Origin of the sequence: Microbacterium sp. PAMC22086 (assembly GCF_019443525.1) — a bacterium.
GTDB classification, from domain to species: domain Bacteria; phylum Actinomycetota; class Actinomycetes; order Actinomycetales; family Microbacteriaceae; genus Microbacterium; species Microbacterium maritypicum.
In genome coordinates, this window is record NZ_CP080380.1 from 851712 (window position 1) to 1754754 (window position 903043).

912 protein-coding genes, 12 tRNA genes, 1 other RNA gene, 16 pseudogenes and 1 riboswitch (2 of these 942 only partly in view) are annotated in these 903043 nt (G+C 68.7%); of the genes and pseudogenes, 570 read left to right on the forward strand and 371 right to left on the reverse strand.

Going from position 1 to position 903043, the window contains the following annotated elements:
* The 3 genes in view from KY497_RS04175 to KY497_RS04185 are tightly spaced (at most 28 nt apart) and all read left to right on the forward strand, a layout consistent with a single transcriptional unit that may run on beyond the window.
* Nucleotides 1-476, forward strand: the 3' portion of a protein-coding gene (locus KY497_RS04175) for a thiamine pyrophosphate-dependent dehydrogenase E1 component subunit alpha (protein WP_258185878.1). The gene continues 652 nt to the left of window position 1, outside the view; 476 of the gene's 1128 nt are visible here — the last part of the coding sequence; the start codon falls outside the window, past its left edge; its stop codon occupies nt 474-476.
* An 11-nt stretch (nt 477-487) separates the two neighbouring features.
* Nucleotides 488-1453, forward strand: a complete 966-nt coding sequence (locus KY497_RS04180) for an alpha-ketoacid dehydrogenase subunit beta (protein ID WP_218682908.1) — start codon at nt 488-490, stop codon at nt 1451-1453.
* 28 nt (nt 1454-1481) lie between these two features.
* On the forward strand, nt 1482-2828 hold the full coding sequence (locus tag KY497_RS04185; protein WP_055866616.1) for a dihydrolipoamide acetyltransferase family protein: 1347 nt from the start codon (nt 1482-1484) through the stop codon (nt 2826-2828).
* Between the two features lie 7 nt (nt 2829-2835).
* On the opposite strand, the gene KY497_RS04190 is transcribed toward KY497_RS04185, so the two are convergent.
* Complete coding sequence (locus KY497_RS04190) at nt 2836-4056, reverse strand: ROK family protein (protein WP_055866613.1); 1221 nt, start codon at nt 4054-4056, stop codon at nt 2836-2838.
* 100 nt (nt 4057-4156) lie between these two features.
* Between KY497_RS04190 and KY497_RS04195 the strand changes: the two genes are divergently transcribed.
* From KY497_RS04195 to KY497_RS04250, 12 genes are all read left to right on the forward strand, one after another.
* Complete coding sequence (locus tag KY497_RS04195) at nt 4157-5506, forward strand: ABC transporter substrate-binding protein (RefSeq protein WP_258185879.1); 1350 nt, start codon at nt 4157-4159, stop codon at nt 5504-5506.
* Nucleotides 5503-6441, forward strand: coding sequence for a carbohydrate ABC transporter permease (locus tag KY497_RS04200; protein ID WP_055866606.1), 939 nt, complete (start codon nt 5503-5505; stop codon nt 6439-6441). The genes KY497_RS04195 and KY497_RS04200 overlap by 4 nt, the downstream gene beginning before the upstream one ends.
* Nucleotides 6441-7319: a carbohydrate ABC transporter permease gene (locus tag KY497_RS04205; protein ID WP_055866603.1), complete on the forward strand. Its 879-nt coding sequence runs from the start codon at nt 6441-6443 to the stop codon at nt 7317-7319. The genes KY497_RS04200 and KY497_RS04205 overlap by 1 nt, the downstream gene beginning before the upstream one ends.
* Nucleotides 7320-7370: 51 nt before the next feature.
* Entirely contained in the window at nt 7371-9059 is a 1689-nt protein-coding gene (locus tag KY497_RS04210) for a glycoside hydrolase family 13 protein (protein ID WP_219869893.1), read from the forward strand.
* A 163-nt stretch (nt 9060-9222) separates the two neighbouring features.
* The gene (locus KY497_RS04215; protein ID WP_219869894.1) at nt 9223-10236 is read left to right on the forward strand and encodes a metal ABC transporter solute-binding protein, Zn/Mn family; all 1014 of its coding nucleotides are present in this window, start codon (nt 9223-9225) and stop codon (nt 10234-10236) included.
* Nucleotides 10233-11066, forward strand: a complete 834-nt coding sequence (locus KY497_RS04220; protein WP_219869895.1) for a metal ABC transporter ATP-binding protein — start codon at nt 10233-10235, stop codon at nt 11064-11066. The genes KY497_RS04215 and KY497_RS04220 overlap by 4 nt, the downstream gene beginning before the upstream one ends.
* Nucleotides 11063-11941: a metal ABC transporter permease gene (locus tag KY497_RS04225; protein WP_375140924.1), complete on the forward strand. Its 879-nt coding sequence runs from the start codon at nt 11063-11065 to the stop codon at nt 11939-11941. The genes KY497_RS04220 and KY497_RS04225 overlap by 4 nt, the downstream gene beginning before the upstream one ends.
* Before the next feature lie 46 nt (nt 11942-11987).
* On the forward strand, nt 11988-12404 hold the full coding sequence (locus tag KY497_RS04230) for a Fur family transcriptional regulator (RefSeq protein WP_017829745.1): 417 nt from the start codon (nt 11988-11990) through the stop codon (nt 12402-12404).
* Nucleotides 12401-13441, forward strand: a complete 1041-nt coding sequence (locus tag KY497_RS04235; protein WP_082524298.1) for a permease — start codon at nt 12401-12403, stop codon at nt 13439-13441. The genes KY497_RS04230 and KY497_RS04235 overlap by 4 nt, the downstream gene beginning before the upstream one ends.
* Nucleotides 13434-14234, forward strand: coding sequence for a TIGR03943 family putative permease subunit (locus KY497_RS04240; protein WP_219869896.1), 801 nt, complete (start codon nt 13434-13436; stop codon nt 14232-14234). Before KY497_RS04235 ends, KY497_RS04240 begins: the two co-directional genes overlap by 8 nt.
* Nucleotides 14224-16140, forward strand: coding sequence for a hypothetical protein (locus KY497_RS04245; RefSeq protein ID WP_258185881.1), 1917 nt, complete (start codon nt 14224-14226; stop codon nt 16138-16140). Before KY497_RS04240 ends, KY497_RS04245 begins: the two co-directional genes overlap by 11 nt.
* A gap of 1 nt (nt 16141) precedes the next feature.
* Complete coding sequence (locus KY497_RS04250) at nt 16142-16921, forward strand: DNA-3-methyladenine glycosylase (protein ID WP_141386920.1); 780 nt, start codon at nt 16142-16144, stop codon at nt 16919-16921.
* Here KY497_RS04250 and KY497_RS04255 read toward each other — a convergent pair.
* Nucleotides 16861-17607, reverse strand: coding sequence for a substrate-binding domain-containing protein (locus tag KY497_RS04255; RefSeq protein ID WP_308813129.1), 747 nt, complete (start codon nt 17605-17607; stop codon nt 16861-16863). The genes KY497_RS04250 and KY497_RS04255 overlap by 61 nt on opposite strands.
* A 141-nt stretch (nt 17608-17748) precedes the next feature.
* Between KY497_RS04255 and KY497_RS04260 the strand changes: the two genes are divergently transcribed.
* The 8 genes from KY497_RS04260 (at nt 17749) to KY497_RS04295 (ending at nt 24530) form a co-directional block, all read left to right on the forward strand.
* Nucleotides 17749-17889 (forward strand): hypothetical protein, encoded by a 141-nt coding sequence (locus tag KY497_RS04260; protein WP_373695270.1) that lies wholly within the window; start codon nt 17749-17751, stop codon nt 17887-17889.
* Between the two features lie 61 nt (nt 17890-17950).
* A complete protein-coding gene (locus tag KY497_RS04265) occupies nt 17951-20074 on the forward strand; it encodes an alpha-galactosidase (protein ID WP_219869897.1) in 2124 nt (707 codons plus the stop codon).
* Nucleotides 20075-20235: 161 nt separating this feature from the next.
* Nucleotides 20236-20472, forward strand: coding sequence for a 50S ribosomal protein L28 (gene rpmB, locus KY497_RS04270; protein ID WP_017203559.1), 237 nt, complete (start codon nt 20236-20238; stop codon nt 20470-20472).
* The gene (rpmG, locus tag KY497_RS04275) at nt 20472-20642 is read left to right on the forward strand and encodes a 50S ribosomal protein L33 (RefSeq protein WP_017203558.1); all 171 of its coding nucleotides are present in this window, start codon (nt 20472-20474) and stop codon (nt 20640-20642) included. The genes rpmB and rpmG overlap by 1 nt, the downstream gene beginning before the upstream one ends.
* Nucleotides 20643-20645: 3 nt before the next feature.
* Entirely contained in the window at nt 20646-20951 is a 306-nt protein-coding gene (gene rpsN / locus KY497_RS04280; RefSeq protein WP_017829734.1) for a 30S ribosomal protein S14, read from the forward strand.
* Nucleotides 20952-21075: 124 nt separating this feature from the next.
* Entirely contained in the window at nt 21076-21912 is an 837-nt protein-coding gene (locus KY497_RS04285) for a hypothetical protein (RefSeq protein WP_219869898.1), read from the forward strand.
* Nucleotides 21913-22153: 241 nt separating this feature from the next.
* Nucleotides 22154-22441 carry an HU family DNA-binding protein gene (locus tag KY497_RS04290; RefSeq protein ID WP_017203554.1) on the forward strand — a complete coding sequence of 96 codons (288 nt, stop codon included), beginning with the start codon at nt 22154-22156 and terminating at the stop codon, nt 22439-22441.
* A gap of 88 nt (nt 22442-22529) precedes the next feature.
* Complete coding sequence (locus KY497_RS04295) at nt 22530-24530, forward strand: cytochrome c oxidase assembly protein (RefSeq protein ID WP_200942452.1); 2001 nt, start codon at nt 22530-22532, stop codon at nt 24528-24530.
* Nucleotides 24531-24548: 18 nt separating this feature from the next.
* Here the strand turns inward: KY497_RS04295 and KY497_RS04300 are convergent, their stop codons facing one another.
* Nucleotides 24549-25619 carry a hypothetical protein gene (locus KY497_RS04300; protein WP_219869899.1) on the reverse strand — a complete coding sequence of 357 codons (1071 nt, stop codon included), beginning with the start codon at nt 25617-25619 and terminating at the stop codon, nt 24549-24551.
* A gap of 113 nt (nt 25620-25732) precedes the next feature.
* Here KY497_RS04300 and KY497_RS04305 point away from each other — a divergent pair, with 113 nt between their 5' ends.
* Nucleotides 25733-27127 carry an ATP-dependent RecD-like DNA helicase gene (locus KY497_RS04305; RefSeq protein ID WP_055866505.1) on the forward strand — a complete coding sequence of 465 codons (1395 nt, stop codon included), beginning with the start codon at nt 25733-25735 and terminating at the stop codon, nt 27125-27127.
* A 21-nt stretch (nt 27128-27148) separates the two neighbouring features.
* On the opposite strand, the gene KY497_RS04310 is transcribed toward KY497_RS04305, so the two are convergent.
* Entirely contained in the window at nt 27149-27796 is a 648-nt protein-coding gene (locus KY497_RS04310) for a heme oxygenase (biliverdin-producing) (protein WP_219869900.1), read from the reverse strand.
* Nucleotides 27797-27842: 46 nt separating this feature from the next.
* Nucleotides 27843-28157: a DUF2470 domain-containing protein gene (locus KY497_RS04315; RefSeq protein WP_055866941.1), complete on the reverse strand. Its 315-nt coding sequence runs from the start codon at nt 28155-28157 to the stop codon at nt 27843-27845.
* Nucleotides 28158-28252: 95 nt separating this feature from the next.
* On the opposite strand from KY497_RS04315, the gene KY497_RS04320 reads away from it, so the two are divergent.
* From KY497_RS04320 to KY497_RS04335, 4 genes are all read left to right on the forward strand, one after another.
* Nucleotides 28253-29545 (forward strand): serine hydrolase, encoded by a 1293-nt coding sequence (locus KY497_RS04320; protein ID WP_219869901.1) that lies wholly within the window; start codon nt 28253-28255, stop codon nt 29543-29545.
* 36 nt (nt 29546-29581) lie between these two features.
* The gene (corA, locus tag KY497_RS04325) at nt 29582-30598 is read left to right on the forward strand and encodes a magnesium/cobalt transporter CorA (RefSeq protein ID WP_219869902.1); all 1017 of its coding nucleotides are present in this window, start codon (nt 29582-29584) and stop codon (nt 30596-30598) included.
* Nucleotides 30599-30645: 47 nt separating this feature from the next.
* A complete protein-coding gene (locus KY497_RS04330; protein ID WP_219869903.1) occupies nt 30646-31944 on the forward strand; it encodes an FGGY family carbohydrate kinase in 1299 nt (432 codons plus the stop codon).
* Between the two features lie 117 nt (nt 31945-32061).
* Nucleotides 32062-33060 carry an IS481 family transposase gene (locus tag KY497_RS04335; RefSeq protein ID WP_179516460.1) on the forward strand — a complete coding sequence of 333 codons (999 nt, stop codon included), beginning with the start codon at nt 32062-32064 and terminating at the stop codon, nt 33058-33060.
* Nucleotides 33061-33088: 28 nt separating this feature from the next.
* On the opposite strand, the gene KY497_RS04340 is transcribed toward KY497_RS04335, so the two are convergent.
* Both KY497_RS04340 and KY497_RS04345 read right to left on the reverse strand, forming a co-directional pair.
* The gene (locus KY497_RS04340; RefSeq protein WP_055875000.1) at nt 33089-33715 is read right to left on the reverse strand and encodes a hypothetical protein; all 627 of its coding nucleotides are present in this window, start codon (nt 33713-33715) and stop codon (nt 33089-33091) included.
* Complete coding sequence (locus tag KY497_RS04345) at nt 33715-34665, reverse strand: sugar-binding transcriptional regulator (RefSeq protein WP_219869904.1); 951 nt, start codon at nt 34663-34665, stop codon at nt 33715-33717. The genes KY497_RS04340 and KY497_RS04345 overlap by 1 nt, the downstream gene beginning before the upstream one ends.
* 97 nt (nt 34666-34762) lie before the next feature.
* On the opposite strand from KY497_RS04345, the gene KY497_RS04350 reads away from it, so the two are divergent.
* Genes KY497_RS04350 through KY497_RS04360 form a run of 3 tightly spaced genes read left to right on the forward strand, consistent with a single transcriptional unit; the run spans nt 34763 to nt 37574 of the window.
* The gene (locus tag KY497_RS04350) at nt 34763-35455 is read left to right on the forward strand and encodes an SIS domain-containing protein (protein WP_219869905.1); all 693 of its coding nucleotides are present in this window, start codon (nt 34763-34765) and stop codon (nt 35453-35455) included.
* On the forward strand, nt 35452-36909 hold the full coding sequence (gene xylB, locus KY497_RS04355; protein WP_219869906.1) for a xylulokinase: 1458 nt from the start codon (nt 35452-35454) through the stop codon (nt 36907-36909). Before KY497_RS04350 ends, xylB (KY497_RS04355) begins: the two co-directional genes overlap by 4 nt.
* A gap of 8 nt (nt 36910-36917) precedes the next feature.
* A complete protein-coding gene (locus KY497_RS04360; RefSeq protein WP_219869907.1) occupies nt 36918-37574 on the forward strand; it encodes a transaldolase family protein in 657 nt (218 codons plus the stop codon).
* Nucleotides 37575-37600: 26 nt separating this feature from the next.
* On the opposite strand, the gene KY497_RS04365 is transcribed toward KY497_RS04360, so the two are convergent.
* Nucleotides 37601-38668, reverse strand: a complete 1068-nt coding sequence (locus KY497_RS04365; RefSeq protein WP_219869908.1) for a LacI family DNA-binding transcriptional regulator — start codon at nt 38666-38668, stop codon at nt 37601-37603.
* Nucleotides 38669-38921: 253 nt separating this feature from the next.
* Between KY497_RS04365 and KY497_RS04370 the strand changes: the two genes are divergently transcribed.
* The 8 genes from KY497_RS04370 (at nt 38922) to KY497_RS04405 (ending at nt 46344) form a co-directional block, all read left to right on the forward strand.
* Nucleotides 38922-39977, forward strand: coding sequence for an NAD(P)-dependent alcohol dehydrogenase (locus KY497_RS04370; protein WP_219869909.1), 1056 nt, complete (start codon nt 38922-38924; stop codon nt 39975-39977).
* Nucleotides 39974-41473, forward strand: coding sequence for a sugar ABC transporter ATP-binding protein (locus tag KY497_RS04375; RefSeq protein ID WP_219869910.1), 1500 nt, complete (start codon nt 39974-39976; stop codon nt 41471-41473). Before KY497_RS04370 ends, KY497_RS04375 begins: the two co-directional genes overlap by 4 nt.
* Before the next feature lie 29 nt (nt 41474-41502).
* The gene (locus tag KY497_RS04380) at nt 41503-42507 is read left to right on the forward strand and encodes an ABC transporter permease (protein WP_258185882.1); all 1005 of its coding nucleotides are present in this window, start codon (nt 41503-41505) and stop codon (nt 42505-42507) included.
* Nucleotides 42508-42558: 51 nt separating this feature from the next.
* On the forward strand, nt 42559-43566 hold the full coding sequence (locus tag KY497_RS04385; protein WP_127483200.1) for a sugar ABC transporter substrate-binding protein: 1008 nt from the start codon (nt 42559-42561) through the stop codon (nt 43564-43566).
* A 94-nt stretch (nt 43567-43660) separates the two neighbouring features.
* On the forward strand, nt 43661-44275 hold the full coding sequence (locus KY497_RS04390) for a nucleoside/nucleotide kinase family protein (protein ID WP_219869912.1): 615 nt from the start codon (nt 43661-43663) through the stop codon (nt 44273-44275).
* The gene (locus KY497_RS04395) at nt 44272-45039 is read left to right on the forward strand and encodes an SDR family NAD(P)-dependent oxidoreductase (protein WP_055874971.1); all 768 of its coding nucleotides are present in this window, start codon (nt 44272-44274) and stop codon (nt 45037-45039) included. The genes KY497_RS04390 and KY497_RS04395 overlap by 4 nt, the downstream gene beginning before the upstream one ends.
* A gap of 136 nt (nt 45040-45175) precedes the next feature.
* Nucleotides 45176-45763 (forward strand): cysteine hydrolase family protein, encoded by a 588-nt coding sequence (locus tag KY497_RS04400; protein WP_219869913.1) that lies wholly within the window; start codon nt 45176-45178, stop codon nt 45761-45763.
* 155 nt (nt 45764-45918) lie between these two features.
* A complete protein-coding gene (locus tag KY497_RS04405) occupies nt 45919-46344 on the forward strand; it encodes an RNA polymerase sigma factor (protein ID WP_219869914.1) in 426 nt (141 codons plus the stop codon).
* Here KY497_RS04405 and KY497_RS04410 read toward each other — a convergent pair.
* On the reverse strand, nt 46341-47411 hold the full coding sequence (locus tag KY497_RS04410) for an MFS transporter (RefSeq protein WP_258185885.1): 1071 nt from the start codon (nt 47409-47411) through the stop codon (nt 46341-46343). The genes KY497_RS04405 and KY497_RS04410 overlap by 4 nt on opposite strands.
* A 114-nt stretch (nt 47412-47525) precedes the next feature.
* Here KY497_RS04410 and KY497_RS04415 point away from each other — a divergent pair, with 114 nt between their 5' ends.
* The 9 genes from KY497_RS04415 to KY497_RS04455 all read left to right on the forward strand — a co-directional run bounded on the left by KY497_RS04415 (nt 47526) and on the right by KY497_RS04455 (nt 52175).
* Nucleotides 47526-47987, forward strand: coding sequence for a MarR family winged helix-turn-helix transcriptional regulator (locus KY497_RS04415; protein ID WP_055866426.1), 462 nt, complete (start codon nt 47526-47528; stop codon nt 47985-47987).
* A 24-nt stretch (nt 47988-48011) separates the two neighbouring features.
* On the forward strand, nt 48012-48821 hold the full coding sequence (locus KY497_RS04420) for a sugar nucleotide-binding protein (protein WP_219869915.1): 810 nt from the start codon (nt 48012-48014) through the stop codon (nt 48819-48821).
* Between the two features lie 36 nt (nt 48822-48857).
* The gene (locus KY497_RS04425) at nt 48858-49493 is read left to right on the forward strand and encodes a DUF1684 domain-containing protein (protein ID WP_141386930.1); all 636 of its coding nucleotides are present in this window, start codon (nt 48858-48860) and stop codon (nt 49491-49493) included.
* Between the two features lie 152 nt (nt 49494-49645).
* Nucleotides 49646-50161, forward strand: coding sequence for an Asp23/Gls24 family envelope stress response protein (locus tag KY497_RS04430; RefSeq protein WP_219869916.1), 516 nt, complete (start codon nt 49646-49648; stop codon nt 50159-50161).
* Entirely contained in the window at nt 50158-50346 is a 189-nt protein-coding gene (locus tag KY497_RS04435; protein ID WP_017829702.1) for a DUF2273 domain-containing protein, read from the forward strand. Before KY497_RS04430 ends, KY497_RS04435 begins: the two co-directional genes overlap by 4 nt.
* Entirely contained in the window at nt 50346-50741 is a 396-nt protein-coding gene (locus tag KY497_RS04440) for a hypothetical protein (protein ID WP_017829701.1), read from the forward strand. The genes KY497_RS04435 and KY497_RS04440 overlap by 1 nt, the downstream gene beginning before the upstream one ends.
* Nucleotides 50738-51322 (forward strand): DUF6286 domain-containing protein, encoded by a 585-nt coding sequence (locus tag KY497_RS04445; RefSeq protein ID WP_055866414.1) that lies wholly within the window; start codon nt 50738-50740, stop codon nt 51320-51322. The genes KY497_RS04440 and KY497_RS04445 overlap by 4 nt, the downstream gene beginning before the upstream one ends.
* Nucleotides 51319-51933, forward strand: coding sequence for a hypothetical protein (locus tag KY497_RS04450; RefSeq protein ID WP_219869917.1), 615 nt, complete (start codon nt 51319-51321; stop codon nt 51931-51933). Before KY497_RS04445 ends, KY497_RS04450 begins: the two co-directional genes overlap by 4 nt.
* A 38-nt stretch (nt 51934-51971) precedes the next feature.
* Nucleotides 51972-52175, forward strand: a complete 204-nt coding sequence (locus tag KY497_RS04455) for a hypothetical protein (protein WP_017829698.1) — start codon at nt 51972-51974, stop codon at nt 52173-52175.
* Between the two features lie 16 nt (nt 52176-52191).
* Here KY497_RS04455 and KY497_RS04460 read toward each other — a convergent pair whose 3' ends face one another.
* From KY497_RS04460 to KY497_RS04500, 9 genes and pseudogenes are all read right to left on the reverse strand, one after another.
* On the reverse strand, nt 52192-52590 hold the full coding sequence (locus KY497_RS04460) for a hypothetical protein (RefSeq protein WP_219869918.1): 399 nt from the start codon (nt 52588-52590) through the stop codon (nt 52192-52194).
* Complete coding sequence (locus KY497_RS04465; RefSeq protein WP_219869919.1) at nt 52553-53617, reverse strand: serine hydrolase; 1065 nt, start codon at nt 53615-53617, stop codon at nt 52553-52555. The genes KY497_RS04460 and KY497_RS04465 overlap by 38 nt, the downstream gene beginning before the upstream one ends.
* A gap of 222 nt (nt 53618-53839) precedes the next feature.
* Complete coding sequence (locus KY497_RS04470) at nt 53840-54115, reverse strand: YHS domain-containing protein (protein ID WP_219869920.1); 276 nt, start codon at nt 54113-54115, stop codon at nt 53840-53842.
* 53 nt (nt 54116-54168) lie between these two features.
* Nucleotides 54169-56436 carry a cation-translocating P-type ATPase gene (locus tag KY497_RS04475; RefSeq protein WP_127483183.1) on the reverse strand — a complete coding sequence of 756 codons (2268 nt, stop codon included), beginning with the start codon at nt 56434-56436 and terminating at the stop codon, nt 54169-54171.
* A 69-nt stretch (nt 56437-56505) separates the two neighbouring features.
* Complete coding sequence (locus KY497_RS04480; protein ID WP_219869921.1) at nt 56506-57471, reverse strand: DUF748 domain-containing protein; 966 nt, start codon at nt 57469-57471, stop codon at nt 56506-56508.
* Nucleotides 57468-57680, reverse strand: a complete 213-nt coding sequence (locus tag KY497_RS04485) for a heavy-metal-associated domain-containing protein (protein ID WP_055866402.1) — start codon at nt 57678-57680, stop codon at nt 57468-57470. The genes KY497_RS04480 and KY497_RS04485 overlap by 4 nt, the downstream gene beginning before the upstream one ends.
* A 39-nt stretch (nt 57681-57719) precedes the next feature.
* Complete coding sequence (locus tag KY497_RS16945) at nt 57720-57965, reverse strand: hypothetical protein (protein ID WP_375140925.1); 246 nt, start codon at nt 57963-57965, stop codon at nt 57720-57722.
* Nucleotides 57966-58022: 57 nt separating this feature from the next.
* Entirely contained in the window at nt 58023-58940 is a 918-nt protein-coding gene (locus KY497_RS04495; protein ID WP_219869922.1) for a DUF1295 domain-containing protein, read from the reverse strand.
* Nucleotides 58941-58957: 17 nt separating this feature from the next.
* Nucleotides 58958-60829 (reverse strand): annotated as a pseudogene (locus KY497_RS04500) (AMP-dependent synthetase/ligase).
* Between the two features lie 272 nt (nt 60830-61101).
* Here KY497_RS04500 and KY497_RS04505 point away from each other — a divergent pair.
* Nucleotides 61102-62100 (forward strand): IS481 family transposase, encoded by a 999-nt coding sequence (locus tag KY497_RS04505; RefSeq protein WP_219869070.1) that lies wholly within the window; start codon nt 61102-61104, stop codon nt 62098-62100.
* Nucleotides 62101-62298: 198 nt separating this feature from the next.
* Here KY497_RS04505 and KY497_RS04510 read toward each other — a convergent pair whose 3' ends face one another.
* The 6 genes from KY497_RS04510 to KY497_RS04535 form a co-directional block, all read right to left on the reverse strand.
* Nucleotides 62299-63261, reverse strand: coding sequence for a hypothetical protein (locus tag KY497_RS04510; protein ID WP_219869923.1), 963 nt, complete (start codon nt 63259-63261; stop codon nt 62299-62301).
* A gap of 3 nt (nt 63262-63264) precedes the next feature.
* Nucleotides 63265-64350: a DUF262 domain-containing protein gene (locus KY497_RS04515; RefSeq protein ID WP_219869924.1), complete on the reverse strand. Its 1086-nt coding sequence runs from the start codon at nt 64348-64350 to the stop codon at nt 63265-63267.
* 12 nt (nt 64351-64362) lie between these two features.
* Nucleotides 64363-65673 (reverse strand): Eco57I restriction-modification methylase domain-containing protein, encoded by a 1311-nt coding sequence (locus KY497_RS04520; RefSeq protein ID WP_219869925.1) that lies wholly within the window; start codon nt 65671-65673, stop codon nt 64363-64365.
* Nucleotides 65674-66067: 394 nt separating this feature from the next.
* A tRNA-Gly gene (locus KY497_RS04525) sits at nt 66068-66141 on the reverse strand.
* 132 nt (nt 66142-66273) lie between these two features.
* Nucleotides 66274-67638 carry a hypothetical protein gene (locus KY497_RS04530; protein WP_219869926.1) on the reverse strand — a complete coding sequence of 455 codons (1365 nt, stop codon included), beginning with the start codon at nt 67636-67638 and terminating at the stop codon, nt 66274-66276.
* Between the two features lie 233 nt (nt 67639-67871).
* The gene (locus KY497_RS04535) at nt 67872-68102 is read right to left on the reverse strand and encodes a hypothetical protein (protein WP_219869927.1); all 231 of its coding nucleotides are present in this window, start codon (nt 68100-68102) and stop codon (nt 67872-67874) included.
* Nucleotides 68103-68208: 106 nt separating this feature from the next.
* On the opposite strand from KY497_RS04535, the gene dcd reads away from it, so the two are divergent.
* Complete coding sequence (dcd, locus tag KY497_RS04540; protein WP_219869928.1) at nt 68209-68814, forward strand: dCTP deaminase; 606 nt, start codon at nt 68209-68211, stop codon at nt 68812-68814.
* 1 nt (nt 68815) lies between these two features.
* On the forward strand, nt 68816-69340 hold the full coding sequence (locus tag KY497_RS04545) for a hypothetical protein (protein WP_219869929.1): 525 nt from the start codon (nt 68816-68818) through the stop codon (nt 69338-69340).
* A gap of 20 nt (nt 69341-69360) precedes the next feature.
* Here the strand turns inward: KY497_RS04545 and KY497_RS04550 are convergent, their stop codons facing one another.
* From KY497_RS04550 to KY497_RS04580, 7 genes are all read right to left on the reverse strand, one after another.
* The gene (locus tag KY497_RS04550; RefSeq protein ID WP_219869930.1) at nt 69361-70392 is read right to left on the reverse strand and encodes an FUSC family protein; all 1032 of its coding nucleotides are present in this window, start codon (nt 70390-70392) and stop codon (nt 69361-69363) included.
* A gap of 44 nt (nt 70393-70436) precedes the next feature.
* Nucleotides 70437-71069, reverse strand: a complete 633-nt coding sequence (locus KY497_RS04555) for a hypothetical protein (RefSeq protein ID WP_219869931.1) — start codon at nt 71067-71069, stop codon at nt 70437-70439.
* Between the two features lie 56 nt (nt 71070-71125).
* On the reverse strand, nt 71126-72043 hold the full coding sequence (locus tag KY497_RS04560) for a cation diffusion facilitator family transporter (protein WP_141386947.1): 918 nt from the start codon (nt 72041-72043) through the stop codon (nt 71126-71128).
* A gap of 47 nt (nt 72044-72090) precedes the next feature.
* Nucleotides 72091-73497, reverse strand: coding sequence for an MFS transporter (locus tag KY497_RS04565; protein WP_141386948.1), 1407 nt, complete (start codon nt 73495-73497; stop codon nt 72091-72093).
* 85 nt (nt 73498-73582) lie between these two features.
* Entirely contained in the window at nt 73583-74092 is a 510-nt protein-coding gene (locus tag KY497_RS04570; protein ID WP_219869932.1) for a DUF3253 domain-containing protein, read from the reverse strand.
* Nucleotides 74093-74188: 96 nt separating this feature from the next.
* The gene (locus KY497_RS04575; RefSeq protein WP_141386950.1) at nt 74189-75364 is read right to left on the reverse strand and encodes an exo-beta-N-acetylmuramidase NamZ domain-containing protein; all 1176 of its coding nucleotides are present in this window, start codon (nt 75362-75364) and stop codon (nt 74189-74191) included.
* A 2-nt stretch (nt 75365-75366) separates the two neighbouring features.
* The gene (locus KY497_RS04580) at nt 75367-76233 is read right to left on the reverse strand and encodes a MurR/RpiR family transcriptional regulator (RefSeq protein ID WP_219869933.1); all 867 of its coding nucleotides are present in this window, start codon (nt 76231-76233) and stop codon (nt 75367-75369) included.
* A 236-nt stretch (nt 76234-76469) separates the two neighbouring features.
* Here KY497_RS04580 and KY497_RS04585 point away from each other — a divergent pair, with 236 nt between their 5' ends.
* From KY497_RS04585 to KY497_RS04600, 4 genes are read left to right on the forward strand one after another with little or no spacing between them, the layout of a single operon-like run.
* Nucleotides 76470-77753 (forward strand): ABC transporter substrate-binding protein, encoded by a 1284-nt coding sequence (locus KY497_RS04585; RefSeq protein WP_055866357.1) that lies wholly within the window; start codon nt 76470-76472, stop codon nt 77751-77753.
* Nucleotides 77754-77808: 55 nt separating this feature from the next.
* Complete coding sequence (locus KY497_RS04590) at nt 77809-78783, forward strand: carbohydrate ABC transporter permease (protein WP_055866355.1); 975 nt, start codon at nt 77809-77811, stop codon at nt 78781-78783.
* Entirely contained in the window at nt 78783-79700 is a 918-nt protein-coding gene (locus KY497_RS04595) for a carbohydrate ABC transporter permease (RefSeq protein ID WP_017829671.1), read from the forward strand. Before KY497_RS04590 ends, KY497_RS04595 begins: the two co-directional genes overlap by 1 nt.
* Nucleotides 79701-79713: 13 nt before the next feature.
* Nucleotides 79714-80697, forward strand: coding sequence for a serine hydrolase (locus tag KY497_RS04600; RefSeq protein ID WP_219869934.1), 984 nt, complete (start codon nt 79714-79716; stop codon nt 80695-80697).
* 3 nt (nt 80698-80700) lie between these two features.
* Here the strand turns inward: KY497_RS04600 and KY497_RS04605 are convergent, their stop codons facing one another.
* Entirely contained in the window at nt 80701-81606 is a 906-nt protein-coding gene (locus KY497_RS04605) for an Lrp/AsnC family transcriptional regulator (protein WP_219869935.1), read from the reverse strand.
* Here KY497_RS04605 and KY497_RS04610 point away from each other — a divergent pair.
* Nucleotides 81566-82243, forward strand: a complete 678-nt coding sequence (locus tag KY497_RS04610) for an MFS transporter (protein ID WP_258185891.1) — start codon at nt 81566-81568, stop codon at nt 82241-82243. The two genes, KY497_RS04605 and KY497_RS04610, sit on opposite strands and share 41 nt — an antisense overlap.
* Before the next feature lie 27 nt (nt 82244-82270).
* On the opposite strand, the gene KY497_RS16600 is transcribed toward KY497_RS04610, so the two are convergent.
* Nucleotides 82271-82513: a helix-turn-helix domain-containing protein gene (locus KY497_RS16600; protein WP_258185892.1), complete on the reverse strand. Its 243-nt coding sequence runs from the start codon at nt 82511-82513 to the stop codon at nt 82271-82273.
* A gap of 323 nt (nt 82514-82836) precedes the next feature.
* Here KY497_RS16600 and KY497_RS16605 point away from each other — a divergent pair, with 323 nt between their 5' ends.
* On the forward strand, nt 82837-83190 hold the full coding sequence (locus KY497_RS16605; RefSeq protein WP_258185893.1) for a hypothetical protein: 354 nt from the start codon (nt 82837-82839) through the stop codon (nt 83188-83190).
* Nucleotides 83191-83229: 39 nt separating this feature from the next.
* Entirely contained in the window at nt 83230-83691 is a 462-nt protein-coding gene (locus tag KY497_RS04620) for a DUF3817 domain-containing protein (RefSeq protein WP_017829660.1), read from the forward strand.
* Nucleotides 83692-83722: 31 nt separating this feature from the next.
* On the opposite strand, the gene KY497_RS04625 is transcribed toward KY497_RS04620, so the two are convergent.
* Both KY497_RS04625 and KY497_RS04630 read right to left on the reverse strand, forming a co-directional pair.
* Entirely contained in the window at nt 83723-84412 is a 690-nt protein-coding gene (locus tag KY497_RS04625; RefSeq protein WP_219869936.1) for a hypothetical protein, read from the reverse strand.
* Nucleotides 84413-84475: 63 nt separating this feature from the next.
* Nucleotides 84476-85456 carry an NAD(P)/FAD-dependent oxidoreductase gene (locus tag KY497_RS04630; protein WP_258185895.1) on the reverse strand — a complete coding sequence of 327 codons (981 nt, stop codon included), beginning with the start codon at nt 85454-85456 and terminating at the stop codon, nt 84476-84478.
* Nucleotides 85457-85637: 181 nt separating this feature from the next.
* Here KY497_RS04630 and KY497_RS04635 point away from each other — a divergent pair, with 181 nt between their 5' ends.
* Nucleotides 85638-85787, forward strand: a complete 150-nt coding sequence (locus tag KY497_RS04635; protein ID WP_167497429.1) for a hypothetical protein — start codon at nt 85638-85640, stop codon at nt 85785-85787.
* A gap of 20 nt (nt 85788-85807) precedes the next feature.
* Here the strand turns inward: KY497_RS04635 and KY497_RS04640 are convergent, their stop codons facing one another.
* Complete coding sequence (locus tag KY497_RS04640; RefSeq protein WP_219869937.1) at nt 85808-86608, reverse strand: MerR family transcriptional regulator; 801 nt, start codon at nt 86606-86608, stop codon at nt 85808-85810.
* Between the two features lie 82 nt (nt 86609-86690).
* On the opposite strand from KY497_RS04640, the gene KY497_RS04645 reads away from it, so the two are divergent.
* The 13 genes from KY497_RS04645 (at nt 86691) to KY497_RS04705 (ending at nt 99645) form a co-directional block, all read left to right on the forward strand.
* Nucleotides 86691-87440, forward strand: coding sequence for a phosphotransferase (locus tag KY497_RS04645; RefSeq protein WP_219869938.1), 750 nt, complete (start codon nt 86691-86693; stop codon nt 87438-87440).
* A gap of 111 nt (nt 87441-87551) precedes the next feature.
* Complete coding sequence (locus tag KY497_RS04650; RefSeq protein ID WP_219869939.1) at nt 87552-88850, forward strand: HNH endonuclease signature motif containing protein; 1299 nt, start codon at nt 87552-87554, stop codon at nt 88848-88850.
* 174 nt (nt 88851-89024) lie between these two features.
* Nucleotides 89025-90890: a molecular chaperone DnaK gene (dnaK, locus tag KY497_RS04655; protein WP_141386960.1), complete on the forward strand. Its 1866-nt coding sequence runs from the start codon at nt 89025-89027 to the stop codon at nt 90888-90890.
* A gap of 2 nt (nt 90891-90892) precedes the next feature.
* On the forward strand, nt 90893-91546 hold the full coding sequence (locus tag KY497_RS04660; protein WP_055866319.1) for a nucleotide exchange factor GrpE: 654 nt from the start codon (nt 90893-90895) through the stop codon (nt 91544-91546).
* A gap of 7 nt (nt 91547-91553) precedes the next feature.
* A complete protein-coding gene (locus KY497_RS04665; protein WP_017829652.1) occupies nt 91554-92537 on the forward strand; it encodes a DnaJ C-terminal domain-containing protein in 984 nt (327 codons plus the stop codon).
* Nucleotides 92538-92577: 40 nt separating this feature from the next.
* Nucleotides 92578-92991, forward strand: a complete 414-nt coding sequence (locus KY497_RS04670; RefSeq protein WP_218682031.1) for a heat shock protein transcriptional repressor HspR — start codon at nt 92578-92580, stop codon at nt 92989-92991.
* Nucleotides 92992-93043: 52 nt separating this feature from the next.
* Nucleotides 93044-93706, forward strand: coding sequence for a GntR family transcriptional regulator (locus KY497_RS04675; protein WP_055866313.1), 663 nt, complete (start codon nt 93044-93046; stop codon nt 93704-93706).
* 119 nt (nt 93707-93825) lie between these two features.
* Nucleotides 93826-94794 carry a tripartite tricarboxylate transporter substrate binding protein gene (locus KY497_RS04680; protein ID WP_055866310.1) on the forward strand — a complete coding sequence of 323 codons (969 nt, stop codon included), beginning with the start codon at nt 93826-93828 and terminating at the stop codon, nt 94792-94794.
* A 64-nt stretch (nt 94795-94858) separates the two neighbouring features.
* Nucleotides 94859-95416, forward strand: coding sequence for a tripartite tricarboxylate transporter TctB family protein (locus KY497_RS04685; protein ID WP_017829648.1), 558 nt, complete (start codon nt 94859-94861; stop codon nt 95414-95416).
* Nucleotides 95413-97068 (forward strand): tripartite tricarboxylate transporter permease, encoded by a 1656-nt coding sequence (locus KY497_RS04690; RefSeq protein ID WP_219869940.1) that lies wholly within the window; start codon nt 95413-95415, stop codon nt 97066-97068. The genes KY497_RS04685 and KY497_RS04690 overlap by 4 nt, the downstream gene beginning before the upstream one ends.
* Nucleotides 97065-97934 carry a dihydrodipicolinate synthase family protein gene (locus tag KY497_RS04695; RefSeq protein ID WP_055866305.1) on the forward strand — a complete coding sequence of 290 codons (870 nt, stop codon included), beginning with the start codon at nt 97065-97067 and terminating at the stop codon, nt 97932-97934. The genes KY497_RS04690 and KY497_RS04695 overlap by 4 nt, the downstream gene beginning before the upstream one ends.
* Nucleotides 97935-98039: 105 nt before the next feature.
* Complete coding sequence (locus KY497_RS04700; RefSeq protein ID WP_055866303.1) at nt 98040-98480, forward strand: DoxX family protein; 441 nt, start codon at nt 98040-98042, stop codon at nt 98478-98480.
* Between the two features lie 178 nt (nt 98481-98658).
* Complete coding sequence (locus KY497_RS04705) at nt 98659-99645, forward strand: LacI family DNA-binding transcriptional regulator (RefSeq protein ID WP_219869941.1); 987 nt, start codon at nt 98659-98661, stop codon at nt 99643-99645.
* Between the two features lie 17 nt (nt 99646-99662).
* On the opposite strand, the gene KY497_RS04710 is transcribed toward KY497_RS04705, so the two are convergent.
* Nucleotides 99663-99953 (reverse strand): hypothetical protein, encoded by a 291-nt coding sequence (locus KY497_RS04710; protein WP_017829636.1) that lies wholly within the window; start codon nt 99951-99953, stop codon nt 99663-99665.
* Nucleotides 99954-100148: 195 nt separating this feature from the next.
* On the opposite strand from KY497_RS04710, the gene KY497_RS04715 reads away from it, so the two are divergent.
* Both KY497_RS04715 and KY497_RS04720 read left to right on the forward strand, forming a co-directional pair.
* Nucleotides 100149-101681, forward strand: coding sequence for an FGGY-family carbohydrate kinase (locus KY497_RS04715; RefSeq protein ID WP_219869942.1), 1533 nt, complete (start codon nt 100149-100151; stop codon nt 101679-101681).
* Nucleotides 101678-103312 carry a fucose isomerase gene (locus KY497_RS04720; RefSeq protein WP_219869943.1) on the forward strand — a complete coding sequence of 545 codons (1635 nt, stop codon included), beginning with the start codon at nt 101678-101680 and terminating at the stop codon, nt 103310-103312. Before KY497_RS04715 ends, KY497_RS04720 begins: the two co-directional genes overlap by 4 nt.
* Nucleotides 103313-103343: 31 nt before the next feature.
* Here the strand turns inward: KY497_RS04720 and KY497_RS04725 are convergent, their stop codons facing one another.
* On the reverse strand, nt 103344-103955 hold the full coding sequence (locus KY497_RS04725; RefSeq protein WP_219869944.1) for a hypothetical protein: 612 nt from the start codon (nt 103953-103955) through the stop codon (nt 103344-103346).
* A gap of 4 nt (nt 103956-103959) precedes the next feature.
* On the opposite strand from KY497_RS04725, the gene KY497_RS04730 reads away from it, so the two are divergent.
* Both KY497_RS04730 and KY497_RS04735 read left to right on the forward strand, forming a co-directional pair.
* Nucleotides 103960-105288, forward strand: coding sequence for a family 20 glycosylhydrolase (locus KY497_RS04730; RefSeq protein ID WP_219869945.1), 1329 nt, complete (start codon nt 103960-103962; stop codon nt 105286-105288).
* Nucleotides 105281-108289, forward strand: a complete 3009-nt coding sequence (locus KY497_RS04735) for a glycoside hydrolase family 38 C-terminal domain-containing protein (protein WP_219869946.1) — start codon at nt 105281-105283, stop codon at nt 108287-108289. The genes KY497_RS04730 and KY497_RS04735 overlap by 8 nt, the downstream gene beginning before the upstream one ends.
* 24 nt (nt 108290-108313) lie before the next feature.
* Here KY497_RS04735 and KY497_RS16610 read toward each other — a convergent pair whose 3' ends face one another.
* The 3 genes from KY497_RS16610 to KY497_RS04745 are packed head-to-tail and all read right to left on the reverse strand — an operon-like array spanning nt 108314 to nt 110030.
* A complete protein-coding gene (locus KY497_RS16610; protein WP_258185902.1) occupies nt 108314-108802 on the reverse strand; it encodes a DUF2252 domain-containing protein in 489 nt (162 codons plus the stop codon).
* Complete coding sequence (locus tag KY497_RS16615; protein ID WP_258185904.1) at nt 108745-109395, reverse strand: DUF2252 domain-containing protein; 651 nt, start codon at nt 109393-109395, stop codon at nt 108745-108747. The genes KY497_RS16610 and KY497_RS16615 overlap by 58 nt, the downstream gene beginning before the upstream one ends.
* 47 nt (nt 109396-109442) lie before the next feature.
* A complete protein-coding gene (locus KY497_RS04745) occupies nt 109443-110030 on the reverse strand; it encodes a hypothetical protein (protein ID WP_055866278.1) in 588 nt (195 codons plus the stop codon).
* Nucleotides 110031-110155: 125 nt separating this feature from the next.
* On the opposite strand from KY497_RS04745, the gene KY497_RS04750 reads away from it, so the two are divergent.
* Together KY497_RS04750 and KY497_RS04755 are read left to right on the forward strand one after the other, a co-directional pair.
* On the forward strand, nt 110156-111388 hold the full coding sequence (locus tag KY497_RS04750) for a glycosyltransferase (protein WP_219869947.1): 1233 nt from the start codon (nt 110156-110158) through the stop codon (nt 111386-111388).
* Nucleotides 111389-111394: 6 nt separating this feature from the next.
* A complete protein-coding gene (locus KY497_RS04755) occupies nt 111395-112618 on the forward strand; it encodes a glycosyltransferase (RefSeq protein ID WP_219869948.1) in 1224 nt (407 codons plus the stop codon).
* 29 nt (nt 112619-112647) lie between these two features.
* Here the strand turns inward: KY497_RS04755 and KY497_RS04760 are convergent, their stop codons facing one another.
* Nucleotides 112648-113208, reverse strand: coding sequence for a hypothetical protein (locus tag KY497_RS04760; protein ID WP_219869949.1), 561 nt, complete (start codon nt 113206-113208; stop codon nt 112648-112650).
* A 167-nt stretch (nt 113209-113375) separates the two neighbouring features.
* Between KY497_RS04760 and KY497_RS04765 the strand changes: the two genes are divergently transcribed.
* Nucleotides 113376-114350 carry a GlxA family transcriptional regulator gene (locus tag KY497_RS04765; RefSeq protein ID WP_141386977.1) on the forward strand — a complete coding sequence of 325 codons (975 nt, stop codon included), beginning with the start codon at nt 113376-113378 and terminating at the stop codon, nt 114348-114350.
* 37 nt (nt 114351-114387) lie between these two features.
* Here KY497_RS04765 and KY497_RS04770 read toward each other — a convergent pair whose 3' ends face one another.
* Nucleotides 114388-115089 carry an NRDE family protein gene (locus KY497_RS04770; protein ID WP_219869950.1) on the reverse strand — a complete coding sequence of 234 codons (702 nt, stop codon included), beginning with the start codon at nt 115087-115089 and terminating at the stop codon, nt 114388-114390.
* Between the two features lie 68 nt (nt 115090-115157).
* Between KY497_RS04770 and coaBC the strand changes: the two genes are divergently transcribed.
* Both coaBC and KY497_RS04780 read left to right on the forward strand, forming a co-directional pair.
* Entirely contained in the window at nt 115158-116471 is a 1314-nt protein-coding gene (gene coaBC / locus KY497_RS04775) for a bifunctional phosphopantothenoylcysteine decarboxylase/phosphopantothenate--cysteine ligase CoaBC (protein WP_258185905.1), read from the forward strand.
* Complete coding sequence (locus KY497_RS04780; RefSeq protein WP_219869952.1) at nt 116449-118656, forward strand: ATP-dependent Clp protease ATP-binding subunit; 2208 nt, start codon at nt 116449-116451, stop codon at nt 118654-118656. The genes coaBC and KY497_RS04780 overlap by 23 nt, the downstream gene beginning before the upstream one ends.
* 104 nt (nt 118657-118760) lie before the next feature.
* On the opposite strand, the gene KY497_RS04785 is transcribed toward KY497_RS04780, so the two are convergent.
* Both KY497_RS04785 and KY497_RS04790 read right to left on the reverse strand, forming a co-directional pair.
* A complete protein-coding gene (locus tag KY497_RS04785) occupies nt 118761-119348 on the reverse strand; it encodes a nitroreductase family protein (protein WP_055866266.1) in 588 nt (195 codons plus the stop codon).
* Nucleotides 119349-119468: 120 nt separating this feature from the next.
* Nucleotides 119469-120377: a LysR substrate-binding domain-containing protein gene (locus KY497_RS04790; RefSeq protein ID WP_055866264.1), complete on the reverse strand. Its 909-nt coding sequence runs from the start codon at nt 120375-120377 to the stop codon at nt 119469-119471.
* 135 nt (nt 120378-120512) lie between these two features.
* Here KY497_RS04790 and KY497_RS04795 point away from each other — a divergent pair, with 135 nt between their 5' ends.
* Entirely contained in the window at nt 120513-123983 is a 3471-nt protein-coding gene (locus tag KY497_RS04795; RefSeq protein ID WP_219869953.1) for a bifunctional proline dehydrogenase/L-glutamate gamma-semialdehyde dehydrogenase, read from the forward strand.
* 103 nt (nt 123984-124086) lie between these two features.
* Here the strand turns inward: KY497_RS04795 and KY497_RS04800 are convergent, their stop codons facing one another.
* The 5 genes from KY497_RS04800 to KY497_RS04820 form a co-directional block, all read right to left on the reverse strand.
* On the reverse strand, nt 124087-125175 hold the full coding sequence (locus tag KY497_RS04800; protein ID WP_219869954.1) for an ABC transporter permease: 1089 nt from the start codon (nt 125173-125175) through the stop codon (nt 124087-124089).
* Nucleotides 125172-126056 carry an ABC transporter ATP-binding protein gene (locus KY497_RS04805; RefSeq protein ID WP_219870301.1) on the reverse strand — a complete coding sequence of 295 codons (885 nt, stop codon included), beginning with the start codon at nt 126054-126056 and terminating at the stop codon, nt 125172-125174. Before KY497_RS04805 ends, KY497_RS04800 begins: the two co-directional genes overlap by 4 nt.
* A gap of 97 nt (nt 126057-126153) precedes the next feature.
* Nucleotides 126154-127326, reverse strand: a complete 1173-nt coding sequence (locus KY497_RS04810; RefSeq protein ID WP_219869955.1) for a benzoate/H(+) symporter BenE family transporter — start codon at nt 127324-127326, stop codon at nt 126154-126156.
* A gap of 54 nt (nt 127327-127380) precedes the next feature.
* Complete coding sequence (locus KY497_RS04815) at nt 127381-128061, reverse strand: response regulator transcription factor (protein ID WP_055866254.1); 681 nt, start codon at nt 128059-128061, stop codon at nt 127381-127383.
* Nucleotides 128058-129323 carry a sensor histidine kinase gene (locus tag KY497_RS04820; protein WP_219869956.1) on the reverse strand — a complete coding sequence of 422 codons (1266 nt, stop codon included), beginning with the start codon at nt 129321-129323 and terminating at the stop codon, nt 128058-128060. Before KY497_RS04820 ends, KY497_RS04815 begins: the two co-directional genes overlap by 4 nt.
* 245 nt (nt 129324-129568) lie before the next feature.
* Here KY497_RS04820 and KY497_RS04825 point away from each other — a divergent pair, with 245 nt between their 5' ends.
* Nucleotides 129569-130015, forward strand: coding sequence for a carboxypeptidase-like regulatory domain-containing protein (locus tag KY497_RS04825; protein WP_219869957.1), 447 nt, complete (start codon nt 129569-129571; stop codon nt 130013-130015).
* 25 nt (nt 130016-130040) lie between these two features.
* Nucleotides 130041-131609: a collagen binding domain-containing protein gene (locus tag KY497_RS04830; protein ID WP_219869958.1), complete on the forward strand. Its 1569-nt coding sequence runs from the start codon at nt 130041-130043 to the stop codon at nt 131607-131609.
* Between the two features lie 3 nt (nt 131610-131612).
* Here the strand turns inward: KY497_RS04830 and KY497_RS04835 are convergent, their stop codons facing one another.
* The gene (locus tag KY497_RS04835) at nt 131613-132422 is read right to left on the reverse strand and encodes a Cof-type HAD-IIB family hydrolase (protein ID WP_055866249.1); all 810 of its coding nucleotides are present in this window, start codon (nt 132420-132422) and stop codon (nt 131613-131615) included.
* 11 nt (nt 132423-132433) lie between these two features.
* Complete coding sequence (locus KY497_RS04840; protein ID WP_219869959.1) at nt 132434-133279, reverse strand: exodeoxyribonuclease III; 846 nt, start codon at nt 133277-133279, stop codon at nt 132434-132436.
* A 185-nt stretch (nt 133280-133464) separates the two neighbouring features.
* Here KY497_RS04840 and pyrE point away from each other — a divergent pair, with 185 nt between their 5' ends.
* Both pyrE and KY497_RS04850 read left to right on the forward strand, forming a co-directional pair.
* Nucleotides 133465-134025 (forward strand): orotate phosphoribosyltransferase, encoded by a 561-nt coding sequence (gene pyrE / locus KY497_RS04845; RefSeq protein WP_219869960.1) that lies wholly within the window; start codon nt 133465-133467, stop codon nt 134023-134025.
* A complete protein-coding gene (locus KY497_RS04850; protein ID WP_055874767.1) occupies nt 134022-134924 on the forward strand; it encodes an ROK family protein in 903 nt (300 codons plus the stop codon). Before pyrE ends, KY497_RS04850 begins: the two co-directional genes overlap by 4 nt.
* Nucleotides 134925-134943: 19 nt before the next feature.
* Here KY497_RS04850 and KY497_RS04855 read toward each other — a convergent pair whose 3' ends face one another.
* From KY497_RS04855 to KY497_RS04870, 4 genes are all read right to left on the reverse strand, one after another.
* Complete coding sequence (locus tag KY497_RS04855) at nt 134944-135246, reverse strand: hypothetical protein (RefSeq protein ID WP_219869961.1); 303 nt, start codon at nt 135244-135246, stop codon at nt 134944-134946.
* Nucleotides 135247-135250: 4 nt separating this feature from the next.
* Complete coding sequence (locus tag KY497_RS04860) at nt 135251-135490, reverse strand: hypothetical protein (RefSeq protein ID WP_219869962.1); 240 nt, start codon at nt 135488-135490, stop codon at nt 135251-135253.
* A 119-nt stretch (nt 135491-135609) separates the two neighbouring features.
* On the reverse strand, nt 135610-136758 hold the full coding sequence (locus KY497_RS04865) for a sugar MFS transporter (RefSeq protein WP_219869963.1): 1149 nt from the start codon (nt 136756-136758) through the stop codon (nt 135610-135612).
* Complete coding sequence (locus tag KY497_RS04870; RefSeq protein ID WP_017829590.1) at nt 136755-137657, reverse strand: MurR/RpiR family transcriptional regulator; 903 nt, start codon at nt 137655-137657, stop codon at nt 136755-136757. Before KY497_RS04870 ends, KY497_RS04865 begins: the two co-directional genes overlap by 4 nt.
* 165 nt (nt 137658-137822) lie before the next feature.
* Between KY497_RS04870 and KY497_RS04875 the strand changes: the two genes are divergently transcribed.
* The 9 genes from KY497_RS04875 (at nt 137823) to KY497_RS04915 (ending at nt 147819) form a co-directional block, all read left to right on the forward strand.
* Nucleotides 137823-139370, forward strand: coding sequence for an ABC transporter substrate-binding protein (locus tag KY497_RS04875; RefSeq protein WP_141388052.1), 1548 nt, complete (start codon nt 137823-137825; stop codon nt 139368-139370).
* Nucleotides 139371-139436: 66 nt separating this feature from the next.
* Nucleotides 139437-140408 carry an ABC transporter permease gene (locus KY497_RS04880; protein WP_017829588.1) on the forward strand — a complete coding sequence of 324 codons (972 nt, stop codon included), beginning with the start codon at nt 139437-139439 and terminating at the stop codon, nt 140406-140408.
* Nucleotides 140405-141292, forward strand: coding sequence for an ABC transporter permease (locus KY497_RS04885; protein ID WP_218682131.1), 888 nt, complete (start codon nt 140405-140407; stop codon nt 141290-141292). The genes KY497_RS04880 and KY497_RS04885 overlap by 4 nt, the downstream gene beginning before the upstream one ends.
* A complete protein-coding gene (gene murQ, locus KY497_RS04890) occupies nt 141289-142194 on the forward strand; it encodes an N-acetylmuramic acid 6-phosphate etherase (protein ID WP_017829586.1) in 906 nt (301 codons plus the stop codon). Before KY497_RS04885 ends, murQ (KY497_RS04890) begins: the two co-directional genes overlap by 4 nt.
* On the forward strand, nt 142194-143384 hold the full coding sequence (locus tag KY497_RS04895; protein WP_219869964.1) for an anhydro-N-acetylmuramic acid kinase: 1191 nt from the start codon (nt 142194-142196) through the stop codon (nt 143382-143384). Before murQ (KY497_RS04890) ends, KY497_RS04895 begins: the two co-directional genes overlap by 1 nt.
* The gene (locus tag KY497_RS04900) at nt 143381-143884 is read left to right on the forward strand and encodes a GNAT family N-acetyltransferase (RefSeq protein ID WP_017829584.1); all 504 of its coding nucleotides are present in this window, start codon (nt 143381-143383) and stop codon (nt 143882-143884) included. The genes KY497_RS04895 and KY497_RS04900 overlap by 4 nt, the downstream gene beginning before the upstream one ends.
* 13 nt (nt 143885-143897) lie before the next feature.
* Nucleotides 143898-145049 carry an enolase C-terminal domain-like protein gene (locus KY497_RS04905; RefSeq protein ID WP_219869965.1) on the forward strand — a complete coding sequence of 384 codons (1152 nt, stop codon included), beginning with the start codon at nt 143898-143900 and terminating at the stop codon, nt 145047-145049.
* A complete protein-coding gene (locus tag KY497_RS04910) occupies nt 145046-146194 on the forward strand; it encodes a serine hydrolase (protein WP_219869966.1) in 1149 nt (382 codons plus the stop codon). The genes KY497_RS04905 and KY497_RS04910 overlap by 4 nt, the downstream gene beginning before the upstream one ends.
* Nucleotides 146191-147819 carry an ABC transporter ATP-binding protein gene (locus KY497_RS04915; protein WP_219869967.1) on the forward strand — a complete coding sequence of 543 codons (1629 nt, stop codon included), beginning with the start codon at nt 146191-146193 and terminating at the stop codon, nt 147817-147819. Before KY497_RS04910 ends, KY497_RS04915 begins: the two co-directional genes overlap by 4 nt.
* 25 nt (nt 147820-147844) lie before the next feature.
* Here the strand turns inward: KY497_RS04915 and KY497_RS04920 are convergent, their stop codons facing one another.
* The 4 genes from KY497_RS04920 to KY497_RS04935 are packed head-to-tail and all read right to left on the reverse strand — an operon-like array spanning nt 147845 to nt 150006.
* Complete coding sequence (locus KY497_RS04920; RefSeq protein ID WP_167497469.1) at nt 147845-148012, reverse strand: hypothetical protein; 168 nt, start codon at nt 148010-148012, stop codon at nt 147845-147847.
* Entirely contained in the window at nt 148009-148503 is a 495-nt protein-coding gene (locus KY497_RS04925) for a YdeI family protein (protein ID WP_219869968.1), read from the reverse strand. The genes KY497_RS04920 and KY497_RS04925 overlap by 4 nt, the downstream gene beginning before the upstream one ends.
* A gap of 3 nt (nt 148504-148506) precedes the next feature.
* Nucleotides 148507-149319: an HAD-IIA family hydrolase gene (locus tag KY497_RS04930; RefSeq protein ID WP_021198233.1), complete on the reverse strand. Its 813-nt coding sequence runs from the start codon at nt 149317-149319 to the stop codon at nt 148507-148509.
* A 54-nt stretch (nt 149320-149373) separates the two neighbouring features.
* The gene (locus KY497_RS04935) at nt 149374-150006 is read right to left on the reverse strand and encodes a metal-dependent transcriptional regulator (protein WP_141388066.1); all 633 of its coding nucleotides are present in this window, start codon (nt 150004-150006) and stop codon (nt 149374-149376) included.
* Nucleotides 150007-150051: 45 nt separating this feature from the next.
* On the opposite strand from KY497_RS04935, the gene KY497_RS04940 reads away from it, so the two are divergent.
* Nucleotides 150052-150873 (forward strand): Na+/H+ antiporter NhaC family protein, encoded by an 822-nt coding sequence (locus KY497_RS04940; protein WP_258185908.1) that lies wholly within the window; start codon nt 150052-150054, stop codon nt 150871-150873.
* Here KY497_RS04940 and KY497_RS04945 read toward each other — a convergent pair.
* A complete protein-coding gene (locus KY497_RS04945; protein ID WP_219869969.1) occupies nt 150851-151147 on the reverse strand; it encodes a hypothetical protein in 297 nt (98 codons plus the stop codon). The genes KY497_RS04940 and KY497_RS04945 overlap by 23 nt on opposite strands.
* 19 nt (nt 151148-151166) lie before the next feature.
* Nucleotides 151167-152435, reverse strand: coding sequence for an Nramp family divalent metal transporter (locus KY497_RS04950; protein WP_127483116.1), 1269 nt, complete (start codon nt 152433-152435; stop codon nt 151167-151169).
* A 139-nt stretch (nt 152436-152574) separates the two neighbouring features.
* Here KY497_RS04950 and KY497_RS04955 point away from each other — a divergent pair, with 139 nt between their 5' ends.
* On the forward strand, nt 152575-153255 hold the full coding sequence (locus tag KY497_RS04955; RefSeq protein ID WP_229779049.1) for a TrmH family RNA methyltransferase: 681 nt from the start codon (nt 152575-152577) through the stop codon (nt 153253-153255).
* A 70-nt stretch (nt 153256-153325) separates the two neighbouring features.
* A complete protein-coding gene (locus KY497_RS04960) occupies nt 153326-153793 on the forward strand; it encodes a VOC family protein (protein ID WP_218682696.1) in 468 nt (155 codons plus the stop codon).
* Nucleotides 153794-153826: 33 nt separating this feature from the next.
* On the opposite strand, the gene KY497_RS04965 is transcribed toward KY497_RS04960, so the two are convergent.
* Nucleotides 153827-154057, reverse strand: a complete 231-nt coding sequence (locus KY497_RS04965) for a hypothetical protein (RefSeq protein ID WP_218682697.1) — start codon at nt 154055-154057, stop codon at nt 153827-153829.
* Between the two features lie 61 nt (nt 154058-154118).
* Complete coding sequence (locus KY497_RS04970) at nt 154119-155441, reverse strand: MATE family efflux transporter (protein ID WP_219869970.1); 1323 nt, start codon at nt 155439-155441, stop codon at nt 154119-154121.
* A gap of 89 nt (nt 155442-155530) precedes the next feature.
* Between KY497_RS04970 and KY497_RS04975 the strand changes: the two genes are divergently transcribed.
* The 5 genes from KY497_RS04975 to KY497_RS04995 all read left to right on the forward strand — a co-directional run bounded on the left by KY497_RS04975 (nt 155531) and on the right by KY497_RS04995 (nt 160150).
* Nucleotides 155531-156082: a DUF1992 domain-containing protein gene (locus tag KY497_RS04975; RefSeq protein ID WP_055874714.1), complete on the forward strand. Its 552-nt coding sequence runs from the start codon at nt 155531-155533 to the stop codon at nt 156080-156082.
* A 90-nt stretch (nt 156083-156172) separates the two neighbouring features.
* Nucleotides 156173-156685 carry a sensor histidine kinase KdpD gene (locus KY497_RS04980; protein ID WP_258185910.1) on the forward strand — a complete coding sequence of 171 codons (513 nt, stop codon included), beginning with the start codon at nt 156173-156175 and terminating at the stop codon, nt 156683-156685.
* 10 nt (nt 156686-156695) lie between these two features.
* A complete protein-coding gene (locus KY497_RS04985) occupies nt 156696-158660 on the forward strand; it encodes a M13 family metallopeptidase (protein WP_219869971.1) in 1965 nt (654 codons plus the stop codon).
* A 110-nt stretch (nt 158661-158770) separates the two neighbouring features.
* On the forward strand, nt 158771-159739 hold the full coding sequence (locus KY497_RS04990) for a serine hydrolase (RefSeq protein ID WP_219869972.1): 969 nt from the start codon (nt 158771-158773) through the stop codon (nt 159737-159739).
* Between the two features lie 9 nt (nt 159740-159748).
* On the forward strand, nt 159749-160150 hold the full coding sequence (locus tag KY497_RS04995) for a hypothetical protein (protein WP_141388082.1): 402 nt from the start codon (nt 159749-159751) through the stop codon (nt 160148-160150).
* Between the two features lie 15 nt (nt 160151-160165).
* Here KY497_RS04995 and KY497_RS05000 read toward each other — a convergent pair.
* Nucleotides 160166-161151 (reverse strand): annotated as a pseudogene (locus KY497_RS05000) (MFS transporter).
* 90 nt (nt 161152-161241) lie between these two features.
* Here KY497_RS05000 and KY497_RS05005 point away from each other — a divergent pair.
* Both KY497_RS05005 and KY497_RS05010 read left to right on the forward strand, forming a co-directional pair.
* A complete protein-coding gene (locus KY497_RS05005) occupies nt 161242-161862 on the forward strand; it encodes a hypothetical protein (RefSeq protein WP_219869973.1) in 621 nt (206 codons plus the stop codon).
* A 50-nt stretch (nt 161863-161912) separates the two neighbouring features.
* The gene (locus tag KY497_RS05010) at nt 161913-162602 is read left to right on the forward strand and encodes a GNAT family N-acetyltransferase (protein ID WP_055866209.1); all 690 of its coding nucleotides are present in this window, start codon (nt 161913-161915) and stop codon (nt 162600-162602) included.
* Between the two features lie 38 nt (nt 162603-162640).
* Here KY497_RS05010 and KY497_RS05015 read toward each other — a convergent pair whose 3' ends face one another.
* Entirely contained in the window at nt 162641-164110 is a 1470-nt protein-coding gene (locus KY497_RS05015; protein ID WP_219869974.1) for a peptide MFS transporter, read from the reverse strand.
* A gap of 117 nt (nt 164111-164227) precedes the next feature.
* Here KY497_RS05015 and KY497_RS05020 point away from each other — a divergent pair, with 117 nt between their 5' ends.
* A complete protein-coding gene (locus KY497_RS05020) occupies nt 164228-165613 on the forward strand; it encodes a glycine--tRNA ligase (RefSeq protein WP_017829557.1) in 1386 nt (461 codons plus the stop codon).
* 102 nt (nt 165614-165715) lie between these two features.
* Here KY497_RS05020 and KY497_RS16620 read toward each other — a convergent pair whose 3' ends face one another.
* Together KY497_RS16620 and KY497_RS16875 are read right to left on the reverse strand one after the other, a co-directional pair.
* Entirely contained in the window at nt 165716-165994 is a 279-nt protein-coding gene (locus KY497_RS16620) for a WYL domain-containing protein (RefSeq protein WP_258185912.1), read from the reverse strand.
* A 16-nt stretch (nt 165995-166010) separates the two neighbouring features.
* Nucleotides 166011-166604 carry a helix-turn-helix transcriptional regulator gene (locus KY497_RS16875; protein WP_373695253.1) on the reverse strand — a complete coding sequence of 198 codons (594 nt, stop codon included), beginning with the start codon at nt 166602-166604 and terminating at the stop codon, nt 166011-166013.
* Between KY497_RS16875 and KY497_RS05030 the strand changes: the two genes are divergently transcribed.
* Nucleotides 166590-167498: an alpha/beta fold hydrolase gene (locus tag KY497_RS05030; RefSeq protein WP_375140928.1), complete on the forward strand. Its 909-nt coding sequence runs from the start codon at nt 166590-166592 to the stop codon at nt 167496-167498. The genes KY497_RS16875 and KY497_RS05030 overlap by 15 nt on opposite strands.
* Nucleotides 167499-167560: 62 nt before the next feature.
* A complete protein-coding gene (locus KY497_RS05035; protein WP_258185913.1) occupies nt 167561-168052 on the forward strand; it encodes a hypothetical protein in 492 nt (163 codons plus the stop codon).
* Between the two features lie 28 nt (nt 168053-168080).
* Here KY497_RS05035 and KY497_RS05040 read toward each other — a convergent pair whose 3' ends face one another.
* Genes KY497_RS05040 through KY497_RS05050 form a run of 3 tightly spaced genes read right to left on the reverse strand, consistent with a single transcriptional unit; the run spans nt 168081 to nt 170403 of the window.
* Entirely contained in the window at nt 168081-168506 is a 426-nt protein-coding gene (locus KY497_RS05040; protein WP_219869975.1) for a DUF1801 domain-containing protein, read from the reverse strand.
* Entirely contained in the window at nt 168503-169075 is a 573-nt protein-coding gene (locus KY497_RS05045; protein WP_218683034.1) for an HhH-GPD-type base excision DNA repair protein, read from the reverse strand. The genes KY497_RS05040 and KY497_RS05045 overlap by 4 nt, the downstream gene beginning before the upstream one ends.
* Before the next feature lie 32 nt (nt 169076-169107).
* Entirely contained in the window at nt 169108-170403 is a 1296-nt protein-coding gene (locus tag KY497_RS05050; RefSeq protein WP_219869976.1) for a glutamyl-tRNA reductase, read from the reverse strand.
* Nucleotides 170404-170489: 86 nt separating this feature from the next.
* On the opposite strand from KY497_RS05050, the gene hemE reads away from it, so the two are divergent.
* The 12 genes from hemE (at nt 170490) to KY497_RS05110 (ending at nt 180260) form a co-directional block, all read left to right on the forward strand.
* Nucleotides 170490-171512 carry a uroporphyrinogen decarboxylase gene (hemE, locus tag KY497_RS05055; RefSeq protein ID WP_141387130.1) on the forward strand — a complete coding sequence of 341 codons (1023 nt, stop codon included), beginning with the start codon at nt 170490-170492 and terminating at the stop codon, nt 171510-171512.
* A gap of 51 nt (nt 171513-171563) precedes the next feature.
* Nucleotides 171564-171896 (forward strand): metalloregulator ArsR/SmtB family transcription factor, encoded by a 333-nt coding sequence (locus tag KY497_RS05060; protein WP_017829549.1) that lies wholly within the window; start codon nt 171564-171566, stop codon nt 171894-171896.
* A gap of 26 nt (nt 171897-171922) precedes the next feature.
* On the forward strand, nt 171923-173488 hold the full coding sequence (locus KY497_RS05065; RefSeq protein ID WP_219869977.1) for an NAD(P)/FAD-dependent oxidoreductase: 1566 nt from the start codon (nt 171923-171925) through the stop codon (nt 173486-173488).
* A gap of 155 nt (nt 173489-173643) precedes the next feature.
* A complete protein-coding gene (locus tag KY497_RS05070) occupies nt 173644-174066 on the forward strand; it encodes a hypothetical protein (RefSeq protein WP_055866191.1) in 423 nt (140 codons plus the stop codon).
* A 1-nt stretch (nt 174067) separates the two neighbouring features.
* Nucleotides 174068-174475: a phage holin family protein gene (locus KY497_RS05075; RefSeq protein WP_141387124.1), complete on the forward strand. Its 408-nt coding sequence runs from the start codon at nt 174068-174070 to the stop codon at nt 174473-174475.
* Nucleotides 174462-174734 carry a hypothetical protein gene (locus tag KY497_RS05080; protein WP_017829545.1) on the forward strand — a complete coding sequence of 91 codons (273 nt, stop codon included), beginning with the start codon at nt 174462-174464 and terminating at the stop codon, nt 174732-174734. The genes KY497_RS05075 and KY497_RS05080 overlap by 14 nt, the downstream gene beginning before the upstream one ends.
* Before the next feature lie 79 nt (nt 174735-174813).
* Nucleotides 174814-175494, forward strand: coding sequence for a hydrogen peroxide-dependent heme synthase (gene hemQ, locus KY497_RS05085; protein ID WP_017829544.1), 681 nt, complete (start codon nt 174814-174816; stop codon nt 175492-175494).
* Nucleotides 175495-175498: 4 nt separating this feature from the next.
* Complete coding sequence (gene hemC / locus KY497_RS05090) at nt 175499-176494, forward strand: hydroxymethylbilane synthase (RefSeq protein WP_055866189.1); 996 nt, start codon at nt 175499-175501, stop codon at nt 176492-176494.
* Nucleotides 176491-177288 (forward strand): uroporphyrinogen-III synthase, encoded by a 798-nt coding sequence (locus KY497_RS05095; protein ID WP_017829542.1) that lies wholly within the window; start codon nt 176491-176493, stop codon nt 177286-177288. The genes hemC and KY497_RS05095 overlap by 4 nt, the downstream gene beginning before the upstream one ends.
* Nucleotides 177285-178262: a porphobilinogen synthase gene (hemB, locus tag KY497_RS05100; protein WP_219869978.1), complete on the forward strand. Its 978-nt coding sequence runs from the start codon at nt 177285-177287 to the stop codon at nt 178260-178262. The genes KY497_RS05095 and hemB overlap by 4 nt, the downstream gene beginning before the upstream one ends.
* Before the next feature lie 22 nt (nt 178263-178284).
* On the forward strand, nt 178285-179607 hold the full coding sequence (locus KY497_RS05105; protein WP_219869979.1) for a glutamate-1-semialdehyde 2,1-aminomutase: 1323 nt from the start codon (nt 178285-178287) through the stop codon (nt 179605-179607).
* A 203-nt stretch (nt 179608-179810) separates the two neighbouring features.
* Nucleotides 179811-180260, forward strand: coding sequence for a hypothetical protein (locus tag KY497_RS05110; protein WP_219869980.1), 450 nt, complete (start codon nt 179811-179813; stop codon nt 180258-180260).
* Nucleotides 180261-180360: 100 nt separating this feature from the next.
* On the opposite strand, the gene KY497_RS05115 is transcribed toward KY497_RS05110, so the two are convergent.
* The gene (locus tag KY497_RS05115; RefSeq protein ID WP_219869981.1) at nt 180361-182349 is read right to left on the reverse strand and encodes an ATP-binding cassette domain-containing protein; all 1989 of its coding nucleotides are present in this window, start codon (nt 182347-182349) and stop codon (nt 180361-180363) included.
* A 115-nt stretch (nt 182350-182464) separates the two neighbouring features.
* Here KY497_RS05115 and KY497_RS05120 point away from each other — a divergent pair, with 115 nt between their 5' ends.
* From KY497_RS05120 to KY497_RS05130, 3 genes are all read left to right on the forward strand, one after another.
* Nucleotides 182465-183526, forward strand: a complete 1062-nt coding sequence (locus KY497_RS05120) for an enoyl-CoA hydratase/isomerase family protein (RefSeq protein WP_219869982.1) — start codon at nt 182465-182467, stop codon at nt 183524-183526.
* Between the two features lie 340 nt (nt 183527-183866).
* A complete protein-coding gene (locus KY497_RS05125; protein ID WP_055866173.1) occupies nt 183867-185594 on the forward strand; it encodes an ABC transporter ATP-binding protein in 1728 nt (575 codons plus the stop codon).
* Complete coding sequence (locus tag KY497_RS05130; RefSeq protein WP_219869983.1) at nt 185591-187852, forward strand: ABC transporter ATP-binding protein; 2262 nt, start codon at nt 185591-185593, stop codon at nt 187850-187852. Before KY497_RS05125 ends, KY497_RS05130 begins: the two co-directional genes overlap by 4 nt.
* A 143-nt stretch (nt 187853-187995) precedes the next feature.
* Here the strand turns inward: KY497_RS05130 and KY497_RS05135 are convergent, their stop codons facing one another.
* Nucleotides 187996-189699: a D-alanyl-D-alanine carboxypeptidase family protein gene (locus KY497_RS05135; RefSeq protein WP_219869984.1), complete on the reverse strand. Its 1704-nt coding sequence runs from the start codon at nt 189697-189699 to the stop codon at nt 187996-187998.
* Between the two features lie 81 nt (nt 189700-189780).
* A riboswitch (TPP riboswitch) is annotated at nt 189781-189892 on the forward strand.
* On the opposite strand from KY497_RS05135, the gene KY497_RS05140 reads away from it, so the two are divergent.
* The 3 genes from KY497_RS05140 to KY497_RS05150 all read left to right on the forward strand — a co-directional run bounded on the left by KY497_RS05140 (nt 189883) and on the right by KY497_RS05150 (nt 192766).
* Nucleotides 189883-190521, forward strand: a complete 639-nt coding sequence (locus KY497_RS05140) for an ECF transporter S component (protein WP_141387111.1) — start codon at nt 189883-189885, stop codon at nt 190519-190521. Its footprint overlaps the riboswitch before it by 10 nt.
* On the forward strand, nt 190521-191978 hold the full coding sequence (locus tag KY497_RS05145) for an ABC transporter ATP-binding protein (RefSeq protein ID WP_219869985.1): 1458 nt from the start codon (nt 190521-190523) through the stop codon (nt 191976-191978). Before KY497_RS05140 ends, KY497_RS05145 begins: the two co-directional genes overlap by 1 nt.
* On the forward strand, nt 191975-192766 hold the full coding sequence (locus tag KY497_RS05150) for an energy-coupling factor transporter transmembrane protein EcfT (RefSeq protein WP_219869986.1): 792 nt from the start codon (nt 191975-191977) through the stop codon (nt 192764-192766). Before KY497_RS05145 ends, KY497_RS05150 begins: the two co-directional genes overlap by 4 nt.
* Nucleotide 192767: 1 nt before the next feature.
* On the opposite strand, the gene KY497_RS05155 is transcribed toward KY497_RS05150, so the two are convergent.
* From KY497_RS05155 to KY497_RS05165, 3 genes are all read right to left on the reverse strand, one after another.
* On the reverse strand, nt 192768-193463 hold the full coding sequence (locus KY497_RS05155) for a TrkA family potassium uptake protein (RefSeq protein ID WP_219869987.1): 696 nt from the start codon (nt 193461-193463) through the stop codon (nt 192768-192770).
* Nucleotides 193464-193503: 40 nt separating this feature from the next.
* Entirely contained in the window at nt 193504-194868 is a 1365-nt protein-coding gene (locus KY497_RS05160; RefSeq protein WP_219869988.1) for a TrkH family potassium uptake protein, read from the reverse strand.
* Nucleotides 194869-194966: 98 nt separating this feature from the next.
* On the reverse strand, nt 194967-195590 hold the full coding sequence (locus tag KY497_RS05165; RefSeq protein ID WP_219869989.1) for an aminoglycoside 3'-phosphotransferase: 624 nt from the start codon (nt 195588-195590) through the stop codon (nt 194967-194969).
* A 171-nt stretch (nt 195591-195761) separates the two neighbouring features.
* Here KY497_RS05165 and KY497_RS05170 point away from each other — a divergent pair, with 171 nt between their 5' ends.
* A complete protein-coding gene (locus KY497_RS05170) occupies nt 195762-196520 on the forward strand; it encodes an SDR family NAD(P)-dependent oxidoreductase (RefSeq protein ID WP_055874651.1) in 759 nt (252 codons plus the stop codon).
* 46 nt (nt 196521-196566) lie between these two features.
* Entirely contained in the window at nt 196567-197397 is an 831-nt protein-coding gene (locus KY497_RS05175) for an NAD(P)-dependent oxidoreductase (RefSeq protein ID WP_017829524.1), read from the forward strand.
* A gap of 16 nt (nt 197398-197413) precedes the next feature.
* Here KY497_RS05175 and KY497_RS05180 read toward each other — a convergent pair.
* The 3 genes and pseudogenes from KY497_RS05180 to KY497_RS05190 form a co-directional block, all read right to left on the reverse strand.
* Nucleotides 197414-198085, reverse strand: a pseudogene (locus KY497_RS05180) (sulfite exporter TauE/SafE family protein); the annotation flags it as partial.
* Between the two features lie 27 nt (nt 198086-198112).
* Nucleotides 198113-198751: a bifunctional 4-hydroxy-2-oxoglutarate aldolase/2-dehydro-3-deoxy-phosphogluconate aldolase gene (locus KY497_RS05185; RefSeq protein ID WP_219869990.1), complete on the reverse strand. Its 639-nt coding sequence runs from the start codon at nt 198749-198751 to the stop codon at nt 198113-198115.
* A 62-nt stretch (nt 198752-198813) separates the two neighbouring features.
* The gene (locus KY497_RS05190) at nt 198814-199374 is read right to left on the reverse strand and encodes a ribosomal protein L7/L12 (RefSeq protein ID WP_219869991.1); all 561 of its coding nucleotides are present in this window, start codon (nt 199372-199374) and stop codon (nt 198814-198816) included.
* Nucleotides 199375-199445: 71 nt separating this feature from the next.
* Here KY497_RS05190 and rlmN point away from each other — a divergent pair, with 71 nt between their 5' ends.
* A complete protein-coding gene (gene rlmN, locus KY497_RS05195; RefSeq protein ID WP_174799585.1) occupies nt 199446-200747 on the forward strand; it encodes a 23S rRNA (adenine(2503)-C(2))-methyltransferase RlmN in 1302 nt (433 codons plus the stop codon).
* Here the strand turns inward: rlmN and KY497_RS05200 are convergent.
* The gene (locus KY497_RS05200; RefSeq protein ID WP_219869992.1) at nt 200696-201319 is read right to left on the reverse strand and encodes an NAD(P)H-dependent oxidoreductase; all 624 of its coding nucleotides are present in this window, start codon (nt 201317-201319) and stop codon (nt 200696-200698) included. The genes rlmN and KY497_RS05200 overlap by 52 nt on opposite strands.
* 65 nt (nt 201320-201384) lie before the next feature.
* On the opposite strand from KY497_RS05200, the gene KY497_RS05205 reads away from it, so the two are divergent.
* Both KY497_RS05205 and KY497_RS05210 read left to right on the forward strand, forming a co-directional pair.
* The gene (locus tag KY497_RS05205; RefSeq protein ID WP_055876064.1) at nt 201385-201957 is read left to right on the forward strand and encodes a TetR/AcrR family transcriptional regulator; all 573 of its coding nucleotides are present in this window, start codon (nt 201385-201387) and stop codon (nt 201955-201957) included.
* 85 nt (nt 201958-202042) lie between these two features.
* Entirely contained in the window at nt 202043-203659 is a 1617-nt protein-coding gene (locus tag KY497_RS05210) for a DUF4407 domain-containing protein (RefSeq protein ID WP_219869993.1), read from the forward strand.
* Between the two features lie 40 nt (nt 203660-203699).
* Here KY497_RS05210 and KY497_RS05215 read toward each other — a convergent pair whose 3' ends face one another.
* A complete protein-coding gene (locus tag KY497_RS05215; protein WP_141387095.1) occupies nt 203700-204008 on the reverse strand; it encodes a hypothetical protein in 309 nt (102 codons plus the stop codon).
* A 52-nt stretch (nt 204009-204060) separates the two neighbouring features.
* Between KY497_RS05215 and KY497_RS05220 the strand changes: the two genes are divergently transcribed.
* The 3 genes from KY497_RS05220 to KY497_RS05230 are packed head-to-tail and all read left to right on the forward strand — an operon-like array spanning nt 204061 to nt 207120.
* Nucleotides 204061-205533, forward strand: coding sequence for a PLP-dependent aminotransferase family protein (locus KY497_RS05220; RefSeq protein WP_258185918.1), 1473 nt, complete (start codon nt 204061-204063; stop codon nt 205531-205533).
* A gap of 10 nt (nt 205534-205543) precedes the next feature.
* A complete protein-coding gene (locus tag KY497_RS05225) occupies nt 205544-206053 on the forward strand; it encodes a hypothetical protein (RefSeq protein WP_219869994.1) in 510 nt (169 codons plus the stop codon).
* A gap of 53 nt (nt 206054-206106) precedes the next feature.
* Nucleotides 206107-207120 (forward strand): aldo/keto reductase family protein, encoded by a 1014-nt coding sequence (locus KY497_RS05230; protein WP_017829513.1) that lies wholly within the window; start codon nt 206107-206109, stop codon nt 207118-207120.
* Nucleotides 207121-207238: 118 nt separating this feature from the next.
* Here the strand turns inward: KY497_RS05230 and KY497_RS05235 are convergent, their stop codons facing one another.
* Genes KY497_RS05235 through KY497_RS05250 form a run of 4 tightly spaced genes read right to left on the reverse strand, consistent with a single transcriptional unit; the run spans nt 207239 to nt 211726 of the window.
* Complete coding sequence (locus tag KY497_RS05235) at nt 207239-208159, reverse strand: carbohydrate ABC transporter permease (protein WP_017829512.1); 921 nt, start codon at nt 208157-208159, stop codon at nt 207239-207241.
* Nucleotides 208156-209118 (reverse strand): carbohydrate ABC transporter permease, encoded by a 963-nt coding sequence (locus KY497_RS05240; RefSeq protein ID WP_219869995.1) that lies wholly within the window; start codon nt 209116-209118, stop codon nt 208156-208158. The genes KY497_RS05235 and KY497_RS05240 overlap by 4 nt, the downstream gene beginning before the upstream one ends.
* 3 nt (nt 209119-209121) lie before the next feature.
* Entirely contained in the window at nt 209122-210432 is a 1311-nt protein-coding gene (locus KY497_RS05245; protein ID WP_218682517.1) for a sugar ABC transporter substrate-binding protein, read from the reverse strand.
* 58 nt (nt 210433-210490) lie between these two features.
* Entirely contained in the window at nt 210491-211726 is a 1236-nt protein-coding gene (locus KY497_RS05250; protein ID WP_219869996.1) for an aminotransferase class V-fold PLP-dependent enzyme, read from the reverse strand.
* Between the two features lie 165 nt (nt 211727-211891).
* Between KY497_RS05250 and KY497_RS05255 the strand changes: the two genes are divergently transcribed.
* A complete protein-coding gene (locus tag KY497_RS05255) occupies nt 211892-212575 on the forward strand; it encodes a FadR/GntR family transcriptional regulator (RefSeq protein WP_219869997.1) in 684 nt (227 codons plus the stop codon).
* 20 nt (nt 212576-212595) lie between these two features.
* Here KY497_RS05255 and KY497_RS05260 read toward each other — a convergent pair whose 3' ends face one another.
* The 5 genes from KY497_RS05260 to KY497_RS05280 form a co-directional block, all read right to left on the reverse strand.
* Nucleotides 212596-213111, reverse strand: coding sequence for a glycine cleavage system protein R (locus KY497_RS05260; protein ID WP_219869998.1), 516 nt, complete (start codon nt 213109-213111; stop codon nt 212596-212598).
* A 23-nt stretch (nt 213112-213134) separates the two neighbouring features.
* Entirely contained in the window at nt 213135-214193 is a 1059-nt protein-coding gene (locus KY497_RS05265; protein ID WP_055866126.1) for a PLP-dependent cysteine synthase family protein, read from the reverse strand.
* Nucleotides 214194-214214: 21 nt separating this feature from the next.
* Nucleotides 214215-215027 carry a GntR family transcriptional regulator gene (locus KY497_RS05270; RefSeq protein ID WP_127483085.1) on the reverse strand — a complete coding sequence of 271 codons (813 nt, stop codon included), beginning with the start codon at nt 215025-215027 and terminating at the stop codon, nt 214215-214217.
* Nucleotides 215027-215431 (reverse strand): D-ribose pyranase, encoded by a 405-nt coding sequence (gene rbsD / locus KY497_RS05275; protein WP_219869999.1) that lies wholly within the window; start codon nt 215429-215431, stop codon nt 215027-215029. Before rbsD ends, KY497_RS05270 begins: the two co-directional genes overlap by 1 nt.
* A 63-nt stretch (nt 215432-215494) precedes the next feature.
* Nucleotides 215495-216457: a ribokinase gene (locus KY497_RS05280; protein WP_055866120.1), complete on the reverse strand. Its 963-nt coding sequence runs from the start codon at nt 216455-216457 to the stop codon at nt 215495-215497.
* A 118-nt stretch (nt 216458-216575) separates the two neighbouring features.
* On the opposite strand from KY497_RS05280, the gene KY497_RS05285 reads away from it, so the two are divergent.
* Nucleotides 216576-217238, forward strand: coding sequence for a transaldolase family protein (locus tag KY497_RS05285; RefSeq protein ID WP_219870000.1), 663 nt, complete (start codon nt 216576-216578; stop codon nt 217236-217238).
* A gap of 19 nt (nt 217239-217257) precedes the next feature.
* On the opposite strand, the gene KY497_RS05290 is transcribed toward KY497_RS05285, so the two are convergent.
* Entirely contained in the window at nt 217258-217935 is a 678-nt protein-coding gene (locus KY497_RS05290) for a FadR/GntR family transcriptional regulator (protein ID WP_017829501.1), read from the reverse strand.
* Between the two features lie 46 nt (nt 217936-217981).
* Here KY497_RS05290 and KY497_RS05295 point away from each other — a divergent pair, with 46 nt between their 5' ends.
* On the forward strand, nt 217982-218956 hold the full coding sequence (locus KY497_RS05295; RefSeq protein WP_219870001.1) for an amidohydrolase: 975 nt from the start codon (nt 217982-217984) through the stop codon (nt 218954-218956).
* Between the two features lie 90 nt (nt 218957-219046).
* On the opposite strand, the gene KY497_RS05300 is transcribed toward KY497_RS05295, so the two are convergent.
* Both KY497_RS05300 and KY497_RS05305 read right to left on the reverse strand, forming a co-directional pair.
* The gene (locus KY497_RS05300) at nt 219047-219811 is read right to left on the reverse strand and encodes an SDR family NAD(P)-dependent oxidoreductase (RefSeq protein WP_219870002.1); all 765 of its coding nucleotides are present in this window, start codon (nt 219809-219811) and stop codon (nt 219047-219049) included.
* Complete coding sequence (locus tag KY497_RS05305; RefSeq protein WP_219870003.1) at nt 219793-220653, reverse strand: fumarylacetoacetate hydrolase family protein; 861 nt, start codon at nt 220651-220653, stop codon at nt 219793-219795. Before KY497_RS05305 ends, KY497_RS05300 begins: the two co-directional genes overlap by 19 nt.
* Before the next feature lie 124 nt (nt 220654-220777).
* Between KY497_RS05305 and KY497_RS05310 the strand changes: the two genes are divergently transcribed.
* Together KY497_RS05310 and KY497_RS05315 are read left to right on the forward strand one after the other, a co-directional pair.
* Nucleotides 220778-222073 (forward strand): L-fuconate dehydratase, encoded by a 1296-nt coding sequence (locus tag KY497_RS05310; RefSeq protein WP_017829497.1) that lies wholly within the window; start codon nt 220778-220780, stop codon nt 222071-222073.
* A complete protein-coding gene (locus KY497_RS05315; protein WP_219870004.1) occupies nt 222060-223046 on the forward strand; it encodes an aldo/keto reductase in 987 nt (328 codons plus the stop codon). The genes KY497_RS05310 and KY497_RS05315 overlap by 14 nt, the downstream gene beginning before the upstream one ends.
* A 60-nt stretch (nt 223047-223106) precedes the next feature.
* On the opposite strand, the gene KY497_RS05320 is transcribed toward KY497_RS05315, so the two are convergent.
* Nucleotides 223107-224108 carry a LacI family DNA-binding transcriptional regulator gene (locus KY497_RS05320; protein ID WP_219870005.1) on the reverse strand — a complete coding sequence of 334 codons (1002 nt, stop codon included), beginning with the start codon at nt 224106-224108 and terminating at the stop codon, nt 223107-223109.
* Nucleotides 224109-224304: 196 nt separating this feature from the next.
* Between KY497_RS05320 and KY497_RS05325 the strand changes: the two genes are divergently transcribed.
* From KY497_RS05325 to KY497_RS05340, 4 genes are all read left to right on the forward strand, one after another.
* On the forward strand, nt 224305-225174 hold the full coding sequence (locus KY497_RS05325; RefSeq protein ID WP_219870006.1) for a sugar phosphate isomerase/epimerase: 870 nt from the start codon (nt 224305-224307) through the stop codon (nt 225172-225174).
* Between the two features lie 188 nt (nt 225175-225362).
* The gene (locus KY497_RS05330; RefSeq protein WP_017829493.1) at nt 225363-226865 is read left to right on the forward strand and encodes a sugar ABC transporter ATP-binding protein; all 1503 of its coding nucleotides are present in this window, start codon (nt 225363-225365) and stop codon (nt 226863-226865) included.
* The gene (locus tag KY497_RS05335; RefSeq protein WP_017829492.1) at nt 226865-227899 is read left to right on the forward strand and encodes an ABC transporter permease; all 1035 of its coding nucleotides are present in this window, start codon (nt 226865-226867) and stop codon (nt 227897-227899) included. The genes KY497_RS05330 and KY497_RS05335 overlap by 1 nt, the downstream gene beginning before the upstream one ends.
* A 156-nt stretch (nt 227900-228055) precedes the next feature.
* Nucleotides 228056-229054: an ABC transporter substrate-binding protein gene (locus KY497_RS05340; protein WP_055866105.1), complete on the forward strand. Its 999-nt coding sequence runs from the start codon at nt 228056-228058 to the stop codon at nt 229052-229054.
* A gap of 268 nt (nt 229055-229322) precedes the next feature.
* Here the strand turns inward: KY497_RS05340 and KY497_RS05345 are convergent, their stop codons facing one another.
* The 7 genes from KY497_RS05345 to KY497_RS05375 all read right to left on the reverse strand — a co-directional run bounded on the left by KY497_RS05345 (nt 229323) and on the right by KY497_RS05375 (nt 235428).
* Nucleotides 229323-229619 (reverse strand): putative quinol monooxygenase, encoded by a 297-nt coding sequence (locus tag KY497_RS05345; RefSeq protein WP_235562463.1) that lies wholly within the window; start codon nt 229617-229619, stop codon nt 229323-229325.
* Between the two features lie 70 nt (nt 229620-229689).
* Nucleotides 229690-230661 carry a phosphotriesterase gene (locus tag KY497_RS05350; protein ID WP_219870007.1) on the reverse strand — a complete coding sequence of 324 codons (972 nt, stop codon included), beginning with the start codon at nt 230659-230661 and terminating at the stop codon, nt 229690-229692.
* A complete protein-coding gene (locus KY497_RS05355; RefSeq protein ID WP_219870008.1) occupies nt 230661-231623 on the reverse strand; it encodes a shikimate dehydrogenase in 963 nt (320 codons plus the stop codon). The genes KY497_RS05350 and KY497_RS05355 overlap by 1 nt, the downstream gene beginning before the upstream one ends.
* Nucleotides 231620-232648 carry a phosphoglycerate dehydrogenase gene (locus KY497_RS05360; RefSeq protein WP_219870009.1) on the reverse strand — a complete coding sequence of 343 codons (1029 nt, stop codon included), beginning with the start codon at nt 232646-232648 and terminating at the stop codon, nt 231620-231622. Before KY497_RS05360 ends, KY497_RS05355 begins: the two co-directional genes overlap by 4 nt.
* Entirely contained in the window at nt 232624-234114 is a 1491-nt protein-coding gene (xylB, locus tag KY497_RS05365) for a xylulokinase (protein WP_219870010.1), read from the reverse strand. Before xylB (KY497_RS05365) ends, KY497_RS05360 begins: the two co-directional genes overlap by 25 nt.
* Before the next feature lie 9 nt (nt 234115-234123).
* The gene (locus KY497_RS05370) at nt 234124-234699 is read right to left on the reverse strand and encodes a glucose-6-phosphate isomerase family protein (RefSeq protein ID WP_017829485.1); all 576 of its coding nucleotides are present in this window, start codon (nt 234697-234699) and stop codon (nt 234124-234126) included.
* Nucleotides 234700-234891: 192 nt separating this feature from the next.
* Nucleotides 234892-235428 carry a CGNR zinc finger domain-containing protein gene (locus tag KY497_RS05375; RefSeq protein ID WP_210698228.1) on the reverse strand — a complete coding sequence of 179 codons (537 nt, stop codon included), beginning with the start codon at nt 235426-235428 and terminating at the stop codon, nt 234892-234894.
* 39 nt (nt 235429-235467) lie between these two features.
* Here KY497_RS05375 and KY497_RS05380 point away from each other — a divergent pair, with 39 nt between their 5' ends.
* Genes KY497_RS05380 through KY497_RS05400 form a run of 5 tightly spaced genes read left to right on the forward strand, consistent with a single transcriptional unit; the run spans nt 235468 to nt 240761 of the window.
* Nucleotides 235468-236493: a DMT family transporter gene (locus KY497_RS05380; RefSeq protein WP_219870011.1), complete on the forward strand. Its 1026-nt coding sequence runs from the start codon at nt 235468-235470 to the stop codon at nt 236491-236493.
* A 34-nt stretch (nt 236494-236527) separates the two neighbouring features.
* Nucleotides 236528-237193 (forward strand): GntR family transcriptional regulator, encoded by a 666-nt coding sequence (locus KY497_RS05385; RefSeq protein WP_151485750.1) that lies wholly within the window; start codon nt 236528-236530, stop codon nt 237191-237193.
* 3 nt (nt 237194-237196) lie between these two features.
* Entirely contained in the window at nt 237197-238723 is a 1527-nt protein-coding gene (locus KY497_RS05390; protein WP_219870012.1) for an MmgE/PrpD family protein, read from the forward strand.
* Complete coding sequence (gene prpB / locus KY497_RS05395) at nt 238723-239625, forward strand: methylisocitrate lyase (protein ID WP_219870013.1); 903 nt, start codon at nt 238723-238725, stop codon at nt 239623-239625. Before KY497_RS05390 ends, prpB begins: the two co-directional genes overlap by 1 nt.
* Nucleotides 239626-239627: 2 nt before the next feature.
* Nucleotides 239628-240761: a bifunctional 2-methylcitrate synthase/citrate synthase gene (locus KY497_RS05400; RefSeq protein ID WP_219870014.1), complete on the forward strand. Its 1134-nt coding sequence runs from the start codon at nt 239628-239630 to the stop codon at nt 240759-240761.
* 9 nt (nt 240762-240770) lie between these two features.
* On the opposite strand, the gene KY497_RS05405 is transcribed toward KY497_RS05400, so the two are convergent.
* Nucleotides 240771-241355 carry an antibiotic biosynthesis monooxygenase gene (locus KY497_RS05405; RefSeq protein WP_055866086.1) on the reverse strand — a complete coding sequence of 195 codons (585 nt, stop codon included), beginning with the start codon at nt 241353-241355 and terminating at the stop codon, nt 240771-240773.
* A gap of 415 nt (nt 241356-241770) precedes the next feature.
* On the opposite strand from KY497_RS05405, the gene KY497_RS05410 reads away from it, so the two are divergent.
* The 4 genes from KY497_RS05410 to KY497_RS05425 are packed head-to-tail and all read left to right on the forward strand — an operon-like array spanning nt 241771 to nt 246215.
* Nucleotides 241771-243273 carry a CoA-acylating methylmalonate-semialdehyde dehydrogenase gene (locus tag KY497_RS05410; RefSeq protein ID WP_219870015.1) on the forward strand — a complete coding sequence of 501 codons (1503 nt, stop codon included), beginning with the start codon at nt 241771-241773 and terminating at the stop codon, nt 243271-243273.
* 29 nt (nt 243274-243302) lie between these two features.
* A complete protein-coding gene (locus tag KY497_RS05415; RefSeq protein WP_218683101.1) occupies nt 243303-244508 on the forward strand; it encodes an acyl-CoA dehydrogenase family protein in 1206 nt (401 codons plus the stop codon).
* On the forward strand, nt 244505-245410 hold the full coding sequence (mmsB, locus tag KY497_RS05420) for a 3-hydroxyisobutyrate dehydrogenase (protein WP_055866079.1): 906 nt from the start codon (nt 244505-244507) through the stop codon (nt 245408-245410). The genes KY497_RS05415 and mmsB (KY497_RS05420) overlap by 4 nt, the downstream gene beginning before the upstream one ends.
* Before the next feature lie 28 nt (nt 245411-245438).
* Nucleotides 245439-246215 carry an enoyl-CoA hydratase-related protein gene (locus KY497_RS05425; protein ID WP_219870016.1) on the forward strand — a complete coding sequence of 259 codons (777 nt, stop codon included), beginning with the start codon at nt 245439-245441 and terminating at the stop codon, nt 246213-246215.
* Between the two features lie 96 nt (nt 246216-246311).
* Here the strand turns inward: KY497_RS05425 and KY497_RS05430 are convergent, their stop codons facing one another.
* Genes KY497_RS05430 through KY497_RS05440 form a run of 3 tightly spaced genes read right to left on the reverse strand, consistent with a single transcriptional unit; the run spans nt 246312 to nt 247760 of the window.
* Nucleotides 246312-246755 carry a YdeI/OmpD-associated family protein gene (locus tag KY497_RS05430; protein ID WP_219870017.1) on the reverse strand — a complete coding sequence of 148 codons (444 nt, stop codon included), beginning with the start codon at nt 246753-246755 and terminating at the stop codon, nt 246312-246314.
* Nucleotides 246752-247222 carry an SRPBCC family protein gene (locus KY497_RS05435; protein WP_218683426.1) on the reverse strand — a complete coding sequence of 157 codons (471 nt, stop codon included), beginning with the start codon at nt 247220-247222 and terminating at the stop codon, nt 246752-246754. The genes KY497_RS05430 and KY497_RS05435 overlap by 4 nt, the downstream gene beginning before the upstream one ends.
* A gap of 1 nt (nt 247223) precedes the next feature.
* On the reverse strand, nt 247224-247760 hold the full coding sequence (locus KY497_RS05440; RefSeq protein WP_219870018.1) for a MarR family winged helix-turn-helix transcriptional regulator: 537 nt from the start codon (nt 247758-247760) through the stop codon (nt 247224-247226).
* A gap of 140 nt (nt 247761-247900) precedes the next feature.
* Between KY497_RS05440 and KY497_RS05445 the strand changes: the two genes are divergently transcribed.
* The 5 genes from KY497_RS05445 to KY497_RS05465 are packed head-to-tail and all read left to right on the forward strand — an operon-like array spanning nt 247901 to nt 253029.
* Nucleotides 247901-248677, forward strand: a complete 777-nt coding sequence (locus tag KY497_RS05445; protein ID WP_017829470.1) for an electron transfer flavoprotein subunit beta/FixA family protein — start codon at nt 247901-247903, stop codon at nt 248675-248677.
* A 1-nt stretch (nt 248678) separates the two neighbouring features.
* The gene (locus KY497_RS05450) at nt 248679-249650 is read left to right on the forward strand and encodes an electron transfer flavoprotein subunit alpha/FixB family protein (RefSeq protein ID WP_055866071.1); all 972 of its coding nucleotides are present in this window, start codon (nt 248679-248681) and stop codon (nt 249648-249650) included.
* A 2-nt stretch (nt 249651-249652) separates the two neighbouring features.
* A complete protein-coding gene (locus KY497_RS05455; RefSeq protein WP_219870019.1) occupies nt 249653-251341 on the forward strand; it encodes a cytochrome b/b6 domain-containing protein in 1689 nt (562 codons plus the stop codon).
* A 20-nt stretch (nt 251342-251361) separates the two neighbouring features.
* Nucleotides 251362-251847 carry an ASCH domain-containing protein gene (locus tag KY497_RS05460; protein WP_219870020.1) on the forward strand — a complete coding sequence of 162 codons (486 nt, stop codon included), beginning with the start codon at nt 251362-251364 and terminating at the stop codon, nt 251845-251847.
* A 30-nt stretch (nt 251848-251877) separates the two neighbouring features.
* On the forward strand, nt 251878-253029 hold the full coding sequence (locus KY497_RS05465; protein WP_141387057.1) for an acetyl-CoA C-acetyltransferase: 1152 nt from the start codon (nt 251878-251880) through the stop codon (nt 253027-253029).
* 84 nt (nt 253030-253113) lie between these two features.
* Here the strand turns inward: KY497_RS05465 and KY497_RS05470 are convergent, their stop codons facing one another.
* On the reverse strand, nt 253114-253623 hold the full coding sequence (locus KY497_RS05470; RefSeq protein WP_174799584.1) for a GNAT family N-acetyltransferase: 510 nt from the start codon (nt 253621-253623) through the stop codon (nt 253114-253116).
* 131 nt (nt 253624-253754) lie between these two features.
* On the opposite strand from KY497_RS05470, the gene KY497_RS05475 reads away from it, so the two are divergent.
* Both KY497_RS05475 and KY497_RS05480 read left to right on the forward strand, forming a co-directional pair.
* Nucleotides 253755-254315, forward strand: coding sequence for an acyl-CoA thioesterase (locus tag KY497_RS05475; protein WP_031205706.1), 561 nt, complete (start codon nt 253755-253757; stop codon nt 254313-254315).
* A 42-nt stretch (nt 254316-254357) separates the two neighbouring features.
* On the forward strand, nt 254358-255758 hold the full coding sequence (locus tag KY497_RS05480; RefSeq protein WP_127483059.1) for a hypothetical protein: 1401 nt from the start codon (nt 254358-254360) through the stop codon (nt 255756-255758).
* Here the strand turns inward: KY497_RS05480 and KY497_RS05485 are convergent.
* From KY497_RS05485 to KY497_RS05495, 3 genes are read right to left on the reverse strand one after another with little or no spacing between them, the layout of a single operon-like run.
* Nucleotides 255713-256312 carry a hypothetical protein gene (locus tag KY497_RS05485; protein ID WP_219870021.1) on the reverse strand — a complete coding sequence of 200 codons (600 nt, stop codon included), beginning with the start codon at nt 256310-256312 and terminating at the stop codon, nt 255713-255715. The two genes, KY497_RS05480 and KY497_RS05485, sit on opposite strands and share 46 nt — an antisense overlap.
* Nucleotides 256309-256869 carry a hypothetical protein gene (locus KY497_RS05490; RefSeq protein WP_219870022.1) on the reverse strand — a complete coding sequence of 187 codons (561 nt, stop codon included), beginning with the start codon at nt 256867-256869 and terminating at the stop codon, nt 256309-256311. Before KY497_RS05490 ends, KY497_RS05485 begins: the two co-directional genes overlap by 4 nt.
* Nucleotides 256866-257558, reverse strand: a complete 693-nt coding sequence (locus KY497_RS05495; protein ID WP_219870023.1) for a DUF4352 domain-containing protein — start codon at nt 257556-257558, stop codon at nt 256866-256868. The genes KY497_RS05490 and KY497_RS05495 overlap by 4 nt, the downstream gene beginning before the upstream one ends.
* A 168-nt stretch (nt 257559-257726) precedes the next feature.
* Between KY497_RS05495 and KY497_RS05500 the strand changes: the two genes are divergently transcribed.
* From KY497_RS05500 to rocD, 7 genes are all read left to right on the forward strand, one after another.
* On the forward strand, nt 257727-258170 hold the full coding sequence (locus KY497_RS05500; protein WP_219870024.1) for a hypothetical protein: 444 nt from the start codon (nt 257727-257729) through the stop codon (nt 258168-258170).
* Between the two features lie 115 nt (nt 258171-258285).
* On the forward strand, nt 258286-261936 hold the full coding sequence (locus KY497_RS05505) for a proline dehydrogenase family protein (RefSeq protein ID WP_219870025.1): 3651 nt from the start codon (nt 258286-258288) through the stop codon (nt 261934-261936).
* An 81-nt stretch (nt 261937-262017) separates the two neighbouring features.
* Entirely contained in the window at nt 262018-262452 is a 435-nt protein-coding gene (locus KY497_RS05510; protein WP_055866060.1) for a hypothetical protein, read from the forward strand.
* Nucleotides 262452-262682 carry a helix-turn-helix transcriptional regulator gene (locus tag KY497_RS05515; protein ID WP_141387043.1) on the forward strand — a complete coding sequence of 77 codons (231 nt, stop codon included), beginning with the start codon at nt 262452-262454 and terminating at the stop codon, nt 262680-262682. Before KY497_RS05510 ends, KY497_RS05515 begins: the two co-directional genes overlap by 1 nt.
* Nucleotides 262679-263689 (forward strand): NAD(P)-dependent alcohol dehydrogenase, encoded by a 1011-nt coding sequence (locus tag KY497_RS05520; protein WP_219870026.1) that lies wholly within the window; start codon nt 262679-262681, stop codon nt 263687-263689. Before KY497_RS05515 ends, KY497_RS05520 begins: the two co-directional genes overlap by 4 nt.
* A 184-nt stretch (nt 263690-263873) precedes the next feature.
* Nucleotides 263874-264752 (forward strand): dimethylargininase, encoded by an 879-nt coding sequence (gene ddaH, locus KY497_RS05525; protein WP_219870027.1) that lies wholly within the window; start codon nt 263874-263876, stop codon nt 264750-264752.
* Nucleotides 264749-265954 carry an ornithine--oxo-acid transaminase gene (gene rocD / locus KY497_RS05530; RefSeq protein WP_127483050.1) on the forward strand — a complete coding sequence of 402 codons (1206 nt, stop codon included), beginning with the start codon at nt 264749-264751 and terminating at the stop codon, nt 265952-265954. Before ddaH ends, rocD begins: the two co-directional genes overlap by 4 nt.
* Before the next feature lie 108 nt (nt 265955-266062).
* On the opposite strand, the gene KY497_RS05535 is transcribed toward rocD, so the two are convergent.
* The 3 genes from KY497_RS05535 to KY497_RS05545 form a co-directional block, all read right to left on the reverse strand.
* On the reverse strand, nt 266063-266350 hold the full coding sequence (locus tag KY497_RS05535) for a hypothetical protein (protein WP_055866047.1): 288 nt from the start codon (nt 266348-266350) through the stop codon (nt 266063-266065).
* A 62-nt stretch (nt 266351-266412) separates the two neighbouring features.
* Nucleotides 266413-267747 (reverse strand): MFS transporter, encoded by a 1335-nt coding sequence (locus KY497_RS05540; RefSeq protein ID WP_082524278.1) that lies wholly within the window; start codon nt 267745-267747, stop codon nt 266413-266415.
* Nucleotides 267748-267752: 5 nt separating this feature from the next.
* Nucleotides 267753-268193 (reverse strand): MarR family winged helix-turn-helix transcriptional regulator, encoded by a 441-nt coding sequence (locus KY497_RS05545; RefSeq protein WP_055866042.1) that lies wholly within the window; start codon nt 268191-268193, stop codon nt 267753-267755.
* Between the two features lie 59 nt (nt 268194-268252).
* On the opposite strand from KY497_RS05545, the gene KY497_RS05550 reads away from it, so the two are divergent.
* The 5 genes from KY497_RS05550 to KY497_RS05570 all read left to right on the forward strand — a co-directional run bounded on the left by KY497_RS05550 (nt 268253) and on the right by KY497_RS05570 (nt 273013).
* Entirely contained in the window at nt 268253-268990 is a 738-nt protein-coding gene (locus KY497_RS05550) for a copper homeostasis protein CutC (protein ID WP_055866040.1), read from the forward strand.
* A gap of 35 nt (nt 268991-269025) precedes the next feature.
* Complete coding sequence (locus KY497_RS05555; RefSeq protein WP_219870303.1) at nt 269026-269877, forward strand: alpha/beta fold hydrolase; 852 nt, start codon at nt 269026-269028, stop codon at nt 269875-269877.
* A 267-nt stretch (nt 269878-270144) separates the two neighbouring features.
* Nucleotides 270145-270882: a DUF1684 domain-containing protein gene (locus KY497_RS05560; protein WP_141387035.1), complete on the forward strand. Its 738-nt coding sequence runs from the start codon at nt 270145-270147 to the stop codon at nt 270880-270882.
* Between the two features lie 38 nt (nt 270883-270920).
* Complete coding sequence (locus tag KY497_RS05565; protein WP_219870028.1) at nt 270921-271970, forward strand: biotin/lipoate A/B protein ligase family protein; 1050 nt, start codon at nt 270921-270923, stop codon at nt 271968-271970.
* 56 nt (nt 271971-272026) lie between these two features.
* On the forward strand, nt 272027-273013 hold the full coding sequence (locus KY497_RS05570) for a site-specific DNA-methyltransferase (RefSeq protein WP_371861302.1): 987 nt from the start codon (nt 272027-272029) through the stop codon (nt 273011-273013).
* On the opposite strand, the gene KY497_RS16630 is transcribed toward KY497_RS05570, so the two are convergent.
* The 3 genes from KY497_RS16630 to KY497_RS05585 are packed head-to-tail and all read right to left on the reverse strand — an operon-like array spanning nt 272967 to nt 275292.
* Nucleotides 272967-273395: a hypothetical protein gene (locus tag KY497_RS16630; protein ID WP_229778975.1), complete on the reverse strand. Its 429-nt coding sequence runs from the start codon at nt 273393-273395 to the stop codon at nt 272967-272969. The genes KY497_RS05570 and KY497_RS16630 overlap by 47 nt on opposite strands.
* The gene (locus KY497_RS05580) at nt 273392-274795 is read right to left on the reverse strand and encodes an FAD-binding oxidoreductase (RefSeq protein WP_141387031.1); all 1404 of its coding nucleotides are present in this window, start codon (nt 274793-274795) and stop codon (nt 273392-273394) included. The genes KY497_RS16630 and KY497_RS05580 overlap by 4 nt, the downstream gene beginning before the upstream one ends.
* A 29-nt stretch (nt 274796-274824) precedes the next feature.
* The gene (locus KY497_RS05585) at nt 274825-275292 is read right to left on the reverse strand and encodes an Lrp/AsnC family transcriptional regulator (protein ID WP_017829446.1); all 468 of its coding nucleotides are present in this window, start codon (nt 275290-275292) and stop codon (nt 274825-274827) included.
* Nucleotides 275293-275391: 99 nt separating this feature from the next.
* Here KY497_RS05585 and KY497_RS05590 point away from each other — a divergent pair, with 99 nt between their 5' ends.
* Nucleotides 275392-276843, forward strand: coding sequence for a gamma-aminobutyraldehyde dehydrogenase (locus KY497_RS05590; protein ID WP_141387029.1), 1452 nt, complete (start codon nt 275392-275394; stop codon nt 276841-276843).
* Between the two features lie 56 nt (nt 276844-276899).
* Here the strand turns inward: KY497_RS05590 and KY497_RS05595 are convergent, their stop codons facing one another.
* Entirely contained in the window at nt 276900-277424 is a 525-nt protein-coding gene (locus tag KY497_RS05595; protein WP_219870029.1) for a GNAT family N-acetyltransferase, read from the reverse strand.
* 51 nt (nt 277425-277475) lie between these two features.
* Nucleotides 277476-278162 (reverse strand): M23 family metallopeptidase, encoded by a 687-nt coding sequence (locus KY497_RS05600; protein ID WP_258185925.1) that lies wholly within the window; start codon nt 278160-278162, stop codon nt 277476-277478.
* A 995-nt stretch (nt 278163-279157) separates the two neighbouring features.
* Between KY497_RS05600 and KY497_RS05605 the strand changes: the two genes are divergently transcribed.
* The 4 genes from KY497_RS05605 to KY497_RS05620 all read left to right on the forward strand — a co-directional run bounded on the left by KY497_RS05605 (nt 279158) and on the right by KY497_RS05620 (nt 284315).
* Nucleotides 279158-280702: an HNH endonuclease signature motif containing protein gene (locus KY497_RS05605; RefSeq protein WP_219870031.1), complete on the forward strand. Its 1545-nt coding sequence runs from the start codon at nt 279158-279160 to the stop codon at nt 280700-280702.
* A gap of 149 nt (nt 280703-280851) precedes the next feature.
* Complete coding sequence (locus KY497_RS05610; protein WP_219870032.1) at nt 280852-282000, forward strand: ROK family transcriptional regulator; 1149 nt, start codon at nt 280852-280854, stop codon at nt 281998-282000.
* Between the two features lie 63 nt (nt 282001-282063).
* A complete protein-coding gene (locus tag KY497_RS05615) occupies nt 282064-282993 on the forward strand; it encodes a polysaccharide deacetylase family protein (RefSeq protein ID WP_219870033.1) in 930 nt (309 codons plus the stop codon).
* On the forward strand, nt 282990-284315 hold the full coding sequence (locus KY497_RS05620) for an MFS transporter (protein ID WP_219870034.1): 1326 nt from the start codon (nt 282990-282992) through the stop codon (nt 284313-284315). Before KY497_RS05615 ends, KY497_RS05620 begins: the two co-directional genes overlap by 4 nt.
* Nucleotides 284316-284318: 3 nt before the next feature.
* On the opposite strand, the gene galE is transcribed toward KY497_RS05620, so the two are convergent.
* Genes galE through galT form a run of 3 tightly spaced genes read right to left on the reverse strand, consistent with a single transcriptional unit; the run spans nt 284319 to nt 287739 of the window.
* Nucleotides 284319-285299 carry a UDP-glucose 4-epimerase GalE gene (gene galE, locus KY497_RS05625; RefSeq protein WP_127483039.1) on the reverse strand — a complete coding sequence of 327 codons (981 nt, stop codon included), beginning with the start codon at nt 285297-285299 and terminating at the stop codon, nt 284319-284321.
* Between the two features lie 50 nt (nt 285300-285349).
* The gene (gene galK / locus KY497_RS05630; protein WP_219870035.1) at nt 285350-286540 is read right to left on the reverse strand and encodes a galactokinase; all 1191 of its coding nucleotides are present in this window, start codon (nt 286538-286540) and stop codon (nt 285350-285352) included.
* Nucleotides 286537-287739, reverse strand: coding sequence for a galactose-1-phosphate uridylyltransferase (galT, locus tag KY497_RS05635; RefSeq protein WP_141387918.1), 1203 nt, complete (start codon nt 287737-287739; stop codon nt 286537-286539). The genes galK and galT overlap by 4 nt, the downstream gene beginning before the upstream one ends.
* 165 nt (nt 287740-287904) lie before the next feature.
* On the opposite strand from galT, the gene KY497_RS05640 reads away from it, so the two are divergent.
* Both KY497_RS05640 and KY497_RS05645 read left to right on the forward strand, forming a co-directional pair.
* Nucleotides 287905-288867, forward strand: a complete 963-nt coding sequence (locus KY497_RS05640) for a LacI family DNA-binding transcriptional regulator (RefSeq protein WP_219870304.1) — start codon at nt 287905-287907, stop codon at nt 288865-288867.
* Complete coding sequence (locus KY497_RS05645) at nt 288864-289970, forward strand: glycerate kinase (RefSeq protein ID WP_219870036.1); 1107 nt, start codon at nt 288864-288866, stop codon at nt 289968-289970. The genes KY497_RS05640 and KY497_RS05645 overlap by 4 nt, the downstream gene beginning before the upstream one ends.
* A 64-nt stretch (nt 289971-290034) precedes the next feature.
* Here the strand turns inward: KY497_RS05645 and pgm are convergent, their stop codons facing one another.
* Nucleotides 290035-291678 carry a phosphoglucomutase (alpha-D-glucose-1,6-bisphosphate-dependent) gene (gene pgm / locus KY497_RS05650; RefSeq protein WP_141387924.1) on the reverse strand — a complete coding sequence of 548 codons (1644 nt, stop codon included), beginning with the start codon at nt 291676-291678 and terminating at the stop codon, nt 290035-290037.
* Nucleotides 291679-291757: 79 nt separating this feature from the next.
* Between pgm and pheA the strand changes: the two genes are divergently transcribed.
* Nucleotides 291758-292708, forward strand: coding sequence for a prephenate dehydratase (gene pheA / locus KY497_RS05655; RefSeq protein ID WP_017829431.1), 951 nt, complete (start codon nt 291758-291760; stop codon nt 292706-292708).
* Nucleotides 292709-292753: 45 nt separating this feature from the next.
* Here the strand turns inward: pheA and KY497_RS05660 are convergent, their stop codons facing one another.
* Together KY497_RS05660 and KY497_RS05665 are read right to left on the reverse strand one after the other, a co-directional pair.
* On the reverse strand, nt 292754-292963 hold the full coding sequence (locus KY497_RS05660) for a hypothetical protein (RefSeq protein WP_017829430.1): 210 nt from the start codon (nt 292961-292963) through the stop codon (nt 292754-292756).
* A gap of 125 nt (nt 292964-293088) precedes the next feature.
* Complete coding sequence (locus KY497_RS05665) at nt 293089-294135, reverse strand: LLM class flavin-dependent oxidoreductase (protein ID WP_174799602.1); 1047 nt, start codon at nt 294133-294135, stop codon at nt 293089-293091.
* A 53-nt stretch (nt 294136-294188) separates the two neighbouring features.
* Here KY497_RS05665 and KY497_RS05670 point away from each other — a divergent pair, with 53 nt between their 5' ends.
* Complete coding sequence (locus KY497_RS05670; RefSeq protein ID WP_219870037.1) at nt 294189-295919, forward strand: sodium:proton antiporter; 1731 nt, start codon at nt 294189-294191, stop codon at nt 295917-295919.
* A gap of 96 nt (nt 295920-296015) precedes the next feature.
* Here KY497_RS05670 and KY497_RS05675 read toward each other — a convergent pair whose 3' ends face one another.
* The 4 genes from KY497_RS05675 to KY497_RS05690 all read right to left on the reverse strand — a co-directional run bounded on the left by KY497_RS05675 (nt 296016) and on the right by KY497_RS05690 (nt 299085).
* Nucleotides 296016-297440 carry a dicarboxylate/amino acid:cation symporter gene (locus KY497_RS05675; protein WP_219870038.1) on the reverse strand — a complete coding sequence of 475 codons (1425 nt, stop codon included), beginning with the start codon at nt 297438-297440 and terminating at the stop codon, nt 296016-296018.
* Between the two features lie 144 nt (nt 297441-297584).
* The gene (locus KY497_RS05680) at nt 297585-297821 is read right to left on the reverse strand and encodes a helix-turn-helix transcriptional regulator (RefSeq protein WP_127483033.1); all 237 of its coding nucleotides are present in this window, start codon (nt 297819-297821) and stop codon (nt 297585-297587) included.
* Nucleotides 297818-298459: a hypothetical protein gene (locus KY497_RS05685; protein WP_219870039.1), complete on the reverse strand. Its 642-nt coding sequence runs from the start codon at nt 298457-298459 to the stop codon at nt 297818-297820. Before KY497_RS05685 ends, KY497_RS05680 begins: the two co-directional genes overlap by 4 nt.
* On the reverse strand, nt 298459-299085 hold the full coding sequence (locus tag KY497_RS05690; protein ID WP_219870040.1) for a hypothetical protein: 627 nt from the start codon (nt 299083-299085) through the stop codon (nt 298459-298461). Before KY497_RS05690 ends, KY497_RS05685 begins: the two co-directional genes overlap by 1 nt.
* A 190-nt stretch (nt 299086-299275) precedes the next feature.
* Between KY497_RS05690 and KY497_RS05695 the strand changes: the two genes are divergently transcribed.
* The 4 genes from KY497_RS05695 to KY497_RS05710 all read left to right on the forward strand — a co-directional run bounded on the left by KY497_RS05695 (nt 299276) and on the right by KY497_RS05710 (nt 303873).
* On the forward strand, nt 299276-301810 hold the full coding sequence (locus KY497_RS05695) for an ATP-dependent Clp protease ATP-binding subunit (protein ID WP_055865971.1): 2535 nt from the start codon (nt 299276-299278) through the stop codon (nt 301808-301810).
* A gap of 98 nt (nt 301811-301908) precedes the next feature.
* The gene (locus tag KY497_RS05700) at nt 301909-302409 is read left to right on the forward strand and encodes an amino-acid N-acetyltransferase (protein ID WP_017829419.1); all 501 of its coding nucleotides are present in this window, start codon (nt 301909-301911) and stop codon (nt 302407-302409) included.
* Between the two features lie 63 nt (nt 302410-302472).
* On the forward strand, nt 302473-303123 hold the full coding sequence (locus KY497_RS05705; protein ID WP_219870041.1) for a hypothetical protein: 651 nt from the start codon (nt 302473-302475) through the stop codon (nt 303121-303123).
* Nucleotides 303124-303462: 339 nt separating this feature from the next.
* A complete protein-coding gene (locus tag KY497_RS05710) occupies nt 303463-303873 on the forward strand; it encodes a dehydrogenase (protein ID WP_219870042.1) in 411 nt (136 codons plus the stop codon).
* Nucleotides 303874-303891: 18 nt separating this feature from the next.
* Here the strand turns inward: KY497_RS05710 and radA are convergent, their stop codons facing one another.
* Nucleotides 303892-305259, reverse strand: coding sequence for a DNA repair protein RadA (radA, locus tag KY497_RS05715; RefSeq protein ID WP_017829416.1), 1368 nt, complete (start codon nt 305257-305259; stop codon nt 303892-303894).
* 100 nt (nt 305260-305359) lie between these two features.
* Between radA and KY497_RS05720 the strand changes: the two genes are divergently transcribed.
* Genes KY497_RS05720 through cydC form a run of 5 tightly spaced genes read left to right on the forward strand, consistent with a single transcriptional unit; the run spans nt 305360 to nt 311876 of the window.
* Nucleotides 305360-306076 (forward strand): metalloregulator ArsR/SmtB family transcription factor, encoded by a 717-nt coding sequence (locus tag KY497_RS05720; RefSeq protein ID WP_141387932.1) that lies wholly within the window; start codon nt 305360-305362, stop codon nt 306074-306076.
* Complete coding sequence (locus KY497_RS05725; protein WP_055865967.1) at nt 306063-307478, forward strand: cytochrome ubiquinol oxidase subunit I; 1416 nt, start codon at nt 306063-306065, stop codon at nt 307476-307478. The genes KY497_RS05720 and KY497_RS05725 overlap by 14 nt, the downstream gene beginning before the upstream one ends.
* A 14-nt stretch (nt 307479-307492) precedes the next feature.
* Complete coding sequence (gene cydB / locus KY497_RS05730; protein WP_219870043.1) at nt 307493-308521, forward strand: cytochrome d ubiquinol oxidase subunit II; 1029 nt, start codon at nt 307493-307495, stop codon at nt 308519-308521.
* Nucleotides 308518-310188: a thiol reductant ABC exporter subunit CydD gene (cydD, locus tag KY497_RS05735; RefSeq protein ID WP_219870044.1), complete on the forward strand. Its 1671-nt coding sequence runs from the start codon at nt 308518-308520 to the stop codon at nt 310186-310188. The genes cydB and cydD overlap by 4 nt, the downstream gene beginning before the upstream one ends.
* A complete protein-coding gene (cydC, locus tag KY497_RS05740) occupies nt 310185-311876 on the forward strand; it encodes a thiol reductant ABC exporter subunit CydC (RefSeq protein ID WP_141387938.1) in 1692 nt (563 codons plus the stop codon). Before cydD ends, cydC begins: the two co-directional genes overlap by 4 nt.
* Nucleotides 311877-311898: 22 nt before the next feature.
* Here cydC and KY497_RS05745 read toward each other — a convergent pair whose 3' ends face one another.
* On the reverse strand, nt 311899-312675 hold the full coding sequence (locus tag KY497_RS05745; RefSeq protein ID WP_308813132.1) for a hypothetical protein: 777 nt from the start codon (nt 312673-312675) through the stop codon (nt 311899-311901).
* 133 nt (nt 312676-312808) lie between these two features.
* On the opposite strand from KY497_RS05745, the gene KY497_RS05750 reads away from it, so the two are divergent.
* The 6 genes from KY497_RS05750 (at nt 312809) to KY497_RS05775 (ending at nt 318282) form a co-directional block, all read left to right on the forward strand.
* Nucleotides 312809-313855, forward strand: coding sequence for a hypothetical protein (locus tag KY497_RS05750; RefSeq protein WP_219870046.1), 1047 nt, complete (start codon nt 312809-312811; stop codon nt 313853-313855).
* 51 nt (nt 313856-313906) lie between these two features.
* A tRNA-Ser gene (locus KY497_RS05755) sits at nt 313907-313997 on the forward strand.
* A 585-nt stretch (nt 313998-314582) separates the two neighbouring features.
* The gene (locus tag KY497_RS05760; protein ID WP_219870047.1) at nt 314583-315326 is read left to right on the forward strand and encodes a hypothetical protein; all 744 of its coding nucleotides are present in this window, start codon (nt 314583-314585) and stop codon (nt 315324-315326) included.
* 146 nt (nt 315327-315472) lie between these two features.
* The gene (locus KY497_RS05765; RefSeq protein WP_258185926.1) at nt 315473-316519 is read left to right on the forward strand and encodes a peptidoglycan-binding domain-containing protein; all 1047 of its coding nucleotides are present in this window, start codon (nt 315473-315475) and stop codon (nt 316517-316519) included.
* A gap of 21 nt (nt 316520-316540) precedes the next feature.
* Complete coding sequence (locus tag KY497_RS05770) at nt 316541-317191, forward strand: ABC transporter ATP-binding protein (protein ID WP_141387741.1); 651 nt, start codon at nt 316541-316543, stop codon at nt 317189-317191.
* Nucleotides 317188-318282: an ABC transporter permease gene (locus KY497_RS05775; RefSeq protein ID WP_141387739.1), complete on the forward strand. Its 1095-nt coding sequence runs from the start codon at nt 317188-317190 to the stop codon at nt 318280-318282. The genes KY497_RS05770 and KY497_RS05775 overlap by 4 nt, the downstream gene beginning before the upstream one ends.
* Nucleotides 318283-318321: 39 nt before the next feature.
* Here the strand turns inward: KY497_RS05775 and KY497_RS05780 are convergent, their stop codons facing one another.
* A complete protein-coding gene (locus KY497_RS05780) occupies nt 318322-319263 on the reverse strand; it encodes a LysR family transcriptional regulator (protein WP_219870049.1) in 942 nt (313 codons plus the stop codon).
* Nucleotides 319264-319388: 125 nt separating this feature from the next.
* On the opposite strand from KY497_RS05780, the gene KY497_RS05785 reads away from it, so the two are divergent.
* The 5 genes from KY497_RS05785 (at nt 319389) to KY497_RS05805 (ending at nt 324139) form a co-directional block, all read left to right on the forward strand.
* A complete protein-coding gene (locus KY497_RS05785) occupies nt 319389-320393 on the forward strand; it encodes a DUF1852 domain-containing protein (protein WP_141387735.1) in 1005 nt (334 codons plus the stop codon).
* 20 nt (nt 320394-320413) lie between these two features.
* A complete protein-coding gene (locus tag KY497_RS05790; RefSeq protein ID WP_219870050.1) occupies nt 320414-321451 on the forward strand; it encodes a methionine synthase in 1038 nt (345 codons plus the stop codon).
* A 96-nt stretch (nt 321452-321547) separates the two neighbouring features.
* A complete protein-coding gene (locus KY497_RS05795; RefSeq protein ID WP_218681916.1) occupies nt 321548-321844 on the forward strand; it encodes a hypothetical protein in 297 nt (98 codons plus the stop codon).
* 14 nt (nt 321845-321858) lie between these two features.
* A complete protein-coding gene (locus KY497_RS05800) occupies nt 321859-323532 on the forward strand; it encodes a hypothetical protein (RefSeq protein WP_219870051.1) in 1674 nt (557 codons plus the stop codon).
* A 34-nt stretch (nt 323533-323566) separates the two neighbouring features.
* Complete coding sequence (locus tag KY497_RS05805; protein WP_219870052.1) at nt 323567-324139, forward strand: hypothetical protein; 573 nt, start codon at nt 323567-323569, stop codon at nt 324137-324139.
* 31 nt (nt 324140-324170) lie between these two features.
* Here KY497_RS05805 and KY497_RS05810 read toward each other — a convergent pair whose 3' ends face one another.
* The 8 genes from KY497_RS05810 to KY497_RS05845 form a co-directional block, all read right to left on the reverse strand.
* The gene (locus tag KY497_RS05810; protein ID WP_164743714.1) at nt 324171-324311 is read right to left on the reverse strand and encodes a hypothetical protein; all 141 of its coding nucleotides are present in this window, start codon (nt 324309-324311) and stop codon (nt 324171-324173) included.
* A 120-nt stretch (nt 324312-324431) separates the two neighbouring features.
* A complete protein-coding gene (locus tag KY497_RS05815) occupies nt 324432-324707 on the reverse strand; it encodes a hypothetical protein (RefSeq protein ID WP_307723093.1) in 276 nt (91 codons plus the stop codon).
* Nucleotides 324708-324897: 190 nt separating this feature from the next.
* Nucleotides 324898-325968: a hypothetical protein gene (locus KY497_RS05820; RefSeq protein WP_141387724.1), complete on the reverse strand. Its 1071-nt coding sequence runs from the start codon at nt 325966-325968 to the stop codon at nt 324898-324900.
* Nucleotides 325969-326071: 103 nt separating this feature from the next.
* On the reverse strand, nt 326072-327475 hold the full coding sequence (locus KY497_RS05825; protein ID WP_219870053.1) for a threonine/serine exporter ThrE family protein: 1404 nt from the start codon (nt 327473-327475) through the stop codon (nt 326072-326074).
* A gap of 376 nt (nt 327476-327851) precedes the next feature.
* The gene (locus KY497_RS05830) at nt 327852-328469 is read right to left on the reverse strand and encodes a TetR/AcrR family transcriptional regulator (RefSeq protein ID WP_141387719.1); all 618 of its coding nucleotides are present in this window, start codon (nt 328467-328469) and stop codon (nt 327852-327854) included.
* A gap of 28 nt (nt 328470-328497) precedes the next feature.
* Nucleotides 328498-330678 carry a YhgE/Pip domain-containing protein gene (locus KY497_RS05835; RefSeq protein WP_219870054.1) on the reverse strand — a complete coding sequence of 727 codons (2181 nt, stop codon included), beginning with the start codon at nt 330676-330678 and terminating at the stop codon, nt 328498-328500.
* Entirely contained in the window at nt 330675-333560 is a 2886-nt protein-coding gene (locus KY497_RS05840) for a YhgE/Pip domain-containing protein (protein WP_219870055.1), read from the reverse strand. The genes KY497_RS05835 and KY497_RS05840 overlap by 4 nt, the downstream gene beginning before the upstream one ends.
* A gap of 68 nt (nt 333561-333628) precedes the next feature.
* A complete protein-coding gene (locus tag KY497_RS05845; protein WP_219870056.1) occupies nt 333629-334210 on the reverse strand; it encodes a hypothetical protein in 582 nt (193 codons plus the stop codon).
* A 76-nt stretch (nt 334211-334286) separates the two neighbouring features.
* Here KY497_RS05845 and KY497_RS05850 point away from each other — a divergent pair, with 76 nt between their 5' ends.
* From KY497_RS05850 to trpS, 5 genes are all read left to right on the forward strand, one after another.
* The gene (locus KY497_RS05850) at nt 334287-335129 is read left to right on the forward strand and encodes a sulfatase-like hydrolase/transferase (protein ID WP_258185929.1); all 843 of its coding nucleotides are present in this window, start codon (nt 334287-334289) and stop codon (nt 335127-335129) included.
* Between the two features lie 117 nt (nt 335130-335246).
* Complete coding sequence (locus tag KY497_RS05855) at nt 335247-335615, forward strand: hypothetical protein (RefSeq protein WP_219870057.1); 369 nt, start codon at nt 335247-335249, stop codon at nt 335613-335615.
* 297 nt (nt 335616-335912) lie between these two features.
* On the forward strand, nt 335913-336500 hold the full coding sequence (locus KY497_RS05860; RefSeq protein WP_219870058.1) for a hypothetical protein: 588 nt from the start codon (nt 335913-335915) through the stop codon (nt 336498-336500).
* A gap of 214 nt (nt 336501-336714) precedes the next feature.
* Nucleotides 336715-338016, forward strand: coding sequence for an aspartate--tRNA(Asn) ligase (gene aspS / locus KY497_RS05865; RefSeq protein ID WP_219870059.1), 1302 nt, complete (start codon nt 336715-336717; stop codon nt 338014-338016).
* Between the two features lie 161 nt (nt 338017-338177).
* Nucleotides 338178-339218 (forward strand): tryptophan--tRNA ligase, encoded by a 1041-nt coding sequence (trpS, locus tag KY497_RS05870; protein WP_219870060.1) that lies wholly within the window; start codon nt 338178-338180, stop codon nt 339216-339218.
* Here the strand turns inward: trpS and KY497_RS05875 are convergent.
* Nucleotides 339215-339509 (reverse strand): annotated as a pseudogene (locus KY497_RS05875) (integrase core domain-containing protein); the annotation flags it as partial. The gene trpS and the pseudogene KY497_RS05875 sit on opposite strands and share 4 nt — an antisense overlap.
* A gap of 154 nt (nt 339510-339663) precedes the next feature.
* Between KY497_RS05875 and KY497_RS05880 the strand changes: the two are divergent.
* Complete coding sequence (locus KY497_RS05880; RefSeq protein WP_218682407.1) at nt 339664-340425, forward strand: glycosyltransferase family 2 protein; 762 nt, start codon at nt 339664-339666, stop codon at nt 340423-340425.
* A 13-nt stretch (nt 340426-340438) separates the two neighbouring features.
* Here KY497_RS05880 and KY497_RS05885 read toward each other — a convergent pair whose 3' ends face one another.
* Nucleotides 340439-341335, reverse strand: coding sequence for an alpha/beta fold hydrolase (locus tag KY497_RS05885; protein WP_141387705.1), 897 nt, complete (start codon nt 341333-341335; stop codon nt 340439-340441).
* Between the two features lie 121 nt (nt 341336-341456).
* Between KY497_RS05885 and KY497_RS05890 the strand changes: the two genes are divergently transcribed.
* From KY497_RS05890 to KY497_RS05910, 5 genes are all read left to right on the forward strand, one after another.
* Entirely contained in the window at nt 341457-343184 is a 1728-nt protein-coding gene (locus KY497_RS05890) for a DHA2 family efflux MFS transporter permease subunit (RefSeq protein WP_219870061.1), read from the forward strand.
* A complete protein-coding gene (locus KY497_RS05895; protein ID WP_219870062.1) occupies nt 343153-343641 on the forward strand; it encodes a MarR family winged helix-turn-helix transcriptional regulator in 489 nt (162 codons plus the stop codon). The genes KY497_RS05890 and KY497_RS05895 overlap by 32 nt, the downstream gene beginning before the upstream one ends.
* A 54-nt stretch (nt 343642-343695) precedes the next feature.
* Complete coding sequence (locus tag KY497_RS05900; protein WP_017829344.1) at nt 343696-344190, forward strand: MarR family winged helix-turn-helix transcriptional regulator; 495 nt, start codon at nt 343696-343698, stop codon at nt 344188-344190.
* Between the two features lie 65 nt (nt 344191-344255).
* Nucleotides 344256-345344 (forward strand): alkene reductase, encoded by a 1089-nt coding sequence (locus KY497_RS05905; RefSeq protein WP_219870063.1) that lies wholly within the window; start codon nt 344256-344258, stop codon nt 345342-345344.
* Between the two features lie 67 nt (nt 345345-345411).
* Nucleotides 345412-345810 (forward strand): VOC family protein, encoded by a 399-nt coding sequence (locus KY497_RS05910; protein ID WP_055874366.1) that lies wholly within the window; start codon nt 345412-345414, stop codon nt 345808-345810.
* Here KY497_RS05910 and KY497_RS05915 read toward each other — a convergent pair.
* Genes KY497_RS05915 through KY497_RS05930 form a run of 4 tightly spaced genes read right to left on the reverse strand, consistent with a single transcriptional unit; the run spans nt 345786 to nt 348886 of the window.
* Nucleotides 345786-346469, reverse strand: a complete 684-nt coding sequence (locus tag KY497_RS05915; protein ID WP_127482999.1) for a helix-turn-helix domain-containing protein — start codon at nt 346467-346469, stop codon at nt 345786-345788. The genes KY497_RS05910 and KY497_RS05915 overlap by 25 nt on opposite strands.
* 44 nt (nt 346470-346513) lie before the next feature.
* Nucleotides 346514-347299: a DNA/RNA non-specific endonuclease gene (locus KY497_RS05920; RefSeq protein ID WP_219870064.1), complete on the reverse strand. Its 786-nt coding sequence runs from the start codon at nt 347297-347299 to the stop codon at nt 346514-346516.
* Nucleotides 347300-347337: 38 nt separating this feature from the next.
* On the reverse strand, nt 347338-348045 hold the full coding sequence (locus KY497_RS05925) for a cache domain-containing protein (RefSeq protein WP_055874356.1): 708 nt from the start codon (nt 348043-348045) through the stop codon (nt 347338-347340).
* Nucleotides 348046-348082: 37 nt separating this feature from the next.
* The gene (locus tag KY497_RS05930) at nt 348083-348886 is read right to left on the reverse strand and encodes a FadR/GntR family transcriptional regulator (RefSeq protein ID WP_055874353.1); all 804 of its coding nucleotides are present in this window, start codon (nt 348884-348886) and stop codon (nt 348083-348085) included.
* Nucleotides 348887-349003: 117 nt separating this feature from the next.
* Here KY497_RS05930 and KY497_RS05935 point away from each other — a divergent pair, with 117 nt between their 5' ends.
* The 4 genes from KY497_RS05935 to KY497_RS05950 all read left to right on the forward strand — a co-directional run bounded on the left by KY497_RS05935 (nt 349004) and on the right by KY497_RS05950 (nt 353029).
* Nucleotides 349004-350071, forward strand: a complete 1068-nt coding sequence (locus KY497_RS05935; RefSeq protein ID WP_218682095.1) for an ABC transporter ATP-binding protein — start codon at nt 349004-349006, stop codon at nt 350069-350071.
* Between the two features lie 48 nt (nt 350072-350119).
* Nucleotides 350120-351304, forward strand: a complete 1185-nt coding sequence (locus KY497_RS05940; protein ID WP_219870065.1) for an extracellular solute-binding protein — start codon at nt 350120-350122, stop codon at nt 351302-351304.
* Nucleotides 351305-351381: 77 nt separating this feature from the next.
* Complete coding sequence (locus KY497_RS05945; protein WP_219870066.1) at nt 351382-352209, forward strand: ABC transporter permease; 828 nt, start codon at nt 351382-351384, stop codon at nt 352207-352209.
* 7 nt (nt 352210-352216) lie between these two features.
* Nucleotides 352217-353029, forward strand: coding sequence for an ABC transporter permease (locus KY497_RS05950; RefSeq protein WP_219870067.1), 813 nt, complete (start codon nt 352217-352219; stop codon nt 353027-353029).
* A 14-nt stretch (nt 353030-353043) separates the two neighbouring features.
* Here the strand turns inward: KY497_RS05950 and KY497_RS05955 are convergent, their stop codons facing one another.
* Both KY497_RS05955 and KY497_RS05960 read right to left on the reverse strand, forming a co-directional pair.
* Complete coding sequence (locus KY497_RS05955) at nt 353044-353250, reverse strand: CDGSH iron-sulfur domain-containing protein (RefSeq protein WP_055865842.1); 207 nt, start codon at nt 353248-353250, stop codon at nt 353044-353046.
* Nucleotides 353247-354290, reverse strand: coding sequence for an iron-containing redox enzyme family protein (locus KY497_RS05960; protein ID WP_219870068.1), 1044 nt, complete (start codon nt 354288-354290; stop codon nt 353247-353249). Before KY497_RS05960 ends, KY497_RS05955 begins: the two co-directional genes overlap by 4 nt.
* Nucleotides 354291-354508: 218 nt before the next feature.
* Here KY497_RS05960 and KY497_RS05965 point away from each other — a divergent pair, with 218 nt between their 5' ends.
* Complete coding sequence (locus KY497_RS05965) at nt 354509-354910, forward strand: phytanoyl-CoA dioxygenase family protein (RefSeq protein WP_258185930.1); 402 nt, start codon at nt 354509-354511, stop codon at nt 354908-354910.
* 13 nt (nt 354911-354923) lie between these two features.
* Here the strand turns inward: KY497_RS05965 and KY497_RS05970 are convergent, their stop codons facing one another.
* The 4 genes from KY497_RS05970 to KY497_RS05985 all read right to left on the reverse strand — a co-directional run bounded on the left by KY497_RS05970 (nt 354924) and on the right by KY497_RS05985 (nt 358599).
* Nucleotides 354924-355622, reverse strand: a complete 699-nt coding sequence (locus KY497_RS05970; RefSeq protein ID WP_308813130.1) for an endo alpha-1,4 polygalactosaminidase — start codon at nt 355620-355622, stop codon at nt 354924-354926.
* Nucleotides 355623-355756: 134 nt separating this feature from the next.
* The gene (locus KY497_RS05975; protein ID WP_055874340.1) at nt 355757-357154 is read right to left on the reverse strand and encodes an MFS transporter; all 1398 of its coding nucleotides are present in this window, start codon (nt 357152-357154) and stop codon (nt 355757-355759) included.
* Between the two features lie 51 nt (nt 357155-357205).
* Nucleotides 357206-358324, reverse strand: a complete 1119-nt coding sequence (locus KY497_RS05980; protein ID WP_219870069.1) for a YbdK family carboxylate-amine ligase — start codon at nt 358322-358324, stop codon at nt 357206-357208.
* 8 nt (nt 358325-358332) lie between these two features.
* Nucleotides 358333-358599 carry a Rho termination factor N-terminal domain-containing protein gene (locus tag KY497_RS05985; protein ID WP_017829326.1) on the reverse strand — a complete coding sequence of 89 codons (267 nt, stop codon included), beginning with the start codon at nt 358597-358599 and terminating at the stop codon, nt 358333-358335.
* 123 nt (nt 358600-358722) lie between these two features.
* Here KY497_RS05985 and KY497_RS05990 point away from each other — a divergent pair, with 123 nt between their 5' ends.
* The gene (locus KY497_RS05990) at nt 358723-358887 is read left to right on the forward strand and encodes a hypothetical protein (RefSeq protein ID WP_017829325.1); all 165 of its coding nucleotides are present in this window, start codon (nt 358723-358725) and stop codon (nt 358885-358887) included.
* Nucleotides 358888-358962: 75 nt separating this feature from the next.
* Here the strand turns inward: KY497_RS05990 and KY497_RS05995 are convergent, their stop codons facing one another.
* Complete coding sequence (locus KY497_RS05995; RefSeq protein WP_017829324.1) at nt 358963-359169, reverse strand: CsbD family protein; 207 nt, start codon at nt 359167-359169, stop codon at nt 358963-358965.
* Nucleotides 359170-359405: 236 nt separating this feature from the next.
* Here KY497_RS05995 and KY497_RS06000 point away from each other — a divergent pair, with 236 nt between their 5' ends.
* The 4 genes and pseudogenes from KY497_RS06000 to KY497_RS06010 all read left to right on the forward strand — a co-directional run bounded on the left by KY497_RS06000 (nt 359406) and on the right by KY497_RS06010 (nt 362168).
* Nucleotides 359406-359762 (forward strand): hypothetical protein, encoded by a 357-nt coding sequence (locus KY497_RS06000; protein WP_167497454.1) that lies wholly within the window; start codon nt 359406-359408, stop codon nt 359760-359762.
* 53 nt (nt 359763-359815) lie between these two features.
* Nucleotides 359816-360031 (forward strand): annotated as a pseudogene (locus KY497_RS16950) (AAA family ATPase); the annotation flags it as partial.
* A 457-nt stretch (nt 360032-360488) separates the two neighbouring features.
* Nucleotides 360489-361397 carry a hypothetical protein gene (locus KY497_RS16640; protein ID WP_258185932.1) on the forward strand — a complete coding sequence of 303 codons (909 nt, stop codon included), beginning with the start codon at nt 360489-360491 and terminating at the stop codon, nt 361395-361397.
* A gap of 150 nt (nt 361398-361547) precedes the next feature.
* Nucleotides 361548-362168, forward strand: coding sequence for a hypothetical protein (locus KY497_RS06010; protein WP_141387689.1), 621 nt, complete (start codon nt 361548-361550; stop codon nt 362166-362168).
* Between the two features lie 726 nt (nt 362169-362894).
* On the opposite strand, the pseudogene KY497_RS06015 reads toward KY497_RS06010, so the two are convergent.
* Nucleotides 362895-364072 (reverse strand): annotated as a pseudogene (locus tag KY497_RS06015) (IS3 family transposase).
* Between the two features lie 171 nt (nt 364073-364243).
* Here KY497_RS06015 and KY497_RS06020 point away from each other — a divergent pair.
* Both KY497_RS06020 and KY497_RS06025 read left to right on the forward strand, forming a co-directional pair.
* Nucleotides 364244-365008, forward strand: a complete 765-nt coding sequence (locus KY497_RS06020) for a cutinase family protein (protein ID WP_219870071.1) — start codon at nt 364244-364246, stop codon at nt 365006-365008.
* 11 nt (nt 365009-365019) lie between these two features.
* Nucleotides 365020-365355, forward strand: coding sequence for a hypothetical protein (locus KY497_RS06025; protein ID WP_167497471.1), 336 nt, complete (start codon nt 365020-365022; stop codon nt 365353-365355).
* A 159-nt stretch (nt 365356-365514) separates the two neighbouring features.
* Here KY497_RS06025 and KY497_RS16955 read toward each other — a convergent pair whose 3' ends face one another.
* The 5 genes from KY497_RS16955 to KY497_RS06050 form a co-directional block, all read right to left on the reverse strand.
* Nucleotides 365515-366360: a DUF5677 domain-containing protein gene (locus tag KY497_RS16955; protein ID WP_219870072.1), complete on the reverse strand. Its 846-nt coding sequence runs from the start codon at nt 366358-366360 to the stop codon at nt 365515-365517.
* A 67-nt stretch (nt 366361-366427) separates the two neighbouring features.
* Nucleotides 366428-367180: an Abi family protein gene (locus KY497_RS06035; RefSeq protein ID WP_167497472.1), complete on the reverse strand. Its 753-nt coding sequence runs from the start codon at nt 367178-367180 to the stop codon at nt 366428-366430.
* A gap of 238 nt (nt 367181-367418) precedes the next feature.
* A complete protein-coding gene (locus tag KY497_RS06040; RefSeq protein ID WP_258185934.1) occupies nt 367419-367661 on the reverse strand; it encodes a DUF4913 domain-containing protein in 243 nt (80 codons plus the stop codon).
* A complete protein-coding gene (locus KY497_RS06045) occupies nt 367658-368557 on the reverse strand; it encodes a TraG/TraD/VirD4 family protein (protein WP_258185935.1) in 900 nt (299 codons plus the stop codon). The genes KY497_RS06040 and KY497_RS06045 overlap by 4 nt, the downstream gene beginning before the upstream one ends.
* Nucleotides 368558-368623: 66 nt before the next feature.
* Nucleotides 368624-368971, reverse strand: a complete 348-nt coding sequence (locus tag KY497_RS06050) for a hypothetical protein (protein WP_055865820.1) — start codon at nt 368969-368971, stop codon at nt 368624-368626.
* Nucleotides 368972-369268: 297 nt separating this feature from the next.
* Here KY497_RS06050 and KY497_RS06055 point away from each other — a divergent pair, with 297 nt between their 5' ends.
* Nucleotides 369269-369763: an FBP domain-containing protein gene (locus KY497_RS06055; RefSeq protein ID WP_055865818.1), complete on the forward strand. Its 495-nt coding sequence runs from the start codon at nt 369269-369271 to the stop codon at nt 369761-369763.
* Here KY497_RS06055 and KY497_RS06060 read toward each other — a convergent pair.
* The 6 genes from KY497_RS06060 to KY497_RS06085 form a co-directional block, all read right to left on the reverse strand.
* On the reverse strand, nt 369760-370581 hold the full coding sequence (locus tag KY497_RS06060) for a PaaX family transcriptional regulator C-terminal domain-containing protein (protein ID WP_055874334.1): 822 nt from the start codon (nt 370579-370581) through the stop codon (nt 369760-369762). The genes KY497_RS06055 and KY497_RS06060 overlap by 4 nt on opposite strands.
* Nucleotides 370571-371809, reverse strand: coding sequence for a kynureninase (locus KY497_RS06065; protein ID WP_219870073.1), 1239 nt, complete (start codon nt 371807-371809; stop codon nt 370571-370573). The genes KY497_RS06060 and KY497_RS06065 overlap by 11 nt, the downstream gene beginning before the upstream one ends.
* A gap of 1 nt (nt 371810) precedes the next feature.
* Nucleotides 371811-372767, reverse strand: a complete 957-nt coding sequence (locus KY497_RS06070; RefSeq protein ID WP_219870074.1) for a hydrolase — start codon at nt 372765-372767, stop codon at nt 371811-371813.
* Nucleotides 372767-373618 carry a tryptophan 2,3-dioxygenase gene (locus tag KY497_RS06075; protein WP_219870075.1) on the reverse strand — a complete coding sequence of 284 codons (852 nt, stop codon included), beginning with the start codon at nt 373616-373618 and terminating at the stop codon, nt 372767-372769. Before KY497_RS06075 ends, KY497_RS06070 begins: the two co-directional genes overlap by 1 nt.
* Nucleotides 373619-373681: 63 nt before the next feature.
* Nucleotides 373682-375397 carry an amidase gene (locus KY497_RS06080; protein ID WP_219870076.1) on the reverse strand — a complete coding sequence of 572 codons (1716 nt, stop codon included), beginning with the start codon at nt 375395-375397 and terminating at the stop codon, nt 373682-373684.
* Nucleotides 375397-376437 (reverse strand): agmatine/peptidylarginine deiminase, encoded by a 1041-nt coding sequence (locus KY497_RS06085; RefSeq protein WP_055874323.1) that lies wholly within the window; start codon nt 376435-376437, stop codon nt 375397-375399. Before KY497_RS06085 ends, KY497_RS06080 begins: the two co-directional genes overlap by 1 nt.
* A 104-nt stretch (nt 376438-376541) precedes the next feature.
* Here KY497_RS06085 and KY497_RS06090 point away from each other — a divergent pair, with 104 nt between their 5' ends.
* On the forward strand, nt 376542-377198 hold the full coding sequence (locus tag KY497_RS06090; protein WP_219870077.1) for a TetR/AcrR family transcriptional regulator: 657 nt from the start codon (nt 376542-376544) through the stop codon (nt 377196-377198).
* A gap of 10 nt (nt 377199-377208) precedes the next feature.
* Entirely contained in the window at nt 377209-378582 is a 1374-nt protein-coding gene (locus KY497_RS06095) for a pyridoxal-dependent decarboxylase (protein WP_219870078.1), read from the forward strand.
* A gap of 54 nt (nt 378583-378636) precedes the next feature.
* Here the strand turns inward: KY497_RS06095 and KY497_RS06100 are convergent, their stop codons facing one another.
* Entirely contained in the window at nt 378637-379161 is a 525-nt protein-coding gene (locus KY497_RS06100) for a TetR/AcrR family transcriptional regulator (RefSeq protein WP_141388182.1), read from the reverse strand.
* An 81-nt stretch (nt 379162-379242) separates the two neighbouring features.
* Here KY497_RS06100 and KY497_RS06105 point away from each other — a divergent pair, with 81 nt between their 5' ends.
* Nucleotides 379243-379953: an MBL fold metallo-hydrolase gene (locus tag KY497_RS06105; RefSeq protein WP_219870079.1), complete on the forward strand. Its 711-nt coding sequence runs from the start codon at nt 379243-379245 to the stop codon at nt 379951-379953.
* 9 nt (nt 379954-379962) lie between these two features.
* Here the strand turns inward: KY497_RS06105 and KY497_RS06110 are convergent, their stop codons facing one another.
* From KY497_RS06110 to KY497_RS06120, 3 genes are all read right to left on the reverse strand, one after another.
* Nucleotides 379963-380526, reverse strand: coding sequence for a cysteine hydrolase family protein (locus tag KY497_RS06110; RefSeq protein WP_219870080.1), 564 nt, complete (start codon nt 380524-380526; stop codon nt 379963-379965).
* Nucleotides 380523-381965, reverse strand: a complete 1443-nt coding sequence (locus KY497_RS06115; RefSeq protein WP_055865793.1) for a cytosine permease — start codon at nt 381963-381965, stop codon at nt 380523-380525. The genes KY497_RS06110 and KY497_RS06115 overlap by 4 nt, the downstream gene beginning before the upstream one ends.
* A gap of 68 nt (nt 381966-382033) precedes the next feature.
* Nucleotides 382034-383317, reverse strand: coding sequence for a M18 family aminopeptidase (locus KY497_RS06120; protein WP_219870081.1), 1284 nt, complete (start codon nt 383315-383317; stop codon nt 382034-382036).
* A gap of 150 nt (nt 383318-383467) precedes the next feature.
* Here KY497_RS06120 and KY497_RS06125 point away from each other — a divergent pair, with 150 nt between their 5' ends.
* Nucleotides 383468-384094, forward strand: a complete 627-nt coding sequence (locus tag KY497_RS06125; protein ID WP_219870082.1) for a hypothetical protein — start codon at nt 383468-383470, stop codon at nt 384092-384094.
* A 19-nt stretch (nt 384095-384113) separates the two neighbouring features.
* Complete coding sequence (locus KY497_RS06130; protein WP_258185936.1) at nt 384114-384425, forward strand: EamA family transporter; 312 nt, start codon at nt 384114-384116, stop codon at nt 384423-384425.
* On the opposite strand, the gene KY497_RS06135 is transcribed toward KY497_RS06130, so the two are convergent.
* Nucleotides 384426-385082 (reverse strand): response regulator transcription factor, encoded by a 657-nt coding sequence (locus KY497_RS06135; RefSeq protein WP_256934635.1) that lies wholly within the window; start codon nt 385080-385082, stop codon nt 384426-384428.
* Nucleotides 385083-385354: 272 nt separating this feature from the next.
* On the opposite strand from KY497_RS06135, the gene KY497_RS06140 reads away from it, so the two are divergent.
* On the forward strand, nt 385355-386452 hold the full coding sequence (locus KY497_RS06140; RefSeq protein ID WP_256934636.1) for a sensor histidine kinase: 1098 nt from the start codon (nt 385355-385357) through the stop codon (nt 386450-386452).
* Between the two features lie 254 nt (nt 386453-386706).
* On the opposite strand, the gene KY497_RS06145 is transcribed toward KY497_RS06140, so the two are convergent.
* The gene (locus tag KY497_RS06145) at nt 386707-387450 is read right to left on the reverse strand and encodes a GntR family transcriptional regulator (RefSeq protein ID WP_258185937.1); all 744 of its coding nucleotides are present in this window, start codon (nt 387448-387450) and stop codon (nt 386707-386709) included.
* Between the two features lie 168 nt (nt 387451-387618).
* Here KY497_RS06145 and KY497_RS06150 point away from each other — a divergent pair, with 168 nt between their 5' ends.
* From KY497_RS06150 to KY497_RS06170, 4 genes are all read left to right on the forward strand, one after another.
* Entirely contained in the window at nt 387619-388548 is a 930-nt protein-coding gene (locus KY497_RS06150) for a phosphate/phosphite/phosphonate ABC transporter substrate-binding protein (protein ID WP_219870083.1), read from the forward strand.
* 110 nt (nt 388549-388658) lie between these two features.
* Nucleotides 388659-389570: an FAD-dependent oxidoreductase gene (locus tag KY497_RS06160; RefSeq protein ID WP_258185938.1), complete on the forward strand. Its 912-nt coding sequence runs from the start codon at nt 388659-388661 to the stop codon at nt 389568-389570.
* On the forward strand, nt 389567-390133 hold the full coding sequence (locus KY497_RS06165; protein ID WP_219870084.1) for an HAD hydrolase-like protein: 567 nt from the start codon (nt 389567-389569) through the stop codon (nt 390131-390133). The genes KY497_RS06160 and KY497_RS06165 overlap by 4 nt, the downstream gene beginning before the upstream one ends.
* 11 nt (nt 390134-390144) lie before the next feature.
* The gene (locus KY497_RS06170; protein ID WP_219870085.1) at nt 390145-391233 is read left to right on the forward strand and encodes an alcohol dehydrogenase catalytic domain-containing protein; all 1089 of its coding nucleotides are present in this window, start codon (nt 390145-390147) and stop codon (nt 391231-391233) included.
* A 19-nt stretch (nt 391234-391252) separates the two neighbouring features.
* Here KY497_RS06170 and KY497_RS06175 read toward each other — a convergent pair whose 3' ends face one another.
* From KY497_RS06175 to KY497_RS06185, 3 genes are read right to left on the reverse strand one after another with little or no spacing between them, the layout of a single operon-like run.
* Nucleotides 391253-391822, reverse strand: a complete 570-nt coding sequence (locus KY497_RS06175) for a CinA family protein (RefSeq protein ID WP_219870086.1) — start codon at nt 391820-391822, stop codon at nt 391253-391255.
* On the reverse strand, nt 391819-392232 hold the full coding sequence (locus KY497_RS06180; RefSeq protein ID WP_055865765.1) for a CBS domain-containing protein: 414 nt from the start codon (nt 392230-392232) through the stop codon (nt 391819-391821). The genes KY497_RS06175 and KY497_RS06180 overlap by 4 nt, the downstream gene beginning before the upstream one ends.
* Entirely contained in the window at nt 392229-392708 is a 480-nt protein-coding gene (locus tag KY497_RS06185) for an FHA domain-containing protein (RefSeq protein WP_219870087.1), read from the reverse strand. The genes KY497_RS06180 and KY497_RS06185 overlap by 4 nt, the downstream gene beginning before the upstream one ends.
* Nucleotides 392709-392895: 187 nt before the next feature.
* On the opposite strand from KY497_RS06185, the gene KY497_RS06190 reads away from it, so the two are divergent.
* The 3 genes from KY497_RS06190 to KY497_RS06200 all read left to right on the forward strand — a co-directional run bounded on the left by KY497_RS06190 (nt 392896) and on the right by KY497_RS06200 (nt 395262).
* Nucleotides 392896-393243: a hypothetical protein gene (locus KY497_RS06190; protein WP_017829293.1), complete on the forward strand. Its 348-nt coding sequence runs from the start codon at nt 392896-392898 to the stop codon at nt 393241-393243.
* A 166-nt stretch (nt 393244-393409) separates the two neighbouring features.
* Complete coding sequence (locus KY497_RS06195) at nt 393410-394294, forward strand: SDR family oxidoreductase (RefSeq protein WP_055865759.1); 885 nt, start codon at nt 393410-393412, stop codon at nt 394292-394294.
* 50 nt (nt 394295-394344) lie between these two features.
* Complete coding sequence (locus KY497_RS06200) at nt 394345-395262, forward strand: DMT family transporter (protein WP_141387519.1); 918 nt, start codon at nt 394345-394347, stop codon at nt 395260-395262.
* On the opposite strand, the gene KY497_RS06205 is transcribed toward KY497_RS06200, so the two are convergent.
* Together KY497_RS06205 and KY497_RS06210 are read right to left on the reverse strand one after the other, a co-directional pair.
* Nucleotides 395234-396013, reverse strand: coding sequence for a YidC/Oxa1 family membrane protein insertase (locus KY497_RS06205; protein WP_141387517.1), 780 nt, complete (start codon nt 396011-396013; stop codon nt 395234-395236). The two genes, KY497_RS06200 and KY497_RS06205, sit on opposite strands and share 29 nt — an antisense overlap.
* A 66-nt stretch (nt 396014-396079) precedes the next feature.
* A complete protein-coding gene (locus KY497_RS06210) occupies nt 396080-396352 on the reverse strand; it encodes a DUF6412 domain-containing protein (RefSeq protein WP_055874279.1) in 273 nt (90 codons plus the stop codon).
* Nucleotides 396353-396450: 98 nt separating this feature from the next.
* Between KY497_RS06210 and KY497_RS06215 the strand changes: the two genes are divergently transcribed.
* From KY497_RS06215 to KY497_RS06225, 3 genes are all read left to right on the forward strand, one after another.
* The gene (locus tag KY497_RS06215) at nt 396451-397497 is read left to right on the forward strand and encodes a nitronate monooxygenase family protein (protein ID WP_219870088.1); all 1047 of its coding nucleotides are present in this window, start codon (nt 396451-396453) and stop codon (nt 397495-397497) included.
* A 92-nt stretch (nt 397498-397589) separates the two neighbouring features.
* Nucleotides 397590-397847, forward strand: coding sequence for a type II toxin-antitoxin system Phd/YefM family antitoxin (locus KY497_RS06220; RefSeq protein WP_055874273.1), 258 nt, complete (start codon nt 397590-397592; stop codon nt 397845-397847).
* Entirely contained in the window at nt 397844-398239 is a 396-nt protein-coding gene (locus KY497_RS06225; RefSeq protein WP_141387512.1) for a type II toxin-antitoxin system VapC family toxin, read from the forward strand. The genes KY497_RS06220 and KY497_RS06225 overlap by 4 nt, the downstream gene beginning before the upstream one ends.
* A gap of 51 nt (nt 398240-398290) precedes the next feature.
* On the opposite strand, the gene purU is transcribed toward KY497_RS06225, so the two are convergent.
* On the reverse strand, nt 398291-399142 hold the full coding sequence (purU, locus tag KY497_RS06230) for a formyltetrahydrofolate deformylase (RefSeq protein WP_017829285.1): 852 nt from the start codon (nt 399140-399142) through the stop codon (nt 398291-398293).
* Between the two features lie 117 nt (nt 399143-399259).
* Here purU and KY497_RS06235 point away from each other — a divergent pair, with 117 nt between their 5' ends.
* On the forward strand, nt 399260-400474 hold the full coding sequence (locus KY497_RS06235; protein WP_219870089.1) for a cation:proton antiporter: 1215 nt from the start codon (nt 399260-399262) through the stop codon (nt 400472-400474).
* The gene (locus KY497_RS06240) at nt 400471-400941 is read left to right on the forward strand and encodes a glutaminase (protein ID WP_219870090.1); all 471 of its coding nucleotides are present in this window, start codon (nt 400471-400473) and stop codon (nt 400939-400941) included. The genes KY497_RS06235 and KY497_RS06240 overlap by 4 nt, the downstream gene beginning before the upstream one ends.
* A gap of 15 nt (nt 400942-400956) precedes the next feature.
* Here KY497_RS06240 and KY497_RS06245 read toward each other — a convergent pair whose 3' ends face one another.
* The 4 genes from KY497_RS06245 to KY497_RS06260 all read right to left on the reverse strand — a co-directional run bounded on the left by KY497_RS06245 (nt 400957) and on the right by KY497_RS06260 (nt 404125).
* Nucleotides 400957-401673: a GMP synthase gene (locus KY497_RS06245; RefSeq protein ID WP_055865736.1), complete on the reverse strand. Its 717-nt coding sequence runs from the start codon at nt 401671-401673 to the stop codon at nt 400957-400959.
* 40 nt (nt 401674-401713) lie between these two features.
* Complete coding sequence (locus tag KY497_RS06250; RefSeq protein WP_219870091.1) at nt 401714-402403, reverse strand: substrate-binding domain-containing protein; 690 nt, start codon at nt 402401-402403, stop codon at nt 401714-401716.
* 61 nt (nt 402404-402464) lie between these two features.
* Nucleotides 402465-402776: a hypothetical protein gene (locus KY497_RS06255; protein ID WP_219870092.1), complete on the reverse strand. Its 312-nt coding sequence runs from the start codon at nt 402774-402776 to the stop codon at nt 402465-402467.
* On the reverse strand, nt 402776-404125 hold the full coding sequence (locus KY497_RS06260; RefSeq protein ID WP_219870307.1) for a PspC domain-containing protein: 1350 nt from the start codon (nt 404123-404125) through the stop codon (nt 402776-402778). The genes KY497_RS06255 and KY497_RS06260 overlap by 1 nt, the downstream gene beginning before the upstream one ends.
* Between KY497_RS06260 and KY497_RS06265 the strand changes: the two genes are divergently transcribed.
* Together KY497_RS06265 and KY497_RS06270 are read left to right on the forward strand one after the other, a co-directional pair.
* The gene (locus KY497_RS06265) at nt 404058-405209 is read left to right on the forward strand and encodes a sensor histidine kinase (RefSeq protein WP_258185939.1); all 1152 of its coding nucleotides are present in this window, start codon (nt 404058-404060) and stop codon (nt 405207-405209) included. The genes KY497_RS06260 and KY497_RS06265 overlap by 68 nt on opposite strands.
* The gene (locus tag KY497_RS06270) at nt 405202-405861 is read left to right on the forward strand and encodes a response regulator transcription factor (RefSeq protein WP_055865721.1); all 660 of its coding nucleotides are present in this window, start codon (nt 405202-405204) and stop codon (nt 405859-405861) included. Before KY497_RS06265 ends, KY497_RS06270 begins: the two co-directional genes overlap by 8 nt.
* A gap of 22 nt (nt 405862-405883) precedes the next feature.
* Here KY497_RS06270 and KY497_RS06275 read toward each other — a convergent pair whose 3' ends face one another.
* The 6 genes from KY497_RS06275 to KY497_RS06300 all read right to left on the reverse strand — a co-directional run bounded on the left by KY497_RS06275 (nt 405884) and on the right by KY497_RS06300 (nt 415289).
* Nucleotides 405884-406291 carry a DapH/DapD/GlmU-related protein gene (locus tag KY497_RS06275; RefSeq protein ID WP_017829277.1) on the reverse strand — a complete coding sequence of 136 codons (408 nt, stop codon included), beginning with the start codon at nt 406289-406291 and terminating at the stop codon, nt 405884-405886.
* A gap of 80 nt (nt 406292-406371) precedes the next feature.
* Nucleotides 406372-407145 (reverse strand): DNA-formamidopyrimidine glycosylase family protein, encoded by a 774-nt coding sequence (locus KY497_RS06280; RefSeq protein ID WP_219870093.1) that lies wholly within the window; start codon nt 407143-407145, stop codon nt 406372-406374.
* A complete protein-coding gene (locus KY497_RS06285) occupies nt 407145-407966 on the reverse strand; it encodes an EI24 domain-containing protein (RefSeq protein ID WP_219870094.1) in 822 nt (273 codons plus the stop codon). Before KY497_RS06285 ends, KY497_RS06280 begins: the two co-directional genes overlap by 1 nt.
* Before the next feature lie 23 nt (nt 407967-407989).
* Nucleotides 407990-412570, reverse strand: coding sequence for an ATP-dependent helicase (locus KY497_RS06290; protein WP_219870095.1), 4581 nt, complete (start codon nt 412568-412570; stop codon nt 407990-407992).
* A gap of 104 nt (nt 412571-412674) precedes the next feature.
* Entirely contained in the window at nt 412675-414366 is a 1692-nt protein-coding gene (locus tag KY497_RS06295; RefSeq protein ID WP_219870096.1) for an ABC-F family ATP-binding cassette domain-containing protein, read from the reverse strand.
* A gap of 266 nt (nt 414367-414632) precedes the next feature.
* Nucleotides 414633-415289, reverse strand: a complete 657-nt coding sequence (locus tag KY497_RS06300) for an alpha/beta hydrolase (protein ID WP_174799593.1) — start codon at nt 415287-415289, stop codon at nt 414633-414635.
* Nucleotides 415290-415361: 72 nt separating this feature from the next.
* Here KY497_RS06300 and KY497_RS06305 point away from each other — a divergent pair, with 72 nt between their 5' ends.
* Entirely contained in the window at nt 415362-415967 is a 606-nt protein-coding gene (locus KY497_RS06305) for an NUDIX hydrolase family protein (protein WP_017829271.1), read from the forward strand.
* A gap of 13 nt (nt 415968-415980) precedes the next feature.
* On the opposite strand, the gene KY497_RS06310 is transcribed toward KY497_RS06305, so the two are convergent.
* Nucleotides 415981-417048, reverse strand: a complete 1068-nt coding sequence (locus KY497_RS06310; protein WP_219870097.1) for a low specificity L-threonine aldolase — start codon at nt 417046-417048, stop codon at nt 415981-415983.
* A gap of 102 nt (nt 417049-417150) precedes the next feature.
* Here KY497_RS06310 and KY497_RS06315 point away from each other — a divergent pair, with 102 nt between their 5' ends.
* Nucleotides 417151-418599, forward strand: a complete 1449-nt coding sequence (locus tag KY497_RS06315; RefSeq protein ID WP_219870098.1) for an MFS transporter — start codon at nt 417151-417153, stop codon at nt 418597-418599.
* A 37-nt stretch (nt 418600-418636) separates the two neighbouring features.
* Here the strand turns inward: KY497_RS06315 and KY497_RS06320 are convergent, their stop codons facing one another.
* Both KY497_RS06320 and KY497_RS06325 read right to left on the reverse strand, forming a co-directional pair.
* Nucleotides 418637-419296, reverse strand: coding sequence for an SDR family oxidoreductase (locus KY497_RS06320; protein ID WP_219870099.1), 660 nt, complete (start codon nt 419294-419296; stop codon nt 418637-418639).
* A gap of 131 nt (nt 419297-419427) precedes the next feature.
* Complete coding sequence (locus KY497_RS06325; protein WP_055865696.1) at nt 419428-420867, reverse strand: DUF6421 family protein; 1440 nt, start codon at nt 420865-420867, stop codon at nt 419428-419430.
* A gap of 72 nt (nt 420868-420939) precedes the next feature.
* On the opposite strand from KY497_RS06325, the gene KY497_RS06330 reads away from it, so the two are divergent.
* The 3 genes from KY497_RS06330 (at nt 420940) to KY497_RS06340 (ending at nt 422839) form a co-directional block, all read left to right on the forward strand.
* On the forward strand, nt 420940-421398 hold the full coding sequence (locus tag KY497_RS06330; protein ID WP_017829260.1) for an Lrp/AsnC family transcriptional regulator: 459 nt from the start codon (nt 420940-420942) through the stop codon (nt 421396-421398).
* Between the two features lie 124 nt (nt 421399-421522).
* Complete coding sequence (locus KY497_RS06335) at nt 421523-421813, forward strand: DUF4287 domain-containing protein (RefSeq protein ID WP_219870100.1); 291 nt, start codon at nt 421523-421525, stop codon at nt 421811-421813.
* Between the two features lie 51 nt (nt 421814-421864).
* On the forward strand, nt 421865-422839 hold the full coding sequence (locus tag KY497_RS06340) for a 1,4-dihydroxy-2-naphthoate polyprenyltransferase (RefSeq protein WP_200942440.1): 975 nt from the start codon (nt 421865-421867) through the stop codon (nt 422837-422839).
* A gap of 7 nt (nt 422840-422846) precedes the next feature.
* Here the strand turns inward: KY497_RS06340 and KY497_RS06345 are convergent, their stop codons facing one another.
* Entirely contained in the window at nt 422847-423149 is a 303-nt protein-coding gene (locus KY497_RS06345) for a DUF4229 domain-containing protein (protein ID WP_141387473.1), read from the reverse strand.
* A gap of 9 nt (nt 423150-423158) precedes the next feature.
* Nucleotides 423159-424088, reverse strand: a complete 930-nt coding sequence (locus KY497_RS06350) for a hypothetical protein (protein ID WP_219870101.1) — start codon at nt 424086-424088, stop codon at nt 423159-423161.
* 374 nt (nt 424089-424462) lie between these two features.
* On the opposite strand from KY497_RS06350, the gene KY497_RS06355 reads away from it, so the two are divergent.
* From KY497_RS06355 to KY497_RS06375, 5 genes are all read left to right on the forward strand, one after another.
* The gene (locus KY497_RS06355) at nt 424463-425443 is read left to right on the forward strand and encodes a glycosyltransferase family 2 protein (RefSeq protein WP_219870102.1); all 981 of its coding nucleotides are present in this window, start codon (nt 424463-424465) and stop codon (nt 425441-425443) included.
* Nucleotides 425440-426786 (forward strand): alpha-2,8-polysialyltransferase family protein, encoded by a 1347-nt coding sequence (locus KY497_RS06360; RefSeq protein WP_219870103.1) that lies wholly within the window; start codon nt 425440-425442, stop codon nt 426784-426786. The genes KY497_RS06355 and KY497_RS06360 overlap by 4 nt, the downstream gene beginning before the upstream one ends.
* A gap of 26 nt (nt 426787-426812) precedes the next feature.
* Nucleotides 426813-427973, forward strand: a complete 1161-nt coding sequence (locus KY497_RS06365; protein ID WP_258185940.1) for an acylneuraminate cytidylyltransferase — start codon at nt 426813-426815, stop codon at nt 427971-427973.
* A 93-nt stretch (nt 427974-428066) separates the two neighbouring features.
* Nucleotides 428067-428939 carry an N-acetylneuraminate synthase family protein gene (locus KY497_RS06370; protein WP_029260018.1) on the forward strand — a complete coding sequence of 291 codons (873 nt, stop codon included), beginning with the start codon at nt 428067-428069 and terminating at the stop codon, nt 428937-428939.
* Entirely contained in the window at nt 428936-430345 is a 1410-nt protein-coding gene (locus tag KY497_RS06375) for a DUF6716 putative glycosyltransferase (protein WP_136024433.1), read from the forward strand. The genes KY497_RS06370 and KY497_RS06375 overlap by 4 nt, the downstream gene beginning before the upstream one ends.
* A gap of 134 nt (nt 430346-430479) precedes the next feature.
* Here the strand turns inward: KY497_RS06375 and KY497_RS06380 are convergent, their stop codons facing one another.
* Both KY497_RS06380 and KY497_RS06385 read right to left on the reverse strand, forming a co-directional pair.
* Entirely contained in the window at nt 430480-431259 is a 780-nt protein-coding gene (locus KY497_RS06380) for an ABC transporter permease (protein WP_029260020.1), read from the reverse strand.
* Nucleotides 431256-432308 carry an ABC transporter ATP-binding protein gene (locus KY497_RS06385; RefSeq protein WP_219870105.1) on the reverse strand — a complete coding sequence of 351 codons (1053 nt, stop codon included), beginning with the start codon at nt 432306-432308 and terminating at the stop codon, nt 431256-431258. Before KY497_RS06385 ends, KY497_RS06380 begins: the two co-directional genes overlap by 4 nt.
* 63 nt (nt 432309-432371) lie before the next feature.
* Here KY497_RS06385 and KY497_RS06390 point away from each other — a divergent pair, with 63 nt between their 5' ends.
* Entirely contained in the window at nt 432372-433358 is a 987-nt protein-coding gene (locus tag KY497_RS06390; RefSeq protein ID WP_219870106.1) for a YafY family protein, read from the forward strand.
* Nucleotides 433359-433445: 87 nt separating this feature from the next.
* Nucleotides 433446-433521: transfer RNA gene (locus KY497_RS06395), tRNA-Met, on the forward strand.
* Here KY497_RS06395 and KY497_RS06400 read toward each other — a convergent pair.
* Entirely contained in the window at nt 433477-433923 is a 447-nt protein-coding gene (locus KY497_RS06400) for a tyrosine-type recombinase/integrase (RefSeq protein ID WP_308813133.1), read from the reverse strand. The two genes, KY497_RS06395 and KY497_RS06400, sit on opposite strands and share 45 nt — an antisense overlap.
* A 517-nt stretch (nt 433924-434440) precedes the next feature.
* On the opposite strand from KY497_RS06400, the gene KY497_RS06405 reads away from it, so the two are divergent.
* From KY497_RS06405 to KY497_RS06425, 5 genes and pseudogenes are all read left to right on the forward strand, one after another.
* Nucleotides 434441-435049 (forward strand): DUF433 domain-containing protein, encoded by a 609-nt coding sequence (locus KY497_RS06405; protein ID WP_219870107.1) that lies wholly within the window; start codon nt 434441-434443, stop codon nt 435047-435049.
* A complete protein-coding gene (locus KY497_RS06410; RefSeq protein ID WP_219870108.1) occupies nt 435046-435471 on the forward strand; it encodes a hypothetical protein in 426 nt (141 codons plus the stop codon). The genes KY497_RS06405 and KY497_RS06410 overlap by 4 nt, the downstream gene beginning before the upstream one ends.
* Before the next feature lie 30 nt (nt 435472-435501).
* The gene (locus KY497_RS06415; RefSeq protein ID WP_219870109.1) at nt 435502-435981 is read left to right on the forward strand and encodes a hypothetical protein; all 480 of its coding nucleotides are present in this window, start codon (nt 435502-435504) and stop codon (nt 435979-435981) included.
* Between the two features lie 137 nt (nt 435982-436118).
* On the forward strand, nt 436119-436274 hold the full coding sequence (locus KY497_RS06420) for a hypothetical protein (protein WP_219870110.1): 156 nt from the start codon (nt 436119-436121) through the stop codon (nt 436272-436274).
* A gap of 177 nt (nt 436275-436451) precedes the next feature.
* A pseudogene (locus KY497_RS06425) lies at nt 436452-437631 on the forward strand (IS30 family transposase).
* Here KY497_RS06425 and KY497_RS06430 read toward each other — a convergent pair.
* The 3 genes from KY497_RS06430 to KY497_RS06440 all read right to left on the reverse strand — a co-directional run bounded on the left by KY497_RS06430 (nt 437628) and on the right by KY497_RS06440 (nt 438973).
* Nucleotides 437628-437852 carry a hypothetical protein gene (locus KY497_RS06430; protein WP_219870111.1) on the reverse strand — a complete coding sequence of 75 codons (225 nt, stop codon included), beginning with the start codon at nt 437850-437852 and terminating at the stop codon, nt 437628-437630. The pseudogene KY497_RS06425 and the gene KY497_RS06430 sit on opposite strands and share 4 nt — an antisense overlap.
* 12 nt (nt 437853-437864) lie before the next feature.
* The gene (locus KY497_RS06435) at nt 437865-438290 is read right to left on the reverse strand and encodes a hypothetical protein (protein WP_219870112.1); all 426 of its coding nucleotides are present in this window, start codon (nt 438288-438290) and stop codon (nt 437865-437867) included.
* 236 nt (nt 438291-438526) lie between these two features.
* Nucleotides 438527-438973, reverse strand: a complete 447-nt coding sequence (locus KY497_RS06440) for a hypothetical protein (RefSeq protein ID WP_219870113.1) — start codon at nt 438971-438973, stop codon at nt 438527-438529.
* A gap of 49 nt (nt 438974-439022) precedes the next feature.
* Here KY497_RS06440 and KY497_RS06445 point away from each other — a divergent pair, with 49 nt between their 5' ends.
* On the forward strand, nt 439023-439274 hold the full coding sequence (locus KY497_RS06445; RefSeq protein ID WP_219870114.1) for a hypothetical protein: 252 nt from the start codon (nt 439023-439025) through the stop codon (nt 439272-439274).
* A gap of 232 nt (nt 439275-439506) precedes the next feature.
* Here the strand turns inward: KY497_RS06445 and KY497_RS06450 are convergent, their stop codons facing one another.
* Nucleotides 439507-440097 (reverse strand): TetR/AcrR family transcriptional regulator, encoded by a 591-nt coding sequence (locus KY497_RS06450; protein WP_219870115.1) that lies wholly within the window; start codon nt 440095-440097, stop codon nt 439507-439509.
* A 77-nt stretch (nt 440098-440174) separates the two neighbouring features.
* Between KY497_RS06450 and KY497_RS06455 the strand changes: the two genes are divergently transcribed.
* Both KY497_RS06455 and KY497_RS06460 read left to right on the forward strand, forming a co-directional pair.
* Nucleotides 440175-441338 carry a hypothetical protein gene (locus KY497_RS06455; RefSeq protein WP_219870116.1) on the forward strand — a complete coding sequence of 388 codons (1164 nt, stop codon included), beginning with the start codon at nt 440175-440177 and terminating at the stop codon, nt 441336-441338.
* 95 nt (nt 441339-441433) lie between these two features.
* On the forward strand, nt 441434-442435 hold the full coding sequence (locus tag KY497_RS06460; RefSeq protein WP_219870117.1) for a TIGR00341 family protein: 1002 nt from the start codon (nt 441434-441436) through the stop codon (nt 442433-442435).
* Between the two features lie 89 nt (nt 442436-442524).
* On the opposite strand, the gene KY497_RS06465 is transcribed toward KY497_RS06460, so the two are convergent.
* The 8 genes from KY497_RS06465 to KY497_RS06500 form a co-directional block, all read right to left on the reverse strand.
* Nucleotides 442525-443415, reverse strand: a complete 891-nt coding sequence (locus KY497_RS06465; RefSeq protein ID WP_219870118.1) for a siderophore-interacting protein — start codon at nt 443413-443415, stop codon at nt 442525-442527.
* The gene (locus KY497_RS06470; protein ID WP_219870119.1) at nt 443412-445244 is read right to left on the reverse strand and encodes an ABC transporter ATP-binding protein; all 1833 of its coding nucleotides are present in this window, start codon (nt 445242-445244) and stop codon (nt 443412-443414) included. The genes KY497_RS06465 and KY497_RS06470 overlap by 4 nt, the downstream gene beginning before the upstream one ends.
* Nucleotides 445237-446874 (reverse strand): ABC transporter ATP-binding protein, encoded by a 1638-nt coding sequence (locus KY497_RS06475; RefSeq protein ID WP_219870120.1) that lies wholly within the window; start codon nt 446872-446874, stop codon nt 445237-445239. The genes KY497_RS06470 and KY497_RS06475 overlap by 8 nt, the downstream gene beginning before the upstream one ends.
* The gene (locus KY497_RS06480) at nt 446871-447659 is read right to left on the reverse strand and encodes an ABC transporter ATP-binding protein (RefSeq protein ID WP_219870121.1); all 789 of its coding nucleotides are present in this window, start codon (nt 447657-447659) and stop codon (nt 446871-446873) included. The genes KY497_RS06475 and KY497_RS06480 overlap by 4 nt, the downstream gene beginning before the upstream one ends.
* Before the next feature lie 11 nt (nt 447660-447670).
* On the reverse strand, nt 447671-448774 hold the full coding sequence (locus tag KY497_RS06485) for an iron chelate uptake ABC transporter family permease subunit (RefSeq protein ID WP_219870122.1): 1104 nt from the start codon (nt 448772-448774) through the stop codon (nt 447671-447673).
* Nucleotides 448771-449853, reverse strand: a complete 1083-nt coding sequence (locus KY497_RS06490; protein ID WP_219870123.1) for an iron ABC transporter permease — start codon at nt 449851-449853, stop codon at nt 448771-448773. Before KY497_RS06490 ends, KY497_RS06485 begins: the two co-directional genes overlap by 4 nt.
* Complete coding sequence (locus tag KY497_RS06495; protein WP_258185941.1) at nt 449850-450248, reverse strand: hypothetical protein; 399 nt, start codon at nt 450246-450248, stop codon at nt 449850-449852. The genes KY497_RS06490 and KY497_RS06495 overlap by 4 nt, the downstream gene beginning before the upstream one ends.
* A gap of 131 nt (nt 450249-450379) precedes the next feature.
* Complete coding sequence (locus KY497_RS06500) at nt 450380-451222, reverse strand: AraC family transcriptional regulator (protein ID WP_219870124.1); 843 nt, start codon at nt 451220-451222, stop codon at nt 450380-450382.
* Nucleotides 451223-451332: 110 nt separating this feature from the next.
* Between KY497_RS06500 and arfB the strand changes: the two genes are divergently transcribed.
* Nucleotides 451333-451773, forward strand: coding sequence for an alternative ribosome rescue aminoacyl-tRNA hydrolase ArfB (arfB, locus tag KY497_RS06505; protein ID WP_219870125.1), 441 nt, complete (start codon nt 451333-451335; stop codon nt 451771-451773).
* Nucleotides 451774-451839: 66 nt separating this feature from the next.
* On the opposite strand, the gene KY497_RS06510 is transcribed toward arfB, so the two are convergent.
* The 6 genes from KY497_RS06510 to KY497_RS06535 form a co-directional block, all read right to left on the reverse strand.
* A complete protein-coding gene (locus KY497_RS06510) occupies nt 451840-452385 on the reverse strand; it encodes a hypothetical protein (RefSeq protein WP_218682603.1) in 546 nt (181 codons plus the stop codon).
* The gene (locus tag KY497_RS06515; protein ID WP_141387457.1) at nt 452382-452633 is read right to left on the reverse strand and encodes a hypothetical protein; all 252 of its coding nucleotides are present in this window, start codon (nt 452631-452633) and stop codon (nt 452382-452384) included. Before KY497_RS06515 ends, KY497_RS06510 begins: the two co-directional genes overlap by 4 nt.
* Nucleotides 452634-452692: 59 nt before the next feature.
* On the reverse strand, nt 452693-454771 hold the full coding sequence (locus tag KY497_RS06520; protein ID WP_219870126.1) for a bifunctional lysylphosphatidylglycerol flippase/synthetase MprF: 2079 nt from the start codon (nt 454769-454771) through the stop codon (nt 452693-452695).
* A 45-nt stretch (nt 454772-454816) separates the two neighbouring features.
* The gene (locus tag KY497_RS06525) at nt 454817-455629 is read right to left on the reverse strand and encodes a tyrosine-protein phosphatase (RefSeq protein WP_219870127.1); all 813 of its coding nucleotides are present in this window, start codon (nt 455627-455629) and stop codon (nt 454817-454819) included.
* Between the two features lie 90 nt (nt 455630-455719).
* Complete coding sequence (locus KY497_RS06530; protein ID WP_219870128.1) at nt 455720-456373, reverse strand: thioredoxin domain-containing protein; 654 nt, start codon at nt 456371-456373, stop codon at nt 455720-455722.
* Between the two features lie 70 nt (nt 456374-456443).
* Nucleotides 456444-456872 (reverse strand): hypothetical protein, encoded by a 429-nt coding sequence (locus KY497_RS06535; protein WP_229779002.1) that lies wholly within the window; start codon nt 456870-456872, stop codon nt 456444-456446.
* 75 nt (nt 456873-456947) lie between these two features.
* Between KY497_RS06535 and KY497_RS06540 the strand changes: the two genes are divergently transcribed.
* The 3 genes from KY497_RS06540 to KY497_RS06550 are packed head-to-tail and all read left to right on the forward strand — an operon-like array spanning nt 456948 to nt 459821.
* Nucleotides 456948-457298, forward strand: coding sequence for a PLD nuclease N-terminal domain-containing protein (locus tag KY497_RS06540; protein WP_017829232.1), 351 nt, complete (start codon nt 456948-456950; stop codon nt 457296-457298).
* A 14-nt stretch (nt 457299-457312) separates the two neighbouring features.
* Nucleotides 457313-458962, forward strand: coding sequence for a 2-succinyl-5-enolpyruvyl-6-hydroxy-3-cyclohexene-1-carboxylic-acid synthase (gene menD, locus KY497_RS06545; RefSeq protein WP_258185962.1), 1650 nt, complete (start codon nt 457313-457315; stop codon nt 458960-458962).
* A 16-nt stretch (nt 458963-458978) separates the two neighbouring features.
* Entirely contained in the window at nt 458979-459821 is an 843-nt protein-coding gene (locus tag KY497_RS06550) for a PPK2 family polyphosphate kinase (protein ID WP_055865630.1), read from the forward strand.
* Nucleotides 459822-459837: 16 nt separating this feature from the next.
* Here KY497_RS06550 and KY497_RS06555 read toward each other — a convergent pair whose 3' ends face one another.
* Entirely contained in the window at nt 459838-461091 is a 1254-nt protein-coding gene (locus tag KY497_RS06555; protein WP_219870130.1) for an isochorismate synthase MenF, read from the reverse strand.
* Between the two features lie 56 nt (nt 461092-461147).
* Between KY497_RS06555 and KY497_RS06560 the strand changes: the two genes are divergently transcribed.
* The 5 genes from KY497_RS06560 to KY497_RS06580 all read left to right on the forward strand — a co-directional run bounded on the left by KY497_RS06560 (nt 461148) and on the right by KY497_RS06580 (nt 466052).
* Complete coding sequence (locus KY497_RS06560; protein ID WP_219870131.1) at nt 461148-461711, forward strand: hypothetical protein; 564 nt, start codon at nt 461148-461150, stop codon at nt 461709-461711.
* Nucleotides 461712-461767: 56 nt separating this feature from the next.
* Nucleotides 461768-462427, forward strand: a complete 660-nt coding sequence (locus KY497_RS06565; protein WP_229779004.1) for a ubiquinone/menaquinone biosynthesis methyltransferase — start codon at nt 461768-461770, stop codon at nt 462425-462427.
* Between the two features lie 46 nt (nt 462428-462473).
* Nucleotides 462474-463535, forward strand: coding sequence for a polyprenyl synthetase family protein (locus KY497_RS06570; protein ID WP_017829226.1), 1062 nt, complete (start codon nt 462474-462476; stop codon nt 463533-463535).
* 64 nt (nt 463536-463599) lie between these two features.
* On the forward strand, nt 463600-464973 hold the full coding sequence (locus KY497_RS06575) for an FAD-dependent oxidoreductase (RefSeq protein ID WP_055865615.1): 1374 nt from the start codon (nt 463600-463602) through the stop codon (nt 464971-464973).
* Nucleotides 464974-465044: 71 nt separating this feature from the next.
* Entirely contained in the window at nt 465045-466052 is a 1008-nt protein-coding gene (locus KY497_RS06580; RefSeq protein WP_141387441.1) for an alpha/beta hydrolase, read from the forward strand.
* Between the two features lie 4 nt (nt 466053-466056).
* Here the strand turns inward: KY497_RS06580 and KY497_RS06585 are convergent, their stop codons facing one another.
* The 3 genes from KY497_RS06585 to KY497_RS06595 all read right to left on the reverse strand — a co-directional run bounded on the left by KY497_RS06585 (nt 466057) and on the right by KY497_RS06595 (nt 468079).
* Entirely contained in the window at nt 466057-466689 is a 633-nt protein-coding gene (locus KY497_RS06585) for a GntR family transcriptional regulator (RefSeq protein ID WP_055865609.1), read from the reverse strand.
* 456 nt (nt 466690-467145) lie between these two features.
* The gene (locus tag KY497_RS06590; RefSeq protein ID WP_017829222.1) at nt 467146-467634 is read right to left on the reverse strand and encodes a YajQ family cyclic di-GMP-binding protein; all 489 of its coding nucleotides are present in this window, start codon (nt 467632-467634) and stop codon (nt 467146-467148) included.
* 13 nt (nt 467635-467647) lie between these two features.
* The gene (locus tag KY497_RS06595; protein WP_219870133.1) at nt 467648-468079 is read right to left on the reverse strand and encodes a hypothetical protein; all 432 of its coding nucleotides are present in this window, start codon (nt 468077-468079) and stop codon (nt 467648-467650) included.
* Between the two features lie 184 nt (nt 468080-468263).
* Here KY497_RS06595 and KY497_RS06600 point away from each other — a divergent pair, with 184 nt between their 5' ends.
* From KY497_RS06600 to rplQ, 45 genes are all read left to right on the forward strand, one after another.
* A complete protein-coding gene (locus KY497_RS06600) occupies nt 468264-469472 on the forward strand; it encodes an extracellular solute-binding protein (RefSeq protein ID WP_141385760.1) in 1209 nt (402 codons plus the stop codon).
* Between the two features lie 67 nt (nt 469473-469539).
* Entirely contained in the window at nt 469540-471144 is a 1605-nt protein-coding gene (locus tag KY497_RS06605; RefSeq protein WP_055865601.1) for an ABC transporter permease subunit, read from the forward strand.
* Between the two features lies 1 nt (nt 471145).
* Nucleotides 471146-472084, forward strand: a complete 939-nt coding sequence (locus KY497_RS06610) for a sugar ABC transporter permease (RefSeq protein WP_017829218.1) — start codon at nt 471146-471148, stop codon at nt 472082-472084.
* Nucleotides 472085-472172: 88 nt separating this feature from the next.
* Nucleotides 472173-472505, forward strand: coding sequence for a PadR family transcriptional regulator (locus KY497_RS06615; RefSeq protein WP_055865598.1), 333 nt, complete (start codon nt 472173-472175; stop codon nt 472503-472505).
* Nucleotides 472502-473158: a hypothetical protein gene (locus tag KY497_RS06620; protein WP_219870134.1), complete on the forward strand. Its 657-nt coding sequence runs from the start codon at nt 472502-472504 to the stop codon at nt 473156-473158. Before KY497_RS06615 ends, KY497_RS06620 begins: the two co-directional genes overlap by 4 nt.
* Before the next feature lie 71 nt (nt 473159-473229).
* On the forward strand, nt 473230-473382 hold the full coding sequence (locus KY497_RS06625; RefSeq protein ID WP_164743708.1) for a hypothetical protein: 153 nt from the start codon (nt 473230-473232) through the stop codon (nt 473380-473382).
* Between the two features lie 116 nt (nt 473383-473498).
* Nucleotides 473499-474530, forward strand: a complete 1032-nt coding sequence (locus KY497_RS06630) for an ABC transporter (RefSeq protein ID WP_219870135.1) — start codon at nt 473499-473501, stop codon at nt 474528-474530.
* A gap of 68 nt (nt 474531-474598) precedes the next feature.
* Nucleotides 474599-475030, forward strand: coding sequence for a hypothetical protein (locus KY497_RS06635; RefSeq protein ID WP_219870136.1), 432 nt, complete (start codon nt 474599-474601; stop codon nt 475028-475030).
* An 81-nt stretch (nt 475031-475111) separates the two neighbouring features.
* Nucleotides 475112-475759, forward strand: coding sequence for a hypothetical protein (locus tag KY497_RS06640; RefSeq protein WP_029258210.1), 648 nt, complete (start codon nt 475112-475114; stop codon nt 475757-475759).
* A gap of 232 nt (nt 475760-475991) precedes the next feature.
* Entirely contained in the window at nt 475992-476360 is a 369-nt protein-coding gene (gene rpsL / locus KY497_RS06645; RefSeq protein ID WP_017201609.1) for a 30S ribosomal protein S12, read from the forward strand.
* 5 nt (nt 476361-476365) lie between these two features.
* On the forward strand, nt 476366-476836 hold the full coding sequence (gene rpsG, locus KY497_RS06650; RefSeq protein WP_017201608.1) for a 30S ribosomal protein S7: 471 nt from the start codon (nt 476366-476368) through the stop codon (nt 476834-476836).
* A gap of 87 nt (nt 476837-476923) precedes the next feature.
* A complete protein-coding gene (gene fusA / locus KY497_RS06655) occupies nt 476924-479038 on the forward strand; it encodes an elongation factor G (protein WP_021201125.1) in 2115 nt (704 codons plus the stop codon).
* A 150-nt stretch (nt 479039-479188) separates the two neighbouring features.
* A complete protein-coding gene (gene tuf, locus KY497_RS06660; RefSeq protein WP_017829210.1) occupies nt 479189-480379 on the forward strand; it encodes an elongation factor Tu in 1191 nt (396 codons plus the stop codon).
* A 183-nt stretch (nt 480380-480562) separates the two neighbouring features.
* Nucleotides 480563-480775, forward strand: coding sequence for a hypothetical protein (locus tag KY497_RS06665; protein ID WP_021201124.1), 213 nt, complete (start codon nt 480563-480565; stop codon nt 480773-480775).
* Nucleotides 480776-481620: 845 nt separating this feature from the next.
* Nucleotides 481621-481929, forward strand: a complete 309-nt coding sequence (rpsJ, locus tag KY497_RS06670; protein WP_017201594.1) for a 30S ribosomal protein S10 — start codon at nt 481621-481623, stop codon at nt 481927-481929.
* An 8-nt stretch (nt 481930-481937) separates the two neighbouring features.
* Nucleotides 481938-482597, forward strand: coding sequence for a 50S ribosomal protein L3 (gene rplC, locus KY497_RS06675; RefSeq protein ID WP_219870137.1), 660 nt, complete (start codon nt 481938-481940; stop codon nt 482595-482597).
* Nucleotides 482598-482599: 2 nt separating this feature from the next.
* Entirely contained in the window at nt 482600-483262 is a 663-nt protein-coding gene (rplD, locus tag KY497_RS06680) for a 50S ribosomal protein L4 (protein ID WP_021201122.1), read from the forward strand.
* The gene (rplW, locus tag KY497_RS06685; RefSeq protein ID WP_017829206.1) at nt 483259-483582 is read left to right on the forward strand and encodes a 50S ribosomal protein L23; all 324 of its coding nucleotides are present in this window, start codon (nt 483259-483261) and stop codon (nt 483580-483582) included. Before rplD ends, rplW begins: the two co-directional genes overlap by 4 nt.
* A 21-nt stretch (nt 483583-483603) precedes the next feature.
* Nucleotides 483604-484443, forward strand: coding sequence for a 50S ribosomal protein L2 (rplB, locus tag KY497_RS06690; protein WP_017201590.1), 840 nt, complete (start codon nt 483604-483606; stop codon nt 484441-484443).
* A gap of 12 nt (nt 484444-484455) precedes the next feature.
* Complete coding sequence (gene rpsS, locus KY497_RS06695; RefSeq protein ID WP_017829205.1) at nt 484456-484737, forward strand: 30S ribosomal protein S19; 282 nt, start codon at nt 484456-484458, stop codon at nt 484735-484737.
* A complete protein-coding gene (gene rplV / locus KY497_RS06700; RefSeq protein WP_021201121.1) occupies nt 484737-485135 on the forward strand; it encodes a 50S ribosomal protein L22 in 399 nt (132 codons plus the stop codon). Before rpsS ends, rplV begins: the two co-directional genes overlap by 1 nt.
* Nucleotides 485135-485890 (forward strand): 30S ribosomal protein S3, encoded by a 756-nt coding sequence (gene rpsC, locus KY497_RS06705; RefSeq protein ID WP_017201587.1) that lies wholly within the window; start codon nt 485135-485137, stop codon nt 485888-485890. The genes rplV and rpsC overlap by 1 nt, the downstream gene beginning before the upstream one ends.
* Nucleotides 485890-486309 (forward strand): 50S ribosomal protein L16, encoded by a 420-nt coding sequence (rplP, locus tag KY497_RS06710; protein ID WP_017829203.1) that lies wholly within the window; start codon nt 485890-485892, stop codon nt 486307-486309. Before rpsC ends, rplP begins: the two co-directional genes overlap by 1 nt.
* A complete protein-coding gene (gene rpmC, locus KY497_RS16880; RefSeq protein WP_017829202.1) occupies nt 486309-486626 on the forward strand; it encodes a 50S ribosomal protein L29 in 318 nt (105 codons plus the stop codon). The genes rplP and rpmC overlap by 1 nt, the downstream gene beginning before the upstream one ends.
* Nucleotides 486626-486958: a 30S ribosomal protein S17 gene (gene rpsQ, locus KY497_RS16885; RefSeq protein ID WP_021201120.1), complete on the forward strand. Its 333-nt coding sequence runs from the start codon at nt 486626-486628 to the stop codon at nt 486956-486958. Before rpmC ends, rpsQ begins: the two co-directional genes overlap by 1 nt.
* Nucleotides 486955-487323, forward strand: a complete 369-nt coding sequence (gene rplN, locus KY497_RS06725; protein ID WP_017201583.1) for a 50S ribosomal protein L14 — start codon at nt 486955-486957, stop codon at nt 487321-487323. Before rpsQ ends, rplN begins: the two co-directional genes overlap by 4 nt.
* Nucleotides 487324-487325: 2 nt before the next feature.
* The gene (gene rplX, locus KY497_RS06730; protein ID WP_021201119.1) at nt 487326-487685 is read left to right on the forward strand and encodes a 50S ribosomal protein L24; all 360 of its coding nucleotides are present in this window, start codon (nt 487326-487328) and stop codon (nt 487683-487685) included.
* Nucleotides 487685-488275: a 50S ribosomal protein L5 gene (gene rplE / locus KY497_RS06735; RefSeq protein ID WP_021201118.1), complete on the forward strand. Its 591-nt coding sequence runs from the start codon at nt 487685-487687 to the stop codon at nt 488273-488275. The genes rplX and rplE overlap by 1 nt, the downstream gene beginning before the upstream one ends.
* A 132-nt stretch (nt 488276-488407) precedes the next feature.
* On the forward strand, nt 488408-488806 hold the full coding sequence (gene rpsH / locus KY497_RS06740) for a 30S ribosomal protein S8 (RefSeq protein ID WP_021201117.1): 399 nt from the start codon (nt 488408-488410) through the stop codon (nt 488804-488806).
* A 6-nt stretch (nt 488807-488812) separates the two neighbouring features.
* Nucleotides 488813-489349: a 50S ribosomal protein L6 gene (gene rplF / locus KY497_RS06745; RefSeq protein ID WP_017829197.1), complete on the forward strand. Its 537-nt coding sequence runs from the start codon at nt 488813-488815 to the stop codon at nt 489347-489349.
* A 2-nt stretch (nt 489350-489351) separates the two neighbouring features.
* Nucleotides 489352-489711, forward strand: a complete 360-nt coding sequence (rplR, locus tag KY497_RS06750; RefSeq protein ID WP_017201578.1) for a 50S ribosomal protein L18 — start codon at nt 489352-489354, stop codon at nt 489709-489711.
* A gap of 20 nt (nt 489712-489731) precedes the next feature.
* Nucleotides 489732-490409 carry a 30S ribosomal protein S5 gene (gene rpsE / locus KY497_RS06755; protein ID WP_017829196.1) on the forward strand — a complete coding sequence of 226 codons (678 nt, stop codon included), beginning with the start codon at nt 489732-489734 and terminating at the stop codon, nt 490407-490409.
* On the forward strand, nt 490409-490594 hold the full coding sequence (gene rpmD, locus KY497_RS06760; protein WP_017201575.1) for a 50S ribosomal protein L30: 186 nt from the start codon (nt 490409-490411) through the stop codon (nt 490592-490594). The genes rpsE and rpmD overlap by 1 nt, the downstream gene beginning before the upstream one ends.
* Nucleotides 490594-491229, forward strand: coding sequence for a 50S ribosomal protein L15 (gene rplO, locus KY497_RS06765; RefSeq protein ID WP_219870138.1), 636 nt, complete (start codon nt 490594-490596; stop codon nt 491227-491229). Before rpmD ends, rplO begins: the two co-directional genes overlap by 1 nt.
* 183 nt (nt 491230-491412) lie before the next feature.
* A complete protein-coding gene (gene secY / locus KY497_RS06770) occupies nt 491413-492735 on the forward strand; it encodes a preprotein translocase subunit SecY (RefSeq protein WP_021201115.1) in 1323 nt (440 codons plus the stop codon).
* Nucleotides 492732-493337, forward strand: coding sequence for an adenylate kinase (locus KY497_RS06775; protein ID WP_021201114.1), 606 nt, complete (start codon nt 492732-492734; stop codon nt 493335-493337). Before secY ends, KY497_RS06775 begins: the two co-directional genes overlap by 4 nt.
* Before the next feature lies 1 nt (nt 493338).
* Entirely contained in the window at nt 493339-494190 is an 852-nt protein-coding gene (gene map / locus KY497_RS06780) for a type I methionyl aminopeptidase (protein ID WP_219870139.1), read from the forward strand.
* A 53-nt stretch (nt 494191-494243) separates the two neighbouring features.
* A complete protein-coding gene (locus tag KY497_RS06785) occupies nt 494244-494867 on the forward strand; it encodes a DsbA family protein (RefSeq protein ID WP_258185942.1) in 624 nt (207 codons plus the stop codon).
* 221 nt (nt 494868-495088) lie between these two features.
* Nucleotides 495089-495442 carry a hypothetical protein gene (locus tag KY497_RS06790; protein ID WP_218682041.1) on the forward strand — a complete coding sequence of 118 codons (354 nt, stop codon included), beginning with the start codon at nt 495089-495091 and terminating at the stop codon, nt 495440-495442.
* A gap of 183 nt (nt 495443-495625) precedes the next feature.
* Nucleotides 495626-495847, forward strand: a complete 222-nt coding sequence (gene infA / locus KY497_RS06795) for a translation initiation factor IF-1 (RefSeq protein ID WP_017201569.1) — start codon at nt 495626-495628, stop codon at nt 495845-495847.
* A gap of 64 nt (nt 495848-495911) precedes the next feature.
* Nucleotides 495912-496028 (forward strand): 50S ribosomal protein L36, encoded by a 117-nt coding sequence (rpmJ, locus tag KY497_RS06800; protein ID WP_005050492.1) that lies wholly within the window; start codon nt 495912-495914, stop codon nt 496026-496028.
* A 178-nt stretch (nt 496029-496206) separates the two neighbouring features.
* Nucleotides 496207-496581 carry a 30S ribosomal protein S13 gene (rpsM, locus tag KY497_RS06805; RefSeq protein ID WP_017201568.1) on the forward strand — a complete coding sequence of 125 codons (375 nt, stop codon included), beginning with the start codon at nt 496207-496209 and terminating at the stop codon, nt 496579-496581.
* 31 nt (nt 496582-496612) lie between these two features.
* Nucleotides 496613-497011: a 30S ribosomal protein S11 gene (gene rpsK, locus KY497_RS06810; protein ID WP_017829189.1), complete on the forward strand. Its 399-nt coding sequence runs from the start codon at nt 496613-496615 to the stop codon at nt 497009-497011.
* Nucleotides 497012-497145: 134 nt separating this feature from the next.
* Nucleotides 497146-498135: a DNA-directed RNA polymerase subunit alpha gene (locus KY497_RS06815; protein ID WP_021201111.1), complete on the forward strand. Its 990-nt coding sequence runs from the start codon at nt 497146-497148 to the stop codon at nt 498133-498135.
* Nucleotides 498136-498168: 33 nt separating this feature from the next.
* Nucleotides 498169-498726 carry a 50S ribosomal protein L17 gene (rplQ, locus tag KY497_RS06820; protein WP_031207971.1) on the forward strand — a complete coding sequence of 186 codons (558 nt, stop codon included), beginning with the start codon at nt 498169-498171 and terminating at the stop codon, nt 498724-498726.
* Between the two features lie 71 nt (nt 498727-498797).
* Here the strand turns inward: rplQ and KY497_RS06825 are convergent, their stop codons facing one another.
* Nucleotides 498798-500372 carry an AMP-binding protein gene (locus KY497_RS06825; protein WP_219870140.1) on the reverse strand — a complete coding sequence of 525 codons (1575 nt, stop codon included), beginning with the start codon at nt 500370-500372 and terminating at the stop codon, nt 498798-498800.
* Between the two features lie 92 nt (nt 500373-500464).
* Nucleotides 500465-501685, reverse strand: a complete 1221-nt coding sequence (locus KY497_RS06830) for a PAS domain-containing protein (RefSeq protein WP_219870141.1) — start codon at nt 501683-501685, stop codon at nt 500465-500467.
* A gap of 162 nt (nt 501686-501847) precedes the next feature.
* Here KY497_RS06830 and KY497_RS06835 point away from each other — a divergent pair, with 162 nt between their 5' ends.
* From KY497_RS06835 to KY497_RS06895, 13 genes are all read left to right on the forward strand, one after another.
* Nucleotides 501848-502885 carry a tripartite tricarboxylate transporter substrate binding protein gene (locus KY497_RS06835; RefSeq protein ID WP_219870142.1) on the forward strand — a complete coding sequence of 346 codons (1038 nt, stop codon included), beginning with the start codon at nt 501848-501850 and terminating at the stop codon, nt 502883-502885.
* Between the two features lies 1 nt (nt 502886).
* Entirely contained in the window at nt 502887-503456 is a 570-nt protein-coding gene (locus KY497_RS06840) for a tripartite tricarboxylate transporter TctB family protein (protein ID WP_258185943.1), read from the forward strand.
* On the forward strand, nt 503456-505003 hold the full coding sequence (locus tag KY497_RS06845; protein ID WP_141385769.1) for a tripartite tricarboxylate transporter permease: 1548 nt from the start codon (nt 503456-503458) through the stop codon (nt 505001-505003). The genes KY497_RS06840 and KY497_RS06845 overlap by 1 nt, the downstream gene beginning before the upstream one ends.
* Nucleotides 505004-505054: 51 nt before the next feature.
* Nucleotides 505055-505852 carry a sulfite exporter TauE/SafE family protein gene (locus KY497_RS06850; RefSeq protein WP_055865556.1) on the forward strand — a complete coding sequence of 266 codons (798 nt, stop codon included), beginning with the start codon at nt 505055-505057 and terminating at the stop codon, nt 505850-505852.
* A 70-nt stretch (nt 505853-505922) separates the two neighbouring features.
* Complete coding sequence (locus KY497_RS06855) at nt 505923-506210, forward strand: hypothetical protein (RefSeq protein ID WP_219870143.1); 288 nt, start codon at nt 505923-505925, stop codon at nt 506208-506210.
* Nucleotides 506203-507765 carry a cell wall metabolism sensor histidine kinase WalK gene (locus tag KY497_RS06860; protein WP_218026593.1) on the forward strand — a complete coding sequence of 521 codons (1563 nt, stop codon included), beginning with the start codon at nt 506203-506205 and terminating at the stop codon, nt 507763-507765. Before KY497_RS06855 ends, KY497_RS06860 begins: the two co-directional genes overlap by 8 nt.
* Before the next feature lies 1 nt (nt 507766).
* The gene (locus tag KY497_RS06865; RefSeq protein ID WP_219870144.1) at nt 507767-508426 is read left to right on the forward strand and encodes a response regulator transcription factor; all 660 of its coding nucleotides are present in this window, start codon (nt 507767-507769) and stop codon (nt 508424-508426) included.
* Complete coding sequence (locus KY497_RS06870) at nt 508423-510003, forward strand: SLC13 family permease (protein ID WP_219870145.1); 1581 nt, start codon at nt 508423-508425, stop codon at nt 510001-510003. Before KY497_RS06865 ends, KY497_RS06870 begins: the two co-directional genes overlap by 4 nt.
* 120 nt (nt 510004-510123) lie before the next feature.
* On the forward strand, nt 510124-511326 hold the full coding sequence (locus KY497_RS06875) for a glycerate kinase (protein WP_219870146.1): 1203 nt from the start codon (nt 510124-510126) through the stop codon (nt 511324-511326).
* Between the two features lie 57 nt (nt 511327-511383).
* Nucleotides 511384-511854: a MaoC family dehydratase N-terminal domain-containing protein gene (locus tag KY497_RS06880; protein WP_141385774.1), complete on the forward strand. Its 471-nt coding sequence runs from the start codon at nt 511384-511386 to the stop codon at nt 511852-511854.
* Nucleotides 511854-512252: a MaoC/PaaZ C-terminal domain-containing protein gene (locus KY497_RS06885; protein WP_218683280.1), complete on the forward strand. Its 399-nt coding sequence runs from the start codon at nt 511854-511856 to the stop codon at nt 512250-512252. The genes KY497_RS06880 and KY497_RS06885 overlap by 1 nt, the downstream gene beginning before the upstream one ends.
* Nucleotides 512253-512265: 13 nt before the next feature.
* Nucleotides 512266-513399 carry a UDP-N-acetylmuramate dehydrogenase gene (locus KY497_RS06890; RefSeq protein WP_219870147.1) on the forward strand — a complete coding sequence of 378 codons (1134 nt, stop codon included), beginning with the start codon at nt 512266-512268 and terminating at the stop codon, nt 513397-513399.
* Between the two features lie 46 nt (nt 513400-513445).
* Nucleotides 513446-513847 carry a VOC family protein gene (locus tag KY497_RS06895; RefSeq protein WP_141385776.1) on the forward strand — a complete coding sequence of 134 codons (402 nt, stop codon included), beginning with the start codon at nt 513446-513448 and terminating at the stop codon, nt 513845-513847.
* Here KY497_RS06895 and KY497_RS06900 read toward each other — a convergent pair.
* From KY497_RS06900 to ald, 3 genes are all read right to left on the reverse strand, one after another.
* Nucleotides 513805-514203, reverse strand: a complete 399-nt coding sequence (locus KY497_RS06900) for a hypothetical protein (RefSeq protein WP_141385777.1) — start codon at nt 514201-514203, stop codon at nt 513805-513807. The two genes, KY497_RS06895 and KY497_RS06900, sit on opposite strands and share 43 nt — an antisense overlap.
* 125 nt (nt 514204-514328) lie before the next feature.
* Complete coding sequence (locus KY497_RS06905; RefSeq protein ID WP_127482915.1) at nt 514329-515528, reverse strand: pyridoxal phosphate-dependent aminotransferase; 1200 nt, start codon at nt 515526-515528, stop codon at nt 514329-514331.
* Nucleotides 515529-515609: 81 nt separating this feature from the next.
* On the reverse strand, nt 515610-516704 hold the full coding sequence (ald, locus tag KY497_RS06910; protein WP_127482914.1) for an alanine dehydrogenase: 1095 nt from the start codon (nt 516702-516704) through the stop codon (nt 515610-515612).
* A gap of 103 nt (nt 516705-516807) precedes the next feature.
* On the opposite strand from ald, the gene KY497_RS06915 reads away from it, so the two are divergent.
* On the forward strand, nt 516808-517326 hold the full coding sequence (locus tag KY497_RS06915) for an Lrp/AsnC family transcriptional regulator (RefSeq protein ID WP_017829172.1): 519 nt from the start codon (nt 516808-516810) through the stop codon (nt 517324-517326).
* A 19-nt stretch (nt 517327-517345) separates the two neighbouring features.
* On the opposite strand, the gene KY497_RS06920 is transcribed toward KY497_RS06915, so the two are convergent.
* The 3 genes from KY497_RS06920 to aceA all read right to left on the reverse strand — a co-directional run bounded on the left by KY497_RS06920 (nt 517346) and on the right by aceA (nt 520989).
* Nucleotides 517346-517777, reverse strand: coding sequence for a hypothetical protein (locus tag KY497_RS06920; RefSeq protein WP_219870148.1), 432 nt, complete (start codon nt 517775-517777; stop codon nt 517346-517348).
* Between the two features lie 95 nt (nt 517778-517872).
* Nucleotides 517873-519519 carry a malate synthase A gene (gene aceB, locus KY497_RS06925; protein ID WP_219870149.1) on the reverse strand — a complete coding sequence of 549 codons (1647 nt, stop codon included), beginning with the start codon at nt 519517-519519 and terminating at the stop codon, nt 517873-517875.
* A 144-nt stretch (nt 519520-519663) separates the two neighbouring features.
* Nucleotides 519664-520989, reverse strand: coding sequence for an isocitrate lyase (gene aceA, locus KY497_RS06930; RefSeq protein WP_141385782.1), 1326 nt, complete (start codon nt 520987-520989; stop codon nt 519664-519666).
* Nucleotides 520990-521122: 133 nt separating this feature from the next.
* On the opposite strand from aceA, the gene KY497_RS06935 reads away from it, so the two are divergent.
* The 6 genes from KY497_RS06935 (at nt 521123) to KY497_RS06960 (ending at nt 527797) form a co-directional block, all read left to right on the forward strand.
* Nucleotides 521123-522574, forward strand: coding sequence for a helix-turn-helix domain-containing protein (locus KY497_RS06935; RefSeq protein ID WP_219870150.1), 1452 nt, complete (start codon nt 521123-521125; stop codon nt 522572-522574).
* Between the two features lie 114 nt (nt 522575-522688).
* Complete coding sequence (locus tag KY497_RS06940; protein ID WP_235562452.1) at nt 522689-523792, forward strand: ABC transporter substrate-binding protein; 1104 nt, start codon at nt 522689-522691, stop codon at nt 523790-523792.
* Complete coding sequence (locus KY497_RS06945) at nt 523777-524589, forward strand: ABC transporter ATP-binding protein (RefSeq protein WP_258185944.1); 813 nt, start codon at nt 523777-523779, stop codon at nt 524587-524589. Before KY497_RS06940 ends, KY497_RS06945 begins: the two co-directional genes overlap by 16 nt.
* Complete coding sequence (locus tag KY497_RS06950) at nt 524582-525430, forward strand: ABC transporter permease (RefSeq protein ID WP_055865526.1); 849 nt, start codon at nt 524582-524584, stop codon at nt 525428-525430. Before KY497_RS06945 ends, KY497_RS06950 begins: the two co-directional genes overlap by 8 nt.
* 110 nt (nt 525431-525540) lie before the next feature.
* Nucleotides 525541-526920, forward strand: a complete 1380-nt coding sequence (locus KY497_RS06955) for an NtaA/DmoA family FMN-dependent monooxygenase (RefSeq protein WP_017829163.1) — start codon at nt 525541-525543, stop codon at nt 526918-526920.
* Nucleotides 526913-527797 (forward strand): ribokinase, encoded by an 885-nt coding sequence (locus KY497_RS06960; RefSeq protein WP_219870151.1) that lies wholly within the window; start codon nt 526913-526915, stop codon nt 527795-527797. Before KY497_RS06955 ends, KY497_RS06960 begins: the two co-directional genes overlap by 8 nt.
* A gap of 2 nt (nt 527798-527799) precedes the next feature.
* Here the strand turns inward: KY497_RS06960 and KY497_RS06965 are convergent, their stop codons facing one another.
* A complete protein-coding gene (locus KY497_RS06965; protein WP_141385788.1) occupies nt 527800-528405 on the reverse strand; it encodes a PadR family transcriptional regulator in 606 nt (201 codons plus the stop codon).
* Nucleotides 528406-528508: 103 nt separating this feature from the next.
* Here KY497_RS06965 and KY497_RS06970 point away from each other — a divergent pair, with 103 nt between their 5' ends.
* Together KY497_RS06970 and KY497_RS06975 are read left to right on the forward strand one after the other, a co-directional pair.
* Nucleotides 528509-529018: a flavin reductase family protein gene (locus KY497_RS06970; protein WP_218683219.1), complete on the forward strand. Its 510-nt coding sequence runs from the start codon at nt 528509-528511 to the stop codon at nt 529016-529018.
* On the forward strand, nt 529015-529419 hold the full coding sequence (locus KY497_RS06975; RefSeq protein WP_219870152.1) for a riboflavin kinase: 405 nt from the start codon (nt 529015-529017) through the stop codon (nt 529417-529419). The genes KY497_RS06970 and KY497_RS06975 overlap by 4 nt, the downstream gene beginning before the upstream one ends.
* 58 nt (nt 529420-529477) lie before the next feature.
* On the opposite strand, the gene KY497_RS06980 is transcribed toward KY497_RS06975, so the two are convergent.
* Nucleotides 529478-530986: a PucR family transcriptional regulator gene (locus KY497_RS06980; RefSeq protein ID WP_055874094.1), complete on the reverse strand. Its 1509-nt coding sequence runs from the start codon at nt 530984-530986 to the stop codon at nt 529478-529480.
* Between the two features lie 97 nt (nt 530987-531083).
* Here KY497_RS06980 and gabT point away from each other — a divergent pair, with 97 nt between their 5' ends.
* The 8 genes from gabT (at nt 531084) to poxB (ending at nt 541614) form a co-directional block, all read left to right on the forward strand.
* Nucleotides 531084-532448, forward strand: a complete 1365-nt coding sequence (gene gabT / locus KY497_RS06985; protein WP_219870153.1) for a 4-aminobutyrate--2-oxoglutarate transaminase — start codon at nt 531084-531086, stop codon at nt 532446-532448.
* 107 nt (nt 532449-532555) lie between these two features.
* Nucleotides 532556-533938, forward strand: coding sequence for an NAD(P)/FAD-dependent oxidoreductase (locus KY497_RS06990; RefSeq protein WP_219870154.1), 1383 nt, complete (start codon nt 532556-532558; stop codon nt 533936-533938).
* On the forward strand, nt 533938-534822 hold the full coding sequence (locus tag KY497_RS06995; protein ID WP_017829155.1) for a universal stress protein: 885 nt from the start codon (nt 533938-533940) through the stop codon (nt 534820-534822). The genes KY497_RS06990 and KY497_RS06995 overlap by 1 nt, the downstream gene beginning before the upstream one ends.
* Entirely contained in the window at nt 534822-536369 is a 1548-nt protein-coding gene (locus KY497_RS07000) for an APC family permease (protein ID WP_219870155.1), read from the forward strand. Before KY497_RS06995 ends, KY497_RS07000 begins: the two co-directional genes overlap by 1 nt.
* A gap of 22 nt (nt 536370-536391) precedes the next feature.
* Nucleotides 536392-537858, forward strand: coding sequence for an NAD-dependent succinate-semialdehyde dehydrogenase (locus tag KY497_RS07005; protein WP_219870156.1), 1467 nt, complete (start codon nt 536392-536394; stop codon nt 537856-537858).
* Nucleotides 537859-537914: 56 nt separating this feature from the next.
* A complete protein-coding gene (locus KY497_RS07010) occupies nt 537915-539279 on the forward strand; it encodes an NAD-dependent succinate-semialdehyde dehydrogenase (RefSeq protein ID WP_141385792.1) in 1365 nt (454 codons plus the stop codon).
* A gap of 111 nt (nt 539280-539390) precedes the next feature.
* Nucleotides 539391-539828, forward strand: a complete 438-nt coding sequence (locus KY497_RS07015; RefSeq protein WP_055866816.1) for a pyridoxamine 5'-phosphate oxidase family protein — start codon at nt 539391-539393, stop codon at nt 539826-539828.
* A 61-nt stretch (nt 539829-539889) separates the two neighbouring features.
* Complete coding sequence (poxB, locus tag KY497_RS07020) at nt 539890-541614, forward strand: ubiquinone-dependent pyruvate dehydrogenase (protein ID WP_017829150.1); 1725 nt, start codon at nt 539890-539892, stop codon at nt 541612-541614.
* 6 nt (nt 541615-541620) lie between these two features.
* On the opposite strand, the gene KY497_RS07025 is transcribed toward poxB, so the two are convergent.
* Both KY497_RS07025 and KY497_RS07030 read right to left on the reverse strand, forming a co-directional pair.
* Entirely contained in the window at nt 541621-544419 is a 2799-nt protein-coding gene (locus tag KY497_RS07025) for a hypothetical protein (RefSeq protein ID WP_219870157.1), read from the reverse strand.
* 23 nt (nt 544420-544442) lie between these two features.
* A complete protein-coding gene (locus KY497_RS07030; protein WP_167497371.1) occupies nt 544443-546266 on the reverse strand; it encodes an HSP90 family protein in 1824 nt (607 codons plus the stop codon).
* Nucleotides 546267-546461: 195 nt separating this feature from the next.
* On the opposite strand from KY497_RS07030, the gene KY497_RS07035 reads away from it, so the two are divergent.
* The 9 genes from KY497_RS07035 to KY497_RS07075 all read left to right on the forward strand — a co-directional run bounded on the left by KY497_RS07035 (nt 546462) and on the right by KY497_RS07075 (nt 552153).
* Nucleotides 546462-546534, forward strand: a tRNA-Trp gene (locus tag KY497_RS07035).
* A 40-nt stretch (nt 546535-546574) separates the two neighbouring features.
* The gene (secE, locus tag KY497_RS07040) at nt 546575-546847 is read left to right on the forward strand and encodes a preprotein translocase subunit SecE (protein ID WP_017829147.1); all 273 of its coding nucleotides are present in this window, start codon (nt 546575-546577) and stop codon (nt 546845-546847) included.
* Nucleotides 546848-546889: 42 nt separating this feature from the next.
* Nucleotides 546890-547933, forward strand: coding sequence for a transcription termination/antitermination protein NusG (gene nusG / locus KY497_RS07045; protein WP_055865485.1), 1044 nt, complete (start codon nt 546890-546892; stop codon nt 547931-547933).
* Nucleotides 547934-548161: 228 nt separating this feature from the next.
* Nucleotides 548162-548593, forward strand: a complete 432-nt coding sequence (rplK, locus tag KY497_RS07050) for a 50S ribosomal protein L11 (protein WP_017829145.1) — start codon at nt 548162-548164, stop codon at nt 548591-548593.
* Nucleotides 548594-548604: 11 nt separating this feature from the next.
* Nucleotides 548605-549294, forward strand: a complete 690-nt coding sequence (gene rplA, locus KY497_RS07055) for a 50S ribosomal protein L1 (RefSeq protein ID WP_017829144.1) — start codon at nt 548605-548607, stop codon at nt 549292-549294.
* A gap of 173 nt (nt 549295-549467) precedes the next feature.
* Nucleotides 549468-550289 (forward strand): amino acid ABC transporter substrate-binding protein, encoded by an 822-nt coding sequence (locus KY497_RS07060; RefSeq protein ID WP_218682329.1) that lies wholly within the window; start codon nt 549468-549470, stop codon nt 550287-550289.
* 3 nt (nt 550290-550292) lie between these two features.
* Nucleotides 550293-550958: an amino acid ABC transporter permease gene (locus tag KY497_RS07065; RefSeq protein WP_219870158.1), complete on the forward strand. Its 666-nt coding sequence runs from the start codon at nt 550293-550295 to the stop codon at nt 550956-550958.
* Nucleotides 550945-551748: an amino acid ABC transporter ATP-binding protein gene (locus KY497_RS07070; RefSeq protein ID WP_141385796.1), complete on the forward strand. Its 804-nt coding sequence runs from the start codon at nt 550945-550947 to the stop codon at nt 551746-551748. The genes KY497_RS07065 and KY497_RS07070 overlap by 14 nt, the downstream gene beginning before the upstream one ends.
* A 48-nt stretch (nt 551749-551796) precedes the next feature.
* Nucleotides 551797-552153, forward strand: coding sequence for an iron chaperone (locus KY497_RS07075; RefSeq protein WP_055874074.1), 357 nt, complete (start codon nt 551797-551799; stop codon nt 552151-552153).
* 6 nt (nt 552154-552159) lie between these two features.
* Here KY497_RS07075 and lysE read toward each other — a convergent pair whose 3' ends face one another.
* Nucleotides 552160-552822 (reverse strand): L-lysine exporter, encoded by a 663-nt coding sequence (gene lysE / locus KY497_RS07080; protein ID WP_055865469.1) that lies wholly within the window; start codon nt 552820-552822, stop codon nt 552160-552162.
* Nucleotides 552823-552892: 70 nt separating this feature from the next.
* Here lysE and KY497_RS07085 point away from each other — a divergent pair, with 70 nt between their 5' ends.
* The 6 genes from KY497_RS07085 to KY497_RS07110 all read left to right on the forward strand — a co-directional run bounded on the left by KY497_RS07085 (nt 552893) and on the right by KY497_RS07110 (nt 557007).
* The gene (locus KY497_RS07085) at nt 552893-553792 is read left to right on the forward strand and encodes a LysR family transcriptional regulator ArgP (protein WP_055865468.1); all 900 of its coding nucleotides are present in this window, start codon (nt 552893-552895) and stop codon (nt 553790-553792) included.
* 177 nt (nt 553793-553969) lie between these two features.
* Nucleotides 553970-554590, forward strand: a complete 621-nt coding sequence (locus KY497_RS07090; RefSeq protein ID WP_055865465.1) for a SipW-dependent-type signal peptide-containing protein — start codon at nt 553970-553972, stop codon at nt 554588-554590.
* A 7-nt stretch (nt 554591-554597) separates the two neighbouring features.
* Complete coding sequence (locus KY497_RS07095) at nt 554598-555215, forward strand: SipW-dependent-type signal peptide-containing protein (RefSeq protein WP_219870159.1); 618 nt, start codon at nt 554598-554600, stop codon at nt 555213-555215.
* A gap of 42 nt (nt 555216-555257) precedes the next feature.
* Nucleotides 555258-555875, forward strand: a complete 618-nt coding sequence (locus KY497_RS07100; RefSeq protein ID WP_219870160.1) for a signal peptidase I — start codon at nt 555258-555260, stop codon at nt 555873-555875.
* Entirely contained in the window at nt 555872-556510 is a 639-nt protein-coding gene (locus KY497_RS07105) for a hypothetical protein (protein ID WP_219870161.1), read from the forward strand. The genes KY497_RS07100 and KY497_RS07105 overlap by 4 nt, the downstream gene beginning before the upstream one ends.
* Nucleotides 556507-557007, forward strand: coding sequence for a hypothetical protein (locus KY497_RS07110; RefSeq protein ID WP_055865452.1), 501 nt, complete (start codon nt 556507-556509; stop codon nt 557005-557007). Before KY497_RS07105 ends, KY497_RS07110 begins: the two co-directional genes overlap by 4 nt.
* Nucleotides 557008-557036: 29 nt before the next feature.
* Here KY497_RS07110 and KY497_RS07115 read toward each other — a convergent pair whose 3' ends face one another.
* Nucleotides 557037-557717, reverse strand: a complete 681-nt coding sequence (locus KY497_RS07115; protein WP_219870162.1) for a YqaJ viral recombinase family protein — start codon at nt 557715-557717, stop codon at nt 557037-557039.
* A gap of 318 nt (nt 557718-558035) precedes the next feature.
* On the opposite strand from KY497_RS07115, the gene KY497_RS07120 reads away from it, so the two are divergent.
* The 3 genes from KY497_RS07120 to rplL all read left to right on the forward strand — a co-directional run bounded on the left by KY497_RS07120 (nt 558036) and on the right by rplL (nt 560358).
* Nucleotides 558036-559013, forward strand: coding sequence for a hypothetical protein (locus KY497_RS07120; RefSeq protein WP_219870163.1), 978 nt, complete (start codon nt 558036-558038; stop codon nt 559011-559013).
* 424 nt (nt 559014-559437) lie between these two features.
* Complete coding sequence (gene rplJ / locus KY497_RS07125; RefSeq protein WP_017829129.1) at nt 559438-559926, forward strand: 50S ribosomal protein L10; 489 nt, start codon at nt 559438-559440, stop codon at nt 559924-559926.
* A 48-nt stretch (nt 559927-559974) separates the two neighbouring features.
* On the forward strand, nt 559975-560358 hold the full coding sequence (rplL, locus tag KY497_RS07130) for a 50S ribosomal protein L7/L12 (RefSeq protein WP_017829128.1): 384 nt from the start codon (nt 559975-559977) through the stop codon (nt 560356-560358).
* Nucleotides 560359-560464: 106 nt separating this feature from the next.
* Here the strand turns inward: rplL and KY497_RS07135 are convergent, their stop codons facing one another.
* Complete coding sequence (locus KY497_RS07135; protein ID WP_219870164.1) at nt 560465-561469, reverse strand: LacI family DNA-binding transcriptional regulator; 1005 nt, start codon at nt 561467-561469, stop codon at nt 560465-560467.
* Between the two features lie 287 nt (nt 561470-561756).
* Between KY497_RS07135 and KY497_RS07140 the strand changes: the two genes are divergently transcribed.
* The 8 genes from KY497_RS07140 (at nt 561757) to KY497_RS07175 (ending at nt 570821) form a co-directional block, all read left to right on the forward strand.
* A complete protein-coding gene (locus tag KY497_RS07140) occupies nt 561757-563073 on the forward strand; it encodes an ABC transporter substrate-binding protein (RefSeq protein ID WP_219870165.1) in 1317 nt (438 codons plus the stop codon).
* A gap of 102 nt (nt 563074-563175) precedes the next feature.
* Nucleotides 563176-564315: a carbohydrate ABC transporter permease gene (locus KY497_RS07145; protein WP_200942436.1), complete on the forward strand. Its 1140-nt coding sequence runs from the start codon at nt 563176-563178 to the stop codon at nt 564313-564315.
* Entirely contained in the window at nt 564312-565274 is a 963-nt protein-coding gene (locus tag KY497_RS07150) for a carbohydrate ABC transporter permease (protein ID WP_141385804.1), read from the forward strand. Before KY497_RS07145 ends, KY497_RS07150 begins: the two co-directional genes overlap by 4 nt.
* 96 nt (nt 565275-565370) lie before the next feature.
* Nucleotides 565371-566747 carry a cystathionine beta-synthase gene (locus tag KY497_RS07155; protein ID WP_219870166.1) on the forward strand — a complete coding sequence of 459 codons (1377 nt, stop codon included), beginning with the start codon at nt 565371-565373 and terminating at the stop codon, nt 566745-566747.
* Nucleotides 566748-566814: 67 nt separating this feature from the next.
* Entirely contained in the window at nt 566815-567969 is a 1155-nt protein-coding gene (locus KY497_RS07160; RefSeq protein WP_219870167.1) for a cystathionine gamma-synthase, read from the forward strand.
* A 158-nt stretch (nt 567970-568127) separates the two neighbouring features.
* Nucleotides 568128-569528 carry a multidrug effflux MFS transporter gene (locus tag KY497_RS07165; RefSeq protein ID WP_219870168.1) on the forward strand — a complete coding sequence of 467 codons (1401 nt, stop codon included), beginning with the start codon at nt 568128-568130 and terminating at the stop codon, nt 569526-569528.
* A 31-nt stretch (nt 569529-569559) separates the two neighbouring features.
* Nucleotides 569560-570189 (forward strand): phosphatase PAP2 family protein, encoded by a 630-nt coding sequence (locus tag KY497_RS07170; protein ID WP_258185945.1) that lies wholly within the window; start codon nt 569560-569562, stop codon nt 570187-570189.
* A gap of 29 nt (nt 570190-570218) precedes the next feature.
* Entirely contained in the window at nt 570219-570821 is a 603-nt protein-coding gene (locus KY497_RS07175; protein ID WP_141385806.1) for a GNAT family N-acetyltransferase, read from the forward strand.
* A 112-nt stretch (nt 570822-570933) separates the two neighbouring features.
* On the opposite strand, the gene KY497_RS07180 is transcribed toward KY497_RS07175, so the two are convergent.
* A tRNA-Ser gene (locus KY497_RS07180) sits at nt 570934-571021 on the reverse strand.
* A gap of 173 nt (nt 571022-571194) precedes the next feature.
* Here KY497_RS07180 and mpaB (KY497_RS07185) point away from each other — a divergent pair.
* From mpaB (KY497_RS07185) to KY497_RS07230, 13 genes are all read left to right on the forward strand, one after another.
* A complete protein-coding gene (gene mpaB / locus KY497_RS07185; RefSeq protein ID WP_219870169.1) occupies nt 571195-572265 on the forward strand; it encodes a daptide biosynthesis RiPP recognition protein in 1071 nt (356 codons plus the stop codon).
* The gene (mpaB, locus tag KY497_RS07190) at nt 572265-573314 is read left to right on the forward strand and encodes a daptide biosynthesis RiPP recognition protein (RefSeq protein WP_219870170.1); all 1050 of its coding nucleotides are present in this window, start codon (nt 572265-572267) and stop codon (nt 573312-573314) included. The genes mpaB (KY497_RS07185) and mpaB (KY497_RS07190) overlap by 1 nt, the downstream gene beginning before the upstream one ends.
* Nucleotides 573311-574570, forward strand: coding sequence for a daptide-type RiPP biosynthesis aminotransferase (gene mpaD / locus KY497_RS07195; RefSeq protein ID WP_219870171.1), 1260 nt, complete (start codon nt 573311-573313; stop codon nt 574568-574570). The genes mpaB (KY497_RS07190) and mpaD overlap by 4 nt, the downstream gene beginning before the upstream one ends.
* Nucleotides 574567-575757 carry a daptide-type RiPP biosynthesis dehydogenase gene (gene mpaC, locus KY497_RS07200; RefSeq protein ID WP_219870172.1) on the forward strand — a complete coding sequence of 397 codons (1191 nt, stop codon included), beginning with the start codon at nt 574567-574569 and terminating at the stop codon, nt 575755-575757. The genes mpaD and mpaC overlap by 4 nt, the downstream gene beginning before the upstream one ends.
* Nucleotides 575758-575892 (forward strand): MpaA1 family daptide-type RiPP, encoded by a 135-nt coding sequence (gene mpaA1 / locus KY497_RS16660; protein WP_017829103.1) that lies wholly within the window; start codon nt 575758-575760, stop codon nt 575890-575892.
* A gap of 40 nt (nt 575893-575932) precedes the next feature.
* Nucleotides 575933-576058: an MpaA2 family daptide-type RiPP gene (gene mpaA2 / locus KY497_RS16665; RefSeq protein ID WP_255162400.1), complete on the forward strand. Its 126-nt coding sequence runs from the start codon at nt 575933-575935 to the stop codon at nt 576056-576058.
* A gap of 36 nt (nt 576059-576094) precedes the next feature.
* The gene (gene mpaA3, locus KY497_RS16890; protein WP_017829101.1) at nt 576095-576214 is read left to right on the forward strand and encodes an MpaA3 family daptide-type RiPP; all 120 of its coding nucleotides are present in this window, start codon (nt 576095-576097) and stop codon (nt 576212-576214) included.
* Between the two features lie 63 nt (nt 576215-576277).
* Complete coding sequence (mpaM, locus tag KY497_RS07205) at nt 576278-577105, forward strand: daptide-type RiPP biosynthesis methyltransferase (RefSeq protein ID WP_218682704.1); 828 nt, start codon at nt 576278-576280, stop codon at nt 577103-577105.
* A complete protein-coding gene (gene mpaP / locus KY497_RS07210; RefSeq protein ID WP_219870173.1) occupies nt 577092-578798 on the forward strand; it encodes a daptide biosynthesis intramembrane metalloprotease in 1707 nt (568 codons plus the stop codon). Before mpaM ends, mpaP begins: the two co-directional genes overlap by 14 nt.
* A complete protein-coding gene (locus KY497_RS07215) occupies nt 578779-579495 on the forward strand; it encodes an ATP-binding cassette domain-containing protein (protein WP_055874017.1) in 717 nt (238 codons plus the stop codon). Before mpaP ends, KY497_RS07215 begins: the two co-directional genes overlap by 20 nt.
* A complete protein-coding gene (locus KY497_RS07220; RefSeq protein WP_219870174.1) occupies nt 579492-580220 on the forward strand; it encodes an ABC transporter permease in 729 nt (242 codons plus the stop codon). The genes KY497_RS07215 and KY497_RS07220 overlap by 4 nt, the downstream gene beginning before the upstream one ends.
* Nucleotides 580217-580951, forward strand: a complete 735-nt coding sequence (locus KY497_RS07225) for a hypothetical protein (RefSeq protein WP_219870175.1) — start codon at nt 580217-580219, stop codon at nt 580949-580951. Before KY497_RS07220 ends, KY497_RS07225 begins: the two co-directional genes overlap by 4 nt.
* A gap of 63 nt (nt 580952-581014) precedes the next feature.
* Nucleotides 581015-581905 (forward strand): rhodanese-related sulfurtransferase, encoded by an 891-nt coding sequence (locus tag KY497_RS07230; protein ID WP_219870176.1) that lies wholly within the window; start codon nt 581015-581017, stop codon nt 581903-581905.
* A 42-nt stretch (nt 581906-581947) separates the two neighbouring features.
* On the opposite strand, the gene KY497_RS07235 is transcribed toward KY497_RS07230, so the two are convergent.
* Genes KY497_RS07235 through KY497_RS07245 form a run of 3 tightly spaced genes read right to left on the reverse strand, consistent with a single transcriptional unit; the run spans nt 581948 to nt 586393 of the window.
* On the reverse strand, nt 581948-584215 hold the full coding sequence (locus KY497_RS07235) for a DUF3488 and transglutaminase-like domain-containing protein (RefSeq protein ID WP_219870177.1): 2268 nt from the start codon (nt 584213-584215) through the stop codon (nt 581948-581950).
* The gene (locus KY497_RS07240) at nt 584202-585392 is read right to left on the reverse strand and encodes a DUF58 domain-containing protein (RefSeq protein ID WP_141385816.1); all 1191 of its coding nucleotides are present in this window, start codon (nt 585390-585392) and stop codon (nt 584202-584204) included. Before KY497_RS07240 ends, KY497_RS07235 begins: the two co-directional genes overlap by 14 nt.
* Nucleotides 585393-585403: 11 nt before the next feature.
* Nucleotides 585404-586393, reverse strand: a complete 990-nt coding sequence (locus KY497_RS07245; RefSeq protein ID WP_219870178.1) for a MoxR family ATPase — start codon at nt 586391-586393, stop codon at nt 585404-585406.
* A gap of 144 nt (nt 586394-586537) precedes the next feature.
* Between KY497_RS07245 and ffs the strand changes: the two genes are divergently transcribed.
* An RNA gene (ffs, locus tag KY497_RS07250) (signal recognition particle sRNA small type) lies at nt 586538-586634 on the forward strand.
* A gap of 66 nt (nt 586635-586700) precedes the next feature.
* Nucleotides 586701-587312 carry a rhomboid family intramembrane serine protease gene (locus tag KY497_RS07255; protein ID WP_219870179.1) on the forward strand — a complete coding sequence of 204 codons (612 nt, stop codon included), beginning with the start codon at nt 586701-586703 and terminating at the stop codon, nt 587310-587312.
* On the opposite strand, the gene KY497_RS16670 is transcribed toward KY497_RS07255, so the two are convergent.
* Nucleotides 587302-587508 (reverse strand): hypothetical protein, encoded by a 207-nt coding sequence (locus KY497_RS16670; RefSeq protein ID WP_229778808.1) that lies wholly within the window; start codon nt 587506-587508, stop codon nt 587302-587304. The two genes, KY497_RS07255 and KY497_RS16670, sit on opposite strands and share 11 nt — an antisense overlap.
* Here KY497_RS16670 and KY497_RS07260 point away from each other — a divergent pair.
* The 14 genes from KY497_RS07260 to KY497_RS07325 all read left to right on the forward strand — a co-directional run bounded on the left by KY497_RS07260 (nt 587501) and on the right by KY497_RS07325 (nt 605666).
* On the forward strand, nt 587501-588004 hold the full coding sequence (locus KY497_RS07260) for a hypothetical protein (RefSeq protein WP_258185946.1): 504 nt from the start codon (nt 587501-587503) through the stop codon (nt 588002-588004). The two genes, KY497_RS16670 and KY497_RS07260, sit on opposite strands and share 8 nt — an antisense overlap.
* A 65-nt stretch (nt 588005-588069) precedes the next feature.
* Nucleotides 588070-590202, forward strand: coding sequence for a phosphate acetyltransferase (gene pta / locus KY497_RS07265; protein WP_141385820.1), 2133 nt, complete (start codon nt 588070-588072; stop codon nt 590200-590202).
* Nucleotides 590199-591419: an acetate/propionate family kinase gene (locus tag KY497_RS07270; protein WP_141385821.1), complete on the forward strand. Its 1221-nt coding sequence runs from the start codon at nt 590199-590201 to the stop codon at nt 591417-591419. Before pta ends, KY497_RS07270 begins: the two co-directional genes overlap by 4 nt.
* Before the next feature lie 100 nt (nt 591420-591519).
* Nucleotides 591520-592278 (forward strand): HAD-IA family hydrolase, encoded by a 759-nt coding sequence (locus KY497_RS07275; protein WP_219870181.1) that lies wholly within the window; start codon nt 591520-591522, stop codon nt 592276-592278.
* On the forward strand, nt 592275-594779 hold the full coding sequence (locus KY497_RS07280; protein WP_055865336.1) for a glycoside hydrolase family 65 protein: 2505 nt from the start codon (nt 592275-592277) through the stop codon (nt 594777-594779). The genes KY497_RS07275 and KY497_RS07280 overlap by 4 nt, the downstream gene beginning before the upstream one ends.
* A gap of 45 nt (nt 594780-594824) precedes the next feature.
* Nucleotides 594825-597125, forward strand: a complete 2301-nt coding sequence (locus tag KY497_RS07285) for a DNA polymerase III subunit gamma and tau (protein ID WP_219870182.1) — start codon at nt 594825-594827, stop codon at nt 597123-597125.
* Nucleotides 597125-597718 carry a recombination mediator RecR gene (gene recR / locus KY497_RS07290; protein WP_017829084.1) on the forward strand — a complete coding sequence of 198 codons (594 nt, stop codon included), beginning with the start codon at nt 597125-597127 and terminating at the stop codon, nt 597716-597718. The genes KY497_RS07285 and recR overlap by 1 nt, the downstream gene beginning before the upstream one ends.
* Entirely contained in the window at nt 597715-598632 is a 918-nt protein-coding gene (locus KY497_RS07295; RefSeq protein ID WP_219870183.1) for a DMT family transporter, read from the forward strand. Before recR ends, KY497_RS07295 begins: the two co-directional genes overlap by 4 nt.
* Before the next feature lie 128 nt (nt 598633-598760).
* Nucleotides 598761-600041, forward strand: a complete 1281-nt coding sequence (locus KY497_RS07300) for an aspartate kinase (RefSeq protein ID WP_031205603.1) — start codon at nt 598761-598763, stop codon at nt 600039-600041.
* Between the two features lie 181 nt (nt 600042-600222).
* On the forward strand, nt 600223-601293 hold the full coding sequence (locus KY497_RS07305; protein WP_055865326.1) for an aspartate-semialdehyde dehydrogenase: 1071 nt from the start codon (nt 600223-600225) through the stop codon (nt 601291-601293).
* Nucleotides 601294-601376: 83 nt separating this feature from the next.
* A complete protein-coding gene (locus KY497_RS07310) occupies nt 601377-602849 on the forward strand; it encodes a malate:quinone oxidoreductase (protein WP_219870184.1) in 1473 nt (490 codons plus the stop codon).
* Nucleotides 602850-602858: 9 nt separating this feature from the next.
* Complete coding sequence (locus KY497_RS07315; RefSeq protein WP_219870185.1) at nt 602859-603512, forward strand: thymidine kinase; 654 nt, start codon at nt 602859-602861, stop codon at nt 603510-603512.
* A 161-nt stretch (nt 603513-603673) separates the two neighbouring features.
* Nucleotides 603674-604396, forward strand: coding sequence for a FadR/GntR family transcriptional regulator (locus KY497_RS07320; protein WP_219870186.1), 723 nt, complete (start codon nt 603674-603676; stop codon nt 604394-604396).
* 10 nt (nt 604397-604406) lie between these two features.
* A complete protein-coding gene (locus tag KY497_RS07325; protein ID WP_141385828.1) occupies nt 604407-605666 on the forward strand; it encodes an alpha-hydroxy acid oxidase in 1260 nt (419 codons plus the stop codon).
* A 43-nt stretch (nt 605667-605709) separates the two neighbouring features.
* On the opposite strand, the gene KY497_RS07330 is transcribed toward KY497_RS07325, so the two are convergent.
* The 6 genes from KY497_RS07330 to KY497_RS07355 form a co-directional block, all read right to left on the reverse strand.
* Nucleotides 605710-606552, reverse strand: a complete 843-nt coding sequence (locus tag KY497_RS07330; protein ID WP_055865309.1) for a DUF1295 domain-containing protein — start codon at nt 606550-606552, stop codon at nt 605710-605712.
* A gap of 52 nt (nt 606553-606604) precedes the next feature.
* The gene (locus KY497_RS07335; RefSeq protein WP_017829074.1) at nt 606605-607360 is read right to left on the reverse strand and encodes an HAD-IIB family hydrolase; all 756 of its coding nucleotides are present in this window, start codon (nt 607358-607360) and stop codon (nt 606605-606607) included.
* Nucleotides 607357-607833, reverse strand: coding sequence for a VanZ family protein (locus KY497_RS07340; RefSeq protein WP_219870187.1), 477 nt, complete (start codon nt 607831-607833; stop codon nt 607357-607359). The genes KY497_RS07335 and KY497_RS07340 overlap by 4 nt, the downstream gene beginning before the upstream one ends.
* A 66-nt stretch (nt 607834-607899) precedes the next feature.
* Nucleotides 607900-607976: transfer RNA gene (locus KY497_RS07345), tRNA-Pro, on the reverse strand.
* A 55-nt stretch (nt 607977-608031) separates the two neighbouring features.
* Nucleotides 608032-608973, reverse strand: coding sequence for a metallophosphoesterase (locus KY497_RS07350; protein WP_258185947.1), 942 nt, complete (start codon nt 608971-608973; stop codon nt 608032-608034).
* Nucleotides 608964-611528: a transglycosylase domain-containing protein gene (locus KY497_RS07355; protein WP_258185948.1), complete on the reverse strand. Its 2565-nt coding sequence runs from the start codon at nt 611526-611528 to the stop codon at nt 608964-608966. The genes KY497_RS07350 and KY497_RS07355 overlap by 10 nt, the downstream gene beginning before the upstream one ends.
* Before the next feature lie 89 nt (nt 611529-611617).
* Here KY497_RS07355 and KY497_RS07360 point away from each other — a divergent pair, with 89 nt between their 5' ends.
* Both KY497_RS07360 and KY497_RS07365 read left to right on the forward strand, forming a co-directional pair.
* Nucleotides 611618-611842 carry a hypothetical protein gene (locus KY497_RS07360; protein ID WP_017829070.1) on the forward strand — a complete coding sequence of 75 codons (225 nt, stop codon included), beginning with the start codon at nt 611618-611620 and terminating at the stop codon, nt 611840-611842.
* On the forward strand, nt 611839-612297 hold the full coding sequence (locus KY497_RS07365; RefSeq protein ID WP_219870188.1) for a RidA family protein: 459 nt from the start codon (nt 611839-611841) through the stop codon (nt 612295-612297). Before KY497_RS07360 ends, KY497_RS07365 begins: the two co-directional genes overlap by 4 nt.
* A gap of 106 nt (nt 612298-612403) precedes the next feature.
* Here the strand turns inward: KY497_RS07365 and acs are convergent, their stop codons facing one another.
* Nucleotides 612404-614371, reverse strand: a complete 1968-nt coding sequence (gene acs, locus KY497_RS07370) for an acetate--CoA ligase (protein ID WP_219870189.1) — start codon at nt 614369-614371, stop codon at nt 612404-612406.
* A 402-nt stretch (nt 614372-614773) separates the two neighbouring features.
* Between acs and KY497_RS07375 the strand changes: the two genes are divergently transcribed.
* The 14 genes from KY497_RS07375 to KY497_RS07440 all read left to right on the forward strand — a co-directional run bounded on the left by KY497_RS07375 (nt 614774) and on the right by KY497_RS07440 (nt 627094).
* On the forward strand, nt 614774-615781 hold the full coding sequence (locus KY497_RS07375; protein WP_229778813.1) for a TadA family conjugal transfer-associated ATPase: 1008 nt from the start codon (nt 614774-614776) through the stop codon (nt 615779-615781).
* On the forward strand, nt 615781-616677 hold the full coding sequence (locus tag KY497_RS07380) for a type II secretion system F family protein (RefSeq protein ID WP_219870314.1): 897 nt from the start codon (nt 615781-615783) through the stop codon (nt 616675-616677). Before KY497_RS07375 ends, KY497_RS07380 begins: the two co-directional genes overlap by 1 nt.
* Nucleotides 616678-616736: 59 nt before the next feature.
* Nucleotides 616737-616934 (forward strand): DUF4244 domain-containing protein, encoded by a 198-nt coding sequence (locus tag KY497_RS07385; protein WP_017829065.1) that lies wholly within the window; start codon nt 616737-616739, stop codon nt 616932-616934.
* Nucleotides 616935-616951: 17 nt separating this feature from the next.
* Nucleotides 616952-617329 carry a TadE family type IV pilus minor pilin gene (locus KY497_RS07390; protein ID WP_055865293.1) on the forward strand — a complete coding sequence of 126 codons (378 nt, stop codon included), beginning with the start codon at nt 616952-616954 and terminating at the stop codon, nt 617327-617329.
* A complete protein-coding gene (locus KY497_RS07395) occupies nt 617329-617655 on the forward strand; it encodes a hypothetical protein (protein ID WP_017829063.1) in 327 nt (108 codons plus the stop codon). Before KY497_RS07390 ends, KY497_RS07395 begins: the two co-directional genes overlap by 1 nt.
* Before the next feature lie 80 nt (nt 617656-617735).
* Entirely contained in the window at nt 617736-620597 is a 2862-nt protein-coding gene (topA, locus tag KY497_RS07400; RefSeq protein ID WP_219870190.1) for a type I DNA topoisomerase, read from the forward strand.
* Nucleotides 620594-621223, forward strand: coding sequence for a dTMP kinase (tmk, locus tag KY497_RS07405; RefSeq protein WP_141385834.1), 630 nt, complete (start codon nt 620594-620596; stop codon nt 621221-621223). The genes topA and tmk overlap by 4 nt, the downstream gene beginning before the upstream one ends.
* A gap of 70 nt (nt 621224-621293) precedes the next feature.
* Complete coding sequence (locus KY497_RS07410) at nt 621294-622451, forward strand: DNA polymerase III subunit delta' (protein ID WP_055873937.1); 1158 nt, start codon at nt 621294-621296, stop codon at nt 622449-622451.
* Nucleotides 622448-624001, forward strand: coding sequence for an alpha/beta hydrolase (locus KY497_RS07415; protein WP_219870191.1), 1554 nt, complete (start codon nt 622448-622450; stop codon nt 623999-624001). Before KY497_RS07410 ends, KY497_RS07415 begins: the two co-directional genes overlap by 4 nt.
* A 69-nt stretch (nt 624002-624070) precedes the next feature.
* A tRNA-Thr gene (locus KY497_RS07420) sits at nt 624071-624143 on the forward strand.
* 67 nt (nt 624144-624210) lie between these two features.
* Nucleotides 624211-624792: an isochorismatase family protein gene (locus KY497_RS07425; protein ID WP_219870192.1), complete on the forward strand. Its 582-nt coding sequence runs from the start codon at nt 624211-624213 to the stop codon at nt 624790-624792.
* On the forward strand, nt 624789-625322 hold the full coding sequence (locus KY497_RS07430; protein WP_141385837.1) for a DUF1697 domain-containing protein: 534 nt from the start codon (nt 624789-624791) through the stop codon (nt 625320-625322). Before KY497_RS07425 ends, KY497_RS07430 begins: the two co-directional genes overlap by 4 nt.
* A 230-nt stretch (nt 625323-625552) precedes the next feature.
* Nucleotides 625553-626068 carry a CGNR zinc finger domain-containing protein gene (locus KY497_RS07435; RefSeq protein ID WP_218682178.1) on the forward strand — a complete coding sequence of 172 codons (516 nt, stop codon included), beginning with the start codon at nt 625553-625555 and terminating at the stop codon, nt 626066-626068.
* 81 nt (nt 626069-626149) lie between these two features.
* Nucleotides 626150-627094 carry a DUF1254 domain-containing protein gene (locus tag KY497_RS07440; protein WP_219870193.1) on the forward strand — a complete coding sequence of 315 codons (945 nt, stop codon included), beginning with the start codon at nt 626150-626152 and terminating at the stop codon, nt 627092-627094.
* Nucleotides 627095-627101: 7 nt separating this feature from the next.
* Here KY497_RS07440 and KY497_RS07445 read toward each other — a convergent pair whose 3' ends face one another.
* Nucleotides 627102-627647, reverse strand: coding sequence for a type 1 glutamine amidotransferase domain-containing protein (locus KY497_RS07445; protein WP_141385840.1), 546 nt, complete (start codon nt 627645-627647; stop codon nt 627102-627104).
* A 180-nt stretch (nt 627648-627827) separates the two neighbouring features.
* Here KY497_RS07445 and KY497_RS07450 point away from each other — a divergent pair, with 180 nt between their 5' ends.
* Complete coding sequence (locus KY497_RS07450; protein WP_055865271.1) at nt 627828-628283, forward strand: hypothetical protein; 456 nt, start codon at nt 627828-627830, stop codon at nt 628281-628283.
* Nucleotides 628284-628347: 64 nt separating this feature from the next.
* The gene (locus tag KY497_RS07455; protein WP_229778815.1) at nt 628348-628782 is read left to right on the forward strand and encodes a DUF1622 domain-containing protein; all 435 of its coding nucleotides are present in this window, start codon (nt 628348-628350) and stop codon (nt 628780-628782) included.
* A 108-nt stretch (nt 628783-628890) separates the two neighbouring features.
* On the opposite strand, the gene KY497_RS07460 is transcribed toward KY497_RS07455, so the two are convergent.
* Together KY497_RS07460 and KY497_RS07465 are read right to left on the reverse strand one after the other, a co-directional pair.
* A tRNA-Lys gene (locus KY497_RS07460) sits at nt 628891-628963 on the reverse strand.
* A 137-nt stretch (nt 628964-629100) separates the two neighbouring features.
* Entirely contained in the window at nt 629101-629757 is a 657-nt protein-coding gene (locus KY497_RS07465; RefSeq protein ID WP_219870194.1) for a fasciclin domain-containing protein, read from the reverse strand.
* 206 nt (nt 629758-629963) lie between these two features.
* Here KY497_RS07465 and sigK point away from each other — a divergent pair, with 206 nt between their 5' ends.
* The 4 genes from sigK (at nt 629964) to KY497_RS07485 (ending at nt 633056) form a co-directional block, all read left to right on the forward strand.
* Nucleotides 629964-630551 (forward strand): ECF RNA polymerase sigma factor SigK, encoded by a 588-nt coding sequence (sigK, locus tag KY497_RS07470; RefSeq protein WP_036323041.1) that lies wholly within the window; start codon nt 629964-629966, stop codon nt 630549-630551.
* Nucleotides 630548-631348 (forward strand): anti-sigma factor domain-containing protein, encoded by an 801-nt coding sequence (locus KY497_RS07475; RefSeq protein ID WP_127482828.1) that lies wholly within the window; start codon nt 630548-630550, stop codon nt 631346-631348. Before sigK ends, KY497_RS07475 begins: the two co-directional genes overlap by 4 nt.
* A gap of 29 nt (nt 631349-631377) precedes the next feature.
* Nucleotides 631378-632007, forward strand: coding sequence for a hypothetical protein (locus KY497_RS07480; RefSeq protein WP_055873927.1), 630 nt, complete (start codon nt 631378-631380; stop codon nt 632005-632007).
* A gap of 164 nt (nt 632008-632171) precedes the next feature.
* Nucleotides 632172-633056: an aminodeoxychorismate lyase gene (locus KY497_RS07485; RefSeq protein WP_141385843.1), complete on the forward strand. Its 885-nt coding sequence runs from the start codon at nt 632172-632174 to the stop codon at nt 633054-633056.
* Nucleotides 633057-633148: 92 nt separating this feature from the next.
* Here KY497_RS07485 and pstB read toward each other — a convergent pair whose 3' ends face one another.
* The 7 genes from pstB to KY497_RS07520 form a co-directional block, all read right to left on the reverse strand.
* On the reverse strand, nt 633149-633928 hold the full coding sequence (pstB, locus tag KY497_RS07490) for a phosphate ABC transporter ATP-binding protein PstB (RefSeq protein WP_017828973.1): 780 nt from the start codon (nt 633926-633928) through the stop codon (nt 633149-633151).
* Between the two features lie 28 nt (nt 633929-633956).
* On the reverse strand, nt 633957-635060 hold the full coding sequence (pstA, locus tag KY497_RS07495; RefSeq protein ID WP_017828972.1) for a phosphate ABC transporter permease PstA: 1104 nt from the start codon (nt 635058-635060) through the stop codon (nt 633957-633959).
* Between the two features lies 1 nt (nt 635061).
* Nucleotides 635062-636012 (reverse strand): phosphate ABC transporter permease subunit PstC, encoded by a 951-nt coding sequence (pstC, locus tag KY497_RS07500; protein WP_219870195.1) that lies wholly within the window; start codon nt 636010-636012, stop codon nt 635062-635064.
* 92 nt (nt 636013-636104) lie between these two features.
* Nucleotides 636105-637211, reverse strand: a complete 1107-nt coding sequence (gene pstS, locus KY497_RS07505) for a phosphate ABC transporter substrate-binding protein PstS (RefSeq protein WP_219870196.1) — start codon at nt 637209-637211, stop codon at nt 636105-636107.
* Between the two features lie 150 nt (nt 637212-637361).
* Nucleotides 637362-638351, reverse strand: a complete 990-nt coding sequence (locus tag KY497_RS07510; RefSeq protein WP_219870197.1) for an NUDIX hydrolase — start codon at nt 638349-638351, stop codon at nt 637362-637364.
* Nucleotides 638348-640513 carry an RNA degradosome polyphosphate kinase gene (locus KY497_RS07515; protein ID WP_055873914.1) on the reverse strand — a complete coding sequence of 722 codons (2166 nt, stop codon included), beginning with the start codon at nt 640511-640513 and terminating at the stop codon, nt 638348-638350. Before KY497_RS07515 ends, KY497_RS07510 begins: the two co-directional genes overlap by 4 nt.
* 51 nt (nt 640514-640564) lie before the next feature.
* Nucleotides 640565-641248: a response regulator transcription factor gene (locus KY497_RS07520; protein ID WP_055865247.1), complete on the reverse strand. Its 684-nt coding sequence runs from the start codon at nt 641246-641248 to the stop codon at nt 640565-640567.
* Between the two features lie 71 nt (nt 641249-641319).
* Between KY497_RS07520 and KY497_RS07525 the strand changes: the two genes are divergently transcribed.
* The 3 genes from KY497_RS07525 to KY497_RS07535 all read left to right on the forward strand — a co-directional run bounded on the left by KY497_RS07525 (nt 641320) and on the right by KY497_RS07535 (nt 643495).
* Nucleotides 641320-641610: a hypothetical protein gene (locus KY497_RS07525; protein ID WP_219870198.1), complete on the forward strand. Its 291-nt coding sequence runs from the start codon at nt 641320-641322 to the stop codon at nt 641608-641610.
* Nucleotides 641611-641760: 150 nt separating this feature from the next.
* Nucleotides 641761-642363: an FABP family protein gene (locus KY497_RS07530; RefSeq protein ID WP_055873911.1), complete on the forward strand. Its 603-nt coding sequence runs from the start codon at nt 641761-641763 to the stop codon at nt 642361-642363.
* A 1-nt stretch (nt 642364) separates the two neighbouring features.
* On the forward strand, nt 642365-643495 hold the full coding sequence (locus tag KY497_RS07535; RefSeq protein ID WP_127482824.1) for a folate-binding protein YgfZ: 1131 nt from the start codon (nt 642365-642367) through the stop codon (nt 643493-643495).
* A gap of 23 nt (nt 643496-643518) precedes the next feature.
* Here the strand turns inward: KY497_RS07535 and KY497_RS07540 are convergent, their stop codons facing one another.
* Entirely contained in the window at nt 643519-644346 is an 828-nt protein-coding gene (locus tag KY497_RS07540) for a class I SAM-dependent methyltransferase (RefSeq protein ID WP_141385848.1), read from the reverse strand.
* 58 nt (nt 644347-644404) lie between these two features.
* Here KY497_RS07540 and KY497_RS07545 point away from each other — a divergent pair, with 58 nt between their 5' ends.
* Nucleotides 644405-645154 (forward strand): phosphoglyceromutase, encoded by a 750-nt coding sequence (locus KY497_RS07545; RefSeq protein ID WP_218682052.1) that lies wholly within the window; start codon nt 644405-644407, stop codon nt 645152-645154.
* 71 nt (nt 645155-645225) lie between these two features.
* Here KY497_RS07545 and phoU read toward each other — a convergent pair whose 3' ends face one another.
* The gene (phoU, locus tag KY497_RS07550; RefSeq protein ID WP_017828961.1) at nt 645226-645936 is read right to left on the reverse strand and encodes a phosphate signaling complex protein PhoU; all 711 of its coding nucleotides are present in this window, start codon (nt 645934-645936) and stop codon (nt 645226-645228) included.
* A gap of 216 nt (nt 645937-646152) precedes the next feature.
* Between phoU and KY497_RS07555 the strand changes: the two genes are divergently transcribed.
* Together KY497_RS07555 and KY497_RS07560 are read left to right on the forward strand one after the other, a co-directional pair.
* On the forward strand, nt 646153-647376 hold the full coding sequence (locus tag KY497_RS07555; RefSeq protein ID WP_219870199.1) for a cell wall metabolism sensor histidine kinase WalK: 1224 nt from the start codon (nt 646153-646155) through the stop codon (nt 647374-647376).
* Nucleotides 647373-648056: a response regulator transcription factor gene (locus KY497_RS07560; protein ID WP_017828959.1), complete on the forward strand. Its 684-nt coding sequence runs from the start codon at nt 647373-647375 to the stop codon at nt 648054-648056. Before KY497_RS07555 ends, KY497_RS07560 begins: the two co-directional genes overlap by 4 nt.
* Nucleotides 648057-648143: 87 nt before the next feature.
* Here the strand turns inward: KY497_RS07560 and KY497_RS07565 are convergent, their stop codons facing one another.
* Nucleotides 648144-648677 (reverse strand): hypothetical protein, encoded by a 534-nt coding sequence (locus KY497_RS07565; RefSeq protein WP_055865231.1) that lies wholly within the window; start codon nt 648675-648677, stop codon nt 648144-648146.
* 138 nt (nt 648678-648815) lie between these two features.
* Between KY497_RS07565 and KY497_RS07570 the strand changes: the two genes are divergently transcribed.
* The 5 genes from KY497_RS07570 to KY497_RS07590 all read left to right on the forward strand — a co-directional run bounded on the left by KY497_RS07570 (nt 648816) and on the right by KY497_RS07590 (nt 653671).
* Nucleotides 648816-649298, forward strand: coding sequence for a CarD family transcriptional regulator (locus KY497_RS07570; RefSeq protein ID WP_017201416.1), 483 nt, complete (start codon nt 648816-648818; stop codon nt 649296-649298).
* Between the two features lie 70 nt (nt 649299-649368).
* Nucleotides 649369-650604 carry a 2-C-methyl-D-erythritol 4-phosphate cytidylyltransferase gene (gene ispD / locus KY497_RS07575; protein ID WP_219870200.1) on the forward strand — a complete coding sequence of 412 codons (1236 nt, stop codon included), beginning with the start codon at nt 649369-649371 and terminating at the stop codon, nt 650602-650604.
* Nucleotides 650601-652001, forward strand: a complete 1401-nt coding sequence (gene cysS / locus KY497_RS07580) for a cysteine--tRNA ligase (RefSeq protein ID WP_219870201.1) — start codon at nt 650601-650603, stop codon at nt 651999-652001. The genes ispD and cysS overlap by 4 nt, the downstream gene beginning before the upstream one ends.
* On the forward strand, nt 651994-653007 hold the full coding sequence (gene rlmB, locus KY497_RS07585; protein ID WP_017828955.1) for a 23S rRNA (guanosine(2251)-2'-O)-methyltransferase RlmB: 1014 nt from the start codon (nt 651994-651996) through the stop codon (nt 653005-653007). Before cysS ends, rlmB begins: the two co-directional genes overlap by 8 nt.
* Nucleotides 653008-653029: 22 nt before the next feature.
* Entirely contained in the window at nt 653030-653671 is a 642-nt protein-coding gene (locus tag KY497_RS07590; protein WP_141385854.1) for an NAD(P)-dependent oxidoreductase, read from the forward strand.
* Nucleotides 653672-653683: 12 nt separating this feature from the next.
* Here the strand turns inward: KY497_RS07590 and KY497_RS07595 are convergent, their stop codons facing one another.
* Nucleotides 653684-654988, reverse strand: coding sequence for a DUF4032 domain-containing protein (locus KY497_RS07595; RefSeq protein ID WP_055865219.1), 1305 nt, complete (start codon nt 654986-654988; stop codon nt 653684-653686).
* Between the two features lie 84 nt (nt 654989-655072).
* Nucleotides 655073-656176: an ABC transporter ATP-binding protein gene (locus tag KY497_RS07600; protein WP_218682299.1), complete on the reverse strand. Its 1104-nt coding sequence runs from the start codon at nt 656174-656176 to the stop codon at nt 655073-655075.
* A 230-nt stretch (nt 656177-656406) separates the two neighbouring features.
* Between KY497_RS07600 and KY497_RS07605 the strand changes: the two genes are divergently transcribed.
* Together KY497_RS07605 and KY497_RS07610 are read left to right on the forward strand one after the other, a co-directional pair.
* Entirely contained in the window at nt 656407-657351 is a 945-nt protein-coding gene (locus KY497_RS07605) for a thioredoxin domain-containing protein (RefSeq protein WP_017828951.1), read from the forward strand.
* 45 nt (nt 657352-657396) lie between these two features.
* Nucleotides 657397-657472: transfer RNA gene (locus KY497_RS07610), tRNA-Thr, on the forward strand.
* A gap of 55 nt (nt 657473-657527) precedes the next feature.
* Here KY497_RS07610 and KY497_RS07615 read toward each other — a convergent pair.
* Entirely contained in the window at nt 657528-657671 is a 144-nt protein-coding gene (locus KY497_RS07615) for a hypothetical protein (protein ID WP_174799522.1), read from the reverse strand.
* A 290-nt stretch (nt 657672-657961) separates the two neighbouring features.
* Here KY497_RS07615 and KY497_RS07620 point away from each other — a divergent pair, with 290 nt between their 5' ends.
* On the forward strand, nt 657962-658594 hold the full coding sequence (locus KY497_RS07620; RefSeq protein WP_219870202.1) for a hypothetical protein: 633 nt from the start codon (nt 657962-657964) through the stop codon (nt 658592-658594).
* A gap of 69 nt (nt 658595-658663) precedes the next feature.
* Here KY497_RS07620 and KY497_RS07625 read toward each other — a convergent pair whose 3' ends face one another.
* The 3 genes from KY497_RS07625 to KY497_RS07635 form a co-directional block, all read right to left on the reverse strand.
* Complete coding sequence (locus KY497_RS07625; protein ID WP_127482810.1) at nt 658664-659662, reverse strand: cation transporter; 999 nt, start codon at nt 659660-659662, stop codon at nt 658664-658666.
* Entirely contained in the window at nt 659659-660114 is a 456-nt protein-coding gene (locus KY497_RS07630; RefSeq protein ID WP_218682296.1) for a hypothetical protein, read from the reverse strand. The genes KY497_RS07625 and KY497_RS07630 overlap by 4 nt, the downstream gene beginning before the upstream one ends.
* Nucleotides 660115-660412: 298 nt before the next feature.
* Nucleotides 660413-661717, reverse strand: coding sequence for an IS256 family transposase (locus KY497_RS07635; protein ID WP_219870203.1), 1305 nt, complete (start codon nt 661715-661717; stop codon nt 660413-660415).
* A gap of 985 nt (nt 661718-662702) precedes the next feature.
* Here KY497_RS07635 and KY497_RS07640 point away from each other — a divergent pair.
* Nucleotides 662703-662981 carry a hypothetical protein gene (locus KY497_RS07640; RefSeq protein WP_017828944.1) on the forward strand — a complete coding sequence of 93 codons (279 nt, stop codon included), beginning with the start codon at nt 662703-662705 and terminating at the stop codon, nt 662979-662981.
* Between the two features lie 35 nt (nt 662982-663016).
* Here the strand turns inward: KY497_RS07640 and KY497_RS07645 are convergent, their stop codons facing one another.
* Nucleotides 663017-663340, reverse strand: coding sequence for a hypothetical protein (locus KY497_RS07645; protein WP_219870204.1), 324 nt, complete (start codon nt 663338-663340; stop codon nt 663017-663019).
* 232 nt (nt 663341-663572) lie between these two features.
* Here KY497_RS07645 and ppk2 point away from each other — a divergent pair, with 232 nt between their 5' ends.
* Together ppk2 and KY497_RS07655 are read left to right on the forward strand one after the other, a co-directional pair.
* Nucleotides 663573-664403: a polyphosphate kinase 2 gene (gene ppk2 / locus KY497_RS07650; protein WP_219870205.1), complete on the forward strand. Its 831-nt coding sequence runs from the start codon at nt 663573-663575 to the stop codon at nt 664401-664403.
* A gap of 66 nt (nt 664404-664469) precedes the next feature.
* A complete protein-coding gene (locus KY497_RS07655; protein WP_219870206.1) occupies nt 664470-665423 on the forward strand; it encodes an aldo/keto reductase in 954 nt (317 codons plus the stop codon).
* A gap of 1 nt (nt 665424) precedes the next feature.
* Here the strand turns inward: KY497_RS07655 and KY497_RS07660 are convergent, their stop codons facing one another.
* From KY497_RS07660 to KY497_RS07680, 5 genes are all read right to left on the reverse strand, one after another.
* Nucleotides 665425-666111 carry a response regulator transcription factor gene (locus KY497_RS07660; RefSeq protein ID WP_219870207.1) on the reverse strand — a complete coding sequence of 229 codons (687 nt, stop codon included), beginning with the start codon at nt 666109-666111 and terminating at the stop codon, nt 665425-665427.
* Nucleotides 666108-667382 carry a sensor histidine kinase gene (locus KY497_RS07665; RefSeq protein WP_219870208.1) on the reverse strand — a complete coding sequence of 425 codons (1275 nt, stop codon included), beginning with the start codon at nt 667380-667382 and terminating at the stop codon, nt 666108-666110. Before KY497_RS07665 ends, KY497_RS07660 begins: the two co-directional genes overlap by 4 nt.
* A gap of 9 nt (nt 667383-667391) precedes the next feature.
* On the reverse strand, nt 667392-668207 hold the full coding sequence (locus KY497_RS07670; protein WP_055873869.1) for an integral membrane transport protein: 816 nt from the start codon (nt 668205-668207) through the stop codon (nt 667392-667394).
* Nucleotides 668204-669115 (reverse strand): ABC transporter ATP-binding protein, encoded by a 912-nt coding sequence (locus KY497_RS07675; RefSeq protein ID WP_055865189.1) that lies wholly within the window; start codon nt 669113-669115, stop codon nt 668204-668206. Before KY497_RS07675 ends, KY497_RS07670 begins: the two co-directional genes overlap by 4 nt.
* A gap of 95 nt (nt 669116-669210) precedes the next feature.
* Nucleotides 669211-669837, reverse strand: a complete 627-nt coding sequence (locus KY497_RS07680; RefSeq protein ID WP_141385862.1) for an SOS response-associated peptidase family protein — start codon at nt 669835-669837, stop codon at nt 669211-669213.
* A 102-nt stretch (nt 669838-669939) separates the two neighbouring features.
* Between KY497_RS07680 and KY497_RS07685 the strand changes: the two genes are divergently transcribed.
* On the forward strand, nt 669940-670851 hold the full coding sequence (locus KY497_RS07685) for a DMT family transporter (protein WP_141385926.1): 912 nt from the start codon (nt 669940-669942) through the stop codon (nt 670849-670851).
* Nucleotides 670852-670855: 4 nt separating this feature from the next.
* Here the strand turns inward: KY497_RS07685 and KY497_RS07690 are convergent, their stop codons facing one another.
* Nucleotides 670856-671434, reverse strand: coding sequence for a nitroreductase family protein (locus tag KY497_RS07690; RefSeq protein WP_219870209.1), 579 nt, complete (start codon nt 671432-671434; stop codon nt 670856-670858).
* Nucleotides 671431-671835 (reverse strand): peptide-methionine (R)-S-oxide reductase MsrB, encoded by a 405-nt coding sequence (gene msrB / locus KY497_RS07695; protein ID WP_017828933.1) that lies wholly within the window; start codon nt 671833-671835, stop codon nt 671431-671433. Before msrB ends, KY497_RS07690 begins: the two co-directional genes overlap by 4 nt.
* Nucleotides 671836-671906: 71 nt before the next feature.
* Here msrB and KY497_RS07700 point away from each other — a divergent pair, with 71 nt between their 5' ends.
* The 4 genes from KY497_RS07700 (at nt 671907) to groL (ending at nt 675570) form a co-directional block, all read left to right on the forward strand.
* Nucleotides 671907-672899: a DUF2332 domain-containing protein gene (locus KY497_RS07700; protein WP_219870210.1), complete on the forward strand. Its 993-nt coding sequence runs from the start codon at nt 671907-671909 to the stop codon at nt 672897-672899.
* A 9-nt stretch (nt 672900-672908) separates the two neighbouring features.
* Nucleotides 672909-673166: a DUF3263 domain-containing protein gene (locus tag KY497_RS07705; RefSeq protein WP_017828931.1), complete on the forward strand. Its 258-nt coding sequence runs from the start codon at nt 672909-672911 to the stop codon at nt 673164-673166.
* Nucleotides 673167-673247: 81 nt separating this feature from the next.
* Nucleotides 673248-673826 carry a LytR C-terminal domain-containing protein gene (locus KY497_RS07710; RefSeq protein ID WP_229778816.1) on the forward strand — a complete coding sequence of 193 codons (579 nt, stop codon included), beginning with the start codon at nt 673248-673250 and terminating at the stop codon, nt 673824-673826.
* A gap of 124 nt (nt 673827-673950) precedes the next feature.
* Nucleotides 673951-675570 (forward strand): chaperonin GroEL, encoded by a 1620-nt coding sequence (gene groL / locus KY497_RS07715; RefSeq protein WP_141385865.1) that lies wholly within the window; start codon nt 673951-673953, stop codon nt 675568-675570.
* A gap of 67 nt (nt 675571-675637) precedes the next feature.
* On the opposite strand, the gene KY497_RS07720 is transcribed toward groL, so the two are convergent.
* From KY497_RS07720 to KY497_RS07730, 3 genes are all read right to left on the reverse strand, one after another.
* Entirely contained in the window at nt 675638-675925 is a 288-nt protein-coding gene (locus KY497_RS07720) for a WXG100 family type VII secretion target (RefSeq protein ID WP_055865175.1), read from the reverse strand.
* A gap of 141 nt (nt 675926-676066) precedes the next feature.
* Nucleotides 676067-677761, reverse strand: coding sequence for a cell wall metabolism sensor histidine kinase WalK (locus KY497_RS07725; protein WP_219870211.1), 1695 nt, complete (start codon nt 677759-677761; stop codon nt 676067-676069).
* 61 nt (nt 677762-677822) lie between these two features.
* On the reverse strand, nt 677823-678515 hold the full coding sequence (locus tag KY497_RS07730; RefSeq protein ID WP_017828926.1) for a response regulator transcription factor: 693 nt from the start codon (nt 678513-678515) through the stop codon (nt 677823-677825).
* A 163-nt stretch (nt 678516-678678) separates the two neighbouring features.
* Between KY497_RS07730 and KY497_RS07735 the strand changes: the two genes are divergently transcribed.
* Nucleotides 678679-679710, forward strand: a complete 1032-nt coding sequence (locus KY497_RS07735) for a CPBP family intramembrane glutamic endopeptidase (RefSeq protein ID WP_219870212.1) — start codon at nt 678679-678681, stop codon at nt 679708-679710.
* 10 nt (nt 679711-679720) lie between these two features.
* On the opposite strand, the gene KY497_RS07740 is transcribed toward KY497_RS07735, so the two are convergent.
* From KY497_RS07740 to KY497_RS07750, 3 genes are read right to left on the reverse strand one after another with little or no spacing between them, the layout of a single operon-like run.
* Nucleotides 679721-681361 (reverse strand): DNA repair helicase XPB, encoded by a 1641-nt coding sequence (locus KY497_RS07740; RefSeq protein WP_017828924.1) that lies wholly within the window; start codon nt 681359-681361, stop codon nt 679721-679723.
* Between the two features lie 37 nt (nt 681362-681398).
* A complete protein-coding gene (locus tag KY497_RS07745; protein ID WP_219870213.1) occupies nt 681399-683108 on the reverse strand; it encodes a helicase-associated domain-containing protein in 1710 nt (569 codons plus the stop codon).
* A 10-nt stretch (nt 683109-683118) separates the two neighbouring features.
* The gene (locus KY497_RS07750; RefSeq protein ID WP_017828922.1) at nt 683119-683394 is read right to left on the reverse strand and encodes a hypothetical protein; all 276 of its coding nucleotides are present in this window, start codon (nt 683392-683394) and stop codon (nt 683119-683121) included.
* A 118-nt stretch (nt 683395-683512) separates the two neighbouring features.
* On the opposite strand from KY497_RS07750, the gene KY497_RS07755 reads away from it, so the two are divergent.
* Together KY497_RS07755 and KY497_RS07760 are read left to right on the forward strand one after the other, a co-directional pair.
* On the forward strand, nt 683513-683893 hold the full coding sequence (locus KY497_RS07755; RefSeq protein WP_017828921.1) for a cold-shock protein: 381 nt from the start codon (nt 683513-683515) through the stop codon (nt 683891-683893).
* A complete protein-coding gene (locus KY497_RS07760; RefSeq protein ID WP_219870214.1) occupies nt 683877-684455 on the forward strand; it encodes a DUF3027 domain-containing protein in 579 nt (192 codons plus the stop codon). The genes KY497_RS07755 and KY497_RS07760 overlap by 17 nt, the downstream gene beginning before the upstream one ends.
* Nucleotides 684456-684465: 10 nt before the next feature.
* Here the strand turns inward: KY497_RS07760 and serC are convergent, their stop codons facing one another.
* Entirely contained in the window at nt 684466-685578 is a 1113-nt protein-coding gene (gene serC / locus KY497_RS07765; protein ID WP_219870215.1) for a phosphoserine transaminase, read from the reverse strand.
* Between the two features lie 101 nt (nt 685579-685679).
* Here serC and KY497_RS07770 point away from each other — a divergent pair, with 101 nt between their 5' ends.
* The 3 genes from KY497_RS07770 (at nt 685680) to KY497_RS07780 (ending at nt 688305) form a co-directional block, all read left to right on the forward strand.
* Complete coding sequence (locus KY497_RS07770) at nt 685680-686381, forward strand: metal-dependent transcriptional regulator (protein ID WP_055865154.1); 702 nt, start codon at nt 685680-685682, stop codon at nt 686379-686381.
* Between the two features lie 361 nt (nt 686382-686742).
* Entirely contained in the window at nt 686743-687498 is a 756-nt protein-coding gene (locus tag KY497_RS07775; RefSeq protein ID WP_141385870.1) for a M23 family metallopeptidase, read from the forward strand.
* Between the two features lie 309 nt (nt 687499-687807).
* Complete coding sequence (locus KY497_RS07780) at nt 687808-688305, forward strand: HNH endonuclease (RefSeq protein WP_017828915.1); 498 nt, start codon at nt 687808-687810, stop codon at nt 688303-688305.
* An 80-nt stretch (nt 688306-688385) separates the two neighbouring features.
* Here the strand turns inward: KY497_RS07780 and KY497_RS07785 are convergent.
* The 9 genes from KY497_RS07785 to idi form a co-directional block, all read right to left on the reverse strand.
* A tRNA-Arg gene (locus tag KY497_RS07785) sits at nt 688386-688458 on the reverse strand.
* 40 nt (nt 688459-688498) lie between these two features.
* A complete protein-coding gene (locus KY497_RS07790) occupies nt 688499-690685 on the reverse strand; it encodes an MMPL family transporter (protein ID WP_141385871.1) in 2187 nt (728 codons plus the stop codon).
* A gap of 26 nt (nt 690686-690711) precedes the next feature.
* Nucleotides 690712-691605: a prenyltransferase gene (locus KY497_RS07795; protein ID WP_218682191.1), complete on the reverse strand. Its 894-nt coding sequence runs from the start codon at nt 691603-691605 to the stop codon at nt 690712-690714.
* Nucleotides 691602-691946 (reverse strand): lycopene cyclase domain-containing protein, encoded by a 345-nt coding sequence (locus KY497_RS07800; RefSeq protein WP_055873840.1) that lies wholly within the window; start codon nt 691944-691946, stop codon nt 691602-691604. Before KY497_RS07800 ends, KY497_RS07795 begins: the two co-directional genes overlap by 4 nt.
* A complete protein-coding gene (locus KY497_RS07805) occupies nt 691943-692284 on the reverse strand; it encodes a lycopene cyclase domain-containing protein (protein WP_055873837.1) in 342 nt (113 codons plus the stop codon). Before KY497_RS07805 ends, KY497_RS07800 begins: the two co-directional genes overlap by 4 nt.
* Nucleotides 692284-693885 carry a phytoene desaturase family protein gene (crtI, locus tag KY497_RS07810; protein ID WP_219870216.1) on the reverse strand — a complete coding sequence of 534 codons (1602 nt, stop codon included), beginning with the start codon at nt 693883-693885 and terminating at the stop codon, nt 692284-692286. The genes KY497_RS07805 and crtI overlap by 1 nt, the downstream gene beginning before the upstream one ends.
* Complete coding sequence (locus KY497_RS07815) at nt 693882-694790, reverse strand: squalene/phytoene synthase family protein (RefSeq protein ID WP_219870217.1); 909 nt, start codon at nt 694788-694790, stop codon at nt 693882-693884. Before KY497_RS07815 ends, crtI begins: the two co-directional genes overlap by 4 nt.
* Nucleotides 694787-695869 carry a polyprenyl synthetase family protein gene (locus KY497_RS07820; RefSeq protein WP_219870218.1) on the reverse strand — a complete coding sequence of 361 codons (1083 nt, stop codon included), beginning with the start codon at nt 695867-695869 and terminating at the stop codon, nt 694787-694789. Before KY497_RS07820 ends, KY497_RS07815 begins: the two co-directional genes overlap by 4 nt.
* Nucleotides 695870-695872: 3 nt before the next feature.
* Nucleotides 695873-696394 carry an isopentenyl-diphosphate Delta-isomerase gene (gene idi / locus KY497_RS07825; RefSeq protein ID WP_055865130.1) on the reverse strand — a complete coding sequence of 174 codons (522 nt, stop codon included), beginning with the start codon at nt 696392-696394 and terminating at the stop codon, nt 695873-695875.
* 88 nt (nt 696395-696482) lie between these two features.
* On the opposite strand from idi, the gene KY497_RS07830 reads away from it, so the two are divergent.
* Nucleotides 696483-697130, forward strand: a complete 648-nt coding sequence (locus KY497_RS07830) for a MarR family winged helix-turn-helix transcriptional regulator (protein ID WP_081603847.1) — start codon at nt 696483-696485, stop codon at nt 697128-697130.
* Nucleotides 697131-697178: 48 nt separating this feature from the next.
* Here the strand turns inward: KY497_RS07830 and KY497_RS07835 are convergent, their stop codons facing one another.
* The 3 genes from KY497_RS07835 to KY497_RS07845 form a co-directional block, all read right to left on the reverse strand.
* Nucleotides 697179-697523 (reverse strand): Lsr2 family protein, encoded by a 345-nt coding sequence (locus tag KY497_RS07835; protein ID WP_219870219.1) that lies wholly within the window; start codon nt 697521-697523, stop codon nt 697179-697181.
* Nucleotides 697524-697617: 94 nt separating this feature from the next.
* The gene (locus KY497_RS07840) at nt 697618-698475 is read right to left on the reverse strand and encodes a LuxR C-terminal-related transcriptional regulator (protein ID WP_218682195.1); all 858 of its coding nucleotides are present in this window, start codon (nt 698473-698475) and stop codon (nt 697618-697620) included.
* A gap of 110 nt (nt 698476-698585) precedes the next feature.
* Nucleotides 698586-699113 (reverse strand): methylated-DNA--[protein]-cysteine S-methyltransferase, encoded by a 528-nt coding sequence (locus tag KY497_RS07845; protein WP_055873828.1) that lies wholly within the window; start codon nt 699111-699113, stop codon nt 698586-698588.
* 178 nt (nt 699114-699291) lie between these two features.
* Here KY497_RS07845 and KY497_RS07850 point away from each other — a divergent pair, with 178 nt between their 5' ends.
* Both KY497_RS07850 and KY497_RS07855 read left to right on the forward strand, forming a co-directional pair.
* Nucleotides 699292-703011 carry an AAA family ATPase gene (locus KY497_RS07850; protein WP_375140926.1) on the forward strand — a complete coding sequence of 1240 codons (3720 nt, stop codon included), beginning with the start codon at nt 699292-699294 and terminating at the stop codon, nt 703009-703011.
* Complete coding sequence (locus tag KY497_RS07855) at nt 703004-703210, forward strand: hypothetical protein (RefSeq protein ID WP_017828903.1); 207 nt, start codon at nt 703004-703006, stop codon at nt 703208-703210. Before KY497_RS07850 ends, KY497_RS07855 begins: the two co-directional genes overlap by 8 nt.
* 87 nt (nt 703211-703297) lie before the next feature.
* Here the strand turns inward: KY497_RS07855 and mscL are convergent, their stop codons facing one another.
* The 3 genes from mscL to KY497_RS07870 are packed head-to-tail and all read right to left on the reverse strand — an operon-like array spanning nt 703298 to nt 704628.
* Nucleotides 703298-703720, reverse strand: a complete 423-nt coding sequence (gene mscL / locus KY497_RS07860) for a large conductance mechanosensitive channel protein MscL (RefSeq protein WP_141385877.1) — start codon at nt 703718-703720, stop codon at nt 703298-703300.
* Between the two features lie 24 nt (nt 703721-703744).
* A complete protein-coding gene (locus tag KY497_RS07865; protein ID WP_017828901.1) occupies nt 703745-704017 on the reverse strand; it encodes an FmdB family zinc ribbon protein in 273 nt (90 codons plus the stop codon).
* 14 nt (nt 704018-704031) lie between these two features.
* The gene (locus KY497_RS07870; RefSeq protein WP_017828900.1) at nt 704032-704628 is read right to left on the reverse strand and encodes a 5-formyltetrahydrofolate cyclo-ligase; all 597 of its coding nucleotides are present in this window, start codon (nt 704626-704628) and stop codon (nt 704032-704034) included.
* Nucleotides 704629-704669: 41 nt separating this feature from the next.
* Here KY497_RS07870 and galU point away from each other — a divergent pair, with 41 nt between their 5' ends.
* From galU to KY497_RS07900, 6 genes are all read left to right on the forward strand, one after another.
* Nucleotides 704670-705557 carry a UTP--glucose-1-phosphate uridylyltransferase GalU gene (galU, locus tag KY497_RS07875; protein ID WP_031205546.1) on the forward strand — a complete coding sequence of 296 codons (888 nt, stop codon included), beginning with the start codon at nt 704670-704672 and terminating at the stop codon, nt 705555-705557.
* A gap of 43 nt (nt 705558-705600) precedes the next feature.
* The gene (locus KY497_RS07880; RefSeq protein ID WP_055865109.1) at nt 705601-706212 is read left to right on the forward strand and encodes a GNAT family N-acetyltransferase; all 612 of its coding nucleotides are present in this window, start codon (nt 705601-705603) and stop codon (nt 706210-706212) included.
* A gap of 93 nt (nt 706213-706305) precedes the next feature.
* Nucleotides 706306-707151: a hypothetical protein gene (locus tag KY497_RS07885; protein ID WP_219870220.1), complete on the forward strand. Its 846-nt coding sequence runs from the start codon at nt 706306-706308 to the stop codon at nt 707149-707151.
* A gap of 52 nt (nt 707152-707203) precedes the next feature.
* A tRNA-Ala gene (locus KY497_RS07890) sits at nt 707204-707276 on the forward strand.
* 97 nt (nt 707277-707373) lie between these two features.
* Nucleotides 707374-707646 (forward strand): hypothetical protein, encoded by a 273-nt coding sequence (locus KY497_RS07895; protein ID WP_209280954.1) that lies wholly within the window; start codon nt 707374-707376, stop codon nt 707644-707646.
* A 21-nt stretch (nt 707647-707667) separates the two neighbouring features.
* Nucleotides 707668-707853, forward strand: coding sequence for a hypothetical protein (locus KY497_RS07900; protein ID WP_219870221.1), 186 nt, complete (start codon nt 707668-707670; stop codon nt 707851-707853).
* Here the strand turns inward: KY497_RS07900 and KY497_RS07905 are convergent.
* The 7 genes from KY497_RS07905 to KY497_RS07935 all read right to left on the reverse strand — a co-directional run bounded on the left by KY497_RS07905 (nt 707839) and on the right by KY497_RS07935 (nt 715540).
* On the reverse strand, nt 707839-709143 hold the full coding sequence (locus KY497_RS07905; RefSeq protein ID WP_219869856.1) for an IS256 family transposase: 1305 nt from the start codon (nt 709141-709143) through the stop codon (nt 707839-707841). The genes KY497_RS07900 and KY497_RS07905 overlap by 15 nt on opposite strands.
* Before the next feature lie 220 nt (nt 709144-709363).
* The gene (locus KY497_RS07910; RefSeq protein ID WP_219870222.1) at nt 709364-710221 is read right to left on the reverse strand and encodes a carbohydrate kinase family protein; all 858 of its coding nucleotides are present in this window, start codon (nt 710219-710221) and stop codon (nt 709364-709366) included.
* 2 nt (nt 710222-710223) lie between these two features.
* Nucleotides 710224-711153, reverse strand: a complete 930-nt coding sequence (locus tag KY497_RS07915; RefSeq protein WP_219870223.1) for an agmatinase family protein — start codon at nt 711151-711153, stop codon at nt 710224-710226.
* Nucleotides 711154-711173: 20 nt separating this feature from the next.
* Nucleotides 711174-711920 carry a carbohydrate ABC transporter permease gene (locus KY497_RS07920; RefSeq protein WP_219870224.1) on the reverse strand — a complete coding sequence of 249 codons (747 nt, stop codon included), beginning with the start codon at nt 711918-711920 and terminating at the stop codon, nt 711174-711176.
* A 92-nt stretch (nt 711921-712012) separates the two neighbouring features.
* Nucleotides 712013-712927 (reverse strand): carbohydrate ABC transporter permease, encoded by a 915-nt coding sequence (locus KY497_RS07925; protein ID WP_219870225.1) that lies wholly within the window; start codon nt 712925-712927, stop codon nt 712013-712015.
* An 80-nt stretch (nt 712928-713007) separates the two neighbouring features.
* Nucleotides 713008-714402, reverse strand: a complete 1395-nt coding sequence (locus KY497_RS07930) for an ABC transporter substrate-binding protein (protein WP_219870226.1) — start codon at nt 714400-714402, stop codon at nt 713008-713010.
* Between the two features lie 49 nt (nt 714403-714451).
* Nucleotides 714452-715540 (reverse strand): ADP-ribosylglycohydrolase family protein, encoded by a 1089-nt coding sequence (locus KY497_RS07935; RefSeq protein WP_219870227.1) that lies wholly within the window; start codon nt 715538-715540, stop codon nt 714452-714454.
* A 116-nt stretch (nt 715541-715656) separates the two neighbouring features.
* Here KY497_RS07935 and KY497_RS07940 point away from each other — a divergent pair, with 116 nt between their 5' ends.
* From KY497_RS07940 to KY497_RS07950, 3 genes are all read left to right on the forward strand, one after another.
* The gene (locus KY497_RS07940; RefSeq protein WP_219870228.1) at nt 715657-716361 is read left to right on the forward strand and encodes a GntR family transcriptional regulator; all 705 of its coding nucleotides are present in this window, start codon (nt 715657-715659) and stop codon (nt 716359-716361) included.
* A 251-nt stretch (nt 716362-716612) separates the two neighbouring features.
* Nucleotides 716613-716924: a transposase gene (locus KY497_RS07945; protein ID WP_219870229.1), complete on the forward strand. Its 312-nt coding sequence runs from the start codon at nt 716613-716615 to the stop codon at nt 716922-716924.
* The gene (locus KY497_RS07950) at nt 716924-717355 is read left to right on the forward strand and encodes an IS3 family transposase (RefSeq protein WP_219870230.1); all 432 of its coding nucleotides are present in this window, start codon (nt 716924-716926) and stop codon (nt 717353-717355) included. The genes KY497_RS07945 and KY497_RS07950 overlap by 1 nt, the downstream gene beginning before the upstream one ends.
* 31 nt (nt 717356-717386) lie before the next feature.
* Here KY497_RS07950 and KY497_RS16675 read toward each other — a convergent pair whose 3' ends face one another.
* The 3 genes from KY497_RS16675 to KY497_RS16685 all read right to left on the reverse strand — a co-directional run bounded on the left by KY497_RS16675 (nt 717387) and on the right by KY497_RS16685 (nt 718083).
* A complete protein-coding gene (locus KY497_RS16675) occupies nt 717387-717665 on the reverse strand; it encodes a hypothetical protein (protein WP_258185949.1) in 279 nt (92 codons plus the stop codon).
* 61 nt (nt 717666-717726) lie between these two features.
* Complete coding sequence (locus tag KY497_RS16680) at nt 717727-717864, reverse strand: DNA cytosine methyltransferase (protein WP_242497679.1); 138 nt, start codon at nt 717862-717864, stop codon at nt 717727-717729.
* 57 nt (nt 717865-717921) lie between these two features.
* Complete coding sequence (locus KY497_RS16685) at nt 717922-718083, reverse strand: hypothetical protein (RefSeq protein ID WP_227007193.1); 162 nt, start codon at nt 718081-718083, stop codon at nt 717922-717924.
* A gap of 246 nt (nt 718084-718329) precedes the next feature.
* Between KY497_RS16685 and mobF the strand changes: the two genes are divergently transcribed.
* Both mobF and KY497_RS07965 read left to right on the forward strand, forming a co-directional pair.
* A complete protein-coding gene (gene mobF, locus KY497_RS07960; RefSeq protein WP_219870231.1) occupies nt 718330-721941 on the forward strand; it encodes a MobF family relaxase in 3612 nt (1203 codons plus the stop codon).
* Between the two features lie 145 nt (nt 721942-722086).
* On the forward strand, nt 722087-724675 hold the full coding sequence (locus KY497_RS07965; protein WP_219870232.1) for an AAA family ATPase: 2589 nt from the start codon (nt 722087-722089) through the stop codon (nt 724673-724675).
* A 31-nt stretch (nt 724676-724706) separates the two neighbouring features.
* Here the strand turns inward: KY497_RS07965 and dprA are convergent, their stop codons facing one another.
* Nucleotides 724707-725567, reverse strand: coding sequence for a DNA-processing protein DprA (dprA, locus tag KY497_RS07970; RefSeq protein ID WP_258185950.1), 861 nt, complete (start codon nt 725565-725567; stop codon nt 724707-724709).
* Here dprA and KY497_RS07975 point away from each other — a divergent pair.
* Nucleotides 725559-726557, forward strand: a complete 999-nt coding sequence (locus KY497_RS07975) for an IS481 family transposase (RefSeq protein WP_219869070.1) — start codon at nt 725559-725561, stop codon at nt 726555-726557. The two genes, dprA and KY497_RS07975, sit on opposite strands and share 9 nt — an antisense overlap.
* On the opposite strand, the pseudogene KY497_RS07980 reads toward KY497_RS07975, so the two are convergent.
* Together KY497_RS07980 and KY497_RS07985 are read right to left on the reverse strand one after the other, a co-directional pair.
* Nucleotides 726554-727448 (reverse strand): annotated as a pseudogene (locus KY497_RS07980) (IS5 family transposase). The gene KY497_RS07975 and the pseudogene KY497_RS07980 sit on opposite strands and share 4 nt — an antisense overlap.
* 141 nt (nt 727449-727589) lie before the next feature.
* Nucleotides 727590-728711 carry a LacI family DNA-binding transcriptional regulator gene (locus tag KY497_RS07985; protein ID WP_219870233.1) on the reverse strand — a complete coding sequence of 374 codons (1122 nt, stop codon included), beginning with the start codon at nt 728709-728711 and terminating at the stop codon, nt 727590-727592.
* 163 nt (nt 728712-728874) lie between these two features.
* On the opposite strand from KY497_RS07985, the gene KY497_RS07990 reads away from it, so the two are divergent.
* The 5 genes from KY497_RS07990 to KY497_RS08010 are packed head-to-tail and all read left to right on the forward strand — an operon-like array spanning nt 728875 to nt 733585.
* On the forward strand, nt 728875-729738 hold the full coding sequence (locus KY497_RS07990; protein ID WP_219870234.1) for an ABC transporter substrate-binding protein: 864 nt from the start codon (nt 728875-728877) through the stop codon (nt 729736-729738).
* A gap of 53 nt (nt 729739-729791) precedes the next feature.
* On the forward strand, nt 729792-730586 hold the full coding sequence (locus KY497_RS07995) for an amino acid ABC transporter permease (protein WP_219870235.1): 795 nt from the start codon (nt 729792-729794) through the stop codon (nt 730584-730586).
* On the forward strand, nt 730583-731353 hold the full coding sequence (locus tag KY497_RS08000) for an amino acid ABC transporter ATP-binding protein (protein WP_137772156.1): 771 nt from the start codon (nt 730583-730585) through the stop codon (nt 731351-731353). Before KY497_RS07995 ends, KY497_RS08000 begins: the two co-directional genes overlap by 4 nt.
* Complete coding sequence (locus tag KY497_RS08005; RefSeq protein WP_137772157.1) at nt 731353-732384, forward strand: Gfo/Idh/MocA family oxidoreductase; 1032 nt, start codon at nt 731353-731355, stop codon at nt 732382-732384. Before KY497_RS08000 ends, KY497_RS08005 begins: the two co-directional genes overlap by 1 nt.
* A gap of 25 nt (nt 732385-732409) precedes the next feature.
* A complete protein-coding gene (locus KY497_RS08010) occupies nt 732410-733585 on the forward strand; it encodes an FAD-binding oxidoreductase (RefSeq protein WP_137772158.1) in 1176 nt (391 codons plus the stop codon).
* Here KY497_RS08010 and KY497_RS08015 read toward each other — a convergent pair.
* From KY497_RS08015 to KY497_RS08035, 5 genes and pseudogenes are all read right to left on the reverse strand, one after another.
* Nucleotides 733582-734580, reverse strand: coding sequence for an IS481 family transposase (locus KY497_RS08015; RefSeq protein WP_179516460.1), 999 nt, complete (start codon nt 734578-734580; stop codon nt 733582-733584). The genes KY497_RS08010 and KY497_RS08015 overlap by 4 nt on opposite strands.
* Before the next feature lie 117 nt (nt 734581-734697).
* A pseudogene (locus KY497_RS08020) lies at nt 734698-735592 on the reverse strand (IS5 family transposase).
* 73 nt (nt 735593-735665) lie between these two features.
* Nucleotides 735666-736970, reverse strand: coding sequence for an IS256 family transposase (locus KY497_RS08025; RefSeq protein WP_219869856.1), 1305 nt, complete (start codon nt 736968-736970; stop codon nt 735666-735668).
* A 94-nt stretch (nt 736971-737064) separates the two neighbouring features.
* A complete protein-coding gene (locus KY497_RS08030; protein WP_219870236.1) occupies nt 737065-738063 on the reverse strand; it encodes an IS481 family transposase in 999 nt (332 codons plus the stop codon).
* A 76-nt stretch (nt 738064-738139) separates the two neighbouring features.
* Nucleotides 738140-738448: a hypothetical protein gene (locus tag KY497_RS08035; protein ID WP_258185951.1), complete on the reverse strand. Its 309-nt coding sequence runs from the start codon at nt 738446-738448 to the stop codon at nt 738140-738142.
* A 195-nt stretch (nt 738449-738643) separates the two neighbouring features.
* Between KY497_RS08035 and KY497_RS08040 the strand changes: the two genes are divergently transcribed.
* The gene (locus tag KY497_RS08040) at nt 738644-739015 is read left to right on the forward strand and encodes a sulfate permease (protein ID WP_219870237.1); all 372 of its coding nucleotides are present in this window, start codon (nt 738644-738646) and stop codon (nt 739013-739015) included.
* A gap of 139 nt (nt 739016-739154) precedes the next feature.
* Here KY497_RS08040 and KY497_RS16690 read toward each other — a convergent pair whose 3' ends face one another.
* On the reverse strand, nt 739155-739364 hold the full coding sequence (locus KY497_RS16690; RefSeq protein ID WP_258185952.1) for a hypothetical protein: 210 nt from the start codon (nt 739362-739364) through the stop codon (nt 739155-739157).
* A gap of 289 nt (nt 739365-739653) precedes the next feature.
* Here KY497_RS16690 and KY497_RS08050 point away from each other — a divergent pair, with 289 nt between their 5' ends.
* The 3 genes from KY497_RS08050 to KY497_RS08060 all read left to right on the forward strand — a co-directional run bounded on the left by KY497_RS08050 (nt 739654) and on the right by KY497_RS08060 (nt 745085).
* Nucleotides 739654-740367: a GntR family transcriptional regulator gene (locus KY497_RS08050; protein ID WP_031205543.1), complete on the forward strand. Its 714-nt coding sequence runs from the start codon at nt 739654-739656 to the stop codon at nt 740365-740367.
* A 162-nt stretch (nt 740368-740529) separates the two neighbouring features.
* A complete protein-coding gene (locus KY497_RS08055; RefSeq protein WP_219870238.1) occupies nt 740530-743691 on the forward strand; it encodes a LamG-like jellyroll fold domain-containing protein in 3162 nt (1053 codons plus the stop codon).
* A complete protein-coding gene (locus tag KY497_RS08060) occupies nt 743688-745085 on the forward strand; it encodes a HupE/UreJ family protein (RefSeq protein WP_258185953.1) in 1398 nt (465 codons plus the stop codon). The genes KY497_RS08055 and KY497_RS08060 overlap by 4 nt, the downstream gene beginning before the upstream one ends.
* Nucleotides 745086-745129: 44 nt before the next feature.
* Here the strand turns inward: KY497_RS08060 and KY497_RS08065 are convergent, their stop codons facing one another.
* Complete coding sequence (locus KY497_RS08065; RefSeq protein ID WP_219870239.1) at nt 745130-746062, reverse strand: agmatinase family protein; 933 nt, start codon at nt 746060-746062, stop codon at nt 745130-745132.
* Nucleotides 746063-746064: 2 nt separating this feature from the next.
* Nucleotides 746065-747342, reverse strand: a complete 1278-nt coding sequence (locus tag KY497_RS08070) for a DUF445 domain-containing protein (RefSeq protein ID WP_219870240.1) — start codon at nt 747340-747342, stop codon at nt 746065-746067.
* Nucleotides 747343-747446: 104 nt separating this feature from the next.
* Here KY497_RS08070 and KY497_RS08075 point away from each other — a divergent pair, with 104 nt between their 5' ends.
* A complete protein-coding gene (locus KY497_RS08075) occupies nt 747447-747719 on the forward strand; it encodes a metal-sensitive transcriptional regulator (protein WP_017828890.1) in 273 nt (90 codons plus the stop codon).
* 62 nt (nt 747720-747781) lie between these two features.
* Here KY497_RS08075 and KY497_RS08080 read toward each other — a convergent pair whose 3' ends face one another.
* On the reverse strand, nt 747782-749332 hold the full coding sequence (locus tag KY497_RS08080; RefSeq protein ID WP_219870241.1) for an amino acid permease: 1551 nt from the start codon (nt 749330-749332) through the stop codon (nt 747782-747784).
* Nucleotides 749333-749437: 105 nt separating this feature from the next.
* On the opposite strand from KY497_RS08080, the gene KY497_RS08085 reads away from it, so the two are divergent.
* From KY497_RS08085 to KY497_RS08130, 10 genes are all read left to right on the forward strand, one after another.
* Nucleotides 749438-750844 (forward strand): glutamine synthetase family protein, encoded by a 1407-nt coding sequence (locus KY497_RS08085; protein WP_055865078.1) that lies wholly within the window; start codon nt 749438-749440, stop codon nt 750842-750844.
* On the forward strand, nt 750825-751577 hold the full coding sequence (locus KY497_RS08090) for a gamma-glutamyl-gamma-aminobutyrate hydrolase family protein (protein WP_167497374.1): 753 nt from the start codon (nt 750825-750827) through the stop codon (nt 751575-751577). Before KY497_RS08085 ends, KY497_RS08090 begins: the two co-directional genes overlap by 20 nt.
* Nucleotides 751574-752935 (forward strand): aldehyde dehydrogenase, encoded by a 1362-nt coding sequence (locus KY497_RS08095; RefSeq protein WP_055865072.1) that lies wholly within the window; start codon nt 751574-751576, stop codon nt 752933-752935. Before KY497_RS08090 ends, KY497_RS08095 begins: the two co-directional genes overlap by 4 nt.
* Nucleotides 752936-752974: 39 nt before the next feature.
* The gene (locus KY497_RS08100) at nt 752975-753754 is read left to right on the forward strand and encodes a 3-oxoacyl-ACP reductase (protein WP_055865069.1); all 780 of its coding nucleotides are present in this window, start codon (nt 752975-752977) and stop codon (nt 753752-753754) included.
* 33 nt (nt 753755-753787) lie between these two features.
* The gene (locus KY497_RS08105) at nt 753788-754516 is read left to right on the forward strand and encodes a FadR/GntR family transcriptional regulator (protein ID WP_055865065.1); all 729 of its coding nucleotides are present in this window, start codon (nt 753788-753790) and stop codon (nt 754514-754516) included.
* Between the two features lie 137 nt (nt 754517-754653).
* Nucleotides 754654-755814 (forward strand): ABC transporter ATP-binding protein, encoded by a 1161-nt coding sequence (locus tag KY497_RS08110; protein ID WP_219870242.1) that lies wholly within the window; start codon nt 754654-754656, stop codon nt 755812-755814.
* Nucleotides 755811-756989, forward strand: a complete 1179-nt coding sequence (locus tag KY497_RS08115) for a spermidine/putrescine ABC transporter substrate-binding protein (RefSeq protein WP_219870243.1) — start codon at nt 755811-755813, stop codon at nt 756987-756989. Before KY497_RS08110 ends, KY497_RS08115 begins: the two co-directional genes overlap by 4 nt.
* Nucleotides 756982-757866, forward strand: coding sequence for an ABC transporter permease (locus tag KY497_RS08120; protein WP_055865053.1), 885 nt, complete (start codon nt 756982-756984; stop codon nt 757864-757866). Before KY497_RS08115 ends, KY497_RS08120 begins: the two co-directional genes overlap by 8 nt.
* A complete protein-coding gene (locus KY497_RS08125) occupies nt 757863-758738 on the forward strand; it encodes an ABC transporter permease (RefSeq protein ID WP_219870244.1) in 876 nt (291 codons plus the stop codon). Before KY497_RS08120 ends, KY497_RS08125 begins: the two co-directional genes overlap by 4 nt.
* A 2-nt stretch (nt 758739-758740) precedes the next feature.
* On the forward strand, nt 758741-760402 hold the full coding sequence (locus KY497_RS08130) for an amidohydrolase (RefSeq protein ID WP_258185954.1): 1662 nt from the start codon (nt 758741-758743) through the stop codon (nt 760400-760402).
* A gap of 78 nt (nt 760403-760480) precedes the next feature.
* Here KY497_RS08130 and KY497_RS08135 read toward each other — a convergent pair whose 3' ends face one another.
* Together KY497_RS08135 and KY497_RS08140 are read right to left on the reverse strand one after the other, a co-directional pair.
* The gene (locus KY497_RS08135) at nt 760481-761869 is read right to left on the reverse strand and encodes an aspartate aminotransferase family protein (protein WP_151485996.1); all 1389 of its coding nucleotides are present in this window, start codon (nt 761867-761869) and stop codon (nt 760481-760483) included.
* A gap of 14 nt (nt 761870-761883) precedes the next feature.
* Complete coding sequence (locus tag KY497_RS08140; protein WP_219870245.1) at nt 761884-763368, reverse strand: CoA-acylating methylmalonate-semialdehyde dehydrogenase; 1485 nt, start codon at nt 763366-763368, stop codon at nt 761884-761886.
* Nucleotides 763369-763470: 102 nt separating this feature from the next.
* On the opposite strand from KY497_RS08140, the gene KY497_RS08145 reads away from it, so the two are divergent.
* A complete protein-coding gene (locus KY497_RS08145) occupies nt 763471-765012 on the forward strand; it encodes a PucR family transcriptional regulator (protein ID WP_141385932.1) in 1542 nt (513 codons plus the stop codon).
* Between the two features lie 28 nt (nt 765013-765040).
* Here the strand turns inward: KY497_RS08145 and KY497_RS08150 are convergent, their stop codons facing one another.
* The 6 genes from KY497_RS08150 to KY497_RS08175 form a co-directional block, all read right to left on the reverse strand.
* Nucleotides 765041-766435, reverse strand: coding sequence for an aspartate aminotransferase family protein (locus KY497_RS08150; RefSeq protein ID WP_055873797.1), 1395 nt, complete (start codon nt 766433-766435; stop codon nt 765041-765043).
* Entirely contained in the window at nt 766432-766899 is a 468-nt protein-coding gene (locus KY497_RS08155) for an Lrp/AsnC family transcriptional regulator (RefSeq protein WP_017828874.1), read from the reverse strand. The genes KY497_RS08150 and KY497_RS08155 overlap by 4 nt, the downstream gene beginning before the upstream one ends.
* 84 nt (nt 766900-766983) lie before the next feature.
* Nucleotides 766984-768144: an acyl-CoA dehydrogenase family protein gene (locus tag KY497_RS08160; RefSeq protein WP_218682512.1), complete on the reverse strand. Its 1161-nt coding sequence runs from the start codon at nt 768142-768144 to the stop codon at nt 766984-766986.
* Entirely contained in the window at nt 768141-768899 is a 759-nt protein-coding gene (locus KY497_RS08165; RefSeq protein ID WP_219870246.1) for an alpha/beta fold hydrolase, read from the reverse strand. Before KY497_RS08165 ends, KY497_RS08160 begins: the two co-directional genes overlap by 4 nt.
* 55 nt (nt 768900-768954) lie before the next feature.
* Nucleotides 768955-769872 carry a sugar kinase gene (locus KY497_RS08170; RefSeq protein WP_219870247.1) on the reverse strand — a complete coding sequence of 306 codons (918 nt, stop codon included), beginning with the start codon at nt 769870-769872 and terminating at the stop codon, nt 768955-768957.
* On the reverse strand, nt 769869-771032 hold the full coding sequence (locus KY497_RS08175; RefSeq protein WP_055865028.1) for an MFS transporter: 1164 nt from the start codon (nt 771030-771032) through the stop codon (nt 769869-769871). The genes KY497_RS08170 and KY497_RS08175 overlap by 4 nt, the downstream gene beginning before the upstream one ends.
* A 436-nt stretch (nt 771033-771468) precedes the next feature.
* Here KY497_RS08175 and nrdH point away from each other — a divergent pair, with 436 nt between their 5' ends.
* The 5 genes from nrdH (at nt 771469) to KY497_RS08200 (ending at nt 776040) form a co-directional block, all read left to right on the forward strand.
* Nucleotides 771469-771702, forward strand: a complete 234-nt coding sequence (gene nrdH, locus KY497_RS08180; protein WP_017828869.1) for a glutaredoxin-like protein NrdH — start codon at nt 771469-771471, stop codon at nt 771700-771702.
* A gap of 6 nt (nt 771703-771708) precedes the next feature.
* Nucleotides 771709-772143 (forward strand): class Ib ribonucleoside-diphosphate reductase assembly flavoprotein NrdI, encoded by a 435-nt coding sequence (gene nrdI, locus KY497_RS08185; protein WP_219870248.1) that lies wholly within the window; start codon nt 771709-771711, stop codon nt 772141-772143.
* A gap of 65 nt (nt 772144-772208) precedes the next feature.
* Nucleotides 772209-774284, forward strand: a complete 2076-nt coding sequence (gene nrdE, locus KY497_RS08190; RefSeq protein WP_258185964.1) for a class 1b ribonucleoside-diphosphate reductase subunit alpha — start codon at nt 772209-772211, stop codon at nt 774282-774284.
* Nucleotides 774285-774336: 52 nt separating this feature from the next.
* Complete coding sequence (gene nrdF, locus KY497_RS08195) at nt 774337-775314, forward strand: class 1b ribonucleoside-diphosphate reductase subunit beta (RefSeq protein WP_017828866.1); 978 nt, start codon at nt 774337-774339, stop codon at nt 775312-775314.
* A gap of 363 nt (nt 775315-775677) precedes the next feature.
* Entirely contained in the window at nt 775678-776040 is a 363-nt protein-coding gene (locus tag KY497_RS08200; protein ID WP_219870250.1) for a hypothetical protein, read from the forward strand.
* Here KY497_RS08200 and KY497_RS08205 read toward each other — a convergent pair.
* Nucleotides 776041-776502 (reverse strand): annotated as a pseudogene (locus KY497_RS08205) (transposase); the annotation flags it as partial.
* A gap of 548 nt (nt 776503-777050) precedes the next feature.
* Here KY497_RS08205 and KY497_RS08210 point away from each other — a divergent pair.
* Nucleotides 777051-778109 (forward strand): IS30 family transposase, encoded by a 1059-nt coding sequence (locus tag KY497_RS08210; RefSeq protein WP_218026634.1) that lies wholly within the window; start codon nt 777051-777053, stop codon nt 778107-778109.
* Between the two features lies 1 nt (nt 778110).
* Here KY497_RS08210 and KY497_RS08215 read toward each other — a convergent pair whose 3' ends face one another.
* The 3 genes and pseudogenes from KY497_RS08215 to KY497_RS08225 all read right to left on the reverse strand — a co-directional run.
* Nucleotides 778111-778566, reverse strand: a complete 456-nt coding sequence (locus KY497_RS08215) for a hypothetical protein (protein WP_219870251.1) — start codon at nt 778564-778566, stop codon at nt 778111-778113.
* Entirely contained in the window at nt 778563-778871 is a 309-nt protein-coding gene (locus KY497_RS08220) for an IS3 family transposase (protein WP_036301631.1), read from the reverse strand. Before KY497_RS08220 ends, KY497_RS08215 begins: the two co-directional genes overlap by 4 nt.
* A gap of 549 nt (nt 778872-779420) precedes the next feature.
* A pseudogene (locus KY497_RS08225) lies at nt 779421-779996 on the reverse strand (HAD-IC family P-type ATPase); the annotation flags it as partial.
* 371 nt (nt 779997-780367) lie between these two features.
* Between KY497_RS08225 and KY497_RS08230 the strand changes: the two are divergent.
* The gene (locus KY497_RS08230) at nt 780368-781825 is read left to right on the forward strand and encodes a multicopper oxidase family protein (RefSeq protein WP_219870252.1); all 1458 of its coding nucleotides are present in this window, start codon (nt 780368-780370) and stop codon (nt 781823-781825) included.
* Between the two features lie 674 nt (nt 781826-782499).
* On the forward strand, nt 782500-783540 hold the full coding sequence (locus tag KY497_RS08235; RefSeq protein ID WP_219870253.1) for a hypothetical protein: 1041 nt from the start codon (nt 782500-782502) through the stop codon (nt 783538-783540).
* Between the two features lie 45 nt (nt 783541-783585).
* Here KY497_RS08235 and KY497_RS08240 read toward each other — a convergent pair whose 3' ends face one another.
* Entirely contained in the window at nt 783586-784197 is a 612-nt protein-coding gene (locus KY497_RS08240) for a flavodoxin family protein (protein WP_219870254.1), read from the reverse strand.
* Between the two features lie 66 nt (nt 784198-784263).
* Here KY497_RS08240 and KY497_RS08245 point away from each other — a divergent pair, with 66 nt between their 5' ends.
* Complete coding sequence (locus tag KY497_RS08245) at nt 784264-784491, forward strand: hypothetical protein (protein WP_229778819.1); 228 nt, start codon at nt 784264-784266, stop codon at nt 784489-784491.
* Between the two features lie 42 nt (nt 784492-784533).
* Here KY497_RS08245 and KY497_RS08250 read toward each other — a convergent pair whose 3' ends face one another.
* Genes KY497_RS08250 through KY497_RS08260 form a run of 3 tightly spaced genes read right to left on the reverse strand, consistent with a single transcriptional unit; the run spans nt 784534 to nt 785956 of the window.
* Nucleotides 784534-785136, reverse strand: a complete 603-nt coding sequence (locus tag KY497_RS08250; protein WP_141385895.1) for a GNAT family N-acetyltransferase — start codon at nt 785134-785136, stop codon at nt 784534-784536.
* An 8-nt stretch (nt 785137-785144) separates the two neighbouring features.
* The gene (locus KY497_RS08255; protein ID WP_055864974.1) at nt 785145-785534 is read right to left on the reverse strand and encodes an ImmA/IrrE family metallo-endopeptidase; all 390 of its coding nucleotides are present in this window, start codon (nt 785532-785534) and stop codon (nt 785145-785147) included.
* A gap of 47 nt (nt 785535-785581) precedes the next feature.
* The gene (locus KY497_RS08260) at nt 785582-785956 is read right to left on the reverse strand and encodes a helix-turn-helix domain-containing protein (RefSeq protein WP_229778820.1); all 375 of its coding nucleotides are present in this window, start codon (nt 785954-785956) and stop codon (nt 785582-785584) included.
* 115 nt (nt 785957-786071) lie between these two features.
* Here KY497_RS08260 and KY497_RS08265 point away from each other — a divergent pair, with 115 nt between their 5' ends.
* The 3 genes from KY497_RS08265 to KY497_RS08275 are packed head-to-tail and all read left to right on the forward strand — an operon-like array spanning nt 786072 to nt 787671.
* A complete protein-coding gene (locus tag KY497_RS08265) occupies nt 786072-786281 on the forward strand; it encodes a helix-turn-helix domain-containing protein (protein WP_017828859.1) in 210 nt (69 codons plus the stop codon).
* A 32-nt stretch (nt 786282-786313) separates the two neighbouring features.
* Nucleotides 786314-787243, forward strand: coding sequence for an aldo/keto reductase family oxidoreductase (locus KY497_RS08270; protein WP_055873745.1), 930 nt, complete (start codon nt 786314-786316; stop codon nt 787241-787243).
* A 38-nt stretch (nt 787244-787281) separates the two neighbouring features.
* The gene (locus KY497_RS08275) at nt 787282-787671 is read left to right on the forward strand and encodes a PLDc N-terminal domain-containing protein (protein ID WP_017828857.1); all 390 of its coding nucleotides are present in this window, start codon (nt 787282-787284) and stop codon (nt 787669-787671) included.
* On the opposite strand, the gene KY497_RS08280 is transcribed toward KY497_RS08275, so the two are convergent.
* The 3 genes from KY497_RS08280 to KY497_RS08290 are packed head-to-tail and all read right to left on the reverse strand — an operon-like array spanning nt 787668 to nt 789953.
* Nucleotides 787668-788654 (reverse strand): epimerase, encoded by a 987-nt coding sequence (locus tag KY497_RS08280; RefSeq protein ID WP_055864962.1) that lies wholly within the window; start codon nt 788652-788654, stop codon nt 787668-787670. The two genes, KY497_RS08275 and KY497_RS08280, sit on opposite strands and share 4 nt — an antisense overlap.
* Nucleotides 788651-789283, reverse strand: coding sequence for a DUF4166 domain-containing protein (locus KY497_RS08285; protein WP_141385898.1), 633 nt, complete (start codon nt 789281-789283; stop codon nt 788651-788653). Before KY497_RS08285 ends, KY497_RS08280 begins: the two co-directional genes overlap by 4 nt.
* A gap of 52 nt (nt 789284-789335) precedes the next feature.
* Entirely contained in the window at nt 789336-789953 is a 618-nt protein-coding gene (locus KY497_RS08290) for a TetR/AcrR family transcriptional regulator (protein WP_219870256.1), read from the reverse strand.
* A gap of 109 nt (nt 789954-790062) precedes the next feature.
* On the opposite strand from KY497_RS08290, the gene KY497_RS08295 reads away from it, so the two are divergent.
* Nucleotides 790063-790869 carry a sugar phosphate isomerase/epimerase gene (locus KY497_RS08295; protein ID WP_055873734.1) on the forward strand — a complete coding sequence of 269 codons (807 nt, stop codon included), beginning with the start codon at nt 790063-790065 and terminating at the stop codon, nt 790867-790869.
* Nucleotides 790869-792008, forward strand: a complete 1140-nt coding sequence (locus tag KY497_RS08300; protein ID WP_219870257.1) for a Gfo/Idh/MocA family protein — start codon at nt 790869-790871, stop codon at nt 792006-792008. The genes KY497_RS08295 and KY497_RS08300 overlap by 1 nt, the downstream gene beginning before the upstream one ends.
* A gap of 57 nt (nt 792009-792065) precedes the next feature.
* Here the strand turns inward: KY497_RS08300 and KY497_RS08305 are convergent, their stop codons facing one another.
* Entirely contained in the window at nt 792066-793064 is a 999-nt protein-coding gene (locus KY497_RS08305) for an NYN domain-containing protein (RefSeq protein WP_219870258.1), read from the reverse strand.
* Between the two features lie 2 nt (nt 793065-793066).
* Entirely contained in the window at nt 793067-794053 is a 987-nt protein-coding gene (locus KY497_RS08310) for a Gfo/Idh/MocA family protein (protein ID WP_219870259.1), read from the reverse strand.
* 104 nt (nt 794054-794157) lie between these two features.
* Between KY497_RS08310 and KY497_RS08315 the strand changes: the two genes are divergently transcribed.
* The 8 genes from KY497_RS08315 (at nt 794158) to KY497_RS08350 (ending at nt 803128) form a co-directional block, all read left to right on the forward strand.
* Complete coding sequence (locus tag KY497_RS08315) at nt 794158-795570, forward strand: NtaA/DmoA family FMN-dependent monooxygenase (RefSeq protein ID WP_219870260.1); 1413 nt, start codon at nt 794158-794160, stop codon at nt 795568-795570.
* A gap of 161 nt (nt 795571-795731) precedes the next feature.
* Nucleotides 795732-797366: a TIGR04028 family ABC transporter substrate-binding protein gene (locus KY497_RS08320; protein ID WP_219870261.1), complete on the forward strand. Its 1635-nt coding sequence runs from the start codon at nt 795732-795734 to the stop codon at nt 797364-797366.
* A gap of 16 nt (nt 797367-797382) precedes the next feature.
* Complete coding sequence (locus KY497_RS08325; protein WP_219870262.1) at nt 797383-798363, forward strand: ABC transporter permease; 981 nt, start codon at nt 797383-797385, stop codon at nt 798361-798363.
* Nucleotides 798360-799256: an ABC transporter permease gene (locus tag KY497_RS08330; protein ID WP_219870263.1), complete on the forward strand. Its 897-nt coding sequence runs from the start codon at nt 798360-798362 to the stop codon at nt 799254-799256. The genes KY497_RS08325 and KY497_RS08330 overlap by 4 nt, the downstream gene beginning before the upstream one ends.
* A complete protein-coding gene (locus KY497_RS08335) occupies nt 799253-800869 on the forward strand; it encodes an ABC transporter ATP-binding protein (protein ID WP_219870264.1) in 1617 nt (538 codons plus the stop codon). The genes KY497_RS08330 and KY497_RS08335 overlap by 4 nt, the downstream gene beginning before the upstream one ends.
* Complete coding sequence (locus tag KY497_RS08340; protein ID WP_219870265.1) at nt 800866-801906, forward strand: putative FMN-dependent luciferase-like monooxygenase; 1041 nt, start codon at nt 800866-800868, stop codon at nt 801904-801906. The genes KY497_RS08335 and KY497_RS08340 overlap by 4 nt, the downstream gene beginning before the upstream one ends.
* Nucleotides 801903-802523, forward strand: coding sequence for a CMD domain protein (locus KY497_RS08345; RefSeq protein WP_219870266.1), 621 nt, complete (start codon nt 801903-801905; stop codon nt 802521-802523). The genes KY497_RS08340 and KY497_RS08345 overlap by 4 nt, the downstream gene beginning before the upstream one ends.
* On the forward strand, nt 802520-803128 hold the full coding sequence (locus KY497_RS08350; RefSeq protein WP_219870267.1) for an alkylhydroperoxidase domain protein: 609 nt from the start codon (nt 802520-802522) through the stop codon (nt 803126-803128). The genes KY497_RS08345 and KY497_RS08350 overlap by 4 nt, the downstream gene beginning before the upstream one ends.
* Before the next feature lie 16 nt (nt 803129-803144).
* Here KY497_RS08350 and KY497_RS08355 read toward each other — a convergent pair whose 3' ends face one another.
* Both KY497_RS08355 and hrpA read right to left on the reverse strand, forming a co-directional pair.
* Complete coding sequence (locus tag KY497_RS08355) at nt 803145-804089, reverse strand: NADP-dependent oxidoreductase (RefSeq protein ID WP_219870268.1); 945 nt, start codon at nt 804087-804089, stop codon at nt 803145-803147.
* A 39-nt stretch (nt 804090-804128) separates the two neighbouring features.
* Nucleotides 804129-808079 carry an ATP-dependent RNA helicase HrpA gene (hrpA, locus tag KY497_RS08360; RefSeq protein WP_219868844.1) on the reverse strand — a complete coding sequence of 1317 codons (3951 nt, stop codon included), beginning with the start codon at nt 808077-808079 and terminating at the stop codon, nt 804129-804131.
* A 63-nt stretch (nt 808080-808142) separates the two neighbouring features.
* On the opposite strand from hrpA, the gene KY497_RS08365 reads away from it, so the two are divergent.
* Complete coding sequence (locus tag KY497_RS08365) at nt 808143-809345, forward strand: heparan-alpha-glucosaminide N-acetyltransferase domain-containing protein (protein ID WP_229778821.1); 1203 nt, start codon at nt 808143-808145, stop codon at nt 809343-809345.
* Between the two features lie 157 nt (nt 809346-809502).
* On the opposite strand, the gene KY497_RS08370 is transcribed toward KY497_RS08365, so the two are convergent.
* Nucleotides 809503-809898: a hypothetical protein gene (locus tag KY497_RS08370; protein WP_219868845.1), complete on the reverse strand. Its 396-nt coding sequence runs from the start codon at nt 809896-809898 to the stop codon at nt 809503-809505.
* A 104-nt stretch (nt 809899-810002) separates the two neighbouring features.
* Between KY497_RS08370 and KY497_RS08375 the strand changes: the two genes are divergently transcribed.
* From KY497_RS08375 to KY497_RS08395, 6 genes and pseudogenes are all read left to right on the forward strand, one after another.
* A complete protein-coding gene (locus tag KY497_RS08375; RefSeq protein ID WP_219868846.1) occupies nt 810003-810839 on the forward strand; it encodes an aldo/keto reductase in 837 nt (278 codons plus the stop codon).
* Nucleotides 810840-810929: 90 nt separating this feature from the next.
* Nucleotides 810930-811499 carry an FMN reductase gene (msuE, locus tag KY497_RS08380; RefSeq protein ID WP_219868847.1) on the forward strand — a complete coding sequence of 190 codons (570 nt, stop codon included), beginning with the start codon at nt 810930-810932 and terminating at the stop codon, nt 811497-811499.
* Between the two features lie 33 nt (nt 811500-811532).
* Nucleotides 811533-812807, forward strand: a complete 1275-nt coding sequence (locus KY497_RS08385; RefSeq protein WP_308813112.1) for a DUF255 domain-containing protein — start codon at nt 811533-811535, stop codon at nt 812805-812807.
* On the forward strand, nt 812804-813337 hold the full coding sequence (locus KY497_RS16895) for a hypothetical protein (protein ID WP_308813113.1): 534 nt from the start codon (nt 812804-812806) through the stop codon (nt 813335-813337). Before KY497_RS08385 ends, KY497_RS16895 begins: the two co-directional genes overlap by 4 nt.
* A gap of 66 nt (nt 813338-813403) precedes the next feature.
* Nucleotides 813404-814122 (forward strand): annotated as a pseudogene (locus KY497_RS08390) (formylglycine-generating enzyme family protein).
* Between the two features lie 74 nt (nt 814123-814196).
* A pseudogene (locus tag KY497_RS08395) lies at nt 814197-814553 on the forward strand (histidinol-phosphate transaminase); the annotation flags it as partial.
* Between the two features lie 95 nt (nt 814554-814648).
* Here the strand turns inward: KY497_RS08395 and KY497_RS08400 are convergent.
* The gene (locus KY497_RS08400) at nt 814649-816202 is read right to left on the reverse strand and encodes a dolichyl-phosphate-mannose--protein mannosyltransferase (RefSeq protein ID WP_219868848.1); all 1554 of its coding nucleotides are present in this window, start codon (nt 816200-816202) and stop codon (nt 814649-814651) included.
* 62 nt (nt 816203-816264) lie between these two features.
* On the opposite strand from KY497_RS08400, the gene rsmI reads away from it, so the two are divergent.
* The 5 genes and pseudogenes from rsmI (at nt 816265) to KY497_RS08425 (ending at nt 821604) form a co-directional block, all read left to right on the forward strand.
* Nucleotides 816265-817098, forward strand: a complete 834-nt coding sequence (gene rsmI, locus KY497_RS08405; RefSeq protein ID WP_055864887.1) for a 16S rRNA (cytidine(1402)-2'-O)-methyltransferase — start codon at nt 816265-816267, stop codon at nt 817096-817098.
* 65 nt (nt 817099-817163) lie between these two features.
* A pseudogene (locus KY497_RS08410) lies at nt 817164-817952 on the forward strand (LacI family DNA-binding transcriptional regulator); the annotation flags it as partial.
* Nucleotides 817953-818013: 61 nt separating this feature from the next.
* Nucleotides 818014-819042, forward strand: a pseudogene (locus tag KY497_RS08415) (molybdopterin-dependent oxidoreductase); the annotation flags it as partial.
* A 61-nt stretch (nt 819043-819103) separates the two neighbouring features.
* On the forward strand, nt 819104-820696 hold the full coding sequence (gene metG, locus KY497_RS08420; protein ID WP_141387343.1) for a methionine--tRNA ligase: 1593 nt from the start codon (nt 819104-819106) through the stop codon (nt 820694-820696).
* 29 nt (nt 820697-820725) lie between these two features.
* Nucleotides 820726-821604 carry a TatD family hydrolase gene (locus KY497_RS08425; protein WP_141387345.1) on the forward strand — a complete coding sequence of 293 codons (879 nt, stop codon included), beginning with the start codon at nt 820726-820728 and terminating at the stop codon, nt 821602-821604.
* Here KY497_RS08425 and KY497_RS08430 read toward each other — a convergent pair.
* Entirely contained in the window at nt 821583-822833 is a 1251-nt protein-coding gene (locus tag KY497_RS08430; protein WP_219870318.1) for an MFS transporter, read from the reverse strand. The genes KY497_RS08425 and KY497_RS08430 overlap by 22 nt on opposite strands.
* 90 nt (nt 822834-822923) lie before the next feature.
* Here KY497_RS08430 and rsmA point away from each other — a divergent pair, with 90 nt between their 5' ends.
* From rsmA to KY497_RS08445, 3 genes are read left to right on the forward strand one after another with little or no spacing between them, the layout of a single operon-like run.
* Nucleotides 822924-823805, forward strand: coding sequence for a 16S rRNA (adenine(1518)-N(6)/adenine(1519)-N(6))-dimethyltransferase RsmA (gene rsmA / locus KY497_RS08435; protein WP_141387347.1), 882 nt, complete (start codon nt 822924-822926; stop codon nt 823803-823805).
* Between the two features lie 9 nt (nt 823806-823814).
* Nucleotides 823815-824882, forward strand: a complete 1068-nt coding sequence (gene mgrA / locus KY497_RS08440; RefSeq protein WP_127482696.1) for an L-glyceraldehyde 3-phosphate reductase — start codon at nt 823815-823817, stop codon at nt 824880-824882.
* A gap of 7 nt (nt 824883-824889) precedes the next feature.
* Complete coding sequence (locus tag KY497_RS08445; RefSeq protein WP_219868849.1) at nt 824890-825822, forward strand: 4-(cytidine 5'-diphospho)-2-C-methyl-D-erythritol kinase; 933 nt, start codon at nt 824890-824892, stop codon at nt 825820-825822.
* A gap of 28 nt (nt 825823-825850) precedes the next feature.
* Here KY497_RS08445 and KY497_RS08450 read toward each other — a convergent pair whose 3' ends face one another.
* The 5 genes from KY497_RS08450 to KY497_RS08470 form a co-directional block, all read right to left on the reverse strand.
* Nucleotides 825851-826312 carry an Lrp/AsnC family transcriptional regulator gene (locus tag KY497_RS08450; RefSeq protein WP_055866768.1) on the reverse strand — a complete coding sequence of 154 codons (462 nt, stop codon included), beginning with the start codon at nt 826310-826312 and terminating at the stop codon, nt 825851-825853.
* 63 nt (nt 826313-826375) lie between these two features.
* A complete protein-coding gene (locus KY497_RS08455) occupies nt 826376-826765 on the reverse strand; it encodes an ATP-binding cassette domain-containing protein (protein ID WP_219868850.1) in 390 nt (129 codons plus the stop codon).
* The gene (locus tag KY497_RS08460) at nt 826762-827022 is read right to left on the reverse strand and encodes an oligopeptide/dipeptide ABC transporter ATP-binding protein (RefSeq protein WP_219868851.1); all 261 of its coding nucleotides are present in this window, start codon (nt 827020-827022) and stop codon (nt 826762-826764) included. Before KY497_RS08460 ends, KY497_RS08455 begins: the two co-directional genes overlap by 4 nt.
* Nucleotides 826980-827285 (reverse strand): serine hydrolase domain-containing protein, encoded by a 306-nt coding sequence (locus KY497_RS08465; protein ID WP_219868852.1) that lies wholly within the window; start codon nt 827283-827285, stop codon nt 826980-826982. Before KY497_RS08465 ends, KY497_RS08460 begins: the two co-directional genes overlap by 43 nt.
* Nucleotides 827282-828394 (reverse strand): amidohydrolase family protein, encoded by a 1113-nt coding sequence (locus KY497_RS08470; protein WP_219868853.1) that lies wholly within the window; start codon nt 828392-828394, stop codon nt 827282-827284. Before KY497_RS08470 ends, KY497_RS08465 begins: the two co-directional genes overlap by 4 nt.
* 386 nt (nt 828395-828780) lie before the next feature.
* Between KY497_RS08470 and KY497_RS08475 the strand changes: the two genes are divergently transcribed.
* From KY497_RS08475 to KY497_RS08490, 4 genes are all read left to right on the forward strand, one after another.
* Nucleotides 828781-829794, forward strand: coding sequence for a LacI family DNA-binding transcriptional regulator (locus KY497_RS08475; protein ID WP_218682144.1), 1014 nt, complete (start codon nt 828781-828783; stop codon nt 829792-829794).
* A gap of 205 nt (nt 829795-829999) precedes the next feature.
* The gene (gene mmsA / locus KY497_RS08480; protein WP_308813134.1) at nt 830000-831520 is read left to right on the forward strand and encodes a multiple monosaccharide ABC transporter ATP-binding protein; all 1521 of its coding nucleotides are present in this window, start codon (nt 830000-830002) and stop codon (nt 831518-831520) included.
* Nucleotides 831517-832887, forward strand: coding sequence for a multiple monosaccharide ABC transporter permease (gene mmsB, locus KY497_RS08485; protein WP_141387355.1), 1371 nt, complete (start codon nt 831517-831519; stop codon nt 832885-832887). Before mmsA ends, mmsB (KY497_RS08485) begins: the two co-directional genes overlap by 4 nt.
* Before the next feature lie 59 nt (nt 832888-832946).
* Nucleotides 832947-834062: a sugar-binding protein gene (locus KY497_RS08490; RefSeq protein WP_219868854.1), complete on the forward strand. Its 1116-nt coding sequence runs from the start codon at nt 832947-832949 to the stop codon at nt 834060-834062.
* 114 nt (nt 834063-834176) lie between these two features.
* Here KY497_RS08490 and KY497_RS08495 read toward each other — a convergent pair whose 3' ends face one another.
* Nucleotides 834177-835034 carry a MurR/RpiR family transcriptional regulator gene (locus KY497_RS08495; protein WP_055873608.1) on the reverse strand — a complete coding sequence of 286 codons (858 nt, stop codon included), beginning with the start codon at nt 835032-835034 and terminating at the stop codon, nt 834177-834179.
* Between the two features lie 97 nt (nt 835035-835131).
* Between KY497_RS08495 and KY497_RS08500 the strand changes: the two genes are divergently transcribed.
* From KY497_RS08500 to KY497_RS08510, 3 genes are read left to right on the forward strand one after another with little or no spacing between them, the layout of a single operon-like run.
* Entirely contained in the window at nt 835132-836025 is an 894-nt protein-coding gene (locus KY497_RS08500) for a BadF/BadG/BcrA/BcrD ATPase family protein (protein ID WP_219868855.1), read from the forward strand.
* Nucleotides 836015-836950 (forward strand): N-acetylmuramic acid 6-phosphate etherase, encoded by a 936-nt coding sequence (gene murQ / locus KY497_RS08505; RefSeq protein ID WP_055873602.1) that lies wholly within the window; start codon nt 836015-836017, stop codon nt 836948-836950. The genes KY497_RS08500 and murQ (KY497_RS08505) overlap by 11 nt, the downstream gene beginning before the upstream one ends.
* Nucleotides 836951-836990: 40 nt before the next feature.
* Nucleotides 836991-837656, forward strand: coding sequence for an SDR family oxidoreductase (locus KY497_RS08510; protein ID WP_219868856.1), 666 nt, complete (start codon nt 836991-836993; stop codon nt 837654-837656).
* A gap of 80 nt (nt 837657-837736) precedes the next feature.
* Here KY497_RS08510 and KY497_RS16960 read toward each other — a convergent pair whose 3' ends face one another.
* The 3 genes from KY497_RS16960 to KY497_RS08525 form a co-directional block, all read right to left on the reverse strand.
* Entirely contained in the window at nt 837737-838099 is a 363-nt protein-coding gene (locus KY497_RS16960; RefSeq protein WP_371861304.1) for a hypothetical protein, read from the reverse strand.
* A gap of 72 nt (nt 838100-838171) precedes the next feature.
* A complete protein-coding gene (locus KY497_RS08520) occupies nt 838172-838495 on the reverse strand; it encodes a multidrug efflux SMR transporter (RefSeq protein ID WP_127482672.1) in 324 nt (107 codons plus the stop codon).
* Entirely contained in the window at nt 838492-838860 is a 369-nt protein-coding gene (locus tag KY497_RS08525) for a multidrug efflux SMR transporter (protein ID WP_055864747.1), read from the reverse strand. The genes KY497_RS08520 and KY497_RS08525 overlap by 4 nt, the downstream gene beginning before the upstream one ends.
* A gap of 194 nt (nt 838861-839054) precedes the next feature.
* On the opposite strand from KY497_RS08525, the gene KY497_RS08530 reads away from it, so the two are divergent.
* Nucleotides 839055-840503 (forward strand): glyceraldehyde-3-phosphate dehydrogenase, encoded by a 1449-nt coding sequence (locus KY497_RS08530; RefSeq protein ID WP_219868857.1) that lies wholly within the window; start codon nt 839055-839057, stop codon nt 840501-840503.
* A 44-nt stretch (nt 840504-840547) separates the two neighbouring features.
* The gene (locus KY497_RS08535) at nt 840548-841594 is read left to right on the forward strand and encodes a winged helix DNA-binding domain-containing protein (RefSeq protein ID WP_219868858.1); all 1047 of its coding nucleotides are present in this window, start codon (nt 840548-840550) and stop codon (nt 841592-841594) included.
* Between the two features lie 97 nt (nt 841595-841691).
* Here KY497_RS08535 and KY497_RS08540 read toward each other — a convergent pair whose 3' ends face one another.
* On the reverse strand, nt 841692-843134 hold the full coding sequence (locus KY497_RS08540; protein WP_017828778.1) for a helix-turn-helix transcriptional regulator: 1443 nt from the start codon (nt 843132-843134) through the stop codon (nt 841692-841694).
* Nucleotides 843135-843246: 112 nt separating this feature from the next.
* Here KY497_RS08540 and KY497_RS08545 point away from each other — a divergent pair, with 112 nt between their 5' ends.
* Entirely contained in the window at nt 843247-845109 is a 1863-nt protein-coding gene (locus KY497_RS08545) for a phosphoenolpyruvate carboxykinase (GTP) (protein ID WP_218682049.1), read from the forward strand.
* Nucleotides 845110-845252: 143 nt separating this feature from the next.
* Here the strand turns inward: KY497_RS08545 and KY497_RS08550 are convergent, their stop codons facing one another.
* Nucleotides 845253-847139 carry an ABC transporter ATP-binding protein gene (locus KY497_RS08550; protein ID WP_219868859.1) on the reverse strand — a complete coding sequence of 629 codons (1887 nt, stop codon included), beginning with the start codon at nt 847137-847139 and terminating at the stop codon, nt 845253-845255.
* A gap of 98 nt (nt 847140-847237) precedes the next feature.
* Here KY497_RS08550 and KY497_RS16700 point away from each other — a divergent pair, with 98 nt between their 5' ends.
* On the forward strand, nt 847238-847363 hold the full coding sequence (locus KY497_RS16700) for a hypothetical protein (protein ID WP_258185618.1): 126 nt from the start codon (nt 847238-847240) through the stop codon (nt 847361-847363).
* A 23-nt stretch (nt 847364-847386) separates the two neighbouring features.
* Here KY497_RS16700 and KY497_RS08555 read toward each other — a convergent pair whose 3' ends face one another.
* From KY497_RS08555 to KY497_RS08565, 4 genes and pseudogenes are all read right to left on the reverse strand, one after another.
* Nucleotides 847387-848847, reverse strand: a complete 1461-nt coding sequence (locus KY497_RS08555) for an MFS transporter (protein ID WP_219868860.1) — start codon at nt 848845-848847, stop codon at nt 847387-847389.
* Between the two features lie 115 nt (nt 848848-848962).
* Entirely contained in the window at nt 848963-850195 is a 1233-nt protein-coding gene (locus KY497_RS08560; RefSeq protein WP_308813114.1) for a beta-galactosidase, read from the reverse strand.
* A pseudogene (locus KY497_RS16705) lies at nt 850116-850508 on the reverse strand (carbohydrate ABC transporter permease); the annotation flags it as partial. The pseudogene KY497_RS16705 and the gene KY497_RS08560, both read right to left, overlap by 80 nt.
* A 46-nt stretch (nt 850509-850554) precedes the next feature.
* Entirely contained in the window at nt 850555-851379 is an 825-nt protein-coding gene (locus tag KY497_RS08565; protein WP_258185619.1) for a carbohydrate ABC transporter permease, read from the reverse strand.
* 251 nt (nt 851380-851630) lie between these two features.
* On the opposite strand from KY497_RS08565, the gene KY497_RS08570 reads away from it, so the two are divergent.
* Entirely contained in the window at nt 851631-852617 is a 987-nt protein-coding gene (locus tag KY497_RS08570) for a LacI family DNA-binding transcriptional regulator (RefSeq protein WP_141387414.1), read from the forward strand.
* Nucleotides 852618-852671: 54 nt separating this feature from the next.
* Here KY497_RS08570 and KY497_RS08575 read toward each other — a convergent pair whose 3' ends face one another.
* From KY497_RS08575 to KY497_RS08605, 7 genes are all read right to left on the reverse strand, one after another.
* The gene (locus KY497_RS08575) at nt 852672-853025 is read right to left on the reverse strand and encodes a hypothetical protein (protein ID WP_017828757.1); all 354 of its coding nucleotides are present in this window, start codon (nt 853023-853025) and stop codon (nt 852672-852674) included.
* Between the two features lie 53 nt (nt 853026-853078).
* A complete protein-coding gene (gene ribH / locus KY497_RS08580; RefSeq protein ID WP_055864713.1) occupies nt 853079-853552 on the reverse strand; it encodes a 6,7-dimethyl-8-ribityllumazine synthase in 474 nt (157 codons plus the stop codon).
* A complete protein-coding gene (locus tag KY497_RS08585) occupies nt 853549-854817 on the reverse strand; it encodes a bifunctional 3,4-dihydroxy-2-butanone-4-phosphate synthase/GTP cyclohydrolase II (RefSeq protein WP_055864707.1) in 1269 nt (422 codons plus the stop codon). The genes ribH and KY497_RS08585 overlap by 4 nt, the downstream gene beginning before the upstream one ends.
* A complete protein-coding gene (locus KY497_RS08590) occupies nt 854814-855443 on the reverse strand; it encodes a riboflavin synthase (RefSeq protein ID WP_055864704.1) in 630 nt (209 codons plus the stop codon). The genes KY497_RS08585 and KY497_RS08590 overlap by 4 nt, the downstream gene beginning before the upstream one ends.
* A complete protein-coding gene (ribD, locus tag KY497_RS08595) occupies nt 855443-856486 on the reverse strand; it encodes a bifunctional diaminohydroxyphosphoribosylaminopyrimidine deaminase/5-amino-6-(5-phosphoribosylamino)uracil reductase RibD (protein WP_219868861.1) in 1044 nt (347 codons plus the stop codon). Before ribD ends, KY497_RS08590 begins: the two co-directional genes overlap by 1 nt.
* 285 nt (nt 856487-856771) lie before the next feature.
* Nucleotides 856772-857635 carry an Fpg/Nei family DNA glycosylase gene (locus tag KY497_RS08600; protein ID WP_219868862.1) on the reverse strand — a complete coding sequence of 288 codons (864 nt, stop codon included), beginning with the start codon at nt 857633-857635 and terminating at the stop codon, nt 856772-856774.
* Nucleotides 857636-857716: 81 nt separating this feature from the next.
* A complete protein-coding gene (locus KY497_RS08605; protein ID WP_219868863.1) occupies nt 857717-858280 on the reverse strand; it encodes a GNAT family N-acetyltransferase in 564 nt (187 codons plus the stop codon).
* A 77-nt stretch (nt 858281-858357) separates the two neighbouring features.
* Between KY497_RS08605 and mfd the strand changes: the two genes are divergently transcribed.
* The 4 genes from mfd to KY497_RS08625 all read left to right on the forward strand — a co-directional run bounded on the left by mfd (nt 858358) and on the right by KY497_RS08625 (nt 867147).
* A complete protein-coding gene (gene mfd / locus KY497_RS08610; RefSeq protein ID WP_219868864.1) occupies nt 858358-861933 on the forward strand; it encodes a transcription-repair coupling factor in 3576 nt (1191 codons plus the stop codon).
* A gap of 34 nt (nt 861934-861967) precedes the next feature.
* The gene (locus KY497_RS08615; protein ID WP_219868865.1) at nt 861968-862594 is read left to right on the forward strand and encodes a gamma carbonic anhydrase family protein; all 627 of its coding nucleotides are present in this window, start codon (nt 861968-861970) and stop codon (nt 862592-862594) included.
* Nucleotides 862591-865560: an aminotransferase gene (locus tag KY497_RS08620; RefSeq protein WP_258185620.1), complete on the forward strand. Its 2970-nt coding sequence runs from the start codon at nt 862591-862593 to the stop codon at nt 865558-865560. Before KY497_RS08615 ends, KY497_RS08620 begins: the two co-directional genes overlap by 4 nt.
* A gap of 159 nt (nt 865561-865719) precedes the next feature.
* Entirely contained in the window at nt 865720-867147 is a 1428-nt protein-coding gene (locus KY497_RS08625; RefSeq protein WP_256934454.1) for an APC family permease, read from the forward strand.
* A gap of 84 nt (nt 867148-867231) precedes the next feature.
* Here the strand turns inward: KY497_RS08625 and gdhA are convergent, their stop codons facing one another.
* Together gdhA and KY497_RS08635 are read right to left on the reverse strand one after the other, a co-directional pair.
* Nucleotides 867232-868602, reverse strand: a complete 1371-nt coding sequence (gdhA, locus tag KY497_RS08630) for an NADP-specific glutamate dehydrogenase (protein WP_017828746.1) — start codon at nt 868600-868602, stop codon at nt 867232-867234.
* 132 nt (nt 868603-868734) lie between these two features.
* Nucleotides 868735-871428, reverse strand: a complete 2694-nt coding sequence (locus KY497_RS08635; protein ID WP_141387382.1) for a phosphoenolpyruvate carboxylase — start codon at nt 871426-871428, stop codon at nt 868735-868737.
* Between the two features lie 111 nt (nt 871429-871539).
* Here KY497_RS08635 and nhaA point away from each other — a divergent pair, with 111 nt between their 5' ends.
* From nhaA to KY497_RS08670, 7 genes are all read left to right on the forward strand, one after another.
* Nucleotides 871540-872709, forward strand: a complete 1170-nt coding sequence (nhaA, locus tag KY497_RS08640) for a Na+/H+ antiporter NhaA (protein WP_219868866.1) — start codon at nt 871540-871542, stop codon at nt 872707-872709.
* 36 nt (nt 872710-872745) lie between these two features.
* Nucleotides 872746-873420, forward strand: a complete 675-nt coding sequence (locus KY497_RS08645; RefSeq protein ID WP_371861306.1) for a MazG family protein — start codon at nt 872746-872748, stop codon at nt 873418-873420.
* Between the two features lie 68 nt (nt 873421-873488).
* A complete protein-coding gene (gene hisS / locus KY497_RS08650; RefSeq protein WP_219870322.1) occupies nt 873489-874739 on the forward strand; it encodes a histidine--tRNA ligase in 1251 nt (416 codons plus the stop codon).
* Between the two features lie 176 nt (nt 874740-874915).
* The gene (locus KY497_RS08655; RefSeq protein WP_258185621.1) at nt 874916-875599 is read left to right on the forward strand and encodes an SGNH/GDSL hydrolase family protein; all 684 of its coding nucleotides are present in this window, start codon (nt 874916-874918) and stop codon (nt 875597-875599) included.
* Nucleotides 875596-875850 carry a hypothetical protein gene (locus KY497_RS08660; protein ID WP_219868867.1) on the forward strand — a complete coding sequence of 85 codons (255 nt, stop codon included), beginning with the start codon at nt 875596-875598 and terminating at the stop codon, nt 875848-875850. Before KY497_RS08655 ends, KY497_RS08660 begins: the two co-directional genes overlap by 4 nt.
* A gap of 83 nt (nt 875851-875933) precedes the next feature.
* Nucleotides 875934-876353 carry a hypothetical protein gene (locus tag KY497_RS08665; protein ID WP_055864640.1) on the forward strand — a complete coding sequence of 140 codons (420 nt, stop codon included), beginning with the start codon at nt 875934-875936 and terminating at the stop codon, nt 876351-876353.
* Between the two features lie 122 nt (nt 876354-876475).
* Nucleotides 876476-876871 carry a hypothetical protein gene (locus KY497_RS08670; RefSeq protein WP_141386715.1) on the forward strand — a complete coding sequence of 132 codons (396 nt, stop codon included), beginning with the start codon at nt 876476-876478 and terminating at the stop codon, nt 876869-876871.
* Here KY497_RS08670 and KY497_RS08675 read toward each other — a convergent pair.
* The gene (locus tag KY497_RS08675; protein ID WP_219868868.1) at nt 876852-877322 is read right to left on the reverse strand and encodes a PaaI family thioesterase; all 471 of its coding nucleotides are present in this window, start codon (nt 877320-877322) and stop codon (nt 876852-876854) included. The genes KY497_RS08670 and KY497_RS08675 overlap by 20 nt on opposite strands.
* Nucleotides 877323-877430: 108 nt before the next feature.
* On the opposite strand from KY497_RS08675, the gene KY497_RS08680 reads away from it, so the two are divergent.
* The 11 genes from KY497_RS08680 to KY497_RS08730 all read left to right on the forward strand — a co-directional run bounded on the left by KY497_RS08680 (nt 877431) and on the right by KY497_RS08730 (nt 887902).
* Nucleotides 877431-877829 (forward strand): GntR family transcriptional regulator, encoded by a 399-nt coding sequence (locus KY497_RS08680; protein WP_055864631.1) that lies wholly within the window; start codon nt 877431-877433, stop codon nt 877827-877829.
* A complete protein-coding gene (locus tag KY497_RS08685; protein WP_219868869.1) occupies nt 877826-878896 on the forward strand; it encodes a DUF1648 domain-containing protein in 1071 nt (356 codons plus the stop codon). Before KY497_RS08680 ends, KY497_RS08685 begins: the two co-directional genes overlap by 4 nt.
* The gene (locus tag KY497_RS08690) at nt 878893-879843 is read left to right on the forward strand and encodes a CPBP family intramembrane glutamic endopeptidase (protein ID WP_219868870.1); all 951 of its coding nucleotides are present in this window, start codon (nt 878893-878895) and stop codon (nt 879841-879843) included. Before KY497_RS08685 ends, KY497_RS08690 begins: the two co-directional genes overlap by 4 nt.
* A gap of 32 nt (nt 879844-879875) precedes the next feature.
* Nucleotides 879876-880535 carry an O-methyltransferase gene (locus KY497_RS08695; protein WP_141386712.1) on the forward strand — a complete coding sequence of 220 codons (660 nt, stop codon included), beginning with the start codon at nt 879876-879878 and terminating at the stop codon, nt 880533-880535.
* A 132-nt stretch (nt 880536-880667) separates the two neighbouring features.
* Complete coding sequence (eno, locus tag KY497_RS08700) at nt 880668-881948, forward strand: phosphopyruvate hydratase (RefSeq protein WP_055864618.1); 1281 nt, start codon at nt 880668-880670, stop codon at nt 881946-881948.
* A 76-nt stretch (nt 881949-882024) separates the two neighbouring features.
* On the forward strand, nt 882025-882603 hold the full coding sequence (locus tag KY497_RS08705) for a septum formation initiator family protein (RefSeq protein WP_174799565.1): 579 nt from the start codon (nt 882025-882027) through the stop codon (nt 882601-882603).
* Between the two features lie 46 nt (nt 882604-882649).
* Nucleotides 882650-883192: a DUF501 domain-containing protein gene (locus KY497_RS08710; RefSeq protein ID WP_055864616.1), complete on the forward strand. Its 543-nt coding sequence runs from the start codon at nt 882650-882652 to the stop codon at nt 883190-883192.
* Nucleotides 883189-884496: a S8 family serine peptidase gene (locus KY497_RS08715; protein ID WP_055873442.1), complete on the forward strand. Its 1308-nt coding sequence runs from the start codon at nt 883189-883191 to the stop codon at nt 884494-884496. Before KY497_RS08710 ends, KY497_RS08715 begins: the two co-directional genes overlap by 4 nt.
* Nucleotides 884497-884521: 25 nt before the next feature.
* Entirely contained in the window at nt 884522-886012 is a 1491-nt protein-coding gene (locus KY497_RS08720) for an NAD(P)/FAD-dependent oxidoreductase (protein WP_219870323.1), read from the forward strand.
* Between the two features lie 291 nt (nt 886013-886303).
* Nucleotides 886304-887230, forward strand: coding sequence for a cation-transporting ATPase (locus KY497_RS08725; protein WP_219868871.1), 927 nt, complete (start codon nt 886304-886306; stop codon nt 887228-887230).
* A gap of 6 nt (nt 887231-887236) precedes the next feature.
* Nucleotides 887237-887902: a DedA family protein gene (locus KY497_RS08730; protein WP_219868872.1), complete on the forward strand. Its 666-nt coding sequence runs from the start codon at nt 887237-887239 to the stop codon at nt 887900-887902.
* Nucleotides 887903-887911: 9 nt separating this feature from the next.
* Here the strand turns inward: KY497_RS08730 and KY497_RS08735 are convergent.
* A tRNA-Leu gene (locus tag KY497_RS08735) sits at nt 887912-887984 on the reverse strand.
* A gap of 86 nt (nt 887985-888070) precedes the next feature.
* On the opposite strand from KY497_RS08735, the gene KY497_RS08740 reads away from it, so the two are divergent.
* The 3 genes from KY497_RS08740 (at nt 888071) to KY497_RS08750 (ending at nt 891283) form a co-directional block, all read left to right on the forward strand.
* On the forward strand, nt 888071-889318 hold the full coding sequence (locus KY497_RS08740) for an alanine racemase (RefSeq protein WP_141386708.1): 1248 nt from the start codon (nt 888071-888073) through the stop codon (nt 889316-889318).
* Nucleotides 889315-890628, forward strand: a complete 1314-nt coding sequence (locus KY497_RS08745) for a D-arabinono-1,4-lactone oxidase (RefSeq protein WP_141386707.1) — start codon at nt 889315-889317, stop codon at nt 890626-890628. The genes KY497_RS08740 and KY497_RS08745 overlap by 4 nt, the downstream gene beginning before the upstream one ends.
* Before the next feature lie 88 nt (nt 890629-890716).
* Nucleotides 890717-891283 carry a LemA family protein gene (locus tag KY497_RS08750; RefSeq protein ID WP_017828718.1) on the forward strand — a complete coding sequence of 189 codons (567 nt, stop codon included), beginning with the start codon at nt 890717-890719 and terminating at the stop codon, nt 891281-891283.
* Between the two features lie 10 nt (nt 891284-891293).
* Here KY497_RS08750 and KY497_RS08755 read toward each other — a convergent pair whose 3' ends face one another.
* A complete protein-coding gene (locus KY497_RS08755) occupies nt 891294-892199 on the reverse strand; it encodes a hypothetical protein (protein ID WP_219868873.1) in 906 nt (301 codons plus the stop codon).
* Nucleotides 892196-893461, reverse strand: a complete 1266-nt coding sequence (locus KY497_RS08760) for a winged helix-turn-helix domain-containing protein (RefSeq protein WP_141386705.1) — start codon at nt 893459-893461, stop codon at nt 892196-892198. The genes KY497_RS08755 and KY497_RS08760 overlap by 4 nt, the downstream gene beginning before the upstream one ends.
* Before the next feature lie 86 nt (nt 893462-893547).
* Between KY497_RS08760 and KY497_RS08765 the strand changes: the two genes are divergently transcribed.
* A complete protein-coding gene (locus KY497_RS08765) occupies nt 893548-894744 on the forward strand; it encodes an AI-2E family transporter (RefSeq protein ID WP_219868874.1) in 1197 nt (398 codons plus the stop codon).
* Nucleotides 894741-895970 carry a threonine ammonia-lyase gene (gene ilvA, locus KY497_RS08770; protein WP_017828714.1) on the forward strand — a complete coding sequence of 410 codons (1230 nt, stop codon included), beginning with the start codon at nt 894741-894743 and terminating at the stop codon, nt 895968-895970. Before KY497_RS08765 ends, ilvA begins: the two co-directional genes overlap by 4 nt.
* Before the next feature lie 69 nt (nt 895971-896039).
* Here the strand turns inward: ilvA and greA are convergent, their stop codons facing one another.
* Both greA and KY497_RS08780 read right to left on the reverse strand, forming a co-directional pair.
* Nucleotides 896040-896528, reverse strand: coding sequence for a transcription elongation factor GreA (greA, locus tag KY497_RS08775; protein ID WP_017828713.1), 489 nt, complete (start codon nt 896526-896528; stop codon nt 896040-896042).
* 98 nt (nt 896529-896626) lie between these two features.
* On the reverse strand, nt 896627-897013 hold the full coding sequence (locus tag KY497_RS08780) for a DUF4307 domain-containing protein (protein WP_055864591.1): 387 nt from the start codon (nt 897011-897013) through the stop codon (nt 896627-896629).
* A 67-nt stretch (nt 897014-897080) separates the two neighbouring features.
* Between KY497_RS08780 and KY497_RS08785 the strand changes: the two genes are divergently transcribed.
* Nucleotides 897081-897383, forward strand: coding sequence for a hypothetical protein (locus KY497_RS08785; RefSeq protein ID WP_017828711.1), 303 nt, complete (start codon nt 897081-897083; stop codon nt 897381-897383).
* Between the two features lie 7 nt (nt 897384-897390).
* On the opposite strand, the gene KY497_RS08790 is transcribed toward KY497_RS08785, so the two are convergent.
* Complete coding sequence (locus KY497_RS08790; RefSeq protein ID WP_055864588.1) at nt 897391-898122, reverse strand: hemolysin III family protein; 732 nt, start codon at nt 898120-898122, stop codon at nt 897391-897393.
* Nucleotides 898123-898220: 98 nt separating this feature from the next.
* Between KY497_RS08790 and KY497_RS08795 the strand changes: the two genes are divergently transcribed.
* The 4 genes from KY497_RS08795 to KY497_RS16710 all read left to right on the forward strand — a co-directional run bounded on the left by KY497_RS08795 (nt 898221) and on the right by KY497_RS16710 (nt 902837).
* Nucleotides 898221-899000 carry an isoprenyl transferase gene (locus KY497_RS08795; RefSeq protein ID WP_017828709.1) on the forward strand — a complete coding sequence of 260 codons (780 nt, stop codon included), beginning with the start codon at nt 898221-898223 and terminating at the stop codon, nt 898998-899000.
* 41 nt (nt 899001-899041) lie between these two features.
* Nucleotides 899042-900172, forward strand: coding sequence for an aminotransferase class V-fold PLP-dependent enzyme (locus KY497_RS08800; RefSeq protein ID WP_055864585.1), 1131 nt, complete (start codon nt 899042-899044; stop codon nt 900170-900172).
* Between the two features lie 158 nt (nt 900173-900330).
* Nucleotides 900331-901713: a PhoH family protein gene (locus tag KY497_RS08805; RefSeq protein WP_219868875.1), complete on the forward strand. Its 1383-nt coding sequence runs from the start codon at nt 900331-900333 to the stop codon at nt 901711-901713.
* Between the two features lie 629 nt (nt 901714-902342).
* Nucleotides 902343-902837, forward strand: coding sequence for an endonuclease domain-containing protein (locus KY497_RS16710; RefSeq protein ID WP_055864575.1), 495 nt, complete (start codon nt 902343-902345; stop codon nt 902835-902837).
* 154 nt (nt 902838-902991) lie between these two features.
* On the opposite strand, the gene KY497_RS08815 is transcribed toward KY497_RS16710, so the two are convergent.
* Nucleotides 902992-903043, reverse strand: the final stretch of a protein-coding gene (locus tag KY497_RS08815) for an aspartate ammonia-lyase (protein ID WP_055864571.1). It continues 1343 nt past the right edge of the window; only the last 52 of its 1395 coding nucleotides appear in the window; its start codon lies off the right edge, out of view; it ends in the stop codon at nt 902992-902994.

The window sequence follows — 903043 nt, forward strand, 5'->3', positions numbered from 1 at the left end:
CGCGCGTGCCGCTCGTGCAGCGCAGCGCCGGCTACGGCATCCCGAGCGTCCGTGTCGACGGCAACGACGTGCTCGCCAGCTACGCCGTCTCCCGTGCCGCGCTCGACGAGGCCCGCGCAGGCAAGGGCCCGCAGGCGATCGAGGCCGTCACCTACCGACTCGGCGCCCACACCACGAGCGACGACCCGACGAAGTACCGCGGCAGCGACGAGGAGCAGTACTGGGCCGGTCGCGATCCGATCGTCCGGATGCGCGCGTTCCTCGAAGGGCGGGGAGCGTCAGCGCAGCTGTTCGCCGACGTGGAGGCGGAGGCGGCGGATGCCGCGGAGGATCTGCGCGCCCGCACCGTGGAGCTCGGGCCGCCCGGCGCCGACAAGATCTTCGACCATGTGTACAGCGAGCCGCATCCGCTGATCGACCAGCAGAAGGCCTGGCGCGCGCAGTACGAAGCGTCGTTCGAAGGAGGAGCCCAGTGACTCTGGAGACGATGCCGCTCAGCAAGGCGCTGAACGCGGGTATGCGCAAGGCCATGGAGAACGACCCGAAGGTTCTGCTCATGGGCGAGGACATCGGCAAGCTCGGCGGCGTCTTCCGCGTGACGGAGCATCTGCAGCGCGACTTCGGAGACCGTCGGGTGCTCGACACCCCTCTGGCCGAGTCGGGGATCGTCGGCACCGCGATCGGCATGGCGATGGTCGGGTACCGTCCCGTCATCGAGATCCAGTTCGACGGTTTCGTGTTCCCCGCGTTCGACCAGATCACCACGCAGCTCGCGAAGCTCACCAACCGGCACGAGGGCGCGATCAGCATGCCCATCGTGGTCCGCATCCCCTACGGCGGGCACATCGGCGCGGTCGAGCACCACCAGGAGAGCCCGGAGGCGTACTTCGCGCACACCCCCGGCCTGCGTGTGGTCTCGCCGTCGACGCCCAACGACGCGTACTGGATGATCCAGGAGGCGATCGCCTCGAACGACCCGGTGATCTTCATGGAGCCGAAGAGCCGCTACTGGCAGAAGGGCGAGGTCGAGCTCGATGCCTCCGCCGTGCCGCTGCACTCCTCGCGGGTCGTCCGCACGGGCAGCGACGTGACGCTCGTCGGGCACGGTGCGATGGTCACCACGCTCCTGCAGGCCGCGGCGCTCGCCGAGGCCGAGGGCACGAGCTGCGAGGTCGTCGACGTGCGCTCGCTGTCGCCGGTCGACTACGAGCCCATCCTCGATTCGGTGCGCAAGACCGGACGCATGGTCTACGCGCAGGAGGCCCAGGGCTTCGGCAGCATCGGTGGCGAGATCGCGGCGACCGTGATGGAGCGCGCGTTCTATGCGCTCGAGGCGCCGGTGCTGCGCGTCTCGGGCTACGACACCCCGTTCCCGCCGGCGAAGCTCGAAGGCGCATACCTCCCTGATGCCGACCGCATCCTCGAGGCCGTCGATCGCTCCCTGGCATACTGACATCCCCGCTCGGCCGAAAGGACTCGTCATGAGCACGCAGAACTTCACCCTCCCCGATGTCGGGGAAGGGCTCACCGAGGCCGAGATCGTGGCCTGGAAGGTCGCCCCCGGCGACACGGTCGCGATCAACGACGTGGTCTGCGAGATCGAGACGGCCAAGTCTCTCGTCGAGCTGCCGTCGCCGCACGCGGGTGTGGTGGGCGAGCTGCTCGTCGCGGAGGGCACGACGGTCGAGGTCGGAACGCCCATCATCACGTTCGTCACGGAACCCGCCGCCGGTGCTCCGGTCGCTGCTGCTCCCGCCGCCCCGGCCGCGGAAGAGGGCGGCGGCTCCGTGCTGGTCGGCTACGGCACGGGAGGCGGGGCCACCTCGCGTCGCAAGCGCCCGGCCGAGCGTCCGGTGCGCTCCTCCGTCGGCGTGATCGCGAAGCCCCCGATCCGCAAGCTCGCCCGCGACCTCGGCGTCGACCTCACCGCGGTCGCCGCGACCGGCGCCGACGGCGAGGTCACAAGAGACGACGTCATGAAGCACGCCTCGCAGGCCAGTGTCTTCCGCAACATCGAGACTCCCGAGTGGGGAACCGTGCGCGAGGAGACCGTGCCCGCACCCCAGCCTGCTCCGGCTGGGCTCGCGCGAGGGCTCACTCCGACCCAGCCTTCGGCTGCCGGCGACGACCGCACCGAGTCGATCCCGGTCAAGGGTGTGCGCAAGGCCACGTCTTCGGCGATGGTGCAGAGCGCGTACTCGGCCCCGCACGTGACCGTGTGGAAGGAGATCGATGCCAGCCGCACGATGGAGCTCGTCAAGCGCCTCAAGGCTTCGCCCGACTACGCCGACATCCGCGTCTCGCCGCTGCTGATCATGGCCCGCGCCGTGATCTGGGCCGCACGCCGCACGCCGATGGTGAACGCGGCCTGGATCGAGACCGAAGCCGGCGCCGAGATCGCCGTGCGCCACTACGTGAACCTCGGCATCGCCGCCGCGACCCCGCGCGGCCTGCTCGTGCCGAACATCAAGGACGCGCAGGACCTCGGCATGAAGGACCTGGCGCGGGCGCTGAACCGTCTGACGCTCACGGCGCGCGAGGGCAAGACCCCGCCGGCCGATCAGCAGGGCGGCACGATCACCATCACGAACATCGGTGTGTTCGGGATGGATGCCGGAACCCCGATCATCAACCCCGGCGAGGCCGGCATCGTGGCGATGGGCACCATCAGTCAGAAGCCGTGGGTCGTAGACGGCGAGGTGCGTCCTCGTTGGGTGACGACGGTCGCAGGGTCCTTCGACCACCGCGTGATCGACGGCGACGGCATGAGCCGCTTCATCGCCGACGTGGCATCGGTGCTCGAGGAGCCCGCGCTGCTGGTGGACTGACCCCGCGTCAGGCGCTCTGGCGCAGCCGCTCCTCGGCCAACAGCGGCACGGCATGCTCCCTCGCCGCACGTCGCGCCGTCGCCACGGCTCCGCGTGACACGACCTCGGCCCCGAGCGTCGAGGCCAGGATCTCGGGCGCCGGCAGGTGCAGCTCTTCGGGCAGGATGCGTCGGGCCGCGGTCAGCACGGGCTCGATGCTCTCGGCGACCGCTCCGCACACGATGACCCGCGCTGGGTCGTACATGCTGCCGAGCACACCGACGATGCGGGCGACGGTGGCCCCGACGCGGGAGGTGACCAGCGCGGCATCCGCGTCTCCTGACGCGGCGAGGGTCAGCACGAGCCGGGGGTCGATGCGATCGGCCTCGACGAGCCGGCCGACCGCGCTGTCTGCGGCGATCTCGCCCTCATCCACCGCCGCGCGCACCTGATCCTGCACCGCGTAGCGGAGGCCGAACGCCGACCCCACACCGACGATGTGGTCGAACACGACGCCCTCGCCGACGCCGCCGTGCGCACCGTGCAGCACGTGGCCGTCGACGACCACCCCGCCGCCGAACCGCTCGCTCGCGAGCAGGGCGACATAGTCGCGGCACCCGATAGCTGCGCCCTCAGCGCCCTCGGCGATGGCGGCGAGCTGTGCGTCGTTCTTGATCTGGACGACCGGAGCCCAGTCGCGCAGGGCCTCGGCGAGGCCCGGGTTGGTGCGCTCCCAGAAGCCGTCGGGGTGGGGAGGGGAGATGCCGTCGCGGTTCACGGGGGCGGCGACGCCGACGCACACTGCGAGCACCTGGTCGCGCGTCACCTCGGCCTCGGCGAGCGCATCGCCCAGGCGCTCGAGGATCGTCGCGCGCCTCTCGGCGGCCGCCTGCGACGGCTCGAACTCGACGCGATGATGCACGAGGGTCCGGTCGAGGGGATCGGCGACGGTGACGGCGAGGTGGGTGTCTCCCGCGTCCACCCCGATCACGACGCCGAGGTCGGGGGCCAGCACGAAGCGGCGCGAGGGGCGCCCTGCGCGGTAGGTGCCGGCCGCGCGGGCGTTCGGGAGCTCGCGCAGCACGTCGGCGCCGACGAGGGTGTCGATCGCATCGATCGCGGTCGAGCGGGTGAGGGAGGTGCCAGCCATCGCCTCGGTCGCGGTGAACTCACCGGCCGTCCAGGCGAAGTCGAGGATGGCGCCGACGCTCGCGCGCCCTGTTCCCAGGTCTGCGGAGACTTCTGTCATGGCACTTGACCTCCCTGTCTTCCAATGAGAGAGTACCCTTCGGCAGAGTAAATTCGCTCACTAGATTTAGTACGCGGATCTACACGACGGAAGGACGACGGTGTCTGAGAGACGAACACACGCGGTGCGAGCGGTGGCCGCGGCCCTGGGGGTCACCCTGGTCGGCACGGCGCTGGCAGGCTGTGCCGCCGGCACGGGAGCGGAGACCATCCGCTTCACGTTCAGCAAGCGCGAGGCGATCGAGTTCATGACCGCCCTCGTCGCCGAGTACAACTCCTCGCAGAGCGATGTGAAGGTCGAGATCGACACCTCGGGCGTCGATGTCGTCTCGGCGAGCTTCGTGCGGGGCAATCCGCCCGACATCATGCTCGCCAACTACAACTACGAGATCGCCCGCTTCGTGCAGCGCTGCGCGCTCACCGACCTCTCCGAGACGGACGCCGCCGCCGGCATCCGCGACGACCTGCAGCCGCTCATGGACCAGTACGGATCCTGCGAGGGTCGCACGAGCGCGCTGCCGTACTCGGTGATGGCCGCATCCGTCATCTACAACAAGGAGATCTTCCAGGCGCAGGGCCTCGAGGTTCCGCAGACCTGGGACGAGCTGCTCGCCGTGTGCGACCAGCTGAAGGCCGCCGGCATCGATCCGTTCTACGGCACGTTCAAGGACGACTGGACCGTGGGGCAGGGGTGGTACGACTACTCCGCCGGCGGCTCGGTCGACGTGGTCGACTTCTTCGACGCGCTCGCCGCCGAGGGAGCGGATGTGGGACCCGACTCCGACGTCTCGTTCTCGAAGGACTTCACCGAGCCGATGGACAGGATGCTGCAGCTCGCGAACGACTACACGAACGCGGATGCCCCGAGTCGCGGCTACGGCGACGGCAACCTCGCCTTCGGCAAGGGCGAGGCGGCGATGTACCTGCAGGGCCCGTGGGCCTTCAGCGAGATCGCGAAGACCGCGCCCGACCTGCAGCTGGGCACCTTCCCGCTGCCCATGACGAACGACCCCGCCGACCTCGGCGTGCGCGTCAATATGGACCTCGCCGCGATGATCCCGGAAGGCTCGCACCACAAGGAAGCCGCCCGCGACTTCCTCGAGTTCCTCTACGAGCCGCAGAACATCGAGGAGTACAACGCCTCGCAGCTCGGCTTCACCCCGACGAAGGGCGCTTCCGCCCCCGACGACCCCCGGGTCGAGGGCATGGTCGAGTACTACGACAACGGGCAGATCTATCAGGGCCCCTCGGTGCTCGTGCCCAAGACGCTTCCGATGATGAACTACGCGCAGGCGATGGTGCTCGGCGCCTCTCCGAACTCCATCCTGCGCACGATGGACGCGGACTGGGCCCGCATCGCCTTCCGCGCGCCGATCCCCTCGACGAAGGACACCGCGTCCGCGTCGGGCGACCCATCCGCTTCCGGCGAGACAGAGGAGTCCGCGCCATGAGCACCACCACCCCCACCGCACCCGCCGACAGCACGACACTCATCGTCACCGGCGGCGACCGAAAGCTCCGCCGGCACACGCGTCGCGTCGAGCCGATCTATTACCTGTTCCTGCTGCCGACGCTCGCGCTCTTCACGCTCGCGATCACGGTGCCGGGTGTCATCGGCATCTTCTTCAGCTTCACCGACTCCATCGGCATCGGCGAGTGGAGCTTCAACGGGCTGACGAACTACATCGCGCTGTTCAGCGATCCGTCGATCCTGCAGAGCTACCTGTTCACCTTCGGGTTCTCCATCGCCACGGTCATCGTCGTGAACGTGGTCGCGTTCCTGCTGGCGGTCGGGCTCACCTCGCGCATCCGGTTCAAGACGGGCCTGCGCACGATCTTCGTGATCCCGATGGTGATCTCGGGCATCATCATCGCCTACGTCTTCAACTTCCTGTTCTCCAACTCGATCCCGGCGGCGGGCGCGGCAGCCGGCATCCCGTGGCTCGAGACGAGCCTGCTCGCCAACCCCGACCTCGCCTGGATCGCGATCGTCGTCGTCACCGCCTGGCAGGCCGTGCCCGGCACGCTGCTGATCTACATCGCCGGCCTCCTGTCGGTACCCGGCGAGGTCTACGAGGCGGCCAGCATCGACGGTGCCAGCAAGACGCAGCAGCTCACCCGCATCACGCTTCCGCTGGTGGCGGGGTACGTGGTGATCAACGTGATCCTCGGATTCAAGGGCTTCCTGAACGCCTACGACATCATCGTCGGCCTCACGAACGGCGGCCCCGGCACCTCGACCCGCAGCGTCGCCATGACGATCATCGCGGGCTTCAACGGCGGCGACTACGCCTACCAGATGGCCAACGCGACCATCTTCTTCATCGTCGCCGTGCTCATCTCCCTCCTCCAGCTGTCGCTGACGCGCGGAAGGAACGCACTCTGATGTCGACGCAGACACTCACCACCATCCCCACCTCGGGCAAGAAGCGCCGCGTGCGCATGGAGCGGGTGAACTGGTCGGGCACGATCATCCTGATCCTGTGCGCCGTCACCGTCCTCCTGCCGCTGTACGTGACCATCTCGATGGCCCTCAAGACCACGGGCCAGGCGGTCGACGGCAACGCCTTCTCGCTCCCGGCCCCGTTCAGCTTCGACGGCTTCGTCGAGGCATGGACCCTGACGAAGTTCCCCGTCGGCGCTGGTATCTCGCTGCTGGTCACCGCCGGCACCGTGATCGCGACGATCGTGCTGGCGGCCTTCGCCTCGTACGCGATCGTGCGCAACTGGGACCGCCGGCTGTTCCGCTACTCGTTCTTCTACCTGCTCGCGGCGATGTTCATCCCGTTCCCCGTCGTGGCGCTGCCGCAGATCCAGCTCACCGGACGCGTCGGGCTCGACAACCCGTTCGGGGTGATCATCCTCGCGACCATGTTCCAGCTGAGCTTCAGCGTGCTGCTGTTCACCGCGTTCCTGAGGTCGATCCCGATCGAGCTGGAGGAGAGCGCCCGTATCGACGGCGCGACGACGTGGCAGACCTTCTGGAAGCTGATCTTCCCCCTGCTCGCCCCCATGAGCGCCACCGTCGGCATCTTCGCGTTCCTGTACGCCTGGAACGACTTCATGATGCCGTCGCTCATCATCGCCGACCCGGCGCTGCAGACGCTGCCCGTGCGGCAGAACCTGTTCCAGACCCAGTTCAGCAACAACTACAACGTCGCGTTCGCCTCGTACCTGATGGCGATGGCGCCCGCGATCGTGGCCTACCTGTTCACCCAGAGATGGGTCATGGAAGGCGTCACGCAGGGCGCCGTCAAGGGCTGACGCTCACCGAAGCCCCCGACCCCCGGAAAGAAAGAAGGAGTTCCCCCCCTCATGACCGACGCGCTTCTCGTCGAGACCCGCACCGCCCCAGACGCCGCCTGGTGGCGTCAGGCGGCCGTCTACCAGATCTACCCGCGCAGCTTCGCTGACGCGAACGGCGATGGGATCGGCGACATCCCGGGCATCGTCTCGCGGGCCGATTACCTCCGCGACCTCGGCATCGATGCGGTCTGGCTGAGCCCGTTCTATCCGTCTGCGCTCGCCGACGGCGGATACGACGTCGCCGATTACCGCGACGTCGACCCGCGGTTGGGCACCCTCGCCGACTTCGACGACATGGTCGAGGCGCTGCACTCCCGCGGCATCCGGGTGATCGTCGACATCGTCCCGAACCACTCCTCCGACCAGCACGAATGGTTCCAGGAGGCGCTCGCCGCCGGTCGCGGCTCGGCCGCGCGCGATCGCTACATCTTCCGTGAGGGCACCGGCCCCGACGGCTCCGAGCCGCCGACCGACTGGGACTCGGTGTTCGGCGGCAGCGCGTGGGAGCGGGTCGAAGACGGGCAGTGGTACCTGCACAACTTCGCCGTGGAGCAGCCCGACCTCAACTGGGATCACCCCGAGGTGCGCGCCGACTTCCTGAAGACCCTGCGCTTCTGGTCGGACCGGGGGGTGGACGGATTCCGCATCGATGTCGCCCACATGCTCACGAAGGACCTCAGCGAGCCGCTGCCCTCGCGCGCCGAGCTCGACGCGATGGACCGCACCTCGGGCACGCATCCGATGATCGACCGCGACGACGTGCACGAGATCTACGCCGAGTGGCGTGCGGTGTTCGACGAGTACGACCCTCCGCGCACGGCCGTCGCCGAGGCCTGGGTGGAGACACCGGAGCGCCGCGCGAAGTACGCCTCGGCGGAGGGTCTCGGACAGGCGTTCAACTTCGACCTGCTGGTGGCCGACTACGACGCGGCGCAGTTCCGGAGCATCATCGCCGACAATCTGCAGCAGGCGCAGGCGACCGGATCGTCGACCACCTGGGTGCTGTCGAACCACGACGTCACCCGGCACGCCACCCGCTACGGACTCCCGGCGCTGAACGGCCGCCCGGTCAAGCAGGGCACCGAGTGGGTCAAGACCGGTGGTCCGGCAGAGGGCCTCGATCGTGACGGCGGGCTCCGCAGGGCGCACGCGGCGACCCTGCTGCTGCTCGGTCTTCCCGGCAGCACCTACCTCTACCAGGGGGAGGAGCTCGGGCTGCACGAGGTGGCGCAGATCACCCCGGAGCAGCGTCAGGACCCCGGCTTCTTCCGCGGTGCCGAGTTCGACGGTCTGGGCCGCGACGGATGCCGCGTACCGCTGCCGTGGACCGCGGAGGGCTCGTCCCTGGGCTTCGGCGCGGGCGGTGCGCACCTCCCGCAGCCGGCATGGTTCGCGCAGTACGCGGTCGACGTCGAGGCGGCCGACCCGTCGTCGACGCTGTCGCTGTACCGGGAGGCTCTGCGCCTGCGACACCTGCTGCAGACAGACGAGACGCTGGAGTGGATCGACACCGGACGCGCCGACGTGCTGCGCCTCGCCCGGCCGAACGGGTGGCAGGTGGTGTCGAACTTCGGTGCCGAGCCATTCGACCTGGGTGCGGCCGCCGCTGACGCGGTGCTCGTGAGCCTTCCGCTCGAGGGTTCCGCGCTTCCCGGTGAGTCCACTGCCTGGATCGCACCAGCCGCCCTGCGCGCCTGAGTTCCGCCCACATCTGCGCCGAGACCCATCGCGCTCGCCGAGACCCATCGCCCCGGTCGTCTGCGGCGATGGGTTTCGGCGCGTGGAGTGGGTCTCGGTGAGATGGCGAGGGAGAAACGGCGAGGATTTGATAATGGTTCTCATTAGCGTTTAGAGTGAGGGCATGAAGAAGCCCGTCGTCGCCCTCGCCCTCGCATCCGTCGCCGCTCTCACACTGGCCGGATGCTCCACCCCGGCTACGGGCGAGGGCGACGACGGCACCATCACGGTGGTCGCGAGCACCAACGTCTACGGCGACATCGCCGCGACGATCGGCGGCGACCGCGTCGACGTGCAGTCGATCATCACGTCCGCCTCGCAGGATCCGCACTCCTACGAGGCGAGCGCCCGCGACCGGCTGACCGTGCAGAAGGCCGACCTCGTGATCGAGAACGGCGGCGGCTACGACGCCTTCATCGACACGCTGCTGCAGGATGCGAAGGACCCGCACGTCGTCACGGCCGTCGAGTACTCGCACGACTTCCCCGGCGACGAGGGCCACGACGACGAGGCGCACGCCGACGAAGCGCACAGCGACGAAGCGCACGCCGACGAGGCCGAGCACGACCACGCCGAAGACGAGGCGGGGCACGAGGGCCACGACCACATCGAGGGCTTCAACGAGCACGTCTGGTTCGATCCGCACACCATGATCCACGTCGTCGAGGCCATCGCCGACGAGCTGACCGCGCTCGACCCCGACGGCGCGAAGGAGTTCGCCGCCAACGCGGCCGACCTCACCGCCGACCTCGAGGGCTTCGAGACGGAGCTTGCGACCCTCAAGACGGATGCGCCGGACGTCAGCGTCTTCATCACCGAGCCGCTGCCCGGTTACCTCGCCGCGGCCGCCGGATTCACCGACATCACGCCCGAGGGGTTCGCCGAGTCAGTCGAGGAGGGCACCGATGTGGCCCCGGCCGTACTGCTCCAGGCGCTCGACGTGATCGGCAGCGGTCAGGTCACCGCGCTGCTGACCAACGCCCAGACCGGCGGGTCCGAGACCCAGCGCGTCGAGACCGCCGCGAAGGACGCCGGCATCCCCGTCGTCGCCTTCACGGAGCTGCTCGAGGACGGATCGTCGTACTCTGAGTGGATGAGTGACGCGATCCAGAGCCTCGCCGCCGCCGTCACCTCGTGAGCGGCGCCGCACAGCGCGAGAAACCGGTCCTCGCGATCTCCGATGCGTCCCTGCACCGCGGAGATCGCGAACTCTGGTCGGGCCTGGACCTCACGGTCGAGCCGGGCGAGTTCATCGCGGTGCTCGGCCCGTCGGGGTCGGGCAAGACCACGCTGCTTCGCAGCATCCTCGGGCTGCAGCCGCTGTCGTCGGGGACGATCCGCGTCGCGGGGGAACCCGTGCACCGCGGAAACTCCCGCATCGGGTACATCCCACAGCAGCGCTCGCTCGCTCCCGACACCAGCATGCGCGCGCGCGACCTGGTCGCCCTCGGCGTGCAGGGCAGCCGCTTCGGCCTCCCGATCCCGCACCGCGGCGACCGGGCCAAGGTGGACCGTCTGCTCGAAGCGGTCGGAGCCTCGCACTTCGCCGACCGCAGGGTAGGACTCCTCTCGGGAGGAGAGCAGCAGCGCCTCCGGGTCGGACAGGCCCTCGCCGACGAACCCGCCCTGCTGCTGTGCGACGAGCCGCTGTCGAACCTCGACCTCGCGAACCAGGTCGCCGTGACCGACATCATCGACCGCCAGCGCCGCGAGCGCGAGGCGGCGGTGCTGTTCGTCACCCACGACATCAATCCGATCCCCGGGCGGGTCGACCGCATCCTGTACATCGCCGGGGGGCGGTTCCTGCTCGGAACCCCCGACGAGGTGCTGCAGACCCGCGTGCTCACCGACCTCTACGGCACCCCGGTGTTCGTGCTGCGCGCGGGGGACCGGCTGGTCGTCGTCGGGGTTCCCGACGCCGAGCCCCACCACGACCACGGCGACCACGAGCACGGAGGAGCGGCATGAGCGTCGCGCTGCGCATGATGCCTCTGGTGGACTGGAGCGACGTCTTCTCCTTCCAGGACTACGGCGAGCTCGTCGCCCTGCTCGCGAACTCGATCATCGCGGGCGCGGTGCTGGGCATCGTCGGCGGACTCATCGGCGTCTTCGTGATGCAGCGCGATCTCGCGTTCGCGGTGCACGGAGTGAGCGAGCTGTCCTTCGCCGGAGCCGCGGCAGCCCTCCTCTTCGGCGGCAGCGTCGTTGCCGGATCCCTCGGCGGAGCCCTCGTCGCCGCCATCCTGATCGGCGTCCTCGGAGCCAAGGCCAGGGATCGCAACTCGATCGTCGGCGTGCTCATGCCGTTCGGCCTCGGCCTCGGCATCCTGTTCCTCTCGCTCTACGACGGCCGCAGCGCCAACCGCTTCAGCCTGCTCACCGGCCAGATCGTCTCGGTCTCCAGTCCCGACCTGGGCTGGCTGATCGGCATCAGCATGGTCGTTCTGATCGGGCTGCTGGTGATGTGGAACCCGCTGCGATTCGATTCGCTCGACCCGGAATCGGCCGCCGCCCGCGGGGTGCCGACCCGTGCCGTCAGCCTGCTGTTCATGGTGCTGCTCGGCCTGATCGTCGCCGTCAGCGTGCACATCATCGGGGCGCTCCTGGTGATGGCGCTGCTGGTCACCCCCGCGGCCGCAGCGATGCGCGTCACCGCCGGTCCCATCGCTGTGCCGCTGCTGGCCGCGCTGTTCGGGTTCGTCTCGGCGGTCGGCGGGATCCTGCTCGCCCTCGCCGGAACACTGCCGGTGAGCCCCTACATCACCACGCTGTCGTTCACGATCTACGTCGTCTGCTGGATCGTGCAGCGCTCGCGTGCCCGAGTTCGCCGTGTGCGGGTCTGAGATCCGCTCCCAGCCCTCCCCAACCCCCGCGGCCTAGACTCTTCCTATGGCTCAGCGGAACACCTGGCAGCGCGAACGCGTGCGCGAAGCACTCGCCGACGCCCGCGGATTCGTGAGCGCGCAGGGCCTGCACGCCTCGCTGCGCGAAGACAACACCGGCATCGGTCTGGCCACCGTGTACCGTGCGCTGGCGGGGCTCGCCGCCTCTGGCGATGCCGACTCGCTGCAGAGCCCCGAGGGCGAGGCGCTGTACCGCGCCTGCACCACGCAGGGCCACCACCATCACCTCATCTGCCGATCCTGCGGTCTGACCGTCGAGATCGAGGCGAAGGATGTCGAGCAGTGGGCGCACCGCACGGCGGCGCTGCACGGCTTCACCGAGGCCGCCCACGTGGTCGACATCTTCGGTCTGTGCACTCCCTGCGCGAACAAGCGCGACGCCGAGAGGGCCGCGTCCGCGTGAGCTCCTCGGCAGCAACGGCGACCCGTCACGGCCACTCCCATCGCCCGGCACCCTCGCCGCGGTCGGCCTGGATCGGCGTCGGCCTCGGCGCCGCGATCATCGCTGCCCTGTTCCTGATCGACGCCTTCCTGCCGACGCTGTTCCCCGCCTCGCTGCCCACCCGGGCGCAGGACGGGCTCACCCTCGCGCTAAGCGTGCTCATCGAGGCCCTGCCGTTCGTGGTCCTCGGCGTGCTGCTGTCGATCGTGGTGCAGGTGTGGCTTCCGGCCGATGTGATCCACCGGTGGCTCCCGAAGCGCGCCTGGGCCCGTCGCGCCGTGCTGTCGCTGCTGGGCATGCTGATCCCGGTGTGCGAGTGCGGCAACGTGCCCTTCGCCCGCGGGCTCATGATGCGAGGGCTCGCCCCGGCCGAAGCGATGACGTTCCTCATCGCGGCGCCGATCGTGAACCCGATCGTGATCCTCACCACGCACGCGGCCTTCGGCTGGGACGGCGGCATCCTCGTCGCCCGCCTCGTCGGCGGCTACCTCATCGCCAACCTGATCGGGTGGATCTACAGCCGGCACCCCGATCCCGACGGCATGCTCACGCAGCGCTTCGTCGACACCTGCGATCGCGTCACCCACGAACCGGGAACGCCCGTTCGCCGCAGCCTCACGCAGTTCCTCGTCGAGCTGCGTGCCGTGATGCCCGCCCTCGTGATCGGCTCCGCGCTCGCCGGAGCCGTGCAGGTGCTGATCCCGCGGGAGTGGCTGCTGGCGATCGGATCGAACCCGGTGCTGTCGATCGTCGCGATGATGGCACTCGCGATGACCGTGGCCATCTGCTCGAACGTCGATGCGTTCTTCGCGCTGTCGTTCGCCTCCACGTTCTCCTCCGGCGCCATCGTCGCCTTCCTGCTGGTCGGTCCGCTCGTCGACATCAAGATGCTCGCGCTCATGCGCACGACGTTCACCGCTCGCACGCTGGTCGGCATCGTCGGTATCGTCCTGGCTGCGGCCTTCGCGATCGGGATCGGGGTGAACGTCCTTGTCTGAGCAGACGGCAACGCGCGCACGCGCACTCGGCACCCGCTGGCTGGGGGTGGGACTCGCCGCCGTGATCTCGGTGGTCACGCTCGGCCTCGGTCTCACCGGACGCCTCAATCTCTACATCAGCCCCGAGTCGGTGTGGTTCGCCTGCGCCGCCGCCGTCGTCACCCTTGCCGGAGCGATATGGTCGTGCACTCTGCCGCTCGGCGAGGAGGGCGACCACGGCCACGACCACGGGCCTGCCGCCGCTGTTGTGGACGACACGGAGGGGCGCGAGGTCCCGGCTTCCTCCCGCCGCACGCTCGGTGCCGTCGCGGCCGTCACCGGTGGCGTCATCGCCTCGGGCGTCGTCGTCGCCGGTCTCATCCTGCCGCCGGCCTCGCTGTCGGTCGAGCTCGCCATGTCGCGCGCGGGGGAGCAGAGCGCGTTGTTCGTCGGCGCTGACACGGTAGCGCTCGGCGTGGCCGACACCTCGACCTTCGGCGTCGGCGACTGGGCCAGCATCTTCTCGGCGGCGACCAACACGGCCGCCTACGACGGTGCAGCGGTCACGCTCAGAGGTTTCGTGACGCCCGGCGAATCGGGTGACGGTGTGAATCTGACTCGTCTGGTCATCACCCACTGCGTCATCGACGCCCAGACCGCCGTCCTGCCGGTGGATGTGAAGGCCGACGAGTACGCGACCGGCCAATGGGTCGAGATCACCGGAACCGTGCGAGCGGATGCCGACGGCAAGCTGCGCATAGAACCGACCGATGTCGTCGCGATCGACGAGCCGGGAGACCCGTATGAGTACTGACGACGAGCGTCCAGAGGTGCCCGCCGTCCCGCGCACCCGTGCGGAGATGCGTGCAGCGCGAGAAGCCGCCGAGGCGGCGGAGGCCGAGCGGATCGACCGCGCGGTCGCATTCGCCGACCACGTCGCCCCTCCCGTCGACCAGGGCACACAGCCCGCCGCGCAGCCCGCTGCACAGCCCGCCGCCGGTGCAGAGGATGCTGCTGTTCGTGAGGCCGCCGCTCGCGAGGCCGCAGCTCGTGAGGCCGCAGCTCGTGAGGCCGCCGTGCGTGAGGCGGGTGACCGCGAGGTCGCCGAGCAGGAGGCCGCCGCCCGCAAGATGGCCGCCTTCGAGGCCGCGGCGCGCGAGGATGCCGAGGCGACCGCGCTTCCGCCCGTCCCGCTCGCGACGGAGCCGGTGTTCGTCGGTGCCGACCCGATCTCTGCCGACCCGATCTCTGCCGACCCGATCTCTGCCGCTGAGGCCGAGGCCGCCGAGGAATTCCCTGCGCCGCCGGCGCCTCGCGCCCCTTTGGGCCGGGAGGCCCCGCACACGCCCGTGAGTCGTCGCCGGTTCGCGCTCACGCTCGTCGCGGTTCTCGGTGTGCTCGTCGTCGTCGGAACCGGCTTGGGCATAGCCAGTCTTCTGCAGGGTCCGCGCATCAGCGACGTGCAGGTGAACGCCGCGCAGGCGATCGAGTCGTCCGGAAGCCGTGTCATCCTGACCGCCAACCAAGCCCTCGCCGACATCGACCCCGCGCAGGTGACGGTCGAACCGGCCGTGCCGTTCACGGTCGACGCCTCCGGTCGCGGCGTCGGCGTGCGATTCACCGTCCCGCTCGACGACTCGACCGAGTACACGATCCGTGTGGCCGATGCCGTGGGCGCCGGCGGCGGGCCGAAGACGACGCTGACCACGAGCTTCACGACTCCGCCTTCGAACATCTTCCTGCTACGCCGCGACGTCGAGGGCAAGGACAAGATCTTCCTCACCGACCTCAGCGGCGAGAAGGCCGTCCCGGTCTTCGAGCACGACAAGATCAACGACTTCCGCGCGACCTCCACGAAGCTCGTCGTGGCGGTGGAGGAGGACGAGGGGTCCCGGCTGCTCGTGATGGACCGCGACGGCAAGAACCCGCGCGAGCTGAAGCTCCCCGGCGACGGCTATGTGGGTGCGATCCAGGTCTCCGAGCGAGGCGGCCTCGTCGGCTACAGCTACTCCGACAAAGAGCTCAGCGACACCGAAGGCCGTGCGAGCGTGCTCGTGACCCAGTCGCTGACCGGCGACGGCGACCCGCAGATCATCGAGGTCGCCGGAGCCGAGGCGAGCGTGTTCGTCTGGCAGTTCGTGCCCGACAGCGCGGCGGTGCTGTTCATCGACTTCGACGGTGCGCTCTCGCTCGTCGACCGTTCGACCGATACCGGCGTGCAGGCGCTCGGCCTCGCTGCCACCATCCAGGGGATCTCCCGCGGTACCTACACCGCGATCGTCGAGAGGCTCGACGGTGCGGTGGTCGAGCTCAACCTGGCGGATGGCTCTGAGCAGCCGCTCGCGGCATCCGATCCCGACTACGGGATCGCGAGCTCGATCACGCCGTTCCCCGGGGGCACGCTGCGCCACGTCGTCGCCCGCGACGACGAGGGACTCCCGATCGGACAGGTGGTCGTGCGTGTCGACGACGACGGGGCGGCGACCCCGCTGGTGGAGGTCGGTTCGACCGACTCGATCCTGCAGGCGTGCGCATCGCCGAGCGGCCAGTACGCCGCCGTGGTGGTCGCACCCGACCTGGCGAACAACGCCTACGACGGGATGCTGCTGCCGCTGCCGGAGAACGTCGAGACGCACCTGATCGACATGGCCTCCGGCAAGGAGATCGTCGCCCTCACCGGCTTCGACGCCTCGTGGTGCCAGACGGCCCCGCGATTCTGAGATGCCCGGCGATCCCGATGTCCCCCGCGGCACCGACCGGCCGCACGAGGCGCTACGCCGTGCCGTCCGCGCCGACCTGAGCGACTCCGCGGTCGACGTCGCGCCGCGCCTGCTGGGGGGAGAGCTGCGCACGTTCGTCGCGCCCTCGGCCGATGCCGTCGCGCTCGAGGTGCGGCTGCGCATCACCGAGGTCGAGGCCTATCACGGGCAGGGCACGGGCGGGATCCCCGACCCTGGCTCCCACGCCCGCATGGGCCGCACGGCGCGCAACTCCACCATGTGGGGCGAGCCGGGGCATCTGTACGTGTACCTCAGCCACGGCATCCACTCGTGCGTGAACGTCGTGTGCGGGCCCGAGGGGCAGGGCGACGGCGTGCTGCTCCGGGCCGGCGAGGTCGTGGCGGGTGCTGAGGCCGCGGCCACCCGTCGCGGTGCCGCTCTTCCGCTTCGACGCACGACGTCGCGCGACCTCGCGCGGGGGCCGGGTCGCCTCGGGCAGGCCGTGGGGCTGCGTCATCCGCTGCACGACGGGATCGATGCCATCACGGGCGAGGAGCAGCATGGAATGCGAGCCGAGCTGTGGCTGGGCCCGCAGCGGGACGACGTGGTGAGCGGCCCGCGCGTCGGCGTCGCCGGCGTGGCCGGAACCGCGGCCTTCCCCTGGCGCTTCTGGATCGATGAGGACCCGACCGTGTCTCCGTTCCGGTGGGGGAGAGGTGCTCAGGCGGAGTCGCTCCACACGACCGGGGTGGGCAGGATGATGCCGGCGCGCGGGCGCTGATCGTCGCGCAGCTGCGCGAGCACGGCGGCCGCTGCGGCTGCACCGAGTCCTTCCGCCGGCTGGTCGACGGTCGACAGCGGCGGGGTGGTCCTGGTCGCCCAGGAGCTGTTGTCGAATCCCACGACGCCCACGTCCTCGGGAACGCGGCGGCCGGCTTGGCGCAGTGCCAGCATCGCTCCGGCGGCGACCGCGTCGGAGGCGCCGAACACCCCGTCGATGTCGGGGGCACGCGCGAGCAGCCGCGTCATCGCCGCAGCTCCCTCGGCGTACGAGTACAGCGGCGCCTCCTCGACCAGGTCCGGGTCGAAGTCGGGGCCCAGTGCGTCGGTGAACCCCGCGAGGCGATCGGTGCCCGAGTCGCGGTCGAGCGCCGCGGCGATCATGCCGACGCGCCTACGTCCTGTCGCCATCAGGCGTGAGGTCACGGCGTTCGCGGCCCCGCGGTTGTCGACGCCGACCCAGGCCGCATCCACATCAGGGGGATGGCCCACGTAGGCGACGGGAAGGTCGAGTCGCATGACCGCGTTCGTGATCGGATCCTGCGCGCGAGCCGAGACGATCACTGCACCGTCCACGAAGCCGCCGTTGAGGTAGCGGGCGACGCGTTCCGTGTCGCGCACCGAGTCCACCACGAGGCACACCATCTGGTAGTCCGCCTCGGACAGCGTCTCGTTGGTACCGAGCATGATGGCGCCGATGCCAGCCGAAGATGTTGATCGCGACGAGGCCGACACCCGCCTGCTTCATGAGGCGCACATCCTAGAAGATCTACGACGTCTTCGCCGACCGCCACCCAGGTCTCTCCCGACTTCGCGTGGGGTCCGACCATGACCCAGACCTACGCCGACGTCTCGGACGGCTTCAAGGCCGCGGTCTCGGGCAGCGGAACCCTGCTCGACGCGATCGAGAAGGGCCAGACGGCGACCGTCGACGCGCTCAAGGCGGCGTCGATCCCCGTCACGGAGTAACGCCTTTCGGAGGCCCGCCCGTATGCTCATGGGCGGGCCTCCCTTTTCGTCTGGAGCGGCAATGAGCGAACTCGTCCATCTGACCTCCGGCGGCGTCAGCGTCGTCATCGACACGACCGGAGCGCGGCTGCTGCACTGGGGTGCGGCGCTCGACCCCGTCGACCTCGAGGCGCTCGCCGCGTCGTCGACCGGCGCCGTGACCTTCAGCTCGTTCGACGCTCCTCGGGCCTTCCCCCTGCTCGCCGTCGAGGCGGACGGCTGGTCGGGCGCACCGGCACTCGCCTGGCACCGGGCGGGGCTGCACAGCGCCCCACTGCTGCGACCGACCGGGTGGGAGGCCTCGGCGACATCGCTGCGGGCGGAGTTCGCAGATGCCGAGGCCGAGGCCACCGTCATGCTCGACCTCGCGCTGGACGTCGATGGCGTGCTCACCGCGCAGCTGTCGGTCACGAGCACAGCCGCCGATGACGCCCAGCCGCTGGACCTGCTGGCCACGCGCATCCTGCTGCCGATCCCCGCCCACGCGACGGAGGTGCTCGACCACACCGGGCGTTGGACGGGCGAGCGGCACCCGCAGCGCGGCGCCCTGCGTCACGGTGCGCATCTGCGTCAGGTGCGCCGCGGTCGCGGTGGCCACGACGCCCCCTATCTGACCGCGGTCGGCACCGACGGATTCGGCTTCCGCCGTGGCGAGCTGTGGACGGCGCACGTCGCGTGGAGCGGCGACGTCGAGGTCGGCGTCGAGCGGCTGCCCGAGGGTGCCGGAGTGCACGGTGCGGTGCTCGGCGGGGGAGAGCTGCTGCTGCCGGGCGAGATCCGACTGGGGGCGGGGGAGACCTACGTCTCGCCGCGGGTGCACCTCGCCTACGGGGAGAGCGGTCTGGATTCCGTCGCCGCACGGCTTCACCGGATGGTGCGCTCGTTCTCCGCGCACCCCACGACGCCGCGGCCACTGGTGCTCAACACGTGGGAGGCGGTCTACTTCGACCACGACCCGACGCGTCTTCTCACGCTCGCCGAAGCCGCGGCTTCGGTCGGTGTCGAGCGCTTCGTCCTGGACGACGGCTGGTTCCGCGGACGCCCCGACGACAGGTCGGGGCTCGGGGACTGGTACATCGACGACGCCAAGTGGCCCGACGGCCTCCGACCTCTCGCCGATCACGTGCACGGCCTCGGGATGCAGTTCGGCCTGTGGTTCGAGCCCGAGATGGTGAACCCGGTGTCCGACCTCGCCACGCAGCATCCGGAGTGGGTGCTCGAGGCATCGCCCGATTCGCCCACCTGGCGGCACCAGAAGGTGCTCGACCTCGCCAACCCCGCCGCCGCCGCTCACCTGCTCGATCGCATCGACGGATTGGTCTCGGAGATCGGGGTCGACTTCATCAAGTGGGACCACAACCGCGACCTGCACGCCGCCGTCTCCTCGCACACCGGGCGCGCGTCCGTGCACGCCCAGACCGCCGCGTTCTACGCCCTGCTCGATGCGCTGCGTGAGAGGCATCCCTCCCTGGAGATCGAGTCCTGCGCGAGCGGCGGCGCCCGTGTCGACCTCGAGGTCCTGCGGCGCACCCAGCGCGTGTGGGCCTCGGATTCGAACGACCCTGTGGAGCGTCAGCGCATCCAGCGGTGGACCGGCACCCTCATCCCTCCCGAACTCGTGGGCTCGCACGTCGGGCCGCCGATCGCCGAGACGACCCATCGGGCGGCGTCGCTGCCCTTCCGCATGACGACGGCGCTGTTCGGTCACGCCGGCATCGAGTGGGACATCACCCGCGCCGACGAGGGCGAGCGCGAGGCGCTGAGGCGCTGGGCGGCGCTCTACCGCGAGCTGCGCCCGCTGCTGCACTCGGGCGTCACTGTGCGCAGTGATGAGGTCGATGACCAGACGCTGCTGCACGGCGTGGTTGCCGCCGACGGCTCGCGCGCCGTCTACGCCTGGGTGCGCCTGGGCACATCCGTCGACGGCTTCACCCCGCGCACGCGGATCCCCGGTCTGCCGGCGGCGCAGCGCTATCGCCTGCGGATGCGGGAGGACCTCGGGAGGGTCGCGCGGCATCAGGTCGCCGACCCCGCGTGGACCGACGCCGGGGTGGAGGCATCCGGTGCCTTCTTCGAGACCGTCGGCGTGCCGCTGCCGCTGCTGGCTCCGGGGGCGGCTCTGCTGATCGAGGCCGTTCGAGTCTGAATCGCCGCCGTGCTAAGCTGACTCTTTGTCTGCGCACACTCCTGTGCGCAGTTCGCGTGCTTCCCCTTCTGCGGCCGAGAGATCGGCGAGGCGGGGTCGCGTGCAGACAAGGGATCTTGGGTGAGGCCGTCCGGCCTCACGGTATAGAAGGAGTCACCATCATGGCAGCAGTGTGCCAGGTGACCGGAGCTGTTCCCGGCTTCGGTCACAACGTCTCGCACTCGCACCGCCGGACGAAGCGCCGCTTCGACCCGAACGTGCAGAAGAAGACTTATTTCGTTCCGTCGCTCGGTCGTAAGATCACGCTCAACGTGTCCGCCAAGGGCATCAAGGTGATCGACGTCCGTGGCATCGAGAACGTCGTCAAGGACCTCCAGGCGAAGGGTGTGAAGCTCTAATGGCCAAGAAGGCTCAGGACGTACGTCCGATCATCAAGCTGCGTTCGACGGCAGGTACGGGTTACACGTACGTGACGAAGAAGAACCGCCGCAACACCCCCGACCGCCTCGTGCTCAAGAAGTACGACCCGGTCATCCGTCAGCACGTCGAATTCCGAGAGGAGCGTTGATCAATGGCTAAGAAGAGCAAGATCGCTCGCAACGAGCAGCGCAAGGTCATCGTCGAGCGTTACGCCGAGCGTCGCGCCGAGCTGAAGAAGACCCTGGTCGACCCGAACGCCACCGACGAGGCCCGCGAGGCCGCACGCGTCGGCCTGCAGAAGCTGCCGCGCAACGCGTCGCCGGCTCGCGTGCGTTCGCGCGACGTCATCGACGGCCGCCCCCGCGGTGTCCTCACGAAGTTCGGCATCTCGCGTGTCCGCTTCCGTGACATGGCACACCGTGGCGAGCTGCCCGGCGTGACCAAGTCGAGCTGGTAAGTCTCAGCAGACAGTCGAAAGGGGCGAGGATCTTCGGATCCTCGCCCCTTTCGCGTATCCGGGGGATGCGCAGCGCGCCGCGATACCGATATCCTCTCTGTGAACCGGGGGGTGGAGAGGACTCATGAACGACTGCATCCCCGCCTCCGGCCTTCTCGCCGAGTCCGGCGCCGACCCGCTGACGCTCGCTGGTCTTCTCGTCCTGGCCGGGCTGCTCATCGCCGGCGGCCTCGTGCTGACGCTCCGCGTCGGTGGGCGCGGGCGCCGCGGCCGTCTCGCCGGAGGAGCGCTACTGCTCGCCCTCGCGGTGGCCGGCGGGGGCCTGATCGCCGCGCCCTCTTCGGCGACCGCGGCCGAGTCGTGCCCCGCGGTCCAGCCGCAGCCGCAGCCGCAGCCGGACCCCCAGCCCCAGTCGGGCGTCGATACGCGTCTCGACGTGTTCGGTGCGAGCGCTCAGGAGTGGGCGGGAACGCACGACCGTGTTCCGGAGACGGTGGCCCTGTACAACCCCGAGCAGGAGCGCGGCACCGACACGATCCCGCTCGAGACGGCTCTCGCGCAGTGCGACACCGACTACGTGCCTGGTCCTGTGCCGATGTGGCTGATCCTCGTCGACGCCGAGACCCGCGCCATCGCGTGGCGCACTCCGATCCGCAGCGCCGAGGCCGAGCCGCAGCAGTTCGTCGGCATCCCTCTCGGGACGTTCGACGTGTACCTGATCCCGGATGACCGCGCGGTCGGCGAGGTGCTGCCCGAGGATGCGAACATCGGTGTGAACTCGGCCCGCAGCTGGCTGCTGACGAACTGCGACGTCGAGTGGGAGGACACGATCCTCACGGAGGGGGCGTTCACCACGGGCATCATCGGCTGGGTCTCGGCGTCGGTCGGCGAAGGCATCAGGGCGGAGGTCACCGCCGCGAATCCGGTGCTCGAGGTGCGTCTGCTCAGCAACCTGCCCTGACCTCCGGCACCGCCGCGGGCATCCGCGACCGCGCCGATCCGGCTTCCGGGGCGCGGATCCGCCCCTCGAATCTGTGACTGGAGTGACAAAAGTGACGCGACACGCCCAGTAATTGCCCAAAACCCGCGAAATGACGCGGAAATGAGGGTGGTGGTTGGTACATTCAAGGCGGTCGCTAGACCAGGAGCATCCGCTCCGACACCCACAACGATGCGACGGGAACTCGTCGCTGGAGGATGACATGGCTGACAAGTCCATCACCAAGACCGAGCTCGTCGCGAGCATCGCAAGCGCCACGGGCCAGAGCCAGGCCACCGTCTCCGGTGTCCTCGACTCGCTGTTCGCCACGGTCTCCGACGCCGTTGCCAAGGGCAGCAAGGTCTCCATCCCGGGCTGGATCTCCTTCGAGCAGGTCGACACCGCTGCTCGCACGGGCCGCAACCCGCAGACCGGCGCCGAGATCAAGATCCCGGCCGGCAAGCGCGTCAAGGTGACCGCTGGCTCCAAGCTCAAGGCTGCCGTCAAGTAATTCGACCGCACCTCTTCGCAGGCCGCTCCCGTTCCGACGGGGGCGGCCTGCGTGCTTTCTCACCGTCGGGCGCGCCTAGGCTGGAGGGGTGAGTTCCCGCAGCGAGTCGACGAGTCGGATTTCGGCGTATCGAGTCGCCGGCGTCATCATCCTCCTCATCGCCGCCCTGGTGGCGCTGGTGCTGGCGCTCCTCGTCGGCGGAGGCGCCAAGCCGCCGCTGCTGCAGGACCCCGGTCCCTTCGTGCTCTGGGGTACGCCGATCGCGAAGCTCGTCATGAACGTCTCGGGCGCGGTCATGCTCGGCGCGCTCGTGCTCGCGCTGTTCGGCCTGCGCGCGGGGGAGCGATCGTTCGACGCCGCTCTGAACATCGCCTCGGTCGGTGCGGCCGTGTTCACGGTCTCGGCCGGCCTCGCGGGGTTCCTCGCCTTCATGGCCGCGTTCAACCCCAAGCTCAGCATCGAGCGCGAGTTCGGCACGCAGCTCGGGCGCTTCCTGCTGGAGCTGCCGCTGGGGCAGTCCTGGCTCATCACCACCATCTTCGGCGCGATCATCACGGTGCTCGCGTTCGCGTGGCGTTCGTGGACGCCCACCCTCATCACGGCGCTGCTCGCCGCGGTCTCCTTCCTCCCGCTCGCGACGCAGGGGCATGCCGGCGACCTCGCCGGGCACAACATGGCGGTCAACTCGATCCTGCTGCACACCATCGGCGCCGCCGTCTGGCTCGGTGGGCTCCTGCTGCTGGTGCTGCTGCGCGGGCGCGCCGACATCGACACCCCGCGGCTCGTCGCACGCTACTCGTCCCTCGCGATCGCTGCCTTCGCCGTGGTCGCGTTCTCCGGGGTCACCCGGTCGATCGTGGCCGTCGGAGGCTGGGACGCGCTGTGGGCGACGCCCTACGGCTGGATCGTGCTCGCCAAGGTCGTGCTGCTGGGAGGCATGGGACTGCTGGGCGCCTGGTATCGCGCACGTCTGATCCCCCGGCTCGCAGGTCAGCGGGCGGCCGGCTGGTTCTGGCTCCTCGTGCTGTGCGAGGTCGCGCTGATGGGCCTCGCCTCCGGAGCGGCCGCCGCGCTCGCGCGCACACCTCCGCCCACCGGCGAGGTCGCCGCCTTCGCCCAGACGCCCGCGCAGATCCTCACCGGCGCGACGCTGCCTCCGGAGCTGACGCTCGAGCGCTGGTTCACGGCCTGGGACTTTGACGTGCTCTGGCTCGTCGCCGCAGGCTTCGGCCTCTTCCTGTACCTCGCCGGCGTGCGGCGCCTGCGCCTGCGCGGCGACCGCTGGCCGATCCACCGCACCGTGTTCTGGGTGCTCGGCATGCTGATGCTCGTCTGGGTGACGAGCGGCCCGCTCAACGCGTACCAGGAGTACCTGTTCAGCATCCACATGATGGGCCACATGATGCTGTCGATGGCCATCCCGCTGCTGCTGGTCTCCGGCGCCCCCATCACGCTCGCTCTGCGCGCGATCCACAAGCGCGACGACGGCACCCGCGGTGGTCGCGAGTGGATCATGTGGGCCGTGCACTCGCCGTTCTCCCGCGTGGTGACCCATCCGTTCGTCGCAGCGGCGATCTTCATCCTGTCGCTGTGGGCCTTCTACTTCACCGACCTGGTGCGCTGGTCGATGTACGAGCACCTCGGTCACGAGTGGATGGTCATCCACTTCCTGATCTCGGGCTACCTGTTCGTGATGAGCCTGATCGGCGCCGACCCTGTGCCGTACCGTCTGCCCTACCCCGGTCGCCTGATCACCCTGATCGCCGTCATGGCGATGCACGCCTTCTTCGGCATCGCGATCATGATGCAGGAAGGGCTGATGGTCGCCGACTGGTTCGGGTCGATGGGCCGCGACTGGGGTGTGGATCCGCTGCAGGACCAGTACGTCGGTGGCGGCATCGCCTGGTCGATCGGCGAGATCCCGACGCTGATCCTCGCGATCACGGTCGCGATCCAGTGGAGCCGCAGCGACACCAAGCTGCAGCGCCGCGCAGACCGGCATGCCGACCGCACGGGAGACGCCGAGCTCGAGGAGTACAACGCCAAGCTCGCCGCCCTCGCGGAGCGCGACCAGCGCGGAAGCCGCTGAGGCCGACGCCCGACCCGGTCAGTCGACGGCGGGGTCGCCGGGGGAGCCGATCCTGATCGACGCGGATCCGTCGGGCAGGATCGCGATCGTCCCGGTGAGTTGGAAGGGCACGTCCTCCGCCAACGGCTGGGTCTTGCCGTCGAACAGCGAGCGGATGTCGACCTCGACGTGGGCGACCGCGTCCGTCGTCGGGATCTGCCACTGCCCGCCGTCGGGGGTGACCGTGACCTGGGGCTGCGTCGCGATCGACCACTTCGGCGCGGAGGCGAGTCGGTTCGTGACGCGCAGGCCGAACGGGCAGGCCGTCGGCTGGAGCACCTCCTGCGTCGTGCACTCCGTGAGGAAGGCCTCGACCCTTTCCTGAACCACGTCGACGAACTCATCGGTCGGCTCGGTCTGCACATCGAGCGGTGTGACGGCCAGGGGAGTGTCGGCGAGGACCCCGTGGCCCGAGGCGGTCGAGATCGCGGTGTCCACCGTCACCGCGTACAGGCCCGGCGTGAACACGAGCAGCGGCAGCGGGTCGAGCGCGACCGCATCGACGCCGTCGATCGACACCTGGCGCCGGTCGACCTCGAACCCGTTCACCGCGAACTGGTCGGCGCCGCGCACCGTCAGATCCACGACGGCCAGGGGACTGGTGGTGAAGCGCCAGTTGGGGGTGACGCCCGCCCAACCGTCCTGCTCGACCAGGAAGGTGCTGGTGCCGGCGTGTCCGCTCGCCTGGTAGCTGACGGTGACGGCCGTGCCGCCCTCTGCCGGCTTCTCCGAGGTGATCGTCACGTCGGTCAGCGGGGCGAGTGCGGCGCGGCGGAGCATCGCCTCGGACGCTCCGGGATCGATCCCGGCGGCGTCGAGGGTCTCGCGGTCGATCGCGACGCCCGGTACGCGCAGCGCATCGGCGGCGCGACCGGAGGAGAGCAGGTCGAGGTAGCGGACGACGAACGCGGACGGGCCGTAGAACTGCTGGTACAGCGTGACGCCGCCCGCTCCCAGAGCCGCGATGAGCAGCAGGCCGACGACGGCGAGCATCGCCAGATCGACCCCCAGGCGCGCACGCCGGGGCGCGCTCGCACGTGCCCGGTCCATGGCGTCAGTCTAGGAGGGCGTCCTGGGGGGACGCCGAGCGTCGGCGGCCGTGTGCGGATACCGGGACGTAGCATGGACGAGCGCCCTGTCCGTCCGCTGCCCCTGTGAGAACCGTGTCCCTTCCCGCCCTGTCCGAGGAGCAGCAAGAGCTGTTCCGACTCATCGAGGACACGGGCGAGCACGTCTTCATCACCGGGCGAGCCGGGACCGGGAAGTCGACGCTCCTGCAGCACTTCGCATGGAATACGAAGAAGCAGATCGCGATCTGCGCGCCCACGGGCGTCGCGGCGCTCAACGTCGAGGGGCAGACGATCCACTCGCTGTTCCGCCTGCCGATCGGTCTGATCGGGGATGCCGACATCGATCAGAACGACGCGACCCGTCGCATCCTGAACGCCATCGAGACGCTCGTGATCGATGAGATCTCGATGGTCAACGCGGATCTGATGGATGCGATCGATCGTTCTCTCCGCCAGGCGCGGGGACGCAGGGGCGAGCCGTTCGGCGGGGTGCAGGTCGTCATGTTCGGCGACCCGTATCAGCTGGCGCCCGTGCCGCCCCGCGGCGACGAGGCCCGATACGTGCAGGACCACTACCGCTCGTTCTGGTTCTTCGACGCGAAGGTGTGGGCGGGGACCGGCGGCGGCACCGGCGAGTCGGACCAGGAGGGGCTGTTCGCCGTCGACACGCGCGCCGAGCTGCACGTGCGCGAGCTCGTGCAGATCCACCGGCAGTCCGACGACGGGTTCAAGGCCATGCTGAACGCCGTGCGCTACGGGCGGGTGACCGCCGAGATCGCGGGCGTGCTGAACACCCAGGGGGCGCGGACACCACCGGATCCGGAGCCCGGCGAGGTCCCGATGATCACGCTCGCAACCCGCAACGACATCGTGAACAGCATCAACAGCCGACACCTGGCCGCTCTGCCGGGCAAGGAGCAGACCGCGCGCGCCGAGGTGAGCGGAGATTTCGGCAGGGGCGAGGCCGCGCTCCCGGCCGAGTCGGAGCTGAAGCTCAAGGTGGGGGCGCAGGTCATGTTCCTGCGCAACGACACCGCGATGTCCGGTGAGCCGCCGCGCTGGGTCAACGGCACGATCGGAACGGTGGTGCGCATCCTCGGTAGTGCCGTGCGCGTCGACATCGACGGTGAAGAGGTCGATGTCGAGCCCGCCGTGTGGGAACGTTTCCGCTACGCGTACGACCAGAACACGAAGAAGCTCTCCCGTGACGTCGTCGCCGAATTCACGCAGTTCCCGCTGCGTCTGGCCTGGGCTGTCACGATCCACAAGTCGCAGGGCAAGACCTACGAGCGGGCCATCATCGACCTCGGCTCCGGGGCGTTCGCGCCGGGGCAGACCTATGTCGCCCTCAGTCGGCTGACCTCGCTCGAGGGGCTGTATCTGTCGCGTGCGCTGCGACCCCGCGACATCCGGGTGGACGAAGACGTGCGTCGGTTCATGCGCGATGCCTGGCTCGCGGCATCCGCCCCCGAGCTGCCGAAGAGCTGAGCTCCCGGGCGCGGGATCCGCTCAGGCGGCGGCGCGAGCGCGGTCGAGGTCTTCGAACAGCTCGGTGTTGAAGCGGTAGGCGAGGAGCACCTCGTCGATCACGCGCTCGCGCTCGGCCTCATCCCACGGGGCGGCATCGAGCTGCTCGCGGTACACGTCCTTGAAAGCGGACGGGTCGGCGATGTCGTCGAACAGGTAGAAGCCGATGCCGTTGGTCTCGAAGCCGAAGCGACGGGCCATCACGCGACCGATGAAGATGCCGCCGGACAGATCGCCGAGGTAGCGGGTGTAGAGGTGCGCGACGAAGCCGCCGGCCCAGGTGGCGCCCACCTGGCGGATGCGGTCGACGTAGCGCTGAGTGGTGGGCAGGGCGACGATCTGCTCGCGCCAGTCGGCCCCGAGCAGGAACTCAAGGTCGGCCTCCAGCGCGGGGAGTCGGGTGAGCTTGTCGGTGATGAAGACCGAGGCCACCGGATCCTGACGCATGCGCTCGCCCGCGCCCTCGAGCGCCTCGTAGATGAAGTAGTGCTGCGCGACGAGGGAGATGTAGTCCTCGCGCGACCCCTCGCCCTTCAGGAGGTCGGACATGAAGCCGGCGGTCTCGCTGCGGGAGTGCGATCCGGACGAACGCTCGCGCAGGGCGGCGGAGAAGGAGAGGATCTCGGGCATGAGGCCAGTGTAAGGGTTGCCTAACCCCGGAGGGAAGTCGCAGTGTTCAGGCGTGCGGCCGTGGCTCGACGCCGAGGCGGGCGCAGGCGGCGTCGTAGAGAGCCACGACCTCGCGGCGCACGGCGGGGCGGTCGGCGATCGGGCCGCCGGGCCAGGGCACGCGCAGCTCGGCGACCTCACCGTCGCGGGTGATCTCCCACACGCCGGCGTCTCCGTCGAACCCGGTCATCACCGAACCGGTCACCTCGACATCCGACGGCTCCGCGAAGGCGCGGGCGATGAGGATGTTGTCATCGGTGTGGTCGCCGTTCATGTGGCGGAGAACGGCGGTGATCACGTCGGCGTCGAAGATATGGGGCACGGTGACCACCTTACGGCGGCTCCGAGATCGCTCCGGGGCCGACTTTCAGCCTCGGCGCTCTAGACTCGGGAGACACGTCCTCGGGGGTCCCTTTCATGCAGCTTCTCTCGTCGCGCCGGTGGCGCGCCGCAACGGCGACGGCAGCCGTGCTCGCTCTCGCTCTCACCGGATGCTCGTCCGAGGAGTCCTTCTCCTACACGCCGCCCGCACAGGTCGACGGTCCGCTCCCGGACGACACGGTCGCCGCGATGCAGGCCGCGGTCGACAACGCGCTCGTCTCCTCCGGTGCGACCGGTGCGATCGTCGGCGTATGGGCGCCCTGGAGCGGGAGCTGGGTGGCGGGCATCGGCACGCAGGATCGCGAAGGCGGTGCGGAGCTGTCGACCGACATGTCCTTCCGCATCGCGGACGTCACCCGTCTGATGACCTGCGACGTGCTCTATGCCCTCGCCGACCGGGACGTGGTGGAGCTCGACGCCAACGTCGCCGACTACGTCTCGGGCGTCGCCGACATGCGCGACGACGGCATCACCCTCCTCGATCTGTGCAACGGCACCAGTGGCGCGGGATCCTCCGAGGGAACCGTGAAGTCGGCCTGGCTGAACACCCCTGAGCGGGTGTGGTCGCCGCTGGAGCTCGCGGGCTTCGGGCTGGCGCGCGAGCGCGTCGCGCCCCACACGACCTTCCGCGACTCGGACGCCGGCTACCTGTTGCTCGGCCTCGCCCTCGAGCGCGCGTCGGGCATGACGGCCTCCGAGCTGATCGCCGAGTACGTCACCGAACCTCTCGCGCTGCCCGACACCTCGCTTCCCGGGCCGACCCCGGCAGCGCCGGGAACCGGCGCGGTGCTCGACGGTCACTACCTCAATGCCGTCGAGGGCGGATACGACTGCGCGGCCCCCGTCGACATCACGAAGCTGTCGTCCAGCTCGGGGTTCACCGACTCCGGTGTCGTCTCCACTATCACCGACCTCGGTCGCTACGCCCAGGCGGAGGCGAAGCAGGTCCTGCGCACGAAGGAGAAGCCGGAGCGCTTCGCCGATCCGCTCTCGGCGGCAGACGGCGCCGCATCCTGGTTCCAGGCCGCCGGCGGTGGCTACCTGGTGGGATCGATGATCGGCCAGCACGGCTGGACTCCGGGATACGCCACCGCGGCGTACTCCGACCCGGCGACCGGATTCACGGTGGCGGTTGTGCTCAACGACTCCACGGCCGGCGCCCAGTTCGCCCAGCACCTCTCGTGGGAGCTCGCAGCCATCGCCTCGAAGGCGCCGGCCGCCGACGGCCAGACGGCTCCCGAGTTCGGTCTTCCGTTCACCGCCGAGCAGTACCACCAGGCGATCACCGACGCGGCGATCGCCTGCGTCGCTCCTCCCGCCGCGGAGTGAACCCGGGCTGACCCACAGGTACTCGAAGGGGCGACGATGGCGATCATCGACAATGCGATCTACGTGGATGGCGTCCGCACCGAGAACCCGGTGACCCTGAGCGAGACGTTCGAGCGCATGCGCGAACGCGACGGCATGGGGTGGATCGGCCTCTATCGACCGAGCGAGGAGGAGATCCGCGAGGTCGCCGAGGAGTTCGGGATCCACGCGCTCGTCGTGGAGGACGCCCTCTCCGGGCACCAGCGCGCGAAGCTCGAGCGCTACGGAGACGTGCTGTTCATGGTGCTGCGACCGGCCCGCTATCTCGACGACCTCGAAGAGGTCGAGTTCGGCGAGGTGCATGTGCTGGTCGGTCCCGACTTCGTGGTGACGATCCGGCACGCGGAGTCCCCCGACCTCGGCCGCGTCCGGCGTCGCCTCGAAGCCGACCCCGCGCTCCTCGCCCACGGCCCCGAAGCCGTGCTGTACGCCATCCTCGACGAGGTCGTCGACGAGTACACGCCCGTCCTCGCGGGGCTCGAGAACGACATCGACGAGATCGAGAGCCAGCTGTTCGAGGAGAACACCGACGCCACGCAGCGCATCTACGATCTGAGCCGGGAGGTCATCGACTTCCAGCGGGCCACGCAGCCGCTGTCGGGGATGCTGGAGGCACTGCTTCAAGGGTCGGACAAGTACCAGGTGACCGAAGAGCTGCAGCGGTATCTGCGCGACGTGCTGGATCACACCCTGCGCGTGAGCGACCGCGCGACGACGTTCCGCACCGTGCTCGACAACGCGCTCACCGTCGAATCGACCATCGTCGCACGCCGCCAGAACGAGGAGATGCGGCGGATGACGGAACTCAGCATCCGTCAGAACGACGAGGTCAAGAAGATCTCGGGATGGGCGGCGATCCTGTTCGCGCCCACGCTCGTCGGCACCATCTACGGCATGAACTTCGACCACATGCCGGAGCTGCACTGGCTGCTCGGCTACCCCATGGCGGTCGGCATGATGATCGCGCTGGGCTTCGGCCTGTACGCGGCGTTCAAACGCAAGGGCTGGCTCTGACACCGAGCCGGATGAGTGCCCGTCGCCCCGCATGGGATGATCGCAGCATGGAACTCGTGGCGGGAATCGACTCCTCGACCCAGTCCTGCAAGGTCGTCATCGCAGACGCGGTCTCCGGCACGGTCGTCCGCGAAGGGCGGGCGGCTCACCCGCCGGGAACCGAGGTCGACCCGGAGGCCTGGTGGCAGGCGATCGCCGCGGCGGGCGGACTCGGCGACGTGCGCGCGTGGGCGATCAGCGGGCAGCAGCACGGGATGGTGGCGCTGGACAGCAGGGGACGCGTCGTGCGGCCCGCCCTGCTGTGGAACGACCTGCGCTCGTCGGATGCGGCAACGGCACTGATCGCCCGGTACGGCGCGACGGCCCTCGCGGAGCGCACCGGCCTCGTGCCCGTGCCCTCGTTCACCCTCACCAAGGTGCACTGGCTGCGCGAACACGAGCCCGAGCGCGCCCGTGCGGTCGGTGCCGTCGCGCTCCCGCATGACTGGCTCACCTGGCGTCTGCGGGGTTTCGGCCCCGACTCCCGTCTCGGCGCCGACTTGGATGAGCTCGTGACCGACCGTTCCGAGGCCTCGGGAACCGGGTACTGGACGGATGCCGGCTATGACCGGGAGCTCTTCGCCGAGGCGCTGGGGCACGACGCGGTGCTGCCGCGGGTCCTCGCCCACGACGCAGCGGTCCGCGATGCCGACGGCCGTTCGGTCGGACCGGGATCCGGGGACAACGCCGGCGCCGCGCTGGGTCTGGGAGCTCGTGTCGGAGACGTGGTGGTGTCGATCGGCACGAGCGGGACGGTCTTCGCGACGAGCGCTCATCGCACGATCGACCCCTCGGGAACGGTCGCCGGATTCGCCGACGCAGCCGACGGCCATCTGCCGCTCGTCGCGACCCTCAGCGCCGCGCGGGTGCTCGACACGCTCGCCGCCCTCCTCGGAGTGGATCACGAAGAACTCAGCCGACTCGCCCTTGCTGCGTCTCCCGGTGCCGGCGGTCTGGTGCTCGAGCCGTACCTGGAGGGCGAGCGCACCCCGAACCTCCCGGATGCGACCGGAACCCTATTCGGCATGACGCTCGCCTCGACCACGAGAGAGAACGTCGCTCGCTCGGCCTATGAGGGCGTGCTCGGCGGTCTGCTGTTCGGCCTGAACGCGATCCGCGACCTCGGCGTGCCCACGGAGCGGGGCATCCTCATCGGCGGTGGCGCCCGGTCCGCGGCCGTGCGCGCGATGGCTCCCGAGATCCTCGGCATCCCGATGACCGCGCCGCCCGCCGGCGAATTCGTCGCCTGGGGCATGGCCCGCCAGGCGGCGCGCACGCTCGGACTCGAGCTGCCTCCGGCCGCCTAGGTGTGATGTCCAGGGACGTTGTTTCGGCGACACGGCCGTGAAGAGCTGAGAGGTGAGGGCCTCCGGTTGTGAAGTGGAGCTGTTGAGTTCAACCGCTTCAGGAACCAGGAGGCCCTCGTGTCCCACGCTAACGCTGCCCTGACCCCACGCGCCCGGCTTCGACTGGCGCGCCTGATCGTCGAGGATCACTGGCCGCCGCAGGTCGCGGCGAAGATGTTCATGGTCTCGCCCGTGACCGCCCGGAAGTGGGCGGCCAGGCTGCGCCTGGAGGGACCTGCTGGGATGGCTGATCGTTCGAGTCGCCCGCGATCGATGCCGACGAAGACCCCGCTGCCGCAGGTCAAGAAAATCGTGAAAGCGAGGTGGCGGCGGCGTCTCGGCGCGGTTCAGATCGCTGGCGAACTCGGTCTGCCCGCCTCGACCGTCCACGCGGTCCTGGTGCGCTGCCGCATCAACCGGCTCAGCCATATCGACAGGGTCAATGGGGAGCAAATCCGCCGCTACGAGCACGATCATCCCGGATCGCTGATCCACGTCGACGTCACGAAGTTCGGCAACATCCCCGACGGCGGCGGCTGGCGCTTCGTCGGCCGCGTCCAAGGCGAACGCAACCGAGAGGCCACCGCCACCCGCACCAAGAGCAGGAACCATCGTTACGAGCCGAGGCTCGGCACTGCGTTCGTGCACACCGTCATCGACGACCACTCCCGCGTCGCTTACGCCGAGATCTGCTCCGACGAGAAAGCGGACACCGCGATCGGTGTTCTCCGCCGAGCGGTGTCCTGGTTTGCCGACCGCGGTGTCACTGTCGAGCGCGTCCTCTCGGACAACGGCTCGGCCTACAAGTCTCACGCCTGGCGCGATGCCTGCATCGATCTTGGGATCACGGCGAAGAAGACCCGGCCTTACCGTCCACAAACGAATGGGAAGATCGAGCGCTTCCACCGCACCCTCGCCGACGGCTGGGCATACGCGAAGCTCTATCCCTCAGAGACTGAGCGCCGCAAAGCACTCCCGGGCTGGCTGCACTTCTACAATCATCACAGGCACCACTCCGCGATCGGAGCCCCGCCCATCAGCAGAATCGAAAACAACCTGCCTGGACATCACACCTAGGGCGCCTGCAGGTCGGGAAGTCGGGAGGTCAGGCCGAGGCGTCGGCCCCGGCGGCGAGGACCTCGGCCCAGGCGTCCTCCTGGTCGAACACCAGGTCGGTGCCGACGACGGCCCAGTCGGCGCCGGCGGAGGCGAGGGCGTCGTGGTGCAGGCGGCGCACGCCGCCGTCGACGGCGAGCCGACGGTCGGGCGAGGCTCTGCGCAGGGCGGTGAGCTTGTGCAGGACAGCGGTGTCGAACGCGCTTCCGGCCTGACCGGGGACGATCGACATGCACAGCACCGCGACATCGGCTGGCACGTCGGCGGCGCGGGTCTGCGGTGAGACTGCGAGGCCGGGGGTGGCGCCGCGCCGCTCGATGCGCACGAGTGCCTCCTGCCAGTCGTCGCTCTCGATGTGCACGAAGACGAGGTCGCAGAACGTGGTCCAGGCGTCCACGTCCCGCCCAGCCCGATGAGCCATCACGTGGGCTTCGGCAGAGAGCCCGGTCGCGGAGGCCAGCTCGGCGGCGGAGTCCGGGGGGAACCCTCCCGCCGCGGCGAAGCTGCCGTCGGTCGTGTCCCAGTGCAGCCGACGCAGACCGGCGTCCCGCAGCCGCAGCGCGGTGGTCAGGCGATCCTCGGCGGGAACGGACCACAGCGAGCCGGCGATCCGCATCAGCGATCCTCCGCGAGCACGGCCTCGGCGAGAGTGTGGTCGGTGAACAGCTCGGTGATGAGCCCCACACGGGACACCGTCCGGATCGCATCGGCCTTCGCGGCTCCACCGGCGACGGCGACCACACGCGGCACCTTCTGCAGCTGCTCGTACGAGATGTTGACGCAGCGGTCCTGGAAATCGGGGTCGACCGGGGTGCCGTCGCTCTGGATGAGGATGCCCGCGATGTCGGCGACGCATCCCTTGCTGAGAGCGTTGGCGAGGTCGTCGATGGGCAGCACGTCCCGCACCTGCGACACCGGCGGGTTCCAGGCGCCGACCGAGAGCAGGGCGGTGGTGACCGCGGGGAACAGGTCCATGGCCGAGCGGATGTCGGGATGGCGGCGCAGGCTCTTCGCGGTCTCGAGGTCGTCGACGATCAGCGGGGAGAAGATCGGGTAGACATCCCCGCCGGAACGGCGCGACGTCTGGCGCACGACCTCGATGGGTGACGATGCCAGGTCGCCGGCCACGACGCCGGTGAGCTGCACGATCGACAGCCGGGGGAGGTGGTCGAACTGACTCACGGTCGCGGTCAGGGTGCGGCCCCAGGTGACGCCGAGCACCTCGTCCTCGCGCAGGCTCTCGCCGAGCGCCCGCGCCGCCGCCCCGCCGATCTGTCGACGCACGGTGTCGTCGTCGCCGTGAGAGCGCACGACGAGGCATCGCTCGAGGCCGAGCTTCTCCTGCAGCCGCTGGCTCAGCTCGACGTCGGGCAGACCCCAGTCGTGGATCTCGATCGTGACGACGCCCTCTTCGCGGGCGCGGGTGAGCAGCCGGGCCACCTTGAAACGTGAGATCCCCAGGGCGTCGGAGATGTCGACGCGGGACCGGTCTTCGAGGTAGTGGGCGCGGGCGACGGCTGCCATGAGGGCGCGATCGTGGTCCATGCCCGTCGATACCTCGCTCATTTGAGCGTCGAAATCACGAAACTGTGACATATGTGACGGCTGCCTTTCTTCGGCACGAGGAGCTTCCTATGCTCAAACGTACATCCAAGCATCACAGATGAGCGCGACTGATTCCATCGTGCGATTGAAGGAGCAAGAGTTGACGGTCAATGACGACATCCTCGCGGTAGCGCGCGGACGCCTGCGTGCAGAGGCCGATGCCGTGGCAGCGCTGATCGACACGGTCGACGACTCGCTCGTCACCGCGGCGTCGCTGATCCTCTCCGGCACGGGCAAGCTCTTCATCGGCGGCTCCGGCACATCCGGCACCGTCGCGCGGCGGATGGCGCACATCCTCTCAGTGACCGGCACCCCGTCGCTGCCCTTCTCGCCCATGGACGGCCTGCACGGAGCCTCCGGTGCGATCACGGCTGCCGACATCGTGCTGCTCATCTCGAACGGCGGAGCCTCCGGCGAGGTCGTGCAGCTCGCCCGCATCGCCCGCGGTCGTGGGGCGCGGGTGATCTCCCTCTCGCGCAGCCACTCGACGCCGCTCGCGTTCCTGGCCGACCACAGCGTCGCCGTCGCCGTGCAGCCTGCGGCCGACATCGGCGGCATCGTCGCGACCGGCATCACGATCGCGCAGTCGGCGTGGGGCGACGCGCTCGCCGAGGTGCTCATGCGCGGGCGGGGGTACACCTGGGCCGAGTTCATGACCACGCATCCCGCCGGCGCTGTCGGTCGCCTCGAGGACCTTCCGGCAGACGCCGACCGGATCGTCATCCCCGCGTACCGGGAGGTCGCGTCATGATCGATGTGGTCGCCGGAGTCGACAGCTCCACCCAGTCGTGCACCGTGGAGCTCCGCGACGCCGTATCCGGAGCGCTCGTCTCGACCGGCCGCGCCCCGCATCCGGTCACCCACCCGCCGATCAGCGAGCAGGACCCCGAGTCCTGGTGGCAGGCGCTGGTCGCGGCGATGGGAGACGCGCGCCGCGACGTCGAGGTGCGCATCATCGGCGTGAGCGTCGGCGCGCAGTGTCACGGTCTGGTGGTCTCCGATGAGGCCGGTCGCCTGCTGCGCCCCGCGCGCCTCTGGAACGACACCACCTCGGGGTCGCAGGCTGCCGCGCTGCTCGACAGGCATCCCGCCTCCTGGTGGGCCCAGCAGATCGGGATCGTCCCCTCGGCCGCCATCACCATCTCGAAGCTCGCGCTCCTGGCAGAGACCGACGCGGATGCGTTCGCGCGCGTCCGCCACATCTCGGTGCCGCACGACTGGCTCACGTACCGGTTGACCGGACGCCGTGTCACGGATCGCTCGGACGCCTCGGGAACCGGGTACTACTCCGCCGACACCGGGCGTTGGCGCACCGACATCCTCGACGAGGTCGTGGGGGAGCGCGACTGGGCCCCGCTGCTTCCCGAGGTGCTCGCACCCGATGAGGCGGCCGGACGGATCGCACCCGCCGCGGCCGCAGAGCTCGGCATCGACCCCGGCGCACTGGTCGGCGCGGGCGGTGGCGACCAGCATCTCGCCGCGCAGGGCATCGGGCTCGGCGAAGGCGACATGGCGTACAGCCTCGGCACCTCCGGCGTCGTGTTCGCGACCACCCCCGACCCCGTCGTCGACGTCACGGGTTCGGTCGACGGCGTCGCGAACGTCACAGGCGGCTATCTTCCGCTCGTCTGCACGCTCAACGCCACCAAGGTCACCGACACCATCGCGCGGCTGCTCGCGGTCGATCACGCCGCGCTCGCCGCCCTCGCCCTCGCCGCGCCGCTGGACCCGGAACGCCCCCTGCTCGCGGCCTACCTCGACGGTGAGCGCTCGCCGCGACTGCCCTCGGCGCGCGGCATGCTGGCGGGTCTGAGCACCGCGACCAGCCGCGAGCAGCTCGCATTGGCCGCGTTCGAGGGGGTCGCCCTCGGCCTCGTGCGAGGAGAGCGTGGGATGGCGTCTCTCGGCATCCCCGTGACGGGACGCACTATCGCCATCGGCGGGGGAGCGCGGTCGCACGCCTACCGGCAGATCATCGCCGACCTGACAGGTCGCGCCGTGCACACCGTCGATGCGCCGGAAGGCACGGCGCGCGGCGCTGCGATCCAGGCCGCAGCGGTGGTGCGCGGCGAGACCGTCGCCGCCGTCACGGCCGCCTGGCGCCCCGAGGCCACCTCGGTCACCGAGCCGGTCGCCGATCGCGGTGACATCTGGGACCGCTACATCCGCCTGGCCGACCTGCAGTCCGACGGCGAACGCTTCTAGGAGGACCCGTGCTCTACATCGACAGCGCCGACCGTGACCTGCTCGCGCCGCTTCTGGCGACCGGGTTGTTCGCCGGTGTCACCACCAACCCCGCGATCCTCGATCGCGCCGGACTGACCGCCGACGACCTGCCCGCTCTCGCCACCTGGCTGCGGGATCGTGGCGTGACCCGCTTCTACGCACAGGCGACCGGGACGACGATCGAAGAGCTGCGCGACACCGCCCGGCGGATCGCGGATCTCGGCGGCGACGTGGTGATCAAGCTCGTGGCGTCAGCCCCGGCGCTCACCGTCGCGCGCGAGCTGACGGACGCCGGACGCGAGGTGCTGATCACGGCGGTGTACCACCCGTCCCAGGCCCTCCTCGCCGCCGCTGCCGGAGCGCAGGAGGTCGCACCCTACGTGGGCAGGGCGAGCGAGAACGGTCGCGAAGGCGTTGCGCTCGTCGCGGCGATCGCCCGAAGCGTGCCGAGCATGCGCATCCTGGCCGCGAGCCTGCGCTCCGCCGACCAGGTCGCGGCCGTCGCCGGGGCCGGCGCGCACGATCTCACGCTCGCTCCGGCGATCGCCGGCGCCCTCTTCGAGGACGAGCTTACGCTCGCCGCGACCGCGGAGTTCGAGGAGCTCGTGGCAGCGGCGGCGCGTGCAGCGGCGGTGCCGTCATGACCCCGCCGGACTCCTGCCGCGCGCTCTCAGGGACGCGGAGGACCGCTCGTCGCCCTCACCTCGAGCGAGGTCGGCAGGAAGCGTCGCCGCGGGGTCTCGGCCAGTGCATGGCTCAGCAGCATCTCGCCGGCGATGCGGCCCTTCTCGACGAGTGGCTGGCTCACCGTGGTGAGGCCGACGCGTCCCGCTTCGGGGATGTCGTCGAAGCCGGTGATCGTGAGGTCGCCCGGCACGCTCAGACCCTGACGGCGTGCGGCGTCGAGTGCGCCGATCGCGAGGACGTCTCCGAAGCAGCAGATCGCCGTGAGGTCGGGGTGGCGCTGGAGCAGGGCCTGGAGGGCGGCGGCGCCGGACTCGACCGCGTTCTCGAAGCGCTCCTCGACGACCAGCGGAACGCCGCCCAGGCCGTCGCGGAGACCGGCGATCCGGTTGCGCTGCACCGAGTAGACGGCCTGCGTCCAGCGGTCCTCGTCGGCGGGGCCGTTGTAGCGCGCGCGCCCGAGGCGCGAGGTGATGACGCCCACCTTCCGGTGGCCGAGATGGGCCAGATGCTGCCCGAGCTCGGCGGCGGCGGCACGATCGTCCAGCCCGACCCAGTCGGCGGTGAGGGCGTCGCGCGGCTCGTCCACCACCACGGTGGGCAGGCGGCGCCGCAGCGCGGCGTCGAGGTGCGGATCGCCCTCCGGGACCGAGTAGAAGACGAAGCCGTCGACGACGGCCCCCATGACGTTCGACACCCGCGACGCCCCGACGGGCGGGCCGGTGGGCAGCAGCAGCAGGTTGAGCCGCGCCTCCTGGAGCGTGGTCGAGAGCCCCGCCAGCAGGGCCACGGAGGCGGGGTCGGCCAGGGCGAAGGGCATCTCGTCGGTGAAGACCACGCCAATCGTCTCGGACTTCCCGCGGCGGAAGCGGCGGGCCGCGGCATCCGGTCCCGCATAGCCGACGGCTTCGGCGGTTGCGAGCACACGTTCTCTGACGTCGTCACTGACCCGCTCCGGGTGGTTGTAGACGTTCGAGATCGTGGCCGGCGACAGGCCGAGCGACCGGGCGATGCTCGTGAGCGTCGGCGGCGGCGCTCCGGGCGTCTTGGTCATCTCTTCAGCCTAGCGGATTTGACGTTTCAAGAGCGAGTGGACCACTTCTCTCTGCACTGTTTCATTGATAAATCAGGGATGGATGAGGAATTGTTGACGTCTATAGATTTACGTTCTAATATTCAAGCGATCGCAAGCCCCCGGATCGACACGCGTCGCCCGGGCAGGCTCGTCGCCGGATACCCGAACCGCTCCGGGCGCAGAAGCCCGAAGCCCCGCACCACCCCGTTCTCACAGGAGAGAGAGGTTTCTCATGACTGAGATCCCGTCGACGATGACCGCCAGCGTGCTGCGAGGGGTGAAGGACCTGGTGCTGGAAGAGCGCCCCGTCCCGGTGCCCGCCGCTGACGAGGTGCTGGTGGAGGTCGCGAGCGTCGGCGTCTGCGGCTCCGATGTGCACTACTACGAGCACGGCCGCATCGGTCCGTACGTGGTCGACACCCCGCTGATCCTCGGTCACGAGGTGAGCGGTCGCATCGTCGCCGTCGGTGCTGACGTCGACCCGGAGCGCATCGGACGACGTGTGGCCATCGAGCCCCAGCGGCCCTGCCGTCGCTGCGACTTCTGCCGAGCCGGCGACTACAACCTGTGCCCGCAGATGGAGTTCTACGCGACGCCGCCGATCGACGGCGCGTTCTGCGACTACGTCATCATCCAGGACGACTTCGCGTATGACGTGCCCGACTCGATCAGCGATCACGCGGCAGCGCTCATGGAGCCGCTATCCGTCGGCATCGCAGCCGCGCAGAAGGGCGGCATCAAGGTGGGTGACACCGTGCTGATCGCCGGCGGCGGACCGATCGGCATCATCGCCGCTCAGGTGGCCAAGGCGTTCGGCGCCGTCGACGTGGTGGTCGCCGACATCAGCCCGGCCCGCCGGGAGCTCGCCGCATCGTACGGTGCCCGCGTCGTCGACCCGGCGGCACAGTCGACCGTCGACCTCGCCGCGAACGTCTTCATCGATGCCTCCGGTGCCACACCCGCGATCGTCAACGGCATCCGCTCCACCCGTGCAGGCGGCACCGTGGTCCTGGTCGGCAGTGCCGACGAGTTCCCGCTCTCGGTGCCCGACGTGGCGATGCGCGAGCTGAACGTCACCGGCATCTTCCGCTACACCGGCACCTGGCCGATCGCCCGGGCCCTGCTGGAATCCGGCCAGGTCGTGCTCGACTCGCTCGTCACGCACGTGTACGGCATCGAGCAGGTCGAGGAGGCGCTGTCCGGCGAAGGATCGGTCGACTCTCTCAAGCGGATCGTCCTGCCGCGCGTGCGTCGTGTCGACGAGCCAGAGGTCAGGGCGGCGTCATGACCGACGCGCTGCTGTCCGTCGAGGGGATCTCGAAGTCGTTCCCCGGTGTGAAGGCCCTCGACGACGTGTCGTTCGATGTGCGCCCCGGCACCGTGCACGCTCTCTGCGGCGAGAACGGCGCCGGCAAGTCGACCCTGATGAAGATCATCAACGGGATCTACCAGCCCGACACCGGCACCATCCGGGTGCGCGGCGAGGAGGTGCGGATCAAGAACCCGATCGACGCCCGCGCCCGCGGCATCGCGATGATCTCGCAGGAGCTCAACTACGTGCCGGGCATGACCATCGCGGAGAGCTTCTTCCTCGGTCGCCTGCCCATGAAGCTCGGCAAGATCGACTGGAAGTTCATCCGCAGCGAGGCGCGTCGCATCCTCGCAGCGGAAGGGCTGGACTTCTCGATCAACCGCCGACTCGGCACGCTCACCGTCTCGGAGATCCAGACCCTCGAGATCCTCCGTGCGGTCTACCACAGCGCTGACGTGCTGATCATGGACGAGCCCACCTCGGCGATCGCCCACAAGGAGGTCGAGTCGTTGTTCGCGAAGATCCGCGATCTGCGCGCACAGGGCAAGTCGATCATCTACATCTCGCACAAGATGGACGAGGTGTTCGAGCTCGCGGACGACGTCAGCGTGCTCCGCGACGGCACCGTCGTGAGCTCGCAGCCCACCGCCGAGATCAGCTCCAGCCAGATCATCGCGCAGATGGTCGGTCGTGACCTCGACCACCAGGCGTACCCCAAGGAGCAGGTCGAGATCGGTGACACGGTCTTCCGTGCCACCGGGCTGTCGTCCGCGCACATGTTCGAGGACATCGACCTGAACATCCGCGCGGGCGAGATCGTCGGGCTCGCCGGACTCATCGGCGCGGGTCGCAGCGAGGTCATCCGCGCGGTGTTCGGACTCGACAAGCTCGATGCGGGCGAGATCGAGATCGACACGGCCACCGTGAAGATCAAGAACCCGACGCAGGCGATCAAAGCCGGTGTCGCGATGCTCTCCGAGGACCGGCGTCTGGTCGGCATCGTGCCGCAGCTCAGCATCATGAAGAACGCCACGCTGGCGAGCATGCGCAAGGTGATCCACGGCGGCTTCGCCCGGCGCCGGGAGGAGGAGAAGCTCGTCACCGAGTACTTCGACAAGATGAACGTCAAGGCGCCCAGCCTGCAGACGCGCATCGCGAACCTCAGCGGTGGCAACCAGCAGAAGGTCCTCCTCGCCCGCTGGCTGATCTCCGACCCGAAGATCCTCCTCCTCGACGAGCCCACCCGCGGCATCGACGTCGGAGCGAAGTTCGAGATCTACAAGATCATGACCGAGCTGGCCAAGCAGGGCCGCGGCATCCTCATGATCTCGTCCGAGCTGCCCGAGCTCATCGGGATGTGCGACCGCATCTACGTGATGTCGGCCGGACGCCTCACCGCGGAGCTGACACCCGATCAGTTCTCGCAGGAAACCATCCTCACGTACGCCATGAATGAAATCGAGGTGGCATGAAAATGCTCTCCAACCTGAAGAGACTCGAGGTGAGCCGCTTCTCGATCTACATCATCCTGTTGATCGTCATCGTCGCGGCGAGCCTGCTGAGCCCGAACTTCCTGAGCTCGGACAACCTGTTCAACGTGCTTCGGCAGGTGTCGGTCATCACCATCCTCGCGTTCGGCGCGATGACGCTCATCATCGGCGGGATGATCGACCTCTCCGCCGGCGCCGTGATGGCGTTCGCGGGTGTGGTGTCGGTCATGGTCTACAAGTCGAGCGGCAACCTGCTGCTCGCGATCCTCGCCGGCATCGCGATCGGCATGATCTGCAACCTCGTCAACGCCTTCCTCGTCGCGACGCTGAAGACCCCGGCGTTCATCGTCACCCTCGGCATGATGCTCATGGCCCGCGGCGCGGTGCTCGAGCTCACGCAGGGTCAGAACGTGCTCCAGCTCGGTGACTTCGTCCTGATCGGACAGGGCAACCTCGGCTGGCTGCCGATCCCGGTGCTGGTGCTCATCGGCGTGACGATCGTGATCTGGTACCTGATGAACCAGACCAGGTACGGCCGCTCGGTGTACGCGGTCGGCGGCAACGAGGAGGCGGCGCGGGCCGCCGGGATCTCGGTCGCGCGTGTGAAATACCAGGCGTTCCTCGTCAACGGCGCCCTGGTCGGCATCGCCGGCGTGATCTTCATGTCGCGCGTCAACGCCGGTCTGCCCAACGCCGGCGTCGGCTACGAGCTGCAGGCGATCACCGCGCCGATCATCGGTGGCACGAGCTTCTCCGGAGGCGTCGGCACCGTGATGGGAACACTCGCGGGTGCGCTCATCGTCGGCATCCTCGGCAACATTATGAACCTCATCGGCATCGGCTCGTACATCCAGCAGATCGTGATGGGCGCGATCATCGTGATCGCCGTCGCCTACGACGTCTTCAGCAAGCGCGGCAAGGCGAAGACCACGATCCTCAAGTCCGACGCGAAGGGCGATCCCTTCCCCGCCCGGGCCTCCTCGACCGATCCGGGAGGCGGTCGGGTGAAAGCCTGACCCTCCCCTTTCCGCAACGCTTCACCCACCCAACGAAAACAGGAGAAGACAATGAAGAGTCTTACCCGCAGGATCATCGCCCTCGGCGCCGCAGCCGCTGCGGCGATCAGCCTCGCAGGCTGCGCCGTCACCACCGGAAACCCGACCGGAGGCGGCGGTGGTGCCACCGAGGACAAGGACGAGTACCGCGTCGCGTACATCGCCCGAGCCCAGGCCGACTCGTTCGCCGCCTGGCTCGCCAACGAGATGAAGGCGGAGGCCGGCAACTACGACGACATCACCCTCGAGGTGTTCGACGGCCAGGCCGACGACGAGATCGAGAACAAGATGATCGAGAACGCGATCGCCAACAAGTTTGACGCGGTCATCATCCAGGCGAACAACGCCGACGCCCAGCTGCCCTACATCCAGCAGGCAATCGACGCGGGCATCGTGACCATCACCACCAACCCGCGCGTGGAGGGACTCACCGGCGGCAACTCGGTCGACGCCGACCCGTACAAGCAGGGCGCCGTCGTCGCGCAGCTCGCGCTGGAGGAGATCCCGGAGAACGCGAACGTCGTCGTGCTCAACGGCCCCGCCGGCAACTTCCACAGCACCGCACGCCGCGAAGCGTGGGAGGCCGAGTTCTTCGAGAAGCGCCCCGACGTGAAGATCGTCGCGGAGGACATCGCGAACTGGAACAAGGATGAGGCCATGACCCTCATGGAGGACTGGTCGCTGGCCAACCCCGACGTCGACGCGATCATCTCGATGAACGACAACATGGCGTCGGGTGCGCTCGAGGCTGTGAAGGGCAAGGGCGGCTTCGACGGCATCCTCGCCTACGGCGTCGACGGCACCCCCGAGGCCGTGCTCCTGATCGAGGCCGGCACGATGACCGCGACCTCGCTCCAGAACGCCCGCGAACTGGCACAGCTCAACCTGAAGGCCGTGCACGACCTGCTCACGGGCGCGGAGGACGAGGTGAACGTCGACATCGGCAACCCGTTGATCACGAAGGACAACGTCCAGGAGTACATCGACCTGTACAAGGAGGCCGGACTCCTCGACAAGTGACGTCGCCCGACCGGTGACACCGACGTCGGGGGAGCGGGCGCCTGCCCGTTCCCCCGACGTCTGCCCGCACACCTCCTGGAAGGCAGATCCCGCGATGCTCGCTCTTGCTCTCGCCGACGCCCGTGACCGCGCGCGGCGGCTCGCCCAGGATGGGCGTCCTTTCCTGCTGGGGATCGTCGGTCCGCCCGGCGCCGGCAAGTCCACCCTCGCCGAGGCACTCGGCGAACCCGCGTTCCCCATGGACGGGTTCCACTACGCCAACGAGCACCTGGATCGGCTCGGCCTGCGCGGCCGGAAGGGGGCGCCGGCGACGTTCGACGTCGACGGCTTCGCCGCCCAGCTCGGTCGCCTGCGGGCGGGGCGCGACGTGGTGGCGCCTCGCTTCGACCGCGAGATCGATGCCGCCGTCGCGGGTGCCCTGTCCCTCTCCGCCGCCGACCGCCTGATCGTCGTCGAGGGCAATTACCTGCTCCACGACGCCGATGGGTGGGAGCGGATCCGCCCACTGCTCGACGAGGTCTGGTACATCGACGTGCCGGAGGATCTCCGGCTGCGCCGGCTCGTCGCCCGCCACGAGTCGTTCGGCCGCACGCACGACGACGCCGTGCGGTGGGCCTCCGACGTCGACGGCCCCAACGCCGTCCTCATCCGCGCCACCCGCCACCGGGCCGACGCCATCATCACCCTGACCGAAGGAGAAGACGCATGAGCGTCATGGAAGCATTCGCCCTCACCGACCGCACGGCACTCGTGACCGGTGCCACCCGAGGGCTGGGTCGCGAGTTCGCGCGGGCCCTCGCCGAAGCCGGAGCCGACATCGTCGTGCACGGCCGTGACGAGGAGGCGGCCAAGGAGGTCGCCGCCGAGATCGAGGCGCGCGGACGCCGCGCGTGGATCGTGCTCGGGGACCTCACCGATCGCGCCTCGGTCGACCGCATCGCCGCCGAGGCCATCGGTGCGGCCGGGCACCTCGACATCCTCATCAACAACGCCGGCGCGTGCATCCACCGTCCCGCGCTCGAGGTGACGGACGACGAGTGGTCGCACGTCATCGACACCAACCTCACGGCGCTGTGGCGTATGTCGCAGGCAGTCGGCGGACACATGGTCGCACGTGGCTCGGGCTCGATCGTCAACGTCGGCTCCATCTCGGCGCAGATCGTCAACCGGCCGCAGTTCCAGCCGGCGTACAACGCGTCCAAGGCCGCCGTGCACCACCTCACCAAGTCGCTCGCGGCAGAGTGGGCGCCGTCCGGCGTCCGCGTGAACGCCGTGGCCCCCGGGTACATCAAGACCGACATGTCGCCGGTCGACGAGCCCAAGTACCGTCGCTTCTGGATCGAGGACTCCGCGCAGCAGCGTTATGCGACGCCGGACGAGGTGAGCCCCTCGATCGTGTTCCTCGCCTCGGACGCCGCGAGCTTCATGTCGGGCACCGTGCTGGTCGTCGACGGCGGCTACACGCTGTTCTGAGCGGCACGGCGGACGCCGCCGGGGATGAATCCTCGGTGGTGTCCGCTCCTCCCGTCCGGCCCGTCTGTCCGGATCCCTGCGGTCGTCGGCAGTGTGCGGTCTTGTCCGCGTCCGCGAGGGCGGGCACGATGAGCGCATGACGTCTTCTTCCGACACCGCCCTGCTCGTCATCGATGCGCAGGAGTCCTTCCGCCGGCGTGCCGACGACTGGGCGGCCACGGCGAATCCTGCTGTGATCGACAACATCGCGCTCCTCGTCGCCCACGCGCGAGAGGTCGGCGACCCGGTCGTGTGGATCACGCACTCCGAGCCGGGGAGCGGGGGTGTGTTCGACCCCGCATCGGGCTTCGTGCGTGTGATCGAGGACCTCGATCCGCGCGAATCCGAAGCAGCCCTCACCAAGACGACGGTCAACTCGTTCGGCTCGACGGACCTCCATGACAGGTTGCAGGGGGCGGGGGTGCGTCGCGTCGTGATCTGCGGCATCCGCACCGAGCAGTGCTGCGAGACGACGGCCCGCGTCGCCGCCGACCTCGGCTACGAGGTGGAGTTCGTCACCGATGCGACCACGACCTCGGCGATCCCGGCGCACGGCGGGCTGGCCGCCGTATCGGGGGAGGACATCATGCGCCGTACGGAGAGCATCCTGGCGGCCCGGGGATTCGCGACCATCGCGAGCACGAGCGAACGGATCGGAGCGGTCCGGGCGCCCGGTCTCCCCTAGAAGCGCCGCCCGGATTCCCCACGACGTCGTCGCCCACCGACAGATTCCGTCGCGATGCTCGTTGTCCGGAAGGGGCGTTCCCGCGGGGAGATGCGCGGCGTGCCATCGCGTAATCTCATCAGTAGCGGAGGGGGGCGCACTCAGGGGAGTGGGCAATGGGCGAAGCAACGGACCAGGTCGATCGGCGTGTCGTCGATGATCGACGGGCCCGAGAGGCGAACGCGGGGGACCGTGGTGCGGCCGGGGAGTACCTCGCCGAGAATCTCCCGTACCTGTTGTCGATAGCGCGACGGATCTCCAACGGCGTGCTCGATCCCGACGACCTCGCCGCGGACGCCATCGCCGCCCTCCTCGCGCTGTGGGCCGAGGGCAGGGGACCGACCTCGAACCCCAACGCCTATCTCTCGCGAGCGATGAGGAACCGTCTGATCGACGAGTACCGTTCACCGCGCTCCCGCGTCGGTGGCATCCTCGATGCCGATGAGGAGCTCCAGCCGCACTTCGACTCGACCAGGCGCACCGATCTTCACCGCGAGGACGCGTATGTCGCCGCCGCTCTGCAGTCCCTCCCGCCGGATTAGCAGCTGGTGCTGAAAGCCGTCGTCGTCGATGGGCGCAAGCCGGGAGACCTCGAGGGAGAACTGGCGCGGCGGGCGCCGGCGATCTCGTCCCTGCTGCGGCGCGCCAAGCTCAGCCTGCGCCGGGCGACGCTGCGGGTGGTCCTCGAAGAAGACGCGCCAGCGGACTGCCGTCGCGCCGCCGGCGACCTCCCGGAGTCGGTCGCGGTGCAGATGGAGGATGTCTCTCGATCGCGCGGTATGGCGCACATCCGCACGTGCGATCGGTGCAGGGCCGCCTGGGGCCGGTTCGCGCGATCGGCGAGGCGTCCGCCCAGCCAGTTGCCGAGCACGAGGCCGGCGCCGAGCAGCCACGGCACGGCGGAGGTGGCGAAGCCGCTCACCTCGGTGAGCGTGTAGGCGATGTAGGTGAAGGCGCCGAACATCCCGCCGAACGCGAGGATCGTGACGACGAGCGAGAACCACACCTGTCCGGAGCGGAAGGCGGCGAGCTCACTGCGGAGGCTCACCTGGGCGGTGGGGCGGGGAAGGCGCGGGACGAGGAGGGCGATGCCGAGGAAGGCCAGCACGCCGATGCCGGAGATCGCCCAGAAGGTCGAGCGCCAGCCCAGCTCCTGACCGAGGACGGTGTCGAACGGCACACCGAAGACGTTCGCGGCGGTGAGGCCGGTGAACATGATCGCGATCGCGCCGGCCTTCTTCTCGGGGGCGACGAGGCCGGCGGCGACGACCGATCCGATGCCGAAGAATGCACCGTGGCAGAGGGCGGCGATGATGCGTCCGAGTATCGCGACGCTGTAGTCGTCGGCGAGAGCGGTAAGGGCGTTGCCGATGATGAACATCACGATGAGCCCGAGCAGCACGGGCTTCTTGGTCAGCCGGGTGGCCGCGGCGGTGAGCACGAGTGCGCCGACCACCACAGCCAGCGCGTAGCCGGAGATGAGCCAGCCGGCTGCCGACTCGGTGACGCCGAAGTCGTGGGCGACTTCGGGCAGCAGGCCCATGATGACGAACTCGGTGAGTCCGATGCCGAACGCCCCGATGGCGAGGGCGATCAGTCCTGGAGGCATGACGACTCTCCTGATAGATTGGTGGGGATACTTGCAGACGCCGCATATTGCACATCGAACGTAATGATTGCACACGCAAGTATATGGCGCAAGCAACTAACTCGGAGGATGGCCATGGGTATCGGTGACGACGCGGTCGAGGTGCGTGCGCAGGGCTGGCGGACGCTCGCCGCCCTGCATGGCCTGATCGAGACCGCGCTCGAGCGCAGCCTGGGAGAGGCGGCATCGCTCTCGGTCGTCGAGTACACCGTGCTCGACGCGCTCGACAGGCAGGACGGATGGCACATGCGCATGCAGCAGCTCGCGCGTGCGGCGGCCCTGAGCCCCAGCGCCACGACCCGCCTGGTCAACCGCCTCGAGGACCGCGGTCTCCTCACACGCATCCTGTGTGCCGATGACCGTCGCGGCATCTACACCGAGCTCACTCCCGCAGGTCGCGAGCTCTACGAACAAGCGCGACCGATCCATGACGCCGCCCTCGAGCGGGTGCTCGAAGACGCGGCGGCGCAGCCGGAACTAGCCCCCGTCGTCGAGGCACTGCACGGTGTCGCTCTGCCCGCGCTCGCCGCAGGCTGATCCCGACAGATCGACGGCTCCGCGATGACCACCCCCTCCCGCACGCTCCTCGTCGGCTCCGGCAAGATCGCCGCACGCCTCGCACCGCTGATCCTCGAGCACGGCGAGGTGTTCGCGCTGCGCAGGAGCGACGCCGAGCCGCCGGCCGGCGTGACCGGGATCCGCGCCGACCTTGCGGCGCCGCTCGCCTCGCGACTTCCCACGGTCGACGCGATGGTCGTCACGCTTCCGCCCGGCGAGGGCGTGTCGGCCTACCGCACGGCGTTGACGCATCTCGTCGAGGCCCTGCCCGCGATCCCGGCCCGCACCGTGTTCGTGTCGTCGACCGGAGTGTTCGACGGTCCAGGGGCCGCGCGGCCGATCACCGAGCAGGACGATCCGGAACCGACGAGCGCGCGCTCGCGAGGACTGCGCGACGGCGAGCGGGCGGCCGTCGAGATCTTCGATGCGGTCGTCGTGAGGCCGGCCGGCATCTACGGACCCGGCCGCGAATTCCTGCTGCGGAAGGTGCGCGAAGGCGCGGCGGTCGAACACGCGCGGCGCACGAACCGCATCCACGAGACCGACCTGGTGCGCACCCTCGACCTGCTGCTGCGGACGCCCGCCCCTCCACGGCTCGTGCACGTCGTCGACGAGAGCCCGGCACCGCTGGGAGAGGTCGTCGGTTTCATCGCGCGCGAGCTCGGTGTCGATGTGCCCCCCGACATCGGCTCTGCGGACCCGGGCGGCTTCGTGTACGACGGGTCGTTGCTGCGGTCGCTGCTCGGCACCCTCGAGTATCCGACCTATCGCGAGGGATACGCCGAGATGATCGCGGGCCCCACCGCGAGCTGAGGCGCCGTCGTCGGCAGCGCCGCGTAGCCTGGGGCCATGACGAGCACAGCTGCGCGCACCGCCATCGAGGTCGTCGACTGGCGGCGTCGGGTCTTCGCCCTGTACGACGCCGTGCGGATCGCGGACTCCCCGGAGGAGGCGCACGAACTCTGGCGGATCGAGCGGGACGATCTGATGCTCCACCACCCGGCCACTCCGTTGCTGCCCGAGGACAGGGCGCTGTTCGAGGGGCTCCCGATCGCTTCGTACGACCCGCAGTGGCGCTTCGAACTGCCGGTCCTCCCCTCAGATCCCGGCGGCTTCGAGTTCGCGACCGGCACCGACGGCATCGTCCCGTTCGAGCGGATCGGCCGTGTGGAGATCCCGGATGCCGGATCGCTCGACGTCTGGCGGCTGGCCTCCTACGGCGGCGGTCTCTTCATCCCGGTGCGTGATGCGCTGGCCGGCCACCCCGGCGGAACCTACGGCGGCGGACGCTACCTGATCGACACGGTCAAGGGCGCCGACCTCGGATCCGACGCCCGGCGCGGCACGATCGTGCTCGACTTCAACTTCGCCTACAACCCCTCGTGCGCCTACGACCCGGCGTGGGCCTGCCCACTCGCGCAACCGGGGAACGTGCTCACGACCGCCGTCCCGGTCGGGGAGATGTACGGGGTCGGGAGCGCCTGAGCGCCTGGTCTTCCGGGCTCCCGCACGGATCCGGAACGACTTTGTGACGAATCGACGTGCGCGCACGTCCTATCTCCGAGCGAGCGTTTCGCTCCCGGCGGGAGTCTCACACGGGACCCGCGACCGGTCTTCAGATCGAGATGGGACACCTCATGGCAAACCAGGACCAGAACACCCCCGCTCCGGCCGAGAAGGAGCTCGCTCAGGCTGCTCCGAAGGCTGCCGGCGCCTCCGCGTCGCGCGTCGACCGGTCGAGCGGATTCTCCGCTTCGCGCGTCCCCGACGACGAGAACGCCGCGGGTAAGACGACCATCGCCGACGGCGTGGTGGCCAAGGTCGCCGGCATCGCCGCGCGTGAGGTCCCCGGCGTCTACGCGCTCGGCGGCGGCGGAGCCCGCGCCTTCGGCGCCATCCGCGACGTCATCAACGCCACCGACCTCGCTCAGGGCGTCAAGGTCGAGGTCGGCGACACGCAGGCCGCAGCCGACCTGACCATCGTCGTCGAGTACCCGGCACCCATCCAGGACGTCGCGAACAACGTCCGTGCTGCTGTCGCCGGTGCGATCAGCCGCCTGGTCGGCCTCGAGGTCGTCGAGGTCAACGTCGAGGTCAACGACGTGCACGTGCCCGGCGACGACAGCGACGACGAGGAGTCGCGCGTCTCATGAGCGCCACAACGGTCGGCGCCCTGATCGGCGCTCTGCTGGCCCTCGCCGCCCTGCTGTTCGGGTTCTGGGGGTTCCTCCTCATGGCCGTGTTCGCGGGCATCGGGGCGCTCGTGGGCCGAATCGCTTCCGGCAAGCTCGACGTCCGCGGTCTCGCAGACGTCTTCACCGGGCGGCGCACCTCCTGATGCGTGCCGACCAGCACATCGCCGGCGGCGACGCTCTCTCGGGAGTCGCCGCCGGCGGGGCCGCCCTCCGCGGTCGCGTCGAGGTGAAGGAGCGTGTCTATCGCACGGTCACCGAGAAGGCGTCCGCGACGTTGATCGGGGTGCCTCGCAGCGACGTGAAGGTCGATGTCGCGGAGCACCCCAGGGGGATCACGGTGCGCATCGCCGCGCCTCTTCCCGTCCCCCGACTGGATGACACGGCCGCGATCGCTCAGACCGTGCCTGTTCTCGAGCGGGCGCGGGATCTGCAGGAGCAGTTGCAGCAGCACCTGAGCACGATCCTCGGACGCAACGTCATCCGCATCAACCTCACCGTCACCGGTGCCACCATCCCGGAAAGGAGACGAGTGCAATGAGCACCCCGGTTCTGCGCCGCGTCATCCGGCGCGAGACGCACTCGCCGCGGACCGTCGCGATGTTCGTCGCGGTGATCCTGCTCATCCTGGCCCTCGCATACATCGGGCTCGAGATCGTGTTGAGCCTCGCCGCGCAGCCCGCGCTCCTGCTCGGTCCGGCCGCAGCCGGAGGGTGGCTCATCGGGCTTCCCACCGCGCAGCCCGCCGGGCTCGTGATCGCCGGCAGCGTCGTCCTCGCCCTCATCGGCGTGATCTTCATCGTGCTGGCCATCACCCCGGGGCGGCTCTCGAAGCATGTCCTGGACGGAGGCGGACGGGCCGTGGTCGTGGACAACGGTGTGATCGCCAGCGCGCTGGCCCAGCACCTCGCAGAGGAGACCGGCCTCGCCCGCGACAGCATCACCGTCGGCGTCGGTCATCGCACCGTCGACGTGACCGTACGCCCCGGCATCGGCATCCCGCTCGACAAGGCCGACGTGGCCTCGGCTGCCGAGGCGGAGCTGCAGACCTACCGGCTGGCCCACCGGGTCCGCACCCGGGTGCGCATCGAGCGACCCGCCGAGAAGGAGGACGAACTGTGAACAACACCAATCGTGCGTTGAATCGCACCCTGCTCCTGATCATCGGGGTGCTGTTCCTCGGGCTCGGCGCCCTCGGCATCGCCATCATGAGCTGGCCGACGGCGTCGGACATCTGGGCCGCAGGTGGCAAGGACGCGCAGTCCTGGCTCGACCAGGCGATCGCCGCGACCGCGATCGCCGGTGGCGGCCTGTCATGGATCGGCATCGGCGCTGTCGTGGCGATCGTGGTCGTCATCGTCCTGCTGATCCTCGCGCTCACCAGCATCGCGGGTCGCCGCTCGAAGACCGTGCTCCGCTCGACGGGAGCGCAGAACCCTCTGGGCCGCGTGACCGTCAACGAATCGTTCGTGTCGGATGCGGTGAAGAACTCCCTCACCACTCGGGACGAGGTCCTCTCGGCGCAGGTCACGGCCAACGACGTGCGCCGCCGGCCGGTGCTGCACGTGTCGGTCACCCCGCGGCAGAACACCGATCCGCGCGAGCTCGTCGACCATGTCGACCGACTGCTCGCCAACCTCGCGGTCCTGACCGGCCGCGACACCGAGACGTTCGTCTCGGTCCACACGAGCCTTCGGGCCCGCCTCGCGCACGACCAGCGTCGACTCTCCTGAGCGCGCGGGTCGCCCCACCTCCGCAGAAAGCAGGCATCATGCGCAACAAGATCCTCCTCGTCGTCGGCGTCGCCTTCGTCGCATACGTCCTCGGCAGTCGGTCGGCGACCGTGCAGATCAACAAGGGCGAGTCGGTGAGGCATCAGCTGGTGCGGATGTGGAACGACCCCAAGGCCAGGAAGCAGCGCCACAAGGCCGCCGAGAAGGCGGCCAAGAAGGCGCGCAAGGCACTTCGCGGCTGACCGAGGCGCCGTCGCCTCAGACGATGTGCGTGTTCGGCAGCGGGCTCACCGTCGGGCGGGCGTAGGTGCGACGTCGGGCGGAGACGTCGGTGGGCCGGGCCGCGCGCGGCACGCCGCGGTCGACCGCGATCACCTCGAACTCCTGGATCTGCGCTGGCCGCACCGGGGTGAGGTGGATCATGCAGATCAGCTCGCCCCGCTCGGCGGGGATCGACCACGTGATGTCGGCCGGAGTCGCCGAGGAGACGATCTGCGGTGCTCCGGTATCCTGGCGCAGCGGACCCACCTGGGCGATGAGCTCGTCGATCGCGGCGCGGCGCTGAGGAAGCGGACGATCGAAGTCGATGTTGTCGGCGAAGATCTCGGCGGCCGCATCGTCATCCCAGGAGCGGACCAGCGCGTCTGCTGCCGCCATCAGTCGCCGCGTCTCCGGCCACGGCCGCACGGTCCGGGCGGGGGTGTCGTGCATGGCGAGGGCGCGGAACAGCGCATCCTCCGACAGAGCCACGCACGAAGAGGCCGAGCGCGTAGCCGCCCGTGACGAACTTCCAGGTGCCATCGGGTCGCGCCTGGAGGGAGGGGATGTCGACCTGATGGATGCGCTGCAGCTCGCGCCGTGAGGCCCTGCTGACGACCGCGTCGCCATCGTCCGCACTGGCCGTGGCTGGTCGGGTGGCCGCGGCGAGGAAGCGCACCCAGATGCTGAGGTCGGTGATCGTCGACTGCATGCCTCCGGCCGCGGCCATGGCGTCGGACACGGCCGGAGGGAACCCCGCCCATTCGCCCTCGGTGTTCAGCGAGTAGCCGACCGCCCGGAGAGCGCCGCCCTCCGGGGCGCGGTTGTCGAACCACGTGCTGTTCATCCCGAGCGGCCGCAGGATCTCGTCGGTGACCCAGTCCTCCACGCGCCGACCGACGGCCTTGCCCACCGCGAGCCCCGCCATCGTGAAGCCGATGTTCGAGTACTCGAAGGCGCTGCCGGGGTGGTTGCTGTAGTTGAAGCCCGGTCGGATCCGCTCGACGAGCTCCGCTTCGGTCAGGCCCAGGAACGGGTCGACCCACGAGTTGTCCTCGGTGAGACCGCCGCCCATGCTGAGCAGCTGCCGCAGGGTCGGGGCGACAGCCGGCTCATCGCCCACGGTGCCGTGCCACTGCGGATAGAAGTCGGTGATGGGGGCGTTCAGGTCGAGGAGTCCGCGGTCGCGGGCGAGCAGCGCGCCGAGCGCCACGAAGCTCTTGGTCATCGACGCGATCGGGAAGACCGTGTCGGCGTCGGGGGCGTTGCCCTGGTCGTCGGCGGTCCCGAACCCCCGGGTGTGCTCGAGGCCGTCGGCCCCGACGAGTCCGTACACGAGCCCCGGCGACTGGCCCGCCGCCGTGTACTGGCCGAAGAAGGCATCGAGCTGATCGACGAGCGGCACCACGAGGGTTTCGCTGGACATGGAGACTCCCTTGTTCTGGGGCGGCAGGAACGCCGGTTCTTCTCCAGCCTGTCGTGCCCGGCGCACGAAGTCATGTCCGCGGGAACCGAGTGTCGCGATCGGATGTGTGCGGGGTCACGAAGGCGGCTGCGCGCTGTGGGGCTGGTGCCTCGGCGGCGCTTCTCTCCACGACGCCGCCGGGTTCACGGCGCACGCAGAGGCGCCGCGAACCCCGCGTCGGGCTCACGCCATCTGGGCGGCGTACTTGGCGGGGTCCGAGTCGAAGGCCGGGCCGCACCCGGCGCAGCAGAAGTAGTATCGCTCGTCCTCGTGGTCACGGTAGAGGCCGGCGGCCTCCGCGGCCGTCTTGCTGACCGGGTTGCCGACCATGACCGGGCAGGTGGTGAGGTCATCGCCTGCTGTGCTGGTCAACAGGTTCTCGCGGCCGTTGCCTGCGGCGGCGGGGTTGATGGCGCTGGTGCTGCAACAGCTGGGAGCGGCCTCGGTGTTGTTCGTCATGCGGGATGGTTCCTTTCTCGAGTGCTTCTGGTGGAGGGAGATGGTGCGTGTCATCACTTGGCTATGCTCTTGAACCCGCGCAGGCGCAGGCTGTTGCCGACGACGAAGACGCTGGAAAGCGCCATCGCCGCGCCGGCGAGCATGGGGTTGAGCATTCCGAGTGCGGCGACGGGGATCGCCGCGACGTTGTAGGCGAAGGCCCAGAACAGGTTGGTCTTGATCGTTCCGAGTGTCTTTCGCGACAGCCGGATCGCATCGACCGCGCTGCGCAGATCGCCGCGCACCAGGGTGATGTCGGATGCTTCGATCGCGACATCCGCGCCGGTACCCATCGCGAGTCCGAGATCGGCCTGTGCGAGCGCGGGGGCGTCGTTGACGCCGTCGCCGATCATCGCGACCACCTTGCCTTCGCGCTGCAATCGGGTGACGACATCGACCTTGTCCTTCGGGAGGACTTCGGCGATGACCTCCTCGATACCCACCTCGGCCGCGATCTGCCGGGCCACGGCCTCGTTGTCTCCGGTGAGCAGGATCGGGGTCAACCCGATCGCCTTGAACTGAGCGATCGCTTCGGCGCTGCTCGGCTTCACGGTGTCGGCCACGACGAGGATGCCTCGGGCCTGACCGTCCCACCCCACGGCGACGACGGTCTTTCCCTCGCTCTCGGCGCGGGCCTTCGTCGACGCGAGTTCACGGCTCAGCTGCTGCGACCACTCGGCGAGGAGCGAATCGCGGCCGACGAGCACGGCGTGGCCGTCGACGATCCCCTGTACTCCCTTGCCCTCGATGTTCGCGAAGTCCGAGGGGGTCGGCAGAGAACCGACCTCCTGGGTCGCCCCCTTGGCGATCGCCTGTGCGATGGGGTGCTCCGAGGCATCCTCCAGGGCGCCGGCCAGCCGCAGCAGTTCTGCACGATCTGTGCGGTCCTCTGTGAAAACGCCGACGAGCGTCATCTTGCCGGTGGTGACGGTGCCGGTCTTGTCCAGCACGACGGTGTCGACCTTGCGGGTGGACTCCAGAACCTCCGGGCCCTTGATGAGCACGCCCATCTGTGCGCCGCGACCAGTGCCGACCAGAAGCGCCGTGGGGGTCGCCAGACCGAGCGCGCACGGGCAGGCGATCACGAGCACGGCGACCGCCGCCGTGAACGCCGCGGTCACGGGGAATCCTGCCCCGAGCCAGCCGCCGAGGGCCACGAAGGCGATCACGATCACGATCGGCACGAACACCCCGGAGATCCGGTCGGCGAGGCGCTGCACCTCGGCCTTCCCGGTCTGGGCGTCCTCGACCAGCTGTGCCATCTGTGCCAGTTGCGTGTCCGAGCCGATTCGCGTCGCACGGATCACGAGTCGGCCGCCGACGTTCGTCGTGGCACCGGTGACGGCGTCGCCCTCGGCCACCTCGACCGGGACGGCCTCTCCGGTGAGCATGGATGCGTCCACGGCCGAGGTGCCGGAGACGACCACACCGTCAGTGGCGATCTTCTCCCCGGGGCGCACGATGAACTCGTCGCCCACCTGGAGATCCTCGACGGGGATCTTCGTCTCCACACCGCCACGCAGGACGGCGACCTCTTTCGCGCCAAGTTCGAGGAGAGCGCGCAGGGCCGCGCCGGCCTGCTTCTTCGACCGCTTCTCGAAGTACCGCCCGGCGAGGATGAACATGGTCACCCCTGCGCCCACCTCGAGGTAGATGTTCGCCGCCCCGTCGGACGGGGCCAGCGCGAACTCGAACGGGTGCGTCATGCCCGGCGTGCCCGCTGTGCCGAAGAACAGTGCGTACAACGACCACAGGAACGCGGCCGAGGTGCCCATCGAGATGAGCGTGTCCATCGTGGCGGCGCCGTGCTTCAGGTTGGTCCATGCGGCCTTATGGAAGGGCCATGCCGCCCAGAGGATCACGGGAGCAGCCAGCGCGAGAGAGGCCCACTGCCAGTACGTGAACTGCAGTGCGGGGATCATCGCCATCGCGATCACGGGCACGGTCAGCACGATCGCGCCGATCAGTCGGTTGCGCAGTGACCGCAACTCAGGATCCGCGTCGTCGGCGTCACCGGCGGCCGCCCCGTCGTTCCTCTTCCCCTTCGGGGCGGGCAGGGCCGCGGAGTACCCCGTCTTCTCCACCTCGGCGATCAGCACCGCAGGGTCGTAGCCGTCAGGGACCGTGATCTTCGCCTTCTCGGTCGCGTAGTTCACGGTCGCCACGACACCCTCGAGCTTGTTCAGCTTCTTCTCGATCCGCATCGCGCACGACGCGCAGGTCATCCCGCCGATCTCCAACTCGACGCCTGACCCCATGCTCGGAGGTGCTGATGTACTCATGTGCTTTTCCTTCTGTCGGCTGTGTGTGCGGGCAGCAGCGCGGAGCTGCCGCAGGGCGATGCTCGTCGCTCAGTGCCCGTCGTCGTGGGAGTCGCCGTCGGACACGGCCGCGTCATCCCCCGAAGCGGCGTCGACCACGAACTCGGCGGTGTGCACCTGTCCGTCGACCTGGAAGTCGAGGTACAGGAAGTACCGGCCGGCGGTCGGCGCCTCGGCGGCGAACTCGATCTCGGGCCCTGAGATCTCGCCGACCTCAGGCTCTTCCCCCTTGGCGTGCACGTGCAGGTAGGCGAGGTCGCCGTCGCGCAATGCGACGAGGTGGCCGAAAGCCCCCAGGTAGGGCTCCAGAGCGGTGACGGGCTTGCCGTCTCGCGTCACGGTGAGGGTGAGGTCTTTCGCTGTTCCCGCCGTGAGGTCGCCGTCGAGCGAGACCGTGAAGTCGCCGACCTGTGCGGTCTGCGTCGGCTGCGGCGCCACCGGGGTGAACTCGCCCGTCACCTGGACCGTGCGCGTGAGAGTGAGCGAAGGGGCATCCGTGCCGGCGGGGGTGAAGTCCGCGAAGACGCGATAGGTCCCGGCTTCCGTCCATTCCCACGGCAGTGACCACATGCCCGTGCTCTCATCCAGCGTCGGGTGGACGTGACGGAACAGGCTCCCGTCCGAGCGCACCACGATCAGGTGCAGGTCCTTGTCATGCGCGGTCGTGTAGTCCGTGACCGGGGTGCCTGCGGCGTCGAGGATCTGGAACTGCAGCTCGCCGGAGGTTGCGACGGCTCCCGGCGCCTCGACCGGCGACAGGACGTATCCTTCCAGGCCGAGCGAAAGGCCTTTCAGGCTGTCCGCAGCGACATTCGCAGACTCCTCCGCGGCCGTCGTGGCGGCATCGTGGCCGCCGTCGTGACTGTTCATCTCCGTACCTTCCTTCCACTCGCTGACAACGCTCGGGGGAACGATGGCGCTGGCGAGGCCGAAGGCCCCACCGAACGCCACCACCACGCCGATCCCGTAGATCGTGAGGCGCGCCCCGGCGTTCATACCGTCCGCACCGCCGAGTACCCCGCCTCCGCGACGGCAGCCAGAATCTGCGCATCGTCGAGGGAACCGGAGCCGGTGACGACGAGCGTGCCCGTCTGCGCGCTCACCTGGATGTCTTCGACACCCGGGACTTCGGAGACCTCTTCGCGGATCGACATCTCGCAGTGTCCGCAGGTCATGCCGGTCACCTGGAACTCGTTCGTGGTCATCGCGTTTCCTCTTCTCGTGGTCAGTACTCGTATGGGGTACTAGTCGCAACCGTATACCCTGGTGGGGTATTCCTTCAACCGGCCCGGTTCTCCTCCGCGCAGGGGAGGGCCGGATCTGTCACCCCTGAGGCGTGACAGATCCGGCGCTGATCCGGTCGGTGCGCACCGACGGGGCGGGGTGGCCCTTCGGCTGGTGCGGCGGGCTGCGGCCACGTCGTCCGAGGGGATCACGAGGGTCGGACGGGTGGCATGGTGGAGCACATTCGCGGAGGTGCTTCCCAGCACGGTCGCGGTGAACCCCCGCAGGCCGCGGGATCCGAGGTATCGAAGTGCGCTGAGGGTCTACGCGGCCTTCTCGCGCACGGCCGGCCGCGTGAGCCGTGGGATCAGGGAGGGCGTGTTCTCTCGGTAGGCGATGTAGTCGGCGCGATCGCCCCACTTCTTCTCGGCGCGCGCCTCCAGCAGCGGGATGCCGCTGACGCGGGTGAGCAACAGGATCACGAACAGCCGCGAGAGGAGTGCGACCCACTGCCATCCGGCGAGCACCGGAGCGGCGGTGACGAACACGCCCACCCAGATGACGATCTCGCCGAAGTAGTTGGGGTGGCGCGACCGCGACCACAGGCCGGTGCGGATGAACTCGTCCCGGTTCTGCGGGTCTGCGCGGAACGCCGACTTCTGCGCGTCGGCGACGATCGCCATGCCGATGACCCACACGATGATGCCCACGACGGTCAGCCACCCGATGGGGGCGCGGGCACCGGCATCCGTGCTGATCGCGATCCAGGCGGCGGCCGCGGTCAGCGACACCCACGCGCCCTGGATCACCCACACCTGGAGAAAGCGCAGCGGGGAGCCCTTGATCTCGTCGAAACGTCCGTCTGATCCGGCCTTGTGCACGCGCAGGGCCAGGAAGGATCCGAGGCGGGCGGCCCACAACATCACCATCGCCGCGAGGATCCAGCTGCGCACGTCGGGCAGGGGCGACAGGAGGACGAGTGCGGCGGAGATCACGAGGAAGGTGAGGCTGCCGGTGAGATCGAAGAACCGCTCGGTCTGCAGGATCATCGCGGGGATGAAAGCGATGACCTGGATCGCGAAGGCCGCGGCGATGGCCAGGGCGAACAGCGGGATGCCGCCGAGCGTCGCACTGTTCTGGCTGCCGGCGAGCGCGACGAGCGCGCCGATCACGAGCGCGGCGATGATCGCGATGAGTGAGGAGCGGGAGGACTTGGGGGCTGTGGGTGCGGGGGAGGACATGGCGTGCTTTCTGTTTCTCAGAGGTACAGGTCTTCGACGGTGACTGCTGCGCGATCCAGCACGACGTTCCGCTTGAGTTTCATGGTCGGTGTGACGAGCCCGCGGTCGTCGAGGTCGGCGAAGACCACGCTGAACCGGCGGACCTGCTCGCTGCGCGCCACGAGGGCATTGGCGGCGTCGACGGCGCGCTGCAGGTGGGCGCGCAGCGCCGGGTCGTTCACCGCACGGATGTCGGACGGCGCGGCCAGGGGGATGCTGGTGCCTTCCGCGGCGGCCCACGCCCTGGCCTGCTCCGGGTCGAGGACGAGCAGCGCGGAGAGGTACGGCTTGCCCTCGCCGACCATCACCGCGTGCGAGACGAGCGGATTCGCTTCGGCCGCGCTCTCCCAGCGGGTCGGCACGATCGTCTTGCCGTTCGACGTCACGATCACGTCCTTGAGCCGGCCTTCGAGGATCAGCCTGCCCTGCTCGTCGAGTCGCCCGAGATCGCCGGTGCGGAAGAAGCCGTCGACGAAGGCGCCCTCGTCGTGGGCCGGGTTGCGATAGCCGCTGAAGACGCCGAGGTCGCGGGCCAGAACTTCGCCCTCATCGCTGATGCGAACGGTGAGCCCCGGCAGGGGCGAGCCGACGCTGCCCGAGGCGATGCGACCGGGCAGGTTGCCGGTGAGCGGCGCCGTCGTCTCGGTGAGGCCGTAGCCCTCGATGACGGGGACCCCGATGCCGCGGAAGAAGAGCGAGAGCTCGGTGTCGAGGGCCGCTCCGCCCGACAGGATGTACCCGACCCTCCCACCCATCACGGTGCGAAGACGCCGGTAGAAGAGGGCGTCGAAGACGCGGTGGCGCACGCGGAGGCCGCGGTTCCTGGCGATGCGCCTGCCGGCGTCGATCCGCTCGGCGCGGCGGCCCCACGCGATGGCCGTGGCCTCGGCCTTCGCCCAGACTCCCGCGAGGCCCTTGTCGGCGGCTTTGCCCGCGGCGGCCGCCTGGATCTTCTGCAGCACCCGCGGCACGACGACCAGGAAGGTCGGGCGCAGGGTGGCGACGACCCTCGACGGGTCGGACAGGTGCGCGATGCGCATGCCGCTGGCCAGGCAGATCAGCTGAAGCCCGCGCGCCAGCACATGGGCGAGGGGCAGGAAGATGACGGTGTTGCCGTCTTCGTTCACGATCTCGCTGTACGCGGCGGCGATGTTGAGCACCTGACCGAGGAAGTTCCGGTGGGTGAGCACGACTCCCTTGGGCTCGCCCGTGGTGCCCGAGGTCTAGACGATCGTCGCAGGATCGTCCTGGGTGGCGGTCGTTCTGCGGGCCTCGAGTTCCTCGTCGGTGACGCCGACACCGCCCGCGACCAGATCGGCAAGGGTGCCGGTCGTCTCGGCATCCATCGTCCACGCGCCGAGCGTGACGGCGTTCGAGTCCGCGAGCGCCTCCTGTAGGAGCGCCGTGTGCTCCGCGGTGCCGCCGATCGCCAGACGCACACCGGCATCCGCGACGATGGCGTTCACCTGCGACGGCGAGGAGGTCTCGTAGATCGGCACGACGACGGCACCGGCGAACCAGGCCGCGAGGTCGGCGACGGCCCACTCGTAGCGCGTGGGCGCCATGATCGCGATCGGGTCGCCTGCCTGGATGCCCTGGGCCATGAAGCCCTTCGCCAGAGCGCGCACCTCGTCTTCGAAACCACGCGTCGTGATCGGTCGCCACGAGCCGGTCGACGGGTCTTCGACCTCGAATGCCACGTGGCCCGGGGCGGCGGCGGCCCGCGCCACGAGCAGGTCGGTGACGTTGCGGTAGCCGTCGAGGGCGGCAAGCGGCGGGGTCGATGACTCGAGCATCGGGGCTCCTCTCGGTCGTGCGGGCGGCTCGGAGGGCGCGCGAGCATCGCCCATCCGCTCTTGTTCGGAACCGATGACGATTCGGATGGGAGGGATCTATCGGTCCTGCATGGCCCCCTTGTCGCCTGTGGACGCGAGGAAAGCGTCAGGCGTGCCCACTCACGAGAAGCCCCACAAATCGTGAATGCCTGGATCAGGGCTCGGGCTAGATGTGATGTCCAGGGACGTTGTTTCGGCGACACGGCCGTGAAGAGCTGAGAGGTGAGGGCCTCCGGTTGTGAAGTGGAGCTGTTGAGTTCAACCGCTTCAGGAACCAGGAGGCCCTCGTGTCCCACGCTAACGCTGCCCTGACCCCACGCGCCCGGCTTCGACTGGCGCGCCTGATCGTCGAGGATCACTGGCCGCCGCAGGTCGCGGCGAAGATGTTCATGGTCTCGCCCGTGACCGCCCGGAAGTGGGCGGCCAGGCTGCGCCTGGAGGGACCTGCTGGGATGGCTGATCGTTCGAGTCGCCCGCGATCGATGCCGACGAAGACCCCGCTGCCGCAGGTCAAGAAAATCGTGAAAGCGAGGTGGCGGCGGCGTCTCGGCGCGGTTCAGATCGCTGGCGAACTCGGTCTGCCCGCCTCGACCGTCCACGCGGTCCTGGTGCGCTGCCGCATCAACCGGCTCAGCCATATCGACAGGGTCAATGGGGAGCAAATCCGCCGCTACGAGCACGATCATCCCGGATCGCTGATCCACGTCGACGTCACGAAGTTCGGCAACATCCCCGACGGCGGCGGCTGGCGCTTCGTCGGCCGCGTCCAAGGCGAACGCAACCGAGAGGCCACCGCCACCCGCACCAAGAGCAGGAACCATCGTTACGAGCCGAGGCTCGGCACTGCGTTCGTGCACACCGTCATCGACGACCACTCCCGCGTCGCTTACGCCGAGATCTGCTCCGACGAGAAAGCGGACACCGCGATCGGTGTTCTCCGCCGAGCGGTGTCCTGGTTTGCCGACCGCGGTGTCACTGTCGAGCGCGTCCTCTCGGACAACGGCTCGGCCTACAAGTCTCACGCCTGGCGCGATGCCTGCATCGATCTTGGGATCACGGCGAAGAAGACCCGGCCTTACCGTCCACAAACGAATGGGAAGATCGAGCGCTTCCACCGCACCCTCGCCGACGGCTGGGCATACGCGAAGCTCTATCCCTCAGAGACTGAGCGCCGCAAAGCACTCCCGGGCTGGCTGCACTTCTACAATCATCACAGGCACCACTCCGCGATCGGAGCCCCGCCCATCAGCAGAATCGAAAACAACCTGCCTGGACATCACAGCTAGAGGATGTAGCTAGACCGACTTCCGGCCAGCAAGTCTCCAAGATAGAGGACGACCGAGACTCTATAACCTTCAGCGCGTGCGGGACAATCGACAGCCCGCCGCGGTGCTGAGACGTACCTAGACCTGCGGGAGTGGCCTTCGTCTTGCGCCCCCCCGGACAACATCTGAACGGAGTTCAGCAGCTCTCTGCCGGGCAGGCTATAGCGCAGCGCATCGGCAGTCTTCATATCGGAGGTTGAGTCGAATCAGGATGCTCTCGGTCACGTGGATCTGCTTGAGCTGCCGACCGTTCTTGCGAAGGAGTCGCGCCAGCTTTTCGGGTTCGTAGCGGCTGAAATAATCGACAACACACTGATATGGAGACCAGCCATCTGGGTGGCCATCCAACTCATTTCGACCCTTCGTCAGCAGGTTGTCGAGTTTCGTAGCGTCGAGGTCGAGGGTGCGGCACAAGTCATCGAGCGTTTCTGTCATGCGTTTCAGGTTGCCCGGCAGATCCGTCTTACTCCAATGAGCGGTGACGACGTCGAGGATTTCATTGAGATGGCTTTCCGGTGAGCCGTCGCGAGGGAGCACGGGAGATTGCTCCAGTGTGTCGATGGCATCCATTGTCATCTCCGCGCTCTCAAGCATGGCCTTGATCTGGGCGGCGACTCTACTCCGCGACCAGCTGAAGCGCGGGTACTTATACACGAGGTCGTGAGTCGCGCTAGACCAAGCATGTTGAAAGAACGTCCGGACCTGGATCTCGAAGATGATCTCGTCGAGGGGCGACGGTGGCATGCTGTCGTCGGCGCGGAGCATGCCGTACAACCGGATGTCGTTGAACCGAAAAGCGGCGGCCTCATGGCTCGCTCGTGTTGGGTCCGTAGGACGCCGGTACTTCGTTTCGAAAAAACGCTCGATGAACGTAAGCGCGTTGGTCACATCTGACTGGAGCGGAACAACGACCATTGCGCCGAAGAAGTCTTCGAGCCGATCGATCTCGACGATGCGGCCAGTCTCGATCTTCTGGTGAAACGAGTCCTCCTCCTTCACCCGCGACGTCGTAAACCAGTCGCCCGGCGCTTTGCGCAGGTGGCTGTCAACTTCTGTTTTCAGCAGCTTTGCAAGTGCCTCCTGAGCTTTGAAGGCATCGCGCCAGGAACTGGGGACAACCACGTGCTACTCCGCTACGGCGCTCAGTAAGGCTTCGTGTCGCTCTAGCCGCTGTGGCCCTTCGGTCGCCGCTCCTGCCGAGTTAGCGAGGTACTTGGCAACCGCCGGGTCATCATGGGTCCGATCCCGTTGTGGGTTTTCCTTCTCGGCGGCCTTCAGCGACTCTACGTCGGCAAGGAAGGCCCTTAGACGTTCAGCTGATAGGTCTCGGCCTTCGCGCTTGCATGAGACCGCGAGCGCCCACACTGAATAGAAGTTGTTACGCGAAGACAGGAGTGGAAGCAGACTCTGGTCATTCTCAACGAGTGATACGAGGCTTTCTGCAACTGAAACGAACTCTTCTTCGAAGGTATCGGTGTCAAAAGCCTCGAGAGAATCAGGGTCGTCGAAGTTTGCACACAACTCATCGAGGCTGTCTTGATCGAAGCCCACCGGGTGTCCTTCGATCAGGACCTGGGCATACTCGAGCAGGAGCTGTGCGTCCGTCATCCTCTTCGCGCGCGCACGGGTTGAGACTTTCAGCGTCTTCCAAACGGAATCCTGTGCCTGCTGCTCAACGAAATCAAGTAGCCAGCCGTCGAAACGGGCATGGCGCAGCTCTTGCCGCTCTAGCTTGCGAGAGTTTTGGTTGAGTCGCGAGAAGATCTCGCGGACCAGGGGCTCGTGGACGTCATCGATGAACTCAACGGTGAGTTGGTATCCCCAGAAGGCTTTGCGAGCGGCCACAAAGTCGGAGAGCCCCTTCCAATTCTGGCCGTCGAGCCGTTCGTCACCGAAGTCGGGGGGCAATCGGAGCTTATTGTCGGCGAAGTCGAGAATCGTCGTGAGGCGTTGTTTCCCATCCACGACGTGGTAAGTAGCGTTTCCTTCTTCGTCCAAACTTCGATGAAGGAAGATCGCCGGGCTTGGATAGTTGCGGAGGACTGTGTCGAGAAAACGGCGCTTCTCGCGGAGCGTCCAGACGCTCTTGCGCTGATATGGAGGATCGAGATCTAGTTGGCCGAACTTGCGGAGGCTGAGTAGCCACGTGATGTTCTGCAGGGTCGGCTGTCTGTCGAGAATGCCCGAGAGCGTTTCAAGATTGGCGACCACGTGTTTCCCCTGTCAGTTCGCGTAACGCAGCGATCTGATGTCGCCGACGTTCACTTGCGTCGTTCCCCCACGTTCCATGAACTGCTGCTCAGTGCGGGCGTGAGATAACCGTTTGAGCAACACCGTACACGTGCTCTCATCGATTCCCGTGCGGTGTGCGTGGAACACGAGGAGATGGTTCTCAAATGCCACTCCGCGCTCGAAGCCGCTCCCGAAGGCTTGGATCAGCTTCGCCTGGATTCGCGGGCGAGCTTCCGCGGGAGAGATGCGGCGAACTACGACGTATCGCCCGGGGGGGTATACGTGGGGCGCGGTTCGAGAATTCGCGCGTAGTCCGCGAAGCGATACATCCCGAGTGTAAAAGGCCTCGGCCCCGATCAGTGGGATGTCACCTTCGCTGCGTGCAACCAAATCGCCCTTCATGCGAAAGTCGACGACGCTCCCAACCGAAACAACGATGCCCTCGGGAAGCAACGGGGCTGTAGGGCCGGCCGACGAGACGGGGTTACCCAGGTCCGGCACGAGCACGACATGCCTTTCAGATTCCGGGAGTACCAGGCGGGCGGTGGGGAGCGGGGTGGGCTCGTACGCGTCGATGAGCGAGGCCGATTGCGAGAACTGTATCTGCGCCGGAGCAGGAGCTCGGATGGCTCCGAAAATTATGACTTCCTGTTGGATACCATCGCGCGCAAACACTGCGCGCCGGTCGGTGAAGTGGTGGAGTGCGTATAGGCCGGCTTTCTCGAAGAGGTGTCTGCGGGTCGCCGCATAGTGCAAGCCGGAAAGGAAAGATCGGGGGACGATCGCGACCAGGCGTCCCCCATCGTCCAGTAGATCTGTGGCGAGCCAGATGAAGGCTGCAAAGAGGTTGTGTGCATGGACGCCATGCTTCCCCAGCAGCTGGGCGGTGTTGCTGCCCGGGGCAATCCGCGCGTAAGGCGGGTTCATCACGATGTGGGAGAACCGTCTTCCCGACTTGATCCATTCGGGAGCAATCTCGAAGAAGTCCTGCACGAGCACGGAGGAGCTCTCGCCGAGCTCTGCACCATGAGCGTCACAAAACTCCGTCAAGTGTGCGGCGAGAGTGTGGTCACGCTCCACGAGCGTGACAGTAGGCGATCGGGCGGCGACCTCAAGTACGGCCTCCGCGAGCGCGCCCGCACCCGCCGATGGTTCGAGAAGATCAATCGGTGGGATGTCCTCGCTCTGGACTCGGAGCAGATTGGCCATGAAGGTCGCGAGGTCGCTTGGAGTGAACACTTGCGTGCGTGCGAGGAGATCAGTGACTTCGTCCACACCCAAGTCGCAATCCTTCTCTTTCATGCGTCGAGCGCCGCGAGAAGACCGAGTCTACTTGGTTGGACCGGCGTTTCCAGGGTGGGCCCCCTGAGATGCGAACAGTTCGTGGGGCGACGAGCGGAGGACGTAGCGATGCCGAACGCGCTCGAACGGTCCAGCACTCCGACACGGGATGGCGCGAGATGCGCCAAAGGCCGGATCGGCTCGCAGCTATCCACCGCTCATCGCAGGTGAGGACAGCTACGACGATTCGGCAACACCTCGCGCCGGATTGCGGGCGGCAATTGACACTGCCTGCCGACAGCGCGCTGTGGGCCTGTTAGACAGCTGCCAAAGGGTTGCAGTTTGCAACGCTTCGATGCGAATGAAGGGCTGCTGGTCCGATCCAACCTGAAAAGATAGAGCGGGAAAGCACATCTGGAGGGACTGACGGGAATCGAACCCGCGCTATCTGCTTGGGAAGCAGAAGTTCTGCCATTGAACTACAGTCCCGAACCTGCCCGGAAGGACAGGTGATGGCCAGCCTACCCGGCGACCGCCGTATGGCAAAAGCGTCGAGGATGTCTGGCGAACGCGGAGGGACCGCCGCTGTCGAGCGGGCGGCCCCTCCGCGGTCTCAACTGATCAGCGTCGCGAATGCCGTCGTCCGGCGAAGGCTAGTCCGCCGCCCGCCAGTAGCAGTGCGGCAAGGGTGAGCATCGCGGTGAGCGCCGTCGCGTTCAGACCGGTCGTTGCCAGCCCGCCGCCACCGGCAGCCATCGAACCCGAACCCGAACCCGAACCCGAACCCGGTCCGGTGCCTGGTCCCATGCCCGGTGCGGCCCGCACCGTCAGGGGAGCCCGCACCTCGGTGCCGTCGGCGCGCGTCATCACGACGTGGTGCTGTCCTGCGGCCACATCGGTCGGCACGCGCCAGGACAGCGTCCCGGCTCCGGATCCATCCGCCGTGACGGTTCCCATGTCGATCGGGTCGGAGTGCAGCGCGAACGACGCCACCTCATCGGGCTCCAGTCCGGCGACGTCGACGGTGATCCGGTCACCGGCCGTGATGGCATCCGCGGAGAGCGTGACCTGCGCGGGCTCCGGCGTCGTGGCCTCGTCGAGCGTCACCATGATCCAGCTCACCTGCACGTCGGCGTCGCGAGTCGGCTGCAGCACGAGTTCGATCTGGCCCTCGTCGCCCACGGCGATGTCGCCGTAGCTGCGCACCTCGTCGGCCGCGCCGTAATCGTGGTCCTGCTCGACGACGGTGCCGTTCACACTCACCTTCGCGCCGCGGTCGTCCCACTGGTCCCAGGGGTCCGCGTAGCCGACATGCACGCTGTACCGACCGGGCTCGAGGTCGCCGAACCGGTAGGCGATGTCGCGACCGTCGACCGCGTATCGCATGGTCGAGAACATCGTTGCGTCGACGGTGCCCGCGCTCTTGCTGCCCTCGCTGACGTATCCCCACGATGCGCCGCTCGCGGCATCCTCGGCATGCGCCTGATCGGCACGGCTGTTGAGCAGGTCGCCCTCGTCCTCGGCGGCGTCCCGCAGGGCCAACCAGTCCGCGGTCTGCTGTCCACCCGCGTTGACCGCGTAGCGCAGCCCCTCGGGAACGACCGCGATCGTGCGGGTGAACGTGCGTCCGCCGAACTCGGGAAGGGTGCCCGTCGCGGTGACGATCCCCGGTGCGTCGAACGAGCCGGCGATGCTCCAGGTCACGGGCTGCTCGGTCATCACGCCGTTCTGGGTGACGTTGACCACCGGTGTGTCGAGTGCGCCCCCGACCTGCACCGTCTCGGGCACGGCCGAGACATCCCACGCCGACCACTGGTCGAGCTGGTCGAGCGTCCACTCGTCGTGCACCTCGACCGCCAGCGAGTCGCCGCCTTCGCCCATGTTGATCGGCAGCCACACCATCTGCGCGTTCTTGAGGTCGCCGCCGCCGTTCCATCGGTCGCCCATGTAGATGTACTTGCCGTGCTCGCGATCGACCGGGATCACCGAGCTGGGCTGCGAGTTCCAGGAGTTGCTCTGCGCCCACCAGGCGGAAGCTCTCGGCGAAGTTCGACGTGATCGCGCCGTCGTCGGTGAGCGGAGCATCCGGGTTCCACCACCCTGGGACCGCTCCGCCGGGGCGCAGGTAGTCGGGCACATCGGTCGCGTTGCCGCCGCCGATGTTGTAGCGCGCGATGTTGAGGTTCAGGCCCTCGTCGCCGAAGACCTTGTCGATGAGCTCATCGCTCAGCTCTGCCGGGTACGAGCCGGTCGCGTTCGCCATCCACACCAGACTCGAACCCCACCCCTTGAAGGGGGGCGCCCGCATAGGCGGGATTGGGGGTCAGGGTGACATCGGATTCGGCAGCCGTGGCCGCCTGCGGGAAGGCGGCGAGACCGCTAGCGGTCGCGGCGAGCACCGCGGCCACGGCGAGTGCGCGCCGGGATGTGGTCGCTGTTCTTGCAGACATCGTTGTCCATTCAGATTGTGTTGACGTTAACATGTCGACGTCAACACAATCTAGCGGATCTTGATCGGCCGGACAAGTTCCCGCTCGCGACAACTAGGCTGGTGCCGTGCTTCTCAGCGACCGCGACATCAAGGCAGAACTCGCATCCGGCCGCATCGGCCTCGAGCCTCGCGAAGACGGGATGATCCAGCCGTCGAGCATCGACGTGCGCCTGGACCGGTACTTCCGGTTGTTCGACAACCACAAGTACCCGTTCATCGATCCCTCGGTCGACCAGCCCGAGCTCACGCGCCTGATCGAGGTCGACCCCGACGAGCCCTTCATTCTGCACCCCGGGGAGTTCGCACTCGGTGCCACGTTCGAGCAGGTCACGCTGTCCGACGACATCGCGGCGCGTCTCGAGGGCAAGTCGTCGCTCGGACGCCTCGGACTCATCACGCACTCGACCGCGGGTTTCATCGATCCCGGCTTCACGGGGCACGTCACGCTCGAACTGGCGAACGTCGCGACCCTGCCCATCAAGCTGTGGCCGGGGATGAAGATCGGGCAGCTGTGCTTCTTCCGGCTCACGTCTCCCGCCGAGAACCCGTATGGCTCCGGCCCCTATGGCAACCGGTACCAGGGGCAGCGCGGACCGACGGCCTCGCGGTCGTTCCAGAGCTTCCATCGAACGGATGTCGGCACCACCGACATCGGAGCAGTCGGAGGCTGAGATGACCGACGCCAGCGGTACGCAGCCGGACGAGCCAGCCATCCCGGAGGAGAAGCCATCTCTGGAGGGCCCCGGTCTGACGGAGGGCGCCGATCTGCCGGAGGGGCTCGATCTTCCGGACGAGTCGCTGATCCCGCCCGCCGACGTCGTGATCCCGCCGCCTCCGCCGGAGATCCCGATCCCGGAGGGTCTGCTGACCCCGCCGTCGTCCGACATCCCGTCCGCCGACGTGGTGATACCGCCGCCTCCACCCGCGACCCGTCGCGCCGACCGAGCCCGTCCCACGCCGGCCATCCTCGAGGGGGAGCCGCCCGCCGCGGTGGCCGACGACTGGGCGCTGCCGTCCGTCGCACCGGAGGTGCCGACATCGGGAGGCTACCGCGTGCTCACCATCGTGATCTTCGCGTTCCTGTTCCTGCTGTTCGTCGCCGCGATCGTCGTCGGCGTCTACCTGCTGAACACCACGACCTTCCCGTTCGCCGGCGCAGACGCGGCGACGTCGCTCGCGTTCGCGCTACGTTCCTGACTCTTCACTGACCGAGGAGGTCAGGCGCGCCGCGGAGTCTGCCTGCGCCGGAGGGCCGCCGAGGCGACGGCGACGATTGTGCCGACGGCCACCCCGATCACGGTCTCGATCGCGCGGTCCTGCAGCAGCATGTCGACGGGTGTGGGCGCGGCCAGGTGCACCATGAGCAGCGCGAGCGGGGTGATGAAGATCATCGCGATGCCGTAGTTGCGGCCGACGAACAGCTCGGCGGCGGCCTGCAGCGCGACCACGAGCGCGATCACGGCGAGTGGGGGCAGGTCGATGGCGAGGATCCCGGCGGCGACGAGCACTCCGAGCAGCGTGCCGACGAGGCGCTGGATGCCACGGATCACGCGGGCGTTGAGCTGAGGTCCGCTCACGGCGGCCACCGCGCCGACGGCAGCCCAGTACCAGTGCGAGTCCATGATCAGCAGCCCGGCGAAGCCCGCGCCCAGGATGGCGACGCCGACCGACGCGGCCATCTCGCCCGCGATCGGGCCGACCGGCTGCAAGGTCTTCGGCGGCACGTCGTCGGTGCTGCGGGTGAGGATGCCGATGAGCGCGGTGATGGCCAGGCCGAACACCACGCTCGGTCCGCCGACCAGCAGCACGTCCCCGAAGGAGGCGGCGGTGGCGGGGATCGTCGCGCAGGCTCCGACCGCGAACACCGGGAACAGCGGTCCCGGCGGGTGCCACCGCATCGTGTAGGCGAGCAGGGTGACGGCCGACGCGATGACCGCGACCACGAGGATGCTGACCGCGGCCGGGGCGGCGAGGACCGACAGCGCCGTGCCGACGAGCATTGAGGCGAGGATCACGCCACCGGCGCTCGCCTGCATGCGGATGCGGTCGCGGAACACGTCGTGCCGCCCGTAGAGGGCGGCGAAGGCTCCGAAGCTGGCGTAGATGCTGAGGTCGAGCCGCCCCAGCGCCCAGAGCACGAGAAGGGGGACGGCCACGCTGACCGCGGCGCGCAACGCCACCCGGTGGTCGCCGCGGTGCGGCTCGACGCGCAGAACGCCGGTCCACACCCTTCCCCGCGAATCCGCCACTCATCAAGCCTACGTCCGACTCCCGATCCGCCTCCGCCGTCGGGTCAGGACCTCGCCGCATCTGACGGCGGATGGGAGTCGTTCGGGCGGAGGGCTGCGACGTCGGCGGCGACGTCGATCACGGAGTCGACCGGGATCGCCGTGTCCGCCGATGCAGAGAGCAGCATGCCGGTGGCCACGATCGTCACCGTGCCGCGGGGGGAGAGCAGCTGGACCGAACCCACCTCGCCGAGAGTGTCGCCGTCGCCCAGCAGCAGCACTCGTCCGTCGAGAGCCGCAGCGCGCGAATCGTCGATCGCTCCCGAGAGCGTGCTCAGCTCGTCCATGCTCCAGGTCGTCTCATCGATGCCCACTGCGAGCGAGGCGTAGTCCTCGAGAGCGGTGGACGCGGAGGCCACCGCGTCGTTGATCCACACGCAGGTCGTGCCGGAGGCGTCTTCCGAGGAGTCGTCGGGCGAGAACGCGAACCCCGCGGTGATCGGCGCGGCGAGCGGCTCGATGTCCGCGCAGGTGATGACGGTGTCCGCCGAGTCCGCAGGTGCCGCCGTCGGTGCGCCGGCGTCGTCGGCCGGTGCGGCGCTCTGGTCGGCGGGAGCGGAGGAGCAGCCCGCGAGCAGCAGAGCAGCGGTCACGGCGAGGAGGCTCAGGCGCGGAGGATACGTCGGGCGCACAGCCATGATTCTCCCACGCCCTGCGCCGCCGCATCGCGTATGGCCGCGCTGGCGACACCATCTCAGGCCGACGCGAATCCCACCGACGGCTCGTCGTCGACCGAGAGGGACAGCACAGCGGTCTCGACCGCGTCGTGCTGCTCGATCCGTTGCTCCAGGTCACGCAGCTGCCGTGCCACGTCGTGCTCGCGCGCGTCGCCGGCGAGATCGACCTCCGCCACGATGAAGAGACGGTTCGGGCCGACGTACTCGATGTGCAGGTAGGTGACCCGCTCGATCTGCGGCAGGCCCAGCAGGGCGTTCCCCACCCGCGCGCGCAGTTCCGGTGCGGCGGTGGCGCCCACGAGGAAGGCGATGTTCCGCCGGATCAGGATGATCGCCACCACCCCGAGCAGAATGCCGACGAGGATCGAGCCGATGGCATCCCAGGCGGCGACGCCCGTGATCTGGTGGAGGAGGATCGCGCCGCCGGCGAGCACGAGTCCGATGAGTGCGGCGGAGTCTTCGAAGAACACGGCGCGCAGTGTGGTGTCGCTCGTCTCCAGCACGAAGTCCCAGGTCGACGAGCCGCGCTCCTTCGCGAGGCGGCGGGATTTCACCATCGCCTGCGTGAACGATGCGCCCTCGAGCACGAACGAGACACCCAGCACGATGTACGCCACGGTCGGGCTCTCGACAGGACCGGTGTCGGACAGCTCCTGGATGCCGTGCATGATCGACACGATCGACCCGGCGGTGAAGATCCCGAACGCGGCGATCAGCGACCACACGAAAGCGTTGCGACCGTAGCCGAGCGGATGCCGCGCATCTTTGGCCTTCGCCCCGCGGCGGTCGGCGATGAGGAGGAACACCTCGTTTCCCGCATCCGCCCACGAGTGTGCCGCCTCGGCCACCATCGACGCCGACGAGGTGATGATCGCGGCGACGGTCTTCGCGATGGCGACGAGGATGTTGGCGAGGAAGGCGAGGATCACAGTCACGCGGTCAGACTACTCCCGCCGTGGCTCACGGCTTCCGCAGGATTCTTTCAGCGCGGCGCCTTGACCGGGAGCAGCAGCAGGAAGCCGGCGATCAGCACGACCACGATGCCCAGGATTCCGTAGGCCGTCTGGCTCGTCAGCACGATCAGCACGGTCCAGGCGCCGGATGCCATCCAGCTCGCGGCTCGCCCGGTCGTGGCGTAGAGGCCGAAGATCTCGCCCTCGCGTCCGGCCGGCGTCACTCTGGCGAGGAAGGAACGGGCGGCCGCCTGGGCGGGGCCCACGAAGGCGCACAGGATCAGACCGCCCACCCAGAACACCATCACACCGGCGTCGCGGAGGAAGAACACGGCGAGACCGGCGACGATCATCGACCCGATCGAGGCGAGGATGATCCGCTTCGGTCCGAGCCGGTCGTCCAGTCGGCCGGCGGCGATGGTCGAGACGCCGGCGATCAGGTTCGCGGCGATGCCGAAGATGATGATGTCCTGCGCGCCGAACTTGAACACGGCGGTGCCGATGATGGCGCCGAACGCGAAGACGCCTCCCAGCCCGTCGCGGAAGACCGCGCTCGCGAGCAGGTACCAGAAGGTGGGCCGCGTCTCCTCGTTGCGGTAGAGACCTGCGACGTCCTTCACCAGCAGCGGGTACGAGGCGAAGAAGCCGACCTTGCGCTCCGGACGGCCCAGCGACGGCTCCGGCACGTTCAGGAAGATGGGGATGCTGAAGACGATCGCCCAGACGGCGCATCCGACGGCGATCAGCCGGTAGGCCAGTCCGTTGTCGGTCGACATGCCGAACCAGTCGAAAGTGTCGAGCACGACCACGATCACCAGCGCGATGATGCCGCCGAGGTAGCCGAAGCCCCAGCCGAGGCCGGAGATGCGACCGACGTTCTTCGGGTTCGCGATGCCGATGAGCATCGCGTTGGAGTTCACCGCCGCGATCTCCTGGAACACCGTCGCGGCCGAGATCAGGGCGACACCCAGCCAGAACAGGCTCGGCATCGGCTCGACGAACCAGAGGCCGAGCATGCACAGGATCAGCGCGCCGGTGCCGATCCCGAGCCAGAGCTTCTGACGTCCCGCCGCGTCCGCGCGTTGGCCGAGGACGGGCGCGAGCAGCAGGATGCCGAAGGCCGCGATCGTCGAGCCCAGACCGAGCCCGGAAGCGAGGTCTGCTTCCGCGGCGAGCCGGACCGGATCGTCCACATCGAGCGACGCGACCTCTGGCGGGAGGAAGCCCTCGCCGACGAGGTAGAGCGCCGTGAACACGAACGTGAGGATGACGGTGTTGAACGGCTGCGTCGCCCAGTCCCACAGCGCCCACGAGTAGACCTGCTTCTTCGGGGCGGGCGTCTCGCCGCGCAGGTCCAGGCCGACGACGGCGACGGCACCGCTGTTGGCAGTCGCCACGGGCTCGGGCACGGCGCCGTGCCCCTCGGTTTCGCTCATTCTCGAAGTCTGGCGGTGCCGGGTGAACGCCCGGTGACGGCGCGCCGCGCGGTGCGGCGCGGAAACGTCGTGGTCGTGGGGCTCGTCAGAGGGCCGGTCCGCGGCGGATGCGGACCGGCCCGCGGGCCTCGTCGATCCGGACGGCCTCCCCCTTCTGCGTCACGACGATCTCTCCGCTCTCCGCCAGGGCCGCGGCCACGCGTCGGACGTCGGGCATCCGTGAACGCCAGGACTCCCCGCCGATGGCGCGGGCCACATCGCTCGGACAGATCGACGACTCCGAGCGCTTACGGGTGAGGGTTCGGATGGTGGCGGCGATACGACCGTCCGCGGCTTCCGGCTGCGGGTCTTCCCACCACGGGGCTCCGCGCTCGCCGAGCGCCGTCTTGACGTCGTGCACCCGGCGACGGGCATCCTCATCCGAGGTCTTCACCGCTCGGCGCGCGGCCATGAGCTCGTCCACCAGCTCCTGGCGCAGGGCGTCGGGGATCGACGGGTCGGTCGCACGCCAGCGCCGCCCGTTCACGACGAAGTGGTGCCCGTCAGCCGTGCGCTCCGGCCCGGCATCCGCCGCCGCCGACTCCTCGCTGCTCATGCGGGCAGTCTGCCCGTGTCCTGCCGCATCTTCCATCCCCTTGACGCAGGCAGTGAGGGCGTCGCCGACGCGGGACGTCGTCCCGGGCGTCGGTGCTCAGGCGTAGAGCAGATCCGCGTCGACGGCCGCGGGCCAATCCGGTACCGCGAGCGTCGTCGAGTCGTTCCAGCGACCATCGGCGATCTGACGAAACGCGCCGCGCACGCCGAAGAGCTTCTCCAGTGGCGTCCAGTCCGACTCTCCCGGCATCGGGACCAGTGACCTCTCGGAGAGGGAATCGGGGTACAGCTCGGCCAGCAGCGATAGGAGGCGCACTCCGGTGTGGACGGGGCGTATCGCCGTGGCATCGGTCACGTGCAGGATCACGCCCTCGCACTGCTCGCCCGCATGGTCGCGGACGAGAGGAGTGAAGCCATAGGGGGAGGCGGAGACCCCGGGGAGCTCGAGGGCGGTGATGGCCTGCGCAAAGTCCTCCGCGTCGATGAACGGTGCCCCGATCACACGGAAGGGCACGGCGGTGCTCCGTCCTTCGGAGACGTTGACGCCCTCCGCGAGACACGTCCCGGGATAGAGCAGGGCCGTCGCCGCGCTCGGCAGGTTCGGTGACGGTGGCATCCAGCGCAGCTCCTCGCGACCGATCGCGGTGTCCTCGCGTCGCCAGCCGTCGACCCCGACGACATCGAGTGCGACGTCGATGCTCCGCGTGCGTACCCAATGACGGGCGAGTTCGCCGATGGTCAGTCCGTGGCGGATCGGCATCGACCAGCGTCCGACGAGCGACTGCGCCGCCTCATCGAGCATCGGGCCCTCGGCCTGTTCGAAGAGTCCGCCCAGGGGATTCGGGCGGTCGAGGACGAGCACGGCGACCCCCGCCTCCGCACAGGCCTCGAGCATGTGGCTCAAGGTCCAGACGTATGTGTAGAAGCGGGCGCCGACGTCGGGAAGGTCCACCAGGACGATGTCGAGACCGGCGAGGTCCTCTGGGGAGGGGCGCACGGCGTCTCCGTAGAGACTGCGCACAGGGACGCCGGTGACGCGATCGAGTGCATCGCCGATGAGGTCGCCCTCCCGCGCGCGTCCGTCCATCCCGTGCTCGGGGCCGAAGAGCAGATCCAGCGACCATCCCTCGGCCGCGAAGGAGGCCCTCCCGCGCGTGAGGTGGGACGTGAGAGCCAGGTCATTGGTGAGCATCCCGATCCGGGCGCCGCGCAGCGTCTTGAGGAGGCGCGCAGGCAGGTCGTGCCGGAGGAGACGGTCGATGCCGAGGTGCATGGTCAGTCGATTCTGTGAGTGGTGACGGCGTCGAGGGTGCGCTGCAGGTTCGTCGAGATCGTGTCGTAGTCCGCCTGCGCGATGCGGGTGTACAGGAAGTCGAGGATGGCGAGCTGCGCGATGCGGCTCGCCATCGCGCCGGAGCGGAAGGTCGACTCCGACACCGCGGTGACGAGCACCAGGTCGCACGCTCTGGCCAGAGGCGACTTCGGGTTGTTCGTGATGGCGATCGTGGTCGCCCCGGCTCTCCCCGCGACCTGCGCCGCCTGCACGATCTCGAGCGTGCGTCCGGAATGGGAGATGGCGATCGCCACATCCCGCCCGTCCAGCAGCGCGGCGCCCGTCAGCGCGAGATGGTGGTCGGTGCGGGCCTGGGCGACGAGCCCTGCGCGGTGCAGCTTCTGCTCCAGGTCCTGCGCGGCGAGTCCGCTGGAGGCGGCGCCGTAGATGTCGATGCGTCGCGCGTCTCGGACCTCGGCCACGCAGCGTTCGAGCTCGTCGAGATCGATCTGGCGGGCGGTGCGTTCGATCGCGGCGGCCTCCGCGAAGGCGATCTTGCGCACGGTCGTCGCGACGTCGTCGTAGCGGCTGACATCGCCCGCAGACACCTGGAACCTCTCCTGGTCGGAGGCGCTGCGGCTGAGCTCGGTCGCGAGCGCCAATCGCATGTCCGGGTAACCCCCGAAGCCGACGCTGCGGGTGAAGCGGGCGACGCTGGCGACGGAGACCTCGCACTCCTCGGCCAACCGGGTGATGGAGCTCTCCACGACGGCCTGGGGCTCGGCGAGGACGTACTCGGCGATACGGCGCTCGGTCGGGGTCAACTCGGAGAGACGCTGATGGATGGCTGTCACGACACTGTTCGGCACGTGCCCATGATGTCAGGCCGAAACCCACTTCGGAAGAAATTTTCAGATTTGCTTGCATTTCTGTAAGAGATTGCCCAAAGTGGGCATGTCGGCATCTCCCCAACCACGGGAATGCCGCATGACATCGACGTCACGCGACGTGTCCTCAGCACCGAGGGCACTTCGAAGGGCGTTCCCCCCGAAGTAACGGCAGCCCACGACGTGCCAGGCAGCTGCCACCGTCCGAGAGGAACATCATGCGAAACCGCCCCGTCCGCCTCGCATCCACAGCAGGCATTCTCGTCGCTGGGCTCGCTGTCGCGGGCTGTGCCCCCGCCGCGTCCAGCGGTGAAGCCGAGAGCGATGTCACGCTCACGATCTGGTCGTGGCAGGCTTCCTCCTCGCCCAAGTGGGAGGCCGTCTTCGACAAGTACGAAGAGTCCCACCCCGGGGTCACGATCCAGTTCGAAGGCTTCCAGCCGACCGAGTACAACCAGATCCTGGCGACCGGTCTCGAGGGGAGCGATGGACCGGACATCGCCATGCTCCGCGCGTACGGCGGCATCCAGCCGGCGATCCAGTCGGAGCAGATCGTGCCGATCGACGACATCGTCGACGGACTCGATCAGTTCGATCCGACCGTGCTGCGGGCAGCTCAGGGCAAGGACGACGGGAAGACCTATGGCGTCCCGTTCGCGTACCAGACGATGCAGATGTTCTACAACAAGACCATGTTCGACGAGATGGGTCTCGAGGAGCCCACCGACTGGGACGAGTTCATCGACCTGCAGGAGACCTTGCTGAAAGAGGGCGTGACCCCGATGGCACTCGGTGCCCGCGAGGACTGGGTGCTGCCGATGTTCCACGACATCATGGGCTCGGCGAACTACGGCGGATCCGAGTTCGAGGAGAAGGTGCTCGCCGGCGACATCGACTTCACCGACCCGACGTACGTGTCGTCGCTGCAGATCGTCAAGGACATGCAGAAGTACCTCGACAAGAACGTCAACGCGATCGCCGTCGCCGACGCCGTGCTGCAGTTCACCTCGGGGCAGGCGGCCCAGTGGCCCGGTGGATCGTTCGATCTGCCGACGTTCCAGAACTCCGCGCCCGACACGGAATGGGGCGTGTACGAGGTGCCCCCGGCCCCCGGCAGCGCTCTGGACCATGCGGTCACCCCGGGCTACGCCGACGGCAGCTTCGGCATCAACGCCTCTAGCGAGAACCAGGAGGCGGCGGCAGAGCTGCTGAACTGGATGACGACCTCGGAATTCGGTCAGCTCGTCGCCGATGAGGTGGACCAGTTCTCCGCCCTCCCCGGAGTGAAGTACTCCGACCCGCTCATGCAGGAGATGAACGAGCAGTACACCGCCAACCCGGCGCCGTACCTGCTGCTCGTCGACTTCCGCTACGGCGACCCGACCGGAACCGCGGTCCTGGGCCCGGACATCCAGGCGATGTTCCTCGGCGACAAGACGCCGGAGCAGCTCGGCGCCGACCTGCAGTCCGGGGTCTCCACCTGGTTCACCCCTGGTTCCTGATCCGAACACGAGGGGGCGTCGATCCGGCGCCCCCTCGCGGAGCGAAAGACACACCATGGCACTGACCATCCCCGTCCGGCGCGACCCCGCGAAGCGCGAGGGCACGAAGCGACGCACACGCGCAGGCATCGCCCTGTCCACCCCGACGGCCACCCTGTTCGTGCTGCCGGCCGCCGTGCTGTTCGCCGTGCTCATCCTCTATCCGATGCTCGCTGCGCTCAGCTATTCGTTCTTCGACTGGCAGGGCACGAAGCAGGGCGGTTTCGCAGGGGTCGCGAACTACATCACCCTCCTCACGAAGGAGCCCTACGCCTCCGAGCTGTGGAACGCGTTCGGCCACAACCTGCTGCTGTTCGCGGGTGCGCTGGTCTTCCAGAACTCGCTCGGCCTCGGTATCGCCACCCTGCTGCACCGCCGCAAGCGCACCAAGCGCTTCTTCCAGACGATCTTCGCGCTGCCCTACCTGGTGAGCCCCATGGTCATCGGCTACCTGTGGTCGCTCATGCTCTCGCCGCTGTTCGGCCCGGTGAACGCGATCCTCCGCGGTGTAGGCCTCGAGAGCCTCGCCCTTCCCTGGCTCGGCGACCCGCAGCTCGCGATCTGGGTGATCGTGCTCGTGAGTGCCTGGCAGTGGATCGGCTTCCCGATCCTGCTGTACGGCGCCGCCCTCGGCGGGATCCCGGAGGAGATCGAAGAGGCCGCCTCGCTCGACGGGGCGACCGCGGCGAAGCGTTTCCGCTACATCACGCTGCCCATGCTCACGCCCACGATCGGCATCATCACGGTGCTCACCTTCATCGGCAGCATGGAGGCGATGGCCATTCCATTCGCGCTCGCCGGCTCGAACGGGGCGCCCGCCGGGTCGACCGACGTCATGATGCTCCTCTTCTACCGGACCGCCTTCGAATCGGGGAACCCGAACTCGATCGGCGTCTCCTCCGCGCTCGCGACCGTCCTGTTCATCTTCATCATGGTGATCTCGGTCGTGATCACCTCGACGATGCGTCGCGCTGAACGAAAGCTGTTCTGATGAGCACTGCCCTCGACACCCGTCCGGAGCCCACCACCGAAGCGATCGTCTCCGGTCGTTCCTCCGCCCCACGCCGCCGCTCCAGCCGCACCGCCGATGCCCCGTTCATCGGGCGGTTGTTCGCGAACGTGTTCCTCTGGGGCTACGCGCTCGTCGCCATCGGCCCGCTGCTGCTGATGGTCAACAACTCGTTGCGCACACAGCAGCAGATCGCGACCGAGCCGCTCGGACTCCCGGTCCCGCCGACGTTCACGAGCTTCCAGAGCGCGTGGATCACCGCGTCGTTCGACACCTACTTCCTCAACTCGATCACCGTCACCGTCGGCTCGGTCATCGTCACGACCGTCGTCTCGGTGCTCGCCGCGTACGCGTTCGCGAGGGCTCGGGCGAAGTTCTTCCGTGGCATCGAGGCGGTCTTCCTGTCCGGGCTCATGCTGCCGGTGCACCTGGCGATCCTGCCGCTGTTCTACCTGCTCGACTCGCTCAAGATGACGAGCAACGTGTTCAGCCTGATCCTCGTCTACGGAGCCCTCGGCATTCCGTTCACGACGTTCGTGCTGACGGTCTTCTTCCGCGCGTTGCCGATCGAACTCGAAGAGGCCGCGCGCATCGACGGCGCCGGTCCGTTCCGCACCTTCGTGCAGATCCTGCTGCCGCTCGTGCGTCCGGCGCTCGCGACCGTGATCGTCTTCCGTTTCGTGCCGGTGTGGAACGACTTCTTCTACCCGCTGATCCTGCTGCGCGACCGGGACTCATACACCCTTCCCGTCGGACTCACCCGCTTCTTCGGCGAGTACTCCACCGACTGGCCGCAGCTGTTCGCCGGGCTCACGATCGCGACGATCCCGCTCATCGTGCTGTTCCTGCTCGCGACCAAGCAGATCATCAACGGACTCACCTCCGGCATGAGCAAGTGACGGGAGAGCGGCCGTGGTGAACGGGGCGCCGGGGTCGGCGTGGGCCTCCCTTCGCACGACGCCGGGGCGGGGAGTCGACGAGCTGCTGATCCTCGGCACCCCGGCCCACGACGAGCGGACGCCTCTGAACGAGCGGCACCTGTTCGATCTCGCGTCGCTCACGAAGGTCTTCACCGCGGTCGCCGCACTGCGGCTCGTCGACCAGGGCAGGGTCGACCTCGACGCGCCCGTCGCGCCGGTCCTGGATGCCGGTTCGGGTGAGGGCGCTGGACGCATCACCCTCCGCCACCTCCTCACGCACAGCTCAGGGCTGCCGGCCGAGGGACGCGAGTGGCGGGACGGGATCCGCGGCGATGAGTTACGCGCGCGGGTCCTGCAGCGTCCGCTCGGATATGAACCCGGTGGTGGTCACCTCTACTCCGACGTCGGGTACATCGCCGCAGGGGAGTACCTGGAGCGCGTCGCGGGGAGACCCCTCGCCGAGCTGTGGGCGGAGGTGGCGACGGCCATCGGCGCGGGGTCGCTGACATCGTCGCCCGATCCGCGCGAGGCCGTGGCGACGGAGGATCAGCCGCACCGCGGTCCGGTGCGCGGAGACGTGCATGACGAGCTGGCGCACGCGCTCGAACGCCCGGCGGGTCACGCCGGGCTGTTCGGGTCGGTGCACGACGTCGCCGCATTGGCGCGGATGATCCGTGAGGACGGGCAGGGGCCGCGGGAGCGCGTGCTGTCCACGGACTCCACGCGCGCACTCCGCGTGCCGACAGTGCGTGCCGATGCCGGTTACGGCCAGGCGATCGGGTTGCGGGTACGGGACGAGTCGTGGATGTCCGGCATCGACGCGGTGGGGCATACCGGATTCACGGGCACATGCTTCGCCGTCCACACCGGTTCCGGCGGCTTCGGTGTGCTGCTCGTCAACCGCGTGCATCCATCGCGTGAAGACGCCGACATCGCCGCCGTCCGTCGCGCCTTCCTCGCACCGCTCGCGTCCTGAACCTCAGTCCGTGCGCAGCGGCCGTAGCGTGCGCGCGTAGTCCTCCTTCAACACGGCGAGGTGCAGCCAGGCCTCGATGCGCGTCACCTCCGGCAGTGCGCGCAGCCGCTCGAGGCTGGCGTACAGCGCCCCCGCCGAGGGCTCGACCAATGTGGCCACGGCGTCGAACCGGCCGAGCGTGCGGGCGGCGAAGTCCACACCGCGCCCCCTTCGCAGTTCGTCGATCACGGCCTTGTCGTCGTCGCCGAGCGTCATGCCCACCCCCATCGACAGCTGCCGGTGGGCGAGCCCGCGCGCCTCGACCGCGCTGATCTTGATCACCCCGGCGTCGATCAGCCGCTGCACCCTGGTCGCGACGGCCGAGGGCGACAGGCGCACCTCCTCGCCCAGTGCGCGGAAGCTCTTGCGTCCGTCGGCCTGCAGCTGTTCGATCAGCGCCTCATCGATCGTGTCGAGGGTGACACCGCCGTGGTACTCCGAGACGAAGAAGCCCTTGATCACGGTCGAGTAGATGATCGTGCTGATGTCGAGCACGCCGTCGATCGCACGGATCAGGGCCAGCAGGTCGTGCAGCTCCGACATCGAGCCCACGCGCACCTCGGTGACCACGTCGTGCGCCCCGCCGACGGCCGACACCAGCACGGTCTCGCTCATGTCGCGCAGGTGCTCTGCCACGAGCTCGACTGAGCCGTCGGTGCGGATGGAGACGTGGGCGAGCACGTGCTGACCCAGGAAGACTGGGTCGACGGCGGCGACGACCCGCACCGTACGGTCGGCGAGCATCGTGCGCAGCCGCGCGGCGACGGCGGCCCGAGACTGCCCGAGTCGCTGTCGGTCGCTGCTGGTGTGGATGGCGCTCGCAGCCGCCGTGTCGAACCTGATCGTGGCGATCGCGCCGAACCTGATCATCGTGCTGCTGGCGCGGTTCCTGCTGGGTGCCGCCATCAGCGCCTTCTGGGCGATGTCGATCACGGTCGCTGCGCGCCTGGCGGGACCGGAGAATCTCGGACGCGGTGTCATGTTCACCTCGGCGGGAGTGTCGCTGGCGACCGTGGCCGGCGTGCCGCTAGGCGTCATGCTGAGCGAACTCGTGGACTGGCGGATGGTCTTCGCCATCGCGGGCGTGCTGATGGTCGTGCTCGCGGTGGTGCTGCGGTTCGCGCTGCCGTCGGTGCCGGCCGACCGCACGTTCGCCTTCTTCGCGGTGTTCGCGCCGCTCGTGATCGCCGTGTCCGTGATGTCGATGATCCTGTTCTCCGGGTCGATCGTGGGTGTCGGCATCGTCGTGCTGGTGTGGGGCTTCTTCTTCTCGTCCTGGCTGATCGTGGCGAACACGTGGGTCGGACACCGGATGCCGGATCGGCTCGAAGCCGGCGGCAGTCTCGTCGTCGTGGGGTTCCAGGGGGCGATCACCCTCGCGGCCGGCATCGGCGGACTGCTCGTGGACACCCTGAACGTCGAGCTGGTCTACGTGATCGGGTCGATCGCGCTGCTCGCCGGCGCGGTGCTGTTCGGCGCGTCCAACCGCGTCAGCAGCAGGGCCTGAAAGGCAGAGATCCTCGGGCCGAGATCCTCAGGCCGAGATCGGCGTGCGGTTCGCCAGACGCCACGACGAGGGGGTCTGCCCGGTGCGGCGGCGGAAGGCCCGGCTGAACCCCTCGTCGGAGGTGTAGCCCAGCTCGCGGGAGACGTCCGAGACGCTTCGCCCAGCCTCGAGCATCCGCTTGGCCGCGTCGACGCGCACCTCAGTGACGTAGTCGGCGGGGGAGCGGCCGACGGTGCTGCGGAACCGTTCGGCGAAGGTCGAGCGCGACATGGCGCCGATGCTGGCGAGGCGCTCCACCGTCCAGTCCCGGCCCGGTTCCTCGCGGATGGCGTCGACGACGCGGTCGAGGAACGGGTCGTTCGACAGCGAGGGCCAGCCCGTCGGGGCACAGCCGTTCGCAGCCCAGGCGCGGATGACCGACAGCAGGCGTCGAACCCGGTGACGGTGAGGAACGGCGGCAGCAGGGCGGGCAGCGGCGAGGCCGCATCGGCGAGCTCGATGTCGGCGATCATCAGGCTCGTGTCGTCCCGCGCTTCGAGCACGAACGGCGAACGGCCGAGGGTCAGGAACGCGTCGCCCGCCACGAGCAGGTCATGGCGGGCCTTCGTGTCGACCCTGAGTCGCTGCGAGTCGGGATCGACGTCGAGGCGGCAGCCGTCTCCGAGCGGAGGATGCCCCTGCACAGCGCCCTCGGCGATGTAGACCAGGGTGATGGAGTCGGCGGGGATCGGCAGCAGCGTTCCCGCAGCTACCGAGGTGCGACGGCCGATGCCGACGCGCAGGTCGACCGCACCGAGCACGTTCGAGAGCGCGTCCGCATCCACTGTCACCATGCCTTCGGCAACGTCGTCGCGCGGCGTGCTATTCCGCCGTCGGCCCCGTCGATGTGCGAAACGGGTCGCGTCGTGCTGGCGGACTCAACCATTCGGTTGATTCGAAGGGGGTGACCGCCGGATACGGTGGAGGGACACCACCCGAGGAGTACCGTGTTCCGCACCCCCGACCGACTGTTCCGAGTTCTCGCGATCGCGGAGGCGATCACCTGGACGATCCTGATCGCCGCGATCATCGCCCGCGCCGTCGGCGCCCCCGGAGTCGTGGTGACCGTGGGCGGAGGCATCCACGGGTTCATCTTCCTGAGCTACGCGGCGACGGCGATCCTGGTCGCGCTGAACCAGCGCTGGCATGTCGGTGTGGGTGTTCTCGCCGTCGCCAGCGCCGTCATCCCGTACGCGACGATCCCGACCGAGATCTGGCTGCACCGCACCGGGCGGCTCACCGGGGCCTGGCGTCTCGAGGCGACCGACGACCCGCGCGATCGCCGCTGGTACGACCGGCTGATGCGGTGGTTTCTGCAGCGGCCGTGGGTTCTCGCGCTGCTACTGGTCGTCGGCATCGTCGCGCTGTACGTCATCCTGCTGCTGGTGGGTCCTCCCGGCGGCAAGTGACGCCCGGCGGGGTCTGATCCCTGCGCCGGGTTCAGGGCGTGACGACGACCGCGTTCTCCTCGTTGATCGCAGCCAGCGTCGCCTCCGCATCCGCGGCGGTGCAGTCCACGACCACCGACAGGCCCACTCCGGTCTGCGTGAAGGCACGCGCGGCCATGAGCCAGGTGCGGCTGCCGTCCACGCCGACGACCTGGCGCGTCTCGACGCCTCCGCTGCCGCCCGCCATGTAGCTGAACTCGCCGGTAGTGGCGAGCGGGGTGACCTCGCTGGTCGGAGTCTGCAGCAGCACACCGAGGATCGCGTCGGACGAGGCGCTGTCGTCTCCGGCGACCACGGGAACGTCTGTCGTGTACCCCTGCCAGAACCGCGCAGTACAGGTGCCGTCGACCGTGCCGTACGTCCAGCCGCCGTTGCCGTCGTCGGGCGAGACGATCTTCCAGCCCTCGTCGGGCGAGACGATCTTCCAGCCCTCGTCGACCACGAGCCCGTCGCCCCATTCGATGTAAGTGTCGCTCGCGAGATCGAGGCCTTCGGTGAAGGTCAGGGTCGAGCCGGATGACTCGTCGCTCGGCGCATCGGTCTCCGGACTCGACGAGGGGACGTCGGTGGGCGACCCCACCGGTATCTGCGCGTACAGGCATCCGCTCAGTGACAGCACGGCCACAGCGGCGATCGCGGTGCTGGCCAGGCGCAGGGGGATCGAGAAGGAGGTGCGCGTCATGCCGGTCAGCCTAGTCCCGGACCGTCATCGTCTCCGGTCCACGGTTCCACTCGGGCCGACTGATCAGTGGGCGCTGACGACCCCGATCGAGTCGTGCACGATGACCGTCGCGACCCGAGCGCCGGCACCCGCCGCGACGATGAGCTGCTGCGGACCGGGTGTCGCGGCGTCGCCGGCGGCGTAGAGCCCCGGCACATCGGTGCGACCCGAGCGGTCCGTGCGCAGATGCCCGGCGTGATCAAGCGTGGGCGCGATCCCGTCGAGGAACGTCAGCGCGTTCTCCCACTCGGGGCGCACGAAACCGCCGTCGACCGCGACTGATGTGCCGTCGGCCAAACGGATGGCGTCGAGACTTCCGCGCTCACCCACGAGCTCGACGATCGTCTCGCGACGCACGTCGATGCCGGAGGCGGCGAGCTCCGCCTCCTCGTCCGCGGTCACGACGTCCGCCCCGTGCGTGAACACGGTGAGGCTCTCGGTCCAGCGTCCGATGAGTCGCGCGCGGTCGGCGATGTCGGGCGTCTCACCGATCAGGGCGAGGCGGCGGCCCTGCAGCTCCCACGCATCGCAGGTGGCGCAGCTGAACAGGCTCATGCCGTAATACCCGCGCAGGTTCGGGACATCGGGGAGCGTCTCACGCAGCCCGGTGGCCAGCAGCACCGCCCTGGCCGTGACGGTGGTCTCGGCATCCCGGCGGCCGATGTCCGCCGCGAACACGCGTCGATCGCCGTGCGGTCCCGCACCGTCTCCGCTCGTCTGGCGGAGGGCGGTGACGCGCGTCCGCGATCGCACCTCCACGTTCGGATAGGCCGCGAGCTCTTCTCTGGCGAGGCGCCGCAGTTCGTGCGGCGGGATGCCGTCGCGGGTCAGGAACCCGTGCGATCGCAGCGTCGCCGCATTGCGCGGACGATCGGCGTCGATCACCAGCACGCGTGCGAGCGCGCGGCCGAGGTTGAGGGCGGCGGAGAGACCGGCCGGTCCGCCGCCCACGATGAGCACGTCGTAGTCGGCACGCTCGTTCAGGTCCGCCATCGGTGATGTCATCCGCACGGTCCTTCCGAGAAAGGGGCGGATCCATCGCGCGGCGTCTGCCGGGGCGACACCGCCGGGCGGCCGCTAAGGCTGGCCTTACTCTCATTTTGCCACTGTTCGAGGCTGTCTCGGTCGGTTCGACGGTGTCTCGGGCGCCCGAGGCCAGGGACCCGTGCTCGCTAGGATCCCCCTCGTGCTGGAGCTGGTGGACGTCGTGTTCGGAGATGCCGTCCAACTCGGCGGGTTCTTCCTGGTGACCCTGCTGATCGTCGTCCTGATGCTCGCGCGCGGCGCCGCGCGACGGCTCCTCTCGCCAGCGCCGACCGTCGAGAGCGCCGCCTGAGCGCGAAGGGCTCGGTGCGCTCAGCTGCGACGGACGGGCTGCTGCAGCTCGGTGACCCAATCGGACTGGTCCTCGGAGACCGCGCGCACATACAGCTCGCGACACGGGCCGTCGTGCACCAGGCCCCGCGCGAAGATCTCGGTGTGGATCGCGTGCCAGCTCTCGGCGATGTGCTCCATCGATCCGAGATGGATGCCGCACACGGCCTCCGTCGCCGCGGGCAGCTCGACGATCTCGAAGCCCTCGCGCGCGGGGCCGCTGTACGTGTAGCCCGCGATGACCTGCAGCCCGTCGTCGAGAGTCTCGTACTGAGCGATCGGGGTGGCCAGGGAGTGCGTGTCGCCGATGATCTCGGCCACGGCGTCGAAGGCGGGCCCGACCACTCCGGCGACGGCCGGCTGGTCGGCCACGACCGTGCGGATGGCAGCGAGGCGCACGGCGGGGAGGGGCTTGTCGATGATCTCGATCTGGGACATGTGCTTCTCTCTCTCGATGAGGTGGAGGCGCCTCTCCACGTCGACGAGTCTCTCCGCGGCGATCCGATGCTCCTGCTCGACTTCTGTGCGACGGATCCTCAGCAGGGCGGCGATGCGTTCGGCATCGACGCCGCGTTCGAGGATCGCCGAGACGTCATCGAGACCGAAACCCAGCTGGCGCAGGGCGACGATCCGGTGCAGCCGTTCCAGCTGCGAGGGATCGTAGGAGCGGTATCCGGTGAACTCGTCCACGTGGGCGGGCTCGAGCAGGCCGGCCGTGTCCCAATGCCGGAGCATCCGGTGGGTCACCTGGCCGATCTGCGCGAACGCTCCGATGGACAACATGTCTCAGTTCTCCCGTCTGCCACTGTGTCAGAGTCAAGTATCGCGTCGGGAGGTGGAGGCCTCGGCGCGCTAGCGTCGACGGATGAGCGAAGAGGTACTGGCGGGCGGGAACGCGAGCGGCACCGTGGTGCGGCTCGGCGAGACGGTGCGAAAGTCGTGGTCGGAGGCGACCCCGAGCGTCACCCGCTTCGTGCGGGCATTGCGGGCAGCGGGCGTCGATGTGCCGGAGCTGCGAGGGCGGGATGAGCAGGGCCGGCAGGTCATCGAATTCGTGCCGGGCACGCCGGCGATCGAGAGAATGCCACTGGACGCCGACGAGCTGCGACGAGTCGGTTCGATGATCCGCGAGATCCATGACGCCAGCGCCCCCTATGCGCCGGAGGCCGATGCCGTGTGGCGGACAGCGATCCCCGCGCCCGCCGCCGAGCTCGTCTGTCACAACGACCTCGCCCCCTGGAACCTCATCACCGGCGACCGCTGGGTCTTCATCGACTGGGACGCCGCAGCCCCGAGCACCCGCCTGTGGGACCTCGCCTACGCGGCCCAGGCGTTCGCGCTGTCCGGCGGTGAACGCGATCCGGAGAGTGCGGCTCGGGATCTCGCCGCCATCGTCGACGGATACCGCGCGGACGACGTCATGCGACGTGATCTGCCTCAGGCGATGGAGGAGCGGACGGCGGCGATGCTCGCACTGCTCGAAGGGGCGCACGCGACCGGCGACGAGCCGTGGGCGTCGATGTATGCGAACGGCCACGGCGACCACTGGGCGAAGGCGCTGGCATTCGTGCGAGAACATCGGGCGCTGTGGGCGCGGTCGCTCGGCGGGGTCTGAGCTCGGCCGCGTGGGCGGTGCGCCGTGCGTGGTGCGCGCACATTCCGGTATATTGTTTTTAGGCCCTGATCTGGGCCTTTGAATGTCGGTGGCCCCTGGTTCACTGAAGGTATGACGGCACTGGCGGATGCGACTCTCGAGCAGGTGGCTGCGCTCGCTGCGCTCACCGAGATGCTCGTCGAGGTCGAGCGCACGATCAGCAGTCTGCAGGCCGCACGCGACGGCATCCTGGCCGTGGGCTCGCGGCTCGCACTCGAAGTCGCTGAGCAGGCGGAGCATCCCGATCAGGGGGAGATGTCTGCGCGCACCGTCGCCGCGGAGTTCGCCGCAGCCCTGCGGGTGAGCGATCGGACGGTGCAGCGGCGGATGGCGGATGCGGCGTGGGTCGTAGAGCGCTTCCCGATGGTCTGGGAAGCGCAGGGCGCCGGTCGTATCAGCGCGGCGCACGCCCGCGTCGTGTGCGAAGCGGGCGAGCATCTCGACGATGCGGCGAGCCGCGATGCCTACGCGACGCAGATGATCGTCTTCGCCGAGACCGAGTCTCCCGCCCGCGTCGGCCGCATGGCTCGGCGGGTGGCCGAGCGGTTCCAGGCGCGGTCGATCGAGGAGCGGCATCTCGACGCGCGGGAGAAGAGAGCCGTGTGGGTGAAAGACGTCGGCGACGGGATGACACAGCTCGGGGTGCTCGGTCCCTCGGCGCTCGTCCACGGTGTCTTCGATCGCCTGACGCAGATGGCCGACGCGATGCAGGAGCCCGAGTCCCAGGAGCCCGAGTCCCAGGAGCCCGAGTCCCCGGAGCCCGATCGGCGCACCATCGCGCAGCTCCGCGCCGATCTCGCCCTCGACCTGCTCCTCGCCGGTGCCCCGGTCGGGCATGGCGACTCGGAGGGCTCCCTCGCGGCGATCCGCGGAACGGTGTCGATCACTGTTCCCGTCATGACCCTGATCGCGGGCGACGCGACACCGGCCGAGCTGAACGGCCGCACCCCGATCGACCCCGTGACCGCCCGCCGGTTCGCCGGTGCGGCATCCGGATGGGACCGTATCCTCACCCACCCCATCACCGGGACGGTCCTCGCGGTCGACCGCTATCGGCCGGGTTCGGATCTGAGGCGACATCTTCGCGCCAGGGATCAGCGTTGCAGATTCCCCACCTGCGGGTATCCGTCCACCGATTGCGACATCGATCATCATCGCGATGCCGTGCTCGGTGGCTCCACCGCCGAGTCGAACCTCGGCCATCTGTGTCGACGCCATCATGTGCTCAAGCACCATTCGCCGTGGGCGGTCGAGCCTCTGGGCTGTGGCCTCTACGCCTGGACGAGCCCGACCGGCAAGGTCTACATCGACCGGCCGCCTCCCCAGAACACCGTCACCTTCACCGAGGATCCCGAGGTCGCCCCGTTCTGAGTGACGCCGCCGTGCGCCCGGAACAGCGCCGAATCTCAAAGTTGAGCCAAGTCATATCAAGTTCATTTGACTCCTCGTCGACCCCTGGGTACACTTGAGTCATCGCGACTCAGGTTTTCCTGATCGCCGCAGATTTTCCGAACCACAACGAACTTCCAACAAAGGAGAGAACACATGGCACGTGCTGTCGGTATCGACCTCGGAACCACCAACTCCGTCGTCAGCGTCCTCGAGGGTGGCGAGCCCAAGGTCATCGCCAACGCAGAGGGCTTCCGCACGACCCCCTCGGTCGTGGCCTTCACCAAGGACGGGGAGGTGCTCGTCGGTGAGACCGCGAAGCGCCAGGCCGTCACCAACGTCGACCGGACGATCGCTTCCGTCAAGCGCCACATGGGCACCGACTGGACCTTCGACGTCGACGGCAAGAAGTGGACGCCGCAGGAGATCTCCGCGCGCATCCTGATGAAGCTGAAGCGCGACGCCGAGGCGTACCTGGGCGACACGGTGACCGACGCGGTCATCACGGTCCCCGCGTACTTCAACGACGCCGAGCGTCAGGCCACCAAGGAAGCCGGCGAGATCGCGGGCCTCAACGTCCTGCGCATCATCAACGAGCCGACCGCTGCCGCTCTGGCGTACGGCCTCGACAAGGGCAAGGAAGACGAGCTCATCCTGGTCTTCGACCTGGGTGGCGGAACGTTCGACGTCTCGCTGCTCGAGGTGGGCAAGGACGACGACTTCTCCACGATCCAGGTGCGCTCGACCGCCGGTGACAACCGTCTCGGTGGAGACGACTGGGACCAGCGTCTCGTCGACTACCTGATCAAGCAGTTCAAGGAGACCACGGGCGTCGACGTCTCGGGTGACAAGATCGCCCTGCAGCGTCTCAAGGAGGCTGCGGAGCAGGCGAAGAAGGAGCTCTCCTCCTCGACGTCGACGAGCATCAACCTGCCCTACCTGTCGCTGACCGAGTCGGGCCCGGTGTCGCTTTCCGAGACCATCACCCGCGCGAAGTTCGAGGACCTCACGAAGGACCTTCTCGACCGCACCAAGAAGCCGTTCGAGGACGTCATCCGCGAAGCCGGCATCAAGGTGTCCGAGATCGACCACATCGTGCTCGTCGGTGGATCCACGCGTATGCCTGCGGTCGCCGAACTCGTCAAGCGCGAGACCGGCAAGGACGCGAACAAGGGCGTCAACCCGGATGAGGTCGTCGCCGTCGGCGCCGCGCTCCAGGCCGGTGTCCTCAAGGGTGAGCGCAAGGACGTTCTCCTCATCGACGTCACCCCGCTGAGCCTCGGTATCGAGACCAAGGGCGGCATGATGACCAAGCTCATCGAGCGCAACACGGCCATCCCGACCAAGCGCAGCGAGACCTTCACCACGGCAGACGACAACCAGCCGTCCGTCGCGATCCAGGTCTTCCAGGGCGAGCGTGACTTCACGCGCGACAACAAGCCGCTCGGCACGTTCGAGCTGACGGGTATCGCTCCGGCTCCCCGCGGCATCCCGCAGATCGAGGTCACCTTCGATATCGACGCCAACGGCATCGTGCACGTGTCCGCCAAGGACAAGGGCACCGGCACCGAGAAGTCGATCGTCATCTCCGGCGGCTCGTCGCTGTCGAAGGAAGACATCGAGCGCATGGTGCGCGAGGCCGAGGAGCACGCCGCTGAGGACAAGGCGCGCCGCGAGGCCGCAGAGGTCCGCAACCAGGCCGAGACGCTCGCGTACTCGATCGACAAGCTGATCACCGAGAACGACGACAAGCTGCCCGAAGACGTGAAGACCGAGGTCAAGGCCGACGTCGACGCGCTCAAGACGGCGCTGGCCGGCGAAGACGACGAGGCCGTGAAGACCGCGTTCGACAAGCTCAACCAGTCGCAGTCCAAGCTCGGCGAGGCCATCTACGCCTCCTCGCAGGCGGATGCCGCTGCCGGCGCTTCGGCTGACGGCGAGGCCCCGGCCGGTGACGCTCCCTCCTCCGAGGAAGACGTCATCGACGCCGAGGTCGTCGACGACGAGGACGAGAAGAAGTAATCATGACGGACAAGAACTTCGACGAGAACCAGTTTCCTGAGTCCGCCGAAGGTCGCAGCGAGGGGTCGGATGCTCAGGCATCCGGCCCCGTGCCGCAGAACCCGGACTCCACCGAGGCGAAGGCCGCCGAGGGGTCGGACGAGACTCCTGACGACGGCGCCGATGACCTCACGGTCGACGACATCCTCGGTGCCACGCAGACCGGTGAGGCCGCGGCGGAAGACGCCGTGCTCGCCGACCTCGAGTCCACGCTGCTGAACGACCTCAAGCGCCTCCAGGCCGAATACGCGAACTACCGTCGCCGCACCGAAGAGCAGCGTCAGGTCGAGATCGAGCGAGCGAAGGGCGAGGCCGCCAAGGGCCTGGTCCCCGTGCTCGATGACCTCGACCGCGCGGCTCAGCACGGTGATCTGGTGGAGGGCACGCCCTTCGCCGTGATCGCCGACAAGGTGCGCACGGTCGTGGAGCGTCTCGGAGTGGTCGCGTACGGCGCGAAGGGCGAGGAATTCGACCCGCAGCGCCACGAGGCCATCTTCCAGCAGCCGACCCCCGGCGCCGAGAAGACCACGATCCTCGAGGTCGTCGAGGTGGGCTACCGCCTCGGAGACGTCGAGCTGCGCCCCGCGAAGGTCGTCGTCGCTGTCCCCGCGGAGTAGGTGATCGATGGCCAGCCAGGATTGGTTCGACAAGGACTTCTACAAGACCCTCGGGGTCTCCAAGGACGTCAGTGATGCGGATCTGAAGAAGACGTATCGCAAGCTCGCGCGGAAGTACCACCCGGACTCCAATCAGGGTGATGCCAAAGCCGAAGCGAAGTTCAAGGAGATCAGCGAGGCCTACTCGGTGCTCTCCGACACCGAACAGCGCAAGGAATACGACGAGATCCGCGCCATGGGATCCGGCGCTCGCTTCACGGCGAGCGGTGCGGGTGCCGGCGGCTTCGAAGACGTGTTCAGCCGGTTCGGACAGCAGGGCCGCGGACAGACGGCGGACTTCGAGGACATCTTCGCGATGTTCAACCAAGGGCAGGGTGCGAGCTTCGGCAACGGACGCTTCGGGCAGCCGAGTGGCGGATACCGCGGCTTCGGCGGCCCGCAGCGCGGAGCCGATGTCACGGCCCGCACCACGCTCGACTTCGTCACCGCCGTGCAGGGCGAGACCATCTCCCTGCAGGGCGAAGACGGCAAGCCCTTCAAGGTGAAGATCCCGGCGGGCGTCGCCGACGGCCAGAAGATCCGTCTCCGCGGTCGCGGTCGTCCTTCGCCCGATGGGGGAGAGAGCGGCGACATCGTCGTGCAGATCGCGGTGCGCCCGCACCCGGTCTTCACGCGCGACGGACTCAACCTGCGCGTCGTGGTGCCTGTGACGTTCACCGAGGCGACTCTCGGTGCGACCATCGAGGTCCCGACCCTCGGCGGCGACGTGGTCAAGCTCCGCGTCGCACCCGGTACCCCCTCCGGGCGGGTGCTGCGGGTCAAGGGCCGAGGGGTTGCGACCTCGAAGGGCACGGGCGACCTGCTCGCCGAGCTCCAGGTCGCGGTGCCGACGCACCTCGACGACGCCGCACGTGCGGCTCTGGAGAAGTTCCAGGAACTCGAGCCCGACGAGAACCCGCGGGCCGAGCTGATGGCGAAGGCGCGGCGATGACCGATCGTCGAAGCGGGCACCGGGGGCGGAGGCGTTCATGATGAATGCTGACACCCCGGTGTTCGCGATCGCGGCCGCCGCCGAGCTCGCCGGCCTTCATCCCCAGACGCTGCGGCAGTACGACCGCATCGGGCTCGTCGTCCCCGGACGCACTTCCGGCGGTTTGCGCCGGTACTCCCCCCGGAACATCGAGCAGCTGCGCGAGGTCGCCCAGCTCTCTTCCGAGGGCGTGAGCCTCCCCGCGATCGCCCGTCTGCTCGACCTCGAAGACGAGAACAGGGCGCTGCACAACCGCATCGCCGTGCTCGAGAGTGCGTTGCGCACCGAGCGCGAGAGTCGCCCCGGAGTCCGCGTGTTCGCCGCGGGTTCCGCCGGAGTCGTACCCATGCCGACCGGACGGCGCCTGCGTCGCTCGACGGAGGTCGTGCTCTGGGACCCGCGCGGGAGCGCCTAGGCCCAGGCACCGCCGTGGTGTGTATCCTGTCAACTGTTAACAGGAGGTCACCATGACGCAGACCGTCACGCGCGGAGAATCCCTCGGCGCCCAGGTGGCGCGGGTGCTCCGCCAGCGCATCGTGCGCGGCGAGCTCGCCCCCGGCGCGCGCATCACCGAAGAGGCGCTCGCCGAGGAGTTCTCGGTCAGCCGCGGACCGGTGCGCGATGCTCTCACCCAGCTGAGTTTCGAGAAGCTCGTCGAGGTGCAGCGTCCGCGCGGGGTCTACATCGTGGGGCTCACGCACGACGACGTCGATCAGCTGTACAGCCTGCGCGGTGCCCTCGAACAGCTCGCCCTCTCGCGCGCCATGCGTGTCGACGACGATGCGCGCTGGGCGGCGATGGCTGCGGCGGTCGGACGCATGGGCGAGGCCGCGGATGCCGGTGACCACGCCGCTTTCGTGGCGGCCGACCTCGAGTTCCACTCGCAGATCTACGCGCTCGCCGACCATCCACGCCTCGAGGGGGCGTGGAACCAGTACCTCCCGACGTTCACGGCGCTCCTCGAGGTCACGATCAACCACGATGAAGATCTGCACGAGTCGTCCGGCGACCACGTGAAGCTCATGGACGTGATGCGAAGCGGTACGCCGACGCAGGCGGCGAAGGTGCTGTCGGAGCACCTCGACGGCGCCCGCGAGCGCATGCTGAGCGAGATCGCCACCCGCGCCTGAGCGGGGCGGGCATTTACTCGTCGGGGAGGGGCACACGTTTGTCAGTGTTGACTGTTAACAGTCAACACTGCTACGGTCGGGGAGTCGACAACAAGGTCGACCCACGTAGAGGAGCAAAGATGCCCCGCAAGCGCATCACCCGGGCGGCTGCCGCGATCGCCGCCCTCGCAGCCACCGCTCTCATCGTCTCGGCCTGCACCAAGGTCGAAGAGGGCGAGGAAGCCGGATCGGCGTTCCCCGAGAACGACATCCGACTCATCATCCAGGCCAACCCCGGCGGAGGCTCCGACCTCTCGTCGCGCGCGCTCGCCACGGAGCTCGAGAAGATCCTCGGCGTCAGCGTCATCCCGGAGAACATGCCCGGTGCCGCCGGCGCCCTCGCGATGGAGTACGTGGGCGCGCAGGATGCCGACGGCTACGTCATCGGATTCGCGCCCGTCGAGATCGCGATGCTGAACACCACGCAGAGCGCGAACGTGCTGCCGGACGACTTCGACCTGCTCGGCCAGATCATGCTCGCCCCCGGGGTCGTCACGGTCGGCGCGAACAGCGGCATCGAGACGCTCGAAGACCTCGTCGCCCAGGCGAAGTCCGGCGCCGTCACGGTCGCCAACTCCGGTGCCGGCTCCATCTGGGAGGCGGCGACCCTCGGACTCGGCGCCGCGACCGACGCCGACTTCACTCCGGTCCCCTACGACGGCGGAGCGACAGCCGTCGCTGCGGCCGCATCCGGTGAGACCGTCGCGGCCGTCTCCGGCCTCGGCGAGGCCCTGGCGCAGGGCGAGGCCGTGCGCATCCTCGCCGTCATGAACGACGAGCGTCACCCCGACGCGGAAGACGTCGAGACTGTCGAAGAGGCCATCGGCGAAGACGTGGTCTTCGGTGGCTGGGGCGGCATCTACGCCCCCAAGGGTCTGCCCGACGACGTGAAGTCGACGCTCGAGGCCGCGGTCAAGGAAGCCGTCGAGTCCGACGGATACCAGAAGTTCCAAGCCGATGCCGGAAACCTCGTCGTGTACCGCGACTCCGCCGAATGGACGACGTTCGTCGACGAGCAGTTCGACCTCTTCAAGGATCTCCTGGGCTGAGAACACTGCGGGGCCGGTGCAGACCGGCCCCGCAGCCGTTCGCCTTCGACGAAGGAGAAGGAGCATGATGTCCACCCCCGACACCGCTGCAGAACCGGCGGGCCGCGACGAATCCGCCGGTGACGAGTACGAGGGCGCGCCCGCGTCGCGAACCCTCGAGATCGTGTTCGCCGTCGTCGCCCTGGCATTCACCGCCGGATACCTGTTCCTCTCGACGCAGATCCCGCTGCGCCGTGAGGCCGCCCCCGGACAGATCGACGCCCGCTTCTGGCCGCTCGTCATCGGGGTCACCGGAGTTGTCGTCGCCATCGCGCTGCTCGCCGTCGCGATCACCCGCCCGGCACCCACCCGCGAAGACCTCGAACGCATCCAGCCCGGCGGCTACCTCCGCGTCATCGCCACGCTCGCGATCACCGGTGCCTTCATCGTGCTGTGGTCGCTGGGCTCGGTCATCCTCTTCGGCTACCGCATCGAGGTCTTCCCGATCGCCGCAGCTCTGCTGATGGCCTCCCTCATGCTCCTCTACGGCCACCGCCGCTGGCTGAGCCTGATCATCTACTCCGCCTCCGTCACGGCGTTCGTCTACGTCGTGTTCGGGATGCTCCTGAGGATCCCCCTGTGAACGCGCTCATGGAGGGGCTGAACTCGCTCCTCGACATCTCGATCCTGCTCTACATGCTCGTCGGCCTCGTGCTCGGCTTCATGGTCGGCGCTTTTCCCGGCATCACCGCGACCATGGCTGTCGCGCTCGCCGCGGGCTTCACGATGACCCTCGAGCCCGTGCAGGGTCTCGCGGTGCTGCTGACGATCTACGTCGCCGCGAACTTCGGCGATCGGGTGCCCTCGATCCTCATCAACACCCCCGGCACTCCGGCGTCCATCGCGACGACGCTCGACGGCTATCCCATGGCCAAGCAGGGGCGGGCCGGTCTCGCCCTGACGATCTCCGCGATCGTCTCGGCCGTCGGCATCCTCGCCTCGGTAGTGCTCTTCGCGGTCGCAGCCGTGCCGATCGCCAGCTTCGCCCGCGACTACTTCAAATCCCCCGAACTGTTCGCCCTGGTGGTCTTCGGCATCTCGATCATGATCGGCATCTCGTCGAAGTCGATGCTCAAGGGCATCCTCGCCGGGCTCTTCGGCCTCATGCTCGGCAGCGGCGGCACGTATGCGGCAACGGCCGATCAGCGCTTCACCTTCGGAGTGCTCGAACTCGTCGAGGGCGTGAACTTCATCGCCGTGATCATCGGACTCTTCGGCATCGCCGAACTCTTCGACCAGCTGCTCACGCACCGGAAGTCGCACGTGCGGCCCATCTCGAGCCTCGGCCGCTGGTGGCCGAACCGGGCAGAGCTGAAGCAGAGCGGTCCGGCCACGGCGGTCGGCGGTGCGGTCGGACTCGGCGTTGGGCTCATCCCCGCGGCCGGCGGCGACATCGCGGGACTCATCGGGTGGGAGCGGGCGCGCAAGGTGTCCAAGCACCCCGAGATGTTCGGCAAGGGATCGATCGAGGGCGTCGCGGCCTCCGACACCGCCTCGAGCGCGACGCTCGGTGGCTCGCTCACCACGACCATGGCGCTGGGCATCCCCGGCGACTCCGTGATGGCCGTGATGATCGGTTCGATGATCATCTGGGGCATCACGCCCGGTCCCACGCTGTTCACGAACCGCCCCGACCTGGTCGTCTCGATCGTGGGAATCATGCTGATCGCGACGATCCTGTCGCTCGTTCTGAGCCTGATCCGCATGAAGGGCATGGTCAAGCTGCTCGACGTGCCGCAGCCGTATCTGTGGAGCGGCATCCTGATCTTCTGCATCATCGGCACGTATGCCACCTCGAACAGCCTCTCCACGGTCGTGACGATGCTCGTCTTCGGTGCGATCGGAGTGATGCTCAAGCGCATGCAGGTGCCAGCGGGCCCCGTGGTGCTCGGGCTCCTGCTCGGACCCCTCGCCGAGGAGAACCTCGCCCGGACGCTGGCGATCCTGCCCACGCGTCCGTTCTTCGAGGTCGTCAGCCCCATCGCGCTCGTGCTCCTCGCCCTGGCCGTGCTCTCGATCGTGATGCCGGCGATCCGTGCCGCCCGTCGACCCCGTGCCGAGCGCGCCTCGCTCGCGGACTCGATCCTGCACGACGACAGCATCCAGCAGATCGAGAAGGCGCACGACGAGCTCGCCGCGCAGCCGGACCTACTCACCTCCACCGTCCGCAACGTCGACGCCCCGCGGCGTCGTTCCCGCAAGCCCCGCAAGAACTCCGAGGAGACCGAGAAGTGACCCGCTACGACATCCTGACCGCCGTGCCCACCGCGTTCCACCGCGACGGCACCCTCGACATCGAGGGTTCGCGTGCGATCTTCCGATTCGTCGCCGACTCGGGGAACGAGGGAGCATTCGTGCTCGGCACGACGGGGGAGTTCCCCGCGGTGGACGCCGAGGAGTTCGCGGCCATCGTCGACGCGGCGCTGGCCGAGCTGCAGGGGCGGATGCGCGTCGTCGTGCACGTCGGCCGCCCCAGCACCTTCGAGGCTGTGCGGCTGACCCGCATCGCCCGCGAACTGGGCGCCGTGGAGTTCGCCGCGCTGACACCGTACTACCTGCGCGCCACCGACGACGCGATCTTCGACTACTACCGCGCGGTGTCGGATGCCGTCGGCGACGGTCGCCTGTACGTGTACATCTACCCGGCTCGCAGCGGCAACCCGGTCTCGCCGGAGCTTCTGGTGCGGCTCGCCGAACTGCCCAACGTCGTCGGTGCCAAGATCAGTGAGCTCTCGCTCGACGACATCGCCGCGTACCGGGCCGTCGTGCCTGCCGACTTCGACCTTTACACCGGCGCCGATCGCGACCTGATCGCAGCCGTCGAGGTGGGCGCGCAGGGCGTCGTCTCCGGGGTGTCGTCGGTCACACCGAAGCCCTTCCGCGCGCTCGCCGACGCGGGCCGAGCGGGAGACGCGGCGGCCATCGTCGCTGCCCAGGCCGCCGTCGACGACGTCGTCGCGCTCATCGGGGGCGACATGGCGCGCATGAAGGAGGCGTACCGCGTGCTCGACGTCGTCGACACGCACTGCCGCATGGCCATCGCCGAGCCGAGCGCCGCCGAGCGCACCGCCGTCGCCGAGGTGGTCGCCGCGCACCGGTGACCCGGTCACAGGAGATGGAAATGTCGCCTTCCTAGCGTGGAAGCAGGGAACGACCCTGCTCCGCGCCTGGCGCGCGGGTGTCCTGCCACGAAGGAAGAACTCCTCATGACGAACACCAAAGCCCCATCCGCCGCACCCTCGCTGGGGCTCCTGGTCCTCCGCGTGGTCGTCGGTGCGATCTTCGCCGCACACGGCGCACAGAAGATCTTCGAGTTCACGCTTCCCGGGACGATCGGCAGCTTCGCGGGCATGGGGGTCCCTCTGCCGGAGATCGCCGGTCCGGTCGTCGCCTTCGTCGAGCTCATCGGCGGCATCCTGCTGATCCTCGGGCTCCTCACCCGTCCGGTCGCCATCCTGCTCGCGATCGACATGATCGTCGCCCTCGTCGCCGTGCACCTTCCCGCCGGTCTCTGGGTCGGTGACGGCGGCTACGAGTTCGTCGCGGTCCTCGGCGCGGCAGCTCTCGCCCTCGCGCTCACGGGTGCGGGGCGGTTCTCCCTCGACGGAGCGTTCCTGCGAGGACGCGCGCCGGCCTGGCTGAGCTGAAGAACCTCAGCAACACGACGGATGCCGCGGCCCGGGGTCGCGGCATCCGTCGCGTGGGCGGTGAAGATGTGCGCGGCATCGATTTCACCGAGGCGCTGATCCTCGGCCACCGCGCGATACTGTTGCAGCACCCGCCGCGCTCGGCGGGAGCACGAGTCCGCGGGGGAGCAGGGAGCGCATGGCAACGATCTACGACGTCGCCGAGCTCGCGGGGGTCTCGCCCGCGACGGTCTCGCGCGTCTTCAACGGCACGAGCGTCTCCGACGAGAAGGTGGCGGCCGTCCGTGCGGCCGCGGCGGCGCTCGACTTCACCCCCAACCGCGCCGCCCGCTCGCTGCGTCGACAGAGTTCCGAGGTCATCGCCCTCGTGATCCCCGACATCGAGAACCCGTACTTCACCGAGATGGCGCGCGGGGTGGAGGACGTCGCCTCCGAAGCCGGATACTCCGTCGTGCTCTGCAACTCCGACGCGCAGGTGGAGAAGGAGGCGACGTATCTCCGCATCGCGATCGCCGAGAACATGTCCGGCGTCATCATCGCGACAGCCGACGAGCACTCCGACCTCGACGGCATCCTCGCCACCGGCCGGCCCGTCGTGGCCGTCGACCGCAGCACGGCCTACGACATCGACGGCGTCACGATGGCCAATCGCGCGGCGGGTACGTCGGCCACGCGGAGCCTGATCGATGCGGGCCACCGTCGCATCGCCTACATCGGCGGCCCCGCGCACATCGACACCGCCGCCGAGCGCGCCGCGGGGTGGCGCTCCGCGCTCACCACGGCCCACCCCGACCTCGACCTCGACGGGCTCGAGCGCTTCACGACCTTCCGCGTCGACGGTGGCCGGTCGGCGATGGAGGAGCTGCTCGCGCTGCCCGAGCCGCCGGATGCGGTGGTGGCCGGCAACAACCTGATCGGGGTCGGCGCCATCCAGGTGCTCACGGAGCACGGGCGCACTCCGCCGGATGTCGGCGTGGCGGTGATCGGCTCTCTGCCGTTCACGACGCTCTCGCCGACGGCCGTGACCGTGGTGCGACTGCCGGCGCGGCACATGGGCGTGACCGCGGCGCGGATGCTGCTGGATCGCATCAAGGGTGACACGCAGCCGGCGCGGACGGTCGTGCTGCGCAACGAGCTCCAGCCCGCGAGCGCGACGCGGAGCTGAGCGGGCGGTCGGGCGGACTACTGTGAGCGCCAGAACCGCGTCGCGAGGTTCGCCACCTCTTTGTCGAGGCTGTCGACCTTATGCTCCAGGGCGTCTATGCGGCCGGTGAGCCGGCCCTCGAGGCTCTCCAGTCGCCCGCTCAGATCGCCGCGCAACCCGCCGATCTCACCTCGCAGCTCGCCGCGCAGACCACCGATCTCGGCGCGGATCACGCGGCTGAACTGCATCGTCATGAGGGTCATGCCGCCGAGCATCATCGTCGTGAACACGCCGATCAGCGTCCATACCTGCGGGTCGTCCAAGCGCATGCCTCCAGTCTGATTCGGGGTGCCCAAAATGTCACGGTATTCCGGTGCTGGTCAGCCAGAAAACCGCTCTCGGTGGGCAGATCACTCTCTGGCGCGAGTGGTGCAGGACTGCTCGCGCCTTGCGGCATGAAATCGATTTCGCGTACAGTGACGATCAGACCGAGGACTCCGTCGTCCCGGCACGAGGAGGACTCCATGCGCTGCACCCTGGGGGTGGACATCGGCACGTCCAGCAGCAAGGGCGTGCTGGTCGGTGCCGACGGCGGCATCCTGGCGACGGCGACCAGGGCGCACGACGTCGAACGCCCTCGCACGGGCTGGGTCGAGATGGACGCCGCGATCTGGTGGGACGAGTTCGTCGCGATCGCGCGCGAACTGCTCGCCGGAGTCCCCGATGCCGAGATCGTCGGTGTGGGCGTCAGCGGCATGGGGCCCTGCATCCTGCTCGCCGACGAACGCGACGAACCCGTGCGCCCGGCCATCCTCTATGGCGTCGACACCCGCTCGACCGCGCAGATCGAGCGCATGACCGCCGAGCTCGGCGTCGACGAGATCACGCGCATCGGCGGATCGACCCTGACCTCGCAGGCGGGCGGGCCGAAGATCGCCTGGATCGAGGATGAGGAGCCCGAGGCGTGGGAGCGAGCGCGACGGCTGTACATGCCCGCGTCCTGGCTCGCGCGCCGGCTCACCGGTGCGTACGTGCTCGATCACCAGTCCGCCAGTCAGGTCTCTCCCCTCTACGACATCGAGGGCGAGTGCTGGCACGACCCGTGGTGGGCGCGATACGCAGGGGAGATCGAGCGGCCGCGGCTGCACTGGGCGGGCGAGATCGCCGGAGAGGTCACGGCCGAGGCGGCAGCCCTCACCGGGATCCCCGTGGGCACGCCCGTGATCGCCGGGACGATCGATGCCTGGACCGAAGCCGTCAGCGTCGGCGCGCACGAGGTCGGCGACCTGATGCTGATGTACGGCACGACCATGTTCCTCGTGGCCACCGGCGAAGAGACCCTGCGGACGCCGTCGATGTGGACCACGGCCGGGGCCTTCGCCGGCACCCGCAACCTCGCCGGCGGCCTCTCGACGTCCGGCGCTCTCACCGCATGGCTCAAAGGCCTGACCAGTGCCGACTATCCCGAACTGCTCACCGAGGCTGCCGCGTCGGGCGCCGGCGCGAACGGCCTCCTCGTTCTGCCCTACTTCGCGGGCGAGCGCACGCCGATCCAGGATCCGGACGCTCGGGGCGTGATCGCGGGCCTCACCCTCGCGCACACGCGCGGCGACCTGTACCGTGCGGCGCTGGAGGCGACCGCCCTGGGGGTGCGGCACAACGTCGCGACCATGCTGGCGGCGGGTGCCGACATCCGCCGCATCGTCGCGGTCGGCGGCGGAACGCAGGGGCGCTTGTGGATGCAGATCGTCTCCGACGTCACCGGCCTCGTGCAGGAGGTGCCTGCGACGACGATCGGCGCGAGCTACGGCGCGGCCTTCCTCGCGGCGACCGCGACCGCTGCACAAGGCGAGGAGCCGACGATCACCGCCTGGAACCCGATCTCGGAGCGCATCAGCCCGGATGAGGCGCTGCGGCCGCTCTACGACTCCCTGTTCGAACGCTACGTGCGCCTCTATGAGGGATCGAGATCCGTCGTGCACGAACTCGCCGCCGCGCAGCGCGGTGCCGCCCCGACCACCCCGACCACCACCCCCATCGCCCCGGAGGCATCATGACTACGTACACCCTGCCGACCGCGGCTCCCCGCCCGGCCACCGCGCCGAAGACCGCGTACATCATCACGTCCGGCGACCTGCGCGAGTCGGCGAACGTCGCCGGCTGGCCGACCCAGGTCGAGCTCGAGAGCGGCGTCACCGGAGTGCTGAACGCGCTCGGCTGGGAGGTCATCCGTCCTTTCGGGGTGGACCCGCAGACCGGGCACGGCTTCATCTCGAGCCAGCGCATGGGCCTCGAGGTGTTCAAGGGCATCCCCGTCGATGCTCCTCTGATCGTCGCGATCGCCAACTGGCAGTACTCCCACCACGTGCTCGCCGGTCTCCGGTCGCATGAGGGGCCCATCCTCACGGTCGCGAACTTCGCGGGGGACTGGCCCGGCCTCGTCGGGCTGCTCGGTCTGAACGCGGGGCTCACCAAGATGGACAAGCCGTACGCGACGACCTGGTCGGTCGACTTCACCGACGAGTGGTTCACCGGCGGGATCAGGGAGTGGACCGAGACCGGCGCCATCACGCACGACGCGTCGCACGTGCGGGCGCTGCCCGCGCTGCCGGACAGCCCCGAGAAGCAGCTGGGTGAGGCGCTCGCGGCGGAGCTGCTCGCCGAGAAGGCCATCATCGGCGTCTTCGACGAGGGTTGCATGGGCATGTACAACGCGATCTTCGACGACGAGCTGCTCAACCAGACCGGCATCTACAAGGAGCGCCTGTCGCAGTCGGCGCTGTACGCCGAGATGCTGAACGTCTCCGAGGACGAGGCGGATGCCGCCTACGACTGGCTGATCGAGGCGGGCATGACCTTCCGGTACGGCGAGGACCCCGCCACCGAGCTCACGCGCGAGCAGGTGCAGTGGCAGTTGAAGATGTACATCGCCGCGCTCCGCATCGCCGACGACTTCGGGCTCGACGCGGTCGGCATCCAATATCAGCAGGGGCTGAAGGACCTGGTGCCGGCATCCGACCTGGCCGAGGGCATCCTGAACTCCACCGAACGCCCGCCGGTGACCTCGCGCGACGGCTCGCGCGTGCTGCACGAGGGCCGCGCCTTCCCGCACTTCAACGAAGCAGACGAGGGCGTCGCGGTCGACGCGCTCGTCACCGACCGGGTATGGCGCGCGATGGGTCTCGTGCCCGACAACACCCTGCACGACGTGCGCTGGGGCGAGGACTACGACGGTCGGTTCGTCTGGGTCTATGAGATCTCCGGCTCGGTGCCCGCCTCGCACCTGGGCGGGTGGCAGAACGCCGAGGGCTGGCGTCAGGGCCACGTGTTCTTCCCTGCGGGCGGTGCCACGATCAACGGTGTCTCGAAGCCCGGAGAGATCGTGCTGTCGCGCGTCTTCATCGCCGAGGGCATCCTGCAGGCCGACATCTTCCGGGCCTCGGTCGTGGAGCTGCCGGAGCAGGAGACGCAGCGCCGCAAGGACGCCACCAACCCGGAATGGCCGATCGCCCACGTGGTGCTGCATGGCATCTCGCGCGACCAGTTCATGGCCCGCCACAAGGCCAACCATGCGCAGCTGGTCTACGCCCCGGATGCGGACACGGCGGACAAGGCCCTGATCGCGAAGACCGCGATGTTCGCCGGGATGGGCATCAAGGTCAACCTGGTGGGAGATGTGACGGTCTGACCCGCTGGTGAGCCTCTCGGCTCGGGCCGTCTCAGTGAGAAGCCGCTGCGGCATCCTGCCGCTCGATGAGCCGAGTGCTCCACGAGAAGTCGGACTCGGTGATGGTGTCGTCGCCGGGGACCTTGCCGTCGCGGTCCACGGCGTAGGAGAAGATGCCGGCCTTGGTCACGCCCGTGGGCTGCCAGTCGGCGTACTGCGCGGCGCGGGAGGCGTCAAAGGGCTCCGTCGTGTCGCCCCAGTCCTGTCCGCGCTCCTCGTAGAACGAGAACCCGATCAGGTACTGGCACGCGTCGAAGTAGGGTGCGTAGCTCTCCCATGTCGATTGCAGCCCGGAGACCGAGCGGCCGTAGGACTGCACGAGGACGTAGGAGACGTAGGGGGCGATCCCCGCCGTGAGCGGGTGGGTGCCTTCCTGGTTCGTGTCGTAGATGAAGAGCCGGTCGGTGCCGGACTGCGGTCCGAGGTGCTCTGACAGGGCCCGGAAGACTCCGGTCACGCGAGCGACCTGGGCGGCCGTGAGAGAGCGCTCCATGTCGACATCGAGTCCGTCGAGGCCGTCGTCGGTGACGTATTCGGCGAGGATCTCGTCGGCTGCCGCGGCATAGGCGGCCGGGGTGTCGGCCGTGGGGGCGTCGAGGATCACACCGATGTCGACTGTGCGGACGACCCGGGAGCTCGCAGCCCTCGGCATCCCGGACGGCGAAGGTTCCGTCGTGCATCTGCGGCGAGACGACAGGGCCCACGAGTCGTTCGAGATCACGGTCGGCGAGGACATCGCGGTGTTCGCAGGCACCGCGGCCGGGGCGTTCCGGGCGACACGTCAGCTGCTGCACAACCTGCGGGCGCAGGGCCTCGTGCCGCACGGCCGGGTCAGCTCCGCGCCCGTGGTCACGGAACGCGGGTTCCACCTCGACGCCGCCCGCAAGCACTTCCCCGCGCCGTGGATCGTCGACCTGCTGCACGCGCTCGCCGACGTCGGCATCACGACCTTCCAATGGCACGTGTCCGAGAACGAGGGCTTCCGGATCGGCTCGGAGGCGTTCCCCGAGATCGTCTCGAGCGCTCATGTCACCCGCGCCGAGGCCCTGGTCGTGGCCGACACCGCCGCCGACCTGCACATCGACATCGTGCCCTCCCTCGACATGCCGGGCCACCTCCGCCACGCCCTCGCCGCGCATCCGGAGCTCCGCCTGCCGGACGCCGGCGGCCTGCCGACCGATCATGCGCTGGACATCACCCGCACCGCGGCGATCGACTTCGCCGCGGCGCTGATCGACGACGTCGCCGCGCTGTTCCCGCGCAGCACGCGCTGGCACCTCGGCGGCGACGAATTCGTCGACTTCGCGCGCATCGAGGAGTATCCCGCGCTGGCCGCCGCCGCCAGGGAGAGGCACGGGCCCCGCGCCACCGGCTTCGACCTGCTGACCGCGTTCGTGAACGCCATGTCCGCGCACCTCCGTGCACGCGGCCTCGCCCCGCGCGTCTGGAACGACGGGATGCTCCGCAGCGAGATCGTCGCCCTCGACCCGGATCTCGTGCTGACCTGGTGGACGAACTGGCACGTCGAGATGCGGCCGCTCGCCGCCGACGAGCGCGCGCATCTGGGAGTCCGAGTGGCATCCGGGTCTGTTCCCTGCGCTCCCGGACGGCACCCGGCAGGAGATCCCGATGCCCTACCCCGCTCGGCTCCTCGGGGCCTCGTTCTCCGTCTGGTCCGACGATGCTTCGGCGCAGACCCCCGAAGAGGTCGCCGACGGGGTCCGCAGGCCGCTGCGGGCGATGGCCGAGCGCGCGTGGAACGGCACCAGCGCACTCTCGCACGATCAGTTCTGCGAGATCGACGCGGCGATCGGTGTCGCGACCGCCCCGGGGCCGTGCGCCCGGTAGCGTCGAGCCGTCTGCACCGATCCGAGTCATCCCCGTTCAGAACCCCGTCCCCCACCCACCGTCGAGCCCGGAGACCCACCCATGCATGACGACACCTCGCTCACCGTCGGCCGCGTCAAGCGCGTGCTCGAGGAGCGCATCCGCCCCGCGATCCACTCCGCTTCCGTGCCGCTGGGCGTCGAGATCCACGAGCTGCCGGGTGAGCCGATCGCTCCTGCCGAGGGACTCGCGCTCGACTTCGAGCCCGGTGCGGTCGGCGCTCCCTGGGGGCCGGCCTGGGGCACCACCTGGTTCAAGCTCACCGGCCGCGTGCCGGCCGAGTGGGTGGGGCGTCGTGTCGAGGCTCTCATCGATCTCGGCTTCGACGTGAACATGACCGGCTTCCAGTGCGAGGCGCTGGCCTATCGCCGGGGCGCCACGGATTCCGATCCGATTCCCGTGAAGAGCATCAATCCGCGCAACCAGTGGGTCCCGATCGCCGAGGCCGCCGCGGGCGAAGAACCCGTCGAGCTGTATCTCGAAGCGGCATCCAACCCGGTGCTGCTCGATTACCACCCCTTCCTGCCGACGCAGGAGGGCGACATCCTCACCTCCTCGAAGGAGCCGCTCTACCGCACGCGCCGGATGGATCTGGCGGTGTTCGAGGAGGAGGTCTTCGACCTCTCCCTCGACCTGGAGGTGCTGTTCGAGCTGCAGGCCGAGCTGCCGGCGACCTCGCCGCGGCGCATGCGCATCCTGCAGGCCATGGACGACGCGCTCGACGTGCTCGACCTGCAGCGCATCGTGGCGACCGCGCCCGCCGCACGCGCCCGCCTCGCCGACGTGCTCGCCGCGCCCGCCGAGGCGAGTGCGCACCGCATCTCGGCCGTCGGACACGCGCACATCGACTCGGCGTGGCTGTGGCCGGTGCGGGAGACGATCCGCAAGGTCGCGCGCACCACGTCGTCGATGACGACGCTCATCGACGAGCATCCGCAGTTCCAGTACGGGATGTCGAGCGCGCAGCAGTACGCGTGGATCAAGGAGCACCGCCCCGAGGTGTGGGAGCGGGTCAAGGCCGCGGTCGCCGCGGGGCGCTTCCTGCCGCTCGGCGGCATGTGGGTCGAGTCCGACACCGTGATGCCGACGGGGGAGTCGCTCGTGCGGCAGTTCTCGCACGGGCAGCGGTTCTTCGAGCGCGAGTTCGGCATCCGCTCGAAGGGCGTCTGGCTGCCGGACAGCTTCGGGTACTCGCCAGCCCTGCCGCAGCTCATGCGCCGCGCCGGGTTCGAGTGGTTCTTCACGCAGAAGATCTCCTGGAACCAGCAGAACGTCTTCCCGCACCACTCCTTCCTGTGGGAGGGCATCGACGGTTCGCAGGTGTTCACGCACTTCCCCTCGATGGACACCTACAACTCGCAGCTCAGCGGCATGGAGGTCGCGAAGGCCGCTCGCCAGTTCAAGGAGAACCGTCTCAGCTCGCGGTCGATCGCCCCGGTCGGCTGGGGTGACGGCGGCGGTGGCACGACCCGCGAGATGACGGGCAAGGCCGAGCGCCTGCGCGACCTCGAGGGCAGCGCGCAGGTCGTGTGGGAGCACCCGGACGACTTCTTCGACGCCGCCAAGGCCGAGCTGCCGAACCCGGCGGTGTGGGTCGGCGAGCTGTACCTCGAGCTGCACCGCGGAACGCTCACCAGCCAGCACGCCACCAAGGCGCTGCACCGCTGGGCGGAGCACGCGCTGATCGAGGCCGAGCTGTGGGCCGCGACCGATGCCGTGCGCACCGGCGCCGCGTATCCCCAGGCCGAGTTCGACCGGCTGTGGCAGGCCGTGCTGCTGCACGAGTTCCACGACATCCTTCCCGGCACCTCGATCGCGTGGGTGCACCGCGAGGCTGTCGCGGTGCTGTCGGACGTGCTCTCGGACGCCCGCGACATCGCCGTCGCCGCCCGCCGTTCTCTCGCCGGCGAGGGTGATCGGGAGCTGCAATTCGAGCCGACATCGGTCGGCCGCGGCCGCGCACTCGGGGCGGCCTTCGTGGCCGAGTCCACGGCGGCGCCCGTCTCGCTCACCGAGGAGGATGGCGGCTGGCGCCTGGAGAACGAGCTCGTCTCGGTGCTCGTCTCCGCCGATGGCCTGATCGTCTCGGCCGTCGACAAGGGCACCGGTCGCGATGCCGTCGCGCCGGGCAAGGCCGCGAACCTGTTCCAGCTGCACCAGGACTTCCCGAACATGTGGGATGCGTGGGACATCGACCGGTACTACCTGGGCAGCGTCGACGACCTCACGGCCGTCTCGTCGATCGAGGCCTCGATGGTCGGCGGCTCCGCCCGGATCGTGGTCGTGCGTCCGTTCTCGGAGTCGACCATCGAGCAGACGATCATCCTCCAGCCGGAGTCGCGCACCGTGCTGCTGCGCAACGAGATCGACTGGCACGAGACCGAGAAGCTGCTCAAGCTCGCCTTCCCGCTCGACGTGCAGGCCGCGCACACCGACGCCGAGACCCAGTTCGGCTATCAGTCGCGCGTCACGCACACGAACACCAGCTGGGAGGCGGCGAAGTTCGAGACGTCGATGCACCGCTTCGTGCTGGTGCGCGAGCAGGATTTCGGCGTGGCCCTGGTGAACGACTCGATCTACGGCTACGACACCTCGCGCGAGGTGTCCGACGACGCGGTCGCCACGACCGTGCGGCTCTCGCTGCTGCGGGCGCCGCGCTTCCCCGACCCCGACACCGACCACGGTCACCACGAGATCGAGGTCGGCTTCGTGGTCGGAGCGGATGCCGCGATCGCGACGGCCGAGGGCATCCGGATCAACGCGCTCCCGAGCGTCGTGCGTGGTGAGCGCGAGGTCGAGCCCCTCGTGTCGGTGGAGGGAGAGGGCATCGTGGTGTCGGCGGTCAAGCTCGCCGACGACGGCTCGGGCGACGTGATCGTGCGCGTGTACGAGGCGCTCGGACGGCGTGCGGCCGGCGAGCTCTCTGTCGGGTTCGAGCACCGCGAGGTGGGCGAGGTGAGCCTGATCGAAGACGACATCGACGACGCCAGGACCGGTGGCGAGTTGAAGCTGCGTCCGTTCGAGGTGCGGACGCTGCGCATCGTGCGCTGAGAGGGGCGTCCTGGTCGGGAGTCGTCAGAGGGACGCGCGGAAGGTCTCGTAGTCGGCGAGCGACACCGCGGCGTAGGCGCGGGCCCACTCGAGCAGCGCCTGCCCGAGCACCCGCCCGTTGCCGATGTAGCCGGCGACCTCGGTGGCGGTCAGCGACTGGCTGTGGGCGCGGGCGATGGTCGCGGCGCACGCCTGCCCGTACATGATGAACGGCCCGTCGTCGAGGTCTTCGACGTCGATGCTGCCCTTCATGTCGTGGAACTGCCGCACGTAGAAGTCGGCGCTCGTGTTGCGCATGTGCCCGAGGAACGGGTCGGAGAGGGCCTGCAGGATGCGCTGCATCGCGACGACGCGCGCTCCTTCGCCGTCGGCGTCGATCACCTCCTGCAGCGCGGTCGGCTGGGGGATGCGGCCGTACTCCACCAGCACGCTCTGCGACGCCTGCTTCGGCTGCATCAGGATCGTGGCGCCCTCGCCATCCTGGAAGAGCACCAGGTAGCAGCGCGTGCCCACGCTGCCGACGCCGACCACGCGGCGTGCGACGAGGCGACGTCGAAGTGCGTGAAGTAGCGGGCGGTCGGGCTCAGCTCGGTCGCGCGTGCGATGCCGCGGGCGTAGCCGGAGACGGCGGTGAGGACGGCGGTGTCGATGACCTCATCGGAGCGGCCGCTCGCCATGCCTCCGACGACGATGCTCGCGACGAGCCTCTTCACATCCCACTCCCACGGCGCCCATGCGGCTTCATCGAAGTCGTTGAGGTCGAACATCAGTCGTCGTTCGGCCGAGGCGTAGAACCCGAAGTTCGACACGTGGGCGTCGCCGCAGGAGGCGACGAGGATGCCGCTGTGCGGCGCATCCGCGAGGTCGGCGGCCATCAGCGCCGCGGTACCGCGATAGAACGCGAAGGGACTCGTCGACATGCGTTCGGCTCGCAGGGGGAGCAGCTCGGGGATGCGGGAGCTGTTCTGTGCGGCCAGGATGCCGAGGGGATCGCGCGTGCCGCTCGCGAGTTCAGCGAGGGCGCGTCGTGGCGCGCGCTTTCGGGCCTCCTCGCCGCGTTCGAGGAGTTCGCGATGCGACAGCGGGCGCGTCCAGGCGGGGAGCATGAGCACATTGTGGCAGGACCGCGGGCACGGAGCCCGGGTCCGCACGCTCAGGCCGGATCGAGTCGCAGCACGTCGGGCGATTCCCCACCCGCGAGGTCGTCGGCGATGCGGAGGCTGCGCGCCAGGTCGTCGAGTGCGCCGATCAGCGTGCCGAAGCGTTCCTTGTCGCTGCACACCGCCGTCAGGGTGACCAGGTGCGTTCCCGTGTCCCAGGTGTAGGTCGCGAAGGGCGGTGACGCCGGCGAGGGCGGCATCGGGACCAGCAGCTTCTCGCCCACCCCGAGCCGGGTGGGGAACGACTCGGTGTCGTCGTAGTCCATCGGCATCGAGGCGCGTGCGATGCGCACGTCCGGGGTCAGCACCTGCGCGGTCGCCATCGCCACGATCAGTTCGGGCTCCGCCTTCCACGTCCACACCAGCACGCGGCCGTCCGCCCGCTTCATGAGCATCGGCGCCGCCTGGCTCATCGCCCACGCGCCGAACTTCGAGCCCGGCCGCTCGGTCGCACCGACGGCCGCGTTCACCTGGCCGAGCAGCATCCGGATCGCCGCCTTGCGGTGGCGGCGCCCCTTCCAGCCGAGCGAGTCCGTCACGGGAATCCACAGCTGGGGATCGGCCTCGGCAGTCAGTCGCATGGCTCCACGGTATCGGCTGCGCCTGGGCGATGTCCGGTACGCCTCGGCCGTGCGATCAGGCCCCTCGGGTAGAGTGGCCAGCGCCCGACCAGGGCTCTTCCTTGGCCGCCACATCGTAAGGCAGCATGTCTGTGACCTCCTCCGACGATCCGATCGATCCGTCGAGCGGCTCCGCCGCCGAATCCTCGCCCCGACCGTTGAAGATCGTGATCGGCTGCGACACCTTCTCGCCCGACATCAACGGCGCCGCCCGCTTCGCCGAGCGTCTCGCCGCCGGCCTGGTGCAGCGCGGCCACGACGTGCACGTCGTGGCACCCAACCAGGCGTATCGGCGTACGCAGCCGCACACCGAGGTGATCGAGGGCGAGCCGATGACCCTGCACCGGCTGCCGTCGCTGCGCTGGGCTCCGCACGACTGGCTGCGGTTCGTGTGGCCGTGGCGCTCGAAGCACTACGCCCGCAAGGTTCTCGACCAGGTGCAGCCGGATGTCGTGCACATCCAGTCGCACATCGTGATCGGCCGCGGGCTCGCGTACATCGCGAACGAACGCGGCATCCCGGTCATCGCGACCAACCACGTGATGGCCGAGAACATCCTCGACCACACGACCATGCCGAAGTTCATCGACGACCTGGTGCTCAAGTTCGCCTGGGCGGATGCGAAGCGCACGTTCGACATGACCCGCGCCATCACCACTCCCACGCGCCGCGCCGCCGACTTCCTCGAGAAGACCGTCGAGGTGGAGGGCGTCATCCCGGTCAGCTGCGGCATCGACCGCACGCAGTACACGCCGGTGATCGCCCCGCGCGAGAAGAACAGCATCATCTTCGTCGGCAGGCTCACCGCCGAGAAGCAGGTCGAGGTCATCCTCAAGGCGATGACGAAGCTCGACCCGGCACTCGCCACGACGTTCGACATCGTCGGCGGCGGCGATCAGCGCAAGCAGCTGGAGCATCTGACGGCGCAGCTCGGCCTGGCCGATCGCGTCACCTTCCATGGCCGCACGAGCGATGAGGAGCTTCGCGCGCTGCTCTCGCGAGCGAGCCTGTTCGTGATCGCTTCGATCGCCGAGCTGCAGTCGATCGCGACCATGGAGGCGATGGCCTCGGCCCTGCCGATCGTCGCCGCGGATGCCGTCGCCCTCCCGCACCTCGTGCACGACGGCGAGAACGGGTACCTGTTCGAGCCCGGGAACGTCGATGAGCTCGCCGCACGTCTGACCGACGTGCTCACTGCGGAGCCTGCGGAGTACGAGCGGATGCAGCGTGCCTCGCTCGACGGCGTCGCGATCCACGACATCAACCGCACCCTCGACACGTTCGAGGCGCTGTACCGCGACGAGCCGCTGCCGGAGTAGCCCGCCATGCACATCGTCTTCTTCGGCGATCAGCATCTCGACTCCCTCGGCGGAGCGCAGGTGTCGATGCGACTCCAGCGCGAGTTCCTCGAGCGCGCCGGACACACCGTCACGGTCGTCGCTCCGAAGATGCACGGGGCGCGCTCCTCATCCGGCTCGCACGGCGGGGCGTACGTCGATCTGCCCTCGATGCCGATCACGAGCGACCGCGAGTACTCGATGAGCTGGCCGGGTCGCGCGACCGACCGTTTCCTCGACAAAGCGATGACCCGCCGGCCGCCCGTGGACCTGGTGCATGTCCAGGCCGACTTCTGGGGCGCGTTCATCGGGCACCGCTACGCGCAGCGTCACGGCATCCCCGTCGTGCACACGATGCACAACCGGGTCGATGTCGGCATCGCGGCCGTCACTCCGCTGCACCGTCCGGTGCTCGCCGCATTGAACATGTGGCGCGGCATCGCGATGCGCGGCGTCGCCACGAGCAGTGGTCGCGACCGGGTGCGCGGCAGCGACGGGTGGGCGTTCCTGCGCGGCCTGGCCGCCGGGGCCTCCGCCGTCACGGCGCCGTCGACGCACTTCGCCCGACGCCTCGAACAGCACGACGTCTTCCCGCACGTCGACGTGATCTGGAACGGCATCGACGACGACCTGCGCGCGCAGACGCTGGCACAGGGCCCCGCCGAGCGTGCCCCCGGGCGTCCACGGTTCGTCTGGCTCGGTCGGATGAGCCCCGAGAAGCGGCTGCTGCCGTTCCTCGAGGCGTTCGTCGCCTCGGGGGTCGACGCCGACCTGGAGATCATCGGTGGCGGGGCCCAGCGTGCGGCCGCCGAGAAGATCGTCCGCGGACGCGACGGCGTGCACTTCGCCGGACGGCTCACCTACCCGCAGACCCTGGCGCGGATCGCCGCCGCCGACGCGCTGGTGCAGACGTCGATCGGGTTCGAGACCCAGGGGATGACCCCGTTCGAAGCCGCCACGCTGGGGACGCCGTCGGTGATCTGCGACCCCGACATCGCCGCCGAGCTGGGGGGCGGGCTCTGGGCTGTTCCTGATGCGGCCGGTGAAGACCGGCGGACCGCCGCGCTCGCCGAGACCCTGCGGCGGGCCGCATCCGACATCGCCGACGGCACGGCTCCGACGCCCCTTCCGGAGGTCGCCGAGGCGTTCCGGCAGTCATCGCGCACGGCGGCGATGGTCGAGGTCTACGAGCGGGTGCGCGCCGGCGGCTGACCCGGCGGCTTCCCGGAGCGGGCGCCGGCTCAGTAGTACTGGTACAGGGCGATCGTGAGACCGGTGAATGCGAGCCCGATGACACCGGCTCCGGCCACCCCGATGGCGATCCCGGCGAGCAGTCGCGCGGAGGAACGGCGCACCGCCACCAGTGCCAGCACCAGCGCCACGACGTAGGTGAAGAAGCTGAGGATGCCGATGCCGTTGTCGAGGGCGAGCATGAACTCGAACCCTCCGTCGCCGCTGTAGACCAGCGGCCGGGCGACGGCACTGAACAGGTTGACGGCGAGAGTGGCCACCGCGATCACGAAGGCCGTGATGCCGAGCGGGTTGCCCTCACGGGCTTGAGGCCGGTACGCGAGGTGACCGGGGAATAGCGGGCTCGCGGGCGGGGAGGCCGGGGAACCGGGCGCGGGCGTCGGGTACGCGGTCGGGTGTGCCGTGGGAGGAGCCGGGGCTCCGGCAGCTGGGGCGGGGTGCTGCGCGGCGGTCGAATATGGCGGAGCGGTGGGGTGCGGGACCGCCGGGTACTGCGGCGCGGCGGGCAGATGCACGGCGGGCGGAACGGGAGGCTGCTGAGGCTCGCTCATGACGACGAGCGTAGCCCCGGGTGCTGTGTCGTGCACGGCGACGAGCGCCGGTGCGGTCTCAGCTCTTGGCGCCGCTGAGATGGCAGAAACGCTACGTTCGATGTCGAACCGCCACGAGTGACAGGATTGACTATCAACGTCAGAAAACCGCCAACGGGAGTGTGAGCATGAAGACGGTCGCCTGCGTCATCCAAGACGGATTCGCACCCTTCGAGTTCGGCGTCGCCTGCGAGGCGTTCGGCCTGGACCGCGCCGATGACGGCGTGCCGAACTTCGACTTCCGCATCGTCGCTCCCCGTGCCGGGGTCGTGACCTCGAAGATCGGCTTCTCGGTCAACGTCGAGCACGATCTGACCTTCGCGTACGAAGCCGACCTCGTGGTGTTCTGTCCCCTTCCTCGCGAGCGGTGGGGCGACATCGATCCGCTCCTGCTCGACGTCGCCAGGCACGCGGTCGACCGCGGAGCCTGGGTGATGAGCGTCTGCAGCGGCTCGTTCATCCTCGCCGCGGCAGGAGTGCTCGACGGTCGGCGCGCCACCACGCACTGGATGTACGCGCACGTCATGGCCGAGATGTACCCGGGGATCGACATCGACCCCGACGTGCTGTTCGTGCAGGACGGCAAGATCATCACGAGCGCGGGAACGGCCGCAGGGATCGACGCGTGCCTGCACCTGCTCCGGCAGGAGGTGGGCGCCGAGCTCACCAACCGCATCGCCCGCCGGATGGTCGTGCCGCCCCAGCGCGACGGCGGCCAGGCACAGTTCATCGACCGTCCGATCCCCGTGGTCCCGACCGACTCGCTGGCCGCCGTCGCCGACTGGGCGGTCGCGAACCTCCGCGACGACCTCGGCGTCGACCGGCTCGCGGCCAGGGCGTTGATGTCGCCGCGCACCTTCGCCCGCCGCTTCAAGGCCGAGTACGGTGCCACGCCCGCGGCCTGGCTCGCGCGTCAGCGCATCATCCACGCGCAGCGGATGCTGGAGCGCACCGACCTCCCGCTCGAGCACATCGCCGACGAGTGCGGATTCGGCTCGGCGGCCGTGCTCCGGCAGAACTTCGCCAGGGTGCTCGGCCTGACCCCGACGGCCTACCGCGCGCGGTTCTCCTGCGCCGAGGAGTCGGCGGCGCCCGCAGCCTGAGCCGGGATCGGACCGGACGAGTAGCCGGTCGCGCCGGCTACTCGGTCCAGTGCGCCGGGGTCGGGAGGGTGACGTCGCGCACCTCTACTGCGTCGTCGGTAACCGTGGCGACGCAGTAGAGCAGTGACTGCGTCGGGTAGCCGTGCGGACGGTTGTCGCGGATGATCGCCCGGTCGTCCTCCGGGGCCAGGGCGGTCGAGGATGCGAGCAGCGCGGTCCACTCGGCCGTCCAGTCCGCGCTGTCAGCGGTCGGCCCGAGGGCTCGGAACTCCGGCAGCCAGGCCTCGATCCTCGGGGTCGTCACATCGTCGAGGTCGTCGTGAGCGATCATGTGCGTGCCCGGATCGATGGGCGTCTCACGCAGGTCGACGCCGTCCCACGACAGCACCCTGGCGCCCTCCGGCCGCACTTCGAGCAGATTGAAGCCATGCATCGACAGCGGTGCGACGGGGGAGCGGCCGCTGACCGACTCCAGCGCGAGGGCTCCGCGCGAGACGACGTGCGTCTCGGGGAGGCCCTCCACATCCGCGCGGTTCAGCAGTACGGCGAGGCGACGTTCGGCGGGGTTCACGGCGAGCCAGGCCCCACCGGCCCGACGGTCGCGGATCCCGATCACGCCGGGGTGCTCCTCGGGCCACCAGGCTCCGAGGGAGTCCCACGCCCGCAGCGGGTCTTCGTCCCGGACCGCGAGAAGTCGTGCGGAGCCGGCATTCTCGACATCGATCACGACCGTGCACACGGTGCCAAGTCTAGGTCGAGGATGCCGACGTCGGCCCACGACGGCGGATGCTGGGGCAGAATCGAGACGTGAACATCGTCGTCGGAGTCACAGGCGGCATCGCCGCGTACAAGACGGTGCACCTCGTGCGCCTGCTCACGAAGGGCGGGCACGACGTGACCGTGGTGCCCACCGAGGATGCACTGCGCTTCGTGGGTCTGCCCACGTGGGAGGCGATCAGCCGGCACCCGGTGACCACGAGCGTGCACGACGACGTGGCGAAGGTGCGGCACGTCGCCCTCGGCCAGGCCGCCGAACTCGTGATCGTCGCCCCGGCGACCGCGAACTCGATCGCGAAGATCACCGCGGGCCTCGCCGACGACCTCCTGGGAACGACGGTGCTCGCCACCGAGGCCCCGGTGCTGCTCGCCCCGGCGATGCACGCGGAGATGTGGCGGAACCGGGCGACGCAGGCGAACATCGCCACCCTGCGGGAGCGCGGGGTGCATCTTGTCGGACCCGCCGACGGCGAGCTCGCCGGCGGCGACAGCGGTCCCGGCAGGATGTCGGAGCCGGAAGAGATCTTCGCCGCCGCGCAAGCGCTGCTGACTCCTGGCGACCTCGCCGGGGTGCGCGTCGTGGTCTCGGCCGGCGGCACGCGGGAACCGATCGATCCGGTGCGCTTCCTCGGCAATCGCTCCAGCGGAAGGCAGGGGGTGGCGCTCGCCGCCGAGGCCGCCGCCCGTGGGGCCGAGGTCACCCTGGTGTCGGCCCATATCTCCGGCGATGTGCTCGCCGAGGCGCGGCATCCGTCGATCCGCATCGTGCCCGTCGGCGCCACCGCTGACCTCGCCGAGGCGATGACGCGTGAGTCCGAGGTCGCCGACGTCGTCGTGATGGCGGCGGCGGTCGCCGACTACCGACCGGTGCAGGTGTCGGAGCGCAAGCTCACGAAAGAGGGCGGCGGGGTGCCGGCCATCGAACTGATCGAGAACGAGGACATCGTGGCGTCTCTGGCCGCGGCGCGGCGACCGGGGCAGCTCGTCGTCGGCTTCGCCGCGGAGACTCCTGAGGATCAGGCCGAGATGCTCGCCCGTGCCCGCGGCAAGCAGCAGCGCAAGGGTGTCGACCTCCTCGTGGTGAACGAGGTCGGGTGGGAGCGCGGCTTCGAGTCCGTCGAGAACGCGGTGCACATCCTCGGGCCAGGGGGCGTCGAGGTGGGCGCGGCTTCGGGGTCCAAGCGGGCGGTCGCCGTCGCGGTCTGGGATGTCATCGCGGAGGAGCGCGTGCTAAACTTGAGTCAACAACACTCAACTTTGATCCCGTCTTCCGATCCGGCAGGCGGGAGACGACCAGAAGGAGCATCTCCAGGAGGAGCGCATGACCACCCCGCAGACCGGTAACCAGAATCAAGAGCAGCAGTCCGCCCTCGAGCAGTTCGGTATCAACCTCACCGACCGTGCCCGCGAGGGCAAGCTCGACCCCGTGATCGGACGCGACAGCGAGATCCGTCGCGTCAGTCAGGTGCTCACCCGCCGCACGAAGAACAACCCCGTGCTGATCGGTGAGCCCGGCGTCGGCAAGACCGCCGTCGTCGAAGGACTCGCCCAGCGCATCGTCGCGGGCGACGTCGCCGAGTCCCTCAAGGACAAGGAGCTGGTCACGCTCGACATCTCCGCACTCGTGGCCGGCGCCATGTACCGCGGGCAGTTCGAAGAGCGGCTGAAGCAGGTGCTCAAAGAGATCACCGAGTCCGACGGTCAGGTGATCACGTTCATCGACGAGCTGCACGTGCTCATGGGTGCGGGCGGCGGCGAGGGCTCCGTGGCTGCGTCGAACATGCTCAAGCCCATGCTGGCCCGTGGCGAGCTGCGCCTGATCGGTGCGACCACGCTCAACGAGTATCGCGAGTTCATCGAGAAAGACCCCGCTCTCGAGCGCCGCTTCCAGCAGGTGTACGTCGGCGAGCCGACGGTCGAGGACACGATCGCGATCCTCCGCGGCCTCAAGGGGCGGTACGAGGCGCATCACGGTGTCACGATCTCCGACAGCGCCCTGGTGGCCGCGGCTGCACTGTCGAGCCGGTACCTTCCTGCGCGCCAGCTTCCCGACAAGGCGATCGACCTGATCGACGAGTCGATGTCGCGGCTCAAGATGGAGATCGACTCGTCGCCGGTCGAGATCGACCAGCTCAAGCGCCAGGTCGACCGGATGAAGCTCGAAGAGCTCGCGCTGAAGCGGGAGAAGGACGCCGCCTCCAAGGAGCGCCTGAGCACTCTGCGTGAGCAGCTCGTGGGCATGGAGCGGCAGCTCGCCGAGCTCGAGGCCCGCTGGGCGCGCGAGCGTCAGGGTCTCAACAGGGTCGGTGAGCTGAAGAAGCAGCTCGACGACGCGATCACCCAGCGCGATCTCGCGATGCGCAACGCCGACTACACGAAGGCCTCGAAGCTGGAGTACGAGACCATCAAGCGGCTGGAGCGCGACATCGCCGAGGCCGAGCAGGCCGAGGCGGCGACCCCCGCCGAACCCCGCATGGTCAACGAGCAGGTGACCGATGAGGACATCGCCGCCGTGATCGCTGCGTGGACCGGCATCCCCGTCGGGCGTCTGCTGCAGGGCGAGAGCGAGAAGCTGCTGCACCTGGAGAACGAGCTCGGCAAGCGCCTGATCGGTCAGAAGGACGCCGTCAAGGCGGTGTCGGATGCGGTTCGACGCTCGCGCGCGGGCATCAGCGACCCCGGTCGCCCGACCGGTTCGTTCCTCTTCCTCGGACCGACCGGTGTGGGCAAGACCGAGCTGGCCAAGGCCCTGGCCGAGTTCCTCTTCGACGACGAGCACGCCATGGTGCGCATCGACATGTCGGAGTACGGCGAGAAGCACTCGGTCTCGCGGCTCGTCGGTGCCCCTCCCGGGTACGTCGGCTACGAGCAGGGCGGTCAGCTGACCGAGGCCGTGCGGCGTCGTCCGTACAGCGTGATCCTGCTCGACGAGGTCGAGAAGGCGCACCCCGAGGTGTTCGACGTGCTGCTGCAGGTGCTCGACGACGGTCGACTGACCGACGGGCAGGGCCGCACGGTCGACTTCTCGAACGTGATCCTGATCCTGACATCGAACCTGGGATCGCCGATCCTCATCGACCCGGTGCTCGCACCCGATGAGAAGCGCGACCAGGTCATGGCTCTCGTGCGACAGGCGTTCCGTCCGGAGTTCCTGAACCGTCTCGACGACATCGTGATGTTCTCGGCTCTGAGCGAAGACGACCTCGCCCAGATCGTCGAGCTGTCGATCGATCAGCTGCACAAGCGTCTGAAGGACCGCCGGCTCACGCTCGCAGTCACCCCGGACGCCCGGGCGTGGCTCGCCGAGCGCGGGTACGACCCGATGTTCGGCGCCCGACCGCTGCGCCGCCTCATCCAGAGCGAGGTGCAGAACAAGCTGGCCACCGCGCTGCTCTCGGGCGGCGTGCACGACGGTGACACGGTGCGGGTGGATGTGGCAGCCGACGGGATGGGCCTCGTGCTCACCTCGACGACGCCCGAACCCGCGGCCGACGACGATGTGATCGAGGCCGAACTGCTCGAGGACTGAGCTGCTCGAGGACTGAGCTGCTCGAGGACTGAGCATCACCCCCGTGCACAAGAGCGCCGCCCCGGATGAAACCGGGGCGGCGCTCTTGTTCGTGCGGTCTGCGCTCAGGCGCTGAGGATGACCGTCTCGGCGATGGGGCGACGCACGCGCGGGGCGACCTCGCGCTCCTGCAGCACCTCAGGAAGGGCTTCGATGTCGCCGAACTCGCCGACGGCGAAGACGGTGAAGGGCACGAAGCGCTCTTCGAGGTCGGCGAACTCGCGGACGACCTCCGGGTCGAAGCCGCTCATCTGGTGAACGACCAGTCCGTCGTGGTGGGCCTGCACCGAGAAGTGTGCAACGGCCTGGCCGAGGTCGTAGAGGGCGTGGGTGATCGGGGTGCCGGAGGCGTCGGCCGTCTCGGCGATCGCGACCACGAGCACGGCGGCGTTGCCCGCCCATGCCTGGTTGAAGCCCATCAGGGCGTCGACGACCTGCGCGTGCAGTGCCGTGCCACGGCGGGCGACGATGAAGCGCCAGGGCTGCGAGTTGTTGGCCGAAGGGCTCCAGCGGGCGGCCTCGAGGGCGGTGGCGAGCTTGGCCTCGTCGATCGAGTTCTGCGCATCGAAGGCGCGGGGGCTCCAGCGACCGGCGAGAACGTCGAGGACGGGGTGCTCGGTCGGTGCGGTGCGGTCGATGACGGGAGTGCTCACAGAATTGCCTTTCGAAAGGAGTGGATCGGACTCCTTCGTCCGGGTACACGGGGGTGAACAGATGCATGTGCATGCATATTCCCGCTGGGTGCCTCTGCGTCTGCTCAGGGTGGTGCCCGCTCAGACGGGCAGGTTGTGGGATGCTGCGTCGGCCAGCGCGCTGCGCACCGCGCGGATGGAGGGGGCGTCGGCCGACACCCGCCGCGCAGAGGAGAAGATCTCGCGGCGGGGCTCGTGGGGGAGCGGCGCCAGATCGACGGTCGGGGTGTCGCCCGCCCACACGAGTTCCGGCAGCAGCCCGACCGCGAGCCCGGCGTGGATCAGCCGCACGTGCGCGGTGAGGTCGGCGATCTCGAACCGCACGTCGGGTTCGAACCCTGCTGTGCGGCACAGCTGCTCGGCCCAGGCGCGCGAGGCGGTGCCGGCGGGCTCGAGCACCCAGGGCTCCTCCCGCGTCGACCACAGTGCAGCGAAGGCGTCGGCGTGCGCGGGGGTTCCGGGGCGGCGGGCGAGCGCGATCGCGTCGTGTGCGAGCACCACCCGGTCGAGGTCGGCGTGGATCGGACGTGTGCGGCCCGGGTACTGCTCGGCGAGGATCAGGTCGAAGTCGCGGCTGGACACCCCGACCAGTCCGGTCTCCGGGTCGCACTCGGTCACTTCGACCCGCAGCGCGGGGTGCCGGTCCTTGAGGGCTTCGAGCGCGCGGGGAAGCAGGGAGTGCGCCGTCGACTGGAACACCGCGATGCGCACGGTGCCGGTCACTTCGGTGAGCGATTCGGCGACGGCGACCTCGGCGTGCTCGAGCTGATCGAGGATGCCGATGGCCTCGGCGACGAGCACGTTCCCCTGCGGGGTGAACTGCACTCCGCGCCCCACCCGGCGCAGCAGCGGCACACCCACATCGCGCTCCAGCGCGCTCAGCTGCTGCGACACCGAGGCCTTGCTGTAGGAGAGGGCGTCGGCGACGGCCGACAGCGTTCCGCGGCGCGAGAGCTCCACCAGCATCCGGAGTCGGTTCACATCCAGCACGGCGGCGTCCTTCGTTCAGCTTGAGTGAACAGAATCCACGCAAATCGGTTGATAGACGGAGCCTACCGAGCCGCAGGACAATGATCCAGCCCGCACACGAAATCCCGGTGTGCGCTCTCTTGGAAGGTCCCACCGATGCCTGTCGCCGCCGACACCACCACTCCCCGTACCGAAGACGTCGCCGCCCTGGTGCAGCGCTGGCTCGTCGAGAGCGAGACCCACCCCGTCGAGCCGGCCGCCCAGCGCCTGTCCGAAGTGCTCAAGGACCCGAACGGACTCGCGTTCACGGTCGGCTTCGTCGACGGCGTGATGCGTCCGGAAGACCTGCGCGTCGCCGGCCGCAAGCTCGCCGAGCTGAGCGACATCACCCCGGCGCTGCTGCCCGGCTACCTGCGCGCCGCGATCAAGACGGGCGGCTTCTGGGCGCCGAAGATCCCCGGCGTCGTCGTCCCGATCTCGCGTCGCGTGCTGCGCGCCATGGTCGGGCACCTCGTGCTGGATGCCACGCCCTCCAAGCTCGGCCCCGCGATCGCGAAGCTGCGCAAGAGCGGCAACCGCCTGAACCTCAACCTCCTCGGCGAGGCCGTGCTCGGCGAGCGCGAAGCGGGGCACCGTCTGCAGGGCACCCGCGCCTTCCTCGCCCGCGACGACGTCGACTACGTCTCGATCAAGGTGTCCAGCGTCGTGAGCCAGCTGTCGATGTGGTCGTTCGACGAGGCGGTGGCCGACGTCGTCGAGAAGCTCACTCCGCTCTACGAGCTCGCCGCCCGTGCCGAAGCCCAGGGCAAGGCGAAGTTCATCAACCTCGACATGGAGGAGTACCGCGACCTCGACCTGACGATCGCGGCCTTCACGAGCATCCTCGACCAGCCCGGCCTGGAGGACCTCGAAGCCGGCATCGTGCTGCAGGCCTACCTCCCCGACGCCCTCGGCGCCATGCAGCACCTGCAGGAGTGGGCCGCCGCCCGCCGTGCGAAGGGCGGAGCCCCGATCAAGGTGCGCGTGGTCAAGGGCGCGAACCTCGCGATGGAAGAGGTCGACTCGAAGGTGCACGGCTGGCCGCTCGCGACCTACGGCACCAAGCAGGACTCCGATACGAACTACAAGCGCGTGCTGGACTGGGCGATGACGCCCGAGCGGCTCGACGCCGTGCGCATCGGCGTCGCGGGTCACAACCTGTTCGACATCGCCTACACCTGGCTGCTCGCGCAGGCGCGCGGTGTGGCCGACCCGACCGGTGCCGACCCCCTCGTCGAGTACGAGATGCTGCTGGGTATGGCGACGGGTCAGGCCGAGGCGGTCCGCAAGGATGTCGGACGCCTGCTGCTGTACACACCGGTGGTGAACCCGGCCGAGTTCGACGTCGCGATCGCGTACCTCGTGCGCCGCCTCGAGGAGAACGCCAGCCCCGAGAACTTCATGTCCGCGGTGTTCGAGCTGGCCTCGAACCCGACCCTGCTCACCCGCGAACGGGAGCGCTTCGAGCGCTCGCTGGCCGCGCTCGCGACCGATGAGGCGGGATTCGTCCCCGGCCCCCACCGCGTGCAGGACCGTACCGTCGAGGCGCGCTCCGGAACCACCACCGGCTTCGAGAACCAGGCTGACACCGACCCCGCCATCGCCGCGAACCGCGCCTGGGGTCGTGAGATCCTGAGCCGCTCGGTCGGCTCGACGCTCGGTCTCGACACCATCGCGCTCGCCAAGGTCGACACGGATGCTGAGCTCGACGGCATCTTCGCCGCAGCGACCGCCGCCGCCGAGAAGTGGGCCGCGTTGCCGGCCGCCGACCGCGCCGCCGTCTTGCATCGCGCCGGAGACGAGCTCGCCGCGCGCCGCGGTCAGCTCATCGAGATCATGGCGAACGAGGCGGGCAAGACCATCGCCGAGGCCGACCCCGAGATCAGCGAGGCCATCGACTTCGCGCACTATTACGCCGAGCGCGCGAAGGATCTCGAGACCGTCTCGGGTGCGGAGTTCGTGCCGTCGAAGGTGACCGTGGTCACCCCGCCGTGGAACTTCCCGGTCGCGATCCCCGCCGGCGGCGTGCTCGCGGGGCTGGCCTCCGGCTCCGCGGTCATCATCAAGCCGGCCAAGCTCACCCAGCGCTGCGGCGCCGTCATGGTCGAGGCGCTGTGGGCCGCCGGTGTGCCGCGCGACCTGCTGGCCCTCGTCGACCTGGCCTCGCGCGACCTCGGAAAGCGCCTGGTCGCCGGCCCCGCGGTGGACCGCGTGATCCTCACGGGCGCGTACGAGACGGCACAGCTGTTCCGGTCGTTCCGCTCCGACCTGCCACTGCTGGCCGAGACCAGTGGCAAGAACGCGATCATCGTCACCCCCTCCGCCGACCTCGACCTCGCGGCCGCCGATGTGGCGCGCAGCGCGTTCGGCCACGCGGGGCAGAAATGCTCCGCCGCGTCGCTCGCGATCCTCGTCGGATCGGTCGCCGACTCGAAGCGGTTCGAGCGTCAGCTGGTGGATGCCGTGACCTCGATGCGCGTCGGCCTGCCCGATGACCCGGCCACGCAGATGGGTCCGATCATCGAGCCCGCTAACGGCAAGCTGCTCACGGCGCTCACGAAGCTCGAGAAGGGCGAGCGCTGGCTGGTCGAGCCGCGCAAGCTCGACGAAGACGGGAAGCAGTGGACGCCCGGCGTCAAGACCGGCGTGCGCGAGGGCTCGTACTTCCACCTGACCGAGTTCTTCGGCCCGGTGCTCGGCATCATGCACGCGAAGGATCTGGATGAGGCCCTGCGCCTGCAGAACGCGGTCGACTACGGCCTGACCGCCGGCATCCACTCGCTCGACTCCGAGGAGGTCGCCACCTGGCTCGATCGCGTCGAGGCCGGCAACCTGTACGTGAACCGCGGCATCACCGGGGCGATCGTGCAGCGTCAGCCGTTCGGCGGCTGGAAGCGCTCGGCTGTCGGAGCGGGTGCGAAGGCCGGTGGGCCGAACTACCTCTTCGGACTGGGCGAGTGGGCCCCGGCCGACCTTCCGGCTGCGGCGCCGAGTGCGGCCGTCGTGCCCGTGGTCGCTGCGCTGCTGGATGCGGCCGGAGCCGAGGTCGACGCGGCAGAGGCCGAATGGCTGCACCGCGCCGCGGCGTCCGACGAACGGGCCTGGGTCGATGAGTTCGGCGCGGTGAGCGACAAGTCCGGACTCGGGGTCGAGCGCAACCTCTTCCGCTACCGTCCGGTCGCGGTCGACGTGCGCATCGCCGAGAACTCCCCGCTCGTCGACGGCATCCGCGTGCTCGCCGCCGCCCTGCGCAGCGGCAGCCCGTTCACGGTGTCGGCGCAGGCGTTGCCCTCGCGCATCGAGAAGGCGCTGCGTGCGCACGGCGTGAGCGTGAAGCACGAGTCGGATGCGGCATGGACAAAGCGCTACGCGAAGGCGGCGAACTCCTGGCACCGCGTGCGTCTGGTCGGTGGCGACGCCGACGCTCTCCACGAAGCGCTCGACGGAAGCCCCGACGTGGCGGTCTGGTCGCACGCCGTGACCGGTGCCGGTCGCGTCGAGATGCTGCCGTTCCTGCACGAGCAGGCCGTGTCGATCACGAACCACCGTTTCGGCAACCCGACGACCCTCGCCGACGGCGTGATCTGACCCGCAGGGCAGCCGAGACCCATCGGCCACAACGAAACCCACCGTCGCAGACGTCTGCGACGGTGGGTTTCGGCGTGCGGTGTGGGTTTCGGCGTCCCCGGCGTCAGCCGCGCAGCGCCTCGGAGAGCTTGACCCGGGAGCCCATGCGCAGCAGCGAGTTCTCGTAGATCTTCGCGCCGATGACGATCGCGGCCACGCAGCTCGCGAGCAGGATGACCAGACTCAGTAGCGGCTCCCACCACTGGGCCTCCCCGACGAAGAGGCGCATCGGCATGCCGACCGGGGCCGAGAACGGCACGTACGACATGATCGTCAGCACCAGCGGGTTGTCGTTGAACACGATCACCAGGATGTACGGCGCCATGATCAGCATCGTGATCGGGGTGGTCGTGGAGCCGATGTCCTCCTGGCGAGAGACCATGGAGGCCGCGGCCGCGAACATCGCCGCGAGCAGGATGAAGCCGAACAGGAAGAACACGGCGAACCAGATGATCGGCGCGCCCAGCGTGGTGAGCACCTCGCGCTGACCGGTGACGATAAGCCCGATCGTGGCCACGGCGGCGAGGGCGAGGATCTGCCCGATCGCCAGCACCGTGTTGCCGATGACCTTGCCCGCCAGCAGTGTGCGCGCCGGGATCGCCGACAGCAGCACCTCGACCACGCGGGTCTGCTTCTCTTCCACGACGCTCTGCGCGATCGTGCCGCCGAACGTCGCCGCGGCCATCATGAACACCAGGCCGAACGCGATCGCGATGAAGTACCGCAGCAGCGGGTTGGTGGTGACCGGCTCCAGGATGACGACCTCGGGAGAGATCGAAAGGGCGGAGATGATCGAACCAGGGGCATCCTGCAGGGCGATGACGGTGTAGCCGGACGGGCTGTCGCCCGGCAGCACCGCGGCGTCGACCTTGTCGTCGCGCACGAGCTTCTCGGCCTCGGCCTGGTCGGAGACCGTGGTGACCTCGACGTTCGGGATGGCCGAGACGGCGGCCGCGGTCTCGGCCGTCGCGGCGATCGGCGTGGTGTCGATGTTCTTGCTCGCGAAACCGCCGAACAGGATGCCGGCGAGCGCGAGGACCAGCAGGATGCCGGTGGAGATCAGGAACGCCTTGCTGCGCAGCTTCGACCCGATCTCGCGCTCGGCGACGAGCCAGATGCCGTTGGAGGCGCGGACGGGGGTGGGGGCGCTCACTGGATGACCTCCTTGAAGATCTGGGCGAGGGACGGATGCTTGGGGGCGAAGCTCGCGACATCGCCGCGCTGTACGGCGGACTGCAGCACGCGCTGCGCCGTCTCGGGGCCGTCCGCGTCGAACAGTGCGTAGCCGCCTTCGAAGTCGACGACCGTCACTCCGGGCTCGGTGCGCAGCCATCCGGCGTCGCCCGCGGAGACGAGCTCGTAGCGGTCCCTGGCGTGCTTGGAGCGGAGCGCATCGCGGGAACCGGACGCACGGATCGTGCCGCCGGCGAGGATGACGAGGTCGTCGCACAGGCGCTCGACCACGTCGAGCTGATGGGAGGAGAACAGGATGGAGGCGCCCTTGGCGGCACTGGCCTGCAGGACTCCCGCGACCACGTCGACCGCGAGCGGGTCGAGGCCCGAGAATGGCTCGTCGAGGATGAGCACCTCGGGGTCGTGCACGAGAGAGGCGGCGATCTGCGCGCGCTGCTGGTTGCCGAGCGAGAGCGACTCGATCGTGTCGTTCAGCCGCTCGCCGAGACCGAGCTCGGTGAGCAGGGCACTCGCCCGCTCCGTGGCCTCCTGCTTGCCGAAGCCGTGCAGGCGGGCGAGGTAGACGATCTGCTCGAGCACCTTCATCTTCGGGTAGAGCCCGCGCTCCTCGGGCATGTAGCCGAAGCGGCGGCGGTCCTCGGCGGTGAGGGCGGCGCCGTCCAGGTCGACCGTGCCGCCGTCGGAGGACAGCAGGCCGAGGACGATGCGCATGGTGGTGGTCTTGCCGGCGCCGTTGCCGCCGACGAAGCCCGTCAGTCGCCCGGGGGCGACGGTGAAGGACACGTCATCGAGCACGCGCCGAGAGCCGTAGCTCTTGGTGATGCCGGAGAGTTCGAGCATTCCTGTGGTCATACCCTCACGCTACGGAGCGCAGGCATCGCGGGGCATCCCCCCTGCGGCGGACGCGAGAGGATCACCCGTCAGGGGGAGGGGAGGATCAGCGGCGTCGGGTGTGCAGTACCGTGCGCACCAGGAGCCCTGTCACGAGGGCCCAGAACGCGGCGCTGACACCGAGGACAGCGATCCCGGATGCGGCCACCAGGAAGGTCACCACGGCGGGGATCCGCTCGTTCGGATCGTCGATCGCCTGCTGCACCGCCGAGCCGAACGCGGCGAACAGAGCCAGCCCCGCGACGGCGGGGATCACGGCGGCGGGCGCGAGCACCACGAGGGCGGCGAACGCGGCGGAGAACACGGCGAGCACGAGGTACGACGCCCCGGTCGAGACCCCGGCGACCCACCGTCGCCTCGGGTCGGGATCGGCGTCCGGCGACGCGGCGAGTGCGGCGCTGATCGCGGCGAGGTTGATGGTGTGTCCGCCTGCCGTCGCCCCCAATGCCGTGCCGATCCCGGTCACCAGCATGGCCGGACGCCACGGCACCTCGTACCCGAAGCTGCGCATGATCGCGATGCCCGGCACGTTCTGGGAGGCCATCGTGACGATGAACAGCGGCAGCGCGAGGCCGACGAGAGCGCCGACCGTGAACGTCGGTGCCGTGAACTCGAGGCGCGGGAGGAGCAGCGCGGGGTCGAACGGTGCGCCTTCTCCGATCAGCGACACGGCGACCACGACGGCCGCGGCGACGAACGCGAGCGGCACCGCCCAGCGCGGTGCGAGACGGGCGAAAAGCAGCCAGGTGAGCACGACCGGCACCACGCCCCAGGGGTTCGCGACGATACCGGTGATCGGTGCGAGACACAGCGGCAGCAGGACGCCGGCGAGCATCGCCTGCGCGATCGAGGGCGGGATGCGGGCGATCAGCGCACCGAGCGCCGGCCAGAGAGCGGTGAGCAGGATGAGGGCCGCGGTGATCAGGAAGGCGCCGACCGCTGCCGACCACCCGCCTTCGACAGCGCCGGTCGCCACGAGGAGGGCGGCACCGGGCGTCGACCAGGCGACCGTGATCGGCATTCGATACCGCCAGGCGAGCACCACGCAGGCCAGGCCCATCGTGAGACTGACGGCGAGGAGTCCGCTCGCCGCCTGGGCCGCGTTCGCCCCGACGGCATCGAGCCCGGTCAGCACGACCGCGAACGAGCTGGTGAAGCCGACCAGTGCCGTCACCACCCCCGCGAGGATCGGGCGGGACAGGGGTGCGGCGTCGGACATGGCTCCGAGGTTATCGCGGAGCGGGAGGTCGGCGCGGAGCCCGGGTGCGCCGCGCTACGCGAGCCCCATGCGATGAGCCAGCACCACCGCCTGCACGCGATCCCGGGCACCCAGCTTCTGCAGGACGCGCGAGACGTGCGTCTTCACGGTCGCCTCGCCGATGAACAGCGCCTGCGCGATCTCGGCGTTGCTGCGGGCATCGGCGAGCAGCGTGAGCACCTCGGCCTCACGATCGGTGAGGGGCTCGGCGAGCGCGACTTTCGGGAGGGCGCCGCTCGTGGCCGATGCGGCGGCGGGAGCGGGTGTCGCGGCGAAGCGCGCCAACACGCGGCGGGTCACCTCGGGGGCGAGCATGCCATCGCCCGCGGCCAGCGCCCGCACCGCCGCGATCAAATCCTCGGCGCCGGCGTTCTTGAGCAGGAACCCGCCGGCCCCCGCGTCCAGAGCCCGGTACAGGTAGTCGTCGCGGTCGAACGTGGTGACGATCGCGATGGCCGCGTCGACGCCCGGGTCGGCGACGATGCGCCTGGTGGCCTCGATGCCGTCCATGTCGGGCATCTGCACGTCCATCATGATGACGTCGGGATGCAGGGCCGCGGCCTGCGCCACCGCCTCGGCCCCGGAGGATGCCTCCCCGACCACGGCGATGTCGGTCTGCGTGTCGAGGATCGTGCGGAAGCCGGCGCGCAGCAGTGCGTGATCGTCGACGAGCAGCACGCGGATCGGGGCGGTCATCGGTTCACGCTCGATTCGCTCGTGAAGGGCAGGGGCACACGGGCGCGCACGCGCAGCCCGCCGAACGGACGGGGGGTCACCTCGAGGGTGCCGCCGGACGCCGCGGCACGCTCGCGCATCCCGAGCTGTCCGAGGCCTGGGCGCACCTGGGCGACCGGGCGCCCGGTGTTGACGATCTCGACCTCGACGCCGTCATCGTCGTAGCGCACGCGCACGTCGGCCGTCGCATCGGGCCCGGCATGGCGGCGGGCGTTCGTCAGCGACTCCTGGGCGATGCGATAGAGATTCACGGCGACGAGCGAAGGCACGGGCGTCGGGTCGCCGATCACGGTGTACGCCGTCGGCAGCCCCGCCTCGGTCGAGGCGTCGACGAGTTCGGGGATGTCGTCGAGGGCCAGGGTCGAGGCGGCATCCGTCGTCTCTCCTCCGGGGGTCCGCAGAGTCTCCAGCAGCTGGCGCAGCTCGTGGATGGCGTCACGCGCCGACCCCTCGATCCCGGTGAGGATGCGTGCGGACTCTGCCGGGTCCCGCTCGAGCACCAGGCGCGCGGCTCCCGCCTGCACGCCCATGACCGACACGTGGTGGGCGACCACGTCGTGCAGCTCCCTGGCGATGCGCACCCGGTCGAGGGCCACCGCCTGTGCCGCAGTGACCTCGCGTTCGCGCTCGAGCTCGGCCGTGCGCTGCTCGAGCACCGCGAGCTGCGTCGCTGCAGCCCATGACCGCTCGCCGAAGTAGTAGGCCCCGCCGAAGTAGAGCACGTTCAGCAGCAGCTGGATGAGCATGAAGGCCACGTAGGGAGACATGGCTCCGGCGATGACATCCGCCTTGTCGGCTTCGAGGATCGCGTCGCGGTACATCGTGATCAGCAGCCACACGAACATGCTCACGATGATCCCGATGCGGACGATGACCGCGCGGCGACGATCGTTCATCCACGCCCCCGCCGTGTAGATCGCGATGAACATCGCGATGTTGCCGACGTAGATCTCGGGGACGCGGATCGTCACCGCGATGAAGTAGGCGACGACCACGATGATGGCGACCGTGCCGGGCCAGCGGCGGCGGACCGCGAGAGGAGCGGTCACGACGACCGCGTACACGAGTGCGGTCCACAGTGGGGCCTGTTCGTCGCCGTACACCTGGGCGAGCGAGGAGAGCCCGGCGCTCAGCACGGCTCCCACGAACATGACAACGGCGAGGACGATGTCGCCGCGCCGTTCGCGCTCGGTCGGCGTGCGGAGGAACGGGACAGCGGGCATCCCTCCACCGTAGGGCGGGGCGTGTCGGCATCGCATCCCCCGTGCGGGGGATCGGGGATGGAGGGATCGAGTGCTGAAGACGGGGTGTTTCCTCACCCGAGCACGAGTGACCCCTGTGTATCGACTATTCCTTTCCTCTGCACCGAGCCTCTAGATTCGATGTGAGCGTTACCGGGCGATCGGCTCGGGCTCGAGATCGACCGCGACACCGTTCGCGAGATCGTCCTTCTTCGGAGGGCGGGAACATGGCGCGACGACGCGCATTCATTCGGGCGGTACTCGGCGCAGCGGCGGCACTCGCGCTCGCTCTGGGCGGCGTGACGGCGGCCGCCGCGGAAGACGACCCGGTCGTCACCGGTTCGATCTCCGGGACGGTGACATCGACCGTAGGCGGAACAGCCCTGGCCGGCATCGAGGTGCGGGCGCAGCGCGATAGCGATACCGGATGGCACACCGTCGTCACCAACGCGAGCGGCGCCTACACGTTCAGCGGCCTGGCCGAGGGCAGCTACCTCGTGCGATTCTTCGATCCCGGCGGGCGACTACGCCACCGAGTACTGGGACGACGCCAGGGACTCTCTGGGCGCGCAGCGCGTCGCCGTCGTCGACGGCTCCGCGCATCCTGGTGTCGATGCCGCGCTCGCACCCACTCCGACCTCATCGATCAGCGGCACTGTCACGCGTGCCGATGACGGCACGCCCGTCAGCGGGGCCCGTGTGACCGCGGACGGCACGGACGGGTACTGGACCTCGACCCTCACCGACGGGGCCGGGCGATACACGCTCGGCAGTCTTCCCGGCGGCTCCTATGTCATCGGATTCCACGCGGAGGGGACCGACCTGAAGCGCGGATACTGGAGGAACGCCTCCGAATACTCGCAAGCCGAGCCGATCGTGATCGCCGAGCACACGACGACCTCCGGGATCGATGCCTCCCTCGCGGCGGGAGGATCGATCGCCGGCGTCGTCACGCGCACCGACAACGGCGAGGCGCTCGCGAACGTCACGGTCAACGCTCTCGACATGAACGGCGAGATCGCCGCCTTCGCCCGCACCGATCTCACGGGCGGATACCACGTCGACGGACTCGCCGCGGGTTCCTATCGTGTGCAGTTCGCCGAGCCGGGCCCCGGGCTTTCTGCGGAGTACTGGGAGAACGCGTACAGCTTCGACGCTGCGAAGATCGTCGTCGTCACCGAGTCACAGACGACCACCGGAATCGACGCGGCGCTCGAGACGGTGGGATACATCAGCGGATCGGTGACCAAGAGCAGCGACGGGACCCGCGCACTCGGCAGGGTCACCATCACCAGCGTGGACGACGACCGCCACGCGTACTTCTCCGGCGTCTCGAACGACGGCACCTATCAGGTCGCCGTCGCCCCTGGCGAGTACCGCGTGCTCTTCGAGCCTTTCGACTCCGACCTGCGGCCGGAGTACTGGGCGGACGCCTTCACGAAGGCATCCGCGACGGCCGTCACCGTGTCGTCGGGAGTGAACGTCGGGGGAATCGATGCGCAGCTCGACGCAGCTGCTATCGTGACCGGCACCGTCACCCTCGACACCGCCGTCGAGCGTGAGGTCACCGTCGAGGCCTGGTCCGGAAACCAGATCGTCGGCACGACCTTCGCCCACCCTCAGACCGGTGCCTACTCCCTGGCGCTCCCCGAAGGATCATTCATCCTCAAGGCATCTGCTCTGTTCCACGACGACGGCACCACGATCGCGCAGCCTCAGTTCTATGACGGTGTCGCCACCTCGGCGCTGGCGACGCCCGTCGTGGCGACCGTGGGTGTCCCCGTCACGGGGATCGACTTCACCCTCGTCGCGGTCACGAATCCCGAGCCTCAGCCGAAGCCCACCCTCGCGCTCGCCGCGGGCTCGATCCGCGCCGGCAAGGACATCACGATCTCGGGCACCGGTTTCGCGCCTGGAGCGTCGATCGCGTTCGAGCTGCACTCCGACCCGATCGCGCTCGGCACGCTGACGGCTGACGCGGACGGAGCGCTCCAGGGCACCCTCCGCATCCCGGCGACCGCGCCGGCGGGCGCGCACACCCTGGTGGCGCTGTCGGGGACCACAGTGATCGCTCGTACGGCGCTCACCGTCACCGCAGCTGCGGGCACGGGTACGGGCACCGGTGGGCAGGCGGGCGGCAGCGCAGCGGCGCCGGGCGCGGGGCTTGCCAGCACCGGTCTCGACGCCCCGGTGGCCGTCGTCGCGATCGGCGTCATCCTGTCGGTGATGGGCGGGATGCTCGTGCGTCGTCGTCGCGTCGAAAGCTGATCCTCAGCCGAGCAGCCGCTCGATCACCTGCGCCACACCGTCTTCGTCGTTCGACGCGGTTGTCTCGTCGGCCGCGTCGTGCACGAGCGGCTCGGCGTCGGCCATGGCGACCCCGTGCCCTGCCCAGCGGAGCATCTCGACGTCGTTGAGCGCGTCACCGAAGGCCACGACGTCGGCGCGGTCGATGCCGAGGTGCTCGCAGAGGCGGGCGAGACCCGTGGCCTTGGTGACGCCTTCGGCCATGACCTCGACGAACGGCGCACCCGAGAGCGTGACCTCGAAGCCGGTAAGCCCGAGCGAGCGCACCGTGTCGAACAGGGCGGCCGGGGCGAGCTCGGGGTGCCGGATCACGAACTTCAGGCTGGGAGCGGCGAGCACCTGATCCAACGGAACGCCGCCCATGGTGGCGGGGTCGCGCTTGTGGTCGGCGAGAGCGGCGATCGCGGCATAGCCGTGCTGGGCCACGAACGTCTCGCCGGCGTCGCGCACGCTCGCGAACAGCAGGTCGGGGATGCTCGCGCGAAGGGCCTCGGCCAGGGAGCGGATCGTCTCGGGCGGAAGCTCTTCGGCGAACAGCATCCGCCCGTCGTCGAGGCGCACGGCGTAGGCGCCGTTGCTGCACAGAGCCCAGCCGTCGAAGCCCGCATCCGCCGCGATGGCACGCAGGCCGATCGGCTGACGCGCCGTGACCGGCACGACGTGGATTCCGCGTTCCCGTGCCGCGTCGAGGGCCGCACGGGTGCGTGCGGTGACGGCGGGCGTCGAGTCGAGAAGGGTGCCGTCGAGATCGGTGGCGATCAGCCGCACGCTCATGAGACCGGCACTCAGGAGAAGATCATCGGGAGGTCGTCGTCGTCATCGGCGCCACCGAAATCGAGATCGACGACCACCGGGACGTGGTCGCTGGGCTGCTCGCCCTTGCGCTCGTCGCGGTGGATGGACGCGCCCTTCACCGCTTCGGTGAGAGTGCGCGAGCCCAGCACGAAGTCGATGCGGACACCCTCGTTGCGGGGGAACTTCAGACGCTGGTAGTCCCAGTAGGTGAAGCCCTCGGGGATCAGCGGGCGCACGACGTCGGTGACGCCGGCGTCTTGGAACGCGAAGAACGCGTCGCGCTCCTGCGGGGAGACGTGGGTCGACCGACCGATCACGATGTCGGGGTCGCCGTTGTCGACATCGAACGGGATGATGTTGAAGTCGCCCACCAGAGCGAGCGGAAGGTCGGGGTTCGCCGACAGCTCGGCGGCCGTGGACTTCTTCAGCTGCTCCAGCCAGTGCAGCTTGTAGAGGTAGTGCGGGTCATCGAGTGCACGGCCGTTCGGCACGTACAGGCTCCACACCCGCACCCCCTCGACCATCACGCCGAGCGCGCGGGCCTCGAGCGGCGCATCCGGCCCCTCATGCCCCTTCGCGAAGCCCGGCATTCCGTCGAACGACGTGCGCACATCGGTGACCGGCAGCCGGCTCGCGATCGCGACGCCGTTCCACTGATTCAGCCCGTGCACCTCGACGTGGTAGCCGGCCTCTTCGAACGGAGCGTAGGGGAACTGCTCGGGCTTGCACTTGATCTCCTGCATCGCCAGCACGTCGATGTCTTCTCGGACGGCGAACTCGACGGTGCGGGTGACGCGGGTGCGGATGGAGTTGACGTTCCAGGTGGCCAAGCGCATGCCTCAAGCCTAGGGCCCACCTCCTACACGGATCACCGCCGAACGGACGTTCCTCACCGACATCTGCATGAGTGCTGGACGGGCGCATGAGCGGTGCGGCCCCGGTTCTCATGCATCCGGTCGGGCCTCATGCATCCGAAGTCTCGGATCCCGTCGACGCCGGCTTGCCTCCTACACTGGATGCCGTGACCGCACTCGACGCAGACCGCCAGACACTTCTCGACCTCATCAAGGCGGAGGCGGTGTTCCACGGCGACTTCACCCTCTCCAGCGGCAAGCAGGCGACGTACTACGTCGACATGCGAAAGCTCACCCTGGACCACCGTGCCGCTCCCGCGATCGGTCGCATCATGCTCGACCTGATCGGCGACCTCCATGTCGTGGCGGTCGGCGGCCTCACTCTCGGTGCGGACCCGATCGCGAACGCGGTGCTGCATGCGTCGGTCGCCACCGACACCCCGCTCGACGCCTTCGTCGTGCGCAAGGAGCCCAAGGACCACGGGCGTGGCCGTCAGATCGAAGGCGCAGACGTGAAGGGCAAGCGCGTCGTGGTGCTCGAAGACACCTCGACCACCGGCCAGTCCGCGCTCAAGGCCGTCGAAGCCCTGCGCAAGGAAGGCGCCGAGATCGTCGCTGTCGCCGTGATCGTCGACCGCAAGACCGGCGCACAGGCCGCGATCGAAGCCGAGGGCCTGGAATGGCGCGCGGCCTTCGACCTCGACGACCTCGGGCTCGACCCCCAGTGACGCGCTACGCGCTCGCCGTCGATGTGGGCGGCACGAAGATGGAGGCCGCGCTCGTCGCGGAGGACGGTCTGCTCGTCGAGGGCAGCAGGAGCCGGCAGGCGACCGGTCGCGAAGCCACGCTCGCGTCGCTCACCGCCTCGGTCGTCGCCATCGTCGAGCACGCCCTCGCGGCTCTTCCCGCAGACGCCGAGCTCGTCGGAGCGGGAGTCGGCAGCGCCGGACCCATCGACCGCACAGCCGGCGCGATCATGCCGGTGAACATGCCCCTCGCCCGCGGCTTCGGCCTCGAAGAGGCCGTCCGTGCTGCGGCATCCACCGTCCTCGGACGCGACGTGCCCACCGTGCTCGGTCACGACGGCGGTGCACTCGCGCTCGCCGAGTCGTGGCTCGGTGCCACGCAGGGCGCCGGCGCCTCGCTGTCGATCGTCGTCTCCACCGGTGTCGGCGGCGGGTTCGTCGCCAACGGCGCCTACATCCCCGGTGCCACCGGCAACGCCGGCCATCTCGGTCAGGTGCGTCGTCACGGTGGCCTGACCCTCGAGGAGATCGCCTCGGGGCCCGCGAGCGCCGCCTGGGCGCAGCAGCAGGGCTGGACAGGAGCGACCGGCGAGGATCTGGCTCGCGATTCGGCCGCAGGCGACCCGGTCGCACGGGCGGCGATCGAGCGTTCGGCCCGCGAGGTGGGCGAGGCTCTCGCAGATGCCGCCACCCTCGTCGACCTCGACGTGGTCGCCATCGGCGGCGGATTCTCACGGGTGTCGGCGGACTACATCGACCTCGTGCAGCAGGCTCTCACCGCGAGCGCCGCGCATGAGTACTCGCGCCGAACCAGGGTCGTGCGCTCGGGGCTGGGCGACGAGGGGCCGCTCATCGGCGCCGCCGCTCTCGTGCTCCGGTAGGCGCTTCCAGGCGCGCTGCTCAGCGGCGCGCGGTGAGCAGGTGCCGGGGTGGTCCTTCGAGCCGCGCCACGGAGATCTTCAGGTCGGTGACGTCGGCGGCGACAGCATCGATGCGGGCGGTCAGCTTCTCCGCGACCGCATCGATGCGGGCGGTCAGCTTCTCGTCGACGGCGTCGATGCGGGTGCTGAGTTTCTCGTCGACGGCATCGATGCGGTCATCGATGCGGCGGATCATCCAGGCGCCGGCGGCGAACAGGCTGGTGCCGAGGGTGAGCACGATGCCGATCGCGCTGATGACGATGGTGAGGGTTTCGGTGGTCACGGTCTCATCCCCGTCCCGTCGTGAGCAGGTGCCGGGGCGGTCCTTCGAGCCGCGCCACGGAGATCTTGAGGTCGGTCACGTCGGCGGCGACGGCGTCGATGCGGGTGCTGAGTTTCTCGTCGACGGCGTCGATGCGGTCATCGATGCGGCGGACCATCCGGGCGGCGCCGACGAACATGCTCGTGCCGAGCGTCACCACGACGCCGACGGCGCTGATGATGATCGCGAGGACCTCCGTGGACACGCATACTCTCCTTGCTCGGATGGGTGTGTCGACGACGTTACGCCGCCCTCACCGGTGTGCGCGCCGGTATTCCAGCATCTGTGAAGAGGTCGTCGGCGGTGCGAGGTGTGGAGGAGGTGTCAGTTCGCCGTCGAGGTCCGCTGCGGCGACCGCGCGGCGACCAGCACCAGCGCCAGCACGAGCGCGCACAGAGCAGCGGACACCAGGAAGGTCGTGCTCGATGCCGGGTCTCGGCCGATCAGCAGGATCAGGGTCGGCACGAAGGTGCCGCCGACCGCACCGCAGGCGACGAGCGCGCCGGTCACCGCGGCGCTGCGAGCGGGATCGAGGCGGTCGAGGGCGAGTCCCAGGATGAGGCCGTAGCTGGGAGCGAGGAGCACGACCACGGCGGCCAGTGCGACGAGCGCGCCCACGGGAGCGGAGTCCACCAGCATCCCCGCGGCGGCCATCAGGAGGGCGGCGACGCTCGTGGCGCCGGCGAGGATCACGATCGGCGATACGGACAGTCGCCGCAGACCCGCTGCGCCGAAGCGGCCGATCGCCATGAGCGTCCAGAACGCCGAGGTTCCCAGTGCGGCGAGGCCGGGATCGACCGCGAGGATCCGCTCCGGGATCACCGCCGACCAACCGGACAGCACGGTCTCGACGCCCACATACAGCGGCAGCGCCACGGCGAACGGCAGGAGGACGAGCAGCCCGCGCACGTCGCGCTGCGCGGGAACCTCGGCGCGGGCGGAAGGGGCTGCCGCTCCGGCGAGGATCGCGACCGTGAGAAGCGGCACGATCGCCAGGATGCCGAGCAGCGCACGTGCAGGCGACCCCACGGCGACGAGCAGCGGGGTGACGGCCGCGCAGACGGCGACCGTGCCGAGCAGGGCGCTGAGCAGTCCCGTCGCGCTGCCGGTGGCCAGGGACTTCGCGGCCACGGATCCGGAGGCCTCGACCAGTCCGAACCCGACCCCGGTTATCGCGGCCGCGACGATGAAGACCGCGGGAGTTTCGGACAGCGCCACCACGACGACGGCGGCGGCCTGGAGTGCGCTGCCGAGCATCAGCGCGGTGCGCGGCGGCTGTCGCGTCAGCAGCGGGCCCGACGCCAGGACCCCGACCAGGAGCCCGGCGAAGAGTGCGGGCACGGCGGCGCTGAGTTCGGCGGTCATCGCGCGCTCGGCGGAGGGGAGGATCGCGGGAACGAAGGCAGCCGTGACCCCGAGGCCCGCGAATGCGGTGAACAGCCCCGCTCGCGCGCGTCGGGTGTCGTCGGTCACGCCCCCGCCGTCCGCACGCGGTGCACGGCGGCGAACGTGTCGCGCAGCGCCTCCATCGAACGGTCGTAGTTCGACTGGGCGACGCCGATGAAGATGCAGTCGACCACCATGAGCTGCGCGATCCGGCTGCCCAGTGCGCCCGAGCGGAAGCCGGTCTCGCGGGCGGCGGTCGTCAGCACGATGTCGGCTTGATCGGCTAGGGGAGCGCCCGCGTGGTTCGTGATCGCGATGGTGGTGGCTCCGGCCTGACGGGCGAGCAGCAGGAACTCGATCGTGTCGGTGGTGGCGCCGGTGTGCGACACCGCGATCGCGACGTTGCCGGGCCCGAGGGTCGCCGCCGACGTCCACGCGGCATGCGGGTCCGACCAGTCCAGAGCGGTGCGCCCGATGCGGGTGAGCTTGCGCTGCAGGTCGAGGCCGACGATGGAGCTCGCGCCCACACCGAAGATGTCGACCCTGGTCGATGAGGTGATGGCGTCGACGGAGGCCCGCAGCGACTCGGTGTCGAGCACCTTGGCGGTGTCGGCGAGTGAGAGGGTCTCGGCGAGCGAGACCTTCGCGACGATGTCGGCCAGGGTGTCGTTGCGGTCGATGTCGCCGGAGACGGCGGGAAGCGCGGCCGTGTCGAACGTCTCGCGCTCGACGTCGCGCAGCACGTGGTTGCGGAGCTCCCGCACGTGCTCGTAGCCCAGGCGCTTGCAGAATCGCACGACCGAGGTGGTCGAGGTGTCGCAGCGCTGGGCGAGTTCGGCGACGGACAGGCCAGCGGTCCCCGCGGGATCGGCGAGGAACAGGTCGGCGATGCGCTGCTCGCTCGGACGCAGCTCGGGGCGGATCGCACGCATGCGGACGAGCACGGGGTGTGCGCCAGCGTCGTCGCGGGCGGCTTCATGGGGCATGGGGTCTCCGATCGCTGTTCATAACAGTAGAGGAACTTCTGTTACATCAGTAGTGTCTGTCGTGTACTTTTAGTACCAACCAAGACCGACGATGTTCGCGGGGCGGCAGGCAACAGCGCCTGACCCGACGCCACGGCGACGCGTCCCATCCAGGAGGAATCAGCAATGAGCACAGCACGGCGGGCGTCATTCGGCGCTCTCACTGCCACGGGTGTCGCTTTGGCGCTCGTGATCACAGGTTGTTCCGCACCCGCATCCGACCCCCAGCCGTCAGCGGGTGCTGCAGGCGGCGACCTCGTCATCGGCGTCACCAGCGACCCAGACACGCTCTTCCCCTGGAAGGCGACCCAGTTCCAGGCCGTCAACGTGCTGCAGAACCTGTATGGCACCCTGACCGAGTTCGACGAGGACCTCAACGTGGTCCCCGGCCTCGCCGAGTCCTGGGACGTCTCGGAAGACGGCCTCACCCTGACCTTCCACCTGCGGGAAGGCGTCACGTTCGCCGACGGCAGCACGTTCGGATCCGAAGACGTGAAGCACTCGCTCGATGCGATCGCGGCCGAGGCCACCGCAGCTGTGTCGCGCAGCTCTCTCGCCTCCGTCACCGCGGTCGAGGCCACCGACGAGAACACCGTCACCCTCACCCTCAGCGCTCCCGACGCCGCACTTCCGGCGAACCTCGCCGTGATCAACATGGCGATGCTGTCCTCGGACGACACCGAAGAGGGGCTGAACACCACCCCGAACGGCACCGGTCCCTTCATCCTCGACGACCGCAAGGCGAGCCAGTCGATCACGCTCGCCAAGAACGAGGACTACTGGGGAGACACCGCGCTGCTCGACACCGTCGAGTTCCGCGTGATCCCCGACGAGTCCTCGATCGTCTCGGCGATGCAGTCCGGCAACGTGCAGCTGGCCGTGTTCGATGACCCGCTGGTCGCGCAGACCGCCGAGGGTGCGAACGTCGAGGTCGCCACGACCCCGCAGCTGAGCTACCACGCGCTGCAGCTGAACGCCACGCGCGGCGACCTCACCGACGTCAACGTGCGCCTCGCGATCCAGTGCGCGATCGACCGCCAGGAGGTGCTCGACACCGCAGCCCTCGGCGAGGGCGAGGTCACCGGTCCCATCACGTCTCCCGCGTACAAGTCCGACCCCGACGCACGCCCGTGCCCTGAGCGCGACCTCGACAAGGCGGCCGAGTACCTGAAGAAGGCGGGCAAGGAGGACGGCGTCACCATCAAGACGATCGTCTCCCAGGGCGAGTACGCGACCTCGGTCAACGAGGCGCAGAACCTGAAGGCGCAGCTGGCCGACGCGAACATCACGCTCGACCTCGAGGTGCTCGAGTCCGGTGCCTTCGTCGATCGCTGGATCGCGGCCGACTTCGACGCCGCTGTCGCCCTCAACGGCGGTCGCCCCGACCCCGACGGCATGTACGGCCGGTACTTCACCAGCACGGGCAACCTGAACAAGGTCGCCGGCTACTCCTCGCCCGAGCTCGACGCGCTGTTCGCCGAGGGCCGCCAGACGGCCGACCCGGAGAAGCGCAAGGACATCTACGCGCAGGTCTCCGAGAACCTCGAGGACAACGCCGCGTGGATCTGGCTGTTCACGAGCTACACCTACACGGCGACCGCGTCGAACGTCGACGGCTTCGTCCCGATGGTGAACGGCTCGCTGCAGTACCTGCGGACCACCTCCATCAAGTAGCGGATCGAGGGGGCGCGGCCACCCCGCGCCCCCTCCCTCCCCGACGACAGGCACCCACACACGCGCATGTTCAGACAGATCCTCCGCAACAGCGTGCTGCGACGCATCCTCGCAGCCCTCGGCACGCTCCTCGGCGTCGCCATCTTCGTCTTCCTGATGCTGCGCGCCATCCCCGGCGACCAGATCAGCTCCGGCCTCGGCACCGAGGCCGCCGCCCTCACGCCGTCGCAGCGCGCCGCCCTCGAGTCGTACTACGGTCTCGACCAGCCGCTCTTCGTGCAGTTCTTCTCGTGGCTGGGCAACATCTTCACCGGCAACCTCGGCTTCTCGTCGCGGGCGCAGACGAGCGTGCTCGATCTCACCGCCGCCGCCCTCCCCGTGACGTTCGAGCTCGCGATCTTCTCGATCGTGATCGCGCTGGCCATCGGCATCCCGCTCGGAATGCTCTCCGCCTCGAAGCCCGACTCGTTCCGCGACGGCGTCGGACAGGTGGTCGGCCTCGCCGGTCTCTCGATCCCCGCGTTCCTGCTCGGCACGGCGCTGCTGGCGATCCTCGCCTCGTCGTTCGGCTTCAACCCCAACGGCCAGGCCTACGCCACGCTGTTCGAGAACCCGTTGCTGAACCTCCAGCAGATGCTGCTGCCCTCGATCGTGCTCGGCTTCGGCATCGCCGCGCCGATCATGCGCACCACCCGCACGGCCGTGCTCGAGATCCGCTCCAACGACTTCATCCGCACCGCCAGGGCGAAGGGCGTCCCCCCGCGTCGCCTGCAGGTGCGCCACGTGCTCGGCAACGCGCTCGTGCCCATCGTCACCATGACCGGGCTGCAGTTCGGCTACCTCCTCGGCGGTGCCGTGGTGGTGGAGCAGATCTTCTCGCTCCCCGGCATCGGGCGTCAGGTGCTGCTGGGCATCCAGCAGAAGGAGTACGCGCTCGTGCAGAGCACCGTGCTCGTGATCGCGCTCGCCTTCGTCATCGTCAACCTGCTCACCGACCTGCTGTACCGGGTCATCGATCCTCGGGTGCGTGCCGCATGACCGACATCTCTCAGACCCCGGCCCTCGCCCCCGGCGGCGGGCGCACCATGGAGCGCGTGCGTCTCCTGCTGCGCAGCCGCAGCGGGCTCACGGGACTCATCATCGTCGCCCTTCTCGCCGTGCTGAGCCTCGTCTCGGCGTTCGGGCTGCTGCCGTTCGACCCGCTCGCGCAGGATCCGCCCTCCCGCCTGCAGCCGCCGTCGGTCGTGCACTGGTTCGGCACCGACCAGTTCGGTCGCGACGTGTTCTCGCGCGTCGCCGCCGGCGTCGCCAACTCGGCGCTGATCTCGGTCGTCGCCGTGGCCTTCGCCACCGTGGTCGGTACCGTGTGCGGGCTCATCGCCGGCTTCTACCGCGGCTTCTCCGACGGCGCGATCACCGCGGTCACCAACGTGCTGTTCGCCTTCCCTCCGCTGCTGCTCGCGCTGTCGCTCGCCTCGGTGTTCGAGCGCAACTGGTTCACCATCGCCGTGGCCATCGCGATCGTCTACGTGCCGATCTTCATCCGCGTCACCCGAGGGCCGGTGCTGTCGCTGCGCGAGGTCGAGTACGTCAAGGCCGCCAAGAGCACGGGTCAGAGCCGCATGGCGACCATGTTCCGGCACGTGCTGCCGAACATCACGTCGATCATCATCGTGCAGGTGACGCTCTCGCTGTCCTGGGCCGTGCTCACCGAGGCCTCGCTGAGCTTCCTCGGCCTCGGCACACCTCCGCCCGCGCCCTCGCTCGGCTCGATGATCTTCGAGGCGCGCACGCTCGTGACGATCGCCCCGTGGACCATGATCGCGCCCGGTGTGATCGTGGTGCTCCTCGTCGTGGGATTGAACCTGCTCGGCGATGGCCTGCGCGACAGCCTCGACCCCCGGAACAGAGGAAAGCGATGACCATGGAGGACCTCGGCGCGCTGGCGACGGAGGCCAGCGATCCCCGCTACGCCGAACTCGACCTGATGAGCGTGGCGGAGCTCGCGCAGACCATGAACGAGGCGGATGCCACGGTGCCGGCCGCCGTGCAGCGCGCACTCGGGGAGATCGTTCCGGCGATCGAGGCCACGGCCGCCCGTATGGCGCAGGGTGGACGCCTGGTCTACGTCGGCGCGGGAACCCCCGGCCGCATCGGCGTGCTCGACGCCTCGGAGTGCCCTCCCACGTTCAGCACTCCGCCGGAGCTGGTGTTCGCGATCATGGCGGGCGGACCCGGCGCGATCGTGAACCCCGTCGAGGGCGCGGAGGACGACGCGGAAGCGGGCGCTGCGGCCATCGACGCGGCGGGCATCGGCCCGCTCGACACCGTGATCGGCATCGCCTCGAGCGGACGCACGCCGTATGTGATCGCCGCCGTCCGCCGCGCGCGCGAGCTCGGAGCGCTCAGCATCGGCCTCTCGTGCAACGTCGGTACCGCTCTCAGCGCGGCGGCGGAACACGGGATCGAGGTCGAGGTCGGCCCCGAGGTGCTCTCCGGTTCGACCCGCCTCAAGTCGGGCACGGCGCAGAAGCTCGTGCTCAACATGTTCTCGACCATCTCGATGGTGCGAAACGGCAAGGCCTACGGCAACCTGATGGTGGATGTGAAGGCCACCAACCACAAGCTGCGCGAGCGGGCGATCCGGATGGTGCAGACCATCGCCGAGGTCGACCGCGACGCGGCGGTGGCTGCGCTGGAGGCCGCCGCCTACGACGTGAAGCTCGCGTCGATCATGATCCGCCGCGGTGAGGATCTCGCCGCGGCGACCGCTCGACTGGGTGCCGCCGACGGTCGGCTGCGCACCGCACTGGAGGAGAACTGATGCGCGTCCTCGGACTGATCTCCGGCACCTCGCACGACGGGATCGATGCCGCCGTCGTCGACTTCACGACCAATGGCGGCTTCACCGCGCACGGGGTGGATCTGCACGGCACGGTGCTCGCCGCCACGAGCGTGCCCTACGCGCCCGAGCTGCGGGCGCGGCTGATCGCTGCGCTGCCACCGGCGCAGACCACCCTCGCCGAGGTGTGCGAGCTCGACACCCTCATCGGACAGGCGTTCGCCGAGGTCGCCGCCGACATCGCCGCCGAGGTGGGCGGTGTCGACGCTGTCTGCTCGCACGGGCAGACCGTGTACCACTGGGTCGACGGAGCGCACGCGCTGGGCACCCTGCAGATCGGGCAGCCCGCCTGGATCGCGGAGAAGGTAGGTGCCCCCGTGGTCTCCGACATCCGCATCCGCGACATCACGGTCGGCGGGCACGGTGCCCCGTTGGTGTCGTTCCTCGACGAGCTGCTGCTGCGCTCGCGCGCCGGGGTGTCGGCGGCCCTGAACCTGGGCGGCATCTCGAACATGACGGTGGTGCGGCAGGACGGCCTGGTCGCCTACGACATCGGCCCCGCGAACGCGCTGGTGGATGCGGTCATCGTGGAGCACGGCCTCAACCCGCTCGGCTATGACGACGACGCCGCGATCGCCCGCACCGGTCAGGTCGACGAGGCGCTGCTGGCCGCGCTGCTGGAGGACTCGTACTACGCCCTCACGCCGCCCAAGAGCACGGGCAAGGAGCACTTCCACCTCGGCTACGTGCAGGAGCACCTCGGCGCGCAGGGTCGCGAGATCGCCGTCGCGGATGTGGTGCGCACCCTGACCGAGCTCACGGTCCGCACGGTCGCGCGTGATGTGGAGGCTGCAGGTATCGGTTTCCTCGCCGTGTCGGGCGGCGGCTGCCGCAACCCGCTGATCCTCGACGGACTGCGCGCCGCGCTCCCTGCGACCGAGGTCGTGCTGGCCGACGAACTGGGCGCGGCCGCCGACAGCAAGGAGGCGATCCTCCTCGCGCTGATCGGCTGGTCCACGATGCACGGTGTTCCCGCGATCGTCCCGGGGGGAACAGGTGCGCGCGAGCCGCGCATCCTGGGCACCATCACCCCGGGGGTCGGTCCTCTGCAGATGCCGGAGCCGGTCGCTGCCATCGACTCCCTCGTGCTCACGGAGGCCGCAGCATCGTGAGCCTCCAGGTGCGCCCCGCCACCCCGGACGACCTGTCCGGGGTGATCGAGGTGTTCCTCGCCTGCTGGCGGGAGAGCTACCGCGGCGTGCTGCCCGATGGGGCGATCGATGCCATGACCGACGAGCGCGCCGAGGCGCTGTGGCAGCGGGTGCTCGCCGATCCGGTGGGCGTCGTGCTCGTCGCGGAGCGCGACGGCGGGATCGTCGGACTCACCCGGTACGCCGCGACCGCAGGCGGCGAGGGCCGGATCGACGGTGCCGTGCACTCCCTGTACGTCTCGCCCCGTGCCCACGGCGGGGGCATCGGCGGCGCGCTGCTGGCGCGGGCGACCGCTGACCTGCAGGAGGCCGGGGCCGAGGCCGCGACGCTGTGGGTGTTCGCGGCCAACGCGCCGTCGATCGGCTTCTACGAGGCGAAGGGCTGGCACCCCGATGGAGCCACCCGCACGCAGCCGGAGTTCGGAGAACCCGAACAGCGCATGCGCAGGGAGTGGACATGAGCGGGGTATCGCCATGAGCGCGGTGATGCGCCTGCGCGTGCTCCGGGTGCCGTCGCCCCTGGTGCGGCCGTTCATCACAGCCGTGCGCCAGACCGATCACCTCGACGTCGTGCTCGTCGAGGCGACCGACGCCGACGGGCGCCGCGGATACGGTGAGGCCGCCACGAGCTGGCGCGTCACGGGGGAGAGCCCGCAGAGTGTCGCCGCCGCCGTCGCAGGTCCGCTCGCCGAGGCCGTACGCGGTCGCGACGCCGGCGACCCCGGACTTGCTGTCGACATCACGCGGTCGATCTGGGGCAACGCCGCCGCCCGCAGCGCGGTCGAGTGCGCCGTCGCGGATCTCGCCGCACAGCAGCAGGGGGTCTCGCTCGCGGCCTGCCTGTCTCGCGCATTCGCCGTGCACGACTCCTCGAGGACGTCGCGCATCCGCACCGACATGACCCTGTCCGTGGGGGAGCCGGATGCGGTGGCAGCGCTTTCCGAGGAGTACGTCACCGCGGGGTTCGGGTGCCTCAAGCTCAAGGCCTCCGCTGCGCACGACACGGTCGCCGGACTCCGCGCCGTTCGTGCCGCGGTCGGGCCCGACGTCACGCTGCGGATCGACGCGAACCAGGCCTGGGACGCCGAGACCGCGATCCGCGTGATCCGTGCCGCCGAAGACGCAGGCCTCGGGATCGAACTCGTCGAGCAGCCCGTCGCCGCGCACGATCTCGATGCTCTCGCCGCCGTGACAGCGGCCGTCGACACCCCGATCATGGCCGATGAGTCGGTGCGCACGGCCCAGGACGTGCGCAGGGTCGCCGAGCGCGGAGCCGCCGATCTCGTGAACATCAAGCTCGCCAAGACGGGTGGACTGGCCGAGGCCCTCGCCGCCGCGGAAGCCGCACGAGAGGCGGGCCTGGGTGTCGTGATCGGCTGCATGATGGAGTCGCATGTCGGAGTGAGCGCCGCCGCCCACCTCGCAGCTGTCGTCGCCCCCGGTGTCGTGCACGACCTGGATGCGGCGTTCTGGCTGCAGCGGTCGCCGGTGATCGGCGGCGTCGTGCCATCCGGAGACGTTCTGCTGCTGGAGGCGGACGCGGGTCTCGGCATCAGCGCCCTCGCCGCGGATGCGCACCCCGAGGTCCTGCTCGACCTCCCCGTCGGCGCGGAGGTGCGCGCATGACCGCCGCCGAAGCCGTCGGCGCCGTGCTCGCCATGGAGTCCGCCCCTCGCGGCGTGGTCGCGGGTATCGTCACCGATGCCGGGCGGGACATCGCCGCCGGCGGTCTGGCGGACCTCGCCGGAACGGCGATGACAACCGAGACCGCGTTCGACATCGCCTCGGTGTCGAAGGTCGCCGCGACCACCACCGCGATCCTGCGACTCGTGAGCCGGGGCGAGCTGGGCTTCGACGACCCGGTCGAGCGGTTCGTCCGCGGCACCGCGTGCGCGGCGGGAACCACCGTGCGCCACCTCCTGCAGCACCGCGCAGGACTCTGGGAATGGCAGCCGCTCTACCTCGATCGTGAGCACACCATCGACCCCGCCGCCGCGGTCGATGCGATCCCGCTGCGCTACGGCCTGGACGGAGGCCGCCACTACTCCGACCTCGGCTTCATGCTCCTCGGCCGCATCATCGCGGCCGTCACCGGCGCGCCGCTGGATGCCGCCGTCCGCGAGCTCGTGACCGCACCCCTCGGCCTCGACCGCACCGGATACGGCCCGTTCGCCCCGCCCGTCGCCTCCTCCGCCGTCGGCGATGCCGCCGAGCGTCGCATGGTGGTCACGGGTGAGCCCTATCCGATCCTCACGACCGCGCGGGAGTTCACCTGGCGCGACGACGAGATCGCCGGAGTCGTGAACGACGGCAACTGCTTCCACGCCCTCGGCGGCGTCGCAGGTCACGCCGGACTCTTCAGCACCGCCGGTGATCTGCTGACCCTCGGTGCCGCGCTGGCCGCGCCCGAGCGGCACCCTGAGCTGTGGGATCCGGATGCCGTCGCCGAGCTGTTCCGGGACGGACCGGACCCCGGACAGGCACTGGGCTGGCGCAGCGATGCGATCGCGGTCGCCGGTGAGCGGACCCGTCTGCTCTGGCACCCCGGCTACACAGGATGCGCGCTCGGACTCCTTCCGGGCACCGGCACGGCGGTGGTGCTGCTGAGCACCCGCCTCTTCGCCGTCGAGCCCGCACCGACCGAGGCGCTCTGGCGCACGGCACTCCCCGCGCTCGTGCCCGACGACAGTGATCCCGAAGACAACGATCCCGATGACAACGATCCCGACGACAACGATCCCGACGACAACGAAGGAACGAGAACACCATGAGCACCACCGAGCCCGTGCTGAGCATCAGCGGCCTCGCCGTCGCCTTCCGGACCGGTTCCGAGCTGGTCACCGCGATCAGCGACGTCGACATCGACATCGCCGCCGGTGAGACCGTCGCGATCGTGGGGGAGTCGGGGTCGGGCAAGTCCACCACCGCGGCCGCGGTCAACCGTCTGCTCCCCGAGAACGGGGTGATCACGGCCGGCAGCATCCGCTTCGACGGACGCGAGCTGACCGACCTCCCCGAGAACGCCATGATCTCGCTCCGCGGTGCCGGGATCGGCCTCGTGCCGCAGGACCCGATGTCGAACCTCAACCCGCTCATGCGCGTGGGCGAGCAGATCGGCGAGGCGCTCGAGGTGCACGGCCACACGCACGGCGACGCCACCAAGGCCCGAGTCGTCGAGCTGCTGGAGATGGTGGGGATCGCGGATGCCGCGCAGCGCGCCCACCAGTACCCGCACGAGTTCTCTGGCGGCATGCGCCAGCGCGTGCTGATCGCCATGGGCCTCGCCTGCAAGCCGCGCCTGCTGATCGCCGACGAGCCCACCTCCGCCCTCGACGTGACGGTGCAGCGCCGCATCCTCGACCAGCTCGACACGCTCACCGACGAGCTCGGCACCGCGGTCTTCCTGATCACGCACGATCTGGCCCTCGCCGCCGAGCGCGCAGATCGCATCGTCGTCATGTTCCGCGGCCGGGTGGTCGAGGAGGGCACCTCGGCGCAGGTGCTCGGCGCCCCGCAGCACGAGTACACGAAGCAGCTGCTCGCTGCGGCGCCCAGTCTCGCCTCGCGCCGCGATGTCCTGCCGCAGCGCGAGGCCGCCACGGGGACGCCGTTCGTCGAGATCCGCGACCTCCGCAAGGAGTTCGCCCTCCGCGCCCCCAAGGCCGGGGAGCCGCAGACGTTCACGGCGGTCGACGGCGTGAGCTTCGAGATCCGCCGCGGCACCACGGTGTCGATCGTGGGCGAGTCGGGCTCAGGCAAGTCGACCACGGCGAACCTGGTGCTCGGACTCGAAGACGCCACGTCGGGGTCGATCCTGTTCGACGGGCTCGACCTGACCACGCTCCGCCGCAAGGAGCTGTTCGCCCTGCGCCGTCGCGTGCAGCCGGTGTTCCAGAACCCCTACGCCTCGCTCGATCCGCGCTACACGGTCGAGCAGTCGATCGCCGAGCCGCTGCGCGTGCACCGCATCGGCACCACGGCGTCGCGGCATGCCCGGGTGCTCGAGCTGCTGGAGCAGGTCGCGCTGCCCGCGGCGATGGCGGAGCGCCTGCCGCACGAGCTGTCGGGTGGGCAGCGCCAGCGCGTCGCGATCGCCCGCGCCCTGGCGCTCGAACCCGAGCTCGTGGTGCTCGACGAGGCGGTGTCGGCGCTCGACGTGCTGGTGCAGGCGCAGATCCTCGACCTGCTCGCCGACCTGCAGAAGCGCCTGGGCCTGAGCTACCTCTTCATCAGTCACGACCTCGCCGTGGTGCGGATGATCTCCGACGAGGTGCACGTCATGCAGCGCGGCGTCGTGGTCGAGAGCGGCACGCCGGAGCGCATCTTCGACGACCCGCAGCATCCCTACACGCGCGAGCTGCTCGCGGCGATCCCTGGAGCCTCGCTGGCGTCCTGAACGGAGTTCTCCGGCGACCGCAGGCTCAGCGCCTGCGGTCGTCGTCGTCCCAGGGGCCTTCCCACCAGCCGGCGCGGCCGTCGTCCGAGCCGCCGCGTCCGCGGCGCGAGCGCACGAACTGCACGACGAACACCGTCAGCGAGCTGAGCAGGATCAGGAAGACGACGAGGAACAGCAGGTCGTTCTGGTTCATGGACGTTTCCCCTCCGCGGCATCCGCCACGATCTTCGCGATGCGGGCGGTCTTCGTCTCCGGCCGCTTGGCCATCGCGATCTGCGTGAGACCGAACTTCTTGATCGACTTCGGAAACGCATCCCAGTTCGCACGCGCGACGGGCACGGCATCGAGCGCGGCGGTGAACTCGTCGGGCTCGATCCCGGCTTCCGGTCCGTCGAGTAGCGTCCAGGAGCCGTTCGCCTTCGCCGCCTCGAGCACGCGGATGCCGGCCGGGGCGAGCAGTCCCGCGGCTTCGAGCTCGGCGATGCGCGCCTTGTTCGTCGCTGCCCACCCGCTGCCGGGGCGCCGAGGGGAGAACCACTGCCCGGAGGCATGGTCGTCCGTCCCGTCGTCGAACACACGCACGGGCCAGACGCCTCCCGTGCGCTCGTGGTTCTCGGCGAGCCAAGCGCGCCAGACCGCGGCATCCGCCGCCCTGATCCGCTCGCCGTCGTCCAGTGCGCCCATGGGCTACTTCTTGGTCTTCACCGTCGTGATCGTCTCGGTGATCCGCGGCAGCAGGTCGGCCACCGACTGCACGATCTCGTCGGGGCGGAACGGGTACTTCTCGATCTCGGCCTGGTCGCTGATGCCGGTCAGCACCAGCACGGTGTGCAGGCCCGCCTCGATGCCGGCCACGACGTCGGTGTCCATGCGGTCGCCGATCATGCCCGTGCGCTTCGAGTGCGCGCCGATCTTGTTCAGTGCAGAGCGGAACATCATCGGGTTCGGCTTGCCGACGACGTAGGGCTCCTTGCCCGTGGCCTTCGTGATGAGGGCGGCGATCGCGCCGGTGGCCGGGAGCGGTCCGTCGGTGCTCGGGCCCGTGGCGTCCGGGTTCGTGACGATGAAGCGCGCGCCGCCGATGATGAGGCGGATCGCCTTGGTGATCGCCTCGAACGAGTAGTTGCGCGTCTCGCCGACGACCACGAAGTCGGGGTTCGTCTCGGTCATGATGAAGCCGGCGTCGTGCAGCGCGGTGAGGATGCCGGCCTCTCCGATCACGAACGCCGAGCCTCCGGGAAGCTGCTGCTTCAGGAAATCGGCGGTCGCGAGCGCCGAGGTCCAGATGCGCTCCTCCGGCACGTGCAGTCCGCTGATGCGCAGGCGTGCCGACAGGTCGCGAGCGGTGAAGATCGAGTTGTTGGTGAGCACCAGGTACGGGATGCCCGCGCTCTCCCAGCCGGCGAGCAGTTCGGAGGCTCCGGGGATGGCGTCGTTCTCATGGACGAGCACGCCGTCCATGTCGGTGAGCCAGCATTCGATGTCATCACGTTGTGCCATGTGCACAGCCTAGAGGGCAGGGGTGACGCGCACCTGACCGTGTTGCAGAGGGAGCTAGGCGCTGAGCCAGACCACCTGTGCCGCCTCGTCGGGAAGCGCCGTCTCCGTTCCGTCGATCTCGACCCCGGATGCCGTGACCGTCACGGTCGATGCGACCGTCAGCCCGAGGGGCTCGAGGGCTCGGAGCAGCTCGGGGTCGCGGTCGTCGACCCGCAGCACGCGCCCCGTGTGCCCGACCGGCGCATCCGCGAGCAGCACGAACGGCTCGCGCTCGATGCGGCCGTCGGCGTCGGGGATCGCATCGCCGTGGGGGTCGAAGCGGGGGCGTCCCAGACGGGCATCGATGCCCTCGAGCAGCCGGTCGCTGATGGTGTGCTCGAGCACCTCGGCCTCGTCGTGCACCTCGTCCCAGCCGTAGCCGAACTCCTGTACCAGCCAGGTCTCGACCAGCCGGTGCCGGCGCACCATGGCGAGGGCGCGGGCGGTGCCGGCCTCCGTCAGTCGCACCGCACCGTAGGGCACGTGCGACACGAGTCCGGCGGCGGCGAGCTTCTTCACCATCTCGGTGACCGACGACGGAGCGATGCCGAGCTTCGCGGCGAGCACCGAGGGAGTGATCGGTGCGTCCTGCCACTCGGTGTGCGCGTAGACGGTCTTCAGATAGTCGTCAGCTGCAGGGGATGCCACCGGACCAGCCTACGTGGTGCTCTCGCGTGCCCATGCGGTGAGTCCGTGGATGAGGGCGCGCGCGCCGATCTCGAACGTGCGCCGGGCTGGGTCCGTGCTGAGCCGCGCGCGGGCAGCTACCTGAACGTGCTGACCACGGGTACCTCGATGAAGCCGGTGACCGATCGCTACCGCGTGCCCCGCACGCAACTCGGCGCGATCATGAAGATGACGGCCGCACCCATCGCCGTGCTCGTCCCCGTCTCGACGTGGGCGCTGTTCTTCTCCGGTCTGTTCGAGGCGCAGGGCGTCACGGTCGGCGGCCCGGGGTTCGGCGCCTACCTGCAGGCGATCCCGTTCATCTTCGTCGGGTGGGCGGCACTCGCCGTCGCCCTGCTGATGAGCATCGGCTGGCTGTCGAAGCTCGGCGTGATCAAGCGCGACGCGATCCGGGCGGAGCGAGACGGCGACGTCTTCCCGCTCGGCACCACCGACGACGAGCGGCGGGCCGAGGGGGCCGCGGCTCTCGCCGTCACTCTGGTGATCGTGCTCGTGCAGCGCCGGCTCAGCATCCGTGGGGTGTTGGATGCCGCGCTCGAGGGTATCGAGAGCATGCTGTTCGTGATGATCCTCACGGTCCTCGCGTTCATGGTGCAGGAGATGAACATCACCCTGCAGCTCGCCGAGTTCGTGATCCAGGTCACCGAGCCGGTGCTCACCCCGGCACTGCTGCCGGCGATCGTGTTCGCAGTGTGCGGCATCTACGCGTACGCCACCGGATCGTTCTGGGACCTCGCCGCGGTGATCACCCCGGTCGTCCTGCCGCTGGCGCTCGCGCTCCGCGCCGACCCGATCCTCGCGCGGATCAGCCCACTGTCGTCAGGATGATGAAGGCGGCCTGACCGGCGAAGAACAGGACGAGGAATCCGAGGAGGGCGGCGGCCAGTGACAGTCGGCCGTCGAACCCCTCGACCTCGGCCATGCCGATCTTGCGCGCACGGAATGCCATCACGAGCGTGGCGACGCCGAGCGCGACCTGCACCCAGGGGCTGGCGAGGCCGATGACCGTGGGGAAGGTGATCAGCAGGCCGCCGATCACGCCGGTCGCGAAGCCGATCCAGGTGAGGATGCGGACGTTGCGGCGGGCGCTCTCGGCAGACATGCATCGAGCCTATCCGGGCTCAGGCTCCCGTCAGCACCAGCCAGAGCAGGGCGCCGTTGAGCGCGATCAGCAGCACAGAGGCGAGGACCCCCGCCGCCGTCGTCCACCGTCGGTTGACCCAGGCGCCGAGGGTGCGTCGCTGCGCGGTGAGCACGACCAGGGGGATCAGCGCGAACGGGATGCCGAACGACAGCACCACCTGGCTGAGGACCAGGGCGAGCGTCGGGTCGAAGCCGATGCCGAGGATCACGAGCGCGGGGATCAGCGTCACCAGTCGACGCACGAGCAGCGGGATGCGCACATGCAGCAGGCCGTGCATGATCTCCGCCCCGGCGTAGGCGCCGACCGAGGTCGAGGCCAGGCCCGAGGCGAGCAGACCCACGGCGAAGAAGGTCGCCACGACCGGTCCGAGTCCGGCGGCGAGGGCGGCATGGGCCCCCTCCAGCGAGTCGGTGCCCTCGACGCCGGCGAGGTTCGCTGCGGCGAGCAGGAGGATGCAGAGGTTCACGGAACCGGCGATCACCATGGCGATCGAGACATCCCAGCGGGTGGCCGTGAGCAGGCGGCGGATGCGCGAGGTCTCGGTGCGCACGGCCTCGTCGCCGGCATGGGAGGTTGTCGCACCGAAACGGTCGCGGGCGAGCGAGGAGTGCGCGTAGATCGCGTGCGGCATGATGGTCGCCCCGAGGATGGACGCGGCCAGCAGGACCGAGCCGGTGTCCTGGAAGCGGGGGACCATCCCGCCGATGACTCCTGCCGGGTCCGGTGGTGCGACGAAGACACCGGCGACGAAGCCGATCGTGATGATGGCCATGAGCCCGATGATCACGAACTCGAACGGACGGGCGCCGCGCCGGCTCTGCACCGTGAGCAGGATCATCGAGACCGCACCGGTGATCAGGCCGCCGAGCAGCAGCGGCACATCGAACAGCAGATTGAGGGCGACCGCGCCGCCGATGACCTCGGCCAGGTCGGTGGCCATCGCGACGAGCTCGGCCTGCAGCCAGTAGGCGCGGCGCGCCCAGGGCCGCTTCAGCCGTGCGCCCAGCACTTCGGGAAGGCTCTGCCCGGTGACGACCCCCAGCTTGGCGGAGAGGTACTGGATCAGCCACGCCATCACGTTGCCGGCGAGCACCACCCACACCAGCAGGTAGCCGTACTGCGCGCCTGCGGTCATGTTGCTGGCGACGTTGCCGGGGTCGAGGTAAGCGACGCCGGCGACGAGGGCGGGTCCGAGCAGCCACAGGCTCCGCGGAGCCCGGGCCGCGGGCGCGGCCGGAGCCGTCATCGGAAGTGAGGAATTTTTAGGCACACCGAAACCGTAGCGCTTTTTTCGGTCCACCTAAATATCCCGGGCGCTCCGTTCTCGGGTCGCGTTCGCAGGGGCGAGGGCAGGCAGGAGTGCGCGGCGGCGATAGCCTGGCGGGATGGAAGACGCCGCGCCGGACAGCACGACCCCCGACGTTCCCGCGGACGCGGTGAGCACGGGTTCGATCGCCCAGCCCGGCTACGGCGTCGGCCCCTGGCCGGGGGGCGAGGATGCGTGGCCGGCCGGTGAGCAGTACGACCCCGAGCTCCTCGCTGCAGGAGACACCCGCAACGTGATCGACCGCTATCGCTACTGGCGGATGGAGGCGATCGTCGCCGACCTCGACACGCAGCGGCATCCGTTCCATGTCGCGATCGAGAACTGGCAGCACGACATGAACATCGGGTCGATCGTGCGCAGCGCCAACGCCTTCCTCGCCGACACCGTGCACATCATCGGTCGCCGTCGATGGAACAAGCGGGGGGCCATGGTCACCGACCGCTACCAGCACGTCGTGCACCACGAAGACGTCGAGACGTTCGCCGCCTGGGCCGCCTCCGAAGCGCTCCCGATCATCGCAGTCGACAACGTCGAGGGTGCGGTGCCGGTCGACAGAGCCGACCTGCCGCAGCGCTGCGTGCTGCTGTTCGGTCAGGAGGGACCGGGGCTCTCGCACGAGGCGCTCGCCGCTGCCTCCGCGCACATCGAGATCACCCAGTACGGCTCGACCCGTTCGATCAACGCCAGCGCGGCAGCCGCCGTGATCATGTACGAGTGGTGCCGGAGATACGCGGGCTGAGCCCGCGCCGAGACCCTCTCGACAGGGGGTGACCGCGGGCGTAGCGTGAGTGCCGATCGAGGAGGCCGACATGGCAGGCGTCGCACCCATCCGTCCGTATCTCTGGTTCGTCGACAGTGCGCAGGAGGCGATGGACTATTACGTCTCGGTGTTCCCGAACTCGTCGATCGACAGCGTGACCCTCTACCCCGACGAGAACCTCAGCGAGCATTTCGAAGGGATGACCGGGAAGGTCATCAACGGCGAGTTCACCCTGAACGGCACGAGGTTCGGCTGCATCGACGGCGGGCCGAAGTTCGCCTTCAACGAGGCGATCTCGTTCGTGATCGAGTGCGCGAACCAGGCGGAGATCGACCACTACTGGCAGGCGCTGTCCGCGGTCCCCGAATCGGAGGCGTGCGGTTGGTGCAAGGACCGGTTCGGCGTGAGCTGGCAGGTCATCCCCACCGGGCTCGACCTTCTGCAGCAGCGGCCGGAGCAGATCCAGGCACTGATGCACATGAAGAAGATCGTGATCGCGGAGCTCGAGATCGCCTGACCGGTCGGCGTCGGTCGTCCCGGTCGGCGCCGGTCACCCGCGGTCGATGCCGAACAGGTGACGGTAGATCGCGTTGACGTCGCGATCCAGGTGATCGATTCGCCCGTGCACCGCTCCGATCTCGGTCCGCACATTCGCGAACTCGCTCCGCATCTCGGTCCGCCCGCTCGCGAACTCGCTCCGCATCTCGGTCCGCACGCTCGCGAACCCGTTCTGCATCGTGCGAAGGAACATCGTCGAGATCAGCGTGATGGTGCCGAACATCCCCGCGGCGAAGACGCCGATCAGTGTCCATACCTGTGGTTCCGTATGAGACCACTCGCCGTCAGGCCGCGGCGGCAAGCCAGCGCCCCGATCGCACGCGCCACCCCAGGGTGACGAGCCGTGCGAGAAGGTAGACGCCGAAGAAGGCGAGCGCGAGCCAGACGAGACCGGCGGTGCCGTCGACCCCGGTCGCGGCCACGATCCAGAGCGCGGGCAGGAACGGCACCAGGTTGAGGCCACCAGCGATCGCGAGGTATCGGGCGTCGTTCGCCCCCATGAGCACCCCGTCGAGCACGAAGACGACACCGGCGATCGGCTGGGCGACCGCGAGCACGAGCAGCGCGGGCTGCACGAGCGCCGCGATCTCGGCATCGCCCGTGAAGACGATTCCGAGCACCCCGGAAGCTGCGGCGATCAGTCCGCCGACGATCACGCCGAACCAGGCTCCCCAGGCGACGGTGCGGGCGAGCACACGGTGCACCTGCTGCTTGTCTCCGGCTCCGAGCTCCTTGCCGATGAGCGCCTGGGCCGCGATCGCGAGCGCGTCGAGGGCGAAGGCCGCCGCCGAGAAGATCGTGAACACGATCTGCCACCCGGCGAGCTCGTCGGTGCCGATGCCGGTCGCCACACCCACGGTCGCGAGCAGGGCCACGCGCAGGCTCACGGTGCGCAGGAACAGCCATCCACCTGACGTCGCGGTGTTGCGCAGGCCCGCGCTCTGCGCGCGCAACGAGGCGCTGTGACGCGTGGCGAGGCGGCGGACGACCAGCACGTAGGCGGCGACCATCCCCCACTGCGCGGTCACGGTTCCGGCGGCGGATCCGGCGATGCCCCAGCCGAGTCCGTAGATGAACAGCCAATTGAGCAGGGCGTTCGCACCGAAACCGAGTCCCGCGATCCACAGCGGCGTCATGGTGTCCTGCATGCCGCGCAGCAGCCCGGTCGCGGCGAACACGATGAGCATCGCCGGCAGGCCCCACATCGAGATCACGAGGTACTCGTTCGCCTGAGCGGCGACGGCTTCACCCGCACCGAACAGCGAGACCAGCCACGGAGAGGAGACGGCGCCGATCACCGCGAGCACGGCGCCGAGCCCGAGCGCGAGCCACATGCCGTTGACGCCGACGGAGACGGCCTCGCCGGGCTGCCCCGCCCCGAAGCGTCGGGCGACAGCGGGGGTGGTCGAGTAGGCCAGGAAGACCATCAGCCCGACGATCGTCTGGAGCACGGCGCCCGCGATGCCGAGACCGGCGAGGGGGGTGGTTCCGAGGTGTCCGACGAGCGCGGCATCCACGATCAGGAACGCCGGCTCCGCGATCAGAGCGCCGAGGGCCGGGACGGCCAACCGCAGGATGTCTCGATTGAGGGAGGCACGCGCGGTCATCCTCCGAGCCTATGACCTGGGACCGACCCCGCCTTCCGTGCTGCCTCCGTCGTAGGGTGGGAGGGAGCTCGGATGCACGGAGGTGCCTCATGACGGATCCCCGAGACGCGGCGGCGCGGTATCTCGCCAGCAGGCAGAACGGTGAGAGCGCCGACGGCGACGAGGAGTCGGGTACGCCGCCGGGGATCGCTGCGGCCGTCGATCGTGCCGCGTTCATCGAGACGGCCATCCAGGTGGCGATCCGCCGCGGAGAGTTCGACGACCTGCCCGGCGCGGGCAAGCCCCTCGAAGGACTCGGCACCCACCACGACCCCGACTGGTGGATCCGCCGGAAGATCGAGACCGAGAACCTGACCGGTCTCGGGCCCCCGGCGATCCTGCTGCGCACGGAAGACCGGGAACTGAACGACCAGCTCGATCTGCTCGGTCGCGAGTCGGATGTGCGCACCGTCGTCGAAGACTTCAACCGGCGTGTGCGGGAAGCGCGCCGCCAGCTTCAGGGCGGTCCGCCCGTCGTCACGTCACCCCGCGACGTCGACGCCGAGGTGGCCGCCTGGGCGGAGCGTCGGGCGGCGCGGCCGAAGGCCGCCCCCGCTGAGCAGCCGCGACGCCGACGCTTCCGCGTGCGGCGCCGCAGCTGACGGATTCACCCGGGTCTCCGCCCGGTCGCTCGCGACCGACGTGCACGCAACCATCCGTCCATCCCGAACCGTCCCGAACCGGGCAGGAGGTTGACCTCCGGAGCGGTGCAGCTGCAGACGCAGCAGGTCGACCTGCTCGATGTGGTCTCGGATGCCGTCGCGGATGTCGCGGCCGCCGCCGCCCGCCACGGCGTGCGCATCGTCGAGCGCGGGGTGGGCGCGCACGTGCTCTGGGAGGATCCGCATCAGCTCGGACGGATCATCGTGAACCTGCTGACCAATGCGATCCGGCACGCCCCACGCGGCACGGAGATCGTCATCTCGGCCACCGAGATCGACCGGAACCGTCTCGTGCTCGGCATCCTCGATCACGGCGCCGGGGTCGCGGTGGAGGATCTGGACCGCATGTTCGACGTCGGCTGGCGCGAGGATGCGGCGCGCACGGCTCCGACCGATCGCGACGGGGTGGCCTCCGGCGCGGGCCTCGGGCTGTCGATCGCGCGCGGTCTCGCACGTGCTCACGGCGGGGAGGTGTTCGCCGAGCGCACCGATGAGGGGTTCCGCATGAACGTGCTCCTGCCGTCTGGGGGAGGCGGGTCATAGGCTGGGGAGCATGACTGACGTTCTTCCCGTGGGCCTCGCCCTTGATGAGTTCAGCTCCGACATCCGCCCGCAGGACGACCTCTATCGTCACGTGAACGGCGCCTGGCTCGCCCGCACCGAGATCCCGGGCGACAAGGCGCGCTGGGGCTCGTTCCATCTTCTCGCCGAGCAGGCAGAGAAAGACGTGCGCGCGATCATCGAGGAGTCGCAGGATGCCCCGGAGGGCACTCTCGCCCGCAAGATCGGCGACCTGTTCGCGAGCTTCATGGACACCGCGCGCATCGATGCCGCCGGCGTCGCGCCGCTTGCCGACACGCTCGCCGAGATCGATGCGATCGCCGACGTTCCGACGTTCCTGCGCACGGTGGGCGCCTACGACCGCGACGGCCGTGCGTCGATCATCGGCCTGTACGTCGACGGCGATCCCGGCGACCCCGAGCGCTATGTTCCGGTGCTCGTGCAGGCCGGTCTGTCGCTGCCCGACGAGAGCTACTTCCGTCTCGACACCTTCGCCGACACCCGGGCCGCGTACCGTGCGCACCTCGAGCGTCTGCTCGGCCTCGCGGGCGTGGCCGATGCCGCCGTGAACGCCGACCGTGCGATCGCGCTCGAGACCGAGCTCGCCGGTCATCACTGGGACAACGTGCGCAGCCGCGATGCGGTGGCGACGTACAACCTCAAGACGTGGGAAGAGCTGCAGGCGCTCGCCGGCGTCGACCTGACTCCGTGGCGAGAGGCGGTCTCGCCGTCGAACCCTGCGGCCTTCGACGAGGTCGTCGTCTCGCAGCCCAGCTTCTTCGAAGGCCTCGGGTCGCTGCTGACCGCCGAGCGCCTGGACGACTGGAAGGCATGGCTGCGCGCCAAGGCCGTGCACGCCGCGGCCCCGTACCTGACCGACGATCTCGTGCAGGAGAACTTCTCGTTCTACGGCACCGAGCTCACCGGCGTCCCCACCATCCGCGAGCGCTGGAAGCGCGGCGTCTCGCTCACCGAGGGTGCGCTCGGAGAGGCGATCGGCAAGGTGTACGTCGAGCGCCACTACCCGCCGACGGCGAAGGCCGCGATGGACGAGCTGGTCGCCCACCTCATCGAGGCGTACCGGCAGAGCATCACCGAGCTGGAGTGGATGACGGCCGAGACCCGCGAGCGCGCACTCGCCAAGCTCGACTCCTTCACCCCGAAGATCGGGCACCCCGAGGTCTGGCGCGACTATTCGAGCCTCGAGATCGACAGGGCCGACCTGTTCGGCAACGTGCGCCGCGCCTCGATCTTCGAGCACGACCGCAACATCGACAAGGTAGGCACGCCCATCGACCGCACCGAGTGGCACATGCCGCCGCAGATGGTCAACGCCTACTACAACCCGTCCATGAACGAGATCGTGTTCCCCGCGGCGATCCTGCAGTACCCGTTCTTCGACGCCGGTCGCGACGCGGCGGCGAACTACGGCGGCATCGGTGCGGTCATCGGCCACGAGATCGGCCACGGCTTCGACGACCAGGGCAGCCGCTACGACGGCGACGGTCGCCTGCAGGACTGGTGGACGGATGCCGACCGGTCGGCGTTCGAGGAGCGCACCAAGGCGCTGATCGCCCAGTACGACGCGCTGGTGCCCGAGGGCCTCGACGCCGAGCACCACGTGAACGGCGCGCTCACGATCGGCGAGAACATCGGCGACCTCGGCGGCCTCGGGATCGCCCTCAAGGCCTATGAGCTCTCGCTCGGCGGCGCGGAGGCCCCGGTGATCGATGGATACACGGGTGTGCAGCGCCTGCTGCTCTCGTGGGCGCAGGTGTGGCAGCAGAAGAGCCGTGACGCCGAGACGCTGCGCCTGCTGACGATCGACCCGCACTCGCCGAACGAGTTCCGCTGCAACCAGATCGTGCGCAACATCGACGCGTTCTACGAGGCGTTCGGCGTGAGCGAGAACGACGCCCTCTGGCTGCCTGCGGCGTCGCGAGTGACCATCTGGTGACCAATCGTCACACTCTGTGAACCGTCCCCCGGCGGTGGGGTTACGATAGCCCTGCCGCTGGGGAGCGTCTCCCCTCGGTATCCCGCACATCCACCCCCCTAAGGATCAGCGTGGGCGCTCTCGAGCCTGGTGAAGGTCTCCGAAACTCCTCGGCCCCCGAGTCTCTCGGCGCTGCCCAGGAGGCCTCCGGTGCGGGTCGCCGCTCGCAGCGCACCAGTCGCCGGCTTCCCCGACGCGCCGCTGCCGGACGCCGGTCGTTCACCGCCACGCTGCGTTCGCTGGAGGGCCTGGTCGACTCCGGGGCGCAGGTCTCGGTGCACGTCGTCGACCTCGACAACCATGTGCACGTGCTCGCCGGCGACGACCATGTCACGATGCCGATCGCGGGTCTCGGAGTGGTGCCTCTGCTGATCGAGGTGGCTGCCGGCTTCCAGAGCGGTGCTCTCGATCCGTTCGAGATCGTCGAACGCGAAAGCCTCGAGCCGGTGGAGACCTCGGGTCTGTGGCGGCATCTGCACGCACCGGCCCTGCCGTTGGAAGACCTCGCCGTGATGGCGGCGACCGCGGGGGATCCCATCGCGGTAAACGCTCTGCTTCACAAGGTCGGCCACGACCGGGTGCGCGAGCGCATCGAGTCGCTGGGTCTGCGCCGCACGGCCCTTCTCGACCGCTTCCGCGACCACCGTGGTCCTGACGACGCCCCGCAGGTGGCCGTGGGGTCCGCACGCGAGCTCGCCGGACTCTTCTCCGCCCTCGTGAACTCGCAGGTGGTCGATGCCGCCGTCAGCGCACAGGTGTCGGAGTGGTTGAGCCTGAATCAGGACCTGAGCCTGGTCGCGGCATCCACGGGTCTCGATCCGTTCGCGCACGATCACGATGCCCACGGCCTGCTGTTCGTGAACAAGACCGGCCGCGATCGCGGGGTTCGGGCCGAGGCTGGTGTGCTGGCCGGGCCCCGCGCCGGCGTCGCCTACTCGCTCATCGTGTGCTTCGACGATCTCTCGATCACGCACCGCCTGCGTGCGCACGACGCCTTCCGGGTGCTCGGCGTCGAGCTCATGGAATACACGCACTGCTAGCATCGAGGGATGCCACGACCTGACTGGACCCCGCACCGTCGCGACGACGGCGAACTGCTCGGATGGATCCACCCCGCCGGCGACGACTGGGTCGGCGTCGATGTGCTCGGGCGGCCCGTCACCGCAGCGACGGAGTGGCTCGAAGCCGAAGCGGCGCTGGAGGAGCACGGGATCGCCTGGCTCGCCGATCCGTGGATGCTGGAGGGCGAGGACGAGCGCCCCTTGCGGGTGCGCATCCTCGAGGTGACGCCCGACGAAGACGGTGCGCCGGGGCGGATCGTCGTCAAGATCGACGACTTCGGCGACATGACGCGGCCTGCGACGGCGCGGTTCATCCTGGCGTGGCCGATCCCTGACCGGCTGCGCACACCGCGCGACGACGACCCCGACCCGCGCACGATCTCCCGCTGAACGCGCGAGGCGTCCTCACCCCGGCAGCGACGGATGCTGCTCGGACGCGCGCTGCTTCGGGATGAACAGCGACAGCACCATCGCGATCACCCCGGCGGCGATCGCGAGCCAGAAGCACACCTCGAAAGCGGCCCTGGTGGGCACGGCCACGCCGTCGATGTCGATGCTCATCGCGGCGAGCACGCCGCCCATCACGGCCGAGGCTCCCGACGTTCCGATCGAGCGGAACAGCGCGTTCAGGCCGTTCGATGCGCCGGTCTCGTTGGCCGGGACCGAGCGCATGATGATCATCGGCATCGCGGCGAACGTGAACCCGATGCCCACGCCGATCAGCAGGTTCGCGACGAGGACGTGCCACACCTCGGAAGACCACAGCAGCACGAAGACGTAGGCGAGCACGATCGCGGTGGCGCCGACCGTGAACAGCGGGCGCGGACCCACGGTGCGCTCCAGCCAGCCGGAGAGGGCGAGATCACCATCATCACGAGGCCCGCAGGCTGGGCGAGGAGGGCGGCGACCGGCATGCCGATCGCTCCGCCGACGCCCATGGTCGCGCTCATGAGGGCCACGGCGGTGCCGAGCCGTTCCGGAGGCAGCACGTCGCGCATGATGGCGATGCCGAGCGGGACGACCCCCGTCACCGCACCCTGGAGTGCGCGACCGATGATGACTCCGACGATCGAACCGGAGACCGCGGCGATCACGGAGCCGAGGATCAGGATCGCGAGCAGCGCGATCACGACCCGGCGCTTGCCGTACATATCGCCCAGCCGGCCCGAGATGGGGGTGGCGACGGCGGCGACGAGCAGCGTGATGGTGACGACCCAGGTGGTGTCCTCGCGGGAGGCGTTCAGCAGCTGCGGGAGCTCGGCCTGCAGTGGGACGACCAGCGTGAACATGAAAGAGGAGCACAGGCCCGCGAAGGCGAGCACGGCGACGATCGCCCACTTGGGTGGGGTCCGGGAGAGACGTTTCCTGGCTCTGTCCTCGCTCGCACCCACCGACTCAGGCTATCGGCGATCGACTGGCGCGGGGTCGAACACCCGGGCTCGATCGACCGGGTGGCACGCGGTCCGTGATTGCATGGGGAGATGAGCGACGACGCCACGATCGACCAGCATCCCGCCGATTCCGCGTTCCACCGCAGGCTCCCGATCGGCGAGGCACTCGACGCCTCCGCCGTCGCCGAGGGACTGCCGTGGGCCTTCGAGACGATCACGATGCGACCGCTTGAACCGATGCTGGTGCCGGAGAAGCCCCGCGGCGGCGAGCTGGACCCGGCCGAATGCGGACCCTGCGCCCCGAGCGAGTTCACGATCTGGCACGACGATCACTGGCAGGTGCGCGCGGGGTGGGAGATCGGAGGGTTGCCGTTCATCGGCGCGATCGCCCCGCGTGAGCATTGGCTGCTCGAGAACGCGTCGGTCGAGGTGCTCGCGGCGCTCGGGCCCCTGATGCAGCGGGTCTCGCAGGCGGTGAAGAGCGTCCCCGGCGTCGCGCGGTGTCACTTCGGGCGGTGGAACGACGGCTCGGCGCATCTGCACCTGTGGGCGATGGGACGCCCCGCCGGCATGATGCAAGGGCGAGGTGCGGTGCTGTCGTTCTGGGACGGGATCCTGCCGCCGATCCCGCAGGAGATGGCCGAGGAGCACATCCGCATCGTCGCCGAGGCGCTCGCCGCGGGTGGGGGAGAGGCGTTCCCGATGCGGTGACATCGAGGTTCCGATTCCTCGAACGGGCCGAGGAGGGGCAGACTGGGTGCGTGCGAACCATCCGTGACCTCGACACCGTTGAACTCATCCTCGACGCCCAGGGCCTGCTCGACTCCATTCGGGGTCCGCAGCGCGTGGTGGATGCCGGAACCCTGCGCGCCCTGCAGCAGTCGGGCAACTACGTCGTCGGCTTCTTCGACGGCGAGGGCGACGAGGAGCGCATGGTCGGCGCGTCGATCGCGTTTTTCGGCGAGCCCGCCCGCCGTGCGATGCACTCCCACATCACCGCGCTGCTGCCCGAGTACCGCGGTCGCGGCTGGGGGCGCGAGCTCAAGGAGCACCAGCGGCAGTGGGCCTTCTCCCGAGACGTCGGTCGCATCACGTGGGTCTTCGATCCGCTCGTGGCACGCAACGCCCACTTCTTCTTCACCGTGCTGGGCGCCCGCGCGACCGGCTACTCGGTGAACCGCTACGGCATCTTCGGCGGCGGCGACGCGGGCGATGAGAGCGACCGACTCGATGTCGAGTGGGCGCTCGCCGACATCGCCAAGCCCCCGGCTGACGACGCGGTCGTGGAAACTCTGGCCATCCCCGCCGACATCGAGGCGCTGCGCGAGTCCGACCCGGCAGCCGCCCACGAGTGGCGTCTGCGTCTGCGGGCGCAGATGGAGGGACTGCTCGGCAGCGGGTTGCGCATCGCCGGCTACGACACCGCGCGGGGCTACCTCTTCACCGCGTGAGCACGCTCTTCACGGCGTGATTCTCGTGGCCCGTGTGCTCAGCGCACTCCGCGCATGAGCTTCAGCACGGGCTTGACGCTCAGCAGCAGTCCGATGCCGACCACGATGGCGATGCCCCCGAGGATCGAGAAGAACGGCACCTCGTCGGTCGGATCGTAGAACCGTACGAGCTCGCCCGAGATGGCGGTGCCGAGCGCGATCGACAGGAAGAAGAGCGCGACCATCTGCGTGCGGAACACCGTCGGTGCGAGCTTGGTGGAAGCCGACAGGCCGACCGGCGAGATGAGCAGCTCGGCGACCGTGAACACAAAGAGGATCCCGACGATGGCCAGCAGCGGCGTGGAGTTCGCCCCTCCGCCGGCGAACGGCAGGAAGAGCAGGAACGCCGATCCCATGATGATCGCCGCCAGAGCGAACTTCACGGGCGTCGAGGGCTGACGCTTTCCCAGGCGGGTCCAGATCGCCGCGAAGACGCCGGACAGGATGATGATGAACACCGGGTTGATCGACTGCACCCAGGACACCGGCATCTCCCATCCGAACAGATTCCGATCCAGGCGCTGGTCCGAGTAGATCGTCAGCACCGTGAACTGCTGCTGGTACAGCGACCAGAACGCGACGCTGGTGATGAACAGCGGCAGGAAGGCCCACACCCGCGATCGCTCGGTGGCGTCGATGCGACGGCTGCCGAGGATCACCGAGAAGTACGCGACCGCGGCGACGATCGTGACGACGATCACCAGGGTGGCCAGATTGTCTGCGCGGATCACACCGGTGAGCACCAGGACGGCGATGGCCACGATCGCGGCGCCGGCGATGAGCCCGACCAGGCCGTAGCGGGACTTCGGAAGCGGGTTGGGCACCTCCCGTGCCGAGGCGGGAAGGGCCTTGCGGCCGAACGAGTACTGGATGAGTCCCAGGGTCATGCCGATGGCGGCGAGCCCGAAGCCGTAGTGGAATCCGAGAGACGACTGCAGGATGCCGGTGAGGATCGGTCCGAGGAACGCACCGAGGTTGATGCCCAGGTAGAAGAGCGAGAAGCCGGCATCCCGCCGGGGATCTTCCGCGCTGTAGAGGCTGCCGACGACCGAGGTCGCGTTCGCCTTGAGTCCGCCGGAGCCCAATGCGACCAGCACCAGACCGACGCCCACCCCGACGGCGCCGGGCAGGAACGCGAGAGCCAGGTGACCGGCCACGATCACCATCGCGCTGACGAACAGCACCCGCTCGGAGCCGAACAGTCGGTCGGCGAGCCAGGCGCCGAGGATCGTCGACAGGTAGACCGAGCCCCCGTAGGCACCGACGATGCCGCCCGCGACCGCCTCGGGGATGCCGAGGCCGCCCAGTGTGACCGAGTAGTACAGGTAGATGAGCAGGATGCCCTGCATGCCGTAGAAGCTGAAGCGCTCCCACATCTCCACGCCGAAGATGTGCACCAGGGCCCACGGTTGCCCGAAGAAACGGGTGTCGTCGTCGCGGGTCCGCGGTGTTCGCGCTGCAGTGCTCATCCCAAGGACGGTACTCTGACGCAGCCGCCGAGGCCAGGGAGCGCGCGGGAACCACGGATAGAATGAGGTGCCCGTGTTCACGGGTTTTTCCTCCCGCATCCGACCATTGGAGCCACCATGGCCGAACAGTCCCGCCTCGACAAGGTCATCGCCCTCGCCCGCCACCGCGGGTTCGTGTTCCAAGCGGGTGAGATCTACGGCGGTTCCCGGTCGGCCTGGGACTACGGCCCCCTCGGCACCGAGCTCAAGGAGAACATCCGCCGCCAGTGGTGGCAGACCTTCGTGCGCGGCCGCGGCGACATGGTGGGGCTGGACTCCAGCATCATCCTGCCCAAGCGCGTCTGGGAGGCCTCGGGTCACGTCGCGACCTTCACCGACCCGCTGGTCGAGTGCCTGCAGTGCCACAAGCGCTTCCGCGCCGACAACCTGATCGAGGACTTCGAGGCGCGCAAGGGCCGCAAGGCCGAGAACGGGCTCGCCGACATCCCCTGCCCGAACTGCGGCACCAAGGGGCAGTACACCGAGCCCAAGGCCTTCTCCGGTCTCGTGAAGACCTACCTCGGCGTCGTCGACGACGAGTCGGGCCTCTACTTCCTGCGCCCCGAGACCGCGCAGGGCATCTTCGTGAACTTCTCGAACGTGCTCACCGCCAGCCGCAAGAAGCCGCCGTTCGGCATCGGCCAGGTCGGCAAGGCGTTCCGCAATGAGATCACGCCGGGTAACTTCATCTTCCGCACCCGCGAGTTCGAGCAGATGGAGATCGAGTTCTTCACGCCGCCCGCCGAGGCGCAGGAGTGGTTCGAGCACTGGGTCGAGGCGTGCTGGAACTGGTTCATTGACCTGGGCATCGACCCCGAGAACATGCGCCAGTTCGACGTTCCGGAAGACGACCGCGCGCACTACTCGGCCGGCACGATCGACGTCGAGTACAAGTTCGGCTTCGCGGGCAAGGAGTGGGGCGAGCTCATGGGCGTCGCCAACCGCACCGACTACGACCTCTCCAGCCACAGCGAAGCGTCCGGCCAGAGCCTGACGTACTTCGACCAGGCCACCGGCGAGCGTTACACCCCGTACGTGATCGAGCCGTCGTTCGGTCTCACGCGCGCGATGATGGCGTTCCTCGTCGACGCGTACCGCGAGGAGCAGGTGCCTAACGCCAAGGGCGGCACCGACGTGCGCACCGTGCTCAAGCTCGACCCGCGCCTGGCTCCGGTCAAGGCCGCCGTGCTGCCGCTGTCGCGCAACGAGAACCTCTCGCCGCTCGCTCGCGAGGTCGCCGACACGCTCCGCAGCTCCTGGGCCGTCGACTTCGACGACGCGGGGGCGATCGGCCGCCGCTACCGTCGCCAGGACGAGATCGGCACCCCGTTCTGCGTCACGGTCGACTTCGACTCGCTCGACGACCGTGCCGTCACGGTGCGCGACCGCGACACCATGGCGCAGGAGCGCGTCTCGATCGACGAGTTGCACGCGTACCTCGCGGAGCGCCTGCGCGGCGCCTGAGCACCCTCAGTCATCGTCGAGACCCATCCTCATCGCCGAGACCCATCGTGGTCAGCGGGTGTGGGAGTGGGTCTCGACGGGGAGTGTGGGTTTCGACGTGCCTCATGATCTCGCCACGGCGCGCGCGTAGCGCTCGGTGAGCAGCTGCAGGCGGGGGAGCAGCTCGGGTGGGCTCTCGACCGTGAAGTCCATCATCAGCATGCCGATGTAGGCGGCGACGGTGTCGAGGCTGTCCGCACCCGTGACGAGGATGCAGTGCTCGTCGTCGACCGGCTCGACGATCCCGACCGCAGCGTGGATCCGGTCGAGCACGGCCGCAGCCGGCGCGTCGATGCGCAGCCGGGCATGCACGATCCACCCGCTCACGGCGATGGTCCGCATGGCGAAGGCCGTGTAGTCACCCCCCGGGCAGCGGCTGCGGCGTGAAGGAGCGTCGCGTCGGCATCCGCAGCTGCATCCAGTCGACCCGGTACGTGCCCCATTCGTCGGTCTGCGGATCGCGTGCGACCAGGTACCAGCGCCGCACCCAGGTGAGCAGTCGGTACGGCTCGACCAGCACGGGTGCGCCCTCGTAGTCGAAGCGCAGCCACTCCTCGTCGCCGATCGCACGTGCGATGGCCTGCAGTGACGCGGCGTCGACCTCGGGGTCCGGGGCGTCGGTGTCGTTGTTCTCCGGGGCGCGGTCGACGCTCGAGCGGAGCGCATCGACCGTGGGGCGCAGGTGCGATGGCAATACCTGTTCGAGCTTGGCGAGCGCCCGTGCTCCGGCCTCCTCGACGCCGGCGATCCCGGCTGCGGCCCGCAGGCCCACGGTGACGGCCACGGCTTCCTCATCGTCGAGCAGCAGCGGAGGGAGCTTGCCACCGGCGCCGAGGCGGTAGCCGCCGACGGATCCTCGCGTGGCGTCGACGGGGTAGCAGCCCAGGAGCGGATCAACGCCGTCCCGCACTTCACCACCGAGATCGACGGCCAGACGATCCACTTCCTCCACGTGCGCTCGGCTCACGAGGGTGCGACGCCGCTGCTGCTCGCGCACACCTACCCCGGTTCGTCGGTCGACTACCTCGCCGTGATCGATCGCCTCGTCGACCCCGTCGCGCACGGCGGCCGTGCCGAAGACGCGTTCGACGTCGTGATCCCGGATGCTCCGGGCTACGGCTTCCCGCAGCCGCTCGCCTCTGCCGGGTGGACAACGGCGCGGGTCGCGGCGGCCTATGACCGTCTGATGCGCGGGCTCGGCTACGACAGCTACGGCATCCACGGCTCGGACAACGGCGCCATGGTCGCGCGTGAGCTGGGCCTGCTCGAGCCTGCGGGCTTCCTCGGACTGCACGTGCTGCAGCTGTTCTCGTTCCCCTCGGGCGACCCGGCCGAGTTCGAGAAGCTCGAGCCCGCGGACTACGCCGGCCTCGAGCACATGCAGTGGTTCCAGTCGGTCGGCGGGTACAACACGATGAACTCTTCGCGCCCGCAGACCGTGTCGGTCGGGATCAGCGATTCCCCGGTCGGGCTGCTCGCCTACAGCGAGCTGTTCAACTCGTTCGGCAACGGCACCTCTCTGGTTCCGCTGGAGAAGATCCTGCTCGAGGTGAGTGTGAACTGGTTCGCGAACGCGGCATCCGGCATGAACCGCAGCTATCTGGAGAACGCCAGGGCCGACGCCGCGGCCGACGCCGCCGAGGATGCCGGGCCGCGGATCAACACCGCACGCACGGGTGTCGCCGTGTTCTCGGACGACTTCCAGACGATCCGGGTCTTCGCCGAGCGCGACAACGCGAACATCGTGCACTGGAGCCGCTTCGATGAGGGCGGGCACTTTGCCGCTCTGGAGCGTCCCGACCTGCTCGCCGACGACATCCGGGCGTTCTTCGCCGACGTCCGCTGACTGTCGAACCCCACTCTGCTGCCCAGACCCACCCGTGCGTCCGTCGCACGGGTGGGTCTAGCATGTCGGCATGCGCGAGCCGTGGAGCGAGTTCAACGTCGCGATGGCGGGGGGCGACGGCCGCGCTCGCCGGACTCGTGATCGTCGCCGCGAGTGTGAACATCGCCGAGATCGTCAAGTCCCGCACTCTGACAGCACGGCTCCTCGCCGGGATCGCCGCCCTGCTCCTGGCGCTCGCGATGTCGGCGCTGGGGTTGATCCCCGACATCGACGGCCCCTGGTTCGGCGCGGCCGCCGTCGTCGCGTCGCTGCTGGCTGCCGTGTTCCAGGTGCACGCGACGCGCATCATCGCGACCGATCCGAGCCCCGAGGATCGCGCCCGTCCGCTCAAGTACCTGGTCGGCTTCCTGCCGATCTTCGCCTATCTCGCCGCGGGCGTGCTGGTGTGGATCGGGCATCCGGCCGGGCTGTACCTCGCGGCGGCGGGCTGTCTGCTCGCGATCGTCTCGGCCGTGGTGGTGTCGTGGGTGGCGCTCGTCGAGGTCCTGCGCTGAACGGGTACGCGGAGAGGGATCTCGCGCGTCAGCCCGTGACGGTGAGCTGCACCTCGGAGGTGCCGCCCGCCTCGACCCAGGCGAGTGAGCGTTCCAGGATGCCGCGCAGCACGTCGAGGTCGATCTGCTCCAGGTCCTTGATGTAGAGGCACCCGACGCCCGTGGTGTGCGGTCCGAGCTTCGCCAGGGCTTCGGTGTGCGCGCCGACCCCGTCGAACAGATAGATCGTGGTCGCGGCCTTGCGCGGAGCGAAGCCGAGCAGTCCGCTGTCGCCTTCGGTCCCTGTCGGGTAGCGGTAGTGGCAGGAGCCGAACCCGATGATCGTCCCCCACGTCTGCGGTTCGCGCTCGGTGACCTCCTGCATGAGCGCGGTCAGCGTCTCGGCGTCCCTGCGGCGCACGGCGGGGGAGGAACGGGCGATGAGCCCGGCGACGTCGTCCCCCGTGGGCTTCACTTCGGAGCCTTCGCCGCGGCCTTCATCGCCTTCTTGTGCTCGCGCACCTTCGCGAGCGAGTCGGGCGAGACGATGTCGGCGACGCTGCGGTACGAGCCGTCCTCGCCGTAGGGAGCGGATGCCTCGCGCCAGCCCTCGCCGGTGAAACCGTACTGCTTGCCGAGGAGGGCGAGGAAGATCTTCGCCTTCTGCTCGCCGAAGCCGGGGAGGGCCTTCAGTCGCTTCAGCACCTCGGGCCCCGACGGGTCGCCCTCGGTCCACAGGGCTGCGGCATCGCCGTCCCAGTCGTCGACGAGGGTCTGGCACAGCGTCTGCACGCGCGTCGCCATGGACCCGGGGAACCGGTGCACCGCGGGGGTCTGCTTGAAGGCCTCGAGGAACTCGTCCGGTGCCATGTGGGCGATCGTCGCGGCGTCGGTCGCGCCGGTGCGCTGCTCGATCTTGAGCGGGCCGGCGAACGCGGTCTCCATCGGAACCTGCTGGTCGAGGAGCATCCCCACCAGCAGGGCCAGCGGATTGTCGGTCAGCAGCTCGTCGGCGGCGGTGTCTCCGGTGATGTGAAGGGCCATGCCTCCAGTGTGCCACCGGTGAACGGAGCGTGTCAGGCGGTCGCGGCGTCGTCTGCGGCGTCGGCTTCGGGGGCGATGCCGTACAGGGCGGCGAGCGCCGCGGTGAACTCGTCGGCACGGCCGGCCGCAGCGAGCTCGTGGGCGCGCACGGTCGGGGTGTGCAGGAGCACGCCGGAGAGGTGCCGCAGAGCCTGCTCGACCTTGCCGTCCTCGTCGCCGCGCGCGCGGGCACGGTCGATCTCGCGTTCGAGGAGCTCGAAGATGTGCGACCGCAGCGCCACCACCGACGGCGTGACGCTCTGGCGGGCGCCCACGACGTGGAAGGTCTCGGCGGCTTCCCGGACCACGCTGCGCGCGGCATCCGTCGCCTGCAGCTCTTCGAGCGGCGCGTGCAGACGGATGGTCTCGAGGTCGAGCAGGGCCACACCCTCGAGGCCGGCGATGGCGGGGTCGACGTTTCGCGGCATGCCCAGGTCGACGACGAGCTGACGATGTGCGCCGACGGGGCAGCCCGCCGCGGCGGGGCCGGTCGTCAGCTGCAGGTGCTCGGGGCCGAGCACGGGCTCCGTCGCCGTAGTGCAGGTGATGAGCAGGCTCGACCGCGCGGCGGTGCGGGCGTACTCGTCGGCGGCGATCGGACGGATGCCGTGCTTCGCGGCGAAGACCTCGGCGCGGCCGGAAGGCGAGTACACCGAGATGTTCACGGCACCGCGTTCGCGGAGCGTGGCGAGGGTGACCGCGGCGTAGGCACCGGTGCCGACCAGCAGCACGCGTTCGGCGGACCAGTCGGCGATGCGGCTGTCTGCCAGCTCGAGCGCGAGACGCACGAGCGAGCGGCCGGCGCGACCGAGGGCCGTGACGTTCTTGACCTTGCGCTGGGCCTGGCTGGCGCGCTGGAAGAGGCGCTCGAGCTCGGGCGAAGTGGTGCCGTCTTTGCGGGCGGACTTGAGAGCGCGGCGCACTTGCCCTGCGATCTCGCCCTCGCCGGAGACGACGGATTCGAGACCGGAGGCGACGGAGAAGAGGTGCTCGGCGACGCGGCGCCCCGAGTGCACGGTGTAGGCGCCGTCGAGGTCGGCGGCCGAGATGCCGGTCGCGGATTCGACCGCTTCGATCACGGCTTCGACACCGATGGCGCCGGCGGCGGTGACCGGTTCGTCCATTTCCACGTACGCCTCGAACCGGTTGCACGTCGCCAGCACGACCGCACCCTGCACGCACGGCGTCATGCCCACGATGGTGGGAGCGACGTCGTCGGGGGTGCGGCTCAGGCGTTCGAGCAATTCGAAGGAGGCGGTCTTGTGACTCGCCGTCACACACAGCAGCACACATCGATTGTACCGGAGGGCCTGCGGGGGAGGATTCGACCGGTCGACTCGGCGGCTCCATAAGGGTCGGATGGGAGGATGGACGCATGGCCCTCTCCGACGCCCCGCTCCTGCGCGCCCTCGCCGGCGACCGTCCCCCTCACGCCCCGGTGTGGTTCATGCGGCAGGCCGGCCGGTCGCTTCCCGAGTACCGCGACCTGCGCGTCGGGACCCGGATGCTCGACGCCTGCCTCACCCCCGATCTCGCCGCCGAGATCACCCTGCAGCCGGTGCGGCGTCACGGGGTCGACGCGGCCGTGTTCTTCAGCGACATCGTCATCCCGCTGCGCCTCGCCGGTGTCGAGGTCGAGATCGAGCCCGGTCGCGGCCCGGTGTTCGCGAACCCGGTGCGCACGGCGGCCGACGTCGACCGCATCACCGCCATCGACCCGGACGACCTGGACGGCACGGCGATCGCCGAGGCGGTGCGGCTCGTCACGGCCGAGCTCGGCGACACCCCGCTGATCGGATTCGCCGGAGCGCCCTTCACCCTCGCCGCCTACCTCGTCGAGGGCGGCCCCTCGAAGGAGCACCTGCGTGCGCGGGCGATGATGCACTCGGATCCGGCGTCCTGGAACCGGCTCGCCGGCTGGCTCGCCCAGGTCTCGCGCCGCTTCCTCGAGACCCAGCGCGATGCCGGGGCGTCCGTCGTCCAGCTCTTCGACAGCTGGGCCGGGTCCCTCAGCACCGCCGACTACCGCGCCTTCGTCGCCCCGCATTCTCACGCGGCGCTTGCGGGCATCGGTCTGCCGACGATCCACTTCGGCGTCGGGACCGGACCGTTCCTCGCCGACATGCGCCTGGACGGTGTCGCCGACGGCGTCGGCGTCGACTGGCGGCAGCCGCTCGACGAGGCGGCCGCGATCCTCGGACCGGACGTGACGGTGCAGGGCAACATCGACCCCGCGCTGCTCTCCGCGCCGTGGCCGGTGCTGGAGGCGCACGTGCGCGACGTCGTCGAGCGCGGCCGCGCGGCGCGCGCCCACATCCTGAACCTCGGCCACGGCGTGCCCCCGGAGACCGATCCCGACCAGCTCACCCGCATCGTCGAGCTGGCGCACACGATCTGACCGTCAGGCCACGCGCCGAGAGCTATCTAGCCAAGGTGCTATATTGCAACCATGACTGACAGCGCGACGGACATCTTCGCGGCGTTGGCCCACCCCACACGACGTCAGATCCTGCAGGACCTGAAAGACGGTGAGCTCGCGGCCGGCGAGATCGCGTCGCGCTTCTCCGCGAGCGGCCCGACCATCTCCCGTCACCTGAGCGTGCTCCGCCAGGCAGGACTCATCAGCGAGCGGCGCGATGCCAACCGCATCCTCTACTCCCTCGTGGGTGAGCGGCTCGCGCTCTCGGTCGGCGACTTCCTCTCGACGGTGTGCCCCGAGCAGATCGTGCTGCGCGAGGTCCGCAAGCGCGGACGCGGAGCCTCCGAGCCCGTCGAGGCCTGAACCGCCCCGGTGCGAGAATTGAGGGCATGAGCCCCGAGCCCTCCTCCGCCGAGCCGTCCGACCTCGCCGCCCGCGCGGCGCACACGCATGTCATCGTCGTCGGCGGTGGCATCGGAGGTCTCGTCGCTGCGCGGGAGTGCGCGAAGGTCGGAATGCGCGTCACCGTGCTCGAGGCGGAGGAGACGCTGGGCGGCGCGATCCGCCGGGTCGACCTCGACGGTGTCACCATCGACGCCGGGGCCGAGAGCTACGCCACCAGGGGTGGACTCGTGCGCGCCCTCGTGGACGAGCTCGACCTGGCCGACCGCATCGTCCTCCCGAAGCCGGGCGGGGCATGGCTGGCCGGAATCCCCGGTGTGGGCGCGGCGCCGCTCCCTGTGGGCGGCATCCTCGGCATCCCCGCCAATCCGTTCCAGCCCGACGTCCGCCGCATCATCGGATGGTCGGGCGTCTGGCGCGCCTACCTCGACCGCGTGCGCCCGCCCCTCACGATCGGGCACCAGCTCAGTCTCGGAAAGCTCGTCGCGTCGCGCATGGGGGCGAAGGTGCGGGATCGACTCGTCGCCCCCGTGACGACCGGTGTCTACTCGGCGTCTCCCGACGATGTCGACATCGATGTCGCAGCCCCGGGGCTCAACGCCGCACTGACCCGGGTGGGCTCCCTCTCCGGCGCGGTGCAGACGCTGCGTGATGACGCCGCGGAGAAGGCCGCGGAAACGCAGGCGGCCGCGAAGACGCCGGGAGCGGCCGTCGAGGGGCTCTCGGGAGGCATGAGCACGCTGGTCGATGCCCTCGCCGCCGACCTCGTCCGCCTCGGTGCCGAGGTGCGCACGGGAGTGCGGGTGCGCACCGTGCGCAAGACCGGGGCGCACTGGTCGGTCGAGGCCGAGGCTGAGGTCGCGGCCGAGGTCGAGGTGAGGGCGGAGGAAAGCGGCGAGAGCGCCGCAACGGATCCTCTGGAGCCGGTGGTCGAGGAGCTCGACGCTGACGCCGTCATCATCGCGACGCCCGAGTCGGCCGCACGGAAGCTCCTCGCCTCCGCGGTGCCGGCCCTCGCCACGACGGAGGCCGCGTCATCGCCCGAGATCGAGATCGTCACCCTCGTCCTCGACGCGCCGGAACTCGCCGCCGCCCCGAGGGGAACCGGCGTGCTGACCGTTCCGGGCAGCCACACCGCCAAGGCGCTCACCCACTCGACCGCCAAGTGGGGCTGGGTGCGCGACGCCGCTGGTGCCCGGCAGATCGTACGGGTGTCGTTCGGCGCCCAGGGGGAACCCGCAGCGACCGCGGGCCTGGACGACGCCGCGGCGGCAGACCTCGCACGGTGCGAAGCCGCCGCCCTGCTGGGAGTCGCCATCGCCCCCGAGGCTGTCATCGCCTCGCATCGCGGCCGTTTCATCCAATCGCAGCCCGCCTCGATCATCGGCTCAGGGGGGCGGCGCACCGCAGCACGCGCAGCGGTCGAGGCGGTGCCCGGTGTGGCCGCGGTCGGCGCCTGGCTCGCGGGGACCGGACTCGCCCAGGTGATCCCGGACGCACGGGACGAGGCCGACCGTCTGCGCCGCGCCCTGTTGTGGGACGGGGAGTCCTGAAGTGCGGGAGCGGTCTGTGTCAACCCTCTGACCCATAGATGCCGAATTCGGCATACGGGGTTACGCTGGGTACCTGGTCGCGGGGGGCGAATGCCTGCGGTCGGTCCCAACCGGGCGAATCTGGCCGGACTACCGGAACAAGGTGAGGAGACCCCATGAAGGGGAAGATCGGACTCGTCGTCGGGCTCGGCGTGGGCTACGTGCTCGGCACTCGTGCCGGACGTGAGCGCTACGAGCAGATCAAGACGCAGTGGCTCAAGGTGTGGCACCTCGACCCCGTGCAGGAGCAGGTCACCAAGGTCAAGGGTTTCGTCGGCGACAAGGCCGCGGCCGTTCCCGGTGCGCTCTGGACCGGTGTGGTGAAGGTCGCGAAGTCCGTCACCGGCTCGGGCACGCCCGGTCAGCGACTCGACTCCGCCATCGCCACCGGCCGTGAGGCGGCAGAAGATCTCGCCGAGGCGACCGAGGAAGCGGTCGAGGCTGCGAAGTCCACCGCGACGTCGACGAAGCCCGCCGCCAAGAAGCCGGCGGCCAAGAAGCCGGCTGCGAAGCCCGCCCCCAAGAAGTCCGGCGCCTGAGATGCCCAGCGGATACCGCGATCGCGCCGACGACAGCCTGCTGACTCTCCTCGGAGATCTGCCGGAACTCGTCACGAATCTGGTCAAGGCCGAGATCGACGCCGCCAAGGCGTGGGTCTCGCGCACCTCGAAGGATGCCGGCATCGGTTCCATGTGGTTCCTCGTCGCGCTGTTCTTCCTGTTCTGGGCCGTGCCCGTCATCCTCGTCTTCGCGATCGCCGGGCTGTCGTCCTGGTGGCCGGTGTGGCTCTCGGCGATCGCGGTGTTCGGCATCCTGATCCTCGCGGTGCTGCTGTTCGCGTTGCTCGGGATCCTCAAGTTCCGCAAGGTGCTCGCGCGCCAGAACCCGGCGCAGGCCGTCGCCGAAGACATCCGACTCGTGAAGGAGGCCGGCGATGACGAGTTCTGAGTCGCTGCCGCGCACCGCCGTTCCCGGCGGGATCGTCGACCCCGTCGCTTCGGCCCGTGCCGAGCTGAAGGCCGCCCTCGCGGCGATCGAGGTCAAGGGGAACATCCCGCGCCGGGTCGAGAAGGCGTCGACACGTGCGGTGGCGAAGGCCCGCGTGTTCGCCGATCGGAACCCGATCGGCGCGATCGCCGCCGCCGTCGGAATCGCTGCCGCAGTCGGGGGCGCGGTCTGGGCGATCGCGCGCTTCATCTCGCGCTGAGGCGCAGCATTCCGGGAAGCCGCGAGCAGCCCTCCCGGGTGATTAGCGGCTCCTGCGCAAACGAGGCAGACTGGGGAGCATGATGTCCGAAGAGCGCGATGAGAACCCGTCCGGCTTCACCCTCTGGGCTGTCTGGCGACGAAACCCCGACCTCCCCGTGACGGAGAACGACTCGACCGAGCTCGAGACGATCGTCTCCTACATCGAGGACTCGGGTGTCACCGTCCGCGGCTTCTACGACGTCTCCGGACTCAAGGCCGACGCCGACCTCATGGTGTGGCTGCACGGCGACACCGCCGAGGAGCTGCAGAAGGCGCTGCGTCGCCTGCGTCGCACCGAGCTGCTGCGTTCGCTCCTCCCGGTGTGGAACGTCATGGGCGTGCACCGCGACGCGGAGTTCAACCGCTCCCACGTCCCGGGCTTCCTGCGGGGTATGGACCCCAAGGACTGGCTGTGCCTGTACCCGTTCGTGCGCACGCCGGAGTGGTACCTCGCCCCGGAGGAGGAGCGTCGCAAGATGCTCGCCGACCACGGACGCAAGGGCGCGGCGTTCACGGGCGTTCTCGCCAACACCGTCGCCTCCTTCGCTCTCGGCGACTACGAATGGCTGCTGCCGCTCGAAGCCGATGAGCTCACCGACCTCGTCGACATGATGCGCGATCTCCGCTACACCGACGCTCGCATGTACGTGAAGGAGGAGGTGCCCTTCTACACCGGGCGCAGGCTCCGGTTCGACGAGATCGCGGACGTGCTCCAGTAAGCCCATGAGTACCCCCATTCGTCTGGGCACCCGCCGCAGCGCGCTCGCGCAGGCGCAGTCGGGTCACGTCGCCGCAGCCCTCGAGAAGCTCTCGGGGCGCCGCGTCGAGCTCGTCCCGATCACCAGCGAGGGCGACACGAATCGTGCCTCGCTCTCCGAGATCGGCGGTCAGGGCATCTTCGCCACGCGTCTTCGCGAGGCTCTGTTCGCGGGCGAGTGCGACTTCCTCGTGCACTCCCTGAAGGATCTGCCGACCGCCGTCCCCGAGGGCCTCGTGATCGCGGCGACGCCGAAGCGCGAGGATCCGCGCGATGTGGTCCTCACCCGCGACGGCACCCCGCTGCACGAGCTGCGCTCCGGGAGCACGGTGGGCACAGGGTCGCCGCGTCGCATCGCGCAGGTGCATCGACGCGCGCCGAAGGCCGAGGTCGTCGACATCCGCGGGAATGTCGACTCCCGTCTCGCCCGGGTCACATCGGGTGAGCTGGACGCGGTCATCCTCGCGGCGGCAGGTCTCTCCAGGCTCGGCGCGGAGACGCCGCTACGGCGCGAGGAGCTCGGTCTCGCCGAATGGCCGACCGCGCCAGGGCAGGGCTCGCTCGCCGTCGAGACCCGCGCGGATGCGCCGGAGGAGCTGCTCGCGGCCCTTGCCGGTCTCGACGACACCGACACTCGTCTGGCCATCACGGTGGAACGCGCGATCCTGCAGGGATTGGACGCAGGATGCCAGGCGCCGATGGCCGCGCATGCGGTGGTCGAAGGCTCCTCGATCCGGGTCAGGACGGTCGTCTACGCCGCCGACGGAGGGCGCCGGATCGGGCTCGACGTCACGGAAGACCTGAACGGGGAGTATATTCGTCGGAACGGCAGTGGCAATGGAGCGGATGCTGCCGATGGTGCAGACCCGATGCACGCAGCGCGCGAGCTCGGGTTCACTGTTGCCCGTCGGCTGCTCGATCAAGGGGCGGCCGGCCTCGTATCCCGAGAGCAATCCTCATGACCACTTCCGAAATCAAGCAGGACCGACCGTTGGACGGCTGGCGCATCCTCGTGCCCCGTGGCGGGCCGTGGGGCGACAGCGTCGCCGCGAGCCTGCGGGCTCTGGGCGCCGTGCCGGTCGTCGCACCATTGATCAACTTCGCCCCGACGACGGATCAGGCGACGCTCGACACCGCGCTGGCGCAGTTGGCCGCGGGCGAGTTCGACTGGCTGACGGTCACGAGCGCCACCACCGTCGACGTGCTCTTCGCCCACCGGGCGGCGGTGCCGCGGGAGACCAAGATCGCCGCCGTGGGCGAGACGACCGCGGCGGCGCTGCAGGCGGTCGGCTACGAGGTCACACTGGTCCCCGAGCAGGACAACTCGGCAGAGGGCATGGCGCAGCAGCTCATCGCCCTCGAGAAGGAGCCGCGTCGCATCCTCGCCCTTCGCAGCGAGATCGCGAAGCCCGTGCTGAGCAGACTGCTCTCCGAGGCGGGTCATGACGTACATGGCGTCGTCGCCTATCGCACGGTCGGTGTGCCGGTCACGGAACGGATCCGCCGCGACGTCGAGAACGGCCGGATCAACGCGATCCTCATCACCAGCGGCTCGGTCGCCGAGCAGGTGCGCGAGCAGTTCCCGGAGATCCCCGATGACACGCTGCTCGCGGCGATCGGACCACGCACGGCGAATGACGCCCAGCGTGCCGGTCTGCCGGTGTCGGTCGTCGCCGACCGTCAGACCATCGACGCCCTGATCGATGCGGTCTCGCACTTCACGCTTCCGCACGCGGCCGACGAGTTCGCGCCGTGAGCTTTCCCGATGTCCGGCTGAGGCGAGTGCGTCAGTCTCGTGCGGTGCGTGATCTCGTGCGCGAGACCTCGCTGCAGCCGCGGCAGCTCGTGCTGCCCCTGTTCGTGCGCGAAGGCATCGCCGAACCCGTGAAGATCGGGTCGATGCCCGGTGTCGCTCAGCACTCGCTCGACTCGCTGCGCGCAGCCGCGGTCGAGGCCGCGGAGGCCGGGGTCGGCGGCGTGATGCTGTTCGGTGTGCCCGCGGTGCGCGACGCCGTCGGCTCCGGCGCCGATGATCCGCGAGGCATCCTGAACGTCGCGACGGAAGCGCTGGCCTCCGAGGTCGGCGACGCGCTCGTCGTGCAGACGGATCTATGCCTGGACGAGTTCACCGATCATGGTCACTGCGGCGTGCTCGCCGCCGACGGGTCAGTCGACAACGACGCGACGCTCGAGCGGTACACCTCGATGGCGCTGGCGCAGGCCCGTGCCGGCTCTCAGCTGCTGGGGCTGTCCGGGATGATGGACGGCCAGGTCACGGTGATCCGCAGGGCGCTCGACGCCGAGGGCTTCACCGACACGCTTCTGCTCGCCTACGCCGCGAAGTACGCGAGCGCCTTCTACGGACCCTTCCGCGAGGCGGTCGACTCTCAGCTGAAGGGCGACCGTCGCACGTACCAACTCGATCCGGGCAACCGGCGCGAGGGCGTGCGCGAGGCTGTCGTCGATGAGGCCGAGGGCGCCGACATCGTCATGGTGAAACCGGCCATGGCCTTCCTCGACGTGCTGCGCGAGGTTCGCGACACGGTGAGTATTCCCGTGTGGGCATATCAGGTGTCCGGCGAGTACGCGATGATCGAAGCCGCCGGCGCGAACGGCTGGATCGACCGTCGTGCGGCCATCCTCGAATCCCTTCTCTCCATCCGCCGCGCCGGTGCGGATGCGGTGCTCACCTACTGGGCCACCGAAGCGGCCGGCTGGCTGCGCGACTGACTTCACCGAGGAGCTCTCCTTCATGACCGACCGCAATGACGACCTGTTCTCCGCTGCCCGCGCGGTGATCCCCGGTGGGGTCAACTCGCCGGTGCGCGCCTACGGTTCGGTCGGCGGGACGCCGCGGTTCCTCGCCTCCGCTAAGGGGGCGCGGGTCACTGACGCGGCTGGTCGTGATTACGTCGACCTCGTCGCTTCGTGGGGTCCTGCCCTGCTCGGTCACGCGCACCCCGAGATCGTCGCGGCGGTGCAGGAGGCGGCGTCCCGCGGCCTGTCCTTCGGCGCGCCGACCGAGGGCGAGGTCGAGCTCGCCACGCTGATCGCCGACCGCGTGCGGTTCGGCGAGGTCCGTCCTGTCGAGCGCGTGCGTCTGGTCTCCACCGGAACCGAGGCGACCATGACGGCGATCCGCCTCGCGCGGGGCGCCACTGGTCGCGACCTGCTCGTGAAGTTCGCCGGGCACTACCACGGTCACTCCGACGGTCTTCTCGCCGAGGCGGGTTCGGGTGTCGCCACGCTCGCCCTTCCCGGTTCTGCCGGGGTTCCGGCGCCGATCGCGGCCCAGACTCTCGTGATCGGCTACAACGACCCGGATGCGCTGGCTGCGGTGTTCGCCGAGCATGGTCAGCGCATCGCCGCCGTGATCGTCGAAGCGTCGGCGGCGAACATGGGCGTCGTCGCGCCGATGCCCGGGTTCAACCGGCTGATCGCCGAGACCGCCCACGCGCACGGTGCCCTGATGATCATCGACGAGGTGCTCACCGGATTCCGCGTGCACCCGGCAGGGTTCTGGGGTCTGCAGGCCGCAGCGGGCGAGGACTATCTGCCCGACATCTTCACCTTCGGCAAGGTCGTCGGCGGGGGGATGCCGTTGGCGGCGCTGGGTGGACGAGCCGAGATCATGGACCTGCTGGCTCCGCTCGGACCGGTGTACCAGGCAGGGACGCTGTCCGGGAACCCGCTCTCGGTCGCTGCGGGGCTCGCGACGCTGCGGCTCGCGACGCCTGAGGTCTACGCGACCGTCGACGCGGCGGCCGCACGGGTGTCCGCTGCTCTCGATGGCGCTCTCACATCGGCGGGTGTGACGCACGCGGTCGCCACCGCCGGCAACCTGTTCAACGCGTCCTTCCGGGCATCGGCGCCGAGGGACTATGCCGAGGCTCAGGCGCAGGAATCGTACCGCTACGCGCCGTTCTTCCACTCGCTGCGTGAGCAGGGCGTGGCTCTTCCGCCGAGCGTGTTCGAGGCCTGGTTCCTCACCGCAGCGCACGGCGAGGAAGAGCTGCAGCAGATCGAGGCCGCCCTCCCCGCTGCTGCGGCTGCCGCGGCGGCCGCGCGCCCGTAACGCGACTCCGGTCAGAAGTGCATCGGTCGGCGCCTCGCGCTGATCGGTGGCATTCGCGCACCCGGCAGTGAATCGAGTATGGTACATATGTTCGAATCACGGGGAAGGAATCATGATGACTGGTGCTGATCGACAAGGGATCGTTGCGTTCCTGTGAACAACTTCCAGACAACTGGCAGGACGGCGCTGGCAGACTGGGTGACATGGTGACGTTGTTGCTGGACCAGACGCAACTCGAGGTCGTTCTCTCGCCGATCGAACGTGCCGCCACCTTCCACCGCGACAACCTCCGGATCGCGCGCGACACCATCACCAAGGTGCAGCTGACAGAAGATGCCTGGACCTGGCTGCGTGGAGTCCCCAACCCCGGGACGCACATCCCCGGTGTGCTCGCTGCGGGCAGCTGGAAGGCCGCGGGCAGCCTCGACTTCGTGCTGATCCGCCGGCGTCGCCCGAGTGTCGTGATCGACCTCGAGGGCGATGAGCACTACCGACGGCTGATCCTCACCACGAGTCACGGGCTCGCGCTCACGCAGGCACTGCGCCTCGACGCGACCGACGAACCGGCGAACGTTGAAGAGATCGTGGCGACCGCACCGGTGCCCGTCTCGAAGGGCCGCCGCCGGCCCGTCATCCGGCCCCGACCCGCCTGACTTGCAGCTCCGGGGTGCACGCCGGGTGCGGCGACCTCCTCTGAACAAAGAACGCCCTCCAGATCTGCGGGTCCGGAGGGCGTTCTATGTCAGCTGAAGCTCAGTTGTGGTGATGCTCGTCGCCGTCGTGGTTCTCGTCGTCGGCATGGTTCTGATCACCGTCGGCGTGGTTCTGATCGCCATCGGCAGGGCCGGATTCCTCGGTGCCGGACTCCGGGTGCTCTGACGTGTCGTGACCGGCTTCGTCCGTCTCGGAGTGACCCGAGGACTCCGCGAGCGGCACGGTGTCGATGACGCCGGTGGATGCGACGGTCCAGTGCGCGCCCTCTGCGGGGGTGTCGTCGCTGCCCGCCGTCTCGCTCTCCGCGCTCAGCGGGTAGTCCTTGGGCTCGTCCTCGTAGTACGCACGCGCCGCCGCGGCGAGCATCGAGCTCACCGCCGCAGAGCGGGGGTCTTCGTCGTCGACAGGGGAGGAATCGGCGTCGGCGTCGGACGCGGGGGCCTTGTCATCCTCGGATGCGTCGTGGAGATCGGCGAAGATCTCGACACCGCTGTGGTCCTCGTCGCCGTGCACCTCCTCGGAGCCGGGGGCGTCGACCGATAGGGCGGCAACGCCGTCGGCGTCCTCGGCAGAGGCGTCGTTCACCGCGGTCGGTGCTGCAGCACCGAACAGGATCTCATCGAACGACCGTTCCGGGGCCTCCTCGAAGGAGACCGCGTCGTCCTGAACGTCGTGACCCGGCTCGCCGTCGGTCTGCTCGCCGTCGGTCTGCTGGTCGTCAGTCTCCAGTCCGTCGACCACCGCGGCGTCCGCGGATGCGTCGCCTTCAGCAGCATCGCCCGCCTCTTCGGTCGCCGCGTCCACGTCGGCATCCACGTCCACGTCACCGGCAGGAGTATCAGACTCATCCGCGACCTGCTGGGTGTTTTCCTGTTCCGTGCGGTCGTGGTCCGTGTCGACGGATGCGGCGAGGTCGTCGGCCACGGCTGCGCCCGCAGGAGCGGCGGCTGCCTCGGCCGCCCATGCGGCAGCTGCGGCGACCGGGATGGCGACCACCGAATCGGCGGGTGACGGTGCGGAAGCGTCTGCCGCGCCTTCGGAAGCACTCTCGTCGGCAGCGGCCTCTTCCGCGCTCGCCTCCGAGGGAACCGGCGCGGCGAGCTGCGCCGGGGCCGTCGCAGTGTTCGGTGCGAAACGGCCCCCGCGCATCAGATCGATGAAGACGTCTTCGAGCGTCGGTCCGCGCTGCACCAGGGTGCTCAGAGCGATGCCCGCCTCGGCGGCGACGGCGCCGACCGTGCCGGCATCTCCGCCGCGCACCGTCAGGCCCGAGCGCAGCACCTCGATGTCGAATCCGGCCGCCATGAGCGAAGCCGTCAGCGCGGCGCGATCAGCGGCGTCGACGATGACGGAGCCGCCCTTGGGGTCGGCGAGGGTCTCGATGCCGCTGGCCAGTACGAGCGTGCCCTTCGAGAGCACGAGCACGTTGTCGGCGACCTGCTCGACCTCGCTGAGGACGTGCGACGACACGAGCACGGTGCGTCCCTCGTCGGCGAGACGTCGCATCAGCAGTCGCATCCAGCGGATGCCCTCGGGGTCGAGTCCGTTGGCCGGCTCGTCGAAGACGAGGGCGCCGGGGTCGCCGAGGAGCGCGTGGGCGACGCTGAGCCGCTGACGCATGCCGAGGGAGAAGCCGCCGATGCGGGAGTCGCCCTCGCCCTCGAGGCCGACCAGCGAGAGCACTTCGCCGACGCGCGACAGGGGGATGCCGTTCGCCTTGGCGGCGATGGTCAGCTGGCGTTCGGCGGTGCGGCGAGGGCGGTAGACCGTCTCCTCGAGCACCGCGCCGATCGTGCGCAGCGGCTGGCGGAGCTCGGCGTAGGTGGCCCCGCCGATGGTCGCCGTGCCGGATGTGGCGCGCACCTGACCGAGCAGGATGCGCAGCGTCGTGGTCTTGCCGGCTCCGTTCGGGCCGAGGAAGGCGGTGACGGCACCGGGCTCGACGCGCGCGGAGAAGTCCGAGACGGCGGTCACCTCATTGAAGCGCTTCGTCACGTGCGTGAACTCGAGCACCTGTCCTTCAGGCATCCGTGACCTCTCGTCGCATTTTGAACAGTTCCTCCCTATCCTGCCGGAAAAGCCTGTCGGATCCCGCATTTCGCGCGGAACACCGCCGTTTGCCGAAAGGGGTAGCCTGGCGAGCGTGACCGATTCTCACGCTGCATCCCGCGTCCTCGTCCGCACCGAAGGGGCGCTCGGGCGGCTCACGCTCAATCGCCCCGAGGCGATCAACGCCCTCGACGTCGAGATGATCCAGGCCCTCACCGCGGCGTTGAACGCCTGGCGAGACGACACCGACGTGCAGATCGTGCTGCTGGACGGGGCAGGCGGGCGTGGCATGTGTGCGGGCGGCGACGTGCGCGCACTGCACGCGCAGATCGTGGCAGGTCAGGCCGAGCAGACCGCCGAGTTCTTCCGTGCCGAGTACGCGTTGAACGCCATGATCGCCGAGTACCCCAAGCCGGTGGTGGCCTTCGCCGACGGCATCACGATGGGCGGCGGAATCGGGCTCGCCGGTCACGCGGCGATCCGTATCGTCACGGAGCGCTCCCAGCTCGCGATGCCCGAGACGCGCATCGGATTCACGCCGGACGTCGGCGGCACCTGGCTGCTCGGCCGCGCTCCCGGACGGCTCGGCGAGTACTTCGGTCTCACCGGGGCAGTGATGAATGGAGCGGATGCCGTCTACCTCGGGTTCGCCGATCACTACGTGCCGTCGGAGCGCCTCGAGGCGCTGAGCGAGGCTCTCGCATTCCGCGCCGACCCGACGAGCCCCAGCGAGATCGTGCTGCTGTTCGACGAGACGCCCGAGCCCTCGCAGCTGCCCGCGTCGAGGGAGTGGATCGACGAGGCCTTCTCCGCTCCCACCGTGGGCGAGATCATCGAACGCCTGCAGGCGCAGGGCACGACGGATGCCGCCGCAACCGCGGATCTCCTCGAGGGGCTGGCGCCGACCGGCCTCACGGTCACGCTCGATGCCGTGCGCGAGGCGCGCGACCTGCCGGGGCTTCGCGCGGCACTGGAGGGCGAGTACCGCCGCGTGATGTGGTTCGTGAACGAGCACCCCGACCTCGTCGAGGGCATCCGCGCGCAGATCGTCGACAAGGATCGCAACCCGAAGTGGGACCCGGCGACCCTGGCCGAGCTCGCTCCGGACGCCGGTGCCCCCGCGCGCGCGTACGTTCCGCAGCCCGCCCTGTTCTGAGCCCGGGTTGTTCTGAGCGAGGGCGTGTTCACCTGTCGGGAGGATGCACGGTTGTCGGGTTGAACCGGCGGTTTCGGCACGCTGGACGCCGGAACTCCCGACGGACGAACTCCGGTGAGCTCGAGGTCGTACGTCACGGGGCCGGTTCGCCGGAAACTCGTCGTGTGTCCGCGCGGAGAAACCGCTGATCGGAGCGGGAGGCGGTTCGCTGTGAGCGAAGGTCCACCGTGAGGGGGATACGAATGTCCGTGGATCGTGGCACTCTGTCTTGTGGCCGATTGTCGGTCGGCATCCGTCTGCCGAGAAATCCGCCGCTTCATCCTTCCTAGAAAGTCCGCCTGTGCTGGGAAAAATTCTCCTTCGCTATCTCTCCCGATACCGATGGCTGCTGCTCGCGGTGCTGGTCTTCCAGCTCGCCAGCGTGGCGGCGACCCTTTACCTCCCGCGCCTGAACGCCGACATCATCGACAAGGGCGTCGCCCGCGGTGACACCGCGTACATCTGGAGCACCGGTCTGTTCATGCTCGCGGTCTCGCTGGGGCAGATCATCGCCTCCGTCACCGCGACGTACTTCGCCGCGCGCGCCGCGATGGGCGCCGGCCGCGACATCCGCGCCGACGTGTTCGGCAAGGTCAGCGGCTTCTCCGAGCGCGAGGTCTCGCAGTTCGGCGCCGGCTCGCTCATCACCCGCAACACGAACGACGTGCAGCAGGTGCAGATGCTCGCGATGATGGGCGCCACCATGCTCGTCACGGCCCCGCTGCTCGCGATCGGCGGCATCATCTTCGCCGTGCAGACCAACGTCGGCCTGAGCTGGCTCATCGCCGTCTCGGTGCCGCTGCTGCTGATCCTGGCCGCCGTCGTCATCGGGCGCATGGTGCCGCTGTTCCGCAGCTACCAGGGCAAGCTCGACAACGTCAACCGCATCATGCGTGAGCAGCTCACGGGTGTCCGTGTTGTGCGCGCCTTCGTGCGCGAGCGCATCGAGGAGGAGCGCTTCCGCGGCGCCAACACCGACATCATGGTGGTCGGGCGCAAGGTCGGCTCGCTCTTCGTGCTGCTGTTCCCGCTGTTCATGCTCATCCTCAACGTCACCGTCGTCTCGGTCATCTGGTTCGGCGGCATCGAGGTCAACAACGGCACGGTGCAGGTGGGCACGCTGTTCGCCTTCATGCAGTACATCGGCCAGATCATGGGCGGCGTCATCATGGCCAGCTTCATGGCGATGATGATCCCGCGCGCCGCGGTCTCGGCCGAGCGCATCGGCGAGGTGCTCGACTCCGAGTCCACTCTGGTCCGCCCCGAGAACGGCGTCACGGAGTTCCCGGTCCCCGGTGCCGTCGCACTCGACGACGTCGAGTTCACCTACCCCGGAGCCGACTCCCCGGTGCTCACCGGCATCAGCTTCGCCGCGCAGCCGGGTGAGACGGTCGCGATCGTCGGATCCACCGGATCGGGCAAGACGACCCTCGTGTCGCTCATCCCGCGTCTGTTCGACGTCTCGGGTGGTGCCGTGCACGTCGGCGGCACCGATGTGCGCGAGGCCGACGTCGAGTCCCTCTGGGACAGTATCGGCCTGGTGCCGCAGCGTCCGTTCCTCTTCACCGGCACCGTCGCGTCGAACCTGCGTTACGGCCGCGAAGAGGCGACGGACGAAGAGCTCTGGCACGCACTCGACATCGCTCAGGGCCGCGACTTCGTCGAAGAGATGCCCGACGGCCTCGAGTCCCGCATCGCCCAGGGCGGCACGAACGTCTCCGGCGGTCAGCGTCAGCGACTCGCGATCGCCCGTGCGATCGTGCACCAGCCGCAGATCCTCGTCTTCGACGACTCGTTCTCGGCCCTCGACCTCACGACCGATGCCCGGCTCCGCCAGGCACTGTGGCGGGAACTCCCGCACGTGACGAAGATCGTGGTCGCCCAGCGCATCTCCACGATCACGGATGCCGATCGCATCGTCGTCCTCGACGGCGGCACCATGGTCGGCGTCGGCACGCATGAGGAACTGCTCGAGACGAGCGACACCTACCGAGAGATCGTCGAGTCGCAGCTGGGGGTGGACGCATGAGCGCGCAGGACAACGACCAGGCCAAGGCCAAGCGCGGCCGGGGCAAGGCGGCACCCGCCGTGGCCGAGGTCGAGCTGAGCGCCGAGGAGAAGTACGAGGCCGAGCTCGCCGAGCAGGCGCGTCAGAACTCCGGCGATTGGGACAGTGTCGCACCCGGCAAGGCCGACAACTTCGGCCCCAGCTTCGCGCGCATGATCGGGCTGCTGAAGCCGTCGGCCATCTGGTTCGTCTTCGTGTCGGTCCTGGGCGCGATCGGCGTGGTCCTGACGGTCGCGGCGCCCAAGGTGCTCGCCGAGGCGACGAACCTCGTCTACAAGGGCTTCATCTCCATCCAGCTCGGACAGCCGACCGACGGGTTCCCCGGCTTCCCCGCCGGCACCTCGCAGGACGTCGTGGTCGAGGCCCTGCGAGCCGGCGGCCAAGACGACTTCGCGAACCAGGTCGGGGCGCTGGGCGACTTCACCGTCGGCCAGGGCGTCGACTTCGACGCGTTGCGGCTCGTCATCGCGGCGGTCCTCGGGATCTATGTGGCCGCGGCCTTCCTCACCTGGATCCAGGGCTACGTCATCAACGTGATCATGGTCCGCACCATGTGGCGACTACGCGAGTCCGTCGAGGCGAAGATCAACCGCCTGCCGCTGGCCTACTTCGACAAGGTGCAGCGCGGCGAGCTGATCTCGCGCGTCACGAACGACATCGACAACATCACGCAGACGATGCAGCAGTCGCTCTCCGGTGCCCTCACCTCGGTGCTCACCGTGATCGGCGTGCTCGTCATGATGTTCTCGATCTCGTGGCAGCTCGCGCTCGTGGCCCTGGTCACGCTGCCGCTCATGGGAGTGATCTTCGGCATCATCGGACCGCGGTCGCAGAAGGCCTTCGGCATGCAGTGGCGCAAGGTCGGTCGACTGAACGCCCGTGTCGAGGAGGCATTCTCGGGCCACGCGCTGGTGAAGGTCTTCGGACGCGAGAAGGATGCGCTTGACCGGTTCCAGGTCGAGAACGAAGAGCTGTTCCAGGCGAGCTTCAAGGCGCAGTTCCTCTCCGGCATCATCATGCCGGCCATGATGTTCGTCGGGAATCTCAGCTACGTGGGCATCGCGGTGCTCGGCGGTCTGATGGTCGCGAACGGTCAGCTCCGTCTCGGTGACGTGCAGGCGTTCATCCAGTACTCGCAGCAGTTCACGCAGCCGCTGTCCGAGCTGGGTGGCATGGCCGCGGTCGTGCAGTCCGGAACGGCATCGGCCGAGCGTGTCTTCGAGCTGCTGGACGCCGATGAGCAGGAGGCCGATGACGCCGACGCTCCCGATCTGGTGGAGGGCAAGGGTGTGATCGAGTTCGAGAACGTCGCGTTCTCCTACACGCCGGAGCGTCCGCTCATCCGCGACCTGTCGTTCCGGGTCGAGCCCGGGCAGACGGTCGCCATCGTGGGCCCGACCGGGGCGGGGAAGACCACGCTGGTCAACCTGATCATGCGCTTCTACGAGCTCAGCGGCGGGCGGATCATGCTCGACGGCCAGGACATCGCCGAGGTCACCCGCGACGAGCTGCGCTCACGCACCGGCATGGTGCTCCAGGATCCGTGGCTGTTCGCCGGCAGCATCCGCGAGAACATCCGTTACGGGCGCTCCACCGCGACCGATGACGAGGTTCTCGCCGCCGCCAGAGCGACCTACGTCGACCGCTTCGTGCACGCCCTCCCCGAGGGTTACGACACGGTGCTCGACGAGGATGCAGCGAACGTGTCGGCGGGTGAGCGCCAGCTCATCACCATCGCGCGAGCCTTCGTCGCGCAGCCGTCGATCCTCATCCTCGATGAGGCCACCTCGGCGGTCGACACCCGCACCGAGCTGCTGCTCCAACACGCGATGGCCGCGCTCCGTGAAGGACGTACATCGTTCGTGATCGCGCACCGTCTGTCGACGATCCGCGACGCCGACCTCATCCTGGTGATGGAGCATGGCGACATCGTGGAGAAGGGCACGCACGACGAGCTGATCGCCGCGCAGGGCGCCTACTGGCGTCTGTACCAGTCGCAGTTCGAGCAGGCGGCGACCGACATCGACGCCGACAACGCCCTCACCGGGGCGACCCCGGTCGTCGTCACGGGCGAGGCGACCGACGTCGAAGGCGCCGCTGCGGAGGCTGCTGCCGCCGCGGCCGGATCCTCGGTGGGTGCCCAGGTGCCGGCCGCGGAGACGGCGGCCGCTCAGGCTCTGCTGGAAGACGGAGCGGACGGCTCCGCCCGCCGCTCCTGATCTGCGGACACATCCCAGAACGACGCCCCATTCCGCTCACGCGGGGTGGGGCGTCGTCCTGTGCCGGTCACGCGACCGGGAGGCGTACGACGCGACCGGGAGGCGCACGACGCGCTCGGGAGATGCGTGAGCGGAGAGGGTGGTCAGGAGCGGTCGGTCGTGATGCCGAGCAGTTCCAGCGGGTGGGTCAGACGCCACCACGGGCTCGGGCCCTCGACGTCTTCGGCCAGCACCAGAGGCGTCGTGATGGTGTTGAGGGGGCCGGCTGTGGTCAGCGTCCCCACCGCGTCGTCCTGTTCACGCTCGTCGCCGAGGGCGAAGTCCGCCGTGGCCGTGGCAGTCGCTGCGTTCCAGAGCACCACGTCGGCGTCGGATTCGGTGATGACGTCGACCTTCTCACCCCAGGGGGTCGTGACCTGACCGACAACCGTGTTCTTCGCGACGGCCGGGGCCTGAGCTTCCAGCGCGGCTTCCGCCTCGGTGAACAGGGAGCGGGTGAGGGCGAGTCGCTGGTCGTTGCCGGCCTGGTTCAGGGCCGCGGCGTAGAGGTGCACGGTCGTGTCGCCGATGACCACATCCTTCGCGGTGAGCAGGTTCCAGCCCACGAGCGTGCCGGTCTTGATGCCCACGACACCGGGGTCGTCGAGCATTCCGTTCGTGTTCACGACGGTGCCGGCACCCGGAAGATCGACTAACCTGGTCCCCACGATCTCTGCGAATACCCGGTTCTGCATGGCGCGCTCACCGAGGGCGATCAGAGCCTCGGGAGTGGCGACGTTGCGTTCGTCGAAGCCCGACGGCGTCACCACGGTGATGCCGGTGAGCCCGCGCTCTCGCAGCCAGACCTCTGCCGCACGGGCGAACTCGCGATCGGAACCCCAGATCTCGGTTGCCAGGCGGTCGATGTAGTTGTTCGCCGAGCCCATGAGCGTGCCCTGCAGCAGCTGATACTCCGTCAGAACGCCGCCGATCGGCACATCGAGGGCGGACTGGTCGCTACGGCGGTAGTCCCAGTACTTCACGCTGTCGGCGCGGGTGAAGGAGAACTCGGGGCCCTGCTCGCCGAGCGCGAGCGGCATCCGGTCGAGCACCATCAAGCTGCTCACCACCTTGGTGATGCTCGCGATGCTCACCGCATCGGGGACCGATGCCGCGGTGCCCATGCCGGCGATCCCCACGGCGCCGGCGCCCTCGGTCGGCCAGGTGACCGTGGCAGCGGCGGCGGGCGTCGTCGCAAAATCGACCGACTGCACCGTGGGCGGCACCTCGTGCAACGGCCACAGCAGCGTGGTGCCCGCGTATACGGCGACGATGCCGACGAGCGTGGACAGCGGCACCAGGATTCCGGGGCGGGCGATGGCCGGACGAAGACGCGCCCCACGCAGCAGGCCGTCCGTCGGTTCTGCTTCCGACGTCTCGTCGAGAGTCGCGGCGTCGGTGCCGGCGGCGACCGTCGCGGTGTCCACCCAGGTCAGAGCTGTGGCGGTGGTGGTGTCATCCGCCCACCGGGGTGACGCGCCGTCCAGCAGGGCGAGGGCGTCGTCAGCGGTCTCTGCGGCGATGGGCTCGCGAGGAACGAAAGGCGGCTTGGTCAGGGCGGGGGTCGCCGGTTCCGGCGACACCACCGGCTCCGGCGACACCACCGGCTCCGGCGGCACGACGGGATCCGGCGCGACCACCGGCTCCGCGACCACCGGCTCCGCGGCGAGCGCGGGTGTCGACGTCTGCTCGGCCGTCAGCACCGAACCGGCTGCCGCAGCATCGACAGGTCCGGAGGGGGAGGCGTTCGCCGGGCCGTCGTCGCCGACGACCCCCGTCGCCTCGTCGGCGGGATCTGAAGCGGTCACTCGTTTACGGTACCCAATCTCGGGCGAGTTCCGCGGTGCGCGGCCTTGTCGCCGTGCGGGTGTCGCCGGCGGTAGGATCGTCAGCACAACCACGGGAGTCCGGCGAGCCGGGCTGAGAGGGAGCGAATCGCGCTTCGACCGTCGAACCTGATCTGGGTCATGCCAGCGCAGGGAGGAGTTCAGATGAGTACGTCCACATCCGCGACCGCGAAGACGCAGGGGAACACCCCGGGCCGGAGCTACCTGCGCTGGCGGATCGTCGACATCGTCGTCGCCAGCGTCCTCGGAGTCGCAGCCGGCCTGATCTTCCTGGCCTGGAACGTCGGGTACCTCGGGCCGAAAGCCCTGCTCGAGCCGCTGCTGCCCGGCATCCAGGGCCTCCTCGACGGCCCGTGGCTCTTCGCCGGCGTGCTCGGCGGACTCATCATCCGCAAGGCCGGGGCGGCGATCTACGTCGAGCTGCTCGCCGCGGTCGTCTCCGCTCTCATCGGCAACCAGTGGGGCGGGTTCCTCACGCTCGAGGCCGGTCTCGTGCAGGGCCTCGGCGCCGAGCTGATCTTCCTGCTCTTCTTCTACCGCCGCTGGTCGCTGCCGGTCGCGATCCTCGCGGGCGCGGGCGCGGCTCTGGCCGGCGGGATCAACAACCTGGTGCTCTGGTACGCCGGCTCCGGTCCCGCGTTCACGATCATCTACCTGATCAGCACGGTCATCTCGGGAGCGGTCATCGCCGGTGCCCTGTCCTGGGTGCTGGCGCGCGGCATCGCCGCCACGGGCGCCCTCGACCGGTTCGGTTCCGGGCGCGAGGCGCGCGTCCGCGTCTGATGGGTGCGGATCAGGCCACCCCGGCCGCCGTCGAGGCGCGCGGCTGGGGGTGGCGTCACGCCAGTCGCCTCGCCTGGGCGCTGCGCGACATCTCCTTCCGCATCGAGCCCGGTGAGCGTGTGCTCGTGCTCGGCGCGTCGGGTGCGGGCAAGTCGACCCTGCTGCACGGCCTCGCCGGCGTGCTCGGGGGTGAGGAAGAGGGCGAGAGCGAGGGCACGCTGATCGTCGACGGCGCTCCTGCCGTGGCCACCCGCGGACGTGCAGGGCTCGTGCTGCAGGACCCCGACTCCCAGGTGATCCTCGCGCGAGTGGGCGATGACGTGGCGTTCGGCTGCGAGAACCTCGGAGTGCCGCGAGCGCAGATCTGGCCGCGGGTGGAGGCGGCCCTGGATGCCGTCGGCCTCGACGTGCCGCTCGGGCACCCGACCAAGGCCCTGTCCGGTGGGCAGAAGCAGCGGCTGGCGCTCGCCGGGGTGCTGGCGATGGGGCCGGGTCTGGTGCTGCTCGATGAACCGACGGCGAATCTCGATCCCGCCGGGGTCATAGAGGTGCGCGATGCCGTGGAGCGGATGCTGCAGGCTCAGCCGTCGACGCTCATCGTCGTCGAGCACCGCCTCGAGGTCTGGTTGCCGCTCATCACGCGCGTGATCGTGATCGGGAGCGGCGGTGTGGTCGCCGACGGCGCACCGGCGGAAGTCCTCGGAGTCCGTGGTGCGCAGCTGGCCGCGGACGGCGTCTGGGTGCCGGGGCATCCTCCCGCCGCGCCGCCGCCCCCGCTCTGGCCGCCGGGGGAGACCCTGCTCTCGGCGCGCGACCTGGCCGTCGCCCGCGTCAAGGGACGCCCTGTCGCCACCGGTGTCGACCTCGATGTGCACGCGGGGGAGGCGCTCGCGATCACCGGGCCCAACGGGGCGGGCAAGTCGACGCTCGGTCTGACCCTCGCCGGGCTCCTTCCTCCAGCGAGTGGCGCGGTCGAGGCATCCGCGCTCCTCGCGAACGGTGCGGTGTCCGCGCCGATCAGCTGGAGTTCACGGGATCTGCTGACCCGGATCGGCATGGTGTTCCAGGAGCCGGAGCATCAGCTGCTCGCGAAGACCGTGCGCGAGGAACTGGCCGTCGGGCCACGGGCGCTCGGGATGACCGACGACGAGATCACCGCTCGCAGCGACGAGCTGCTCGCCCGTCTGCGCCTCGCCCACCTCGCCGCCGCCAACCCGTACACGCTCTCCGGCGGTGAGAAGCGCCGGCTCACGGTGGCTGCGGCCATCGCGACCAGACCGCGCGTGCTCGTGCTCGACGAGCCCACCTTCGGGCAGGACGCCCGCACCTGGACCGAACTCGTCGCCATGCTCGCCGCGCTCCGAGACGAGGGTGCGGCCATCGTCACGATCACGCACGACCTCGAAGTCGTGCGCGCCCTGCACGCCGCGCGGTTCGAGCTGGGGGGTGCGTCATGAGCCTTCTCGAGACGCGCGCACGCACCGGAGCGCTCGCCACGGTCAACCCGGTGGCCAAGCTCGGGGTGAGCGCGCTCATCGCGGTACCCCTGATCCTGACTCTCGATCCGGTCTCGGCCTCCGTCGCTCTCGCTCTGGAGTTCGTGCTGTTCCTGTTCGCCGGGATCGGCTGGCGCGAGTTCTGGGTGCGCACCTGGCCGGTGTGGCTCGCAGCGCCCCTCACCGGTCTCACGATCGCGCTCTACGGTCAGACCAGCGGCGTCGTCTACGTCGACTGGTTCGTGCTGCGCATCAGCGAGGGATCGCTCGCGCTGGCGCTCGCGACGATGCTGCGTGTGCTGGCGATCGCGCTGCCGTCGGTGGTGCTCTTCATCACCGTCGATCCGACCGACCTCGCCGACGGTCTCGGCCAGATCGTCCGTCTGCCCGCCCGATTCGTGCTCGGTGCCCTCGCGGGCCTCCGGATGGTGGGCCTCTTTCTCGACGATTGGCGTGCGCTCGAGCTGGCGCGCCGGGCCAGGGGCGTGGCCGATCGCGGCCGCATCCGTCGCTTCCTGGGGATGGCCTTCGCCCTGCTCGTGCTCTCCATCCGCCGCGGCGCCAAACTGGCGACGGCCATGGAGGCGCGGGGCTTCGGGGCGCCGGGCCGGCGCACCTGGGCGCGAGAGTCGCGCTTCCGGGCGGCCGAATGGCTGCTGCTCGCCGTGGGCGCGGCCATCTCCGGCATCGCGGTCGCTGCCGCCGTCGTCACCGGGGCGTGGAACTTCATCCTCGGCCCCTCGGGCTGAGTCAACGCAACTGCGCGAACCTCTCTACCTTCGTGGTCGGACCGACGACGAGCACGGTGTCTCCTTCGCCCAGCACGGTGTCGGCCTCGGCGTTTCGCCATTCCCCTCGTTCGGGTCGATACGCGGCCACCGTGATCCCGTGCGTGCTGCGCACGGCGGCCTCTCTCAAGGTGATGCCCTGCAGGTGCCGGGGTGCGACGGTCTTGACGATCGCGTAGCCGCGGTCGATCTCCAGGTAGTCGGCGGCCGCGCCGCGCACGAGGTGGGCGACGCGTCGGCCCATGTCCTTCTCCGGATAGATGACGCGATGCACGCCGAGCTGTTCGAGGACCGCCCCGTGCTGCTCGTCGACCGCTTTGGCCCAGATCACGGGCACCTGCAACTGGAGCAGCAGGGACGCGGTGAGGATCGACGCGGTGATGTCGTTGCCGATCGCGAGGACGACACGATCGAACTCGCCGACCGCGAGCTGTTGGAGCACGTCGAGCCGCGTCGAGTCCGCTCTGACCACCTGCGTGAGCTCGCCGTTGAGGGACTGCACGATGTCCTCGTCGGCGTCGATGCCGAGGACCTCGGTGCCCGACGACATCAGTTCGAGCGCGAGGGAGGTCCCGAAGCGTCCGAGGCCGATCACCGCGACGGAATCGGCTTCGGCGATGCGCCGGGCGTCAGGGGTGAAGGAGAGGAACTTGGTCATGTGGTGTCCTTGTCGTCGAGCGATCGTGGGGGGAGACCGGTCAGCCGATCGCCGGGCGCTCCTTGGGCAGCTCGTACGCCGTCCGCCGTTGGCGCAGGGCCAGCGCGGAACCCAGCGTCAGCGGTCCGAGCCGGCCGAGGAACATCAGGAGAACGAGGATGAGCTGCGCGGCCGCCGGCAGATCGGCCGTGATGCCGGTGGACATGCCGACGGTGCCGAACGCCGAGACGACTTCGAAGAGCACGCGATCGAGGTCGAGATCCGTCATCGCGAGTATCGCGATCACTGCGCTCATCACCGCGGCGAGGGCGACGATCACCACGGTGATGGCCTCCCTGTGCACAGCCCGCGAGAGCCGCTTCCCGAACACGTTCACCGCGGTCCCGCCGCGGAACTCGGTCCACATGATGAACAGAAGGACGGCGAAGGTCGTCACCTTGATGCCGCCGGCGGTGCCTGCCGGTCCGCCTCCGATGAACATCAGCACATCTGTGACGAGCCAGGTCTCATCGTGCATGAGCGAGGTGTCCACGGAGTTGAAGCCGGCCGTGCGGGCCTGCACCGAATGGAAGAACCCCGCCAGCATGCGGGAGGCGGGATCGAGCGGTCCCAGCGTGCCGGGATTGTTCCACTCCACGACCACCGTGAACCCCGTGCCGAGGGTGAGCAGGACGAGGGTGGCGACGAGCACGATCCGCGTGTTCATCGACCAGTGCAGCGGGTTCCTGAACTCCTTCCGGAGCTGTCGAAGCACGGGGAAGCCGAGCCCGCCGAGGATGATCGCGATGCAGATCGGGATGCAGATCCACGGGTCGGACACGAACCCGATCAGGCTGTCGGTGTACAGCGCGAACCCCGCGTTGTTGAAGGACGACACGGCGTGGAAGACGGCGTGCCAGGCGGCTCGGCCCACGTCGTAGTCGTAGCCGGCCCAGAAGCGGACGAACAGGACCGTCGCGACCGCCGCCTCGATGATCAAGGTCGTGATCAGGATGCCGATCGCGGTGCGCTTCATGTCGCCCACACCCGTGGACTTCGTCTCGGTGCCGGCGAAGATCCGTGAACGCACGCTGAGCTTGCGAGCGAGCGCGAAGCCGATCAGGGCCGCGAAGAGCATGATGCCGAGCCCGCCGAGCTGGATCAGGAGCAGGATCACGACTTTGCCGAACGGGCTCCAGTAGGTCGCGGTGTCGACCACGATGAGTCCCGTCACGCACACCGCAGAGGTGGAGGTGAAGAGCGCATCGACGAAGTTCGTCCAGACGCCGCTGCGCGACGAGAACGGGAGCATCAGAAGCGCGGTGCCGACGAGGATCGCCGCCCCGAAGCCGAGGGCGATCGCCTGGGCGGGGGCGAAGCCCCGCCGACGCGGGAGGCGACGCGCCGGAGCGGGGAGGGTCAACACGAGAAGTGACGTTACTCCTCGAGACGATCATCCGGGTGCCGCCGGGCGGACGGAGACGGTGCACGACGGCCTCGACGGCCGCCTCGGAGAGGTCCGGGTCAGGTCTCGTTCCAGAGCCGCCGGTAGTACGCGAGTCGGTCGCGGTCGCGGTCGGGGTCGACGCCGTACGCCTCGATGAGGGTGTCCTCCCATCCGGTGCCGAAGTTCCACATCGTGCTCATCGATGCCACGGCGATGTCGGCCCAGCGGTCGGCGACTCCGAGGGCGGCGAGATCGACGAAGGCGGTGGGGCGTCCGTCGGCGTCGGCGATCCGCTGGTGCGTGCTCCATTCCCAGGGGCACTCGGCCACCGGCAGTGCATCGTGGAGCGCGCGAAGGCCGACGCCGACCGCTCGCACCGCGCTCTCCGGTTCGGCGGCCCAGCGAGGGTCGACGGCACTGCTCGCATCGATCGCGACCGTGACGAGCCACTCGTGCGCGTCATCCTGGCCCTGCTCGAGCACCTCGGGCACCGAGATCCAGGTACGCGCCCACCTCATGCGCTCGGCTTCGTCGCGCATGTTCGCCTCGTCGTCGAGCGGCCCCCACTTGATGTACCGGCCGTCGTCGGTGCGGAAGGTCAGCCCCCCGATCCCATCGAGCCAGACCGGTGTGAGCGCGGCGCCGCGGGCGAGCTCGCGAACCCGCACCGGGACGTCGACGGAGGTGGAGGGGATGCTCATCCGTCCATCCTGCCCGACCACGATGAGCGGGATCATGCCATCGATCCAGGCGGTGTCGTAGGCTCGCTCTCGATGCAGTTCCCCCGGTCGTGGTGAAACCAAGAACCACGTAGGCTGATACTGCGTTCCATCAATGCATGTCGCACGACGACGTTCGAAGGAGAACATCAGATGCAGATCAGTGGACAGGGTGCACTCATCACCGGTGGGGCCTCGGGGCTCGGACTCGCCACGGCGCGTCGGCTGGTCGCCGCGGGAGCGCACGTCACGATCATCGACCTCGCCTCGTCGAAGGGTGCCGAGATCGCGGACGAGCTCGGCGGGCTCTTCGTCGCGGCGGATGTGACGAACGCCGATGAGGTGCAGGCGGCCGTCGCGGCCGCGCAGGCGGCGGCTCCGCTGCGCGTCGTCGTGAACTGTGCAGGGATCGCGCCGCCCGCGAAGGTGCTCGACCGCGAGGGCAATCCCGCCGTGCTCGCCGACTTCGAGCGCGTGATCCGCATCAACCTCGTCGGCACGTTCAACGTCATCTCGCAGGCCTCTGCCGTGATCGCCAAGAACGAGCTGCACGACGAGGAACGCGGCGTCATCGTGAACACCGCGAGCGTCGCCGCGTTCGACGGCCAGATCGGCCAGCCCGCCTACTCCGCATCCAAGGGCGGCGTGCACGCCATGACCCTCCCCGTGGCGCGCGAGCTCGCCCGCTACGGCATCCGGGTCTGCACGATCGCTCCCGGCATCATGGAGACGCCGATGCTGATGGGTCTCCCGCAGGCCGCTCAGGACTCCCTGGGCCAGCAGGTCCCCTTCCCGTCGCGGCTCGGCCGCCCCGACGAGTACGCCGTGCTCGTGCAGCAGATCGTCGAGAACGGCTATCTCAACGGCGAGACCATCCGCCTCGACGGCGCCATCCGCATGGCGCCGCGCTGACCCCGCGGCTGCCTTTCCCTTCGCGATCGAGAACCCAGGAGAACCCATGTCCCTTGCAGGCAAGACCATCCTGATGTCGGGCGGCAGCCGCGGCATCGGCCTCGCGATCGCGCTGCGGGCTGCCGCAGACGGTGCGAACATCGCGATGCTCGCGAAGACCGACACCCCGCATCCGAAGCTCGAGGGCACGATCCACACCGCCGCCGAGCAGATCCGCGCGGCGGGTGGCCAGGCCCTGCCGATCGTCGGCGACGTGCGCGACGACGACGACATCACCGAGGCGGTCATGAAGACGCAGGGTGAGTTCGGCGGCATCGACATCGTGATCAACAACGCCAGCGTGATCGACCTGTCGCGTTCGCTCGACCTGAACGCCAAGAAGTACGACCTGATGCAGGATGTCAACGTGCGCGGAACGTTCATGCTCTCGCGAGCGGCGGTGCCGATCCTGAAGGATGCCGAGAACCCGCACATCCTGTCGCTGTCGCCGCCCTTGAACCCCACCCCGAAGTGGCTCGGCGCGCACACCGGGTACACGCTCGCCAAGTTCGGCATGACCATGGTCACGCTCGGCCTCGCCGCCGAGTTCGCGCGCGACGGGATCGCCGCCAACACGCTCTGGCCGCGCACCACGATCGCGACCGCTGCGGTGCAGAACCTCCTCGGGGGCGACAAGGTCATGGCCGCCAGCCGCACGCCCGACATCTACGCCGATGCCGCCTACGCCGTGCTGCTCAAGCCCGCGGCGTCGTTCACCGGGCAGACGCTCATCGTCGAGGACGTGCTCGAAGCCGACGGCGTCACCGATTTCTCCGGCTACGCCGCGATCCCCGGCACCCCCGACGACGCGCTCTTCCCCGACATCTTCCTCGACTGAGACGCGGGGGATCTCCCTAGAACAGCAGGTACACGGCGCCGACGATCGTGAGGACGATCACGATGCGGTCGAACACCCGCTGATTCATCTTCCGCGCGACCCACAGGCCCAGGAGCGCACCGGCGACGACGAGCGGGGCGAGGACGGCATCCATCAGCAGCACGGGTGTCTCGAACAGTCCCAGGCCCGCGAGGAACGGCACCTTGATCGCGTTGATGATGGCGAAGAACCATGCCGATGTGCCGAGGAACACCTGCACCGGGGTGCGTGTGGCCAGGAAGTACATCGACATGACCGGCCCCCCGGCGTTCGCGACCATGGTGGTGAAGCCGCCGAGCGTGCCGTAGGTACCGGCGAGCACGATGCCACCGGACGGTGGAGCCGCGGCGTCCGCCCTGCTCTGCCGCCACCGGCGCCACAGCGTCACCGCGATCATCAGCAGCAGGATCACCCCGATCGCGCGGCGGACGATGCCGTCGCCGGCGAGCGCGAGGAAGGCGAATCCGACCAGGAGGCCGGCGATGACCGCGGGGGCCAGACGCAGCAGCGTCGGCCAATGCGCATGCCGACGGTAGGCGATGAGCGCGAACACGTCGCCGACCATGAGCAGTAGCAGCATCGCCGCCGTGGAGGTGCGTGCGGGCAGGACCGCCGCGAACAGCGCGATCGCGAGGATGCTGCCGCCGGGCCTCCTGGGTCGGCGGGTGCGGGGCGATCAGTCTCGCGTGGCGGCGAGAGCCGCGGCGAACCGTGCAGCGCGCTGCTCGATGTCGGCCCAGTCGGCGGCCTTGATCGATGCGCCGTTCGCGAGGTCGCCCCCGGCGCCGACCGCTACTGCGCCGGCGGCAAACCACGCGGCGAGGTTGTCGGGGCTCACGCCGCCGGTGGGCATCAGCGGAGCGTCGGGGAACGGTCCGCGCAGGGCGCCGAGGTACGAGGGGCCGCCGAGGGAGGCCGGGAAGATCTTCACCACGTCGACGCCCAGCTCGAGCGCGGCCATGACCTCGGTCGGTGTCATGGCTCCGGTCATCACGACGCGACCCGTGTCGAGCATGCTGCGGGTGAGGTGGGGCAGCGTGCCGGGGCTCACCAGGAACTCGGCGCCCGCCTCTGCGGCCTGCTCCGCCTGCGCTGCCGTGGTCACGGTGCCGGCGCCGATGTGGGCGGAGTCGCCGTGGCGTGCGATGAGCTCGCGGATGACGGCGGGTGCGTCGGGCGTGGAGAAGGTCACCTCGATGCCCGTGACACCGCCGCGGATGATCGCCTCGGAGGCCTCGAGCGCCAGTTCAGGGGAGGGGGCGCGGAGAACGGCGAGGATGCCGGTGCTGCGGGCGCGGTCGAGACGGTCGGGCATGGGGCTCCTTCATCGGGCGGGCTCGTCCATTCTCCCGGGCGCAGCCTGTAACGACAAGTTGGTCAGGAGGCGTGGGTGCGCGGCCAGGCCTCGATCAGTTCCTTCGACTCCTTGAGGCCGAGCCCGGTGTGCTGGCGCAGCGCCTTGATCGCGGCGATGGCGGAACCGCCGGCGACCATCCTGTCGATCTCGGTGGCGACCGACGGGGGCAGCGACGCGCGCACAGACGACGGGGTCATGGCGGTCGGGGTGATCGATGAGCGTGTGGCCGTGGCGTTCGACACGGCTGCGAGGTGCGGCGCCGTGGTGCTGACCGACCAGTGCTCGATGCGGTCCTTCGCATCCTTGAGGCCGACGCCCGAGTGGTCGCGGTAGAGCTTGATCGCGTGGATCTTCTGCCCGGCCGAGACGAGCCGGTCGATCTCGGCGATCACGGTTGGCGTCAGACCGGAGACCGACGCCGACGTGGACGAGGCCGGAGTCGTGCGCGCGGTCGTGGGCGACGGGGTGAACACCTGGGGCTCCGGCAGCTTCGGGCGCATGCCGCGCAGTGCGACCGCGAGGATCGCGACGACCACGATCAGGCCGACGACGATCGCGATGATCCACAGCACGGCATCCATGGGCTCAGTCTAGAGAGGTCGCCTCCCGCGCCCCAGGGCGTTCCCATCCGCCACCGCGTACCCTGGAGGGTATGACCGAGACTCCCCGCACGCGCGAGACGCGCCCCGCAGCATCCGCGTCCGCCCCGCAGGGTCGGCCCGCCCAGGGCAAGGTCCGCGAGACGCGCACGGCGCAGGTGCGCCCCGCGACCGAGGGGTGGACCCAGCAGAAGGACGCCGAGGGGCGTCCGCTACTGCAGTTCGCGAGCCCCAAGCGCGGCAAGCCGCCGGTGCACCTGGCCGACCTCACGCCGGCCGAGCGCACCGAGAAGGTCAAGGAGCTCGGGCTTCCGGGCTTCCGCGCGAAGCAGCTGTCGACGCACTACTTCCGTCACTACACGTCCGACCCCGAGCAGATGACCGACCTCCCGGCCGACACCCGGGAGCAGCTCGTCGCCGGCATGCTCCCGCCTCTGCTCACCGAGGTGCGACGCCTGGAGACCGACCGCGGTGACACGATCAAGTTCCTGTGGCGCCTGCACGACGGCGCGCTGGTCGAGTCGGTGCTCATGCGCTACCCCGGCCGCATCACGCTGTGCGTGTCGAGCCAGGCCGGCTGCGGCATGAACTGCCCGTTCTGCGCGACCGGACAGGCGGGGCTCACCCGCAACATGTCGACGGCCGAGATCATCGAGCAGATCGTGCGCGCGAACCGGCTGATCGCCGAGGGCGGCCTTGGCGGCAAGAAGGCCGACGATCACAGCATGGAGCGCGTCTCGAACATCGTCTTCATGGGCATGGGGGAGCCGCTCGCCAACTACAAGCGCGTGATGGATGCGGTGCGCTCGATGGTCGCCCCGCAGCCCGACGGCCTCGGTATGAGCGCGCGCGGCATCACGGTGTCGACCGTGGGCCTCGTGCCCGCGATCAAGAAGCTCGCCGACGAGAACATCCCGGTCACGTTCGCGCTGTCTCTGCACGCGCCCGATGACCACCTGCGCGACGAGCTCATCCCCGTGAACTCGCGGTGGAAGGTCGACGAGGCCCTCGATGCCGCCTACGAGTACTACGCCAAGACCGGTCGCCGCGTCTCGATCGAGTACGCACTCATCAAGGACATGAACGACCACGCCTGGCGCGCCGACCTGCTGGCCGAGAAGCTCAATCAGCGTGGCCGCGGCTGGGTGCACGTGAACCCGATCCCGCTGAACCCGACGCCCGGATCGATCTGGACCTCGTCGGAGATCCCGGTGCAGAACGAGTTCGTGCGCAGGCTCAACGACGCCGGTATCCCCACGACCCTCCGCGACACCCGCGGCAAGGAGATCGACGGCGCCTGCGGTCAGCTCGTCGCCACGACCGAGGACGAGGCCGCTTCCGCCGCGATCGGCTGAGGCGCACCCGCTCGGCGTCCGTCCGCGGCGCCCAGCCGTTCGGCGCGGTCGAGCCACCGCGTGATGGTGGCATCGCTCGCGTCCTTCACACCGAGCATGCGGTGCGTGCGCACCGAGCGGATCCCGCAGAAGCGCATCGTCCCCCGGGCGACGTGGGTCTGCGCGGGCAATCCGGTGAACGGCACGAAGTACCAGGGTGTGTCCGCGAGCAGGAGCAGGCGGCCGTGGCGTGCCGGCAGCAGGCCCTCGACGAGACCGAGCTTCGTGTACCGGTACTCCTGCTGCGGCAGCAGAGCGCGGTCGAAGAAGCCCTTCAGCAGGGCGGGGACCGACCCCCACCACAGCGGCGTCGCGATGACGACCGTGTCGGCGCTCTGCAGTGCGCGCTTCGCCTCGACGAGGTCGGGCTCGAGCGTCATGCGCTCGCGGTAGCCGAAGCGCAGGTTCGGGTCGAAGTCGAGGTCGCGGGGGGCGAGCACGCGTGCGTCGCCGTGGGCTGCGGCGTAGCGCTGCGCGAGCGCGGCGGTCAGGGAGCGGGCATCGGGATGACCGTCGATCACGATAGCGGGCATGTCGGATTCCTATCTGGACAGTGTCAAGCTGGTGGACACTGTCAAGATAGGAGAGGATGTTGCTCATGTCAAGTTCGAAGGACGGCTACCACCACGGCGATCTCGCCCGTGCGCTGGAAGACGCCGCGATGCAGCTGCTGGAGCGCATGCCCGCGGCGGAGATCAGCCTGCGCGAGGTCGCTCGGGCCGCGAACGTCAGCCACAACGCTCCCTATCACCACTTCTCGGACCGGCTCGGACTGCTGAAGGCGATCGCCGAGCGCAGCATGGCCGACCTCCTCGACCGGGTCCGCGCCGCCGCCGAGAACGCCCGCACCCCGCGGGCCGCGCTCACCGAGGGGGGATCCGCGTACATCCGTTTCGCGGTCGAGCATCCGCACGCGTTCGATGCGGTCTACGACCCGACCGTCTGCGTGCCCGGGGCTCCCACCCCGACGATGGCGCCTCTGATCGACGGGCTCGAGGCCGTGCTCGCCGAGAGTGCAGCCGCCGCGGGCCTGGACCGACCGACCGATGTCGTCGCGCTGTGGGGTCTGATCCACGGGCTCGGAACGCTGGCCGCCGCCGGGCACTTCACGCTCGACGACGGGCTCTCCGCCTATGCCGCCGCCCTCGATCGGCTTCTGCCGGCAACCTGATCTGCCCGGTTCCGCCGCCCAAGCTGTGAGTCGCTCAAAGCACTCTTCCACGCGATGCACAGGCGACCTTTCGTAGATTGTTCGGATGCCCTATTCCGCCCATCGACCGGGTCGCTACGACTCGCAGGGTCGGATCATCCTCGACAGCGAACCCGACGCCGTCACGGATGACCTCGACTTCCTGCGCGAGTTCGAGCCCACCGGCACGGACAACGCCACCCGTGAGGCGTCCGCATCCGCGACGTCGGAGGCGACCCCGATCGCCGACGCCCTCGTTTCAGAAGAGCCCGCCCCGGTGAAGCCCCCGCGCGCGCGCCGGCCCCGCAAGACGCGCCCACCGCGCACTCCCGGTTCGCGCGCGCGGACCCTTGCGATCCTCGGAGGAGCGGAAGGCGAGATCCTCGACCGCGTCCCCGGCGAGACGCCGCGCTTCGTGCAGATGTTCTTCGTGCTCGCCGGCACCGCGCTCGTCTCGGCGATCTCGATGCTCTTCGCCCTCACCACCGGTGTGCAGGCAGCCATTTGGCTGGCCGTGCCGCTGGCGCTCGTGTGGGCGCTCATCATCTTCAACCTCGACCGCTTCCTCACCTCGACCATGAGCTCGACGAGGAACGTCTGGCGCCTCATCGGCCTCGCGATCCCGCGTGTGATCATGGCCGCGATCATCGGGTTCGTCGTCGCCGAGCCGCTCGTGCTGCAGATCTTCCACAACGACATCGCCCGTGAGGTCGCCTCCACCAACATCACGCAGTCGCAATCCGACCAGGAGGCTCTCGAATCGGGCCCGGAGAAGATCGCGCTCGACGCGGCATCCGCCAAGGTCGCCGAGCTCGAGAACCAGGCGGCGACCGGCATCGTCGCGGGGACGGACGCCTCGTCGGCCACGGAATCTGCGGCCCAGGCCACGGTCGATGACGTGACCGCGAAGATGACCGCTCAGCAGGCCGTGATCGACCAGGCTCGTGTGCTGTACCAGTGCGAACTGACGGGTGAGGGTGCCGGCACCGTTCCCGGCTGCACCGGCGTCAACGGCCAGGGCGCCAGTTCGGATGCCGCCAAGGCGCAGCTCGCCGAGGCCCAGCAGACCTACGACGCGCTCGCCGCGCAGCTGCGCACCGCGAACGAGGAGCTCGCCGCTGCGGGGGCCGCCGCGAAGGAGAACACCTCGTCGTCGGAGGCGCAGAACCGCGAGCAGGCGAAGTCGCAGCTGCCGACCGCCCGCGACTCCTACGACCAGGCACTCGCCGCGTACAACGCGCGGGCCGACGCCGTGGCGCAGGGCAACGCCGGGGCCGTCGGGCTGCTCAGCCAGATCAGCGGACTCAACCGGCTGAGCGAGAAGGAGCCCTCTATCCTGTGGGCGCACATCCTGATCGCCGCGCTGTTCTTCATGATCGAGCTGCTGCCGGTGCTCGTGAAGGTGCTCACGAGCTACGGTGACCCGAGCCTCTACGAGAAGGCCGCGGCGATCCGCAAGCAGGTCGCACTCGATCGGGTGACGGCCGAGGGGTTCCGTGACCGCGCCAAGATCGTGACGGACCAGTCCCAGGAGGTACAGGCCGAGGCCGGCTCCGGTGAGCCGCAGACGCGTGCGGAACGCCGAGAAGCGGCCGAGGCGCAGGAGCGGGAACGGGCGGAGAAGCGCGCGCAGGCGCAGACGCTCGAGGAGCAGGAGCAGCTGGTTCGTCCGACGATCGGCTGAGCCGGGCACCGCGGTGCGGCGAGGCTCCGCGAGGCTCCGGTCAGGCGAGTTGAGGAATGCGCTCCGACATCCGTGGCGCCTGCTGCGGGGAGAGCTCGCTGATCCGGATGCTTCCCCGCGCCGGGTCGTCGCGGACAGCGGCGGCGATCGAGCGGATCAACGCAACGGTGGACGGGGTGCGTGCCCAGCGCGCTCCGGTCAGCAGTGCCTCGATGCGGGCGAGCGGATGCTGAAGCGTGACATCGTGCTGGCGGACATCATCGCTGAGCCACTCCAGGAGCTGTGCGATGGTCCAATCGGGGTTGATTGGTCCAGGCTCAGAAGGACTGCTGGCGAAATGCGTGTTCATTGGTCCAGAATCGGTTCTCATGAGCGTGAAAGACAGGGCCAATGGCGGGCCAATGGATCAGGTATCGGCCATTGTTGCGGGGCGAGCGGCATCTCTCGTGCACGCAGGTGACGTGTCGTCGGAGGCGCTCTCGGCACGGCTCGGCCGCTGGACACAGGGAGACGGCACTCTCGCCGCCCGGCTCTCGAGGGGCATCGAGAGCCTGATCGCGAGTGGCGAGGTGCGCCCGGGGGACCGGCTGCCCGCGGAGCGCGCACTGGCAGCCGCAGGCTCCGTCTCGCGCGGCACGGTCGTCGCCGCGTACGCCGACCTCGCCGAGCGCGGTCTCGTCGACCGGCGGCAGGGGAGCGGCACCCGCATCGCCGGGACAGCCGCAACCGCCGTGCCCGCCCAGCGACCGGGGCGAGGAGAAGCCCTGTTCTCCGCGCTGCCGAACGCGATCGATCTCCTGCGCACCGTGCCGCAGATCTCCGACCTCGGGGTGCAGCTCATCCGCGATCACAAGCCGCGGCTCGACCTCGCCCTGCTGCCCGAGACCGACCCTGCGGGCCTTCCTGCCCTGCGCGCCCTCATCGCCGACATGTACACCGCGGAGGGGACCCCGACCACACCGGAGCAGATCCTCGTCACCCACGGCGCGCAGCAGGCCATCAGCCTCGTGGTCAATGCGCTCGTCGGGCCCGGCGACATCGTGCTCGCCGAGGAGATCACCTGGCCGGGAGTCACCGACTCGGTCGGACTGCGCGGTGGCACGGTGCACGGCGTCCCGATGGGGGACGACGGTCTCGACGTCGACGCGCTGGAGCAGGCGCTCGCCCGACTGCGCCCCGTGCTCGTCGCGCTGAACCCGCATCACCAGAATCCCACCGGGTCGCGCCTGCCTGCCCCCGCGAGGCACCGGGTGGCCGAGCTCGCCGCGCAGTACGGCGTTCCCGTCATCGAAGACCGCGTGCTCGCGGGCATCTCCTTCGACGGGGTCGTGCCGCCCACGCTCGCGGCCGAGCGCGCGGATGCCCCCGTCATCGTGGTCGAGTCGGTGTCGAAGTGGGTGTGGGCGGGGCTGCGGATCGGCTGGTTGCGCGCCGACCCCGTGCTCGTGCGACGGCTGCGCGGTGCGCGCCAGCTCGCCGACCAGTCCACCAGCGTGCCGGGCCAGCTGCTCGCGCTCGACCTGATCGCCCGCGCCGACGACCTGCGCCGGGCGAACAGCCGCATCCACCAGGAACGGCTGAGACTGCTCCAGGCGCTCATGGCCGAGCACCTGCCCGACTGGACGGTCGAACCGCCCCGTGGCGGGCTCTCGCTGTGGGTGCGGTTGCCCGCGGGGTCGGCGGCGGCGCTCGCCAGGACGGCCGCAACGCACGGCGTCTCGGTCGCGGGGAGCGCGGCGTTCGCGGTATCCGCGTCGCCGGACGACCACATCCGCATCCCGTTCACCGCCCCCGACGACGTGCTGGCAGAGGGGATCCGCCGACTCGGAGCGGCCTGGCGCGAGTATCGGGAGACTCTCGGGATGTCCTCTTAGGCTGACCCGCATGACTCGGATGCAGCGTCGGACCATGCGGATGCAGACGCTGTGGATCTCGATCGTCGGCGTGCTCGCCGTCACGATCTATGCCGCGCTCGCCGCGGTGCAGATCCTGGTGCTCAATCCACTCGCCGCCGCTCCCGGTAGATCACTCGACGAGATCCATGCGGAGATGTCGAACGCCGGTGAGAGCCTGATGCCGGGCCAAGCGTTCTTCATCCTCGGTGTCGGCATCGCCCTGGCTGTGGCGCTCGCGGTCGTCGCGGTATGCACCGCTGCGCATCCGCTGATCCCGGCGATGGGTTTCCTGGTGCTGCTGATGCTCGGGGCGGGGGGTTACTTCATCGCCTCGTTCGGCGCCGGCATGGGACTCGCCGACGCCTTCGGCATCGGCGGGGGCGACTACTCGCCATGGGCACGCCCCCTCTATGCCGTGAGTGCGCTCTCCGCCGTCGCGCTCGTCGTCGTCGGAGTCATGGCCGCGGTACGACCACGCTCCGCTCCTGCGACCGCCTGACCTCTTCCCTCGCATCCGGCCCGGCCATAGTGGGCAGCCAGTAGCGTTGATCCATGGTCAACTATCGCTATCTCGGCAACAGCGGTCTCAAGGTCTCGGAGATCACCTACGGCAACTGGGTCACCCACGCCTCACAGGTCGGCGACGACGCCGCCGTGAAGACCGTGCATGCCGCCCTCGACGCCGGCATCACCACCTTCGACACCGCCGACACCTACGCCAACACGGCCGCGGAGGTCGTGCTCGGCAAGGCGCTGGAGGGTCAGCGCCGCGAGGGGCTGGAGATCTTCACGAAGGTCTACTTCCCGACCGGCCCCAAGGGACCGAACGACACCGGCCTGAGCCGCAAGCACATCTTCGAGTCGATCAACGGCTCGCTCACGCGCCTCGGCACCGACTACGTCGACCTGTACCAGGCACACCGCTTCGACTACGAGACCCCGCTCGAGGAGACGTTCCAGGCCTTCGCCGACGTCGTCCGCCAGGGCAAGGCGCTCTACATCGGCGTCTCGGAGTGGACCGCGGAGCAGCTGCGCGAAGGGCATGCTCTCGCCAAGCAGCTCGGCATTCAGCTCATCTCGAACCAGCCCCAGTACTCGATGCTGTGGCGTGTCATCGAGGGCAAGGTCGTGCCGGCATCCGAAGAGCTCGGCATCTCGCAGATCGTCTGGTCGCCGATGGCGCAGGGCGTGCTCAGCGGCAAGTACCTCCCTGGTCAGCCGGTGCCAGAGGGCTCGCGTGCGACCGACCCCCACAGCGGCGCCGACTTCATCAAGAGCTTCCTGCAGGACGACATCCTCACCGCCGTCCAGCGCCTCAAGCCGATCGCCGAGCAGGCGGGCCTGTCGATGCCGCAGCTCGCGATCGCGTGGGTGCTGCAGAACCCGAACGTGGCAGCGGCCCTCGTCGGAGCCTCGCGTCCGGAGCAGCTCGCCGAGACCGTCAAGGCCTCTGGCGTGAAGCTCGACGCCGACACCATGACCGCGATTGACGAGGCCCTGGGCGACACGGTCAACCGCGATGCGGAGGCGACGTACTCGACCTCCCCGAAGACGCGCCTGGTCTGAGTGTCCTGATCTGAGTGCCCTGATCTGACGCCGAGACCCATCGGTAGCGTCGAGACCCACCCCCGCTGACGTATGCGCGGGTGGGTCTCGACGTTGGGCGTGGGTCTCGGCGCTCGCCTTACTCCTTGACGGCGCCGGCGGTCAGGCCCTGCACGATCCAGCGGCTCGCGAGAGCGAACATCGCCATGGTCGGCAGGATCGTCAACACCGCGGCGGCACTCATCGAGCCCCAGTCGATGTTGAAGGTGGAGATGAAGCCGTTCAGCGCCGAGGGCACGGTGCGGTTCGCGTCGGTGTTCATCAGCACGACCGACAGGAACAGCTCGTTCCAGCAGTTGACGAAGTTGAAGATGAACGCCGCGATGATGCCGGGGGTCATCACCGGGACGAGCACGCGGAACAGAGCGCCCAGGCGTGAGCATCCGTCGATCATCGCCGCCTCTTCGAGCGCATCCGGCACGTTCTCGAAGAAGCCCCGCAGCATGACGGTCGAGAACGGGATGCAGATCGCGATGTACACGAGGATGAGCCCCGGCTTGGTGTCGACCAGGCCGAGGTCGGTCATCATCGAGTAGAGGGGCCCGAGCGCGATGAACGCCGGGATCATCTGGGTCAGCAGGAACGCGATCAGGATCGCCCCCTTGCCGCGGAACTCGAACCGGGCCAGCACGTACGCGCTCAACAGGGCGATGAGGGTGGCCACGGCACCGCCGACGACCGCGACCAGGGCGGAGTTGCCGAGGAAGACCCCGAACGAGCTCTTCTGGAACAGGCTGATGTAGTTCTCGAGCGACGGCTCGCTCGGCCAGTACTCGATCGGGAAGCGGTTGATCGTGCCCGGCGACTTGATCGACGTCAGCGCGATCCAGTACAGCGGGAACAGTGTGATCACGAGCCAGAGTCCCAGGCCCACGACACGGACGATGCCGCCGATCGTGACGCGCGGCTTCGGGCGCGGTGCGGATGCCGGGTCGGGCACGGTGATGCGGCGGGTCTCGGTGATCGAGGAGCCCGTCCGCGAGGCGTCTGTCATGGTCATCGCTGCACTCTCCGCATCGCCATCAGGTAGAACGCGCAGAACACGAACAGGACCGCCATCACGATGAGGCCGATCGCGCTCGCGAAGCCGTAGTTGCCCTGTTGGGTGTAGTTGATCATCCAGGTCGTGATGATGTGCGTCTGGTTGGCGGGTCCGCCGTTGGTCATCGCGTAGATGATGTCCGGGAAGTTGAAGATCCAGATCACGCGCAGCAGGATCGTCAGCAGCAGCGTCATCGAGATGTACGGGATGATGATCGAGAACAGCTGACGGAACTTGCCGGCGCCGTCCAGGCTCGCCGCCTCCAGCATCTCGTCGGGGACCGACTGCAGGGCCGCGAGGATCATGATCGCGAAGAACGTCACCCCGTACCAGACGTTCGCGACGATCACCGCGAACATCGCGAGCTTCGGGTCGGCCAGCCAGGGCAGCGGCGCATCGATCAGCCCGGCCTTCATGAGCAGGTCGTTGACCACGCCGAACTCGGCGTTGAACATCCAGCGGAAGAGCATGCCGATGAGGAAGCCCGACACCGCCCACGGGAAGAACACGAGCGCCTGGTAGAGCCCGCGGAAGCGGAACCTCTTGCGCAGGGCGAGCGCGATCAGGAACCCGATCACGAGCTGCGGCACGAGCGAGCCGACGACCCACAGCACGGAGTTTCCCGCGACGGTCGGGAAGGCCGGATCGCGGAACACCGCGAGGAAGTTGTCGAAGCCCACGAACGGCGTCGACGTGAGATCCCACAGGTTCCAGTCGTGGAAGGCCATGCGCGCGCCCTGCAGCATCGGCCAGTAGGTGAACCAGCAGACGAAGACGATTGCCGGCGCGAGGAAGGCCAGCAGCGTCCATGCCTGGCGGCTGCGGAACGGGCGCCGGCGCGATGCCGGGGAGGCCCCGACGACTGCCTGCTGCGAAGCAGTGCCGACGGAGCCTCCCTTGTGAGCGGTGCGGGCCACAGGTCAGCCCTTTTCCGAGGCGTACTTCTCGGTCCAGAACGCATCCCACGACGCCAGCAGGTCGCTGGTCGACATGTTGCCCAGCAGCACGTTCTGCACGTCCTGGTCGGACTTCTGGATCCACTCGGTCCACCAGCTGACCCCGCGCGGCTGACGCACGTTGACGTAGGTCTCCGGGTCTTCCGTCATGGTGACGTAGCTGGTCCACGGGCCCGACGAGTAGAAGTCATCATCTGCCGCGGCCGTGATGATCGGCACCAGGCTGTTGGCCTGGGCGAACTCGGTGGCGGGCTCGGCGGACGAGAGGAACTCGACCAGCTTGACGGCCGCCTCCTTGTTCTCGCTGTTCTCGGCCACGCCCCAGCCGGCGACGGCGAGCGGCTGGGCGGCCTTGCCCGACGGGCCGACGAGCAGCGGAGCGGTGTCCCACTGGTCCTCGGTCAGCGAGGAGTCCTGCACGGTCGCGATGACCTCGGGGTCCTGCAGCAGGAAGGCGGTGGTGCCGTTCGTGAAGCCGGCGACCATCTCGGGGTAGCCCCATGAGACGGCGGAGGGCGGGGAGGCCTTCTTGAAGAGGTCGAAGTAGTCGTCGACGGCATCCTGCGCCTCGGGGGCGGCGAAGATCGTCGAGCCGTCCTCCATCAGGAACGCATCGTCGACGTCGAGTCCGTCGATCGTGTACGCCTCGATGGCCGCGACCACGTTGCTGTTGGCGTTCTGGCCGCCGCGGAAGGCGTAGCCGTAGATGTTGTTCGACGGGTCCTGGATCGCACTGGCCTGCTCGAGCAGGTCCTTCCAGCTGTGCGGCGGGCCGTCGAACCCGGCGTCCTTCACGAGGTCGGTGCGGTAGAACAGCGACAGCCCGTAGAAGCCGTAGGGAACGAAGTAGCTCTTGCCGTCGGCGGCGACCGAGGCGGACTGGGCGTTGTCGGTCAGGGCGTCCCAGCCGTCCCACTTCTCGAGGTCGGGGCCCAGGTCGTACAGCCAGCCGTTGTTCGCGAACGGTCCGACGGTGATGTCGCGCACCTCCAGCACGTCGACGCCCTTGCCGGACTGCAGCATCTGCTGGATCTTCGCGTCGGCCTGCTCGGTGGGAGGGGAGACCAGGTTGACCGTGATCTTCGGGTTCGCCTTCTCGAAGTCGTCGAGCAGCCCGCGCACGAGCTCGGTGCGGGCGGGGTTGGTCAGGCTCTCGACCATCTGCAGGGTGACGGCGCCGTCGGCGGACGGGCCGGAACTTGCGGAACAGCCGGTGAGAGCGAGGACGGCGACGGTGCCGAATCCCGCTGCGGTCGTCAAGATCTTGTTCTTCACGATGTGCCTCTCGGTGGGGTGGGGGTGGATGTTGCGGTCGGGCGGGGGACGGACGCGGTCAGGGAAGGACGAGGGAGTCGGCGCGGCGGATGCCGGCGCGGCTGAGGATCTGCGGGACGCAGCGCTCGACGAAGGCCTCGTAGTCGGCGGCCTCGTTGTAGAGGTGGGCGGAGAGTCGGAAGTAGCCGACGCCGCGGAAGCTGGTGAAGGCCGTCTCGACGCCCACCTCGTCGAGCAGGTCCATGCGCAGGGCATCGGCCTCTTCGCGGGTCGCGCCGAGCCCGAGCGGAAGGCGCACGAGTCGCATCGACGGCACGGGCGAGGGGAGCGGGGTGAGCGGGTCTTCGTCGCCGTAGGGGCGCAGGGCTTCGGCGATCACCGCGGCACCGGCATCCGCGATCTCCGCCATCGCTGTGCGCGCGGCCGCCCAGCCGAACTCGCTCTCGATGAAGTCGATCGCGGTCGGGGTCGCCAGGTAGGTCGTGGCGTCGATCGTGCCCTGGGTGTCGAAGCGGGTGGGATACGGCTCGCGCGCGGACCAGGAGTCGATGAGCGGCCAGAGCTCGTCGCGGTCGGGGGCGGTCGTGACGAGCAGGGCAGAGCCGCGCGGGGCGCAGGGCCACTTGTGCAGGTTGCCGAACCACCAGTCGCCCCCCGCGACCGCTGCCGCGTCGGGGATGAGGCCGGGGGCATGGGCGCCGTCGACGAGTGTGCGTACGCCGCGCTGGGACGCGGCGTCGGCGATGCGCCGCGTCGGCAGCAGCCGCGCGGTGGGGGAGGTGATCTGGTCGACGACGATCAGGCGGGTGCGGGGCGTGAGCGCATCGGTGAAGAGCTGCACGATCTCGTCGTCGGAGGCGAGCAGGGGCAGGGCGACGGTGTGGACCGTCGCACCGAACCGGCGGGCGAGGCGCTCGGCTCCCATCGTGATGGCCCCGTACCCCTGGTCGGTCACGAGGATCTCGTCACCGGTCTCGAGCTGCAGCGCGTTGTAGACCACGGTCGCCGCCGCGGAGGCGTTCGGAACGAAGGCGCTGTCCTCCGCACGCGCGCCCACGAACGGGGCGGTGCGCTCGCGAGCCTCCTGCACGCGTTCGGCGATGCGCGGGAACCACTCGACGGGGCTGAGATCGGCGCGGCGGCGCAGGGCGTCCTGATGCTCGCCGACGACGGACGGGACCGCGCCGAAGGATCCGTGGTTGAGGTGGATCACTTCCCGGTCGAGGGGCCAGGCGTCGCGCGCTCGCATGCCGGAGTTCAGCGTGAGCAGTGCGGGGAACAGCGGTGCGGGCATCGGTCCTCATCGATGAGTCGGGCAAGTTGTTGTACAACTTTTCCACATGCCGTGGAAAACTGCCACGAAAAGGTGAAGATGAAACATAGTTATCATACGAGTTCCCTGCGAAGGGGAGTTCCGACAGACTTCACGAGGGGCGGGGGAGTGTCAGAGAGGATGACGATGAGCGCACTCGACACGGCGCTGCACGGGCTGCGGGCGCTGATCGCCGACGGCGCGCTGCGACCCGGCGACCGGCTGCCGAGCGAAGGCGAGCTCTGCGAACGTCTCGGCGTCTCCCGGGGATCCCTGCGCGAAGCGATCCGGATGCTGGCCGCTCTCGGTGTGCTCGACACCCGTCACGGCTCCGGCAGCTACGTCAGCGAACTGCGTGCCGCCGATCTGATCGGCAGCCTGTCACTCACCGTCGGACTGCTGCCGATGGCCGGAGTGCTGGAGCTGACCGAGCTGCGCCGCGTGCTCGAACCGCATGCCGCCGCGCTCGCCGCAGCCCGCATCGACGAGGACACGGTGGCGTCGCTGGACCGTGTGCTCGACGAGATCGAGGCGACCACTGACTTCGAGGCGCAGTCGCGGCTCGACCACGAGTTCCACATGGCGATCTCCGGCGTTGCGGGGAACGAGGCGCTGACCAGCCTGATCGACGTGCTGCGTTCGCGCTCGCGGGCGTACCGCATCTCCGATCCTGAGGATGCGGCCGAGCTCAAGGTGCACTCGGATGCCGGACACCGCGCGATCCTGCGCGGGCTCGCGTCGGCAGATCCGGTCGCCGCGAGCGCTGCGGCCTCCGCGCATGTGGCCTACACGGAGTACTGGGTGCGGAGGTACTCCGGGCTCGAGGACTGACGCGCGTTCTGGCGGAATGCTCAGCCGAGGGTGATGTCGACCTGGATCTCGGCGGCGATGCGTTCGAGGTCGGCACGTAGGGCGTCGAGGTCGACGGAGGCCGGGACTTTCGCGGTGACCGACGCCTCGAACAGGCGCCCTCCGGCCATCGCGGCATCCCTGGTCTCGGTGGCGAGTTCCTCGATGCTCAGGGCATGCGCGCTCAGCACGCCGGAGACTTCGCGCACGATGCCGGGGCGGTCGTTGCCGAGCACCTGGATCTCGAGCAGCTGATCGTCGTCTGCGGCGGCATCCGGGGTGCCGGTGAGCACGGCGAGCGTGAGGAGCCCCTGGCCCTGGAGGCCGCGCAGAGCACTCTCGAGCTCCGCCGCCTGGTCGGTCGGAACGGAGACCTCGATGACGCCCGCGAACGTGCCGACGAGCTCAGCCAGCGAGCTGTTCTCCCAGTTGCCGCCGTGCGCATCCACGACATCGGCGACGGCGGCCACGAGGCCAGGACGGTCTGCACCCGCGACGGTGAGGATCAGAGTAGTCATGCGGCCAGCGTAGCCCGCAGCCCTCACTCCACCCAGACGCCGGACTCCAGGAACCCGTCGAGTCGTGCCCGGTGCGGGGCGAGGTCCCAGCCTTGGGCCGCGACCCACTCGTCGGAGTAGTAGGTGCCGGCGTAGCGGACGCCGCTGTCGCAGATCAGGGTCACGACGCTGCCGGTCTCTCCCGCGGCCCGCATGCGGGCGATGAGCTGGAACGCGCCGTAGAGGTTCGTGCCCGTCGAGCCCCCGGCCCAGTGCAGGGTGCGTTCGCGCAGCAGGCGGATCGCGGCGATCGAGCCGGCATCCGGAACCTGGATCATCTCGTCGATCACGGTGGGCACGAACGACGCCTCGACCCGGGGGCGGCCGATGCCCTCGATGCGGCTCGGACGCCCGGCCGGCGGGTCCACGGTGCCGGCCCATCCGTCGTAGAAGGCCGAGCCCTCGGGATCGACGACCGCGACCTTGGTGTCATGCCTGCGGTACTTCACGTACCGGCCGAACGTCGCGCTCGTGCCACCGGTGCCGGCGCCCGTGACGATCCAGGAGGGGATCGGATGCCGTTCCTGGGAGAGCTGGCTGAACACGCTCTCGGCGATGTTGTTGTTGCCGCGCCAGTCTGTCGCGCGCTCGGCGAAAGTGAACTGGTCGAGGTAGTGGCCGGTGCAGTCGGAGGCGAGGCGCTGGGCCTCGGGCGACATGTCCTCTGCCCGGTCGACGAAGTGGCAGGTGCCGCCGTAGAACTCGATGAGGTCGATCTTCTCCTGCACGGTCGAACGGGGAACGACCGTGATGAACGGCAGCCCCAGCATGCGGGCGAAGTACGCCTCGGAGACGGCGGTCGATCCGCTCGACGACTCCACCAGTGTGGTGTCTTCGCGGATGCGTCCGTTGACCAGGCCGTAGAGGATCAGCGAGCGCGCGAGGCGATGCTTGAGGGAGCCCGTGGGGTGCACGGACTCGTCCTTCAGGTAGAGGTCGATGCCCCACTCCGACGGCAGCGGGAACAGGTGCAGGTGGGTGTCGGCGCTGCGGTTGGCATCGGCTTCCAGCAGGGCGATCGCGGTGCTGGTCCAGTCGCTCATGCCCTCGACATTACCGGCCGCTCAGCCGACCGTCCCGGCGCGGGACGCCCCGCCTTCGCCATCGACGTGCAGCAGCGAGGCCTGCGACTGCTCCTGCTGCAGTTGGAACTCGAAGCGCGAGCGGTCGCCGCGGTGATACGCGATGAAGTACTCGATCGGCGTGCCGTCGGAGCTGCGGCTGATGCTACGCAGACGCAGCAGGGCCGAGCCGGCGCTGACTCCCAGATGCTGTGCCTGCTCGTGCGTGGCCACGGTCGCCTCGGCTGAGCGCACGCCGTGCGTCGCGACGATGCCGTTGTCGGCGAGCAGTCGGTACAGAGAGCCCTCGGTCAGGTCGGCGCCGAGCGTCACACGGCCGACGGCCTCCGGCATCCACGTCGTCGACAGCGACCACGGCTCGCCGTCGACATGGCGCAGACGCTCCAGTGCGACGACGGGCGACCCCACGGGCACCTCCAGCGCCAGGGCGACCTCTTCATCCGCCGTCGTCTGCTCGTGCCGCAGCACGTCGCTGTGCACATGGCCGCCGCGGCGCTCGACATCGTCGTACAGACCGACCAGCGTGTGCACCAGGCTCTCGCTCGTGCGGGGACGGGAGACGAAGGTGCCCTTGCCCTTCACCCGCTCGACGAGTCCCTCATGTTCGAGCTGGGCGAGCGCCTGGCGCACGACGGTGCGCGAGATGCCGTAGCGCTCGCACAGCCGATGCTCACCGGGCAGCGGGTCGCCGGGCTGCAACCCGTCGCGCGCGATGCCGTCGATGATCAGCTGGCGCAGCTGGTCGTACATCGGCGCGGCGGAGTGCCGGTCGATCGCGTCGTCGACGAGGGCCATCAGTACGCCACCCCCGCGTGCAGGACCACGTTCGCGTAGGGGGTGAACTCCCCCGACCGCACGAATGCGCGGGCGCCGTGGCTGAGCTTCTTGAACTCGACGTGCGGGAGGAGTTCGATCTCGAATCCCATCCCGGCGAACCGCTCCCGCAGCGCGGCCAGCACCTCCGGGCTCTTCTCGGCGACCTCTGCCGAGACCGTCGCTCCCTCCACGACCAGCTCGGCGAGCACGGTGTCGAGCACGTCGAGGAAGGCCGGAGCCCCCGGCCGATACGCCAGGTCGATGCGCTCGGAGCCCGGGGGGATCGGCAGGCCCGCGTCGGTGACGACGAGCAGGTCGGTGTGGCCGGTCTCGCTGATCACGCGGGAGAGCGCGGGATTGATCGTGGTGGCTGTCTTGCGCATGTGGCTCCTCGGTGCTCCGCAGGTTCGGTTCGCGAGTTCGGTTCGCGAGTTCGGTTCGCGAGTTCAGTTCGCGACGGGTGCGGCCGCGCGCTCCGTCAGGAACGCATCGACCTCGGCGCGGTGGGGAAGGCTCGGCGACGCCCCCTGCTTGGTGACGGTGAGCGCGCCAGCCGCGGTGGCCAGGCGCACGGCATCCGCCAGGGTGCTGCCGTTCGCGAGCGCTGCACCGAGGTATCCGGCGTAGGCGTCGCCCGCCGCGGTCGTGTCGACGGCCTCGACCGGGAACGGAGGGATCACGGATGCGCCCTCGGCCGTGACGACGCACGACCCCTGGCCCGCGAGGGTGATCACGGCGGCGCCGACGCCCTGGGCGAGGAACCAGCGTCCGGCGCGTTCGGCCGATGCGGCATCCGTCACCTCGATGCCGCTGATCAGCGTCGCCTCTGTCTCGTTGGGGGTGACGATGTCGATGCTCCGCCAGATCTCCGCATCGAGCTCGGCGGCCGGTGCCGGGTCGAGGATGACCGTCATCCCGTGCTCGCGTCCGCGCGCGGTGATGTGCGCCGTGAGTGCCGACGGCGTCTCGAGCTGGGTGAGCAGCACCGAGGTCGTGGGGGCGAGAGCTGCGAGCGCCTCGTCGATCTGCGCGGCGCTGAGGGCGGCATTGGCGAGCGGCACCATCACGATGTCGTTCTGCGCCGAGGAGTCGACCCGGATGTGCGCGATGCCGGTCGGGCCGGGAACCGTGCGCAGGTGCGTGAGGTCGACGCCCGCTGCCGTGAGCCCGTCGACGACCAGGTCGTGGAAGAGGTCGTCTCCCACGCAGCCGACGAAGCTCGTGCGTGCACCGGAGCGACCGGCGGCGACGGCCTGATTCGCGCCCTTGCCCCCCAGCATGAGGGTGAACTCGTCGCCGAGGATCGTCTCGCCTCTGGCCGGCAGGCGCCCGGAGAAGGTGGTCACATCGGCCGTGACGCTGCCGACGATGACGACGCCGGTGCGGTCCTCGGGGTGTGCGGGGGTCATCTCGCTCCTGATCTTCCTCGATGGCAGGCGTGGCCGTCGCTTTGACAGACCGCGATGGCTGTCATTACATTAGCCGAATCCGCACCTGTAACGACAGGTTGTCCGCGAGGAGACCCCGATGACCCCGATCGCGCCACGCCTGTACGTCGACAGCGCCGATGTCGACCGTGTCTCCCCGCTGCTCGCCGCGGGGGTGGTGCACGGCGTCACCACGAACCCGACCATCCTCGAACGCGGCGGCCGCACCGCCGCCGAGATCCCTGATCTCTACGCCCTCTGGGAGTCGGAGGGGGCGCGCGAGATCTTCTTCCAGACCTGGGGTGGCGACACCGCCTCGTTCCTCCGCAACGCCGAGGGCATCCGCGCGCTGGGTGACCGGGTGGCCGTGAAGGTGCCGGCGACGGCGGCGGGTTTCGCCGCCGCAGCCGCGCTCCTGCGCGAGGGGGCGACCGTGCTGGTCACCGCCGTGTACTCGGTCGCGCAGGCCCTGGCGTGCGCGTCGATCGGCGCGCAGTACATCGCCCCGTACCTCGGACGCATGCGCGATGCCGGGCTCGACGGCGACGCGACGATCGCCCGCATGCAGGAGGTGTGCGCGGGGAGTGCGTCGAACGTGCTCGCCGCATCCCTGCGCTCGCCGGATGACATCACGGGCCTGCGACTGGTGGGGATCCCCTACTTCACCGCGGCTCCCGATGTGCTGGACCGGCTGCTCTTCCATGAGGTGAGCGACAGCTCGGCGGCCGAGTTCGACGCCGCCATGGTGCGCCTGGGGGCGTGAGCGGCTGCTCCCGCCGGCGTCAGCTCGCTGCGGCCTGACGCAGCCAGCGCTCGACGCCCGCGATGTGCGCCGTGGCCAGAGAGGTCGCGAGGGCGGAGTCATGCTGGGCGATCGCGTCGGCGATGGCCCGGTGCTCCGACAGGGTGCGCTCGACAGCGCCGCCCTCGGTGAGGCCGCGCCAGACGCGGGCGCGGACGGTCTGGCTGCTCAGATGCTCGATCAGGCTCGCGAGGTAGGCGTTGCCGGACATCGCGACGATCTCGCGGTGGAAACGGATGTCGTGGTCGACCAGGGATTCGATCGTGACCGCCGCATCGATGGAGTCGACCTCATCCTGCAGCTCAGCGATCTGCTCATCTGTCCCGAGCGTCGCCGCGAGCCCGGTCGCCTGCGACTCCAGCATGCGCCGCACTGCGAAGATCTCGAGCATCGAATCGTCGTCGTGCATGTCGACCACGAACGAGATCGCCTCCAGCAGCAGATGCGGCTCGAGGCTCGTCACGTAGGTGCCGTCGCCGCGACGCACGTCGAGGACCCGGATGACCTCCAGCGCCTTGACCGCTTCGCGCATCGAGCTGCGGGACAGGCCGAGTCGTTCGGACAGCTCCTTCTCGGGGGGAAGCCGATCACCGGGGGAGAGCTCGCCCGCCACGATCATCGCCTTGATCTTCTCGATCGCCTCGTCGGTGACTGCCATGGCGTCATCCTAGCGATTGATCGGATGTCTCCGGCAGGATGGAGCCATGCGCGTTCTCGATTCACATCTGCACCTCTGGGATCCGGAGGTTCTGACGTACACCTGGCTCGAAGGGCCGATGGCCTTTCGGTTCGCCGACCTCGAGCTCGAGCATGCCCGCCTGGGCCTGGCCGAACCGGAGAGGTCGGTCTTCGTGCAGGCGGAGACGATCGAAGACGACTTCCTCGCCGAGGTCGACTGGGTCGCAGGCCTCGCCCCCGCGCTCGGCATCGTCGGGATCGTCGCGGGCGTCCGCCTCGACAGGGGGACCGACACGGTCGCGCACCTGGAGGGACTCCTAGCCGAACCCCTCGTCGTGGGCGTGCGGCACAACCTGCAGGGTGAGCCGGACGGACTCGCGGTCTCGGCGGCGTTCGTGACCGGTGCCAGGGAGGTCGCCGCTCGTGACCTGAGCTTCGACGTCTGCGTGCGCGAGAGCCAGCTGCCCGACATCGCCCGCCTCGCCGGAGCCATCCCCGAGCTGCGGCTCGTGCTCGATCACCTCGGAAAGCCCGCCGTCGGTACGGCGGCGTCCCCGCTCGCGCCGTCCGCGGAGTGGGCGCGCGACCTCACCGAGCTGGCGCGGCATGCGAACGCCTTCTGCAAACTCTCGGGGCTGCCGGGAGAGGCGGGCGGCGACTGGAGCGCCGAGCAGCTCGAGCCGTTCCTCGATGTGGCGGCGGATGCCTTCGGCGTCGAGCGGCTGATGTGGGGGAGCGACTGGCCCGTCTCCGTGATCGGTCCGGCCGAGGACGGCGACCCGCATGCGCCGGAGGATGGGTCCGCCACCTACCAGGCGACGGCGCGATCGCGCTGGGCCGACACCGTGATCGCCTGGGCGCAATCGCGTGGGCACGACCTCGATGCGCTCCTGTGGCGCAACGCCGAGCAGTTCTACCGTACCGATCGGCCGCGGCAGCTGCCGACGGACAAGACTCCGCGCTCCGGCCTCCGGGGCTGGCTCCGCGGCCACCGCGGCTGAGCGCCGTCTGACCGGCGTTCCGGTCGCAGTTGCTGCCATCCCCGCACGTCGGATGCGGCGTCAACTGTGACCGGGAGGAGGAAGCGGGGGCTACTCCGCGCGCAGGCGCAGCTGGGCCATGCCGCCGTCGACCTCGATGAAGGTTCCGGTGGTCGAGCCTGCAGCGGGGCTCACGAGGTAGGCGACAGCCGCGGCGACCTCGTCGGGGCTGACCAGTCGCCCGTGGGGCTGGCGTGCCTCGAGGGCCGCACGCTCGGCGGCGGGGTCGGTGGCCGAGTCGAGCAGGCGTCCCACCCACGGAGTGTCGGCCGTGCCCGGGTTGACCGCGTTCACACGGATCCCCTCGCGCAGGTGGTCGGCGGCCATCGCGCGGGTGAGAGCGGAGACGGCACCCTTCGACGCGCTGTAGAGCGCGCGCTGCGGCAGTCCGGTGGTCGATGCGATGGATGCCGTGTTGCACACCGCCGCCGACGGGGACTTCCGCAGCCACGGGAGAGCTGCCGAGGTGACACGGGCGATGCCGGTGACGTTGACGGAGAGCACTCGCGCCCACTCGTCGTCGTCGTTCGCGGCGATGTCGCCCTGCGCACCGATGCCGGCGTTGTTGACGACGATGTCGATGCGCCCGAACCTCTCGGCCACGGCGGCCACCGCCTCGTCGACGCTCGCGCGGTCGGAGACGTCTGCCGTGAAGGCGGCGAAGGCGGGGCCGGCCGCTGCGGTGTCACGGTCGAGCACCGCGATGGTCGCGCCGTCGGCGTGCAGGCGCTGCGCGATTGCCGCGCCGATTCCGGATGCTCCGCCGGTGACGATCGCCACCAGTCCGTTCAGTGCGCTCACTTCTGGGCCTCCCATGCCACGAACTCCTGTCGCTGACGGCCAAGGCCGTCGATCTCGATCTCGACCACGTCGCCCGCGGCGAGGTACGGGTACTTGCCCGAGAGGGCGACGCCCTGCGGGGTGCCGGTGAGGATCAGGTCGCCCGGCTCGAGCGTCACGTACTGCGACAGGTGGTGCACGATGTGCTCGACAGTGAAGATCATGTCGCTCGTGTTCGAGTCCTGCCGCGGCTCGCCGTTCACGAAGCTGCGAAGTCCGAGCGCGTGGTGGTCGACCTCGTCGGGGGTGACGAGCCAGGGGCCGGTCGGGTTGAAGCCGGGCGCGATCTTCCCCTTGGACCACTGACCGCCGGAGACCGTCATCTGGAAGTCGCGCTCCGAGACATCGTTCGCGGCGACGAAGCCGGCGACGTGCGCGAGCGACTCCTCGGGACTGTCGAGATAGGCGGTGCGGGTGCCGATGATGATGCCGAGCTCGACCTCCCAGTCGGTCTTCTCGCTGCCCCGCGGGATCGTGACCGTGTCGTTCGGGCCGACGACCGTGTTCGGGGTCTTGAGGAAGAGGATCGGGATGGTGGGCGGCTCCGAGCCGGACTCGGCCGCGTGGGCCGCGTAGTTCATGCCGATGCAGATCACGGCGCTCGGGCGGGCGATCGGGGCGCCGATGCGCATCGACGCGGCGTCCGCGAGCTCGGGGAGCTCTCCGCCTTCACGCGCGGCCGTGACCCGGGCGACGAAGTCGCTCTCCAGGAAATCGCCGTTCACGTCGGATGTTACGGAGCGGAGGTCGAGGTATCGGTCGCCCTCCACGAGGACGGGGATCTCATTCCCGGGGGTGCCGAGCCGCGCGAACTTCATGTTTCTCCTGATCGGTCGGGAGGCCGCGATGAGGCGGCCGGTCTCGTTGACAGTATAGACATCGGATGTTTACACTCCAAGAGATCCGCACGGAAGAAATCACCCGTGCATGGAGAGGAATCCCGTGAGCCGTATCGTCGCCCTCGACACCACCGATATCCGCTTCCCCACGTCCCTGAGCCTGGACGGGTCGGACGCGATGAACCCCGACCCCGATTACTCGGCCGCGTACGTCATCGTGCGCACCGACGCCGACGACGACATCGAGGGGCACGCGTTCGTCTTCACGATCGGTCGAGGCAACGACGTGCAGGTCGCGGCGATCGACGCGCTCGCCGGGCACCTCGTCGGGCGCGAGATCGAGCCGCTGCTCGACGACATGGGCGGCACGTTCCGTGACATCATCGGCGACTCGCAGCTGCGCTGGCTCGGCCCCGAGAAGGGGGTCATGCACATGGCCATCGGCGCGGTCATCAACGCGCTGTGGGACATCAAGGCCAAGCGCGCAGGGCTTCCGCTCTGGCAGCTTCTCGCCCGCATGACGCCGGAGGAACTCGTCGACCTGGTCGACTTCCGCTACCTCACCAATGCCCTCACCCCCGAAGACGCCCTCGAGATCCTGCGTGCGGCCGAGCCCGGACGAGCTGAGCGCGAGCAGCAGCTGCTGGCCACCGGATACCCCGGCTACACCACGAGCCCCGGCTGGCTCGGCTACTCCGACGAGAAGCTCGAACGCCTCGCCCGCGAGGCCATGGCCGACGGCTTCACCCAGATCAAGCTCAAGGTCGGCGCCGACCTCGACGACGACATCCGCCGTTTCCGCAAGGCGCGCGAGGTGTGCGGACCCGACTTCCCCATCGCGATCGACGCCAACCAGCGCTGGGAAGTGTCGGAGGCGATCGAGTGGGTGAACGCGCTCGCCGAGTTCCATCCCGCCTGGATCGAGGAGCCCACGAGCCCCGACGACGTGCTCGGCCACGCCGAGATCGCCAGGGGCGTCGCGCCCATCCGCGTCGCGACGGGTGAGCACGCGCAGAACCGTGTCATCTTCAAGCAGCTGCTGCAGGCCGACGCCATCTCGGTCATGCAGATCGACGCCGTGCGCGTGGCCGGGGTGAACGAGAACATCGCGAACCTGCTGCTCGCCGCCAAGTTCGGCGTGCCCGTGTGCCCGCACGCCGGTGGTGTCGGCCTGTGCGAGGCCGTGCAGCACCTGTCTATGTTCGATTTCGTCGCGGTCACCGGCACCCGCGAGGGCCGCATGATCGAGTTCGTCGACCACCTGCACGAGCACTTCGTCGTGCCCACCGACATCCAGGGCGGCTCGTACATGGCGCCGACCGCGCCGGGAACGGGCATGGAGATGAAGGCCGACAGCATCGCGACCTACACCTGGACGGGTGCACATGTCGGTGCCTGATCGCGGGGGAGTGCGCGACCGCCTGGAGATTCCCGCCCTCGGGTACGGCGCCGCGAACGTGGGCAACCTGTTCCGTCCGCTCAGCGACGACGAGGCGTGGGCCGTGCTGGATGCCGCGTGGGAGAGCGGCATCCGCTTCTACGACACCGCGCCGCACTACGGTCTGGGCCTCTCGGAGCGCAGGCTCGGGGCGTTCCTGCAGACCAAGCCGCGCGACCAGTACGTGCTCTCGACCAAGGCCGGGCGCCTGTTGCGGCCGAACCCCGACCACTCCGGCGGCCTCGACACCGCGAACGACTTCCACGTGCCGGACGACCTGCAGCGCGTGTGGGACTTCTCGGAGGCGGGCATTCGCGCGAGTGTCGACGAGTCTCGCGAGAGGCTCGGCATCGAACGCATCGATCTGCTCTACCTGCACGACCCCGAGCGGCACGACCTCGACCTCGCGCTCGCCGAAGCCCTGCCCGCGATGGAGCAGCTGCGTGCCGACGGCGAGGTCACCGCGATCGGCATCGGCTCGATGGTGTCGGATGCTCTCGCCGCAGCCGTGTGTGCCGCCGACCTCGACCTGATCATGGTGGCCGGCCGGCACACGCTGCTCGAACAGCCCGCCGCCGTCGACGTGCTGCCCGCCTGCCGTGAGACTGCGACCGGGATCGTGGCGGCGTCCGTCTTCAACTCGGGGCTGCTCGCATCGAGTGAGCCGCGCCGCGACGGGCGCTACGAGTACGGACAGCTCCCCGACGAGCTGTGGGACAGGCTCGTGCGCATCGCCGCCGTGTGCGCCGATCACGGTGTGCCGCTGCCCGCTGCGGCCATCCAGTTTCCCCTGCAGTCCGACGTCGTGCGCTCCGTGGTGGTGGGCGGCAGTCGGCCGGCGCAGCTGCAGCAGAACGCGGAGTACGCCGCGCTCGAGATCCCGGCGGCGTTGTGGGAGAACCTGTCGATGGAAGGGCTCATCCCGGCGGCCTGAATCCCCCGCCGTCTGCGGCAGGAAGTTGTCCACGGCGGCGGCGGGCCGAGACTGAGCGCCTCAGCGGCCGACGGTCGACTCGCGCACGATGAGCTCGGCGGGGAACGGGGTCGTCGCGGGCGGCGGTGCGCTGGGGTCGGCGAGCTGCTGCAGGAGCGCTGCTCCCGCGGCGCGGCCGATCTCGTAGCCGGGCTGCCGCACGCTCGTGAGCGGAACGACGCTCTGGTGCGCCTGGGCGACGTCGTCGAAGCCGACGAGCGCGATCTCCTCCGGCACCCGGATGCCGTGGCGCAGCAGCTGCGTGAGCACGCCGACCGCCACCATGTCGTTCGCCGCGAACACGGCGTCGGGGCGCTCGGCCGCGGGCATCGCGATGATCTGCTCGCCGGCGTGGAGCCCGTCTTCCGTGACCAGGTGCGGCACCTCGATCGTCGTCACGGTCGCGGAGGTCCCTGAGACCGCTTCCCGGAGCCCTTCCAGACGGTGGTTCGATTGGCTCACCGCCGGATTGCCGAGGAACAGGATGCGCCGTCGGCCGAGTGTCACGAGATGCTCTCCTGCGAGTCGCCCGCCCTCTCGGTCGTCGAACAGCACGGATGCGACCTTCGAGGAGTCGGGGATCGGGCCCACCACGACCGAACGGATGCCGCGATCGGCCAGGGCTTCCAGGCGCGGCACCACGTCACCGAGCGGGTAGATGACGATGCCCTGCACCCGGTGCGCCTCGAACATGTCGAGATTGCGCCGCTCCTGTGCGTCGTCGCGGTTGCTGTTGCTGAAGAACAGCGACCAGCCGCCCTCGCGGGCGACGTCTTCGACCCCGCGCGAGAGGTCGTGGAAGTAGGGCAGCCAGGCGTCGAGCAGGATGAGGGCGAGCGCCTTGCTCGATCCCGCACGCAGCTGCCGAGCCGACTCGTTGGGCACGAAGCCGAGCTGCTCGATCGCCGACCGCACCCGTTCGCGGCTCGCGGCTCCGAGCACGTGCGGGTGGTTGAGGTAGTTCGAGACGGTGGAGGAGGAGACTCCGGCGAGGGCGGCGACGTCCTTGACGCTCGCGGGCATGGGACTCCTTGGTCGGGCCGCGTCGATCGGGGTTCCTGACGGCGTCGGCGGCATCAGGATATCGGAGGACTTGCAACGTGCCAAGAAAGTTCTTGACAGGGGTCGGTCGACCGACGTAGCGTGACTCGCACGCCGGAGTTGCAACGTGCCAACTCCGGGACGGCGACGGTGCCGCACACCCGCTGCGAGAGGTCTCATGAACATCGGCTGCCACGGGCTCGTCTGGACGGGGAACTTCGATGCCGAGGGCATCCGTCTGGCGGTGCACAAGACCAGGGAGGCGGGTTTCGACCTCATCGAGTTCCCGCTCATGGATCCGTTCACGTTCGACGTCTCCGTCGCGAAGGACGCGCTGGAGGAGTACGACCTCGCCGTCAGTGCTTCGCTCGGACTCTCCGAGGCGACCGATGTCACCAGCGCCGATCCGGCGATCGCGGCGGCGGGCGAAGCGCTCCTGGTCAAGGCTGTCGACGTGCTCGCCGACCTCGGTGGAGAGCATTTCTGCGGGGTGATCTACAGCGCCATGAAGAAGTACATGGAGCCCGTGACCCCTGAGGGTCTCGCGAGCAGCAAGGCCGCGATCGCCCGGGTCGCCGACCATGCGGCCGCGCGCGGGGTGTCGGTCTCGCTCGAGGTCGTGAACCGCTACGAGACGAACGTGCTCAACACCGCACGACAGGCCCTCGCCTACATCGCCGAGGTGGATCGCCCGAATCTCGGGATCCACATCGACACATATCACATGAACATCGAGGAGTCGGATATGTTCACGCCCGTCCTCGATGCGGCACCGGCGCTGTGCTATGTGCACATCGGGGAGAGCCACCGCGGCTATCTCGGCACCGGAACGGTGGACTTCGACACCTTCTTCAAGGCGCTCGGTCGCATCGGTTACGGCGGCCCCATCGTGTTCGAGTCGTTCTCGTCGGCGGTCGTCGCGCCTGACCTCAGTCGCATGCTCGGCATCTGGCGGAACCTCTGGAACGACAACGACGAGCTCGGCGCGCACGCCAACGCGTACATCCGCGACAAGCTCGTCGCGGTCGATTCGATCCGCCTCCACTGAGCGGAATCGCGGGGGAAGGAGAGCGGAAGATCAAGATGTCATTACAGGTCTTCCCAATCCCTCCGACCTTAGATACATTTAGATACAACTTGCGCTGGCCGTGGCGCAGGACGCAGAATTGATCTGATGTTTGCGGCGGAATGATCCGCCGACATCGAAGCAGAACCTTCAAGGAAGCAGGTGAGCGCATGAGTGGACCCATCCTCCGGGTCGAGGGGATCAGCAAGGGATTCCCCGGCGTGCAGGCGCTGAAGGACGTGCACCTCGAGGTGCACGCCGGCGAGGTGCTCGTGCTCGTGGGCGAGAACGGCGCGGGAAAGTCGACGCTGATGAAGATCCTCTCCGGGATCTACACCAAGGACGAGGGCACGATCACGTTCGAGGGTCAGGAGGTGGAGCTCACCAGCCCCCTCCAGGCGCAGGAGCTCGGCATCACGATCATCCATCAGGAGCTCAACCTGATGCCCGATCTGACCGTGGCGCAGAACATCTACGTGGGGCGAGAGCCCACCACCGGGCCGTTCCTGTCGGAGCGCAAGCTGAACGCGCAGACCGCGGAACTGCTGCAGCGCCTGGACATCCACCTGAACCCCCGGCAGCTCGTCGGCGAGCTCACGGTGGCCGAGCAGCAGATGGTCGAGATCGCCAAGGCGCTGTCGTTCAACGCCAAGGTGCTCATCATGGACGAGCCGACCTCCGCCCTCACCGACACCGAGGTCGAGACGCTCTTCGTGCTGATCGAGCAGCTCAAGGCACGCGGCACCGGGATCGTCTACATCTCGCACCGCATGGACGAGCTGCGCCGTCTGGCCGACCGGGTGACCGTCCTCCGTGACGGCACATACATCGGATCACTCGACAGGTCCGAGATCACCATCCCGACCATCATCGAGATGATGGTCGGACGTGTGATCGACGAGGGTACCCGTCCGCAGGCCCGAGAGCACGCGAACGATCCCGTTGTCCTCGAGGTGCAGGGTCTGTCGACCAAGAACCTCCTGAAAGACGTCTCGTTCCAGCTGCACAAGGGCGAGATCCTCGGCTTCGCCGGGCTCATGGGCGCCGGGCGCACCGAGACCGCGCGTGCCGTGATCGGCGCCGATCACCGCGACAGCGGCACGATCGCGATCGACGGTCGCACGGTGCGGATCGCCCAGCCAGCCGACGCCGTGCAGCACGGCGTCGGATACCTCTCGGAGGACCGCAAGCTCCTCGGCCTCATGCTCGAGCAGGACGTGACGTTCAACACCGTGCTCGCCTCGCTCGGCTCCTACGCCAACGCGATCGGCTGGATGGGCGACAGCAAGGCGAAGAACCGCACCAAAGAGTACGTGCAGCAGCTGCGCGTGAAGACCCCCTCGGTCAACCAGGTCGTCAAGCTCCTCTCCGGAGGGAACCAGCAGAAGGTCGTCATCGCCCGCTGGCTGATGCGCGACTGCGACATCCTCATCTTCGACGAGCCGACCCGAGGGATCGACGTCGGCGCGAAGGAGGAGATCTACCGCCTCATGCAGCAGCTCGCTGATGCAGGCAAGTCCATCATCGTCATCTCATCCGAGCTCCCGGAGATCCTCCGTGTGGCGAACCGCATCGCGGTCTTCGCCAACGGCCGCATCACCGGGACGCTCCGCAACGAGGAAGCAAGCCAGGAGAAGATCATGCAACTCGCAGCCCACGGGGAGGAAGACTGATGAGCGCTCCGCAGCAGCCCGGATCGTCGACGACGACGATCATCCAGACCGCCGTGAACGAGAACACCGACAAGAGAGACGTCGGCGCGTTCCTGAAGCGGCAGTTCCAGCAGTCGCTGGCGTTCGGCACGCTCATCGTGCTGATCATCTTCTTCTCGATCGCCAGCCCCAACTTCTTCACCTTCAGCAACATCGCCACGGTCCTGCTGTCGACCGCCGTCATCGGCATCCTCGCCCTCGGCACCACCTTCGTCATCATCACCGGCGGCATCGACCTGTCGATCGGCACCGGCATGGCGCTGTGCGCCGTGATGACGGGTGTGTTCGTGACGAACATGGGGCTCCCGGTCTGGGTCGGTGTCATCGGCGGCATCCTCACCGGTGTGCTGATGGGCCTGATCAACGGTGTGAACATCACGTTCCTCCGGCTCCCGCCGTTCATCGCGACCCTGGCGATGATGATGATCGCCGGTGGCCTCGCCCTCGTGATCTCGGGTGTCGCGCCGATCTACTTCTCGACGTCGGCCCCCGATTTCAAGAAGATCGCCCTCGGCGTGATCATCCCCGGCATCCCGAACGCCGTTCTCGTCACCGCCGTGCTCGCGATCATCGCGTACCTCGTGCTGTCGAAGACGCTGCTCGGCCGGTACACCTTCGCGATCGGCTCGAACGAAGAGGCCACGCGCCTCTCGGGCGTCAACACGCGTCGCTGGACGATCCTGATCTACATGTTCGCCGGGGCGTTCACCGGCGTCGCGGGCATCGTCATCGCCTCCCGCCTCGACTCGGCGCAGCCGCAGATCGGCACCGGGTACGAGCTGCAGGCGATCGCCGCGGTCATCATCGGCGGAACCTCGCTGCTGGGCGGACGCGGCTCGATCCTCGGCACCGTGATCGGCGCCCTCATCATGAGCGTGCTCGTGAACGGTCTGCGCATCATGTCGATCCAGCCCGAATGGCAGAACATCGTCGTCGGCGTCGTCGTGCTGCTCGCGGTCTTCCTCGACTCGCTCCGCAACCGACAGCGCACCTGAGACCTGGACGGCGACGAAACCCGTGCCCGTCGTCGTCCTCCGGCCACGGCCGGCTTCCGCGGAGACATCCGCACAGGCACCTGGAATGTCCACAGCGCCGGCTCGTCCGGCATCCACATAGAACAAACCGAGTCGTACCCAAACAATGGAGTTTTCATGAAATTCGGGAAGAAGACCGCACTCGTGGCCCTCATGGCCGCATCCGCACTGGTGTTCGCCGGCTGTGCCGGTGGTGGCGACGTGATCGAGGAAGGCTCGAGCAGCGGGGGCAGCAGCGACGGCGAGATGTACATCGCCATGGTCTCGAAGGGCTTCCAGCACCAGTTCTGGCAGGCCGTGAAGAAGGGCGCCGAGGACAAGGCGAAGGAGCTCGGCGTGAAGATCACGTTCGAGGGTCCTGCCGCCGAGACCGAGATCGCCGCGCAGCTGGAGATGCTGACCGCAGCGATTGACAAGAACCCGAGTGCCATCGCCTACGCCGCCCTCGACCCCGAGGCGTGCGTCGCCCCGCTCGAGCAGGCCAAGGCGAAGGACATTCCCGTCGTCTACTTCGACGCCCCCTGCAACGGCGACGTCGGGCTCAGCCTGTCGGCCACCGACAGCAAGGTCGCCGGTGCACTCGCCGCCGAGCACATGGCCGAACTGATCGGCGGCGAGGGCCAGGTCGCGATCGTCGGCCACTCGCAGATCAACTCCACCGGTGTCGAGCGTCGCGACGGCTTCGTCGACAAGATCGAGGCGGACTACCCCGACATCGAGATCGTCGACATCCAGTACGGTGACGGCGACCACCTCAAGTCGGCCGACATCGCCAAGACCCTGATCGCGGCCCACCCCGACCTCAAGGGCATCTACGGCACCAACGAAGGCTCCGCCATCGGTGTCGTGAACGCCGTGAACGAGCTGGGCCTCGAGAAGGGCAAGATCACGATCGTCGGCTTCGACTCCGGCGCCGCACAGATCAACGCCATCAAGGACGGCACCATGGCCGGCGCGATCACGCAGGACCCGATCGGCATCGGCGCACAGGTCGTGCAGGCCGCGTACGACGCCGCGAACGGCAAGTCGGTCGAGAAGTTCTACGACACCGGCTCGTACTGGTACGACAAGACCAACATCGAAGACCCGAAGATCGCGGGCGTGCTCTACGAGTGACACCGCATCGTCGAAGAAGCCCCTCACCTTCGGGTGGGGGGCTTCTTCGTGTCCGGAGTGTGCGCGTGCCGTGGTGTGGGCGTGCCGTGTGCGTATGCCGGATGCGGGTGCGTGTGCCCGGTGCGGGTGCATGTGCCGGATGTCGGGAGGACTCACGGATGCAGGAGCGGATGCCGGCGATTCCTCCGACATGCGTGCATTCTCCCGACAGGTGAGCAGGGCAGAGAGGCCGGGATCCCGCGCGCCGCCGCGTCACGGCGTGACGGCCTCAGAGGCGGCGGAGGAAGGTGAGCTGCGACGACGGTTCGACGATCAGCTCCTGCAGCGCCGCGTTGAAGGGCACTCCGGCGGGGGCGGCGATGTGCGCCTGGAACGCCGCTTCGTCGCGATAGACCTCGTAGACGAAGAAGCGGTCGGGGTCGTCGACGAGCCGGGTCGCATCGAAGACGACGTTGCCCTCCTCGGCGCGCACGACCTCGGCGAAATCGCGCAACAGGGCCGCCACACGGTCGCCCGCTCCGGGCTGGGCGGTGAAGGTGGCGTGCAGGATGGTCGGCTCGGACACGGTGTCTCCTCGGGGATGTCGGGCGTGGAGTCGGATGCTCATGGTCATGCTCGTGCGCAGGGGGAGAAGGTCACGGCGCGAGGGTCAGCAGGCGGGCCGGGGTGGTCACGAGCATCCGGTGCACGGCGTCGTCGCCGACGGCCGCGCGGAGGCGCGGGAGGTAGCGGTCGCCGAGGTAGGCGAGTCCGGGCATGCCGCCGTAGGCGATGTACCGCGTGCGCCGGGCGACGTCGCCGCCGAGCACGATCCGGTCGCCGGCCCCGCGTTCCACCACCGCGACCGTCAGGGCGAGCAGCTCGGCGTCGGAGCGGGTGCGCGGACGCGCGAAGCCGTCGTAGCCGAGGTGGGCTCCGCGTTCGGCGAGCGACACGTGTAGCCCGGGGTCGGGGTCGCGGTCGGCGTGCGCGAGCACGACCCGCGCGGCGGGCACCCCTTCGGCGTCGAGCAGGTCGAGCACCTCATGGGCCGCTGTGCCGAACTCCAGATGCACCATGACCGCAGCGCCCGTCGCGCGGTGCGCCTCGGCCACGGCGATCAGGGTGGTGCGCTCGAACGCACTGATGCGCCAGTAGTCGGCGCCGCCCTTGAGCAGACCTGCGCGCACGGGTCCGCCATCGGGCGCGGCAGCGAGGGGCACCTCGGGCGTCTCGAAGATCTCCCCGTCGTCGGCGGGCATCCCGCGCGTGATGTCGGCGATGAAGAGGGCGGCCAGACGCTCGGCGGTCCACACCTGCATCGGATGATCCGCGCCGTAGTGCGCCTCGCGGTGTCGGCCGGTCGTCGCGACGATGTGCAGTCCGGTCGTCGCACTGATCCGGGCCAGGGCTGCGGGGTCGCGGGCAAGGCCGAACGGTGTGGCATCCACCATCGCCTCGAACCCGCTCGCCTGCAGCAGGGCTGCTTCTTCGCCCGAGGCCTTCTCGTCGTCGAGCTCGTCGCCCGGAAGCAGCGGCGACACCTGGAACAGGTGCTCGTGATAGTCCACCCGCTCGAGCAGCGCCGGGTCGATATCGCCGAGCACCGTGCGGACGAGGGCGGACATCAGCGCACCGACTCCGCGGCCTCGGCGAGCCGTTCGACGATCTCGGGCGTCAGGTCGAGATCGAACACATCGGCCACGACCTGCGACCAGCCGTGGATGAAATACCGCCAGCCGTCGACCACGTGCAGCCCGCGTGCAGGCGCCTGCGCCTCGGCCTGGTGGAGGAACTCGAGCGTGCCGCGGTAGTTGAACTCCCACGCGTACGCGCCCTCGGGGAACACCACGGCGTCGGTCAGAGGAGAGCCGGGCCGGTCCTTGCCGAGCCCCGTCGCGTTGGCGATCACCGATCCTGCGGGGGCGGCGGCTACCAGCGCGTCGGCACCTTCGGCCGAAGCGGTCACCACGTACTCGATCAGCCCCTCCCTGGTGCCGTGCTGGCGGTGCACATCGCGCAGGTGGTCGAGCTTGTCCTGCGTGCGGGCCGTCACCGTGATCTTCGCCGGGGCGTCTTCGCGTTCGGCCAGCGCCCAGCTCAGGGCGGTGCCCGAACCTCCGGCGCCGAGGATCACGACCGCGGCCCCGGTGCGGGCGAAGTGGTCGGCGGGAAGGAAGTCGTTCAGGGCGAGGTCGACCGTGATCGGGTCCTTCGCCCGCCCCGACAGGACCGGGCCCCGTTTGGAGATGCTGGAGATCTCGGAGCACGACACCGCGAACGGGTCGAGCTCGTCGAACAGGTCGGAGGCGGCGGCGTACACGTTCATCTTGTGCGTGGTCACGAGCGCCCCGCGGTGATGCGGGTCATCGCGGATCTGCTCGACCATGGCGCGGTACTGCGCGGGCTCGGCATCCATCGGCAGGTCGTGGCCGAGCAGGGTGCGGGTCGGCAGGCCCAGGATGTCGGCCCAGAGCGGGAAGACCTTCATGATCGACGATGACGCGGTGGTCACCCCGACGAACCCCATGTAGTCGGCGGATGCCGTGGCCGGAGTCGCGGCCTCTGTGCGGACGGCGTCGATGGTCATCGGGTCTCCTCGGGGACGGCGACGGGGACGGGGACGGGGATGGAGATGGAGGCGTTGGGCACGGGATGGGCGGGCTCGGCACCCGACAGCACGGCGATCACGTCGGCGAGCGAGAGGGAGCCCATGTTGTCGACGGCCTGCGTGGTCTGCGCGCCCAGGTGCGGGGTGACGATCACGCGATCGGCGAGTTCGGGCGCGAGCAGCGGACTGTCATGTGCGGCCGTGTCGCCGTCGAGGGTGTCGGCCGCGTAGCCGGCGAGGATGCCGTCGTGCAGCGCCCGTGCCACGGAGGCTTCGTCGATCAGATCGCCGCGGGCGGTGTTGACCAGCACGGTTCCCGGTCGCATGTCGGCCAGACGCTCGGCGTCGACCAGTCGCTGACCCCCGGGGGCGTGCAGGGTGATGACGTCGGCTCGGCGGAACAGGTCGTCGAGCGCGACGGGTTCCGCACCGCGGGCACGCATCACATCGTCGGGCAGGAACGGGTCGGCGGCGAGCACGCGCGGCCCGAAGCCGCGCAGTCGCGCGGCGACCCCCTGGCCGATCCGTCCGAAGCCCACGATCCCGACCGTGGCGGCCCCGAGTTCCCGCCCGCGACGCACGCTCCAGTCGCCGGCGCGCACGCGGCGGTCGCCGTCGGGGACGAAGCGGAGGGCGGCGAGCATGAGCCCGACCGCGTGGTCGGCCACCGCATCGGCGTTGGCGCCCGGAGTGTTGGTCACCGGGATGCCGCGGTCTCGCGCCGCTGCCAGGTCGACCGACTCGGTGCCGACGCCGTACCGGGCGACGACCTTGAGCTTCGGAGCCGCGGCGAGATGCTCCTCGGTGATCGCGCCGGTGCCGGCGATCCACGCGTCGGCACCATGCAGCAGCGACCGCAACTCGTCGAGGTCGTGGTGCGCCGGACCGCGGAGGATGCGGTGTCCCGCCTGAGCGGCGCGTTCCACCAGATCCAGGTCGCCGTCCGAGAACGAGCGACTGGTGACGAGGATGACGCCCATCAGCGCGGCCGTCCGGCGAACCACGGCGCGAGGGCCGTGTAGGCGTCGACGAAGCGGGCGTGCCGTTCGGTGTAGACGGCGTGGCGCCCGGCATCCGGGGTGAACTCGGCGGTGACCTCGCTCAGGGCGCGGGCGGCAGAGAAGTCGGTGAGTCCGAGTCCGACCGCAGCGGTGACCGCGGCACCGAGGCTGTTCGCCTCTTCCACGATCGTGCGTCGGCGCACCGGCACTCCCCACACATCGGCGAGCACCGAGAGGTACACGTCGCTCTGGGCTCCGCCGCCGACGGCATCGATGCGGTCGATCACGGCGCCTGATTCACGGAACGCCTGGATGCAGCTGAGCAGGTTGAAAGCCGTGCCCTCCAGCACGGCCCGCACGAGGTGCGCCCTGCCGTGGTGGCGGGCCAGCCCGAGGAACGCGCCCCGGGCATCCGGGTCCCACATCGGGGAGCGTTCCCCGAGCAGGTAGGGGAGGAAGTAGAGGTCGTCGGTGTCGACGTCGACGGATGCCTCGGCCGTGAGCCGCGAGGTCTCGGGGTGCGCGGGGTCGGGCGAGAGCGCCTCGGCGATCCACTTCACGGAGGCGCCGCCGGCCTGCATGGTGGCGGTGGGCACGAACGAGCCGGGAACGACGTTGTCGAACGTGAACGTGCGCATCGCAGGGTCGTGCAGCGGGGCGTCGGCCGCGAACGAGATCCACGACGAGGTGCCCAGGCACACGTACGCGCCGTCTTCCGGGGCGACGACACCCGAGCCGACGGCGGCGAGCGGTCCGTCGCCGCCACCCATCACCACGCGCACTCCCGTGTGGAGTCCGAGAGCAGCGGCGGCGGCATCGGTCAGTGTGCCGGCGATCTGCGTGGATTCCAGGATCTCGGGGAACAGAGCGGGGTCGAGGCGCGCGGCCTGCAGCACCTCGTCGGACCAGGTGCCGCGCGCCTGGTCGTAGGCGTTGGTGCCGGATGCATCGGAGCGGTCGGTCGCGAGGCGCCCGGTCAGACGCAGCACGATGAAGTCCTTCGCGACGCACACCCGACGCACGCGCGTCCAGGTGTCGGGCTCGTTGTCGCGCACCCACATGATCTTCTCGACCGAGTAGGTGGGGTTGAGGCGGTGGCCCAGGATGCCGTAGGCACGCTCGGCGCCGATCGCGACCTCGAGCTCGCGTTGCTGGGCGCCGGCCCTGGTGTCGGCCCAGATGATCGCCGGACGGGCGGGTTCGCCGTCGGCATCGAGCAGCACGGCCCCCATCATCTGGCCGCTGACCACGAGTCCGGCGATGTCGGTCGCGGCCGTGCCGGTGCGCGCGATCAGGTCGCGCGTGGCGGCGACGACCGCGTTCCACCAGTCCGCAGGGTTCTGCTCGGCGACCCCGCCCGCGGCGAAGTGCGCGGGGTAGGGGACGGTGACCGAGGCGACGAGACGGCCGTCGTCATGATGCAGCGAGGCCTTGTTCCCGGTCGTGCCCAGGTCGTGCGCGATGATCATGGTCGGAGCCTATTCCGCGTAGGGACGCAGGTCGACGCCGGAGGCTGCGCGATAGGCACGCGAGCCCATTCCGTGCTCCAGCACCCAGCCGTAGTCGTGCCCTGCTCCTCCCGGATACACCGCGAGGAAGGCGTAGGGCTCGTCGCCGGTGTTGACCGAGCGGTGCGCCCAGCCCGGCGGGATGTAGCCGATGGTGCCGGGGAGCATGTCGAGCCATTCGGTGCGCTCGCCGTCGAACATGAGCAGGCCGCCGCGGCCCTGCAACGCCAGGTAGATCTCGCCCTGGTGGTTCGGGTGCTGGTGCCCCTTGGTCATCCAGAGCTCGCCGCCGGTGTCGCCGGGCATGATCGTGGTGATCGACTGCGGCAGCTCGCGGTCGGCCTCGGGCACGGGGGAGCTCACGACCGTGTAGACGACGGGGTTCTCGCCGGCGGATGCTTCGGCCCAGGCCTCGGCGTCGAGGAAGAGCCCCTCGAGGTCGGACATCCGCCGGGTGAGGGTCGGCCCCTCGGGTGAGAGCGTCAGCTTCTCGGCGTCGAAGGCGATCGCCATCGGAGAGATCGGCGGGGTGTGGAACTCGGGCATCGGTGCTCCTCGTAACGGATGCTGCGGCGCTGCGCAACCTGTAATGACAGGTTCACTGTACCTGTTATGACAGGTTGCGTCCAGGGGTGCATGCATGCTGCCGCTCCGGTCGCCGTTGGTGCCGCCTGATCGCGAAGAATCCGGCAGGAAGTGCGACCGGAGCGCGGAGGGGCCGCCGGCGTCAGTGCCGGGTCACTCGGCGGTGCGCCTCGCGCGGTACGCGGCGACGGCGTTGCGGTTCGCGCACGTCGTGGAGCAGTAGCGCTTCGAGCGGTTGCGCGAGAGGTCGAGCGCGATCGACTGGCAGGTGTCGTCGTCGCACACGGAGAGGCGCGAGCCCTCGTCGGCGCGGATGACGTCGATCAGGGCCATCGCGGTCTCGATCAGGATGCGCTCGGCGAAGGGCTGCTCATCGGCGACGGCGTGCAGGTGCCAGTCCAAGCCGTCATGGCGACGCAGCGCCGGGGTGAGCCGGGACTCCGCGAGCGCGTCGTTGACGTGCGCGGCCATCTCGTCACGCGGTGCCAGCAGCATCGCGCGCAGGCGCGGACGCAGATCGCGCAGCGAGGCGACCTCGACCTCATCGCGGTCGAGGCGCCCGGTGTAGGGGAACTCGCGGAGGAAGGCGTCTTCATCGTCGAGGTCGGTCAGTGTGTCCGGCTGTTCGGCGGAGTTCGCGAGCCAGACAGCGGAACGCAGCGCCTCCTCCGTGTCATCGGTGAAGATCATGTTGACATCTTACAGCGCGCGCGAGTAGCGTCATCGATCATGAGCAAGGTGAGAAGTGACACGGTGGTCTCCTCCGCACGAGGCGTGCGCCTCGGACTGCCGCTCGCGCTCGCCGCGGCCTTCGCCTTCGGCATGTCGGGCGGGTGGGCGCGAGGGCTCATGGATGCCGGATGGACGCCCGGGGCTGCCGTGACCGCCCGCATCTGGGTGGCCGCTCTCGTGCTGCTGATCCCGACGATCCTGTCCCTCCGAGGGCGGTGGGTGCTGCTGCGGCGCAACGCCGGCATGATCCTCGCCTACGGACTGCTGGCTGTCGCCGCGACCCAGCTCTTCTACTTCCAGGCCGTGGCCGTCATGGACGTGGGTCTGGCTCTGCTCATCGAGTACACCGCCCCGGTCGCGGTGCTGCTGTGGCTGTGGCTGCGAAGGGGTGAACGGCCGACCCGCCGCAGCATCCTCGGCGCGGCCATCGCCTTCGTCGGGCTCGTGCTCATGCTCGACATCCTCACGGGGGCCGACGTGAACGTGGCCGGCATCCTGTGGGCACTCGGGGCGATGGTGGGCGCGGCGACCTACTTCGTGCTCTCGGCCAAGGTCGACACCGGGCTGCCGCCCATCGCCCTCGCCGGGAGCGGTCTGCTTCTCGGCGCGGTCGGGCTCACCGTGGCCGGTGCGATCGGCGTGCTGCCGATCGCGTGGACCACCGACGACATCGCGTACCGGTTCGGCAGCGTGCCCTGGTTCGTGCCGGTGCTGGCGATGGGGGTCGTGGCGACCGCGCTCGCCTACCTGCTCGGCATCGCCTCCACGCGGATGCTGGGTTCGCGGCTCGCCTCCTTCGTCGCACTCGCCGAGGTGGTGGCGGCCCTGCTGTTCGGCTGGCTGCTTCTCGGGCAGCTGCCCGACCTGCTGCAGGCGCTCGGCGGCGTGCTCGTGCTCGTGGGCGTCGTGGTCGTGAAGCTGGGTGAGCCCGTCGCGGCGGAATTCGTCGAGCCGATGCCCGCGGGGGCGCCGGCGCTTCCTGCGAAGAATGTATACGAGAAGCCCGCTACGAAAGAACTCTGACCCTTCAATCTCGGTTTATGTATACACTGAGGGCATGACCCTCGCCGTGGAACGCACCTCCGCGAGTGATCGCGCGTACGCGGCTCTGCTCGATGGCATCCAGTCGGGCACGCTCCCGGCCGGTTTCGTGCTCGGCGAGGTCGAACAGGCCGAGCGCCTGGGTGTGAGCCGCACCCCGATGCGTGAAGCGCTGCGTCGACTCATCGCGGATGGGCTCGTCGTGCAGCAGTCGCCGCGGGTCACCGTGGTCGCCGATCTGGATGCCGACGACATCCGCTCCCTCTTCGAGATCCGCCGCGCGCTCGAGGAGAGCTCAGCCCGCCTCGCCGCCACCAGGGGAGACGCCGCCCTGTTCGCCGCACTCGCCGACGAGTTCGCGCACGTCGACCTCGACGCCGTCGAAGGCCGTGACGCCTACTACGCGCTGATCGCCCGCTTCGACGTCGCCCTCGACGCGGCCGTGGCGAACGACTACATCGCCTCGGCGCTGCGCACCGTGCGCACCCACCTCGTGCGTGTGCGCCGGATGGCTCGCGACAAACCCGCCCGGCTCGCCGCCTCCGCCGCCGAGCACCGCACCATCGCCGAGGCGCTCGCCGCCCGCGACGGCGACCTCGCCGCCCACGCCACGCACGTGCATCTGCACAACGCGCTCACCGGCATCCTCGATTCCCTCGAATCCCGCAACAGTGAAGGATAAGAAATGACCGTCACCCACCACGTCCGTGTGCACCGCAGCGACGAGAATCTCGCCAGGGAAGAGCAGCTCGCCTGGAAGATCGCCGAGGTCGCCGCCGACCAGGTCGAGGTCGAGCAGGACGTCGTCGACATGATCATCAACCGCATCATCGACAACGCTTCGGTGGCTGCGGCCTCCCTCACCCGTGCGCCCATCAACGCGGCCAGGGCCCAGGCGTTCAGCCACCCCGTCTCGACCGGCGGCGTCGGTGCGAACCTGTTCGGTGCGGCGCTCGATCACCGCACCAGCCCCGAGTGGGCCGCCTGGGCGAACGGCGTGGCCGTGCGCGAGCTCGACTACCACGACACGTTCCTCGCCGCGGAGTACTCGCACCCCGGCGACAACATCCCGCCGATCCTCGCGGTCGCGCAGCACACCGGGAAGGACGGGCGGGCGCTCGTGCGCGGCATCGCCACCGGCTACGAGATCCAGATGGACCTGGTGCGCGCGATCTGCCTGCACAAGCACAAGATCGACCACGTCGCCCACCTCGGCCCGTCCGCCGCCGCCGGCATCGGCACCCTGCTCGGCCTCGACGTCGAGACCATCTACCAGGCCGTCGGGCAGGGCCTGCACACCACGACCGCCACGCGACAGAGCCGCAAGGGCGAGATCTCGACCTGGAAGGCGCACGCTCCGGCGTTCGCCGGCAAGATGGCCGTCGAAGCCGTCGACCGGGCGATGCGCGGACAGACCAGCCCCGCCCCCATCTATGAAGGCGAAGACGGCGTGATCGCCTGGATGCTCGACGGCAAGGACGCCTCGTACGACGTGCCGCTGCCCGCCGCCGGCGAGCCCAAGCGCGCGATCCTCGACTCGTACACGAAGGAGCACTCGGCCGAATACCAGGCGCAGGCGCTGATCGACCTCGCCCGCAAGCTCGGGATCGAGAACCCGGCGCTGCGCGACCCGGAGAACATCGATCAGATCGTGATCCACACCAGCCACCACACCCACAACGTGATCGGCTCCGGCGCGAACGACCCGCAGAAGTACGACCCGACCGCGTCGCGAGAGACGCTCGACCACTCGGTGCCGTACATCTTCGCGGTGGCCCTGCAGGACGGCGGGTGGCACCACGTCGACTCCTACGCCCCCGAGCGCGCGGGCCGTGCCGACACGGTCGCGCTGTGGCACAAGATCACCACGGCGGAGGACGCCGAGTGGACCCGCCGCTACCACTCCGAGGACCCGGCCGAGAAGGCGTTCGGCGGTCGTGTGGAGATCCGCCTCGCCGACGGCTCGACCGTGGTCGACGAGATCGCCGTGGCCGATGCGCACCCGCTGGGGGCTCGTCCGTTCGCCCGAGAGAACTACATCGCGAAGTTCCGTCTGCTGGCGGAGCCCGTGCTCGAGCCCGCCGAGATCGAGCGGTTCCTCGCCCTCGTGCAGCGCCTGCCCGAGCTGACGGCTGCCGAGGTCGGCGAGCTCTCGATCGTCGCGAAGCCCGGCCTGCTCGAGGCTGCTCCTGCTCCTGCGGGACTGTTCTGATGCTGTACTCCACCGTCACGCCCGCCGAGAAGCGCCGACTGCTCCGCGAGCGCCTCGCGAGCGGGGAGCTGCTGCGCTTCCCCGGTGCGTTCAACCCGCTGAGCGCGCGCCTGATCGAGCAGAAGGGCTTCGACGGCGTCTACATCTCCGGCGCCGTGCTCTCGGCTGACCTTGGCCTGCCCGACATCGGCCTCACGACGCTCACCGAGGTGGCCGGACGGGCGAAGCAGATCGCCCGCATGACCGACCTCCCCGCGATCGTCGACGCCGACACCGGCTTCGGCGAGCCGATGAACGTCGCCCGCACGATCCAGGAGCTCGAAGACGCGGGCCTCGCCGGCACGCACATCGAGGATCAGGTCAATCCGAAGCGCTGCGGCCACCTCGACGGCAAGGCCGTGGTCGACGAGAACACCGCGATCAAGCGCATCCGTGCCGCAGCCGACGCTCGTCGCGACGAGAACTTCCTCATCATGGCGCGCACCGACATCCGCGCGGTCGAGGGTCTCGACGCCGCGATCGACCGTGCCAAGGCGCTGGTCGACGCCGGTGCCGACGCGGTGTTCCCCGAGGCCATGCGCGCCCTCGCCGAGTTCGAGGCCATGGCCGCGGCGCTCGACGTGCCGATCCTGGCGAACATGACGGAGTTCGGCAAGAGCGAGCTGTTCTCGGTCGACCAGCTGCGTGACGCGGGCGTGAACCTGGTGATCTGGCCCGTGTCGCTGCTGCGCATCTCGATGGGGGCCGCAGGCCGCGCACTGGATACTCTGAACGAAGAGGGGCACCTGACCTCCGCGCTCAGCGAGATGCAGCACCGCGCCGATCTCTACGATCTGATCGACTACGAGTCGTACAACCACTTTGACTCTGGCGTCTTCAACTTCACCATCACGAAGGAGTGACCATGACCGAGCCGGACATCAAGAAGGGCCTCGCGGGCGTCGTCGTCGACACGACCGCGATCTCGAAGGTCAGCCCCGAGACGAACAGCCTGCTGTACCGCGGCTACCCCGTGCAGGAGCTGGCGGACACGCAGCCGTTCGAGGCCGTCGCCTACCTGCTGTGGAACGGCGAGCTGCCCACTCCGGAGGAGCTCGCAGCCTTCCGGCTCGAGGAGCGCAAGCACCGGACGCTCGCCGACAACGTCAAGACCGCGATCGACCTGGTCCCGCTGGATGCGCACCCGATGGACGAGGTGCGTACCGCGGTCAGCCTGATCGGCGCCTCCGACCCCGGCGCCGGCGGCTCGGTGCTCGACGCGGGCGGCAGCCCCGAGCAGAACCTCGAGCGCAGCATCCGCCTGTTCGCCGCGCTTCCTGCGATCGTCGCCTACGGTCAGCGTCGTCGTCGCGGCCAGGAGATCATCGCTGCACGCTCCGACCTCGACTACTCCGCGAACTTCCTCTGGATGACGTTCGGCGAAGAGGCGGACGACGTTGTGGTGGATGCCTTCAACCGCTCGATGATCCTCTACGCCGAGCACTCCTTCAACGCCTCCACGTTCACCGCGCGCGTGATCACCTCGACCCTGAGCGACATCTACTCGGCGGTCGTCGGCGCGATCGGCGCGCTCAAGGGTCCGCTGCACGGTGGCGCCAACGAGGCCGTGCTGCACATCTTCGACGACATCGGCACGGCCGACAACGTCGTGCCGTGGCTCGACAAAGCACTCGCCGAGAAGCGCAAGATCATGGGCTTCGGGCACCGCGTCTACAAGAAGGGAGACTCGCGTGTGCCGACCATGAAGGCCGCGCTCGACACTCTCGTGGAGCATTACGACCGCGCCGACGTCGCCGCTCTGTACGACGCTCTCGAGTCGGAGTTCGTGGCGCGCAAGGGCATCTACCCGAACCTCGACTACCCCTCGGGCCCGGCCTACAACCTGATCGGCTTCGACACGCTGACCTTCACGCCGCTGTTCGTGGCGGCGCGGGTGACGGGCTGGACCGCGCACGTGATCGAGCAGGCCGGATCCAACGCGCTGATCCGTCCGCTGTCGCACTACGACGGCCCGGACGAGCGGCACGTCGCGGTCTGAGCGTCGCGGTCAGCGGGTGAGCCAGCTCCGCAGGGACCGGGTCACGAACGGCAGCACCCAGTACGCCATGATCGGCGTGAGCACGAGGGTGGTGGCCAGCACCCGCGCCCAGATCGGCAGCTCGTTCCACCCCGGCACGGGGCTCATCGCGTAGGTGAACGCGAGGTTCACGGGGAAGAAGCCCAGCCAGATCGAGGTCGCCTGCTTCCACCGCGGGGGAGCGGGGGCGACGGTGACCGTCTCGGTCGTGCCGTCGGCGGACGGCAGCGTGATCGTGCCGGTGGTCGGCTCGTCGAACCAGCCCTCGATCCCGGTGCGGCGCTTGGAGCGCTCGCTGCGCACGAAGCCCTGGCCCATCGACAGCCACCAGGCCCGCTCTGCCGACTGCTCCCAGGCGGTGAGCGAGTCCTCGCTCGCGAACCGGTAGAGCATGTGCCACACCTGCGAGTCCTCGCCGGCGCGCACCCAGCCGGAGCCGAGGAAGCCCGGGTACTTCGTCGCGAGGTTCACCCCCGTCTGCACCCAGGCGGTCGCCTCGACGATGCGCTCGGGGTCGACTTCGCGGCGAATGGACACGGTGAGGGGTTCGGACATGGTGGGGTCCTCGGGGAACGGGCGCCCGGGGTCGGGGCGTCGAAGCGGATGCGCCAAGGGTGGCGGCGCACCGTCGATTCTAATTCGGATGCGGCGTGCTCCCGGCCGCTCCCGCCTCCACGAGGAGGACCCCCGCCGACCCGATTCGGCGGGGGTCTCGCGGCGTGGAGCCGCGACGGGAGCGAGAGCGCTCACCGTGTGCGCGGTAGACGTGACACCCGATCCGGTCTGAGTCTCTGTCCGCGCACCTGCAGTTGTACCCGGTCGAGATGACGCGGCGGTGAACACGGCGCGAACAACCTCGATCGACGCAGACGCCGCCGTGCGCGCGGAATACAAGGATGTCCTAGTAAATGTCCGGCCCTCCGAGTAAACTCCCCAATGTGCCAACGACGGCACGGAGGGATGTCACACAATGACTCGTATTATCCCGCACTTCGTGGGCGGATCGCTTCTCACTCCCGGCTCCGGTCGGTTCGCCGACGTGTTCGATCCGAGCACCGGTGCCGTGCAGGCGCGCGTGCCGCTCGCCTCGGCCGACGAGGTGCGCCGCGTGATCGCGAACGCAGAAGAGGCGCAGGTCGCGTGGGCCGCGACCAACCCGCAGAAGCGCGCTCGCGTGCTGTTGCGGTTCCTCGACCTGGTGCAGCGGGAGATGACGTCACTGGCCGAGCTGCTCGCGAGCGAGCACGGCAAGACGGTCGACGATGCGAAGGGCGACATCCAGCGCGGCCTCGAGGTCATCGAGTTCGCAGCCGGCGCTCCGCACCTGCTCAAGGGCGAGTACTCCACCGGCGCGGGAACGGGCATCGACGTCTACTCGATGCGGCAGCCGCTCGGGGTCGTCGCCGCGATCACCCCGTTCAACTTCCCCGCCATGATCCCGCTGTGGAAGGCCGGCCCCGCGCTCGCCGCCGGCAACGCGGTGGTGCTCAAGCCCAGTGAGCGCGACCCCTCGGTGCCGGTGCGCATCGCCGAGCTCTTCCTCGAAGCGGGTCTCCCCGCGGGTGTCCTCAACGTCGTGCACGGCGACAAGGAGGCGGTCGACACGCTGCTCACCGACGAGCGCATCCGCGCCGTGGGCTTCGTCGGATCGACCCCGATCGCCGAGTACATCTATGCGACGGCCGCGGCGAACGGCAAGCGCGCCCAGTGCTTCGGCGGCGCGAAGAACCACATGATCGTGATGCCCGACGCCGACCTCGATCAGGCCGTCGACGCGCTGATCGGCTCGGGGTACGGCTCGGCGGGCGAGCGCTGCATGGCCATCTCGGTCGCTGTCCCGGTGGGACAGGAGACGGCCGACGCGCTGGCCGCCAAACTCACCGAACGCGTCGCCCAGCTGCGGGTCGGCCCCTCTCTCGCAGCCGACGTCGACTACGGCCCCCTGGTCACACGGGCGGCCGTCGAGCGGGTCGAGGGCTACATCCAGCAGGGCATCGACGAGGGGGCGACACTCCTCGCCGACGGTCGCGGCTTCACCGTGGAAGGGCACGAGGAGGGCTTCTACCTCGGACCGACCCTGTTCGACCACGTCACCACCGACATGGCGATCTACCGCGAGGAGATCTTCGGCCCCGTGCTGGTCATCGCCCGCGCCGCCGACTACGAGGAGGCGCTGCGGATGGCCTCGGAGCACGAGTACGGCAACGGCGTCGCCATCTTCACGCGCGACGGCGACGCGGCCCGCGACTTCGCCGCCCGCGTCGAGGTGGGGATGGTCGGTGTGAACGTGCCGATCCCGGTCCCGATCGCGTACTACACGTTCGGCGGCTGGAAGCGCAGCGGATTCGGCGACCTCAATCAGCACGGAACCGACGCCTTCCGGTTCTACACGAAGACCAAGACGGTGACGAGCCGCTGGCCCGCAGCAGGCATCCGCGATGGTGCCAGCTTCGTCATCCCGACCATGCACTAGCCCCGGAAACCTCCCACAAGGAAACCACGATGACCATGACCACCGTCACCACCACCGCCGAGGAGCGCGAGGCGATCATCGGCGCCGTCCGCGAGTTCGCCGAGACCGAACTCGCACCCTACGCCGCCGAGCGCGACGAGAAGCACCTGTTCCCGCGGGAGTCGCTCAACCGTGCCGGCGAGCTCGGGCTCGGCGGCATCTACGTCGACGAGGAGTTCGGCGGCAGCGGCCTCAGCCGTCTCGACACCGTCGCGATCTTCGAGGAGCTCGCGAAGGGCGACCCCGCGGTCGCGGCCTACATCTCCATCCACAACATGGTCGTCTGGATGATCGACACCTACGGCGACGACGCCCAGCGCGCGCACTGGCTGCCGATGCTGACGGCCATGTCGGAGTTCGGCGGCTACTGCCTCACCGAGCCGGGTGCAGGATCGGATGCCGCGAACATCGCGACCAGCGCCGTCCGCGACGGCGACGACTACGTTCTCACCGGAGTGAAGCAGTTCATCTCCGGAGCGGGCGAGGCTGCCGTCTACGTCGTCATGGCGCGCACGGGAGAGCCGGGCGCGCGCGGCATCAGCGCCTTCCTCGTCCCCGGCGACTCCGAGGCGCTGAGCTTCGGTGCCCCGGAGAAGAAGATGGGCTGGCACGCGCAGCCCACCCGCCAGGTGATCCTCGACGGTGTGCGGGTTCCCGCCTCCTCCATGCTCGGCGACGAGGGTCGCGGGTTCGCGATCGCGATGTCCGCGCTCAACGGCGGCCGTCTCAACATCGCCGCCTGCTCGCTCGGAGGCGCCCAGTGGGCACTCGATCAGGCCGTGAAGTACGTGCACGAGCGGATGGCGTTCGGCGAGCCGCTCGCCGAGAAGCAGTCCATCCTGTTCGCGATCGCCGACATGCGCACCGATCTGCACGCGGCACGACTCATGGTGCGCGACGGCGCGCAGGCGGTCGACGAGCACGCACCCGACGCGACGATGCGCTGCGCCATGGCCAAGCGCTTCGCGACCGACGCCGGCTTCGACGTCGCCAACAGGGCGCTGCAGCTGCACGGCGGCTACGGCTATCTGCAGGACTACGGGATCGAGAAGGTCGTCCGCGACCTGCGCGTGCATCAGATCCTGGAGGGGACGAACGAGATCATGCGACTGATCGTCGGGCGCGAGATGCTGCGACCGGCGGGTTCCGCCTCCCTCCAGCGCAGCGGCGGAGATCAGATGCGGAGCGGATCATGACGGCGCCGTCTTCCCCGGTGGTCGTCGCGTTCCTCGGCCTCGGGCACATGGGACTGCCGATGGCGAAGAACCTCCTCGCCGCGGGACATGAGGTGCACGGCTTCGATCTCGTCCCCGCGGCCATCGAAGCGGCGCAGACGGCCGGCATCCCGGTAGCTGCGAGCGGCGCGGATGCCGTGGCCGACGCGGATGTCGTCATCACCATGTTCCCCGCCGGAAAGCACGTGATCGAGGCCTATCGCACCGAACTGCTCGCGGCCGCCCGCCCCGGCACGCTCTTCATCGAGTCGTCGACCATCGCCGTCGATGAGGCGCGGGCCGCCCACGCTCTCGCGCTCGCCGCCGGGCACCGCAACGTCGACGCTCCGGTGTCGGGAGGCGTGGTCGGCGCGGAGAACGGCACCCTCGCCTTCATGGTCGGCGGGTCGGACGACGACTTCGCAGCCGCCCTCCCGCTGCTCGAGGTCATGGGAAAGCGCATCGTGCACTGCGGCGGTCCCGGCCTCGGCCAGGCGGCGAAGGTGTGCAACAACATGGTGCTCGCGGTCTCGCAGATCGCGGTGGCCGAGGCGTTCGTGCTGGGGGAGCGGCTCGGGCTCGAGCATCAGGCGCTGTTCGACGTCGTCTCGCAGGCCTCGGGCCAGTGCTGGTCGATCACGACCAACTGCCCCGTGCCCGGCCCTGTGCCCACGAGTCCTGCCAACCGCGACTATCAGCCGGGTTTCGCGGGGGCGTTGATGGCGAAGGATCTCGGCCTCGCGCTGCAGGCGATCGAGCAGACGTCGACGGATGCCAGGATGGGCCGTCTCGCGCAGGAGATCTATGCCGCGTTCGCGGCCGGCGACGGCGCGGGGCGCGATTTCTCAGGGATCATCACCGACATCCGCGACGACCTCGTGTGATGATCGGTACTTCGACGGAGAGGGTGACATGACCGAGTACGAGACGATCCTGGTCGAGCAGCGCGGACGAGTCGGGTGGATCACCCTGAACCGTCCGGAGGCGCTGAACGCGTTGAACAGCCGGCTCGCGGAAGAGGTCACCGCCGCGACCGTGGCCTTCGACGCGGACGAGGGCGTCGGCGCGATCGTGGTGACCGGATCCGAGAAGGCCTTCGCCGCCGGCGCCGACATCAAGGAGATGGAGGGCATGTCCGCGGTGCAGATGCTCGAGACCGATCATTTCGGGGTCTGGCACGAGTTCGCCGCGGTGCGCACGCCCGTGATCGCCGCGGTCTCCGGCTTCGCCCTGGGCGGCGGATGCGAGCTGGCGATGATGTGCGACATCATCCTGGCCGCCGACAACGCGAAGTTCGGACAGCCCGAGATCAACCTCGGCGTCATCCCCGGCATGGGCGGAACCCAGCGACTGATCCGCGCGGTCGGCTACTACAAGGCGGCGGAGCTGGTGCTCTCCGGCCGATTCATGGGAGCGGAGGAGGCCGAGCGCTCCGGCCTCGTCTCCCGCGTCGTCGCGGCATCCGACCTCCTCGCCGAGGCGACGAAGCTGGCTGACACGATCGCGTCGAAGTCGCTGCCGTCGGTCTATGCCGCGAAGGCCGCGCTGGATGCGGCCATGGAGACGCCCCTGGCCGAGGGACTCGCGCACGAGAAGCAGGCCTTCGCCGCCCTGTTCGACACCGCGGATCAGAAGGAGGGCATGTCGGCCTTCCGCCAGAAGCGGTCGCCCGACTTCCAGAACCGCTAGCGCGTCGTGAACAACTCCTCGGAACAGAGTGCGCCTCGCCGGAAGCGGCTCTCAGCGCCGTGCCCGACGAGAATTCCTGCGGAGTCGTGCACCACCTCAGCCGCGGAGCGCGTCGACGATCTTCGCGATCCGGCGCTCGCGCGTCGCTTCCTGCTTGGCCTCGGCCACGCTGCGCGCGTGCTCCTTGCGCACGGTGTACGACAGGGCGTCGAAGGCCGCGCGCACAGCAGGGTCGGCGTCGAGGGCCGCGGCGAGTCCCGGCGGTACCTCGACCGTGCGCTCGGCCGAATCCACCCGGATCACGGAGTCGACCTCCTGGCCGATCTCGAGCCCCAGGTCGGCACGCACTGCTTTGCTGAAGCCGATCATGTTCTCGCTGCCCATCCGCGCCAGGCGCAGGCGGGCGGTGCGTCCGCCGACGGTGACGGCCACGGGGAAGGCCTTGCCGGCACCGAGCGAGGCGACCTGCTCATCCGTGAGGAGGATCGCCGCAACGGGGCCACGGCCGGTGAGGACGGTGTGCAGGCGCAGTTCGCTCATGCCGGAAGAGTACGCCCGGGACCCTCGAGTTCGGCGGTGAGAATCGCGTTGCGCTCCGTGATGAGGTGGCGCATGTACTCCCGCATGAACAGCGCGTCGACGAGCCGGCCGAGCGGGCCGAACGGCGAGCGGAAGGTCACCGTGTCGTGCATGAGCGTGCCGGACGGGTGCTCCTCGAACCGGTGCTCGTGCAGGAACGCCGCGAACGGCCCCGAGATCTGCCGGTCCGAGAATCCGTTCGGGGGATCGATGTCGAACACGATCGAGCGCAGCCGGAACGGGATGCCGAAGTGGCGTGCCCGCCAGGTAGCGGTCGTGCCCTCGGTGAAGACGCCGCCGGCCGGTGCCTCGATCATCGTCTCGCCGAATCGGGCCATGCTCTTCACGTGCAGTGCAGGGTCGAGCGACGCGGCGAACACCTCGGCGGGGGCCGCACCGATAACCGTCTCGAGTGCGAACCGGGCCATGTCAGAGGGCTTCGGGCTGCGGACGCGGATCGGCGAAGTCGCCCGCGTCCTTGCGCAGCCTGGCCACGATCGCGACGAGCTCGGCGGCGTCGTCGCGGCTCAGACCGGGCTGGGCGAAGACATCGGCGTTGAGGGCCTGGGTGGCGCGCTCGACCATTTCCCGGCCGGACTCGGTCAGGACCAGGAGCGCGGCGCGTCCGTCGTGCGGGTGCGGTTCACGCGCGATCAGGCCGTCGCGCACCAGCCGCTCCGCCGTGCTCGTGACCGTGGTCGGGTGCACCTGCAGTCGGGCGACCACGCTCGAAAGCGGAAGGCTCCCCGCGCGGCTGAAGGCCAGCAGGCGCAGTACCTCGTAGCGGGCGAAGCTCAGAGCGAAGGGCTTGAGGGTCGCATCGACGCGGGCGAGCAGCAGTTGCTGGGCGCGCATGACGGAGGTGACCAGGGCCATGCCGTCGGCGGCATCCGTCCATCCGTGCGCGAGCCACTGCCGCTTCGCCTCGGCGAGCGGATCGATGGGGAGCGGACGGGGTCGGGCCATTTCTCTACGGTAGTGGCGGGAGGGTGGGGTGCGGCGACGGCGCGCGACGCATCCGTCGCTGCAGCGGCTGAGTCTCAGTCGCATGTGAGCTGGAACTCAGTATCGCGGTCTAGAATTGCAGCAGTCGTGAGGAGCAATCGATGAAGATCTTCGTCCTGGTCAAAGAGGTGCCGGACACCTATGGCGATCGCAAGCTGAATCTCGAGACCGGACTCGCCGATCGTGCGGCGGGGGATGTGGTCCTCGACGAGATCACCGAGCGCGCTCTCGAAGTCGCCCTCAGCTACGCTGACAAGAACGACGGCACCGAGGTGGTGGCCGTCTCGATGGCTCCGGAGGGCTCGACGGCCTCCCTTCGCCGGGCGCTCGCGATCGGTGCCGGCTCCGCCGTGCACATCGCCGACGAGCAGCTCGCCGGTGCCGACCTCGGCCTCACCGCCGAGGTGCTGGCCGCGGCGATCCGCCGCGGCGCCCCCGACCTCGTGATCACCGGCAACCTGTCTACCGACGGCTCCGGTGGTGTGATCCCCGCGATGATCGCCGAGCATCTCGGGTTCGCGCAGGTCACCGCCCTTTCCGCGGTGGAGATCACCGCAGACGGCGTCTCGGGAGTCCGAGGCGCGGACGCCGGCAGCCAGCCGGTCTCGGCGCCGCTGCCCGCCGTGATCTCGATCACCGAGGCGCTCCCCGACGCCCGATTCCCCAACTTCAAGGGGATCATGGCGGCGAAGAAGAAGCCGCTCGAAGTGCTCTCGCTCGCCGACCTCGATGTGTCGGCAGATCCGTCCGCCGCCCCGCGGACCATCATGACGACCGTGTCGGAGAAGCCCCCGCGGGCTGCCGGCGTGAAGATCACCGATGAGGGCGACGCGGCCGACAAGCTCGTCGACTACCTCGTGCAGAACAGGCTGGTGTGAGATGACTTCCTCCGAGAACCCGATCCTCGTCCTCATCGACGTCGATCCTTCCGGCTACGTCGCGAGCAGCACGGCTGCGCTCCTCGGCGCTGCTTCCACGATCGGCTCGCCCGTGGCTCTGATCGTCGGCGGGAGCCCCGCCGCGGTGGACCAGGCTGCCGCGGCAGGAGCATCCGTCGTGCTGACCGCCGACGGCGACCCCGCAGCGCTCACCGTGCCGATCGTGGACGCCCTGCAGGCCGCAGCCGCGCAGGTGCGCCCCGACGCCGTGCTGATTTCGAACTCCATCTCCGGTCGTGATGTGGCCGGACGCTTCGCGGTGCGCACGAAGAGCGCGCTGTCGGTCGACGCCGTCGGGGTCTCACGCGACGACGAGGGAGTGCTCGCGCATCACTCGGTCTACGGCGGGGCGTATCTCGTCGATTCGGCTCCTACTTTCGGCACCCCCGTGATCACGGTGCGCCAGGGTGCGGTGGATGCGCGTGCCGAGGCCGTGCCGTCGCACTCGGTCGAGGTGCTCGATGTCACGCCGTCCGGCGCCGTCGCGGCGACGGCAGGTCCGGTCGAGGCGGTCGAGGTCGCCTCCTCCCGTCCCGAGCTGCGCGGAGCGACGCGCGTCGTCTCCGGCGGTCGGGGCCTCGCGTCCAAGGAGAAGTTCGTGCTCGTCGAGGAGCTCGCCGACGCACTCGGCGCGGCCGTCGGCGCCTCCAGGGCAGCCGTCGATGCCGGGTACATCCCGCAATCGCACCAGGTCGGTCAGACCGGGGTGTCGGTGTCGCCGCAGCTGTATGTCGCGCTCGGCATCTCCGGAGCGATCCAGCACCGCGCGGGCATGCAGACGTCGAAGAACATCGTCGCGATCAACAAGGACCCCGAGGCGCCGATCTTCGACGTCGCGGACTTCGGCATCGTCGGCGACGTGTTCGCCGTGGTCCCGCAGGTGATCGCCGCCCTCGAGGCGCGGAAGAAGTAGCCATGGCGATGCGGATGCTGCGACGCGGTCTGCCGCGCGTGCCGGGTGGAGAGCCCTGGCCTCCCGCTGATGCGGTGGCCGTCGACGCGGCCGCAGCGGAACCGGAGGCCGGTGCGGCCCCGGAGCCGGTGGCGCACACGGTGACGCCGGCTGCGGTCGCCGCCGTCGACAGCGGGGTGACGACCGGTGCGGTGGATCCGGCGCCGGCGGTCGCTCCTGCGCCGCCCACGGATGCCGTTTCTCCGGCGACCTCCGGAGCACTGCGCATCCGTCGCGGTCTGCCGCGGGTCTCGGGCGGAGAGCCCTGGCCGCCGCAGACTGCCCCCTCCGCCGCCGCGGCCCCCGCTCCGCACACGACGACGGCGGAACCGGCCGCAGAGGCAGCATCTCCCGTGTCGACGGCGATGGCGACCGCGCCGGAGGCGGCCGCCGCATCGACCGCCCCCTCGTCCGCAGTCGCCGAACCCGAGGCGCAGCACGCCGCGGCCGGCGGTGTCCGTCGTGGCCTGCCCCGAGTGGTCGGTGGCGACCCCTGGCCGCCCGCGGATACTGTTCCGCTCGTGCGGACAGCCGCAGCATCCGCTCTTCTCGAGCCCGTCGCCTCCGAGAGCACGCCCGCTGCCGCCGTGGAAGCGCCAGCCGTGGAAACGCCTGCAGCGGCGTCGACCGCCGTGGCCGTCGCCGGCTCTGCTCCGGCCATCGCCGACGTCTCGACGCCTCTGCCCTGGACCCGCACGGTGTGGAACGGGAGCGCACCGCGTCACATCCTTGCCGCACCGGCGCCGGCAACCGTCCGCCGTCGTCCGACCTGGACGCAGGCGATCGGCGTGCTGTTCGGCGCCGCCGCGCTCGGAGTGCTCGCAGGAGCGGCGATCGCCTTCGTGCGGACGCTCCTGAGCTTCCCGTTCATGCAGGACTTCCTCGCAGCCTTCCCCGGCGAGTACGAACCCGCGATCGCGGTCGAGCCCGGGTTCTCGCCCTGGATCGGCTGGCAGCACTTCTTCAACATGTTCCTGATGGTGCTGATCATCCGCTCGGGCCTGCAGGTGCGCACCGAGAAGCGGCCGACCGTGTTCTGGACGCCCCGGGGCAACCCCAAGGGGAAGATCAGCCTCAACCTCTGGTTCCACCAGTCGCTCGACATCCTGTGGCTCGTGAACGGCGTGATCTTCGTGGTCCTGCTGTTCGTCACCGGGCACTGGGTGCGCATCGTGCCGACGAGCTGGGAGGTGTTCCCGAACGCGCTGTCGGCGGCACTGCAGTACGTCTCGTTCGACTGGCCGCACGAGAACGGCTGGAACAACTACAACAGCCTGCAGCAGCTCGCCTACTTCGCGACCGTGTTCATCGCCGCACCGCTCGCGGCGATCACCGGGTTCCGCATGTCGGGGCTGTGGCCCAAGAAGGCCGAGAAGCTGTCGAAGGCGTACCCGGTCGAGTGGGCGCGGGCGCTGCACTTCCCGATCATGCTCTACTTCGTGGCGTTCATCATCGCCCACGTCGCGCTCGTGATGCTGACCGGATTCCTGCGCAACCTGAACCACATGTTCGCGGCGCAGGATGCGGTCACCTGGACCGGATTCTGGGTGTTCGTCCTCTCGCTCGTGGTGATCGCGATCGCGTGGGTGGCCGCCCGCCCGCTCGTGCTCGCCCCCATCGCGAAGGCGTTCGGGAAGGTCTCCGGACGCTGAGCCGGAGCTAGCCTGAGGGAGTGAGTGACAGCATCGACATCGAGACCTTCTGGCGACGGGCGAGGGCGGCTGATCCCCGCCTGCCCGAAGCACAGCCGGAGGCGTGGGGTTTCGGTGCCACACCGCAGCAGGCCGACGAGCTTCTGGCGCTGGTGATCAGCGGAGTGAAGGTGGGTACCGCCTCCGCGCTGTGGGACTACGAACAGGCCGGGGAACCGCTGCCGCGCGTGGGCGAGCTGAGCATACTCCTCGACGGTGCCGACGTGCCGCGAGCCGTGATCGAGACCGTCGCGGTCGAGGTCGTGCCGTTCGACCAGGTCGACGAAGAGCACGCTTTCGCCGAGGGAGAGGGCGACCGCACGCTCGCGCACTGGCGTGAGGTGCACGAGCGCTTCTGGCGACTGCACTCCGAGAACCCCCGCGGATACGAGCCGGACATGCCCGTGGTGTGCGAGCGATTCCACCTGCTCCTCCCGTCGGATGCCGCGACTGCACCCACACGGTGAAGGATCATTCTCGACGACGGAAGGAAGATCATGGCCGAGGCGTACATCATCGATGCGGTCCGCTCCCCGGTCGGACGGCGCGGCGGATCGCTCTCCGGCATCCATCCGGCTGATCTCGGCGCGCACAGCCTCCGCGCGCTGGTCGATCGGGTCGGGATCGACCCCGGGGTGATCGACGACGTGGTGCTGGGGGCGATCGACGCGATCGGCGGACAGGCGGGGAACGTGGCACGCACCGCCGCCCTGGTCGCCGGATTCCCCGAGCATGTGCCCGGTGTCACGATCGATCGCCAGTGCGGATCGAGCCAGCAGGCCGTGCACTTCGCGGCGCAGGCCGTGATGAGCGGCGTGAACGACCTCGTGATCGCGGGCGGTCTGCAGAACATGTCGCAGGTGCCCCTGCTCGCTGCGGCCATCGTGGGGGAGGCCTACGGATTCACCACCCCGTATGCGGAGTCGCCGGGGTGGCGCGAGAGGTACGGCGACCAGGAGATCTCGCAGTTCGCCGGTGCGGAGCTGATCGCCGAGAAGTGGGACATCTCCCGCGAGGAGATGGAGCAGTTCGCCCTGGAGAGCCACCGCCGCGCGGCCGTCGCGCAGGACGAAGGTCGCTTCTCGAACGAGATCGCCCCGCTGAACGGTCTCGACCACGACGAAGGCGTGCGCCGGGACACGACCCTGGAGCGGATGGCACAGCTCGCGCCGCTCAGGGAAGGCGGACGGATCACGGCCGCCGTGTCATCGCAGATCAGCGATGCCTCCAGCGCCGTGCTCATCGCGAGCGCACGGGCCGTGCGCGAACACGGACTCACCCCACGCGCACGCATCCATCAGATGACGGTCCGCGGCGCCAGCCCCGTGCTCATGCTCACGGCGCCCATCCCGGCGACCAGGCACGCTCTGGAGCGTGCGGGGCTCGGCATCGGCGACATCGACCTGTTCGAGGTGAACGAGGCTTTCGCTCCCGTGGTCCTCGCCTGGATGCGCGAGCTCGACGCCCCCTACGAGAAGGTCAACGTCAACGGCGGCGGCATCGCGCTCGGCCACCCGATCGGTGCGACCGGCACGAGGCTGCTCGCGACCATGCTGAACGAACTCGAGCGCACCGGCGGACGCTATGGCCTGCAGGCGATGTGCGAGGGCGGCGGTGTCGCGAACGTGACGATCATCGAGCGCCTCTGACCTGCCGTCGCGCGAGCATCAGCGCAGACAGCGAGAGCGGGCCGCCTCCTCGGGGAGACGGCCCGCGCTCGCGTGTGCGATCGATCAGGGGCGGACGAAGCGGACCTCGGTCAGCGTCTCGCCCAGGAACGGCTCGGTGTGCGATGCGCCGTCGAGGCGGAAGCCGTTGCGCGCGTAGAACCGGTGCGCGCGGGGGTTGTCCTCGACGACCCACAGATACAGCGGCTCGTCCTTCTCGACGGCCGCGTCGAACAGCTTCTGGCCGATGCCGGTGGAGTGCCACGCATCGAGCAGGTAGATGAAGTAGAGCTCGCGGAACGCGGGAGCGTCCTTGTCGCGGGCGGGACCGGAGCCGACGAAGCCGACGATCTCGCCGTCGACGAGCGCGGCGTTCATCGTGAACTCGGGGCCCTGCGAGGCCCAGTGCGTCCACAGCTCGGCCATGCGGCGGGGCGAGACCTTCTCCAGCGCCGCCTTGCTGATCAGGTGGTCGTAGGTCTCGTGCCAGCACTGCGCGTGCACGCGACCGAGGGCTTCCGCATCCACATCACGGACCGGACGGACGATGACTTCAGGCTGGGCTTCGGCGCTCATGTTCGTGACTCTACGCGCGGCGTCCACGAAGAGGAAATCGAGTGGATGTTCGATGACACCCGATGCGCGGGCATGGAGGGTTCGCACAACGATGTTCGCTGATCGTGCGCTCCTGGCTACGATCGATCCTCGTGAACGTGATCTGGCGGACCCTCCTGGTAATCCTCGGCGCTCGCCGCCGCGTGCGACGGGGGAAGACCCTCGATGCGTCGGCGGTCAGCAGCATCCGCCTGACCACGCTGCCGACCGACATCGATATCCTGCGCCACATGAACAACGGGCGCTACCTGTCGCTCTTCGACCTCGGACGCTGGGATCTGCTGATACGAACCGGGCTGTTCGACGCGATGAAGGAGCACGGCTGGTACGCGGTCGTGTCCAGCGAGACCGTGACGTTCCGCAAGTCGCTGCAGCTGTGGCAGCGTTTCGACGTGCAGTCGCGCTTCATCGGCCACGACGACAAGGCGGTGTTCCTCGAGCACAGGGCCGTCGTCGACGGAGAGATCTACGCGCGGGTGATCGTGCGCTCGCGCATGCTGCGCCGTACCGGCGGCACCGTCAGCAACGAAGAGCTGTTCGCCGCCGTGGGCAAGCCCGAAGGCGTGCCGGAGATCGATGCGTGGGTTCACGACTGGGCAGCGGCATCCGCCCTCCCTCCCGTGCGGGTGAAGGCTCCGAGCGTCTGGGGGTGAGGTCGCCCGCAGCCCCCGCACGAGCCGCGTTATATTGACCCTGTGCTGGCGATTCTGACGACCACCGGGCGCGTGCTGTGGAGGCACTGGCCCGCGCTGATGGCGTGGTATCTTGCAGGCGTCCTGGTGCACTACGTGCTCACAGAGGTCGCGGGCTTCATCGGTGCATACTCCGCCACGGTCGGCTTCCTCGTCCTTCCCCTCGCGATCCTCGCGCGCCTGGTGAGTCTGGTGGCGATGTTCCTGGTGCTGCGCGACGGTCTGCGCAACCTGCAAGAGGTCGCACGTCTTCCAGAGGCGACCGCGGATCGCCGTCGCACGTTCCTCTCGGCCCTTCTCGCCGGCATCCTGCCCTTCTTTGCCGTCTACTGGGCGCAGGGGCTGCTCGGGGAGGACGTGCGTGCGTACTCGCTACGGGCGCTCGAAGTGCGCGACGGCATCGTCTGGACCGCGAGCGTCAACGGCGAAGGGCTGGTGAGCTCGCAGGACACCGTGCTCAACCTGCCACTGAACGTGTGGACCGTCTCGATCATCGTGCTCGCCTTCGCCGGCCGCTGGGCGTGGTCCAAATGGTCCTCGAAGCTCGCGAAATGGCTGTCGCCGGTCGCCGTCTACTTCGAGGTCGTCTGGGTCTTCTTCTCGGTGATGGTGCTCGGCGACATCTTCGACATGATCAAGGCGTGGGTCGACAGCCGTGCGGCCATGGTGTTCCTCGAGGGTGTCAGGGAGCAGGTGCTCGATGCCGTCGCCCCGGTGCGCTGGCTGTGGGAGGGAGTCGGCTGGGTGCTCTCCGAAGCAGGACCGGTCCTCCTCGCCCCGCTCGCCTGGCTGACCATCGCCGGGGTGGTCTTCGGCCAAGCGATCGTTGCTGAGAAGCTGCGTGTGGAGAGTGAGCTGATCGCCCGTGTGCGCGAGCACGCGGCCGTCATCCCCCATCCGCTCGTGCGACGGCTCAAGGACCTAGGCGAAGAGCTCGGCGCGCGCTTTCGCCCGATCGGACGTGCTCTGCTGCTGATGTGGCGCGCCGGTCCGCTGCTCGTCGGCTCGTATGCTCTGCTCTACGTTCTCGTAAAGGCGCTCGAGTCGTACCTCTCCTTCGGCATCACCCGACTCATCGGCCCCCAGGAGTATCTGTTCTGGGCGGTAGCGACGCCACTGGTCTCGCTGGTGCCCCTGCTGCTCATGGAACCCCTGCGGATCGCGGTGATCAGCGGCGCGTACGACGCGACTCTCGGGCGGCTGCGTAGGCGACAGCAGGAGCGAACCGACACGACGGGGCTCTCGCCGCAGGAGTCGGAGATGCGTGCCGTCGCCGATGCCGCCGGGCTCCTGCCCTCGTCGGTGGATGCCGTCGCGGCAGCGATGGTCAGCGGGCAGGTCAGGGACAGCGTCGAGGGTCAGGGTGCGAAGTCGAACCTCACGAACGACGCGGCGGCGTCGTAGGGTCGCACGTCGACCCAGAACGGTCCTTCGACATCGTCCGGCACCACGAACGGCACGATCAGCTCATAGGGGATCGCCTGGTCACTGAGGCAGGTCTCCGGTTCGTCGGCACTCCAGTCCAGTCCGATTTCGGCACGCACAGGGCTCCACTCGCGCCCCGTCGACTGCTCCACGAGCGTGGGCGTCTCGCAGGCCATCCCCTCGGCGCCGGGGTCCACGGGTATCGCGACAGCGATCAGGCGCGCGTGCTCCGGCATATCGAGGCCGGAGACATCCTCAATGTCCCCGCCGCGCACCGGACCCCAGACCGCGCCGACGAGATCCGTCGTCTCGTCCTCCGGCACCACGACGGGCGTGACCGCGCGGACACCGAATCCGAAGTACTGATACCACTCCTGCCAGCCGACCGCGAAGGCGGTCGCCGGCAGGAGAAGGGCGAGTGCGACCAGGGCCAGAGTGTTGCGCCGCCACCAGGACGGCGGTTTTCCAGGGGTGGTCGCGGTCTCAGGATCCTCCCGCGGCGCGGGCGGTATCGGCGGAAGCGGGATCGTCATCGCGCCCATCCGTTCTCGTCCAGAAGCACCTCGGCCTCGACGGTGAGCGCGGCCAGGTCGATCGGCAGATCGATCACGCCGTCGCGGCTGCCCCCGAGGTCGCCCGCTCCCGGCACACTCAGACGCAGCGTTGCCCTGTCGCCTATGACGTCGTCCGGCAACTCGAAGGCGAGGCTACCGGCGCGGGGAACACCGGTGACCAGGCGTTGAGCGGCGAACGTGGTGCCGCGATCCGTGGCGCGGAACGTGCGGTCGCCGATGGTGAGGTCAGCGCCCCTGAGGGTGCTCAGATCCTGCGTGACCCCGCTCGCGGCCTCGAGATCGACGACGAGCCAGGTGCCCTCGGCTGACCATCCCTCCGCATCCGTGACCCGGCGAGTGAGGTGCACGGCGGTCACGGTCGCCACGAGGTTGCGCGTCGAGGCCCGCTCGCCGATCTGCGCGACCGTCGGGAAGGGGGCGTTCGGGGCGTCGTCGGGAAGCGTGACCTTCGAGACACCCCACGCACCAACGACCAGTGCGCCGGTGGCGAGCCAGACGAGGACGCGCTTCTTCACGGGAGCGTCACCTCATCGATCGTCGCCGTGAGGGTCGCTCCGACGCGGACATCCCCCCAGTAGTCGCCGCGCATCACGCTCTGCCCGACGTAGTGGTCGGAGTCGGGGAGGGTCAGGGTGATCTCGTCGCCATCGCGGAAATCGTCCGGCCCGACGATCCAGGCGAGCAGCAGGCGAGCAGGCACGTCCGGTTGCAGCCATGGCGCGCCCTGCCCGTCGTCGGCGTGTGAGAGCGTGCCTTTCTCCTCGATTCCATCGATGCGGATGCCGTCGACGACCGGCGACAATGCAGAGCCCGCCGTCGACGGTCGAGGCTTGTCGAAGGTGTTCACGACATCGACCGCGACGACCAGCAGTCGCTCTCCCGACTCTTCGTCGGGGAACAGTGCGGCGCTTCCGCGGTCGTCGCGTAGCTCGACGCCGATCACGGTCATCTCCAGGTCGGAGCCGGTGAAGGTCTCTCCGACCTCGATGACAGGGGTGGGAGAGACGGCCGCGGCCTCGAGGCCGCCGAATATTGCCGTGGTCGCGAGGAGGACCGCGCCGGCACCGGTGAGGAGCCAGGATGTCGGGATCAGATCGATGCTGCGTCGCGCCCAGCCGAGGACCTTCGCACGTGCCCCGGCGTTCGCGGCCACGACGGCCTGGTCGGGAACCTGGGTCGGGGGTTCCGGCGGCGTCGTGGCCACGGCAACAGCATAGAACCGAGAGCGGGCGGAAGACCCGATGCGGGCCCTGTCACGGTGGAGGACGAGTTTGTCCACCGAATGCCCTACAGACACCCACCTCTGCGGTCTCTAGCCTGAAAGTTCGGACCGTTTCGAGAGCCGATGTCGGCCCGATCGAGGAGGAATGAAATGCAGCGTCGAATGACGAAGATCCTGACCGGCGGCCTGCTGGCCGCGGTGATCCTTGGGGGCGGTGCGGTGCCGGCGGGTGCCACGGTGGCATCGGAAGCGGCGCCCACCTCCGTCTCGGCGGCGGGAATCAACGCCACCCTCGACAAGGTGGAGAGCGCGGCGCACAAGCTGAGAGATGTAATCGCCACCCTGCGCTCGACGACCAAGACCGCCGAGCAGAAGCGCACGAGCGCGAGGGGGGCCGTCAGCACTCTGGAGTCCGTTGCGCAGGCGGTCGGGGGATCGTCGGCGACCGCGCTCCGGCGCGACGCGGCACGCGTCTCCACGGCGGCATCGCGATCGCAGTTCAGCACCGCGGCGAGCACACTCGTGTCTTCCGTGCAGCGCCTGGACAAGATCGCCAACGCGATCAGAGACCTCGACGGACAACTCGGCGGCTGAGTGGCCTCTCGATCTTGTCCACCGCGGAGCCCCACCGGAAACGGAGGGGCTCCGCGGTCGTTTCCCCATCCGGCGCTCACGGGATCGGGCGGGGTGGGGAACTAGGCTGAAATCCATGGCAGCGACCACCCCCGATGCCGCGGCATCCGTCCCTCTTGCAGAGCAGGCCGTCGAGCTCGCCCGCCGGTGGGTGATCGAGGCAGGAGCCGCCGAGGTCGACCCTGCCGCCGAGCGTCTCGCCGGGGTGCTGCAGGACGTCAACGGTCTGCCGTTCACGCTCGGCTTCGTCGACGGCGTCATGCGCCCGGAGAGCCTGACCGCCGCGGCCTCGCAGCTGCACCGGATCGCCCCGATCGTGCCTGAATTCCTGCCCTGGTACCTGCGCTCGGTGGTGCGTCTCGGCGGCGGTGTCGCGCAGATCCTGCCTTCGCCCGTGGTGCCGATCGCCCGCCGGGTGCTGCGCGACATGGTCGGCCACCTCGTCGTCGACGCGCGCCCAGCGAAACTCGGAGCGGCGATCGAGCGGATCAGGGCGAACGGCTCCCGTCTCAACCTCAACCTGCTCGGTGAGGCCGTGCTCGGCGAGACGGAGGCGCGGCGGCGGATCGACGGCATCCACGCGCTCATCCGGCGCCCGGATGTGGACTACGTCTCGGTCAAGGTCTCGGCGATCATCAGCCACCTCTCGATGTGGGCGTTCGACGAGGTCGTCGACGAGGTGGTCGCTCGCCTCCTGCCGCTGTACGTCACCGCGGCGGCCGACGGCACCTTCATCAACCTCGGCATGGAGGAGTACCGCGACCTCGACCTCACGATCGCGGTCTTCACGCGCATCCTCGAAGACCCGCGCCTGACCGGACTCGAGGCCGGGATCGTGCTGCAGGCCTACCTGCCCGACGCCCTGCCCGCCCTGCAGGAGCTCACCGCCTGGGCGCAGGACCGCGTCGCGCACGGCGGCGCCCGCATCAAGGTGCGACTCGTCAAGGGCGCCAACCTCGCGATGGAGCACGTCGAGGCGCGCATGCACGGCTGGACGCCCGCGACCTACGACACCAAGCTCGACACCGACGCCAACTACCTGCGCTGCCTGGACTGGGCGCTGCAGCCCGAGCACGCCGCGGCCGTGAAGCTCGGCGTCGCGGGGCACAACCTCTTCGGCATCGCCTACGCGTGGCTGCTGGCGGGGGAGCGGGGTGTGCGCGAGGCCGTCGAGTTCGAGATGCTCCTCGGCATGGCACAGGGGCAGGTGCAGGCCGTCTCGCGCGAGGTCGGCCCGGTGCTGCTGTACGTGCCGGTCGTAGAGCCCGCCGAGTTCGACGTGGCCATCAGCTACCTGGTGCGCCGGCTCGAGGAGAACGCCTCGTCGGAAAACTTCCTCTCCGCCGCGTTCCGCCTCGGCGAGGACGAATCGCTGTTCGTGCGGGAGCAGGACCGCTTCCTCGATGCGCTCGACAGAGCGGGCGACCCCACGCTGCGTATCGGGCCGCGTCGCACGCAAGACCGCAGCGCGCCCGTGCACGAGTCCGTGCGGACGGCCCCCGCAGCCCCGGTGCCCGAGACCGACCTCACCAAGGCGGTGCTCGGCATCTCGCGCGGCTCCGACGACGGAGGACGAGAGGCGTTCCTCGAGACCGCCGTGTACTCCGCCCGTGAGCTGGATCAGGATGCCGGCGGAGCGCCGGGCTTCTCGAACACCGCCGACAGCGACCCCGCCCTCCCTGCGAACCGCGAGTGGGCGCGTGAGGTGCGCGAGCGCATCCCCGCATCCGACCTCGGCGCCGCCACGATCGCGGTCGCGCGGGTCTCGGATGCGGAGGATCTCGAACGGATCGTGCAGGGCGTGCATCGCGCGGCCCCGTCTTGGGGCGCGCGGCCCGCCGCCGAACGCGCCGAGGTGCTGCTGCGCGCTGCGGCCGCGCTCGAATCGCGCCGGGGGGATCTCATCGAGGTCGCGGCCTCCGAGACGGGCAAGATCTTCGCCGAAGCCGACGTCGAGGTGAGCGAGGCGGTCGACTTCGCCCGCTACTACGCGGCCAAGGCGCGCGAGCTCGACGCGATCGCCGGAGCCGTGTTCGTCCCGGCGGCGGTCACCGTCGTCGCACCGCCCTGGAACTTCCCCCTCGCGATCCCCGCCGGTGGCGTGCTCGCCGCGCTCGCCGCAGGTTCCGGCGTCGTCTTCAAGCCCGCGCCGCAGGCCCGCCGCTGCGCTGCCGTGATCGCCGAGACCCTGTGGCAGGCGGGGGTGCCGCGCGACCTCCTCGCACTCGTCGACATCGAGGAGGGCGAGCTCGGGCGCGCGCTCATCACGAACGACGCCGTCGATCGCGTGATCCTCACCGGAGCGTGGGACACGGCCGCGCTGTTCCGTTCCTGGCGGCCCGACCTGCCGCTGCTCGCCGAGACCAGCGGCAAGAACGCCATGATCATCACCCCGTCGGCGGATCTCGACCTCGCCGTCGCCGACCTCGTCAAGAGCGCCTTCGGGCATGCCGGGCAGAAGTGCTCGGCGGCGTCGCTGGCGATCCTCGCGGGTCCGGTCGGACGCTCGGCTCGGTTCGCCCGCCAGCTGGCCGACGCCGTGCGCTCGCTGCACGTCGGGCAGCCGACCGATCCGTTGGCCGAGGTGGGCCCTGTGATCGAGCGGCCTCACGGCAAGCTCGCCTGGGCGCTGAGCGAGCTCGAAGGCGATGAGCAGTGGCTGATCGAGCCCGCGCTCGCACCGGGAGACGACGGCAGCGGACGGCTGTGGCGGCCCGGCATCCGTGTCGGTGTGCAGCCGGGGTCGCGCTTTCACACCGAGGAGTTCTTCGGACCGGTGCTGGGGGTGATGCACGCGCCGACGTTCGCGCGCGCCGTGGAGATGCAGAACGCCGTCGCCTACGGGCTCACCGCAGGTCTGCACACCCAGGACCCGGGGGAGCTGTCGTACTGGCTCGGACGGGTGCAGGCCGGCAACCTCTATGTGAACCGGGGCATCACCGGGGCGATCGTGCAGCGCCAGCCGTTCGGCGGGTGGAAACGTTCCTCGGTCGGTCCCGGTGCCAAGGCCGGTGGCCCGAACTACCTCATCGGCCTGGGGTCGTGGCGTTCGCAGCCGGGCGGACCGGCCTCCAGCACCCTGCATCTGCGGGGGCTCGACTCCCGCATCACGGCCCTGATCGAATCGGCCCAGTCGTCGCTCGCCTACGAGTCGTTCGAGTGGCTCCGGCGCTCCGCACTGTCGGATGCGCTCGCCTGGGACCGGGAGTTCGGGCAGGTGCGCGACGTCTCGCGTCTGGGCGTGGAGCGGAACCTCTTCCGCTACCGGCCAGTGCCCGTCGAGGTTCGCGCGACCGACGACGCGGCTCTGCAGGACCTGCTGCGCGTCGTGATCGCCGGAGTGCGCTCGGGTGCGAAGTTCGTCATCTCGACACCGGTGGGGGTGCCCGCCGACGTGCGTCGAGCCCTCGGCGACCTCGATGCCCCGGTGTTCCTGGAGAGCGACGACGAGTGGCTGCAGCGGATGCTGCGGCAGGATGATGCCTCCGACGGCGTCGCGCTGCCGGCGAGCGATCGGGTGCGGCTGGTCGGCGGCCGTGACGGGGTCGCCGCTCTTCGCGCGAAGCTCGCCACCGCCTCGGCCGGTGATCCCGATCTCGCGGTGTACGACGGCGAGGTGACGGCCGCCGCGCGCATCGAGCTGCTGCCGTTCGTGCACGAGCAGTCGATCTCGATCACCGCGCACCGTTACGGCAACCTCGACCCGTGGAGCAGCGATGTGATCTGATCTTCGTGTAAAGAATTCTTGACACACCTCCGGCGTCGACGTACGCTGAGCGTGTCAACAATCTTTTACATCGGAGTCGTCATGGTCTTTGAAGAACGCAACGCCTGGGCCGGGCTGATCCTCACCCCCCTCGTGATGATCGTGTACGTCGTGCTGGTGCTCCAGGACGCCGGGGGAGGCCCGCTCACCGACGTCGATTGGTTCCCGCTCATGCTGTGGGTGATCGGTGGGGGCATCGTCGTCACTATCGCGGTCACCATCGGCTGGGGGCTCATCGCCGGGATCAAAGACCCCGACGGTGTCGGTCGCTCCGACATCCGCGACCGCGACATCAGCCGGATGGGCGGCCGTGTGGAACAGGGCTTCGTGGTGATCGCCGGACTCGGCGTCATCGCGCTGTGCGCGGTCGGCGCCGATGTCTTCTGGATCGCGAACACGATGTTCGCGGGCTTCGCGGTGTCGGCCTTCATCGGCTGCATCGCCCGGGTGATCGCCTACCGGCGGGGCCTCGTCTGATGGTCAAGCCCACCCGCGTCTCGAACACCATCCGCCTGCATCGTGAACAGGCCGGACTCACCCAGGCCGAGCTCGCGCGCACGGTCGGCGTGACGCGCCAGACGCTCATCGCGATCGAACAGCAGAAGTACTCGCCGACGCTCGAACTCGCATTCCAGATCGCCCGCGCCTTCGGCGTCGGCCTCGACGACATCTTCGAATACCCCGACACATCAGGAGCAGCATCATGAACCGATCGATGAAGGCGTGGAGCCGAGAGACCTACGGTTCGGCCGACGGCGTCGCCCTCGAGCGCATCCCGGTGCCCGTGCCCGGCCGCGGGGAGGTGCTGCTGCGGGTGCGCGCCACGGCCCTGAACGCGGGCGATGTGCGCCTCCTGCTCGGGGATCCTCTGCTGGTGCGGCCGGTGTTCGGCATGACCCGTCCCAAATACCTCGTGCGCGGTATCGAGGTCGCCGGCACCGTGGTCGCCGTCGGTCCCGACGTCGTCGGCGCCGAGATCGGCGAGGAGGTCGTCGGCGAGCTGGTCGGCGGTGGCGGGCTCGGAGAGTACGTGACCGTACCCGCGTCGCGACTCGTGCCGATCCCCACCGGCGTCGAGCCGGAGGCCGCAGCATGCCTCCCCGTCGCGGGAGGAACCGCGTGGCAGGCGCTGGATCTCGCCGGGTTGGGCATCTCGGAGGGCGGTCGTTCCGGCGGTGCGACGCCGCGGGTCCTGATCATCGGCGCCTCCGGAGGTGTCGGCACGTTCGCGGTGCAGCTCGCGGCCCTTCGTGGCGCTGAGGTCTGGGCGAGCTGCCGTGACCGAAACGCTCCCCTGGTCGAGCAGCTGGGCGCCGTGCGCACGTTCGATCACCGGGTGTCGCCGCTGAGCGCGCTACCGGACGGGCGATTCGACGTGATCATCGACATCGCCGGAGGCATCCCGCTTCGAGAGCTGAAGCGCCTCGTGGTTCCCGGCGGCAACGTCGTGCTGGTCACGGGCGACGGCGGACACGTGCTCGGTCCTCTGCCGCGGATGCTGCGCGCCGTGTTCCTGTCTATCGGCTCGCGGAGCATCCGACCGCTCGCCGCGTCGCCCCGCGCCGAGGTGCTGGCGAAGCTCCTCGAGCTCGTCGCCGATGGTCGCGTGGTGCCGGTGATCGAGCGCGAGTACCCCTTCGGCGAAGCATCCACCGCCCTCGCGCGGCTGGAGGCCGGTCACACCGTCGGCAAGGTCGTGGTCACCGGCTCCTGATCCCGCCCGGATGGGGGTGGCACCGCACGACGCTCTGGCGGCGTACAGGGGGCGGGTGACACAATGGACCTCGGCGTGCCCGAGTCGCATCTTCCCCGAAGCCCGCTCTGAACGAGTGAAGGGTCGAAGGACCGCCGGGCCCCTGGACAGCGTCCGCCGCGCCCGTCCTCCGAGGAGAGCACCCATGTCGACGCCTGAAGCCGCCGTCTCCACCGCCCCCGCCCGCACCGCGCACCACCGCCGCTATCTCATGTGCAAGCCGGAGCACTTCACCGTCAACTACTCCATCAACCCGTGGATGGAGCCGACGAAGCCCACCGACACCGCCAACGCGGTGGCCCAGTGGCAGAAGCTCTACGACCTCTACATCGAGCTGGGCCACGAGGTCGAGCTCATCGAGCCGCTCGCCGGGTACCCCGACATGGTCTACACGGCCAACGGCGGTTTCCTCATCGACGGCCGCGCCTACGTGCCCGAGTTCCGCTTCGTCGAGCGCCAGGGCGAGTCGCCGGCCTTCGCCGAGTGGTTCCGCGCCGCGGGGTACGACACCGTGATGCCGAAGGAGGTCAACGAGGGCGAGGGAGACTTCCTGCTCGTCGGCGACGTGATCCTGGCCGGCACCGGTTTCCGCTCCACGGGCGACAGCCACCGCGAGGTCGGCGAGGTCTTCGGTCGCGAGGTCGTCTCGCTCAACCTGGTCGACCCGCGCTTCTACCACCTCGACACCGCGATCGCCGTGCTCGACCCGGTGCAGGGCATGGAAAACGGCGGCCCGGAGCGCGCGAACATCGCCTACCTTCCCGGTGCCTTCGACGACGCGAGCCGCGCCATCCTCGAGGAGCGTTTCCCCGACGCGATCCTGGTGTCGGACGAAGACGGTTCGGTGTTCGGCCTGAACTCGGCGAGCGACGGCTACAACGTGGTCATCTCGCCGCGTGCGAAGGGCTTCGAGAAGCAGCTGCGCGAGCGCGGATACAACCCCATCATGGTCGACCTGTCCGAGCTGCTGCTCGGCGGCGGCGGCATCAAGTGCTGCACGCTCGAACTGCGGAGTGCGAAGTGACCGCGCTCGACGAGACCACCGCGGCAGGCGCCGAGCCGCACGTCGCACACAACTACCACCCGCTGCCGGTGAACATCGCCCGCGCGGAGGGGGCATGGGTGACCGACGTCGAGGGCAAGCGCTACCTCGACCTGCTCGCGGCGTATTCGGCCGTGAACTTCGGCCACCGGCACCCGGCCCTCGTCGCGGCGCTCACCGAGCAGCTCGGACGGGTGACGCTCGTCAGCCGTGCGTTCCAGAGCGACCGGCTCGAACCGTTCGCTGCGGCGCTCGCCGAGCTTGCCGGCAAAGACCTCGTGCTGCCGATGAACACGGGGGCCGAGGCCGTCGAGACCGGCATCAAGGTCGCCCGTGCATGGGGCTACCGGGTCAAGGGCATCCCCGAGGGCAAGGCGCGCATCATCGTGGCTGCCGGTAACTTCCACGGCCGCACGACCACGATCGTCAGCTTCAGCGACGACGAGACGGCCCGCGACGACTTCGGCCCCTACACGCCGGGCTTCGACGTCGTGCCGTACGCAGACGCGGAGGCCATCGCCGCGGCCATCACCGACGAGACGGCGGCCGTGCTGGTCGAGCCGATCCAGGGCGAAGCCGGCGTCGTGATCCCGCCGGAGGGGTACCTGCGCCGCATCCGCGAGATCTGCGACGAGAAGAACGTGCTGTTCATCGCCGACGAGATCCAGGCCGGACTCGGGCGCGTGGGCGAGACGTTCGCCTGTGACCGCGAGGGCGTCGTGCCCGATCTCTACCTGCTCGGCAAGGCGCTCGGCGGCGGCATCCTCCCGGTCTCGGCCGTGGTCGGCGACGCCGATGTGCTCGGCGTCATCCGTCCGGGCGAGCACGGCTCTACCTTCGGCGGCAACCCGCTGGCTGCGGCCGTGGGCCTGCGCGTGGTCGAGATGCTGCAGACGGGCGAGTTCCAGGAGCGGGCGCGTGCACTCGGCGCCCATCTCGAGCAGGCGCTGCAGCCGCTGATCGGCCACGGCGTCACCGCGGTGCGCATCGCCGGGCTCTGGGCCGGTGTCGACGTCGATCCCGCCAAGGGCACGGGTCGCGAGATCGCCGAGAAGCTCCTCGAACGCGGCGTGCTCGTGAAGGACACGCACGGACAGACCATCCGCATCGCACCGCCGCTCGTGATCCGCGCGACCGAACTCGACTGGGCGGTGGAGCAGCTCAAGCTCGTGCTGGGCGCCTGATCAGGCGTATCCCGCCTCCGCGTACGCGGGCACGGGCAACGCCACCGCAGGGGAGGGCCGTGGCCTGGGGATGGCGACGGCTGGCGGTGGCGCTGCCCTCGTGCGTGCTCAGGCCGGCGGCGAGTCCGGGTCGAGCGTCTTGAGGGTGTCTTCTTCTGCTTCGTTGTCGGCGTCGAGCTGATCCTCGGTGGTCTCGTCGCCGCCGAGCGCCGCGCGGTGTCCCTGGCCTGCGTCGCCCTGGATGGCGCCGCCGGTCGACTCTCCGCGCGAGCTGTCTCCCTGGATCGCGCCGCCGGTGCCGTCGCCCTGACCGGAGTCCTCGTCGGCTCCTCCGACGCGGCGCGCGCCCTCGGCCGGATCCTGCGGGTGGGGGGTGCGTTCCGTGTTCTCGTCCATGCCTCGACGGTACGTCGAGGCGTTCGTCTCGGAGAGGGCATTGACAAACGCCCCGACGCGGGTCAGTTCTCGCGCTCGCTCTTCTTGGCGCTGCGGATCGGTGTGGTCACAGCCGCCTCGTCGCTGAACTCGATCGGGTCGACCTCGATCACACGGAGGGGGCGGGTCTCGTCGAGCGTGAGCAGGAAGCGGCGATTCTCATCGCGCCGGAGGCGGCCAGATGTCGCCACCCAGATCACGCCGATCGCACACGCGACGAATCCCGCGGTGCCGCCGAGCATGATCGCGGCGCGCGGTCCGAAGGTGTCGGCGACCCATCCGGCGATCGGCGCCCCGACGGGTGTCGAACCCATGATGACCGCCATGTACAGGGCGAGCACACGTCCGCGCAGAGCGGGATCGGTGGTGATCTGCACGTAGCCGTTGGCGGTGGTGAGGAGGGTCACGATCATGAACCCGGTGAAGGTCAGGGTGACGGCGTAGGACGCGTATGTGGGCATGGCCGACGAGACGAAAGCGGCGATGCCGAACCCGCCGGCGGCGAGGATCACCACGCGCACGCGGGCTCGATCGCGTCGGGCGGCGAGCAGGGCTCCGATCAGCGAGCCGATCGCGAGGACCGAGCTGAGCACGCCGTACCCGTCAGCCCCGGCGCCGAACTCGAGAGCCATGGTGGAGGCGAAGATCGGGAAGTTCATGCCGAACGCGCCGATCAGGAACACCGTGACGAACACCACGCGCAGGTCGCTGCGCCCCCACACGTAGCGGAATCCGGCCGCGAGTCCGCCGCGGTTGCGGTTCTTCAGACGCGGAGCGAGCAGGCTCCGGCGCATCAGCATCAGTGCGAGCAGCATCGCCAGGAAGGTCGCCGCGTTCACGATGAAGACCCAGCCCGAGCCGATCGCCACGATCAGCAGGCCGCCGACGGCAGGCCCCACCATGCGGGCGAGGTTGAACGATGCCGAGTTGAGGGCCACCGCGTTGGAGGTGTCGCCGGTGGAGACCATGTCGGAGACGAACGCCTGCCGGGCCGGGGCGTCGAACGCGTTCACGATGCCGAACCCGAGGGCGAAGCCGAACATCATCGGCAGCGTCATGAGGTCGTTCAGCAGCAGTACGCCGACGGCGATGGCCAAGGCGAGCAGTGCCGACTGGGTGGCGAACAGGATGTGCCGTCGGTCGAAGCGGTCGGCCACCCACCCGGTCAGACTCACGAGCACGAGCGGAGGCCCGAACTGCAGGGCCATCGTCACGCCCATCGCGGTGGCGTCGTTGTCGGTCAGCTCGGTGAGCACCACCCAATCCTGAGCGGTGGCCTGCATCCATCCCCCGACGTTGGAGATCAGGGCGCCCGCGAACCAGATCCGGTAGTTGATGTTCGCGAAGGAGCGGAACATGGCGCTCATCGTTCGACCACCCGCCTCATCAGCGCGCTGGCTTCGCGCAGCGTGGTGAGCTCGGCCTCGGTGTATTCGACCTCGCGCAGCATGTCGGCGAGCAGCTCGTCGCGTCGACGGATGGTCTCGGCGACGATCTCGGTGCCTGCCGCGGTGATGGCGACCTGCACACGGCGGCGGTCGTCTTCATCGGGCGTGCGCACCACGTAGCCCTGCTCCTCGAGGCCGTTGATCGTGCTGGTCATCGAGGGGGCCGTGACGCGCTCGCGCTCGGCGAGGGTGGAGACCGTGCGGCGACCGTTCATGCGCAGGTCGGCGAGCACCGCCAGCTGCGCGTCGCTCATCGAGTCGGCGGCGCGGGCGCAGCGGAGGCGGCGGGCCAGCCGGAACGTGGCCATGCGAAGGTCTGTGGCGGTGAGATGGAGTGATTCATCAGACGCAGACATTACTTAGATAGCCTATCTAATTTTTCGGATGCCGTCTCGGCAGCGGGCACAATGGAGGGGTGACCCGAACGCTCGCTCTCGAAATCGCCGTGCAGGACCCCGCTGGAGTGCGGATCGCCGCAGAAGTCGGCGCCGACCGCGTCGAGCTCGCCACGGCCCTCGCCCTCGGCGGGCTGACCCCGTCTCCCGCGACCCTCGAGCTCGCCGTCGAGGCGGCAGGTGCCGACGGCCCCGAGGTGCACGTGCTGATCCGGCCCCGCGCTGGCGGTTTCCACTACACCGAGGACGAGCTCGTCGTCTCCGAACGCGACGTCCGCCGCGCGGTCGCCGCCGGTGCCGCAGGTGTCGTCATCGGAGCTCTCGACGCGGAAGGGCGCCTCGACCTCTTCGCGATGGCCCGTCTGCGCGACGCCGCCGGGGGCGCGCCTGTCACCCTGCACCGTGCCATCGACGTGACAGCCGATCCCGTCGCGACGCTGCAGAGCGCCCGCGAGCTCGGCCTTCGCCGCGTGCTCACCTCGGGCGGGGCATCCGCCGCGATCGACGGCATCGAGACGCTGCGCGCTCTGGTCGCCGCCGCCGAGGGCGAGATCGAGATCATGGCCGGCAGTGGCGTCGACGTGACCAGTGCTCCGGTGCTGGCGGCGGCGGGCGTCGACGCCATCCACTTCTCCGCGAAGCGCGCCGTGACCGAGGACGGGGGCGTGCGCATGGGGTCCGCCTCCGACGGGGTCGGCGGCTACGAGGTCACCGACCGCGACATCGCCTTCGCGATCCGGGACGCCCTCGCGCGGTAGCCGCCCTCTCGCAGGGTGAGTAGGCTCGCACCGTGATGGATACCCGCGAGTTCACCGACGCCTATGGCGTCGACATCGTCTATGACGTCCATCCTGCGCACGGGACGCCCCGGGGCGTGGTGCAGCTGCTGCACGGCGTCGGCGAGCATGCCGGGAGGTACGGAGCGCTGATCGCCGCGCTCACCGGCGCCGGCTTCCACGTCTACGCCGACGACCACCGCGGGCACGGACGCACCGGCATCCGTCAGCACGGCGGACCCGAGAAGCTCGGACGCCTGGGCAAGGGCGGACTGCGCGCGGCCGAAGAGGCGGTCTGGCAGCTGACCGGCATCATCCGCGAGGAGAACCCCGATCTCCCGATCGTGCTGCTCGGGCATTCCTGGGGCTCGTTCCTCGCGCAGATGCTCGTCAACGATCACCCGGAAGCCTGGGACGCCGTGATCCTCTCCGGATCTGCGCTGCGGATGCCCGGTTCGCTGAACGCCGCGCCGCTCAACGCGCGCTGGGCAGGCGAGGGGGCCACGGGTCTCGAGTGGCTCAGCCGCGATCCTGCCGTGTGGACCGCGTTCGACGAGGATCCGCTGACCACCGACGTGCCGCTGCTCAAGCTCTTCGGCCCGATCGAGGCCGCGAAGCTCTACGGCCGCCCGGCCAAGGACCTCGGATACGACATCCCGATGCTGCTGCTCGTGGGTCGGGACGACCCGGTGGGCGGACCCCGCAGCGTGCACAAGCTCGCCGACGAGTACCGCAACCGTTCCGGCCTCACCGACGTCACGACGCTCGTGTACCCGGATGCGCGTCACGAGATCTTCGCGGAGCTGCAGCAGGAAGAGGTGCGTGCCGACGTGCTCGCCTGGCTCGACACGCACATCCCCGCGCGCTGAGATTCGCGGCTTCATCGCCGAGACCCATGCTCCTCGCCCATACCCACGGTGGCGAACGCTTGTGACGGTGGGTCTCGGCGAGGACCGTGGGTGCGGGCGTGAGGTGTTCCCGGATGAGGCCGGTGTGACGCGGCGTTACGCGCGGTGAAGGCGTGTGACGCTGCTGCCTCGACCGGCGCGGAGCCCCCGTAGATTCGGGGCAATATTCCGCGCATGAGCGAGGAGTGCCCCGTTCTGCGGTGCCCTCGCACGGGAGGGACCGCTCCGATGAGCTTCGTGAAGGACTGGCAGGACTGGCACGCGTCACGCGAGCGCTACGCGGGCTCGGAGTACGGTCCGTCGGCATTGGAGTCGACGAACTGGCTCATCACCGAGGCGGCGGCCGTCGACGGCATCCCCGGTCTCTGGGCGCTCACCGGTGACGGGGGCATCCGCGGCAGCGAGCTCGGTCGGGTGGGATCCACCGTCGTGCTGCGCGGCGGTGAGAGCATCCGCCTCGGACGCCGCGAGCTGCGCGTGTTCGAGCGCCACGGCACGCTCGCCCTGCGTGTGCTGAACCCGGCCCGTCCGCAGCGCGAGTGGTTCACGGCGATCGACGCCTACGCCCCCGACGAGCGCTGGCGGCTGCCGGCCGTGTTCGAGGAGACGCCCGACGAGCAGATCGTGATCACGTCGGTCGACGGGGATGCGCGGGAGACGCCCGTCGCCGGTCGACTGCGGTTCGAGCTGGCAGGGGCCCCGCAGACGCTGACCGTGACCCGGAGCGCGCAGGGAGCGCTGGGCGCGGTCTTCGCCGACGGCACGAACGGGCTCGAGACGTACCGCTTCCGGTTCCTCCCGGTCGACGAACCCGCCGCCGACGGCACGGCCGTGATCGACTTCAACCGCGCCTACCTGCCACCGTGCGCGTTCTCGGACCAGTTCGTGTGCCCGCTCCCGCCCGTCGGCAACCGGTATTCGACGCCCATCCGCGCCGGGGAGCGCGTGGTGGTGCTCGGAGGCTGACCCGCCGGAACCGGGGCTGCGCGCCTTAAGCTGGAACCGTGCACGGTGAATACAAGGTCCCAGGTGGAAAGCTCGTCGTCGTCGACCTCGAGATCGAGGACGATCGGATCGCCCGCTTCCGCCTCGCCGGCGACTTCTTCCTCGAGCCCGACTCGGCGCTGGACGACATCAACGCCGCCGTGAACGGACTGCCGGTCGAGTCGGACGCGACCGTGATCGCGAACGCCGTCCGCGGCGCTCTTCCCGACGGTGCCCAGCTGCTCGGCTTCAGCCCGGAGGCCGTGGGCACCGCGGTGCGCCGTGCGCTCGTGACCGCTCCGGGCTGGCGTGACTTCGACTGGGAGATCGTGCACGATGAGGCCGTCTCGCCGCGCATGAACCTCGCCCTCGACGAGGTTCTCACCTCGCGGGTGGGTGAGGGCCGCCGTCGACCCACCCTGCGCATCTGGGAGTGGAACGAGTCGGCCGTCGTGATCGGATCCTTCCAGTCGTACCGCAACGAGGTCGACCCCGAGGGCGCGGCGACGCACGGGTTCGACGTCGTCCGCCGCATCTCCGGCGGAGGGGCGATGCTGATGGCGGCCGGACAGATCATCACGTACTCGCTGTACGTGCCCGCATCGCTCGTCGACGGCATGACCTTCGCCGACTCCTACGCATTCCTCGACGACTGGGTGCTGCAGGCGCTGCGCTCGCTCGGTATCGACGCGGTGTACCAGCCGCTCAACGACATCGCGAGTCCGACCGGCAAGATCGGCGGTGCTGCCCAGAAGCGCCTCGCCAACGGGGGAGTGCTGCACCACGCGACCCTGTCGTACGACATCGACGGACAGGTGATGACCGAGGTCCTCCGCATCGGTCGCGAGAAGCTCAGCGACAAGGGCACGACCTCCGCCGCAAAGCGCGTCGATCCGCTGCGCAGTCAGACCGGGCTCGAGCGCGCCGAGATCATCGAGCGTTTCAAGGACACGTTCCGCTCGCTGACCGACGCCGAGACCGGATCGATCTCGGCCGACGAGTACGCCGATGCCGAAGCCCTCGTCGAGTCGAAGTTCGCCACCGAGGCGTGGCTGCATCGGGTGCCGTGACGGCGCCGGATCCCGACCTCTCCACCGCGGCGGACCCGCCGGACGCCGCGCCGGCGATCGAGCCGGTCGTGCCCGATCCCGTCGTGCCCGATCCCGTCGTGCGCGGTGCGGTCACGATCGTCGAGGGCGACAACCTCGCCGTGGCCGCGACCCTGCCCTCCGGATCGTTCACGCTCGTGTACCTCGACCCGCCCTTCAACACCGGTCGCACGCAGGAGCGGCAGGTGGTCACCGCGCGGCGGACGTCCACAGCTCCTCGAGAGTCCGTGCCGGGCGTCGACCCGACTTCGGAACCCGGCGACCGCGCGGGGGCGGCCGGCTCGGATCCGAGGACTTCTGCAGAGGGGACGCCCGAGACCGAGGTGCGGCACGGATTCCACGGCCACGCGTACGAGCGGGTGCGCGGGATGCTGCGCGCCTATGACGACCGCTTCGACGACTACGGCGCCTTCCTCATGCCTCGGCTCGAGGAGGCGTGGCGGCTGCTCGCCGACGACGGCACCCTCTATCTGCACCTCGACTATCGGGAGGCGCACTACGCGAAGGTCATGCTCGACGCGGTGTTCGGGCGGGACTGCTTCCTCAACGAGCTGATCTGGGCGTACGACTACGGCGCCAAGTCGCGCAGTCGCTGGCCCACCAAGCACGACACGATCCTGGTCTACGTCAAGAATCCGCGCGAGTACGTCTTCAACTCCGACGAGGTCGACCGCGAGCCCTACATGGCGCCGGGACTGGTCACCCCTGAGAAGGCCGCGCGCGGCAAGCTGCCCACCGACGTCTGGTGGCACACGATCGTGCCGACGACGGGGCGGGAGAAGACCGGCTATCCCACGCAGAAGCCGGAGGGGATCCTTCGCCGCATCGTGACGGCATCGAGTCGTCCCGGCGACCGTGTGCTCGACCTGTTCGCCGGGAGCGGCACGACGGGAGCGGTGGCCTCGGCGCTGGGCCGGGACGCCGTGCTCGTGGACGACAACCCCGAGGCGGTGCGGATCATGAGGGCGCGGATGCCGCACGCCGAGGCGACGACGCTCGACTGACGCGGGTCGTCAGGACGGACGCAGCAGCACGAGGAACTGCTCGATCTCGGCGGCCATGTCGAGGGACGGATCGAGCATCCACGCGGCCTGGAGCCCATCGGCCAGGGCGTGCAGAGTGCGCACCACCCAGGTCGGGGAGGCCGGATGAGGCGAACGCGATCGTGGCGCGGCCGGACTGCACGACGAACACCTCGTCGGCCTCGGTGTCGGTCGCGGTGCCCGGGGTCATCTCCCAGATGCCGACCTCGATCCCGCCGAGCGTCGCCAGCTCGTGCACGGCGGTCGTCGGCGAACCGGCGAGCACCTCTTCGGCAGGGAGCGGCTCGTGATCGAGTGCCAGGGCGCCGGCATCCACTCCCGCCCCTGCGGCGAGACCGTTCACGAGTCGAAGCCCATTCCGACGGCGTCGAGCATCTTGAGGAACAGGTTGCGCTTGCCCTCGTTGTGATCGGCCTGGTTCATCGCGGCCCGCACCAGGTTGACGCCGATCGACGCGGCGGGCTCCGGCGGGAAGGGGATGGGCTTCTCGCGCACCATCCGCAGCTCGGTGCGCTCGGTCGAATCCCCCGACAGCTTGTCGAGCATGACGTCGGCCGCGAAGCGCGCGGCGCCGACGCCGAGACCGGTGAATCCGGTCGCGTAGGCGACGCGGCCCTTGCGAGCGGTGCCGAAGAAGGCGCAGAAGCGGCTCGACGAGTCGATCGCCCCGGCCCAGCGGTGGGTGAAGCGCAGACCCTCCAGCTGCGGGAAGGTGGTGAAGAAGTGCGAGGCGAGCCGGCGGTGGCTCTCGATGCGGTCCTCGTACTCCGGCCGCACCTTGCCGCCGAAGTGGTAGACCGCGTCGTAGCCGCCGAACAGGATGCGGTTGTCGCCCGTGAGCCGGTAGTAGTGGAACTGGTTCGCGCTGTCGGCGAGGCCCTGGCGGTTCGACCAGCCGATCGATGCCAGCTGTTCGGTGGTGAGCGGCTCGGTCATCAGCACGTAGTCGTACACGGGCACGGTCATCAGGCGGTTGCGCTTGAGGAGCGAGGGGAACACGTTCGTGCCGAGGGCCACGGCATCGGCGACCACCCTGCCGTTCGGGGTCACCAGGGTGATCGGTCCCGATCCGTCGCCCTCGATCCCGCGCACCAGGCTGTGCTCGTAGATCTCCACCCCCAGGTCGGCGGCGACGCGGGCCAGCTCCACGCCGAGCTTTGCGGGGTGCACCATCGCGCAGCCGTCGCGGTCCCAGTCCCCGGCCAGGAAGGTGTCGGAGTGCACCTCGGCCCGCACGGCTTTTCGGTCGAGGAAGCCCGGCTCATCGCGGAACCACTCGACCTGGTGCGGCTCGACGGCGACGGCCAGCTGGCCCGTGCGCTCGAACTCCGCATCCATGCCGTACCGCTGGATCGTCTCGCCGATGCCATCGAGGTTCGCGTGGCCCAGCTCTTCGAGTCGGTCGATCTCCTCCGGCCAGCGATTCACCCCGTTCTCGTGGCCGTGGGTGAGGCTCGACTCGCAGAAGCCGCCGTTGCGTCCGGACGCGGCCCAGGCGATGCGCGAGGCCTCGAGCAGCACGACACGGCGCTCGGGGTCGCGCTCCTTCGCGCGCACCGCCGTCCACAGGCCGGCGTACCCGCCGCCGACGATCGCGAGGTCGGCGCGGACCGTGCCGTTGAGGCGGGGGTGCGTCGGCCGATCCACGTCGTCGAGCCAGAACACCCGCAGGTCGGTGTCGCGGAGCGAGGCGTCGATGACGGACGGCGACGGCGGCTGGCGTTCGAAGACGGTGGTGCCCATTGTTCTCTCCGTTGTGTGCGGGGCGCGCCTCAGCGCGTGCCCCAGTTGTAGAGGTCTTTGTAGAGGCCTGCGTAGAGCATGCTCTCGGTGTGGGTGATGCCCGGGATGGTGCGGATGCGGGTTGCGATGAGATCGATCAGGTGCTCGTCGTTCTCGCACACGGCCTCGACGAGGATGTCGAAGGTGCCGAGCGTGACGACCACATACGCCAGCTCGGGGATCGTGGTGAGCTCCTCGGCGATCTCGCGCGGGTCGCCCGAGACGCGGATGCCGATCATCGACATGCGGTGGAAGCCGAGCTGCATGGGGTCGGTGACGGCGACGATCTGGATGATGCCGGCCTCGGTCATCCGCTGCACGCGCTGGCGAGCCGCCGCTTCGCTCAGCCCGACCTCGCGCGCGATCTCTGCGTAGGGGCGGCGGCCGTCTTCCTGCAGCAGTTCGACGATGCGCTTCGAGATGTCATCAAGGGCAGGCTGGGACGGCTTCGTGCTCATGTGTCGATATTGTCAGCCGGTTCTGCATTCTGCAACCGATTCAGTTGTTTCGTCTGATCAGATCTTCAGATTCCGTACGGATGTCGATACGATGACCCCATGTCCAGTCACCTCCTGAAGAACTCCGCGCCGCTGCAGAACTTCATCGGCGGCCGCTATGTGCCCGCGAGCGGCGCCGACCGCATGCCGCTCGTCGATCCTGTCACCGAAGAGACCTACGGGGAGCTCCCGGTATCGGACGGCAGCGACGTGGATGCCGCCTATGCCGCCGCATCCGCCGCCTTCCCGATCTGGCGCGACACCACGCCCGGCGAACGGCAGCTGGCGCTGTTCCGCATCGCCGACGAGATGGAGGCGCGAGCGGAGGAGTTCGCCGACCTCGAGTCGCAGGACACCGGCAAGCCGCGGGCCAGCCTCGTCGCGGACGAGATCATGCAGTCCGTCGATCAGCTGCGCTTCTTCGCGGGTGCGGCGCGAAGCCTCGAGGGCAGGGCTGCGGGGGAGTACCTCGCCGGTCACACCTCCTTCGTGCGGCGCGAACCCGTCGGCGTGATCGGCCAGGTCACGCCGTGGAACTACCCGCTGAACATGGCGGTGTGGAAGATCGCTCCCGCGCTCGCCGCCGGCAACACGGTCGTGCTGAAGCCCGCGGAGTCGACGCCGCTCACCACCCTGCTGCTCGCCGAGATCGTCGCGCTGCACACGCCGGCCGGCACTCTCAACGTCGTGCTCGGAGACAGGGACACGGGTGTCGCGCTCGTGGAGCACCCCACGCCGCAGATGGTCGCCATCACCGGTTCGGTGCGTGCGGGTATGGCGGTCGCGCGTTCGGCGGCCGACGACGTCAAGCGCGTGCACCTCGAGCTCGGCGGCAAGGCTCCGGCGATCGTGTTCGCCGATGTGTCGATCGACAAGGCCGTCGAGGGCATCATCACCGGCGCGTTCTTCAACGGCGGACAGGACTGCACCGCTGCCACCCGGGTGCTGGTGCACGCCTCGCGGCACGACGAGCTGATCGCCGCGCTGGTCGCCAGGGCGAAGACCCACGCCCGCACCGGCGGCCCGCGCGAGGAGGGGGTGCTGTACGGCCCGCTGAGCAGTGCGGCACAACTCGCCCAGGTGCAGGGGTTCATCGACCGCCTGCCCGCGCACGCGACGATCGAGACCGGCGGACGCCGCCAGGGCGACCGCGGCTACTTCTGGGAGCCCACGATCGTGTCGGGCGTGCGACAGGACGACGAGGTCGTGCAGGGAGAGATCTTCGGACCGGTGCTCACGGTGCAGGCGTTCTCCGAGGACGCCGAGGCCCTGGAGATGGCCAACGACGTGCCCTACGCGCTCGCCGCGTCGGTGTGGACGACCGATCATGCCAGGGCGATGCGCTTCTCGCGTGATCTCGATTTCGGCTGCGTGTGGATCAACACCCACATCCCGTTCGTGTCGGACATGCCGCACGGCGGATTCAAGCACTCCGGCTACGGCAAGGATCTGTCGCAGTACGGTTTCGACGACTACACCCGCATCAAGCACGTGATGAGCGCACTCGACTGAGGCGGCGGCCGGCGGCGTGCCCTCAGGCGGTCAGGACCTTCACGCGGGGATCGTGTTCATGCGGCGAGTGTCTTCACGCGGCGGTGCTCGCGCAGGGTGAACCGAGGACGCTCCTCGATCTTGATCGCGCCGTCTTCGAGCCAGCCGTGACGGGCGTAGAAGGCGTCGGCGCGCTCGTTGCCGTCGAGCACCCACAGGTAGGCGCGGTCGTGACCGGCCTCGGTGATCCGCTGCTCGGCGGCTATGAGCAGGGCATGACCCGCGCCGGTGGACCAGGCGGAAGAGTCGGCGTAGATGCCGTACACCTCTCCGTCGGCGAGGCCGTCGGGGTCGCGGCCCGAGCCGAGTGACGCCCAGCCGATGAGGCGGTCGTCGCGCACGGCGACGAGCGTTCCCAGGCTCGTCGGCAGCGGCTCGGCGAGTATGCGCCGCCAGCCCGCGGCTCTCTCATCGACGGAGAGGCTGTCGAGCACCGACTGGTCGATGAGTCCTCGATAGGCGGCCTGCCACGAACGCACGTGCACGCCAGCGATGTCTTCGGCGTCTTCGGCGCGTGCGTCGCGGATCACCAGTGCACTCATCCCGCCACCCTACGGTGATCGCAGAGGCGGCGTGGGGTCGTGCGGTGCCGGTCAGCTCACGTTCTTCTTGAGCCACGGAAGCGGGTCGACCGCCACCGTGTTGATGTGGACCTCGAAGTGCAGGCACGAACCGAACACGTACCCTGTCGAGCCGACGTCGCCGATGTACTGGCCCTCCTCGACGCAGTCTCCGACCTCGACCGCGCGACTGCCGTAGGTCATGTGCGAGTAGACGGTGCTCACGGCCTGCCCGTCGACGATGCTCTCGATCTGGATCGTGACGCCGTAACCCTGGTAGCTCTCGGTGGACCGCGAGACGCAGCCCTTCATCGCTGCGTTGATGGGGGTGCCGATGGGGGCGGCGAAGTCCTGGCCGAGGTGGGATCGGCCCGGCCGCGAGGCGCCGAAGCCATCGGTGAACGAGTAGGTCCCGTCGGCCATCGGCATCACGATGCGTCCGGCGAGGGGGATGTCCATCGCGCTGGAGAGAGGCATGCCGGCGGCGACGGCGGCGGCAGCGGCGCGGGAGCGGGTCTCCTTGATCTCCTCGGGCGTCGTCGCGGAGAAGTTCCCCCGGGGATCGATCTGGGCCCGGATTCCCGCCTTCGCTGTGTACGACTGCGCGGTTCCTTCGGCCGCGGTGGAGATGCTGGCGCTGGCGCTGGCGTTGGCGCTGGCGTTGGCGGCCTGGCCACCGACGGGGTTGAGTGCGGGAAGAGCCGCGCCGGAGATCAGCACGCCGATCGCCAGTGTGGCGCCAAGTGCCTTAGCCCTCGCCCACCGGCGCTTCTCCCGGCGCACCAGAGCTCGAGAAGTCGGCGCCGTCGGCGCAGCCAGGTGTCGCGGGCGCAGACGAGGATCCCAGGAGCGGGGGGCGCGGGGTGCCTGTGGGGTGGCCGGAGGGGCGTCGGAGGAAGGGGTGGGCGCTGCGGAGGAGGTGGGGGCTGCCTCGGGTGTGAGGGCCGCCTCGGGTGCGGGGGTGGGCAGTGCTGCCTCGCGCGTGGGTGCTGCCTCGGGTGTGGGAGTCGCCTCGGGTGTGGGGGTTGCCTCGCGTGTGGGGGTTGCCTCGGGTGTGGGGGCTACCTCGCGTGCGGGGGCCGCTTCGGTTGCGGTTGCCGGGGCTGCCTCCGCTCCCGGGGCGGGGTCAGCTGCGGAAGCGGTGCGGGCGGAGGAGGCATCACCCGGAGTGGCTGCTTCGGGCGCAGAAGCAGCAGGAGCTGCATTCGCCCGGCGGGAACTCCGTGAATCTGCGGTGGCGGAGCGCCTCAGGTCGCGCCGCAAGAGCGGTCGCGTCGAGTCAGGGACTTGTGCGGGGGGTTCCGAGGCGTCGTGATCGCGCTCGGGTGGCAGGGAGTTCGTGACGGGGTCCTTCCGGGAGGCAGGTGTGCGCGGCGGGCGATCCCCCCGGATGCCACCGTTACCGATCTGTAATCGGATTCGCGAAGTCGAGAGCGTCAAATCGAGAGCGCATGGATCGAGATCACACGTCGCGGAGGGGTGCTCGGGCTTCGATCGACCTCGGTGCCTGTGTGTTGCGGAGGACGATGCACCGATTCTGCGCCGGGAGCCCGACGTCCGGGCGAGCCGTGGGGCGCGATCTGCCGTACGTGTGGAAAGGCGGGAATCCGCCTCGCCTGTGGAGGAGTCGCGGACCTCGTATGAGTTCCGGAATATTGCTCTGAACTGGCCTTATCCGGCAGTGAATGTCGGTGGCCCCGGGTTGACTTGCGCGTATGACAACCCCGGTGGAGATGCTCGGTCAGACGGCCGCTGATCTGGACGCGCTGCTGCGCTCCGACGTGGTGGTGGGGTTGCCGGATGACGCGAAGATGCAGCTCTTGCGTGTGGCGGGGGAGGTGCAGCGGCGCGTGGAGGCGCTGGTCGTGGAGACGGTCGCGTCTGTCGATGCGCGCCCGGCCGGGTCGGGTGCGGTGGCATTCTGCGGTCGATTCGGGTGTCGGACGATGGGCGAGCTGCTGCAGCGGGTGCTGCGGACGGATGCCGCTGGCGCTGGTCGAGTGGGGAAGGCGGCGAAGGCCGTGCGTCGCGAGGTGGAGCTGTCGTCGGGGGTTCGCTTGCCGGCGCGGTGGCCGGCGATGCGGGCGGCGATGCTCGACGGGGCGGTGGGGGTGGCCGGGCTGCTGGCAGCGACAGGACCGGTGGAACACGCTGCGGTCCGGGTCGGTACAGCTGACCGGCTGCTCGCAGATGCGGAGCTTGCGGCGTATGCCCGCGGATGCGCGGTCGCTGCCCAGGGGGCGGACGACGGCCGCCGCGCCGACGCGGATGCGGCTGTCGACGGCGAAGAAGCACCACCGGCGACGCCGGAAGACCTCCGGACCCTGGCGCAGGTGATCGTGCAGTACCTCGACCCCGACGGCGCGGAGCCGGCAGACGACATCGCGATGCGCGCCCGGGGGATCATCCTGGGCCGGGCGAAAGACGGGGTGATCCCGATCCGGGGCGGGCTGCTGCCCGAGGTCGCGGGACAGCTGCAGCGCATCTTCGACGCCTATCTGAACCCGAGAGTCGACGGGCCATCCGCGCCCGGGGTCGTCTTCCAGCCGTCCGTCCTGGTCGACCACGATGAGGCCGCCTCCACCGGGGCGGTGGGGGGAACAGGCGACGATGTCCTCCCTTCCGACGATCCCGCCCGGATGGTCGACACCCGGTCCCGCGCACAGAAGCAGCACGACACCCTCGCCGCGGTGCTGGGGATCGCTGCGCGGCACGATGAGATGCCCCGTCTCGGTGGCGCCGCACCGACTCTGGTCGTGACCGTCACCGCCGACGACTACATCGCCGGGCGCGGGTGGGCGCACGTCGACGGTATCGACGTCCCCGTATCCGTGCGTACCGCCGCACACACCGCCTGCGCGGGTGGAGTGCAGCGGGTGCTGTTCGACCCGGCAGGGCGCATCATCGGAATCGACACCTCCGACCGGATCTTCAGCGCCCATCAACGCCGGGCGATCACTCTCCGCGACCACGAATGCCTGATTCCCGGCTGCCACGTCCCCGCGACGTGGTGCGAGATCCACCATGTGCAGGAGCACTCGCGCGGCGGGCCTACCCACACCGACAACGGCGTCGCCCTCTGCTGGCATCATCACCGCACCCTCGACGCTTCCGGATGGGAGATCCGCATGAGACACGGCACCCCTCACGTCCGCGGCCCCGCGTGGTGGGATCCCAGCCGACGATGGCGCGTGCCCCAGCCAGTGAGCAGGGCTTGCAACAGGCCGGCTGCCCGCCGCTCGGCACTGCTCAGGACGTGAACCGAGACATGCAGGCTCGGCGCCACGTGTCGACTAGTGCGACACGATGTGGCATGCTGGCGGGCGTTGCGCCCGGCTCCGTGTCGGCATCGCGTCGGAACGACACCTGGCGCGGTACACGAAAACCAGACAGGCAACCCAGGGAACAGATGTCCAGACCACTCGCGGGACCGCAGGGCCTGCTGCGCACGCTCAACGGCCGTGCGATCCTGGAGGCGCTCGCTCGCAGCGGCTCGCAGACCCGTTCGGAGCTGATGTCCGCCACCGGTCTGTCACGCACCGCGGTCACGCAGGTGCTGCGGATGCTCGAGAACGCCGGGGCCGTCGCGTCGGCAGGCCTCGACCGGGACACGAGAGGCCCCGCCGCCGGACGGGTCGCCCTGCATCCGCGCCTCGGATTCGCCGTCGCCGTGCACGTCGATCACCATGCCGCCCACGTCGTGCTCGTCGACGCCGGCGGAACCGTGCGGGCGGAGGAGCACGCCCCGTTCACCGAGGCCGAAGATCGCGTGACCCACATCGTCTCCCTCGTCGAGCGGTGTCGCCGCACGGTGAAAGCGGCGAAGGGCGCCGTTCACCTGGCGGTCGCCGGAGTGCCCGGCATCGTCACGGCCGACGGCGGCATCCGCGACGACCTCGGCCCCGACGGCGGCGCATTCCGTGCGGCGCTGTCGACCGCCCTCGACTGTCCTGTGCGCATCGAGAACGATGTGAATCTCGCAGCCCTCGCCGAGCTCACCGCTGGAGAAGGAGCGGTCCTGGCTAGCTTCGCGCTGCTGCTCCTCGACGACGGGCTCGGGGCCGGCATCGTGATCGACGGCGCGCTGCACCGCGGCTTCTCCGGCGTCGCCGGCGAAGTCATGTACCTGCCGCAGACGCCCATCCCGATCGGTGCGCCCCTCGTGGGCGACGCGGTCGTGGGCGACCTGGCCCTCGGCGCCGGCCGCGATCCCGGGGCATCTTTCGCCGATCATCTGGAGGCGGCCGTCCGCGGAGACGCTGCGGCGGTACGGATCGTGTCCGAGATCGCTCGCCGCATCGTTCTCGTGGCCGGCAGCGTGGGGCTGGTGCTCGATCCGGAAGCATTCATCCTCAGCGGCGAAGCAGCTCATCCGGCACTCGTCGCCGCGATCGTGCGGATCGCCGGCGAGTACGAGGCGCAGCTTCCCCTGCGGTTCCTCGTCTCCTCCTTCGGTCCGGAGGCTCCACTGGTCGGCGCCGTCAACGAAGCGGCCGTTGCGCTCCGAGGCGAACTCTTCACCCGCATCCTCACGCCCGCCTCCCAGGCTGGCCGATGAACACCACCCGTTGCACACCACCCGTCCGGGCACTGCCGCTCGAATCACCCGACAGGATCCTCGATGACCGCACCTTCCGACCTCGCCGATCGACTCGGTCTCGCGCCCGGTGCGCGGGCGATCATCCTCAATGCGGATGATTTCGGCATGTGCCATGCGGCCAACACCGCCATCATCGACCTGCTCACAGCCGGACGCATCGACTCGACGACCGTGATGGTCCCGTGCTCGTGGTCACCGGCAGCGCTCGCTTTCGCCGCCTCCCGCACCGACCTCGACGTCGGCGTGCACCTCGTTCTCACCAGCGAATGGGCCCGCTACCGGTGGCGCCCGCTGACCGGTACCGCCACGAGCCTCGTCGACGCCGCGGGCTTCTTCCCGACCGACGTCCTGTCCGTCGAGCAGAACGCCACCGATGACGATGTCGCCGCCGAACTCGCCGCCCAGTTGCTGACCGCGCTCGACGCCGGCGTCGACGTGACGCACCTCGACAATCACATGGGTTCGGTCTACGGGCTCGTGACCGGCCGAGGCTTCCTCCGCCCGGTGTTCGAGCTCGCCGCACGACACGGTCTCCCGTTCCGGCTGCCGCGCAGCATGGACGGGGTCGGCGAGGATTCCGCGCTGCAGGCCCAGCTCGACGCTGCGGCGGCAGCCGCCGATGCAGCCGGCGTCGAGATCATCGATCGGCTGTGGTCGCACCCGTTCGAGCTCCTGCGCGAGGGCACACCGGATGAGGAGACGTACGAGCAGATGCGCGACGGCTTCATCGCGCTGCTGCGAGCGGTGCCGGCCGGAGTCACCGAGATCTACCTGCATCCGATGGTCGACGACGACGAGCTCCGCGCGGCTGTCGATTTCAGCGCGGCGAAGCGCGGCTACGAGCTGCGACTGCTGAGCGATCCGGCCGTGCTGCAGGCGATCGAGGACGAGGCGCTCGTGCGCATCGGCTGGCGCGACCTGCGCGACCTGCAAAGGGGAGACGCCCGGTGACGTCGCTGAGCGAGCGGGTGCGCGACCGACGTCTGGACGCGGCGCCGACCAGAGCGCAGACGATCGCGTTCGGAGCCTCCGGCTTCCCGACGCAGCTCATGGCGCAGACCTTCTCGGCCTTCGTCGTCTACTTCTACGTCTCTCACCTCGCCGTCCCCGCCGGGTGGGTGGCGGTCGCGATGATCGCCCACGGCATCCTGAACGCCGTGCTGAACCCCGTCGTGGGCACGGTGTCCGACCGGCTGCGCACACCGTGGGGCCGGCGCATCCCCTGGATCGGCGTGGGCATCGTGCCGCTCGTCGTCGCGTTCGCGCTGGTGTGGATGCCGCCAGAGCTCCCCGTGAGCGGCCTCATCATCTGGTTCCTCGTCGTCGTCGCCGTATACGACGTGGCCTTCGTGGTCGTGGTGCTGAACATCTCCGCCCTGTTCCCCGAGATCTTCCGCACCACCGAGGAGCGCGCCCGCGGCAACGTGCCACGACAGATCTTCGCGATCCTCGGCATGGTCCTCGGAACAGCCGGTGCGCCGGCGCTGTACAGCGCGCTCGGCTGGCCGGGCATGGCCCTGGTGCTCGGCGCCGTCTGCCTGGTGCTACTCGTGTGGTCGTTCTTCGGGGGGATGATCGAGCGGCGGGTTCCGGAGGCAGCTTCGGAGGCCATGCGCTGGGGCGACCAGCTGACGTACACCTTCCGCAACCGCGCGTTCGTCCCCTACGTGCTCGGGTCGCTGTTCGTGCAGACCTCGATCGCCGTGATCCTGGCGGCGGTCCCCTTCTACGTCAGGTACTCCCTGCGCGCACCGGAGGGAGAGGGCAGCCTGCTGCTCGGGGTGATCTTCGTCACCGCGATCCCCTCGATCGGGTTGTGGAGCGCGGTCGTCCGCCGCACCTCCCCCCGCACCGCGCTGCTGTGGAGCGTCGCGGTGTTCGGCGCGGCCATGCTCGGCTACCTCGTGGCGGCAGACGTGCCCGGTGCGGTTCTGGTCGGTGTGGCGGTCGGCGTGGGCATCGGCGGCCTGCTGCAGCTGCTCGAGGTCGTGCTCGCGCAGATCATCGACGAGGATGCCGCGCGCACAGGTCATCGTCGGGAAGGCGCCTACTTCGGAGTGAACGGCTTCGTGGTGCGCGGCTCGGTCGTGCTGCAGGCGATCGTCGCCGCGGTGGTGCTGACGGCATCCGGCTTCGACGCCGCTCTCGGCGACGCGCAGCCCGAGAGCGTCGACGGCGGTATCCGGCTGATGCTCGCGGTGATCCCGCTCGGGTTCACCGCGCTCGCCTGGTTCTGCTTCTGGCTCTATCCGATCAGGTCCCGCGACCTCTGACCGCTACGGACGAGCAGCCTGACGCGCCTCCCACCCCGTGCGCACCATCTCGTCGACCGAGTACCGCATGGTCCAGTCGAGGTCGCGCGCTGCGAGCTCGCCCGTCGCCACGATGCGGTCGGGGTCGCCCGGCCGCCGCGGTCCGATCTCGGGGGTGAAGTCGATGCCGGTGACGCGGGCGACGGCGTCCATGATCTGCTTCACGCTGAGTCCGTCGCCGGAGCCGAGGTTGTAGGCGGCTTCGATCGGACGTCCGTCGGAGAGGCGCTGCGCTGCGGCGACGTGGGCCGCCGCGATGTCGCCGACGTGCACGTAGTCGCGCACGTTCGTCCCGTCTTCGGTGGCATAGTCGTCGCCGAAGATCTTGGGGGTCGTGCCCGCGAGCAGCGCCTCGAACACGATCGGGAAGAGGTTGTGCGGGCTGACGTCGTAGACCGTCGGGTCGGCGGAGCCCACCACATTGAAGTACCGCAGCGACGTGTGACGCAGCGGCCGCTCGGAGTCGGCCGTGGCGATGCCCTGGTCGCGCAGCAGCCACTCGCCGATCAGCTTCGATTCGCCGTAGGGGCTCGCCGGCTTCTTGGGGGTGTCCTCGACGACGAGCGCGACGTCGGGGGTCCCGAACACCGCGGCGGACGACGAGAAGACGATGTTCGAGACGCCAGCGGCCTCCATGGCCTCCAGGACCACCCGCGTACCCTCGACGTTCTGCGCATAGGTGTGCAGAGGGCGCTGCACCGAGACGCCGGCGTACTTGAATCCGGCGACGTGGATCACCCCCGCGGCGTCGTGATCGCGCAGCGTCTTCTCGACGAGTTCGCGGTCCAGGATGCTGCCCTGCACGAACGCCACACCCTCGGGCACGAACGATGCGACGCCGCTGGACAGGTCATCCAGTACGACCGGGGTGAGCCCCGCGTCGGCGAGGGCGCGCACCACGTGGGCGCCGATGTATCCGGCGCCGCCGGTGACGATCCAGGACATTGCGTTTCCTCTCCCGCCACGACGTCGTCGCGGCTCGATGGGTCATTCTTTCAGGCATCGCGGCGGGGCCCGGCAGACGGGGTCACCGTGAACAGCAGGGGGGCCGCGAACCGGGAGGCCGCGAAGGCCGCGTTCACGGCATCCGCGACCGCCTCGACGGCATCCTGCTCGATCAGTGCGATCGCGGCTCCGCCGAATCCGCCGCCCGTCATCCGTGCGCCCAGGGAGCCGGCCGCCAGCGTGGTGTCGACCGCGGTGTCGAGTTCGGGGGTCGAGATCTCGAAGTCGTCGCGCATCGAGGCGTGCGAGGCGAGCAGGAGATCGCCGATCGCGCGCACCCCCTGCTCGCGCAGCACCCGCACCGTGTCGAGCACGCGCTGGTTCTCGGTGACGATGTGGCGTACGCGCCGGAAGGTGACGTCGTCCATCAGCTCCTGGGCGCGCGGCAGGTCGTCGATCGACACGTCGCGCAGCGCGGACACCCCCATGATCGACGCACCGAGCTCGCACGAGGCCCGGCGTTCGCGGTAGCCGCCCGTGGAGTGCGCGTGCTTGACCCGTGTGTCGATCACGAGGATGGCGAGTCCGGCTTCGGCGACGGCGAGAGGTACGAGCTGGGTCTCCAGCGACCGGCAGTCGAGGAAGATCGCGGTGTCGGGGCGGCCGAGCATCGACGCCATCTGGTCCATGATCCCGGTGGGAGCGCCGACGGCCTCGTTCTCGGCACGTCGTCCGATGCGGGCGAGGGTCGTGCCGTCGAGCCCGGTGCCCCACAGCTCGTTCAGAGCGGAAGCCGTGGCCCCTTCGATCGCGGCGGACGACGAGAGCCCCGCTCCCACCGGCACGTCGGAGGCGATCGCGATGTCGAGTCCGCTGAACGGGCCGGCCTCCACCGCGGCCTGACGCAACGCCCAGGCGACCCCGAGCGGATAGGCGGCCCATTCCGGGACGGCCGGATGCGAGCCGGGTGCGGTGGGGAACAGGCCGTCGAGTTCGTCGAGGGCGACCTCGACCGGCTCGTCCGCGAAGGTGGAGCCGACCAGGACGCGACCGCGGTCGTCGTCGCGCCGGCCGACCGCGGCGACCGTGCGCTGCGGGATGGCGAACGGCAGGACGAACCCGTCGTTGTAGTCGGTGTGCTCGCCGATGAGGTTCACGCGTCCCGGTGCCGACCAGAGTCCATCGGGTTCGCGGCCGGTGAGCCGGGTGAAGAGGGCGCGGGCGTCGTGGGCGGCGGTCATGCGGATGCTCCGGGGTCGGTCTGGTCGTGCGAGGCGCGTTCGATCGCCTCGCGAAGTCGCGCGGCTCCGACCTCGGGCGGCACCTCGGCTGCCCACGCCCACATCGCGGCCTCGGAGCCGGCGAGGAACTTCAGCTTGTCGGCGGCGCGGCGGGGGCTCGTCAGCTGCAGGTGCAGGCGCACGGTGTCGCGACCGACGTGCACGGGTGCCTGGTGCCAGGCCGCGATGTAGGGCGTCGGGGAGTCGTAGAGCGCGTCGACACCGCGCAGCAGCCGCAGGTACAGCGGGGCGAGCTCGTCGCGCTCCGCCTGCGTGGTCTCGGCGAGGTCGGGCACGTGGCGGTGCGGCATCAGGTGCACCTCGAGCGGCCAGCGCGCGGCGAACGGCACGAAGGCGGTCCAGTGCTCGCCGCGGAACACCACGCGCTCGGACGCCTGCTCGGACTCGAGGATGTGCTGGAACAGGTCGGGGGCCGTGCGATCGATCGACTCCAGCACGCGGGTCGTGCGCGGAGTGACGTACGGGTACGCGTAGATCTGACCGTGCGGGTGGGGCAGGGTGACGCCGATCGCCTCACCACGGTTCTCGAACGGGAAGATCTGCTCGATGCCGGGCAGCGCCGACAGCGCCGCCGTGCGGTCGGCCCAGGCCTCGATGACGGTGCGGGCGCGGGTGACGGACTGCGTGCCGAAGGATCCCGCGTGCTCGGGGCTGAAGCAGACGACCTCGCAGCGTCCGACCGAGGTGCGTGTGCGGCCGAGGCCGAGAGCTGCGAGATCGTCGAGTCCGCGGGGCGCGTTGGATGCCACGGGTGCGGTGCCCACTGCTTCCGCGAGGGCGGGCCCGAACGCGGGCGAGCGGTTCTCGAACACCGCGACGTCGTAGCGCGAGGGCACTTCCGACGGATTGCCCGGAGTCTGCGGCGCGAGCGGGTCGGCGTCGGCGCCGGGCATCATCACGCGGTTCTGCCGGTTCGCGGCGACGGTGATCCAGTCGCCGGTGAGAACGTCGAGGCGCATCGTCGCGGTGTCAGGGCGGGGGTCGAGAACGCGGGCGTCGATGGCTCGATCGGGTCCGAGCGCGGTGCCGGGGTCGTCGTAGTAGATGAGGTCGCGGCCGTCGGCGAGGGTGGTGGCGCGTCGGACGACGCCGGCGCCGAGGGTGTCGGTGCGCAACTCAGGAAGTTCGGGCGTGTTCACGTAAACATGGTACGCACAGAGCCGTGATAACGTCAACATGCCGGAGTCGCGCACCAGCGGTCTGCCGGAGTGTCGAGACGGAGGATGCGGGTGGGCGAGAGCGGACGCGACCGTGTCGAGGAATCTGTCTCCCGCCGGAGGCGTCCGGCGTCCGGTCGCGTGTCGATGGCCATGGTCGCCGCCCGCGCGGGCGTCTCGGGGCAGACCGTCTCGCGCGTCGTCAACGGCAGCTCGCGCGTCGACCCCGACACCCGCGCTCGCGTGGAGCAGGCGATGACCGCACTCGGCTATCGTCCGCACCGCGCAGCCCGAGCCCTGCGCACCGGCCGCTCGCAGACGATCGGACTCGTGGTCACCACCCTGGCGACCGTCGGTAACTCGCGGATGTTGCAGGCGACGGCCGAAGCGGCGGCCGAACGCGGCTACGCGCTCACCCTCGTGACCGCCGCTCACGGGGTCGCCGAGGCCTTCGATCGACTCGCGGAGCAGGAGGTCGACGGCGCGATCGTTCTGAACGAGGCATCGGCCCTGGTCTCCGCCGCTCAGCGCCCCACGGGACTGCGGCTCGTGGTCGTCGACGCACCGACCGGCGCCGGGTTCACCTCGGTGCACAGCGACCACGCGGGCGGGGCCGCCGCCGCCACGCGTCGACTCCTCGGCCTCGGGCACACCACCGTGCACCACCTCGCCGGTCCTGCCGACTCCTTCGCCGCCGTCGAGCGTGAACGAGGGTGGCGCGAGACCCTCGCCGCTGCCGGCATCCATCTGCCCGCCGTCGTCCGCGGCGACTGGAGCGCCGACTCCGGGTACGCGGCTGGTCGAGAACTGGCCTCGGCCACTGCCGTCTTCTGCGCCAACGACCAGATGGCGCTCGGCCTTCTGCGGGCTGTCTCCGAGTCGGGTCGCCGGGTCCCGGAGGATGTCAGCGTGATCGGCTTCGACGATGTGCCGGAGGCCGCGAACTACCGGCCACCGCTGACCACGATCCGTCAGGACTTCACCGCGCTCGCACAGCGCGCGGTCTCTGCGCTGGTCGATGCGATCGAGGGTATGCCGGAGGCAGAGGGCGCCGCCGTCATCCCGACCGATCTCCTCGAGCGCGCCAGCACCGCGGAGAGCGTGCGGTGACCAGGGTCGTGCTGGCCCCCGACAGCTTCAAGGGCACCATCACGGCAGTCGATGCCGCGGCCGCCCTCGCCGACGGCTGGGCATCGGTCGATCCGACCGCCGAGTTCGTGCATCGGCCGATGGCGGACGGCGGAGAGGGCACCATGGCCGCGTTCGAAGCGGCCGTGCCCGGCGCCGTGCGGATGCCGCTCACGGTCGATGGTCTGGCGGGGCAGAGGGTCGACACCTGCTGGCTGCTGCTGCCCCCGACGGAGAACGCCCCGGCGGGCACGGCCGTGGTCGATCTGGGTTCGACCTCCGGCATCGAGCTGCTGCACGAGCTGTGCCCGTGGGACGCCGACACCACCGGTCTCGGGCAAGCCCTCGCCGCCGCCCTCGATCACGGTGTCTCGCGACTCGTCGTCGGCATCGGCTCCAGTGCGTCCACCGATGGGGGCACGGGGATGCTCACCGCGCTCGGCGTCCGCTTCCTCGACGCCGCGGGTGCACCTGTCGCACGGGGCGCGCGCGGTCTCGACGACATCGCCTCCGTCGATCTGAGCGCCTTGCGCGCGGCCCCCGAGGTGCGCGTCCTCACCGACGTCACCAATCCGCTCACCGGTCCGCGCGGTGCTGCCGCGGTGTTCGGCCCCCAGAAGGGGCTGCGCGCGGCCGAGGACATCGCTCTCGTCGACGACGGCCTGCGTCGCCTCGCCGACCTGTTGCGCATCGACCCTGCCGGTCAGGGCCACGGAGCGGCAGGAGGCACGGGAGCCGCGTTCGCGGCGTGGGGTGGCGTGCTCGCTCCCGGCGCCGCAGAGGTGGCCGCGCTCATCGACCTCGCCGGCGCGATCGCCGACACCGATGTCGTCGTCACGGGGGAGGGGTCGTACGACGGACAGTCGGGCGACGGCAAGGTGCCCTCGTTCCTCGCCGGGCTCGCCGCAGCGGCGGGTGCCCGTGCGATGCTCGCCGCCGGGCGCATCAGCGACGACGCCGACACTGCACCGTTCGCCGCGTGCGCTTCCCTCACCGCGCTCGCCGGCTCATCGGAGGCGGCGCTCGCCGAACCGGGGCGCTGGCTGCGCGAAGCGGGAGCCGCCTTGGCGCGCACCCTGGTCTGATCCCGCTCCTGCCGGAGACCCCGGCCACGCGCGGCCGGGGTCGTCGCTCGCTGCGCAGGAGGGGTCAGCCGCCCAGCGCGGCCGAGACCACGGCACGGGCCTCCGCCTGCACCTCGGCGAGGTGCTCAGGGCCGCGCAGGCTCTCGGCGTAGAGCTTGTAGACGTCTTCGGTACCCGACGGGCGGGCGGCGAACCAGGCGTGCTCGGTCTGCACCTTGAGCCCGCCGATCGCCGCGCCGTTGCCGGGCGCATGCGAGAGCTTCGCGGTGATGTCCTCACCGGCGAGTGCGGTCGCCGTCACGGCTTCGGGGGCGAGCTTACCGAGGGTGGCCTTCTGCTCCGGCGTGGCCGGAGCGTCGACGCGCTGATAGGCCGAGGCGCCGAAAGCGGTCTCCAGCTCGCGATACCGCTCCGAGGGGGTCTTGCCGGTCACGGCGATGATCTCGGCGGCCAGCAGGCACAGCAGGATGCCGTCCTTGTCGGTCGACCAGACCGAGCCGTCCTTGCGGAGGAACGAGGCACCGGCCGACTCCTCGCCGCCGAACGCGACCGACCCGTCGAGGAGTCCGGGAACGAACCACTTGAATCCGACCGGCACCTCCAGCAGGCGCCGGCCGAGCGATTCGGCCACGCGGTCGATGATCATCGACGACACCAGCGTCTTGCCGATCGCGGCGTCGCGCGGCCAGCCCTGGCGGTGCGAGAAGAGGTAGTCGATGGCGACGGCGAGATAGTGGTTCGGGTTCATCAGCCCCGCGTCAGGGGTCACGATGCCGTGCCGGTCGGCGTCGGCGTCGTTGCCGGTGAGGACGTCGTAGGAGCCCTTCTTCGCCACCAGCGAGGCCATCGCGGAAGGCGACGACGGATCCATCCGGATCTTCTCGTCCCAGTCCAGGGTCATGAAGCGCCAGGTCGGGTCGACCTCGGGGTTCACGACCGTGAGGTCGAGGTCGTGCATCTCCGCGATCAGCGCCCAGTACTCGACGGAGGCTCCACCGAGCGGGTCGGCGCCGATACTGACACCGGCCGAGCGGATGGCGTCGATGTCGATGATCGACGGCAGGTCGCGCACATAGGCGTCGCGGAAGTCGTAGCCGGTGAGGGAATCCCAGTCGATGTCGGCGAAGCGCTCCAGCTTCACACCCTCGAGGCCGGCGGCGATGAGGGCATTCGCGCGGTCGGCGATCCAGCCCGTGGCGTCGGTGTCTGCGGGTCCGCCGTGCGGCGGGTTGTACTTGAAGCCGCCGTCGCGCGGGGGGTTGTGCGAGGGGGTGACGACGATCCCGTCTGCGCGACTCGGGTCGTCGGCCGCCTTGCCGCGGTTGTACGTGAGGATCGCGTGGCTGAGCGCCGGCGTAGGCACCCACGAGTCGCGGGAGTCGACGCGCACGTCGATGCCGTTCGCGAGCAGCACCTCGATCGCACTGCGCTCGGCGGGAAGCGACAGCGCGTGGGTGTCGCGGCCGAGGAAGAGCGGACCGGTGATGCCCTGCGCATCGCGGTAGTCCACGATCGCCTGCGTCGTGGCGAGGATGTGGTTCTCGTTGAAGCTGTTCGACAGCGAGGATCCGCGATGGCCGCTGGTGCCGAAGACGACCCGTTCGGCCGCGACCTCGGGGTTCGGTGTGCGGTCGTAGTAGGCGGCGATCAGTTCATCGACGTCGATCAGGTCACTTTCCTCCGCAGGGAGGCCGGCACGGCTGGTCATCCCCTCAGTCTGCCCCCTGATCGGCCCGATCGCATCCGAGAAGTCACCAGGAAGAGCGGTCGGCCCGCCGAGGGCTAAGGTGAAACCCGTGACTGAACGCCGCACCTACAGCTATCTCGGCCCTGCCGGAACCTTCACGGAGGCGGCGCTCGACCAGGTGGCCGAGGCCCGCGGCCAGGACTGGCGCCCCGTGCACAACGTGGGTGAGGCTCTCGCCGACGTGCTCGAGGGCCGCAGCGACGCCGCGATGATCGCGATCGAGAACTCGATCGAGGGCGGCGTCTCCACCACGCAGGATGCTCTCGCGACGCTCCCAGGGCTCCGCATCATCGGCGAGTACCTGGTGCGGGTGAACTTCGTGCTGGTGGCCCCTCGGGGGACGACCCTCGATCAGGTCGAGGTGATCGCGGCGCATCCGGTGGCCTACGCCCAGTGCCATGGCTGGCTCGGCGCGAACCTGCCGTCGCACTCGCACGTGCCCGCATCGAGCAACGTCGCCTCCGCGATCGGCGTCCTCGACGGCACGCTGGCAGCGCAAGCCGCGATCGCCGCCCCCGGCATCGTGAATCACTACGACGTCGACGTCCTGGCAGAGGGCATCGGCGACAACGCGCAGGCCGTGACCCGCTTCGTCCTGGTCACCCGCACGACCCGCTCGCCCGAGCCGACCGGCGCCGACAAGACCTCCCTGATCGTCGAGCTCCCGCACGACCACCCGGGTTCGCTCCTCGAGATGCTCGAGCAGTTCTCCACCCGCGGCATCAACCTGTCGCTCATCGAGTCGCGGCCCATCGGTGACGAACTCGGCCGCTATCGGTTCGTGATCGACGCCGACGGCCACATCGAGCACGAGCGCATGGCCGATGCGTTGCTCGGCATCCGCCGCTTCAGCCCGCGAGTCGTCTTCCTCGGCTCGTATCCGCGTGCGGACCGGCAGATCGTGCAGTACCCGGACCGCTACTCCGACGACGTGTTCGTCGAGGCGCGCGATTGGCTGCGCGGCATCCTCTCCGGCGAGCCGGAGGCCTGACGCCGCCCGCCCCCGCCGCCCGGTGCGGCCGGGGCGTCGGGTGTCTCAGTGCTCCTGGAAACGCGGCCAGTCGCTGCCAGGGGCCATATGGGAGTGCAGGGCACCCTTCGCCGAGGCGAGGCTCGGGTACGTGCCCGTGGCCGCGTCGGATCCGACCATCGTGACCGTGTAGCCGTCTTCGTCGTGGCGGATGCTGCCGACGACGCCGTTGCGGCCGTAGGCGACCCAGAGGGCGAGAGTCTTGGTCGTGCTCATCGTCGAACTCCTTCTGCTGGTGCCGACAGTGCGTTCGCCGAAGGGGCCGCGCCCCTGTCGACGGCACTGTTCGTGACGCTACGCCCGTGCCGCGGGGAATGCCAGGGGTTGACAGGCGCTCGACATCAGCGGTGCATGGCGGCGGCGATGAGCTCCAGCGTCTGCGCGCGGCCGGTCGGGACATCGTTCGGCTCGGCGTCGTAGGCACCCGCGACAGGAGACAGCATGACCTCGTCGACGCCGTAGCGGTCGGCGAAGGCGCGCACCTCGGCCGCGACGCTTTCGCCCGTGCCGACGAACCACCGCGAGCGGGCGGCCTGCACGACCTCGTCGGTCGCGGCGTCGGTCACGGCGGCCGCCGCCTGCTCGACGGTCTCGAGGGCGGCGAGGGGCTGGTTCAGGCGCAGGCGCGCCATCATCCGCAGCTGGGGGAGTGCACGGGCCTCCGCCTCCTCCTGCGTGGGGGCGGCGACGGCGTTCACGGTCAGGAACGTGCGCGGCTCCGGGTGCTCCTCGCTCGGGCGGTAGCCGGTGCGGTAGAGATCCAGCGCGCGCTCGAGACCCTGCCCCGAGAAGTGGTTCGCGAAGACGTAGGGCAGTCCGTGCGAGGCAGCGAGCTGCGCGGAGTAGTCGCTCGACCCGAGCAGCCACACCTCAGGGGTGCCGGTCGCGGCCGGTGTCGCACGCACCGTGTACTCGCCCCCGGAGGTGAAGCGCACGGTGGCGCCGTCGCCCGAGAGCAGTGCGGCGATGTCCTGCACATGACGCGGGAACTGCTCCACGTCGCTCGTGGTTCCGGAGCCGCGCAGCAGCTGTGTGATCACCGGATCGCTGCCCGGTGCACGGCCGAGGCCCAGGTCGATGCGTCCTGGCGCGATCGCCTCGAGGACGGCGAACTGCTCGGCCACGATGAGCGGTGCGTGGTTGGGCAGCATCACGCCGCCAGAGCCCAGGCGCAGACGCGAGGTGCGGGTGGCCGCAGCGGCGATCAGCACGGGCGGAGTGGTGGATGCCACCGAGGGCATGTTGTGGTGCTCGGCGAACCAGTAGCGGCGATAGCCGAGGCGCTCGGCGGTCTCCGTGAGGGCGAGCGAGGCGGCGATGGCCTCGGCGCTGGTCTGGCCGGTGCGCACCGGAACGAGGTCGAGGACGGAGAGAGCTGTATCGGACATCATGGACCACAACGCGGGCCTGTGCGGCTCCATTCCCCCGCTACCGTGGGGGCATGGAAGCAGGCATCGTCTACGTCCTCGTCGGGTCGGTCGCCGTCGCCGCGTTCGCGCGCTGGCGCGGATGGCCGGCACCGCTGCTCGTGACGGTCGTGGCGCTCGCCGCATCCTTCCTGCCGTTCGTGCCGGAACTCGACATCGACGGGCACCTCCTCCTCAGCCTGGTACTGCCGCCGCTGCTGTACTCGGCGGCGCTGGACGTGTCGTTCGTCGGATTCAAACGGAGCCTGCCGCAGATCCGCCGCCTCGGCATCTGGCTGGTGCTGCTCACGGCACTCGCCGTCGGCTTCGTCGCGTGGTGGATCCTGCCCTCCCTCACCCTTCCCGGCGCGCTGCTCCTCGGTGCGATCGTGGCCCCGCCGGACGCGGTGTCCGCCGCGGCGATCGGCCGCCGACTCGGATTGCCCCGCCGCATCATGACGGTGCTCTCAGGAGAGAGCCTGATCAACGATGCGACCTCGCTCACGCTGTACCGGGTCTTCGCCGCGATCCTCGCGGGCGCCACCGTCTCCGTGCTGGGCGGCATCGGGCAGTTCCTCCTCGCGGTCGGCGTCGGCGTGGCCGTCGGCCTCGTGTTCGGCATCGTCCTGCACCAGCTGCGCATGCGCATCAGCGATCCGGTCGTGATCGGTACGTTCGGGCTCCTCGCGCCGTTCGGGGCCTACGCGATCGCCGAACATCTGCTCGGATCCGGAGTGCTCGCCGTCGTGGCGATGGGGCTCTACGTCGGCTACAACTCGCCGCGCACCGACTACACGACGCGTCAGCAGGAGAAGCCGCTGTGGCTCTCGGCCGATCTGCTGCTGGAGAGCTTCGTGTTCGCGTACATCGGCCTCCAGTTCCCGCGCGTGCTCAGCGACCTCGGGAGTGAATCGGTCGGGCAGATCCTGCTGCTCTCCGGGGCGGTTCTGCTCGTCGTGGTCATCGTGCGGCCCCTCTTCATCTACCCGACGAGTGCGTGGTCGAACTTCCAGGATCGCAAACGTCTCGAACGCTGGGATCGCGGTGTCGAATCCGGGGAGTTCGACAAGCGGCACCGCAGGTCCAGGCGCTGGGCGAAGTACACCGCCGACGAACTGCGCAGTCACATCGTGCGCGAGCAGATGGCAGGGCTCCAGCTCACCTGGAAGGACAGCGCCGTCATCTCCTGGGCGGGAATGCGCGGAGTGGTGACGCTGGCGATCGCGGTGGCGGCCGCCGACCTCGCGACCCTCGACACCGAGGCCTCGCACGCGATCGTCGTGGTGGCGTTCATCGTCACGGTGGGCACGCTGCTGATCCAGGGGCTGACGCTGCCGATGCTGATCCGCGGTCTCGGCATCGCCAGCGACGTGGATGAGGAGGAGGATGAGGCAGCCCTCGCCGAGGTCCGCGCGAAGAGCCGCGAGGCCGGGAAGAAGTACCTCGCCGAGAAGCGCATCGAGTGGGAGGCCAAGTACGGCGAGGTCGACCTCAGCGTCTTCGACGCCTTCACCAAGCGCATGACCCGGGTCGAGAGGGACACTGACGAGGCGCAGAAGGTGGAGGACGCCGCGAGCCGGCCTTCGTATGAAGACCTCGTCGCGCTGTCGAAGGGCTGGCTGCAGGTGCGTCGCGAGATCCTCCTCGCCGAGCGGGATGCGGGCAACCTCGACGAAGAGGTCATGCGCGAGCTGATTGCCGCGATGGATGCCGAGGAGCTCGCGCTCGACACCCGTGGAGCCACCCGCCAGCAGAGCCGGGCCTGATTCCCCGAACCCCGCCTCCGCGCACTCTTGAATCCTTGAACGGCAGAGCGCCTCGCCCCATGCAGGGACGAGGCGCTCTGGCGTCGCGGGGTGAGGTCAGCGGGCGCTGACCGGCTCCTTGTCGGAGGACGCATCCGCCTCGGGGGCGTCGTCGTCACCGGAGTCGTCGGCGAAGGGCAGCCCCTCACGCGGCGCGTTGTAGAGGTCTTCGTTCAGGATGCCCTCGCGCTTGGCGACGATCGTCGGGATCAGCGCCTGGCCCGCCACGTTGACCGCGGTGCGGCCCATGTCGAGGATCGGGTCGATCGCGAGCAGCAGTCCCACGCCCTCGAGCGGCAGGCCCAGGGTCGACAGCGTCAGCGTGAGCATCACCACAGCACCGGTGGTGCCGGCAGTCGCAGCGGAGCCGACGACCGAGACGATCACGATCAGCAGGTACTGCACGAAGTTCAGCTCGATGCCGAAGAACTGCGCGACGAAGATCGCGGCGATGGCCGGGTAGATCGCGGCGCAGCCGTCCATCTTGGTGGTGGCGCCCAGAGGCACGGCGAACGACGCGTAGGAGCGGGGCACGCCGAGGTTGCGCTCGGTGACGCGCTCGGTGAGGGGCAGCGTTCCGATCGAGGAGCGGCTGACGAAGGCCAGCTGCACCGCCGGCCACACGCCCGAGAAGTACTGCTTGATCGACAGGCCGTGGGTGCGCACCAGGATTGGGTAGACCACGAACAGCACGAGCGCGAGCCCGATGTAGACCGCCGCGGCGAACCAGCCGAGGGAGGCCAGCTTCTCCCAGCCGTACTTGATCACGGCCGAGCCGATGAGGCCGAACGTGCCGAGCGGGGCGATGCGGATGATCCACCACAGCACGCGCTGGATGACCTTGAGCAGCGACTCGGTGAAGACGAGGAACGGCTCGGCCTTCTTGCCGGCCTTGAGAGCGGCGATGCCGACGACGGCGGCGACCACGATCACCTGCAGGACGTTGAAGCCGACGCTCGACGAGAAGGTCCCCTCGACGGCACCGGGCGAGGTGTTGACGGTGAGGCCGAGGAAGTTCTGCGGGATGAGGCCCAGCAGGAAGTTCCACCAGGTGCCCACGGTGTACGGGTCACCGGGCTCAAGGCCTTCGCCGGCGCGGTTGCCGGGCTGGATCACGAGGCCGAGCACGATGCCGATGATCACAGCGATGAACGCGGTGATCGCGAACCACAGGATCGTCTGGCCGGCGAGGCGTGCGGCGTTCTGCACACGGCGCAGGTTCGAGATGCTGGCGACGATGGCGGTGAAGATCAGCGGTACGACGGCGGCGCGCAGCAGCGTCACGTACGAGTTGCCGATGGTGTCGAGCGTGGCCGACAGCCCTGTCGGGTTCTCAGCGGTGGCGCCGAGCTGGCGGCCGATCAGACCGGCGGCGATGCCGAGGACGAGGGCTGCGAGGATCTGGAAGCCGAACGAGGTCAGCAGCTTCCGGACCGGCCCGCGGGTGTCAGGCGCCTTCTGGGCGCGTGCGGTGGTGCTCATGAGGTGGGGACTCCAGAATCGCGGCGCGCCGAGTACGCGCCATGAGGCCCAACGCTATGGCTGCCTGAGAATTCCCTGGGTGGATATGACGAAGGATGACGCGCGAGCCGGGATCCGTTCGGTGGGGCCGGCGGGGGTTCCCCGTCAGCGCGGCGCGAGCACCAGCAGGTCACCGACCTCGCAGTCGAGCGCCTCGCAGATCGCCCGCAAGGTCGAGTAGCGGATGGCGCGGGCCCGGTCGTTCTTCAGCACCGACAGATTCACGATGCTCACCCCCACCGCGGCGCTCAGCTCGGTGAGCGTCATGCCCCGCTCGGCGAGCAGCTCATCGAGTCGGCAGTGGATGCCGGTGAACTCGTCGTCGCTCTCGGCCGGGGTCATACCAGTCCCTCCGTGTCCTTCTCGAGCGCGAGCTTCTCGTTCTGCAGCCGGATGCCGCGGCGGAACGCCACCGCGATCAGGCCCACCGTCACCCCGGTGGCGAAGATCGGCGCGACGCTCCAGAACTCGATCGGATGCACCGGTTCCCCGTCGCCGATGCCGAGAGCGGAGGTGACGCCGTTGCGGCCCATCGTCTCGAGCATCACGATCAGGATCGGAGCGCCGACGAGCGTCCAGCCGATCACATCGAAGGCTCGCGCGTTCGGACGGACGAAGAAGCGTCCGCGCAGGAAGTTCCAGGCGACCAGCGTCACCGCCGCGATGACCGCGACGGCCGCGAGAGCCCACAGCGCGATGGCGGCGATGATGGCCGTGACCGAGGCCGCGTTCACCCCGTCGGCGATGACCATCGCCTCGTCCGCGAACCCCTCGATCGAGATGGCGCCGGAGTCGGTCGTGGCGGAGATCGGCTGCTGGTCGATGGGGACCGTCCAGGCGATCCCCATTTCGCGGAAGGTGCTGGCGACGCGCAGGATCGTGGCGAATGCAACGGTGACGAGCGCCGCAGCCGCGTAGAGGATCACGGTGATGGCGTCCGCGGTCTCGGAGCGGGTGGGGGCGGCGGTGGTGCGGGGCATCAGACGAGTCCTTCCGTGTCGCGCTGCAGTCGCTGCCCGATCTCGAATGCGCCGGCGACGACAGCCAGCGCGAGTCCCCATCCGAGAGGCGCGAGGTCGATGGACATCTCGAACGTCGGTACGCCCGCGGACACGAGTCCCAGTTCCTGCGACACCTCGCTGAAGGCGTTGGCGCGCACGGCCTGGCTCAGCAGACCGCCCAGCATGACGGCGATGGCCGCGGCTCCGATGCCCCAGGTGGCGGCGGTGCCGAATGGGCGTCCGATGAACAGACGGAGGCAGAGCCACGCCACCGCGATGCACAGGGCGACCGGCCCGAGGATCGCCAGATCGTCGGCGATCGCGAGCAGCAGACGCGGCGAGAGGCTCAGCCCCTCGGCGGTGATCGTCACGGTGTCGTAGTGCGCATCGGAGACAGCGGGAACGGCGAGGACTGCCTTCGCGTCGACCGAGCGGAGGGGCATCGACGGGATCGTGATCGCCTCGCTCGCCATCAGAACGGCGGAGCGGATGCCGGCACCGATGAGATCGACGACGGCAATGGCCGCCGCTGCTCCGGCGATGAAGCCCAACACGATCTTCTCCACGAGTGTGGCTGCTCGGTTCGCGGTCGGCGCCTTCGTCATGTCGTCCCCCTTCTCGGCGGTCCTCTCCGGACCGGTGTTATCGACTTTCGTTAACATAACGACTGTCGATAACACGGTCAACCCCCGGTATGCCCACGGCGAACACGGGCATACGTGCCCGATGTGGTGGTTACTCTCGATGTACAAGCGCTTCACGCGTCTTCGCCCCGTGCGAATAAGGAGTCACAGCATGTTCGAGAGATTCACGGACCGAGCCCGTCGAGTGGTCGTCCTCGCCCAAGAAGAGGCGAAGATGCTCAACCACAACTACATCGGAACCGAGCACATCCTGCTCGGTCTCATCCACGAGGGCGAAGGTGTCGCCGCCAAGGCGCTCGAAAGCCTCGGCATCTCCCTCGACGCCGTGCGCGAGCAGGTGCAGGACATCATCGGCCAGGGTCAGCAGCAGCCGACCGGGCACATCCCGTTCACCCCGCGCGCCAAGAAGGTGCTCGAGCTCAGCCTCCGCGAGGCCCTGCAGCTCGGCCACAACTACATCGGAACCGAGCACATCCTGCTCGGCCTCATCCGCGAGGGCGAGGGCGTCGCCGCCCAGGTGCTCGTCAAGCTCGGCGCCGACCTCAACAAGGTCCGCCAGCAGGTCATCCAGCTGCTCTCCGGCGCTCCGGGCCGCGAGCCGGCTTCCGTCGGCGCGCAGACGAACGACTCGCAGGCCAGCGCCCAGGGCGGCTCCGCCGTGCTCGACCAGTTCGGTCGCAACCTCACGCAGGCCGCGCGCGACAACAAGCTCGACCCGGTCATCGGGCGCGAGAAGGAGGCGGAGCGGGTCATGCAGATCCTCTCCCGCCGCTCCAAGAACAACCCCGTCCTGATCGGCGAGCCCGGCGTCGGCAAGACCGCCGTCGTCGAGGGCCTTGCCCAGGCGATCGTCAAGGGCGATGTGCCCGAGACGCTGAAGGACAAGCAGCTCTACTCGCTCGACCTCGGCTCGCTCATCGCCGGGTCCCGCTACCGCGGTGACTTCGAGGAGCGCCTGAAGAAGGTCACCAAGGAGATCCGCACGCGCGGCGACATCATCGTCTTCATCGACGAGATCCACACCCTGGTGGGTGCGGGTGCCGCTGAGGGCGCGATCGACGCGGCCAGCATCCTGAAGCCGCTCCTCGCCCGTGGCGAGCTGCAGACGATCGGTGCCACTACGCTCGACGAGTACCGCAAGCACTTCGAGAAGGATGCAGCGCTCGAGCGCCGCTTCCAGCCGGTGCAGGTCAACGAGCCGACGCTGCCGCACGCGATCAACATCCTCAAGGGACTCCGCGACCGCTACGAGGCGCACCACAAGGTGCAGATCACCGACGGCGCTATCGTGGCCGCGGCGAACCTCGCCGACCGCTACGTCTCCGACCGGTTCCTCCCGGACAAGGCCATCGACCTGATCGACGAGGCCGGCGCACGCCTGCGTCTGTCGATCCTGTCGAGCCCGCCCGAGCTGCGCGAGTTCGACGAGAAGATCGCCGCCGTGCGTGAGCAGAAGGAGGTCGCCTCCGAGGAGCAGGACTTCGAGAAGGCCGCATCCCTCCGCGATGAGGAGAAGAGCCTCCTCGCCGAGCGTCTGCGTCTCGAGAAGCAGTGGCGTGCCGGCGACGTCGCGACCTCCGCGGTCGTCGACGAGGGTCTGATCGCCGAGGTGCTCGCACAGGCCACCGGCATCCCCGTCTTCAAGCTCACGGAGGAGGAGTCCAGCCGACTCGTCTTCATGGAGAAGGCCCTGCACCAGCGCGTCATCGGTCAGGAAGAGGCGATCGCCGCCCTCTCCAAGACGATCCGTCGTCAGCGTGCCGGTCTCAAGGACCCGAAGCGCCCCTCCGGCTCGTTCATCTTCGCCGGCCCCACGGGTGTCGGAAAGACCGAGCTCGCCAAGGCTCTCGCCGAGTTCCTGTTCGACGACGAGGCTGCGCTGATCTCGCTCGACATGAGCGAGTTCGGTGAGAAGCACACCGTCTCGCGTCTGTTCGGTGCCCCTCCCGGATTCGTCGGATTCGAAGAGGGTGGCCAGCTCACCGAGAAGGTGCGGCGCAAGCCCTTCAGCGTGGTGCTCTTCGACGAGATCGAGAAGGCCCACCCTGACATCTTCAACTCGCTGCTGCAGATCCTCGAAGAGGGTCGTCTCACCGACGGTCAGGGTCGGATCGTGGACTTCAAGAACACGGTCATCATCATGACCACCAACCTCGGTGCCCGCGACATCGCCGGTGGTCCCGTGGGCTTCCAGATCGAGGGCAACGACTCGACCAGCTACGACCGGATGAAGGGCAAGGTGAACGAAGAGCTCAAGCGGCACTTCAAGCCCGAGTTCCTGAACCGTGTCGACGACATCATCGTGTTCCCGCAGCTCTCCAAGAGCGAGCTGGTACAGATCGTCGATCTGTTCACCAAGCGCCTCGGCGAGCGTCTGCTGGACCGCGACATGACGATCGAGCTGTCGCAGGCCGCCAAGGAGCGCCTCATCGAGATCGGATTCGACCCGGCGCTCGGCGCCCGACCGCTGCGTCGCGCGATGCAGCACGAGGTCGAGGACCGTCTGTCGGAGAAGATCCTGCACGGCGAGCTCAACTCCGGCGACCACGTGAAGGTCGATGCGAAGGACGGGCAGTTCCTGTTCGAGCACGGCCCGCGCGACGGCGGTCCCGTCGCGGTCGGCGTCAACACCGGCGGCGGCGCGATCTCCGGCACCCCCGACCTGGCGGTCGCCAGCGGGGAGTGACCTCGGCTGAACCATGAGAAGGGGCGGATGCTGCGGCATCCGCCCCTTTCCTGTGTCCGGCACAGGCGCCACCGGGTCACGGGTTCTAGGCTTGTGATGTGAGCGAGTACATCGTCCGGCCGGCGCGCAGCGCCGACATCGTCGGCATCCGTGACCTGCTGCAGCCGCTCGTGGAGCAGCGCATCCTGCTCGGCAAAGACCTGGCGGTGCTGTACGGCGCCGTGCAGGAGTTCGTCGTCGCGGAGGCCGACGGGGTGCTGATCGGATGCGGCGCCCTGCACGTGTTCTGGGAAGACCTCGGCGAGGTGCGCACGCTCCTGGTACGCGACGACTGGCTGCACCACGGCGTCGGACGTGCGATCGTGGACCGCCTGGAGGAGAACGCCGCCACGCTCGGGCTGACCCGCCTGTTCTGCCTCACCTTCGAGGTCGACTTCTTCGGGCGCCGGGGCTACACGCCGATCGGCGAGCAGGTGGTCGACTCCGACGTGTACTCGCAGCTGCTGCGCAGCGGTGACGCGGGTGTCGAGGAGTTCCTCGACCTCGCCCACGTCAAGCCGAACACGCTCGGCAACACCCGCATGCTCAAGGTGCTCTGACTCCGCCTCCGCCCGTGCCGTGGCCTCCCAGGCTGAGGGCGGAGGATCGCTTAGCCTGGAGTCATGCCCCGTCGCTCCGCCGCCGTCTACCGTCGTCGGCGACTGGTCGTGATCGGAGGGCTCGTCCTGGCCGTCGCGGCCATCGGCATCGGATCCTGGCTCCTGATCGCGCGCCCGTGGGCCGCCGCCGACACGGCTTCGCCCGCGCCGGCGACGCCGTCGATGTCGCCCTCGCCGTCTGCCGATCCGTCCGCCGGGGGAGAGTCGCCCGCTCCCGAACCCTCCGCCGCGCAGACCCCGGCGATCGTCGCCTGCGAGGCGGCCGACATCGAGGTCACGGCAGTCACCGACTCTGACACGTACGCGGCCGGGGTGCTGCCGAAGCTCTCGATCTCGCTGACGAACAAGGGCGCCAAAGACTGCACGATCGATGTGGGGTCGACGACCCAGGTCTTCACGATCTCCAGCGGCGCCGATGTCTGGTGGCGTTCGACCGACTGCCAGGAGAACCCGAGCAGCATGATCGCCACGCTCACGGCGGGCACCACGGTCACGAGCAAAGACCCCGTCACCTGGGATCGCACTCGGTCGAGCGTCGAGACGTGCGCGCAGGAGAATCGACAGCGGGCACCGGGCGGAGGGGCTTCGTACCACGTGGAGGTTTCGATCGGCGGGTTCACGAGCCCTTCGAGCGCGCAGATCCTGCTCTACTGAGGCCCGCTGAGTTTCGAAGCGAACTCCGAAGACGCTCTTCGAAAGTCGTCGCAAGTCGGCGCTGTTGCTACGAAATCGGGCGATGTTTGCCGCCGTCGGCGCGCGATGCTGACAACGGTGACTCTTTGGGATACCATAGAAGCGACTCTCCGCATCTGCGGCACCAAGCCATCCCCAGTGGCGTCGAGCTACAGCGTCCCCAGCGCTTCGACACCGCCGCTCGAGAGTCCGAGGGCCCTCTCGAGTACCCCAGTCCCCAATGTGGGACTCGAGAGGGCCCCAATCGTCTCCACGGCCGAATCGGCGCTTCGCGCTTCGTGCCGTGAATAAGCTGGACACATGGCAGCGAAGAAGGCGAAGGTCTCGAAGAACAAGCCCGCACCCGAGGACTTCCGTTCGGATGCCCTGGCGCAGGCCCTGGAGAAGCAGGACGTCGCTGCGGTCGCTCTCGCCCTCCGCCACGGCACCACGGTCGTACCGCTGATCAAGCCCGGCGCACGCGACAACCCGCTCGACAGCGGTGAGGTGTGGACCTACCGCGACCCGAAGACCGGCGACCTCGCGCTGCTGCTGTTCAGCGACGCGAAGAACAAGCCGGCCAACCTGCCCCCTGGCGTCGGCATCTACGGTGCCGACTGGCTGCGCAAGTTCCTCGCCGCACACCCGATCACGACGGTGTTCCTCGACATCGCCGGCCCTCACCCCATGCAGGCGGACCCTGCCGAGCTGCTCAAGGCGCTCGACGCCTGAGAGCCCCGACGGTTCGCGTCAGAACGGCGGGATGTCGCGATCGGAGCGGCGGGACGTGTTGCGCGCCCGCACATCGCCGAGCGCGGCGCGGAGTGTCTTCGAACGGTCGTCGACCACCTGCTCGTATCCCAGGCGTGCGGCCTCGGACCGTCGCTGCGCCGCCTGGGTGACCGGACGGATCTCGCCGGCGAGGCTCAGCTCGCCCACGGCGGCGACCGTGCGCGGCACCGAGATCTGCTGGATGGACCCTGCCACGGCGATCGCGATCGCGAGGTCGGCCGCCGGCTCGGTGAAGCGCACGCCACCGACCGTCGACACGTAGACGTCGAGACTGCCGGTGGGCACACCTGCGCGACGTTCGAGGATAGCCAGCACCATCGCCACCCGCGAGGAGTCGAGGCCGTGCACGATGCGGCGGGGGTTGGGCGCGTTGCTGGGCACCGTGAGCGCCTGCACCTCGACCGGAAGAGCACGCCGGCCTTCGAGCGAGATCGCGACGCAGGTGCCCGGCTCGGTGGCTCCCTGCGAGAGGAAGAGCCCCGAAGGGTCGGGTACCTCGGCGATGCCGTCTCCGGTCATCTCGAAGCAGCCGACCTCGTCGGTCGGCCCGAAGCGGTTCTTGAGGGCGCGGATGAAGCGCAGCGACGTCTGCCTGTCGCCTTCGAAGTGGCACACGACGTCGACGAGGTGCTCGAGCACCCTGGGGCCTGCGACCTGTCCGTCTTTCGTGACGTGGCCGACGATGATGATCGGCAGGTCGCGGTCTTTCGCGATGCGGATCAGCGTCGCCGCGACCTCGCGTACCTGGCTCGGCTGCCCGGCAGCACCGTCGATCAACGACGATGAGACGGTCTGCACCGAGTCGACGATCACGAGCTGCGGCTTCACCTCGTCGATGTGACCGAGGATCGTCGCCAGGTCGGTCTCACTCGCCAGATAGAGCTCGTCGTGCAGGGCGCCGGTGCGCTCGGCACGCAGTCGCACCTGGCCGGGAGACTCCTCGGCGCTCGCGTAGAGCACACGGCGTCCGCCGCGAGCGGCCTGCGCTGCAACCTCGAGGAGGAGAGTCGACTTGCCGACGCCGGGTTCGCCGCTGAGCAGGATCGCCGCGCCCGGCACGATGCCCCCGCCGAGCACACGGTCGAACTCGCCGACGCCACTCGAGCGCCGAGGAGCATCCTGCGTCGTGATCTGAGTGATGGGCCGTGCGGCACGATCGGCCGTCGGTGCGACCGGGCCGACCCGTCGGAGGATGCCGGTCTGCGCCGCCTGTTCCTGGACGGTTCCCCACTGCTGGCACTCGCCGCAGCGCCCGACCCACTTCGCGGTCGTCCACCCGCATTCCGTGCACACGTACGCGGGTGGAGCGGGTTTCCGGGTGGCCATGCCCCCAGGCTATCGCCGGGATCAGACATCCCTATCGGCCCGGTGTTTATTCACGGCCCATCCTCTCTGCAAACTCGCAGTCTCGCGGGATACTAGGTTCATGGCCAACGGCGGGCCCGTTTGCGGGCCGATCTCGAGCTACTCCCGGGTGCAGATCCTGCACTTGCTCTTCGAAGCGGGAAGTTCGCAGACCCGAGGCGAGCTCTCCATCACCGAGCTGTGCGAGGCCACGGGGCTGCACCCCAACACGGTCCGCGAGCACCTGGGGCGCTTGATCGAGGGCGGCTACGTGATCCCGACGATCGAGCATCGCACCACGCGGGGCCGGCCGCGCACGCTGTACAGCGCCGCGACCGGAGCGCCGGGCGCCTCCAGCCCCGTCGCCCGCGACAAGGCCAAGGCCGCTGCGCGCCGCGGAGACCTGATGCGGAGCATGCTTCCCGATGTGGCATCCGGTCTCGGCCGAGACGCCACCTACCAGCTCGACGCGCTCGTGGAGCACCTGGAGGAGAGCGGCTTCGAGCCCGTGCTCGACGACCAGCGGCTCACGGTCGACCTCAGCCCCTGCCCGCACGCCGCCGGACGCTCGGAAGATCGTCCGATGCTGTGCCGTGTGCACCTCGAACTCATGCAAGGCGTCCTCAAAGAGGCAGGCGGACCACTCGAAGCCGAGTGCGTTCGCGATGCCGTCCTCGCCTCGGACTGCACCGTGCAGCTGCGCGACACCACCGCGTCGCTGATCGAGGGAACGGAGCCGCCGCGTCACCGCACGACGCCGCAGCACCACAGAACAGGAGTCGCGCATGGAATGGCTTGATCCGCTCGCTCTCGCCCGATGGCAATTCGGGCTGACGACCGTCTACCACTACCTCTTCGTGCCGTTGACGATCGGCATGGCGCTGGTCGCCGCGATCTTCCAGACCGCGTGGGTGCGCACCGCCAAGGTGCAGTACCTGCATCTGACCCGCTTCTTCGGCAAGATCTTCCTCATCAACTTCGCCATGGGCGTCGTCACCGGCATCGTGCAGGAGTTCCAGTTCGGCATGAACTGGTCGGACTACTCCCGCTTCGTCGGCGACGTGTTCGGCGCACCGCTCGCCTTCGAGGGTCTGCTGGCCTTCTTCTTCGAGGCGACCTTCATCGGGCTGTGGATCTTCGGCTGGGACAAGCTCCCGCAGAAGCTGCACCTCGCCACGATCTGGTGCGTCTCGATCGGCAGCATCCTGTCGGCGTACTTCATCATCGCCGCCAACGCGTTCATGCAGAACCCCGTGGGCTACACGTTCAACGAGGCGACGAACCGTGCGGAGCTGACCGACTTCTGGGCACTGCTGACCAACCCGGTCGCGCTCGCCGCGTTCCCGCACACGATCTTCGGCGCGTTCATGTTCGCGGCCGGTGTCGTGATCTCGGTCTCGGCCTGGCACCTCTCGCGCGGCCAGCACTTCGACACCATGCGCATCTCGCTCAAGTTCGGGCTGTGGGCCATGATCGTGTCGACCGCCGGCGTGGTGCTCACGGGCGACCAGCTCGGACTCGCGATGTACGCCGCGCAGCCGATGAAGATGGCCGCCGCCGAGGCGACGTTCAACACGGTGTGCGGGCCGGATGCCTCGTTCAGCATCTTCACGCTCGGCACACCGGACGGCAGCTCGGAGCTGTTCTCCATCCGCGTGCCGTATCTGCTCTCGCTGCTGTCGACCCACACGCTCGACGCGTGCGTGCACGGCATCAACGACCTGAACGCCGAGTACGCCCAGACGTACGCCTCCACCGGTCTGACCGACTTCGCCCCGATCCTGTGGATCACGTACTGGGCGTTCCGCTGGATGATCGGCCTCGGCATCGCCGCAGCGCTCGTGGCCGTCGCCGGTCTCTGGGTCACCCGCAAGGGCGCCAAGAAGCCTGTCGCCCCGTGGATGTGGAAGGTCGCGATCTGGTCGTTCCCGCTCGCGCTGGCCGCCAACATCATGGGCTGGGTCTTCACCGAGATGGGAAGGCAACCCTGGATCGTGTTCGGGCTGATGACCACGCAGGACGGTGTCTCGCCGGGCGTCAGCGGGCTCGAGGTGCTGATATCGCTCATCTCGTTCACCGCGATCTACGCGGCGCTCGCCGTCGTCGAGATCCGTCTCATCATCCGGGCCGCGCAGAAGGGGCCCGACACCGAAGAGAAGCCGCATGACGAGACGGCCCAGCTGCCGTCGGTCGTCTACTGAGAGGGAGGAGCATCATGGATCTCGCAACGCTCTGGTTCTTCATCGTCGCCTTCTTCTTCGTGGGCTACTTCGTCCTCGACGGGTTCGACTTCGGCGTCGGCATGTCACTGCCGTTCCTCGGCAAGGACGACGTCTCGCGCCGCCAGGTCATCAACACGATCGGTCCGGTCTGGGATCTCAACGAGACCTGGGTCATCGTCGCCGGCGCCGTGCTGTTCGCGTCGTTCCCCGAGTGGTACGCCACGCTGTTCAGCGGGTTCTACCTGCCGCTGCTGCTGATCCTGCTCGCACTGATCCTGCGCGGGGTGTCGTTCGAATACCGGCACCAGCGCGACAGCGTGAAGTGGAAGGCCGGCTTCGACCGGATGATCGTGATCGGCTCGGTCGTCCCCGCGCTGCTGTGGGGTGTCGCGTTCGGCAACATCGTGCAGGGAGTGGCGATCGACGAGAATCACATCTACGTGGGTGGCTTCTTCGCACTGCTGAACCCGTACGCGCTGCTGGTCGGCGTCACCACGCTGCTGCTGTTCTTCCTGCACGGCGTGCTGTTCGTGGCGCTCAAGACCGACGGACAGGTGCACGAGGACGCACGGAACCTGGCGAAGAAGGCCGCGATTCCCACGATCCTCGTCGCGGCCGCAACCGTGATCTGGACGGTGTTCATCGCGAGGGGCCGTGAGGCTCCGCTGCTCTGGCTGGTCATCGGCACCGGGGCGCTCGCGGCGGTCAGCCTGATCGCGGCGGTCGGATTCTCGCTCGTCCGACGCGACGGGTGGGCGTTCTTCTCCGGCATCCTCACGGTGCTGTTCGCCGTGGTCATGCTCTTCTCCGCCCTGTTCCCGTACGTGATGCCCTCGACGATCGACCCGGCGTACAGCCTCACGATCGCGAATGCGTCGAGCACGCCGTACACGCTGCAGATCATGAGTTGGACGGCCCTGATAGCGATGCCGCTCGTGCTCGCGTACCAGGCCTGGACGTACTGGGTCTTCCGCAAGCGCGTCACCCGGAAGTCGATCGAGGGGGCTCCGGCGCACGCGTGAAACCCGTCGATCCCCGACTGCTGCGCTACGCGGGTGCCGCGAGGGTCTTCCTCGCGGCATCCGCGTTGATCGGCGTCATCCAGACGGCGGTCACGATCGCGTTCGCCTGGCTGCTGACCGACGCGATCACCGGTGCGATCGCGGGGCGCGACGTCACCTCGTCGCTGCTCTGGCTGCTGCTGGCGGCGCTCCTGCGCGGACTGCTGATCGCCGCGTCCGACGCGGCAGGCACACGCGCAGCCGCGAAGACCGGGATGCAGCTGCGTTCGGCGCTCGTCGCGGCGGTCGGGAAGCTGGGCCCGGGGTGGCTGGCACAGCGGAATCAGACCGAGCTCGCGGTCACCGCAGGTCACGGGCTCGAGGCGCTCGACGCCTACTTCGCCCGGTACATCCCGCAACTGGTGCTGACCGTGATCGCGACGCCGGTGCTGGTCGCGGTGATGTGGTGGCAGGACTGGCCGAGCGGTCTCACCGCGGTGATCACCCTGCCGCTGATCCCCATCTTCCTGATCCTGATCGGGATGGCGACGCGCACGGTGCAGACGCACCAGTGGCAGACGCTCCAGCGCCTGGCCGCGCGCTTCGCCGACACGGTGCAGGGACTGTCGACGCTGCGACTGTTCGGACGCGATCGCCGCGCGGCCGATCGCATCGAGGTCACGGCCGACCAGTACCGCCGCGAGACCATGAAGGTGCTGCGGTTCTCGTTCCTGTCGGGCTTCGCGATGGAGCTGCTGGCCTCGATCGCCGTGGCTCTGATCGCGGTGTCGGTGGGGTTCCGACTTCTCTCCGGTGACCTGACGCTCGAGGTGGGGCTGTTCGTGCTGCTGCTCGCGCCCGAGGCATTCCTGCCGATCCGACAGGTGGGCGTGCAGTTCCACGCGGCGTCCGAAGGGGTCGCCGCGACCGAGGACGTCTTCGACGTGCTCGACGCCGCGGGGGAGCGCTCGGGGGAGAGCGCACGGATGCAGGAGCGTTCGACGGATGCAGGAGGAATCGCCGTCGGAACCTCCGACATCCGGGAATCGGTCCTGCATGTGGACCACACGGATGAGGGAAGCCTCGTGGTCGCGGGGCTGCGCGTGCGCGACCTGCCGCCCGTGTCGTTCATGGCCGCGCCGGGGACCATCACCGTCATCGAAGGGCCGAGCGGGTCGGGAAAGTCGTCGCTGCTCGCGGCTCTCCGCGGCGCGGTCGAGTTCGAGGGGACGGCCGCCTTCGCGGGGAAGGATGTGCGAGGGCTCGCGCCGTCGGCATGGCTCGCGTGGGCGGGGCAGGCTCCCGGTCTGACGCGGGGGACCGTGGCGGCGAACGTCGCGCTCGGCGACCCGGTCCCCGACGCCGACCGGACCCGCGTCGCCCTCGACGACGCCTGCGCCGAGACCGTCGACGCCGATCTCGAGCTCGGTGTGCAGGGAGCGGGGCTCTCGGGCGGGCAGGCCCAGCGCGTGGCCGTGGCCAGGGCGCTGTACCGCCAGGCATCCGCCACCGACCGTGTGCTCGCACTCGATGAGCCCTCGAGCGCGCTCGACCCCGAGACCGAGTACCGGTTGTGGCGCTCGCTGCGACGGAGGGCCGATGCCGGAGCCATGATCCTCCTCGTCTCGCACCGTCGCACCGCACGGGAGATCGCGGATCAGATCGTGGAGCTGGGGGTGAGCGCATGACCGCACGCCGCGCCGCAGCCGACGCCGTACACCCGCGCACCCACCGGGTCCGCGACATCCTCCGCCTCGCGCAGCCCCCTGTCGGGCGCTTCGTGCCCGGTCTCATCTGGGGTCTGCTGTCGGCCGCTGCCGCCGTGAGTCTGCTCGCGGTCAGCGGCTGGCTGATCGTGAGCGCCTCGATCGTCGACTCGCTCGTGCCGCTGTCGGTCGCCGTCGTGGGGGTGCGCTTCTTCGCGGTCTCGCGCGCAGTCACCCGCTACCTCGAGCGACTGAGCGGACACGATGCCGCGCTGCGTCAGCTCGCCTCGACCCGCGCCGACATGGTGCGCCGGTTGATCCCGCTGTCTCCGGCCGGCCTCGGCTCGACGGATCGTGGTCGGGTGCTCACGGCGCTCGTCGACGACGTCGAGAATCTGCAGAACCTGCCGCTGCGCGTGGTGCAGCCGCTCGGGGTCGCGGCCCTCGTCGCCGTCGGGGCCGTCGGCTTCGTGGCGTTCGTCTCGCCCCCGGCCGCGCTCACCCTTGCCGTGTGCCTGCTCGTCGCCGCAGCCGCCGCGATCGGTCTCGGCTGGGTCTTCGGCTCCCGCGCCGAGGTGCTGGTCTCGGCGCGCCGCGCCGACCTCTCCGCCGCTCTCGTCGACTACTTCGGCAGCCTCGACGTGCTCATCGCGTACGGAGCAGAGGAGCAGGCGCGCGCGCGGATCAGCACAGCGGATGCCGCACTGAGAAAGGTCGTCGACCGCGCCTCGCTCGCGCAGGCGATCGCCGCCGGTGTGGTCTCCGCGGTCGCCGGGGCCGCCTCGGTCTGGGCGCTCGCAGCCGCGGCTCCCGGACTCGTCGACGGGTCGATCGACGGCCCGTGGCTGGCGGTGGCCGTGCTCGTGCCGATGGTGGTCTTCGAGATCTTCGGTGCGGTGCCGATCGCTGCCGCATCGTGGCGGAGTGTGCGCTCCAGCGCCGAGCGCATCGTCGACGTGCTGCCGGAGCGGATGCCGGACGAGCTGCGTTCCGACGCCGGCGACGACATCGAGATCGACGGCACCCCCACCGTGCGTCTGCGCGGCGTCCGGGCGAACTGGCCCGGCGGTGCCCCGGCCCTGAAGGAGATCGATCTCGACCTCCGTCCCGGGGAGCGGGTGTTGGTCACCGGCCCCAGCGGAGCGGGCAAGAGCTCACTGGCCGCGGCCCTCGTCGGCTTCCTGCGCGTGGAGGGCGAGTATCTGGTCGATGGGCGCGATGCTGCGGAGCTCTCGGGGCCGGCGCTGCGTCGGGTGATCGGGCTGTGCGAGCAGAGTCCGCAGCTGTTCGACGAGGACATCCGCCAGAACCTGCTCTTCGCCCGGGACAGCGCCACGGACGAGGAACTGCTGGATGTGCTCGACCGGGTCGGTCTCGGCACCTGGGTGCGTGAGCGCGGAGGTCTGGACGAACGGGTCGGCGACCGCGGCGCGCTGGTGTCCGGCGGCCAGGCGCAGCGGATCTCTCTCGCCAGGGCGCTGCTGCGTGGGTTCCCCGTGCTGGTGCTCGATGAGCCGACGGCCGGGGTGGATCCGGAGGCGTCGGATGCGCTGCTGCGCGACCTACTGCAGGCCGCCGGCGATCAGACGGTGCTGCTGATCTCGCACGTCGCGCCCCCGGCGGGAACCGTCGGACGCACGGTGCGGATCGAGGGCGGCCGCACGGTCTGAGGGTGTTCGCTTCTGCGACGCCTCAAGCGTTCATGTCGACGGGCGGTTCCATCACGATGCCCTGCGCTTCGAACGCGCGACGGCGCTCCTCGATGCGCCGGTGCAGCTCGACCTGGGCGGCGTCGACGAACTGTGCGTCGAGGTCGACCGTGGGCGGGTGCGGGTCGCCGTGGTTCGCGGCGATGTACGCGTCGAGCTCCGGGCCGCTGGTCCAGGACGTGATGAGGGCGTAGCGCGGCGCCGTGCCGCGGTGCCAGACCGCGTGCCAGAAGCGCTGGGTGTCGACGATGATGCGGGATCCGGCGCGCAGGGGCAGGCGGATCTCGGTCGCCGGGTCGAAGCGGTCGGCGCGCAGGATCAGCATCGACTCGGTGTCGTCGGAGAGGTTGAAGAACCCGCGGACCACCCAGCCGGTGCCCTCTTCATTGAGGCGGTTGTTGTCGTCCTGGTGCAGGTTGTAGATCGCGTCGGCGTACTCGTTCGGCTGCAGCTCGATCACGCGGCAGCGACCGATGCCGGCACCAGGCTCCTGGGCGCGGCGCTGGAGGGTGGGGGCGATCGCGACCTGCGAGTCGACCCACACACCATCCTTGTCGGCGCGCGGCGGCGTGTGGTTCCAGAAGCCGTTGCAGTCCACGTCGCCCGCATAGCTGGTGAGAGGTGCGAAGCGCGTGACGCCGGAAGAGCGCCAGCCGACGTATTCGAGGGCGAGCCACTCGGCGGGATCGGTGGCGGAGGTGTGGTCGTCGAGCACGACGTAGCCGGTCTCGGCCAGCGCGTCGGACGTGATGAAGCCCATGAAGATTGCCCTTCCCGTCATCGCTGCCCCCACAGGCGGCGGGTTATTAGGCCATCCTAACTCGAATACCCCCGGTGTGAGCGGAGCCGCCGCCGGGGAAAAGCCCGTTGGGGTGCGTCGATATTCTGAGGACATGACTCAGCCCCAGGGTGCCCTTCTCGTGGGCAGCGTGAACTACGACGACGCCGAGACCACGATCCGCACCGCTGGGGACCTGCTCGGCACGCGACTGCGCCGCATCCCCGACGGCGAGGTCGGCAAGCGGTTCCACTGGATCATGTTCCAGCCCGACGTGATCGGCCGGGCCGAGGGCATCGAGCGCATCGGCGAGGAACCCATCCCGTTCCCCGCCGGCATCGACGCCCGCGGTCTGCGCATCGGCGAAGGGGTGGATGCCGCGAGCATCGAGCTGCCTCCGCTCGGCTATGCCGCTGCCGCGATCGAGTCGTATGCCGTGTTCACTCGCCTGCGGTCCGAGGGGGCGGTGCCCGCCGGTGTGCGGTTCCAGGTGTCGCTGCCGACGCCGCTCGCCGTGATCTCCTCCTTCTTCCACGGCGACGACCGGGCCGCGATCGAGCCCGTCTACACTGCGGCGATCCTCCGTGACCTCGACGAGATCGCGGCCGCCATCCCACACGAAGACCTCTCGGTGCAGTGGGACGTCGCCAGCGAGATGGGCATCATCGAGCGTGCGGCCGGCTACGGATCGGTCATGGAGGCGTGGTGGCCCGGTGACCCGTTCGACGGCCTCGTCTCGCGCCTGGTCGCACTGGTCGACGCGGTGCCTGCCGACGTCGAGGTGGGTGTGCACCTCTGCTACGGCGACGCGGGGGAGAAGCACTTCTTCGAGCCGCGGGATGCCGGGAATCTCGTCCGCTACGCGAACGCCGTGGTGGCCGTATCCGATCGTCCGCTCACCTGGCTGCACCTGCCGGTGCCGATCGACCATGACGATGAGGCCTACTTCGCACCGCTCGCAGGCCTCGCCCCGGTCGACGAGCTCTACCTGGGACTCGTGCATCGGGAGGACGGCGCGGAAGGTGCCGCCCGCCGCATCGCCGCCGCGATCCCGTTCGCCCCCGAGTTCGGCGTCGCGACCGAGTGTGGAATCGGCCGTGCGCCCGCCGGTTCGACCGAGGGCATCCTGCGCACGCACGCCGAGATCGCCGCCGCCTGGTGACGCGCGGCTCTCGATTCGCGTGCAGGCCCCACGTCGCGTAAGCTATTCCGCGGTGACGTGTCCGAGCGGCCGAAGGTGCAACTCTCGAAAAGTTGTGTAGGGTAACCCCCTACCGTGGGTTCAAATCCCACCGTCACCGCCAGGGAAACCCCCTCCTCGTGAGGGGTTTTTTCCGTTTCTGGGTGGGTGACCTCTCGGCTCGGGTGCCGCGGCGGCTTCTGCCGGCGGGACCCACCGGCGATCGGTCTTGTTCACTCTCTTCGGTGCCGCGTGGTGTGAATTTCGCAAGGTAGAAGATGGCTTTCAAAGGCTCTGTCGGGCGGGACGATACCCCGACATTCAGTAACGCACAAGGAAAACACGTCCTTTGCATGCGTTTGTCCCCCTTATGGCGGACAAACGCGCTCAAATCTTGTCGGCCATTTGGGGGACAAATGCAATCGCGGCTCGATGAGAGCCGCGCGCTGGTTGCGCATCGGGGGCGGATGCTCCGCCCGATGGCTGGTTCACACGAGCGCAGCTGATGTGTTACCGTGCTCGGAATCAAGGACCGTCACTGAATCAAAGGAGAAAAAGTGACACATTTCTCTATACCAAGACGAGGGTATTCAAGGACCTGGAAAAGGGTCGGAGCGCTCTGTGCAGGGGTAGGTCTGAGCTTCGCGATGCTCCTCGGTGGAGCGGCGGCCGCGAATGCAAGTAGTAACTGGGAGATCGGAACAGCGTCGTGTTCAGGTTCTCAGTTCTCATTCTCGTCCGCGACTTCCACAAAGAGCGTCACGCATTATCACGAGATTCCCGGCGAGTGGTAGAGATCCACGAAGCCCTCCGGGTACAGCAATTTCTACGGATGGCGAGGACAAGGCCCCGTCTGGGTCGAGATCTCGTCCAGCGTCAACATGGCCTCGCATCTCATCGGATGCCGCACTTGAGAGGCTCGAACCTCGTTGCCGCCAGCCTGTTCATCACGCTGGCGGCAACACTCGTCTCTTGTTCATCAGCGACAGACGCGTCATCTGGAGCCGGTGCAGACCCCGAGTCCTTCAGTCTGTCTCCCGCGGCAGACACCGTGTATCAGTGTCTCCGGGATCGTGGCTGGGACGTGACGATCAACTGGGACGGCGGAATCGAGGCGAACAGCAGTCAGGTTCCCTCGGGCCAGCAGGATCTCTACGTGTCGGATGAGAAGGAGTGCTGGGCTCTCATCGACGACAGGATCGAACGCATGGATTCTGAGGCCATCGCCGATGTCTACAAACAGGAGCTGGCGACGAGGGAGTGCCTCATCGATCACGGCTTCGACGTCGATCCCGCGCCGAGCGAGCAGCAGTACATCGACAGCTTTCACGACGAGAGGTGGATGGCGTACGGTGCGTCCACTCTGACGACGACGCCGATCGGCGAGTCCGAGTTTCGAGAGGTATCCGAAAAATGTCCGCAACCGGCGTGGTCGCTGGGCGCATCTGAGTAACGTCATAGCTGCTCCCCGTCCGATTTCGTGCGATCCGTTCCCGGTCGTCGCGGTGGGCAGGGCGTGGGAATGCGGGGCGGACGATCGAGAGGTGCGGCAATCCAATGAGTGTTGACCGGCGAGGGCGCCGTTTGTCCTGGAGGCTGGTGCTGGGAGGTCTCGTCTTGCTGGTCGTGGGGGCGGCGTGCGCGTGGGCGACGATGACGGTGCTGCGACCCGCCGACGATCCACTGGCGTCGACCGAGCACACCTATGTCGAGGTCACGCGGGGAAAGGTGGGCGCGTCGATCTCGCTGAACACCATCGCCGAATGGAGCCAGGTGCCGGCGGGGTCCAATCACGCATCGGGGATCGTCACCAGCATAGGAATCGAGCCGGGGGCCGAAGTCTCTCACGGTTCCGTGCTCTACTCGGTCGATCTGCGACCGGTCGCTGTCGCCCAAGGGGAGGTGCCGATGTTCCGGCAGATCGGCGCCGGCGTCGCGGGGGCGGACGTGCGGCAGTTGCAGGAGATGCTCGCCGCGTTGGGGTACTACGACAGCGCGTTCGATGGCAGAGCAGAGGCAGGGACGATCGCGGCGATCAAACGCTGGCAGAAGTCTTCGGGGCTGTCGGAAAGCGGTGTCGTGGAGCAGGGCGATCTGATCTTCGTCTCACGGTTGCCGGCCCGGCTCGCCTTGAACTCCGAGTCCATACACCGTGGCGCCAGCCTCTCGGGCGGCGAGGAGGCGGTTCTCGGTCTGCCGGCTGCACCCCGATTCTGGGTGCCGGTGTCCGAGGGGCAGGCCGCGATGATCACTGCCGGCACCGTGATCGAGGTGACCTCTCCAGATGGACAGACCTGGCGAGGTGTCGCCGGCGAGCAGGAGCGCGACGCCGACGGCGGAGCGATCTCGATTGCTGTGACTGGTCCCGATGGGACGGTGCTGTGCGGCGATGCTTGCGGGCAGGTCCCGGTCTCGGGCCAGACGACACTCCTGTCGAACGTGGTGACGGTCGAGCAGGTCGAGGGCCTGTTGGTGCCGTCGTCCGCACTCGTCACGATGGCCGATGCCGGGACCGCCGTGATCGGTGAGGATGGAAAGCGGATCCCCGTCGAGGTACGGACCTCCGCGAAGGGTATGTCGGTGGTCTCCGGCGTCGATGAAGGCATCCGCGTACGAGTTCCCGCAAAGGATGAGTCCGGGGAATGACGGGAGTACAGGACGTGGCTGATGGGAAGAGATGATGTCCTGTTGGAGGCCCGCGATATCACCTTCGGGTATTCCCGTGGACAGGCCGTGCTGGATGAGTGGTCGGCGCGATTCAGGGTGGGATGCGTAACGGCGCTCACCGGCCCCTCGGGACGAGGTAAGTCGACGCTCCTCTACCTGCTCGGCCTCATGCTGGACCCATCCAGTGGTGAAGTGCTGTTTGGCGGGCGGAACGTCGTCGGTCTGCCGGACGCGGAACGCGCTCGATTGCGTTCTCACCAGTTCGGCTTCGTCTTCCAGGACGCGGCTTTGGACGCCACTCGCTCTGTCCTCGACAACGTCACCGAAACTGCGCTCTACAGGAGGGAGCCTCGAAAAGAGGCCGAGCGGCGGGCTTCGCAGCTCTTGGACCGGTTCGGAGTGGACGTGCCGGCGCATCGCAAGCCGGGGCAGGTTTCTGGAGGGCAGGCCCAGCGAATCGCCCTGTGTAGAGCCCTTTTGTCTGAGCCTGCGATATTGCTCGCAGACGAACCGACGGGAAACCTCGATCCCACCACGAGTTCTCTCGTCATCGATGCACTGCGCATGCACGCCTCCGCCGGGAACACCGTGATCGTCGTCACCCATTCCCCTGAGGTCGCAGCGGCGAGCGACGTGGAGATCCGACTGTGATCGGCTCCGTGATCCGCGAGGCGACAGCTTCCGCACGATCGCAACCGGTCGCGTCCATCGTCACGATCATGATGGTGGTCGGGATGGTCCTCGCTGTGATGCTCACCACAGGACGCACCGTCGGTGCTGAGCAGCAGGTGCTCGGATCCATCGATTCTGCCGGCACGCGCTCCATCGTCGTGCGTGCCGATGCGGGCGCGGGCGTCACGAGCAGCGTTCTCGATCGTATCGATCGTATCGAGGGCATCGAATGGTCGGCAGGATTCTCGTCGGCAGTCGATGCCACCAATAGCGCCATCGTCGATGGATTGCGCGTACCGGTGCGGTTCGCGTATGGCGATCAGCTCGACCGGCTCGGAGTTCCCGAAGACTCCCCGATTCCCGGCGGGCTCGCCTGGGCGTCCGGTCCCGCACTCGAACAGCTCGGTATGCCGGACCGATCCGGGGGGATTACCCTGACCAGCGGGGCCTCGTACGGAATCGGCGGACGCCTCGATGTGCCCGATTTTCTGCGCCCACTCGAGCCCGTCGTCCTCGTTCCTCAACCTGAGGCGAGCGGCGACGAGGCGATCGGCGTCTTGGTGATTATTGCCGAGAGCCCAGAGTTGGTCTCGCCCGTCAGTAAAGCAGCACTGTCAGTGCTTGCCGCCGCCGATCCGACGAAAGTCACGGTGCAGACCAGCGAAGCACTCGCGCAACTGCGGGGGCTCATCGAAGGTCAACTCGGGAGTTTCTCGCGTGGGTTGGTGCTCGCGTTGCTCGCGCTTACCGGGATGCTCGTCGCGATACTGCTGTACGGCCTCGTCATGATGCGCCGGAAGGACTTCGGCCGGCGACGAGCGCTCGGCGCGAGCCGCGCTCTGATCATCGGACTTCTCCTCACCCAGACGGTCATCCTCGCAGCCGTCGGTATCGTCATCGGCACGATCGTCTCGTTCCTCGTCCTGGCAGCCACAGGGGACCCCTGGCCGGGATTCACCTTCACCGTGGCACTCGGTGTCCTCACGATGGTCACAGCGCTCATCGCCGCGCTTGTTCCAGCCACGATCGCCAGCCGCCGAGAGCCGATACGCGAACTCCGCGTGCCCTGACCGGATTGAGAACCGATGCAGCTGTCGACGCCGACGACCTCAGCCGAGCAGCTCCACCCCGAAACCGGAGACGACCGTGCGCAGTTCGGCGAGGTAGCGCTGCGCCTGCTCGGTGAGGGGGATCGCCGCGTGGCCGATCCAGCCGATCTCGATGTTCTCGTCGACGTCGAGCGGGATGGCGACGATCTCGGGATCGAGGTCATCGCTGATGATGCCTGTCGAGATGGTGTATCCGTCGAGCCCGATCATCAGGTTGAAGATGGTCGCGCGGTCGGAGACGCGGATGTCCCGCGGGCTGGAGAGGGTGGAGAGGATCTCCTCGGCGAAGTAGAAGGAGTTGTTCGCGCCCTGGTCGAAGGTGAGCCTCGGCACGTCGGCGAGATCGGCGAGGGTCACGCGCTCTCGAGCGGCGAGGGGGTTCTTGCGGGAGATGAAGATGTGCGGTTCCGCGACGAAGAGCGGATGGAACGCGAGACCGGAGTCGCGGAGCAACTTGTCGATGACGTTGCGGTTGAAGTCGCTCCGGTAGAGGATCCCCAGCTCGCTGCGGAGGGTCCGGACGTCTTCGATGATGTCCCACGTGCGCGTCTCGCGCAGCGAGAACTCGTACTCCGCCGCCGAGGTCGCCTTCACCATCCGCACCAGCGCGTCGACCGCGAACGAGTAGTGCTGGGTCGACACTCCGAGCAGTCGTCGCGACGGCGGTCGGCCGAGGTAGCGCTGTTCGAGGAGCGCCACCTGCTCGACGACCTGCCTGGCATATCCGAGGAACTCCACCCCGTCGGTGGTGAGCGTCACGCCGCGGGCGGAGCGGAGGAGGAGCATGCGCCCCACTCTGCTCTCGAGGTCCTTCATCGCGGCGGACATGGTGGGCTGCGCGACGTAGAGCAGATCGGCGGCGGCGCTGATCGAGCCCTCCGCGGCGACCTCGATGTAGTAGGTGAGCTGCTGCAGCGTGATGCCGCTCGAACGCTTGACCATAGCTTCAGCCTATGGCACGGCATAGTCGCGGCGCATTACTCGATAGGGCTGCTCGCACCGCACCATGGAGGTATCCCCTTTCGCGAGGCCGAGCCCGGCCGATCAGCTCATCGATTGGCACCCTCATGGCACACGAGTTCACCTTCCGCATCACGACGACCCGCTTCGACGAGGACTACTCACCGTCGGACAACTCCCGCATCACCACGAACTTCGCCAACCTGGCGCGGGGGGAGCATCGACAGCAGAATCTCCGCAACGCCCTGACGATGATCGACCGTCGGTTCAACGATCTGGCGCACTGGGACAACCCGGACCGGGACCGCTACAGCGTCGAACTCGAGATCGTCTCGGTGGCGGTGCAGTTCGCCGCGGAGGGCGAGGACCAGGAGTTCCCGCTGCTCGAGGTCCTGGACATCCATGTCCTCGACCGTCTCACCGGGTCGCGCAGCCACGGCATCGTGGGGAACAACTTCTCGTCCTACATCCGCGACTTCGACTTCAGCGTGCGACTGCCGGCGGCCAGCGAGGCCGCAGGAGGGTTCAGCGTTCCCGCCGACTTCGGCGAGCTGCACGGCAAGCTGTTCCAGCACTTCCTCGACTCGGAGGCCTATCAGGAGCGCTTCACCGTGTCGCCCGTGATCTGCATCAGCGTCTCGACGAGCAAGACCTACCGTCGCACCGAGAACCACCACCCGATCCTCGGTGTCGAGTACGAGCAGAAGGACCCCTCGCTGACCGACGAGTACTTCGGCAAGATGGGCCTCTCCGTCCGGTACTTCATGCCGCGCGGCAGCGTCGCGCCGTTGGCGTTCTACTTCCGCGGCGATCTGCTCGGCGACTACACGAACCTCCAGCTCATCGGCACGATCAGCACGATGGAGACGTTCCAGAAGATCTACCGGCCCGAGATCTACAACGCGAACTCGGAAGCCGCGAGCATCTACCGGCCGACCCTGGAGCAGCAGGATTACTCGGTGACCAAGATCGCCTACGACCGCGACGAGCGCAGTCGGCTCGCGACCGAGCAGGGGCAGTATGCCGACGCGCATCTCATGAAGCCGCACGGTGCCTTGCTCGAGCAGTGGGCCGCCGACTACTCCGACGCGTGCCTGGTCCCCGTCGGATGACCAACGGAGAATCACCGATCATGCACACACTCCTTCCCACCTCGATCGTCGGCAGTCTTCCGAAGCCGTCGTGGCTGGCCGAGCCGGAAACGCTCTGGTCTCCGTGGAAACTGCAGGGCGACGCCCTGGTTGAGGGCACGCAGGATGCGCTCCGCATCGCCGTTCAGGAGCAGCGCCAGGCCGGCATCGACATCATCAGCGACGGGGAGCAGACGCGCCAGCACTTCGTCACGACGTTCATCGAGCATCTCTCCGGCGTCGACTTCGACCAGCGGGAGACCGTGCGGATCCGCGACCGGTACGACGCCAGCGTGCCGACGGTCGTCGGCGCCGTGAGCCGCGAGAAGCCCGTGTTCGTCGAAGACGCGAAGTTCCTCCGCCAGCAGACTGATCAGCCCATCAAGTGGGCACTGCCCGGCCCGATGACGATGATCGACACCCTCTACGATCGCCACTACAAGAGCCGCGAGAAGCTGGCCTGGGAGTTCGCGACGATCCTCAATCAAGAGGCGAAGGAGCTCGAGGCGGCCGGGGTGGACATCATCCAGTTCGACGAGCCGGCGTTCAACGTCTTCTTCGACGACGTGCAGGACTGGGGCGTGGCAATGCTCGAGCGGGCGGCCGAGGGATTGCGCGCGGAGACCGTGGTGCACATCTGCTACGGCTACGGGATCAAGGCGAACACGGACTGGAAGGCGACTCTCGGCTCGGAATGGCGGCAGTACGAGAAGTTCTTCCCGCTGCTGCAGCAGTCCAGCATCGACATCGTCTCGCTGGAGAGCCACCACTCGCACGTTCCGCTGGACCTGATCGAGCTCATCCGGGGCAAGAAGGTCATGCTCGGAGCCATCGATGTGGCAAGCCACACGATCGAGACCCCGGAGGAGGTCGCCGACACCCTCAGGAACGCGCTCCGCTTCGTCGACGCCGACAAGCTCATCCCGAGCACGAACTGCGGCTTGGCGCCGTTGTCACGTGACCTCGCACGCGGCAAGCTGCGAGCGCTCAGCGCGGGCGCTGCTCTGCTTCGCGAGGAGCTCACCGCCGCCGGGGCCTGATCTACCGGGTCGGATCTCGACGGGTGCACGTCGATCCCCGATCGAGACCCGGCGCCGACACGAGATGCGGCACGCGGGAGCGCGTATTCTCAGACCATGGGAACTCTCGAGTACAACAGCTCTCGTCCTCCGATCGAGGTCGATGATGCGACGTTGGCGCACCTGAAGATCGTGATCGGCACGAAGCTCCGCCGTCACGAGAGCTTCATGATGACCTGGCTGCCCGAGGAGAAGAACCCCGCCGGCCGACTCACCATCTGGATGCATCCGGCGATCGCGCTGATCCTCGCGTTCGACGGTTCGAGGATGCCGGAGATCGACACGAAGCGGATCGAGCGCATGATGGAGAACCTCAACGCCCGCGGAGAACTCGTCCTCGACCAGCTCGGATAGGCGACATCAGCGAGGTGTCAGGGGTCTTCCGCGCGTCGGGGATCCGTCGTTCCCTCGGCCGATCCGCGCTCGCGCTCGTCGTCGGTCTCTTCGTCGGTGCCGCGAGCATCGCCGGCATCGCCGACGCCCCCGCGCTCGCCGCGGAACCCGCCCCCACGGTCACGGACATCTCGGTGGCTCTGTATGAGGCGTCGAATCCGCTGGTCCCGTCGGCTGCCCTGCCCTTCCTCGCCGTCACGTTGACCGTGGAGCGGGAACTCCCGAACGCCGGCGACACCTTCGAAGTGCGCGCGCCCGCCGGTGCCAGGGTCGTCTTGAGCGAAGATGCGTCGATCGTGGATGCGTCGGGAGCGGCCCTCGTCGACGTCGTCGTGACCGCCCACGGCGCCGACGGCGACACGATGACCGGAACGTTCACCGAGGCCGCCGCGAACAGCAGGAAGGTGAGCGGCACGTTCACGTTCTTCCTCCAGGTCGTCGGCAGCGGGATCCTCGCCGCCGGGGGAGGGATCTACCACGCCGAGTTCGCCGCGGACGGTGCGCGTCACACCGTCGACGTCGCCTACGGGGTGTCCATCGACCTGTTCCAGCACGTCGGTGGGCACTGGGTCCACGGTGCGACGCCCTCCTCGGTCGGGAGGTTCGTCGTCCAGACGAAGGCGGAGGGCGATTCCGCGCTCGCCGCACGGGGCGGACAGTGGGTGACCGCGAGCGCCGACCCGAGCCCTCCGTTCAGCGGATCGACACCGGACTGCGACGCCGTGCAGCTGCGCGAGTTCGCCGCAGACCCCGGACCCGTGAACATCCCCGTCAGCGGCGGCACCGTTCTCGTCGCCGGCTCCGACTACATCCTCGACTGCGACGATTCCCTCGATGGTGTCCCGGTCGTGAGCGCCACGATCCCGAACCCGATCGATGGTGCCTTCTATCTGCTCTCGTCCCCGCGCGAGGTCACGGATGCCGTCACCTACCTCCCCGCCGACAACCCCGCGGTGCCGGAGGCCGGTCGGTTCGTGGGGCTGTTCAACACCATCGGCAGCGTCTCGGATGCACTCCACGATCCTTCGGGATCGACCCAGACGTCGACCCTGCTGATGTACACGGGGCCAAGCGCAGGCATCGGCGTCACCGAGGCGGCGTCGCCGCGACTCGACCTCGACACGACCGCATCGCCGGCTGAGGGCACGTCGCTGCGGCCGGGTGACCGGGTCGGCTACGAGTTCACGCTCACGAACAGCGGGAACGTACCGCTGACGGATGCGACCCTCACCGCCAACCTGGCATCGCTGCTGCGGGCGGCTCGCATCGATCGTCCGATCGGCGCGACCACGGGCGTCGCCGTTGTCGAGGGCGACGTGCTGCGCTGGACGGGAGCGATCGCGCCCGGAGACAGCGTGACCGTGTCGTTCTCCGCCCTGGTGATCACGGGCGGCGCAGCGATCGTCGTCGACGTGGAGGCCGCGAGCCCTGATGCTCATGGCGGCGCCGTGCCGGTGGAGCGTCAGACGCTCACGCGCGAGGTCGTCGCTCTCCCGCCTCCGGCTGCCGCACAGGGCAACCAGACACTTCCCGCAGAGCTCGCCCGCTCCGGCGGGGGCGGCCCCGGGCTCGTCGCGTTCGGAATCGCGCTCGCGTCGGCCGGTGCGATGCTCCTCGTCCGGAGGCGTGCGCGCCACCCGCTCGCCTGAGATCGGCGGGGACCGCGCTCCCTATAGTGGGGGCATGCACCGGCGCTCCGCTCTGATCCTCAGCCTTTCCGCCCTCCTCGTCTTGACGGGGTGCGCCACCGGCGCCGGTGACGATGCCGCAGCCCCGACCAGCGAACCCACCGCATCTCCGAGTGTCGAGACCTCAGGAGACGATGCCGCCGCGGAGCAGCAGGCGCAGGCGTGGCTGGACGCGGCCGTGGTGCCACCGGGAGCCGTGCGCGTGGCGGACAGCCCCACCTCGTTCAACTCGTATCAGGGGTGGCCGTGCCGGCCGGTCGCCGAGATCGAGGGCTACTGGACCCTCGCCGACTCCACAGTGGCGGGGGCTGCCAACTGGCTGCGGGAGAACCCCACGGCAGACCTCGTCAGCACGGCGGGGGGCTCACCGTGGGAGGAGGACCCGAACCTCGACGGCGTGCTCGTGGGCTACATCCCGGCCGATGAGTCGCAGCAGGGCATCGTCTACACCGTCTCGAAGGCGGAGTCGGGCGTCGCGATCCGCGCAGAGGTCGCCGCCCTCAGCGCGTCCGCGACATGTCCGTCCCTCGCCCCCGGGGAGATGTGGGGAAAGCCCGGACAGGGCTGACCCGCCACTGCGTCTCCCGTCCGCGGGACCGCTACGGCAGATCGGCGACGTCGAGACCTTCGTCGTCGTCTTCCTCATCGTCGTCGGAGTCATCGGTCGAGGGCATGTCGGGATCGATCCCCTCGGCCTCGACCTCGGGGGTGTCGCCGTCGTGGTTCTGCGGGTCTGACATCAGATTCTCCGATCGATGGATGTGGTGATCGATCAGTCTCGCCTCTGCGAGACGCACCCGCCTGCCCGTTGACAGGCGGGCGCGTCCACCCGGAGAATTCCGTCTGCGCGTGAGCCGCCGTCAGGCGGTGGCGAGGGGTGGCAGGTGCGGGATCGGGATCGGACGACCCGCGCGGCGGGGCGCGTAGAAGCGCTGCACGTCTTCCAGCACATCGGCTGCGGACATGTAGGAGCTCGCGAGCGGGAGGTCGCGCAACCAGACGACCTCGACCTCGACGGCATCGACTTGATAGACGCAGGCGACCGTGCGCCGTGAGTCATCCTGGGCATAGCGGTGATCGAGGATCAGCCACTCGGTATCGGTGATCTTCCTCAGCTCGAATCGGGGATCGGGCATCGTGAACATCTCAACACTCCAATCGGTTGGCCGGTATCGGCTGCCGAGGAGCGCACCACCCCCGGGCGGTGCCGGTCGGGCATCCGCGCGGTCAACGGGCGCTCTTCAGCCCGCCAGAACTCAGCAGAATTGTACGTCGGAGCCGATATATTGCTCAACTCGTCCCGCGGTCGCGCAGCGATCGGGAACGCTATGCGGGAGGGATGCAGACCGACGTCGACGTCAGGTGGATCAGCCCATCGAGGCTCGAGGTGTCCTTGATGCCCACGCGTGCCACCGGAAGGCTCTCGCTGTAGCGGATGTCCTCCTGCATCGCCCGGTCCTTCGCATAGCCAGCCTGGTCCCACACCGCCAGAATCCGTTCCAGAGATCGGCTGTTGTCGTCGGTGCGGAACGCGATCTGCACTTCGCGCTGCGTGCCGGGGCCTTCCGTGCAGGGTGTCGACGACAAGGGCAGCGAGGAAGAGTCCAACGGCGCACCCGAGGCATCGACGACCACTCCCGCAGCGGCGTCGAACGACGCGCCGATCATCTCCCTCATCGCGCCGTCGACGTTCTCCACCGTCAACTTCTCCGTTTCGGGGGAGGGGATCGGCGGGTACGGAGCCTGATCGGCGCTCCTCGCTGTGTGCAGCCCGCACTGCGGCGAGCGGTCGTCGAGAACCGGCAGCGAGAGCGACGTGCCGGAACCGGCCGTGACCCCCGTGCTCGCGACAGGGCGGTTGACGGCGTAGGAGACGGTCAGCATGCCGCGCTCTTCGGTCACGGCGTAGCCGCCCATCGAGAACGGCTGGTGCCCGTTGTCACCGGATGACCACCCGACCTGAGTGACGATGAACGCCCCGTCCTGCCGGTACACCGTGCCGCTCGATCCCATGAGAAACGAGCGCTCGACGACCACGTACCCGGTGTCGCAGCCCCTGTGCAGTACGGGCGTCACGTTCGCGTCGACGGTGAAGACCGCAGCGAGCGCAGCGAGGGCCCCGGCGCACGTGGCCAGCACGACGCCGATGACCTTCAGCGGCAGCATCCTCCGCGGCGCTTCGATGCTCCACAGGCCGACGCCGAGGGAGCCGAAAGCCAGGAGTACAGACAGAGTGAGAAGACTGAGCTCGTCGAGCGGTCCGATCAGGACGGATGCCGCCCCCGAGGAGGCAGAAGACACCGCCACGACCCAGAAGACGACGGCCGTGGCGCAGGCGAAGACACCGCCGGCGATCCACGTGATGGTCCGCCGAGGGGGAGGCGGGGGTGGAGTCACGTGGGAAGCCTATGCGGCAACGGGCGTCGAGCACTGGAATCCCCAGCCGACTCTCGGCTCTCCGACTCTCGGCGGGGGCGCCGCGGAACCGCTCCGGGTGGGGTCAGCGGCGCACGCGGGCGCGGGTCTTCGCGACGCTCGCGAGAGTGGCGCGCACCGGGGTGCCCAGGTACAGGCCGAGTGACGCGCCGGATGCCAGGCCGATGCCGATGACCGCGGCATCGTTGAGCGACCCGCCGGCGAGCAGCATGCCGGTGGAGGTGCCGGCGGCGTGGACCATCTCGAGCAGTCCCTGGAACACGGCGACACCGGGAACGAGGGGCACGATCGCCGCGGTGGTCACCGCGACCGAGGGCACGTGGAGGTTGCGGGCGATCAGCATCCCGAGGAAGCTCGCGAGCAGGGCGCCGATCGCGCTCGCCGCAGCCGGGTGCAGGTTCAGCGCGACCGAGGCGGAGTAGCCCGCGAGAGTGACGGCGCTGAGCAGCGCACTGACCAGGATGATGCGGAGGCCGGCGCCGTTGAACACGGCCACGGCCACCGCGATGATGATCGCCCCTGCGAACTGGTTCACGAGCGGGCCGAACGGCGCAGGGTCGTCGTCGGGCAGGCCCATGGTGAACCCCAGGACGCCGCCGAACTCCAGGCCGACGAGGATGCCGATCACCACGCCGAGGGTCTGCATGGTCAGATCGAGGATGCGTCCGCCCGCGGTCAACGCGAAGCCGTCGATCGCATCCTGTGCCGCACCGACCACGGTGAGGCCGGCGAGCATCAGCACGATTCCCGAGGCGACGATCATCGAAGGGCGGATGCCGACGAACGGCTCTATCCCCGCGGTGCCGAGGGCGGAGACCACGACGGCCACGACGGTCGTCACGAACCCTCCGGCGATCTGGCTGAAGAACAGGGGCACGCGCAGTCGGGCGAGACCGGCCTGCGTGAGTGCGGCGCACAGGGCCGCGACGAAGGTGAGGCCGACGATGATCGGCGAGGCGCCCAGCATGATGCTCACGCCCACGGCGAGAAGTGCCCTGGCGACGATGACGACGGGCTGCTGGTAGCGGAACGGCATCCGTCGAATGGCACGGAAGGTCGTGCGTGCGGATTCGAGGTCGAGTCCACCGTCGATGTCGGCGACCAGGGCCTGCACGCGCTGCAGCTTCGCGTGGTCGGGGGCGGTGACGCGCACGACGCGCACGAGCGTCTCGGGCCAGACCTCGCCGCTCAGATGGAACGACACCGTGATCGAGTTGTACGTGACGTCGACCTGCACGCCCCGCATCCCGTAGGCGTCGCACACCCGGGTGATGGCGAGCGTGACCTCGTGCGCCGAGGCCCCGACCGCGAACATCGATTCTCCGATGCGCGTGGCGAGATCGAGCACCCGGGGAACCGTGCGCTCGTCGATGACCGGCATGGCCTCGGTGTGCGCGACCGCCGAGGGATCGGTGTGCAGCAGGCGGCGCACGGAGGAGAGCAGCGGCCGGCGGGATCTCGCGGACATATCGTCCATTCTCCCGTCCATACCGTCGATCGGGGGGAAGACTGTCCGGTCCTCCGCGACCCGAACGCGGAGGACCGGCGAAATCGAGTGAGAAGCTGCGCATGCGCACCGACCCCCGGGCCGCATCCCAGACCCGAGAGAGAATCCGAATGCGCGCCGGTTCGACCGACTCAGAGCGCTGAAGCGACTCTTCGTGTCCTCCACGATACGCACGCACGAGGCGAGCGCTCCTATCGTCCGCCGTCCCTTGACGCACGGGCGGCGACGCTGCTATCGCGCGGACGCGAGGACTGGCGTCGTCGGCGCGGTGCGCGCCATCCCCTCGGGCGTCCCGCTCATCGACGTCGATCACGGGTCTCGCGCTTCGCCCGCGGGCTCAGTCCTGGGCGAAGATTTCGGGGTGCGCGCTGATGAGCTCGGCCTGCTCCCTCCACGAGAGCCCCACGATGCTGAGCACGACGCGCACGACGGTCGAGTCGGCGTCGGCAGTGGTGAGCCGCAGCTCGCGCAGCGTGGCTCGCGCCGTCTCCTCGATGAGGAAGGCGAGCAGCTCGGCGGGCATATCGCCGCGGAACGCCCCGGAGTCGACACCGGTCCGGGTCAGATCGCGGATGCGGTGACGCAGCGGCGCGAGGGCGAGCACGGTGTCGGTCAGATGCGCGTCGTCGAGGGCGATGTTGGCCGAGGCGCGCACAGCGGAGGCCTCCCGCCACAGACGCGTCGCCATCCGTGCCAGGGTCACGCGGGGGTCGGACTCGTCGGTGGTCTCGGCGATCGCGTTGAAGCGCTGAGCACCCGCGGCGATCACCTCCCGCAGCAGGGTGTCGCGGTCGGCGAAGTGGCCGTAGACGGCTCGGCGGGTGAGGCCTGCGGCCTGCGCGATCGCGTCGAGCGACGCCGTGGGGTTGCTCGCGAGCACCGACTGCGCCGCGCGCAGCAGGGCCTCGCGGTTGGCCAGGGCGTCGCGTCGACGCGGCGGATTCGGTGCGGTCACTTCGGACCCTTTCGCGGAGTCGCGGGGATCAGGACATCAGCTTGGTCGACGCGAGGGCTTCGACCAGCTTGCGGTTGTACGTCATCAGGGGGCGCCGCAGCACGAGCCCGAGGAGCAGTGCCGGGATGATGAACAGCGCGAGTGCACCCAGCGCCCACCAGAAGTCGGCCTGATAGACGCCGGCGATCGCCGACCTCACCATGTTCACCGCGTAGGTCGCGGGAAGGAACGGACTGATGCTCTGGAACCAGTCGGGCAGCAGCTGCAGCGGGTACGCGCCGCCCGAGCCCGAGATCTGGATCACCAGGAGCAGCACCGAGAGCGCTTTGCCCGCATTGCCGAAAGCGACCACCGCGGTGTACACGATGAGTGTGAACACGGTCGAGATCGCCCACCCCGCCAGGATCAGCAGAAGCGGATGTGCGGGTTCGACCTGGACGAAGAGGATCAGCCCGAGGGTCAGCAGCGTGCTCTGTGCGAGACCGACCAGCCCGAAGATGCCGTAGCGGCCGAGGTACTTCTGCGTCGGTGTGAGCTCAGGGCGGTCGGGGAGCGTCTCGGCGTTCACATCCACGCGGATGGTCACGGTCATCAGAAGCGCGCCCACCCAGAGCGCGAGGATCATGTACAGCGGCGCCATGGCCGCACCGAATCCCGCCACGGGGAAGACCGCGGTGCGGTCGAGGCGCACCGGCTCGGCGAGAGACGTGGCGAGCACACCGGGGTCGGCGCCGGTCAGTTCGCTGAGGTCGCCGGTGTCGGCGGCCTTCGCGATCGACTGCTGGACGGCGTCGAACCTGTCGGCCATCGTGTTCAGCGATGCCGACAGCTGCGTCGTGGCCTCCTGAGCGCGCGACAGCGTGGACAGCACGGAATCGGAGGCACCGGACAGGCCCGAGGTGATGCCGGACAGGTCGGAGCGGATCGCCGAGACATCGGACCCGATCTGGGAGAGAGTCGTCGACAGCGAACTCAGCTGCGCCTTCAGGCCGTTGTCGTAGGTGCTCCGTGCATCGGCGAGCGCCTTCTTGGCCTCGGCGATGGCGGCGGAGATCTCCTGGTGGGAGCTCTGCGCCGCGTCATTGCCGGCGGCGATGTCGGTCGCCGCCGTCTGGAGGCGATCCTGCAGAGCCTGCTGCTGCGCGATCGCCTCGTCGAGCCGGCTGATCAGGGCGTCGAAGTCGGATTGCGCGGATTCCGGCAGGTTCGGTCCGACCTCGGTCTCCAGCGTGTTCTTGAGCGCCGCGTACTGATCGGCCTGCTGCTGCACACGCTCGGCGAGTGTGGTGATCGCCTGCACCTGGGCGCCGCTGAGAGTGTCGCCCGCGGCGTACAGCTCATCGATGCGCTGCCCCACGGCGTCGTAGCTGTTCGAGGTCGCCGCGAGGGCATCGGCGAGCGACTGTGCCGCCGTCTGCAGAGTGGACTTCAGTGTGTTCGCGGCGTCCACCCCGCTGCCGAGCGCGCCCGAGGTGTCCGTGAACGCGTCACCGGCCGTGTCGACCAGGGCCGAGGCGCTGTCGAGCAGCGGCCGGCTCCCCTCGAGCAGAGCCGTGAAGGTGTCGGCCGTGTGCGCACCGGAGCGCAGCTGATCGCCCACACTCCCCAGGCGCGCCTCGACCCGGGTGAGTGCTGCCTGCGTGTCCTCATCCGTGAGGTAGTCCGACAACGACGAGACGAGGCCGAGCGCGACGTCGCCGAGCGTCTGGGCGAACGTGTCGCTGATCTCGGACGACACCCCTTCCGCGCCCTGTCCGGTGATCTTCGGCGCCAGCGCGTTCTTCTTCTCGTTCGTGTAGAGCGCGATGTGCGTGCGGTCGCCCCCATCGGCGTAGAAGGTCAGCATGTCCGCGCTGAAGGTCTCGGGCAGCACGATCGCGGCGTAGTACTCGCCCGACTTCGTCCCGTCGATCGCGTCGTGCTCATCGGTGATGACCCAGTCGAGCTGGTCGTTCCCGCGGAGCTGAGAGAGAACCTGCTCCCCGACGTTCACGCGGATCGGGACGAGGTCGCTCTCGTAGCCGGCATCGGTGCTCGCCACCGCGATCTTCAGGTCCTTCGTGTTCGCGAACGGATCCCAACTGGCGATCACGTTGAACCAGGTGAACAGGGAGGGGATGACGACGAGACCGAAAAGGACGATGCATGCCATCACGTTCTGGGTGGCGTGACGAACGTCGCGCAGTGTCAGGTGCAGGATGTCCTTCACGCGCGGTCCTCTCCTTCTGCTCGCTGGTGCTCTTCCGGTTCGTCCTCTTCCGGTTCCGCCGTTCGTGTCGGTCCCTCGTCCTCCGGGGCGTCCACCGCCGCGGTCGTCTCGGGCTGCACGGGGTCGGCATCCGGTTCGGCGCCGGGGCCCGGTTCCGGAGCGGCGTCGGGCTGTGGTTCGGAACCGAACCACTCCGTGAGAAGGGCGTCGGCCTCGACACCGGCGGCCGGTTCGTCCCGCTCGGCCGTCGCATCCGTCACCGGGGCCTCGGCCTCGGTCGCGGCGATCGGGGCGGATGAGGTCGAGGGCAGCGGTTCGGCTGTCGTGACGGGCAGGACCGCCGCATGGCCGGCGGGGCCCGCGAGGGCGAGCTGACGCAGTTCCGCCTCGTCGAGAGCGGCGACCTCCTCGCCGTTCTCGAAACTGTGCTTGATGTACTCGATGGTCACGAGGAATCCGATGACCAGCAGGATCCAGAGGGTCCACAGTCCCAGCAGCAGTGCCTTCGACTCGGGAAGCGCCCAGGTGAGGACACCGAGCACGACGAGGCCCGCGGCTCCCGTGAGCACCGTCGCCTTCAACAGCGTCGGGTAGCGGCGGGTGAACGGCTCTGCCCGTCGAGCGAGGTCTTCGCGGTACTCGGCGCGGTTCGACAGCGCCCTGATCACGTCGGTGAGCCGGTATCCGCTGCCGACGACCTGCACCTTCTCGCCGATCAGGAGGTCGGTCGAGAGCACCTGGCGGTTGAAGAGCAGGGTGAAGTTGGCGAGACGGCGCCGCAGGACGAGCCCGACGAGGAACGCGAGAGCGACGAACACGGCGAGAGCGCCGAGGAAGCGCCAGTAGTGGTCGCCGTAGAAGCCCCCGATCGTCTCCCGCATCGCGTCGATGCCGTAGGAGAACGGCAGGAGCGGGTAGATCGCACGGAAGAACCCGGGCATCAGCTCGATCGGGTACAGGCCGGACGCGCCGGGGATCTGCATGATCACCAGCAGGATGCACAGGCCCCGGCCGACGTGGCCGAAGGCGACGCAGAGGGCGTAGATGATGCTCACGTAGGCGAGGGCGATGAGCACACCGGTGCCGACGAAGGCCGCGGCGCTGACGGTCTGCACACCGATGATGAGGTTGCCGATGCACACGATCAGCGCCTGGCCGATGGCGAGCGTCGCGAAGAGGAAGAAGCGGCCGAAGTAGGCCTGGCGCACGGTGACGTCTTCGACGCCCTCGGTGTCGACCTCGACGCGGAAGATCACCATGAGCACGAAGGCGCCGATCCACAGCGACAGGTTCGTGAAGAGCGCGGCCATCGCCGACCCGTAGGTGTCGACGGGGAACACCAGATGCTCGTCGACCTCGACGGGGGAGGAGATGAACTGGGCGATCTGCTCGGGCTCCAGATCGGTCAGGGTGCCGAGCAGACCCCACTCGGATGCGGCGTTGAGGGCGACGACGTCGGTGCGCGACGTCTGCAGTCCCTGCTCGATGCCCGCGAGGTCGTTGTCGAAGCTCTGCAGCGCCGACGACGTGGCCACGAGCTGCGAGTCCAGCCCGGCGAGCAGCTGATCGGCCTGTGCGAGCACGCCCTTCTGCGCGTCCAGCGCCGCCGAGAACGATCCGACGCTCGCCGACAGCTGCGACATGGCGCTGTTGAGCGAGGGGACGGTGCGGGTGAGGATGTCGCGCATCGCCGCCGAGGCATCCCGGGTGTCCTGCATCGCCCGGTCCACGGCGTCGGCTGCCGCCTGAACGGAAGCCACGGTGTCGGAGGCACCGGCCTTCAGGGTCTTCAGATCCGCGAGCAGCTGTTGATCGGTGGCATTGCGCTGTTGGAGCGAGGCGATGACCTCGGTCAGGCGCTGCTTCGTGTCGTCGCTGAGGTCGGTGTTGTCGAGAAGCGCCTGCAGTCGGGCGGCCGCCGCCTCGTTCGCCTTCAGCACGTTCGAGACGTCGTCGATCCCGGCGTCGATGCGTACCCCCGCCTGTTCGAGGCTCTGGGTGAGACGGGTGATCGAGACGTTCGCCTTCGAGGAGGCGTCGGCGAGCAGGGTGGTGCCCTTCAGGAACGCCGTGGTGGCGCTGTCGGTGAAGGCGATCACCTCCTTCTGCGTCTCGGCGATGATCGACTGCGTCTGGGCGAGCGACTTCTGCACATCGCCGAGCGTCGTGTCGACGTCGCCGAGCGTGCCCCGCGCTGACGAGAGGGAGCCGCGGGAGGATGTGAGCCCCTCCTGCGTCTCTGCGAGGTCCTCGCGCGCTGACGAGAGGGTCTGGGTCGCCTGGTCGAAGGCGTTGAGGGTGTTGTCCCTGGCGTTCAGCAGCCGCAGCTCCGTGGAGTCGCCGACGTCTTTGAGGGCGTTCGTCGCTGCGAGCGCCACCTGCTCCTTGAAGGCGGTCGTGACCTGCTTGTCGAGTTCAGAGGCGCCGACGTCGGTGATCTTCGGCGCGATCGCGCCGGCCTTCTCGTTGACGTAGTACTGCAGTGCCGGCTGGGTGAAGTCGCCGCTGGTGATGCTGAGCAGATCCTCACTGAACTGTGCGGGAATGACGATGGCGGCGTAGACGTCGCCCTTCTTCACCGCCTCCTGGGCCTCGTCCTCGCCCATGAACTGCCAGCCGAGCTGGTCGTTGTCCTCGAGCTGCTCGGTCACCTGCTCGCCGATGTCGATGTGTCCGGTGAGGTCGGAGGTGGCGCCCTCGTCGAGATCGACCACCGCCACGCGGATGTTCGCGGTGTTGGCGTAAGGGTCCCAGAACGCGTTGATGTTGAACCACGCGTACAGGGCCGGGGTGATGAGCACCCCGATGATGATGATCCAGGCTTTGGGTACGCGGGAGAGTCTCTTGACGTCGCGCTTGTAGATCCGCCAGCTCTGTTTCACGGGACGAGTTTACACGTTACGTGCACACGAACGTGCAAGTTAGCTGAGGGGATGTGCGCAGACACGGGTCAGCCCAGAGTCGTGACGGTCATCTCGTTCGTGGCGGTGTCGCACATGGTCAGACGCCACGCGGGCGAGCCGTCTTCCATGACCCGTGCCATCTCGACGATGAGCGGACTCGGATATTCCTCGCCCGAGAGCTGGGCCGCGCTGTAGGCGCTGCTGCCGTTCATCTGCTGCTCCGCCTCGGTGAGCTCGGTCTCGCCCGTCGTGATGACTTCCAGCGTGCGGACGTCGACCAGTGACTCCCTGCCGAAGGCCGGATCGTCGACCCGTTCGCCGAACATGTCGACCCGGGTGTCGGCGCTGCGCAGCCGCCACACGAAGTCGGAGTCGACCCACTCGAGGCGAAGGCCCACGATGGTGCCGCCGATCGCCTCCGATTCTCCGGGCAGGGACTCGAGGAAGTCGGAGGGCCAGGAGACCTCGGACGGCAGGCAGGTGCCGGGGAAGCCGTCGCCGACAGCCGCCGGCGGGCTGGGCATCGCCGCGGAGCAACCGGCGCAGGCCAGCACTCCTGCGACCAGGAGCGCGCTTGCGCGCAGACGTACGGTGCTGGGCATCGGTAGCTCCATGATCGTCGCCGACATCCTGGGATCCTAGCCTGGAGCACGCACCCAGGCGCAGGACGACACCCCCTTCTTCGTCTGGTTCAACTCGACGCACATGCATTTCCGCACCCACACCAAGGAAGAGAGCAAGGGGCGCGCCGGACGCTGGCAGTCGGACTACCACGACACGATGCTCGACCACGATGACATCGTGGGAAGCCTGCTCGACCTGATCGACGAGCTCGGGCTGGCCGAGAACACGATCGTCATGTACTCCACCGACAACGGCCCGCACATGAACAGCTGGCCGGACGCCGGGATGACGCCGTTCCGCAACGAGAAGAACTCCAATTGGGAGGGCGCCTACCGCGTGCCCGCGATGGTCCGCTGGCCGGGGCGCATTCCGGCGGGGACGACGCTCAACGGGATCGTCAGTCACAACGACTGGTTCATCACGCTGCTGGCCGCGGCCGGAGATGCGGACATCGCCGAGCGCCTGAAGGAAGGCACCGAGCTGCACGGCACGGATTTCAGAGTGCACCTCGACGGGAACAACCAGCTGGACTACATCACGGGTGCCGTCGAACAGAGCCCGCGTCGCCACTTCTTCTACGTGTCGGACGACGGCGACCTCACGGCGCTGCGGTTCGAGAACTGGAAGGTCGTGTTCCTCGAGCAGCGCGCCGCCGGCACCCTGCTCGTCTGGCAGGAGCCATACATCGAGCTGCGCTTCCCGAAGCTGTTCAACCTCCGCACAGACCCCTACGAGCGGGCCGACATCACGTCGAACACCTACTGGGACTGGGTGCTCGACCACATCTTCCTGTTCGTGCCGGCGCAGGCGTATGTCGCGCGGATGCTGCAGAGTCTCGTGGAGTTCCCCGCGCGGCAGGAGTCGGCGTCGTTCACGATCAACCAGGTGATGGCGAAGCTGGATGCGACGGCCGGCAGCTCCTGACCCACGAGCCGCGCCGATCGTCATGTTCCCGCCCGAGGTCGCGCGTTTCGGCACGCCGTTCATCCGCGACGACATCGGCTGCAGGATGCCGTCAGGTCGAGCCGCTACCCTCAGGCCATGCGCCGAATCGTGGTCCTTCCTCTCGTCCTCGCCGCCGGACTCCTCTCCGGCTGCTCGCAGGTCACGCAGATGGCGGGCGACGCGATCGGGGTCGACGTCCAAGCGACGTGCACGACGATCGACGACGCCTACGGGCAGTACCAGGCGCTGCTCGACCAGGGCGAGATCTCGGCCGAGCAGGCCGACGCGGCGCGCGACGAGCTCGTCGCATCGCTCGAGGGGCTCGCGGCGAACGTCGACGGACAGCTGGGCGACCTCATCCGCTCCGGCGCCACCCAGATCGGCGGCATGACAGACCTGCAGGCCCCGGAGACGGTCGAGGCGATCGAGCAGCTCAAGGACTCGGCCTCGGCCTTCTGCGGCTGACCCGGCGGCCTGTGAGACGATGCCGGAGATGAGCACTGCGGCTGATGAAGAGCTTCGCGCCCTCCGGGCCCGCGCCTATGGTCCGACGGCGGACATCGAGAGCGATCCTGCCGCCCTGCATCGCCTCCAGCAGCTGGAGGCGATGACGAAGCCGAGGGCATCCGCCAGTGACGCCGACGCCTTCGCGGCGGAGATCGAGCCCTGCGGCAGCCCGAGTCGATTCGACCACCCGAGCCCCTTCGAAGGCATGCGCGGCCGGAGCAGAGCGCGCAGGAAGCGGAGAAGGACGAACTCGACGTGTTCGCCGATGCCGCCGTCGATGCGACGGATCCGCTCGCGCCGAAACAGGAACCAGCCGAGAAGCTGGCGGCCTGGTTCACGGTGCGCACGACCAGGATCCTGTGGGTGGTCGCGATTGTGGCGGCGGCCGTGATGTCGGCGGCCGTCACCTTCGCACTCGTGAAGGTCACCCCCGTCGCCTCGTCTTCGGGGGCTCCGCAGATCACCACACTCGACGCGACATCGACACTCAAGGTCCCGGCGGGGTGGATGGGAGCAGGCCCGAGCTCCGCTGTGTTCGACTTCTACGGCTTGGCTCTGGTGGAGACCACGGGTGGATACGGCGGCGGGGGTATCGGAAGCGAGTGCTTCACCATCGCCAGGTCCGACCAGATCCCGAGGGCGGAGGAGTTCGACTCCTCCAACGGATGGAGCTACGACGGACCCGTATACACGGGTTGCGCCGTCGGCACGTTCCCCGCGACCGTCGAGGTGCCTTTCGACAGCAATGTCCCCAAGGAGCTGAGCGAGCGCTTCCCCGCAGCGACCGCACTGCAGTTCGTGTACGACGGCGAACGGGTCGGGGTCTTCCTCGACAGCGAGTAGGCGAGCGAAACGCCCGCCGCGGGAGCGGTCCAGCGCGATGCTACGATGGCCGCAGCAGCTGCGGGGGAGTGACGACCCCCGGCCCTCCGGGGAAGGTGGCGGCTCGCGCGTCCGGCGTATCGACGAGAGGCCGATGAGCGATCGGCGAAGGTGTGGTGGCACCGCGATCTAGCCCCCGCCCGCACCTCCAGGGCTTTCGCCACCTGGAGGAATCATGTCGCCGACCGACCCCGCTCGCACTCTCGCCACTCAGCTTCCCGACACGCCCTCCGGCGCACGGATCACCCTCATGGGACACGTGCACCGGCGCAGGGAACTCGCCACCGTCTCGTTCCTGATCCTGCGCGACCGCACCGGACTCGCGCAGATCGTGTTCCGACCCGAGCAGCTCCCGACGGCCGGTCTGCCCGGTGAGGAGACGGTCGTGCGCATCGAAGGCACCGCGACCGCGAACGCGCACGCCCCCGGTGGCATCGAGGTGACAGCACCCGAGATCACCCTGCTCTCGGAGCCCGCCCGCACCCCGGTGGTCGAGCTGTGGCGGCCCACTCTCGACGCCGCGCTTCCCACGGTGCTCGACCATGCGGCGGTGACCTGGCGGCACCCCGCTCAGCGTGCGAAGTGGGAGCTGGCTGCGGCGAGCCTGCGTGGATTCCGTCGCACGCTCGACGCCGAGGGATTCACCGAGATCCAGACGCCGAAGCTCGTCGACTCTGTGACGGAGTCGGGAGCGAACGTGTTCCCGGTCGACTACTTCGGCACGACCGCCTACCTCGCGCAGAGTCCGCAGTTCTTCAAGCAGCAGCTCGTCGGCGTCTTCGAGCGCGTCTACGAGACGGGCCCCGTGTTCCGCGCGGAACCGCACGACACGGTGCGTCATCTCGCCGAGTACGTCTCCCTCGACGCCGAGCTCGGCTTCATCCGCGACCACCGCGATGTGCTCGCGCTGCTGCACCGGGTGCTGCTCGGCGTGATCGAGAGTATCCGCACCGAGAGCGGGGACGCGGTCGCGCGCCTCGGCCTCGCGCTTCCCGCGATCCCCGACGAGATCCCGGTGATCCACTTCCAGGACGCGCTGCGGCGGGTCGGAGCCCCGGATGACGAGCCCGACCTGGCACCGGCGCACGAGCGCGCCCTCGGCGAGTGGGCCCAGCAGCGGTACGGCAGCGACGTGATCGCGGTCGAGGGGTACCCGATGCGCAAGCGGCCCTTCTACACGCACCCGCAGCCGGACGACCCGCGGTGGAGCAACAGCTTCGACCTGATCTTCCGCGGCCTCGAGCTCGTGACCGGTGGGCAGCGACGGCATCGGTACTCCGACTACGTCGCCGCCATCGAGGCGCGGGGCGAGTCGCCCGACGCGTACGCTTCCTACCTCTCGGCCTTCGCGCACGGCATGCCGCCGCACGGAGGGTTCGCGATCGGTCTGGAGCGCTGGGTGTCGCGACTCATCGAGGCGTCGAACATCCGGGAGGTGACGCTCTTCCCGCGCGACCTGCACCGGCTCACCCCGTGAGCCCGTGGTCGCGGTGCGCGATAGCATCTGTGGCATGAACTTCAACCGCTCCGCATGGTGGTGGCTGCGATAGCAGCCGGTTGAAGCATGTTCACGGGCTGCACGGCAGTTCGTGACAGCACCCGAGAACTCCGTGCGGCTCCCGATTCAGGGAGAGACAGATGGATTCGTTCACCGCGACCGCGCAGCGATCGACGCAGGTCGCCGACGCCGTGGCCCGGCACCCGGAGAGGTTCCGTGTGCTCACGGGCGAGCGCCCGACCGGGGCGCTTCACCTCGGGCACTATTTCGGGACCATCCGGGAGCGGGTGCGGCTGCAGGAAGCGGGGGTCGAGACGTTCCTCGTGCTCGCCGACTACCAGGTCATCACCGACCGGGATACGACGGCGCACGTGCGCGACAACGTGCACGGGGCCGTTCTCGACTACCTTGCAGCCGGGATCGACCCGGAGCGGACGACGGTCTTCACGCACTCGTCGGTCCCTGCGCTGAACCAGTTGCTGCTGCCGTTCCTCAGTCTCGTCACCGAGGCCGAGCTGCACCGCAACCCGACGGTCAAGTCGGAGCTCGAGGCCTCGGGGCGTGCGCTGAGCGGGTTGCTGCTGACCTATCCGGTGCATCAGGCCGCCGACATCCTGTTCTGCAAGGGCAACCTGGTGCCGGTGGGAAAGGACAATCTGCCGCACGTGGAGATGACGCGGGTGATCGCCCGACGGTTCAACGAGCGCTACGGCCCGATCTTCCCGGTTCCCGATGCCCTGGTCACCGCGGCGCCGGAGGTGCCGGGGCTGGACGGTCGGAAGATGTCGAAGAGCTACGGCAACGCGATCGCCCTGTCGATGACGGCGGACGAGACCGTCGCCGCGATCCGCCGTGCCCGAACGGATCAGGATCGGCGGATCACGTTCGATCCGGAGCATCGGCCGGGCGTCTCGGCGCTGCTGTCGACGGCCGCCCTGTGCCTCGACGTCGCGCCCGAGGAGCTGGCGGACGACATCGGTGACGGCGGCAGCGGCGAACTGAAGAAGGTCACTGCGACGGCGGTGAACGACTTCCTGGCACCCCTGCGGGAGCGGCGTCGAGGCTTCGCTGCAGACGGCGAGATCGTGCGCAGCGTGCTTCGTCGAGGCAACGAGCACGCCCGGGCGATCGCAGACGCAACCCTCGACGAGGTGCGCGAGGCGATGGGGACCGTGTACTAGTTGTGATGTCCAGGCAGGTTGTTGAGTCTGCTGATGGGTGGGTCTCCGATGGCGGAGTGGTGCCTGTGATGATTGTAGAAGTGCATCCAGGTGGGTAGTGCTGCTCGTCGCTCGGTCTCGGATTCGTAGAAGCGGGCGTAGGCCCAGCCGTCGGCGAGGGTGCGGGAACCGCTCGATCTTCCCGTTCGTCTGTGGGTGGTAGGGGTGGGTCTTCTGGGGGCGGATGTTGAGCATGGTGCAGGCGTCGGCCCAGGCGTGGGACTTGTAGGCGGAGCCGTTGTCGGAGAGTACTGTCGCACCCGGAGGCTTTCACCCCTCAGCAGTCACGAGCCATTCACGCAACAACGTCCCCGGACATCCGCGACCATCCTCGCTCAATCGCCCGGCGAGGTCGTCCACGGTGGAGACTGTGTCTGAGTGCCGAGCCGTGCAGGGGAGGAGAACGATGACGACCGTGTTCCCGCGTTCCGTCTCCGTCGTCATCCCGGTGCGCGACGACGCCCGCCTGCTTGAGGTGTGTCTGAGCGCCCTCGCCCGGCAGACCCGGAAGGCCGACGAGATCGTGATCGTCGACAACGGCAGTAGCGATGACACGGCCGCCGTCGCCGAGCGGTTCGGCGCACGGGTCGTGAGCGAGCCGATCCGGGGGATTCCTCGCGCATCGGCGGCCGGCTACGACGCGGCGACGGGCGACATCATCGCCCGGCTCGACGCCGATTCCCGCCCGGGGCCGGATTGGATCGCGCGGATCGAGCGGACGTTCCGCACCCGCGACGACGTCGACTTCGTCACGGGGGAGCCGCGCTTCTACGGTGCGACGCCCCTGGTGCACTGGATGGGGGCGCACCTCTACATCGGCGGCATGTACGCCGCGATGGGTCCGCTTCTCGGGCATGCGCCCCTCTACGGATCGAACATGGCGATGCGCGCCGCCGCCTGGCGGATGCTGAGCGGGGAGGTGCACCGCGAGGAGCAGAACATTCACGACGACTTCGACCTGTCGTTCCACGTGCGGCCGGGGATGACGGTGCTGCGCGATCGAAGCCTCGTGGTCGAGGTCTCGGCGCGGCCGTTCCAGGACTGGGCGTCGCTCCGACGGCGGTTGAGCTATGTGGTGCCCACCGTGCGGCTGCACCTGTCGGAAGAGCCTCTGCACCGGCGACGCCAGGCTCGCCGCGAGGCCGAGCGCTCTTCGGTCGGCCGGTGACGCCGTCGGTGGCTCAGTCGCGAGCCCGCGCGTAGAGATCGAGCAGGTCGGCGGCGAGCTGATGCGGGGTGGTCTCGCTCGGGCTGTGGCCGGTCGCATACGAGCGGAACTCGGCGTCGATGTCGCGGGCGTACCGCTCGTGGGCGGCGAGGGGCCACAGATCATGCGACCCGGCGACGACGAGCTTGGGCACGGGCAGATCCCGCACGCGGCTGCGCACATCGGGCGCGATCATCATGAGGCCGACGATCTCGTCGACGCTGCGCCTGCTCGTGAGCGCGAACCGTGAGCGCACGAACTCCAACCGCCGGGGCGGGACCCGGTTCTTGTTCGTCACGATCCCCCAGATCATGAGGCCGGCTCCGCGCCGTGGGCTCGCGATCGGGGCGAGGGGACCCAGCCACTTCATGCTCGCGAACACGTTGCCGGACCCCGGAGGTGTGGTGAGCAGCGCGAGGGAGAGCACGAGGTCCCGGCGGTGGACGGCGACCAGCTGAGCAACCGTGCCGGCGAACGAATACCCCAGCAGATGTGCGGGTGTGCCCGCTTCGAGGAATGCGACCAGGTCGCCGATGAACAGCTCGTAGGTGTAGGCGGAGTTCGCACCGGCGGCGTGCGACTCGTACTGCCCAGCGAGGTCGAACGACTGCACGAAGTAGCCGGCCTCCGCCAGCAGCGGCAGGATCAGAGCGAAGTCCTCCTTGGACCCCGTCGCCCCCGGCACCAGCACCACCCGCGGATGTCCCGGGTCGCCGATCGAGATCACGGACAGCTCACCGCTCGGGGCGGAGAACCGCGACCGCACCGACCCGGGGGGCGGCGTCGTCCAGTCGATGTCGCCGATGGCCGCGTCGAGGGAGGCCGGGGTGCGGGATGCCCGCTCGCTCCTCGAATCTGTCGACACGCTCACAAGCTACCCCTCGGCTCCCTCGTGCAGAAGCACATCGGGAGTGTCTCACCTTTAGTTGCACTTTGGCAACTAAAGGCGTATGGTTGACCTCGATCAACTTTCTACGCAGGAGCGCCACCCCGTGACAGACACCCCATCCGCACCCCCTGAGACGACCAGTTCGGCCCGCGAGGTCTTCACCGCGATCTCCGGTCTCGTCGTCGGCATGTTCGTCGCCGTGCTCTCGGGCACGGTCGTGTCGACCTCGATGCCGGTCATCATCGCCGACCTCGGCGGCACGCAGTCCCAGTACACCTGGGTCATCACCGCGAGCCTTCTGGCCACCGCCGTCTCCACCCCGATCTGGGGCAAGCTCGCCGACCTGGTCGACCGCAAGGTCCTGGTCCAGATCTCCCTCATCCTCTTCACGGTCGGCACCGTGATCGCCGGCTTCTCGACCGACACGAACATGCTCATCGCTGTGCGCGTCGTCCAGGGCATCGGCGTCGGCGGCCTGATGTCGCTCGTCATGATCGCCGTGGCCCTCATCATCTCCCCGCGTGAGCGCGGCAAGTACATGGGCGTCGTCGGCGGGATCATGGCCCTGGGCACCATCGGCGGCCCTCTGCTCGGAGGACTCCTCACCGACGTATGGGGCTGGCGCTCCAACTTCTTCGTCGGCGTGCCCTTCGCGATCCTCGCCCTCGTGCTGCTGCAGTTCACGCTGCACCTGCCCAAGCCCCAGCGCGACACCAAGGTCTCGATCGACTACTTCGGCATCGTGCTCCTCGCCGTCGGCGTCTCGACCCTGCTCATCTGGGTCTCCATGGGCGGCAACCAGTTCGACTGGGACTCCTCGACGAGCATCATGCTCGTGGTCACCGCCGGCGTCGCGATCGCCGCGTTCATCACGGTCGAGTTCTTCGTCAAGGAACCGATCGTGCCGATGTCGCTGTTCCGAAACCGCACCTTCACCCTGTCGGTCATCGCCTCGATCGCCATCGGCGTCTCGATGTTCGCCACGTCGGTGTTCCTCGCGCAGTACTTCCAGCTCGCCCGTGGCGCCACGCCCACCGAGTCGGGCCTCATGACCATCCCGATGATCATCGGCCAGATGGGGGCGTCGATCATCATCGGCCAGCTCGTGAGTCGCTTCGGCAAGTGGAAGGGCTGGATGGTCACGGGCTCGATCCTCACGACGATCGGCGTCAGCCTGATGGCAACCCTGCGCTACGACACCCCGTTCCCGCTCGTGGCCGTGTACATGTTCGTGCTCGGCGCCGGCCTCGGCATGGTCATGCAGAACCTCACGCTCATCGTGCAGAACGACACCGCGCCGCAGCAGCTGGGTGCCGCCTCGTCGAACGTCAACTTCTTCCGCACGATCGCCGGCACCATCGGCGTCACCGTGATGGGTTCGCTGCTGTCGACCAGCGTCGCGAACTACATCACCGACGCCCTCGACGGCTTCGTGCCCTCCACGCCGGCCGAGATCGACGCGCTCGAGCACCTCGCCTCCGGCGACGTCCCGAAGGTCGGTCAGCTGCCCGACACGATCCGCGCGATCGTCGAGAGTGCCTACGGTCACGGCATCGCGGACTCCTTCATCATCGCGATTCCGCTCGCCGTGATCGCCATCATCGCGATCGCGTTCATCAAGAACAAGCCGCTGTCGACGAAGAACGCCGCCGAGCAGATGCTCGAGCAGGCCGAGGAGTCGGTGATCGAGGTCTCCGAGGCCGAGGTCGGAGCCTCGCTCTCCACCGGATCCATCCGGATCCAGGGCGCGAGCAGCGGGCCCACGACCGGTTCGGTCCGCGTTCTCGAGCGCGAAGACCGTGAACGCGAAGACCGGGACGGGGAGCGCTGAGGTCGTGGCCTCGGCAGCGGCTGCGCCGTCGGATGTCGACAGTGCTCTCGGCGACCTCCAGGCGCACCTGAACCTCATCTTCGCGAGGACCCGGTCGCTGTGGAGGGAATCCGCCGCCCGGGTCCATCCGGAGCTTCAGGTGGGCGGCTACAAGCTGCTCACGTTCATCGATCGGGCGGGCACCGCGAACGCGCATGAGCTCGCCGAACGGTTCGAGATGGACAAGTCGGTGATCAGTCGTCAGGTGCGGATGCTCGAGGAGCTGGGGCTTCTCGAGTCCCGCCCCGATGAGCGCGACGGGCGGCTGCGGGTGCTGAGCGCGACGGCCTCGGCCTGCAGCGCGCTCGCCGAGGTGCGCCGCGACTACGGCTCCCGTCTCCAGGCCGTGATCGACGAGCTGACGCCCGACGAGATCAGGGCGGCCTCCAAGGCCTTCCGGCTGCTCGCCGAGGTGTGACTCGAAGCCCCGCTGTCCCGATCGACAGCGGGGCTTCGCCGTACACTGGCGATCATGAGCGCCTCCTCCGACGCCCCTTCCGAGACCCCCGCATCCGCGTCAGCGCCGGGCCGCCTGGGAGACGACGACCTCGATCAGGCCGTTACCAGGGTGGAGCAGGAACTCGGACGGCTCTTCGCGCGGATCCGCATCGGCTGGCGGGAAGCCGCCGCCACCGTGCATCCCGACCTGCAGCCGCTCGGCTACCAGGTGCTGACCTCCATCGCGACGGGCAAGGCGACCTCGGCCGGCGCGATCATCGAACGGCTGCAGACCGACAAATCGGCGGTGAGCCGCCAGGTGCGACAGCTCGAGCAGCTGGGACTCGTCGAGAGCGTGCCCGACCCCGAGGACCGCAGGGCCCGCGTGCTCGTGGCCACAGAACTCGCCCAGGAGCGGGTGGCTCTCGCCCGCTCGCGCTACGAGGGTCGTATCGGTGAGCGGCTGCGAAACTGGACCGCCGCCGACCTCGACCACTTCGCCGACCTGCTCGCCGGTCTCGGCGGCTGACGGGAACCGACCGGGCGGAAGCAGCCGCGGGAATACGGCGCACCGCTCGCGCCTTACCTACCTCTGTGAGTCTCTACGAACCGGCCGTCTTCGGTGCCCTGCAGCTGTCCAACCGCGTCGTGATGGCGCCTCTCACCCGCACCCGTGCCGACGACGACGGTGTTCCGACCACCACCATGGCGGAGTACTACCGCCAGCGTGCCGGGCAGGGACTCATCATCTCCGAGGGCACGTGGCCGGCGGTCGAGGGCAAGTCGTATCCCGGACAGCCGGGCATCGTGACACCCGCGCAGATCGAGGGGTGGAAGCCGATCACCGCGGCGGTCCACGATGCGGGCGGAACGATCGTCATGCAGCTCATGCACGGCGGCCGTGTGGGTCACCCCGCGATCTCGGGGGAGCCGCGGGTCGTCGCACCCAGCGCGCTCGCCGCGCCCGGACAGACGCGCACGCCCGAGGGCAAGGCAGACCTCCCCGTCGCACACGCGCTCACCCTCGACGAGATCCCCGAGGTGATCGAGCAGTTCGCACAGGCGGCGCGCAACGCGATCGCGGCCGGGTTCGACGGCGTCGAGGTGCACGGTGCGAACGGCTATCTCGTGCACGAGTTCCTGTCTCCGGTGTCGAACATCCGTGACGACCGCTACGGCGGGTCGCCCGAGAACCGCGCCCGCTTCGCGATCGAGGTCACCGCGGCCGTCGCCGCGGCCGTCGGCGCCGACCGCACCGGCATCCGTCTCTCGCCGCAGCACAACATCCAGGGCGTGCTGGAGGAGGACGACGCGGATGTCCTCGCCACCTACACCGCCGTCGCTGAAGGGCTCGCGCCGCTCGGTCTCGCCTTCATCGACGTGCTCAACGCGCACCCTGCCGGTGAGCTCGTGCAGCACATCCGCCGTACAGGCGGCGCGCCTCTGATCGTCAACACCGGTTTCGCGACCGAAACCATCAAGGATGAGGCCGAGTCCCTCGTCGCCGACGGATGGGCGGATGCCGTCGCCGTCGGCCGACCCGTGATCGCCAACCCCGACCTGGTCGAGCGCTGGATCCAGGGGGCGGAGCTCAACGAGCCGCGGCCCGAGCTGTTCTACGGCCGGACGGCGGAGGGATACACCGACTACCCGTCGCTGGAGTCGGTGCGCGCCGGAGTCTGAGGTCGCGCAGGACAGCGTGGCCGTTCTGTTCACGACCGCGTCCGTGAACCGGTCGTAGCGTGGGGGCATGACATTGAAACTCGGCTTCATCGGCATCGTGACCCACGACATGGCGGCCTCCCTCGCCTTCTACCGCGCCCTGGGCGTCGACATCGCGCAGGGCCAGGACGACGCTGCGCACGTAGACGCCAAGCTCGATGACGGCGTGACCCTCGCCTGGGACACGATCGAGACGATCCGTGGTTTCGACCCCGGCTTCGTGCCGGCGACCGGTGGGCATCGCATCGCCCTCGCCTTCGACAAGGGGACGGCGGCGGAGGTCGATGCCGCGTTCGCCGCTCTCGTGAGCGCCGGATACACGGCGCACGTCGAGCCCTGGGACGCGCACTGGGGTCAGCGCTACGCGACGCTTCTCGATCCCGACGGGAACTCGGTCGACCTCTATGCGGAGCTCGCCGCGAACTGACCGGGACTGACGCCGACCAGCCGTCGGAACTCGCGCGAGAGATGCGGCTGGTCGGCGAAACCGGCTTCGGCGGCGGCTGCGACGAGGGGTGCTCCTCGTCGCAGCAGCGCCTGTGCGCGGCGGGAGCGCTCGAGGCGCACGAGCGTGGCGTATCCGTAGCCGAAGGTCGAGAGCATCCGCCTCCGGAAGGAGCGCTCCGAGGTTCCGTATCCCGCGGCGGCACGGCCGGCCGGCTCGGCAGCCGCTGCCGAGCGGTGCACGGCGGCGGACCAGCGGCTCGATTCCGAGGCCTGCACCGCGAGTGAGGACAGCGCGCCCGTGGAGTGCGCGCCGTCGGCGAACGGCGCCATCGCCGCACGCAGGCGCTCGGCACGCCCGTGGGAGGTGAGGTCTTCGAGAGGGACGAGCTGGTCGGCGATCTCCTCGAGGTCGAGGCCGAGCAGGTGGCCGGCGCGCCCAGGAGGCAACCGGAACCCGAACGAGTCGCCAGCCCCATCGCCACCCGCCGTGATCCACCGCGTGGAGGGACCGGCCACCGAGACGCGACCGTCACGCAGGATCAGGTCCACGCAGCCGTCTGCAGGGATGGGACCCCCACCCGCGCTGCCACGGGAGCGCCACAGCGCTGATCCGTGGGGAAGGCGTGTCTCGGAGTACATCACGTCATTGTCTCAGGCGTGGTCTCAGGCGTGGGCGACCGGCATCAGAGCACGATGTCGCCCGCCGAGTCGAGGGCCCGCCATGCGGTCTCGCGGGCGCCCGGCCGCATGAGCACGTCGGCCGTGATCATCGCGGCGAGGTCGATGCCGGTCAGCGCCGCGATGTCGGCGATCGGCACCTGGAACGTGCGGAAGCCGCCGAGCGGCGCGACGTCGAGCGTCCCCTCCCGTGTGTCGACCAGGGCGGACTGATCGAGCACGAAGCCGGCTGCGGCAAGGCCGTCGTGGCCGTGCCAGGCCGCGATCTTCCAGAACCGGAGCGGCACGCGGATGCCGCGGTAGCTCGGGTCGTTCTCGGCGAGGACCGGGGCGGTGAACACCGACACGCGCTGCTCGGTGGTCTCGGCGTAGGCGAGCACGTGGTCTTCGAGGCCGAGCCAGAGCTGCTTCGACTGGTTGAAGCCGGCGGCCTGCGGTGCGGCGTTGGGATAGAAGAACGTCGCCTCGCTCGCCGCGCGCGCGGTCGCGACCGCTCCCCACCCCGGGTCGCGTCGACGCACGAGGTGCCCGCGATCGAGGTCGTTGCGGGCGTACACCTCGGGCCCCGCCTGCTCATCGGGCGGAAGGCGCTCGTCGAGTCGCCAGTCGCCGGTGCGCGGCAGGTTCTGCAGCGTGGCGCCGTCGATGTTCACGGCTGTCACCGCGGCGAGCCGCCGCTCGGGGTCGAGCAGCACCGTGAACCGGGGATACGGGAGTGTGCGCACGGTCTGGGTGGGGAGAGGGAGGGGGAGTCGCGTGCCGAGGAAGTCCACGTCGTAGCCGTCGGTCATGATCCCATCGTGCACGGTGCCTCCGACGCCTGCACCTGTCAGCGAGGATCGACGATGACGTCGAGGGCCACGCCAGCGCACGCCACGCGCGGCAGGTCGGCGAGTCCGCTGCCGCGGACCGAGTCGCCGGTCGCCCAGCGCGGATCGGTCGAGACCACGACGCGGCCGACGCCGTTGGTCAGGGTGACCTCGCACCCCAGGGCGGCGAAGCGGTGCGTCAGATCCTGTTCGACGGACGACACGAGCAGGTCGAGGCCGGCGACGCCGATGCGACGACCGTCGACCTCGGCCGGGACCGCGATCGTGATCGTGTACTCGTCGCTGCAGAGGTAGTCGACGTAGGGTCCGGCGACGTGCGGTTCGCCGGTGGCCATCGGCACGCGGAACCACTCCAGGGCGCTGTAGTCGATGTTCTCCTTGTTCAGCGACTGCGAGGCGAGCACGAGCTGCCGGCGGTCCTCACCCTGCCACCACGCGAGATGGCTGTGGGCATCGGAGAGGAGGTCGATCGCGGCGATGAAGCCCGCGCCGTAGACCGGGACGCCGGGGAGGTCGAGTGTCCTCAACGCATGCGGTTCCACGAGCGCGTCGATCCTCGAGCGCGTGAGCGGCCCGGCTGCCCTGGCGTCGAAGACCTCCGCGGCGAACGGGTCCACCCAGTCGAGCAGGGTGCGCACGGGCGCCGTGAAGTAGTCCTCCACGATCGCGGCTGCTGCCTGGATGGCGGTGTCGGTTGCTGTGTTCATCGCGTCCTCCTGTGCACGTCGATGCTGGTCCTCTGATCTACCCGGTCGCTGCCTGGAGCCGGATCAGCGCGTCGATGGTCTCGGCGGCCATGAGCTCGGTCCTCGCCCCGGCGGCATCGGGATCCCCGGCCTCCACGGCGTCGATGACGGCGGCCAGGTGGGCTCCCTGGCGCCGAAGGTTCTCTGTCTCGTGCGCGACGAGACGCAGGAAGGGCGAGAGCTCTGCCTGCAGCTTCATCTGCTCGCGGGTGAGGCGCGCCGACTGGCTCAACGCGACGATCTCGATCTGCACGTCGTCGAGCAGACGGCGCTGCGCTTCCGGGTCGAGCTCCTCGATCCGCTCCAGCCGGCGACGCACCCGCTGCGTCTCGCTGGGGTCGGCGCGTCGCGCCGCGAGGCGCACGCAGGCTCCGGTGATGGCGGCGTAGTGGGCGCCGAGGTCGCGCAGGGCCAGGCGCGATGTGCGGCGCACGGCCTCTCTGGCGAAGGTGAGGGGATCGGCGTGCGCGGCGACGAAGCTGCCCCCGTTGCGCCCACGGCGGGTGACGACCAGGCCGCGTCCGCGGAGAGCCAGGAGTGCTTCGCGCACGGTCACGGGAGCGACGCCGAGACTCTTGCTGAGATCGGCTTCCGACGGGAGGCGCTCGCCGGCGCGGAGGTGTCCGCGGGTGATGGCGTCGACGAGGCGGCGCTCGACGAGCTCCGCCCGTCCCTCATCGCCGATGGGCTGGAACAGCGCGCCCTGAAGACGGTGCGGCTGCTCGTGCTCGGGTTCGTGCTCGAGTTCCAGGGAGCGCTCAGCGGAGGCGTGCGTCGGGTGCGTCGTCGAGCTCGATGCCATCCTGCGATTCTCCCTTCCGTGATCACGATACCCAAGAAGTTCCTGTTGACATATTACCTCTGGGTTTATATGTTTTGGTGAATCTTCCCCGTTCGACGACGATCCGAGGAGCGCGAGATGATCGCCACGGCCCCCGCAGCACCCGCAGCCCCCGAGGCCACCCGCCCGGACGGGACGGTGACACTGAGCAGCGTCACGAAATCCTTCGGCGAGTTCACCGCCGTCCGCGACCTCGACCTCGAGGTCGCCTCGGGGGAGTTCCTGTCGATGCTCGGGCCCTCGGGCTCGGGCAAGACGACGGTGCTGCGCATGATCGCCGGTTTCGAGGACGTCACCGGTGGCAGCATCCGCCTCTCCGGCGTGGACGTGACACGCACGCCGCCGCACGCACGTCCGGTGAACACGGTGTTCCAGGACTACGCACTCTTCCCCCACCTCACCATCGCCGACAACGTCGGCTACGGGCTCCGCGTCCGCGGTGAGGGGAAAGCCGCCCGCGCCGCCCGGGTGCAGACCTCGCTGGAGCAGGTGCGACTCGACCACGTGGCCGATCGCCTGCCGCACCAGCTCTCCGGCGGCCAGCGTCAACGCATCGCCCTGGCCCGCGCGCTCATCCTGCGTCCGCAGGTGCTGCTGCTCGACGAGCCGCTCGGCGCGCTCGACAAGCAGCTCCGCGAGCAGATGCAGATCGAGCTCAAGCAGATCCAGCGCGAGGTCGGCATCACCTTCATCTTCGTCACCCACGACCAGGAGGAGGCGCTCACACTGAGCGACCGGGTCGCGGTGTTCAACGGCGGTCGGATCGAGCAGATCGGCACCGCGCGCGACGTCTACGAGCGCCCGCAGACCGAGTTCGTCGCGCGCTTCCTCGGGCTCTCGAACCTCATCGGCGGAGACCTCGCCGAGCGCCTCACCGGCGACCGCCGAACCATGAGCGTGCGTCCGGAGCGGATGCGGCTGATCGATCGTGAGGGCACGCTCGCCGCGGGCGAGGTCGCTCTCGACGGGACGATCAGCGAAATCGTCTACACCGGCCCGGCCACCCGCTACCTGGTCGCGACCGATGCCGGGATCGACCTGATCGCCGAACGCCCCAACACCCGACACGGTGCCGACGACGATGTCGCTCGAGGACACCACGTCCGTGCCGCCTGGTCTCCCGACCACGCGGCACGGCTTCCCTGAAACACCGCAACATCCCCACCCCCAGCACTGATCACAAAGGAGCGATCCATGCGTAAGAAGATCCTGGCCACCACGGCGATGGCGGCCGTCGCCGTCCTCGCCCTCTCCGGCTGCGCCACCGGAGGCGAGACCGCATCCGAGGGCTCCGGCGAACTCCAGATCGACGTTCCCGACATCGCCATGCAGGAGGAACTCGGCGACTACGAGGGCGAGGTGAACATCGTCGCCTGGAGCGGATTCGTCGAGCCGGCGTGGAGCGACGCGTTCACCGCCGAGACCGGATGCGTGGTGAATCGCCGCGTCGCCGGAACCAGCGATGAGATGGTGCAGCTCATGCGCACCGGCGACTACGACCTGGTCTCCGCCTCGGGTGACGCGAGCCTGCGCCTGATCGCGGGCGGCGACGTGCAGCCGCTCAACCTCGAGCTCATCCCGAACTTCGGCGACGACATCGTCGAGGGCATGAAGGGCCAGATCTACGACACCATCAACGGCAAGTCCTACGGCATCCCGATCGGCCGCGGCGCGAACATCCTGCAGTACAACAGCGAGGTCGTCACCGAGGAGCCCACCAGTTGGGATGTCGCATGGGAGAAGGACAGCCCCTACGCGGGCAAGGTCATCGCCTACGACGCCCCGATCTACATCGCCGACGCCGCGGTGTACCTCATGGCGCACGAGCCCGACCTCGGCATCACCAACCCGTACGCGCTCGACGAGAAGCAGCTGAAGGCCGCCGTCGAGCTGCTCAAGCAGCAGAACGAGATCGTGTCGGAGTACTGGTCCGACCCCGCCGCGCAGATCACGTCGTTCGCGGGCGGCACCACGGTGCTCGGCACCTCATGGGAGGTGCTGCGCAAGCTCACGGAGGACGACAGGTTCAAGAGCGTGCTGCCCGAGGAGGGCTCGACCGGCTGGTCGGACGCCTGGATGCTGGCCGCCGAGTCGAAGAGCCCGAACTGCGCGTATGCGTGGATGGACTACTCGTCCTCGCCGGAGGTGAACGGCGCGATCGCGATGAACTTCGGCATGGCCCCGGCCAACGCCGCCTTCTGCGACACCAGCGAGGAGGCGAAGGCGCACTGCGACTACTTCAACGCCACGGATGAGGAGTACTTCAAGAAGGTCTGGTTCTGGACGACGCCGATCGAGCAGTGCATCGACGGCCGCACCGACGTCACCTGCACCAACTTCCAGCAGTGGACGGACGCCTGGCTCTCGGTCAAGGGCTGAGCCGCATCGAGGGGGTGGGTCCTGCCGACCCGCCCCCTCACCCTCCCGCATCTTCCGCAACCACGAACGGGATCGACATGAAGCGCCGCCTCCGGATCGCCGGGCTCCTGGCCCTTCCGATGACCTGGCTCATCGGGATCTACATCTTCTCGCTGGTCATGCTCCTCGTGACCGCCTTCTGGATCACCGACCCCTTCACTTCCAAGGTGAAGCCGGGGTTCACGCTGCGCAACTTCGAGCAGCTCTTCGTCAACCCCGCCTATCTGTCGACGTCGATGCGCACGCTGGGCATCGCCCTCGCCGTGACGGTGCTCGCCATCCTCATCTCGGTGCCCCTCGGCATCTTCATGGCCAAGGTCGCATCGCCGTGGCTGCGGGCGCTGTTGGCCGTGTCGATCACCCTGCCGCTGTGGGCCGGGTACCTGGTGAAGGTCCTCGCGATGCGGATCACGTTCACCGAGCAGGGGTTCGCGAACTGGCTACTGGCGCCGTTCGGTCTCTCCGGACCGGGTTTCGGCGTGCTCACCGTCGTGCTCACCCTGACCTACCTGTGGCTGCCGTACATGGCCGTGCCGGTGTACACCGCGATCCGCCAGGTGCCGCCGAACCTCTTCGACGCCTCCGCCGACCTCGGCGCCGGGTCGTGGCGGACGATCGCATCGGTGGTGCTGCCGATCATCAAGCCGGCCCTCATCGCCGGCTCCGTCTTCACGTTCTCCCTGAGCCTCGGCGACTATCTGGTCGCCCGGTTCGTCGGCGGAGACACCCAGATGATCGGCAGCGTGATCGCATCGAACATCAACCTGAACCCCCCGCTGGCGGCCGCGTACTCGCTGGTCCCCATCGCGTTCGTCGTCATCTACCTGGTGAGCGTGCAGCGCACCGGCGCACTGGAAAGGATGTGAGTCGCGCATGCTGAGACTGTCCCGCACCTCCAAGATCGTCCTCGGGATCATCGTCGCGATCGTCCTCGCGTTCATGTACATCCCGCTCGCGCTGGTCGTGCTCAACTCCTTCAACTCCGCGCGTATCGTCAGCTGGCCGGTGAGCGGCTTCTCCCTCGAATGGTGGGGCAAGGCGTTCACCAGCGAGCCTGTGCGCGCCGCCCTCCTGAACTCGGTACTCGTCGCATCCGGGGCGACCGTGATCGCCGTCATCCTCGGCACCCTCGTGGCGTTCGCGCTGCAGCGGTACTCGTTCTTGGGACAGCGGGCCGTGAACCTCCTGGTGGTGCTGCCGATCGCTCTCCCCGGCATCGTCACCGGCGTCGCCCTGAACAACACCTACAACCAGCTGCTGGAGCCGATCGGCATCCAGGTCGGCTTCTACGGCATGATCATCGCGCACGGCACCTTCTGCATCGTCATGGTCTTCAACAACGTGCTCGCGCGGCTTCGGCGGATGAACCCGAGCATCGAGGAGGCCTCGCAGGACCTCGGCGCGAGTCCGTGGCAGACGTTCCGGCTCGTCACGCTCCCGCAGTTCCGCAGTGCGCTGATCGCCGGGGCCATCCTCGCCTTCGCGCTCAGCTTCGACGAGGTCTACGTCACGATCTTCACCGCCCCGCCGGGCGTCGACACCCTGCCTCTGTGGATCATGAACCAGATGGCCAGGCCCAACGAGGCGAACGTGGTCAACGTGGTCGCGACGGTCGTCATCGTCGCCTCCTTCCTCCCGGTGTGGATCTCGCAACGGCTGGGGAAGGAGGTCGACGAGCGCGACTGACGCAGGGGCACCGCTCAGTCGTCGGTGCGGAAACCCGTCGCCTTGTGGGTGCCGTCGCAGAACGGCTTGAGGGCGGAGAGTCCGCATCGGCACAGGGCCACCGTGCGGCGGTGGGGTGCGATCGGCTCGCCCTCGGTCGTCTGCAGCTCCACGTCGCCGCGCACGAGCAACGGGCCGTCCGGGTACGGCGTGATCGTCGGGCGGTCGTGGCCGGCGCTCATGACGGCATCCGCGTGCGAAGCGAGGAAGTGCCCGTGGACCAGGCGTCCAGGATGTGCGCGCCTCCCCATCCGTCGACGGTCAGGCACGCGGCGGCACCGAACATGATGTCGGGCAGCAGCTCGGGGTGATCCTCGGCGAGGCTGCCGGCGAGGTCTCGTGCGGCGATCTGCTCGTGCACCGCATCGGCCTCGACGTGCTCGTCGAAGTAGCCCGAGACGTCGGAGCCGAAGCCCAGACGACGCAGGCCGTCGGCATACAGACGGCACGGGATCGACGAGGTCATCTCGTAGGCGGCGAGGTGGCCGACGATCGAACCCACCAGGCGGCGGTTGAGGCCGAACATCGACATCATGTTGAGAGAGGCGAGAGTGACGGCGGGCAGGTCGTCGACATACGCACCGTAGGTGTCATCGAGACCTGCCGCCCGCATGGCGCGCGCGAAGAGCGCAGCGTGCACACGGTGCGGACGGCCACCGCCGTATTCGTCGGACTGGATCTCGACGAGCGCGGCCTTGGCGCGTCCGTCCAGTCGGGGGATAGCCCAGGAGTGCGGGTCCGCCTCGCGCAGCGTGTATGCCGAGCGCTGGATGAGCATCTCCTGCGCCTGCGTCGCGGTGGCCTTCTTGACGAAGTACCGGGAAAGGCTCGGCCCCGTGTCGGCCTCCGCGAGAGCGAAGAGCGACCGACCGACGGCATCGACGGTCGGCTCCGGCAGGCTCGGCATCGGCACGCCGGCACGCAGTTCGCGCTCGAACGCCGCCTCGAGGATGCGCCGGGTGGTCACAAGCGCGGGCTCCCATTCCAGATCGGGGTCGAGCTGCGGGAGTGACCCGTACGCGGAGGCGTAGAGCACGAACAGTGCCAGCTGGATGTCGTCGTCGCGGGCGATGTCGGCGCTCGCCGCGACGGCCTCCTCGGCGAGTGCCGCGTGGCCGCATCCCTCGCCGGAACCGGTGAGGTGCGCGATAACGGCGCGGCTCAGCGCCCCTCTGTCGGAGAACGCGAGAGGCGGGGTGGATGCCGGGGCGGATGAGGTCATGTGTCGGGGTTCCCAATCGATGCGCACATCCGTATCCTGCGGGCCAGGAGCAGATCCGGCCAGGGACTTGACGGGCCGCGCCGCGCGGGGCATGCGCGCGGGTACCCGTCTCGGCGGCGGGCGCGGAGATAGGCTGACGTCGATGACGCAGCCGTCCTCCTGGTCCCACTACGCCGCACCGCGACATGCGATGCGGCGACTGCTGATCTCGTGCCACGGTGCGGGGGAGCAGTCGGGACCTGCGCGAGGGCAGCGAGCGCGTGCTCTCGATGTGGATCCCCCTGGGAGACTGCCCCGCCGAGCAGGGCGGTCTCACCTACCTCGAAGGCAGTCATCACTGGGCGCTCGCCGAAGAACGCGCGCGCGGCGACAGGCGCCCGGCCGCATCGATCACGGCCGACCTCCCCGCGCTCGCCGACGCGCGCGACGCCCGCTGGCTGATGGCGGACTATCGCGCGGGCGACGTGATGGTGCACTCCTCCTACATCGTGCACGCCAGCACCGACAACGTCGATCCGCAGGGGCGCATCCGCCTCTCCACCGACATCCGCTATCAGCGGGCATCCGAGCCGATCGACTGGCGCTGGCAGGAGCACTGGCACGAGGATGACGGTCTGTGAGGAGAAGTGCCGCTCAGTCGCAGGTCTCGAACGCGTAGGCGTCGTCGTCGGGAGTGACGAGGTCACGGTCGCGGAGCACCATGGAATCCGGAGAGCTGTCGTCGGCGCACATCTCGGCGAAGGGGCGCGGAAGCTCGTCGGTGTACTCGATGTCGATCACATGGTCGGCGTAGACCGCGGTGTAGGCGCCGCACTCTTCATAGGCCGCGCACTCCTCGGTGACCGCGAAGTCGAAACCGGCCCGCTCGTGGAGCAGCGCCGCATCCTCTGCGGCGTTCTTCTGGCCGGCGGCGAGCCCCACGGCGTGCGCGGCATCGACGAGCAGCGCGGCCAGGGCCAGGTTGTCATCGAGCGAGAGGGAACCACCCGACCGCGAGTACGAGTCGAGATTGTCGAACTCGACCGCGTCGAAGCCGGCATCCGCGCAGCCCTCGATCCAGGGGATCACCGTGTCGGCGATCTTCTCCCGGTGCGCCGCACTCGAGGTGTCGATGAGTGCCTCATCGGGCCAATCCGGATCGAAGACGACCTCGCCGTCGCGCTGCAGCAGCAGCTCACGGGGCCAGGCATCGAGTTCACCGGGCTGCGTCTGGAAGCCGTTGACGTAGCAGATCGAGTACACGCCGGGTGCGGGCTCCGCGCCCCGGTCGCGCCCCACGATGCCGACCTCTGGCGAAGGGTCGTAGGCGCCACCGAGCTGGTAGTCGGGCACGGCGCCGGAGGGTGGGAGGACGATGGTGGGCGACGGAAGGGTCGTCGATGCTGCGGAACACGCCGTGAGGACGAGCGCCACGACGCCGATCAGGACCGCGCGCCCCCCACGAACGAGTCTTCGATTCGACACGGTCAATGCGGGGCGGGTCCGGTCGCCGCCGCGTCGACCGGGGCCGGCGCGGCCGGATTGCGACGGATGCCGATCCACGAGACCACGCCGCCGATCACGAGCAGCATCGCCGTGAACCACGCGGCGTTGTGGAAGCCGTCGAGGTCGAGCGTGCCGCCGACGATGGTCGACAGCATGGCCACGACGAGCAGACCGGCGACGCGGGAGACGGCGTTGTTCACGGCCGAGGCGATGCCCGAGTGGTTCTCATCGATCGCCCCGAGGATCGCGGCCGTCAGCGGGGCGACCGTGAGGGAGAGTCCGAGACCCATCACGATCATGGCCGGCAGCACCTGCCACCAGTAGTCGAAGTCGGTGGAGACGAGAAGCAGCATCAGGGCGCCGACGGCCATGAGCAGCGGCCCGACCGTCATGAAGATACGCGGTCCCCATCGGCCCGCCCACTGACCTGCGCGCGAGCTGACGAGGATCATCAGGATCGTCATGGGGAGGCTCGCCAGGCCTGCGGCGGTCGCGCTGAGCCCCGCGCCCTGCTGCAGGTAGACGCCGACCACGAAGCCGTTGAGCGACAGCGCGGCGTACACGAAGAACGTGGCGAGGTTGCCCCAGCCGAAGTCGCGCACGCGGAACAGCCACAGCGGCATGAGGGGCGACGCGGAGTGCTGCTGGCGCCACAGGAACAGCGCGAACAGGGCGGCGCCGGCCACCGCGGGGATCCAGATCGCGGGCGACTGCCATCCCAGGTTCGGCTGCTCGATGAGCGCGAAGACCACGGCGCCGAGACCGATCGCGCACAGCGCCCCGCTCCACCAGTCGACGGTGATGCCGCGGGGATGCTCGGGCAGACGCAGGCGGGAGAGCAGCAGGAGCGTGATCCCGATCGGGATGACGTTGATGAGGAACACGAAGCGCCAGGAGAGGTAGTCGACGAAGAGCCCGCCCAGCAGCGGACCGACCAGTTGCGCACCGGTGGTGAAGGCGGTCCAGACTCCGATGGCCCGCGACTGCACGTCGGCGCGCATGGTGGCGGTGATCAGGGCGAGCGAGCTGGGCACCAGCAGCGCCCCCGCGGCTCCCTGGGCGGCGCGGGCGATGATCAGTGTGAGCGGATCGAACGCTGCGGCGACCGCGATGGAGGCGACGCCGAAGGCGATCAGTCCGATCCGCATCACGAGCACACGGCCGTAGGCGTCCGACACCGAACCGGCGAGCAGGATCAGAGCGCTCAGAGTGATGAGATACGCGTCGACGACCCACTGCTGGGTGGTGATGCCGCCGCCGAGCTCACGACTGATCGCGGGTAGCGCGACGTTCACGACCGTGCCGTCGAGGAAGGTCACGAATGACGCGAGCACCGCGATGGAGATGACGAGCCGCTGGAGCGGGGCGAAGGATGCCACAGGCCGACACTACCCCCGGCAGCCGACGTCGGGGCGGTTTGGCCAGGTCGGTCAGGGCTTAGGCGCGGTCACGCGCGGAGCTGCCGGCGGGGAGGCGGGGAACGGGGCCGGTGTCCCCGCGCGCAGGAGCTCGGCGAGTGCGGGCGCTCCACCGTCGTGGACGGCGCGGCGTTGCCGGTCGGCGCCGGTGCCGAGTGTGCGCAGGCGCTCGAAACCGTCCCACACCCGATCCTCGTCACCGAGTTCGCGGAGGGCGGGGGCGATCGATGCCCGCATCCGGTCGGCCACGGTCCAGGCATCCTCGATCTCGCCCGTCGTCGGATCGATCAGGCGCGCACCCATGCCTCTGCGGGCCGCCGTCCACAGCGAGGCGTCGATGCCGTCCACTCCGATGTCGGCGAGGGGCTGATCGTCGGTGAGCACGATCGCTCGGGAGAGGAGGGCGGCGAACACCGCGTCCTCGGCCGTCAGCTGCGCATCGAAGACCCGCACCTCGACGGTGGGGTAGCGCTCCGAGATTCGCGCCGACCACGACAGCGACGCCGCATCGGCGAGGGCTCCGACGTCGATGAGGCGCTGTACACCTGCCCGGTACTCGTCGTAGTCGCGGAACCGCGGCGGCGCCCAAGACGAGGGCAGGCGACGGATCAGGATGCTGCGCCAGCTGGCGAAGGCGGAATCCCGTCCGTTCACGAAGGGGCTGTTGCCGGTGAGCGCCAGCAGCACGGGGAGCCAGCCGCGCACGCGATCGAGCGCGCGGACCCTGTCCTCGTCATCGGTGACCTCGACGTGCACGTGCAGCCCGTTGACCTCGTGGTCGCGTGTGAGGTGTCCGAGCTGCTCGGCCACCTCGTCGTAGTGGGGTGAGGGCGACACGGTGGAGGAGCGGGTCGTCGCGAACGGCGTGCCGGTACCGGCGGCGATCGCGTGCTGCTCCCGGGCATGCCAGCCGATGAGCCCGCGCAGGTGCCTCAGCTGCGCCTCGGCATCCACCGCGGTCGCGACCGGCTCGGTCAGGCACTCGATCTGCGAGGTCAGATACTCCGTGGTGACCTCTCCGCCCGTGCGGAGGCGCGTGATGCGCTCGCGAGTGCCGGAGGCGAGGGCCACAGGCACCAGCGAATGCTCATCGAGGAAGAGGAACTCCTCCTCGACGCCGAAGCGCGACATCGGCGGCCTCAGTGATTCCTGAGCGCGGAGATCAACTCGGACTTCCGTTTGCCGCTGTAGCCGGTCAGCCCCAGCTCCTTCGCGCGCGCACGCAGCTGGGGAACGGTCCAGTCCTCGTAGTCGCCGTGCTCGCCGCCGCGACGCCCTACGGCACTGCGCCCCTCCTTCGCCGCGGCATTCGAGATGCGCGCGGCCTTCTCTTTGGAGGCCCCGTCTTTCCTGAGCTCTTCGTACAGCTCGGGATCCTTCAGCGCGTTGTCGCGTCTTCCTGGCATGTTCCCATCTCATTCGCGCACTCGGAGGGCGGAAGTCAACCCCCTCGGACAGAACTCCCACCGCGGCTAGCGTGGGGGCACCACAGTCGGGCGTTCGCGCCTGCCGAAAGAAGGGAAAGACCGATGAACATCCTCCTGATCATCGTCATCGTCATCGCAGTGATTCTTGCGATCACCGGAGGACTGGTGCAGTCGCTCCAGTTCCTCCTGTGGGTCGGGCTCGTCCTCCTCGCGATCGCCGTGATCGCCTGGTTGATCCGAGCGATCAGCGGCAGCCGCAAGGTCTGACGACACCACACGTCTGACCCATCGAGGTGAGGCCCGCCCTTCGGCGGACCTCACCTCTTCGGTGTGTGGGGCGCCTTACTTCTCGAACGCGTCCCGGACGCTGTCGCCGGCCTTGCCCGCGGCGTCCTTCACGTTCTCGCCGGCCTGCTTGGCGGAGGCCTTGACCTGATCCGCCTTGCCCTCGGCTTCGAGCTTCTCGTTGTCGGTGAGCTTTCCGACGCCTTCCTTGACCTTTCCGGCGGCCTTCTCGGCGGCGTTCTTGATGTCGTCTGCGGCACTCATGTGCGGCTCCTCTCGTAGGCGGATCGATTGCCTCCGACACTCTCACTCCTTCGGAGAAGCGGCCACGGGATTGACAATCCGCCCGGGCCGTGACAACGTTCGGTCGCCATCGACTCACGCCTCGCGAAGGACTAGCCTGGCGCCAGGCGGGTGGTCCTGCCCGCGGACCTCGACCAAGGAAGCGGTGTGCGATGGACTCGATGATGATGGGCGCCATGTCGAAGAGCATGGAGTCGATGCCCGACATGCAGATGATGGACATGTCCGTCATGCAGGCGTGCATGGATGCGTGCGCCGCGTGCGAACAGGCCTGCACGGTGTGCTCGACGCAGATGATGGACTGCTCTCCCGCCTGCATGAACTGTGCCGACATGGCAGGCACCATGATGCGGTCGATGATGCGGATGCAGGGGATGACCCCGGCGTCGATGATGGCGATGCTCAACGCCTGCATCGCGATGTGCAAGACGTGCATGGACGCGTGTGCGCGGCATGCCGACGAGAGCGACGTGTGTCGGATGTGCGCTCAGGCGTGCCAGGCCTGCATGGACGCCTGCTCGGCCATGAAGGACATGCTGATGGCGAGCGCCTGAACCGGAGGCGGGCTCAGGCGGCATCGACCCGGATCGTCATCGACGAGGCCGGCATGCTCGACCAAGATCCTGCCCATGCGCTCGTCACGATCGCTGATGAGACAGGGACTGGTGCCGCGCTCATCGGCGACCGCGCACAGCTGGCGGCTGTCAGTCGCGGCGGTGTCCTCGACCTTGCCGTTGCGGCGTCCCCGCGCCCCATAGATCTCACGGACCTCTACTGCTTCAATGACAAGGAGTACGCGCAGCTGACGATCGCGATGCGCGACCATCACGAGCCCGGGAAGCTCTTCGACCAGCTGCACGAACGAGGCAACATCACCATCCACGCCACCGACGCGGAAGCCTGGACAGCGATCAGCACGGACGTCATCCGCAAGGCCGAAGCCGGCGCTACCGTCGTCGTCACCTCCAACGACGCCGCGACACAGCTGAACTCCCTTGCCCAAGACGCGCGCGCCCGCGCCGGCCACACCCGCACACCTGCCGTTGAGGTCGCCGGCAGCGACGGCTTGAACATCCGTGTCGGCGACCGCATCATGACCCGCAGCAACGACAAAGACCTGCGTGACGCGAACCGCGACACCTGGACCGTCGCCCGCGTGCACCGCGACGGATCCGTGAGCCTCAAGGACAAGGAGAGCGGACGGAAGGCGCGGCTGCCCGCCGAGTACGTCGAGGCACACACACACCTCGCCTACGCCTCGACCGAATACGGCGTCCAGGGTGCCACCGTCGACTTCGGCCACGGCATCGTCACCGACTCGTCCAGCGCGCAAGCCGTCTACGTATCCGCGACCCGCGGCCGCGAGCACAACACCCTGCACCTGGTCGCCGGCGACGTCGACGAAGCACGATCCATCTTCACCGGGCGCGCTGCGCCGCGAAGCCGGAGACCGCGGCGTCGAAGCCGCCCGCGAGAACATCACCCGCGACCTCCACGGCATCGTCCTACCCGCCCCCGGCATCGCCCTGAAGGTGCGCGCCGAACGCCTCGCCACCAGGGAGCGCGTCTACACGGCGCGAGTCCGCGAATGGGAGCTCGCCACCGCGAACTGGGAGAAACGGCACCCCGGGATCTCCGCCACAGACCCCGGCGTTAGTGTTGCTGCGCTCGAGCGCGAGCACCAGGCCGCGATCGCCGACGTCGCGCGCCTCGAGCACGACAAGCAGGCCGCGGTCGTAGAAGCGCACACCACCAGTTGGGAGCGCGACTATGCGGCCGTCGACCAGGCTCGCGTGTCCGCGGTCGACGCGCCCGTCTTCCGTCGCCGCAGCGCCCAAGAGGCGCACGAGAACGCGCGCCGTGACTTCACTGCGAAGCACGGCCACGAGCCCACTCCGCAGCCTCCCGAGCAGCTGCGCGACACCTGGCGACGCGCCGCGACTGCACCGGGTCGAGACGAGCGCCTCGAAGCCGCCCGCCGGCACGTCGACGAGCGCCGGACGAAGCTCGAACACCTCCAGCGCGACCCCGCACCGACCCGACCCACCGCTCCGACTCCGGGCACGCCCGCGCAGGAACGCGCCAAGGATGCGCAGTACCTGCAGGACAGAAAGCAGCTCGAACAGCGCCGCACAACGAGTCCCGAGATCCGCCGGCCTCGAACGCCAACGCGAAGCATAGAGCGATAGTCCGAAACCCACTGCCCCTGAGGTTGTGAGTTGCGGAGCCTAGAGGATGTTGATCGTGACCGTGGCTTCTGCCAGAGTCCGACACGACCGCTACGAGGCGCAGAAAGCCCGTGTGCGGTTCGTGCCCACAGAAAGACCGGAGGATGATCAGTGAGTCATATAGGTGTGTTCAGCGCAGCCGCTCCCGAGGCAGCTCCCGAGGCGGGGGCCGTTTTCGCGTTCGTGATCATTCTTCTAACCGTTGCCGCGTCGTTCTTCATCGTCGTTATCCACGTGTGTGTCGCCGCCGTGCTGAGGCCGCCCCGTCCTCTCGCAGAGACTTCGGTTCTCGGCCGACACATCGTCGGACTCGCCAAGATCGTGCTGGGATTCCTTGGATTCTTCGGGGGGCTGCTGCTGACAACGATCATCGCCATGGGGAACGATCACTGGGGGTCTTCTGCCGGGCTATTTGACCTCATGGATCAGCTCTGGGGTATGTTCCTTGTGCTCATCGCTTTCGTTGCCTACGGCTACTGGTTGTGGATCGCGTTGGACCTGATCCGGCTCGGTGAAGCACGGCGTCTCTCTGCCGTCGAGTGGTGGTACAGGACGTGGCTGCATCGTCGTGTCGGCGTGCGCTGGGTGGAACGCGCGGCGCGTGCAACAGCCCAGGCCGTCGTCGGCGGCCCCTGGTGGGCGCTCCTGTTGACGTTCTACGCGGCTCCGCTGATTCTCATCGTCGCAGTGATGGAACTCGTGCGGATGCTGACCAGGACGTTCCTTCCCTGATCTGTCGGAACCCCACACGAACCCGGTTGCACCGCGGCGAGCTCGCAGCTGCCGGCGTGTGGAGTCGCGACAACGATCCGCTGAGTCTGGCCCCTGCAAGCTCGGGATTCCGCACCAAGTGCTCTGGACTAAGCCGTAGCTCGTAGAGGCGGAAGCGATTGCCTGGACGCGGCGAGCCTGAGCGAGCTCAGCAGCGCAGCAAGTTCTTTATCGTTCGGTTCGAGAACGGTAACCAGCCGAAGGAACGTGTCGAGCATCACTCCGTTGGAGCCTCGGCTCAATCCGGCTCGCTCAAGTCGCCCATACGTCGGGACGGCGATTCCTGCGCAAAGCGCCAAGGTTTCTTGGGATATCCCGCGAGCGGTGCGGGTGCTGTACAGCCAGGTCGACACGATCTCTACTGGCGTCAGAGTCGGAACTCCCATGTATTACTCCCTGACCTTCCTCGCCAACCCCCCGGTTGGCTGGTGAACCGAAAGTACAGTAAACGCCCGCAAAAAAATAGATAATCTATACGCTTGACTTAATGTTGTGGATGTGATTCACGACCCCCGAAACGCCTTCGCGCGCGGTGAAAATAGTCGTTCTGCCGCGGCTCTGCAAGGCTCTCGATGATCTTTAATCTCTCCCTGCCACCGCCCATGCTTGGTGGCGACCTGGCTCGGGTCGCTCACGGAGAGGCGAAGCATGATCGGGCGTGAGGAACGAACTGGTGACAGTTTCGGTTTAGGCCGCGAGTGTGAGCGGCTCGGTTAGCTTGGCTTCGAACTCGATGGGCGTCAACCCGCCGAGGGTGTCCTGGGCTCGCTGGCGGTGATACTTCCGCTCGATCCAGACGACGATGGCGAGGCGAAGCTCCTGCCGCGTCGCCCACCGCTGCTGGTTGAGGACGTTCGTCTGCAACAGTGACCAGAAGCTCTCCATCGCCGCGTTGTCCCCGGCCGCGCCGACGCGCCCCATCGATCCGACCATGTCGTGACGGCGCAGCTCGCGGGCCATCGCCCTGCTCCGGAACTGGCTGCCCCTGTCCGCGTGCAGGATGCAGCCGGCCACCTCACCGCGGCGGGTGACGGCGTTGCGCACGGCATCGACGGCGAGCTTCGCTGTCATCCGATCCGAGATCGAGTAGCCGACGATCCGGTTCGAGAACACGTCCTTGATCGCGCAGCAGTAGAGCTTGCCTTCGCTCGTCCAATGTTCCGTGATGTCCGTGAGCCAGAGCCTGTTCGGCGCATTGGCACGGAATACCCGTTGCACGTGGTCGTCGAACACGGGAGGGCCGGCCTTCTTGCCCTTGCCCCGCCGGCGGCGTTGCGCGGACGAGAGGATCCCGGCCTGCGAGCACAGCTTCCACGCCGTCCGGCGACTCATCCGCCAGCCAGCCCGGCGCGCCTCGTCGGCCAGGTATCGGTAGCCGAACGTCGGGTCCTCGTGGTGCGCATCGTGCAGCGCATTGATCCGATAGGCGCGGAGCACATCCGCGTCCCGGATCGGGTCGCCTCTCCACCGGTAGTAGGGCTGGCGGGCGAGCTTAAGGACCCGGCACGACACCGACACGGGGATCCCCGCGTCGGCGAGCTCAGCAACGAGCGGGTATGTCATTTTGGGGAGCCACCGAGGCGCAGGTTCGCCTGCGACAGATACGCCGCCGCTCGCCTGAGGACCTCGTTCTCCTGCTCGAGCAACCGGATCCGCTTCTTCAACTCCCGCGCCTCCGCTGCGTCTGCAGCGGTCTGACCAGGACGGTTGCCGTATTCGACGTCGGCCTGACGGAGCCAGTTCTGCAACGTCGCTTCGCTGATGCCGAAGTCAGTGGCGATCTGCTTGATGGTGACGCCGCTCTCGCGGCTACGAGCGACCGCGACAACGTCCTCGCGGAACTCTCTGGGATAGGGACCAGGCATGATGACATCCTCCCCGCCAGCGCCTCCCGGCACTAACGATCAGTTGTCACCAATTCCTTCCTCACGCCCATCAAACAGAAGCCGCTGTCGGTAGAAGCTCGAGACAACGTGCGGAGGACACGGAAAAGTCGACGGCGTCGCGGAATTATCAGTGCGATCGGCGCACTAACGATGTTGGGAAGCGTCCTGTTCGGCGGCGCATCCGCCAATGCGGCTCTTTCGTCCAGCATGTGCGACTTCGCCGTCTTCGTAGGCGTGCGCGGAACTGGCGCCCCTGCGGGTTCGAACCTGGTGCATAACGGCCGGGTCTGGACGAACGGTGGTCTCGGCGATCAGGTGGCCCCGATCCGCAGCGCGTTGATCAACGTGCCGGACATGCCCTTTTACTTCCTCAGCCTCGCCTACCCGGCGACTGCAGCTCTTAGCCCCAGCATCGAGGATGGCAGGCTCAAGCTCATCGCGGAGTTGAACTACATCAATCAGACGTGTCCGTACGCGCCGATCATCCTGGCGGGTCACTCACAGGGTGCCCAGGTGATTAGCAAGGTGCTCACAGGGGCCGCTACGTCCCCTCTTGGTGCGCCGTTCAACCTGACCCCGGCCGCGAAGGCGAACATCCGTGCCGTCGTGCTGTACGGCGATCCGTTCTACGAATCAGGAAAATTGACGAACTACCCGAACAGGCCGAAGAACGGTCTGCTCAGCACAATTCCTTACACCCAAAAGAACTCGTTGGCGACCTACAACTACTTGGGTTGGCCGGCTGGTAGTAACAGCCAGCAGACCGTCTACAAGGTCCGGGAGTTCTGCAACATAGGCGACTTCTTCTGCCAATCGAACCCGGGCGACAGCAGCTACGCTATCCACAACTCGTACGCGCAATACGCGAACTCGGTCGCCGGCTGGATCACCTACGAGTTGACGGACCCAATCTAGGCCCTAGGAGCATGATGAACGACCAGCGCAACGCACAATCGCAGCTCGGTGACAACCTGGCGTGGGTGAGTCTCTTCGTCGCGACCGTGTCTGCGTTGGTCGTTCTGGCCCGGACCCTTGAGATCGCCGGCTGCTCCGACCAATGCGATTACCTGACGTTGGAGACCGTGACCCGCGGATTCTGGATGTCCGCCTTGATCATCTTCATCGTCACCACAGGCGCGTACTTCTTCACAAGATCTCGACTCCGTTTGGCCTGGCTCCTCCCGGCGGCCGGCATCACGATCACGCTGATTGCCCTACTCGTTACGAATCTCGTGATGAACGGCGCGCTGAACGTCGGGTAGTCACGGATTCTGACACCTGCAAGCTCTATGTGCCCGTGGCGATCGCCACGGGCACATGTGCGTGTTCCGCAGCGGCCGCGATCGCTGACACGTAGGTGTCAAAACGGCGGCCGCGGGGAGTCGGTGCAGAAGACGAAAAGACATAACAACTATTATCGGTTAATCATCATTAACTGATTTCTCGGCGCGGCGCTTGGCTTCGTTCTTTGCGTGGCGCTCCCAGTACCTTTCGCTGAGCTGCAGCTCATCATTGATCTCGAGCTGCCTCGCACTTCGGCGGAGAAAGTTGCGGTACTGCGTGTTGGTGATGAGGTACGAGTAGGCACGCGCGCTCCAGACCATCGAGGCTGCAGTGAAAAATGCCAGCACGTCCGTTGGGAACGACTGATTGGGCGTCGGCCGAAACGCGGGGATCCCCGCGTCCGGGCTATCGGGAGCGAAGTAGAGGTCGGCCACCCGTGGGCTCGCGTGGCTGAGGCCCGAGAGTACGCGGTAGTAGATGTAGGCGTCTTTGCCGGCTGGCTTCAGGTCCAGGCAGATCTCACCGAATCGGTGGGCATCGTCGTAGGAACCACCGAATGGAGTGGGGTCCGTGTCGGTGATCTCGGGAGCGCCGTCTCGAAAGACACGCGTGGTGGCCTCCATTGCGTCCTTCTGAAGAGATGAACGCGACCGCGAGTATGAGTGCAGAAACGCGCGGATCCCGTGGTCGTCAGTGCTTTGGACCAACCAGGCAGCGGTGAGTGAGCATTCAAAAACGAGCCTGACTAGCGGGACTGCGGCAGATATGTGCCCGTGCTCGAGGAGCAGCATGATTGCCGGCGATGTGTCGTGAACATGCCGCGAAAGGCCGATAATTGCGGTGATTCGTGCGGCGTCTGCTCCTGTGAAGCGTTGCCCCCGACGTGACTTCGGCTGACGAAAAGCCCGAACCTCAGAGACAGCATCCCACTCGCTCTGAAGCTCAGCGATGAGTGAGCGCGTCTGTTCCTCGCTCATGGCCATCCGCCCAACCTAGCGTGGCACGGAGGCCTCGGAACCTCTGCGCCTTGCACGTGCAGCGTGGGTAGGCTCATCGTTGAAGCTCGACCGACTTCTCCTGCTCAATGTGATCGAGTGCTGTCTCCACCAGCGGATCCATGAGAAGCGTATCGATCTCGCTCCAGCGGCGCATCCAACCCTCGAGGTCGGCGTCGAGGTAGCCGATGAATGAGCGCGCATCTTCCAAGACCAGGTGGGGCGCACGACGCAGCTGTACCCCTGGAGTGCCGAGACCAGGTTGCGGAAACCCGAAGACGATCGGCTCACAGTGATTGATCCGATTCCTCGCCCAGTTCAGGCTCATCGCGGAACGATGGAGTGACTTCCGGTCGATGCCGGGGAACGCATCTTGGAGAGCCGGCGCCCAGATGTTCCTATCGAATCTCGCCTTGGTCCCATCTTCCTTGCGGTCACCTTTGCCAAGTAGCGACACCCACGTGCCCAGCATCAACTGCGCGACAACTTTCCCGGGTGGCGCCTTCTCCCCCACCTTCTCCAGCGCCTCATCAATCTTCTCGGTGAGATCCACGTCGAAGAGCTCACGTTGGCTGAGATACCAATGGTCATCGAATGAGCTGCTCAGAGCACGGTGAACCCGCTCGCGCAACGCAACCTCCACCATCCTGACTGTCGCATGCAGGTGCGATGCGATCTGGGAGTCCAGGAGATAGAGTGCGATCGCGCCGCGGTCGCCGGCTACCGCAGCCCGGAATCGCCGGAGTCGTTGAGGTGCGAGACTGTCGATGAGCGCGCGTTGCTCTACCAGCGTGGGTTGAGGGATCACACGCAGAACGCTACACTGGAGTCATATTCCCCCGGCCTTGAGCTGAGTATGGGTTTCGGAAGCCGCCGTAGTTCTTAGTACACGGCGGCTTCACCCGTTTCATGGCCTATCCAACTGTCGAGCTGCCGACCACAGCCTTATACAAAGAACTAGGACCCCGCGATGCGAGGTCCTAGGCGTGCAGCGTTCCGATAGCCGACCCGCCGCTGTCTCGCTCGTATTGTAAGAGGAGGCGGGGCTAGTCCGTGTCCATGCGTTCGTGGGGTTCGTGGCCGGCGCCGTCGCATCGTTGGAAGACGCCGTCTTCGCGGCTGGTGAGTTGTGGGATGTGGTAGTCGAGGATCTCGCGATAGAACGTGTGCAGCGACGGGGCGCCCTTGATGCGGAGGCGCATGAGGGTCCCTTCGTCGTAGATGCCGGCGAGCCGGTGGACGGCGTCGGGGTGTTCGGTCCAGCGGCTGCACCATCGCCCGGATTTCACGAGCCCGACGGTGCCGGTGAGGTAGTCCTGGAATGTGCCTTCCACCCACTCGACGAGCTCAGGCGGCGCGGTGGTGAGAGGGACGCTCCATGCGAGCAAGGAGATCGATGATTCGTCTTCGTCGTCCTTGGTAACCGGTGTGCTCTTCGCCGCGTCCAGCGTCTCGAGGGCGACGTCGAGCTTTCGTTGTGCGGGGGTGAGCTCGTGGTGGGCTTCTTCGTGGCGCCGTGCTGCGCGTGCTTGTGCGCGGGTCTTCTTGGCGAGTTCGCGGTGCGCGGCCGCGACCTGCCAGGGCAGTTTCGCGTCGTCGCTCGTGTAGTCATCGACCTTCGCTTCCGCGACGGTGACGTCGTCGTTCGCTCGGCCAGCGCATCGTCGGCGGCGGCCGCTTTCTCCTCGGCGCTGTGCAGTGCCTTCTCGGCCGCGGCGACGTCCATCGCAGCGGCGGCGATCGCGAGCTCGTCGACGACGAAGCTGTCTTCGGTGGTCTCAGACACATGAACGTCCTCCTCCGCCTGGTGGTGCACACGGTCGGGACGCATCGCGACCAGCTGCCGGAGGCGCTTGTCTGTGAACCACGGCCGCGCCCGTACGAGCGCGGGCCGGCACCCGGAGGCGAAGACGATCATGCGGCCGACGGAGAGGACGTCGAGATCTGCGACGTCCATGATCCGTTCCGTGCGGCGAGAGACCTGTGTGGAGCCACCGCCGCGGCCGGCGCTGGTGGAGCGTTCGGTGTATTCGTAGTCGCCGATGAGGTCGGACACGTTGCGGTAGAACGAGGCGGAGGCGTTGCCGCCGGCGTAGATCCACCACATCGATGCGGCGAGCAGCTTCTCATATCCGCCGTTGGGCCACACGAGCTTGCCCTGGTCCTCGCTCTGCAGGATCGTCACGACGACGATGCCGCGGGCACGGTAGTGGCTGTACCGGTCGGGAAGGTCGGGGATCAGGAAGAACGATCAGACGGCGGCGACGTTGAACTGCGTGCCGCCGACGGCGAGCACTCCGTAGCGCGCGTGCAGCGCGACGGGGGTGCCGGGGGCGGCCTCGAGGGCGGCACCGGAACCGTTCCACAGCGCATGTGCTTCGCCCTCGAGCGTGCGCACCACGAGGTCACCGGAGCTGGCGTCGGCGGACTCGACGAGGGCATCGATCCACCCGGCGGGCGTCGCCGAGGCGATGCGTGCCTGGATGAGGTGCAGAGCATGGCCGGGGGCGAAGGAGGAGCACCGGCCGCCGTGGCTGCACATGCACGCCGCACGCTCACGCACCGGGAGGGGCGAAAGGCGGTTCAGCGGCGTGGACACGGTGGTCTCCTTCAGGTCGGACGTTCCGGAAAGACTAAGACGCCCTTCGCGTGGTGCCCAGGCGGGCCGACATGGAGTGAAACAAACGGGTGTAGGCTCGCCGGGTGCTGTCGTCGATGAGCGCCCTCGGGGCGCAGAGCGGAGCTGCAGGCGCTTCCCGCGCCGCAGGCAGAGGCTGAGGACCCACCGGAGGCGGAACCCCCGTCCCCGGTGTCGCGACGTACCCGGCCACCGTGTCCGGGATCCTTCCTCTCATCGACCCGCCTTCGCGGCGACCACTCCGAAAGCACCACTCCCATGCGTCCCATCGACGAGCGCGCCATCCGCGCCTCCTTCCTCAACGCCTCCCGCAAAGAGGTCTCCGACCTGACCCTTCCGCCCGGATTCGCCGAGATCGACTTCGACCGGCTCGACTTCCTCGGGTGGGCCGACCCGAAGATGCCCCGCCGGGCCTACGTCGTCACCTGGATCGATGACGCCCCGGTCGGTGTCTTCCTGCAGCGCGCCGAGCAGCGCGTGATCGCCAGAGCGCAGTGCTCGTGGTGCGAAGACGTGACGCTCCGCAACGACGTGCAGCTGTACGTGGCGCGCAAGGCCGGACCGGCCGGGCGCAAGGGCGACAGCGTGGGTGTGCTCACCTGCGCCGAGTTCGGCTGCAACCACAACGTGCGGGTCCTGCCGCCGCTGGCCTACCAGGGGTTCGACCGCGAGTTCGCGCGCGACCTGCGAATCCTGCGACTGCAGGAGCACGTGGCGGGCTTCCTCGCCGAGGTCGCGGGGCGGGCGGGTTAGACGATCCGGGCGCGCACGTGCGCCCAGGCGGGTGCTGTCAGCGCCGCCGACCGGCGGGCGAACTCGTCGAAGCTGTCACGACCGGGCCAATCGGCCGGCAGCATCGACGGGGGAAGCCCCGGATCGGTGTACGGCAGCACCCGCCAGCGGTCGATCAGCTGCACGTACGCGGCGAACGGCTCCGCGGGCAGATCTGCGAGCGACGCCTGGAAGGCGAGGTGCTCGTCGCGCAGCGCATCCAGATCCCACCACTGCGCCGCAGCGTCGACGAGGCTGCCGGCGGGAACGGGGGCGGATGCCGGGAACAGCGTCGCCCACGGGCGCGCATCGAGTTCGTCGAGGATCTGCACCACCTCGTCCTGAAGGTGGCCGGGGCAGATCCACAGGGCGGGCGACACGACTCCCGCACCGATCCACTGCAGTCGTCGACGCAGCTGATGGCGCACGCTCCTCGCGCTCTCGGGGATCGAGAACGAGACCAGGCACCACGTGTCGGCGTCGGTCATCTCGCGCATCTCGAAGATGCGCCGATCGCCGCGTTCGAGCATCGGGATCGCTGCCGGGTTCAGCCGGTAGCCGATCTGCTTCTCACGGGCGGCGAGCAGCAGGCCCTTCTGCTTGAGGCGTGCGACACCGGTGCGCGCCGGGGCCGGTTCGATGCCGAGGTCGCCGGCGAGGGCGACCAGGTCGGCGGCGGAGATCCACCCGCCGAGCGGGCGCAGGAAGACGCCGATGAACGTCCGCAGCAACGATGCGGTGCTGCCGGGGCGCGCATCGATGTCGTCGAGGACGGGCGCGACGGCACGGTCAGAAGTCACCGGACTCCAAGGCGTCGCGCACCGCGAGCACGCCGGTGATGGTCTCGACGTGCGAGGTGCTCAGCGGAGAGAGTCCGAGGCGGATGCCGTCGGGGAATCGGAAGTCCGGGATGATGCCGTCGGCCCACAGGCGACGTGTGACGTCGCGGAAGTCCGGATGCCCGATCGTCACGTGTCCGCCTCGCAGCTCGGCATCGCGAGGGCTGAGCAGTCGCACACCGAGAGGGGCGAGCACCTCGTCGTAGGCACGCACGGCGAGATCGGTCAACGACTGCGACTTGGCCCGCACGCCCTCGATCGTCGAGTGCTCGATGAGGTCGAGCATCCCCTGCATCGCGAGCATCGACGTCACCGGGGGAGTGCCGCTGAGCAGCTGGCGGATGTCGCCGGACGGTACGTACTCCGGCCCCATCGCGAAGATGTCGGCCGCGCTCCACCAGCCCTGGATCGGCTGGCGCAGCACACCCTGCAGTCCGTGTCGGAGGTAGGCGAAGGCGGGGGAGCCCGGCCCGCCGTTCAAGTACTTGTAGGTGCAGCCGACAGCCATGTCGACACCCCACTCGTCGAGCTGCATCGGCACGACGCCGGCCGAGTGGCACAGATCCCACATCATCAGGGCGCCGGCCTCGCGCACCGTCGCGGTGATACCCGGCATGTCGGCCAGGGCTCCCGAGCGATAGTCGACATGGCTCAGCGACACCAGGGCGGTGCGTGCGGAGACGACGGCCTCGACATCGGCGATGGTCACCCCGTGCACCGGGTCGGGTTCGATCCACCGCAGCGTCATCCCCGTCTCGGCGGCCACGCCCTCGGCGAGGAACCGGTCGGTGGGGAAGTTGCCCGCCTCGATCACGAGCTCGGTGCGGTCCGGGTCGGCCGACGCGGCGGCGCGCATGAGCTTGTAGATCAGCACGCTGGTCGAATCGGCCACGACGGTCTGGCCGGGGGCGGCGCCGAGAGCGACCCGTCCGATGCGGTCGCCCAGCTCCATCGGCAGCACCATCCACTGCTCGTCCCACGAGCGGATCAGCCGCGTGCCCCAGTCGTCCCGCACGAAGGCGGCGATCTTCTCGGGGACTTCGCGCAGGGGACGCCCGAGCGAGTTGCCGTCGAGGTACGCGGTGACGCCAGGAGCCTCGGCGAACGCATCGAGGTGGGCGTGCAGCGGATCGGCCGCATCGAGAGCGCGGGCGAGTTCGAGGAGGGAGGAGTCGGGCGTCATGGTCATGTCACACCTTCAGGTCTGCGGGGGTGAGGGGGCGGGCGTCGAGCGGATCGGCGCTCGACGGGGTTCCGCCGGGGATGAGGAGGAGAGCGGAGTGGGGTTCGCGCGGGTCCACGGGGGCGAGAGCCTGCAGCAGGGCGGCATCGTCGAGTCCTGCCTCGCGGAGAGCGGCGACCTCGTGCGGGTTCAGATCGACCGGCATCGGTCCGTTGCCCAGGTCGGTCCCGTAGAGCACGCTGCCGCCTGCGGTGCGGAAGCGGCGCACGTTGTCGATTGCGATCGCACGCTCGGGGTCGTCATGGATGGCGAGCGTCGAGATCCAGGAGGCGGAGACGGCCTGGCGCGCGATCTCGTCATCGTCGAGTCGCTCCGTGAACGGGGCGTGGGCGAGCCGGGCGGCTCCGAGACCGACCACACGCCGTGCTTCGCCCGCCCCTTCGGCGTGGGCGACGACGGGGAGACGGCGAGCGGAAGCGAGCCGCACGATCGTGCGGAACAGATCGTCGGTGAGGACGGGTCCTGCGGCACTGTTGCTGGTGACCTTGATGCAGGTCGCGCCGGCGTCGGCCATCTCCGCGACGGCGTCGGCTGCGGCCGCGGCGTCGGCGATCTCGCGCACCGAGCCCTCCGGCGCCCAACCGCGGTCGGAGGGGTACCCGCCGGGGGTAGTCAGGAAGGCTCCGGCGAAGTGGACGGACACCGGTTCCGGCACGGTGATCAGACGCAGTGCCTCGGGGTCTCCGCCCAGGTCGACCACGCGGCCGAGGCGTGACTCTGCCAGCACGCCATGCTCGATGAGCTGAAGGTGCACGTGGTGGTCGGTGAATCCGCCCACGATCACACCATCGAGCCGGGGAGCTCCCGACGCGGGCACCGCATCGCGCAGCCGCAGGTGCCCGTCGACGAACTCGACGACGCCCTCGCGCCACTCGACTCCGTCGAAGAACGTCGCGGCGTGCATCAGCTGCCGATCTCGGTGCGCACGGTGTAGAGCTCGGGGAAGAAGGTCAGATCCAGCGCGCGCTGCAGGAAGCCGACGCCGCTGGAGCCGCCGGTGCCGACCTTCATGCCGATCGTGCGCGCGACGGTCTTGAGGTGTCGGAAGCGCCAGAACTGGAAGTTGTCCTCGAGGTCGACCAGGTCTTCGCACGCCTCGTAGAGGTCCCAGTACCGGCTCGGGTCCTGGTAGATCTCGCGGATCGCGGGCACCAGCTCCGGGGTCTCCCGGTAGGGCTCGCGCACATCGCGCTGGAGGATCGAGCTCGGGATCGGCAGCCCGCGGCGGGCGGCGAAGCGCAGGAACTCGTCGTAGAGCGTCGGCTTCTCCCACTCGGCCGTGAGCAGAGCGAGGTTGGCGGGGTGGTCGGCGAAGACGCTCAGCATCTTCTCGTTCTTGTTGCCGAGGGCGAACTCCACCGCCCGGTACTGCACGGACTGGAAGCCCGACGAGTTGCCCAGTGCCCCGCGGAACTGCGCGTACTCGGTGGGGGTGAGGGTCGCGAGCACGGACCACTGCTGGGTCATCACGTCTTGGATGCGCTTGACCCTGGCGATGCGCTTCAGCGCCTCGCGGAGGTCGTCGCGGGCGAGCAGCTCACGCGCCGAGGACAGTTCATGCAGCAGCTGCTTGAGCCACAGCTCGGTGGTCTGGTGCTGGATGATGAACAGCATCTCGTCGTGGTGCTGCGGTTCGCTCACCGGATGCTGCGCGGTGAGCAGCTGGTCCAGCGCCAGGTAGGAGCCGTACGTCATCCGGCCGGAGAGGTCGGTGACGATGCCGGATTCCAGGTCGCGTTCGTTCTCGGTGTGCATGCGCCGAATATATCACTTTCGTGGCGAGCGTCACAGGAGTGATATGTTCTGCGTCGACGTCCCTCAGAGCGCGGGGGTGCGCGGCGGCGGCGTGCGACGCGTGCCAGGGCCGCCTGTCGCTTCGAACGCCGCCGCGAGGCGCAGCAGTCGCGTGTCGTCATATGCCCGACCTGCGAAGGTGAGGCCGATCGGCATGCCGATGTCGCTCATCACCCCCATCGGGACGGTGACGGTCGGGATGCCGAGGTGGCGCACGGCGAGGTTGCCGTTCGCGATCCAGACGCCGTTGCGCCAGCCGCGGTCGGCGGATTCGGGGTTCACGTCCATGTCAGCCGGACCCACATCCGCGACCGCCGGGAAGACCACGGCATCCAGCCGCAGCACATCCATCCACACCTCCAGGTCGCGGCGACGGGTCTCCTCCAGGCCGCGCAGGCCGTCTTCGAGTTCGGGCATGTCCGTGAACGAGGCATCGGGGTGGCGGCGCACCCAGTCCGGATACTCGGCGATGTCGTCGTCGAAGCCCGTGTAGCGGTCGGGGAGTGCGCCCGGGGGGTGGGGGAAGATCGTGGCGCCGTCGACGTCGACGAGCGAGTGCAGAGCGGGGTCGGCGTTCGCCTGCAGGAAGTCCTCCCACGCCCACGCCGAGAGATCGACGATCTCGCGGCGCAGGTACTCCGGCGACACCAGGCCGCGGGTCGCGATGGTGTGCGCCCCCGGACGGTCGCCCTCGTAGTTCGACACCACCGGGAAATCGACCTCGATCACGGTCGCTCCGGCGGCGGTGAGGTCGCGGCGGGCGACCTCCCAGCGCTCGATGATGCTCGCCCGTGTCTCGATGCGCCGGCCGGTGGGCCCGCCGATGCCGGGGTTCTCGGCAGTGCCGGCATCTGGGTCCGCATTGATGTACATCCGGGGGATCCCGATACGCGCGCCGACGAGGGCGAGGGGGCTGCCTGTCGCGAGTGCCGGATACGATTCCGGTCGCACCGTCGATGCCGCAGGCAGCGCCACCCACGGCTGCGCGCGCCAGAAGTCGCCACGGGTCTCGGCGTCGTCGGCGACGATGACCTCGAGCACTTCGAGCAGGTCGGCCATCGAGCGGGTATGCGGCACCACCACGTCCATGGTCGGCACAAGAGGCCAGTTGCCGCGGGTCGAGATCACCCCGCGCGAGGGGGTGTAGGCGCACAGCGCGTTGTTGGTCGCTGGGCCCCGGCCGCTCGACCAGGTCTCCTCACCGAGGCCGAAGGCGGCGAAGCTCGCCGCCGTCGCCGTGCCGGAGCCGTTCGACGAACCGGAGGCGAAGGGCGCCGTGAGAAAGGTCGCGTTGTACGGACTCTCGGCGCGACCGTAGAGGCCGCGCTGCATGCCGCCGTTCGCCATCGGGGGCATGTTCGTCAGTCCGAGGCAGATGGCGCCGCCCGCGCGCAGTCGCTCGATCGTGAAGGCATCGCGCTGGGCCACGAGCTCTGCGAAGGCGGGACTCCCCGCGGCGGCGGTGAGGCCGCGCACGAGGTAGCTGTCCTTCGCGGTGTACGGGATGCCGTCGAGCGGCCCGAGCGTCTCCCCGCGGGCGTGACGAGCGTCGGAAGCGGCGGCCTCACTCCGCGCGCGGGGATTGGCGACGACGACCGCGTTCAGGGCGGTCTCGGTGCCGGGGGCGTCGAAGGCGGAGATGCGCGCGAGGTATGCGTCGACCAGTTCGACGGCGGTCGTGTCTCCGGCGTCGAGGGCGCGCCGCAGGTGGGCGATGGACGCCTCGACCACGTCGAACATCAGCGGCTTCCGTCGAGGGCGGGCTGCTGCTGGGTGATGCAGTGGATGCCGCCGCCGCGGGCGAACAGCGGGCGCGCATCGACCGTGACCACACGGCGTCCGGGGTAGGCATCGGCGAGGATCTCGCGCGCTGCGGCATCGGCCTTCTCGTCGCCGAAGCCGCAGGCCACGACGCCGTCGTTCGTGACGAGGTGGTTGACGTAGCTCCAGTCGACAGGGCCCTCATCGTCGGAGAGCGTCGAAGGGGCGGGCAGCCCGATCACCTCGAAGCGGCGGCCGGCGGCGTCCGTCTGCTCCGCGAGCATGCTGCGCAGCTCGCGCGTGACCGCGTGATCGGGGTGGTCGGGGTTTTGCTGGTCGTGCAGCAGCAGCCGCCCGGGCGACACGATGGTGGCGACGATGTCGACGTGGCCGTTCGTCCCGAAGTCGTCGTAGTCGCGAGTGAGCCCACGGGGGAGCCAGATCGCCGTGGTCGCGCCGATCGTGCGGGCCATCTCGGCCTCGATCCGCTGCTTGTCGGCGTAGGGGTTGCGCCGGGGGTCCAGCTGCACGGTCTCGGTGAGGAGCACGGTGCCCTCGCCGTCAACGTGGATGCCGCCGCCCTCGTTCACGAGCGTCGAACTCACGAGCTCGGCGCCGACGGCGTCCGCCACGATGCGTGCGTGCTGTGCGGCCTTGCGCCACTCGGCCCATTCCGGGGCGCCCCAGCCGTTGAATATCCAGTCGACCGCGCCGAGCACGCCAGGACGCTCGTCGTCGACCACGAAGGTCGGCCCCGAATCGCGCATCCAGAACTCGTCCACGGGCGCGATCTCGATCTCGATGCTGCTGCTGAGCATGCGCCGGGCCCTGGCGACCTCGCTCGGATCGACCAGCATCGACACGGGCTCGAACTCGGCGACGGCGTGGGCGACAGCGGTCCAGGTGGCGTAGCCCTCCTCGCGGGCGGCGTCGGTGTCACCGAGGGTCTCGCCCTCCGCGGGGAACGCCATCCAGGTGCGCTCGTGACGTGCGGTCTCGGTGGGCATGCGCCAGCTCATCGTGATCTCCTCGCTGCTGCCGGTTCGTCTATTGAACATGCGATCAACAGGTGTTACGGTAACCCCTGATGAAGACCACGTCAACAGGTACGTCCACTCGGCGGATGTCGCCGGAGGAGCGCGATCAGTCGATCCTCGACGGTGCGATCGGCCTTGCCCGCGAGAGCGGACTCGAGAGCCTCACCGTCCGCGCGGTCGCGGCTCGCGTCGGGGTCACTCCCGCACTCGTGGCGCACTACCGGCCGGGGATGGACACCTTCGTCGCCGACGTCTTCGGGCTGATCGTGGCGGCCGAGCGCGAAGAGGTGATCGCCGCGTTCGACGACACCGACGACCTGCGCGAGGGCCTGCTGCGACTCATCGAGACGCTCCTCGATGCCGACCGCGACGACGTCACCCTCATCTGGGTGCAGGCCTGGGCGCTCGGAGCCCGGAACGATGCGCTCGCCGCGCGCGTGCGGCAGGAGATGGACGGGTGGCAGAGTGCGCTCGAGCAGATCTTCGCCCGTGCCGCTGCGGCCGGAGCCATCGCCGCCGGTCGTGCCGACACCGCAGCCTGGCTGCTGCTCGCGATGGTCGACGGCATGAACGCGCACTCACTGGTGAAGTGGGCGCCCCGCGACCGTGCCGACCTCGCCAGGCGGGCGCTCGCTGCGGTGCTCGACAGCGCGACGCCCGAGGCCGAGGTCACCGGCTCGCGCGCCACCGTCTCGCATTCCCCCGACCCCCGACCCACGGACCCCCGATCCGATGACAAGTAAAGGAACGCCCATGGATGCTGTGCGCATGCACGCGGCCTCGCCCGAATCGACCGCGATCGTTGACGCCGTGCTCGACTATTCGCGCCGCCGCATGCTCGCCTCCGACGTGCCGCTGGACAAGCCCCAGTCCGAGGCGGAGCTGAACCGTCTGGTCGGACCCACGATCACCGATGCGGGACTCGGCGCGGCGCGCGCCCTCAGTGTGTTCGAGCACGTCCTCGCTCCGGCCTGCCTGACCACGAGCCACCCGCTGTACCTGTCGTTCATCCCGACCGCGCCGACCATGGCCGCGATCGCGTTCGACCTGGTCGTTTCCGCGTCGGGGCTGTACGGCGGAAGCTGGCTCGAGGGCGCGGGGGCCGTGCACGCCGAGAACGAGGTGCTGTCGTGGCTGGCGAGCGAGTTCGGGCTGCCCGAGACCGCAGGCGGGGTGTTCGTGCAGGGCGGCACGATCGGGAACCTGTCGGCGCTGGTCGCGGCACGCGAGGCCGCGAAGGCCCGGCTGATCGCAGAAGGCAGAGAGCTGCCCACCCGGTGGAAGATCGTGTGCAGCGTCGAGGCGCACTCCTCCAACAAGTCGGCCGCGAAGATCATGGACGTCGACGTGCTGCTGGTCCCGGCAGGCGACGACGGCGTGCTCCGCGCCGATGGCGTGCGCGAGGCCCTCGTCGAGCACGGCGACGAGATCTGCGCGGTGGTCGCCACCGGCGGGTCGACCAACTTCGGCATCGTCGACGACATCAAGGGAATCGCGGCCCTCAAGGACGAGTTCGACTTCTGGCTGCACATCGACGGCGCCTACGGCCTCACCGCCATGCTGGCACCCGAGGCGCGACACATCTTCGAGGGCGTCGAGCGCGCCGACTCGGTCATCGTCGATCCGCACAAGTGGCTCTTCGCGCCGTTCGACTGCTGCGCTCTGATCTACCGCGATCCCGACAGCGGACGACGGGCGCACACGCAGCACGCCGAGTACCTCGACATCCTGACCGAGGTCGACGAGTTCAGCCCCTCGGACTACTCGATCCAGCTCACACGCCGCCCGCGAGGCCTGCCGATGTGGTTCTCGGTCGCGACGTACGGCGTCACCGCCTACCGTGATGCCGTGAGTGCGGGACTCGCGCTGACCCGACGCATCGCCGACGAGATCGCCCGTCGCCCCGAGCTGCGACTGGTGCGCGATCCGCAGCTGTCGATCGTCGTGTTCGAGCGGGAAGGGTGGGAGCGCGCCGATTACGACCGGTGGTCGGCGGCGCTGCTCGATTCGCAGCGCGCGTTCGTGGTGCCGAGCTCGCACGCCGGGCGCCCGAACACGCGATTCGCGATCCTGAACCCGCTCACCACGTTCGAAGACCTCGTCGGCATCCTCGACACGATGAAGTAACCCCGCCGCCGCTGGTGCGCGCGCCCGTGGGGTCATGCCCGTGCCCGTTGCGGCTCAGCCGGCCATCCCGGCGGTGAGTCGACGCAGGCCGTACTCGAAAGCGCGGTCGACGTCGCCGCCGAGGCGGAATGCTCCGGACAGCTCCATCTGCAGGAACCCGGTCGCCCAGGCGGTGAACAGGCGGGCAGCGTCCAGCGCGTCCTCCTCGCCGACCATGGCGGATGCTGCGCGGATCAGCGGAGCGGCCGAGCGCTCGAGGGCATCGTGCGGAGCGGCGATCGTGAACATGAGGCGGAAACCCTCGGGGTGCTCCTGCGCGAAGCCGCGATAGGTGTGCGCGAGCGCGCCGATGTCGTCGCCCGCAGCTTCGAGCCGCGCGGTGAGAGCGTCGATCGACGCGGTGGCGACGGCGGCGTGCAGGGCGTCCCGATCCCGCACCCGCTTGTAGAGCGAGGGGGCGCGGACGCCCACCCGATCCGCGACCGCCTGCATCGTGAGACCCGAGGGGCCGGCGACCTCGAGGATCTCCCGCCCCGCCGCGACGATCTCCTCGGTGGACGTGCGTTCGGGTGTCGGCATCGGATCCTCCTGGATGGCTATTGACAATAGCCATCATAGCTACGTAACGTAGCCATCGCAATCATCCCGAGAGGATCCGTCATGAAGCTCGCACCCCGCCTGCACCGCCTGGGCAACGACATCGTCGCCTCGTACCTCATCGACCTGCCGGAGGGGATCACCCTGATCGATGCGGGCCTTCCTGGGCATTGGCGCGACCTCCAGCGCGAGCTCGAACTGATCGGTCGTCCGCTGTCCGATATCCGCGGCCTCGTCCTCACCCACGGCGACGGCGATCACATCGGCTTCGCCGAGCGGCTGCGCACCGAGGCGGAGGTGCCGGTGTACATCCACACGGCCGACGCGCATCGAGTCCGCACCGGAGAGAAGCCCAAGACCGCGATCGGACCGGCGAGGATCGGGCCCACGCTCGGCTTCTTCGCCTACGGCCTGCGCAAGAGCGCCCTGCGCACACCGCACGTGTCCGTCGTCACGGAAGTCGTCGACGGCGACGTGCTCGATCTGCCCGGTGCTCCGGTCGTCATCGGAATGCCCGGCCACTCGCCGGGGAGCATCGCGGTGCACGTGCCGGCCGTCGACGCGGTGTTCGTCGGCGATGCGCTGACCACCCGGCACGTGCTGACAGGCCGGACCGGGGCTCAGCCCGCGCCGTTCACCGACGAGCCGGAGCGGGCGCTCGCCTCCCTCGACAAACTGGCGGGAGTCTCGGCATCGTGGGTGCTTCCCGGCCACGGAGCGCCCTGGCACGGCTCCCCGGCCGACATCGCCGCCGCGGTGCGGGCCTCGGCTTGACGCTCGCGGTCAGGGGGTGCCGAGCACGGTCGGGGTGTCGCTGACGATGATCTGCGGGGGATACAGCCCCATCACCTGCAGGGCGGCCGCATGGTTCTCGGCGGTCGACCCGGCGCAGGCATCGGCCGCGATCGTGACGTGAGCGCCGGCGTCTGCGGCGGCCAGTGCCGTCGAGATCACGCAGCAGTCGGTCGAGACCCCGGCGAGCACGAGATGCCCTCCGCGTCCGACGACCGCCTCGAGCTCGGGCCCCCACTTGCCGAACGTCGGCAGGTCGATGCTCGGATGCGGGGAGAGGCCGGCGGCTTCGGGCACCAGGGCGAACAACGGGTCGCTCGGCGGCTGGTCGGCGAACGGCCATGCCGCGAAGTAGTCACCCCACGAGGTGGACCGATCGGCCGTCGGCATCCAGCGGGTGACGAGCACACGGTCGCCGAACGCGTCCGCGAGGGCGCGGATGCGTGGCATCGCCTCGCCGAAGAACGGTGAACCCCACGCGGAGTCGGGCGCGGCGAAGATCGCCTGCGGATCGATCACCACGAGCCAGGTGTCCCCGGTCGCCGGAGCGTTCACACCGCCTCCTGGCGCCGGATCTTCGCAGCCCTGGCGAAGTAGGTCACGAGGAACGACAGCACCAGGGCGAAGAACACCCCGAGGTTCGCATACGCCCACTCCCCGTCCCTGCCGCCGATGAGGAACAGCAGGTAGCCCTGCCAGTTGTTCCACGCGGCATCCTCGGCGAAGTTGTTCACGACCAGGCCCCAGCCGATCACGCTCGTGACGACCAGGGTGCCGATCGAGGTCCAGTCCCACGCGCCGTAGCGACCGTTCTGATCGAACAGGGCCTCTTCGTCGTAGTCCTTCTTCCGGCGCAGGATGTCGGCGATCAGGATGCCGGCCCACGAGGCGAGCGGCACACCGAGCGTGATCAGGAAGCTCTGGAACGGACCGAGAAAGTCGGTGGCGAAGAACACCACGAAGACGGTGCCGATCGTGAGGATCACGCCGTCGATCGCCGCAGCCGACGGACGGGGGATGCGGATGCCGAGGCTGAGCAGCGTCAACCCGGAGGAGTAGATGCCCAGCACCGCTCCCGAGACGAGCGCGAGCACGGCGGTGAGCAGGAAGGGCACGAGCACCCACGTCGGCAGGATGGAGGCGAGCGCGCCGATCGGATCCGCAGCGATCGCGTTCATGAGATCTTCGTCGGATCCGCCCAGCAGCAGACCGAACACCACGAGGATCACCGGTGCCACCGATCCTCCGATCGTGTTCCAGGCGACGATCGCTCCGTCGGATGCCGTGCGCTTCTGGTAGCGCGACCAGTCGGCGGCGATGTTGATCCAGCCGAGGCCGAATCCGGTCATCACCATCACGAGCGCCCCGATCACCTGGCCGATGCCGCCGTCGGGTCGGGCCAGCACGGCGGCGAGGTCGATCGCCGGTGCGGCGAGGATGATGTAGAGCACGGTCACGACGCCGGTGATCCACGTGAGCACCGACTGCAGCTTCATGATCGTGTGATAGCCGAGCACGGATGCCGTGACGATCAGTGCGGCGACGATCGCGGTCGCGACGACCTTGAGCCACACGCTGTCGCCGTCGCCTCCGAGCTGCGTGATGACGGTCGCGGTGGCGAGCACGGCCAGGATCGCGAGGAACGTCTCCCACCCGATCGAGGTCAGCCACGAGACGATGCCCGGCACCTTCTGGCCCTGCACGCCGAAGGCCGCGCGGGAGAGCACCATGGTGGGCGCCGAGCCGCGCTTGCCGGCGATGGCGATGAGCCCGCAGAGCAGGAACGACACCACGATGCCGATGACCGAGACGATGGTCGCCTGCCAGAACGAGATGCCGAAGCCGAGCACGAACGACCCGTACGACATGCCGAACACCGACACGTTCGCGGCGAACCACGGCCAGAAGAGGTCGCGAGGCTTCGCGGTGCGCTCGGACTCGGGGATGATCTCGATGCCCGCACGCTCGATGAGGGCCGGCTTGATGTCCGTCATCCTCACATCCTGGCACTGCCGGGGAGCGGCCGGGTGGCTTTCGTGAGGGGGTGGATCCGCCGCCGGGGTCAGCCGGCGAAGAACGACTGCGCCGTGCGGGCCAGATCGTGAAGGTCGCTGACCCCGGCGAGCTCTCGTGCGGAGTGCATCGACAGGATCGGGATGCCCACGTCTACCGTGCGGATGCCGAGGCGGGTCGCCGTGATCGGGCCGATCGTCGAGCCGCACGGCACGCTGTTGTTCGACACGAACTCCTGCGTCGCGACGCCGGCGCGCTCGCACCAGGTCCGCCACGACGCCGTGCCGATCGCATCCGTCGCGTAGCGCTGGTTGGCGTTGATCTTCAGGATGGGGCCGGAGCCGAGCACCGGCTGCACCACGGGATCGTGCTTGGCGGCGTAGTTGGGGTGCACCGAGTGGCCGACGTCGCTCGACAGGCACCACGACGAGGCATAGGCCCGGCGCCGTGCGGATCCGTCGGCGCCGAGTCCCGCGTACAGGCGCTCGAGCACGTCTTCGAGGAAGGGGCCGGCGGCGCCCGAGCGCGATTCCGAGCCGAGCTCCTCGTGGTCGAACGCGGCGAGCACGGCGATCGGCGCTCCGGGTGCCGGTTCCTGCGCCTCGAGGGCGACCACACCGGCGTGCACCGAGGCGAGATCGTCGAGGCGGCCCGAGGCGAAGAACGCGCTGTCCTTGCCGAAGACCGCTCCGCGTGCGGAGTCGGCGACGACCACGTCGTAGCCGCGGATCTCGGACGCGGAGACGTCCGCAGACGCGGCGAGTTCGGCGAGGATGTCGGCGTCTGTCGCCTCTCCCAGTCCCCACACCGGCTGCGTCTCGGTCTGCTTGTCGAGGGCCAGGCCGTTGTTCACGCCGCGGTCGAGGTGGATCGCCAGCTGTGGCAGTCGCAGCAGCGGACCGGTGTCCGCCAGCACGACACGGCCGTCCGCCAGAGCCAGTCGCCCGGCGAGGCGCAACTCGCGGTCGAGCCACGAGTTCAGCAGCGGGCCGCCGTACACCTCGACGGCGGCCTGCAGCCAGCCGCGCGAACCGGTGGTCGGCTGCGGCTTGAGCTTGAAACCGGGGGAATCGGTGTGCGCACCGAAGATCTGCACGGGTGTGGTCGCCACGGCATCCGCTGGCACGACCCAGGCGATCGCCGCACCGTCGCGCACGACCACGTACCGACCGCCGGCCGGTGTCGGCCAGGCATCCTCTTCGCGCAGCCGCGTGAACCCTGCGGCTGCCAGCCGTCGCGCGACCTCCTCCGCCGCGTGGTAGCTCGAGGGCGACGCGGCGACGAAGTCGGCGAGATCCTCGGCGTGGGCGAGGGCTGCGGGGGTGACGGGCATGTCGTGACCTTCCTGAAGAGCGCGGTCCTTCGAGCGTAGTCGCGGTCTCCGTTCGGCAACGGCGCTATCGTTTTCGCGCCCGCCCGGGTTAGCCTTCCACTGGGGGAGACGCCGGTTCGGGGTCTCCGGTATTCGGGGAGAAGCTTTCACATGCGTGCGAACACACGTCTGTCCGTTCGTCGCGCCGTCGCGGGCGCGACATCAGCACTGCTGTTGGCAGCAGGCCTCACCGTCGTGACCGACGCGATCGCACCGACACCGGCCTCGGCCGCGCAGGACCCGACGAGCTGTCAGGGAACGGTGGCGCTGGTCAACGGCGGTTTCGAGGCGCCGGTGCTCCCGAACGCCTCGGTATCGCTCACGTCGGCCCCGCTGGTTCCCGGGTGGTCGACCACCGACAGCCTGAACCAGATCGAGCTCTGGAGCAGCGGTTTCAACGGCGTCACCGCGGCCGCGGGTCGGCAGTTCGCCGAGCTCAACGCCAACTCTCCGAGCAGGCTCTTCCAGGACGTCGCGACGACCCCGGGGCAGACGCTCTCCTGGTCGCTGAAGCACCGAGGACGCAGCGGCACCGATGTGATGCGCGTCGTGATCGGGTCGCCCACCGGCACTCTCGTGCAGAACGGCCCCAACCTCTCGGACGGGAGTGCGGCCTGGGGCTCCCACACCGGCACCTACACCGTGCCCGCAGGGCAGACGGTGACGCGCTTCGGCTTCCAGGCGGTCAGCTCGGCAGGGGGCGTCTCCTCCGTCGCCTGCTCACGACCAAGTCGGTGACCTCTCGCCGGTCGCCTTCATGGTCGGCACCACGCTGCTGCAGATCCCGTTCTACTCGATCGCGGTGCGCAGGCGCTGGAGTGCGGTCCGCGCGCTCGGGCGCACGCAGTGGCGCCGCATCCTCGCCTTCGGCATCCTGTCGCCGCTGTCGTACATCCTGGTGCTGACGGCGATCCAGATCGCCCCGGTCGCGCTGGTGGCGCCGCTGCGTGAGGTCAGCGTCGTACTGGTGAGCCTGTTCGGGGTGTTCGTGCTGCGGGAGTCGCGCCCGGCGTGGCGGATCGCGGCGTCGCTCGTCGTGGTCGCCGGGATCGTGCTGCTCGCGTGGTGATCAGCGGAAGCTGACGAGACCGGCGTGCGCGGCGGTCACGAGGATCTGCACGCGGTCGCGCAGGTGCCACTTGGACATCATGCGTCCGAGGTGGGCTTTCACCGTGCCCTCGGAGACGATGAGCGCCTTGGCGATCTCGGCGTTCGACATGCCCTGTGCCAGGCAGTGCAGCACCTCGACCTCGCGCTCGGTGAGCGGCTCGAGTGCGGCGGCATCCGCCGCCACGGGGGTCGAGTCGCGCACGTGCTTGATGAGCATCGAGGCGATGCGAGGGGAGAGCGAGCTGGCACCGCTGTGCACCTCGCGGACGCCGGTGACGATGTCGTCGGCGCTGGAGTCCTTGAGCAGGTAGCCGGAGGCGCCGGCGCTCAGCATCGGAAGCACCGTGTCGCTGCCATCGAGCGTCGTGACGGCGAGCACACGAACGTGAGGCCAGCGTTCGGCGATCACACCGGTGGCTTCGATGCCGTCCATCTCGGGCATCTGCACGTCCATCATCACCACGTCGGGCTGCTCGCGTTCGACGGTGGCGATCGCCTCCACGCCGTCTTCCGCCTGTGCGACCACGGTGATCTCCGGGTCGCGCGACACGAAGTGCGACAACGCCGAACGGACCAGTGGATCATCGTCGACGATCACGACACGGATTCCCTGCATAGGGGGAAGCCTAACGGCGCGGGCGCCCGGACGACGTCATGTAGACCTTTGGCCAAAAACCTCTGGACGTGAGACAGATGTGCGCCACGCAGATCGCCGAGAAGATGAATACAGACATCGACAAACGACTACATAATGGAGGTGAATGTAATGACTTTCTGGCAGCAGGTTGGCAAGTTCTTCGGTCTTCACCGCTAGAGTACCTGGCGAAAAGGAGATAGTGAACCATGGCCTTCGACCAATCCACTCGAGGATCGGCGGATACGCTCCGCTTGACCCGCGGTGAGAAGCTCAGCGCGATCGAGCGCATCGTCGTCTTGGTCATCGTCACCATCACCGTCGCCACGGACCTCATAGGCTTCTTCACCACACCGGGTGTCAACCCGGTCGCACTGTTGGTGAGCGTTGCATCCACTGCAGCGTTCGTCCTCTACCTCTGGAAGCCGCTCATCGCGACATGTGCCCTCGGGGTCGTGTTCGCATCGTCTTTCCTCACCGGATCAGAGCTCCAGGTCCTGACAGCCGCCGCAGTCGCGGCCGGCTTCGTCATGAGACTGGGGTGGACATCGCTGATCCTCTCTTACACCGGCGTTTTCCTGGTCGCGGCGGCCATCGTGGCCAACGGCGACGCCGATTCCGGCGTCAACGTCGCGCTGTATCTCATCTTCGCCACCGTGGCAGGAGCTGTCGGGTTCGCCCTTCGGCTCGCCTTCGCCCGGGGGAGTCGTCTCGAGCGCGAGCTCGAGGAGAGAGCCGAGCAGGAACGTCAGGCCGTACTCGCCGAGCGGCGATGGATCGCCGGTGAGCTGCACGACAGCATCGCGCACCACCTCACGGTGGTGGCGCTGCACGTGCAGATGCTCGAAGACCCCGAGACCAGCAACGACTCGCAAGAAGCGATCCGCGTCGCCGCGCGCAAGGCGATGACAGATCTCCGCTTCGTGATCGAACTCGCGGACGACGGTCCGCAGTCCTCCAGCGTGCAGACCGGCGACCTCGCGGCAGCGATCGACGAGGCGCAGGGCGAGTTCGAATCGGCCGGTCACTCCGTGGCCCGCGAGGGAGACCCTCGCGACGAGCGCATCCCGCGTGCGGTCGAGATCGTCCTCGCGCGCATCGTGCGCGAGTCAGCCACCAACATCCTCAAATACGCAGGCCCCGGCGAGGTGCAGATCGACCTCGCCGTGGACGACGAGGTCGCGCACCTCACGCTGCGCAGCCCCCTCCCGACGACCCCACGCCGCGAGCTCTCCTCCAGTCGCACCGGCCTCGGCCGGATGGCGGAGCGGGTGATGGGAGCGAGCGGCGAGTTCAGCGCCGACGAAATCGACGGATTCTGGGTCGTGTCGGCCCGACTTCCCGTCGTCTGATGCTCTAGAGTGTGTGAGCACCCTTTCCACGATCCGCGAGAGCCTAGACGAAAGTCTAGAGAAGTCTCGACGTTCGACCCTGTGGAACGCGTTGCGATCAGCCGTAGTCTGAAAGCTCCCCAGATAAAGCGTCCCCAGCGCTGCGATCGCGGGCGCGGTCTTTCTGGCTTCTGAAACACTTTGCGCGCTCGCGATCGCCTTCTGCGTTAACGGCCGATTCTCCGGCCTCCCGCCACGGGGTTCCACATGCCCGGCTAGCCGCCCACTGCTCGCATGTAGTGGCCGTCCGTGGAGATCCCCGAGGCTGCGACCGTGAAGCGCACCACCTCGCTGAGGTACCGATCCTCCGAAGCCTCGAAGATCCGTCCCTCCGCGTCGCGCGATGTGCGGGTGAGACGCAGGATGGGCGTGCCCCGGGGCACTCGCAGCAGCGCGGCATCCTGATCGTCGGCGGCCACGGCATCGATCACGTGCTGCAGGGTGACGATCGGATGCCCGACCGATGACAGGTACTCCGCGATGGAGACCTCGTCGAGGTTCACCTCGAACAGCCGGCGTCCGGCGACCTCCGTGTAATTGAGGCGCTCCAACATGGTGGGCCTGCCGTCGAGCAGGCGCAGCCGCACCACGCTCACGATCGTGTCGCTCGCGTCGACGCCCAGCGCCGCTCCCAGCTCGCCGGCACGGCGCAGGCTCAACTCCTGCGTCTGGACGCCGGGGGTGACGCCGAGCTCGCGCGCCCACCGCGTGAACGGCACCGACACGTCGACGGCCTGGTTGGCTTTGCGGGCGACGACGCGAGCGGGTCTGCCGCGGCTCGTCTCGATCAGGCCCTCGCCGCGCAGCGCGGCCAGGGCGTTGCGGATCGGCCCGCGCGAGGTATGCCACCTCTCGGCGAGGTCGGCCTCGGTCGGGACGTCGTCGCCGGGACGCAGCGCGCCCGCAGCGATCTGCGCGCGAAGGTCATCGGCGATCTGGGTGTACACAGCTTCAGCCACATAGGTACATTACTTCGTCAGCTCGAGCGACGCGACCGCGTTCCGGGAGTGTTCATCCAGAAGAATGCTCGGTAAACGAGCCCTGAACTCTTCCGAGTTAGGTACATATCTCGCGTCTGCACCTGAGAGAGTCTTCCGTGGATCACCCCTCACACCCTGAAGGTCCTCATGAAGCTTCGCGCTCTCCCCGCCCTCGCCGGCGTCGCGCTCCTCGCCCTCGGCCTCGCCGCGTGCTCCGGCTCGGCAGATGCCGCCGGCACTCCCGGCGCCGACGAGTCGTCCTCCGCCAGCGGATTCGCCGTCGATGAGAACACGCTCGTCTTCGGCGTCGTGCCCGACTCGGTCGACACCGAGACGAACTACCAGCCGCTCATGGACTACGTCGCCGAGATCACCGGCAGGACGGTCGAGTACCACGAGTCCACCGACTACGCCGCCCTGATCGAGGCCGCCGTCGCCGGCAAGGTCGACGTCGCGTCGTTCTCCGGCTTCACCTACGTGACCGCCACCAACAACGGCGCCAAGCTCACCCCCATCTCCTCGATCGTGACCGAAGAGGGCCAGGAGCCCGGTTACTACTCGCAGGCGATCGTGCCCGCGGGCAGCGACATCACGAGCATCGAGGACTTCAAGGGCAAGAAGGTCTGCTTCGTCGACCCGTCCTCGACCTCCGGCTACCTGTTCCCGTCGTACAACCTGCTCAAGGCCGGCATCGGCCCCAATACCGACATCACCCCGGTCTTCGCCGGCAAGCACGATGTCAGCGTCACCAAGGTCGGCGAGGGCGTCGAGTGCGAGGCGGGCTTCGCCGAGGACTCCGAGGTCGAGAAGTCGGACAAGGTCAAGGTCATCGACGAGACGATGGTCCCCGGTGCGCCGCTGGTCTACTCGTCCACTCTTCCCGACGACGTCTCGAAGAAGCTCATCGACGGTCTCTCCGAGATCACGATCGACGACATCATCGCCGCCGGGGTCGACGGCGCAGACACCGATGCCTTCCGCAGCGTCTTCTACGCCACGAAGCCGGTCGACGACGCGTACTACGACCTGATCCGCGACATCTGCAAGGAGACCGAAGCGGAGCAGTGCCAGGGCTGAGCCCGGCCTGACCCCTTCGCCATACACGGCGCCCTCCGTCTCGCCCGCCTCTCGTGCGGGCGAGACGGAGGGCACCACCGCACGACTCACGACACCACAGGAGCTACGACATGACCGCCTCGGCATCCGACGCCCTCATCCGCCTCGACGGCGTGACGAAGACCTTCGGGACGACCGCTGCACTCAAGGGGGCCTCTCTGGAGGTGTCCCGCGGCGAGATCGTCGTGCTCCTCGGCCTCTCCGGCTCGGGGAAGTCGACCCTGCTGCGCCACCTCGGTGGAGCGCACATCGAGAGCGATCTGCAGACCGACCCCCGTACGGCCGCCGATGCGATCGTGCGCCACCTGGCGGGACTCGGCGTCGACTTCCGGTTCCGCACCGCGGTGACCGCCGTGGGGGCGGGGCACGTGGACACGACGCGCGGTCCGATCACCTGCGGCAGCGTCGTCGTCGCCGTGAACCACGACATCGATCAGCTGCTCCCCGACGTCGCGGAGCGGCACGGGGTCGTGCGCTGCGCCCTCGACATGATGCGGGCGGCCGTGTCGTTCCGGCATCCGCTCGCAGCTCCCCTGCTCACCGGTTGGTCCCTCGTGCGGTACGGTCGCTTCGCCGACGGGCCGGAAGCCGGGGCCCTGCGCGAGCGCCTGCACGCCGATCGCCCCGACCTCGCCGCGATCGACCTCAACCAGATGTACACGCAGCTTCCCGACGGGACGCTCATCATCGGCGACTCGCACTCCACAGCCACGGCCCCGGCGCCGTTCCAGCCCGAGGCTGCGTTCACCGCCTTCCTCGCGGAGGCCGAAGCGCTGTTCGACGCCCCGGCGCCGCGCGTGATCGAGCGCTGGCAGGGCGTGTACGCGAAGGGGCCGCAGGAATTCCTGATCGATCGTGGCGACGACGGCGTGCTGGTGCTCGCCGCGACCACCGGCATCGGGATGACCACGGGCCTGGGACTTGCCGAAGAGAACCTCGCCGCCGCCTTCGGGTGGGCGGCAGCAATGGAAGGAACATCATGACCACTCCTCTCGAACTCGTCGTGCTCGACATGGCGGGAACCACAGTGCTCGACGACGGCGTCGTCGAGCAGGCGTTCCAGCGCGCCGCCGAGCGCACGGGCGTCGCGGACCGGATGCCGTGGGACGAGGCGCTGGACTACGTGCGCGTGACCATGGGGCAGTCGAAGATCGACGTCTTCACGCACCTCTCCGGCGGCGATGCCGAGGCGGCAGCACGGGCGACGGCCGCCTTGGAGGGCGCCTATGCCGAGATCGTCTCCGAGCAGGGCGTCTCCGAGATCCCCGGCGCCGCCGACGCGATCCAGGGGTTGAAGGACTCCGGGCTGAAGGTCGTGCGCACGCAGACCTCGTCGGTGCACGCAGTCGCGGTCGCCGGCGACACCGTCAGCGACGTCGAGTCGGGCCGTCGGGCCGGCGCCGGCTTCGTCGCGGGTGTGCTGACCGGCGCGCACGATCGCCCGGCTCTGAGCGCCGCGGGGGCGGATGCCGTGCTGAGCGACGTCACCGCTTTGCGCGGTGTGCTCGCCCAGCGCGACCTGCTCCCGCTCGTCGCGACCTCCTGAGAGGACTCGACATGGGAACGCTGCTGATCCGTCCTCCCGGCCATCGCCGGGACGTCGCGCTGCGCCCTGCCGCGACCGCGATGGTGTGGGTCGGCGAAGGCCATCCGCACGAGACGATCGCCGTGCCGGGCGTCGCGCTCGGTGACGGCGACGTGCTCGTGGCCATCGAGATGTCGACGATCTGCGGCTCGGATGTGCACACCGTGCAGGGGCGCCGCTCGGCCCCGACTCCTCTGGTGCTCGGACACGAGAGCGTCGGACGGGTCATCGCGACCGGTGACGGCGGGGCGCACACGGTCGACGGTACTCCGCTGCGCATCGGCGACCGGGTGGTCTGGTCGGTGACGGTGTCGTGCGCGAGCTGCGACCGGTGCCTGCAGGGGATGCCGCAGAAGTGCCGCGACCTGGGGAAGTACGGGCACGACAAGGTCGGGGCGCACGGCGACCTCACCGGAGCCTTCGCGAGTCACGTACAGCTGCGAGAGGGGACGGCCATCGTGCGGGTTCCCGAGGCGCTCCCCGCCTCCGTTCTCGCGCCCGCGTCCTGCGCCACGGCGACAGCCTGGGCTGCGGTGGCCAGGGCCGCGAAGGACCGCGATCTCGACGGAGCGCGTGTGCGGATCCACGGCGCGGGACTGGTCGGACTCTCCGCCGCGGCCATCGCCGCCGAGCAGGGTGCGACCGTGGAGGTGCTCGATCCCAACCCCGAGCGACGTGCCCTCGCCGCACGCTTCGGTGCGACCGGCCTCGACGGCGAGCCCGACGTCGTGATCGAAGCCTCGGGGCACGCGGTGGGCGAGGCTCTCTCGGGCGTCGCGGTCGGGGGAACCGTCGTGCTCGTCGGCAGTGTGTTCCCGGCCGATCCGGTGCCGTTCGACGCCGAGAGCATCGTGCGGCGCCTGGTCACCGTCGCCGGCATCCACAACTACACGGGGGCCGAACTCGCCGAAGCCGTGGCCTTCCTCGCCGGACGAGGGCGGGCCTACCCGTTCGCGGACGCGGTCGGTGCGGTGCGCGGACTCTTCGAGATCGACGCGGCGCTCGTGGAGGCGGCCTCCCCGGGGGCTCCTCTTCGGATCGGACTCGTTCCGGGGCAGTGATGCGCCCGGGACACAGGCCCTAGACGCCGTCGTCCTGCCCTCGTCGGGGGCCGAGTGGGCGCAGCCTTTCGGCGTGGAAGGCGAGCAGGCGGACGGCCGCATCGACGGTCGCGGCCAGGATCTCCTCGGGGTCGCCGACCAGGGCGAGCCTGCGGTGGCCCTGGTCCTCGGCGGTGGCCCAGCCCAGGACGACGGTCCCTGCGGGATGCCCGCCCTGCGCGTCGGGGCCGCCGACGCCCGTGGTCGACACGGTGAGGTCGGCGTCGAACAGGCGACGTGCCCCCACGGCGAGCTGCTCGGCGCACGCCGCCGAGCACGGATCCGTCCCGGGCGTCAGCCCGAGAACGCGCTCCTTCACGGCTGTCATGTAGGCGACGATGCCGCCGGCGAACCACTCGGAGGCACCCTCGCCGGCGCCGATCGTGTGCGCGAGCATGCCCGAGGTGAGCGACTCTGCCACGGCGATGCGCAGCCCCCGCGCGGCGGCGAGTTCGCTCAGCCGTGCGATGTGGCCGCGCGTATCGGGGACGCTCATCGCCTCGGCGCCGGGGGCCTGCGCAGCATCGGGGGTGTCGTCGTGCAGGGTCACCGCGAGATGCTCTCCACGGTCTTGCCGGTCGTCGATGCGGACAGCGAGCGTGCGACGTCGGCCTGACTCACGATGCCGACCAGACGACGGTCGGTCATCACGGGCAGCCGTCGCACCTGGTTCTCCTGCATCCGGTCGAGGGCCACGCGGATGTCGTCATCCGCATCCACCGTGACCGGCTTGCCCTTAGCGAGCGCTGACGCCGGGGTGGTCTCCGGATCCATGCCCAGGGCGATCGCACCCACCACGATGTCGCGGTCGGTGAGCATGCCCTTCAGCTTGCCGTCCTCGCCGCAGATCGGCAGGGCTCCGACGTCCAGATCCGCCATGACCGAGGCGGCGATGCGCAAGGAATCGTTCACCCCGATGCAGCGCGGCCTCGGAGTCATGAGGTCGCGCGCGGTGGTCATCGCTCTTCGCCCTCGTCGTAGTCCGGACGCGGCGGCTGCAACGGCTGGTCGGAATGCTCCCCACCCGCACGGCCTCCGTACGGCCGTCCGTGATCGGCGAACTCCTCGCGTGCGAAGACCAGGGTCCACGGGCCCGCCGTGAAGTGCGCTCCGGTGCGCAGCGTCTCGGAGTTCTCGTCGGCGTGGGTCGCGTCAACGCCCAGGCTCGCGTTCGTCTCACCCTCGCCGTGCAGCGTCAGCACGTACTCGTCGCGGTCGTCGTGTGTGATCGTGGCATGCACGGGATCGGTGTCGGCCAGGCGCAGCTCGTTGTCCTCGGCGGAGCCGATCCGCACCACGTCGTCGCTCAGCGCGAACTCGGTGCGCTCGTCGTCCCTGGTGATGCGCAGTCGGGGGTTGCCCGCGCCCCAGGGGGCGTGCGTGGTGGTGGGCGTGTAGCCCTCGTCGGGACGGTCGTCGATGTGTCGGTCGTTCATGGCAGTGCCCTTCGAGTCGAGTGTCCCGAGGCTAGGCTCCGGGCGACGTCTCGCCGAGGGGGTTGACTTCGGGGCGTCGAGTGGGCATCGGGCGCGACCGCGGGGACAGGAGGTATCCGGCGGCGGAGTGCGCGAGAATGGAGCGAAGCCGTCGTCCCGGCCAGATAGCGACCAAGGAGCACCACCAATGGGAAAGTTCGTCTACGAAGGCGGCGTGAAGACCGAGATCGAGGACCGCGCCCTCACCCACCTGCAGCTCGTGATCACCGCGAAGCTGCGGCGCGGGGAGCCCTTCCCCTTCAGCTGGCGCGAAGACGCGAGCGTGGGCGGCGGGCGCACCACCGTGTGGATCCAGCCCGGCAGCTCTCTCGTGTTCAAGTACTTCGGCAGCCGTCAGCCCTCCATCAACCGGGCCTGGATCGAGGCGCTCGCGTTCACCGCGAACGCGCCCAGCGGTCTCTACCTCGTTCCCGAGCCCGCCGAGGCTGGCGAGGAGCCCGGCGCCGGCGAGGTCCCGGTCACCCCTCCTCTCTGACCTTCGGGCTCGCCTCGAGACCCACCTGTATCGTCGAAACCCACTCGTGGACGCGCGTCCACCGGTGGGTTTCGTCGTCGAGCATGGGTGTCGACGAGAGCTGGTCGGTCGGCAGGAGCTGTCAACCCCCTGACGGAGCACGAGACGATCGGAGAGGGTGGGACCCATGACCGACGACACCACCGACCCCCGCCACGCGCACCGCGAAGAGGGCTTTCCCGCACAGCACCAGAATCAGCCGGGCCTGACCGAACAGACCCGCCCGGAACCGGACCACGGCGAACGCACCTACGTCGGCCATGGTCGTCTGGAGGGACGCCGCGCCCTCATCACGGGCGGAGACTCGGGCATCGGACGAGCCGTCGCGATCGCCTTCGCACGGGAGGGCGCCGACGTCGCCATCGCGCACATGCCCGAGGAGCAGGACGACGCGGAGGACACGCTCGCCCTGGTGCGCGAGACGGGGCGCGCAGGAGTGGGCTTCGCGGGTGACCTGCGCGACGAGACGTTCGCGACCGACATCGTCGCCCGGACGCGGCGCGAACTCGGCGGACTGGACGTGCTCGTGCTGAACGCCGGCTACCAGCACGACATCGACGGCTTCGAGACGCTGGAGACGGAGCGGATGCGCCGGGTGTTCGACACGAACCTCGCCGGCATGCTGTTCTCGGCACGGGCGGCCTATCCCGACCTCCCGCCGGGAGCGAGCATCATCGTGACGGCATCCGTCCAGGCCTACAACCCCTCGCCGGGACTCATCGACTACGCCATGACGAAGGCCGCACAGGTGGCGTTCGTGAAGGCCCTCGCAGAAGAGGCGGGCCCGCGGGGCATCCGCGTCAACGCCGTCGCACCCGGCCCGATCTGGACGCCGCTGATCCCGGCGACCGGATGGGATGCCGAACGGCTGGCGACCTTCGGCGCCGACACCCCGCTGGGGCGGGCAGGCCAACCCGCGGAGCTCGCCGGTACCTACGTGTACCTGGCGTCGGCGGAATCGTCGTACACCTCCGGATCTGTCATCGCGGTCACCGGCGGCAAGTCCCTCTGATCCGCGCCGAGGCGGCGGCCCGGAGAGGGGCCGCCGCCTAAGCTTGTCTGGTGCAGAAGCCCGCCGCGTCCGGCCCCCTCGTGGGGGTCGCACTCGTCATCGGCTCCTGCCTCTCTCTTCCCTTCGGGGCCGCGGTCGCCGCTCAGCTGTTCCCGGTTCTGGGACCCTGGGGTGTGACCTCGCTGCGCGTCGCGATCGCCGCGGTCCTGCTGGTCGTCATCGTGCGGCCGCAGCCGCGGAAGTGGACCCGCCCGCAGTGGTTGGCCGCCGTGCTCTTCGGCGTCTCCCTCGCCGCGATGAACGGCTTCTTCTACGCCGCGATCGATCGCATCCCCCTGGGGCCGGCCGTCGCGATCGAGTTCCTCGGGCCACTGGTGCTCGCCGCCGTGCTCACCCGGAAGCTCTCGGACTTCACCTGGGTCGGCGTGGCCCTGCTCGGCATGGTCGTGCTGGGCATCGACGGCCTGATCGGCGCCGAACCCCTCGACCCGCTCGGGGTGGTGTTCATCCTCATCGCCGCCGGCTTCTGGGCCATGTACATCCGGATGAGCGCCCGCGTCGGCGCGCTCATCCCCGGCAGCAGCGGCCTGGCCATGGGGCTCGTGGTCGCCGCGGTGCTGCTCATCCCGGTCGGCATCCCGGCCGCATCGACGGTGGCGATGGATCCGCAGCTCCTGCTGCTCGCGGCGATCACCGCGGTGCTGTCGTCGGTGATCCCCTACAGCTTCGAGCTCGCGGCGCTGCGCCGTCTGCAGCAACGAGTGTTCGGCGTGCTGCTGAGCCTCGAGCCCGCCTTCGCCACCCTCGCCGGATGGCTCATCCTCGGGCAGGATGCGACCCCGCTGCGGCTGCTGGCCATCGCCCTCGTGATCGCCGCGAGCGTGGGGACCACGCTCGGTGTGCGGAGGGACCGCCGCGACGGAGGCCCCTCCGGTCCCTTCACCGCGCCGATACCGCTGCCCGACTGACACCCTGCGCCGGCAGCGGGAACCGCCGACGCAGGATGATGCGCTGCACGAGCGTCCACACCACCGTGACGGTGAGGTACAGCGCGGCGGCGAGCGGCACGAACGCGGCGAAGACCGCGGTCATGTAGTGCATCGCCGAGACGACACGCAGCATGACGGGGGAGTTCAGCGGGGAGTCGTCGGCGTCGACCGGTGTCGGGCGGAACATACGGCGGGTGACCTCCGCGGCCGCGATCATCACCGCCAGGAGCACCCCGAAGACGAGGAACGTGGCCGCAGTCGCCGTGCCGCCGAAGAGCGCCGCGATCAGACTCGTGCCCAGAGGTGCGCCGAACAGGTCGTGCGCGAGCAGCTCGTTCGCGTGTCCCGCGATCTCCGGGCGCAGGAACAGCGTGTACAGGATGCCGACGACGGGGGCCTGCGCCAGCACCGGGAGCATCCCCGCGAACGGCGAGGTGTTCTCGGCGCGGTACAGCGCCATCGTCTCCTTCTGCAGACGCTCGGGGTTCTTCTTGTGGCGCCGCTGGAGCTCGCGCAGCTTCGGCGCGAGGCGCGCCCTGGTCTGCTCGGCCTTGGCCTGGGAGATGCCGACGGGGATGAGCAGCGCCCGCACCAACAGGGTAACGAGCATGACGGCGAGGGCGGCGGCCGAGGCTCCGGCGAGAGGGGTGAGCAGGTCGGAGAGCCCGGTCAGGGCGCCGTAGGCGGCGTCGAGGAGGGTGGCGAGAGAGGGAAAGGCGAAGATGTCCATGCAAGAGTCCGTTCGTGGCGTCGGGAAGGGTCGGCGAAGGCCGCGCGGTCCCGTCGTGTGAACGGACTACGCGGCGCTCGCGACTCCCGGCGCCCGAGGCCGTGGGTGGCCTGCGGCATCAGGATCGCTCTGCGTGAGGAGGGTGCCGATGTCGATCGCCCGCAGCGGATGCGGGGCGTCTGCGGTGGCTTCGGGGCGCACGCTCAGCACGATCGCGAGCGTGAGGGCCGTGACCGCGAGCACCGCGATCGCGAGGCCGAGAGCTGCCGCATCGGGCATCGAGACGAGCCCGAGCGCGGTCGCGACGAAGCTCAGCATCTGCCCGAACCACTCGCTCATGTGCGCTCTCCCTCCTGCAGCGAGGGTATCACCGGGGTCTGCAGGTCGGACCCGTCACGGTCGACCCCGGGGGTGCGGCGCGGGCGTAACGTCGAAGCATGAGTGACCTTCGCGCCCTGCTCGGGATCGAGCATCCGATCATCCTCGGCCCGTTCGGCGGGCTCTCCTCGATCGCGCTCACCGCGGCGGTGAGCAACGCCGGCGGACTGGGCTCATTCGGCCTGTACGGCTACGAGGGCGACCGCATCTGCGCGACCGGAGCCGAGCTGCGTGCGGCTACCGATCGGCCGTTCGCGGTGAACATCTGGCTTCCCACGGGCGACGAGGTCGAACCGAACCCGCAGCACACGGTGTTCGCCCAGGCGCTGCAACCCTTCTACGAGGCCGTGGGTCTCGACGTGCCGAGCAGACCGGAGCGCTACACCCCCGCCCTGGAGGAGCAGCTCGACGCGATCTGGGAGATCGAGCCCACGGTGCTGAGCGTGGTGTTCGGGGTGCCGTCCGCCGATGTGGTCCGAGAGGCGCACCATCGCGGTATCCGGATCGTCGGCACGGCGACCACCGTGGCCGAGGCGGTCGCGCTCGCCGCAGCGGGAGTGGATGCCGTGGTCGCGACCGGGGCGGAGGCCGGCGGGCATCGGGTGTCGTTCCTGCGCCCTGCCGAGGAGTCACTCGTCGGGACCTTCGCCCTGATCCCGCAGGTCGTCGATGCGGTGGACGTGCCCGTGATCGCGGCCGGAGGCATCGCCGATCGACGCGGTGTGGCCGCGGCGTTCGCTCTCGGGGCCGCGGGCGTGCAGGTCGGGACGGCCTTCCTCGCCGCCTCGGAGTCGGCGACCAACCAGGCGCACCGCGACGCGATCCGCTCGACCGCTGCCGACGAGACCGTGCTCACGCGGGCGATGAGCGGGCGTCTGGCCCGTGGTGCGCGCAACCGCGTCGTGCGCGCCATCGAAGCCAGCGGCACGATCGCGCCGTTCCCGATGCAGAACTGGCTCACCGGTCGCTTCCGGGCTGCCGCGGGGGAGCAGAACCTGGGCGCGCTGCAGTCGCTGTGGATGGGGCAGGGCGCGCCGCTCGTGCGCCACGAGACCGCCGCGGACGTGTTCGCCGAACTGGTCGCGGGGGTTCCGGTCGCTCCCTGACGCTCATCGACGAACAAGAGCGTGAAGGGACTGCCTGGAGGCGAAGGTGCACTGAGTGTTAACATAGCCAGGTTCTTGGCTAACATGGACATATGAGCAGTCACAATGTTCTCGACGCGCGCAACAGTCTCTCGAGGCTGATCGCGGACTCTCAGGCGGGCGAAGATGTCGTCATCACCAAGCGAGGGAAGCCGGTAGCGAAGCTCGTCCCGATCGGGCCGGTCGATCTCGTCCGCAGCGGGCGGCTCCTCGTCGAGTGGCTCGAGAGCGACCCGTTGCCCGGGCGGCTGGCCCGTTCGGCTGCCGAGCTCGACGCGCAGATCGCGGAAAGCCGAGACGCCTGGGAATGATCTACCTCGACTCCTGCATCCTGATCTACGCCATCGAAGACGACGGGCCTCGGGGAGACGCCGTCCGAAACGCTCTCCGAGAGGTGGACGTCGCGGTGGCCTCGAGTCCTCTGGCGCTTCAGGAGTGCTTGGTCGGCCCGCTGCGGGGGCGCAATCCCGAGCTGCGCGACCGCTACCTCGCGATGTTCGAACACCTCGAAGAAGTGACGTTGGACGCGACGGTCTTCATCCGTTGCGCGGAACTCCGGGCGGATTTCGGGTTGAAGACGCCAGATGCCGTGCATCTCGCTGCGGCTCAGATCGCGGGCTGCACCGAACTGTGGACGAACGACAGACGCCTCGCAGCTGCTTCCCACGGGCTCGCGGTCGACGTGATCGGTGCCCGATCCTGACGCGGCCCCGCTGAGGATTCTCTGTGTTCGCGAGGCGGTACGCTCGCTCCTCTAGAGGATGACCGTGGACTTGCCGTGCACGATCACGCGATCCTCGGCATGCCACTGCACGGCGCGCGCGAGCACCAGACGCTCGACGTCGGCGCCGCGGCTCTGCAGCTCGGCGGCCGATTCGGAGTGGGTCACGCGCGTGACGTCCTGCTCGATGATCGGCCCCTCGTCGAGGTCGGCCGTCGCGTAGTGCGCGGTCGCACCGATCAGCTTGACGCCGCGATCCTTGGCCCGCGCATACGGGTTCGCACCGATGAACGCGGGCAGGAACGAGTGGTGGATGTTGATCACCGGGGCCTCGAGCCGGGTAATGAAATCGTCGGTGAGGATCTGCATGTAGCGCGCGAGCACGACGAGATCGACGTTGCCGCGCAGCAGCTCCAGCTGGCGCTCCTCCATGGCGGCCTTGTCGCCGGAGGGGATGTGCACGAACGGCACGCCGAACGACCGGACGGCCTCGGCCAGGTCGGGGTGGTTGGAGACGACCATCGTGATGTCGATGTCGAGCTGCCCGCGCTGAGTGCGCCACAGCAGCTCCATCAGGCAGTGGTCGTACTTCGAGACGAAGATCGCGACGCGCTTGCGCCGGGCCACGTCGTGCAGCGACCACTCCATGCCGAAGCGCTCGGCGACGCCGGCGATGTCGGCTTCGAGCGCGGGGCGCGCGGCCGAGAGCCCGTCGAGGTGGATGACGGTGCGCTGGAAGAAGCGTCCGCCCTCGGAGTCCGTCGAGTGCTGGTCGAGGGAGATGATGTTCGCCCCGTGCTGAGCGAGCACGCCGGCGACGGCGGCGACGATGCCGGGCTGATCGTCGCAGGCGATGAGCAGGCGGGCGGTATCGGGCTGAGACATGGGGACTCCTCGAGGGTGTGCATCGATTCTGCCGTGGATGCGCCGAGCGGGCGAATCGCGAGAGCACCGCGCGATGCCCTGCACCCGCGCGACGGCCGCCTCACCTACCCTGAGAGCATGGAAGCGAGCGACCTCGGCCTGGTGCTGGTGCCCCTGCTGGCTGTCGCCGCACCCCTGCTCGCCCGTGGCGTGCGGCCGGTGGTCCGGGTGCCGATCGTGGTGTTCGAGCTCGTTCTCGGCATCCTCATCGGTCCCGCGGTTCTCGGCTGGGTCGAGACGGGACCGCTGCTGGAGAAGCTCAGCGACTTCGGCCTGGCGCTGCTGTTCTTCGTCGCGGGCACCGAGATCGACTTCACGAAGGTCGCGGGCAGGCCGCTCGCCCGGGCATCGCTCGGGTGGCTGCTCAGCGTGATGCTGGGCATCGGCCTGGGTTTCTTCTTCGCGCCGGGTGAGGGGATGGTGGTGATCGGGATCGCCCTCAGCTCGACGGCGCTGGGAACGCTGATGCCGATCCTGCGCGACGCCCGAGAGCTCGACTCGCCCTTCGGTCGTGCGATCAGCGCGATCGGTGCGGTCGGCGAGTTCCTGCCGCTCATCGCGATCTCGATCTTCCTGAGCACGCGGACCACTCCGATCGCCACCGCTGTGCTCCTGACCTTCGTCGTGCTCGCCGGTCTCGCCGTGCTGTTGGCCACGCGCGTGTCGCACGGACGGCTGCACCGCATCGTCCGCGCCACCTTGCACACCTCGGATCAGTTCGGCGTGCGCTTCGTGATCCTCCTCATCGCCGCCCTCGTGGGGCTCAGCGTCATGCTCGACCTCGACATGCTGCTGGGAGCGTTCGTGGCCGGTGCGATCTGGCGCATCATCATGGCGCGCGCGCCGAAGAAGGATGCGGAAGAGGTCGAGAGCAAGATCGAGGCGATCGCCTTCGGATTCCTCGTGCCGATCTTCTTCCTCTACACGGGTGTCACGTTCGACCTGCAGGCGCTGCTCACATCGCCGTCGGCGCTGGCTCTGGTGCCGATCTTCCTGATCGCTCTGCTCGTGATCCGCGGATCGGCGGCGCAGCTGTCGGCCCCGCCCGGAGCGAGTGCTCGCGATCGCGCGGCCCTGGGGCTCCTCGCCGCGACCGGTCTGCCGATCATCGTCGCCGTGACGGCGATCGGTGTCGACCAGGACATGATCGACACCGGCACGGCCGCGGCGCTGGTCGGCGCCGGCATGCTGTCGGTGCTGCTGTATCCGCTCATCGGCATGACTCTCCGCGGCGACCGCGCGGAGGTCGTCGGGCCGGAGCGGGCCGCCGAGTCCACGCAGGGAGAACTGTGACCACCGCATCCGCACTCTTGACCCAGGCCGTGAAGGATCTGCAGGACGCCCCGAAGGAGGGACTCGGCGAGCAGCGCGATTCCCGGTGGCGCGGGCGTCGCATCGTGCGGGTCGGAGACGCCTGGCACCTGGGCGTGCTGCTGCTGACAGAGACGCACGCGCTGGCGACGGCGGAGGTGCTGCGCGCGGCCGACCCCGGGCGCCGCGGCTACACCGCGGTGTCGGCCAGGGAGCGTGCCGAGCGCCGAGCCGAGGCACTGCGCGGTGGCTTCGGCGAGGGTGAGGTCGTGCACGTGGGGTGGAGCGTCATCGACGTCGACGGGGTGGATGCCGGAGGCTCCTCCGGGCCGCTCGCCCTGATCGACGGGGTGCCGTCCGTGCGCTGGAGCACCGCGGGCGGTTTCATGCCGCTGGAGGCATATCTGCGCGAGCGTGTGGCGCTGCTGCGGGACGCGGCCGCGAGCTGACGCGGGTTCCCCGACTCAGGCGAAGGTCTCGGCGAAGCGGCGCAGGAGCGCTGCGCCCTCGGTCACCGATGCCGCGAGCACCTGCTGCTGCACCGCGTCGAACTCGTCGGGGTCGAAGTAGCCGGTGGTGCGGTAGAACGTCATGCGGTCGGCGAAGTCGCGCGGAGTGGGCTCGGGGTGGAACTGCGCCGCGTACAGGTGCGTGCCCACGCGGTAGGCCTGCACCGGACAGGTCTCGTTCGTCGCCAGCAGCACGGCACCGGGAGGCGTGCTCGCCGCGCTCTCCTTGTGCGCCGTGAAGACCGTGAGAGCCGAGCCGCTGGGGCCGAACACGGGGTCGGCTGCACCGGCTGCGGTCGTGTCGATCACGGTGGCGCTCGCGGGTTCAGGGGTGTCGGTCACGACCTCGCCCCCGAGCATGCGGGTCACCACGCCGATGCTGAAGCAGGTGAAGAACACCGCGATCTCGGCCGCCATCGCCGCGTCCGCCAGTGTGCGGAGGTCGGCTTCGACCCGCAGCTGCTCCGCGGACTTCACCGTGTCGGAGACGTTGAACGGCGAGCCCCCGACCACGACGCCGCGGTACCCTCGCAGACGCTCGATGTGCAGCGGCGTCTGCAGCAGATCGAGCCGGTCGACCACGTCGACACCGAGGGCCCGGCGGAAAGAGGCATGCTCGGCATCCGCCGCCCCGATCTCGGGCCGCACGCAGACGTAGAGAAGCGAGGCCATCAGGAGATTCTAACGATCGCGCGAGGCCGAGCCGACGCGGTCACCGCGAGGAGTTGGTCGTGCGACCGCGGACGATGCCGACGAAAGTCTCGACGTCGGGCGTGGTGCGCTCGCGCGGCCAGACCAGGGCGACCGTCGATGTCGGTCCGTCCGCGAGGACGCGGTGATCGGCATCCTTGCGGTGGTGCAGGCGGGCGAGGGACATCGGGACGACCACGATGCCGACTCCGGATGCCGCCGTCGCGACTGCCTCGCCGGTCGGGAGTGCGGCGAAGGTCGCCGGGAGAGTCCCGGGGAGATCGAGCGGGCCGAGCACGTCGTCGGCCAGCCCGATCACGACTTCGCCCTCGAGGTCGGAGCCCGTGAGCTCAGCGGCCGCCATCAGGTGCGAGTCTGCTGCCGCGACCACGACCGGGAGCTCGTCGTACAGCGGGATGATGTGCAGCGACTCGTCCGTGAGAGGCAGACGCACCAGCGCCGCGTCGACCCCGTCGAGCGCGGCCCGCTGTGTAGCGGCCTCGATCGGAACGAGCTCGAGCGGCACTCGTGGCATCCGCTGCTTCCACGCATCGATCCACTTGCCGGGTGTCGCCCCTGGCACCGCGCCCAGCCGGAAGGTGCGCGGTGCCTCGGGTTCGGGCTGAGGAGCGTCGAAGACGACCTTGGCGGTCGGCTTCTTCGGCTTCTGTGGGGGGAACCGCTCGGCGGGGGCGGCCTTGTTCCGGCGCACAGGCGTGCCCCTGCTTGCGCCCTTCGCGGGCCGTCTTCCCTGATTCGCCATGGGGTCAAGGTTACTCGGCGCTGCGGTCCGGCACCTCGTGCAGCGGCGCCGGTGCCGTGGCAGCGAGCGTGCGCTGGGCGCGGCGGATCAGCCCGACGGCTCCGCCGACGAGCAGCAGCACACCGATCGTCAACACGAGGATCATGTTGACGGTGGTCAGGGTCAGGGCCAACAGCCCGTCTGCGAGGGTCTCGCGCTGATCGGCGTCGGCGAGCATCCAGAGCGCGATCGCCGCGACGGAGGAGAACAGGAGGCCCCAGATGATGGCGGCCCAGCGGGTGCGGGGCGGGGTGGTGGTCTCGGTGATCGTGGGCGTGCTCATCACTGGTCTTCCTTCACGGGCTCGTAGATGGTGACGTTGATGGCACCACTGGTCTGATCGATGGTGACGGGCTGGACGGTGGTCGCAGACACACGGTCCGAGGAGATGTCCTGGACGATGACGGACTCGCCGCCGCGGTCCTCGAAGGACCAGATGCCGCTGTCGATGATGGTCGCGGTCTCACCCTCCACCCGCGTCCAGTGCGCCGTCCCGGTGTCGAGCGTCGCGCGAAGCTCGAGCTCCACTCCCGCATCGACGTAGATCTCGGTGGTGCCGGAACCCTTCTCGATCACGATCGGCCGGGGCGCGCCGTCATGCTGGTTCAGCGAGAGATAGAGGTCTCCGAACGGCTGACTGATGTGCTCCGCCCGGTTGTTGGAGATCGACGCCCAGCCGGGCGTGAAGCCCTGAAGGGTTGAGAATGCACCGGCCACCAGTCCGCCCATCAGCGTGAGCACGGTCGCGAAGGCCAGGAAGCCGCTGCGGCGACGGAACGCTCCGGCGACGATCATGCCGAGCGCGAGGATGAGTGCGGCGGCGAGTAGTCCCAGCGCTCCGCCGAGGGACTCACCGCCGGTGACGAGACCGACGGCGGCACCCGTGATGATGGCGAGACCGATCATGGTCGCGGCGAAAGCGAAGCCCGCCCGCGGGTTCGATGCCCGGCGGATGCGACGGCGCTCGGCCGCCTCTGCGGCGAACACCGCGGCCTCGGCCTGGCGCTCGCGGCGCAGCTGGTCACGGGCAGCCCGTTCGACATCCTGCTGCTGGCGCCGCCATGCCTGATCCTGTTCCTTCCAGGCGGCGTGCTGAGCGCGCCAGGCCTCGAGGGCCGCAGGGTCTTGAGAACCGGGCGGCAGCGGAACCGGCGGTGCGGGCGGGGTGAGGGCGAGCGAGGCACCCGGACCACCGGCCGCACGCCACGGGCGAGCAGGGGTGCGGCTGGCAGCACGCACGATCAGGAAGAGCAGGCTGGCGACGAGCACGAGCCCGAGGATCCAGCTGATGAGGGAGAGAGCCGACCAGCCGTCGTATCCGAGTCCGAACAGGCGGCCCGCGAGTGGTGCCGTGGGGAACAGGCCGATGACGGCCATCGCCAGGATGCCCCACTGCACGGGCTGGTAGTCGCGGCACAGCAGGTCGCGCACGTGCACCCGCCCGTCGACGTCCGGCAGCAGCGCCCAGGCGGCGGCGTAGAGGAAGATCACCGGGAGTCCGAACAGTGCGGCGACCACGAGCACCCCCCGCACGATCAGCGGGTCGATGCGCAGGCGCGCGGCGATGCCAGCGGCGACCCCGCCCAGCCAGCCCTCGGAGCGGGCGACGCCGATACCGGCGACCCAGAGCAGGAAGCTGTGCGGCGGTGCAGGAGTGCTCCTCTACGCCTGGTGCTGGATGTTCACGCCCTGGGCGGAGGGCGAGAGCGCGCCGACCAGACGGATGCCGGTGGCCTGGCTGCTGCTCGCCCCTGCCGCGGTCGGGATGCTCGTCGTCCTCGTCTGGCGAGGAGGCAGCGACTGGCTGAGCGGATCGATCCCGCCCGGCACCGCGGCCGTCGTCGTCGGTGGCACCGTGGCCTTCGCGACGGGTGCCGGTCTCTGGGCCACGCTCATAGATCGCACCGACACCGCGCGCGGGCCCCGGCACACCCTGAGCATCCGGATCCTCGCGATCCTGCTGCTCGCCCTGCTGGTCACGGTTCTGCTGTCCTGGCCGGTGGCGCGCTCGGGTGTGGCGCTGGTGCTCCTCCCACTGGTCGGGCTCGCCGCCGTGGTGTCGTCGACGCTGATCCCGCGGTGGCGGGAGCTGTCGGGTGAGCGGGTGCGCCGCATCCGGGAGGAGCAGCGCAGTCAGATGGCCGCCCACCTGCACGACTCGGTGCTGCAGACACTGGCGCTGATCCAGAACAGGGCGGGGGCCTCCAGCGAAGCCGCACGGCTCGCCAGGGCGCAGGAGCGCGAGCTGCGTGCCTGGTTGTACGACGGCGATGCCCCCGCCGACAGTGATCTTCCGACCGACCTGCGCGACTATGCGGGAGCGCTCGAACTCGACTACCCCGTGCGCATCGACGTCGTCTCGGCCGGGCTGTCGACCGAGCGGGCGAGCGGGGAGCTCGCCGCGGCGGCGCGGGAGGCGATCCTGAACGCGGCCCGGCACGCGGGTGGGGAGATCTCCGTGTACATCGAGGGAAGCGCCTCGGGGGTGGACGTGTTCATCCGCGATCGGGGGGCGGGATTCCGACTCGACGACGTGCCCAGCGATCGCCTGGGAGTGCGGGAGTCGATCATCGGCCGCATGCGCCGTGCGGGCGGCACCGGAGAGGTCCGCAGCGATGGCAACGGCACCGAGGTGCGCCTTCGCATCACCACGAGCGCGCTCCAGGATCGACCGGCGCCGCGCCAGACCGCCTCCCGGGAGGAGAACCATGGCTGACAGCATCCGGGTCGTGATCGTCGACGACCACTCGATCTTCCGCTCCGGGCTGCGCGCCGACCTCGACGCGAGCGTCGACGTGGTCGGAGAGGCCGCCGACGTGCCGTCCGCGATCGCGGTGATCGGCGAGACGCAGCCCGATGTCGTACTCCTCGACGTGCACCTGCCAGGGGGCAGCGGAGACGATGCGGCCGGAGGCGAGGCCGTGATCCGCGGCTCGTCTCCCACCGCCGCCCGGTTCCTCGCGCTGAGCGTGTCGGACGCGGCGGCCGATGTCGTGCGCGTGATCCGCGCCGGCGCCAGGGGCTACATCACCAAGGGGTCGTCGGGTGTGGAGGTCAGCAGCGCGGTGCGCGCAGTGGCCGACGGGGATGCGGTGTTCTCTCCGCGGCTCGCCGGCTTCGTGCTGGACGCGTTCGGTGCGGTGGCCGGCGAGACAGCGACGGCGACCGACGAACTCGACCGGCTCTCGGCGCGCGAGCAGGAGGTCATGCGCCTCATCGCCCGGGGCTACGCGTACAAGGAGGTCGCGTCCGAGCTGTTCATCTCGATCAAGACGGTCGAGACGCACGTGTCATCCGTGCTGCGGAAGCTGCAGCTGTCGTCGCGTCATGAACTCACGGCCTGGGCCTCGGAGCGGCGCCTACTGTGAGCCGGCTCCGCGGTCGGACGCCTCAGGCGGCGAGCCACAGACCCTTCTGATCCGTCGCGATGGTGAGCCCGGCGGCAACCGTCTCGTCGTCGCCGATCCTCGCGCCGCGCACGATGCGCGCCCCGGCGCCGATGTCGGTGCGCACGCCCACGTAGGCGTGATCGCCGATCGCCGCACCGTGGCCGACGTGCGCATGCGCGTCCACGAACGCGCCCTCACCGATCACCGCGTCCTCGTCGATCCAGGCACCGCGCGCGATCGTCGCGCCGGCGCCGACGCGCGCTCCCGGTTCGATATAGGCACCCGCCTCGATATGCGCCTTCGGGTGCACCTTCGCGCCATGCGCGACGAGACCCCGGCCGTTCGCGTGCTTGCGGTACCGCAGCGTCGCGCCCTGGTCGTTCTCGATGTCGACGTAGTTCTTGCCCACGATTCCTCCCGTGCTCCGGAGTTCTCCGGATATACCAACAACCACGGCGAGGTCGGATTCATTCCCGCGGATGGATGTTGTCAGCGTTGACAGGACGGGCACCAGAAGGTGACGCGTTCTCGGGTCGGATCTGCGCCCTGCTCACCGCGCCTGATGAGGGTGCCGCAGCGTCGGCACGGGCGTCCGGCGCGGCCGTACACCCAGGTGGTCTGGCCGCCGCGATTGACGCCGGTGAACGTGCGGTCGGCGCGATCGCTGTTGGCGCGGATCGTGCGTGCACCGAGGTCGAGGAGGGCGGCGACATCGACCTCCGGCGTCGGCGTCGGCGGCAGGATTCCCCGCAGGAACAGGAGTTCTGCGGCGTACTCGTTTCCGAATCCCGCGACGTTGCGCTGATCGAGGAGGGCGACATGGATGCTGCGGGTGTCGGCCCCGAGGCGCCGGACCGCCTCTGCCGCATCCCAGTCGGCGGCGAGGGGATCCGGACCCAGGTGACCGACGAGCTGGTCTTCGTCCCGGGTGGGGACGACCTCGATCTCGGCGATGTCCACGCCGACGGCTTCGCGGTGCGCCGTGCCGACGATCGCGCGCACCTTGAAGGCCGGGTGGCGCCACTTCTCGCCGGGTCGGTAGACGAACCAGGCGCCGTCCATGCGCAGATGCGAATGCAGTGTGCTGTCGCCCACACGCAGCAGCAGGTGCTTGCCGCGCGCGAGTGCACCGTACACCGGCTGCCCGGTCAGATCGAGGGTCGCGAACCGGGGGATCCGGAGGTCGAATCGGGTGACCTCCGCACCCGACAGGGCCTCGTCGAGGCGCCGTGCGGTGCGGAAGACGGTGTCGCCCTCGGGCATCAGGGCGCTCCGAGGGGCGCGTGCGGCGGGTGCGGCGGGTGCGGTGCTGCGGGTGGTGGCGGAGTTGCCGGCAGGCTCGGTGCGGTGGCGCCCGTGCGGGCGAGCATGTCCCGCGCGAGCATGGTGCTGCCGGCGACGGCGGCGGGCATGATCGCGACCGCGCCGCCGGGGATCAGGAAGCAGAGCTGGGTCGCGACGCCGAAACCGAGGACCCGCGCGCGGCTGCCCGAGAACAGGGCGGCGCGATCGGCCGGGCTGAGCTCGCGCGCGTCGAAGGCGCGCCCCGTGAGCTCGCGGGCGAGCAGCCGACCGGTGAGCACCACACCGGAGATGGCGCCGAGGAACCCGCCGACCGCCGGGATGAGGCCGATCAGGAGCACGAGGATCGCGATCAGGATGCCGAGCAGGATCAGCCGGAGCCCCTCGCCGAGCGTTGTCCAGAAGCTGCCGCCGTCCGCCGGAGGCGCCTCGCCCAGGTCGACCTCGACCGCGTGCCAGATGCGCTGGTAGAAGGGGTCGCCGATGGTCAGGGTCAGGGCACTGAAGACGACGCTGGCGAGCGCGAGTGCGGCCGCCACAATCACGAGGCCCACGGCGGCGCGCAGCAGACCCCTCCACGGCTCGAACCACCCCTCGGCGAACGGGGTCAGCCAGGCGGACAGCGACGGCATGCTGAGCACCAGCGGCACGAGTGCGGCGGCGAGCAGGATCAGCGCGATGATCGCGGGGATCAGTCCGAGCACCATGAGGCCCGGCCGCGTGCGCCACAGGCCGAATCCCCGCAGCAGCGTACGGATGCCGGCGGCGAACTCTCGGATCATGGCTTCCAGCGTAGAGGCATCGCTCAGACGACCTTGCGGAGGGTGTATCCGCGCGGCGTCGCCACGAAGCCGGCCTCCTGCAGGGCGAGCGCGAGTGCGGTGCCGTAGACCCCCTCGCCGTTGATCTTCTCGACGGTGAGGGTATCCAGGCGTCGGCTGCGCGCGGTGGCAGCGAGGTCGGCGGTGGCGGCACGCAGCACGTCGACGTCATCGCTGAACGACAGCACCGTGCGGCCACCGCGTTCCAGGGAGAGCACCAGGGTGCCGTCGACCAGGACGACCAGACCTCCCGCCTTGCGCCCGGGGCGGTGCGACACCCCGTCGAGCTTGGGCCAGCCGAGCGCCGCACCGTAGGGGTTCGCGGGGTCGGTCGCGGCGAGGGTGACGGCCGTGCGGGGTGGTGGATCGGCGAGGCCCGCGTAGGTGCGCAGTCGGTCGACGGTGCCTGAGGCGGCGAATTGCGCGGCGCCGAGCTTCTCGATCACGTAGCCGCGGCGACAGTGCCCCGCCTCTTCGAAACCGGCGAGCACTCGATAGGCCTGCGCGAAGCCGCCGGGCACGCCTTCGGCCTGCACGGCGCCGCGGGTCACGACGCCGTAGCGGTCGAGCAGGAGGCCGGCGGTGACGGTCGCCCGACGGGAGGGATCGGTCTCGAGTGCGGGCAGCAGCGACCAGCGTCCGCCGATCGACGCGGGCCGCGGTGCGGCGGATCCGGTGAAGGACACGCCGCGGTAGGTGCGGGCACGGGGGGCGCGGCGCTTCACCTTGTGTGCCTGCGAGCCGCCGGCGAGAAGAGAGCGGATCGGGGCGAAGGTGTCGTTGGTGACGTAGCCCGACCACGTCAGCGACCACAGCGCCTCGAGCACGGACTGCTCGTTCTCGGCCGCGGCCATCTCTTTCAGCTGGCCGGCGAAGTAGGCGCCGCCGACGTCGAGGGCGATGAGGATACGTGATTCCAGGGAGTCGGAGGCGATCTCGGCGTCGCGTTCCGGGAGGGTGAAGGGCGCGATGTCGGCGGGATGCAGCGACACCCAGCCGTCGCGCCCCGGAAGCGTGCCGTGCCCCGACCAGATGACCTCGCCGCCGGCCGTCAGCTCATCCAGCATCCCGGGGGAGTAGTCGCGCACGCGGGAGGGGAGGACCAACGATTCCCAGGCGCTCGCGGGAATCGGAACACCGGCGAACTGCTCGATCACGCTGAGCACGCCGTCGACGCCGTCGAGGGGGCGACCGATGTGCTGCCAGTCGGGCAGGAATCGGGCGTACGCCTCGGGGGAGACCGGTTCGACCGATCCACGGATCGCGGCGAGCGAGCGCATCCGCAGGCGGCGCAGCACCTCGGTGTCGCACCATTCGATCGCATCGCCGCTGCCCGCCGCCTCCGGCAGGAAGTAGCCGCTCGTGATCCGCCCCGCGGTCTCGAGGCGCTGCAGGGTGTGCCGGGCCACCGCGGCGCCGAGTCCGAACCGGGCGGCGATGGCATCCGTCGTGAACGGGCCGTGCGTGCGGGCATGGCGGGCGACGAGGTCGCCGAGCGGGTCGGCGACGGGTTCGAGGAGGGCGACAGGGACACCGGTCGGGAGCGCAGCGCCCAGGGCATCGCGCAGGCGTCCTGCATCTTCGATCGCCGCGACCCGGCTCGTGCCGGCGATGGTCACGGGGATCGCCCGGCGCGCGGTGATCAACTCGTCGAGCAGGGCGGCTGCCGAGGTGTCGACGATCGAGTCGGGGTCGAGGCGGGCCGTCGCCTCGTCGGCGTCGAGGGGGCCGAGCATCCGCAGCAGGTCGGCGACGCCCTCGAGTCCGCGCGCTCGGCGATCGGGGTCGAGACGCTGCGCCTCGCGCTCGAACTGGGCGATCACGTCGGGGTCGAGCAGTTCGCGCAGCTCGACCGTGCCCAGCAGCTCGCCGAGCAGTGCGGGGTCGACCGAGAGAGCGGCCGCTCTGCGCTCGGCGAGAGGGGAGTCGCCCTCGTACATGAAGGCGCCCACGTAGCCGAACAGCAGGTCACGGGCATACGGCGAGGGCTGGCCGGGCTCGGTCTCGACGAGGCGGATGCGGCGGTCGGCGATCGACGTCGCGAGGGTGCGCAACGAGGGGAGGTCGTAGACGTCCTGCAGCACTTCGCGCAGGGTCTCGAGGATCACCGGGAAGGTCGGATGGCGCCTGGCCACCTCGAGCAGCTGAGCCGACCGCTGTCGCTGCTGCCACAGCGGGGTGCGCTTGTTGGGGTTCATGCGGGGCATGAGCAGTGCCCGCGCCGCGCACTCGCGGAAGCGGGAGGCGAACAGGGCGGAGCCGCCCACCTCTTCGGTGACCAGGTGTTCCAGCTCGTCGGGCTCGAACACGAACAGCTCTGCGCCGGGCGGCTCGGCCTCGGCGTCGGGGATGCGCACGATGATGCCGTCGTCGCTCGCGACCGCCGACCCCTCGACGCCGAGGCGCTCACGCACCCGGGCGTTGATCGCCAGCGCCCAGGGTGCGTGCACCTTCATGCCGTAGGGGGAATGCAGGATGACACGCCAGTCGCCGACCTCGTCGCGACCGCGTTCGACGGTGAGCGTGCGGTCGGTCGGGAGCGTGCCCGTCGCTTCGCGCTGCTCGGTCAGGTGCGCCATGAGGTTCGCGCGCGCCTGCTCGTCGAGTCCGGCGTCGATCAGTCTCTGCGCCGCCTTCTCGGGAGTGGCCGCCGACACCTCACGGGAGAACGCGCCCAGAGCCTCGCCGAGCTCGAACGGGCGGCCGATCCCGTCGCCGTGCCAGAACGGCACCTTGCCCGGCTGCCCGTAGGCCGGGATCACGTTGACGCGGTCGTGGGTGATCTCCGCGATCCGCCAGCTCGTCGTACCGAGCGTGAACACGTCTCCCACCCGCGACTCGTAGACCATCTCCTCGTCGAGCTCGCCGACCCGCGCGCCCGTCGATTCGCCGGCGACGAAGACGCCGAACAGGCCGCGGTCCGGGATCGTGCCGCCACTGGTCACCGCGATGCGCTGCGCTCCCGGTCGCCCGGTCAGCGTGCCGGCATCGCGATCCCACACCAGTCGGGGGCGCAGCTCGGCGAACTCGTCGGACGGGAATCGACCGGCGAGCAGATCGAGCGTCGCCTCGTAGGCCGAACGCGGAAGAGCCTGGAAGGGCGCCGACCGGCGAACCGTCTCGAACCACTCCTCGACGCCGATGGCTCCGAGGGCGCTCGCGGCGACGGTCTGCTGCGCGAGGATGTCGAGCGGGTTGCGCGGCACCTGGATCGCCTCGATCTTGCCCGCGAGCATCCGCTCGGTCACGATCGCGGTGTGCAGCACGTCGCCGCGGTGCTTCGGGAAGAGCGCGGCGCGACTGATCTCGCCCACCTGGTGACCGGCGCGGCCCACCCGCTGCAGACCGGAGGCCGCCGAGGGTGGTGCCTCGACCTGGATCACGAGGTCGACCGCTCCCATGTCGATGCCGAGCTCGAGGCTGCTCGTCGCGACGACGCAGCGCAGCACGCCGGACTTGAGCTCTTCCTCGACCTGCGCGCGCTGCTCCTTCGAGACCGAACCGTGGTGCGCTTTCGCGAGCACGGGATCGGCACCTGCGGTCGCTCCGGCCTGCGCCATCATGGCGGCGGGTACGGTCGCCGCCGGAAGTTCGACGCCGATCCGCTCGGAGTAGATCTCGTTCAGACGCCCGGTGAGGCGCTCGGCGAGGCGACGGGAGTTGGCGAACACGATCGTCGAGTTGTTCTGCAGGATGCGGTCGACGATCGCCTCCTCCACATGGGGCCAGACCGAGCCGGTGACCTCGGAGTACTCGGCATCGGCCGCATCCCCCGGCACGCCGGGAGGGGGCGGCGGGTTGGTCATGTCATCCATCGGCACGACCACGCCGAGCTCGAAGGTCTTGGATGCGGGGGGCGCGACGATCTCGACCGGAGCCGAGCCGCCGAGGAACCGGGCGACCTCGTCGATCGGGCGGACGGTGGCCGAGAGTCCGATGCGCTGCGCGGGAGTCTCGATGCCGTTCGCGCGGCGCAGCGCGTCGAGGCGCTCCAGGCTCACGGCGAGGTGCGCGCCGCGCTTGGTGGCGGCGACCGCGTGCACCTCGTCGATGATCACGGTGTGCACGCCGCGCAGCGTCTCACCTGCGCGGCTCGTCAGCATGAGGTACAGAGACTCGGGGGTCGTGATGAGGATGTCGGGCGGGTCGGACACGAGCTTGCGTCGGTCGCTCGAGGTCGTGTCGCCCGAGCGCACGCCGACCGTCACCGCCGGCGCCGGAACTCCGAGCCGTCTGGCCGACTGTCCGATGCCGATCAGGGGCGAGCGGAGGTTGCGCTCGACGTCGACGCCGAGCGCCTTCAACGGAGAGATGTAGAGGATGCGCGTGCGCGGCTCGCCCTTCGCCGGAGGGGGGGTCTCCGCCATGCGCTCCCGGAACACGCTGTCGATCGCCCACAGGAACGCCGACAGTGTCTTGCCCGACCCGGTCGGTGCCACCACGAGCGCATGCTTGCCCGCGGAGATCGCATTCCAGGCGCCTGCCTGCGCCGGCGTGGGCGCGGGGAAGGCCCCCCGGAACCAGTCCTGCGTCGCGGAGGTGAAACGGTCGAGCACGTCGCTCATCCCTCCATCTTCGTCGAGGCCGGGGACATCGGGGTCGTGACGATGTCGGCGGCCTCGACGAAGACGATGCGATCACCCGATCGGCCGGCGCAGTCGTGTCCGCATCACGCTTCCAGTGAGACCTCCTGGAGCGCGCCCTCCGCATCGATCTCGAGTGTCAGGTCGAGATCCAGCCGCCGCAGGAACACATCGTCATGACTCACGATGAGCACCGCGCCCCGGTAGGCGCGGAGGGCTTCGACGAGCTGGGCGACCGTGTCGAGGTCGAGGTTGTTGGTCGGCTCGTCGAGCACCACGAGGTGCGGTGCGGGGTCGGCGAGCAGCAGCTTCGCCAGCGTGACGCGGAAGCGCTCGCCGCCGGAGAGGGCGGCGACCGGACGCTCCGCTGTGGCCCCGCGGATGAGGAAACGGGCGAGCCGGTTGCGCAGCTCCTTCTCCGGCACGTGCGGCGCCGCGGCGGCGATGTTCTCGAACACCGACCGCCGCTCGTCGAGGCCGTCCACGCGTTGCGGCAGGTAGCCGATCAGATCGGTGTGGGCTTCGGCATGCAAAGGCGGCCGCGCACGACCCAGGGCTTCCGTCCCGGATCCGACGCGCTCCGCCCCCTCTGGCCCGTCGGGAGCCGTTCCTTCCGAGTCGTGAACACCGGCGGCGATCAACCGCTCCAACAGCGTGGTCTTCCCGGCACCGTTCCGGCCGATCAGCGCGACACGCTCCGGCCCCTGGATCACCCAGGCCCGTTCGTGATCGCCGATCGTCGCGATACGGCGGCTGCGCGACACCTGCGGATCGGGCAGTTCGATCTTCATCGAGGCGTCGGAGCGCACACGTCGCCCGGCCTCGTCGAGCACCGATCGTGCGGCATCCTCCTTCGCCCCGACCTCGGTGCGGAGCTTGCCCGCTGAGACCTCGGCGGCCATCTTGCGGCCGTGCGCCACGATCTTCGGGACGCGCTTCTCGATCTCCGCCTTCTTCGCGGTGCGGGTGCGGTGGGCGAGCTTTACCTCGGCCTCGATCCGCTGGCGCTTCTCCTTGCGGAACGCCTGGGCGGCGGTGACCTCGGCCTTGCTCGCGGCATCCTGCTCGGCGTCCAGCCAGGCGCGCCACTGCGAATAGGGGCCACCGAACACGCTCAGCGTCTGGGCGTACAGCTCGGCGGTGTCATCCATCAGCTCGAGCAACGACAGGTCGTGACTGACGACGATGAGCGTGCCCTTCCAGGCCTGCACCATCGCCGCGAGCTTGGTCCTTGCGTCGCGGTCGAGGTTGTTGGTCGGCTCGTCGAGGAGCGTGATCGGTGCACGGCGCAGGCGGATGCCGGCGATCGCGACGAGCACGGCCTCGCCGCCGGACAGCTCGCCGACCCTGCGGTCGAGGAACTCCGGAGCGAGCCCGGCCTCCGCCAGCGACGCCTCGGCGCGCGCCTCGATGTCCCAGTCGTCGCCGACCGCATCGAAGTGGACGGGGTCGACGTCGCCCGCGCTGATCGCCCGCACGGCGTCGAGTGCCGCGGACACGCCGAGGAGCTCGGCGACGCGGCGGTCGACGTCGAGAGTCAACTGCTGCGGAAGGTACGCGACCTCGCCGGATGCCGTGATGGCACCCGATGTGGCTTCGAGCGAGCCTGCCATCAGCCGCAGCAGCGTGGATTTGCCCGCGCCGTTGCGACCTACGAGGCCGGTGCGTCCCGAGCCGAATGCGCCCGAGACGCCGTCGAGCGCGATCGAGCCGTCGGGCCAGGTGAAGGTGAGTCGGTCGAGCACGACCGATGGGTGAAGAGCGGTGGGGGTTGACATGAGTGTCTCCTGCCGAGTGCATGGGTGCACTGACACCGAGCCCTACCGGCTCGTGACACGCGTCACAGGATGCGGAGGGGAGGGTCTGCCGTGGAGTCAGCGATCGTCGGGTCAGCGCGCGGGAAGAAGAGCGCGGAGGCGACGGATCAGATCAAAGGACTTCCAGACACGGCGGACAGGACTCCACGACGATACCCGGGCGTGTCGCATTCCCGCAACCCCGGGCGTGTCGGTTCGTGGCTCGGTCGTCGACCACGACGATGTGGCTAGCTCGCGGCGACCCCGTCGAGCCACTTCGTGAGGAACCGGTGCACGTCGGTGAGCTCCTCCTCGGAGATGCTGTGGGTGAGTCCGGTGTACACCCGGCCCGACAGCTCTGAGTGCGTGGGCAGCCACTGCGCGGTGTGATCGATCAGCGCGGGTGGGATGACGTCGTCGTGCGTTCCTCGGCCCCAGAACACGGGTGGGCGCAGCTCTTGCAGGGCCTCGTCGTTCGGAAGCTCTCCCGGGGACGCATAGCCGCTCAGCGCCACCACCGCGCCGAACCGCTCGGGTGCCAGCCGCAGGGCCTGCAGAGACACCGCCGCGCCCTGCGAGAAGCCGAGCAGCGCGATCGAGGGGGCCTCGGTCGCCGCCGTGTCGAGCCAGCGCAGGAAGGACTCCGCCGCGAGGGTGACGGCCGCGGAGCTGCGTCCGTCGAGTCCCTCGATCGGATACCACGAGCGCCCTGGCATCGGCCACGGGGGTGCGAGGGGCGCGGCGACGGATGCGACGGCGATGCCCTCGGGGAGGTAGGGGACGAGTCCGAACAGGTCGTGCTCGTCGGCACCGTAGCCGTGGAGCAGGACCAGCAGCGGCATCCCGCCGCGGTCGGGGGATGACCATCTGGTCGCGGTGTCGTCGATCGTCAGGTTCTCGCTCACATCGTCATCCTGCCAGGGGCGACCGACGTGCACACGGTGTCGGTTCAGGAAGGCGGCTGGTAGAAAGGACACATGGCGGTCCGCACACCTGATCCCGAGCCGGAGCCCGACGACGAAGGTCTCGGCGCTTTCCGGGAGTCGAACCCGCCCTCCCCGGATGCGAACCCCGGCTGGCTGAGCGAATTCGAGCTCGCAGAGGCGCGACGCCGTCTGCCGATGCTCTACGTCGAGGCGATTCCCGTGCGCACCGACGGCTCCGGCCAGGTGACCGAGATCGGCATCCTCCTGCGCTCCACGCCGATGGGGGAGATGACGCGCACGATCGTGTCGGGGCGCGTCCGCTTCGGGGAGACGGTGCGCGACGCCCTGTTCCGGCATGTCGAGAACGACCTCGGTCCGATGGCTTTCCCGTTGATGCCGCCGCAGCCGCTGCCCTTCACCGTCGCGGAGTACTTCCCGATGCCCGGCGTGAGCGCCTTCCATGACGACCGGCAGCACGCCGTGTCCCTGGCCTTCGTCGTGCCGGTCACCGGTACGTGCGAGCCGCGCCAGGATGCCCTCGAGGTCACCTGGTTCTCGCCGGAGGCCGCCGCATCCGATGCGGTCGCCGCCGAGATGGAGAACGGTCGCGGCACGCTCATCCGCCAGGCTCTCGCGAGCCTCGGCCTCCTGCGCTGACTTCTCCGGAAGCTCAGGCCGTGGTGAGGCGGGCGAGCTCGGCGACGAACGCGTCGACGTCGGCTTCCTCGGTGTCGAAGCCGCACATCCAGCGCACCTCCTTGAGCGCCGCGTCCCAGTCGTAGAAGCGGAACGAGTCGCGGAGCCGGTCGGCGACGCCGTCGGGGAGCGTGGCGAACACGCCGTTGGACTGGGTCGGCTGGGTGAAGTCCACACCGCGGATGGATCCGTCGGCGATCCCGGCCTCGATCTCGGAGCGCAGGCGCGCCGCCATGGCATTGGCATGCCGGGCGTTGCGCAGCCAGAGGTCGCCCTCCAGCAGCGCGATCAGCTGGGCGGAGACGAACCGCATCTTCGAGGAGAGCTGCATGTTGAACTTGCGCGAGTAGGTGAGACCGTCGGCCGCCTCGGGGTTCAGCACGACGATCGCCTCGCCGAGCATGGCGCCGTTCTTGGTTCCGCCGAAGGCGAGCACGTCGACGCCGGCGTCGCGGGTGAATGCACGCAGCGGCAGATCGAGGGCGGCGGCGGCGTTCGACAGACGGGCGCCGTCGAGGTGCAGCTTCATGCCGCGCTCGTGCACGTGGTCGGCGATCGTGCGGATCTCCTCCGCCGTGTACAGCGTGCCGAGCTCCGTGGTCTGGGTGATCGAGACGACCAGCGGCTGCGCGCGGTGCTCGTCGCCCCAGCCCCACGCCTCGCGGTCGATCAGCTCCGGGGTGAGCTTGCCGTCGTCGGTGGGGACCGTGAGCAGCTTGAAGCCGCCGATCTTCTCGGGGGCCGCGGCCTCGTCGACGTTGATGTGCGCGGTGGAGGCGGCGATCACCGCGCCCCAGCGCGGCAGCATCGACTGCAGGCCGGTCACGTTGGCGCCGGTGCCGTTGAACACCGGGAACGCCTGCACGCCGTCACCGAAGTGCTCCTGGAACACCTCCTGCAGGCGCGCGGTGTACGCGTCCTCCCCGTAGGCGCTCTGGTGGCCGCCGTTGGCCGCGGCGATCGCCGCGAGGACCTCGGGGTGGATGCCGGAGTAGTTGTCACTGGCGAAGCCCCGGATCGCGGGGTCATGCTGGATGCTCACCTCCCCAGCCTAATTGTCCCGGTGCTGCTCTCGGTCCGGTGATCGGGCCTCCGACCCGGTGGGGACTTCCCAATGTCGGTGGGCGGTTCTACCCTCGAAACCATGGAGCGCACCTCAGCGAAGAGGGCTTTCGCCAACGTCCTCGTCAACACGCTCATCGCGAACGTGACGACGAGCTTCCTGTGGTTCGCGCTCACGTTCTGGGTCTACATCGAGACGCGGTCGGTGCTGGCCACGGGCATCATCGGCGGCGCCTACATGCTCTTCGTCGCGTTCTTCGCGATGGCGTTCGGCACGATCGTCGACCGCAACCGCAAACACACCGTCATGGTGATCTCGAGCGTGATCTCCGCCGGAGCGTTCCTCGTGGCCGGAGCGCTCTACCTGTGGCAGCCCGAGGCCGCTCTTCTCGATCTGGGAGGGCCCTGGTTCTGGCTGTTCTCGGGTGTCATCCTGTTCGGCGGTGTGATCGAGCAGCTGCGCAACATCGCGCTGTCGACGACGGTCACCCTGCTCATTTCTGAAGAGAAGCGCGCGAACGCCAACGGCCTGGTCGGCACGGTGCAGGGCATCGCCTTCTTGGTGACGAGCGTCTTCTCGGGGCTCTCGATCGGCTTCCTCGGCATGGGGTGGACGCTCGCGATCGCCATCGCGGCCATGGCGATGACGTTCGTGCATCTGCTGTTCGTGCGCATCCCCGAGGGGACTCCCGAACCCGACCCGAATGCCTCCAGCGCACTCGACTTCCGCGGAAGCGTGCGCGCCATCCGTCTGGCTCCCGGGCTCTTCGCGCTGATCATCTTCTCCACGTTCAACAACCTCATCGGCGGCGTCTACATGGCGTTGATGGATCCCTACGGACTGACGCTCTTCGACGCGCAGACGTGGGGCTTCGCGCTGGCGTTCGCCTCGACGGGATTCCTGGTCGGCGGCGGGCTGGTCGCCAAGTTCGGTCTGGGCCCCAGGCCCATGCGCACGATGCTGCTCGTGGTCATCGCGATGGGGCTGCTCGGGTCGGTGTTCATGCTGCGGGAGTGGTGGCCGCTGTACGTGGTCGGCATGTGGGTGTACATGGCTCTGGTGCCGCCCGTCGAGGCCGCCGAGCAGACCGTGATCCAGAAGGTCGTGCCTTTCGAGCGGCAGGGCCGCGTCTTCGGCGTGGCTGCCGCGATGGAGGCCGCCGCCGCGCCGATCACGGCGTTCATGATCGCCCCGATCGCCGAGTTCCTGATCATCCCGTACATGAACACCGCCGAGGGGCAGCAGCAGTGGGGGTGGCTGCTCGGTGAGGGCGAAGCTCGGGGCATCGCCCTCATCTGCCTGTTCGCCGGACTGATCATGGTCGTCGCCGCCACGCTGGCGTTCTTCACCCGGTCGTACCGCAGGCTCACCGACCTCTATGCCGAGGCTCCGGAGCAGGTGATCGAGGCGCCAGGGAACGAGAGCGCGGGCGAGACCACGGTCGCGCTCGACCGCGAGAAGGGCCATGCCGCGGCCAGGCACGCCGATGCTCCTCCCGTCGTCCCGGGGATGCCGCCCGAAACCCGGTGACGGAGCAGGCGCACGAGGCCGTGATCACACCGGCGGCTCAGCCCAGATCGAACACCCGGTCGTTGAGCTCGGCGGCGTCCTCGGCCCACAGGGCGACGATCCGTGCGGCCAGGGCCTCGGGATCGAGCGCCTTCGCGCGGAACACGACGGATGCTGCGCGCAGCCGTTCGCCGGACTCGCGTGCGGCCTTCGCATAGCCCTGAGCGACGGCTCTCGTCCAGGCCTCACTCGCGGCTTTGACGGCGGCATAGTTGGCCCCACCGGCCAGGGGGCGTGCGACAGACGTCGACGACACGATCGCGAAGCGTCCGGCATCGGAGGCGCGCAGCGCATCGTCGAAGGCCCGGCTCGTGGCGCGAACGGCGTGCAGGGCCGGCAGCAGGGCGGCGAAGTCCTCATCGGATTGCCCGGCCAGGCCCCCGCCTCCGCGCCAGCCTCCGACCAGCGGCACCACCGCGTCCACGGGCCCGATCCGGGAAGCCAGGGCGGTCATGTCCTCGAAGGAGGTCGCATCTGCGATCTCGATCTGAGCCCCGGCGTCGGCGAGCTCCTGCAGGCGCTCGACCGAGCGACCGGTGGCGATGACGCGGGCGTTCGCAGCGATCAGCGCACGCGCGGTGGCGAGACCGGCCGCGCTGGTGGCTCCGGCGAGGACCACGGTGCGCGTGGAAGCCGTCGAGTCGGTGTGTTCAGCCATGTCTTCCACTCTTCCGGGTCGGAGGGGCTTCTGCGGCCGGAACCCGCGGAGGTATCCGCAGAACAGGTTCCGGCCGCAGTGCGGTGCACCCCAGCGTCACACTCGGAACGCGCGCGGTGCGCGCGTGATCGTCAGTCGTCGGTGCCGCGGATGCCCACGGTCGACTCGATGATCGGCTTCATCTTCTTGTCGAGGGTCTCGAAGAACATCGACAGCGGGAACTCGTCGTCCATCACGGCATCCGTGTAGCCCTTCGGTGCGCCGGCGAGGATCTCGTCCGACAGGCCGCGGGCCCACTGCGATGCGGGGTGTGGGGTGAGCGTGCCCCGGACGAGCTCGTACGCGGCGAGCCAGTGCGCGACCTTGGGACGGTCGATCGAGTGCCAGTACAGATCGTCGATCGCATCGCCCAGAGCGACCACGGCGTCGGGCACGTTGTCCCAGTCGAACGCGAGAGCGGTGTCGGTCCAGTGCAGCACACCGCGCTGGTGCAGCCACGCGAACAGCAGCTGTCCGCCGACCGCGTCGTAGTTGCGCGTGCGGGTGCCTGTGATCGAGAAGCGGAAGATCCGGTCGAAGATCACCGCGTACTGCACGAGGTGCGCGTAGTCGTGCATCTCCTGCTCGGTCTCGGTGAGCTCTTCACCGGCGGCGATGCGGGCAGCGAGAGCACGCTCGATCTTCACCGATTCCCGGAACGCCGTCATGTCGCAGCGCATCTCCTCCAGCGAGTAGAGGAAGAACGGCATCCGCTGCTTGATCATGAACGGGTCGAACGGCAGGTCGCCGCGCATGTGGGTGCGGTCGTGGATGATGTCCCACATCACGAAGGTCTTCTCGGCCACCTGCTGGTCGTCGAGCATCGCGCTCGCGCGCTCCGGCAGGTCGAGGTTGGTGATCGCGGCAGCGGCGCGCGTGACGCGGCGGTACCGGGCGGCCTCGCGGTCCTGGAAGATCGCGCCCCAGGTGAAGGTCGGGATCTCGCGCATCGCGACGGTCTCGGGGAACAGCACAGCCGAGTTCGTGTCGTAGCCGGGCGTGAAGTCGACCAGGCGCAGCGAGACGAACAGCTTGTTGCCGTAGTCGCCGGCCTCGAGCGCCGCGATGAACTCCGGCCAGATCGTCTCGACGATCAGCGCCTCGACCAGGCGGTCGCTCGATCCGTTCTGCGTGTACATCGGGAAGACCACGAGGTGGCGGATGCCGTCGACACGGTGCTGCTGTGGCTGGAAGGCCATCAGCGAGTCGAGGAAGTCGGGCACCCCGAAGTCCGAGGCGGCCCAACGGTCGAAGTCGACCACGGATGCGGCGAGGTACTCGGCGTCGTGCGGGAAGGCAGGGGCGAGCGCGCGGATCGCGGCGGTGAGCGCACCGACGAGCTCGCGGGCCGCGGCGTGGTGCGCGGCATCCGGGATCGAGCCGTCCTTGATCTGCATCTCGCGGATCGCGATCGCGGCATCCTTGAGCTGCGCCCAGGCGGCGGACTGCTCGGCGATCGATGCGTCCTCGACGACCTCGGGTTCGCCGACGATGGCCTGGACAGCGGAACTGTTGGCGGAAAGAAGGGACATCGGGACCTCCGATCGGAGTTTTTGACGGAAAGATTCCTGTGTAAACGGAATCCTGACGATAATCTTACAGCTATGGATGACTCTGTCGACCGCGCGATCCTGACCGCCATCTCCCGCGACGGCCGCGCCACGCTCTCCCAGCTCTCGGACGCCGTCGGCCTGTCGGTCTCTGCCGTGCAGTCGCGCCTGCGCCGATTGGAGACGAGGGGGGTCATCTCCGGATATCAGGCGATCCTCGACCCCGAGCAGGTGGGCACCCCGCTCTCGGCATTCATCGAGATCACCCCGCTCGACCCCGCTCAGCCGGACAACGCCCCCGAGCTGCTCGAGCACCTCGACGCGATCGAGGCCTGCCACTCCATCGCCGGCGACGCCAGCTACATGCTGTTCGTGCGGGTGCCGTCTCCCCGTGCGCTCGAAGAGCTGGTGCGCGATGTGAGACTCGCGGCGAACGTCAGCACCCGCACGACCGTGGTGCTGCAGACCTATTACGAGCACCGACCGATCATCCCGGTGGGCTCGACCGAGTAGCAGCCTCTCTGGTGCGCCGCCGACGTACCACTCCCGGAGCGTCGGAGCCCGGTGCTGAGTTTCGAGGCACATCCGGCCCCTCGTCTGCACGTGCATCGACGAGGCCTGACCATCAGGAGCACACATGTCCTTCCAGGCATACCTCGACAACATCGAGACCAAGACCGGTCTCACCCCGCGGCAGTTCATCGAACTCCCCACCGAGAAGGGATTCGACCAGACAACCAAGGCGACGCCGATCGTCGCCTGGCTGAAAGAGGACTACAGGCTGGGTCAGGGGCACGCGATGGCACTCGTGCACGTGATCACCAAGGGGCCGCAGATCAGCGACAAGCACGTGGGCAAGGGCGGCGCTCATGGCGATGCGTCCGACACCCTGTGGCTCGACGGCAAGGACAGCAACCCGAACGCCTGATCCGTCGTCCCGCTGAGGTCGGGCATGGGCCCGGCCAGTAGGATTCCCTGCGTGGCAGCATCCTCCCAGCGCAAGAAGAAGACCCCGACCGCGAAGCGCACGCCGGTCCGCACGAGCGGCAACCCGGCGAAGCGTCCGGCCGTCGAAGCAGGCCCGGTGACGGCTGCCGACTGGATCGGGGCGGCTCGTCTGCGCACCCTCCCTCTCGCGATCGCACCGGTCGTGATCGGCACGGGAGCCGCGCGCAGCACCGGACCCGAGTTCCACTGGGTCATCGCGCTCGCCTGCCTCGCCGTCGCGGTGCTGCTGCAGATCGGCGTGAACTTCACGAACGACTACAGCGACGGCGTCCGCGGCACCGACGCACATCGGGTCGGTCCCGCGCGTCTCACCGCCTCCGGGCGGGTGAAGCCTCGCACGGTCCTGATCATCGGACTCGTGTTCTTCGCGCTTGCCGGCCTCGTGGGTCTGGCGATCGTGGTGCGCACCGGTCAGTGGTGGATGCTCGCGGTGGGCGCGGCCTGCATCGTCGCCGCATGGTTCTACACCGGCGGCAAGCGCCCCTACGGCTACGCCGGACTCGGCGAGGTCTTCGTATTCGTCTTCTTCGGGCTCGTCGCCACGCTCGGCACGACCTGGGTGCAGATCTTCTCCCTGCCGCAGCAGGCCTGGCTCGGTGCGATCGCCGCGGGGCTGTTCGCCTGTGCGGTGCTGCTCGCGAACAACCTGCGCGACATCGACCAGGACCGCGAGGTCGGCAAGCGCACCCTGACGGTGCTGATCGGGCGCAGGGCGACCCAGGTGCTGTTCACGCTCTTCGTGCTCGCGCCGTTCGGCATCGCGGCCTTCCTGGCCCTGCTGTTCCCGATCGCGTGGATCTCACTGCTGGCTCTGCTGGCGGGGCTCCCGGCGATCGCGATCGTCTGGTCCTACCGTCAGCCGAAGGAGCTGGTCACCGCACTCGCGCTCACGTCGCTGACGTCGCTGCTGTACGCAGGCGCCCTGTTCTGGGCGTTCGTGGGCTGAGCCGGCCTCAGGCCTTGGCGTCGCCGTCGACGGGGCCGGTCGAGCCTTCGATCGCCTCGTCCTCGGCGTCCGCGTCGGCCTGGCCGCCGGAGGAACGGCTCTCGCGGCGCTCCTGCAGCCGGGCGGAGGCATCCGTCAGCGGCGTGCGCAGGAACAGCATCGAGATGCTCATGCCGATCAGTGCGGCGAAGATCGCGGCCAGCCACCAGAACTCTCGGAAGATCGGGAAGATCCAGAGGATGGCGAGCGGGACGAGGAACGCCAGCAGCCGCAGCACGGTGTAGACGAGGAAAGGCGCGGGCTTCTTCACCTCTCCAGTCTACGTTCGCCGCGAAGAGGCTCCGTCGCCGGTGCCGGAGGCGATGCCGAGACGGTTGAGCGGGATACCGCGCACCACGCGCCGCCACGGGTGCTCTCCGAGCGACCACAGCAGCCCGGCCTCGAGGTCGAGGGCCAGATCCTCGCATCCGACCGGGAGTCGGACGGGATCCGGGGTCAGCGCGTCGCGCCGACCGCTCCACAGCGTGCCGGGGTGCAGGCGGTCCGACTGCGAGACGAAGTGGTGGTCCCCCCGGCGGACCGCGCCCTGCATCCGTTTGATGCCGGGGGTGAAGCGGTCCACCTCGGTAAATGCGTCGTCGACGTGCTCGGCGATCGAGAACTCACCGATCCGTCCGCTCTCGTCCGTGCGGTGCTCGCCGATGAGCACGCGGGGGAGGGGGGTGCCGCCGTCGTCGAACACGCGGCCGATGTACGAGCAGCGCAGCGGGATCGGATGCACCCGGGTGCGCACCGCGATGAGCGCGGTGCCGCGACCGCCGCGACGACGGGCCCCGGCGAGCCGGTGGGCCCGTGCTCCCTGCACCTCGCGGATGTCGGAGAGGTCGAACTCCCAGATGCCGCGGCCGGTCGCCGCCGCGAACAGCCGATCCCCGAACCAGGCGAGCCCGCCGGCGTGGATCCGCGCCGGCTGGAGTTCGCCATCGTCGTCGATGACCGCGAGCAGGACGTCGAGATGACGGGAGCGCGCCAGGTCGATGAGGGTCACACGGGAGGCGAGATGCTCCCCCGAGAGCTCCTGTCGGAACCAGCTGACGGCCAGAGTGCGCCGCCCGCGCCATTCGCCGACGTCGATCCCCTGCGGGTACCAGCGTCTGGTCCAGGTCCTCGCGCTGAGCCATCGCAGATCGACGGTGTCGCCACGCCGCTGACGCACGGGGCGCCAGGTCGATCCGAAGGGCCAGAGCATGCTCCCCATCGTCGCCGATGCGGCGAGCGCGTGCGAACCGAACCGCCCACATCATTCCAGCGGGTATTTTTTTACCGTGGCGCCGCGTTCGTCTTCTCGAAGTCGACGCGGCGACCACAACGGTCTCGGGGTCGCCTGATGGGGGTCAGGCGGCCGCGTGGCAGGCGGGATCGCATCTGCGCGATCCCGCATCCCGAACGTGTCACGTTCGGCAGTGCTGAGCACTGGAAGGTGTGGTCCCGTTCGGGTACGGGACCACACCGCAGTGCCGGCCCCGCGCATGTCTCGCGGACACTCGTCGTTCACCTCCGCGTCGCCATCCGGCAACGACCGCCTGGCACCATTCCCGGACACCGTCCGTCTCCGGGAGTCCTGTGCGCACACCCTTCGTCACCGTCATCCTGCCCGCGAAAGACTCCGGCGAGTACATCGGGACGACGCTCGAAACGCTCACCCGCCAGTTCGACGATGCCGGAGCGGTCAAGCTCGTGGCCATCGACGACGGGTCCCGCGACGACACCGGCGAGCTCATGCAGAAGTACGCGCAGTGCTTCGATCACGCCGAGGTGCTCCGGAATCCGACGGCGCGCGGGCTCGCGACGGCCCGCAACCAAGGCCTCGCGCATGTCGAGGGCGACGCCTTCTGCTTCCTGGACGGCGACGACTGGATGCAGCCGCGGCGGCTCGAGGTACTGCTGTCGCGTATGCGGGAGCTCGGCTGCGACTTCGTGCGCACCGACCACGTCACGGTGACCGACGGACAGCGGGCGCTCGTCCGCGCACCGCACCCGTGGCGGGAGCGGGTGACACCGCCGCGAGAGGCGATCCTGCCCGAGAACGAGTCGACGATGGTCGACTATCCCTACGCCTGGGCAGGGCTCTTCCACCGCCGGATCATCGACAGCGGTCTCGCGGCGTTCCCCGAGGGCCTGTTCACAGCGGAGGACCGTCCTTGGATCTGGCGACTGCACCTGCAGGCCCGATCGTTCGCTGTGGTCGATGCGCCTGCCCTGCTCTACCGCCGAGGCGTCGCCACATCGCTGACGCAGGTGCACGATCGGCGGCAACTCGACTTCGCCAGGGCCATGAATGAGGTCGTCTCAGTGGTCGAGCAGGACGCGGAGGCGGAGCGCTTCCTGCCCAAGGTCGTCTGGACCGCACTCGCCCTCAGCTCCCACCACCTCGTGCGCGCACGGCGGATGAGCCCACAGCTGCGCACGGAGATGCGATCCGGGATCCGCGACATGCTCCGCCGGCTCCCCACTGATGAGGTGACTGCGGTGCTGGGGCGCCTCGGCGGGCCGCGCCGCCGCGTGCTCGCGCGCATCCTCCGACAGGCAGGGAGTGCGGCATGACGCAGATCTTCGCGCTCCACAGCGCCTATGGCCTGGTGACGGCCGTCGCCGGGATCGATTCCGGACTCCTCGACGCGTCCGTCGGCGAGCGCCTCCTGGTTCCCTTCACCTCGTCTCGAGTGCCCGAGACGGTGGTCGGGATCGCGCACGACCCGGCGCTCGGATCTCTGCGTGCGCGGTTCGACCGTATCGAGCCGTGGGAAGACCTGCTCGGGCCCATGCATCCGAGTTCGTGGGAGCCGGCCGATTCCGACCTGCCGATGCTGGAGCGGCTGTTCGCACGCGCGTGGGATCTGGATCCTCACGATCTCGAACTGTTCGTGCAGAGTCCGCAGGTCGCGCCGGCCCGCACACTGATGGCGTTGTTCCCGCAGGCGCGCATCACGATCATCGGCGATGGTCTGATGACGTACTCGCCGATGCGGGTGCGGATCCCCTACTCCGTCGCCGCACGCATCGAACAGGTCGTCTACGCCGATGTCGTACCGGGGGTCCGACCGCTCGTCGGGTCACCCGGTGCACAGGTCGTGCCGGTGCCGCCGCGGGTGTTCGCCGCCGCCCTGCGCGAGACGGATGCCGGTTCGCCCGAGCCTCGGGACGAGGCCGGTCCGACGGTGCTCGTGCTCGGACAGTATCTGTCGGCGCTCGGACTGATGACGGCGGCTGCCGAGATCGATCTGCAGACGCGCCTGGTCGACCGCGCGGCGCAGTGGGGACCGCAGTGCATCGTGTTCAAACCGCATCCGGCCGCTCCGCCGCTGGTGACCGCCGCCGTCGAAGGGGCAGCGGCCCGTCGCGGCATCGACTTCGAGGAGTATCGCGGCCCCCTCCCCGCGGAACTGCTCGCCGAGCGACTGGACGCGGTGGCGGTGGTCGCCGGGTTCTCCACCGCGCTGCCGACCGTGCATGCGCTCTTCGGCCGGGCGATCGGTTCGGCGGGAAACGACACCGTGCTGGCCGCCCTGACGCCTTTCGAGAACAGCAACCGGATTCCCGTCACCCTGGTCGACGCCCTCACGCGTGAGGACTCGCCCTATGCCGATCCTGCCCGACTGCAGCTGCTCATCGACGCGGTCGGCTATGCGATGCAGCCGGAGATCGCCGGCCACCTGCGGGGTCGGGCCGAGGAACTGCTGCGTGGCCTCGACGCCGACGAGCGTGCTCGGTACTTCACGCCCCGACGGCTCGCCGAGCTGCGGCTGCCCGGCGCGCCGACGGAGAACGCCCTGCGTCGTGCGCTGCGTCCTGCCGGGGGAGTGGGCAGGATCGAGGAGTGGCGCCTTCACGCCCTCGGGGCCAGGAGGCGGGCAGGGCGTGCGTGGCGGGCGCTACGCGGACGATGACGATGGCGACGACGAGGATGTGGACGATGGACGAGCGGAAGCCCCTCACGGTGGCGATCATCCCGGCGCGCGGGGGATCGAAGCAGGTGCCACGCAAGAACCTGCAGCGCGTCGGCGGTGTGCCCCTGGTCGAGCGTGCGGTCCGCGCCGCGGCCGCCGCACCCGGCATCGATCTGGTCGTCGTCTCGACAGACGATGACGAGATCGCTGCGGTGGCGACGTCGGCCGGCGCGCGGGTGGTCCGTCGCCCCGCGGCGCTCTCCGGTGACACCGCGACCTCGGAGAGCGCGATCCTGCATGCATTGGACGACCTCGAGGCGAACGGAGACGCCGTCGGCATCGTGGCGTTCCTGCAGGCGACCTCGCCGTTCATCCCGAGCGATGCGCTCGCTGACGCCGTGGAGGAGATCCGCTCCGACCGCGCCGACAGCGTCTTCTCGGCTCACGAGACCTATGCGTTCCTGTGGCGGGAAGGGGAGGGGAGCGAGGCGGTGGCGATCAACCACCAAGCCGCGCACCGCCCGCGCCGACAGGACCGCGAGCCGCACCACCTCGAGACCGGCGCGTTCTATGTGTTCCGTGCCGCGGGCTTCCGCGAGAACAGGCACCGCTTCTTCGGCAGGACCCGCATCGCGGCGGTGCCGGAGTGGACGGCGATCGAGATCGACGATGCGGATCAACTCCGCGTCGCCCGTGCGCTCGCCCGCCTGCACGAGGCCCCCACGCCCATCCCGGTCCGCGCGGTCGTCACCGACTTCGACGGCGTGCACACCGACGACACCGCGATCATCGACGCCGACGGCGATGAACGGGTGCGGGTCAGCCGGGAGGACGGCATGGGCGTCGCCCTGCTGCGCCGAGCCGGCGTGCCGCTGCTGATCCTGTCGACCGAGGTGAATCCGGTGGTCCGCGCTCGCGCCGACAAGCTCAGGGTCCCCGTGCTGCACGGCATCGACGACAAGGAGACAGCGCTGCGCAACTGGGCGCGCGACAACGAGGTGCCTCTCGGCGACATCGCCTACCTCGGCAACGACGTCAACGACCTGCCGGCGATGCGGATCGTGGGGTGGCCGGTCGCGGTCGCGAACGCGCATCCGCTGGTGATCGAAGAGGCCCGTGTCGTGCTGCGTCGCAGAGGTGGAGAGGGTGCGGTGCGGGAGCTGATCGAGCGGGTGTTGTCGAGCTGACCGATGCCGGTAACCCGGCGGTCGCCCGGTGTTCATCCTCGGCCCGTATCCAGGAAGGAGGGGTAGCACCAACGCTCGAACACCGGAGGAATCATGACTGTCAGCATCGGCTCACGAGTGATCGGCGGCGGGCGTCCTGCCTACGTCATCGCAGAGATCGGCCTGAACCACAACGGCGACGTCGACATCGCGAAGAAGCTCATCGACGTCGCGGCCCGAGCCGGTGCCGATGCCGTGAAGTTCCAGAAGCGCACTCCGGAGATCTCGACGCCGGAGCACATGCGCGACGTTCCGCGCGAGACGCCCTGGGGTGTGATGAGCTACCTCGACTACCGCCGTCGTGTCGAGTTCGGGCGCGACGAGTACGTCGAGATCGGCGACCACGCCACGATGCTCGGCCTGGACTGGTTCGCCTCGCCGTGGGACGTTCCCAGCGTCGCGTTCCTCGAAGACCTGAACGTGGTGGCCCACAAGGTCGCCTCGGCCAGCCTCACCGACACCGAACTGCTGATCGCGCTGCGAGAGACCGGCAAGCCCGTGATCCTCTCCACCGGCATGTCGACCATCGAGCAGATCGACCGGGCGCTCGACACGCTCGGCACCGATCGGGTGGTCCTCATGCATGCGACGTCGACCTACCCGCTGGAGCCGGAAGAGGCGAACCTGCGGGTGATCGCGACGCTGCGCGACCGCTATCCCGGCGTGCCCGTCGGCTACTCGGGTCATGAGCGCGGACTGCAGATCTCTCTCGCCGCCGTGGCCATCGGAGCCGTCGCCGTCGAGCGCCACATCACCCTGGACCGCACGATGTGGGGATCCGACCATGCGGCCTCGCTCGAGCCGACGGGCCTCGAGCACCTCGTACGCGACATCCGTGTGATCGAGCGTGCGACCGGCGACGGCGTCAAGCGGGTGTTCGACAGCGAGCGTGCGCCGATGGCGAAGCTGCGCCGCGTTCCGGCATGACGGCGGCCACCGGCATCCGCGTCGTCGCCATCGCGGATGCCGACTCGTTCGTGAAGTGGGCCGCCTCCCTTCTCGGTTCCGTGCCGGGTGTGCGCCCGCACCTGCTGCTCGTGCGCACACCGCTCACGGCCAGCGCGGAGCAGCAGCGCACGGCTCTCGCCGGCACGACGCTCAGACCGGATGACGTCACCCGCATCGGGTTCGCGCAGACGGAGGCCTGGCTGGCCGGACAGCGCCCCGACGTGGTCCTGCTCGCGGGGCGCGGACCGTTCGTGCGGCTGATGGGACGCGTGATCGACGCGTTGGAGCATCGACCGGTCACGGTCTCGGGACTGCCCGGCATGGCGATCCCCGCCCAGCGCGGGGCGCTGGACTATCGCCGCCACACCGATCTGCTGGTCGTGCATTCCCACAGGGAGGTGCGGGCCTTCGAAGAACTCGGCCGCCGCATCGGGGTGCAGACGCCGGTGGCGCTCGCCACCCTCCCGTTCGCCCGGCGGCGGCAGCGCATGCTGCGTCCGGAGCGCGTCGGCATCGATGCGGTGGCGGGTCGGCGAGCCGGTCTTGCCGCGCGGGGCGGTGGCGTCGCGGTCGCCGAGCGCCCTCCGCGGCCTGCCCCGGTCAAGCCACCGGCGACCGACGTCGTCTTCGCCGCGCAGGCCCTCGTTCCGCTCGCGAAAGACCAGCGGGCCGAGATCGCGGCCATGCTCGTGCGGGCGGCCGAGGCCGAGCCGGGTCGCCGTGTGGTGGTGAAGCTGCGTTCGCGGCCCGGGGAGTCGGAGACCCACCTCGAGCGCGAACCGTATGCGGGGCTGCTGCCGTCGCGCCTGCCGCCGAACCTCGTCTTCTCCTACGACTCGATGAGCACCGCGCTCGAGACGGCCGCGGGCCTCGTCACGGTGAGCTCCACCGCCGCGATCGAGGCCACGGCTCTCGGTGTGCCCGTGATCGCCCTCGACGCGTTCGGGGTGAGCAAGAACCTGCTGAACACGGTGTTCGTGGGAAGCGGGCTGCTCGGCGGTCGCAGCGAGGTCGTGGCGGGGCGCTTCCGGCATCCGCACCCTGACTGGCTGCGCGACAACTACTTCCATCCCGATGGCGAGTCGACGTGGTGGGAACGGGTCGAGCAGCTCGTGGCGCTGCGGCGTTCCGGGGCACTGCCGGCGCGGCGGGTGCCGTCGGCCCGCGGCGGATCACTGCACGAGGCCTGGCATCGGGCGAGTGTGCTCGGCGCGGAGGATCGCACGATACGAGGGACGGTGGCGCTGGCCATGGGCGCGCCGGCGACCCGAGCGCTGGCCGCGGTGCGCGGACGCCGACTGCCCGCCGACGGCGGAACCTGGGCGGACGCGTCGACCGACTACACGTTGGAGCCGAACCCGTTCGACGACTCCCTCCGGCGCTGAGCGAGCGCGCTCCTCGGCGCTGCCGAAACCCAGACGCTTCGTTCCACCGTCGGGGTGTCGCGCCACGACGCGCGGATGATGCGCCACTGCGTCTGGGTTTCGGCATGCCCGCAGCGGCGCACCACCGGGCGCGGTCAGTTGCTGCGACGGATCGCGCGCACTCCGACGATCAGTCCGACGACCGCGACGGCGAGCGCCGAGACCCAGCCCCACAACACGGTGACATCGCCGAGGTCTCCCGCGAACAGGGCACGCTCGGCCTGGACGACCCAGTTGACCGGGTTGACCGAGGCGACGGCTCGCATCCAGTCGGGCGCCGCGTCGAGGGGCAGCAGCATCCCCGACAGGATCAGCAGCGGGAAGATCAGCGACTGCTGCACACCCCAGAACAGCCACTCCCGATCCTTCGTCGCGAGAGCCAGCGAGTACGACAGCGAGCCGAGACCCACTCCGAACACGGCAAGCAGTGCCAGGCCGATGAGCAGACCGGGGATGTCGGCCGCGAATCCGAACGGCCAGGCGATCAGCACGATCACCAGAGCCTGCACGACGATCGGTGCGATCTCCTTGAGAGCACGCCCGACCAGCAGCGAGGAGCGGGCGAGCGGGGCGACCAGAGTGCGCTCGTGCGAGCCGGTCATCATCTCGTACTGCAGGTTCGACCCGGTCGACCCGGTGCCGAACAGCACGATCATCACCAGCACGCCCGGCACGAACCACGCCAGCGTCTCACCGGCCGGCTGTCCGGAGTCGCCGATCAGCAGGGGCGCGAACAGCCCGAGGAAGATGAGCGGCTGCAGCAGGCTGAAGATCAGCGTGAAAGGGTCGCGGAGCACGGGCTTGAGTTCGCGCGTCAGCACGTTCCGGGTGTCGCGCGCGAGGTTCGGGCGCACGAGGGTGTCGTTGACGGTCATGAGAGGACTCCTGTCGTGCGGTTGTCGGAGGCGGGGCTGTTCTCGGGGGTGCCGGGAGCGGATGCTTCGCCCGTGGCATCCGCTCCTTCTCCGGCATCGCGGAGGGTGCGGCCGGTGAGGGCGAGGAAGACGTCATCGAGCGTCGGCGGTACTCCTGTGGCCCGACGGACCAGGATCCCGGCGGCGTCGAGTTCGCGCACGATCACCGGGAGCAGCCGGTCGCCGTCCTGCACGGCGAGGGAGATCGATTGCCCGTCCGCGGTCACCGGCGCCGGGCTGAGACGGGCGACCACGGCGCGGGCGCTCGCCGCCTCGGCGGCATCCGCGAATCCGAAGGTGAGCACGTCGCCGGCAAGAGTCGCCTTGAGGGAGTCGGCATCGTCGTCGGCGATGATCCGCCCCTTGTCCATCACCATCACCCGCTCGGCGTAGCGGTCGGCCTCTTCCAGATAGTGAGTGGTGAGGAAGACGGTCGTGCCGTGCTGCGTGCGCAGGTCGAGGATGTGCTCCCAGAGGTTGGCCCTGCTCTGCGGGTCGAGTCCGGTGGAGGGCTCGTCGAGGAAGATGAGGGGAGGTGCGTGCATGAGTCCGAGCGCGATGTCGAGTCGGCGCTTCTGTCCGCCGCTGAGCTGCTGCACACTGCGGGTCGCGAAGGACGAGAGATCGAGGGAGTCGATGAGCTCGTCCGCTCGCCGGGCGCTGTCCCGACGCGACATGCCGTAGAAGGCGCCCTGGCTGAGCAGTTCGTCGCGTACGCGCTGCGAGAAGCTGCCGCTCGTGAGCTGCCCGACGTACCCGATGCGTGCGCGTACCCCCGCCGCGTCGGTGCGGATATCGTGGCCGACGACCCGCGCATGGCCGGAGGTGGGCGGGATGAGGGTGGTCAGCATCCGCAGAGTCGTCGATTTGCCGGCGCCGTTGGGACCGAGGAAGGCGACGAGCTCGCCGCGGGCGGCGGTGAAGGAGACGTCGGTCACGGCATGCACCGGCGTCTTCTTGACGGTGAAGACCTTGGTCAGGCCTTCGGTCTCGATGAGGGATTCGTTCATGGGAGCGAGCGTAAGAACGTATGCGGACAGATCCCGTCCGCATATTCTGACAATCTGGGACGCATGACCGACACCACCTCCCGTGCTCTCGCTCTGCTCAACCTGCTGCAGACGCACCGGCACTGGCCGGGGACGGAACTCGCCGCCCGGCTGGGAGTGACCGAGCGCACCGTGCGCCGCGACGTCGATCGGCTGCGCGAACTCGGCTATCGGGTCGAGTCGACGCCCGGCGCCGCCGGCGGATACCGGTTGGAGGCGGGGAGCGCCGTGCCTCCGCTGCTGCTCAACGACGACGAGGCGGTGACCATGGCGATCGGACTCCGCGTCGCCGCCACGCAGCAGCTGGTCGGCGGGCCCGACGTGACGCTCACGGCGCTCGCCAAGCTGGAGCAGGTGCTTCCATCGGCGCTGCGGCAACGGGTGAACGCGCTCGCCGCATCGGTGCAGGCGCCGCGCATCGGAGAAGGGCCGGTGGTCTCGCCCGAGGTGCTGGGGGAGATCGCGCTCGCCACCCGCGACACCGAGCGGCTGCGCCTGCGGTACGTCGACGGGGAAGGGCGCGAGAGCGTGCGCCGCGTCGAGCCGCATGCCCTGGCCCCGGCCGGTCGCAAGTGGTTCCTGTTGTGCTGGGACCTCGATCGGGACGACTGGCGCACGTTCCGCGTCGACCGCATCGCCGCGGTGGAACACACGCGTGTGCTGTTCACGCGTCGCGAGATCACGGAGGACGAGATCGAGGAGCGCGTGCTCGTCGCCTCGTCGTGGTCGCCGCAGAAGGTCGAGGCGGCCGCCGTGATGGAGCTGCCGCTCGCCGAGATGCAGGAACAGTTCGGCCCGTGGTGGCAGGGCGCGACCGCTGTGGGCGAAGACCGCACGCGCTGGCCCGTCGGCGGCTCGGACTGGCGCGAAGCCATGTACGGACTGCTCTGGATCCCCGAGGGCGTCGAGTACACGGTGGCCCTGTCTGAGCCGCATCGCAGCGAGCTGCGGGAGGCCGTCGGACGCCTGCTGCGCGCCCTCGACGCCCCGGAGCCCGATGACGCCGAGTGACGAAGAGGCGTCATCCGCAGACTCATAGGGTTATCCCAGGCAACCATCCTGGCGGGGAAGATCACGGCCGGGTAACGTCAGTCCCATCGCGGCGATCCGGGCGGTCCCGGGCCTCAGTTCATACCTGAAGGCGTTGCGGGTTCGACTCCCGCCGTCGCGTCCACTTCGGAAGCCCCATAGCCCTTGATTCCTCAAGGGCTACGGGCTTCTTCGTGCTTCCGCTGTCGCCCCGTGACAACAGATTGACAGCATTCGCCGCGGTGCGTGCCTGATCGAGAGCATCCGAGACCGCGCTCAGGTCGTCGTCGAACAGGTCTGCGTAGACGTCGAGAATCATGGCCGCGGACTTGTACCCAAGCATTCGTTGCACGGGCTTCACGGTGGCGCCAGCCGAGATCGCAAGCGAGGCTGCCGTGTGCCGCAGGTCGTGGATCGTCATGCGGGGAGCTCTGCCGTCTCGAGCGCGGTGACGAACCAGGATCGGGATCCTTTGCTCGTGCGCGGCCGCGGCACATGCACTACTCTGTCGCCGAAGAGGAGCGCATCGCGTGGCTTGCCTTCGCATTCCCTCGCGATGGAGAGCGACAGGAATGCAGGGTAGGGACGGCGACAGGATCGCCGATCACGCCGAGCCTGCATTCGTCAGCGCTGCAGCAGACGCCGTGATACCCGCCTCGCACGCCCCGGCCTCATCGCACAGCAGACCATTGGACCCGCCACCGTCCGCTACCGCGACCGCGCCGCACTCCTCAGATGGTTCCAGCCCGAACACCTCGACGAACTCGACGCCATCACCCGCAGCGGCAACGTCCGCACCGTGATGCTCGCAGCAGGGATACCGCTCGCATGACCACAACACCCGGGGGTATGCCCCGATCGTCGCTCAACGGGCCACCTCCCGCTCGACGTGCTCGCGTCTCTCTCCGGGGCAATTCGCATTCTGTTCGCAGTCGCATTGTTTCGCATTCAGCCAACGGCAGGCGACGACGCGCTCTCCGATGCTGTCGCCCACTGGCAGGTCGCAATCACGATGTGGGGTGATGCCTGTAGCATGCACTCATGTCGAAGCAGGGGGTGCAGGCGTGGCTTTTCCGCTGCTGTTGACCAGCAAGCTCACAGGCGCCACCCCCTCCCAGCTGCAGCGGTGGGCGCGCGAAGAGCTCCTTGTTCCCGGTGTCAAGTCCAAGCGGCCGCCGCTCTGGTCGTACCAGGACCTTCTCGCGCTCCGGACAATGGTGTTCCTGCGTGCCAGTACGTCTTCGCAGCGGCTCAGGAAGGCGTGGGGAAACCTCCCCGTCGTGGACCTCACTGACCATCCGTCGAAGTATCGGTTTGGTACAGACGGGAAGGCCATCTTCGTCGAAGGCCCGGACGGCTATATGGACCTGACTAACGTGCCCGGCCATGCGATCACCAAATACACCTTTGAAGAGCTCTTCGACGAGTTTGAAGACTTCCGCGGTAGGCCGATCGTAAACTTCCGACAGCCGTCACAGCACCTCACCGTCCATCCCGAACGGCTTGGCGGCTGGCCAACGGTCGACGGCACCCGTGTCGGATTCGACTCAGTCGCGCGGCTGGTCGACTACGTCACCGTATTCCCTGAGGATGTCTCTGAGTACTATCCCGCGGTATCTGCGTCTGCAGCCTCAGACGCGGTGCGCTTCAATGAGGAAGTTCAGGTCGCGTGAGTATCACTCGGCCCCGTGTTTACATCGACGAGAACCTGCCTCACCAGATTGCAGGTTCGCTCGCGCGAGCCTTCCGGTCGGCGATTTTCAGCTCGCACAAGGATGAGAAGTTGACGGGAGTTCTCGACCTGCCTCTGTTCGAGCAGTTGCAGGACAGGGAGTTCGACGCGATCATCACGCGCGACATTGCTCAGTCGATCACCACCACCGAACGAGACGGGCTGCGTGCCGCCGGCCTCCACTGGGTGGGGGTCCGCGAGCCCAAGTCAGCTGCCGGGCTGGCGTTCCACGGGGCTATCCTGTCATCAGTTGCCGCAACCATCCCCACGCTTCTAGCGGGCTTCGCATCGACCCCGCGTGCCTACTTCGTCGAGTGTGAGCATCTGAAGTGGCAACAGCCAATCCGTGTTGAGCCCCTCTGAGCTGGAATCCGGCTTCGCTATGCTCGCCGCATGACCGATGAACACTGGACCGAAGCGGACGATGCCAAGCTCGCCATGCACGCTCTACCCGCTGAGCACCCTGTTGCGCTCACTGTGGGCGTCTGGAACGCCCTCGACGACGTCGCGCAGCATGCCGAGACGTTGTCATTCTGGGTCACTCCGGAGTCGCGCACGCAATGGGGAGATTTCTCCGCTCTCGCAGATGGCCTCTCCGACGAGACGCTGAGCGTCGTATCGACGGCGCGACAGAAAAAGAGCGCGCCGGATGTCGCGTACGTGTGGCTCATCCGGGAGGAGACGGGTGCAAACCCACGCATGACACATGGACCCGAGGACGTCACGATCGCTGCCGTGTTCACCTGGATATGGAGGCCGGAGCTAGGGGGGTGGCGCCTGCACGCCGTGGGTGATCAGATGCCAGCGCCCGAGGATCTGCCGCGCACATCGGCCGGGGACGCTCCGGCAATTGGCTCGGTTCGTGTTCCATGAAACATGCGGTGCGTGCGGGGTGAGGATGGAACGATCAGCGAAGGCAACGAGGCGAAGGGCAGGGGACGATGGGCTACCGCGTTCGAATCAGCGAAGGAGCACCGATCGCAGAGGCGCTCGCGATGAGGCTCAACCAGATGGAAGCGGACATCGCATCGGCGGCGCCGGAGGAGCAGCGCGACACCGCGCTCCACGAGATGTACAAGTTCTTGGGTGCGCTCGTGCAGGCGGTGCATCAGCTCGAGACGGGTCAGTTGCCGGAGGTGTCAACTCCACCCGCGGGAGACGCATGATCTAGACCGCAGCCCCGCTAGGACGGCAGAATCCCCTCACGTAGCCGCTTGAGTTCCATGGGTCGTTGCAACACCTGATGTATTCGGGAGTTGTAGATGGAGTTCGAGATTCGTCCGGTTCGGTCGCCGCAGGGGCGTCGAAAGCTGGTGGCAGAGCGTCAGCGCTACTTTGAGTTGATGCAGCAGGGGTGCTCAAGTCGGGCCGCCTGCCGCGCGGTGGGCATCAACATCAAGACTGGTCGCGAGTGGCGCAACGGCCCCTCGAAACGCAGCAACAAGAAACAACCCCGCCCACGATCACCGAGACCGGTGATCGTGGGGGGCTGTTGTGCCGTCTCGGTACCTGTCTGAGGAGGAGCGGATCTTGATCGCTGACCGACGGCGGATGGGATGGGGCGTGAGGCAATTCGAGGCGGAGGTCGAGAGGTCTCCGTCAACGATTAGCCTGGGGTTGCGAAGGAACGCACCACCCACGGTCTGGGGACTATCGACCACACGCAGCCCACGCACGGGCAATGAGTCGTTTGCCTCGCCCGAAGCCGGGGAAGATCGCCCAGAGCGCGGAACTACGCGCCTACATTCAGGAGAGACTGGATCGGCGGTGGAGTCCGGAACAGATCGCGAAGATGTTGCGAATCGAGTTCCCATACAGGGAGGAGATCCGCGTGGCCCCGGAGACGATCTATCTTGCCTTCTACATTCAGGGCCGTGGAGAGCTTCGCCGGGAGCTGCACAAGGCATTGCGCAGCGGGCGAGCCAGGCGCAAGCCGCGCCGGCAAGCGCAGCAGCGGCAGCCCCACTAACGCGACCCGATGGTCATGATCAGTGAACGCCCGCCCGAGGTCGACGACCGTGCCGTTCCTGGGCATTGGGAGGGTGACCTCATCATCGGACGAAACCAGAGGTCCGCGATCGGAACCCTGGTTGAACGCACCACCCGCTACGTGATGCTCGTCCACCTCCCGGGCGACCACGGTGCCGAGAAGCTATGCGCGACGCACTCACTACGACCATCGAGAGACTCCCGTCCCACCTGATGAAGTCCCTCACCTGGGATCAGGGCAGCGAGATGGGCAGCCACAAAGCCTTCACCGTCGACACCGGTATCCCCGTCTACTTCTGCGACCCCGTATCACCCTGGCAGCGCGGCTCCAACGAGAACGCCGATGGCCTACTCCGCCAGTATTTCCCAAAAGGCACTGACCTCTCTGTGCACGACCCCGCAGACCTCGAGCGAGTCGCTCACGAAATCAACACCAGACCCCGAAAAACGCTCGACTGGGACACCCCAGCCGAGCGTCTTTCCCAACTGTTGGACACAGTTGCGCAGGTCAGTATCGGCGCGATTGCTCGCTAGTTCAGAGATGCTGGATCAGCAGCCGCCCGGTGCGAGGCTTGCCTCTTGCGAAGCCGGCGCATCAGGACTGTCACGATCGGCAAGAGCACGATCACCGTGGCCGCGACCACGAGGTACTCGTTCAGGCCGAGCGTGACGCCAAGAAGAAGCAGGATCAGGAGCGACGAAACATAAGCACCTGCGCCCAACAGGGCGGCGCGCAGAATCTCTCGCGTGTTCATTTCAGGCCCCATTCATCCGGTAGCAGCTTGAATCCAGCCGAATACGATGGTAACCCCTACTGAGGTGATGACTCCACACGTCAGGCTGTTCTTGGCGCACCAGTCCTGGGTTGCCTGGTACCCCTTCGCGACATAGGGCCAGATGTTCGTCCCATTGGTCACCTGGAACTTGATCACAGGTCGCTGCATTGCCGTGTTCCACTCGTACACCGTGTACGACGACTTACACGTCTTAGGATTCTTGCTCCCCCAGTTTGTACTCCCACAGATGGCCCATCGTTGCGGACCCGCCTTCGCAGCAGCCGCCGATGCCGCGGCCAGTGCTGCACCGGGTGGGGCCGAGACGCTCACGGCTTCCCTTGCTGCCGGGGCAGAGGCTGTTGCCGAAGCAGGTGCTGCAAGCCCGATGGTCATGAGCAGCGCGAGCGTGATGCCCACGACGGCATGGGGTGTTCGACGCATGGTGTCTCCGATCTATCTTGACTACGCGGACATCAGAGAATGTCCACGTAGTCAAAATAAATGGACCGCGACCAATATGTCTGTCCCCTCTTCGGACGACAGACTATCGACCATGTCCGATTAGATGGAAGACATCCTTTCTTCGTGTTGCAACGACCGTCAGAATCCGCCCCGACAGGTCGCGTGGGGGATTTCTTGCGTGCACGCGACGCTCAGGCCGCAGGGGGAGAGTTGAGATGTTTCAGATCGCGGAGAATGTCGTGGACCGCGCGCTCTGCCTCGACCGCGTCGCGAAGGAACTGCTCCTTGCTGTCGTCCGCGACGAAGTCGCGTAGTTCTTTGTCGGTCTTCGTGACTCGACGCTGCCACATGTTTGGTACCCGATCAGGCCCGAGAAGTGCGATCAGTGCCAGCGTCTCGGCACCCATGTCCTTCCTGACCACGGGATCGGTGTGTCCTCCGCGAGCTTCGAGGATGGAAAGGCGCTTGGCGGCTTCGAGCTCCACCAAGAGGCGAGCCTGGGATGCCGCGTTGCGGCGGTCATCCTCGGCGATCTTGATCGCGTTCTGCCGGTCCTTCGAGGCGATCCGCAGAGCGACGAGTGATGCGCCAACTGCTGCGAGCACGGCAACGACTTGAATCCAATCTCCGAAAGTCATGGAAGCACCGTATCGGGTCTCGGGCGCCCGCTCGCTACCCTCGGGCAGTATGGACAGCCTGATCGAAGACGTCGTCCGCCGAGTTGTCCGCGAAGAGATAGTTGCAGTGCTCGGCGAGCAGCCGTTCCGCCTGGCCCTGCCGCTGCCCGACGCCGCCACGGCCGCCGGCTACAGCCTCGAGACCATCCGGAAGGCGATCCGAGAGAACGAGCTAGTGCCGTCCTACGCAAACTCGAAACCGGTGGTCATGGTCGACGAGCTCTCGCGGTGGCCTCGCAGCCTGCCTGACGAACCGCGATGATGATAGCCCGATGATCCCCATCCGGGAATCGTCGCACCTCGGCGAGCAGGGGCAGTGGTGACAACACCGTGACAACAGAACCCGTGATCGAACTCGATTCAACCTGATCCGAGTGAGCGAGAATGACTTCTTCCGGGCGAGCAGCGGAACATGCGCATCGTCCTGCGGGTGTGCGTAGGGTTCGACTCCCGCCGTCGCGTCCAAGAATCCCTGCCGGGATGCGATCCTGCTCTCACGGGTGGGGCAGGACTGCCGTCAGGTGCCCGAGAAACGCCTTCTCGTCGAAGTCGTCGACGATCGTGAGCTGCAGGGCGAACCCCGGGATGATGCTCATCAGGATCGGCGTGGCAGCGCCTGCCCATTCGGCGGCGGGCATCCCGAGTCGGGTCTCGTTCACCTCCGCCCAGCGAGTGAGGGCGGTGGACACCGTTGCTCGCACGCGGCCGAGGACCCCCTGCAGGATGGCTCTCAGCTCGGGATCGACGGTCGCCTCGCCCCACGTCTGGATCAGCACGTCGAGCGGCGCGTTCGCACGTACTCCTGACGCGAGTGTCCGCACGATCTCAGCGGGGGAGAGCACATGCGTCTGCCCTGCCGCCGACAGCTCCGCCCGTCGATCGTCGAGGACGCGCTCGGCGACGGCCTTCAGAAGTTCCTGCTTGCCGGAGAAGTAGAGGTAGATCGCGCCAGCCGACAGTCCGGACTCGGAGATGATGTCGGCCATCGTCGTGCGCTGATATCCACTGCGGCCGAAGCAGCGCAGTGCGGCGGCCATGATCTCCGCGCGTCGCTCTTCGCGCTTGGCCTCGCTGATCTTCGGCATGCATCACTCCCGATTGACAAGAGTAGTCAGTGCTCCAATAATAACGAATGAACATTCGTTTTTGAAAGGTGCCGATCATGTCGTCTTCTGCTGAGACCGAGCGCACACCATGGTGGCGGCTGCCGCTGATCGCCGTCGCAATGTCGCTGTTGGTCGGCGTGGTGCTGCTCGCGTTCTCCTGGCCGGCGGTGAACGCCGACCCGAAGGACCTCCCGATCGGCATCGTGGGTTCTGCTGACCAGATCGAGCAGGTCGGCGCAGCGATCGACGATCAATCCGATGGGGCGATCGCGTTGATCGAATACGACGACCGTGATGCAGCGGTGGACGCGATCGAGCATCGGCAGGCATATGGGGCGATCGTGCTCCCGGCGTCCGAGGGTGACGCTCCTGAGATGTTGACGGCGACAGCTGCGAGCCCCGTCGTCGCCCAGATGCTCCAGTCCGTCGCGCAGCAACAGCAGACGCAGATCGACGCTCAGATCCACTCGGCGATCGAGGCCAAGCTGTCCGGACTGCAGGAGGCGTTCGCCGCGCAGATGAAGGCGGCTCTTCAGGCGGTCATGTCGGGGCAAGCACCGCCGTCGCCGCCCGAGGGTGCAGCACCGGTCAGCATCCCCACCGTCACAGTGACAGTCACCGACATCGTGCCCCTGTCCGATGGTGATCCTCGGGGTACCGGGTTGACCGCCGCGATGTTCCCCATGGTCATCGGCGGCATGATCGGCGGCATCGCGATCACGCTTCTCGTCAAGCTGGGCGGTGCACGGCGCGTGGTCGCCGTCATCCTCTACGCTGCCGCAGCCGGTCTCGTCCTCGCGGGGATCCTGCAGGGGCTGTACGGAGCGCTTCAAGGGAGCTACGGGCTCAACGCCGCGGCCATCGCGCTCGCGATCGCAGCGATCTCCTCGACGATCACGGGGCTCGCCGGTCTCATCGGGCCCGCAGGAGTGGGAGTGGGCGCTGCCTTCACCATGCTCGTCGCCAACCCCATCTCAGCCGCGACGACGCCCGTCGAGTTCCTGCCCACGCCGTGGGGCGCGGTCGGGCAGTGGCTTCCGCCGGGAGCTGCAGCCGCGCTCCTGCGGAACCTGTCCTACTTCCCCGAGGCGGACACGGGCTTCTCGTGGCTCGTCCTGGCCGTCTGGGCGGCTGCGGGCGTGGCGCTGACGCTGGTCGACGTCCCCGGTCGCCGACTCGCGGCAGGGGAGACCGCCGCAGCGCACCCGCTGACCGTGTGACCTCGCGGGGTGAGGCGCGCTTGCGCTGAACGCTCGGGCGCCCCCATGCTTTCGGCTATGACGATCGCATGCGGCACGGAGACGAGGCCTGGGGCATGTCGAGACTGACGCAGACGCTGATCCCGAGGTCGCAACGTCTTTCGGCGGAGGATCTGAGCGACGTGCTCGACCTGAGCGTGGGAGACAGGCTCAGCAAACGAACCGGGTTCCTCATCATGCTCACGCTCTCGGGCGTGATCGCGATCGCGGGAGTGCTGACCGATTCGACTGCGACCGTCATCGGCGCCATGATCATCGCTCCGCTCGGAACGCCGATCCTCGGAATAGCCTGGGGCATCGTCACCGGGCACATCAGATTAGTCGTGTCCTCGATCCTCTGGGTCCTCAGCGGGGTGGGCATCGTCGTCGCCCTCGGGCTGGTGTTCGCCGCCTTCGTCGCGACGCCGGAGAGCCTGTCCACCAATTCGCAGGTGATCGGGCGGACATCGCCGAGCCTGATGGATCTGATGGCTGCCCTGGCGACCGGGTTCGCCGGCGGCTTCGCGATGTGTCGAAAAGATCTCAGCGCTGTGCTCCCAGGAGTGGCGATCGCCATCTCCCTCGTGCCGCCGCTGGGCGTGGTCGGAGTGTGCGCAGGCCAGGGGCAATGGCCGGAAGCCGTCGGGGCGCTGGTCCTGTTCCTCTCCAACGTCTTCGCCCTGGTGATCGCCGGCAGCATCGTGTTCACGATGGCGGGGTACGCCCGCGACCCCGGCTCGTCGCCCACCGCGAATCGACGCCGCGCGTACGCGATCGTCGCGACCCTGGGACTCATCATCGCCGTCCCGCTCGCCGCGAACTCGATCGCCTCGATCGCGGTGGCCCGCTGGTCGGTCGACATCCAGAACGTCACGGCCGACTGGGTCGGCGCAGACCCGGAGGCCCACATCCACGGTGCGGTGCAATGGAGCGGGCTCACCGCGACCGTCTTCCTCACGACCCCGGATGGCTCGACCCCGCCGATCGGCGAGCTGCGGGAGGAGATGGCGAAGGCGATTCCGTCCTACGTCGGTGTCGTCGTCGATGTGGGCCAGGCCACGGAGCTCACCGTGCAGTGAGTCGCGACGGGTTTCTGCCCCGGTCGCACCTCACGTCGTCAAGCGCCTGGCGAGCGGCAGCCAGTGCGACCGCAAGTGAGTGTCGCCCCTCACAGCCCCAACTGGTCCAGCCGCTCCTCGAAGCGCACCTGCACGTCTTCCGGCTCATCGCCGTCGGACTCGGCCCAGATCGCATCCAGCTCCTTCTGCACCGACTCGGGCAGGGCGGCGAACTTCTCGTCCCACGCGACGACCGGCGTCCAGTAGCCGACGACCTTGAAGCGGGTCGCGGGCAGGGCGAGCTCCTTGCGCAGGTACTTGCGCACGTCGCGCAGCGCCACGGTCTCACCGGCCACCCAGACATAGCCTTCGTCGAGCGGAAGCCGGTCGTCGACGATGCCGCGCACGAGCGGACCGAGCGCGCTGGGACCGTGGCCGTTGCCGCCGACCACCCAGGTGACCTCGACGTCGGCGCCCACCTCGAGAGCGACGCGGTCCGCCTCGCTCGGCACTTCGAGCACGACCCGCGTGCGCACGCCCTCCGGGGCCTCGGCGATGATGCGCGCCACAGCCGGAAGCCCGGTGAGGTCGGCGACGAGCACCTGCCACGTGATGCCCTCCGGCGGCGAGTACAGGCCCGTCGGGGAGTTGAACCCGAGCACGTGGCCCGGCTCCGCCCGCGCGGCCCAGGGGCCCGCGACACCTGCCTCGTGGATCACGAAGTCGATGTCGAGTTCACCGGCGTCCGGGCGCACGCCGCTGATGGTGTACGTGCGCATCGGGGCCTCGGGCGCCCCCTCCGGCGTCTCCCACCAGTCGCCCGCCGGCACCGGCAGCGACACCTCCTTCGGGTCGTCGCCGTGCGGGAAGAACACCCGCACGTATTCGTCGCCGATGCCGGTGCTGAGGAAGTCGGCGACGCCCTCGCCGCCGAGCGTGACGCGGACCAGGGTCGGGGTGAGGGTGGTCGTGCTGCTGACGATGCCGCGGTGGATGCTCACGGAGTCTCCGTCTCTGTAGGGCGAATCTCTTCGGTGGGGGATGGGTCGGTGGGGGATGGCCCGGTGCGGGTGGATGTGCTGCGGGTCTGGGCGAGCCAGGAGTCGCGGTAGAGCCCTTCGGTCGCGAGGAGCTCTTCATGCGTGCCGCGCTGCGTCATCCGTCCGTCGGCGAAGACGACGATCTGCTCGGCGGTCACTGCCTGCTGCAGTCGGTGGGCGATGAGCACCGCCGTGCGTCCCTCTCGCAGCGCCACGATCGCGTCTTCGACGGCGTCCCGGTGCTGGAGCCCGACATCGGCGGTGGCCTCGTCGAGGATCACCACATCCGGGTCGGCGAGGAAGGCGCGGGCGACCGCGAGCTGCTGGATGCGCCCCTCGTCGAGCGGTACGACGGAATCGGCGGACGAACTCTCGCCCTCTGCGGACTCCTCACGACGCATCGCCTCGACCGCCCACTGCGCCCCGACCGCCCGCAGCGCCGCCGCCATCTCCTCGCCGCTCGCTTCGGGGGCGACGAGGCGCAGGTTGTCGGCGATCGTGCCTCGGAAGTGGTGCAGCTCCTGCGACAGGTAGTACGGGGCGTCTGTGCGGGACGCCAGGTGCACGCTTCCCGACGTCGGCGGGTGATGCCCGGCGATGACGCGCGCCAGCGTGCTCTTGCCCGACCCCGAGGTGCCCACCAGCGCCGCCGTGGTGCCGGGGTCGACCCGCAGGTTCACGCCGCTGATCCCCCGGCCGGTGGTGGGGTAGTGGAACGTCACGTCCCGCACCTCGATGCCCGCGGATGCCGGTGGTGCAGCTTCCGTCTCCGGGCTCTGGGCGGCCGGCGCGGGCGCGAGATCGATGACCCCGACGAGTCGCGCGAGACCGATGGCTGCCCGCTGGATGTCGTCGAGTCCGAAGATCAGCTGTCCGACCGGGCCGAACAGGCGATGGAACAGCAGCGCAGCAGTGGTGACCGCGCCTACCGTGACAGCGCCGGCGGACTGCAGCAGGAATCCGGCGCCGAGGATCGCGGCCAGCCCGACGAGCTCACCGCCGTTGATCCAGCGGAACAGACGATTCGTCACCCGCACGCCCTCGATCTGCATGTGGATCGACGCCACCGCGCGCTCGCGCACCCGCTCGAGAGCGGGCTCCTGCTCGTTGAACGCGGTGAGGGTCTCGATGCCGTCCACCGTGTCGAGCACGGCCTGGCTGCGGGCGGCCTCGCGCACCCGCACCTCGCGGAACACCACACGGGACTTCCGCAGAAAAGCGCGCGTACCGAGGATGTAGAACGGCGCGGAGGCGAGCCCCGCGAGCGCCAGCCAGGGATCCAGAGCGGTCAGCGCGACCACCGAGACGCCGATCGCGAACCCCGCCGACAGCAGGGTCGGAGCGACGTTCCCTCCGGCTTCGGCAACGGCATCGACGTCACCGGTCACGCGGGAGAGCAGGTCGGCGCTCTCGCCGTCGTCGACCGCGCTGACGGGCAGCCGCATCGCCGAGGCGAACACGTCTTCACGCAGGCTCGCGAGCATGTCCTGCACCAAGCCGGTGAGCACGCGCACGGCCCACAGCATCACCACAGCGGCGCCGATGGCACCCAGACCGGCCCCGGCGACCCACCCGGCGATGGTCGCGAAGCCGGCGTCGGACGACACGGCATCGACGATGCGCCCCAGGCACGCGGGCATCACGATCCCGAGAGCGGATGCCGCGAGGAACAGCGCGGCGACAGCGGCGCTACGACCGGGATGCTGCCGCAGCAGCCGACCCACGACGGCCCGCACCCGAGCGCCGGAGGCGATCGGGAGCAGAGCGGCGGTCGAGGTCGAGTCACTCATGGCGTCCATACGATCCTTCGGAGGGAAGCTCGACGACCCGGTCGCAGGCTCCGAGCAGCACCGGCGAGGTGGTGATCACGATCACGGTCTCGGTGTGCTCTGCAAGGGCGCGGGCGATGTGCGCCTCGGTGATGGCGTCGACGGCCGAGGTGGGCTCGTCGAGCACGAGCACGTCGGCCTCCGCGTGCAGGGCTCGGGCGATGCCGATGCGCTGGCGCTGTCCGCCCGAGAGGCGTCGCCCGGCCTCTCCTACCTCTGACTCCCACCCTCCGACCTGCACCACGGTGTCGTGCAGCGCCGCCATCTCGATGAAGGGCGCGTGCGGCTGGTCCTCCACGCCGTGACCGCGCACGGCCTCGCGCAGGGAGCCGCTCACGATCGTCTGCCTGTGCGGAGGGGCGACGACCCGACGCCGATACTCGACCGGGTCGAGGTCGGTCAGATCGTGCAATTCACCGTCGATCGCGAGCGCGACCCGGCCGCGGTCGGGTCGGGTGCGCAGACCGAGCAGGCGCGAGAGGGCACGGGCCGTGTCGCTGTCGGCGGGACGGATGCCGAGCAGTTCGCGCTCGCGCACCTCGACGGGCGCGGAGGCGGATCCCGCGCGGAAGGTCAGGACGACGTCCTCCGCCGGTCGTGCCGGGGCGGCCGCCGCGACGGGCGCATCGAGCAGGTCGTCGGCGTCGATCACCTCGGCGAGTCGCTTGGCCGAGGCGAGCTTGTGGATCCAGTTCGAGGGGAAGGAGCCCGCATACGCGAGGTAGCCGCTGATGAACTGGGCGAGCCCGAGCACCGTGACCAGCTCGCCGATGCTGATGCGGCCCTCGGAGGCGAACCAGGCCGACATACCCGCCAGCGCGGTGGTCGCGATCGCGGCCAGCGTTGCGCTCACCGCCTCGTATGACGCGAGGGATCGGCCGGCCGCCGTGGCGGCGCGTCGAGAGGTGTCGCTCGCGGCGATGTAGCGGCGCACGGCCTCCTCGCGGGCGCCGATGCCCACGAGCACCCGGAATCCGCTCATGAAGTCGGCGGCGACCGCCCCGGCCTCGGTGGCCGCCTGCTGCTCGACGAGGCCACGGCGTTCCAGCGGGCGCGACACGGCCTGCATCACGAGCATCATCGCGATGGTCGAGCCGAATACGACGAGCGTCGCGACGGGCGAGATCACCAGCATCGCGAGACCGGCTCCGAGGATCGCGGCGATCGTGGAGCACTGCTGCGCGACCGACCAGGCGACCCCGGCGACCCGGTAGGTGTCGGACGTGACGAACGTGAGGGCCTCACCGGGGGCCACTGTGCGGCGGGAGAGCCGCGGTCGCAGCATCCGGGAGAGCGTGAGGTGGCGCAGCGCCTGCTCGCCGTAGCCGTAGATCGACACCATGAGGCGGGACGCCGACTGGTAGCTCAGGGTCAGGACGAGGAACGTGCCGACCAGCACGCCGAGCCAGAGCGCGAGAGCTGCGGGGTCGGCGGGGAGCACGGCGCGGTCGATCGTCGCGCCGATGATCACGGGGATCGTCGCCTCGGCGAGCGCATGCACGATGAGCAGCGCGGTCGCTCCGGCGAGGGCGATGCCACGCCCCTCCGACTTCAGCGCGATCCCGAAGAGCCTCCGCGGCGTGGGCGTCACGGTGTCCGCCGACCGAGCGGGAGCACCAGCGGCGTCCCGGAGACGGGGTCGGTGATCACACGACACGGAAGGTCGTACACGGCGTGTACGAGCTCGGCCGTGATGATCTCGCGCGGATCGCCCTGCGCCACGATGGCCCCGTCGCGCATCGCCACGAGGTGCGTTGCGTAACGGGCCGCATGGTTGAGGTCGTGCAACACGGCGACGAGCGTGGTGCCGCTGCGGTGCAGGTCGGCGAACAGCTCCATCAGGTCGATCTGGTGCGCGATGTCGAGGAAGGTCGTCGGTTCGTCGAGCAGCAGGTGCGTGGTCTGCTGGGCGAGGGCCATGGCCACCCAGACACGCTGCCGTTGACCGCCGGAGAGCTCGTCGACCAGGCGCCGCGACAGGTCGGTCACCCCGGTCGCGGCCATGGCCTCGGACACGGCGCGTTCGTCGGCGCTGCTCCACGTGCGCAGGGCGCTCTGGTGCGGGAACCGCCCGCGACCGACGAGATCGGCGACCGTGATGCCGTCGGGGGCGATGGACGACTGCGGGAGCAGACCCAGCTTGCGGGCGACCTCCTTCGGCTTGAGCGAACGCAGTTCGTCGCCGTCGAGCAGCACGGCGCCGGTGGTCGGGCGCAGCAGCCGGGCGAATCCGCGCAGCAGGGTCGACTTGCCGCACGCGTTGGGTCCGATGATGATCGTGAACGAGTTGTCGGGAACCTCGAGAGTGAGGTCGGAGATGATCGGGGTGTCCCCGTAGCCCAGCGTGATGTCGCGGGCCCGCAGCGAAGCGGTCATGGGTGTTCCTTTCAGGTGCGGCGCGCGTACTGGGCAGCGAGCAGCCAGGCGAGATAGAGGCCGCCGACCGACACCGTCACGACGCCGACCGGCACAGCGACGAGCTGGGCCACGGCGTCCGACACCACGACGAGGGCGGCGCCGGTCAGCATCACGGGCACCGTGCCCATCGGGGTGTTCGAGCGGGTGAGGCGCTGCGAGATCTGCGGGGCCGCGAGGGCGATGAAGGAGATGGGGCCGGCCGCGGCGGTCACCAGCGCGACCAGGGCGACGCCGAACACCATCGCAGCGAGGCGGGTGCGACCGGGACTGATACCGAGAGCTGTCGCCGCGTCGTCGCCCATCTCGAGCACGGGAAGCGTGCGGGCGAGGGGGAGGGAGAGCAGGGTCACGATCGCGAACACGATCGCCGCCGGGATCAGCTGGTCGAAGCCGAGCGAGGCGATCGAGCCCGCGCCCCAGGTCGCCGCCATCATGGCCTTCTCGACGCTGACCGAGATCAGGATCCACGAGGTGAGGGATCCGAGTCCCGCCGAGACGCCGATGCCGACGATGATGAGCCGGAACGACGACATCGTGTTCTTGCTGGCGAGCACGTAGACGAGCAGCGCGGTGAACAGGCCTCCGACGAGCGCACCCGCCGCCTTGAACATGTAGGTGTTCAGCTCGAAGACGATCATGACCAGCGTCACACCGAACTGTGCGCCGATGCCGAAGCCGATGATGTCGGGGGAGCCGAGCGGATTGCGGGTGAGGGACTGGAAGATGCCGCCGGCGAGCGCGAGGGCTGCTCCGCACAGCACCGCGAAGAGCACGCGCGGCAGGCGCCACTCGAAGACCACCTGGCGGATGTCGGGGTCGGATGCGGGGTCGAAGATCGCTCGGATGACGGCCGCGACGTCGACCTCGTAGGCGCCGAGAGTCATGGAGAACAGGCCCGTGCCGATGATCACGACGACCAGCAGGATGCTGACGACGACGGAGCGCACCGGGATGAGCGCGGCGATCCGCGCGGTCTCGATCCGGAACAGGCGGCGTCCGTGATCGACCGGCACGAACGCGGCAGGCGCGGCGTCTGCGCGGGGTGCAGCGACGGGCTTCTGGTCGATGCTCACAGGCCGCTCACCCGCTTGCGACGCACGAGCATGATCAGGATCGGGGCTCCGAGGAGGGCCGTGACGATGCCGACGCGCATCTCCCCGTTCGGGAGCACGATGCGGCCGAGGATGTCGGCGAACAGCAGGAAGGCGGGGCCGATGATCATCGAGTACCCGAGCACCCAGCGCTGGTCGGGGCCGGTGAACCAGCGGACGACGTGCGGGATCATGAGCCCGACGAAGGCGATGGGTCCGGCGGCGGCGACGCTGGTTCCGGCCAGCAGGGTGACGGCGATGATGACGAGGATGCGAGTCACGCGCACACGTGCACCGAGGGCCTGCGCCAGGTCGTCGCCGAGGGCCAGGGCGTTCAGGGAGCGCGCGCACAGGAGTCCGATCAGGAGACCGGCGACGATCAGAGGCACGGCCCAGGTGAGCTGGTCGAGGGTGCGTCCACCGATCGAGCCGACGCCCCAGAACCGCATCACCTGCAGGGTGCTGTGGTCGCGCAGCACGATCGCGGTGGTGAAGCCGGTGAAGGCCGCGCCGAGGGCGACGCCGGCGAGGGTGAGCTTCATGGGGGTCGCCCCCGAGGCTCCGAACGAGCCCAGTATGTAGACGAGCATGGTGAGGACGAAGGCTCCGCCGAGGGCGAAGGGCACGTAGGCGCCGGGGGCGGTGAGGCCGAGCACACCGACGGCGAACGTGACGGCGAAGGATGCACCGGCGTTCATACCGAGGATGCCGGGGTCGGCCAGCGGGTTGCGGGTGAAGGCCTGGATCAGGCCGCCGCACACGGCGAGAGCAGCACCCACGACGATGCCGAGCAGCGTGCGGGGCACGCGCAGCTCCATGATCATCAGATGAAGCGGGTTCTCGTCGCACGAGAAGAGGGACTGCAGCACGGTGGCAGGGTCGATCGCACGGCTGCCGACCGCGAGCGAGGAAATGGCGGCGATGACCAGCACCGCCACGGAGATGACCAGTCCCGTCGCGAGCGTCCCGTTGCGGTGCGGGGAGTCGTCCGTGCGACTCCCCGCACCCGTGTTCGAGACGTCCGTGCCGTCGTGCGTCGCCAGGGACATCTCGGGGGTCACCTGCCGGTGATGGTCGGTTCGCCCTGCAGCGCGGCGGCGAGGTCGTCGACGTACTTCGGCAGGATGTACTTCAGCGAGAGCACGGTGGGCGCGCTGATGGCCGAGGCCTCGGCGGCGTCGCCATAGATCACGTAGGAGCCGTTGGCGATCGGGTTCCAGCGCGACATCACCTTGTTCTCGACCGTGTAGGCCCCTTCGTCCGCGCTGCCGCCCCAGGCGGCGAACAGGTCGGCCTCCACGTCGTAGAGGTTCTCGAGGCTCACGCCGGTGTACCAGTTGTCGCCCTCGGCGGTCTTGAGGAAGCTGTCCATCGCCGAGGTCGAGGTGAGTGCGGCGACGATGTCCGCCGACATCCACCCGAGGGTGACGATGCGCTGCGGCTTCTCGGGGATCACGGTCCCTCACACATCGATGCTAGGACGCGGATGCGGCGCCCAGTGTCGTGGGAGCGACGACTTGTGTCGCTGAACCGACAAAGAGGGTTCGCAGTCGCCCACGCACGGTCGCGATCAGGACCGCTGCGGGGTCACCGCCAGTAGGGCTGGTGCGCCGCGTCGGCCTGCACGCGTGCCACGTGCTGCCGGGGAGTGAGGCCGAAGCGCTCCTTGAACGCCGCGGAGAAGGCGCTCGTCGTGGCGTAGCCGCAGCGGTGCGCGGCCGCACCGATCGGGGTGCCGTCGACGATCAGTCGCGCGCCGAGGGTCATGCGTACGCCGGTGCGCCATCGCCCGAAGCTCAGGCCCACGTCGTGCTGGAAGATGCGCAGCACCGTGCGCTCGTGGAGCCCGTGCGCGAGGAAGAGCTCGATCGCGCTGCGGGGGTCACCGGGGTCGGCGAGCACGGCCTGAACCAGCGGGACGACCCGCTCATCCGCAGGCATCGGCACCTCGCCCCAGTCGCTGGCGGCCTCGGGCAGCGGCTGCTGCAGCATCTCGATGAACACCGACTGGATGCGCACGCGCAGGTCGGTGGGCATGTCGTTGATGCCGAGATGGAGGAGCATCTCCTGCACGGCGCGCGGTACCAGCACCCGGGTGATGTCATCGATCGGGGCGATCAGCGACGAGTCGGGAATGTAGGTGTAGCAGCCGATGGAGTCGGGTTCGTGATGGGCCGTGTGCGGGGTGCGCGCGGGGATCCACACCCCCTGTCCGGGGGCGAGGCGCCACCGTGCGTCCTGCAGGTGCACCCACACCGAGCCGCGGTAGCACCAGGCCAGCATCGGATCGGCGTGGCTGTGCGGCGGAGAGAGTGGGCGGGTGCCGGTGTCGTCGGCGGTGACCACGCCGGTGCCCATCAGGTACGGCGCGTTCACGGTCGACGGATACGTGGGGCTCGCCGCCCAGTCGTCCTGCCGATATGAGTTCATTCGTGCTCCGCGCGACGGCCGCCCCGAACGCTCGGGAAGATCGGTTCTGCCACCTCCGCCATGCTAACGGGGTGAGGCGCGACTGCTCCGTGAGGACCGATGATGGAGGCATGCCTTCCGCCCATCGCCCCGGTCTGCGCGTCTCTTCGGATCTCACGATCCCCGAGGCCGAGCTGTCGTGGCGCTTCTCGCGGTCTTCCGGGCCCGGAGGGCAGGGTGTGAACACCGCCGACTCGCGTGTGGAGCTCGTCTGGGATGCGGCGAACTCGACGGTGCTCTCGCCGCATCAGCGGGAACGGCTCCTCGACCGGTTGAGCGGCCGTCTGGTGGATAGCGTGCTGACGATCGCCGCATCCGAGCACCGCGCGCAGCTGCGCAACAGGGACGCGGCGCGGGACCGGCTCGTCGCTCTGGTGGCCGAGGCGCTGCGCCCGCCGGCACCTCCGCGACGTCCGACGAAGCCGAGTCGGGGATCGAAGGAGCGTCGGCTTGAGGCCAAGCAGCGGCGCACCGACGTCAAGAGCCTGCGTCGGCGCCCCCGCGACGACTGAGGGAGCGATCGTCCGAGGCCATCCGGAGATCGGCATATACGGGGGCGCTATCCGGAAGACGCCCTGTCAGGGCGCGGTCCCGGGGGTCTCGGAGACCGGGATGCCGGTGTCGCGCACGAAGTACACCCAGGGGAACGCCGAGCATCCGAGCTCCCACCCCTCCGCGCGCTCCGCCGCCCGAAGGGGGCGCCAGACGCTTCGACGATGGTCCCACCGGGTGTCGCTGCGGACCATCCGATGTGCGGATGCTCCGGCTCCGATGGTGTGCCAGCCTTCGCGCCCGGCGAGTTCCAGCTCACCCATCTCATCGAAGACGCTCACCGGACCGAGCCAGCGCTCGCTGTCGTCGTCGTCCTGCGCCTCGGCGAGGTGGCCGAATCGCTGCTGCGCCGCTTGACGGGACATGCCGAGCTCAGCGCCGATCGTCGCCCAGCTCGCCCCTGCTGCCCGTGCGGAGAGCACGGCGCGCCGCAGAATGCCGCGCACCTCGTCTTCGGTTCGGGCGCTCGCCGCGATCAGGGCGATGTGGTCTTCCGTCGTGAGAGACGTCTTGTCGGCGACCCCGGCTTCTGCGAGGACAGCGTGACCGATCGCGTCGCTGAGCGCGCTCACTCCACGGTTCCGCGGCTCGGGAGCCACTGCCGGCGTCGGGCGCGCCGGGTGCCGTTCCCGACCCCCCAGAGGTAGGTCCCGACGAGCATCGCGCCGATGCCGACGCCCTGCACGAACCCTCCGCCGAACCCGCGGAGGTCGAAGCCGATGGACAGCAGGAGCGTCGCCGCTCCCGTGGCGAGAAGCGCGATGCCGATCGCGGTGGCGATTCGTTCCGGTCGCGAGGCGGGCTGAGGTGTCGTCGTCATGGTGTCAATCTATGGTTGACACCAATGGTTGTCAACCACTTGTTGACAACGGGTGTCACTCAGTCCTTCCCGCCCCGCACGAGTTCGAGCCCGGCACCCGCGAACTGTCGCAGCGTCGCATCCGGCAGGAACGCCCTCGTCAGGGCTCCACCGATGCGGGTGAGGTCGCTCTCGTCGCGGAAGAGGAGATACATGGTCTCGTAGCGGGGGTGGAACTTCTGCTTGAACCGATGCAGCGACCCGAAGCCGTACACCGGTTCCAGGGCATCGGCCAGCCGGTCGCTCAGGGCGGCGATCATCCCGGCGTCCGGCGGATAGTCGTGGGCGAGTGGGGCTCCCGAGAGCGACATGATCTGCGCACCCTCGTCGGCGAACTGCCGTGCCGAGGATCCGATCAGGTACTCCATCACGGGTCCGAAGCCGCCCTCCCTGCGACGCATGAGGTCGAGGGTCCAGCCGCGCACGGCACCCTCGTCGCCGTACACGGGCAGCCAGGAGAGGAACCCGTCGACGTCGCCGTTGGGCGCGAGGGCCAGGGCGAGCCGCACCTCCGGGTCCTCGGCCTCATCGAGCGTGCCGAGGGTGAAGCGCATCTCCGGCAGATCCTTGTCGCCGACCCAGGCCTCCGAGATCGCACGCAGCTGCTGCTGCACACCCCAGGACTCCGCCTTGAGCTGCGTCATCCGGAAGGTCATGTCCTCCCGGCCGGCCTTGTTGAGCGATGTGCGCACCGAGTTCCAGCGCTTGCCCGTGAACTCCAGTCCCGGCAGGTCGACGATCGTGTCGTCGTCGGCGACGACGATGCTCCGCCAGCTCGGGGGCACGGCGGCGCGGGTGGCTTCGTCCGCGCTGAAGAAGCAGGGGACGAGACCGGCCAGCTCGGCCGCGTGGATGAAGTCGGTGACGGCCTCGGCGCGCGCCTCCGAGGGGCCGATCGGATCCGCCAGTGCCAGTGCCACACCGTTGCGGCGCTGGTAGGCCACGATGCCGCCGTTCACCCTGGCGTAGTTGTTGCCGTCCCACGTCGTCATCCACGAGAGCGTTCCGCCGCCGTGCGTGCGCAGCTCGTGCTTCACGTCGTCCACGGTGGGCGCGGGCTGGATGCCGAGCTTCGCACGGCGCTTGGCCCGGAAGGCACGGCGCACCCAGACCAGGTACACGAGCATGATCAGCCAGAGGAAGCCGTTGGCCAGCTCGAGCTCGGTCTCTCCATCCCAGCGCACGTCGAGCTGAGCTTGGCTGAACACGGTGATCAGGGTGAGCACGAGGGCGGCGATCACGACGTTGAAGATCCCGAGCAGGAGCGCGAGCACCCACGCGAAGCGTCGGCCCCGGCGCAGGCCGTTCACGAGCACGAGGATCACGACCAGGTCGATCGCGAGGCTGATGAATCCGCCGGAGACGGGTTCCGTCGGGCCGAACGGGCCGTCGGTAGGCAGGAGCGTGGTGATGATCTCGACCGCGCCGAGCACCAGCATCGCCACGACCGCGATCAGCCGCAGCTCGCGCACGGTGGTGTGCCGAACCCGCAGCGTGCGGTCCACGACGAGGATCAGCAGCACGGCGAGCAGATGCTCGAGGTCGGCGACCTTGCCCCAGAAGAGCATCGCGATGAACACGAAGCCGAGCAGGATGAGCCAGCCGCGTACCCTCCACGGCGGGCGGAAGAGGCCGACCGCCGCGGCGATGCACGCCATGGTGCCGCCGGACGCTCCCACGTCGAGCGCCTGCGCCTGCTCGGTCGCCCAGGCCCAGGGGAACTGCGAAAGCAGGTACAGCAGCAGTGCGGTGGCGAAGATCGCGAACAGCTGACCGATTGCGTAGTAGGCCACCGCCACGCGCGATCCGCGACGGTACTCCAGGTAGGCCATTCCCCAGAAGCCGGCGATCGTGAACACGTACACCCAGGGCTGATTCACGAAGAACGTGCCGGTGACGGGCGTCCACCACTTGCCGTCGACGAGGTTCGGCAGTCCGTAGGCGACGGTCTTGAACAGTGCCGTGTCTTCGAAGGGCGACCAGAGTCCACCCCAGATGATCCCCACCACGAGGATGAGCAGCACCATCGTGAGGGTCGCCGGGATCCGTCGGACGACGGCGATCCACGGACGCGGAGAGGGGGAGTGCTCCTCAGCCATGCGCTCAGCGTAGCGAGGGAGGCCCCGTCTCCGCGGAGGCCGCTCCTACTCGCCGCGGAGAACCCGGCGGAGATCGGCGATCTCCTCAGCGGCCATGCCGCCGCTCCGCAGATACCCCGCGACATCGCCGTGGTTCGCGATGATCCAGTCCATCGCCGCCTCGATGGCCGACGCCGGAGACTTGGTCGCCAGGGTCGTCAGCGCCGGGGTGAGCGGAACTCCGAGCGAGGTGATCAGCCCCGTGAGCGCTTCGGCGAACCCGCGCGCGAGGTTCTTCTCGGTCAGCGTGTAATCCGCGACGATCGCCTCTCGAGGCACCTCGGCGACGAGCAGCAGGATCGCGGCGGCGAGACCGGTGCGGTCCTTGCCCGCGGTGCAGTGGAACAGCACGCCGGGCCGAGTGGTGCGGGACGACTCCAGCACCGTGCGGGCGATGGTCGCGAACTGCGCTGCACTCGCCTCCAGGATCGAGATGTACAGCTCCTCCAGGGTGGGCACCCGCTTCAGCACCTCGGCGACCTGGGTCACCGAGAGTCCGGCGCTGCCAGCCGCAGGGAGCAGCTTCTTGACCATCTCGTCCATCGCGCCGCCCTGCATGGGCAGAGCCAGCAGCGTCACGCTGCCGTCATCGGGCAGACGATCTGCGGCACGGGCACGCTCGCCATCGGTGCGCAGATCGATCACGGTGCCGATGCGGAGGTCGGCGAGCGCCTGCAGCCCCTCGTCGGCGAGCGAAGCGAGGGCATCCGACCGGAAGAGGAGGCCCGATGCGAGCCGACCGCCTCCGGAGGTCGGGAACCCGGCGAGTTCACGAGCGTTGTGTGTCGTCTGCAAAGCGGTCGAGATATCGATGGTCATTCTGGCCCTCTCCTGGGTATGCGGCCAGAATATCGGTGCGGCGGGACCGCGCGGCTTCGACACGGAAGCGGCGCGACCCCGCCAGCCGGGTCAGCCGTTCACGGCCTTCTCGATGGCCTCCTCGACGTCGTCCCACTCCTGCAGCTCGACCTTCACACCATCCACGAAGAAGCTCGGCGTGCTGTCCACCCCGAGCTTCTCGCCATCGGCCTTGTCGGACTGCACGCGCTCCGCGGTGGCCGCATCCGCGATAGCCGCGTCGTACGCGGCCATGTCGAGGTCGAGCTCCTCGGCGAACCCGCGGAACACCTCGGGCGTCTCCTCGGACTGCTCGCCCCACTGCGCCTGGGTCTCGAACAGGCGGTGGTACATGTCCTCGAAGCGATCCTGCTGACCGGCGGCCTCCGCGGCCAGGGCCGCCTGGGTGGAGTTGATGTGACCGGGCAGGGGGAAGTAGCGCACGACGTAGGTGATCTCGCCGTCGTACTTCTCTCGGAGATCTTCGACGACGGGGTAGAACGCCGCGCACGCCTCGCACTCGAAGTCGAGGAACTCGACGACGACGACGGCGCCCTCGCCCCCGTCGTCGAGCACATGGGAATCGGTGCGGACGGTCGGCTTCGGCTCCCCGCCTTCGGCCGGTGCGGTGGGTTGTTGCTGGCTGATCGCGAACACGACACCGGCGATCAGCAGGACGATGGCGACGGCGATGGCGATCAGGGTCGCTTTGACAGAGTTCTTCATGGGGTCTCCAGACACAGGGGTACGACGAGGGAAGGATGCCGCCGTGGGCGGCTCGATGCGCGCGTCGGTGTCAGGTACGGGAGATCGAGAGCTGGGTGAGGGTGAGAGCCGGGACGATGACGAGCGGACCGGCGCGGCGCGGCGACGACGTGCCGAGGTCCCGGGTGCCGAGCGGTCGGGTTCTGTGGGCGATGAGCCGCCGGAACACCAGGACCAGCGCGACCCCGCCGAGGACGGCGAGCACGCAGATCCCCACGCTCGACGAGAGCACATCGATCGTCGTCGTCGCCTCCTGGCCGTCTGCGACGGGCGCGGCCCCCTGCGATTCCGAGACACCGGAGGCGAGGCACAGCGTCGCGTGCACATCGGCGGAGCCACGAGAGGTCGACCACGCGCCCACGACGAGCAGGAGCGCGAGGCCGACGGCGATGATCACCCGGGCGACCAGCATCCGCTCGGCCCGCGCTCGCGGCATCAGATCCGGAGAGGGGGGCAGCATTTCCCGCGCAGTCTAGCAACGGAGCCTCTGCCGTCTCCGGGGCCGTGGCACCCTCGACACGCCTACACTGGAAGGGTGGCGAGACTACTGATCGTCGGCGGCTTCCTCGCCGCCGTGTTCTGGGTGTTCAGCATCGTCGACTGCGCAGTGCAGCCGGCGACGCGGCACCGTGGTGTGTCCAAGCCCGTTTGGCTCGCGATCGTGGTGATCCTCCCCGTGATCGGCGGCATCCTCTGGTTCGTGATCGGCCGCCGGCGCGCGAACGATCCCGGTGTCCGTCCGGTGATCGCACCGGATGACGACCCCGCGTTCCTCCGCAGCATCAGCAAGACCGAGCAGGATGCGCGCATCCGCCGTCTCGAAGAGGAGCTCGCCCGTCTGGACGAGGAGACCGACGAGCCTCCCGCCACGGACCAGCGCCCGTGACCTCATCGCCGGCGATGGATGCTGCGGCGTCCCTGATCGCCGACCTCGTCGCCCAGGGCGTGCGCGACATCGTGGTGTCTCCGGGCTCGCGTTCGCAGGCCCTCGCGCTCGCCGCGGTGCGCGCCGCCGACGACGGACACGTGCGCGTGCATGTGCGCATCGATGAGCGTGTCGCCGGTTTCACCGCACTCGGCATCGCTCGCGAGACCCGCGTGCCGGCCGCGGTGGTGTGCACCTCGGGGACGGCCGTCGCCAACCTCCTTCCCGCGGTGATGGAGGCGTTCCACTCCGGGGTGCCGATGCTGCTGCTCACCGCCGACCGTCCGCCCGAGCTGCGCGGGGTCGGCGCCAACCAGGCGACGATCCAGAAAGCTCTGTTCCACCCGTGGGTGCGCGACGAGCTCGATGCTCCGGTGCCGGGCGACGGCGAGTGGACCGGGCTCGCCGAACAGGCCGTGGCCGCCGCGATGGGCGCTCGCGAGGTCGAGAGCGGCCTCCGTGGCATCGCCGGACCAGTGCATCTGAATCTTCCGTCCAGAGAGCCCCTCTCGGGCGATCTGCCCTCCATCGTCGTCCTCAGGGGCGAGGCGCCCGAGGCGCTGCGCGACGAACCCTTCGTGCTCGACCGCGGGCCGCGCACCGTCGTGATCGCGGGCGCCGACGCCGGTCCCGATGCCGAAGAGATCGCGCACTCCGGGGGCTGGCCGCTGATCGCCGAGATCGTGAGCGGTGCGCGGTTCGGGCGGCAGGTCGTGCACGGCTACCGTCGCCTGCTGGCCCGGGAGGATCTCGGCGGACGCATCGAACGGGTCGTCGTGCTCGGGCACCCGACGCTCAGCCGCGAGGTCGCGTCGCTCCTCTCCCGTCACGACGTGGATGTGGTGGCGGTGCACCGCGGCGGCGAGGAGCTCAACCTCAACCACCGCACGCGCGGGGTCGACGCCGTCATCGTCGCCCCCGGCGCCGTCGACCGCACCTGGCTCGGCGAGTGGATTCGGGCGTCCGCCGCGGAGATCGTCGATCTGAGCGAGCACGCCCCCGATCCCGAGGCGCTGGCCTCCACCGACTTCGCGGCGCGCAGGGAGGCGGTGAAGGCCGAGCTCGACGCGGTCCGCCGTCCGCTCGACCGTGAACTGCTCGCCGACGCGGTGTGGCGCGCCACCTGGCCGCACGACCGTCTGGTGTTCGGCTCCTCCCGGCTCGTCCGGGTCGCCGATCAGGTGCTGGGCGGCAAGAAGGTCCCCGTCCACGCCAACCGCGGCCTCGCCGGCATCGACGGCACGATCGCCACCGCGACCGGCATCGCCATCGCCAGTCAGGCCGCCGGTGCGCCCGGGGTCACCAGGGTGCTGCTGGGCGACCTCGCGTTCCTGCACGACGTCGGCGCCCTGTTGCTGCCGCCCGACGAGACAGAGCCCCGACTGCAGGTCATCGTCGGCAACGACGGCGGGGGGACGATCTTCGACTCCCTCGAGGTGGCGTCTTCCGCCCGCCCCGGCGACCTCGACCGCGCCTTCTACACGCCGCACACCGTCCGCTTCGAGCACCTCGCCCTCGCCTACGGCTGGGAGTATCAGCGGGTCACCACCCGCACCGCACTCGATCAGGCGCTGACCTCGCCCCGCGGCGGACGTCGGATCATTGAGGTGCCGCTGGAGCGTTGACTGGCAGGATGTGCGTATGGACGCGCACACCTGGACGCAGACGCTGCGAGTCGACGAGGGATTCCGCCTCGCCGATCTCGACCCGGACGCCAAGCCCGGATACGACCAGGGCAAGGCTCGCGGGGTCGCCGACCTCGCCGCCCGCCTGGCAGACCTGAACGTGCTGCAGGAGCGGCTGTTCGCCGAGAGCCGTGCCGGAGTGGCCAAGGATGCGGTGCTCCTGGTGCTTCAGGCCATGGACTCCGCCGGCAAGGGCGGGATCGTGCGGCACGTGGTCGGGGGTGTCGACCCGCAGGGTGTCGCGCTCGCCGCGTTCAAGGCGCCGACAGCCGAGGAGCGCGAGCACGACTTCCTCTGGCGCATCGAGAAGCGTCTGCCCGATCCCGGTTTCATCGGCGTCTTCGACCGCTCCCACTACGAGGACGTGCTGATCGGACGGGTTCGCGAGCTCGCCCCGCCCGCGGAGATCGAGCGCCGCTACGACGCGATCAACGAGTTCGAGGCCCGCGTCGCGGCATCCGGTACGCGCATCGTCAAGGTCATGCTGCACATCTCGCCCGAAGAGCAGAAGACGCGGCTGATGGAACGCCTCGACCGTCCGGACAAGCACTGGAAGTACAACCCGGGCGATGTGGACGAGCGGTTGGTGTGGCCGCAGTACATGCAGGCTTACCAGACCGTGTTCGATCGCACCTCGACCGCGGTGGCTCCGTGGCACGTGATTCCGGCGAACGCCAAGTGGTACGCGCGACTGGCCGTGCAGGAGCTGCTGCTCGCGGCGCTGGAGGACATCGACCCCGAGTGGCCGCGCGCCGACTTCGACGTCGAGTCCGAGAAGAAACGTTTGGCCGCCAGCTGAGCGTCGGTCTCTGCGGTCAGGCCAGGGCGTCGACCAGGGGGCGGAACTTCACGCGCGTCTCGAGCAGTTCGCTCTCCGGATCGGATCCGGCGACGATCCCGGCGCCCGCGTAGGCCGTGACCCCGATCTCGCCCTGGCGCACGGTGAACTGGGCGCAGCGCAGGGCGATCGCCCACTCGCCGTTGCCCGCGGCATCCACCCAGCCCACAGGTCCCGCGTAGCGACCCCGGTCGAACGGCTCGAGCTCGCGGATCGCGGCGATGGCCGAGGGGGTCGGTGTGCCGGCGACGGCGGCGGTGGGGTGGAGCACCCGCACCAGGTCGAGCGCCGACTCGCCGTCGCCCAGTTCGCCCTCGACGTCGGTCGCCAGGTGGAACAGGTTCGGCAGCTTCAACAGGAAGGGCTGTTCGCTCGCGGCCAGCGCCCGCGTGTGGGCCCGCAGCGAGGCGAGCACGCTCTGCACGGCGTACTGATGCTCGTCGAGGTCCTTGGTGCTGGAGGCGAGGTGTGCGGAAGCGGCGGTGTCGGCATCCGCGTCGGTGCCGCGGCCGATCGTGCCGGCCAGCACCCGCGCGGTCACGGTTCCCTCGTGAACGGTGACGAGGGTCTCCGGACTCGCGCCGATCAGCCCGTCCACCGCGAACGCCCAGGTGTCGGGGTAGCCGCTGGAGAGGGCACGCACCAGTCGGCGCAGGTCGGACCCCGCCGGGATGCTGCCTGTCAGGTCGCGGGCGAGCACGACCTTGCTGAGCTCTCCGTCGGCGATGCGGGCCAGGGCGCGGCGCACCGAGTCCTGGTAGCCCTGCGGGCTCTGCGCTCCGGGGCCGACGGTGCCGGCCCAGTGCGGGCCGTAGGGCTGCGTCGCGAGTTCATCAGCGTTCCCCGGGGCATCGGCGACGCGGATCGTCGTGCGCCAGAACCGGTCCCCGTGTCGTCCCAGAACCTGCGTCGGCAGCAGGAGCACGCTGTCCGCTGCCGAGTCCTCGTCGAACGTGAAGGCGCCGAAGGCCACGAGCCCGGTGCCGGGGAGTCCTACCGGGTCGGAGATCTCGGCCTGCGCTGCCATGTCCCGCCACAGGGTCGCGAGCTTCTCGGTGCGCGACTGATCGCCGCCCGCGGGAGGCCGCAGCTCCGCCAGGGTCTCGCCGACGGCGACGATCCCGTCTCCGCGGCGCAGCCACGCGAGCGGGCGGGAAGGGTCCGCATAGGCCAGGAGGTCTTCGACCGGCTCGATCTCTGTGGTCTCCACGACCAGGTGGGTGGTGTGCACGCGTCCAGCCTATGCCGCTCAGGGAGCGTGGATTCTCGTGGTCGTAGGGTGAGCGGATGAGCGATGCACGCCCCGCACCCGGCACGGAGATGGTCTTCCAATGGCGCAAGTGGGACGGATCACCGCACTGGCGGCACGAGTGCGTCTATCTCGGCGTCGACGAGTGGGGCGACTGGATCGGGCAGCCCGTCGGATGGCGCAGCGTGCGCCCCGGCGCCGAGTTCCATGCCGGGGGTCCGAACGTCACCCTGGTTCCCCCGAGCGGTGACCACGCGCTGACCGTCAACCGCCGCCATCGCCGGGGGATGCGCATCTACATCGACCTGGGGTGGGACATCCATTGGTCCGATGATCCGCTGCTGGCGACCGGGATCGACATGGACCTCGATGTGGTGCGCGTCGAGGGTGCACGAGGGACCTGGGTCGACGATCGCGACGAGTGGGCCGAGCACAGTGCGCGCTACGGGTACCCGGCCGACGTCATGGCGCACCTCGAGGGGCTCGCGCTCGACCTCGAGGAGCGGGTGCGCGCGCAGATGGCTCCGTTCGACGACGCCACCGCCGATCCCTGGCTCGACCGCCTCGAAGCCCTGGGCCTCGCGCCTAGACTGAACTCGTGACCTCGAACGAGAATAACCGCGCCGATCTCGGCAAGGACCCCGCCCGCGTCAGCGGCATGTTCGACCAGGTCGCCGCAGGGTATGACCGCACCAACACGGCGATGACGTTCGGCAACGACGTCCTGTGGCGCGCGGCGACCACCCGGGCGGTCGCTCCGAAGCCGGGGGAGCGGATCCTCGACCTCGGCGCGGGCACGGCGTCATCGTCGGCCTCCCTCGCACGCAGCGGGGCCGAGGTGGTCGCGGCCGACTTCTCCCCGGGCATGCTCGCGGAGGGCGAGCGTCGACACGGCGCGATGCGCAACCTGTCGTTCGTGCAGGCCGATGCCACCGATCTGCCATTCCCCGACGCGACGTTCGACGCGGTCACCATGTCGTACGCGCTGCGCAACGTCAACGACCCGAAGAAGGCCCTGAGCGAGCTCTACCGCGTGACCAAGCCGGGGGGCAGGCTCGTCATCAACGAGTTCTCGACCCCGCCGGGCAAGCTCTTCCGCGGGGCGTACCGCTTCTACAACGCCCAAGTGCTGCCGCGGGTGGCTCGCGTCGCCGGCACCAACGGCGACGCCTACGACTATCTGAACGAGTCGATCATTCAATGGCCTGACCAGAAGCGACTCTCCGCCTGGATCCGCGAGGCGGGCTGGGCCGAGGTCGCCTATCGCAACCTCACCTTCGGCATCGTGGCCCTGCACAGAGCGCGCAAGCCAGAGTGAACCTTCCGGGCGAAACCGTGACATCCGACGAAGGTAGGCTGGGAACGTGACTTCGAGCCCCATCGCCCCGGGTTCGCGACTGGCGAGCCGTCTCGGCTTCAGCGATCGCGTCTTCATCGGTCCTGCCGCCCGACGTGTCGCGCGCGCCATCGAAGACGGGCTGGAGCTCGTCGAGACCGGACTGGCAGACGACGTCCGCGTCGCCGATCCACTGGCCGACGCCGCCAGCCGCTACCTGTACGAGGCCGGCGGCAAGCGCATCCGTCCGGTGCTCACGCTCCTCGCCGCACAGCTCGGCGACGGGAACACCCCCGAGGTCATCGACGTGGCCAAGGCGCTCGAGATCACGCACCTCGGCTCGCTGTACCACGACGACGTCATGGACGGAGCCGACCGCCGCCGCGGAGTACCCGCCGCCCACGCCGTGTGGGGCAACAACATCGCGATCCTCACGGGCGACATCCTGTTCTCCCGCGCCAGCCAGCTGATGTCCCGGCTGGGCGAACGCGCCATCCGGCTCCAGGCCGACACCTTCGAGCGACTCGTGCTCGGTCAGATGCATGAGACCCTGGGCCCGCAAGAGGGCGACGACCCCATCGAGTTCTACATCCAGGTGCTCGCCGACAAGACGGGTTCCCTGATCGCCGCGGCCACGCAGGGCGGCGTGATCTTCTCCAACGCCCCCTCGGAGTACGAAGAGCCGGTACGCGTGTACGGCGAGAAGATCGGCGTCGCGTTCCAGCTTCTCGACGACGTGATCGACCTCTCGGCGAAGCCGGAGGAGACGGGCAAGGTGCCGGGGACCGACCTGCGTGCGGGCGTTCCGACCATGCCCTACCTGCTGCTCAAGGCTGAGGGAGACGCGGACGCCATCGACCTCGCAGCCCGCATCGACGAGGGTGTGGCCCTCATCGCCGACGGAGCCGACCCCGCCATCCTCGACGGGCCGCTGGACGCGCTGCGCGACCACCCGGTGACGCAGAAGACCCTCGAGCTCGCGCACGCGTGGACCCGGGATGCCGTCGACGCTCTCCAGCTGCTCCCTCGCGGCACTGTGCGCGAGGCGCTGACCCGATTCGCTGAGACCCTCGCCGAACGCTCCAGCTGACTCTGTGCGTGCGGCCCGTCAGGGTTGCGCGCCCGCTCTGCGACGGCATACGAAAGGACCTCCCATGACCAAGCTCAGACTGGCCATCGTCGGTGCGGGCCCCGCCGGCATCTATGCGGCGGACATCCTGCTGAAGGCGGAGCGCAAGTTCGACGTCTCGATCGACCTCTTCGAGCAGCTCCCCGCACCGTACGGGCTGGTGCGCTACGGCGTCGCGCCCGACCACCCGCGCATCAAGGGCATCGTCAACGCCCTCCGCGACGTGCTCGACCGTGGTGACATCCGCCTGTTCGGCAACGTCCGCTTCGGCGAGGACATCACTCTCGACGACCTCAAGAAGCACTACAACGCGGTGATCTTCGCGACCGGGGCCATCCGCGACACGTCGCTGGACATCCCCGGCATCGATGCGGTCGCCTCGTACGGCGCTGCGGACTACGTCAGCTGGTTCGACGGCCACCCCGATGTTCCGCGTGAATGGCCGCTGGATGCCGCCTCGGTCGGCGTGCTCGGCAACGGCAACGTCGCCCTCGATGTCGCCCGCATGCTGGCCAAGCACGCGGAGGACCTGCTCGTCACCGAGGTGCCGGCCAACGTCTACGAAGGCCTCAAGGCCAGCCAGGTCACCGACGTGCACGTCTTCGGGCGTCGCGGACCGGCGCAGGTCAAGTTCACGCCGCTCGAGCTGCGCGAGCTCGGCGAACTGCGCGATGTCGACATGGTCGTCTACGACGAGGACTTCGACTACGATGACGCCGCGAAGGACGCCGTCGCCAGCAACAAGCAGGTGATGGTCATCGACCGCATCCTGCAGTCCTGGCGCAAGCGCGATTCGGTCAACAACGCCGGAGGCACGGCGTCGCGACGCCTGCACCTGCACTTCTGGGCGAAGCCGGTCGAGGTCCGCAAGGACGACAACGGTCGCGTCGCGGCCCTCGTGTACGAGCGCACCCGGCCCGACGGCCAGGGTGGCGCGGTCGGCACGGGAGAGCTGCGCGAGGTGCCCCTCCAGGCGCTGTACCGTGCCATCGGCTACTTCGGCTCGCCGCTTCCCGGTGTTCCCTTCGACAAGAAGCACGGTGTCATCCCGAACCGTGAGGGTCAGGTGCTCGCCAAGGACTCGAACGAACGCGTGCCCGGCATCTACGCGACCGGATGGATCAAGCGCGGCCCCGTGGGGCTGATCGGGCACACCAAGTCCGACGCGATGGAGACCGTGCGTCACATCATCAACGACCAGAGCGCGTGGTGGCACCCGGAGGACCCCTCGGAGGAGTCCATCGTCGAGCTCCTTCAGGAGCGCGGCGTGCGCTGGACCGACCTGGACGGGTGGCACCGGCTCGACGAGCACGAGATCGCCCTCGGTGCTCCGGCGGAGCGCGCCAGGGTCAAGGTCGTCCCGCGTGACGAGATGGTCCGGGTCTCACGCGGCGAGTAGAGCCGTCACGGTCGGGCCTCCCGCACCCGGTCGCGCGCTCGGCTAGCCTGGCGACGACGGGGGAGGAACGCATGACCGAGTGGATCCCGGATGTTCTCGGTGACGAGTTCGAGCAGCTGACGCTCGATCTCGGCACGGATGACCAGGGGCCTGTCGTTGCGACCCTCGTGCGCGCACTGCCGAGGAGGCCGAGCCTGTGGGCGCGGGCGAGCGGCCGCCGACCGCTTCTCGACGGGGTCGATGTGCTGTACGTGCACGGCTGGTCCGACTACTTCTTCCAGAAGCGGCTGGCCCGGTTCTGGACTTCACGTGGCGCCCGCTTCTTCGCTCTCGACCTGCGCAAGTACGGTCGCAGCCTGCGCGACGGCCAGACTCCCGGCTACGTCGCCGACCTCGCCACCTACGACGAGGACATCGGAGCTGCGCTGGAGGCGATGGGCCGCGGGGAGGGGGGCGCCGAGTCCGCCCGTCGACTCCTCCTGCTCGGGCACTCCACCGGGGGGCTGACGCTGAGTCTGTGGGCCTCCCGCCATCCGGGCTCCGCCGACGCGGTGATCCTGAACAGCCCGTGGCTGGAGTTCCAGTTCGCGCCGGCCCGCGCGGCGATCGCGCCGATGGTCGAGTTGCAGGCGAGGCTGCGACCGATGGAGGCCGCGCCGCAGGTCGACCTCGGCTTCTACACCCGCGCGCAGCAGGAGGTCGCCGACCCGGACGATCCGATGGATGTGAACCCGGTATGGCGGCCCGCGCAGACCATGGCGGTGTACGCGGGCTGGCTGCACGCCATCCTCTCCGGCCACAAGGCGGTGGCGTCGGGGCTGTCGATCACGGCGCCCGTGTGCGTGCTGCTGTCGGCACGATTCGTGCCGCCGACCCGGTGGTCGGACGACCTCACGTCGGCCGACTCGGTGCTCGTGGTCGACGACATCGCCCGCGCAGCGCTCCGGCTCGGTCCCAGCGTCACCGTGGAGCGCATCGACGGCGCGCTGCACGACGTCTTCCTCTCCCGGCACGAGGCGCGCGAAGACGCCTACCGGCGGTTGGATCGATGGGTGACCGGATGGCGCGCAGCGCAGTGAGCTCTCACAGGTAGTACATCTCCCTGACGAGGCGCTCGGCGCCGTCGCCGTCGCCGCTGCGCACGGCGTCGCCGAAGTCGACGTAGATCTGCGCCATCCGTGCGCGATCGGACGGCGGGACCACCCAGTCGCGGAGGTTGCGGAACAGGACCATGCTCGCGTCGTCGATCAGCGTGCGATGCTGCGCGTTGCCGCTGTGCTCGCCGAGGTAGGAGAACACCGCCCATCGGGCGTTCGAGGTGCCGGCACCGTCTTCCAGAGCTGCGCGCATGGCGTTGACCAGCGCGAGCACATGCTCGCGTTGAGCGGCCGTGATCTGCGGCACCGCCAGTCGCGCGGCGATTCCCGCCTGGTAGCCGGCGAACACGAGCGATTGGGCGATGGTCTCCGCCGTCACCGCCGTGACCTCCGTGTACCGGCTCGGGTACATCGTGACCATGCCCAGCCGTTCCAACCGCTGCAGCGCCTCGCGTACCGGTGTCCGTGACACGTGCAGTTCTTCCGCGACATCGACATCGCGGATGCGCTCACCCGCGGCAAGCGTGCCGTCGATGATCTGCCTGCCGATGTGGTGGAAGACCTCTTCGGCCAAGAGCTGCTTGCTCTCGCCGACGTTCGTCGATCCGATATTCCCCATGGATCTGCCCCCAGTTGCCCTTCTGATCCCGAGCGCCCCATGATTCGCCCGGGAGGGCAACTACATCATGAAGTCGCGTCGGATGCCAATATCCCCCACCTGAGTCGGCAGTCCGCGTGGGGGCGCGCATCGTGGCTCAGGCGGGCTCGTCGTGCCCGTGCTCTTCGTGCTCGTGGGTTCCGTGGCCGGCGGATGCTGGGCATCCGCCGGCCACCGAAGACGCGAGCGCATGGAACTGCCGCGGCCTCGTCCCCACGAGGGCAAGCTCGCAATCCCGAAATCGCGTAGCCCTACGACGGCAGTGCGTCACGCGGCGTTCGCGTCATCGGTCGCATCGAGTCGACCGCTTCCAGTCTTGGGTACCTAAACCCATATATCAGTATGCAATCCAACAATGACGAGAGAGGGGGTCGAGTGCGCTGCACTCGACCCCCTCTCTCGATGTGTCCCGGTGGCTTACCGGTAGTTGATGAACTGCAGGTCCAGGTCGAGGTCGGCGCCCTTGAGCAGCGCGATGACCGACTGCAGGTCGTCGCGGCTCTTGGACTGCACGCGCAGCTCGTCGCCCTGGATCTGGCTCTTCACGCCCTTGGGGCCCTCGTCGCGGATGATCTTGTTGATCTTCTTCGCGTTCTCCGAGGAGATGCCGTCCTTGAGCGTCGAGACGATGCGGAACTCCTTGCCGCTGGCGAACGGGTCGCCCGACTCGAGGCTCTTCAGCGAGATGCCACGCTTGATGAGCTTGGACTGGAACACGTCGAGCACGGCCTTGGCCCGCTCCTCGGTGTTCGCGATGATCAGGATGCTCTCGCCGCTCCAGGCGATCGACGCACCCGTGCCCTTGAAGTCGTAGCGCTGCTCGATCTCCTTGCGGGCCTGGTTCAGGGCGTTCTCCGCCTCCTGGTGGTCGACCTTCGAGACGATGTCAAATGAGCTGTCAGCCATGGTTTCATCCTACTCAGGGGCTCAGGGCGTACACGTTGTCGGAGATCCGGGTGGCTCCGTCCGGCGTGGGGTGGTCGTCGGGGACCAGCACGAAGTGACCGGCCGGGCCGCTCATCTCCACGGGGCCGCGTTCGCCGCCACACGACATGGTTCCCGCGGTCTCGTCCCGGTAGGCGAGCACGCAGACCGTTCCCTGGTCGACCCCGCGCAGCACCCACAGCGAGCTGCCGGAATGCTCGCCGACGAACCGCGCAGACGAGAGCTCGGCGCCGTCGCCGGAGTCCTGCTCGATGAACGCGTCCGGCAACGCGTCCGCGGGTTCGACATCGCGCTCCAGCACCGCGTAGTCCGTGGTGAACGCGGTGCACCCGCTCAGTGCGGCCGCCGACAGCGCCAGCACGAGACCTGTCGTCATCCGGGCGATGCGATGCGAACCGTGAGTCATTCCGGCAGTCTACGGGTCTCGCTTCCCCGTCTCATGGAAGCGTTTTCACATCCCAGCAGCGCTCCGTTCTCTATCACGGGTTGATATCAACGCCTTCTCTCATTGCAAACGCCGCTGATTTCGATGCATACTGTAAGCGCTTGCAGTCCTTGCAGGTGATCAGCACTGAGAGAGGCACACACCAATGAAGGTGAACAAGAGGGGCATCGTCGCCGCGGGCGCGATCGCCATCGTTTCGACTCTGACGCTTGCCGGCTGCTCCACGGGGACCAGCAGCGACGACACCTCCGGCTCCGACGACAGCGGGAAGCTGGTCGTGTGGGTCGACGCCGAGCGCGTCGACGCACTGCAGGGCGCTGCAGACGCCTACCAGGAGAAGACCGGCGTCAAGGTCGAGCTCACGGGCAAGTCGGTCGACGACATGAAGGACGACTTCATCCAGCAGGTTCCGACCGGCAAGGGCCCCGACATCGTCATGGGCGCGCACGACTGGCTGGGCGAGTTCTCCACGAACGGCGTCGTCGCACCCATCGAGCTCGGCGACAGCTCCGAGGACTACCTCCCGGTCGCGCTCCAGGCCGCCACGTATGACGGCACCGTCTACATGCTCCCGTACGCCGTCGAGAACATCGCGGTGCTGCGCAACGCCGACCTGGTTCCGGCCGCCGCGACCAGCTTCGACGACATGCTCTCGAAGGGCACCTTCGTCGTCGAGCAGGGTACCGAGGGCAACCCGTACCACCTCTACCCGTTCCAGACGGCGTTCGGCGCCCCGGTGTTCGGCACTGACGACACGGGCAGCTACGACTCCACCGACCTCCAGCTCGGCAGCGAGGGCGGCTTCGCGTTCGCGGACTGGCTGGGCGCACAGGGCGCTGCGGGTGTTCTGAACACCGACGTCGACGGCGAGATCGCCAAGCAGCAGTTCCTCGACGGCACCGCGGCCTTCTGGCTCACCGGTCCGTGGAACGTGGGCGCGGCAACCGACGCGGGCATCAACGTCGCGATCGACCCGATCCCGAGCCCGACCGGTGAGACCGCTTCGCCGTTCGCCGGCGTGAAGGGCTTCTTCGTGAGCTCGGAGTCGAAGAACAAGGTCGCCGCGAACGACTTCCTCGTCAACTACATCGGCACCGAAGATGTGCAGCTCGACCTGTTCAAGGCCGGCAACATCCTCCCCGCCCTGACCGCAGCCGCCGACACCGCGGCCGCCGACCCGATCATCGCCGGCTTCCAGGCCGTCGGCGCCGACGCCGTCCCGATGCCCGCGATCCCGGCCATGGGCGCGGTCTGGGAGTTCTGGGGCGTGGCCGAGGCCGCGATCATCAACGGCGAAGACCCGGCGACGACGTGGCAGAAGCTCGTCGACGACGTGACCGCCGCGATCAAGTAACAGCCAGAACACGGACTCTGCCGGGGTGGGCCTTCGCCCGCCCTGGCAGGATCATGACGAGGATGACATGACAGACACCGACGAGCGCACAGCTCCTCCGACCAGACGTCAGCGCCAGGCCGCGAAGATCGCGGAGGCCGCATCCGGACCGATCGGCTGGATGCTGCTGAAGATCCTCCTGCTGGCCGTCGTCGACGCGATCGCGCTCTACGCCGCTTTCGTGCTCTTCGCCCAGCGGGAGTGGTTGATCCTCGGCATCGTCGTGGCGGTCGCCGTCCTCGTCAACTACATCTACTTCTCCCGCAAGCGCATCGCCGCGAAGTACCTCACTCCCGGGATCATCTTCCTGGTCATCTTCCAGGTGTTCACGCTGCTCTACACCGGGTACATCGGGTTCACGAACTACGGCACAGGCCACAACGGCACCAAGGACCAGGCGATCTCCTCCCTCCTCGCCTCGGCGCAGGAGCGGGTCGAGGACTCGCCGACCTATCCCGTGACGGTCGTCGAGCAGTTCGGCACCTACGGTCTGCTCGTGACCGACCCGGAATCCGGCGACGCGCTCCTCGGTACAGCGCAACAGCCGCTGGAAGAGGTCGACGCCCGGTTCGAAGACGGCACGGCCGTCGCCGTCGACGGGTGGACCACGCTTCCGCTCGCGACCGTCTTCACGCTCTCCGAAGAGCTCGAGAAGCTGTCGGTGCCGTTCAGCGACGACCCGAACGACGGCAGCCTGCGCGCCCCGGACGGGCAGAAGGGCTACCTGTACGTCTCGACGCTGGAGTACGACGAGGCCGCAGACACCATCACCGACACCACGACAGGGACCGTCTACTCCGATACGGGCGACGGGGCCTTCACCGCTGAGGGTGGCGAGCAGCTGCTCCCCGGTTGGCAGACGACCGTCGGCTTCGACAACTTCATCCGCGCCGTCACCGACTCCTCCATCCGCGGACCGCTCATCTCGGTCACCCTCTGGACGTTCGCGTTCGCTCTGATCTCGGTCGCGACGACGTTCTTCCTCGGCCTTCTCCTGGCCCTGGTGTTCAACAACACCCGCATGCGGTTCCGCAACGGCTACCGCATCATCCTGATCCTCCCGTATGCGTTCCCCGCGTTCCTGTCGGCGCTCGTCTGGGCCGGAATGATGAACGAGAGCTTCGGCTTCATCAACCAGGTGATCTTCGGCGGGGCCGAGATCCCGTGGCTCACCGACCCCGCCCTCGCGAAGGTGTCGGTGCTGCTGGTGAACCTGTGGCTCGGCTTCCCGTACATGTTCCTCGTCTGCATGGGCGCCCTGCAGGGCATCCCCGAGGATGTGAACGAAGCCGCGGTGATGGACGGTGCGAACCCGTGGCAGGTCTTCCGCCGGATCAAGCTGCCGCTGCTGCTGGTCACCGTCGCACCGCTGCTGATCTCGTCCTTCGCGTTCAACTTCAACAACTTCAATCTGATCTACATGCTCACCAAGGGGGGCCCGCGCTTCAGCGACGTGTCCATCCCCGTCGGGCACACCGACATCCTCATCTCGATGGTCTACAAGGTGGCCTTCACGGGGCAGACGCGTGACTACGGTCTGGCCTCTGCCTTCACGATCCTGATTTTCATCGTGGTCGCCACGATCTCGATCATCAGCTTCCGCAAGACCAAGGCCCTCGAGGAGCTGAACTGACATGAGCACCACCAGCCCCACCACCGAGCGATCCGCCGCCACTCGCTCCACCGACGGCGTGCAGAGCCTCGCCCCCCGCCGTCGCAGCTTCGGCGCCTGGTTCGCCGACACCGGATGGCGCCACCTCGTGGCGATCGTCGTGAGTGCTTTCGCCCTGTTCCCCCTGCTGTACGTGATCTCCGCCTCGCTGAACCCGAAGGGGACGCTGACGGGATCGAACCAGCTGTTCTCCGCGATCGGGATCGACAGCTACGTGCGCATCCTGAGCGACCCGCAGAACCCCTACGGCACGTGGTTCCTCAACACGCTGCTGATAGCGGTGGTCACCGGAGCGGTCACCGTCTTCATCGGCGCATGCGCGGCATATGCCTTCTCGCGCATGCGGTTCGCCGGGCGCCGTGTGGGGCTCGTGACGATCGTGGTCGTGCAGATGTTCCCGCAGCTGCTCGCCGTGGTCGCCATCTTCCTGCTCATGTCGACACTGGGGGACTGGTTCCCCGCGATCGGTCTGAACACCCACACCGGTCTGATCCTGGTGTACCTCGGGGGAGCGCTCGGGGTGAACACGTACCTGATGTACGGCTTCTTCAACACGATCCCGAAGGAGATCGACGAGGCGGCGCGCATCGACGGCGCCGGTCACGCGCGCATCTTCTTCACGATCATCCTGCGTCTGGTCGCTCCTATCCTCGCGGTGGTCGGGCTCCTGTCGTTCATTGGCACGGTCAACGAGTACGTGATCGCGAGCGTCATGCTCGTCGACGTGGATCAGCAGACCCTTGTCGTCGGACTCACCAAACTCGTGGCGAACCCGCGCTACGCGGACTGGTCGGCCTTCTCCGCCGGTGCGGTGATGGCGGCGATCCCGGTGATGATCCTCTTCCTCTTCCTCCAGAAGTACATCGTCGGTGGGCTGACCGCCGGAGCGACCAAGGGCTGAGCGCTTCCTGCGGGTGTCGCCTCGGCGACGCCCGCAGCCGCGCGGGCGGTTCTCCCGCTCTCTTGTCTCGCATGCTACCTTGCCATGCATGACAGCCGATGTCGGCGCCCAGATGCGCAAAGGAGTGGTCGAGTACTGCGTGCTCGGCCTGCTCGCGCGGGAGCCGATGTACGGATGGCAGCTGGCTGAGGCTCTCACCGGCGCCGGCCTGATCGCCAGCATCGGCACGCTCTATCCGCTGCTGGGGCGGCTGCGTGACAACGGCTGGGTCAGTACGTTCGATCAGCCGTCCGAGTCGGGCCCGGTGCGCAGGTACTACCGGCTCACCGAGGTCGGCGTCGATCAGCTCGAGCGATTCCGCGCCCAGTGGGCACCGTTCGCCCGTGTCGTCACGGGCATCGTCGGAGAGGGACGATCATGACCGAAACCACCGCCGTCGCCCTGCGAGAGGACTTCCTCACACGACTCGATGAGGCGATGCGCGGATTGCCGCACGGCATCGCGACGGACATCCGCGGGGGCATCGTCGAAGAGCTCCAGGGGCTCGACGCCGAAGCCACGGCCGTGCGCATCGCTCAGCTCGGCGATCCCGGCGCTATCGTCCGCGAGGCACAGGCCGAGCTGCCGGCGGGTTCGCCTCTCGCGGTGCCGACGACCGCGTCCGCACCGTCGGCACCGGGTCCGTCGACGACGTCCACGCGCGGGTTCGCGATCGCTGCGGCTCTGACGCTGAGCTTCGGCGGGATCGTCGCGCCGATCGTCGGGTGGTTCGTCGGTGCCGTGCTCGTGAGTCTGAGCTCGCTCTGGAAGACGGGGGAGAAGGTCGTGGCGATCGTCGTGCCGTTCGTCGCGGGCGGTCTGTCGATCCTCGTCATCTCGACGATGGTCACCATCTCCGCGTGGGAATCGAGCGGCAGCTCCTCGGGAACAGGAACCCCGCCGCCCGCCAACAATCCGTTGCTTCCTGCGTGGTACGACATGATCTGGGGCGGTCTCGCGGGAATCGGCATCCTCCTCATCCCGCTCTCGGGTCTCTGGCTGCTCTGGCGCCTGCGCGGTCGCGTCGCGCGCTGACTGCCGCGGAGCAACCGCCGCTGTGGGCGTTGCGCCCGGGCTCTCGCACCGTTCGGTCGTAGCGTGGAGGCATGGCACGCGTGGGTGGTCGCAACCTCGGGATGAGCTGGTTCGCCGGCATCGTGTGCGTCGCCATCATCGGAGCCCTGGTGTGGCTGTCGCTGCCGATTGTTCCCGTGCTCGCGCAGTTCGCCGGTGATGCACTGCGCAACGCGCTCCCCTGACACCCAAGAGACAGTGCGGTGTCCTCGCGTATGACGACACGTCGGCACGCCTCCGCGAGCGGTCGTTCGCGCGGAGGTACCCTCGCAGTGCACGTATCCGATGAGAGGCGCACCCCATGAGTGACCCCAACGTTCCCCAGCCCGAGAAGCCGGCTGACGTTGACGACGTCGTCGGCAGTGCGAACGAAGGCCTGGACGCCGCTGCGGCTGCGGGTGCTGGCGTTCCCGGCAACAACGACGGCGTGAACGACGGCATCGATCAGAAGCCCGTCGCAACGCCGGTCGACCCCGACCTCGCCGCTTTCGAAGAGGCCGAGCGTGATCACCCCGGTACGTTCGCCTCCCCGCCGCCGGCCGTGACGCCTGCTCCGGTCGCTCCGTCGCGCGACTACGCCGACGAGGTCAGGGCTCAGGCCGACGCCGAGACCACTTCGTTCTACCCCGAGCCCGTCGTGGGCGAGCCCGTCCCGTTCGGCCACGAGCAGTCGGGGATGGCCGGTGCGGCGTATGCCCAGTACGGCGATGAGCTCGAGACGCGCGTCGTCCCGTCGGAGCCGCTCGTCGCCGCTGCCGCCGCACAGCCGCAGCCCATCTTCGTCCAGGCGCCCGAACCGCCCCGTGACCGCGGCAACCGCGGCACCGCGGGAGCCATCGGACTCCTGGCGACACTCGTCTTCGCGGTGCTCTACCTGGGGGCTGCGCTCGGACTCGGTGCCATCGCCGGAGATGTGACCGGCGAGAACATCGGCCAGACCGCGATCGCACCCCTGATGACATGGGGGTTCTGGACGCCCGTCGTCGTGTTCTTCCTCGGATTCTGGCTGCTGGGTGCGGTCATCAACCGTGGACGCTGGGGCCTTTGGGTCGTCTTCGGCCTCATCGTCGGCGTCATCGCGTATGGGGGCCACATCCTCGGGCAGCTCTTCGAAGCTCCGTTCTGGAAGCTCAGCGCCAGCCAGGGACTCGACCTCGTCGGGGAGCAGATGCTCGCCCCGCTCGCGATCGCGGCCTTCGTGTTCGCCCGCGAGCTGACCATCTGGTTCGGTGCCTGGGTCGCCCGAAGCGGTGCTCGCAAGACCGAGCTGAATGCCGAGGCGCAGCGCGAGTACGAGCGCACGCTCGAGGCCGGCCCGACGCTGTCGAGGTAATCACGAACTCCACCACGCCGAACCCCCGGGGACCCGAGTCCGCGGGGGTTTCGGCCATCCTGGCGGTGGTGCTCGCCACCATCAGCTTCTTCGCGCTCGCGGTGTTCGGGCTCGGCGCCGTGAGCATCGCCACCGACACGGACATCATCGCGGTCCCCGATCTCGGCCAGACCCCTGGCGTGGTCGGCATGATCGCGGCTGTCGTCTCGTTCGCGCTCGTGCTGTGGTCCACTCTGCGTCGACCGCATCCGTCGTATGTCGCCACGATCGCGATCGCGCTGGTCGCCGGCCTCGTCCATCTGATCGCGGTATGGGTCGCCGTCCTCGTCGGCGCCGGGAGCATCGTGCTCGCGACAGCGGTCGCCGGCGGTCTCGTGCGAGGCGGCGCGAGCGCCGTCCTCGTGCTGGCGGGCTTGATCGCCGGATGGGGTGGGATCGCGCTGCGTCGCACGCGCGCCGAGCATCCGCGTTGGCCGTGGGAGCGCGACGAAGAGGAATGACGTCCGAGCGATCCTCCCTCCGCGCCCCGCCGGGACCGGGAAATCGCGACGGTGACGGGCGACGCGCCGTACTCTGGTGGGGTGGAGCGCTCGTTGGAGACGCAGGTGGACCAGGCCGTGGAGGCATGGTTGCGCTGGGTGCCGCGCTGGGAGCCGGCAACCCATCGTGGTCGCGTCGCGCCATGCCGCCGGTGCCTCGGATCGCCGATCCTCTCCGCAGCCGGTATCGGTGCCAACGTGCCGCACGGCGTGCAGCACGGCCTCTCGACGCGTATCAAGACCATCGTCGATCACGCCGTCGCGGAGTACACGGCGCGGAATCTGCCGATGCTGCAGCGCGAGCTGGATCAGCAGGCTGCGCGGAACCGCGCCCGCAGCTACCGCCCGGCCGAGGACCTCGATCCCGAGTTCGACGGGCTGCCCCTGGATCCGGATCCGGTGCCCGGAGCACCGTTCCTGTTCACGATCGCGGGGCTCGCAGACGAATCCGCCGCCGCGCTGCCCGCACTGCCCCCGCTCACGGAGGAGGCGAAGATCGCCCTCCGCCAGGAGGTCGCCCTCGCCGACGAGTACGCCAACATGGTCGGCCGCGAGATCTGCGGGATCCTGTTGCGTCATCGCATACACATCCAGGCCGCGATCTCTCAGCACGTCGAACCGCAGATCGAGGCACTGCTGGCTGAGCTGACCGAATCGCTGGACTCGCCGTTCGATCCCGATCTGCCCTGATCCTGCACTCGGGCCGCGCGGCCGGAGTTGCGCTCATTTGACCGCTACGTTACGCGGCATTACACTTGATCAGGTGTGTGCACGCCTCCGCGTGTGCGCTGGGCGCCGGCACCATGCCGGTCCGCCCCCACGGCATACCCATCACACCAAAAGCTCGTCGGTTCCGGCGTGCCGGTGGGTCATGATGTGAAACCCATCACGCTGTCACCGTGCAGCACTATGAGGAGAGAACGTGCCAACCATTCAGCAGTTGGTTCGCAAGGGTCGCTCGCCCAAGGTCACCAAGACCAAGGCGCCGGCGCTCAAGTCGAACCCGCAGCAGGCCGGGGTCTGCACCCGCGTCTACACCACCACCCCGAAGAAGCCGAACTCGGCGATGCGCAAGGTCGCTCGTGTGAAGCTCCGCAACGGCACCGAGGTCACCGCGTACATCCCCGGTGAGGGTCACAACCTGCAGGAGCACTCGCTCGTGCTCGTGCGTGGCGGTCGTGTCAAGGACCTCCCCGGTGTGCGTTACAAGATCGTCCGTGGCGCCCTGGACACCCAGGCAGTCAAGAACCGTAAGCAGGCTCGTTCCCGCTACGGCGCGAAGAAGGGTTGAGTTAGATGCCTCGTAAGGGACCCGCCCCGAAGCGCCCCGTCGTCAACGACCCGGTATACGGCGCACCCATCGTCACCTCGCTGGTGAACAAGATCCTCGTCGACGGCAAGAAGTCGCTGGCCGAGTCGATCGTCTACGGCGCCCTCCGCGGCGTCGAGGCGAAGAACGGTCAGGACGCCGTCGCCACGCTGAAGAAGGCGCTCGACAACGTGCGCCCGACCCTCGAGGTCCGCAGCCGCCGCGTCGGTGGCTCGACCTACCAGGTGCCGGTCGAGGTCAAGCCTCACCGCGCCAACACGCTCGCTCTGCGCTGGCTCGTGAGCTACGCGAAGGGCCGTCGTGAGAAGACGATGACCGAGCGTCTGCAGAACGAGATCCTCGACGCATCCAACGGCCTGGGTGCCGCGGTCAAGCGCCGCGAGGACACGCACAAGATGGCCGAGTCGAACCGCGCGTTCGCTCACTACCGCTGGTAAACAGCTTCGCCCGCCCCTTGGCCACTCGCCGCGGGGCGGGCACCCCCTCTTCGCAGTACGACTGCTCGAAAAGATAAGGACACTCCTGTGGCACAAGACGTGCTCACGGACCTGAGCAAGGTCCGCAACATCGGCATCATGGCGCACATCGATGCCGGCAAGACCACGACGACCGAGCGCATCCTGTTCTACACGGGCGTCAACCACAAGCTCGGTGAGACGCACGATGGCGCTTCGACCACCGACTGGATGGAGCAGGAGAAGGAGCGCGGCATCACGATCACGTCTGCCGCCGTGACCTGCTACTGGAACAAGAACCAGATCAACATCATCGACACCCCCGGCCACGTGGACTTCACGGTCGAGGTGGAGCGCTCGCTCCGCGTGCTCGACGGTGCGGTGGCCGTGTTCGACGGCAAGGAGGGCGTCGAGCCCCAGTCCGAGACCGTCTGGCGTCAGGCCGACAAGTACAACGTCCCGCGCATCTGCTTCGTCAACAAGATGGACAAGCTCGGCGCCGACTTCTACTTCACTGTCGACACCATCATCAACCGCCTCGGCGCCAAGCCGCTCGTGATCCAGCTGCCCATCGGCGCGGAGAGCGACTTCATCGGCGTCGTCGACCTGATCGAGATGCGTGCACTGGTCTGGGCCGGAGACGCCAAGGGTGATGTCACCATGGGCGCCTCCTACGAGATCCAGGAGATCCCGGAGGACCTCAAGGAGAAGGCAGCGGAGTACCGCCAGCAGCTCCTCGAGACCGTCGCCGAGACCGACGACGCGCTGCTCGAGAAGTTCTTCGGTGGCGAGGAGCTCACGGTCGCCGAGATCAAGGGCGCGATCCGCAAGCTGACCGTCGCCAGCGAGATCTACCCGGTGCTCTGCGGTTCCGCGTTCAAGAACCGCGGCGTCCAGCCGATGCTCGATGCGGTCGTCGACTACCTCCCGAACCCGCTCGACGTGGGCTCGATCGAGGCGCACGACCCGAAGGACTACGACACGATCATCGAGCGTCACCCCGACGCCAATGACCCGTTCGCCGCCCTCGCGTTCAAGGTCGCCGTGCACCCGTTCTTCGGTCGCCTCACTTACGTGCGCGTCTACTCGGGTCACCTGGACTCCGGTTCTGCGGTCGTCAACTCGACCAAGAACAAGAAGGAGCGCATCGGGAAGATCTTCCAGATGCACGCCAACAAGGAGATCCCGGTTCCCTCGGTCACCGCCGGAAACATCTACGCGGTCATCGGCCTCAAGGACACCACCACGGGTGACACCCTCACCGACCCGACGGCTCCGGTCGTCCTCGAGTCGATGACGTTCCCCGAGCCTGTCATCGAGGTCGCGATCGAGCCGAAGACCAAGGCCGACCAGGAGAAGCTGGGTGTCGCCATCCAGAAGCTCGCTGAAGAGGACCCGACCTTCCGCACGGAGCTCAACCCCGAGACCGGTCAGACGACCATCAAGGGCATGGGCGAGCTGCACCTCGACATCCTCGTGGACCGCATGAAGCGCGAGTTCAACGTCGAGGCCAACGTCGGCAAGCCGCAGGTGGCGTACCGCGAGACGATCCGCAAGACCGTCGAGAAGCACGACTACACGCACAAGAAGCAGACCGGTGGTTCCGGACAGTTCGCAAAGATCCAGTTCACCATCGAGCCGCTCGACCTCGACTCCGAGAAGACCTACGAGTTCGTGAACGCCGTCACCGGTGGTCGCATCCCTCGTGAGTACATCGGCTCGATCGACGCCGGTTTCCAGGACGCGATGAACGTCGGCGTGCTCGCGGGCTACCCGATGGTCGGCGTCAAGGCGACCATCGTCGATGGTGCAGCGCACGACGTCGACTCCTCGGAGATGGCGTTCAAGATCGCGGGCTCCATGGGCTTCAAGGAGGCCGCTCGTCGTGCCAACCCCGTGCTGCTCGAGCCGCTGATGGCCGTCGAGGTCCGTACTCCCGAGGAGTACATGGGCGACGTCATCGGCGACCTGAACTCGCGTCGTGGCCAGATCCAGTCGATGGAAGACGCCGCAGGCGTCAAGGTCGTCCGCGCTCAGGTCCCGCTGTCCGAGATGTTCGGCTACATCGGCGACCTGCGCTCGAAGACCTCGGGCCGCGCCGTCTACTCGATGGAGTTCCACAGCTACGCTGAGGTTCCCCGCGCAGTGGCCGACGAGATCGTCCAGAAGACCAAGGGCGAGTAATCGTCCTTCTGGGAGCCGGGCCCCGGTCCGGCTCCCAGGACACCTACAACTTCACATTCCCTCTCTACTAAACTGAGAACCTAACCCGTAGAGAACCGGTCGCAAACCAGTGCCCGGTCACCTCTACAACGACGTCCTGAGGAGGACCCAGTGGCTAAGGCCAAGTTCGAGCGGACCAAGCCGCACGTCAACATCGGAACGATCGGTCACGTCGACCACGGCAAGACCACGCTCTCCGCAGCGATCTCGAAGGTGCTTGCTGACAAGTACCCGTCCGACACCAACGTGCAGCGTGACTTCGCTTCCATCGACTCGGCGCCGGAAGAGCGCCAGCGTGGTATCACCATCAACATCTCGCACATCGAGTACGAGACCCCGAAGCGCCACTACGCGCACGTTGACGCTCCCGGCCACGCCGACTACGTCAAGAACATGATCACCGGTGCGGCTCAGATGGACGGCGCGATCCTCGTGGTCGCCGCCACCGACGGCCCCATGGCTCAGACGCGTGAGCACGTGCTGCTCGCCAAGCAGGTCGGCGTTCCCTACCTGCTGGTCGCGCTGAACAAGTCCGACATGGTCGACGACGAGGAGATCCTGGAGCTCGTCGAGCTCGAGGTCCGCGAGCTGCTCGCCGGCCAGGGCTTCGACGAGGACGCTCCTGTCGTCCGCGTCTCCGCTCTCAAGGCCCTCGAGGGCGACGAGAAGTGGACCCAGGCGATCCTGGACCTGATGCAGGCTGTCGACGACAGCGTTCCGGACCCGGAGCGTGACCGTGACAAGCCGTTCCTGATGCCCGTCGAGGACGTCTTCACGATCACCGGTCGTGGAACCGTCGTCACGGGTCGCGCCGAGCGTGGCACGCTGGCCATCAACTCCGAGGTCGAGATCGTCGGACTCCGTCCGACCGTCAAGACCACGGTCACGGGTATCGAGATGTTCCACAAGCAGCTCGACGAGGCCTGGGCCGGCGAGAACTGTGGTCTGCTGCTCCGCGGCACCAAGCGTGAGGACGTCGAGCGCGGTCAGGTCATCGTCAAGCCGGGTTCGGTCACGCCGCACACCGACTTCGAGGGCACCGCGTACATCCTGTCCAAGGACGAGGGTGGCCGTCACAACCCGTTCTACACGAACTACCGCCCGCAGTTCTACTTCCGCACCACCGACGTCACCGGCGTCATCTCGCTGCCCGAGGGCACCGAGATGGTCATGCCCGGCGACACCACCGACATGACGGTCGAGCTGATCCAGCCGATCGCCATGGAGGAGGGCCTCGGCTTCGCCATCCGTGAGGGTGGACGCACCGTCGGCGCCGGTACGGTCACGAAGATCATCAAGTAAGCATCTGCTTCCTCGCAAAGGGGTCGGACCTTCGGGTCCGGCCCCTTTGTCGTCGATGCCGACCTGTGGGGCGCGGTGCTGTCGTCGACCCGGGACGCGAGGGTTCCGTTTGCCGGGGTGGACATGCACAATGAGTGTGGTCGGCTCGATCGGTCGGCGGCACACCTTCAGAAGGGGAATCACATGGGCATCGAAGACGCCGTGAACAAGGGCAAGGATCTGTACGAGCAGAACAAGGACAAGATCGCCGAGGCCGTCAAGAGCGAGCAGGCCGAGGACATCAGCGACAAGGTGCTCGACGGCGTCGCGGACTTCGCCAAGAAGATCGCCCCCGGTGCCGCGGACAAGATCGATGAGATCCGCGACGGCGCTGACAAGGCCGTCGGCAACGAGTAAGAAAGACCGCAAGCCCTGAGCGGCGATCCACCACCTGTGGGTCGCCGCTCGTGCGTGCTGGAGGGGCAGCGTCCGTGCCGGAATGTCGTCGGATGTGGCGCATTCACGGTTGTATCCAGTAGGATCGTCTCGACCGCCTGGGGATCTTGCGGTCGGGGGAGCCGAAGGGGTTCGGTTTCCCGAAGCACGCGGAGTTCCGCGTACAAACTGGGGATATGCGATCTTGGGGATCATCGTGCGACGCGCGCACTCATTGCGCCTGAGCGTCACCCCGCCTGCGCGGCGGGTCTTCCGCCGCGCCCTCGGTCGAGGAGTTCGGCGTCCCTTCACGCCGGGCTACTCGCGTTCGGTGTGCCCCCTCGCACTGAACGCCCTCCCCAAGCGGGGCGAGGCATGGGGATGCCTCGCCCCGCTATCTCCCGCACTCTAACCTGTTCACGCACCGTCTGGGTCGCGTTCGTCGGACCGCGACACGCCCGGGTTTGCACAAGTGAAATCAGCCGTGGCAGAATAGACAGGTTCGATATTCCGTCGCCGCTGTGCGTGCGTCGGATCACTGCCAGGGCAGTGCATAGACGGCGCCTCCTCCGGGACGGTGCAGGGTTCTAGGCCGCGGGTAGCAGAACACACCCCGACACCCTTCTTCACGAAGGCTTCCGCCGTGCGCGGCGGAAGGTCGGCATCCGGTCGCCTCACGGCTTCCGGCTGACAGAAGAACAGTGGTGCAGCAGATCGACTCGCGAGGGTCGTTCTCGTGCCGAGGCGCGAACAGCGCCGACGTGCGTCCAATGCCCCAGGGCCACCCGGTCCCGGTCGGTAAGACGCTTAAAGAGAGAGAGCAGACAATGGCGGGACAGAAGATCCGCATTCGCCTGAAGTCGTATGACCACGAGGTCATCGACACGTCCGCACGCAAGATCGTCGACACCGTGACCCGTGCGGGCGCAACCGTCGTCGGCCCCGTGCCCCTTCCGACCGAGAAGAACGTCGTGTGCGTCATCCGGTCGCCGCACAAGTACAAGGACAGCCGCGAGCACTTCGAGATGCGCACCCACAAGCGTCTGATCGACATCGTCGACCCGACGCCCAAGGCCGTCGACTCGCTGATGCGTCTCGACCTGCCGGCCGATGTCAACATCGAGATCAAGCTCTGAGGTTCGACATGGCTGACATCAACTCCAAGGTTTCCAAGGGCATGCTGGGCACGAAGCTCGGCATGACCCAGGTGTGGAACGAGAGCGGCAAGCTCGTTCCCGTCACCGTCATCGAGCTGGCACCCAACGTGGTCACCCAGGTCCGCACGCCCGACAAGGACGGCTACAACGCCGTGCAGATCGCGTACGGCCAGATCGACCCCCGCAAGGTCAACAAGCCGCTCTCCGCTCACTTCGAGGCAGCCGGCGTCACGCCGCGTCGTCACGTCACCGAGATCCGCACCGCGGACGCCGGCGACTACAACCTGGGCCAGGAGCTCACGGTCGACGGCACCTTCGAAGCGGGCCAGCTCGTCGACGTCGTCGGCACGAGCAAGGGCAAGGGCTTCGCCGGTGTCATGAAGCGTCACAACTTCAAGGGCGTCTCGGCTTCGCACGGTTCGCACCGCAACCACCGCAAGCCCGGCTCGATCGGCGCATCGTCGACCCCGAGCCGCGTCTTCAAGGGCATGCGCATGGCCGGCCGTATGGGTGGCGAGCGCGTGACCGTCCTCAACCTCACGGTGCACTCCATCGACATCGAGAAGGGACTCATGCTCGTCAAGGGCGCCGTCCCCGGTGCTCGTGGCCGCATCGTCTATGTCCGCAACGCAGTGAAGGGTGCCTGATCATGGCTGACTCCACTCTCGCGCTCGACGTCCTCAAGGCAGACGGCAAGAAGGCAGGCTCGATCGAGCTTCCCGCCGCGCTGTTCGACGCCAAGACGAACATCCCGCTCATCCACCAGGTCGTCGTCGCGCAGCTCGCGGCGGCTCGCCAGGGCACGCACTCGACCAAGCGTCGTGGCGAGGTCTCGGGTGCCGGTCGCAAGCCCTTCAAGCAGAAGGGCACGGGTAACGCCCGTCAGGGTTCGATCCGCGCGCCGCACATGACCGGTGGTGGCATCGTGCACGGCCCCAAGCCGCGCGACTACTCGCAGCGCACCCCCAAGAAGATGATCGCCGCCGCCCTGCTGGGCGCGCTCAGCGACCGCTTCCGCGGTGACCGCATCCACGCCATCGAGTCCTTCGGGATCGACGGAACGCCTTCGACCAAGACCGCGGTGAACTTCCTCACCAACGTCGTCTCGTCGAAGAACGTGCTCGTCGTGATCGAGCGCAACGACGACGTGACGCTGAAGAGCATCCGCAACCTGTCGAACCTGCACGTGCTCACGTTCGACCAGCTCAACGCATACGACGTGCTCGTCTCCGACGACATCGTCTTCACCCAGGCCGCGCTCGAGGGCTTCATCGCCTCCAAGTCCGGCGCCAACCAGGAGGTCTCCGCATGAGCGAGCAGGCATCTGTTCTCCAGACGGCCCTGAACAAGGACCCGCGCGACATCATCCTGAAGCCGGTCGTGTCCGAGAAGAGCTACGGTCTCATCGATGAAGGCAAGTACACCTTCCTCGTCGACCCGCGCGCTTCGAAGACCGAGATCAAGCTCGCCATCGAGAAGATCTTCGGCGTCAAGGTCGCAGGGGTCAACACCCTCAACCGCGTCGGCAAGGCACGCCGCACCCGCTTCGGCACCGGCAAGCGCAAGGACACCAAGCGCGCCATCGTCACCCTGAAGTCGGGCACCATCGACATCTTCACGGCAATCGGCTGATCCGGGGGATAAAGGACAATAATGGCTATTCGCAAGTACAAGCCCACGACCCCGGGCCGTCGCGGCTCGTCGGTGGCTGACTTCGCCGAGATCACTCGATCGACGCCGGAGAAGTCGCTGCTGCGCCCGCTCTCGAAGACCGGTGGTCGCAACAACCAGGGCCGCATCACGACCCGTCACATCGGTGGTGGCCACAAGCGCCAGTACCGTGTCATCGACTTCCGTCGTAACGACAAGGACGGCGTCAACGCCAAGGTCGCTCACATCGAGTACGACCCCAACCGCACCGCGCGCATCGCGCTGCTGCACTACTTCGACGGTGAGAAGCGCTACATCCTCGCTCCGGCGAAGCTGAAGCAGGGCGACATCGTCGAGTCGGGTGCCGGGGCTGACATCAAGCCGGGCAACAACCTCCCGCTGAAGAACATCCCCACGGGTACCGTCATCCACGCGATCGAGCTCCGTCCCGGCGGCGGCGCGAAGATGGCACGTTCGGCCGGTGCATCCGTCCGTCTCGTCGCCAAGGACGGCCCCTACGCCCAGCTGCGTCTGCCCTCGGGCGAGATCCGCAACGTCGATGCGCGCTGCCGCGCGACCATCGGCGAGGTCGGCAACGCCGAGCAGTCGAACATCAACTGGGGTAAGGCCGGCCGCATGCGCTGGAAGGGCGTCCGCCCGACCGTGCGTGGTGTCGCGATGAACCCGGTCGACCACCCGCACGGTGGTGGTGAGGGTAAGACCTCCGGTGGTCGTCACCCCGTCTCCCCGTGGGGCCAGGCTGAGGGTCGTACCCGTCACGCCAACAAGGAAAGCGACAAGTACATCGTGCGTCGTCGTAACGCCGGCAAGAAGCGTAAGTAGGAGTAAGAGAAGATGCCTCGCAGTCTTAAGAAGGGCCCCTTCGTCGACGATCACCTGCTTCGCAAGGTGGTCGTGCAGAACGAAGCCGGCACCAAGAACGTCATCAAGACCTGGTCCCGTCGGTCCATGATCATCCCGGCCATGCTGGGTCACACGATCGCGGTCCACGACGGACGCAAGCACATCCCTGTGTTCGTGTCCGAGACCATGGTCGGTCACAAGTTGGGCGAGTTCGCGCCCACCCGCACCTTCCGCGGCCACGAGAAGGACGACAAGAAGGGGCGGCGCCGCTAATGGTCGAATCGATCGCACGCGTGCGACACATCCGCGTGACCCCTCAGAAGGCTCGTCGTGTCGTCGCGCTCATCAAGGGCAAGCAGGCACAGGAAGCTCTCGCGATCCTCAAGTTCGCACAGCAGAGCGCCAGCGAACCGATCTACAAGCTTGTCGCGTCGGCCATGGCCAACGCGCAGGTGAAGGCGGATCGCGACGGCGAGTTCCTCGACGAGCAGGACCTGTACGTGGCCAACGCGTACGTCGACGAGGGCACCACGCTCAAGCGTTTCCAGCCCCGTGCTCAGGGTCGCGCTTTCCAGATCAAGAAGCGCACGAGCCACATCACGGTCGTGCTCTCGACGCCTGAGGCAGCTCCGGCCGCCACGGGCGACAGCAACAAGAAGGCGAGCAAGTAATGGGACAGAAGGTAAACCCGTACGGCTTCCGTCTCGGCATCACGACGGACCACGTCTCGCGTTGGTTCTCTGACTCGACGAAGCCGGGTCAGCGCTACGCCGACTACGTCGCCGAGGACATCAAGATCCGTAACCTGCTCAAGACGCAGCTCGACCGCGCCGGTGTCTCGAACATCGAGATCGAGCGCACCCGTGACCGCGTCCGCGTCGACATCCACACCGCCCGTCCGGGCATCGTGATCGGTCGTCGTGGGGCCGAGGCCGAGCGCATCCGCGGCGACCTCGAGAAGCTCTCGGGCAAGCAGATCCAGCTGAACATCCTCGAGGTCAAGAACCCCGAGGCCGACGCTCAGCTGGTCGCACAGGGCATCGCCGAGCAGCTCTCTGCTCGTGTGGCGTTCCGTCGTGCGATGCGCAAGGGTCTGCAGGGCGCGCAGCGCGCCGGCGCCAAGGGCATCCGCATCCAGGTCTCCGGCCGCCTCGGCGGCGCCGAGATGAGCCGTTCGGAGTTCTACCGCGAGGGTCGTGTGCCGCTGCACACGCTGCGCGCGAACATCGACTACGGCTTCTACGAGGCGAAGACCACCTTCGGCCGCATCGGCGTGAAGGTCTGGATCTACAAGGGCGACCTGACCGCGAAGGAGCTCGCTCGCGAGCAGGCCAACGCACCCAAGGCTCGTCGTGACGACCGTGGTGGCGACCGCCGCCGTGCCCCGCGCAACGAGGCACCTGTCGCAGAAGGAGCGTCGGCATAATGCTCATCCCCCGTAAGGTCAAGTTCCGCAAGCAGCACCACCCGGGTCGCTCGGGTCAGGCCACCGGCGGCACGAAGGTCTCCTTCGGCGAGTACGGTATCCAGGCCCTCACGCCCGCTTACGTGACGAACCGTCAGATCGAGTCCGCTCGTATCGCGATGACCCGTCACATCAAGCGTGGTGGAAAGGTGTGGATCAACATCTACCCCGACCGTCCGCTCACGAAGAAGCCTGCCGAAACCCGCATGGGTTCCGGTAAGGGTTCCCCCGAGTGGTGGGTCGCCAACGTCAAGCCGGGCCGTGTCCTCTTCGAGGTCGCGGGTGTCGACGAGGAGCTCGCACGCGAAGCTCTGACCCGTGCAATTCACAAGCTGCCGCTCAAGGCACGCATCATCAAGCGCGAGGAGGGCGACGCGTAATGGCGATCGGCACCAAGGAGCTCGCCCCGGCAGAGCTCGACACATTCGAAGACCAGCGCCTCGTCGAGGAGCTGCGCAAGGCCAAGGAGGAGCTGTTCAACCTCCGTTTCCAGTCGGCCACCGGCCAGCTGGAGAGCCACGGCCGCATCCGCGCCGTCAAGCGCGACATCGCGCGCCTCTACACCGTGATCCGCGAACGCGAGCTGGGCATCCGTGCGACGCCCGCTCCGGTCGAGGCTCCGGCCAAGAAGGCGACCAAGTCGAAGGCGAAGAAGGCGGACTCCGCCGACGACGCCGTGAAGGAAGAGGCTGAGTGATGGCCACCAAGAAGGAAGCGACTGTGGAGACGCAGGCCGCAGGACACGAGTCGTCCGAGCACGACGTCCGCGACTCCGCTGCCCGCGGTTACCGCAAGGCACGTCGCGGCTACGTCGTCAGCGACAAGATGGACAAGACCATCGTGGTCGAGGTCGAGGACCGCGTGAAGCACCCGCTTTACGGCAAGGTCATCCGCCGCACCTCGAAGGTCAAGGCGCACGATGAGGCGAACTCCGCCGGCATCGGCGACCTGGTCCTGATCAACGAGACCCGCCCGCTGAGCGCCACGAAGCGCTGGCGCCTGGTGGAGATTCTGGAGAAGGCCAAGTGATCCAGCAGGAATCCCGACTCAAGGTCGCCGACAACACCGGCGCCAAGGAGCTGCTCACCATCCGCGTTCTCGGTGGCTCGAAGCGCCGTTACGCGGGACTCGGCGACACCATCGTCGCGACCGTCAAGGACGCGATCCCCGGTGGCAACGTCAAGAAGGGCGATGTCGTCAAGGCGGTCATCGTCCGCACCAAGAAGGAGGTCCGTCGCCCGGACGGCTCCTACATCAAGTTCGACGAGAACGCCGCAGTGATCCTGAAGAACGACGGGGAGCCCCGCGGCACCCGTATCTTCGGGCCGGTCGGTCGTGAGCTTCGCGACAAGAAGTTCATGAAGATCGTCTCGCTGGCGCCGGAGGTCATCTAATCATGGCGAAGATCAAGAAGGGTGACCTGGTTCAGGTCATCACCGGTGCCACGCAGGAACGTGGCGGCGACCGCGGCAAGCAGGGCAAGGTCCTCGACGTCCTTTCCGACAAGAACCGCGTCATCGTCGAAGGCGTGAACTACGTCACCAAGCACACCCGCGTCGGCCAGACGCAGCGTGGCACCAAGACCGGAGGCATCGAGACCGTCGAAGCCTCCATCCACATCTCGAACGTCGCACTCGTCGACCCCTCGACCAAGAAGCCGACCAAGGTCGGCCACCGGGTCGAGGAGCAGACCAAGGACGGCGTCAAGCGCACCGTCCGCGTGCGCTACGCGAAGAAGAGCGGTAAGGACCTCTGATGAGCACCGACACTGCCGCGCCGGCTGGCAAGATCCAGCCGCGCCTGAAGCAGAAGTACAACACCGAGATCAAGAAGGCGATGCAGGACGAGTTCGGTTACGCGAACGTCATGCAGATCCCCGGACTGGTCAAGGTCGTCGTGAACACCGGTGTCGGCGAGGCAGCTCGCGACAGCAAGGTGATCGATGGCGCGGTCGACGATCTCACCAAGATCACCGGCCAGAAGCCGATCGTCACGAAGGCTCGCAAGTCCATCGCGCAGTTCAAGCTGCGCGAGGGTCAGGCCATCGGCGCGCACGTCACCCTCCGCGGTGACCGCGCGTGGGAGTTCGTGGATCGCCTCGTCTCGCTCGCACTGCCCCGTATCCGCGACTTCCGCGGTCTCTCGGGCAAGCAGTTCGACGGCAACGGAAACTACACCTTCGGTCTCCAGGAGCAGAGCGTGTTCCACGAGATCGATCAGGACAAGATCGACCGGGTTCGCGGTTTCGACATCACCGTCGTCACCACCGCGAAGACGGATGAAGAGGGCCGGGCACTGCTCCGTCATCTCGGATTCCCTTTCCGCTCGGAAGACGCACAGGCGTAACACCCTCGACGGGCTCAGTGGTCTCGTGTCACTGAGCCCGTCGATGTGCACGTATAATTGAAAATTGCGTGTCATCGCAGGCCGTCTGTCGTGTAACGGCAGCCGGAACCTCATGAACAAAGGAAATCAACAATGACAATGACAGACCCGGTCGCAGATCTGCTGACCCGTCTGCGCAACGCGAACTCGGCGCACCACGATTCCGTGACCCTGCCGTCGAGCAAGCTCAAGACGCACATCGCTCAGATCCTCCAGCAGGAGGGCTACATCGCCGGCTGGGAGACCTCTGACGCCCGCGTCGGACAGAACCTCACGCTGACGCTGAAGTACGGTCCCAACCGTGAGCGCTCCATCGCTGGCATCAAGCGCGTCTCGAAGCCCGGTCTCCGCGTCTACGCGAAGTCGACCGAGCTTCCCACGGTCCTCGGCGGCCTTGGCGTGGCGATCCTGTCCACCTCCTCCGGTCTTCTCACCGACCGTCAGGCAGAGCAGAAGGGCGTGGGCGGAGAAGTTCTCGCCTACGTGTGGTAATTCGAAATGTCGCGTATTGGACGACTTCCCATCGACGTTCCCGCGGGCGTGACCGTTTCGGTCGACGGCCGCGAGGTCGCGGTGAAGGGCCCCAAGGGTGAACTCACCCTCACGGTGGCCAGCCCCATCGAGGTCGCGGTCGAGGAGAACCAGGTTCTGGTCTCCCGCCCCGACGACGAGCGCGAGTCGCGGTCGCTTCACGGCCTGACCCGCACGCTCATCAACAACAACATCATCGGCGTGACCCAGGGCTACACCAAGGGTCTCGAGGTCGTCGGCACCGGTTACCGCGTGCAGCAGAAGGGCAGCTCGGTCGAGTTCGCCCTCGGCTTCTCGCACCCGGTCCTGATCGACCCGCCCGCCGGCATCACGCTCACGGTCGAGGGCACCACCAAGCTCACCGTCAGCGGGATCGACAAGCAGGCTGTCGGCGAGGCAGCTGCCAACATCCGCAAGATCCGCAAGCCCGAGCCGTACAAGGGCAAGGGTGTGCGCTACGCCGGCGAGAACGTGCGTCGCAAGGCCGGAAAGAGTGGTAAGTAACCATGGCTCTGAAGTCAAAGTCTGACGCCCGCGCGCGTCGTCACGCCCGCCTTCGCAAGAAGGTCGTCGGCACCGAGGCGCGTCCGCGTCTCGTCGTCAACCGCTCGGCCCGCCACGTCTTCGTGCAGCTGGTCGACGACAGCAAGGGTCACACCGTGGCGTCGGCTTCGACGCTCGAGACCGACCTGCGCTCGCTCGAGGGTGACAAGACCGCCAAGGCCCGCAAGGTCGGCGAGCTCCTCGCCGAGCGTGCGAAGGCTGCCGGAGTTTCCGAGGCAGTGTTCGACCGTGGCGGCAACCGCTACGCCGGTCGTGTCGCCGCCATCGCCGACGGCGCCCGCGAGGGGGGTCTGGCACTGTGAGTGACAACAAGGAGAACGAAGTGACCGAAGCGGCTGCTGCCACTTCCGAGACGGCTGCCGGCACCACGCAGGCTGAGCCGGCTCGCGATTCGCGTGATGGCCGCCGCGGCGGTCGTGACCGCAACCAGGGTGGCGGCCGCGACCGCAACTCCCGTGACCGTGGCGACAACCAGTTCCTGGAGCGCGTCGTCACCATCAACCGCGTCTCGAAGGTCGTGAAGGGTGGTCGTCGCTTCAGCTTCACCGCCCTCGTGGTCGTCGGTGACGGCAACGGTCTGGTCGGCGTCGGCTACGGCAAGGCCCGCGAGGTCCCTCTGGCGATCTCGAAGGGTGTCGAAGAGGCCAAGCGCAACTTCTTCCGCGTTCCGCGCGTCGGCAGCACCATCCCGCACCCCGTGCAGGGTGAGGCGGCCGCTGGTGTGGTCCTGCTCCGTCCGGCCGCTGCCGGTACCGGTGTCATCGCCGGTGGTCCGGTCCGCGCCGTGCTCGAGTGCGCCGGTATCCACGACGTGCTGTCGAAGTCGCTCGGCTCGTCGAACACGATCAACATCGTGCACGCGACGGTCACCGCCCTGAAGCAGCTCGAGGAGCCTCGTGCGGTCGCCGCGCGTCGTGGCCTCGAGTTCGACCAGGTCGCCCCTGCGCGCCTCGTGCGCGCCGAGGCCGAGGCCATCGCCGCACAGAAGGTAGGTGCCTGATGGCCGCGCGACTGAAGGTCACGCAGATCAAGTCCAAGGTGAGCGAGAAGCAGAACCAGCGTGACACGCTGCGCAGCCTCGGTCTGAAGCGGATCGGTGACACCACCGTCCGCCCCGACGACGCGCAGACGCGCGGTTACGTCAAGACCGTCGCCCACCTCGTCAAGGTTGAGGAGATCGACTAATGGCTGAGAAGAACGAGGCCGTCGAGGCTGAGAAGGCCACGAAGAAGGCTGCAGCTCCCAAGGCTGCCGCCGAGAAGAAGCCGGCCGCGAAGAAGGCTCCGGCCAAGACCGCTGCCGCCGACGCCAAGGCTGATGGCGCTGCCAAGAAGCCGGCTGCCAAGAAGGCAACGCCTGCGAAGGATGCTCCGGCATCCCGCCCCGGCGTGCTGAAGGTGCACCACCTGCGTCCCGTCCCCGGATCCAACACCGCCAAGACTCGCGTCGGCCGTGGTGAGGGCTCCAAGGGTAAGACCGCTGGTCGTGGAACCAAGGGCACCAAGGCGCGCAACACCGTTCGCGTCGGCTTCGAGGGTGGGCAGATGCCGCTGCACATGCGCACCCCGAAGCTGCGCGGGTTCAAGAACCCGTTCCGCGTGGAGTACCAGGTCGTGAACCTGGAGAAGCTCGCGGAGCTGTACCCGAAGGGTGGCGATGTCACCATCGGCGACCTGGTCGCCAAGGGTGCCGTTCGCAAGAACGAGAAGGTCAAGGTTCTCGGAAACGGCGACATCGCCGTGAAGCTCACCGTTTCGGTCGACAAGGTCTCGGGTTCTGCCGAGCAGAAGATCGTCGCGGCTGGCGGATCCGTCAAGTAACCGCTTAGCAAGAGGGGTCGGAGATTCTCCGGCCCCTCTTGTGGTTTCACACTCCGAGACCTCGCTCTGGGGCCGCATCCGGCGGGCCTGGTATCGGTGGCGAATTCCGGGAAGCCCGGTTTGCGTTACCCTGGTCTTTCAGCCGTCCTTCGGGAATCGGCAACCTTTTCAGGAGGAACGTCCTTGTTTAGCGCCATCGCGCGGATCTTCCGCACCCCCGACCTGCGTCGGAAGATCGGTTTCACACTCGCCATCGTTGCGATCTACCGGCTCGGCTCCAACGTCCCGGCGCCGTTCGTGAACTTCCCGAACGTCGAAGAGTGTCTTGCCGCCAACGCGGGCACCGATGGGCTGCTCGGACTGGTCAACCTCTTCTCCGGCGGCGCGCTGCTGCAGCTGTCGATCTTCGCGCTCGGCGTCATGCCGTACATCACCGCGACGATCATCACGCAGCTCCTGCGCGTGGTCATCCCGCACTTCGAGGCGCTGCACAAGGAAGGACAGGCCGGCCAGGCCCGTCTGACCCAGTACACGCGTTACCTCACGATCGCCCTCGCGCTGCTCCAGTCGACGACTCTCGTCACGGTGGCCCGTAGCGGCCAGCTCTTCGGCACGACCGATCTCGCGGCCTGCCAGCAGCTTCTGACGAACGATGTGTGGTGGGCGCAGCTGCTCATCATCATGGCGATGACGGCCGGTACCGGCCTGATCATGTGGTTCGCCGAGCTCGTCACCGAGCGCGGCATCGGCAACGGCATGTCGCTGCTCATCTTCACCTCGATCGCCGCCACGTTCCCCGGTGCCATGAGCCTCATCTGGCAGACCAAGGGCTTCGAGGTCTTCCTGCTGGTGCTGCTGGTCGGAATCATCGTGATGGGGCTCGTCGTGTTCGTCGAGCAATCCCAGCGACGCATCCCGGTGCAGTACGCCAAGCGCATGGTGGGTCGACGCACCTACGGCGGCACGAACACCTACATCCCGATCAAGGTGAACATGGCGGGTGTGATCCCCGTGATCTTCGCCTCGTCGCTGCTGTACATCCCGGCACTCATCGCGCAGTTCAACACCCCGCAGGACGGATCGACTCCGGCCGCCTGGGTGACCTGGATCACGACGAACTTCACGTCGGGCAACAGCCCGGTCTACATGGCCGCGTACTTCCTGCTGATCATCGGGTTCACGTACTTCTACGTGGCGATCACGTTCAACCCGGTCGAGGTCGCGGACAACATGAAGAAGTACGGCGGTTTCATCCCCGGCATCCGCGCGGGCCGCCCGACGGCCGAGTACCTCGACTACGTGCTCACCCGCATCACGCTCCCCGGCTCCCTGTACCTCGGTCTGATCGCGCTCATCCCGCTCATCGCTCTGGCCACCGTCGGCGCCAACCAGAACTTCCCGTTCGGCGGCGCCTCGATCCTCATCATCGTCGGTGTGGGTCTCGAGACGGTCAAGCAGATCGACGCGCAGCTGCAGCAGCGACACTATGAAGGGCTCCTCCGATGACAGCATCCGCACGTCTTCTCATCGTCGGCCCGCAGGGCTCCGGCAAGGGCACGCAGGGCGTGCGCATCGCCGAGTCCTACGGCATCCCGGTCGTCTCGACGGGCGACATCTTCCGGGCGAACATCAAGGAGGGGACGCCCCTCGGGCAGCAGGTCACGGCGATCCTCGACAAGGGCGACCTCGTTCCGGACGAGCTGACGAGCGAGATCGTGCGCGACCGCCTGTCACAGGAGGATGCCGCTCACGGCTTCCTGCTCGACGGCTACCCGCGCAACACCGCGCAGGTCGCCCACCTCGAGTCGTTCCTCGCCGAACGGGGACAGGCGCTCGACGCCGTCATCCTCCTCGACGTGCCGCGCGAGGAGAGTCTGGAGCGTCTGACACTCCGCGCGACCGAGCAGGGTCGCTCCGACGACACCCCGGAGGCCATCGGCCACCGCCTCGACATCTACGAGCGCGAGACCGCTCCGATCCTCGAGGTCTACGGGGCCAAGGGCATCGTCGACCGTATCGACGGCGTCGGCTCCCTCGACGAGATCACCGAGCGCATCGCCGAGGCCTTGGCCGCGCGCGGTCTGCGTCTCGCGGCCTCCGCCTCCTGAGATGTTCCGCCGGTCGATCTACAAGACCCCGGCTCAGCTGCGAGCCATGGTGGAGCCCGGCCTCATCACGGCGGCGGCACTGGATGCCGTCCGCCCGCTGATCAAGGCCGGTGTGACGACGCTCGAGCTCGACACGGTGGCGAACCGTGCGATCCTCGCCCGCGGGGCGGAGTCGAACTTCCAGCTGGTGCGCGGCTATCACCACACCACCTGCATCTCGGTGAACGAGCAGGTCGTGCACGGGATCCCGGGGGAGCGGGTGCTCCAGCCGGGTGACATCGTGTCGGTCGACTGCGGTGCGCAGTTCCAGGGGTGGAACGGCGACAGCGCCATCACCGTGGTCGTGCCCGACCCGGAGCGCCCCGAGCTGGTCGCCCGTCGCGAGGAGCTCTCCCGCGTGACCGAGGGGTCCATGTGGGCGGGAATCGCCGCCATGGCGTCCGTGTCGTCGATCGACGAGATCGGTGCGGCCATCCAGGACTACATCGAGGCGCAGGGACCGTCTGCCGTTACCGGTGAGCCCTACGGCATCCTGCGCGAATACGTCGGGCACGGCATCGGTCGCAAGATGCACGAAGCCCCCAGCGTCTTCAACTACCGCACACCCGACCGCGGTGAAGACGTGAAGCCCGGCCTCGTGCTCGCGATCGAGCCGATGGTCACCGCTGGTGGGGAGGCGACCTTCATCGAGGAGGACGACTGGACCGTCACCACGGTGGACGGTACGGACGGCTCCCATTGGGAACATAGCGTCGCCCTGCATGATGGGGGTATCTGGGTGCTGACTGCGCCCGATGGTGGAAGAGCCGGACTCGCCCCGTTCGGGGTCGAGCCTCGAGAGATCGGAAAGTAATGGCAGCGGCGAAGAGCAACACCAACTGGTTCGCGATCGGCGTCTCCATCGCCGTGGTCGTGGTGCTGGTGGCGATCGGTGGTCTCGTGGTGTTCCTCAACAACCAGGCCACCGCGCCCGGTGTAGCTCCCAAGAGCGATATCGTCGATGGGAAGACAGGAGCCATCAGCTTTGGATCCGGCGAAGATGAGATCGAGACGTACGTCGACTTCATGTGCCCGATCTGCGGCCAGTTCGAGGATGCTTATGGCGAACAGCTCCAGTCGGCGGCTGCGAACGGCACCATCACGCTCAGCATCCACCCGATCTCGATTCTCGATCGAGCCTCGCAGAACACGCAGTTCTCCACACGGTCAGCGAATGCGGCGTACTGTGTCGCAGAGCAGGCGCCTGACTCGTTCCTGGCCTTCTTCAACTTGCTGTTCGAGCGTCAGCCGGAAGAGAACTCGACGGGTCTGACGGACAAGGAGCTGTCTGCGATCGCCGAGGAGTCTGGCGCAGGCGCCGCAGCCGATTGCATCTCGGCCGGCACGTTCAACAAGTTCGTGGCTGACATGACGGCGTTGACCCCTCCTGACCCTGAGACCGGGCGCGTCGGCACCCCCACCGTTGTGATCAACGGGGATCGAATCCAGAATGCCGACATCGCGAGCCAGTTCGCAAAGCTGCTCGGGTGACATTCCCGGGCTTCTGACGAGCGCCCGGTCTGACTCCGCCATCACGGTCCCACCGCAGACGTCGGCACGAGCCGGACGCTGTAGGTGACGTCTTCCCGTCGTGCTTTGGTACAGAGCTGCGGGACGATGGTTCGTCGATACGTTGGAGCAAAGTCTCTAGTGAGTGGCCAGCTCCGTGACTACGGTCGTTTGAAGTAACTGATATGACCGGAGGATGGATGATGGAGATTTTGACGGCGGGGCCCGCGGGCGGGACCACGCGTAAGGTGCGAGGCAACAGGGTCACTCGGCGGCTCTCGGGGGCCGGTGCGGCAGCGGCCCTGGTCTTGGGACTGATGGTTCCCCTGGGAGTGGCCGCTCCCGCCCAGGCGGCAGGTTCCGCGACATGCTCCTCGTTCGGGTGGAGTGGTGCGAACATCATCGGGTCGTGCTCGAACAAGACGTTCCAGGTGATGTGGCAGTGCTTCCCGTCCAAGAAGTGGAACTACAAGACACTTGGCGGGCCGTTCGGCCTGAGCTTCAACTTCAAGGCGTGCGCGGTGACCTGGGTCACTGACGCGCAGGCAGTCATCTAGCGGTTTCCAGCCCGCGATACACTCGCACGAGGGCTTCGGCGCCGATTGGTTGCCGGGGCCCTCGTTGGCGTATATAATTGATCTTTGGTGCTTTGTGCCTTGATTCGGCGTGTCCGGCGGTGCAGCACCACAAACCAATCACCCACCGCAGATCGACCGATCTGCAGAAGCGTCAGCGAGGCTATGGCTAAGAAAGACGGTGTCATCGAGATCGAGGGCGTGATCTCCGAGGCTCTGCCCAACGCGATGTTCCGCGTTGAGCTCAGCAACGGACACAAGGTCCTTGCAACGATCTCCGGCAAGATGCGGCAGAACTACATCCGTATCATCCCCGAGGACCGTGTGGTCGTGGAGCTCAGCCCCTACGACCTGACCCGCGGCCGTATCGTCTACCGCTACCGCTGATCGGTCGAGAAGTAACGGCCTGCCCCTGCCCGGGGCGGTACGAAGACAGCGAACAGGAAACATCATGAAGGTCAACCCCAGCGTCAAGCCCATCTGCGATCACTGCAAGGTGATCCGCCGTCACGGCCGCGTCATGGTGATCTGCAAGAGCAACCCGCGTCACAAGCAGCGCCAGGGCTGAGTCCCTGGCGGGCCCGCCGGTCTGATCGACGGGCCCGCGCTGCGCGGCATCGCTCACGCACATCTCACAACTGAAAACACAACGGCAGGATCAGAACTCGCGGAAGCGGGGGACACCTCGGGGCGGAGGCCCGGGCACCGATCCTGTTCCACACCTCCACAACACCCAGGAGAACCGCATGGCACGTCTTGCCGGCGTTGACATCCCGCGCGACAAGCGCGTGGTGATCGCCCTTACCTACATCTACGGCGTCGGCCGTACCCGCTCGGTCGAGATCCTCAAGGCGACGGACATCGACGAGAGCATCCGCGTGAAGGACCTCAGCGACGACCAGCTGATCGCCCTCCGCGACCACATCGAAGGCAACTACAAGGTGGAGGGTGACCTGCGCCGCGAGGTTGCAGCAGACATCCGCCGCAAGGTCGAGATCGGCTCCTACGAGGGCATCCGCCACCGTCGTGGTCTCCCGGTCCGTGGTCAGCGCACCAAGACCAACGCCCGTACCCGCAAGGGCCCGAAGCGCACCGTCGCAGGCAAGAAGAAGGCCCGCTAAGCGCGGCCCCAGGGACTAGGAGAACACTTTCATGGCTGCACCCAAGGCCGCCGCGCGCAAGCCGCGCCGCAAGGAAAAGAAGAACATCGCGCTGGGCCAGGCCCACATCAAGTCGACGTTCAACAACACGATCGTCTCGATCACCGACCCGTCCGGCGCCGTCATCGCCTGGGCATCGTCGGGTGGCGTGGGCTTCAAGGGCTCCCGCAAGTCGACCCCGTACGCCGCAGGCATGGCCGCCGAGTCGGCTGCCCGCCAGGCTGCGGAGCACGGCGTCAAGAAGGTCGACGTCCTCGTGAAGGGTCCGGGCTCCGGCCGCGAGACCGCGATCCGCTCGCTGCAGGCCGCCGGCCTCGAGGTGGGTTCGATCCAGGACGTCACCCCGCAGGCGCACAACGGCTGCCGTCCGCCGAAGCGTCGCCGCGTCTGATTCGCGTGTCGAGCCGCTCGGTCCCTTCGTGGTCTGAGCGGCTCGACGCCCGCGTGCGGGCATCGACTTCCACAACTCAAAACCTCACCCCACCACATGTCATATAGCGGGCATGTGATCGAAAGGAACACAGAGTGCTTATTGCACAGCGTCCCACACTGACCGAGGAAAAGATCGTCGAGAACCGTAGCCGGTTCATCATCGAGCCTCTGGAGCCCGGCTTCGGTTACACGATCGGCAACGCGCTGCGTCGCAGCCTGCTGTCGTCGATCCCCGGTGCTGCTGTCACCAGCGTTCGCATCGACGGCGTGCTGCACGAGTTCAGCACCATCCCCGGCGTGAAGGAGGATGTCACTGAGATCATCCTCAACATCAAGCAGCTCGTCGTCTCGTCGGAGCGCGATGAGCCCATCACCGCGTACCTGCGCAAGACCGGTGCGGGCGAAGTCACCGCCGCTGACATCTCGGCTCCGGCCGGTGTCGAGGTGCAGAACCCCGAGCTCGTCATCGCGACGCTGAACGACACCGCGAAGTTCGAGCTCGAGCTCACCATCGAGCGTGGCCGTGGCTACGTCTCGGCGACGCAGAACCGCAACGAGTACGCCGAGGCCGGTCAGATCCCGATCGACTCGATCTACTCGCCGGTCCTCAAGGTCAGCTACCGCGTCGACGCGACCCGTGCCGGGGAGCGCACCGACTTCGACAAGCTCGTCCTCGACGTCGAGACCAAGTCGGCCATCAGCCCCCGCGACGCCGTCGCTTCGGCTGCGAAGACGCTCACCGAGCTGTTCGGTCTCGCCCGCGAGCTGAACGTCGAGGCCGAGGGCATCGAGATCGGCCCGGCGCCGGTGGAGGCAGTGAACTCCAGCGAGCTGTCGATGCCGATCGAGGACCTCGACCTGTCGGTCCGCTCGTACAACTGCCTGAAGCGTGAGGGCATCAACACCGTTTCCGAGCTCGTCGCCCTGTCGGAGACGCAGCTCATGAACATCCGCAATTTCGGCCAGAAGTCGGTCGACGAGGTGCGCGACAAGCTCATCTCGCTCGGTCTGTCGCTCAAGGATTCGGTGCCCGGTTTCGACGGCGCCCACTTCTACGGCGGCAGCGAAGACGAGTCCTTCTGATACCCGACCTTTCTGACCAGGAGTTAGACGATTATGCCCAAGCCCACTAAGGGTCCCCGCCTCGGAGGCGGCCCCGCACACGAGCGCCTGATGCTTGCCAACCTCGCGGCGGCGCTCTACACCCACAAGTCGATCAAGACGACCGAGACCAAGGCCAAGCGCCTTCGTCCGCTCGCCGAGCGTCTGATCACCTTCGCCAAGCGTGGCGACCTGCACGCGCGTCGTCGGGTGCTGTCGGTCATCGGTGACAAGGAAGTCGTGCACGTCCTGTTCTCCGAGATCGCGCCGCTCGTCGCTGACCGTGAGGGCGGCTACACCCGCATCACGAAGGTCGGCAACCGCAAGGGCGACAACGCGCCGATGGCCGTGATCGAGCTCGTTCTCGAGCCCGTCACCCCGAAGGCGAAGTCGACCAAGAAGGCTGCTGCTCCGAAGGCCGAGAAGGCCGAGAAGCCGGCTGAGGTCGTCGAGGAGGCTCCCGCCGAGGAGGCTCCCGCCGACGAGACCGTCGAGGCCGGCGCCGAGTCGCAGGCCGAGGGCGAAGCAGCCGAGGCTGCCGCCGAGGACGCTGTCGAGAAGAAGTCCGAGTAAGCACTTCGCTCACGAAGAAGCCCGCCACCCCGAAAGGGATGGCGGGCTTCTTCGTTTATCCGGTGACGTCGTCAGCGAGTACGCAGATCCTTGCGCAGGATCTTCCCCGAGCTCGACTTGGGGATCACATCGATGAACTCCACCTGGCGTACCTTCTCGTGCGGCGCGACATGCGAGGCGACGTGGGCCATGACCGCCTCGGCATCGAGTTCGGCTTCCGGCTGGCGTACGACGAAGGCCTTGGGCACCTCCTGGCCGTCCTCATCGAGTGCGCCGATCACGGCGGCATCCGCGATGGAGGGATGCTCGAGCAGCACGGCTTCCAGCACGGCCGGAGCCACCTGGTAGCCCTTGTACTTGATGAGCTCCTTGAGCCGGTCGACGATACGGTAGATGCCCTCATCGGTGACGGTGGCGACATCACCGGTGTGCAGCCAGCCGTCGGCATCGAGCATCTCTGCCGTGGCGTCCGGGCGGTTGAGGTAGCCGACCATGACCTGCGGTCCCCGCACCCACAGTTCACCGGGCTCGCTCGCGCCCTCTGCCGGCACTGTGACGTCTTCGCCCGAATCGGGATCGACGAGCCGTGCTTCGGTGTTCGGGACGAGCGGCCCGATGGTCGAGCGGTCGATGTCGGTGCGCGCCTCGGAGATGAGGTTGACCGCGGGGCTGGTCTCGGTCATGCCGTACCCCTGGGTCACGATGCACCCCAAGCGGTTGGCCACCGCCGAGGCCAGGGCGCCGTCGAGAGGCGCGGCGCCGGAGAAGATCACCTTCACGGCGGAGAGGTCGTACTGGTCGACGATCGGATGCTTCGCGAGCGCGACGGCGATCGGGGGAGCGACGAACACCCAGGTGGTGCGGTGCTCGGCGATGATGCGCAGGAACTCGGGGAGGTCGAACTTCGGCATCGTGACGAGCCCGGCCCGTTGACGCAGCGCGAAGTTCAGCAGCACCGTCATGCCGTAGATGTGGAAGAAGGGCAGGACGGCGAGCACCCGGTCACTGGCATCGACGCCGAGGACCGGACGGCACTGCGACACGTTGGCCACCAGGTTGCGGTGCGTGAGCATCACGCCCTTGGGGCGTCCGGTCGTTCCCGAGGAATAGGGGAGGACGGCCAGATGCGTCGACGGGTCGAACGACACGTCCGGTGCCTGGCGCCCCTCACCGAGAAGCGCCGGGAGGGAGGGGTGGCCTTCGGCACCGTCGAGCACGATGACGTGGTCGGCGTCGAATCCGAGCTTCTCGGCGGCGGCCTGCGCACCGGGAAGCAAGGGCGACACGGTCACGAGCCAGGTCGCGCCCGCATCGGTGAGCTGGTTCGCGATCTCGTCTGCCGTGTAGAGCGAGTTGATGGTGGTGGCCGTGGCGCCCGCGCGAAGGATGCCGTGGAACACGGTGGCGAACGCGGGGACGTTCGGGCAGAGCACACCGACCGTGGTGCCCACTCCGACACCGCGCGCCGCGAGGGCACCAGCGAACAGATCGATCTGCCCGACGAGCTGCCGGTAGGTGGTGGTCGCCCCGCTCGTCCCGTCGACGAGGGCTACGGTGTCGAGCTCGGCTTCGGAGAGGTCGCCGAACAGGAAGTCGTGGATGGAGACCTCGGGGATCTCCACATCGGGATAGGTACTGCGAACCATGCGATCTCCTTCGATCCGGGCAGGCTGACGTCGATGTCGAATGCGATCCAGTGTCGCACAGAATGGCACTGCGTCCCAGGGCTGTGTGCAGGTCAGACGGCGTCGCTGGCGCGGTATCGGGTGCTCGGGCGACCCTTGGTCGCGTAGTCGAGCGCGCGCGTCGCCCTTCCCGATGCGGCGAGGTGCTCGAGGTAGCGCCTGGCACTGACCCGGGAGATGTCCAGGTCCTCACCGATCTCGGTGGCCGAGGCGTCGGGGCGTGCGACGAGCGCCGCAGAGACACGGTCGAGCGTCTCGGCGCTGAGCCCCTTGGGGAGTCCGAGGCGCTGCCGGAAGGCGATGATCGCGTCAGCTGCCTCGACTCGTCGCACCACATCATGCAGCTCGGTGTGATCGCGCAGCAGGAGGGTGGCCCCGATTCCTCCGCGGTCGGCCTCGCTCCCGGTGCTGCGAGCCACGAGTACGTGCGATCCCACGATCACCGGCCGACCGGCGGACTCGCCCTCCCGCAGCACGGTCGAAAGCTCCGTGCCCAGCGCTTCGGCGGCGAGCTCGCCGTCGAGGTCGGCGGCGTCCCTGTCCAGGAAACGGGCGGCGGCATCGTTCACGAGCGTGATCCGTCCGGCGTCGTCCACCGTGATCACACCTTCGCTGAGGCCGTGCAGCGTGGTCTCCTGGTTCTTCACCAGGGCGGCGATCTGATGCGGCTCGAGTCGGTAGATGCGCCGCCGGATGATCGAGGTCACCCATGCGGATCCGAACACCCCGAGCACGGCCGCGGCCAGCATCGTCGAGATCAGCCACACCAGGTTCGCCGAGAACTCCTCGTTGAGCTCGGACTCCAGGATGCCGACGGATGCGGTGCCGATCACGGCGCCCTCGTCGTCGCGGATGGGTACCTTGACCCGCCAGGAGGTGCCGAGCGTGCCGGTCTGCGTGCCGACGTAGACCTCGCCCGAGAGCGGGATCGACGGGTCGGTGGAGACCTTCTCGCCGATGCGCGCCGGATTCGGGTGCGAGTAGCGGATGCCGTCGTCGTTGGCCACGACCACATAGGCGAGGTCGGACGCCTCGCGGATGACCTCGGCGATGGGCTGGATCGCGACGGAGGGCTCGGCGTCGTCGAAGGCCGCATGCACGGTGGGAAGCGCTGCGATCGACTGGGCCACGGCCTGCATCCGGTCCTTGTAGGCGTCACGGAGGGCGTGCTCCTGGAACGCGCCGGCCACGATGCCGGTCGCAAGGGTCACCAGGAACACGATCAGCGCCTGCAGCACGAGCAGCTGCATGCGGAGCGTCATCTTCGAGGCCACCTGCTCATTGTCGCCCCTCGCCGCGTGCGGTGCGAGCGAGGGAGAGCGATGCTCGCGACCAATAGTTCCGAAACTCCGACCAATGGTTTCCGAAGCCGCACCGCGGGTGTCCCACGCTCCAGGGTGGAGCGACAGCATCACAACGCTCAAGGAGGAGCGCACATGAAGAACGCACGCATCGCACCCCCCGCCCGCATCGGAACGTGGGCCGCAATGGCCGCGGTCGCAGCCCTCGCCCTCACCTCGTGCGCCGCAGGCAGCGCCGCGACCGACGACGGCGGAGGGGAATCCGAAGCGGCCACGATCACCGACGTCTCGATCGTCGTCCCGGCCGACCCCGGCGGGGGATGGGACCAGACCGGACGAGCGCTGTCGCAGGTGCTCACCCAGGACGACCTCGTCGCCTCCGCCCCGGTGACCAACGTGGGCGGCGCCGGTGGCACGGTCGGCCTCGCTCAGCTCGCCAACGAGAAGGACCCGAACACCCTCATGGTGATGGGTCTGGTCATGGTCGGAGCAGTCGAGACCAACGCCTCGGCGGTGCGGATCGAGGACACCACCCCGATCGCCCGCCTGACGGACGAGCCGCTCGTCGTCGTCGTGCCGGCGGACTCGAAGTACGACACCCTCGAAGACCTCGTGGAGGACATCGTCGACAACGGTCAGTCGGTCACCGTCACGGGCGGGTCCGCGGGAGGAGCCGACCACATCCTCGCCGGGCTCATGCTCGAGGAGGCAGGGCTGGACGGTGCGGAGATCGCCGAGAAGCTGAACTACACCCCGAACTCCGGCGGCGGTGAGGCGGTTCCGCTGCTCATCGGCGGGAAGGTCTCCGCGGGCATCTCGGGTGTGGGCGAGTTCGCCCAGCACATCGAGAGCGGCGCGCTGAAGGCGCTGGCGGTGTCGAGCGAGGAGCCGGTGTCGCAGCTCCCCGACGTCCCGACCATCACGGAGGAAGGCTACGACGTCGTCCTGACGAACTGGCGCGGGGTGATCGCCCCCGGTGGGATCTCGGACGGAGAGAAGGACGAGCTGGTCCGTGTGATCACCGAGCTCCACGAGTCGGAGGCATGGACCGCGCAGCTCGAGACCAAGGGATGGACCGACGCGTTCCTGGTCGGTGTGGACTTCGACGAGTTCCTCACCGGGAACATCGAAGAGGTCACCGCGACGCTGAAGAACATCGGCCTGGTGCAGTGACATGACGGTCCCCGCATCGTCGGGGACCGGGGAGCAGGGGGTGCGGGTCGACCACGGCGGTCGACCCGCACGCCGCACTTCCTCCGTCCCCATCGGCGAACTCGTGTTCGCCGGAATCATGGTTGCGCTCGGCGTCTTCGCCGTCGTCGGCATCTTCCTGATCCACGTCCCCGTCGGCATGAAAGCCGGCCCGACGGTCTTCCCGATCTTCGTCTCCGTCATCCTGCTCGCCTCCGCGGTCGCGGTCCTGATCGGCGCGCTGCGCGGCGAACGCGGCGGTGCGGAGGAGGCGGAGGACATCGATGAGAGCCTGCCGACCGACTGGGTCACCCTCGCCAAGCTGGCGGGTCTCGTCGTCGCCCACCTGCTCCTGATCGAGCCGCTGGGGTGGGCGCCCGCGGCCGCCCTGCTGTTCGGCGGGGTCGCGTGGTCGCTCGCCGCCAAGCGCTGGTGGATGGCCTTCCTCATCGGGATCGCGGTCGCGCTCGTGATCCAGGTCGTGTTCGGCGGTCTGCTCGGCCTGTCGCTGCCCTGGGGTCCCGCTCTCGGCTGGCTCGGAAGGATGTTCTGATGGACAGTTGGACCCTGCTTCTGGAGGGTTTCGCGACCGCGCTGCAGCCGCAGTACCTCGCGTTCGCCTTCCTCGGCGTCTTCGTCGGCACCGCGGTGGGAGTGCTCCCGGGCATCGGCCCCGCCATGACGGTGGCGCTGCTGCTTCCCCTCACCTACACGCTCGATCCCGCCGCCGCGCTGATCACCTTCGCGGGCATCTACTACGGGGGCATGTACGGCGGCTCGACGACGAGCATCCTCCTGAACACGCCGGGGGAGTCGGCCTCGATAGTCACGGCGATCGAGGGCAACAAGATGGCCAGGATGGGGCGCGGTGCCGCTGCGCTCGCCACCGCGGCCATCGGGTCCTTCATCGCCGGCACCCTGGCGACGCTGGGGCTGACGCTGCTGGCTCCGCTGCTCGCGCAGTTCGCGGTGAACCTGGGACCGGCAGACTACGTCGCCCTCATCGTGATCGCGTTCATCACGGTCGGCGCGCTGATCGGCAGCTCGATCTCGCGCGGGATGCTCTCGCTCGGCGTCGGGTTGTTCCTCGGTCTCGTCGGCACCGACTGGCTCTCCGGACAGCAGCGCTACACGCTGGGGCTTCCCGCGTTGTCCGACGGCGTCGACATCGTCCTGGTAGCTGTCGGGCTGTTCGCGGTCGGGGAGACGTTCTACATCGCCGCCCGGTTGCGGCACGGCGGCGTCGACGTGATCCCCGTGACACGCGGGTGGCGCTCCTGGATGACCAAGGCCGATTGGCGGAGGTCATGGAAGCCCTGGCTGCGGGGCACGGCGATCGGCTTCCCCATCGGCACGATCCCGGCGGGCGGCGCCGACGTGGCCACATTCTTGTCCTATGCGACCGAGCGCAAGCTGTCGAAGCATCGCGACGAGTTCGGACGTGGCGCGATCGAGGGCGTCGCCGGTCCGGAGTCGGCCAACAACGCCGCCGCCGCCGGCGTGCTGGTGCCTCTGCTCACGCTCGGCCTGCCGACGACGGCGACCGCGGCGATCATCCTCACGGCGTTCCAGTCGTACGGCATCCAGCCGGGGCCGCTGCTGTTCGAGAGCCAGTCGAACCTGGTGTGGGCGCTCATCGCGAGCCTCTACATCGGCAACGTGATCCTGATCGTGCTCAACCTGCCGCTCGTGGGCATGTGGGTGAAGCTGCTGCAGATCCCGCGGCCGTACCTCTACGCGGGCATCCTGCTGTTCGCGGTCTTCGGCGCGTATGCGCTGCACAGTTCGCCGTCTGACATCGTGATCCTGCTGATCGTCGGCATCCTCGGGTACTTCATGCGCAGGTACGGATACCCGGTGGCACCGCTCGTGGTCGGGATGATCCTGGGGCCGATGGCCGAGGAGCAGCTGCGCAAGGCGCTGCAGCTGAGCCAGGGGGATCTGAGCACGCTGGTCATGCAGCCGTTCGCCGCGATCGCCTACGGCGTGCTCGCGCTGCTGATCGTCGGCGGACTGTGGCTGCGGCGTCGCCAGCGTCGGTACGAGCAGGCGCTGACCGCATCGATCGCGCTGCCGATGAAGGCGGACTCCGAGGTCTGAGTTCGAGACGGCGGGTACGAGAGGGGAGGCGGCCGCGAGTAGGCTGATCCGGTGAATGACGTACAGGCCCCCGCACGTGGGCCTCGTGCCTACGCGGCGTTCATCGGTATCGGCCTACTCGCCGGCCTCCTCTCCGGCCTCTTCGGCGTGGGCGGTGGCACGGTCATCGTCCCGCTGCTCGTGCTCCTGCTGCACTTCGATCAGCGCCTCGCGGCCGGGACCTCGCTCGCGGCGATCGTGCCCACGGCGAGCGTCGGCGTCATCTCCTACGCCACGACCGGTTCGGTGGCCTGGGTGCCCGCGATCATCCTCGCGGCGGGTGCCGTGGTGGGCGCGCAGATCGGCACACGGCTGCTGCCGCGCATCTCGCAGACGGCGTTGCGGTGGGGTTTCGTCGGCTTCCTGGTCGTCGTGATCGTCAGCCTCTTCCTGGTGATCCCCTCACGCGACGCCGCGTTCGAACTCTCCTGGCTGACCGGCATCGCCCTCGTCGGCGTGGGAATCGGCACCGGAATCCTCGCGGGGCTGATCGGCGTTGGCGGTGGAGTGATCGTCGTACCTGTGCTGATGCTGGCCTTCGGCACGAGCGACCTGGTCGCCAAGGGCACCTCGCTGCTGATGATGATCCCCACCGCCATCTCCGGCACCGTGGGCAACCTCCGCAACCGCAACGTCGACCTGCTCGCGGCGCTGATCATCGGCATCTCGGCCTGCACGACGACCGCGCTCGGGGCGTGGCTGGCCACGATCGTCGACCCGACGCTGGGCAACATGCTCTTCGCGGCATATCTGGTCGTGATCGCGGTGCAGATGGCGATCAAGGCGATCAGAGGCCGCAAGCGCGGCTGAGCCCGCGTGGATGAAAGGATCTTCATCCACGACTCATCTCCGCATCATGATCGACGGGCATCATGGGGTCATGCCCACTCCACGACGCCTTCTCCTCACCGGCGCGCTGATCGCTATCCCGGTCGCCTTCGCGGTCGGGAGCGTCGTGCTGGCGCAGATACCGCCGTCGCCGCAGATCCCCACCGAACCCGTGTCGGTGCAGCTGGCGACCCCGGCGCCGAGTGCGGAACCCGCGCCCGTGCCGGCTCCCGTCGTTCCGGATCCGGATCCGGCACCGGCGCCGCCGCCTGCGCAGGCCCCTGCGCCCGCCCCACCCGCCGAGGACGACGATGACGATGACGGCGGCGACGATGACTGACGCACCCACCCTGCCCCTCGACCTGGGTGAGACCACCGCTTCGACGCGTCCTGATATGCACTCGGCACCAGAGGAATCTGTGCCCACCGGTGCTCCACTGCGCACGCTGCGCCGCCGCACCCTGCCTGCCCGCTGGCGGATCACCCTGTGGATCATCCTCAGCACCGCCGTCACACTCTTGGCCGTCGGGATGATCGGCCGCAGCATCTTCCTCGCAGGGGTGGAGCAGTCGGCCAACGCCGAGATCGAGCAGGAGGCCGCCGAGTTCTCCCGATTCGCGGAAGACGCCGCGGCCAGTGGCCACGCCACGGCCGAGGAGCTGGTCGGCGAGTACGTCGCCCGACAGTCGGTGCACGAGAACGAGGTCGTCATCGCCACCGTCGACGGGGTGGTGATCGCGGTCGCGAACGGCCAGGGGGTGGCGACGGATCCCTCCACTGTCTCGGACGTGCCGGGAGGGGCGGCGCTCATGACCCGGCTGCTCGGTGAGACCGCAGCATCCGGCGCGCTGGAGTCGTCCGACGCAGGGCCCCTGCGTTGGGGCAGGCTGGAGTTCACCACGGGTGACCGCGACGGCGCCGTCATGATCGTGCAGTACACGCAGGAGGCACGGGCGCAGGTCGATGCCGGGTTCGTCACGATCGCGTGGGTGGCCCTGCTCGGCATCCTGCTCAGCTCCGGCGTCGCCTGGCTCGTGGCCGGTCAGATCCTCGCACCCGTGCGCGAGGTGTACCGGGTCGCGCGCGACATCGGTGAGCACGACCTCACCGCGCGCGTGCCGGTCGCGGGCACCGACGACATCGCCGCCGTGGCCACGACCTTCAATCAGATGCTCGACCGGCTCGAGGCCGTGCACGCCACACAGCAGCGATTCGTGGACGATGCGGGGCACGAGCTGCGCACCCCGATCACGATCGTGCGCGGGCAGCTGGAACTGCTCAGCCAAGAGCCCGAGGAGCGCGCGGCGACCCTGCGCCTCGTGAGCGACGAGCTCGACCGGATGAGCCGCATCGTCACGGACCTGCTCGTGCTCGCGCGGGCCGAGCAGCCCGACTTCGTGCGGGTCGCCAACTGCGACATCGCCGCATTGACCCTCGACATCGAGGCCAAGGCGCAGAACCTCGGCGATCGCCGCTGGCAGCTCATGGAGGTGGCCGAGGGGACGGCGGCGCTCGATCCCCAACGGGTCACCCAGGCCGTGCTCCAGCTCGCCGCGAACGCGGTGCAGGTGACCGAGGCGGGGGACCGCATCCTCATCGGCTCGTGTTTCGACGGCGATGGGACACAGCGACGGTTACGGCTGTGGGTGCGGGACTGCGGACCCGGGGTCGCAGCGGCCGATGCCGAGCGCATCTTCGAGCGCTTCGCCCGCGGCGACAGCTCCGGCGCGCGTCGAGGGTCGGGGCTCGGGCTTGCGATCGTGCGGGCCATCACCGACGGACACGGCGGTTCGGCCTGGGTCGACAGCGTGCTCGGAGACGGGGCCACGTTCGGTATCGACCTCCCGGCCCCCGTGCGTGCGCGGCATGATGCCGCGGCAGAGAGGAGCGAGTGAGATGCGCCGCATCCTCATCGCCGAAGACGACCCGCACATCACCTCGTTCGTGCGCCGGGGGCTGCAGGCGGCCGGGTACGAGACGGCAGAGGCAGCCGACGGCCACACCGCACTCCTGATGGCTCGCAGCGGCACGTTCGACCTCGTGCTGCTCGACATCGGGCTCGGCGGCATGGACGGCTTCGACGTGCTGGCCAACCTGCGTGGCGAGGGCGTCGCGACACCGGTCATCATCCTCACCGCCCGCGACTCGGTCATCGACACCGTGCGGGGTCTGGAGGGCGGAGCGAACGACTACGTCACGAAGCCGTTCCAGTTCGCCGAGCTCATCGCGCGTGTGCGGCTGCGGATCGGCGACGGCGAGGGCCGTGCGTCCGGTCCGGTGCTCACCCACGGCGATGTGCGGGTCGATGTGCGAGCGCGCACGGTCACGGTCGACGGCGACATGCGCGAACTCACCTCGCGGGAGTTCTCACTGCTCGAGGTGTTCCTGCAGAACGCGGGTCAGGTGCTGTCGCGCGACCAGTTGATCGGGCATGTCTGGGGAATGGACTTCGATCCGGCCTCCAACGTGGTCGACGTCTACGTGCGGGCGTTACGCGGCAAGATCGGCGTCGACCGTATCGAGACCGTGCGCGGGGCGGGATACCGATTCCGATGAGCCCTCGCACCGACACCACGAACCCGGCTGCCGAGACGACGACGGTCGTGCGCACGCGCTTCGCGACGATGCCGCCCGAGCGACAGCGGCTGCCGGTCGCACGCCGATCCGTGCGCCCTCGACCCGGACGCGCGCGCATCCTCCGCCTGGTCGCGCTCGGACTCGTGCTGGTCGCCGGGGCCGGGATGGTCCTGGCCTCGGTGACTCGGTCATCAGGAGACAGCGCGCCGACCCTGCCGATCGCGGTGACGCTCACGGTCTTCCTCCTCGCCGTGTGGGCGTGGACGTCGACGCGCCTCGATGACACGCTCGTCGCCTTCCTCGCCGCGATCGCCCTCATCGTCACCGGCGTGCTGCCGGCGAGCGACTTCTTCTCCTCTCTCGGCGACGAGACCATCTGGCTGCTCATCGGGGCGTTCGTGATCGCCTCGGCCGTGTCGTCCTCGGGGCTCGCCCTGCGCGGCGCCTCGCACCTGCTGCGATTCGCGCGGGGGCCGCGGAGCCTGTTCCACCTCACGACGGTCGCGCTCACGCTCACCGCCTTCGCCGTGCCCGCGACGTCCGGGCGTGCGGCGCTCGCCGTCCCCGTGTACACGGCGGTCTCGGCCGTGCTTCCCGGACGCGAGCGGGTGATCCGCGCCCTCGCCCTCCTGATGCCGACCGTGGTGCTGCTCTCGGCCGTCGGCTCCTTGCTCGGCGCGGGAGCGCACATCGTCACCGATCAGCTCCTGCGGGCGGCGGGCGAGGAGGGCTTCACGTTCCTGAGCTGGCTCTGGCTCGGGTTGCCCCTCGCCGTGGTCTCCTCGCACCTGGCCTGCGAGATCATCCTCTGGCGTTTCACCCGCCGCGAGGACCGCACGATACCCCTTCGCATGAGCGCCGCGGAGATCGGCCGCTCCGCATCGACCGCGGTGACCGGACCGCTCAGCTCTCCGGAGCGACGGGCCGCCGTGCTGCTGGGCGGGGTGATCCTCTTCTGGGCCACCGAGCCGCTGCACCATCTGTCACCGGCCCTGGTCGCTCTCCTCGGAGCGGTCGCCGCCGTGACGCCGGGGATCGGCTGCCTGACCTTCCCTGCCGCGATCAAGCGGGTGCCGTGGTCGCTGCTGCTGTTCCTCGCCGCGACTCTCGCGCTGGCATCCGCGCTCACCACCACCGGGGCCGCGGCCTGGCTGAGCTCGTCGGCGCTCGCTCCGTTGCGTGGACTCGGCGCTGCAGGAGCCGTCGCATTCGTGCTCGTGGTCATCGCGATCTCGACCGCTGCGCACCTGTTGATCCCGTCGCGGTCCGCGCGCTCCGCCGCGATCATCCCCGTCGCGATCGCGCTCGCTCCTGCCCTCGGCGTCTCCCCGATGGCTGCGGCCTTCGCTTCGACCGCCGCGGCCGGCTTCTGCCACACGCTCCCCAGCTCGGCGAAGCCGATCGCGATGTTCGCCGACCCCGACATCGTCAGCGGCGGCTTCACACCGCAGGACCTGCGTCGGCTCTCCGTTCTGCTGGCACCGGCCATGTTCGTACTCGTGACGGTCTTCGCCCTGTGGGTCTGGCCCCTGATGGGGTTGCCGCTGCTGCTCTGATCGGCGGGCACCCGCCCCGCCCTGTTCTCAACCGTTCCGCGTGCGCCGCCGGTGCACCGGTGCTCGTCGTGCCCGCACACCGGGCGCTCGTCGCCCCTCTCGGGCGCAGAAGGAGGAATCATGTCGATCCACACCCCGCAGCGCATCCTGGTCGCACCGAGCGGATTCAAGGAGAGCCTGAGCGCCGAGGCCGTGGCCCAGGCGATCGCCGCCGGCGTGCGTCGGGTCATTCCCGGCGTGCAGGTGGACGAGTATCCGGTTCCGGATGGAGGGGAGGGCACCGCCGCTGCGCTCGCCGCCGCCACCGGAGGCGAGCTCGTCGCGGCGCGGGTCACGGGGCCCGTCGGAGAGCCGGTCGATGCGCATTGGGCACGGCTCGGAGGACACGGGGCGGGCACGGCTGTCGTCGAGATGGCCTCCGCCGCCGGGCTGCGACTCGTGCCGCGCGACCGTCGCGACCCGGGGGAGACCACCACCCGGGGGGTCGGAGAGTTGATCGCGGCAGCTCTCGACGCCGGGGCCGCGCGGATCGTGGTCGGCTGTGGCGACTCCGGCACGAGCGACGGCGGCTCCGGTGCGCTCGAAGCACTCGGCGTGCGCATTCTCGATCGCGACGGCGTACCGCTGCCGACGGGCGGACGGCACCTCAGGGAGGCGGCGCAGCTCGATCTCACGGGTCTGCATCCCCGCATCGGCGAGGTCGAGATCGTGCTCGCCTGCAACATCCACAACGTACTGTGCGGGCCGCGTGGCGTGGCCCGGGTGTTCGGCCCGCAGAAGGGCGCGACGCCGGAGCAGGTGGAGCAGCTCGCCGGGGCCCTCGACATCTGGGCAGGTCTGCTCGAGGAGCAGAGTCCGTTCGGGGCGGCGATGGACGTGCGCACCGGCGGCGGCACGGGAGCGTCGGGCGGACTCGGGGCGGGGCTCGCCGCGGTGCTCGGTGCGCGGCTCGCCCCGCGCTTCGAGGTGCTCCTCGACAGCGGGCTGCTGCCCGAACCCCTCGACGAGCTGATGGCGGTGGCCGATCTCGTGATCACCGCCGAGGGCGCGATCGACTTCCAGACCCCTCGGGGCAAGGTGCCGGCCGAGATCGCGATGCGCGCCCGGGTCGCCGGCGTCCCGGTGCTCGGGATCGCCGGGTCGCTGGGTGTCGGCGCGCCGACCGTGCACGACATCGGGATCGACGCGATCGCCTCGATCATCACCGTGCCGATGCCCCTCGAACAGGCGGTGGCGCACGGCGAGGCACTGCTGCGCGACGCCGCGGAGCGCAGCATGAGAATGGTCCTGCTCGGATCGGCGATGTCCGCGCGGGCGGCCTGAACCCTCCGAAGCCGACCCGCGGCCTGGTTCGCCGCCACCCCTCGGTAGGATCGAGGGGTGGCAGTGAACCAAGATCTGGTCGGCCGGGAGTTCCCGCCGACGGCCCCGTACCTCGTCGGCCGCGAGAAGGTGCGCGAGTTCGCTCGCGCCGTCTTCGCCGATGCCCCGCAGCACACCGACCTCAAGGCGGCCCGCGCGGCCGGCTTCTCCGACGTCGTGGCGCCGCCGACCTTCGCGATGGTCATCCAGGACCTCACGCTCCAGCAGCTGCTGGGGCAGGAGGACTCCGGCATCGTGCTGGCGCGCACCATCCACGCCGAGCAGCGCTTCGCCTACACGCGCCCCATCGTCGCGGGCGACGAGCTCTCCGCGCAGCTGCGCGTCACCGGCATCCGCATGATGGGCGGCAACGCGATGATCACCAGCGAGGCCGAGATCACCGACCCAGCGGGTGCCCATGTCGTCACCGCCACCAGCGTGCTGCTGGTCGGTGCCGAGCCGAGTGCGGATGAAGGAGAGGCTGCCTGATGGGCTACACCGTCGGAGACGTGCTCGCTGAGCGCACCGTGCACCTCACCCGCGAATCGCTCGTGCGTTACGCGGGGGCATCCGGAGACTTCAACCCGATCCACTACCGCGATGACGTCGCGGCGTCCGTCGGGCTTCCCGGCGTGCTCGCGCACGGCATGCTCACGATGGGCATCGCCTCGTCGGTCGTCCTCGCGGCGCTCGACCCGGCCGCCCGCATCCTCGACTACGGCGTGCGCTTCACCAAGCCCGTCGTCGTCGACCCCGTCGAGGGCGCTGACATCACCGTCGTCGCCACCGTCGGTGCTGTCGACGACGAGGTCGCGCGCATCGACCTCAAGGTCACGTTCGGCGAGACCACCGTGCTCGTCAAGGCGCAGCTGCGCGTCGCCGTCTGATGAGGACGCTGTGATGCGGGAGAGCGAGCCGGTCCGACTCGCGGAGCTGACCACGCTGCGTACGGGTGCGGCGCCGGAGCAGATGTTCGAGGCGACGACGACCGCCGGCCTGGTCGAAGCCCTGCGCGAGACGTGGGCGCGCGGTGACGAGTGGTTCGTGCTCGGCGGCGGCTCCAACCTCTTCGTGGGCGACGAGCCCTTCGAGGGCACCGTCATCCGCGTCCGCACCGAGGGCATCGAAGAGCTGCCGTCACCGCATCAGGGACGCATCCGTCTGCGTGCGCAGGCCGGACACGGCTGGGACGACCTGGTCGCCTATGCCGTCGCCCACGGCTACGCGGGCCTCGAGGCGATGAGCGGGATCCCCGGCACGGTCGGCGCCGCCCCCGTGCAGAACATCGGCGCCTACGGGCAGGAGATCCAGGAGACGCTGGTCGAGGTCGAGCTGATCGACGAGTCGACCGGAGAGATCTCGACGGTTTCCGCCGCCGAGCTCGGACTCGGCTTTCGCACCTCGGTGCTCAAGCACCACCACGGGAGTGTGCCGCTGCGCCGTGCCGTGATCCTCTCCGTGACCGTCGACCTGCTCATCGCGGGTGAGCGCGTGGTGCGCGGCGAGCAGCTGCGTCGGGCGCTGGGCCTGACCGATGAGATGCCCGTTCCGCTGGGGTGGGTGCGCGAGCGCATCCTCGCGACCCGGGCGTCGAAGGGGATGCTGCTCGACGCGGACGACCCCGACACGCATGGCGTCGGCTCCTTCTTCCAGAATGCGATCGTGACGGCGGCGGTGGCCAGGGCGCTGCCCACGGAGTGCCCGCGCTGGCCGGTCGCCCCCGACCTCGATGCGGTGACCGTGATCCCGCTCGCCTCGTACGACGGAATGGTTCCGACGTCGAAGCCCGCGACCGTCTCCGACGTCAAGGTGAGCGCGGCCTGGCTCATCGAGCAGGCAGGTATCCGCAAGGGCTTCAAGCTTCCGCGCTCACGAGCATCCGTGTCGACCAAGCACGCGCTCGCGCTGACCAACCGCGGCGGTGCGACCGCCGGCGAGGTCGCCGAGCTGGCACGGTTCATCCAGAGCAGGGTGCACGCCGAATTCGGTCTCGTGCTGCAGCCGGAACCGGTGCTCGTCGGCGTCGACCTGTAGAGCGTTGCTCGGCAGCCGCGGCCGACGGCGGGGCTACACTCGCGGCATGAGCGGACTGATCCCGTACCTGCTGTTCCCCGGCAACGCCGCAGAAGCGCTGCGTCACTACCAGTCGGTGTTCGGCGGCGACCTGCAGCTGCTCGACTACGCCACCGCGGGCCGGCACGACGGGCCGGGCGATGCGATCGCGCACGGGCAGCTGAGCGGACTGGTCGAGCTCGCCGGTGCGGATGCCGGTGCCGACGACGACGCTGTGCAGATGGGCGGTATGTTCCTCTCGCTCCTCGGCACGGCCGACGCGCTGACTCTGACCGGCTGGTACGACACGCTCGCGGCCGACGGCCGTGTGATCGACGCGCTGCAGAAGCGTCCGTGGGGCGACTACGACGGCACGCTCATCGACCGCTACGGCATCCGCTGGCTGATCGGCTTCCACCCCGAGGACTGAACCTGCTTCCCGTCGAAGTAGGCACGAGACGAGGGCAGGAAGATCAACACGACTGCCGCGCTGGTGAGGGCGAGGGCCGCGAGGCCGGCCCAGAACTCCCAGATCGGGGCAGCTGCCGCCGGAACGTAGAGCGCGAGCGGGAGCGGGAACAGCAGGGTCGCGTATCGGGCCCACGACTTCCGTCTCATCACGAGCACCGTGATGGTCGCGTAGACGACCACCGGTACGAAGGGGAGCACACTCAGCCACCCTCCTCCCCAGTACCACATGAAGGGAGCGACGACGAGGGAGAGGAAGAAGACCAGCACGGTCACCGTGCTCAGGATGGTGAAGGCCACCCGCAGAGTCACCGGCATCCACTCTTCCTCCTGCTTCCCCCAGGCGCGTCGAGACCCATCGTCGACGTCGAGACCCACTCCCGCAGGCGACTGGGGGCGTGGGTCTCGGTGCGCACGATGGGTCTCGGCAGAGATGCAGCGGGTCAGGCGAACAGACGCTGCAGGCGCTGGACGCCCTCGAGCAGCTGCTCGTCGCCGAGCGCGTACGACATGCGGATGTAGCCGGACGGGCCGAAGGCCTCACCGGGGACGACAGCGACCTCGGCCTGGTCGAGGATGAGGTCGGCGAGCTCGAGCGAGGTGGTCGGCGTCACGCCGCCCCAGGTGCGGCCGAGCAGGCCCTGCACGTCGGGGTACACGTAGAACGCGCCGAGCGGGTTCGGGACCACGAGGCCGTCGATCTTCGACAGCTCCGAGACGATGAGCTGGCGGCGGCGGTCGAACGCCTGGCGCATCTTCTCGGCCTCGTCCTGCGGACCGGTGAGGGCAGCGATCGCCGCCTTCTGGGCGACGTTGTTCACATTGCTGGTGAGGTGCGACTGCAGGTTGCCGGCGATCTTGATGGCGTCGGCGGGGCCGACCATCCAGCCCACGCGCCATCCGGTCATGGCGTAGGTCTTCGCGACGCCGTTGACCAGGATGGTCTGACCGGCGACCTCGGGGACGGCCTCGACGATCGAGGTGGCCTTGACGCCCTCGTACGTGAGGTTCTGGTAGATCTCGTCGCTGATGATCCAGATGCCGTGCTCCAGCGCCCACTCGCCGATGGCCTTGGTCTCCTCGGCGGTGTAGACGGAGCCGGTGGGGTTCGACGGCGAGACGAACACGAGGGCGGTGGTGCGGGCGGTGCGGGCGGCCTCGAGCTGCTCGACCGTGACCTTGTATTCCTGGTCGGCGCCCGCGAAGACCTCGACGGGGGTGCCGTCGGCGAGGCGGATGGCCTCGGGGTAGGTGGTCCAGTACGGCGCGGGCAGCAGCACCTCGTCGCCGGGGTTCACCACCGCCTGGAAGGCCTGGTAGACAGACTGCTTGCCGCCGTTGGTGACGATGACCTGGCTGGGGGAGACCTCGAGGCCGGAGTCGCGCAGCGTCTTCGCGGCGATCGCCTCGCGCAGCGCCGGAAGACCCGGGGCCGGCGTGTACCGGTAGCTGGCGGGATCGGCAAGAGCCTCGGCCGCCGCATCCACGATGAACTGCGGCGTCGCGAAGTCGGGCTCGCCGGCGGCGTACGAGATGACGTCCTTGCCTTCGGCCTTGAGGGCCTTGGCCTTGGCGTCGACCTTGAGGGTCGCGGACTCGGCGATGGCGGACAGCTTGCGGGAGAGAGGAGCGCGTTCGGTCACGATTACGAGCGTACTCGGGTCGATGCGGCAGGTGAGGTGTGGGATGCCGCCAAGATCCGAGGTTCTTTCGGGTGCGGAAGGTCAGCCGGCGTCGAGACCGTGAGCCTGCGCGACGGCCGCGAGCGTGATGCGCCCGCCCTGCACGTTCAGACCCGCAGCCAGTGCCGCGTCTTCGGACGCCGCGCGCTCCCAGCCCTTCCCGGCGATCGCCGAGACATAGGGGAGGGTCGCGTTGGTCAGGGCACGGGTCGCCGTCTCGGGAACCGCGCCCGGCATGTTCGCGACGCAGTAGTAGATGGAGTCGTGCACCGCGAACGTGGGGTCGTCGTGGGTCGTGGGGCGCGAGCCCTCGAAGCATCCGCCCTGGTCGATGGCGATGTCGACGAGCACGGAGCCCGGCTTCATCGCGGCGACCATGTCGTCGGTCACGAGCTTGGGGGCCGCAGCTCCCGGGATCAGCACGGAGCCGATCACGAGGTCGGCGGTCTTGAGCTCCTCGGCGATGTCGTAGCGGCTCGACGCGCGCGTCTCGAGGGCGCCGCCGTAGCGGTGCTCGAGCTCGCGCAGGCGCGGCAGGGCGACGTCGATCACCGTCACCTTCGAGCCGAGCCCGAGCGCGTTCGCCGCGGCGTGCTCTCCCGCGACACCGCCGCCGATCACGACGGTCTTGGCGCGCGGCGTGCCGGCGATACCGCCGAGCAGCATGCCGCGACCGCCCTGCGAGCGCAGCAGTGAGTACGAGCCCATGGTGACCGAGAGACGCCCGGCGATCTCGCTCATCGGCACGAGCAGCGGCAGACTGCGGTCGGGCAGCTGCACCGTCTCGTAGGCGACGGCGGTGGTTCCCGCCTCGACGAGCGCGGTGGTGAGCGCACGGTCGGCGGCGAGGTGCAGGTAGGTGAAGAGGGTGAGATCGTCGCGCAGGAAGCCGTACTCCTGGGCGATCGGCTCCTTGACCTTGATGACCATATCGGCCTCGCCCCACGCGTCGGCGGCGGTCGCGACGATCTCGGCGCCGGCCGCGCGGTAGTCGTCGTCCGTGATGCGCGAGCCGAGCCCGGCGCCGGACTGCACGAGCACCCGGTGGCCCTCGCGCACCAGACGGTCGGCGCCGGCGGGGGTGAGGGAGACGCGGTTCTCGTTGTTCTTGACCTCGGTGGGGACGCCGATCTTCATTGATCCTCCAGGTGTGATGCGGTGCGGCACCCAGGATCGCAGAAACATCGACAGAACAACAGAATCGGTGAAGATGATTCGTATGAAGCGGAAATCCTGAATAATGCTTCGTATGGAGACGACCTCACAGGCCCCGGAGCCGAACACCGTTCGGGCACCGGCCCTGGATGCGATCGATGCCAGGATCGTGCAGCTGCTCACGGCCGACGGGCGTATGACGAATGCCGAGCTCGCCGCACGTCTCGGCGTCGCGCCCTCGACGGCGCACACCCGGCTGCGCGCCCTCGTGGACCGCGGCGTGATCACGGGTTTCCACGCGAGTGTGGACGAGCGGATGCTGGGCGCAGGGCTGCAGGCGATTATCGGCGTCACGCTGCGTCCGAGCGGACGGCGGGAGAGCATCGTCGAGTTCGCGGATCGCGTGCGCGTGCTGCCTCCGGTGATCCAGCTGTTCTTCCTCGGCGGCGACGACGACTTCCTGCTGCACATCGCGGTCGCCGACTCATCCGAGATGCGCGAATTCGTGCTCGAGCACCTCTCGGCGCAGAGCAGCGTCGCCTCGACCCGCACGAGCATCGTGTTCGACTACCACCGCAACTCGGTGGCCGCTTCGTTCCGCTGAGGCGGGGAGCCGCTGCGGGTCAGGCGCCGTAGGAGGAGGGCAGTGCGCAATAGTCGGCGAACCGACGGGCCGGATGCGCGGGGTCGGTCACATCGACGATCGAACCCGCGACGGTGTGCGGCGGCTCATCGCCCGCCAACTGCCACACCGCGTAGTTCCACATGCCTCTGGCGCGCCCGCCGAGCAGCGCGTACGGCCCCGAGACGAGCAGGATGTCGTCGCTCTTCGGACCCTCGCGGAACGCGGTGACCGCGTCACGGAGCTCGACCTCGTCACCGTCCGGCGAGTGCTCGCGGATGACCTGCTGCCCAGAGGCCGTCAGCGCGGACAGGAGGTCATCTGCCGCCTGCCGCGAGCGCTCGGCATTCGCCCCGGCCACCGCGAGCAGGCGCCGGCCGCGCGGGTAGAAGTGCAGGAACTCGGAGGAGATATCCGCCCAGACGTCGGTCATGCCCCCAGGCTACGCCCGTGCGGTGGCACCGGCTCCGCGCACGAAAGAGCCCTCGGTCACGGCGTCGGCCGCGGCCCGAGGGCTCCTTCGCGCGCTCAGTCCTCGTCGACCAGGAACCGGCTGTAGGCGCCCAGCGTGAGGAACGTGGGGAACTCCTCCCGCAGGGCGACCTCACGGAAGATCTCCGCCGCGTCGTCGTACCTGTCGCCGTGGGTGCGCGTCGCCTGTGCGAGCACCTGGGTGATCAGATCCTCGACGTACTCAGCCGTGATGGGGGTGCCGTCCTGCGTGGTGCGGTCCTGGTGGATCCACTGCCACACCTGCGAGCGGCTGATCTCGGCGGTCGCGGCATCCTCCATCAGGTTGTCGATCGCCACGGCGCCGAGTCCGCGCAGCCAGGCCTCCAGGTAGCGGATGGCGACGGACACGTTGTCCCGTACGCCCTGCGCGGTGATCGGTCGACCGATGTGCAGGTCGAGCAGGTCGCGGGCCTCGACGTGAACATCGTCGCGCTGCCGGTCGACCTGGTTGGGGCGGTCGCCCAGCACGGCGTCGAACTCCGCCTGGGCGGTGGGGATCAGGTCGGGGTGCGCCACCCAGGTGCCGTCGAAGCCGTCGCCGGCCTCGCGCTTCTTGTCGGCGGTGACCTTCTCGATCGCGCGCGCCGTCACCTCGGGGTCGCGCCGGTTCGGGATGAACGCGCTCATGCCACCGATCGCGAAGGCGCCCCGCTTGTGGCAGGTCTGCACGAGCAGGTCGGTGTACGCCCGCATGAACGGCACCGTCATCGTGACCTCGCTGCGGTCGGGGAGCACGAAGCGCGCCCCGCGGCCGCGGTAGTTCTTGATGATCGAGAAGATGTAGTCCCAGCGGCCGGCGTTCAGTCCCGCGCAGTGGTCGCGCAGCTCGTAGAGGATCTCGTCCATCTCGAAGGCGGCCGGCAGGGTCTCGATCAGCACGGTCGCGCGGATCGTGCCGTGCGGGATGCCGATGTACTCCTCGCTGAACGAGAAGACGTCGTCCCACAGCTTCGCCTCCTCGCTCGACTCGATCTTGGCGATGTAGAAGTACGGCCCGCGGCCGCCGTCGATCAGCGCCTGCGCGTTGTGCAGGAAGTAGAGGCCGAAGTCGACCAGCGATCCCGATGCCGACGTGCGACGACCGGCGCGGTCGACGAAGGCGATGTGCTTCTCGGGCAGGTGCCAGCCGCGAGGGCGCATCACGATCGTGGGTGTGCGCTCCGCCGTGACGCGGTATTCCTTGCCTTCCGGCGAGGTGAACGACAGCTCGCCGCGGATCGCATCGCGCAGGGACAGCTGCCCCTCGATCACGTTCTTCCAGGTGGGGCTCGTGGCATCCTCCTGGTCGGCGAGCCACACCCGCGCGCCGGAGTTCAGCGCATTGATCGTCATCTTCGGGTCGGTCGGCCCGGTGATCTCGACGCGACGGTCCTCGAGTCCGGGGCCGGCGCCGGCCACCCGCCAGTCCCGATCCTCACGGATGTGTGCCGTGTCGTCGCGGAACTGGGGGTCGTGCCCGTTGCCGATCTCGAAGCGGCGACGCATCCGGTCGGCCAGACGGTCGTGGCGACGCGCGGCGAATCGGTGGTGCAGCTCGGTGAGGAAAGTGAGCGCCGACGGGGTCAGGATCTCCTCGTAGCGGTCGCGGAGGGGGCCGGTGACCTCGATCGCGGGACCCTGCTGGGTCGTCTGGATCGGAGCCGTGGTGGTGGGAGTGGTCATGATCGTGAGTCCTTTGCGTGGTGGTCCCCTTCGGCTCCGTCGAGACCCACGGTGGTCGTCGAGACCCATCGCTGCAGGCGATCGCGGCGGTGGGTCTCGACGGCGCCGATGGGTGTCGGCGAGACGGGGACGAGAAAGTGGGGATCAGTGGAACTGCGCGGCTTCGGTGGAGCCGGCGAGGGCGAGCGTCGCGCTGTCGGGGTTGAGCGCGGTGGAGATGACGTCGAAGTAGCCGGTGCCCGCCTCGCGCTGGTGCTTGGTGGCGGTGTACCCGTCTGCTTCCGCGGCGAACTCGGCTTCCTGCAGCTCGACATAGGCGGTCATGGCGCGATCGGCGTAGCCGCGGGCGAGGTCGAACATCGAGTAGTTCAGGGCGTGGAAGCCGGCCAGGGTGATGAACTGGAACTTGTAGCCCAGGTCGGCCAGCTCCTGCTGGAACGTCGCGATCTCGGTGTCCGACAGGTGCTTCTTCCAGTTGAAGCTCGGCGAGCAGTTGTAGGCCAGGAGCTTGCCGGGGAACTCGGCGTGGATCGCCGCGGCGAAGTTGCGAGCGAGCTCGATGTCCGGCTCTCCCGTCTCGACCCACAGCAGGTCCGCGTAGGGGGCGAAGGCGAGTCCGCGGCTGATGACCGACTCGATGCCGGGACGGATCCGGTAGAACCCTTCCGTGGTGCGCTCGCCGGTGGTGAACTGCTGGTCCCGCTCGTCGACGTCGCTGGTGAGCAGGTCGGCGGCGAGGGCATCCGTGCGGGCGATGATGACGGTCGGCACTCCCGCCACGTCGGCCGCGAGGCGAGCGGCGTTCAGGGTGCGGATGTGCTGCTGCGTGGGCACGAGCACCTTGCCGCCGAGGTGGCCGCACTTCTTCTCGCTGGCCAGCTGGTCTTCCCAGTGGATGCCCGCGGCACCGGACTGGATGAGCGACTGCGCGAGCTCGTAGGCGTTCAGCGGTCCGCCGAAACCGGCCTCCGCGTCGGCGACGATCGGTGCGAGCCAGTCCTGTGTGGTCTCGCCTTCGGCGTGCTCCAGCTGGTCCTGGCGGATGAGGGCGTTGTTGATGCGACGCACGACGGCCGGCACGGAGTTGGCGGGGTACAGCGACTGGTCAGGGTAGGTCTGACCGGCGAGGTTGCCGTCGGCGGCGACCTGCCATCCGGACAGGTAGATGGCCTTCAGTCCCGCCCGCACCTGCTGCACGGCCTGGCCCCCGGTGTACGCGCCGAGCGCCCGGACGTAGTCCTCGGTGTGCAGGAGGTTCCAGAGGTTGTCGGCGCCGCGGTGGGCGAGCGTGGCCTCTTCGCGGACCGAGCCGCGGATGCGGATGACGTCTTCTGCCGAGTAGGTGCGCTCGACGCCGTCCCAGCGCGGGTCGGTGTCCCAGATCTCCTGGAGCTCGGCGGCCGTCTGAACCTGGTCGCCGGCTCGCAGACCGGCGGGGCGGGGCGTCGGGGTGTGGGCGGTGTTCGTCATGGTGTCTCCTCGGTGGATCCGGCGGTTGTGCCGGTGTGGCGTGGTTCCACTGTGCGTGAAGTTCGGAAGCCCCAGCGACCGATCTGGGAGCGAAGATCGGGCAAAATTCTGTTTCTGTGACAGAATCGGCCGCATGAGCACCATCGACGCTGCAAAAGAGACCGACGCCCTCACGATCGGCCGGCGCATCCGCCAGCTCCGTACGGCGAAGGGGATGACCCTCGACGACCTGGCCGCCGCCGTCGATCGGGCGCCCAGTCAGATGTCGATGATCGAGACCGGCAAGCGCGAGCCCAAGCTCACGCAGCTGCAGGCGATCGCCCGCGTGCTCGGGGTCACGATCGATGCGCTGCTGGAAGGTGAGCCGCTCGATGAGCGCAGCGCGGTCGAGATCGCCCTCGAGCGGGCGATGAAGGGCCAGACGTTCCAGGCGCTGGGCATCGAGCCGTTCCGTATCGCGAAGAGCCTGCCGACGGATGCTCTGAAGGCCCTGCTCGCCCTGCACGGCGAGATCGATCGGCTCAAGGATGAGCGGGCCGCGACGCCGGAGGAGGCGAGGCGGGCCAACGTCGAGCTGCGGCACCTCATGCGGCGACAGGACAACCACTTCGCCGATCTCGAGGCGAAGGCCGCCGAGATCCTGGCCGCGGTCGGCCATCCGGGCGGTCCTCTGACGCAGCGCACGGCGTCCGAGATCGCGGCGCATCTGGGCTTCACCCTGCACTACGCCCCCGACCTGCCGCAGACCACGCGCAGTGTCGCGGACCTCGCGAACGGCCGGCTCTACCTGTCGAGCAGCGTGCCAGCGAAGGGCGATGCCCGCACCGCGGTGCTGCAGGCGCTCTCGAGCCGTATCCTCGGACACTCCGAACCGCGCAGCTATGCCGAGTTCCTGCGGCAGCGCGTGGAGACCAACTACCTCACGGGTGCCCTCCTCATCCCGGAGGCGCATGTCGTCCCCGTCCTGATGGACGCCAAGCAGCGCAAGGCGATCTCGATCGAGGACCTGCGCGATGCGTACTCGGTGTCGTACGAGACGGCGGCGCACCGCTTCACCAACCTCGCCACACGACACCTCGACATCCCCGTGCACTTCCTCAAGGTGCACGAGTCGGGCACGATCACCAAGGCGTACGAGAACGACGACGTGAACTTCCCGACCGACCGCCTCGGGGCCATCGAAGGCCAGATGTGCTGTCGCCGGTGGACCTCGCGCGTGGTGTTCGATGAGGATGACCGCTTCAACCCGTACTACCAGTACACCGACACCGGCAACGGCACGTACTGGTGCACGGCGCGGGTCGAGTCCTCGAGCGAGGGGCTGCACTCGGTGAGCGTCGGGGTGCGCTTCGACGACACGAAGTGGTTCGTAGGGCGCGACACCTCGCACCGCGGCGTCTCGAAGCACTCGGTCGAGGTGTGCTGCCGGCGGGCACCTGCCGACCTGGAGGACCGCTGGCGCGAGAACTCCTGGCCCAACGTGAAGACTCCGCGCACGCTGCTGGCGACACTGCCGACCGGGGCCTTCCCCGGCGTCGACACGACCGACGTGTATGAGTTCCTGGAGGCGCACGTCCCTCGCTGAGTGCGGGAGCCCGCTCCCGCCGTTCGTCAAAAGTTAGTTTGATCTTGCTTAGTCAATCTTGACTATGTTACTTTCATCGAGCCATCAATGACGAACGGCCGAGAAGGGACCCTCATGGCTACTTCCTCTGCGGAAACCCGATTCCGCATCACTGCCACCCTGACGTGCGTTCTCGCCGCCACGCTGACGCTCGGAGCATGCTCCGCGCAGACGCCAGGCGGCGATACCGCCCCCACGAGTGCGAGCGACACCGACGCCTGCAAGCGGAATCAGGATGCCGGCACCATCACCTACATCTCCGGCTACGGCTACTCCGCCAGCGCCGGTCAGCTCGACGTGTTCCTCGCCGAGGAGCTGGGCTACTTCGACGATCTCTGCCTGGATGTGGAGATCAACGCCTCCGGGGCGAACGGGCAGCAGCTCGTCGCCTCCGGTCAGGCGCAGTTCACCGCCCTCGGCTCCGCATCCGATGTGATGCTGGCCGCGGCGAACAGCAAGAACCTCACGGCGGTCGCCACCTACGGCACCACCCCGCCGTTCTCGATCTTCGGCAACGAGAGGCTCGAGAGCCTCAAGGACCTCGAGGGCGGATCGCTCGGTTACTTCATCAATCTGACCCCGATCGCCTCGGCCATGCTCGATGAGGCCGGTGTCGACGTCTCGAAGGTCGAGATGGTCAAGATGACCAACTACGACCCGACCGTCGTGGTGCGCGAGCAGGTCGACGCGATCGTCGGCTACGCCTCCAACCAGCCGCAGTCGCTCAAGGCGCAGGGACTGCCGTTCAGCGAGTTCCTCCCCTCCGACCTCGGTGTCGAGGGCACCTACAACGTGATGGAGGTCAACTCCCGCTTCCTCGACGAGCACCGTGAGGTCGCCGCCGATTTCATGCGCGCGAGCCTCAAGGCGCTGCAGTACTGCCTGGACGAGTCGGATGCCTGCATCGACAAGCTCGCGAAGCTGGCCGAGGACAACAACCAGGGCGCCGCTTTCCCGCGCGACCAGCTGGCCCGCACGTGGGAGGTCGAGTCCGCGTGGGTGCGTGAGAGCGCCGGCGGCAACCCCGGCGTGCAGAACGAATCCATGTGGGAGCCGGAGTACGCCCTCGTGAAGAAGTACGGCGACGTCAAGAACCTGCCGGCGATCGCGGACATGATGGACGCCGACCTGGTCGCCGACCTCTACGACGGTGACACCCTCACATGGCCGGCGAAGTGATGTCGGTCGCACAGGGAGCAGGCGTCGAGGTCAGGAACGTCTCGAAGTCCTTCGGGGCGGACGGCGCCAAGGTCACGGTGCTCGACGACGTGAGCCTCACGATCGGCATGGGCGAGTTCGTGTCGGTGATCGGCCCCAGCGGCTGCGGCAAGTCCACGCTGCTCAAGGTCGTCGCCGGTCTTCTCCACGCCGACTCCGGCACCGTCACGATCGACGGCGAGAGCGTCACCGCGGCCTCGCGCGACAAGAAGATCGGCCTCGTGCCGCAGTCGCCCGCGCTGCTGCCGTGGAAGACCGTGCGCGAGAACGTCGAGCTGCCGGTGCGCATCAACGCCAAGGCGAACTCCGGACGCGCACTGCGCGATCCCGCCGAGCTCTTGGCGACCTTCGGACTCGGACAGGCGATGAAGAAGTACCCCGGTCAGCTCTCCGGCGGCATGCAGCAGCGTGCCGCGATCGCCAGGGCGTTCGTGTTCGACCCGGCCATCATGCTGATGGACGAGCCGTTCTCGGCCCTCGACGAGATGAACCGCGACCTGCAGCGCATCGCCCTGCTGGAGTTCTGGCAGTCCAACCGCAAGGCCGTCATGTTCGTCACGCACTCGGTGCCGGAGGCGATCATGCTCTCCGACCGCATCGTGGTGATGGCAGCCCACCCGGGGCGCATCGCTCAGGTGATCGACGTGAACCTGCCGCGGCCGCGCGACGAGCAGTCGTATGCCACGGAGGAGTTCCGCGAGATGGAAGCAGTCGTGCGCGATGCGCTGCGCGCGCAGACGGAGAAGGCCCATGTCTGAGCTGACGATGAGAGACACGACCGCGACCCTCGCGACCGCCCGCCTGAAGGCCCAGCCGCGCCGTGGCATCCCGCCGTGGCTGCGCTGGGGATCCTGGGGACCCACCCTCATCACCTTCGTGATCGCCGCGCTGCTGTGGCAGGTCGTGGCCTGGACCAACCCGTACGTGCTCCCGACGCTGGAGGCGATCGGCACGAGCCTCGTCGACGATGCCGGCATGTACTGGTCGAACTTCCTCGTCACCCTGCTCGAGGTCGTGGTCGGCGCCTCCGCCGGCATCCTGGCCGGCTTCCTGCTGGCCGTGATCATGGCCGAGTTCCAGATCATCGAGCGGGCCGTGATGCCGCTCGTGATCATCGTGATGGTGACCCCGATCGTGGCGATCGCCCCGGCGCTGGTGGTCGCCTTCGGCTTCGGCATGGTGCCGAAGTTCATCGTGACCGGGCTCGTGGTCTTCTTCCCGATGCTCGTGAACTCGCTGGCGGGTCTGCGCGATGTCGACCAGAAGGCGCTCGACGTCTTCAAGACGCTGCACGCCTCGCGGTGGGAGATCTTCCGCGAGCTGCGCTTCCCCGGCAGCATGCCCTACGTGTTCGCAGGGCTCCGCATCGCCCTGCCGCTCGCGGTGGTCGGCGCGGCGGTCGCCGAGTTCGTCGCGGCGGGACAGCAGGCCGGTCTCGGCTCGCTCGTCACGACCTCTGCGGCGCAGGCGAACCTCGCCGTCACCTGGGCCAGCATCGCCCTGCTGTGCCTGCTCGGCGTGCTCCTGATCATCGTCCTCGCCCTGGTGCGCAAGCGCGTGCTCTGGTGGAGCGACGGCGAGGTCACGGCCAAGGGCTGACGCGGCACCCGCCTCCCGGGACGGGCGCCCCCACCCGTCCCGGGGTTCCTCCGGCGTGCCCGGAACCACCCCAGAACACCCAGAACCACCCACAAGGAAGGCACCCGCACATGACCGATCAGAACTCCGTCAAGCCGCTGCGTCTCGGCCTCTTCGAGAACGCGCAGGCGAACGACTCCGGCACCGCGACCTGGCGGCACCCCGACAACGGGCGCTACCTGTTCGACAAGCTCGAGTACTGGCGCGACACCGCGCGCATGGTCGAGGACGCCGGGTTCGACTTCCTTTTCCTCGCGGATGCCTGGGGCTGGGCCGACGTCGCGGGCGAACGTCCCGACATCTGCTCGGTCGAGGGTCTCGACCTGCCGCGGCTCGACCCCGCGATCATCCTCGCAGCCCTCATCCCCGAGACCACGCGGCTGGGACTCGTCGCCACCGGATCGACGCTGCTCGAGCCGCCCTACTCCTTCGCCCGTCGGATGGCGACGCTGGACATCCTCTCCGGTGGTCGCATCGGCTGGAACGTGGTCACCACCGGAACCGCCGACACCGCCGTGCAGGGCTTCGGCGTGCCCATGGTCGGACACGACGAGCGCTACCTCATGGCCGACGACTTCATGCAGGTCGTCTACAAGCTCTGGGAGCAGGCGTGGGAGGAAGGCGCCCTGGAGCGGGACAAGTCCGGCCGCTTCGCCGACCCCTCCAAAGTGCACCGCATCGCACACGACGGCCCGTACTTCCGCTCGCACGGCTACGGGAACACCTCGCGCTCGCCGCAGGGCACGCCGGTGCTGTTCCAGGCCGGCGCGTCGCCCGCAGGCCGCGAGTTCGGCGGCAAGCACGGCGAGGCGATCTTCGTCGGCAGCGGCTCGGTCGAGCAGCTGCGCGCGCACTCCTCCGCGATCCGCGAGGAGGCCGTCAAGAACGGCCGCGCGGCCGACGAGGTGAAGATCATGTCGGCCTTCGCCGCGATCGTCGGCAGCACGGAGGAGGAGGCGCGACGCAAGTACGCCGAGGTGGCCGACGCGCAGAACCCCGACGTCACGGTGGCCTCCTACGCCTGGTTCACCGGGCTCGACCTCTCGGCCTACGCGCCCCACACCCCGATGTCGGAGCTCAGCACCGAGCTCTCGCAGACGCAGGTCGCCCGCTTCGCCGACAAGACCGTCGGCGACGTGCTCGGCGACTGGCACGCGCACGGCGTCGGCGCCCGTCCGATCGTGGGGACCCCGGAGCAGGTGGCGGACCGGATGATCGAGCTCGCCGACGGCGCCGACCTCGACGGATTCCTGTTCGCCCCCGTCATCCCGCCGGCATCGACCGTCGACTTCATCGAGCACGTGCTGCCGATCCTCAAGGAGCGCGGGGCGATCGTGGAGCCCTCATCGGAGCCGCAGTCGCTGCGCGAGCGCCTGATCGGCACGCCGACGCCGGCGCTCGCCGACTCGCACACGGGCTCGCAGTACCGGCGGACGATGTCGCGTGTCTGACACCCTCACCGGTGTCGCCGTGGTGGGGAGCGCGAACCTCGATCTCGTGGTCGAGGTCTCGCGCCCCCCGCTCGTCGGCGAGACCCTGTTGGGCCGGGCCGGTGGTCGCTTCTCCGGAGGCAAGGGGCTCAATCAGGCCGTCGCCTGCGCACGCAGTGGGGCACCGACCCGGTTCTGCGCCGTCGTCGGAGCGGATGAGGCGGCCGATGTGCTGCAGCAGACGTTAGCGGATGCCGGAGTGGTGGCGGCCGTGCGCCGCAGCGCCGTCGCTCCGACCGGCGTCGCCCACGTGCTGGCGTTCGAGGATGGCGACAACAGCATCATCGTCGCGGCCGGCGCGAACGCCGAGCTCGACGCAGACGACGCCGTCGCCGGCATCGAGGGAGCCGCGGTCGTGCTCGCTCAACTGGAGGTGCCCGTCGCGAGCGTAGCCGCCGCACTGCGCGCGGGGCGAGCGGCGGGCGCGCTGACGATCCTCAACGCGGCTCCCGCACACGTCGCGACGATCGAGATGCTCGGCGACGTCGATGTGCTGGTCGTGAACGAGACGGAGTGCGCCGAGCTCGGCGGCATCGACCGGTTGCATGCAGCCGGAGCGCGGGTCATCGTGCTCACGCAGGGTGCCGGGGGAGTGACCCTGCATCGCACGGGCGAACAGCCCTTGCACATCGATGCGTTCCGGATCGATCCGGTGGACACTACAGGTGCCGGCGATGCCTTCTGCGGTGCGCTGGCCGCAGCGCTCTCCCAGGAGGAGAGGATCGAGCATGCTCTGGTCCGAGCCTGCGCCGCCGGAGCCGTCGTGGCTCAGCATCGCGGAGCGACGACGTCGGAGCTTTCGCCCGCGTCGATCGCAGCGCTCGTCCTGTCGCGCTGAGGTCAGTTCGAGGGTGCGGCGTCGGCCGGCGTCGCGTCCTCGACCGTCTCACCGGCGAAGGTGTACTCACCGCCGCGCAGGCGCTCCAGCAGATCGAGCAGCCACTGCTTCTCGGCCGTGAGGCGCGCTGTGGACAGGTCGAAGATCTCCCGCACGTACTTCGGCGTCGTCTCGGAGCGCAGGGTGTCCTGCACGTCGAAGCCGTTCTGCGTGATGATCGCGTCGCTCTTGATGAGACGATGCTCGAGGCCGGCGATCACCTCCTGCCGGCTCAGGACGAACATGAACGAGGCCACCGTCATGATGGCCTGGGTGTCGAAGGCCGCCACGTTCCAGAGGTTCTCGCGCAGCATCCTCTGCAGTTCCACCTCGCCGGCTGGCGTGATGCGGTAGGTCGTGCGAGCGGGGCGCTTCCCCTCGGCCTCGGTGCCGCTCTCGGCGATGTAGCCGTCGACCTCGAGGGCGCGCAGCGCGTTGTAGATCGATCCGGGCTGGATGTGCGCCCATTCGTCGACGTGCCAGGTCATGAGCTCTCGGCGGAGGAAGTACCCGTGCACGGGCTGGAACTGCTTCACGGCGCCGAGGACGACGAGGCGGGTGGTCGACATGCCCCTCATGCTAACGGCTGGCATCACAGATTCCTGTTGTTTGCATGATCAAAATTGCCTATTATCAAAACTAGTCAAAGTTGACTAACGAAAGGAAGCTGAAATGACGACTGCCGTGACCGACGCCCTGCCGCGCGACCTCGCCCTCCGCCGGGCCTTCTCGGTGTACCCGACCGGCGTCGTGGCTCTCGCCGCGCACGTCGATGACCGCGCCGTCGGGATGGCGGTCAACTCCTTCACCTCGATCTCGCTCGAACCCGCGCTCGTCGCGATCAGCGCGGCGCGCACGTCGAAGACCTGGCCTGTACTGCGCACGGTTCCGGAACTCGGCATGAGCGTGCTCGCCGCGCACCATGAGCCGCTCAGCCGCTCGCTCTCAGCGCGACAGGGCGACCGTTTCGGTGGTCACGAGTGGAAGCGCACCGACGGTGGTGCGGTGCTGATCTCCGACGCGGCACTCTGGCTCACCTGCCGCCTGCACAGCACCTTCGACGGCGGCGATCACGAGATCGCGCTGTACGAGATCGCCGACATCACCCTGTTCGACGATGTCGAGCCGCTGGTCTTCCATCAGAGCCGCTATCGCGCCATCGCCGCCCCCGAGAGCGCGTGAGCACTGCGCCGCTCGGGGCGATCGCCGGAGTGGTCGTCCCGGGCGACGGTCGCGGCCGAGGCCTCGGTTTCCCCACGGCGAATCTGGCGCTCGACGGCGCAGAGGCGCCCGGCGACGGCATCTACGCGGCCTGGACGCGGATCGACGATGATCCGCAGCCGTGGGCGGCGAGTGTCAGCGTCGGGACGAACCCGACGTTCGCCGGCGACCGCGAGCGACGGGTCGAGGTGCACCTGCATGATGCGGATCTCGACCTGTACGGCCGCCGCCTGTTCGTGACCCTCGTCGCGCGACTCCGCCCGACGCTGCAGTTCGACGGCGTCGATGCGTTGATCGCGCAGACCGCGGACGACGTCGCCCGTTGCCGCGCCTTCCTCGCCTTCTCGCCGGCCTCACCCTGACCTCGCGCCGCCTCCGACGACCGGAACGGCTCATCCGGGCGCCACCGACTGACCCGCCTCAGTCGCGGGCGGTCTGCAGGATCGTCCAGAGCTCGGCGCGGGCGGGGAAGGTCGACAGGTCGATGTCGAGCAGCGCGCCGGCGTGGGCGATGCGCGAGCGCAGCGTGTGTCGGTGCACCCCGAGCGCGACCGCGGCGGACTCCGCCTTCGCATCGTGCTCCAGCCAGGTGCGCAATGACCGCTCGAGATCGGCTCCCGTGCGGGCATCGTGCTCGCGCACCGGAGCGAGGCGGGACTCGGCGACCAGCCGGGCCTCGTCGGTCGCGAGCGCGGTGAGGATGCTCGAGCCCACGGTGTCGGCGTAGCGGGCGACCCCGTGCGTGCCCTGCTGACGAAGCGCCGTGAGCGCCTGCGCGTGGGCGCGGGCGAAGGAGTCGTAGGCCTCGGAATCGGAGACGCCGATGCGGATGCCGAAGCGTGCGGCGACCTCGTCGAGCAGGCCTTCATCGCCGGCCGACACGCACATCGTGACGCCGTCTTCGGACTCGGCGAGGAAGATCGAGGTGCCGTGCTCGGCGCGGTGGCGCTCCCACCAGTCCGCGAGCGGGCCCGCCGGTGCGTCGGCGGCGACGGCCACCAGCACGGGAGCCGGAGGGAGACTGCCCAGAACCCTCCTGGCGAGGGCGGGATCGTCGGTGAGGAGCGATCCGAGCAGCTGGGCGTGCAGGCGTCGGCGGCTCCGGGCGAGCTGCTCGGACTGCTCCAGCGCCAGCCCGGCCATGGCGATCACCGAGGTCACGACCGACCGTGCTTCGGAGTCGAGGCTGTCGGTGGCCAGGGCGATCACACCGCGCAGATGCCCGCCGCGACCGACCGTGAACAGCATGAACGAGTGCTCCTCGATGCTGAGCGACTGCCCCGCCTCGAGTCCGCGGGTCAGGATCTCCACCACGCGGTCTCCGACCTCGTCGAGCACGCCGGCATCGATGCCCTCGCGTGGGTGCGAGAAGGTCGGGGCGCCTGCGGCGTCGAACATCCCGGCCCACACGCCCAGCCGGCGTCCGAGCTCGGCGATGGTCGCATCGAGGCCGTGCGGACGAAGGGCCGCGAGGGCGAGGGCGCGCTGGGTGTCCAGAGCCCAGGATCGTCGGGCGTAGGCCTGGGCCGCGATGGCTTCGGAGTGCGCGCGGGCGACGGCGATGAATGGCGTGCGGTAGGGGACCGCGAACAGCGGCATGCCGTGGGTGGCGCACGCGTCGACCAGCTCTTCGGGGATGCCGGAGCGATGCACCTCGGTGCCGAATCCGAGGCCGATCACCCCGCGGTCGGCGAGCCGTCCGACATAGGTGTCGATGCTCACGGCGTCGTCGAACTGGGTTCCGGTGGTCAGCAGCGCCAGATCCTCGGAGAGGAACGGGGTCGGATCGGCGAGGTCCGAGCTGTGCACCCAGCGCAGGGGGCGGTCGAGCGCGCCTTCGGGGACGTCGGCTTCACGGGGGATCAGGGAGAGGCCGAGGTCGCGGCGCTGCAGCAGCGCGCGCAGCGTCGGTTGGGCGATGACGGGCACGGCACCCTCGTCTCTTGTACACCTCGGCGAATACCTATTCCAGATTGTACAGAGCGGTGAGTGCAGCCGCCTCTCTCGCAGCCGTACGCTCGCGAGCATGGCACTCCTCGACACCGCAGCTGTTGCAGTTCCCCTCGGCGGACCCGAGCTCCCTCAGGAGCGTCGTCTGGTCACCGAACTCCCCGGGCCCCGCTCGGCCGAGATCCTGGCACGCAAGGCGGATGCCGTCGCTGCCGGTGTCGGCCACACCGTGCCCGTCGCGACCGTCGCCGCCGGTGGCGGAGTCGTCGTCGACGCGGACGGGAACTCGCTCATCGACCTCGGATCGGGCATCGCCGTGACCACGGTGGGCAACGCGCACCCGAAGGTCGCCGCCGCCGTCGCCGCACAGGCCGCGCAGTTCACGCACACCTGCTTCATGATCTCGCCGTACGAGTCGTACATCGAGGTGGCCGAGGCGCTCAACCGGGTCACCCCCGGTGACTTCGCCAAGAAGAGCGCACTGTTCAACTCGGGCGCCGAAGCGGTCGAGAACGCGATCAAGATCGCGCGCAAGCACACCGGTCGCCAGGCGGTCGTCGCTTTCGACCACGGCTACCACGGCCGCACGAACCTGACCATGGCGCTGACCGCCAAGTCGATGCCCTACAAGAGCGGCTTCGGTCCGTTCGCTCCCGAGGTGTACCGCGCCCCGATGTCGTACCCGTTCCGCGACGGCCTCGACGGACGCGAGGCAGCCGCCCGTGTCATCCTGCAGCTCGAGAAGCAGATCGGCGCCGAGAGCCTGGCCGCGGTCATCATCGAGCCCATCCAGGGCGAGGGCGGCTTCATCGTCCCGGCCGACGGCTTCCTGCCCGCGATCGTCGACTGGTGCCGCGCGAACGGCGTCGTCTTCATCGCCGACGAGGTGCAGACCGGCTTCGCCCGCACCGGACACATGTTCGCGAGCGAGATCTTCGGCATCGAGCCCGACCTGATCACCACCGCCAAGGGCATCGCCGGCGGTCTTCCGCTGGCCGCGGTGACCGGCCGCGCCGAGATCATGGACGCCTCGCACTCCGGCGGCCTCGGCGGCACTTACGGCGGCAACCCGATCGCCTGCGCGGCAGCTCTCGCCGCGATCGACGTGTTCGAGAACGACGGTGTGATCGAGCGGGCACGCGAGATCGGTACGATCCTCACCGACCGTCTCACCGCGATGCAGAAGAACGACCCCCGCGTCGGGGATGTCCGCGGGCACGGTGCGATGATCGCGGCCGAGTTCGTCGACCCCGAGACCAAGGCGCCGAATGCCGCTCTCACCGCTGCCGTCGCGAAGGCGTGCATCGCACAGGGCGTCATCGTCCTCACCTGCGGAACGTACGGCAACGTCATCCGCTTCCTTCCTCCGCTCTCGATCGGCGACGACCTGCTGAACGAGGGACTCGACATCGTGGCCGCCGCCCTGGCCGCCGCCGAATAGCATGCAGGCCGCGCTCCCGCGCGGCCTGACCCCCTGTCCGGTCGCGACCCCAATCGGGGGATTTCGGGTCGCGACCGGCACTACTTCACCCAACGAAGGAATTGCAGATGTCTGAGATCACCCGCGACGTACTCATCATCGGTGCCGGAGCCGCAGGGCTCACGGCGGCGAACGACCTGCGCAAGGCCGGCCTGTCGGTCGCCGTGCTGGAGGCCCGCGACCGCGTCGGCGGGCGCCTGTGGACCGACGTCATCGACGGCGCCATGCTCGAGATCGGCGGCCAGTGGGTCTCGCCCGATCAGGATGCTCTCAAGGAGACGATCGAAGAGCTCGGGCTCGAGACCTACAGCCGCTACCGCGAGGGCGACAGCGTCTACGTCGGCCCCGACGGGAAGACGCACCGCTTCACCGGCGAGATGTTCCCCGTCTCCGCCGAGACCGAGGCCGTGATCGCACGGATCACCGGGATCCTCGACGCGCTGGTCGCCGAGATCGACCCCGACCGGCCGTGGGAGCACCCGAACGCCGCGGAGTGGGACTCCATCACCTGGGACGCCTGGCTGCGCTCGCAGACCGACGACGACGAGGCCGTGCGGAACCTGGCCTTCGCCACGGGCTCCGCGATGCTCACCAAGCCCACGCACTCGTTCTCGCTGCTGCAGTCGCTGCTGATGGCCGCATCCGCCGGTTCCTACTCGAACCTCGTCGACGCCGACTTCATCCTCGACAAGCGCGTGGTCGGGGGTCTGCAGCAGGTTCCGCTGCGCCTGGCCGAGCGCCTGGGCCAGGACGTGCTGCTGAACCAGCCCGTGCGCAGCCTCAAGTGGTCGGACGCCGGCGTCGTGGCCACCACCGATGAGCTCACCGTGCGCGCTCGCCACGCGATCCTCGCGCACGCTCCCGTGCTGTACAGCCGTATCTCGTTCGACCCGCCGCTGCCGCGTCGCCAGCATCAGCTGCACCAGCACCTCTCGATGGGCTTCGTCATCAAGGTGCACGCCGTCTACGACCGTCCGTTCTGGCGCGAGCAGGGCCTCAGCGGCACCGCGTTCAGCCCGTACGAGCTCTCGCACGAGGCCTACGACAACACCAACCACGGCGACGAGCGCGGCACCCTGGTGGGCTTTGTGTCCGACGCCAACGCCGACGGCGTGTTCGAGCTGTCGGCCGAGGAGCGCAAGGAGCGGATCCTCGAGTCGCTGTCGCACTACTACGGCCCCGAGGCCAAGAACCCCGTCGTCTACTACGAGAGCGACTGGGGCAGCGAGGAGTGGACGCGCGGCGCCTACGCCGCGAGCTTCGACATGGGCGGCCTGCACCGCTACGGCGCCGACCTTCGCACGGCCGTCGGTCCGATCCACTTCGCCTGCAGCGACATGGCCGGTGCCGGATACCAGCACGTCGACGGCGCGATCCGCATGGGACACCTCGTCGCCTCCAACATCGTCGACGCCAGTCGCGACGCCGGCGCTGTCGAGAGCGGCAGCTGATGACCGGCTCGGTCGTCGTGGGCTACACGGCGACGGATGCGGGAGCGGATGCCGCAGCGCTGGGCGCGCGTATCGCCCGAAGCCTCGGGGCCACCGTGCACCTGGTGATCGTGCTGCCGAACGAGGGCACGCGCAACGCCGCGGTCCCGCCGGAGCGCGCCTACGAGGAGCACATCAGGTCGCAGGCGAAGAAGTGGCTCGCCGACGCCGTCGTCCGGCTGCCGCAGGAGCTGACCCGCAGCGGTCACGTCCGCTTCTCCGAATCGTTCGCCGAGGGGCTCATCGCCGCCGGTGAGGAGTTCGGAGCCCGCGTGATCGTGATCGGCGCCGCGGGCGGCGGCATCTTCGGGCGGCACCGACTCGGAAGCGTCGCGTCGGAGCTGCTGCACTCGTCCACCATCCCGGTGGCGCTGGCTCCCGCCGGCACCGCCCTGCAGGACGATCACGTCCTCCCGCGCGTCACGGTCGCCGTCGGCTCCCGGCCGGGTGCCGACGCGCTGCTCGACGAGGCGGTCGCCCTCGCCGGTGACAGCGGAGTCGATCTCCGACTCGTCTCGCTCGTGCCGTTCGATGTGCCGCCCGGTCTCGACACCGGCGCGATCCGCACGGTCGGTGACACCCACGGGCAGGAAGTTCTCGCGATGGCGACCGAGAAGCTTCCGGACGGACGCACCGCCGCCGTCGAGAAGGCTCCGGGGGACAGCGTCGAAGACGCGGTCGCGAACCTCTCGTGGCTTCCCGGTGAGGTCGTCCTGGTCGGCTCCAGCCGGCTGGCACAGCCTCGTCGCCTGTTCCTGGGCTCCACGGCGGCGAAGATGCTGCACGAGCTGCCCGTCCCCATGATCGTCGTCCCGCGCACCCGCAACGAAGCAGGAGAACGCTGATGAGCAGCACCAACCGGGCGACGGAGCCCGAATCCGGTGTCACGACCGGGATCTCCACCAAGGGCCTGAGCGCCGGAACGGTCGGCCTCATCGGCGCGGTCGTGATCGGCATCTCGTGCATCGCGCCCGCCTACACGTTCACCGCCGCTGTGGGGCCTGTGGCTTCCACGGTCGGGTCGCAGATTCCCGCGATCATCCTGGTGGGCTTCATCCCCATGCTCCTGGTCGCCTTCGGGTACCGAGAGCTCAACAACCGGATGCCCGACTCCGGCACCTCGTTCACCTGGGCCGCACGCGCCTTCGGTCCGTGGGTCGGCTGGATGGCCGGCTGGGGCCTGGTGGTCGCCACGATCCTGGTCCTGTCCAACCTCGCCGGCATCGCGGTCGACTTCCTTTTCCTGCTGATCTCCCAGATCACCGGCAACCCGGACATCGCCGGCCTCGCGAGCGTCACCTGGATCAACATCGGGGTGTGCCTGCTGTTCATGCTCGGCGCGACGTGGATCTCGTATCGCGACATGCAGACGACCCAGAAGCTGCAGTACTGGCTCGTCGGCTTCCAGATCCTCGTGCTGCTCTTCTTCGCAGGCGCGGCGATCGTGCAGGCCGTAAGCGGCAACGGCTTCGACTACCAGCCGTTCGATCTGAACTGGTTCAACCCGTTCGCGATCTCGTCCTTCAGCGCGGTCGCTGCGGGTCTGTCGCTGTCGATCTTCATCTTCTGGGGCTGGGACGTCACCCTCACCATGAACGAGGAGACCAAGGATCCGGAGAAGACCCCGGGTCGCGCGGCCACCGTCACGGTGCTGATGATCGTCTCGCTCTACCTGCTGCTCGCCGTCGCGATGATCATGTTCGCCGGCGTCGGCACCGGCGCGCTGGGACTCGGCAACGAGGACATCCAGGAGAACGTGTTCTTCCACCTCTCCGGCCCGATCCTCGGCCCGCTCGCGTTTCTCGTGTCGCTCGCGGTGCTCACCAGCTCGGCGTCGTCGCTGCAGTCCACCTTCGTGGGACCGGCGCGCACCCTGCTGGCGATGGGGCACTACGGTGCACTGCCCAAGTCGTTCGCGAAGGTCAGCCCCCGCTTCTTCACCCCGGGGTACGCGACCATCGTCTCCGCCGTGGTGGCCTCGGCGTTCTACGCCGTGATGCGCATCGTGAGCGAGGACACGCTGTGGGACACCATCCTCACGCTCGGCATGATGATCTGCTTCTACTACGGGATCACCGCCTTCGCGTGCGTCTGGTACTTCCGCAAGCAGTGGTTCGACTCGGCGCGGAACGTCTTCTTCACGTTCCTGTTCCCGCTCATCGGCGGCTCGATCCTCGCGGTGCTGTTCTTCACCACGCTGATCGACTCGATGGACCCGGCCTACGGCTCGGGCTCGCAGATCGGCGGGGTCGGCATCGTCTTCATCCTCGGCATGCTGATCATCGTCGTCGGCATCGTCGTCATGATCTGGAACGCGGTCCGACGGTCCGCATTCTTCCGCGGACAGACACTGGGCATCGACGCACCGCCCAGCCGACGCAAGCGCTCCTAGCCCTCCCCACAGAAAGAGAATCATGAGCACTCAGACCGAACAGGCGCTCCTGGACAGCATCCCCACCGGCCTCTTCATCGGCGGTCAGTGGATCGACGGCGAGACCGGCGGCACCTTCGACATCCAGGATCCCGCGACCGGTGCCGTCATCCGCACCATCGCCGATGCGACGCCCGCCGACGGCATCCGTGCCCTCGACGCCGCGGTCGCCGCTCAGGACGGCTGGGCGGCCACGGCTCCGCGCGTGCGCAGCGAGATCCTCCGTCGTGCGTTCGACCTCGTGCAGGAGCACAAGGAAGACCTGGCACTGCTCATGACGCTCGAGATGGGCAAGCCGCTCGCCGAGGCGCGTGGCGAGGTCGGCTACGGCGGCGAGTTCCTGCGCTGGTTCAGCGAGGAGGCCGTGCGCATCAGCGGTCGCTACGGGATCAACCCGGAAGGCACCGGCCACATGGTCGTCTCGCAGCGCCCGGTGGGACCGTCGTTCTTCGTGACGCCGTGGAACTTCCCGTTCGCGATGGCGACGCGCAAGATCGCCCCCGCCCTCGCGGCCGGGTGCACCGTCGTGATCAAGCCCCCGGCACTCACGCCGTTGACCACGATGTACTTCACGAAGCTGCTCGAAGAGGCCGGCCTCCCCGCCGGCGTCGTCAACGTCGTGCAGACCTCGAAGTCGAGCGCGCTGTCGGCGCCGATCATCGCCGACCCGCGTCTGCGCAAGCTCTCCTTCACGGGCTCGACCGAGGTCGGCCGCAAGCTCATCGCCCAGGCGGCGCAGGGTGTGCTGCGCGTGTCGATGGAGCTCGGCGGCAACGCCCCGTTCGTGGTGTTCGACGACGCCGACCTCGACAAGGCCGTGGAGGGCGCGCTCGCCGCGAAGTTCCGCAACATCGGCCAGGCCTGCACGGCGGCCAACCGCTTCATCGTGCACAAGGACGTCGCGGGTGAGTTCGCCAAGCGCGTGACCGAGCGCGTCAACGGCATGAAGATCGGCCGTGGCACCGAGGACGGCGTGGCGATCGGACCGCTCATCGATGCGGACGCCGTCGCCAAGGCCGGCGAGCTGGTCGACGATGCGGTCGGTCGCGGTGCGACGCTGCTCGCCGGTGGCAAGGCCCTCGAGGGCACGGGCACGTTCTACGAGCCCACCGTGCTCACCGACGTCGTCGCCGGAAGCGCGATCCTCCGCGAGGAGATCTTCGGACCGGTGCTCGCGATCGCGACCTTCGAGACCGAGGAAGAGGCCGTGCGTCTCGCGAACGACACCGAGTACGGACTGGTGTCCTACGTCTTCACCGAGAACCTGCAGCGCGGTCAGCGGATGATCGACGGGCTCGAGACGGGCATGATGGGTCTGAACGTGGGCGTGGTCTCCAATGCGGCCGCACCCTTCGGTGGCGTCAAGCAGTCCGGCGTCGGACGCGAGGGCGGCTTCGAGGGCATCCACGAGTACCTGTCCACCAAGTACACGCTGATCCCGGTCTCCTGAATTCCGATGCGGGGCCCGCGTCGTCGGGCCCCGCACCACCAAAGAGAGGACAAGTCATGACCGACTACGCCGTCATCAACCCCGCCACCGGAGAGACGCTGGCGTCCTTCGACACCTTCACGGACGCCCAGATCGACGAGGCGCTCGCCGCGGCCGACGAGGCCCACCGCGAGTGGTCGCGCTCGTCGACGGTCGCCGAACGCGCGGCTCTCGTCCGTCGTGCCGCAGAGCTGCACCGCGAGCGCCGTGAAGAGCTCGCCGACATCTTCGTGCGCGAGATGGGCAAGCCCCGCGAGGCCGCCCTCGGCGAGGTCGACTTCGCGGCCGATATCGCCGAGTACTACGCCGACCAGGCGGAGTCGATCATGGCCGACCAGCCGATCGCGATCCTGGGGGAGGGGTCGGCCATCATCCGCCGTTCCTCGCTCGGCCCGCTCGTGGGCATCATGCCCTGGAACTTCCCCGCGTATCAGATCGTGCGCTTCGCGGCTCCCAACCTGATCGTGGGCAACACGATCCTGCTCAAGCCCGCACCGCAGTGCCCGGAGTCGTCGAGCGCGATCGAGAAGATCTATCAGGACGCCGGCTTCCCGAAGGGCGCGTATCAGAACGTGCTCGCCACGAACGAGCAGATCGCGACGATGATCGCCGACCCGCGCGTGCAGGGCGTCTCGCTGACCGGTTCGGAGCGCGCCGGCGCGGCGGTCGCCGAGATCGCCGGCCGCAACCTCAAGAAGGTCGCGCTGGAGCTGGGCGGCTCCGACCCGTTCATCGTGCTCTCCACCGACGACCTCGACGCGACCGTGCAGGCCGGCGTCGACGCCCGTCTCGACAACAACGGGCAGGCGTGCAACGGGGCCAAGCGCTTCATCATCGTCGACGAGCTCTACGACGCCTTCGTCGAGAAGTTCACGGCCGCGATGGCGGCGGTCACGGCGACCGACCCCATGCTCGATGACACGGTCCTCGGGCCGGTCGCGTCCGAGACGGCCGCGGTCAACCTGCAGAAGCAGATCGATCAGGCTGTCGAGCAGGGCGCCACGCTGCTCACCGGTGGCACCCGCGACGGCGCGTTCTTCGCTCCGACCGTGCTGGCCGATGTGACGCCCGAGATGAACGTGTACAGCGAGGAGCTCTTCGGTCCCGCGGCTGTCGTCTACCGCGTGGCGGATGAGGATGCGGCGGTCGAACTCGCGAACGACACCACCTTCGGTCTCGGCTCCTACGTCTTCACCACGGATGCCGAGCAGGCCGCGCGCGTCGCCGACAAGATCGAGGCGGGCATGGTCTACGTCAACCTCGTGCTGGCCGACAGCCCGGAGCTGCCGTTCGGTGGTGTGAAGCGCAGTGGAACCGCCCGTGAGCTGGGTCACCTGGCCGCCGACGAGTTCGTGAACAAGAAGCTCATCCGCATCGGCTGAGCGTACGACGAAAGGCCCCTCGCACAGCGCGAGGGGCCTTTCGCGTGCCCGCCTCGTATCGCGTGACGGATGCCCTGTCGGTGAGGACACCGAGTGGGAGACAATGGCGACATGAGCGCGCACACCGACCCCATCGAGATGCTGACCTCCGACCGGAGCTGGGAGCTGCTCGGCACGCAGGAACTGGGAAGACTCGTCACCCATGTGGGCGAGACGATCGACATCTTCCCCGTGAACTACGTGGTCGACGGCGAAGGCATCCTGTTCCGCACAGCGCCCGGCAGCAAACTGTTCGAGCTGACGGTGAACACCGATGTGCTGTTCGAGGTCGACGACCACACCGACACCGATGCCTGGAGCGTGATCATCCGCGGGTACGCCACAGCTCTGGAGTCGGATGCCGACGTGCAGCGGGCGGAGACCGCGGGGCTTCGTCCGTGGATCCCCACCGTCAAGCGGGTGTACGTGCGCATCGCCCCCACGTCGGTCTCGGGACGGGCGTTCCGTCGCAGTGCCGAGCCGGAGCTCGACGGTCCCCAGGAGTACTGACCGACCCTGCGCGGCGGGTCCGGACTAGCCTCGCCCCCGGACCCGGGCGTAGGGTCGAAGCATGGCAAACGTCGCTGAGAACATCGTCAAGACTCTGCACGCCAACGGGATCGACCGGGTCTACGGCATCCCGGGCGACTCGCTGAACGGCTTCACGGACGCGCTGCGCAAGGACGGCACGATCCGATGGGTGCATGTGCGGCATGAGGAGTCCGCGGCCTTCGCCGCCGCAGCCGATGCCGCCACGACCGGGGAGCTCGCCGTCGTCGCCGGATCCTGCGGGCCCGGCAACCTGCACCTGATCAACGGCCTGTACGACGCCAACCGCTCGCGCGTTCCCGTGCTCGCGATCGCCGCGCACATCCCCACCACCGAGATCGGCACCGGGTACTTCCAGGAGACGCATCCGCAGGAGCTCTTCCGCGAGTGCAGCGTCTACGTCGAGTACGTCGCCGACCCGAAGCAGATGCCGCGACTGATGGAGATCGCGATGCGCGCCGCGATCGAGGAGCGCGGCGTCGCCGTGCTGGTGATCCCCGGTGATGTCGCCCTCGCCGACATCGCCGACGACCGGGCCGTCGTGATCGAGCGCGCTCGCCCGGTGGTCGTGCCGAGCGCGCCCGAGCTGGAGAAGGCGGCGACGCTGCTGAACGCGGCGAAGAACGTCACGATCCTCGCCGGAGCGGGCGTCGAAGGCGCGCATGACGAGGTGATCGCGCTCGCCGACAAGCTGGGCGCGCCGATCGTGCACGCGCTGCGCGGCAAGGAGTTCATCGAGTACGACAACCCCTTCGACGTCGGGATGACGGGGCTCCTCGGTTTCGCCTCGGGCTTCCGAGCGATGGAAGCGGCCGATGCGCTCCTGGTGCTGGGCAGCGACTTCCCGTACGAGCAGTTCTACCCGGACAACGCCACGACCATCCAGGTCGACATCCGAGGCGCTCAGCTCGGCAAGCGGCATCCGCTCGATCTGGGGCTGGTCGGTGACGTGCGCGCCACGTCCGAGGCGCTGCTGCCGCGGGTGGCGCGGAAGGAAGACCGCACGCACCTCGACGACGCCACGGCGCACTACCGCAAGACCCGCAAGAAGCTCGACGAGCTGGCGGTGCCGACCAAGGGCGATCGCCCCATCCACCCGCAGTACCTCGCGCGTCTGCTGGACGAGCACGCGGCCGATGACGCGATCTTCACCGCCGACGTGGGCTCGCCCACCGTGTGGGCCGCCCGCTACCTGTCGATGACCGAGAACCGTCGCCTGATCGGCTCCTTCACCCACGGCTCCATGGCCAACGCGCTCATGCACGGCATCGGGGCGCAGGCCGCGCATCCCGACCGTCAGGTGGTCGCTCTGGCCGGAGACGGAGGTCTCTCGATGATGCTCGGTGAACTGCTCACCCTGACGCAGAACCGGCTGCCCGTGAAGACGATCGTGGTCAACAACTCGTCGCTGAACTTCGTCGAACTCGAGATGAAGGCGGCCGGATTCGTCACCTACGGGACGGGGCTGGAGAACCCCAGCTTCGCCGCGATCGCCGAGGCGATGGGGATCTTCGCGCGCCGCGTCGAGCGCAGCGAGGACCTCCCCGACGCCGTGCGCGAGGTGCTCGCCCACGACGGCCCCGCGCTGCTGGATGTGGTGACCGAGCGCCAGGAGCTCTCCATGCCGCCCGCGATCGAGGCCGCCCAGGTCAAGGGCTTCGCGCTCTACGCGATCCGCACCGTCATGTCCGGGCGCGGCGACGAGCTCCTCGACCTCGCGAAGGCGAACTGGCGTCAGCTGTTCTGAGTCGGCTCAACTCTCCAGCTGCGCGCGGATCTCGGCGGCCTCGCCGTGCCGACCGAGCGCCTCGAAAACGTTGCCGAGCTCGAGGGCGGCCACCTGCATCACCGGCGGGTGGCCGGCCGCGTGCTCGATGGCGCTGCGGTAGACCGGCACGGCGTCGGCTGCGCGGTCGTTGCCGGCGAGCACACGAGCCGCGAACAGCTCTGACCCTCCGGCGGATCCGACGTCGCCGAGTGCCGCGAAGCCGTCGGCCGCGGTGAGGGCGGCCGAGACCGCCTCGTCGACACGGCCGAGCTCGGCCAGGGCACGCGCCCGCGAGTCGGTCACATCGGCGAGCAGCCACCCGGCCTCGTGCTGCTGTGCGAGAGCGGCGACCTCGTCGAAGAGGCCGAACGCCCGCTCGTCGCCGCGCCCGCCGTAGGCCTGACCGAGGCTGTGCAGGACCTCGGTGAGGGCACCGACGGCATCGGGCGCGCGCCGCACGATCTCGGTCGCGGACTCGAGCAGGGCGATCGCGTCGTCGTGCTCGTCGAAGCGCGCGAGGATCTTGGCCTGCTCCGTCATCGACATCGCCTGATCCGCGTGCTCCTCGGCCTGTCCGAACAGCTCGGAGGCGTAGCCGTGCGCGCCGACGGACTGGCCGAATTCACCGGCCGCGCTCAGAGCCCGTGCGAGCATCGATGCGGTCATGGCGCGGGAGCCGGCGGGCACCTCTGCCTCTTCCTCGCGCTGCAGCACGTCGCCGAAGAGCTCAGCGGCCTCGTCGGCATCGCCGACACGCAGCATGGCGCGCGCCAGACGGAAGTCGAGGCCGGTCGTGTCGCCTCCCGATTCGCCTCCGAGGCGGGCGGCGAGGCGGTAGCGCGAGACGGCCTTCTCCGGCTCGTCCGCGTCCTCCCAGAGGGCGCCGGCGAGCAGGTGCGCGTCGCCGAGAGCGCGGGTCGCCCCCAGCTCGGCGAGCAGCCGACAGGCCTCATCGGCGTCGACCGCGCCCTCGACGTAGGCGCTGCCGCCGCCGCGCACACGTGCGCGGGTCTGCAGCGCCTGCGCCCGGTGGCCGGTGCTGAGGTCGTCCTGCGCGAGGAGACGGTCGAGCAGTGCGCTTCCCGCTTCGAGGTCGCCCTTGCTCAGCATGGCGGAGATCGCCAGCAGCGTCGTGGTGTTCGTCAGCCGGGTGTCTTCGGCCTCGGCGAAGGACCGTGCGGCCACCTCGGCGTGATCCAGCGCGGCGTCGGGTTCGCCGGACTGCAGGTGCAGGGCGGCACGGCTGATGGCGAGGTCGCCGCGTGTCCAGGCGGGGAGGTCGTCCGATGCGCCGATCTCCTCCTCCAGCGCGGCGGTCGTCTCCGGGGTGTTCAGGCCGAAGGTGGCAAGGCCGATGCGCTCCTCCAGATCGGCCTGCGCGTCACGGCCGGCCGCCCGCAGCGCGGCGACACGCTCCGGCAGCAGCTGCAGGGCCTCTTCTGCGCGATCGAGTGCGATCAGGATCCCCAGGCGCATCGAGAGCAGCTGCGCGCGCTTGGCGGGGTCTTCGACCGCGAGGGCGTGGGGCAGCGCCTCGAGGGTCTCGTGCTCCGCACCGAACTGCGCGAGCTGCATCGCCCGCTCGAACCAGCCATCCGCGTCCACAGGAGTGGTGGTGGGGGCGGGGGCCACGAAGGCATCCGAACGGATCGGCACGTCGTACTGCTCGTCCGCGAGCGCGCGCATCCGCTCGAGGCTGCGCGCGTGGCCGTCCGTCCCGTCCCGTCCGTCGAAGCCCGCTCCGATCCGCTCGGCGGCGGCCCACGCTGCGGCCGCGAGGTCGGCAGCGCTCCAGGCGCCATCGTGTTCGCCGAAGAAGGGGACGAGGGCTGCCGACTCCGCACCGCGCACCGGGGTGTCGCCGTGCCCGACGGCGGTGACCCGGTCGAGCGCCACGGCGAGGGCGGCGAGGGCCGCGAAGTGCGCGTCGACGTTCAGCCCGTCGTGCGCGAGCCACGCGATGTGCTTCTCGACCAGCGCCAGAGCGCGGGCCTCGTTGCCGGTGACGGCCGCGAACACGATGTTGTTGGCGACGATGCGCAGGTTGTCGGGGTTGTCCTTGGCCAGCCGGTAGCTGCGCAGGTGCGCGGTCTTCGCCTCATCCAGGCGTCCGGCGCGCAGGTAGGGCAGCAGCACGCGCGAGAGCGCGTGCTCCGGCTCCTCGCCGCAGGAGAAGCCGCCCTCGATCATCTCCTCGACGAGGACGATCGCCTCCGCGTCGCGATCGGTGTCGGCGAAGAAACCGGCGATCTGGCTGCGCCCGCACGCGTCGCAGTGGCTGTGGTCGTCGCGCGGCGTGGCCTCCAGCTGCACCCGCAGTGCCTCGGCCTCATCCATGCGGCCCGCATCCCAGGCGTCTTCGAAGCGGGCGGTGAGCACGCCGCTGACGCCGAGGCCCGCCGCACGGTAGTGGGATTCCATGTCGTCGAGCACGGCGGCGATCTGCTCCTGCGAGAACGCGGGGGAGGACCGCAGCGACGACGCCATCCACTTGAACTGCCACATCAGGTCGGCGCCGCCGTTGTCGAGGTCGGCGGGGAAGCGCTGCGGGTCGGCGTCGTGGTGGGCGAGGCACCATGCGAACGAATTGAGCATGACGTCGGTCGCGCCGTTCATGTTCGCCGACGCCGTCTGACGCATCCGTGCCTCGTATTCGAGACGCTCGTCGCCGATCTCCACGGCGAGGGCGACGGCCTCGGCGACCAGGGCCTGCTCAGCGGGCCCCCAGGGGGTGCGATCGATCTCCTCGATCAGCTGCTGGAAGCGCTTCTTCGGACGTGCCATGGACGGAACCTTTCGGGGAGGATTCAGCGAGCGTCGCCGAAGGGGATGGTGTCCCCCTCCAGACCGGCCGAGAGTGAGACGAGGTCGGCGAGGGCGCTGGTCATCAGAGCCCTGTCGGCATCGGCGAGCGGGTGGTGTCCGGCGAGCAGCGCCTGGATGTAGAGCAGCTGCACCGTGCGGGCGAACACCGCGTCGTCCTGCACGCGCACCAGGGCGCGCACGACGCGGTTCGACCAGTTCAGGCACAGCCGAGCCCGCAGATCGTCCTCGCGCGCGGAGGACAGGGTCTGGTCGATGCGATCCAGCACGCCGCCCCACAGGGCGCCGGTGATGCCCTTGGTGCGCCCGCGATCGATCGCCCGCAGCACCTCGGGGTCGGCCACGTAGAGCCCGGCCAGGTCGGGGCGGTCGATGGAGCGCACGACGACGGAGCAGTCGGATGCGGCGAGCACGGCACCGGCGCGCGCCTCGAGGGCGACGGCGGCGTCGCGGTCATCGAGGGGAGGCGGGTCGAGCCGGTCGAGTTCTCCCGTGACGTCGACCTGCTCGACCGTGACCTGCGGGTAGAGGTCGGGCAGCATCCGGATCAGGTCGGCGTCGTAGAGGTAGCCGCCGTTGACGAGCACCTCGTCGGAGGGGGAGATGCCGGCCACCTGGCGGAACTCGTCCACCGTCTGCGCGTACCGGATGTGCGGGTACCGCTCGACGAGGTCGCCGATGCGCAGGGTGCCGTGTGTGGTCTCGACGGTCAGCCAGCGGGAGATGAAGCGGGCGAGCTCCTCGTCGTGGCGCACCAACGACTTGAGCCCCACCTCGTGCACGGCGACGAACTGCGCGAGGCGGTGCGGTTCGCGCAGCCCCAGCTCGAGCACCCAGCGGCGGATGCCGGCACCCAGCTGCTCCCGCACGCGTTCGAGCGCGGCGTCCTCGACGAGCGATTCCCGGCTCGCGGTCGGGGCGAGGCCGGTGGAGTCGATCACGGCGCGCACGAAGAACGCCCAGTCGGGGAGCACATCGTCCACGCGCTCGGAGAGCAGCATCCGCCCCAGGTACATGCGCGTGGCCTGGCGTGCGCCGGGAGGCGGAGCGAAGGGCAGTACGTACGCCAGGCCGCGGGTGCCCGTGGCGGGCTCGTTCAGCTCGATCACGTCGAGCGGACTCGCACCGAGGAGGTCCCGCCCGTAGCCCACGGCCGCCTCGGGATCCTCTGCCGCGTCGAGGAACGGCGCATCCCTGGTGATGTCGATGTCTCCGGCTGCGGTGTCGATCGTCACGCGCACCGGGAGGAACTCACCGAACGTCGTCGCCAGCTCGTGCACCGCCGCGGGGCGCAGCAGCTCGTCGGCGTCGAAGCGCGGGACGAGGTGCACGCTGGTGCCGATCGGCAGCTCCTCGTCGATCTCGGCCACCTGGAACGTGCCGTCCGCGCTGCCCGTCCACTCCACCGAGGCGCCGCCGCGGGCGCTGCGGGAGCGGATGACGATCGTGTCGGCGACCATGAAGCAGCTCAGCAGGCCGATGCCGAACTGGCCGAGGTAGTCGCTGCGCGGGAGATCGAAGATATCGCGCTTGGAGCTGCGGCCGACGGTCGCCAGCAGATCGGCGACCTCCGTGAGGGTCAAGCCCACGCCGTCGTCGCGCAGCACGAACTCGCCGCTCTCCGCGGTCAATGGGGTGATGCGGATGCGTCCCCCGCCCCCGTCGACCTCGCGGCGGGCGGTGATCGCATCGCGGGCGTTCTGCAGCAGCTCCCGCAGGTACACCCGAGGGCTGGAGTAGATGTGCCGGCTGAGCAGATCGACGACTCCGCGCAGATCCACCTGGAACTGCTGCACTTCAGCGCTCACCGGCGCTCCCTCCTCCTGCATACGCTCGCTGAGCCTAACAAGAACACGCCAACGCGATCCCGGTTCGGCACCACCGGATCGATGCCGTATGCTTGAGGGGCAGTTGTTGTCTGCATTCTTTCGCCATGCCTGGGGTCTTCCGATCACGGTCACGGTGGCAGAGTGGAGAGAACACCCCGAGACCTCCCGGTCTCTAGGGCGGTAGCTCAATTGGCAGAGCAGCGGTCTCCAAAACCGCAGGTTGCAGGTTCGATTCCTGTCCGCCCTGCGCGTCAGCGCAACGCTGACACACGAAAGGTACATTCAGGATGGATCAGGACGAACCGCGCGGCGAGGTCGTCGCGGCCGGCGCCACCCGCGAGAAGACGGGCAACCCCTTCTCCCGGTTCTTCGGGAGCATCGCCCTGTTCATCCGCCAGGTCATCGCCGAGCTCCGCAAGGTCGTCACCCCGACTCGCAAGGAGCTGTTCAAGTTCACCGGGGTGGTGCTCGTCTTCGTTCTGATCGTCATGGGCATCGTCTACGGCTTGGACACGCTGTTCGCGTTCGTGACGCACTGGGTGTTCGGAATCCCTGGCTGATGACCCCCGCGGCTCACCCCGCAGCTATGGAGAAGAAACAACGTGTCTGAACGATATTCCGACGACGCCGACTGGGCGACCGCCGCAGAGCAGTCCAGCGAGGAAGACGAAGCCCAGGAGGGCAACGTGCTCGCTGAGGAAGAGCTCTCGGTCACCCCGGCTGAGCACGTCGCGGTCCACGTCGAAGACGAGGACGGCGAAGAGGATGACACGGTTGACACCGACATCGACATCGACGACCCGGAGGCGGACGCGATCGTGAACGACGCTCTCAACCTGGACGAAGCGGCTGAGTCTGAGGCTGCCGCTGAGGTCCTCAACGAATCTGTGGCCGAAGAAGTCGCCGAGCTGGATGCTGCGGCGGCCGAAGAGGTCACCCCGTACGACGGCCCCGAGCTCGGTGCCGATGACGTGCAGGGCGACGAGGACTCCTCGACGGACGAAGACGACGAGGATGCCGAGGAAGACCCCTACGAGGCCTTCCGCATGGACCTCCGCATGCTCCCGGGCAAGTGGTACGTCATCCACTCCTACGCCGGTTTCGAGCGCAAGGTGAAGGCCAACATCGAGCAGCGCAAGTCGACGCTCGAGGTCGAGGACGAGATCTACCAGATCGAGGTCCCGATGGAAGACGTGGTCGAGATCAAGAACGGCCAGCGCAAGATGGTCACCCGCGTGCGCATCCCCGGCTACGTGCTGGTGCGCATGGAGCTCACGGAAGACACCTGGTCGGTCGTCCGCCACACTCCGGGCGTCACCGGCTTCGTGGGCAACGCCCACAACCCGACGCCGCTGCGCTTCGAAGAGGCCTTCAACATGCTGAAGTCGCTCGTCGAGGTCAAGGACGTCCCCACCGCCAAGAACATCGCGTCGAAGGGCGGCCTCGCCGTCGCTCGTCCGCTCCCGGCCGAGGTCGACTTCGAGGTTGGCGAGACCATCACGATCAAGGAGGGCTCGTTCGCGGGTCTTCCCGGTTCGATCAGCGAGATCAAGCCCGAGAGCGGCAAGCTCACGGTGCTCGTCTCCCTCTTCGAGCGCGAGACCCCGGTCGAGCTGTCGTTCGACCAGGTCACCAAGATGATCTGACACCCCTCCTCACGAGAACGGCCGTCCCTTTCGGGGCGGCCGTTCTCGCGTCACCGCCGGCATCGCCCGCACGCTCGGTGGCCTTCGGCGGCGAACGGTCTCCCGATCGGGTAGACTTGTGTGGTTTGTGCGGCGCTTCGGCGTGCGCGCAGACGACCACGGTCCGGAAACGCCGGATCTGTGGGAGAAGCGGGTGCTCCGGCATCCGATTCGATGAAAGGAAAGAGAATGGCACCGAAGAAGAAGGTGACCGGCCTGATCAAGCTTCAGATCAACGCCGGTGCAGCCAACCCGGCGCCGCCGATCGGCCCCGCGCTCGGTCAGCATGGCGTCAACATCATGGAGTTCTGCAAGGCGTACAACGCCGCGACCGAGTCGCAGCGCGGCAACGTCATCCCCGTGGAGATCACCGTCTACGAGGACCGCAGCTTCACGTTCGTCCTGAAGACCCCGCCTGCCGCGGAGCTCATCAAGAAGGCCGCTGGCGTCCCCAAGGGCTCCGCGACCCCGCACACCGTCAAGGTCGCGAAGATCACCAAGGACCAGGTCCGCCAGATCGCCGAGACCAAGCAGGCTGACCTGAACGCCAACGACATCGAGGCCGCGATCTCGATCATCGCCGGCACCGCCCGTTCCATGGGCATCACGGTCGAGGGCTGAGGAGAATAATCATGGCTACCAAGTCCAAGGCTTACAAGGCTGCCGCCGAGAAGATCGAGGCAGACCGTTTCTACACTCCGACCGAGGCCGTCGCGCTCGCGAAGGAGACCGGATCGTCGAAGTTCGACTCGACCGTCGAGGTCGCGCTGAAGCTCGCCGTCGACCCCCGCAAGGCAGACCAGATGGTGCGCGGCACCGTCATCCTGCCCCACGGCACCGGTAAGACCGCCCGCGTCATCGTCTTCGCCACCGGCCCCGCGGCCGAGGCAGCGATCGCCGCAGGTGCAGATGAGGTCGGCGGCGCCGAGCTCATCCAGAAGGTCGCCGATGGCTGGACCAACTTCGACGCCGCCGTCTCCACCCCGGAGCTCATGGGCCAGGTCGGTCGTCTCGGAAAGGTGCTCGGACCGCGTGGTCTGATGCCGAACCCGAAGACCGGCACCGTGACCCCGAACCCGGCCAAGGCCGTCGAGGAGATCAAGGGCGGAAAGATCGAGTTCCGCGTCGACAAGCACGCCAACGTGCACTTCGTCGTCGGCAAGGCCTCCTTCACCGCTGAGCAGCTGAACGAGAACATCGGCGCAGCGCTCGAGGAGATCGTCCGCCTCAAGCCGTCGAGCTCGAAGGGCCGTTACATCCAGAAGGGTGCGGTGTCGACCACGTTCGGCCCCGGCATCCCGCTGGACGTCAACTCCATCTGAGTCTGACTCGCACAAACGCCCCCGGGTTCTCCCGGGGGCGTTTTTGCGTCTTCCGAGCTCCTGCGAAACGAAACGTCATCGGATGCGGCGAAACGCCCCGTGCCACGTACTGTGGGGGAGTTCCCGCGACGGTCGCGTAAACTCGCACCGCGCTTCACACCCCAGGAGGGTTCATGTCCCGTCGTCTCATCGCCGTCACCGCACTCGTCGTCGCCGCCGCGGCTCTGACCGCCTGCAGCGGGTCGAGCACATCTGAGAGCACTGCGGGCAGCGGCGAGAGCTCCGCGAGCTCGGAGTTCGGGCTCGCGAAGGACGGCACGCTCACGGTCGGGACCGAGGGTACCTACCGTCCCTTCAGCTTCCACGGCGACAACGGCGCCGGCGAGCTGACCGGATACGACGTGGAGATCATCGAAGCCGTCGCCGACAAGCTCGGCCTCGAGGTGAAGTTCGAAGAGACCCAGTGGGACGCGATCTTCGCGGGTCTCGACGCCGGTCGGTTCGACGTGATCGCCAACCAGGTCACGATCAACGACGAGCGTGAGGCGAAGTACCTCTTCAGCACGCCGTACACCGTCTCTCCCGGCGTGATCGTCGTGGCCGACGACGACGACACGATCTCGTCGTTCGCCGACCTCGACGGCAAGACCACCGCGCAGTCGCTCACGAGCAACTGGAACGACCTCGCCGCCGAGTCGGGCGCCACGGTCGAGGGTGTCGAGGGCTGGGCACAGGCCGTCGAGCTCCTGCGCCAGGGACGGGTCGATGCGACCATCAACGACAAGCTCACGTTCCTCGACTACGAGACGACCAACAGCCCGACCGGTCTGAAGATCGCGGCGGAGACCGATGAGGCGGGCGAGCAGGCGTTCGCCTTCGCCAAGGACAAGGAAGCCCTCGTCACGGCGGTCGACGCTGCTCTCGACGAGTTGCGTGCGGATGGCACGCTGGCCGAGATCAGCAAGAAGTACTTCGGCGAAGACGTCTCCCAGTAGCCGATGGAGAGTCCCTGGCAGCTGTTCCTGGACGCGCTCGGGCCGATCGCCTGGGCGGGTCTGACGGCGACGGTGCCGCTCGCGCTGGCGTCGTTCGCCCTGGGGCTGCTCATCGCCGTCGGCATCGCCCTGATGCGGATCTCGGTGAACCCGATCCTCTCGGGCGTCGCTCGGTTCTACATCTCCGTGATCCGCGGGACGCCGCTGCTGGTGCAGCTGTTCGTGATCTTCTACGGTATGCCGTCGATCGGGATCACGATCGCCCCGTGGCCGAGTGCCATCATCGCGCTGTCGCTCAACGTCGGCGGTTACGGCGCCGAGGTCGTCCGCGCCGCCATCCTCTCGGTCCCGCAGGGGCAGTGGGAGGCCGCGTACACGGTGGGCATGAACCGCACCCGCACGCTCACCCGCATCATCCTGCCGCAGGCGGCGCGCGTGTCGGTTCCCCCGCTGTCGAACACGTTCATCTCGCTGGTGAAGGACACCTCTCTCACGTCGCTGATCCTCGTGACCGAACTGTTCAAGGTGGCGCAGCAGATCGCCTCGACCACCTACGAGTTCATGGTGCTCTACCTCGCCGCCGCGCTGGTCTACTGGGTGTTCTGCCTGGTGCTGTCGTTCGGCCAGAGCGCTCTCGAGAGGAGGCTCGACAGCCGTGTCGCGCACTGACAACACTTCAGAGGCTCTGCTCACCGCCCGTGGCCTGCGCAAGAGCTTCGGCGACAACGAGGTGCTCCGCGGCATCGACCTGACGCTGCACCGCGGCGAGGTCGTCGTGCTCATCGGGCCCAGCGGTTCGGGAAAGACCACAGTGCTGCGTGCTCTCAACGGCCTCGAGACACCGGATGCCGGCACCATCGTCGTCGACGGCGGCCCCGAGATCGACTTCGCCCCGGAGGCGAAGCCCTCGGCCCGCGTGCAGAAGCAGAAGCGGCTCGCACTGCGCGACCGCTCGGCGATGGTGTTCCAGCACCACAACCTCTTCCCGCACCTCACCGTCCTCGAGAACGTCATCGAAGGGCCGTGGCGGGTTCAGGGTCGACCGAAGGCCGAGGTCGTGGCCGAGGCACTCGCGCTGCTCGATCGCGTAGGTCTGGCCGACAAGGCCGATGCCCGTCCGCATCAGCTCTCGGGCGGGCAGCAGCAGCGTGTCGGCATCGTGCGCGCGCTCGCCCTCAAGCCTGATCTGCTGCTGTTCGACGAGCCGACCAGTGCGCTCGATCCCGAGCTAGTGGGGGAGGTGCTGCTCGTCATCAAAGAACTCGCCGACGAGAACTGGACCATGGCGGTCGTCACCCACGAGCTGAGCTTCGCCCGAGAGGCCGCCGATCATGTGCTGTTCATGGACGGCGGCGTGGTGGTCGAGCAGGGGCCGCCGGCCGCGCTCTTCAGCGCCCCGCAGCATGAGCGCACGCAGCGGTTCCTCACCCGCATCATGCGTCCGCTCGACGGCGCCTGAATCCCGCTGACCCTCGCCCCGTGCGCGGATCGGTGACAGGATGCCCTCGTGGGAACCATCGACGACTACCTCGCAGACCTCGCTGCCGCTGATCGTGACGCGATCGATCGTGTCTATGCCGTTGCGCGCCGAGAGGCGCCGGATGCGGAGCAGGGCAAGGGGTATGGCATGCCCGCGCTCGTGCACGGCGGCAAGCCGTTGCTCTCGGTGATGCGCGCCAAGAAGCACATCGGGATCTACCCGTTCAGCCCGGATGCCGTCGCCGCTGTCGCAGACGTTCTCGACGGGTATCCCGGGGTCAGCGTGGATAAGGGGACCATCCGGTTCCAGCCCGAGCACCCGATTCCGAGCGAGGTCCTCGAACGCCTCGTCCGTGCTCGGCTCGCCCAGATCGACGGCGCATGAAGCCGATCAGCCCCCCAGGACGGGCAGCACGAGGCTGATCGCGATCGTGACCATGACCACCGCGATCACGGCGTCGAGGATGCGCCACGACCGCGGCGTGCGCAGCCAGCGTCCGAGGTAGCGCGCCCCGAACCCCAGCGCGGTGAACCACAGGAGGCTGGCGGCCATCGCTCCGGCCGCGAACAGCCAGCGCTCGTCGCCGTGCGTGGCCGCGATGGACCCGAGCATCAGCACGGTGTCGAGGTACACGTGCGGGTTGAGCCAGGTGAGGGCGAGGGTGGTCAGGATCACGGGGGCCAGCCGGCTGCGGGTGAGAGTCGCGCTCGCGCCACCGGTCGCGCGGGAATCGGGGGACGCGGCATCCGTCGCGTCGACCTCGAGCTCCTCGCCCCCTCGCCAGGCGCGACGGGCGGCCAGCGCTGCGTAGGTCAGCAGGAACAGGGCCCCCGCCCAACGCGCGACCACGACCAGCCAGGGCGCGGCGGAGAGGACGAAGCCGAGTCCGGCGACGCCCGCGGCGATGAGCGCCGCATCGGAGAGGGCGCAGATGATCACCACGGCGAGGACATGCTCGCGCCGGATCCCCTGACGAAGCACGAAGACGTTCTGCGCGCCGATCGCGACGATGAGGGAGAGGCCGAGTCCGAGGCCGGCGAGAGCGGTGAGCATGGGTTCAGCCTAGGAATCGAGATACATGAAGTGAAGCGAAGATTCCTATCGCACCATTAGCATCACTAATGTGCGCATCGATCCGGAGCTCGCGACCACCCTCGCCGCGATCGTCGACGAGGGGACACTGGATGCCGCGTCGAAGCGGCTGCAGATCACCCCTTCGGCAGTGAGTCAGCGGTTGAAGACTCTCGAGCAGCAGCTCGGTCGCATCCTCGTGGTGCGCACCAAGCCCGCACGGCTCACCGAGGCGGGGGAGGCCATCGTGCGTCTCGCCCGACAGGTCGCGCTCCTGGAGCACGACGCGCTCGTCGGTGTCGGCATCGATGAAGCAGAGGGCAATCGGCGGATCACGATACCCCTCGCGGTGAACGCCGACTCGATGGCCACGTGGTTTCTCGCTCCGCTGGCACGACTCTCCGCCCGACACGACATCGACTTCGACCTGCATCGCGACGATCAGAACTTCACCGCCCGCCTGCTGGAATCGGGCACCGTGATGGCGGCTGTCACGAGTGAGGAGAGCGCCGTCTCCGGGTGCTCGGTGTCGCCTCTCGGCGTGCTCGAATACCGGGCTATGGCCGAGCCGGCATTCGCCGCGCGCTGGTTCCCGGAGGGAGCGACCGAGAGCGCCCTGTCTGCGGCGCCGTTCGTCGACTTCGATCGCAGGGACACCCTGCAACACGAATGGCTCAGGGAGATGTCGGTGGCGCAGGAGGGAGTGCCCCGGCACTACGTCCCCGCATCCCACGACTACGCCCTCGCCGTCACGCTCGGGCTCGGCTGGGGCATGGTCCCGGTGCTCCAGGAATCGAGCGGGCTCGTTCCTCTGGGCGGACCGACCCTTCGCGTGCAGCTGTTCTGGCAGCAGTGGAACCTGCGCTCGGACCTGCTCGACACCATCGCCGCGGAGATCGCCGCCGAGGCGCGACGGGTTCTCGGCGGCGCCCCGGCCCGTCGATCGCGATAGGGCACGGCGGGCGAGGAGGCGATTCTGCGCGGGATGATCGAATCTCGTGCGCGAAATCGCCTTGTTCTGCGGATGGGGCAACGAGAGGATGGCGCAAACGCGCAGATGCGGGGTCGTTGAGGGGCGACCGGAACACAGGCATTCGCGTGACTCACGAATTCCTGAGGGGGAAGCGACATGGCAACCAAGGCAACCCAGCGCAAGGTGCTGGCGGTACTGGCGGGCGGGCTCGTTCTCGGCGTCGGCACCGCCGTGACGCTCGCGGCCTGGAACGACTCCGAGTTCGCGAACGGCACGTTCACCGCCGGCGCGTTCAATCTGCAGGGCTCTACCGACGGCACCGCGTATGCCGATCACGACTCCGCCGGCAGCGCGGCTACTCTCGCGTTCACCCTGCCGGCCGGACTCGTGGGCAACATGTCGCCGACCAGCTCGGTCTATGCCGGGTTCTGGGTGCGTCTCGCAGCCGGCACCACCAGCGGCGCCGATCTCGTCGCCGATGGCACCACGGCCGATGCCGCGGCCACGTCGAACTCCGACCACCTGTCGTACTCGATCTATCAGTTGGCGCCGGGAGCGACCTGTGATGCGGCATCCGCGACAGGAACACCGGTGGCGACCGGGACGACACTCGACCTCCAGACCGGCGTCACCACCGTGCCGCTCACCGCGGGGGCGACCTCCACGGATCCGGGGACGGCCGTGCAGCTGTGCTTCAAAGTGACGGCGGACGCCGCGCTCGAACCGAGCCTGGTGACCAACGCCACCTGGAAGTTCACGGCCACGTCGACGAACTGAGCATGTGATGATCACCCGCAGAGAAGTGCGGGAGAGGCGGCGGCTGCGCTCTCGTCGACTGCGAGCGGTCCTCGCGGGAGGGGTCGTGCACGGCATCGGCGTCGCCGCCACGCTTGCCGCCTGGAACGACTCCGAATACGGATCCGCCAGCTTCACGGCCGGGAAGTTCGACATCGTGGGTGCGGTCGACGGAGCCACGTTCTCGAACCACGCGACCGCGGGCACAGCCGCGACGCTGAACTTCCAGCTCGTTCCGACCGCGATGGCACCGGGCAACTCCACCTATGCGCTGTTCAGTGTGAAGACCGCGAATCCGTCGGTGGCGGGAACCGTGCAACTGATCGCGGGAACACCGACAGGCACCGGGCTCGCGGCGCATCTCACGTACGGCGTGCGCACGATCGCCGGAACCACCTGCAACTCGACCACGTATGCGGCAGGGACCGCGGTCGTGGCGGACGGTTCGGCCCTCACCGCGGGCGGCGCGACGACCCAGGCCGTGACGGCGAACGGGGCCACCCAGGTCAACTACTGCTTCGCGGTGACGCTTCCGCTCGCCGCTCCGAACGCGGCACAGGGACTGACGATGACGCAGACCTGGCAGTTCCTCGGGACGTCGTCGTAGTCGCAGCAGTAGCGAGAGAAGGCGCACGGAGAGGAGGACGAGATGACGACCCCGACGACACGGCGGAGCCTGCGGGAGGCGGCCCCGTTCCCCGCCCCGGCGGATCCGCACCCGACCGCCGAACACGTGCGCACCCGGCTCCGCCCCGGGCGGCTGATCGGCGACGTGCTGCTCTGGATCGGCGCGGTGGCCGGTACGGTGTGCATCCTGCTCGTCGTGCTCGCATTCACCGCACAGATCACGCTCATCATGTTCCGCACCGGTTCGATGTCGCCGACCATCCCGGCAGGATCCGTGGCCGTGGTGCAGCGCATCCCCGCGGCCGAGATCGGGGTCGGGGACGTGGTGACGGTCGATCGTCCTGGCGAGCTGCCGGTGACGCATCGCATCACCACGATCACGCCGGGACCGAGCGCTCAGGAGCGGGTGATCACGATGCGCGGCGACGCGAATGCCGCAGATGATGCGTTCCCCTACACGGTGTCGTCGGTGCGGAAGGTGCTGTTCTCCGTTCCCGGGATCGCGCTGATCGTCGCCGGGATGGGCGACCCGATCGTGTTGGGAGCGCTGACGGTCGCCGCGACCTCCCTGGTGGTGTGGGCGTTCTGGCCGCGTGGGCAGCGTCGGTCCGCTCACGATCCTGACGGGAGCGGACCATGAGGCGCGCGGTCGCCGTCGTGCTGCTCGCGGTCCTCGCGCTCGCGATGCCGACCGCCGCATGGGCGGCGCCGACGACGCAGGTCATCCAGGGCTCGATCCTCCGTCTCGTCTCGGTCGCCGACTGGGCGGCGGCCGGCAGGCTGCTGCCAGGGCAGCCGGTGGAATGGGACATCGCGGTGAGCGCCGATGCCCCGGATCCGGGAGTCGTGCGGATCGCCGTCAGCGCGACGGGTGAGGCGCAGCTGCTCCTCGACGTCTCGACGTGCCCCGAGGCCTGGACCGAGACAGGATGCCCTGGTGGTGCGACCGCGCTGCGCGTGGGCTGGAGCATCCCGCGCGACGGGGTCGAGGTTCCGCTCACGCAGATGGCGGACACCGAGACGGCCCACCTCCGTCTCTCGATCCTCCTCGATCCCTCCGGGGGCTCGGGTGCCGGCAGCACCGATGTCCGCGTGCACGCGCAGGGGGCAGGCGAGACCGTGATCGCGGGGTCCGGTGGCGGGCTCGCGACGACGGGAGTGCCACCGGGAGCCGCGAGTGCCGTCGTGGTCGGAGCGGCGCTCGCGGTGTCGGGTGCGGTGCTCGCGGTCCGCCGTCGCAGAGGCGCGGTGCCCGAGGAGGGGAGGAGGACATGAGGCGCAACGCGCGTGCGCGCATCCTCGCCGGCGTCGTCGGGCTCGCCGTGCTGGTCGGGGTCGGGTCATCGCCCGCCGTGCAGATGACCGACGCCGCCTTCACGGACAGCGAGTACGCCGCCGGGTCGTTCACGGCCGCGACGCTGGCGAAGCCCGTGGTGACCTCGTGCACGGTGACGAGCTTCTTGGGCACCTTCACGGGCTTCACGATCACGTGGACGTCGCCCTATCCGAAGGTGCAGCAGCGCTTCTCCATCAACAACGTCGTCGTGGATAACAACGCCAACGTCACTCAAACCGGATCAGGGCCCTACACGTTCTCGTCCACGATCAGCTCGGGCGTGCTGAACACGTTGCTGGGGAGTCTTCTCGGATCGACCAATGCGGTCAAGGTCGAGGCGACCTACAGCGGAACGTCGTGGACCTCGACTCCGGCGACGCGTTCGCTCTCGGTCGGCGGTCTCCTGGGGCTCGGCGGCAACAACACCTGCACCTGAGCGGTGCGTCGCTCCGGTCGGATGCCTCGTCAGTCGGCGAGTGCCAGCGCGCGGAAGGCATCGCGTTCGCGGAGCTGTTCGCGACGGCTGGCGGCGGCATCCGTCATCCGGCTCGGTACCTGCTGGCCGGTGGTGCGTCGGTAGAGCTCATCGATGAGGTCGGTGGCGAGGCCGACGAGCTTCGCGATCTCGCGGTCGTCGCGGTCGATCCAGACGCAGCGCGGCTCATCGTGGATCGGAGCGAAGTCGACGTGCTCCTCCCACACGAACAGGGTCCGTTCGGCTCCGAGCACGTGCTGCTGCCACCAGACCTGGCGCAGGTAGGTGCGGGGGATGCCGCGGAAAGCCTTGTTCGTGGTCTTGATCTCGGCGAGCTTCACGCGCCCGTCCCCGCCGACCGCGATGCCATCGGGGGTGGCGAGGTGGCGGTGCTCGACCTCGGCGCGGAACAGCGCCGAGGAGGGGAGGATGCCGTGGGTCGCCGCGACCCATGCGGCGATCTCCGGCTCGCGCCGACGACCGTGATCGGTGTAGGCGTTGCCGCCGAAGCGGGGCCCTCCGCCCAGTTTGGAGTCGGCCGCCCTGGCGATCGACTTCTCCGAGGTCAGTCCTGCCACATCGGTGGCGGTGATGCCCCGCGAGCGCGCCCTCAGCCACGCCACGCGGTCGCGGGAGTCCGCGACGATGCGTGCAGAGAGTTCCGGTGTCACCCTTCGACCCTAACCCCGCCCGCCGACCCTCCCTCCCGTACACGCCGCCCTCACGCGTCCGCCCCTCCCGCATCCGCGTACCCCTCCCGCATCCCAAGGTGGTCGCCGAAACCCACGGTGGTCGCCGAAACCCACGCCCGCAGTCGCGTGGGGGCATGGGTCTCGGCGATAAGCATGGGTCCGGGTGCCGCCAGGCGGTCAGGAGCTCCTCTGCCTGTCGTTCTGCACGGCGGCGATGTGAAGCGACTTGTCCGCACCTCTCGGAAGTTCGAGTCTTCGCGATGCGGGTGGCGCGCGCGACGAGTGAGGATCGAGTTCATGCGCAAGTCCGTCACCATCGAAGAAGCGCGCCGGCTCCTTCTCGCCAGAAGCGATGTGCTCGCTCGAGGGGTATCTGAGCGCGAACTCCGCGCCATGGTCGACAACGGCTCGATCGTGCGAGTGCGTCGCGGCTGGTATGTGGATTCTGCGGAGTGGGAGCAGCTCTGGACCGAAGGTCGCCATCTGATGAAGGTGCTCGCCGTGCATCGGGAATCCGCCGGCGGTGGTGCCGCACTCTGCTTCGCCTCGGCGGCCGTGATCCACGGACTCCCGCTCTATCGGACTTCGACGACGTACGTTCACGCGGTTCTCCGCCCGACGAGTCGAAGCAGGGTGAAGTGGGGCGTCGCGAGGCACGACCTCACACTTCGTGAGAGCGACCTCGTGGAAGTCGAGGGCATCAGATGCACCTCGCTCGAGAGGACCGTGTTCGATCTGGCGTCCCGGCTTACGCCTGAAGCGGCGATCGCCGTCGCCGACGCGGCGCTGCGGCGCATCGCCGTGCGCAGACACGAGCAGGACCATATCGCCGCCGCAGAGTGGAGGGACGAACTCGGGAGGCGGGCGCAAGCCCTCTCGAACCGGGGCATCCGTCAGCCCCGAGAGGTGATCGCGTTCTCGGATGGCCGCGCCCAGCTTCCTGGAGAGAGCGTGAGTCGTCTGCACCTTCACCGACTCGGGTTCACCGAGGTCGATCTGCAGTCGCGCGTCACCGGACCGCATGGCGAGGACTATCGGCTCGACTTCGCCTTTCGGGGAGCGCAGACGTTCGGCGAGTTCGACGGGCGAGGAAAGTACCTCTATCCGACGTTGCGTACAGGGATGTCGGCGGAGGCCGTGGTGCTCGCGGAGAAGCATCGGGAGGATGCGATTCGCGGTGTCACCGGGTGGCGGATCGTCCGCTGGGGATCCGAGCACCTCGTCACGTCAGATGCTCTCGGCGCGCGGCTCGGTGCGTTCGGCCTCCGCCCCTGATCCCGGGCTTCGAGACCTCTCGTGCGCTGGCCCGCGCCGCGCGCTCCTGTGCGCCACGTCCCCGAGACCCATGTGTGCCGCCGAGGCCCACGCTCGGATGCGCATTCAAGTGTGGGCCTCGGCGGGGAACGTGGGTCTCATCAGGGCGCGTGGGTCTCGTCAGGGGAGGGGGAGAGGGAGAGGGACGGGGCGAGTGGATTTGGGGGGAGAGGTGCGGGTGGGGTACAGTTATCCCGAACCGAAGACCGCTGGTCATCGTCGTGTGCGAAAGCGCGCAGCGATCGAAGCTCTGCACAGCAGGGGCCCGCGCAGGACACGAACTTTCCAAAGCTCCGTGCGCTTGCGCCGGAGCTTTTCTCTTTGCAGGTGGTCCAGGTCGGCGCCTCACCACCGTGCGGCGCCTCGTACACACCAAGGAGTGACCATGGCGCAGAAGGATGCATCGGTCGCCGAGCTCACGAAGTCATTCGAGAACTCGACTGCCGTTCTGCTGACCGAGTACCGCGGTCTGACGGTTGCCCAGCTCAAGGAGCTGCGCAACAGCATCCGTCAGGACGCTGAGTACGCCGTGGTGAAGAACACGCTGACCAAGATCGCCGCCAACAAGGCTGGCATCTCCGCGCTGGACGACGACCTCAAGGGTCCGTCGGCTGTCGCGTTCGTGCACGGTGACTTCGTCGCCACCGCCAAGGCTCTGCGTGACTTCGCCAAGGCCAACCCGCTTCTCGTGATCAAGTCCGGCATCTTCGAGGGCAACGCCCTCACCGCGGACGAGGTCAACAAGTACGCCGCGCTCGAGAGCCGTGAGGTTCTGCTGGCGAAGGCTGCGGGCATGATGAAGGCGACGATGGGCAAGGCTGCCGCCACCATCGATGCTCTTCGCGAAAAGCTGGAGACCGCAGAGGCCGCGTAAGCGACCTGCGATCTCGTCTACAAACCCCATCTATCTAGGAGATACATCATGGCGAAGCTTTCCACCGAGGAACTGCTCGAGCAGTTCGCCGGCCTGACCCTCATCGAGCTCAACGAGTTCGTGAAGGCGTTCGAGGAGAAGTTCGAGGTCACCGCTGCTGCTCCCGTCGCCGTCGCCGGTGCTGCGGGTGGCGCAGGCGCTGCTGAGGCTGAGGAAGAGAAGGACTCCTTCGACGTCATCCTCGAGGCTGCTGGCGACAAGAAGATCCAGGTCATCAAGACCGTCCGCGAGCTCACCTCGCTGGGTCTCGGCGAGGCCAAGGCTGTCGTCGACGGTGCCCCGAAGGCTGTCCTTGAGGGCGCCAACAAGGAGACCGCCGAGAAGGCCAAGGCTGCTCTCGAAGAGGCAGGCGCAACGGTTACCCTCAAGTAATCGCGACGCTCACGCGTTTCTCAACGAAGGCCCCGGGTTCGCCCCGGGGCCTTCGTGCGTTTCCCGCCGGTCTCGCGGCCGCCCCGCATGCCGGAGTGCCGCGAGGTCAGCGCGGGGGAGCCGTGGAGCTGCGCACCACGAGGGCGGACGCCGCGTCGACGAGTTCGAGCGGAGCATCGGGGTGTTCCATTTGCCGCGTCAGCAGGCGCACCGCTTCGTGTCCCTGGTCGCGTGGCGACTGCCCGATCGTGGTCAGGGAGAACATGTCCGCGTGCTCGTGGTCGTCGATGCCGACGACGCTCAGCTCGGTCGGCACGGCGATTCCCAGTCGCCGGGCGGCGATGATCGCGCCGATCGCGGCTTCGTCGCACACCCCGACGATGGCCGTCGGGCGCCGTCGCCGGTCGCCGAGCAGCCCCGCCGCGGCCGTGTAGCCGCCCGGCATGGTCGGGGCGGCGCCGGCCACGCGCGCATGCGCCGCGAGTCCCGCGGCCTGCAGTGCGCCGCGGTACCCCTCGAGGCGCTGGGCGTCGCCGAAGCTCAGCTCCGCGGTGTCCGTCGAGCCGCCGACGAAGGCGATGTCGGTGTGTCCGAGTTCGATGAGGTGCTCGGTGGCGATGCGCGCGGCCGCCGTGTCATCGATCGACACGGCGCTCGAGCCGTCGCTGTACGGACCGACGCTGACGAGCGGTCGTCCTGTTCGCTGCAGCCGCTCGAGCTCGTGAGCGCTCGGCTGGATGCCCACGGCGATGATCCCGTCGAAGCGCCTCCCGGGTAGGACGCTCTCGAACAGCCCCTCCCTGGTCTTCGACCCCTCGGGGACGCCGTACAGCGAAAGGTCGTAGTCGAGGGCGAACAGCGACTCCTGCACCCCGGCGAGCAGCTCGGCGAAGAACCACCGGTCCACGGGTGGCATGACGATGCCCACGGTCTGGGTGCGTCCTGTCGCCAGGCTCGTGGCGGAGGAGTGCGCGACATAGGAGAGATCGCGAGCTGCGCTCTCGACGCGCTTCCGGGTCGCCTCCGACACGTATCCGCGGCCGCTCAGGGCGCGACTGGCGGTGGCCTTCGATACGCCTGCACGTGACGCGACATCCGCGATCGTGCTCATCGGTCCTCCTCGACCTGATCACGCGGCCTGCGTGGCCTCGACGCGGGGTGCGCGCCGCGTCACAGCGTAGTCGTCGTCGCCGAAAAAGGGAACCGGTTCCAGGCGCACGGCGAGGGAGCGCTCCCATCTCGTCGGGAGTCGGTGCATCGAATGGTTGCGAGCTTGTGACCCTAGCGTGTTGTGCAGGGATGCGGATGGCCAGTAGGTTGGCCTGGAATCGGTTCCCTAACGATGCCCCGGGGTGGCATCGCACAGCCGGGAACCTGTACTCGAAGAGGAGAATTCACATGGCTCTGTCACAGCGTTCCCGGCGTTACGCGCCGCTCGCCCTGCTGGGGGTCGCGGGCATCGCGCTCGCCGGATGCGGGGCTCCGGGTGGGGCACCCGGCACCGACGGGGGTGACGGGGGCGATGCCACCGTCACGATCTACGGCACGATCGTCGATGATGAGGCGAAGCTCCTCCAGGAGTCCTGGAAGGACTGGGCCGACGAGAACGGCATCACGATCAAGTACGAGGGCAGCCAGGACTTCGAGACCCAGCTCGGTACGCGTGCGCAGGGCGGCAACCCGCCGGACATCGCGATCTTCCCGCAGCCGGGCCTGTTCGCCGACTTCGCCAACCGCGACTACCTGAAGCCCGCGCCGGAAGAGGTCGAGAAGAACGCCAACGAGTACTGGACCGAGGACTGGGTCAACTACGGCACGGTCGACGGCACGTTCTACGGTGCGCCGCTGATGGCCAACGTCAAGGGCTGGATCTGGTACTCGCCGGCAAAGTTCGCCGAATGGGGCGTCGAGGTTCCCAAGACGCTCGACGAGATGGGCGCCCTCACCGAGAAGATCCAGGCGACGACCGGCACTCCCGCCTGGTGTGCCGGCTTCGAGTCGGGCACCGCGACCGGATGGCCGGGAACGGACTGGGTCGAGGACTACGTGCTGCGTCAGTCCGGTCCGGACGTCTACGACCAGTGGGTCACCAACGAGGTCAAGTTCACCGACCCGCAGATCAAGCAGGCGTTCGACTCGGTCGGCGAGGTCCTGCTGAACCCGGCCAACGTCAACGCCGGCTTCGGTGACGTGCGCTCGATCAACTCCACCGCGTTCGGTGATGTCGCTCCGAAGCTCGCCGGCGGCGAGTGCGCGCTGACCCACCAGGCCTCGTTCCTCTCGGGCTTCTTCCCCGACGGCACGAAGGTCGCCGAGGACGGCGACGTCTGGGCGTTCATGCTCCCGGGCGAGTCTGCGGATGACTCCGCCGTCACCGGTGCCGGCGAGATCGTCGGAGCGTTCAGCGACTCCGAGGCCACTCAGAAGGTGCTCGCGTACCTGTCCAGCCCCGAGTGGGCGAACAGCCGCGTCAGCCTGGGCGGTGTCACCTCCGCGAACAACGGGCTCGACCCCGCGAACGCGAAGGACCCGATCCTGCAGGAGACCATCAAGATCCTCCAGGACCCGAACACGACGTTCCGCTTCGACGCGTCCGACCTGATGCCGGGTGCTGTCGGCGCCGGCACGTTCTGGAAGGGCATGGTGGCGTGGGTCAACGGCACCCCCACGGACGACGTCCTCACGCAGATCCAGACGGGCTGGCCCGCCAGCTGAGAGAAGAGGAGGGCCGCCCTCTGGGGGGCGGCCCTTCTTCTCTCATGACGCCGCACGTCGATGTGCGCTCGTCGATCCGCTCCGCGTGATGAAGGGGAATCCGTGAACGCGACAATTTTCTTCCAGTGGATCGGCTCGCTCCCGCCGATCCTGCAGGCGGTCGCCGTCGTCATCGCATTCGCGGTGGTCGTGGCAGTCATCCTGCTCCTCGTGGACATCGCTCCACGCAGGGGGGCGCTGTACACCGGCATCCGGCTGGCGATGTGCCTGCTCATCCCGCTCGCCGTGATGTGGTTCTTCAACTCCTACTACTGGGCGATGGGTGTGGCCGTCGCCGTGGGTGCGCTGTTCTTCTGGCTGGACTATCGATCACGCGATGGCGCGGGATACCTGATCCAGCTCGTCGCCTTCATGGCACCGGCGATCCTGCTGCTGCTGGTCGGCCTGATCCTGCCGTCGATCCAGACGATGTACTCGTCGTTCCTGAGCTCGTCGGGCAAGGACTTCGTCGGGTTCGCCAACTATCTGTGGATCTTCACGCAGTCCGACGGCATCACCGCGGTGGTCAACACGATCATCTGGGTGCTCGTGGTCCCCACCGTCTCGACGATCGTCGGTCTCGCCTACGCGGTGTTCATCGATCGCACCCGCGGCGAGAAGATCTACAAGGTCCTCGTCTTCATGCCGATGGCCATCTCGTTCGTCGGCGCCGGCATCATCTGGCGCTTCATGTACGAGTACCGCGGGCCCCAGTTCGAGCAGATCGGACTCCTCAACCAGATCATGGTCTGGTTCGGGGGTGAGCCGCAGCAGTGGCTGCTGAACGAGCCGTGGAACACTCTGTTCCTCATCGTCGTGCTCATCTGGGTGCAGACCGGTTTCGCGATGGTGCTGCTGTCGGCGTCGATCAAGGGTGTGCCGCAGGAGCTGCTCGAGGCGGCGGAACTCGACGGTGCGAACGCCTGGGAGCGGTTCGTCTCGGTGACCGTTCCGTCCATCCGGCCCGCTCTGATCGTGGTGCTGACCACGATCTCCATCGCCTCTCTCAAGGTGTTCGACATCGTGCGGACGATGACCGCCGGCAACTACGGAACCTCGGTGCTCGCAAACGAGATGTACACGCAGTTCTCGAAGTTCGAGGCCGGCCGCAGCGCCGCGCTCTCCGTCATCCTGTTCATCCTGGTGCTGCCGATCGTCATCTACAACGCACGCCAGATCAAGAAGCAGCGGGAGATCCGATGACCGACACCCTGAAGTCCGAATCCGCTGTCAGCACACGAGCGATCACGACCGGGGGCGGCCTCGACGGCGCCGCAGGGCGCACTCGCAAGAAGCTGACGCGCCCCTGGGCATCCGTCGCCTCCATCCTGATCGCGGTGCTGTGGACCCTTCCGACGCTGGGGCTGTTCATCTCCTCGTTCCGTCCTCGCGACCAGATCCAGTCGTCCGGATGGTGGACGTTCTTCTCCGACCCGCAGGTGACGCTCGAGAACTATGTCGACGTGCTGCAGTCCGGCACGACCCAGCTGACCATCCTCGAATCGTTCATCAACTCCATCGCGATCACCATCCCGGCGACGCTGGTGCCGTTGATGATCGCGTCGATGGCGGCGTACGCCTTCGCGTGGATCGACTTCAAGGGCCGCAACGCGCTGTTCATCTTCGTGTTCGCCCTGCAGATCGTGCCGATCCAGATGGCGCTCGTGCCGCTGCTGAGCTCGTTCTCCCGAGGCATCAACCTCTTCGGGCTGCAGGTCACGACGCCGCTGGATGCGTCCTCCGGCTACGCGCAGGTGTGGATCGCGCACACCATGTTCGCGCTGCCGCTGGCGATCTACCTCCTGCACAACTTCATGTCGGAGATCCCGGGGGAGATCATCGAGGCGGCACGCGTCGACGGCGCCTCCCGCGGACAGATCTTCTTCCGCGTGGTGCTGCCCCTGACGATGCCGGCGATCGCGTCCGTCGCGATCTTCCAGTTCCTGTGGGTGTGGAACGACCTGCTCGTCGGACTGGTGTTCGCCGACGGCGCCGCGGCGCCGATCACGAAGCTGCTCGCCGAGATCACGGGCACGAGAGGAAACGACTGGTACCTGCTCACGGCGGGCGCCTTCGTCTCGATCATCGTGCCGCTGATCGTGTTCTTCGCCCTGCAGCGCTACTTCGTCCGCGGCCTGCTGGCCGGATCGACGAAGGGCTGAGCTTCGAGAGACGGCGGGGGCCTTTCGAGAGGACGGATGCCGCGGTCGGGTGCAATACAGCCCCGGTCGCGGCATCCGCGCGTCTACCCTGAAGTCATGAAGTACGCAGACTCCATCGTGGACCTCGTCGGCGACACGCCCCTCGTGAAGCTCCAGCACGTCACCGAGGGCGTCGCGTGCACGGTGCTCGTCAAGCTCGAGTACATGAACCCCGGCGGCTCTTCGAAAGACCGCATCGCCGCGCGCATCATCGACGCCGCCGAGGCCTCGGGCGATCTGAAGCCCGGGGGCACGATCGTCGAACCCACCAGCGGCAACACCGGCGTGGGCCTGGCGCTGGTCGCGCAGCAGCGTGGCTACAAGTGCGTGTTCGTGCTGCCGGACAAGGTCGGTGAGGACAAGATCGACGTGCTGCGGGCCTACGGCGCGGACGTCGTGGTCACTCCGACGGCTGTCTCTCCCGACAGTCCGGAGTCGTACTACAGCGTGAGCGATCGACTGGCCAGGGAGATCCCCGGGGCGTTCAAGCCGAACCAGTACGAGAACCCGAACGGTCCGCGCAGCCACTACGAGACCACGGGACCGGAGATCTGGCGCGACGCCGACGGCGAGGTCACGCACTTCGTGGCGGGCGTCGGCACGGGCGGCACGATCACAGGGACGGGCCGGTACCTGCGTGAGATCTCGGAAGGACGGGTGCGGATCGTCGGCGTCGACCCGGAAGGCAGCGTCTACAGCGGCGGCACCGGGAGGCCGTACCTCGTGGAGGGCGTGGGCGAGGACATCTGGCCCGGCGCGTATGATCCGACGGTGCCGCATGAGATCGTCGCGGTCGACGATGCCGAGTCCTTCGCGATGACGCGGCGCCTCGCGCGCGAGGAGGGAATCCTCGTCGGCGGGTCGAGCGGCATGGCCGTCGTCGGTGCGCTGCGCGTGGCGCGGGAGCTGCCGGCGGACGCTGTGATGGTGGTGCTGCTTCCCGACGGAGGGCGCGGCTACCTGGGGAAGATCTTCAACGACGGATGGATGCGCTCCTACGGCTTCAGCGAGGTGGAGGACGGGGAGACCGTCGCCGACGTGCTCGCAGCTCGTCCGACCCGGCAGGGCACCGCAATCCCCGACCTCGTGCACGCCCACCCGACCGACACCGTGCTCGAGGCGATCGGCATCATGACCGAGTACGACGTCTCGCAGCTGGTCGTGCTCAGCGCCGAACCGCCGGTCATGATGGGCGAGGTGGTCGGCACGGTCGACGAGAAAGGGCTGCTCGATCTGCTGTTCCGTGGCGAGGCGAATGCGGCCGATGCCGTCGGCGCGCACGTGGGGGAGCGGCTTCCGCTCGTCGGCATCCACACCTCGGTCGCGCAGGCCAAGGCCGCGCTCGCCGACGCCGACGCGCTGCTGGTGACCGAGGACGGCAAGCCTCACACGGTCCTGACGCGTCAGGACCTGCTGGCGTATCTGTCGCGCTGAGCCGATGCCCCGACCCGGGGCGTAACCGGGAGGCCGTCCCCGCGAGGGCGGACGTAGGCTGAGGGGCATGTCCGATCACGCCTTCGCCACCCGAGCCATCCACGCAGGACAAGCGCCAGACCCCGTCACGGGCGCGATCATCCCGCCGATCTATCAGTCCTCGACGCATGTGCAGGACAGCGTCGGCGGTCTGCGCGGCGGATACGAGTACAACCGTGCGGGCAACCCGACGCGTTCCTCGCTCGAGACGCAGCTCGCGGCCCTGGAAGGGGGTGCGAGCGCGCTGTCGTTCGCATCCGGACTCGCCGCCGAGGATGCACTGCTGCGCGGGATCCTGAAGCCGGGTGACCACATCCTCCTGGGCAACGACGTGTACGGCGGCACGTACCGGCTGCTCACCCGCGTGCTCGCTCCCTGGGGCATCGAGACCACGACGGTCGAGCTCTCCGACGTCGATGCCCTCCGTGCGGCGATCCGTTCCGAGACGAAGGTCGTGTGGCTGGAGACGCCGAGCAATCCGCTCCTGAAGATCGTCGACATCGCCCTGATCGCCGAGATCGCGCACGCGGCCGGTCTGATCGTCGTCGTGGACAACACCTTCGCCTCGCCGGCGCTGCAGCAGCCGCTCGCGCTCGGCGCCGATGTGGTCGTGCACTCCACGACCAAGTACCTGGGCGGGCACTCGGATGTGCTCGGCGGCACGGTCGTGTTCGCCGACGACCGCTTCTTCGACCAGGTCAAGTTCCAGCAGTTCGCGGTCGGTGCCGTCTCCGCGCCGCTGGATGCCTGGCTGACCACTCGCGGCATCAAGACCCTGGCGCTGCGGATGCGGCAGCACTCCGAGAACGCGCAGGCCATCGCCGAGTGGGCGCAGGAGCGTCCGGAGTTCGCGCAGGTGTACTTCCCCGGGTTGCCCTCGCACCCCGGCCACGAGATCGCCGCGAAGCAGATGAGCGGATTCGGCGGGATGCTGTCGTTCGGGCTCGCCGCGGGAGCCGACACGGCACGGGCGTTCGTCGAGAGCACCTCGCTGTTCCAGCTCGCCGAGTCGCTGGGCGGCGTCGAGTCGCTCATCGGGTACCCGCCGGACATGACGCATGCCTCCGTGCGCGGCACCGAGCTCGCGGTCCCGGAGAACATCGTGCGGCTCTCGGTCGGCATCGAAGACGTGAGCGATCTGATCGCCGACCTCGAGCAGGCGCTCGACCGCGTCTCCCGCTGACCGCGCGAGACGCGGTATCCGAGACGCATCCCGCGCAGCTGCCAGGGTGCGTCTCGGATCTGTGGCGGTCGGAGGAGGGCAGAGCGGCGGTAACATAGGGGCTTCCCCAGGTCGAATCGATTCGACCCATGTATCCCCCCGAACTCTGGAAGGACGTCGTGTCCGACGCTCCCCGCACTGATTCCCTCCCCGTCGTGAAGGCGGACGATTCCGCTGCCGACGCGCAACAGGCCCCGCAGCCGGAGCGCACCGCGACGGGAAGCATCCGCATCCCGAGCGCGACCGGCGCGATCCGCACACTCGGCGCGAACCCCGCGACCGCTCCGGTCATGCTGCACCCCGGAGATGCGATCTCCCTCGGCCGCCGGACGCTGTACATCATCCTGCTCGGCGCGCTCACGGCTCTCGGCCCGTTCACGATCGACCTGTACCTCCCGGCGTTCCCGGTGCTGGAGGAGGTCTTCCAGACCACGGCCGCCGCGATCCAGCTGACCCTGACCGGGACGATGATCGGGTTCGCGCTCGGTCAGCTCGTGGTCGGACCGCTCAGTGACAAGGTCGGGCGTCGGGTGCCGCTCATCGCGGTCACCGCGCTGCACGTGCTCGCCAGCGTCGGGGCGGCCTTCGCGCCGGACCTCGGACTGCTCAGCGTCGCCCGCGTGCTCATGGGCGTGGGAGCGGCGGCCGGTGGCGTCGTGGCCATGGCGATCGTGCGCGACCTGTTCGGCGGGCGGCGACTGGTCGTCATGCTCTCCCGCCTCGCCCTGGTCTCGGGTGTGGCTCCGGTCATCGCGCCCCTGATCGGCTCGTGGCTGCTCACGCTCATGCCCTGGCGTGGGATCTTCGGCGTGCTCGCCGCCTACGGCGTGGTGATGCTGCTGTCGACGATCCTGTTCATCCCGGAGACCCTGCCCGTCGCACGTCGCCAGGGCCGGGGAGGGGCGACCATGCTGCAGCGGTACCGCTCCGTGCTCTCGGACCGGGTGTTCCTCGGCGTGCTCGTGATCGGCGGGATGACCTTCTCCGGCCTGTTCTCCTACCTGTCGGCATCGCCGTTCCTGTTCCAGGTGACGCACGGACTCGATGCGCAGCAGTACGGTCTGCTGTTCGCCGTGAACTCGCTCGGTGTCGTCTTCGGCGTGCAGACCGCGTCCCGACTCGCCGCGCGCTTCGGGCCGCAGTGGGTCATGGCCTACTCGACCGCGGTGCTGCTGCTCGCCGGAGTCGCGATCATCGTCACCGATCAGCTCGGCCTCGGGTTGTGGGGCACGGTGATCCCGCTGTTCGTGTTCATGACCGCGTGCGGATTCACGTTCCCGAACGTGCAGGTGCTGGCGCTCGACCGTCACGGAAAAGCCGCAGGAACCGCGGCGTCCATCATCGGTGCGACGAACTTCGGCGTCGCCGGCCTCATCTCGCCCGTCGTCGGATGGCTCTCGCACGACGCCGGGATCACCGCGACGACCATGGCCTCCGTCATGGTCGGATGCGCCGCGATCGGCATCCTGTCGCTCTGGTTCGTCGTGCGTCCGCGCACGGTCGGGATGCTCGCTCCATGAGTGTTCAGGCATCGTCCGACAGAATGGGACGATGAACAGGCGGATGCTGCTGTGGTGGGGAGTGGGCCTCCTCGCGCTCGCGACGGTGCTGGGTGCCGTGGTCGAGTTCGCCTACCCGGCGACCTCCGGGTTCGATCGGTGGTGGAACGACACGATCGCCGGGGCCCGTGCGGACTGGATGGTCGACTTCGCCCTCGCGCTGAACTGGGTCGGTGGTGGCTGGGTCGCCATCCTCGGAGTACCGCTGCTGACGATCCTGGTGCTCGTGATCGCACGGCGGTGGCGCGGTGCGCTGTTCGCCGCTCTCTGCTTCGCCGCGAGTGCCGCCGGTGTGCAGCTGCTCAAGCAGCTCTTCGGGCGTGCGCGGCCCGACGACATGCTGGTGGTGAGCGACTACGGCTCGTTCCCTTCCGGTCACACCGCGAACGCCGCGACGATCGCGCTCGTGCTCTGGGTGCTCTTCCCGCGGGTCTGGGTCGCGATCGTCGGGGCGGCATGGGTGCTCGCGATGGCCCTCTCGCGCACCTTCCTCTCGGTACACTGGGCGACCGACACCCTCGGCGGTGCGCTGGTCGGCGCCGGTGTCGTGCTGGTGCTCGCCGCCTGGCTGCTCCCGTGGGTGCAGCGCAACAGAGTCGCGGTCGAGGCGCCGATAGGCTGACAGGACCCGTTCCCTCCCGAGGAGTCGCCGTGTCCCGCATTCGTCCGTACCGCCCCACCGATCGTGCCGCGCTGTACGAGATCTGCGTGAAGACGGCGGATGCCGGGGCGGATGCGACCGGTGTGCTGTCGGACGATTCGCTGTGGGGCGACCTGTTCGCGGTGCCCTACGCCGAGCGTCATCCCGATCTCGCGTGGGTGGTCGAGAGCGACGACGAGCGCACGATCGGCTACATCGTGGCGACGGACGACACCGACGCTTTCTACACCTGGTTCCGTGAGGAGTGGTGGCCGACGCTCGAGGGACGCCACCCCCGGCCGGTGGAGGTGGCCACGCGGGAGGATCGGATGATCGACTACGGATACAGCCGTGCCGCCGGCATCGAGCCGAACGTCGGGGATCACCCGGCCCACCTGCACATCGACCTGCTTCCCGAGACACAGGGGCAGGGTCTGGGTCGCCAGCTCATCGAGACGCTGTTCGCCGAGCTGACCCGGCGCGGGGTGCGCGGGCTGCACCTGGGGATCGACCCGAACAATGCCGGTGCCGCCGCCTTCTACGAGCGGCTCGGGATGACGCGCCTGCCGGCGGAGCCGGGTGGTCAGATCTACGGCGTGCGCTTCGACGGCTGAGCCCTCGCGATTCCGGCGGCGAGGGCGGGCCCCGGTGCTCTCCCCTTCCGAGTCCCCAACGCCCCATCAACAAGAAGAGAGCCCCCGCACCAGCGGGGGCTCTCTTCTTGTTTGGCGGTGACGGCGGGATTCGAACCCGCGGTTGCTTGCACAACACACGCTTTCCAAGCGTGCTCCTTCGGCCGCTCGGACACGTCACCAAGGAACAACCTGTCCATCCTATCCGATGCCGGGCGTGCGACAGGACAGATCGCCGACACCCTGGCCTCCGGCACCCCCGGATGTGAAATATTGCACGTCACCTGCCGCCTGGATAGCCTCATGTGAGGACGTATCGCCTTCTATCGTGATACGACGTTTCTCTGGGGGAAGCATGCAGGCGAGTTCGACGGCGACACGAAGCGGCCACCGCACCGCGACGGCTTTCGAGCAGTATGTGAGCGCACGGCGCGGGTTCGTCGAGGGAGCGGTGTTCTTCCTGGAATCCGGCACGCACCACGAGGCGGTGCTGAGCGGGAGCAGGGCGGGGGACGTCGTCTTCACCCCGGCGGGGACGGCCGTGCGGAGCGATCCGCGAGTCGTCGAATACGACGGGCGCTTCTGCAGGCCCGGTGACCAGCTGACCCTCGACGGCAGGCAGACGCTCGAACTGCAGGAGTACGTCGCCGTTCCCTTCGTGTCGATCGTCGGGCCCACCGTCCTCCGGCAGTGCAGCGCGGACGGCGTGGCCGCCTTCTTCAGCGACGCCGACACGGCGAGGGAATCCGGCGTCTTCGTCGAGCAGCTGCTGAGCAGCGCCGTTCTCATCGACTCCCTCGTCTCCTTCGTCGGGACCGACCACGAGCCGGACGCTCTCGTGCGGGTCCACGTGAGCGCAGACGGCGAGTACCGGGACGGCCCCGACGGACTCGTTATCGGGGAGGTCGGAGATGAGCGTGCGGACGTCGAGGCCCGCGCCGTCGACGGCGCGGGCCGAGGGCGGGCCTTCGCGCGCATCGTCGACCGCGGCATGTTCGAGGCCGACCTCGACGACAGACGGTGGCTCGCGCGGTACGTGGCGGCGCTCGAGATACTGCGTCAGTGGGACGGGATCCCGGCGCGTCCGGCGATCTCGGGGTTCGGTGGGCACCTCGTGCGCGCGCTCGACGAACTCCCCGCGCTCCTGGGCGTCGTATCCGCCGACGCGCCGTTCCTACTGACCGGCGGCGATGACGAGTATCTGCTGGTGGATCCCGTGACTCGTCGTCGGTTCCGCCTCGGCATCGACGCCGCGCGTGCGGCCGAATGCCTGATCGCGACGGGAGACGAGTCGGCGGCGGTGTCCCTGCTCGCTGCTGAGCTCGACAGACGCGCGAGCAGCGTCGCTCCCGTGGTGCAGGAGGTCCGCGGCGACCTGGCAGCGGCGGGTCTCGACGTGGCCGCGAGCCGGGACGAAGGCCTCTGATGCGAGACGACGACCACGCTGCTCAGCCGGAGCTCTTCGGCGCCAGGGCGCTGCGCGAGTGGATCACCGGCGAGCATACGGAGCACTCCCGGATCTTCCTCCTCGAGGACGGAGCAGACGTCAGCGACCTCGACGACGTGGCCGGTCACGACGACGTGGTCCTGTTGCCGGCGGAGAGCGCGCCGTATGACGGGCCGGCCGGCACCGCCCGGTACAGCGGCGCGCTGCGCGAGGTCGGCGACGAGCTCTTCTTCGGCGAACGCGGCGTCGAGCTCCAGGACTACGTCGCGGCGGCGTTCGTGCAGATCATCGGTCCCACCGCCGTCCGCTTCTTCGATGAGACCAGCTGGCGAGCCTTCCTCGACGATGCGGAACTCGCGCGCCGCACCGGAGTCTTCCCCTCGGCGTTGACCGATCCGCGGGTGCTTCTCGCCGATCGCGCTGCGCTGGTGAGGCCGGATGGGCTGGAGGCCCCGAGCGCTCTCAGACTGAGCCCGGACGGCGCGGTCAGCCTGGGCCTGCAGGGCGAGATCCTCGGCAGCACCGCCGATCTCGAGGCGCTGCTCACGGTTCCGCTGCCCGGTGCTGCGGCACTGGGAGGCGTCGTGCCCCGTGATGTGCTCGCAGCCGACCTGGCGAGTCGCGAGTGGATCGCGCGATACCTCGGAGCAACGGACCTCATCAAGATGCTCCGGCTGGAGACTGCGACCGCCAAGATCTCCGGCTTCGGCTGGTCGCTCATCGATGACGGGCGCGCCGACGCCGAACCGCTGGCCACGGATCCGTTCCTGCTCGACACCGACGACGGTTTCCTGCTCGCGGACATCGGATCCCTGCGCCGCCAACTGCTGTCGGAGTCGACGGCCGTCGTCGTCGCCGCCACGCAGACCTCCCGTTCGACCGAGGTCGCGGCCGACCGCGTGGCTCGACGGCTCGGCATCGCGACACCCGACGCCCGCGCCCTGTGCCGCGAAGCCCGCACGGCGCTCAGCGTCCACGTAGGCACGCCCGCCGATGCGCGCTTCCGAACCGCGGGGGTCGAAGGGTGAGCCTGCCGCACGCGCTGTGGACGTCGATGCTCCCCGCGGACGAGATCTTCACGCACGACCGCGTGGCCGTCGGCGCGGCAGGGAACCGCATCGAGTTCGCTGACGGATCCACACGTCTGTGCGCGACGAGCGGTTTGTGGAACGTTCCACTCGGCTTCGGGAACTTGGCGGTCGCCGACGCGGTGGACAAGGCCACGCGTGACGCCTCGTACCTGTCGTTGTTCAGAGCGCCCCATCGGTACGCGCAAGACGCGGCGGAAGCCCTCATCGAATTGGCGGACCCGAGCCGCTACCGCCGCGTCATCTTCTCCACGTCCGGCGGGGCGGCGAATGACGCCGCGATGAAGCTCGCACGCCAGTACTGGTCGCAGAAGACGGGCGGGTCCCGTTCGATCGTGGTCGGCCTCAGAGGCGGCTATCACGGCACGATGTACGGAAGTCATGCCCTGAGCGGAGACGACCTCCTCCAATCCGCCTACTTCGTCGACCGCAGAGCGGTGAGACACGTCTCTCACAGTGACGACGGCGAAGAGCTGGAGAGGCTGCTCAAGCGGGAAGGATCCAGGGTGGCGTCGGTCGTCGTGGAACCTGTCCTCGGCAGCGGCGCGTACGCACTGTCGGAAGCGTTCATCGATCGCCTCCTCGCCCTCAGGGAGGAGTACGGCTTCCTGATCGTCGCCGATGAGGTCGCCACGGGGTTCGGCCGCACCGGGACGATGCTCGCCACCGACACCTGGGCGGCGGCACCGGACGTCCTGATCCTCTCCAAGGCACTGACGAACGGCGCGATGGGCGCCGCGGCGCTCCTGGTGGGTGACCGGGTCGCTTCCGAATTCGTCCGTGGGGGCTGGACGTTCGTCCACGGCGAGACGCAGGCGGGGACCCCGGCCTGCGCGGCGGCCATCATCGCGGTGATCGAGGAACTGCGCCGCATCGATGTGGAATCGACCACCCGGGCGCTGGGAGCCGGGCTGGGGGAGTTGGCGACGTCGTTGCTGTCGGACGGCGTGGTCACGGAGATCACCGGAAGGGGGTGCTTCGTCGGGCTCGGGCTTCGCGCCGAGGATCAGGCCCCGCTCTCCGGGGCGGAGGTGCTCCGCGTCGTCGCGGCCATCGCGCGCAACGGCGTCCTGGTGCAGCCCGGTCCCAGCTCGATCGAGCTGATTCCCGCCTACGGGTTCACCGCGGACGAGCTGCATGAGGTGGGCGCAGCCATCCGCTCAGGGCTGGCTCAGGCGCAGGAGGCATCCGCATGACCTCGGACTTCGCTGGTCGAGTTCCCACCCTGTGGCACGGAGAAGGGATCGCCCGGCAGATGATGGAGCGCCTCACGGCGGGCCGCGAGACTCTCGTGGTGGCGGACGCGGCTGTCGCGGCCCCCTTCCTGGAGGGCCACTCGGCGAGAACGATGACGATCGACGCACCCGCGGTGAACGTGGCAGCCGTCGTCACGATGGCGCAGGAGATCGTCCACCGGTCGCCGAGCGTCATCGTGGCCGTCGGCGGAGGAACCGTGCTCGACGCCAGCAAGATCGCCGCACTGGCGCTCGCCCGCGGGCGCGTGTTCGACTACGCGATCGGGCATGCGTCGAGGTCGGCGCTCACGTTCCTGCCCGACGCCCTGCCGGCTGTGGACATCATCGCCGTGCCGACGACGCTGGGCACGTCGTCCGAGACGAACAGCGTCGGCATCCTCACGACCGACCGCGGTCACCGACTCATCGTGGGGCACGCCCTGAGACCACGGCACGCGATCATCGATCCCTGCAACCTCACCTCCCTCACGCCCGAAGCCGTGAGGGAGGGAGCGCTGGAGGCGTTCCTCCGTCTGGCGGGCGCCTCGACGAGCGCGCGGAGAAGCGCCAGAGGGAACCGCGACGCCGTCGCCCTCGGCCGAGCGCTCATCGACGCGGCGACCCGCGACCCCGACTCGGCGGCGGGAAGGCTCCGCATCGCGCGACTGAGTGCCGCGACCCAGCGCAGCGCCGCGCTCAGAGGGTGGGATCCCTACAGTGCCCGTCATTGGTATGTGGCGAACGAAGTGGCCTTTCTGCTGCAGGTCCGCAAGATCGTCGCCACGGCGGCGGTCATCGCCGCGGTCTGGCGACGAATCTGCTCGGGAGACACGCGCTGGGGCGATCGGAGGAGCCTGGAGGGGTTCTGGGCGCGGGCGTCGATCGGAACGACATTGCCCGTCGAACCGCCCGCCGGGATCGCTGCGCTCCTCGACCGCTGGGGGATTCCGCGTCCGCCCGAGCCGAGCGCTCATGACGTGGACCGCATCTCCGCCGCCACCGAAGCGGCATGGGGAAATCGCCAGCCGATGCTCCCCGGTCTCACCGCGGGCGACTTCCGTGATCTGCTCCGCGAATCGTGCTGGAGCCCTGAGCCGGTCGGCGCAGATCGCCGACCATCGACCGTGCTTTCGAAGGAGGTGAATTAGATGGGCAGAAATGAGGAGACGAGTATCCGGTTCCAGGAACTGGAAACGATGGAGGCCCCCAGCTGGGAGAGCTTCTATCAGGGCGCGATAGGTGCGCTGGTTCTCATCGGGATCGGCGCAGCCGCCGCGACGTGACCTCTGGTGGCGGAACACGAGAAGCGGAAGGGAGGTAAGGATGCACACCGCAATGCCGACGCTCGAGTTCACGGAACTCGAGGCCATGGAGGCCCTGAACGACACCGATGACTACATCCGCGGATTCGCCGTGGGCGTGATCATCGGAATTCTCGCCTTGACCTAAGCCCAGCATTCGAAAGCTCGACAAAGGAGGTTCGCCTTGCAGACGGAATCGCTGGAATTCACAGAACTCGAACACATCGACGCACCGCTCGAATGGTGGGAGCACGCCAGCTACATCATCGCCATCATCGGCGGAGCGGCAGCGATCGCAACCTGACCGCGGGGTGCGGGCGTATCTCGCACGCCCGCACCCCCTGTTCCCCGGAGAGGCGATGTGCGAATGTCAGACCTGATCACCGAAGCGCTGTCAGCGCGACTCGAGGCGGTCGGCGCGGTGCCCACGGCACAAGACCTGTACGCCGGAGTCGGCACCGACTTCTACGAGCGGCTCGTCGGCGCGGACCGTGCCGAGATCCGCGAAGTGCTCGCGCTCGCGAGAGACTCCGCGGGGCCGATCCTCGACGTCGCGGCGGGGAGCGGGAGGCTGACGATCCCGCTGGTGAGATCGGGCAAGACGGTGACCGCGATGGATCTCTCCGACGACATGCTCTCCCACCTACGACGGGCGCTGCCGGACCACGCCTCGCTCGACTGCGTCGTCGCGGACATGCGCGACTTCTCCCTGGGGCGTCACTACGACCTGATCGTCATCGGGGCGACCTCCATCACGCTGCTCGATCGTGCGGGAAGGTCCGGCCTCTACGCGAGCGTGCGACGGCATCTCGCCGATGGAGGTGTCTTCGCCTTCACCGTCGCCGGCGGCGATGCTGCCGAGAGCCTCGCGGTTCCCCGAGACCACGAGATCGGTGTGCCCGGACCCGAGGGAGAGGAGACCTACCTCTTCTCACAGCAGCTGGACCATGACGGCGGGGCGCGTGTGGTCAATTGGGTTCGCGCCTCCGAGCTCGTGGCCGGCGCGGAGGTGACCGTCCTCACGAGCCGCCTGCAGGTGCTCAGCCAGGAGATGCTCTCTCGAGAGGTCGTGGAGGCCGGTTTCGCCCCGCCCGCCGTCTCGCCCGTGCGCACGAGTCACGGAGTGGAGATCCTCCTCCTCACGACTTCGCTCGCGGAACCCAGGAGAGAGGCACCTGGCGATGCCTCCGACTAGTTTCCTGCGTCGAAGAGCGCCGCAGACCGCAACGGCGCTCACCCCCGACGCGCGTCCGCTCCTGGCCGCCGGCGTCGCCTTCGAGAAGGGGATCGACGAAGCGGCATGGATCGTGATGCTGCACGGCGTGCCTTCGTCGCGGGTCTCGGGCGCGGTCGTCGACATGCTGACGGCGCTGGACGGCGAGACCCCGCTTCACGTTCTGCACATGCGCTTCGCCGCCGCCGAGTCGTGGGAGAACTTTCTCGGTCTGGTGCTTCGCTTCCGCGCGAGCGGACTCCTCGACGGAGCCACGAAGCTGCCACCTGGCCGCTGGGACTATCGGCCCCCGTTCACCCTGCAGATCGCGACGCTTCGAGCGCCTGCCCTGTTCGGCCGCGTGGACCATCTGGTCGTTCCGCTCTCGGGCAGGGCGGTCCGTGCCACCGTCGCCGTGCTGCTCGGCCTCGGGCTCGTGGCGGCGATCCTGCAGGCGGGAGAGCTGCGCAGCGTGCTTACCTCGCCCATGCCGTTGTCCGGCCTCGTGATCCTCGTCGCCGTGCTCTCGCTCCTGACCCTGCTCCACGAGGGCGCGCACGGCCTCACGCTCACGAGGTTCGGGGGAAGACCCCGCAGGGCCGGCTTCATGATCTTCTATCTCACCCCCGCCTTCTTCGTCGACGTGACCGATGGCTGGCGCCTCCCCGATCGCCGGCAACGCGTCGCGATCGCCCTCGCCGGGCCCGCCGTGCATGCCGCCGTCGCCGCCGTGGCCCTTCTCGTCGCGCTCGCGCTGCCCGACACCGAGGTGCGCCAGACGCTGGTGCTTCTCGCGCTCGCCTGCGCTGCCATCGTGCTCGTCAACCTGATCCCGTTCGTGCGGTTCGACGGGTACATCGCCCTCATGAGCGCGCTGGATGAGCCCAACCTGAGAGCACGGACGATTCGTGACGGCGCGAACTCCCTGACCCGCTTCCTGTTCGGCGGGCAGAAGGCGGCCAAGAGCCTGAACACGTGGTGGAGCGTGCCGTTCGGCCTGGCGAGCCTGCTCGCTCCGGTGGTCCTGGTGCTGTTCGCCGTCGGCCGGGCGGCTCGAGCGGTCGCCGGCGGCGGACCGGTCCTCGGTCTGCTCGTGGTCGCCCTGGAAGCCGTCGTGGTCGTCGTCGGCGTCGTCCTCGTCTCGAGGGCACTGCACCGCGCCTTCCGGTCAGGTGTGTCGCGACTGCGGTTCTTCACCGTCCTCGCCGCACTGGTCTCGACCATCGGGGTCGCAGGAGTCCTGATCCCGGTACCGGTGACCGCCACGCTCGGCTTTTCGGCGCAGGGCGGCCACGTGGTCCTCCTGCACGCCGGCGGCGCCGCCGAGACGGAAGTGCCGGAAGGCGCGCGCGTCGTGCTGATGAGCAGCGGCATCCTCGCCGATGAGCGGGTCGGCGAGGGGACGGTCACCCGACCGCGAGCGATACCGACGGAGGTGCCGCTCGACGCGCTCTTCCCCGTGACGGCGGAGGGTGTGACCCTGCCGGCGGTGATCGTCGCGGGCGTGGATCTCACCGACGGGAACCCGAGACTGCCTGCGACGGGGCAGGCACGCGTCGAACTCGGCGTCCGAAACGTGTGGCAGTCGCTCTGGGCGACGGGCGTGACGCTGCCACTGGCGACCCTGCAGAGCGAGAGAGCGGAAGAGGATGAGAATGAACGACTACGCCATTGAGGTGCGCGGACTCACGAAGAGGTACGGCCAGCGGACCGCCGTCGAGGAGCTGTCCTTCGTCGTCCCGCGCGGATCGATCGTCGGGCTGCTGGGCCCGAACGGGGCGGGGAAATCGACGACTCTGCGAGCGATCGTCGGCCTGCTCCGGCCCTCGGGCGGAGACAGCCTGATCGACGGTGTGCCGTTCTCGGCCCTCGACAACCCCGCATCGCACGTCGGCGTCCACATGGACGGGTTCGGATTCGAAGCGGGCATCTCCGCCAGAAGACACCTGGAGATCTGCCGACTCGCGGCTGGGGCACCGCGCAGCAGGGTCGACGAGGTGCTGGACGAGGTGGGGCTGGCCGCGGATGCCCGTCGCCGGGTGAAGACGTTCTCGACGGGCATGGCCCAGCGTCTCGGGCTGGCGACGGCTCTGGTGGGTTCCCCGCGCACACTCGTCCTGGACGAGCCGGCCAACGGTCTGGATCCCGACGGCATCCGCTGGCTCCGCCGGTTCCTGCGCGCCTTCGCCGAACGCGGGGGCACCGTCCTGCTCTCCAGTCATCAGCTCGCCGAACTGGAACAGGTCGTGGATGAGGTCGTCGTCATCAAGGGACGAGCCCTGTTCGCCGGGCGGCTCGGCGACCTGGTCACCAGCGACGACGATTCGCTCGAGAGCAAGTACTTCGACCTGGTCGGCGGTGCGTCCGCATGAGGAACGCGATTCGCAGTGAGCTGCTGCGCGCGGTGAGCGGACCCTCCGTCCTGCCGGTCTATCTCGTGGCCCTGCTCATGCCGCTGTTCGTGCTGTTCTCCGACGGCTCGCGCTTCGACCTCGCCGGGGTCGACTCCCACACGGCGACCTCCCGTCTTCTGGAGCCGCTCGCGTGGTCGGTCATCTCCGCAGCGTTCGTCGGGGCGTACGCGGTCACGCGCGAGTACTACTACTCCTCGATGGAGCGAACCCTCACCGGGGTCGGCTTCCGACGTGCCTTCTCGGGAAAGCTCATCGCCGGGGCGCTCATCGCGATCGCGCTGTCCGTATGCATCTTCGTCACCTGGACGCTGGGGATCTTCCTCGTCCTGGCCGAGAACGGGCTGACACTCGCTCTGTCGTTGCAGTCCTGGCAGCTGTACGCCGGCGCGATGGCCGGTGCGGTGCTCGGCGCGCTCATCGGAGGAGCCGTCGGCTGGATCACCCGCAACTACTATGCGACGGCGATCATCGTCCTCGTTCTGCCGATGGTCGTCGAGTTCGCGTTGCTGCGCACGGCACCCGAGGTGGCGAAGTTCTCGCCAGGATTGGCCATCGCCGCCGTGGGGGTTCCCGGATTCCAGGACCGGCTGCTCGCGTTCGCCCCCGCCCTCGGAGTCGGACTCGCATGGACCGCAGGGCTCGTGGCGGTCGCCTGGTTCACAGGACGCCGGAGGGTGGGGTGATCGGCCGCGCCCTGCGAGCACAGGCGCGCAGCTTCGCGGGCGACATCGTTCTCCTCGGGGTGACCGTGGCGGCGCTGCTGATGTCCCTCTCCCTGGCGATGAGCATCCCACCTGACCTCGCGGGTGCTCCGCTCGAGGCCAGAGAAGCGCTCGCCGGGTCGCTCACGGCCGTGATCGCGATGTACGGCGCGGTTCTCGCAGCGGTGTACGGTTCGTTCCGCTACACGGTCGACCGGCGTGACGGCGTGATCGCTCAGCGCCTGATGCTGCAGTCCCGGTGGGTGACACTGCTCGTCCGCGTACCCGGCGCCGTCGTCGGCGGGGCGGTCGTGTCCCTCGCAGGAATGGTCGGCGGTCACCTCGCACTGACCGTCACCGTGGGCGGCATTCCCGTGGAGTGGTCCACCGTCGGATCCACACTCGCCCTCGGCGCCGCGGCAGGACTGTGGGGGATGGGACTGGGAGTGGTCGTGCAGGTCCATCTCGTGGCTCTCTTCCTCGTGTCCCTGTCGATGAGCGGGCCGGTGCTTCTCGCGATGCTCTGGGGAGCGGGTGCCGTCTACCTTCCACCCCTCGTGATGCTCGAAGCCTTCCGCCTCGACATCGGCGCGCTCGGAGTCGCAGCGACCGATCGGCTCGACGGCTCCCTGGCCGCGGGGGTGACGGCCGGATGGATGGTGGCGGCTCTTCTGGCGGGGGCGCTCGCGTTCCTGAGGCGCGATGTGACGTAGCCGCCTCGACAGTGCGTCAGCGCAGGTTCGGATCGGCCGTGGCCCACGACGTAGGATCCCTAGGTGGCAACACCCAAGATCGTCCTCTTCTACGCGTTCACCCCGCTCGCCGACCCCGACGCCATCCGCGTCTGGCAGCGAGACATCGGCGAGGCGCTGGGCCTGCGCGGGCGTCTGATCATCTCGAAGGACGGGATCAACGGCACCCTCGGGGGCGACATCGGTGCGCTCAAGAAATGGCTGCGGTCGTTCCGCTCGTACCAGCCCTTCGCCGACGCCGACAGCAAATGGAGCGAAGGCACCGGGGTGGATGCCCAAGGGCGCAGTGTCGACTTCCCGAAGCTCAGCGTCAAGGTGCGCGACGAGATCGTGTCGTTCGGTGCACCGGGGGAGCTGCGCGTCGATGAGAACGGCGTCGTCGGCGGCGGCACTCGTCTGACGCCCGAAGAGCTGCACGGTCTGATCGATGAGCGCGGCGAGGAAGTGGTGTTCTTCGACGGGAGGAACGCGCTCGAAGCGCAGATCGGGCGCTTCCGCGGCGCGGTCGTGCCCGACACCGAGACCACCAGAGACTTCGTCGAGCTCCTCGACTCGGGCGTCTACGACGACCTCAAGGGCAAGCCGGTCGTGACCTACTGCACCGGCGGCATCCGCTGCGAGGTGCTGTCGAGCCTGATGACGGCCCGTGGCTTCGGTGAGGTCTACCAGCTCGAGGGCGGCATCGTCCGATACGGCGAGAAGTACGGCGACGACGGCCTCTGGGACGGTTCCCTGTACGTCTTCGACGGCCGCGGCTCCGTCGACTTCTCCGACCACGCCGCGGTCATCGGAGAATGCGTCGGATGCGGGGCCGCGACCAAGCGCACCGCCAACTGTCCCGATCCGTCGTGCCGCTCGCAATTCGTCGTGTGCGAGGACTGCGTCGCGGTCCCCTGCACCGCCCACGCCGCCTGACCCGCACGCCGCCTGACCCGCACGCCGCTTGACGCTTACGGTTCAGGCCGTCATACCGGGTTCGGCGGCTCGCGGCGCATACAGGGAGCGGGGCACCAGCACCGCCCGCACCCTCGTCGCTCGATCGGCGCTCCGTCGCAGGCTCGCCAGCACCTCACCCAGTGGTTCGGCGAGATCGTCCGATGCCTCGCCGGAGCGGGCATAGTTCGACCGCTCGACCGCATCCGTCAGCCGACGCATCGCGTGTGCATCCACCCCGTTCTGCCGCGCCAGACCGGCCGCGCGCACGCGGGGAGTGTCGGCGTCGGTGACGGGAATCTGCAGGTCGATCAGGGTGTCGCGCAACTCCGCCCAGGCGGCAGCCGGATCACCACGGCGCGCCCTGCTCAGGCGCGCCCGACGTTCCGCGAGCCGGATGAGCGCGGGAAGCAGGAGCAGCACGACGACGCCGAGGGTGGTGAGGGCGACCGGTGTCGGGTCGAGGCGGCGCAGCTCGCCGCCGCTGGCCGAGTCTCCGCCGGCGTCGTTGCGGTCGACCTCGGGACCCGAGGTCTGCTCGGCCTGCGGTGCCGTGGTGGGTGCCGGTGCGGACGGGGTCCCGGATCCGCTGCCCTGCGTCGCCCCCGGGCGGAAGGCCGTGGGCACACCCAGCGACGCGGTGGGTTCGAACGGGACCCATCCGACACCGGGGAACAGCACCTCGGGCCAGGAGTGCAGCCGATCGCTGGTCACCGAGAACACCGACTCGCTGCCGCGCTTCTCGTCGGTGAGCGAGCCGGGGAGATATCCCACGACGATGCGCACCTGCATGCCGAGGCTCTCCGCCATCAGTGCGAACGCCCCCGCGAAATGCACGCAATACCCGGATCGCGCGTCGAGGAACTCCGCGACGGCTTCTGCCCCCGTGCCGTCGAAGCCCTCCTCCACCGGGGTCTCCAGCGAGTAGGCGAACTGCGAACGGAACCAGTTCTGCAGCGCGATGAGCCGGTCGTAGTCGGTGCTCGCGGCTGCGGTCACCTCGGTGGCCAGCTCGCCGATGATGCCGGGCAGCTCGACCGGTTCGGCGTCGGGATCGACGACGGGAGCGGCGGTATCGATGGCCCGGATCTGCTCGAGCGTGGGGAGGAGTCGCGACGAGGTGACCGTGTAGTCGTTCCCGACGGCATCGGCGCCGCGGGAGTACAGCGTGCGGTTCTCGGGGGCGATCCGCCATGCGTTGCTGAGACCCTGCACGGTGGTGGCGGGGTAGGGCACGGGGAGCCAGGAACTCGACATCCGCAGCACGCGGATGGAGGTGGTCTGCTCCTCCGTCGTGATGTCCTCGCCCCATTCCGGGGGACCGAATCCGTCGTCCTGCGACTGCAGATCCCCGTCGTCGGGTTGCCAGACGCGTCCGTCGAACCGCGAGAGCGTCGTCAGGCGCAGATACGGCGCGGTCTCGCCTTTCGCCGCCACGGTCAGGACCTCGACCGGATTGGGCTGGCGCAGATCGTCACCCAGACGCAGCGATGCATCGACCGTGACCCCGACGCCGGTGCCGGCGAGGCTGGTGCTGACAGGAAGCATCGGGGCGGCGGCGATGGTCGTCGCCATCGCGGCGGCCCCGATCGCGACGGCGACCGATGCGGAGGAGCGGCGTGGGGATTCCGGATGTCTGCGCGCCGTGTGGCGGAAGACGAGGAGGGTGACCGCACCGAAGAGCACGAACCAGACGACGTTCGTCTCGCCGAGGGTGACGATCATCGGCACAGCGCCGACGGCCCCGGTCAGCAGCACCGCCAATACGGCGGAACGGTGGGTGACGAGGTGGTCCAGGAGTATCGCGACCACCGCGAAGCCGATGCCCATGGCGGCCGCGAGCCCGGGGGAGGGATCCAGCGGCGCGGAGCCGAACACGACCGCCTCGACAGCGGAGGCGCCGAGCACCCCGAACAGCGTCAGCGTCGCGGAGGTCGGGATGATCCCGAAGAGGGCGGTGTCACCGGCGATGAGCAGCGTCACGACCGCGACGGCGACCACGACCTGCGTGGCGAGCGTGGCGAGGTCCTGAACCCACTCGGCTCGTCGGCGCAGCAGGTGCCGCATCAGCATTCCGATGCCGGCCACGGCGACGATCACGGCGATGACGGTGAACGACCAGGCTCCGGGAGCGATGACCGAGGTGAAGGGCCACATCGCCACGAGCGCCGCCGTCGCCGCGAGCGCCCCGGTGCCGACCACCCCGGCCGGCTCCTCGTGGTCGCGGTGCCAGAACGCTGGTCGGCGCACCGCGGCGGGTGCGGCCGGCGGGGCCTGTTCAGCGCGGAACATCGCCGACTCCGATCCGTGCCGAGACGGCATCCTCCCAGGCGGCGGAGATGTCGTCGCCGAGCCGTGCCACGGTCCAGCCGTGACGGGTGGAGGCCTCGGTGGCGCCCGGGAGCAGTTCGGTGCTGAACAGCATCGGCGCAGCAGCGCCGGCGGCACGCAGCACCGCGGCGTCCTCTTCGTCGAGGCGGCCGGTGATGTAGACGAGTGGGCCGGGCGGTGTTCCGCCGATGAGTGCCACCAGGTCGCGGCTCTCGCCGCGGGGCGTGACCATCGCGAGAGCCGTGAGCAGCCCGTCGCGGTCGTCTTCGTGGCCGCGGAGAGCGCCGAGGAGCGTGCCCGCGCTGTCGAGAACGTCGACGCTGTAGCCCTCGGAGGCCAGGTGCACCGCAGCGGAGGCGCACAGCGAGACGGCGGCTTCGAAGGCCGGATCGGCCTCGGCCCCGGGGGCATCCCAGCGGCGGCCGCTCCGGTCGAGCACGACCACCGCGTCGGGGCTGGACTCCTCCTCTTCCTGCCGCACCATCAGCTGACCCCGGTGCGCCGTCGCCCTCCAATGGATGCGACGCATCGAGTCGCCCGGGATGTATCCCCGCGGCGAGAGGTTGTCGCTGCCCTGTCCGAGCCGGGTCGACGAGGTGTGCGCGGTTCCACCGGCGGCACCGATCCGCACGGCGAGAGGTGCGAGGGCGAACACCTCGGGGACGACGGTCACGCTCCTGGTCTCCCCGAACGCCTGCTCGCGCTGTGCCAGGCCGAACGGGTCCACCGTGCGCAGCATCAGCGGGCCGACGGGCCAGACGCCGCGCCGCACACCCGTGATCAGGTAGCTGAGCCGGCCGTTCTCCGGAGGATACTCGCCGCCGGAGTCCGCGGAGACGGCGTCGGGGAGCACGTCGTGCCAGAGTCCGCGCGGCACGCGGATGGCGCGCAGGGAGAACCGCACGGTCACTCGTGAGGTCTCGGACACGGTCAGCAGGTCGGTCGAGATCTGGCGGGTCACGGTGCCGGATCGTCGCGGCAGGCGGACCGCGAGGAGCGAGAAGAGGGTGACGGCAGCGAGCAGCACACCGAGGTAGAGCAGCACGCGCGCGCCCAGGAGGTTCGCAGCGATCAGGCAGCAGAGCGCGGCGACGAGCGCTCCGGCACCGCGGCCGGTGAGGGATCGACGTCGTCGCATGATGAGAGCTGTCAGGAACGCGTCGCGACGGGCACGCGCACCCGCTCGACGATCTGGGTCAGGGCGGCCTCGATCGGCTGTGCGCCTGCGCGGTGTGCGCCGCGCGCCGGGAGCAGACGGTGCGCGAGGACCGGAATGAGCAGGGCGGTGATGTCGTCGGGGATCACGTACTCGCGTCCGTCGAGGGCCGCCCACACCTTCGCGGCCCTGACCAGCTGCAGGGTGGCCCTGGGGCTCGCGCCGAGGTGGAGGTTCGGGTCGGAGCGGGTGGCCTGGGCGAGGGCGACCGTGTACTCCTCGAGAGCCGGGGCCACGTGCACCGCCCGCGCCCACGCGATGAGCTGGGCGATGGATGCCGCGTCCGCGACGGGCGTGACGGCGGCGAGCGGGCTGACGATGTCACGCTGACGCAGCATGAGCGCCTCGGCGGCGGCATCCGGATACCCCATCGAGATGCGCATCATGAATCGGTCGCGCTGCGCTTCCGGGAGGGCGTAGGTGCCCTCCATCTCCAGGGGATTCTGCGTCGCGACGACCAGGAACGGCTGGGGCAGCAGGTGCGTGGCGCCGTCGACCGTGACCTGACCCTCCTCCATCGCCTCCAGCAGGGCGGACTGCGTCTTGGGGGAGGAGCGGTTGATCTCGTCGGCGATCACGATGTGGGCGAACACGGCGCCGCGCTTGAACTCGAACTCGCGATCGACCGGGTTGTAGACCGACACACCCGTGACGTCACCGGGGAGCAGGTCGGGGGTGAACTGGATGCGGCGCACGGTCGCGTCCACGCTCGCGGCGAGAGCCCTGGCGAGCATTGTCTTGCCGACGCCCGGCACGTCTTCGATCAGCAGGTGCCCCTCGGCCAGCAGGCAGACGAGAGCGCTGCGCACCGCATCCGGCTTGCCGTCGATGACCTGGCCGATCGAACCGAGGATCGCAGAGGTCTGCGCGGCGAACGTCTCGGCATCGATCGATACCGGGATCAGGGGGGCGTTCTCTGGCATGCGTTCCCTCTCACGTCGGCGCCGCGGTGCGCGTTATTCGATCGTAAGCCTGCACAGGGTGCGCCGCTCTGGCAGGTTCCCCTGAGGATGCGCGGGGAGGAGAGACACGATTCGGACCATTGCGCCGGTCGGGTTAGGATGGTTGACGGCTCTCCGCGTGGCGGCATCCAGGCCAATTCCCCCAGGGCGGAAACGCAGCAAGGGTAACCGGGCTCTGCTGGGTGCGCGGAGAGTCATTTTCTTTTCCTGCGGGCTCTCCCGACCGCACGCTCAGCCCCCTCGTAGCTGCACCTGCGACAATCGTCCGGTGACCGTCACCCCGCAGCAGAAGGCGCAGCATCCGCTCGGCCGATTCGCTTCGCCGGTGCTCCTGCTCGTCGTGATGTGGGTCGTGCAGTTCGCCGATGCGATCCTTCCCGGCTCGTTCACCGGATTCGGGCTGCGGTCCTGGGACGCCTCGGGGCTCGGCGGCATCGTGCTCGGTCCGCTCCTGCACGCGAACTGGCAGCACCTCATCGCCAACTCCGTGCCTCTGTTCGTGCTGGGCTGTCTCGTGGCGGTCGAGGGAACGCGTCGGTTCTGGGCCGTCACCGCCATCGTCGCGGTCGTGGGCGGTATCGGCACCTGGGTGTTCAACGCCCCAGGAACCCTGACGGTCGGTGCCTCGGGTCTGGTCTTCGGCTACTTCGGCTACGTCGTGATGCGGGTGTTCGCCCCCGGTCGCGTCGCGCACCGCATCCTCTACGCCGTGATCGCCGTCATCGTGATCGCGCTCTACGGCGGATCCATGCTCGTCGGGGTCTTCGGCGTCGCCGAGGGCATCTCCTGGCAGGGGCACCTGTTCGGCGCGATCGGCGGCGGCCTCGCCGCTCTCGTCGGGCGTCGTGCTCGCACGTCCGGCGGAGCCCTCACGTCATGAGCGCCGCACCGGCATCGAGGGCGAAGCGCCGGCCGGCGAGGAAGAGGCCTGCGGCGAGACGCCCCACGACACCGAGACATCGCAAGACCGGGACGAGAGGGAAGGCGGCGAACCGTCGACGACGTCGCCGGATCCTGCGACGGACGCTGCTGTCGGCCGGTGCGCTGGCAGTCGCCGTCGGACTGCTCGTGCTCATCCCGTTGGGCCTCGCGCGCGATCCCGCCCTGATCTGCATCGACGATCCGCAGACGTTCCCCGAAGCGGGGATCGAGGGCTGGAGCGGAGAGCAGCTCGAGAACGCCGCGACGATCATCCGCACGGCCGGCGCCCTCGGCTTCCCGAGGGAGGGGCAGATCCTCGGGGTGATGACGGCGATGGGCGAGAGCAGCCTGCACAACATCGACTACGGCGACTGGGAGACGCGCGGATTCACCAATCCCGACGGGACGCGCACGACCAGCATCGGCCTCTTCCAGCAGCAGGAGTGGTGGGGGAGCGTCGAGCAGCGGATGGACCCGGCCACCGCGACGACGCTCTTCTTCGATCGCCTCGGGCGGCTGCCCGAGTGGCAGACGATGGAGCCCTCGCATGCCATCCACCGGGTGCAGATCAACACCGAACGCGACTACTACTCGCGGTTCCAGACGGACGCCACGGCGGTCGTCGACGCGATGTCCGGCCCGTGCGAGTGATGCCGCGCCATTTGCTCCGGTGAGATGCTCGGTGGGTTCACGGGCGCCGCGCCTAAGCTGAAGCCGTGGCGCAGAGCATCTACATCACCTCGGCCGAAGGCCATACCGGAAAGTCGACGATCGCCCTCGGGGCGCTCGACGCCCTCATGCGCGTGTCGCCGCGGGTGGGCGTGTTCCGCCCCCTCGCCCGCTCGGTCACCGCGCGGGACGAGATCCTCGAGCTGATGCTCGCGCACGACGGGGTCAACCTCGACTACGAGGACTGCATCGGCGTCACCTACGACGACGTGCGGGCCGACCCCGAGGCCGCCCTGTCGACCATCGTGGCGCGGTTCAAGGCGGTCGAGGCGCAGTGCGACGCGGTCGTCGTCATCGGCAGCGACTACACCGACGTCGCGAGCCCCGCCGAGCTCGGGTTCAACGCCAGGATCGCCGCCAACCTCGGAGCACCCGTTCTCCTCGTGCTCAGCGGCCGCGATCAGCAGCGCCAGGCCGAGCAGCTGGGGACCACCACGGCGCGTCCCGCCGGGGCGATCGCGCAGATCGCCGCCCTCGCGCTGTCCGAGCTGGCCGAGGAGCGGGCCGAGCTGTTCGCCGTCGCCGTCAACCGCGCGGATCCCGAAGCCCTCGACGCCATCATCGAGGCCGTGCACGCCGCACTCCCCGCCGAGAACACCCCGGTGTGGGCGATCCCCGAGGACCGCGCGCTGGTGGCACCGTCGATCCGCGGCATCCTCGCCGCCGTCGACGGCACTCTGCTCCAAGGCGATGACGATCGTCTGACGAGGGAGGCGCTGACGATCGTCGTCGCGGGCATGTCGATGGTGAACGTGCTGCCGCGACTCACCGAGGAAGCGGTCGTGGTGATCCCCGCCGACCGTACCGAGGTACTGCTGGCCGCGTTGCTGGCCGACTCCTCCGGCACGTTCCCCCGCATCGCCGGCATCATCCTGAACGGCCCGTTCCCGCTGCCGGAGCCGATCGTGCGGCTGCTCGACGGCTTCGCCTCGTCGGTGCCGATCATCACGACGGACCTCGGCACCTACGACACGGCGGTGCGTGTGATGAGTACCCGCGGCCGCATCTCGGCGGATTCGCGTGCAAGGTATGACCGTGCGCTCGGTCTCTTCCAATCCCACGTCGACATCGCGGAGCTCACCGAGCAGCTCGGGCTCGCCGAGGCGCACGTCGTGACGCCCCTGATGTTCCAGTACGGACTCATCGAACGCGCCCGCGCCGACCGTCGTCGCATCGTGCTGCCGGAGGGCGACGACGATCGCATCCTGCGCGCCGCCGCCACACTCCTCGCGAGGGAGGTCGCCGATCTGACGATCCTCGGCGACGAGTCGTCCATCCGTGCGCGGGCCGTCGAACTCGGCATCGACATCACCGCCGCCCAGGTGCTGAGCCCGACCGACCCCGAACTCGTCGAGCGGTTCGCCGCGGAGTACGCGCGGCTGCGGGCGCACAAGGGCATCACCCTCGCCCAGGCCGCAGACACCGTGACGGACGTGTCGTACTTCGGCACGATGATGGTGCACCTGGGTCTCGCCGACGGCATGGTGTCCGGCGCCGCGCACACGACGGCGCACACGATCCGTCCGTCGTTCGAGATCATCAAGACCAAACCGGGCGTCAACGTGGTCTCCAGCGTGTTCCTGATGGCTCTCGCCGACCGGGTGCTCGTCTACGGTGACTGCGCCGTGATCCCCGACCCGACGAGCGAGCAACTCGCCGACATCGCGATCTCGTCGGCGACGACCGCTCGCCAGTTCGGCATCGAACCGCGCGTGGCCATGCTGTCGTACTCGACGGGGGAGTCCGGATCGGGAGCGGACGTCGACAAGGTCCGCGCGGCGACCGCCCTGGTGCGCGAGCGTGCACCCGAGCTGCCGGTGGAGGGGCCGATCCAGTACGACGCTGCCGCGGATGCCGCGGTCGCCAAGGCGAAGCTCCCCGGCTCCGCTGTGGCGGGGCGCGCGACGGTGTTCGTGTTCCCCGATCTGAACACCGGCAACAACACCTACAAGGCGGTGCAGCGTTCGGCCGGCGCGGTCGCGATCGGCCCGGTGCTGCAGGGGCTCAACAAACCCATCAACGACCTCTCCCGTGGCGCGCTCGTCGACGACATCGTCAACACGGTCGCCATCACGGCCATCCAGGCCCAGGGGTCTGCGCAGACGGGAGGCGCTGCATGAGCGCGATCCTGGTGATCAACAGCGGGTCGTCCTCGCTGAAGTACAGCCTGATCGACATCGAGCAGGAGAACCTGCTCGCCAGCGGACTGATCGAGCGCATCGGGCAGGACGTCAGCCCGGTCGCGCACACGGTGCGCCCCGCGGTCGACGGCGACGCCGTGCCGACCATGCTCGATGCGACCTATCGCAGCGAGAGGCCGATCACCGATCACGCCGCGGCCTTCGAGATGATGCGTGAGCAGTTCGCCGCGCACGGCCCCTCGCTCGAGGAGCATCGCCCCGTCGCGGTCGGGCACCGTGTGGTCCACGGCGGCGCCCGCTTCTACGCCCCGACGCTCATCGACGCCGACGTGGAGCGGCAGATCGACGAGCTCGCGGTGCTCGCGCCGCTGCACAACCCCGCGAACCTCGCCGGCATCGTCGCCGCGCGCGCGGTGTTCGACGAGGTGCCGCACGTGGCGGTGTTCGATACCGCGTTCCACCAGACGCTCCCGCCCGCCGCCTACACCTATGCGATCGATGCCGCGCTCGCCGCGGAGCACCGGGTGCGCCGCTACGGCTTCCACGGCACGAGCCACCAGTACGTGAGCGCGGTGGCGGCGGACTTCCTCGGCCGTGACCTCGCCGATCTCCGCCAGCTGGTGTTCCATCTCGGCAACGGGGCGTCGGTCACCGCGATCGACGGCGGACGATCGGTGGAGACCTCGATGGGCCTCACCCCGCTCGAGGGACTCGTGATGGGGACGCGCTCGGGTGACATCGATCCCGCGGCACTCGTGCACCTGTCCCGCCGTGCCGGTCTCTCGATCGACGACCTCGACTCCTTGCTCAACACCCGCAGCGGGCTCGCAGGCCTCGCCGGACGCAGCGACATGCGCGACATCCTCGCCGGGGTCGAGGCGGGGGAGGACGCGGCGGTTCTGGCCTTCGACGTGTACGTGCACCGGCTGCGCGCCTACGCGGGGGCCTACATCGCACAGCTCGGGGGAGTGGACGTCATCTCCTTCACCGCCGGTGTGGGCGAGAACGCCGCGCCGGTGCGCGCTGCCGCGATGGCCACGCTCGGCTTCGCCGGAGTGGAGATCGACCCCGTCAGGAACGCGGCACGCGAGCGCGGCATCCGTCGGATCTCCGCGGATGCGTCCCCGGTGACCGTGCTCGTCGTGCCGACCGACGAAGAGCTGCAGATCGCCCGGCAGACGGCCGAGCTGATCTGATCCGTCCGCGGGGGTTACTCCGCGGCGCGCCGCCGCATTACGCTTGCACAGTGGCACGGAGAGGTGCCGGCCCGACGATCGCCCTTCTCCTGGAGGCTCTGTGCCTGAAGCACTGCCCGACCTGTTCCACGCCGACGGCGTGCTCTTCGACCTCGACGGCGTGCTCACCCCGACGGCCGAGGTGCACATGCGTGCCTGGAAGGCCGTCTTCGACGATGTGTTCGCGCGATGGGGTATCACGGCGCCCTACACCGACGCCGACTATTACGACTACGTCGACGGCAAGAAGCGCTACGACGGTGTCGCGAGCCTGATGCGCAGCCGCAACGTCGAGCTGCCCTGGGGTGATGTCGACGACGACCCGACCGCCGAGACCGTCTGCGGCATCGGCAACCGCAAGAACGCTGCGTTCGCCGCGTCTCTGCGCGCTCAGGGGATCGCGCCGTACCCCGGCTCGCTCGCGCTCGTCGAGAGCCTGCACGCCGTGGGCATCCCGCTCGGCGTGGTGTCGAGCTCCAAGAACGCCGAAGAGGTGCTGGGGGCCGCGGGCCTGCGCTCCTTCTTCCGGATCGTGGTCGACGGCGTCGTCGCCGAACGCGACGGACTCGCCTCCAAGCCCGCGGCCGACATGTTCGCCGCCGGTGCCGCAGCCCTCGGTGTCGACCCGGCACGCGCCGTCGCCGTCGAGGACGCCACCTCCGGCGCCGCATCCGCAGCCGCAGCCGGCTTCGCGACCGTGGTCGGCGTCGACCGCGGTGCGGGCGCCGACGCCCTGCGTGCCGCCGGCGCCACCGTCGTGGTCGACGACCTCGACGTGTTCCTTCCCGCTTCCCGCAACGACATCCCGGAGACCGCATGATCGACCGCGACCGCTTCCCCGTCGACCCGTGGCGTCTGATCGACACGCACTACTCGGAGGAGGGCGTCGGCGAGACGCTGTTCTCCGTCGGCAACGGCTACCTCGGCCTGCGCGGCAACCACATCGAGGGCCGCGGCGCTCAGGAGCACGGGACGTTCATCAACGGCCTGCACGAGACCTGGCCGATCCGTCACGCCGAGCAGGCCTACGGCTTCGCGGAGGTCGGGCAGACGATCGTCAACGCCCCCGACGCGAAGGTCATGCGCGTGTACGTCGACGACGAGCCCGTCTCGCTCGACGACGCCGACGTGCGCGAGTACCGGCGCACGCTCGATCTGCGTACCGGTGTGCTGGAACGTCTCGTGGTCTGGGAGACTCCGTCGGGAAAGCGCGTGCGCATGCGCGACGAGCGCATCGTGAGCTTCGAGGAGCGCCACCTCGCGGTGCTGCGACTCGAGGTCGTGGTGGAGAACTCCGATGCCCCGGTCACGATCAGCTGCCAGCTGCTCAACCGGCAGGACGGTGCCGGTGTCTATGCGGGCACACCGATCGGCACGAAGGCCGCGGCATTCGACCCGCGCAAGGCCGAGAAGATCGCCGATCGCGTTCTGGAGCCCGCTGAGCACTGGCAGGACGGGCTGCGCTCGGCCCTGTCGTACCGTGTCGCCGACTCGGGGATGACCGTCGCCGTGGTCGCGGATCACGTCGTCGAGACCGAGAACGAGTACAACGCCCGCACGCTCATCGAGGCCGACATCGCCAAGAACGTGTTCCGCGTGCAGGCGAAGGCTGGGGTGCCGATCACCGTCACCAAGCTCGTGAGCTACCACACGTCACGAGGCGTGCCTCCGCGTGAGCTGGTCGACCGCTGCCGCCGCTCCCTCGACCGCGCGGCGGACGAGGGCGTCGAGACCGTGTTCCGCCGTCAGCGGGAGTGGCTCGACGCGTTCTGGGAGCGCAGCGACGTGCAGATCGGCGGACGCGACGATCTGCAGCAGGCCACGCGCTGGTGCCTGTTCCAGCTCGCCCAGGCGTCGGCGCGCGCCGACGGGGCCGGAGTCCCCGCCAAGGGCGTCTCCGGTTCGGGGTACAGCGGGCACTACTTCTGGGACACCGAGATCTACGTGCTCCCGTTCCTGACATACACGTCACCGCGATGGGCGTACAACGCGCTGCGTGCGCGGGTGCGCATGCTCCCGGCGGCGCGTCGACGGGCATCGCAGCTCAACGAGGCGGGGGCGCTGTTCCCCTGGCGCTCCATCAACGGCGAGGAGGCCTCGGCCTACTACGCCGCCGGTACCGCGCAGTACCACATCAACGCCGACATCAGCTTCGCGCTGGGCAAGTACGTGCGCGCGACGGGCGACGAGGAGTTCCTGCGGCGCGAGGGCGCCGACATCGCGATCGAGACGGCGCGGTTGTGGGCGACCCTCGGCTTCTGGCGTGCCTCGCGTCTCGTCGAGGGAGCGCCGGGAGACGGGATCGAGACCTTCCACATCCACGGCGTCACCGGGCCGGATGAGTACACGACGGTCGTGAACGACAATCTCTACACGAACGTGATGGCGCGCTACAACCTGCGCTACGCGGCCAAGATCGTGCGCGAGATCAAGGAGAGCCACCCTGACGACTACGTGAAGCTGGTCGACCGCACCGGCCTCGGTCCGGGCGAGGCCGAAGCGTGGGACCGCGCCGCAGAGGCCATGTACATCCCGTACAGCGAGGGGCTCGGGATCCATCCGCAGGATTCCCTGTTCCTCGAGCGCGAGGTGTGGGATCTGGCCAACACACCCGCCGAGCAGCGTCCGCTCCTGCTGCACTTCCACCCGCTGGTGATCTACCGGTTCCAGGTGCTCAAGCAGGCCGATGTCGTGCTCGCGCTGTTCCTTCAGGGCAACCACTTCACGCCCGAGGAGAAGAAGGCCGACTTCGACTACTACGACCCGCTGACCACGGGCGACTCGACCCTGTCGGCCGTCGTGCAGTCGATCCTCGCGGCCGAGGTCGGCTACCAGGACCTCGCGCAGAAGTACTTCGAGCAGTCGCTGTTCGTCGACCTGCATGATCTGCACCACAACGCGGCCGACGGCGTGCACGTCGCCTCCGCCGGCGGGGTGTGGACGGCCCTGGTGTGCGGCTTCGGCGGCATGCGCGACTACGCAGGCGACCTGAGCTTCGACCCGCGGCTTCCGGCGAGCTGGCCGTCGCTGTCGTTCCCGCTCCAGTGGCAGGGATCGACTCTGCACGTGACGGTGACGAAGGACGAACTGCGCGTGCAGGTGCGCAGCGGCCCCCCGGTGCCGTTCAGCGTGCGGGAGGCCTCGTACATCGCGACGGTCGAGGACGAGGTCGTCGTGCCGCTCGCCGATCAGGGTCCGCTGATCCCCGGTCGCCCGACGCTCCGGCAGTTCGCCGACGCCCGACGCGAGGATGGCACGCGCATGTCGGCGTCCGTTCCCGTGATCACGACGACGATCCCGGTGATCGAAGCGATCGACTGACGCTCGGGCCCGCCGAAGGTCGGTGGCACGCCGTAGGCTGTTGAGGTGACCACAGCCCTCTACCGCCGCTACCGACCCGAGACGTTCGGCGAGATGATCGGGCAGTCCCAGGTGACCGATCCGCTCATGACGGCGCTGCGCGGTGACCGGGTCGGACATGCCTACCTGTTCTCCGGGCCTCGCGGGTGCGGAAAGACCACGTCAGCGCGCATCCTGGCGCGCTGCCTGAACTGCGCCGAGGGGCCGACAGACGTGCCCTGCGGCGTCTGCCCCAGCTGCGTCGAGCTCTCGCGCGCCGGCGGTGGATCGCTCGATGTCGTCGAGATCGACGCGGCGAGCCACAACGGCGTCGACGACGCACGCGACCTGCGCGAGCGGGCGACGTTCGCCCCGAGCCGCGACCGGTACAAGATCTTCATCCTCGACGAGGCGCACATGGTGACGCCGCAGGGCTTCAACGCACTGCTGAAGCTCGTCGAAGAGCCGCCGGAGCACGTCAAGTTCATCTTCGCGACCACCGAGCCAGAGAAGGTGCTCGGCACCATCCGCTCCCGCACGCACCACTATCCGTTCCGGCTTGTGCCGCCGGCCGCGATGCTCGAGTACGTCGCCAAGCTGTGCGCCGAAGAGGGCGTGATCGTCGAACAGGGTGTCCTCCCGCTCGTGGTCCGCGCCGGTGGCGGCTCGCCCCGTGACACGCTCTCGCTGCTCGACCAGCTGATCGCCGGCTCCGACGCACCTGCCGGATCCGAGACCGTCACCGTCGGCTACGCCCGCGCCGTCTCCCTGCTCGGCTACACGCACGGCGCCCTCCTCGACGAGATCGTCGACGCGCTCGCCGCAGGAGATGCGGCAGCCGCGTTCCCCGCGATCGACCGCGTGGTGCAGACCGGGCAAGACCCTCGCCGTTTCGTCGACGACCTGCTCGAGCGCCTGCGCGACCTCATCGTGATCGCCGCGGTCGGTGCCGGTGCCTCGGCCGTTCTGCGCGGTATCGCGGAAGACGACCTGGAGCGCATGCGCACCCAGGCCGACGTGTTCGGCTCCGCGCGGCTCTCGCGCACGGCCGACGTGGTGAGTGCGGCCCTCGACGACATGTCGGGTGCCACATCGCCGCGCCTGCACCTCGAGCTCATGGTCGCGCGCGTCCTCGCCGGCGCGACCGAGGCTGCAGCCGTGGCGCCTGCCCCCGCGGGCGAGCGTGCGGCGGCCCCCGTCCGTCAGGCCGCCCCGACGGTCTCCGCTCCCGCCCCGACGGTCTCCACTCCTGCTGCCGCGGCATCCGCACCGGCCGCGGCGTCCGCACCGAGTGCCGCGGGCGCGCAAAGCCCCGCCGCAGAACCGCGCCCTGCTCCCGAGCAGAGCCCCGCCGCGGAACCGAGCCCTGTCGCCGAGCAGAGCCCTGTCGCCGTGCAGAGTCCCGTCGCCGCGCCGGCGAGCGAGACCACCGCGCCGGAGGCCGCTCCCGCCGAGCCGGCCGCCCCGCAGGGACCGGTCACGTTCGAGCGCGTCCGTGCGGCCTGGCCGGCGGTGCTCACGCGGCTCGAGAGCATCAGCCGCACATCCTGGCTGCTGGCCACGGCCGTGCAGCCGCTGGCCTACGTCACCGAGACCGAGGTGCTGACGCTCGGGTTCACCAGCCAGCACGACGTCGCGAAGTTCAAGGGGACGACTCCGGGCTCAGGCCCGTCCGATCACCTGCGCTCGGCGATCGAGAACGAGCTCGGCGTGCGGGTGAAGTACCTTCCCGCGCCGATGCCCGCCGGGGGCGCTCCGCGCCAGCCCGCATCGTCCGGCGCATCGACACCGGCCGATTCCGCCCCCGCATCGGAGCCTGCGTCAGCGGGGTCTCCTCGTTCGCAGGTCCGTGGCGCATCCGCATCGTCGGTGACGGAGTGGGCCGTCGCACCGATCCCGACCGCGCACGAGGAGCAGGTGCGCGACGCGCCGGCTCCTTCGGCGCTCCTTGCCGTCGACGAGGAACCCGAAGAGGTGGAGGCTGCGGCCTCGGCTCCGGTTCCCCCTGCGGACGGTGTCGTGGACCGCGACGAGCCCCCGCTGCCCGGCGACGACGAGGCTCCGGCCTATGACGACGAACCTCCGTACGACCCGTCGTACGAGCCGCTGGCCGAGCCGCCGGCCGAGCCGTCCGTGTCGCGCCACTCTCCTCCCGAACGGTCCGCGCCGCAGACGCAGCGCACGGCCGTGGCCGCTCCGCCGGTCGTCATCGAGCGCTCGCCCTCCGTCGGGGGAGTGCAGCGCTACGGTGAGGCCGTGATCCGCCAGGTGCTCGGCGCGACGTTCCTGCGCGAAGAGCCCTACGAGCCCCCGACGAGGTTCTCCTGATGTACGACGGCATCGTTCAGGAGCTGATCGACGAGTTCGGTCGGCTCCCCGGCATCGGCCCGAAATCCGCCCAGCGGATCGCCTTCCATATCCTGCAGACGCCGACGTTCGACGTCGCACGTCTTGCCGAGCTGCTCAGCGAGATCCGCATCCGTGTGCGGTTCTGCGAGATCTGCGGCAACGTCGCCGAGCAGGAGCGCTGCGCCATCTGCCGTGACCCGCGTCGCAGCCAGGCACTGATCTGTGTGGTCGAAGACGCGAAAGACGTCGCGGCCATCGAGCGCACCAGGGAGTTCCGCGGCCTCTATCACGTGCTCGGCGGAGCCATCAGCCCCATCGCCGGCATCGGACCGGACGATCTGCGCATCGCCCAGCTCATGACCCGTCTCGCCGACGGCACGGTGCAGGAGGTCATCCTCGCCACCAACCCGAACCTCGAGGGGGAGGCGACTGCGAGCTACCTCAGCCGTCTGCTGACGACGATGCAGATCACGGTCTCCCGCCTCGCCTCCGGGCTGCCCGTGGGCGGCGACCTCGAGTACGCCGATGAGGTCACCCTCGGGCGTGCCTTCGAGGGCCGACGGATCCTGTGAGCCCGAACGCGGGTTTCTCGCGTCGCGGCTGGCTTCTCTTCGGAGCCATGGCGCTGCTGTGGGGAGTGCCGTATCTGTTCATCAGCGTCGCGGTCGAGTCGTTCTCGCCCCCGGCGATCGTGGCGGGGCGCACGCTCATCGCCGCTCTGCTGCTGCTGCCGTTCGCGATCCGCAGCGGCGCGTTGCGCGCCGCGCTGAAGCACTGGCCCTGGGTGCTCGCCTTCGGCGCGGTCGAGATGGCCGGGCCCTTCCTGCTGCTCGGCCACGCCGAGATGACGCTGCCTTCGGGAATGACCGGCCTGCTCGTGGCGACCGTTCCGCTGTTCGCCGCACTGATCGCCCTCGGCGGCGGCGATCGTGGAGTGCTCCGGCCTGCCCGCGGGATCGGACTGCTCATCGGTTTCATCGGCGTCGCGATCGTGGTCGCCGGTCCTGGGCTCTTCGGCGGCGAGGTCAGTCTTCTCGCGGCGGGGGAGGTGCTCCTGGTCGCCGTGCTGTACGCGATCGCTCCCTTCATCGTCGCGCGCAAGCTCAATGACGTGCCCTCGCTCGGCACCATCACCCTGTCGCTTCTGATGATCGGCGTCTTCTACCTCCCGATCGGCCTGCTCACCCAGCATCAGGTGCCCAGCGTGCCCTCGATCGCCGCGCTCCTCGCGCTCGCCGTGATCTGCACGGCGGTGGCGTTCCTGGCGTTCTTCACGCTCATCCGGGAGGTGGGGCCGGTGCGCGCACCGCTGTTCACCTACGTGAACCCGGTGGTCGCGATCATCCTCGGCGCGATCGTCCTCGCCGAGCCACTGACCCCCGGCCTGCTGATCGGCTTCCCGTTGATCATCATCGGCTGCTGGTTCGCCGCCACGGGCGGACGACTGCGTCCGGTCTCGGCCCAGGCGCTCCCGCCCGCCCTCTAGCTGCGCTCGCGCATCCGGTCACGCGGACGAGGCCAGACAACCGGACGGGCGACACATGCGCAACGGAGCATACGCGCCGATCGTAGAATGAGCGTGGGCGGATCCGCCCGTCATCCCAGGGAGTGATCGTGGCCCTCATCGTGCAGAAGTACGGCGGCTCGTCCGTCGCCGACGCAGAGAGCATCAAACGCGTCGCCAAGCGCATCGTCGACACGCGTCGTGCTGGCCACGACGTGGTCGTCGCCGTGAGCGCGATGGGCGACACCACCGACGAGCTACTCGACCTCGCGAACGAGGTCGCACCGATCCCCGCCCCGCGCGAGCTCGACATGCTCCTCTCCAGCGGAGAGCGCATCTCGATGGCGCTGCTGGCCATGGCGATCCACTCGATGGGGTTCGAAGCGCGCTCCTTCACGGGCAGCCAGGCGGGCATGATCACCGACTCCCAGCACGGGGCCGCTCGCATCGTCGACGTCACTCCCGTGCGGTTGCGTGAAGCCCTCGACGAGGGGGCGATCGTGATCGTCGCCGGGTTCCAGGGCTTCAACCGCGACACCCGCGACATCACCACGCTCGGTCGCGGTGGCTCCGACACCACGGCCGTCGCCCTCGCCGCGGCGCTCGACGCCGACGTGTGCGAGATCTACAGCGATGTCGACGGCATCTTCACCGCCGATCCGCGCGTGATCCCCAAGGCGCAGAAGCTCGATCATGTCTCCAGTGAGGAGATGCTCGAGCTTGCCGCCAACGGCGCCAAGGTGCTGTACATCCGCGCCGTCGAGTACGCGCGCCGTCACGGCGTCCTCATTCACGCTCGGTCGACCTTCTCGTCGGCCGAGGGCACATACGTTCTGGGCGAGGGTATGAAGAACCCCCGCGAAGCCGAGGGAGCAGTCATGGAAGAACCGATCGTCGCCGGTGTCGCCACCGACTTCAGCCAGGCCAAGATCACGGTCGCGGGTGTGCCCGACGTGCCGGGCAAGGCTGCCGAGATCTTCAAGATCGTCGCCAAGTCGGGCGCGAACGTCGACATGATCGTGCAGAACGTCTCTGCCACCGGACGCACCGACATCTCCTTCACGGTGCCCAAGGCCGATGCGGCGGGAGCTCTCAAGGCCCTCGCCGGTGAGCAGACCGAGGTCGGATTCCAGAACCTGATCCACGACGATCAGATCGGCAAGCTCTCCGTCGTCGGTGCGGGGATGCGCACGCATTCGGGCGTCTCCGCCACCCTCTTCGAGGCGCTGTCGGCCGGCGGCATCAACATCGAGATGATCTCGACCTCCGAGATCCGCATCTCCGTGGTGCTGCGCGACACCGACCTGACCGAGGCCGCACGCACCGTGCACACCGCCTACGGGCTCGACGGCGACGCCGAGGCCACGGTCCACGCGGGCACCGGCCGCTGATCTCTGCCGCTCGCCGCCGTTTTCCTGCCGACCGTGCGAGAGCCGGCAGCGCAGGGCCGGCGGCCTGTCGGGGGCACGGTAGACTCACCGAAACCCTGACACCGGCGCCAGGCGCAGCCTCAGCACCCCGACGCCGCGCCCGAAGCCTCGTACGCAGTACCGCACGACGCCAAGGAACATCATGACCCGCATCTCCGAATCAGGACTCTCCGTCGCCATCGTCGGCGCCACCGGCCAGGTGGGCACCGTCATGCGCGAGATTCTCGCCGAGCGGTCGTTCCCGATCCGCGACCTGCGGCTGTTCTCCTCCGCGCGTTCCGCCGGCACGGCCATCGAGTTCGGCGGTGCGACCGTGATCGTCGAAGACGTCGAGACGGCGGATGCCACGGGCATCGACATCGCCCTGTTCTCGGCGGGAGCCACGGCGAGCCGCGCCTATGCGCCGCGCTTCGCCGCTGCCGGTGCCGTGGTCGTCGACAACTCCAGCGCCTGGCGCATGGACCCCGAGGTTCCGCTCGTGGTCAGCGAGGTGAACCCGCACGCGATCGACGAGCGCCCCAAGGGCATCATCGCGAACCCGAACTGCACCACGATGGCGGCGATGCCGGTGCTGAAGGCGCTGCACGCCGAGGCCGGCCTCGAGCGTCTGATCGTGTCCACCTACCAGGCCGTCTCCGGCTCGGGACTCGCCGGCGCTCAGGAGCTGCTCGGCCAGGTAGAGGGTGTGCTCGCCCAGGGCGACACCCTCCGTCTCGTGCACGACGGATCCGCGGTCGATTTCCCCGAACCCGAGAAGTACATCGCCCCGATCGCCTTCGACGTGATCCCCTTCGCCGGCAACCTGGTCGACGACGGCGACAACGAGACCGACGAGGAGAAGAAGCTCCGCAACGAGAGCCGCAAGATCCTCGAACTCCCCGGACTCCGCGTGGCCGGCACCTGCGTGCGGGTCCCGGTCTTCACCGGCCACTCGCTCTCGATCAACGTCGAGTTCGCGCGTGACATCACTCCCGAGCGTGCCAGGGAGGTGCTGAGCGCGGCCCCCGGTGTCGTCCTCGACGAGGTTCCCACGCCGCTGCAGGCTGCCGGCAAAGACCCGAGCTTCGTCGGTCGCATCCGCGCCGACCAGTCCGCACCCGAGGGCAAGGGACTCGTGCTCTTCCTGAGCAACGACAACCTGCGCAAGGGCGCCGCGCTGAACGCCGTGCAGATCGCCGAGATCCTGGCGGAGCGCCTGGCGGTCATAGCCTGACGGTATGCCCGCGATGTGGAAGCGGTCTGGCGCAGCAGGTCCGCATGGTCTGCGACGACGCGCCCGCGAACTAGACTGGTTCGGTGACTGAAAACGTCGATGTCGTCCTGATCGGCGGTGGCATCATGAGCGCCACCCTGGGTACTCTCCTGCAAGAGCTGCAGCCGGAGTGGAAGATCGTCGCCTTCGAGCGACTCTCCGAGGTGGCTCAGGAGAGCTCGAATCCGTGGAACAACGCCGGCACGGGGCACGCTGCGCTGTGCGAGTTGAACTACATGCCGCAGCAGGGAGACGCTCCGCTCGACCCGGCCAAGGCGGTCTCGATCAACGAGCAGTTCCAGCAGAGCCGTCAGTTCTGGTCGTCGCTCGTGGAGAAGGGCGTGCTCGACGCGCCGTCGACCTTCATCAACGCGACGCCGCACATGACGTTCGTGCGCGGCGAGAAGGATGTTGCGTACCTCAGGAACCGCTACGAGGTGCTCAAGAAGCAGCCGCTGTTCGCCGGTATCGAGTACAGCGAAGACTCCCGCGTCATCAACAGGTGGGCACCGCTGCTCATGCAGCAGCGCGTCAAGGGTGAGCCGTTCGCCGCGACCCGCGTCCCCGCCGGCACCGACGTCGACTTCGGCGCCCTCACCAACCAGCTCTTCGACCACCTGACCGACTCCGGCGTCACGCTGCGCACGAACCACGAGGTGCGCAGCCTGAAGAAGCAGAAGGACGGCACCTGGCTGGTCAAGTACCGCAACCGCATCGGGCACACCCCGAACGAGGTCAAGGCGCGCTTCGTGTTCGTCGGGGCCGGCGGCTGGGCGCTCAAGCTGCTGCAGAACTCCGGCATCCCCGAGATCAAGGGCTACGGAGTCTTCCCCATCGGCGGACAGTTCCTCAAGACCACGAACCCGACCGTCGTCGCTCAGCACAAGGCGAAGGTGTACTCGCAGGCGTCCGTCGGTGCTCCGCCCATGTCGGTTCCGCACCTCGACACCCGCGTCGTCGACGGCGAGGCCTCGCTCATGTTCGGGCCGTTCGCGACCTTCAGCCCCAAGTTCCTGAAGAACGGGTCGATGCTCGACATCGTCACCCAGGTGCGCCCGCACAACCTGCTGCCGATGCTGCAGGTGGCGGTGAAGAACCCCGACCTCATCACCTACCTCGTCAGTGAGCTGCTGAAGAACCACGCCAAGAAGGTCGACAGCCTGCGCACCTTCATGCCGACCGCGAAGGATGAGGACTGGACCCTCATCGACGCCGGTCAGCGTGCTCAGGTCATGAAGAAGGACCCGAAGAAGGGTGGCATCCTGCAGTTCGGCACCGAGGTCGTCGCCGCGTCCGACGGGTCGATCGCCGGTCTGCTGGGCGCCTCTCCCGGTGCCTCGACCGCCGTCCCGATCATGCTCGATCTGCTCAAGAAGTGCTTCCCCGCGGAGTACCCGGGCTGGGAGCCCGAGCTGCGCGCGCTGATCCCCACCTTCGGCGAGAAGCTGAACGAGGACGCGGCACTCGCGGAGAAGTCGACCGAAGCGACCGCAGCCGCACTCGGCATCAACGTCTGAGCCGGCACCGTGGCGAAGCTCTACTTCCGCTACGGCGCGATGAACTCGGGCAAGTCGACGGCATTGCTACAGGCCGCCTACAACTACGAAGAGCGCGGACAGCGGGTGCTGCTGGCGAAGCCGGCGATCGACACCAAAGGAGCGTCAGAGATCGAGAGTCGACTGGGCGTGACGCGCCAGGTCGATTTCCTCATCGCTCCCGACGACGATGCCCGCGTGATCTTCGCCACTCATCGAGGACGCATGCAGCACACGTCGGATGACGAGCTGCTCCCAGAAGGCCCGATCGACGTGGCCTGCCTGCTGATCGATGAGGCGCAGTTCCTCACGCCGTCGCAGGTCGACGACCTCTTCCGCATCGCGGTGGTCGATGGGATCCCGGTCATCGCGTACGGCATCCGCAACGACTTCCTCACGCACGCGTTCCCCGGGTCCGCGCGCCTGCTCGCGATCGCGCACTCGCTCGAGGAGCTCAAGACCATCTGCCGCTGCGGACGCAAGGCCGTGTTCAACGGTCGCGTGGTCGGCGGGCGTTTCGTGTTCGACGGCGACCAGGTCGCGATCGACGAGGGCGCCACAGGCTCGGTCTCGCCCGAGCTGACCACCTATGAGTCGCTGTGCGGCACCTGCTACCTCGAAGAGTCCGACGGGCGCCTGGGCTGAGGCTCCGCACGGCTCCCTCTCCACGCTCCAGGAAGAGCGCCTTTCGTCGCGCGCGGTGAAGGAGACTCCCGCGTGCCTCCCGCGAGGGGCTCTGTATTTCCGCGCCTGTTTGCGTGGTCTGACCACAGGCGATACTCTGTGGTCAGACCACAGGGGGATCGATGGCGGAACAGCCGGCGCGCGCATGGCGACTCGTGCTCGAGCACATCGAACGCGACCTCCTCGATGCCCGCCTCGGCCCGGGCGACCGGCTGCCCTCCGAGCGTGATCTGGCCACCGAGCTCGGCGTCGGCCGATCCAGTGTTCGGGAGGCGTTCCGCGTCCTCGAGGTGATGGGCCTCATCCGCACCGCGACCGGCTCAGGCCCGCAGTCGGGCGCCATCGTCATCGCCACGCCCACCGGGGGCATGTCGGCGCTGTTGCGGCTGCAGGTCGCGGCTCAGGGCTTCCCTCTGGATGATGTCGTACGCACACGTCTGGTGCTCGAAGACGCGGTCGTCCAGGTGCTGGCTGCGGCGTCCGACCGCGATACGAGCCGCGCCCACGAACTGCTCGAGGCGATGGATGCTCGAGGCCTCGCCCCGGCGGAGTTCCTCGCCCTCGACGCTCAGCTGCATCTCTCCCTCGCCGAAGCCAGCGACAATACGGTCATCGCCGCGATGATGGCGGGTCTTCGTTCCTCGATCGGGTCCTATGTGCAGGCGGGAGTCTCCGCGATCCCGGACTGGGAAGCGATGGCGACTCGTCTCCGCTCCGAGCACCGCGCCCTCGTCGCCGCCATCGATGCCGCCGACGTCGATGCAGCGCGCGCGCTGGTCCACGCCCACATCACCGGCTACTACACGTCCGCGGGGCTCACCCGTGACACCCACCCCCACACCTGAGAGGTACATCATGGTGCAGCGCCAGTTCCCGAATCCCGTTGAGCTCCTCGAGCTGATGAAGTTCAAGAAGCCCGAACTCGACGGGCGCAAGCGGCGTCTGGAGGGTGCCCTCACGATCGATGATCTGCGTCTCATCGCCAAGCGGCGCACGCCCAAGGCCGCCTTCGACTACACCGACGGAGCGGCCGAAGGCGAGCTTTCCCTCACTCGCGCGCGCCAGGCGTTCCAGGATGTGGAGTTCCACCCCGGCATCCTGCGCCCGGCGCCCACGGTCGACACGAGCGTCGAGATTCTCGGCGGGCCTTCTGCCCTGCCGTTCGGAATCGCGCCCACCGGATTCACACGTCTGATGCAGACCGAGGGGGAGACCGCGGGTGCGGGCGCCGCGGCGGCAGCCGGCATCCCGTTCACGCTCTCGACGCTCGGCACCACGTCGATCGAGGGTGTGAAGGCCGCCAACCCGCACGGGCGCAACTGGTTCCAGCTCTACGTCATGCGCGATCGCGAGATCTCGTATGAGCTCACCCGTCGTGCGGCCGCCTCGGGGTTCGACACCCTGCAGTTCACGGTGGACACCCCCGTCGCCGGTGCCCGCCTGCGCGACAAGCGCAACGGGTTCAGCATCCCGCCGCAGCTCACCCTCGGCACGATCATCAATGCGATCCCGCGGCCCTGGTGGTGGTACGACTTCCTCACCACCCCGAAGCTCGAGTTCGCGTCTCTCAGCACCACGGGCGGCACGGTCGGCGAGCTGCTGGACGCGGCGATGGACCCGACGATCAGCTACGACGACCTCGCGGTCATCCGCGACATCTGGCCCGGCAAGATCGTGATCAAGGGCGTGCAGAACGTCGAGGACTCTGTGCGCCTGCGTGATGCGGGTGTCGACGGCATCGTGCTCTCCAATCACGGAGGACGCCAGCTCGACCGTGCGCCGATCCCTTTCCACCTGCTCCCCGAGGTGCGCAAGGCCGTCGGCGACGACTTCACCGTCATGATCGACACCGGCATCATGAACGGCGCGGACATCGTCGCGGCCGTGGCCCTCGGAGCGGACTTCACCCTGATCGGACGGGCGTACCTCTACGGGCTGATGGCGGGTGGGCGTCAGGGCGTCGACCGGACTATCGCGATCCTGCGCAGCGAGATCGAGCGCACGATGCGCCTGCTGGGGGTCGCCTCCCTCGCCGAGCTCGAGCCCGCGCACGTGACGCAGCTGACCCGTCTGGTCCCGGTCGCCCGCTCTGCCGCCGAGGCTCGCGTGCGCTGAGACCCCGCTCGTTCGATCCCGCGCGCGCGGTGGCTCTGCGGTCTCAGGACTGCGTGGCCACCGCTCGTGCGCGCGGGGGCCACGGCACCAGCATCGACGTCGTGCGGCGGTAGTCGGCGTAGGCCGGGTACTTCGACGCGGTGATCGACTCGGTGAAGATCGTCGACCCGATGAACAGCACCGTGAGCAGGGCGGGGCCGACGATGGTCGGGTTCAGCACCCCTCCGATGACACCGGCGCCGCCGGTGACCGCTGCGGTCGCGCCGATCGCGTAGAAGGCCCACCACTGCGCCTGTTCGAAGAAGAAGTTCGGGTGCCGGCTGTAGCGGAACAGGCCCGTCGTGGCGAAGCCGGGTGCGAGAGTGCCGCCCGCCTCCTTCTTGCGCTGATGGAACCGCCACTGCTGCTGGTCGGCGACGGTCTCCCCGACCAGGAAGGCGACGAACGCGGCGATGAACAGCGCATCCCACCCGGTGAGGGCGGAGGGATTCTGCGCGGCGACGGCGGCGGGCAGCGTGATGAGCACGAGCAGCGCCATCTGGTAGCAGATGATGAACAGCAGGTTGAAGATCTGGAACTGCCAGGGGCGCATCCGTCCCCGCAGGATGGCCCACCGGTAGTCCTCCATCCCCGTGTAGCCGCCCTTGCGGGCGAAGTTGAAGGTCAGGCGTGCGCCCCACGCGGTGGCGAGCACTCCCATCACGACCACACGGGCGGATCCTTCGCCGTTCACGAAGGCCCCGGCGACGAAGATCCAGACGTAGACAACCGGCACGATCGACCATGCGCGGTCGACCCAGGATGTGTCTCGGGTGATCAGGGAGAGCACCCAGCAGGCGGCACTGGTGACCGCGGCGACGATGATGACGATCAGCAGGGCATCCATGACGCCATGCTAGGACTCTGCTGCCGTGTCGCGCTGCACGACACTGCTCAGGTCAGAGCGTGAGCAGAAGAGCGTCGAGCTTGTCGGCGGTGTCTTCCCAGCCCTCCACAGCCACGGAGGGCACACCGATCGCGAGCACGGGGTAGTCGTTGCCGCCCTCGTCGAGCCGGTCGCCGTAGAACAGCATGTCGGTCAGCGCTATGCCCGTGCGGGCGGCGAGCTGCCGCATACCGAAGGCCTTGTCGATGCCGGCCTGGGTGATGTCGATCGAGGTCGAGCCGCCCGAGCGCACCTCGAGACCGGGAAGACGTGCAGCGACCGCATCGCGCAGCGCACCGCGCTTGGCCCCCGTCGGGTCCCAGTCATGCTTCGCTTCGCGCGGGGCGCTCTGTCCCAGCGCCGAGAAAGTGATCTGCGAACCGCGGTCTTCGAGGATCTCGCCCCACGGCTCGGCCTCCCAGAGCCCGAGCCGTTCGGCCTCTTCGCGCAGGGCCGTCAGCGCGGCCTGCTTCTCGGCGTCGCTGAGGTCGTGGGCGTAGACCGGCATGAAGTCGGTGCCGTCGTGGCGGAGGTAGCGGGTGCCGCACGTGGGCAGCAGGTGCAGACGCGCGAGATCCGCGGGGTCGGCGTCGCCGAGGCGTGACACCACCTGCGAGCGGAACTGGGCCTCGTTACCACCCGAGATGATGGCGACGTCGACCGTGCGCAGGAGGGCGCGCAGCAGGGCGGCGATTCGCGGGTCGATCAGACCCTTCGAGGGAGCGAGCGTGTCATCGAGGTCGAAGGCGACGAGTGTGGGCGCGGTCATGATGTCTCCAGCCTAGAAGGTGGACGCTGGGAGGAACGCGGGGCGACGAGCAGAGTGACCACGACAGCGAGGGCGACCCCGAGGATCGCGCCCGTGGAGTTGGCCACGACGTCCCCCACCGTCGCCGCACGGTGGGGGAGTGCCACGCGCTGCGCCGTCTCGATCGCCGCCGAAAGCACAGGGCCGACCAGGAGCGCGAGGAACCACACCCGACGGGGGAGGAGCAGGAAGGCGAGGATGCCGACCGGCACGAACACGAGCACGTTCGCGATGATCTCGAGGCGGGTGAAGTCGAGCGATTCCCAGCCGAGACGATGGGCTGTGGTGAGCACGACATCGAGCAGGTTCGGCATGGTCTCCTCGACCCGGGAGGGCGTGAGGGTGAGAGCGGCCAGGCCGATCAGGAAAGGGATGCCGAGGACGAGGGCCCAGGCACGTGTGAAGCGGCGCGGCGGCGGGAGCAGAGAGCTCATGCGTTCCCTTCATGCGCGATCCCGATACAGAGAAGGCCGCCCCTGAGGGCGGCCTTCCGGTGTCACTGGTCGGGGTGACAGGATTTGAACCTGCGACCTCTTCGTCCCGAACGAAGCGCGCTACCAAGCTGCGCCACACCCCGTTTGCAACCCTCCGAGTCTACAGGGAAATGCTCTCTGCGCCGAATCGAGGCGGGATCAGTCCTCCGCGGTCAGCGTGAGCAACGTCGCCTCGGGCCGACACGCGAAGCGCACGGGGGCGTAGATGGAGTGTCCGCAGCCCGCGCTGACGTTGAGCGGCACGGTGCGGTCGCCGTGCGACCACGTGCTCAGGCCCTTGGCCTGCTTGAGGGGGATATCGCAGTTCGCCACGAGCGCGCCGAATCCCGGGAGGCAGACCTGACCGCCGTGCGTGTGGCCACCGAGGATCGCGTCGGCTCCGAGATCGGTGAAGCCGTTGAGCACGCGCTGATAGGGCGCGTGTGTGACCCCGAGCACCGGAGTCGTGGACTCGCGGGCCCCGAGAGCGGCGATGGCGTCGGGAAGCTCATCCAGCCGGTCCCAGTCGCGGTGGGCGTCATTGACGCCGAAGAGGTCGACCTCGGCGCCGGCGATGCGCAGCCGCGCCGCCGCGTTGTTCAGGTCGGTCCAGCCGAGCTCGTCCGTGAAGTAGCGGTCCATCGCGTCGGTGTCCAGAAGCTCCGGCTCGTGGTGCTTCTTGGACGGTCCGAGGAAGTAGCGAAACGGGTTGCGCGGCGACGGCGCGGCTACGTCGTTCGATCCGTGCACGAAGACGCCGGGGATGCCCGCGAGCGGGTCGAAAGCGCGTCGGATGCCTTCCAGCCCGTTCTCGTGGCCGAGGTTGTCTCCGGTGTTCACGATGAGGTCGGGCTTCAACTCCGCGAGGGAGGCGAGCCAGTCCTGTTTGCGGTGTTGCCACGGCGCCATGTGCGCATCGGAGATGTGCAGGATGCGCAACGGAGCGGAGCCGGAAGGCAACGCCTTCGCCGTGGCCTCCCGCACCGTGAAGAGGTACCTCTCGATGCCGATGCCCCAGATCGCGGCCGCCGCACCCACGGCCCCCACCGCGCCGAGCGCGACGAGGGCCGGGTGTGCGGCGCGGCGTGCGACTACTGGCACGTCACACGGACGGACGTGGACTTGCTGGCCGCGGTGCCGGGAGCCGGGTCGGAACTGCCCACGACGGAGGTCGGTGGATTGCAGGAGATGTCGATCTCGATGTTCGTGAATCCTGCGTCACCGAGCGCGGCAGAGGCCTGGGCTCTCGACATCCCGACGAGATTCGCGGGAACGGTCGTGCCCTGCCCGTTGCTCGTCGTGAGGGTGACGGTCGCGCCGGTCGCAGCTTCCCCGTTGGGATCTTGAGCTGCGACGAGACCGGCGGCGAGATCGCTGTCGACGGCCCCTCCGACGGAGACCTGGAAGCCCGCGTCCGTCAGGATCGCGGTCGCCTCCTCCACCGACTTGCCCACGACGCTCGGAACGGTCGCCAGCTGCTGGCGGGTCAGCTTGCCGTCGGGCTTCGGGAAGGCACTTCCGGGGTAGGCGGCATTGGCTGCGGCCTGTGCGGCCTGTGCCACCGGGTAACGCATGTCGTTGAGGTTCCAGCCGTTGGCCCTCTTACGGTAGATGTTCTCCTGACCCTGCCAACGCCCGGCCCACACCGCCGTGGCGACCTTGGTGCTGGACTCGATCATCATGGTCGACCAGGTGTCGTGCGTTCCGGTCTTGCCGATCAGCGGCGTGCCGTCGTTGGTGTTGGCCCGGGAACCGGTGCCGCCGCCACCCATCACGCTCTGCAGCGCGAAGGCAGCGGTCGCTGCGACCTCGGGAGAGATCACGCCCTCGGTGCACGAGGAGGCGGGCAGTTCGCGCTCCTGACCGTCGGGGCCGACGACGCGATCGATCGCGCGCGGCGTGCAGTATGTGCCGCCGCTGGCGACGGTCGCGTAGGCGTTCGCCATCGCGAGGGGCGAGATGTTCTTCGGGCCGAGCACGTCGAAGGGCACGTTCTCGTCGGTGACCTTGCCGCCGTTCGCCAGCGTGACACCCATACGGTCGGCGACCTTGTTGATGTCGCAGATGTCGAGCTTCGACGCCATCGCGAAGTACCCACTGTTGAGCGAGTTCTTCGTGAAGCTCAGCACGGACCCGGTTCCACCGCCACCGCCGCCGAAGTTGCCGATCTCCTTCGTGTTGGCGTTCTGCTTTGCGCCGCAGACGGGGATCTTCAGGTTCGTCTGCACGCTTCCGTTGAGAACCTCGTTGACGGAGTGCCCCTTCTCGAGCCAGTCGATCAGGGTGAAGAGCTTGTAGGTCGAGCCGACCTGGAAGCCGCCGGAGTTGCCGTGCTCCCTGTCGCCGGCGAACACCAGCGACGAATAGGCCTGGTCGTCGGTGGGGGTCTCGGTGAACAGCGTGTTCTGCGTCATGGAGAGGATGCGACCGGTGCCGACCTCGACCGAGACGCCGGCAGCGCCGAAGTAAGCGTTGTCGGCGTTCGCGGGAACGACCTCTGCCATCTTCTCGGCGGCGGGGGTCTGGATGCGGTAGTCGAGCGTGGTGTAGATCTTCAGACCGCCGCGGCGGAGCAGGTCCGTCCGCTCCTGCTGGGTCTTGCCGAAGGCCTCGTCATTCAGCACGATCGACTTCACGTACTGGCAGAAGTATGCGCTGGCCCCAGCGGACGCGCAGCCCTGGGTCGGAGGATTCAGGGCCGGCGCGATGTCCGAGGCGTCGGCCTCGTCGTACTGCGCCTGCGTGATCTTGCCGTCGGCGAGCATGCGACCGAGCACGTAGTGACGGCGGTCCTTCGTGAGCGCGTAGCCGTCAGCGGCGTTGTTCAGCGCGACGCCCTCGGCGTTCGTGATCGTGCCCTGTTCTGCCTTGTCGATACGGTAGGTGTTGGGGTTCTGCACGATGCCGGCGAGCGTCGCCGACTGCGCGACCGTGAGGTTCGCCGCGGTCGTCGAGAAGTAGTAGTTCGCTGCGGCTTCGATGCCGTACACGGTGCCACCGAAGTTGGCGATGTTCAGGTACCCGAGCAGGATGTCGTTCTTCGAGAAGTCCTTCTCGATCTGGATCGCGTACCGCATCTCCTGCAGCTTGCGCTCGATGCCCTTGCTCCCTGTCGCGTTGGTCGCGTCGAGCCAGCACTGCTGGAGATCTTCGGAGTAGGTGTCGGAGGTCGTGTCGACCTCCTGCTCGCACTTCTGGATGAGCACGTTCTTCACGTACTGCTGGCTGATCGTCGACGCGCCGCGGCTGGACGTTCCGCGCACGTTGTCGACGAGAGCCTTCACCGTGGCGCCGATGTTCACGCCGCCATGGCTGTAGAAGTTCTTGTCCTCACTCGAGAGGATCGCGTCGTACAGGTTCGGGGAGACCTGCTCGTAGGTGACCGGGACGCGGTTCTGCTCGTAGAACGAGGCGAGCTCGACCGTCGAACCGTCCGGGGCGGTCGCGTAGATCGTCGACTGCTCCATCGGCGTGCTCGGGTCGAGGCTCTCGGGGAGCTGATCGAAGAGGGTGAGAGCCTGGGTGCCTGCGAGGCCGGTCATCGCGAGCACCGGGGTGACGCTGGCCGTGACGAGGAGACCGGCGACGGCGCTCAGACCGACGAGCCCGACGAGACCGCCGAGCACGCCTCTCACCGTGCGATTCTTTTGGGGCATACGCTTGATCGTAGGGGAGTTCCCTGAATACCGCCTTTGACGAGCTCGCCCCGGAATTCCGGTGTCGCGCCCCGATCGACAGGAGTGCCATGACCACGTGGGAGTACCTCACCACGCCGCTGCTGATCCACAACACGGCAGCCATCCTCAACAACTGGGGCAAGCAGGGCTGGGAGCTCGTGCAGGTCGTGCAGGGACCGGAGGGCGGACTCGTCGCCTATCTGAAGCGCCCCGTGACCTCCGACGCGTCGGCCAACGCCGGCCTCGCCGCCGCCGAGCAGGCCGCACGCCAGTTCGAGGGAGATCAGGCATGAGCGTCTCGGACCGTCTCGCCGAGCTCGGCATCGAACTGCCCGCTGTCGCCGCTCCGGTCGCCGCCTACGTGCCGGCCGTCGTGCACGGCGGTCTCGTCTACACCTCGGGACAGCTGCCCTTCGTCGACGGAGCGCTTCCCGCCGTGGGCAAGGTGGGCGCCGAGGTCTCCGCGGAAGACGCGAAGACCTACGCCCGCACGTGCGCGCTGAACGCTCTCGCCGCGGCAGCGGATGCGGCCGGCGGCGTCGACCGCATCGCGGGCGTGCTGCGGGTCGGGGGCTTCGTCGCCTCCGCTGAGGGATTCATGGGTCAGCCCGGCGTGATCAACGGCTCGAGCGACGTGCTCGGAGAGATCTTCGGTGATGCGGGTCGTCATGCCCGTGCGGCGGTCGGCGTCGCGGAGCTCCCGCTCGGCAGCCCGGTCGAGGTCGAGGTCGCCTTCCTTCTCGCCTGAGTACGACGTACGCGGCGTGGACCGTCGCATCAGAACGAGAGAACGCGCCTCCCCGGAAAGGGGAGGCGCGTTCTCCGTCTGTCACGCCTCGGAGGCGTGAGCCGACCTACTTCACCTGGGCCGAGATGATGCTCATCACCGCGGTGTCGGCGAGCGTCGTGGTGTCGCCGACCTCGCGGCCTTCGGCGACGTCGCGGAGCAGACGGCGCATGATCTTGCCGGAGCGGGTCTTCGGCAGCTCGCCGACGATGTAGACGTCGCGCGGGCGGGCGATGGCGCCGATCTGCTCGCCCACCCACAGCCGCAGCTGCTGGGCGAGGCCCGCAGGCTCGTGTGCGGCGAGGTAGCTCTCCTTGATGATGACGAAGGCGACGACCGCCTGTCCGGTCCTCTCGTCGGAGGCGCCGACCACGGCAGCCTCGGCGGTCGCCTCATGCGCGACCAGGGACGACTCGATCTCCGCCGTCGATAGGCGGTGCCCCGAGACGTTCATGACGTCGTCGACGCGGCCGAGCAGCCAGAGGTCGCCGTCTTCGTCGAGGCGCGCTCCGTCGCCGGCGAAGTAGTAGCCCTGGTCCTCGAACTTCTCCCAGTAGGTCTCGCGATAGCGCTCGGGGTCGCCCCAGATGCCGCGCAGCATGCTCGGCCACGGCTCGGTGATCACGAGCAGGCCGCCGCTGCCGTTGCCGACCTCGATGCCGCTCTCGTCGACGACGTCGATCGAGATCCCGGGGAGCGGGACCTGGGCGGACCCGGGCTTGGTCTCGGTGACGCCCGGAAGAGCGGACACCATGATCGCGCCGGTCTCGGTCTGCCACCAGGTGTCGACGATCGGCGTCTTGTTCGCCCCGATGACCTCGCGGTACCACATCCACGCCTCGGGGTTGATGGGCTCTCCCACCGAACCGAGCAGTCGCAGCGACGAAAGGTCGAACTTCGCCGGGACGCTGCGACCGATCTTCATGAACGAGCGGATCGCGGTCGGGGCGGTGTAGAAGATCGACACCTTGTACTTCTCGATGATCTCCCACCACCGGCCGGGGTGCGGGGCATCGGGGGTTCCCTCGTAGAGCACCTGGGTGGCGCCGTTGGCGAGGGGGCCGTAGGTGACGTAGCTGTGTCCGGTGATCCAGCCGATGTCGGCCGTGCACCAGAACACGTCAGTCTCCGGGTGCAGGTCGAAGACGTACTTGTGCGAGTACGCCACCTGGGTGAGATACCCACCGGAGGTGTGCAGGATGCCCTTGGGCTTCCCCGTCGTTCCCGAGGTGTAGAGGATGAAGAGCGGGTTCTCCGCAGGGAGGGCCTGTGCGGTGTGCTCGGCGGATGCGGCGGGAACGGCGTCGTGCCACCAGATGTCGCGGCCGTCGGTCCAGTCGACCTCGTTCTCGCCGCGCTTGACGACCAGGACGTGCTCGACGGTCTGCTGCTCGCCGTCGCCGCGGTCGGCGAGAGCCTGATCGACGGCGGGCTTGAGTGCCGAGACGCGGCCCTTGCGGTAGCCGCCGTCGGCCGTGATGACCAGCTTGGCGCCGGCGTCGTCGATGCGTGAGCGCAGGCTGTCCGCGCTGAAACCACCGAACACGACGGAGTGGATGGCGCCGACGCGCGCGACCGCGAGCATCGAGGCGATCGCCTCGGGGATCATGGGCAGGTAGATCGCGACGCGGTCGCCCTGGCCGATGCCCAGTCCCTCGAGCACGTTGGCGACGCGCTTGACCTCGTCGGTGAGCTCGGCGTAGGTGATGCGGCGGGTGTCACCCGGTTCGCCCTCCCAGTGCAGGGCGACGCGGTCGCCGTTGCCCGCCTCGACGTGACGGTCGAGGCAGTTGTAGGCGACGTTCAGCTCGCCATCGTCGAACCACTTCGCGAACGGCGGGTTGCTCCAGTCGAGCACCTGGGTGAAGGGCTTGTGCCAGTGCACGAGTTCGCGGGACTGCTCGCCCCAGAAGGCCTCGCGGTCGGCGGCAGCACGCTCATACAGTTCGGGCGAGGTGATGGTTTGGGCGACGAACTCCTCCGACGGCGGGAACTTCCGGGTCTCGTCGAGAAGGTGGTCGATCTGGCTGCTCATCGGCAGGCGCTCCTTTGCGGCTTACGGGTCTTGCGAGCATGGTCGTGGGGGTGGGCGACCAGGTCACGGCGAATCTATCCATGCGACCACCCATCGCATACTGCCGAAAGTCAGTAGTGCTGCCGGTTTTGTCCGGACGGTCGCCTTGCGTACACTCGACGACAGCCGAATTCTCATTCCGGCCTTGGCGTGCCCGATTCCCCCAATCGTGGACCGCCGTGGGCGGCATCTCATTCCCCCCGTGAGATGCCGCCCATTCCTTTGGGAGCGCTCCCTTCTCGCTCGCGTGTGATCGTCGCCCGGTCCTGCACCGCGCGCACAGGAGTCGGCTTCTTCACAGGGGCCGAGTCGTCCGGCGATCGGCGCCCTCTCCTCGGCGCGGCGCCGCATAGCGTCACCGTCATGCCCGATTCCTTCGTCATCCAGCCCAGGGGAGAGCGGTCTGCCGCATCGGTGGCGGAAGCCTCGCCCGAGCGCCTTCACATGGATCCTGCCTTCGGACCGCTCCTCGCCCATCTCGACGATGCCGTCACCGATGTGTTCGTGAACGGGGCGGGCGGGCTGTTCGTCGACCGCGGGAACGGAGCCGAGCCCGCAGAGGGGTGGAGGGCATCGGAGCGAGAGGTCCGAGATCTCGCGGTCGCGCTCGTCGGCCTCGGAGGCCGGCATCTCGATGACCAGGCGCCCTGCGTCGACGTCCGCCTCGACTCCGGTATCCGCGTGCATGCGGTGCTCTCGCCGGTCTCGACCACCGGAACCGCGCTGTCGATACGCATTCCCCGTGTGCGCGCCGCCGACCTCGACGCGCTCGCCGCTCTCGGAGCCTTCGACGCGTCCCAACAGGTCTGGCTTCTGGGACTGGTGGCCGAGCGGGCGAACATCCTCATCACCGGGGGAACGGGTACGGGCAAGACCACGCTGCTGTCGGCGCTGCTGTCGGAAGTGCCTCCGACGGAGCGCATCGTCACGATCGAAGACGTCGCCGAGTTGCGCCCGCGCCACCCGCATCACGTCTCCCTCGAGGCCCGGCAATCGAACCTGGAGGGAGCAGGCGCCATCACCCTGGCGCGGCTGGTTCGAGAGTCGCTGCGCATGCGTCCCGATCGGCTGGTGGTCGGTGAGTGTCGCGGAGAAGAGGTGCGCGAGCTGCTGACCGCTCTCAACACCGGGCACGACGGCGGTGCGGGCACTCTGCACGCGAGCGGGCTGCGTGACGTTCCTGCTCGGCTCGAAGCTCTTGGTGCCCTCGCCGGGATGGATGCGGTCGCTCTCGCACGTCAGGCGGTCAGCGCGTTCACCATCGTCCTCCATCTCGATCGGGCACCCGGAGGTACCCGTCGCATCCGTCAGGCAGGGCGGCTCGTGATCGCCGGGGATCGACTCGACATCGAAGAGGTGCAGCCGTGGTGATGCGGCCGCGTCGCTTGCCGCGAAAGGCGCAGACGGGTGCGACGGATGCCGCGACCGCGGTGCAGACGCTGGCCGTGCTGCTGCAGGCCGGGGCGGTGCCGGTCGTCGCCTGGCGGCACCTGGCTGACACCGATGATCCGCAGGCCCGGGCAGTGGTCGACCGGGTCGATCGCGGAGTCCCGCTGCTCGACGCCATCGAGGCCGAGGGCGGGGCGTGGGTCGATCTCGCCGCCGCCTGGGAGATCGCGACGACCGTGGGCGCACCGCTCGCCGAGGTTCTCCGGACGATCGCAGAGACACTGAGGGATGCGGCTGCCGCAGCCGACGATGTGCGCATCGCACTCGCAGAACCGGCGGGTACGGCGCGGCTGCTGCTCTGGATGCCGTTCGCCGGATTGCTGCTCGGGTTCGCGCTCGGCTTCGACACCATCGGCGTGATCTTCGGGAACGTGCTCGGCGCCGCGTGTGTGGTCCTCGGCCTGCTCCTCGTGGTGGCGGCACGCGTCTGGACAGCACGTCTGCTTCGACAGGCGCGGCCTGCTCCCGGCACCCCGGGCATGCGAGCGGAACTTGTCGCCATCGCGCTCTCTGGCGGTGCCTCCATCGATCGCGCGTTGCAACTGGTGGCGCAGAGCGGCACCTCGGGCGACGGTGAGGAACGCGTCCGCGCCGTGCTCGACCTGTCCCGCGCTGCGGGTGTGCCGGCTGCGGAACTTCTTCGGGCATCCGCAGCCCAGGACCGGCACGCCGCCAGGGTGCAGGGGCGCCTCCGCGCCGCGAAGCTCTCGACGCGCCTGCTGTTCCCCCTCGGCGTCTGCACGCTGCCCGCATTCCTCCTCCTCGGGGTCGCGCCGCTCCTGCTCAGCGTCCTCGCCTCCACGCCGATGTCGCTGTGACCGTATCCAGCCCACCCCCACCATCCGATGCCCACGCATCCCATAGAAAGAGGAACACCATGAAGAGCATCCCCCCGCTGGACCGTCGGCGTGCTGCGACCCTGTTCGGCGACGACACCGGCGCCGCCACAGCCGAGTATGCGATCACGACGATGGCGGCCGTCGCGTTCGCCGGGCTCCTCGTCGTCATCATGCGATCCGACGAGGTCCGCGGCATCCTCACCGATCTCGTGCGGCGGGCGCTGACGGTGTCATGATGCGCGGAGCTCGACGGATGCCCCCTCCTCGCACCCCCGAGGATGCGCCACGACGGCCGCGACACGCGGGTGACCGCGGGTCCGTCTCGGCGGAGTTGGCGCTGGCCCTGCCCGCGGTCGTGCTCGCGTTTCTGCTCGGCGCGGGTGCACTCGGTGCGGCATCCCGCCAGGTGGCGCTTCAAGATGCCTCGGCCGATGCGGCGCGTCTTCTCGGACGCGGCGAAGGGCAGGATGCGGCGGAGCGCGTGGTGCACGCGGCGGTCTCCGGAGCAGGGATGTCCTCCTCGCTCTCCGGCGACCTCGTGTGCGTCACCGCTTCGGTCGACGCCTCCATCGGGTCGCTGATCCGCATGCCGCTTCGGGCCACGAGCTGCGCGCTCGACGGGGGCCTCTGATGGCGGGCTCCGCTCTCGCGTCCGGAGTTCTCGCCGTCGCCGCTGCCCTGTCCCTCGGGCTCGCTGCCGTCGGCGGCGCGGCGGTGACGGCGCAGCGCACGGCGGGGGCGGCCGACGCCGCCGCGCTCGCCGCAGCAGACGCCGCGAGCGGCGCAGTGCCCACCGGGGAGCAGCCGTGTGAACTCGCCGCGAGGGTCGCGCAGGCGGCGGGTGCCACCCTCACGGGGTGCGTTCTCGAGGGCTTCGTGGCGACCGTGGAGGTGCAGGCGGCGTACGCTGGACTCGCAGCCGTCTCCCGAGCCCGTGCCGGGCCACCCGAGGGATAGCGACGGCAGCGCGACCTCGCTCACTGTGAACGACCCCACACAGTGGTGTGTATGGTGTGCTTCGAAGAAAGGACGCACCCTTGGCTGAAGGCAAGAAGCTCGTCATCGTCGAGTCCCCGACGAAGATGCGGTCTATTCAGGGATACCTCGGCGACGGCTACGAGGTGCTCAGCTCCGTCGGCCACATCCGCGACCTCGCTGACAAGAAGGACATCCCGGCCGCTGACAAGCAGGCCTATGGGAAGTACTCCATCGACATCGACAACGGATTCGACCCGTACTACGTCGTCTCCGATCGGAAGACCAAGACGGTCGCCGAACTCAAGCGTGCGCTGAAGAATGCCGACGAGCTCCTGCTCGCCACTGATGAGGACCGCGAGGGTGAGGCGATCGCCTGGCACCTGCTCGAGACCCTCAAGCCCAAGGTTCCCGTCAAGCGCATGGTCTTCCACGAGATCACCAAGGACGCGATCCAGGCTGCGGTCGGCAACACCCGCGAACTCGACCACGACCTCGTCGACGCGCAGGAGACCCGCCGCATCCTCGACCGCCTGTACGGCTGGGACGTCTCGCCCGTGCTCTGGTACAAGGTCAAGACCGGAATCTCGGCCGGACGCGTGCAGTCCGCGGCCACCCGTCTGATCGTCGATCGAGAGCGCGAACGCATGGCGTTCACCTCCGCCGAGTACTGGGACGTCGATGCCGCGGCTTCGGCGACGGGCACCTCGTTCAAGATCCGTCTCGTCCGCGTCGACGGTGGCCAGCTCGCGCGGGGCACCGACTTCGATGACGACGGCAAGCTCAAGAAGGCCGTCGTCATCCTCGACGAGGCGGCCGCAACCGCTCTCGCCCAGGCGGTCGACGCCATGGGCACCGGAAGCGTGACGAAGGTCGAGGCCAAGCCGGGAACGCGCAGCCCCTACGCGCCGTTCACGACCTCCACGATGCAGCAGGAGGCCGGGCGCAAGCTCTCGATGGGAGCCAAGCAGGCGATGGGTGTCGCCCAGCGTCTGTACGAGAAGGGCTACATCACCTATATGCGTACCGACTCCACGTCGCTGAGCACCCAGGCGGTGCAGGCGGCGCGGAGCCAGGCGGTGGCACTCTACGGCGACGCCGCGGTGCCGCTGAAGCCGCGGGTGTACAAGTCCAAGAGCAAGAACGCGCAGGAGGCCCACGAGGCCATCCGCCCCTCCGGTGACAACTTCCGCACGCCGGCCTCGCTGTCCTCCGAGCTCGATCGCGACGAGCAGCGCCTCTACGACCTCATCTGGAAGCGCACCGTCGCCAGCCAGATGTCGGACGCCAAGTACGAGACCACGACCGTCACGATCGCCGTCGACGCCGCCGGGAAGAAGGCCGAGTTCACGGCCTCCGGAACCGTCTACACCTTCAAGGGCTTCCTGGAGGCGTACGAGGAGGGCCGCGACGAGAAGCGCGGTGACGCGGACGCTGCGGAGAACCAGTCGCTGCCGGCTGTCGCGGTCGGCGATCAGCTCGCCGTGTCCGACGCCGAGGCCAAGGGGCACCGCACCACGCCGAAGCCCCGTTACACCGAGGCCTCGCTCGTGAAGGTTCTCGAGGAGAAGGGCATCGGTCGTCCTTCGACGTTCGCCTCGATCCCCGAGACGATCCTCGACCGTGGATACGCGGTCAAGCGCGGCCAGGCCCTCGTGCCGACCTGGCTCGCGTTCAGCGTCGTGCGTCTGCTCGAAGAGCACTTCGCCGACCTCGTCGACTACGACTTCACGGCGGCGCTCGAAGACGACCTCGACACGATCGCGCGCGGCGAGCAGAACCGGGTCGAGTGGCTCAAATCCTTCTACTTCGGCTCCGACAACCACGTGGGTCTGCGCCAGGTCGTCGACAACCTCGGCGAGATCGACGCTCGTGCGCTGAACTCCACGCGCATCACCGACACGGCCACGCTTCGCTTCGGCAAGTACGGCCCGTATCTCGAGGTGGCCGACCCCGCGAACCCCGAGGCCAAGCCGCGCATCGTCAACGTGCCGGAAGACCTCGCACCCGACGAGCTGACCGCCCAGAAGGCTCAGGAGCTCATCGACGCTCCCGTCGCCGGCGACCGCGTGCTGGGGGAGAACCCCGACAACGGCAAGATCATCGTGGTGAAGGACGGCCGGTTCGGGCCGTACGTGCAGGAGAACGACCCTGTGTCGGAAGACGCCGCGGTCGACGAGACCACCGGCGAGGTCGTCGAGGCTCCCAAGCCCAAGCGCGGCGCGAAGAAGGAAGCAGCGCCCAAGCCGCGCACGGCCTCGCTCTTCCGCTCGATGTCGGTCGACGAGATCGATCTCGACACCGCGCTGCGTCTGCTGAGCCTCCCGCGCGTCGTGGGCGTCGACCCGGAGTCGGGCGATGAGATCACGGCGCAGAACGGCCGGTTCGGGCCCTACCTGAAGAAGGGTACGGATTCACGGTCGCTCGAATCGGAGTCGCAGATCTTCGATGTGACGCTCGACCAGGCGCTCGAGATCTACGCGCAGCCGAAGTACGGCGCGGGTCGCCGGGCATCGAGCGCGCTCGCCGAGTTCGAAGCCGATCCCGTCAGCGGGAAGCCGATCCGCATCCGCGACGGACGTTTCGGCGCGTATGTGACCGACGGTGAGACGAACGTGACGATCCCGCGGGGTCAGACCGTCGAGGACATCACCTTCGAGGTCGCAGTGCAGATGCTCGCCGACAAGCGTGCCAAGGGTCCGGCTACCAAGCGCGGAGCGAAGAAGGCTCCTGCGAAGAAGCCGGCCGCGAAGAAGGCTCCTGCCGCCAAGAAGCCGGCCGCGAAGAAGCCTGCCGCCAAGAAGGCGCCCGCGAAGAAGACCACGGCTGCCACGTCCGCTGCCCGGTCGGCTGCTGCGAAGAAGGCGGCAGCCACGCGCGCCGCCAACGCTGCGGCGAAGGCGGCGGAGAAGGCGGACTCGTGACCTCAGGTCACGGGGTGTGGATCACGCTCGAGGGCGGTGACGGCTCGGGCAAGACCACGCAGTCGAACCTGCTCGCGCAGTGGCTCGAAGACACCGGGCGTACCGTCGTCCGTACCCGCGAACCCGGCGGTTCCGAGGTCGGGCAGCTCATCCGCGACATCGTCCTGCACCATCGCGGCGACATTGCGCCGCGCGCCGAGGCGCTGCTGTACGCCGCGGATCGGGCGCACCATGTCGCGACCGTCGTGCGACCGGCGCTCCGTCGTGGCGAGATCGTGCTGCAGGACCGCTACCTCGATTCGTCCGTGGCCTACCAGGGCGCCGGACGGATTCTCGACGCGACCGAGATTCGAGATCTGTCGCTCTGGGCGGCGGAGGGCGCGCTCCCGGACCTGACGATCCTGCTCGATCTCGACCCCGCCGAGGCCCGCACCCGTCTGGACTCCGCCGACAAGCCGTTCGACCGGCTCGAGGCCGAGCAGGCGGAGTTCCACGGCCGCGTCCGCGATGCCTTCCTCAATCTCGCGGCGGCCGAGCCGGACAGGTTCCTCGTCCTCGACGCGGCAGCGGCACCGGAGGTCATCGCCGAGCAGATCAGGACCAGAGTCGCAGCGCTGCTCGACTGAGCCGGCTCGACCGAGCGAGGAAGCGATCCTCCGTGCCGTGAGCGTCGGTGGTCGCGATTAGGCTGAGACCATGCCCCAGACCGTTCCCGCCCCGTTTCCCTGGGCGGATGTGTGGGGGCAGGACGCCGCCGTCGACACGCTCCGCGCCGCGGCATCCGATCCCTCCGCCCTCTCGCACGCCTGGTTGATCACGGGCCCGCCGGGCTCGGGACGCTCCACCCTCGCGTACGCCTTCGCCGCAGCGTTGATCGCCGACCGGCCCGATGACGAGAATGTCATGCGCCAGGTGCTCGCCGGCACGCACCCCGACGTTACGGCGTTGCGCACCGACAAGGTCATCATCACCATCGCCGAGGCGCGCGGTCTCGTCGAACGCTCCTACTTCGCACCGTCTGCGGGGCGCTATCGGGTCATCGTCGTCGAAGACGCCGATCGCATGGTCGAGCGCACCTCCAACGTGCTCCTGAAAGCGCTCGAAGAGCCGCCGGAGCAGACGGTGTGGATCCTGTGCGCGCCCAGCGAGGCCGACCTGCTGCCCACGATCCGATCCCGCGTGCGCTCACTGCGGTTGCGGGAACCCGACGTCGCCGATGTCGCCCGGCTCATCAGTCTGCGCACCGGCGTCGACGAGGTCGTGGCAGAACAGGCGGCGCGGCACGCGCAGCGTCACATCGGCATGGCCCAGCGGCTCGCCACCGACGATGCGGCTCGGCGTCGCCGAGACGAGACTCTTCGCTCCGTCCTCGGTGTCAGGGGAGTGGGCGATGCGGTCGAGGTCGCCGGTCGCATCATCCAGGCCGCCACGGAGGACGCGAAGGCGCTCACCGCCGAGCGCGACGCCCAGGAGCGGGCGTCGCTGCTGCGCACGATCGGCATCGCCGAGGGGCAGGCGGTCCCGCCGGCCCTGCGCACGCAGCTCTCCGCGCTCGAAGACGATCAGAAGAAGCGGGCGACGCGCAGTCTGCGCGACGGGATCGACCGCGTGCTCACCGATCTGCAGTCGCTGTTCCGCGACGTCGTGATGCTGCAGTTCGGCCGTGGTGACGATCTCATCAACAGTGAGCTTCGCACCGAGCTGACCGACCTCGCATCCGCCTGGTCCGAGACCCGTACGCTTGTCGTACTTGACCACCTTGCCGACACGCGGCAGTCGTTGGAGCGCAACGTCGCCCCTCTGCTCGCCCTGGAGAGCTTGCTCGTGACCATCACGAGCGGGAGGAAACCGTGAACAATCGATCGACTTCCCGCTTGCGTCGAGCCGCCGCGATCATCGCAGGGCTGGCCGCTGCGTCCGTCGCGCTCTCGGGCTGTCTGTACGCGATGATCCCCGAGCAGTCCTCGCGGCCGTCGACGACCAGCGCCCCCGACACCGAGGGCGTCGCCGAAGACCTGCTGCCCTTCTACTCGCAGGAGCTGACGTGGACGGAGTGCGGTGTCGGCTTCGACTGCACCGATGTCACGGCGCCTCTCGACTGGGAAGACCCGGGCAAGGGCGAGATCACCCTTTCGGTGGTTCGGCACCGCGCCGAGGGCACCCCCGTCGGCTCGCTGCTGACGAACCCGGGTGGCCCCGGGGCGAGCGGTGTCGACCTGATCCTCAACAGCCTCGACTACGCCGTCGGTGCCGACCTCATCGAGAACTTCGACGTCATCGGGTTCGACCCGCGCGGGGTCGGGGCATCGACCGCGGTGACCTGCTACGACGCCCCGCAGATGGACGAATACCTGTACGGCATCCCCGCTGCGGCCCGTGGCACGGCGGAGTGGGAGGCTGAGCTGCTCGATTCGCACAAGGCCTTCGCCGAGGCGTGCGACGCGAACAGCGGCGGCATCCTGCCCTACATCACCACGGTCAACGCCGCCCGCGACATGGATCTGATCCGCGCGGTGCTGGGCGACAAGCAGCTGAACTACCTCGGCTACTCGTACGGCACGTTCCTGGGGGCGACCTACGCGAAGCTGTACCCCGAGAAGGCCGGTCGTCTCGTGCTCGACGGTGCCATCGATCCCGCCGTTCCGGGGCTCGAGGTCGGAGCGACACAGGCGCTCGGGTTCGAATCCGCGCTGCGCGCCTACATGCAGGACTGCCTCGACTCGGGGGAGTGCCCGTTCAACGGCACCGTCGATGAGGCGATGACCGACCTGGGAGCGCTGCTCGCGAGCGTCGACAGCACACCGCTCAAGAGTGGAGACGGCCGCATGCTGGGCGCGGACTCCCTGATGACCGCCATCATCGCGGCGCTCTACTCGCAGGACATCTGGGGCTACCTCACGCAGGCGCTCGATGAGGCGCTGCAGGGCGACCCGACATCGGCGCTGTTCCTCGCCGACTTCTACAACGGACGCGAGAACGGCACCTACACCGACAACTCCGCCGAAGCTTTCCGTGCCTACAACTGCATGGACTACCCGGTAGAAGACGATCCCGCAGCAGAGGCAGCGATCAACGCGAAGATCGCTCAGGGCGCACCGACGATCGCGCCGTACTGGACCGGCCCCGACTCCTGCTCGGTCTGGCCGTACCCCCCTACGGGCACGCGTGGCGAGATCAAGGCCGAAGGTGCGGGACCCATCCTCGTGATCGGCACCACGAACGACCCGGCTACCCCGTACGAGTGGTCCGAATCACTCGCGAACCAGCTCGAAGAGGGTGTTCTGATCACGCGCGTCGGCGAAGGGCACACCGGGTACAACAAGGGCAACGCCTGCGTCGACGACGCGGTCGAGGCTTTCCTGCTCGATGATGTCGTGCCCGAAGACGGCCTCCGCTGCGAGTGATGCGGCCTCGATTCGCGAGAGAGCGCGAGACAGGGTAATATCGGTGATCGCGCCGCTCACGCGTCGCACGCCGCTTTAGCTCAGTCGGCAGAGCATTTCACTCGTAATGAAAAGGTCGTCAGTTCGATTCTGACAAGCGGCTCCGAAGGCCCCGTGATGCGAAGAACATCACGGGGCCTTTCCCGTTCCTCACGGCGTACTCTCGAAGCATGAGCAGAGCGCTTCTCATCGTCGACGTCCAGAACGACTTCACCGAAGGCGGGGCACTCGCCGTCGAGGGAGGCGATGCGGTCGCCGCTGCCGTCACCGTCTTTCTCGCCGCCCACGCGGACGACTACGACGTGATCATCGCCTCGCGCGACTGGCACGACGCCGACGGTGACAACGGAGGGCACTTCGCGCCGACTCCCGACTACGTCGACTCGTGGCCGGTGCACTGCGTCGCGGGAACCGAGGGGGCCGAGTACGACCCGCTTCTGGCGACCGATGCCGTCACCCACCATGTCCGCAAGGGGCAGGGGAAGCCGGCGTACTCGATGCTCGAGGGTCGGACGGAGGCGGGGGAGACGGTCGGTGCGATCCTGACCGCGGCGGGCGCGCTCACCGCCGATGTGGTGGGCATCGCGACCGACCACTGCGTGCGGGCGACAGCTCTCGACGCCATCGCGCACGGCGTTCGCGTCCGCATCTTCACCGACCTCGTCGCCGGAGTCGCACCCGCGCCCAGCGAGGCCGCACTCGCCGAGCTCGTGCACGCGGGAGCGGAACTGGCCGAGAGTCCCAAGGCGTGAGTCGGAGCGTCCTGCTCCTGCGGGCCGTGAACGTCAGTGGCCGCAACAGCGTTCCGATGGCGCGTCTCCGCGAAGTGCTCGCCGCCGAGACCGACCTGGGCGACGTCTCCACCTACATCGCCAGCGGCAACATCCTCTGCCGCACGCCACTGGATCCCGATGCCGCGTGCGACGCTGTGCGCGCGGCCATCCGGGTCGAGTTCGGGGTGGACACCCCCGTCATCCACCGCACGCACGCGCAGTTGGTGTCCTCGGAATCCGCGCAGCCGTTCCCCGAGGGCGACGTGAAGTTCGTGCATGCGATGTTCCTCCAGGGCTCGCCGTCGGAGGGTGCGATCGAAGCGTTGGAGCAGCGCCTCCTTCCGGCGGAGCGGATCGCGCTGGTCGGTGACGACATGTGGATCGACTACGGCGAGGGCGGCATGCACTCCACCCGACTCACGAAGGCGGTGCTGGATCGGGCGCTCGGCGTCGCGGGGACGGCACGCAACCTGCGGACGACGCGGACGCTCATCGAGTTGACGGCGTGACTCCGCCCAGATCTGTACTCATCGCTGCCGGTGGCGTGTGCGGGTGGGCTTGCAGGTCGACCCGGCGGGTGTCGCAGGCCGAGCACCGCACATAGAGCACGATGCCCTCGCTCGTCGGATGACGTGACTCCACGAGCCAGGCATGCTCGTGCGCCGGCGCAGCGGGGTGGACGCGGGGGATCGGAAGCGTGTTCAGCGAGGTCATGCATCCAGCGTGATGTAATGGTCTTATGCATCTCAACCCTTACGGCGAGTATGCCGTGCTGTTGGCCGCGTCACTGGCCAACGACTGGCCGGTGGATCGAGCAGGGATCGAGGCGCGCACACTCGAACTGGGGATGACGCAGACCTTCCCGCCCGCCGCGGATGACCATGAGCGGGTCAGGGTGATCATCGACGAATGGCTCTCGATCGTCGATGAACCCGACCCCGACGCGCGAGCGGCCCTCCTCAACGCACAACTCGCCGCCGCAGCCGCCTACCCGCGCCTGACGAACCACGACGACGAAGGATGGCACCTGCACTACCGCGACGACGTGCCGTCGATGCCCTACGTGCTCCGGGCGGTCATCAGCCTGGGTACCTCGCTGCATCTGGTCACCCGGGGGATGAGCCGGCTGAGTCGTTGCCAGGCCGCGCCCTGCACGAGAGTCGTCGCGGACGTGACCCGCAACGGCCGCCAGCGCTTCTGCTCCGTGCGTTGCGCCAACCGTGCGGCGGTGCGCAGACACCGCGCCCGGATCTGACAGGCGGCGAATCGGGACTTTCGGCCACACCATGCGCGAGGCTTCCGTGCCACGATGGCCGAGAGACGATGAGGAGACGACGTGTCTGATGTGATCGTGAATGTCGACAACTTCGCCCGTGCTGAGACGGACGTGATGATCGATCGGATTCTGCAACAGGCCGGGGCCGTGAACGCGATCTACCACGATCGGCAGTTGGCACCGCTCGACAGGCAGCCCGTGATCCGACAGAACCGCGACACGCTCTACTCGGTCGCGATCGTCGACATCTCTCACGGAGCGACGTTCACGCTTCCGCCGTTCGGCGACCGATACGTCTCGGTCATGATCATCAACCAGGACCACTACATCAACCGGGTGCTGCACGAGCCGGGAACATACGATCTCACGGTCGACGAGTTCGGTTCCGACGACGTGGTGGTCGCCGCCCGTGTGCTGTTCGATCCGACTGATCCCGACGACCTCGATGCCGTCCACCGCATCCAGGACGGCATGCGTGTGGATGCGGGCTCTGCCACCCCGTTCGCACCGTCGGCGTTCGACCCGGTGACCCATAAGGTCACCCGTGATCACCTCCTGGGGCTCGCGGAGGGGCTTCGCGGATTCTCGCGGAGCTTCGGGAGCGTCGAGCAGGTGGACCCCGTGCATCACCTGCTGGGAACCGCTGCCGGCTGGGGCGGGCTCCCCGACGATGAGGCGCAGTACGTCGCACTGTTCCCCGGGCTCGAGCCCGGGCGCTACCGGCTCACGCTCCGCGACGTGCCGGCGGATGCGTTCTACTCGGTCAGCGTGTACAACGGCGACGGATACTTCGAGCCGAGCGCTTCCGGCATCACGAACGTCAACGATGTGTTCGGCGTCAAGAACGACGACGGATCCATGACGGTGTGGCTCGGCGACTTCGACGACGATCGCCCCAACCGGATACCGACGCCCGAGGGATGGAACCTGTTGATCCGCCTCTACCGTCCACGGCTGGCCGAGGTGGCGGGCTGGACCGTTCCCTCGGTCGAGCCCGCCGACTGAAGCACGGTCAGGCGGTCTGCCCGGCGTGCTTCCCCTCGCCGATCTCCTCGACGAGCTTCGCGTTGAACGCCGGTAGATCGTCGGGCGTGCGGCTGGAGACGAGGCCTTCATCGACCACGACCTCTTCGTCGACCCACGTCGCGCCCGCGTTGCGCAGGTCGGTGGTCAGGCTCGGGTAGCTGGTGAGCCTGCGCCCGTCGACGACACCGGCCTCGATGAGGATCCAGGCGCCGTGGCAGATCACACCGACCGGCTTGTGCTGCTCGAAGAAGGCCCTGGCCAGATCGACGGAGGCCTTGTCCATGCGCAGATGGTCCGCGTTGACGACGCCGCCGGGCAGAACCAGCGCGTCGAACTGATCCGCAGCGGTCGCCGACGCGTGTAGATCCACGGCCTGTTCATGTCCGTTCTTGCCGGTGATGGCCGCACCGTCCGGGGCGATCATGGTCGCGCTCGCACCTTCCGCCGTCACCGCATCCCAGGGACTCGTGAGCTCGCTGTCCTCGAATCCGTCGGTCGCGAGGAATGCCACGCGGCTGCCGCTGAGAGTCATCGTTCGTCCTTTCCTGGAGAGTCGTCCGCCGTTCGGGGGACGACTCCACGATCCCCCGCAGCGGAAGAGGAGGGAAGGGGGTGGCCGCGCAGGCGAGCCGGTGATACAGGTGAGCGGGAGAAGCGACGGCCCTCGGAGCGCTCCGCTCGGATCGAGGAGCCTCGGCAGTACGATCCAGACATGCGCGTTCGTCCTGCACTCGTCCTCCTCTCGGCGCTCGTCCTGCTCGCGGGGTGCGCTCCCGAGCCGGCGGCGAGCCCCTCGCCCTCCGCCTCCACGACGTCTTCGCCGACCCCCACGCCGTCTCCCTCGGCGTCCGAGACCGCGGAACCGCCGGCGGCGGGGACGGAATTCACTCCCTCGGTGCTCGTGCAGCTCTGCACCGAGAGGACTCGCGCCCTGGCCCCGAACGCGACGTACTTCGGCGACATGGCGACCACCGAACGGCTCGAACCGTCATCGCTCTGGTTCGTGGTCATCCCCAAGACGCTCGACGGTGCGGACAGCGTCGCGGTGTGCGGCATCGGCGGCACCCAGGAGGCGCCGGTGTTCGCCCTCGAAGGGGAGACCCTCCCGGATGGAGTGGCCGACATCCGCGAAGAGCTGCTGACCGGAGCGCCCGGCGGCGAGTCCTGAGACGGCTGCCGAGAGGCGAACTGCGGCGGAGAGAGCATCCGCGCGTCTTCGACGTCACCGTAGAGTGATCCTGTCGGTCGAATCGTTCTTCACCGTGATCGCGGTGGGCTTCGAGGTGCTCGGTGCACTCGCGATGGTCGTCGGGTTCATCATCGCCGTGGTGCTCGCCGTCCGTTCGCTGCGACGGTCGGGCGACGGTCACGCCGCCTATCTGCTCCTGCGCAACACGCTCGGCGCCGCTATCCTGCTCGGCCTCGAAGTCTTGGTCGCTGCCGACCTCATCCGCACCATCACGTCGAAGCCGTCGATCGAGGACGCCGTGATCCTCGGCCTCATCGTGCTGATCCGGACGGTGCTCTCGATGTCGATCCAGATCGAGGGTGTCGCGCCCTGGCGTCGAGCCCTCCTGACCAGTGGCGGCCAGCTGATCGCGGAGAACGTCCGCCGAGACCGTGCCGCGGAGGCGACGGCCGTTGCACCCGAGACGCCGACATCCTGAGCGACCTGCGCGCGGTGCTCGCGGATGTGCCGTCCTCCTCGACGGAGGCGTGGACGCCCGGGGCTGCTGACGGCTCGTGCGGATACCCCAAGCACATCGTCTTCTGGGTGGGCCCCGTGGGGCTCGAACCCACGACCCGCGGATTAAAAGTCCGATGCTCTGCCAACTGAGCTAGAGGCCCCTCATCAAAGTCTAGTGCGCACGACGAGGGGCCGTCGGCGACACAGCACCACCGACGGCCCCTTTCCTTCCCGGGTCTCTCCTCCAGAACCTGAGAAGGGCGTGTGCCGGGCGTCCTCCCACCCGGCTGTCCCTGGCTTAGGAAGCCGGGGGCATCAGAACCGTGTCGATCAGGTACACGGTCGCGTTCGCGGTCTGCACTCCACCGCAGATGACGCTGGCGCCGTTGACCTTCAGGTCATCGCCGCTGCCGGTCACCTCGAGGTCGGCGCCCTGCACGGTCGTGTACATGCCGTCGATGTCAGCCGGCTCGATCTGTCCGGGGACCACGTGGTACGTCAGGATCGAGCTCAGCGTGGCGCTGTCGGTCTTGAGGGCCTCGACCGTGGCGGGGTCGATCTTCGCGAAAGCGTCATCCACCGGTGCGAAGACGGTGAACTCGCCACCATTCAGGGTGTCGACGAGGTCGACGTCGGGGTTGAGCTGTCCGCTCACCGCAGCGACCAGCGTGGTCAGCAGCGGGTTGTTCGAAGCCGCGACCGCAACCGGGTCCTGCGACATTCCCTCGACCGAGCCTGCGCCGTCCGGCACGGCGTCGGCGTATGCCGCGCAGCCGGGGCCGACCAGGTTGGCCGCCGGGTCCATCTCCATCGGCGTCGACTCCGACGTCTCCGGTGCCGTCGGCTCGGACGATTCCGTGGTGCTGCCGCTGCCCATGGAACAGGCGGAGAGCAGGAACGCGCTCGCCAGGCCGAGGGTGATCGCTGCGGTGACCTTCTTCTTGGTGCTGAACATGTCGAGCTCCTTCAGAACTGAGCCACGGCCTCTCCGTGGCGTCGAGGGCTGTTCGGAGCCCGCTCGCGATCGGATGGGACGAATCTGAGAAATCTTTGAAACCGCCTCCACGACCGCGCAGGAGCGGACATTTCCGCGATCTCTTTTCCTTCACATTCGGGCGACGTCTGCACGTGATCGGGGAGGAGATACGGCATGCTTATGGGGTGGTCATCGATGGGTTCGACGTTCCCGAGGACGGAGCGACGCAGGATGCTGTCGCCGACCTCATCGTCCGCGTCGCCTCCGGTGATCAGGCTGCCTTCGCGACTCTCTATGACATGCTCTCCTCCCGCGTGTTCGGCCTCATCCTCCGTGTGCTGATCAACCGCGCGCAGAGCGAGGAGGTGCTCCAGGAAGTCTTTCTGGAGATCTGGCAATCCGCTTCCCGCTTCGCTCCGAACAGAGGTCAGGGACGAGCGTGGATCATGACGATCGCTCATCGCCGGGCCGTCGATCGGGTGCGAGCTTCGCAGTCGAGCGCCGACCGAGACGTACGAGCGGGATTCAAGGACATCGGCGTCGCGCACGACAGTGTCGCGGAGCAGGTCGAATTGGGGATCGAGGGAGGGAAGGTCGTCGAAGCGCTGTCGGGTCTTCCGGAAGCGCAACGCGAAGCGCTCGTCCTCGCGTACTACGGCGGTTACAGTCAGAACGAGATCGCGGCCCTCGTGGGAGCGCCGCTGGGGACTATCAAGACACGGATGCGAGACGGGCTCACTCGTCTGCGCACGGCGATGGGGGTGACGGCATGAACGAGAAGGACTTCGCGGAACTCGCGGCAGGTGCCGCGCTGCACTCGCTCGACGCAGAAGACGAGCGACGCTATCGCGCTGCACTCACTGAGCACCCGGAATGGGAGGACACTGTGGATGCGGACACCGCCACCGCTGCGTCGCTCGCAGACCCGGTCGAGCCTGTCACCCCGCCCTCGCACATTCGTACCGCTCTGCTCGCGCGGATCGCGGACATGCCGCAGGACGACGGATCGCGAACGGATCCGGACCCCTCCTCGGCGAACGCCGAGAGCACAGCCGACTCGTACGGCGCCGGCGCCGGTGACGAGCCCGCGATCTCACCGAAGCCGAAGCAGCGCCGCTGGACGCGGAGCGTGTTCGCCCTGGCCGCATGCCTCGCCGTGCTCGTGGGCGTCGGAATCGGTGCGGTCGCTCTCAATCAGCAGCTGAACCCGCCCGCGAGCGTGGTCGCTCTGCAGGAGATCGAAGCCGCCGGAGATGCCCAGCAGGCGACCGTCGAGCTCGACGACGGCGGCAGTGCCACAGCGCACTGGTCGGCGTCCGCCGGCAAGGCGGTACTGGTGGCCGACGGCCTGCCGAGCCCGGGTGACGGACAGACCTACGAACTGTGGTTCGTGCGCGGCGACGGCCCCGTCGCCGCCGGCGTCTTCGACGTCGACGGTGGGGAAGCCACAGCCCTGCTCACGGGGGACATGCAGGCAGGCGACGCGATCGCCGTGACCGTCGAGCAGGCCGGCGGCTCGCCGTCCGGTCAGCCGACCACCGACCCGGTGATCGTGATCCCGACGGCGTGAGCCGCACTGATCGCGCGTACCCTGGAGGGATGCCCGAGCAGTACCACCGCCCTGTGCGCCGCCCCACGAGTGCCTTCGACAACATCGTCGGCGCGCACGATCCCGCCGAGGAGACGCGCGTCGCGCATGCCACGGCATCCGCTCTGCTGACCCGTGTCCGCGCAGATGAGAGTGGGGTGAGTGCGGAACGTCTCGTGGCCTTCACTGCCGAGCACGGGATCGACGAGATCGCCGAATTGTGGTCGAAGGCGCCGTCGCGCACGCTGCCCGGCGCACTCTGGCGCCTCTACGTCCTGCAGCTCGCGATCCACGGCGACCCGCAGACCGCCGCACTCCTCTACGACCGGGGGCGCGTCGAACTACCGTCGGCGGATGCGGTCATCGCGGGGGCGCCCGTGCCGGCGAGTCCGGACGAGCTGGTTGCATTGATCGACACGATCCTGCGGGGCGCGTTCCGCGGCGACTTCGCCGTCGCACTCGACCGCGCCGCGGCGTTCTGCCGAGTGCAGGCCTCGGGGGCGACCCATGCCGCCGACGATTACGAGCCGACCGAGCCGGCTCGGGCCAGCGAGCTGACCACGCGCGCGCTGCGGCTGAGCAGCTACGGTCAGGATCTGGCCGCGGCCGCTGTGCTGTGGCGGATGGATGCTCTCGCCTGAGGCGGCGGAGAGACTGCCCGGACATGAAAAGACCGGGCCGCAAGAACGCCTCTCGGCGGAAGGCCGCTCAAAGCGGCAAAAATTGGAGCCCGGGGTTATGCGGCCCGGCCACTCAATTGTAACGCGATGAGGCGGTGGGTATTCCCGCCATCTAGGCTCGGATCATGACAGGGCGCTTTGCACTCATGATCGATCCCGTCGCCGCCGACGTGCAGCGCAGCGACTTCGCCGACACCTTCACGCAGGTCGACGCTGCGGCCCCCGCGCTCAGTGTCGGGGAGCTGAGCACACAGCGCGGTGACGGCGTGTTCGAGTCGATCGGCGTGGTCGACGGGCACGCCCAGGAGGTCGTGCCCCACCTGGAACGCCTCGCGCATTCGGCTCGACTGTGCGACCTTCCCGTGCCGAACCTCGCGCAGTGGCGCCAAGCCATCGACCACGCGGCCGTGCAGCTGGGTGCGGGCGAGTCGGTCATCAAGCTCATCCTCAGCCGTGGGGTGGAGCACGGCCCCACGCCGACCGCGTGGGTGACCGCGGCCCCGGCTGCCGACTTCTCGGCCGTGCGCGAGAGAGGCGTACGCGTCGTCACGCTCGACCGCGGGTACGACCTGGGTGCGGCGGAACGGGCCCCGTGGCTGTTGCTGGGCGCGAAGACGCTGTCGTACGCCGTGAACATGGCCGCCCTGCGTGAGGCGCACCGACGCGGCGCCGACGATGCGATCTTCCTCTCGAGCGACGGGTTCGTGCTGGAGGCTCCGACCGCCTCTCTGATCCTCCGCTTCGATGACCGGTTCGTGACCCCGGCTCCGAACGGCGGCATCCTGCACGGCACGACGCAGCTCAGCGTCTACGAGTATCTCGCCGCCCAGGGGTTCGACGTCGGCTACGACCGCATCCCGGCGACCGACCTCCCCCAAGCGGATGCCGCGTGGCTGGTGTCGAGCGTCCGTCTCGCCGCCGCGATCACGGCCGTCGACGATGTCGCACTTCCGGTCGACCACACGCTGACTGCGGACCTGAACCGCTACCTGCTCTCGCCCCGCGACTGATCCCTCGAGGCGCCGGCACGCGAAGACGCGCCGGAACGTGAAAAGGGCCCGGGAACCGAAGTTCCTGGGCCCTCTTCACGTGTTTCCTCAGCTCACCCGAAGCGGCCGGAGACGTAGTCCTCTGTGGCCTGCACGGAGGGGGTCGTGAAGATCGACGTGGTGTCGTCGTACTCGATCAGCTTGCCGGGCTTGCCGGTGCCGGCGATGTTGAAGAACGCGGTCTTGTCGGACACGCGGCTCGCCTGCTGCATGTTGTGCGTCACGATCACGATCGTGAACTCGTTCTTGAGCTCCCCGATCAGCTCCTCGATCGCATAGGTCGAGATGGGGTCGAGAGCCGAGCACGGCTCGTCCATCAGCAGCACCTGGGGCGACACGGCGATCGCACGGGCGATGCACAGACGCTGCTGCTGACCGCCCGAGAGGCCGGACCCGGGCTTGTCGAGGCGATCCTTGACCTCGTTCCACAGGTTCGCGCCCGTGAGCGACTTCTCGACGAGGGCGTCCTGGTCGCTCTTCGACATGCGGCTGTTGTTGAGCTTCACACCGGCGAGGACGTTCTCCTTGATCGACATCGTGGGGAACGGGTTCGGACGCTGGAAGACCATGCCCACCTGGCGGCGGACGAGCACCGGATCGATGCCGGGGCCGTAGAGGTCCTTGCCGTCGAGCAGCACCTCGCCCTCGACTCGAGCGCCGGGGATGACCTCGTGCATGCGGTTGAGGGTGCGCAGGAACGTGGACTTGCCGCAGCCGGAGGGGCCGATGAACGCGGTGACGCTGCGCGGCTGGATGTCGAGGGACACGCCCTCCACGGCGAGGAAGTCGCCGTAGTAGACGTTCAGGTCGTTGACTTCAATGCTCTTGGACACTGCAGTTCCTTGCTTGTCGGGTCGAGGCTCAGCGGCCGGTCTTGGGTGCGAAGATCTTCGCGACGAGCCGCGCGATCAGGTTGAGCAGCATGACGATGATGATGAGCGTCAGGGCGGCGGCCCAGGCCCGTTCCACGTATGCCTCAGCGGGGATGCCCTGGTACGCGTACTGCGAGTACGTGAACACCGGGAGGGTCTGCATGCGTCCGCTGAACAGGTTGTAGTTCATGGCATCGGTGAATCCGGCCGTGAGCAGCAGCGGCGCGGTCTCGCCGATCACGCGGGAGATGGCGAGCATCACACCCGTCGTGATGCCGGCGATCGAGGTCGGAAGGACCACCTTGACGATGGTGAGCCACTTCGGCACGCCGAGAGCGTACGACGCCTCGCGCAGCTCGTTCGGCACCAGCCGCAGCATCTCCTCGGTGGAGCGCACGACGACCGGGATCATGAGCACGGCCAGAGCGACCGAGCCCGCGATGCCCATGCGCACACCGGGACCGAAGATCAGCGCGAAGACCGCGTAGGCGAACAGACCCGCGACGATCGAGGGGATGCCGGTCATGACGTCGACGAGGAACGTGATGGTGCGCGCCATGCGCCCGCCCTTGCCGTACTCGACGAGGTAGACGGCCGTCATCAGACCGATCGGGATCGAGATGACCGCCGCGGCGAGTGTGACCAGGAGCGTGCCGATGACGGCGTGCAGGGCGCCGCCGCCCTCGCCGAGCACTCCGCGCATCGATGACGAGAAGAAGAGCCCGTCGAAGCGGGCGACTCCGTTGGCGACCACGGTGATCGCGACCGACACCAGCGGCACCATCGCGATCGCGAATGCCGAGGTGACGACGCCGGTGATGAGGCGGTCCAGCGCCTTCCTCGAGCCTTCGATGATGCGCGACATCACGTAGATGAGCACCAGGTAGATGACCGCCCCGAGCACGACGGAGCCGGCGATGTTGAGGTCGGATCCGCTGGCCACTGCCTCGAGTGCGAAGGGCGTGAAGCCGATGAGGAAGGAGAGGGCGAGGAGGGCCCAGGGCGACCAGCGGGGGAGGTGGCCCGAGCTGAGCGACAGTTGGGAAGGAGCGGCGCTCGCCGTGCGAGCCGATTCAGGGGCGGTAACGGTCATGTCAGTTCGCTCCCGAGAATTCCTTGCGGCGGTTCACAAACCAGCGTGCGAGAGCGTTCACCGCGAACGTCACGACGAACAGGATCAGACCGGTCGCGATGAGGATGTTGATGTTGACCTGGTACGCCTCGGGGAACGTCAGCGCGATGTTGGCTGCGATCGTGGAGGGGTTCGTGGAGGTGAGCAGTTCGAACGTGACGGCCTTGCTCACCGAGAGCACCATCGCGACGGCCATGGTCTCACCGAGCGCGCGGCCGAGGCCGAGCATGGAGGCGGAGACGATGCCGGAGCGGCCGAAGGGCAGCACGGACATGCGCACCATCTCCCATCGGGTGGCGCCGAGGGCGAGAGCGGCTTCCTCATGCAGTCGAGGCGTCTGCAGGAAGATCTCGCGGCAGATTGCCGTGATGATCGGTACGACCATGACCGCCAGCACCATGGCGGCGGTGAGGATCGTGCGGCCGGTGGGGGAGACGACGCCGCTGAAGAGCGGGATCCAGGAGGCGTTCGTGTTCAGCCAGACGTAGATGGGCTGCACGGCCGGGGCCAGGACGAGGATGCCCCAGAGGCCGAAGACGACCGAGGGGACGGCGGCGAGCAGGTCGACCACGTAGCCCAGGCCCTGAGCGAGTCGTCGCGGGGCGTAGTGCGTGATGAAGAGGGCGACGCCGAGGGAGAGCGGCACGGCCAGCAGGAGGGCCAGGAAGGCCGCCCAGACGGTGCCGAAGAGGAGGGGGCCGACGTAGTCCCAGAAACTCGTCTTGAGGAGCGAGGCGTCCTCAGCGGTCGCGGTGAAGGCCGGGATCGACTGAACGATGAGGAAGATCGCGACCGCGGCCAGCGTGATCATGATCATGGACCCGGCGGCGACCGCCGTTCCGGAGAACCAGAGGTCACCGGCGCGCTTCTTCGCGACGATGCGCGTCGACGCCGGCGAGGTCGTGGCTGTCATGGGAGCTGCTTCCTGCTCAGTGGAGATCGGGTGTCTGACGCGAGCAGACGGTCCCCGGGATGCCGTGAGGCATCCCGGAGACCGTCACTGGCTCACTTGATGAGGTCGATCGCAGCCTGGGCCTGCGTGCGCAGGTCGTCCGAGATCGGGGCGCTGCCCGCGTTGGTCGCGGCGGCGTCCTGGCCCTCGGCGCTGATCGCGGTGGTGAAGAACGCCTTGGTCAGTGCCGCGACGTTCTCGTCCTCGTACTCGGCGCAGCCGATGAGGTAGCTGACGAGGAGCACGGGGTACGCGCCGTCAGCGGTGGTGGTGCGGTCGATCGCGAAGGCGAGGTCGCCGTCGGTGCGGCCTTCCTCGATCTTCGATGCGTCGAGCGTCGCGGCGGCGCCCTCGGCCGAGTGCGGCACGAACTTGTCGCCGACCTTCACGTTGACGGCCGAGAAGTCGGCGGCCTGCGAGGAGTCGATGTAGCCGATGAGGCCCTGTCCGCCCTTGACGGCGTTGGCGACACCCGAGGTCTTCTCGGCAGACTCGCCGGCGAGGTCGGCCGGCCACTCCTCGACGCTGCCTGCGGTCCAGACGTCGCCCGCGGTCTGTGCGAGGTAGTCGGTGAAGTTGCCCGTGGTGCCCGACTTGTCGGAGCGGTGCACCGGCGTGATGGCGAGGTCGGGAAGCTTCGCGTCGGGGTTGTCCTCGGCGATCGCCGGGTCGTTCCAGTTGGTGATCTTGCCGGCGAAGATCGACGCGATCGTCTCGGGGGCGAGGTTCAGCTCGTCCACGCCGTCGAGCGAGAAGACGATAGCGATCGGGGAGATGTAGGCCGGGATCTCGATGATGTCGGAGCCGTCGACGCACGCGCCGAAGCCGCCGGCCGAGATCTCGTCCGTCTTGAACGCACGGTCGGAACCGGCGAAGTTGACCGCACCCTGCTGGAAGGACTCGCGGCCACCGCCCGAGCCCTGCGGGTCGTACTCGACCTGGGCGTCGGGGTTGGTCTTCTGGAACTCGGCGGTCCACGCCTGGATGGCGACCTGCTGCGAGGAAGCGCCCGCGCCGACCAGGGAGCCGCTCACGGCGGAAGTGTTGGAGGAGGGCTCGTCCGTGGAGCCGGTGCCGCCTTCGTTCGCGGCGCAGCCGGCGAGGGCGAGAGCGGCGACGGCGCCGATGGCGCCGATTCGTGCGATTCGGGAGATCTTCACTGTGGATCCTTCGATCTGGAATGGGTGGGGCCCGGTGCAGGGCACACAGTGACGCTATGGGCGACGGTTAACGAGACTCTCCCGAGCAGGTGAACGGCAGGTGAACGACGGGGGACTCTCTGGGGTGCTCCCGCGAGAAATCAGGGGACGTCAGACTTTGGGGATGTGCGTCTCGATGGCGATGATCCCGGATCCGGGGTTCGTGGCCGAGAGGTGCACGACCGAGAACGCGGCAGGCTCGAGGTCTGCTGCGCTGCTGAGGTAGGACCCCTGGATGGTGCCGGTGGCCAGCGCGATCTCCGAGAGCAGGCCGGGAAGCACCGGGCCGTGGCTGCACAGCACGGCCGGCTTGCCGGCGCGGATGCGGCGGCCGACGACCGCACGCAGGTCGGACCCGCCGTCCTCCCAGGCGTCCTGGCTGATCTTCTCGGTCTTCACGGGCTTGCGATCGAGCGCGCGGGAAAGCGGGGTGATCGTCTCGACGCAGCGCACCGCGTCACTGGTCACGATCCGACGCACGCCGAACGCGCGCAACGGTCCGACGATGGACTTCGCCTGCGTGCGCCCGCGCTCGGTGAGCGGTCGCGAGGCATCCGAACCGTCCCACTCCGAACGAGGCGTGGCCTTCGCATGACGCAGCGCGATCACCGGGAAGGTGCGCAGCGCGCCGTCGTCGACGAGGTTGGAGAAGAAGTCGAGGATCTCCAGGTCGACGGGGTAGCTCAGGCGTGCACGCGCCTTCTTCACACTGACCCACTCCAGCGCGGCGATCTCGCGGTTGGGAACGAACGTCGATTCCCGGATCGCTGCATCCGTCGCCTCCGCAGCCCAGTAGTGCACGACCTTCTGCTTCTGCGAGGCGAGGTGGTACCGGCTCACGCCGACCGACACCCCGAGAGAGACGCGGATGCCGGTCTCCTCGTGCACCTCGCGCACGGCCGTCTCGGCGAGCATCTCACCGGGATCGACCTTGCCCTTGGGGAGGGTGATGTCGCGGTACTTGGTGCGGTGGATCAGCAGGATGCGAAGTTTGCCGTCGACCAGGCGCCACACGACGGCCCCCGCCGCGTACACGGCCTTGTCCGTCCACTTCGAGCTCGTCGCCGTGTCGGCCGGGAGCTGCAGCTGTCGCGCAGTCATCGAACCGCCCGTGCGCGACGGCGCCGCTGGATCAACCCCATGGTCTTATCCTGCAGGTCGATGAGGGGCTTGCCCTCCGCATCGACGGCGTGGCGTTCCCAGACGCCGCCGGCGCCGAGGTGCCACGACGTCGTTCCGGCGTCCATCGCCAGGTCGAAGAACGTCCCGAGCTCCTTGAGGTGCGCGGGGTCGGTCACGCGCACCAGAGCCTCGACGCGGCGGTCGAGGTTGCGGTGCATCATGTCGGCGCTGCCGATGTACACCTGCGGGTCGCCGGCGTTCTCGAACGCGAAGATGCGCGAGTGCTCCAGGTAACGCCCCAGGATGCTGCGCACCGTGATGTTGTCGCTGATGCCGTCGAGGTCGGTGCGGAGGCTGCAGATGCCGCGCACCCAGACATCGACCTTCACACCCGCTGCGCTCGCGCGGTAGAGCGCATCGATGATCTCCTCATCGACCATCGAGTTCACCTTGATGCGGATGTGCGCGGGAATCCCGGCCTCGGCGTTCTTCCGCTCGGCGTCGATCTGGCGGATCAGCCCCTTGCGCAGATGCAGCGGCGCCACCAGGAGGCGCTTGAACTTCTTCTCGATCGCGTAGCCGCTGAGCTCGTTGAAGAGTCGCGTCAGGTCTTTGCCGACCTGCGCATCCGCGGTGAACAGTCCGAAGTCCTCGTAGATGCGGCTGGTCTTCGGGTTGTAGTTGCCGGTGCCCACGTGGGAGTAGTGGCGCAGCATCCCGTCTTCCTCGCGGATCACGAGCGCGAGCTTGCAGTGCGTCTTGAGCCCGACGAGCCCATAGACCACGTGCACGCCGGCCTTCTCGAGCTTGCGCGCCCAGACGATGTTGTTCGCCTCGTCGAAGCGCGCCTTCACCTCGACGAGGGCCAGCACCTGCTTGCCCGCTTCTGCCGCGTCGATGAGGGCCTGCACGACGGGGCTGTCGCCGGAGGTGCGGTAGAGCGTCTGCTTGATGGCGAGCACGTGCGGATCGCGGGCGGCCTGCTCGAGGAACGCCTGCACGCTCGTGGTGAACGACTCGTACGGGTGGTGCACCAGCACGTCCGACTTGCGGATCGCCTTGAAGATGTCAGCGCGGGCGCTCGATCCCGCGGGCTGGAACGCCACCGCCGTGGTGGGCAGATGCGGCGGGTAGCGCAGGTCGGGGCGGTCGATGCGCGAGAGGTCGAACAGACCGCGCAGGTCGAGCGGCCCGGGGAGGCGGTAGACCTCGAGGTCGGTGATGTCGAGCTCGCGGACCAGCAGGTCCATCGTGACGTCATCCATGTCGTCGGTGATCTCGAGACGGATGGGCGGGCCGAACCGCCTGCGCAGGAGCTCGGCCTCGAGCGCCTGGATGAGGTTCTCGCTCTCGTCCTCCTCGATCTCCACATCCTCGTTGCGGGTGAGGCGGAACGCGTGGTGGTCGAGCACCTCCATGCCGGGGAACAGATCGCCCAGATGGTTGGCGATGAGCTCTTCCAGACGCAGGAAGCGCTTGATCTCGCCGCCTCCTGGCACCTCGACGAAGCGCGGGAGCATGGGCGGCACCTTGAGGCGCGCGAACTCCTGACGCCCCGTGCGGGCGTTGCGGATGCGGATCGCGAGGTTCAGCGAGAGACCCGAGATGTAGGGGAACGGATGGGCGGGATCGACCGCGAGCGGCATCAGCACCGGGAAGACCTGGGCCCCGAAGTACTCCGACAGCGCCGCGCGCTCGCCGTCGGTGAGCTCTGACCACTCGGTGATCTCCACTCCGGATTCGGCGAGGGCGGGTCGCACCAGCGATGTCCAGGCGTCGGCATGACGCAGCTGCAGGGCGTGCGCCTCGCGAGAGATGTCGGCGAGGGCGTCGACGGGGGAGCGGCCGATGTTGGTGGGCACGGCCAGACCGGTCATGATGCGGCGCTTGAGTCCGGCGACGCGCACCATGAAGAACTCGTCGAGATTGCTCGCGAAGATCGCCAGGAAGTTGGCGCGTTCGAGTTCGGGGAGCGACGGATCCTCTGCCAGCTCGAGCACGCGCTGGTTGAAGGCGAGCCAGCTGAGCTCGCGATCCAGGTAGCGGTGGTCCGGGAGCTGGGAGTCGTAGGACTCGATGGCGTCGAAGTCGTCGTCTTCGGCGTCACCCAGCCCGGCGTCGGCGAGTGCGGGATCGATCATGGGGTACATCTAAGCACCGAGAGGTGACGCGCGTGTGAACGGAGTCGATCGTCAGACCACGCTCGCGAGGCTCTCGTCCTCGTTGACGTTGAAGCGGTAGCCGACGTTTCGCACCGTGCCGATGATCTGCTCCTGGTCGCCGAGCTTCGCCCTGAGCCGTCGCACATGCACGTCGACGGTGCGGGTGCCTCCGAAGTAGTCGTAGCCCCAGACCTCGCTCAGCAGCTGTTCGCGGGTGAACACACGAGCGGGGTGGGTCGCCAGGAAGTGCAGCAGTTGGAACTCCTTGTAGGTGAGATCCAGAGGCCTGCCGCGCAACTTCGCCGAGTAGGACTGCTCGTCGATCGTGACGCCGGATGCCTGCACGCGTGCGGGCTCGGCGACCTCATCGCGTCGAGCCAGCGCGAGACGCAGTCGGGCATCGATCTCGGCAGGACCGGCTGTGGCGAGCAGGACGTCGTCGATTCCCCAGTCTCCCGAGAGCGCGCTCATCCCGCCTTCCGTGACGACGAGCAGCAGTGGCGCATCCTGCCCTGCTGTCCGCAGCAGGCGGCACAGCGACTTCGCGGCGACGAGATCGTGGCGGCCGTCGACGATCACGACGTCGTAGTCGGGGGCGCTGACCAGCTGCGACGTCTCTGCGGGGATCTGGCGCGTGCGGTGGCTCAGCAGCTCGAGCGCGGGGAGCACTTGCTCGGAGAGCGGAGCGTTGGTCAGAACCAGCACCTGGGCCACGCGCACTCCTCACAGACGCGGATCGACGTCGTGCCGCCATGATACCGGGAGCGATGCGCAACAATGGAGACATGACGGATCCCGCACTCGCACCACGCAATGCGTTCGTCGGTGTGCTCGTCGTCTGGTCCACGGCCTTCCTCGCCACCGTCGCCATCGGCATCTTCGTGCCGGAGGAATGGCGTGTGCTCTGGCTGCTCGTCGGGTTCGGAGGCGTCGTACTGCTGTCCTTCGCGGTGCAGCTCTGGTACGGGCGCACCCAGGGCTTCATCTTCCGCGTTTCCGGAAGCGTCATCGGCGCTCTGCTGCTGATGGGCATCATCTCCGTCGGTTTCGGCCTCGCGGCACTGATCCCCTCCTGACACCGGCGCGGCGCGGTAAGGTGGATGACATGGACCTCATGGCGCTCGAAATCTTCTTCATCGGCCTGCTGGGCCTTGCGAGCCTCGCTATCGTCTTCGTCTCGGCAGTGGTGCTGCGCAACCTCTTCCGCGGCCAGCGCTGACGCGATAATGCTCGAACTGCCCGTCGACCTTCCGGCCGATATCGTTCCCTTCGCATGGCTTATCGGCGTCTGGGAGGGCACCGGCGTCATCGACTATCCGGTCGGGGATGAGCGTCTGCAGGGCGAGTTCACCCACCGGATCAGCTTCAGCCACGACGGCGGACCGTTCCTGAACTACTCCAGCACGGCCACGTTCCTCACGGAGGACGGCGCTCCCGCCGCGGCGCTCCTCGCCGAGACGGGCTTCTGGCGACTCGCGCGCCCGGCGACGGCCGCAGATCCCGGCCCCGCGCTGCTTCCCCCCACCGCGCCCGTGCACACGCGCACGGTCGACGACGTGGAAGAGCTGCGCGCACCGAGCGGTGGGTTCCCGATCGAAGTCTCGCTCGCGCACGCCGACGGCGCTCTCGAGCTCTACCTCGGCGAGATCAACGGTCCGCGCATCGACATCGGCTCCGACGCCGTCGTGCGCAGCGCCGGTGCGAAGGTGCACACCGCATCGTCGCGCATGTACGGTCTCGTCGACGGACATCTGCTGTGGGCGTGGGACATCGCCGCGCTCGGCACCCCGCTGCGCTCGCACGCGTCGGCGCGCCTGGCCAAGGTCTGACGTGTCCGGCTTCAGCCAGATCGACGGCGTCGTGTCCGACGGCGACCTCATCGTGCACTTCGGAGACGCCTTCCGCGAGCAGCGGCGTCTCGCCGGTGGTTCGGCTTTCGCGCCGCTCGGCGACCGCACCGTGATCGAGGTGGCGGGCCCCGAGCGGTTGACCTGGCTCGACTCGATCACGTCGCAGGCCGTGGGGCGTCTCGCCGCCGGCGACAGCACAGAGCTCCTCGTGCTCGATCCACAGGGCCGCGTCGAGCACGCGGCCGGTGTGCTCGACGACGGCGCATCCACGTGGCTCATCGTCGACGCCGACGACGCCGATGCGCTCGCCGCCTGGCTGACGCGCATGAAGTTCCGCACCCAGGCCACGGTCGACATCCGACCCGACCTCGTGCTGGTCGGTTATGTCGAGGGCGGCTCCGTCGCATCGACGGTGACCGCTGCCGCGTCAGCTCCGAACGGCACCGCCCTCGTCTGGGCCGACCCGTGGCAGCGGATCAGCGTCGGAGGACACCAGTACTCCGAGGTCGCCGAGCACCCCGCCGCCGACTTCGCCTGGCGCGTCGCGATCCTCGAGGAGGAGGCTGCTGACGCCCTCGCCGCATCCATCGATCGGGAGTCGCTCGCGGGCCTCCTCGCCGCGGAGGCGCTGCGCGTGGCCGCCTGGCGCCCGCGGTGGAAGACAGAGGTCGACGAGCGCTCGCTGCCGCACGAGTCCGACTGGATCCGCAGCGCGGTGCACCTGAACAAGGGCTGCTACCGCGGGCAGGAGACCGTCGCGAAGGTGCACAACCTCGGTCACCCGCCCCGCCGTCTGGCCGCCCTCCACCTCGATGGCAGCGATGCGGTGCTGCCCGCGCCGGGTGCGCCGGTGTTCGCCGGCGACGACGAGGTCGGGCACCTAACCTCGGTGGCGCGTCATCACGAAGACGGTCCGATCGCGCTCGCGATCCTCTCTCGGCGCGCACCGATCGGCGACCTCGTGGTTCGCGCCGACGGCATCGACATCGCCGCCTCTCAGCAGGTGATCGTCCCGGCGGATGCAGGTGCGACGGCGGATATTCCGCGCCTCACCCGGCTGTCGCGACGGCCCACGGCTCCCGACCCTCGCGGTTCCGGCGTCGAGCTCTGACCCGCCCTCGGCGGCAGGACGACTCAGTCCGTCAGCGGAGCGACTGCGGCCCACGGCAGCGTGAGTTCCCCCAGACGCCAACGCGGGCGTCCGCCGAGGATCGGCCAGCCCTGCGCGCGAAGAGCGGATACGGCGGCGAGGAAGCGCTGCGTGGCTCCGAAGGTCGACAGGGGCGCCGCGCGGTCCCACTCGCGGTCGAGATCGACGAGCAGCCCGTGTATGCGTTCTCCGGCGACGTTGCGGTGGATCAGCGCCTTCGGCAATCGCTCGGCGACGATGCTCGGGCGCTCGAGGTCGGCGAGCCGGAGGGAGATCGTGAAGCGCAGCGGTGAGCCGTGCGCATCGACGTCGACCCAGCTCGAGACGCGGCCGATCTCATCACAGGTGCCCTCGAAGAGCAGCCCGTCCGGCGCCAGGCGTGAGGCCATGCGGGACCACGCATCGGGAACGTCCTGCTCGTCGTACTGCCGCAGAACGTTCATGGCACGGATGACCGCGGCCCGGCGTCCGCCGGGAAGCGGAACTTCGAAACCGCCGCGCCCGAACGAGACCGGGAGGTCCGGGGCGAAGGGCGTCCGCCCCGCGCGCACCTCGGCGAGCTGGGCGTCGGCCGTCGCGACGCGCGCCGGATCGATCTCCAGGCCGCGCACCTCGACGTCGTCGCGCACCCGGACGAGACGCGTCGCGAGCTCGAACGCGGTCACGCCGCTGGCTCCGTAGCCGAGATCGACGACCAGCGGATCGGATGCTCGGCGCAGGGCGTCGCTCGCGGCGATCCAGCGATCGTTGCGTCGCAGCCGGTTGGTCCCCGTGGTGCCGCGGGTCGGCCGACCGAGGGGAGATGACGCCATGTCTCCATCCTCCCAGCATCCGACTAGGGCTTCGGCTCCGGGCGGATAAACTGGCCGCATGACTGCGACGCGCACCCTCATCCTGCTCCGCCACGGCCGGAGCGAGTGGAACGAACTGAACCTGTTCACCGGTTGGGTGGACGTCCGCCTCAACGCGCAGGGCGAGAAGGAGGCGCGCCGCGGCGGCGAGCTGCTGGCAGAGTCCGGCATCCTCCCCGACGTGCTGCACACCTCGTTGCTCAGCCGTGCGATCCAGACGGCGAACATCGCTCTCGACGCCGCCGACCGTCTGTGGATCCCGGTGACCCGCTCGTGGCGGCTCAACGAGCGTCACTACGGTGCGCTCCAGGGCAAGGACAAGGCGCAGACCCTCGAGGAGTTCGGCCCCGAGCAGTTCCAGCTGTGGCGCCGCTCGTTCGACGTGCCGCCGCCCGCGCTCGACGACGAGAGCGAGTTCAGCCAGGTGAACGACGTCCGCTACGCGGGCATCGACGGCGAGGTGCCGCGCACCGAGTCGCTCAAGCTCGTCATCGACCGTCTGCTGCCGTACTGGGAGAGCGCGATCGTCCCCGACCTCGAGGCCGGGAAGACCGTGCTCGTCACGGCGCACGGCAACTCGCTGCGTGGCCTGGTGAAGCACCTCGAGGGCATCAGCGACGACGACATCGCCGAGCTGAACATCCCCACCGGCATCCCGCTGGTCTATGAGCTGGACGAGAACAACGTTCCCACCGGCCCAGGACGCTACCTCGACCCGGAGGCCGCGGCCGCCGGTGCCGCCGCGGTCGCGGCCCAGGGCAAGAAGTAGGAGCCTCTGCTCCTCACGCAGAAGCCCCCGATGCGAAGGCATCGGGGGCTTCTGCGTTGCCGCGGGTGCGATCAGGCGTGGCCGAACTCCTGCTGGCCGAGCTCCTGCTGCTCGACGGCGAGGGGGATGTCCTCCTCGTCGACCGCCCAGTCACCGGTGGCGAGATAGACGACCTTCTTCGCGACGGCGACAGCGTGGTCGGCGAAGCGCTCGTGGTACCGGCTGGCGAGCGTGGCGTCGACGGTCGCCGTCGCCTCACCCTTCCAGTTGTCGCTGAGCACCTTCTCGAAGACGGTGGCGTGCAGTTCGTCGACATCGTCGTCCGCGTTGCGGATGGCGTCGGCGAAGCGCAGATCCTGGGTGCGCAGCAGCTCGGAGAGCGTGCGGGCCACCTCGACGTCGAGCTCGCCCATCTTCACGAAGGTGCCCTTGAGGCCCTTCGGGATGGCGCGCTCGGGGAAGCGGAGGCGGGCGAGCTGGGCGATGTGCTCCGACATGTCGCCCATGCGCTCGAGCGAGGCGCTCACACGCAGAGCGGTCACGACGATGCGCAGATCGCGCGCGACCGGCTGCTGGCGGGCGAGGATCTCGATCGCCTGCTCATCGAGGGCGACGGCCAGCTCGTCGATCTTGGCGTCATCGGCGATGACCTCCTCGGCCAGTGCCACATCGCTCGTGGCGAATGCCCTGGTGGCCTTGTCGATCGAGACCGTGACGAGGTCGGCGATCTCGACGAGGCGGTTCTGAAGGTCCTCGAGGGACTGGTGGAAGACTTCGCGCATGTTGGGGCGCAACCTTTCATTCGGATCTCGGCTGTGTCAGCGCGAGACGGCGGGTCGTCCGCACGAGAGCAGGTCTGTGCTCCCGCACAAGCCCGAAGCGATTGTCTGCTTCGAAGGTTAACGAACGGTGCCCAGCACGTGAATAGTACTTCTCCTGTTCCCGCCAGGGCGCGGAAACCCGCCGGACGGACGGTGAACGCACTCTACGCTTATGTCATGACCTTGCCGCAGCTCGCGCTGTCTTCGCTCGCCATCGGGCTGGTGATCGGCGTCGGCCTCTCCCTGCTCGTCGTGTGGGCATACCGGGCGCGGGCCCGCGTGCAGGAGGAGACATCGCTGGCGATTCCCGCCGGCATCACCGATGTCCTGCACAGCATGGACGATGCCGCGGCGATCGTCGACACCTCCGGTCTGGTACTCGCCTCCTCGCAAGCGGCGACCCGGTTCGGGATCGATGTCGGCTCGACGCTCGACAACCCGGAGCTGCGCCAGCTCGTGCGCGGCGTCAGGGAGGCCGGCGGTACCGCCACCGAGTCGATGCGCCTCACCCGAGGGGGCCTGAGCCTCGACCCCCGCCTGGTCTCGGCGCGCGCCAGCGTGATCGGCACGCGTCTGGTGCTGCTGATCATCCGCGACGTCACGGAGCAGGAGCGGCTCGATCAGATGCGTCGTGACTTCGTGGCGAACACGAGCCACGAGCTGAAGACGCCCGTGGGCGCGGTGAGCCTTCTCGCCGAGGCCATCGAGTCCGCGGCCGACGATCCCACCCAGGTGCGCATCTTCGCCGCGCGCATCTCCGCAGAGGCGGGGCGGCTCGGACAGCTCACCGGACGCATCATGAGCCTGTCCCGGCTCCAGGCCGAGGACGGTCTGACGAAGGTCGGCCCGGTCGCGATCGACGAGGTGATCGCCTCCTCGATCGAGGCTCACGTCGTGCAGGCCGATTCCGCAGGGGTCGAGCTCACCAGGGGAGGGGACCGCGGCGTCTTCGTGCGCGGCGACGCCCAGATCCTGATCGAGGCGGTCGGAAACCTGATCGCCAATGCGATCGTCTATTCGCCCCGCGGCTCCCGCGTCGGAGTAGGCGTCCGCGCGGAGGACGGCGTGGTCGAGATCGCGGTGTCCGACCAGGGGATCGGCATCGCAGAAGCCGATCGCGAGCGCATCTTCGAGCGGTTCTACCGGGCCGATGAGGCCCGTTCGCGGCGCACCGGAGGGACCGGCCTCGGGCTCTCCATCGTCAAGCACGCCACCCAGCGGCACGGCGGCGAGGTGCGGCTGTGGTCGCGTCCGGGCCGCGGGTCCACGTTCACGATCCGTCTTCCCCGGATCGACGCCCCCGACAACCTCGACGCGGGCAAGAAGAGCAAGAAGAAGCGCGCGCGCAAAGCGGCCAAGTCCGCCGCATCCGCGCGCGTTCGAAACGGAGAGAGAGCATGACCCGAATCCTTCTCGTCGAAGACGAGCCCGACCTCGCCGACCCGCTCGCGTACCTGCTCCGGCGTGAGGGCTACGAGGTGGAGATCGCGGAGGACGGCCCCGGAGCGCTCGCGGCCTTCCGGGAGCGCGGGGCCGACATCGTGCTGCTCGACCTGATGCTTCCCGGCATGCCGGGAACAGAGGTGTGCAGGCAGATCCGGTCGACCTCCGCCGTTCCCATCATCATGCTCACGGCCAAGGACTCCGAGGTCGACATCGTGGTGGGCCTCGAACTCGGAGCCGACGACTACATCACGAAGCCCTACTCGTCCCGGGAGCTGCTCGCCCGCATGCGTGCCGTGCTGCGCCGGGTCGTGCAGGCGGACAGCGAGCTCGACGAGCGCGTGCTCGACGGCGGACGGGTCTCGCTCGACATCGATCGGCACACCGTCTCCGTGGCCGGAGCCCAGATCAACATGCCGCTGAAGGAGTTCGAGCTGCTCGAGGTGCTGATGCGCAACTCCGGGCGCGTACTGACCCGCGGCCAGCTCATCGACCGGGTCTGGGGGAGCGACTACTTCGGCGACACCAAGACGCTCGATGTGCACATCAAGCGGATCCGCTCGCGCATCGAGGAGAACCCGAGCGAGCCTGTGATGCTCGTCACTGTGCGCGGTCTGGGATACCGCTTCGAAGGCTGATCTCCCGGCGGGACGAAGAGCCCGTCGAGACAGCGAAGAGGCCGGCGCCCCTGGGCGCCGGCCTCTTCGTCTTCGTGCTCTGAGGTGTCAGTTGCTGGGGGCCGGAGCCGCCGTGTCGGTGGGCTTCGGCGTCGGCGTCGAAGGGGCCGTCTTCTCCGAGGGGGCGAGGTCCGAGTAGTAGGGGAGCGTTCCGTCGAGCACGGGAACCTCCGTCTTGACCCCGGTGGAGTCGCCGGACTGGAAGTGCATCTCCACCGTCGCGCCCGGCTTGGTGTCGAGTCCGACGATGCGCAGCGGTTCGGCACCGGCGCCCAGGCTCACCGTGTCGCCGGCGGGGACGGTGACGACGAGCGGGTCGACGCCCGCGACCGTGATCGTGAGAGTCGCCTTCTCATCGGTGGGGTTGACGAACGCCGCGATGAGATTGCCCACAGAGCCGTCTTCGGTGGCGACCACGAGGGCGTTGCGCACGTCGATCGGGCCGTCGGCGTCGGAGACGTTCACGCCGTCGGATGCGGCGTACTCGGTCTTGGTGGACTGTGGGGTGATGAACGTGCACCCGGTCGCGCCGAGCAGAACAAGGGCGCTGAGGGCTGCAGACGCAACAAGGCGCGATTTCACGGGTCCTCCTGAGGTCCGGCGGGGATATCCGCATCCATTCTATGCGTAAGTCGTGAGGGCTCCTGCGGCACCGGGGGGCGCGAACCTTAGCGCATGTCCCCTGTGGTATCCTTGAGGTTGCCGAAAGGACACGTTTTTATGCTTTTTGAGGTTGGCGAGACCGTCGTCTATCCCCACCATGGCGCTGCGACCATCATCGAGGTCAAGGAGCGCATCATCAAGGGTGAGGCGAAGAAATACCTGAAGCTCAACGTCACCCAGGGTGATCTCATCATTGAGGTCCCCGCGGAGAATGTCGACCTGGTCGGCGTGCGTGACGTCATCGGCAAGGAAGGCCTCGATCATGTTTTCGAGGTGCTGCGAGCACCCTTCACGGAAGAACCCACGAACTGGTCGCGCCGGTACAAGGCGAACCTCGAGAAGCTCGCCTCCGGCGATGTGATCAAGGTGAGCGAGGTCGTGCGCGATCTGTGGCGTCGCGATCAGGACCGCGGTCTCTCCGCGGGCGAGAAGCGCATGCTGGCGAAGGCTCGTCAGATCCTCATCTCCGAGCTCGCGCTGGCCGAGAAGACCGACGAGGACAAGGCGGGCGCACTGCTCGACGAGGTCCTCGCTTCCTGAGCTCTCTTCACGACGAAAGGCGGGTGCTTCGGCATCCGCCTTTCGTCGTCTTCGCCGGTAACGTGATGCTGTGACCATCCTCCCTGTCCCGCGTTCAGCGATCATCGTCGTGGCTGCAGGCTCCGGCACGCGTCTGGGCGCCGAAGCTCCGAAGGCCTTCGTCGGCATCGACGCCCATTCCGTCCTCCGCCACGCGCTCGACGGCGTCTTCGCCGCATCGCCTGCGCAGGTCGTCGTGGTCGCCCCCGATGGATGGGAGGGCGACGCCGAGACGGAACTGCGCGCCGCGGCCGGCGACCGGGCTGATCTCGGTCGTGTGGTCACCGGTGGTGCGACCAGGCAGCAGTCGGTGGCGGCAGGTCTCGCCGCGCTCTGGGGAGACGTCGAGATCGTGCTGGTGCACGATGCGGCGCGCGCGCTCACCCCTCCGTCGCAGATCGACGCCGTCACCGCTGCCGTGACGGCAGGGCACGGCATCATCCCGGCACTGCCCGTTGTCGACACGCTCAAGAAGGTCGTGGACGGGGCCGTCGTCGGGGCTGTCGACCGCTCCGAGCTCGCTGCGGCCCAGACGCCGCAGGGGTTTCCGAGGGGCCCGCTCGAGGCGGCGTACGCTGCCGCTGACGACAGCGGGATCGAGTACACCGATGATGCGGCCCTGTTCTCGGCGGCCGGCCACCCCGTGCGGTACATCGCCGGTTCGGAACGCGCCTTCAAGATCACCACGCCCGCTGACCTCCAGCGCGCCCGCCACCTGCTGGGTGCGAGCGTCGCGGCGACCGTCACCCCCCGGGTGGGCATCGGCACGGACGTCCACGCCTTCGGGGGCGAGGGGAACCTGTGGCTCGCCGGCCTCGAGTGGCCGGGGGAGCAGCCCCTCTCCGGTCATTCGGACGGAGACGCCGTCGCCCATGCGATCGTCGACGCGCTGCTGGGTGCCGCGGGGCTCGGTGACATCGGAGAGCACTTCGGCACCTCCCACCCCGAGTACGCCGGCGCGCATGCGGACGTCTTCCTCGCTCGCACCCGGGAGCTGCTGGCCGAAGCCGGGTTCGAGATCGGCAACGTCTCGGTGCAGTTCCAGGGCAATCGACCGCGCTTCAGCCCGCGGCGGGCCGAGGCCGAAGGGGTTCTGTCCGCCGTCCTGGGCGCTCCGGTGTCCGTGACGGCGACGACCACGGACGGGCTCGGGTTCCCCGGCAGGGGAGAGGGCATCGCGGTGACGGCCATCGCGTCGGTGGTTCCCGGCGTTCATCGTCATCTGAAGGCGGGCGCTCAGCCGTCCCCGAGTAGGCTTGAGCGGTGACAGTCCGCCTCTACGACACCCGCGCGCAGCAGCTGCGCGACTTCGTGCCTCTCGATCCCGAGAACATCACGATGTACGTGTGCGGACCCACGGTGCAATCAGGCCCCCACATCGGGCACGTCAGGGCGGCCTTGAGCTTCGATCTGCTGCGCCGCTGGCTGCAGTACCGCCACGGTCGGGTCACCTTGGTGCGCAACGTCACCGACATCGACGACAAGGTGCTCGCGAACGCCACCGACTCCGAGCCGTGGTGGGCGCTCGCGTATCGCATGGAGCAGGAGTTCAGCGCGGCCTACGCGGGGGTCGGCATCCTGCCCCCGACGTACGAGCCGCGAGCCACGGCATCGGTGCCGCAGATGCAGGAGCTCATCGCGCTGCTGATCGAGCGCGGTCACGCATATCCCGCCCCTGACGGTTCGGGAGACGTGTACTTCGACGTGCGCTCCTGGCCGGACTACGGATCGCTCACCCATCAATCCCTCGATGCCATGGAAGCCGCGGAGGACGCCGACCCTCGGGGCAAGCGCAATCCGCAGGACTTCGCCCTGTGGAAGGGCAGCAAGCCCGAAGAGCCGGCAGACGCCACCTGGGCGTCGCCGTGGGGCGCCGGGCGTCCGGGATGGCACATCGAGTGCTCCGCGATGTCGAAGCGCTATCTCGGGCCCGAGTTCGACATCCACGGCGGTGGGCTCGACCTGCGATTCCCGCATCACGAGAACGAGCTCGCCCAGTCGACGGCGGCAGGTGACGGCTTCGCGCGCTACTGGATGCACAACGGTCTCGTCACCGTCGACGGCCAGAAGATGTCGAAGTCGCTCGGGAACTTCACGTTGGCAGCAGACGTGCTGGCCGCGCACGATCCGCTGGTGGTGCGCTACGCGCTCGCCGCCGCTCATTACCGGTCGAGCCTCGACCTCGGCGATTCGTCGTGGGCGGAGGCCGAAGCGGCTCTGAGTCGGATCAGCACTTTCCAGCAGCGCGCCGCACGTGTTGCCGGAGGCGGCATCGGGTTCTTCCTGTCGCAGAGCCTCCCCGCGGCGTTCGCGGCGGCGATGGACGATGATCTCGGCGTGCCCCAGGCGCTCGCCGTGCTGCACGAGACGGTGCGTGCGGGAAACGCGGCGCTGGACGCGGGGGAGGACGACGCCGCGCTCGACGCGCTGCGCGCCGTGCTGGCGATGACGTCGGTCCTGGGCCTCACACACACATCCGGGGCGAAGGCCGACGCCTCGCAATCCGCTCTGGACGCCCTCGTCCAGACGATGATCACCCAGCGCACTCAGGCACGCGCTGACAAGGACTGGGCGGCGGCCGATCGCATCCGAGATGCGATCGCCGCCGCAGGAATCACGCTGGAGGACACTCCGGCCGGAACTCATTGGAGTATCGATGGCTAAGCCAGGGCGCCCCGGCGCGAGCAAGGGAAACAAGAAGGGCCCGACCAAGGGCACCGGCGGACTCGGGCGCAAGGCGCTCGAGGGTCGGGGACCGACGCCGAAGGCGGAGGACCGCGCGTGGCACCCCGCCGGCAAGCGCAAGGCCGCGGCCGAGCGCTACGCCGCCGCGACGGGCGGCAAGGGCCGCCCCGGTGGCAGCCGGCCGGGCTCCGGTGGCGGGGGCAATCGTGCGCCGAAGGCCAAGGCGGGAGACGACACCGAGAACGTGACGGGTCGCAACTCGGTCCTCGAGGCACTGCGGGCGAAGATCCCGGCGACGGCGTTCTACATCGCGCAGCGCGTCGAGATGGACGACCGCGTGAAGGAGATGCTCTCGATCGCCACGCATCGGGGCATCCCGGTGATGGAGGTCACACGTCCGGAGCTCGACCGCATGGCCGGGTTCGACGGTGTGCACCAGGGCGTCGCGATCAAGGTGCCGCCGTACGAGTACGCGCACCCGCAGGATCTGCTCGAGCAGGTCATCGACCGCGGCGAGGTGCCGCTGTTCGTGGCGCTCGACGGCATCACCGACCCCCGCAACCTCGGCGCCATCATCCGCTCCACCGCGGCGTTCGGAGGCCAGGGGATCATCCTTCCCCAGCGTCGCTCGGCCGGCGTCAACTCCGCTGCCTGGAAGACCAGTGCCGGAGCCGTCGCTCGCACCCCTGTGGCGCTGGCGACCAACCTCACCACGCAGCTCAAGGAGTTCAAGAAGCAGGGTGTGTTCGTGCTCGGCCTCGACGGCGACGGCGATGTGTCGCTCCCCGAGCTGCAGCTCGCCGATCGTCCCGTGGTGATCGTCGTCGGGTCGGAGGGCAAGGGGCTGTCCCGCCTGGTCTCCGAGACCTGCGATCAGATCGTCTCGATCCCGATCTCTGCGGCCACCGAGTCGCTGAACGCCGGCATCGCGACCTCCGTCGCGCTCTACCAGGTCGCGTCGCTCCGCGCCGCGAAGAAGAACTAGACCGTTCGAGGGAAGGCAGACCATGGCTCGCATCATCGTGCTCGGAGGGACCGGTTACGCCGGTCGTCACATCGTCACGGAGGCGGTGAGCCGTGGCCATGCCGTGATCGCGATCTCGCGTTCCGCGCCGGCCGATCCGGTGGCGGGCGCCGCATATCTGCAGGGCTCCGCTCTCGACCTGGCCCCGCTCGCGGAAGCGTTCGTCGGCACGGACGCCGTGGTCTCGGCTCTCTCGCCGCGCGGTGACATGGCCGACCGTGCGCTCGAGGCGCTGTCGAATGTCGTCGAGCAGCTCGCGGGTACGGACACGCGTCTCGGCGTGGTCGGCGGTGCCGGCGGGAGCCTCGTGGCCCCCGGCGGGCCGCGCCTGTTCGATCAGGGCTTCCCGGACGAGTACAAGCACGAGGCGCAGGTCGGCATCGACTCGCTGGCCCTCCTCGAGGCGACCGACGCGGGCCTGGACTGGTTCTTCATCCACCCCGCCGAGGTCTTCGGACCGTGGGCGGAGGGCGAGCGCACCGGCCACTACCGGGACGGCGGCGACGTGATCGTCCGCGACGCCGAAGGCAAGTCGTACATCTCGGGTGCCGACTTCGCCGTCGCGGTGGTCGACGAGATCGAGCAGGGCAACCACCACAGGGAGCGGTTCACCGTCGGCTACTGAGCCGCCGGTCGGTCAGACCAGATCCCGCCAGTCCACGTCCTCGTCCTCATCGGCGACCGGCGTCATGCCGGTGATGACGGGAAGACTCATCGTCTCGGTGGGCGGACCCATGATGGTGGCTTCGTCGCGCCGATGCCGCAGCACCTCGTTGATGTAGCTGGTGAGCACTTCGGCGAGCGGGATGGAGCGTCCTTCCGCCTGAGACAGGTACCAGCGGTGCTCCAGCACCTGGTGGAACACCTCGGCCGGCTCGAGTTTGGCGCGCAGCTCGTAGGGGATCGCACGCACGACCGGCTCGAACACTCGGGTCAGCCACTCGTGCGCGTACATCTCCTCGTCCGCCCACTGCTTCGTCGAGCGGGCCCGGAACTCGTCGAGGTCGTTGAGCAGACGTCGTGCCTGGTTCTCCTCGACGTCGAGGCCGGTCAGGCGGATGAGACGGCGCTGATGATGTCCGGCATCCACGACCTTCGGCTGGATCTCCACCACGGTGCCGTCCGCGGTCGTCGACATCGACATCTCGTCAATGTCGAAGCCGAGGGCGTTGAGCCGCTCGACACGTTCGGTGATGCGCCATGTCTCCGCGGCGGAGAACGACTCCTGGGCGGTCAGCTCTGCCCACAGCGACCGATACGACGACACGATGCCGTCGGCGATCGCGACCGCGTCCACGCCGTGCTCGAGCCGTCCGCCGGCAGCGAGGTCCATGATCTCGCCGGCGATGTTGGTGCGTGCGAGGTCGAGGTCGTAGGCGCGCTGGCCGTCGGTGAGCCCCTCCTCGTGCAGCTCTCCCGTCTCCGCGTCGACGAGGTAGGCGGCGAATGCGCCGGCGTCCCGTCGGAACAGGGTGTTCGACAGCGACACGTCGCCCCAGTAGAAGCCCACGTTGTGCAGGCGTACGAGCAGCAGCGCGAGTGCGTCCACCAGACGGTTGGCGGTGTCCGGGCGCAGAACGCGTGTGAACAGAGCGCGGTACGGCATCGAGAAGCGCAGGTGCGAGGTGACCAGCGCGGCGGGGAGTGGGTCACCATGCGCGTCGGTGCGCCCGGCGATCACGGCCACCCGGTCGACGCAGGGCACATCGAGTCGGGCGAGGTTGCCGAGCATGTCGTACTCGCGCTGCGCCATCTCCGCGGTGGTCTCCTTGACGGCGACGACGCGACCGGAGAGGTCCGCGAAGCGCACGAGGTGGCGGGAGAGCCCCTTCGGGAGCGAGACGATGTGCTCGGACGGCCACTTCGCCAACGTGGTGGACCAGGGGAGGGAGAGCAACCCCGGGTCGATCTTGCTGGCGGTGATCCGCAGCGAATCCTGCATGGTGCTCCCTGGTTGCGTGCGAAGAGGAAAAAGAGACGCGGCGCAGGCGACCGAAGTCAGCCTGCGCCGCGTCTGTGGATCCGATCAGGCGGAGACGACCGGCTTGTCGTTCAGGCGCTCGTCCGACTCGATGTCGAACGCGTGCACGTGGCCGGCCGAAGCTGCGAGCGTGACCGTCTCACCCGCGTTCGGGTGGTTGCGGCCATCGACGCGAGCGACGAGGTCGGCGCGCTTGCCGTTGATCTCGGTGTGCCCGTAGAGGTAGCCGTCAGCGCCGAGCTCCTCGACGAGGTCGACCGTGACCGAGAGGCCCTTGCCATCGGCGGGGCCGACGACGATGTCCTCCGGGCGCACGCCGACCGTGACCTGCGAACCGTTTGCGCGGCCGACGGTGTCGCGGTCGAGCGGGACCACCTCGGTGCCGAAGCGGATGCCGCCCTCGGCGAGGTCCGCCGAGAACAGGTTCATCGCGGGCGAGCCGATGAAGCCGGCCACGAAGACGTTGTTCGGCTTCTCGTAGAGGTCGCGCGGGGAGCCGACCTGCTGGAGCAGGCCGTCCTTGAGGACCGCGATGCGGTCACCCATGGTCAGCGCCTCGGTCTGGTCGTGGGTGACGTAGACCGTGGTGACGCCGAGACGACGCTGCAGCGACGCGATCTGCGTACGGGTCTGGACGCGGAGCTTGGCGTCGAGGTTCGACAGCGGCTCGTCCATGAGGAACACCTGCGGCTGGCGCACGATCGCACGGCCCATGGCGACACGCTGACGCTGACCACCCGAGAGGGCCTTCGGCTTGCGGGTCAGGTAGGGCTCGAGGTCGAGGAGCTTCGCAGCCTCGAGCACGCGAGTAGCGCGCTCTTCCTTGCCGACGCCGGCGATCTTGAGAGCGAAGCCCATGTTCTCGGCGACGGTCATGTGCGGGTACAGCGCGTAGTTCTGGAAGACCATCGCGATGTCGCGGTCCTTCGGCGGGACGTCGGTCACGTCGCGGTCGCCGATGAGGATGCGGCCAGCGTTGACCTCTTCGAGGCCGGCGAGCATGCGCAGGGACGTGGACTTGCCGCAACCGGAAGGACCGACGAGGACGAGGAACTCGCCGTCACCGACCTCGAGGTTCAGCTTGTCGACGGCCGGACGGGTTCCACCGGGGTACAGGCGGGTGGCTTCGTCGAAAGTCACAGATGCCATTGTCGTTTCTCCTTCACCGGCAGGTACGTGCCGGACGATCCGTAGTGATGAAGCGGTGAGATGAGTCACCGTGACCCGTCTTTGGGTCGAATTCAGTATGACATGAACGGCTGTACCTGGGTATTTCTCAGCCTCACTGGTTAGCATCGAACTCGGCCGCGCGCAGCGGCGATCGTCGCTGAGCGGCGGTCGGGGCCAACCCGGACCCCCGCAGACTCACAAGAGGAACGATGTCGAGCGACGAAACGCCGAACGTCCCCACACCTCGCAATTCTCGCGAGGCCGTGCGGGAGAAGGCTCAGCAAGTGCACGCCCAGCAGTCGAGGGCGCGCCTCATGCGACGTATCATCATCGGCGCCGTCGCGGTCGTCGCGGTGGGGGCGATCGGCACTGCGGTGACCCTTGCGGTGTCCGCCCAGGTGTCCAAGCCCAAGCTCACCCCGACGGGGATGGAGTCGGACGGCGTGGTCGTCACAGACATCACCGCGGTCGCAGGATCCGACGAGGTCCCCGCGACACCGTCCGCAGAGCCGACCGACGCGGGTGCGTCGACCGAGCCGACACCCAAGGCAACGACGTCTGAGAAGGTCGACATCCACGTCTACGTCGACTACCTCTCGCCGGACGCGGGGAAGTTCGAGCGGGCGAACGCGCGTCAGTTCGCCGGCTGGATCAGCGAGGGTGCCGTGACCGTCAGCTACCACCCGGTCGCTCTCCTCACCGCGAGCTCGAACGGCACCAAGTACTCCCTGCGCTCGGCGGCCGCAGCCGCCTGCGTCGCCACGCACTCGCCCGCGCAGTTCTACGCGTTCAACCACGACCTGCTGGACAACCAGCCCGAGGTCGGCAGCGATGGCATGTCCGATGAAGAGCTCGCGAACCTCGCCGCGGCCGTCGGCACCGACAACACCAAGGCCGTGCGGTCGTGCATCGAGAACGGCGACTTCGTCAGCTGGGCGAAGGATGCGACCACGCGCGCGCTGGACGGACCGCTCGCGGGCTCCAAGGACCTGGTCCTGCAGTCGGCTCCGATGGTCGTCGCGAACGGCGAAGCATACGTCGGAGCGCTCGACGATCCGGCCGAGTTCTCGCAGTTCGTGCTCAGCGTCGCGAGCGATGCCTCGCGTGCCACGCCGACGCCGACTCCCACACCGACCACCACGCCTGCCCCCTAGGTCGAAGCGGGGTCGATGCCATCGCTAAGCTGGTGGGTGGCATCCGCCGACTTGGCGCAATTGGTAGCGCACCGTACTTGTAATACGGGGGTTACGGGTTCGAGTCCCGTAGTCGGCTCCACACACCAAGGCCCGCATCCCCCTGGAAACACTGGGGATGCGGGCCTTCGTCGTATCTAGGCGAGGAGTGCTGCCCACTTTTTGCCCACACTCTGTTCGCGGGCTGCGGCCTCGAGGTTGAGTGAGACGGCACTCAGGTCGTCGTCGAACAGGTCCGCGTAGACGTCGAGGGTGATGGCGGCGGACTCATGGCCGAGCATGCGCTGCCCTTTCCCTCGCGCGTTGTCACCGCCGCAGGCCGGGTATCGCTCGAGGGCATAGTCGTGTCGACGGGCGCATCGTTCGCGTCCGGCACCGCCTACAACTTCGGTTTGCTGGCACCGACCGAGGATCGCCCGTTCGCGGTGACCGCGAACGGGCTCTTCGCAATTCTGACCATCACCTCGACCGGTGCGATGACCTTCACGTTCCCCTCAGCCCCGGGCGGGGTTGTTGGTCTCTCCCTATCGGTCTCGTGCCCGTCGTGGCGGCTGACAGGCCTGCGACTGCCATGTCAACCCGATATGCCGGAGCGGCGTACAACCACGCGTCAGGGACGCGCGGTGCGTTCGACGGGCTCTCGAACCAGCTCGAGGCCGAAGGACACCCGCCGATGGTGGTGCTTGACGGCGGCCGCGAGAAGGCCGATCAGCTGCGCATCTGGTACCAGCGGATGACGCTCACTCCAGGAAACCGCAAGGTGTACGGCACCGCATGGTGGAACGGCCAGAAGTGGTACCGCATCCACCCCGACGCCGTCGGAGTCCCCGACACCAGCAACCACGAGGAGCGACGCGCGAACGACCTCGCGTGGCCGTGCAACTCGAACACCGCCGCGCACCTTCGCACGCAGGTGCTCGCGAAGCGGCACAACATCACTTGGCAGGGCATGGGCTTCCGTGAGTGGTGGCGCTGGACGTTCTGGGGTGCCCTCGGCGCCATCGGAGCAGCGCCGGCCGGGGGCGGCGGTTCCGTCCCCATTGCACCCAACCTGCCCGAGGAGGACGATCTGGCAACACTCGTGACCGGTGGCGGGCGCTGTCGCGTACCGCGGCCCCGACGGCAAACTCCACCGGACTCACGCGCGGACAATACCGCTCCGCGATCTCTGATCACAACGATCGCACCGGACTCTGAAGCGTGAAGGCCCCCACTCGGCCGGCCGGGGGTCTACAGTCGTCTACGCGCCCCCGACGGCCCGGCGTGATGATGGTTAGTCGCCCTGCGCCGGTCGGCACCTCGCGGCGTCTGCTTCCTCTGGGAGCTGTGTGGACGGGATGATCACGACATCCTGTACTTTCCAGTCGAGGTCGGAGATGCTCTGGGCCAGGCGGTCAAGAGCATCAACGGCGACACGACGCTTCTTCGGAAGTACGAATGCTTCGACGTGGAACACCTGCCCCTGGTCGCGAATGCGTACGGCTGCGTCGGCAACCCAGGTCTGCTCACGAATCAGTTGCGTAATCATCTGGCCGAGCGGATGCGGGTGCTTGTCGTCGAACGTGCGTGCACGTTGGTCCATGAGGTCGACGACCGCTCCCTTCGTATTGCGGATGCCGTCCCAGATGATCCCGAGAGAAATAAAGAGTGCCGCGGCACCGTCCAGCCACCAGAGGCCGATCCCAACGCCGAGGACGCCGATGATTGATGCGGCGTTGGTCTGCCAATCCGCCTTGGCCATGTCAGCGTCGGCGTAGAGGAGCTTGTTGTGCAATACGGGCGCAAGCTTCGCCTTCGCGGGTCCGTAGAGGAACACAGGGCCGACGACGACGACCGTCATCACGGCGACCATGAGCCAGCCGAGCCAGATTGTGTGACCGAACAGGTTCACGGTACCTATGGTCGGATGCTCCGCTTTGAGGAGTCCAATGACCGCTTCGGCGGCAAGATTGAGGCCGACCGCGAGGAGTGCGACGCCGGCGACGAGGTGTCCGACGCCCATAGCGCGGTGCAGACCGTAGGGGTGGTTGACAGTGGGCCTACGGCGGACGAAAGGCAGCGCAATGAGAAAGGCGATCTGGGGGATGAGAGACAGCATGTCCTCGATCCAGGCTGTTCGCATGGCCTGGGAATTCCCCACGACGAAGGCCACCACCGTGATGGTGACGACGGTGTAGCAAATAGTGAAGTACTCCCACCGAACCGCCTTCTTCAACGCCGTCAACTGATCGGGGGGCAGGTCCGATCGCCCGAACTGGTGGTTGTCTCTCATGGCCCGACCTCATCGTCGAGGAACGACTCCAGCTTCGTGAGGAATGCGTTCTCCCCCAGAGGGACGAGAAGCACGACGCTCCGCCCGTCCGCACCGTCGATTTCCTGGTAGCCGCGGGTCATACCGGCACGATCGGTCCAGGGGGATTTGTCTGTGAATCCACCAATGAGCAGGTCGAGTTCACCATCCTCGAGCAACCCTACGAGCGTTTCTTCGCTGCCAATCGTCCACTCGGGTTCCGTATGGATTGTCGCTGAGAAGTCCTGGACGAGGTCGACGAGTGGGCCGGACACTCCGCTGCCGTCCGGATCAACTAAACCCGGTTCGATGGTCACCCCGACCCGCAGCTCTCCTCCGGTCACGTGGGCGAGTGTGCCTTCCGGGTCAGACGGCACGGAAAGGCTGCACCCGGCGAGGCTGACGGCAAGAGCGACACTGATCGCGACGACCACAGACGTCCGCTGCCTGGTCGACGTGGGCGAGAGGCGAGGGCACCCTGCTCGTTGCACCTTTGGGAAACTCACCTCTCGAGCGTTCCAACAACCTCAGGGGGAAGCTAGGCGGTTGCGATTTCTCGTGGGAATGGCTAAAGGACGACCATGGGAGCCTTCGCGATTTAAGGGTGGTCGGAGTGACGGGCCCCGGTGCCAGCGCCGTGTCAAACGGCTTGGGCGGCGCCGCCGAGCCGCTCGGCTACTGCGCCACCATCGGGTTCGGGTCTGTCCGTTCCTTTGTGTATGGGGCTTCGGCTTAGTTGATTCCTAGGCGGTCGCCGTAGGTGATGGACAGGGTATTCAGGATAGCTTTCCAGCCGGCGATCTGCCCGGTCGGGTTCGTGCGATTCGGGCGCCGCTCGAGCACCGTCAGGTAGAGCACCTTCATCGCCGCCTGCTCGTTGGGGAAGTGCCCGCGGCGTCTCGTGGCCTGCCGGAACCTGGCATTGAGCGACTCGATCCCATTGGTCGTATAGATGAGGCGTCTGATCTCCGGCGGGAACTTCAGGAACGGCACGAACTCGCCCCACGCGTTCTCCCACATCTGGATCATCGCCGGATACAGGCTCCGCCATTGCTCGGCGAACTCCGCGAATCTCGCCTCGGCCGCTGCGATGGTCGGAGCGGTATAGACCTCGCGGAGCTGCCTGGTGATCTTGGACCAGTACTTCTTCGACGCGTATCGAAGTGAGTTCCGCACGAGATGCACGACACACTGCTGCACCGTTGCGAGGGGCCAGATCGCGGTGATCGCATCGGGGAGGCCTTTGAGTCCGTCGCAGCAGACGATGCAGACATCGGCGACACCACGGTTGCGCAGCTCCGTGAGCATGTTCATCCACTGCTTCGCGCCCTCCCCGCCGGTCGGTCCCATCCACAACCCGAGAACGTCACGGTGACCCTCGAGATCGATGCCGACAGCGACGTAGACAGGCCGGTTGGCGACCTGCCCGTCGCGGACCTTGATCACGAGCGCGTCGATCAGAACCACGGGATAGACGACGTCCAGCGGACGGGCTTGCCATTCCTGCATGTCGCCGAGCACCTTGTCGGTCACCGTCGACACCAGATCACGAGAGACGTCTGATCCGTAGAGATCGGAGAGGTGCTTGGCGATATCGCCGGTGGTCATGCCCTTCGCATACAGCGAGATCACCGCCTCGTCGAACCCCGCGATCCGGCGCTGATGCTTGGGCACCACCACCGGCGCGAACGTGCCCGCCCGGTCCCTCGGGACCTGGATCGTGAGATCGCCGATCTCGGTCCGCACCGTCTTCGGCGTGGATCCGTTCCGGCTGTTCGGCGTCTGCTTCCCGACCCGGTCGCCCGGGTCGTAGCCGAGGTGCTCGGTCAGCTCCGCCTCCAACGCGGACTGCAGGACCTGCCGGGTCAGTCCCGTCAGCAGCCCGTTCGGGCCAGTCAGTTCGATCCCTTGACCACGAGCGGCGGCCACGAGTTGCTCTGCGACCGCGGTGACATTCGGCGGCGCAGGAAGGACCTCCCCGGTTCGCAGATCGACGGTCTCGGATTGCTCAGTTGTTGTCTTCAATTCAGTGCTCATGACGTGATTCATCTTCCCGTCCGACCGAAGCCGAACCGATCACGCCGAACCCCTCACACACAAACTTTCCGACAGACCCCACGATCGGTGAGCGACTGCAGCGGGCCGTGCTTTGCCGCCTTGAGGATCGATCGTTCCTGTGACTGCTTATCCCGGTACGCGGAGAGCGTCGAGTCGGGGCTCCCCATAGCCGGTGATTCCTTCCTCCGTCCGAGAGGGTTCGATTCTGTGTCGCAACCTCCGACGTCGGAGAGGCGGCGGATCCATGGTTTAGTCGTGGTTTTGGATCTGTACATGCGTGTACATGGTTGTACCGATCCCGCGAAAACCTGCGGACGGTGCACGCAAGTACACGTATGAACAGGGGATCTTTTAAACGGGGGTTACGGGTTCGAGTCCCGTAGTCGGCTCAGGAAACACCGACGGCATCAGCCGAGAGGCGACGAATGCCGGGATGCGTATGGCACGCTCCCGCATTGCTATCGTCGCCCTGATGGCGAACCTAGATAGTCGGGGGATGACTCCTGAAGAGCGTATGAACACGTTTCTGCTGTACCCGGAGTGGTTCGGAGGCGACCGGATACCGGAGAAGTTTGTGGTCTCAGCTGAGCTGCGAAAGCGGCTCCGGGAGTGGAATTAGGTCTGGGAGACCGTGCTGGATCCGGTCACCGAAATGCGATGGCCAGATCCACTGATCGGACGCACATGGATCGCTGAGGGCCAGCAGCTCGTGGCAGATCTGCAGGCAGAACTCGGGCCGGGCTTGTCCGTCGTCGGCGATTTTGCCCGGTATGCCCCGTCGCGTAGGTCGTAGGCTCTGCGCATGAGCGAGCCCGATGCGGAGCCGACCCCGTCGCTGATCCAGCAGCGACTCGCCCTACAGCGCAGGCGGGTGGGGGCGGTATCACTCCTCCGGCCCTTCGCAGAGCAGGGGTGCAGGGGAGTGAACGAAACATCCGCCCCTCCCTCGTCCTAGGCTGGTGTGATGCTCCACGGACTGATTCGCCCTGTCGAAGCCCACAGCGTGACGCTGAAGGGCGAAGACCTCGCCGAGGTTCGCGCGCAGCTCACCGCTCAGGCTCCCGCCGGATGGGACCTCGTCTCGGCGATGGCGACGATGGAGAAAGCAGGATCGATGCGCTCGGTCGAAGGCAAGTTCCTGCGTCGTGACGGTATCCGTGAGATCGAAGGCGACGACATGGCTGCCCTCGAGTCGCAGGTGCCCGAGGGATGGCAGCTGCTCTCCGTATGGCGGACGAGCTGAGGCTCACGCGTCTCTGATCCGTGCTCTCGGCGGACTCAGTCCACTGAGACGGGTTCTGGTGTGTCGACGACCTCGTCGATGAGGCCGATCCCGCCCGTCGAGCTCGCCGACTGCATCAGGTCCTGAATCCACGAGGGGTTCAGCGGGGGCGCCTCCGGCTCGTCGAAGGTGAAGCGGAGCGGAATCGAGGGGTGCAGCCAGATCGTCGAGCGTCCTGCGGGATCTCCGTCGGGATGACGCCACGACAGGGTGAAGCTCTCGTTGCGTCGCAACTTGGTGGCGATGGCCACCTTCAGATGCGCGAGCGCGCGGTCCTCGATATGGATCTCCTCGCCGTTGCCGTACTGGATCGTTCCCATCTCTGCACCATAGCCGCCACCGCGCGCACTTTCCGCGCCAGATCGTGATGGTGAAAGAGCATATCGGAGTATCGCACTAGAGGGTGATACGTTACTGAACGTTGAGTTTCCTGGTGGGTACGACGTCGTGACACCAGGTGGATGACTGCGCAGGTGGCCGACTCCCCGCCGCGGCCACCTGCGCTTGCCCCTGAAGGGCGTGATCCATGGAGCACCGGGGGAGGGGTATGTCATGAGCAGCTCGCCGGAGTCGCAGCGGTCCATGCCGGAGTGGCAGAGCGGCGACCCGTATGAGACCGCGCTCACGCGGGAGGCGTACGCATGCGAGAAGCGCCTGCTGCAGATCGAACTCCTCAAGCTCCAGGCGCACATCACGCGCTCGTCCGACCGCGTGCTCATCCTGTTCGAGGGAAGAGACGCGGCGGGCAAAGGCGGCGCGATCACGCGCTTCATGGAGCACCTGAACCCCCGGGGTGCCCGTGTCGTGGCACTCGAAAAACCCACCGATGCGGAGCGGACGCAGTGGTATTTCCAGCGCTACGTCGCGCATCTGCCCTCCGGCGGCGAGATCGTGATGATGGATCGCTCCTGGTACAACCGCGCCGGTGTAGAGCGGGTCATGGGCTACTGCTCGTCCGCCGAGTACGAGGAGTTCATCCAGACCGTGCCGGAGTTCGAGCGCATGCTCGTCGGCTCGGGCATACGCCTCGTGAAGCTGTGGTTCTCGATAGATGAGGCGGAGCAGCGGAGCCGCTTCGCGCGCCGGGGCCAAGACGCGGTCGCGCAGTGGAAGCTCAGCCCGACCGACCTCGCGAGCATCGACCGCTGGGACGAGTACATCGCAGCGGAGGAGGCGATGTTCCTTCGGACGGACACCCCTGCCCTCCCTTGGACCGTCATCGCGTCCAACGACAAGAGGCGCGCGCGGCTGGAAGCGATGAGGTGCGTCCTCTCGCGGTTCGACTACCCGGGCAAGGATCCGTTGATCGCTCACGCCCCTGATCCACGGCTCGTGGGGCGCCCCTCTCAGATCCATCACGAGGAGGAGAGGCCGACGCGGTGATGTCTGCGGGTCGCCACAGGAGGGCATCCGGGAATGCGACGGGTGGACTCGGAGGTTGTCCCCCTCATGACTCGCATCGGCACCAGTGATCTCGACGTCCTCCCGCTTTCGCTCGGCGGCAACGTGTTCGGCTGGACGGCCGACCGCGACACCTCCTTCGCGGTTCTCGACGCGTTCGTGGACGGCGGTGGCGACTTCATCGACACCGCTGACTCGTACAGCTCCTGGGTGCCGGGGAACGAGGGCGGAGAGAGTGAGACGATCGTCGGCGAATGGCTGGCTTCTCGCAGGCCCGCAGGGGTGGTCGTCGCGACCAAGGTGAGCCAGCACCCGAAGTTCCGCGGTCTTGCCGCGTCGAACGTCCGCAAGGCCGCCGAAGCCTCGCTGGCGCGCCTGGGCGTCGATGAGATCGACCTCTACTACGCGCACTTCGACGACGAGACGGTTCCGCTGGAGGAGACTGTCGCCGCGTTCGGTCAGCTCGTCGACGACGGTCTGGTGCGGCACTTCGCCGTGTCGAACTACTCCGCCGATCGCATCCGCGAGTGGATCGAGATCGCCCGTCGCACCGGTGCCGCGCTGCCGGTCGCTGTGCAGCCGCATTACAACCTCGTGCACCGCAACGAGGTCGAGGACACGATCATCCCGGTCGCCGAGGAGTTCGGGCTCGGTCTCGTCCCGTACTACTCACTGGCGAGCGGCTTCCTCACCGGCAAGTACCGCTCGACGGATGTCGAAGGGCAGAGCTCGCCGCGGGCCCACGGCGCGGCGAAGTACGCGACGCCGGCGGGGCTGCGGGTCATCGATGCGCTCCAGGAGATCGGCGACGTGCACGACGCCTCGATCGCCGCGACCTCACTCGCCTGGCTCCGCGCGCAGCCGACGGTCGTCGCACCGATCGCGAGTGCGCGCAGCGTGGACCAGGTTCCCGATCTCCTCGCCGGTGCCCGCCTCGAGCTCTCGGACGACGAGGTGCAGCGGCTCAACCAGGTCTCGGAGTGGACTCCGGCCCGGACCTGAGCTAGCCTCGCTCGTCGCCGACGAGTCCGTGCCGGTGCGCCAGGATGACTGCGTGGATCCTGTCGCGGGCACCGAGTTTCGCGAGCACGCGACCGACGTGCGTCTTCACCGTGGACTCGCCGACATAGAGAGTCTGGGCGATCTCCGCGTTGGTGAGGCCGCGGCCGATCGCGAGGAACACGTCGCGCTCGCGATCGGTGAGCGATTCGAGTGCGGCGCTCTCCTCGGCGGCCGGAGCGGCGGACGAGGTCGCTCCGAGTCGGGGTGTCACATGCTCCATCAGCGCTCTCGTGACCCGAGGGGAGAGCGCTGCATCTCCGCGGGACACGGCGCGCACGGCAGAGATCATCTCGTGGCGCTGCGCGTCCTTCAACAGGAACCCACTCGCGCCCGCGCGGATCGCTCCGAACGCGTACTCGTCGAGATCGAACGTGGTCAGAACGAGCACCTTGGTCTGCGGGTGGTCGCGGACGATCTCCTCGGTGGCGGCGATGCCGTCCAGCTCCGGCATCCGGATGTCCATGAGCACCAGGTCGGGGGCGAGCAGGGCGGTCTGCGTGATCGCCGCCTTGCCGTCGCCGGCCTCACCGACCACCACGATGTCTTCCTCCGCGTCGAGCACCATCCGGAACCCGACTCGGATGAGCTCCTGGTCATCCACCAGCAGCACCCTGATCGCATCCGTCATCCGTCGTCCTCCATCGTCTCTCGTCGTGCGGCGGGTGTGCTTCCCGAGGTGGGGAGCACGGCCCGCAGAACCCATCGTCCCCCGTCCGCAGGTGCCGACCGCACCATTCCGTGAACGTGCGCAGCGCGCTCGGACAGTCCGCGCACGCCGAATCCGTCCGACCCGACCTCGCCTGCGACGCCGTCGTTCACGATCTCGATCGTGACCGTCTCGGTCGTGTACTCCAGTCGCACCGTGATGGTCTTCGCAGTGGGAGCATGACGCATCGCATTGGTCACCCCCTCCTGGACGATCCTTCCGATCGCATGCGCGACGGCGGGGGAGACCTCCGCCTGCCCGACGACGGTGAGCGTCGCCGGATAGCCGGCTCGTTGCGCGGTCTCCACGGTGTCGTGCGCGGGTACGGGCTGCATCGGGACCAGCGGCAACGGGGATTCGTCGTCGCGCAGCACTCCGAGCATCGAGCGCATCTCGGTGAGCGCACCTCTGGCGGTGTCGGCGGCGGATGCCGCGGCCTTGCGTGCCTGCTCCCGGTCCGGTGTCGCGGCCGCACCTTCGGACAGGGCGACGATGACGGTGAGCGAGTGGGAGACGATGTCATGCATCTCCCGGGCGATGCGGGCGCGTTCGGACGCGGCTGCGAGCTGCGCCTGCTGGTCGCGCTCGATCAGGAGCTGGCGTGAGCGGTCGATGATGGCGAGGAGGTAGCGCTTGCGGTCACCGACGTTGACTCCGACGAGTGTGCCGATGAGACCGAGCGCGACGTAGCTGAGTGCGGTGTCGAGGCCGACCTGGAGCACGGTCGCGCCGGTCAGCATGAGCACCGTGGTGAAGCCGAGGAACCATGCCGCGCCGATCCCGTAGCAGATCCAGGCCAGGCGGGCCGAGCGATAGACCGCGACGCCGTAGCAGGCGACGAGCAGGAGGATGATGCCGCCGGACATGCCCGTGAACAGACCGACGGTACCCAGGATCACCGCAGCGAGGAAGGGGCCCAGCGGCGCTCGACGGCGCCAGAGAAGGGTGCTGCACCCGATCGCGACCATCGCCAGCGTCGCGATGTTGAGGGTGATGTAGGTGCCCTCGGGGAGCGAGGGGTCGGGGTAGGGCGCGGCCGGTGCGAGCGACAGGAACAGGCAGATCAGGGCGAGCAGGATGTCGGCGAACAGCGGGTGGCGCGCCCAGAAGCGTCGGAACAGGCCAGGGGCACGCGGAAGCCGCAGCTCCTCGTCCTCACGGATCGAGTCGCTGCGGCTTCGCGTTCTGCTCACAGGCCGACTTTACGCGTCGCGCGTGCGCAGCACGCCCCACGCGACCAGGGCACCACCGGCCACCCAGCAGCCCAGCGTCAGGAACGCGGTGGGTGCGTCGAGAGCCGCCGTCTCACTGGGCATGATCGCGGCTTGCGCAGCCGCCACCGGGAGGTAGGACGAGGCCTCGATGACCCACGCCCACGCCTCGCCGGCGAAGGAGAAGAAACTCGCGACGATAGGCAGCACGAACAGCACGCCGACGGTGGCGGCGATGGCTCCGGCCCCCGAGCGCAGGATGAACCCGAACGAGACGCCGATGAGGGCGAAGACAGCCATGGACAGCGAGGCTACGACGATCGGCAGGATCGAGGCCGACGGGTCGGACCAGTCGATGCTCTGATCCCGCGGCGCCACGATGAGAGTGACGGCGAGGGCGGCGATGGCGAAGATCACCAGCGACGACAGGAACATGAAGACGGCCAGCACGGTCGACTTCGCCGCCAGCACCGATCCGCGAACAGGATTCGCCGTGAGCGTCGAACGGATCATTCCGGTCGAGTACTCGCCGGTGACCGAGATCGCACCGATGATGCCGGCGAGCAGCATGGTGAACTGGATGGGCATGATGACGGCCTGGATCGGCTCGAAGTCCGGCATGTCGAGGGCCTGGGCGATGAGAACCGCGATCCCCACTGTCAGAGCGGCGGCGATCCCGATGGACCACCAGGTCGAGCGCAGGGTGGCGAGCTTGATCCATTCACCGCGCAGCGCGCGCACGAACGTCAGCTTTCGACCGGTGTCCACGCGCGGCCGTGTGGCGGCGGGGGCCTGTGTCGTGGTCATGAGATCTCCTTGGTGCGGTACTCGACGGAGTCGCCGGTGAGGGCGAGGTAGGCGTCTTCGAGCGAACCGGTGGTCGGGGTGAGTTCGTGCAGCGCAATGCCGCGGTCCGCAGCGAGGTCGCCGATGCGCGCAGCAGGCAGCCCCACGATGTCGAGCAGGTCGGGAGCCGAGCTCACGATCTCGACATCGGGTCCGCCGACGGCTGCGGCCAGATCGGCCGGGCGGGGAGTGCGCACCCTGACCGTGTTGCGGGTCCACGAGCGCACGAGTTCGGGGAGCGGCGCATCCGCGAGCACGCGGCCTCGTCCCATCACGATGACGTGGTCGGCGGTCTGCGCCATCTCGCTCATCAGATGGCTCGAGAGAAGCACGGTGCGCCCCTCGGAGGCGGCGTGGCGGACGAACTGGCGGACCCAGCGGACGCCCTCGGGGTCGAGGCCGTTGACCGGCTCGTCGAGGATCAGCGTGTGCGGGTCGCCGAGCAACGCCGAGGCGATACCGAGGCGCTGTCCCATGCCGAGCGAGAACCCGCCTGCACGCTTGCGGGCCACCGATCCGATGCCGGCGAGGTCGATCACCTCGTCGACGCGAGAGGAGGGGATGCCGTGGGTCGCGGCCATCGCGCGGAGATGGTTGCGCGCGGTGCGGCCGGTGTGCACCGCCTTCGCGTCGAGGAGCACGCCCACCTCGGTGAGCGGTGCGCGCAGCTTGCGGTACTCGCGGCCGGCGATGGCGGCACGGCCGGACGTCGGCCGGTCGAGGCCGACGATCATCCGCATGGTGGTCGACTTCCCGGCGCCGTTCGGGCCCAGGAATCCGGTGACGCTGCCCGGCTTGACCGTGAACGACACGTCATCGACGGCGGTCTTGTCTCCGAATCTCTTGGTGAGGCCTTCTGCTGTGATCATGAGGACAACGTTACGGAGCGACCCCGGGATCGCGCGTCCTCCTCAAGTACACATCTGATGGAGAGAGGGTCCGCCCGGCGGCGGACATCCGCACCTCAGGGGCGAGGACGTGCCTGCACGCGCGCGGCCATCTCGTCGGAGGCGAGGACCGCCTCGTCGATGATCTCCCTCGACGCCGGCGCGGTCAGCCAGTCGTGGCTCAACGAGGAGGGGACCAGCAGCGGCATCCGATCGTGCAGATCGACGAGGTGTGCCGGGGCGGGGCGCATCACGATCGAGTAGCACGTGAACCACTCGCCGTCGGCGGTGCGCCCGCGCTGGGTGACCGCGGCCATGCCGAACAGGGTGCCGTCGTCGATGATGAACTCGTTCCACTGGCGAGAGGGCTTCTGCATCTCGTACCAGCTCGTCGCCGGCACGATCGCTCTCGACTTCGCCCCTCCTGGACGCTCCTGAAGGCGTTCGGCGCGGGTGTTGATCGAGGGGAACTTCGCCGGCTCGCCGTTCACGAGGAAGCCCCACCACGCGGGCTCCAGGGTCGGCGCGGCATCGGGCTGCACGACCAGGGGATTGAGGTTGCGCAGGCTCTTGCCCGTGGGGCGGACGGTCTCACCCGCATTCTCGCGGGCCCACACCCGCAGGCCCTCGAGCACCGCGTCGTCGGCGGCGGCGAGGAGCTCCGCATCGGTGAATCGGGGATCGAGACCGTAGCTCGCGCACATGCCGCCAGCGTAGCGCCGGGCTCCGACATCCGCAGGAACGAGAGCGCCCACGGGCTCGGGTAGGGTCGACAGGTGCCAGAGCCCCGTCGACTTCCCGCCCCGGTGGCACTGGGCGGTGCGGTGGCGATCGGGGTGATGACGGCGATCCAGGCGCGGATCAACGGAGTGCTCGGAGTGCGTGTCGACGATGGGATCGTCGCCGGCTTCGTCTCCTTCTCCGTGGGCCTTCTGGCGCTCGCGGTCGTGATCATCTGTCTCCCCTCCGCCCGACGAGGAGTGGCGAGACTCCGCGACGGCATCCGGCAGCAGACGATCCCGTTCTGGATGCTGCTCGGGGGCGCCTGCGGCGCGCTCACGGTCTCCACCCAGGGGCTCACGGCGGGAGTGCTCGGCGTCTCGCTGTTCACCGTCGGCGTGGTGGCCGGGCAGACGGTGCACGGCCTCGTGCTCGATCGGATCGGCTTCGGTCCGGCAGGCGTCGTCGCGGTCACTCCCGGTCGGGTCCTCGGCGGTCTGCTCGCGCTCGCGGCGGTCGGCATCTCGCTCTCCGGCGATGTGCTCGCCTCCGCACCGCTGTGGATGCTGCTGCTGCCGTTCGCAGCGGGCGTCGGCATCGCGTGGCAGGCGGCGACCAACGGGCGGCTGGCGCAGCGCGCGCGCTCACCGCTGGCCGCGACGCTGATGAGCTTCATCGCCGGCACCGTGGTCCTCGCGCTCGCGTCGGGCGTGAGCATCGCGTTCCGCGGCGCACCTGCGGCGCTGCCGGGGGAGCCCTGGCTCTACCTCGGAGGTTTCCTGGGCGCCGCGTACATCCTGCTCGGCACCTTCATCGTTGCCCAGACGGGTGTGCTGCTGATGGGCCTGGGATCGGTGCTCGGGCAGTTGGTCACGTCGGTCGTGATCGACCTCCTGTGGCCACCGGCGGCGGGACCCGCGCTCTGGCAGGTGCTCGCGATGGTCGTGGTCGCCGTCGGGTCGGTCGTCGTGGCCATGCCGTGGCGGCGTCGACGCTGAGGCACTACTTCTTCTTCTTCTTCTTCTTCTTCGCCTTCTCGGTGCTCGCCGCGGGCAGGCGCGTGACGAGCTTGCGGGCATCGACGCTCTTACGCCGGCCGGGCTTCTTGCCTTCGGGCTTGCCACCCACGTAAAGCCAGCCGAGGAGCTCCTCGTTCTTGCCGAGGCCGTGGGCCTTGGCCACCGCCTTGGCACGCGTGTAGTGGCCCGTGCGCCAGATGACGCCCCACCCGGCCTCGTCGAGCAGAAGACTCAACACGTGCGCGACACCGGACGCGACCGCCTCCTGCTCCCACCGGGGCACCTTCTCGCTCTTGCGGTAGCTCGCGACGACGGCGATGAGCAGCGGAGCGCGAAGCGGCTTCGACGAGGGTGAGGAATCTCCCTGGGCCTTCGCGATCGCCGCGCCCAGCACCTCGCGATCCGCGCCGCGCAGCTCGATCAGCCGCCAGGGCCGCAGCGATGAGTGGTCGGCGACGCGGCCTGCCGCAGCGACGAACGTCAGCAGCTCCTCGCGGGTCGGCGCGGTGTCTTCGACCTTCGACCAGGACTGCCGTGCCCGGACGGCGTCGAGGGCGCTCACGACGCGTCGGGGGTGAAGTTCAGTGCGATCGAGTTCATGCAGTAGCGGTCGCCCGTCGGCGTTCCGAACCCGTCGGGGAACACGTGGCCGAGGTGCGACCCGCAGTTGGCGCAGCGCACCTCGGTGCGCACCATCCCGAGGCTGTCGTCTTCGATGAGCTCGACCGCATCGGGGCGGATCGACTCGTAGAAGCTGGGCCATCCGCATCCGGAATCGAACTTCGTGCCGCTCTTGAAGAGCTCCGCGTTGCAGGCGCCGCACGTGTAGAGGCCCGCACGCTCCTCATCGAGCAGCTCACCGGTCCAGGCCCGTTCGGTCGCGGCCTGCCGCAGCACGGCGTACTGCTCCTCGCCGAGCTCTTCGCGCCATTCGTCTTCGGTCTTGTCCACGCTGTACGACATGTGTCCTCCTGAGTCGTCTCCATTCTCCCCCGCGCGGCGAGGTCTCGGGTGCTCCGGGTCAGAATGGACGGATGACGGATGCTGTGCAGGAGCGCTACGCACGATTCGCCCGTGACGAGGCGCCCGGTCGCAGCGCCCTCTACGCGGCATGGGCCGCCGGAGTCGCCGCTGACGAAGAGGTGCGGGGTGTCCTGCTGCGGATTCCGGAGACGCGGAGGCAACCGCCTCTCGTGTTCGCCGTGACCCGGATACTCGGCGCCGGACTCGCGGCGTATCCGCAGTGGCGGGAGTTCGTGCTCCGCAACGCCGACGAGGTCGTCGCGGAGTGCGCGAGTCGCAGCCTGCAGACCAATGAGCCGCTCCGCCTCGCCGCGCTGCTTCCCGTGCTGTCCGAGATCGACGGCCCGATCGCGTTGCTCGAGGTCGGAGCCTCTGCGGGGCTCTGCCTCTACCCGGACCGCTACTCGTATCGCTTCCTCGGTGACGACGGCGCGCTCCGAGCCGCGCTCGACCCCGTGGAAGGACCGTCGACGGTCGTGCTGGAGAGCACGGTGACCGGACCTCTGCCCCGGTTGCGTCTTCCGGAGATCGTCTGGAGGGCAGGCATCGATCTGGCTCCGCTGGATGCGGCGGACGAACGGGATCGGAGGTGGCTGCGCGGACTCGTGTGGCCGGGGGAGAGGGGGAGGGATGAGCGCATCGAGGCCGCGCTGGACATCGCGGCATCCGATCCGCCTCTCCTCGTCGCCGGGGATGCTCTGGAGGGCATCGAGGCGCTCGCGGCCGCCGCACCGACCGAGGCGACGCTCGTCATCACGACACCCGGCGTTCTTGTCCACATCCCGCGGGAGCGCAGAAGCGCCCTGGTCGCGCGCATCTCCGCCCTGGACGCACACTGGGTCACGATCGATCCGCCCGGTGCGCTGGATGTCTGGGTGCCTCCGGTGGACACGGAAGATTGGCCGGGCTTCGTCGTCGCGATCGACGGGCAGGTGCGTGCGGCCGCGGATCCTCTCGGCGCCTGGTGGGAGTGGCGAACAGCCCTCCCCGCGGATGCGTCCTAACCTGGACCCATGCTCGGAGATCTCACGGAGCGCGACCGCGCGATCCTCGCGATGGAGGTCGCTTGGCCGCGCCACGGCTCGGCCAAGGAAGAGGTCATCCGTGCCCAGCTGGGGATGAGCGCGGCGCGCTACTACCAGCTCCTCGGGCGACTGATCGAATCGGAAGCCGCTCTGGAGTACGACCCGATGCTGGTGCGGAGACTGCGTCGGATCCGGGATTCCCGTGCCAGGCAGCGCTCGGCCCGGACGCCGGGTTTCGTGGGCTGAACGCACGCACCGACAGCCTCGTGGGTCGCATGATCCGCGCCGAGGAACGGATTGCCAGGAAGGTGCCGCTAGCATCGAGGGGTGTCCAAGCCCTCCCGCGATCGCTTCGATGACGTTCCCCGTTCCTCCGGACGTGTAGGAGCGCACCGCGCCGAAGCGCCGGGGATGAACGGCTGGGTCGTGCTGCTGTGGTCCTTCGTCGCCGCGCTCGTGCTCATCATCGGCGGGATCTTCGGGTCCCTCGTGGTGATGGGTCGCGTCTCGCTCTTCCCCGAGGCCGTGCCCACCGCCGTGCCCACCCCGGAGGAGACCGGCGTGGTGGACACCTCGATCTCCGTGCTGATCCTCAACGGCACGCCGGACGAGGGCCTGGACACGCAGATGAGGGATCTGCTCATCAACAACGGGTGGGCGTCGGACATCGTCTTCGCGGGCGACAGCTCCAGCCAGGACTTCCCCGCCACGACGGTCTTCTACCTCAACGACGAGGACGAGCTCGCAGCGATCGGGTTGGCGAACCTCCTCGGCGGCGCAGCCGTGCAGCAGAGCGACTACTACTCCGGTCAGACGGAGGACGGGCAGAAGCAGTTCACCGTGGTGATCGGCCTCGATCGATCGAGCTCGGCGTCCGAGACGCCCGGGGAGACTCCGGCCCCCTGACCCCCGGGTGGACCTCACCTCCGGCGGCTTGCACTCGAAGGTGTCGAGTGCCAGAATGGCGTTAGCACTCTCTCACTCTGAGTGCTAAACCCAACGTCTACGTCCAGGAGGGACGAAAAAACTCATGGCAAAGATCATTGCTTTCGATGAGGAGGCCCGCCGCGGCCTCGAGCGCGGCCTGAACATCCTCGCCGACGCGGTCAAGGTCACCCTCGGCCCGCGCGGCCGCAACGTCGTTCTCGAGAAGAAGTGGGGCGCCCCCACGATCACGAACGACGGCGTCTCCATCGCCAAGGAGATCGAGCTGGACGACCCGTACGAGAAGATCGGCGCGGAGCTCGTCAAGGAGGTCGCCAAGAAGACCGACGACGTCGCAGGTGACGGCACCACGACCGCCACGGTCCTCGCCCAGGCTCTGGTCCGCGAGGGTCTGCGCAACGTCGCAGCCGGCGCCGACCCCATCTCGCTCAAGCGCGGCATCGAGAAGGCCGTCGCCGCGATCACCGAGGAGCTGCTCGCCAGCGCCAAGGAGATCGACTCCAAGGAGCAGATCGCCGCCACGGCCTCGATCTCCGCTGCTGACCCCGCGATCGGCGAGCTCATCGCCGAGGCGATCGACAAGGTCGGCAAGGAGGGCGTCGTCACCGTCGAGGAGTCGCAGACGTTCGGCACCGAGCTCGAGCTCACCGAGGGCATGCGCTTCGACAAGGGTTACCTGAACCCCTACTTCGTCACGGACCCGGAGCGCCAGGAGGCGGTCTTCGAGGACCCGTACATCCTCATCGCGAACCAGAAGGTCTCCAACATCAAGGACCTCCTGCCCATCGTCGACAAGGTGATCCAGGACGGCAAGGAGCTCGTCATCATCGCCGAGGACGTCGAGGGCGAGGCTCTCGCGACGCTCGTGCTGAACAAGCTCAAGGGCATCTTCAAGTCGGTCGCCGTCAAGGCTCCCGGCTTCGGCGACCGCCGCAAGGCGCAGCTGCAGGACATCGCGATCCTCACCGGTGGTCAGGTCATCACCGAAGAGGTCGGCCTCAAGCTCGAGAACGCCACGCTCGACCTGCTCGGTCGTGCACGCAAGGTGATCGTCACCAAGGACGAGACCACCATCGTCGAGGGTGCCGGCGAGGCAGACCAGATCGAGGGTCGCGTCACGCAGATCCGTCGCGAGATCGAGAACACCGACAGCGACTACGACCGCGAGAAGCTCCAGGAGCGCCTGGCGAAGCTCGCCGGTGGCGTCGCCGTCATCAAGGCCGGAGCCGCGACCGAGGTCGAGCTCAAGGAGCGCAAGCACCGCATCGAGGACGCCGTTCGCAACGCGAAGGCAGCCGTCGAGGAGGGCATCGTCGCCGGTGGTGGCGTCGCGCTCATCCAGTCGGGCACCAAGGCCCTCGACTCCCTCTCGCTCTCGGGCGACGAGGCGACCGGTGCGAACATCGTCCGCGTCGCGATCGAGGCTCCGCTCAAGCAGATCGCGCTGAACGCCGGTCTCGAGCCGGGTGTCGTCGCGAACAAGGTCTCCGAGCTCCCCTCGGGCCAGGGCCTCAACGCGGCCACGGGTGAGTACGTCGACATGTTCGCTGCGGGAATCATCGACCCGGCGAAGGTGACCCGCTCGGCGCTGCAGAACGCAGCCTCGATCGCGGCTCTCTTCCTCACCACCGAGGTCGTCGTCGCTGACAAGCCCGAGAAGGCTGCAGCTCCCATGGGTGACCCGTCGGGTGGCATGGACTTCTGATCCAGCTCTCCTGACAGAACGCCCCCGGCTTCGGCCGGGGGCGTTCTGCGTTGACGCCGAGGTGGTGTCACCGGAACAGACTGGCCGAGTACTGATCGGCGTCTGCGTACTGGGTGGCGACCGAGCCGAGAGAGGTGCCGATCGATTCGAGCACCTGCTCCACGTGGACCTGAGCGCCCTGCCACTGCTCGGCGCACGTCTGGAAGGCATTGGACGCCGTCCCCGACCAGGTCGACTGCAGCTGGCGGAGCTGGGCCATCAGGGTCGCGGACTCGCTCTGCAAGCGCTCGATGGTGGCGCGTGTCGCTCCGTGGGCCGCATGGACGGCTTCGGTGTCGACGGTGAAGACAGACATGGGAACTCCTTCTCGTAGGGGTTCCGAGGCTAAGCGGACGTCGCTGCCGTGTGCACCGACGAAGACAGTGAGCTCCGCGTGCTGTGCGCAATCGGTGCGCGGCAGCGGTGGTGCAGGAGTGCAGGCGGTCCGGGCCTGGGCTCAGGGCAGATCGAGCCGTTCCAGAGGCTGCGTGTCCTCGAGGAGATGCGCGGGAGTGGCCTGCGCCGGTGCGAGAGGAAGTGTGACGGTGAACGTCGCGCCGCCACCAGGGGTCTCCGAGACGTCGACGCCGCCGTGCAGCGCCTTCAGGATCGATGCGACGATGGCGAGCCCGAGGCCGGAGCCTCCCGTCTCCCTGGCGCGTGAGGTGTCGGCTCGCCAGAACCGCTCGAAGATCTGCTCCCGGATCTGCGGAGGGATCCCCTCGCCGTGATCGACGATCGCGATGCTTCCGGTTCCCGCGACGCGGTCCGAGTCGACGACGATCTCGATCGGACCGTCTTCCGGGGAGAATCGGCGCGCATTGCCCAGCAGATTGGTGACCACCTGACGGACCTTGTTCTCTTCGCCGAGCACGATCGGCGGTGTGCGCACAGGGAGATCGGTGACCTCTGTGAAGTCGATGGCTGGGGCCTGCTCCTGCGGCCGGGGGCGACGGCGAAGGCGCGAGAGCGTGGCGCGCGACAGGCCGCGCGGAGTCGGGGGCTGCGGCGGCTGAAGCGGTGGGATCTCGTGAACGGGGATCACGGTCTTGCTGTCGGCGGTGCGGTCGATCACGGTGACCGTGCGTCCGGGAGCCGCGGCACGCAGATCGAGGGCGGCGTCCCTCGCGATCGGCCGCAGATCGAGCGGCACGATCTCCGGCTCGCGTTCCTCGTCCAACCGGGCGAGAGCGAGAAGGTCCTCCACCAGGACACCCATCCTGATGGCTTCCTTCTCGATGCGCTCCATGGCCCGGGCCGTATCCTCCTCGCCCTTGATCGCGCCCATGCGGTACAGCTCCGCGTAGCCGCGGACACTCACCAGCGGCGTGCGCAGCTCGTGGCTCGCATCGCCGATGAACCGCCGCATGTGCTGCACCGTGCGGTCCCGCTGCGCGAGAGAGCGGTCGACGCGATCGAGCATCGTGTTGATGGCGGTGTTCAACCGCCCGACCTCTGTGGTCGGCTCGAGGTCGGTCAGCCGCTGCCGGAAGTCGCCGGCGGCGATCGACATGGCCGTCGCCTCGACCTGGCCGAGCCTGCGGAACGTCAGGGTCACGAGTCCACGCGTGAGGAGTGCGGCGATCAGGATGGTGATCAGGGCGATCGTGATGTAGATGCCGAAGTACTGGCTGATGATGCGATCGGCAGGCGAGAGCGGCAGGGCCACCAGCTGAATGCGCAGCACTCCGCCCTCCGAGGGGACCACGGCGACGGCGGCATGGAAGCGCTGGCCGTCGGCTCCCTCCATCTCGAGCGGGATCTGGTCGGTGTTCGCCGTCGCTTTCGTGAGGGAGTACTGGGCGGGGAACAGAGGCGCCTGGCCCGCGGTGCCGCGTGCCGTCGCGCGGAGCTCGCCCGTCGCGTCGTAGATCGCGAAGGAGAAGTCCCGAGGCTGCTCGTCGCGGGGGGTGTAGGTGCTGACGCCATTGACCGTCACGGTGTCGAAGTAGCGATCGACCAGGTCACTGGAGACCAGGGCGGGAAGCTGGGCGTCGATGTTCGCGACCAGGGCGTTGCGCAGGATCGGCACCGTGCCGATACCCGCGACGAGCAGGCCGAGGGCGAGCACCGCGACCGTGACGCCGGTGACCTTCGCCCGAAGGCTGATGCGTCGCCACCAGCTGGTGACCGCATCGGGCTTGTGCGCCATGCGGTCCTCCCTCATGCGGCGACTCCGCCGCGGGGCGGCGTCGATGGTGGTGCGGTGGTCGTCAGACCGTCTTGCCGACCTTGAGCATGTAGCCGAAGCCGCGCTTGGTCTGGATCAACGACTCTTCGGTGTGCGGATCGATCTTGCGGCGGAGGTAGGAGATGTAGCTCTCCACGATGCCGGCGTCGCCGTTGAAGTCGTACTCCCAGACGTGGTCGAGGATCTGGGCCTTCGACAGCACGCGGTTCGGGTTGAGCATCAGGTAGCGGAGCAGCTTGAACTCCGTCGGGCTCAACTCGATCGGCTCCTTGCCGACGTGGACGTCGTGCGTGTCCTGATCCATGGAGAGCTCACCGGCGCGGATGATCGACTCCTCGTCGGCCTGCATCGTGCGGCGGAGGATCGCCTGGGCCCTGGCGACGATCTCGTCGAGGCTGAACGGCTTGGTGACGTAGTCGTCGCCACCCGCGTTGAGGCCTTCGATCTTGTCGTCGGTGCCGTCCTTCGCCGTCAGGAACAGGATCGGGGCGGTGAAACCCGCGCCGCGGAGGCGCTTGGTCACGCTGAACCCGTTCATGTCGGGCAGCATGACATCCAGGATGATGAGGTCTGGCTCCTCTTCGAGGACGGCCGAGATCGTGGCGGCGCCGTTGGCGACCGTCTTCACCTGGAATCCGGCGAAGCTGAGACCCGTGGAGAGCAGGTCGCGGATGTTGGGTTCGTCATCGACGACCAGGATGCGCGGAGCAGTCATGTCCCCATTATGGTGACTCCGACCATGTGGATGCTGACTATTGTGCGGAACGGCGTGGAGTCGCCGCCTTCGAGCGAGCCGGGCGCGCGGTAAGTGGACGGCGGGAGCCGAGATCGTCCCACGGTCGGATGCGGCGCACAGCTGCACACGGGAGGATCGAGGTATGAGCTTGAACGAGGACGCCACCCCCGCCCCCGGAAACACCGTCGCACAGGCCGGACTGCCCGGTGTCGAGCAGCTCGCCTACCACCGGCTGGCACGCCTGCGGCCGCGGTATCGCTGGTGGCGCATGCTGCTGACCGGGCTCGTCGGCATCGCCCTCTACATCGCGATCCTGCTGATCGTGATCGTGCCACTGGCCATCGTGTCGATGTTCGTCCCGGAGTGGGGTGTCGACGCGCAGGTGCTCCTCACGACGTCGCAGTATTTCGACCTCGACCGCCCGTGGCTGCTCGTGGCGCTGGTGCTGCCGCTGATCCTGATGATCCCCGCCCTGCTGCTGGCCTCGCGGATCGTCGAGGGACGCGGGGTCGGTCTGCTGTCGTCTGTCACCGGGCGTCTGCGGATGGGATGGCTCGGCAGGAGTCTGCTGTTGGCGCTCGCGGTGTTTGTCGTCTACTTCGCCGTCGTGCTGGGGTGGTCGGCGCTCACCGGCGACGCGGTGACCGCCGACTTCTCGCACCCGGGACTGTGGATCATGGTGCTGCTCGTGCTGCTGCTGATCCCCTTCCAGGCCGCGGCCGAGGAGTACGTGTTCCGCGGGTATCTGATGCAGCTGGTCGGGGGATGGCTGCGTCATCCCGCCTTCGCCATCCTCCTGCCCGTGCCGCTGTTCGTGCTCGGCCACGGCTACGACATCTGGGGCGCGGCCAGCGTGGGCATGTTCGCGATCGTCGCCGCCTGGCTGACCTGGCGCACGGGTGGACTCGAGGCGGCGATCTCGCTGCACATCGTCAACAACGTGCTGATCTTCCTGCTCGGATCCGTCACCTTGGTCGACGCCAACGCGACCTCGGGCACGGCTGTCGACCTTCTCGCGTCAGCGCTGGCCATGGTCGTCTACGCCCTGCTCGCCGACCGTTGGGCGGCGAGGCTCGGGATCGCACGCACGGCGCGGGTCGCATCGCCCACCGTGGGGGCGACCGGTACCCATCACCTCGGCCTCGCCCTGCAGGGACGTTCCGCCCGAGCGTGATCTTCCGCGGTCAGGCGGCGATCGCGTCCGAGTCCATGATCGTGTAGCTGTATCCCTGCTCGGCCAGGAAACGCTGACGGTTCTGGGCGTAGTCCTGATCGATCGTGTCGCGGGCGACGAGGGTGTAGAAGCTCGCGGTGTGTCCTGACTGCTTCGGGCGCAGCAGGCGACCCAGTCGCTGGGCCTCCTCCTGACGCGATCCGAAGGAGCCGGACACCTGGATCGCGACCGAGGCCTCAGGGAGGTCGATCGAGAAGTTCGCCACCTTGGAGACCACGAGGAGCGAGATGTCGCCTTCGCGGAAGGCGCGGTAGAGCTCTTCGCGCTCGTCGATGGGGGTCGCGCCGGTGATCTGCGGCGCGTTCAGAGCCTCGGACAGCGACTCGAGCTGATCGAGATACTGTCCGATCACGAGGATGCGCTCGCCCTCGTGCTTGGCGATGAGTTCACGCACCGCCTGGACCTTCGCCGGGGCGGAGGCCGCCAGGCGATAGCGTTCGTCGTCGGTCGCCGCGGCGTATTCGAGCCGGTCGCTCGGCGGCAGATCGACGCGCACCTCGTAGCACGCGGCGGGGGAGATGAAGCCCTGCGCCTCGATCTGCTTCCAGGGAGCGTCGAAGCGCTTGGGGCCGATCAGGCTGAAGACGTCGCCCTCGCGTCCGTCCTCGCGCACGAGGGTGGCGGTGAGGCCGATCCGTCGACGCGCCTGCAGGTCGGCGGTGAGCTTGAACACCGGAGCCGGCAGCAGGTGCACCTCGTCGTACACGATGAGGCCCCAGTCGAGGGCATCGAGCAGCGCCAGGTGCGCGTACTCGCCCTTACGCTTAGCGGTCAGGATCTGGTAGGTCGCGATCGTGACGGGCTTGACCTCTTTGGCCTGACCCGAATACTCGCCGATCTCCTCGGGAGTGAGGCTGGTGCGCTTGAGCAGCTCGTCGCGCCACTGGCGGGCCGAGACGGTGTTGGTGACGAGGATCAACGTGGTGGTCTTGGTCGCGGCCATCGCGCCGGCGCCCACGATCGTCTTGCCGGCGCCACAGGGGAGCACGACGACGCCCGAGCCGTCCTTCGAGAAGGCATCGACGGCATCCTGCTGGTAGGGGCGGATGTGCCAGCCGTCCTCGGCGAGGTCGATCTCGTGCGGTGTCCCCGGGGTGTACCCGGCGAGGTCTTCGGCGGGCCAGCCGATCTTCAGCAGCTCCTGCTTGATCTGCCCGCGAGCCCAGGCATCGACGACGAACGTCTCAGGCGTCGGGTGGCCGATGAGCAGCGGCTGGATGCGCTTGTTGTTCGCGACCTGCGCCAGCACGGCGGGATCGGAGGAGCGCAGGATCAGGGTTCCCTCGTCGTCGCGTTCGATGACCAGCCGCCCGTAGCGGTTCACCGTCTCGCGTAGGTCGACGGACACGGAAGGAGGCACGGGGAAGCGCGACCAGCGATCGAGCGTCTCGAGCATGTCTTCGGCGGTGTGCCCTGCGGCTCTGGCGTTCCACAGCCCCAGACGCGTGATTCGGTAGGTGTGGATGTGCTCGGGGGCGCGTTCCAGCTCGGCGAAGATCGCCAGCTCGTGGCGGGCGCTCTCGGCGTCGGCGTGGGCGACTTCGAGCAGCACGGTGCGATCGCTCTGGACGATCAGTGGGCCATCAGACATAGCTCACCAGTTTAGCGGTCGAGACAGGTGCAGGGCCCTACGGCGCGACGATCGTCGCTGTGAGGATGCTCGACACCGGGAGCGTCCGCTCCACGTCGGCCGCCCGGTCTCGTCCGCGGAGTCTGCCGCCGCCGATCCCTGTCGCTTCCAGGAGGAGTTCCCTGGTCGATCCGTCCGGCATCCCGACCGTGACCTGGAGGACGGACTTCGCGCGCACGGCAGCCTCGAGCTCACGGTCGAGCCACGCCGCATCGGCATCCGGTCCCTGATGCGAGCGCAACCGGGTGATGAGCGGCATCAGGTCGATCGAGTCCCCGGTCGATGCCGACGACGGGGGCGCCGGATGCCGCTCGCGGACGAGCAGGGCGCCGTCGGGGCCGACGAGCGTCGCCGGATATCGCGCATCGGTGAGCGCCCAGTACACCGTGTCCCGGCCGACGCGGGTGGTCAGGGCGTCGAGGTGCGCGGTGAGGGCGAGCGGGCGGAGGGACTGATCCACCGCCATCGCCTGGATGAGGTGTGAGTCGGAGCTCTCGATCCGCGTGCGGCCGGTCTCGTCATCGGTCGAGACGCGGACCAGTCCGTGTCGCTGGGCGGTCTGGGCGATCAGGTAGCTGAGGGGCTGAGGGAGACCCGTGAGGGAGACGGAGGAGAGGAAATCGAGGATCGACTGCTCGGTCTCGCCTGCGACGAACGCGTGCGCCACCGACTCGGAGGTGAAGCGGTAGGACGACGCCTGGGCTGCGGACTCCCGGGCCGCGATCGTGCGCAGTCGTACGTCGAGCGCCGGCTCCAGCGGACCCGGTGCGATCGCCGTCAGATCGTTCTGCAAGAAGATGCGGTCGACCTCGGTCGGCAGCAGGCGCACGAGAGCTTCCGGGTCGGCGGCATCCCCGCGACGCAGGCTCACGGCCCACTCGGGCTCGGTTGCGTCCTCGGCGATCAGACCGAGCAGCGAAGCCGCTTCCTGCAGGGTGCGCGAACGCTCGGCCCAGGCGGGATCCCACGGGTGTGCGAACGGCCATACCTCGGGCGGGATCCATCCGCCGGTCTCGGAGCGGACTCCGCGTGGCAGCGCGTCGCGGAACGCGGTCGCAAGGACCGCCCATCGATCGGCAGCGGACGAGCGCAGCCAGTCCTCCGCCGACTGGCTCGATCGCAGCCGCCGGTCTGCGGAGACGGCGAGCCCGGACTGGAGCGCGATGGCGGCGAGGGTGTCGACGATCTCGGCGGGGACGCCGGCTTCGGTGAGCTGACGCTTCTCGCCGGCGCTGACGCCACCGCCCGTGAGCAGGGCGAACGGGCTCTCCCTCGCGATCATCAGAAGGTCGGCGAGCACGGCCACGGTCGTGAAGGCGCGCTCGGCCGCGTGCGCTGCGGCAGCCTCGGACGAGGCCGGTGCCGGTGCTTCGGCGGGCGGTCCGGAGGCGGTGCGCCCGGCGATCGCGGCGACCACCGGGGGATAGGGCGTGCCGTCGGGCCGGAGCAGCGCGAGCGCTTTCAGTTGCTCCGTCTCGCGTCCGGCGTCCTGTCCGGCGGCGGCGGAGACCAGCGCGCTCGCCTCGGATGCCGTGAGCGTGGGGAGCACACGCATCAGCGATGCCGGATCGAGCAGTGCCTCAGCGGCATCGAAGAAGTCCTGCCACGGCGCATCCGCTCGCACGCCCCGTGCGCGGAAGAAATGGCGGAGGTCGTCATCGCTCGCTGCCGCCAGCCAATCCGCCAGCGGTCGCGCGTGAGTGCTCATGGCCGATGCCTCAGGAACGCGAAGACGCGCGTCCCTTCCGGATGAAGCTCATGGTCAGGAGCGTGATGATCATGAGGAAGGCGACCGGCAGCCCCCAGTAGGGGATCGCGGCGACGACGGGCCAGATGCCCTCGCCGAACGCGGCCTGGTCCATCCCGAGCGCGGTGCCGATGATGATCGCGAAGAAGCACACCACGGACGCCGCGGCGATTCCGAGCGCGGTGAACGCCAGGATACGATCCAGCCGGCGGATGGGAACCTCCGGTTCGGAATTCTGCGTGCTCATCCGCCTCAGCCTACTCGCACTGAGGCCTTCGGCTGCGCGAGCGCCACGACCGGTAGGCTGGGGGCACGCACACGAGCGCGTCCACTGTTCTGCATATCGATCTCAGCGAGGTTCTCCCATGCCCACCGGCAAGGTCAGGTTCTACGACGAAGACAAGGGTTTCGGCTTCATCGCCAGCGATGACGGCCAGGACGTCTTCCTGCACGCCTCCGCGATGCCCACCGGCACCGCGGTGAAGGCCGGTGCACGCGTGGAGTTCGGCGTCGCCGACGGCAAGCGCGGACTCCAGGCGCTGTCCGTGCGTGTGCTCGAGGCACCGCCCAGCCTCTCGAAGGCCAAGCGCAAGCCTGCAGACGACATGGCCATCATCGTCGAGGATCTCGTGAAGCTCCTCGACGGCATCGGCGGGGATCTGCGCCGCGGGCGCTACCCCTCTTCCGGACAGGGCCGCAAGATCGCGGCCGTCCTGCGCAAGGTCGCTGATGACCTCGACGCCTGACGCCGACGCGCGTCTCATCGCCGCCCACGACCTCGCGCTGGCCGCGCTGGCCGAGATCACCCCGGCGTCCACTGTCGGCCCCGCCGCCGGATACCTCGCCGAGGAAGACGGCTCGGTCTCGCTGCGCTTCCAGAACCGACTCCCCGGCTACCCGGGGTGGTTCTGGACCGTGACCGTCGCCCGCGTCGAGGGCGAGGAGCCTACGGTCCTCGAGATCGAACTCCTGCCCGGCGACGGCGCGCTGCTCGCGCCGGAGTGGGTCCCCTGGGCCGAGAGGCTGGCCGAGTACCGCGCCCATCAGGTCGAGCTCGCCGAGGCGGCCGCTGCTGCCGGCGGCGACGTGGCGATCGGCGACGATGCGTTGGCCGACGATGGTCTCGACGACGACGACCTCGATGACGACGACCTCGACGACGGCGAAGCGGACCTCCTGCACGCCGGCGATCTGGACGGCGTGGACATCGACGAACTCGACGACGGCGCCGCCGAAGACGAAGAGCCGGAAGACGACGACGCCGACGCGCTCGATGAGGACGCCGGCGAGGTCGACGAGGAGGAGTGACTCCAGGCGCTCAGGCGCCCAGGTTCTCCAGCACGTACTCGATCGATCGGGTCAGCTGACGCACATCATCCGGCTCGATCGAGACGAACGTGGCCACGCGCAGCTGGTTGCGCCCGAGCTTGCGATAGGGCTCCGTGTCGACGATCCCGTTCGCGCGGAGCGTCTTCGCGATCGCCGCGGCATCGATGCTGTCGTCGAAGTCGATCGTGGCGACCACGGGTGAGCGGTGTGCGGCTTCCGTGACGAACGGCGTCGCGACGGAGGAGGCCTCGGCCCAGTCGTACAGAACCGAAGACGAATCGGCGGTGCGCGCCGCCGCCCAGGCGAGGCCGCCGTTGTCGAGGATCCAGCGCAGCTGGCTGTCGAGCAGGTGCAGGGTCGTCAGCGCCGGGGTGTTCAACGTCTGGTTGAGCCGCGAGTTGTCGACCGCGTTCTTCAGGCTCAGGAACTCGGGGATGTAGCGACCCGACGCGGCGATTCGATCGATGCGCTCGATCGCGGCCGGCGAGACCGCGGCGAACCACAGGCCACCGTCGGAGCCGAGGTTCTTCTGCGGTGCGAAGTAGTACACGTCGGCCTGTGCGGCATCGAAGTCGATACCTCCCGCCGCGCTCGTGGCGTCGATGACGGTCAGTGCGCCATTGACGGCGATGCGCTGGATCGGTGCGGCGACGCCGGTCGAGGTCTCGTTGTGCGGCCAGGCGTACACGTCGACGCCTTCCACGACCTCGGCGACGGTCAGCGAGCCGGGCTCGGCCTTGCGCACGTCGGGTGCCTCGAGCCAAGGGGCGGCGGCGGAGGCGGCGAACTTGCCGCCGAACTCGCCGAACACGAGGTTCTGGCTACGGCGGTCGATGAGGCCGAAGGCTGCCGCGTCCCAGAACGCGGTCGATCCGCCGTTGCCGAGGATGATCTCGTATCGCTCGGGAATGCGGAACAGGGCGGCGAGCTGCTCGCGGACGCTGCCGACGAGGTTCTTCACCGGCGCCTGGCGATGCGATGTCCCCAGGATCGTCGACCCCGAAGAGACCAGCGCCTCGAGCTGCGCAGGGCGCACTTTCGAGGGACCGCAGCCGAAGCGGCCGTCGATGGGCAGGAGGTCACGGGGAATCTCGATCGCCATGGGTCGATTCTAGGGGGCGCTCGACCTGTCGCAGGACCGCTCGAGAGTCCGATGTCCGCCGAGGAATGTAGGCTTGCCTAAGAACCTCGGAGGGCCTGCACATGACCGACCTGATCGACACCACGGAGATGTATCTCCGCACCATCCTCGAACTCGAGGAGGAGAACATCGTGCCTCTGCGCGCGCGCATCTCCGAACGTCTCGGCCACTCCGGTCCGACCGTGTCGCAGACCGTCGGCCGCATGGAGCGCGACGGTCTCGTCATCGTCTCCGAGGACCGCACTCTCGAGCTCACAGACGCGGGGCGCAACAAGGCCGTCAACGTCATGCGCAAGCATCGGCTCGCCGAGCGTCTGCTGTCCGACGTCATCGGACTCGACTGGGCGTTCGTGCATGAAGAGGCCTGCCGCTGGGAGCACGTCATGAGCGAGCAGGTCGAACGCCGCCTCGTCGAGCTGCTCGGACATCCCACCGAGTCGCCGTACGGCAATCCGATCCCCGGACTCGACCAGCTCGGAGACGTTCCCGCGCGCACGTTCGACGAGGGCGTCATCGGACTCGTGCAGCGTCTGAACGCCGCGGGTGCACCCGTCGAGGGCACGGTCCGTCGTCTCGCCGAGCCGGCTCAGGTCGATCCCGAGCTGCTCGAGCAGTTGCGTGACGCGGGTGTCGTTCCCGGCGCCCACGGAGACTTCCGCTTCAGCGAGGGCTACGTGCTCATCCAGATGGACGGCAAAGACGAGGGGCTCGAGCTCCCGGTGGAGCTGGCATCGCACATCTTCCTGGTGGGCGAACCGGCCTGATCCCGCGAGAAATCCGGGACCGTCGCCAGCGCAGCGGCGGGGCGCCGGAGGCTTCTGCGGTGATTGTCAGATTCCCGGGGTGACATGATCGTTATCTTCCGGTAACCTCGGACAGGTCGCCAGCGAAGAAGCCCGCTGGAGATGAACCCGCGAAGATTGCCTTCCAGGCTCGTCGTCTTCACGGCAGGAACGCACAAAGTACCCGAGCTACATTCGTGCCACGAGAGCAGAGTGCCGACGAGCCAGCGCTGACCCGAACAGCGCGAGGGCCCAGGAGGACCAAGTTTTGGCCGCAGACATCGAACCGCCCGCGAAGAAGACATCTGAAGACCGAGTACCCGCCCGCCGATCCGGTGCGCGCATGAGTGCTCGCAAGGCCGTCAAGCCACTCCGATCCATCGCCATCTTCGGAGCCGTCGGTGCACTGGTCGCCGGAATCGCGCTGCCCGCCTTCGCCTCGGCGAAGCCGAGCGAAGCCGCGCCGACGACTGTTCAGCAGCTCGCGGCCGTCGACGCGCAGTCTCTCGTCGTCGCTTCGCAGGCCACTGCGGCACCCCTCGCTCGCGGCACCTTCAGCGCGACCACCCCCGAGGAGATCGAGAAGAAGAAGGCAGAAGAGGCGGCCGCAGCACGTGCAGCCGCCGCCGCTTCCGCCGCTTCCACCGCAGGGACCGCCTCCTCCCGCTTCAACACCGCGGGCTACGCGCTCACCTCGCCGGGTTCCGGTGAGGTGCGCTATCCGCTTCCCATGGGTTCGTGGAACGTCAGTCGCACGGTGGGTGGTGCGCACAACGGTGCCGACATGCTCGCTCCGGCCGGTACGCCGATCTATGCGGCCGCCGGCGGCGTCGTCCGTGCTTCCGCCGAGAGCATCGGCGGCTACGGCGTTGCCGTGATGCTCGACAGCGTCGTCGGCGGACAGCGTGTGCAGACCACCTACGGCCACATGCTCTACGGCTCGCGTCAGGTGCAGGCGGGGCAGTCGGTCTCCGCCGGGCAGCTGATCGGCTACGTCGGCAGCACTGGCCGCTCGACCGCCAACCACCTCCACTTCGAGGTCTGGATCAACGGCGGACTCGTGGAGCCCATGTCCTGGCTCTCGGTCAACGCCGGCTGATTTCCGGACACGCCTCACTCCATTCACCCGCTGTTTCGCCCTGCACCCAGCGCGATGGGTTAGCCTGATCCCGTTGTCGTACAGGTGGGAGAGGCTGATGGAGCGAATACCGAGCATCCGAACCATGGATGCCCTCGGTCGTCACGTCCTTCTGCATAGCCCGCAGGGATGCCACGGCGTTGCCGTGCGCGAAAGGCGCTGTCTCTAGACGGCGCCTTTTTTCGTCCCCGCGATCGATCTGCCTCCTGCACGACCTCGTGTGAGTCGAGAGTGCCGGGAAGCCGTCCCGGCGGATCGAGAGGATGACGAATGCGCACACTGGTCCTGAATGCCGGATACGAACCGCTGGCGATCGTGTCGTTCAAACGAGCCCTGGTGCTGGTGATGAACGACAAGGCGACCGTGATCGAACGGATCGAGGAAGACCCCGTCTGGGGCACGCACGGCGTCTACGATCGCCCGGCGGTCATCATCCTGGCCCGCTACGTGCGGGTCCCGACGAGCAGGCGTGTGCCGGTCACCCGGCGCGGCGTGCTCCGCCGCGACAACCACCGCTGCGGATACTGCGGGAAGGCGGCATCGACGATCGATCACGTGCTGCCGCGCTCGCGCGGGGGAGCGGACTCCTGGGAGAACCTCGTCGCGTGCTGCCTGCGCTGCAACAACGTCAAGAGTGATCGCACGCCGCAGGAGATGCGCTGGCAGCTGCGCTTCACCCCTCGACCGCCGCACGGCACCGCCTGGACCGTGCGCGGAACCGAACGCAGCGACCCGCGATGGGAGCCGTACCTCGCTCTGGCCGCCTGACGCCGCGGACCCGCTGACGAGGGCCTGAGACGACGAAGAGGGGCCACCCTTTCGGGCGGCCCCTCTTCTCTTCGACGTCGTGCCCGCGACAGGATTCGAACCTGCGACCTGCCCTTTAGGAGAGGGCTGCTCTATCCCCTGAGCTACGTGGGCGTGCATCCAGTCTAAGCGACCGGATGCACGCCGCCACGTCTCAGTCCTTCCCGCGCCGCCACAGCTTCGACGGCCACCAGATCGCCTTGCCGATGTCGTAGGTCAGCGCCGGGACCAGCAGCGAACGCACGACGAAGGTGTCCAGGAGCACACCGAAGGCGACGATGAAGGCGAGTTGCACCAGGAACAGGATCGGGATCACCGACAGCGCGGCGAAGGTCGCGGCGAGCACGAGACCCGCCGACGTGATCACGCCGCCGGTGATCGAGAGCCCGCGCAGGATGCCCTCCCGCGTCCCATGCGCCTTCGACTCCTCGCGCACTCGCGTCATCAGGAAGATGTTGTAGTCGATGCCGAGCGCGACGAGGAAGACGAACCCGAAGAGAGGAACTGCGGGATCGGCACCGGGGAAGGCGAAGATACCATTGAAGACGAGCGCCGACACCCCCATCGCCGTGCCGAAGGACAGCACCGTGGTGAGGATCAGCAGCACGGGCGCGAGGACAGAGCGCAACAGCAGCATCAGGATGAACATGATCACCACGAGGATGACGGGAATGATGAGGTTCCGGTCGTGGATCGAGGCGTCGTTGGTGTCGATCGAGGTCGCCGTGACTCCTCCCACCCGGGCATCCACGCCGTCGAGCTCGCCGCGAAGCTCGCGCACCGTGGAGGCTGCGGCCTCGGAGTCCGCCGCATCGGTCAGAGTGCCCTGCAGGAGCACGTCGCCCTTCACCGTGGTCGGCTCGGGGACCGGCGTTCCGGGAGGGCCCACGGCCATGATCCCGTCTGCGGTCACAGGGGCCGAGCCACTCGGGGAGTCGGCGGAGGTCACGGAGACCGCGTCGACGCCGTCGTTCGCGAGCAGGATGTCAGCGGCGTCCTGCAGCTGGTCCTCGGCGACGACGACGTAGACCGGACTGCCGGATCCGCCGGGGAAGTGCTCGCCGAGCGCCACCTGGCCATCGCGCGCTTCCGATGCACCGAGGACCAGGTCGGACTGCGGCACGCCGTCCACATCGAGCTGGGTGACTCCCGCCGCTCCCGCGAGCAGGACGAGCGTGGTCACGATCCAGATCACGCGCGGACGGCGCTTGATGAAGCCGGCGAGTCGCGCCCACAGACCCGTGGTGCGCATGCCGTGCTCTGCGGCGACGACCTCCGGCTCGAAGCGCGGGCGTCGCGGCCAGAAGACGGCGCGTCCGAAGAGCAGCAGCAGTGACGGCAGCAGCGTCAGGGCGGAGAGCATCGCGAACACGATGCCGATCGCCGCGACCGGCCCGAGCGTGCTGTTGGACTTCAGATCGCTGAGCAGCAGGCACAGGAGCCCTGCGATCACCGTGCCGCCAGATGCGACGATCGGCTCGACCGAGCCCTTCCACGCCGCCATGATCGCGGTGCCCTTGTCCTGTGAGACGCGCAGCTCTTCTCGGAAGCGCGCGACCAGCAGCAGGGCGTAGTCGGTGGCAGCCCCGATCACCAGGATGAAGAGGATTCCCTGCGTCTGGCCGCTGAGCAGCAGGATCTCGAACTTCGCGAGCCACCACACCACGAGCAGCGCGACGCAGAGGGCGAAGAGGCTGGTGGACAGCACGACCAACGGGAGGAGGAACGAGCGATACACCAGCACCAGGATGACCAGCACGGCGAGGAGCGCGACGCCCAGGAGTAGGCCGTCGATACCGGCGAAGCCCGCCACCAGGTCGGCACTGAACCCCGCGGGTCCCGTGATGTAGACCGTGATCCCGTCAGGGACCGCAGCGCGCAGCTCTTCCCCGAGAGCGCTCGTCGCGTCCGCGAGCTCGGCGTCGGAGTCGATCGGGATGAAGGCCTGCACCGCGCGGCCGTCATCCGAGGGGAGTGCGGGAGAGACGTCTTCGCCGACGCCTTCGACCTTCGGCGCGTCCGCGACGGCACCGGAGATCGCGTCGAGCTCGGCAGCGGTGAGCTTCTCGTCGGAGGTGAATACGGCGATGGCCGGGATCGAGTCGCTGTCGTTGAACTCGCCCAGCAGCTTCTGCACCTGGGTCGCATCCGCGGACTCGGGGAGGTAGGTGGTCTGCTCGTTGGAGGAGACCTCGTCGACCTTGCCGAACAGGGGTCCGCCGAGCGATGCGCCCACCAGCCACACGAGGATCAGGGCCACGGGAAGGAAGACGCGCACCCAGGAGTGTCGTCGTGAACGCTCCCTCGTGGACGGGGTCGGCGTCGGTTCGCGGCGGGACATCGGGTTCCTTTCGGGTGTGCTGCGGGTCAGGAGATCCACGCGAGGATGAGGATCATCGTGGCGAGGAAACCGGCGAAGTAGTTCAGGGCGATGAAACGTCGCCAGGCGCGGTTCGTGGAGCCGGAGGTCTCATCGGTCACGTTCCACCACCGAGCCGCGTTCACGACGTAGGGCAGAGCCAGGGCCGCGGCGAGCGGGCCCGGCCAGGGCGTCAGCAGCATGGCTGCGCCCGCGATCACCCACAGGGAGAGGGACAGGCGTACGGTCGCGCGCGCTCCGATGACGGTGGCGATCGACGAGATCCCGGCCTCCCGATCGGGCCCGATGTCCTGCACGGCACCGAAGGCGTGTGCGGCCATGCCCCAGAGGAAGAAGGCGCTGAGCGTGATGACCGTGGCGGCGGTCGCCGGCGCCCCGGCGAGGGCGAGGCCGACGATGGCAGGACTCACGAAGTGCGTGCTCGAGGTGATGGAATCGAGGAACGGGCGCTCTTTGAAGCGCAGGACGGGGGCGGAGTACGCGATCACGGCGAACACGCTGACCGTCAGCCAGAGCCAGGACGCCGGATTCCCGACGATCACGAGGTAGACGAGGAAGGGGATGTTCGTCACCGCCGCCGCCCAGAGCGTCGTCCGGTGCATGCGGGGTGCGAGGAGGGCCCCCTCGATCCCGCCCTTGCGGGGGTTCGCGAGGTCGGAGGCGTAGTCGAAGACATCGTTGATCCCGTACATCGCGAGGTTGTAGGGGATGAGGAAGTACAGCGTGCCGATCACCAGCGTCAGATCGATCTCGCGTGTGCTGAGCAGATACGCGGCGGCGAACGGGAAGGCCGTGTTGATCCAGCTGATCGGACGCGACGACAGCACGATCTGGGCGATGTCGCGTCCGATGCTGTTCGACGGGGCTGCGGCAGTGCTCATCGTCGTTCCTCCTGTTCGAGCGTTCGACGATCCTGCACTCGCCGCCGGGCGCGCATCGCCGTCCACAGGGCCGGAAGGAGCAGCGCGCCCGCCAGGGGGTACGCGAAGTCCTCGATGGGAGCCAGTCCGATGTGCACCCCGAGCAGCGGGTCCTGCGCGTAGTGGAAGAGGCCGCTTGCGATCATCGCGGTGTCGAAGGCCGCGGTGAGCAGGAACAGCACGATCACGGTCAGCACGACGGCGAGCGGTCGCGGGCCCTTTCCGCGGGATGCGAACGCGAGCCCGATGCCGCCGAGGACGGCGACGGCGACGAAGCACGCGGAGAGCTGGATATAGGTCATGACCCGCCGCCTTCCGCCTGCTTGCGGCGCCGCGTCAGCACCCGTTCTGCTCCGGTGTAGATGATCATGGTGCACACCACGAGGAACAGCAGGAAGATCGGTTCCTCGAGGGGCAGCTCCGGCGCGAGCACCAATCCCGTCGCGATCATGCCGTCGCCCCGGAAGAAGATCCCGTTGGCGATGCCGGCGACATCCCAGATCAGGAAGAAGACGAGACCGACGGCCGTCACCACCGCAGCCGATACCGCATCGCGCCAGAAGAAGAGTCGAAATCGCCAGTCCAGCAGCAGCATGCAGCCCAGCGACAGGAGAAGGGCCGCCAGGTACACCACGCCCATCAGGACGCCTCTGTCCCCGCAGGTGAGGTGCGGGGGACGGGGAGCGGACCGGGGGAGTGATCGCCGCGGATGCGCTTGAGGACGATCTCCGCACTGATCAGGCACATCGGGACACCGACACCCGGCGCGGTGGTGGCACCCGCGTAGAACAGACCCTGCACGCGCTTCGACGTGTTCTGAGCACGGAACATCGCGCTCTGCGAGAGGATGTGCGCGGGCCCCAGCATGCCGCCGTGCCAGGAGTGGTAGTCGTCGCGGAAGTCGGCGGGACCCTTCGTCTCGCGCACCACGATGCGGTCGCGGAGATCGGGGATCCCGGCCCAGGTCGCGACCTGATCGATCGCCGCGTCCGCTGCGCGTTCGATCGCGGGTGATCCCTCTCCGTCGGGTCCACCGTGTCCGAGATCGACGTCCGCGGGTACCGGGATCAGCACGAACAGGTTCTCGTGATCGGCGGGCGCGACCTCGGGGTCCGTGGCACTGGGGCGGCACACGTAGATCGACGCCGGGTCCGGCACGGTCGGGGCGGCCCCGAAGATCGCGTCGAAGTTCGCGTCCCAGTCGTCGGTGAAGAACAGGGAGTGGTGTGGGAGCTCGGGGAGCGCGCCGCGCACGCCGAGCATCACGAGCACGCCGCCCGGTCCACTGGTGCGCCGCGCCCACCACGACTCGGGGTAGGTCTGCAGCGAGGGCGGGAGCAGAGTGGTCTCGGTGTGGTGCAGGTCGGCCGCGGAGACCACCACATCGGCGCTCTCGATGTGCGAGGAACCGGCGCCGTCGACCCAGCCGACACCCGTCACACGGGTGCCGTCGGCGCCGTCCTGCGTGCGGATTCCGGTGACGTTCGCCTCGGTGATGATCCGTACCCCCGCGTCGAGGGCCAGCGCTTCGATCCGCTCGATCACACGCCAGAAACCGCCCTGCGGATAGCTGACGCCCTGGTCGAGATCGAGCGCGCTCATGAGGTGGTACATCGCCGGCGCGCTTCGGGGGTCGGTTCCGAGGAACACCGCGGGGTAGCCGAGGATCTGGCGCACCACGGGGTGCGTGAAGCGTCGGGCAGCGAAGGACTGCAGCCGCGTTCCGAGCAGGGTGGCGAGGCGAGGCAGCGCCCGGAGCACCTCTGGTGCGAGGAGCGAGCGCATGCGGGTGAACGGGTTGTAGAGGAAGTACTTCTGCGCCATCGCTCCGGCATGCTGCGCGGAGTCGAGGTAGGAGTCGAGCTCCGCTGTGGAGCCGGGCTCCAGTTCTTCGAAGAGCCGAGTGACCTGCTCGCGTCCGGCGGGCACCGTCACGGGGGAGCGGTCGGCATCCGTCGCGTCCGGGGCGCGGAACACCCGGTAGCCGGGGTCGAGGCGGATGAGGTCGAGCTGCTCCGCGGTCGAGGTGCCCATCATCGCGAAGAAGTGGTCGAAGACCTCGGGCATGAGGTACCACGAGGGGCCGGAGTCGAAGCGGAAGCCGTCGCGCTCGATCGTCCCCGCGCGTCCGCCGACGCGGTCGTTCTTCTCGAGCACGACCACCTCGTGCCCGTCCCGAGCGAGCAGGCCCGCTGTCGCGAGACCGGCGACTCCTGCACCGATGACCACGACCCGGCTCATCGGTCGCGCTCCATCGCGGTGGTGAGGACGGCGCGGGTGGCGAGTGCGGCCTTGATCGGATCGGGAACGCGCACGCGGCGTCGGTAGAGGACGTCGACAGGTGTCTGGGACACACGTCGGGTGAGCGCGGCGAACAGAGCCAGGGCGCTGCGCACCGCCGCACGGGCGTCCTTCGGCAGCAGCGGGATCGTGTCGCGGGCGTCGGACAGCTGCCGGAACACGGTCGCAACCCATGCGTCCCGATCGGCATCCGTCAGACGCGCGGTCCCACCGAGGTAGCCGCGGTGGAGTCGGTCGGTGTCGTCTGCGAGGTCTCGGAGGAAGTTCACGTTCTGGAACGCCGCACCGAGCTGGCGTGCACCGTGGCGCAGGGTCTCGAGCTCTTCGGGCGTGCGCTCGACCCCGCGCAGGAAGACCTGCAGACACATGAGACCCACGACCTCGGCGGAGCCGTAGACGTACGCCGCATGGGCGTCGATGTCGTAGGCGGCGAAGCCGGCGTCTTCCTCGATGTCCGCGCGCATCGAATCGAAGAACGGCTGTGTCAGGTCCTCGCCGATCCCGCACTCCCGTGCGGTCCGTGCGAACGCATGCAGGATCAGGTCGCTGCTGTAGGCGCTGCGCATCGATCGATGAGTCTCGGCGATGTAGGAATCGAGGGCGGCCGATTGCGCGGCGACGTCCAGCCCTGCCTCGGCGGCCACGCCGTCGACGATCTCATCGGCGATGCGCACCATGGCATAGATGTTGCGCACGTGCTGGCGATGGCGCTTTCCGAGAAGACGGGTGGCGAGCCCGAACGACGTCGAATAGGTGCGGATCACATCGGTCGTCGCGATCTCCGCCGTGCGGTTGAAGCGACGAAGGGCGGTGTCGTCCCTGTGGCCGGCCGAGTTCGCGGTCATCGGCTGCGGCTTCCGACTCGGGACGCGAGTGCGCGGATGGCATCCCCGGCCGCTGCCGGGAGCAGCCCGGCGGCCTCCGCCTCGCGCAGTGCGGCGTCCGCCGACTCGAGGTGCTCCCGCACCAGGCCTCGCACGAAGCTCTCCGAGCCGCATTCGCGCAGTCGATCGCGGGCAGCTGCTCCGTCCGTGGGGTTGAGGTCGGCTCTACCGAAGTGCAGCTCGATCCCGTCCCACTGGCTGGTCATACGCGCGTAGGCGATGATCGCGGTCTCCTTGCCCTCCCGCAGATCGGAGAACGGGTCCTTGCCGTGCTCATCGGGGTCGCCGAACACGGAGAGCAGATCGTCCTGCAGCTGATAGGCGAGGCCGAGGTGCCGGCCGATCACGGCGAGGTGATCTTCTGCCGCGGTCGACGAGCCGACGAGCACCGCGGCCGCCCGCAGCGGGAGCACGAAGGAGTACGTCGAGGTCTTGTACGCGCTCGTGGAGAGTATCGTCCGCAGATCGGGGGTGATGATGCCGTCGCTGAGTGCCACATCGGCGTGCTCACCGGCGACGGTCTCGAAGATCGTCTCCTCGAGTAGGCCGAGCAGACGCTCGCGGGCCTCGTCCGTGACGCCCGCCCGCGCGAATCCCAGCACCGCCGACGACAGCAGCAGGTCTCCGAGGAGGATCGCGCTCGAGCGCGCCCAGTGGAGGGCGGGTTCGGTCGGGCCCGCCGGGCGTCCTGCGACGAGCGCACCGATCAGATTGGGGCGCCGCCGCCGCATCAGATCGCCGTCGATGACGTCGTCGTGCAGGAGGAAGGCGAAGTGGAGCAGCTCGACATGGGCCGCGACATCGATGGCGGAGCGCATCTCGTCGGTGGTCAGAGGGGCAGGTGCCAAAGCACGCGCGAGGTCCAGGAGCAGACGCGGGCGGATGAGCTTTCCACCGAGAGCGTGCTCCTCAGCCGCCCGCCACAGTCCGACGAACTCGCTCCCGTACCGTTCGGCGGCGGCGCTCCGCTCGGAGAAGCGGTGTCGCAGGGCCTGCTCGATCCGTGTCCCCAGCGATTCTTCCGTCGTCGTCGTGCTCATCTCTCACACCTCGCCGAGCCGCCGCAGCAGCGGGAGCTGCTCGACCAGCCAGGGACTGAAGGCGAAGGGCGCATGCGTGACGGCCTCGACGAGCGGACCGACGGCGACCCACGTCCATTCGGACACCTCGTCGGGGTTGGCGGCGGGTTCGCCGTCGAAGACCGCGACGTGCACGGGGCAGATCTCGTTCTCGACGATTCCGCTGGCATCCACCGCGCGGTAGCGGTAATCGGGGAGGATCATCCGGATCTCGGAGAGCTGCAGGCCGAGCTCGCCGGCGCCGTGTCGACGCACGGCATCGGACATCGCCTCGTCGGGCCGAGGATGCCCGCAGAAGCTGTTCGTCCAGACACCGGGCCAGGTCTTCTTCGAGAGTGCTCGGCGCGTCAGCAGCAGTCGTCCTTCGCGGTCGAGGACGTAGCACGAGAAGGCGAGGTGCAGGGGAGTGTCGTGGGTATGGACTTCGCTCTTGGGAAGGGTGCCGATGGCTGTCCCGTCTTCCGCGAGGAGGGTCACGTCGTCCATGGCATCTCCCTGTTCTGAAGCTTCTCCATTTAGCTAACTTGGTGAGTAGTCAACTTAGCATGAAACTGTTGGTGTGTAACATGATCGCATGGACACGGAGCCCGGCACCACCCCGCACGCGGGTGCGCAGGATTCGCTCCCCGTCGCAGGCGAAGGATCGCGGTCATCCGGGGCGGCCCCGGACGGGTTGACCCATTCGGCCATCTACGACGTCGAGGCGAGCGATCCTCGCAGTGTCCTGATCGACCGGACCGGCGTCTCGCCGGAGGAGCTCAAGCAGATCTCGAGGGTCATGGAGGCGCTCGCCGGACTGCGCGAGGCGGAGCAGACGCTCTCCCAGGCATCGCGTCGATACATGCGCCTGAACGAGACCGACATGCGCGCGCTGCACTATCTGATCGTGTGCGCGAACCGGAACCTGGTGGCGACGCCCGGAGGGATCGCGCATCACCTGGGGGTCTCGACCGCGGCGACGACCAAGCTTCTCGACCGTCTGGAACAGGGAGGGCACATCACGCGTGCCCCGCACCCGACGGATCGCAGGGCGCTGCAGATCAACATCACCGCGCAGACGCGTCATGCCGCGATGGAAACCGTCGGACGGCAGCAGGCGAAGCGCTTCTATTCTGCCGCCCGACTCGCGCCTGCCGAAAGGGAAGTCGTGATCCGATTCCTCATGGATATGACAGAAGAGATCACGCTCCGCGACGAACCCTGGTTGCAGGGAGGCGCTTAATACCCGCCTGCCGGTGCAGGCGGAAGTGCTGCTTAATTGCGACCGAGGTCAGTGTGCGGCGTTGTATGCGTCCACGACCTGTGCGGGAATGCGACCGCGCTCGGAGAGCTTGTGCCCATTGTCGTTCGCCCAGGCGCGGATGGCTGCGACCTCGGGGTTGCGCGCGGGCCGCTTCCGAGCCGCGGAGGTGCGAGGAGCGCTCGAGGAGCCGGCCTTTCGCCCCGCAGTCACGTAAGGCTCGAGGGCCTTGCGCAATTCATCGGCGTGCGCGGAGTTCAAGTCGATCTCATAAGCGGCGCCGTTGAGCGAGAAATGTACAGTCTCGCCCTCGCCGACCTCCAGGACGCTGCCATCGATGTCGTCTACCAGCTGATGCACAATTCGTCTTGCCATACGGGGACTTTACCCGTCAGGACGAAATGCGACAAGTCGGAACAATCATTAGCGCAATGGTATTCACGCGAAGCAATAAATCAATTCCCTGTGGTCAGGGAAGAAGTCCCGCACGCCGCGCTCTGGTGACAGCCGCATGACGCGTGGAAGCATCGAGCTTCGACATCGCGGTTCCGAGGTACGCCTTGATCGTGCCTTCGCGCAGGCCGAGCTGCGCGGCGATCTCCGCGTTCGTCGAACCGAGCGCCGCGCACGCGAGCACATCGGTCTCGCGGGGGGAGAGGCGGACCGTGGGGATGGGGCCTGTCGCCGGCGCGGATGTGCTTCCCACGAGCGTCATGAGTCGGCGTTCGACGTGCGCGATCCTCGCGCGGATATCGACGTCGTCGACAGAGGCGGCGATGCTGCGAAGTTCCGCGAAGCTCTGACGCAGTTCCTCCCGGTGCGCCGGTGCGACGCTGTCGACGCCGAGGGGCGCCTCCTGCATCCGTCGCTGCACCTCGTCGCGGATGCGCAGTTCGTCGGCGACGGACTGCGCGACCTGCATGGCGGGAGCGGTGGTCACCCCGCCGACCCGCTCCTCATCCCAGCCTCCTGCGTAGAGCACGCCGCGTGAACGACCCTGGACGACGATCGGAAGGGCGAGAAGAGTGCGCAGTCCCTCACCCAGCACGAAGACGTCGTAGTCGTGCGTGATCTGCTGCGAAGACCCGTAGTCGCTCGTCATCCTGGGGCGCAGTTCCATCATCGCCCGTCCGCCGAGTCCACGTTCCGGCCGCACGCGCAGACCGTCCAGCGATCGGGTGCGCGCACCGACGATGCTGGTGACGCTCACGACGCCTTCTTCGATGAGGCCGCCGAACGCGACCGGGAAGCGCGTGCGCCTCGCAAGCTCGCGCACCGCATTGGCGATGAGATCCGCCTCGGATTCGCGGGTGACGGGTGAGGACACGACTACCTACTTCCGGGGTGACGACGCAGTTCCCCGTTTCGTAGCGTCGACGATATCACTCACGTCGAGATGCGCGTGGGCCCGGCGGCCTACACGCCGGGCCCACGAGATCAGCGGCCGGCGGCTCTGCTCGCCTCGAGGTCGAGCAGGAATCGCTTGCGTTCGGGGTGCGCACCGTACTGACCAGCGCTCCCGTCGGAGCGCACGACGCGATGCACCGGCACGATGATCGAGAACGGGGTGATGCGGCACGCCGTGCCCACGGCGCGCGCCGCACCGGGGTGCCCGGCGAGCACCGCGACCTCTCCGTAGCTCATCGTCTCTCCCCACCCGATGTCGCAGATCGTCTGCAGCGCGGTCAGGGCGAACCCGTCGACGAGTCGCCAGTCGAGCCGGATGTGCTCCTCGAAGCGCACCGGTTCACCGTCGAAGTACTCGGCGAGCAGGTGTGCGAGCTCGTCGGCGGCACCGGGGTCGGGCTCGGGCACCGCGCTCAGCTGCCGGGAGACGCCTTCGAGCAGCCAGGGCACGCGCGGGTCTTCGGATTCGGAGAGGTCGAAGCGCACGATGCCCTCGTCGGAGAACACCGCGAGAGCATCGCCGAACGGTGTCGGCGCGAAGTCGTAGCGGAAGGTCATGCCCCCATCCTGACCGCCCGATCCGACTCGGAGTCCTGCGCCGGCCGCTCCGGGTGGAGAACGCGAGCGGCTACCACACCGGGCAGGAGGAGTGCAGGTTGCCTCTCGGACGGCGGAATTCGGCGGAAACCCGCCCGGGATACCGCGCCTCCGCGGGTCACGCGCCTAGGGTGTCAGTGTGTGGCGACGTGAAGACAAGTCTGCGGACGACACAGCGGTGGACCCTGCTGTGCCGATCGGCGACCTGCACGGGACCACGACGGGCATCGACATCGCGCACGCGGCCGAGGCCGAGCGCACGCGTCTGAGGGCCGAAGCGGCCAATCTCGGCGGCCCCTCGCCGCTGGTCAGCTTCCGCGACACCCCGGAGTCCGGCATCGACATCTCCAAGGCGCACCCGGGCAGCCTGCCGCAGTTCATCACCGGGAAGTCGACGCTGCTGTCGAACCTCTTCCGTGATGAGGTCGGACTGCGCACGGCACGACTGGCCGCGGAGCGGATCACGGCGAAGAACACCGAACTGCGTACGGTCCGCGGCATCGAAGCGGTGCATCTCGCCGTGGGCGTCGCACGGTGGCGCATCGGCGGCGCAGGTTTCGCCGCCCCCGTGCTGCTGCGCCCGCTGGCCATCCGCCGCCACCACTCCGATTTCGAGTTGAAGCTCCAGGGAACCTTCGAGGTGAACCCGGAACTCGTGCGGATCGCGCGCGACCACTTCGGCCTCACGATCGATGCCGTAGCCCTCGCCGCACTGGCCTACGACGGCGGCATCTTCAAACCGCAGCCCGTGATCGACAGCCTGCGCGCGCTGACGCGCTCGATCGACACCTTCTCGGTCGAGCCGCGCCTGGTCGTCTCGACGTTCGCCGATGTGTCCGGCGTGATGTCCCGCGACGGCGGCAGTCTCGACCATCAGGTGCTGAACGCGCTCGCCGGCCACGTGGGCGACCGCGAGCAGGTCACCGCCCCGCGCGCCACCCCTCATCACATCGGCCCGGACGATCGCGCTCCGGCATCCGACAACCTCCTCCTCGACGCCGACGCGGAGCAGGAGGCGGTGCTCGCCCGTATCGCTGCAGGGCACTCCCTCACCGTGGCCACTCTTCCGGGTACCGGGGGGACGCAGACCGTCATCAACGCGCTCGGGGAGCTGGTGCGCGGCGGCAAGCGGGTACTGGTCGTCTCCGCCCGTCGCTCCACGCTGGACGGCGTGCGCCATCGACTCGCCGGGATCGGGCTCGACAGCCTGGCGATCTCGCCGGCGAGCGTGCGGCGCGACCTGGTCAGGGCGATCGGACGCAACGAGAAGGCCACGGCGCCCAAGGTCAGCGAGGTCGACGACGCGCTCGTGCGCCTGCGCACGGTCCTTCGCGACTACCGCCAGGCGCTCAGTGCGCCGGTGGCCGGGCTGAACGCCTCCGTGCTCGATGCGACCAGGCAGCTGACGCGGCTGGCATCGCTCCCGGTGCCGCCGTCGACCACGGCTCGGCTGGGACCCGATGCGCTGCGCCGTCTCGCCGCGGATCGCAGCGAAGCCGCCGAGGCTCTCGCGCAGGCCGCCCGTCTCGGAGAGTTCCGCTTCGGCCCGAACGATTCGCCCTGGTACGGGGTGACCTTCTCCAGCACCGAAGCGGCTCGTGCGGCTCATGAGCTCGCCGGTCGCCTGCACTCCGACAGCGTGCCGGCCCTCCTCGAGCGCGGCTACGAGCTGATCGCCCAGACGCACATGCGCCCGTTTGCGACCATCGACGAGCTGGGCGAGTACCTGCGACTGCTGCAGGGCATCCGCGACTCCCTCGACCGCTTCAGCCCGACCGTGTTCGAGCGTCCGCTGGGTGAGCTCATCCAGGCGCACGGTTCGCGTCGCGACGCCCCTGGGCTGTCGGGTGCGAACAGGCGGCGGTTGCGGCGCTTGGCCAAGGAGTACGTGCGCCCCGGCGTGCATGTCATCGAGATGCACGAGGCGCTTCTGCGGATCCAGGCGCAGCGCACGCAGTGGCAGCGCTTCGTCGAAGCCGGCGTCGCGCCGGAGATTCCCCTCGGTCTCGCCGATGTGTACGCGGCCTGGCAGCGGGTCGAGGCTGAACTCAGCGAGCTCGACGCCGCACTGGGGCGTCGCGAACCGTTGGCCTCGCTCCCGGTCGCGCGACTCGTCCGCACCCTCGCGGGGCTCGCTGCGAAGTCCGATGTCTTCGAGAACCTCGTCGAGCGCGCTCAGCTGCGCGATCGGCTCGCCCTTCTCGGGCTGGAGCCCCTGCTCGCCGAGCTCTCGGTGCGCCATGTCGCGGAGTCCCAGGTGGGGGAGGAGCTCGAATTCGCCTGGTGGCAGTCCCTCCTCGAGCGTGCCCTGCAGGACAACCGCGCGCTGCTCGGCGCGAACACCGCTGTCGTCGACCGCCTCGAACGGGACTTCCGCCTGGTCGATGAGGCCCATGCCGCCATGGCCGGACCGCTGCTCGCATGGCAGTTGGCCAACCAGTGGCGGATCGCGATCGTCGACGAGCCTCAGCAGTCGCAGCACCTGCGCCGTGCGCTGACGCAGTCAGCGACCACGACCGCGCAGGTCGTCAGTGCCGCGCCCACCCTGGTCGATGTGCTCGCACCGGTCTGGATCTCGTCGCCGTACCTCGTCCCGGAGATTCCGGACTCCGTGGAGTTCGACACCGTGATCCTGGTCGACGCCGCAGCGATCAACCTCGCGGAGGCCGCCCCGGCGATCCGTCGCGCGCGCCAGATCGTCGCGTTCGGCGACCCGGTGACGCAGCGCCCGACTCCCTTCCGCATCGCGGTGGATCCTGAGGAGTCGTGGGAGCCCGAGGTGCCGTTCGACGACGTCTCGGCTTTCGAGCGTCTTTCCGAGCTCCTGCCGGTGATGACCCTGACCCGCAGCTATCGTGCCGGCGGTGAGGACCTCGCGGAACTGATCAACGACGCGTTCTATGGCGGCGAGATCGTCTCCCTTCCCTGGGCGGGTTCGTACCTCGGCCGTGGCAGCCTCACGGTCGACTACGTGGAGGGCGGGACGGGAACGCCCGATCCGATCTCCGGCGCGGTCGAGAGTCCGGATGCCGAGGTCGCCAGGGTCGTGACCCTCGTTGTCGAGCACGCCGTGCACCGTCCGGCTGAGTCCCTCATGGTCGTGACCGCGAGCGCCCGTCACGCCGAGCGCGTGCGTGCAGCCGTCACCTCGGCGTTCGCCGGACGTTCGGATGTGGCGGACTTCGTCGGGCGCGACACGGTCGAACCCTTCGCGGTGCTGACCCTCGAGGAGTCGGTCGCCGAGAGTCGCGACCGCGTGATCTTCTCGCTGGGGTTCGGGCTCACCAAGCACGGCCGCGTCCTGAGCGACTTCGGCGATCTCTCCACTCCCGACGGAGAGCGACTTCTCACGGTCGGGATGACCAGGGCCCGCCGGTCGATGGTGCTCGTGTCGTCGATCCGCCCCTCGTCCTTCGACGACGGACGCCTGGAGCACGGAGCGGCGACACTGATGTCGATCCTCGGCGGCCTGGCCGCGCGCAGCAGGGATGCTCGCCTGGAGGATCTCGCCGATCCGCTCACGCTCGCCCTCGCACGGGAGCTGCGGCGACTCGGAGCCTCGGTCGATGTCGACTATCGCGGGCTGCTCCCGCTGGTCGCGCAGCACGGCGGCAAGGCGGTCGTCATCGAGTCCGACCCGGAGTCGCGAGGAGAATCGCTGCGGGAGACCCTGCGTCTGCGACCGCATGTGCTGCGTCGCCTCGGCTGGCATTACGTGCGGGTGCACGCCTTCGATCTCTACAGCGACCCCGCGACCGTCGCGACGCGGATCGCCGCGGTGCTCGGCATCTTGGATTCCGCCCCGCGTGCCGAGAACGACACGCAGCCGATCGACATCGTCGACCCCCGGAATGACTGACGAGCCCGACACCCCCGAACCGCGCCAGCGCGTCGTGCGGGTATCCGGCTCCCGACGTGCGCGTCTCACGCCGGTGCCGGGAAGCGATCCCGAACCGGAGTCCGGCCCCGCCGAGGTGTCGCCTCCGCCGACACGGCCCAAGGGCGCCAGAGGGCCGAACGACGATCAGCTGATGCGGGACGTGCCGCCGCACTACTGAGCGTGAGTCTCCGTCTGCGCCCGCCGACGAGAAACGCACGGCCCCTCCGAAGAGGAACCGTGCGTCTCGTCGTGCGAGTGGAAGCTCTCAGGCCCCGCGCTGTGCCTTGAGCAGATCGCGGATCTCGACGAGCAGCTCGGACTCGGTCGATGCGGCCGGCTCCTCCTCGGGCTCCTCGGCCGGCGTGCCCTTGCGAGCCTCGACACGGGCCTTGAAGGTGTTCATCGGCAGCACGAAGACGAAGTAGACGACGGCGGCGACGGCGAGGAAGCTGATGATCGCCGAGATCAGTTCGCCGATCGGGAACGTCACCATCTCTCCATAGATGTTCGGGACCTGGATGCCGAACTTGCCTGTCGCATCCGCCTTCAGGAAGAGCGCGATGAGCGGATTGATGATGCTGTTGACGACAGCCGTGACGATCGCGGTGAAAGCGGTGCCGATGACGACAGCGACGGCCAGGTCGATGACGTTGCCGCGCAGCAGGAAGTCCTTGAAACCTTTGAGCATGGGGTCCCCCAACAGATCGGGGCCTCAGGAAGAGGCCGGAGTCGACGCAGCCGCCGGTTTGGCGCTCGTCGTCGATTCCGTCTTCGATGATGCCGAACCATCCTTCGAAGCCCCGGATTTCGCGCGCGAGTCCGTGCGATAGAAGCCGGAGCCGTTGAAGGTCACACCGATCGAGCCGTACTGCTTGCGCAGCGCGCCACCGCACTCGGGGCACACGGTGAGAGCGTCGTCGGCGAAGCTCTGCACGGCGTCGAAAGTGTGTCCGCACGCGGTGCAGGCATAGGCGTAGGTGGGCATGGGGGTCCTTGCGATCAGCGCCGGCGTGGCGACAGGGTGAGGGTCTGCGACGGGGTGACGACGCCGTTCACCGGCTGGTCGTGCACCTCTCGCGGAAGTTCGTCGAGTACCTCGGAATCATAGATCACGGCGTAGACGGGAGGGCACTTCTCCATCGAGCCGATCGTCTTGTCGAAGTAGCCGCGTCCCCACCCCATGCGCATGCCGGTGCGATCGACCGCCGCGGCGGGGACGATCATCAGGTCCACGTCGTTCACCGCGATCGGGCCCAGCACCTCGCCGGTGGGCTCCGGCAGGCCGAAGAGTCCCTCGGTGACCTCGTCGTCATCGGTGGCGACAGCCCAGTCCAGCAGCCCGTCGGCGCGGGTGACGGGCAGGAGCACGCGGATGCCGCGGCGCACGGCCCTGGTCACGAACTCGCGGGTGCCCGGCTCGGTGGTGGTGGAGAGGAAGCACGAGATGGATCGGGCGCCGAGCTCGTCGACCAGGGCGTCGAGGCGTTCGCCGATGGCCGTGGCGGCGGCTTCGCGCTGCGTGTCGGAGAGGAGCTGGCGTCGTTCGCGGAGTTCGGCGCGGAGTGCGCGCTTCGCATGTTCGACGTCGTTCGACATGGCTCCGAGTCTACGTCGGCGCTCACCACTAGGCTGGCAAGATGGCTGACCACAAGATCAAAGCCGTCATTCCCGCAGCAGGCCTGGGTACGAGATTCCTCCCTGCGACGAAGGCGATGCCGAAAGAGATGCTCCCCGTCGTCGACAAGCCGGCGATCCAGTACGTCGTCGAAGAGGCGGCCAACGCCGGCATCGACGACATCCTCGTCATCATCGGACGAAACAAGAACGCCATCTCCAACCACTTCGACTCCGTGCCGGAGCTCGAGGTCAGGCTCATGGAGAAGGGCGACACCGGGCGTCTCGAGCGTGTGATGAAGTCGAGCGACCTCGCCGACATCCACTTCGTGCGCCAGGGAGAGCCGAAGGGGCTCGGACACGCGGTCCTTCGTGCACGCACCCACGTCGGCGACAGCTCCTTCGCCGTGCTCCTCGGAGACGACCTCATCGACGAGCGCGACGCGCTGCTGACCGACATGATCGCCGAGCACGAGCGCTCCGGCGCCGCGGTGATCGCGCTCATGGAGGTCGACCCCGCCAACATCCACATGTACGGTGCAGCCGCGGTCGAGCCGCTCGAAGGATCCGACGCCGTCCGCGTCACCGGACTCGTCGAGAAGCCCGCCCAGGAAGACGCACCGTCGAACCTGGCCGTCATCGGCCGCTACGTGCTTCCGGCCTCGGTGTTCGACATCCTCGAGCACACCGAGCCGGGCAAGGGCGGCGAGATCCAGCTCACCGACGCGCTGCAGGTGCTCGCGACCGATCCCGACGGCCCCGGCGTCGTCGGCGTCATCTTCGGCGGACGCCGCTACGACACGGGCGACCGCGTCGACTACATCAAGGCGATCGTGCAGCTCGCGGCAGACCGGGACGACCTCGGTCCCGAGCTGCGCCCCTGGCTCAAGGAGTTCGCGGAACGCCTCTAGGCGACTCTGCGGGCGTCGGTGCGGCATGGATCTGGCGGCGGGAATGCGACACGGACCCATAGAACTGCGGCTCGTCCGTGCCAAGGATGCGAGACCGCTGCAGCATGAGCTGCTCGCCAACAGGTCGTGGCTCCAGCCGTGGGAGGCGACGGTCCCGTACGGCTCGGTGTCGTTCGACATGAGGCTCAGCATCCGACGGCTGCTCCAGCAGTATCGCGACGGCTCGGGCTACCCGTTCGTCATGGAGTACGACGGCGAGATCGCAGGGCAGCTCAACGTGTGGGGAGTCTCGCGCGGGTCCCTGTGCTCGGCCACGATCGGGTACTGGGTGAGCGAGCGGTTCGCCGGTCGGGGAATCACCCCGACGGCGGTCGCGATGGCCACCGATGCGTGTTTCACCGAGTACGGGCTCCACCGGATGGAGATCTGCATCCGCCCGGAGAACGACGCGAGTCTGCGCATCGTCCAGAAGCTGGGGTTCCGCTACGAGGGACTGCGTCGTCGCTACATCCACATCGACGGCGACTGGCGCGACCACTACGCGTTCGCTCTGACCAGGGAAGACGTGCCCCAGGGCGTGCTCGCGCGCTGGCTCAGCGGCCAGGTGCCGCCCGATGCTGCGACGGTGCCGCCCTCGGACCGCATCTCGCACTGAAACGGGTGCTCCGGCGGCGGATCCGCACGGACTCGCCGCGACACGCGCCCGTGTGTACGGCGCTGCCCGCTCGCAACCCTTAGCGTGGACGGTATGGATGGGCCGGTGCTGAGCGGGGGAGTGATCGTACTCGTCTCCGTGCTGCTCTGGATGCTCTATCTGCTGCCTTCGTGGCGGGGCCGCTTCCAGTACAACGCCGCCGAACGCAATGCCGTGCGGCTGAACCAAGCCCTGCGCGTGCTCGCCGAGACGAGCGAGACCCCCGGTGAGGTGCGCTTCGAGTTGAATGCGCGCACCGCGCTCGCGCAGCAGAAGCTGGCCAAGCGCGTGCAGTCCGAACGCGAGGCCGCCGAGCTCGAGGCGCTCCGTGAAGAACTCGCCGCCACCCGAGCCGATCCCGTGATCCGTCGTGCGCGCGCGCGTCGACGTGTGCGGGTCGCGGCGACCAGTACTCTCCTCGTCGGGCTCGTGCTCGCCGGCCTCGGTGTGTGGCAGCTGCTGGCCGCGGGAAGCGCGCTGCTGCTCTGGCTCGGCGGCGCCGCGATCGTCGTCGCCGGTGTCGCGCTGCAGCGCATGGCCGCCGTCGCCGGTCGGGTCGCGCGAGCAACGCACGTCGTCGCCGCTCCCGCCGCTCCTCGCGTCGCGCCGGAGCTGCACGATCAGGGACGGGCGACGTGGACGCCGCGGCCGCTGCCGGAGCCCCTGGTCTCGGTGGCGGGATCCCGCGCGCAGGCCGCGCAGGCCCAGCTGGAGGCGCAGGAGCAGCGTCGCAAGGCAGCAAGGGTCGCTGCTCTTCGCGAGCGTGCCGAGCAGATGGCGCCCGAGGCGCCGGTGGCCCTGCCTGCGGCCTCATCGCCGTATGCGCGGATGGGCTTCGTCGACGACGCCGAGATCGAAGCGCACGTGCGCGAGTTGCTCTCCCGCCGCGCCGCCGGATGACCGTCCGCGGCGCGAACAGCTTCTCCGTCGTGATAGCGTAGATGTCGTTCACGGGCCTATGGCGCAGTTGGTAGCGCGCCTCGTTCGCATCGAGGAGGTCAGGGGTTCGAATCCCCTTAGGTCCACCCCACGCACAAGGCTCGAACCCTTGCCAACGGAAACGCTGGCCGAGGTTCGGGCCTTGTTGGCGTCTGCGGCCCAGGTCAGGGCATTCGCGTTGACTTGCGGATCAAGGAGCATCTCGAAGGTCCGGTTGTGCTCGACCCGCAGCTCGTTGTCCTCGTCGATGAAGACCTTCGTGAAGAACGCCTGGTTGCACAGCCGCCGGTTGGTGTCGTCGCAGCGGGTGTAGATGTCGGCGCAGTTGGCGAGCAGGCCGAGGGCGTCGTCGAGGTGGGCGCGGGCCTCGGCGTAGTCGCCGAAGTGGGCGTCGATGCGGCGGGTCACCTGGTCGAGTTCGGCGACGATGCGGTCTTGTTCGCGCTTGAGCACTGAGAGCGGGATCGCGTCGGCGTAGTGCGCCTGCATGAGCCGGTCCTGCTCGCTTTCGAGCCGGTCGCGGTTGGTGGTGAGGCGTTCCAGCTCCTCGGTCTCGGCAGCCATGAGCCGATCGAACTCGTGGTGGAGCATGCCCGCGAGCGCATCCTGCTGGGGGTCTGTCCGTTCCTTTGTGTATGGGGCTTCGGCTTAGTTGATTCCTAGGCGGTCGCCGTAGGTGATGGACAGGGTGTTCAGGATAGCTTTCCAGCCGGCGATCTGCCCGGTCGGGTTCGTGCGATTCGGGCGCCGCTCGAGCACCGTCAGGTAGAGCACCTTCATCGCCGCCTGCTCGTTGGGGAAGTGCCCGCGGCGTCTCGTGGCCTGCCGGAACCTGGCATTGAGCGACTCGATCCCATTGGTCGTATAGATGAGGCGTCTGATCTCGGGCGGGAACTTCAGGAACGGCACGAACTCGCCCCACGCGTTCTCCCACATCTGGATCATCGCCGGATACAGGCTCCGCCATTGCTCGGCGAACTCCGCGAATCTCGCCTCGGCCGCTGCGATGGTCGGAGCGGTATAGACCTCGCGGAGCTGCCTGGTGATCTTGGACCAGTACTTCTTCGACGCGTATCGAAGTGAGTTCCGCACGAGATGCACGACACACTGCTGCACCGTTGCGAGGGGCCAGATCGCGGTGATCGCATCGGGGAGGCCTTTGAGTCCGTCGCAGCAGACGATGCAGACATCGGCGACACCACGGTTGCGCAGCTCCGTGAGCATGTTCATCCACTGCTTCGCGCCCTCCCCGCCGGTCGGTCCCATCCACAACCCGAGAACGTCACGGTGACCCTCGAGATCGATGCCGACAGCGACGTAGACAGGCCGGTTGGCGACCTGCCCGTCGCGGACCTTGATCACGAGCGCGTCGATCAGAACCACGGGATAGACGACGTCCAGCGGACGGGCTTGCCATTCCTGCATGTCGCCGAGCACCTTGTCGGTCACCGTCGACACCAGATCACGAGAGACGTCTGATCCGTAGAGATCGGAGAGGTGCTTGGCGATATCGCCGGTGGTCATGCCCTTCGCATACAGCGAGATCACCGCCTCGTCGAACCCCGCGATCCGGCGCTGATGCTTGGGCACCACCACCGGCGCGAATGTCCCCGCCCGGTCCCTCGGGACCTGGATCGTGAGATCGCCGATCTCGGTCCGCACCGTCTTCGGCGTGGATCCGTTCCGACTGTTCGGCGTCTGCTTCCCGACCCGGTCGCCCGGGTCGTAGCCGAGGTGTTCGGTCAGCTCCGCCTCCAACGCGGACTGCAGTACCTGCCGGGTCAGCCCCGTCAGCAGCCCGTCCGGGCCAGTCAGCTCGATCCCTTGACCACGAGCGGCGGCCACGAGTTGCTCCGCGACCGCAGTGACATCCGGCGGCGCAGGAAGGATCTCCCCGGTCCGCAGATCGACGGTCTCGGATTGCTCAGTTGGTGTCTTCAATTCAGTGTTCATGACGTGATTCATCTTCCCGGACGACCGAAGCCGAACCGATCACGCCGAACCCCTCACACACAAACTTCCCGACAGACCCGCCCGTGAGCTGATGGAATTGGTCGACACGTCGGCCGGTGCAGAGGGTGCCGCGGAGTCGGTCACTGTGGCTGCCATTCCCGTCGGCACTCGCATCCGGCTCGAGGCGTTCGACGACCTGTTTGTGTAGTCCAGCGTGAGGTCAGCGTCTCGCAAAGCCCTCGAGCTCTTGCAACGTCGGCTGGCCAGCCTGCGCGCCAGCTCTGCGCGTCGATAACCCCGCGGCCACCACGGCCAGACGGATCGCGTCTCCTATCGCTTTGCCACTTGCAAGAGCGTGGCAGAGGGCACCGGCAAAGGAATCGCCTGCGCCCGTGGCATCGACAACGTCGACAGTGATGGCGGGCACCACCTCGATCAGCTCGCCATAGCTCCACAACTGCACGCCGTCGCCGCCCTGGGTCACGACGACGGCGGGGTGCGATGCATGCTCGAACGCGGCGAACCCCGCCGTGTTCGTGATGATCGCACGAACGTCTCGACTAGCGGCGAGAAACTCGCTGTCAGTCATCCAGTGCTCCAACCCGACAACGGTGCGCTCGCCGAAGCCTTGCCTTACGAGTGTGCTTACCGCGTGAGGGGCGTAGCTGACATAGATCAGGTCAGCACGCTCTAGCACGTCCGCATCGGGCAGCAGCGTCAGCGCACCCACACCGAGGTCAACGTAGACCGTGCGTTCGGATCCTTCGCGCACGATGGTCGCGAACGTCGAATCACCAGGAGCTTGCGCGATGAAATCGGTGCCGATCCCCGCTTCGGCGGCTTGTCTCAGCAGCCATTCTCCAGACGGATCGTTGCCGACAACTGAAATCAGTTCCGAACGGGTGCCGAGCTTCACGATCTGGGCGGCGCTGTTCGCGCCAGTGCCGCCCAGATCACGTGATGAATGTGTGACAGTGACCTTTTCATCGCGCGCAGATCGGGGGTCCGTCTCGATCGTGTAATCCAGGGCGATGTCGCCGATGACCGCAATGAGGGGATGGTCGCTGCGTGCTGACACAGTCAGTGCCCGATCGTGCCGGACAGCATTTCCATCGCCGTGCCGCAGGCCAGCCGTGCGCTGATCCCCGAGAGGTCATAGATCGGCGCGATCTCGACCAGGTCCATGGCGATCGGCTTCGCACGACCAAGCGCGCGCGCGATTTGGAACGTCTCGCGAGGTGTGAAACCACCCGGCTCCGGGGTGCCGGTTCCAGGAAAGGCCGAGGCATCCACAGCATCCAGATCAAAACTGACGTAGAGGCCGTCGACACCATCCAACGCGCGGGCGAGGGCTTCGTCGATTGCGCGCTCCACGCCGAGCCGCTGGATCTCTTCCATGCCGTACCAACGGATGCCCTGCTCCGCAGCCGACATCACCTGATCGCGAGGATTGAGCCAACCGTGGATGCCGAAGACAACCACATTCTCGGGGTCAACATTGGGAATCTCAGCCGCGCGCATGGTCGGGCATCCGCTGGTGAGAGTCTCACCACCCCAGTCATATGCGGTATCGAGATGGGCATCGATACTGATGTAGCCCATCTTGCCCACGGTCGCCGCCGCGCCCCGCGCAGCACCAATCGCCAGCGAGTGATTGCCGCCGATTGACAGTGGCAAGACGCCTTGTTCGCAGATGCGCCGAATATGGCTCTCGATGAGACTCATGGTGGCCTCAGCGTTCGGCGGCATGACAGGAACATCGCCGACATCGACGGTGGGCAGTTCTTCCCAGAGGTCGAAGTCGCGCTGTGCGTCGTAGCCGAAGAACCAGCTTGAGGCGTCGCGGAATGCGCGAGGCCCCATGTTGGCGCCGTTTCGCCCAGCGTTTCCTTCATCCCATGGAATGCCGGTGATGGCACAACGAGCGCCACCGAGTGAGTCGATTGTGGCCATCGGTCGTCCGAAGAACGTCGCAACTCCGGATTGGATGACTCGCAGGTCTTGATTCACAGCATCTCCTTTGTCTGCGGTTACTTTCCGACGCCCATGGTCAGGCCTCGCACGAGGTGCCGTTGCAGGTACACCGCGATTATCATGCCAGGAATGGCGGCGATCATTGCGGCCGCTGCCATCCAGCCCCAGCGCACTTGGTCGAAGCCGATTGCCTGGAGGATTCCCACGGTGACCGGTCGTGTGTTCGGGCCTGAGAGCACGAGTCCCATCAACAAGTTGTTCCAACTGAAGATAAAGGCCAGGATTGCGGCGCTGGCGATACCTGGACGGATGATCGGCACAACAACACCAAAGAGCGTGCGCCATGGCCCGCATCCGTCGAGCTGTGAGGCCTCCTCGATCTCGATCGGGACATCGGCGAGGAAGGTCCTCACGATCCAGATGACAAGTGGGATCGTGATCAGCTGATGCGAGAGGATCATGCCGATGTAGGTGTCGTAGACCCGCACCTGCTGGAAGATCGCATACAGCGGGATGATCACGGCCAGTTCAGGTGCAAACCGCAGCGACAGGAAGGTGAAGGCAAAGTGGTCGGCGCCGCGCACGCGATTGCGGCTTAGCGCAAAGGCGGCGGGCACCCCGACGGCCAGTGACAGGATCACGGCTCCGCCGGAGACGATCACAGAGTTCAGCATGTACTGACGGAATTCACCTGCGCCCGCTTCGCCGCTGCCGAACAGCACATCGATGTAGTTGTCGAGCGTCGGCACGAAGAAGAATTTCGGCGGGTAGGCGATGACGTCGGCGTAGTCCTTCAGCGACATCATAAGGATCCACACGATGGGTAACAGAACGAAGACAGCGAGCCCCGCGAAGGCAAGCGTGAACCCGATACGAGCAGCGAATCTTTTCACAATCACTCCACAGCGTTGATAGTGCGTCGCCAGAGCCGAAGCAGCAGGAAACTCGACAGGTAGATGATGATCCACAGGATGAAGATGATCGCCATCGCCATAGCCGGGCTGGAGAAGCGGAATGCTTCTTCGTAGCCCTGCACGTGCAGTAGTCGCGTCGAGTTGAGGGGGCCGCCGCGGGTGACCGGCCAGATGAGGTCGAATTGCTTCAGTGAGTCGGCGACGCGGAACAAGGCCACGAGCACGATGTATGGCGCCAGCCACGGCAGTGCGATGTGTCGGAATGACTGCCACCAGCCGGCGCCGTCTATCATGGCTGCTTCGCGCAGGCTCTCGGGGAGTGCTTGGAGACCGGCGAGGATGATGAGGGCGCTGAAAGAGGTGAACGCCCACGTGTCAATCAAGACAACCGACAGCAAAGATGTGGCGGGATCAGTCAGCCACGGTGATGTGGGGAGGCCCACACTGGCAAGCAGGTAGTTGAGCACGCCGGCGCTAGGCTGCATCATTGTCTTCCACATAAGGCCGGCGACGATTGGCGGAATCAACAGGGGGAGCACAATGAAGTTGCGGCCGATGCGACGCCAGAAGCTGGTCTTCTCGAGTAGAAGAGCGATCGCAAGAGCGAGCGGTAGCTGGATAGCCAAGACGAGCACGACGTAGAGCACTGTGATCCCGAGGCCGGTCAAGAACGTTGAATTCGTGAACAGCGAGATGTAGTTGTCGAGGCCGACGAACGTAGGGTTCTGGATGTAGCCCTTCTCGTTCGTGAAACTCTTGACGATGCCCTGCGCGAACGGCACCATGATGCCGATGACGAGAAGTAGCGCCGGCGCGAGCATCAGCATGTAAGTGCGCCGCTGTCGCTTCTGAGTCGTCGATGGCTTCGTCTTGACGATCAGTGAGGCAGTTGCCATGGGAATCCCTTCTTTGGAATATGCCGACTGGGTGAGGACGAGCCGTTGGGGCGGATCGCTCCGCCCCAACGGCCTGCTACCTAGGGGAGGAGGATGCGCTCGATGTCAGCCGCGGCTGCTTCGAGGTTCTCTTTGGCTTTCCCGTCGAAGAACGTCTGCTGGATTGCTTCAGCCCAACGGTCGAGCGCTCTGGTCAGCTCGGGGTGCGGCGGGAAGTTGATCGCGGCGATCTCTGCCGTGCCTTCCAGCACCTCACGGTACTGGCCAGGTTCGGCCCCCCACGTGTCGACGAGGGCCGCGAGTTCCGGGTCATCCCACGCAGAGAGCCGCACCGGGTTCATGTTTCCGGCAAGGTGCGTCTGAAGGAGAACATCGGCGCTGGTCAGCCACTGGAGGAATGTCCATGCGGCGCCCTTCTCGGCGGATGCGGCGGCCATGCTGAGTTGCCAGATCCATGCGCTGGCGGCGCGACCTTCGGGGCCTTCCGGAATCATGGCGTAGGCGACGTCGTCAGAGATTTCTGATTCTTCAGGGTTCTCGTAGGTTGCGGCGAACAGGTCGGCCTCGTTCAGGGCGAGAGCAAAGCGACCACTGGCCATTCCCTGCAGAACTTCGTACCAGGTGAACGCGCTCGCATCTTCTGGTGAGCCGGCCTTGACGATGTCGATGAAGAGTTCGGTGGCTTCGATGGAAGCGTCTGAGGCGATATCGATCTTGCCCTCGTCGTCGAGCAGGTGCACACCGTATGCCTCAGCCATGCTTCCAAACGTGAGATAGGTCAGGTCCCAGTACTTGTCGAATCGGGTGACAATCGGGTAGTCGTTTCCCGAGAGAGCGGGGGCGAGCTTCTTTGTCACGGAGAGCACGTCCTCGTACGTTTCGGGTGCTTCTACTCCTGCTGCCTCTAACAGGCTGGGGCGATACGTCAAGTTGTACGACTCGAAGTTGATGGGCAGCGCCCAAAGCGAGCCTTCGCCGAGCCCAGAGAGCAGTTCTCGATTCCATCGTCCCGCGTTCAGAACGCCCGGCGCGAAATCATCGAGATTGTAGCCCGGCATGGTGATGGCATCGTTGCCTACGTACCCATCCAGTGGCTCGATCCAGCCTGCGGCTGAATACTGCCAGTTGTGCAGTGGGTCTGTCATGAACAGGTCGTAGTTGCCGACTCCGGCAGACAGGTCCGCCTGGAGCTTGTCGAAGCCCTGCTGTTCGTTGAGCACTTCGAGGTTGACCTTGATTCCAGTCTCCTCTTCGAAGGCTGGAATGAGCGGCCGGAGCGACTCGACGAATGGGTGCTCGATGAGCAGCAGGTTGATGCTCTCCCCTTCGAAGGCTCGCGGGTCATATGCTTCACCAGCCCGAAGATCCGCCCCTGGATTCTCGGATGACTCGTCAGGTGCGGTGCCGGAGCTGCATGCTCCGAGCATGAGCGTCGCAGCAGTAATAGCTGCGACAGCGACGGTTTTCTTGCCCATTAGTTCCTCCTTGAACTGTGCCAACCTATTTCTGCCCAGAGGGCAACAGCTACTGTGCGACGCGGGATCGCGCGATGCGGGTGAGGCCTTCGGCGATGCCGCCGATTTGTAGGTCGTTCGCGGCGAGCACCTGCTGAATCTTGTCGCTGGGAACCCGGGCGAAGCCGCTGTATGCGCCTGCAATGGAGCCGGCCATCGTTGCGACGGTGTCAGAGTCGTCGCCGATGTTTGCGGCCGCGACGACCGTCCACCAGGGATCTCCACCCGCAGCGACGAAGCAGCCGAGCGCGGCCGGTACAGCCTCAGCGGAGTGCAGACCGCTGCCCACCGTGTCGGCGATGCGCGACACGGCTGTGTCGAGGTCATCGCTGGTCATTGCAATCGACACGGCGAGGTCCATGCGTGAGGCGACGCTTGCGCCCGCGGATTCGCGCCCCTGAGTGCCGCCGATCGCGGCGCCCAGGCGTGCGCCTTCGCGGGCTGCACGCACGACATCCGTCATGCTCGCGTTGTCGCGCAGTGCGGCAGCGACGGCAGCAGCGATCGCGCCAGCACCAGACACGCCGACGTTGGTGAAGTGGCTGGGGCGGCAGGTGACAGCGGCCGCGTGAACGGCTCCTTCGATGTCACCCGGGTAGACGAGGCCTGCGGGGGCGACACGCATGGCGCCTCCGTTACTCGTGCCCATGGTGGTCTCTCGACCTTCAGCGCCGATGATTTCGGGGTCTGCGCCGTTGCGGAGTGCATCGATCGCGCGACGAGTGCTGGGACCGGCGAAGTGTGGGAAGTAGTCCGTGTTCTCCGACCACGTGAGCACCATGTCGGCAACCGCGCGCGCGGTCACATCGCCGTTGCCATCGATGAACGCCTGAGCGAGCATGAGCATTTGGCTCGAGTCATCGGTGATCTGTGCGGCCTTGCGGCCCTTGGAATATGGCGAGTCTGCGGGCGGTTCGAGGAACGTCTCGACACGGCCGCCAAAGAGAGTGCGGATTTCTTGGATGCTGCGCTGTTCTGTAGGCGCGCCGAGTGCGTCGCCGATAAGCGCCGTGGCGAGGGACCCAAGGATCTTGTCATCAAGATTGTCGAACGACCCCTGCGTGCTCTCGCGTGGCGAGAGTGATGATTCGCTTTTCATCGGTACCTTTCCTTGACTGCAGTGTCCCGAGAGGCTGGGTTCTGCGTGAACAATTGTCAGACTAGATAGTTGTACCTACAATGTCAAGAGTTGTTGGTACAAATTAGGGAGGGGTCATGGCAACTGCATACCAGAGAGTTGCCGATTCGCTCCGCGCCGCGATCCAGAGCGGAGAATTGGCGCCGGGAGATCAACTGCCCACAGAGATGGAGCTCACGCGAACTTTCGATGTGTCTCGAAACACGGTGAGGCAAGCGCTGTCGCAGCTGGAAGCAAGCAATCTTGTGCGTCGACAGCAGGGGCAAGGGACGTTCGTCGCCGAGCAGGGCGTTTCGCATGTGCTCGGCAGTCTTCGTAGCTTCACGGACACTTTGCGCGATCTCGGCAAGGAGCCCGGTATCATGGGCGTCAGGGTCGCAGTTGACCCGGATCCGCCGGCACCCGCACTCGACTTCCTCCCAGGAATCCACCTGTGGCTCGCAGAGCGCGTGCGCACGGCGGACGGCCGTCCATTCTGTCTGATGGAGTCTTGGATTCCTGATGCGATCGCTGCGGGTGTGACTGCGCCGGAGCTTGAGCAGTCTCAGTCGCTCTACGAAGTCATCGGAGCAAATCTCGATGTTCATCCGGCGGAGGCCACCGAGGTCATCCGTGCAGAACCTGCCACGAGCAGAGACGCGGCGCTGCTGGGCGTGGCGGTTGGAGCACCGATGCTCAACACCTATCGCTGGACGTCCGATCATCGTGGTCAACCCATCGAGTACGTGCGGAGCGCATCACCGGGCGACCGCTACGAGTACGTCATCAGATTGAAACAGTGACGGGCTTTCCCGTGTTGCCAGGCTCTCGGCTGGAAGAAGCCTACTCCCCAAGCGGCGAGTAGATAGCGGAAACGCTCGGCCACTCGATGCGCGTAGCAGGGCGCTCCTCCGGAAAATTCTGATCTGTCACTTCCAATTCTATTCCGGACTAGTGGTCAACTCTTGCCCGCTTGTTCGGACGGGAATGCTGAAGCGTTGGTTGACTCTGGGACTGCTTTGATCTGAGCGATCGGGGTGGGAAGGATGGAGTCATGCCAGTGAAGTTCTCAGAGGAGTTCAAGCGAGACGCGGTCGCTCTGGTCCTCACGCAGGGAATGTCGCAGAAGCAGGTCTGCGCGGATATGGGGATCTCGAAATCCGCGTTGCAAGCGTGGGTGCGCAACGCCGAGCTGGCCGGTCGCGGGATCGCGCCCGCAGCGTCGGGCGACATGGCCGGGCAGCGTGAGCAGGCGAAGATGCTGAAGCGGATCCGTGAGTTGGAGATGGAGAACGAGATCCTCCGGAAGGCTGCGGCGTATCTGTCGCAGGCGAATCTTCGGATCGGGTCCGCGTCCCCAAAATAGTGTTCCCGCTCGTCCGCGAACTGGCCGCGGCCGGCACCCATTCCCGGGTGTCGGTCGCGGTGGCGTGCAGGGTGCTCGGCTTCTCCAAACAGGCGTACTACCAGTGGCTCCGAACGCCTATCTCCGATCGTGATTGGGACGAGGCGCATCTGATCAATGCGGCTCGGGATGTGTGGGATGAGGATCGCTGCCAGGGCTACCGGCTCATCGCGGACGAGCTCGTCGATGATGGCTGGCAGGTGTCGGAGCGTCGCGTGTGGAGGTTGTGCTCGCAGGAAGGCATGTTCTCCGCCGCGCATCGTCGCAAGGGCCGGAGGAAGCACCGCCGGCCGGGACCTGCCGTGCACGACGACCTCGTCAATCGCGAGTTCACTGCCGTGGCGCCGAACCGGTTGTGGCTGACCGACATCACCGAACACCGAACCGCTTGAGTTCCAGACGTGCCTCTCTCATAGTCCACGTTCACGCGTCGAGCAGCGGCAGTGCGGACACGGCCTGGAGAGGTAGCACTCCGTTGCCGAGCGCGGTGATCTGTTGATTCTGCGTCAGCTGGTCGGTATCGGTGACCCATCCGGTCGGTAGGCCCATGAGCCACTCCACGAGCGCGGGTGCTGGGCCGGGGCCGTCGGCGTCGTTCAGGAGGGCTGGTGCGGGCGCGGGTCGCCCGGTGATGTGTTCCCAGCGGGTGATGGCGTCGGCGTAGCGTCCCCAGCGCTGAACAGTCCGTCGATCAGGGACCACAGCGTTGACGGCGCTCAGCGAAATTCCTCAGAGTTGAAGTGGGGAATTTCAGTGAGCGCCGTCACCACTCGGGCTGGAGCGCGTCGATGGCTGCGGCCACGTGCGCCAAGAGCCCCGAGCGGGTACCCGGAGCGAGGCCGGCGCGCTTGCCTACCGTCGAAACGTCTTGGCACGGGAACCCGCCGATGAGGATGTCCACGGGCTCGACTTGACTCCAGTCGATGGTCGAGATGTCGCCGAGGTTCGGTGCATCTGGCTAGTGGTGGGAGAAGACGCGGGCGATGGGCGCGTTGAGTCCGGAGAACCACACGGTGTTGGCGGTGAAGACGTGCTCGACGGCGAGGTCGAGGCCGCCGTGGCCGCTGAGCAGCGACCCGATCCTGAGTCGCGATTCGCCGCTGACGGTGAGGTCGCACATGAAGTCTGCTCCGGTAACGGTCGCCCCCCGGCATCCGTGCCTCACCGAGAACTGATGCCGAGCTGGCCACCTATCAGGTGCACGACACCCACACGCGCCTACCGCCCGACTCCTCCATCTCCGGCCTTCGTTCCATCCGCCCTCGGAGGCCACACGCCTCTTGCAGGTCGAGGTAGAGCCAGGCGTCACCGCAGCAGAAGTCACCGGGTGCGGGTGCTCACCTGCCCGACAGGAACGGAGACGAGAATGACGGTTTCGATGCGCGTGATGTCGGCAGGTGACGGCTACAAGTACCTGCTCAGGACCGTCGCGGCGGCCGACGGCAACCGGCCGCTTTCAACGCCGCTGACCCGCTACTACATGGAGGAAGGCACCCCGCCTGGTCGCTGGCTCGGCGCTGGCGTAGCGGCCCTGGGCAAGTGTGAGATTCAGGTGGGCGACCGAGTGTCAGAAGACCAGCTCCAGCTCCTGATGGGCACGGGATGTGATCCGATCACAGGTGACAAGCTCGGCCTGGGCTTCCCGGCGTACAAGAGCCAGGACGAGCGGATCGAGGCGCGGATCGCCGCTCTTGGCCAGACGCTGACGCCTGGGGCCAAGGGCGAGGCTGTCGCGCAGATCGTTGCCGAGGAGACTGCCCGCAGCACACGGCGTGCTGTGGCGGGCTTCGACTTCACCTTCTCCATCCCGAAGTCCACGAGCGTGCTGTGGGCAGTCGCGGACGCCGGGGTCCAAGCGCTCATCGGGGAGGCGCATCATCGAGCGGTTGCGGAGGTGGTTGCGTTCATGGAGCGCGAGGTTGCAGCCACCCGCACGGGCGCAACCGCCGGAGATGGCGCGGTTGCACAGGTCGAGGTCACGGGGCTGATCGCGACCGCGTTCGATCACTTTGACTCCCGCGCCGGCGACCCCCACCTCCACACGCACGTGGTCATCAGCAACAAGGTCAAGACCGACTTCGATGGGAAGTGGCGTTCGCTCGACGGCAGGCCGATGCACGCCGCCGTGGTGGCGCTCTCCGAGCTACATGAAGCCGTGTTCGCCGACCATATGACGCGCACCTTCGGCGTCTCGTGGGAGGCCCGAGAGATGGGCCGCGACCACAACCCGGCATGGGCGATCACGGGAGTGCCCGAGGAACTGATCGCAGAGTTCTCGACCCGCGCCCGTCACATCGACGCCGAGACCGATCGCCTCATCGCTGAGTACGTCGCAGCGCACGGACGACGACCGGCACCAGCAGCCATCATGAAACTCCGAGCCCGAGCCACACTCGCGACCCGCCCCGAGAAGCAGGTCCAATCGTTGGCTGACCTCACCGCCGAATGGCGGGAGCGCGCCACGAAAGCGTTGGGGCGGGATGCGACGACATGGGCGCGCGAGGTGAGCGACAACGACAAGCCGCTCCTGCTGCGTGCCGACGACGTGCCGCTCGATGTCATCGGTGAGCTGGGGCGTTCGGTCATCGAGGTGGTCGGTGAGAAGCGTTCGACCTGGCGACGGTGGAATCTCATGGCCGAGGCATCCCGGCAGACGATGGGCTGGCGGTTCGCCACCATGCACGATCGGGAAGCGATCGTCGCGATGGTTGCCGATGCTGCCGAGCTCGTTTCCGTTCGGCTGACGCCCCCCGAACTCGCCTCCTCGCCTGTCGTGTTCCGTCGGCCCGACGGCAGTTCCGTGTTCCGACCGAAGAGCTCGACCGTGTTCACCTCCGAGTCCCAGCTCGCGGCCGAGGACAGACTCCTCGAACGAGCAGCGAACCTGGCCGGGCCGACGGTGCAGCTCGCGACGGTCGAAAAGACCACGCGCAGACCCGCCGCGGATGGTCGAATGCTCGGCGACGACCAAGCCGATGCCTTGACCCGGATCGCGGTGTCGGGGCGGATGCTTGACGTGCTGGTCGGTCCTGCTGGGGCGGGCAAGACCACCGCCATGAACGCGCTCCGACGAGCGTGGGAAGCCGAGCACGGCTCCGGTTCGGTCGTCGGGTTGGCACCGTCGGCGGTTGCCGCCCAGGTGCTGGCGGACGATCTCGGGATCGCGACGGAGAACACGGCGAAGTGGTGGCAGAACCACCTCATCCACGGCACCACGTTCGAGGCGAGACAGCTCGTCATCATCGACGAAGCATCCCTGGCCGGCGCCCTGTCGCTGGACCGCATCACCCACCTCGCCCATGAAGCGGGCGCGAAGGTGCTGCTGGTCGGCGACTACGCGCAACTGCAATCCGTGGACGCCGGCGGAGCATTCGCGATGATCGCCAGAGACCGAGCCGACACCCCCGAACTGGTCGACGTTCACCGCTTCACCCACGTCTGGGAGAAGACCGCCTCACTTGAGCTACGCCACGGCCGCACGGCGGCTATCGACACCTACCTCGCCCATCAGCGCATCACCGACGGCGACGGCGAGGCCATGACCGATGCCGCCTACAACGCCTGGCGCACCGACCGCGACGCGGGACTCGTCTCGGTGCTGATCGCCGAGACCCATCAAGACATGACCGTGCTGAACGGTCGCGCCCGCGCCGACCTGATCCTCAACAAGACGCTGAACCCCGACCGCGAAGTCGAGCTGCGCGACGGCACCGCCGCAGGCGTCGGCGACACCATCATCACGCGACTCAACAACCGGAACCTCCGCACCCTGGCCGGACGGGACTGGGTGCGCAACGGTGACATCTGGACCGTCACCGCCGTCGGCGACGACGGGACCATCACCATCGCACGCGACTATGGGACCGGCACTGCCGTCCGCGACGATGGAACCATCAGGGCTCGGAAGCGAGGACGGAGGTTCGGCGGCAGCATCCTCCTCCCCGCCGCTTACGTGGCCGAGCATGTCGATCTCGGCTACGCAGTCACCGCCTACCGGGCGCAAGGCATCACGACCGACACCGCGCACGTCCTGGTCGAACCAACCTCGACAAGGGAGACCTTCTACGTCGCGATGACCCGAGGGCGGCACTCCAACCACGCCTACGTGACGCTCGACCGCGCCGACGACCACGCGCAGCCACACCCCGGCGACGACCCGCATGCCACCGCGCGAAGCGTGCTCTACGGAGTCCTGCAGCACAGTGGGGCCGAACTCTCGGCGCACGAGACCATCGTCGCCGAACAGGAACAGTGGGGCTCGATCGCCCAGCTCGCCGCCGAGTACGAGACCATCGCCGCCGCAGCCCAACGCGACCGCTGGGCCACTCTCGTTCGGGGCTCCGGGCTCACCGAGGAACAGGCCGAGAGTGCCATCGAGTCCGAGGCGTTCGGCCCGCTCGCGGCTGAACTCCGACGCGCTGAAGCGAACCATCACAATGTCGATGCCCTCCTGCCGCGCCTCGTCGCAGCGCGCGGATTCAGCGACGCCGACGACATCGCCGCCGTCCTCCACTACCGGGTCGAGCGCGCGACCGCCCGGCCTGCAGGCTCCGGCAGGACCCGCAAGCCGCCGCGACTCATCGCCGGCCTCCTTCCACAGGCGCACGGAGTCATCGACGCCGAGATGCGAGCAGCTCTCAATGATCGAGAGGAACTGATCGAGGCACGCGCCGACGCTGTGCTCGAAGCCGCGCTCACGGAGAGCACACCGTGGACGAACGCTCTTGGAGCAGCGCCCACCGATCGGCGACGAGCCGCGACCTGGCGCAAGGCTGCCCGCGTGGTCGCTGCCTACCGAGACCGCTACCGCGTCACCGACGACGCACCCCTCGGCGCCCCACCCGAGTCTGCGGCCCAGAGGATCGACGCTGCGCGGGCGCGTACAGCCCTGGACAGAACGATGAACCTCGCTCGCGTCGAACAAGATCAAGAACACTCCCGACACTCTCGGACCCAGCGAACCGGGCCGTCGCTGTGAGCCAGAACGAGCTTCGGAGCGCCGCGGCCGCTGTGTCGTCCGGCCCGACCCCCGACTCCTCAGGCATGATGGACAGCACCATGACAGTTCGAGCTGGATCGGCGACACGTATCTCCTGACACCGTTCGCCAGGACGGAGGCAGACGTGGCCGCTGAAGAGGTCTCGGTCAACTTGGGAGACGCGACGCCCCGACGCTTGCTCGTGGGTTGGGCGAACGGGCAGGACGCATGGGTACGTCAGATCACTGCCGAAACGATCCTCTCTCGCCAGGCGCCGAGCGATGCCCTGCTGGACGCCGCCTACACCACCTTCCTTGCGGATAAGGGGCTTGGCGATGGTGAGGCCCCGGAAGTTCCGAAGCTTGAACTCGTCGCCACGGATGCGGCGGAAGAGGAGACTCTTGAACTCGTCAGTCTGGCGAGCATCGAAGGCGTCAATGCGCTCGCCGCTGACCAAGAACTTGGCTTCGACCCGGAACTGACCGTGCTCTTTGGGCAGAACGGATCGGGGAAGACCGGGTATGCACGAATACTGAAGCGCATCTCGGCTGTTCGGACCGCTGAAGACATCCTTCCGAACGCGCACACCGCCGATCTCGACAGCCCGCCGTCGCCCAGCGCCACCATCCAGTACCGACTGTCTGGCATGGACTCCTCGGTGATGTGGAAGGACGAATCCGGCCTTGCGCCATTCACCCGCATCAGCGTCTTCGACGCGAGCGCAGTCTCGTTGCACGTTGACAGCGATCTGGGTTACGTCTACACACCGGCCGAACTCGCACTGTTTGGTCACGTCGCTGCCGGGCTGCAAGGCATTCAGCAGCGGATCGCAACCGAGGTCAAGGCCTTGGCGCCGGGGAGCAACTCGCTGTTGTCGAGGTTCACGCGAGGTACGAAGGTGTATCCCGTGATCGAGACCCTGGGTGCCACCACAGACCTCGCGGAGCTTGACGCACTGGCAACGCTGCCTGACGGTGCCGAGGCCGACCGCGAGCGGCTCGAAGGTGAGATCGCGGCGCTCCGTTCCAACTCGCTCGACGCGATTCTCTCCAGCACACAGGAGACGGTACGTCACCTCAATCGGCTGCACGGCGTGCTTACAACGGCGATGAACTTCGATGCGGTCGTCTACGAGAAAGCCCGGGTGAAACTCCAGGAAGCGGAAGGTCGAAGGACAGAAGCGCGAGAGCAACTCTTCAGTCAGGATGAGCTGCCAGGCCCCGCAGATGGGGAATGGCAGGAGTTCATCGTTGCGGGAGACTCGTACCGCCAACACCTTGACCGCGAGCACTATCCAACTGCCGGAGACAAGTGTCTCTACTGCATGCAGGAGCTCAGCCCGACGGCCTTGAACCTGCTGACTCGCTATCGCACGTTCCTCGATGAAACGCTTGTCCGTCAGGTCGCGGACACGAACACCGAGGTGCGCAACTCCAGCCTCAGGTTCGACGAAGCCGAGCTCACCCGCGCGAACGAGTTCGCCACAGAACAGCGGGATGGTGAAGACCCACCGGTATGGGCGAGCCAAGCATGTGACGTGCTCGCGGCGGCCCGAGCCGCAGCTCAGGACACCGCGAATGGGAAGCCCGTGACCGCAGGCACCCTCCGAGAGAGCGCAGAAGCAGTGGCCTCCAAAGTTGGAGCCGAACTGGCGACTGCACGGGCGGCCGTTCAGCAGATGTCGGAGGACAAAGCAAATGCGGCGAGCGCGCTCACCGGAAAGCAGAAGGAGCTTTCAGAACTCACGGCACGCATTGAGTTGAACCGGAACATCGCCGCAGCCCGCGAGTACGTCCGACGTGCGCGAAGAGCGCAACAACTTGACAAGCTCTCACGGGTCATTTCAAGCGGCGCGTCGAAGCAACTCACGGTCCAGTCCAAGCTTGCCAGTGAAGACCTCGTGAACAAGAACTTCGAGACGCTGTTCGCCGAGGAGTGCGCTCGTCTTCGAGCGCCTCAGGTCGCACTTCGATTTCAGGGGCGTAGCGGACAGGCGCAACGCAAGAAGGCGGTCGCCTCCTACAAGCCCTCTGCGGTGCTCTCGGAAGGTGAGCAGAAGGTGTTGGCGCTGGCCGACTTTCTTGCCGAGAGTCGGATGCGAGGGACCAAAGCACCTCTGATCTTCGATGACCCGGTCACAAGTCTCGACTACCGCAGACTTGATGAGGTTGCTGCACGCATCCAGAATCTCGCCGAGACACATCAGGTTGTTGTCTTGACCCACAACATCATGTTCGCGTCAGCGCTGATGGCCGCCAGGCAGAACAAGAAGCTCAGGACGAAAATCTACGAGGTGCGCGACGGTGGAGAGGCCAAGGGAATCCTGGCTCCGGACGTCGAGCCGAGGCTCGATACGCCGGCCGATCTAGCCAAGCGGATCAACGTCAAACTTCAAGAGATGACCAGCGCGGAGCCCGTGGTCCAGGATGCACTCATCAAAGAGACCTACGACCTCATTCGCGCCTGGTGCGAAGCATTCGTTGAGCAGGAACTCCTGCAGAACGTCACACAGCGATATCGCAAGAACATCATGATGACCCGCCTGTCGAAGATCGACAGTTCTCGGCTCGATGCTGCCATCGCAGTCATTGAACCTCTCTTCGATCGTGCTTGCGAACGGATGACCGGACACTCTCACGCCGCCGAGTACATGAGCACCAAGCCGACTGTGAGCGAAGTGCAGGAGGACTGGGAGAAGGCGAAAGCAGCGCGCTCGGCATACATCGCCACCTGAGCGGCAGATCGTAGAAGCGGCTCGCAGGCAGCTACAGGGCGCGGGTGCTCATCGACTTCGTGGCTGTTGACGGCCGCCCTGAATCGCGGGAAGCCGCAGATGCCCGGATCGCGCTTGCGCCGTCACGTCCGCGTGGAGAGAGCAGGTCCGCGGCATCCGTCACCAGTGACGCGCCATCTCGCAGGAGTTGGTGCGGCCCGGCGCTCGCTGCGCTGGTCACCGGGCAGGGAACAGCTCCGACAGCGCGGCCAAGCTCGTGCGCACGCCGGGCGACGGTCATTGATCCAGAGCGAACGCCAGCCTCGACCACGACGGTCGCTGTGGAGAGCGCAGCCATTAGGCGCGCCCGAGCAATGAAGCGATGGCGCGTCGGGACTGCGCCGGGTGGCATCTCACTGACCATGAGGCCCAGGTCGGCCACCCGCTCAAGCAGTTCACGGTGACCCATCGGGTACATGCGGTCTGCGCCGTTCGCCATGACCGCGATCGTGTCGCCGCCGGATGCAAGGGCCGCTCGATGGGCCGCTCCTTCGATGCCGTACGCACCGCCGGCCACGACAAGCCGCTCAGCGTTGGCGAGGTCGGAGGCAAGCTGCCCGGCCACATGCTCGCCGTAGGAGGTCGAGGCCCTCGCGCCGGTGATCGTGACGAAATCGCTGAGCGGTCGCGCGAGGAACGATGTCGTGCCACGAGCCCACAGGACGTATGGCCGTCGGTCGCCAAGATCGTCGAGCGCGGAAGGCCACTCCTTGTCGCCGGGGACTAGGTGTGATGTCCAGGGACGTTGTTTCGGCGACACGGCCGTGAAGAGCTGAGAGGTGAGGGCCTCCGGTTGTGAAGTGGAGCTGTTGAGTTCAACCGCTTCAGGAACCAGGAGGCCCTCGTGTCCCACGCTAACGCTGCCCTGACCCCACGCGCCCGGCTTCGACTGGCGCGCCTGATCGTCGAGGATCACTGGCCGCCGCAGGTCGCGGCGAAGATGTTCATGGTCTCGCCCGTGACCGCCCGGAAGTGGGCGGCCAGGCTGCGCCTGGAGGGACCTGCTGGGATGGCTGATCGTTCGAGTCGCCCGCGATCGATGCCGACGAAGACCCCGCTGCCGCAGGTCAAGAAAATCGTGAAAGCGAGGTGGCGGCGGCGTCTCGGCGCGGTTCAGATCGCTGGCGAACTCGGTCTGCCCGCCTCGACCGTCCACGCGGTCCTGGTGCGCTGCCGCATCAACCGGCTCAGCCATATCGACAGGGTCAATGGGGAGCAAATCCGCCGCTACGAGCACGATCATCCCGGATCGCTGATCCACGTCGACGTCACGAAGTTCGGCAACATCCCCGACGGCGGCGGCTGGCGCTTCGTCGGCCGCGTCCAAGGCGAACGCAACCGAGAGGCCACCGCCACCCGCACCAAGAGCAGGAACCATCGTTACGAGCCGAGGCTCGGCACTGCGTTCGTGCACACCGTCATCGACGACCACTCCCGCGTCGCTTACGCCGAGATCTGCTCCGACGAGAAAGCGGACACCGCGATCGGTGTTCTCCGCCGAGCGGTGTCCTGGTTTGCCGACCGCGGTGTCACTGTCGAGCGCGTCCTCTCGGACAACGGCTCGGCCTACAAGTCTCACGCCTGGCGCGATGCCTGCATCGATCTTGGGATCACGGCGAAGAAGACCCGGCCTTACCGTCCACAAACGAATGGGAAGATCGAGCGCTTCCACCGCACCCTCGCCGACGGCTGGGCATACGCGAAGCTCTATCCCTCAGAGACTGAGCGCCGCAAAGCACTCCCGGGCTGGCTGCACTTCTACAATCATCACAGGCACCACTCCGCGATCGGAGCCCCGCCCATCAGCAGAATCGAAAACAACCTGCCTGGACATCACAGCTAGGCCGTGTTGCTAAAGGGACTGGTGAGCCAGTGGAGTGTCGCAGCGAGACAGAGTCCGGCGTGGTAGTTGCGGGCGAGCTTGTCTGAGCGCATCGCGATGCCGCGCCACTGCTTGAGCTTGTTGAAGCATCGCTCGACGACGTTGCGATCGCGGTAGCGGACGCGCTGCGTCTCGCCGAAGTCGATCGGGCGACCCGGCTTCTTCCGCCGATGCGCGATCTGGTCGTCGCGCTCGGGGATCGTTGCCGCGATCCCACGCTGTCGCAGCCAGGCTCTGTTCGCCTTTGATGGGTAACCCTTGTCTGCAAGCACCCGGTCGGGTCTGGAGCGGGGTCTGCCTCTCGCGCCGGCCACGCTGATCTCCCCGAGCGTCGCGGCCAGCATGCTGGTGTCCGCTGCTTGCCCCGGTGTCAGGATGAACGCGAGAGCGCGGCCTTTCCCATCACAGACCAGGTGATTCTTGGTCGTCAGCCCGCCACGCGAGCGGCCGATCGCGTGGTCAGGCGGCTCCTCGCCGAACTTCTTGTAGTTCGACGGATCCCCCTGTGGTTCGCGGGAGGGTGGCGCCGTGCTGGTGTACGCGGACGATCGTGGAGTCGATGGACGCGACCCAGTCCAGGTCCCCGGTCTGCTGAGCGAGGGACTGCACTTTCTCCAGCAAGCGTGCCCAGACACCCTGATCGGCCCATCGGTTGAAGTTCTTATAGATCGTGTTCCAGTTCCCGAACCGCTCCGGCACATCCCGCCACGGCGCACCCGTACGGAAACGCCACGCCGTCGCCTCGACCACCGTGCGGCGGTCCACCGGCGGACGCCCCGTCGCCTTCACCTTCGGGAACAACGGACCGATCACAGCCCACGCCTCATCCGAGATCACATCACGCGACACCACTCAAGACTCGCCGACCGATCCATCAGAAGGCTTTAGCAACACGGCCTAGTAGAGCAGCGGCGAGCCGCGGCACCGTATCGGGCAGCGTTTGGTTGCCGCGATCAGCGATTTGGGCTGCTCGTTGCGTTTCCGCCATTCGGGTCACTGGATACTGCCCAGCAATCGGGCACGCGGTGGACCGACCGACCCGCGCTCGATGATCGCCTGCGGGAGCGTGTGCCGCACCGCGGGTCGCGCGTCGCCCTCAATCCGCTCGATCAGCAGACGTGCCGCCATCGCGCCAAGTTCGCGCTCCGGTTGCGAGATCACTGTGATCCCGGGTTCTGTGACGGATGTCCAGGGGGCGTTGTCGAAGGCGACGAGAGAGATATCGTCGGGGATGCGCAGCCCAATGTCACGGATCGCGCGGAACGCATGGATCGCAATCACGCTGTCAGAGGCGATGATGGACGTGACGGCAGAGTCGCCGGTGATTAGCTCGGTGACGGTGCGGCCGATGCCGTTGAGTTTCGCTCCGAGCCGTACGAACGCCAGGGGATCCGGGACGCCAGCTGCACGCAGCGCGGTACCGATGCCGCCTACACGATCGTCGATCACCGATGACGCGAGCCCCGGGCTGAACCGTAGGGAGCCATGCTCATCCCATACGGCGCGAGTCTCGACCGGCTCCAGGTCATTGAGAGTCGACACGTACGCGATGCGGCGGTGTCCGGCATCCAGGAGGACCTGGGCGAGACGCCGCGCGCCGTCGCGGTTCGCGGCGATCACTGCTTCGGCGTCGAAGTCGTAGACCACACGGTCGAAGAACACGACCGGGCGGCCAGCGTCGGTGATAGGGGTGTAGTTCGAGGCGCGCAGCGACGATGCCGGCGCGATGAGCAGTCCGTCGACGCGTTTCGACAGCTGCACCTCGATGGCCGTCTCCTCGGCATCGGGCTGCTCGCCGGAGTTTGAGAGGATCAGGTCGTAGCCGGCGGCGTCGGCGACGTCGGATGCTCCGCGGGTGGCCTGTGCGAAGGCGGGGTTCTCGATGTCGCCGACGATGATGCCGATGGTGTTCGAGCGTCCGGTGCTCATGCTCCGGGCGACCTCGTTCGGTCGATAGCCCAGTTCAGTCGCGGCATCGCGCACCCGCTGCCGCACCTTCGCACTCACCGCGCCGTACTCGCCGAGCGCCCGTGCAGCGGTCGCCTTCGCGACTCCCGCCAGCGCTGCGACATCGGCCACGGTCGCCCCGCGTCGCCCCTCACTCTGCGCACTCACCGAATGCACCCTCCCTCTTGACGCGGACTCTCAGCATATTGACGAGTCCTGCCGACGCGTGTACTCTCCTGGAAACACCTAATTGAGACCGGTCTCAATTTACACTGAGATTCGTTCGCCTGCCCCACCCCGACAGAGCAGTCCCTTCGAGAGGAGCCACATCGTGGCCAAGAAATCCTTCCGCCGCATCGCGGTCGCCGCCGCAGTAGCCGGCGTTCTCGCCCTGACCGGATGCGCCCAGAGCGGCGCCGGTTCGTCCGGCGACGACGCCGGCGAAGAGAACCCTTACGGCCTCATCACCCCCGGCCAGATCCGCGTGGCGAGCCTCGGCGATGCCAAGCCGTACACCTTCACCGACGAGAGCGGTGAGTTCACCGGCTTCGACGTCGAGCTCTTCACCGACGTCGCCGAGCGCATCGGCATCGACGACGTCGTCTTCACCGGCCAGGACTTCTCCGGCCTGCTGTCGGCCGTCGCGAACGGCCAGTTCGACGTGGGCGTCGCCGCGATCGGCATCACCGAGGAGCGCGAGCAGACGGTCGACTTCTCCGAGGGCTACCTGGCCGGATACCTGACCGTCATGGCCAGCCCCGACAGCGGCATCACCGACGAGGACAGCCTGGCTGGCAAGCGTCTCGGCGTCGTGCAGGGCACTCTGCAGGAGGCGTACGCGGTGAAGAACTTCACCGACACCGAGCTCGTGCGCTTCCCCGACAACAACTCCGCGATCTCCGCCGTCAACAGCGGCTCGGTCGACGCGCACTTCCTCGACTTCGAGGCGGCGAAGGAGTACGCCGAGCAGTACGGCCTCAAGAACGCCATCGACATCCCGTCGTTCGACGCCCCGGCCGGCTTCGCGATCGCCAAGGGCAAGGACGAGTTCAAGAAGGCCCTGGACGACGCCCTGCACGAGGCGATGGAGGACGGCACGTGGAAGGAGCTCTACGAGAAGTGGTTCCCCGGCTCCCCGATGCCCGACCAGTACCTCCCCAGCGCAGAGCAGGGCGAGGGCGACGACGGCGAGTAGTCGCCCCCAACGGATGCGGGGCTTCGGCCCCGCATCCTGACTAGGAGATCCTCATGGACTGGCTCGACAAGATCATCAAGACGTTCCTCGACTTCGACGCGATGCTGCAGGTCATGCCGCAGCTGCTCGGAACAGGCCTCGTCAACACGCTCATCATCTCGCTCGCGGCCACGGTGCTCGGCATCGTGATCGGCATGATCCTCGCGGTCATGGGCGTCTCCCGCACCGCCTGGTTGCGGGTTCCCGCCCGCATCTACACCGACGTCTTCCGCGGCCTCCCCGCGATCCTCACCATCCTGCTCATCGGCCAGGGCTTCGCGGCACTGAGTCGGCAGGTCTTCGGCCCGTCTCCCTACCCGCTCGGGATCCTCGCGCTGAGCCTGATCGCCGGTGCCTACATCGGCGAGATCTTCCGCGCCGGCATCCAGAGCGTCGAACGCGGCCAGCTCGAGGCGTGCCGCGCTCTCGGGATGACGTACGGCAGCGCGATGCGGCTCGTGGTCGTGCCGCAGGGCATCCGCCGCGTGCTGCCGGCGCTGGTCAACCAGTTCATCGCGATCGTGAAGGACTCGAGCCTGGTGTACTTCCTGGGTCTGCTGGTGAGTGAGCGTGAGCTCTTCCGCGTCGGGCAGGATGCTGCAGTCCTCACCGGAAACCTGTCGCCGCTGGTGATGGCCGGCGTCTTCTATCTCGTGATCACGGTGCCGCTGACCCACCTCGTCAACTACTTCGACAACCGCTTCCGCACGGGTCGTCGCAAGGCGTCCCCGCCCAAGAGCGGCCTCGAAGAGGTCGCCGAACAGCAGCCCCCGCTCAGCCCGGTCTACACCCGAGGAGAGAACACATGACCTACACCTCGCCCCTCCCCGTGACCGACGGCCACTTCTACGAGGGCTCCCGTCTGCAGATCGAGAACCTCGAGATGGCGTACGGCGACATCGACGTGATCCGCGACGTCTCGATCACCGTCGAACCCGGCACCACGACGTGCATCATCGGCCCCTCGGGCTCGGGCAAGTCCACGCTGCTTCGCGGGGTGAACCGTCTGCACGAGCCGAAGGGCGGCCGTGTGCTGCTGGCCGACGACGATGCGCTCGCGCTGAAGCCCGACGTGCTGCGCCGCCGCGCGGGTCTCGTCTTCCAGCACTTCAACCTCTTCCCCGATCACACCGCGCTCGAGAACGTGGCGCTGGCGCTGCGCAACGTGAAGCGCAAGTCGAAGGGCGAGGCCGAGCGTATCGCCCTCGCCCGACTCACCGAGGTGGGTCTCGCGGAGCGCGCCGATCACCGACCGCGCGACCTCTCGGGTGGGCAGCAGCAGCGCGTCGCCATCGCCAGGGCGCTCGCCATGGAACCGGAACTGATGCTCTTCGACGAGGCCACCAGCGCGCTCGACCCCGAGCTCGTGAAGGGTGTGCTGAATCTGATGGCCGAGCTGGCGCAGCGCGGAATGACCATGCTCGTCGTCACACACGAGATGGGCTTCGCCCGCAAGGTCGCCGACCAGGTCGTGTTCATGGACGAGGGCCGTGTGGTCGAGGCCGGAACACCCGAGGAGATCTTCGACGCCCCGAAGAGCGACCGGCTGCGGCTGTTCCTCTCCGAGGTGCTCTAATGGCGATCCACACCGCGATCATCGGCTTCGGCACGGCAGGGCGGATCTTCCACGCACCGTTCCTCGCGGCGAGCGCGGAGTTCGAGATCGACGTGATCGTCACCGCCGACCCGGATCGGGCGGCGCAGGCTCGGCGGCAGCACCCGCAGGCGCGGGTGCTGCCTGACGCCGACTCGCTGTGGACGGATGCCGCCGATATCGACCTCGTCGTCGTCGCCTCCCCGAGCGGCACGCATGCCGCCCTCGCGGAGGCGGCTCTGCGGGCGGGATGCCACGTCGTCGTAGACAAGCCCTTCGTGGCCGATGCCGCGCAGGGTGAGGCACTCATCGCTCTCGCCGCCTCCGAGGGACTGAGGCTCACCGTCTTCCAGAACCGGCGGTGGGACGGCGACTTCCTCACACTCCGAGAGCTGGTGCGATCCGGACGGCTGGGAGAGATCCGGCGTTTCGAGTCGCGGTTCACCTGGTGGCAGCCGCAGGCTCCGCAGGGGTGGAAGGCCGATGCCCCGGCATCCGAGGCCGGCGGCATCCTGTTCGACCTGGGCCCGCATCTGATCGACCAGGCCCTGCAGCTGTTCGGTCCCGTGCGCGATGTGTACGCCGAGATCGATCGCCGGCGCGAGGGGGTGGCCGCTGACGACGATGTCTTCCTCGCCCTGGAACACGAGAACGGGGTCCGCTCGCACCTCTGGATGAGCGCTGTGGCTCCCACTCCGGGGCCGCGATTCCGGGTACTCGGGTCCGAGGCGGCGTACACGTCGTGCGGGCTGGACGGACAGGAGCCCGCGATGATCTCGGGTGCGCGCCCCGGCGACCCCGGATTCGGTGAAACGCCGGAAGCCGCATGGGGAACCCTCGACGCCGGCGAGCACAGCGAACGGATTCCGAGCGTTCGCGGCGACTATGGGGCGTTCTACGCCGGAGTCGCATCCGCGATCAACGACGGCGCGGCCGTTCCGGTCGATCCGACGGATGCCGTGGCCGGGCTGCGCGTGATCGCGGCCGCGCACGCGGCCGCACAACAGAAGTAACGACAGAAGAGAAGTAAGGAAGAACATGTCTGTAACTGGATCCGAGAAGATCGTCGTCATCGGCGGCGGCATCCTCGGCGCATCGACCACGGCGCACCTCGCGCGGGCCGGCGCCGACGTCACCCTCGTCACCCGCGGCGCGCTGGCCGACGGCGCATCGGGCCGTTCCATCGCGTGGCTGAACTCCTCGGGCGACCGCTCGACGGAGTACCACTACCTGCGCCTGCTCGGCATCGACCGCTACCGCACCTGGAGCGCGACCCGACCCGACAGCAGCGCCTACCTGCGATTCGACGGGGCGCTGAAGTGGGCGGGTCCGGGTGAGAGCTTCCGCTCGACGTTCGACTTCGAGCGGGCCGGCGGGTACGACGCCGTGTGGATGGACCGGGCTGACGTCGCACGCCACGCGCCGGATGTGAACGCCGATGCGGTGGCCGACGAGGGCGCGATCTTCAACCCCGGCGAGGGATGGGTGAACCTGCCGCACGTGATCGCCGCGTTCGTGGACGAGGCGCGGAACGACGGAGCGACGATCATCGAGAATGCCGGCGAGGCACGCGTCGAGGTTCACGACGACGCGGTCGTCGGTGTCGTGCTCGAGGACGGAAGCCGCATAGCCGCCGACCGCGTGGTGCTCGCGACCGGACCCAGCGTGCCGGGGCAGCTCGCCGAACTGGGCGTGGTGGTGCCCGATGCGTCACCTGCGGCGTTCGTGCTCTTCACCGAGCCGGTGGACTTCGAGGTGCGCACGGTGCTGAACACGCCGCGGGTCGCCGTGCGTCCGACACCGGATCGCCGGCTCGTGCTCGATGCGGGCTGGGCCGAGGAGTCGGTCATCGTCGGCGACGACGGCTCGATCACGGTGCCTGAGGAGTCGGTCCAGGGCCTGCTCGACGAGGCGTCGAAGGTGCTCACGGGAGCGCCGACGCTGGTCGCCGGGCACGTCGGCGCCGGGTGGAAGCCGATTCCCGGAGACGGTGATCCGGTCGCCGGTGCCGTCCCCGGCATCCGCGGTCTCTTCACCCTGTTCACTCACTCCGGTGCGACTCTTGGGTTGATCCTCGGGGAGCTCATGGCTGAACAGGTGCTCACTGGCATGGCGTCGCCTGTGCTGTCGGCCTTCCAAGTCGACCGCTTCGACGAGCAGGAGTTGCCTGCTGAGGTCGGTACCGACGCCTGGGCACCGGTCGCGCCGCACTAGGTGTGATGTCCAGGCAGGTTGTTTTCGATTCTGCTGATGGGCGGGGCTCCGATCGCGGAGTGGTGCCTGTGATGATTGTAGAAGTGCAGCCAGCCCGGGAGTGCTTTGCGGCGCTCAGTCTCTGAGGGATAGAGCTTCGCGTATGCCCAGCCGTCGGCGAGGGTGCGGTGGAAGCGCTCGATCTTCCCATTCGTTTGTGGACGGTAAGGCCGGGTCTTCTTCGCCGTGATCCCAAGATCGATGCAGGCATCGCGCCAGGCGTGAGACTTGTAGGCCGAGCCGTTGTCCGAGAGGACGCGCTCGACAGTGACACCGCGGTCGGCAAACCAGGACACCGCTCGGCGGAGAACACCGATCGCGGTGTCCGCTTTCTCGTCGGAGCAGATCTCGGCGTAAGCGACGCGGGAGTGGTCGTCGATGACGGTGTGCACGAACGCAGTGCCGAGCCTCGGCTCGTAACGATGGTTCCTGCTCTTGGTGCGGGTGGCGGTGGCCTCTCGGTTGCGTTCGCCTTGGACGCGGCCGACGAAGCGCCAGCCGCCGCCGTCGGGGATGTTGCCGAACTTCGTGACGTCGACGTGGATCAGCGATCCGGGATGATCGTGCTCGTAGCGGCGGATTTGCTCCCCATTGACCCTGTCGATATGGCTGAGCCGGTTGATGCGGCAGCGCACCAGGACCGCGTGGACGGTCGAGGCGGGCAGACCGAGTTCGCCAGCGATCTGAACCGCGCCGAGACGCCGCCGCCACCTCGCTTTCACGATTTTCTTGACCTGCGGCAGCGGGGTCTTCGTCGGCATCGATCGCGGGCGACTCGAACGATCAGCCATCCCAGCAGGTCCCTCCAGGCGCAGCCTGGCCGCCCACTTCCGGGCGGTCACGGGCGAGACCATGAACATCTTCGCCGCGACCTGCGGCGGCCAGTGATCCTCGACGATCAGGCGCGCCAGTCGAAGCCGGGCGCGTGGGGTCAGGGCAGCGTTAGCGTGGGACACGAGGGCCTCCTGGTTCCTGAAGCGGTTGAACTCAACAGCTCCACTTCACAACCGGAGGCCCTCACCTCTCAGCTCTTCACGGCCGTGTCGCCGAAACAACGTCCCTGGACATCACAACTAGGCCGTGTTGCTAAAGGGACTGGTGAGCCAGTGGAGTGTCGCAGCGAGACAGAGTCCGGCGTGGTAGTTGCGGGCGAGCTTGTCTGAGCGCATCGCGATGCCGCGCCACTGCTTGAGCTTGTTGAAGCATCGCTCGACGACGTTGCGATCGCGGTAGCGGACGCGCTGCGTCTCGCCGAAGTCGATCGGGCGACCCGGCTTCTTCCGCCGATGCGCGATCTGGTCGTCGCGCTCGGGGATCGTTGCCGCGATCCCACGCTGTCGCAGCCAGGCTCTGTTCGCCTTTGATGGGTAACCCTTGTCTGCAAGCACCCGGTCGGGTCTGGAGCGGGGTCTGCCTCTCGCGCCGGCCACGCTGATCTCCCCGAGCGTCGCGGCCAGCATGCTGGTGTCCGCTGCTTGCCCCGGTGTCAGGATGAACGCGAGAGCGCGGCCTTTCCCATCACAGACCAGGTGATTCTTGGTCGTCAGCCCGCCACGCGAGCGGCCGATCGCGTGGTCAGGCGGCTCCTCGCCGAACTTCTTGTAGTTCGACGGATCCCCCTGTGGTTCGCGGGAGGGTGGCGCCGTGCTGGTGTACGCGGACGATCGTGGAGTCGATGGACGCGACCCAGTCCAGGTCCCCGGTCTGCTGAGCGAGGGACTGCACTTTCTCCAGCAAGCGTGCCCAGACACCCTGATCGGCCCATCGGTTGAAGTTCTTATAGATCGTGTTCCAGTTCCCGAACCGCTCCGGCACATCCCGCCACGGCGCACCCGTACGGAAACGCCACGCCGTCGCCTCGACCACCGTGCGGCGGTCCACCGGCGGACGCCCCGTCGCCTTCACCTTCGGGAACAACGGACCGATCACAGCCCACGCCTCATCCGAGATCACATCACGCGACACCACTCAAGACTCGCCGACCGATCCATCAGAAGGCTTTAGCAGGGTCTGTCCGTTCCTTTGTGTATGGGGCTTCGGCTTAGTTGATTCCTAGGCGGTCGCCGTAGGTGATGGACAGGGTATTCAGGATAGCTTTCCAGCCGGCGATCTGCCCGGTCGGGTTCGTGCGATTCGGGCGCCGCTCGAGCACCGTCAGGTAGAGCACCTTCATCGCCGCCTGCTCGTTGGGGAAGTGCCCGCGGCGTCTCGTGGCCTGCCGGAACCTGGCATTGAGCGACTCGATCCCATTGGTCGTATAGATGAGGCGTCTGATCTCCGGCGGGAACTTCAGGAACGGCACGAACTCGCCCCACGCGTTCTCCCACATCTGGATCATCGCCGGATACAGGCTCCGCCATTGCTCGGCGAACTCCGCGAATCTCGCCTCGGCCGCTGCGATGGTCGGAGCGGTATAGACCTCGCGGAGCTGCCTGGTGATCTTGGACCAGTACTTCTTCGACGCGTATCGAAGTGAGTTCCGCACGAGATGCACGACACACTGCTGCACCGTTGCGAGGGGCCAGATCGCGGTGATCGCATCGGGGAGGCCTTTGAGTCCGTCGCAGCAGACGATGCAGACATCGGCGACACCACGGTTGCGCAGCTCCGTGAGCATGTTCATCCACTGCTTCGCGCCCTCCCCGCCGGTCGGTCCCATCCACAACCCGAGAACGTCACGGTGACCCTCGAGATCGATGCCGACAGCGACGTAGACAGGCCGGTTGGCGACCTGCCCGTCGCGGACCTTGATCACGAGCGCGTCGATCAGAACCACGGGATAGACGACGTCCAGCGGACGGGCTTGCCATTCCTGCATGTCGCCGAGCACCTTGTCGGTCACCGTCGACACCAGATCACGAGAGACGTCTGATCCGTAGAGATCGGAGAGGTGCTTGGCGATATCGCCGGTGGTCATGCCCTTCGCATACAGCGAGATCACCGCCTCGTCGAACCCCGCGATCCGGCGCTGATGCTTGGGCACCACCACCGGCGCGAACGTGCCCGCCCGGTCCCTCGGGACCTGGATCGTGAGATCGCCGATCTCGGTCCGCACCGTCTTCGGCGTGGATCCGTTCCGACTGTTCGGCGTCTGCTTCCCGACCCGGTCGCCCGGGTCGTAGCCGAGGTGCTCGGTCAGCTCCGCCTCCAACGCGGACTGCAGTACCTGCCGGGTCAGCCCCGTCAGCAGCCCGTCCGGGCCAGTCAGCTCGATCCCTTGACCACGAGCGGCGGCCACGAGTTGCTCCGCGACCGCAGTGACATCCGGCGGCGCAGGAAGGATCTCCCCGGTCCGCAGATCGACGGTCTCGGATTGCTCAGTTGGTGTCTTCAATTCAGTGTTCATGACGTGATTCATCTTCCCGGACGACCGAAGCCGAACCGATCACGCCGAACCCCTCACACACAAACTTTCCGACAGACCCCTTTAGCAACACGGCCTAGTTGTGATGTCCAGGCAGGTTGTTTTCGATTCTGCTGATGGGCGGGGCTCCGATCGCGGAGTGGTGCCTGTGATGATTGTAGAAGTGCAGCCAGCCCGGGAGTGCTTTGCGGCGCTCAGTCTCTGAGGGATAGAGCTTCGCGTATGCCCAGCCGTCGGCGAGGGTGCGGTGGAAGCGCTCGATCTTCCCATTCGTTTGTGGACGGTAAGGCCGGGTCTTCTTCGCCGTGATCCCAAGATCGATGCAGGCATCGCGCCAGGCGTGAGACTTGTAGGCCGAGCCGTTGTCCGAGAGGACGCGCTCGACAGTGACACCGCGGTCGGCAAACCAGGACACCGCTCGGCGGAGAACACCGATCGCGGTGTCCGCTTTCTCGTCGGAGCAGATCTCGGCGTAAGCGACGCGGGAGTGGTCGTCGATGACGGTGTGCACGAACGCAGTGCCGAGCCTCGGCTCGTAACGATGGTTCCTGCTCTTGGTGCGGGTGGCGGTGGCCTCTCGGTTGCGTTCGCCTTGGACGCGGCCGACGAAGCGCCAGCCGCCGCCGTCGGGGATGTTGCCGAACTTCGTGACGTCGACGTGGATCAGCGATCCGGGATGATCGTGCTCGTAGCGGCGGATTTGCTCCCCATTGACCCTGTCGATATGGCTGAGCCGGTTGATGCGGCAGCGCACCAGGACCGCGTGGACGGTCGAGGCGGGCAGACCGAGTTCGCCAGCGATCTGAACCGCGCCGAGACGCCGCCGCCACCTCGCTTTCACGATTTTCTTGACCTGCGGCAGCGGGGTCTTCGTCGGCATCGATCGCGGGCGACTCGAACGATCAGCCATCCCAGCAGGTCCCTCCAGGCGCAGCCTGGCCGCCCACTTCCGGGCGGTCACGGGCGAGACCATGAACATCTTCGCCGCGACCTGCGGCGGCCAGTGATCCTCGACGATCAGGCGCGCCAGTCGAAGCCGGGCGCGTGGGGTCAGGGCAGCGTTAGCGTGGGACACGAGGGCCTCCTGGTTCCTGAAGCGGTTGAACTCAACAGCTCCACTTCACAACCGGAGGCCCTCACCTCTCAGCTCTTCACGGCCGTGTCGCCGAAACAACGTCCCTGGACATCACACCTAGCGCGCCGATACCAGCGCGCTCGGCTTCGACGACGTTCTGCTCAAGTGTCCGAGCGTCTGAGCGCTCGAACTGGGAACGCCACACCTGGGCGTCAACGTTACTGAGGCCCGGCACCACGTCGTCACGTTCGGCGAGTCGGAGCAACTCAAGCGCTCCCAGCTCGCCCAGGAGTCGGCCTGTTACCGCGTCGTCTGGTTCGACGATCATCGACAGCACCATCCGTGCTGTGCGCTCGTCCTGGACTCCGTCGCTCAGGTTCGTCATCGTCGGGCCCTCTCACTCCTACAGAGAGGTGCGCGCGGCAACTCGGGAGCGAAGGGTTCCGTGAACGCCGACCCCGGCGTACAGTGGATGGTGAGGCAGGTTCTCCTCATATTGCGGGTCCTCCGGGACGGCCTTCGGGCACTCACACACGTTCTGCCTCCTCGACGGAGTAACACGTGTGACGAGAGGCCCGCCATGTTTCGCCTTATCTGGACGCTCAGCGTTCGCACCCGCGACTACCTGCACCGCTACATGCCGAGCAACCGCCTACTCGCTGGCATCCGCACCCGCCGCGGACTCAAGTGGGGGATACCCGCGATGCTGGTCGCGCTTCCGTACATCCTGATCGCCAGCATCTGCTCTGGCTCGGCAGCCGACGGCGGCCCCGGCTGGCTCCACCTCATCATGCTGTGGGCATGCTGGAACGCGCTCAAGTTCATCATCATGGGACCCCTGAGCGTCGCTCTGCTCATCCGTGCGCGCCTGCGCGAGGCTGCGGTCCGTCGTCACCAGCGCCACGACTCGCGCGTCGAGGCGAGCCTGCGTGAGCCAGCCCTTCGTATCTAGGCTCAACCGCCCACGGCAGTGGATGCCGTGATGCGAGAACCACAGCGCCCGCCAGGCCGGATCACGATGCCGTGCGAAGCGAGCGCTCGCCGGACAGCCTGAGGCCCCGCCCCAACCTTCACGCCGACCTCTACCAGCGTCAACCCGCTGAGGTAGAGGTCGGCTGCTTCGTGGATGCGGAGGGATCGAACCGCCCACGGCGGATCGTCACCTCCCGCCGGGTGAGGTGGGTGGCGACCGTGCGGCGGTTCACGCCGAACACGGATGCCAGCTCCACGAGCGTTGCGCCCTCGCGGTACCGCGCCACCAGATCGTCGACCTGCTCCGGGCGAAGGAGGGTTTGAGCCATCCCAAGTGATCGCACCACTCGACCCCTGGAGTCGGTAACGGTGGGCTCAGAGGAGCGCTGGTCGTGGTTGTAGAAGCCCCGTGACCTGCGCAAAGACAGGGTTTTCAGGTGTGGGCAGGGGTTCTCAAACTCTCTACGGAGGTCCACCGAACACTGAAGCCCCCAGGCACATGCCCGGGGGCTTCAGTCATCTCCTGCGTGACGGCGCACGGGCGTTAGAGTGAGCTGTGCCGTCGCAACCCGGGAGCGTTCCGCTCGACAACGCCGTGATGCGCTCGCATGCGGTCCGATGAGTGAGGTGCTGGCCCGTCTGCGCGGGCAGATCCTCGATGGAACCTACGCCGGGGGAGCAGGACTTCCCAGCGAGATGGAGTTGGCCGCCCTCCACGGCGTCTCTCGACGCACGATCCGCACCGTGCTCGCCACCCTGGCGCGGCAGGGGCTGGTCGAGTCGCACCGGGGCTCCGGATGGTTCGTGCAGCCCAGCCAGCCGCAGGGATTCGACCGGATGCGGTCGTTCACGCAGTGGGCCCGCGGTCGCGGGCGCGCACCCGGCGGTCTCATCGTGGCACGTGCGACGAGGAAGGCCACGGCGCGGGAGGCGCGTCTGCTGGCTATTCGGACGGATGCCGACGTCCTGACCTTCACCCGGGTCCGGACCCTCGACCAGCGTGCCGTGATGGTGGAGCGCTCGACCTGGGCGCCCTGGGTGGTGCCGCATGTGACTGGCGTCCCCGACGATGTCGTCTCCACGACACGGGTGCTCGCGGATGCCGGAATCGTGGTGTCGTCGGGGAACCACAGGATCGAGGCGGTGGCCGCAGCCACCGAGGATGCGCGTCTGCTCGGGGTGCGCAGGTCCAGTCCGCTCCTGCAGGTGCGACGGGAGACCTTCGCAGCGAACGGCCGCCCCGTCGAATGCGCCGAGGACCGCTACGTCCCGCACACGATCTCGTTCGAGGCGCAGGCTTTCGGCGCCGCCGCGCTTCCGGGTGAGGACTGAAGTCCGGGCTGACGGCACGCGCCCACTGTGCGCACCGGGTCGCCCGGATCGTCGTGCGGGCGCGCGATGACACGCGCAGGTCGGTCGGAGTTCACCCACCGGACATCTCGCGGCGGTCGATTGGGTGGGTCCGATTTCTTCTCTTCTCACAGAGGATGCTCCGTGTCTCGTCGTAAACCGCCCGCCCCCGATCCGACCCTCTCCCGCCGTGGATTCACCCGGCTCCTGCGCCCCGCATCGCTGGTCGCCGTCGCCGCCTGCATCGCAGCGCCCGCTCTGACGGCGGCACCGGCCTTCGCCGCACCCAACTTCACTGCACCGGCTGTCGCCGCCTCCGACCGGTCGGCTCTCGCCGTGTCCGACAGCGAGGCTCCTGGCTCCATCGAGACCGGCGGCACCATCATCCGTCTCGACGGCGAGGCGCCGACGAGCGGTCAGGTCGGACGCGCGATCGTGCTCCCGCCGGCCACGGCGGTCGACGTCGACGGCTCCGCGAGCGAGCTCGTCGTCACGGTGAAAGACCCTTCCGGTGTCGTCACGATGGTGATGCCGGAGGAATCGGGCGGGTATCGATTCACCCCGACCATCCCCGGCGATTACGTCGTCGCCTATTCGATCAGCGATGCCGCGGGCGGTGTGAGCGAGGAGACCCGCACGATCACCGTGACCGGTGCGCCGGATGCGGCCGTGGCTGCGGCTCCGAGCGTCGCAGCGGGGCCGGCGGTCGAGGCCGGAGGACCGGACGTGCGCTTCGCGGCGATCGGTGACATCCACGTCAATTGGGACGAGCTCGCCGAGGCCTACGACTTCTGGGCGCAGGAGAACGTGCAGACCGCCCTGTTCGTCGGCGACCTCACCAACAGTGCGACGCCGGGCGAGTTCGCCGGGCTCAAGCAGACGATGGATTCGAAGGCAGGCCTCGGCATCCCGGCGATCGCGTCGCTCGGAAACCACGATGTCTCGGGCATCTCGTCGTACGACCTGTTCACGCAGGCGACGGGCGGTCAGAAGCCGAACGCCGACTACACCGTGAACGGCTACCACGTCATCACGGTGTCGCCGGGCAGCGGCACCATCGACCCCGACACGGGCAAGCCCTCGGGAGCGAGCGGCGGCAACTACGCCTACGCCCAGTCCTGGCTGCAGCAGAGGCTGGCGGCCGCCACGGCCGAGGACCCGAACAAGCCCGTCATGGTGCTGGTGCACCACCCGCTCCAGTGCACCCACTACGTCTCGAACGAGTGGTACGGCACCGGTCTCTCCAGCGGCTGCGGCGACGGCTTCCAGTCCGTGTTCGATGACTTCCCGCAGGCTGTCGTCTGGGGTGGTCACATCCACACGCCGCAGAACATCCCGACCTCGATCTGGCAGGGCCAGGAGAACCGGAGCGGCGAGCGGTCCACTCAGGGATTCACCACCGTGAACGCGCCGCCGCTGGCGTACTACGAGTTCGAGTCCGGTGTCGTGAACTCGAGCCCGACCAGCCGCGGCAACGACACCACGCCGGATGACGCGGGCAACAACCGCCAGACGGCCATCGTCGAGATCACCGGCTCCACCGTCACCATCAAGAACTACGATCTGCTCGCCGATCAGTGGATCGACCAGACGTGGACCTGGGACGTGGCTGACTCCGTGGATGAGACCAAGAGCTACGACGAGCGGTTCCCGTTCAACGACACCTACCGAGCGAGCCAGTCCGCAGGACCGGTCTGGCCGGAGGGTGCGGCCGTGACCGTGGGCGACATCGCGAGCGCGAAGGCGATGGTCTCGTTCCCGCAGGCCGTCCCCGCGCCGAACTCCGTCGGCGACATCGTGCACAAGTACCGCTACTCGACGGTCGACGTGGCCACCGGTGAGGAGGTCAACTCCTTCCTGCAGTGGTCGGGCTTCTACAACCTGCCGATGCCTGCCGACCGCAGGCACGAGGTGTGGAACCTGCTCCCCGGAAAGGAGTACGAGGTGCGGGTCACCCCCATCAACGCCTGGGGCAAGGAGGGGTCGGCGTTGACGGCCCGGTTCACGAGCACCGAGGGCAGCGGCGGTGAGGGGCCCTTCGACCCCAGCAGCCTGACCTTCGACGACCTCCGCGCTGCCCTGCCCACGGCTGATCTCCTGGATGTCGGCTTCGCGGGCGGCACGGCGAGCGACTCCTCTCCGGCCGCGCGTCCGCTCACCGCAGGCGCCGATGCCCGGATCGAGAACGATCCCGCCGTGGGATCCGATGTCGTGATCGGCGCGGAGGGGGCTGCCACCGGCATCCGCACTCCGAAGTGGACGGACGCGGAGTATGCAGCGCTGCAGGACGGCTTCACCCTCGATGCGACCTTCCGTCTCGACGCGATCGCCGGCGGATACGTCGACGTGTTCGGCGGCATGCAGAGCGGCGGCATCGGTCTCGAGGCCGTCGGCACCAGCGCGACGACGTACGAGCTGCAGTTCTGGTACGCCTCGCCTCGTCCGGCGGTCAGCCTGAAGTACGGCCAGTGGTACCACGTGACCGCCTGGTATGACGGTCAGGATGCACGGCTGTACGTCGACGGCGTCCGAAAGGCCGAGTCCGAAGGAGTGTCGTTCTCCGTCAAGCCCAGCGCGGCCGATGCGCGCTACATGGTGATCGGCGGCGACGCGAACACGTCGGGCGCGCTCGACGACGCCACCATGGACGGACGGATCGCCGGAGTCGAGGTCTACAGCGCTCCGCTCTCCGACAAGGACGTGTACCGGGTGGCGACGCGGGAGCTCACCGCACTCGACACCATGCCGCCGCTCGTGCGCGTCGCCCCGGAACCCGCGGGTGAGGCCACAGTCGGAACCGCCTACACCGCCCCGCATGCCGAGGCCGTGGACAACTCGGGGCGCGTGAGCACGATGCTCGAGGTGACCGACCCGTCAGGTGCCCCGGTGCCCGTCGACGACCCGGCGTCCGGCCTGCGGGCACTCGCCGTGGCTGCCGGAGACGGATACACGTTCACCCCGACCGCGACCGGCACCTACACCCTGAAGTACATCGCGACCGACGCGGCCGCCCGGCAGAACCAGGTCACGTTCACCGTGACCTCGACGGCCGGCTCCGACGGCGGCAACCCCGGCGGCAACCCTGGTGGTAACCCCGGTGGCACCCCCGGCGGTAACCCCGGTGGCGGTAACACCGGAGGCGGCGCGAACCAGGGCGGCGGTTCCGCCGGTGGACAGTCCGATCCGCTGGCGGCGACCGGTGGCCCGGCCCCGACGATGCTCGCCTTCGCCGGACTGCTGCTGCTCGCCGGAGGCGGCGTTCTGCTCCGCCGGCGGATGCTGCGCCGCCCGGAGGGACAGGAATGAGCACGGGGCGTCGGCATCCGGGTGCGCGCCAGCGCCCCCGACCGGCGATCCGCACCCTGGTCGCCGGAGTCGTCGCCCTCACCGGGGTCGCCGTCAGCGTGATGCTGACGGCGGCCCCGGCCGCGGCGCACAGCTATGCGGCGACGGTCTTCGCCGATGTGTCCGAACCCGAGCGCGGCGTCGTGCGCACCGTGCTCGACATCGAGTACGTCCTGCTCGCCACCGACGGAGCGCGGGCGATGGGCGACACGGCCTTCGAGCAGGAGGCCTACGCCGACGTGCAGGCGAGCGGCCGGGATCCGGAGAAGCTCACGCCCGCGGTGCTCGACGACCATGCCGACTCCGTCGAGGGATACGTGCTGCCTCGGTTCTCGGTGAGCGTGGCGCAGGACGGGGAGCCGTCGCAGGCGTGCCCCAACGCCGTGGTGGCGCCCTACGAGATCGTCATCCGGGACGGCGTGCCGCATGCGCGCCTGGTGATCGAAGCCGACTGCACGGCGCAGGTCGAGGCGATGCCCGTGCCGTATCGGATCACGACCGAGCTGTTCCCCGGAACGGCTCCCGGGGGCATGACGACGACGATCGTCGACTACGACGTGCGTTCGGGCGCGGGTGTGGCCAGTCTCGACACCGACACGAACCCCTCGATGGTCACCACGACCGACTGGGGCTCTCGGATGGGTGAGTTCCTTGTGCTGGGGGCGGAGCATCTGCTGCTCGGCCCCGACCACCTGCTGTTCCTGCTGGCGCTGATCATCGGATCTCGCCGGCTCAGGGACATCGTGCTGGCGGCGACGGCGTTCACGGTCGCGCACTCGGCGACCTTCATCCTCGCCGCCCTCGGGGTGGTGAGCATTCCCGCGTGGATCGTGGAGCCGGCCATCGCCCTGTCGATCGCCGTCGTCGCGCTCTGGGAGATGCGACGGTTCCGGCGTGCCAGGCGGACGGATGCGATGGGGGCGGAGGGGACGCTTCGGCCTCTTTCCGGGAAGCCCCAGGGTCCTCTCGACGAGCAGCCGCTCGTCGGGGGCGGCGGGAACGCTGTCGCTGTGCGTGAGCGGATCCTCGCGGCGCCGGCATCCGCAGCGGTGGTCGACGGCTTCACCCGAGGGGATCTGCTGCGTATCGGCGTGGTCTTCGCCTTCGGGCTGATGCACGGCGTGGGCTTCGCCGGAGCGCTGGGAATCGACGAGCCGTTCTCGTGGGATCTGCTCGGGGCGCTCCTCGTCTTCAACGTGGGCATCGAGCTGGCGCAGCTTCTGGTGATCGCGGTGGTGTTCCCGTTGTTCGTGCTGCTGCGGCGGCGGCTGCCCTCGGCGGGATTCTGGATCGCCGCGGTCGTCGCCGCCGTCGGGCTGTTCTGGTTCGTCGAGAGGCTGATCGCCGGAGCCTGACCGGAGTGCGCCCGCCCCGAGATGGTGGCGGGCGCACTCCGCGGTCAGCGACGCGACGCGAGGCCGGCGAGCAGCTCCAACACGCACAGCGCCGCCAGGCGCACGGTGCGGGCATCGTCGGCGTCGGCCGTCGCATCGACCTCTGCGAGGTCGGCACTCACCACCCGGGAGTCCGAGGCCACGGCACGCGTGAGCGCCCGAAGCTCCCAGGCCTGCAGTCCGCCGGGAACGCTCGCGGGGCAGCCGGGCGCCACCGAGCGGTCGCACACGTCGACGTCGATGTCGAGGTGGATCCGCGGATCGGCTCCTGCTCCTGCGACGTCCAGGGCCTCAGCGATCACGTCGTCGATGCCGCGGCGGCGGAGCTCGTCGAGGGTGATCACGCGAATGCCCCAGTCGGCTGCGCGCCGGGCGTAGGCGGCGGAGTTCGCGAAGTCGGCGATGCCGATCTGCACGATCCGGGTCGGGTCGATCCGGGCGGTGTCGACCGGCGATGTGGCGGGGATGTCTTCCACGAGGCGTCGCACCGGCGTGCCGTTGGAGACGCCGTCGCGCAGGTCGAAGTGCGCGTCGAACGTGATCAGTCCGGTGGCCTCGGCCCCGAGCGCCGTCGGATAGGTGAGCGAGTTGTCGCCGCCGAGCGCGATGACGAGCTTCGAGGCCGCGGCGAGTTCGCGCACGCGGGAGATGACCCGCGCCTCGCCGGCGGAACCGTCGGGGTCGGCGACATCACCGGCGTCGGCGATGCGCAGCACCTCGTCGAGCTCGATCGCGGGCGGACCCATCAGCGTCATCCCGTAGCGGGGGAGGGCCTCGCGGATCGCGGCCGGCGTCGCGTGCGCTCCCGTCGGTGACAGCGAGGTGCGCCAGGTCGGCACTCCGAGCACGACGGCGTCGGCGGTGCCGTCGAATGCGGGCCAGGATCCGGCACGCGGCCAGAGCGGGTCGTTGCTGAGCTGTGCGGTGTGGGGGCTCATGATCAGACTCCGGGGATCAGGGCGTGGGCGATGGAGAAGATGACGAGACCTGCCAGCGCGCCGACGAACGTGCCGTTCAGTCGGATGTACTGCAGGTCGCGGCCGACCATCAGCTCTATCTTCTCGGTCGTCTCGGCCGGGTCCCAGCGCTCGACGGTGTCGGTGATGATCGAGGCGATGTCGTGCCGGTAGCGGTCGACGAGGAATACAGCCGCGTCCGACACCCAGGTGTCGACGCGGTGCTGCAGCGCGGTGTCGGTCGTGAGGCGTTCTCCGACCTCCTGCAGGGCCTGCACCGCGCGGCGGCGCAGACCGCTCTCCGGATCGGCGAGGGCGGTGAGCAGACCGTTCTTCGCGGTGTTCCACGCCTCGGCGGCCAGGGCGCCCACACGCGGGCTGTCGAAGAGCGAGGCCTTGGCGTTCTCGAGCTTCGCGCGGGTCGCCGGGTCGTTCTGCAGACTGTCCGCCAGACGCGCCAGATACCCGTCGACGGCGATGCGGGCCGGGTGATGCGGGTCGGCCTGCACGGCATGCACGAACTTGACGGCCTCGTGGTAGACCGTGTCGTCGACGAAGCGATGAGCCAGCTTCGGCACCCACCCTGGCAGGCGACGGGAGACGAGTCCGCTGAACGATTCGGCATTCGCGTCGAGCCAGCGCGCGATGCTGTCGGCGGCCAGGTCGACGGCGCCGTGATGGGCGTCGGCCTCGACGATCTTCTCGAGCCAGGCTCCCGCGGGCGGACCCCACTCGGGGTCGACCAGGTGCTCACGGGCGAGGTCGGTGATGAGGTCTCGCACATCATCATCGCTCAGCGCGTTGAGTACGGCCGTGGCGATGGTCGTGCCCTCGGTGCCCACTCGCTCGGCGTGCGGGGCCTCGCGCAGCCATTCGCCGGCGCGCAGCGCGATCCGCGTGCTCGACAACTTGGTGCGCACCACGTCGGCTGCGAGGAAGTTCGTCTCCACGAACTCGCCGAGCGTACGGCCGATCTCGTCCTTGCGGTTGGGGATGATCGCGGTGTGCGGGATCGGGAGGCCGAGCGGACGGCGGAACAGTGCGGTGACGGCGAACCAGTCCGCGAGCGCACCCACCATGCCGCCCTCGGCCGCAGCGCGCACATAGGTGAGCCCCTCGAACCGCTGCTGGAACGCGAAGGCGAACACGAAGACGACGGCCATGAACACCAGAGCTCCGAGGGCGACGGCCTTCATTCTTCGGAGCGCGCGCAGGCGCTCCTGGTCGGAGGGGGACAGCATCGCCATCGGTGTTCGCGGCATGACGTCATCCTTTCACGCCGTCGTCGTCGCGGTGCCGACGGCGCGGGTGCGGTGTCTCGGTGCTCAGACAGCCGTCCGCCTCGACGGACGAGTACCCTCAAGGGGTGATCGAAGACATCAAGAAGCGTGCTCTGCACCGCACCAGCATTCTCGAGGGCCAGATGCGCGGCGTCGCGCGGATGATCGAGAACGAGGAGTACTGCATGGACATCATCACGCAGTCCCGCGCCATCCAGCGCTCGCTGGAGTCGTTGAACCGCCTGCTGCTGGAGAACCACCTCCGCACACACGTCACCCACATGTTCGACGAGGGCGGCGAGGAGCGCGACAAGGCCGTCGTCGAACTCCTCAAGGCCTTCGACTTCGACCGCAAGTAGGGCGTTCCGAGCCGGGCACGACACAGCGCCCCGACGGAGTCGTCGAGGCGCTGCGCGGTGATTCACCTGCCGCTGTCGTCGAAGACCTCACCCTCCATGGCGTCGTAGCCCTCGGCCTGCGGGTCGCCGTGGGTGCCGCCCGAGATCGCGTACTCCTCCTCGGGGGAGAGCACCAGGCGGTGTCGGAAGAAGAGTCCGAACCCGAGCAGGATCACGACGTAGACGATCGCGATCGCGACGATCGCCGGGCCGAACGTGGGGTTGAGCAGGAACCCGACGAAGATCAGCGCGGCGATCACCAGCGCGACCGCGGCGCCGGGGATGCCCCACGGGCTGCGGTACGGACGGTCGACGTTCGGGTACTTCTTGCGCAGGATCATGAACGAGACCAGCTGGAGGCCGTAGGCCAGCACGGCTCCCCACACGGCGATGTTCAGCACGATCGCACCGGCGACGGAACCCGCACCCTCGGCGTCGACGGCTGCGAGGACGTCGAGCACGATGAGGGCGACGAAGCCGATCGCCGCACCCACGACGAGGGCGACCCACGGGGTCTGGCGCTTGCCGGTCAGTGACAGGAAGCGCGGGTAGTAGCCGGCGCGTGACAGCGAGTACATGTTGCGGCCGTAGGCGAACATGATCCCCTGCAGCGAGGCGAGCAGTCCGATGAGGGCGAAGAGGGCGAGCACGGCGGCGAGCTGATCGCCGACGATCGCACGGAAGCCGTCGAGCAGCGGCTCGCCCGCAGTGCCGGTGGCCTCGGCGCCGATCACGCCGGTGTTCAGGAACAGCACGAGCAGACCCGTGACGATGAGCGTGCCGCGAGCCCAGAATCCGGCCTTCGGGATGTCGCGGGTCGGGTTGTGCGACTCCTCGGCGGCCAGCGGCAGTTCTTCGATGCCGAGGAAGAACCACATCGCGAACGGGAGAGCGAACAGGATCGGCAGCACGCCGTGCGGCAGGAACTCCGTCTGGCCGGGGTCGGGAGCGATGTCCCACAGTGCGTCCCAGCTGAAGGCGCCGGAGAAGACCGCCATCGCGGAGAAGACCAGGATGATGCCGATCGAGATGATCGAGACGACGATCGCGAAGCGGAAGGAGATCGCCGCACCCGCGGAGTTCAGAGCGATGAAGACGATGTAGAGGATGAGGTACCAGGCCCACCCCGGCAGCTCGAGGCCGAGCAGCTCACTGGTGATGCCGTTCGCATACGACGCCGAGAAGTAGACGATCACCGCCGTGGTGGCGACGTACTCGATCGTCTCGGCCACCCCGGTCACGAGACCACCCCAGGGTCCCATCGCCGATCGTGCGAAGGAGTACGCGCCACCGGTGTGCGGCATCATCGCGGCCATCTCGCCGATCGCGAAGATCATGCCGTAGTACATGAGCACGAGGATCGCGAAGGCGATCAGCATCCCGCCGAAGCCCGCGAAGTCGATGCCGAAGTTCCAGCCGGAGAAGTCGCCGGAGATGACGGCAGCGACCGCGAGGCCCCACAGGCCCCAGACGCCGGCGGATCTCTTCAGCGTCCGTTTCTCGAAGTACTCGCTCCCGGCACGTGTATAGGTCGCCCCAGCGACCTTGCGGGATTCATTGCTCTGCTCAGACATCCGCTCTCCGTTCGCATGAACACAGGCGCCGGGTGCACCTTGCGGATGATTGTGGCAGTCAATGGTGGTTTCGTCTACCTTTAAACGCGACAGTGATCTACTCTGATGGCGAAGCCGGTCGGTCGATCGCTTCACCACGACGACGGGAGCGAGAAGATGTCGGGAAACCTCAGCATCGAGCAGCTGGATGCCGGCATCGCCGCCGGTGAGATCGACACGGTGATCGTGGCCTTCGCCGATGCGCAGGGTCGGCTGGTCGGAAAGCGGGTCTCCGCGCGGCTGTTCCAGGAGGACATCCTGCATCACGGCGCCGAGGCCTGCGACTACCTGCTGTCCGTCGACGTCGACATGAACACGGTCGACGGCTACGCGATGTCGGGCTGGAACCGCGGCTACGGCGACATGGTGCTGCGCCCTGATGTCGCGACCCTGCGGCGGATGCCGTGGCTCGAGGGCAGCGTGCTGATCATGGCCGACCTGGTCTGGCAGAACGGCGAACCCGTCGGCCCCTCGCCGCGCGCGATCCTCGACCGGCAGCGCGACCGGCTCGCAGAGCGCGGATGGACGGCCTTCTCCGGCACCGAGCTCGAGTTCATCGTGTTCGAGAACACCTACCGCGACGCCTGGGCGCGCAAGTACGAGGGGCTGACACCGGCCACCGACTACAACGTCGACTACAACCTGCAGGCCTCGACCCGCATGGAACCGCTGCTGCGCGACATCCGCCTCGGCATGGACGGAGCGGGTCTCTACTGCGAAGGCGTGAAGGGCGAGTGCAACCTCGGGCAGCAGGAGATCGCGTTCCGCTACGCCGAGGTGCGCGAGACGGCCGACCAGCACGTGATCTACAAGAACGGCGCGAAGGAGATCGCCGCGCAGCACGGGCAGTCGCTCACGTTCATGGCGAAGTTCAACGAGCGCGAGGGCAACAGCTGTCACATCCACCTCTCCCTGCGCGCCGACGACGGGACGCCGGTGATGGCCGGCGACGGTGCGCACGGCTTCAGCCCCGTCATGGAGCACTGGATCGCCGGCATCCTCGCCACCCTGCGCGAGTTCACGCTGCTGTATGCGCCCAACATCAACTCGTACAAGCGCTTCGCGAAGGGCAGCTTCGCCCCGACCGGCGTGGCCTGGGGCATCGACAACCGCACCTGTGCGCTGCGCGTGATCGGCAGCGGATCGGGGCTGCGGGTCGAGAACCGGGTGCCCGGCGGCGACGTGAACCCGTACATGGGCATCTCGGCGATCATCGCCGGTGGCCTGTACGGCATCGAGAACGAGTTGGCCCTGCCCGAGCGGTTCGAGGGCAACGCCTACGAGGCGGGCGTCGACCACCTGCCGACGACCTTGCGCGAGGCCGCACAGCTGTTCAGTGCGTCGACCATCGCCAGGGAGGCCTTCGGTGATGACGTCGTGGACCACTATCTGAACCAGGCGCGCATCGAGCTGGAAGCCTACGATGCCGCCGTGACCGACTGGGAGCGCGTCCGTGGTTTCGAGCGGCTCTGACCCGGCACCCCTGATCGGGGTCACGACCTACCTGGAGCGGGCGCAGCAGGGGGTGTGGGATGTGCGGGCGGCATTCCTGCCCGAGCAGTACCTGACCGGTGTGACGGCGTCCGGCGGCATCGCGCTGCTGCTGCCCCCGCAGGACCCGGAATCGGCGGATGCGGCGATCGCCGGGATGGACGGACTGATCCTCTCCGGCGGGGCCGACGTCGCGCCCGAGCTCTACGGTGCGCAGCGGCATCCGCTGACCGACCCCGCCCGGGTCGACCGTGACGCGTGGGAGCTGGCGCTGTTCCGGGCGGCGGAGCGGCGGCGCATCCCGGTGCTCGCGATCTGCCGGGGACTGCAGCTGGTCAACGTGGCGCGCGGAGGCACTCTTCAGCAGCACCTCCCCGAGTCGCTCGGCACCGAACGGTACCGCCTCGGCGGAGGCGTGTTCGCCGAGAACGACATCGAGGTCTCGGACGACACCGCGCTCGCCGAGGTGCTCGGCGCGGGAGATGTGCGGGTGCACAGCTACCACCATCAGGGCATCGATCGACTCGGGGAGGGGCTGGTCGCGGCCGCCAGCTCCGACGATGGACTCGTGCAGGCGTTTGTCGACACCTCGTCCGGCCGCATCGTCGGCATCCAATGGCATCCCGAGGAGAACGCCGAAGACCGGCGTCTCTTCGCAGATCTCGTCTCACAGGCGCGTGCGTTCGCCGCGCAGCGGAAGGAGGACGCCCGATGAGTGCGTTCACAGTCATCAACCCGTCGACCGGAGCCGCGATCCGCGACGTCGCACGCGCGGATGTCGGAGAGACCGATGCGGCGATCGCCCGTGCGGTCTCCGCCCAGCGCCGGTGGGCGGCACTGGCTCCGATCGCCAGAGCCGACGCGCTTCGGGCGTTCGCCCGTGCGGTCGAGGGCGCGGTCGAGGAGCTGGCCCAGCTGGAGGTGCTCAACTCCGGGCATCCGATCGGCTCCGCACGGTGGGAGGCCGGGCACGTCGCCCAGGTGCTCAACTACTATTCCGCCGACCCGGAGCGGCTGTCCGGACGACAGATCCCGGTGGCCGGCGGGCTCGATGTCACCTTCCACGACCCCTACGGCGTCGTCGGCGTCATCGTGCCCTGGAACTTCCCCATGACGATCGCCTCCTGGGCGTTCGCGCCGGCGCTCGCCGCGGGCAACGCCGTGGTGCTGAAGCCCGCCGAACTGACCCCGCTCACTGCGATCCGCCTCGGTGAGCTCGCGCTCGAGGCCGGACTCCCGGAAGGGCTGTTCGAGGTCGTCACGGGCTCGGGCTCGGTCGTCGGCCAACGTCTGGTCGAGCACCCCGACGTGCGCAAGGTGGTCTTCACCGGCTCGACCGAGGTCGGCATCGAGGTCGCGGCCGGCTGTGCGAGAGCGCTCAAGCCGGTCACTCTCGAGCTCGGCGGCAAGAGCGCCAACATCGTCTTCGCCGATGCCGACCTCGAACGCGCGGCGGCGGGGGTCCCCGGCTCGGTGTTCGACAACGCAGGCCAGGACTGCTGCGCCCGCAGCCGCCTGCTCGTGCAGCGCTCGGTGTACGACCGCTTCCTCGAACTGCTCGAACCGGCCGTGGCCGCCTGGCGCGTGGGCGACCCCGCACGCGAGGACACCGACATGGGGCCGCTCATCTCGGCAGGGCACCGCGACACCGTCGCCTCTTTCCTCGACGGCGCCGACATCGCGTTCCGGGGAAGCGCGCCGGACGGGGACGGGTTCTGGTTCGCTCCGGCCGTCGTGCTCGCCGACCCTGCCGACCGCATCGCCCAGCAGGAGGTGTTCGGGCCCGTCGTCGCGGTGATGCCGTTCGAGGATGAGGCCGACGCCATCCGTCTGGCCAACGACACCGCCTACGGGCTCGCCGGCTCCGTGTGGACCGAGAGCCTGGGGCGCGGTGTGCGCGTGGCACGGGGTGTGCGCAGCGGCGTGCTGTCGGTGAACTCCCATTCCTCGGTGCGGTACTCCACACCGTTCGGCGGCATGAAGGCGTCGGGCCTGGGGCGCGAGCTCGGCCCCGACGCCGCCGAGCACTTCACCGAGACCAAGAACGTCTTCTTCGCGACCGATGAAGCCTGATCGCGTCGTCCCCTCACCCACCCGGAACGGAGAACTCACATGAGCATCGATCTGACCCAGCGACTGAAGGACCGCGTCGCCATCATCACCGGTGGCGCGAGCGGCATCGGGTTCGCCACCGCCCAGCGGTTCGCCGCGGAGGGCGCCTTCGTCGTGATCGCCGACGTCGATCCGACGACCGGAGAGGCGGCGGCCGCCGCGGTGGGCGGGGCGTTCCGTCCGGTCGACGTCGCCGACGAGGCCAAGGTCGACGCGCTGTTCGACGGCGTCGCCGAGGAGTTCGGCCGCATCGACATCGCCTTCAACAACGCGGGCATCTCGCCGGCCGACGACGACTCCATCGAGACGACCGAGCTCCCGGCCTGGGACCGGGTGCAGGACGTGAACCTCAAGAGCGTGTACCTGTGCAGCCGTGCGGCGCTGCGCCACATGGTGCCTGCGGGGCGCGGCTCCATCATCAACACCGCGTCGTTCGTCGCGCTGCTCGGATCGGCGACCTCGCAGATCAGCTACACCGCGTCGAAGGGCGGCGTGCTGGCGATGTCCCGTGAGCTCGGGGTGCAGTTCGCGCGTCAGGGGGTGCGGGTCAACGCGCTGTGCCCTGGACCGGTGAACACCCCGCTGCTGCAGGAGCTGTTCGCCAAGGATCCGGAACGTGCGCAGCGGCGCCTCGTCCACGTGCCGATGGGCCGCTTCGCCGAGCCCGCGGAACTCGCGGCGGCCGTGGCCTTCCTCGCCTCGGACGACTCGTCGTTCATCACCGCGAGCGCCTTCGTCGTCGACGGCGGGATCACGAACGCCTACGTCACCCCGCTGTGAGCGACCCTCACCTCGCTGTGACAGGGTGAAGGCATGAGCGAGCACCCCCACGACGGCGACCTCGTCGAGGTTCGCAAGGCGGTCTACCGACCGCTGCGGCGCGGCAACGCCCTCGAGGACACGGTCGCCCGCCTCGTGCAGACGATCCGGCTCGGCGTGGTCGCTCCGGGGGAGTCGCTGCCGCCGGAGCGCGAGCTCGCCGCGTCGTTCGGGGTGAGCCGGGACACCGTGCGCGAGGCGATCCGCGAACTGGCGGACACCGGCTACCTGCTGCCGCGGCGCGGACGGTACGGGGGGACGTTCGTCGCCGACCCGTTGCCGCACCCGACCACGTCGGGGACGGTGACGCCCGAGGAGATCGACGACGTCCTCGGACTGCGCCGCGTGCTCGAGACCGGGGCCGTGCGCGCCGCGGCGAGTCGATCGCTCGACGCCTCGACCCGTGCCGACCTGTGGGCGCGACATGAAGCGGCGCTGCCGGCCGGGCCGGAGGAGTATCGGCGACTGGACACGCTGCTCCACCTGGCGATCGCCGAGGCCGCTGGCATCCCGTCGCTCGTCGCGCTCGTTGCCGAGAACAGAGCCGATGTCAACGTGTGGCTCGACACGTTCCCGCTGATGCCGCGCAACATCCAGCACTCGGGCGAGCAGCACGAGAGCATCGTCACCGCGATCCTCGCCGGGCGTCCGGATGCGGCAGAGGCGGCGATGCGCGACCACCTCGCCGGCTCCGAGGCGCTGCTGCGCGGCTTCCTCATCTGATCAGCGCTAATCGGTCGCTTTTTTGAGAGTTCGCAACGGATACAGTTGCGAACGGATCAAGAGACTTCTGATTTCGCTATACCTGGCGCCCTTCCTATGACAGACTCGCGACAAGCGAATCTCAATGGGGAGGCTCCATGCCCGACACCACCCGAACGTCGACGGCGACACTCGACGCACCCGCCACCACCGGTGCGGTCCGCATCGACGGCGTCACCAAGCGCTACGGTGCTGCCACCGCCGTCGACGACCTGAATCTGGATGTGCAGCCGGGAGAGTTCCTCTCGCTCCTCGGGCCCTCCGGCTGCGGCAAGACGACGACCCTGCGCATGATCGCGGGCTTCGAGTTCCCGGACGCCGGCGACATCCTCATCTCCGGTCGCAGCGTCCTGAACCTCCCGCCCTATCGGCGCGAGGTCAACACCGTCTTCCAGGCGTATGCCCTCTTCCCGCATCTGACGGTCGCCGAGAACGTCGCGTACGGGCTGCAGCAGCGGCGGGTGCCGAAGGCCGAGCAGCGCGAGCGCGTGAGCGAAGCGCTCGACATGGTGCAGCTGCGGGCGTTCGCCGACCGCAAGCCGACGCAGCTCTCCGGTGGACAGCAACAGCGCATTGCCCTGTCGCGGGCGCTCATCAACAGGCCGAGCGTCCTCCTGCTGGACGAGCCGCTGGCAGCGCTGGACCGGCAGCTGCGCGAAGAGATGCAGCTCGAGCTGAAGCTGCTGCAGGCACGGCTCGGCACGACCTTCGTGTTCGTCACGCACGATCAGGCCGAGGCGCTGTCGATGAGCGATCGGATCGCCGTGATGCGTGCGGGGCGGATCGAGCAGCTCGACGCACCGGCCGCCATCTACGCGGAGCCCGCCTCGGCGTACGTCGCCTCCTTCATCGGGCAGCAGAACTTCGTGCACGGCACCGTGCGCGCAGCCGGGAACGCGGTCGACACCGCCATCGGGGCGATCTCCGGTCGGTGGGGTGGCGAGCGTGTCGCCGCAGGACAACCGGCCGTCGCCGCGATCCGGCCGGAGTACATCCGTCTGGAGCAGGGGGAGGGCGCCGGAGTCCCCGGACGCGTGCTGGGGGTCTCCCACCTCGGCGAGACCCTGCAGGTCGCGGTCCGCATCGGTGAGGACGCCACATTCCTCTCGCGCATGCCCGCCCCGACCGCCCCGTCGGTGGGGGTCGACGACGTCGTCCGCTGCGTCTGGAGCCCGGCGGATGCACGGTTGTTCGCCGCCGAGGGCATCCCGACCACCGCGACGCACGTGATCACCCTGCCCAAGGACGGCGGCCGGTGACGGGCGTGCCCCCGGTGCGCGTGCTGGCGCATCGGAGCGCTGCGCGGGTGATCCGCACCGAGCTGACCCGGCGCGGCTTCCTCGCCACCGCGATCATGGCGGGAGGGGCGGTCGTGCTCAGCGCATGCGCGCCGGGGCAGAACGCCGCGGCGGTGCACGCCAAGGGCGGCCCCCTCGAGGACAAGCTCTCCATCTACAGCTGGGGCGACTACGACGCCCCGGAGGTGCTCGAGCAGTTCACCGCGGAGAACGGCCCGCGCATCGTGCTCGACGCCTTCAACTCGAACGAGGAGCTGATCGCCAAGCTCGTCGCGGCGCGCGGCACCTCGGGATACGACATCGTCGTACCGACCGGAGTCTTCGTCGGGCCGATGGCCGAGAACGGACTCCTGCAGAAGTTCAACCTCGACCTGCTCCCGAACATGAAGCACGTGGCGCCCGAGTTCCGTGGGCGCTCGTGGGACCCCGGCAACGAGTACTCGGTGTGCAAGGCCTGGGGGACCACGGGCTTCGTCTACGACAAGAGGGTGATCTCGCGAGAGCTCACGACCTGGAACGACTTCATCGACGCCGCGCAGAACGAGGCCTCCGGTTCGACCTCGGTGCTCGACGACCCGGCGCCGCTGCTGGGCATCTATTTCTGGGCCAACGGCATCGACTGGACGACCACGGATCCCGACGACCTCGACGCCGTCGAGAAGTTCCTGGTGAAGGATCTCGCGCCGCACGTCTCGGCGTTCGACTCGTATCCCGGCGGTTCATCGATTCCCCAGGCCTCGCACGCGCTGCTGCAGTCCTACAACGGCGACGCGCGGCTCGGCATCTTCGAGTCCGACGACCCCGACCGCTGGCAGTGGGTGCTGGGGAGCCCGGCGACCGAGCTGTGGATGGACAACTGGGCGATCGCCGCCGGTGCCCCGCACCCCGAGGCCGCGCACGCGTTCATCGACTTCGCGCTGCAGCCCGATGTGCAGCTCGCGCAGGTGGACTACATCGGCTACGACACTGGGATCAGCGGCATCCGCGAAGAGGCGGAGGCCGCGGGTCTCGAACGGCTCGACATGGTGTTCTTCGACGAGAACCAGGTGGAGACCATGCACGAGGGCAAGCTCACCGATGCGCAGGACCGCGTCGTCTCGATCTGGAACTCGATGAAGGCGGCCGCCGGTGCCTAAGCTCAAGTTCGGTCTCGCCATCCCCGCGTGGGCCTGGCTGCTCATCTTCTTCGTCGCCCCGATCTTCATGGTCGTGGTGTTCAGCTTCGGCTACAAGCCGAGCATCTTCGCCACGCACGCGCTGGACCACCTCTCCTTCGATCGCTACCTCGAGGCGCTCTCTCCGACGTTCTTCAGCACCTTCCTGAACACGCTGTGGATCGGCATCCTCGGCACCGTGCTGTGCCTGGTGATCGGCGGCCCCGTCGCGTACTGGATCGCGGTGAAGGCCCCGCCGTCGAAGCGCGGGCTGCTGCTCGCGCTGGTGATGGTGCCGTTCTGGACGAACTTCCTCGTGCGCACCATCGGCTGGCAGGTGATCCTCGCCCCTGAGGGGTGGCTCTCGCAGCTGCTGCAGGGCATCGGGGTCATCCCCGGCCCGCTCGATCTGCTGTACTCGCGCGGGGCCGTGCTGCTCGGCGTCGTCTACAACTATCTGCCGCTGATGATCCTGCCCCTGTTCGTGGCCTTCGACCGGGTCTCCGGCCCGCTGCGAGAGGCGAGCAAGGATCTCGGGGCGAACAGCATCACGACCTTCCTCCGGGTGACCGTGCCGTTGGCCAGGCCCGGCATCATCGCCGGTGTGCTCCTCGTCTACATCCCGCTGATGGGCGACTACATCACCGCCACCGTGCTCGGAGGAGCGAAGGGCAACATGATCGGGCAGGTGGTGGCGAGTCAGTTCCAGACCGCCCAGAACTGGGCGCTGGGCTCGGCGATGGCCGTGCTGCTGATCATCGTCATCATGATCTCGATCGCGCTCGCCGCAGGTCTGCTCTGGCTCGTGACGCTGCCGCTCCGACAACGCCACCGCCTCGTCCTGGGGGAGGGATCATGACCGATACCAAGACCACCGTGCCGGCGCCGCGCGCGCGCCGCGGAGCCGGACGCTTCGTGCTCCCGATCTGGGCGGCACTGGTGTTCCTGTTCCTGTTCCTGCCGATCCTCGTGATCATCGCCTACTCGTTCAACGTCGGGCGCCTGCTGGTGTCATGGGACCACTTCGGGTTCGACTCCTTCCTCGCGATCGTGAACAAACCGGCGATCCGCGACGCCATGCTCGTGTCGGTGCGCACCGGTCTGCTGGCCGCCCTGCTCGCGACAGCACTGGGCACCCTCGCCGGCATCGCGATGGCCCGCAACCCCGGCAAGTGGGTGTGGTGGTTCCTCGGCCTCCTGCTGCTCGTGTCGGTCACCCCCGAGATCGTGGATGCCGTCGCGCTGCTGCCGTGGCTCGTCTTCCTCGGACAGGACGCGGGCATCGGCATCTTCAACGACGGCACCATGCGGCTCGTCGTCGGACAGTCGCTGTTCTCGATCGCCATCGTGTCGTACATCGTGCGGGCCCGCCTGGTGGGACTCGACGCCCGCCTGGAAGAGGCCTCGGCCGACCTCTACGCTCCGCCCGTGCGCACCTTCTTCAAGGTCACGCTCCCGCTCGCGATGCCCGCGGTGCTCGCCGGGTTCCTGCTGTCGTTCACGCTGAGCCTCGACAACACGGTCGTGTCGGCATTCGTGCAGGTCTCGGGAACCACGCCGTGGCCGGTGTACGTGCTCAGCGCGCTGCGCAGCGGCCTGCGTCCTGAGATCGCCGCAGTGTCGACGATCATGCTGGTGCTCACGCTGTTCGCTCTCGCGCTGGTGGCGGTGGTGCTCAAGAGAGCGGGCGACTCGGCGACCGAGATCGCCCGCACGATGGCCGGGGGTTGACGGTGACGTATGCAGATCTGGTGTTCACCGGCGGCGTGCGGGGAGGACGGGTGTTCCTCTCGGATGCCGCGCGTTCCACCGCGCACGCCGTGGCGGTCACCGCAGGTCGCATCAGCGCGGTGGGCCACGATGTCTCGGCGCTGATCGGACCGGACACCGAGGTCGTCGACCTCGACGGCGGGCTGCTGGTTCCCGGGTTCCAGGACGCGCACGTGCATCCGGTCTGGGGTGGTCTCGACATGCTGCGCTGCGACCTGTCGGCGCTGGCGACGCGGGAGGAGTACCTGGCGCGGATCGCGGAGTACGCGGCGGAGCATCCGGACGACGAGTGGATCCTCGGCGGCGGCTGGCAGATGTCGGCGTTCCCCGGCGGCACACCGACCGCGGCCGACCTGGACTCCGTGCTGCCCGATCGCCCCGCGTTCCTGCCCAACCGCGACGGACACGGGGCCTGGGTCAATTCCCGGGCACTGGCGCTCGCCGGCATCACCCGCGACACCGCAGACCCTGCGGACGGTCGGATCGAACGCGACGCCGGCGGTGCCCCGAGCGGCACGCTGCACGAGGGCGCGATGGGCCTGGTCAACCGGCTCCTCCCGGTCGAGGTGCCGGAGCGACTCGTGGAGGCGCTCCTGCAGGGGCAGCGGCACCTGCACTCGTACGGTGTCACCGCCTGGCAGGATGCGATCGTCGGCACCGAGTACGGCGACGCGGGCGACCCGCTCCCTGCGTATCTGACGGCCGCGGCCTCCGGCGCCCTCACCGGCCGCGTCGTCGGTTCCCTGTGGTGGGACCGTTCGCGCGGACTGGAGCAGATCGACGACATCGTCGCCCGTCGCGACGCCGGCACGGTCGGCCGCTTCCGGGCCCGCAGCGTGAAGATCATGCAAGACGGCGTCGCCGAGAACTTCACCGCGGCGATGCTCGAGCCCTACTGCGACGGCCATGGGCATCCACGCGAGGACTCCGGGATCTCGTTCGTCGAACCGGAGCTGCTCAAAGAGGCCGCGACCCGGCTCGATGCCCTGGGCTTCACGCTGCACTTCCACGCGATCGGCGACCGCGCCGTGCGGGAGTGCCTGGATGCGGTCGAGGCCGCGCTCGTGCACAACGGGCCGCGCGGCAACAGGCATCACATCTCCCACATCCAGGTCGTGCACCCCGACGACATCCCGCGGTTCCGGGCGCTCGACGTCACCGCCAACATGCAGATGCTGTGGGCGACGCTCGAGCCGCAGATGGTCGACCTCACCATCCCGTTCCTCGGAGAGCAGCGCAGCACCTGGCAGTATCCGTTCGGCGACCTGCTGCGCTCCGGCGCCACGCTCGCCGCGGGCAGCGACTGGTCGGTGAGCACGCCCAACCCGCTCGCCGCTATCCACGTGGCCGTCAACCGCCGCTCCGCGCCGACCGAGTGGGAGGGCGACTACGAGGCGTTCCTGCCCGAGCAGGCGATCGACCTCGCCACCGCGCTCGTCGCGTACACCGCCGGCTCCGCACGCGTGAACCATCTCGACGACACCGGCACGATCGCGGTGGGCGTGCGGGCGGACCTCGCCCTGCTCGACCGGGATCCGTTCGAGCATCCGGCGGAGGAGATCGGTCTGACCGAGGTGCGCGGCACCTGGGTCGAGGGGGAGCGGGTGTTCGACTCCGCGGGATGAGCCGCAGGAGGAGCCCGCACACACACGAAGCCCCGGCGACCTCGCGTCGCCGGGGCTTCGTCTGTGGGTGTGCGCGTGTCAGCCGGCGGCGGCCTCGTCGGCCACGGAGAGCGCGTCGTCGAGCGCGGCGAGTCCGCGCACCAGGTCGTCCTCGCTGATCACCAGCGGCGGCGCCACGTGCATGCGGTTGAAGTGCGTGAACGGCCAGACCCCGCCCTTCTTGGCGGCCGCGGCGAAGGCTCCCATCGGGGCGGCGTCGGCACCCGAGGCGTTGAACGGCACGAGGGGCTCGCGCGTCTGCGTGTCGCGCACCAGCTCGACCGCCCAGAACAGCCCGAGGCCGCGCACGTCGCCGACGCTCGGGTGCTTCTCGGCCCAGGAGCGCACCGTCGGCTCGACGATTCGCGTGCCGAGGTCGCGCACGCGCTCCAGGATGCCGTCACGGCGGAACACCTCGAACGTCGCCACACCCGCCGCGCACGCCAGCGGGTGACCGGAATAGGTCAGTCCGCCGGCGAACGGCATCGTGTCGAAGGCGCTCGCGATGCGGTCGGAGATCACCACGCCGCCGAGGGGCACGTATCCGGAGTTCACACCCTTCGCGAAGGTGATCAGGTCAGGGCTCGCGTCGAACGCATCGATGCCGAACCACTCGCCCAGGCGACCGAAGCCGACCATGACCTCGTCGGCGATGTAGACGATGCCGTAGCGGTCGCACAGCGCGCGCACGCCCTGCAGGTAGCCCGGCGGCGGCACGAGCACGCCGTTCGTGCCGACCACGGTCTCGATGATGATCGCCGCGATCGTCTGCGGTCCCTCGAGCTGGATCGTCTGCTCCAGATGGGCGAGCGCTCGCTCCGACTCCTGCTCCGGGGTCTCGGCGTGGAACGGCGAGCGGTACAGGTAGGGCCCGAAGAAGCGCACGGCCCCGGAATCGACGGTGTCGTTGGCCCAGCGCCGGGGGTCGCCGGTGAGCGAGATCGCGGTCGACGTGGAGCCGTGGTAGCTGCGGTACATCGAGAGCACCTTGCGGCGGCCGGTGAACTGGCGGGCCATGCGCACTGCATACTCGTTGGCTTCGGCGCCGCCGTTCGTGAAGAAGACCTTCTCGAGTCCTTCCGGGGCGACCTCGGCGATCAGGCGCGCGAGCTCTCCGCGCACGTCGTTCGCGATCGAGGGCTGGATCGTCGCGAGACGCCCCGCCTGCTGCTGGATCGCGGCGACCAGGTCGGGATGCTGGTGCCCGAGGTTGAGGTTCACGAGCTGGCTGGAGAAGTCGAGGTACGCGTTGCCCTGGTAGTCCCAGAACGTCGAGCCCTCGCCCGTCGCGACGGGCATCGGGTCGATCATGCCCTGCGCGCTCCAGGAGTGGAACACGTGGCCGCGGTCGTCGGCACGCACCTGCGCCTCGGCCTCGGGGGCGGGGAGCGGGTGCGAGACGCCGTGGCGGTCGGTGAAGTTCGTCATCGTGGTCGCTCCTGTCAGTGGTTGCTCGGGAAGCCGAGGTCGATCTGCGACGGGGTGTGGTCGGGCCAGCGGGTCGTGACGACCTTGGAGCGCGTGTAGAAGTGCACCGACTCGGGGCCGTAGATGTGGGAGTCGCCGAACAGCGAGTCCTTCCATCCGCCGAACGAGTAGGCGCCGATCGGCACCGGGATCGCTACGTTGACCCCGACCATGCCGACCTCGATGTCGAACTCGTACTGACGGGCGGTGCCGCCGTCTCGCGTGAAGATCGCGGTGCCGTTGCCGTAGGCGTTCGCGTTCACGAGGGCCACCGCCTCGGCGTAGGTCTCGACGCGCACGACCGACAGCACCGGGCCGAAGATCTCGTCGTCGTAGACCTTCATGCCGGGGGCGACCTGGTCGATCAGGCTGACGCCGAGGAAGAAGCCCTCGGAGTCGAACTGCTTCTGCGTGCCGTCGACGACGACCGTCGCGCCCTCGGCCTCGGCGCCGGTGACGTAGGAGGCGACCTTGTCGCGGTGCTCGCGGGTGATGAGCGGACCCATCTCGCTTTCGGCATCCGTGCCGGCGCCGATCTTCAGCCCGTCGATGCGGGAGGCGATGGCGGAGACCAGGTCATCGGCGATGTCGCCCACCGCGACCAGCACCGAGACGGCCATGCAGCGCTCGCCGGCGGAGCCGTAGGCGGCGGAGACCGCGGCGTCTGCGGCCGCATCGATGTCGGCGTCGGGCATGACGACCATGTGGTTCTTGGCGCCGCCGAGGGCCTGCACGCGCTTGCCGGCGGACGAGGCGCGCTGGTAGATCGAGCGGGCGATCGGGGTGGAGCCGACGAAGCTGACGGCGTCGACCCTGGGGGAGTCGAGGATCGCGTCCACGGCCTCCTTGTCGCCGTGGACGACGTTGAGCACGCCGTCGGGGAGGCCGGCCTCGGTGAAGAGCTTCGCGAGCCACACCGCTGCGGACGGGTCCTTCTCGCTCGGCTTGAGCACGACCGTGTTACCGCAGGCGATGGCCGAGGCCACCATCCACAGCGGCACCATCACGGGGAAGTTGAACGGGGTGATCGCGGCGACGACGCCGACCGGCTGCTTGACCGAGTGCACGTCGACACCGCGCGAGACCTGCTCGCTGCGCTCGCCCTTGAGAAGGTGCACGAGTCCGGCCGCGAACTCGACGTTCTCGATGCCGCGCGACACCTCGCCGGCGGCATCCGAGAGCACCTTGCCGTGCTCGGAGGTGACGATCGCGGCCAGCTCGGGCGTGCGCTCCTTCAACAGCTGGCGAAGGCGGAAGAACACGTCGGCGCGTTTGATCAGGCTCGTCTCGCGCCAGGCCGGCAGGGCGGCCGCAGCCGCGGCGATCGCGGTCTCCACCTCGGCCGCTGATGCGAAGGCGACTTGCTTGGACACCTGACCGGTTGCGGGGTCGAAGATCTGACCGGTGCGGGCCGCTTCGGCGGTCTCCGTGCCGTTGATGACGTGACGGACGATGTCCACGATGTTCCTCCGAGGGCTGAAGAATGCGGGTTTCGAACACTCTGACCGGTGTTCGATAGGCTTGTGCTCCTCAATGATCACAGAGCGAGGGAGCTGATCGTGATGTCAGAACGTCAGGACTTCCGCTTCATCCGGACAGATCGTCCGACACGCGGTGACGCGCTCCTCACGGTCGCCGATGTGCTCGCAGAGCCCGTGCTGCAGGCGGGCGCTCCCGAGCTGATCGTCGGCGGCAGTGCGCTCGATGCCGCCGTGCGCTGGGTGCACGTGTCCGACAGCGCCGGTGTCGCCCGTCTGCTCGACGGCGGGGAACTCCTGCTCAGCACCGGGGCCGGCTGGCCGACCGCTGCGGCGGAGCTGCGTGCTTTCGCCCAGGGACTGCACCAGGCCGGGGTCGCGGGCATCGTGGTCGAGCTCGGCTCCGGCCAGGCGCGCATCCCGGATGCCGTCGTCGAGGTGTGCGCGGAGCGCGGGCTCGCGCTGATCGCACTGACCAGCGAGGTCAAGTTCGTCGCCGTCACCGAGACCGTGCACCGCGCGCTGATCGCCGCGCAGACCATGGCGCTGCGCGAACGCCAGCACCTGCACGAACTCTTCACGGCGCTGAGCCTGCGGGGAGCCCCGGCCGACGTCGTCGTCGCCGAGACGGCGCGTGCGCTCGGCGCACCCGTCGTGCTGGAGAACCTGGCGCGGGAGGTGATAGCGCACGAGACCCTGCGGATGCCGGTGGCCCAGGCGCTGGGAATGCTGCGCTCCGCCGACCGTGTTCCCGTCCAGGCGCGCGGCGTGCGGTGGGGGACCCTGCTCGCGCTCCCCGGACCCGCGCATCCGGCCGGCCGGCTCACCGTGCTCGAACAGGGAGCCACGGCCCTCGCCTTCGGATGCCTCGCCGACGGCGGTGATTCCGAGTGGTCGCTGCTTGCACAGCGCGGCCTCATCGACGACCTGCTCGGCGCGCGGTTCGCGAGTCCGGATGATATCGAGGCCCGCCTCGCGACCAGCGGCTTCCTGCTCGCCGGGCGGCACTGCCACGGCATCGTGGCCCGTGGTACGGAACCTGCGGTGCACCTCGCGCACCGCGCGGCGCAGGCCGGGGTCGCGGTGGTCGCTGCGCGGGTCGGTGACGACGATGTCGCACTGCTGTCGCTGCCGGCATCCGTTCCGCTGTCGGATGCGCTCGTCGCGAGCCTGGTCGGTCCTGACCGCACGGTCTTCGTCGGGCCCCCTGCGGACGACGTGCTGGGTCTGCTCGCCTCGCTGCGGGCCGCGCGCGATCTGGCGGCCAGCGACCGTTCGGATGGCGGTCCGCGCGTGCGGCGCGTGGACGACCGTCCGCTCGAGCGCTTCGTCGCCTCGTTGCGCGACGACCATCGCCTGCTCGCCCACAGCGAGCGGATGCTGGCACCGCTCGTGGCGTACGACCGCGAGCGCCGTGGCGACCTGCTCGATGTGCTGGCGGCGCTCGTGGCACACCCCGGCAACCGCTCCGCCGCCGCCGCGGCGAGCCACCTCTCACGCTCCGTCTTCTACCAGCGCCTCACGCTGATCGGCGACTTGCTCGATGTCGACCTCGACGACGGGGAGACCCTCGCCGCACTCCACCTCGCGCTGCTGGCGAAGCGGAGCGCGGCGCCGGTCGTGTGACCTTCGCGCCGTGCCGTGTCCGCGACGGTCAGAGGACCGACTGCGCGCGCGTGAGCACATCCCGCAGGATCTGCTCGATCTCGCGGAACTCCGAAGGCCCGACGGTGAGCGGCGGTGCGAGCTGGATCACGGGGTCGCCGCGGTCATCCGCACGGCAGTACAGACCGGCTTCGAACAGGGCGGGGGAGAGGAAGCCGCGCAGCAGCCGCTCCGACTCGGCGTCGTCGAAGGTCTCCTTGGTCGCCTTGTCCTTCACGAGCTCGATGCCGAAGAAGTATCCGTCGCCGCGCACATCGCCGACCAGCGGCAGATCGAGCAGCTTCTCGAGCTCGGAGCGGAACAGCGGAGAGTTCTCACGCACGTGCGCGTTCAACCCCTCCTCGTCGAAGATCGCGAGGTTCTCCAGCGCGACCGCGGCCGAGACCGGGTGTCCGCCGAAGGTGTAGCCGTGCGGGAAGGACATGTCGCCCTTCGAGAAGGGCTCGTAGATGCGGTCGCTGATGATCGTCGCCCCGATGGGGGAGTAACCGCTCGTCATGCCCTTGGCGCACGTGATCATGTCGGGCACGTAGCCCAGACCCGTGCACGCGAACGTGTGACCCAGCCGGCCGAAGGCGCAGATGACCTCATCCGAGACGAGCAGCACGTCGTGGCGGTCGCAGATCTCGCGCACGCGGGCGAAGTAGCCGGGAGGGGGCGGGAAGCATCCGCCGGAGTTCTGCACGGGCTCGAGGAAGACCGCGGCCACGGTGTCGGCCCCTTCGAAGAGGATCATCTCCTCGATGCGGTCGGCCGCCCACCGGCCGAAGGCCTCGAGGTCATCGGCCGGCCCGCCCATCTCGGCCGCGCGGTAGAAGTTGGTGTTCGGCACGCGGAAGCCGCCGGGGGTGACCGGTTCGAACATCGACTTCATCGCCGGGATGCCGGTGATCGCCAGAGCGCCCTGCGGGGTGCCGTGGTACGCCACCGCGCGCGAGATGACCTTGTGCTTGGCGGGCTTTCCCTGCAGCTTCCAGTAGTGCTTGGCGAGCTTGAAGGCGGTCTCGACCGCCTCGCCGCCACCGGTGGAGAAGAAGACCTTGTTCAGGTCGCCGGGTGCCTCGTCTGCGAGGCGGTCGGCCAGTTCGATCGCCGCCGGGTGCGCATACGACCACAGCGGGAAGAACGCCAGCTCGGACGCCTGTGCCGCCGCGGCCTCTGCCAGTCGTCGCCGACCGTGGCCGGCGTTCACGACGAAGAGTCCGGCGAGGCCGTCGAAGTACTCCTTGCCCTTGGCGTCCCAGATCCGATGACCCTCGCCCTTGACGATGATGGGCACACCAGACTCGGCCATCGTGGACTGCCGGGTGAAGTGCATCCAGAGATGATCCTTCGCCATCGTCTGCAGCTCGGATTCCGACGGGATGGTGCGTGCGATGCTCATCTGGTCCCCCAGTTGTAGAGCTGCTTCTGCAGCTTGGCGTATATGAAGGTTTCGGTGGAGAGGACGCCCTCGATCGGGCGGATGACGTCGTTGATCAGTGCGAGCAGGTCGTCATCGTCCTCGCAGACCACCTCGGCGAGGACGTCGAAGGAGCCGACCGTGATGACGACGTAGTCCACGGCGTCGATCGCGGCGATCGCCTCGGCGACGCGGCGGGCATCGCCGGACACGCGCACGCCGATCATGGCCTGGCGATGGAAGCCCAGCTGCATCGGGTCGGTGACGGCGACGATCTGCATGACACCGGACTCGGTCAGCCGCTGCACCCTCTGGCGCACGGCCGCTTCGCTCATCCCTACGGTGCGGCCGATCTCGGAGTAGGAACGACGGCCGTCCTCTTGGAGCAGCTCGACGATCGTCTTCGAGACCGCATCGAGGGAAGGGTGCTTCTTCGCCGGACTCATGGTGCGATCCTCGCACTCCACGATGCTCTCGGCAACCGATTTCGCAAAATATGGCCATTCGTCCAGCGGAATCGGCAGAAAAACTCAGCTTTCGAGAGGGCCCAGCCACGCGCTCGCCGCGGTGGCGTGCGCGGATTCGGGGTCGGAGGGGTGGAACGCCCCGGCCAGCACGTCGCGGTAGAGGCGGGAGAGCTCGTTGGCGGAGAAGTACGACCCGCCGCCGGCGACGAGCATCGCCTCGTCGACGACATGCTTGGCCATCGTGATCGCGCGGTGCTTGACGCCGGAGAGCTGCGGGAACCACCGCGCGCCGTGATCGACACGGTCGTCCACATCGCGTGCGAGCGCGGCGATCTGCGGCGGCAGCGCGTCGTAGGCGATCGCCATGTCGGCGATGCGCCAGCGGATGTCGGGATCCTGGCTGTAGGCGAGACCCGTCTTCTTCGAGTGCCGCTTCTGCGCCGTCGTGACGGCGAGTTTCAGTGCTCGGCGGGCGATGCCTGTGTAGACGGACGCGAGCAGGATCTCGAAGACCGAGAAGATGCCGAACACGATGGGGTCGGGGCTGGGGCCCGGGTCGATACGGCGCACGACGTGCGCGGCATCGGCGACGGCGCCGTTCAGCCGCGTGGTGCGACTCTGCGTGCCGCGCATGCCGAGGGTGTCCCAGTCGTCGGAGGTGGTGACCGCATCCGTCCGCTCGATGAAGGCGAACACGAGCTGGGGCGCGTCGGGGCTCGTGGTGTCGAGCCCGTGCAGGCCCAGTCGCGTCCACACCGGGGCGAGGGAGGTGAAGATCTTGGTGCCGGTGAAGGAGTATCCGCCGTCGCCATCGGGCACGGCTGCGGTGTCGCTGCCGAACAGCACCAGGTCGTTGCCGCCCTCGCTGATGCCGAACGCGAAGACCTCGCCCGCCACCGCGCCATCCTGCACGAACTCCAGTCCTGGCACGCCGCGGTCGGAGAAGACCTTGGCGACGCCCGTCCACACGAGGTGCATGTTGACGGCCAGGGCGGTCGCCGGTGCGGCACCCGCGAGACGCTGCTGCAGGATCGCGGCTTCGGCGAGTCCGAGTCCGGCGCCCCCACGCACGGTCGGCACCAGGATCGACAGGTATCCCGCGGCCCGCAGCTCGTCGAGGTCCTGCGCGGGGAAGGTGTTCTCGCGGTCATGGATCGGTGCGCGCTCGCGGATGCGCTCGAGAAGGTCGTCGGGGAGGAATTCCGCGGGATCGAACGTGCTCATGCCAGTGCCTCCAGAAGCTGACGGACGGATTCCTCCGGGCGATCGCGGTGCAGGGAGTGTCCTGCGCCCTCGACGATCGACAGGGAGATCAAGGGGTTCGCGGCGAGGACCTCGTCGGCGAGAGCACCCGTGAAGATGCTGTAGACGGCGGGGTCGGCGCCGATCACGTGCGTGGGCACGCGCAGCCGCGCGGCCTCGGCGCGCACGTCCCACGGCTGGTTCTGGGCGCTGGTCTGCTCCACGGCCCAGGCGCTCGCGCGCAGGACGGCGTCGACCTTGAGCTCCTGATCCTGCGGATGCCAGTGCGGATGCTCCTGCTGCACGACCTCGAGCCGGGTGTCGGCGAATGCGCGCTCCTGGTTGCGGCGGACGATCGCCGCATCGCGTCCGTCCACGTGGATCGCGGGATCGATGAGCACGAGACGCCGCGTCCATTCCGCAGCGGATGCTGCGGCGACCGTGCTGGCGGCGCCGCCGAGCGAGTGGCCGATGACTGCGTCCCAGGCGCCGCCGCCTTCGGGGAGCGTGACGGCGAGGTCGACACCGTATGCGGCGACCGAGTAGTCCAGGGAGCGCGGCGCGTCGCCGTGACCTCGCAGATCCACGGCTGTCGCGTGCCATCCCGCATCGGCGAGAGCGTCGCCGAGACGCCACATCAGAGCGCCGGACGACCCGAGGCCGTGAACCAGAAGCGCTCGCCGGGATGCCGACGGGGAACCCCACGAGATACGGGGCAGAGTGAGCGGTGCGGGCATGGCACCAGCCTACGACCGGGGGAGCGGGGGAGCCCTGGCGGGGGGCCCGCGGCGTTCAGCTGAGCGTCACCAGCGGCGGAAGATCGGCGGCGATCGTCAGCACGCGCTCGGCGGCCGCGTGGCCGGCGGACAGGCATGCGGCGAGGTCGGCTCCCTCGAGGGTGGCCGCCAGGAATCCGGAGGCGAACGCGTCGCCTGCGCCGACCGGTTCGACGACGTCGACCACGGGGGCGGGGACGAACACCGGTTCGGTGTCGCCGTCGAAGGCGGTGGCGCCGACGTCGCCGTCCTTGACGACCAGCAGCGCGCAGTTCGGGAGGAAGGCGCGGATCTCGGCCGGCGTCGCCGTGCCCCAGATGCGTTCGGCCTCGTCGCGGCCGACGAAGGTGATGTCCGCGGCGTCCGCGAGGCGGGCGAGGGTCTCGGTCGCCTCCTGCGTGCTCCACAGCGGACGACGGTCGTTCACGTCGAACGACACGAGAGCGCCTGCCGCGCGTGCGTCGATGAAGAGCCGATCGACCATCTCACGACACGAGGCGGAGAGCGCGGGGGTGATCCCGGTGGTGTGCACGATCCGCACGCTCTGGAGCTGCGCGGTCGTGAGAAATCCCGGCTCCATGCGGGAGGCGGCTGATCCCTGACGGTAGTAGTAGACGGAGGACGACTCCGCTCCCGGATCCTTGAACATGACGCCGGTCGGCGCGGTGGCATCGCGGTCGATCCACAGCTCCACGCCTCGGTGCTCGAGCTCGGTGGCGACGCGGTCGCCGAGGGGGTCAGCGCCCAGACGCGATGCCCAGGCGACGCGGTGCCCGGTGGAGGCTGCGCCGGCAGCCACGTTGGACTCCGCGCCGGCGAGACCGATCGTCGCCGCGGCGGCATCGGCCAGCCGGGCGTCCGTCGGGGTGATCAGCGCCATGGTCTCGCCGATGCAGACGATCTCGGGGGCAGAGGTCGAGGAGGAGGAGCTCATGAGGGGGTGACCGCCAGGGGTTCGGTGTCGGGATGCGGGCTCGCGTCGCGGTGACGCAGGTCGGGGAAGGAGCGGACGAAGACGACGGCGACGAGGAGCCCGACCGCGGCGAAGATCGTGGCGGCGAGGTACGCACCGCGCCAGTCGCCGACATCGACGAGGAAGCCGGCGACGGCGGATCCTGCCGCGGCGCCGATGAGCTGACCGGTGCCTGCCCATCCGAACGCCTCAGCGGTCTCGCTGAACTTCACGCTGGCCGAGGTGATGGCGAAGAGCACGGCGAGAGCGGGGGCGATGCCGATGCCGGCGAGGATCAGGGTGCCGCCCAGCCAGAAGACGTTGAGCATGACCATCGTCAGGCCGAGCCCGATCGTCACGATCAGCAGGCGGCGCGCCATGGCCCACGGCCCGATGGGGATGTGTCCGAACGCCAGACCGCCGGCGAGGCTTCCGGCCGAGAACACGGCGAGCACGAGACCGGCGGCGAGGCTTCCGTGCTCGAACGTCGCGACCACGCCGACCTCCACGGCGGCGCAGGCCCCGATCAGGAGGAAGCCGATCACAGTCGCCAGCAGCACGGGCGGCTTGAGCACGACCTTGCCGAGAGCGTTGCGACTGCGCGGGATGCGCACGCGCCCGACCTCGGGGGAGAGGATGAACCACGCTCCGCCGCCGACGAGGATGATCGCCACCAGCAGCAGTCCCTCCGCGGTGCCGATCTGAGTGGAGACGAGCGTGATCACGACGGGGGCCAGCACCCAGATGATCTCCTGCAGCGAGGCGTCGAGGGAGAACAACGGAGTGAGGTTCGACGAGTTCACGAGCTTGGGGTAGATCGTGCGGACCGCGGCCTGGACCGGCGGAGTGGAGAGGCCCGCGACCATCCCGAGCGCCATGTACCCCGGTACTTCGAGCGGGAGCAGGGCGAGGCACAGCACCGCCACGACGCACACCGACAGGGTGAGGGTGATCACGCGACGCATGCCCCAGACGCCCATCCAGCGGCTGGTGATGGGGCCGGCGATCGCCTGCCCCACACTGGTCGCGGCGAGCACCAGACCGGCAGATCCGTAAGACCCCGTCTGCTGCTCGACATGCAGCAGGATCGCCAGCGACATCATCCCGTTGGGGAAGCGCGCCGTCAGCTGAGCAGCGATCATGCGCGCCACTCCCGGCGTGCGAAGAAGATCCCGATATCCCGCCACCAGACAACGGTACCGGCACCCGGCGGGGAGCGTCGAAGCGGGTACGGATGCGACACGCCGCCGACACGCCGAGAGGGAGTTTCCACAGGTCTCGGAATGTCCGAAGCCCCTCGTATGGTCGCCCCTGTGGACAGATCGCTCACGGGTGCTTCCCAGCCGCGATTTCCTGCGGTTCGAGTGTCCCCGTACGGGGCCTCTGCCTGTGGAAGAAACGGTGGAGAACCTGTGTTGTATCTGTAAAGAACGGTGGATAACTACAAGGATGTAACTACTACCCCTTGTGGTCGCCCCCAATGTCGGTCCCCATATGTAGTATTGAAGTCCCGGCAGGGGTCTACCGGGAAACAGCCTGATGAGAAGCAGGCCAGAGATTTGAGGGGTTACGAAAAAGATGTCGATCACGGTCTACACAAAGCCTTCCTGCGTTCAGTGCAACGCCACCTACCGTGCCCTGGATGCCAAGGGCATCGAGTACGAGATCCTCGACCTGTCGGAAGACCCGACGGCGCTCGAGCAGGTCAAGGCGCTCGGCTACATGCAGGCACCCGTCGTCGTCACCGACGAGGGTCACTGGTCGGGCTTCCGTCCCGACAAGATCGACGAGCTCGCCTCCCGTCTGGCGTGACGCCCCATGAGCGCCGTCGCGACCGCAGCGCCGCTCCTGATCTACTTCTCGAGCGTCTCGGGTAACACCGCGCGGTTCATCGAGAAGCTCGGGCTCCCGTCCCGACGCATCCCCCTCCACCGGCACGAAGAAGACCTCGTCATCGACGAGCCCTTCGTGCTGGTCACCCCCACCTACGGCGGGGGAGCAGGGCGCGGCGTCGAGAAGGGCGCCGTTCCGAAACAGGTGATCCGGTTTCTCAACGACGAGCGCAACCGGCGTCACATCCGCGGCGTGATCTCCGCGGGCAACACCAACTTCGGCGAGGCGTTCTGCCTCGCCGGCGACATCATCAGCCGCAAGTGCCACGTGCCTCACTTGTATCGGCTCGAGATCTTCGGCACACAAGACGATGTGGATCGCGTGAGCGACGGATTGGAACGACGGTGGCAGCTTCAGTGACCGAGACAGCGGCATTCAAGGCGAACCCCTCCTATGAGGGTCTCGACTATCACGCCCTCAACGCGATGCTCAACCTGTACGACGCGGACGGCAAGATCCAGTTCGACGCCGACAAGCGCGCCGCACGGGAGTACTTCCTGCAGCACGTGAACCAGAACACGGTGTTCTTCCACTCGCTCAAGGAGCGCCTGGACTACCTCGTGGAGAAGGAGTACTACGAGGGTGCCGTCATCGAGAAGTACTCGATGGAGTTCATCCAGAAGCTCAACGACCTCGCCTACGGCAAGAGGTTCCGCTTCGAGACCTTCCTCGGCGCATTCAAGTACTACACGAGCTACACGCTCAAGACGTTCGATGGCAAGCGCTACCTCGAGCGCTTCGAGGACCGCGTCGTCATGACCGCCCTCGGACTCGCAGACGGCGATGAGAAGCTCGCCGTCGCCCTCGTCGAGGAGATCATCTCCGGCCGCTTCCAGCCGGCCACCCCGACCTTCCTCAACGCCGGCAAGGCGCAGCGCGGCGAACTCGTCAGCTGCTTCCTGCTGCGCATCGAAGACAACATGGAGTCGATCGCCCGCGGAATCAACTCCGCCCTGCAGCTCTCCAAGCGCGGCGGCGGCGTCGCCCTGCTGCTGTCGAACATCCGCGAATCGGGTGCGCCGATCAAGCAGATCGAGAACCAGTCCTCGGGCATCATCCCGGTGATGAAGCTCCTCGAAGACAGCTTCAGCTACGCCAACCAGCTCGGTGCGCGTCAGGGCGCCGGCGCGGTGTACCTCAACGCCCACCACCCCGACATCATGCGCTTCCTCGACACCAAGCGCGAGAACGCCGACGAGAAGATCCGCATCAAGACGCTGTCCCTGGGCGTCGTGGTGCCGGACATCACGTTCGAGCTGGCCAAGAACGACGAGGACATGTACCTGTTCTCGCCGTACGACGTCGAGAAGGTCTACGGCGTTCCGTTCGGCGACATCTCGGTCACCGAGAAGTACCGCGAGATGGTCGACGACCCGCGCATCAAGAAGACCAAGATCAACGCGCGCGAGTTCTTCCAGACCGTCGCCGAGATCCAGTTCGAGTCCGGCTACCCGTACGTCATGTTCGAAGACACGGTGAACAAGGCCAACCCGATCAAGGGTCGGATCAACATGTCCAACCTCTGCAGCGAGATCCTGCAGGTGAACACGCCGACCACGTACAACGCCGACCTGTCGTACGACAACATCGGCAAGGACATCTCCTGCAACCTCGGCTCGATGAACATCGCGCTGTCGATGGACGCCGACGACCTCGGACAGACCGTCGAGACGGCGATCCGCGCTCTCACCGCAGTGAGCGACCAGAGCCACATCGGCTCGGTGCGCTCGATCGAAGACGGCAACGACCGCTCTCACGCGATCGGCCTCGGCCAGATGAACCTGCACGGGTACCTCGCTCGCGAGCACGTGTACTACGGCTCCGAAGAGGGCATCGACTTCACGAACATCTACTTCTACACGGTGCTGTTCCACGCGCTGCGTGCCTCGAACAACCTCGCCATCGAGCGCGGCACCACGTTCGACGGGTTCGAGGACTCGACCTACGCATCGGGCGAGTTCTTCGACAAGTACATCGACCAGGCCTGGGTCCCCGCGACCGAGAAGGTCAAGGAGCTCTTCGCCGGCAAGCACATCCCGACACAGGACGACTGGGCTGAGCTGAAGGCGTCGATCCAGAAGCACGGCATCTACAACCAGAACCTGCAGGCCGTGCCGCCGACCGGTTCGATCTCGTACATCAACAACTCGACGTCGTCGATCCACCCGATCGCGTCGAAGATCGAGATCCGCAAGGAAGGCAAGCTCGGTCGCGTCTACTACCCGGCGGCGTTCATGACGAACGACAACCTGGAGTACTACCAGGACGCGTACGAGATCGGCTACGAGAAGGTCATCGACACGTACGCCGCGGCCACGCAGCACGTCGACCAAGGCCTGTCGCTGACGCTGTTCTTCAAGGACACCGCCACCACGCGTGACATCAACAAGGCGCAGATCTACGCATGGCGCAAGGGCATCAAGACGATCTACTACATCCGCCTGCGTCAGCTGGCGCTCGAGGGCACCGACATGGCCGAGTGCGTCTCGTGCATGCTCTGACCTGTTGTTGACCTGAGAACGACGCTCTGAATCCCGAGAAACGACGAAGAAAATGACTCCCGAAAGACTCAAGCTGGTCTCCAGCGTGCAGGCGATCAACTGGAACCGCATCCAGGACGACAAAGACCTCGAGGTCTGGAACCGTCTGGTGAACAACTTCTGGTTGCCCGAGAAGGTGCCGCTGTCGAACGACGTGCAGTCGTGGAACACGCTCACCCCCGACGAGCAGCTGCTCACCATGCGGGTGTTCACCGGTCTCACGCTGCTCGACACGATCCAGGGCACCGTGGGCGCGGTGTCGCTGATCCCCGACGCGATCACGCCTCACGAAGAGGCCGTCTACACGAACATCGCGTTCATGGAGTCGGTGCACGCGAAGAGCTACTCCTCGATCTTCTCGACGCTCGCGTCGACGAAGGAGATCGACGAGGCGTTCCGCTGGTCCACCGAGAACCCGAACCTTCAGAAGAAGGCTCAGATCATCATGGACTACTACCAGGGCGACGACCCGCTCAAGCGCAAGGTGGCCTCCACCCTGCTGGAGTCCTTCCTGTTCTATTCGGGCTTCTACCTGCCGATCTACTGGTCCTCGAAGGCGAAGCTGACGAACACGGCCGACCTGATCCGCCTCATCATCCGTGACGAGGCCGTGCACGGGTACTACATCGGCTACAAGTTCCAGAAGGGGCTCGAGAACGAGACCCAGGAGCGCCGCGATGAGCTCAAGGACTACACGTTCTCGCTCATGTACGAGCTCTACGACAACGAGGTGCAGTACACGCAGGACCTCTACGACGGCGTCGGTCTGACCGAAGACGTGAAGAAGTTCCTGCACTACAACGCCAACAAGGCCCTCATGAACCTGGGCTACGAGGCGATGTTCCCCTCCAGCGTCACGAACGTGAACCCGGCGATCCTGTCGGCGCTCTCGCCGAACGCCGACGAGAACCACGACTTCTTCTCGGGGTCGGGCTCGTCGTACGTCATCGGCAAGGCCGAGGCCACGGAAGACGACGACTGGGACTTCTAAGATTTCTTCTTAGAGGCCCCAGGTAAATGCCTGATCACGCCCCTGATCCGCGAATTTTCGCAGATCAGGGGCGTTTTCGTGTCTCCCAGTCGAAAGACAGAGGAGAACAGAGATGAACAGGAATACCCACTCGAAGTGGCACGGGGATGGCACGCGCGCACCTTCCATATGGAAGGAAGGCGAGGTAGCGACCGGAATTTGCGGTTGCTGCACCGCCGAAGCCGTGCCACTTCGTGCCACCAACGATCGAATCAACCCCCGAAGATCCGCGGAATCATGCGGATCTAGGAGAGGTGTGAGGTCGAGTGGCACGAAGTGGCACGACGGTCCGCCAGCGTCCGTTCGAGTCCAGGGGAGGGCATCATGAGTAACAGTAAACGCGAGAATTGGGGGAGCCTGCGCAAGCTCCCGTCTGGTCGATGGCAAGCTCGCTACCCGGGACTCGACGGAACGACCTACACCGCCAGAACCGATCAAGACCGGCCGCTCACCTTCCTGACCAAAACGGATGCTCGAACCTGGCTTGCCGGGGTGCAGTCGAAGATGGCACGGGGCCTGTGGGAGCCACCGGAGGAGACCGCAGCTCGGCTGCAAGCCGAGCTGGAGATCCAACAGGCGCAGTCCTTGGGCTTCGAAGAGTACTCCACGCGTTGGCTTGAAATGATCCGTACCGAACCAAATCGCAGCGGTAAGGGGACTGCTGCACGAATAGGTGACAGGTTGTAGTCACGCCGCCAGTGCGGCGGTCGTGTTCATGATGGTCTCGAACTCGATGGGCGTCAAACGGCCCAGGCGGAGTTGGCGCCTCCGGCGGTGGTAGGTCCGCTCGATCCAGGTGACGATCGCAATCCGGAGCTGTTCCCGGGTGGTCCACGAGCGGCGGTCGAGGACGTTCTTCTGCAGCAGGGCGAAGAACGATTCCATGGCGGCGTTGTCGCCGCTGGAGCCGACTCTGCCCATCGATCCGACCATGCGGTGGCAGGCCAGGGCGCGCAGGAACTTCCTGCTCCGAAATTGAGATCCTCGGTCCGAGTGGACGATGCAGCCGGCGACATCACCGCGCATCTGGGCGGCGTTCTCGAGCGCCTGGACGGCCAAGCGGGACTTCATTCTCGAGTCGATCGAGTACCCGACGATCCGGCCCGAATACACGTCCTTGATCGCGCAGAGGTAGAGCTTGCCTTCACTCGCTTGGATTCCAGCAGTCGTCGCAACACCAGCGGCGAGGAGCGGAGATGCCGGCGAGGAAGTACACCGAGCAGCAGAGGCTGGCGTTTCTGGCGTTGATCGATCGGGGCGGATCGGTGCGGGCAGCTGCGCTGGCCGTCGGCGTGAGTCCGGATCGCGGCTACCGGTGGATGAAGCAGGCAGGGTTGTCGACGCCGCGGAGCACGCAGCGCAAGCACACCCCGGAGGACAAGGCGGAGTTCTTCAGACGGCTCGCTGTGAGCGGCAACGTCTCGGCGGTCGCACGCGAACTCGGCTTCAACCGGGTCACCTGCTACGCCTGGGCGCATAAGGCGGGGATCTTCACGGGCGCTTATGCGGACGCGAAGCGGCAGGAGTTCCTCAAGCTTCGACGTGAGGGCGTTTCGCGCCGTGAGGCCGCCCAACGGTTGGGCGTCGAATCTCACCAGGCACTGGACTGGGACAAGGGCATCCGCGTGTTCTCGAAGGGCCGGATCTACCCCGACGGCAGAGTGGTGCTCTACCGGCCTGAGGAGGTCCTGGCGAACGTGAAGAACCCGAGAACCGCATGGGTGCAAGGCGAACGCGTCCCCCTCGCCCGTGTCGAGCAGATCATCGATGCTCGCTACCTCAGCCTCCTCGAGCGAGAACGGCTGAAGGACCTGATGATGACGGGTCTGTCGATCCGGAAGATCGCAGCGATGATGGGCCGGGCGCCTTCGACGATCAGCCGCGAAGTCAGACGCAACACCGTCAGCAGGAGCGGCTATCTGCCTCACACGGCGCACCGCGTCTCCGTGAAGCGGCGTGAGCGCCCGCGGGCAGCGAAGCTCGCGCTCGACGGCCCTCTGCGGGACTATGTCGCCACCAAGCTCAAGAAACGATGGTCGCCGGAGCAGATCCGTCATCGCCTTCAGCGAGACTTTCCCCATGACCCGGGGATGCGCGTGAGCTGCGAGACGATCTACCAGGCGATCTACGTCCACGCGCATGGAGAGCTGAGACGCGAGTTGGCAGGCTCGCTGCGTCGCGGTCGTTCGCGCCGCAAACCGCACCGTGACCCGCAGACGCGCACGAGCAGGTTCATCGACGAGATGACACCGATCTCAAAGCGCCCCGCCGACGTCGAAGGCCGCACGATCCCAGGGCACTGGGAAGGCGACCTGATCGTCGGCGCCGGCAGCGGTTCAGCCGTCGCGACACTCGTTGAAAGGACCACACGCTACGTGGTCCTCGGCCATCTTCCGATTGAGCGCACTGCCGATGCTGTTCGCGACAGCCTCGTCACCGCGCTGCAGGGGATGCCGGCCGCTCTGAAGAAGACCCTCACCTGGGATCAGGGCGCGGAGATGAGCGAGCACCGGGCCTTCTCCCTCGCCACGGACATGGCGGTCTACTTCTGCGAGCGGGCATCACCCTGGCAGCGCGGCACGAACGAGAACACCAACGGGCTGCTCCGGCAGTATCTCCCCAAAGGCACAAACCTCCGCGCCCACGATGCCGGGGCCCTGGCCGCCATCGCCGACGAACTGAACGACCGACCGCGCAAGGCGCTGGGCTGGGACACTCCGACGGAGCGGATGAATGCTTTACTGAGCCCGGGATAGTTCACACCGTTGCGACGACTGCTGGAATCCAAGTCGTTTTGTGCTCCGTGATGTCCACGAGCCAGAGCTCGTTCGGCGCGTCGGCGGCGAACACGTGACGCGTTCTGCCGTCCTCGTCGATGACGGCGCAGAGGTCGTCGTGGACGGGTGGGCCGGGGCGCCGGCCCTTGCCGCGCTTCTTCCCGAACGCGCTCCACCACCCATTCGTGGACGCGATCCGCCACGCCGTCCGATCCGACATGGATTCGCCCGCATCACGGGCCTCGTCGGCGAGGAGCCGGTGCCCGAACTCGGGGTCGTCGCGGTGCGCGTCGAAGAGCGCGTTCGCGCGATACGCCTCCACCACCTCGCTGGAGGTGATGGGATCCGCCAGCCACCGGTAATAGGGCTGGCGGGAGAGCTTGAGCACCCGACACGTCACCGTCACAGGAATCCCTGCGGCGGCGAGCTCCGTCACGAGCGGGTAGAACCTTTTCCCGGGAGGTTCGCCTGCGACAGATACGCCGCCGCTCGACGCAACACCTCGTTCTCCTGCTCCAGCAGCCGGATCCGTTTCCGCGCCTCCCGCAGCTCAGCCCCTTCGACACGGGATTGGCCGGGCTTGGCACCCTCGTCGACGTCGGCGCGACGCAGCCACTTCTGCAACGTCATCGGGTGGACCCCGAAGTCTTTCGCGATCTGCTCGATCGTCACTCCGGGCTCGCGGTTCCGCGCGACGCGCACGACGTCATCACGGAACTCGGTCGGGTAGGGCTTGGGCACAGCAACATCCTTCCAGGCCGCCCTCCCGGGCAAGCCAGATCAGATGTCACCTATCCGTGCAGCAGTCCCATGAGTGAGGAGATGCAGCAGGCTCTCGTCGAGCGTCGTGATCTCATCGAGGAGCGAGTCGATGTAGTTCTTAACACCGCGGTCGCTGACTCGGCACCATGGATTGCAGCTCTCGGTGCCGAGCCCGCAGACCCGCAGTGCGCCGCCGCCTGGTATCGTGCAGCGTCCGTGATCGCCGCCTACCGCGACCGATATCAGATCACGAGTGCCGCGGTACTCGGAGCCTCGCCTGATTCCACAACGCAGAAGGTCGATTACGCTCGTGCGGAAGCCGCTCTCCGAGTCACAAGAGATGCTCGTGCCCCTCGAACTCAAGAGCACGAACGGGAACGGGTACGGGAAACGCGCGGCCTCCGTTTGTGAGACTTGACGAATCGGAAGCGTCGTTGTCCCTTCGGCTGGTAGCAAGACCATTGTGAGCACAGGCTCGACCTGGGTGGAGTTGCTGGGCCTCCTTGATCGGTCAGCGGTTTGGTACAGCTAGGCAGTATGCAATGGTGCCAGTATCTCCGGGTTCAGCTCGTGGCGGCGGAGTAGCTGGGCGTTCAGGGCAACGATGATCGTGGACAGCGACATCAACACTGCGGCGGCGGCCGGTGGCAGATTGAAGCCAATGGGAGCGAGCACACCAGCGGCCAGCGGTACCGAGATGGCGTTGTACGCGGTCGCCCAAACGAGGTTTTGCAACATCTTCCGGTAGGAGGCGTGTGAAAGCTCGATCGCGCTCAGCACGGCACGCGGGTCGCTCGACACCAGAACGACGCCCGCCGATTCGATCGCGACGTCGGTACCCGCGCCGATTGCAACACCCACGTCTGCGCGAACAAGAGCAGGGGCATCGTTCACCCCGTCGCCAACCATCGCAACCTTGAAGCCACGCTCCTGCAGTTCAGCGACCTTGGCGGACTTGTCCCCGGGGAGAACTCCTGCAAACACTTCGTCGATACCGAGATCGGTTGCGACCGCGTCCGCAACCTGTTGTGCGTCACCAGTGATCATGCCAACCCGGATGCCACGACGGTGCAGTTTAGCAATGGCGGCACGCGATTCGGGTCTCGACTAGAATTGAGTCCAATGACTCGATGATTGTTGGAACAATTACTCTTTCGCCGAGATCATCTCAACAGTTGCCGCGCCGTCTTTGGAGACAGCACCTCGGAGGTGAGGGAAATGGGGCCGAATGGGGACCACGTGGGCTGGTGGGGTATGGGCTGGAGTTGGGTCTTCCTCGTCCTGCTCGTGGTGGGAATTGTCATACTGATCGTGGTTCTTGTTCGAGTCTTCGCCGCACGTGGGCCTCGACAGACACCTCATCGGACCGGGGCCAATGGGGCTCGCGAGTTGCTCGATGAGCGCTATGCCCGTGGAGAAATTGACACCAGTGAGGACGACGAGCGACGTCAACGACTCGACGGAGCACCTGACGCATGAAACCGATCAGCCGTCGACAGGCGCTCCAGCTCGGGGCTGTGGGAGGGCTCGGTGTCGTTATTGGAGGGCTCGGTCTCTCTCAGACAGGTCTTCCCTGGGGTGGGCGCGTGGCTGAAGGTGATCTGCTGGTTGAGCCGGAGGTGTTACGCAGCAGCGGTGGTTTGCTGCAGGTGGATCTTGTCGCCGCTCGTCGCGAGGTGACCATCGCCGGACGACAGGTACAGGCCCTGACCTACGGGGGCACATTGCCGGGGCGAACCTGGTGGGTGCGACCGGGGGACACCATCGAGGTGCAGTTGCGTAACGAACTGGACACCCCAACCAACCTGCATACCCACGGGCTACAGGTTTCTCCCTCGGGGAATAGTGACAACCCCTTCCTCTCTATAGACCCTGGGCAGAGTTTTGGTTACCGGTTTACCTTGCCAGAGGGTCACCCGTCTGGTGTGTGCTGGTATCACCCTCATCGGCATGGCTCTGTCGCTGACCAGCTATTCGGCGGCTTGTACGGTGCACTTATTGTCGAGGATGAAAAAATGCCGGTCAGTCGAGAGCGGGTGCTCGTCGTCTCCGACATCTCACTCACCGCTGGAGGACAGATCGCGACCGCCTCGGGCATGGACGTGATGATGGGCCGTGAAGGTGATCTCTTATTGGTCAACGGCCAGCACCGCCCACACATGTCGGCACGACCTGGGGAGCGGGAACGCTGGCGAGTGATCAATGCGTGCACTTCCCGTTACCTACGTTTGGCCTTGCCCGGGCAGCGCCTGGAGTTGCTGGGGATCGACGGGGGTCACGAACAGGCTCCCCGGGAAGTGCGGGACGTGCTCCTGGCTCCCGGTAATCGCGCCGACCTTCTCGTGAGCATGAGCGCCGGTAGTGGTGAGTTTCAGACACTGGGCTACGACCGTGGTGGAATGGGAATGGGAATGATGGGAGGTCGAAACCTCTCCGGAGCTGAGGCCATTGCCACGCTCACTGTCTCCGGGCAAGAGACTTCTACGCCAGATACGGTGCCAGTTCGCTCGCCGGTTCTTCGGGATCTACGCGAGCAGCCCGTTGCGCGGCGGCGGGAGATTGCCTTCACCATGGGAATGGGGTCGATGATGCGCGGTGGCGGGAGCATGATGGATCTCGGATTCGACGGTCGTACTTTCGACATCGACCGAGTTGACCAACGCGTTGCTACGGGAGCCGTGGAAGAGTGGCTCATTACGAACCCCACACCCATGGATCACCCCTTCCATTTACACGTATGGCCGATGCAGGTGATCGAGACGGACGGGCAACCGGTCAGCGAACAGGTTTGGCGTGACGTCGTCAATGTTCCTGCACAAGGTCGAGTGCGGGTGCTCATCGACTTCGCTCGTCACCCGGGGCGCACCGTATACCACTGCCACATCCTTGATCATGAAGATGCTGGCATGATGGCCATCGTCGATGTCGGCTGACCAGCTGCAGCGGCGTTGCGGCCTGGCCAAAACCCACCGCTGCCGCGTAGTTTCCGTTACTTGAAGTTGCCGGATGCACCACGCATTGTTGAAGTAACACGGCAGGCTCGCTTCTCTAGATGAGACGCGAGCTTGTTCTTTTTCTACCTCAGTGCGAGACAGGCTTGCCAAACGAGATTCTACGGAGACGGCAGAGGCACTCCTGGACTGGTGGCAGACACCAAATACCGATCTGCCAACTGCTTCTGATGGGTCGATGCGAGCCCCCACAGGCCTGCTGGCAACAATGACTGAAGCAGATTTTGACCTTGCCATCGAGAAGTCGGACACGTCGACGGCTTTCAGAGTTCCCTCGTCGCCTGAGTGAGTTTTCGTTGCCCGGGGGACCAAGCGCGACTACCCTTGAAAGTGTGCCAGCGACCGCTTTCGCGAGGTGGACACCAGGCCCATTTCACAGTGGCACGCTGGGGGCACGACAACTCCACGACTGCCGATAACCCGCGGAATCATGCGGGTGGTGACGAGTACTGGGACTTCTGAGTCCGTCGCGTCGGCACCGGATTCGCTGACGTACCAAAGGCTCCGGCCGGCTGCTCGCCACGAGCGGCTGGTCGGGGCCTGCATTTGTCCCCCGGGGAGCCCGTCGACACCCGCCCGGACCTAGAATCATCCCGATGACCGAGGAGACCGCCGCCGAAGCGCGCGTTCGCGTGAAGGTGACGCGGACGCTCGTGCGCACCCCACTGGTCGTGGGCACGGTGCTGCTGCTCGCGGCCATCGGCTTCACGCTCCTGGGCGACGACCTGAGCATCTTCCCGTTCCTGCTCATGCTGGTCGGGGGCTGGTGCTTCGGCTTCGCGTTCGTGAACGCGACCCTGGGCATGGTGCCGACTCGCAACGGCGCGATTCTGCATCTCGGCGTCGCCATCGTGCTCGGAGCCGTCCTGGCCTTCGTGGTCGAGTTCGGGGGAGACCTGATCGAGCCGTTCCCCGACGAGGTGCGCGGCATCGCCGTGGTGCTGCAACTCGCGGCCATCCCGGCGACCGGCTGGATCTGGCTCGCGCTCATCTCTCGGGTCACGGATCTCTTCGGGCGCAGAGACGCGAAGAAGAGGCCGTCGCCGGTGTCACCGGAGTGGGAACGGGAGGAGAGCGGCGACGGGTCGATCGTGCGCTTCCCCGCCGTCGAGCTGCGGCTGCGCACCCTCACGCAGGCGATCGTCGGGATCACTGTGGTCGGCGGGCTGCTCGGTGTCGCACTCGTGATCGCTCTCGACGACATCGTGATGTGGATGGGGCCTCGGATGATGATCCTCTTCCTGGGCATCACGGTCGCGCTTCCGGTGTATCTCGTGTTCACGGCGATCCTGCGTCGGCGAACAGTGCCCTGCGCGGTCGCCTTCGGGAACGACGAGCTGCGTGTGGGAGTGGGGGACGAGCTGCACAGGATCCCGTTCCGGGAGCTCGAGTTCCTGCGCTGGCGGTGCCGCAGCGACTACGCGCGCATCGAGGTGCGCGGCGCCGGTGCCGATCTGTCGCTCTTCGCCGGGCTCGCCAAACCGCCCCGCGGCTTCTCCGCCGAGCTTCCCGCCCTGCCCCGCCGGGTCTATCGACGTCTGGAGCTCGCAGGATTCACGCTCGAGAAAGCGCGCAGGGGCGAGGTCATCACCTTCCGCGGGCCCTCAGAGCCTGCCTCGCGCGCCCCTGCGCACTGACCGGGTGTCGGCGGCCGGCACTCGACCTCGACGCGTTGCCCCAGCTCACTCCGCCGGGTATTCGTGCGCCGCGAGCAGCCGCGCCAGGTGCGCGGCGTTCCTCGCGGCCGTCTCGATCGCGGAGGCGACCTTCTCGGGTGTCTTGTCGAGATCCTTGTAGTCGGTGGTGTGCATCGCCTCGCCGTTCCAGTAGACCGAGCTCTGGGCGGGAACCGTGAAGCCGACGTCGTTCAGCGACTGGAAGAGGATCGCGGCGATGTGATGGGCCCCGTCTTCGTTGCCGACGATGCCCGCGATGGCCACCTTGTCGAACAGCGTGGGTCGTCCGTCAGCATCCGTCTCGCCGAGTTCTGCATCGAGGCGTTCGAGCACACGTTGCGCGACGCTCGAATGCTGCCCCATCCAGGTGGGGGTGACGAAGATGAGGATGTCGGCGTCCAGCACCTGCTCACGGATGCGCGGCCACTCGTCGTCGCCGCCCATGTCCTTCTCGACTCCGGGGTTGAGGGAGAGATCCACGGCGCGGACCAGGTCTCCGGTGACGCCGTGCGCGGAGAGGGCTTCGAGCAGCTGCGTCGCGAGGAGATCGGAGCTGGAGGCTACGGGTGACGGCTTCAACGTGCATGACACGGCGACAGCGGTGAGTGGTGTCTTCATGCTCCGAGCACACCAGACGACGACGAACGTGCACAGGGGGTTTCCGAGTCCGGGCTATCCTGGTAGATGGCACCGACGACAGGAGATCCCGTGATCCTCAGCTTCCTCTTCTTCATGATCCTCTTCATCGGAGGGATCCTGCTGATGGGCATCTCGTTCGGGCTGCCCGCGTTCCAGGCGATCGCGTTCTGCGGGGGGCTCCTTCTGGTCACGCTGGCCATGGCCTTCCTCCTCCGCCAGGGCGGCACCGCCACCCGTCGGTCGAACAACTGGTCGGGCAAGGCCGCCGAGTGATTCATCGCGGTCTGCGCGTCGCGCCGCGGCGCGTCTGACCGCTCACCGTCGTCTGGCGAGCCGCGCTTCGAGGTTCGCCCTGACTGCGGGCCACTCCGGCTCGATGATCGAGTACTCCACGCTGTCGCGCAGCGCGCCGTTGCGGTACCGGCTCATCGCCCGCATCACGCCGTCCTGCTTGGCCCCGAGGCGCTCGATCGCGGCGCGCGATTGGAAGTTCACCCACTGCGTCGTCAGGCCGACTCGGAACACCCCGAGCGTCTCGAACGCATGCCGCAGCAGCAGCAGCTTGGATTCGGCGTTGGTGCCGGTGCCGTGTGCGGAGGGGCGGTTCCAGGTGAAGCCGATGTGCAGACGAGGCACGTCGGCGACGATGTCGTAGTACGACGTGAGTCCCAGGATGCGGCCGGACGCGTCGAAGGCCGTGAACGGGACCATCTCGCCCTTCTCGATGAGTCCGATCCGTCGCTCGACCTCTGCCGCCACCCCGTCCGGTGCGGGCACCGAGGTGTACCACGCCGTCTTCCACAGGTCGTCCTCCTGTACGGCCTCGATCAGTCCCTCGATGTGCGAGCGATCGAGAGGGCGCAGTTCGACGAGTCGGCCGGTGAGGGTGACGGGGGAGGGCGTGACGAGGAAGGCCATGTCGATATTCAACCAGCGACGAGCAGCGTCTGACGCAACAGGCGCTGATAGGCCACGACCAGCTCGATCGTGACATCCATCTCGAAGGCGAGGCTCGCCAGATGCGGTCCCCGAACCTCCTCCGCCTCGGCGTAGGCGCGCGGGGTGATCAACCGGGATGCCGCCCATTCGTCTGCCTGGCGCTCCTGAAGCGCACGGATGGCGGGGGTGGGCGCGGGGAGATGGCCGAGGCAGGCGTGGCCGAGTTCGTGGGCGAGGACGCTGCGAGTCGTGCGCGCGCTCATCCCGGGGCTGAGGCGGATCGTGCGCGTCACGGGGTCATAGCCCCCGCGCGTGCGGCCGACCCGTTCGACGACGCGCACCCCCTGCTCGTCGGCGAGGCGGAGAAGGTGCTGCATGGTCCCCCTCCTCGTGCCGGTCTCTCGCTCCGGGGCGGAAGCCCGGCCTATTCGTAGAGGTCGTCGGTGTCGGCATCGTGCCTGACGCCGGATTCGAAGGCGACCTCTCGGGTATCTTCGCGCGGGCCGGCGACATCGGGTGCGCGGCGGATCGGCGTGATGCGCGCGGTGGCATCGCCGTCTGCGCGCAGCCGCTCTTCTGCGCGGGCGAAGAGCACGTGGGGCTCGACGCCGAGGTCGGCGCAGACCGCGTAGACGACGGGGACCGGGATCGCGCGCTTGCCCGTCACGTAGTTGTCGAGAGCGCTCCGGGCGATCCCGATGCTGCGCGCCATCGCTGCGATGCTGCTCCGTGACGCGGCGATCTCCGCGCGCATCTGGCGACCGACAGCGTCGTTGAACTCCTCGGCAGGTGTCTTCACCTGGCTCACCATAGCAGCGTGACGACTCCAGAATGCCGCCATTCTGGCTCATTCGAGCCCCATGCGCGTCTGTTCGTGGCGCTAGTGTAGGCAGATGGGGACAGAATTACGTCATTTGCTGGCATCTGAGGTCGACGGGGCGCGGTTCCACGCGGGGGTGTCCTTCTCCGAGCTGTCCGAGCGCTCGGGTATCGGGCCCGACGCCCTGGGAAATCTGCTCGACGGCATCGACGACTTCACGGTCGTCGACCTCGCGCGCATCGCCGAGGTCCTCGGCGTTCCTGTCACCGCTCTGCTCCCCGGCGCGGTGCCCGACGACTCCTGACGCCGTCGGCGCCGGAGGGTAGCGTTGAGCGCATGAAGACAGTGTCGTTCGGATCAGCCACCGCCCCCGCCGTCATCGCCGGAATGATGCGCATCGACGACAAGGACGACGCTCACATCCGCACGCTGTACGAAACCGCCCGCACCGCCGGTATCGACTTCTTCGACCACGCCGACATCTACGGCGGCAGCATGCATCACTGCGAGGCGCGGTTCGCCGATGCGCTGCAGCTCACCTCTTCCGAGCGCGACGAGATCGTTCTCCAGACGAAGTGCGGCATCGTGCCGTCGCAGGGGATGTTCGACTTCTCGTACGCGCACATCGTGGCGCAGGTCGAGGGATCGCTCGCAGCTCTGCGGACCGACCGCCTCGACGTGCTCCTGCTCCACCGCCCCGACGCCCTCGTCGAGCCCGAGGAGGTCGCTCGCGCCTTCGACGATCTGGAGAGCGCGGGAAAGGTGAAGGCGTTCGGCGTCTCCAACCACACGCCGCGCCAGATCGACCTCCTCCGCACGGCGGTCCGGCAGCCGCTGGTCGCGAATCAGCTGCAGCTGTCGATCACGCACGCGCCGATCATCGCGCAGCCGGTCGCGGCCAACATGGCCGGGCACGCGCAGAGCGTCGTGCGCGACGGCGGCGGCATCGTGGAGTACTGCCGGATCAACGGCATCACGATCCAGGCCTGGTCGCCGTTCCAGGACGGCTTCTCCCACGGCGTGTTTCTCGGCAATCCCGAGTACGCAGAGCTGAACGCCGTGATCGATCGCCTCGCGGCGGCGCATGACGTGACACCCATCGCCATCGCGACCGCCTGGATCACCCGCCACCCCGCGGGCATGCAGGTCGTCCTCGGCACCACGACGCCGCAGCGGGTGCAGGACGCGGCGGCCGGCGCCGACATCGAGCTCACCCGCCCCGAGTGGTACGAGCTGTTCCGCGCCGGCGGTCACCTGCTTCCGTAGCCCGAGCGGTATGCCGCGGCGTCGTCTACCCTGAATCCATGGCGTTCCTGTTCTCGCTCCTCGTCATCGCCCTGATGATCGGCGCGCTGATCGACATCATCACGCGGGACAGCTCGCTGGTGAAGTTCCTGCCCAAGCTGGCATGGATCATCATCGTCATCCTGCTGCCGTTGATCGGTGGCCTGCTGTGGTTCGGGCTCGGTCGCGAGTACGGCGAGTCCGGCATCCAGATGCCGCGGATGCGCAGAGCGGAACGCCCTGCGGCGCCGACCGACGTGCGTCCGGCACCGCCGAGGGACACCAGGACGACCGAGCAGCAGATCGCCGACCTCGACCGAGAGATCGAGGAGTGGCGGCTGCGCCAGGAGATCGAGAAGAACCGCGGGACCGACGGCGAGGGTTCGACCGGACCTGCGGGCTCCGCCTAGGCGACGGACTCGGCCTCAGCGACCTGCGAGCGGTCGAACGACTCGCGGATCGCGTCTTCGAGCGTCGGGTACCGGAACTCGAACCCGGCCGCGGCGAGCTTCTCCGGCAGCACCCACCGGCTCTTCAGGATCAGCTCGGTCTCGGTGCGCATGCCGATCGCTCCGAGCTCCAGCATCCATCGCGGCATCGGCACACCGACACGCACGCCCAGGACGCGGCGCACCGTCGCCATGAACTCGGCGTTGTCGACGGGGTGCGGCGACGCGGCGTTGACCGGACCGTCCAGCGACGGAGTCTGCTCGAGGAACTCGATGATGCGGGCGACGTCTTCGATGTGCACCCAGCTGAAGCGCTGGCGGCCCCGACGCGCACCGGGGAGATGACCGGTTCCTGCCGCCCGTCGTGCCGCGCTGATCGGCCAGCGTCCGTCGTACTGCGACCCGCCGAGCCCGAACCGCGCGAGCTTCTCCACGGGACCGAGCACGCCCCCGTGGCCGAGGACGATCGTGCTGCGCAGGGCGACGCGGCGGGTGGAGGGCAGCTCGTCGGCGAACAGCGCCTTCTCCCATGCCTTCGCGACCTCGACCGAGAACCCGGTGCCGATCTCTCCGGTCGACTCGGTCATCGGGCGGTCTTCGGCGTGACGGTAGATGGTCGCCGTCGAGGAGTTCACCCAGAGCGCCGGAGGGGCCGACGCACGCCGGATCGCGGTGCTCAGCGACGCCGTGGTGTCGAGGCGGGAGCGGAAGATCTCGGCGCGGTTCTCCGGCGTGTAACGGCAGTTGACGCTCTTGCCGGCGAGGCCGATCACGAGGGCCGCACCGTCGACGGCGCGGTCGATCTCGACCTGATCGCCCCAGCGGATGTCGGCACCCGAACGGGAGATCGTGACGACCTCGCGACCCTCGGCGCGGAATCTCGGCAGGAGGAAGCGGCCCATGAATCCGGTGGATCCGCCGATGACGACCCGTCCTGCGCTCATGTGGTCTGCTCCTTCTCGGAATGGTGGATGCGATAGGTGAAGTCGCCCCGGTACTCGTACACGCGGCCGAGGAACGGCGCGTCGACGGTCAGGGCCATGCGCTGCCGATCGAGGGCATCGTCGAAGCGCTCGGTGAGGCGGATGAGGGGAGCGATGGGCGCGGGGATGCGCATCCGGAGGCGTCCGAGGCGCAGGCCGACCGCGCGGCTGACGAGGTGCAGCGCGCCCTGGTGTACCTCGACGTCGAAGCACGCGGCGACCAGGCCCGGCTCGCCCAGCTCGTCGACGACGCGGCCGTGTCGTGTGAGCGCCGCCGCATCGCGCATGGTCCACGGTCCGCGGTCGAAGTGGAAGGTGCGTTCGCCGATGGCCCTGGAGGCGATCGTGCGGTTCTCCACGCGGAACGGCACGTCACTCTCCCAGACCGCGGCGACCACGCCCCGGCGCTCGAGGAGACGGAGGGACGGCCACAGCCATCGTCGCGGGGTGCCGACGCGCTGGAACACGCCCTCGCCGATGCCCACTGCGCCATCGGGGATCGCCTCGAAGTACGCGCGCAGCCGCGGGTGCAGGTCATCGATGCGCTCGCCCAGCGCCCTGGCGTACGGGGACTGCGGCGGGGGCGTCACTCTTCGAGCCTAGCCCTGTCCTCGGCGCCTCCCCTCCGCACCGGCGGAGCCCTCAGGAGGCGGGTCGCAGCAGCCGGTCGAGGAGGGCGAGCGCATCGTGTTGAGGGGCGGTCTCGTCGAGCAGCCATTGCGTCTGGAGGCCGTCGGAGGCCGCCACGACGAGGGCGGCGACCGCATCGGGATCGATGTCGTCGCGGATCCTGCCCTCGTCCTGCTGATGCCGGACGATGTCGGCGAGTCGGGCGCGGAGGCGGGTGAACCGACCGGTCGCGAACGTGCGCGCCGCCGGGTGCCCTTCCTCGAGCGCCGTGGCGACGAGGGTCGAGTACAGCTGCACGAGTCCGGGGATCGCGCGGTTGATGCGCGCGGACTCGATCATCATCTCCACCGGCGTCGCATCCTCCGCGGGCGCGCTGGGCTGTCGGGCCGGCACCGTGCTCTCCTCGTAGACGGCCACGAGAAGCTCTTCCAAGGAGCCGAAGTAGTGGGTGAGAGCCGCGTGGGTGACGCCCACCTCGCGGGCGATCGCCCGCAGGCTCGTGCGATCGGCGCCGCGCTCGGCGAACACCTCGATGGCGCGATCGAGGATCTCCTGTCGTCGAGCGATCCCCTTGGCGTAGGTGCCGCGCTGTCGCGACGGCTCGGCGGGCTCGGACGTGTCGGCGGGCATGAGGGGAGTCTAGCGAACCAAAACTTCCGCATGGAGGTATTTGGTGATAGCGTGCCTGCACCGGGACAGCGGTCCCGCCACGTCACCGATGACCGAAGGAGCACGACCGATGACGATTCGGACTTCCCTGCAGCTGTTCACGATCAAGGACGAGCTGGAGGCCGACCTCGAATCCTCCCTCGCGGCGGTGGCCGCCCGTGGCTTCACTGCGGTCGAGCCCTACGACTTCGTCCGCCGCGCCGAGCCCCTCGCCGCGGCGCTGACCGCCGCCGGCCTGGTCGCCCCTTCCGGCCACGCCTTCCTGGCGTCTTCGTCGTTCGTGAACCCCGACGGCAGCGGCACCACGGTGCCCGTGCCGACCCCGGCCGAGGTCTTCGCCGCGGCGAAGGTGCTCGGTATGGACACCGTCATCGACCCGTACACGGAGCCCGCGCGCTGGGAGTCGGTCGAGCAGATCGAGGAGACCGCGCGGCTGCTGAACGAGGCCGCCGAGGTCGGGGCCGGCGTCGGCGTGCGCGTCGGATATCACAACCACGCGCACGAGCTGGAGGCCGTGTTCGACGGCGTCACCGGACTCGAGATCCTCGCCGGTCTCCTCGACGAGCGCGTCGTGCTGGAGGTCGACCTGTACTGGGTGGCTCGTGGCGGCGTCGACCCCGTCGCGCTGCTCGGACGTCTGGGCAGCCGCGTGATCGCCGTGCACGCGAAGGACGGCACTCTCGACCCCGCACTCGCCGGTGCCTACCCGCCCGCAGATCAGGTGCCGGCAGGAGACGGCTCGGTGCCGCTCGTCGAGGCCATCGCCGCGGCCCCCGCGCTCGAGCTCGCGATCGTGGAGTTCGACCACTACGAGGGCGACCTGTTCGACGCCATCGAGCGCAGCCGGGTCTACCTCGACGAGAAGGTCGCCGGCTGATGGCGATCGGTGCAGGACCCGTCGGCGTCGGCATCATCGGCGCCGGGAACATCAGCGACCAGTACCTGTCGAACCTCACCACGTTCCCCGACGTGCGCGTCCTCGCGATCGGCGACCTCCTCGAGGAGCGTGCCAAGGCGCAGGCCGAGAAGTACGGCGTCCCGCGCTCCGGCGGCGTCGACACGGTTCTCGGCGACCCGGAGATCGACATCGTCGTGAACCTCACCATCCCGGCCGTGCACGTCGAGGTCTCCGAGGCGATCATCGCGGCGGGCAAGCACGTGTGGACCGAGAAGCCGATCGGCGTCGACCGCGAGGAGTCCCGTCGACTGCTCGAGAAGGTGGAGGCCGCCGGTCTCCGTGTCGGCGTCGCCCCCGACACCGTGCTCGGACCCGGCGTGCAGACGGCGAAGCGTGCCATCGCGCGCGGCGACATCGGCCGTCCGCTGTTCGCGCAGACCACGTTCCAGTGGTCGGGGCCGGAGATCTTCCACCCGAATCCCGCGTTCCTGTACGCCAAGGGAGCGGGCCCCCTGCTCGACATGGGTCCCTACTACGTGTCGGCCCTCGTGCACGTCTTCGGTCCGGTCGCCTCGGTGGCCGCACTCGGGCTGCAGGGCGCGCCCACCCGTCGCGTGCAGGTCGGCGAGCTGGCCGGTCAGGAGTTCCCGGTCGAGATCCCCTCGACGCTGAGCGTGCTGATGGACTTCGAGCAGGGCGGCCAGGCGCAGAGCGTCTACAGCACCGATTCGCCCGTCATCCGGCAGGGGATCGTCGAGATCACCGGTACCGAGGGCACCATCGTGATCCCGGACCCGAACACATTCGGCGGCGCGATCTCGATCACCCGACCGCTCACGCGCCTGTTCATCCCGCCGGAGCCGATCGAGCAGGAGGTCATCGACGTCGAGCAGGAGGGCGTGCTCTCCGGTCGCGGCGTGGGACTGCTCGACATGGCGCGCGCGATCGCCGCCGGCCGTCCGCACGTGGCCACGGGAGAGTTCGGCTACCACGTGCTCGACACGCTGCTGTCGATCGAGGAGGCCGCGGAATCGCGCCGCTTCGTCGAGGTCGAGAGCACGCTCGATCAGGTCGGCTCCATCGCCGGTGACTTCGACCCGTTCGAGGCCACCCTCTGATAGGCCCTCGTGGCGGCGGAGGCGCGGATCGACGCGCCTTCGCCGCCACGGCGTTGATCAGGCGGCGGCTTCGCGCAAGCGGACCAGCCGCTCGTGCCCTGTCTCCTCGAGCTCGGCGATGTCGTCGCGCGACTTCAGGAAGTCGGAGAACGAGCGGTAGCCCAGGGCCTTCTCGCTGAACGAGGGGTCCATGCGGCGCATGTGCGTCTTGACGGCGGAGCTGTGCAGCCACTCGTCGGCGTCGGCCTTGTCGTGACCGAGGCGCAGCGCGCGCTCCAGCAGCTGCGTCGCCACCTCCTGGTCATCGACCTTGTCCTCGACCCGGGGCTCTTCCACCTTGGGCGCGGGCTTGGAGCGCGTGCGCTTGGAAGCGGTCTTCGGCTTCGATGCAGTCCCCGCAGCGGTTTCGGCGACGGCGTCGGCGACCGGGGCAGGCGGCTCCACCACGGCCTGGGTCGTCGCGGCGGCGACCGGTGCGGCCTTCACCGGGCGGACGACGCCGGGCAGCGAGTCGTACGACTCGAACTCGTCGCACGCTGCGGCCAGCGACTTCGCGGTGGAACCCGACACCCCGACGCCGATCACGTAGCGACCGAGCCGCTTGCAGCGCTGGGCCAGCGGCACGTAGTCGCTGTCGCCGGCCACGATCACGACATGCGTGAGATCGGGGAGTCGGAACATGTCCTCGACCGCGTCGACGGCGAGGCGGATGTCGGCACCGTTCTTCGCGTAGGCGGCCGCCGGGAACAGCTGCACGAGGTCGACCGCACGGGCCACGAGCTGTGAGCGGTACTCGGCGTTCACCGGGGAGGACCAGTCGGCGTAGGCCCGGGTGAGCACCAGTGTGCCGAAGGAGGCGGCGTAGTCGATGATGGCGCCGACCTCGATCATCGCGCGGCTCAGCCGGTCGGTGACCTCCGGATCGTTCGGGTTCTCGCTGATCCGCTGGCGGTCCTTGCCGTAGGCGTTGCGTCCGTGGACGCGGTCGTACCAGGAGATGACGATGTTGTCGAAGTCGAGATAGACGGCGACGCGGGCATCGGTGGCCTCAGCCATGATCAGACCTCCTCACGGGGATAGCGGACGCCGATCTGCGCTCTGATCTCATCGAGGGTGCCCATGATCGCGACGCTCTCGGCGATCGGCAGGATGTCGCCCTCGAGGATGCCGTCGCGCACCAGCCGTTCGGCGGCGAGCGCCTGGAACTGCATGCCGCGACCGTCGACCTCTGAGGTGTAGCTCTCCTGCACCGTGCCGTCCGGCAGGACCAGACGGAAGGTGGTGGGGCTGTACCAGACGGTGTCGATGTCGATGCGGGCGGCCGTGCCGATGATGCTCGCCACGTTGGGTCCTGCGGCGCGCGACGACGAGAGGCTGGTCGAGACCGCTCCGCCCTCGTGCGTCATCACGGTCGCGACCTCGGAGTCCGCTCCGGTCTCCACGAGTCGGCCGACGGCGTGGATGGTGGTCGGTGCGCCGAGGATGTCCCAGATGAAGGAGATCGGATAGATGCCGAGGTCGAGCAGGGCGCCGCCGCCGAGCTCGAGGGCGTTGAGCCGGTGCGCGGGGTCGGAGGGGAGCAGCTGCGTGTGGTCGGCGCTCACCGCGCGGATCTCGCCGAGGGCGCCGTCGGCCATGAGCTCGCGGATGCGGACCATGTGCGGCAGGTACCGCGTCCACATCGCCTCCATGGCCAGCAGGCCGCGTTCGGCCGCGAGCGCCTGCAGGTCTTCCGCCTCTGCCCGATTCAGCGTGAACGCCTTCTCGGCGAGCACGTGCTTGCCGTTCTCGAGCGCGAGCCGGGCGTTCTCATGGTGCATCGGGTGCGGCGTCGACACGTAGACGATGTCGACGTCGGGGTCGGCCACCAGGGCCTCGTACGAGGCGTGCGCGTGGGGGATGTCGAAGCGGGCAGCGAACGCGTCTGCCGACTCCTGTGAGCGGGATCCGACGGCCACGAGGTCGAGCCCCGCAGTTCGCAGATCGGACGCGAATGCGCCGGCGATACCGCCGGTCGCGAGGATTCCCCACCGAAGACCTGTCATGGTCTCAGCGTAGGGGGTGCTCCGGCCGTGACGGACTGTTACATCCCGTGACGCCCGGCATCGGCCCCGTGGCAGCGGCAGCCGAGGGCTCCTACCGTGACGGCATGACCGAACCCCTCATCATCGGCGCCATGGTGCGCACCCTGGGCGCGTACCCCTCGGGCTGGCGTCAGTCCGGTGCGCACCGCGACCCCGCGACCGACGCCGACATGCTGCGCCGCATCGCCCGCGAGGGGGAGGACGCTGGTCTCGACTACCTCTTCTTCGGCGACTGGCTCGCGACGGGGCCGGATCTGGAATTCCGCGACCCGTACCTGCTCGCCCGCATCGACCCCGTGAGTGCCGTGCTCTTCCTCGCCGGTGTGACGTCGCGGATCGGTCTGATCGCCACGGTGAACACGACCTACGCCGACCCGTACACGACCGCGCGCTCACTGGCCTCGCTCGACGTGCTCACCCGCGGTCGGGCCGGGATCAACCTCGTCACGGGGGCCGAACCGCGAGCCGCGGGCAACCACGGTCGCGACGCGCACGCCGACAACGAGACCCGCTACGACCGGGCGGAGGAGTTCGTGGAGGCGCTGCGGCGGCTGTGGGGTTCGTGGGGAGAGGACGCGTGGATCGCGGATGCCGAACGCGGCGTGCTGATCGACCCGGAAGCGCTCCATACCGCCGATCTGCGAGGTGCGCACGTGCAGGTCGCCGGTCCGCTCAACGTCGCCCGCCCACCGCAGGGGCAGATCCCGATCGTGCACGCCGGCACGTCGCCGCGGTCGAGGGCGCTCGCGGCCACCCAGGCCGATCTCGCGCTGATCGCGGCGCCCACCCTGGCCGATGCGATCGCCACCCGTCGGCTGCTGCGGGACATCGCCGCCGAAGCCGCGAGATCGCCGGATGCGCTGAACGTGATCGCCCCGGTGCTCCCCGTCGTCGCGGACACGGATGCCGATGCGCGACGCATCGTGGAGCGTCTGCTCGCGCTGGTGCCCCTCGCCGAGGATCACCAGCGCGCACGGAGGGCCTTCCCGCACGACCGCACCGTCGCCGCGCTCGCCGACGCGTTCGATGTCCCGGCGGACGACCCGCTGCGCTCCGCCGCCTTCGACGCACCGGTGACCGCCGCCGAGGCCGTGCGACTGGGGGAACACGGCGCCCGGCTGATCGAGCGGCTCGGCCTCATCGCGGGACTGCGCGTGGCCGGAGCGGGCGTCTCCGGATCGGGAGCCGCCGGCGACGACCCTCTCACGTGGCGGCACCTCGTCGCCGCGCACGCGGTGCCCGCGGCCTTCGTCGTCGGAGATGCCGGGACGATCGCGGATCACTTCGAGACCTGGCGCGACGAGGGCGCCGCGGACGGATTCAACGTGCTGTCGGCCTTCCAGCCCGCGCAGTTCGAGGCGTTCGCACGCCAGGCCGCCCCCGAACTGCGTCGTCGTGGACTGCTGCGGAGTGCAAAGGAGAGCGCAGGAGCGACGCTCCGCGATCGCCTGCGCATTTCCTCGTATGTCGACGCGTGACCACGCGTTTCCCCACGCGACATCCGGAGTCCGCCGGCTCGCGCCGCAAGAGCCGCGATTCCTACGGTGAGACCCACCTCACCTCACCACCGCGCCGCACCACAGCACCGCACCCGCAGCACCGCACTCGCAGCACCGCACCCGAAGCCTGGAGCCCACCCATGAACCGTCGTCTCATCCGCGTCGCCGCCATCGCGCTGCCGCTCGTCCTCGCCGGCGGCCTCGCCGCCTGCGCGTCGACACCCGCCCCGGCGAACGCGCCCGCCGAGGGCGCAGACCCCGTCAAGGGAGGAACCCTCACCTACCTCGAGCACCAGGCGTACACGAACCTGTACCCGCCGCAGGCCGGCTTCTACCCGAACGGCGGCATCGTGAACAACATCGCGGCCCGTCTCACCTGGCAGAACCCGGACACGCTCGAGATCGAGCCGTGGATCGCCTCCGACTGGACGATGAACGATGACGCCACCGAGTACACGTTCGACCTCAACCCCGACGTCACGTTCTCCGACGGCACGGTGCTCGATGCCGCGGCCGTGAAGAAGAACTTCGACACCTACGGCCTGGGCGACGCGGAGCGGGGCCTCACGGTCTCGGAGGCGATCAACAACTACGCCAGCAGCGAGGTCGTCGACGAGGACACCGTAAGGTTCCGCTTCTCGGCGCCGTCGCCCGGGTTCCTGCAGGCGACCTCCACCATCAACTCGGGTCTGCTGTCGCCGGAGACCCTCGACGGCACGATCGAGGACTTCGGCGCGGGCAACGCCGCCGAGATCATCGGCTCCGGACCCTTCACGGTCACGGGCGAGAAGCTCGGCACCGAGTACACGCTCACCGCCCGCGACGGCTACGACTGGGGTCCCGACAGCGTCGACAACGACGGCCGCCCCTACCTCGACGCCGTGCACGTGCTGATCACCCCCGAGGACTCGGTGCGCATCGGCTCGCTGCTGGCAGGCCAGTCCGACTACGTCCGCTACGTGCAGGCGTTCGACGAGGACCGCGTCGAGAGCGCCGGCTTCACGCTCTACGCCCCGCAGACCCGCGGCGTGAACAACTCCATCGCGCTGCGGCCAGAGAATCCGCTGCTCACCGACATCCGCGTCCGACAGGCCCTCATCGCCGCGGTGAACGCCCAGGAGGTCGTCGACACCCTCTTCACGGAGAGCTACCCGGTGGCGACCTCGGTGCTGTCGTCCCAGGCGCTCGGCTACAAGGACGAGTCGGAGCACTACGCGTACGACCCGAAGAAGGCGGAGAAGCTGCTCGACGAGGCCGGATGGACGCCCGGCGCCGACGGCATCCGCGAGAAGGACGGGGAGCGCCTCTCGATCACGGTGTACGAGGCGAAGCCCCAGCCGCTGTCGAAGCAGACCCTCGAACTCGTCGCGCAGCAGCTCGCGAAGGTGGGCGTCGAGCTCTCGATCAAGCCCGGTGACGCCGGCAGCTACGCCGAGGATACCCGCGACCCGCTGAAGACCGGCTTCTACCACTCCATGGTCGGCCGGGCGGATCTCGACGTGATCAAGAGCCAGTACTTCACGAAGAACCGTGACGTGCTGATCTCGAAGGACGCGAAGCTCGACGAGCTGCTGCTCGCCGTGGCTTCGGAGCCCGACGCCGACGCGCGCGTCGCCGCGTCCCAGGCCGTGCAGGACTACATCGCCGAGCAGGCCTATGTGATCCCGCTGTTCGAGGAGCCGCAGGTGTACGGCACCGCGACCTCCGTGCACGGCGTCGCCTTCGAGTCGGTGGGACGCCCCACGTTCTCCGGCGTCTGGCTCGCCGAGCACTGATCGGCATGGTGCTTCGATGACGTTCGTCCTCCGACGAGCCGGGCAGGCCGCGATCGTTCTGATCGCGGCCTTCACGGCCACCTTCTTCCTGCTGCAGCTGCTGCCGGGCGATGCGATCCTGATCAAGTTCTCCGACCCCAGCCTCGGGCTGTCGCCGGACCAGCTCGACAGCATCCGCACCACCTACGGCGCCGATCTGCCCTGGTGGGAGCAGTACGTGCATGCGGGCCTCGGCTTCCTCGCCGGGGACTTCGGCTTCTCGACGCAGTTCGGCACGCCCGTGCTGACGATGCTCACCGAGGCGCTTCCCGCGACTCTACTGCTCGCATCGCTCGGACTCGTCGTCGCCCTGCTGCTGGCCGTGCTGATCGCCGGGCTCTCCTGGCTCGCCCCCTTCGCCTGGCTGCGCGACGGCCTCCGCCAGGTGCCGGGCCTGTTCGTGGCGGTGCCGGTGTTCTGGCTCGGCATCCTGCTCATCCAGGTGTTCTCGTTCGGACTCGGCTGGGTACCCATCGTCGGAGCCGACCCGGTGAGCGGGCTCGTCCTTCCCGTGCTGACCCTCGCCGTGCCGATCTCGGCCCCGCTCGCGCAGGTGCTGGTCCGCGCGATCGACCAGGTGCAGGCGCAGCCGTTCGTCACCGTGGTGCGGGCGAAGGGCGCCCCGCCGCTGTGGGTGCTCACGCGCTCGGTCGCCCGCAACGCCGCCGTACCGACCCTCACGATCGCCGGAGTGCTGTTCGGTGAACTCGTCGGGGGAGCGGTCGTGACCGAGACCGTCTTCGGACGCACGGGCATCGGCCGCCTCACCGAGCAGGCCGTCGCGAACCAGGACATCCCGGTGCTGCAGGGCGTCGTGCTGCTCTCGGCCCTCGGCTTCGTGGTGATCAGCTTCGCGGTCGATCTCGTCACCCCTCTCATCGACCCCCGTCAGCGCACGCTCTCGCGCTCCACCGCATCCGCCGCCTCGCGACCCGCACCCCAGGAGGTGTCCGCATGACCGCTCCCGTGATCGCCCAGACGAGCGTCGACCCCGACGTCGTCGCGGCGCCGGTCGTTCCGGAGGGCACGCAGCCGCCTCGCTCGGGTGGTCGTCTGCGCCACCGCGGGTGGGGGCTGTATCTGGCCTTCGCCGTGGTCGCCGTCGCCGTGCTCTGGGCCGTCGTCCCCGGGGTGTTCGCGCCCGGTGACCCGCTCACCGGCGTGCCTGCGGACAAGCTGCTGCCCCCGAGCGCCGCGCACTGGTTCGGCACCGACACCCTCGGCCGTGACCTGTTCGGCCGCGTGGTCCACGGCGCCGTGCACTCGCTCTCGGGCGCGCTGATCGCCGTCACGGTCGGTCTCGCCCTCGGCACGGTGCTCGGCGCGATCGCCGGAGCCGTTGGTGGCGTGGTCGACGACGTCCTGATGCGGATCGTCGACGTGCTGCTCGCGATCCCCGGGCTGCTGCTGTCGCTCTCGGTGATCATCCTGCTCGGGTTCGGCACGGTCAACGCCGCCCTCGCGGTGGGCCTCGGCAGCGTGGCGGCCTTCGCACGTCTGATGCGCGCCGAGGTCGCCCGCGTACGGCGCACCGAGTACGTCGAGGCGGCCTTCGGCAGCGGTGCGACGTTCTTCGCAGCCCTCCGCCGACACGTGCTGCCCAACTCCCTCACCCCGATCGTCGCGCTCGCCGCGCTGCAGTTCGGCACCGCGATCCTCGCGATCTCGACCCTCGGCTTCCTCGGCTACGGTGCTCCGCCGCCCACCCCGGAATGGGGCCTGCTGATCGCCGAGGGCCGCAACTACGTGGGCACCGCCTGGTGGCTCACCGCGCTCCCCGGTCTCGTCGTCGTCGCGGTCGTGCTCAGCGCCAACCGCATCAGCCACCGCGTCGGAAGGAGGACGCGATGAGCGTTCTGGCAGCGTCGGATCTGCGGATCTCCTACAACGGCAGGGAAGTCGTGCACGGCATCTCGTTCGAGATCGAGGAAGGCGAGACGCTCGCCCTGGTCGGCGAGTCGGGATCGGGCAAGTCCACGACCGCCCATGCGATCCTCGGTCTCCTGCCCTCCGGCGGCACGGTCGACGGAGGCAGCGTGGTACTCGGAGACCTCGACATCTCGGGATGGACCGATCGCGCGCTGCGGGGCATCCGCGGTGCGGAGATCGGTCTGGTGCCGCAGGACCCCACCACCTCCCTCGACCCCGTGCGTCCGATCGGGGCGCAGGTCGAGGAGATCCTGCACCTGCACGGACATCGGGACCGGCGCTCGCGTCGCGCACGGGTGATCGAGCTGCTCGACCGCGTCGGCATCGACGACCCGGATCTGCGGGCTCGGCAGTATCCGCACGAGCTCTCCGGCGGCATGCGTCAGCGGGTGCTGATCGCCACGGCGATCGCGCTGCGGCCCCGTCTGCTGATCGCCGACGAGCCGACCAGTGCGCTCGATGCCACCGTGCAGCGCACCGTGCTCGATCTGCTCGACGAACTGCAGCGCGAGGAGGGCACCAGCATCCTGCTCGTGACCCATGATCTCGGGGTGGCTGCGGACCGTGCCGAGCGTCTCGTCGTGCTCAAGGGCGGACGGATCGTGGAACAGGCGCCGAGCGAGGCGGTGCTGGCCGCGCCCTCCGATCCCTACACGCGACAGCTGCTCGCCGATGCTCCTGCGTTCGCGACCGGATTCCGTCGGCCCGAGGCCCCGCCGTTCCTGCGCGATGCGGCGGCCGTGGCGGCAGAGAACCCCTATGCGATCGTGGCCGAGGGGCTCGTGAAGGAGTTCCGGGTGGCGGGGCGCGAGCGGTTCCGCGCGGTGGACGACGTCTCGTTCCGTGTGCGCCGGGGCACCACCCACGCGCTCGTGGGGGAGTCGGGCTCGGGCAAGACCACCACGGCGCGGCTGATCACGCGATTCCACCAGCCCGACGCCGGGGCCATCGAGGTCGCGGGAGAAGACGTCACGCACGCGAAGCGCGAGCAGCTGCGCGCTCTGCGCCGACGCGTGCAGCTGGTCTACCAGAACCCCTTCGCCTCATTGGATCCCCGTCAGCAGATCGTCGACATCGTCGCGGAGCCGCTGCAGAACTTCCGCGTCGGCTCGCGTGCCGAGCGCAGGGAGCGGGCGCTCGCCCTCCTCGACCGGGTCTCGCTGCCCGCCGACATCGCACGCCGCACCCCGCGCGAGCTCTCGGGCGGACAGCGGCAGCGCGTCGCGATCGCCAGGGCCCTCGCGATCGATCCGGAGGTCGTGGTGCTCGACGAGGCCGTGTCGGCGCTGGATGTCACGGTGCAGGCACGCATCCTCGAACTGCTCACCTCGTTGCAGGCGGAGCTCGCGCTCACATACCTGTTCATCTCGCACGACCTCGCCGTCGTGCGCAGGATCAGCCACACGGTCTCGGTCATGCGCCGTGGCCGGATCGTGGAGGAGGGACAGACGGAGGACCTCTTCCGCGATCCGCAGCACGAGTACACCAGGGAGCTGCTGGCCGCGGTCCCCGGACGAACGGAGAACCTCGTATGACCACCGCCCCCACCGTCGCCTTCTTCACCCGCCTGCTCGACGACGCGTCCGCGGCTTCGCGGTACGCGCTGGCGACCGCACAGATCCAGCAGGCGGAGCGGCACGGGATCGGGAGGGCCTGGGTCGCCCAGCATCACTTCCACGCGGCGGAGGGAGGCCTGCCGTCGCCGCTCGTCTTCCTCGCGCACGTGGCCGCCGCGACCAGGGACATCCGCCTCGGCACCGGGGTGATCACCCTGCCCTTGGAAGATCCCGTGCGCGTGGCCGAAGACGCCGCTGTCGCCGATCTGCTCTCCGGGGGGCGTGTGGATCTGGGACTCGGCAGCGGCGGCACCCCCTCGTCGTTCGTGCCCTTCGGGGAGGACGTGCGCGACAAAGCGCCGACCTACGACCGCAAGCTGCGAACACTGCTCGACGGCCTCGCCGGGCGCGACGTCGGCGCGGGCAACACGCTCTACCCGGATGCCGGCGACCTCGCCGACCGCATCTGGCAGGCCACCTTCTCGGCTCCCGGCGGCCACCGTGCCGGGGTGCACGGGCACGGCCTGCTGCTCTCCCGCACGCAGCCGCGCCGTGCTGACCGCCTGCACGCGCCGTTGTCGGAACTGCAGGACCCGATCATCGACGCGTACCTCGACGCTCTGCCGGAGGGAGCGACTCCGAGGATCACCGCCTCACGCACCGTGTTCGTCGCGGACGACCGTGCCGAGGCGCTGCGGTTCGCCGAGGTCGGGCTGCGCCGGGCGGCGGAGGGCTTCCGCCGGCAGGGGCAGACGATCCCCGGCGACAGCATCGACGAACTGATCGCCGCCCTCGATACGCACCTGGGCACGCCCGAAGACGTGGCGGAGTCTCTCGCCGCCGACCGCACCCTCGCCCGGGCGACCGAGGTGGCATTCCAGGTGCACTCGGTCGACGCACCGCATGAGCACGTGCTGCGCTCGATCGCCCTCTTCGCCGACGAGGTCGCTCCCGCCCTCGGCTATGCACTCAGCCCTTCCACCCCAGACACCTTCACCCTCAAGGAGAACGCATGACCGACGACATCGTGGACCGGATCGTGGAGGTGACGCCGGAGCTGGATGCCCTGCGCCGTCGCCGTCCCGTCACCAGGGAGCAGCTGCAGGCGAGCTTCGACGCCCTCTTCCGGCCGGTGACGGTCGCGCACATCTCGCAGGCGGAGCGCGAGCTCGTCGCGGCCTTCGCGACCGGGCTGGCCGGAGCCGATGACGCGACCGCGGTGTTCTACGCCGTGCGTGCACGGGAGACGGACCCGCAGCGGGCGCGCGTCGTGTTGGCGGAGGCGGCCGATTCAGCCGTGCGCGGTCCGTTCGGCGCCTACACCGAGCTCGGCCTGCAGAACGAGAACACCGAGGGTGAGCGGTACGAGCCCGCCGGCACCGTCACCGCGGTCATCGGCGAGCGCCTCGCCGCCGCGCTCGCGCACACGCATCTGCTCGTGTTCCGCCCTCGTGAGGCCTCGGGCGCCGACCTCGGACGCCTGCTCGATGCCGGGTGGTCGGCGGACGGGATCGTGACGTTGTCGCAGCTGGTGTCGTTCCTCGCCTTCCAGCAGCGCGTGGTCACCGGGCTTCGGGCGCTCGCTGCCGCAGGGCTCGCCCGGACCGCGCTCGTCGAGGAGGAGGCAGCATGACCGCCGCTCAGACCGTGCTCCGTCACGACGACGCCCCGCACCCGCACGCCTTCACCCGCGGCGAGGTCGGCTGGGTCCCGCACCTGGAACCCCTCGCGGAGGAGGAGCTGACCGCGCGGCACTACGACGGTCTCGTCGACGTCGCGCGGGCGAAGAACGACTACTTCCGACTGTTGGCCCGCGACCCCGAGGTGCTCAAGGCGCGCACCTTGGTGGACAAGGACATCTTCTACAACGCTGCGGAGGGCCTCCCGCGTGCGGACCGCGAGCTGGCGGCCACGGCGGCATCGCGCCGCAACGGCTGCGTCTTCTGCGCCTCGGTGCACTCTCGATTCGCCGCGCACCACAGCAGGCGCACAGAAGACGTCGACCTGCTGCTGGACGAGGGCGTCGATGCCGACCTGGGCGCGCGCTGGAACGCGATCGTCGCGGCATCCGTCGCCCTCACCGACACGCCCAGCGCGTTCGGCGAGGAGGAGATCGCGCGGCTGCGCGCGGCAGGACTCGACGATCTGGAGGTCGCCGACGTCATCCACGGCGCCGCGTTCTTCAACTGGGCGAACCGACTGATGCTGTCGATCGGACGGCCGGTGGCTCCGGCCTGATCCGGAACGGCTGACGCTAGGGCAGCAGGATGATCTTGCCCGAGGCGGCGCCGGATTCCATGAGCTCATGGGCCCGCGCCGCTTCGGCGAGCGGCAGCTGCGGTCCGAGCTCGATCGTGAAGTCCCCGGCATCCAGGAGCGCGATCGTCTCGGGCAGGGCCTCGGCACGCCAGGCGAGTTCCTGCGCGGTCAACGGCACGGGGGAGCCGCCGGAGAAGGCGCGGATGCCGAAGGACGCGGCATCCGGCCCCCGCACGATCGTCGCGATGCGGTCTCGGTCGGCCACCAGGGCGAGGGAGGTCTCGATCGCCTCGTCGGTGCCGGCGCAGTCGAGCACCACCGTGACGGGGGACGATGCGGCCGCGCGGACCCGGTCGAGAACGCCGTCGCCGTAGGCCACGGGGAGGGCGCCGAGCTCGCGCAGCTGGTCGTGGCGTGCGGGGCTGCCGGTCGCGATCACGGTCGCACCCCAGGCGACCGCGAACTGCACGGCCGCTTGACCGACCGCTCCGGCGCCTCCGTGCACGAGCAGCACGTCGCCCTCGGTCACCCCGAGCGAGCGCAGTGCCTGGTAGGCGGTGCCGGCGGGGATGCCGATTCCGGCGCCTTCGGCGGTGGTGACGGAGTCGGGGAGCTTGGCGAGGTTCTCGGTCGGGATGGCGAGCGCCGAGGAATAGGTGCCGTGCCCGTCGCGGATGGCGACCCGGTCGCCGACGGCGAAGTCGTCGACGCCCTCACCGAGCGCTTCGATGACGCCGGCGCCGTCGAAGCCGACCGGACGTGGCTCGGTGATCGGCGGCGACGGGCGCTTGCCGCCGCGCAGCTTGGCGTCGATCGGGTTCGCCCCTGCCGCTTCGATGCGCACGACGACCTCGCCCCGTGCCGCGACGGGATCGGGGACCTCGATCAGATGCAGGACAGCGGGGGAGCCGATTTCGGTGTACACGATCGCGCGAGCCATGCGCTCAAGGCTACCCGCGGCGGGCCGAGCGGTCGCGGATCAGCGCCCCGACAGCGCCTTCATGATGCGCTGCGGCGACACCGGCTGCGCGGTGCCCAGTCGCTGTGCGAAGACGCTCACCCGATACTCCTCCAGCAGCCAGCGCACCTCGACGAGCGCGGGTGTCGCGTCGGCGGGGAGCGGGATCGTGCCGCCCGCGTCTTCGAAGGCCTTCGCCATCCGCTCGTACTCGGTCATGCGCGCGCGGTCCTTGCCGGGTTCGCTGGAGAGGGTCTTCAGCCGGTCGAGCATCCCCTCCAGGTATCGGGGGAACTGCGTGAGGCGGTCGGCGCCGGCGGCGGAGACGAACCCGGGGTGCAGCAGGCCGCTCAGCTGGGTGCGGATGTCGTTGAGGGGTCCGAGCAGGGCGAGCGAGTTCTGCGACTTGATGCCGCGCTCGACGTCGCGGGATTTGGTGAGGATGCGGGCGACCAGGGAGACGCACGCGAAGAGCTCGTCGACGAGGACGGAGGAGACCGCGTCGCGCACCCGCGCGAAGTCCGCCTCGTTGCGCACGATCCCGTCGGGCACGAGACCCTCGATGACCTTGCGCGCGACCGCCGCGCGGCAGTCCTCGATGAGGGCGGCGGCGGAGGGATAGGGCGAGGCGGCGAGCGCCAGCTTCTCCTGGCTGGTGAGGTGCTCCTGCACATAGGACGAGGGCGAGGGCACGCCGAGCAGCACGAGCCGCAGCACGCCGTCGCGCGTGGCGGCAGCGGCGGCATCCGGGGTGGATTCGACGCGGACCGAAACGGTCTTGCCCTGGTCGACGATGGCCGGATACCCCCGCACGACGCCGCCGGCGACGCGGGTGTCGAGCACCTCGGGCAGGTCGCCGAAGGCCCAGGCGGTGAGGCCCGTCTGCTCGAGCGGTGCGGCGGCCACGCGCTCGACGCCGCCGCGTTCGGCTCCGCGGCCCGCTCGAGGCGTACCGGCGCGGGCAGGGGCGGCGATCGATCGGGCGACGCTGCTGCGTGCGCGGTCGGAGAGCTGGGCCTGCAGGGCACGCAGATCGCGCCCCGAGCCGACGATCCTGCCGCGCTCGTCCACGGCGCGGAAGTTCATGCGCAGGTGCGGCGGCACCCGCTCGTCGTCGAAGTCGGCGGCGGAGACCAGCTGATTCGCGAGCGGCTGGATGCGGCGGGCGAGGGCCTCCTTGAGCGTGCGCGGCGGCAGGCCGCCGTGCGACTCCGGTCCCTCCTCGACCAGCTCTGCACCGAACTTCTCGGCCCAATCGGCCGCGGGGACGACGTGGCGGCGGATCGCCTTGGGGAGGGCGCGCAGAAGCCCGGTCACGAGTTCGGCGCGCAGGCCAGGAACCTGCCAGTCGAAGCCGCGGTCCTCGATCTGCGCGAGCAGCGGCAGCGGCACGACCACGCTCACACCGTCGTCGTCGGCGCCGGGCTCGAACCGGTAGGCGAGGCCGAGCACCTGGTCGCCCTGCGTCCACCGCGTCGGGAACTCGCGCTGATCCGCTCGTTCCTCGTCATCGATCAGGTCGCTCTCGCGCATCACGAGCAGCTTCGGCGTCGTGGCCATCGCTTCGCGCCACCAGCTCTCGAACGAGCGCACGTCGAACACATCGGTGGGGATGCGTTCGTCGTAGAACCGGAAGACGGCTTCGTCGCCGGCGAGGATGTCGCGGCGGCGCTCGCGCTCCTCGAGCTTCTCGAGGCGTTTGCGCAATTCGGCGTTGCTGCGCCAGAAGGCGCTCACCCGCTTGTCGATCCGTGTCGGATCCCACTCGCCCTCGACGAGCGCATGCCGCACGAACAGCTCTCGCGAGGCGGCCCGGTCGATGCGGGCGAACTGCACGCGCCGACGCGGGATGATCTCGAGCCCGAACAGCGTCACCTTCTCGAAGGCGACCGCGGCGCCGGCATCCTTCGACCAGTGCGGCTCGGTCACCTGTCGCTTGGCGAGGTCGCCGGCGAGCGGCTCGGCCCAGGCGGGATCGATCGCGGCGACCGTGCGCGCGAACGTGCGCGAGGTCTCGACGATCTCGGCGGCGATCACCGCGCGCGGGCTCTTCTTGCGCAGCCCCGACCCGGGGAAGATCGAGAAGCGGATGCCGCGGGCGCCGCGGTACTCCGCGACACGGCGGCCCTTCGGCTCCTTGGCGGGGGAGTGCGATCTACCCGCAGGGGCGGTGCGCTCGTCGAGGATGCCGATCTGCGAGAGCAGACCCGACAGCAGGGCGCGGTGGATGGCGTCGGGGTCGCTGGTCGCGTCGCCCTCATCCGTGCGGGCGTCGTCGCGCCGCCGGTCCGGTGTCTTCACGAGCGTGCGCAGCTGGCGATGCACGTCGAACCACTCGCGCACCCGCACGTAGTTGAGGTGCTCGGAGCGGCACAGCCGGCGGAAGGCGCTCGAGCCGAGTTCGCGCTGCTGCTCGCGCAGGTGGTTCCACAGATTCAGCAGGGTGAGGAAGTCACTGGTCGGGTCGACGAATCGCGCGTGCAGACGGTCGGCCTCCTCCCGGCGTTCCTCCGGCCGCTCGCGCACGTCCTGGATCGTCATGCCCGAGACGATCGCGAGCACGTCGCGCGTCACGGTGCCGCCGGAACCGGCCCGCCCGGCTTCGATCAGCATGCGTGCGAACCGCGGATCGATCGGCATGCGCGAGATGTCGCGACCCGTGCGGGTGAGGTGCGGGGCGCCGTCGCGGCGGGACGGCTCGACCGCTCCGAGCTCGGTGAGCAGGTCGAACGCGGCCTTCACGCCGCGGGAGTCGGGCGGGGTGAGGAAGGGGAACGCCGTGATGTCGCCGAAGCCGAGCGAGAGCATCTGCAGGATGACCGAGGCCAGAGAGGTGCGCAGGATCTCGGGCTCGGTGTATTCCGGCCGCTTGGCGTAGTCCTCTTCCGAGTAGAGGCGGATGGCGATGCCGTCGCTGGTTCGGCCCGCGCGGCCCGAACGCTGATTCGCCGAGGCCTGCGAGACGGCCTCGATCGGCAGCCGCTGCACCTTGGAGCGATTGCTGTATCGGGAGATGCGTGCGGTGCCGGTGTCGATCACGTACTTGATGCCGGGGACCGTGAGGCTCGTCTCGGCGACGTTGGTGGCGAGGATCACCCGGCGGCGCACCCCGGCCACCCGGCTGCGCTCGAACACCCGGTGCTGATCGGCGGCGGAGAGGCGTCCGAACAGGGGCAGCACCTCGGTGGGGGCGCGGTCGTTCGCATAGGCGCCGCGAACGGCGTCGGCGGCATCGCGGATCTCGGCCTCGCCGGGGAGGAAGACGAGCACGTCGCCCGGCGCCTCGCGGTCGAGTTCACGCAGCGCGGCGACGATGGCCGAGACCTCGTCCTCCGGCTCGGCCGGCTCGGCCTCGTCGTCCGCATCCTCGACCGGACCGCGATAGCGGATCTCCACCGGATAGGTGCGTCCGGAGACCTCGATGATCGGTGCCGGCGTGCCGTCGGAGGCGGCGAAGTGCTTCGCGAAGCTCTCCGGATCGATCGTCGCCGAGGTGATGATCACCTTGAGGTCGGGGCGCTCCGGGAGGATGCGGGCCAGGTAGCCGAGCAGGAAGTCGACGTTGAGGGAGCGCTCGTGCGCCTCGTCGATGATGATCGTGTCGTAGCGCGTGAGCAGCCGGTCGCGGTGGATCTCGTTGAGCAGGATGCCGTCGGTCATCAGGGCGATGCGGGTGGCGTCGGACACCTTGTCGGTGAAGCGCACCTTGTATCCGACGAGCGCGCCCATCTCGACCTGGAGCTCTTCCGCGACTCGTTCCGCGATCGTGCGGGCGGCGAGACGCCGGGGCTGCGTGTGCGCGATGCGCTCGCGCCCCAGCTCGAGCGCGATCTTCGGCAGCTGCGTGGTCTTGCCAGAGCCCGTCGCACCGGCGACGATCACGACCTGATGGTCGCGGATGGCATCGGAGATCTCGGCCCTGGCCGCACTGACCGGCAGCTCCGGGGGATAGGAGATCACAGGGGAGGACATAGCCCTCCATCGTATGCCGGGATCGGACATGTGCATGCCGATGTCAGCCCCTACGATCGGGGGGTGATCACTGCTCTCGCTCCCGTCCGGTGGTTCCACGAGTTCGGACGGCCCCCGCGCATCCTGGGCCTTGACATCGCCAGGGGGCTGGCGATCCTCGGCATGGCCGGAGCGCACATCGGCGAGACCGAGCCGTTCCAGTGGCTCGACCCGGCCACCTGGACCGATCTGGTGCACGGACGCTCCTCGATCCTCTTCGCGGTGCTCGCCGGCATCTCGATCGCCCTGATGACCGGGCGCAGCGCCCTCCCCGAGCGGGAGCACATCCCGAGCATCCGGCTGAACCTGATCGGCCGGGGCGCGGTGATCTTCGTGATCGGTCTGGCCTTGGAGATGCTGAACACCCCGATCGCGGTGATCCTCACGCTCTACGGCCTGCTCTACGTCGCGGTCATCCCGTTCCTGCGCTGGCGACCCTGGCAGCTGCTGGCGGGAGCCGGGGTGCTCGCGCTCCTGGGCCCCGCGCTGCTCGCGTTCCTGAACGCGGTGATGCTCAACCCCTACGGTTCCGGCATCGGGTTCGTGCTGTACGGCACTTATCCGATCACCGTCTGGATGGCCCTGGTGCTGGCGGGCATGGCGCTCGGGCGCCTGAACATCGGGCGGCTGCGCACCGCGGTGGCGGCTCTCGGCATCGGCGTCGCACTGATGGTGGTCGGATACGGCCTGGGAGGCATCGGACAGGCAGCGGGTATCACCGGTGCCGTCGGCGGCAGCTCGTCCGCTGCGGAGCTCTCCTCGAGCGGCGGCTCGATCATCGACGGCGGTTCCGGCAGTTGGGCTCCGCCGGCTGGGTGGGAGGACTATCCGCAGGCGCTCGCCGCGTCCGACCCGCTTCGCGCCGTGCTCACGGCGGTCTTCGCGGTCGACCCGCACAGCGGCGGCACGGCCGAGATCCTCGGATCCGGCGGCTTCGCACTCACGATCATCGCGCTGTGTCTGCTGCTGAGCAGGCCCCTGCGCTGGGCGCTGCTCCCACTCGGTGCGCTCGGTTCCATGCCGTTGACGGCATACAGCGCGCACGTCCTCTCGGTCATGGTGGTCGGCGGGCCGGGCGGGTTCTTCTCCAGCAACGCCTTCTGGGCCGCGACCGCGATCGGGTTGCTCGTGATCACGACGCTCTGGTCGATGTTCTTCGGACGGGGGCCGCTCGAACGCCTGGTCGGACGAGGAGCGGCGGCGATGGCGGCGGTGCCCCGGCGCTGAGCCGGTCGGCGCCGGGTCTCCCGGAAGCCGAGAGGGGCGATGTGCTAGCGCGGGAGCGCGCGCGGTGGAGTGACGACCTCGCGTTCGGAACAGCATCGACTGGGGAGTCACTGTGGGGAATACGAGTTTCGGGCGCCGAGCGCGGGGTGTCGTCGCGTCAGCGCTGACGGCAGGTCTGCTGATCGCCGGTCTGTCCGGTGTGGGCGCGACAGCGGCGGGTGCGGCAGAGGTGCCGCCGTCGATGCCGCCGCAGTTGCAGCGCGACGAGAACGTGTTCCGTGTATGTCGGGTCGCCGATCCTGGCGCGGATGTCGAGGGCCGCCTGCGCGGCAGCGTCGTCGGTGGGGAACTGCAGCACCGTCACCGTGGCACGGCCGGCGTCGGAGGCGAACGCCGCTGTTGCGGCATCGCGTGAGCCGAGGTCGTTCGCCGCGTTCGTCCAGTCGCCCTCGATCCGCCAGTCGCCGGCGGTGGCTCCGATCTCCTCGGTGTCCGCGGCAGGGGGAGGTGGCGGGAGATACTCCGCATCGTCGGAGGCGTCGCGCTCGTTCATCGTTCCTCAGCCTCCGGAACCTCGGCTGCGGGCCGCGTCACCCGCACCGACTTCCCTCGTCATCGTTCGGATCCGCCTGCCATCACAGGTCATAGGCTGGAGGGATGACGATTCCTGCACTCGAACTGAACGACGGCAATTCCATCCCGCAGCTCGGCTACGGCGTCTTCAAGGTGCCGCCGGCACAGACCGAGCGCGTGGTGAGCGAGGCGCTCGAGATCGGCTACCGCCACATCGACACCGCCGCGATCTACGGCAACGAGGAGGGCGTCGGTGCCGCCATCGCGGCTTCCGGCATCCCGCGCGACGAGCTGTTCGTCACGACGAAGCTCTGGAACGACCGCCACCACGACGACGAGCCGCGTGCGGCCATCGCCGAGAGCCTGGAGAAGCTCGGCCTGGAGAAGGTCGATCTATACCTGGTGCACTGGCCCACCCCCGCGAAGGACGACTACGTGCACGCATTCGCGAAGCTCATCGAGCTGCGCGAGGCGGGGCTCACCCGCAGCATCGGCGTCTCGAACTTCCTGGTTCCGCACCTGGAGCGCACCGTGAAGGAGACCGGTGTCGTGCCGGCCGTGAACCAGATCGAGCTGCACCCCGCCTACCAGCAGCGCGACGTGGTCGCCTGGGCCGACGCGAACGGTGTGCGCATCGAGGCGTGGGGTCCGCTCGGTCAGGGCAAGTACGACCTGTTCGGCGCTCCGGCGGTGGCGGATGCCGCGGCGACCCACGGGGTCACCCCCGCCCAGGCCGTGCTGCGCTGGCACCTGCAGAAGGGCATCATCGTGTTCCCGAAGTCGGTGCGCGCCGAGCGCCTGCGCGAGAACCTCGATGTCTTCGGCTTCGAACTGACCGATGCCGAGATCGCGGCGATCGACGCGCTCGACCCGCTCGACGGCTCCGGCCGCGTCGGCTCCCACCCGGACGAGGTCAACTGACCCGCTCCGGTGAGACGGAGCCTTCGAGCTCACATGACGCCCTGTGTCGCACCGCGCGACACAGGGCGTCGTCGTGAGTACCGTCGAGGCATGACAGCTCCGTTCCGTGTCGTCGCCGTGTCGGGATCCCTGCACGAGCCCAGCAAGACGACCGCCCTCGTCCGCGCGATCTCGGCCGCCGTCGCCGAGCGCGCTGAGGTCGAGGCGCAGCTCATCGAGCTGACGCGGATCGGTCCGGGACTGGCCGGCGCGCTCCAGCGCGATCAATTGTCGCCGGAGGTCGAGGCGCAGCTGCAGGCGATCGAGTCCGCCGATCTGCTGATCGTGGGCAGCCCCGTCTACCGCGCCTCCTTCACCGGGCTCTTCAAGCACCTCTTCGACTTCGTCGGCCAGTACGACCTTGTGGGCACGCCCGTGCTGCTGGCGGCGACCGGCGGCGGCGAGAAGCATGCGCTGATCATCGAGCACCAGCTGCGTCCGCTGTTCGCGTTCTTCCAGGCGCTCACCCTTCCGGTCGGCGTCTACGCCAGCAACACGGACTTCGACGGCTACGAGATCGTCTCGGAGGTGCTCGAAGCCCGCATCGCCCTGGCGGCGGAGCGCGCTCTGCCGCTGGTGGGCTACGCGGCGTCGCGTCCGGTCGAGCTGCTCGTCGGCTGACCCCGCCGCGCCCCGCCGGCGTAGCGTGAAGGCATGACCAACCGGCTCGCCGACACCCTCAGCCCGTACCTCCGAGCGCACGCCGACAACCCCGTCGACTGGTATCCGTGGGGTGAGGAGGCGTTCGCCGAGGCGCAGCGGCGCGACGTGCCGCTGCTCATCTCGATCGGCTACTCGACCTGCCACTGGTGCCACGTGATGGCGCGGGAGTCGTTCGCCGACCCCGCCACCGCCGCGCTCATCAACGACGGGTTCGTGGCCGTGAAGGTCGACCGCGAGGAGCATCCGCAGGTCGACGGCGCCTACATGGCCGCAGCCTCGGCCTTCACGCAGAGTCTCGGCTGGCCACTCACGGTCTTCGCCACCCCGCGCGGGCGCACCTTCTACGCCGGCACCTACTGGCCGCCGCAGGTGCGCCCCTCGATGCCCGCGTTCCGCGACGTGCTCGCGGCGGTGCGGGAGGCGTGGACGCTGCGTCGTGCGCAGGCGGAGGAATCGGCGGATGCCGTGACCGACGCGCTCGCCCGCGCGGCGGAGTCCACGCCTTCGGCCCTGCCGGACGTCGTCGCGATCGGGACCGCGGCGCAGGCGATCGCGCAGCGCGAGGATCCGCAGTTCGGCGGCTTCGGGGGAGCCCCGAAGTTCCCTGTCGCCACGACGCTGCGCTTCCTGCAGCACCCGCTCGTGCGGGAGGGCGCTCCCGAGGCGTCGGCGGCCACCGCACGCGCGCTCGCCGCGATGGCGGACTCCGACCTTCGCGATGCGGATGGCGGGTTCTTCCGGTATGCGACCCAGCGCGACTGGACGGTGCCGCACTACGAGCGGATGCTGACCGACAACGCGCAGCTGCTCGATGTCGCGCGCGACGCGGGAGACGAGCGCACCGTGCGCGGCATCGCGTCCTTCCTGATCGATGCGCTCCGTCGCGACGGCGGCGGATTCGGCGCGGCGCAGGACTCGGAGTCGACGATCGACGGCGTGCGCAACGAGGGTGGGTACTACCTCCGCCCGCTCGCCGAACGGGCGGGGCTCGAGCCCCCGGCGGTCGACGGCAAGGTGATCACCGGCTGGAACGGACTCGCGATCGGCGCCCTCGCCAGGGCCGGCGCGGCGCTCGGCGAGCAGAGCTGGATCGATGCTGCGGCCTCTGCCGCGGACGAGGTGCTGCGGACCAACCGGGATGCCGACGGCGCCCTCGTGCGGGCGTCGCTCGACGGACGGGCATCCGCCGCGTCAGCGACCGCCGCGGACCTCGGCCTTCTCGCCGACGGCCTGTTCTCGCGCTCGCGCTGGCGAGCGGCGAGATGACCTGGGCGATCGCGGCGCGCAGCATTCTCGACGGGGCACTCGACGGCACGGTCGGTGACGACCCGCTGCTGTCCGCCCAGGGCATCGCGGCCTCGCCCGACCAGACCGACGGCGACCTGCCCTCCGATGCCGCTGCGGTGGCCGGCGCTGCCCTGACCGCATGGTGGCTGGGAGCGGGGGAGCGGTATCGCGAAGCGGTGGTGACGACCGTGAGCGCGCTCGCCGCGCGTTCGCTGGAGCAGCCGTTCGCCCACGGCACCCTGCTGCGGGTGGCGGCGGGGCTCGCCGTTCCTCCCCGCCAGCTCGTCGTGGTCACCGGAGCGCGCGACAGTGCCCTCGCCGTGGTCGCCAGGGGCGCGGACGCCGAGGTCGTCACCGTGGTGACCACGGAGCAGGCGCGGGCGTTCGCCGATGCCGGGTTCGAGCTGTTCGAGGGGAAGGACGCGTCGGCGGAACGCGCCTACGACTGCCGCGCGTTCGTGTGCCGGCTGCCGGTGAGTGACCCGGCCGAGGTCTCGCTCACGCGCTGACGGCGGCCCTCGAGGGCGCTGCGGCTCCTACGCTGGGGACCGACAGGGTTCGAGAGGGGAAGCTGCATGGCCGCGCAGCAGATCGAGTGGGTCGGCATCCCGGCGGGCACGCTGCAGCGGGGGACACCGCCCGACGAGGTAGACGCCCTCACCGTCCGCTATGCCGACACGGGGGTTCCGCGTGCCTGGTACGAGAAGGAGACGCCGCGCACGCGGATCGTCGTCCCGGCGTTCCGGCTCGCCCGCACCCCGGTCACCGTCGCGCAGTGGGCCGCGTACGCGGAGGAGACCGGCGCCCGTGCCAGCATCCGGTCGTCGGAGTCACCTGGGCCGAAGCATCCGCCTTCGCCGCCTGGATCGGCTCGCAACTCGGCGAAGAGGTGCGACTGCCGACCGAAGACGAGTGGGAGCGGGCGGCGCGCGGTGATGACACCCGCGAGTTCCCCTGGGGAGACGAATACGTGCGGGGGAGGGCGAACCTGTTCGACCTCGGGCTCGGCACCACGACGCCCGTCGGGTCGTTCCCCGACGGTGCCAGTGCGTTCGGAGTGCTCGACATGGCCGGCAACGTCGACGAGTGGACCTCCACCCGGTACGCGCCGTACCCGGGTGCGCCCGACAGCGTCCCGGCCGTCGAGGACTGGGCGGCCGACCCGCACATCACGCGCGGCGGCGCGTTCCGCCACGACGTCGACCTGGCCCGCTGCGCGCGGCGACACGGGGCCTATGAGGCCGACTTCGTCGCGGTGGGCATCGGGTTCCGGCTCGCGGCCTCCGCCGCGTGATCGTCGCGACTGTGCAATCTGCCTAGCAGTTCCCCGAGGAACGCCGGTCGATTGCGCGGGATGCGCAGCTTCCGATGCCCCTCCCCACCCGCGCCGGACTCGACGCCGTTCCCGCATACCGTCAGGGGCGCTCCGCTCCGACCGGTGCCTCGAAGCTCTCCTCGAACGAGTCCCCGCATCCGCCGCTGGCCTCGGTCGTCCAGGCCGTGCGCGATCGCCTCGACGGCATCAACCGCTATCCCGACATGAGCGCCGCCGCGCTTCGCGAACGGCTCGCCGAACGCTACGGTGTCGATGCGTCCGAGGTCACGGTCGGGGCCGGGTCGGTCGAGATCGCCTCCCAGCTCATCCACGCGGTGGCAGGTGAGGGCGACGAGGTCGTCTTCGCGTGGCGGTCGTTCGAGGCATATCCCTCGCCGGTGCGCATCGCCGGGGCCACGCCCGTGCCGGTGCCGCTCGACGCGGACCACGGGCATGACCTCGATGCGACACGTCGCCACCGACGAGGTGCTCTCCGGCTAGCGGGTCACACCCAGCCGGGCAGCCAGTTGTGCAGGAGCCAGAACTCGTACGGCACGCTCATCCCTGTCCACAGCGGCAGGAAGAACGCCGACACCAGCACCACGAACGCGAGGAAGATCATCACCGTGCGCTCGCCGGACTGCCGACGGTGCAGCGGATCCTCGCGCGTGCCGGCGATGATCCGCAGCGTCATGGCCAGAGCGATCACGAGGAACGGCATCATAACGACCGTGTAGAACTGGAAGATCGTGCGATCGGGGAACATCAGCCACGGCACATAGGTGACCGCGAGGCCGACGAGGGGGATGCTCAGCTCCGGGCCGACGGGCCGCCGGGTGATCCAGCCGCGTACCAGGCGGTAGAGCAGGTAGATCGCCGCGGCCACGCCCGCGTACCAGATGAGCGGGTTCGGGATCGCGGAGATCACGCCGATGCAGTGGTCCGTGCCGCAGCCGGTGGGATCGGAGTCGACCCATACGGCCGTGGGACGCAGCAGCAGAGGCCACTCCCAGGCGGGGCTCGCATAGGGGTGCCCGCGAGTCAGACCGACGTGGAACCCGAGCATCGACTCGTGGTACTTCCACAGGGCGATCAGCGGGTTCGGGTCGCTCTGGCGGTCATAGCCCCCTGCTGTCACCAGCCATCCGGTCCAGCTGATCAGGTACACGGCCAGGGCGGGGAAGACGAGCAGCACGAACGAGACGGGCCCCTGGCGGAAGGCGGCCGCCGTGGGCCACAGCACCACCCCGGCCCGCCGCCGGGCCAGCGCATCGGTGACCACGACGTACAGGCCGAATCCGGCCAGCACGTACAGCCCCGACCACTTCACGGCCGACGCTGCGCCCAGGGCCGTCCCCGCCGCGATCAGCCAGGGGCGGCGCCAGAGCACCGGCCCCCAGAACGGGTCGGGCTTGTCGGGGTCGCGCCTCTCGAGCACCGGGATGGTCCGCTGCCGGTCGATGATCACGAACAGCACGCCGAGCAGGACGAAGAAGGTCAGGATGCCGTCGAGCAGGGCGATGCGGCTCATGACGATGCTGAGGCCGTCGATCGCGAGCAGTGTTCCGGCCACGCTCGCGACCACCACGGAGCCGCTGAGTCGTCGCGCGATCAGGTAGACCAGCAGAACGGAGGCGGTGCCGAGCAGTGCCGTCGCGAGTCGCCAGCCCGCGCTGTTGTCGGGACCGCCGATCGCCATGCCCAGCGCGATGAGCCACTTGCCGAGAGGTGGATGCACGATGAACGCGCCCTGTTCGGACAGCGGCAGCTGCTGCAGGGTGATGAACGCGTCGTTGGCGTTCTCACCCCAGGTGCCCTCGTAGCCGAGGGTCCACAGCGACCACGCGTCCTTGACGTAGTAGGTCTCGTCGAACGCCAGCTGATGCGGATGCGCGACGTTGATCAGACGGAGGAGGGCGGCGATCGCGGTGATCACGAGAGGGGCGAGCCAGCGGATCGCGCGTCCCCAGTCCGGATCCCGCAGCAGACGATCGCGGAGCTGCCCGTAGCGCGTCGACCGTTCCTCGGGAGCGGGAAGCAGGGGCACGGGCGCGGTCACCGCTCCAGCCTAGACAACCGGCCTTCTCCGCCGGCTGCATCCCGCCCGCCTAAGCTGGGCGGGTGATCATCCTCGCCGCCACTCCGATCGGAAATCTCGGCGACGCCTCTCGCCGCCTCGTGGAGGTGCTGGAGAACGCCGAGGTCGTCGTCGCGGAGGACACCCGCACCACCCAGCGCCTGCTCAAGGCCCTGCAGATCGACAACAGGCCGCGCCTGATCGCCCTGCATGACCACAACGAGAAGCAGAAGGCGGCCGAGCTGGCAGCCCTCGCGGCGGAGACCGACATCGTGGTGATGAGCGATGCCGGGATGCCGACCGTCAGCGACCCCGGGTACGGACTGGTCGCCGAGGCCGTCGCCCAGGGCGTGACGGTGACCGCGATCCCCGGGCCGAGCGCGGTGCTGATGGCGCTCGCGATCTCGGGCCTGCCCACCGACCGCTTCACGTTCGAGGGGTTCCTGCCGCGCAAGCCGGGGGAGCGTCGCTCCACACTGCGCGCGCTGGCCGCCGAACCCCGCACCATGGTCTTCTTCGAGTCGCCCGCCCGCCTCGCCAGCGCTCTTGCCGACATGGGCGCCGCCTTCGGCGACGAGCGGCGGATCGCGGTGTGCCGCGAGCTCACGAAGCTCTACGAGGAGGTGCGCCGCGGCACCTCCTCCGAACTCGTCGCCTGGGCCGAGAACGGGGTGAAGGGCGAGATCGTCGTCGTGGTCGAAGGGGCGTCGCGTCGTGATGCCTCCCCGGAAGACGCCCTCGTCCAGGTGCAGAAGCTCGTCGCCGACGGCATCCGGCTGAAGGATGCCGCGTCCGAGGTCGCGGCCCTCACCGGTCTCTCCTCCCGAGACCTCTACCAGGCCGCCCTCGCCGCCCGATCCGGAGGGGCGTCGGCGTGAGCAAGGCGGCGACCGTGTACGACGTGGCCGATCGGGCCGGCGTCTCGATCGCCACGGTCTCGCGGGTGCTGCGCTCGCCGGACGCCGTGCGTCCGGTCACTCGCGAACGCGTGCTCGACGCCGTCGCCGCGCTGGGGTACGTCCCCAGCGGCAGTGCCAGGGGCCTCGCTGAGCGGCGGACAGGGGTGCTGGGACTGTACTTCCCCGGGTTCGACGCCGCGGAGGACGCCCCGCCTCGCGATGCCCTCTCCGCCGCCGACAGCGAGGCGCCGCCGTTCGCGATCGTCCGCGAGGAGGCGGAGGACGACGGCCGGCACACCTCGATGCTGTTCCTCGACGAGGTGCTGCGCGGTGCGGAGCTGGAGGCGTGGAAGCAGGGCTTCGTGCTGATGGTCGGGGTCGGACGTGACGACCCCGATCGCTCCACCGTGCGGGACATGGCAGGCCGGGTTGACGGGCTCATGGTCCTCGCCAGCAGCGTGCCCGACGACGTGCTGGCCCGTCTGGCGCGACGCATCCCCGTGGTGGTGCTCTCCGGCCCCCCGCGCGGCGATCACTACGACCATGTGACGGTGAGCAACGCCGAGGCGGTGGCCGAGCTGACCAGGCACGTGCTGGCGCAGGTGGGGGACGGGCGGCTCGCCTTCCTCGCGGGGCCGGCGGACTCCCCGGATGGACTGCAGCGCTGGGAGGGCTTCGCCGCTGCCGTGGCGGAGGCCGGCGGATCACTCGACGACGTGACGGTGCGGCGCGGCGACTTCACCCGGGCGTCCGGGCGCCAGGCCGCCGAGGAGCTTCTCGCGGCCGGCACGCCGGCCGCGCTCATCTGCGCGAACGATCAGATGGCCCTCGGCGCGCTCGACGTGTTCCGCGGCGCGGGCGTCCGGGTGCCGGACGACGTGCTGGTGACGGGTCGCCGCCGCCAGCGCCGTCGCCCTCATCGTCGGGAACGTCGCCCGCGGCGCGACCCGTTCGATCGAGGCGGTCCGCGCGGCACTGCGACTGCCTGTCGCGGCACGACCGGCCGCCCCGGTCGCCGCCGGCGCGGAGCTGGGGATACCCGGCCTCGCCTCCGTCGTGACCCCGAACGCGGAGTTCTACCGCATCGACACCGCCCTGATCGTGCCGCAGGTCGATCCTGCCGACTGGTCGCTGCGCATCCACGGGATGGTCGACCGCGAGGTGGAGATCACCTGGGACCAGCTGCTCGCCATGCCGATGCAGGAGTCCGACGTGACGCTCGCGTGCGTGTCGAACGAAGTGGGCGGCTCGCTGATCGGCAACGCCCGCTGGCTGGGTGTGCCGGTGCGGGAGCTGCTCGCACGTGCGGGCGTCGACGCCGAGGCCGACATGGTGCTCTCGACCTCCGCCGAGGGCTTCACGGCATCGACCCCGATCGAGGCTCTGACCGATGACCGCGACGCCCTGCTCGCGGTCGGCATGAACGGCGAGCCGCTGCCGATCGAGCACGGCTTCCCGGTGCGGATGGTGGTGCCGGGGCTCTACGGCTACGTGTCGGCCACGAAGTGGGTCACGCAGCTGGAGGTGACGCGGTTCGACCGTGCGAAGGCCTATTGGACGACGCGCGGATGGTCCGATCGCGGACCGGTCAAGCTGCAGTCGCGCATCGACGTGCCACGCCGCGGGCAGTCGATCCCGGCGGGTGACGCGGTGATCGCCGGAATGGCCTGGCAGCAGCACGTCGGCATCACCGGCGTCGAGGTGCGCATCGACGACGGTCCCTGGCGTGCCGCGGAACTCGCGACCGCCATCTCGGCCGACACGTGGGTGCAGTGGAGCATCGACTGGGTGGCGGAGAGCGGCGCGCACACCGTCGAATGCCGGGCGCTCAGCGTCGATGGCGAGATGCAGACAGCGGATCCGGCGGCCCCCGCGCCCGACGGCGCGCAGGGGTGGCATCGGATCGACGTGTCGGTGGCGTGAGCCGGGGGAGACCTCCGGCGCACGGCGTAACCCCCCGCGGTATCCCGCCTAGAATTGCTCCATGCCCGCAGGCGAATCCTTCTACATCACCACGCCCATCTACTACCCGTCCGACGTGCCTCACATCGGCCACGGGTACACGACGGTGGCCGTCGACACGCTCGCACGGTGGCACCGCCAGGCGGGGGATGACACCTGGATGCTCACGGGCACCGACGAGCACGGGCAGAAGATGCTGCGGGCCGCGGCGGCGAACAACGTCACCCCGCAGGAGTGGGTCGACAAGCTCGTCAGCGAGAGCTGGTTCCCGCTGCTGACGACGCTCGACGTCGCCAACGACGACTTCATCCGCACCACGCAGGAGCGCCACGAGACGAACGTGCAGACGTTCTTCCAGCGCCTGTACGACCGCGGCTACATCTACGCGGGCGAGTACGAGGCGCTCTACTGCGTGGGCTGCGAGGAGTTCAAGCCCGAGTCGGAGATCGTCGACGGCACCGGTCCCTTCGAGGGGCTGAAGGTCTGTGCGCTCCACTCGAAGCCGCTGGAGCTGCTGCAGGAGAAGAACTACTTCTTCAAGCTCAGCGAGTTCCAGGACCGTCTGCTCGAGCTCTACAAGACCCAGCCCGACTTCGTGCGCCCCGACTCGGCACGCAACGAGGTCGTCTCCTTCGTGAGCCAGGGCCTCAAGGACCTGTCGATCTCGCGGTCGACGTTCGACTGGGGCATCCCGCTGCCGTGGGACGAGTCGCACGTCATCTACGTGTGGGTCGACGCCCTGCTCAACTACGCCACGGCGGTGGGCTACGGCTCCGACGAGGAGACGTTCGAGCGTCGCTGGCCCGCGTACCACGTGGTCGGCAAGGACATCCTGCGCTTCCACGCCGTGATCTGGCCGGCGCTGCTGATGGCGGCCGGCCTCGAGGTGCCCAAGGGCGTCTTCGCGCACGGCTGGCTGCTCGTCGGCGGCGAGAAGATGTCCAAGTCGAAGCTCACCGGCATCGCGCCGACCGAGATCACCGATGTCTTCGGTTCCGACGCCTACCGCTTCTACTTCCTCTCCGCGATCGCCTTCGGCCAGGACGGCTCGTTCTCGTGGGAAGACCTGTCGGCCCGCTATCAGGCCGAGCTCGCGAACGGCTTCGGCAACCTCGCCTCGCGCACGACCGCGATGATCGAGAAGTACTTCGAGGGCGTCGTCCCCCCCGCGGCCGAGTACACCGAGAAGGATCTCGCGATCCAGAAGATCGTGGCGGATGCGGCGACGAACGCGGATGCCGCGGTCGCGCAGTTCCGCATCGACGAGGCGATCTCGTCGATCTGGACGATCGTCGACGCGCTGAACGGCTACATCACCGTGAACGAGCCGTGGGCGTTGGCCAAGCAGGCGAACAGCGGAGACGAGGACCAGCGCGCGCGCCTCGGCACCGTGCTGTACACCTGCGCCGAGGGCCTGCGCGCGCTCGCGGTGCTGCTCTCGCCGGTGATGCCGCAGTCGACCGAGAAGCTCTGGATCGCCCTCGGGGCCGCTGAGACCCTGGGCCGTCTGCAGGACCAGCCGATCCGCGAGGCCGGCACCTGGGGCGTGCTTCGTCCCGGTACCAGCGTGAACGGCCTCGCCCCGCTGTTCCCGCGGGTGGAGACCACGGCCTGAGCCGCGGCCCGACGACGGAGCCCGACGACATGGCCGAGACCTACGTGCGTGAGCGCTCGGGGGACGGACGCAAGGATCTGAAGTATCCGTCCGCCCCCGAGCCGCTGACGGTTCCGGTGTACGACAACCATGCGCACCTCGAGATCGTCGACGGCGACGAGCCGCTGTCGCTGACCGAGCAGCTCGACCGCGCGGCGGCCGTGGGCATCGCCGGGGTCGTCCAGGCATCGGGCGACATCGAGTCGTCGCGGTGGGCTGTCGAGGCCGCGGCATCCGACCCGCGCGTGCTCGCCGCCGTCGCGATCCATCCCAACGACGCGCCGACCTATGCCGAGGAAGGTCGACTCGACGAGGCGATCGCGGTGATCGACGAACTCGCCGCCCACCCGCGCACCAGGGCGATCGGCGAGACGGGCCTGGACTTCTTCCGCACGGAGCCCGAGCGGCAGGCGCCGCAGTTCGAGTCGTTCGAGGCGCACATCGCCCTCGCGAAGAAGCACGGCATCGCGATGCAGATCCACGATCGCGACGCGCACGAGGCGGTGCTGGAGACGCTCGCCCGCGTCGGTGCGCCGGAGCGCACGGTGTTCCACTGCTTCTCGGGCGATGACGCGATGGCCCGCATCTGCGCCGACGCCGGTTACCACCTGTCGTTCGCGGGGAACCTCACGTTCAAGAACGCCCAGAACCTGCGCGACGCGCTGCAGGTCACCCCGCTCGATCGCATCCTGGTCGAGACGGACGCCCCGTTCCTCACTCCGGTGCCGCTGCGAGGCCGCCCGAACGCGCCGTACCTCGTGCCGATCACGGTGCGCTTCATGGCTGCGGAGCTCGGCATCGACGTGGATGAGCTGTGCGCCCAGCTCGCCCAGAACACCCTGCGGGTCTACGGCTCGTTCGCCGACTGACTCGCGGGTTCCGCGTCTTCGGGCCCGGTGTCGGCGATGGGCTTCGCCGACACGATCTGTGAGATGGGCTTCCACACCAGCAACAGCGTGAGGGCCGCGCCGACGAACGCGAACCACCACGGCGCGGTGAGCCCCCATACCTGGGCGATCACGCCGCCGAGCGCCTGTCCGACGACCATGCCGCCGAAGACTCCGACCATGTTCACCGAGGCCACCCGCCCCTGCAGCTCGGCGGGCACCAGGCGCTGCCGCACGGTCGTGGAGATCGTGCCCCACACGAACGCATAGGCGCCGAAGAAGAACATGATGACCAGCGCGACCCAGCCGGTCGTGGTCAGCGCGAACGACAGGTGCATGAGCACTTCGAGCGACAGCACCACCCGCATCAGCGTCGCGAAGGACACATGCCTCTCCAGCCAGCCGAAGCTGAGCGTCGCGAGGATGCCGCCGGCCGCTGACGCGGTCGTGAGCGCTCCGTAGCCGACAGCGCCCATGTGCAGGTGCTCGGTGGCGTACAGCACGAGCACGCCCCAGGGGGCTGCCCAGGTGATGTTGAAGACCAGGATGATGAGCACGAGCATGCGCACCGGAGGGTTGCGCCACAGCCAGCGCAGACCTTCGGCGATGTCGGTGTGCACGGGAGGATGCGTGTCGGTCTCGCGGGGCGGGACGGGCGTCTTGGCCATGCGCGAGATGAGCACGACCGCGAAGCTCACGCACACCACCTCGAGCAGGAACGGCCAGGCCGTGCCCGCGGCGAACAGGAACGCGCCCAGCGGCGGGCCGGCGAACTGGTTCGCCACGAGGTATCCGGCCTGCAGACGCGCGTTGCCGATCCCGAGGTCGGCGGGCTTCACGAGCATCGGCAGCAGAGTGCTGCCCGCCGTGTCGACGAAGACCTCGGCGGTGCCGTAGAGGAACGCGACGGCGAGCACGATCCAGATGTTCGCGACGCCCGTGATGAGGAAGATGCACAGCGCCGCGAGCACCACGGCCCTGGCGGCGTTCGCGAACATGACGAGGCGCCGACGGTCGAAGCGGTCGGCGATCGCGCCCGCATGCAGCCCGAACAGCAACCAGGGGAGGAACTGCAGGATCGCACCGGCCGCCACCAGGATCGGCGAGGATGTCATCGACGCGATGAGCAGGGGAGCGGCCGCGAGGGCGACGCCGTCGCCGATGTTGCTCGTCCACGAGGAGGCGAGCAGCCACCGGAAGTCCCGGCCCATGCGGCGGGGCGCGACGAGTTCACCGAGGGAGGGCACCAGAGAAGACCACTGACGGCGGGAGACATCGGTGCCATGGGGGAGAATGGGAGGATGACCGTCACCCTGCTCGGCGCCACCGAGATCCGCCGCCTCGCCGCCGAGCTCGACGTCACCCCGACGAAGAAGCTCGGCCAGAACTTCGTCACCGACGCGAACACCGTCCGCAAGATCGTGCAGGCGGCCCGCGTGCAACCGGACGAGCGCGTGGTCGAGGTCGGTCCGGGGCTCGGGTCGCTGACCCTCGCGATCCTGGAGACCGGCGCATCGGTCACGGCCGTCGAGATCGATCACCGCCTCGCGGCCCGCCTCGCGCAGACCGCCGCCGAGCACGGCGTCGAAGCCGACCGTCTCACGGTCGTCGATGCCGATGCGCTGCGCATCACCGAGCTGCCTGGCGAGCCGACGGTGCTGGTGGCCAACCTGCCCTACAACGTCTCGGTGCCGGTGCTGCTGCACTTCCTCGAGAACTTCGCCTATCTGCAGCGTGGTGTCGTGATGGTCCAGGCCGAGGTCGCCGAGCGGCTGGCCGCGAAGCCCGGTTCGAAGATCTACGGCTCGCCCAGCGTCAAGGCCGCCTGGTACGGCGACTGGAAGCTCTCCGGGAACGTCTCCCGTCAGGTGTTCTGGCCGGTGCCGAACGTCGACAGCCTGCTCGTCGGCTTCGACCGTTCCGCGGGGGAGCGGGGCACCGAAGAGGAACGTCGTCGCACGTTCCGGATCGTCGACGCCGCCTTCAACCAGCGTCGCAAGATGCTCCGTCAGGCGCTGTCCGGCATCTTCGGCAGCTCCGCGGCGGCCTCCGAGGTGCTGCTCGCCGCCGGCGTCGCGCCGACGGCTCGAGGCGAGGACCTCACCGTCGAGGACTACCAGCGCATCGCACAGCACGCGGCCGCGTCCGAGGTTCTCACTGACGACGTCGCTCCCACCCAGTAACCTGGCACCGTGAACGAGTCCCCCCGCTTCCGCCCCGATGTCCCCGAGCTGCACCGTCCGTACGCGGCCGACGAGAGTCGCTATCAGCAGTTCGCCTACCGGCAGGTGGGCACCTCCGGCCTGTACCTGCCGCCGATCTCGCTCGGGCTGTGGTGGAACTTCGGCGACAACATCCCGCTCGACAATCAGCGCGCACTGCTGCGCCACGCGTTCGACCGCGGCATCACCCACTTCGATCTGGCGAACAACTACGGTCCGCCCTACGGCTCCGCCGAGAAGAACTTCGGCCGCATCTTCGCCGAGGACTTCCGCCCGTACCGCGACGAGCTGATCATCTCGTCGAAGGCCGGATGGGACATGTGGCCGGGGCCGTACGGCGACTTCGCGAGCCGCAAGTACATCCTCGCGAGCGCCGAGCAGTCGCTGACCCGCATGGGGCTCGACTACGTCGACATCTTCTACTCGCACCGGGTCGACCCGGTCACCCCGATCGCTGAGACGGTCGGCGCCCTCGACACCCTCGTCCGCCAGGGCAAGGCGCTCTACGTCGGCATCTCGTCGTACAGCGCCGAGCGCACGGCAGAAGCCGTCGCGGTCGCGAAGGACCTCGGCACACCGCTCGTCATCCACCAGCCGGCGTACTCGATCCTCAACCGCTGGGTCGAAGACGGACTGACCGACACGCTCGAGCAGTCGGGTCTCGGGGCGATCGCCTTCACGCCGCTGGCGCAGGGGCTGCTCACCGACAAGTACCTCGGAGACGGCACGGCCGAGCGCGCGCAGAAGCGCGGCTCGCTGCCCGAGGGCCGGCTCACAGAGGAGGCCGTCCAGACGCTGCGCTCGCTCAACGAGGTCGCACAGGGTCGCGGCCAGTCGCTTGCGCAGCTCGCGCTGCAGTGGACGCTGCGCACGCCCGTCGTGGCCTCCGCGCTGATCGGAGCCTCGCGTCCGGAGCAGCTCGACGAGAACATCGCGGCCGTGAACGGCCCTGCCTTCACCACCGAGGAGCTCGCGCGCATCGACGAGCTCGCCGGTGCCATCGACGTCAACCTGTGGGCGAAGTCCTCGGAGCTGTGAGCCGATCATGAGCCATGCCGCGTTCGCCGATTCCGTGCACGTGCGCGCCCCGGGCAAGATCAACGTCTTCCTCGGGGTCGGCGGCCGGCATGACGACGGCTACCACGCGCTGGCGACGGTCTTCCAAGCGGTCTCGCTCTACGAAGACGTGATCGCACGCCCTGCCGACGACTTCTCGGTCACGGTCTCTGGTGTGGAAGACATCGACTCGGTCCCCCTCGACGACCGCAACCTGGCGATGCGTGCGGCCAAGCTGCTCGCGGTGGCGGTGGATCACCGGGGCGGCGTCGCGCTCGAGATTCGCAAGAGCGTGCCCGTGGCCGGCGGCATGGGCGGCGGATCAGCCGATGCCGCGGCCGCGCTGGTCGCCTGCGACGCACTGTGGGGCACGGGCCTGTCGCAGACCCGTCTGCACGATCTGGCCGCCTGCCTCGGCGCCGATGTGCCGTTCGCGCTGCACGGCGGCACGGCGGTGGGCACCGGCCGCGGCGATCAGCTCAATCCGGCGCTCGCACGGGGTCGCTTCGACTGGATCCTGGTGCCCAGCGAGCAGGGCCTCTCGACGCCCGTGGTCTACGAACGTCTCGACCTGCTGCGCGAGGAGGAGGGGGCCCTCGCCGACGACCCGCCGCTGTCGCTGGACGTGCCGATCCCGGTGCTGCAGGCTCTCCGGTCGGGCGACCCGGTCCAGCTCGCCGAGACGCTGTTCAACGACCTGCAGGCCGCGGCCCTCTACGAACGGCCCGACCTCGCCGAGACGATCCGGCAGGGCGTCGCCGCCGGCGCGCTCCAGGGCATCGTGTCGGGATCAGGACCCACGGTCGCGCTGCTCTGCCCCGACCCCGAGACGGCACAGGACGTGCAGTCCTCCCTGCGGGAGACCGGCCTCGATCCGCTCCACGTGCACGGTCCGGTGCCCGGCGCGCGCATCATCGGCTGAGCGGACGCCGTTTCGGCGGGATGCGGCCTCACCCCGCGTTGAGCAGGGCGCTCACACGGTAGGGGATCACCTCGCGGAGGAAGAGACTCGTCGAGGTGCGGAGGATGCCGGGGCATAGGCGCACGACTTCTGCCACGCGGTAGAGGTCGTCCGGGTCCTTGGCGACGACCCGCAGCAGCAGGTCGGTGTCGCCGGCGGGAGCGAAGCACTCCAGCACCTCGGGCACGCGGCTGAGGGCATCGATGGCGGCGGTGATCTGATGCTGATCCAACTCGACCAGGATCGACGCCGCGACGCCGCGACCCAGGGCCTGAGGGAGGATGCGTGAGCTGTGCGCGCGCAGGTATCCGCCCGATTCGAGGCGGTCGAGACGGGCATGCACCGTGCCGCGGGCGAGACCCAGATCCTGGGCGATCAGGGCGACCGGCCGCCGCGGGTCCGTGTCGAGCACCGTGAGGATCCTCCGGTCGGTCTCGTCGAGGTTGGCCATTTCGATCACTGTCGCCTTCGTCATCGGGTCATGATTGATCGAATCGATCAATCAGAATCCACTCTATGGTCTTCGTGATTGCCGTGTGTTGGAATCAGTGTCAGAAACGCAGGATGTCGGCCACGAGCGGACATCGAGCACACTCGCCGCGGAGGCCACGAGCCCGCAGTCGCCGAGTGCAGGCGAGGAGAACGGATCCTGGAACACCATCTGGAGGGGGCGGCGACGGCGGAAGCTGCGCACGTCCACGCCGTCGAGCGTGATTGCACCCTCGCTGATCGGTGCGAGCCCGATCGCGGCGCGGGCCAGTGTCGACTTGCCCGAACCCGACTCGCCCACGAGCCCCACCACGGATCCGGAGGGGACGACGAGGGAGACGTCGTCGACGGCGGTGAGACCTGCCCGATGCGTGCCGTAGCGCACGCTGACCCGATCGAAACGCAGCTCGCTCATCGCAGGACCGTCTCTTCCTCTTCCGCCGCCGTGGCGATCGCCACCGGTACCGCTGTCTCACCGCTGACCGGATGCCAGCAGGCGACCCTGTGCCCATCGGTGTCGGCCACGAGTTCAGGGTCGCTCTCGCGGCAGAGGTCGGTCGCGAGCGGGCAGCGTGCGGCGAAGGCGCAGCCGACGGGGAAGGCCCCCGGTGCCGGAGGACGGCCGGGGATCATCTTGAGCGGTTCGTCGCGGTCGGCGTCGAGCTCGGGCACGACGTCGAGCAGGGCGCGGGTGTACGGATGCCGAGCACGCCGCTCTCGACCAGGTGCATCGCGACGGTTCCGGTGAACGTCTTCGTCGTCGAGCCGATCTGGAAGAGCGTGCGCGCGGTCACGGCGGCACCGGTGTCGACAGCGGCGACACCGGTGGCGGCGATGACTTCCCGGTCGCGGTCGATCACGCCGACCACTGCGCCGGGCACGCCGAGCTCGGCGGCCGTGGCGTCCAGGAACTCCTGCAGCTCCTCGTCCATCATGCATCCCCTCGTACGGCGCGCCCCGGCAGGGCATCGGTCACGATCTCTCCCGCGTGCACGACACGAGTGCCGTGCACGAAGAGCTCGCGCACACCCCGCGACGGGCGGGTCGGATCGGCATAGGTGGCTCTGTCCGTCAGCGTCGTCGGGTCGATCACCACGACGTCGGCATCCGCCCCGATCGTCAGATGGCCCTTGCCCCGCATGCCGGACGAGACCTCGTCGAGCACACGAGCGGGGAGGAACGAACAGCGCCGGAAAGCTTCGACCCAGCTCCACGTGCCGCTGTCGAGAACCATGAGCCGCAGTGACTTCGCGAACGTGCCCGCGGTGCGGGGATGCGTGTGCCCGCCCGCGGGAAGCGGCCACTCGTGCTGCTCGTACACCGTCCCCCCGCCGCTCGCCGCCCAGGAGATGGGCATCGCATCACTCGCCACGATCGAGTCGGGATAGGCCAGCGCCCGATGCAGGTGCGCGCGGTCGAAGGGATCGGCCTCGTCGAGGAACGTCACGATGCAGGTGGCGCCGGGGTCGGTCGCCCGCACCTCGCGCAGCCGGGCTTCGTCGGCGATGCGCTCGCCGGTGTCGACGAGCACCAGAGAACTCGGAGTGATGCCGAGCCCCGCGAGTTTCTCCGGGGCGAGGAAGAACGCGCCGATCGCCGTGCTGCCGGCGCCGTAGGGGTAGGCCTCGACCGTCACGCGGGAACCTGCGGCGCGGCTGCGATCCAGCAGGCCCAGCACCCGGTCGATGTGGCGCAGCGAGGTGCTGTTCACGTGGCAGTGATGCATCGCCGCCCCGGTCTCCGCGGCGACGCGGACGAGCTCCTCCGAGCCGTCGATCTGTGTGCGCGGATCGGCCTCGATCAGTTCGCGCACGTGCGTGAAGGTCGGGGCGTGGGCAGCGGCGGCCAGCCGGGAGAGGGCGAGGTACTCGTCGGGGTCGGACCGCGGCGCGTAACCCATAAGCACGCCGATCCCCAGTGCGCCGGCACCCAGCTCATCCTCCAGCAGGCTCCGACATCGGCGGCGTTCGGCGGGGGAGGAGGACTGCTGCCAGTCGGGTGTGCCGAGCAGATCCCTTGACGCGGTGAAGTCGGCGACGGGCACCCGGCGATCGAGTGCACGTGGCTGTGCAGGTCGACGAAGCCAGGTCCGACGATGAGGCCCGTCACGTCCACCACCTCGGCATCGGTCGGCGCCGTGAGCCCGTCGCCGACCGCGGCCACCCGCCCCTGGGTGATCAGCAGATCGGTGATCCGGTCGGTTTCCGTCTTCGGGTCGATGACGCGCCCGCCGCGCAGCAGTGTGTCCACGCCGCCACGATGCCATGCTGGAGGGAGCCGTTCCGGTGCCGCTCGACGAAACCGGGCGGTGCTTCCGGTGCTCGCGCACAACCCGTCACGCGCGGCAACGGCGTTCGAGTGGTGCACACGCGCGCGCCGCCAGACATAATGTAGTGACGATGTGACCGTGCACACGCGAGGAGGCAAGTGATGTCCACCGCCTCCGAGCGTGCGCGGTTGCCGAGCATCCGCGACGTCGCCAGGCTCGCCGGTGTCTCGCATCAGACGGTGTCCCGAGTGCTCAACGATCATCCGAGCATCCGTCCGGAGACGAAGGCCAAGGTCGTCGATGCGATCTCGGTGCTCGACTACCGGCCGAACCTGGCCGCCCGCGCTCTGGTCACCAGCAAGTCGAACATGCTGGGCATCCTGTCCGCCACGATCGGGGAGTTCGGTCCGACCTCGTCCATCGCCGGCATCGAGGATGCGGCGCGCGAGGAGGGGTACTCGGTCTCGACCCTGAACCTCGCCGACACGACGCCCGAGGCGATCGGCAACGCGGTGCGCCAGCTGTCGCGCGAGCAGGTCGACGGCATCGTGGTGCTCGCACCGCAGGTGCGGGTGTTCCATGTCCTTCGCGGCATGTCGGTGGACATGCCGTTCGTGACCCTGCAGACGGCATCGGGCTCGGACGGGGTGAGCCTGTCCGCCGACCAGGTGGCGGGCGCCAAGGCCGCGACGGCCCACCTGATATCGCTCGGTCACAGCGACATCCTGCATCTGGCCGGCCCGCAGGACTGGATCGAGGCGGAGTCGCGCATGCGCGGGTATCTCGACGGACTGCGCGAGGCCGACCTGCCGACGTTCCCGCCGATCCGCGGCGACTGGACAGCCGACTTCGGCTACTTCGCGGGCAAGGAGCTCTCGCGCCGTCGGGACTTCACGGCGGTGTTCGCCGCGAACGATCTGATGGCGATCGGGCTGATGCACGGCTTCCGCGATTCCGGGGTGCGGGTGCCGCACGACGTGAGCGTGATCGGGTTCGACGACATACCGGTCGCCGCGCACGTGGCTCCGACGCTGAGCACGGTGCACCAGGACTTCCCCGAGCTCGGGCGCCGAGCCGTGCGCATCCTCCTCGCGCAGATCAGGGGAGAGCAGGTGCCGGAGTTCGGCCCGCTGCAGACGATCCTGCGTGCGCGCGAATCCGCCGCAGCACGCTGACCCGTCGCGGGACCGCTCCCAGCCGATCGGGCCGCATGCATCACGGTAGCGACACGAAATCGGCGCGCGGACTTGACAGCGGTTCGTCGTGAGTGGACTATGTAATCCAATGTGAACGGTCACATCGAAGGTGACCGCACGTCGCGAGGAAAGATCCGTGAGCACCACAGCAACGTTGCCTACCGTGTCAGGCCCCATCCTGGAGATGCGCAGCATCACCAAGGAGTTCCCGGGGGTCAAGGCACTCGCCGACGTCTCGATCACCGTCCGCGCCGGCGAGATCCACGCGATCTGCGGCGAAAACGGCGCCGGGAAGTCGACCCTGATGAAGGTCCTGTCCGGGGTGTACCCCTACGGAACCTACGACGGGGAGATCCTGCTCTACGGCGAGGAGCAGCGCTTCAAGGACATCGCCGCCAGCGAGCATGCCGGCATCGCGATCATCCACCAGGAGCTCGCCCTGATCCCCGAGCTCTCGGTCACCGAGAACATCTTCCTCGGCAACGAGATCCAGCGCGGTGCCCGCATCGACTGGAAGGCCCAGAAGGAACGGGCGATCGAACTGCTCGCCCGCGTCGGGCTGAGCGAAGACCCCGACGTGCAGATCAAGACCCTCGGTGTCGGCAAGCAGCAGCTGATCGAGATCGCGAAGGCGCTCAACAAGGACGTCAAGCTCCTGATCCTCGACGAGCCGACCGCCGCACTCAACGAGAACGACTCGCAGCACCTGCTCGACCTGATCCTGGGCCTCAAGGCCAAGGGCATCGCGTCGATCATGATCAGCCACAAGCTCAACGAGATCGAGCAGATCGCCGACGAGATCACGATCATCCGCGACGGCCGCACGGTCGAGACGCTCGACATCTCGCGCGGGGAGATCAACGAGGACCGCATCATCCGCGGCATGGTCGGCCGCTCGCTCGAGAGCCGCTACCCGGATCGCACCCCCGAGATCGGCGAGGTGTTCTTCGAGGTCAAGGACTGGTGGGTGCAGCATCCGACCGTTCCCGAGCGCATGGTCGTGAAGGGCTCGAACATCAACGTGCGCCGCGGCGAGGTGGTCGGCATCGCCGGTCTGATGGGGGCGGGGCGCACCGAGTTCGCGATGAGCATCTTCGGCCGCTCCTATGGCACCTACCTCTCCGGCACCCTGATCAAGGACGGCCAGGAGGTCGCCCTGCACGATGTGGCGTCGGCGATCAAGCACGGGCTCGCGTACGTGAGCGAGGACCGAAAGGTGCTCGGGCTCAACCTGCTCGACACGATCAAGCGTTCGGTCGTCGCCGCCAAGCTCTCCAAGATCGCCAAGCGCGGTGTCGTCGACGCCCGCGCCGAGTTCGCCGTCGCGGAGGAGTACCGCAAGGCGCTCCGCATCAAGACGCCCTCGGTGGAGGAGGGCGTCGGCAAGCTCTCCGGCGGCAACCAGCAGAAGGTCGTGCTGGCGAAGTGGATGTTCACCGACCCCGACCTGCTGATCCTCGACGAGCCCACACGCGGCATCGACGTCGGTGCCAAGTACGAGATCTACGCGATCATCAACCAGCTCGCAGCCCAGGGCAAGGGCGTCATCGTCATCTCCAGCGAGCTTCCCGAACTCCTCGGCATCTCCGACCGCATCTACACCGTCTTCGAAGGTCGGGTCACCGACTGCATCCCGGCCGATCAGGCGACACCTGAGGACCTCATGCGCAGCATGACCTCCGCGACCCAGAAAGCATCCGCATGACCACCGACACCACCGCAACGAAGCGCGGCTTCCATTTCAAGGACATCACCAAGATGTTCGGAGGCGGCCAGTCGACCCTCCGTCAGTTCGGCATCCTCGGCAGCCTCGTCGTGATCCTGGTCGTCTTCCAGGTGCTGACCTGGATCTTCAAGGGTCAGGGACTCACGCTCTCGTCGGGCAACCTGATCAACGTCGTCAACCAGTACTCCTACATCCTGATCCTCGCGATCGGCATGGTGATGGTCATCATCATGGGCCACATCGACCTGTCGGTCGGGTCGGTCGCGGCGTTCACCGGCATCATCGTCGCCAAGGCGATGGCGGACTGGAACCTGCCGTGGCCGCTGGCCATCCTCCTCGGCCTCGGCGTGGGCGTGCTGGTGGGCGCCTGGCAAGGATTCTGGGTCGCGTATGTCGGGGTGCCCGCATTCATCGTGACGCTGGCGGGCATGCTGTTCTTCCGTGGCGCGAACCAGTGGGTCGGCGACTCGCAGTCGATCCCCGTCCCGCAGGGGTTCAAGGTCATCGGCGCCGGCTACCTGCCCGAGCTGTCTTTCATCCCCGTGCCGTTCAACGTGCTCACCATGGTCCTCGCCCTGATCGGTGTGCTCTGGATCGTCATCTCGGAGATCCGCACCCGCCGCGCGCAGGCCAAGATGGGTTCGGACATGGCGCCCCGCTGGGTGAGCATCACCAAGGTCGTGCTGATCTCGGCCGTGATCCTCATCGCCGGGTGGCTGTTCGCGACAGGGCGTGAAGGCACCAGCTTCCCGATCTCGGGCGTCATCCTGCTCGCCCTCGTCATCCTCTACTCGTTCATCACGAACAACACCGTTTTCGGCCGCCACATCTACGCCGTCGGCGGCAACCGCCAGGCAGCGCGTCTGTCGGGCGTGAAGGACCGCTGGGTCGACTTCTTCGTCATGATGAACATGTCGGTGCTCGCCTCGCTCGCCGGGATGATCTACGTGGCCCGTGCCACGGCCTCCGGTCCGCAGGACGGCAACGGCTGGGAGCTCGACGCCATCGCCTCGGTCTTCATCGGCGGTGCCGCCGTCTCGGGCGGCATCGGAACCGTGATCGGGTCGATCATCGGTGGTCTCGTGATGGCGTTCCTCAACAACGGACTCGCGCTGCTCGGCGCCGGTGCCGACGTGGTGTCGATGATCAAGGGCCTGGTGCTCCTGTTCGCGGTCGGTGTCGACGTCTGGAACAAGCAGCAGGGCCGCCCCTCGATCATCGGGTTCCTGACGCGCCGGTTCGGTCGCAAGGAAGACCCCGCCCTCGAGACCTTCGACCCGAAGGCGAACTACCCCACCAGCCAGAAGTACGAAGCCCCCGCCGTCGACGAGACGCGCGGAAAGTAAGGGTCGAGTCGCGCACCGCACACGCGCCTTGACCTTCACACACCAGAGAAAGAGATCACATGAAGAAGATGCTTCTTACGGCGACAGCGATCGTCGCCGTGGGCGCTTTCGCCCTCACCGGCTGCTCCTCGGAGCGCGGCGGTGACACCGGCTCCGGGTCGGGGGACGAGGCCAAAGGCTTCGCCGCCGATGCCACGATCGGTGTCGCCCTTCCGGACAAGACCTCGGAGAACTGGGTCCTCGCCGGTCAGCTGTTCACCGACGGCCTGAAGAAGGCCGGATTCAAGGCCGATGTGCAGTACGCACCGGCCAGCAACACGGTCGCCGAGCAGCAAAACCAGATCCAGGCGATGGTCACCGGTGGCGCCAAGGTCATCATCATCGGTGCGAAGGACGGCAAGCAGCTGTCGACGCAGGTCGAGGCAGCCCGCGACGCCGGCGTCACCGTCATCGCGTACGACCGTCTGATCGAGAACACCGAGGCCGTGGACTACTACGTCGCCTTCGACAACTTCAAGGTCGGCCAGCTGCAGGGCCAGGCGCTCCTCGACGGCCTCGCCGAGCGCGCGGGTCACGAGGCGCCGTACAACATCGAGCTGTTCTCGGGTTCGCCGGACGACGCCAACGCTCCCGTGTTCTTCAACGGCGCGATGGACGTGCTCCAGCCGAAGATCGATGACGGCACGCTCAAGGTCGTCTCCGGTCAGACCGAGATCTCCCAGACGGCGACCGAGGGCTGGAAGGCCGAGAACGCTCAGCGCCGCATGGACTCGATCCTCACGTCGACCTACGGTTCCGAGACGCTCGACGGCGTCCTCTCGCCGAACGACACGCTCGCCCGCGCCATCATCACCTCGGTGCAGGGAGCAGGCAAGCCGGTCCCGGTCGTCACGGGTCAGGACTCCGAGGTCGAGTCCGTCAAGTCGATCATGGAGGGCATCCAGTACTCCACGATCAACAAGGACACCACGCTCCTCGTCGAGCAGTCGATCAAGATGGTCGGCCAGCTCCAGAAGGGCGAGGAGGTCGACGTCAACGACACCGAGCAGTACGACAACGGCGTGAAGGTCGTCCCGGCCTACCTGCTCGACCCGATCATCGTCACCAAGGAGAACGCGGCCGAGGCATACGCCAACGTCCCGAGCCTCCTCGAGATCGTGAAGTCGTACCAGTAATCCGGATGCTCCTTCGAGGAACACCCCACAGCACCTCGCTGTGACCGAGAGCCACCCTGACCTTCGTGTCAGGGTGGCTCTCTCGTGTGCGGGCCGTGTCCGTCGCCGTGTTCGTCAGCCGCGGAGTGCGCGCGTCGCCTGACCCGTGCGCTGCAGGGCATCGACGGTCTCGGCGTACCGGCGTTTGGCGACACCGAGGAACAGGCAGTCGACGAGCGTGAGCTGCGCGATGCGGCTCACCATGGCGCCTGCGCGGAAGGTCGACTCGCGCACCTCAGTGAAGAGCGGGTGATCGGCCGCGCGGGTGAGGGGGGAGTCCTTCGCCGACGTGACCGCGATCGTGGTGGCTCCGCTGGTACGCGCCGTCTCCAAGAACCGCACGGTTTCGAGCGTCGAACCGGAGTGGGAGAAGCCGATCGCGACGGTCGATGCGGTCGGCAGCACGGAGACGGCGACGGCCTCGTGCGGATCGGCGGGAATATGCGCGTTCCGTCCGACGCGGAGGAGCTTGTGGGCGAGATCCTCCGCGACGAACCGGCTGGCACCGAGCCCGTAGAGGATGATGCGCTCGGCCCCGTCGATCGCGTCCACTGCCGCTTCGAGCACGGTGAAGTCGAGTCGGGCGACGGTCTCCTCGATCGCCAGCAGTTCGAGCGCCGCCACCTTCGACACCGCCTCCTGCAGGGTGTCGGCATCGGAGATCTCCGACCCATAGGCGCCGCGTGCGGAGAACTGGGCGGCTTCCTTGCCGAGCTCGGCGGCCAGGGCCATGCGCAGCGGGGCGTAGCCGCTGAAGCCGATCGCCCGGCAGAAGCGCACGACCGAAGCGACCGAGGTGTCGCATTCCGCGGCCAGCTCGTTGATCGTGTTGTCGATCACGACGGAGGGGTTCTCGCGGACGACCAGCGCGATACGGGCCAGCGACGGCGTCAGCGTGGAAGCGGCGGCTTCGATCGTCGACTGGATGCTCATCGGTTCTCCGTCTGCTCGGTGTAAATTCTTTTTGCAGAGTCTACTTCGCATGTAGTCTCTTTTCACCACCTGTTTCCACCGATCCCCGGGAGAGTCGATGAGCGCGAAGACGACCGCATCCGTCGATCTCGGCAAGTCCCGGTGCCGCGTCGTGATCGACGGCGACGGCGAGCGGGTCGCGCGCGCAGGCGTCGGAGCTCCCGGGCTCGCCGCAGCGGGCGGGGTGGAGTGTGCACTCGAGGCGATCCTCCCGCTTCTGGAGGGTGACCGCCTCGACCTGATCGGGGTGGGCGCCGCGGGCGCCTGGCTGGCGCCGCATGCGGCGCAGGAACTGTCGTCCCGGCTCGCCGCAGCGAGCGGAGCCGCGGTGGCCGTCGCCTCCGATGTGGTCACCGCTCACGCCGGTGCACTCGCCGGTGCCGGGGGAGTGCTCCTCATCGCGGGAACCGGAGCGGCGGCCCTCGGCGTCGACGCCGAGGGCGCGCGACTCGTCGACGGCTGGGGTCCGGAACTCGGCGACTTCGGCAGCGGCTCGTGGCTCGGGCGCGAGGCCCTGCGTGCCGTGCTGCGTGCGGACGACGCCCTGGGCGCCCGCACCGCCCTCACCGCGGCGATCGCGCAGCCGGTGGGTGCGCCATCCGACATCCAGGCCTGGCTCGCCCAGCGCGAACCCCTCCCTCGACGCCTCGCGACGCTCGCACCTCTCGTGCTGGATGCCGCTGCCGACGGCGATGCGGTCGCCGGCGAGATCGTGGCCGAGGCGATTCGACTCCTCACCGCGACGGCTGTCGCCGCATCCACCCGCACCGCCGACGTGGTGATCCACGGCGGCCTCACTGACCACGCGTGGTTCCGCGCGTCATTGACCTCTTCCCTGCAGACCGCCGGACGCACGATCGTGCCCGCGAGCGGCGATGCACTCGACGGCGCGCTGCTGCTCGCGCGCCGCACCGACCTCCCCCACGAAAGGTTCGTCCACCGTGCCGAATGACGATTCCCGCCTGGCCACCCTCCTCTCCGTGCTCGAGCGCCTCGACACCGAGGCTTCGACGACCGATCGCGGCGACCTCGACCTGCTGGGCACCGCCGAGCTCGTGCGACGCATGAACGCGGAGGACCGGCGGGTGCCGGAGGCCGTCGCCGAGCGGGCGGAGGAGATCGCCATCGTGGTCGACGGCATCACCGAGCGGTTCCGCCGCGGCGGACGCCTCATCTACATCGGTGCAGGCACGGCCGGGCGCATCGGCGTTCTGGATGCGAGCGAGTGCCCGCCGACCTTCGGCACCGACCCGTCGATGGTGGTCGGGCTGATCGCGGGGGGCGAGACGGCGATCCGCTCCGCCGTGGAGAACGCCGAAGACGACGACGCGGCCGCGGAAGCCTCGCTGCGCGAGCTCGGTCTCTCGGAGAACGACACGGTGGTCGGCATCTCCGCCTCCGGCCGCACGCCCTACGTCGTGGGAGGGCTGACCTACGCCCGCAGCGTCGGTGCCTTCACCGCGGCGATCGCCTCGAACGCCGGTTCCGACATCGGCGCGGCCGCGGAGGTCGCGATCGAGGTCGTCACCGGCCCCGAGTTCATCTCCGGCTCCACGCGCCTCAAGTCGGGGACGGCGCAGAAACTCGTCGTCAACATGCTGACGACACTGTCGATGATCAACCTCGGCAAGACCTACCGCGGCGTCATGGTCGATCTGCTGGCCACGAACGAGAAGCTGCATGCCCGCTCGATCCGCACGGTGTCGCAGCTCGCCGGCGTCGACATCGACCAGGCTGCGGCGGCACTGCAGGCGGCGGACGGCTCGGTCAAGCTCGCGCTGCTGATGCTCGCTGCCGACGCGACGCCGCAGGACGCGGCCGCAGCCCTCCACGAGGCCGACGGCATCCTCCGCGACGCGATCGCCGCGCTCGCCTGAGGGTGATGCGAGCGCCTGGGGAGTCCGATACGGTGTGCGGATGCCCCTCGCTCTGATCACCGGCGCCGCGCGTGCCGACAGCATCGCCGCCGGTATCGTTCCTCGGCTGCGCGCCGCCGGTTGGACGGTCGTCACCAGCGACCTGCGCGACGCCGATCACATCGCCGACCTCGCCGCGCCCGAGGGGCCGGAGACCCTGATGGCTGAGGTGAACGCAGCCCACGGCCCGGTCTCGGCACTCATCCTGAGCCATGCGCACGATGTGGAATCCGGCATCCTCGACACGACGGCCGAGAGCTTCGACCGGCACGTCGCCGTGAACGCGAGGGCGAGTCTGCTGCTGATCGCGGCCTTCGCGCGGCAGGTGGGCGACGGTGGAGGCGCGATCGTGGCGCTCACCAGCGACCACGTGACCGGCAACCTCCCCTACGGGGCCTCCAAGGGTGCTCTCGACCGGCTCGTGATCTCTGCGGCCCGCGAGCTCGGCCCGCGCGGCATCTCGGCGAACGTGCTCAACCCCGGGCCCATCGACACTGGCTGGATGGACGACGAGACGCGCCGCGGGCTGGCGGAGATGACACCGCTCGGGCGTCTCGGGCGCCCCGGCGACATCGCGGCCGTGGTGGAGTTCCTCGTGTCGGAGGAAGGACGCTGGATCTCGGGGCAGCTGCTGCAGTCGGACGGCGCGTTCTCGGCGAGGTACTGAGCCGCGGGCAGGCGCGGACTCGACGCGCAGAGGCGGCGAGACCGGGGTTTCTGTGCGCCTGCCCCGGGCGGGCATCCGACTCAGTGCGCGCAGGTGCAGGTGTCTCCGCCGCAGCATGTGCTCGCCGTCGCGCCGCGGTGCGCCTGCGACGCCTCCGGTACATCCATGGCCGGGTTCTGGTCGAGGAATCCGGCTGGTTTGAACCAGAATCCGGCGTAGTCGACCGGCATGATGGGCCAGTCCTCCGGCCGCGGGAAGTGCGTCAGACGATCCAGCTCAACCACGGCGCGGGCATCGAGGGATTCCGCATCGTCGCCTCGGGCGATGATCACCCCGTCACGGACGGCGAGAGCTCCGACGATCGCATCCGAGGGGTCGAGGGTGTGGATGCGGCCGCCGCGGATGATCAGATCGGCCTCGTCGCCGTGGAGTGACTGTGTCATTATTCCACCAATGTAGACGTAAAATCACGACGAAGAGGAGCGGCTCGAGCAGACGCCGACGAGGGCTGGTGGTCAGTGTCCGCCGCCGAACTCGATCATCCCCACCCCGACGGCGATCAGCGCGACGCCGATGGCCATCATGGCCGAGAAGTGGTCCTTGAAGATCACCCGCCCCAGCACCGCGGTCAGCGCGACACCGGCCGCTGCCCAGATGCCGTAGGCGACGCCCACGGGCATCCCCAGCGCGAGGATCGTGCCCAGCAGAGTGAACGCGGCGAGATAGCCCACGACGATCACGGGGATCCAGCGGCGCCGGCGCAGGCCTTCGGAGGCGCGCAGGCTCAGCGTCGCGGTGACCTCGCTGGCGATCGCGAGGGCGAGGAGCAGCCAGGTCATGGGGTGACCTCCTTCGCCTCACGCGTGTGCGAGCCGAGCTCGACGAGCAGCACGCCGATCACGATCACGCCGACGCCGATGATCTGCACCGGTCCCAGCAGCTCGCCGAACAGCACGGTGCCGAAAACTGCGGTGAGCACGACTCCGATCGCCGACCAGATGCCGTACGCCACGCCCACGGCCATGCCGCGATCGAGCACGACGGACAGCAGCCACAGCGAGCCGGAGTAGCCGATGACGACGACGATCAGCCAGAGCGGGTGGGTGAAGCCCTCGGCCGCGCGCAGCGAGAGGGTCGCGGTGACCTCGAGCGCGATCGCGAGCAGCAGGGGCGGCCACGCCGAGCGGCGAGGGTGATCTGTCATCGGCGGCCTTTCATCGAGCATCCGACGAAGAGAACGCACGCGCGGCGCGCGGGATTCCCGCGGGCGACCGGGCACCGTCGACGTCCCGATTCGGCACGCGTTCCCGCGACTTGTACGCTGAATGCATCCCCCGATTCACCCGGCAACCCGCGCGCCGGCGATCTCGGCGCGCGCTCACACATGCAAGGACGCAGATGAACGATTCCGCGGCACACCGCGACGACTGGACTGAGAGCGAAGAGCTGGCGGAGCGGATGATCCCGCTCATCGGGGCGCTCCGACGCGAACACGACGTGGTCACCTCTCTCCACGGGCACCGGCTGCTCGGCCTGTCGGCGACCGGCCTCGTCGAAGTGCACGAGCGCGTCGCGCAGCTCGGGCATGAGCGGCTCCCGATCGAAGACAGCCTCGCCGTGCTGGAAGCGATCCATGCCCTTGCTCCCGGCGCCTCCTCCCTCGACGTCGCCCGGCTCGTCGCCGGACACGCCGAGAGCGGGCAGCCGCTGGAGACCTACCTCGCCGAGGTGCTCGCGCCCGCGATGGGAGCCGTCGCCGCCGAACCCACCGACGTCGTGCTCTACGGCTTCGGACGCATCGGTCGCCTCCTCGCCCGCATCCTCATCGCCCACACCGGCGGAGGCAGCGGCCTGCGTCTGCGCGCCATCGTCGTCCGCCGCGGCGCCGAGAACGACCTCGTCAAGCGCGCATCCCTGCTGCTGCGCGACTCCGTGCACGGTCGGTTCGCCGGGTCGGTCACCGTCGACGAGGAAGCCGAGCAGATCATCGCGAACGGCACCCGCATCCAGGTGATCTACTCCGACGACCCCGCGACCATCGACTACACCGCCCACGGCATCCACGCAGCGATCGTCGTCGACAACACCGGGCGCTGGCGCGACGAAGCCGGCCTCTCGCAGCACCTGCGTTCGAAGGGCGTCGCCCGTGTGCTGCTCACCGCGCCGGGGAAGAGCCCTCTCAAGAACATCGTCCACGGGATCAACGACGATACGATCGCCGATACCGACCGCATCCTCTCGGCCGCATCCTGCACGACCAACGCCATCACGCCCGTGCTCGCGGCGATCGACGAGGCGTACGGAGTCGTCAAGGGGCACGTCGAGACCGTGCACTCGTTCACGAACGACCAGAACCTGATCGACAACTTCCACAAGGGCGACCGTCGCGGACGCTCGGCGGTGCTCAACATGGTCATCACCGAGACGGGGGCCGCGAAGGCGGTCGCCAAGGCGCTCCCGCAGCTGGAGGGCAAGCTCACCGGCAGCTCGATCCGCGTTCCCACCCCCGACGTCTCGCTCGCCGTGCTGCACCTGACGATCGCGCGCCCCGCCACGAAGGACCAGGTCAACGACTACCTGCGCCGCGTGTCGCTGCACTCGAAGCTGCGTCAGCAGATCGACTACGTCGAGAGCCCCGACGTGGTCTCCACCGACTTCGTCGGCTCCCACCGGGCGGGTATCGTCGACGGCCTCGCCACGATCGCCGACGAGGACACCCTCATCCTCTACGTCTGGTACGACAACGAGTTCGGGTACTCCTGCCAGGTCATCCGCGTGCTCGAGGTCATGGCGGGCTCGCACCCGATCGTGCTCCCCGAACGTCCAGAGGTCACCCTGCAGGGCTGACGCGATCCGTGCGCCGGGTCGGTGGTGCCCGGCATGATGAGGTCATGAAGACCGCGACCCTGCTCGCCGAGCGCCTCCGATCGCACCGGCTCACGGCGCCGGCGCGCACCGTGACGGATGCCGCGCATCACATGCTCGCCGTGCAGAGTCAGGACTTCACGGCCGGGCGATGGGCGCTCGCCGTCCGCACCGGGAACCCGGTGCGGCTGCGCGACGTCGACCGTGCCTTCGACCGCGGTGACATCGTGCGCGGCTGGACCATGCGCGGCACACTGCACACGGTTCCCGCGCGCGACCTCGGCTGGATGCTCCAGGTCACCGCTGGGCGCCAGCGTCAGCAGGCGGCCTCCCGACACCGTGACCTCGGCATCGACGACGACATGGTCGTCGCGGCCGTCAGGGCACTGACCCCGGCGCTGCGCGACGGCGGGTGCACCCGTGCCGAGGTGTTCGAGATCCTCGAGAGCATCGGCATCGACCCCGCGGGCCAGCGCGGCATCCATCTGCTGTTCACCCTCACGATCGGCGGCCTGATCTGCCAGGGACCCGTCGTCCCGCGGGAAGGTGTCACCCGCGAGCAGCGCTTCGTGCTCGTGGAGGAACACATCCGCGAGCACGCCGTCCCCGACGATCCGCTCGCCGAGTTGTTCGTCCGCTACATCGACGGACACGGCCCCGCCGCCATCGCCGACTTCGCCTGGTGGTCGGGGCTCACCCTCGGCCAGGCGCGCGAGGCGGCCGCGCAGGCGGCCGAGAGGGTGGAGGACCTCGGCGACGGACTCTTCGCGCCCCGCCGGCGCCCTCGACGCACGACCGGGGCGCCGTCCGTCCACGCCCTCGGCGCGTTCGACGAGTACTACATCTCCTACGCCGACCGCACGACCGTCTGCGCGCAGGAGCATCTCGCAGCCGTCGGCCCCGGCAAGAACGGGATGGTGCGTCCGACCCTGGTCGAGCAGGGGCGCGTGATCGGCACCTGGTCGCACGCGGGGGCGACACGCGACGCGCCGCCCGCGCTGTTCGAGCGGCCGGAGGATCCCGCCGCGGTGGCCGCCGCCCTCGCCCGGTTCGCCGCGTTCGCCGACGACTGAGCCGGCGCGGCATCCTCGCGCCTCGGCGCCCGCTCCCGCCTCGGCGCCCGCTCCCGCCTCGACCGGCGCCGGCTCCTGCCTCGACCGGCCGCCGCGACTACTCGCTCGCGTGGCGTGCGAGGAAGTTGTAGACCTCGTTGTCGTCGACACCGGGGAACGCGCCGCGGGGGAGCGGGGAGAACATGTGGGTGTGCACGCGTGCGCTCGGCCAGGCCCGTCCGCTCCAACGGTCGCTCAGCTCGGCCGAGGGGCGTCGGCAGCACGACTCGTCGGGGCAGGTCGACACGGCCCTGTCGCCGGTCTCGCGTCCACGCCACCATCGTGCGTCGTCGAAGGGCACGCCGACGGTCACCGAGAACTCGCCATCGCTCGACGAGCCGGTCTGGGTGGAGCACCAGAACGTGCCGGAGGGGGTGTCGGTGTACTGGTGGTGCTCGACCGTGCGGTTCTGCTGCGTGAACGCCGCGCGCGCCTGGAACTTCCGGCACACCCGCTGTCCCTCGACCGCGCCCGTCACATCCATCGGCAGCGGCAGATCGTCGTTCTCGTACACGCGGGTGATGGCGCCGGTGGAGTCGACGCGCAGGAAATGCAGCGCCATGCCGAGGTGCTGCGTCAGCAGGTTGGTCATGCGCATGCCCGCCGCCTCGTGCGTCACGCCGAAGCCGTCTCGGAAGTCCTCGACCGCGAGGTTGCGATCCTTCTTCGCCTGCTGCAGGAACGCGACCGATGCGGTCTCCGGCATCAGGCAGCACGCGGCGAAGTAGTTGATCTCGAGGCGCTGCTGCAGGAAGTCGGCGTAGTCGGTGGGCGGGGCGTGCCCGAGCAGGCGGTGCGCCATGGCCTGCAGCGCCATCGACCGCAGACCGTGACCGCCGGGGATCGAGGCCGGCGGCAGATAGATGCGTCCGTTCTCGAGGTCGGTGACCGATCGGGTCGAATGGGGGAGGTCGTTGACGTAGATCAGCTCGAATCCGAGCTTCTCGGCCATGATGCTCACGGTGCGGTGCGTGAGAGCGCCCTGCACGTGTCCCGCGGCCTTGAGGTGCTTCTCGGCGAGCTTCTCGATCTCGGGGAGGTAGTTGTTCTGCGCGCGCATCCGCAGCCGCAGCTCGGTGTTCGCGCGCCGCGCCTCCTCCGGTGTGGCGATGGCCTCGCGTTCGCGACGCTCCAGCTCCCGGTGCAGGCCGAGGACCGATTCGATGGTCTCGTCGCTCATGCCCTTGGTCACGCGCACGGGCGCGACGCCGAGCTGGCGGAAGACGGGGCTCTCCTGCGCGCGTTCCAGGGCGATCTCGAGAGCGGCACGACGGTTCGGCGGTTCCCCGGAGATGAGATCGGTCACCTCCGTCTTGGTCGCCTGGGCGATCGCCTGCAGCAGCGAGAGCTTGGGCTCGCGCTTGCCGTTCTCGATCAGGCTCAGCTGCGAACCGGCGACGCCGACGAGAGCACCGAGCTCGTCGAGCGTGAACCCGTTCTCCAGCCGGTGGTGACGGATGCGGTGACCGAGAGTCGTGAGGTGGATGCCGGAGGACGCCATTCCTTGAGTCTAGCGAAAGAATTTAAGTTCTTATCGCTCGAAATGGCCGAAAGTCGCGCTCGAACCGGAAGAAGATAGGTGCAACGCCCCACACTTCAAAGGAGCACACGTCATGGCTATCGCCGAAGTCTTCACCCCCCGCACGTCTCCCGTCGCACAGACGCGTACGTTCGGCGCGGCTCCGACGTATGACACCCCCGCGATGGCCGAGCTGGCCGCCTGGGTCGAGGAGATCCGCGCACTCACCCAGCCCGACGCGGTGCACTGGGTCGACGGCTCGCCTGCCGAGAACGACTGGCTCCTGCGCGGACTCGTCGACGAGGGCAAGCTGATCAAGCTCAACCCCGAATGGCGCCCCGGTTCCTACCTCGCCCGTTCGCACCCCAGCGATGTCGCCCGCACCGAGGGGCGCACCTTCATCTCCTCCGAGCGCGAAGAGGACGCGGGCCCCACGAACAACTGGGCGGCCCCCGCCGAGATGCACGCCAAGATGGACGAGATCTTCGAGGGATCGATGCGCGGCCGCACGATGTACGTCGTGCCGTTCTCGATGGGACGCGTCGGCGGTCCGCTCTCGCACATCGGCGTCCAGATCACCGACAGCGCCTACGCGGTCGCCTCCATCGGCATCATGACCCGCGTCGGCGATGCCGTCACTCGTCAGGTCGCCGAGGGGGCGCCGTGGGTCAAGACCGTGCACTCGGTCGGTGCTCCGCTCGCACCGGGCGAGCAGGATGCCGAGTGGCCCTGCAACGACGACAAGTACATCGTGCACTTCCCCGAGACGCTCGAGGTCTACTCCTACGGCTCGGGCTACGGCGGCAACGCGATCCTGGCCAAGAAGTGCTTCGCGCTGCGCATCGCCTCGGTGATCGCCCGCGACGAGGGCTGGCTCGCCGAGCACATGCTGCTCATCCGCGTGATCGACCCCCAGGGCAAGGCCTACCACGTGGCTGCGGCCTTCCCGTCGGCTTGCGGGAAGACGAACCTCGCGATGCTCCGCCCGACCATCCCCGGCTGGCGCGTCGAGACCCTCGGCGACGACATCGCCTGGATCCGTCCGGGCGAAGACGGCCGCATGTGGGCCATCAACCCCGAGGCCGGCTTCTTCGGCGTCGCACCCGGCACCGGCGAGTCGACCAACGTCACCGCGGTCGAGACGCTGTGGGGCAACACGATCTTCACCAACGTCGCGCTCCGCCCCGACGGCGACGTGTGGTGGGAGGGTCTGACCGACGAGGCGCCCGCGCACCTGATCGACTGGGAGGGCAACGACTGGACCCCCGAGTCCGGCCGACCGGCCGCACACCCCAACTCCCGCTTCACGGTGTCGGCGGCGCAGTGCCCGCAGATCTCCGAGGACTGGGAAGAGGCCGTGCCGCTCGACGTCATCCTGTTCGGCGGACGCCGCGCCAGCAACGTCCCGCTCGTGGTCGAGGCCACCGACTGGACGCACGGCGTCTTCCTCGGCTCGAACATCTCGTCCGAGCGCACCGCTGCCGCTGAGGGAACCGTGGGGGAGCTGCGCCGCGACCCGTTCGCGATGCTGCCCTTCTGCGGCTACAACATGGCGGACTACTTCGGTCACTGGCTCAAGGTCGGTCGCGGTCTTCGCTTCGACCGGGCGCCGCGCATCTTCCAGGTGAACTGGTTCCGCCGCGGTGCCGACGGCCGGTTCCTGTGGCCGGGCTTCGGCGACAACTCGCGTGTCGTCGACTGGATCATCCGCCGCATCGCGGGCGATGTCTCCGCGGTCGACAGCCCGATCGGACGCCTGCCGCGCGTGGAGGACCTCAACCTCGACGGACTCGACATCCCCGCCGCCGACCTCGACGAGCTGTTCTCCGTCGATGCCGAGGCGTGGAAGACCGAGGCCGACCTGACCGAGGCGTTCTACGACACCTTCGGTGACAAGGTTCCCGCGGCCCTGCGCGCCGAGCTGGCCTCGCTGCGCTACCGCCTCGACAAAGCGTAACCCCAGACCGGTGCCGGTTCGGGGGAGCCGGCACCCTCAGGGCTCCGTGCCCTGCAGACCCGCGAAGGCGGGACATCAGAGACGAACCCATGGCTGAGTGGTCTCCGACGTCCCGCCTTCGTGTTGCCCGGGAACGGGTGGCGTCAGGCGAGCAGCTGGTGACGTGCGAGGTCGCGGTACAGCGGCGTCGATTCCACGAGCTCGGTGTGCGTACCCTGGCCGACCACGACGCCGTCCTGCAGCACCACGATCAGGTCGCTGTCGACGACGGTCGAGAGGCGGTGTGCGATCACGATGAGCGTGCGGTCGGTGGATACCGCGTCGATGGCCTCGCGCATGCGTTGCTCGTTCACGCCGTCGAGTGATGACGTGGACTCGTCGAGCAGCAGGATCGGGGCGTCGGTGAGCAGGGCGCGGGCGATCGCGAGACGCTGACGCTCACCACCGGAGAGCATCACGCCGTCCTCGCCCACCGGAGCCTCGATCCCGAGCGGGTTGCGCTCCAGCACGTCGCCCAGGTTCACGGCGCGCAGCACTCGTTCGCAGTCGGCGTCCGTCGCTTCGGGGGAGGCGAGCCGCAGGTTCTCGGCGAGTGTGCCGGCCAGCGTCGGCGCATCCTGTTCGACGTAGCCGAAGTGGGCGCGGAGCTCGTCGCGCGGGTAGGTGCGCGCATCGTGACCGTGCAGGCGGATCGATCCGCCCGTGGGGTCGTAGAAGCGCTCGATCAGCGACAGGATCGTGCTCTTGCCCGCACCGCTGGGGCCGACCAGCGCGACGCGGGAGCCGTGCGGCACGGCGAAGGAGACCCCGCGCAGCACTTCGTGGTCCTGGGCGGCCGGCGCGGCATCCTCTGCCGATTCCAGGTGCGCGTCGGCGAGCAGATTCCGTGCTTCCTTGGCGGCGGCCTGACGCGCGGCCACGACGTTCGCGGGGTAGTGGAAGCGCACGTCGCGGAATTCGATCGCCGGCGCATCCGGTGCTGCCGTCTCACGGGGCAGCGACGCGGCGATCTTCTCATCGTCCTGCGACTCGGTGGGCAGGTCGAGCACCTCCTGGATGCGTCCGAGCGCCCCGAGGGCCTGGTTCACCGACGTGATCGCTCCGAACGTCGTGGCCAGCGGCATCACGAGCAGGAACAGGAACATGATGAACGAGATCAGCGAGGCGATCGTGATGGCTCCTGCGGCCACGCGGAATCCGCCCACGCCGAGGACGACGAGCAGCGACAGCTGCAGGGCGATGCCGGAGACGGGCACGACCATCGAGGAGATCTTGGCGATGCGCACGCCGATGCCGTAGGCGTCGGACGCGAGCTCGGACACCGCGGTGGTCTCGCGCTCGGTCGCACCAGACGCGCGGATGGTGCGGATCGAGCCCACGGCGCGTTCGACACCGGAGGCCAGCTCGCCTACCTTCTCCTGCTGCGCGGTCGATGCGGTGCGGATGCGCCCGCTGAGCAACACGACCACCGCGACCGAGATGCCGATCACCACGACGATGAGCAGCAGCAGGATGGGATCGATCACGAGCATCGCGATGAGCGCGCCGAGGAAGAGCACGGCGCTGCCGACCGCGTCTGCGAGGCCCTGGGTGAGCACGGCGTAGAGCAGGGTCGTGTCGGTGCCCACGCGCGAGACGAGGTCGCCGGTGCGGCGGGCATCGAACTCCGACGTGGGCAGATGCAGGATGCGGTCGATCAGCTTGCGGCGGCTCGAGTACACGACCGCGGTGCCCGTGCGCTGGAGGAGGTAGTGCTGGAAGCCGGAGATGACAGACGACACGACCACGAAGCCCACGAGCAGCCACACGAGGATCCCGATGCCGGTGTCGGACTGCACCGCCTCGATGACCTGACCCACGAGCAACGGCTGCACGAGCGACGTCGCCGCGCCGATGACGCTGAGCACGGCGACCACGATCAGGGTGCGCTTGTGCTCGAAGAGGAAGGGGAGGAGCTGGCGGAAGGTGGCGCGGGGGCCTTCGGGCTGCGCGCCACGTCCGCGGCGGCGTGCTGTCGCCGAACCGGACATGCGGGACCTCTATCTGGAGATGGTACTTCGACCGTACTTCGTTCGCGGTCGAATCCTATGGAGGGGCTGAACGCGGCTCGGTGGCGGCAGAATCGTCGATGCATCTGGGACGCCTGCTGCGGCACCGGCACCCACGAACTGATCGAGTGCGCGGGATCCGCGCCGTGCGGCATCTCGACAACACCACCACGATCGCCGCGATCGAGGAGTATCTGCGGCCGTGACGTGAGTCGTCACGGCCGCAGGATCACAGCTCGACGGCCGCCGCGACGCCGAGGTCGTCGTCGTAGTCGTGGTCCTTGGTCTCCGGGCTGAGGAGGAGCGCGATGAAGGTCAGCACACCCATCGCCGACAGGTACAGGCCCACCAGCCACGGAGCGCCGTCACCGAGCGACCACAGCCAGAGCGCGATCAGCGGCGCCACGGCCGCGCCCAGGATCGACGACACGTTGTACGCGATCGCCGAGCCGGTGTACCTGACGTTGGTCGGGAACAGCTCGGGCAGCAGAGCGCCCATCGGGCCGAATGTTGCTCCCATCAGCATGAAGCCGAACACCAGGAAGGCCTGTGCGAGCGCACCGGTGAACTTCGGGTCGGCGGCAGGGAGCAGGAACGTGTTGAACGTGAAGCCGAACACGATGATCACACCGGTGACCCACAGCAGGAGCTTGCGTCGTCCGATCGCGTCGGCGATGGGACCGGAGAGCAGCGTGAAGATACCGAAGAACACGACGCCGATGATCTGCATCAGCACGAAGTCGGTGTAGCCGAAGCCGAGGCCGGGATAGAACTGGGTCGCGAACTTGGTCGGGTCGAACGGGGCGCCCGTCGCCTCTGCCGCGGCCTTCGCTGCGGCCGATGCCGTCTCCAACGATGCGGGCTTGGTGCCGTAGGCGAGGGTGAAGTTCGTCATCAGATAGAACAGCACGTAGGTCGCCAGCATGATGAACGTGCCGAGGATGAGCTGCTTCCAGTGGTGACGGAAGACGGTCGCGAGCGGGAGCTTGCGGATCACGCCCTTCGTCTCGGCCTTCTTGAAGGTGTCGGACTCGACGAGCTTCAGTCGCACCCACAGCCCGATGATGACCATCACGGCCGAGAACAGGAACGGGATGCGCCAGCCCCAGGAGAGGAACGCCTCGGACTTCAGCACCGGGTTCTCGGCGTGCGGCAGCAGCCAGTTGATGGCGAGGAAGAGGAAGTTCGCGATGATGAAGCCGAGCGGTGCCCCCAGCTGCGGGAAGGTGCCGTACCAGGCGCGCTTGCCCTTCGGGGCGTTCTCGGTGGCGACCAGCGCCGCACCCGACCATTCGCCGCCGAGCGCGAAGCCCTGCGCGAGCCGGAGGATCAGCAGCAGGAGTGCCGCCCACCATCCGATGTCCTGGTACGTCGGCAGCAGGCCGATGACGAAGGTCGCGATGCCCATCGTCAGCAGCGAGGCCACCAGCGTGGCTTTGCGCCCGAACTTGTCGCCGAAGTGGCCGAACACCACGGCGCCGATGGGGCGGGCGACCATCGCGGCGCCGAACACCGCGAACGACGACAGGAGCGAGGTGGTGTCGTTCCCGGTGGGGAAGAACAGCACCGGGAACACGAGTACGGCAGCCGTGGCATACGCGTAGAAGTCGTAGAACTCGATCGTGGTGCCGACCAGGCTCGCGGTGATGACGCGCGAGCGAGGATTCGCGGGCGCAGTGGCAGTACTCATGGAACTCCTCCGATCGAGTCCCCGGTATACCAAGGGACTCGGGCGAGTTTACGCCTTCCTGAGTGTTTGCTGTGCGCGCTTTTCGCGTGTCATCCGGGCGGGCACCTCCGCGGTGCTATTCCTCCGTGTCGCCGAGCGAAGGGGCACCGACGAAGACGGCGCGCGGCTCCACGACGTTCTCGAGTTCCAGCACGACCAGACGGTTCGCCCCCTCTCTCGTGGCAGGTGCGGGCATGGAGAGCGTGCGCTGCGGACCGTTGCGCCAATAGCGGCCGAGGAAGAAGCCGTTCACGAACGCGTAGCCCTTGCTCCAGGCCATGGTGTCGAGGACGAGGTCCGTCGGTGCATCCAGGGTGAACGAGCTGGTCCACGCGGCCAGGCCCGTCTTCAGGACATCGGCGGCGTCGGTGCCGGTAGTGGCGTCGAGCTCGGTATCGATCTCGGCGTCGACCTCCGCGGCGATCTCTGCGACATCCAACGGCGTCGAGCGCCAGCCCGTCACCGGCGCGCCGTCGAGGGTGATCTCGCCGATCAGACCCTTCTCCTCGCCGAGGCGGCGGTCGTAGTTCACCCGACCCTGATCCTCGACCAGGGTGCTGAGGGTCCGGCCGTCCGGGATCCGGATCGCCCGGTCGTGCCGGGTGCGCGAGAGCGTGCCGACCACGCGGTCGTCGACGCTCACCCACGCCAGATCGCGCACCTCGTCGACGACGAGCAATCCGCCGCGTGCATCCCGAAGCTCGGCGTCGTAGCGCACGAGGGCGCTGAGGTGGCCGAGTGCGTCGAAGGTCTCGGGCTGCGCGGTCGTCGACGCAGGACCCGCGAGGTCCGTCCAGGCGCCCGCGGGCGTGAGCGGAACTTCGAACGCGGGCGCTGCCTCGGCCGCAGCCGGAAGCTCATCCGGCACCGGCGCATACCGGGCGATGACCTCGCGGAAGGCGAAGAACTTCTCCGTGGGGTTGCCGGCCTCGTCGAGCGGGGCGTCGTAGTCGTAGGAGGTCACCAGCGGCAGATAGCGACCCTTGTGGTTCGCGCCGTTGGTCAGCGCGAAGTTGGTGCCGCCGTGGAACATGTAGATGTTGACCGAAGCACCGGCCGCCAGCAGCTCGTCGAGGTCGGCGGCGGCCGTGGCGACATCGGTGGTGTGATGCACGCCGCCCCACCAGTCGAACCAGCCGTCCCAGAACTCCGAGCACATCAGCGGACCGGTGCTCTGGTGCCGGCGCAGGGTCGCCAGCCGTTCCGCGCTGCGGGAGCCGAACGAACCGGCTGAAGAGCAGGAAGGTCGGGACCGCGAGGGCGGTGCCGGGCACGGCCACGGCGCCCAGGACCACGGCGAACACCGCACGGTGCCCGGGGAAGCGGAACTTCGCGAGTCCGTAACCCGCCATGGTGGCCAGCAGCGTCGCTCCTCCCGCACCCACCACCACGTACAGCAGGGTGTTGCCCAACCAGCGCAGGAAGATGCCGTCGCGGTAGGAGAACGTGGCGACCAGGTTGTCGATGAAGGCGAAGTCGTCGGCGAACCACAGCCCGAACGAGCTGAAGAGTCCGGCCTGCGTCTTGGTCGAGCTGAACAGCAGCCAGACCAGCGGGACGAGGGTGTACAGCGCGTACAGGATCATGACGATGAGCAGCGTGTTGGACTTACGCGGATTCATCGGGTCATGGCGTCTGCGAGAGGGGCGGGCGAGGGGGAGTGCCATGTCAGCGCACCTCCGACTTCGAGCCGCGCAGCTGCACGACGTAGGCGATGACCGCGGTGATGACGCCCATGATGATGGCGATCGTCGCGGCGTAGTTGAACTGCTGCCCGGCGAACGACAGGTTGTACGCGTACATGTTCGGGGTGAAGAACGTGGTGATCACGTTCGGCGCCAGCGGACGCAGGATGTTGGGCTCGTTGAAGAGCTGGAAGCTCCCGATGATCGAGAAGATCGTCGCGATCACGAGCGCCCCGCGCACGGAGGGGATCTTGATCGAGAAGATCGTGCGCCAGGCCCCGGCGCCGTCGAGGGAAGCGGCCTCGTACATGTCGGTCGGGATGGTCTTGAGCGAGGAGTAGAAGATCAGCATGTTGTAGCCGACGAACTCCCACGTGACGATGTTGCCGATCGAGAGCAGCATCCATTCCTTCGCGAACGGGGTGATCGCGTCGACCCCGAGGAAGTCGTTGATATTGCTCGTGAGACCGAACTGGTCTCCGTAGATGTAGCCCCACATCAGTACCGCCACCACCGCGGGGACGGCGTAGGGCAGGAAGATCAGGATGCGGAAGAAGGATGCTCCGCGCAGGCGGGCGCTGTCGAGGGCGAGAGCGGCTCCGAGCGCGAGGATCAGCATGATCGGCACCTGCACGACGAGGAAGACCAGCACGCGGCCGAACGCCTCCCAGAATTGCGGATCGGAGAGTGCGCGTGCGTAGTTGTCCAGCCCGACGAAAGCGGTGCCGCCGATGAGCTTCTCCTGGAAGAAGCTCAGGTAGAGCGCATAGGCGAGGGGTGTCAGGAACACCAGGGCGAACACGACCATGAACGGGCCGACGAAGGCCCATCCCTTCCAGTCGCGCTTGTCGCGGCGCCGGATGCCGGGGGCACCCAGGGTTGCGGGGATTCAGTCGTCATCGACGAGTCCTTCTTACGTTTCGGGCGCACCGTGCGCCGTGTGTCAACGTCAACATATTGGATGGACTGGTAGTGTGTCAACGTCAACATATGAGGGGATGGGTGATCGTGACCCCAGAGCATCCGACAGAGACGTCGACGCGCAGACGCGAGCCCTCGATGGAAGACGTCGCCAGGGAGGCCGGTGTCTCCGGTCAGACGGTGTCCCGCGTCGTGAATGCCAGGGGATACGTCGGCGCCGCCACGCGCGAGCGCGTCGAAGCGGCCATGAACAGCCTCGGCTATCGACCCAACAGTGCCGCTCGAGCGCTACGATCAGGGCGATTCCGCACCATCGGTGTCGTGATGTTCTCGTTCAGCTCGTACGGCAACCAGCGCACGCTCGATGCGATCGCCGTACGCGCCGCCCAGCTCGGCTACGCCCTCACCCTCATCCCCGTCGAATCCAGTGCCGGTGAGACGGTGGCCGGAGCATTCCGACGACTGGAGGAACACGCGGTCGACGGCATCATCATCGTGATCGAGGCTCATCAGCTCGACGAGGCCGACATCGAGATCCCCGACGCGCTTCCGGTCGTGTTCGTCGACTCGAACCGCGGAGACACCCACCCGTTCGTGGACACCGACCAGGCGCAGGGTGCACGTCTGGCGACCGAGCACCTGCTCGGGCTTGGGCACGACACGGTGTGGCATGTCACCGGCCCCGCGCGCTCGTACTCCGCGGAGCGTCGGCGCGAAGCATGGCAGCAGACCCTGGAAGGGCACGGACGTGATGTCCCGGCCCCTCTGTCGGGCGATTGGACCGCTGCATCCGGCTACGCGGCCGGTGTGGAACTGCGCGAGATCGACGGGGTCACCGCCGTGTTCGCGGCGAACGACCAGATGGCGATCGGAGTGCTGCGCGCCTTCCGCGAGGTCGGGCGCGACGTTCCGGAAGACGTCAGCATCGTCGGGTTCGACGGCCTGCCCGATGCCGCGCAGCTGTGGCCGCCGCTGACGACGGTGCAGCAGCATCCGGAGCGTCTGGGAGCACTCGCGGTGGACGCGCTGCTCGCGGAACTCGACGGCGTCGAACGGCAGCAGACCCCGCTGGTGGCCACCGAGCTCATCGTGCGCGAGAGCACGGCGGCACCGCGGAAGCGCTGAGTCGACTCACTCCGCGCGCTGTCGCGGAAGCGCTCAGGCCGCGGGATCCTGCGGTCAGCGCCAGATCGCGGCGATCGCGGCATTGGCCGCGGTGAGGATGCCGACCAGCCAGAACACCGCGGACGGGATGGCTGCTCCGCGGCGCTGACGAGCCAGGCCGATACCGAGCAAAGCGCCGATGACGAGCAGGATCACGAGCTTGACGCCGACCTTGACGTAGTTGAGCTCGTAGGAGAGCCCCCACGGTGCGGCGAGAGCGAGGCCGGCGACCGCGGCGATCGCCATGCCGATGTTCATCAGCCGGGTGAACTCCCGCTTGCCTCCGAATGCCTGGGCGGCCCAGGCGCCGAAGAGCACGGCGAATCCGATGAGGTGGACGAACAGCACGATGTGGCGGAGGGTCTCCATGCCCTCACCGTACGAGTGCGGCACCCTTCTGCGCTAGCAAGGGCAGGCTGACCTCAGCCGCGCAGCTCCCGGGTGACCAGGGCCGTCCGCAACGCGGCATCGGCGGCTTCGGCGCCCTTGTCCTCCTTGGAGCCTTCGAGACCGGCGCGGTCGAGACCCTGCTGCTCGTCGTCGAGGGTGAGCACACCGAATCCGACAGGCTTGCCGGCATCGAGGGCGACGCGGGTGAGGCCGTCGGTGGTCGCCGCCGAGACGTACTCGAAGTGCGGAGTGCCTCCGCGGATGATCACGCCGAGCGCGACGACCGCATCCGCTCCGCCGGCGAACGCGGCCTGCGCCGCGATCGCGAGCTCGAACGAGCCGGGCACGCGCACCAGTCGGTGCGTGGCCTTCGCCTCATCCAGCACACGCTCCGCGCCGGCGATCAGGCCGTTGGAGATCGTCTCGTGCCAGGTGCCGGCGACGATGACGACGTTCAGTCCTCGTCCGTCGATGTTGCCGGTCTCGGGTGCTCCTGCGCCGCTCATTCGTCGTCCTCTCCGTGGGCGAGCGCCTCTGCGAGTTCCGCTTCGCCGATGATGTGACCCATGCGGTCACGCTTGGTCTCCAGGTACTGATGGTTGTTGGGTCCCACTCCGACGATCAGCGGCACCTGCTCGATCACGTCGAGGCCGAGCTCACGCAGCTGCGCGACCTTGTCGGTGTTGTTCGTCAGCAGACGCACCTTCGACACGCCCAGGTCGGAGAGGATGCCGGCGGCCGCGGCGTAGTCGCGGGCGTCGGCGGGCAGCCCCAGCGCGAGGTTGGCATCGACCGTGTCGAGGCCCTCCTCCTGCAGGCTGTACGCGCGCAGCTTGTTGATGAGGCCGATCCCGCGCCCCTCGTGCCCGCGCATGTAGATCACGATCCCGCCCTCTTTCTCGATCGCGTCGAGCGCGGAGTCGAGCTGGGGGCCGCACTCGCATTTCAGCGAGCCGAACGCCTCGCCGGTCAGGCACTCCGAGTGCACGCGCACCAGCGCGGTCTCACTGAGCTCGCCCGAGACGACCGCGATGTGGTCGGTGCCGGTGACGCGGTCCTTGTAGGCCAGGAAGCGGAAGGTGCCGTGCGTGGTGGGCACCGTGGCGTCGGCACGCAGACTCACCCGGCGGCCCCGGTGCGCGCTCGGGGTCGCTCCGTCCGGGTCGATCTCGTTGAGGTGAGCGATGAGCTGCTCGATGGTGATCACCGGCACGCCGTCACGGGCACCGAGTTCGATCAGCCCGGGAAGGCGCATCATGCTGCCGTCCTCCGCGACGACCTCGGCGATCGCGCCGACGGGTCGGAGTCCGGCGAGCTTCATGAGCTCGACGGCGGCCTCGGTGTGGCCGCTGCGCTCGCGCACGCCGCCGTCGACAGCCCTCAGCGGCAGCACGTGCCCCGGGCGGATGATGCTCGTCGACGTCGACTCCGGGTTCGACAGCACGTTCAGGGTGTGCGCGCGATCGTGGGCGCTGATGCCGGTGGTGACGCCCTGGGCGGCATCGACGCTCACGGTGTACGCGGTCGAGCGGGCGTCTTCGCTGGCGGCCACCATCGGCGGAAGGTTCAGATGGTCGGCGAGGTCGGCCGGCATCGGAGCGCAGATGAATCCCGACGACCAGCGCACCGTCCAGGCCACCCACTCCGGCGTCGCGAGCTCTGCCGACAGGATGACGTCGCCCTCGTTCTCGCGGTTCTCGTCGTCGGCGACGAGAACGGGGCGCCCGGCGCGCAGCGCCTCCAGGGCCTCGGCGATCGTGGAAAGGCTCATCGCGAGCCTCCTTCCGGTGCGGCGCGGAACGCGAGCAGGCGCTCGACGTGCCGGGCGAGGATGTCGGTCTCCAGGTTCACGCGGTCGCCGACGGCGCGGATGCCGAGGGTGGTCGCGGCGAGGGTCTCCGGGATCAGTGAGATCTCGAACCAGGGGGAGGGGTCTGCGGGTGCGCTCACCGCGCTCACGGTCAGCGAGGTGCCGTCGACCGAGATCGAACCCTTGTCGACGACGAGCGGGGCGAGGTCGGCGGGCAGGCTGATGCGCAGCACACTCCACTGGGCGCCCGGTCGTACCTCGAGCACGTCGCCGACCCCATCGACGTGGCCCTGCACGATGTGCCCGCCCAGTCGCGCCCCCACCGGCATGGCCTTCTCGATGTTGACGCGGGTGCCGACCGTCGCCGACCCGATCGCGGCGACGTCGAGCGTCTGCTTCATCACGTCGGTGTCGAAGGTGTCCGCGGTCGAGCCGACGACGGTCAGGCACACGCCGGAGACCGCGATCGACTCGCCGTGTACGGCGTCCGCTGCCGCGCGGGGTGCGCGCACGGTCAGGCGCCAGCCGTCGCCCGCGGGCGCGATCGCGGTGATCTCGCCCATCTCCTCGATGATTCCGGTGAACATCAGGCCGCTCCTTCGTTCCGCGGGTGTGCGTCGTGCGCAGGGTGCGCGATCGCGAGCAGGTCGCTCCCGAGGGGGACCCATTCGTCGATGGTCAGGCGGCGTGCCTCGCCGATGGATGCGACACCGATGTCGGTGAGGGCCAGGCGGCCGCCGCCGAGCAGCACCGGCGCGATGTAGACGAGCAGGCGGTCGGCGAGTCCGGCCTGGAGGAAGGCGCTGGCGAGCGTCGGGCCGCCCTCCACGAACAGGTTCTGCACCCCGCGGGCATGCAGGTCGGCGACGACCGTGTGCAGATCGTGCGTGTCGAAGAACAGGGGGGAGTGCGGATGCCGGTGCACCGCGGCGTCGGCAGGGGTGGGCCGTGACCCGATGACCACCGGGATCGGCTGGTGCGGCAGCAGGGCGTCGCCGTCGCGGGCGGTGAGGGCCGGATCGTCGGCGAGCACGGTTCCGGTGCCGACCGCGATGGCATCGGCTTCCGCGCGGCGGCGATGCACGTCGGCGCGGGCTGCGGGACCCGTGATCCACTGGCTGGAGCCGTCGTCGGCGGCGGCGCGCCCGTCGAGGCTCTGCGCCCACTTGACGGTGATCTGCGGGCGTCCGAGGCGCTGGGCCGTGAGCCATCCGGCGATCAGGGCGTGCGCGGCATCGGCCTGCTCGCCCGCTTCGACGTCGACACCCGCGGACCGCAGACGCTCCGCACCGCCGCCCGAGACGGCACCGGGGTCATCGAGTGCGTAGACCACCCGGGCGATCCCCGCTTCGATGAGCGCCACGGCACAGGGCCCCGTGCGGCCGGTGTGGTTGCACGGCTCCAGGGTCACGACGGCGGTGGCGCCGCGGGCTTCGCCGGGGGCGAGCTTCGAGAGCGCGTCGACCTCGGCATGCGGGGTGCCGGCGCCATGGTGCCAGCCCTCGGCGAGGACCGTGCCGTCGGGGGAGAGGATGACCGTGCCGACCTGCGGGTTCGCCCCGCGCGGTCCTCGGGCGGCGAGGTGGAGCGCGCGATCCATCGCGTTTCGCTCTGCCGCGTTCACTGCCATCCGTCGTCCTCCTCTGAGGCTCCGGGGTCAGACAGGGGTGGCGGAACGGACGCACGGATGCGTCTCGTGCTGCCTCCCTTCCGGACTAGCGAGGTCTCCCTCGCATCACCGTCGGTCCCGGAATTCCACCGGATCGGCATCTCGATCTCTCGAGACGCTCGCGGACTGTCACCGCCGGTTCGGATTCCCACCGACCCCGGAGCACGTTGTTGCTCTGAGTGTACTCAACGCGTCTGCGCAGATTTCATTCCAAGACATGGATCGGCGCCCTCCGATCGCCCGCCGTCACTTGAGCAGTCGGGACAGACGCCGGTCGGCGAGCACCTTGCCGCCGGTCTGGCACGTGGGGCAGTACTCGAGAGAGCGGTCGGCGAAGAACACGCTGCGCACCGTGTCTGCGCACACCGGGCAGGCCTCGCCGCGGCGTGCATGCACCTGCATCCCCCGGCGTTTGGCGTCTTTCAGGTCGGCGGGGGGCTTGCCGGAGGCTGCGGCCACCGCCTCGCCGAGCGTCTCGCGCATGGCGGTGAACAGGCGGTCGATCTCGGCATCGTCGAGCTTTCCGGCGATCGCATACGGCGACATGCGTGCGGCATGCAGGATCTCATCGGAGTAGGCGTTGCCGATGCCGGCGATCACCGCCTGATCGCGCAGCAGCCCCTTGATCTGCATGCGCCGATCCTCGAGCAGTGCCGCGAACGCGTCGCGGGTGAAGGAGGAGTCGAGGGGGTCGGGGCCGAGTCGCGCGATGCCGGGCACGTCGTGCGGATCGCGCACCACGTAAACCGCGAGCGACTTCTTCGTTCCCGCCTCGGTGAGGTCGAAGCCGCTGCCGTCGTCGAGCGCGATGCGCAGGGCGATGGGCGACTTGCCGGGTTTGACGAGCGTCGCAGGGAGCGTCTCGTACCAGCGCAGCCACCCGGCCTTGGCGAGGTGGAACACCAGGTGCAGGTCGTCGCCGCAGGAGAGCACCACGAACTTCCCGAGGCGAGCAGACGCCGTGATCGTGGCCTGCTGCAGCGCGGTGATCGGCGGATCGTAGGTCTTCAGCGCGGCGATCGCCGAGACGGTCGCGCGGGTGATCGTGCGCCCGACGGCACGTTCGGCGAGAAAGGCGGTCAGGCCCTGGACCTCCGGCATCTCCGGCATGCGTTCATCCTGTCATCGGCCGCCGACACTGTCACCTGGTGACCTGTCGCTCCTCGGGCTCGTACCCGGTGCGCTCGCGCCTCAGAGCACCGTCCAGTCCACCGGCGTGCGGTCGTCGGCCGGCAGCAGAGCGGCCATCCATCCGTCGTCGCGACCGCGGGGGCTCGTGAGCGCCTGCCGCTGGAGACCCTCGTAGCGGAAGCCGAGAGCGCGGGCGGCGCGGGCCGAGGGGATGTTCCCGACGATGGCCTGCCAACGGATGCGGACGAGCCCGAGCTCGCCGAAGCCCCAGTCGAGCACCGCGCGGGCGGCCTCCGTGAGATACCCCCGGCCCCGGGCGTCGGCCGTCACCCAGTAGCCGAGCTCGGCGGCAGCGCCCGTGAAGTGGTCGGCGATGTTGTGCAGACCGATCATGCCCACGAGTACGTCGTCGGCGTACATCGCCCAGACGACCTCCGAGCCGTCGGCCCACCACCCCGCGATGAGGCGCACGAACTCCTCGGCGTCCTCGCGTGCGTACGGGCTCGGCACCGTGGTCCAGCGCCCGATCTCCGGGTCCTGGCAGGCGACGGTGATCGCATCGATGTCGCCCTCCGTCGGGGGGCGCAGGACGAGGCGTTCGGTGGTGAGGGCGACGGAATCCATCCCGACAGCCTATTGAGGTGCGCACCCGTGGCAGGGGCAGCGGCCGGAGTGTCCGTGGGCGCGACTAGTCTTATCCGGTGACTGTTCCGGGGATTCTGCGCGCCTTGGAAGAGGCGTCTCTGTACCGTGACGCCCTCAGCTGGGCGCGCACCGATGCCGACCTCGGCCTGGTCGACGGGCTCGATGCCCCGGCGCTCGCCGGCCTGCTCGAGAAGCGGACGGCGGCAGGACACCCGGCCGCCCTCCTCGCCGTCGTGCCGACGGGCAGGCGGGCCGAGAGCCTCGCGCTGGCGATGCACGCCTATCTGCCCGACGCCGACATCCTCACCTTCCCCGCCTGGGAGACGCTGCCGCACGAGCGCCTCAGCCCGAGCCCCGACACCGTCGGGCAGCGCCTGCAGACGCTGCGACGGATCGCGGAGTGGTCGGGGGATCACCCGCTCGTCGTTGTGGCATCGGTGCGGGCTGTTCTCCAGCCGATCGCGGGGAACCTGGGCGAGATCGCCCCGCTCGAGCTCGCCGCCGGCAGCCGAGGACACGAACTCGACCGCGTGGTCGAGCAGCTGGTCGAGCGCGCCTACTCGCGCGTAGACATGGTGTCGCGGCGCGGCGAGTTCGCGGTGCGCGGCGGCATCCTCGACGTCTTCCCTCCCACCTCCGAGCACCCGTACCGCATCGAGTTCTTCGGCGACGAGATCGACCAGATCCGCGCGTTCTCGGTTGCCGACCAGCGCTCGCTCCCGGGCGATGTCGCGAGCGTCGACCTTCCTCCGACCCGCGAACTGCTGCTCACGGCAGAGGTCCGCGAGCGCGCCCGCGCGCTCGTCGGCGGCTTCCCGGCGATCTCCGGAATGCTCGAGAAGATGGCCGAGGGCATCCCGGTCGAGGGCATGGAGTCGCTGCTGCCCGCCGTCGCCGGCCCGTTGAAGTCGCTCGCCGAGTATTTGCCCTCCGGGAGCGCCACGGCGGTCATCGACCCCGAGCGCGCGACCGCACGTGCGATCACCCTGGGCGACACGAACCGCGAGTTCCTGGATGCTGCCTGGAGCGCGGCCACCTCCGGCGCCTCCGCGCCCATCGATCTGGGCGCCGGCGACTTCCTGACGATCGCCGACCTCCGCGAGGTGGTGCGCGACCGGGGCGGCGTGTGGTGGCGGCTCAGCCCGTTCGGCGCCGGACTCGGCGAAGGCGATGCGGAGGCCACCAACCTCGGCGCCGCCGTCATCCCCTCCTTCCACGGCAACGTCGACGGCGCGATCTCCTTCGTCGAGGCGAAGGTCACCGACGGCTGGCGCGTGGTCGTGATCGCCGCCGGTCACGGCCTGGTCGACCGCGCACGCGACGTGCTCGCCGACCGAGGACTCGCGGCCCGTGTGGTCGAGACGCTCACCGAGGCGCCGGAGGGTGGTGTCGCGACGCTGGTCACCGGATCCGTCGAGGCCGGCTTCCAGGTGGCCGAGGCGAAGCTCGCCGTGCTCACCGACAACGAGTTCTACGGTCGCACGATCGGTGGCGACCAGCGCGTCGTCAAGAAGCTCGCATCGCGGCGCAAGAACGTCGTCGACCCGCTGCAGCTCAAGCAGGGCGACTTCGTGGTGCACGCGACCCACGGCATCGGCCGCTTCGTGGAGATGACCCAGCGCGAGGTGTCCACCGGCGGGCGTAACGCCACCAAGTCGATCCGCGACTACCTCGTGCTCGAATACGCGCCGTCCAAGCGCGGGTACCCGGGCGACAAGCTGTTCGTGCCCACGGATCAGCTCGACCTGCTCTCCAAGTACGTCGGCGGCGAGGCCCCGACTCTGTCGAAGATGGGCGGCAGCGACTGGTCGCAGGCAAAGGGCAAGGCCCGCAAGGCCGTCCGCGACATCGCGGTCGAGCTCGTGAAGCTCTATTCCGCACGGATGAGCGCCAAGGGCCATGCCTTCGGCCCGGACACGCCATGGCAGCGCGAGCTGGAGGAGGCGTTCCCGTTCGCGGAGACCCTGGACCAGTTGCAGACGATCGACGAGATCAAGGCCGACATGGAACGGCCCATCCCGATGGACCGCCTGCTCTCGGGAGACGTCGGCTTCGGCAAGACCGAGGTCGCCGTCCGGGCCGCCTTCAAGGCGATCCAGGACGGCAAACAGGTGGCGATGCTCGTGCCGACGACGCTGCTCGTGAAGCAGCACCTCGAGACGTTCACCGAGCGCTTCGCCGGTTTCCCGGTCAAGGTGCGGCCGCTGTCGCGCTTCCAGACCGACAAGGAGGCGCGGCTCACTCTGCAGGGTCTGCTGGAGGGGTCCGTCGACATGGTGATCGGCACCCACCGCATCCTCACCGACCAGGTGATGTTCAAAGACCTCGGTCTGATGATCATCGACGAGGAGCAGCGTTTCGGCGTCGAGCACAAAGACGCGCTCAAGAAGATGAAGACCAACGTCGACATCCTCGCCATGAGCGCCACCCCGATCCCGCGCACGCTCGAGATGGCGGTGACCGGCATCCGTGAGATGTCGACGCTGGCGACTCCGCCCGAGGACCGGCATCCGATCCTGTCCTTCGTCGGTCCGCGCAGCGACAAGCAGATGGCCGCGGCGATCCGTCGCGAGATCCTCCGCGAGGGGCAGATCTTCTTCGTGCACAACCGCGTGCAGTCGATTCAGCGCGTCGCGAGCGAGCTCGCCGAACTCGTGCCCGAAGCCAGGATCGCCGTCGCGCACGGACAGATGGGCGAGCACCAGCTCGAGCAGGTCGTCGACGACTTCTGGGAGCGCAAGTTCGACGTGCTCGTCTCGACGACGATCATCGAGACGGGTCTCGACATCGCGAACGCGAACACGATCATCATCGACCGCGCCGACAAGTACGGGCTCAGCCAGCTGCACCAGTTGCGCGGGCGCGTCGGGCGAGGGCGCGAGCGCGCGTACGCGTACTTCCTGTACGACGAGATGAAGCCGCTGAGCGAGACCGCCGCCGACCGGCTGCAGACCATCGCGGTCAACAACGACCTGGGCTCCGGCATGCAGGTCGCCCTGAAGGACCTCGAGCTGCGCGGCGCGGGCAACCTGCTCGGCGCCGAGCAGGCCGGTCATATCGCGGGCGTCGGGTTCGACCTCTATCTGCGCATGATCGGCGAGGCGGTGGCGACCTTCCGCGGCGACGAGGTCGAGACGGGGCAGGAACTGCGTCTCGAGCTTCCCCTCGACGCGCGCATCCCCGAGTACTACATCGACAGTGAGCGGCTGCGCCTGGAGGCCTACCAGAAGCTCTCCGCCGCCTCGGCGGCGACGGCCAGGGACGACGCGATCGACCTGGTCATCGAAGAGCTCGTCGACCGGTACGGAACGCCGCCGGAAGAGGTCGAGGGGCTGCTGGCGATCTCGCGCCTGCGCCGGCGCGCCGCGCGTGCGGGCCTGACGGACGTCGTGGTGATGGGGTCGAATCTGCGCATCGCGCCCGCCCGGCTCGAGGATTCGATCAAGGTACGGCTGCAGCGGCTCTACCCGAAGGCGAAGCTCGTGGCAGGGGGAGAGGCGCTGGTCGTGCCGATGCCCACGGTCCCCGCCGCCGTCGGCGTGGGGCTCGAGCTGCTTCCCGACGCGCAGCTGCTCGAGTGGGTCGGTCAGCTGTTCACTGCGATCTTCCCTGAGCCGGCCGCGTCCGCGTAGCGCGCCGCCGCGGCCGCGGGACTAGTCTGGCGGCATGTTGTACGAGCACCTCGGGGCTCGGCCCCGCGTCCATGACACCGCCGTCATCGCCCCCACCGCCGTGATCTCCGGCGACGTCGAGATCGGGCCGGGCTGCCAGGTGCTGCACGGCGCCGTGATCACCGCCGAGGGAGGAGCGATCACCCTCGGAGAGCACGTCATCGTGATGGAGAACGCGCTCATCCGCGCCACGGCGGCGAACGCCGTGCACATCGGGTCGCACACCCTGATCGGCACGCTGTCCAGCATCGCGGGCGCGACCGTCGGCGAGGAGACGTTCCTCGCCTCGGGGTCGCGACTGTTCAACGGTGCGCTGATCGGGCCGCGCTGCGAGGTGCGCGTCAATGCGATCGTGCTCCGTCGTGCCGTGCTAGCGGAGGGCACCGTCGTCCCGATCGGCTGGGTGGCCGTCGGCGACCCCGCGCAGTTGTTCTCGCCGGATCGCGAGGCCGAGATCGCGGCGGCGCAGCCCGATCTCGACTTCCCTGGGCATGTGTTCGGTGTCGACCGCGACACCCCCGACCTGATGGTGCAGCTGACCGAGCGCTACGGCACGTCGCTCGCACGGCATGCGCACGACGTGAGCATCGACGGCGCGCACCACCGGCAGCACCGCGCATGACGGGCGGAGTGGGCCTGGTCCGCCCCGACGTGAGCACGGCGGATGCCGCGCGCATCGCCCTGGACTGCTACGGGATCACGGCGAGCGCGCAGGAGCTCGGCAGCAATCAGGACCGGAACTTCCTCCTCACGGCGGAGGACGGCGCGAAGAGCGTGCTGCGCATCGACAACGCGGTGTTCGGCGATGCGGCGCGCGACGCGCAGCATGCCGCCCTCGACGCCTACCGCGACGCGGGGGTCCGCGTGCCGGCGGTGCTCCCGGGTCTCGACGGCGCGCTCACCCAGCGCTGGAACGGATTCGCCGTGCGGCGCAGCGAGTTCGCCCCGGGGGAGTCGCTGGTGAATGCGGGGTACCTCGCCCCGGTGGTGCTCGCCGAGTTCGGCGCGCTCGCCGCCGCTTCCGTGAATGCGCTGGCGCCCCTCGGTCATCCCGGTCTCGATCGCCCGCAGATGTGGGACATGCGCGTCGCACACGAGCAGACCACGGCACTCGCACCGTCCATCGCCGACGCCGCACTGCGAGGGCGCGTGCTGCGTGCGGCGGCGAAGGCGGATGCCGCTCTCGCCCCGCTCGCCGCGGGCCTTCCGGTGCAGGCGATCCACGGCGACCTCACCGACGACAACGTGATGGGGACGCGGGGCGACGATTCCCGTCTGCATCCGCACACGGTCCTCGATCTGGGCGATCTCGGACGCGGATGGCGCGTGGCCGAGCTCGCGGTGTGCGCATCGTCGATGCTGCACCACGAGCCGGAGCGGCCGCTGCGCGTGATCGAGACGATCGCCGCCTTCCACCGGGATGCCCCGCTGAGCGTGGCGGAGGCCAGAGCGGTCTGGCCTCTCGTGGTGCTGCGCGCCGCGCTGCTGGTGGCGAGCGGGTGGCGTCAGCTCGAGATCGACGGCGACAACGACTACGCACGGGAGCGGATCGCGGGCGAGCAGGCGATCTTCGACGCCGCGACCCTGCTGCCGCTGGTCGAGATGACCGAGCACGTGCTCGTCGCGGTCGGAATCGACGAAGGCGGCTTCGATGCGGCGGATCTGGCGGCGGAGGCGGAGGTCGCCCCGCTCGCCTCGCTGCTGCCGGATCTCACCGGCCGCGTCGCCGTGATCGATCCCGGAGTCGAGTCCGCAGCCCTCGACGGCGGGCGCTGGCTCCGGGAGGACGCGGAGGAGGAGCTGATCGCCGAGGCGATCGAGCTCGGGGTCGCCGTGGCGGTGATGCCGTACGGCGCATTCCGGCTGACGCGAGCGCGCGTCGACGATGCAGAGGCGGGGCAGACCTGGGCGACCGCCTGCGAACTGCACTTCCCTCCGGGGCCCCGGGTGCGGGTGGCGGCGCCCGCGAGTGGGCGTGTGACGCAACGGGGTGGGACCGCTCGGCTCATCCTCGACCTCGACGGTCCTGGCGGCGGCCACGACTGGGTGCTCGAGATCACGGGACTCGATGCGGAGGAGCGCCGTGAGCGCCCTGTGGGCGCCGGCGAGACCGTGGGGTGGCTCGCCGCAGCTTTCGAACCGCGGCGGCTGACGGTGGGCATCCGGCGAGACGATGCTCCGGAGCAACAGGCGGACGGCGCAGCCCTGGTCGCCCCCGACCGCGTCCCGGCGTGGAGTCGGCTGACCGCCGACCCCGCACCCGTCCTCGGGCTGCCCTCCTTCACGCAGCACGACGATGCCGCGGCGGAGCTCGGCCGTCGCGAGAGGATCTTCGCTACGGCGCAGGAGCGCTACTACGAACGTCCCCCGCAGATCGAACGCGGCTGGCAGCACCACCTGATCGACACCACTGCGCGCACGTACGTCGACATGGTCAACAACGTCGCAGGTCTCGGCCACGCCCATCCGAAGGTCGCGGACGCCGCGGACCGCCAGCTGCGGACCCTCGCCACGAACTCCCGCTTCCTGTTCCGCGACCTCGCGGAGTACAGCGAACGACTTCTCGCCCTGATGCCGGAAGGCAGCGACCTCGACACGGTGCTGCTGGTCAACAGCGGCTCGGAGGCGGTCGATCTCGCCATCCGTCTGGCGCAGGCGGCGACCGGTCGTCGCACGGTCGTCGCGCTGCGAGAGGCCTATCACGGCTGGACGATGGCGAGCGATGCGGTGACCACCAGCGCCTATGACAACCCCTTCGCGCTCGCCACGCGCCCCGACTGGGTGCACATCGCCGATGTGCCCAACCGCTTCCGCGGCACGTATCGCGGTGCGGACGTCGCCGACGCCTATCTCGCCGACCTCGCGACCGATCTCGATCGGCTGCGGGAGGACGGACGGGAGGTCGCGGCGTTCCTGTGCGAGTCGATCCTCGGCAACGCGGGGGGCGTGGTGCTCCCCGACGGCTATCTCGCCGGCGCCTATGCCCAGATCAGGGCGGCGGGCGGGGTGTGCATCGCCGATGAGGTGCAGGTCGGCTTCGGGCGCATGGGGTCCGCCTTCTGGGGGTTCGAGCTCGCAGAGGTGGTGCCCGACATCATCACGATCGCGAAGCCGATGGGCAACGGATTCCCGATCGGCGGGGTCATCACCTCGAGGCGCATCGCGGACGCGCTGTCGACGCAGGGCCAGTTCTTCTCCTCCGCCGGCGGCAGCACGCTCAGCTGCCGGGTCGGCATCGCGGTGCTCGACGCGATGGCCGAGGACGGACTGCAGCACAACGCGACAGTGATCGGCGCGCGCCTCGCCGAGGGCCTTCGGGGCCTCGCCGACCGGCATCCGCTGATAGGCGTCGTCCATGGCGAGGGGCTGTATCTCGGTGTCGAACTCGTCCGTGACCGCGACACCATGGAGCCGGCGGCCGCCGAGGCCGCGGCGATCTGCGAGCGGATGCGTGAACTCGGTGTGATCGTGCTGACGACATCCGAGCGGTCCAACGTTCTGAAGATCAAACCACCGCTGTGCCTCACGGCGCAGAGCGCCGATCATGTCGTCGCGATGCTGGACAGGGTGCTGACCGAAGGGTGGTGACTCGGGGCCTCATCTTCGAATCCCGCTGTCCATCGGATTGTTAAAAGCGTATTTCGAACCGAATTCGTCGTAGCGCTGGCGATTACCTCCGGTCCATACTGTTCCTCAGCGTCGGACGATCCGAAGTCCGACCCATGCGCTGTTCCCCGAGGAGTACCCATGGCAACGAAGACGAAGCCGCTGGCGCAAGGCGGAGGGACGCTCCGACGAAATCTGGGGTTGTGGGCCATCGTCGGGCTCGGGCTCGGCTACATGACACCGACGGTCGTCTTCGACACCTTCGGCATGGTCGCCCGTGACACCGACAACGTCGTTCCGGCGGCGTACCTGGTCGCGCTGGTCGTGATGGTATTCACCGCCATCAGCTACGGCAAGATCTCCAGCGCGATCCCGAGTGCCGGATCCGCCTACACCTACGTGCGCGAGTCGATCCATCCGAACCTCGGCTTCATGGTCGGTTGGACGTCGCTGATCGACTACGTGCTGCTGCCGATGGTGAACTGCCTCATCATCCGCAGCTATCTCGAGGCGCTCTTCCCCGAGATCCCCGGGTGGATCTGGGTCGTGCTGTACTGCATCCTCGTGACGAGCATCATCTACCGCACGATGCGCGGCACCTCGAACCTGAACATGATCCTGCTCATCTTCTCGATCATCGTGATGGTCGTCTTCGTGGTGATGGTGATCGCGCAGCTGATGCGCGGCGACGGCGCCGCGACCGTGGCCTCGATGGCCCCGTTCTTCCACGACGGCGCCACGATGAGTGCGGTGCTGATGGGCGCCACGATCGTGTGCTTCTCGTTCATCGGCTTCGACGCCGTGACGATGTACGCGGAAGAGGCCAAGGACCCGAAGATCATGCCCAAGGCCATCCTGCTGACGGTGCTTCTGGGAGGCGCGATCTTCCTCATCTCCGGCTACCTCACGCAGCTGCGCTTCCCCGACTGGAACGAGTTCGCGCCGGGCGGCGACATGCAGTTCGTCGAGGACTCCACGCTGCCGGTCATCGGCAACCTGGTCGGCGGCCCCGTGCTCATGGCGGTGCTGACAGCGGCCGGCTTCTGCGCCACCCTCGCCTCCGGCCTGGCGTCGCACGCCTCGGTGTCGCGGATGCTGCTGGTGATGGGCCGCAACAACGTGCTGCCGCAGCGGGCGTTCGGCTACATCAACCCGCGCACCCACACCCCGACCTTCAACATCGTGCTGGTCGGCGCCATCTCGCTGCTGGCCATCCCGTTCACCCTCGAGCTGATCGCCGCGTGGATCAACTTCGGCGCGCTGATCGCCTTCACCTTCGTCAACATCTCGGTGATCGCGTGGTTCGCGATCCGCAAGGGCCGTCGCAAGACTCCCGGCGACATCTTCAGCTTCATCGTGATGCCCGGCATCGGCATGGTGCTCACCGGTCTGCTCTGGGCGAACCTGCACGAGGACGCCCTGCGCGGCGGCCTGGTGTGGACCGCGATCGGGGTCGTCTACCTCGCCATCATCACGAAGGGCTTCCGCAAGAAGGTCGTCGCCTTCGACGAGAACCAGGCGGTGACCGGATACAACAAGGTCGTCAAGGTTCCGGTCGACGAGAGCTGACCCGACATCCCGACACGAGAAGAGCCGCCTCCCCGGAAGGGAGGCGGCTCTTCTCGTGTCGAGGAACCTGTGTTGAGGAAGGGGTCAGATGACACCCTGGGCGAGCATCGCCGCGGCGACGCGCTCGAAGCCGGCGATGTTGGCTCCGGCGACGTAGTCGCCCGCGACATCGTGTCGCTCCGCGGCGTCGAAGGCCGCATCGTGGATGTCGGCCATGATCTCGCGCAGCTTGTTCTCGCTGTCGCCGAAGCTCCAGCGCTGACGCGAGGCGTTCTGGCTCATCTCGAGCGCGGAGGTGGCGACGCCACCGGCGTTCGCGGCCTTTCCGGGGGCGAACAGCACACCGGCCTTCTGGAACGCCTCGACCGCATCCGGCACGCACGGCATGTTCGCGCCCTCGGACACGGCGCGCACGCCGTTCGCGATCAGGGCCTGGGCATCGGCGAGGCTGACCTCGTTCTGGGTGGCGGAGGGGACGGCGATGTCGACCGGGACCTCCCACACGCTGCCGCCTTCGACGAAGCGGGCGCTCGGGCGGCGGTTGGCGTACTCGACGATGCGGGCACGCTCGACCTCCTTGATCTGACGCAGCAGGTCGAGGTCGATCCCGGCGTCGTCGACGACGTAGCCGGAGGAGTCCGAGGCCGTCACCGCGGTGGCGCCGAGCTGGGTGGCCTTCTGGATCGCGTAGATCGCGACGTTGCCCGATCCCGAGATGCCCACGCGCTTGCCGGTGAGGGAGTCGCTGTGCACCGCGAGCATCTCCTGCGCGAAGAACACCGCGCCGTACCCGGTGGCCTCGGTGCGCACCTCTGCACCGCCCCACCCCGTCCCCTTGCCGGTGAACATGCCGGACTCGTGGCGGTTGGTGACCTTGCGGTACTGGCCGAAGAGGTAGCCGATCTCGCGGCCGCCGACGCCGATGTCGCCCGCGGGCACATCGGTGTGCTCGCCGAGGTGACGGTAGAGCTCGTTCATGAACGACTGGCAGAAGCGCATGACCTCGGCGTCGGACTTTCCGTGCGGGTCGAAGTCGGATCCGCCCTTGCCGCCGCCGATGCCCTGGCCGGTGAGCGCGTTCTTGAAGATCTGCTCGAAACCGAGGAACTTGATGATCGACAGGTTCACCGAGGGGTGGAAGCGCAGTCCGCCCTTGTATGGGCCGAGCACGGAGGAGAACTGGATGCGGTAGCCGCGGTTGACCTGCAGCCTGCCGGCGTCGTCGATCCACGGCACGCGGAAGAGGATCTGGCGCTCGGGCTCGACGAGTCGCTCGAGGATGCCGCCGTCGACGTATTCCGGGTGGCGCTCCAGCACAGGTGCGATCGAGTGCAGCACCTCGTGGACGGCCTGGTGGAACTCCGGCTCGTAGGGGCTGCGGGAGAGCACCGTGTCGAAGACGGGCTGCACGGATGCGGCGAGCGGATGGAAGTCGACGGGAGACGTAGCGGTCACGCGGAAGAGCTTTCTGGTGGGGGATGGTGGTGCAGGCGATCGTGTCGCGTGAGGCTGTGCCGGATCCGGCAGAGATTTCACTCTAGTGGGCACCGAAAGCGAGGGTTCCCGCTCGGTCGGTGGCGACGTCGGTCACCCGGTGTTCTGCAGGCCTGCGGCCACACCGCTGACGGACAGCAGCAGCAGACGCTGCTGTTCCGGGTCGGCGCCGGAGCCGGTCGGATCCTCTGCGGCCGAGCGGAGGGCCCGCAGCGCGCGCAGCTGCAGCAGCGAGAGCGCGTCGACGTAGGGGCTGCGCAGCTGCACGGCGCGCTGCAGCACGGGCTTGTTCTCAAGCAGGCTCTCGCCCCCGGTGAGACGGATCACCCAGCGCCGCGTGGTCGCGAGCTCGTCGAGCACGAGCTGTGCCAGATCGTCGCGGTCGCCGAGGGCCAGGTACTGACGGGCGATGCGCTCGTCGGTCTTGGCGAGACTCATCGCGACGTTGTCGATCATGGTGCGAAGCAGCGGCCACTCCCGGTACGCCTCCACGAGCAGCTCTTCGTCGCCGACCGCGTCCAGGGCGGTGCCGAGTCCGAACCATCCGGCGAGGTTGATGCGGGCCTGCGTCCAGGCGAACACCCACGGGATGGCCCGCAGGTCTTCCAGCGATTCGACCGAGAGCCCCCGGCGGGCGGGGCGGGAGCCGAGAGCCAGCAGCCCGATCTCCTCCATCGGGGTCACGGTGGCGAACCAGGGGGCGAAGCCCTCCGCCTTCACGAGCGAGAAGAAGCGCTCCCGGGAGGCCGCGTCCATGATCGAGGCGACCTCGGCATAGCGGGCGGCCGCCCGGCTCGTGCGCTCCTCCTCAGTGGGGGAGGATGCCAGCAGCGTCGCCGCCGCGACCTGGTCGATGTGCCGCATGGCGATCGCGGGCTCGCCGTAGCGGGCGAAGATGACCTCGCCCTGCTCGGTGAGCTTGAACCGGCCGTCGACCGAGTGCGGAGGCTGCGCGAGGATCGCGGAGTTGGCGGGCCCGCCGCCGCGGCCGAGCGCACCGCCGCGACCGTGGAAGAGGGTCAGCTCGATGTCGGATTCCTGCGCCCACCGTGCGATCTTCTCCTGCGCCTCGTACAGGGCGAGGTTCGCGGCGACGGGGCCGACGTCCTTCGACGAGTCCGAGTAGCCGAGCATGACTTCGAGCCGATTGCCGGTGGCGGCCATGCGCTCGCGGAACTCGGGGAACGTCACGGCCTCCGCGAGGATGCCGGGAGCCGCCTGCAGATCGGCGAACGTCTCGAACAGGGGCACCACGTCGAGCACCGGGGCGTCGTCACCGAGCGCGTAGCGGGCGAGACGGTGCACGTTCGCGAGGTCGGAAGCCGCCTGGGTGAAGGAGACGACGTAGCGCCCGGCGGCGCGCAGGCCACGGTCGTTCTGGATGTCCGCGATCGCGCGGAACACCTCCAGCACCTCCTCGGTCTGCGCGCTGATGGCCTCGCCGGCATCGAGCTCGGCCAGGGCCTTCGCGTGCACCTGGGAGTGCTGGCGCACCTCGAGCTCCGTGAGGTGGAAGCCGTAGGTCTCGACCTGCCAGATCAGGTGCTGCACGCCGCCGAACGCGTGCCGCTTCGCTCCGGCGTCCGCGAGCGAGGACTGCACCGCGCGCAGATCCGCGAGCAGTTCCTCAGGACGCGAGTACGCCTGAGTGCTGTCACCGTGACGGGTCGCGGCGACGCGACGCGCCAGCACCAGCAGCACGCGACGGTGCGGCTCGTCGGGCGAGCGGGTGGCGAGTTCGGCCGCCAGGTTCGGCTCCGCCGCGGCGAACCGCTCCCACAGCCCCGTGACCTCGGCGCTGGGCGGAGTGTCGTCGGAGGCGAGAGTGAGGGTGCGGCCGATGCGATCGAGCGCGCGCTCGAGACCGCGCAGCACATGGTCGGCCGCGATCTGGGAGGCCTCGCGGGTCACGGATGCCGTCACGAAGGGGTTCCCGTCGCGGTCGCCGCCCACCCAGGAGCCGATCCGCACGAAGGCGGGAACGACCGGGGCGGTGGCGCCGGAGTCCTCTCCGCGGAGCGCATCGTCGATGCGGCGGTACACGTGCGGCACCGTCGTGAAGAGCGTCTCGTCGAACACCCCCATCACGGTGCGGACCTCGTCGGTCGGGGAGGGCTTCTGCGACCGCAGCGGGGCCGTGCGCCAGAGGGTGTCGATCTCCTCCAGCATCCGGCGGCGGGCACGGTGCTCCTCCGAGCCGCCCTCGCTCGCGGCATCGTGCTGCGTGAGCAGCTCGGACAGGCGGCGGATGCTCGACGACACCGCGCGTCGGCGGGCCTCGGTGGGGTGCGCCGTGAAGACCGGGTGGAAGCGGAGCCCCTCCAGTCGGCGGCGGGCCTCGTCGTCGCCGACCTCGGTGCGCAGCCGCGCGTACGCGGTCGCGACGGTGTCGGCGGCGTCCTCCCGGCCCGGCTGTCCGGCGCGCTCGCGCAGCACGCGCACGCGCTGGTGCTCCTCGGCGAGGTTCACGAGGTGGAAGTAGCAGGTGAACGCGCGGGCGACCTCGTCGGCCCGAGCCACCGTGAACGACTCGGCGATCGCCGCCGCGCGCTCGAAGGCGTCGGAGGTCTCCTCGTCATAGGCCTGGATCGTCGCCAGACGCAGCCGTTCGACGTCTTCGAAGAGGTCGTCGCCGCCGGCTTCGCGCAGCACCTGCCCGAGCAGCTGCCCGAGCATCCTGACATCGGTGCGCATGGCATCGGGGATGCCGCGGCCGGCTTCGAATCGGCCGATCACGCGGATGGCCTCGGTGTTCGTGGGCTCGGAGAAGGAGTGTGCGGGGGTCACACTTCGAGAGTATCCCTCGTCAGAGGAGTGTCCTGCACGCATGACGATCTGCTTCGCGATCGGGCGATGACGAGAGGCGCCGAGGCCTGTCGGCGACCTACGATGGGGGGAATGCGCATCTCAGCGAACCCCCTCCGCGGGCAGCAGTTCCCTGCCGTCCTCCTCCTCATCGCGGCCGGCCTCGGACTCCTGCTCGCGAACCTGCCGACGCACGACGCGCTCGCCGCCTTCCTCGATCTCCATATCGCGATCCCCGGCACGGCCCTGGATTTGTCGATCGCGCACTGGGTGTCCGACGGCCTTCTCGCCGTCTTCTTCCTCGTCGTGGCCATCGAGCTGCGCCACGAGCTGACCCACGGCGAGCTCGACTCCCCGCGCAAGGCCGTGCAGCCCGCCATCGCGGCGACCGGCGGCGTGCTGGTCCCGATCGCGGTGTACCTGCTGATCGCCGGCGGCGACAGCACGACGGCTCCGGGCTGGCCCATCCCCACGGCGACGGATATCGCGTTCGCGCTCGGTGTGCTGGCGATGTTCGGCAAGGGTCTGCCCTCGCGCGTCCGCGTCTTCCTGCTCGCCCTCGCGATCCTCGACGACATCATCGGCATCATCTTCATCGCCGTGCTGTTCGCCGATGACGTGCAGTGGCTGCTGTTCGGGCTCGCGATCGTCGGGGTTGCCGTCTTCTGGGCGCTGAGCAGGCTGCTGCACGCCAAGGGCCACCCGCTGATCGCCGTCGCCATGGCCCTGGTCGGCGTGATCACCTGGGGTCTGGTCGCCTCCTCCGGCATCCACGCCACGATCGCCGGCGTGCTGCTCGGCCTCGTGATGTCGCCCGTGCCCGCCGGGCGCACCAGGCATGCACTCGAGCCGACCGTGAACGGCGCCATCCTGCCGCTGTTCGCCTTCGTCGCGGCGTTCGTGGTGATCCCCGCCGTCTCGATCACCGAGCTGTCGCCGGCGTTCTGGGCGATCGTGGTCGCGTTGCCCGTGGGCAAGATCATCGGCATCTCGCTGTTCGGCTGGCTCGCGATGCGCATCCGTCCGAAGGGCGCCGATCCTGCGCTGCCGTTCGCCGACATCCTCGCCGCCGGTACCCTCGGCGGCATCGGCTTCACCGTTTCGCTGCTGCTGGCGAACCTCGCTTTCGCCGACGATGGCGGCATCAGGGACCAGGCGATCCTCGGTGTGCTCATGGGGTCGTTGATCGCTCTCGTGTTCTCCGGGATCATCGTCTCCCTGCGGGCGCGCTGGTACCGTCGGGTCGCGTCCGCATCGTCGTGAGGAATGTTCCGGCCCTCGCCGCTTCCGGTCGGGTCGATGCAAGGAGGAAGCGTGAGCTCTGAGTCCCCGGCCGCGGCGGACGCTGCCGATCCGCTGCGTCAGGCAGCCCAAACCATGCACGCCGTCCGGGAGCGTTGCGTATGGTCGCAGCGGATCACACACCGTGACCTCGTGCCGTACCTGATCGAGGAGTCGCACGAGGTGATCGACGCCGTCGAGAGCGGCAGCCGCGACGACCTCCGCGAGGAGCTGGGGGATCTGCTCTGGCAGGTGCTGTTCCATTCGGCGATCGCGGCACAGGACCCGGACGATCCCTTCGACATCGACGACGTGGCACGCACGCTCACCGAGAAGATGGTGCGTCGGCATCCGCATGTGTTCGCCGGCGAGGTGGCCGAGACGCCGGAGCAGGTGCTGGTGCACTGGAACGCCGCGAAGGCGGCGGAGAAGCGCACCCGCCGCAGCGTGCTCGATGGTGTGCCGCGGGGGATGCCGGCGCTCGCGCTCGCCCAGAAGCTCGCCGGTCGCGCGGCGGGAGTGGGCGTCGCGGTGGAGTCCGCCGCCGCCCCGGCATCGGAGGACGAGCTCGGTGAGGCGCTCCTGGCACTGGTGGCGACGGCGCGTGCGCAGGGCTGGGATGCCGAGCGGGCGCTGCGCGAGCGGTTGCGCGTGCTGGAAGACGACGTGCGGGTAGCCGAAGCGGCACCCTGATCCCGGCACGGGGGCGTCGGCAGACCTGGGAAGATGGAACCGTGGCTACCGTGAACCCGCCGCGCGGCATGCGCGACATCCTCCCCGCCGACAAGGCCCGCCGTGAGCGCGTGCTCTCCGTCATCCGCGAGCGCTACCGCGCGCATGGATTCGACGAGATCGAGACGCCCGTCGTCGAGGACTACGACCGCCTGCACGCCGGCATCGGCGGCGACAACGAGAAGCTGTCGTACAACATCCTGCGCCGCGGCCTCGATGCCGACGCGATCCGCGCTGCCGCCGACGACCCGGCCGCCCTCTCGGACCTCGGCCTACGCTACGACCTGACCGTGCCGCTCGCGCGCTTCTACGCCAGCAACCGCGGCCAGCTGCCCACGGTGTTCCGCTCGATCCAGATCGGTCCGGTCTGGCGCGCCGAACGCCCGCAGAAGGGGCGCTACCGCCAGTTCGTGCAGTGCGACATCGACATCATGGGAGATGACTCGTCGCGCGCCGAGGCCGAGCTGATGGTCGCCTCGCTCGACGCGGTCGACGCGCTCGGTCTCGACGGTGCGACCGTGCGGATCAACGACCGTCGGGTGCTGGACTGGATGCTGGACAGTTTCGGGTTCACCGCCGAGGAGCGCCCCGGGGTGCTCATCACGATCGACAAGCTCGACAAGATCGGGCCCGAGGGCGTGGCGGCCGAGCTGCGTGAGCGCAGCGCCTCCACCGCAGCCGCCGACGCGTTCGATGCGTTCCTGCGTCGTCCGCAGACCACGGAGTACAACCCGTTCGGCGAACGGCAGATCCGCAAGGCGCTCCCCGATGGTGCCCCGACCGAACTGGTCGAGCACCTCGTCGGAATCGGCGAGGCGGTCGCCGCGGGGCGGGGGCAGTCCGACATCCCCCTGGTCTTCGATCCGTTCCTCGTGCGCGGCATGGGGTACTACACCGGCACGATCTTCGAGCTCGCGCACCCCTCGGTCGGCTACTCGCTCGGCGGTGGCGGTCGCTATGACGGCATGATCGGCCGCTTCCTCGGACAGCAGGTTCCCGCCGTGGGCTTCTCGCTCGGCTTCGAACGCCTCGTCGACCTGATCGCCGACGAGGCCGATGCCACCGCACAGGCCGTCGTGCTCATCCACGATGCCGACGTTCCGGTGCACGAGCTCGTCCGGCACAAGGCGGCGCTGATCGCAGGGGGCGCGAGGGTGCGGCTCGAGCGACGCACCAAGAACGTCAAGGCGCTGCTCGAGCGTTCGGCGGCCGACGGCTACACCGCCTTCGCGACCGTCTCCGCCGGCACCGGCGAGCTGGAGCTCAAGCCGCTGTCCTGACCGGTCCGGTCCGGTCCGCCGCGCCGGGACATCTGTCGGGCGGATGCACGGATGTCGGGGGAATCGCCGTGGCTCTGCCCGACATCCGCACGAAGTCCCGACAGGTGCACCCGGAATGACGGGGCGTCCTTGCTCCCGTTTACGCCGCGTTCACGATGTCGGGGTGGAATCGGGGCGTGAGTCGCGTTCGGAACCCCGTCGTCGTGCCGCCTGTCCTGGTCGGGGTGGCACTCGTCGCGCTCCTGGTCGGCCTCCGTCTCGTGCTCCGGCAGCAGGCGGCGCTCGCACGACGCCGGATCGGGAAGCCGCTGGGCGAGGAAGCGCTCGATGCGGATCGCCTCTGGCGTCGAGGTCTCGACGGAGAGCCCCTCGAACTGCTCGTACTCGGCGACTCGATCGCCGCAGGCCTCGGGGCCGAGCACCGCAAGGAGACCCTCGGCGGGCGGCTGGCGAAGGCGACGGGACGCCGGATGCATCGGCCGGTGCGGCTGCGCACGGTGGCCGTCGTCGGCTCGGAGTCGCCCGATCTCCCCGGCCAGCTCGATGCCCTGCCCACGGATTACCGTCCGCACGTGGCCGTGATCGTCGTCGGAGGGAACGACGTGACGCACCGGTTGCCCGTGGCGCTGTCCGCACAGCACCTGCACGACACGATCCGCCGGCTGCGTGAGAGAGGGGCCGAGGTCGTCGTGGGCACCTGCCCCGACCTCGGTGCGCTGCGCGCGGTGCCGCAACCTCTCCGCCGCCTCGCCTCCAGCCTGTCCCGCCGTCTCGCCGAGATCCAGGACGAGACGGCACAGCGGGCGGGCGCAGGCGCTCCTGCAGCACCTTCGCGACGACGCTACCCTCGCGGTCGATGATGACGGTCTCCACGCACGAGAGCACCTTGGCTCCGCCACATGCACGCTCTTTCGAGCACGGCGAATACTACGAAGGGCCGCATGATGACGAACTGGCAGAGTCGGCAGCTGTGCCATCCAGTGGATGCCCGTCGGTGTATGTATCGCTCGATGACATCGGGGTGCTGATGGACAATCACAACCTGATCGCCACCAATATCGACGACAATCTGCCGGTCTTGCGTGACATCGCGAAGCTGGTGAAACAGTGATCCGGCGATGGCTTGCGGGAACAGTCGCCTTCCTGGTCGCTGTCGCGCTGGTCGGTTGCACAGCTCCCGAGAAAGAGGTTCCGATGGATCAGAAGAGCCTCACCTGGGAGGAAGCGAAGACCGCGACCCAGGCAACAGAACTCGAGATCGCGGATCTCGTTCCGGCCGAGTACGTCGTGAGCATTGTTCAGAAGCCGACTGGCACGTTGTTCTCGTGCGATGACGGGCAACACACCTGGTATGGCTCGACGGCGATCGCGCTGACGCCCGATGCCGATGCGGAGCAGATCGTCAGAACACTTGAATCGCACTTTCGGGAGGATGAGCGCTTCGACGTGCGAAACCGTCGCGACGTCGTCGACGAGTATGAGATTCAACTGATGTCGCCTGATACCGCCGAAACCTACGTCATTGGCCCAGATGGCGCGGCGGCGCTCCTGATCAGCTCGGGGTCACCGTGCTTCACCTTGCCAGATGACGTTTACCCCGGAGGGAAATTCTGAGGCCTGACGCTGGTGAACGCATCGGAACCGCGCCGTGGCGGACTGCAGCCATCTTTCTGCTGTGTGTGACGGTGTTGTCAGGGTGCACGCCCGCAGCCGAAGAGCCGAGCGAGGAGAGCAGCGTGACATGGGAAGAGGTCAAGACTGATGCGCAGGCAATTGAGATGGAGATCGCATCGCTGATTCCGGCGGAGGCAGTGGTGGACATTGTTCAAAAGCCGGAGGGAACGTTGTTGTCTTGCGATGAGACGCAGCACAACTGGAATGGTTCGACCACCGTCACGCTAACGCCCTCTTCAAACGCCGAACGTATCGTCAAGGACCTTGAGACTCGCTTGGAGGACGATGATCGATTCGAGTCGAGGAATTGGATTGATCCCACAGGCGCGTACAACGTGCAACATCGCGTCGGGTTCGGTCTGCTTCACGTTGCCGGAGGGTGTCTATCCGGGCGGCACGTTCTGACGACCGCCCCGCCTACACCTCCACGGCCCTCGATCAACTACGCGAGGCGGTGACCCGCTTCTTCTCCCGGATGTAGACCTCGCGGCCTACCTTCGCGACGACGTCGCCCTCCCTGTCGGTGATGACCGTCTCGAACCACTCGAGCACCTTGGCTCCGCCGCGTGCGCGCTCACGGATCTCCTCGGCCTTCTCCTTCGACACCTCGAACTCGGCAGTGAGCACGCCACGGCCGGGCTTGAGGAACTCGATCTCGCCGCGGGTGTCCCACACGACGTGATCGCGTCCGAGCTGGTGCATCACCAGCATGAAGAAGTACGGGTCGGTCATCGCCGACATCGACCCACCGAACGCGGTCTTGACGTAGTTGCGGGTGAAGACGTTCACGTGGAGTTCGACCGTGGCATGGGTCCAATCCTCACTGAAGCGGCGGATGCGGATGCCGCTGAAGAGGTTGGGGATCCACAGGCTCATGCCGATCGCGAGACGGCGGGGAGTGATGCGCATCACGCCAGTGTGGAGGAACGAGCAGAGAGCGACAAAGACGTCTGGAGGGTTGTCACAGTTGTTATAGTTCGCATAGAATAAGTAGCGATTCCACGAGAGGAGGATCGGATGCTCATCCGTGTCGATCCCGACAGCTCCCGCGCGCTGTACGACCAGGTCGCGGCCTCCATCCGCTCCGACATCCTCACCGGGGTCCTCGCTCCGGGCGATCGCCTTCCCGCGGCACGCGATGTCGCCGAAGCGCTCGACATCAACCAGCACACCGTGCTGCACGCCTACCAGCGACTGCGTGACGAGGGCCTGGTCGATCTGCGTCGCGGCAGGGGAGCGGTGATCGCGGCCTCGGCCGCGCCGCTCGCAGAACTCGCCAACGACATCGACGATCTGGTGCGCCGTGCCGCGGCACTCGGCGTCTCCGCCGACACGCTCGCCGGCATCGTCCATGCGCACCGTGACGCCCGCACCGGCATGGACCCGATCGAGAACCACGAGGAGGATTCGCCATGACCCATCGTGACGCCACCCACGACCTCACCCGTACCCCGCCGCAACTGCTGCGACGCGCACGAGTGGCCTTCTTCCTCGTCGCGGTGATCGTGCCGACCGTGATCACCGCCGTCGCCGTCGTGATCCTCCTCACCTGGTTGCCCACGCTGCCGGCTCAGGTCGCGACCCATTGGGGCCCTAGCGGTGCCGACGGATTCGGGGCGCCGTACACGTACCTCTGGCTCCTCATCGCGCTCGGGCTCGGGCTGCCGGTGCTGATGGCGGTCGCGACGCTCGCTTCCGCCGGTGCGCACTGGGGCGGCACTGCCCGCCTGATGGGCGCGCTCGCCGCGGGCATGGCCGCGCTGGCGGCGATACTGAGTCTCGGATCCCTCGCGCTCCAGCGCGACCTCACCGATGTCTCCGACGTGCGGGGCATCGGCGAGACCTTCGCACTGGCCTTCGCCGGACTCGTGGCTGTCGGCGGCATCGCCTGGGCCGTGCAGCCCCGCGTCCGCCCCGAACGGGGGCGCACGCTGGAGCCACGGTATGCCGTGAACGTGGCGGAGGGAGAACGCGTCGTGTGGGTCGCCACGACGACCATGCCACGCGGCGCGCTCGCGTTCCTGTTCTTCGTGCTCCTCGGCCTGGTCGCGCTCGGTGCGTTCATGCTCGGCACCGGTGTCGAGGGTGGCTGGATCGTCGCCGTGGTGGTGCTCGTCGTGGGCCTCGCGCTGGCGGCGACAGCCTCCTTCCGCGTCAAGGTCACGCCGGAGGGCTTCTCGGCGCGGGCCCTGCTGAGGTGGCCGCGCATCCGCATCCCGCTCGACGAGATCGAGTCTGTGCGCGCCGTCGAGATCTCGCCGTTCGCCGAGTTCGGCGGCTGGGGGTGGCGCATCAGCGTCGACGGACGGTCCGGCATCGTCATGCGGCGCGGTTCGGCGATCGAGGTCTCCCGCCGTGACAGACGGCCGTTCATCGTGACGATCGACGGCGCGGAAGAAGCCGCGGCGCTGCTGCAGGCCTATGTCGACCGCTCACGAACACCCGGCACCTCCTCGACCGACTCCGGAAAGGCGACCTCATGAACCATCAGGCCCTGCACACGCGCCGCGTGCCGTGGACCGCGGTGATCGCCTTCGTGGCGGTCTCCTTCGCCCTCGCCTGGCTGGTGGCGTTGCCGTTGTGGCTGGGCGACGGTCTCGCTGAGCCGATCTCGGTCCTCCTGCTGCCGGTGATGATGTTCACACCCGCGGTGGCAGCCCTCGTCGTGACGTTCGTGATGCGCGTCCCCGCGCGCGGCCAGCGTGCACGGTTCCTCGGACTGTGGCCGATGCGGCCGGCGAAGCGGGTGATCTGGCTCATGGTCGCCGGCTGGCTCGTTCCGCCGCTGCTGGTGGGTCTGGGTATCCTGCTTTCCGCCGCGCTCGGCTTCGTGCAGCTCGATCTGACGTTCGCGGCGTTCGCCGCCGAACTCGAGAAGGCCGTCCCGGCTGGCATGCCGCTGCCTCCTGTCCAGGTCATCGTGTTCGCACAGCTCGCGATGATCCCCGTCGGCGGGCTGTTCAACAGCCTCTTCGCTTTCGGCGAGGAGCTCGGCTGGCGCGGCTGGCTGCTTCCGGCGCTGCGCCCGCTCGGCACCTGGCCGGCCCTGATCCTCAGCGGGGTGATCTGGGGTGCATGGCACAGCCCGGTCATCCTTCTCGGCTACAACTTCGGGCGCACCGACCTCACCGGCGTGCTGCTCATGATCGGCGGATGCGTGGCCTGGGGCATTCTGCTCGGTTGGCTGCGCCTGCGTTCGGCATCCGTGTGGCCGGCGGTCATCGCGCACGGCTCGCTGAACGCCGCGGCGGGGCTCGTCCTCATCATCGCCGCGACGCAGCCCGACATGGCCCTGGCCGGACCGCTCGGTGTGGCGACCTGGATCGTCCTCGCCCTCCTCACGGTCGTGCTGGTGCTGACCGGGCAGTTCCGCGCTCAGCCCGAGCTCGCCGATGCTCCGGGGCGCCTGCTCTCCGCACCGCGGTCTTGACGGACGGCAGCGGCCGGGGGTTGGCTGAGGCCATGGAATCCACCCCCACCGCCTGGTCCGAAGCCGACGCCTTCCTCTCCGATCTGCTGGTCGGACCCGATGCGGATCTGGAGTCGGCGCTCAGCGCGCAGCGCGAGGCGGGCCTGCCCGAGATCGAGGTGGCTCCTGTCGCCGGCAAGCTGCTGAACCTCCTCGTCCGCATCAGCGGAGCGCGGCGGGTGCTGGAGGTCGGCACGCTCGGCGGCTATTCCACGATCTGGCTCGCGCGGGCCGTCGGCCCCGGAGGGCGCGTCGTGACGATCGAGGCGGAGTCGGACAACGCGGCGATCGCCCGCGCCAGCATCGATGCCGCGGGCGTCGGTGATCGTGTCGACATCCGCGTGGGTAGGGGAGTGGACGTGCTCCCCACCCTGGTCGGCGGGTTCGACCTGGTGTTCATCGACGCCGACAAGGAGTCGAACACGATCTACCTCGATTGGGCGGCGAAGCTCGGCCACCCCGGCACCGTGGTCGTGCTCGACAACATCGGGCGTGAGGGCGAGATCGTCCGCGATGACAGCACCGACCCCAAGGTCGTCGGCACCCGTGAGGGACTGCGGATGCTGGGGGAGGACCCGCGATTCGACGCCACGGCCCTGCAGACCGTCGGCGCGAAGGGCTGGGACGGCTTCGCCATCGCCGTGGTCGTCTGATATCGACGGCGTCGGGAGCGTGCGCGCGAACCTGTCGGTCGGGTCCCTGACCCTGTCGGAGGGCCGGGCTAGACTGAGCGCGGATCGACGACGCTCCACACAACGTTTTCCCCCTGAGCAAGGAGCACATCAGTGGCACTGATCGAGGCTGTAGGCGCACGCGAGATTCTCGACTCGCGCGGAAACCCGACCGTTGAGGTGGAGGTCCTCCTCGACGACGGCATCGTGCAGCGGGCGGCCGTGCCGTCTGGCGCATCCACGGGCGCGTTCGAGGCGTACGAGCTCCGCGACGGAGACAAGAGCCGTTACGGCGGCAAGGGCGTGCTCAAGGCCGTCGAGGCCATCATCGACGAGCTCGGACCGGCGATCGAAGGTGTCGAGGCGAGCGAGCAGCGCATCGTCGACGAGATCCTGATCGAGGTCGACGGCACCGAGAACAAGAAGCGCGTCGGAGCCAACGCCATCCTCGGCGTCAGCCTCGCCGTCGCGAAGGCAGCGGCCGACTCGGCCGACCTCCCGCTCTTCCGCTACCTGGGCGGCCCGAACGCGCACGTGCTGCCCGTTCCGCTGTTCAACGTCATCAACGGTGGCGAGCACGCCGACAACGGCATCGACATGCAGGAGTTCTTCCTCGCCCCGATCGGTGCGGAGACCTACTCCGAGGCGCTCCGCTGGGGAGTCGAGACCTACCACGTGCTGCGTGCAGAGCTGAAGGCCGCGGGCTACGCGACCGGCCTCGGCGACGAGGGCGGCTTCGCTCCCGACCTGCCCAGCAACCGCGAGGGACTGGACTTCCTGGTGAAGGCGATCGAGAAGGCCGGCTTCACGCCCGGCACCGACATCGCGCTCGGCCTCGACGTCGCCGCGACCGAGTTCTTCAAGGACGGCGTCTACCGTCTCGACAACAAGGACTGGGACGCCGCGGCGCTCACCGAGTACTACGTCGGACTCGTCAACGACTTCCCGATCGTCACGATCGAAGATGCTCTCGCCGAAGACGACTGGGACAACTGGAAGCACCTCACCGACGCACTCGGCAGCAAGGTGCAGCTGGTCGGCGACGACCTGTTCGTCACCAACCCGCAGCGTCTCGCCGACGGCATCAAGCGCGGCGTCGCGAACTCGCTGCTCGTCAAGGTCAACCAGATCGGCACGCTCACCGAGACGTTCGACGCGGTCAGCCTCGCTCAGCGCTCCGGTTACACGGCGATGCTCTCGCACCGTTCGGGAGAGACCGAAGACACCACGATCGCCGACCTGGTCGTCGCGACCAACGCCGGACAGATCAAGGCGGGTGCTCCTGCTCGCAGCGAGCGCGTCGCGAAGTACAACCAGCTGCTGCGCATCGAGGAAGAGCTCGGCGACGCCGCGGTCTTCGCCGGCCGTTCCGCGTTCCCGCGCTACCAGGCCTGAGCGCACCGATACACCGAAGAAGCCGCCGTCTCGGCGGTGAACACCGCCGCTGAAGCGGCACGACGAAGGAGGAGCCGTGGCACGACGACCGGCTCCTCCTTCGGCGTCTCCGGGGCCGCAGACGCCGCGACCCGCCGGCACGATGAAGTCGAGGAAGACGGCCACGCCCGCCGCATCGTCGTCCGCACCGCGCTCATCGAGCAGGAGCCGTGGTGAGGCGTCTCGCGTCGACGTCCGCGAGTGGGCGTCCGGCATCCGCCTCTCGGCCTTCTCCGTCATCATGCTCTCGCTGGTGGTGCTGGGCGCCTGGGTGCTCGTGCCCACGCTCGGAACCTTCATCGATCAGCGTCAGAAGATCGCAGCCCTCGAAGCGTCGGTGAAGGTGAGCGAAGATCAGATCGCCTCCCTCGTCGCCGAACGTGAGCGCTGGAACGACCCCGTGTACATCACGACCCAGGCCCGCGAGCGCCTCTACTACGTCAAGCCCGGAGAGGTCGTGTATCTGATCGACAACGACCTCGATCCCGCAGCACTTCCGCGGGAGCAGGAGCCCGTGAGCGACACGATCGTCGAGAAGCCGACGGACTGGATGCCGCAGTTGCTGCGCACCATCGTCTCGACCGGCCTCAGCGATACGGCCGCCGTCGCTCCCTGACCGTCCCGTCGAGCAACTTCCCCGGCGGCTCCCCTACGCTGGTGAGGTGACCACGCCGCCGTTTCCTGCACCCACGCCCGCCGAGCTCGCCGTCGTATCGGCCCAGCTCGGTCGTTCCGCCCGAGGTGTGGTGGGCATCGCGGCCCGTTGCGCGTGCGGCAACCCGACGGTGGTCGCCACCACACCGCGTCTGCCGGACGGTACGCCGTTCCCGACGTTCTACTACCTGACCCACCCCGCGGCGACGGCGGCGATGTCGACGCTCGAGGCGACCCAGGTGATGCCGGAGCTCGCGGCCCTTCTCGTCGACGACGAGGCAGTGGCGTCGGCGTATCTCGCAGCCCACGAGGCCTACCTCGCTGACCGGAGGCAGTTCGGCGAGGTCTCCGAGATCGACGGCATCTCCGCCGGGGGAATGCCCACGCGCGTCAAATGCCTGCATGCTCTGGCCGGGCATGCCCTGGCCGCAGGCCCGGGAGTCAACCCGATCGGCGACGCCGCACTCGCTCGATCCTCCTGGTCGCCTTCGGTCTGCCGTTGTGAAGACCCTGGCGCCGCCCTGCGCGATGAGGCGGCTTCCGCGGTATGACCGCACGCCGGACGCTGCGCAGCGCTGCCGCCATCGTGGTGGTGGCGGCGACGGTGCTGCTCCTCGGCGTCGCACCGACTCCGGCCCCGATCCCCGACGACCCTGCCGACCCGGTGCGGGCTTCGGAGTACTGGCTCGACGGGGCGCGGATCCGTGAGGCCTGGCAGACCACTCGTGGCAAGGGCGTCACCATCGCGGTGATCGACACCGGCATCGGCAAGGTGCCCTCGGTCTTCGGCGACGCTGTGGTGGGTGGCACCGATGTCTCGGGGTCAGGCACTCCGGACGGGCGCACGCCCCTGGGCGCCGTCGATGGCAATCACGGTTCCTGGGTGGCTTCGCTGGCTGCCGGTCGCGGTGCGCCCGACGGCACCGGCATGATCGGTGTGGCGCCGGAGGCCAACCTGCTCTCGATCTCGGTGGGGTTCAGCGCGGCCGCCGCCGTTCCGTTCACGGAGCAGGTGGCGAAGGGCATGCGCTGGGCCGTCGACAACGGTGCCGACATCATCAACCTCTCGTTCACGACGAACACGCTCGATTGGGACAAGAGCTGGGACGACGCGTTCCTGTATGCCTTCGAGCATGACGTGGTGGTCGTGGTCGCCGCCGGCAATAGGGGGAGTGGGACGAACATCATCGGCGCCCCGGCGACCATTCCCGGTGTGCTCACGGTCGGTGGCGTCGACCAGACCGGCATGGCGAGCATCGAGGCGTCGACCCAGGGCATCACGATCGGGATCTCCGCGCCCAGCGAGGGGCTCATCGGCGTCTCCGCAGACGGCACGGTCGTGCCGTGGCGCGGAACCAGTGGTGCGGCGCCCATCGTCGCGGGAGTCGCAGCGCTGATCCGCTCGGCGCACCCCGACATCAAGGCGATCGACGTCATCAACCGCATCATCAAGACCGCGATCCCCGTCCCTGATGCGGTCAAACCCCAGGATCCCCTCTACGGATACGGGCTGGTGGATGCCGCAGCGGCGATTTCCGCGAACCTCCCTGCGGTGAGCGAGAACCCCATGGGAGACCTCGCCGAGTGGATCCGCGTGTTCCGTCGCGCGGAGACGGAGCCGCAGCCGGTTCCGACGGTGACACCCGTCGCCGTCCCGCCTCTCCCCGCGCCCGATGCGCCCACCGAAGCCGGTTCACCGTTGCTTCCCAGCGCGGATTCATTGCGCTACGGTACCCTGCCGCTCATTGCGCTCACGGTCCCTGGTATCCTGGTAGCGCTTGGCGTCACCGCAGCTGCCCGGCGCATCCGATCGGCGCGCATTTCCGTACGCCACACCCCCGACTCCGAGGAGTAGTTCTTCTGTGCCTCAGAACAGCACTGTGCCCAAGATCCTGATCGTCGGCGGAGGGTACGCGGGTTTCTACACCGCGTGGAAGCTCGAGAAGCACCTGCGCAAGGGTGAGGCCGACGTCACCATGGTCGACCCGCTACCGTACATGACGTACCAGCCGTTCCTCCCCGAGGTCGCCGCCGGCTCGATCGAGGCCAGGCACTCGCTGGTCGCGCACCGCCGTCACCTCAAGCGCACCAACGTCCTCACCGCCAAGGTGACGAACATCAACCACGCACAGAAGGTCGCGACGATCACGCCGCCCGTCGGCGAGCCGTACGAGTTCGCGTACGACCAGATCGTCGTCACGGCCGGTGCCGTCTCGCGCACCTTCCCGATCCCCGGGATCGCCGACAACGCGATCGGACTGAAGACGATCGAAGAGGCCGTCGCGATCCGCGACAAGGTCATGTCGAGCTTCGACAAGGCCGCCTCGCTTCCCGCCGGTCCCGAGCGCGACCGTCTGCTGACCGTCGTCGTCGTCGGTGGTGGCTTCGCGGGTATCGAGGTGTTCGCCGAGCTGCGTTCCCTGACGTCCGCGCTGGTGGGCAAGTACCCGCAGATCAGCTTCGAAGACACCCACTTCCACCTCATCGAGGCGATGGGCCGCATCATGCCCGAGGTCTCGCTGCAGACCAGCGAGTGGGTGCTCAAGGACCTCGCCAAGCGCGGCGCCAACGTGCACCTCGACACGCAGCTGACGAGCGCGGTCGACGGCAACGTCGAGCTCTCCACCGGCGAGGTGATCCCGACCGACGTCATCGTGTGGACCGCAGGTGTCATGGCCAACCCGACCGTCGTGCGCGGCGGCGACCTGCCCGTCGAGGAGCGCGGTCGCATCCAGACCCGCGCCGACCTGCGCGTCGGAACCCCCGAGGCCTTCGTCGAGGGCGCGTGGGCAGCCGGAGACGTGTCCGCTGTCCCCGACCTCTCGGGCGGTGGCGTCGGCGGCTTCTGCGTGCCGAACGCCCAGCACGCGGTTCGCCAGGCGAAGCTGCTCGCGAAGAACCTCGTCGCCGTGCTGCGTGGGGAGAACCCCAAGGAGTACCTCCACAAGAACCTGGGCGCTGTCGCAGGGCTCGGCTTGTACAACGGTGTCTTCCAGTCCGGCAAGATCGCTCTCAAGGGCTTCGTGGCCTGGGTCGCGCACCGCGGCTACCACGGTCTCGCGATGCCGACGTGGGAGCGCAAGTTCCGTGTCATCTCGGGCTGGTGGAACAACCTGTGGCTCGGCCGCGACCTGGTGAACCTCGAGACCGTGCAGAACCCGCGTTACGTCTTCGAGGAGTTCGCCGCCCGCCCGCGTCCGGCCGCTCCCGCCGCTCCCGTGGCGGACGCTGCCCCGGCGGCATCGGCCGAGGCATCGGAGAAGCCCGCTGCGAAGAAGCCGGCTGCGAAGAAGCCCGCGGTGAAGAAGCCTGCCGCGAAGAAGCCTGTCGCCGAGAAGGCTCCCGAGCCGGCCGAGGCTGCAGCCAAGTAACAGACCTTCGAGTACGACGATCGGCCCTGTGCGCTCTGCGCCGGGGCCGATCGTCGTCTCTGCGGAGCGTCTCCGAGGCGGTGCACAGGTACAGCCGGTATCGTCGCGCAGGCAAGGGGAGTACTCCCGAATGCGGCGACGTCGTCATTACGAGCACGAGATCGTGCTCCGGCCCGCCGGCCCGTGAGGGTGGAGGAGACCTTGGCACCCGCATCGCGGGCTGCTGAGAGACCCTGCCGTCGTCCTGACGTGGTGGATCCTGGGCGGTCCGCACCACGAAAGGGACCACCCATGGGAAAGCTCTCCCGACTGATCGGCATGGCATCCGAGGCGCTCGAGAAGAACGCCGGTTCGGCGCGCAACGGTCACACGGCTGACGGATCACGCGCGCAGGACGGGTCCCGGTCGACGGATTGGGGCGGCATGCTCCGTGGCGCCGTCGACGCCGTTCGAGGGCAGGGCGACCCGGAGCGGCAGCCGAGCCAGAACCGTCCGGTGGCGGCCGACCCGTACACGCCGCCCGCCGCGTCCCGCGAGCGGCCCCGCTCCACGAGCTCCGCACCGTCTGCCGCCGACCCCTACGCACCGCCGGTGCCCGGAGCCTCTCGGGCCTCGCAGGCCATGACCGATGCGGACCGTGCGGCCATCGCCCGCTACGACTACCTGCTGCAGACGGCGGATCCGCAGCGCGTCGAGCAGATCCACCGCGAGGCGTTCGCGCGCCTGGCCCCTGAGCAGCGCTCGCTCGTCGAAGCCCGCATGCGACAGGAGCTCGAGCCGGGCGAGCGTCCGCGGTCGTCGTCGCCGGATGACCTCGCTCGCGCCGCCGGACGTGCCGAGGCCATGAACCCGGGGCGGATGCGCGGTCTGCTGTCGCGCGTGCGCGGTGCGGGTGTCGGCGGTGCTGCGGTCGTCGCTGGTGGCGCGGCGGTCGGACTGCTCGGTGCGGTGGCCGGGGGCGCGGTGCTCAGCACGGTGGCGGGTCCTCTTCTGGAGCAGGCCGCGAACATCGGCGTCGACTTCGGCGCGTTGGCAGAGGGCATCGATGTCGAGTCCCTCGCCGCCGGTATCGACGTCGAGTCCTTCGCCGGGGGTGCGGGCGATCTGATGGGCTCCGCGGGCGAGACGGTGTCGGGGCTGGGAGAGGCGGCGAGCGGCTGGGGCGAGCAGCTCGGCAACCTCGGCATCCCCGGTATCGGCGACATCTTCGGGCGCTGACCGCAGATGGCTCTCGCTGCTGCTGCCGATCACGGCTTCACCGGGCTCACCGGATTCGCGGCCGATGTCCTCACTGCGCTGGGAGACATCGGCGTGGGCGTGCTGGTCTTCCTCGAGGTCCTGGTGCCGCCGATCCCGAGCGAGGTGATCCTTCCCTTCGCGGGGTACCTGAGCCAGAGCGGCTCTCTGAACCTGGGGTGGCTGATCTTCTGGAGCACGCTCGCGTCCTGGCTGGGTGCGCTGCTGCTGTACGGGCTCGGCGCCGCCATCGGGATGGATCGCGCGGTGCGGATGCTCGCGACCACCAAGCTGGTGAGCCGCTCCGATCTCGAACGCGGATCGGAGTGGTTCGTGCGCAGCGGCGGCTGGACCGTGCTGGTGGGACGGATGGTACCCGGCGTGCGCAGCCTGATCTCGATTCCGGCCGGGGCCTCCCGCATGAACCTCGTGACGTTCAGCATCTACACCATCATCGGCAGCGGGCTCTGGAATGCTCTTCTCCTCGGAGTCGGAGCGGCGCTGGGCACGCAGCACGAGAAGCTGGAGCAGTACCTCGGCTACCTCGACTACGCCGTGTACTCGGCCATCGCGATCGCACTGGTCGTTCTCGTCGTGCGTCGCATTCGCGAGGCTTCGGGCGAGCGGAAGACGGTCGCGCCGGCGGAGGACTGAGCGAGGATGTGCCCCCGCTGGGACTCGAACCCAGACTGAAGCGATTTTAAGTCGCCTGCCTCTGCCATTGGGCTACGGGGGCCTCCTCGCCAGCCTATCTGCGTGCCCGGATGCGACGCGGTGCCTTCGGGGGTGATCCGCAGTCCGGGGAGGCCTTAGTGTGGGGGAGTGCTCGACCTCATCGACGAACTGAGCCCCGCCCACGGCGCGCCTGCGGTCGCCCCCGAATGGGAGGACCCGGCCCGCTACTGGCCGCGCCTGTCCGCCGCGACGGGGCATCTTCCCGCGCCGGTGGCGGTGATCGACAGGGAGGCGCTCCGCTACAACGCGATGGACCTTCTGGTGCGGGCGGGCGGGCTGCCGATCCGGGTCGCCTCGAAATCGGTACGGGTGCGGTCCGTGCTCGATGCCGTGCTGAAGCTCCCGGGGTTCCGCGGCATCCTCGCCTTCACGCTCGAGGAGGCGCTGTGGCTCGCCGAGACCCATGACGACATCATGCTCGGGTATCCCACCGTCGATCGCGCGGGTCTGGCACGGCTCTTCGCCGACGAGCAGGCTGCTCAGCGCATCACGCTGATGATCGACGACCTCGTGCACCTCGACCTGATCGACAGCGTCGCAGGACCCGGTTCGCGTCCGGAGATCCGTGTCGCGATCGACGTCGATGCCTCCTGGCGCTCCTCACTCCTCGGCCACATCGGCGTGCGCCGTTCGGCGCTGTTCAACGCGGGAGAGGTCGCCGCCTTCGCTCGCAAGGTCGTCGCCCGCCCGGGATTCCGGCTCGTCGGACTGCAGATGTACGACGCGCAGATCGCGGGACAGGGGGACGATGCCGGCCCCGATGCCCCGCTGATCCGGATGGTGCAGTCGCGCTCACGGAACGAGCTGCGCGAGCGCCGGGCGGCCATCGTCGCCGCGGTCGGAGAGATCACGTCGCTGGAGATCCTCAACGGCGGAGGAACGGGGTCGCTCGAGTTCACCGGAAGCGATGAGTCGCTCAGTGAGGCGAGCGCAGGAAGCGGGCTCCTCGGCGGCCATCTGTTCGACGGGTATCGTTCGTTCCGCCCCGCTCCGGCGTCCGCATTCGCGTTCGACGTGGTGCGGCGCCCGGCCGTCGATATCGCCACGGTGCTCGGCGGAGGATGGATCGCCTCCGGCCCCGCGGTGGCCTCGCGTCAACCGCGTCCCGTCTGGCCACAAGGGCTCCACACCCTCTCCCGTGAAGCTGCCGGTGAGGTGCAGACGCCCCTGCAGGGCCCGGCGGCGACATCGCTGGGCGTGGGCGACCGAGTCTGGTTCCGGCATGCCAAGAGCGGCGAGCCGGCCGAGCGCATCGAGAGCTATCACCTGGTCTCGGGCGACGAGATCATCGATGAGCTGCCGACCTACCGCGGCGAGGGAAAGGCCTTCCTGTGACGAGAATCGGCGGCACCTGGCAGAACTGGGCTCGCTCGGCCTCGGTGCGACCCGTACGCGTGGAGCGTCCGCGCAGCCCCGAGGGCGTGCAGCGGGCGGTGGTCGCCGCGGTGAAGCAGGGTCTTCCGGTGAAGGCCGTCGGCGCCGGCCACAGCTTCACGGGCATCGCGGTCGCCCCGGGCGTCCTGCTCGAGCTCGACGACCTGCAGGGACTCGTCTCGGCGGACGCCGCGACGGGACGCGTGACCCTGCTCGCCGGCACCCGGCTGCACCGTATCCCCGGACTTCTCGCCCCGTATGGACTCGCGATGGAGAACCTGGGCGACATCGATCGTCAGTCGATCGCCGGCGCGATCTCGACCGGAACCCACGGCACCGGTGCCGAGTACGGTGGCCTCGCGACCCAGGTCGTCGGCGTCACCATGGTCACGGCCGCCGGCGAGTTCCTCCGCATCGACCAGGAGCACGAGAGCGAGCTGCTGCCCGCTGCGGCTCTCGGACTCGGCGCCCTCGGCATCATCGTCGAGGTGACCCTGCAGTGCGTGCCGGCGTACGTCATGCACGCGATCGACGAGCCGGTACCCCTGGAGGAGGTGCTCGCCACCCTCGAAGAGCGCGTCGCCGCATCCGACCACTTCGAGTTCTATTGGTTCCCTCACACGGATATCGCGCTGACCAAGCGCCAGACGCGGCTGCCGGAGGCGACGGTGCGCAAGCCGCTCCCGGTGGTCGGGCGGTGGATCGATGAGACGCTGCTCTCGAACGGGGTGTATCGCGTGGCGTGCGCTGCGGGTCAGGTCATTCCGGCGATCACTCCGTCCTTCAGTCGGCTCGCGGTCAGGCTCACCGGAGATCGCGAGTACACCGAACTCTCGCATCGGGTGCTCATCCAGAGCAGGACCGTGCGATTCCGGGAGATGGAGTACGCGATCCCCGTCGAGAACGTCGTGCCGGCCTTCGAAGCGGTGCAGGCGCTGATCGCGCGGCGCGGATGGACGATCGAGTTCCCGATCGAGGTGCGCTTCGCCGCGTCCGACGACCGCTGGCTGTCGACGGCTCACGGACGCGCGAGCGCGTACATCGCCGTGCACCGCTACTGGCGGGCCGACCCCACGGAGTACTTCGGCGCCGTGGAGGAGATCATGCACGAGTTCGGCGGGCGCCCGCACTGGGGCAAGCTCCACACGCTCACGGCGCAGACCCTCCGGGAGCGATACCCGCGCTTCGACGACTTCGTCGCGTTGCGCGATCGCCTCGACCCGGAGCGTCGTTTCGGCAACCGCTACCTCGAGCGGGTCCTCGGCAGCTGATAGGGACGCAGGGACGCCCGCGCGCGCCCAGTCCACGTGCAGACTGCGCGTCTAGGATGAGAGAAACACGAGGAAGGGTGGGGCTCTGATGGAATGGCTCGTGCCGGTACTGATCGTTGTCGGAGTGATCCTGCTCGTCGGCATCTATCTGTGGGCCACGTACAACTCGCTGGTGCAGCTGAACGTCCGCGTCGATGAGGCGTGGAGCGGCATCACGGTGCAGTTGAAGCGACGAGCCGACCTCATTCCGAACCTCATCGAGACGGTGAAGGGCTACGCCTCCCACGAGAAGGCCGTCTTCGAGAACGTCACGCGGGCGCGTGCCGAGACCCTGTCAGCCGGAGGGCCGGGCGAGGCGGGCATCGCCGAGGGGCACCTGCAGCAGGCGTTGCGGAGCCTCTTCGCGGTCGCCGAGGCCTACCCGCAGTTGCAGGCGAGCACGAACTTCCTCCAGGTGCAGCAGGCACTGGTCGACACCGAGGACAAGGTCCAGGCGGCGCGCCGCTTCTACAACGGCGGCGTGCGCGAGCTGAACACCAAGATCAAGGTCTTCCCCAACAACCTGTTCGCCAAGGGACTGGGTTTCTCCGAGCGGGAGTTCTTCGAGGTCGCCGACAGCAGCGCGATCTCCGAACCGCCGCGCGTGCAGTTCTGACGCCGGTCGTTCACCACACCGACAGGAGGAGTCCGTCGGCGGTGAACGCCAGGTCGCCGCGCACGCTCCAGGAGTCCGTCCGATAGGTGGCCGTGCGGGCCTCGCCGTTCTGGGCGGTCCCGGTGATGGTGGCCACGAGCACTCCACCCTCTGCGGTGAAACCGGCGGGAGTCAACGCGATGACCGGTGCTGTGTCGATCCGATAGCGGATGGCATCCACCTCGCGGAACTCGGTCCCCCAGGGGATCCGTATGCCGCATCCGTCGGGGACTTCTGTGCCCCCAGCGGTGCAGGTCTCGAGGAGCGTGTCGAGCTGGGCCTGCGCGACCGCCGTCGCCTCCGGCCGCAGCATGACGTCGAGCGTCGTCGTGGTCTTCACCCCTGGCAGCACCAGCGCCGCGCTCCCGCCCTCGAACAGTGCCTCCGGTGCGGCCGCGAGGGCGTAGGTCGCGGGGAGCAGCAGTGCAGCCGTCTCCGCCGGAACGGTCGCATCGCCGATCGCGACATCCGACCCGATCGTCGTTTCCACGGTCAGTGTGCCGAGTCCCGTCGCATCGACGCTCCAGCGGCCGTCGATGATGCCGAGTGTCAGCTGCGCGGTGTGCGTCTTGCCGTCGAGCCGGAAGGAGATCGCGACGACGGCCGAAGTGTCGTCGTCTTCGCGTCGGACGGTTGTGACCTCGGAGTCCTCGATGAACGCGGTGGCGGCGGCGAAGGCGACCAGTGCGGTGTCCGACACGTCGATCCCGGTGGCCGCCACGGCGTCGGCGTCACCGGACTCGAGCGCCTGGACATAGGCGAGCGCCGCTTCTTCCGGCGTGGAGGAGCGGTTCGTCGACGACCAGAGCCAGAGCCCCGCGGCGACGACGACGAGACCGGCGACGCCGCCGAGCAGCCACCACCGGGCCCTGCTCACACCGGACTCTCTCGCGCGTGCACGTGACGACGCACGGAGGGACCGGTGCCTGCTCCGGCCACCAGCGCCCCATGCAGCGCTTCGGTGGCGTCACCCCACCTCGACACCGAGACATGCTCCAGTCCCTGCCACGCCGCTGCGAGTCGGAGCTCGGCAGCGATCTGCTCGGCATCGCCGGGGTGAGCCTGTGGTTCCCACCAGGCGGATTGCACCTGCAGCGTCGATGTCGCGCGGTCGGACTTGAGATCGACGCGCGCGACGATGCGGTCGCCCACGAGGACCGGCAAGGAGTAGTAGCCGAACCGCCGCTTCTCTGCCGGTACGTAGATCTCGATGCGGTAGTCGAGGTCGAACGCGCGGAGTGCGCGATCCCGAAACCACACCACCGGGTCGAACGGCGTCAGAATCGCCGCCGCGTCGACCTTGCGGGGCAGCACCGCATCCCGATGCCGCCAGGCGGCGAGTGGACGCCCGCCGCGTTCCCAGCCGCGCACCTGTACGGGCTCCAGCTCGCCGGCGTCGACGAGCTCTGTGATCGAGCGCGCGACGGCGGCCCGGTCGCGGATCCGGTAGTAGTCGGCCAGGTCGGACTGCGTCGCGACGCCGCTCGATCGGGCCGCGCGACGGGTCAGCTCACGGATGGCATCGGCGCGGGAGACCTCTTGCGAACGGATGTCGTCAGGGATGACGTGCTCGGCCAGCGCATAGGTGCGCTCGAACCCGCGGCGCCCGCTGATGGCGACATCGCCGGTTCGCCACAGGTGTTCGAGGGCTAGCTTGACGTCGTCCCAGTCCCACCAGGTGCCGCGTTCTCTGGGAGCATCGGCACGGAGATCGGCGGGACGCAAGGGCCCGCGCACACGCAGCTCGTCCTGGACCCACTGCAGCGTTCGCGCGTTGCTCGACATCCAGGACTCTTCGCCCGCCCAGCGTCGGCGGAAGTCGTCCATGCGAAAACGCCACAGCGGCCAGTCCTCGATCGGGATGAAGGTCGCCTCGTGAGCGAGGTATTCCACGTAATGGGTCGTGCGCGAGAGGAAGACACGGTCGAGCAGGGCCGGCTCGTAGGAGCCCAGCCGAGAGAACAACGGCAGGTAATGGGATCGTGCGAACACGTTCACGGAGTCGATCTGCAGCACACCGAGACGATCCATCACCCGGTGCACGTGGCGCCCCGCGACCGATGCGGGCCGCGCGCGGGTGAAGCCCTGCGCGGCCAGAGCGATGCGGCGTGCCTGGGTCGGAGTGAGGGTGTCGGTCACACGGTCAGGGTATCGCCGAGCGCCGACATGCACCCTCCAGGGAAAGATGCGTTCGAGGGCATACGGCGTGACCGTAGACTTGGGCGATGAGTGAGGACCAGCGACCCCGACTGAGAGATCTGTTCCGTCCGCGCCCGGTCTCCACCGAGCGCACCGTGTCGACCGAGGCCGATGAGGCGGTACCGCTGCCGCTGCGCATCACGGCGGGCTATGCCTGGCGGCTGCTGCTGATCGCGGCGGCGATCGGCGTCTTCATCTGGCTCGTGATGCTGCTCAAGCTCCTCGTCATCCCCTTGATGGTCGGCATCCTCATCGCCGCGCTGCTGTGGCCGGCCTTCTCGTGGATGCTGCGGCGTGGTCTCCCGCGCTGGCTGGCGATCGCCATCTCGCTCATCGGGACGGCCGCCATCGTCACCGGGCTGATGTGGCTCGTCGTCTGGCAGGTGCGTGCTCAGCTGCCCGACGTGCAGCAGCGTTCGACCGAGGCCTTCGATCAGTTCCAGGTCTGGTTGCACGAGGGTCCTCTGAGCCTCTCCGACACGCAGATCGCGAACTACCTGCAGCAGGGGCTCGACTTCCTCAACGAGCAGGCGCAGGTGCTGTGGACCGGCGCCCTGGCGATCGGGACCACCGTCGGCCACGTCGCCACGGGCGCCGTGCTGTCGTTGTTCATCCTGATCTGTCTCCTCGCCGACGGCGCCGGCATCTGGCGTTGGACCCTCCGGATCTTCCCGCGCATGGCTCAGCCGGCCGTCGACGGAGCGGCACGCAACGGCTGGACCACGATCGTGAACTACGCGCGCACGCAGCTGTTCGTCGCGACGATCGACGCGATCGGCATCGGACTCGGGGCGTTCCTGTTGCAGGTGCCCCTTGCGCTCCCGGTCGCCGTCCTGGTGTTCCTCGGCTCGTTCATCCCGATCGTGGGTGCGGTCGTGACCGGCGCCGTCGCCGTGTTCCTGGCGCTGGTGTACAACGGCCCCTGGATCGCGCTCTGGATGCTGCTGGTCGTGCTGGCCGTCCAGCAGATCGAAGGACACATCCTGCAGCCGATCATGATGGGTTCGGCGGTCAAGGTGCATCCGCTCGCCGTCGTCCTCGTGGTGGCGGGTGGAGCGATGATCGCCGGCATCCCCGGCGCACTGTTCGCGGTGCCGTTGGCGGCGTTCATCAACGTCGCAGCCGTGACCATCAGCTCGGGATCCTGGCGCACCGGCGTCGGGCCGAGCGGAGACCTTATCTGGAGCACAGTACCGCGCGAGCGGAGACGGAGGAATCGATGAGCGCAGTCCCCAGCCTGACCGAGTTCGAGCACGCTGCTCAGAGTCTGGCTGAGGTGATCTCGCACACGCCGACGCTGCCGTCGCGAGCGCTCTCCGACATCCTCGGCGCCCCGGTGCTGCTGAAGATGGAGAACCTCCAGCGCACGGGATCCTTCAAGATCCGCGGTGCGGCCTACCGGCTGTCGAAGCTGAGCGCCGAAGAGCGCTCGCGTGGCGTGGTCGCGGCCTCAGCCGGAAACCACGCGCAGGGAGTGGCGCTGGCGGCGCAGGCGCTTGGCATCCCGGCGACGATCTTCATGCCTCTGGGCGTTCCGGTGCCGAAGCTGCTCGCCACCCGCGGCTACGGAGCGGAAGTCGTGTTGGAGGGGGAGACGGTGGCGACCTCGCTGCGTCTCGCCGCTGAGTTCTCCGAGCGCACGGGTGCGGTGCTGATCCATCCGTTCGATCACCGCGACATCGTGATCGGGCAGGGAACGCTCGGACTCGAACTCCTCGAGGATGCGCCCGACGTCGACACCGTCGTGCTCGGCATCGGCGGGGGAGGTCTGATCGCCGGCGTCGCGGCAGCCGTGAAGGCACGCGCCGCCGAGCTCGGCCGCACGGTCCGCATCATCGGCGTGCAGGCCGAGAACGCCGCCGCCGTTCCGCCGTCGCTCGAGGCCGGCGAGCCCGTCGACATCGTCACCCGACCGACCATCGCCGACGGCATCCTGGTCGCTCGTCCCGGTGCCGTCCCGTTCGACATCATCAAGGACCTCGTCGACGAGGTCGTCACGGTCTCCGACGACGACCTGGCACGGGCCATCCTCATCCTGCTGGAGCAGGCGAAGGTCGTGGTCGAGCCCGCCGGTGCCGCCGGTGTGGCGGCGATCCTGGCAGGCAAGGTGACGGGCAGCGGAACCACCATGGCCGTGTTGTCTGGTGGGAACATCGATCCGCTCCTGCTGCAGCGCGTGGTCTCGCACGGACTCGCCGCTTCGGGTCGCTATCTCACGATCCGCATCCCTCTGCCCGACCGCCCCGGTCAGCTGGCCCGCGTCTCCGAGCTCATCGCCGAGGCCGGCGCGAACGTGATCGAGGCCATGCACACGCGCCACGGTCACGGTCTGCAGATCAGCGACGTCATCCTCGAGCTCAGCGTCGAGACGCGCGGTCCCGAGCACTCCGAGCACACGCTCGACACCCTGCGTCGCGCCGGCTTCGAACCCATCCTCGTCCCCGATTGAGCACGACTGCGCATGCACACAGAAGCGCCCCCGCGTCCTGACGATGCGGGGGCGCTTTTGTGTGGTGTCTCAGCCCGTGTACGTCTCGACGTTCACGATCTCCACGCTGATCTCGCGGCCGTTCGGCGCCTCGTACGACGACTTCTCGCCGACCTTGAGGCCGAGGATGGCCTGGCCGAGCGGGCTGGCTTCGCTGTACACATCGAGGTCGCTGCCTGCGGCGATCTCGCGGCTGCCGAGCAGGAACACCTCCTCGCCTCCGGCGACGAGGGCGGTGACCACGGTGCCGGGCTCGACGATTCCGCGGCTGGCCGGAGCTTCGCCCACCTTGGCGGTCTTCAGCAGAGCCTCCAGCGTGCGGATGCGCGCTTCCTGCTTGCCCTGCTCGTCCTTCGCGGCGTGGTATCCGCCGTTCTCCTTGAGGTCGCCCTCTTCGCGGGCCGCCTCGATGCGCTTGGCGATCTCGTCGCGGCCGAAGGTGGACAGGTGCTCCAGCTCGGCGACGAGCCGGTCATACGCTTCCTGCGTGAGGAAGGGAACCTGAGCATCGGTGGACATGACGAAGCTCCTTCTTTCGGGATCCCTCCGGCATGCTGCGGGGGATATGCCAAGACGCCCCGGCACGGTGCCGGGGCGTCGTCTTGTCTGGCACGAGTCTAGGCGACCCAGCAGGTGTTCACCAAACCTGTGGTGGCCTCCGACACCGTGGGGATCGTGACGGAGCGCGCCTGCGAGTGGCTGTCTCCGGCCTCGATCTCGACGATCTTCCAGCCGACGACACCGAACTCCTCGTCGAGCGCCTCGACGGCGCACACCACGTCTTTGCCCTGCACTCCGGTGACCTGGAAGGTGATGTTCACCGAGTGCTCGTCGACGAGCTCGAAGCCCAGATCGTCCGCGTCGACGGAGGCCATCGACTGCGCCACGGTCATCCAGCTGAAGGCGCCGACGATCAGCAGTGCGATCGCACCGCCGATGATCCACGGCGCGCGGCGTCGTCGGGTTCGGCCATAGCGTTCATCGAGCTCTTGTGCGGTCGTCACGGGTGGGTCTTCCGGTCGTTAGGCTGGTGTTACCAGGTTATGCGACCTGCGTACGAAAGGCCGATTCATGTTCTCTCTGTCCGAGACCCCGATGCCGACGCCGAGCATGACCGTCGACCCGGTGTCGGTCACCCCGGGGTTCGTCGGCTTCGCCGCGATCGTCGTGGTCGTGATCGCGGTGATCCTGCTGATCTGGGACATGAACCGCCGCATCCGCCGTGTCCGGTACCGCGAAGAGGTGCGCGACGAGCTCGACGCCGAGGAAGCGGCGCGGGCCGAGGGCGATGCCGCCGCGGCTCCCGGAAAGGGTGCGCCGACCTCGGACGGCACCGCTGCCTCTGACACCGACGGCGATACGCCCGCGCGCTGACCTCGCGTCACGGTGCGCCCAGCGAGGGCGACAGCGGCGACAGCGCGATGAGCAGGCATGCGGTCCAGTGGCAGAGGAACGCGAGCACCGTGCACACGTGGAAGATCTCGTGGAACCCGAAGTGCCCGGGCCACGGGTTCGGCTTCTTGAGCGCGTAGACGACCGCGCCCCCCGTGTACAGGAGCCCGCCGACGATCACCAGCACCATCATCGCGAAGTTCGCGTTCATGAGGTCGGCGAGGTACATCACGGCTGCCCAGCCGAGCAGCAGGTAGAGGGCGACATAGAGCCAGCGCGGGGCGTGGATCCAGAACACCCGGAAGAGGATGCCGACCAGCGTGCCTCCCCACACCAGGCTGAGCAGCAGCACGCCCTTCTCCGGAGGCAGCGCCAGCACCGCCAGCGGTGTGTAGGTACCGGCGATAAGCAGCAGGATGTTGGCGTGGTCGATGCGCTTGAGCAGCACCTTCACCTTCGGCCGCCAGTCGATGCGGTGGTAGAGCGCCGAGTTGCCGAACAGCAGCAGTGACGTGAGCATGAACACGGCGGAGGCCCACTTGGCCGCGGCGCCTTGGGAGACGATGATCAGCACCACACCGGCGACCAGCGCCACCGGGAACGTGCCGGCATGGATCCATCCTCGCCAGGTCGGCTTGGTCTCGACGGCGGCATCGACGGCCGCGGCTTCGAGCAGAGGCAGCTGAGGGACGTCGGGACCGGAGGGCTCGGGAGTACTCACACGCTCACTCTAAGCCGACCCGCATACCGTGCAGGGCACATATATCCCAGCTTCCGCACACGATGCCGCAGGCCCCGGCACGGTAGCGTAGGGAGGTGATGTCACGCGAGAGCCCGGGGCGAGGGCCGCTGTATCGGCTCTACACCAACAGGTTGCGCCGCCACCTCGATCCGGCCACGGTGCCGCATCATGTCGCGATGATGATCGACGGCAATCGCCGGTGGGCGCGTCAGCTCGGATTGGACACGCCTGCGGAGGGACACCGTGCAGGCGCTGCGAAGATGCGCGAGTTCCTCGGCTGGTGCGACGAGCTCGGCGTGCGCGTGGTGTCGCTCTATCTGCTCTCCAGCGACAACCTGAGAAAGCGCGACTCCGCGGAGCTCGCCGACCTCATCGAGATCATCGCCGAGCTCGCCGAGGCGCTGTCGCAGGAGGGGAACTGGCGAGTGAAGCACGTCGGACGCTCCGACATCCTCCCCGCAGAACTCGCACGGGTGCTCTCCGACGCGGAGAACCGCACCAAGGATCACACCGGACTGCACGTGAATCTCGCCGTCGGTTACGGCGGGCGCAATGAGATCGTCGACGCGGTGCGGAGCATCATCGCGAAGCATGAGGCCTCCGGTGGCACGCTGGAGGACCTCGCCGCCCACCTCACGCCCGAGATGATCGGCGAGCACCTCTACACGGGTGGGCAGCCCGATCCCGATCTCGTGATCCGCACGAGCGGGGAGCAGCGGCTCAGCGACTTCCTCCTGTGGCAGAGCGCACACAGCGAGTTCTACTTCGTCGAGGCGTTGGGCCCCGACCTGCGTCAGGTGGACTTTCTTCGCGCGATCCGCGACTACGCCGACCGCGACAGGCGCTTCGGTCGCTGACCCGGCGACGGGCCCGCGCAGACCCATGCCACAATGACGAAGTGAGCACTTTCCAGGACTATGTCGACACCTTCGACAACGAGTCCGGCTACCTGAACTGGGCGGCGTTCGGCCCGCTGTCGCCCTCCGTACGCGAAGAGGTGTTCGCCGACGCCGACCTGCTCGGCAGCGGACGACCGTCCTCCCTCTCCCTGGTCGCCGAGCGCATCGGTCAGGCCCAGGAACTCGTCGCCGAGCTGCTGGGCGGCGAAGCCGACGACGTCACCCTGCAGCCGTCTTCGACCCACGGGCTCATGCACGCGCTGTTCGGCCTGTCCGGCGCTGTGATCGCGAGCACCGCCGAGTTCCCCAGCGTGAGCCTGACCCTGGAGCGCGCATCGACGGCATCGGACCGTGCGATCATCCCGCGGTGGATCACCCCGGAGGACGGACGCGTGACCGCTGATGCCGTCAGGGAGGCACTGGATGACGAGGTGGTCGCCCTCGCCGTGAGTCACGTCGACTTCCGCACCGGGTATCGCACCGACCTGGCGGCGCTTCGCGAGGCGATCGGTCCCGATCGCCTGCTCATCCTCGACGCCGTCCAATCGTTCGGCGTGATCGACGTCGACTACTCCGCGGCGGATGTGGTGGTCGGACACGGCTACAAGTGGCTGCGCGCCGGCCGGGGCAGCGCCTTCGCGTGGTTCTCCCCCCGCGCCAGAGATCGCATCTCGCCCGTGCTCTCCGGTATCACCGGCACGACGGCCACCGGTCTGTTCGTCGACGAACTCCCGGCGCCAGCGCCCTCGGCTCGGGCCTTCACCGTGAGTCAGCCGGACACGCTCGCCGCGGGACGACTCGCGATCGGTGTGCGCGATGTGCGCGATGCCGGTGTCGCCGCCATCGAGGAGCGCCTCGCGGAACACGTCGACACCGTGATCGAGATCGCCGACCGCCATGGGATCGAGGTGCGCTCCCCGCGTGATCGCGTCGAGCGTGCCGGCATCGTGGCACTCGCCCCGGAGGAGCCCGCACGCCTCGCCGCGGCACTCGCCAACGCCGGTCTCGTCGTGACCGCACGTGGATCCTCGGTGCGGATCGCGCCCCACGCAGGCACGGATGCGGCGACGTTCGCGCTTCTCGATGAGGCCCTGCACGCGTTCGGCAACGAGACGTTCACCAGCGCTTAACGAATCGCTGGCGTGTCGAGTCCGCGTTAATCGCCCACGCGGTCGTACGTTCTAGGCATCGGGCAAGGCGCCCGTTCGAGTCGGCCTCAGGTTGACGACTCGTGACCCCCTGGTCGACTCGTTCGAATAGCCGGGATTACCCGGGTCGGGAGTGGGTCGTGACCACACGTACAGCGCAGCAGGCCACAAGCACCGCGCAGCAGTCCACCCGTAAGACCACGAGGCGAGCATCGTCCGCCGATCCGGATCAGGATCTGCGCACCTATGTCCTCGACACCTCGGTCCTGCTGAGCGATCCGCAGGCGTTCTTCCGGTTCGCCGAGCACTCGGTCGTCCTCCCCGTCGTCGTGATCACCGAGCTCGAGGGCAAACGGCACGATCCGGAGATCGGCTACTTCGCGCGGCAGGCCCTTCGACACCTCGATGACCTGCGCATCGAGCACGGACGCCTGGATTTCCCGGTCGAGGTCGGTGAGGGCGGCACTCTCCGGGTCGAACTCGCGAACACCGACTCCTCGGTGCTCCCGGCCGGTATCCGCCTCAGCGACAACGACACCCGCATCCTCTCGGTCGCGATGCATCTCGCGCAGGACGGTCAGGACGTCACGATCGTCTCGAAGGACCTGCCGATGCGTGTGAAGGCTGCATCCCTGGGCCTGCGCGCCGAGGAGTACCTCGCCGAGCAGGCGGTGGACTCCGGGTGGACCGGGATCTCGACGCTCGACCTCTCCGGCGACGACATCAGCGACCTCTACGAGAGCGAGGTCGGCATCAGCGAGCAGGCTCGCGGCCTTCCGGTGAACACCGGACTGATCATCCACTCCGAGCGCGGCTCTGCGCTCGGTCGGGTGAGCGGAGACGGCGAGTACCGACTGGTGCGCGGAGACCGCGACATCTTCGGGATGCACGGCCGTTCGGCGGAGCAGCGCATCGCGATCGACCTGTTGCTCGATCAGGAGGTAGGCATCGTCTCCCTCGGCGGACGCGCCGGCACCGGCAAGTCGGCGCTCGCGCTCTGCGCAGGACTCGAGGCGGTTCTGGAGCGGCAGCAGCAGAAGAAGATCATCGTGTTCCGACCGTTGTTCGCGGTCGGCGGGCAGGAGCTCGGCTACCTCCCCGGTGACCAGGGCGAGAAGATGGGCCCGTGGGGGCAGGCGGTGTTCGACGCGCTCGGCTCGGTCGTCTCGGGCAACGTGGTCGAGGAGGTGATCGAGCGTGGATTGCTCGAAGTGCTCCCGCTGACCCACATCCGTGGGCGCTCCCTGCACGACGCGTTCGTGATCGTCGACGAGGCCCAGTCTCTCGAGCGCAATGTGCTGCTGACGGTGCTGAGCCGCATGGGACAGAACTCGCGCGTGATCCTCACGCACGACGTCGGCCAACGCGACAACCTCCGCGTCGGCCGACACGACGGGATCGCCAGCGTGATCGAGACGCTGAAGGGACACGAGCTCTTCGGCCACGTGACCCTGACCCGCTCCGAGCGCTCGGCGATCGCAGCGCTCGTCACCGAGCTCCTGGAGGGTGGAGAGCTCAGCTGACGGCGCGAGACAGCGGGTGCCGCGAGGAACAGGTTCTCGCGGCATCCGCTGTCACATGTGCGGGGTGACTGTGCACAGCGGCCGGGCACTCGGCCGGGCTCCGCTCGGATGCATGAGCCATGGCCGCTTGCAGGATCGTGCGTCCTCCCCGGCTCAGACATTCGTCGGTTCCTCATGCATCCGGACAGGGGGAGAAGGAGTATCGACCTGCACATCTGCGTGCTTCCAAGACCTGTCCACCAGTTGCGTCGGCGCGGCGGCGTCGCGGGGAGGTGCGCAGCCAGGATCGAGGGATGATCGACGTCGAATTCATCCTCGGACACCTCGGCGGGGTCGCGCGCGGAACGCGACTTCAGGCATTCGGCTGTTCGCGCTCGCGACTGGGGGCCGAGTGCACGGCAGGACGGCTCGTGCGGGTGCGGCCAGGCGTCTTCGCCTCAACGGGAGCGGCGTCGGAGGTGGTCGCCGCAGCGGCACACGGAGGCGCACTCACGTGTGGGAGCGCGTTGAGGCTCCGTGGAGTATGGACCCTCGAGGTCTCGAATGAGGTGCATGTCTGGATGGGGCTGGGTGGGCGACGGCATCACCCGAAGCCGTGCGCGTGCGTCGCTCACTTCACTCCCGGGCGTATGGACGTCGGGATCGCCCCGATCGAGGTCGCACTGGTGCATGCGTTCGGCTGCTACGGAGAGGAGTTCTTCTTCGCCGCGTTCGAGTCTGCGTGGAACAAGCGGATGCTGACGGCGGTGGCCCGCGCGAACGTCCGCGCGGCCCTTCCCTCGACAGCGCGCTGGCTCATCGATCTCGCACGCCCTGATGCGGAGAGCGGCCTAGAATCGGTGGTTCGGCTGAGGCTCCACCTGATCGGGGTCGCCGTGCGTACGCAGGTGATCATCGACGGTGTCGGACGCGTCGACTTCGTCATCGAGGGTCGAGTCATCCTGGAGGCAGACGGTCGGGAGAACCATGACGGACCGGCGAATCGCCACCGGGATCTCATGCGCGACGCCGTGGCCTCACGTCTCGGATTCGAGACGCTGCGTTTCGACTACGCGATGATCCTGCACTCCTGGGATGTGGTCGTGGCAGCGATCGCAGCGGCTCTCGGGCGGGCACGCGCCTGACCGTGACACCTGCATGAGTTCTTGCCGGATGCATGACTGCTCACCGTCATGCGCTCCGGCATCCGTGGCCAGGTCATGCATGTGAGCGGTGCCCAAGAACAGCGGATGCCGCGAGGAACGAGTCCTCGCGGCATCCGCTGTTTCGTGGGGGAACTCAGCCCGGGTGCGTCATCGACAGCAGGTCGAGCTTCTCGTCGAGCTGCTCG

Excerpts from the sequence above, each read along its gene's own strand:
- KY497_RS07280 (WP_055865336.1), top strand. The coding sequence starts at position 592,275 with ATGATCGACCGCGACCGCTTCCCCGTCGACCCGTGGCGTCTGATCGAC.
- KY497_RS07320 (WP_219870186.1), top strand. The coding sequence starts at position 603,674 with ATGGCGGAACAGCCGGCGCGCGCATGGCGACTCGTGCTCGAGCACATC.
- KY497_RS04660 (WP_055866319.1), top strand. The coding sequence starts at position 90,893 with ATGACGGACAAGAACTTCGACGAGAACCAGTTTCCTGAGTCCGCCGAA.
- KY497_RS08445 (WP_219868849.1), top strand. The coding sequence starts at position 824,890 with ATGAGCCATGCCGCGTTCGCCGATTCCGTGCACGTGCGCGCCCCGGGC.
- KY497_RS06370 (WP_029260018.1), top strand. The coding sequence starts at position 428,067 with ATGACTGTCAGCATCGGCTCACGAGTGATCGGCGGCGGGCGTCCTGCC.
- KY497_RS06130 (WP_258185936.1), top strand. The coding sequence starts at position 384,114 with ATGGTCGGCACCACGCTGCTGCAGATCCCGTTCTACTCGATCGCGGTG.
- mobF (WP_219870231.1), top strand. The coding sequence starts at position 718,330 with ATGACGGTTTCGATGCGCGTGATGTCGGCAGGTGACGGCTACAAGTAC.
- KY497_RS06225 (WP_141387512.1), top strand. The coding sequence starts at position 397,844 with ATGATCTACCTCGACTCCTGCATCCTGATCTACGCCATCGAAGACGAC.
- KY497_RS04680 (WP_055866310.1), top strand. The coding sequence starts at position 93,826 with ATGCCCCGCAAGCGCATCACCCGGGCGGCTGCCGCGATCGCCGCCCTC.
- KY497_RS07090 (WP_055865465.1), top strand. The coding sequence starts at position 553,970 with ATGGCAACCAAGGCAACCCAGCGCAAGGTGCTGGCGGTACTGGCGGGC.
- KY497_RS05900 (WP_017829344.1), top strand. The coding sequence starts at position 343,696 with ATGAGCGCCTCCTCCGACGCCCCTTCCGAGACCCCCGCATCCGCGTCA.
- KY497_RS05745 (WP_308813132.1), bottom strand. The coding sequence starts at position 312,675 with ATGGGCTTCATCACGTCCGACGCGCTGGCCGAGACCGGCTACGTCGTG.
- KY497_RS07660 (WP_219870207.1), bottom strand. The coding sequence starts at position 666,111 with ATGACGGATGCGATCAGGGTGCTGCTGGTGGATGACCAGGAGCTCATC.
- KY497_RS05400 (WP_219870014.1), top strand. The coding sequence starts at position 239,628 with ATGACCGAGCCGGACATCAAGAAGGGCCTCGCGGGCGTCGTCGTCGAC.
- KY497_RS04995 (WP_141388082.1), top strand. The coding sequence starts at position 159,749 with ATGCCACGACCTGACTGGACCCCGCACCGTCGCGACGACGGCGAACTG.
- KY497_RS05290 (WP_017829501.1), bottom strand. The coding sequence starts at position 217,935 with ATGGCAGTCACCGACGAGGCGATCGAGAAGATCAAGGCGATGATCGTG.
- KY497_RS04385 (WP_127483200.1), top strand. The coding sequence starts at position 42,559 with ATGAAGAGTCTTACCCGCAGGATCATCGCCCTCGGCGCCGCAGCCGCT.
- KY497_RS07705 (WP_017828931.1), top strand. The coding sequence starts at position 672,909 with ATGCTCGGAGATCTCACGGAGCGCGACCGCGCGATCCTCGCGATGGAG.
- KY497_RS06895 (WP_141385776.1), top strand. The coding sequence starts at position 513,446 with ATGAGCGGACTGATCCCGTACCTGCTGTTCCCCGGCAACGCCGCAGAA.
- dnaK (WP_141386960.1), top strand. The coding sequence starts at position 89,025 with ATGGCACGTGCTGTCGGTATCGACCTCGGAACCACCAACTCCGTCGTC.
- KY497_RS05020 (WP_017829557.1), top strand. The coding sequence starts at position 164,228 with ATGGCCGAACAGTCCCGCCTCGACAAGGTCATCGCCCTCGCCCGCCAC.
- KY497_RS04230 (WP_017829745.1), top strand. The coding sequence starts at position 11,988 with ATGGCTCAGCGGAACACCTGGCAGCGCGAACGCGTGCGCGAAGCACTC.
- KY497_RS08070 (WP_219870240.1), bottom strand. The coding sequence starts at position 747,342 with ATGCCGCGAACACCGATGGCGATGCTGTCCCCCTCCGACCAGGAGCGC.
- KY497_RS07620 (WP_219870202.1), top strand. The coding sequence starts at position 657,962 with ATGTCAACCCGATATGCCGGAGCGGCGTACAACCACGCGTCAGGGACG.
- KY497_RS05065 (WP_219869977.1), top strand. The coding sequence starts at position 171,923 with ATGAGCCCCGAGCCCTCCTCCGCCGAGCCGTCCGACCTCGCCGCCCGC.
- KY497_RS04545 (WP_219869929.1), top strand. The coding sequence starts at position 68,816 with ATGACCGACGCCAGCGGTACGCAGCCGGACGAGCCAGCCATCCCGGAG.
- KY497_RS05265 (WP_055866126.1), bottom strand. The coding sequence starts at position 214,193 with ATGAGCGACTGGACCAGCACCGCGATCGCCCTGCTGGAAGCCGATGCC.
- KY497_RS07835 (WP_219870219.1), bottom strand. The coding sequence starts at position 697,523 with ATGGCAAGACGAATTGTGCATCAGCTGGTAGACGACATCGATGGCAGC.
- mmsB (WP_055866079.1), top strand. The coding sequence starts at position 244,505 with ATGACGGCGCCGTCTTCCCCGGTGGTCGTCGCGTTCCTCGGCCTCGGG.
- KY497_RS05155 (WP_219869987.1), bottom strand. The coding sequence starts at position 193,463 with ATGACCAAGTTCCTCTCCTTCACCCCTGACGCCCGGCGCATCGCCGAA.
- KY497_RS07100 (WP_219870160.1), top strand. The coding sequence starts at position 555,258 with ATGACGACCCCGACGACACGGCGGAGCCTGCGGGAGGCGGCCCCGTTC.
- KY497_RS04575 (WP_141386950.1), bottom strand. The coding sequence starts at position 75,364 with ATGCACCTCGGCATCGACCGTCTCCTCCGGCACGACCTGCCTGCGCGC.
- rplL (WP_017829128.1), top strand. The coding sequence starts at position 559,975 with ATGGCGAAGCTTTCCACCGAGGAACTGCTCGAGCAGTTCGCCGGCCTG.
- KY497_RS07240 (WP_141385816.1), bottom strand. The coding sequence starts at position 585,392 with ATGCGACGACGTCGATCCCTCACCGGCCGCGGTGCCGGAGCGCTCGTC.
- rplW (WP_017829206.1), top strand. The coding sequence starts at position 483,259 with ATGAGCGAGCAGGCATCTGTTCTCCAGACGGCCCTGAACAAGGACCCG.
- KY497_RS06075 (WP_219870075.1), bottom strand. The coding sequence starts at position 373,618 with ATGCACACCGAGAACGAACGCGACCTGGAATCCGGCATCGTCACCGAC.
- radA (WP_017829416.1), bottom strand. The coding sequence starts at position 305,259 with ATGGCCACCCGGAAACCCGCTCCACCCGCGTACGTGTGCACGGAATGC.
- KY497_RS06020 (WP_219870071.1), top strand. The coding sequence starts at position 364,244 with ATGTTGGGAAGCGTCCTGTTCGGCGGCGCATCCGCCAATGCGGCTCTT.
- KY497_RS07170 (WP_258185945.1), top strand. The coding sequence starts at position 569,560 with ATGAACAGGCGGATGCTGCTGTGGTGGGGAGTGGGCCTCCTCGCGCTC.
- KY497_RS16600 (WP_258185892.1), bottom strand. The coding sequence starts at position 82,513 with ATGTCGCGCTCGACCTTCGCCGAACGGTTCCGCAGCACCGTCGGCCGC.
- KY497_RS04215 (WP_219869894.1), top strand. The coding sequence starts at position 9,223 with ATGAAGAAGCCCGTCGTCGCCCTCGCCCTCGCATCCGTCGCCGCTCTC.
- KY497_RS06190 (WP_017829293.1), top strand. The coding sequence starts at position 392,896 with ATGGGAAAGTTCGTCTACGAAGGCGGCGTGAAGACCGAGATCGAGGAC.
- KY497_RS05580 (WP_141387031.1), bottom strand. The coding sequence starts at position 274,795 with ATGGGCACCACCGTCTTCGAACGCCAGCCGCCGTCGCCGTCCGTCATC.
- KY497_RS04645 (WP_219869938.1), top strand. The coding sequence starts at position 86,691 with ATGAGCGAAGAGGTACTGGCGGGCGGGAACGCGAGCGGCACCGTGGTG.
- KY497_RS06480 (WP_219870121.1), bottom strand. The coding sequence starts at position 447,659 with ATGACCGCTTCGCTGCGGGCCCGCGACATCACGCTGGGCTACGGGGAC.
- KY497_RS04715 (WP_219869942.1), top strand. The coding sequence starts at position 100,149 with ATGCGCTGCACCCTGGGGGTGGACATCGGCACGTCCAGCAGCAAGGGC.
- KY497_RS06090 (WP_219870077.1), top strand. The coding sequence starts at position 376,542 with ATGTCGCCGGAGGAGCGCGATCAGTCGATCCTCGACGGTGCGATCGGC.
- KY497_RS04585 (WP_055866357.1), top strand. The coding sequence starts at position 76,470 with ATGCGAAACCGCCCCGTCCGCCTCGCATCCACAGCAGGCATTCTCGTC.
- KY497_RS05660 (WP_017829430.1), bottom strand. The coding sequence starts at position 292,963 with ATGAGCACGACCAAGACTCTCGCCCTCTGGGTCGCCTACGGCCGCAAC.
- mscL (WP_141385877.1), bottom strand. The coding sequence starts at position 703,720 with ATGCTCAAAGGTTTCAAGGACTTCCTGCTGCGCGGCAACGTCATCGAC.
- KY497_RS06025 (WP_167497471.1), top strand. The coding sequence starts at position 365,020 with ATGATGAACGACCAGCGCAACGCACAATCGCAGCTCGGTGACAACCTG.
- KY497_RS07600 (WP_218682299.1), bottom strand. The coding sequence starts at position 656,176 with ATGGCATCTGTGACTTTCGACGAAGCCACCCGCCTGTACCCCGGTGGA.
- KY497_RS04420 (WP_219869915.1), top strand. The coding sequence starts at position 48,012 with ATGACCACCCCCTCCCGCACGCTCCTCGTCGGCTCCGGCAAGATCGCC.
- KY497_RS08340 (WP_219870265.1), top strand. The coding sequence starts at position 800,866 with ATGACCACCGCCCCCACCGTCGCCTTCTTCACCCGCCTGCTCGACGAC.
- mmsA (WP_308813134.1), top strand. The coding sequence starts at position 830,000 with ATGCGCAGCATCACCAAGGAGTTCCCGGGGGTCAAGGCACTCGCCGAC.
- KY497_RS07530 (WP_055873911.1), top strand. The coding sequence starts at position 641,761 with ATGCTCGAACTGCCCGTCGACCTTCCGGCCGATATCGTTCCCTTCGCA.
- KY497_RS06180 (WP_055865765.1), bottom strand. The coding sequence starts at position 392,232 with ATGACCACCGCGCGCGACCTCATGACTCCGAGGCCGCGCTGCATCGGG.
- KY497_RS07330 (WP_055865309.1), bottom strand. The coding sequence starts at position 606,552 with ATGGATGCCCTGCTGATCGTCATCATCGTCGCCGCGGTCACCAGTGCC.
- KY497_RS05880 (WP_218682407.1), top strand. The coding sequence starts at position 339,664 with ATGACGACCGTGTTCCCGCGTTCCGTCTCCGTCGTCATCCCGGTGCGC.
- KY497_RS06400 (WP_308813133.1), bottom strand. The coding sequence starts at position 433,923 with ATGCGAAGGCAAGCCACGCGATGCGCTCCTCTTCGGCGACAGAGTAGT.
- KY497_RS06150 (WP_219870083.1), top strand. The coding sequence starts at position 387,619 with ATGAAGCTTCGCGCTCTCCCCGCCCTCGCCGGCGTCGCGCTCCTCGCC.
- KY497_RS07235 (WP_219870177.1), bottom strand. The coding sequence starts at position 584,215 with ATGTTCCGCGCTGAACAGGCCCCGCCGGCCGCACCCGCCGCGGTGCGC.
- KY497_RS07775 (WP_141385870.1), top strand. The coding sequence starts at position 686,743 with ATGAGTGCTCGCAAGGCCGTCAAGCCACTCCGATCCATCGCCATCTTC.
- KY497_RS04200 (WP_055866606.1), top strand. The coding sequence starts at position 5,503 with ATGAGCACCACCACCCCCACCGCACCCGCCGACAGCACGACACTCATC.
- KY497_RS05385 (WP_151485750.1), top strand. The coding sequence starts at position 236,528 with ATGACCCTCGCCGTGGAACGCACCTCCGCGAGTGATCGCGCGTACGCG.
- KY497_RS04555 (WP_219869931.1), bottom strand. The coding sequence starts at position 71,069 with ATGGCTGTGCGCCCGACGTATCCTCCGCGCCTGAGCCTCCTCGCCGTG.
- galU (WP_031205546.1), top strand. The coding sequence starts at position 704,670 with ATGGCTGACCACAAGATCAAAGCCGTCATTCCCGCAGCAGGCCTGGGT.
- map (WP_219870139.1), top strand. The coding sequence starts at position 493,339 with ATGTTCCGCCGGTCGATCTACAAGACCCCGGCTCAGCTGCGAGCCATG.
- KY497_RS06605 (WP_055865601.1), top strand. The coding sequence starts at position 469,540 with ATGACAGACACCGACGAGCGCACAGCTCCTCCGACCAGACGTCAGCGC.
- KY497_RS04340 (WP_055875000.1), bottom strand. The coding sequence starts at position 33,715 with ATGCGGATCGCCGGCTCGCTGTGGTCCGTTCCCGCCGAGGATCGCCTG.
- KY497_RS06430 (WP_219870111.1), bottom strand. The coding sequence starts at position 437,852 with ATGAACACGCGAGAGATTCTGCGCGCCGCCCTGTTGGGCGCAGGTGCT.
- KY497_RS04180 (WP_218682908.1), top strand. The coding sequence starts at position 488 with ATGCCGCTCAGCAAGGCGCTGAACGCGGGTATGCGCAAGGCCATGGAG.
- KY497_RS07390 (WP_055865293.1), top strand. The coding sequence starts at position 616,952 with ATGCCCCCTCCTCGCACCCCCGAGGATGCGCCACGACGGCCGCGACAC.
- KY497_RS08665 (WP_055864640.1), top strand. The coding sequence starts at position 875,934 with ATGGATCAGAAGAGCCTCACCTGGGAGGAAGCGAAGACCGCGACCCAG.
- KY497_RS05405 (WP_055866086.1), bottom strand. The coding sequence starts at position 241,355 with ATGTCCGAACCCCTCACCGTGTCCATTCGCCGCGAAGTCGACCCCGAG.
- KY497_RS04625 (WP_219869936.1), bottom strand. The coding sequence starts at position 84,412 with ATGACGCGCACCTCCTTCTCGATCCCCCTGCGCCTGGCCAGCACCGCG.
- KY497_RS07625 (WP_127482810.1), bottom strand. The coding sequence starts at position 659,662 with ATGAGAGACAACCACCAGTTCGGGCGATCGGACCTGCCCCCCGATCAG.
- KY497_RS07820 (WP_219870218.1), bottom strand. The coding sequence starts at position 695,869 with ATGAGCACGACGACGACGGAAGAATCGCTGGGGACACGGATCGAGCAG.
- KY497_RS08525 (WP_055864747.1), bottom strand. The coding sequence starts at position 838,860 with ATGACAGATCACCCTCGCCGCTCGGCGTGGCCGCCCCTGCTGCTCGCG.
- KY497_RS07380 (WP_219870314.1), top strand. The coding sequence starts at position 615,781 with ATGCGGCCGCGTCGCTTGCCGCGAAAGGCGCAGACGGGTGCGACGGAT.
- KY497_RS08465 (WP_219868852.1), bottom strand. The coding sequence starts at position 827,285 with ATGATGGACGAGGAGCTGCAGGAGTTCCTGGACGCCACGGCCGCCGAG.
- KY497_RS06350 (WP_219870101.1), bottom strand. The coding sequence starts at position 424,088 with ATGCTCTGGCCCTTCGGATCGACCTGGCGCCCCGTGCGTCAGCGGCGT.
- KY497_RS05795 (WP_218681916.1), top strand. The coding sequence starts at position 321,548 with ATGGGAACTCTCGAGTACAACAGCTCTCGTCCTCCGATCGAGGTCGAT.
- KY497_RS05805 (WP_219870052.1), top strand. The coding sequence starts at position 323,567 with ATGCACCGGCGCTCCGCTCTGATCCTCAGCCTTTCCGCCCTCCTCGTC.
- KY497_RS05925 (WP_055874356.1), bottom strand. The coding sequence starts at position 348,045 with ATGAACACAGCAACCGACACCGCCATCCAGGCAGCAGCCGCGATCGTG.
- KY497_RS04440 (WP_017829701.1), top strand. The coding sequence starts at position 50,346 with ATGCGTGCCGACCAGCACATCGCCGGCGGCGACGCTCTCTCGGGAGTC.
- KY497_RS04975 (WP_055874714.1), top strand. The coding sequence starts at position 155,531 with ATGACGGATCCCCGAGACGCGGCGGCGCGGTATCTCGCCAGCAGGCAG.
- KY497_RS05115 (WP_219869981.1), bottom strand. The coding sequence starts at position 182,349 with ATGCCTGAAGGACAGGTGCTCGAGTTCACGCACGTGACGAAGCGCTTC.
- KY497_RS08275 (WP_017828857.1), top strand. The coding sequence starts at position 787,282 with ATGGCGTTCCTGTTCTCGCTCCTCGTCATCGCCCTGATGATCGGCGCG.
- KY497_RS04300 (WP_219869899.1), bottom strand. The coding sequence starts at position 25,619 with ATGGACCGGGCACGTGCGAGCGCGCCCCGGCGTGCGCGCCTGGGGGTC.
- KY497_RS05555 (WP_219870303.1), top strand. The coding sequence starts at position 269,026 with ATGGATACCCGCGAGTTCACCGACGCCTATGGCGTCGACATCGTCTAT.
- rplA (WP_017829144.1), top strand. The coding sequence starts at position 548,605 with ATGGCTACCAAGTCCAAGGCTTACAAGGCTGCCGCCGAGAAGATCGAG.
- KY497_RS05260 (WP_219869998.1), bottom strand. The coding sequence starts at position 213,111 with ATGACTACTCTGATCCTCACCGTCGCGGGTGCAGACCGTCCTGGCCTC.
- purU (WP_017829285.1), bottom strand. The coding sequence starts at position 399,142 with ATGTCTCAGCCCGATACCGCCCGCCTGCTCATCGCCTGCGACGATCAG.
- KY497_RS04765 (WP_141386977.1), top strand. The coding sequence starts at position 113,376 with ATGAAGACGGTCGCCTGCGTCATCCAAGACGGATTCGCACCCTTCGAG.
- KY497_RS07515 (WP_055873914.1), bottom strand. The coding sequence starts at position 640,513 with ATGATCGATCCCGCACTCGCCGACGCCGGGCTGGGTGACGCCGAAGAC.
- KY497_RS05130 (WP_219869983.1), top strand. The coding sequence starts at position 185,591 with ATGAGCGCGCAGGACAACGACCAGGCCAAGGCCAAGCGCGGCCGGGGC.
- KY497_RS08315 (WP_219870260.1), top strand. The coding sequence starts at position 794,158 with ATGACCGAACCCCTCATCATCGGCGCCATGGTGCGCACCCTGGGCGCG.
- KY497_RS06855 (WP_219870143.1), top strand. The coding sequence starts at position 505,923 with ATGCCCACTCCACGACGCCTTCTCCTCACCGGCGCGCTGATCGCTATC.
- KY497_RS05355 (WP_219870008.1), bottom strand. The coding sequence starts at position 231,623 with ATGACCATCGACGCCGTCCGCACAGAGGCCGCGACTCCGGCCACGGCA.
- KY497_RS08575 (WP_017828757.1), bottom strand. The coding sequence starts at position 853,025 with ATGGAGACCCTCCGCCACATCGTGCTGTTCGTCCACCTCATCGGATTC.
- KY497_RS08615 (WP_219868865.1), top strand. The coding sequence starts at position 861,968 with ATGTTGTACGAGCACCTCGGGGCTCGGCCCCGCGTCCATGACACCGCC.
- KY497_RS07435 (WP_218682178.1), top strand. The coding sequence starts at position 625,553 with ATGCATCTCAACCCTTACGGCGAGTATGCCGTGCTGTTGGCCGCGTCA.
- KY497_RS05790 (WP_219870050.1), top strand. The coding sequence starts at position 320,414 with ATGCACACACTCCTTCCCACCTCGATCGTCGGCAGTCTTCCGAAGCCG.
- KY497_RS06870 (WP_219870145.1), top strand. The coding sequence starts at position 508,423 with ATGAGCCCTCGCACCGACACCACGAACCCGGCTGCCGAGACGACGACG.
- KY497_RS06455 (WP_219870116.1), top strand. The coding sequence starts at position 440,175 with ATGTCGTCTTCTGCTGAGACCGAGCGCACACCATGGTGGCGGCTGCCG.
- KY497_RS06185 (WP_219870087.1), bottom strand. The coding sequence starts at position 392,708 with ATGAACGACCGACACATCGACGACCGTCCCGACGAGGGCTACACGCCC.
- KY497_RS06105 (WP_219870079.1), top strand. The coding sequence starts at position 379,243 with ATGAAGCTCGCACCCCGCCTGCACCGCCTGGGCAACGACATCGTCGCC.
- lysE (WP_055865469.1), bottom strand. The coding sequence starts at position 552,822 with ATGCTCACCGCTCTCGCCGGCCTCGGACTCGGCCTCTCCCTCATCGTC.
- KY497_RS08060 (WP_258185953.1), top strand. The coding sequence starts at position 743,688 with ATGAGCACGGGGCGTCGGCATCCGGGTGCGCGCCAGCGCCCCCGACCG.
- KY497_RS08250 (WP_141385895.1), bottom strand. The coding sequence starts at position 785,136 with ATGGCCTTCCTCGTCACGCCCTCCCCCGTCACCCTCACCGGCCGACTC.
- KY497_RS04945 (WP_219869969.1), bottom strand. The coding sequence starts at position 151,147 with ATGTCTGCCGAGAGCGCCCGCCGCAACGTCCGCATCCTCACCTGGATC.
- pstC (WP_219870195.1), bottom strand. The coding sequence starts at position 636,012 with ATGACAGCCACGACCTCGCCGGCGTCGACGCGCATCGTCGCGAAGAAG.
- KY497_RS07395 (WP_017829063.1), top strand. The coding sequence starts at position 617,329 with ATGGCGGGCTCCGCTCTCGCGTCCGGAGTTCTCGCCGTCGCCGCTGCC.
- KY497_RS05175 (WP_017829524.1), top strand. The coding sequence starts at position 196,567 with ATGTCCCTTGCAGGCAAGACCATCCTGATGTCGGGCGGCAGCCGCGGC.
- KY497_RS05375 (WP_210698228.1), bottom strand. The coding sequence starts at position 235,428 with ATGATCTTCACCGATGACACGGAGGAGGCGCTGCGTTCCGCTGTCTGG.
- KY497_RS05150 (WP_219869986.1), top strand. The coding sequence starts at position 191,975 with ATGAGCCTTCTCGAGACGCGCGCACGCACCGGAGCGCTCGCCACGGTC.
- KY497_RS08590 (WP_055864704.1), bottom strand. The coding sequence starts at position 855,443 with ATGTTCACCGGAATCATCGAGGAGATGGGCGAGATCACCGCGATCGCG.
- KY497_RS06270 (WP_055865721.1), top strand. The coding sequence starts at position 405,202 with ATGGCTGACAGCATCCGGGTCGTGATCGTCGACGACCACTCGATCTTC.
- KY497_RS05710 (WP_219870042.1), top strand. The coding sequence starts at position 303,463 with ATGGCAGCGAAGAAGGCGAAGGTCTCGAAGAACAAGCCCGCACCCGAG.
- KY497_RS08540 (WP_017828778.1), bottom strand. The coding sequence starts at position 843,134 with ATGGCGTCCTCCGGCATCCACCTCACGACTCTCGGTCACCGCATCCGT.
- KY497_RS06460 (WP_219870117.1), top strand. The coding sequence starts at position 441,434 with ATGTCGAGACTGACGCAGACGCTGATCCCGAGGTCGCAACGTCTTTCG.
- rpmG (WP_017203558.1), top strand. The coding sequence starts at position 20,472 with ATGGCCAAGAAGGCTCAGGACGTACGTCCGATCATCAAGCTGCGTTCG.
- KY497_RS05985 (WP_017829326.1), bottom strand. The coding sequence starts at position 358,599 with ATGCCAGGAAGACGCGACAACGCGCTGAAGGATCCCGAGCTGTACGAA.
- KY497_RS08245 (WP_229778819.1), top strand. The coding sequence starts at position 784,264 with ATGGCACCGACGACAGGAGATCCCGTGATCCTCAGCTTCCTCTTCTTC.
- KY497_RS04925 (WP_219869968.1), bottom strand. The coding sequence starts at position 148,503 with ATGGGCGCACTGGACGACGGCGAGCGGATCAGGGCGGCGGATGCCGCG.
- KY497_RS04710 (WP_017829636.1), bottom strand. The coding sequence starts at position 99,953 with ATGCGCTTGGACGACCCGCAGGTATGGACGCTGATCGGCGTGTTCACG.
- KY497_RS05810 (WP_164743714.1), bottom strand. The coding sequence starts at position 324,311 with ATGTCAGACCCGCAGAACCACGACGGCGACACCCCCGAGGTCGAGGCC.
- KY497_RS05670 (WP_219870037.1), top strand. The coding sequence starts at position 294,189 with ATGGAAGCAGGCATCGTCTACGTCCTCGTCGGGTCGGTCGCCGTCGCC.
- KY497_RS07385 (WP_017829065.1), top strand. The coding sequence starts at position 616,737 with ATGAAGAGCATCCCCCCGCTGGACCGTCGGCGTGCTGCGACCCTGTTC.
- KY497_RS08545 (WP_218682049.1), top strand. The coding sequence starts at position 843,247 with ATGGCTATCGCCGAAGTCTTCACCCCCCGCACGTCTCCCGTCGCACAG.
- KY497_RS07790 (WP_141385871.1), bottom strand. The coding sequence starts at position 690,685 with ATGTCCCGCCGCGAACCGACGCCGACCCCGTCCACGAGGGAGCGTTCA.
- mpaB (WP_219870170.1), top strand. The coding sequence starts at position 572,265 with ATGCGAGACGACGACCACGCTGCTCAGCCGGAGCTCTTCGGCGCCAGG.
- rpmB (WP_017203559.1), top strand. The coding sequence starts at position 20,236 with ATGGCAGCAGTGTGCCAGGTGACCGGAGCTGTTCCCGGCTTCGGTCAC.
- KY497_RS05060 (WP_017829549.1), top strand. The coding sequence starts at position 171,564 with ATGACTGACAGCGCGACGGACATCTTCGCGGCGTTGGCCCACCCCACA.
- KY497_RS04370 (WP_219869909.1), top strand. The coding sequence starts at position 38,922 with ATGACTGAGATCCCGTCGACGATGACCGCCAGCGTGCTGCGAGGGGTG.
- KY497_RS04225 (WP_375140924.1), top strand. The coding sequence starts at position 11,063 with ATGAGCGTCGCGCTGCGCATGATGCCTCTGGTGGACTGGAGCGACGTC.
- KY497_RS05560 (WP_141387035.1), top strand. The coding sequence starts at position 270,145 with ATGAGCTTCGTGAAGGACTGGCAGGACTGGCACGCGTCACGCGAGCGC.
- KY497_RS04745 (WP_055866278.1), bottom strand. The coding sequence starts at position 110,030 with ATGCGACTGACTGCCGAGGCCGATCCCCAGCTGTGGATTCCCGTGACG.
- KY497_RS05535 (WP_055866047.1), bottom strand. The coding sequence starts at position 266,350 with ATGGACGAGAACACGGAACGCACCCCCCACCCGCAGGATCCGGCCGAG.
- KY497_RS05720 (WP_141387932.1), top strand. The coding sequence starts at position 305,360 with ATGGCCAACGGCGGGCCCGTTTGCGGGCCGATCTCGAGCTACTCCCGG.
- KY497_RS04875 (WP_141388052.1), top strand. The coding sequence starts at position 137,823 with ATGAGCACAGCACGGCGGGCGTCATTCGGCGCTCTCACTGCCACGGGT.
- KY497_RS06860 (WP_218026593.1), top strand. The coding sequence starts at position 506,203 with ATGACTGACGCACCCACCCTGCCCCTCGACCTGGGTGAGACCACCGCT.
- KY497_RS04410 (WP_258185885.1), bottom strand. The coding sequence starts at position 47,411 with ATGCCTCCAGGACTGATCGCCCTCGCCATCGGGGCGTTCGGCATCGGA.
- KY497_RS08280 (WP_055864962.1), bottom strand. The coding sequence starts at position 788,654 with ATGAGCGCAGGACGGGTCGTCATCGGCGGATCCACCGGATTCATGGGC.
- KY497_RS05295 (WP_219870001.1), top strand. The coding sequence starts at position 217,982 with ATGCGCGTTCTCGATTCACATCTGCACCTCTGGGATCCGGAGGTTCTG.
- KY497_RS06525 (WP_219870127.1), bottom strand. The coding sequence starts at position 455,629 with ATGACCATCGATATCTCGACCGCTTTGCAGACGACACACAACGCTCGT.
- KY497_RS06560 (WP_219870131.1), top strand. The coding sequence starts at position 461,148 with ATGAGCGATGCACGCCCCGCACCCGGCACGGAGATGGTCTTCCAATGG.
- KY497_RS07940 (WP_219870228.1), top strand. The coding sequence starts at position 715,657 with ATGGCAACTGCATACCAGAGAGTTGCCGATTCGCTCCGCGCCGCGATC.
- nrdE (WP_258185964.1), top strand. The coding sequence starts at position 772,209 with ATGCTCAACCTGTACGACGCGGACGGCAAGATCCAGTTCGACGCCGAC.
- KY497_RS07735 (WP_219870212.1), top strand. The coding sequence starts at position 678,679 with ATGAGCTTGAACGAGGACGCCACCCCCGCCCCCGGAAACACCGTCGCA.
- KY497_RS04920 (WP_167497469.1), bottom strand. The coding sequence starts at position 148,012 with ATGAACCAGAACGACCTGCTGTTCCTCGTCGTCTTCCTGATCCTGCTC.
- KY497_RS04185 (WP_055866616.1), top strand. The coding sequence starts at position 1,482 with ATGAGCACGCAGAACTTCACCCTCCCCGATGTCGGGGAAGGGCTCACC.
- KY497_RS07060 (WP_218682329.1), top strand. The coding sequence starts at position 549,468 with ATGTCCCGTCGTCTCATCGCCGTCACCGCACTCGTCGTCGCCGCCGCG.
- KY497_RS08475 (WP_218682144.1), top strand. The coding sequence starts at position 828,781 with ATGTCCACCGCCTCCGAGCGTGCGCGGTTGCCGAGCATCCGCGACGTC.
- KY497_RS07935 (WP_219870227.1), bottom strand. The coding sequence starts at position 715,540 with ATGAAAAGCGAATCATCACTCTCGCCACGCGAGAGCACGCAGGGGTCG.
- KY497_RS07540 (WP_141385848.1), bottom strand. The coding sequence starts at position 644,346 with ATGGCGTCATCTCCCCTCGGTCGGCCGACCCGCGGCACCACGGGGACC.
- KY497_RS05215 (WP_141387095.1), bottom strand. The coding sequence starts at position 204,008 with ATGAACACGCATTTCGCCAGCAGTCCTTCTGAGCCTGGACCAATCAAC.
- KY497_RS06285 (WP_219870094.1), bottom strand. The coding sequence starts at position 407,966 with ATGATCCGAGAGTTCGCCGCCGGCATCCGTACGCTGCTGCGGGGATTC.
- KY497_RS05075 (WP_141387124.1), top strand. The coding sequence starts at position 174,068 with ATGCCCAGCGGATACCGCGATCGCGCCGACGACAGCCTGCTGACTCTC.
- KY497_RS05425 (WP_219870016.1), top strand. The coding sequence starts at position 245,439 with ATGACCGAGTACGAGACGATCCTGGTCGAGCAGCGCGGACGAGTCGGG.
- KY497_RS07645 (WP_219870204.1), bottom strand. The coding sequence starts at position 663,340 with ATGGGAACGATCCAGTACGGCAACGGCGAGGAGATCCATATCGAGGAC.
- KY497_RS08625 (WP_256934454.1), top strand. The coding sequence starts at position 865,720 with ATGGCAACGAAGACGAAGCCGCTGGCGCAAGGCGGAGGGACGCTCCGA.
- KY497_RS08375 (WP_219868846.1), top strand. The coding sequence starts at position 810,003 with ATGACGATTCCTGCACTCGAACTGAACGACGGCAATTCCATCCCGCAG.
- KY497_RS07010 (WP_141385792.1), top strand. The coding sequence starts at position 537,915 with ATGACCGACTACGCCGTCATCAACCCCGCCACCGGAGAGACGCTGGCG.
- KY497_RS06120 (WP_219870081.1), bottom strand. The coding sequence starts at position 383,317 with ATGCCCGTCACCCCCGCAGCCCTCGCCCACGCCGAGGATCTCGCCGAC.
- KY497_RS05145 (WP_219869985.1), top strand. The coding sequence starts at position 190,521 with ATGGGTGCGGATCAGGCCACCCCGGCCGCCGTCGAGGCGCGCGGCTGG.
- KY497_RS05960 (WP_219870068.1), bottom strand. The coding sequence starts at position 354,290 with ATGACCTCATCCGCCCCGGCATCCACCCCGCCTCTCGCGTTCTCCGAC.
- mpaM (WP_218682704.1), top strand. The coding sequence starts at position 576,278 with ATGTCAGACCTGATCACCGAAGCGCTGTCAGCGCGACTCGAGGCGGTC.
- KY497_RS06085 (WP_055874323.1), bottom strand. The coding sequence starts at position 376,437 with ATGAGCTGGCGCATGCCCACCGAGACCGCACGTCACGAGCGCACCTGG.
- KY497_RS04825 (WP_219869957.1), top strand. The coding sequence starts at position 129,569 with ATGGCGCGACGACGCGCATTCATTCGGGCGGTACTCGGCGCAGCGGCG.
- KY497_RS05140 (WP_141387111.1), top strand. The coding sequence starts at position 189,883 with ATGAGTACGTCCACATCCGCGACCGCGAAGACGCAGGGGAACACCCCG.
- KY497_RS04210 (WP_219869893.1), top strand. The coding sequence starts at position 7,371 with ATGACCGACGCGCTTCTCGTCGAGACCCGCACCGCCCCAGACGCCGCC.
- KY497_RS08310 (WP_219870259.1), bottom strand. The coding sequence starts at position 794,053 with ATGACAGGTCTTCGGTGGGGAATCCTCGCGACCGGCGGTATCGCCGGC.
- KY497_RS06330 (WP_017829260.1), top strand. The coding sequence starts at position 420,940 with ATGGATGACTCTGTCGACCGCGCGATCCTGACCGCCATCTCCCGCGAC.
- crtI (WP_219870216.1), bottom strand. The coding sequence starts at position 693,885 with ATGAGCCGGGTCGTGGTCATCGGTGCAGGAGTCGCCGGTCTCGCGACA.
- KY497_RS06575 (WP_055865615.1), top strand. The coding sequence starts at position 463,600 with ATGACCAAGCTCAGACTGGCCATCGTCGGTGCGGGCCCCGCCGGCATC.
- rpmD (WP_017201575.1), top strand. The coding sequence starts at position 490,409 with ATGGCCGCGCGACTGAAGGTCACGCAGATCAAGTCCAAGGTGAGCGAG.
- KY497_RS07105 (WP_219870161.1), top strand. The coding sequence starts at position 555,872 with ATGAGGCGCGCGGTCGCCGTCGTGCTGCTCGCGGTCCTCGCGCTCGCG.
- KY497_RS08495 (WP_055873608.1), bottom strand. The coding sequence starts at position 835,034 with ATGAGCATCCAGTCGACGATCGAAGCCGCCGCTTCCACGCTGACGCCG.
- KY497_RS06385 (WP_219870105.1), bottom strand. The coding sequence starts at position 432,308 with ATGAACGAATCCCTCATCGAGACCGAAGGCCTGACCAAGGTCTTCACC.
- KY497_RS08675 (WP_219868868.1), bottom strand. The coding sequence starts at position 877,322 with ATGCGCATCACTCCCCGCCGTCTCGCGATCGGCATGAGCCTGTGGATC.
- KY497_RS04480 (WP_219869921.1), bottom strand. The coding sequence starts at position 57,471 with ATGAACGCCGGGGCGCGCCTCACGATCTACGGGATCGGCGTGGTGGTG.
- aceA (WP_141385782.1), bottom strand. The coding sequence starts at position 520,989 with ATGACGAACACCGCCCACACCCCGACGCCCCGCCCCGCCGGTCTGCGA.
- KY497_RS05990 (WP_017829325.1), top strand. The coding sequence starts at position 358,723 with ATGAACATCCTCCTGATCATCGTCATCGTCATCGCAGTGATTCTTGCG.
- KY497_RS06000 (WP_167497454.1), top strand. The coding sequence starts at position 359,406 with ATGCCCGACATGCAGATGATGGACATGTCCGTCATGCAGGCGTGCATG.
- KY497_RS05095 (WP_017829542.1), top strand. The coding sequence starts at position 176,491 with ATGACCACTTCCGAAATCAAGCAGGACCGACCGTTGGACGGCTGGCGC.
- KY497_RS04895 (WP_219869964.1), top strand. The coding sequence starts at position 142,194 with ATGCGCGTCCTCGGACTGATCTCCGGCACCTCGCACGACGGGATCGAT.
- KY497_RS05070 (WP_055866191.1), top strand. The coding sequence starts at position 173,644 with ATGAAGGGGAAGATCGGACTCGTCGTCGGGCTCGGCGTGGGCTACGTG.
- KY497_RS08080 (WP_219870241.1), bottom strand. The coding sequence starts at position 749,332 with ATGTCTGAGCAGAGCAATGAATCCCGCAAGGTCGCTGGGGCGACCTAT.
- KY497_RS06320 (WP_219870099.1), bottom strand. The coding sequence starts at position 419,296 with ATGGCTGAACACACCGACTCGACGGCTTCCACGCGCACCGTGGTCCTC.
- KY497_RS06935 (WP_219870150.1), top strand. The coding sequence starts at position 521,123 with ATGAGCACCATCGACGCTGCAAAAGAGACCGACGCCCTCACGATCGGC.
- KY497_RS08765 (WP_219868874.1), top strand. The coding sequence starts at position 893,548 with ATGAGTGAGGACCAGCGACCCCGACTGAGAGATCTGTTCCGTCCGCGC.
- KY497_RS07720 (WP_055865175.1), bottom strand. The coding sequence starts at position 675,925 with ATGTCTGTCTTCACCGTCGACACCGAAGCCGTCCATGCGGCCCACGGA.
- KY497_RS08600 (WP_219868862.1), bottom strand. The coding sequence starts at position 857,635 with ATGCCGGAGATGCCGGAGGTCCAGGGCCTGACCGCCTTTCTCGCCGAA.
- KY497_RS08685 (WP_219868869.1), top strand. The coding sequence starts at position 877,826 with ATGACCCATCGTGACGCCACCCACGACCTCACCCGTACCCCGCCGCAA.
- KY497_RS05185 (WP_219869990.1), bottom strand. The coding sequence starts at position 198,751 with ATGCCCGACCGTCTCGACCGCGCCCGCAGCACCGGCATCCTCGCCGTT.
- KY497_RS16670 (WP_229778808.1), bottom strand. The coding sequence starts at position 587,508 with ATGAGCACGAGCAGTCCGACGGCGACTGCCAGCGCACCGGCCGACAGC.
- KY497_RS05455 (WP_219870019.1), top strand. The coding sequence starts at position 249,653 with ATGGCGATGCGGATGCTGCGACGCGGTCTGCCGCGCGTGCCGGGTGGA.
- KY497_RS08585 (WP_055864707.1), bottom strand. The coding sequence starts at position 854,817 with ATGAGCCTTTCCACGATCGCCGAGGCCCTGGAGGCGCTGCGCGCCGGG.
- KY497_RS08510 (WP_219868856.1), top strand. The coding sequence starts at position 836,991 with ATGCCCCTCGCTCTGATCACCGGCGCCGCGCGTGCCGACAGCATCGCC.
- KY497_RS05780 (WP_219870049.1), bottom strand. The coding sequence starts at position 319,263 with ATGGTCAAGCGTTCGAGCGGCATCACGCTGCAGCAGCTCACCTACTAC.
- KY497_RS05370 (WP_017829485.1), bottom strand. The coding sequence starts at position 234,699 with ATGCCCGAGTTCCACACCCCGCCGATCTCTCCGATGGCGATCGCCTTC.
- KY497_RS04730 (WP_219869945.1), top strand. The coding sequence starts at position 103,960 with ATGTCGACTGTGCGGACGACCCGGGAGCTCGCAGCCCTCGGCATCCCG.
- KY497_RS06825 (WP_219870140.1), bottom strand. The coding sequence starts at position 500,372 with ATGGTTCGCAGTACCTATCCCGATGTGGAGATCCCCGAGGTCTCCATC.
- KY497_RS05190 (WP_219869991.1), bottom strand. The coding sequence starts at position 199,374 with ATGGATGCCGTGCTGTGGATCATCGCGATCGTCGTCGGCCTGATCGTG.
- mpaA2 (WP_255162400.1), top strand. The coding sequence starts at position 575,933 with ATGCACACCGCAATGCCGACGCTCGAGTTCACGGAACTCGAGGCCATG.
- KY497_RS06990 (WP_219870154.1), top strand. The coding sequence starts at position 532,556 with ATGTCTGAGATCACCCGCGACGTACTCATCATCGGTGCCGGAGCCGCA.
- KY497_RS04475 (WP_127483183.1), bottom strand. The coding sequence starts at position 56,436 with ATGAGTACATCAGCACCTCCGAGCATGGGGTCAGGCGTCGAGTTGGAG.
- KY497_RS16955 (WP_219870072.1), bottom strand. The coding sequence starts at position 366,360 with ATGGCCATGAGCGAGGAACAGACGCGCTCACTCATCGCTGAGCTTCAG.
- KY497_RS04985 (WP_219869971.1), top strand. The coding sequence starts at position 156,696 with ATGACTGACGTTCTTCCCGTGGGCCTCGCCCTTGATGAGTTCAGCTCC.
- KY497_RS04455 (WP_017829698.1), top strand. The coding sequence starts at position 51,972 with ATGCGCAACAAGATCCTCCTCGTCGTCGGCGTCGCCTTCGTCGCATAC.
- KY497_RS08570 (WP_141387414.1), top strand. The coding sequence starts at position 851,631 with ATGGAAGACGTCGCCAGGGAGGCCGGTGTCTCCGGTCAGACGGTGTCC.
- KY497_RS08660 (WP_219868867.1), top strand. The coding sequence starts at position 875,596 with ATGATGACGGTCTCCACGCACGAGAGCACCTTGGCTCCGCCACATGCA.
- KY497_RS05225 (WP_219869994.1), top strand. The coding sequence starts at position 205,544 with ATGACTCGGATGCAGCGTCGGACCATGCGGATGCAGACGCTGTGGATC.
- KY497_RS07360 (WP_017829070.1), top strand. The coding sequence starts at position 611,618 with ATGACCACGTGGGAGTACCTCACCACGCCGCTGCTGATCCACAACACG.
- KY497_RS08690 (WP_219868870.1), top strand. The coding sequence starts at position 878,893 with ATGAACCATCAGGCCCTGCACACGCGCCGCGTGCCGTGGACCGCGGTG.
- KY497_RS05545 (WP_055866042.1), bottom strand. The coding sequence starts at position 268,193 with ATGTCTGCGTCTGATGAATCACTCCATCTCACCGCCACAGACCTTCGC.
- KY497_RS04535 (WP_219869927.1), bottom strand. The coding sequence starts at position 68,102 with ATGTCTGCAAGAACAGCGACCACATCCCGGCGCGCACTCGCCGTGGCC.
- KY497_RS07485 (WP_141385843.1), top strand. The coding sequence starts at position 632,172 with ATGACAGGGCGCTTTGCACTCATGATCGATCCCGTCGCCGCCGACGTG.
- rplJ (WP_017829129.1), top strand. The coding sequence starts at position 559,438 with ATGGCGCAGAAGGATGCATCGGTCGCCGAGCTCACGAAGTCATTCGAG.
- KY497_RS04705 (WP_219869941.1), top strand. The coding sequence starts at position 98,659 with ATGGCAACGATCTACGACGTCGCCGAGCTCGCGGGGGTCTCGCCCGCG.
- KY497_RS08785 (WP_017828711.1), top strand. The coding sequence starts at position 897,081 with ATGTTCTCTCTGTCCGAGACCCCGATGCCGACGCCGAGCATGACCGTC.
- KY497_RS06565 (WP_229779004.1), top strand. The coding sequence starts at position 461,768 with ATGTTCGACCAGGTCGCCGCAGGGTATGACCGCACCAACACGGCGATG.
- KY497_RS08520 (WP_127482672.1), bottom strand. The coding sequence starts at position 838,495 with ATGACCTGGCTGCTCCTCGCCCTCGCGATCGCCAGCGAGGTCACCGCG.
- hemC (WP_055866189.1), top strand. The coding sequence starts at position 175,499 with ATGAGTACCCCCATTCGTCTGGGCACCCGCCGCAGCGCGCTCGCGCAG.
- KY497_RS05110 (WP_219869980.1), top strand. The coding sequence starts at position 179,811 with ATGGTGACGTTGTTGCTGGACCAGACGCAACTCGAGGTCGTTCTCTCG.
- KY497_RS04970 (WP_219869970.1), bottom strand. The coding sequence starts at position 155,441 with ATGACCGCGCGTGCCTCCCTCAATCGAGACATCCTGCGGTTGGCCGTC.
- KY497_RS05980 (WP_219870069.1), bottom strand. The coding sequence starts at position 358,324 with ATGTCGCGCTTCGGCGTCGAGGAGGAGTTCCTCTTCCTCGATGAGCAT.
- KY497_RS04665 (WP_017829652.1), top strand. The coding sequence starts at position 91,554 with ATGGCCAGCCAGGATTGGTTCGACAAGGACTTCTACAAGACCCTCGGG.
- corA (WP_219869902.1), top strand. The coding sequence starts at position 29,582 with ATGGCGATCATCGACAATGCGATCTACGTGGATGGCGTCCGCACCGAG.
- KY497_RS07480 (WP_055873927.1), top strand. The coding sequence starts at position 631,378 with ATGCCCGAGCAGTACCACCGCCCTGTGCGCCGCCCCACGAGTGCCTTC.
- KY497_RS05770 (WP_141387741.1), top strand. The coding sequence starts at position 316,541 with ATGGGAAGAGATGATGTCCTGTTGGAGGCCCGCGATATCACCTTCGGG.
- KY497_RS16690 (WP_258185952.1), bottom strand. The coding sequence starts at position 739,364 with ATGGCTCAAACCCTCCTTCGCCCGGAGCAGGTCGACGATCTGGTGGCG.
- KY497_RS05665 (WP_174799602.1), bottom strand. The coding sequence starts at position 294,135 with ATGTCCGATACAGCTCTCTCCGTCCTCGACCTCGTTCCGGTGCGCACC.
- KY497_RS08385 (WP_308813112.1), top strand. The coding sequence starts at position 811,533 with ATGACCAACCGGCTCGCCGACACCCTCAGCCCGTACCTCCGAGCGCAC.
- KY497_RS06380 (WP_029260020.1), bottom strand. The coding sequence starts at position 431,259 with ATGACCGTCAACGACACCCTCGTGCGCCCGAACCTCGCGCGCGACACC.
- KY497_RS08110 (WP_219870242.1), top strand. The coding sequence starts at position 754,654 with ATGCCCGACACCACCCGAACGTCGACGGCGACACTCGACGCACCCGCC.
- KY497_RS06955 (WP_017829163.1), top strand. The coding sequence starts at position 525,541 with ATGACCGATCAGAACTCCGTCAAGCCGCTGCGTCTCGGCCTCTTCGAG.
- KY497_RS05690 (WP_219870040.1), bottom strand. The coding sequence starts at position 299,085 with ATGACGAAGGCGCCGACCGCGAACCGAGCAGCCACACTCGTGGAGAAG.
- KY497_RS08095 (WP_055865072.1), top strand. The coding sequence starts at position 751,574 with ATGAGTGCGTTCACAGTCATCAACCCGTCGACCGGAGCCGCGATCCGC.
- KY497_RS07570 (WP_017201416.1), top strand. The coding sequence starts at position 648,816 with ATGCTTTTTGAGGTTGGCGAGACCGTCGTCTATCCCCACCATGGCGCT.
- KY497_RS04750 (WP_219869947.1), top strand. The coding sequence starts at position 110,156 with ATGTCTGTGACCTCCTCCGACGATCCGATCGATCCGTCGAGCGGCTCC.
- KY497_RS07595 (WP_055865219.1), bottom strand. The coding sequence starts at position 654,988 with ATGCAGGATTCGCTGCGGATCACCGCCAGCAAGATCGACCCGGGGTTG.
- KY497_RS07445 (WP_141385840.1), bottom strand. The coding sequence starts at position 627,647 with ATGACTCTCAGCGGCAGCCGCGTGGCATTCCTCGCGACCGACGGATTC.
- KY497_RS06940 (WP_235562452.1), top strand. The coding sequence starts at position 522,689 with ATGGCTACTTCCTCTGCGGAAACCCGATTCCGCATCACTGCCACCCTG.
- KY497_RS04395 (WP_055874971.1), top strand. The coding sequence starts at position 44,272 with ATGAGCGTCATGGAAGCATTCGCCCTCACCGACCGCACGGCACTCGTG.
- KY497_RS04755 (WP_219869948.1), top strand. The coding sequence starts at position 111,395 with ATGCACATCGTCTTCTTCGGCGATCAGCATCTCGACTCCCTCGGCGGA.
- KY497_RS08355 (WP_219870268.1), bottom strand. The coding sequence starts at position 804,089 with ATGGCTCGCGCGATCGTGTACACCGAAATCGGCTCCCCCGCTGTCCTG.
- KY497_RS04905 (WP_219869965.1), top strand. The coding sequence starts at position 143,898 with ATGAGCGCGGTGATGCGCCTGCGCGTGCTCCGGGTGCCGTCGCCCCTG.
- secE (WP_017829147.1), top strand. The coding sequence starts at position 546,575 with ATGGATCAGGACGAACCGCGCGGCGAGGTCGTCGCGGCCGGCGCCACC.
- KY497_RS05205 (WP_055876064.1), top strand. The coding sequence starts at position 201,385 with ATGTCAAGTTCGAAGGACGGCTACCACCACGGCGATCTCGCCCGTGCG.
- KY497_RS05200 (WP_219869992.1), bottom strand. The coding sequence starts at position 201,319 with ATGCCCGCTATCGTGATCGACGGTCATCCCGATGCCCGCTCCCTGACC.
- KY497_RS05435 (WP_218683426.1), bottom strand. The coding sequence starts at position 247,222 with ATGGCCCGGTTCGCACTCGAGACGGTTATCGGTGCGGCCCCCGCCGAG.
- KY497_RS04700 (WP_055866303.1), top strand. The coding sequence starts at position 98,040 with ATGACGAACACCAAAGCCCCATCCGCCGCACCCTCGCTGGGGCTCCTG.
- rplO (WP_219870138.1), top strand. The coding sequence starts at position 490,594 with ATGGCTGAGAAGAACGAGGCCGTCGAGGCTGAGAAGGCCACGAAGAAG.
- KY497_RS07305 (WP_055865326.1), top strand. The coding sequence starts at position 600,223 with ATGACCCGCATCTCCGAATCAGGACTCTCCGTCGCCATCGTCGGCGCC.
- KY497_RS08125 (WP_219870244.1), top strand. The coding sequence starts at position 757,863 with ATGACCGATACCAAGACCACCGTGCCGGCGCCGCGCGCGCGCCGCGGA.
- aceB (WP_219870149.1), bottom strand. The coding sequence starts at position 519,519 with ATGACCACTCCCACCACCACGGCTCCGATCCAGACGACCCAGCAGGGT.
- KY497_RS04960 (WP_218682696.1), top strand. The coding sequence starts at position 153,326 with ATGGCAGGCGTCGCACCCATCCGTCCGTATCTCTGGTTCGTCGACAGT.
- KY497_RS06600 (WP_141385760.1), top strand. The coding sequence starts at position 468,264 with ATGAAGGTGAACAAGAGGGGCATCGTCGCCGCGGGCGCGATCGCCATC.
- KY497_RS05505 (WP_219870025.1), top strand. The coding sequence starts at position 258,286 with ATGGCAGCGACCACCCCCGATGCCGCGGCATCCGTCCCTCTTGCAGAG.
- KY497_RS07870 (WP_017828900.1), bottom strand. The coding sequence starts at position 704,628 with ATGTCGAACGACGTCGAACATGCGAAGCGCGCACTCCGCGCCGAACTC.
- KY497_RS05940 (WP_219870065.1), top strand. The coding sequence starts at position 350,120 with ATGCGTAAGAAGATCCTGGCCACCACGGCGATGGCGGCCGTCGCCGTC.
- KY497_RS05315 (WP_219870004.1), top strand. The coding sequence starts at position 222,060 with ATGTCGGTGCCTGATCGCGGGGGAGTGCGCGACCGCCTGGAGATTCCC.
- KY497_RS04595 (WP_017829671.1), top strand. The coding sequence starts at position 78,783 with ATGAGCACTGCCCTCGACACCCGTCCGGAGCCCACCACCGAAGCGATC.
- KY497_RS05610 (WP_219870032.1), top strand. The coding sequence starts at position 280,852 with ATGTCCAGACCACTCGCGGGACCGCAGGGCCTGCTGCGCACGCTCAAC.
- KY497_RS04880 (WP_017829588.1), top strand. The coding sequence starts at position 139,437 with ATGTTCAGACAGATCCTCCGCAACAGCGTGCTGCGACGCATCCTCGCA.
- KY497_RS05515 (WP_141387043.1), top strand. The coding sequence starts at position 262,452 with ATGGTCAAGCCCACCCGCGTCTCGAACACCATCCGCCTGCATCGTGAA.
- KY497_RS08715 (WP_055873442.1), top strand. The coding sequence starts at position 883,189 with ATGACCGCACGCCGGACGCTGCGCAGCGCTGCCGCCATCGTGGTGGTG.
- KY497_RS07545 (WP_218682052.1), top strand. The coding sequence starts at position 644,405 with ATGACTGCGACGCGCACCCTCATCCTGCTCCGCCACGGCCGGAGCGAG.
- pgm (WP_141387924.1), bottom strand. The coding sequence starts at position 291,678 with ATGACCAGCCGTGCCGGCCTCCCTGCGGAGGAAAGTGACCTGATCGAC.
- KY497_RS06115 (WP_055865793.1), bottom strand. The coding sequence starts at position 381,965 with ATGACGGACATCAAGCCGGCCCTCATCGAGCGTGCGGGCATCGAGATC.
- KY497_RS08565 (WP_258185619.1), bottom strand. The coding sequence starts at position 851,379 with ATGGTCGTGTTCGCCCTGGTGTTCCTGACACCCCTCGCCTATGCGCTC.
- KY497_RS08235 (WP_219870253.1), top strand. The coding sequence starts at position 782,500 with ATGACCGAGGAGACCGCCGCCGAAGCGCGCGTTCGCGTGAAGGTGACG.
- KY497_RS08730 (WP_219868872.1), top strand. The coding sequence starts at position 887,237 with ATGGCTCTCGCTGCTGCTGCCGATCACGGCTTCACCGGGCTCACCGGA.
- KY497_RS05825 (WP_219870053.1), bottom strand. The coding sequence starts at position 327,475 with ATGTCCGCGAGATCCCGCCGGCCGCTGCTCTCCTCCGTGCGCCGCCTG.
- KY497_RS05945 (WP_219870066.1), top strand. The coding sequence starts at position 351,382 with ATGAAGCGCCGCCTCCGGATCGCCGGGCTCCTGGCCCTTCCGATGACC.
- KY497_RS16620 (WP_258185912.1), bottom strand. The coding sequence starts at position 165,994 with ATGCGGACCATCGCCGTGAGCGGGTGGATCGTGCATGCCCGGCTGCGC.
- KY497_RS05450 (WP_055866071.1), top strand. The coding sequence starts at position 248,679 with ATGACTTCCTCCGAGAACCCGATCCTCGTCCTCATCGACGTCGATCCT.
- KY497_RS16710 (WP_055864575.1), top strand. The coding sequence starts at position 902,343 with ATGGACGTCGGGATCGCCCCGATCGAGGTCGCACTGGTGCATGCGTTC.
- KY497_RS06065 (WP_219870073.1), bottom strand. The coding sequence starts at position 371,809 with ATGACCATGACGCCCGACTCCTCCCTCCTCGAACTCGCCCGCGCTCTC.
- KY497_RS06470 (WP_219870119.1), bottom strand. The coding sequence starts at position 445,244 with ATGAGTGACTCGACCTCGACCGCCGCTCTGCTCCCGATCGCCTCCGGC.
- KY497_RS07245 (WP_219870178.1), bottom strand. The coding sequence starts at position 586,393 with ATGCCAGAGAACGCCCCCCTGATCCCGGTATCGATCGATGCCGAGACG.
- KY497_RS07340 (WP_219870187.1), bottom strand. The coding sequence starts at position 607,833 with ATGAGCTCTCTGCTCCCGCCGCCGCGCCGCTTCACACGTGCCTGGGCC.
- KY497_RS08695 (WP_141386712.1), top strand. The coding sequence starts at position 879,876 with ATGGAATCCACCCCCACCGCCTGGTCCGAAGCCGACGCCTTCCTCTCC.
- murQ (WP_017829586.1), top strand. The coding sequence starts at position 141,289 with ATGACCATGGAGGACCTCGGCGCGCTGGCGACGGAGGCCAGCGATCCC.
- KY497_RS06515 (WP_141387457.1), bottom strand. The coding sequence starts at position 452,633 with ATGACGACGACACCTCAGCCCGCCTCGCGACCGGAACGAATCGCCACC.
- KY497_RS07945 (WP_219870229.1), top strand. The coding sequence starts at position 716,613 with ATGCCAGTGAAGTTCTCAGAGGAGTTCAAGCGAGACGCGGTCGCTCTG.
- KY497_RS05725 (WP_055865967.1), top strand. The coding sequence starts at position 306,063 with ATGGAATGGCTTGATCCGCTCGCTCTCGCCCGATGGCAATTCGGGCTG.
- poxB (WP_017829150.1), top strand. The coding sequence starts at position 539,890 with ATGGCAAACGTCGCTGAGAACATCGTCAAGACTCTGCACGCCAACGGG.
- KY497_RS06255 (WP_219870092.1), bottom strand. The coding sequence starts at position 402,776 with ATGAGCACGCCCACGATCACCGAGACCACCACCCCGCCCCGCACCCGC.
- KY497_RS08040 (WP_219870237.1), top strand. The coding sequence starts at position 738,644 with ATGTTTCGCCTTATCTGGACGCTCAGCGTTCGCACCCGCGACTACCTG.
- KY497_RS05590 (WP_141387029.1), top strand. The coding sequence starts at position 275,392 with ATGTCCAGTCACCTCCTGAAGAACTCCGCGCCGCTGCAGAACTTCATC.
- KY497_RS07730 (WP_017828926.1), bottom strand. The coding sequence starts at position 678,515 with ATGACTGCTCCGCGCATCCTGGTCGTCGATGACGAACCCAACATCCGC.
- KY497_RS16895 (WP_308813113.1), top strand. The coding sequence starts at position 812,804 with ATGACCTGGGCGATCGCGGCGCGCAGCATTCTCGACGGGGCACTCGAC.
- hisS (WP_219870322.1), top strand. The coding sequence starts at position 873,489 with ATGCGCGACATCCTCCCCGCCGACAAGGCCCGCCGTGAGCGCGTGCTC.
- KY497_RS06500 (WP_219870124.1), bottom strand. The coding sequence starts at position 451,222 with ATGAACTCATATCGGCAGGACGACTGGGCGGCGAGCCCCACGTATCCG.
- KY497_RS06585 (WP_055865609.1), bottom strand. The coding sequence starts at position 466,689 with ATGGGGAATATCGGATCGACGAACGTCGGCGAGAGCAAGCAGCTCTTG.
- mpaC (WP_219870172.1), top strand. The coding sequence starts at position 574,567 with ATGACCTCGGACTTCGCTGGTCGAGTTCCCACCCTGTGGCACGGAGAA.
- nrdH (WP_017828869.1), top strand. The coding sequence starts at position 771,469 with ATGTCGATCACGGTCTACACAAAGCCTTCCTGCGTTCAGTGCAACGCC.
- nrdF (WP_017828866.1), top strand. The coding sequence starts at position 774,337 with ATGACTCCCGAAAGACTCAAGCTGGTCTCCAGCGTGCAGGCGATCAAC.
- rplD (WP_021201122.1), top strand. The coding sequence starts at position 482,600 with ATGGCTGACTCCACTCTCGCGCTCGACGTCCTCAAGGCAGACGGCAAG.
- KY497_RS16615 (WP_258185904.1), bottom strand. The coding sequence starts at position 109,395 with ATGCTCCCCGCCTGGACGCGCCCGCTGTCGCATCGCGAACTCCTCGAA.
- KY497_RS04460 (WP_219869918.1), bottom strand. The coding sequence starts at position 52,590 with ATGGCGGCAGCAGACGCGCTGGTCCGCTCCTGGGATGACGATGCGGCC.
- KY497_RS04290 (WP_017203554.1), top strand. The coding sequence starts at position 22,154 with ATGGCTGACAAGTCCATCACCAAGACCGAGCTCGTCGCGAGCATCGCA.
- pstA (WP_017828972.1), bottom strand. The coding sequence starts at position 635,060 with ATGACCGTTACCGCCCCTGAATCGGCTCGCACGGCGAGCGCCGCTCCT.
- prpB (WP_219870013.1), top strand. The coding sequence starts at position 238,723 with ATGCTGTACTCCACCGTCACGCCCGCCGAGAAGCGCCGACTGCTCCGC.
- KY497_RS07365 (WP_219870188.1), top strand. The coding sequence starts at position 611,839 with ATGAGCGTCTCGGACCGTCTCGCCGAGCTCGGCATCGAACTGCCCGCT.
- KY497_RS04465 (WP_219869919.1), bottom strand. The coding sequence starts at position 53,617 with ATGTCCAGCGAAACCCTCGTGGTGCCGCTCGTCGATCAGCTCGATGCC.
- KY497_RS04430 (WP_219869916.1), top strand. The coding sequence starts at position 49,646 with ATGGCAAACCAGGACCAGAACACCCCCGCTCCGGCCGAGAAGGAGCTC.
- KY497_RS05250 (WP_219869996.1), bottom strand. The coding sequence starts at position 211,726 with ATGCCCGCACCGCTGTTCCCCGCACTGCTCACGCTGAACTCCGGCATG.
- KY497_RS08490 (WP_219868854.1), top strand. The coding sequence starts at position 832,947 with ATGAAGAAGATGCTTCTTACGGCGACAGCGATCGTCGCCGTGGGCGCT.
- KY497_RS06215 (WP_219870088.1), top strand. The coding sequence starts at position 396,451 with ATGAGTGACCTTCGCGCCCTGCTCGGGATCGAGCATCCGATCATCCTC.
- rlmN (WP_174799585.1), top strand. The coding sequence starts at position 199,446 with ATGACCGAGACTCCCCGCACGCGCGAGACGCGCCCCGCAGCATCCGCG.
- KY497_RS04570 (WP_219869932.1), bottom strand. The coding sequence starts at position 74,092 with ATGAGCAGCGAGGAGTCGGCGGCGGCGGATGCCGGGCCGGAGCGCACG.
- aspS (WP_219870059.1), top strand. The coding sequence starts at position 336,715 with ATGTCGCCGACCGACCCCGCTCGCACTCTCGCCACTCAGCTTCCCGAC.
- KY497_RS04820 (WP_219869956.1), bottom strand. The coding sequence starts at position 129,323 with ATGCCCGCTGTCCCGTTCCTCCGCACGCCGACCGAGCGCGAACGGCGC.
- rplR (WP_017201578.1), top strand. The coding sequence starts at position 489,352 with ATGGCTCTGAAGTCAAAGTCTGACGCCCGCGCGCGTCGTCACGCCCGC.
- KY497_RS06360 (WP_219870103.1), top strand. The coding sequence starts at position 425,440 with ATGACGCAGATCTTCGCGCTCCACAGCGCCTATGGCCTGGTGACGGCC.
- KY497_RS04720 (WP_219869943.1), top strand. The coding sequence starts at position 101,678 with ATGACTACGTACACCCTGCCGACCGCGGCTCCCCGCCCGGCCACCGCG.
- rplB (WP_017201590.1), top strand. The coding sequence starts at position 483,604 with ATGGCTATTCGCAAGTACAAGCCCACGACCCCGGGCCGTCGCGGCTCG.
- KY497_RS05815 (WP_307723093.1), bottom strand. The coding sequence starts at position 324,707 with ATGCCCGATCCCCGATTCGAGCTGAGGAAGATCACCGATACCGAGTGG.
- serC (WP_219870215.1), bottom strand. The coding sequence starts at position 685,578 with ATGGCGATCGAGATTCCCCGTGACCTCCTGCCCATCGACGGCCGCTTC.
- KY497_RS06070 (WP_219870074.1), bottom strand. The coding sequence starts at position 372,767 with ATGCACGCCGCGACGTTCTTCGACGGAGTCGAGTGGCGCGAGGGCGTC.
- KY497_RS08160 (WP_218682512.1), bottom strand. The coding sequence starts at position 768,144 with ATGAGCACGTTCGATCCCGCGGAATTCCTCCCCGACGACCTTCTCGAG.
- KY497_RS06235 (WP_219870089.1), top strand. The coding sequence starts at position 399,260 with ATGGAAGCGAGCGACCTCGGCCTGGTGCTGGTGCCCCTGCTGGCTGTC.
- recR (WP_017829084.1), top strand. The coding sequence starts at position 597,125 with ATGTACGACGGCATCGTTCAGGAGCTGATCGACGAGTTCGGTCGGCTC.
- KY497_RS05850 (WP_258185929.1), top strand. The coding sequence starts at position 334,287 with ATGCATTTCCGCACCCACACCAAGGAAGAGAGCAAGGGGCGCGCCGGA.
- cydB (WP_219870043.1), top strand. The coding sequence starts at position 307,493 with ATGGATCTCGCAACGCTCTGGTTCTTCATCGTCGCCTTCTTCTTCGTG.
- KY497_RS08750 (WP_017828718.1), top strand. The coding sequence starts at position 890,717 with ATGGAATGGCTCGTGCCGGTACTGATCGTTGTCGGAGTGATCCTGCTC.
- KY497_RS06315 (WP_219870098.1), top strand. The coding sequence starts at position 417,151 with ATGGAGCGCACCTCAGCGAAGAGGGCTTTCGCCAACGTCCTCGTCAAC.
- KY497_RS04795 (WP_219869953.1), top strand. The coding sequence starts at position 120,513 with ATGCCTGTCGCCGCCGACACCACCACTCCCCGTACCGAAGACGTCGCC.
- KY497_RS08305 (WP_219870258.1), bottom strand. The coding sequence starts at position 793,064 with ATGGCTGAGGCCACCGATGCCCGCGTCGCCGTCTATCTCGACTTCGAC.
- KY497_RS07355 (WP_258185948.1), bottom strand. The coding sequence starts at position 611,528 with ATGCCCCAAAAGAATCGCACGGTGAGAGGCGTGCTCGGCGGTCTCGTC.
- KY497_RS05705 (WP_219870041.1), top strand. The coding sequence starts at position 302,473 with ATGCCCCGTCGCTCCGCCGCCGTCTACCGTCGTCGGCGACTGGTCGTG.
- KY497_RS04805 (WP_219870301.1), bottom strand. The coding sequence starts at position 126,056 with ATGCTCGAACTCTCCGGCATCACCAAGAGCTACGGCTCTCGGCGCGTG.
- KY497_RS05910 (WP_055874366.1), top strand. The coding sequence starts at position 345,412 with ATGACATTGAAACTCGGCTTCATCGGCATCGTGACCCACGACATGGCG.
- KY497_RS08170 (WP_219870247.1), bottom strand. The coding sequence starts at position 769,872 with ATGAGCTCCTCCTCCTCGACCTCTGCCCCCGAGATCGTCTGCATCGGC.
- KY497_RS05255 (WP_219869997.1), top strand. The coding sequence starts at position 211,892 with ATGAGCGCACTCGACACGGCGCTGCACGGGCTGCGGGCGCTGATCGCC.
- KY497_RS07640 (WP_017828944.1), top strand. The coding sequence starts at position 662,703 with ATGCTCCACGGACTGATTCGCCCTGTCGAAGCCCACAGCGTGACGCTG.
- KY497_RS08300 (WP_219870257.1), top strand. The coding sequence starts at position 790,869 with ATGGCGATCGGTGCAGGACCCGTCGGCGTCGGCATCATCGGCGCCGGG.
- KY497_RS04405 (WP_219869914.1), top strand. The coding sequence starts at position 45,919 with ATGGGCGAAGCAACGGACCAGGTCGATCGGCGTGTCGTCGATGATCGA.
- KY497_RS06290 (WP_219870095.1), bottom strand. The coding sequence starts at position 412,570 with ATGAGCGACGTGCTCGACCGTTTCACCTCCGCGACGCAGGACTGGTTC.
- KY497_RS05280 (WP_055866120.1), bottom strand. The coding sequence starts at position 216,457 with ATGACCCCCGCACACCCCGAGGACCGCACCGGCGTCGTCATCGTCGGC.
- KY497_RS07335 (WP_017829074.1), bottom strand. The coding sequence starts at position 607,360 with ATGACCGCGCCCACACTCGTCGCCTTCGACCTCGATGACACGCTCGCT.
- mpaP (WP_219870173.1), top strand. The coding sequence starts at position 577,092 with ATGCCTCCGACTAGTTTCCTGCGTCGAAGAGCGCCGCAGACCGCAACG.
- KY497_RS05035 (WP_258185913.1), top strand. The coding sequence starts at position 167,561 with ATGTCGGCATGCGCGAGCCGTGGAGCGAGTTCAACGTCGCGATGGCGG.
- KY497_RS04910 (WP_219869966.1), top strand. The coding sequence starts at position 145,046 with ATGACCGCCGCCGAAGCCGTCGGCGCCGTGCTCGCCATGGAGTCCGCC.
- KY497_RS07590 (WP_141385854.1), top strand. The coding sequence starts at position 653,030 with ATGGCTCGCATCATCGTGCTCGGAGGGACCGGTTACGCCGGTCGTCAC.
- groL (WP_141385865.1), top strand. The coding sequence starts at position 673,951 with ATGGCAAAGATCATTGCTTTCGATGAGGAGGCCCGCCGCGGCCTCGAG.
- greA (WP_017828713.1), bottom strand. The coding sequence starts at position 896,528 with ATGTCCACCGATGCTCAGGTTCCCTTCCTCACGCAGGAAGCGTATGAC.
- KY497_RS06245 (WP_055865736.1), bottom strand. The coding sequence starts at position 401,673 with ATGGCCTCGCTTCTCTACGTCTGCGTGCGGCCCGAGATCGGGGCGGCG.
- KY497_RS05995 (WP_017829324.1), bottom strand. The coding sequence starts at position 359,169 with ATGAGTGCCGCAGACGACATCAAGAACGCCGCCGAGAAGGCCGCCGGA.
- KY497_RS04265 (WP_219869897.1), top strand. The coding sequence starts at position 17,951 with ATGAGCGAACTCGTCCATCTGACCTCCGGCGGCGTCAGCGTCGTCATC.
- KY497_RS08535 (WP_219868858.1), top strand. The coding sequence starts at position 840,548 with ATGAAGACCGCGACCCTGCTCGCCGAGCGCCTCCGATCGCACCGGCTC.
- trpS (WP_219870060.1), top strand. The coding sequence starts at position 338,178 with ATGGATTCGTTCACCGCGACCGCGCAGCGATCGACGCAGGTCGCCGAC.
- KY497_RS08105 (WP_055865065.1), top strand. The coding sequence starts at position 753,788 with ATGAGCGAGCACCCCCACGACGGCGACCTCGTCGAGGTTCGCAAGGCG.
- KY497_RS07615 (WP_174799522.1), bottom strand. The coding sequence starts at position 657,671 with ATGCTCGGCCATGAGTCCGCCGCCATCACCCTCGACGTCTACGCGGAC.
- KY497_RS07760 (WP_219870214.1), top strand. The coding sequence starts at position 683,877 with ATGACCTCGACGCCTGACGCCGACGCGCGTCTCATCGCCGCCCACGAC.
- KY497_RS05170 (WP_055874651.1), top strand. The coding sequence starts at position 195,762 with ATGCAGATCAGTGGACAGGGTGCACTCATCACCGGTGGGGCCTCGGGG.
- KY497_RS04375 (WP_219869910.1), top strand. The coding sequence starts at position 39,974 with ATGACCGACGCGCTGCTGTCCGTCGAGGGGATCTCGAAGTCGTTCCCC.
- KY497_RS07795 (WP_218682191.1), bottom strand. The coding sequence starts at position 691,605 with ATGAGCACTGCCGCAGCCCCGTCGAACAGCATCGGACGCGACATCGCC.
- KY497_RS04650 (WP_219869939.1), top strand. The coding sequence starts at position 87,552 with ATGACGGCACTGGCGGATGCGACTCTCGAGCAGGTGGCTGCGCTCGCT.
- KY497_RS08255 (WP_055864974.1), bottom strand. The coding sequence starts at position 785,534 with ATGCAGCACCTTCTCCGCCTCGCCGACGAGCAGGGGGTGCGCGTCGTC.
- KY497_RS07605 (WP_017828951.1), top strand. The coding sequence starts at position 656,407 with ATGTCGAGCGACGAAACGCCGAACGTCCCCACACCTCGCAATTCTCGC.
- KY497_RS04565 (WP_141386948.1), bottom strand. The coding sequence starts at position 73,497 with ATGAGCGAAACCGAGGGGCACGGCGCCGTGCCCGAGCCCGTGGCGACT.
- rbsD (WP_219869999.1), bottom strand. The coding sequence starts at position 215,431 with ATGCGCAAGACAGCCACCACGATCAATCCCGCGCTCTCCCGCGTGATC.
- KY497_RS04630 (WP_258185895.1), bottom strand. The coding sequence starts at position 85,456 with ATGACATCACCGATGGCGGACCTGAACGAGCGTGCCGACTACGACGTG.
- KY497_RS07325 (WP_141385828.1), top strand. The coding sequence starts at position 604,407 with ATGGTGCAGCGCCAGTTCCCGAATCCCGTTGAGCTCCTCGAGCTGATG.
- gabT (WP_219870153.1), top strand. The coding sequence starts at position 531,084 with ATGGCACTCCTCGACACCGCAGCTGTTGCAGTTCCCCTCGGCGGACCC.
- KY497_RS05105 (WP_219869979.1), top strand. The coding sequence starts at position 178,285 with ATGACCGACCGCAATGACGACCTGTTCTCCGCTGCCCGCGCGGTGATC.
- KY497_RS04760 (WP_219869949.1), bottom strand. The coding sequence starts at position 113,208 with ATGAGCGAGCCTCAGCAGCCTCCCGTTCCGCCCGCCGTGCATCTGCCC.
- KY497_RS06100 (WP_141388182.1), bottom strand. The coding sequence starts at position 379,161 with ATGCCGACACCCGAACGCACGTCCACCGAGGAGATCGTCGCGGCGGGG.
- KY497_RS05750 (WP_219870046.1), top strand. The coding sequence starts at position 312,809 with ATGACTCAGCCCCAGGGTGCCCTTCTCGTGGGCAGCGTGAACTACGAC.
- KY497_RS07880 (WP_055865109.1), top strand. The coding sequence starts at position 705,601 with ATGCGACACGGACCCATAGAACTGCGGCTCGTCCGTGCCAAGGATGCG.
- KY497_RS08000 (WP_137772156.1), top strand. The coding sequence starts at position 730,583 with ATGACCTACACCTCGCCCCTCCCCGTGACCGACGGCCACTTCTACGAG.
- KY497_RS08725 (WP_219868871.1), top strand. The coding sequence starts at position 886,304 with ATGGGAAAGCTCTCCCGACTGATCGGCATGGCATCCGAGGCGCTCGAG.
- menD (WP_258185962.1), top strand. The coding sequence starts at position 457,313 with ATGGATGCTGCGGCGTCCCTGATCGCCGACCTCGTCGCCCAGGGCGTG.
- KY497_RS08370 (WP_219868845.1), bottom strand. The coding sequence starts at position 809,898 with ATGAACGAGCGCGACGCCTCCGACGATGCGGAGTATCTCCCGCCACCT.
- KY497_RS07475 (WP_127482828.1), top strand. The coding sequence starts at position 630,548 with ATGAACGAGAAGGACTTCGCGGAACTCGCGGCAGGTGCCGCGCTGCAC.
- KY497_RS07015 (WP_055866816.1), top strand. The coding sequence starts at position 539,391 with ATGAGCGCGCACACCGACCCCATCGAGATGCTGACCTCCGACCGGAGC.
- KY497_RS08145 (WP_141385932.1), top strand. The coding sequence starts at position 763,471 with ATGTCAGAACGTCAGGACTTCCGCTTCATCCGGACAGATCGTCCGACA.
- KY497_RS07095 (WP_219870159.1), top strand. The coding sequence starts at position 554,598 with ATGATCACCCGCAGAGAAGTGCGGGAGAGGCGGCGGCTGCGCTCTCGT.
- KY497_RS06335 (WP_219870100.1), top strand. The coding sequence starts at position 421,523 with ATGTCCTTCCAGGCATACCTCGACAACATCGAGACCAAGACCGGTCTC.
- KY497_RS08550 (WP_219868859.1), bottom strand. The coding sequence starts at position 847,139 with ATGTCCGGTTCGGCGACAGCACGCCGCCGCGGACGTGGCGCGCAGCCC.
- KY497_RS04285 (WP_219869898.1), top strand. The coding sequence starts at position 21,076 with ATGAACGACTGCATCCCCGCCTCCGGCCTTCTCGCCGAGTCCGGCGCC.
- KY497_RS07655 (WP_219870206.1), top strand. The coding sequence starts at position 664,470 with ATGACTCGCATCGGCACCAGTGATCTCGACGTCCTCCCGCTTTCGCTC.
- KY497_RS08150 (WP_055873797.1), bottom strand. The coding sequence starts at position 766,435 with ATGAGCATCGCACGCACCATCCCGTCGGAATCCGAGCTGCAGACGATG.
- KY497_RS08155 (WP_017828874.1), bottom strand. The coding sequence starts at position 766,899 with ATGAGTCCGGCGAAGAAGCACCCTTCCCTCGATGCGGTCTCGAAGACG.
- KY497_RS06890 (WP_219870147.1), top strand. The coding sequence starts at position 512,266 with ATGCGGGAGAGCGAGCCGGTCCGACTCGCGGAGCTGACCACGCTGCGT.
- KY497_RS08230 (WP_219870252.1), top strand. The coding sequence starts at position 780,368 with ATGAAACCGATCAGCCGTCGACAGGCGCTCCAGCTCGGGGCTGTGGGA.
- KY497_RS08100 (WP_055865069.1), top strand. The coding sequence starts at position 752,975 with ATGAGCATCGATCTGACCCAGCGACTGAAGGACCGCGTCGCCATCATC.
- KY497_RS05950 (WP_219870067.1), top strand. The coding sequence starts at position 352,217 with ATGCTGAGACTGTCCCGCACCTCCAAGATCGTCCTCGGGATCATCGTC.
- rplV (WP_021201121.1), top strand. The coding sequence starts at position 484,737 with ATGGTCGAATCGATCGCACGCGTGCGACACATCCGCGTGACCCCTCAG.
- KY497_RS06945 (WP_258185944.1), top strand. The coding sequence starts at position 523,777 with ATGGCCGGCGAAGTGATGTCGGTCGCACAGGGAGCAGGCGTCGAGGTC.
- KY497_RS16960 (WP_371861304.1), bottom strand. The coding sequence starts at position 838,099 with ATGACACAGTCACTCCACGGCGACGAGGCCGATCTGATCATCCGCGGC.
- KY497_RS05325 (WP_219870006.1), top strand. The coding sequence starts at position 224,305 with ATGAACATCGGCTGCCACGGGCTCGTCTGGACGGGGAACTTCGATGCC.
- KY497_RS07885 (WP_219870220.1), top strand. The coding sequence starts at position 706,306 with ATGGATGGGCCGGTGCTGAGCGGGGGAGTGATCGTACTCGTCTCCGTG.
- KY497_RS04425 (WP_141386930.1), top strand. The coding sequence starts at position 48,858 with ATGACGAGCACAGCTGCGCGCACCGCCATCGAGGTCGTCGACTGGCGG.
- KY497_RS08500 (WP_219868855.1), top strand. The coding sequence starts at position 835,132 with ATGAGCGCGAAGACGACCGCATCCGTCGATCTCGGCAAGTCCCGGTGC.
- KY497_RS04520 (WP_219869925.1), bottom strand. The coding sequence starts at position 65,673 with ATGAAAGAGAAGGATTGCGACTTGGGTGTGGACGAAGTCACTGATCTC.
- KY497_RS07725 (WP_219870211.1), bottom strand. The coding sequence starts at position 677,761 with ATGGCGCACAAGCCCGATGCGGTCACCAGCTGGTGGCGACGCATCAGC.
- KY497_RS06610 (WP_017829218.1), top strand. The coding sequence starts at position 471,146 with ATGAGCACCACCAGCCCCACCACCGAGCGATCCGCCGCCACTCGCTCC.
- KY497_RS07770 (WP_055865154.1), top strand. The coding sequence starts at position 685,680 with ATGACCGACCTGATCGACACCACGGAGATGTATCTCCGCACCATCCTC.
- KY497_RS08425 (WP_141387345.1), top strand. The coding sequence starts at position 820,726 with ATGGCCGAGACCTACGTGCGTGAGCGCTCGGGGGACGGACGCAAGGAT.
- KY497_RS07270 (WP_141385821.1), top strand. The coding sequence starts at position 590,199 with ATGAGCGCGATCCTGGTGATCAACAGCGGGTCGTCCTCGCTGAAGTAC.
- rpsS (WP_017829205.1), top strand. The coding sequence starts at position 484,456 with ATGCCTCGCAGTCTTAAGAAGGGCCCCTTCGTCGACGATCACCTGCTT.
- KY497_RS05340 (WP_055866105.1), top strand. The coding sequence starts at position 228,056 with ATGAAATTCGGGAAGAAGACCGCACTCGTGGCCCTCATGGCCGCATCC.
- KY497_RS04590 (WP_055866355.1), top strand. The coding sequence starts at position 77,809 with ATGGCACTGACCATCCCCGTCCGGCGCGACCCCGCGAAGCGCGAGGGC.
- KY497_RS04670 (WP_218682031.1), top strand. The coding sequence starts at position 92,578 with ATGAATGCTGACACCCCGGTGTTCGCGATCGCGGCCGCCGCCGAGCTC.
- KY497_RS07560 (WP_017828959.1), top strand. The coding sequence starts at position 647,373 with ATGACCCGAATCCTTCTCGTCGAAGACGAGCCCGACCTCGCCGACCCG.
- KY497_RS05285 (WP_219870000.1), top strand. The coding sequence starts at position 216,576 with ATGACCCCGATCGCGCCACGCCTGTACGTCGACAGCGCCGATGTCGAC.
- KY497_RS06440 (WP_219870113.1), bottom strand. The coding sequence starts at position 438,973 with ATGACTTTCGGAGATTGGATTCAAGTCGTTGCCGTGCTCGCAGCAGTT.
- KY497_RS05920 (WP_219870064.1), bottom strand. The coding sequence starts at position 347,299 with ATGACCGACGGCTACGACGTGGACTTCCTCGGCACGCGACTCCCCCTC.
- KY497_RS07700 (WP_219870210.1), top strand. The coding sequence starts at position 671,907 with ATGACGGATGCTGTGCAGGAGCGCTACGCACGATTCGCCCGTGACGAG.
- KY497_RS07805 (WP_055873837.1), bottom strand. The coding sequence starts at position 692,284 with ATGGGCGTGGTGTACCTGGCGGCCCTTCTCCTGTCGCTGGGCTGCATG.
- KY497_RS06590 (WP_017829222.1), bottom strand. The coding sequence starts at position 467,634 with ATGGCTGACAGCTCATTTGACATCGTCTCGAAGGTCGACCACCAGGAG.
- KY497_RS07780 (WP_017828915.1), top strand. The coding sequence starts at position 687,808 with ATGCGCACACTGGTCCTGAATGCCGGATACGAACCGCTGGCGATCGTG.
- KY497_RS08605 (WP_219868863.1), bottom strand. The coding sequence starts at position 858,280 with ATGGATTCCGTCGCCCTCACCACCGAACGCCTCGTCCTGCGCCCCCCG.
- KY497_RS04345 (WP_219869904.1), bottom strand. The coding sequence starts at position 34,665 with ATGAGCGAGGTATCGACGGGCATGGACCACGATCGCGCCCTCATGGCA.
- KY497_RS08345 (WP_219870266.1), top strand. The coding sequence starts at position 801,903 with ATGACCGACGACATCGTGGACCGGATCGTGGAGGTGACGCCGGAGCTG.
- KY497_RS06445 (WP_219870114.1), top strand. The coding sequence starts at position 439,023 with ATGGACAGCCTGATCGAAGACGTCGTCCGCCGAGTTGTCCGCGAAGAG.
- KY497_RS05470 (WP_174799584.1), bottom strand. The coding sequence starts at position 253,623 with ATGAGCGCCGAAGCCCAGCCTGAAGTCATCGTCCGTCCGGTCCGTGAT.
- KY497_RS08165 (WP_219870246.1), bottom strand. The coding sequence starts at position 768,899 with ATGCCCGCACCGCTCACTCTGCCCCGTATCTCGTGGGGTTCCCCGTCG.
- KY497_RS04915 (WP_219869967.1), top strand. The coding sequence starts at position 146,191 with ATGAGCACCACCGAGCCCGTGCTGAGCATCAGCGGCCTCGCCGTCGCC.
- KY497_RS06530 (WP_219870128.1), bottom strand. The coding sequence starts at position 456,373 with ATGAAGAACTCTGTCAAAGCGACCCTGATCGCCATCGCCGTCGCCATC.
- KY497_RS07865 (WP_017828901.1), bottom strand. The coding sequence starts at position 704,017 with ATGCCCACCTACGCCTATGCCTGCACCGCGTGCGGACACACTTTCGAC.
- rpsK (WP_017829189.1), top strand. The coding sequence starts at position 496,613 with ATGGCTGCACCCAAGGCCGCCGCGCGCAAGCCGCGCCGCAAGGAAAAG.
- KY497_RS06165 (WP_219870084.1), top strand. The coding sequence starts at position 389,567 with ATGACCACTCCTCTCGAACTCGTCGTGCTCGACATGGCGGGAACCACA.
- KY497_RS05300 (WP_219870002.1), bottom strand. The coding sequence starts at position 219,811 with ATGGGAGGCCCAGAAGTGAGCGCACTGAACGGACTGGTGGCGATCGTC.
- KY497_RS05045 (WP_218683034.1), bottom strand. The coding sequence starts at position 169,075 with ATGGCCCTTCACATCACCGGAGACACCGCCGCCGACGAGCTGCTGACC.
- KY497_RS04350 (WP_219869905.1), top strand. The coding sequence starts at position 34,763 with ATGAGCGCGACTGATTCCATCGTGCGATTGAAGGAGCAAGAGTTGACG.
- KY497_RS07110 (WP_055865452.1), top strand. The coding sequence starts at position 556,507 with ATGAGGCGCAACGCGCGTGCGCGCATCCTCGCCGGCGTCGTCGGGCTC.
- cydC (WP_141387938.1), top strand. The coding sequence starts at position 310,185 with ATGACCGCACGCCGCGCCGCAGCCGACGCCGTACACCCGCGCACCCAC.
- KY497_RS04445 (WP_055866414.1), top strand. The coding sequence starts at position 50,738 with ATGAGCACCCCGGTTCTGCGCCGCGTCATCCGGCGCGAGACGCACTCG.
- KY497_RS04365 (WP_219869908.1), bottom strand. The coding sequence starts at position 38,668 with ATGACCAAGACGCCCGGAGCGCCGCCGCCGACGCTCACGAGCATCGCC.
- KY497_RS07425 (WP_219870192.1), top strand. The coding sequence starts at position 624,211 with ATGAGCAGAGCGCTTCTCATCGTCGACGTCCAGAACGACTTCACCGAA.
- KY497_RS04250 (WP_141386920.1), top strand. The coding sequence starts at position 16,142 with ATGCCCGGCGATCCCGATGTCCCCCGCGGCACCGACCGGCCGCACGAG.
- KY497_RS08290 (WP_219870256.1), bottom strand. The coding sequence starts at position 789,953 with ATGCCCGCCGACACGTCCGAGCCCGCCGAGCCGTCGCGACAGCGCGGC.
- KY497_RS07925 (WP_219870225.1), bottom strand. The coding sequence starts at position 712,927 with ATGGCAACTGCCTCACTGATCGTCAAGACGAAGCCATCGACGACTCAG.
- KY497_RS06620 (WP_219870134.1), top strand. The coding sequence starts at position 472,502 with ATGACCGAAACCACCGCCGTCGCCCTGCGAGAGGACTTCCTCACACGA.
- KY497_RS05485 (WP_219870021.1), bottom strand. The coding sequence starts at position 256,312 with ATGACGATCCCGCTTCCGCCGATACCGCCCGCGCCGCGGGAGGATCCT.
- KY497_RS05350 (WP_219870007.1), bottom strand. The coding sequence starts at position 230,661 with ATGTCCGCCCTCGTCCGCACGGTGCTCGGCGATATCGACCCGGCGCTG.
- KY497_RS07680 (WP_141385862.1), bottom strand. The coding sequence starts at position 669,837 with ATGTGCGCGAGCTACGGTCTCGATCCCCGATTCACCGATGCGGAGCTC.
- hemQ (WP_017829544.1), top strand. The coding sequence starts at position 174,814 with ATGATGTCCGAAGAGCGCGATGAGAACCCGTCCGGCTTCACCCTCTGG.
- KY497_RS04190 (WP_055866613.1), bottom strand. The coding sequence starts at position 4,056 with ATGACAGAAGTCTCCGCAGACCTGGGAACAGGGCGCGCGAGCGTCGGC.
- rplE (WP_021201118.1), top strand. The coding sequence starts at position 487,685 with ATGAGCACCGACACTGCCGCGCCGGCTGGCAAGATCCAGCCGCGCCTG.
- KY497_RS04780 (WP_219869952.1), top strand. The coding sequence starts at position 116,449 with ATGACCACCCCGCAGACCGGTAACCAGAATCAAGAGCAGCAGTCCGCC.
- KY497_RS07410 (WP_055873937.1), top strand. The coding sequence starts at position 621,294 with ATGCCCCAGACCGTTCCCGCCCCGTTTCCCTGGGCGGATGTGTGGGGG.
- KY497_RS07150 (WP_141385804.1), top strand. The coding sequence starts at position 564,312 with ATGACCGACACCCTGAAGTCCGAATCCGCTGTCAGCACACGAGCGATC.
- KY497_RS07065 (WP_219870158.1), top strand. The coding sequence starts at position 550,293 with ATGGAGAGTCCCTGGCAGCTGTTCCTGGACGCGCTCGGGCCGATCGCC.
- hrpA (WP_219868844.1), bottom strand. The coding sequence starts at position 808,079 with ATGTCCTCCCCTGTGATCTCCTATCCCCCGGAGCTGCCGGTCAGTGCG.
- KY497_RS06195 (WP_055865759.1), top strand. The coding sequence starts at position 393,410 with ATGACCGACGACACCACCGACCCCCGCCACGCGCACCGCGAAGAGGGC.
- KY497_RS07000 (WP_219870155.1), top strand. The coding sequence starts at position 534,822 with ATGAGCAGCACCAACCGGGCGACGGAGCCCGAATCCGGTGTCACGACC.
- KY497_RS06915 (WP_017829172.1), top strand. The coding sequence starts at position 516,808 with ATGCTTCGTATGGAGACGACCTCACAGGCCCCGGAGCCGAACACCGTT.
- KY497_RS05410 (WP_219870015.1), top strand. The coding sequence starts at position 241,771 with ATGACTCGTATTATCCCGCACTTCGTGGGCGGATCGCTTCTCACTCCC.
- KY497_RS05585 (WP_017829446.1), bottom strand. The coding sequence starts at position 275,292 with ATGAGCACGAAGCCGTCCCAGCCTGCCCTTGATGACATCTCGAAGCGC.
- KY497_RS06615 (WP_055865598.1), top strand. The coding sequence starts at position 472,173 with ATGACAGCCGATGTCGGCGCCCAGATGCGCAAAGGAGTGGTCGAGTAC.
- ppk2 (WP_219870205.1), top strand. The coding sequence starts at position 663,573 with ATGAGCAGCTCGCCGGAGTCGCAGCGGTCCATGCCGGAGTGGCAGAGC.
- KY497_RS06305 (WP_017829271.1), top strand. The coding sequence starts at position 415,362 with ATGGCGGTCCGCACACCTGATCCCGAGCCGGAGCCCGACGACGAAGGT.
- KY497_RS06665 (WP_021201124.1), top strand. The coding sequence starts at position 480,563 with ATGGGCATCGAAGACGCCGTGAACAAGGGCAAGGATCTGTACGAGCAG.
- KY497_RS06325 (WP_055865696.1), bottom strand. The coding sequence starts at position 420,867 with ATGTCCCTTCTTTCCGCCAACAGTTCCGCTGTCCAGGCCATCGTCGGC.
- rsmA (WP_141387347.1), top strand. The coding sequence starts at position 822,924 with ATGACCGTCACCCTGCTCGGCGCCACCGAGATCCGCCGCCTCGCCGCC.
- metG (WP_141387343.1), top strand. The coding sequence starts at position 819,104 with ATGCCCGCAGGCGAATCCTTCTACATCACCACGCCCATCTACTACCCG.
- KY497_RS05540 (WP_082524278.1), bottom strand. The coding sequence starts at position 267,747 with ATGTTCCGCTCCTTCGCGAACATCAACTACCGGATCTGGTTCGCGGGC.
- KY497_RS07830 (WP_081603847.1), top strand. The coding sequence starts at position 696,483 with ATGGACACGGAGCCCGGCACCACCCCGCACGCGGGTGCGCAGGATTCG.
- mpaB (WP_219870169.1), top strand. The coding sequence starts at position 571,195 with ATGCAGGCGAGTTCGACGGCGACACGAAGCGGCCACCGCACCGCGACG.
- KY497_RS07555 (WP_219870199.1), top strand. The coding sequence starts at position 646,153 with ATGACCTTGCCGCAGCTCGCGCTGTCTTCGCTCGCCATCGGGCTGGTG.
- KY497_RS06080 (WP_219870076.1), bottom strand. The coding sequence starts at position 375,397 with ATGTTCGACGTGGTCGAGGCGTCCATCGCCCACCTGCGGCGCGCCCTC.
- KY497_RS05935 (WP_218682095.1), top strand. The coding sequence starts at position 349,004 with ATGATCGCCACGGCCCCCGCAGCACCCGCAGCCCCCGAGGCCACCCGC.
- KY497_RS08320 (WP_219870261.1), top strand. The coding sequence starts at position 795,732 with ATGAACCGTCGTCTCATCCGCGTCGCCGCCATCGCGCTGCCGCTCGTC.
- KY497_RS07525 (WP_219870198.1), top strand. The coding sequence starts at position 641,320 with ATGACGGATCCCGCACTCGCACCACGCAATGCGTTCGTCGGTGTGCTC.
- KY497_RS05640 (WP_219870304.1), top strand. The coding sequence starts at position 287,905 with ATGGCCATGGTCGCCGCCCGCGCGGGCGTCTCGGGGCAGACCGTCTCG.
- KY497_RS04320 (WP_219869901.1), top strand. The coding sequence starts at position 28,253 with ATGCAGCTTCTCTCGTCGCGCCGGTGGCGCGCCGCAACGGCGACGGCA.
- KY497_RS04950 (WP_127483116.1), bottom strand. The coding sequence starts at position 152,435 with ATGACGGCTCCGGCCGCGCCCGCGGCCCGGGCTCCGCGGAGCCTGTGG.
- KY497_RS08025 (WP_219869856.1), bottom strand. The coding sequence starts at position 736,970 with ATGAACACTGAATTGAAGACACCAACTGAGCAATCCGAGACCGTCGAT.
- KY497_RS08270 (WP_055873745.1), top strand. The coding sequence starts at position 786,314 with ATGAAGACAGTGTCGTTCGGATCAGCCACCGCCCCCGCCGTCATCGCC.
- KY497_RS07140 (WP_219870165.1), top strand. The coding sequence starts at position 561,757 with ATGGCTCTGTCACAGCGTTCCCGGCGTTACGCGCCGCTCGCCCTGCTG.
- KY497_RS06390 (WP_219870106.1), top strand. The coding sequence starts at position 432,372 with ATGACCGACACCACCTCCCGTGCTCTCGCTCTGCTCAACCTGCTGCAG.
- KY497_RS08430 (WP_219870318.1), bottom strand. The coding sequence starts at position 822,833 with ATGGGCCGGGACTTCCGGTGGCTGCTCGCCTCCTCGTGGACGAGCAAC.
- rpmJ (WP_005050492.1), top strand. The coding sequence starts at position 495,912 with ATGAAGGTCAACCCCAGCGTCAAGCCCATCTGCGATCACTGCAAGGTG.
- rplP (WP_017829203.1), top strand. The coding sequence starts at position 485,890 with ATGCTCATCCCCCGTAAGGTCAAGTTCCGCAAGCAGCACCACCCGGGT.
- KY497_RS06900 (WP_141385777.1), bottom strand. The coding sequence starts at position 514,203 with ATGCCGGTGACTCTGCGGGTGGCCTTCACCATCCTGAGCACGGTGACC.
- nhaA (WP_219868866.1), top strand. The coding sequence starts at position 871,540 with ATGCGCATCTCAGCGAACCCCCTCCGCGGGCAGCAGTTCCCTGCCGTC.
- KY497_RS06965 (WP_141385788.1), bottom strand. The coding sequence starts at position 528,405 with ATGTCGACCACCCGCCTCGTCGTCCTCGGCGCCGTGAAGCAGTTCCAG.
- KY497_RS08175 (WP_055865028.1), bottom strand. The coding sequence starts at position 771,032 with ATGATCGCTGCTCAGCTGACGGCGCGCTTCCCCAACGGGATGATGTCG.
- KY497_RS07375 (WP_229778813.1), top strand. The coding sequence starts at position 614,774 with ATGCCCGATTCCTTCGTCATCCAGCCCAGGGGAGAGCGGTCTGCCGCA.
- KY497_RS04675 (WP_055866313.1), top strand. The coding sequence starts at position 93,044 with ATGACGCAGACCGTCACGCGCGGAGAATCCCTCGGCGCCCAGGTGGCG.
- KY497_RS07815 (WP_219870217.1), bottom strand. The coding sequence starts at position 694,790 with ATGACCGCGAACTCGGCCGGCCACAGGGACGACACCGCCCTTCGTCGC.
- KY497_RS06835 (WP_219870142.1), top strand. The coding sequence starts at position 501,848 with ATGAAGAACGCACGCATCGCACCCCCCGCCCGCATCGGAACGTGGGCC.
- rpsN (WP_017829734.1), top strand. The coding sequence starts at position 20,646 with ATGGCTAAGAAGAGCAAGATCGCTCGCAACGAGCAGCGCAAGGTCATC.
- KY497_RS05615 (WP_219870033.1), top strand. The coding sequence starts at position 282,064 with ATGACCGCACCTTCCGACCTCGCCGATCGACTCGGTCTCGCGCCCGGT.
- KY497_RS06865 (WP_219870144.1), top strand. The coding sequence starts at position 507,767 with ATGCGCCGCATCCTCATCGCCGAAGACGACCCGCACATCACCTCGTTC.
- KY497_RS05785 (WP_141387735.1), top strand. The coding sequence starts at position 319,389 with ATGGCACACGAGTTCACCTTCCGCATCACGACGACCCGCTTCGACGAG.
- KY497_RS07160 (WP_219870167.1), top strand. The coding sequence starts at position 566,815 with ATGTCCGATCACGCCTTCGCCACCCGAGCCATCCACGCAGGACAAGCG.
- KY497_RS05230 (WP_017829513.1), top strand. The coding sequence starts at position 206,107 with ATGGTCAACTATCGCTATCTCGGCAACAGCGGTCTCAAGGTCTCGGAG.
- KY497_RS06535 (WP_229779002.1), bottom strand. The coding sequence starts at position 456,872 with ATGCTGCCCCCCTCTCCGGATCTGATGCCGCGAGCGCGGGCCGAGCGG.
- KY497_RS07745 (WP_219870213.1), bottom strand. The coding sequence starts at position 683,108 with ATGAGCACTCACGCGCGACCGCTGGCGGATTGGCTGGCGGCAGCGAGC.
- KY497_RS06625 (WP_164743708.1), top strand. The coding sequence starts at position 473,230 with ATGGCACGCGTGGGTGGTCGCAACCTCGGGATGAGCTGGTTCGCCGGC.
- KY497_RS04965 (WP_218682697.1), bottom strand. The coding sequence starts at position 154,057 with ATGTTCGGCACCATCACGCTGATCTCGACGATGTTCCTTCGCACGATG.
- KY497_RS08555 (WP_219868860.1), bottom strand. The coding sequence starts at position 848,847 with ATGAGTACTGCCACTGCGCCCGCGAATCCTCGCTCGCGCGTCATCACC.
- xylB (WP_219869906.1), top strand. The coding sequence starts at position 35,452 with ATGATCGATGTGGTCGCCGGAGTCGACAGCTCCACCCAGTCGTGCACC.
- ddaH (WP_219870027.1), top strand. The coding sequence starts at position 263,874 with ATGTCGACGCCTGAAGCCGCCGTCTCCACCGCCCCCGCCCGCACCGCG.
- KY497_RS06450 (WP_219870115.1), bottom strand. The coding sequence starts at position 440,097 with ATGCCGAAGATCAGCGAGGCCAAGCGCGAAGAGCGACGCGCGGAGATC.
- KY497_RS08085 (WP_055865078.1), top strand. The coding sequence starts at position 749,438 with ATGGCGAAGCCGGTCGGTCGATCGCTTCACCACGACGACGGGAGCGAG.
- KY497_RS05695 (WP_055865971.1), top strand. The coding sequence starts at position 299,276 with ATGTTCGAGAGATTCACGGACCGAGCCCGTCGAGTGGTCGTCCTCGCC.
- KY497_RS07930 (WP_219870226.1), bottom strand. The coding sequence starts at position 714,402 with ATGGGCAAGAAAACCGTCGCTGTCGCAGCTATTACTGCTGCGACGCTC.
- KY497_RS07155 (WP_219870166.1), top strand. The coding sequence starts at position 565,371 with ATGAAGTACGCAGACTCCATCGTGGACCTCGTCGGCGACACGCCCCTC.
- infA (WP_017201569.1), top strand. The coding sequence starts at position 495,626 with ATGGCTAAGAAAGACGGTGTCATCGAGATCGAGGGCGTGATCTCCGAG.
- KY497_RS06970 (WP_218683219.1), top strand. The coding sequence starts at position 528,509 with ATGACGACTGCCGTGACCGACGCCCTGCCGCGCGACCTCGCCCTCCGC.
- rlmB (WP_017828955.1), top strand. The coding sequence starts at position 651,994 with ATGGCTAAGCCAGGGCGCCCCGGCGCGAGCAAGGGAAACAAGAAGGGC.
- KY497_RS05500 (WP_219870024.1), top strand. The coding sequence starts at position 257,727 with ATGCAGCGTCGAATGACGAAGATCCTGACCGGCGGCCTGCTGGCCGCG.
- KY497_RS07120 (WP_219870163.1), top strand. The coding sequence starts at position 558,036 with ATGCGCAAGTCCGTCACCATCGAAGAAGCGCGCCGGCTCCTTCTCGCC.
- KY497_RS05165 (WP_219869989.1), bottom strand. The coding sequence starts at position 195,590 with ATGAGCATCCCCTCCACCTCCGTCGACGTCCCGGTGCGGGTTCGCGAG.
- KY497_RS04310 (WP_219869900.1), bottom strand. The coding sequence starts at position 27,796 with ATGCCCGAGATCCTCTCCTTCTCCGCCGCCCTGCGCGAGCGTTCGTCC.
- KY497_RS05210 (WP_219869993.1), top strand. The coding sequence starts at position 202,043 with ATGCCCTATTCCGCCCATCGACCGGGTCGCTACGACTCGCAGGGTCGG.
- KY497_RS06125 (WP_219870082.1), top strand. The coding sequence starts at position 383,468 with ATGCGTGCGAACACACGTCTGTCCGTTCGTCGCGCCGTCGCGGGCGCG.
- KY497_RS05845 (WP_219870056.1), bottom strand. The coding sequence starts at position 334,210 with ATGTCGGCGACGATCATGGAGCTACCGATGCCCAGCACCGTACGTCTG.
- KY497_RS04640 (WP_219869937.1), bottom strand. The coding sequence starts at position 86,608 with ATGTTGTCCATCGGAGCGTTCGCGCAGATCGGCCAGGTGACCCACCGG.
- KY497_RS06095 (WP_219870078.1), top strand. The coding sequence starts at position 377,209 with ATGGATGCTGTGCGCATGCACGCGGCCTCGCCCGAATCGACCGCGATC.
- KY497_RS07135 (WP_219870164.1), bottom strand. The coding sequence starts at position 561,469 with ATGAGCACGATCGCGGATGTCGCGTCACGTGCAGGCGTATCGAAGGCC.
- KY497_RS06920 (WP_219870148.1), bottom strand. The coding sequence starts at position 517,777 with ATGACCGACGTCTGGGCGGATATCTCCTCCGAGTTCCTGCACTTCTAC.
- KY497_RS08330 (WP_219870263.1), top strand. The coding sequence starts at position 798,360 with ATGACCGCTCCCGTGATCGCCCAGACGAGCGTCGACCCCGACGTCGTC.
- KY497_RS08240 (WP_219870254.1), bottom strand. The coding sequence starts at position 784,197 with ATGAAGACACCACTCACCGCTGTCGCCGTGTCATGCACGTTGAAGCCG.
- msuE (WP_219868847.1), top strand. The coding sequence starts at position 810,930 with ATGACAGCTCCGTTCCGTGTCGTCGCCGTGTCGGGATCCCTGCACGAG.
- rplK (WP_017829145.1), top strand. The coding sequence starts at position 548,162 with ATGGCACCGAAGAAGAAGGTGACCGGCCTGATCAAGCTTCAGATCAAC.
- KY497_RS05915 (WP_127482999.1), bottom strand. The coding sequence starts at position 346,469 with ATGTACTCCGAGACACGCCTTCCCCACGGATCAGCGCTGTGGCGCTCC.
- KY497_RS16605 (WP_258185893.1), top strand. The coding sequence starts at position 82,837 with ATGGCGGGCCTTCGTGTCGACCCTGAGTCGCTGCGAGTCGGGATCGAC.
- KY497_RS05465 (WP_141387057.1), top strand. The coding sequence starts at position 251,878 with ATGGCCGAGGCGTACATCATCGATGCGGTCCGCTCCCCGGTCGGACGG.
- KY497_RS06840 (WP_258185943.1), top strand. The coding sequence starts at position 502,887 with ATGACGGTCCCCGCATCGTCGGGGACCGGGGAGCAGGGGGTGCGGGTC.
- rplF (WP_017829197.1), top strand. The coding sequence starts at position 488,813 with ATGTCGCGTATTGGACGACTTCCCATCGACGTTCCCGCGGGCGTGACC.
- KY497_RS07510 (WP_219870197.1), bottom strand. The coding sequence starts at position 638,351 with ATGACTGCGCGACAGCTGCAGCTCCCGGCCGACACGGCGACGAGCTCG.
- rpmC (WP_017829202.1), top strand. The coding sequence starts at position 486,309 with ATGGCGATCGGCACCAAGGAGCTCGCCCCGGCAGAGCTCGACACATTC.
- KY497_RS07755 (WP_017828921.1), top strand. The coding sequence starts at position 683,513 with ATGCCCACCGGCAAGGTCAGGTTCTACGACGAAGACAAGGGTTTCGGC.
- KY497_RS04685 (WP_017829648.1), top strand. The coding sequence starts at position 94,859 with ATGATGTCCACCCCCGACACCGCTGCAGAACCGGCGGGCCGCGACGAA.
- KY497_RS04735 (WP_219869946.1), top strand. The coding sequence starts at position 105,281 with ATGCATGACGACACCTCGCTCACCGTCGGCCGCGTCAAGCGCGTGCTC.
- KY497_RS06790 (WP_218682041.1), top strand. The coding sequence starts at position 495,089 with ATGGAGATTTTGACGGCGGGGCCCGCGGGCGGGACCACGCGTAAGGTG.
- KY497_RS04330 (WP_219869903.1), top strand. The coding sequence starts at position 30,646 with ATGGAACTCGTGGCGGGAATCGACTCCTCGACCCAGTCCTGCAAGGTC.
- KY497_RS16700 (WP_258185618.1), top strand. The coding sequence starts at position 847,238 with ATGCATCTGGGACGCCTGCTGCGGCACCGGCACCCACGAACTGATCGA.
- KY497_RS06295 (WP_219870096.1), bottom strand. The coding sequence starts at position 414,366 with ATGTCAACCCCCACCGCTCTTCACCCATCGGTCGTGCTCGACCGACTC.
- KY497_RS16685 (WP_227007193.1), bottom strand. The coding sequence starts at position 718,083 with ATGTGCGACCTCACCGTCAGCGGCGAATCGCGACTCAGGATCGGGTCG.
- KY497_RS05335 (WP_017829492.1), top strand. The coding sequence starts at position 226,865 with ATGAGCGCTCCGCAGCAGCCCGGATCGTCGACGACGACGATCATCCAG.
- KY497_RS06055 (WP_055865818.1), top strand. The coding sequence starts at position 369,269 with ATGCGTCCCATCGACGAGCGCGCCATCCGCGCCTCCTTCCTCAACGCC.
- KY497_RS05680 (WP_127483033.1), bottom strand. The coding sequence starts at position 297,821 with ATGACCCCGGCCGAGAGCGACGACGAGTTCACCGGCATCCACTGCCGA.
- KY497_RS04390 (WP_219869912.1), top strand. The coding sequence starts at position 43,661 with ATGCTCGCTCTTGCTCTCGCCGACGCCCGTGACCGCGCGCGGCGGCTC.
- KY497_RS05015 (WP_219869974.1), bottom strand. The coding sequence starts at position 164,110 with ATGAGCACTGCAGCGCGAACACCGCGGACCCGCGACGACGACACCCGT.
- KY497_RS06550 (WP_055865630.1), top strand. The coding sequence starts at position 458,979 with ATGGACGCGCACACCTGGACGCAGACGCTGCGAGTCGACGAGGGATTC.
- KY497_RS06950 (WP_055865526.1), top strand. The coding sequence starts at position 524,582 with ATGTCTGAGCTGACGATGAGAGACACGACCGCGACCCTCGCGACCGCC.
- KY497_RS08620 (WP_258185620.1), top strand. The coding sequence starts at position 862,591 with ATGACGGGCGGAGTGGGCCTGGTCCGCCCCGACGTGAGCACGGCGGAT.
- KY497_RS04260 (WP_373695270.1), top strand. The coding sequence starts at position 17,749 with ATGACCCAGACCTACGCCGACGTCTCGGACGGCTTCAAGGCCGCGGTC.
- KY497_RS05415 (WP_218683101.1), top strand. The coding sequence starts at position 243,303 with ATGACCATGACCACCGTCACCACCACCGCCGAGGAGCGCGAGGCGATC.
- KY497_RS07025 (WP_219870157.1), bottom strand. The coding sequence starts at position 544,419 with ATGGCACGTCCGAAGAAGCGCTTCCAGCAGCTGATCGAGGAGATCGAT.
- KY497_RS06280 (WP_219870093.1), bottom strand. The coding sequence starts at position 407,145 with ATGCCCGAGGGCGACACCGTCTTCCGCACCGCACGGCGCCTCGACGAG.
- KY497_RS06135 (WP_256934635.1), bottom strand. The coding sequence starts at position 385,082 with ATGCAGGGAATCCGTGTCGTGATCGTCGACGATGATCCACTGGTCCGT.
- KY497_RS04870 (WP_017829590.1), bottom strand. The coding sequence starts at position 137,657 with ATGCCCCATGAAGCCGCCCGCGACGACGCTGGCGCACACCCCGTGCTC.
- KY497_RS04835 (WP_055866249.1), bottom strand. The coding sequence starts at position 132,422 with ATGAGCGTGCGGCTGATCGCCACCGATCTCGACGGCACCCTTCTCGAC.
- KY497_RS05390 (WP_219870012.1), top strand. The coding sequence starts at position 237,197 with ATGACCGTCACCCACCACGTCCGTGTGCACCGCAGCGACGAGAATCTC.
- KY497_RS06220 (WP_055874273.1), top strand. The coding sequence starts at position 397,590 with ATGAGCAGTCACAATGTTCTCGACGCGCGCAACAGTCTCTCGAGGCTG.
- KY497_RS04840 (WP_219869959.1), bottom strand. The coding sequence starts at position 133,279 with ATGCGCTTGGCCACCTGGAACGTCAACTCCATCCGCACCCGCGTCACC.
- KY497_RS08325 (WP_219870262.1), top strand. The coding sequence starts at position 797,383 with ATGACGTTCGTCCTCCGACGAGCCGGGCAGGCCGCGATCGTTCTGATC.
- KY497_RS05330 (WP_017829493.1), top strand. The coding sequence starts at position 225,363 with ATGAGTGGACCCATCCTCCGGGTCGAGGGGATCAGCAAGGGATTCCCC.
- KY497_RS04605 (WP_219869935.1), bottom strand. The coding sequence starts at position 81,606 with ATGATCAGGTTCGGCGCGATCGCCACGATCAGGTTCGACACGGCGGCT.
- KY497_RS05955 (WP_055865842.1), bottom strand. The coding sequence starts at position 353,250 with ATGAGCGCCGGCCACGACCGCCCGACGATCACGCCGTACCCGGACGGC.
- rpsH (WP_021201117.1), top strand. The coding sequence starts at position 488,408 with ATGACAATGACAGACCCGGTCGCAGATCTGCTGACCCGTCTGCGCAAC.
- KY497_RS07670 (WP_055873869.1), bottom strand. The coding sequence starts at position 668,207 with ATGACCACGACACAGGCCCCCGCCGCCACACGGCCGCGCGTGGACACC.
- phoU (WP_017828961.1), bottom strand. The coding sequence starts at position 645,936 with ATGCGCGAAGTCTTCCACCAGTCCCTCGAGGACCTTCAGAACCGCCTC.
- KY497_RS07800 (WP_055873840.1), bottom strand. The coding sequence starts at position 691,946 with ATGACCTATATCCAGCTCTCCGCGTGCTTCGTCGCCGTCGCCGTCCTC.
- KY497_RS06375 (WP_136024433.1), top strand. The coding sequence starts at position 428,936 with ATGACGGCGGCCACCGGCATCCGCGTCGTCGCCATCGCGGATGCCGAC.
- KY497_RS05320 (WP_219870005.1), bottom strand. The coding sequence starts at position 224,108 with ATGCCCGCGAGCGTCAAGGACGTCGCCGCCCTCGCCGGAGTCTCCTCC.
- KY497_RS05855 (WP_219870057.1), top strand. The coding sequence starts at position 335,247 with ATGCGCCGAATCGTGGTCCTTCCTCTCGTCCTCGCCGCCGGACTCCTC.
- KY497_RS07675 (WP_055865189.1), bottom strand. The coding sequence starts at position 669,115 with ATGATCACAGCAGAAGGCCTCACCAAGAGATTCGGAGACAAGACCGCC.
- KY497_RS07750 (WP_017828922.1), bottom strand. The coding sequence starts at position 683,394 with ATGAGCACGCAGAATTCCGAACCGGAGGTTCCCATCCGCCGGCTGGAT.
- KY497_RS05305 (WP_219870003.1), bottom strand. The coding sequence starts at position 220,653 with ATGAAGTTCGCGCGGCTCGGCACCCCCGGGAATGAGATCCCCGTCCTC.
- KY497_RS07635 (WP_219870203.1), bottom strand. The coding sequence starts at position 661,717 with ATGAGCACTGAATTGAAGACAACAACTGAGCAATCCGAGACCGTCGAT.
- KY497_RS08065 (WP_219870239.1), bottom strand. The coding sequence starts at position 746,062 with ATGAGCCCCCACACCGCACAGCTCAGCAACGACCCGCTCTGGCCGCGT.
- KY497_RS06775 (WP_021201114.1), top strand. The coding sequence starts at position 492,732 with ATGACAGCATCCGCACGTCTTCTCATCGTCGGCCCGCAGGGCTCCGGC.
- KY497_RS08645 (WP_371861306.1), top strand. The coding sequence starts at position 872,746 with ATGCAAGGAGGAAGCGTGAGCTCTGAGTCCCCGGCCGCGGCGGACGCT.
- KY497_RS06885 (WP_218683280.1), top strand. The coding sequence starts at position 511,854 with ATGGGCTACACCGTCGGAGACGTGCTCGCTGAGCGCACCGTGCACCTC.
- KY497_RS07740 (WP_017828924.1), bottom strand. The coding sequence starts at position 681,361 with ATGTCTGATGGCCCACTGATCGTCCAGAGCGATCGCACCGTGCTGCTC.
- KY497_RS04255 (WP_308813129.1), bottom strand. The coding sequence starts at position 17,607 with ATGCTCGGTACCAACGAGACGCTGTCCGAGGCGGACTACCAGATGGTG.
- msrB (WP_017828933.1), bottom strand. The coding sequence starts at position 671,835 with ATGTCGTACAGCGTGGACAAGACCGAAGACGAATGGCGCGAAGAGCTC.
- KY497_RS04435 (WP_017829702.1), top strand. The coding sequence starts at position 50,158 with ATGAGCGCCACAACGGTCGGCGCCCTGATCGGCGCTCTGCTGGCCCTC.
- KY497_RS07465 (WP_219870194.1), bottom strand. The coding sequence starts at position 629,757 with ATGTTCAGCACCAAGAAGAAGGTCACCGCAGCGATCACCCTCGGCCTG.
- KY497_RS05220 (WP_258185918.1), top strand. The coding sequence starts at position 204,061 with ATGGATCAGGTATCGGCCATTGTTGCGGGGCGAGCGGCATCTCTCGTG.
- KY497_RS06995 (WP_017829155.1), top strand. The coding sequence starts at position 533,938 with ATGACCGGCTCGGTCGTCGTGGGCTACACGGCGACGGATGCGGGAGCG.
- KY497_RS08795 (WP_017828709.1), top strand. The coding sequence starts at position 898,221 with ATGTCACGCGAGAGCCCGGGGCGAGGGCCGCTGTATCGGCTCTACACC.
- KY497_RS07905 (WP_219869856.1), bottom strand. The coding sequence starts at position 709,143 with ATGAACACTGAATTGAAGACACCAACTGAGCAATCCGAGACCGTCGAT.
- KY497_RS04470 (WP_219869920.1), bottom strand. The coding sequence starts at position 54,115 with ATGACGAACAACACCGAGGCCGCTCCCAGCTGTTGCAGCACCAGCGCC.
- KY497_RS08295 (WP_055873734.1), top strand. The coding sequence starts at position 790,063 with ATGACGATTCGGACTTCCCTGCAGCTGTTCACGATCAAGGACGAGCTG.
- idi (WP_055865130.1), bottom strand. The coding sequence starts at position 696,394 with ATGGACGACGTGACCCTCCTCGCGGAAGACGGGACAGCCATCGGCACC.
- KY497_RS08680 (WP_055864631.1), top strand. The coding sequence starts at position 877,431 with ATGCTCATCCGTGTCGATCCCGACAGCTCCCGCGCGCTGTACGACCAG.
- ribH (WP_055864713.1), bottom strand. The coding sequence starts at position 853,552 with ATGAGCGGCGCAGGAGCACCCGAGACCGGCAACATCGACGGACGAGGA.
- KY497_RS07220 (WP_219870174.1), top strand. The coding sequence starts at position 579,492 with ATGAGGAACGCGATTCGCAGTGAGCTGCTGCGCGCGGTGAGCGGACCC.
- KY497_RS05380 (WP_219870011.1), top strand. The coding sequence starts at position 235,468 with ATGAGCAAGGTGAGAAGTGACACGGTGGTCTCCTCCGCACGAGGCGTG.
- KY497_RS04495 (WP_219869922.1), bottom strand. The coding sequence starts at position 58,940 with ATGTCCTCCCCCGCACCCACAGCCCCCAAGTCCTCCCGCTCCTCACTC.
- KY497_RS08200 (WP_219870250.1), top strand. The coding sequence starts at position 775,678 with ATGAGTAACAGTAAACGCGAGAATTGGGGGAGCCTGCGCAAGCTCCCG.
- KY497_RS08335 (WP_219870264.1), top strand. The coding sequence starts at position 799,253 with ATGAGCGTTCTGGCAGCGTCGGATCTGCGGATCTCCTACAACGGCAGG.
- KY497_RS05685 (WP_219870039.1), bottom strand. The coding sequence starts at position 298,459 with ATGCCCCGCACCACCGCCGCCCCCACCCGCTCCGAGACCGCGGACGCC.
- KY497_RS07450 (WP_055865271.1), top strand. The coding sequence starts at position 627,828 with ATGCGCGTTCGTCCTGCACTCGTCCTCCTCTCGGCGCTCGTCCTGCTC.
- KY497_RS06595 (WP_219870133.1), bottom strand. The coding sequence starts at position 468,079 with ATGACTCACGGTTCGCATCGCATCGCCCGGATGACGACAGGTCTCGTG.
- galK (WP_219870035.1), bottom strand. The coding sequence starts at position 286,540 with ATGACCGCCGCCCACGACGCCCGCGCCCTCTTCACCCGGCTCACCGGC.
- KY497_RS06520 (WP_219870126.1), bottom strand. The coding sequence starts at position 454,771 with ATGGCTGAGGAGCACTCCCCCTCTCCGCGTCCGTGGATCGCCGTCGTC.
- nrdI (WP_219870248.1), top strand. The coding sequence starts at position 771,709 with ATGAGCGCCGTCGCGACCGCAGCGCCGCTCCTGATCTACTTCTCGAGC.
- KY497_RS08530 (WP_219868857.1), top strand. The coding sequence starts at position 839,055 with ATGAACGATTCCGCGGCACACCGCGACGACTGGACTGAGAGCGAAGAG.
- arfB (WP_219870125.1), top strand. The coding sequence starts at position 451,333 with ATGCCTTCCGCCCATCGCCCCGGTCTGCGCGTCTCTTCGGATCTCACG.
- rpsQ (WP_021201120.1), top strand. The coding sequence starts at position 486,626 with ATGGCCACCAAGAAGGAAGCGACTGTGGAGACGCAGGCCGCAGGACAC.
- ilvA (WP_017828714.1), top strand. The coding sequence starts at position 894,741 with ATGAGCGCAGTCCCCAGCCTGACCGAGTTCGAGCACGCTGCTCAGAGT.
- KY497_RS06365 (WP_258185940.1), top strand. The coding sequence starts at position 426,813 with ATGGACGAGCGGAAGCCCCTCACGGTGGCGATCATCCCGGCGCGCGGG.
- KY497_RS05595 (WP_219870029.1), bottom strand. The coding sequence starts at position 277,424 with ATGAGTGCACTGGTGATCCGCGACGCACGCGCCGAAGACGCCGAAGAC.
- KY497_RS08010 (WP_137772158.1), top strand. The coding sequence starts at position 732,410 with ATGTCTGTAACTGGATCCGAGAAGATCGTCGTCATCGGCGGCGGCATC.
- KY497_RS06265 (WP_258185939.1), top strand. The coding sequence starts at position 404,058 with ATGCCAGCGGCGACCCCGCCCAGCCAGCCCTCGGAGCGGGCGACGCCG.
- KY497_RS06630 (WP_219870135.1), top strand. The coding sequence starts at position 473,499 with ATGAGTGACCCCAACGTTCCCCAGCCCGAGAAGCCGGCTGACGTTGAC.
- KY497_RS04205 (WP_055866603.1), top strand. The coding sequence starts at position 6,441 with ATGTCGACGCAGACACTCACCACCATCCCCACCTCGGGCAAGAAGCGC.
- KY497_RS05520 (WP_219870026.1), top strand. The coding sequence starts at position 262,679 with ATGAACCGATCGATGAAGGCGTGGAGCCGAGAGACCTACGGTTCGGCC.
- rplX (WP_021201119.1), top strand. The coding sequence starts at position 487,326 with ATGGCGAAGATCAAGAAGGGTGACCTGGTTCAGGTCATCACCGGTGCC.
- KY497_RS08035 (WP_258185951.1), bottom strand. The coding sequence starts at position 738,448 with ATGACGAACCTGAGCGACGGAGTCCAGGACGAGCGCACAGCACGGATG.
- KY497_RS06580 (WP_141387441.1), top strand. The coding sequence starts at position 465,045 with ATGACCGAGTGGATCCCGGATGTTCTCGGTGACGAGTTCGAGCAGCTG.
- KY497_RS05080 (WP_017829545.1), top strand. The coding sequence starts at position 174,462 with ATGACGAGTTCTGAGTCGCTGCCGCGCACCGCCGTTCCCGGCGGGATC.
- rplQ (WP_031207971.1), top strand. The coding sequence starts at position 498,169 with ATGCCCAAGCCCACTAAGGGTCCCCGCCTCGGAGGCGGCCCCGCACAC.
- KY497_RS06160 (WP_258185938.1), top strand. The coding sequence starts at position 388,659 with ATGACCGCCTCGGCATCCGACGCCCTCATCCGCCTCGACGGCGTGACG.
- KY497_RS04485 (WP_055866402.1), bottom strand. The coding sequence starts at position 57,680 with ATGACCACGAACGAGTTCCAGGTGACCGGCATGACCTGCGGACACTGC.
- rpsJ (WP_017201594.1), top strand. The coding sequence starts at position 481,621 with ATGGCGGGACAGAAGATCCGCATTCGCCTGAAGTCGTATGACCACGAG.
- mpaA1 (WP_017829103.1), top strand. The coding sequence starts at position 575,758 with ATGGGCAGAAATGAGGAGACGAGTATCCGGTTCCAGGAACTGGAAACG.
- KY497_RS06845 (WP_141385769.1), top strand. The coding sequence starts at position 503,456 with ATGGACAGTTGGACCCTGCTTCTGGAGGGTTTCGCGACCGCGCTGCAG.
- xylB (WP_219870010.1), bottom strand. The coding sequence starts at position 234,114 with ATGATCATCGCGCACGACCTGGGCACGACCGGGAACAAGGCCTCGCTG.
- hemE (WP_141387130.1), top strand. The coding sequence starts at position 170,490 with ATGGCCCTCTCCGACGCCCCGCTCCTGCGCGCCCTCGCCGGCGACCGT.
- KY497_RS08050 (WP_031205543.1), top strand. The coding sequence starts at position 739,654 with ATGAGTGAGGTGCTGGCCCGTCTGCGCGGGCAGATCCTCGATGGAACC.
- KY497_RS06205 (WP_141387517.1), bottom strand. The coding sequence starts at position 396,013 with ATGGACATCTTCGCCTTTCCCTCTCTCGCCACCCTCCTCGACGCCGCC.
- KY497_RS04955 (WP_229779049.1), top strand. The coding sequence starts at position 152,575 with ATGGAAGACGCCGCGCCGGACAGCACGACCCCCGACGTTCCCGCGGAC.
- KY497_RS05675 (WP_219870038.1), bottom strand. The coding sequence starts at position 297,440 with ATGAGCACCACCGCACGCGCCCAGAAGGCGCCTGACACCCGCGGGCCG.
- rpsG (WP_017201608.1), top strand. The coding sequence starts at position 476,366 with ATGCCTCGTAAGGGACCCGCCCCGAAGCGCCCCGTCGTCAACGACCCG.
- KY497_RS06420 (WP_219870110.1), top strand. The coding sequence starts at position 436,119 with ATGGAAGCGGACATCGCATCGGCGGCGCCGGAGGAGCAGCGCGACACC.
- KY497_RS06415 (WP_219870109.1), top strand. The coding sequence starts at position 435,502 with ATGACCGATGAACACTGGACCGAAGCGGACGATGCCAAGCTCGCCATG.
- KY497_RS04930 (WP_021198233.1), bottom strand. The coding sequence starts at position 149,319 with ATGGCACAACGTGATGACATCGAATGCTGGCTCACCGACATGGACGGC.
- KY497_RS05930 (WP_055874353.1), bottom strand. The coding sequence starts at position 348,886 with ATGGCATCGAGCTCGACGACGCACCCGACGCACGCCTCCGCTGAGCGC.
- KY497_RS04885 (WP_218682131.1), top strand. The coding sequence starts at position 140,405 with ATGACCGACATCTCTCAGACCCCGGCCCTCGCCCCCGGCGGCGGGCGC.
- KY497_RS05270 (WP_127483085.1), bottom strand. The coding sequence starts at position 215,027 with ATGGCCCTCGTCGACGACGCGATCGACCGGCACTCCGCCGCGCCGATG.
- KY497_RS07920 (WP_219870224.1), bottom strand. The coding sequence starts at position 711,920 with ATGTCGCTGAAGGACTACGCCGACGTCATCGCCTACCCGCCGAAATTC.
- KY497_RS06210 (WP_055874279.1), bottom strand. The coding sequence starts at position 396,352 with ATGAGCGAGTGGTTCGGGCAGATGCTGAGCTTCGTCGCGACCGCGCTC.
- mmsB (WP_141387355.1), top strand. The coding sequence starts at position 831,517 with ATGACCACCGACACCACCGCAACGAAGCGCGGCTTCCATTTCAAGGAC.
- KY497_RS06875 (WP_219870146.1), top strand. The coding sequence starts at position 510,124 with ATGTCGATCCACACCCCGCAGCGCATCCTGGTCGCACCGAGCGGATTC.
- KY497_RS07845 (WP_055873828.1), bottom strand. The coding sequence starts at position 699,113 with ATGACCTTCCGCTACGACTTCGCGCCGACACCGTTCGGCGATGCTCTC.
- KY497_RS08450 (WP_055866768.1), bottom strand. The coding sequence starts at position 826,312 with ATGGCCAACCTCGACGAGACCGACCGGAGGATCCTCACGGTGCTCGAC.
- KY497_RS04415 (WP_055866426.1), top strand. The coding sequence starts at position 47,526 with ATGGGTATCGGTGACGACGCGGTCGAGGTGCGTGCGCAGGGCTGGCGG.
- KY497_RS08005 (WP_137772157.1), top strand. The coding sequence starts at position 731,353 with ATGGCGATCCACACCGCGATCATCGGCTTCGGCACGGCAGGGCGGATC.
- KY497_RS06170 (WP_219870085.1), top strand. The coding sequence starts at position 390,145 with ATGGGAACGCTGCTGATCCGTCCTCCCGGCCATCGCCGGGACGTCGCG.
- KY497_RS07215 (WP_055874017.1), top strand. The coding sequence starts at position 578,779 with ATGAACGACTACGCCATTGAGGTGCGCGGACTCACGAAGAGGTACGGC.
- KY497_RS05605 (WP_219870031.1), top strand. The coding sequence starts at position 279,158 with ATGACAACCCCGGTGGAGATGCTCGGTCAGACGGCCGCTGATCTGGAC.
- rplC (WP_219870137.1), top strand. The coding sequence starts at position 481,938 with ATGGCTGACATCAACTCCAAGGTTTCCAAGGGCATGCTGGGCACGAAG.
- KY497_RS07855 (WP_017828903.1), top strand. The coding sequence starts at position 703,004 with ATGACTGACGAGCCCGACACCCCCGAACCGCGCCAGCGCGTCGTGCGG.
- KY497_RS07005 (WP_219870156.1), top strand. The coding sequence starts at position 536,392 with ATGAGCACTCAGACCGAACAGGCGCTCCTGGACAGCATCCCCACCGGC.
- galE (WP_127483039.1), bottom strand. The coding sequence starts at position 285,299 with ATGTCCTGGATCGTCACCGGCGGCGCCGGATACATCGGCGCCCACGTG.
- KY497_RS07995 (WP_219870235.1), top strand. The coding sequence starts at position 729,792 with ATGGACTGGCTCGACAAGATCATCAAGACGTTCCTCGACTTCGACGCG.
- KY497_RS08455 (WP_219868850.1), bottom strand. The coding sequence starts at position 826,765 with ATGAGCGAGCTGCGTTTCGATCGGGTCAGCGTGCGCTACGGCACGCAT.
- KY497_RS04815 (WP_055866254.1), bottom strand. The coding sequence starts at position 128,061 with ATGACCGCCCCGATCCGCGTGCTGCTCGTCGACGATCACGCACTGCTG.
- KY497_RS04810 (WP_219869955.1), bottom strand. The coding sequence starts at position 127,326 with ATGTCCGACGCCGCACCCCTGTCCCGCCCGATCCTCGCGGGGGTGGTG.
- KY497_RS05430 (WP_219870017.1), bottom strand. The coding sequence starts at position 246,755 with ATGAGCGAACTGCGCCTGCACACCGTCCTCACCGGCCGTGGCCCCGTT.
- KY497_RS05510 (WP_055866060.1), top strand. The coding sequence starts at position 262,018 with ATGGTCTTTGAAGAACGCAACGCCTGGGCCGGGCTGATCCTCACCCCC.
- KY497_RS05005 (WP_219869973.1), top strand. The coding sequence starts at position 161,242 with ATGAGCGACGACGCCACGATCGACCAGCATCCCGCCGATTCCGCGTTC.
- KY497_RS04245 (WP_258185881.1), top strand. The coding sequence starts at position 14,224 with ATGAGTACTGACGACGAGCGTCCAGAGGTGCCCGCCGTCCCGCGCACC.
- KY497_RS05445 (WP_017829470.1), top strand. The coding sequence starts at position 247,901 with ATGAAGATCTTCGTCCTGGTCAAAGAGGTGCCGGACACCTATGGCGAT.
- KY497_RS04400 (WP_219869913.1), top strand. The coding sequence starts at position 45,176 with ATGACGTCTTCTTCCGACACCGCCCTGCTCGTCATCGATGCGCAGGAG.
- KY497_RS08350 (WP_219870267.1), top strand. The coding sequence starts at position 802,520 with ATGACCGCCGCTCAGACCGTGCTCCGTCACGACGACGCCCCGCACCCG.
- rpsM (WP_017201568.1), top strand. The coding sequence starts at position 496,207 with ATGGCACGTCTTGCCGGCGTTGACATCCCGCGCGACAAGCGCGTGGTG.
- KY497_RS08135 (WP_151485996.1), bottom strand. The coding sequence starts at position 761,869 with ATGACGAACTTCACCGACCGCCACGGCGTCTCGCACCCGCTCCCCGCC.
- KY497_RS05440 (WP_219870018.1), bottom strand. The coding sequence starts at position 247,760 with ATGGCCCGACCCCGTCCGCTCCCCATCGATCCGCTCGCCGAGGCGAAG.
- rpsC (WP_017201587.1), top strand. The coding sequence starts at position 485,135 with ATGGGACAGAAGGTAAACCCGTACGGCTTCCGTCTCGGCATCACGACG.
- acs (WP_219870189.1), bottom strand. The coding sequence starts at position 614,371 with ATGAGCAGCCAGATCGACCACCTTCTCGACGAGACCCGGAAGTTCCCG.
- ribD (WP_219868861.1), bottom strand. The coding sequence starts at position 856,486 with ATGGCAGTGAACGCGGCAGAGCGAAACGCGATGGATCGCGCGCTCCAC.
- ald (WP_127482914.1), bottom strand. The coding sequence starts at position 516,704 with ATGAAGATCGGCGTCCCCACCGAGGTCAAGAACAACGAGAACCGCGTC.
- KY497_RS05235 (WP_017829512.1), bottom strand. The coding sequence starts at position 208,159 with ATGACCATGACAGACGCCTCGCGGACGGGCTCCTCGATCACCGAGACC.